523 protein-coding genes, 5 tRNA genes and 1 riboswitch (1 of these 529 cut by a window edge) are annotated in these 666,981 nt (G+C 45.9%); of the genes, 232 read left to right on the top strand and 296 right to left on the bottom strand.

Translation table 11 applies throughout. From position 1 onward, the window contains the following. Positions 1 to 651 precede the first annotated feature (651 nt). Together truA and JUB15_RS11425 are read right to left on the bottom strand one after the other, a co-directional pair. Positions 652 to 1,401, bottom strand: a complete 750-nt coding sequence (gene truA / locus JUB15_RS11430; RefSeq protein ID WP_207512592.1) for a tRNA pseudouridine(38-40) synthase TruA — start codon at positions 1,399 to 1,401, stop codon at positions 652 to 654. A gap of 78 nt (positions 1,402 to 1,479) precedes the next feature. Then, entirely contained in the window at positions 1,480 to 3,186 is a 1,707-nt protein-coding gene (locus JUB15_RS11425) for a DUF4476 domain-containing protein (protein WP_207512591.1), read from the bottom strand. 213 nt (positions 3,187 to 3,399) lie between these two features. Between JUB15_RS11425 and JUB15_RS11420 the strand changes: the two genes are divergently transcribed. Then, the gene (locus JUB15_RS11420) at positions 3,400 to 5,907 is read left to right on the top strand and encodes a M1 family metallopeptidase (protein ID WP_207512590.1); all 2,508 of its coding nucleotides are present in this window, start codon (positions 3,400 to 3,402) and stop codon (positions 5,905 to 5,907) included. Between the two features lie 107 nt (positions 5,908 to 6,014). Here JUB15_RS11420 and JUB15_RS11415 read toward each other — a convergent pair whose 3' ends face one another. From JUB15_RS11415 to gap, 7 genes are all read right to left on the bottom strand, one after another. Next, positions 6,015 to 6,821: a TPM domain-containing protein gene (locus tag JUB15_RS11415; RefSeq protein WP_207512589.1), complete on the bottom strand. Its 807-nt coding sequence runs from the start codon at positions 6,819 to 6,821 to the stop codon at positions 6,015 to 6,017. Between the two features lie 148 nt (positions 6,822 to 6,969). Continuing rightward, a complete protein-coding gene (locus tag JUB15_RS11410; protein WP_207512588.1) occupies positions 6,970 to 7,431 on the bottom strand; it encodes a TPM domain-containing protein in 462 nt (153 codons plus the stop codon). A 10-nt stretch (positions 7,432 to 7,441) separates the two neighbouring features. After that, positions 7,442 to 8,032 carry a LemA family protein gene (locus JUB15_RS11405; RefSeq protein ID WP_207512587.1) on the bottom strand — a complete coding sequence of 197 codons (591 nt, stop codon included), beginning with the start codon at positions 8,030 to 8,032 and terminating at the stop codon, positions 7,442 to 7,444. 431 nt (positions 8,033 to 8,463) lie between these two features. Beyond that, entirely contained in the window at positions 8,464 to 9,102 is a 639-nt protein-coding gene (locus JUB15_RS11400; protein WP_207512586.1) for a hypothetical protein, read from the bottom strand. 327 nt (positions 9,103 to 9,429) lie between these two features. Continuing rightward, positions 9,430 to 10,092, bottom strand: coding sequence for a hypothetical protein (locus JUB15_RS11395; protein ID WP_207512585.1), 663 nt, complete (start codon positions 10,090 to 10,092; stop codon positions 9,430 to 9,432). 118 nt (positions 10,093 to 10,210) lie between these two features. After that, a complete protein-coding gene (locus JUB15_RS11390; protein WP_207512584.1) occupies positions 10,211 to 11,407 on the bottom strand; it encodes a phosphoglycerate kinase in 1,197 nt (398 codons plus the stop codon). Between the two features lie 138 nt (positions 11,408 to 11,545). After that, positions 11,546 to 12,586: a type I glyceraldehyde-3-phosphate dehydrogenase gene (gene gap, locus JUB15_RS11385; protein ID WP_207512583.1), complete on the bottom strand. Its 1,041-nt coding sequence runs from the start codon at positions 12,584 to 12,586 to the stop codon at positions 11,546 to 11,548. Positions 12,587 to 12,879: 293 nt separating this feature from the next. On the opposite strand from gap, the gene JUB15_RS11380 reads away from it, so the two are divergent. The 4 genes from JUB15_RS11380 (at position 12,880) to JUB15_RS11365 (ending at position 15,599) form a co-directional block, all read left to right on the top strand. Next, positions 12,880 to 13,395 carry a hypothetical protein gene (locus tag JUB15_RS11380; RefSeq protein WP_207512582.1) on the top strand — a complete coding sequence of 172 codons (516 nt, stop codon included), beginning with the start codon at positions 12,880 to 12,882 and terminating at the stop codon, positions 13,393 to 13,395. 152 nt (positions 13,396 to 13,547) lie between these two features. After that, positions 13,548 to 13,619: transfer RNA gene (locus JUB15_RS11375), tRNA-Glu, on the top strand. A 140-nt stretch (positions 13,620 to 13,759) separates the two neighbouring features. Continuing rightward, positions 13,760 to 14,662, top strand: a complete 903-nt coding sequence (locus tag JUB15_RS11370; protein WP_207512581.1) for a helix-turn-helix transcriptional regulator — start codon at positions 13,760 to 13,762, stop codon at positions 14,660 to 14,662. Between the two features lie 181 nt (positions 14,663 to 14,843). Further along, the gene (locus tag JUB15_RS11365) at positions 14,844 to 15,599 is read left to right on the top strand and encodes an SDR family oxidoreductase (RefSeq protein WP_207512580.1); all 756 of its coding nucleotides are present in this window, start codon (positions 14,844 to 14,846) and stop codon (positions 15,597 to 15,599) included. Between the two features lie 216 nt (positions 15,600 to 15,815). Here JUB15_RS11365 and JUB15_RS11360 read toward each other — a convergent pair whose 3' ends face one another. Continuing rightward, the gene (locus JUB15_RS11360; protein WP_207512579.1) at positions 15,816 to 16,835 is read right to left on the bottom strand and encodes a hypothetical protein; all 1,020 of its coding nucleotides are present in this window, start codon (positions 16,833 to 16,835) and stop codon (positions 15,816 to 15,818) included. A gap of 313 nt (positions 16,836 to 17,148) precedes the next feature. On the opposite strand from JUB15_RS11360, the gene JUB15_RS11355 reads away from it, so the two are divergent. Together JUB15_RS11355 and JUB15_RS11350 are read left to right on the top strand one after the other, a co-directional pair. After that, the gene (locus JUB15_RS11355) at positions 17,149 to 18,039 is read left to right on the top strand and encodes an NmrA family NAD(P)-binding protein (protein WP_207512578.1); all 891 of its coding nucleotides are present in this window, start codon (positions 17,149 to 17,151) and stop codon (positions 18,037 to 18,039) included. Between the two features lie 49 nt (positions 18,040 to 18,088). Further along, entirely contained in the window at positions 18,089 to 18,940 is an 852-nt protein-coding gene (locus tag JUB15_RS11350; RefSeq protein WP_242696322.1) for an AraC family transcriptional regulator, read from the top strand. Between the two features lie 197 nt (positions 18,941 to 19,137). On the opposite strand, the gene JUB15_RS11340 is transcribed toward JUB15_RS11350, so the two are convergent. After that, complete coding sequence (locus JUB15_RS11340; protein WP_207512575.1) at positions 19,138 to 19,506, bottom strand: winged helix-turn-helix transcriptional regulator; 369 nt, start codon at positions 19,504 to 19,506, stop codon at positions 19,138 to 19,140. Between the two features lie 139 nt (positions 19,507 to 19,645). Between JUB15_RS11340 and JUB15_RS11335 the strand changes: the two genes are divergently transcribed. The 4 genes from JUB15_RS11335 to JUB15_RS11320 all read left to right on the top strand — a co-directional run bounded on the left by JUB15_RS11335 (position 19,646) and on the right by JUB15_RS11320 (position 23,326). Further along, positions 19,646 to 20,500, top strand: coding sequence for an NAD(P)-dependent oxidoreductase (locus JUB15_RS11335; RefSeq protein WP_207512574.1), 855 nt, complete (start codon positions 19,646 to 19,648; stop codon positions 20,498 to 20,500). A gap of 184 nt (positions 20,501 to 20,684) precedes the next feature. Beyond that, the gene (locus JUB15_RS11330) at positions 20,685 to 21,578 is read left to right on the top strand and encodes a lysophospholipid acyltransferase family protein (RefSeq protein WP_207512573.1); all 894 of its coding nucleotides are present in this window, start codon (positions 20,685 to 20,687) and stop codon (positions 21,576 to 21,578) included. A 23-nt stretch (positions 21,579 to 21,601) separates the two neighbouring features. Beyond that, positions 21,602 to 22,576 carry a fatty acid desaturase family protein gene (locus JUB15_RS11325; protein ID WP_207512572.1) on the top strand — a complete coding sequence of 325 codons (975 nt, stop codon included), beginning with the start codon at positions 21,602 to 21,604 and terminating at the stop codon, positions 22,574 to 22,576. Positions 22,577 to 22,822: 246 nt separating this feature from the next. Further along, the gene (locus JUB15_RS11320) at positions 22,823 to 23,326 is read left to right on the top strand and encodes a nuclear transport factor 2 family protein (RefSeq protein ID WP_242696307.1); all 504 of its coding nucleotides are present in this window, start codon (positions 22,823 to 22,825) and stop codon (positions 23,324 to 23,326) included. Between the two features lie 78 nt (positions 23,327 to 23,404). On the opposite strand, the gene JUB15_RS11315 is transcribed toward JUB15_RS11320, so the two are convergent. Continuing rightward, positions 23,405 to 27,640, bottom strand: a complete 4,236-nt coding sequence (locus JUB15_RS11315) for an FG-GAP-like repeat-containing protein (protein WP_207512571.1) — start codon at positions 27,638 to 27,640, stop codon at positions 23,405 to 23,407. A 239-nt stretch (positions 27,641 to 27,879) separates the two neighbouring features. On the opposite strand from JUB15_RS11315, the gene JUB15_RS11310 reads away from it, so the two are divergent. Together JUB15_RS11310 and JUB15_RS11305 are read left to right on the top strand one after the other, a co-directional pair. Next, the gene (locus tag JUB15_RS11310) at positions 27,880 to 28,197 is read left to right on the top strand and encodes a hypothetical protein (RefSeq protein ID WP_207512570.1); all 318 of its coding nucleotides are present in this window, start codon (positions 27,880 to 27,882) and stop codon (positions 28,195 to 28,197) included. Positions 28,198 to 28,211: 14 nt separating this feature from the next. Further along, positions 28,212 to 30,734, top strand: a complete 2,523-nt coding sequence (locus tag JUB15_RS11305) for an Hsp70 family protein (protein ID WP_207512569.1) — start codon at positions 28,212 to 28,214, stop codon at positions 30,732 to 30,734. A 55-nt stretch (positions 30,735 to 30,789) separates the two neighbouring features. Here JUB15_RS11305 and JUB15_RS11300 read toward each other — a convergent pair whose 3' ends face one another. After that, entirely contained in the window at positions 30,790 to 31,944 is a 1,155-nt protein-coding gene (locus tag JUB15_RS11300; protein ID WP_207512568.1) for a hypothetical protein, read from the bottom strand. Between the two features lie 58 nt (positions 31,945 to 32,002). On the opposite strand from JUB15_RS11300, the gene JUB15_RS11295 reads away from it, so the two are divergent. The 9 genes from JUB15_RS11295 (at position 32,003) to JUB15_RS11255 (ending at position 39,722) form a co-directional block, all read left to right on the top strand. Beyond that, positions 32,003 to 32,482, top strand: coding sequence for a nuclear transport factor 2 family protein (locus tag JUB15_RS11295; protein ID WP_207512567.1), 480 nt, complete (start codon positions 32,003 to 32,005; stop codon positions 32,480 to 32,482). A 137-nt stretch (positions 32,483 to 32,619) separates the two neighbouring features. Then, a complete protein-coding gene (locus JUB15_RS11290) occupies positions 32,620 to 33,261 on the top strand; it encodes a hypothetical protein (RefSeq protein ID WP_207512566.1) in 642 nt (213 codons plus the stop codon). After that, the gene (locus tag JUB15_RS11285; RefSeq protein WP_369411533.1) at positions 33,245 to 33,550 is read left to right on the top strand and encodes a winged helix-turn-helix domain-containing protein; all 306 of its coding nucleotides are present in this window, start codon (positions 33,245 to 33,247) and stop codon (positions 33,548 to 33,550) included. Before JUB15_RS11290 ends, JUB15_RS11285 begins: the two co-directional genes overlap by 17 nt. 134 nt (positions 33,551 to 33,684) lie before the next feature. Continuing rightward, positions 33,685 to 34,020, top strand: coding sequence for a hypothetical protein (locus JUB15_RS11280; protein ID WP_207512565.1), 336 nt, complete (start codon positions 33,685 to 33,687; stop codon positions 34,018 to 34,020). Positions 34,021 to 34,063: 43 nt separating this feature from the next. Further along, a complete protein-coding gene (locus JUB15_RS11275) occupies positions 34,064 to 35,308 on the top strand; it encodes a hypothetical protein (RefSeq protein WP_207512564.1) in 1,245 nt (414 codons plus the stop codon). A gap of 226 nt (positions 35,309 to 35,534) precedes the next feature. Further along, on the top strand, positions 35,535 to 35,885 hold the full coding sequence (locus JUB15_RS11270) for a hypothetical protein (RefSeq protein WP_207512563.1): 351 nt from the start codon (positions 35,535 to 35,537) through the stop codon (positions 35,883 to 35,885). A 7-nt stretch (positions 35,886 to 35,892) separates the two neighbouring features. Next, a complete protein-coding gene (locus JUB15_RS11265) occupies positions 35,893 to 37,203 on the top strand; it encodes a Kelch repeat-containing protein (RefSeq protein ID WP_207512562.1) in 1,311 nt (436 codons plus the stop codon). Between the two features lie 245 nt (positions 37,204 to 37,448). Next, a complete protein-coding gene (locus tag JUB15_RS11260) occupies positions 37,449 to 38,705 on the top strand; it encodes a hypothetical protein (protein WP_207512561.1) in 1,257 nt (418 codons plus the stop codon). Between the two features lie 123 nt (positions 38,706 to 38,828). Then, on the top strand, positions 38,829 to 39,722 hold the full coding sequence (locus JUB15_RS11255) for an SDR family oxidoreductase (protein WP_207512560.1): 894 nt from the start codon (positions 38,829 to 38,831) through the stop codon (positions 39,720 to 39,722). 81 nt (positions 39,723 to 39,803) lie between these two features. Here JUB15_RS11255 and JUB15_RS11250 read toward each other — a convergent pair whose 3' ends face one another. Then, positions 39,804 to 40,124 carry a hypothetical protein gene (locus JUB15_RS11250; protein ID WP_207512559.1) on the bottom strand — a complete coding sequence of 107 codons (321 nt, stop codon included), beginning with the start codon at positions 40,122 to 40,124 and terminating at the stop codon, positions 39,804 to 39,806. A 384-nt stretch (positions 40,125 to 40,508) separates the two neighbouring features. Here JUB15_RS11250 and JUB15_RS11245 point away from each other — a divergent pair, with 384 nt between their 5' ends. Next, positions 40,509 to 43,682 (top strand): TonB-dependent receptor, encoded by a 3,174-nt coding sequence (locus JUB15_RS11245; RefSeq protein ID WP_207512558.1) that lies wholly within the window; start codon positions 40,509 to 40,511, stop codon positions 43,680 to 43,682. A 102-nt stretch (positions 43,683 to 43,784) separates the two neighbouring features. Here the strand turns inward: JUB15_RS11245 and JUB15_RS11240 are convergent, their stop codons facing one another. After that, positions 43,785 to 44,348: a porin family protein gene (locus JUB15_RS11240; protein ID WP_207512557.1), complete on the bottom strand. Its 564-nt coding sequence runs from the start codon at positions 44,346 to 44,348 to the stop codon at positions 43,785 to 43,787. A gap of 169 nt (positions 44,349 to 44,517) precedes the next feature. On the opposite strand from JUB15_RS11240, the gene JUB15_RS11235 reads away from it, so the two are divergent. Further along, entirely contained in the window at positions 44,518 to 45,186 is a 669-nt protein-coding gene (locus JUB15_RS11235) for an FAD-binding oxidoreductase (protein ID WP_207512556.1), read from the top strand. Positions 45,187 to 45,256: 70 nt separating this feature from the next. Here the strand turns inward: JUB15_RS11235 and JUB15_RS11230 are convergent, their stop codons facing one another. The 4 genes from JUB15_RS11230 to JUB15_RS11215 form a co-directional block, all read right to left on the bottom strand. Then, positions 45,257 to 46,027 (bottom strand): rhomboid family intramembrane serine protease, encoded by a 771-nt coding sequence (locus JUB15_RS11230; protein WP_207512555.1) that lies wholly within the window; start codon positions 46,025 to 46,027, stop codon positions 45,257 to 45,259. A 137-nt stretch (positions 46,028 to 46,164) separates the two neighbouring features. Beyond that, positions 46,165 to 48,729, bottom strand: a complete 2,565-nt coding sequence (locus JUB15_RS11225; protein ID WP_207512554.1) for a TonB-dependent receptor — start codon at positions 48,727 to 48,729, stop codon at positions 46,165 to 46,167. A gap of 231 nt (positions 48,730 to 48,960) precedes the next feature. Further along, the gene (locus JUB15_RS11220) at positions 48,961 to 50,517 is read right to left on the bottom strand and encodes a RagB/SusD family nutrient uptake outer membrane protein (RefSeq protein ID WP_207512553.1); all 1,557 of its coding nucleotides are present in this window, start codon (positions 50,515 to 50,517) and stop codon (positions 48,961 to 48,963) included. Positions 50,518 to 50,611: 94 nt separating this feature from the next. Further along, a complete protein-coding gene (locus tag JUB15_RS11215; protein ID WP_207512552.1) occupies positions 50,612 to 53,743 on the bottom strand; it encodes a SusC/RagA family TonB-linked outer membrane protein in 3,132 nt (1,043 codons plus the stop codon). Positions 53,744 to 53,800: 57 nt separating this feature from the next. Here JUB15_RS11215 and JUB15_RS11210 point away from each other — a divergent pair, with 57 nt between their 5' ends. Continuing rightward, entirely contained in the window at positions 53,801 to 54,007 is a 207-nt protein-coding gene (locus JUB15_RS11210) for a hypothetical protein (protein WP_207512551.1), read from the top strand. Positions 54,008 to 54,081: 74 nt separating this feature from the next. Here JUB15_RS11210 and JUB15_RS11205 read toward each other — a convergent pair whose 3' ends face one another. The 14 genes from JUB15_RS11205 to JUB15_RS11140 all read right to left on the bottom strand — a co-directional run bounded on the left by JUB15_RS11205 (position 54,082) and on the right by JUB15_RS11140 (position 75,379). Next, positions 54,082 to 54,420, bottom strand: coding sequence for a cupin domain-containing protein (locus JUB15_RS11205; protein ID WP_207512550.1), 339 nt, complete (start codon positions 54,418 to 54,420; stop codon positions 54,082 to 54,084). 97 nt (positions 54,421 to 54,517) lie between these two features. Further along, on the bottom strand, positions 54,518 to 56,437 hold the full coding sequence (gene nagB / locus JUB15_RS11200; RefSeq protein WP_207512549.1) for a glucosamine-6-phosphate deaminase: 1,920 nt from the start codon (positions 56,435 to 56,437) through the stop codon (positions 54,518 to 54,520). Positions 56,438 to 56,619: 182 nt separating this feature from the next. Further along, entirely contained in the window at positions 56,620 to 57,555 is a 936-nt protein-coding gene (locus JUB15_RS11195; RefSeq protein ID WP_207512548.1) for a DUF4434 domain-containing protein, read from the bottom strand. A 9-nt stretch (positions 57,556 to 57,564) separates the two neighbouring features. Beyond that, positions 57,565 to 58,461, bottom strand: coding sequence for an alpha/beta hydrolase (locus JUB15_RS11190; protein WP_207512547.1), 897 nt, complete (start codon positions 58,459 to 58,461; stop codon positions 57,565 to 57,567). Positions 58,462 to 58,582: 121 nt separating this feature from the next. Next, complete coding sequence (locus JUB15_RS11185; protein WP_242696306.1) at positions 58,583 to 59,428, bottom strand: GDSL-type esterase/lipase family protein; 846 nt, start codon at positions 59,426 to 59,428, stop codon at positions 58,583 to 58,585. A gap of 14 nt (positions 59,429 to 59,442) precedes the next feature. Next, complete coding sequence (locus tag JUB15_RS11180; protein WP_207512546.1) at positions 59,443 to 60,123, bottom strand: GDSL-type esterase/lipase family protein; 681 nt, start codon at positions 60,121 to 60,123, stop codon at positions 59,443 to 59,445. Then, on the bottom strand, positions 60,120 to 61,982 hold the full coding sequence (locus tag JUB15_RS11175) for a sodium:solute symporter family protein (RefSeq protein ID WP_207512545.1): 1,863 nt from the start codon (positions 61,980 to 61,982) through the stop codon (positions 60,120 to 60,122). The genes JUB15_RS11180 and JUB15_RS11175 overlap by 4 nt, the downstream gene beginning before the upstream one ends. Before the next feature lie 83 nt (positions 61,983 to 62,065). Then, complete coding sequence (locus JUB15_RS11170; protein WP_207512544.1) at positions 62,066 to 63,463, bottom strand: DUF5009 domain-containing protein; 1,398 nt, start codon at positions 63,461 to 63,463, stop codon at positions 62,066 to 62,068. 214 nt (positions 63,464 to 63,677) lie between these two features. Continuing rightward, complete coding sequence (locus JUB15_RS11165) at positions 63,678 to 65,084, bottom strand: alpha amylase family protein (protein WP_207512543.1); 1,407 nt, start codon at positions 65,082 to 65,084, stop codon at positions 63,678 to 63,680. 132 nt (positions 65,085 to 65,216) lie between these two features. Beyond that, on the bottom strand, positions 65,217 to 66,908 hold the full coding sequence (locus tag JUB15_RS11160) for a DUF5018 domain-containing protein (protein ID WP_207512542.1): 1,692 nt from the start codon (positions 66,906 to 66,908) through the stop codon (positions 65,217 to 65,219). Between the two features lie 166 nt (positions 66,909 to 67,074). After that, complete coding sequence (locus JUB15_RS11155; RefSeq protein ID WP_207512541.1) at positions 67,075 to 68,769, bottom strand: RagB/SusD family nutrient uptake outer membrane protein; 1,695 nt, start codon at positions 68,767 to 68,769, stop codon at positions 67,075 to 67,077. A 19-nt stretch (positions 68,770 to 68,788) separates the two neighbouring features. Next, positions 68,789 to 71,884 carry a SusC/RagA family TonB-linked outer membrane protein gene (locus JUB15_RS11150; protein WP_207512540.1) on the bottom strand — a complete coding sequence of 1,032 codons (3,096 nt, stop codon included), beginning with the start codon at positions 71,882 to 71,884 and terminating at the stop codon, positions 68,789 to 68,791. Between the two features lie 148 nt (positions 71,885 to 72,032). Beyond that, on the bottom strand, positions 72,033 to 73,883 hold the full coding sequence (locus tag JUB15_RS11145) for an FAD-dependent oxidoreductase (RefSeq protein WP_207512539.1): 1,851 nt from the start codon (positions 73,881 to 73,883) through the stop codon (positions 72,033 to 72,035). A gap of 284 nt (positions 73,884 to 74,167) precedes the next feature. Continuing rightward, positions 74,168 to 75,379, bottom strand: a complete 1,212-nt coding sequence (locus tag JUB15_RS11140; RefSeq protein ID WP_207512538.1) for a n-acyl-d-glucosamine 2-epimerase — start codon at positions 75,377 to 75,379, stop codon at positions 74,168 to 74,170. Positions 75,380 to 75,556: 177 nt separating this feature from the next. On the opposite strand from JUB15_RS11140, the gene JUB15_RS11135 reads away from it, so the two are divergent. From JUB15_RS11135 to JUB15_RS11110, 6 genes are all read left to right on the top strand, one after another. Continuing rightward, a complete protein-coding gene (locus JUB15_RS11135; protein WP_207512537.1) occupies positions 75,557 to 76,792 on the top strand; it encodes an ROK family transcriptional regulator in 1,236 nt (411 codons plus the stop codon). A gap of 429 nt (positions 76,793 to 77,221) precedes the next feature. Further along, positions 77,222 to 78,427, top strand: a complete 1,206-nt coding sequence (locus JUB15_RS11130) for a copper amine oxidase (RefSeq protein WP_207512536.1) — start codon at positions 77,222 to 77,224, stop codon at positions 78,425 to 78,427. A 144-nt stretch (positions 78,428 to 78,571) separates the two neighbouring features. Then, the gene (locus JUB15_RS11125) at positions 78,572 to 79,045 is read left to right on the top strand and encodes a response regulator transcription factor (RefSeq protein ID WP_207512535.1); all 474 of its coding nucleotides are present in this window, start codon (positions 78,572 to 78,574) and stop codon (positions 79,043 to 79,045) included. Between the two features lie 144 nt (positions 79,046 to 79,189). Next, on the top strand, positions 79,190 to 79,741 hold the full coding sequence (locus JUB15_RS11120; protein ID WP_207512534.1) for a DUF4199 domain-containing protein: 552 nt from the start codon (positions 79,190 to 79,192) through the stop codon (positions 79,739 to 79,741). A 15-nt stretch (positions 79,742 to 79,756) separates the two neighbouring features. Then, on the top strand, positions 79,757 to 80,134 hold the full coding sequence (locus tag JUB15_RS11115) for a VOC family protein (protein ID WP_207512533.1): 378 nt from the start codon (positions 79,757 to 79,759) through the stop codon (positions 80,132 to 80,134). 145 nt (positions 80,135 to 80,279) lie between these two features. Then, positions 80,280 to 81,065: an RMD1 family protein gene (locus tag JUB15_RS11110; protein WP_207512532.1), complete on the top strand. Its 786-nt coding sequence runs from the start codon at positions 80,280 to 80,282 to the stop codon at positions 81,063 to 81,065. Between the two features lie 118 nt (positions 81,066 to 81,183). Here JUB15_RS11110 and JUB15_RS11105 read toward each other — a convergent pair whose 3' ends face one another. From JUB15_RS11105 to JUB15_RS11090, 4 genes are all read right to left on the bottom strand, one after another. Beyond that, positions 81,184 to 81,807 carry an SET domain-containing protein gene (locus JUB15_RS11105; RefSeq protein WP_207512531.1) on the bottom strand — a complete coding sequence of 208 codons (624 nt, stop codon included), beginning with the start codon at positions 81,805 to 81,807 and terminating at the stop codon, positions 81,184 to 81,186. Positions 81,808 to 82,484: 677 nt separating this feature from the next. Further along, entirely contained in the window at positions 82,485 to 84,845 is a 2,361-nt protein-coding gene (locus JUB15_RS11100) for a glycoside hydrolase family 127 protein (RefSeq protein ID WP_207512530.1), read from the bottom strand. Positions 84,846 to 85,135: 290 nt separating this feature from the next. Beyond that, the gene (locus tag JUB15_RS11095; RefSeq protein WP_207512529.1) at positions 85,136 to 86,848 is read right to left on the bottom strand and encodes a DUF885 family protein; all 1,713 of its coding nucleotides are present in this window, start codon (positions 86,846 to 86,848) and stop codon (positions 85,136 to 85,138) included. A 296-nt stretch (positions 86,849 to 87,144) separates the two neighbouring features. Further along, positions 87,145 to 88,056, bottom strand: a complete 912-nt coding sequence (locus JUB15_RS11090) for a dihydrodipicolinate synthase family protein (RefSeq protein WP_207512528.1) — start codon at positions 88,054 to 88,056, stop codon at positions 87,145 to 87,147. A gap of 353 nt (positions 88,057 to 88,409) precedes the next feature. Between JUB15_RS11090 and JUB15_RS11085 the strand changes: the two genes are divergently transcribed. Next, positions 88,410 to 89,288 (top strand): AraC family transcriptional regulator, encoded by an 879-nt coding sequence (locus JUB15_RS11085; RefSeq protein ID WP_207512527.1) that lies wholly within the window; start codon positions 88,410 to 88,412, stop codon positions 89,286 to 89,288. 606 nt (positions 89,289 to 89,894) lie between these two features. Next, positions 89,895 to 92,144, top strand: coding sequence for a DUF5723 family protein (locus JUB15_RS11080; RefSeq protein ID WP_207512526.1), 2,250 nt, complete (start codon positions 89,895 to 89,897; stop codon positions 92,142 to 92,144). Between the two features lie 70 nt (positions 92,145 to 92,214). On the opposite strand, the gene JUB15_RS11075 is transcribed toward JUB15_RS11080, so the two are convergent. Together JUB15_RS11075 and JUB15_RS11070 are read right to left on the bottom strand one after the other, a co-directional pair. Next, positions 92,215 to 92,796 (bottom strand): DUF4136 domain-containing protein, encoded by a 582-nt coding sequence (locus tag JUB15_RS11075; RefSeq protein ID WP_207512525.1) that lies wholly within the window; start codon positions 92,794 to 92,796, stop codon positions 92,215 to 92,217. Positions 92,797 to 93,650: 854 nt separating this feature from the next. Beyond that, on the bottom strand, positions 93,651 to 95,786 hold the full coding sequence (locus JUB15_RS11070; protein WP_207512524.1) for a hybrid sensor histidine kinase/response regulator: 2,136 nt from the start codon (positions 95,784 to 95,786) through the stop codon (positions 93,651 to 93,653). Between the two features lie 78 nt (positions 95,787 to 95,864). Here JUB15_RS11070 and JUB15_RS11065 point away from each other — a divergent pair, with 78 nt between their 5' ends. Continuing rightward, on the top strand, positions 95,865 to 96,269 hold the full coding sequence (locus JUB15_RS11065; protein ID WP_207512523.1) for an Hpt domain-containing protein: 405 nt from the start codon (positions 95,865 to 95,867) through the stop codon (positions 96,267 to 96,269). Beyond that, positions 96,266 to 96,958 carry a LytR/AlgR family response regulator transcription factor gene (locus JUB15_RS11060; RefSeq protein ID WP_207512522.1) on the top strand — a complete coding sequence of 231 codons (693 nt, stop codon included), beginning with the start codon at positions 96,266 to 96,268 and terminating at the stop codon, positions 96,956 to 96,958. The genes JUB15_RS11065 and JUB15_RS11060 overlap by 4 nt, the downstream gene beginning before the upstream one ends. Before the next feature lie 1,030 nt (positions 96,959 to 97,988). On the opposite strand, the gene JUB15_RS11055 is transcribed toward JUB15_RS11060, so the two are convergent. From JUB15_RS11055 to atpG, 5 genes are all read right to left on the bottom strand, one after another. Further along, a complete protein-coding gene (locus JUB15_RS11055; protein ID WP_207512521.1) occupies positions 97,989 to 99,392 on the bottom strand; it encodes an MBL fold metallo-hydrolase RNA specificity domain-containing protein in 1,404 nt (467 codons plus the stop codon). A gap of 188 nt (positions 99,393 to 99,580) precedes the next feature. Next, positions 99,581 to 100,063: a DUF4442 domain-containing protein gene (locus JUB15_RS11050; RefSeq protein WP_207512520.1), complete on the bottom strand. Its 483-nt coding sequence runs from the start codon at positions 100,061 to 100,063 to the stop codon at positions 99,581 to 99,583. A gap of 210 nt (positions 100,064 to 100,273) precedes the next feature. After that, a complete protein-coding gene (lysA, locus tag JUB15_RS11045; RefSeq protein ID WP_207512519.1) occupies positions 100,274 to 101,488 on the bottom strand; it encodes a diaminopimelate decarboxylase in 1,215 nt (404 codons plus the stop codon). Positions 101,489 to 101,657: 169 nt separating this feature from the next. After that, the gene (scpB, locus tag JUB15_RS11040) at positions 101,658 to 102,824 is read right to left on the bottom strand and encodes an SMC-Scp complex subunit ScpB (protein WP_207512518.1); all 1,167 of its coding nucleotides are present in this window, start codon (positions 102,822 to 102,824) and stop codon (positions 101,658 to 101,660) included. A gap of 71 nt (positions 102,825 to 102,895) precedes the next feature. Further along, positions 102,896 to 103,777 (bottom strand): ATP synthase F1 subunit gamma, encoded by an 882-nt coding sequence (gene atpG / locus JUB15_RS11035; RefSeq protein ID WP_207512517.1) that lies wholly within the window; start codon positions 103,775 to 103,777, stop codon positions 102,896 to 102,898. Between the two features lie 478 nt (positions 103,778 to 104,255). Between atpG and surE the strand changes: the two genes are divergently transcribed. From surE to lpxB, 3 genes are all read left to right on the top strand, one after another. Further along, positions 104,256 to 105,053 (top strand): 5'/3'-nucleotidase SurE, encoded by a 798-nt coding sequence (gene surE / locus JUB15_RS11030; protein ID WP_207512516.1) that lies wholly within the window; start codon positions 104,256 to 104,258, stop codon positions 105,051 to 105,053. Continuing rightward, positions 105,053 to 105,349, top strand: a complete 297-nt coding sequence (locus JUB15_RS11025; RefSeq protein ID WP_207512515.1) for a hypothetical protein — start codon at positions 105,053 to 105,055, stop codon at positions 105,347 to 105,349. The genes surE and JUB15_RS11025 overlap by 1 nt, the downstream gene beginning before the upstream one ends. 233 nt (positions 105,350 to 105,582) lie before the next feature. Then, the gene (gene lpxB / locus JUB15_RS11020) at positions 105,583 to 106,695 is read left to right on the top strand and encodes a lipid-A-disaccharide synthase (protein WP_207512514.1); all 1,113 of its coding nucleotides are present in this window, start codon (positions 105,583 to 105,585) and stop codon (positions 106,693 to 106,695) included. Between the two features lie 95 nt (positions 106,696 to 106,790). On the opposite strand, the gene JUB15_RS11015 is transcribed toward lpxB, so the two are convergent. Continuing rightward, a complete protein-coding gene (locus tag JUB15_RS11015) occupies positions 106,791 to 106,955 on the bottom strand; it encodes a DUF6728 family protein (protein WP_205509120.1) in 165 nt (54 codons plus the stop codon). Positions 106,956 to 107,214: 259 nt separating this feature from the next. On the opposite strand from JUB15_RS11015, the gene JUB15_RS11010 reads away from it, so the two are divergent. Further along, a complete protein-coding gene (locus JUB15_RS11010) occupies positions 107,215 to 109,797 on the top strand; it encodes a zinc-dependent metalloprotease (RefSeq protein WP_207512513.1) in 2,583 nt (860 codons plus the stop codon). A 110-nt stretch (positions 109,798 to 109,907) separates the two neighbouring features. On the opposite strand, the gene JUB15_RS11005 is transcribed toward JUB15_RS11010, so the two are convergent. Beyond that, positions 109,908 to 110,369, bottom strand: coding sequence for a hypothetical protein (locus tag JUB15_RS11005; RefSeq protein WP_207512512.1), 462 nt, complete (start codon positions 110,367 to 110,369; stop codon positions 109,908 to 109,910). Positions 110,370 to 111,511: 1,142 nt separating this feature from the next. Beyond that, complete coding sequence (locus JUB15_RS11000) at positions 111,512 to 111,907, bottom strand: group III truncated hemoglobin (RefSeq protein WP_207512511.1); 396 nt, start codon at positions 111,905 to 111,907, stop codon at positions 111,512 to 111,514. Positions 111,908 to 112,291: 384 nt separating this feature from the next. Between JUB15_RS11000 and JUB15_RS10995 the strand changes: the two genes are divergently transcribed. Further along, complete coding sequence (locus tag JUB15_RS10995) at positions 112,292 to 112,852, top strand: YciE/YciF ferroxidase family protein (RefSeq protein WP_207512510.1); 561 nt, start codon at positions 112,292 to 112,294, stop codon at positions 112,850 to 112,852. A 332-nt stretch (positions 112,853 to 113,184) separates the two neighbouring features. Continuing rightward, the gene (locus tag JUB15_RS10990) at positions 113,185 to 114,666 is read left to right on the top strand and encodes an MFS transporter (protein ID WP_207512509.1); all 1,482 of its coding nucleotides are present in this window, start codon (positions 113,185 to 113,187) and stop codon (positions 114,664 to 114,666) included. Positions 114,667 to 114,755: 89 nt separating this feature from the next. Here JUB15_RS10990 and JUB15_RS10985 read toward each other — a convergent pair whose 3' ends face one another. The 22 genes from JUB15_RS10985 to JUB15_RS10880 all read right to left on the bottom strand — a co-directional run bounded on the left by JUB15_RS10985 (position 114,756) and on the right by JUB15_RS10880 (position 149,001). Beyond that, positions 114,756 to 116,171 (bottom strand): chloride channel protein, encoded by a 1,416-nt coding sequence (locus JUB15_RS10985; protein WP_207512508.1) that lies wholly within the window; start codon positions 116,169 to 116,171, stop codon positions 114,756 to 114,758. Positions 116,172 to 116,369: 198 nt separating this feature from the next. Then, the gene (locus tag JUB15_RS10980; RefSeq protein WP_207512507.1) at positions 116,370 to 117,137 is read right to left on the bottom strand and encodes a hypothetical protein; all 768 of its coding nucleotides are present in this window, start codon (positions 117,135 to 117,137) and stop codon (positions 116,370 to 116,372) included. 271 nt (positions 117,138 to 117,408) lie between these two features. Continuing rightward, the gene (locus tag JUB15_RS10975; RefSeq protein WP_207512506.1) at positions 117,409 to 117,684 is read right to left on the bottom strand and encodes a zinc ribbon domain-containing protein; all 276 of its coding nucleotides are present in this window, start codon (positions 117,682 to 117,684) and stop codon (positions 117,409 to 117,411) included. A gap of 280 nt (positions 117,685 to 117,964) precedes the next feature. Further along, the gene (locus tag JUB15_RS10970; protein WP_207512505.1) at positions 117,965 to 119,260 is read right to left on the bottom strand and encodes an MFS transporter; all 1,296 of its coding nucleotides are present in this window, start codon (positions 119,258 to 119,260) and stop codon (positions 117,965 to 117,967) included. A gap of 64 nt (positions 119,261 to 119,324) precedes the next feature. Continuing rightward, positions 119,325 to 119,984: a bifunctional 4-hydroxy-2-oxoglutarate aldolase/2-dehydro-3-deoxy-phosphogluconate aldolase gene (locus JUB15_RS10965; RefSeq protein WP_207512504.1), complete on the bottom strand. Its 660-nt coding sequence runs from the start codon at positions 119,982 to 119,984 to the stop codon at positions 119,325 to 119,327. Beyond that, positions 119,984 to 120,991 (bottom strand): sugar kinase, encoded by a 1,008-nt coding sequence (locus JUB15_RS10960; protein ID WP_207512503.1) that lies wholly within the window; start codon positions 120,989 to 120,991, stop codon positions 119,984 to 119,986. Before JUB15_RS10960 ends, JUB15_RS10965 begins: the two co-directional genes overlap by 1 nt. After that, positions 120,991 to 122,391 carry a glucuronate isomerase gene (gene uxaC / locus JUB15_RS10955; protein ID WP_207512502.1) on the bottom strand — a complete coding sequence of 467 codons (1,401 nt, stop codon included), beginning with the start codon at positions 122,389 to 122,391 and terminating at the stop codon, positions 120,991 to 120,993. Before uxaC ends, JUB15_RS10960 begins: the two co-directional genes overlap by 1 nt. Positions 122,392 to 122,538: 147 nt before the next feature. Next, the gene (locus JUB15_RS10950; RefSeq protein ID WP_207512501.1) at positions 122,539 to 124,194 is read right to left on the bottom strand and encodes a UxaA family hydrolase; all 1,656 of its coding nucleotides are present in this window, start codon (positions 124,192 to 124,194) and stop codon (positions 122,539 to 122,541) included. Continuing rightward, positions 124,194 to 125,708, bottom strand: coding sequence for a tagaturonate reductase (locus JUB15_RS10945; protein WP_207512500.1), 1,515 nt, complete (start codon positions 125,706 to 125,708; stop codon positions 124,194 to 124,196). Before JUB15_RS10945 ends, JUB15_RS10950 begins: the two co-directional genes overlap by 1 nt. A 188-nt stretch (positions 125,709 to 125,896) precedes the next feature. Continuing rightward, positions 125,897 to 127,837, bottom strand: a complete 1,941-nt coding sequence (locus JUB15_RS10940) for a glycoside hydrolase family 88/105 protein (protein ID WP_207512499.1) — start codon at positions 127,835 to 127,837, stop codon at positions 125,897 to 125,899. Positions 127,838 to 127,964: 127 nt separating this feature from the next. Beyond that, positions 127,965 to 129,611 carry a glycoside hydrolase family 28 protein gene (locus JUB15_RS10935; RefSeq protein WP_207512498.1) on the bottom strand — a complete coding sequence of 549 codons (1,647 nt, stop codon included), beginning with the start codon at positions 129,609 to 129,611 and terminating at the stop codon, positions 127,965 to 127,967. 874 nt (positions 129,612 to 130,485) lie between these two features. Beyond that, positions 130,486 to 132,183: a RagB/SusD family nutrient uptake outer membrane protein gene (locus JUB15_RS10930; protein ID WP_242696304.1), complete on the bottom strand. Its 1,698-nt coding sequence runs from the start codon at positions 132,181 to 132,183 to the stop codon at positions 130,486 to 130,488. 108 nt (positions 132,184 to 132,291) lie between these two features. Next, complete coding sequence (locus JUB15_RS10925; protein WP_207512497.1) at positions 132,292 to 135,561, bottom strand: TonB-dependent receptor; 3,270 nt, start codon at positions 135,559 to 135,561, stop codon at positions 132,292 to 132,294. A gap of 149 nt (positions 135,562 to 135,710) precedes the next feature. Next, positions 135,711 to 136,802 carry a FecR family protein gene (locus JUB15_RS10920; RefSeq protein WP_207512496.1) on the bottom strand — a complete coding sequence of 364 codons (1,092 nt, stop codon included), beginning with the start codon at positions 136,800 to 136,802 and terminating at the stop codon, positions 135,711 to 135,713. 162 nt (positions 136,803 to 136,964) lie between these two features. After that, the gene (locus tag JUB15_RS10915; RefSeq protein WP_207512495.1) at positions 136,965 to 137,549 is read right to left on the bottom strand and encodes an RNA polymerase sigma-70 factor; all 585 of its coding nucleotides are present in this window, start codon (positions 137,547 to 137,549) and stop codon (positions 136,965 to 136,967) included. Positions 137,550 to 137,674: 125 nt separating this feature from the next. After that, the gene (locus JUB15_RS10910; protein WP_207512494.1) at positions 137,675 to 139,279 is read right to left on the bottom strand and encodes a glycoside hydrolase family 43 protein; all 1,605 of its coding nucleotides are present in this window, start codon (positions 139,277 to 139,279) and stop codon (positions 137,675 to 137,677) included. A gap of 82 nt (positions 139,280 to 139,361) precedes the next feature. After that, complete coding sequence (locus JUB15_RS10905) at positions 139,362 to 140,342, bottom strand: pectinesterase family protein (protein WP_207512493.1); 981 nt, start codon at positions 140,340 to 140,342, stop codon at positions 139,362 to 139,364. A gap of 89 nt (positions 140,343 to 140,431) precedes the next feature. Further along, on the bottom strand, positions 140,432 to 141,346 hold the full coding sequence (locus JUB15_RS10900) for an alpha/beta hydrolase (RefSeq protein WP_207512492.1): 915 nt from the start codon (positions 141,344 to 141,346) through the stop codon (positions 140,432 to 140,434). A 64-nt stretch (positions 141,347 to 141,410) separates the two neighbouring features. Further along, the gene (locus JUB15_RS10895) at positions 141,411 to 142,145 is read right to left on the bottom strand and encodes a rhamnogalacturonan acetylesterase (protein WP_207512491.1); all 735 of its coding nucleotides are present in this window, start codon (positions 142,143 to 142,145) and stop codon (positions 141,411 to 141,413) included. 44 nt (positions 142,146 to 142,189) lie between these two features. Further along, the gene (locus JUB15_RS10890) at positions 142,190 to 143,578 is read right to left on the bottom strand and encodes a pectate lyase family protein (protein WP_207512490.1); all 1,389 of its coding nucleotides are present in this window, start codon (positions 143,576 to 143,578) and stop codon (positions 142,190 to 142,192) included. Positions 143,579 to 143,959: 381 nt separating this feature from the next. Further along, positions 143,960 to 145,777, bottom strand: coding sequence for a RagB/SusD family nutrient uptake outer membrane protein (locus tag JUB15_RS10885; protein ID WP_207512489.1), 1,818 nt, complete (start codon positions 145,775 to 145,777; stop codon positions 143,960 to 143,962). 20 nt (positions 145,778 to 145,797) lie between these two features. Beyond that, the gene (locus tag JUB15_RS10880; protein WP_207512488.1) at positions 145,798 to 149,001 is read right to left on the bottom strand and encodes a SusC/RagA family TonB-linked outer membrane protein; all 3,204 of its coding nucleotides are present in this window, start codon (positions 148,999 to 149,001) and stop codon (positions 145,798 to 145,800) included. 650 nt (positions 149,002 to 149,651) lie between these two features. On the opposite strand from JUB15_RS10880, the gene JUB15_RS10875 reads away from it, so the two are divergent. The 3 genes from JUB15_RS10875 (at position 149,652) to JUB15_RS10865 (ending at position 153,260) form a co-directional block, all read left to right on the top strand. Further along, the gene (locus tag JUB15_RS10875; protein WP_207512487.1) at positions 149,652 to 150,692 is read left to right on the top strand and encodes a LacI family DNA-binding transcriptional regulator; all 1,041 of its coding nucleotides are present in this window, start codon (positions 149,652 to 149,654) and stop codon (positions 150,690 to 150,692) included. Between the two features lie 238 nt (positions 150,693 to 150,930). Next, entirely contained in the window at positions 150,931 to 151,614 is a 684-nt protein-coding gene (rpiA, locus tag JUB15_RS10870) for a ribose-5-phosphate isomerase RpiA (RefSeq protein WP_207512486.1), read from the top strand. A 206-nt stretch (positions 151,615 to 151,820) separates the two neighbouring features. Further along, positions 151,821 to 153,260 (top strand): aminotransferase-like domain-containing protein, encoded by a 1,440-nt coding sequence (locus tag JUB15_RS10865; protein WP_207512485.1) that lies wholly within the window; start codon positions 151,821 to 151,823, stop codon positions 153,258 to 153,260. A 169-nt stretch (positions 153,261 to 153,429) separates the two neighbouring features. Here the strand turns inward: JUB15_RS10865 and mobA are convergent, their stop codons facing one another. The 8 genes from mobA to nirB form a co-directional block, all read right to left on the bottom strand. Further along, positions 153,430 to 154,041, bottom strand: a complete 612-nt coding sequence (mobA, locus tag JUB15_RS10860; protein WP_207512484.1) for a molybdenum cofactor guanylyltransferase — start codon at positions 154,039 to 154,041, stop codon at positions 153,430 to 153,432. 32 nt (positions 154,042 to 154,073) lie between these two features. Continuing rightward, positions 154,074 to 154,361, bottom strand: a complete 288-nt coding sequence (locus tag JUB15_RS10855; RefSeq protein WP_207512483.1) for an Rdx family protein — start codon at positions 154,359 to 154,361, stop codon at positions 154,074 to 154,076. A gap of 111 nt (positions 154,362 to 154,472) precedes the next feature. Then, positions 154,473 to 155,960 carry a rubredoxin gene (locus tag JUB15_RS10850; RefSeq protein WP_207512482.1) on the bottom strand — a complete coding sequence of 496 codons (1,488 nt, stop codon included), beginning with the start codon at positions 155,958 to 155,960 and terminating at the stop codon, positions 154,473 to 154,475. Positions 155,961 to 156,110: 150 nt separating this feature from the next. Continuing rightward, positions 156,111 to 159,632: a nitrate reductase gene (locus JUB15_RS10845; protein ID WP_207512481.1), complete on the bottom strand. Its 3,522-nt coding sequence runs from the start codon at positions 159,630 to 159,632 to the stop codon at positions 156,111 to 156,113. Positions 159,633 to 159,745: 113 nt separating this feature from the next. After that, positions 159,746 to 161,053 carry a NarK family nitrate/nitrite MFS transporter gene (locus JUB15_RS10840; RefSeq protein WP_207512480.1) on the bottom strand — a complete coding sequence of 436 codons (1,308 nt, stop codon included), beginning with the start codon at positions 161,051 to 161,053 and terminating at the stop codon, positions 159,746 to 159,748. Between the two features lie 173 nt (positions 161,054 to 161,226). Then, positions 161,227 to 162,762 (bottom strand): alginate export family protein, encoded by a 1,536-nt coding sequence (locus JUB15_RS10835; protein WP_242696303.1) that lies wholly within the window; start codon positions 162,760 to 162,762, stop codon positions 161,227 to 161,229. 266 nt (positions 162,763 to 163,028) lie between these two features. Next, positions 163,029 to 163,391 (bottom strand): nitrite reductase small subunit NirD, encoded by a 363-nt coding sequence (nirD, locus tag JUB15_RS10830; RefSeq protein ID WP_242696302.1) that lies wholly within the window; start codon positions 163,389 to 163,391, stop codon positions 163,029 to 163,031. A gap of 470 nt (positions 163,392 to 163,861) precedes the next feature. Next, positions 163,862 to 166,363 carry a nitrite reductase large subunit NirB gene (gene nirB / locus JUB15_RS10825; RefSeq protein WP_207512478.1) on the bottom strand — a complete coding sequence of 834 codons (2,502 nt, stop codon included), beginning with the start codon at positions 166,361 to 166,363 and terminating at the stop codon, positions 163,862 to 163,864. Between the two features lie 330 nt (positions 166,364 to 166,693). Between nirB and JUB15_RS10820 the strand changes: the two genes are divergently transcribed. From JUB15_RS10820 to JUB15_RS10790, 7 genes are all read left to right on the top strand, one after another. Continuing rightward, complete coding sequence (locus JUB15_RS10820; protein WP_207512477.1) at positions 166,694 to 167,383, top strand: Crp/Fnr family transcriptional regulator; 690 nt, start codon at positions 166,694 to 166,696, stop codon at positions 167,381 to 167,383. An 87-nt stretch (positions 167,384 to 167,470) separates the two neighbouring features. After that, positions 167,471 to 168,211 carry a uroporphyrinogen-III C-methyltransferase gene (gene cobA / locus JUB15_RS10815; protein ID WP_369411530.1) on the top strand — a complete coding sequence of 247 codons (741 nt, stop codon included), beginning with the start codon at positions 167,471 to 167,473 and terminating at the stop codon, positions 168,209 to 168,211. A 341-nt stretch (positions 168,212 to 168,552) separates the two neighbouring features. Continuing rightward, positions 168,553 to 169,164 carry a GNAT family N-acetyltransferase gene (locus JUB15_RS10810; protein ID WP_207512476.1) on the top strand — a complete coding sequence of 204 codons (612 nt, stop codon included), beginning with the start codon at positions 168,553 to 168,555 and terminating at the stop codon, positions 169,162 to 169,164. A 720-nt stretch (positions 169,165 to 169,884) separates the two neighbouring features. Further along, positions 169,885 to 170,349 (top strand): hypothetical protein, encoded by a 465-nt coding sequence (locus tag JUB15_RS10805; protein WP_207512475.1) that lies wholly within the window; start codon positions 169,885 to 169,887, stop codon positions 170,347 to 170,349. Beyond that, positions 170,349 to 171,212, top strand: coding sequence for a glucose 1-dehydrogenase (locus tag JUB15_RS10800; RefSeq protein WP_207512474.1), 864 nt, complete (start codon positions 170,349 to 170,351; stop codon positions 171,210 to 171,212). Before JUB15_RS10805 ends, JUB15_RS10800 begins: the two co-directional genes overlap by 1 nt. An 11-nt stretch (positions 171,213 to 171,223) precedes the next feature. Continuing rightward, entirely contained in the window at positions 171,224 to 171,439 is a 216-nt protein-coding gene (locus tag JUB15_RS10795) for a hypothetical protein (RefSeq protein WP_207512473.1), read from the top strand. 138 nt (positions 171,440 to 171,577) lie between these two features. Beyond that, on the top strand, positions 171,578 to 171,790 hold the full coding sequence (locus JUB15_RS10790; protein ID WP_207512472.1) for a YtxH domain-containing protein: 213 nt from the start codon (positions 171,578 to 171,580) through the stop codon (positions 171,788 to 171,790). A 137-nt stretch (positions 171,791 to 171,927) separates the two neighbouring features. Here JUB15_RS10790 and JUB15_RS10785 read toward each other — a convergent pair whose 3' ends face one another. From JUB15_RS10785 to JUB15_RS10745, 9 genes are all read right to left on the bottom strand, one after another. Beyond that, positions 171,928 to 175,728: a PKD domain-containing protein gene (locus tag JUB15_RS10785; RefSeq protein WP_207512471.1), complete on the bottom strand. Its 3,801-nt coding sequence runs from the start codon at positions 175,726 to 175,728 to the stop codon at positions 171,928 to 171,930. A gap of 597 nt (positions 175,729 to 176,325) precedes the next feature. Continuing rightward, a complete protein-coding gene (locus JUB15_RS10780; RefSeq protein WP_207512470.1) occupies positions 176,326 to 177,150 on the bottom strand; it encodes a polysaccharide deacetylase family protein in 825 nt (274 codons plus the stop codon). Positions 177,151 to 177,166: 16 nt separating this feature from the next. Then, a complete protein-coding gene (locus JUB15_RS10775) occupies positions 177,167 to 178,012 on the bottom strand; it encodes a polysaccharide deacetylase family protein (protein WP_207512469.1) in 846 nt (281 codons plus the stop codon). Between the two features lie 198 nt (positions 178,013 to 178,210). Further along, entirely contained in the window at positions 178,211 to 180,199 is a 1,989-nt protein-coding gene (locus JUB15_RS10770; protein ID WP_207512468.1) for a polysaccharide biosynthesis protein, read from the bottom strand. A 428-nt stretch (positions 180,200 to 180,627) separates the two neighbouring features. Beyond that, positions 180,628 to 181,800: a DegT/DnrJ/EryC1/StrS family aminotransferase gene (locus JUB15_RS10765; RefSeq protein ID WP_207512467.1), complete on the bottom strand. Its 1,173-nt coding sequence runs from the start codon at positions 181,798 to 181,800 to the stop codon at positions 180,628 to 180,630. Positions 181,801 to 181,890: 90 nt separating this feature from the next. Then, positions 181,891 to 182,532: an acetyltransferase gene (locus tag JUB15_RS10760; RefSeq protein WP_207512466.1), complete on the bottom strand. Its 642-nt coding sequence runs from the start codon at positions 182,530 to 182,532 to the stop codon at positions 181,891 to 181,893. A 163-nt stretch (positions 182,533 to 182,695) separates the two neighbouring features. After that, the gene (locus JUB15_RS10755; protein WP_207512465.1) at positions 182,696 to 183,940 is read right to left on the bottom strand and encodes a DegT/DnrJ/EryC1/StrS family aminotransferase; all 1,245 of its coding nucleotides are present in this window, start codon (positions 183,938 to 183,940) and stop codon (positions 182,696 to 182,698) included. Positions 183,941 to 183,955: 15 nt separating this feature from the next. Then, positions 183,956 to 184,543: a sugar transferase gene (locus tag JUB15_RS10750; RefSeq protein WP_305068221.1), complete on the bottom strand. Its 588-nt coding sequence runs from the start codon at positions 184,541 to 184,543 to the stop codon at positions 183,956 to 183,958. 4 nt (positions 184,544 to 184,547) lie between these two features. Then, the gene (locus JUB15_RS10745) at positions 184,548 to 185,723 is read right to left on the bottom strand and encodes a glycosyltransferase family 4 protein (RefSeq protein WP_207512464.1); all 1,176 of its coding nucleotides are present in this window, start codon (positions 185,721 to 185,723) and stop codon (positions 184,548 to 184,550) included. 180 nt (positions 185,724 to 185,903) lie between these two features. Here JUB15_RS10745 and JUB15_RS10740 point away from each other — a divergent pair, with 180 nt between their 5' ends. After that, a complete protein-coding gene (locus tag JUB15_RS10740) occupies positions 185,904 to 186,905 on the top strand; it encodes a GNAT family N-acetyltransferase (RefSeq protein WP_207512463.1) in 1,002 nt (333 codons plus the stop codon). A 112-nt stretch (positions 186,906 to 187,017) separates the two neighbouring features. On the opposite strand, the gene JUB15_RS10735 is transcribed toward JUB15_RS10740, so the two are convergent. The 14 genes from JUB15_RS10735 to uxuA form a co-directional block, all read right to left on the bottom strand. Then, a complete protein-coding gene (locus JUB15_RS10735) occupies positions 187,018 to 188,043 on the bottom strand; it encodes a polysaccharide deacetylase family protein (protein ID WP_207512462.1) in 1,026 nt (341 codons plus the stop codon). A 59-nt stretch (positions 188,044 to 188,102) separates the two neighbouring features. Beyond that, entirely contained in the window at positions 188,103 to 189,329 is a 1,227-nt protein-coding gene (locus JUB15_RS10730; RefSeq protein WP_207512461.1) for a hypothetical protein, read from the bottom strand. Between the two features lie 12 nt (positions 189,330 to 189,341). After that, positions 189,342 to 190,505, bottom strand: coding sequence for a glycosyltransferase (locus JUB15_RS10725; RefSeq protein ID WP_207512460.1), 1,164 nt, complete (start codon positions 190,503 to 190,505; stop codon positions 189,342 to 189,344). A 38-nt stretch (positions 190,506 to 190,543) separates the two neighbouring features. After that, on the bottom strand, positions 190,544 to 191,584 hold the full coding sequence (locus JUB15_RS10720; protein WP_207512459.1) for a glycosyltransferase family 4 protein: 1,041 nt from the start codon (positions 191,582 to 191,584) through the stop codon (positions 190,544 to 190,546). 44 nt (positions 191,585 to 191,628) lie between these two features. Next, positions 191,629 to 192,861 carry a glycosyltransferase family 4 protein gene (locus tag JUB15_RS10715; RefSeq protein WP_242696301.1) on the bottom strand — a complete coding sequence of 411 codons (1,233 nt, stop codon included), beginning with the start codon at positions 192,859 to 192,861 and terminating at the stop codon, positions 191,629 to 191,631. After that, entirely contained in the window at positions 192,861 to 193,802 is a 942-nt protein-coding gene (locus tag JUB15_RS10710) for a glycosyltransferase (protein WP_207512458.1), read from the bottom strand. Before JUB15_RS10710 ends, JUB15_RS10715 begins: the two co-directional genes overlap by 1 nt. Before the next feature lie 53 nt (positions 193,803 to 193,855). Then, positions 193,856 to 194,746: a glycosyltransferase gene (locus JUB15_RS10705; protein WP_207512457.1), complete on the bottom strand. Its 891-nt coding sequence runs from the start codon at positions 194,744 to 194,746 to the stop codon at positions 193,856 to 193,858. A gap of 154 nt (positions 194,747 to 194,900) precedes the next feature. Next, positions 194,901 to 196,709 carry an ABC transporter ATP-binding protein gene (locus JUB15_RS10700; RefSeq protein ID WP_242696300.1) on the bottom strand — a complete coding sequence of 603 codons (1,809 nt, stop codon included), beginning with the start codon at positions 196,707 to 196,709 and terminating at the stop codon, positions 194,901 to 194,903. 280 nt (positions 196,710 to 196,989) lie between these two features. Next, entirely contained in the window at positions 196,990 to 199,353 is a 2,364-nt protein-coding gene (locus JUB15_RS10695) for a GumC family protein (protein WP_207512456.1), read from the bottom strand. An 11-nt stretch (positions 199,354 to 199,364) separates the two neighbouring features. Continuing rightward, entirely contained in the window at positions 199,365 to 200,216 is an 852-nt protein-coding gene (locus JUB15_RS10690; RefSeq protein ID WP_207512455.1) for a polysaccharide biosynthesis/export family protein, read from the bottom strand. 42 nt (positions 200,217 to 200,258) lie between these two features. Then, positions 200,259 to 201,260, bottom strand: a complete 1,002-nt coding sequence (locus tag JUB15_RS10685; protein ID WP_207512454.1) for an SDR family oxidoreductase — start codon at positions 201,258 to 201,260, stop codon at positions 200,259 to 200,261. 9 nt (positions 201,261 to 201,269) lie between these two features. Continuing rightward, the gene (locus JUB15_RS10680) at positions 201,270 to 202,568 is read right to left on the bottom strand and encodes a nucleotide sugar dehydrogenase (protein ID WP_207512453.1); all 1,299 of its coding nucleotides are present in this window, start codon (positions 202,566 to 202,568) and stop codon (positions 201,270 to 201,272) included. Between the two features lie 33 nt (positions 202,569 to 202,601). Further along, positions 202,602 to 203,099, bottom strand: coding sequence for a transcription termination/antitermination protein NusG (gene nusG / locus JUB15_RS10675; protein WP_207512452.1), 498 nt, complete (start codon positions 203,097 to 203,099; stop codon positions 202,602 to 202,604). 707 nt (positions 203,100 to 203,806) lie between these two features. After that, positions 203,807 to 204,973 (bottom strand): mannonate dehydratase, encoded by a 1,167-nt coding sequence (uxuA, locus tag JUB15_RS10670; protein ID WP_207512451.1) that lies wholly within the window; start codon positions 204,971 to 204,973, stop codon positions 203,807 to 203,809. Positions 204,974 to 205,122: 149 nt separating this feature from the next. Between uxuA and JUB15_RS10665 the strand changes: the two genes are divergently transcribed. From JUB15_RS10665 to JUB15_RS10645, 5 genes are all read left to right on the top strand, one after another. After that, positions 205,123 to 206,139, top strand: coding sequence for a LacI family DNA-binding transcriptional regulator (locus tag JUB15_RS10665; RefSeq protein WP_207512450.1), 1,017 nt, complete (start codon positions 205,123 to 205,125; stop codon positions 206,137 to 206,139). 102 nt (positions 206,140 to 206,241) lie between these two features. Continuing rightward, a complete protein-coding gene (locus tag JUB15_RS10660; RefSeq protein WP_242696299.1) occupies positions 206,242 to 207,048 on the top strand; it encodes a rhomboid family protein in 807 nt (268 codons plus the stop codon). Between the two features lie 34 nt (positions 207,049 to 207,082). After that, complete coding sequence (locus JUB15_RS10655) at positions 207,083 to 208,039, top strand: alpha/beta hydrolase (RefSeq protein ID WP_207512448.1); 957 nt, start codon at positions 207,083 to 207,085, stop codon at positions 208,037 to 208,039. Between the two features lie 337 nt (positions 208,040 to 208,376). Next, on the top strand, positions 208,377 to 209,249 hold the full coding sequence (locus JUB15_RS10650) for an AraC family transcriptional regulator (protein ID WP_207512447.1): 873 nt from the start codon (positions 208,377 to 208,379) through the stop codon (positions 209,247 to 209,249). 14 nt (positions 209,250 to 209,263) lie between these two features. Beyond that, positions 209,264 to 210,793, top strand: coding sequence for a hypothetical protein (locus JUB15_RS10645; RefSeq protein WP_207512446.1), 1,530 nt, complete (start codon positions 209,264 to 209,266; stop codon positions 210,791 to 210,793). A gap of 176 nt (positions 210,794 to 210,969) precedes the next feature. Here the strand turns inward: JUB15_RS10645 and JUB15_RS10640 are convergent, their stop codons facing one another. The 11 genes from JUB15_RS10640 to JUB15_RS10590 form a co-directional block, all read right to left on the bottom strand. Further along, the gene (locus JUB15_RS10640) at positions 210,970 to 211,581 is read right to left on the bottom strand and encodes a NanQ anomerase/TabA/YiaL family protein (protein WP_207512445.1); all 612 of its coding nucleotides are present in this window, start codon (positions 211,579 to 211,581) and stop codon (positions 210,970 to 210,972) included. A gap of 92 nt (positions 211,582 to 211,673) precedes the next feature. Then, positions 211,674 to 213,098 (bottom strand): alpha-L-fucosidase, encoded by a 1,425-nt coding sequence (locus JUB15_RS10635; RefSeq protein WP_207512444.1) that lies wholly within the window; start codon positions 213,096 to 213,098, stop codon positions 211,674 to 211,676. Positions 213,099 to 213,291: 193 nt separating this feature from the next. Next, a complete protein-coding gene (locus JUB15_RS10630) occupies positions 213,292 to 214,467 on the bottom strand; it encodes a glycoside hydrolase family 88 protein (RefSeq protein WP_207512443.1) in 1,176 nt (391 codons plus the stop codon). Between the two features lie 24 nt (positions 214,468 to 214,491). Then, entirely contained in the window at positions 214,492 to 216,357 is a 1,866-nt protein-coding gene (locus tag JUB15_RS10625; protein ID WP_207512442.1) for an alpha-L-fucosidase, read from the bottom strand. An 84-nt stretch (positions 216,358 to 216,441) separates the two neighbouring features. Continuing rightward, on the bottom strand, positions 216,442 to 217,638 hold the full coding sequence (locus JUB15_RS10620; protein ID WP_207512441.1) for an alginate lyase family protein: 1,197 nt from the start codon (positions 217,636 to 217,638) through the stop codon (positions 216,442 to 216,444). Between the two features lie 37 nt (positions 217,639 to 217,675). Next, positions 217,676 to 219,823, bottom strand: a complete 2,148-nt coding sequence (locus JUB15_RS10615; RefSeq protein ID WP_207512440.1) for a glycoside hydrolase family 31 protein — start codon at positions 219,821 to 219,823, stop codon at positions 217,676 to 217,678. Positions 219,824 to 219,874: 51 nt separating this feature from the next. After that, entirely contained in the window at positions 219,875 to 222,442 is a 2,568-nt protein-coding gene (locus JUB15_RS10610; RefSeq protein WP_207512439.1) for a glycoside hydrolase family 95 protein, read from the bottom strand. Positions 222,443 to 222,502: 60 nt separating this feature from the next. Beyond that, the gene (locus JUB15_RS10605) at positions 222,503 to 224,980 is read right to left on the bottom strand and encodes a glycoside hydrolase family 2 TIM barrel-domain containing protein (protein WP_207512438.1); all 2,478 of its coding nucleotides are present in this window, start codon (positions 224,978 to 224,980) and stop codon (positions 222,503 to 222,505) included. Between the two features lie 280 nt (positions 224,981 to 225,260). Beyond that, positions 225,261 to 225,938: a fasciclin domain-containing protein gene (locus JUB15_RS10600; RefSeq protein ID WP_207512437.1), complete on the bottom strand. Its 678-nt coding sequence runs from the start codon at positions 225,936 to 225,938 to the stop codon at positions 225,261 to 225,263. Between the two features lie 28 nt (positions 225,939 to 225,966). Next, positions 225,967 to 227,424: a RagB/SusD family nutrient uptake outer membrane protein gene (locus tag JUB15_RS10595; RefSeq protein WP_207512436.1), complete on the bottom strand. Its 1,458-nt coding sequence runs from the start codon at positions 227,422 to 227,424 to the stop codon at positions 225,967 to 225,969. 10 nt (positions 227,425 to 227,434) lie between these two features. Continuing rightward, positions 227,435 to 230,539, bottom strand: coding sequence for a SusC/RagA family TonB-linked outer membrane protein (locus JUB15_RS10590; RefSeq protein ID WP_207512435.1), 3,105 nt, complete (start codon positions 230,537 to 230,539; stop codon positions 227,435 to 227,437). Between the two features lie 306 nt (positions 230,540 to 230,845). Here JUB15_RS10590 and JUB15_RS10585 point away from each other — a divergent pair, with 306 nt between their 5' ends. Next, complete coding sequence (locus tag JUB15_RS10585; protein ID WP_207512434.1) at positions 230,846 to 231,469, top strand: hypothetical protein; 624 nt, start codon at positions 230,846 to 230,848, stop codon at positions 231,467 to 231,469. Between the two features lie 78 nt (positions 231,470 to 231,547). Here the strand turns inward: JUB15_RS10585 and JUB15_RS10580 are convergent, their stop codons facing one another. The 7 genes from JUB15_RS10580 to JUB15_RS10555 all read right to left on the bottom strand — a co-directional run bounded on the left by JUB15_RS10580 (position 231,548) and on the right by JUB15_RS10555 (position 238,507). Further along, positions 231,548 to 232,021: a CYTH domain-containing protein gene (locus tag JUB15_RS10580; RefSeq protein WP_207512433.1), complete on the bottom strand. Its 474-nt coding sequence runs from the start codon at positions 232,019 to 232,021 to the stop codon at positions 231,548 to 231,550. A gap of 76 nt (positions 232,022 to 232,097) precedes the next feature. Further along, positions 232,098 to 232,634 carry a DUF5063 domain-containing protein gene (locus tag JUB15_RS10575; protein WP_207512432.1) on the bottom strand — a complete coding sequence of 179 codons (537 nt, stop codon included), beginning with the start codon at positions 232,632 to 232,634 and terminating at the stop codon, positions 232,098 to 232,100. Positions 232,635 to 232,966: 332 nt separating this feature from the next. After that, positions 232,967 to 234,106, bottom strand: a complete 1,140-nt coding sequence (locus tag JUB15_RS10570; protein WP_207512431.1) for a glycoside hydrolase family 88/105 protein — start codon at positions 234,104 to 234,106, stop codon at positions 232,967 to 232,969. 35 nt (positions 234,107 to 234,141) lie between these two features. After that, positions 234,142 to 235,878, bottom strand: a complete 1,737-nt coding sequence (locus JUB15_RS10565) for a RagB/SusD family nutrient uptake outer membrane protein (RefSeq protein ID WP_207512430.1) — start codon at positions 235,876 to 235,878, stop codon at positions 234,142 to 234,144. A gap of 24 nt (positions 235,879 to 235,902) precedes the next feature. Further along, the gene (locus tag JUB15_RS28425) at positions 235,903 to 236,346 is read right to left on the bottom strand and encodes a hypothetical protein (protein ID WP_242696298.1); all 444 of its coding nucleotides are present in this window, start codon (positions 236,344 to 236,346) and stop codon (positions 235,903 to 235,905) included. Beyond that, positions 236,331 to 237,749, bottom strand: coding sequence for a SusC/RagA family TonB-linked outer membrane protein (locus JUB15_RS10560; protein WP_242696297.1), 1,419 nt, complete (start codon positions 237,747 to 237,749; stop codon positions 236,331 to 236,333). Before JUB15_RS10560 ends, JUB15_RS28425 begins: the two co-directional genes overlap by 16 nt. A 575-nt stretch (positions 237,750 to 238,324) precedes the next feature. After that, positions 238,325 to 238,507 carry a hypothetical protein gene (locus JUB15_RS10555; RefSeq protein WP_207512429.1) on the bottom strand — a complete coding sequence of 61 codons (183 nt, stop codon included), beginning with the start codon at positions 238,505 to 238,507 and terminating at the stop codon, positions 238,325 to 238,327. A 404-nt stretch (positions 238,508 to 238,911) separates the two neighbouring features. On the opposite strand from JUB15_RS10555, the gene JUB15_RS10550 reads away from it, so the two are divergent. The 11 genes from JUB15_RS10550 to JUB15_RS10500 all read left to right on the top strand — a co-directional run bounded on the left by JUB15_RS10550 (position 238,912) and on the right by JUB15_RS10500 (position 249,747). Next, positions 238,912 to 239,289 carry a LexA family protein gene (locus JUB15_RS10550; protein WP_207512428.1) on the top strand — a complete coding sequence of 126 codons (378 nt, stop codon included), beginning with the start codon at positions 238,912 to 238,914 and terminating at the stop codon, positions 239,287 to 239,289. Then, entirely contained in the window at positions 239,273 to 240,535 is a 1,263-nt protein-coding gene (locus tag JUB15_RS10545; protein WP_207512427.1) for a Y-family DNA polymerase, read from the top strand. Before JUB15_RS10550 ends, JUB15_RS10545 begins: the two co-directional genes overlap by 17 nt. A gap of 3 nt (positions 240,536 to 240,538) precedes the next feature. Then, positions 240,539 to 241,030 (top strand): hypothetical protein, encoded by a 492-nt coding sequence (locus JUB15_RS10540; protein WP_207512426.1) that lies wholly within the window; start codon positions 240,539 to 240,541, stop codon positions 241,028 to 241,030. Positions 241,031 to 241,033: 3 nt separating this feature from the next. After that, the gene (locus JUB15_RS10535; RefSeq protein ID WP_207512425.1) at positions 241,034 to 241,831 is read left to right on the top strand and encodes an SOS response-associated peptidase; all 798 of its coding nucleotides are present in this window, start codon (positions 241,034 to 241,036) and stop codon (positions 241,829 to 241,831) included. A gap of 411 nt (positions 241,832 to 242,242) precedes the next feature. After that, entirely contained in the window at positions 242,243 to 244,399 is a 2,157-nt protein-coding gene (locus JUB15_RS10530; RefSeq protein WP_207512424.1) for an NHL domain-containing protein, read from the top strand. Positions 244,400 to 244,893: 494 nt separating this feature from the next. Beyond that, positions 244,894 to 246,174, top strand: coding sequence for a T9SS type A sorting domain-containing protein (locus tag JUB15_RS10525; protein ID WP_207512423.1), 1,281 nt, complete (start codon positions 244,894 to 244,896; stop codon positions 246,172 to 246,174). Positions 246,175 to 246,274: 100 nt separating this feature from the next. Beyond that, positions 246,275 to 247,678: an aminopeptidase P family protein gene (locus JUB15_RS10520; RefSeq protein ID WP_207512422.1), complete on the top strand. Its 1,404-nt coding sequence runs from the start codon at positions 246,275 to 246,277 to the stop codon at positions 247,676 to 247,678. A gap of 129 nt (positions 247,679 to 247,807) precedes the next feature. Further along, positions 247,808 to 248,473 (top strand): alpha/beta hydrolase family protein, encoded by a 666-nt coding sequence (locus tag JUB15_RS10515; protein ID WP_207512421.1) that lies wholly within the window; start codon positions 247,808 to 247,810, stop codon positions 248,471 to 248,473. A gap of 63 nt (positions 248,474 to 248,536) precedes the next feature. Next, positions 248,537 to 248,610: transfer RNA gene (locus JUB15_RS10510), tRNA-Ala, on the top strand. Between the two features lie 157 nt (positions 248,611 to 248,767). Next, positions 248,768 to 248,844: transfer RNA gene (locus JUB15_RS10505), tRNA-Tyr, on the top strand. A 480-nt stretch (positions 248,845 to 249,324) separates the two neighbouring features. Continuing rightward, on the top strand, positions 249,325 to 249,747 hold the full coding sequence (locus JUB15_RS10500; protein ID WP_207512420.1) for an ester cyclase: 423 nt from the start codon (positions 249,325 to 249,327) through the stop codon (positions 249,745 to 249,747). Between the two features lie 105 nt (positions 249,748 to 249,852). Here the strand turns inward: JUB15_RS10500 and JUB15_RS10495 are convergent, their stop codons facing one another. From JUB15_RS10495 to JUB15_RS10475, 6 genes are all read right to left on the bottom strand, one after another. Next, positions 249,853 to 250,236, bottom strand: a complete 384-nt coding sequence (locus JUB15_RS10495) for a DUF7674 family protein (RefSeq protein ID WP_207512419.1) — start codon at positions 250,234 to 250,236, stop codon at positions 249,853 to 249,855. A 40-nt stretch (positions 250,237 to 250,276) separates the two neighbouring features. After that, positions 250,277 to 250,471 (bottom strand): putative quinol monooxygenase, encoded by a 195-nt coding sequence (locus JUB15_RS10490; protein WP_207512418.1) that lies wholly within the window; start codon positions 250,469 to 250,471, stop codon positions 250,277 to 250,279. Next, positions 250,455 to 250,580: a hypothetical protein gene (locus tag JUB15_RS28600; protein WP_255539621.1), complete on the bottom strand. Its 126-nt coding sequence runs from the start codon at positions 250,578 to 250,580 to the stop codon at positions 250,455 to 250,457. The genes JUB15_RS10490 and JUB15_RS28600 overlap by 17 nt, the downstream gene beginning before the upstream one ends. Positions 250,581 to 250,590: 10 nt before the next feature. Next, positions 250,591 to 251,016: a DUF6157 family protein gene (locus JUB15_RS10485; protein ID WP_207512417.1), complete on the bottom strand. Its 426-nt coding sequence runs from the start codon at positions 251,014 to 251,016 to the stop codon at positions 250,591 to 250,593. A 159-nt stretch (positions 251,017 to 251,175) separates the two neighbouring features. Continuing rightward, positions 251,176 to 251,610, bottom strand: a complete 435-nt coding sequence (locus tag JUB15_RS10480; protein ID WP_207512416.1) for an organic hydroperoxide resistance protein — start codon at positions 251,608 to 251,610, stop codon at positions 251,176 to 251,178. A 271-nt stretch (positions 251,611 to 251,881) separates the two neighbouring features. Beyond that, a complete protein-coding gene (locus tag JUB15_RS10475) occupies positions 251,882 to 252,649 on the bottom strand; it encodes a DUF1223 domain-containing protein (protein ID WP_207512415.1) in 768 nt (255 codons plus the stop codon). A 179-nt stretch (positions 252,650 to 252,828) separates the two neighbouring features. Here JUB15_RS10475 and JUB15_RS10470 point away from each other — a divergent pair, with 179 nt between their 5' ends. The 4 genes from JUB15_RS10470 (at position 252,829) to JUB15_RS10455 (ending at position 256,017) form a co-directional block, all read left to right on the top strand. Then, complete coding sequence (locus JUB15_RS10470) at positions 252,829 to 253,848, top strand: sensor histidine kinase (RefSeq protein ID WP_207512414.1); 1,020 nt, start codon at positions 252,829 to 252,831, stop codon at positions 253,846 to 253,848. After that, positions 253,829 to 254,590: a LytR/AlgR family response regulator transcription factor gene (locus JUB15_RS10465; RefSeq protein WP_207512413.1), complete on the top strand. Its 762-nt coding sequence runs from the start codon at positions 253,829 to 253,831 to the stop codon at positions 254,588 to 254,590. Before JUB15_RS10470 ends, JUB15_RS10465 begins: the two co-directional genes overlap by 20 nt. Before the next feature lie 188 nt (positions 254,591 to 254,778). Beyond that, positions 254,779 to 255,303, top strand: a complete 525-nt coding sequence (locus JUB15_RS10460) for a hypothetical protein (RefSeq protein WP_207512412.1) — start codon at positions 254,779 to 254,781, stop codon at positions 255,301 to 255,303. 33 nt (positions 255,304 to 255,336) lie between these two features. Then, positions 255,337 to 256,017, top strand: a complete 681-nt coding sequence (locus JUB15_RS10455; RefSeq protein ID WP_207512411.1) for a hypothetical protein — start codon at positions 255,337 to 255,339, stop codon at positions 256,015 to 256,017. A 264-nt stretch (positions 256,018 to 256,281) separates the two neighbouring features. On the opposite strand, the gene JUB15_RS10450 is transcribed toward JUB15_RS10455, so the two are convergent. After that, positions 256,282 to 257,607, bottom strand: coding sequence for a citrate (Si)-synthase, eukaryotic (locus JUB15_RS10450; RefSeq protein ID WP_207512410.1), 1,326 nt, complete (start codon positions 257,605 to 257,607; stop codon positions 256,282 to 256,284). Positions 257,608 to 257,764: 157 nt separating this feature from the next. Beyond that, positions 257,765 to 258,865, bottom strand: coding sequence for an LptF/LptG family permease (locus JUB15_RS10445; RefSeq protein WP_207512409.1), 1,101 nt, complete (start codon positions 258,863 to 258,865; stop codon positions 257,765 to 257,767). A 277-nt stretch (positions 258,866 to 259,142) separates the two neighbouring features. On the opposite strand from JUB15_RS10445, the gene JUB15_RS10440 reads away from it, so the two are divergent. Further along, complete coding sequence (locus tag JUB15_RS10440) at positions 259,143 to 259,928, top strand: carboxylesterase family protein (RefSeq protein WP_207512408.1); 786 nt, start codon at positions 259,143 to 259,145, stop codon at positions 259,926 to 259,928. A gap of 92 nt (positions 259,929 to 260,020) precedes the next feature. Here JUB15_RS10440 and tgt read toward each other — a convergent pair whose 3' ends face one another. Continuing rightward, positions 260,021 to 261,160 carry a tRNA guanosine(34) transglycosylase Tgt gene (gene tgt, locus JUB15_RS10435; RefSeq protein ID WP_207512407.1) on the bottom strand — a complete coding sequence of 380 codons (1,140 nt, stop codon included), beginning with the start codon at positions 261,158 to 261,160 and terminating at the stop codon, positions 260,021 to 260,023. Positions 261,161 to 261,536: 376 nt separating this feature from the next. Between tgt and JUB15_RS10430 the strand changes: the two genes are divergently transcribed. The 3 genes from JUB15_RS10430 (at position 261,537) to JUB15_RS10420 (ending at position 264,202) form a co-directional block, all read left to right on the top strand. Continuing rightward, complete coding sequence (locus JUB15_RS10430; protein WP_207512406.1) at positions 261,537 to 262,676, top strand: glycosyltransferase; 1,140 nt, start codon at positions 261,537 to 261,539, stop codon at positions 262,674 to 262,676. Next, positions 262,646 to 263,296, top strand: a complete 651-nt coding sequence (gene rsmG / locus JUB15_RS10425) for a 16S rRNA (guanine(527)-N(7))-methyltransferase RsmG (protein WP_207512405.1) — start codon at positions 262,646 to 262,648, stop codon at positions 263,294 to 263,296. The genes JUB15_RS10430 and rsmG overlap by 31 nt, the downstream gene beginning before the upstream one ends. Before the next feature lie 261 nt (positions 263,297 to 263,557). Beyond that, positions 263,558 to 264,202: a response regulator gene (locus JUB15_RS10420; protein ID WP_207512404.1), complete on the top strand. Its 645-nt coding sequence runs from the start codon at positions 263,558 to 263,560 to the stop codon at positions 264,200 to 264,202. Between the two features lie 334 nt (positions 264,203 to 264,536). Here the strand turns inward: JUB15_RS10420 and JUB15_RS10415 are convergent, their stop codons facing one another. From JUB15_RS10415 to JUB15_RS10385, 7 genes are all read right to left on the bottom strand, one after another. After that, the gene (locus tag JUB15_RS10415; protein WP_207512403.1) at positions 264,537 to 266,558 is read right to left on the bottom strand and encodes a M1 family metallopeptidase; all 2,022 of its coding nucleotides are present in this window, start codon (positions 266,556 to 266,558) and stop codon (positions 264,537 to 264,539) included. A gap of 185 nt (positions 266,559 to 266,743) precedes the next feature. Beyond that, complete coding sequence (locus JUB15_RS10410) at positions 266,744 to 267,199, bottom strand: PepSY-like domain-containing protein (RefSeq protein ID WP_207512402.1); 456 nt, start codon at positions 267,197 to 267,199, stop codon at positions 266,744 to 266,746. Positions 267,200 to 267,425: 226 nt separating this feature from the next. Next, positions 267,426 to 268,091 (bottom strand): 16S rRNA (cytidine(1402)-2'-O)-methyltransferase, encoded by a 666-nt coding sequence (gene rsmI, locus JUB15_RS10405; RefSeq protein ID WP_207512401.1) that lies wholly within the window; start codon positions 268,089 to 268,091, stop codon positions 267,426 to 267,428. Positions 268,092 to 268,140: 49 nt separating this feature from the next. After that, positions 268,141 to 268,512, bottom strand: coding sequence for a four helix bundle protein (locus JUB15_RS10400; RefSeq protein WP_207512400.1), 372 nt, complete (start codon positions 268,510 to 268,512; stop codon positions 268,141 to 268,143). 75 nt (positions 268,513 to 268,587) lie between these two features. Further along, positions 268,588 to 268,833 carry a phosphoribosylformylglycinamidine synthase subunit PurS gene (gene purS, locus JUB15_RS10395; RefSeq protein ID WP_207512399.1) on the bottom strand — a complete coding sequence of 82 codons (246 nt, stop codon included), beginning with the start codon at positions 268,831 to 268,833 and terminating at the stop codon, positions 268,588 to 268,590. Continuing rightward, a complete protein-coding gene (gene pssA, locus JUB15_RS10390) occupies positions 268,830 to 269,594 on the bottom strand; it encodes a CDP-diacylglycerol--serine O-phosphatidyltransferase (protein ID WP_207512398.1) in 765 nt (254 codons plus the stop codon). The genes purS and pssA overlap by 4 nt, the downstream gene beginning before the upstream one ends. Positions 269,595 to 269,649: 55 nt before the next feature. Further along, positions 269,650 to 270,939, bottom strand: a complete 1,290-nt coding sequence (locus tag JUB15_RS10385) for an aminopeptidase P N-terminal domain-containing protein (protein WP_207512397.1) — start codon at positions 270,937 to 270,939, stop codon at positions 269,650 to 269,652. A 484-nt stretch (positions 270,940 to 271,423) separates the two neighbouring features. Here JUB15_RS10385 and pckA point away from each other — a divergent pair, with 484 nt between their 5' ends. Both pckA and JUB15_RS10375 read left to right on the top strand, forming a co-directional pair. Continuing rightward, positions 271,424 to 273,028, top strand: a complete 1,605-nt coding sequence (gene pckA, locus JUB15_RS10380) for a phosphoenolpyruvate carboxykinase (ATP) (RefSeq protein ID WP_207512396.1) — start codon at positions 271,424 to 271,426, stop codon at positions 273,026 to 273,028. A 252-nt stretch (positions 273,029 to 273,280) separates the two neighbouring features. Further along, positions 273,281 to 273,817 carry a DUF922 domain-containing protein gene (locus tag JUB15_RS10375; RefSeq protein ID WP_207512395.1) on the top strand — a complete coding sequence of 179 codons (537 nt, stop codon included), beginning with the start codon at positions 273,281 to 273,283 and terminating at the stop codon, positions 273,815 to 273,817. Between the two features lie 20 nt (positions 273,818 to 273,837). Here JUB15_RS10375 and JUB15_RS10370 read toward each other — a convergent pair whose 3' ends face one another. Next, positions 273,838 to 274,473 carry a deoxynucleoside kinase gene (locus JUB15_RS10370; protein WP_207512394.1) on the bottom strand — a complete coding sequence of 212 codons (636 nt, stop codon included), beginning with the start codon at positions 274,471 to 274,473 and terminating at the stop codon, positions 273,838 to 273,840. 99 nt (positions 274,474 to 274,572) lie between these two features. After that, positions 274,573 to 275,601, bottom strand: coding sequence for a tryptophan--tRNA ligase (gene trpS / locus JUB15_RS10365; RefSeq protein WP_242696296.1), 1,029 nt, complete (start codon positions 275,599 to 275,601; stop codon positions 274,573 to 274,575). A gap of 254 nt (positions 275,602 to 275,855) precedes the next feature. Here trpS and gatC point away from each other — a divergent pair, with 254 nt between their 5' ends. The 3 genes from gatC (at position 275,856) to JUB15_RS10350 (ending at position 277,687) form a co-directional block, all read left to right on the top strand. After that, positions 275,856 to 276,152, top strand: a complete 297-nt coding sequence (gatC, locus tag JUB15_RS10360; RefSeq protein ID WP_205509247.1) for an Asp-tRNA(Asn)/Glu-tRNA(Gln) amidotransferase subunit GatC — start codon at positions 275,856 to 275,858, stop codon at positions 276,150 to 276,152. Between the two features lie 70 nt (positions 276,153 to 276,222). Beyond that, entirely contained in the window at positions 276,223 to 276,924 is a 702-nt protein-coding gene (locus tag JUB15_RS10355) for an ABC transporter ATP-binding protein (protein WP_242696295.1), read from the top strand. A gap of 202 nt (positions 276,925 to 277,126) precedes the next feature. After that, positions 277,127 to 277,687 (top strand): cob(I)yrinic acid a,c-diamide adenosyltransferase, encoded by a 561-nt coding sequence (locus JUB15_RS10350; protein WP_207512393.1) that lies wholly within the window; start codon positions 277,127 to 277,129, stop codon positions 277,685 to 277,687. Positions 277,688 to 277,879: 192 nt separating this feature from the next. Here JUB15_RS10350 and JUB15_RS10345 read toward each other — a convergent pair whose 3' ends face one another. Then, complete coding sequence (locus tag JUB15_RS10345) at positions 277,880 to 278,530, bottom strand: ABC transporter ATP-binding protein (protein WP_207512392.1); 651 nt, start codon at positions 278,528 to 278,530, stop codon at positions 277,880 to 277,882. 247 nt (positions 278,531 to 278,777) lie between these two features. On the opposite strand from JUB15_RS10345, the gene JUB15_RS10340 reads away from it, so the two are divergent. Beyond that, positions 278,778 to 278,999, top strand: a complete 222-nt coding sequence (locus tag JUB15_RS10340) for a DUF2795 domain-containing protein (protein WP_014221625.1) — start codon at positions 278,778 to 278,780, stop codon at positions 278,997 to 278,999. A gap of 282 nt (positions 279,000 to 279,281) precedes the next feature. On the opposite strand, the gene JUB15_RS10335 is transcribed toward JUB15_RS10340, so the two are convergent. From JUB15_RS10335 to JUB15_RS10310, 6 genes are all read right to left on the bottom strand, one after another. Beyond that, entirely contained in the window at positions 279,282 to 280,094 is an 813-nt protein-coding gene (locus tag JUB15_RS10335) for an enoyl-ACP reductase FabI (protein WP_207512391.1), read from the bottom strand. A gap of 37 nt (positions 280,095 to 280,131) precedes the next feature. Then, a complete protein-coding gene (locus tag JUB15_RS10330) occupies positions 280,132 to 280,806 on the bottom strand; it encodes a DUF2059 domain-containing protein (protein ID WP_207512390.1) in 675 nt (224 codons plus the stop codon). 108 nt (positions 280,807 to 280,914) lie between these two features. Beyond that, positions 280,915 to 282,573: a DNA repair protein RecN gene (gene recN / locus JUB15_RS10325; RefSeq protein WP_207512389.1), complete on the bottom strand. Its 1,659-nt coding sequence runs from the start codon at positions 282,571 to 282,573 to the stop codon at positions 280,915 to 280,917. Positions 282,574 to 282,661: 88 nt separating this feature from the next. Beyond that, positions 282,662 to 284,158 carry a tetratricopeptide repeat protein gene (locus tag JUB15_RS10320; RefSeq protein WP_207512388.1) on the bottom strand — a complete coding sequence of 499 codons (1,497 nt, stop codon included), beginning with the start codon at positions 284,156 to 284,158 and terminating at the stop codon, positions 282,662 to 282,664. A 130-nt stretch (positions 284,159 to 284,288) separates the two neighbouring features. Next, the gene (locus JUB15_RS10315; protein WP_207512387.1) at positions 284,289 to 285,044 is read right to left on the bottom strand and encodes a zinc ribbon domain-containing protein; all 756 of its coding nucleotides are present in this window, start codon (positions 285,042 to 285,044) and stop codon (positions 284,289 to 284,291) included. 143 nt (positions 285,045 to 285,187) lie between these two features. Further along, positions 285,188 to 286,288 (bottom strand): Nif3-like dinuclear metal center hexameric protein, encoded by a 1,101-nt coding sequence (locus JUB15_RS10310; RefSeq protein WP_207512386.1) that lies wholly within the window; start codon positions 286,286 to 286,288, stop codon positions 285,188 to 285,190. 164 nt (positions 286,289 to 286,452) lie between these two features. Here JUB15_RS10310 and JUB15_RS10305 point away from each other — a divergent pair, with 164 nt between their 5' ends. Beyond that, positions 286,453 to 287,028: a hypothetical protein gene (locus tag JUB15_RS10305; protein ID WP_207512385.1), complete on the top strand. Its 576-nt coding sequence runs from the start codon at positions 286,453 to 286,455 to the stop codon at positions 287,026 to 287,028. A 239-nt stretch (positions 287,029 to 287,267) separates the two neighbouring features. On the opposite strand, the gene JUB15_RS10300 is transcribed toward JUB15_RS10305, so the two are convergent. The 3 genes from JUB15_RS10300 to JUB15_RS10290 form a co-directional block, all read right to left on the bottom strand. Next, the gene (locus tag JUB15_RS10300) at positions 287,268 to 289,751 is read right to left on the bottom strand and encodes a hypothetical protein (protein ID WP_207512384.1); all 2,484 of its coding nucleotides are present in this window, start codon (positions 289,749 to 289,751) and stop codon (positions 287,268 to 287,270) included. A 188-nt stretch (positions 289,752 to 289,939) separates the two neighbouring features. Beyond that, positions 289,940 to 292,309 carry a ribonucleoside-diphosphate reductase subunit alpha gene (locus tag JUB15_RS10295; protein ID WP_207512383.1) on the bottom strand — a complete coding sequence of 790 codons (2,370 nt, stop codon included), beginning with the start codon at positions 292,307 to 292,309 and terminating at the stop codon, positions 289,940 to 289,942. Between the two features lie 102 nt (positions 292,310 to 292,411). Further along, positions 292,412 to 293,383, bottom strand: a complete 972-nt coding sequence (locus JUB15_RS10290) for a ribonucleoside-diphosphate reductase small subunit (protein ID WP_207512382.1) — start codon at positions 293,381 to 293,383, stop codon at positions 292,412 to 292,414. A gap of 138 nt (positions 293,384 to 293,521) precedes the next feature. Further along, a riboswitch (cobalamin riboswitch) is annotated at positions 293,522 to 293,782 on the bottom strand. Positions 293,783 to 294,045: 263 nt separating this feature from the next. On the opposite strand from JUB15_RS10290, the gene JUB15_RS10285 reads away from it, so the two are divergent. The 4 genes from JUB15_RS10285 (at position 294,046) to JUB15_RS10240 (ending at position 301,910) form a co-directional block, all read left to right on the top strand. Then, a complete protein-coding gene (locus JUB15_RS10285; RefSeq protein ID WP_207512381.1) occupies positions 294,046 to 295,554 on the top strand; it encodes a carboxypeptidase M32 in 1,509 nt (502 codons plus the stop codon). A 47-nt stretch (positions 295,555 to 295,601) separates the two neighbouring features. After that, complete coding sequence (locus JUB15_RS10280; RefSeq protein WP_207512380.1) at positions 295,602 to 296,000, top strand: hypothetical protein; 399 nt, start codon at positions 295,602 to 295,604, stop codon at positions 295,998 to 296,000. A gap of 486 nt (positions 296,001 to 296,486) precedes the next feature. Beyond that, positions 296,487 to 300,755 (top strand): PKD domain-containing protein, encoded by a 4,269-nt coding sequence (locus tag JUB15_RS28420; protein WP_305068219.1) that lies wholly within the window; start codon positions 296,487 to 296,489, stop codon positions 300,753 to 300,755. Positions 300,756 to 300,866: 111 nt separating this feature from the next. After that, on the top strand, positions 300,867 to 301,910 hold the full coding sequence (locus JUB15_RS10240) for a PorP/SprF family type IX secretion system membrane protein (protein WP_207512379.1): 1,044 nt from the start codon (positions 300,867 to 300,869) through the stop codon (positions 301,908 to 301,910). Positions 301,911 to 301,967: 57 nt separating this feature from the next. Here the strand turns inward: JUB15_RS10240 and JUB15_RS10235 are convergent, their stop codons facing one another. The 7 genes from JUB15_RS10235 to JUB15_RS10205 form a co-directional block, all read right to left on the bottom strand. Next, on the bottom strand, positions 301,968 to 303,203 hold the full coding sequence (locus JUB15_RS10235; protein WP_207512378.1) for a purple acid phosphatase family protein: 1,236 nt from the start codon (positions 303,201 to 303,203) through the stop codon (positions 301,968 to 301,970). 137 nt (positions 303,204 to 303,340) lie between these two features. Further along, positions 303,341 to 304,261 (bottom strand): BT_3987 domain-containing protein, encoded by a 921-nt coding sequence (locus JUB15_RS10230; protein WP_207512377.1) that lies wholly within the window; start codon positions 304,259 to 304,261, stop codon positions 303,341 to 303,343. Positions 304,262 to 304,383: 122 nt separating this feature from the next. Next, on the bottom strand, positions 304,384 to 306,033 hold the full coding sequence (locus JUB15_RS10225) for a RagB/SusD family nutrient uptake outer membrane protein (RefSeq protein ID WP_207512376.1): 1,650 nt from the start codon (positions 306,031 to 306,033) through the stop codon (positions 304,384 to 304,386). A gap of 39 nt (positions 306,034 to 306,072) precedes the next feature. After that, entirely contained in the window at positions 306,073 to 309,405 is a 3,333-nt protein-coding gene (locus tag JUB15_RS10220) for a TonB-dependent receptor (protein ID WP_207512375.1), read from the bottom strand. Between the two features lie 130 nt (positions 309,406 to 309,535). Continuing rightward, positions 309,536 to 310,516, bottom strand: coding sequence for a FecR family protein (locus JUB15_RS10215; RefSeq protein WP_207512374.1), 981 nt, complete (start codon positions 310,514 to 310,516; stop codon positions 309,536 to 309,538). A 222-nt stretch (positions 310,517 to 310,738) separates the two neighbouring features. Further along, positions 310,739 to 311,368: an RNA polymerase sigma-70 factor gene (locus JUB15_RS10210; RefSeq protein ID WP_207512373.1), complete on the bottom strand. Its 630-nt coding sequence runs from the start codon at positions 311,366 to 311,368 to the stop codon at positions 310,739 to 310,741. A 119-nt stretch (positions 311,369 to 311,487) separates the two neighbouring features. Beyond that, positions 311,488 to 312,717 carry a glycoside hydrolase family 27 protein gene (locus tag JUB15_RS10205; RefSeq protein WP_207512372.1) on the bottom strand — a complete coding sequence of 410 codons (1,230 nt, stop codon included), beginning with the start codon at positions 312,715 to 312,717 and terminating at the stop codon, positions 311,488 to 311,490. Positions 312,718 to 313,037: 320 nt separating this feature from the next. On the opposite strand from JUB15_RS10205, the gene JUB15_RS10200 reads away from it, so the two are divergent. The 3 genes from JUB15_RS10200 to JUB15_RS10190 all read left to right on the top strand — a co-directional run bounded on the left by JUB15_RS10200 (position 313,038) and on the right by JUB15_RS10190 (position 314,752). After that, positions 313,038 to 313,610: a hypothetical protein gene (locus JUB15_RS10200; RefSeq protein WP_207512371.1), complete on the top strand. Its 573-nt coding sequence runs from the start codon at positions 313,038 to 313,040 to the stop codon at positions 313,608 to 313,610. A gap of 202 nt (positions 313,611 to 313,812) precedes the next feature. Next, positions 313,813 to 314,268, top strand: coding sequence for a redoxin domain-containing protein (locus JUB15_RS10195; protein WP_207512370.1), 456 nt, complete (start codon positions 313,813 to 313,815; stop codon positions 314,266 to 314,268). A gap of 148 nt (positions 314,269 to 314,416) precedes the next feature. Beyond that, complete coding sequence (locus JUB15_RS10190) at positions 314,417 to 314,752, top strand: T9SS type A sorting domain-containing protein (protein ID WP_207512369.1); 336 nt, start codon at positions 314,417 to 314,419, stop codon at positions 314,750 to 314,752. A gap of 433 nt (positions 314,753 to 315,185) precedes the next feature. Here the strand turns inward: JUB15_RS10190 and JUB15_RS10185 are convergent, their stop codons facing one another. From JUB15_RS10185 to JUB15_RS10170, 4 genes are all read right to left on the bottom strand, one after another. Continuing rightward, complete coding sequence (locus JUB15_RS10185; protein ID WP_207512368.1) at positions 315,186 to 316,358, bottom strand: class I SAM-dependent rRNA methyltransferase; 1,173 nt, start codon at positions 316,356 to 316,358, stop codon at positions 315,186 to 315,188. A 117-nt stretch (positions 316,359 to 316,475) separates the two neighbouring features. After that, positions 316,476 to 318,314 carry a RagB/SusD family nutrient uptake outer membrane protein gene (locus JUB15_RS10180; RefSeq protein ID WP_207512367.1) on the bottom strand — a complete coding sequence of 613 codons (1,839 nt, stop codon included), beginning with the start codon at positions 318,312 to 318,314 and terminating at the stop codon, positions 316,476 to 316,478. Positions 318,315 to 318,332: 18 nt separating this feature from the next. Continuing rightward, on the bottom strand, positions 318,333 to 321,578 hold the full coding sequence (locus tag JUB15_RS10175; protein WP_207512366.1) for a SusC/RagA family TonB-linked outer membrane protein: 3,246 nt from the start codon (positions 321,576 to 321,578) through the stop codon (positions 318,333 to 318,335). Positions 321,579 to 321,930: 352 nt separating this feature from the next. After that, positions 321,931 to 322,092: a hypothetical protein gene (locus JUB15_RS10170; protein WP_207512365.1), complete on the bottom strand. Its 162-nt coding sequence runs from the start codon at positions 322,090 to 322,092 to the stop codon at positions 321,931 to 321,933. Positions 322,093 to 322,543: 451 nt separating this feature from the next. Between JUB15_RS10170 and JUB15_RS10165 the strand changes: the two genes are divergently transcribed. Both JUB15_RS10165 and dnaJ read left to right on the top strand, forming a co-directional pair. Then, the gene (locus JUB15_RS10165) at positions 322,544 to 323,110 is read left to right on the top strand and encodes a nucleotide exchange factor GrpE (protein ID WP_207512364.1); all 567 of its coding nucleotides are present in this window, start codon (positions 322,544 to 322,546) and stop codon (positions 323,108 to 323,110) included. Between the two features lie 186 nt (positions 323,111 to 323,296). Then, the gene (gene dnaJ / locus JUB15_RS10160; RefSeq protein ID WP_207512363.1) at positions 323,297 to 324,460 is read left to right on the top strand and encodes a molecular chaperone DnaJ; all 1,164 of its coding nucleotides are present in this window, start codon (positions 323,297 to 323,299) and stop codon (positions 324,458 to 324,460) included. A gap of 104 nt (positions 324,461 to 324,564) precedes the next feature. Here dnaJ and JUB15_RS10155 read toward each other — a convergent pair whose 3' ends face one another. The 5 genes from JUB15_RS10155 to JUB15_RS10135 form a co-directional block, all read right to left on the bottom strand. Further along, a complete protein-coding gene (locus JUB15_RS10155; RefSeq protein ID WP_207512362.1) occupies positions 324,565 to 326,322 on the bottom strand; it encodes a vWA domain-containing protein in 1,758 nt (585 codons plus the stop codon). Between the two features lie 87 nt (positions 326,323 to 326,409). Then, entirely contained in the window at positions 326,410 to 326,946 is a 537-nt protein-coding gene (hpt, locus tag JUB15_RS10150) for a hypoxanthine phosphoribosyltransferase (RefSeq protein ID WP_207512361.1), read from the bottom strand. A 3-nt stretch (positions 326,947 to 326,949) separates the two neighbouring features. Further along, positions 326,950 to 328,161: a glucosaminidase domain-containing protein gene (locus JUB15_RS10145; RefSeq protein WP_207512360.1), complete on the bottom strand. Its 1,212-nt coding sequence runs from the start codon at positions 328,159 to 328,161 to the stop codon at positions 326,950 to 326,952. Between the two features lie 12 nt (positions 328,162 to 328,173). Then, positions 328,174 to 328,812 carry an O-methyltransferase gene (locus JUB15_RS10140; protein ID WP_207512359.1) on the bottom strand — a complete coding sequence of 213 codons (639 nt, stop codon included), beginning with the start codon at positions 328,810 to 328,812 and terminating at the stop codon, positions 328,174 to 328,176. A gap of 569 nt (positions 328,813 to 329,381) precedes the next feature. Beyond that, positions 329,382 to 330,920, bottom strand: coding sequence for a sodium:solute symporter (locus tag JUB15_RS10135; protein WP_207512358.1), 1,539 nt, complete (start codon positions 330,918 to 330,920; stop codon positions 329,382 to 329,384). Positions 330,921 to 331,183: 263 nt separating this feature from the next. On the opposite strand from JUB15_RS10135, the gene JUB15_RS10130 reads away from it, so the two are divergent. Next, a complete protein-coding gene (locus JUB15_RS10130; protein WP_207512357.1) occupies positions 331,184 to 331,723 on the top strand; it encodes an LOG family protein in 540 nt (179 codons plus the stop codon). Positions 331,724 to 331,870: 147 nt separating this feature from the next. Here JUB15_RS10130 and JUB15_RS10125 read toward each other — a convergent pair whose 3' ends face one another. Continuing rightward, entirely contained in the window at positions 331,871 to 332,437 is a 567-nt protein-coding gene (locus tag JUB15_RS10125) for a hypothetical protein (RefSeq protein WP_207512356.1), read from the bottom strand. A 701-nt stretch (positions 332,438 to 333,138) separates the two neighbouring features. On the opposite strand from JUB15_RS10125, the gene JUB15_RS10120 reads away from it, so the two are divergent. Both JUB15_RS10120 and JUB15_RS10115 read left to right on the top strand, forming a co-directional pair. After that, positions 333,139 to 333,531 (top strand): response regulator, encoded by a 393-nt coding sequence (locus JUB15_RS10120; RefSeq protein WP_207512355.1) that lies wholly within the window; start codon positions 333,139 to 333,141, stop codon positions 333,529 to 333,531. 49 nt (positions 333,532 to 333,580) lie between these two features. Then, positions 333,581 to 334,663, top strand: coding sequence for a sugar transferase (locus tag JUB15_RS10115; protein WP_207512354.1), 1,083 nt, complete (start codon positions 333,581 to 333,583; stop codon positions 334,661 to 334,663). 344 nt (positions 334,664 to 335,007) lie between these two features. On the opposite strand, the gene atpC is transcribed toward JUB15_RS10115, so the two are convergent. The 3 genes from atpC to JUB15_RS10100 all read right to left on the bottom strand — a co-directional run bounded on the left by atpC (position 335,008) and on the right by JUB15_RS10100 (position 337,233). Continuing rightward, entirely contained in the window at positions 335,008 to 335,265 is a 258-nt protein-coding gene (gene atpC, locus JUB15_RS10110; RefSeq protein WP_207512353.1) for an ATP synthase F1 subunit epsilon, read from the bottom strand. A 115-nt stretch (positions 335,266 to 335,380) separates the two neighbouring features. Next, on the bottom strand, positions 335,381 to 336,880 hold the full coding sequence (atpD, locus tag JUB15_RS10105; RefSeq protein ID WP_207512352.1) for a F0F1 ATP synthase subunit beta: 1,500 nt from the start codon (positions 336,878 to 336,880) through the stop codon (positions 335,381 to 335,383). 80 nt (positions 336,881 to 336,960) lie between these two features. Further along, entirely contained in the window at positions 336,961 to 337,233 is a 273-nt protein-coding gene (locus JUB15_RS10100; protein ID WP_207512351.1) for a hypothetical protein, read from the bottom strand. Positions 337,234 to 337,295: 62 nt separating this feature from the next. On the opposite strand from JUB15_RS10100, the gene JUB15_RS10095 reads away from it, so the two are divergent. Continuing rightward, on the top strand, positions 337,296 to 338,459 hold the full coding sequence (locus tag JUB15_RS10095) for a hypothetical protein (RefSeq protein WP_207512350.1): 1,164 nt from the start codon (positions 337,296 to 337,298) through the stop codon (positions 338,457 to 338,459). 82 nt (positions 338,460 to 338,541) lie between these two features. Here the strand turns inward: JUB15_RS10095 and JUB15_RS10090 are convergent, their stop codons facing one another. Further along, positions 338,542 to 339,474, bottom strand: a complete 933-nt coding sequence (locus JUB15_RS10090; RefSeq protein ID WP_207512349.1) for an NAD-dependent epimerase/dehydratase family protein — start codon at positions 339,472 to 339,474, stop codon at positions 338,542 to 338,544. A gap of 213 nt (positions 339,475 to 339,687) precedes the next feature. Next, on the bottom strand, positions 339,688 to 342,726 hold the full coding sequence (locus JUB15_RS10085) for an efflux RND transporter permease subunit (protein WP_207512348.1): 3,039 nt from the start codon (positions 342,724 to 342,726) through the stop codon (positions 339,688 to 339,690). Between the two features lie 33 nt (positions 342,727 to 342,759). Between JUB15_RS10085 and JUB15_RS10080 the strand changes: the two genes are divergently transcribed. Continuing rightward, positions 342,760 to 342,909: a hypothetical protein gene (locus tag JUB15_RS10080; protein WP_207512347.1), complete on the top strand. Its 150-nt coding sequence runs from the start codon at positions 342,760 to 342,762 to the stop codon at positions 342,907 to 342,909. On the opposite strand, the gene JUB15_RS10075 is transcribed toward JUB15_RS10080, so the two are convergent. From JUB15_RS10075 to JUB15_RS10065, 3 genes are all read right to left on the bottom strand, one after another. Further along, on the bottom strand, positions 342,893 to 343,939 hold the full coding sequence (locus tag JUB15_RS10075) for an efflux RND transporter periplasmic adaptor subunit (protein ID WP_207512346.1): 1,047 nt from the start codon (positions 343,937 to 343,939) through the stop codon (positions 342,893 to 342,895). The two genes, JUB15_RS10080 and JUB15_RS10075, sit on opposite strands and share 17 nt — an antisense overlap. Positions 343,940 to 344,350: 411 nt before the next feature. Then, positions 344,351 to 345,709 (bottom strand): TolC family protein, encoded by a 1,359-nt coding sequence (locus JUB15_RS10070; protein ID WP_207512345.1) that lies wholly within the window; start codon positions 345,707 to 345,709, stop codon positions 344,351 to 344,353. 70 nt (positions 345,710 to 345,779) lie between these two features. Next, entirely contained in the window at positions 345,780 to 346,412 is a 633-nt protein-coding gene (locus tag JUB15_RS10065) for a TetR/AcrR family transcriptional regulator (protein WP_207512344.1), read from the bottom strand. A 275-nt stretch (positions 346,413 to 346,687) separates the two neighbouring features. Here JUB15_RS10065 and JUB15_RS10060 point away from each other — a divergent pair, with 275 nt between their 5' ends. The 3 genes from JUB15_RS10060 (at position 346,688) to JUB15_RS10050 (ending at position 351,594) form a co-directional block, all read left to right on the top strand. Continuing rightward, positions 346,688 to 348,601, top strand: coding sequence for a DNA polymerase III subunit gamma/tau (locus tag JUB15_RS10060; RefSeq protein WP_207512343.1), 1,914 nt, complete (start codon positions 346,688 to 346,690; stop codon positions 348,599 to 348,601). A gap of 291 nt (positions 348,602 to 348,892) precedes the next feature. Further along, a complete protein-coding gene (locus JUB15_RS10055) occupies positions 348,893 to 350,536 on the top strand; it encodes a pyruvate dehydrogenase complex dihydrolipoamide acetyltransferase (protein WP_207512342.1) in 1,644 nt (547 codons plus the stop codon). 200 nt (positions 350,537 to 350,736) lie between these two features. Continuing rightward, the gene (locus JUB15_RS10050; protein ID WP_207512341.1) at positions 350,737 to 351,594 is read left to right on the top strand and encodes a hypothetical protein; all 858 of its coding nucleotides are present in this window, start codon (positions 350,737 to 350,739) and stop codon (positions 351,592 to 351,594) included. Positions 351,595 to 351,597: 3 nt separating this feature from the next. Here the strand turns inward: JUB15_RS10050 and JUB15_RS10045 are convergent, their stop codons facing one another. Continuing rightward, complete coding sequence (locus JUB15_RS10045) at positions 351,598 to 353,436, bottom strand: outer membrane protein assembly factor BamB family protein (RefSeq protein ID WP_207512340.1); 1,839 nt, start codon at positions 353,434 to 353,436, stop codon at positions 351,598 to 351,600. Positions 353,437 to 353,903: 467 nt separating this feature from the next. Here JUB15_RS10045 and JUB15_RS10040 point away from each other — a divergent pair, with 467 nt between their 5' ends. The 13 genes from JUB15_RS10040 to JUB15_RS09980 all read left to right on the top strand — a co-directional run bounded on the left by JUB15_RS10040 (position 353,904) and on the right by JUB15_RS09980 (position 366,945). After that, complete coding sequence (locus JUB15_RS10040; RefSeq protein ID WP_207512339.1) at positions 353,904 to 354,503, top strand: hypothetical protein; 600 nt, start codon at positions 353,904 to 353,906, stop codon at positions 354,501 to 354,503. Between the two features lie 37 nt (positions 354,504 to 354,540). Then, positions 354,541 to 356,127, top strand: a complete 1,587-nt coding sequence (locus tag JUB15_RS10035) for a flotillin family protein (protein ID WP_207512338.1) — start codon at positions 354,541 to 354,543, stop codon at positions 356,125 to 356,127. Between the two features lie 70 nt (positions 356,128 to 356,197). Next, positions 356,198 to 357,061, top strand: a complete 864-nt coding sequence (locus JUB15_RS10030) for a UbiA family prenyltransferase (protein ID WP_207512337.1) — start codon at positions 356,198 to 356,200, stop codon at positions 357,059 to 357,061. Further along, positions 357,054 to 358,154 (top strand): type III polyketide synthase, encoded by a 1,101-nt coding sequence (locus JUB15_RS10025; RefSeq protein ID WP_207512336.1) that lies wholly within the window; start codon positions 357,054 to 357,056, stop codon positions 358,152 to 358,154. The genes JUB15_RS10030 and JUB15_RS10025 overlap by 8 nt, the downstream gene beginning before the upstream one ends. 84 nt (positions 358,155 to 358,238) lie before the next feature. Continuing rightward, positions 358,239 to 358,976 carry a methyltransferase domain-containing protein gene (locus tag JUB15_RS10020; protein WP_207512335.1) on the top strand — a complete coding sequence of 246 codons (738 nt, stop codon included), beginning with the start codon at positions 358,239 to 358,241 and terminating at the stop codon, positions 358,974 to 358,976. Positions 358,977 to 359,004: 28 nt separating this feature from the next. Further along, positions 359,005 to 360,144 (top strand): NAD(P)/FAD-dependent oxidoreductase, encoded by a 1,140-nt coding sequence (locus tag JUB15_RS10015; RefSeq protein WP_207512334.1) that lies wholly within the window; start codon positions 359,005 to 359,007, stop codon positions 360,142 to 360,144. After that, positions 360,128 to 361,639: a DUF5723 family protein gene (locus tag JUB15_RS10010; protein ID WP_207512333.1), complete on the top strand. Its 1,512-nt coding sequence runs from the start codon at positions 360,128 to 360,130 to the stop codon at positions 361,637 to 361,639. Before JUB15_RS10015 ends, JUB15_RS10010 begins: the two co-directional genes overlap by 17 nt. Before the next feature lie 65 nt (positions 361,640 to 361,704). Further along, on the top strand, positions 361,705 to 362,211 hold the full coding sequence (locus tag JUB15_RS10005) for a GbsR/MarR family transcriptional regulator (protein WP_207512332.1): 507 nt from the start codon (positions 361,705 to 361,707) through the stop codon (positions 362,209 to 362,211). Positions 362,212 to 362,503: 292 nt separating this feature from the next. Continuing rightward, entirely contained in the window at positions 362,504 to 363,628 is a 1,125-nt protein-coding gene (locus JUB15_RS10000; protein WP_207512331.1) for an epimerase, read from the top strand. 46 nt (positions 363,629 to 363,674) lie between these two features. Next, on the top strand, positions 363,675 to 364,085 hold the full coding sequence (locus JUB15_RS09995) for a CoA-binding protein (RefSeq protein ID WP_242696293.1): 411 nt from the start codon (positions 363,675 to 363,677) through the stop codon (positions 364,083 to 364,085). Between the two features lie 200 nt (positions 364,086 to 364,285). Next, positions 364,286 to 364,744 carry a hypothetical protein gene (locus tag JUB15_RS09990; protein WP_207512330.1) on the top strand — a complete coding sequence of 153 codons (459 nt, stop codon included), beginning with the start codon at positions 364,286 to 364,288 and terminating at the stop codon, positions 364,742 to 364,744. Positions 364,745 to 364,820: 76 nt separating this feature from the next. Then, positions 364,821 to 366,407, top strand: coding sequence for a T9SS type A sorting domain-containing protein (locus JUB15_RS09985; protein ID WP_207512329.1), 1,587 nt, complete (start codon positions 364,821 to 364,823; stop codon positions 366,405 to 366,407). 64 nt (positions 366,408 to 366,471) lie between these two features. After that, positions 366,472 to 366,945, top strand: a complete 474-nt coding sequence (locus JUB15_RS09980) for a ribonuclease H-like YkuK family protein (protein ID WP_207512604.1) — start codon at positions 366,472 to 366,474, stop codon at positions 366,943 to 366,945. Positions 366,946 to 367,055: 110 nt separating this feature from the next. Here the strand turns inward: JUB15_RS09980 and yihA are convergent, their stop codons facing one another. Beyond that, a complete protein-coding gene (gene yihA, locus JUB15_RS09975; RefSeq protein ID WP_207512328.1) occupies positions 367,056 to 367,712 on the bottom strand; it encodes a ribosome biogenesis GTP-binding protein YihA/YsxC in 657 nt (218 codons plus the stop codon). 207 nt (positions 367,713 to 367,919) lie between these two features. Here yihA and ubiE point away from each other — a divergent pair, with 207 nt between their 5' ends. Then, on the top strand, positions 367,920 to 368,687 hold the full coding sequence (ubiE, locus tag JUB15_RS09970; protein WP_242696292.1) for a bifunctional demethylmenaquinone methyltransferase/2-methoxy-6-polyprenyl-1,4-benzoquinol methylase UbiE: 768 nt from the start codon (positions 367,920 to 367,922) through the stop codon (positions 368,685 to 368,687). Next, positions 368,654 to 369,400, top strand: coding sequence for a type IX secretion/gliding motility protein PorT/SprT (porT, locus tag JUB15_RS09965; RefSeq protein ID WP_207512327.1), 747 nt, complete (start codon positions 368,654 to 368,656; stop codon positions 369,398 to 369,400). The genes ubiE and porT overlap by 34 nt, the downstream gene beginning before the upstream one ends. 29 nt (positions 369,401 to 369,429) lie before the next feature. Here the strand turns inward: porT and JUB15_RS09960 are convergent, their stop codons facing one another. After that, positions 369,430 to 372,534, bottom strand: a complete 3,105-nt coding sequence (locus JUB15_RS09960; RefSeq protein WP_207512326.1) for a T9SS type A sorting domain-containing protein — start codon at positions 372,532 to 372,534, stop codon at positions 369,430 to 369,432. A gap of 542 nt (positions 372,535 to 373,076) precedes the next feature. Further along, positions 373,077 to 374,777, bottom strand: coding sequence for a hypothetical protein (locus JUB15_RS09955; protein ID WP_207512325.1), 1,701 nt, complete (start codon positions 374,775 to 374,777; stop codon positions 373,077 to 373,079). A 33-nt stretch (positions 374,778 to 374,810) separates the two neighbouring features. Between JUB15_RS09955 and JUB15_RS09950 the strand changes: the two genes are divergently transcribed. From JUB15_RS09950 to JUB15_RS09935, 4 genes are all read left to right on the top strand, one after another. After that, positions 374,811 to 376,199, top strand: a complete 1,389-nt coding sequence (locus JUB15_RS09950; RefSeq protein ID WP_207512324.1) for a dihydroorotase — start codon at positions 374,811 to 374,813, stop codon at positions 376,197 to 376,199. Positions 376,200 to 376,226: 27 nt separating this feature from the next. Next, on the top strand, positions 376,227 to 377,540 hold the full coding sequence (locus tag JUB15_RS09945; RefSeq protein WP_207512323.1) for a MutS-related protein: 1,314 nt from the start codon (positions 376,227 to 376,229) through the stop codon (positions 377,538 to 377,540). Positions 377,541 to 377,548: 8 nt separating this feature from the next. Next, positions 377,549 to 379,129 carry a M1 family metallopeptidase gene (locus tag JUB15_RS09940; protein ID WP_207512322.1) on the top strand — a complete coding sequence of 527 codons (1,581 nt, stop codon included), beginning with the start codon at positions 377,549 to 377,551 and terminating at the stop codon, positions 379,127 to 379,129. Positions 379,130 to 379,249: 120 nt separating this feature from the next. Then, entirely contained in the window at positions 379,250 to 380,794 is a 1,545-nt protein-coding gene (locus tag JUB15_RS09935) for a YifB family Mg chelatase-like AAA ATPase (RefSeq protein ID WP_207512321.1), read from the top strand. A gap of 60 nt (positions 380,795 to 380,854) precedes the next feature. On the opposite strand, the gene JUB15_RS09930 is transcribed toward JUB15_RS09935, so the two are convergent. Continuing rightward, positions 380,855 to 381,637 carry a sugar transferase gene (locus JUB15_RS09930; protein WP_207512320.1) on the bottom strand — a complete coding sequence of 261 codons (783 nt, stop codon included), beginning with the start codon at positions 381,635 to 381,637 and terminating at the stop codon, positions 380,855 to 380,857. Between the two features lie 443 nt (positions 381,638 to 382,080). Here JUB15_RS09930 and JUB15_RS09925 point away from each other — a divergent pair, with 443 nt between their 5' ends. From JUB15_RS09925 to JUB15_RS09885, 9 genes are all read left to right on the top strand, one after another. Beyond that, the gene (locus JUB15_RS09925; protein ID WP_207512319.1) at positions 382,081 to 382,902 is read left to right on the top strand and encodes a glycosyltransferase; all 822 of its coding nucleotides are present in this window, start codon (positions 382,081 to 382,083) and stop codon (positions 382,900 to 382,902) included. A gap of 106 nt (positions 382,903 to 383,008) precedes the next feature. After that, positions 383,009 to 384,142, top strand: coding sequence for a glycosyltransferase (locus JUB15_RS09920; protein WP_207512318.1), 1,134 nt, complete (start codon positions 383,009 to 383,011; stop codon positions 384,140 to 384,142). 10 nt (positions 384,143 to 384,152) lie between these two features. Continuing rightward, positions 384,153 to 384,509 (top strand): hypothetical protein, encoded by a 357-nt coding sequence (locus tag JUB15_RS09915; RefSeq protein ID WP_207512317.1) that lies wholly within the window; start codon positions 384,153 to 384,155, stop codon positions 384,507 to 384,509. Between the two features lie 23 nt (positions 384,510 to 384,532). Next, positions 384,533 to 387,943 (top strand): glycosyltransferase family 2 protein, encoded by a 3,411-nt coding sequence (locus tag JUB15_RS09910; protein WP_207512316.1) that lies wholly within the window; start codon positions 384,533 to 384,535, stop codon positions 387,941 to 387,943. 38 nt (positions 387,944 to 387,981) lie between these two features. Further along, on the top strand, positions 387,982 to 388,713 hold the full coding sequence (locus JUB15_RS09905; RefSeq protein WP_207512315.1) for a rhamnan synthesis F family protein: 732 nt from the start codon (positions 387,982 to 387,984) through the stop codon (positions 388,711 to 388,713). Further along, positions 388,713 to 389,564, top strand: a complete 852-nt coding sequence (locus JUB15_RS09900; RefSeq protein ID WP_207512314.1) for a hypothetical protein — start codon at positions 388,713 to 388,715, stop codon at positions 389,562 to 389,564. The genes JUB15_RS09905 and JUB15_RS09900 overlap by 1 nt, the downstream gene beginning before the upstream one ends. 44 nt (positions 389,565 to 389,608) lie before the next feature. Then, entirely contained in the window at positions 389,609 to 391,585 is a 1,977-nt protein-coding gene (locus JUB15_RS09895) for a DUF7657 domain-containing protein (protein WP_207512313.1), read from the top strand. A gap of 246 nt (positions 391,586 to 391,831) precedes the next feature. Next, complete coding sequence (locus JUB15_RS09890; RefSeq protein ID WP_207512312.1) at positions 391,832 to 392,731, top strand: glycosyltransferase family 2 protein; 900 nt, start codon at positions 391,832 to 391,834, stop codon at positions 392,729 to 392,731. Positions 392,732 to 392,770: 39 nt separating this feature from the next. After that, positions 392,771 to 393,535, top strand: a complete 765-nt coding sequence (locus JUB15_RS09885) for a glycosyltransferase family 2 protein (protein ID WP_207512311.1) — start codon at positions 392,771 to 392,773, stop codon at positions 393,533 to 393,535. A gap of 24 nt (positions 393,536 to 393,559) precedes the next feature. On the opposite strand, the gene JUB15_RS09880 is transcribed toward JUB15_RS09885, so the two are convergent. Next, positions 393,560 to 394,621, bottom strand: a complete 1,062-nt coding sequence (locus JUB15_RS09880) for an oligosaccharide flippase family protein (RefSeq protein WP_207512310.1) — start codon at positions 394,619 to 394,621, stop codon at positions 393,560 to 393,562. A gap of 149 nt (positions 394,622 to 394,770) precedes the next feature. On the opposite strand from JUB15_RS09880, the gene JUB15_RS09875 reads away from it, so the two are divergent. From JUB15_RS09875 to JUB15_RS09865, 3 genes are all read left to right on the top strand, one after another. After that, entirely contained in the window at positions 394,771 to 396,930 is a 2,160-nt protein-coding gene (locus JUB15_RS09875; RefSeq protein WP_207512309.1) for a glycosyltransferase, read from the top strand. A 508-nt stretch (positions 396,931 to 397,438) separates the two neighbouring features. Beyond that, positions 397,439 to 398,236: an ABC transporter permease gene (locus tag JUB15_RS09870; RefSeq protein WP_207512308.1), complete on the top strand. Its 798-nt coding sequence runs from the start codon at positions 397,439 to 397,441 to the stop codon at positions 398,234 to 398,236. Between the two features lie 2 nt (positions 398,237 to 398,238). Continuing rightward, complete coding sequence (locus JUB15_RS09865) at positions 398,239 to 398,973, top strand: ABC transporter ATP-binding protein (RefSeq protein WP_207512307.1); 735 nt, start codon at positions 398,239 to 398,241, stop codon at positions 398,971 to 398,973. Here JUB15_RS09865 and JUB15_RS09860 read toward each other — a convergent pair. Next, positions 398,970 to 400,274, bottom strand: a complete 1,305-nt coding sequence (locus JUB15_RS09860) for an O-antigen ligase family protein (RefSeq protein WP_207512306.1) — start codon at positions 400,272 to 400,274, stop codon at positions 398,970 to 398,972. The genes JUB15_RS09865 and JUB15_RS09860 overlap by 4 nt on opposite strands. A 174-nt stretch (positions 400,275 to 400,448) precedes the next feature. Between JUB15_RS09860 and JUB15_RS09855 the strand changes: the two genes are divergently transcribed. Continuing rightward, complete coding sequence (locus tag JUB15_RS09855) at positions 400,449 to 401,528, top strand: glycosyltransferase family 4 protein (protein ID WP_207512305.1); 1,080 nt, start codon at positions 400,449 to 400,451, stop codon at positions 401,526 to 401,528. Then, a complete protein-coding gene (locus JUB15_RS09850) occupies positions 401,525 to 402,661 on the top strand; it encodes a DUF1972 domain-containing protein (RefSeq protein WP_207512304.1) in 1,137 nt (378 codons plus the stop codon). Before JUB15_RS09855 ends, JUB15_RS09850 begins: the two co-directional genes overlap by 4 nt. Before the next feature lie 3 nt (positions 402,662 to 402,664). On the opposite strand, the gene JUB15_RS09845 is transcribed toward JUB15_RS09850, so the two are convergent. Next, the gene (locus JUB15_RS09845) at positions 402,665 to 403,975 is read right to left on the bottom strand and encodes a hypothetical protein (RefSeq protein ID WP_207512303.1); all 1,311 of its coding nucleotides are present in this window, start codon (positions 403,973 to 403,975) and stop codon (positions 402,665 to 402,667) included. Between the two features lie 19 nt (positions 403,976 to 403,994). Beyond that, on the bottom strand, positions 403,995 to 405,263 hold the full coding sequence (locus JUB15_RS09840) for an oligosaccharide flippase family protein (RefSeq protein ID WP_207512302.1): 1,269 nt from the start codon (positions 405,261 to 405,263) through the stop codon (positions 403,995 to 403,997). Between the two features lie 83 nt (positions 405,264 to 405,346). Here JUB15_RS09840 and JUB15_RS09835 point away from each other — a divergent pair, with 83 nt between their 5' ends. The 5 genes from JUB15_RS09835 to JUB15_RS09815 all read left to right on the top strand — a co-directional run bounded on the left by JUB15_RS09835 (position 405,347) and on the right by JUB15_RS09815 (position 412,949). Continuing rightward, positions 405,347 to 406,192 (top strand): hypothetical protein, encoded by an 846-nt coding sequence (locus JUB15_RS09835; protein ID WP_207512301.1) that lies wholly within the window; start codon positions 405,347 to 405,349, stop codon positions 406,190 to 406,192. 107 nt (positions 406,193 to 406,299) lie between these two features. Then, on the top strand, positions 406,300 to 407,583 hold the full coding sequence (locus JUB15_RS09830) for an O-antigen ligase family protein (RefSeq protein WP_207512300.1): 1,284 nt from the start codon (positions 406,300 to 406,302) through the stop codon (positions 407,581 to 407,583). A 450-nt stretch (positions 407,584 to 408,033) separates the two neighbouring features. Then, entirely contained in the window at positions 408,034 to 409,824 is a 1,791-nt protein-coding gene (locus JUB15_RS09825) for an ABC transporter ATP-binding protein (RefSeq protein WP_207512299.1), read from the top strand. 181 nt (positions 409,825 to 410,005) lie between these two features. Then, entirely contained in the window at positions 410,006 to 410,467 is a 462-nt protein-coding gene (locus JUB15_RS09820) for a DUF983 domain-containing protein (RefSeq protein WP_207512298.1), read from the top strand. 199 nt (positions 410,468 to 410,666) lie between these two features. After that, positions 410,667 to 412,949, top strand: a complete 2,283-nt coding sequence (locus JUB15_RS09815; RefSeq protein WP_207512297.1) for a GH92 family glycosyl hydrolase — start codon at positions 410,667 to 410,669, stop codon at positions 412,947 to 412,949. Between the two features lie 189 nt (positions 412,950 to 413,138). On the opposite strand, the gene JUB15_RS09810 is transcribed toward JUB15_RS09815, so the two are convergent. From JUB15_RS09810 to JUB15_RS09790, 5 genes are all read right to left on the bottom strand, one after another. Next, complete coding sequence (locus JUB15_RS09810; protein WP_207512296.1) at positions 413,139 to 414,905, bottom strand: tetratricopeptide repeat-containing sensor histidine kinase; 1,767 nt, start codon at positions 414,903 to 414,905, stop codon at positions 413,139 to 413,141. A 193-nt stretch (positions 414,906 to 415,098) separates the two neighbouring features. Beyond that, positions 415,099 to 415,740, bottom strand: coding sequence for a response regulator (locus JUB15_RS09805; RefSeq protein ID WP_207512295.1), 642 nt, complete (start codon positions 415,738 to 415,740; stop codon positions 415,099 to 415,101). A 312-nt stretch (positions 415,741 to 416,052) separates the two neighbouring features. Next, positions 416,053 to 417,633, bottom strand: coding sequence for a DUF1501 domain-containing protein (locus tag JUB15_RS09800; RefSeq protein WP_207512294.1), 1,581 nt, complete (start codon positions 417,631 to 417,633; stop codon positions 416,053 to 416,055). A 17-nt stretch (positions 417,634 to 417,650) separates the two neighbouring features. Next, on the bottom strand, positions 417,651 to 419,342 hold the full coding sequence (locus tag JUB15_RS09795; RefSeq protein ID WP_207512293.1) for a DUF1800 domain-containing protein: 1,692 nt from the start codon (positions 419,340 to 419,342) through the stop codon (positions 417,651 to 417,653). Positions 419,343 to 419,550: 208 nt separating this feature from the next. Continuing rightward, positions 419,551 to 420,726, bottom strand: a complete 1,176-nt coding sequence (locus JUB15_RS09790) for an acetyl-CoA C-acyltransferase (protein WP_207512292.1) — start codon at positions 420,724 to 420,726, stop codon at positions 419,551 to 419,553. A gap of 351 nt (positions 420,727 to 421,077) precedes the next feature. Between JUB15_RS09790 and JUB15_RS09785 the strand changes: the two genes are divergently transcribed. Both JUB15_RS09785 and JUB15_RS09780 read left to right on the top strand, forming a co-directional pair. Beyond that, positions 421,078 to 422,229 (top strand): quinone-dependent dihydroorotate dehydrogenase, encoded by a 1,152-nt coding sequence (locus tag JUB15_RS09785; RefSeq protein WP_207512291.1) that lies wholly within the window; start codon positions 421,078 to 421,080, stop codon positions 422,227 to 422,229. Positions 422,230 to 422,492: 263 nt separating this feature from the next. Continuing rightward, positions 422,493 to 423,284: a TerC family protein gene (locus JUB15_RS09780; RefSeq protein WP_207512290.1), complete on the top strand. Its 792-nt coding sequence runs from the start codon at positions 422,493 to 422,495 to the stop codon at positions 423,282 to 423,284. Between the two features lie 122 nt (positions 423,285 to 423,406). On the opposite strand, the gene JUB15_RS09775 is transcribed toward JUB15_RS09780, so the two are convergent. Next, positions 423,407 to 424,135, bottom strand: a complete 729-nt coding sequence (locus JUB15_RS09775) for an RsmE family RNA methyltransferase (RefSeq protein ID WP_207512289.1) — start codon at positions 424,133 to 424,135, stop codon at positions 423,407 to 423,409. 234 nt (positions 424,136 to 424,369) lie between these two features. Next, positions 424,370 to 425,950, bottom strand: a complete 1,581-nt coding sequence (gene dnaB, locus JUB15_RS09770; protein ID WP_207512288.1) for a replicative DNA helicase — start codon at positions 425,948 to 425,950, stop codon at positions 424,370 to 424,372. A gap of 735 nt (positions 425,951 to 426,685) precedes the next feature. Between dnaB and JUB15_RS09765 the strand changes: the two genes are divergently transcribed. The 3 genes from JUB15_RS09765 to JUB15_RS09755 all read left to right on the top strand — a co-directional run bounded on the left by JUB15_RS09765 (position 426,686) and on the right by JUB15_RS09755 (position 429,928). Further along, positions 426,686 to 426,934, top strand: a complete 249-nt coding sequence (locus JUB15_RS09765) for a hypothetical protein (protein ID WP_207512287.1) — start codon at positions 426,686 to 426,688, stop codon at positions 426,932 to 426,934. 241 nt (positions 426,935 to 427,175) lie between these two features. Beyond that, positions 427,176 to 429,608, top strand: a complete 2,433-nt coding sequence (gene pheT, locus JUB15_RS09760; RefSeq protein ID WP_207512286.1) for a phenylalanine--tRNA ligase subunit beta — start codon at positions 427,176 to 427,178, stop codon at positions 429,606 to 429,608. A 32-nt stretch (positions 429,609 to 429,640) separates the two neighbouring features. Next, positions 429,641 to 429,928 (top strand): hypothetical protein, encoded by a 288-nt coding sequence (locus tag JUB15_RS09755; protein WP_207512285.1) that lies wholly within the window; start codon positions 429,641 to 429,643, stop codon positions 429,926 to 429,928. Between the two features lie 6 nt (positions 429,929 to 429,934). On the opposite strand, the gene JUB15_RS09750 is transcribed toward JUB15_RS09755, so the two are convergent. Beyond that, complete coding sequence (locus JUB15_RS09750; RefSeq protein ID WP_207512284.1) at positions 429,935 to 430,189, bottom strand: hypothetical protein; 255 nt, start codon at positions 430,187 to 430,189, stop codon at positions 429,935 to 429,937. A gap of 145 nt (positions 430,190 to 430,334) precedes the next feature. On the opposite strand from JUB15_RS09750, the gene JUB15_RS09745 reads away from it, so the two are divergent. From JUB15_RS09745 to JUB15_RS09720, 6 genes are all read left to right on the top strand, one after another. Beyond that, positions 430,335 to 430,625, top strand: coding sequence for a cell division protein ZapA (locus JUB15_RS09745; protein ID WP_207512283.1), 291 nt, complete (start codon positions 430,335 to 430,337; stop codon positions 430,623 to 430,625). A 304-nt stretch (positions 430,626 to 430,929) separates the two neighbouring features. Next, positions 430,930 to 432,483 carry a ribonuclease Y gene (gene rny, locus JUB15_RS09740; RefSeq protein ID WP_242696291.1) on the top strand — a complete coding sequence of 518 codons (1,554 nt, stop codon included), beginning with the start codon at positions 430,930 to 430,932 and terminating at the stop codon, positions 432,481 to 432,483. A 93-nt stretch (positions 432,484 to 432,576) separates the two neighbouring features. Continuing rightward, on the top strand, positions 432,577 to 432,954 hold the full coding sequence (gene rplS, locus JUB15_RS09735; RefSeq protein WP_207512281.1) for a 50S ribosomal protein L19: 378 nt from the start codon (positions 432,577 to 432,579) through the stop codon (positions 432,952 to 432,954). Positions 432,955 to 433,137: 183 nt separating this feature from the next. Next, positions 433,138 to 433,377: a Sec-independent protein translocase subunit TatA/TatB gene (locus JUB15_RS09730; RefSeq protein ID WP_242696290.1), complete on the top strand. Its 240-nt coding sequence runs from the start codon at positions 433,138 to 433,140 to the stop codon at positions 433,375 to 433,377. 66 nt (positions 433,378 to 433,443) lie between these two features. Beyond that, complete coding sequence (gene gatA, locus JUB15_RS09725; protein WP_207512280.1) at positions 433,444 to 434,889, top strand: Asp-tRNA(Asn)/Glu-tRNA(Gln) amidotransferase subunit GatA; 1,446 nt, start codon at positions 433,444 to 433,446, stop codon at positions 434,887 to 434,889. A 149-nt stretch (positions 434,890 to 435,038) separates the two neighbouring features. Beyond that, positions 435,039 to 436,130, top strand: a complete 1,092-nt coding sequence (locus JUB15_RS09720; protein ID WP_207512279.1) for a lytic transglycosylase domain-containing protein — start codon at positions 435,039 to 435,041, stop codon at positions 436,128 to 436,130. A 108-nt stretch (positions 436,131 to 436,238) separates the two neighbouring features. Here the strand turns inward: JUB15_RS09720 and JUB15_RS09715 are convergent, their stop codons facing one another. The 4 genes from JUB15_RS09715 to JUB15_RS09700 form a co-directional block, all read right to left on the bottom strand. Beyond that, positions 436,239 to 437,471, bottom strand: a complete 1,233-nt coding sequence (locus JUB15_RS09715; protein ID WP_242696289.1) for an anthranilate synthase component I family protein — start codon at positions 437,469 to 437,471, stop codon at positions 436,239 to 436,241. 92 nt (positions 437,472 to 437,563) lie between these two features. Continuing rightward, on the bottom strand, positions 437,564 to 438,025 hold the full coding sequence (locus JUB15_RS09710; RefSeq protein ID WP_207512277.1) for a hypothetical protein: 462 nt from the start codon (positions 438,023 to 438,025) through the stop codon (positions 437,564 to 437,566). Between the two features lie 94 nt (positions 438,026 to 438,119). Continuing rightward, positions 438,120 to 439,385: an adenylosuccinate synthase gene (locus tag JUB15_RS09705; RefSeq protein ID WP_207512276.1), complete on the bottom strand. Its 1,266-nt coding sequence runs from the start codon at positions 439,383 to 439,385 to the stop codon at positions 438,120 to 438,122. Between the two features lie 283 nt (positions 439,386 to 439,668). Continuing rightward, positions 439,669 to 441,897 (bottom strand): RelA/SpoT family protein, encoded by a 2,229-nt coding sequence (locus JUB15_RS09700; RefSeq protein WP_207512275.1) that lies wholly within the window; start codon positions 441,895 to 441,897, stop codon positions 439,669 to 439,671. 163 nt (positions 441,898 to 442,060) lie between these two features. Between JUB15_RS09700 and JUB15_RS09695 the strand changes: the two genes are divergently transcribed. The 3 genes from JUB15_RS09695 to tig all read left to right on the top strand — a co-directional run bounded on the left by JUB15_RS09695 (position 442,061) and on the right by tig (position 444,694). Further along, positions 442,061 to 442,142, top strand: a tRNA-Leu gene (locus JUB15_RS09695). Positions 442,143 to 442,414: 272 nt separating this feature from the next. After that, a complete protein-coding gene (locus JUB15_RS09690; RefSeq protein ID WP_207512274.1) occupies positions 442,415 to 443,236 on the top strand; it encodes a universal stress protein in 822 nt (273 codons plus the stop codon). Positions 443,237 to 443,314: 78 nt separating this feature from the next. After that, positions 443,315 to 444,694, top strand: a complete 1,380-nt coding sequence (gene tig / locus JUB15_RS09685) for a trigger factor (protein WP_207512273.1) — start codon at positions 443,315 to 443,317, stop codon at positions 444,692 to 444,694. 110 nt (positions 444,695 to 444,804) lie between these two features. Here tig and JUB15_RS09680 read toward each other — a convergent pair whose 3' ends face one another. After that, complete coding sequence (locus JUB15_RS09680; protein WP_207512272.1) at positions 444,805 to 445,110, bottom strand: ArsR/SmtB family transcription factor; 306 nt, start codon at positions 445,108 to 445,110, stop codon at positions 444,805 to 444,807. Between the two features lie 285 nt (positions 445,111 to 445,395). On the opposite strand from JUB15_RS09680, the gene JUB15_RS09675 reads away from it, so the two are divergent. The 4 genes from JUB15_RS09675 to JUB15_RS09660 all read left to right on the top strand — a co-directional run bounded on the left by JUB15_RS09675 (position 445,396) and on the right by JUB15_RS09660 (position 454,080). After that, positions 445,396 to 450,696: a S8 family serine peptidase gene (locus JUB15_RS09675; protein WP_207512271.1), complete on the top strand. Its 5,301-nt coding sequence runs from the start codon at positions 445,396 to 445,398 to the stop codon at positions 450,694 to 450,696. Positions 450,697 to 450,914: 218 nt separating this feature from the next. Then, the gene (locus tag JUB15_RS09670) at positions 450,915 to 451,823 is read left to right on the top strand and encodes a DMT family transporter (RefSeq protein WP_242696288.1); all 909 of its coding nucleotides are present in this window, start codon (positions 450,915 to 450,917) and stop codon (positions 451,821 to 451,823) included. Between the two features lie 469 nt (positions 451,824 to 452,292). Next, the gene (locus JUB15_RS09665) at positions 452,293 to 453,453 is read left to right on the top strand and encodes a PepSY-associated TM helix domain-containing protein (protein ID WP_242696287.1); all 1,161 of its coding nucleotides are present in this window, start codon (positions 452,293 to 452,295) and stop codon (positions 453,451 to 453,453) included. 111 nt (positions 453,454 to 453,564) lie between these two features. Next, positions 453,565 to 454,080 (top strand): hypothetical protein, encoded by a 516-nt coding sequence (locus tag JUB15_RS09660; protein WP_207512269.1) that lies wholly within the window; start codon positions 453,565 to 453,567, stop codon positions 454,078 to 454,080. A gap of 26 nt (positions 454,081 to 454,106) precedes the next feature. Here JUB15_RS09660 and JUB15_RS09655 read toward each other — a convergent pair whose 3' ends face one another. From JUB15_RS09655 to JUB15_RS09645, 3 genes are all read right to left on the bottom strand, one after another. Further along, entirely contained in the window at positions 454,107 to 455,189 is a 1,083-nt protein-coding gene (locus JUB15_RS09655; RefSeq protein ID WP_207512268.1) for a fatty acid desaturase family protein, read from the bottom strand. 155 nt (positions 455,190 to 455,344) lie between these two features. After that, a tRNA-Ser gene (locus JUB15_RS09650) sits at positions 455,345 to 455,431 on the bottom strand. Positions 455,432 to 455,467: 36 nt separating this feature from the next. Beyond that, on the bottom strand, positions 455,468 to 456,241 hold the full coding sequence (locus tag JUB15_RS09645; RefSeq protein ID WP_207512267.1) for a TatD family hydrolase: 774 nt from the start codon (positions 456,239 to 456,241) through the stop codon (positions 455,468 to 455,470). 106 nt (positions 456,242 to 456,347) lie between these two features. Between JUB15_RS09645 and JUB15_RS09640 the strand changes: the two genes are divergently transcribed. Beyond that, entirely contained in the window at positions 456,348 to 457,226 is an 879-nt protein-coding gene (locus tag JUB15_RS09640) for a hypothetical protein (RefSeq protein WP_207512266.1), read from the top strand. A 139-nt stretch (positions 457,227 to 457,365) separates the two neighbouring features. On the opposite strand, the gene JUB15_RS09635 is transcribed toward JUB15_RS09640, so the two are convergent. Further along, complete coding sequence (locus JUB15_RS09635) at positions 457,366 to 458,007, bottom strand: polysaccharide deacetylase family protein (protein WP_207512600.1); 642 nt, start codon at positions 458,005 to 458,007, stop codon at positions 457,366 to 457,368. Between the two features lie 33 nt (positions 458,008 to 458,040). Further along, a complete protein-coding gene (locus JUB15_RS09630; RefSeq protein WP_207512265.1) occupies positions 458,041 to 458,976 on the bottom strand; it encodes an ARPP-1 family domain-containing protein in 936 nt (311 codons plus the stop codon). Positions 458,977 to 459,185: 209 nt separating this feature from the next. On the opposite strand from JUB15_RS09630, the gene gltX reads away from it, so the two are divergent. Next, a complete protein-coding gene (gltX, locus tag JUB15_RS09625) occupies positions 459,186 to 460,721 on the top strand; it encodes a glutamate--tRNA ligase (protein WP_207512264.1) in 1,536 nt (511 codons plus the stop codon). Between the two features lie 82 nt (positions 460,722 to 460,803). Here gltX and JUB15_RS09620 read toward each other — a convergent pair whose 3' ends face one another. Continuing rightward, entirely contained in the window at positions 460,804 to 461,223 is a 420-nt protein-coding gene (locus JUB15_RS09620) for a cobalamin B12-binding domain-containing protein (RefSeq protein ID WP_207512263.1), read from the bottom strand. Between the two features lie 440 nt (positions 461,224 to 461,663). Here JUB15_RS09620 and JUB15_RS09615 point away from each other — a divergent pair, with 440 nt between their 5' ends. From JUB15_RS09615 to fumC, 3 genes are all read left to right on the top strand, one after another. Further along, entirely contained in the window at positions 461,664 to 462,440 is a 777-nt protein-coding gene (locus JUB15_RS09615; protein WP_207512262.1) for an enoyl-CoA hydratase/isomerase family protein, read from the top strand. A 193-nt stretch (positions 462,441 to 462,633) separates the two neighbouring features. Then, a complete protein-coding gene (locus JUB15_RS09610) occupies positions 462,634 to 463,647 on the top strand; it encodes a LacI family DNA-binding transcriptional regulator (RefSeq protein WP_207512261.1) in 1,014 nt (337 codons plus the stop codon). 251 nt (positions 463,648 to 463,898) lie between these two features. After that, positions 463,899 to 465,296: a class II fumarate hydratase gene (gene fumC / locus JUB15_RS09605; RefSeq protein ID WP_207512260.1), complete on the top strand. Its 1,398-nt coding sequence runs from the start codon at positions 463,899 to 463,901 to the stop codon at positions 465,294 to 465,296. A 221-nt stretch (positions 465,297 to 465,517) separates the two neighbouring features. Here the strand turns inward: fumC and JUB15_RS09600 are convergent, their stop codons facing one another. From JUB15_RS09600 to JUB15_RS09570, 7 genes are all read right to left on the bottom strand, one after another. Next, entirely contained in the window at positions 465,518 to 466,210 is a 693-nt protein-coding gene (locus JUB15_RS09600) for a lipoprotein signal peptidase (RefSeq protein WP_207512259.1), read from the bottom strand. 180 nt (positions 466,211 to 466,390) lie between these two features. Beyond that, positions 466,391 to 468,886: a bifunctional UDP-N-acetylmuramoyl-tripeptide:D-alanyl-D-alanine ligase/alanine racemase gene (locus tag JUB15_RS09595; RefSeq protein WP_369411521.1), complete on the bottom strand. Its 2,496-nt coding sequence runs from the start codon at positions 468,884 to 468,886 to the stop codon at positions 466,391 to 466,393. 13 nt (positions 468,887 to 468,899) lie between these two features. Next, positions 468,900 to 469,865, bottom strand: coding sequence for a TerC/Alx family metal homeostasis membrane protein (locus JUB15_RS09590; RefSeq protein WP_207512258.1), 966 nt, complete (start codon positions 469,863 to 469,865; stop codon positions 468,900 to 468,902). A 189-nt stretch (positions 469,866 to 470,054) separates the two neighbouring features. Next, positions 470,055 to 471,764 carry a gliding motility-associated ABC transporter substrate-binding protein GldG gene (gldG, locus tag JUB15_RS09585; RefSeq protein ID WP_207512257.1) on the bottom strand — a complete coding sequence of 570 codons (1,710 nt, stop codon included), beginning with the start codon at positions 471,762 to 471,764 and terminating at the stop codon, positions 470,055 to 470,057. Positions 471,765 to 471,778: 14 nt separating this feature from the next. Then, positions 471,779 to 472,504 carry a gliding motility-associated ABC transporter permease subunit GldF gene (gene gldF / locus JUB15_RS09580; RefSeq protein ID WP_207512256.1) on the bottom strand — a complete coding sequence of 242 codons (726 nt, stop codon included), beginning with the start codon at positions 472,502 to 472,504 and terminating at the stop codon, positions 471,779 to 471,781. Between the two features lie 570 nt (positions 472,505 to 473,074). Next, positions 473,075 to 473,407, bottom strand: a complete 333-nt coding sequence (locus JUB15_RS09575) for a HesB/IscA family protein (RefSeq protein ID WP_207512255.1) — start codon at positions 473,405 to 473,407, stop codon at positions 473,075 to 473,077. A 154-nt stretch (positions 473,408 to 473,561) separates the two neighbouring features. Next, the gene (locus tag JUB15_RS09570) at positions 473,562 to 474,725 is read right to left on the bottom strand and encodes an IscS subfamily cysteine desulfurase (protein ID WP_207512254.1); all 1,164 of its coding nucleotides are present in this window, start codon (positions 474,723 to 474,725) and stop codon (positions 473,562 to 473,564) included. A 234-nt stretch (positions 474,726 to 474,959) separates the two neighbouring features. Between JUB15_RS09570 and mce the strand changes: the two genes are divergently transcribed. Beyond that, a complete protein-coding gene (gene mce / locus JUB15_RS09565) occupies positions 474,960 to 475,364 on the top strand; it encodes a methylmalonyl-CoA epimerase (RefSeq protein ID WP_207512253.1) in 405 nt (134 codons plus the stop codon). 92 nt (positions 475,365 to 475,456) lie between these two features. Here mce and JUB15_RS09560 read toward each other — a convergent pair whose 3' ends face one another. The 5 genes from JUB15_RS09560 to JUB15_RS09540 form a co-directional block, all read right to left on the bottom strand. After that, positions 475,457 to 476,071: a MarR family winged helix-turn-helix transcriptional regulator gene (locus JUB15_RS09560; protein WP_207512252.1), complete on the bottom strand. Its 615-nt coding sequence runs from the start codon at positions 476,069 to 476,071 to the stop codon at positions 475,457 to 475,459. 210 nt (positions 476,072 to 476,281) lie between these two features. Continuing rightward, on the bottom strand, positions 476,282 to 477,241 hold the full coding sequence (locus JUB15_RS09555; RefSeq protein WP_207512251.1) for a T9SS type A sorting domain-containing protein: 960 nt from the start codon (positions 477,239 to 477,241) through the stop codon (positions 476,282 to 476,284). Between the two features lie 583 nt (positions 477,242 to 477,824). Continuing rightward, positions 477,825 to 478,559: a ribonuclease III family protein gene (locus JUB15_RS09550; protein WP_369411534.1), complete on the bottom strand. Its 735-nt coding sequence runs from the start codon at positions 478,557 to 478,559 to the stop codon at positions 477,825 to 477,827. 103 nt (positions 478,560 to 478,662) lie between these two features. Next, on the bottom strand, positions 478,663 to 479,916 hold the full coding sequence (fabF, locus tag JUB15_RS09545) for a beta-ketoacyl-ACP synthase II (RefSeq protein WP_207512249.1): 1,254 nt from the start codon (positions 479,914 to 479,916) through the stop codon (positions 478,663 to 478,665). 104 nt (positions 479,917 to 480,020) lie between these two features. Then, positions 480,021 to 480,257 (bottom strand): acyl carrier protein, encoded by a 237-nt coding sequence (locus JUB15_RS09540; protein WP_081146706.1) that lies wholly within the window; start codon positions 480,255 to 480,257, stop codon positions 480,021 to 480,023. Between the two features lie 263 nt (positions 480,258 to 480,520). Between JUB15_RS09540 and JUB15_RS09535 the strand changes: the two genes are divergently transcribed. Next, the gene (locus JUB15_RS09535; protein WP_207512248.1) at positions 480,521 to 480,949 is read left to right on the top strand and encodes a GNAT family N-acetyltransferase; all 429 of its coding nucleotides are present in this window, start codon (positions 480,521 to 480,523) and stop codon (positions 480,947 to 480,949) included. A gap of 68 nt (positions 480,950 to 481,017) precedes the next feature. Here the strand turns inward: JUB15_RS09535 and mfd are convergent, their stop codons facing one another. Then, positions 481,018 to 484,461 (bottom strand): transcription-repair coupling factor, encoded by a 3,444-nt coding sequence (gene mfd, locus JUB15_RS09530; RefSeq protein ID WP_207512247.1) that lies wholly within the window; start codon positions 484,459 to 484,461, stop codon positions 481,018 to 481,020. Between the two features lie 283 nt (positions 484,462 to 484,744). On the opposite strand from mfd, the gene JUB15_RS09525 reads away from it, so the two are divergent. Further along, positions 484,745 to 485,512: a ferredoxin--NADP reductase gene (locus tag JUB15_RS09525; RefSeq protein ID WP_207512246.1), complete on the top strand. Its 768-nt coding sequence runs from the start codon at positions 484,745 to 484,747 to the stop codon at positions 485,510 to 485,512. A 210-nt stretch (positions 485,513 to 485,722) separates the two neighbouring features. On the opposite strand, the gene JUB15_RS09520 is transcribed toward JUB15_RS09525, so the two are convergent. From JUB15_RS09520 to dtd, 4 genes are all read right to left on the bottom strand, one after another. Next, positions 485,723 to 486,016, bottom strand: coding sequence for a hypothetical protein (locus JUB15_RS09520; RefSeq protein ID WP_207512245.1), 294 nt, complete (start codon positions 486,014 to 486,016; stop codon positions 485,723 to 485,725). 123 nt (positions 486,017 to 486,139) lie between these two features. Continuing rightward, positions 486,140 to 487,579, bottom strand: coding sequence for a glycine--tRNA ligase (locus tag JUB15_RS09515; protein ID WP_207512244.1), 1,440 nt, complete (start codon positions 487,577 to 487,579; stop codon positions 486,140 to 486,142). Positions 487,580 to 487,718: 139 nt separating this feature from the next. Further along, complete coding sequence (locus tag JUB15_RS09510; protein WP_207512243.1) at positions 487,719 to 488,048, bottom strand: nucleotide pyrophosphohydrolase; 330 nt, start codon at positions 488,046 to 488,048, stop codon at positions 487,719 to 487,721. 127 nt (positions 488,049 to 488,175) lie between these two features. Then, entirely contained in the window at positions 488,176 to 488,628 is a 453-nt protein-coding gene (gene dtd, locus JUB15_RS09505) for a D-aminoacyl-tRNA deacylase (protein WP_207512242.1), read from the bottom strand. A gap of 32 nt (positions 488,629 to 488,660) precedes the next feature. Between dtd and arfB the strand changes: the two genes are divergently transcribed. Genes arfB through JUB15_RS09490 form a run of 3 tightly spaced genes read left to right on the top strand, consistent with a single transcriptional unit; the run spans position 488,661 to position 490,963 of the window. Continuing rightward, positions 488,661 to 489,068 carry an alternative ribosome rescue aminoacyl-tRNA hydrolase ArfB gene (gene arfB / locus JUB15_RS09500; protein ID WP_207512241.1) on the top strand — a complete coding sequence of 136 codons (408 nt, stop codon included), beginning with the start codon at positions 488,661 to 488,663 and terminating at the stop codon, positions 489,066 to 489,068. A 17-nt stretch (positions 489,069 to 489,085) separates the two neighbouring features. After that, positions 489,086 to 489,895 (top strand): MbnP family protein, encoded by an 810-nt coding sequence (locus JUB15_RS09495; protein ID WP_207512240.1) that lies wholly within the window; start codon positions 489,086 to 489,088, stop codon positions 489,893 to 489,895. A gap of 57 nt (positions 489,896 to 489,952) precedes the next feature. Continuing rightward, positions 489,953 to 490,963, top strand: a complete 1,011-nt coding sequence (locus JUB15_RS09490; protein ID WP_242696284.1) for a cytochrome-c peroxidase — start codon at positions 489,953 to 489,955, stop codon at positions 490,961 to 490,963. Between the two features lie 244 nt (positions 490,964 to 491,207). On the opposite strand, the gene JUB15_RS09485 is transcribed toward JUB15_RS09490, so the two are convergent. Next, positions 491,208 to 491,885 carry a hypothetical protein gene (locus JUB15_RS09485; protein ID WP_207512238.1) on the bottom strand — a complete coding sequence of 226 codons (678 nt, stop codon included), beginning with the start codon at positions 491,883 to 491,885 and terminating at the stop codon, positions 491,208 to 491,210. Positions 491,886 to 492,170: 285 nt separating this feature from the next. On the opposite strand from JUB15_RS09485, the gene JUB15_RS09480 reads away from it, so the two are divergent. After that, on the top strand, positions 492,171 to 493,682 hold the full coding sequence (locus tag JUB15_RS09480; RefSeq protein WP_207512237.1) for a lipopolysaccharide biosynthesis protein: 1,512 nt from the start codon (positions 492,171 to 492,173) through the stop codon (positions 493,680 to 493,682). Positions 493,683 to 493,923: 241 nt separating this feature from the next. Here JUB15_RS09480 and JUB15_RS09475 read toward each other — a convergent pair whose 3' ends face one another. Next, a complete protein-coding gene (locus tag JUB15_RS09475; RefSeq protein WP_207512236.1) occupies positions 493,924 to 494,565 on the bottom strand; it encodes an MBL fold metallo-hydrolase in 642 nt (213 codons plus the stop codon). Positions 494,566 to 494,638: 73 nt separating this feature from the next. On the opposite strand from JUB15_RS09475, the gene JUB15_RS09470 reads away from it, so the two are divergent. Further along, the gene (locus tag JUB15_RS09470; protein WP_207512235.1) at positions 494,639 to 498,151 is read left to right on the top strand and encodes a hypothetical protein; all 3,513 of its coding nucleotides are present in this window, start codon (positions 494,639 to 494,641) and stop codon (positions 498,149 to 498,151) included. Between the two features lie 226 nt (positions 498,152 to 498,377). On the opposite strand, the gene JUB15_RS09465 is transcribed toward JUB15_RS09470, so the two are convergent. From JUB15_RS09465 to JUB15_RS09435, 7 genes are all read right to left on the bottom strand, one after another. Continuing rightward, on the bottom strand, positions 498,378 to 499,088 hold the full coding sequence (locus tag JUB15_RS09465) for a DUF1361 domain-containing protein (protein WP_207512234.1): 711 nt from the start codon (positions 499,086 to 499,088) through the stop codon (positions 498,378 to 498,380). 2 nt (positions 499,089 to 499,090) lie between these two features. After that, on the bottom strand, positions 499,091 to 499,462 hold the full coding sequence (locus JUB15_RS09460) for a diacylglycerol kinase family protein (RefSeq protein ID WP_207512233.1): 372 nt from the start codon (positions 499,460 to 499,462) through the stop codon (positions 499,091 to 499,093). Between the two features lie 20 nt (positions 499,463 to 499,482). Next, positions 499,483 to 499,902: a hypothetical protein gene (locus tag JUB15_RS09455; RefSeq protein ID WP_207512232.1), complete on the bottom strand. Its 420-nt coding sequence runs from the start codon at positions 499,900 to 499,902 to the stop codon at positions 499,483 to 499,485. Positions 499,903 to 499,912: 10 nt separating this feature from the next. Next, the gene (locus tag JUB15_RS09450) at positions 499,913 to 501,493 is read right to left on the bottom strand and encodes a DUF4153 domain-containing protein (protein ID WP_207512231.1); all 1,581 of its coding nucleotides are present in this window, start codon (positions 501,491 to 501,493) and stop codon (positions 499,913 to 499,915) included. A gap of 12 nt (positions 501,494 to 501,505) precedes the next feature. Further along, positions 501,506 to 502,909, bottom strand: coding sequence for a B12-binding domain-containing radical SAM protein (locus JUB15_RS09445; protein ID WP_242696283.1), 1,404 nt, complete (start codon positions 502,907 to 502,909; stop codon positions 501,506 to 501,508). A gap of 94 nt (positions 502,910 to 503,003) precedes the next feature. Beyond that, a complete protein-coding gene (locus JUB15_RS09440; protein WP_205509414.1) occupies positions 503,004 to 503,303 on the bottom strand; it encodes a winged helix-turn-helix domain-containing protein in 300 nt (99 codons plus the stop codon). Positions 503,304 to 503,319: 16 nt separating this feature from the next. Further along, positions 503,320 to 503,973: a hypothetical protein gene (locus JUB15_RS09435; RefSeq protein ID WP_242696282.1), complete on the bottom strand. Its 654-nt coding sequence runs from the start codon at positions 503,971 to 503,973 to the stop codon at positions 503,320 to 503,322. A gap of 593 nt (positions 503,974 to 504,566) precedes the next feature. Between JUB15_RS09435 and JUB15_RS09430 the strand changes: the two genes are divergently transcribed. After that, entirely contained in the window at positions 504,567 to 507,074 is a 2,508-nt protein-coding gene (locus tag JUB15_RS09430; protein ID WP_207512230.1) for a DUF5686 family protein, read from the top strand. 621 nt (positions 507,075 to 507,695) lie between these two features. Here JUB15_RS09430 and JUB15_RS09425 read toward each other — a convergent pair. After that, positions 507,696 to 508,208, bottom strand: coding sequence for a DUF4399 domain-containing protein (locus tag JUB15_RS09425; protein ID WP_207512229.1), 513 nt, complete (start codon positions 508,206 to 508,208; stop codon positions 507,696 to 507,698). Positions 508,209 to 508,335: 127 nt separating this feature from the next. Here JUB15_RS09425 and JUB15_RS09420 point away from each other — a divergent pair, with 127 nt between their 5' ends. Next, entirely contained in the window at positions 508,336 to 508,509 is a 174-nt protein-coding gene (locus JUB15_RS09420; protein ID WP_207512228.1) for a hypothetical protein, read from the top strand. A 148-nt stretch (positions 508,510 to 508,657) separates the two neighbouring features. Here the strand turns inward: JUB15_RS09420 and JUB15_RS09415 are convergent, their stop codons facing one another. Beyond that, a complete protein-coding gene (locus JUB15_RS09415) occupies positions 508,658 to 509,863 on the bottom strand; it encodes an aspartate aminotransferase family protein (protein WP_207512227.1) in 1,206 nt (401 codons plus the stop codon). Positions 509,864 to 510,064: 201 nt separating this feature from the next. Between JUB15_RS09415 and JUB15_RS09410 the strand changes: the two genes are divergently transcribed. The 3 genes from JUB15_RS09410 (at position 510,065) to JUB15_RS09400 (ending at position 511,227) form a co-directional block, all read left to right on the top strand. Continuing rightward, positions 510,065 to 510,592 (top strand): gamma carbonic anhydrase family protein, encoded by a 528-nt coding sequence (locus JUB15_RS09410; RefSeq protein ID WP_207512226.1) that lies wholly within the window; start codon positions 510,065 to 510,067, stop codon positions 510,590 to 510,592. Positions 510,593 to 510,666: 74 nt separating this feature from the next. After that, a complete protein-coding gene (locus JUB15_RS09405; RefSeq protein WP_207512225.1) occupies positions 510,667 to 510,831 on the top strand; it encodes a hypothetical protein in 165 nt (54 codons plus the stop codon). Positions 510,832 to 510,891: 60 nt separating this feature from the next. Continuing rightward, positions 510,892 to 511,227 (top strand): DUF3630 family protein, encoded by a 336-nt coding sequence (locus JUB15_RS09400; protein ID WP_205509422.1) that lies wholly within the window; start codon positions 510,892 to 510,894, stop codon positions 511,225 to 511,227. 127 nt (positions 511,228 to 511,354) lie between these two features. On the opposite strand, the gene rsgA is transcribed toward JUB15_RS09400, so the two are convergent. The 5 genes from rsgA to JUB15_RS09375 all read right to left on the bottom strand — a co-directional run bounded on the left by rsgA (position 511,355) and on the right by JUB15_RS09375 (position 516,222). Continuing rightward, entirely contained in the window at positions 511,355 to 512,284 is a 930-nt protein-coding gene (rsgA, locus tag JUB15_RS09395; RefSeq protein WP_207512224.1) for a ribosome small subunit-dependent GTPase A, read from the bottom strand. Between the two features lie 92 nt (positions 512,285 to 512,376). Next, positions 512,377 to 513,384, bottom strand: coding sequence for a vWA domain-containing protein (locus tag JUB15_RS09390; RefSeq protein ID WP_207512223.1), 1,008 nt, complete (start codon positions 513,382 to 513,384; stop codon positions 512,377 to 512,379). A gap of 3 nt (positions 513,385 to 513,387) precedes the next feature. Beyond that, positions 513,388 to 514,284, bottom strand: a complete 897-nt coding sequence (locus JUB15_RS09385; RefSeq protein ID WP_207512222.1) for a BatD family protein — start codon at positions 514,282 to 514,284, stop codon at positions 513,388 to 513,390. Between the two features lie 2 nt (positions 514,285 to 514,286). Continuing rightward, a complete protein-coding gene (locus JUB15_RS09380) occupies positions 514,287 to 515,159 on the bottom strand; it encodes a DUF58 domain-containing protein (protein ID WP_207512221.1) in 873 nt (290 codons plus the stop codon). Positions 515,160 to 515,220: 61 nt separating this feature from the next. After that, positions 515,221 to 516,222, bottom strand: coding sequence for an AAA family ATPase (locus JUB15_RS09375; protein ID WP_242696281.1), 1,002 nt, complete (start codon positions 516,220 to 516,222; stop codon positions 515,221 to 515,223). A 282-nt stretch (positions 516,223 to 516,504) separates the two neighbouring features. On the opposite strand from JUB15_RS09375, the gene JUB15_RS09370 reads away from it, so the two are divergent. Further along, the gene (locus tag JUB15_RS09370; RefSeq protein WP_207512220.1) at positions 516,505 to 516,981 is read left to right on the top strand and encodes a lipocalin family protein; all 477 of its coding nucleotides are present in this window, start codon (positions 516,505 to 516,507) and stop codon (positions 516,979 to 516,981) included. Between the two features lie 181 nt (positions 516,982 to 517,162). Next, positions 517,163 to 517,606, top strand: a complete 444-nt coding sequence (locus JUB15_RS09365; protein WP_207512219.1) for a lipocalin family protein — start codon at positions 517,163 to 517,165, stop codon at positions 517,604 to 517,606. Positions 517,607 to 517,810: 204 nt separating this feature from the next. Here the strand turns inward: JUB15_RS09365 and JUB15_RS09360 are convergent, their stop codons facing one another. Then, positions 517,811 to 519,526 (bottom strand): NAD+ synthase, encoded by a 1,716-nt coding sequence (locus tag JUB15_RS09360; protein ID WP_207512218.1) that lies wholly within the window; start codon positions 519,524 to 519,526, stop codon positions 517,811 to 517,813. A gap of 116 nt (positions 519,527 to 519,642) precedes the next feature. Here JUB15_RS09360 and JUB15_RS28595 point away from each other — a divergent pair, with 116 nt between their 5' ends. Both JUB15_RS28595 and gldB read left to right on the top strand, forming a co-directional pair. Continuing rightward, positions 519,643 to 519,774 carry a hypothetical protein gene (locus tag JUB15_RS28595; protein ID WP_255539616.1) on the top strand — a complete coding sequence of 44 codons (132 nt, stop codon included), beginning with the start codon at positions 519,643 to 519,645 and terminating at the stop codon, positions 519,772 to 519,774. A gap of 256 nt (positions 519,775 to 520,030) precedes the next feature. Continuing rightward, positions 520,031 to 521,047 (top strand): gliding motility lipoprotein GldB, encoded by a 1,017-nt coding sequence (gldB, locus tag JUB15_RS09355; protein ID WP_207512217.1) that lies wholly within the window; start codon positions 520,031 to 520,033, stop codon positions 521,045 to 521,047. Positions 521,048 to 521,289: 242 nt separating this feature from the next. Here gldB and JUB15_RS09350 read toward each other — a convergent pair whose 3' ends face one another. Both JUB15_RS09350 and JUB15_RS09345 read right to left on the bottom strand, forming a co-directional pair. Continuing rightward, positions 521,290 to 521,769: a YcxB family protein gene (locus tag JUB15_RS09350; RefSeq protein ID WP_207512216.1), complete on the bottom strand. Its 480-nt coding sequence runs from the start codon at positions 521,767 to 521,769 to the stop codon at positions 521,290 to 521,292. Positions 521,770 to 521,992: 223 nt separating this feature from the next. Beyond that, entirely contained in the window at positions 521,993 to 522,208 is a 216-nt protein-coding gene (locus JUB15_RS09345) for a hypothetical protein (protein ID WP_207512215.1), read from the bottom strand. Positions 522,209 to 522,365: 157 nt separating this feature from the next. Between JUB15_RS09345 and JUB15_RS09340 the strand changes: the two genes are divergently transcribed. After that, positions 522,366 to 522,599 carry a hypothetical protein gene (locus tag JUB15_RS09340; protein WP_207512214.1) on the top strand — a complete coding sequence of 78 codons (234 nt, stop codon included), beginning with the start codon at positions 522,366 to 522,368 and terminating at the stop codon, positions 522,597 to 522,599. On the opposite strand, the gene JUB15_RS09335 is transcribed toward JUB15_RS09340, so the two are convergent. Continuing rightward, the gene (locus tag JUB15_RS09335; RefSeq protein WP_207512213.1) at positions 522,596 to 525,964 is read right to left on the bottom strand and encodes a vitamin B12-dependent ribonucleotide reductase; all 3,369 of its coding nucleotides are present in this window, start codon (positions 525,962 to 525,964) and stop codon (positions 522,596 to 522,598) included. The two genes, JUB15_RS09340 and JUB15_RS09335, sit on opposite strands and share 4 nt — an antisense overlap. A 413-nt stretch (positions 525,965 to 526,377) precedes the next feature. Between JUB15_RS09335 and JUB15_RS09330 the strand changes: the two genes are divergently transcribed. From JUB15_RS09330 to argH, 12 genes are all read left to right on the top strand, one after another. Next, the gene (locus tag JUB15_RS09330; RefSeq protein ID WP_207512212.1) at positions 526,378 to 527,112 is read left to right on the top strand and encodes a DUF2490 domain-containing protein; all 735 of its coding nucleotides are present in this window, start codon (positions 526,378 to 526,380) and stop codon (positions 527,110 to 527,112) included. Between the two features lie 91 nt (positions 527,113 to 527,203). Further along, positions 527,204 to 527,962: a phosphoglycerol geranylgeranyltransferase gene (locus JUB15_RS09325; protein ID WP_207512211.1), complete on the top strand. Its 759-nt coding sequence runs from the start codon at positions 527,204 to 527,206 to the stop codon at positions 527,960 to 527,962. Positions 527,963 to 528,464: 502 nt separating this feature from the next. Further along, positions 528,465 to 529,208: a GNAT family N-acetyltransferase gene (locus tag JUB15_RS09320; protein ID WP_207512210.1), complete on the top strand. Its 744-nt coding sequence runs from the start codon at positions 528,465 to 528,467 to the stop codon at positions 529,206 to 529,208. 65 nt (positions 529,209 to 529,273) lie between these two features. After that, positions 529,274 to 530,530 (top strand): argininosuccinate synthase, encoded by a 1,257-nt coding sequence (locus JUB15_RS09315; RefSeq protein WP_207512209.1) that lies wholly within the window; start codon positions 529,274 to 529,276, stop codon positions 530,528 to 530,530. A gap of 166 nt (positions 530,531 to 530,696) precedes the next feature. Beyond that, positions 530,697 to 531,752 (top strand): N-acetyl-gamma-glutamyl-phosphate reductase, encoded by a 1,056-nt coding sequence (argC, locus tag JUB15_RS09310; protein ID WP_242696280.1) that lies wholly within the window; start codon positions 530,697 to 530,699, stop codon positions 531,750 to 531,752. A gap of 77 nt (positions 531,753 to 531,829) precedes the next feature. Further along, positions 531,830 to 532,192, top strand: coding sequence for a four helix bundle protein (locus tag JUB15_RS09305; protein WP_207512208.1), 363 nt, complete (start codon positions 531,830 to 531,832; stop codon positions 532,190 to 532,192). Between the two features lie 28 nt (positions 532,193 to 532,220). Next, positions 532,221 to 533,381, top strand: a complete 1,161-nt coding sequence (locus JUB15_RS09300) for an aspartate aminotransferase family protein (RefSeq protein WP_207512207.1) — start codon at positions 532,221 to 532,223, stop codon at positions 533,379 to 533,381. A gap of 171 nt (positions 533,382 to 533,552) precedes the next feature. Next, entirely contained in the window at positions 533,553 to 534,521 is a 969-nt protein-coding gene (locus tag JUB15_RS09295; RefSeq protein WP_207512206.1) for a Rossmann-fold NAD(P)-binding domain-containing protein, read from the top strand. Positions 534,522 to 534,616: 95 nt separating this feature from the next. Beyond that, positions 534,617 to 535,462 (top strand): acetylglutamate kinase, encoded by an 846-nt coding sequence (gene argB, locus JUB15_RS09290; RefSeq protein WP_207512205.1) that lies wholly within the window; start codon positions 534,617 to 534,619, stop codon positions 535,460 to 535,462. Next, on the top strand, positions 535,455 to 536,528 hold the full coding sequence (locus tag JUB15_RS09285; RefSeq protein ID WP_207512204.1) for a M20 family metallo-hydrolase: 1,074 nt from the start codon (positions 535,455 to 535,457) through the stop codon (positions 536,526 to 536,528). Before argB ends, JUB15_RS09285 begins: the two co-directional genes overlap by 8 nt. A gap of 93 nt (positions 536,529 to 536,621) precedes the next feature. Beyond that, positions 536,622 to 536,999, top strand: a complete 378-nt coding sequence (locus JUB15_RS09280) for a four helix bundle protein (RefSeq protein ID WP_207512203.1) — start codon at positions 536,622 to 536,624, stop codon at positions 536,997 to 536,999. Between the two features lie 76 nt (positions 537,000 to 537,075). Further along, positions 537,076 to 538,374, top strand: coding sequence for an argininosuccinate lyase (gene argH / locus JUB15_RS09275; protein WP_207512202.1), 1,299 nt, complete (start codon positions 537,076 to 537,078; stop codon positions 538,372 to 538,374). Between the two features lie 122 nt (positions 538,375 to 538,496). Here argH and JUB15_RS09270 read toward each other — a convergent pair whose 3' ends face one another. From JUB15_RS09270 to JUB15_RS09260, 3 genes are all read right to left on the bottom strand, one after another. Further along, the gene (locus JUB15_RS09270; protein ID WP_207512201.1) at positions 538,497 to 539,786 is read right to left on the bottom strand and encodes a M20/M25/M40 family metallo-hydrolase; all 1,290 of its coding nucleotides are present in this window, start codon (positions 539,784 to 539,786) and stop codon (positions 538,497 to 538,499) included. Positions 539,787 to 539,939: 153 nt separating this feature from the next. Then, positions 539,940 to 540,674, bottom strand: coding sequence for a LytR/AlgR family response regulator transcription factor (locus JUB15_RS09265; RefSeq protein ID WP_205509444.1), 735 nt, complete (start codon positions 540,672 to 540,674; stop codon positions 539,940 to 539,942). Between the two features lie 8 nt (positions 540,675 to 540,682). Next, on the bottom strand, positions 540,683 to 541,738 hold the full coding sequence (locus JUB15_RS09260; RefSeq protein ID WP_242696279.1) for a sensor histidine kinase: 1,056 nt from the start codon (positions 541,736 to 541,738) through the stop codon (positions 540,683 to 540,685). A gap of 239 nt (positions 541,739 to 541,977) precedes the next feature. Between JUB15_RS09260 and dxs the strand changes: the two genes are divergently transcribed. Further along, positions 541,978 to 543,909, top strand: a complete 1,932-nt coding sequence (gene dxs / locus JUB15_RS09255; RefSeq protein WP_207512199.1) for a 1-deoxy-D-xylulose-5-phosphate synthase — start codon at positions 541,978 to 541,980, stop codon at positions 543,907 to 543,909. A gap of 165 nt (positions 543,910 to 544,074) precedes the next feature. On the opposite strand, the gene JUB15_RS09250 is transcribed toward dxs, so the two are convergent. From JUB15_RS09250 to JUB15_RS09235, 4 genes are all read right to left on the bottom strand, one after another. Continuing rightward, a complete protein-coding gene (locus tag JUB15_RS09250) occupies positions 544,075 to 544,899 on the bottom strand; it encodes a segregation and condensation protein A (protein ID WP_207512198.1) in 825 nt (274 codons plus the stop codon). A 223-nt stretch (positions 544,900 to 545,122) separates the two neighbouring features. Continuing rightward, on the bottom strand, positions 545,123 to 546,055 hold the full coding sequence (locus tag JUB15_RS09245; RefSeq protein WP_207512197.1) for a DUF3078 domain-containing protein: 933 nt from the start codon (positions 546,053 to 546,055) through the stop codon (positions 545,123 to 545,125). Positions 546,056 to 546,139: 84 nt separating this feature from the next. Then, positions 546,140 to 546,511, bottom strand: coding sequence for a large conductance mechanosensitive channel protein MscL (mscL, locus tag JUB15_RS09240; RefSeq protein WP_207512196.1), 372 nt, complete (start codon positions 546,509 to 546,511; stop codon positions 546,140 to 546,142). A gap of 105 nt (positions 546,512 to 546,616) precedes the next feature. Further along, positions 546,617 to 547,366, bottom strand: a complete 750-nt coding sequence (locus tag JUB15_RS09235; protein WP_207512195.1) for a PPK2 family polyphosphate kinase — start codon at positions 547,364 to 547,366, stop codon at positions 546,617 to 546,619. Between the two features lie 66 nt (positions 547,367 to 547,432). Here JUB15_RS09235 and JUB15_RS09230 point away from each other — a divergent pair, with 66 nt between their 5' ends. After that, complete coding sequence (locus JUB15_RS09230) at positions 547,433 to 548,317, top strand: DMT family transporter (protein ID WP_207512194.1); 885 nt, start codon at positions 547,433 to 547,435, stop codon at positions 548,315 to 548,317. A gap of 139 nt (positions 548,318 to 548,456) precedes the next feature. On the opposite strand, the gene frr is transcribed toward JUB15_RS09230, so the two are convergent. Both frr and JUB15_RS09220 read right to left on the bottom strand, forming a co-directional pair. Further along, a complete protein-coding gene (gene frr / locus JUB15_RS09225; protein WP_207512193.1) occupies positions 548,457 to 549,020 on the bottom strand; it encodes a ribosome recycling factor in 564 nt (187 codons plus the stop codon). A gap of 203 nt (positions 549,021 to 549,223) precedes the next feature. Continuing rightward, positions 549,224 to 550,357 (bottom strand): MraY family glycosyltransferase, encoded by a 1,134-nt coding sequence (locus JUB15_RS09220; protein WP_207512192.1) that lies wholly within the window; start codon positions 550,355 to 550,357, stop codon positions 549,224 to 549,226. 242 nt (positions 550,358 to 550,599) lie between these two features. Between JUB15_RS09220 and JUB15_RS09215 the strand changes: the two genes are divergently transcribed. Next, positions 550,600 to 551,436 carry a transketolase gene (locus tag JUB15_RS09215; RefSeq protein WP_207512191.1) on the top strand — a complete coding sequence of 279 codons (837 nt, stop codon included), beginning with the start codon at positions 550,600 to 550,602 and terminating at the stop codon, positions 551,434 to 551,436. Between the two features lie 107 nt (positions 551,437 to 551,543). Here JUB15_RS09215 and JUB15_RS09210 read toward each other — a convergent pair whose 3' ends face one another. Both JUB15_RS09210 and rbfA read right to left on the bottom strand, forming a co-directional pair. Then, positions 551,544 to 552,767, bottom strand: coding sequence for an FtsX-like permease family protein (locus JUB15_RS09210; RefSeq protein WP_207512190.1), 1,224 nt, complete (start codon positions 552,765 to 552,767; stop codon positions 551,544 to 551,546). A gap of 357 nt (positions 552,768 to 553,124) precedes the next feature. Beyond that, a complete protein-coding gene (gene rbfA, locus JUB15_RS09205) occupies positions 553,125 to 553,493 on the bottom strand; it encodes a 30S ribosome-binding factor RbfA (RefSeq protein ID WP_207512189.1) in 369 nt (122 codons plus the stop codon). A gap of 68 nt (positions 553,494 to 553,561) precedes the next feature. On the opposite strand from rbfA, the gene JUB15_RS09200 reads away from it, so the two are divergent. Beyond that, positions 553,562 to 555,379 carry an ABC transporter ATP-binding protein gene (locus tag JUB15_RS09200; RefSeq protein WP_207512188.1) on the top strand — a complete coding sequence of 606 codons (1,818 nt, stop codon included), beginning with the start codon at positions 553,562 to 553,564 and terminating at the stop codon, positions 555,377 to 555,379. A 260-nt stretch (positions 555,380 to 555,639) separates the two neighbouring features. After that, the gene (locus JUB15_RS09195) at positions 555,640 to 557,751 is read left to right on the top strand and encodes a S9 family peptidase (RefSeq protein WP_207512187.1); all 2,112 of its coding nucleotides are present in this window, start codon (positions 555,640 to 555,642) and stop codon (positions 557,749 to 557,751) included. Positions 557,752 to 557,929: 178 nt separating this feature from the next. On the opposite strand, the gene JUB15_RS09190 is transcribed toward JUB15_RS09195, so the two are convergent. The 4 genes from JUB15_RS09190 to hemH all read right to left on the bottom strand — a co-directional run bounded on the left by JUB15_RS09190 (position 557,930) and on the right by hemH (position 565,341). Beyond that, positions 557,930 to 558,817: a TraR/DksA family transcriptional regulator gene (locus JUB15_RS09190; protein WP_207512186.1), complete on the bottom strand. Its 888-nt coding sequence runs from the start codon at positions 558,815 to 558,817 to the stop codon at positions 557,930 to 557,932. A 4-nt stretch (positions 558,818 to 558,821) separates the two neighbouring features. Then, complete coding sequence (gene ileS, locus JUB15_RS09185) at positions 558,822 to 562,253, bottom strand: isoleucine--tRNA ligase (protein ID WP_207512185.1); 3,432 nt, start codon at positions 562,251 to 562,253, stop codon at positions 558,822 to 558,824. A 1,293-nt stretch (positions 562,254 to 563,546) separates the two neighbouring features. Next, on the bottom strand, positions 563,547 to 564,185 hold the full coding sequence (locus JUB15_RS09180) for a CopD family protein (protein WP_242696278.1): 639 nt from the start codon (positions 564,183 to 564,185) through the stop codon (positions 563,547 to 563,549). Positions 564,186 to 564,312: 127 nt separating this feature from the next. Further along, entirely contained in the window at positions 564,313 to 565,341 is a 1,029-nt protein-coding gene (gene hemH, locus JUB15_RS09175) for a ferrochelatase (RefSeq protein ID WP_207512184.1), read from the bottom strand. Between the two features lie 460 nt (positions 565,342 to 565,801). Here hemH and hemA point away from each other — a divergent pair, with 460 nt between their 5' ends. From hemA to JUB15_RS09130, 9 genes are all read left to right on the top strand, one after another. After that, positions 565,802 to 567,040, top strand: coding sequence for a glutamyl-tRNA reductase (gene hemA / locus JUB15_RS09170; protein WP_207512183.1), 1,239 nt, complete (start codon positions 565,802 to 565,804; stop codon positions 567,038 to 567,040). 151 nt (positions 567,041 to 567,191) lie between these two features. Continuing rightward, the gene (locus JUB15_RS09165; RefSeq protein WP_207512182.1) at positions 567,192 to 568,181 is read left to right on the top strand and encodes a hydroxymethylbilane synthase; all 990 of its coding nucleotides are present in this window, start codon (positions 567,192 to 567,194) and stop codon (positions 568,179 to 568,181) included. After that, positions 568,171 to 568,872 (top strand): uroporphyrinogen-III synthase, encoded by a 702-nt coding sequence (locus JUB15_RS09160; protein ID WP_207512181.1) that lies wholly within the window; start codon positions 568,171 to 568,173, stop codon positions 568,870 to 568,872. Before JUB15_RS09165 ends, JUB15_RS09160 begins: the two co-directional genes overlap by 11 nt. A gap of 14 nt (positions 568,873 to 568,886) precedes the next feature. After that, complete coding sequence (gene hemE, locus JUB15_RS09155; RefSeq protein WP_207512180.1) at positions 568,887 to 569,933, top strand: uroporphyrinogen decarboxylase; 1,047 nt, start codon at positions 568,887 to 568,889, stop codon at positions 569,931 to 569,933. A 141-nt stretch (positions 569,934 to 570,074) separates the two neighbouring features. Then, positions 570,075 to 570,986, top strand: coding sequence for an oxygen-dependent coproporphyrinogen oxidase (gene hemF, locus JUB15_RS09150; RefSeq protein WP_207512179.1), 912 nt, complete (start codon positions 570,075 to 570,077; stop codon positions 570,984 to 570,986). Between the two features lie 164 nt (positions 570,987 to 571,150). Next, entirely contained in the window at positions 571,151 to 571,558 is a 408-nt protein-coding gene (locus JUB15_RS09145) for a four helix bundle protein (protein WP_207512178.1), read from the top strand. 60 nt (positions 571,559 to 571,618) lie between these two features. Continuing rightward, positions 571,619 to 572,593 carry a porphobilinogen synthase gene (gene hemB, locus JUB15_RS09140; protein ID WP_207512177.1) on the top strand — a complete coding sequence of 325 codons (975 nt, stop codon included), beginning with the start codon at positions 571,619 to 571,621 and terminating at the stop codon, positions 572,591 to 572,593. A 45-nt stretch (positions 572,594 to 572,638) separates the two neighbouring features. Then, complete coding sequence (gene hemL, locus JUB15_RS09135; protein WP_207512176.1) at positions 572,639 to 573,925, top strand: glutamate-1-semialdehyde 2,1-aminomutase; 1,287 nt, start codon at positions 572,639 to 572,641, stop codon at positions 573,923 to 573,925. A gap of 368 nt (positions 573,926 to 574,293) precedes the next feature. Next, the gene (locus JUB15_RS09130) at positions 574,294 to 575,484 is read left to right on the top strand and encodes a DUF5009 domain-containing protein (protein ID WP_207512175.1); all 1,191 of its coding nucleotides are present in this window, start codon (positions 574,294 to 574,296) and stop codon (positions 575,482 to 575,484) included. A 114-nt stretch (positions 575,485 to 575,598) separates the two neighbouring features. Here the strand turns inward: JUB15_RS09130 and JUB15_RS09125 are convergent, their stop codons facing one another. From JUB15_RS09125 to JUB15_RS09115, 3 genes are all read right to left on the bottom strand, one after another. Continuing rightward, a complete protein-coding gene (locus tag JUB15_RS09125; RefSeq protein ID WP_207512174.1) occupies positions 575,599 to 576,735 on the bottom strand; it encodes a PepSY-associated TM helix domain-containing protein in 1,137 nt (378 codons plus the stop codon). Between the two features lie 209 nt (positions 576,736 to 576,944). Continuing rightward, entirely contained in the window at positions 576,945 to 577,886 is a 942-nt protein-coding gene (locus JUB15_RS09120; RefSeq protein ID WP_207512173.1) for a helix-turn-helix domain-containing protein, read from the bottom strand. 286 nt (positions 577,887 to 578,172) lie between these two features. Further along, the gene (locus JUB15_RS09115) at positions 578,173 to 579,144 is read right to left on the bottom strand and encodes a M23 family metallopeptidase (RefSeq protein ID WP_242696277.1); all 972 of its coding nucleotides are present in this window, start codon (positions 579,142 to 579,144) and stop codon (positions 578,173 to 578,175) included. A 137-nt stretch (positions 579,145 to 579,281) separates the two neighbouring features. Here JUB15_RS09115 and alaS point away from each other — a divergent pair, with 137 nt between their 5' ends. From alaS to JUB15_RS09090, 5 genes are all read left to right on the top strand, one after another. After that, on the top strand, positions 579,282 to 581,936 hold the full coding sequence (gene alaS / locus JUB15_RS09110) for an alanine--tRNA ligase (protein ID WP_207512171.1): 2,655 nt from the start codon (positions 579,282 to 579,284) through the stop codon (positions 581,934 to 581,936). Between the two features lie 8 nt (positions 581,937 to 581,944). Next, positions 581,945 to 582,940: a M20/M25/M40 family metallo-hydrolase gene (locus JUB15_RS09105; RefSeq protein ID WP_207512170.1), complete on the top strand. Its 996-nt coding sequence runs from the start codon at positions 581,945 to 581,947 to the stop codon at positions 582,938 to 582,940. Positions 582,941 to 583,296: 356 nt separating this feature from the next. Then, the gene (locus tag JUB15_RS09100; protein WP_207512169.1) at positions 583,297 to 584,283 is read left to right on the top strand and encodes a PDZ domain-containing protein; all 987 of its coding nucleotides are present in this window, start codon (positions 583,297 to 583,299) and stop codon (positions 584,281 to 584,283) included. A 220-nt stretch (positions 584,284 to 584,503) separates the two neighbouring features. Beyond that, positions 584,504 to 585,952, top strand: coding sequence for an Asp-tRNA(Asn)/Glu-tRNA(Gln) amidotransferase subunit GatB (gene gatB / locus JUB15_RS09095; RefSeq protein ID WP_207512168.1), 1,449 nt, complete (start codon positions 584,504 to 584,506; stop codon positions 585,950 to 585,952). A 22-nt stretch (positions 585,953 to 585,974) separates the two neighbouring features. Continuing rightward, positions 585,975 to 587,174: a TlpA family protein disulfide reductase gene (locus JUB15_RS09090; protein ID WP_207512167.1), complete on the top strand. Its 1,200-nt coding sequence runs from the start codon at positions 585,975 to 585,977 to the stop codon at positions 587,172 to 587,174. A gap of 76 nt (positions 587,175 to 587,250) precedes the next feature. Here JUB15_RS09090 and JUB15_RS09085 read toward each other — a convergent pair whose 3' ends face one another. From JUB15_RS09085 to JUB15_RS09055, 7 genes are all read right to left on the bottom strand, one after another. Next, positions 587,251 to 588,732, bottom strand: a complete 1,482-nt coding sequence (locus tag JUB15_RS09085; protein WP_207512166.1) for a RagB/SusD family nutrient uptake outer membrane protein — start codon at positions 588,730 to 588,732, stop codon at positions 587,251 to 587,253. Between the two features lie 33 nt (positions 588,733 to 588,765). Then, positions 588,766 to 591,864, bottom strand: coding sequence for a SusC/RagA family TonB-linked outer membrane protein (locus tag JUB15_RS09080; RefSeq protein WP_207512165.1), 3,099 nt, complete (start codon positions 591,862 to 591,864; stop codon positions 588,766 to 588,768). A gap of 606 nt (positions 591,865 to 592,470) precedes the next feature. Further along, positions 592,471 to 593,904, bottom strand: coding sequence for a RagB/SusD family nutrient uptake outer membrane protein (locus JUB15_RS09075; RefSeq protein WP_207512164.1), 1,434 nt, complete (start codon positions 593,902 to 593,904; stop codon positions 592,471 to 592,473). Positions 593,905 to 593,928: 24 nt separating this feature from the next. Next, positions 593,929 to 596,928 carry a SusC/RagA family TonB-linked outer membrane protein gene (locus tag JUB15_RS09070; RefSeq protein ID WP_207512163.1) on the bottom strand — a complete coding sequence of 1,000 codons (3,000 nt, stop codon included), beginning with the start codon at positions 596,926 to 596,928 and terminating at the stop codon, positions 593,929 to 593,931. 321 nt (positions 596,929 to 597,249) lie between these two features. After that, positions 597,250 to 598,746, bottom strand: coding sequence for a RagB/SusD family nutrient uptake outer membrane protein (locus JUB15_RS09065; protein WP_207512162.1), 1,497 nt, complete (start codon positions 598,744 to 598,746; stop codon positions 597,250 to 597,252). A gap of 36 nt (positions 598,747 to 598,782) precedes the next feature. Next, a complete protein-coding gene (locus JUB15_RS09060) occupies positions 598,783 to 601,914 on the bottom strand; it encodes a SusC/RagA family TonB-linked outer membrane protein (RefSeq protein WP_207512161.1) in 3,132 nt (1,043 codons plus the stop codon). Between the two features lie 112 nt (positions 601,915 to 602,026). After that, on the bottom strand, positions 602,027 to 604,378 hold the full coding sequence (locus JUB15_RS09055) for an efflux RND transporter permease subunit (RefSeq protein WP_207512160.1): 2,352 nt from the start codon (positions 604,376 to 604,378) through the stop codon (positions 602,027 to 602,029). Between the two features lie 314 nt (positions 604,379 to 604,692). On the opposite strand from JUB15_RS09055, the gene porZ reads away from it, so the two are divergent. Further along, entirely contained in the window at positions 604,693 to 606,993 is a 2,301-nt protein-coding gene (gene porZ, locus JUB15_RS09050) for a type IX secretion system anionic LPS delivery protein PorZ (protein WP_207512159.1), read from the top strand. Next, on the top strand, positions 606,990 to 607,730 hold the full coding sequence (gene recO / locus JUB15_RS09045) for a DNA repair protein RecO (RefSeq protein WP_207512158.1): 741 nt from the start codon (positions 606,990 to 606,992) through the stop codon (positions 607,728 to 607,730). Before porZ ends, recO begins: the two co-directional genes overlap by 4 nt. Before the next feature lie 122 nt (positions 607,731 to 607,852). Here recO and JUB15_RS09040 read toward each other — a convergent pair whose 3' ends face one another. Next, positions 607,853 to 609,049, bottom strand: coding sequence for an amidohydrolase family protein (locus tag JUB15_RS09040; RefSeq protein ID WP_207512157.1), 1,197 nt, complete (start codon positions 609,047 to 609,049; stop codon positions 607,853 to 607,855). A 167-nt stretch (positions 609,050 to 609,216) separates the two neighbouring features. Between JUB15_RS09040 and prfA the strand changes: the two genes are divergently transcribed. Then, complete coding sequence (prfA, locus tag JUB15_RS09035; protein WP_207512156.1) at positions 609,217 to 610,281, top strand: peptide chain release factor 1; 1,065 nt, start codon at positions 609,217 to 609,219, stop codon at positions 610,279 to 610,281. Between the two features lie 691 nt (positions 610,282 to 610,972). Here prfA and JUB15_RS09030 read toward each other — a convergent pair. From JUB15_RS09030 to JUB15_RS09005, 6 genes are all read right to left on the bottom strand, one after another. Further along, the gene (locus JUB15_RS09030; protein ID WP_207512155.1) at positions 610,973 to 611,362 is read right to left on the bottom strand and encodes a VanZ family protein; all 390 of its coding nucleotides are present in this window, start codon (positions 611,360 to 611,362) and stop codon (positions 610,973 to 610,975) included. Between the two features lie 90 nt (positions 611,363 to 611,452). Then, the gene (locus JUB15_RS09025) at positions 611,453 to 612,283 is read right to left on the bottom strand and encodes an anti-sigma factor (protein WP_207512154.1); all 831 of its coding nucleotides are present in this window, start codon (positions 612,281 to 612,283) and stop codon (positions 611,453 to 611,455) included. After that, positions 612,280 to 612,825 carry an RNA polymerase sigma factor gene (locus tag JUB15_RS09020; protein ID WP_207512153.1) on the bottom strand — a complete coding sequence of 182 codons (546 nt, stop codon included), beginning with the start codon at positions 612,823 to 612,825 and terminating at the stop codon, positions 612,280 to 612,282. Before JUB15_RS09020 ends, JUB15_RS09025 begins: the two co-directional genes overlap by 4 nt. 90 nt (positions 612,826 to 612,915) lie before the next feature. Beyond that, a complete protein-coding gene (gene gcvH, locus JUB15_RS09015) occupies positions 612,916 to 613,296 on the bottom strand; it encodes a glycine cleavage system protein GcvH (RefSeq protein ID WP_207512152.1) in 381 nt (126 codons plus the stop codon). A gap of 101 nt (positions 613,297 to 613,397) precedes the next feature. After that, the gene (locus JUB15_RS09010) at positions 613,398 to 614,078 is read right to left on the bottom strand and encodes a peptidylprolyl isomerase (protein WP_207512151.1); all 681 of its coding nucleotides are present in this window, start codon (positions 614,076 to 614,078) and stop codon (positions 613,398 to 613,400) included. A gap of 113 nt (positions 614,079 to 614,191) precedes the next feature. Next, the gene (locus JUB15_RS09005) at positions 614,192 to 614,536 is read right to left on the bottom strand and encodes a hypothetical protein (RefSeq protein ID WP_207512150.1); all 345 of its coding nucleotides are present in this window, start codon (positions 614,534 to 614,536) and stop codon (positions 614,192 to 614,194) included. A 200-nt stretch (positions 614,537 to 614,736) separates the two neighbouring features. On the opposite strand from JUB15_RS09005, the gene serS reads away from it, so the two are divergent. From serS to JUB15_RS08990, 3 genes are all read left to right on the top strand, one after another. Next, positions 614,737 to 616,008: a serine--tRNA ligase gene (serS, locus tag JUB15_RS09000; protein ID WP_207512149.1), complete on the top strand. Its 1,272-nt coding sequence runs from the start codon at positions 614,737 to 614,739 to the stop codon at positions 616,006 to 616,008. A 294-nt stretch (positions 616,009 to 616,302) separates the two neighbouring features. Then, on the top strand, positions 616,303 to 617,751 hold the full coding sequence (locus tag JUB15_RS08995; protein ID WP_207512148.1) for a DUF1800 domain-containing protein: 1,449 nt from the start codon (positions 616,303 to 616,305) through the stop codon (positions 617,749 to 617,751). Between the two features lie 112 nt (positions 617,752 to 617,863). Beyond that, positions 617,864 to 619,063: a DUF1501 domain-containing protein gene (locus JUB15_RS08990; protein WP_207512147.1), complete on the top strand. Its 1,200-nt coding sequence runs from the start codon at positions 617,864 to 617,866 to the stop codon at positions 619,061 to 619,063. Between the two features lie 87 nt (positions 619,064 to 619,150). Here the strand turns inward: JUB15_RS08990 and JUB15_RS08985 are convergent, their stop codons facing one another. Together JUB15_RS08985 and gyrB are read right to left on the bottom strand one after the other, a co-directional pair. Further along, the gene (locus JUB15_RS08985) at positions 619,151 to 619,357 is read right to left on the bottom strand and encodes a hypothetical protein (RefSeq protein ID WP_081145914.1); all 207 of its coding nucleotides are present in this window, start codon (positions 619,355 to 619,357) and stop codon (positions 619,151 to 619,153) included. Positions 619,358 to 619,652: 295 nt separating this feature from the next. Continuing rightward, a complete protein-coding gene (gene gyrB / locus JUB15_RS08980; RefSeq protein ID WP_207512146.1) occupies positions 619,653 to 621,632 on the bottom strand; it encodes a DNA topoisomerase (ATP-hydrolyzing) subunit B in 1,980 nt (659 codons plus the stop codon). Between the two features lie 278 nt (positions 621,633 to 621,910). Here gyrB and JUB15_RS08975 point away from each other — a divergent pair, with 278 nt between their 5' ends. Beyond that, a complete protein-coding gene (locus JUB15_RS08975; RefSeq protein ID WP_207512145.1) occupies positions 621,911 to 622,507 on the top strand; it encodes a MerR family transcriptional regulator in 597 nt (198 codons plus the stop codon). 98 nt (positions 622,508 to 622,605) lie between these two features. Continuing rightward, positions 622,606 to 623,133, top strand: a complete 528-nt coding sequence (locus JUB15_RS08970; RefSeq protein ID WP_207512144.1) for a hypothetical protein — start codon at positions 622,606 to 622,608, stop codon at positions 623,131 to 623,133. Between the two features lie 25 nt (positions 623,134 to 623,158). Here the strand turns inward: JUB15_RS08970 and JUB15_RS08965 are convergent, their stop codons facing one another. The 7 genes from JUB15_RS08965 to rsfS all read right to left on the bottom strand — a co-directional run bounded on the left by JUB15_RS08965 (position 623,159) and on the right by rsfS (position 629,867). Next, positions 623,159 to 624,256 carry a mechanosensitive ion channel family protein gene (locus JUB15_RS08965; RefSeq protein WP_207512143.1) on the bottom strand — a complete coding sequence of 366 codons (1,098 nt, stop codon included), beginning with the start codon at positions 624,254 to 624,256 and terminating at the stop codon, positions 623,159 to 623,161. 92 nt (positions 624,257 to 624,348) lie between these two features. Next, the gene (locus tag JUB15_RS08960) at positions 624,349 to 625,176 is read right to left on the bottom strand and encodes a hypothetical protein (protein ID WP_207512142.1); all 828 of its coding nucleotides are present in this window, start codon (positions 625,174 to 625,176) and stop codon (positions 624,349 to 624,351) included. Next, positions 625,176 to 625,955 (bottom strand): UDP-2,3-diacylglucosamine diphosphatase, encoded by a 780-nt coding sequence (locus JUB15_RS08955; protein ID WP_207512141.1) that lies wholly within the window; start codon positions 625,953 to 625,955, stop codon positions 625,176 to 625,178. The genes JUB15_RS08960 and JUB15_RS08955 overlap by 1 nt, the downstream gene beginning before the upstream one ends. Before the next feature lie 119 nt (positions 625,956 to 626,074). Then, positions 626,075 to 626,500 (bottom strand): gamma-glutamylcyclotransferase family protein, encoded by a 426-nt coding sequence (locus tag JUB15_RS08950; protein WP_207512140.1) that lies wholly within the window; start codon positions 626,498 to 626,500, stop codon positions 626,075 to 626,077. Positions 626,501 to 626,627: 127 nt separating this feature from the next. Next, positions 626,628 to 627,263 (bottom strand): LutC/YkgG family protein, encoded by a 636-nt coding sequence (locus JUB15_RS08945; protein WP_207512139.1) that lies wholly within the window; start codon positions 627,261 to 627,263, stop codon positions 626,628 to 626,630. A gap of 4 nt (positions 627,264 to 627,267) precedes the next feature. After that, complete coding sequence (ftsH, locus tag JUB15_RS08940; RefSeq protein ID WP_207512138.1) at positions 627,268 to 629,328, bottom strand: ATP-dependent zinc metalloprotease FtsH; 2,061 nt, start codon at positions 629,326 to 629,328, stop codon at positions 627,268 to 627,270. Between the two features lie 137 nt (positions 629,329 to 629,465). Then, on the bottom strand, positions 629,466 to 629,867 hold the full coding sequence (gene rsfS / locus JUB15_RS08935) for a ribosome silencing factor (RefSeq protein ID WP_207512137.1): 402 nt from the start codon (positions 629,865 to 629,867) through the stop codon (positions 629,466 to 629,468). Between the two features lie 196 nt (positions 629,868 to 630,063). Here rsfS and JUB15_RS08930 point away from each other — a divergent pair, with 196 nt between their 5' ends. Next, the gene (locus JUB15_RS08930; RefSeq protein WP_255539614.1) at positions 630,064 to 630,819 is read left to right on the top strand and encodes a biotin--[acetyl-CoA-carboxylase] ligase; all 756 of its coding nucleotides are present in this window, start codon (positions 630,064 to 630,066) and stop codon (positions 630,817 to 630,819) included. Positions 630,820 to 630,964: 145 nt separating this feature from the next. Here JUB15_RS08930 and JUB15_RS08925 read toward each other — a convergent pair whose 3' ends face one another. The 4 genes from JUB15_RS08925 to JUB15_RS08910 form a co-directional block, all read right to left on the bottom strand. Next, on the bottom strand, positions 630,965 to 631,855 hold the full coding sequence (locus JUB15_RS08925; protein ID WP_207512135.1) for a DUF5777 family beta-barrel protein: 891 nt from the start codon (positions 631,853 to 631,855) through the stop codon (positions 630,965 to 630,967). Positions 631,856 to 631,930: 75 nt separating this feature from the next. Then, positions 631,931 to 632,497, bottom strand: a complete 567-nt coding sequence (locus JUB15_RS08920) for a YceI family protein (RefSeq protein WP_207512134.1) — start codon at positions 632,495 to 632,497, stop codon at positions 631,931 to 631,933. Between the two features lie 28 nt (positions 632,498 to 632,525). Continuing rightward, positions 632,526 to 632,969 carry an OB-fold protein gene (locus tag JUB15_RS08915; RefSeq protein WP_207512133.1) on the bottom strand — a complete coding sequence of 148 codons (444 nt, stop codon included), beginning with the start codon at positions 632,967 to 632,969 and terminating at the stop codon, positions 632,526 to 632,528. Positions 632,970 to 632,983: 14 nt separating this feature from the next. Beyond that, the gene (locus JUB15_RS08910; RefSeq protein ID WP_207512132.1) at positions 632,984 to 633,328 is read right to left on the bottom strand and encodes a hypothetical protein; all 345 of its coding nucleotides are present in this window, start codon (positions 633,326 to 633,328) and stop codon (positions 632,984 to 632,986) included. Between the two features lie 621 nt (positions 633,329 to 633,949). Between JUB15_RS08910 and JUB15_RS08905 the strand changes: the two genes are divergently transcribed. Continuing rightward, positions 633,950 to 635,167 carry an ROK family transcriptional regulator gene (locus JUB15_RS08905; protein ID WP_207512131.1) on the top strand — a complete coding sequence of 406 codons (1,218 nt, stop codon included), beginning with the start codon at positions 633,950 to 633,952 and terminating at the stop codon, positions 635,165 to 635,167. Positions 635,168 to 635,271: 104 nt separating this feature from the next. Here JUB15_RS08905 and JUB15_RS08900 read toward each other — a convergent pair whose 3' ends face one another. The 3 genes from JUB15_RS08900 to JUB15_RS08890 all read right to left on the bottom strand — a co-directional run bounded on the left by JUB15_RS08900 (position 635,272) and on the right by JUB15_RS08890 (position 637,965). Continuing rightward, the gene (locus JUB15_RS08900) at positions 635,272 to 635,586 is read right to left on the bottom strand and encodes a hypothetical protein (RefSeq protein ID WP_207512130.1); all 315 of its coding nucleotides are present in this window, start codon (positions 635,584 to 635,586) and stop codon (positions 635,272 to 635,274) included. 75 nt (positions 635,587 to 635,661) lie between these two features. Further along, on the bottom strand, positions 635,662 to 636,123 hold the full coding sequence (gene bcp, locus JUB15_RS08895; RefSeq protein WP_207512129.1) for a thioredoxin-dependent thiol peroxidase: 462 nt from the start codon (positions 636,121 to 636,123) through the stop codon (positions 635,662 to 635,664). Between the two features lie 135 nt (positions 636,124 to 636,258). Beyond that, on the bottom strand, positions 636,259 to 637,965 hold the full coding sequence (locus JUB15_RS08890; RefSeq protein WP_207512128.1) for a M23 family metallopeptidase: 1,707 nt from the start codon (positions 637,963 to 637,965) through the stop codon (positions 636,259 to 636,261). A 371-nt stretch (positions 637,966 to 638,336) separates the two neighbouring features. Between JUB15_RS08890 and JUB15_RS08885 the strand changes: the two genes are divergently transcribed. Both JUB15_RS08885 and carB read left to right on the top strand, forming a co-directional pair. Continuing rightward, positions 638,337 to 638,552 carry a hypothetical protein gene (locus JUB15_RS08885; RefSeq protein WP_207512127.1) on the top strand — a complete coding sequence of 72 codons (216 nt, stop codon included), beginning with the start codon at positions 638,337 to 638,339 and terminating at the stop codon, positions 638,550 to 638,552. 464 nt (positions 638,553 to 639,016) lie between these two features. Beyond that, on the top strand, positions 639,017 to 641,839 hold the full coding sequence (carB, locus tag JUB15_RS08880) for a carbamoyl-phosphate synthase large subunit (RefSeq protein ID WP_207512126.1): 2,823 nt from the start codon (positions 639,017 to 639,019) through the stop codon (positions 641,837 to 641,839). Between the two features lie 138 nt (positions 641,840 to 641,977). On the opposite strand, the gene JUB15_RS08875 is transcribed toward carB, so the two are convergent. The 4 genes from JUB15_RS08875 to JUB15_RS08860 form a co-directional block, all read right to left on the bottom strand. Continuing rightward, positions 641,978 to 642,634 carry a response regulator transcription factor gene (locus tag JUB15_RS08875; protein WP_207512125.1) on the bottom strand — a complete coding sequence of 219 codons (657 nt, stop codon included), beginning with the start codon at positions 642,632 to 642,634 and terminating at the stop codon, positions 641,978 to 641,980. A 19-nt stretch (positions 642,635 to 642,653) separates the two neighbouring features. Then, positions 642,654 to 643,445, bottom strand: coding sequence for a sensor histidine kinase (locus JUB15_RS08870; protein ID WP_207512124.1), 792 nt, complete (start codon positions 643,443 to 643,445; stop codon positions 642,654 to 642,656). A 49-nt stretch (positions 643,446 to 643,494) separates the two neighbouring features. Further along, positions 643,495 to 644,088, bottom strand: coding sequence for a hypothetical protein (locus JUB15_RS08865; protein WP_207512123.1), 594 nt, complete (start codon positions 644,086 to 644,088; stop codon positions 643,495 to 643,497). 147 nt (positions 644,089 to 644,235) lie between these two features. After that, on the bottom strand, positions 644,236 to 644,709 hold the full coding sequence (locus tag JUB15_RS08860) for a hypothetical protein (protein ID WP_207512122.1): 474 nt from the start codon (positions 644,707 to 644,709) through the stop codon (positions 644,236 to 644,238). 590 nt (positions 644,710 to 645,299) lie between these two features. Here JUB15_RS08860 and JUB15_RS08855 point away from each other — a divergent pair. After that, complete coding sequence (locus JUB15_RS08855; RefSeq protein ID WP_207512121.1) at positions 645,300 to 647,396, top strand: ComEC/Rec2 family competence protein; 2,097 nt, start codon at positions 645,300 to 645,302, stop codon at positions 647,394 to 647,396. Between the two features lie 84 nt (positions 647,397 to 647,480). Beyond that, positions 647,481 to 649,004, top strand: a complete 1,524-nt coding sequence (gene purH / locus JUB15_RS08850) for a bifunctional phosphoribosylaminoimidazolecarboxamide formyltransferase/IMP cyclohydrolase (RefSeq protein ID WP_207512120.1) — start codon at positions 647,481 to 647,483, stop codon at positions 649,002 to 649,004. Positions 649,005 to 649,120: 116 nt separating this feature from the next. Here purH and JUB15_RS08845 read toward each other — a convergent pair whose 3' ends face one another. The 7 genes from JUB15_RS08845 to mutY all read right to left on the bottom strand — a co-directional run bounded on the left by JUB15_RS08845 (position 649,121) and on the right by mutY (position 656,814). Continuing rightward, complete coding sequence (locus tag JUB15_RS08845; RefSeq protein WP_207512119.1) at positions 649,121 to 650,449, bottom strand: DUF7033 domain-containing protein; 1,329 nt, start codon at positions 650,447 to 650,449, stop codon at positions 649,121 to 649,123. 64 nt (positions 650,450 to 650,513) lie between these two features. After that, on the bottom strand, positions 650,514 to 651,890 hold the full coding sequence (locus JUB15_RS08840; protein ID WP_207512118.1) for a LutB/LldF family L-lactate oxidation iron-sulfur protein: 1,377 nt from the start codon (positions 651,888 to 651,890) through the stop codon (positions 650,514 to 650,516). A 211-nt stretch (positions 651,891 to 652,101) separates the two neighbouring features. After that, positions 652,102 to 652,698 (bottom strand): DUF3109 family protein, encoded by a 597-nt coding sequence (locus JUB15_RS08835; protein ID WP_207512117.1) that lies wholly within the window; start codon positions 652,696 to 652,698, stop codon positions 652,102 to 652,104. Between the two features lie 94 nt (positions 652,699 to 652,792). Beyond that, complete coding sequence (gldD, locus tag JUB15_RS08830) at positions 652,793 to 653,377, bottom strand: gliding motility lipoprotein GldD (protein WP_207512116.1); 585 nt, start codon at positions 653,375 to 653,377, stop codon at positions 652,793 to 652,795. A 102-nt stretch (positions 653,378 to 653,479) separates the two neighbouring features. Then, positions 653,480 to 654,832, bottom strand: a complete 1,353-nt coding sequence (gene gldE, locus JUB15_RS08825) for a gliding motility-associated protein GldE (RefSeq protein ID WP_207512115.1) — start codon at positions 654,830 to 654,832, stop codon at positions 653,480 to 653,482. Positions 654,833 to 654,997: 165 nt separating this feature from the next. Continuing rightward, positions 654,998 to 655,447, bottom strand: coding sequence for a single-stranded DNA-binding protein (locus JUB15_RS08820; RefSeq protein ID WP_207512114.1), 450 nt, complete (start codon positions 655,445 to 655,447; stop codon positions 654,998 to 655,000). A gap of 290 nt (positions 655,448 to 655,737) precedes the next feature. Then, a complete protein-coding gene (mutY, locus tag JUB15_RS08815) occupies positions 655,738 to 656,814 on the bottom strand; it encodes an A/G-specific adenine glycosylase (RefSeq protein WP_207512113.1) in 1,077 nt (358 codons plus the stop codon). A 437-nt stretch (positions 656,815 to 657,251) separates the two neighbouring features. Here mutY and JUB15_RS08810 point away from each other — a divergent pair, with 437 nt between their 5' ends. The 3 genes from JUB15_RS08810 to JUB15_RS08800 all read left to right on the top strand — a co-directional run bounded on the left by JUB15_RS08810 (position 657,252) and on the right by JUB15_RS08800 (position 660,341). Then, on the top strand, positions 657,252 to 657,572 hold the full coding sequence (locus JUB15_RS08810; RefSeq protein ID WP_081145882.1) for an HU family DNA-binding protein: 321 nt from the start codon (positions 657,252 to 657,254) through the stop codon (positions 657,570 to 657,572). A gap of 25 nt (positions 657,573 to 657,597) precedes the next feature. Continuing rightward, the gene (locus tag JUB15_RS08805; protein ID WP_207512112.1) at positions 657,598 to 658,443 is read left to right on the top strand and encodes a tetratricopeptide repeat protein; all 846 of its coding nucleotides are present in this window, start codon (positions 657,598 to 657,600) and stop codon (positions 658,441 to 658,443) included. A gap of 344 nt (positions 658,444 to 658,787) precedes the next feature. After that, positions 658,788 to 660,341, top strand: coding sequence for an Rne/Rng family ribonuclease (locus JUB15_RS08800; RefSeq protein WP_207512111.1), 1,554 nt, complete (start codon positions 658,788 to 658,790; stop codon positions 660,339 to 660,341). 1,098 nt (positions 660,342 to 661,439) lie between these two features. On the opposite strand, the gene JUB15_RS08795 is transcribed toward JUB15_RS08800, so the two are convergent. Continuing rightward, positions 661,440 to 662,129 (bottom strand): zinc metallopeptidase, encoded by a 690-nt coding sequence (locus tag JUB15_RS08795; RefSeq protein ID WP_207512110.1) that lies wholly within the window; start codon positions 662,127 to 662,129, stop codon positions 661,440 to 661,442. 617 nt (positions 662,130 to 662,746) lie between these two features. Between JUB15_RS08795 and radA the strand changes: the two genes are divergently transcribed. From radA to JUB15_RS08775, 4 genes are all read left to right on the top strand, one after another. Then, positions 662,747 to 664,120: a DNA repair protein RadA gene (radA, locus tag JUB15_RS08790; protein ID WP_207512109.1), complete on the top strand. Its 1,374-nt coding sequence runs from the start codon at positions 662,747 to 662,749 to the stop codon at positions 664,118 to 664,120. 47 nt (positions 664,121 to 664,167) lie between these two features. Next, positions 664,168 to 664,863 carry a ComF family protein gene (locus JUB15_RS08785; RefSeq protein ID WP_207512108.1) on the top strand — a complete coding sequence of 232 codons (696 nt, stop codon included), beginning with the start codon at positions 664,168 to 664,170 and terminating at the stop codon, positions 664,861 to 664,863. 142 nt (positions 664,864 to 665,005) lie between these two features. After that, positions 665,006 to 666,403, top strand: coding sequence for a choice-of-anchor Q domain-containing protein (locus JUB15_RS08780; RefSeq protein WP_207512107.1), 1,398 nt, complete (start codon positions 665,006 to 665,008; stop codon positions 666,401 to 666,403). Positions 666,404 to 666,505: 102 nt separating this feature from the next. Continuing rightward, a protein-coding gene (locus tag JUB15_RS08775; protein WP_207512106.1) for a glutathione peroxidase crosses the window boundary here: on the top strand, positions 666,506 to 666,981 show its 5' portion. The gene runs 40 nt beyond the window's last position; the window shows 476 of its 516 coding nt (coding positions 1–476); the start codon lies at positions 666,506 to 666,508; its stop codon lies off the right edge, out of view.

Here is a 666,981-nt window from a genome sequence, read left to right as displayed (position 1 = left end):
CTTGAAAGTTATTCAAGTGCTGTTGCTTCCAAACTTTCAAAGATCTTTAATATCGTATGTTATCTTTCCTTTACCTCTCTGTCTCTCTCTCCTAACGTATTACCTAACTTGTTTTCTTTGTGCTCTCATCCCCTCTTTTCCCTCATCCGCTCTTTCTCTCTCCTCTTCTTCTTCGCTGCCCCGTTTTTGATTGGGGTTGCAAAGGTAAGAGCTTTTTGTTATTCCATCAAAATTTTTCTTCTATTTTTTTCACTTTATCTTCTCTCTTTTTTGATGCAATATGTGAAGAGCTTTTTCGTTTAAACCGGGCTGCAAAGATAAGCTCATTTCATTTTCTCTTCCAAACTTTTTTCATCTTTTTTTCTCTCTCTTTTCAGTGCTTATTTTGATCTGCAGCTGGTAAACTTTTTATGCAAAGAACTGTGTGAAGTGTGCTTTTTTGTAAAGCGGGCGGCAAAGATAGGCCGATTTAACTTCTTACCAAATATTTTTTGATCTTATTTTTTTCAATTTTGTTAAAACCAGGCCCAGCAAGCCTTCCAGCAAAAATTATTTTTTATCAGCCCTCAAGATTGAACAAAACCATTATAAAATTGTTTTGCGCAACAGTTCCGGTCAATATCACTATCACGAACAACCGATCGCGCAATTTCATGTGGTCAAAAAATAACCTTCCGGATACAACACCTGCTGCAAAAACAGTCCATGTGCAGGCACTGAAAAATCGGCCTTTGTACAGTCCCTGGCTTCTATGATCTGCCTGAACTGTTTCAGCGTTATTTTACCCGTTCCAACCTGCAGCATTGTACCCACCAGCCCGCGCACCATTCCCCTCAAAAAACGGTTGCCTCTTACCCTGAAAACAGTGACGCCCTGTTCTCTCCGCCACTCACTTAACTGGATAGTACAATTGAAGGTTTTAACCTGCGAATTGCGTTTTGAGAACGAAGTAAAGTCTACATACTCTTTGAGTACGGACGCGGCCTTTTCCAATTCAGGCAAATTGAGCGGATACGGATAATACCAGGCCCTGTCGGCTAGGAAGGGATCCTTAAATCCATAGATAAAGTATTCATATTCACGGGCTAGGGCATCAAAGCGGCAATGGGCGGCAGCAGGTACGGGCCAGAACGCCTGGATAACCACATCGGGCGGTAAAATGGCATTGAGGTTATATACCGACTTAGGGTTGACAGGCGCTGTTATATCGAAATGGTAAAAGTTCTGCCTTGCATGCACGCCGGCATCAGTTCGGGAAGAGCCGGTGAGGGTTAACGGCTGCCGGAAATAAATATTCAGGGCCTTTTCCAACTCCGCCTGCACAGTTACGGCATTTTGCTGAACCTGTGAGCCGGCATATCGTGCCCCATGGTAGGACACCTCCAAAAAATATCGATTCATCGGCTGCAAGTTACAATTTACCCACTAACGACTTCCAGAGCGAGTTAGATCTGACAGCGGATGCGGTTCTATAACGTTCTATTGCAGCCTGACCAGCTTTTTGAACTTTGTTACATACATCTCTTCCGTTAACAGTTCATGCAGGGTTTTAAAATTAGCCGTATCTGCAGCAAAAGGGTAGGCCATCTCGAGAAATTTATATTTGGCCTCATCTCCGGGGAACAATTCCGACAAAGCCTTTATCTGGTGCGCATATAAACACATGGTTTTGAAATACTTATTAGCTAAAGCCAGTCTTTTTTGCGAATCGCTTTCCCCCACCAGCTTCACGCGCATTTTATCGACATCATTTTCTGTTGCCAGCTTCACGCAATCTGAGTTGATCATTACCAGCTTACTGTCTGCCCCGGCTTTCTTTTCCGGTTCAACCCTGGCCTGCTGTTCCTCGGGCTCTTCCGTTCTTTTGGCGGTTACTTCGGTATTGGCTGTTTGTACCGGCTCACTCCCGGGCTTGTCGTTCGTAGCCGTTTTAGGCGTTTCATCTCCACCAGTGCCAACCGGTTTTGTGATCTCCCTGACGGCGGTATCGCGCGTGACCGGTTTAACGGGTTCTGCTTTCTGTTCGTCTTTAGGCCGGTACACCGCCTGCGTTTCACCGGCATTTTCGGCCTTCTTCATTTGCCGCGATTCCAGCACTACGGTAACCGTGTCAGCCGGATCTGCCTTTTTCTGGGGCACCGACCGCCAGGTTTCTTTTTTTATCTGTTCTGCAATTTCTTCTTTACTTAAGCTTGCCACCGGTTTTTCGGCAGTGGGCGGAACAGGTTCGTCTTTTTTCGGCTCAGGCGCCACGGTTGTTTTTGCAGTATCCTTTACCGGCTCCCGCTTTTCCGGGCTTTTCGTAATAACAGCCGCAGGCGTGTCACTGGCCGCTTTTTTATCTTCTGCTATATAAACAGTAACTATTTTGGCTGGCGTTTCACTGCTATCGACAAAGACCATTTTGGTTTCACCGTCTTTGGATTGCTGCTGTATTTTGGCCACTCCGGCCGCTACAGGACTTTGATTGAGACTTTTTTCCTGCGGATCGTATTTCGTCAGCGCCCCCTGGGCAGTTGTATCAGGTTTATCGGTCAAACTTTTTTCTTTCGGGTCATATTTTGTCACAGGAACATCGGTGACGTCTTTATTGATCTGGCTGGCAGTATCAGCTGGGATTGCATCTGTTTTAACAACACTGGCCGTATCTACCGCCGGTGGCGTTACCACTGTAATTACATCGGTTTTTTTCTCAGTGGCCGTGGTGTCAACCGGCTGAACCGGCTTTTTATCAGCATTTGCAACCGGCAGATCTGCTGCTGGTTTGGATCCGGTGCCGGCGATGGCAGGTGCGGTAGCGCTTTCTTTTTTGACGATCGAAGTATAAAGTACAGCAGAATCATTGACCACGGCCGCCATCAGATTGGCAAATGCATCGTCCTTTTTTCGCTCACCATACAAGAGGCTGCCGCTGCCCGCTTCTTTCAACGGCTTTATAAGCTCATCGGTTTGCCAGTCGTACAAAACCCAACCGCGGGAGCCGTTCTTTTGAAGCTGATAACCATGGTCTCTATTATGAAGGGGAATAGAAAATCGCTGTGGCCGGGTAGCCTGCTGGGGAAAACCGAGCTCGAAATCACAGGTTTTATCGGCCAGTCCGGAGATCACGAGGTGGCCAGCAGTAGAAGAACTATATACCTTATCCCCTATCTGCACATAGAAAGGCTGCAAATTTTCTGATTGCAAATAGACAAAAGTGGTTTGCTGTGCCAGTGCTGTTGTACATGAAACTATACAAAACCCTGTTACAAAAGCAAACCGTTTTATAACGCGGTAAGGATTGTTCATAAAAGCAAATCTACTTATTTGCCTTTTTACCACAGCCACTTATACTATTTTTTACATTTATTAAGCACACCCACGCCTATCTTTACACCTCTTAAATTCTAAATTCTCAATATGAAGAAGCTTTCGTCAGTAATATTAGCCCTGGGAATATTGCCTAGCTTATGGGCACAACAACATGAGGAGGCGCCCGTTGACACAACGTGGAAAAAGGTGTACCGCGAAACGCCACCACGCATTAACAACCTGGTTCACACCAAACTGGATGCAAAATTCGATTTCAGCAAATCATATTTGAACGGGAAGGCCTGGATCACCCTGGCGCCCCATTTTTATGCCACCGATTCCCTGACGCTCGATGCCAAAGGCATGGACATTCACAAGGTGGCCATTGTTAAAGGAGCTTCTTCTCAACCCCTTAAATACAAATACGATGGCTGGCAACTGAATATAGACCTCGACAGAAGTTATAAAGGCGGTGAGCAGTATACCGTGTACATTGAATACACTGCCAAACCCGATGAAGTGAAAGTTCAGGGCAGCGCAGCCATTACAGATGCCAAAGGCCTTTATTTTATCAATCCCAGAGGAGAAGAAAAGGATAAACCCACCCAGATATGGACACAGGGCGAAACTGAAGCCACCTCGGTATGGTGCCCTACCATTGATAAGCCCCACCAGAAAACCACCAACGAGATCCTGATGACGGTTCCGGCAAAATATGCCACACTTTCAAACGGTAAACTGGCGGCCCAAAAAACCAATGCCGACGGTACCCGTACCGACCACTGGAAAATGGAGCTGCCCCACGCCCCTTACCTGTTCTTTATGGGTGTTGGTGAATACAGCATTATAAAGGATACCTATAAGGGCAAGGAAGTAAATTATTATGTAGAAAAAGAATACGCGCCTGTAGCTAAAAAGATATTCGGCAATACGCCTGAAATGATGGCGTATTTCTCAAGGATCCTGGGCGTTGAATATCCCTGGGTTAAATATTCGCAGATCGTGGGCCGTGATTATGTGAGCGGTGCTATGGAAAATACTACAGCTACCCTGCACCAGGAAAGCGCACAGCAGGACGCCCGCGAACTCGTTGATGGCAACAGTTGGGAAAGCACCATTGCCCACGAGCTCTTCCACCAATGGTTTGGCGACCTGGTTACCTGCGAAAGCTGGAGCAACCTTACCCTGAATGAATCATTTGCGAACTACAGTGAAACGCTTTGGGATGAATATAAATATGGTAAAGACGCCGGCGATGCCCAGAACTACAATGACATGCAGGGTTATATTCAAAGCCAGAGCGAAAAAAAGGACCTGGTTCGCTTCTATTACAATGATAAAGAAGCGATGTTCGACGCCGTTAGCTACAACAAGGGAGGCCGCATATTACATATGCTGCGCAGCTATGTAGGCGACAGTGCTTTCTTCAAAGCATTGAACGTATACCTCACAGCCAATAAATTTAAATCGGCCGAAGCTCACCAGCTGCGCCTGGCCTTTGAAGAAGTAACGGGAAAAGACCTGAACTGGTTCTGGAACCAATGGTATTTTGGCGCAGGACATCCCAAATTAACGATCGATTATGCGTACGACGATAACGCCAAAAAAGTACAGGTGGTCGTTCAGCAAACACAGGCGGGTAACAAGGTATTTACTTTACCGGTAGCCATTGATATCTATAATGGTGCTGAAAAAGTTCGACATAACGTTTGGATCGATGACAAGGTTGACACCTTCACCTTCAGCTACAATACCCGACCCGACCTGGTAAATGTGGATGGCAGGAAAACCCTGCTGGCTGAGAAGAAAGACAACAAAACCCTGGAGAACTTTATCCATCAGTACAAATATGCAGGTCAGTACCTCGACCGCCGTGAAGCCGTAGACTATGCCAGCCGTAACCAGGATAATCCCAAGGCGTTGGAACTGATGTTACTGGCCCTGAAAGATAAATACCATGGATTGCGCTCTTTTGCGATCGGTAAGCTGGACCTGAAAAATGAAACCGTGAAGAAGCAGGCTGAACCCATTCTGGCTGAAATGGCTCAAAAAGATGCAAAAGCAACCGTGCGTGCTTCTGCCCTGGCGGCTTTGTCGCAATTCAACAACAACACCTACAAATCGCTTTTCACCAAATTCGTTAATGATTCATCCTACACTGTTGCGGGTAATTCACTGGATGCCCTGTTCAAATTAGACAGTGCAGCAGCTGTGGCCGAAGCGAAACGCCTGGCGAAATACCCGGCCAAAGGCAAACTGGTAGAGACCATGACCACCATCCTGGTTAAATCGGGTGATGAAAAGAGTTTTGATATTATTGCCAGATCATTTGGCGATATGCCCATTTCACAGGCGAAATTCAACCTGTTGCAACCATTCTGCGAATTCCTGGGTGTAGTGAAAGACACGAAGAAAGTAAAAGAAGGGGTTGATATGGTAATTGAATTCCGTGATGCCCTGGCTGCTTACGGGTTAACGCCGTATGTAAATAACCTGCTGAAAGGCGTGGTCATGAAAAAGAATGCGGCCAATGTATCTGCCACGGACAAAACCCCGATCAAAGAGCAGATCGATTACATCAATTCGAAGATAGAGGGAGATAAGAAAGGGTTCTAACCGGACTGAGATAATATTATAAAAAAAGGGCTGCCTGGTATCAGGGAGCCCTTTTTAGTTATTTAGTTATTGATTCAGCACATTATCAAATCAGCACATTGGTTTTGCTACCAGCTTCCACTGGCGCCGCCGCCACCGCTGCTGCCGCCACCGAAACCGCCAAAACCGCCGCCGCCCGACCAGCCTCCGCCACCGCCTGACCAGCCTCCGCCGCCCCAGCTGCTTCCACCGCTGCTTCGACCCATCATATTACCTAATATAAAAGGACCTAACCAGCCTGAACCCCGGCGACTCATAAATCCACCGCCACCACCGCGATTGCGTCCGCCAAAGAGCGCAATCATGATAATGACTAAAACAATAAAACCGATTATGCTGCCGCCGCCACTGCCTTTTTTCTTGCGGTAATTAGCCGGCGCCTTGTATTCACCAGCAGCTGCTTTGATAATGGAGTTAGCAGCTTTTGATAACCCTTCATAATAATCGTTCGATCTGAAATTCGGCGCTATGTCGCCCTGGATGATATGATTGGCTGTAATATCAGGAATCGCACCTTCAAGGCCATATCCTACTTCTATCCGGATCTTACGGTCCTGGATAGCGGCGATAATGAGCACACCATTATTGGTTTTCTGATTACCAATACCCCAGTCACGAAACAGCCTTAACGCATATTCTTCAATAGGGTAATCGTCGAGCGTATTCAGCAGTACGATGGCTACCTGGTTACTGGTGCTGTCATCATAAGCTACCAGTTGCCGTTCCAGCCGTTGTTCTTCATCAGGCGTTAACACACCGGCCAGGTCATTTACCAGCCTGGGAGGATTCGGTCGGGAAGGGATATTTTGTGCAGACGTCAAAAACGACGTAAACAAAAACACCGAAGCAATAAAGAATTTCAATCTTATTTTCATTTCGAGTTGTAATAATGCCAGTCTAAGCTATTTGACAGTTACAGGTTTTAAGTTACCGGTTCCAGGATCTCACCATCCGGTCTTTCTATTTGTTGCAACATGACCTAAGATTCCCTGCAACTTGCAACCTGAAACCTGTAACCCGTTTCTACTTTCCAAACACCATATCGTCGGGCAATTCATTTTTATCGGTTGACCGGTCATAAGGGAAATGGGTCTTCAATGCTTTCCCCACATCGGTTACCACAGCTTCAATGGCTTCGGCCGGATGAGCGCTGAGGAAATGCGATTTCATGATGGCTACTTCCTGCTCCCAGAACGCCTGTCCCACTTTTTCGTGGATACCCTGGTCGGCCAGGATGGCAAACTGGTGATCTTTCATGGCAACATATACCAATACCCCATTGCGGTCTTTGGTATGATCCATTTTCAGGCCCCAGAAAAGTTCGGCAGCCCTGTCGAGCGGATCAACAAACCGGCAGCGGCTTTCGGTATATACCCTGATCTCGCCACTGGTTTGCTGTTCGGCTTCCCGAATGGCGTTTACGATCCGATTCTGCTCGTCGGGTGAAAAGAAATCTTTTCTTTTGGAGAAAGGGAAAAATGCCATGGATATATTTTTAGAATTCTACTTTAGGAGCTTTTTCTGCGCCAGCTTCGGCTGTGAATCCCTGTTTCACTTTAAATCCGAACATACCTGCAAACAGGTTGTTAGGAAAACGGCGAACCACTGAGTTATATTCCTGTACAGAAGCATTAAAATCGTTCCGCGAAACCTTAATGCGGTTCTCTGTTCCTTCCAGCTGTGCCTGCAGGTCTTTGAAGTTTTGCGTAGCCTGCAATTGGGGATATTGTTCGGCAACCACGAGCAACCTGCTTAAGGCGCCACCCAGTTGGCTTTGCGCCTGCTGGAACTGTTGTATTTTTTCAGGCGAAAGATCATCGGCATTCACATTTACCGAAGTAGCTTTTGCCCTGGCTTCAATCACATTCGTCAACGTCGTCTGCTCAAAATTGGCGGCGCCTTTTACCGTACTTACCAGGTTCGGGATGAGGTCGGCACGACGCTGGTAATCGCTTTGTACGTTATTCCATTTAGTTTTTACATTCTCATCGAGGTTTACCATTTTATTATATCCACCACATCCACAACCACCTAATATTAAAATTCCGGCCAGCACAACAATGATAATCAGATTACGAGATTTCATATCAATTTAGAGTTTTGTGTCTTATAAATGTACAATTTTTTGCTACAACGTCTTACAATTCGTTTGATTCACAAACGGTTAAAGCATACTGACGTCAGTTTCCGCCTCATAACGTATAGTCATAACAGCGCATTGTCAATATGGCTAATTTTTAGTCGCGTCAGCAACCGTTTCGTTACATAAACGTTGAAAAAATCCTCAAATAACAAACATCATAACAGGGCACTATCCTTCGCGCGCCTGGCCATAGGCTGCCACAAAAAGAATGATAGTAATAATGATGCCACTGATGGTAAAGGTTCGGGCGAAGCCAGGGATGAAGCAGCTGTTAAAAAGCAGAAAGCCCCGACTGTGACGGGGCTGACTAAAAATATCAATAAATTTATTGCAGGTCTGGCTATAGCTGCATCAGATCCGCCTTCCTGCTTTCGCTACTGTTTTTCCAGAGTTATCACCGTAGTTGCGTTATCAATTCTCTTTTGCATAACACCCATGACAATTGCTGTTTTACTTTCACTATGATGTCCGGTCAACGTCATCCGGTTGCCAATAAAATTAAGTTTGTATCCTCCTGAACTGCCTTGTATAGTTCCTCCGCCGGGGGTGGTCAATCCGCCGGATTGAATGAAAATTGAATCTGAACCTATTTTTTTATACGTAGCATTTGAATTGGTAGGCGGTAACGTAAAAGTGAATGGCAGATCAACCGAATCTTCCAATGTTCCATTGAGATATAAATAGGTTGTAGACATTGCATCAACATCATAGGCCATGCCGGTATTCGTCATTGTAGAGCCGTCGAAAGTACAGGTTCCGGCATTGTTATCTGTAGTGTAGTCGCTAACCGTAATTGCGCGCTCGGCTTGTCCCATGCTGCTCATTTCGATGAGTACCATGGTTTTCACATTCATGTTGATAAATTTCCAGGTACCGATCTCACTACCGCCGGTATTTCCGCCACCAGGGATGCCTGGCGTATGGTTGAGCGTGTCGATGCTTTTTTCTTTCTGGCAGGAAACTATTGTCAGTAATATACAACCGAAGAGCAGGAAAGGGGTTAACTTCCTCATAGATCTACATTTGTTTTGGTTAGGGCAGAAAAAGACATTGCAAAACTACTATTTAGCCATGAGAGTTTTCCATCAAATATGCAATTTCTGCCAGCAGCTATGTAAAACGTGAATGGTGAATGCCCGCCCTACTGTACGTCGTTCGGGCGGGGTGAATGGTGAATGGTGAATGGTGAATGCCTCAACTCTGTACCTTACTACTATCTTTCAACCTAATACTTTATCGACTTTCCTTTATTAACTTTATCAACCTTATCAACTTTTATCAACCCTGTCAACCTAATCAACTAGTCAACTAATTAACTCGTCAACTAGTCAACTTCTAATCTATTGCTTCTTCAAGGTTGCCACCAGTACGGTATGTATGGTAAGTTTAGCCGGAATACCCTGGTAATCCTGGGTAGTGACCGTATCGAATACAATGGTCAATTTCATAATATCAGTGCCTTCAAAAGCCACTTTGCAGCCGGTTGGCGTATTTGGTAACAAGCCGCCGGTGAGCGCATCCAGGAAAGCGCCATCCTGAAAATGCAGGGAGTCGGCGCCTACTTTTTTATAAGAAGAAGTAGCACTCTGCGGTGGAACCGTTTGGCTGATGGGAGTCTGCACAGAATCGAACAGGACGCCATTCATATAAACGAGGGTTTTTGCGGTTGTATTTACACTTAAGGCGATGTTGGTGGCAGTCATTTTGAAGCTGTCAAATGTAATGGTTCCGCTATTGTTCCCCGAGGTAAAATCCGTTGAGGTAACGGCTTTCGCGGAAGCGCCGGACTGCGAGAAGGTTGCCGTTTGCGAACCCGTACCACGAACCGAAATAAATTTCCAGGTACCCACTTCTGAATTGTTGCCGGGAGCGTTGGGAATGGTATCGGCTGGCGCCGGCCCACTACCGGGATTGGTTATGTCGTTTTCGTTAACCTCTTTTTGGCAGGCTGCCATACCTATAACAACAGCAACAATAAGCAGTAACTGGTAACACTTTGTCATAATCTACGTTTTTAGAATAGTGATCGCTTTCTATATGTGGCGGGGGAACAATGCCATGCTAAAAAAAGAATGCCACGTACCTGCGGGCACGTGGCATTCACGATGTAATACTATGAAATTATTTCTTAATTGCAGCAATACCAGGCAGTTCTTTTCCTTCAAAAAACTCAAGCATGGCACCACCGCCGGTAGACACGTAGCTAACCTGGTCGGAATAACCAAACTGGTTAACAGCAGCTACAGAATCGCCGCCGCCCACGAGGGAAAAAGCGCCGTCCTGTGTAGCTTCTGCCACAGCCGTAGCGATGGTTTTTGTTCCGTGCTGAAACTTGTCCATTTCAAATACACCCATAGGCCCGTTCCATAAAATGGTCTTTGACCGTTTGATCACGTTGGCAAACTGGGCGCAGGCGTTTGGACCGATATCGAGGCCCATCCAGCCATCGGGAATATTATTGCTGGGTGCATTCGAAGTAAGTGCGTTGGCGTCGAATTTATCGGCAATCACTGAATCGGATGGAAAATGCAGGCAAACGCCTTTTGCTTCTGCTTTTTTCAACAGTTCACGGGCAATATCCAGGCGATCATCCTCACACAGTGAGTTGCCAATGGATCCACCCTGCGCTTTTTCAAATGTATACGCCATACCGCCACCGATGATGATATCGGTTGCTTTTTCGAGCAGGTTCTCGATGATAAGGATCTTGTCTGAAACCTTGGCGCCACCAATGATAGCGGTAAAAGGCTTCTCGGCATTGTGCATTACTTTTTCAGCACTGCTCACTTCGCTTTCCATGAGCAGACCGAACATTTTTTTATCGGCCGCGAAGAACTGCGCGATCACTGCTGTGGAAGCATGCGCCCGGTGAGCGGTACCAAAGGCATCGTTCACGTACACATCGCCCAGCTTGCTTAATTTTTCAGCAAAACCGGCATCGCCTTTTTCTTCCTCTTTATAAAAACGAAGGTTTTCCAGCAACAAAACTTCACCGGGTTTTAAAGCAGCGGCTTTATCAACCGCATCTTTCCCGATACAATCATCAGCAAACAGCACATCAACACCCACCAGTTTCGATATATGGTTCACCAGGTGTTTCAATGAAGATTTTTCTTCGGGCCCTTCTTTGGGACGGCCGAGGTGGCTCATAAGGATCACGCTGCCGCCATCGCCGAGGATCTTTTTAATGGTGGGAACAGCCGCTTTGATACGGGTATCGTCGGTGATCTCAAATGTTTTTTTGTCAAGCGGAACGTTAAAATCAACCCTGATCAGGGCTTTCTGGCCCTTGAAATTATACTGGCTGAATGTAGACATGAAGAGATAGTTTTAAAAAAATTAACCACAAAGCGTATTGACAGCTACGGTGAACCAAGAGTACTTCTTTGCGTTACCCGCTTTCAACATCTTTGTGGTTAACCAGGATATAGCTAAACTAATCCTGCAGTTTTATAATTAAGCTTTTACTTTTTCTTTTGCAGCGCCTTTATTGATCAGTTTTGCAAAATAGTTCACGGTGCGAACGAGCTGGCTTACATAGCTCATTTCATTATCGTACCAGCTAACCGTGCGAACCAGTTGGGTTTCGCCTACAGTTTGTACACGGGTTTGAGTAGCATCGTACAAAGAACCGTAAGTAATACCAATGATATCGCTGCTCACGATCTCATCTTCAGTATACCCAAAGCTTTCGTTGGAAGCAGCCTTCATGGCAGCGTTCACTTCTTCAACGGTTACTTTTTTGCTCAATACAGCGGTTACCTCAGTTAAAGAACCAGTGAGGGTAGGCACACGTTGAGCGGAACCATCTAATTTACCTTTCAGTTTAGGTAATACCAGGCCGATGGCTTTGGCAGCACCTGTACTGTTAGGAACAATATTTTGTGCAGCAGCACGGGCGCGACGCAGGTCACCTTTGGGATGCGGTGCATCCTGGGTGTTCTGGTCATTGGTATAAGCGTGGATGGTGGTCATGAGACCGTTAACGATACCAAATTTTTCATCGAGCACCTGAGCCATTGGGGCCAGGCAGTTGGTAGTACAGCTGGCGCAGCTGATCACTGTTTCAGTACCATCGAGAATATCGTGGTTAACGTTGAAAACAATTGTTTTCAGATCGCCGGTTGCAGGAGCAGAGATAACAACTCTTTTTGCGCCGGCAGTAAGGTGAGCTTCTGCTTTTGCTTTATCGGTGAAGAAACCGGTACATTCCAGTACTACATCAACATTGTGATCTCTCCAGGGAATTTCAGCAGGATTCTTTTGGGCGTAGATCTTTACTTCTTCACCGTTTACTATAATAGAGTTATCAGTGCTTTTTACTTCAGCATCAAAACGGCCCTGAGCGCTATCATATTTAAGGAGGTGGGCTAAAACTTTGGGGCTAGTGAGGTCATTGATAGCTACTACATCGATGCCATCCATTTTATAAATCTGGCGGTATACCAACCGGCCGATACGACCAAAACCGTTGATCGCCACTTTGACTGTGCTCATGATCTGGATTTTTGTGTTAGTTAAAAATTGCGGGGGCTAAGTTACAATTTTGGTTGTAAATGGGTTTATGAAATTTGTGTGGAAAATAAGCAGCAATCGGTTGCACTGAAAGTATGGTGCGACTATTTCAAACAAACCGGCTAAATAAATAGCGGACATTTACTTATACGAACGACTACCCTACTTCCCAAGGGGGTTTTTAAAGGAACATATTATAATTTGAAAGAAAACGGAGCGTAGCGAAAGAAAACGCAGTTTAACAAGAAAAAACGCTAACATTCGTTAATGGGTTTATGCGTACCATTTCTTTAATCCTACTCTTATTTTCTTCCACTGCTATCTTTGGGCAGAAAAGATCCTGCTCCTTCAGCTATAGGAAGATCAACACGCCGAACAGTAAATACACACAAAAGCTTGTTAGCACAATTGACACGCTGCACCTGAAAACCTGCCGTGGCGTAGAAGACATTCCTGATTTTATAATAAACACATTGGAATGTTGGGCGGGTTATGACTGGTCGATCGCCAATGCGGGCAGTCCGTACTATGAAACAGGCATTAAAGGGCCCGAGGCGATACCAGCGCGGCAATTAATGTATATGGGCTTGAACGATCATTATTTGTTGATGGCCTATAAACGGGGCGGATTGCCGCTTAACTGCCCAACGATCCTGTTTAAATTCGAAGATCAGAAGATCCTGGATGTTTGGTATTGGGGGGGAACGAATGAAGGAATACAATCAAAGGAAGACATATTACAATATTGCCGGGAGCATGCTGGTTCGGGTAAGCATAAACCTGTTTTGTAAGTTTCGTTGGGAGATGACAAATGAAAGCGGTTGCTTATCTTCGCCGGAGCGGTTTGAGGTGCAGGAAAGTTTTTTGAAAAATATTTTTAAAGAAAGTGAGATTTTTTTTGGTGAAATAGAAGTGCTCCCTATCTTTGCACTCCCAAAAACGAGCCGCGTTCGTCTAAGGGCTAGGACACCACCCTTTCACGGTGGTGATACGGGTTCGAATCCCGTACGCGGTACAAAGGTTTCAACCTTGGCAAAATTGAAAAAGGGCTGTTCGAAAGAACGGTCCTTTTTTGTTTTTGAGGGGTTCAAATAATCACTACATTATACTAAACTTTTAATAAATGCTGCATGTAATAGTAGTAAGTTTTATTATATGCCAGCAATTCAACAGTTCAGGGAAATTAAAGATTATACCAAAACAACCCGGTTGCCTGCAAGCAGGTTTCCTGATTTTATGATATCCAACTGGACCGAAGCGCTTTTCAATGGCTGTGCTCACGATTTGCCCTACCAGAATCATTATTTTGAAATTGTATTTGAATTAAATCCGACCTGCGAGATAACCATCGGCCAATATGTGTTTCCGGCCGCCATTAGCAGGCTTTTTTTTATAAGCCCCCATCGGTTACAGTCATGCCAAGGACAACCTTCCAATGAGCCTGGCAACGGATTTACCATCCTTTTCAAACCCGAGTTCATACATATGTCTTCTTCCCGCTCTGCATTTCCCCACGACTTCCCTTTCTTTAACCATCTCAACTCTCCTGGCATCGTTTTAAATAAACAGGATACAGACAGTATTGCCACCCTTTTTAGCCAAATACATTTGGAATACGACAATCACACCGTTTATACCAGGGAAATACTTAAAAATTATCTGAATATACTATTACTTAAAGGCAGAAATCTGTATCAACCACAGACAACAGCTGCAACTGGTTTTAACCGGGAACAAGAAATTTACAATGCTTTTATGCTATTGGTTCAAGAATATTTTATGAAGTCAGATGCCGTACAGCAATACGCAGACAAACTACATATAAACGCCAAATATCTTACGCAAATAGCTAAAAAGATAAGTGGCCAAACGGCGCTGCAGGTTATTCACCAGGCAAGGTTACATCATGCAAAGTCACTGCTACGGCAAACCAACCTTACCATTTCACAAATTGCAGATGAACTTCATTTCGATAATCAGGAATACTTTTCCGTTTTCTTTCGGCGACTTACCGGCAACAGCCCTTCGCAATTTCGAAATTTTCAAAGCATTTCCTGACATTTTCAAAGCCACTGGCATAAAGCCCTCTTTTATCTTTGATTGACAATAATGCAAGTTGCCAAACTATCGGTACTCTCCGGCATGCAGGAGATAAAGCTGGTATTTAGCAAGCAAACTCCCTGACTCAGGGATGGGCAGACATTGTATCAACATTTCATTAAACAAATCAATTGTAACAATGAATAGATTCAAAGGCAAAAAAGCAGTTGTAACAGGTGGTACTCACGGTATGGGTTTGGCTATCGTTAAAGCGTTGTTGATGGAAGGCGCGGAAGTCGTATCAACCGGCCGCAATGAGAAAAAAATTAATGAAGCGCGACAACAACTTTCAACCAATACAGCACATTTATTTCGTTCAGATGCCTCAAGTATAACCGACATAAAAGAACTACGCAAGGTTGTAGCAGAACGATTAGGGCGTATTGATTATTTGTTTGTAAACCATGGTATAGCCGAAATACAAGAACTACAACAGGTTACAGAAGAATCGTGGGACCGGCAGTTTAGTATCAATACAAAAGGCGCATTCTTTACAGTGCAGCAACTGGAGCCGCTTATCAATGATTACGGCGCTATCATATTTACTACTGTCGCCAATGACCGTATCTTTCCCGGCTTAAGCGCTTATTCAGGATCTAAAGAAGCAGTGAAAGCATTTGCAAAAGTAATTGCAGCTGAATTGTTGCCCCGAAAAATACGGGTGAATGCAGTAGCACCCGGTTTCATTCTAACACCTACAATGGGAGTGGCCGGTCTGACAGAAAAAGACCGCGAAGAATTTATCAAACAAGGCAATGAAGTTACGCCGCTAAAACGCCATGGCACAGCTGAGGAAGTGGCTGCAGCCGCACTGTATCTCGCAGCTGAAGCTACTTTCACAACGGCAGCAGAGCTACCGGTTGATGGCGGCTTTGCCCAGGGTATCAGCAACTGATGTATGCCATTCATTTTGCAGATTTTAATTAAAAGCGATCCGATTCCGTATACGGCGGCACATTAGAATAATACAGTGGAAGGGTACCTAACTCGATAATAGATAGGCACCCTTCTCTCTTTAGTAAGAAATTTGTACGCTCGCCAATATGGGGCTATGGAGCAGCCCTTTTTCCCTGATGTACTTGCAGTGGAGTTATAGCGCCGAATGAATAGGTCATGCCAGCGCTGACCGGGTAGTAACTACTTCGTCATCCTTTGAGTCGGTTCCTTTTTTTGCACCAAACCATGCTACACCCGCTCCCAGCAGCAGACTTACAAAAGCAAGTATGGCTGCCGTTGAAGCCGCATCTGCAGCATCGTCTGCTACCTGTCTCGCTTTGGCCTCTGCCTGCTGTTTCACTTCCTGCATTTTGGCAGAAGCCTGTTTTGAAGCAGCTACCCAATTGTCGGCGATCTGTTCCGCTTCTGCCCTGCTTTTACCGGTTCGCGCAACAATAACATTCACAACTGCATCTCTATCCACCTCTTGCGCAACATCTTTTCCTTCGGCAAAAAGCTGCCCCAGCAATCCGTCTACCTGCGCATCTGTATATTGTGGCGCTGCACCGATGTTGCCGGCTGTGCTTCCTGCTTTATCGACTGACTGTTTTGCCCTGTCCTCCAATGCAGCGGGTTGCAGTTCGGCTTTTCCGGTCTGGCGAAGTAATAGTGCTGCCTCACTCTTAAGCTTACCGAGGTCTACGTTTTGCAGCTGCTCCCTGATCTCAGGTGTTGCTGCCTCAACTCCTCTTTGGGCCACATTACCAACGGCACCCAATGTGTTTCCGACGAGCCTGCCTACTCCGCCCAGGATACTGCCTATCGCGGTTGTAACAAAATACAACGTAAGCAAAGACACGATACTCCAGGTTAAGAGGCCATGGATGCCGCCATCAAATCCCTGGTTGGTCCTTGACAGCCGGCCGGCCACCCAACCACCCGCAAACAGCGCTATCAGGCTCGACAACCCATACCAGATCGCAGTGCCAACGCCAAGGCCCTGCGCCGGGTTTTCTTCCGTTTTCGGATCAACAGTACTCAAACCAATACCTATACCTAGTAAGCCAAGGGTAATTTGTATCACGACCGCTATCAGCACACCAGCAAATACTGCGGCCCAAGAAATGCGCTTTACTGAAGCAAGTACTACCCCAGGATCACTCATCACGCTGGATTTTTCAAATCTCGCTTCCATAACATTTGTTTTATTCTAATACGGAAATTTTCGTGCTCACTTTATTCCAAAGGGTTTCCCGGAGCAGTGTTTAGAAAATTGCCCATTCTATCTAAATGGATACCCATCCGGGGAGCGCTCAAACCGGCTCCCGGTAAGGGCTGCAAAGGTTTCAACCTCGGCCAAAGTTAGAATGGGTATATTGAAAAGAACGCCCCTTTATTTCCAAGTTGTAGTATTGAACGCTTCGTTGCCACATCCGCCTCCCACAAAAAAGCAGGTTTTTACAACCCTCTTTCTCCCCGGCATAACACCTTTATAAAAATTGGTAGAAATGAATAAAATATTGGTTTTCGGTGCAACCGGAAAGATCGGCCGCCGCCTGGTTAACCTGCTGGCTGCGGCTCCAGGCGTTGAAGTCATTGCATCGGTAAGAACGGATGCTGATGCGGTGGAATTTTCTGCAAAAGGGATCAAAACAGTGACCATTGACCTGGATAGTTTTGAAAAAGACGGACTGGGCGCATTGATCGGGAAAATGAAGGGGATCCACTCGGTTTACCTGTTAACAGGCTATACCGTGAACATGCTGGCGCATAGCAAGGCGGTGGTGGATGCAGCTAAAGTGGTTGGTGTGCAACATATAGTTCACAGTGGGGCCTATGCGAGCCCTGACACTACAATTGTACACCTTGGCTGGCATCAGCTGGTTGAAGCCTACATTGAACGCTCTGGTATTTCCTATACGCATTTACATCCCAATTCCTATATGCAATTGCTATTGGGTTTGGGCCAGATCATCGATGGCAATGGCGTACTACAATGGTATAGTGGCAATGCCACTGTAAGCTGGGTAGACTGCGAAGACATTGCATTGGTGGCATCCAAAGTATTACTTGCCCCTGAGCGATACAGCGGTCAGTCAATTCCATTGGCCTATGACATTGCATCATTCCCTCAAATCGCAGCGCTGTTTTCCACCGTGCTTAACCAGCCTTTCACATATATCAACAATCCCCCATCTGTTTTTTATGAAAGGGTGGTTGCTGCAGGCTTCGATCCTACATACTCGCGTTGCCTGGTAAATGTCTTCAGCAGGCAGGCAGATGGAAGTTTAGTGGAGAAAGCAGATACGTTTGATAATTTTGAGCATATCACGGGAAGAAAACCAACCACTTTATTGCAATTCATTCAAAAGCACAAAAACAATCTTGTCAGAAAATAGCTGGAAATAATTACTCCTGACAATCAAAAAATGGCTTGTTTTGCGGTGCATGCAACGTGAGACCTATCAATATACTTCATGGAACGGCATTGTTATTGAAAAATTCACAGCACCTGCGAATCAGCCATTTTTCACTAAAGATGCGCGCTGCCACCGCATAGCTATCAATGTTGGTGACCCTGTGCTGCTTGAATGGAAAATGAGCAATGGGATCTGGAGAAAGATATATGACAAAGGCGATATGAGTATCATTCCGCCCGGCAGTTGCGTAGAAACCAGGTTCCGGCAATCATTGCATGGCTTTGCCATGTCGATCGATACGGCATGGATGGAAGAAACGATGCAAATGCCTCAGCCGGTCTGGGAAAAAAAGCGGGGCGTCAATGATCCATTTATTATGGGAATCGCCAGGGCATTCCATGAGGAGATCAAAAAAGATGGCTGGTCGGGTAAGTTATATGGCGATTCACTGGTCATTTCTTTAACGGCCTACATGGCAGAGCACTATGGCCGTACGACTGTTTACAAAGCAGCTAAAGGAAAACTTACCGCTTATCAGTTAAAAAAGGTTATCGATTACTGTCATGCGCATATTTTCGAAGATATCAGCGTGCAGGACCTTGCGGGCCAGGCACATCTAAGCGCTTTTTATTTTTCAAGGCTTTTTAAAAGATCAGTAGGCGTGTCGCCCTACCAGTTTGTGCTAAAGATGAAAATTGAAAATGCAAAAGCATTGCTGAAGCAGTCGGGATTATCACCGAAAGAAACGGCCAGCTACCTTGGTTTTACAGATGACGCCCATTTTAATCATGCATTTAAACGCATGATCGGTGCTACGCCTGTTCAATTTGCCACACGCGCCGACACCCTTTTGCCAGGTAACAATAATATCAAAGATTGAGCGGGCGATGCACAATCGGGGTTTCCTTATTTGCCCGGACGTGGCCGCGTGGTCATCAAAGACCTGGGTATTTTGGGTGGCGCTATCATTACTATGAGCGAAATCGCAAGGTTTTACCTGCAGCGTAAAGAACAAAGAAGATCCCGCACGGTTGAGGTTAACCATAGCTAAAGTTGTAAAATAAAAAAGGCTGGCCATTAAGCCTCTCCGGGTACCTGCTTCCTTAGCATCAATTGCTCAAATTGATGCTTGTAACCACCACCCCATGCATCCATTGCATTGATGACGGGCAACAATGACTCACCGAAATCGGTCAGGTAATATTCCACATGCGGCGGCAGTTCGGCATAGATCTTTTTACCAATGATGCCGTGAAATTCCAATTCCTTCAGTTGCAGATTCAGCACCCTGCGGGTGGCCGTGGGCACCTTGCGATGCAGGTCGCTGGGGCGGCGCACGCCATTACTAATCAGGAACAGCAAATACGGTTTCCATTTACCGCCGATGATCTCCATCAGCACAGTAAAGCCGCAGGAAAAATCCTTTGGAATCTTTTTCTCATACATATCGCCAGGCGTTTTACACGGGCAAAATTACACATGATCGGAATTTACAGGGATAAAATTATCCCTATCTGAACAAATTCACCCGTATTGCCCATCGTTCCCGAAATCCTTCACTTTGTGTAATAAAAATAAACACAAGATGAAAGAAAAAGTACTGATGATAGGACTGGGAGCCATGGGTTCGGTACTGGCCCGGTTATTAGTGGAAAAAGGCAAAAAGGTAACGGTATGGAACCGATCGGAAGAAAAGACCCTGCCACTCCGTGCCATCGGCGCAGCATATACGCCCGACATACAGGAGGCGGTAACAGCGAACGACATCATCCTTATATGTGTGCAGGACTATGCGATCACCGAAGAACTGCTGCAGGGCATTTCATTGAAAGGTAAAACGGTGGTGCAATTATCCACCGGAACGCCGCAGGACGCCCGGCTGATGGCAGCTTCCTTCAGCGCCCGCGGCGCCGGGTATCTGGATGGGGCCATCCTCGCCACTCCATCCCAAATGGGCACCGGGCACACCCCTATCTTCCTTTCCGGCAACAAAACGGCATGGGCTACTTCGGAAGATACGCTACGTATCCTCGGCGGTGGGCTCGTTTATCTCGGTGAAGCGCCCGGCGCCGCCTCTGCATGGGATATCGCCGCATTGTCGAGCATGTTCGGCATGATGATCGGCTTTCTCAATGGTGCCCGCCTGTTCGAGTCGGAAGGTTTGCAGGTGGCAGATCTTGGCAATATGATCCTCAATATTGCGCCCGTGCTCGGACAAATGATCAAAGACACTGCCGATGATATCCAGCAGGAGAAATATGACAGTCCCCAAAGCTCTCTCGACATCTGCGCAGGCACTTTTGACCTGATGGTGCGCCTTTCGGCAGAAAACAAACTCGACGCCGGTTTTGCCCGGTTCGCACAGCAACTGTTTCGTAAGGGACAGGAAGCAGGTTACGGGCAGCAAAGGATTTCCGCTTTGATGAAAACACTACGATAACAGAACGATTTTAAATAGCAATGCCGCCGCTGAGGCGGCTTTTTTATTGGGTGAAGAATATTCATGCGAACCGGCACCAGACAGCGAAAACTAAAGTCTTCCCTCAAAAAGCACCTATTTTACCTGAAAAGATCCCGGATTTATTTTGGATCCGGCCATTAAAAACTATCTTCACCACCATACTATGAAAGGCCTGATCTATTACATCCTGTTACCGTTCGTCTATTTACTTTCCCTCCTGCCCTTTCCACTCTTATACAGGGTGAGTGATAGTTTCTATTTTCTCCTTTACTACGTCTTTGGCTATCGCAGGAAAATAGCCCTGCAAAACCTTCGCAATTCTTTCCCTGAAAAAACAGAGACAGAAATAAAAAGAATGTGCAAGGATTATTATCACTACCTCTGTGATCTCTTCCTCGAGAGCTTCAAAACGCTTACGATTGCGCGTTCCTCTATGTTAAAACGTTGCACTTTAAGCCCGGCGGCAAAAGCTATTTTCGATCGTTATCACCAGGAAGGAAGAAGCATCATGCTCGTAATGGGGCATTACGGCAATTGGGAATGGGCAGGTAACACGTTCAGCCTCACCTGTAAACAAAAATTGTTTGTGGTTTATCACCCCTTCGGCAATAAGTATTTTAACGGATTGATGTATCGCATGCGTACGCGTTTTGGCACGGGGCTTATTGCCATGAAAGACACTTATAAAGACATGGTGAAGAACAAGTCAATGATCACCTCCACCGCATTTATTGCCGACCAAACACCACAACCGGATAACGCATTGTGGACCACCTTTCTACACCAGGATACGCCCGTTTTCAGAGGAACGGAAAAAATTGCCAAAAAAATGAATTATCCTATTGTATACATTACAATAAAGCGGCTGAAAAGAGGTTATTACAACATACTTGCGGAAATTTTAACGGAAGACGCTAAAAATACCGCAGAGGGGGAAATTTCTGAATTACACACCGCCAGACTGGAAAAAGACATACGGGAACAACCTGAAATATGGCTTTGGTCCCATAGAAGATGGAAGCATAAACGCCCGGCAGCAACCCAAATAATTGTATAAAAAAATTTTTTAGAATCGAACTCATGCAAAAAAATCCGGGCAGGGAACTGATCCTTGCAACAAAGCCTTTTGCCAAAGAAATTAAATGGAAAAGCTGGTTATATACGCTTTCGACGATAACGATCCTGATGGCCCTTTTTTCAGGCATTTATTTTTTGAATAATATATTTTTACGGAGCGCCTGCAGTGTTGCCGCCGGACTTACGATGGTCAGGATGTTCGTGATCTATCACGATCACCAGCATCACACCATTCTGCACCGGTCATTGCCGGCAGATATTCTTTTCAAATTGTATGGCATTTTCATACTCGCACCTACCAGCATCTGGAAGCGATCGCATGATTATCACCACAATCATAATTGCAAATTATTCAGCGCCAGCATCGGGTCATATCCGGTGATGACCAAACAAAAATTCCTGCAATCTTCCAAAACAGAGCAGCGTAGTTACCTGGCCATCCGTCATCCGCTGACCATTGTGTTTGGCTATATTACGATGTTCCTCTATGGCATGTGTGTGCGCTCATTCATCAGTGCTCCCAAACGCCATTGGGACTCACTCATAGCTGTTATCGTTCATATCAGCATCAGTGTATTGATCTTTGTTCACCTCGGCTGGCTCACCTGGCTGCTTGCTGCAATAGTGCCTTTCCTACTGGCCTTTATGATCGGCGCGTATCTATTTTATGCGCAGCATAATTTTCCGGGAGTAACCTTCCGCGAAAAAGATGACTGGTGCTATGAGGAAGCGGCGATGTCATCGAGCAGCTATATGGTCATGAATCCATTTTGGAAATGGGTGACTGCTAACATCGGCTATCATCATATCCATCATATCAATTCGCGCATTCCATTTTACCGCCTTCCCGAGGTAATGGCCAGCATTCCGCAATTACAGGAAGCAAAAAAGACCTCCCTGAATCCTGCAGATATCATCGCCTGCTTTCGACTGAAGGTCTGGGATCCAAATACCAATACCATGGTTGGTCTTAAGTAGCTGGATTTGCAGCGAAAGGTTCAACCTTATAAAATTGAAAAGGGCTTCCTGAGCTATCAGGAGGTCCTTTTTGTTTATAGAAGCATAAGCCTGACATTACTGAATGCAAGAATACCGATGCATTAACGCTGCCCTGCAGTATCTCACGCAATAAATGCAGCATGTCAGCCATTGCGTGTAACAAATCTTTTACATGCGGCGTCTGACATAAAACTAACCATATAACTCATTATTAAAATTTCGATTATGAAACCATTGCTGTTAACTGCTTTCGCCTCATTCTTCATGTTCATCAGCTATTCGCAAAAAGACACAGAAAAGAAAAAGAACAGCCAGCAGCCATGGCAACTTCAAATACCTTCCTATAAACCCCAATCACAAGAATTATACGATAACATTGTTCGTATGGACAGCCTCTGGGAGGATTCGTATAACAATTGTAAAATGGAAGCCCAGGAACAGCTGATATCAGATGATCTCGAATTCTATCACGACGGCGGTGGTCTGATGAAATCAAAGACTGATCTGATAGCCGCGTTAAAAAATAATATTTGCGGGAAAGTGACCCGTGAATTATTAGCCGGAAGTTTAGAGGTATATCCCATCAAAGGCTATGGCGCCGTAGAAATGGGCTATCACCGGTTCTATAATAAAATGGAAAATTCCAGGTCAAACTACGCCCGCTTTGTTCATATCTGGCGTCAGGAGAATGGAGCATGGAAGATCACGCGGGTGATCAGTTTGCATTGATACCGGAAAGGTCCCGGGTTTGCCGGGACCTGCTGATCCAATTACGTTTAGGAAGAGAAATCAATCGATTTACCTGTATTAATAAACTTTCAACATCTTCACCGTTCCTACCAGACCTCCATTAGCCCGGTACATTTTTATAAAGTAGGTGCCCGTTGGCAATGCAGCTACATTGATGGCTTCACCAGAGCTGATGTTACGTTTTATGAAGGCCGGTTTGCCATACATGTCTCTTATATCTATCGTCAGCGTTTGCGAATTGGGCACATTCCATTGAAGCACTATTTCAGAGCGTACCGGGTTGGGGCCCAATTTTACGGACTGGCTGTTTGCAACGTCTACAATGCCGGTCATGACGTGATTGTAAGCTTCCGAAAAAGCGCTCGCACAACCATTCACCGTTACCTTAACCGTATAACTTCCGGTTTCAGCAGGCGCATACGTTCCCGCCGTGGCATTGGGTATAAGTGTTCCGTTAAAATACCATTGGTTGCCGTTGGCAGCGCTGGATGTCAACACGCTGCCGGTTGAGGTAATTGTGGGTGTTGGCACCAGGATCACTTGTACATTAATACCGGTTGCCGACGAAGTGGTAATGCCATTGCTGGTAGTTCTAACTGTATAGTTACCGGTTGCTGCGGCCTGGTAAGTGACGCCGTTGGCTCCCATGATACTGCTTCCATCTTTATACCATTGGTTGTTGGCAGCAGCCGTTGATTTTAAAACCACAGTACTATTCTCGCAAATACGGGTAGAACCGCCTGCTATAACCTCGGGTATAAACATAAAACCTGACAGGCTTCCTGTTCCTGCCGGCGTTGTTACGGTGACCTTGCCGGATGCGCCGTCTTCAACAATTGCATCAATTTTCGTTGGCGAAACCACCGTAAACGATCTTGCGCTTATGCCTCCGAATTTCACTTCATTGGCGCCACTAAAATTGTTACCGGAAATTGAAACAACCTGGCCTTTACGTGCAGACACAACCGATAGCTGTGTAAGCACAGGCTGCCCTGCGTCGATGGGTTCATCAACCCTGTTCCGCAGGATCGTTACTGTATAAAGTGTTGTATTCACAGCAGCCACTTCCGGTTTACCATCGCCGTCCAGATCGCCGGTTGTCACAAACGTATCGAAATTACCGGTAGGGAAATCAACATTTGTACCCAGACTCAGATTTCCCGTAACAGCTGTCGTATTCTGATAAATAGAAATTATGCCGTTCTGTGTTCTGCCGGCGCACAGGTCAGGTTTACCATCACCATTCAAATCACCCATATTTACATTGGTAACCGGTAATGTAAACGCCTGCGCAGTTCCAAATGATATATATCCGAATGCACTGTAGTTCTTCAAATAAGAGAACTGACCGTTGTTCCTGACAATGAGATCGAGTTTGCCGTCCAGGTCGAGATCGCCAGCCGAGATGTCACTGGCATACGTACCAACCGGGTAATCCTGCCGGTTGGGCAGCATAAGGAACCCGTTTGTGCTGGCGTTTTTGTATACCGAAATGTTCCCGTTACTGAAATTGGAAGTAACAATATCTGTCCTGCCGTCCATATCAAAGTCGGCCAGCACCAATGCATCTGGATGCGTGAGCAGGGTAAAGTCCTGCTTGGGTGCAAATGAGATCGTTGTTCCAACCGTTGTGTTTAGTAAGATTGAAAACAAACCGGAGTTGCCGCTTGTAACCACTATATCAGGTTTACCGTCGCCATTGAGATCGGCAATGCCCAGGCCGAGTGAGCCATTACCGGTTGGGATGTCTGTTCTCAGTTCAAAGCCCAGGGATCCGCCTGTGCCTGCATTGCGGTAAATCGACAGGGTGCTTGCAGCGCCTGCATTGAAATTAATGATGGCAAGATCGGGTTTACCATCGCCGTCCAGGTCTCCAATGGCAATACGTTTAGGGTCCTTTCCAACAGGCAGATCGAGTTTGTTGTCAAATGACAGATCCCCAACGGTGCTTATGTTCTTCAATATGGAAATGCTATTACCGATGGAATTAGCGGTGATCAGTTCCGGTTTACCATCGTCATTCAGATCAGCAGTATATACAGCTACCGGGTAACTGCCCGTACCATAATTGCCTGCAACAGCAAATGACGTTGTTTTCAACTGCGGGTCACTGGCTGAAAAACTGGTACTGAAACGTTGCGATGACCAGGCAGTGAGTCGGTTGGTCGTAACAGTAACAGGGGCATAGCCTGCGCCTGCCGGAACAATAACATTTAATTGCGTTGCGGAGGAAGATGTAACCACGGCTTTTACGCCGCCAAAGAACACTGTATTCGCTGAAGCAGTCGGACTGAAATTAGTACCTGTAATTGTTACTGTGGCCCCTACCGGCGCAATCGCTGGCGTTATACCGGTAATAACCGGCACGCCAAAAGTAAATCCTGGCCGTGTAGCCGTGCCAAGGGAGCTTGTTACCGTAACATCGCCACTGCCGCCGTTGCCGACAACCGCAGTGATGTTTGTTGAAGAATTAACGGTGAACGAAGCTGCGGGAATGCCGCCAAAATTAACCGCGGTTACATTGGTAAAATTTGTTCCTGTAATAGTGACGGTTGTACCCGCATTGCCTGTGGCCGGCGTAAATGCATCTATGAGCGGACCAGTATATACAAATCCCGGCCGTGTTGCCGTGCCAAGGGGTGTTGTCACACTTACATCGCCGCTGGCGCCCTGCGCAACAACAGCTGTTATTATAGTATTTGAATGGATTGTGAACAGGGAGGCACTTGCACCACCAAATTTTACGGCCGTAGCGCCTTCGAAGTTTTCACCGGTGATGGTTACCGTTGTTCCGTTAACGCCTGAAGCAGGTGTAAAAGAAGTGATCGCTGGTGCTACATTTGCCCCTATAATGTTCCTTAAGATAGAAATAAATGTCTCCGAGGTATTGGCAGCTATGATATCTGAACGGCCGTCGCCATTGAGATCGCCGCAGGTAACGATGCTGGGATCAGCGCCTACGGCATAATCAACACGACTGGCAAATGAAATGCTGCTGGTAGTAGTGGTATTTTGTAGCACCGATACTGAGTTGCCCTGGTTATTGGAAGCAACCACATCCGGTTTGCCATCGCCATCAAAATCGGTTATTGCAACGCCCCACGGGTAACCGCCCGTTGAAAAATAATCCTGCTGGGCCGAGAAACTAAGCATGCCCGGTGTACTGGTGTTCCGCTTTACAATTATTGCAGTGGCCCCCGCAACGGCAGCCACTATATCGGGCTTGCTGTCGGCGTTCAAATCCCCCACTGCAACACTAAATGGAGCTGGTAAATTCGCCAGTTGAAGAGGCGTCTGAAATGAAATTGTTCCAACTACACTTGTGTTCTTTAAAACGCTGAGGTGCGAAGAGCTGGCGTACTGCCCAGTTACAATGATCTCCGGTTTTGCGTCGGCATCGAGATCCGCAATCTTAACACTGAAAGGTCCCACGCCGCCAGGCAGGTCAATTTTAGTATCGAAGGAAATGTTCCCGGGTGTACTGATATTCCTGTGAACCGAAACAACATTGGCGCCCGTACCACTATTCACTGTAACTATGTCTGGTTTACCGTCGCCGTCAACATCACCAATGGCAACGCCATAAGGAGAGTTCACCACGGGCAGGTCTATCTTTCCGGCAAAACTTATTACAGATCCGTTAGTGGTATTTCTGTACACTGAAACGGAATTCGGCCCATGAGGGTTCGTTAAAACAAAATCAAGTTTGCCATCCCCATCCAGATCGCCGGTGGCCACATCTTCATGTGCAGTGCCGGTAGCAGCCAGTTCTATACGTGGGGCAAATGACAGGGAGTTTGCAGACGATGTATTGGTTAGTACACTCACGGTTGCGGAACTGCCTTTTGATACTACAAGGTCAGGTTTACCGTCCAGATTAAAATCTCCCAGGGCAAGGCCATGGGGATAATAACTGGTTGTAATATCCTGCTTAGGCACAAACGAAGTTGAGCTGAATGGCACACCCACTTCACTGCTGGTTCCGGTAACAACAAAAGGAAGCGTGGAATATGCCGTCAGATTATTTGTTGAAACGGTGATCGGTTGATAGGTGGCGCCCGCTGGAACGGCGGCTGTAATGGTGGTTGCCGTACTGGCGGTAACGGTAGCTTTGGTTGCGCCAAAATAGACTGTGTTATTGGCTGGAGCCGTACTGAAACCTGTTCCGGTTATAGTAACAGCTGTATTTATGGGTCCTGACGCTGGATAAAACGACTGTATAGCTGGTTGTGCATAGTTACTTTCAAGGAAAGCAAAGATGCCTGCTATCAGTACAGCGACTTGTTTGGTCATAGAAAGGGGTGGTTTTAGGTATTCGGGAACGAATCAAAAATACTTGTTTCCCCCGACGATTGAAAGAGGGGTCAGGCTCGTGAAAGCAGGTTGCCGACCGCTTTAACACACTTATTGCCCAAAACGACACGGTTATTGCCAAAACTGCACGAATATTGCCCGGAATAAATTGTTCGATGGTGGAAAAGTTTTGATTTTTGGACCCCGCCTTCTATATTGTAATCAAATATTACCCCGTTATGCCCCAACACCTATGGATAAAAATGGCCAATCTTGTCTTCGAACTTGAAAAGAAATTATCCACGGGACAGCCATCTACAGGCATCATTCGAAATATTGACCGGATGAAATCCGTTCTGGAAGAAGCCGGTCTATTGCTGCTCAATCCTCTCGGTGAGCCTTATAATGAAGTGCGCACCGACCTTGAAGCCAGTATTACCGGTGAAGCTGCCGGTAACCTGTATGTGCTGGATGTGATCAAACCAATCGTTTATACGCAACAGGAAGGCAGCCGCTCTTTATTACAAAAAGGCGTGGTCATTGTCGGTAATAAATAAAATAATTAACATATATGTCGTCGACTATCAATTTCGCCATCGATCTGGGCACTACCAATTCCCTGATCGCGAAGGCGAATAATGGCAGTGTAGCTATTTTCAAAAACCCATCAGGCATGAAGGTAACCCTGCCGAGCGTGGTAGCATTCCGGAAAGACCGGATCCTCATCGGCGATAAGGCGCGGGAATATGTTGAAAAAGATCCGGCCAATGTATTCGCTTCTTTCAAGCGAAAAATGGGCACCGGCGAAAGTTATTTTATTCCTAACAATGGTTCTTTCAAGTCACCAATTGAACTAAGCACGATCATCCTGCAGGAGTTGAAAAACTTCATTTTTACCGGCGAGTCGCCTGCCAGCGTAGTGATAACGATCCCCGCCAGTTTTGATACCATACAAAGCAATGCCACCAAGGAAGCGGGTTATGCCGCAGGATTCCGTGAAGTGCTGTTGTTACAGGAACCTATCGCCGCCAGTCTGGCGTTCGCTAACAGGGAAGGGAAATCGGGCATGGAAGGACAATGGCTCGTGTATGACCTCGGCGGCGGTACTTTTGACGTAGCCCTGGTCGTTATTGAGGATGATGAGATGAAGGTCATTGACCATGAAGGTGATAATTTCTTTGGCGGCGTCGATTTCGACAATGCGATCCTGACGTCATTGTTCATCCCCTACCTCGAAAGCCGGTTCGGCATCACAGATCTTGCAACCAAAATGCTGAGCGCAAACGGAAAGTATAATAAGTTGTATTATCAACTGCTGTATAAGGCAGAAGAAGCGAAGATCGGCCTGAGCAGTCACAACCACGTTGAGATAGAATTTGATTTTACCGATGAGGCCGGCGAAGACCATGAAGTTTATTTTTCCATCAGCCGCGAACAGTTCGACGCCATCATCCGTGAGCGGATCATGGCATCCATTTCGTTCATCAGGAACTTGCTCACCAGAAACCACCTGCAGCCTTCGGATATAACGGAGGTCGTGTTGGTAGGCGGTAGTACCTATATTCCCCTGGTGCGGGGCCTTTTGGCGCAGGAGTTGGGCATCAAGGTAAACATCTCCATTGATCCTACGACGGCTGTAGTGGAAGGGGCAGCCTGGTATGCAGGAGGACGACCTGCCAAAGCGGAGCCTTTGCCTATAGAACAACAGCCCGCTATTGATGGTTCCCACAAGAAAAAAGATGAGAAAGCCGTCGCGATTGAAGTGAAGACCGCTTACCAGGCAAACAGCCGCGACACAGAAGAGTATTTAGCCGCCATCATAAAAAATGCACCAGCCGGAAGCAATTACCGCATTACCCGCGCCGATGGTGGTTTCGACAGCGGCCTTAAACCCGTAGCCGAAAAGATCAGCGAAATGTTATTGCTGCTGCCCAACAGCCTGAACATTTTCAATATGAAACTATTCGACGCGCAGGGCTTCGCCTTACAGGTATCCATTCCTGATATCATGATCGTTCAGGGAAAGTTCTCCATTTACGGCCAGCCCCTGCCGCACGATATCTGCCTGGAAGTAGATGACATAGAAAATAATATCACCCACCTGGAACTGATCTTTGAAAGGAATGCCATTCTTCCCATCAAAAAGTCAATTACCAAGATCCTCAGCAGGACCATCGCGAAAGGCAGTGATGATCAGCTGCTGATCAATGTACTGGAAGGCAGCCGCTATGCATCGCCCCAATCGAACCTTCCTATCGGCATCGTCAGTATCAGTGGTAAACAACTGCAGTCGGACCTCATCAAAGGCTGCGATGTAGATCTTACTTTCGAGATCAGTGAAAGCCGGGATATAACAGTTACGGCCTATATCAGCATGATCGATGCGGAGTTCAGGCAGGTGTTCAATCCTTCTGCCCGAACGGTCAATGTAACCCGGCTTCAGCAGGAGACCGATTATTTGTACCGGCTGGGCAAGCGCCAGCTGGAGAAGCTGCTGAAAAATGAGAAATATGAAGAAAGTGCAGCTTTACAACAAGCGATCAAAGAGCTGGAAGCTATCCAGGAAAAATTAAAAACCCTGTCAGAAGATGATGTAACAGATACTAAATATCAACTGGATGATCAAAAGCGGCGGCTGTCTCAGGTGATCGATGCGGCTGAGAAAGGTGACCGGATCGTGGACCTCAAAGAGGAATACTATAATAAAAAAGAAAATTACCGGCTCCTGTTGTTGCAAACCGGCAACACTGCACTGCTGCAACGGTTGGAGAGCATGAACACGGAAGAGAACAGCTGGATCAATAACTGCAGTACGCAATACCTGCGGTTAAAGATCAGTGAAATGGACCGGTTGACCTGGAATATCAGAAAGCAGGATATCTCTTATGTTACCAGTCTTTACATGTACTATTCCATGAAACCCGATGAAGCCTATAGCAATCTCAGTGAAATAAAGTTATTGAAGACCCGGGGCGACCAGGCGCTGGCGAGAAAAAACCCTGATGAGATCTTAAGCATCGTTTACCGGATGTACGAATTGCTCATTGACAAAGACCGGGAAGAATCGATCAAGGGTACTGGGCTGAAAGGCTGATAACAAAAATTACCGGCTGATATTAAACCGGCCGGTAAAAATTATACAATTTTATTTATGGGATGGAAACATCCGTCAAAGTATCAAGCCTCACTGAATCCATTTCCCGCTTGTTCTTTTCGATCGTTTTCCAATCCATATGCGGATACTTGCGCTCCAGCGAGTCAAGTATACGTTCCCGGGAAAACGGCGAAGTCTCCGGGAAAACCATTGGCGTGTTCTGATAATAGCTGGTGGAGGAATTGCTTTTACAGGTAGCCAGTCTGACCACGATTATCACAGCTATAATTATAACCTTCAGGGGTGAAAATTCACGCTTCTTTTCTTCGGCGGGAGGATGGATAGCTTCCAACTCCCGGATCTTTTCGTTAATGCCAGCTTTTATGGCCTCGGAAACGGCCAGCAACTCCGCATTTTCCAACCAGGTCCTCACCGTATCACGATGTTGGTTATCCCCGTTAAAAACGGCTATAGAAACTTTTAGCATGCAATGCGCGTAGTTATCCCTGATACTGGCAAACCTGTTCTGCGGAAGTAACTGGATGAGCCTGATATAACGGAACTCCATCAGGTATTCGATTGGCGAGAGCGCAGGTTCCCTTTTATTTTTCGCCTGTTCGTCGTATCGATCAAGCGTGGAAATATCTTCCATGAGAATGCGCACAACGGCATCCCAACCCTTTGCAGCGTCCTCAGCGGTCATGAAATGATTGTTGGCCAGTAAATAAAGCAATCCATCCTCATCCGGCTCCACGAGAAAACAGGTAGTCATAAATGCCAGGAACGAATGACAGAAATAAGGGCTTATCCAGTGAATGAACCGTTCCTCTTCATACAGGGGGTTGTCCTGGAACATTTCTTTCCGTTCGATGATCGCTTCTTCCAGGAAACGCAGCAATACCGGGTCTTCCGCTACTGCGCTATGATAATTGAGGGTATCCTCTTTCAGCAGATCATCGAAATATTGAATGATGTCGTTTTTGGTTAGCTGTTTACCGTGCAGTTCGATGGTACTGCCGCCGCCAAGCTCCAGTTCTGCAAACAGCTTTTTTCTTCCTAACTGAATGGCTTTTTTATCGAGAGGTGCAGATAAGGTAACTCCAAAGAATGTGGATGGTGACAGGTATTGCATCAGGCGCGATTGTGGGTTCAGGCGGCGAAAAATAAACAATATTCCCAACAGATGCAAATCGGGGTGACGACCTGGCATGGCATGTAATGTGCATGGGTAGGGTAAGAACAGGTAACGTATTGCTAAAACTATTGGTATGAAAAAAGTATACGCCGTTATTGTTTTATTGATCGTCCTTTCCTGCACAACCACCAAACACCCGTGGCAACTTCAGGTACCTACCTATAAGCCTGAGTCGCAGGCATTATATGACACCATTGTGCACATGGACAGCCTGTGGGAAGATGCTTATAACAATTGCCGGTTGGAAGTACAGGGATTGTTGATGTCTGACTCACTGGAATATTATCATGACCGCAACGGCGTATTAACATCCAAAGCCGAATTGATCACCGTGTTAAAAAACGAAATTTGCGGCAAAGTAACCCGCGAATTATTAGACGGTAGCATAGAAGTGTATCCCATTAAAGACTATGGCGCAGTACAAATGGGTTATCACCGCTTTCATAATAAAGTTGATACCACCATGTCGAACTATTCCCCTTTCGTACATATCTGGCGGAACGAAAAAGGCCAATGGAGAATTACCCGGGTAGTGAGTCTTCATTCAAGATAAAGTTCAATAGTTTCATTTGCAGGCACTGCGCAAGTTCTTCACCCTCAGGCTTCAAAGCATTAATGCAATCAGATCGCCAAAAAGCACTTGCAAATCTCATCTTCGTTTATTAACTTTGAAATACAAAGTACTTTCGTATGAAAGAAAGCCCGGATTATGCCCGTGATCTGATCGAGATCCGCTCTATGATGGAGCGCTCTACCAAATTCCTGTCACTCTCTGGTTTGGCAGGTGTTATGGCAGGCATTTATGCACTGTCAGGTGCCTGGATCTCGTACCAGGTACTTGATTTTAATCCAACCGGGTTAGCAGATAGCACTATTTCAGCTGAACCTTTATCGCCCACTTTACTAAGGGTAGTTCTTATAGCGATTGCGGTTTTAATACTGGCCCTGGGCACTGCTGTTTTTCTTTCCTGGAAAAAGGCCAGCAAAAGTGGTGAGAAGCTCTGGAATGCTACCACACGCCGGGTAATAAACGCTATGGCCATTCCGCTTGTAGCTGGGGGATTGCTGATCGTGGCCATGATCGCGAAAGGACTGACCGGCTTCATGGCTCCTTTCTCATTATTATTTTATGGCCTTGCCCTGTACAATGCCAGTAAGTTTACGTATGAAGAGGTGAAATATATGGGGCTTATTGAAATAGCGTTAGGTTTATTCAGTTCATATTATATTGAGTACGGTACATTATGCTGGGCTATAGGTTTTGGCGGGGTGCATATTATTTACGGCATTTATTTGCATTACAAGTACGAGAAAAGTGAAAATATCAATTAATGGTTTACATAAGGCATTTGAAAGCAGGACCAGGCTTGGCATTATGTCGGTGCTGGCAGTGAATGACAAGCTTGACTTTAACTCATTGAAAGATTATTTTAATATCACTGATGGCAAGCTGGCGAGCCAGTTGAAAGTACTGGAAAAAGAGGGCTTCATCGGCGTGAAAAAATCATTTATTGGCAGAAAGCCGAACACGAAGTACTTTATGACAAAGGCGGGCAAAAAGGCGTTTAATGATCATCTGAAAACATTGGAAAAATTAATCAAATCGCAGAAACAGACATGATGAGGACAATACAACAACAGCACGAACGAACTTCTATATCCGTTCAGGAAGGGAACAGCCTGTTATAAATTTTTTTCTCGTTACACTTTGTACTTCAAAGTTCTTTTATTTTAAAAACAATAAAACCAGTTCTAATGACACCGAAAAACGATTCAACTGCACAGCAAAACCAGGGCTCCTTAGTTAAACGAATGCTCGTAGGCGCAGTGATTGGTTTGCTGCTGATCTCGCTATTCCTGATCACCGCCGGAGAACCCAATCCTGAATGGCCAAAACTATGGCGGATAAAACCACTGATCATAGTTCCGCTGGCCGGCGCCATGGGCGGGTTATGTAATTACTTCCTTGTACAATTTAATAGCCAGCTGGGTTTACACAAAGCCGTTGCCGTTATTGTAAGCGTGATCATATTCATCATTGGCCTGTGGCTAGGTACCGTTTTGGGTCTGGATGGCACTTACTGGAATTAAACTACTGGCTCAACAATATCCTGCCATTTGTAAACATCAACTTATGAAAGAAGAAATACGGGCCCACCTGAACGAGCCCCGGCAGCTCGAGCGCATGTACCGGGCGAACAAATCCCTCTTTAAGCGCAGCTTCAGTTCGTTATATCCGGAACTCAGTGGCAATCCGCTTGCGGATTTCTGGAACGAAAGACTGAATTATGAAGGCGATGACATTAACCGGGCCACCAGGAAAGAATTATTATTTGTGCTTTTTGCCGTCCTCTTTGCAGGGACGATCGCGAAACTGCCGGCGCTGTTACCCATAGACGAGGAATTCTTTTATTCCAGGAATGCCGGCTTTATCATCTTCCCCATACTCTCGGCCTATTTTGGGTGGAAGAATAAATTATCAATCCCTAAAATTGTCTTCATTGTTGGGATCAGCCTGGCCAGTCTCGTGTTTATCAACTTCCTTCCTGACAATAAAAACAGCGACACATTAATACTATCCTGTATTCACTTACTGCTGGTGTTGTGGTCAGTGACAGGTTTTGCTTTTGTTGGCGAACGGGAAAACGATGTAGAGAAACGGCTGAACTTTTTAAGTTATAACGGCGACCTGGTAGTCATGACAACACTTATCGTGTTAGCCGGTGGCATCCTGAGTGGTATAACTATTGGGTTATTCTCCCTGATCGGCCTGCATATTGAAAAGTGGTACATGCAAAATGTGGTTATTTTTGGTTTACCGGCTGCACCAGTTTTAGGCACCTTTCTTACCCAGACCAATCCGCAGCTCGTTGGCAAAGTGTCGCCGGTAATTGCCAGGATCTTCAGTCCGCTCGTCTTGGTAATGCTGGTCATTTACCTCGTGGCCATCATTTACTCGGGTAAAGACCCTTATAATGACCGGGAGTTTTTACTGGTGTTTAATGCGCTGCTGATCGGCGTTATGGCCATCATCTTCTTTTCTGTTGCAGAAACCACGAAAGCCACTAAAAGCCAGGCAGAAACATGGGTGCTTACTTTACTATCTGTTGTAACGCTCATCGTTAACGGCATTGCGTTGTCTGCGATCCTTTTCCGTATCTCTGCCTGGGGTATTACGCCCAACAGGGCGGCCGTGCTGGGGGGGAATGTGCTGATCCTGATAAACCTGTTGCTGGTGACCTGGCAGTTGATCAGGGTACTGGCTAAAAAGACGGAGCTCAGCGGCGTTGGAAAAGTTATTTCGTTCTATCTTCCCGTTTATTGCATCTGGGCAGGCTTCGTGACATTTCTATTTCCATTCCTGTTCGCACACCAATAAAGTAATTTAGCCAACCGATAATGCTAAATCCATACCTTACTTTAATGCCTGCCATCTTATCAAAAATTACAACTTATTCCCTACCTATGTTTCCAACCTTGGATGGCGGCTTCTTTGTTGCATCGGCTATCGGCCTTCACTTACCGCTGTCAGCCCACTTGCGCTTTTCAAAAAGAAGACAGATATTGCGCCATATTTCAGATAACCCTGTTCCCTAATTTTTTCTATGAACCGAATTTTTCTTACTGTTATTCTGCTATTAACGATGACTGGCTTTTCGGGCTGCACCAAGACTTCGGAAAACGGTGGGATGCATTTTACCCTTACAACTTCAAAACCGTATGATGAGCTTTACTTATCAGCAGTGGTAAGCAAGGATGTTAATACAGCTCCTTTTGTCAATAAAGCCACAGACCAGGTTGAAAAAGGAATAAAGATCACTTCACTGAAACCTGGCAGCTATTATTATAGCTGTCACGTTTCTTTCAGGTCATCGCAGCTTTCCGGCGGCTATACTTTTTATGGAAACGTGCTTGTTGAAAAAGGAAAATTAATGCGTATCACGCTGGAACTCTAATGTATTTATGAAAAATATTGTACTGATAGCTGCAGTATTATCACTACTGTCGGCTTGTAAAAAAGATCTGGAAACCGTAAACATTACAGATAGTGACTTTGTTAAAACCGGTGAGCTGCAGGTGGTAAACGATGATGAACTGATCCTGAATGGCGAAATAATATCCGGCCATGCCTCGGAGTACGGATTCGTTTACAACAAGAATGGGACGGGCCCTTTTGTGAACTTAGACCAGAAGATCAGGGTTATTACACCCGGCGGCGCTAAAACGTATACCAGCAGACTGGATGCTACTTATCCTGGTGTTACCTATGCTATACGGGCATATGGCAAGATTGATGGCCAGGTATATTATGGCAAAACGGTAAGATATACCACCCTTCCCCGCGGTTCATGGAAAAGAATGAAGAATTTTCCGGGGCCCCAGCGAAAATTCCCTGTATCATTTGCAGTAAACGGGAAGGGATATGTTTGTTGCGGGCGTGGCACTAACGGCAACCTGAATGACGTATGGGAATTTGATCCTGCGACAGATACCTGGACACAAATCGGCGACTATCCGGGTTCACCTATGAATTCAGGATTTAGTTTTGTTATTGGCAATAAAGCCTATGTAGGCGGCGGTTCTTATGATACACCTCCTTATAGTAATTACGGCGGCTATCGCAGTTTTTATGAATTTGATCCGGCCACTAAAAGCTGGACCAAACTGAGCGATCTACCACTTGGAGATAATGCTTATGCGCTTTACGGCGCCGTTGGTTTTTCCATTGATGGAGCTGGCTATGTGGCCGGTGGCGCTACCGGCGGCAGCGCAAAATTTATTGGTATATTAAAGTTTGATGCTGCTGCCAAAACCTGGGAGCATGTTGCTATTCTTCCAACGAATTACAGAAACGAGGTTTACTATTGTTACTACGGATCGGCTTTTGTACTGGGCGACCTGGTATATTTAGACTTAGGCTTTACAGAATGGAACTTTTCAACGCAACCTAATTTGTGTTATACCTGGAATTACAAAACGAAGGTGTGGCAACCAATTAATGATGTACCCGGCCCACAAACAGCGTGTCGCGTAGCAACCACCAACAGCGGTGCAGGTTATATGGGCATGGGTTTGAGATCAGGTGAACTGTACCAATTTAAACCGTCAGCAACAACAACGGGCTGGAAAGAGGTTACCTACAATCCTAACTATTATAGCAACCAGGGAAGTGTTTGCTTTACTATAGGAAATAAAACGTATTTCGGTTTAGGAGAACCGGTTAGTTCAAACCGCGAGAGCAACCATTTATATGAGTTTACACATACGCGGTAAAAATGATTCACCAGGATTACTACACAACAACACGTAGCATTTCAGATTAAAAGCAACCAGTCATAACGCACCCATTCTGCTGCACACTTATTGGTCAAAACAACACGCTTATTGACCAAAATAACACACTTATTAATTAGCTATAAACGAAAATAAAATCTGTTTTAGTTTTATGGCTTCACCACTGTATATCCATCCTGTGGGAAATAGATTCAAAATGTGCGAAATAAAAAAGGAAGGGCTGCATGAACCTGGCAGATAAGATCACATTACTGCAAACAACGTGGAATAAGGAAGGAAGTTCGTATGCTAAAGAAATAAATGCAATGATAGCCTTTATTGAAGAACACGGCTATGAGAACTGGAAAGGCATTGAACCTGCTGACAATAGAAATGAACTGGCCCCCGAGGTTCTTTCCCTGTTAAAAAAAGCGAATAAAGAAGACAACACTTCCGCCTTCAGAGCAATGTTCCCACCTGCTTATGCACCGTTCGTCAATATCATTCATGAACAGGGCCAATGTATAGAGAACCTGTGCTATATCAGCAACAATAAGATAGCATTCGTTATTGGCAGTGTTTATGAAAAAAGAAAAGCCTACACGTTAACCAACAGAACCATCCAACAACTGCCTGATACAATCCAATCAATCGGCAGATCGCACCGGAATGATATTTTTGCCATTGCAGCGGCAAATACAATAACTACCTACAAAGGCTGGCAAGGCAGCCCCATTGCTGCATTCAATATTCCCCTGGCAAATAACCAGGCAGTATCGCAGGTAATTCCTTTCAATGATGGATTATCGGTTTTGTTGATCTCTCCTGAAGGCATTTACCTGCTTACCGCTAATGGACATTCGCTGATCCACCCGGTACCTGACCCTGAAGATAAAGAATGGGCATCCTATATTGACATGGAACACGCCGCCTTATCTCATGACGATTCATTTATAGTCGTAGGCGATCAAAATTCCTATCACAGGATCCTGAACCGCGATGGTCATGAGATCCATGCCATTCGTCCGCAATCATCTTATCCGCATTATGCATTATTCGCTAAAGACGGTCAACAGCTTGTTTTGAACTCCTGTCATTTTTATAGTGGCATTACCATAAGTGTTCCGGCCACTAATCTGCAGGATCTAAAAAGAGAAGATAACACCAAAGAAGACAGGTACTCTTTCATTGATAAGAACAGCCGGATCTATGCAGCCGTACCGACTTCTGCCGGTTATATATTTGGCGACGCCACTGGCAATATCAAAGCGTTTGACAAGCAAGGAAAGAACAGCTGGCGGCATTTCCTGGGTTCCACCATTTCAAGTATGGTCATTTCCGATGACGAACAAACATTATGGGTGGCTTCCTGTTCGGGTATGATCCACAAACTCAGGCTGAATGCCGGGCAACGGGATGATCATACCATTGGCAATGGCAACCATTATGAGGAATTCAGAGTCATTTTCTGGAAAAATGAGCCGGCGCCGCTGGTGTGGTAAATCTGGGTAAAATCCTACCCTGCATTCAGGTAACTGTAAAAAAATTTCCTGCATCCGCCTCTCCGCGCCCGGAGTGCCAGATGGCATAATAATAGGTGCTTTGCTTAAACAAAAATTTATGTCATGAGTACAACAGTAAAAGCACCTAAACAAAACCCGGTGGATAAATATCCGCAACCACCTTATCCTGCACAGGAGCAGGAAATGCCGGGTTCGGAACAAAAGATGGATCCCAAACCAGATCACGGTGAAACAACCTATAAAGGCAGCGGCAAATTAACCGGCCGCAAGGCGTTGATCACCGGTGGTGATTCCGGTATTGGTAAAGCGGTAGCCATTGCTTTTGCCCGCGAAGGCGCGGATGTATTGATATCCTATTTGAATGAAGAGGAGGATGCAAAAGAAACTGCCAAATATGTGGAGGAAGCAGGCCGGAAAGCCATACTGATGCCAGGCGACATCAGCAATGAAAAACAGTGTATACAACTGGTAGAAAGAGCGATCCAGGAATTTGGCCAGTTGGATATAATCGTGAACAATGCGGCTTACCAGATGGAACATTCATCGTTACAGGAAATTACAACAGAAGAATGGGAATATACTTTCCGCACTAACCTAACGGCCTTATTCCATATCTGCAAAGCGGCAGAGCCGCATTTGAAACCAGGCAGCTCGGTCATCAATACGTCTTCAGTAAATGCTTATACGCCGAATAAAGCCCTGATGCCATATGCCGTAACAAAAGGCGCTATACAGAACTTTACCGCAACACTGGCGCAAATGTGGGGAGAAAAAGGAATCCGCGTAAACTGTGTTGCTCCCGGCCCTATATGGACACCACTGATACCCGGTAGTTTTTCCGCTGAGAAGGTAAAAGAATTCGGCAGTAAAACACCCTTGAAGCGCGCCGGCCAGCCAGCTGAACTGGCGCCTGTATTCGTATTGCTGGCTTCAGAAGAAGCAAGTTATATGTCTGGCGCCACTGTTCAGGTAACCGGTGGTATGCCTACTATCTAACACTTATAAAAACAAAACAGGCAGCCGATGCAATACATCACCTGCCTGTTTTGTTTGTTAACCAATTAGACAAGGTTCTCTTTAAGGCTTTAATGGCTTACCCTGCTCTTGCGAGGGATCAGCATCTACCTGTTTTCCCTTCAAATTATTATTGGTGACCTTATCTCCTTTCCCCTGCTCTTCTCCGGGTGCTTTATCTATACCCTGCCTGTGCTGATTCTCTTCATTTTCATTATCCCAGTCAAGGTCATCGTCTGTCATATCGTTTTCTTTCACATCTTCTTCATCAAGCCTTTGTGATGCATCAACAAATAGTTCATTTCCCTCCTGCCGCTCATCCTGGTTACGGCCTGCTTTATTTTCGGCTCCCGCCTTGCCCGGTTTATTTTTTTGATGTTGCATAACAAATAGTTTTGCTGACACCAATAAAGCAGCAAAAGCCAGACCACCGGGAAGCCGGTTCCATTGGTTTATAATGGGTATTTGGTTCTACACGCATCTGACTGTTGCCATTTTATTCATTAGCAGGCCACCGGCTTGCTGTTCCCTACCTGCGTTAATTTAAGATGAAATAAATGTTATCAAATGAATCGCCGTATACAATCGTACAGGCGCACCCTATTTTCGCACGGCAAAAAACTAACTGTTCATGGGAATTCTAATCCTTCAAACTGTAGTACCAACTGATTGCTTTATACGTCTATGGTTTTGAGCGACCAATGTATAGCCTGGCAAAACCCCGCAGAAGCTAAATTTTTCTTATATATATTAAAGTAACCCATCAAAATGAAGAGACCATTCTTTGCAATGCTGTTATGCCTGCTATTGGCAGGCCTGACAGGCAACAAACTAGCTGCACAAACCACGCAGGCTTCCATTATTGGTGTAATTACCGATGAGAACCGTAAACCGGTTCATGGAGCCAGTATTCAGCTGACCAACGAATCAACCGGATTTACAACTGCAACACTCACCAATGCAAAAGGTGAGTACATTTTTAAAGAACTGCCCCTGGGCGGTCCCTACACCATTAAAGCGACGTTTGTTGGCTATGGTGAACAGAAGCGTACCGACTATTCGCTGAACCAGGGTGATCTCTTGCGTGTTAACATTACCATGCAGGTTTCTGCTGCCAGCATGAATGAAGTTACTGTAACCGCTACGGGCCAGCGGAAAAAAACCGAAAACTTTGGCGCCGCAACGTCTGTAACAGCACGCGATATTTCGAGGCTGCCGGTGAATGGCCGTAACTTCACCTCACTGATCGACCTGTCGCCATTAAGCAGTGGCAACAACCTGAGTGGCATGTTGGGTTCTTCAACCAATATAACCATCGATGGCACATCGGCCAAGAACCCCACCAGCAGCAGTGGTACCAATACCCGTATCGGCGGCCCATACGCCATGTCGATGGAAGCCATCCGGGAATTCAAAGTAGTTACCAACCAGTACGATGTTACCTTTGGCCGCAGCGGCGGCGGCACCATCAGCACCGTTACCAAATCGGGCACCAATACATTATCGGGCAGCGCCTTCATGTATTCTCGGGCCGACTGGTTATCGAGCAAGTATGACATGCGTGGCAACCGCCGTTTCAACGACTTCTCTACCAATCAGTATGGTTTTTCAATAGGCGGCCCCATCATCAAGAACAAAGTGCACTTCTTTATTGCCTGGGACCGGCAGGACGATGCCCGGCCTTTACTGATAGCAGATACTCAAACAATTGCTGATCAAAGGCGGTTAGGCATTTCCGGAACTACGCTCAACCGCTTTCTGCAAATTGCCAGAACCAAATATGGCGTGTCTGAGGAAAAGCAGACCGGTTCTTTTGATAAGAAAAGACATACTGATGCCGCCTTCCTGCGGGTAGACTGGCAGTTGAATCAAAAGAACCTGCTAACCCTTCGGAATAACTATGTGAACGACCGCGCACCGCTGGGCCGGGATGACAATACTGCCATCAACCTGTATGAAGTATATGCCGATGCGCACGCCTGGAACAACAGCTTCCTCGCTACCTTGCGTACGGTGGTGAATTCAAAGGTGACCAATGAATTAAAATTACAGCACCTCTATACTTTCGAAGAAAGCACCCCGGGCAGCCAGCTGCCCAAACAAAATATTCCGCGGGCAATTGTAGAACGCATTGAAAGCACCGTGGAAGGGTCTACATTGCGAACCAATATTCAGCTTGGCGGGCAACGGTATTCACCGGAACATTTTTACAACAACGTGTTTCAACTGGTGAATAACCTATACTACAATACAAACAAGTTCAATTATACGTTTGGTACCGACATCCAGTATACGCATATGAACTCTTTGTATGGCAGTGAAATGAACGGCCGCTTTTACTTTGTCGGACTCAATAAATTTGACAGTCTTATCCCCTACCGCTATGCACGGGAAGTGGCATTGGCAGATGACCCCAGCGTAAAACAGAACGTTTTGAACGCGGCATTATACGCCCAGATGAAAACGCAATTAATGCCTGGTCTTGAAATGACAGCCGGTTTACGGGCCGATTACACCAACTACTTCAACAAACCTAACTTTAACCAGCTGGTGTTCGATGAACTGGGACTGGTTACCAACCGCTCACTGGGAACTTTCCAGCTACAACCGCGCATCCAGTTCAATTGGGATATCAATGAAAAACACCGCGATTACGTGCGTTTAGGCGCCGGTGTATTTGGCTCTGATATTAATAACTACGCCATGATCAATAACATGGTGTTCGATGGAACCAAGGTATTGTCGGTAGATATTCAGTCAGGCATTCCAACACCCAATTTCCCCGGCTACCGTAACGACCCGTCTACAGCGCCTGGTAAGGAATTGTTCGATGCAGGCGTTCCCCGTTTGGCCACTATTAATATGAATGGTAAGGACGCACGCATCCCTGTGGTGTATAAAGCCAACCTGTCGTACAGCCGCTTTATCACCAATAACCTGAAAATGGGGGTAACGGTGTATGCAACGCTTGCACGCAACAACTATATGTATGTTGACAAGAACATGGTGGATGCGCCCTACTTTACCTTATCGAATGAAGGCAACCGCGGTGTATACGTGCCTGCAAACACCATCAATCCCACCAACGGCGTAGCTGACTGGATGAAAGGCCGTAAAAGCACTAACGTAGGCCGTGTACTGGAACTGAACAGCGAAGGCAAAATAAACCAGTTTGCTTTTGTAGTAGATGGAACCTGGCGTTATTTCAGAGATGGAGAAATTTCCTGGAGCTATACCTGGAACGATTCCAAAGACAATACCTCTTATAACGGCGACGTAGCCAATACCGCTACATTATCGCTGATGGTGAATGATGATCCCCGCAACCTGAGCAGGATGTCTTACTCCGACGGACAGTTCAGACATAAAGTGGTATTCTATGGTACATTGCCAACTTTCTATGGCATTAGTGTAGGTGTACGTTATTCAGGCATTGGCGGCACCCGCTATTCCTTAGCCGTAGACGGAAATGTGAATGGCGATTTCGTAGCTTCCAATGACCTCGCTTACATCTTCGATGTCAACGATGTCAAGGTAGCAGAGAAATACCGCACCGGTATAAACAGCATTCTGAATAATCCCAATGCCAGCAAGAGCCTGAAGACCTATCTGCGAAAAAGCATGGGCGGCATTGCTGAACGAAATGGTGGCATCAACCGTTTTAATGGCGTATGGGATGTTCGGGTAGCTAAAAAATTCAACGTATGGAAAAAGCAATACATTGAATTATCCGGCGACATTTTCAACCTGGAAAACCTGCTTAACAAAAGCTGGGGCGCCAGTAAAAACCTGGGCAAACAGAACATCTATTCCCTTGACCCCGCGAGCGGATTTGATGTAGCCACCCAAAATTACAATTACAGGGTAAACGCCAACTCAGGTGTTATTACACCAGGCGGTAATCCCTGGCAGATACAGGTAGGTATCCGCTATGGTTTTTAATAAGTAACACACTACATAAAGCAGCGGCGCAGCCGGCAGAAATTATTCTGCAAAGCTGCGCCGCTTTCATTTAAAGTTTAGCTTTTTGAAATTAAAAAAACACTAGTGATGTTTGAACTGATAAAAAAGCCCGAACTGCCAAACGCGGTTCTGCCAATCGGTAGTATTACTTTTAGTTACATCGGTAAGCCCCAGATTGTAACGCGCATCCACACCTAAACCGTTGCGGCCGACAAAGCCCGCGCCAAAGCTCCAGGAAAAATCGGCATTGCTCAGGTTGTCAACATCCGTTTCTACGTCTCCTCTTTCCCACTCAGAAGTAGTTAATATACCCAACTGCGGACCGGTTTGTATTCTAAAACCATTGCCAAACATGTACTGTGCCAATACAGGTACATTAACATAATTCAATTTCAGTTTGTCGTTCCCGAATTTAGCACCTTGCGTGCTGTACATGATCTCGGGTTGAATGGCAAATACGCGGGTTACATGAATATGGGCCAAAGCGCCAACATGAAATCCGGTTTTGGCATCAACATCATTATCAGCGGCGTCATTATTCAGGTTTGCAAAATTTACACCGCCTTTAATACCATACTCAACATGCTGCGCAATGGCAGCGTTGATCAGCAGTAACAACACTGCTGAAAAAATGATCCTCTTCATAAAGCTGGTTTAATTTAACAATACACCTTACTTATTGCAAACCCGGTACCAGCATTGTTTTGCAAACATACCATGCTTGTAAATTATTGAATAATAGATTCTTCGCACTGTGGAAATAATTGGGGCTGAATGATTTTAATTGGTAGATTGCTGCTTAAACAACTGTTTCATGGAATCGCATATTGTTAAAATTATTGCCATTCAACAGGTAACACACGATGTTAAAAGCTTTCGCGTTGAAAAACCAACCGGTTATAACTTTGTTCCGGGACAGGCGACAGAAATAGCCATCAACCAACCGGGCTGGCAGGAAGAAAGGCGGCCTTTTACTTTTACATCATTAGCCCATGAGCCTACACTTGAACTTACGATAAAGCAATATGCCGATCACAAAGGTGTTACTCAGAAGCTTCATCAACTGGTGGCAGGCGATGAGATCATCCTGCATGATGTGTGGGGCGCCATTGAATACAAAGGCCCCGGTTATTTTATTGCCGGTGGCGCCGGCATCACGCCGTTTATTGCGATCCTCCGGCAATTGCATCGCGACAACCAGCTCGCTGGCAACACGCTGTTCTTTTCGAACAAAACAGCCGCTGATGTTATTTATGAAGACGAATTGACAGGCATGATGGGCAGCAACGCACAATACATTTTAAGCCGCGAGCGTAAAACGGGTTATGAGTTTGGCATCATCAATATCGAGTTCCTGCGTTCACACGTAACCGATTTCAACAAACATTTTTATGTGTGCGGTCCTGACAAAATGATCACAGATATTAATGCTATTCTGGAAAAACTGGGTGCACAGCCGGATCTGGTGGTATTTGAAAAGTAAATCGCAAATTTTGATTTTTGGATTTGAGATTTCATAAATCCGAATATCTCGAAATCGAGAAATCTGGAAATCAGATCCAGCCCCTCCTGGAAGCCGCTCTTCGCCGGGCCAGAAAATCTTTGGCAAATGTGCCTATCAGTAGCAATCCGGCTATAAACCCGCCAATGTGAGCCGCATAGGCTACACCACCTGCTTCTTCGCCGCCCAATGCACCTAAACCATTCATAACCTGGAAAGCGAACCAGATACCCACCGCAATAAATGCCGGCACCGTAAGAATGATAAAGAAGATCCAGAGGTGGATGCCTTTGCCGGGAAACAATCGCAGGTAAGCGCCTAACATGCCCGATATGGCGCCCGAAGCGCCCAGGCTGGGTATCAACAGATTTTGTCCGAAGATCGCGGTGCTGAACACATGGCTTAAACCCGCGAGCACACCGCACAATAAATAAAATAAAAGATATTTCAGATGGCCTAATGCGTCTTCAATATTATCACCGAAGATCCACAGGTAAAGCATGTTACCAGCCAGGTGGGCAAGGCCGCCATGCATGAACATGGAAGTGATCAATGTAAAGAAAACCGGAATATTGGTTACCTCCAATCCCGGTATCTTGTACCGTTCCCCATCATACGGGTTCACCGCAATCTTAGAATCGGTTACAATATCATGACCGGTTAATATTTCGGCTGGCACTGTGGAATAGGCAAAGGTAACCTGGTCGTTCAGGCCCAGCCCCTGCCAGTACACATATGCAAAAATATTCAACGCTATAAGGAGGTAATTGACGACAGGTATACTTTTCCTGTCCCGGTTGTCATCTCCAATGGGAAAGACCATATTTTTTAATCAAAAATAGGCAAAAGATATACCCGTTTGCCAGTTACCGGATACCGGTTTCCGGACCTTGAACCTTAAAACTGCAGGCAACTGGTAACCTGTCATTTGCTACTCATTCCCAGCACAACATTCAACATTTAAAAAGAATAAGAAAGTGTGGTATAATAAAAACCGCCGATTTGCGGGCCGCCCAAGATGGAATAATAATAATGGTTCAGCACATTGGTTGCGCCCAGCTTCACCTGCAGCTGCGGATTGATAAAAGAACATTGCACCATAACATCGGCATTGAAAATAGCCGGCACATTTCCATTGATCAGAAACGATTGCCAGTAAAAAGCTGGCTGGTACCTGGCGGTCAGGTTACATCCAAGCGACTTATATACGTTCTTTGCCCTGATGCCGGCATTCACCATCCATTTGGGCGTATTAAAACCATCTTCCAGTCCGTCGCTGGTATTTGTTTTTTTCAGGGTTTGATAACTGGCATTGCCCCATACAACATATTGTTTATTGATCATGTACAACAGCTCGATGGCGGCGCCATAATTATGTACGATGGTCTTTGAATTGGTCCACAGGCGGTAGCGGGCCTGTTTATTCCTGTCATACAAATACGCAGGCATCCGGGCGCTGTCAGTAGTATTGGGAACACTGACTTCTATCTGGGCGATGAAATTAGAATACAAATTGTAGTACAGGTCGGCATCAACCGACAGCCGGTTATTCATCAGCAAGGACCTGTACCCCGCTTCAAACGAATGCATTTGTTCAGGCTCCAAATATGAATATGTATTACGTTGCAATAGTCCTTTGTTGTTTTCAATGGCAGCTGCCTGACTTACACCCTGGTTATTTACATCCTTATTTACTGCGGCGGTAAAAGCATCGATAGAACTCTTTAACCAGGAATTCTCAAAAATGCCATCGGACATCACTTTCAATCCGCCTACCCGTTTTACCCCACCACTGTTTATATTGGAAAATCCTTCAAAAATGCTGGGAAAGCGATAACCATTCTGATAAGAAAAGCGAATAGCGTTATTGCGGGCCACCTCATATACAGCCGTCAGGCGCGGATTCCATTTAAGATCAAAATATTCGTAACCGGTGCCACGCAATACCACACTGAGCTGTAATCGCTCGTGTAGCAATTTTTTAGCAGCCTGCACATAGAAGCCATAGCTGGTATAATTTAAATCAGCAGCTGAATCAGTTGGATTGATAAAATAATTTCCATCCGGCACAATGATATAATCCCTGAAATCGGCGCCTATTTTCAGGTCATAATTTGTGTGCAATAATTTCCCCAGGTCAAGGGCCGCTTCTGTATGCACCAGGTGCGCCTTTACTTTTAAAGCGGCACCAATATCCCAATTGTTAATTTCCTGTAATGCTTTCAGCTTATCTTTAAAAGCACCGCTACCAGGCTGCCAACGCCCTTCATCTGCCGCCGCTCTTGCCTGTTGGTGGGCATCTGCTACGTTGGCATTGGCAGTTATAGCATTGTTATAGGCATTTGTATGATCCAGAAACCAGTTGTTATTGTCCTTAAAATTCACATCCATATTTTCGGCTATAGAACGCAGGTTATAGGAATGACCTGTATTCTCTGAATTTATGTAAGCCCGTGCCTGTACAAGCTCATTCTTGAATTGAACGATATGCTGCTGCAACCAGTAATCCTGCAAACGAAAACGGTTCGACCGTTGATAGATGTTATTTAAAAAAGCGGTGCGATAGGTATATGAGAGGGTCGTTCCTGCTGATGGACGGAAATATAGTGAAACATCTCCTTTGACATTCCGGAGCCGGTAATCCGCTACCTCGCGTTCGTTATACCCAGTGCGCGCCACTACATAGTTCTTTCCACCCAATGAAAGTGTTCGGCGGTTGCTGCTTTCATTGCCATACCCGTTCACTGCATCGTAAGCCGGATTATCAGTACCCACTAAACCGGTGGTTTCATTTGCCATTGGATTCAGGTCGCCGCGGTTATCGGCGATCCAGTCATAACCACGGTTATAACCGGCATTAATTTTAATGGCCCATTGCTTACCAACTACTTTCGCCCAGCGAATGCTGGTCTCATTATACAGTTGGGCAGCCACCTCATTGGGATCGTTCACATGATTAATGGCTACCTGCTGTTGTATACTGAATCCCTGCGTGGTAAACGGATCTTTAGTAGTAAAGTTGGCCAGTCCATTCGTAGCGTTCATGCCATATAAAGCAGAAGCCACGCCCTGAATGACTTCAACATGATCGATATCCAGATCGCCGGGTGACAAAGCATTGGCAATGGGTGCGCCAATATGTGGGCTTTGGTTATCGATATTGTCGATCATTTGCACAAACCGCACATTCGTTGTATTGGAAAATCCACGGGTGTTAATGATCCTGAAGCCCATGCCGGGTACGATCATGTGAACGCCTTTCATGCTGGCTATGGCATCAAAGAATCCGGGTGCAGCAGTTTGTTGTATTTGAGATGAACTTAGTTTTGAAATGCTCACAGGGGCCGTCAACTGCTTTTCCTGTAGGCGGGAAGCCGAGATCACGATCTCCTGCAATAGCTGCACTTTATGAGCCGTATCTGTTGGCGGCTGGCTTTCCTGGGCAACACCGGCAATGGGAAAGTACAGGCATAACACGCCATATAATATTTTTCCAACAGATGAGGCCCGCTGATCGAAAAGCATACCTGTAAGCAGTTGAATCGTTATTTCTTTGAATATACAACGCTACAAATATAGGGGATTCCTGCCTGTTTGTTGGTACACTTTTTTTCCCTGTATAAAAGGAAAAATCCACAGTTTACAGATATAAGAAGTAAGAGGTAAGAAGCAGGATGTATGAACAATCCTAAACTTCTTACCTCTTTATTCTTTTACTTCCGACTTCTGTCACTCCGACTTCCGACTTCGTTCTTCTTACTGCGGATATCCGGTATTTTGCGTAAGATCAATATTCAATTCTCTTTCCGATTGCGGAATGGGATAAAGCAACCGGTTCTGATCTACCTGGTAGGAAGACGCCGGTAAGTAAGTGTACAATTGCTTCAGTTGGGCACCATGCGCATTCATCACTTCTACCGCCTTGCCGGTACGTACCAGGTCGTGCCAGCGGTGATTTTCAAATGCCAGCTCTATCCTTCTTTCATGTGCAATGATGTCGGTCAATGCGGTTTGATCGGTCGTTGTTATATTATGGGTAGCATTGCCGAAGCCCCGGGCGCGCACTTTATTCAGCGGCGCCAGTGCTTCAGCGGGTTTTCCCTGCAAATTTCTTGCTTCGGCCAGCAACAACAGGGCATCGGCATAGCGGTATACCGGCCAGTTATCATTGGTATTGTTAGGATTCGTATGCAGGTTCAGGTACTTCTTAATGTATGGTACGCCTACCCTGCCGGCTGCCGGTTTATAATTCAGGATGCTTTTGTTAGCAGTAAATGTGAACAGGTTACTTGCATTATAAGTTCCCTCTGCCATTGCTATGGAAGCATCTTTGCGAAGGGTATCACCAGGTTCATAGGCGTCGATGAGATCTTTGGTAGGCGTATTCCAGCCACCGATACCACTGTTATCGGTCTTAACGCCGGTTATTAAAGTAGTATTCTGCGAGCGGGGCAGGAACAGGTAAATGAAATTACTTTGCTGTCCACCCTGCAAACCTTCCAGGTATTGTATCTCAAAGATGGATTCCCTGCTGTTCTTATTGTTCGTTGAAAATACATCGGCGTATTTGGGCAGCAGATCGTAGCCCATTCCGGCCAGGGAATTAAGCAAGGTTTCCGCTTCCGCATAATGCTGCTGCGTCATATACACTTCCGCCAGCAACATAGTGGCCGCCCCTTTGGTAGCCTGGCCTGATTGTTTACCGGATACAAAAACCGGATTGCTCAGTCGGGCAATAGCGTCTTTTGCGTCATCGATGATCTGCGCATATACTTCTGCTGCAGAAGAACGCGGCAGGAAAGACTGTTCCGCTTCTGTAACCTCATGTATAAACAGGGGCACGCCGCCGAAGTATCGTACCAGTTTAAAGAAGTTGAAGGCCCGCAGGAATTTTGCCTGGCCTACAATGTCATTTTTTGCTGCATCACTGAGTGTGCCGCCATCAATGCGGTCCAGAATGATATTTGCCCGGGAAATGCCTTTGAAGCAATGAAAATACACGGCATTGCTATAGCTGTTGGAAGGGTCGTCGGTGAAATCAGCAATATTCTCGCGCATGGTATAGGCGGTACCCCGGTTGATCTGGTAATACTCATAATGCGTATTATCTGATCTCATTTCATTAGTATAGAAATCATTTTCAAAAAGGTCGCGCAGGGGCGTATAAGCGGCCGTCAGCGCCATCCTGAATTGCGCTTCCGTTTTATAGAAATTAGGCTCGCCGATCTGATCTTCGGGCGCCAGCTCGATAAAATCTTTTTTACAGGATATAACGGTCAGGGCCAGTACCGCTATCATAAATATCTTGTTCATAATTCTGTTTTATAGTGACCAGGATGAATTATTCAGAGATCAAGGTGTGCCACACTTCCCCGGTGTATTGAAAAAGCGGGGCACACTTTCTAGATTATTTAAAGCTTGTTGATAAACCGATCGCAAAGACTCTCGGAACCGGATAGGCATTCTCATCGATACCTATACCGTAGCCATTCAATCCGTTGAGACTGATCTCCGGATTGATACCAGAGTATTTTGTCAGGATCAAAGCGTTTTGGATGGAACCAAATACGCGAAGGCTTTTGAATGCCGTATTTCCCTTCAGCGGTATGGAATAGCCGAGCGCAATATTCTTTACCGCTAAATACGAACCGTCTTCAACCCACTGGCTGTTCACCGAACGGCCTATAGCTGTTGTACCGGTCTTTGTCCTGGGATATACGCCTGACCCGGGATTCTCGGGTGACCGCCAGCGATCCTTTACGGCAGCCAACAAACCACGGGCGCCATCGAGGTTCGTGAGATAAGCCCATTTGGAAGGATTCAGGATCTTACCGCCATAGGAGCCTGCTACTGTTATCGACAGATCAAAATTCTTATAGCTTAACTGATGACTGGTACCAAAAAGAAAATCGGGATTGGGGTTGCCGATAAAAGTACGGTCGCTTTCATTGATCACTTTATCGGGCGTTACGTCTTTCATTTTGATGGTACCTACGTCGGAGGCAGAACCGTATTTAGGTGAATTGGCCAGGTCCTCTGCATCTTTATACAAGCCATCAAAAACAAATCCGTAAAATTCACCCAGCGCATGTCCCTCCTGGTTCCTGTAGTAATCGGAAGTAATGGTATTGTTCCGGCGGATGAAACCGGGGGCCAACAGTTTTTTTATCTTGTTGCGGTCGAACGTCATATTAACAGAAGCGTTCCAGGTCACCTTACCGGTAAGGATCGCGCCACTCAGCGTGAACTCGTGCCCCCAGAATTCCAGGATGCCCACATTGGAAGAAACACTGGTATAACCAGATGCGCGGGGAATGGGCCTGTCCTGGATCAGCCCATCGGATAATTTGTGATAATAGTCGTAGGTGAACGAAAGGCGGTTATTGAAAAGAGTAAGATCAACACCTATGTCGAATTGTTTGTTACGCTCCCATTGAAGGCCGGGGTTTTGCAGGGTAGCAATGGTGGCTCCTGATACCAGGGCGCCATTAAATACATAATTACTATAGGCTACCTGAGGAATACTGGTATAATTACCGATATTATTGTTTCCGGTGATACCGTAGCTGGCGCGCAATTTTAGAAAGCTGAAGGTACGGAACCTTTCCATGAAGTTCTCATTGCTGATAACCCAGCCGGCCGAGATGGAAGGAAAATTACCGTATTTAGTATTAACACCAAAGCGCGAAGAACCATCGCGACGTATAGCTCCTGACAGCAGGTATTTACCCCTAAAATTATAATTCAACCTTCCGATTGTAGAAACGAGTGAATAAGCCGTAGCGTTACTGGCGCCGGAGGTGATGGAAGTGGCTGCACTCAGGAACTGCACATCATCACTGGGAAAATTGGTACCGTTTATTGCATTGCTCTCCTGTTCAAACTGCTGCGCTGAATAACCGGCCAGCAACTCGATATGATGATCGTTAAATAATGTTTTTGAATAGTTGAGGGTGGCCTCGGTGGTCCAGGAATAATTGTCAACGGAACTGCTGGTACCGGTGGCAATATTCGTTGTGGAAATGCTGGCAGGCGAATAACGGCTGCGGGTTTCTGCGCCTTTGTCCACTGCCAGGTAACCCTTTATGCTCAGGCCCTTCAATAACTCATAATTCACATACGCATTTCCCAGGATCCTGGTCGTTTTGTAATCATCCTTTATTTGCGTGAATTGCGCATAGGGGTTTACATTCGCGACCATCCCGGGTGAATGTACATAAAGCGGCATATTGCCGTTACTGTCTACGGGAGCTATTAACGGACTGGCCTCTACGATCTTTTCAATCAGGTTGTTAACACCTTCTGTTCCCAGGCGGTTATTGTGATCTAAACGATAGCTGGGCGCTATGCCAAATCCAATTTTCAATTTATTATTCACCAGGGTAAAGTCCTGGTTATAGCGCAAGGAGAATAATTTGGTACCTGTGTTCAGGATCACGCCCTGCTGGTCCTGGTAACCGGCCATCACTGTAGAAGAAGATCTGCCGGTAGCGGAAGAAACAGTGAGATCATAGTTTTGAATTGGCGCATTACGCGTTAATACATCAAACCAGTTGGTACCATCGCCATACCGCTCGGGGTTCTGGTATACAGGATTCAACGTACCGGTAAATCCTTCATATTTTACCCGGTCTTCATAATATTCATTCTGAAACTCGGCAAATTCGCGGGCGGTCATCATATCGGGCCTCCCTTTTTTAGGGATCACCTGGCTGCCGTAAAATGTGTTGAACTCCACTTTGGCATCACCGGCTTTAGCATGTTTGGTAGTGATCAGCACTACGCCATTGGCTGCCCTGGAACCATATAAGGAGCTGGCAGCAGCGTCTTTCAGGATGGTAAAGCTCTCTATTTCCGAGGGATTGATATTATTGATACTACCGGTGATGGGAATTCCATCCACTACAAATAATGGTTGGTTATCTGAAGCAAAAGAAGCAGCGCCGCGAATGCGGAATTCCATACCACGGCCGGGTGTTCCACTGTTCTGGCCCACCTGTACGCCTGCTACTTTTCCCTGCAGTTGTTGGGCAAACTGTCCTACCGGCATATCCTGCAATTCAGCCGCATTCTGTTGTACGATAGAACCAGTCACTTCCTGCTTACGTTGTTTACCATAGCTCACCACGACCACTTCAAGATCCGCAGCATTTGCTTTCAACACAATGGAGATCGTTTCTTCTTTTTGCGGATCAAAATTTTCTTTGCGCACCACCTGCGTTACATACCCGATATGCGAAATGGTAAAAATATAAGTGCCTTTAACGCCGGGATTATCGAATGTAAATGCCCCTTTTTTTGTAGTTACGGCGGAGCGCTTGAGATCGCCTGCCTCATTCTTCATGTCGATGGTCACTCCTTCAAGGGGTTCGCCCTTTTCATTCTCTACCACCCCTTTGATCGCCGGGTTCGCGTTCTGCGCGAGTACGGGCAAAACCAGCAAGACATGTAAAAGCACCGGCAATAACCAGCTTACTATCAACCGGCCTTTTGTAAAGGGCATGGCACACCCTTTCACTACGTTGTAGCGTTGTGTCATTTTACTTAATATTTAATGAATGAGATTTCCGAATAAAACCCGTAACCAGTTTCTTTGATGTTCGATCGTATAATACGGATACACGTTATCCTGTTCCTTACAACCAGGAACTATGCGTTCATTGCAGTGCCTGTTACCCGTTTAAAGGCAAGGCCATTCTATAATACGGGTGTTCGGGTAATTACCACCAGTGCCGCCAACGTTAATTTTTATATTACTGATGGCAGGGGCATACCTGTAAAAATATCTGTAAGAAAAAAATAGCAGTGTTATCTTATGATGAAGATATTGTAAGCTTGTAAAATACAGCAGGAGCTGCGGCAAACAGCCGGCTATTACTATTTCAGAAAGTCTTCCCGGTGCGGGGAAAACACATCCACGAGCATACCTGCTTCGAGGCACACACAGCCATGAATGATATTTGGCGGTACGTAATAACCATCGCCCTTGCGAATGATCTTTTTCTCATTACCAATGGTCATTTCAAATACACCGCTTTCTACATAGGTTGCCTGTGAATGCGGGTGCTGATGCAGCGCTCCGATACCGCCCTTCTCAAATTTGGCCTTCACCAGCATTACGCGGTCATCATAACCATAGATCTGCCGTTGAATGCCACCACCTACATCTTCCCAGGGGATATCCTGCTCAAACTGGAACTCGCTGCTTTGGATCATAGTCATCTTTTTTATGCAGCTAAAATAAGGATATCCTTTACAATAAAAAAGGTGAGCGCCCTTTACAAGAGCACCCACCCGTTGCATTTATAGAACACTAATATTCCCAGCGTACAAATGCTTCCATAGCCGCATACTCTGCCAACCCTAACTGATTATACAAGCCAGCAGTGGCCTTATTACGTTCCTCGGCGCGCTGCCAGAATTCCCGGCTGTCGCTGCCCTGGAACACCACCCCATCTTTTTGCGACTGGTGTTTAAATATACCGCCCCGCTTTTTCAATACCTGGTCTGGGCTCAGAGGCACGGCCATTTCAATCTGGTGAATATCCCATTCAGCCCAGGCGCCTTTGTACAACCACAGCCAGCAATCTTTCATATAAGATTTATGCTTTAACCGTTTCATGGCTTCCAGTATGGCATCGAGGCAAACCTTGTGCGTACCATGCGGATCGGCCAGGTCACCGGCAGCATATACCTGGTGCGGCTGCACTCTTTCTATCAGTTCCATTATTATAACGTAATCTTCCTCACTCAACGGTTTCTTTTCTACCAGTCCGGTTTCATAAAAGGGCATATTCAGAAAATGTACCTGATCATCGGGCACACCGGTATAACGGCACGTATTCAGCGCTTCGCCCCGGCGAATGAGTCCTTTTACGTAACGCAGCTCATCAATATCCTTCTCGCCTTTTGCTTTTGATCTCAGAAAACGGGCTGCTTTTTCATACAACGCCACGCTTTCTTTATTGGCAACGCCGAATTGCTGGTTGAAATCGGTCACAAACTGCATAAAGCGAAAGGCCTCATCATCGGCCACCGCAATGTTTCCGGATGTTTGGTAAGCTACATGCACTTCATGTCCCTGATCGACCAGGCGCTGAAAAGTTCCGCCCATGGAAATAATATCATCATCGGGGTGCGGACTGAATAACAATATTCGCTTTTTATGTGGTAGAGCGCGCTCAGGACGATTCGTATCATCGGCATTGGGTTTACCACCCGGCCAGCCGGTAATGGTATGCTGCAGCCAGTTGAAGACATCTATATTGATATCGTATGCCTGTCCGTATAAAGCCAGCAGTTCGCTCAATCCATTTTCGTTATAGTCGTTATTCGTGAGTTTCAGGATCGGTTTGTTCACTGTGAGCGCCAGGTGGGTCACTGCTTTTTTGATCATGCCCCGGTCCCACACCACATTATCAGTTAACCAAGGCGCTTTGTTGCGGGTCAACTCCAGGGCGCAGGCATCGTCTAATACGAATTTCACGTTGGGATGTGCCTGCAGATAGGACGCCGGCACCAGCTCGGTGACGGGACCTTCAACCGACTGTTGTATGATACCGGCTTTCGTTTCACCCCAGGCCAGCAAAACGATCCTGCGGGCTTTCAGGATGGTGCTGACGCCCATGGTAATGGCTTTTTTAGGCACATTGATAGTGCCGCCAAATTCTGGTGCTGCATCGAGCCGGGTACTGATATCAAGGGTTATCAGCCGGGTAACAGAACTGTTGTGCGAACCGGGTTCATTGAAACCGATATGCCCGTTACGGCCAATGCCCAGCAACTGAAAATCGATACCACCGGCTTCCTCTATCCTTCTTTCATATTGTTCACAATAAGCTTTTACCAGTTCCTGCGGCAGGCTGCCATCAGGAATATGGCAATCCTGCTGATCGATGTCTATATGATCGAATAAATTTTCTTTCATGAACCGCTTATAGCTTTGCCAGGCGGTTGGCTGCATGGGATAATACTCATCGAGGTTAAAGGCAATGACGTTGTGAAAACTCAAACCTTCCTCGCGGTGTAAACGGATCAGTTCTTTATATACTTTTTTTGGGGTAGAACCGGTTGCCAATCCCAATACGGCACGCTGACCTTTGGCCTGTTTCTCCCTGATGAGCGCCGCTATTTCCTGCGCTACCTGTACAGATGCTTCCGCTGCGGTTGCATATTGTTCTACCTGGATCTTTTCAAAACTTACTGTTCGTTTTTTTAATGCTGTGGTTATCATAGAACGTTATTGTTAAAAGGATTGGCCTGATTACTTTTGAAAGCGATACCGGTTACCAGTCACCGGTTGCCGGTCACCGGTTACCAGTTACCGGTTGCCAGTTACCGGTTTATCCGCTCCCGTTTTTGGATATCAGCTGTTTCAACCTTATCAACCAGTTAACCAGTTAACGGGTCAACTGGTCAACCAGTCACCGAGATATACTCCCGATATCGATTGTACAAATGTCCCGCCTGCAGATACGCGGACTGCGGACTCATAAAATGAGAAAACTCAAATGTAATGGCCTTATCATAACCGGCCCGCTTTGCTGCTTCCAGCTTCAGGCGCAGCTTTTCGAATTTAATGGGCAGAAATTTTATCGGCATGTCACGGTCGAAAGATTCGGCATTCGTCCAGCATTGGAGCCCGAAACGGTCGGCCATTTTCTTGTTGATGGCGAAGAAATCATCCAGCTCATGGTAATCGATGTGGCCATCCTGGAAGGCGACTGCATCCACGGCGCCCTGTACACCCGCAAAGATCTCGCTCCACTCCTGCTCATGTTCTTTTAGAGAGACGGCTTCTTCTTTGGTCAGTGAAGCAGACGCGGCCATGACCGCTTTCTTCCCATCTATCCAGGGCGAAATAAGTGTGGGCAATCCATTACTTGCCTGTTTGCATTGCAACCCCAACGTTTTAAAAGCTTCGGTAGCCCCTTTTGTTTTACGGCTGATCTCCATACTCAGGTACCAGCCTTTAAAACTTTTATACTGTCCGTATTTTTTCCATACTTCATCAATCACAAAACGGTTGCTGTCAATTTCATGCTGCATATTACCGGTGTCCCAGTACTTACCGCTGTCGTATAAACCAAAGTAGAAGTTCATACCCAGTTCGTCAGACAATTGCAGGAACAGCTCCACCAGGTCAACCGGCGGCTGGTAGCAACCGTATTCTTTTATCAAATAAGCCGAAGGATAGGTAATGAACCGGCGGTAACCACTGCGGATCAAAATGACGGTATCGATACCAATGGCTTTCATGTATTCAAAATCACGACGCCATTCTGCGGCGCCCCAGTTCTGATGAGGGATGTCGTGACTGATCTCATCAATAAAAGTTCCCGTTATCTTCATAATACCTGCTTATTTTTTTGGTTGGTCGTTTCTTTTAACCACCAGATGTGCTGCTTTTACTTTTTGTTTAACGGCCTGTTGCATAAAGCTGTCCATCTCGGTAAACTTGCGGAACATATAACTACTCACTTCATGTCCACTTCCTTCATAGGAGTACAATACCACCGGCCATTTTCTTTTATACATTTCCTCGTACAGGGTCCGGGCGCCAAACATGATCATCCACCCGGGATCAACTGCTTTACAAAAGCGATGGGCCGCTGTTGCATAGGGCACCAGCTGGTCGTTGGTTCCATGCATCATAAACACAGGTACGGGTGCATGTGCATACACGGTATTGATGTCGAGCACGGCGCCGGCAAATGACAGCACTCCGGCATAGCGGAATGTCCTGTACAGGTTGTAGGCAGTATCATTCTTGCGGGTAAATGGATTAAATACCAGGTTCAACACGGCTTCTGCACCGGCACTGCTGCCTGCAAGAAACAGTTTTGAGGTATCTACCTGCAGCTCGCCGGCATGGTTTATTAAATAAGCCGTTGCATCGCGTCCATCTTCCACGCCTTGCCGGATGGCTTTTAATTTTTCGGGCAATACCATATCGCACCCAAAACTTTTCCCTTTCAGGTACAAGCGGTATTTGATCACAAATACATTGTAGCCTAATTTGTTCAATCCTTCGGCCATGGGACGCTGGTTCTCCGGATCACCACCGGTAAAGGCGCCGCCATGAATGAACAATACCGACATGCCATTGGCTTTTGCCGTTGGCTTGTACCAGTCGAACCATAAGGTGCTGGTATCTTTTACTGCATACGTTATACGTACTGGTTTTTGCGCCTGCCCTGCCACCTGCAGGCTTCCGAGTAAGAATAACAGGATCGAATATAGCTTTACTTTGAACATATACTGATTTTATAACTTCTTGCCTCAGACATCCGACTTCTCACTTACTACCAACTTCTGATTTCCGGCTTCCGACTTCTATCTGCTACCGTGTCACCGTTTGGATCCGTGCCAGGGCAACTTATAAATAGTTCTTCTTCTTAAGAAAATCCACCCACAACACATAAGCCGCAGGTCTAAGATGAATGCCATCCATGGTAAGCTCTTTCTTCAGATCACCATTGGCATCGGCAAAGATATCATGCAGGTTGATATACGGTAAATGATATTGTTCCGCCACCTGTTTTATACCTCTATTCAATTGCAGGATGCTGTCTTTCTTATTTTTCAGGTAGGCCGGAGTTGTCATTGGCTCATTCAGGGGCAATACACTCTGGAGATATATTTTTGTTTTCGGCGTAAAAGCGGTAAGATACCTGATGATGCGATGATAGTTATTAATGATCACTTCTTTTGGCAATCCGCGGCTGAGGTCATTAATGCCGATCAACAGAAAGATCTTCTTTGGTTTTGCTTTTACCACTCCTTCCAGTCTGGCCAGTACGCCGAACGTATTATCGCCACCAATGCCCCGGTTCATAACGGGTTGCCCCGGCAGTAACTCGCTCCAGGCGCCCCGTTCGCTAATACTGTTCCCTAAAAATACAATGGCATTTTTCGGCGGGGTCAATGTATTGAACAATTCCATGCGACCCTGGTAGTAGGCATTGTTGTAGTTGCTGTCGATCTTTTTTGAGCCTTCCTGTGCAAAAGATGCCAACGTACTTAAAACGAGTACCGTTGATCGGCAAACGGCAAAGGTGAAACGTGAAACGGCTGCCGACAATCTACAATTCCGGTTCGGCCGGGTCATCAGGGCAGGGACAATTGCCAATCGCGAAATGCCCCTGAGCACAGTTATCCGTGACACGGTTTTAGTTGACCGGCAACCGGTAACCGGTACCCGGCACGTGAAACTTCTTACCATAAATAAACTATGTTTTATAAGTATCCTTTTTTCTTTAAGTATGCAGCCCAGGCCAGGTATCCCGCCGGTTTGCAATGCAATCCATCCGTTGTATACGCTGTGCGCATTTGTCCTTTTTCATCGATAAATACTTCATGGTACAGGTCAATGAACGGACAATTATATTTCTGCGCTACCTGTTTCAATCCTTCGTTCAGTTGTTGGATCTTTTCATTGCTGATCTTTGCATAGATATTCGCCAGCATGGGCTCCGCCACCGGTAATACGCTTTGCAGGTACAGGGTTGTTTTTGGCAATGTCTTTTTTAGGGTAGCGGTAATGCGATCATAGTTACGGATAATATATTCAACGGGTACGCCGCGTTTAAGATCGTTTACGCCAATCAGTAAAAAGATCTTTGCCGGTTTCAACTGGCCGACCTGGTGAAGGCGGGCAAGTACGCCCCAGGAATTATCACCACTGATGCCGCGGTTGACTACATTAATGCCGGGCAACACTTCGCTCCAGGGCCCTGCTTCTGTGATACTGTTTCCAAGAAATACGACCGGCTTTGGAGCAGGATGTAACTGCTCGAAGAATTTCATCCGTTCTACATAGTAATTGTTGGCGTAACTGCTGTCAACCGGTTCGGTTTGTGCCGATGCTGTAGCCAATGCAGCCACCATCGATAGTAAAAGAATCATCCCTTTTTTCATGCAGCTGTAATTTTAAGTCTGTCGTACCAGGTAAATTTTAAAATGATCATACAGGTCAGCCATATACCCATAGCCATAAAGCCATAATTGAAATAGCCGAACACAAAGAATACAGGCATGATGACCATGCTCATCTGCCAGCAAATACCCACCAGCACATTCAGCATATCCCATTTAAACTGGCGATTGGGTTCAAATGCAGGTTCCACCTTTTTTACCCATTGTAAGACGGGGTTCCAAAAGCCCCAGGGTTTTGTATTGGTATAGAACTTTTGCAGTACCTGTTTATCTGGCATGGGTGTTAACAAACAACCAATGATACTGGCCGCCATCGAAAGCACCAGGATGATGAAGAAAGAGATCAGTGTACCGATACCGCTGCCAAACAACTCTTGATAATTGGTAAAATACGCAGAGCTTAACCAGGCCATCAGTTTCGGTACAAAGGTGGCCGATAATAATCCGGCCAGCATACCGGCGAAATAACCATAACCATTAAAGCGCCACCAGATCCATTTCAATACGTTGGCGGCTGCATAACCTCCATACAGGGCCGATGATATCCATAACGTGAGGGAGCTGAGGGAGTCGGCGAACAACCCGAAAAAACATCCGATGGCAATGATTGTTACCGATGTTAAATAACTGCACTTCACATAATGGCGGGGCGGTTCGTTTGGTCGGAAATATTTTTTATAGAAGTCATTTACCAGGTAAGCAGGCGCTGCATTTACAAAGGCTGAGAAGGTGCTCATAAAAGATGCCAGCAAACCGGCGAGCACAATACCACGAATACCTGCGGGCAGATAATTACTAACCACCTGGCTGAGGATCACTTCAAAATCGGGTCTTGTTTGTCCCTGCAATACGGGCATGAAGGAATTGAATGCGATCAGGGTCAGTGCGCTCACCATCATAAACAGCGGAATATACAATACGAGGTTGGTGAAGCCACTCAGCTTGGCTGCTTCCCACGGCTTTTTGGCGCTGAGGATGCGTTGCATATCGAAGCCGGGCACAGGCCCTGCCAGACTTGCGAATATTCCCTTGCCGATCATCATGAGCACCAGGGCGCCAAACCAGGTGAAGCCATCTTCTGCTATTTTATCATTGGCTTGCGGAAATGTATTACCCCAGCTTACATCCAGCTTCCATTGCGGCCAGAACGAAGCCCAGCCATCAGGCAACTGTTGGTGCAGCTGATCGTAATTAATTCCTTTTACTGCAAAAATCACGACGAGTATGCAACTAACCACCAGAATGCCATATTGCAACACCTCGGTAGCTACCACACTGTACATCCCTCCTTTTACGGTATATAATGTAGTTAAGGTAACAATGATGAAGGCATAGGTTTGTTCATTGGTGAATACAGAATTGGTAAGGTCCCAGGGCAGAATGCCCGCGGCAAATTTGCCGATACCTACAAAGACATACCCTATAAAACCGATCACACTGACGATAGCAAAGATCACCACGATCATGTGCGCCAGGCGGCCGCTGCTGTCGTCACCAAAACGTTTGATGATCCAGTCGGCGCCGGTGAGGGCATTACTTCGCCGGATCCATACGGCCAGGAATACCATTACGAAGATCTGGTTCCAGATGGGCCATAACCAGGGCAGCCAGGCGGCTTTAAATCCATAAATAAAGAGTAACGCTACATAAAACGCCGTACCGCTTACATCGAACATGCCACTGCTGTTACTGAATCCCAGCCAATACCATTTGATATTGTTATCGCCGAGGAAGTACGACTGCATGTTCTTCGAGGCTTTCTTCGAGATCCAGAATCCGAGGCCAATGATCACCACCAGGTACAGAATAATGATCACTACGTCAATAGTCGATAGATTCATTTGAAAATAATATTTGTTGTTTGGCCAGATGCCCGCCGGATGACCGGCCGGACGGGCTGCGGTCTACTACGATCGATTGCTTTTTACGTTTTCCAAAACCATCCCTTTTTTGTGAATGCCACCGTTACCAGGGATACGATACCGGTGAACAGAAAGCCACTCAACACACCACCGGGTACATTCTTTTGCATATTTACATACAACGAATATCCGCCACTCAGGTGCAGGAGCGGCAACAATAACAAATTACCGGTTACATACGCTACCATGGGGTTTTTGCCATTGTGGCTGAAATATTCAACCAGTGGCGCACCCATCTTTGTTAATTGTAACCCGTGAAAAGCCATTAACATAAAAAAGGCAAGTCCCGCAGTAACAAAATAATAGCTGAATGTAGAAGGGTCTTTTTTGATGCCGCCTTCCCAGGCTTCAAAAAAAAGTCCCAGCAATAACAAATAAGTACCAGCTTTAAAGAACCTGTGTATCAGGGAAGTGTGTTCCTGTTGTATTTTCTGTAGGATAAAATAACCGGCGCCGCAACAGCCAATTGTAAGGAGAACATTTATTGTTGTATGGCGGTCAAACAGCAATATAACATTCGCTGCTATAATAATGAACGATATGGCGGCAATAATTTTCAGGTTTGCCGGCGGCAAGCCCTGCCCTGCTTTCTTTGTACCGGCATCTGCCGCCAACCAGTCGCCAGCCAGGGTGCCGGGGATGATAATGAACAAATACTTCAGATGATAGAACTTGTATATCCAGGGCGCCGGCGACCATTGAAACACGCGTTCGTTCCACGTACCGGGAAATTGGGCGCCCAGGAAGATCGCCAAAACAAAGGGCAGTAAACCGATCCGCAGCCATGGCCGGCTGCGGGTGAACCACCAGATGACCGTACCGAACAAGGCCATATTCGCCAGCACAATAATGATGATATCGCTGCGGTACAAAGAAAATCCTTTACCGTCTTTGAAAGGCAACAGCAATAACAGCAAACCGGCGCCCGCAAAAGCAGCTACTTTAATTACCAGCCACTTTGTTTTTTGTGCTGTTCCGGCCGGACTATACCACTGAAAGAACAACAATACAAAAGCGGCGACCGATAATCCATGATGCCAGGCGGCGGGCTCGCCACTCATTACTGCACTGCGCGCATGCACCGTGAACAGCGCAAAGAACACCAACGCCATAAACCGGCGTGCCGCAGTGTACAGCACGGCGGCTGCGCTTTTTCCTTCCTTTACTTTTTTATGTAAAGCCAGTGGAATAGCTGCTCCCATGCTGAACAGGAAAAAAGGAAATACGAGGTCTACCCAGGTGATGCCAGGCAACCCGGGATTGAACGCATGCGAAGGCGGCGGGGTTTGCGCATGGTACATCCAGCCAGGCAAAACGCCAAAGGCAATGCTGCTTGACAATACCATTGCGAGTATTGCAGCCCCTCGTAACGCATCAAGACTTTTGTTTCTTTCGTTCATAGCTCGTGAATGGGCAGAAGGCAGAAAACAGTTTAAAGTTCACGGTTTAAAGTTCACAGTTCATTAGTTATTGAGTTTGTAAGTTATTCAGTTCGTAAATTCATGAGTTGAAAACCAGTAACGAGTTTAACTGAAAAACTCAAGAACTGATTAACTTAATAACTTACAAACTCGTTGACTTTATCAACTTTATCACCTCTATCAACTCATCAACTTACTTTTTAATACCCTCAGCAATGGCATCCCACAGCGGCTGTTTCAACATATTGGTTTCGGGTGCATAGGCATGTACCACATCAAACAACATGATGCCGCCAGATGTATTGTTAAGAATATATTTGATGGCCCGGGTAATTTCTGATTTAGAGGACCACGACAGGTTACCCATATCGATACTGCCATATAATGGCACTTTATTTTTGGTAACGTATTTGATGCCGTTCAAAGATCCTTCTATGCTCCACCAATGGTATTTGAGGTTGGCGGTAGCCGAATTCTCCGATAGCATGATCTGGGTGAAGTAGTTGCCGGTCATCAGGATATCCAGCTGCTCGGCATAACCGGTCTCATTATATTTTGGATAAGCCCAGTCAAAGCGGATGGCCTGATCGCTGAAAGGATCATACTCCTGGCTCGCCCAGTTCACGCCCACCTGGTAATAGCTACCATACCAGGCGCCCACATACACACCAAAACTGATGTTGGGCTTAATGGCTTTTACCGCAGCACGCGCCCGTTTGAAGAAATCATAGATGACCGATGACCGGTACAACAGCCATTTCTGGTAATACTTACCGGTGGTATTGGGCAGCACTACCCCGCTGCTCGTTTTCCAGGAAGCCACAATATCACCGGGGAATTTCATAGTAGCGGCGCCGGCATCGTTGAACCTTTCTTTGAGGAACTCGATAAACTTCGCTTTGCTGAAGTCGGAGAAATCGGCATAGATATCTGCATAACGGGCATAGTCGAGTATGATGCCGTCTACATTGTATTTGGTGGCTATCTCTTTTACAATATTCAACGCCCGCTCCTGTACTGCTGGTTGCGCCGGATTCACAAAGCCATTGCGGCCCGTACTGGTGATAGGCACCCGGTTGCCGTTCACATCACAAACGATGGATTCATAATCAGACCTGAAAGCTGCATCGTCATACAGGGTACCCATACCGCGGCTGGCATCGCCTTCTACAAAAGTTACGGTTGAGGCATAGATCTTGAAATTCCGCTTATGCGCTTCCCTGATCATGAACTCCACGTAATCTACATTCGGCGTAAAGCTGATGCCGCCAATGGAGGTATACTGTTTGGCATAAGCGCTCGGATACATGGTGTACCCGGCACTTCCTTTTACATCCAGCACCAGTCCGGTAACCCCTACGTTCTGCATCGTATCCATCACCAGCTTGATCTTGTTGGTATCATTGAAGCGGCCGCTGTTGCTGTACACGTTCGCCCGGCAATCGATCCATACCAGCACATTCCGGTGCCGCGCGGTATCAAGTTTGGTTGAATCGCTTCCACCGGTACCACCCCCACCGGGTGAACTGCTCTTTTTACAGGACAAGGTCAATGACAGCACCAACGCTGCCAATACAATTACAGGCACGTGTAGTTTCATCTGATAGTAATTAGTTGATTATAGGATCCGTTTTCATAGCAGAGTAGATCTATTTCTGATTTCGAGATTTTGAGATTTTGAGATTTTGAGATTTTGAGATTTAAATCCCGAAATCAGAAATCTCAAAATCTCCTAAGGGGCATATTTGGTGAACTCGTATGCCATTATACCGCCATTGGTCAGCAACATATACACACATACCCTTTCCCGGTCTTCTGAATACACCGAGCAAATATCACCGGCTCCATTGCCATTGGCGCTGGCCGTAAGGTCATTGGCATCGGGTGAGGCAAATACTCTGAATTCGTTAAACCCAGCCGCCGTTGAGGTAAGACCAATATTGGATGTTTTAGTAACATCGAACAGGCTCATGCCGGCTTTGCTGCTGGTACCGTTGGTAAACCGCACGATCGCCAGGTAATTGGCATTATTGAAATGGAAATACTCCATAGGCATATGGTTCATTCCAATCACTGACGATTCGGATGTGAAGGCCACGGCACGGCTGTTGCCTGAACCATTTACCAGGGCTATTTCAGCCGCATAGTTTATGAAGTAGTTGCCATTCGCGGCTGTGGATACCGGTTGGGCTTCTGCATAAAATGACCAGGTAGTACCACCAGTTACCGATTGGTAGGCCAGCGGCACAGGCGTATTGCTTACCAGCACGCCATTTTCAATCCGCCAGTTGTACACAATATTCGATACCCCTGCGGTAGCCGCCAGTACGGCATTCTTGTTTACATCGCCATAAACATTTATCCTTCTGCCCACACCGCCGTCACCGGTTATGCCGGTGGGGTTGTTATTGGTCCATTGGATCAATTTCACCGGACTGGCATCAAACGGATCATTGTATTTATATACATAGAAAGTTGCATTCTTCGGCGCCCAGGAGGTAACGAGGATATGACCAGCCGAATCATTGGCAATGGCAAAACTCCGCAGTGGACCGGGCGGCGCTACCATATCCTGCACATAGGCGCCGGTTCTTCGATCGTATATTTTATAAGTAGAATTGGGTGTTGTGCTTAATGACAATACCAGGTAATTGCCACTGATGGCCATCGAGCGGTTATTATCATTAGTGGTAAAGCCGGTTATTTCAGAGGCGCCTTTTTTCCATAACAGGCGGCTGATGCCCACACCATAGTCGAGCTTTACCGGCTCTACCGACCTGAGTGTATAATTCTTTTTAGTACCGTCATTGCCGGTTACAGTAAAAGGTACATCCTGTGTGAGGTTAATAACAGTGCCATTGGCAATGGAGGGTGCTGCATGCGGACTCATAGTCGTTGTCAATGCTGCCTGCGATACATCGAGACCGGGCACTACATAAAATTTCACTTCGCCGGTGGTATTATCAACTACCCCTTCCAGTGATTGCTGGGCGCCATTGTCATTAAATGTAATGACCGCCGTACGCAATAACACATCGGCCACATTTTTAACCACCAGCACATAATTACTGGTTTCACCTGTACCGGCTGTAACTGTTAATTGTACAGGCTCGCGTACGTCCATCAGGTTGCCCAGCTGCGGCGACATGGTGGCATCCTGCGGAATGGTGGACCTGAAAATTATTTTCGACAGATCGGTTGGGTTATCAGAGTCGGCCGGATAGAAATATGGGACCTCAAAGTAAATGGTATCGTTGCTATACCGTGGCTCAAATAACCTGATGCCGCCATTGCCTTCAACAGTGGCATAGATATCACTGAGCAGTTTTCCGCTTTGCCGGGGAACGGCATCTACTTTACGGCAGGAGGAAACCAAAGAACCAGCCAAAGTGAATACTATTATATTAGAGATTATATTCTTCATTTGTCATTATTTATGCTTTGTGGAAATCGCAATTGGCAATTAGCAATTGGCAATGCTTATTTGTGTGCGTCCCTGCTATTTCATCCTGCTTATTATTTAGTCCCTTGTCCTTTGTCTATTGTCTACTGCCCATTGTCTATTGCCTGTTGTCATTTGCCTATTGATCCTACCATCCTTTAATTTGGGTTAACGCCAGGTTGTTCTGCAGTTCAACCGCAGGAATGGGTATGTAATACAGCGCCGGGGTAAACTGCCGGTTAACATTATCGGCAGGCACCACTTCGTAAGTAGAACCGGTAATGCGGTGACCGGTAAATTTGACGCCGTTCAATACAATATGCGCTTTGCGCCATCTTCTCAGATCCCAATAGCGATGTCCTTCGAAGGCCAGCTCCACCTTACGCTCATGTTCTATGGCCTCCATCATTTGCGCGACGGTACTGGCCGTGGTATTGGGTAAGCCGGCACGGGTACGCACCTTGTTCAGCGATTGCTGGGCGCCATTGATATCATTCAATTTTGTTTTCGCCTCTGCATGAATCAGCAATACTTCGGCATAGCGCATCTCTATCCAGTGCTGGGTGCTGCCATTTTGCACGAACGTGGTATTTGTAGAATCAAGCATTTTCTTGATGTAATAGCCGGTAACCGTTTTACGCGGTTCGGTAGTAGATGCGTATTCTGCAAATCCTTCTATTGCATCGGAAGGTGTGGTATTGATGGTTCGGTTTTTCCATTTTGAACCATTGTAGAGGATAGTGGCATAAAAGCGGGGATCGCGGTTTTCATAAGGATTGGCGGCATGCACCGGATTACTCCACAGGAACCTGGTGCCATCGATCCTTTCAAATTCGTTCACCAGTTCTGCGGTAGGCACGCCATATACGAGGCTTTGACCAGGCGCATCACGCGGCGGCGTATTGCCGAGGTCGAAACCATGGGTAAGCTGGGGCGATACATAATCCAGTTTAAACAGTGCTTCTTTCGTGTTCTTATTGTAGAAAACACTGGTAAAGCTGCTTTCCAGTGCATGATAACCCTCGTCGGCCAGGTCCATCACCGCTTCAGCAGCTGTGGCCGCATTTTGATAATACGTTTGCGCATTCGCGGTCGTTACGCCGGTAAGCTCATCCTGGTTAAACTGTTTTTTGTCATACTCAGCAATGGAAGCAGCATACAACCAGGTGCGCGCCAGCATACCATAAGCGGCGCCTTTGGTAGCCCGGCCGGTTTTGGCAGTACCCCATTGCTTGGGCAGGTTCTCAGCAGCAAACTGAAAATCGGCTGCGATGAATTTGTAGCAATCTTCCTCAGAAGAACGCTGGTGTTCCTTTGTAGTGTACTGGTCAAGGTTATCCAACAACACCACACTGCCATGCAGCTTCACCAGCCAGAAATAACAATAACCCCTGATGAAGCGCGCCTCTGCTTCATATTGCTTTTTCGTATCCTCATCTACTTTCGCATATTTGTTAAGGCCTTGCAGGAATTCATTGATCCGGCGAATACGGGTGTAACCGTCTGTCCAGTAATTCAATTGCGGACCTGCCGCATTCACCCGCGAAGCATCCGTTGCCAGAATGTTCACCGTGCCATTGCCTGCTACCGATGAGGTGTATTTCATAATATCGGTGAGCGCATCAGTGGCATTATTGTAGCCGATGGGGAACTGGCCAAACTGAAATTTCTGAAACTCGGCATACATGCCGGCAATATAGAGTTCCATATTGGCGGCATTGTTATATATTGATTCTTCCGTATAGCGGTCGGTGGGAAACACATCTACCTTACACCCGGGCGTCATTGCCAGGATCCCTGCTGCCAGCACCGCACATTTTATAGTTGATTGTAATTTGCTCATAGCTTCCATGGTTTTTGAATTAGAAAGTAATGTTTACGCCGCCCGACATCATTCTTTGTTGCGGATAAAATCCATTGTTCACGTTTGGCATTTCAGGATCGAGGTATTTCAACTTATCCCAGGTGAACAGGTTGAACCCTGATACATACACCCGGATCGTATTGATCTTTGCGGTGTTAAGCCATTTTTTAGGCAGTGTATAACCTAATTGGGCCGATTTCAATCTCAGGTATGATCCATCCCGGATCCAGCCGGAGTTGGCATGGGCGTTATGAGCCGATAATGTCGCCTGATAAGAACTGAGGCGCGGGAATGCTGCATTCGGATTGTCAGGCGTCCAGGCATTTTCTACCAGGAAATACGGTGAGTTACCAAAATTGTAGAATGGTTTTGTGAATGGCGTGTTGTCATCTATTCCCTCCACGCCACTGGCGCCTTCATAGGTTCCGGCCAGGCTCACATTCACAAGCGCAGCGCCCTGAAACAAAGCAGAGAAATCGAATCCTTTGTAACGCAGGTCGATATTCAGACCATACATTAGCTCGGGAATATTGCTGCGGCCAATAAAAGTGAAATCATCTGTACGGGTAAGGCGGCCATCACCATTCAGGTCTTTATATTTAAAGAAACCTGGTGCAATGGTTCCACCACTGGGGGAAATACCATTGGAAGCTTCTTCCCAGTTCTGGTACATGCCATCCACTACAAATCCAACCTTCTCGCCTACACTTCTGCCAACGGTGCGCATCCAGGCAGGCAAACCGGCGCTTTCATTACGACGGATGATCTTGTTCTTTGCCCAGTTCAGGTTACCGGTAACACTATACTGAAACTCACCAATATGATGATTATGCCTGATCTGCAGATCGAATCCTTTGTTATCCACCTTCCCATAGTTCACGCTGGCCGGATAATATCCGCCTATTGTCTGCGGGTACAGCCCGCCTACACCACTGATAATATCATTGGTTGTTTTATAGAACACTTCAAAATCAACACCCAGTAATCCATTCCAGAAAACCGCTTCAAAACCACCGTTCGTTAACACGGCCGTTTCCCAGTGAATATCAACGTTCGGCGGCGCACTGGTATAAATGGCAGATACGGGGGCTCCACCAAACACCACCACCGGTTTGTCGGTAAGCGCATAGGTTTGCAGGTAACCAAAGGAAGTGGTGCTTTGCTCATAGCCCAAACGACCAATGGACCCTTTCAATTTCAACGAAGTAACGGTCGTGGTCAACGGTTCAAAAAAGTTCTCTTTGCTGATGACCCAGCCTAAACCAACGGCAGGGAACATATCCCAACGGTTGTGCGGCGCAAATTTGGTAGAAGCATCCCAGCGGTTGGCCAGCTCCAGCAGGTATTTCTGCTTAAAGCTGTAGTTCAAACGGCCAACCACACCGGCGCGTCTTTCTATAGTGCTGGAGCCTGTTGGTGCAATAAAGTCGGCAGTAGCCGTGCTGCCAAAATCAATTTCCTGAATGTCGGTGATGGGGAAATTGCTGGCGCCGGTTGAAAACACATTGGTCCGGTATTGCGACCACTCATACAAAGCCAGCACTGAAATATTATGATCACCGAAGTGATTATTATAAGTTATACTGGGCTGGAACGTCTGCCGGTTATTCTGTGCATAAGACTGCCGCAGTGAATTCTTGGCAATACCGGGCGGGTTGGCCACTGTAACATAGTCGCCGGCCACCACGTCGCGCGGACGGCCCATCAGTTGATAAGGCGTTAACCAGCCTTTTGTTTCTGTAGCTGTTTTATCATACGCCACCAGCAATTTACCTTCCAGGCCTTTTACCCAGGGCACTTTTACGGTAGCGGTCATGTTCCCGAGGAATACATTTCGTTCCGTACGCTGATAACCCGACTTCTCAACGGATGCAATGGGGTTCACCCAGCCGGCGCCGGCCTGGTGCGCCACCGGTAAACCATTGGGGGCATACATAGGCAAATTCGGCAGCATTCGTACGGCCTGGTAAAACGGGTTCATGTATGAAGTGTTATCAGGCGTAATACCAGGCGTATTGCCCATCTCACGGCGAACACCAAGGTCCAGGGCTACCGACAACACTTCATTCATTTGCGCATCTATGTTAGTACGAACATTATATCTTTTGAAATCGGTATTCTTCACAACCCCTTCCTGGTCTAAATAAGCCAGGTTGGAAAAATATTTTATTTTATCAGTACCGCCGCGCACGCTTATACTGTGCTGCTGGCTGGTAGCCCGGTTGTCGACCAACATACCCACCCAGTCGGTATTACCCAGCAGGGGGTTGGTATTGGTGCCATTGCGCACAGATTCTATCTGCTCTTTTGAATACACCGGGGCTTTCAGGCTTGCACCTACATGATCGTTGTAATCGTTATCTACTTCAATGCCCTTGTTATACCATTCCATATAATCGGGCCCGTTCAAAAATTTGGGAAAGCGGGTATTCGAGTTGGCAGTGGCGGCGCCATCATAGCTGATCACCGGTTTGCCGCTTTTACCTCTTTTGGTGGTGATGAGGATAATACCATTGGCAGCCTGCAAACCATACACGGCTGTTGATACCGCATCTTTTAAGAATGTGATGCTTTCAATTTCGTTGGGGTCCAGGTTACTAAAGGAAGCGCGTTGCACGTTGTCGATGATCACCAGCGGCCCTGCATTTACGTAACTGCTTACGCCCCTGATGCGCAAGGTGGCATCATCATTACCGGGACGGCCCGATTGCTGCACCGCCATCAGACCAGGTACACGGCCTGCCAGCATATTGGTAACGTTCATGGAAGGCGCTTTTTTGAGTTCAGTGCCACTGATCTGAGTAACCGAACCCACTACCGTTCCTTTCTTCTGTTTACCATAAGCTACTACCATTACTTCCTCCATGTTGTCGGCCCCGGGGTTCATCGTAATGGTAAGTGGTTCGCCTGCTTTTGCGCTGACCGACTGGGCCGCATAGCCGGCCATGGAGATATCGAGCACGGCTTTGTCGCCAGGGATGTTCAGCGTGAATTTACCCGACGCATCGGTAACCGTTCCCTGCTTGCTTCCTTTTACCTGTACAGATGCTCTTTCAAGGGGGAGGCCTTCAACAGTGGTTACAGTACCAGTCACTGTTCTTGTTTGGCCATAGCTAAGATAGTGGCAGAGAAGTAAGATGGCGCAAACACTCATTGCGCGTACTGCCAACATTAAATGCCGCAAATGTCTCATACAGTTACATTGGTTAAAAAGTGGAGGTTGCTGGTTTTTATTCCGGTCATTATTTCAAATCGCCTGAAATTTTTACCGGCTTTTCGAAAGGATGAAGGTATTTGTCAAGCAGTACGGCAATAGCCCGCCTGCTCAGGTGATCTGAAAGGCCGGCGGGTTGTATACCGGCGCTTTTCAGATCGTTAACAGCCTGTTGCTCTGATATAACCATACCGGCCTGCTTTATGATCTTTACGAACTCCGGCACCGTGCACAAGGCGCCGGAAGCAGACCAGTAATTTTTCAATGATGGATAGTACAACCGTAGCGCCTGCACCAGCTCGTAGGCCGGTATGGGTTGTTCGGGATAAAACCAGGTTTGGTTGGCCCACATATACGGCACACCTGTTCCTTTCAACAAACCGGCAGCACCTATTTTCTGAATGATGCTGAAATGCGGATCAGTGGCCGGTACGTCTATGAAAGGCATGATGTACCCTTTTGCTTTTAGTAACGCTGTTTGCACGTCACGTACTTTCAACTGCGCGGGTTGCACCTGTTGCTGCACACACAGGGCTGCCATAACCCCTGCCGCCTGGCCCAGCTGCATTACAACGGGCTGCAACCGCGTAGCGCCATTGACGATATTGCTAACACTGATGCTTTTTTCTGCAACGATCAATCCATCAACACCCTGGGGAATCAAGCTGCCCATGGGTACATTATACGATGGCACTTTGATCTTCACAAAGTCAATGGCTGGCGCTGAAGGATTCTTCAGGTGATGATGATCTATTGTATAATCGCCTACGGCTATACCGGTACGGTATAAGGGCATGGGCGTTTCATAAGGTGTGGCTACATGTGGCAGGGTGAAAGTTACCAGCCCTTTTACCCGGCGCGACTCCCGGTGATACGGGATCATCGGCAGCTTATCGGCGGTGGCAAACTCATCATCGGCCAGTCCGAGGTGTTTATAGCCTAATGCGGTTTGCAGGTAATACACAAAACGCAGCGTATGCAATTTGGCTTCTTTTAACGCCTGCTCCCTTTCTGCCGGGCTTTTCTCTATAAGGTTTACGTAATAGTCGTTGCCGCACTTAGGCCAGTTGATCATGTATTTATTGCGGGGCAACCGGCCATATTGCATCATGCGGAAACAGTTGTTCTGCGGACTATCGAACGATGCAGGGTCACTTACGTCGCAGGAGCAACCGAATACACTCGCGTCATAACCTGCTGGTTTGGGGATCGTCTTATCGGCTTTGGCGCCATAATCTTTTAATACGGCCACATAGGTGAGGTCCTGGATAATATCATTGGCTTTTTCCGGCGCCTGTTCTTCCCTGGTATCAAAGCGGCTATCCATTCCGATGCGGTAACCGGCGCCGGCTGCGGCCAGCACATCGCCCAGTTCGGTAGCATCGATCAATATCCTGGCTGAAATAATACGTTGTTTCTTTCCCTGTGTTACGGTTACGGTCCATTGTTGTTGTTCGCGCTTTACCGATAACCATTGGGTGTTGAACCATACCTGCAGCGCTTTTTCTGCGGCGGCCATTTTTTGAAGGAGCTGATTGCCTACATGCGGTTCAAACAGGGTGTTGCTTACCCAACCGGTCTCTACAGAATCGGGACCGCCATAATGATCATATAAGTGCTGCCTGAATTCGCCCCATAAGCCGGAGGGCATGCGATGGTTGCCATCGATGGCCGATACACCTGCTGCTGTTAACATGCCGCCTAACCAGTTGGTGGCTTCCACGATGACCGTGTTGACGCCCAAACGGGCCGATTGTATGCCCGCCATTGTTCCGCTGGCTCCGCCACCAATGATCAGCACATCTGTTTTGTAAACAGGTTGTGCCCGGAGCAGCAGACTGTTAAGCAGTACCAGCAGTAGTATCAGTTTATATTTCATTGCAGCGATTATTTTTTGTGAATCCTTTACTGAAAGGTTTCGGCGTACAAATGGTCAATGGTAATAGCTGCAAGGCAGCAATCGTTATCGAAAGGCAAAAGGCTAAAGGCAAAAAGCAGAAGGCTAAAAGAAAACGCTCGAATTTTGTACATCTTTATTGTCTGCCTGCCTCCTATTTTTTACCTCATACTTCAAAATTCTTAGTTTACCTTCCTTTATCAACTTATTAACTTTGTCTCCGTATCAACTTGTCAACCTTATCAACTGGTCAACTGGTTAACTATTTAACCCAACGTCTTCCACACCTGATAGAGCGCCCTGGGAACATGAAAACATCCCTTCCATTTACCGCCCTTCTGGTTCAGCAATACATCGCCCTGGCGGTTGAGGTAGCCGAACCATTCGCCATATTGTTCATCGCGGAAGTGTTTCCAGGTATAGTCGTGTACTTTCTTAAACCATTTCCAGCAACGTTCGTCGCCGGTAAGCGTAAAGCCCTTGGCAAGCGCTACAAGTGCTTCCGCATGCACCCACCACAATTTCTGATCCCACTCCAATTGCTGCGGCGGATGGCCCAACACATCCATGAAATAGAGGATGCCGCCAAATTCTTTATCCCAGCCATATTCCAGCGTGTGCAGCATAATGTCAACAGCTTTTTTGATCAATTGCTGATCATTGAAGCGTTTGGCCAGGTCCATAATGAACCACATGGCCTCGATGGTATGACCCGGATTGATCAGCCGGCCCTCAAAGCTGTTGCAGAACTGGCCATTCGCGTGAACGTTCTCCAGGATCAAGCCGTATTCCTGTTTATAGAAGATGTCCATCACTTCATGGATCACTGCCGGTGCGAGTTCATTTACCCGGGTGGTACCTATAATGTGCTCCAACTCCAATGAAAGGTTGCACAGGATCATGGGCAGACTGAAACTCTTCAAAGCGCGGGTGCCCGGATAGGCTTTATTATATACGCCTTTCCAGTTGTGCTGGCGGCGGATAATATTTTCGAATGTGGTAACTGCTATTTCTTTATACCGGTCGGCAGGCAATGCTTTATCGAGGGAGGCAAAGGCCATGGCGGCAAAGCAATCGCTGAAAATGTTGTAAGGCTGCACCAGGGGTTTGCCATCGGCGGTAAGGGAGAAGTACCAGTTGCCTTCCGCATCGCGGCCATGTTTTTCCATAAAGGCGGCGCCATGCAGGGCCATGTTCAGCCAACTATCGTTTTTCGCTACATTATTATACATATAGCTGAAGCACCATACTTCGCGACCCTGCAACCACATGAACTTATCGGTGTCGTATACTTTTCCTTCCCGGTCGAGACAGGTAAAATAACCGCCATGCTGTTCATCTTTACTGTACTTCATCCAGAAGGGCAGCACACTTTCCAGCAGTTCCTGGCGGTAAAGGGCTGCATATTCAACCCCTTCCTGGTTGTTTTTGGTCTTTTTCTCCGCTACAAGGCCTACATTCCGTTCATCAGCAGTCATAGTTCGGTGTTATTTTAATTTATTTTATCTTTGCTGAGTAAATTTATAAATAAATTTATTATCAAGTAATCATTACTAAAATATTTTATTTACAAAAAGGCGGTAACCAGGGTTTCTACTTAAGAATCATCCTTTTACCTTAGATAATTAAAAAATTATTAAAAACTTTCATCCTCCATGACCGGCCAGCAAAGCATATTTGAACTGTTTTCAGATGAGACCACGTCGGGCGTGGCTTTTAAGAACAAGGCCCTGAAGCGCACGATCATCAATCATCTCGATGCGAATGGCAATACGACCATCACCGACCTGGCCCAGGCATTGAACATCAGCGTTCCGAAGATCACCAGCCTCATCAATGATTTGATTACAGACGGACTGGTAAAGGATTACGGGAAGGTGGATTCAAAAGGAGGAAGAAGGGCCAGCATGTACGGACTGGTAGCGGAGTCGGGCTTTTTTATCGGGGTAGATGTGAAGCATTATTATGTGAACCTGGGCCTGTTGGATTTCAAAAAGAACCTGGTGACGGCTGAAATGCATGTACCGTATGTGCTTGCCAATACGCAGGAATCGTTCGACCAACTGCTTAAGATCATCCAGCATTTTATCGGCACCCTGCCGGTGCAAAGCCGCAATATCCTGGCGATGTGTGTAAACCTGTCGGGCCGCATTAACAGCGAAAGTGGCTATAGCTACAGTTTTTTCCATTTTCATGAGGAGCCGCTGAGCGCCACGCTGGAGAAGGCCATCGGCATCCGGACGTTCATCGAGAACGACTCCAGGGCGATGGCCTATGGAGAATTCCATAACGGGATCGTGCGCGACGAAAAGAATGTGCTGTTCGTTAACCTCGATTACGGCATCGGTTTGGGCATCATGATCGACGGCAAGATCTATCGTGGCAAATCGGGTTTTGGGGGCGAATTCGGGCATATACCGCTGTTCTCGAACGAAATTATCTGCCATTGCGGCAAAAAAGGCTGCCTCGAAACCGAGGCCAGCGGCCAGGCATTGATCCGGTTGTTCAAAGAAAAGATAGAACAGGGGTCTTCTTCTTCCCTGCTCACGAACCATAAACTGCCCGATGATCTGCGCCTGGCAGATATCATTCAGGCAACGAAAAACGAGGACGTACTGAGCATAGAACTGATTGCCGGCATTGGTGAAAAGATCGGCCGCGGTATTTCGGTGATCATCAATATTTTCAACCCCGAGCTGGTGATCCTGGGCGGAACCCTGGCCGAAACCGGTGATTACATCCGGCTGCCGATCCGCAGTGCATTGAACAAATACTCCCTCAGCCTGGTGAATAACGATACACAACTGCACATGTCGAAACTCCATGAACAGGCCGGCGTTATCGGCGGCTGTTTGATCGCCAGGGATAAGTTGCTGGCTATCAACTCTTAACTATTAGTTTAAAGTTCACAGTTGTAAGTTCACAGTTCAAGGTTCAAAGTGTATGGTTCGAAATTCAGAGTCTCGTTGTCATTGTAAAAGTCGGTGGCAGCGTATCGGATAGCCTGACAGTCTCCGCTTCTGCCCGGCTTCTTCGGCATCAGACAGGATAAAAAGCGGTAAATTTCTTCGCAACTTCTCTTAGACTTCTCTTAGATCTCTCTTAGGCTTCTTCGCAAATTTGCGAAGAACTTGCGAAGGATTTGCGAAGAAGGGTAAGCTGTGTCTTTGCTCAGTCCCGAAAAAGGTTAACAGCTATTACGCCCCTAGATCTCCCAAATTTTAATGCCGCTTACAGCCGATATTTATAAATATTATAATTAAGTTTGCTTTAATTAATAATATTTTTTATTTACTTCAATCATTTTCATCCCTATTATTATGAAACTGCTGCCAAAGAAAAGCCTTTCAAGATACATGCTGGCGTTGGGCATTTCACTGCTCGTTCAAACCCTTGCCCATGCGCAATCGACGATCGATGCGGAATTAAATAAGAAACTGGTGAACGCTCCCCAGGGCACTGTAGTGGAACTGCCGGGCATATTAACAGAAAAACTGCCGCAGAACCCTTACCAGAAGATCGTGCTGCCGGGCCCCCAGTACCTGATCTCCGATGATCCGGAGTATATCCGGGTACCGGAAGCCATCGCATTCCGAGAAGCGGTTGAACCCGGCACGGTCAGGTTGTATGTTTATAATGTAAACGGGGTTAAAGAGCCGGCAAAGATCACCACCCGGATCGTAGCGGTAATAAAAAATACCGGGAAAGCACCTATGCGGCTTCGCATGCTGAAATACTCTTCGCAAAAACCAACTACCAGTTATTTTCATGCGGGCAAGCAGGGGTTGGCCGATTTCTTTGCTTCTACCCCGCAAAGCAGTTTCCGCACCATTCAACCAGGCAGTGTTATGGCCATAGATCCGGCGCAGGAAAAGTTTACGGTGAAATACGATGAACTGGTGCATGGTTTTTATGAATTTGTGATCGATCAGCCCGGTGAAGTAAGCGTGTTACAAACCAATACTACTTCTTCTACGGCTGCTGCCTATGCGCGCATCAAAAATATACTGCCGTCAAAAAGCCAGAGCGGCGCAGGCCGTGGCATTTTTGGCGTAAGTAATTACCGGCTGCTCACTCAAAATACCATCGATACCAAAGATGGAATTTCACAGATCATTGTAGCCGATGGCAAACAGGATGGCTGGGTGTTGGGTAAAGAAAGCAACAGTGGCCGCATTGCCACCCTGGCCGGCAACTACGGTGTATTGTATAATATGGAGATCAAATGGAAGAGCACCGATGGGCGCGGACTGGCCCTTGTTACCTGGAACGCCCGCAGCGATAACGGACAATGGTGTGGGGCTATGGCTAACACCATGGTAGTAAGTAAAGGAAAGTTCAAAGAAGGCATTATACAATTACCAGCCGATAAACTGGTAACCAAAAAGGCGCCTGAAGCCGTGCTGATACAGGTATTTCCGCCTGCGGCCAACGGCGAGGAGCAAACGATCAAATTAACCTATTCTCCGCCCGGCGCTTCGTGTTTACCTACACCATTGGTATTTATACCGGTGACTATGGAATAATACGCAGAACGCTGAACGCTGAACGCTTAACGCAGAACGAAGAACGCTGAACGCTGAACGCAGAACCCGCCTGCCCCCAGGCAGGTTCTGCGTTTTCCTTTAAATACTGTATTTTTATAATACCGATCCGTTAATAATTACAAGATGGCTTTCAGGCAACTGGCAAAATATAAACACCCGATCCTGTATGGCGTTTCAATGGCCGTATTACTTTTTATTTTGAAGTGGCTCGAATTGCGTTTTCTCATAATGGATCATGCGCTCGAAATCTATATCGGCGCCATTGCCCTTATTTTTACCGCCCTGGGTATTTGGCTGGCGTTGAAACTGGCCAGGCCAAAAGTGCAGACCGTGATCGTCGAAAAGGAAGTGTATAAAATGCCGTCGCCCGATTTCACTACCAATGAAGCTGAACTGGAAAAACTGGGATTGAGCAAAAGGGAACTGGAAGTACTGCAATTAATTGCGGAGGGTTTGAGCAACCAGGAGATCGCCGCCCGACTATTTGTATCACTGAACACCATAAAGACCCATTCTTCCCGCATCTTTGAAAAACTCGATGTAAAACGCCGGACACAGGCTATTGAAAAAGCTAAGAGATTGAACCTCATTCCTTAAAGCATTCACCCGGAAGTATAAATATGGAGGGTGACACCAAAATCACCCGAAAGTATGAACGGAATTTCCGTTTCGCACTTCACATTTGTAGCGTAACCCGCCCCGGTACCAGGCTGGTGATCTTAATCATTTAAAGAAAAACAAATGAAAAAAAATGCTTTAGTATTTGGTCTGCTTTCCGGTTTGATCATTACTGCTTTTATGGTGTATTCCACCCTTAACTGTTACTTCAACGCCGATTTTAAAGCCAATGAAATAGTGGGGTATGCCGGTATGCTGGTAGCCTTCGCATTCATTTTTGTTGGCATTAAAAATTACCGTGACAAGTATAACGGCGGTGTTATCAGTTTTGGCAGGGCTTTCAAGACCGGATTATTCATCACCCTCATCGCTTCTACTTTGTACGTGCTGGTATGGGTGATAGAATATTATTTGTTCGTTCCCGACTGGATGGATAAATACTGCACCCATATGATCACCGAAGCAAAAGCAAGCGGCGCCAGCCAACTGGAGTTGAATAAAACAAATCAACAAATGAATTGGTACAGGGAAATGTACAAAAATCCGCTCTTCGTGGTATTGCTGACCTATGTGGAAGTACTGCCAATAGGTGTGGTCGTTTCCCTGATCAGCGCGCTGCTCCTGAAACGAAAAAGACCAAAACAGGGAGGCCTGGCTGCTGCCATCGCTTCCTGATTAAAACAGGAAAGTATGAAAATCAGACTCACAAGTATTTATGTACACGATCCATTAAGGGCATACACCTTTTATACAGAAGTACTGGGATTTGTTCAAAGGTATTATTTACCAGAAGGCTACCTGGCCATTGTTGCTTCACCTGAAGAACCCAATGGTACAGGGCTGCTGCTGGAACCCAACAGCAATCCCATTGCCTCTACCTATCAGAAAGCCCTGTTCGATGCCAACATCCCGGTGATCATTTTCAGCGTGGATAACCTCGAAGAGGAATACGAACGCCTCAAAAACAAAGGGGTGATATTTACTAAAGCGCCTACACAAACCGACTGGGGAACGGAAGCGGTGTTCGACGATACCTGCGGAAACCTGGTACAATTACATCAGTTATAACCAGGGTATGCTTATGGCCAGGTGTGCCATCCGCCACCGATAATACCGAATGGCGGAGGACACACCTGCCCTGTTTTAAATGAAACTTAATACGATTTACATCAGCCGTTTAGGGCAAGCGTTTGGCATTTCGTAACTTTAAGGTATGCTTAAAGTAATGTCATTACAGATCGCCGACAGCATTGATATTAAGCAATTTAAAACTGTATTCAAGGCTGAATTGTTACATGGCGATTCTGACGAGCTGTTTTACCGGGTGAAAACGCAGGAAAAAAAATTTGCCTATATATTCAAATACGGCATTGTTAGTTTTCTCGGTTACAATGAGGTGGAGATCATGGGCTTCATTCAGGCCATAACCCCTTATTGCAAGAACCCGTTCGACCAGCATATCAGTGATGAATTCGACATTGAGGTAAATGCCGGCCGCAATAAATTCGGGTTCAATAAACTTGAAATTGAAAAAGCCTCTACCGACAGCCTCCGGCTGATCATGCTCAACGTTTCCCAATCTGTAGCCCTTGATCATTTTAGTCACCAAACCAACCTGCTGCTGGAAGAAACCACCTTTCATACCCAGCAACTGGAACGAAAGGGCCGGCTGGACCTGTCGGGCGCCAATCTTAAAAAATACATTGGCCGCACATTGAATCTGAAGAACCGTATCGAGGTTAACCTGTATATTTTTGATTCGCCGGAAGAAACGTGGGAAGACGAGGACCTCAACCGGTTAGACATTGGCCTTAAAAGGACCTTCGATCTGCAGGCGCGGTTCAAAACCATCCGCGAGGGGCTGGATATAGTAAAAGAGAACCTCGACCTGTTCAAAGACCTGCTTCAATACCGCAAGAGCATGGCGCTGGAATGGATCATTATCATTCTCATCCTCGTTGAAGTGATCAACCTGTTTATAGAGAAATTGATGGGCTAAGGGCAGGTACCCGTCACCAGTTATATGGTTACCGGCTGAAAACAACAATGCCACGGTTTAGGTTAAATACCGTGGCAATGCATTTCTCTTGTATTCAATAGCTGAACTCGTCAGCACATTACTTTACTAATTTCTTTCCCTTCACCTTTACACCGGCAACTCCATTAGCCTTCGCTGCTTTTCCATTTACTTTTACCGACTTACCGTTCACTTTTTTACCGTTTACCCTGGTAGCATGGCCATTCTTTCCATTCACCTTTTTACCATTCACTTTTGACGCCTTGCCATTTACCTTGGTTCCATTGGACAGCAATTTCTTTTTCTCTTTTTCATCGATCCGCATATTATGGCGGATCACCTGCCAGTATTCCGGGCCATAACTTACAAAGATCTCACCGCCGGCGGGAATATCTTTGGTCGCTTCAATAAACACCCGGGTACCATCTTCTACATACTCAGCGTTATTATTAATGTTCTTAACCCGTTCCAATCCCCGCGCGTCGTTGGCATACCGGGCCATGGCTTTCTTATCATTCAAAGCATCGATGACAAAGTTGCGTGTTACGTAATAGATATAAGGACTCTCCTGATCATCGGCCTGCACTTCTTTCCAGGTTCTTGTGCGGCCTTTGTATTCTACAATACGGGTTCCTTTAGGAATAAATTTTTTGGTAAATAATCCTTTTCCAGCGTTGGGTAAGGTCGATTTTTTAACGTACAACTGTTTCTCCAGGAATGCCATTCAATAAAAAAATAAGTAGTTTAAAAAGATGCTTTTACTATATATCAAAACCAACAGGCCATTAACCGTACTATATATTAGTTTATTGTGTGAAGTACGATAATAATATTCCGTTTGCCATTAACCGAAATCTATTGTTTAAACAGGCGTCGAAGATAAGAACTAAAGTGATATTTTTTACATGCAGGGACATTGAACACGTATATTATCAAATCCCTTGCTGCAACAACCCGTCTCTGGCTGCATTTGTTTCATATCAACTGTAGCACCCTGCCATTTTTTGCCGGCAACGTTGCCGGAGGTATTTGTGTTATCCCATCAACCTGCTAAAGATATTATCACCTATTTTGCAATGATGGTCTTAAACGATCAAAAGTTGGTTTTTATCCCATGAACGCCTTACTAATTTACACTTACCGTTGTTTTCACACTTCACTTATTGACCTGCTTTGCGCATTTAGTTGGAAGAAATAAAATCCCATGCCCGGATAGTAATCTGTGGCAAGGCTCGCTAAAATCTTAATTGTAAGACGTTTATATTTTTGCCCTAACATGGTTAATAGTTAAGCCGTGCAAAAAAACCACAAAATGCTCCGCAGCTGGTCTTCATTAACATAACAAAAAAGCTCTACTGCACAGTAGAGCCTTGGTGATCGCTTGTTATTTAATATCCAGATCTATTCTCTCCTCATCATTCTCACTTCGCCATAAACCGGTCCAACCATATTATCGGGCGCCGGTTTAAAGCTTACCATCACTTTGTCTTTTCCTCTCGTAAGATCAACGGGAATGGGATATACAATCTCATAGAATTTACTGGCCTTGTATTTATTCAGATCTTCTGTAGCAACCTTTACACCATTCACTAAAATGTCAAACTTTCTGCCCCGGTTATCCATACCCCAATAGGTACACAGCAGGCTGTTGGCAGCCGACGGATCAACTTTCAATTGAAAAGAGAAATGGCCACCGGGATAAGCCACCCGGTACTTTTTGGTATGATCTTCTCCTGTATTCACTTTCTCACCGGCAAATTCATGGTCGCGCTCAGGCTGCATTTCACCCAGCCGCAGCAGGTCAACGGTTTTGGCTTCCACTTCATGTCGCTTTTTTCGTTCCTCTTCATATACTTTCTGCTGTTGGGCCCAGGCCTGTGGCGTGAACAGGTCCCAGTACACACTATAGAATTCTTTCTGCACCTGGTTAAAAGGCATCAGCGTAACCTCCTGCGGCTGCCCGGTATTCACAGAATGAAAAACCAGGGGCCGATCATCATCCTGTTTGAACCATTTGGCCGGATCGGTTTCTTTTGAAACCAGCACGGGAATACCAGTAACCGGATCAGGTTCCTTATTGCCAAATACACCGGCCAGCACCAGCGGCCCATATAACACGGCTATACGGTTGGGATTGTCGGGCATTGACTGGGTGTACAAGCTCAGTTCCGGCCTGAATTCAACAACATCACCCGTTTTCCAGGTGCGGGTAAGCGTGAAATAACCACTGGTATCAGGCGCTGCGGTCTCTGACTGCACCTTTCCATTAACAGCCACCACTACCCGCTGTTTCGACCAGTAGGGATTTCGAATGCGCAAGGGAAATGAAACCGGCTTTGTGGCATTGATTGTAAACTGCACGCGGTTATCCACAGGCAACCGGGTCTGCTGCTCGATAACAACACCTTTGTCTTTCCAGTTCAGGCGGGAGGCAATAAAGAGGTTTACGTACAGGCTGCCATCTTCACCCTGGAAATAAATACTTTCACCATACTTCACATGGTTTTCCATGCCCGAGCCCACACAACAGGTAAATGTATTGAATGAATCGCTGAATTCTTTTTGGGTGCCCATGCGCAGCGGTACAAAATAGCACATCATGCCATTGCTTGGGTTTTGCGAAGAAAGGATGTGATTGCACAGAGCGCGCTCATAATAATCCATCAGGCTGGCCGAAGGCTGCAAGGTGAATAAATGGCGTGTCAGCTTCAGCATATTGTATGTATTGCAGGTTTCCATGGTATTGTCGGTAAGCGTTTCACTGAGCTTGCCGGGCTGTCCCAAATATTCATAGTTGCTGTTGCCTCCCGGGGCATAGGTATGGTAGTTCACCACCGTTTGCCAGAAGAAATCAGCAATGGTTTTGTCTTTGGCATTTGCCGTTAACTGGTACCGGCGGATGCAGCCTATCACTTTTGGGATCTGCGTATTGGAGTGTTTTCCGGGAAGAATATCCAGCTGCATAGCCAGTGAATCGAGGATCCGTTTGTCATGGAATTTATACGACAGGTCGAGGTATTGTTTTTCGCCAGTAAGCGCATATGTATTCACCAGCACATCGTTCATACCTCCGTACTCACAAAACAGCATCCGTTGCAGTGAGCTGTCGGGCAGGTCCTTCAGCAGGTTGGCCGTCCATTTGGCGATGCCGGTCTCTACAATCAAAGCTTTTTTATTGTCGCAATACAGATAAGCATCCAGCAAGCCCGCCATGATCTTGTGTACGGTGTACCAGGGCGACCAGGCGCCGTTGAGGTCGAACCCCCGCGAGCGGATATTCCCTTTTTTCACTTCTGCCCACACACTGTCTTCTTTGGGAATGGCGCCCACATAACCATCACGTTTGGGCTGGCATTCGGCCAGTTCATCTACTATATAATTTACTTTGTCGAGAAAGCGTTTATCTTTTGTAACCGCATAATGCATGGCACAGGCCGACAAATAATGGCCAAGGGTATGTCCTGCCAGTCCGGAGCTTTCCCATCCCCCATAACGGGCGCCTTTTGCTTTTAACCCGGCATGTTCACGAAAATCGGCCAGCAGCCGGTCGGGTTCTATCAGCGACAGGTAACGTACATCTGCTTCCATTGCCGTTTTAAACGGACCATCCAGTAATGTTACATCCTGCAGGTGAAAGCTATATGCCTTCACGGGAACAACCGGCTTAACGATCATTTTCGGCTGCCGCCTTTCCGGTACATAACTTTGCGCATACGCGCAGAAACTTACCAGCAGCACTAAGGGAAGGATGATCTTTTTCATTTGCGGTTCAATAGTTTAAAGTTCATAGTTTAAAGTTCAAAGTTTATAGTTACCGGTTACCAGTTACCGGTTACCGGGAATACAAGTTACCGGTTACCAGTTACCGGTTACCAGTTACCGGTTACCGGTTGCCGGTTGCCGGTTGCCGGTTGCCGGTTGCCGGTTGCCGGGAATACAGGTTGCAGGGCTATCAGCCGGCACGACACTCCGCTTTCAGCCTTCAGCCTTCAGCCTTCTGCCTTCAGCCTTCAGCCTTCAGCCTTCAGCTTTCAGCCTTCAGCCTTGAGCCTTTATTTATAAAATTTCCATTCCGCGGAATAATCTACGGGCAGCGGCTGATCCGTAACTATAGCCCTTACCATTGACACCGGCATGGCATTTTCATGCATCACCGCATCGTGGTATTGTTTAAGTGTCATTTTACCGCTATCGACCAGGTCTTTTTTCAATGCATAAAATTGCAGGCCACCGATCATATAGGCCAGCTGGTACAAGGGACTGTAGGAGCCAACAAAAGAGCGGCGCACTTCGCCTTCGGCATTAGCCCGTTCATGACCTACACGGTCAACCAGGAAGTCGATACATTGCTGGGGCGTCCATTTTCCCAAATGATAGTTCAGGGAGAAAATGATGCGGGCACAGCGGTGCATCCGCCAGAACAACATGCCTATACGATCTTCGGGTGATTGAGGAAAATGCTGGTCCCACAGGATCATTTCCCAATACAGGGCCCAGCCTTCGATCCAGAATGGTGTATTGAAATTGCGGTATGCTTTATACCGGTTGTTCATAAAACCCTGCAGGTGATGGCCGGCAATCAGTTCATGATGCACAGTGGCCCGGGAGAAATGCGGATTGTTGCCGCGCATACTCATCATTTTATCATCATCTTCCATCGTATTGGTGGGATAGGAAATACTCAACACTTCACCACCCGTAAAAAAGGGATTTACCAGTTGCCGCTCGGGCGTCATCATGATCATACGCCAGGTTTCTTCCGCCACCGGCGGAATGGTAATGAGGTCATGCTTTTTCAGAATAGCAACCGATTCATTGTACAGTTTCATAATCGTTTCGGGTTGTTTACCTGGCGGCACATACGTATTCTTTACTTTTTCAAGCGCTTTTTTCCAGTCTTTGCCAAACCCCATCTCCTGCGATGCTTTCAACATTTCCGCATCGCACCAGGCAAATTCCTTGTTGGCAATGCCGATCAGTTCTTCCGGGGTGTAGGGTATAAATTCCAACTGTAATTGACGGATGAGCTCTTCTTTTCCAATAGGATAACCGATGATACCGCTGCCATCGTCTTTACCACCGGGGGCTGCTTTTCCTTTTTGTTGCCAAAGCTGTGCATAAGCGGCCAGGGCTGTGTCGAGCTGTTTGAAAGGTTCAGGCAGCCACCAGGTATAAGCAGGATCGTATCCTGCATAAAACTCGTTCACCGATTTCAGCGCAGCCCGCAGTCCGCGAACCGTTCCCTGGGCACGGCGGATGAGGTTAATAGTTATGGTGGTGTCTTTCGCCAGGGAATTTGACAGGCTGTTGATATTGGCAGTGATGGTTCGCATGCTGGTGGCCCATAATCGGGCATCGGGCTGAGCGCCGCGACGGCGGATCTTTTCTATTTCATAAATACCGGCGGCAAACGGAAACCAGCTGGTCAGCCGGGCATTCTCTTTTTTCTCCACGTCGAGCAGTCGCAGCTGTTCATCGAGGTTCCTTTTAAACAGGATATAATCTACCCTGCTGCCGGTGGGCAGTTTGTCATAATTCAATTGCTGTAGCTGCTTCAAATAATGGGTCACCACGGTAACCATTCGCTCGCGGCGTTCGGGCGCATTTTCTACAAAATAAAAACGGTTCAGGCTGCCGCGATCGGCATCGTACTGAACCATCAGGTTGTTAACTTCACTGGTTTGCTGGTAAAGCGGTTGCTGCGACAGGCATGCGATGGTGGTAAACAGGCAGGCAACAAGGTTTAATATATGTTTCTTTCTCATAAGCGTGGTTGGTCAATGGGCTAATTTGCTGATGTGCTGATTAGCTGATGTGCTAATTAGCTGATGTGCTGATTAGCTGATGTGCTGATTAGCTGATGTGCTGATTAGCTAATGAAATGCAGCGGCAAGACTATCGGCAATCGGCAATCCGACTACGCCAAGGCTCCGGCGGACAAGTCGGCGATCGTTAAACGGCCAACGGCAGAAGTGAAACGGCAAAAACGCAACTTCTGGCCTCACTACTGTCTTCGCGCCAAATAGGTATTCATTCAATAACTCATCAATCAGATACATTTTCAAATGAATACATTGGCTTTTAATTCGGGCCGGGTAGCAATGCCTTGCCGGATGATCTCTAAAATACGTTCCCTTTCTTCGCCAACGAGGGTCAAACGGGGCGCTCTGACGTATTCAGATCCTAAGCCCACCTGTGCTTCGGCCAGTTTGATGTACTGCACCAGCTTGGGATGAATGTCCAGCTCCAGCAGCGGTAAGAACCAGCGATAAATAGCACGGGCTTCTTCCAGCATGCCGGCCTTTATCAATCTGTACACAGCCACGGTTTCTCGCGGGAAAGCCGTTACCAGTCCACCTACCCAGCCATCGGCGCCCATCACCAATTCTTCCATAGCCAGCGTATCTACCCCACATAAGATCTTATAGCGATCGCCAAAACGGCTGATCATCCGAGTTACATTCGACACATCTCGGGTAGATTCTTTCACCGCCTGGATATTATCACATTCCATCAGCTGTTCAAAAATATCAAGTGTTACTTCGGTTTTATAATCAACGGGATTGTTATAGATCATGATCGGCAGATCGGTTGATCCTGCTACCGTTTTGAAAAATGTATACGTTTCGCGGGCATCGGTCTTATAACGCATCGGCGGCAATAACATCAATCCCTGAACGCCCCAGCTTTTACCCAAAGCCGCCTGCCTGATGGCTTCTTTGGTAGCGCCTTCTGCAATGTTCAATACCACGGGTACCGGACCAGCAATTTCAATGGCCAGCTTTACCAGTGTTTCTTTTTCTTCGGTTGTAAGGGTACTGGCTTCTCCCAGGCTGCCGCCCAGCACAATACCATCAACACCGGCATCCAGTTGCGACTGCAATCCTTTTTCAAACAGCGGCAGATCGAGCGTATCGTTCGCTGTAAACTTGGTTGTGAATGCAGGAAATATTCCTTTCCATGATATACTCATTCGTATTAATTTTTAATAAAGGTATTATGAAGCAGTTAGTATAGGATAGCTTGTTTTAATCAGTTTGTTACCAAAATTAACATGGTGAATGGTGAATGGTGAATGGTGAATGGTGAATGGTGAATAGCTTACGAAATCTGACCTGATAACTGTTTTTTGCCACCTGATCTTTATTGCTCATTTCCCCTTTTGCCTTTATGCCTTTTTACCTGTTGTGTTTTGTCTATTGGTCTATTGCCTATTGCCACTGATGTGTTTTCTACAATTAATCACTTCTTAACCGATATTAACCTCCTGCATCACTCTTTGAGAAAAAATTGGTAATATTGGTTAAACAGATCAAAACCCTGCTCATGAAAGTCGTTCAGTTCACCATACCGGTTTCACAGGAACATTCTATTATGGTACAGGAAGATAAGTTACCACATTTTTACAATCACCTGCACCGCCATAATGAAACCCAGCTTACCTGGATCATAAAAGGAGAAGGCACGCTCATCGCCGGCACTGGTATGCAGCGTTTTCAGTCGGGCGACATCTATATCCTTGGCGCCAATCAACCCCACCTCTTCAAAAGTGATCCTGATTATTTTGAAAAGAACAGCCAGAAAGATATTCATGCCCTTACCCTGTTTGTAGACCTGCGCGGTCCCTTTGGCAGGATCATGGACTTACCTGAAATGAATAACGTGAAGAAGTTTATGGAAGCTACCCGCAAAGGGTTACAGGTGCCGGCATCACAGCAGCAAAGTATTGCGAAGAAAATGCTGTTGGTAAAAGAAGCCAGGAACGGCATCAGACTCGCTTTCTTCATTCAACTGTTACAAACTCTCTGCCGCATCAAACAATACAGATGTCTTTCCGATACTCATACCGAAAGTTCTATCACTGAATCGGAAGGATTGCGCATGAACGATATCTATCAATACACGATGGCGCATTATACCGAGAACATTACGCTTAAACAAATTGCCGATGTGGCCCACCTCACGCCGCAGGCTTTCTGCCGGTATTTTAAAAAACATACATTGAAAACCTATGTAGCATTCCTGAATGAAGTGCGCATTAATGAAGCCTGTAAGAAAATTGTAGGGGAGAATTTCGACAGCCTGGCTGCTGTTGCCTATCAAAGCGGCTTTAACAATGCCGTTACCTTCAACCGGGTATTTAAAAAAATAACCGGCCAACCGCCGAAGAAGTTTTTAACGGAATATATGCAGAAGGTGAATTAGAAGGCGCAAGGCTGAAGGCGCAAGGCTCAATGAACGGGCATTTGCACATTTGATTCGCACATTTGCACATTTGCTAATCTGCTAATTTGATTTGCACATTTGCTAATTGAGTCTCACTTCGCTGTAGCCGCCGATACAATACAGAGCAGCCATAATGTGCAGATAATGATCTTGACTAACAGCTTCAGATAACTCCGGGAGGAGCCATTTGTAAAGGTTTTCATACGGATTTGTTTTTTAAAAGGGTTATTTACCGGCAGCCGCCCGGCTGACACGGTTGCGTTACTTCAGCGGTTAGATTAATGGATGGAAACTTAAAGGTACATTTTTTTTTGCTTTCGCATACCCATTCCCTGTACACTGCACCTTCCCCTGCCACACAATTGCAGGGCCTTTTCCGCGTTAGTTAACGGCTTCACGCCACCTCTGTTCGATTGCCGCCAGGTAATATGTACATAATTCCTTATCTGACAGACCATAAGTGAATTTATATCATGTATAAATCATTACATTTCATAATACATACAATTTAATTTACCTTGCGGCGCTTTGAATTGTAGCAATAACATTATAATTTAACCACTTAACTCCAACAAACCCCAAGTCATGAAAAAAAGCCTAGCGCTAGGCCTTATAAGTTGCGTACCCTTGTTTGGCTTATCTCAACAATTTACAGGTTATACCTACGACAATTATTCCGGTGTTCACGGCATGTTGCAGAACCCGGCTTCTGTTGCCGCCAGCAGATACAAAGTGAACATCAATTTCTTCAGCCTAAGCGCCCTTGCGGGAAACAACGCTTACGAGCTTAAGAATGACAAATTCAAAAAATTCGATTTTTCTGATCTGACAGAGGACAAGGATTACTTTAAATCGGCTAATACCGACAAAAAGAACCTTTGGCTGAATACCGATATCATGGGCCCCTCGTTCATGTTCACATCAGGCAAAAAAAGCGGTATGGGTCTGTACACCCGTATGCGCTCGGTGGTAAATACTTTCAACCTCAGCGATAACACATTCCGCTTTTTCGGAAGCGATTCAGCTTTGTATAATACCCCCATCCAGGAAGAAAAGCTGCAGGTAAAAGCCCATGCTTTTGCCGAAGCCGGTTTAACCTATGGCCGGGTTATCTACAGCACGCCCGAACACCTGCTGAAAATGGGTATCACCGGTAAATATGTAGTGGGCATAGCCGCCGCTTCTGTATACTCCAACAGATTAAATGTGAACATCGACAAGAACGATTTCATTAACCAGCTGCAGGGTGATCTTAATGCCCGTTACTCATCGAACCTCGATAACGTGGACGATGATTTCGGCGATGTGATGGACAACCTGGACAATAATTATGGCTGGGGGCTCGACCTCGGATTTTCATATGAATGGAGACCAGAAAAAAACAACTGGTTACTGAACGATCCGCTTCCTTATAAACTGCGGTTAAACGCCTCGGTAAATGATATAGGCTCGGTAAAATATAAGAATTCAGAACATGGTGACAGCTATCGCCTGGATGCTTCTGGCCGTACTACCGATGACCTGGACAAACAGGAAGGTGAAACGATCGAAGAATATTTCACCAGGTTGGAAAATATGGGCATCATTACTCCCACTGCCCATGAGTCGACCATGAAGGTAAAACTGCCCACAACCCTGCGGATCGATGCGGATTACCACATTTGGAAAAGACTGTTCATTAATGCCGGCGCCATCGTTAACCTCGTTAACCGGGATAAGAACCAGACCACAGCCCAATACGCAACTTCATTCACCGTTACACCGCGTTTAGAGAAGAAATGGTTCAGCCTGTATGCCCCCTTCTATTATAACACGCTGAATAAGAAAATGGCGGTAGGAGCCGGTTTACGCGCAGGTATGTTCTTCGTTGGTTCAGGCTCTATCCTGTCGAACATGTTCTCGAATAAGAATGTAACCTCTGCCGATGTTCACCTCGGTGTTACCATGTCGATTTACCAGCGCGTTAAAACTAAACGGTATAAGACCAAACCGGCACCTGTAAGAGAGGAACCCAAAGAAGTTATCAAAGAGGTTACTGTTGTTGAAACTAAAGTTGAGACAAAAGTTGAAACGAAAGTGGATACCGTTGAAAAGAAAGTGGAAATAATCAAAGAAGTTCAGATCACCCACGATAAAGACAACGACGGTATTGTTGATGAAAAAGATGAGTGCCCTGAAATTGCCGGTGAAGTTACCCTTGCTGGCTGCCCTGATAAAGACAAAGATGGTATCGCCGACAAAAACGACAGTTGCGTTGATGTGGCCGGTATCGCTAAATATAAAGGTTGCCCCATTCCAGATACCGATAACGATGGCCTGAACGATGAAGACGATAAATGTGCTACCGTGGCAGGTATTGCCAAGTACAATGGTTGCCCGGTACCCGATACCGACAACGATGGTGTGAACGACGAAGACGACAAATGCCCCCACACACCAGGCAAACCGGAGAATAACGGTTGCCCGGTGATCAAACAGGAAGTGGCCAAAAAAGTGGCCATCGCAGCGAAAAGCATTTATTACATGTCTGGCAAGGATATCATTCAAAAGGTTTCTTATCCCAAACTCGACATCGTTGTTAAAGTGCTGAAAAGCGATCCTTCCCTGGTCATCAGCATTGAAGGACATACGGATAATGTAGGTAATGCCGCCAATAATTTAAAGCTTTCTGCAAAACGCGCCCAGGCTGTCAAGAATTACCTGATCAAAAAGGGAATAACCGACAGCCGCATCAGTGTACAGGGCTTTGGTGATTCACAACCAATTGCACCCAACACTACTCCTGCCGGCCGCGCCAAGAACAGAAGGGTTGAACTGCATTTGAACTACAATTAAAAGAACTGTTCCCATACAGAAAAGCCCTGACGGTGATCGTCGGGGCTTTTTCATTTTAACCAGTTCTGTTTTATTTCTTAACCACATCAAACTTGCGGAAGATAGAGTTTACACTGCTTTGAATTTCCTTCCTGGTTACATTGCGGCTGTTCACATCGTCGGTTGTCCACCCCTGCCAGATGGTCTTATCGGTTTTTGCATCAACCATCGTGATCGTCAATGTACCTTCCTGTACAGTGGCTGTATTGTAATCATATCCCATAAACCTCGAGGGATAGTAAATAGTACCGAACCGGCGATAGAATGGATTATAGTAAACACGCCGGAAAGGCATCGAGTAAACAGGATTGGATAATTCACGGGTCGATTTTTCTACCAGCATATCATAGCTGATCAAAACATCCGGTCTGTTTTTGACTTCCCTCCAGCCCTGCTTCTGCAATTTTGCATTCACGGCTTCCTGCACATTCTTTTTCATCAGGTCGGCATGTCTGTTCTTCTTATCCTCATTTTTATCGCTATCTATCCAGGCATAAGTTTGATAGCGGCTGAAATCGGCCGTCTCGTCTTTTTCAACGTAGGCGGTTGTAGCACAGCCTATGGCGAGCAAAACAGGCAGCAAAAGAACTGGTATTGCTTTTAACACTCTCATTTTGATTCCTCCTTTTTGGGTTTATATGACCTGTTATAATGTACGATGAAAAACATGTGCACTTTTCTAAGGCTTTGTGAAAGTGTATTTAAGGAATTGTTAAACGCAGAACGCTGAACGCAGAACGCTGAACGCTGAACGCAAAAGGCGGAAAGGCAAAATACAGAAGGCAAAAAGTCCGCTTTTGGGGGGAAGTTTCAACACGGACCTGCGCAAGGCGTCGGGGGTGTGAACCGCCTGCGCTAAAGCTTCGACGGTCGAGGTAAAAAAAGGCAGCCCTGAGGAATCAGGGCTGCGAGTCACATGAGAAAATTATGCAGCAACCGTGGTAATTCCCGGGTAGATTGCTGCGGCTATGTTTTACCCGGAAACGATGTATGATAATTGAATTATCGTCGGTAAAAGCTTAAGGATAGGTTTGGTACTGCTGTTCAGCGCTGGCCGAAAGCTTCATCTCCCGCCGTATATAATTATCCGGCGAAGTAATTGGAAATGAATGTAATAAAGCAAATTGGATAAATCAGCACCCAGCTTGCGCAACATTGAAATGAGATCAGTTGGCTGGTTAATGGCGCTGCCTGGCGGGGCGGCAAGTTTAAATCAATTGAAGAAACATTCAATGGAATCTTTCTCATGGCTTTGTTTTTTCGGCTAATACTGAACTATGCTATACAATTGAACAGGCATGCAAGATACAAAGGTTGGCGAATATTATGCTTTCTTTTTTGTCCTTTCCCTTCTTTTTAGTCTCAGGTTACCCAGATTCAGAAGTCGGAAGTCTGAAGCCGGAAACAGACTCCTCTAACTTCTGACTTCGGGCTTCTGACCCCGGCCTCTTAATAAACGAATACATTCTAGGCACGTAATGCGGATACTAAATAAGAGATCTTCGAATGCAATTCTTCGGGCCGGAAAGGTTTATGTATAAAATCCGTAAATCCTTTCTGTAACAGATCGGCTTGCATATTATCGTATACCGCTGCCGTAAAAGCTACAGCTGGTATTGAATTATTGATCTTGCGAATTTCCTTCAAAGCAGTGGCGCCATCCATTTCCGGCATCTCCAGGTCAATCAGCAGCAGGTCGAACTGTCCTTTCCTGAACTGGGCCAGCGCTTCACGGCCGTTGGTTGCCTCACTCACCTGTATGCCCCACTTGGTTAAAAATCTTTTTGCAATGGAAAGGTTAACCGGGTTGTCTTCTGCAATGAGCAACCTGATGCCTTCCAGTTTATCAAGGTGTTTGATGTTCTCTTCTTCAATATAGCGCTTTCTGTTCTCACAGATCTTCAACTCAACTGTAAAGTGAAAAGCACTGCCTTTATTCTCTTCGCTTTCCAGTAAGAGGTCGCTGTTAAACATATTGACAATGCGTTTGGTGATGGCCAGTCCAAGGCCGGTTCCACCATATTTGCGCGTTGTATTTACATCTGCCTGGGTAAAGCTGTCGAAGATCTCTTTATGCTTGTTCTTCGGAATACCAATGCCGGTGTCCATCACGATGAACTGCAGCGTTGATTTAGCGCTTGAGGAGAACAATTTACGAACCGCCATGGTGATAGTGCCCTGGTGCGTAAACTTCAGGGCATTGGCCAGCAGGTTGCTCAGCACCTGGTTCAATCGTGTTTCATCGGTATAAAATTCCAGGTCGAGCCGGTCATCAATATCCACTTTAAATTCCAGTCCCTTTGCTTTTATCTGGGGCGAGAACTGGGAAGCCAGCTTCTGCATGAATTCCTTAATATTTACAGGCACATCCGCCAGCTCCACTTTCCCGGCTTCCATTTTGTTGTAGTCGAGAATATCATTGATGAGCATCATCATATGTTCTGATGAGAACTTCAGAATATCGAGGTGCTGTACCTGTGATGGCAGGTGCTCTTCCTGCAGCAAGAGGTTCGAGGCGCCAATGATCCCATTCAGCGGCGTACGCAGCTCATGGCTCATATTACTGAGGAAACGCGATTTGGTTCTGGCCGCCGATTCTGCTTTTTCCTTGGCTTTCATCAGTTCAAACTCGGCCATCTTCACATTCGATACATCCAGGATACTGATCTTGGTGTAGCCGGTATCTTTATACGTAAAAGGCACCACACTCACGAAGCCATAAAAAGTGCGGCCAGTTTTGGCCGTAAGGGTAAGCTCACCCTGCCAGGGCCGCGATTCGCCCGACAGGCTTTCTTTTATTGAGTTGAACTGTTTAATGTGATGCTCTTCGAACCATACTTCTATATTGGTGCCTTCTATCTCGCGTTTCTCACTCACTTCAAACAGTTCCAACGCCCGTTTATTACAACTGGCAATAATATTCGACTGGCTGAAAATAATAAATACCCCGTCGAGCGAGGTGTTGAAGATGGTATCCCCAAAGGTTTTTTCCTGCAGAATAGCCACCTCATTGTCTTTATTCACCTGTAAAATGGAATAAGAGAAAATGATGGTCATGGCCAGCGAAATAACCAGGTTGCCGCTGTACAACTGGGTATACAGGGCTTCGTTGATGTTCTGGATATTATTTACGTACGGACAAATCTTCACACAACACAACGACGCTATGACCGTGATGGAATATACCGATAACAGTTCTTTAAAATTGCGGCGGATACTAACCACAAACGTCAGCACCACGAAGTAGGGAAAATACAGCAGGTACTCCCCTGCCCGCAACCCTTCAATATAACATATTACGATCAGGTATAGGTTTATATTGATCACTGCAATGATGCGGCCGGTCTCGAGCTTTCGTTTGGAACCGAAATAAAATGCCAGCAGAAAAAAATAAGCAGCCGTTATATTTACTAACGCACTTATATATAGCTTGTGATAGAAATAGGAAAAAACGGAGAAAAAGTTCAACAGCAGAGCAAGCAGTATGAACTGGTTGAAGCGGATGATCCTTTTACGTAAGTCTTTGGAAACACCCTCATGCAGGCCAGTGTGCACTATATCCCTGTAAATAGACCAGACAAGATATAATATTTTCTCCTTCATAGAGTTATTGGATTAGAACGAAAGGTGTTCTGTCTACGGACAACTAATTTAACGAAAAAATGGATAAACTATTTTCCAATGAGTGGATCAAATTTCTCTAAAAAATTCATTTTCAACGAAAAAATTGATAGTGATTATCTTTATAGCCTGTATGAAGATGATTACCAGTACATAGAAGAGATCTTCAGCACCACCCTCACGCATTTTGATAATGATCTTTATGCCATTCAACAGGCTTTTACCGCCGGTAATTTATCTGACCTTAGAAAGGCAATACATAAAATGAAACCGACGTTTGGTTTTGTTGGATTGCCAACGGTGCAGCAATCGTGCAAGGAATTTGAAGATTTTTGTCAAAAAGCAACTACTTCGAATGAATTGACGTCAGAATATCAGCAAATTGTGGTTACATTAGCAGCCAGCAAGGAACTGATCGCATCGGAGTATAATAAGTTGAAAGAATTCAATTCCAATTTACTATGAAATGGACCTGTGTCATTGTTGAAGACCTGCAAGTAGCTGCCGATTATTTGGTTAAATGCTGTGAGAAGAGTGGATTGCTGCAAGTGAAAGGACATTTCACCAATGTAGAACAGGCGCTGGAGTACCTCAACAAAAATTCCGTTGACATATTGTTCCTGGATGTTGAAATGCCCGGTGCTACCGGCTTTGACCTGCTCGATCAACTGGCTTATTATCCCAAAGTAATACTTACCACGTCCAAATCTGAATACGCCTATAACGCATTTGAATACAATGTCACAGATTTTTTGAAAAAGCCGTTTACGTATCAGCGTTTCCAGGAAGCGTTGAACAAACTCACAACAGCTGCGGGAGAAAATAATATCAGCAGTACGGCAACCGATCATATTTTTATTAAATGCGACGGCAAGCTCGTTCGGCTGAACAATGATGATATATTATTTATTGAAAGCATGGGCGATTATGTAAAGTTTGTGACCCCCGACAAAAAGTACATTACCCATAACACGATCAAGAACCTGGAAGAGAAAGTGAACCGCCAGTGCTTTATCAAGGTTCACCGTTCTTACATCATAAATATCAATAAGATAGACGATATCCGCGAGAACGATCTGTTTATCAAGGGGAACGAGATCCCTGTTAGTAAGGCGCACAAAGCCGACGTTTTAAAGCGTTTAAACATCATCTGATTTTCATCGAAGTTTTCGAGTTATTTACCGGCATTATGACCCCAAAGAGCTAATATTTTTCTCTTTGCCGGTGTTCCTGACCATCTTTGTTCAGGCGACAGCCCCTAATCACCGAACCCTGAATATCTCTATAAAGTATTAATTGTGACGGTTATCAATTATAAACCCTATCCCTGAAACGGAAGAAAAGTGGAATCCATACGCTATGAAAACTAGTGTGAACTAAATCTCCAGCCTGCTCATGAAACGGATTTCATTAAAGGTACCGATCTGCCAAAAGTGGATCGGTTTCTTTTTTTACGCGGAACGCTCAACGCAAAACGCAAAACGCTGAACGCTCAACGCTCAACGCTGAACGCCGAACGCTTAACGCTTAACGCAAAACCTGCCTACCGGCAGGCAGGCGCTCAACGCAAAACCTGCCTACCGGCAGGCAGGCGCTCAACCAGCAAGGCCAAAGGTTCAGCAGTCGCAAATACGGAAGCAGCATTAAACCTTTAGCTGAAGCTTTAGGCGTTTTACGCCTAAATATCGAAGGTTTCCACTTATTAGTCGAATAAAATTGAACGAAGGGTAAAGATTGATCACCTTTGTAGAAGATCGAAATTCCTGTGAAAACCAAAATCCTAAAAGGGAAATCCAAAGGGAGGCGTCACGGAGCCTTCAGATCCCGAAAGACCTAGTACCCGTTTTGTCCAACAATCCATGAAAACCAACAAAAAAATCTCCTCGAGAAAAAACCCTAAACAATCTGATCCGATGAAAAATCCAACCGTTTAAGATCCAACAATCCGAAAGAAACCAACCCAAGAAAATCTGGACCTATAGATGAATTGAAATTTACTCAGAGACTACCCAAAGATCATAGAATTTAAGAGCCGCCCCGTGAGGCGGCTTTTTGTATGTGCTGAGGAGCCAATGTGCTAATGGAATACAAAGTCCAATAAGGCTTGCAATTGAGCTTCGCTTTTAAAACACTCACATGCTTAAGACATAGCACGTCAACAAATTATCAAACTAGCCAATTGTATTACGTCAATCCTATCTCATAATGCACCTCCGGTATCTCAACATCAGTGAACCCTTTTTTAAGTAAGCGCTGTCTGAACTGCTGCTGTACGTTGTATTCGCCATGCACCAGGAATAAACGCTTCACCTGACGCGGATCCTGGCAGGCCAGGAACTGGCTCAGGTCTTCATAATCGCCATGGGCGCTCATACTATGAATGGCCGATACTTCGGCATGCACTTCGTGTTCTACCCCGAAAATGTGCACTTCCTTACGACCCGATAACAATCGGCCACCCAATGATTCGGGCTCGCAATAGCCCGTCATAAGAATGGTGTTGCGGCTGTTCTCGATATTATTACTGATATGGTGTTTTACCCGTCCGGCTTCGGCCATACCGCTGGCGGAAATAATCACGCAGGGCTCATTGCGGAAGTTCAGCAGTTTCGACTCCTGTACCGTTTTTACAAATCTCAATCCCTTAAAAGCAAACGGATCAGCATCAGCCTCCAGCACCTTTTGAATGTTCTTATTAAAATATGCCGGGTAACGTTTAACCAGTTCCGTGGTCTTTACGCTTAACGGACTGTCAACAAAATAATCCAGATCGGGCAGGCGGCGTTCCAGCTCCAGCTGGTTCAAATGATACAACAATTCCTGTGTGCGGCCCACACTGAAGGCGGGAATGATCAGTTTCCCCCTTTTTTGCAGGCAGGTCCTTTCAATCCACTGCAGCAGTTGATCGGGTGTGGTTACATTCAGTTCATGCAGGCTGTTGCCATAGGTGCTTTCCAGGATGATATAATCGGCCTGCGGAAATACAGCCGGTGAACGCAGGATCACATCACGATAACGGCCTACATCGCCACTGAACGTAAGGTGCGTTACCTTACCATTTTCCTTAATGCGCAGGTTGATCGCGGCACTGCCAATGATATGACCGGCATCGGTATACATCAGCTCAACAAAGTCATCGATCGCATGCCACTGGCCATAATCAACTGCTTTCAGGAACTGGAATGCATTTTCCGCGTCTTCAACCGTATACAGTGGTTGCAGGTAGGGCTGGCGTTCTGCGGCTCTTTTCTTATTTACATACTTGATATCGTCTTCCTGAATTTCGGCCGAATCTACCAACAGGATCTCGGTAAGTTCCCTGGTTGCCGGCGTACAATAAATATTCCCGGTGAACCCGTCTTTGGTAAGTTTGGGGATCAATCCGCTGTGATCGATATGCGCATGCGACAAGATCAGGTGATGTATTTCTGACGGATTAAAGCCCCAGTGACGATTCAACCCGCTCGTGGCCTGGCCCAATCCCTGGAACATACCACAATCGAGTAAATATTTGCGGCCATTGCTCAATGTAAGCAGGTGCTTCGATCCCGTAACCGTGCGGGCGGCGCCATGAAATGCGATCTTCATTTACAGTAATTTCTTGTTTAGCGTTTTTAGTTTGCAAAGCTTTGCCTGGTTGCCTTCGTTTTTTCTAAACGGTTTCCAGATAACGGGTACCAGTTACCGGGAAAAATTAAAGCAATCCGAGTATTGGCAGGCGTCCTGCTTTAAGGCTCTGGAAACCGGGCACCGGTAACCAACCCATTTACTATTCATCATTCACGAACCCTCGTTTTGAACGACCAGGTTATCAAACATTCTGCTACTTTATCACCTTGTTTGTTTATGCCGGTCGACGTTGTGGTGCAAACCTGCGGCTCCCCGGTGGCAATGGCCTGCTCGATGGCACCTGATAACAATTTTCCATCCCGGCACTCGAAGCGGGTGCGCCCGGTGGCTTTTTTAAAATAACTGGCCTCAAACTTCACTACCAGCATAGAGACGGCCGGCTTGCGGCCATATACATGCGCCATTGCCAGCGACCCCGAACTCATTTCCGCCGCCATCGCCAGGCACGCAAAATAAGTTGAGCGGAAAGGATTTTGCGAGAACCATTTATACGGAACCGTCACTATACAATGCTGTTCATCGATCTCCCTGACGCGCACACCCGAAAAAAAAGCGGCAGGCAGCTTCCAGAAAAGGTATAACCTGAATAATACCGGATTGCTGAGTTGTTGTATGAATTTGTTTGGCATTGAATAGTTATTCAGTTGTTCAGTTATTCAGTTGTTCAGTTATTCAGTTGTTCAGTTATTCAGTTGTTCAGTTATTCAGTCTCGCGATTAATTGCAAACTCATGAACTTAATAACTTATGAACTGAATAACTTAAAACTTAGAACTTAATACTTAAAACTTAGAATAAGTGAATATAAAATAAAATCCCGACGGTATCGTCGGGATTATTCTATAAAACTTCAATCTGATTTTTTAACAGGTCTTCAAACTCGTCGCGTTTGCGTATGAGGTGCGGTTTGCCGTCTTTCACCAGTACTTCGGCCGGTTTCAGGCGGCTATTGAAGTTGGATGACATTTCAAATCCATAGGCACCTGCATTGTAGAACACCAGGTAATCGCCTTCGCGCACTTCATGCAGTTTACGGTCCCAGGCAAAAGTATCGGTCTCACAAATATTACCTACAACCGTATAGATCCTTTCAGGGCCGTTGGGGTTGGAAATATTTTCGATATGATGATAGGCGTCATAGAACATCGGCCGGATAAGATGGTTGAAACCGCTGTTCACGCCTGCAAAAACGGTAGCCGGAGTTTGTTTTACCACGTTGGTCTTAACCACGAAGTAACCGCACTGGCTTACCAGGTATTTACCCGGTTCGAACCATACCTGCAGTTTTCTACCGCTTTCTTTCTCAAAATTCTTAAAGGCCACCGCCATTTTCTGGCCCAGCGTATTTACATCTGTTTCCGGATCATCGGGCTGGTAAGGTACTTTAAAGCCGCTGCCCAGGTCAATGAACTCCAGGTCAGGGAAATGGCTGGTTATTTCAAACATCACTTCCAGTCCTTCCATGAATACACCAATATCTTTGATCTCGCTACCGGTATGCATATGTACGCCGGTTACTTTCAATTTCGCACTTTTTATAATGCGCTCGATATGCCTGATCTGGTGAATGGAGATCCCGAATTTGCTATCTACGTGCCCGGTAGAGATCTTGAAATTACCACCGGCCATAATGTGCGGGTTGAGGCGGATGCAAATAGGATAACTTCCCCCAAACTTGTTACCGAACTGCTCCAGGATGGAGATATTATCAATATTGATATTAACACCCAGTTCCTTGGCGGCCACAATTTCCTGGAAGTCGACACAGTTGGGTGTATAAAGAATGTTTTTAGGATCGAAACCTGCTTTCAGGGCCAGCTTTACTTCATAAATGCTCACACAATCTACCCCGGCGCCGAGGCTGTTTACATACTTTAAAACATTAATATTGGTAAGCGCCTTACAGGCATAATAAAAACGGGCATTGATCTTTGAAAAAGCGGTTTGCAGCTTTTCATATTGCTCTTTGATCTTTTCGGCATGGTAAACATACACAGGGGTACCGAATTCATTAGCTACCTGCGTTAAAAACTCTCTTGATAATTGCTGTGCCATAAGTATGCGAATATAAGAACAAAAGCGAAAACGCTGAATGCCCAAGGCCTAAGGCTGAACGCAAAAACCCGAAATTCGATGGCGGCGGGCATCACGGGCCTTAAGCATCGGGCATAAAAAAACGCATCGGCCGGTTGGCCGATGCGCTCGTTTGTATAAATTGTTCTTTTTACTTTTTATCCCCGTCCTTTTCTTCAGTTCCGTCATCCTCCCCTTCCTCATCCTCGTCGTCATCATCCGCCTCTTCTTCAGCCTCTTTATCGTCTTCTGCCTCATCGTCCTCATCCTCGTCTTCTTCCTCTTCCTCCGCATCTTCCGATGCTGCAGGTTCTTCTATGAGCTCGCCATTGTCGTCTACTTTAAAGGAGGTAGAATCATCACCGGCATATTCCTCGTCCTCCGCTTCCGGCGTAATGTATGGTTCTTCTTCTTCAAAGCCTTCGGAGCTTTCTTCTTCATCCTCTTCATAGCCTTCCTCTGCGATCTGATCCAGCACTTCATCTGCTTCTTCATCCAGTGCTTCGGCCTCTTCGGCTATGGCCTCTTCATCGGTATCCTGTTCGTAGGTATCTTCGGCCATCTCGCTTTCATCTACAATATCCGATGCCTCCTGGCCTTCGGCCGGTGTAGCGCCTTCGTCTTCCGTCTCTTCTTCTGTAAAGGTTATTTCAGTACCATTCAGGTAGGCGCCGTTCTCAGAAGGCAGGATGCCTTCCGCCTCAGCCTCGCTGCTTTCGGCGGGTGCAGCCGGGTTGGCGCCTTCAACAGGTGTAGGTACTACAATACTATCGTCGAATACTTCTTTCAGTTTGGGCAGGTCCTCGGGCGAGTTGAGGCCGAAATAGTCCATAAAGTTCTTGGAGGTACCATACACCAGCGGATGGCCGGGCAGGTTTTCATTACGGCCTGTTATAACAATGAGGTCCTTTTCAAGTAATTTTTGAATTGCGTAATCACTGCTCACCCCGCGGATGGCCTCTATTTCAGACTTGGTGACCGGTTGTTTGTAAGCAATGATACTTAAGGTTTCCAGTGCAGCTGTAGACAGGCGCTTCAGGAATTTATCACCGTTTAACTGGGCAACGGTCTTATGGAAATCTCTTTTGGTAAGGAACTGCCAACCACCCCCGCTTTCGCGTACTTCAAAGGGATAGAATTCTGCTTTATACTTTTCGAGTATCCCTTCAATGGCCGATTCAATCTGATCGAGCGTGATCTTATCCTCCATAAAGCCAAAGGCATTATTGATGAGGTCAGTGATCTCCAAAGTTGTGAGTGGCTTTTCACTGGCAAAGATTAACGCCTCTATATGGGGTATCAGGTTGGAAATTTCCATTATTGAAGTTTATTATTTGCGGTTTATAGCTGTTGTTAGCAGGTAACAACAACTATAAACTATAAACTGTCTTAACCTTGTAATGCCGCTGCACCACTCACGATCTCTGTCAACTCGGTCGTGATGGCTGCCTGACGAGCCCGGTTGTAAGATATTTTATAGTGCTTTAATAATTCATTGGCGTTTTCGCTGGCTTTATCCATAGCAGTCATCCGTGCGCCATGTTCAGAAGCATTGGCATCGAGTACTGCTTTGTACAATTGTGTATTCAGGATCTTGGGCATCAGCTCAGCGATCAGCTGGTCTTTGGCAGGTTCGAAAATGAAGTCGCTCTTTTTAGCGCCTTCTTTCTTTTCAACTTTAGGAATAGGCAGGAAACGCTCTACTGCGAAACGTTGCACGGCTGCATTACGGAACTCGCTGTAGATCAGCTCAATTACATCGTACTCTTTTGCCTCGAATGCTTTTACAGCAGCCTGGGCAACAGCCTGTACGTTCTCGAACTTCAGGTTCAGGAACAGGTCTTTGTGCGCATCGCTGACCTTGTATTTATTTTTCTGGAAGAATTCAGTTCCTTTTTTACCAATGCCCCAGATATGCAGGTTGCCTTTGGCCTGCTGGGCTGCATATTTTTCCTGGATGGTGGTACGGGCCAGTTTAATTACATTGGCATTATAAGCTCCGCACAATCCGCGGTCGCTGGTAATAACGATCAGTAACACTTTTTCTACCGGACGTTCTACGGCCAGTGACATGCCTGCATCACTTTCTGCACTGCTGACGATATTGCTCAGCACCTCCTGCAATTTGCGGGCATAAGGACGCATCTGAACGATAGCATCCTGGGCTTTTCTCAATTTGGCAGCGCTTACCATTTTCATTGCTTTGGTAATCTGCTGCATATTCTGGGTTGCCTTGATCTTATTACGAACTTCTTTTAACTGACCTGCCATGTTGCAAAGTTGATTAGTTGATCACTGCCAGGTAAATTCTTCTGTAACATTTTAAAAATCAATGAAATACAATCAATAAACCTACCTGTAGTTTTAATCGGCTGCAAAGGTAGCGGAAAGCTGCCAAAATTCCACGAAATTTTACCCCCGTAAACCACTTCACAGTGGTGAGCTTACAGTTCCCGGTTCAAAGTTCAAGGTGTGTGGTCGCCGCTTTTTACCGGCCGGAAACCGGGGTTCTTTCCCCAACGCCGGTCACGGATCGGTACCTCGCGGTGCATGGCGACAGGCATTGCCATCCTGCCGTTTGACGATTGCCGATAAAATAGTATGCAGATTTATAATGTTCGTGGAATAATATCGTTTTAATCAGGAGGTAAGGATATCCAAACCATAATTCACGGGATCGATCTGCCTTGCACTTATTTCGTGTATTTAACGTAATTGATGGAAATTTTCAGCATTTTTGTTATAAGATATGGCAAAAAAGAAGAAAGCAGCAAATGCAGCGAAACCCGTTATTCTGGTAACTAATGACGATGGTATAACAGCACCGGGTATACACAATCTGGTAGAAGCAGTTAAAGATCTCGGAAAGATAATTGTTGTTGCCCCCGATAAACCACAATCAGGCATGGGTCATGCCATTACCATTGGTCAGCCCCTGCGGCTGAGCCCGGTGAGCACGTTCTTTGATGGGGTTGAAGCCTACCAGTGCTCCGGCACGCCGGTTGATTGCGTTAAGCTGGCCGTTGACAAGATCCTGCGCCGTAAACCCGATCTGTGTTTGAGCGGCATCAATCACGGGGCCAATCACTCGATCAACGTTATTTACTCAGGCACCATGTCGGCCGCCGTGGAAGCTGCCATTGAAAGCATTCCTTCGGTAGGTTTTTCGCTGCTGGATTACAGTATTGAAGCCGATTTTAGCGCTGCCCGCCAATATGCCCGGATCATTGTTGAGCAGATGCTGCAAAGCACGCCGGAGAAACATACGGTATTGAATGTAAACTTCCCACCTGTTGCCCCCGACCTGATCAAAGGTATCCGTATCTGCCGCCAGGCCTATGCGAAATATGAAGAGGATTTTATCGAACGCAACGACCCCAATGGCCGTAAATATTACTGGCTCACCGGTGAGTTTGTAAATTTCGACAAAGGGAAAGATACTGATGTGTGGGCCCTTGCCAATAATTATGTGAGCGTTGTACCGGTGCAATTTGACCTGACCAACTATCAACTGAAAGATAAGCTCGAAAAAACCTGGAAACTGTAATGTTCAAAAAAGACAACCTCCGCTTTGGCATGTTGCTGGGCTTTATAGCCCCCCTTTTAAGCCTTGTAGCCTATTATTTTATTAAATTCTATCCCACGTTCTCCGTGAAGGATTGTTTAATTTTTATAGCCGACAACAAAAATCAGATCACTGCCATTTCTGTTCCCTGCCTGGTGTTGAATATCGCCCTGTTCACTTTTTACATCAATACCCGCCGCGACAAAACCGCCAAAGGCATTTTTGCCATTACGCTTATTTATGCAATTGGCGCGTTGTTACTTAAATTCATTCTGTAGAAGCGTGTAGTAAATGCTGGAAACTAATTGAATGTAGTAAGGCGTTACAGGTTACAAGATACAGGGTACAGGGCTCTATTGTAAGCTCAAAAATGCTTACTGCCCGCTGCCCCTGCAACCTGGAACTTGTAACCTGCAACCTATCAACCTGTCAACTGATCAACTGGTTAACCTGTCAACTCGTTAACCCGTCAACTGGTTAACTTGTCAACTAGTTAACCTATCTTTACCCCATGCGTTATTACATTATAGCAGGTGAAGCGTCAGGAGATTTGCATGGCAGTAATTTAATCAAAGAGATCAGGAAATCAGATACCGCAGCTTCCATCCGCTGCTGGGGCGGCGACCGCATGCAGCAAGCCGGCGGTGAACTGGTAAAACATTACCGCAACCTGGCTTTTATGGGTTTCTGGGAAGTGGCCAAGAACCTGGGCACCATTCTGAAAAACCTGCAGTTCTGCAAAGACGATATCAGCAAATACAAGCCCGATGCGCTTGTGTTGATCGACTATCCGGGTTTTAATTTACGCATAGCCGAATGGGCCAAACAACAGGGCTACAAAGTCATCTACTATATTTCACCACAGGTATGGGCGTGGAAAGAGAACCGTGTTCATAAAATGAAGCAATGCATTGATAAAATGCTGGTGATCCTTCCTTTCGAAAAAGAATATTACAGGAACAAATGGAACTGGGAAGTGGAATATGTGGGACATCCGCTGATCGAGGTGGTGGAAGAAGCCCAGCTTACACCAGACGGTAAGCCTTTAAGCAACAAACCCATCATTGCATTATTACCCGGCAGCCGTAAACAGGAAATCCTGAAAAAGCTGCCGATCATGCTGGAGGTAAGCCGGATGTTCCCTGCCTGCCAGTTCATTGTTGCCAAAGCGCCTGGACAGGAAGACAGCTTTTATGAATCCATCCTGGCTATGTACCCCAATGTTTCTTCAGTGCGCGATGCTACCTATAACCTGCTTTTACAATCGAGGGCAGCCCTGGTAACTTCCGGCACCGCCACACTGGAAACCGCCCTGTTCGGCGTACCCGAGGTGGTGTGCTACAAGGGCAGCAATATTTCGTACCAGATCGCCAAACGTCTTATAAAAGTAAAATACATTTCGCTGGTTAACCTCATCATGGATAAACCGGTGGTGAAAGAGCTCATTCAAAACGAACTAACGCCGGCCAACCTGCGTAAAGAACTGGATGCCCTGCTCACCAATGAAACAACGCAGCGCCAGTTGAAGGAAGATTATGCCGATCTGCGGCAATTGCTTGGCCAGGGTGGTCATGCGTCTGCAAGAGCAGCCGCCAGTATCGTTGCCTTCCTGCAAAGCAAGTAACGTTCCCCTTACAATTCAAAGTTTACAGTTCGGAAGCATACAGTTTAAAGCCGATGGCGCGAGGTTTGGAATCAAGGTTCAAACCTCAAAGTCTGTTAAGAACGGAGCAGTTTGATAATGATCACAATGATCGCTATCAGGAACATGAACAGCGATATCCTGTTTATTCCATGCATATAGCGCATCCAGGGCGTGTGCGGCGCATTGGGATCCCGTTTCTTCAAATAGAAATATTCCTGCAATTGTCTCCATACTCCCATAGCCCAAAATTAATGTGATAATGTGATAATTCGATAATTTGATAATGAAAAACCAATTACCAGGTAATGGTTACCAGTTGCCGGAAATACCTCTTGCTTACGGTCCGCTGCCTTTAGTATACACCAGCTGTATTCATTATCACATTATCAAATTTGCTAATTATCAAATTAGCGTCTATCCTTAAATTTCCGGCGTCCATCCCAAAAATTTCAACCAAGCAGAAAGCATCTGTATATTGAAATACCTAAAAACACATGTATGAAAAATTTCCTGATGGTCCTGATTTTGTCGCCGGGTTTGCTGGTTCTTGCTGCTCGTGCCCAGGATAAGAAAAAAGGAGCCGCTCCTATGCCTCCGCCACTGACCGACACTACTGCCAAACAGAAAAAACCTGCCGGCATTTCCGACAAAGTGAAAACCAGCCGCAAATTCGATGGCCTTTTTACCCTGTACCAGGATACTGCAACCGGTACTGTTCAACTATATGTGAAAAAAGATCAACTTGGAAAAGAATATATTTACCAGAGCTTTTCTATCAATGGTCCAAACCAGCTGTACCTGAACCAGAGCATGCACCGCGCTACCCTGGTTTTCAAGATCCAGAAAGCATTCGATAAACTGGAATTCTCCCGGGTGAATACGCGGTTCTGGTACGATCCCAACAACCCGGTGAGCAAAACGGCGCTGGTAGACAAACCCGAAGCGGTATTCCTGGTAGAAAAGACGGTTGCTGAAGATGCAGACGGTTATCTTATCAGTGCCGACGGCCTGTTCATCAGCGAAAAACTCGATCCTGTAAAACCGCTTATGCCTATTGGCATTCCGCCTACAGCTATCTTTAACCTGGGTAATTTAAACCCGGCCAAATCGCGCTATACCACGCTTCGCTCCTTCCCCAGCAACAGCGACATTGTTGTAGACCTGGCTTATGACAATCCCAGCCCCTACAATTCAGGCAGCACAGACATTACTGATGCCCGTTATGTACGCGTTCGCATGCAGCACAGCCTGATAGAAATGCCGAAAAATGATTTCCGTCCGCGCCGCGACGATCCGCGGATAGGTTATTTCTCGCAATTAGTGAACGACCAAACCAGCATCAGCCCGGTACCTTACAAAGACCATATACACCGCTGGTTCCTGAAGAAAAAAGATCCCGCCGCCGAACTGAGCGAACCGGTTGAACCGATCGTATACTGGATAGAAAATACTACCCCGCATGAATACCGCCAAACGATCATCGACGCCGGGTTAAAATGGAATGAAGCATTTGAAAAAGCCGGCTTCAAGAACGCCGTTCAAATGAAGATCATGCCAGATGATGCCGACTGGGATCCTGCCGACATCCGCTATAATGTTATTCGCTGGGTGTCTTCAGCGCAGCCTACGTATGGCGCTATCGGTCCCAGCTTTGTAAATCCGAAGACCGGACAGATCATTGGCGCCGATATCACCATTGAGTGGTTCTCCGGAAGCGCCACGCCGGTGCTCGATGAACTGTTCAAAACCACGGCCGCTGCGGGCGATCTGCAATTCCCGGGTATGGATCCGAACCATGCCGCCCATTGCACCCTGGCCGGCGAACTGAAAAGCCAATTGCTTACGGGTATGACCGTGCTCGATGCCAGCGGCGCTTCAGCCAGTGAAGTAAAAGAAATGCACAAGCAGTTCCTTACTTACCTCATCCTGCATGAAATGGGACACACGCTGGGCCTGAACCACAATATGAAAGCAAGCCAGATGCTGTCTCCTGCCGAGGTCAACAACACCGAGATCACCCATAAACTGGGATTGATCGGTTCTGTAATGGATTATCCTGCCATCAATATTGCATTGGACAGAAGCAAACAGGGTGATTATTATACAACCAAGGCGGGTCCTTACGATATTTGGGCTATTCAATACGGTTATACGGAGTTCAATGAAGGTGAGGAAGCCGCGGGTTTGAAAAAGATCACCGCACGCAGCACCGAACCACAATTAATGTTTGGCAATGATGGCGATGATATGCGTGCACCTGGTAAAGCCATGGATCCCCGGGTAAATATCAATGAGCTTACCAGCGACGCCATCGGTTATGCGGAAGACCGCTTTAAAATAGTGAACCAGACGATGAGCAAGCTGGTAGCAAAATATTCTAAAGAGGGACAATCTTATGCTGAACTGCGCACACGTTACGGAACATTGCTCAGCCAGCGTTATGCCATGGCATCTGCTTTAAGCCGGTATATCGGTGGAATTTATATCGACAGAAGTTACCCAGAGCAGAAACCAGGCGTGAAACCGTATACACCGGTGCCGCTGGCCACGCAAAAAAGGGCTATGGACATGCTGAACAAATATGTGTTTGCACCCAATGCATTTGATGCCGATGATGCGGTATTTGCTTACCTGCAACCGCAACGCCGGGCCTTTACCCAAAACAGCACCGGAGATGATTTTCGCATTACCGAAAATCTGATGACCATACAAACCACTGGTGCACTCACGCACCTGTTGCATGGCGCCACTTTGCAGCGAATCACCAATACCCGTTTATATGGCAACCAGTACAGTGTTGCCAGCATGATGAGCGATCTGCAAAAAGGTATCTTTAGTGCGGATATTGCAACCAATGTGAACATTTACCGCCAGTGCCTGCAAACCTATTTTGTACGGCAACTGGTTGCCATGGTGGATCCCAAGAGCCAGCAGTTCGATGATGTATCGAAGGCAGCAGCGCTGTATACATTGAAGAAGATCAAAACACAATTGGGCACTGCGGTTTCTGTAAATGAAGAAACGAAGGCGCACCGCACCAACCTGGTGTTCCTGATCAACACTGCGCTTGATAACAAATAAAAAATAAGGTGTGCCATCCTTGAAAAGGTGGCACACCTGTTCATAACAAAGCCCTCCGATGCGTAAGGAGGGCTTTTTTATTGAAAACATTAAACAACACAAGCCCGGTGTTACCTGAAGAACCTCGTCAGGGGCAGCAGCTTTTTATTCCGGCTCATCACCCCTTTCAAACCTTTTTCAATAATGTTCACCTTATCGGTGGGATCTTCTTCATGCAGGGCGATCGAGAGATCGCAATAGCCGCTTTCGACGTTGAAAGTCATTATAAGTACGATCACCTTTTGTCCCCAGAAATTAAATGCATTATTATGCACCAGTTCAACCGACACTTCCTCTACATTCTCATCAAATAGTTCATACCCGTATTCATCGATAGAGCGTAATACTTCTTTACCCTGTTGCTTCTGAATGGTAATGGTGATGAATGGGCTCAGGGGGTTGTCTTTACCTTTTTCGAGATTCAGTAACAGAATGCGTGGAATGTTCCGGTTAATATATCCTTCAACCCGTTGTATCAATGCCTTGTCGATCGTGTAAGGCCCGAGGTGTTTTTGCAGACTGTGGCGTGGCATAGCTCGTTAGTTTTATAGTAGTAATAAAATGCTATGCTACAATCAGAGCTTGGTTTGCAGTTTAAATGTAAACAAGATTTGTGGATTGTCAAAAATTAAAAACCCTTAGAACGCGGAACCTGCCTGCCGGCAGGCAGGCGCCTAACGCCAAACGCTTAACGCTGCACGCGGAACGCTGAACGCAAAAGGCAAAAAGCCAGCGCGGACTAATAGTACACCCAAAAGAGATCACTGGTTGACTGTTACCAGTAAAGGAGCTGCACGTAGAACATTGATCGCAAAACGTTGAACGCCGCACGGGCCAGCATTGCCGGTTGCCGATTGACGAGTTTTGAGTTATTGAATTAACGCTTATTAGTGAGAGACGATACGGAGCCCTGTAAGCTGCGTTTTTTCCGTTTCTCGTTTGCCGTTTCACGTTTGCCGATTGCCTTTTTGCCTTTTGTCCATTGTCTATTGCCTATTGTATTTGACTGTTCCTTTTTGCCTCGTTGCCTTTTTGCCCTTTTGTCTATTGTCTATTGCCAACTGCCTATTGTCCATTATTCATTGGCTACTAACGCTACATACTACCCTGTAGCACCGTTTAAACAATACGGATATTCTACACAAACAGGTTAACCGAAATTTGCAAACCGCCTGTTCCAGGTTGTACTTTTACATCAGCAAGCAAACAAATAGCGCTAACCTCTGAAACCCCTAAACCTTAACTGAAATAACGAAGATCGTATCCTTTGAAATCAATCCATAGTACGCAAACGCCAAACGCTGAAAACCCGGATCTCAGCCAAAGCAGTGAGCATACATGGTATCCTTTGAAAACTAAAGATCGCCTAAAGCAGAACGCTGAACGCTAAACCTTAAAGCAAAACCTGTCCGCGAACTGCGCCATCGCCTGGCTTCTGTGAAGCAAGCCTGGCAGCAACGAAAATCAAGCGTTGAGTAATAAGCGGTAAGCTTTAAGCGTAATACGTACCCTTGCAGTTCCCAACCCGAGCCCGTTTTATTCCGACACCCTATGACCTTATTGAGACGTACCCTGATCCAATTCCAATGAAATCCGTAAAACCCGTCTTTTGGAACCCGCCAAAAGTATTGTCCTTCCGCCAGCTGGCGGGAGGACTTTTTTTATTATACGCAGCTTACAAAACAGATCTGGGATCGTTGGAGGGCGTTACCTTGATCAGCATCATGGTGGCAATGGAGCGGGCGCGCTGTTTGATAATTTCTGCCTTTTCACCATCGAATAATTCGTCAACCGTTGCCATGAACAGCTGCTGCCACCGGTCGAAATGTGCTTTGTTCAACGGTGATTTCTGGTGCAGTTGGGTGTGAACCACCATGGGATTGCCTTTAAAGCTGCCGGTTTGAAAAAGGATGTTCTCCCAGAAATCATACATGCGGGGTAAATGATGCTCCCAGTTCACCCGGGCTACATCATTGAACAGGTACCCGATCGTTTCATCGGCCCGAACCTTGTTGTAAAAGGAATCTACCAGTAACTGAATGTCGGCCCTGTTTGTAATGTCTTTTTTCATTTGTTCCTGATCTTTTTTTGGCCAGTTGGCTCATTTATGTGATCTCTCAGTGCATATCCTCCACTATCTCATTGATTACCAAATGGCCATTGAGGCATTCCACAGTCCATCTACAGGATATAAACACCTGAATACCGTCTTTGGTTTTCAAGATAATACCAGGTGAACTACATTATCAATACTGCTCAAAATAAATGCAAACCTATCACTTCTCACATGATCTTCCTCATACCATGGTTCATCGATCGCTTCTGCTTCAGCAACATCGATCCCCATTTAATAACGTACGATCGGGGGTATAATAATTGCAACCTACACCTTCGCAAGCACTGTTAAAAGAAATTAAACCCTGCCCCTTTTTTATAATTCTATTAAACACTTTGTATGGCTATTCAAACTAATGCAGGTTCCCAATCAACAGCCCGCGCTTCGGTTATGCCCGATTCAAAATTGCATCAATTCTTTTTACAACAATTGCAGGATGTGTACTGGGCAGAAAAGAAATTGGTAAAAACATTACCCAAACTATCAGATGCAGCTACATCACCCCGCTTAAAGCAAGCATTTAATGACCACCTGGAGCAAACCATAAATCATGTGACCCGCCTCGAAAATATATTCCGCTTGTTGGGCGAAGAGCCGCGTGCACTCAAATGCCCTGCCATGTCGGGTATTATCGAAGAAGGGTCAGATATCATTGATGAAACTGATGATGGAAGTGCACAACGCGATGTGGGTTTGATTTTTGCAGCACAAAAAGCAGAGCACTATGAAATTGCCACCTACGGTGGTTTGGTAACGTTAGCCCGTACCATGGGGCATGATGATGTGGCTGAGCTGTTGGACCAAACCCTGGCAGAAGAAAAAATGACGGACAACCTGCTGACCAAAATCGCAGAAGAAGATGCGAATGTTAAAGCAAGCACTGAAAAATATGACAACTGATCATGATCTGATGATCAACCCAACCAATTAGTAGTCGGCGATAAAACATAAAGGCTGTTTAAGGACCGTCTTTATTTTATGGAGCCATTTGCCGCAGGCAGATGGCTTCTTTTATGCTGAATGCTGAACGCAGAACGCTTAACGCGAAACGCAAAATGCCCTGTTTGCCGGCCGGCTTTCTGTGCCTGAGCTATATGAAAACAACAGACGACCGCCGTTAAGCATTAAGCGTTAAGCCCGATAAGCGGGAATATTTAAAAGCATGTTATAATATCCACATTTAAAATTCGTTCCTAATATGAGCGTTAATTTTGTGTATCCATTAAGATGCTGTGAAAAAACTTCAACCATCTGATCAATTAACCAACGCCCAGGTAAAGACCGGGCTGCATTTAATTTTAAAGGATGGCCTGGCAACAGAGACCATGAGTACCCTTACAGCAGGCACTTTCCTCGTAGCCATTGCATTATACATGGGCGCTTCCAATGTTCAGATAGGTATACTGGCAGCCCTTCCCACTTTCACCAATATATTTCAACTGGTATCTGTGTGGCTGGTTCAGCGTTTCAATAACCGGCGTGCTATTACCGTAATCGGCGCATTATGCGCCCGTATTCCTTTGCTGGTAATAGGAACACTGCCTTTGTTATTCTCCGCCAGCGCCAGCGTTTCTGCCCTGATCTGTATTTTAACGTTTCAGTGCCTGTTCGCCTCCATTGCCGGCGGCAGCTGGAACTCGTGGATGCGCGATCTGATTCCGCAACAAATACTGGGCAGTTATTTTTCACATCGCAGCCGCCTCATGCAGATCCTGAACGTTACGCTCAGCCTGTTGATCGCCATGACCATTGATTATATCAAGGAACACTATCCTGCGCATGAGATCACGGCTTATTGCTGCATGTTCATCATCAGCGGCGCTACCGGCCTGTGGGGAGTATATGCCCTCGCCCGTACGCCTGAACCAAAATCGAAACCCATTCATGACAACATTATAAAGCTGTTCAGCAAACCGCTTACAGTACCTAATTTCCGGAAGCTGCTGGTCTTTAATTCCTGCTGGATCTTTGCCTTCAACCTGGTAACCCCCTTCTTTTCTGTGTACATGATGAAGACGCTGGGCCTGCCCCTCGTATATGTCATCAGCCTGAACATTGTCAGCCAGTTGAGCAGCATCACGTCAATAAAATTGTGGGGCCGGTGTTCAGACCGGTTCAGCAACAAGACCATTATACGTATTTGTGCTCCTGTGTACATTGGTTGCGTCATGGCCTGGTCGGTAATAGGCATCATGAGCACAGCAGTATTATTTCCGCTGCTGGTGATCATGCATATACTGATGGGCGCCTCCAATGCCGGCATTACACTTGCCTTGCAAAATATCGGCTTGAAGCTGGCGCCTGCCGAAGAAGGCATTGTGTACCTGGTCTCGAAAAATATCGTTACCGCTGTTTTCTCTGCTACTGCTCCGCTGGCGGGTGGTTTACTGGCCGACTTCTTTACAAGTCATTTTGTAATTGATCTTTTCGGCCGCGGGCAGTGGAACCTGCTGTTTATGACCGGCGCTGCTGTAGGCGTGTTATCACTGAAACTCCTGAGGACTGTTCAGGAAAATGGCGAACGCGACAAAAAACTGCTGGTTGCTGAATTACAACATACATTCAAAAAGAAAGTACGCAACAGGCATCACCTGCCATTGCTGCGCCGCTGGCTTAACCTGCGAACAGCCATTGTATTTAAAAAAGGTTTCTCGCTCGATTTTGATAACCTGATCCAGTTCAAAGGATGGGACTCGGATAAGTTGAAAAGTTGATGACTAATTTGTTGACGAGTTTTAATTTAATAAACAACCCGTGCAACGCCTGAGCGCAGCACGGGTTTGCTATAAGTTACATAAGGCTCTTAATTAATCTCTTCTTTATCAGTTTCCAAATCCTTCCGGGGACCTGAGGTATTTTCTTCAAGGGTAAGATCTTCGTGATGCAGATCGTGGATAAAAAGCATTTTCAAATGATCGTAGAATGAATGCCGGTCGATCAGGTAAGCCGCCATGCTGGCGATCATACCGGCCAGCAACAGGTGAAAGATAACATTGTGCCGGTCGGTCATTTCAAGCACCAGTATAGCAGACGTAAATGGCGTACGGGTTACGCCTGTGAGAAAACCCACCATACCTGCCAGGATCAACAGGTTCACATTGGTACCTGTTACGTGGAACCATTCGCCCATCACGGCGCCTATGCTGGCGCCGGCCGTTAATGCAGGCGCAAACACGCCGCCGGCAGCCCCGGTAGTGAATGATAATATGGGGCCAACGATCCGGATCAATGGCATATACCAGGGCAGGTGTTTATCATTGGTAAACAAAGCATGGGTCATGATCTCCTTGCCTGATCCCAAGGCATGGGAACCTACAAACCAGGCCAGGGTGGCGATGGCCAGGGCACACCCAATGATGTACAGGACCCTTTTAGGCACAGATACGAGTGATCTTGTCCATTTCATGATACTTAAGATCACGCGGGCCATGGTACTCCCCAATAAACCGGTAACAATGCCCACTGCAATGACCCCAAAGAAAATATAACCTGATAAATTGCTTACATCGGGATAACCCAGGTATAAGTATGGGCCGAGTAATGCCTGTGCCGTTAAACCGGCAATGATCACGGCGGTGAACAAAGCCGTTTTAAAATAACTTATATGCGTGCGGGTCACTTCCTCCATGGCAAACACCACACCCCCCAGCGGTGTATTAAAAGCGGCTGCCAGTCCGGCCGCAGCGCCGGCCTTGATCATATTCCGTTTCGAGATCTTGGGCCACCACGATGGCAACAGCTGGTTGATGGTCCTGAATACAGAGCCGGCGATCTGGATGGTAGGACCTTCGCGCCCCACTACCCCACCGCCAAATACCATGATGATGCTCGATACTATTTTTACAATGACGATCCGCACGCTCAACAGCTTTTTCACTTTATGGATCTCCCTGGGCGTAGCCAGCTCTACCGCAGCGATCACCTGGGGAATACCGCTTCCACGCGCATTCGGGGCAAATTTATACACGAGCCACCAGGCGATAACAAAACAAAAGGGCATTACAATAAACAGCCAGCGCACATCATGATGCAGCACCCACTCTGTACCCATTTCAGCCCAGGAAAATAATTTGGCGTAAAAAACCGCAATAAGCCCTGTGATAACAGAAGCGATCCAAAAGGGTATGGCCTGTAAAAGATTGTTTTTGAACTTTTCATTTTGCAACCGGTCATAGATACGTTTGAGGCGGCTGCGCAGCACATTGATAAATTGCTTCATATTTTATTAACAGCCTGGCATTATGACAATACCCAATGGTGGTCGAATTCCATTTTGAGGGTTGTACCGGTATTGTATGACAAGTAGAAAGATATGGGCAAAAGGTCCCAGGCTTGTGTGGCCGCAAAGATACATTCACTAAATAAACACCGGATTAGAATGAGATTAGTAAGTTGGCGGATTAATGCAAAGTCATTCCTAAAAAGCAAACCCTACGCCCGCCATGATATTCACTTCCGCCAGCCTGTATTTTACTTTTTCTGTTCTGGCAGGAACCGGATTGGGCGAGAATGGGAAGGTAAATGTATATTCTTTGGAAGTTGTTGCATTGAAGGAATTAACATCAAACAGCACATGCAGTCTTTTATTCAACCGGTATTTCAGTCCCAGGCTTACCTGGTAACAAAAGGCCCAGTTCAGTGAGGTTTCATCTGTTCTGCCGGCATATGAGCTTCCGGCCTGATCACTATAGGCATTGAAATTAAACGCCGGAACAGCTGTTTTACAGGCGCCGGCCGTTATTTTCGTTTGCAATACCAGGTCTTCCTCCATTGTCAGCGGAGTTACCAGAAAACCACCTGCCATTAGTTTCAGAAGCTTCCAACGCTCAGCATCCACCTCCACACGAGATGCAGGTGGTGCGCCCATTCCACCGGTATTTTGTTTCAGGTACTCTTCATAACCGGATCCATCCTGCGCATGAATGCTGTAGCCCGGCGATAACAACACACCGAAATTTTCAGCAATATAATATCCTATTGCGGCCTGAAGTTGCAGACCCGGTTTGGCCAAACCCGCAGGTTCATCATCTTCCAATGGACTCCTGAATGACCTTTCACCAAATTTCCCTATGGGAAAAGAGGAGCCGGCAGCCAGCTCAACAAAATATTTCGATTCACCTTCCTGGGCATGCAATACAAGGGTCAATAACAGGAAGCCGGTTAACAGGACTGGTATTTTTTTCATTGCAGTAATTAAGGATGGCTGGTTGGTCGCAGTGGCCACAGCAATATCCTGGTCTTCTATATTACCACAATTTAAAAAATAATCCAGCAACCCGATAACAAACTGCCTCGCGACCCTCGTGGACCAGGAGCAACAGTCAGCCGGCAATACCTTTTTACGATACTGCAAAAACAAGTCATTTGCCATCCGGCCTACGGACAGCACCTTAAAATTTTCGGGTGGAGAATTGCAATAGATCTGTGTTCATAATAACGCCCTGCTGAAGGTATATTTATTCTACAGCAAGGGGATGTGATTTCCAGCGCTCCAGTTTGTGTATGTTACGGGTGTAAAAGCCGGTCAGGAAACCAGGAAAGCCAACCTCTTTTAATTTTCCTTTTACCCGTTCCTTCATATCATCAACTGTAATGTTACGCACTGTAAATTTCCCATCCTGAAAACAGTGACTGCAATACATCGTGCTTCTGGTGCCATCCGCATGAGTGCCACCAGCATCCCGTTTCATAGGCATACCGCAGGATTGACAGCATTTGTAGGCTCTTTCCATAACAGTCGATTTAGATTATTTCTAATTTACAAAATTCTTCTATACGACGATCAATAAACGCCATTAGATTCCAAAATTTTCGAATTATTCGAATCCCTGGGGCGCAATTTGCCCTTAATGTGACTTTTTTACGCATTTTTTATGCTTGCACAATAAAAATGATTCTTACGCTTTTAATGCGTTTTGGCAGCATGGCACCAGGCTAAATGGATTTAAAATAAAACGGGGAAGGAACCGTTTTACCGGCTACTTCCCCGTTCAATATTCTATATAAGTTCTTTTATACTTCTACTCTTTTTTCCCGTGGCACCAGGAAGTGCATGATCAACCAGGCCAGCAGGTAAGCGCCACCACATACTGCAAACATGATGTAATAGGCAATTTCAATTTTACCGATACTGCGGTAATGCACAAACAGGTTCTTCTGTACTGCGGCCGATAACAGGATGCCGCCTACAGCACCGAACATTCCGCCGATACCGGTTACTGAACCGGTTGTTCTTTTGGGGAACATATCACTTACAGTAGTGAAGATGTTAGCGCTCCACGCCTGGTGGGCAGAAGCTGCAATACCAATGATAATTACTGCCAGCCACATATTTAAATTACCAGCCAACTGTGCAAAAATTATAGGAATAACGAAGAACGCATAAATAAGCATGGATGTTTTCCGGGCTCTGTAGGTAGACATTCCATTACTGATAAATTTCATGGGCAACCAGCCACCGAATATACTTCCTACCGTAGACATGGTATACACCAGGGCCACCGGCAGGGCCATATCAGTGCCCTGAACGCCGTATTCGCTCGTCAGAAAATCGGGTAACCAGAAGAGATAGAACCACCAGATGGGATCTGTAAGCAATTTACCGATGGCAAAAGCCCAGGTTTGGCGAAAACCGAGCAATTTGAACCATGACACGCCTGGTTTAACCTGCTCAAGAACCGGTGTTTCGTCTTTGTCGCTGTGAATGTATTCGTATTCAGCCTGTGATAATTTCTTTTGTCTTTTGGGTACTTCATAATACATGAACCACAGGACCAGCCATACAAAACCCAATGCACCGGTAATGATAAATGCCCATTGCCAGCCCATTTTTTCTGCTATGAAGGGTACTGTTAACGGCGCCAGAATAGCACCTACATTCGCGCCGGAATTGAATATACCGGTAGCCAATGCTCTTTCTTTTTTCGGGAACCATTCTGCCACTGTTTTAATAGCTGCAGGAAAGTTACCGGCTTCACTCACGCCCAATGCCGCTCTTGCTACACCAAAGCCAAGAACACTGGTGGCAAATGCATGCGCAACGGCAGAAAGGCTCCATAAAGCGGTTGCCAGTGCATACCCGATCTTGGTGCCCAGTTTATCAACAACCCGTCCTGCGAGCAATAAGCCGATGGCATAGGCCACCTTAAAAGCAATTTCCACATTGGCATAATCGGCATCATCCCAATGCATTTCTGTGGTTAGGGTGCCTTTCAGTAAGCTGATCACCGCCCGGTCGAGGTAATTCACAGTGGTGGCAAAGAAGACAAGTCCGCAAATGGTCCACCTGTATTTTCCTATAGCTTGCATATCAGTCCTTTTTTAAGGGGAAAAGACGTGCACCATCAACTGAACGTGGCACGTCTTTTCAATTTTATTGAATGTTAATTAGTATTTCCTGTACTACTTTCGTAAGTGTGGTCAGTTCATCATATTGCTTTTCCTGCAGGATCTTTTTAGTGATCAGCTTACTACCCATTCCAACGGCTACCACGCCCGCATCGAACCACTCTTTAATGTTCTCTGCAGTGGTATCAACACCACCCGTGGGCATGAACAATAAACCAGGGAACAATTCTTTGATTGCGGAAATATAAGAAGGACCTACAACGCTGCCCGGAAAGATCTTCACCAATTTAGCGCCATTCATCTCAGCCGTAAATATCTCAGTAGGCGTTAAACAACCAGGGATCCATAACAGTCCGGCATCCTGCACCACTTTGGCAACCGGCGGATATACTACCGGACTGATGATAAAATCGGCACCGGCTTTAATGAACTGTTCGGCATCTTCCACTGTTTTTACCGTGCCAATGCCTAACAGCATGCCCGGCATGCTTTCGTTCACCAGTTTACGCATGGCCTTGAAATTAGCTACGGCTTCTGCGCCCCGGTTGGTATACTCTACAGACCTGATACCGGCTTCGTATAATGCTTTTAGTACATTAATGCTTACTTCTACATCCTTATGAAAGTACAGGGGCAGCATTTTCTGCTGCCTGATCTGTGCTATGATATCCTGTTGATTCTTCATTATTTCTTTATAGATGCTTTTATTTCTTCAACCGTTTTGTTGGTGGCGTCGCCTTTGATGAACAGTTTCTGAAAAGCTGCTGCCGTGGCAAACTCAAGGATCTCCTGGGGCGCCTGCTTATTGTAGAAACCATAGATCAACCCTGCCATATAACAATCGCCACTGCCTACCTTATCTATTACGGTCTCGGTTGTATATACCTGGGAAACATGCAGCTGCTCATTGGTATATAAAGTGGTATAATATAAAATTCCTTTATGGTCGAAGCGGAAGGTATTTGCTACTGCTTTACAACGCGGGTATTGCTTGATGATCGCTTTAGAGGTTACCAGCGCCTGCTCCAGGTACATTTCTTTGGTATCGGTGGTAACCAGATCAGGATGCACGGGTATCTGTAACATTTTTTCTGCTGCCCATACATTCCCCATGATCACATCACAGTAAGGCGCCAGCCGCATCATTACTTGATGCACCGGTACACCGTACTGCCATAATTTGGCGCGGTAGTTCAGGTCAATGGAAACGGTAATGCCTTTTTTGTTGCATACCTGCATCACTTCGGCACATACATCGGCTGCATCGGCATTCAGGGCCGGACAAATGGCACTTAAATGGAACCAGCTGACGCCTTCCAGTAAAGCATCCCAGTTGATCGTGCCTTTTTGCAGGCGGGCAAATGATGAATCAGCCCGGTCGTAAATAACTCCGGCGTTCTTTACATCAAGGCCCTGCGGCAGGTAATAGATGCCAATACGGTGACCACCGTATTGGATGGCCGACGTATCGATCTTCCATTCCTGCAGCTGTTTAACCAGTTGTTGCGATAAATAATTATCAGGTAAACCTGTGCAGTACTTCACCGGTATGTTCCACAGGGCCAGCGCCCGGGCTACATTCAGTTCGGCGCCGCCTACGTGCACGGGCAACGATGCATTTGCCAACCACTGCCCTTCTGTATCGGGTGATAAACGGAGCAAGAGCTCTCCAAAGCTTAGAACGTTGCCCATTACCAGTTGAAGTAGTTTTTAGCGTTGTTAAAACAAATGTCCTGGATCACTTTTCCTACCCAGTCGATATCAGCCGGCAATTCGCCATTTTCGATATCGTCACCAAACATGTTACACAGCAGGCGCCGGAAATATTCGTGACGGGGGTACGACAGGAAACTTCTTGAGTCTGTCAGCATTCCTACAAACCTGCTCAGCAATCCCATGTTCGACAGGGCATTGATCTGTTTGGTCATACCGTCTTTCTGATCGAGGAACCACCAGCCCGAACCGAACTGGATCTTTCCTGCTACGCTGCCGTCGTTAAAGTTACCGATCATGGTAGCCATCAGCTCATTATCGGCTGGGTTCAGGTTGTAAAGAATGGTTTTTGCCAGTTGATTCTCTGTATCGAGTTTGTTGAGGAACTTAGCGAGTTGGCGCCCCTGTGAGAAATCACCGATTGAATCCCAACCGGTATCGGGACCGAGCCGTTTCAGCATGCGGCTGTTGTTGTTGCGCAGCGCGCCCAGGTGATATTGTTGTACCCAGCCCTTTTCCCAATCCCATTTGGCAAATTCCACCAGCATGGCTGATTTGAATTTCAGGTTCTCTTCGAGCGACAGTTCTTTGCCGCTTCTGATCTTGGCGAAGGCATTTTTGATCTCGGTCTCGGTATAGTCTTCTGCATAGATCTGCTCGAGGCCATGGTCACTAACCGAACAACTCATGGTGGCAAAGAAATCGTGCCGCTTTTTTAACGCAGCCAGAAAATCGCTATAGCTGCCTATTGACGTATTGGCTGCTGCTTCCACTTTTGCCACATAGGCATTGAAGGCAGCGGCATCGTCTACATTCATCGCCTTATCGGGGCGGAATGCAGGCAATATTTTTATTTCGAAGCCGTCTTCTTTGATCTTCTTATGATACTCGAGGTTATCGATGGGATCGTCGGTGGTGCACACCACTTTTACATTCATCTTGCGCAGCAGGCCACGAACCGAGTATTCTTTTGTTTGCAGCTTGGCAGTAGCTTCTTCGTACACTTTTTTGGCTGTTCTGCCGTCCAGTATATCAGTTATTCCAAAATAACGCTGCAGTTCAAGGTGCGTCCAGTGATATAAGGGATTGCGTAAAGTGTATGGAACGGTTTCCGCCCATTTTTCAAACTTCTCGTAATCGCTTTTATTACCGGTGATATACTCTTCATTCACCCCGTTGGTACGCATAGCGCGCCATTTGTAATGGTCGCCATACAACCAGATCTGGGTCAGATTTTCAAATTGGGTATCATTGGCAATCTGATCGGGCGGTAAATGACAATGATAATCTATAATGGGCATTTGTTTGGCAAACTCATGGTACAGCTTCTGTGCAGTGGGTGTTTGCAGTAAAAAATGCTCGTCAACAAATTTTTTCATTGTGAATGGTCAATGGTGAATGGTCAATGGTGAATGGTCAATGGTGAAATCGGCTCACTATATTCTCCACTCTCCTATTAGTTATTAAAGATTATTATTTCAAACTCAAAGTGGCCGCACCTCGAGGTGTGGCACACTTGTTAGAATTTATAACGATACCCCGCGTTTCCAGGGAATGAAATCATCCTGGCCATGCCGAACGGCACTGACCTCCAGTTCACCGCTGGCTACTTTGATCACATAGTCCAGTATGCGCTCACCAGCCTGCTCGATGGTCTCTTCCCCTTCGATGATGGTGCCGGTGTTGATATCGATGATATCGCGCATTTTATTATATAAAGCGGTGTTGCTCGACAATTTAATAACCGGTGCAATAGGATTACCGGTTGGTGTACCCAGGCCTGTGGTGAACAGCACCACGTTGGCACCACTGGCTACTTCGGCGGTAGTTGATTCTACATCATTACCAGGTGTGCACAGCAGGTTCAAACCGGGTTTGGTTACCTTTTCAGGATAATCCAGTACATCAGTTACCGGTGAGGTACCACCTTTTTTAGCAGCACCGGCCGATTTAATGGCATCGGTAATGAGACCGTCCTTGATATTACCCGGAGATGGGTTCATATCAAAACCACTGCCTACAGCAACGGCTGCGGCATTATAGGTTTTCATCAGGTGCGAGAACCGTTTTGCAACGTCAACCTGAACGCAACGGTCGCTCAGTTCCTGCTCTACGCCGCACAGTTCAGGGAATTCGGAAAGAATAACCGAACCGCCCAAACCTACCAGCAAATCGGATGTGTAACCGATGGCGGGGTTGGCAGAAATACCGGAGAAGCCATCACTGCCGCCGCACTCCAACCCGATGCACAGCCTGCTCAGCGGCGCCGGTTCGCGTTTGGTTTGGTTGGCAATGATCAAGCCGGCGAAAGTATGTTTAATAGCAGCCGCCAGCAGATCAGATTCCAGTCCGATCTTCTGTTGCTCCAGGATGTATAAAGGCTTGCTGAATTTAGCATCGCGCTTTTTGATCTCTTCTTCCAGAATAGATACCTGTGCATTCTGGCAGCCCAGGCTCAGTACGGTAGCGCCGGCACAGTTGGGGTGCGTAATGTACCCGGCGAGCAGACCGCATAATGCCTGTGCATCCTGGCGGGTTCCGCCGCAACCGCCTTCGTGGTTCAGGAACTTGATTCCGTCAACGTTGGGGAACAACCGCTGAGCGTTCTCTTCGCTGGCGGTAGCACGGAGATCAGCGTTCAGAATGTCTTCAACGCTTTTACCCGTCTTATATAACTCTATGAGCTGTTGTGCCTGGTATTTGTATTTTTTATTACGGCCATAACCCAGATCGCGCACCAGCGATTCCTGTAACACATCGAGGTTACGGTTTTCGCAGAACACCATTGGAATAACGAGCCAGTAGTTTGCAGTACCTACCTCACCGTTGGGGCGATGATAGCCCATAAACGTGCGGCCGACGAACTTCGAAACATCGGGCTTCTTCCATTGAATATTACGTTGTGGGCTGATCTCGAAATCGTTGGCTGCGTGTTTAACGTTGGCGGTAGAAATAAGACCGCCTTTCCTGATGGGTGACTGGGCTTTTCCAACCAATACTCCATACATGATGATGGAGTCGCCTGCATTGAGATCAGTTGCTACAAATTTGTGTTTTGCAGTTATATCTTCCTGCAGGGTATATTCCTGGCCATTCAGGGATACTGTTTCACCTTTTGATAAGTTGGTGAGTGCTACCACCACATTATCATCTTCATGAACTTTTAAGACCTTTTTCTTCATTACGCCAATACTTTTTTGGTCTGATGTGTTTGAATTGTTTTAGCAACGCCAGCTTCCAGCAATGAAGCCATATTATCTTTTACTGCCTGGGCAAAGCCAGGTATGGCGCTCAGGTCGGCTCCCCACAGGGAAGTATCGGCCAATACTTCATCGGCCAGTTGGGCCGGTTTCAGCTTGCTCCATTTTTCAAAGAAATAAGCGGCAAAGTCGTCCTGGATCAGGTACTCTTTTCCCTGCCATTCGCCGTAATATTTATCCTGTTTTTTATTTACGGGCTTCAAAAATAACAGATAAGCAGCAAATCCCAGAGCAATATTCTCGGGTACTGTCTTTATCCGTTCTGCATACGTCAGGATCACGGGCACATTACGCATTTTCATTTTTGACGTGTATTGCATGGTAATGTTGATCCAGTGGTGCTCGATATTCGGATTGGCGAAGCGGTCCAGTACTTTATTGCCAAACGTTTGAGAAACGCCAGGTTCTACATTGTAAGGAATGCCGGTTGCTATTTCATTTAACATCAGTTGAGAGATAAATGTTTGCATGCCTGCATCATCCATCGCCTGCTTTACGGTGCCAAAGCCACCCAGGTACGCCAGTCCGCACGATAAAGTATGCGTACCATTCAGCATACGTAATTTCAGTTCTCTGAAGAGGTTGATGTCAGGTGCTATTACCACGCCTTCGTCAACCGAGGCGAAAGTAAGCACTGATCTTATGTGTTCGCCGCCCTCAATAGCCCAAAGGCGGTATACTTCTGACATAGTCAGCAGCTCGTCTTTGTAACCGAACTGTTTTTCGAGCTGTTCGCGGGTGGCTGCATCAGGTTTACCGGGAACAATACGGTCGACCAGGGAACTGCAGAAATAATTGCAGTTCTCGAGCCATTGAATGAAATTATCGTCGAGGCCGTTCAAATGGGCCAGTTCCAATACGATCGATTCCAGTTTTTTACCATTGTCGGGGATCAGCTCGGTAGGTACGATGACCATACCGCTCTGGCGGCTGCCGTCGAATGCTTTATACCGCTCTAACAGGAAAGCCAGCAGTTTGCCGGGGAAAGAAACCGGCGGCATGCGGTTGATATCGTCCTGTACCAGCTGAATACCTACTTCTGTCGTATTGGAAATGATGATCTGCATATTGGGATTATGAGCACATTGCAGAATTTCGCTCCATTCGTCCTTTGCGCTCAATACGCGGCTGATAGAGGAGTTAACGATGTTCTCTTCTACTTTTTTACCGCCTTCCAGACCGCGAACGCATAAAGTATATAATCCATCCTGTTTATCGAATGCGGAAGAATCGCTGTCGGTTGATTTAACCACAACCACCCGGCCATTAAATACGCCCTGGCGATTGGCTTTGTCGATAAAATAATCGGGTAAACCACGCAACAGTACGCCTGTACCAAATTGCAACACTTTTTCAGGAAGATCAAAAACAGATTCTGCAGGCGTTTCTATATCCTGCGCACTGATATTTTTCAGGTTATACCTCGAAAGGATCATACACTACGCGTTTAATTTTTATAAATCTTTATTTAGGTAATCAATTTTTGCTATACGTCAAAAAATCGCCGGTCAACTGCCGGATGCAGCCACAAGATGCGTATTAATTTCAGGTGTGCTGTCCTGCACTTACCTTGAACCCGCTGTTTGGTACTTATTCAGTATGTTGACAACCAGCGGGTAAAATATTACTTCTTCGGTACCTGTAAAAGCAGCCATTTGGCTAATTCATAAGCTGCTTTGGCATTTTGGTACTCCGCGGGTATTTTACGGCCGTCGGTGTACTCGTTATATAACCAGGGATCGCCTACAGCGAATACGGTTCCTTTGCCATATTTGGCCACTGCCATCACCACATCGTTTTCGGCTTTCACTACAGGGCGGGCTGGCGCCTTGGTTTCAATGATGCTGATCTCCTTCAGGTAGGTCTTTTTGGTTTGTTTGAAAATCTCGTTACCGGGTGCTATGGGTACAGCGCCGGTCTCATATTGATCGCCTTTTACAAAGTTGCGGCCGCGGTTACTGAAGTTAATACCAAAGGTATTGGCCAGCTTATTAAAATGAGCCAGGTCGCAGTTCACACTATCGTTCGCCATCAATACCAGTACGCCGCCTTTTTTCACCCAGTCGCTGATGGTCTTGACGTGCGCGTCTTCTACATAGTTGGGGTTCTTGTTATCTTTCAGTCCATCCGGGTCAACAATGATATATACATCAGACTTGGCGAGGTTGGCTGCTGTTGGCGCTGCTTCCAGGGTATTGAGTTTGGCGCCGTAGCTGCTGAAAACATCTCCCAGGTAGCTGAACCCGTTATAGCTCATTTCATTCCAGGTATAATGGGTTGGATACTGAAAACCATGCAGGTTCTTTTTATCCTCGTGATTGAAGTAGTAATCGAGCGTTACCGTTTTGCCTTTACCGGGCATATCGGCAGGCAGGTTCTCCATTTCGGCGCCGGCCAGCAGGTAAGCACCTATACCTTTCCAGTCGTTCACGATCACCGGCTCACGCATATAGTATTCAAAGCTGCCATCGCGATAAGGGTTACCACCCAGGCCGGAAACTTTTACCGTTCCTTTCAACTGCACCTGCCCTTCTGCATTCCTGTCAACAAATGTTTTCAGAATGCCGGCGTAGCCTTTTTGGGCATTGGCCCAGTAGCTGGCAGGCAGGTAACCTTTGCGAACACCTTTGGCCATGGTATATACCAGCATGGCAGAAGCCGATGCTTCCAGGTAGTTCTTAGGCCGGGTTGGCAGGTCAACTATATCGTACCATAAACCGGTTTTAGCGTCCTGTACTTTGGTAACGGCTTTGGTGAACCGGTTCAAAATACCGATGATGGTATCGCGGCCGGGGTGATTGGCGGGGAAATAATCCAGCACATCCACCATAGCCATTCCGTACCAGCCTAAAGCGCGGCCCCAGAAATGCGGTGATGTTCCGGTTTGTTTATTGGCCCATTGCTGTTCTTTTGATTCGTCCCAGCCATGGTACAGCAAGCCGGTTTTCGGGTCGCGGGTATTGCGCTCGATGTTGGCAAACTGGCGGGTGATATCATTGAAGACGGTATCTTCTCCAAACAGCATAGCGTATTCGGCATAAAAGGGCTGCCCCATATACAGCCCATCGAGCCATACCTGCCAGGGATATATTTTCTTGTGCCAGAAACCGCCCTGTTTGGTGCGGGGATGCGTTTGCAATTGGGCGCGTAAATGTTCGGCCGCTTTTTTATACTTGGGTTTTTCGGTTACCCGGTATAACAGCAATAACAGTTTACCATTATTTACGTGGTCGATATTGTATTCATCGGCTTCATAATTGCGGATGTTGCCTTCTTCATCTACCCAGGCGTCCATGCTTTTCTGGATGTATTTGAAGTAGGAGGCATCGCCGGTAGCTTTCCATAAAGCTTCCATGCCTTTTAATACTACGCCCATATCATAGCTCCATCTGCCGGGCTTTTGGGCTTCAGCATCGTTCCACCAGCTCATTACGGAGGCCGCCATTCCCTGCGACCAGTTCATTTTATCTGACGTGGCCACGCCCGACACGGCAGTTCCCTGCTGGGCGTGCGTAGTTATTGTAAATACAGTGCTTATGGCAATCAAAGCGCGTGTAAACTTCATGAGTTGTTTTTTTAGATAAAGGTTACAAGTTACAGGTTCCAGGTTTCAGGGGGTTGCAGGTTCTAAGGGCCCTCTACCCTGGAACTTGTAACCTGCAACAGCCAATTTATTTATTAAAGTTCCTTACTTACTTAATTGTTACATTTTGTTCAGATGCTCCAAACTCATACTGGATCTTTTCTTTGGCCTTTGATGCATCCGTATTCAGGATGTTGATCTTTTTGGTTCTGTCGCCAGCCACCCTGAACAATAATTCAGCATCTTTATTATAAGTGAGCTTATCAAAGGTGAGGTTATCGCTGTTGATGATGTCTACAACGGGTTTGGTATCGGCGCTCAGAATTTTAATGTTCTTCAAGGTAATGCCTGAGGCTTCCTGGATATCGATGCCTTTTGCAGCATCCAGTACCATGTTCTCGAGGTGCACATTTTTTACATGCATTTCGGGTACGCCGCGAATGAAGATGCCTTTGGCAGCTCCGTTACAAACCACATTCTTGATCACGAAATTCTGGAACTGGGGGGTGGCTTCGGTCACCGGCAGGGTTTCTACTTTAGGCAGTTCGCGTTTTTCGCCAGCCAGCGCAACGGGATCAACCGACATATAATACATATCGAACAGAATGGCCTCGCCGGGGATATTGATCATTTGAATATCGCTGATGTAAATATTCTCTACAACTCCGCCACGGCCACGGGTAGTTTTGAAGCGAAGGCCGATATCGGTTCCAATGAATGTACAATTGCTGATCCACATATTGCGGGCGCCGCCACTCATTTCACTGCCGATCACAAATCCGCCATGGGCGTGGTATACTTTACAATCGCGGATAATTACATTTTCAGTTGGCATGCCTCTTTCTCTTCCCCAATGATCGCGGCCGCTTTTCATACACAGACCATCGTCCCCTACATCAAATACCGAGTTTTCAATCAGAACATTCTTGCAGCTCTCTACATCGATGCCATCTCCGTTCTGCGCAAACCAGGGATTCAATACGGTTACGTTGCGTACGGTCAGATCCTCGCTCATGAGCGGATGTAAACACCAGGCTGCTGAGTTCTGGAAGGTTACGCCTTCGAGCAGGATCTTTTTACATTTGGTAATAACCACGAGGTTGGGACGCAGAAAATCTTTAATACTTTTATAGAATTCCGGCGTTTTATCTTTTGTGATCTCACCGGGGTTCTTCATTTTAGTTGGCTTCAACCATTGCTCGGAGGGATACCATGATCTGCCATCATCGCTTACTACGCCGCCCTGCGCTATCCATTTTTTCCACTGGCTCTCGGTGAGCTTTTCTTTTCGCACCTGGCGCCAGGCTTCGCCACCGCCGTCGATGACGCCATGGCCGGTAATGCCGATATTGGTTGCATTGGTAGCCGAAATGGGCGACTGGTTACGCATTTGTGGTAACCCTTCCCAGTTGCCTTCTACCAGCGGGTATTGGTCTTTATCCTTGGTGAATTGTAACAGGGCGCCTTTTTTCAGGTGCAGGTTCACATTACTTTTTAATACTACCGGACCTGTAAGCCATAATCCGGCGGGAATAACTACTACGCCACCGCCTTTTTTGTTACAGGCGTCAATAGCGTCGTTAATGGCCTTTGTATTCAGGGTTTGGCCATCGGCTACTGCTCCGAATTTGGTAATGTACGTTGAATCCTTTTTGAAACTTGTCTGTTGAATAACCGGCAATTTGCCCTGAGCAAATACACCCGAAGAACAGGTCATTAATCCAATTACTGCTGCTGCTTTAAACCAATTGTTCATTACAAATTGTTTACTTCAATAAATTAATATGCTTAGGTATTGCCCCGCAGAACCAATAGGATGATTTAACGTTTTTTGCGTGTACCTGCAGTAGTTTTGGAAAAGGTAAAATCATGTTATCAGCGCGTTGCAAGGCAATCGTCCCAAAGATGTAAGTTACAGGCTACAAGTTGCAGGCTGTCCCCTCATTCAACGGGACAGGCGCTGAAACATGCAACCTGTAACGTTAATACCTGTTTTTCAAGGGCAAGTGTACACAGATATTTAAACCCGCAGAAACGAATAAGGAATTTTATTTACGCAAACGTTACCGGCAACGATAACATACCTGGTTGGAAATAAAATGCTGGCAATCAACGTAAATTACCCAGAACCATACCCCTTTACGCGACTGCCAGCAAGAAGATACCCCCTAACCCCCTAAAGGGGGAATTGTACCCCCGAGCCCCCTAAAGGGGAATCATACTCCCTAACCCCCTAAAGGGGGAATAATTAATACTAAGGGTAGGGATTATAGATTTATTTTAGTGTGTTTTTAACATTTAATCGCTGTTAAGCAGTTAACCTGTTCACCAGTTAACCAGTTAACCTGTTAACCTGTTTACCAGTTAACTAGTAACCTTATCAACTTGTCAACTTTATCAACCTGTCAACTTTATCAACCTGTCAACTCTGTCAACGTGTCAACTCTATCAGCATTGCCAACTTTTCAACTTTGTCAACTATAAAAGGCGGCCGGGGTAAAAATGGGTGGGCAGAAACTCCTAAAACTGCCCACCCTGAAAACCCACTGCATTGCTATGAACACATCAGAGCGAAAAATCGGTTGGCCCCTTAACTCGTTAACTAGTCAACTTATCAACTAGTCAACTACCTACTGATACCCCTCATTCTGCATAAACTCACCTTTATTCGTAACCGCATCCAACTGCGATTGCGGAATAGGCCGTACGGTGTGAAATGATTTTATATACTGCGCCGCATCGGGATTCAGCCTCGTAACCCGGTCGATCAGTTTATTGGTGCGTTTCAGATCGAACCAGCGCAATTGCTCTCCGGCCAGTTCCCGCGCCCGCTCATCGAGTATAAAGTCCAGGCTCACGTCGGCAGCAGTGATCTCCATAGCATTTTCACGACCGGGCATAGCAGCACGCCGGCGGATCGTGTTCAGGTAATTGGCGGCAAGATCCGGTTTATTCAACTTGAACTGTGCTTCTGCTGCGATCAGGTGCATTTCGGCCAGCCTGATCACAAATACATCGCGCACACTCTGCGCTTCATTGAACCCGGCGCGCGTTGAATCTTTAAACTTCTTCAACGATACATAAAACCTCCGCTGACTGGGAATACCGGTAGTAGCGTTATATACGCGCGACATGTCATACGTGGTGTACCGCTTTGCATTCATTGAAGCTGCGGTCAGCGTATTCTTTGATGTAAAACATACCGTATCGCCCACCTTGAAATCATTGGTATCTTTCGAATTGAACGTATTACCGGCAGCCCGTGCTGCCTTATTGCAATACCAAACGGTTTGAAAAGAAGCCTCGTAACGGCTATCGTCGTTCTCGTTAAACAGGTTCAACAATGTCCGCGTTGGCATATACCGGTTAAACGGACGGCCATTGGGTATATCACGTTGAAGGATAGCTGAGTTCACCTGGTCATAAACCTGCAGGAATAACATGTGACCGCTGTTGCTGCCCCGGCTATGACCGGTAGGAAAAGCTGAGGTGGCAAGGTCATTATTTGAAAGATTGGTAGAATAATCAACTGCCCAGATCACTTCCTTATTTTTCAGGTTGCCCATATTCCACAAGTCGGCATACCTGGGCACCAGCTGATAGCCGTAATTATTTATCACATCATTGGCCATGGCAAGGGCCTGTTCGTTCATACCGCGGGTTAAGTACATACGTGCCAGGAAAGCTTTGGCCACCGGAATGGTAGCCCGGCCATAATCGCCCGACGTTTTTGGTAAATTCTTTACAGCAAAATCCAGATCGGCAAAAATTTGGGTATAAAACTGATCAACGGGGGTTTTGTTGGCGGTTGATTCGATCACCCCTGCCGGCGTTGCCACCGTGGTAAAATGTACGCCGCCCCAGGTTTCAACGATATGCCAGTAATAAAAGGCCCGCAAAAAACGAAGCTCTGCTTCACGGGTTGTTTTCTGAGCAGCAGTGTAATCGGTGACATCACCCACTTTGGCAATGCCGTCGTTACATAAATAAATGGCTGCATAAAAATTATCCCATTCCAGGTTGAGCGCAGAGGTGTTGCTGCCCTGCAGGTTATCGTAGCGCGATAATTGCGGGAACACATCACCGGTGCCGTTCGTCCAGATATCGGTACCCATTTCTGACAAGCTATAGCCTTCTTCTTTTCCGTACCAAAAGCGGGTATAGGTATAGGCTGCATTCACCAGCGCATCAAAACCCTTTGCACTGGTATAGGTAGCTTCAGGCGTTAGCCCGCTGGGGTTGTACTCGGTCAGTTTTTTATCGCATGATGTAAATACCACAGCACCGGCCAGCACTAAAAGCAATACTGTATTTATGTTACGTTTCATATGTTCATTTTTATTGTCCTTTGGCCATATGGAATTCGCCATAAAGTTTTCATCACTGATGAAATCGGCTCTTTTCATATTCCAGGAAGATTTCAATATGAATAAGATTTAGAACTCAAGATTTATTCCGGTGACGATCAGTTTGGTGAGCGGGCGGTCAAAAGACCCCTCGCCTTCCGGATCATAATCTTTCTCCTTTGCAAAGGTGAAATAGTTCTTGGCGCTTACATACCAGCGCAGGCTGTTCACATGAAACCTTTGCGTAAGAGTTTTTGGAAGTGTATAACCGAGGGTGATGTTCCTGATCTTCACGAATGAACCATCTTTATAACCAAGCGTGGTTGCAAATGGCATCGAAGCTCTTGAGATATTGATATTCGGCCGGGGATAATCATTGGTAGGGTTTTCCGGTGTCCAGTAATCAACATTGGCGCCGTTCTCAATGGCGTTGGGCTCAAATTTGTTTGCATAGTCAGATACAAAGGTTTGTCCAACCCGGGCAAATACATAAATATTCAAATCAAAATTTTTGTAGCTGATGTCATTGCTGAAACCAAGGGTATAATCAGGAACCGCTGACCCTACCACTGTTCTGTCGTAAGTAGCATCCAGCTTGCCATCGGGCTGCCCTTTATCGCCACTCAGGTCGGCTACGCGAATGTCGCCGGCCTTATAGCCAAAACTTCTCGCCAAAGCGGTATCTGCCGTTTGCCAAATGCCTTCTTTTTTGAAATCATAGAACGATCTCACCGGATGACCGATGAACAATCCACTGGCAATATCATTCTTCCCGTTTGCGAGTTCGGTAATGCGTTCCTTATTGCGCGTGTACGTGATGGCGCTTGTCCAGCTGAATTGCTGGTTTTGCACGTTCACTGTACGTAACTGGATCTCTATCCCATTGTTCCGTGTTTTACCTACATTTTCCACCACTTTGGTATGGCCTGATGAACCTGGTAATGGACGCAGCAACAACAGGTCGCGGGTCCTTGAATCATAATAATCCACACTGGCGCTTAAGCGGTTCTTGAATAAACCGAAGTCTAGCCCGATATTCTGCGTACCGGTAAGCTCCCAGTTCAGGCTGCGGTTACCGTTCTGGGGATCATAACCATAGGCGATCATACTTACATCGTTCCACGAAAAAGGAATGAGTATCAATCCGCTGTTCGTTGAATACGGTTTAACGGCCGCGTTACCGGCAACACCATAGCTGGCGCGGAGTTTCAGGTCGCTGAAGAGGTTCTGGCCAGCCATAAAATTTTCATCAATTATTCGCCAGGCTACTGCTGCAGACGGGAAGAACGACCAGCGGTTCTCTTTTAACAGTACAGAAGAACCATCGGCGCGACCCGTCAGCGTCAACAGGTATTTTCCTTTGTAATTATAGTTTAACCGCAGCGCACCCGATAACAGGTTGCTGCCTATATAATTACTCCAGATACTGATGTTGCTGGGGTTGCTCAGCAGCGCATGCCACGATTGGCCGGGAATGATCTGCCCTGTACCTTGCGAGTAGGCGCTATCGGTCTTATTGGAAAGATAGCTGGTTACGGCAGTCACATCCAGACTATGCTCACCGAACTTTTTATTCCAGGTAATGATATTTTCCCAGATAAGATCGGCCTGGGTAGCGTTGGTAACTTTTGCCAGTGAACCGGTTGACGTAAAACGGGTAATGGTATTTTCTCCCAGGAACAGGCCATTTCGACTGCTGCTGTTGGTAATACCCAGGTTTGACCGGAGCGTAAGGTTAGGGAAAGGTTTCCATTCTGCATAGGCAGAAGATAAAATGCGGGTGGTATTTGTCTCATTGATATAAGCCCCCGGCAATTCTTCCAACAAGGGGTTAACCTGGTTGGCATTGCCGGGAATTCTTATAATTGAACCGTCCGGATTATAAGGTGTAAAATAAGGTATCACTTTATTGGCTACATTCAGGATATTGTCGGTACGCCTGTTCTCATCATAATACGTTAACTGGCTTTGCAATCCAACCTTAAAGGTGCCTATAATGGTTTGATCGATGTTCAGGCGTAACGTGTACCGACCGGAAAAATCATTATTGAGAATACCTTTTTCCTTGAAATAATCGAAAGAGAAGAACACTTTTGTTTTTTCACTGCCTGCGGCCACATTAACGCCATAGTCCTGCTGTGAGCCATCCTGTAACAGAAGGCCAGGCCAATAAGTAGACTGGCCACTTGTTGCAGCAGCAAGATCGGCCTTGAACACATTGGCGTCATCTGCCGGCGAGTTCCAGGCACCGGCGGTGCGGCTCGCCTGCCGTTTTAATTCTGCATATTGTGGGCCGTTCATCGGCTCGGGATAGCCGGCCACTTCACTCACTCCATAATAGGCATTAGCCCCTACCCGTACTTTTCCGGAAGCGCCTCTTTTCGTGGTTATGATAACAACGCCATTTGCGCCGCGTGAACCATAGATAGCTGTAGAAGAAGCATCTTTCAATACTTCCATCGACTGGATATCGTTCGGGTTAATATCCTGAAAGTTCGCATACTGTATGCCATCAACGATGAATAATGGTGTGTTCTGCGCCAATACCGACCTGTTGCCTCTAACGGTAATATTCACGTTAGAACCGGCACCACCGCTGGTGCGGGTAATGTCAACCCCGGCCACTTTTCCCTGTACGCTTTCCATTACGTTACCGGCCGGCACTTTCTTCACTTCATCACCCTTGAGCGATACAACAGCACCGGTAAGATCTCTTTTCTTTACAGTACCATAACCGATCACTACAATATTCTCGAGGCTCGAAGCGGCAGAAATCAATGACAGATTGATATTCGTTTTGTCGCCCACTTTTATCTCCTGTGATTCGTATCCCACGTAGGAAAATACAAGCACATCATTGTCATCGGCCGATATGGTAAACACCCCCTGCTCATTGGTGGTAGTGGCTCTTGTTGTGCCTTTTATGGTTACTGTTACGCCGGAGAGCGGAGCTCCGTTTGGGTCAGTGATCTTACCCGTGACCTTTTTTTCGTCAGGGCGGTTGTTGCCTTCATTGATCACAATGAGGCCATTGGCCATGAAGCGGTAAGTAAGTATGGTTTGGGAGAACAAATTGTCGAGCGCCTGTTTAATATCAACATTTTCGAGGTTGATGGTCACCTTTTGCCGGATGGCCGGTAACTGGTTATTATACAGGAAACGGTAGTGTGTCTGCTTTTCTATATTGATCAAAATACCCGCGATCTCGGCATTTTTATACCTGAGGTTCAGCTTATCCTGGCCGAAACCTCTTGCCGACACCTGCAGCACACCAACAAGCAGAAAAAAAGTAGTTATTTTCATAACAAGCAGCGCATTGGAAAGCAACGGGTTTTTTCCGCCCGTTCTAAAACTTTTCATACATTAGTATTATTATGGGTTAAGAAATCACTTCCCCTTCCCGCCTGCCAGCGGGATTGCGGAGAATACAACACCGAAAATTTAACCTGTAATGCGCGGAGAATGCTGCCAACATTCTCCGTTTTCTTTGGTTACGTAGGATGCATATTTTATTTTATCGATTTTATAAAAACCTCATTATTATTAATTGATACGTTGAACGGCACAGCTGCTTTCAGGGCCATGAAAGCCTGTTCAACTGTTTCGTTTTGCAACGAACCATTAAATACCAGCTGCCTGGCTGCATCATCCTCGAAGTAGACCCTGATATTATACCATCTTTCCAGCTTCAGCGCCAGCTGTTCAAAATTGTCGCCCCGGAACTCGAGCCGGTTATAAACCCAGGCTGTTTCCATGTGCTCATGCTCGGCAGCAGTGCTGTCTATGCGAATGATCTGCTGTTCTGCAGGCGGTGTAATGGTGTTGGCGGGCGCCTTGGCTTCTGCCAGAAAGCTGTTGGCTGGCAACACAATTTTTTCATTCGGATGCAGGTAAACAGGTTTGCTTTTGGTATCGCCTTTCCGGGTGATCTGCACCAGCCCGCGAATGAGGGTTGTTTCTATTGTTTTTTCTTCGGGATACGACTTCACATTAAAGGCTGTACCCAGCACTTTAATATCGATATTACCGGCATGCACGATGAAGGGCTTTTTTTGATGGGTTGATGAAGAAGTAACCTTTACCACGTCAAAATAAGCTTCGCCTTCAAGGGTTATTTCACGCACGGGGCCACTGAAATTAGCATATATTATCCGCGAGCCTGCATTCAGCCAAACCGTTGACCCATCCGGTAGAATGGTGCGGGTTTTACTGCCTTTGGGCGCTATCACTTCGTTAGCGGCAAGGGCATGCTGTTTCCTGTTCCAGGTTGTAAATAGCCAGGCACCTACCGATAGTGCAGTAACTATGGCGGCGGCCCAGTAAAGTTTATATCTTCTTTTGATACGTACGGCAGGAGCGTCCCGTTGTGACAGATCCGTTTCTGCTGCCGATAATTGCAGGATGCGGTTGATCTTATCTCCATCTCCCGGCTCTTCCGGGGCAGCCATATTCACTGACCATAACTGGTGCAACATTTCATATTGCTGCATCAGTTCGGGATGTTCTTGTAATAAGCTATTCAGTTCGTCCTTATCCTGATCAGTTATATCTCCGCTCAAACTGCGAGACAGCAAAAACCATATTCTTTCGGGTGTTTCCATTTTCGCCAGATGCGTTTATGCATATATGGACAGGCATTTTTAAAAACACCATTAAGGCTTTTGAAAAATATTTTTCAACCCTGAAAGTGAAATGGATAAAGCAATTAGCTAATTTGATAATGTGATAATTGATAATAAAATGCCCGAAACTGCCGCGGTTCTTTAAAACTCTTTCTTCGATATTCCAAAACCTTTTGCAACGCGGTTTACCTGGAGCTCGGCACAGATCTTTTTAATGGCGATGGCCATTTGCACATCGACGGTATTGTGGGAAATATTGAGGATCTCGGCTACTTCGCGGTGTTTAAGACCATCTTCCCGCACCAGCTTGAAGATCATTTTACAACGGGGCGGTAAATTGTCTACCGCCTGCTGCATCCGTTTCATCATTTCGGCAGTGACCAGTAGATTATAGGGATCGGAAACAACTTGCGCGGCTTCTATGTCAAGATCATCGAAAGGCGCCCTGATGAGCTCAGTAGCTTTCTGCGAGATGGCATTCAGGGATCTGTTCTTGACCGCTACATATAAATAAACGGTGAGATTTTCAACTTCGTTTATGCGATGGCGGTTGCTCCACAATTTCACGAACACATCTTCTACTATTTCTTCAGCTATTTCCGGCGAGCGGGTGATAACGCGGGCAAAATGATGCAGGCGTTTACTGAATAACCGGTATAGCTCCGCCAGACATTGTTCATTTCCGGCATATATACCTTGCTGAATATGTGGCAGGCTAATGGTCATAATTTTCAATAAGCAATCAATCGGTGATAAATGTAGTCATTTTTTAGATAAAATGAAAGCGCCATGCGGCTACCGCCAAAAACGACAGCACAGCATGGCACTATATCTTATAATTACGGTCAGTTCTATTCAACCCTGAACCAATCTATATCGGCAAAGCCTGCATCATTAGTAACTGCAGTGCGGGTACAGAACAATCCGATTTTTGCGCCGATCCATCTGCCGGGCACTGCCGTAAAGGTATCACCAGCAGAAGTGAATTTTTTTCCATCTTCGCTGTACATGAAATTACATTTGGCTCCTTTACCAACCTGTACGCGCAGGTAGGTAGTTCCCCCGCTTATTTTACCAATTAGTTTTTCCTGCTCTGGCTTGCCGCCTTCCGCTTTATCGCAAACCACATAAGATAGATAAATACCGTCTTCTTTTTTAGTAAGACCCACGTATGCATAGTCGGAGCCCATTATGATCAACCCGGTTCTCTCGCCTGCCAGCCGGGGTTTAAAATCCAGCTTTACAGTAGTCGTAAATTCTTCTGCCGGAAATTTCTGCATTAACACGTTGGGCACAAACCACAGGTTCTTTGCGGTATCAGCTACCATACCGCTGAACAACCGCAGATATCCATTACCGGGAAAAGCCCAATATGGTTTTGGATTGGCCTGCCATTGCCATTGTAATGCCAGGGTGCGGCCGTTGAACTCATCCGATTCCTGCGGCGTTTGTAGTGGATAGCTCTTACCAACATTCGGCTTTTTATATTCAATCACCGGCTCCCCTTTACCATCTCCATCTTTATCAATGCCGATCACCGGCCAGTTATTCACCCACTTCATCGGTTGCAGGTGAACGATACGGCCATAAGCGCCTACATCCTGGAAATGCAGGAACCAGTGTTCACCGGTCTTTGTATCGACCCATGCGCCCTGGTGTGGACCGTTGATCTTTGTGCTGCCCTGGTCCATCACCACTTTTCTTTCGTAAGGACCATAAATATTTTTTGAGCGCAACACCAGTTGCCAGCCGGTAGCTACGCCGCCAGCCGGTGCAAAAATGTAATAAAACCCATTGCGTTTATAGAATTTTGGACCTTCCAGTGTAGGATCCTGATCGTGCCCATCAAATACCAGTACGCCACCATCGGTCACTCTGGTGCCTGTGGCATCGAGTGTTTTTACTACAATTATACTTTTTATACCGGCTCTGCTGCCTGCATAGGCATGCACGAGATATACTTTACCATCATCGTCCCACAACGGACAGGGATCGATCAATCCTTTTCCGCCTTCGACTAAAATGGGGTCAGACCAGGGGCCGTTGATGTTTTTTGCTTTTACAACATAAATGCCGAAATCAGGATCGGGATAATAAATGTAGAACTCGTTATTATGATAGCGGATGGAAGGCGCCCACACGCCACCACCATGACGGGGTTGTGAAAAATGATCGTAGGGAGGCTGGCGTTTCAACGCATGGCCGATGAGCGTCCAGTTTACGAGGTCTTTAGAATGCAGAATGGGCAGTCCCGGAATGGCATCGAAGCTGGAGGCTATCATATAATAATCGTCGCCCACGCGACAGGCATCGGGGTCGGAATAATCAGCATAAATAACCGGATTCTTAAACGTTCCATTTTTGTTATCTGACACCCACACTTTGGAAATATATGGCTGTTGTGCGGTGGCATATAAACTAAAGAGTGTGAAACTTAGTGCAAACAGTTTTTTCATTATAGTCGGTTTCTTGTAGTCAATGGTGAATGGTCAATGGTGAGTTGGTTGCAACTGGCAACTTTATCAACTTACTAACTCGTCACAAAGGCTGCCAGTCACCAAAAATATTCTTCAGGGTATATTCTTTTGCCTGTTTTTTGGTGAGCTGATGCGACCAGGCGGCGCGGCCTTTTGGATTGGCGCCGGGTCCCCTGCTGTTGAACTCGGCATAGTAAGCCGTTTTTTCATTTTCGGGATTCCGCCAGTTATCCCAACCGGTGGCAGTTATATGTTCACCCATTTCTGTATTGATAAATACCGTTCTTGCATGTGGCCGCCAGGGGCGTCCCAGCAAGACCTTTTTTGCACCGGTATCAGCCACCAATTTACAGTTGAAGAATACCAATCCGTATGATTGCCTTGGCGTAGTTGACGCTGCTGTTATATAAGAATTTGACAGGCTTTTGATCGTGCAATTCTGGAAAACGACGGTAGCCGGACCAAAAATAAAATCGGTAGTGCCTTCTATATAGCAATCTTTATAATACTGGCGACTGCTATCGATACCAACATACAGGGTATCCTGGTTACCGAGCAAGCGGCAATTCAGGATCACACAGCGATCGCTTTCTGCATGCAGGGCAACGGCCTGCCCAACGCGACCCGCCGCGTTTTGGATGGTAAGATTTTCTGCCCGGAAATCGTTTCCTTTTACCAGTACGGTATAACTATTAAAGGTGCTGAACTTGTCGCGCCCTCTTTCATCTTTTCTTCCATCGGCATAGGGCTTGCCGCTATAATCTGAATTAGTGATAATGGTGCTGTCGCGGCTTTCACCTACCAGCGAAATATTGGTCTTCCAGCTTGGAATGACCAGCTTTTCGTGATACACACCTTTCTTAATAAAAATGGTCACCCGCTCCTGCGAAAAATCGCGCATGGCATTCACTGCTTCCTGAATGGTCTTGTAGTTGCCGCTGCCATCCTGCGCTACTGTCAGGTAGCTGGGATAGGTTTGTTGCTGGCTAACAGCGTGCACAAGGGGGAAAAATAACAACAATAAAAAAGAAGCTTTTTTCATCTTATTCTGGTTCTCGTTTTAGTTCGTCAGTTATTGAGTTATTAAGCCCCTCAATAGCCCAATAACCCAATAACCCAATAACTCAATAACTATTTCAAAAATCCCATTTCAATAAGCCACTGTTCGCATAATGTTGTCCACAATGCAGTAGAGCCGGGATTGTTACGCAGCGCTATGTTATGTGCTCCCTGGGGAAAAACATGAATGCTTGCTGCAATGTTTTTATCCAACAATGCCTGATAGAAATAAACACTGTTGCGGGGATCAACCGCTTTGTCATTGTTTGCATGTGCCAGGAAACAGGGGGGTGTGGTTGGCTTTACCTGTAATTCCATGGAATATTTTTCCAATTGCTCTTTAGAAACATTATTGCCCAGCAAATTATCGCGGCTGCCTTTATGCGCATATTGCTCCAAAGTGATAACCGGTGAAACCAGAATGGTAAAATCGGGCCGGTAGGTTATTGCATTCATGGTATCGCCAATGGCAGCTACATCTTCGCTGCTGTTGCCCACCCAGGCAGCGAGGTGTCCGCCGGCAGAAACCCCCATGATGCCGATCCTGTTCTGTTGAAGATTCCATTTGCCGGCATTGGCCCGTATTACCCGCATGGCGCGTTGTGCATCCTGCAAGGGTCCTTTTTCACGTTGTATGAGATCGGGCGAAACGGGCAGGCGGTAGTTCAAGACAAAAGCACTAATGCCCATTGTGTTAAACCATTTGGCCAGCTGAAAACCGCTGACCTGGTATGACAGATGATGGTAGCCGCCACCCGGACAAATAAGCACTGCACAATGTTTATTCTCCTGCACAGAGGGAAAGAATGCATAAACACCCGGCGTTCCCACCTGGTACACCCGTTCGTTGTAAATACTATCTTTTAATCGCATGCCTTTCGTATTAGGCATTTTACCGGCGGGCCACAAGGGAATGAATTCCTGCGCCTGTATAACCAATCGTCCTGAAAAAATTACAAGCAATAAACAAGCGATCTTTCGATACATGTAAAATATTTAATACTGATGTTGGGTGTTCATTATCACATTAGCTAATTATCACATCAGCTAATCATTTCCTCACTCTTTCCGCCAGTTCCAGCCCCAGGCTTTTTATTCCTTTCAGCACGAGCTGTGCTATCATGCGGGCGCCAAGTTCATTGAAGTGGGTGTTATCTTCTTTTCCTTTCGGATAATTGGGGTGCTCATCGGGCGCCAGGTGATTGAACAACAATTTTGATTTGTCAACACCCCATTGCTGCATCAATGCCTGGCCTTGTTTATCGAGGTCGATCAATGGCACCTTATTCTCTTTGGCCACGTCACGCACAATTTGTGCATACAGGTCGTGCGTGCCTACGATGTGACCGGTTGAGTCGAAATTGCGGCGCGCTACCGGTGTCAATAAGACCGGTGTAGCCTTTTTGCTCCTCGTATCAGTAATGTATTTCACCAGGTTGGCTTTGAATTGCGCTTCTGGCGTATAACTTCTCTTAGTTTTTACCTCGTCATTATGTCCGAACTGAACAAACACATAATCGCCTTCCTGCATAGCCGCTACTACGGGCGCCCATCGGTTCTCCTCCATAAAGGTTCTGGTACTGCGGCCGTTTTGTGCGCGGTTATCAACCGTCACCGTTGAATCGAAAAAGTAAACAAAGGGCATTCCCCACCCGTGCTCAGGGTATGCTTTCACGTCTTTAACCGACATGGTCGAATCCCCGATCAGCCATACCGTGATCTTTTTTTTAGGTGGCATGACAAACGCCATCAACATAAATAGTGCAATAACTACCAACTTGTTCATTGCTGTTCATTTATAACCTTATCAACTTTTTAACTTTATCAACATTACTTCACTAGTCCATTAACATACACCTCAATATTTGTGTATTGTTTATCGAGTTTGTAACCCGCTGCATCACTGGCATCAGCCGGATCCAGTTTTTGTTTCTTTTCCCAGGCATCGGGCATGCCATCCCGGTCTTTATCGGGAGCAGCTGGTGTTGTACTCAAAGCCGGCCATGCTTTCACGGTAGCTTCATAGGCAGTTCCATGCGGATAGCCGCCCTGCACATCAATGAAACGGCCGGTGCGGTGTTTTACATCGTTGATGATACGTGCATCCAGCGTATCCCTGTTGGGCAAACTGCAACCAACCTGCTTCAGCACCAGTTCATAGGCATCTTTAGCCTGCTGCGTAGTTACCGGTACAATGGCAAACGGAGCATTTGCTTTCGCCAGTGCCGGATCGTCGCCCCGCTTATTATCGCCCATACGCACACCGAGCCAGTTGTTGCTGGTTACTTCATTTGATCCATCTACATAATTTCCATCCACAAAATATTTACCGTACGCTATATTCGGTGGTTTACTCCAGGGATTCACAACCTGGTACTTTACATTCTTATTGGTATTGGGACCGTACTTGTAGTAATTGTTTACAATATTGTAATTACCCCCTTCACCGGCATATACATTGTTGCCGCCCCAGTTGTAGATCACATTATTGCGGTAATCCACATTTTCATCGGGCATGTTGCGAATGCCATTGAAACGGGGATTGCGGCTATTGCAATGCGCGAAGAGATTATGATGTGCTGACAAATGTTTCCCGCCCCAGATACCGCCATAGCCATGGCGTTCATAATCTTTATCGCCTTTTTCGAAATGATAACTGTAGTTCAACGGCTCTGCAATGAGGTTCCATTGCAGCGTGGTGCTGTCGCCATTATATACTGAAAACACTTCGTCGGTGCTCCAGCTCATGGAACAATGATCGATGACAATATTCTTTTTGCGGGTTCCGCCAAAAGCGTCATCACTTCCGCTGCCGTCGACCATGCCGCCGCGCTGGTTCTTATCGCCCATGCGAAAGCGCAGATAACGCACAATAATATTATCACCGGCCAAACCAACGGGGTGATCGGCCAGACAAATGCCATCACCGGGCGCTGTTTGCCCGGCAATGGTAACGTTTCCTTTTATCTCAAGCTTTGATTGCAGGTGAATGGTGCCCGAAACAGCAAATACAATGATGCGCGGTTCGCCGGACTGCACTGCTTTTCTAAAGCTGCCGGGTCCATCATCATCGAGGGTAGTTACCACGAACACTTTACCGCCGCGGCCGCCGGTAGTGTACTGGCCAAACCCTTCCGCACCAGGGAAGGCAATGGGTTGCGCTGTAAGGTCAGCATAAAAAATAAAATGAATAATTGCCAGAATGATCTTCATTTTCATACGGCGATCTACCCTGGGTTGCTTACAGATTAACAATCGTTTTATCATACATCTGATGTCAATTCTAGTGAGATATTTTGTTAAATGGCTGATTCAGCGTTCCTTTTTCTATGCAAACGTTCCCGGAATCGGAGTTCACAGTTTACAGTTCACAGTTCTCAGTTAATAGTTCAAAGTCTTCAAGATGCAGGTTTCAGGTGAGCGGTTGCAAAGCTGCGTATAATGCCAAACGCTGCTTAGCGGTTAAGCAGCGTTTCGGCTTTTCGGCCACCGGCAATCGAGCGGTCAACGTTCATCCGGTCAGCCCCAATCGTTCAAGCTCTGGATGCTGCGGAATATTTTCCGTTTCTTAACATTGAGCATTGCCGTTAATCATCTGCATTATTGATAACCCGGGTTCTGTGATAACCTTCCCTGGTAGGCAGCCAGTGTTGCCTGATCGAAGGGAAACAACTCACTTTTTCCGGATACAAAAAAGCTGGCCATCCCTGCAGCCAACGGTTTACCATCTATAACATTTATTCCAAGGGAAGTTCGCCATGCCAAAGCATTCCAGGATCCCGCTGTGGGCTTTTGTTTTGGCTGCCAGAAAGGTTGCGCTGTTGGTGCCGTATTGGCACCTGCATAAAATTGTATCTCCTCCCCTGCATTGCGCCAGTAAACAGTGTCTGGTACATTCGCATATCTTCCCGAGGCCGTTCTTATTTGTTCAATTTTTGTTTTTGCTTCACTGAGTTTATTAGCCAGCTGTCCCCAACGTAACAGATCATATTTGCGAATGCCTTCATGCCCGAACTCAAGGAACCGTTCGTTGTCCAATGCAGCAAAAAAACCTGCTTTATCAGTTGGGGTGGCGCCGATGAGATTTGTATTGCCGCGATAGGCTCTTTTTCTAACTTCTTCAAAAGCTGCAATGGCCGCGGCGGTTGGCCCGTTATTAAGTTCGTTCACGGCTTCGGCGTACATCAGCAGCACATCAGAAAAACGGATCATCACCCAGTTATATCCTACATTCAATACGGTACCGGGCAACAGCGGCACCCGCCAGTCACGCCGGTATTTACCGGTATTCAATTCAGTGAGGCGGCGCATCGATTTTACATTACTGGCCGACGTAACCTGGTACCAGGTTACGGTAACATCACGCCGGGTATCTACCGAATCAAAGGCATAAAAATAATTGGGCAGCATAATGATGCCACCGCCGCCGGCGCCATAGCGCGAAGCATTGTTAAGATTAGGGCCATCGTAATTACCCATGCGGCTGTCGCTATTGCCGTTACCTCCACCGGCGCCCACTTCAAACAAGATCTCGGCTTGCGGATCGTAAGTAAATGAGGTTACGTTGCGCCAGATATTTTCAAAGTTCGGATTCAAAGTATGCTGATCACGCCGGGCCATCAGATCTTCACATTCCTTTTTGGCCATCTCGTAATATTTCAGATAATCGCTGCGGCGCTCGATGCGGGCATTGTTGCGCAAGGCATAACCACCCCTGAACAAAGCTATTCTTGCCCGCAATGCCTTAGCCGCGCCTTTCGTGATGCGTTCATTGCGCGCCACTTCAGTTCGCCAGGGCAACAGGTCAATGGCAGTAGCCAGGTCGGTCAAGATAATATCATAGGTTGAATCGCGATCGGTGCGGGGCAGGAATAGATCAGATTGTCGATAAGAAGGAACCATGGGCGCCGGCACATCGCCCCAGTTACGGATGAGCTCAAAATAGAATTGCGCCCGTAACGTAAGCGCTTCACCGAGTAAACGCCTTAATTCTTTTTTCTCTGTATCCGTTCCTTCTTCATACAACCGCATCTGCGGTATCTGTTCAATACACAAATTGGCTTTTTCAACACCACGATATAACTGGCGGAAAGGATTTGCTATCTCTGTATTGGTCAGCAACAGCTGATAACGGCCAATTCCCCGGCGGCCATTGTCGATATTACCACTCACAATTCCTTCATCGGAATCGTATGGGTAATACATACTGATGCGAATGCCATAACCTGCATCTCCCTGCAATTCATCATAGGCCCCTATAACAGCCATGGTGGCATTGGGCACATCACTGAACACCTCCGGAATGGTATACGCCGAATCAGGTTCTACTTCCGTATATTTTTTACAACCCGTTATATTGACAATTAAGATCCAAAGAACGGCTGTGGCAATTATTTGATATGATCGAAAACGCTTCATAGATCAATCGTTTTTTGTTTTTAAAATGTAACATTTACGCCAAAGACCCAGGTACGTGAGCGCGGATACGCGGCAAAGTCAACCCCGGGTGTTAACGGATCGTTTCTGCGGGCCGTAACATCGGGGTCGTATCCCGAATAACTGGTCAACGTGGCCAGGTTGTTCACAGTTGCATACACGCGGAAGGTAGACAGCTTGATCTTATTGATCACCGTTTTTGGTAATGAATAGCCCACTGTGAGGTTATTGATCCGCAGGTACGAACCATCTTCCACAGCCCAGGAGTGTAACCACCAGCGTTGTACCCGCACCGGTGTCCAGATCTTGGCGTTCTCATTCAACGCCGCCAGCTCCTTGGGATCGGTTACCCGTTGTCCCGCGTCATTGATGTACGTAAAGCGGTCTTTCATAATGTTCAGCATATTCAGGTTAGGAAAAGCGCCATCGGTCCATTCTATTTTATTGGCATTATAAATGTCATTGCCATAAACAAAGTTGACGAAAACACTTAGATCAAATCCTTTATAAGCAAGCTGGTTGTTCCAGCCGCCGGTGAATGTGGGGTTGGCGTCGCCTACCACCACGCGGTCATAATCAGCGGTTATTATGCCGTCAGGCACCCCATCGGGACCGCTGATGTCACGCCATTTTAGCATACCCGGTTGTGCAACACCGTATACGCCATTATTGGCAATATCTGGTTTCAGGGTGTAGGTTTGATTGGCGGGGTTGTAATTGAAATCATCCACACTGAACATACCTTCGGTCACAAAGCCATACATCAAACCGGCAGGCTCGCCTACTTTTACGATGTAATCATCAACGCCATCGCTGCCCTGCCAGCCGGAAGTACGGGTAATTTCATCTACGCCCCCCAGGTTTTCGACCCGGTTCTTATTGAAAGAAATATTGAAGTTGGTGTTCCAGCTAAAATCTTTTTTGGAAACCGGAATGGCATTGATCTGGAATTCAATACCGCGGTTAGAGGTGGCACCCAGGTTCTGCAACTGCGACGTATAACCGGTGGTAGGTGGAATGTTCACGGCGAGCAGCAGGTCTTTGGCGGAATTCTTATATACATCCACCGTAAACTGCAGGCGGTTATTGAACAGCGACCAATCCATTCCCAGGTTCATGTTGGTATTCCGTTCCCATCGCAGATCAGGGTTACGCAGGTAAACTGGCGCTACCCCGGGTTGAATGATATGATTAAATGCATACTGACCCGTTACCCCGTATAATTGCAGATATAGCAGGTTGTCGATGCGGTTGTTTCCCACCGATCCGTAACCGAAACGTAGTTTGGCATCGTTCACCCACGAGAGATCTTGCATAAAATCTTCCTGGCTGAAACGCCACGACACCGATCCTGACGGGAAAACGAGTGTTCCATTTTCAGATGCAAATTTGGAAGAGCGGTCGGCCCGCAGGTTAAAGGTAGCGGCGTACTTATCGTCAAACTCATAACTTGCCCGGCCAAACCAGGAGAAAATGCGGCTGGGTGGTTGCGTAAAGGTCGTGGGCAATGGTTGCGATGAGCCTGGAGGCGCCGAGCCGGCACCCATGTTCTCCAACGCTTTTTCGGCCGAAATATCTGAAGGAAAATAGCGGGTCTCAAAAGCGCTTGTGCGCACTCGTTGGTCGATCACCTCCTGCCCTATCAGTACGTTGATATCGTGTTTACCTTTATAGTTCGCCAGGTTGTACTGCAATACGTTTGAGTTGGTGAGGGTATTGTTGTATTGCTCGCCTATAGATGCCACCGGCAGGGAGGCGAAATTGCGCGCTGTTGGAGTGATCTTACTAAAGAAGAGGTCTGTTTCAACCACCGCATTGTCATAGCCAAACGTAGAGCGTAAACTCAGGTTCTTTACAATGGTGTAATTGAAGAAACCACTCAGGTAAGTGGCTTTTGTATATTGACGCCGGTATTCGGCCCTGGTTAATAATACGGGATTGATAGCGCCGCTGGATGCGAGAAAATACGCTTCATCAAAATCATCGATGCCGCCGGCTGGGGTCGGCAGTTCAAATGGCCGGTAGTTTATGGTATGGCGGAGGCGGTTGGTAGCGCGCGTGCCGCTGTTGGTAGTACCGGCGCCGCGAATGGTTTGATCGAGATAACGGGCATTAAACCCTATTCTCAATTTATCCGATGCCCTGTGTTCCAGTTTAAAGTTCACCAGTTTGCGATCGAAACCCGATTCTATCAAGATCCCATCTTCCCTGTTGCTGGTAAGGCTTAAATTGAAGGTAGTGTTCTCACCGCCGCCATTCAGCGCCAGGTTCTGGTTATTGAACTTTGCCTTTTGGCCAAACACTTCACTTTGCCAGTTGATGGCCGGCAGGTCTTTATAAACGTTAAGCGTATCCCACGTGCTGCCATAGGTGCGAACAAAGCTGATGCTGTCTTCGCGGTTGCCGCGGCTTCTTTCGTATTGCCAGCGCACGAAATCATAGGGGCTCATTACTTCCATGGTCTCGGGCAGCTCCCGCCAGCCAAAAGCGCCATTGTAGGTGATCTGCGTTTTGCCAGGCCGGCCTCCTTTGGTGGTAATGATCACTACTCCGTTGGCAGCACGCGCGCCATAGATAGCAGTGGTGGAAGCATCTTTCAAAACGTCGATGGAAGCGATATCCTGCGGTGAGATCACACTCAGGGCGTTTTCGACCACCACCCCATCAACAATGTACAGGGGCGAATTATCCTGGGTTATGGAGCCGCCGCCACGTACCCGTACAACGACCTCAGAACCGGGCGCGCCTTCTGTGGCGGTTACCTGAACACCGGCCAGCCGGCCCTGCAGGGCTTCGGCTGCTGAGGCCAACGGTACGTCTTTTATTTGTTTCGCAGCAATGGATGACACCGAACCACTGACTTTACTTCGGGGAACGGTTTGATAACCGATCACCACTTCCTGCAGGGTAGCAGCATCACGCTCCAGCTGAACGCGCACATCCCGGGTACCATCTGCGGTTATGGTTACCGGTTTGAAGCCCACACTGGACAATGTAAGACTTATATTGCCTGTGCCGGTGGCAGGAACGGTAAACTGGCCTTTAGCATCCGTTTGCACAGCCCGCCCGCCCTTAACCTGTACAGTAACGTTGGCAGCCGGCGCTCCTCTGTCATCAGTGACCGTTCCCGTTATTTGCCGGGTTTGTGCTTGCAGAAAAAATGGAATGAATAACAGCAGTGCTGGTAATTGTTTTAATTTACTCATATGGCGACTCTTTTAAGTTAGGAACAACAAGTCATTTTTATTTCGTATAGCAATCGTTGTTGGTATTCTGGCTTTCAGTTACCGGTTACCAGGTGCCGGGAGCCGGTTACAGGTTGCAGGTTACATTGTCGTAACCGCATCATGGTTATTTCGGCTCACGTTGAGACTATAGCGCTATTTTGCATGCGCATGCGCAAACGCTATTGCTATGCACTTTCCGCTTTTGACAGGATCTTGCGTTAAACATTGAGCATGCAGCGTTCCGCGCCTGAATGCTGCGCCTTTGGCGAAGCAAAGCCGGCAGGCAGGTTAAGCATACTGCGTTAAGCCTTATTTGGGGTACTGAAACAGGTTTATGACTACGTCCCAGGCACCATCTGCTAATCAGAAGGATTCGGTAGGTGATTGCTGATAGTTACGCCCGGCCCGGTGCGGCAACAGGAGCACTTATCAATTCCAGCGAACAATTTGTAGCAATAAATACAGGAGTTTTCAAAAATTCTAATTCAATTCTAATGAGATATTTTTAAATAACACAATTTCCGCTTCCCTTTTTCTGTGCAATCGTTCCCGAGATCGATTTCATAAAAGAGGATTCCGCTGGCTTTTAAAAAAAAGACTATTTTTAACGGCACTTTGCTGCCACCACTGTGAAATTTGAGACTGTAACCATAAAGGATATTGCCAGGGCGCTGGGACTTTCTACTTCTACGGTATCGCGTGCGTTACGTGGTAGCTATGAGATCAGTCCCGAAACAAAAAAACTGGTACTGGAGTACGCCGAGAAGATCAATTACCGGCCGAACCCGATCGCTTTGAGCCTGAAAGAACGCAAAAGCAGGTCGATCGGCGTGGTCGTTAGCGAGATAGCTAATACGTTTTTCTCGCAGGCGATCAATGGCATTGAATCCATTGCGTACAATCGCGGGTACCATGTAATTATTTCCCAAAGCCATGAATCATACGAGCGCGAAAAAGTGACCATTCAACACCTGGCCTCCCGGTCGGTAGACGGGTTGCTGGTTTCCCTGTCGAACGAGACCATTGATCTTTCGCACCTGAAGCAACTGCACGATAAAGGCTTACCGATCGTTTTCTTTGACCGCATCACCGATGAAATAAACACCCATAAGGTTACCGCCAATAATGTAAAAGGTGCTTTTGACGCCACCCAGCACCTGATCAATAAAGGTTTTACCCGCATTGCGCACGTGACCAATTCGCCCAACCTGTCTATTACCAGGGAAAGACTGCAGGGCTACCAGGAGGCGCTGAAAAAGAACAACCTGCCCTTCGATGAAAAGCTGGTGTTCTATACCCTGCATGGTGGAATGATCTATGATGAGATCGAGGGCGAGATCCAGAAAATGTTCAGCGCCCGTCAAAAGCCTGATGCTATTTTGACGGCCAGCGACCGTATTACCACCTCCTGCCTAACGGCCCTGAAAGCCGCCGGCAAAAAGATCCCTGATGATATTTCAGTGATCGGTTTTACCAATACCAATATTGCCGACCTGTTTAATCCGCCTTTATCTGCGGTGCGCCAGCCGGCATTCGATATGGGGCAAACTGCCACCGAACTGCTTATTCAGATCATAGAAAGCAAACGGCCGGTTACGGAATTTGAAACGCGGATCCTGGATACAGAGTTGTTTACAAGGGAATCTACGGAACACCCGCCAGCGTCTTAGAGCCGGAGCAGTTACCAGTTGCCGATCACTCGGCGGTTACCTGTTATCAATTGCCAGTTGCGAGTCACCATCAGTTACCGGTTACCAGTTACCAGCCGCCCGAGGCCGGATGCGAGAGCATTTTTGAACCTACCACCTCGCCTTTGCAGTTAAATACATTATATTAACTGGCAATACAGGTTAAGAGAATGTTTTTGCCCACTGTTCAATTCACAATATTTCAAATTACCTTCACTGTATGCTTACGCAGGATGAGATCAAACAATTAGTTGCTAAACAGGCGGCTGAATTGGTGCAAAACAATATGACCGTTGGTATTGGTTCCGGCACTACGATATATTACCTGATCCGGGAGCTGGGCAAACGGGTAAAGAAAGGTCTTTTCTTCAGGGCCATTCCTACCTCCAAAAAAACGGCCGCCCTGGCGGCCGCAGAAAATATACCGCTGGCCGAATTGAACGCCGTTGATTCAATAGATCTTACGATCGATGGCGCCGATGAAATTGACGGCAGCCTGCAACTGATCAAAGGCGGCGGCGGCGCCCTGCTGCAGGAAAAAATGGTGGCAGCGGCCTCCCGCGAATTGCTCATCCTCGCCGATTACAGCAAACTGGTTCAACACCTGGGCAAATTTCCCCTGCCGTTAGAAGTGATTCCTTTCGGTTGGAAACAGGTGCAAAAGAACCTGCGCGAAACTTACCAGATAGAAGCCGCTTTGCGTTTGCAGGACGATCAGCCTTTTATCAGCGATCATGGCCATTATATTCTCGACTGCCCTTTTGACCGGATCGACAACCCCGATATCTTATCTTATGACCTGAACGCCATCCCCGGCGTGGTAGACAATGGTCTGTTCATTAACATGGCCGACATGGCGCTTATCGGGTATCCTGATGGGAAAACGGAAACCATGAATAAATGAGGTCCGTTGGGAATTTTGCGTTTATAGCGTGGCAAGCGGGACGTATGACGCAGGATGTATGAAGACCCTGATTTCCCAAGCTAACTCCAAGCACTAACAACCGGTTAACCCTATCTTACTTCTTGTTTCCTATTTCTTATCTCATTGTTCCAGCCTGTATCAGATTATTTTTTCGTAACTTCAACTGCATCAGATCGCAACCAAAGATGCACAAGAACAAACTGAACGGCCCGGATCACCTGTATCTTCAGATCGCGGGAAGCCTGGAGCAGATGATTTATAACGAGATCTTGAAGATCGGCGACAAGCTGCCTTCCGTACGCATGCTGAGCGAGGAATACGGCATCAGCATGGGTACCGCCTTCCAGGCATATTATTACCTCGAAGGCAAGGGTCTCATTGAATCGCGCCCCAAATCGGGCTACTACGTTCGCTTTAATCAAAAACGTTTTCCGGCCCTGCCTGCTGCACCCCATCCCGAAACGCTGGCCGGTACAGTAAGCGTTGATGAAATGGTAGCTGCCGTTTTTAAAAAACTGAGCGCTACCGACATCACCAATCTGGCTGTTGCAGCACCAGCTACGGAGTTATTGCCTGCGGCCAAACTGAATAAATCTTTAGTGCATGCCTTTCGCCAATCGCCCACCAGTTGTATTCAATACGAAGATGTGCAGGGCAACCTGGAACTGCGTAACCAGGTAGCGAGGATGGCTTTTAACTGGGGCGGAAAAATTACTGCCAATGATGTGGTGATCACCGCCGGTTGTATGGAGGCATTGTCACTGTCGCTGCAAGCCGTTACGCGGCCGGGTGATACGGTAGCTATTGAAACGCCTACTTTCTTTGGCATCTTCCAGGTAATGGAGACATTGGGCTTACATGTTATTGAAATACCCACCGATGCAGTAACCGGTATTGACCTCAATTATTTTGAGCAGGCCATTAAAAAATCAAACATCAAAGCCTGTGTGTTCGTGCCCAGTTTTAACAACCCGCTGGGCTGTTGCATGCCTGATGAAAATAAAAAGGCACTGGTGGAACTGATCACCAAACACCGCATTCCGCTGATCGAAGATGATATTTATGGGGAACTGTATTTCGGTCATCATCGCCCGCGCTGCTGCAAGACCTACGACACCGAAGGCTGGGTGTTGTACTGCGCTTCTATCAGCAAATCACTGGCGCCGGGTTATCGTATCGGCTGGACGATCCCCGGCCGCTTTAAAGAGCAATTCATAAGGTTGAAAATGCGGCACACGATATCGAGTGTTACCATTACGCAGCAGGCCATGGCTAATTTCCTGGCCATGGGCCGCTTCGATTATCACCTGAAAAAATTACGCACGGCATTACACACCCAGCAACTGCGCTATGTGCAGGGCATTCTCGATCATTTTCCGCCAGGCATTAAAGTATCAAGGCCACAGGGTGGTTTTGTGCTGTGGCTGGAGCTGAGTAAAAAAGTAAATACATTCCAATTGTACCAGGAGGCGATGAAGTACCAGGTATCGCTGGCGCCGGGCAGGATCTTCTCTATGCCCGATCGTTACAGCAACTATATGCGCATAGGCTATGGAAAACCGTGGAATGATGAAGTAGAGCGGGGCCTTCATATATTAGGGAACATCACGAAAAAAATGATGTGAGGTGAAACGGTCAGGCAATGTGCTAATTTGCTAATGTGCTAATATGATAATGTGATGATGTGATAATGAAATACACATGCTGCCAGTTATTGCCGATTGCCAACTGCAAACTGCCCGTTACACCCGCGTCGGGTGTATTCATTTACACATTTGCTAATTATTCTATTGCTTAATGCGCCGGTGGCAAGACCGGATGTTCAAAATACGCCTCAATATCCTCATTGGAATTGTAGTTGCGGAAAAAATGGGGTGAGCGTATGGGTAACCGTAGGGTGCACCCTTCATCGAAGATGGCCTGTAAGCTATAATTTTTTAGCCGGCCGATCATAATACGTCCGGCCACTTTTTCAAGGCCGGTGCGGGTATAAATGCCGCAAAAAGGTTGTGCAAAATCTGTATCCTGGTAAACATAAAAATCGAACTGGTTATCGCGCATGTATTCCTGTAACAGATGATTGATGGAACCGGCATCCAGATCGAGCATATCGCAGGCCAATAATAGCAGATCTTTATCGGGAAACTGGGTGTGAACACTCAGCAATCCTTTGAGCGGACCTTCCACTTCTGCATTATCAACCACCAGCAGTTCGGGCGAAATTTCTTCAGCATAGGTAAGTACCTGTTGCGGGTTAACCGAATACACGACCGGCAGATGGAACATGGCCAGCTTTTCGTGCATATGCTTTGCCCAAATGGTATTACGAATGGGTAACAGTCCCTTATCGGAACCCATGCGTTTGCTTTCGCCGCCACATAAAATAACACCTAACAAGTTTTCCATAATGTAAATACTGGAAGGTGAGGAATAAAGGATCAGTCATGTACCTTGCGATCGGCATGGCCCAGGCTTTTACCAGGCGCCACCACGTCGCGCACTAATTGCTTCACTTCTTTAATTTCAAGGAAACCACCAGCCTCTTTGCGATCAAAAACCTTCTGTTCTCCGATGCAAATTGTGTACCGCCCACTCACTTCACTGGGCTTCAGCAAAACGCCCTGCAGCTCATCAGTAAACGTGGTTAACAACTCCTGTGCCATATACGCAGCCCGCAGCAGCCAATTGCATTTTGGACAATATTCAATGGTGACGGTTGGTTTCATGTAACAAAGATAAGGGTTCAAAACCCATGGGCAAGTGCCCCAAGACCAATCGCCAACCAATTTTTGGAGAAAACAGAATGTTAAATATGATCAAAAAATGGCATCCCGGTCCTATGCCTTAACACCTTCCGGCTGCAGGCCCCGGAAATCTGATTTCGGCGATTCACATACCGGACAATGATACGTATCGGGCAGCTGGCCAAATGGTGTTCCCGGCGTTATGTTGTTTATTTCATCGCCGTACTGTTCGTCATACACGGTAAAGCAATACTTACACTGATAAATAACCGGCACGTTCGCTGCCGCTTTCAGCGCAGGTTCATGTACCAGTTCCTGGCGGTACACACTGTGCAATATTTTATCCGCTTCGGTAGTGAGATCATAAAAATATTTGATGAGCGAAATAAGGTAGGCGCCCAGCTCTTCTTTTTGCACCCCTTTCCTGAACAGGATATACTCCCGTGAGTTGGGGTTGAAATCTTTGGTGTACAAAATGTCGTACCGGTTCATGGCCGCACTTTTATTACGGCTGGTATTGTTCTGTTTGGCTATTACCACGGCGCCAAACAATCCAAACAAACCCGATTTGCTTTTGGTCTTAACCGCAAAACTGAGGCCGTGGGTACGAACATCATCTTTATCAAACTGCCGAATGATGTATCTTTTCAAATTCAAGCCTTCCTCGCTCAGGTCCTCAATCTGCCAGTTCAGTTCATTGGCAGCGTGGTGCACATTGATGCGATGGCTGTTCAAAACATATTCCCATGCTATGCGATCGCTTTGTGCAATACCTTTTATAATAAGCGATTTCCAGGGGGTCACGTATAACTGTCCCACCTTCGTCTTTAAACACAGGGAAGCAATATCTTTTAAAAATGAAACCGGGAAGCATTCATCTCGGCGGTAGATACCGAGCCAGGTCTTTTCGCCGTAGCGGTTAAAACCTTCATAATATGGCAATGCAAATTGTGGGATACTTAACTCTGCCGTAACCGGCTGCGTAATGAACTGCTCCTTAGCGTGCACCATCTCGTACAAGGCATCGCCATCAGCCAGTGTCTTGTTGGCAATTATGGCTTCCTCAACCAGCCGCGTCATCCTGGGAATATCATCTGAATAGATCAATCCCTTCCAGCAATAAATAACCGTACTCTTGGGAAAGCGCACATACAAATACCAGTAATTATTTACCGGCGATGAAATGAAATTGATATTACCTGTGAAAAAGGGAATAAAACTCTGGTTGGCATCCACCAGGTTCAGCTTCAACTGCGGACGGTAATCGAACAAACCCAGAATATCTTTATAAACACCTTCACTTAACCAGTTGGCGTTTTGAAATACATCTTCCGATACATAGGAAGTGAGTATGTTGGCATAATCGTCATGGTTCGCTTCATAAAACACCCCCAGTTGATCCAGTTCATTGCGAAACTCTTTTTCATTAGAGCTATCGGCCACACAATACAATTGCTGGCGGTTGCCAAATTGAACCTGGCTCACGCCACATCTTTCTGCAGCTTCCATCCAGGCAAACAGGTCTCCGGCAGCCATGATGCCGCCTGGAAGGTTTATCTTTATATGATGATATTTACGCATTGTAAAGTTCTTAGTTCCTAATTTCAGGTTCTTGTTACCAGTATCCAGTTGCCGGGCCTTAAATGCCGATCACTCTACCTTCGGTCAGAGGCTCCGCATTTCTTGTCCGATTACCGGCAACCGGCACCTGATAAATTCACGATTAACATTCTACTTAACGAGCACACTACCGGTAGCATTTAGCAAAGTTTCTTCTAATATTCGTTGCACTTCAGGCCGGCAGGAACCACAACCGGTTCCGGCTCCTGTCAGGGCGCATAACTGCTTGAAGTCGGTGCAACCTTCATTGATCTTGTTCTTCAGGTTATCGCTGCCCACATTGTTACAGCTACATACGAGCTTACCCAATACGGGCTCGGCTTTTTTACCGCTGCGCAATAACTGCAGGCGTTTTTCATTCAGTTCGATCTTGTTGGCAATAAGCTCCCTGAACTCCTGGAATTCGCTTTTGTCGCCAATCAGAATGGCGCCTACCAGGCGGTCCTGGTGTATAATACATTTTTTATAATACCGTTTTGCTTTGTCCAGGAAGATGATCTCCTCATACTCCTGCTCATTCGGGCATTCCGGTATACCTATACTGCAAAGGTCAAATCCATGGATCTTGATGATGTTCATGAACAGGCTGCCGCCATAATAGCTGGCAATATCGCCCTGTAAATAGCGGGCTACCACATGCGCCTGTTGTTCCGCTGCTGCAGTAATGCCATACAACATGCCTTCGAACTCGGCAATCTCGCCAATGGCAAAAACGTTCGGATCGCTGGTTTGCAGGCGTTCATTCACGATTACCCCACGCTGACAATGCAGTCCGGTCTCTTTTGCCAGTTCAATATTGGGAATGGTTCCAATCGCAAATACCAGCGCATTACAATCGATCACCTTGCCGCTTTTTAACCGGATGCCGGTCAGCTCACTGCGGCCATAGAACAACTGCACTTCATCATCATAGTAAATATCGCAATGATGATCGGTCATTTCCTCATGCAGCAACTGGCTGCCCAGCGGATCGAGCTGGCGGTCGAGGAAGCGCGATATACGTTGTACAATGGTCACTTTGATATTTACCTCGCGTAATGAAGCGGCCAGTTCGAGCCCCAGCAAGCCCCCGCCCACAATAACCACATGGCCATCGGCCGGCACGTGGTTCTTGAACTCATCGGCATCAGTACGGCTGCGCATGGTGAAAATCCCTTTCAGGGAAGGCACATTGCGCGGCACCGCTGCCCGGCTACCAGTTGCCATGATCAAAATGTCATAATACGTAGTGCGACCGGTAGAATCAATCACACATTTATTCGTGCGGTCGACTTTTTCGATGCTTACACCTTTATATAATTTGATATTGTAACCGGGTTCCTCCGATTCCTTCATCTTGATCAGCTGGTCCCAGCTCTGGCTACCGCTGATATAATCGGGCAGCATTACCCGGTTATAAAAAGGGAAATTTTCTTTGCTGAAGATCACGATCTCATCTTCACGGTTCATTTCGCGGTACGATTTCACGAAGCCGAATGCACCGGCGCCGGCGCCAATGATCACAATGCGCTGCCGTGGCTTTTTATAAGGTGCTACCTGTACGGCGCAAAATTTAAAATCGGGCTCTTTTGAAATGGGATCTATCAGCGGACTGGTCACATTATTAGCCCGGTTCAGGTCGTTGTTCAGGATCTTACCCCAATGCATTGGGATAAAGACAACGCCTTTTTTTATCGTAGGTGAAACAGTGGCTTTAACCCGTATTTCGCCGCGGCGGGAACTAACCACCGCTATATCGCCGTCTTTCAAATGCAGGCGGCGCGCATCTTCGGGATGGATTTCCAGGAACGACTGCTGAATATGCTGTTTCAGCTTGTTCACCTTACCGGTCTTGGTCATCGTATGCCATTGATCACGTATGCGGCCCGTCGTTAGTATAAATGGAAAATCATTATCCGGTTTTTCGCTGGTGATATCATCGGGCACCGGGTGAAGGATGGCTTTGGCAGAAGATGTATAAAAAGTTTTGTCGGCAAACAAGCGTACAGTGCCCTGGCCTGTTTCCCCTTTGGGATAGGGCCATTGCACTGACCTCCTGTTTTTCAGAACACTATAGTTTAGTCCGCTTATATCGATATTTGTACCTGCAGTTAACTGCGCATGCTCGTCATAAATGGCAGAAGCATCGGCGTAATCAAAACCATGATAGCCCATCTTTTGCGCGAAGCGACAGATAATTTCTGCATCGGGTAAGGCTTCACCAGGCGCATCCACAATTTTATTGAGATAAGTAATACGTCGTTCAGAGTTGGTCATGGTGCCTTCTTTCTCCGTCCAGGTGGCAGCGGGCAGAATAACGTCGGCATATTTCAGGGTTTCGGGCCGGTTGCTCATCTCCTGCACGACAACAAACTTCGCCTTCTTCAAGCCCTCTTCTGCAACTCTTACATTCGGTAAACTGATCAGCGGGTTGGTGCAAATGATCCAGATGGCTTTTAACCGGCCATCATTCAGAGCATCGAACATTTCAGTGGCGGTAAGACCAGCCTTTTCAGAAATATGGGTTCCGCCCCAGAATTTTTGTACTTCTTCGCGGTGTTTCGGATTCGCCAAGTTGCGATGAGCCGGCAGGAGGTTCGCCAGGCCACCTACTTCGCGGCCGCCCATGGCATTGGGTTGCCCTGTCAATGAAAAAGGACCAGACCCCGGTTTACCAATATGACCGGTGATCAGGTTCAGGTTGATCAGACTGAGATTTTTGTTTACGCCCACAGCACTTTGGTTTAGTCCCATCGTCCACAGGCTCATAAACCCTTTGGCATTGCCAATATGTTGTGCAGCCAGTTTAATAGACACTTCATCGATGCCGCATATTTCGGCGGCTTCGGCCAGCGTTCGCTGAAAAACGATCTTTTTATATTGTTCAAATCCTTCGGTATGGTTCTTTACAAAATCAAGATCAACATCCCCATTCTCGATCAACAGCCTGCCGATAGCGTGGTTCAGCGTGATGTCTGTGCCGGGATTCAGCTGCAAATGCACATCGGCCAGGGAGCAGGTATCGGTTTTACGCGGATCGGCCACAATGATCTTTACATGCGGATTAGCCGCTTTATGCGCTTCTATCCTGCGCCATAAAATGGGATGACACCAGGCCGGATTGGCGCCGGTTATATAAAAACAATCAGCCAGCTCAATATCATCATAACAACCAGGCACACTATCTTCGCCCAACGCCATTTTATAACCGACTACCGCACTGCTCATACATAACCTGCTATTGGTGTCGATGTTATTACTGCCAATAAATCCTTTTATCAGCTTATTGATGACGTAATACTCTTCGGTAAGACATTGTCCCGATACATAGAAAGCAACAGAATCAGGTCCATACTTATCAATAAAGGTTTTGAAAACAGCGGCTGTACGCTCCAGTGCTTCGTCCCAAGACACCCGTTGCAGGGGCATGTTCTTGTTGTAGCGCATCTGGGGGTACAACAATCGATCGCTTTTATCATTGATAGTATAATGCAGATTCATGCCCTTGCTGCACAACATACCTTTATTAACCGGATGTTGTTTGTCGCCCTCAACCGTAATATTCCCTTTTTTATCCTTGTTAACTACCACACCACATCCCACTCCGCAGTAGCAGCAGGTGGTGGTCACTGAATCGGGATGCTGATTATTCATGATTTTGCTTTTGGTATATCTCTATCTACTCTCTAATGATCTTAACTATCTGTTATGCATTCGGCGGTAAGCCCGTTTGAACGGATTCATCGGGGCGGGCGTCCGGATTCATTTTATGCCCTCGCGAGTGCGGCCTCATCTTTCATGGCAGTAGCACCTTCTGTTTTTGACGAAGTGCGCAAATGCGTTAATAAAACCAGCAAGCCGGTTACGGCTACGCCAATACCTATATAGAAAAATGCCTGTGAATACGTAATGTTCTTTGATTTGAACAGGAAGCCTACCAGCATGGCCCCAATATTACCTCCGGCGCCAACGATGCCCGCCACGCTACCGATCGCATCTTTATTTATAAACGGCACTATCGAATACGTTCCGCCATTGGCCATTTTCAGGAAGAGCGCAAAGATCAACATAGAAATGATGGCCAGGGTTAACGTGCCTGCATTGGCAAAACAGATGATGCCAATGCCTTCAAAGACCAGGAAGCCGGCCAGTAACAATCCCTTACCACGCAGTCCATATTTTTTACCTACTTTATCGCTGATGATACCACCCAGGGCGCGGGCAAACAGGTTCATGAGCCCAAAGATGCTGGCCAGGGCGCCGGCCATAATCAGACTTGCTTTAAAATTATCTACGAAGTAGGTAGCTGCTACGTTATCAACCGTGATCTCGATCCCAAAACACGCTGCATAAGCAATGGCCAGTATCCAGGTGCGGTAATCTTTCAACGCTACCATAAAAGTGCCTTTCTTCTTTTCTTTCGCCTGGCGTTTGATCTCATTATAGTTACCATTCGGGGTGTCTTTGGTAAAGCGGTAGTATACAAGCGCCATAATGAGTAAAATAGCACCTGGTATGATCATGGCTACGCGCCACGAGTTGGCACTGTCTATATAACCGGCGCCTACCAGTGCAGCAGCGATCAGGGGCATTACCAGGTTGGTAACGCCACCACCCAGGTTCCCCCAACCACCGGCAACGGCATTGGCAGTTCCTACTACATTGGGCGCAAACATCACTGAAGTATGGAACTGGGTAATAACAAAGGAAGCGCCGATGATCCCGATGATCAGGCGGAACAGCAGGAAGGATTCGTAGCTGTTCGCAAACCCAATACACATTACCGGTATAGCACCTATAACCAACAATATAGTGTAGGATAACCGGGGGCCCAATGTATCGCACAAGCGTCCAATGATCAACCGTGCAATAATGGTGGCAGATACCGATGCAATAGTAATATTACCTACCTGTTCTTTGGTAAGATGCAATTGCTCGCGTACCATTGGCATCAACGGCGCAATGCCAAACCAGCCAAAAAAGCAAAAGAAAAAGGTGAGCCACGTGATGTGGAATGTGCGCATTTGTATGCCTTTTCCCGAAAAAATGTTCAGCTTTCCAAGCGGTTGATTCATATTTTATAGATTAATGCGTTTTAAAATTTGTGTCGTTTTTCTTCAGTTGGCGGTTGCCGGTTTCAGGGCCGGTTACCAGTTACCGGGAAAGCAGGCCGCCAGATTTTTTTTTGAGCTCCGATTTTCAGCCCCGGAAACCGGTAACGAACTAATTGGTCATTCACCATTACCGTTTACTTGCCGGCAGATTTTCCAAAGAAAAAATCCGGGCGAATGTTGATCATCAGGTATGCCCAGTTCGCGTTGTGCCGGGCCTCATTCATAGTTCCTCTTTTAACGTACTCGGTACTGTTGTTTGCCTTCATAAAAGAGTAACCGAGCTCAAGTGCCGTGAATCTGTTTAGTGAATAACTGGCGATAAGATCGAACTCATAACCCAAGTTCTTATCGATATTTATTTTATCAGGATCGGCTGCATTGGTTACATTTTCAGCCAGCCTGAAATTGTGTGCATCGAGGCTAATGAAAAACAGGCTGGCCTGGTACTTTACTTTAAAATAAGCATCCTGCAATCCACCTACGGGAGAGCCGGTGCCTACGTAGTAATAGTCCATATAACCCCAGTGTTTATGCGGCGTTCCATATAAGGGATCAAAACGGCGTGATTCAGTGGCAGGAGTGTTGGCATCATTACCTGACAAGTAATCATAACCGGGACCAAAACTGAATCTGCCTTTTTGAAAGGTGAGCGATGCGGTATAATGTGAAGCGTTGAGGTCTTTTCCATCGCGGTCTTTACCACTTTGAAAATAAGCACCTAACTGCCAGGCATTTTTCAAACCGGATGATTTGCCTATGGAACCGTTGATCATTAACCCATAAGTAAGCCGGCTGTTTACGCCTTTTACATCATATCTTCTACCATATACATAACCACCTGAAGCGCTGCCTGACGAGTCGAGGCGGTATTTTGAGAAATCATCCTTAAAGAACAATCCTGCAAATTTCGTTTGGCCCAATTTGCGGCTCACGTACAGCATTTGCATGGATTTATATTGCTGGTTCATACCATTGGTGCTAACTGCATTGGCAAGCACCGGCATTCCTGCTTTGTTGCTGGCAGCGCTCACCGAGCCGTTGGGCGCTAACGGCATTAAGCCGGCAGGGGTGCCCACCAAAACGCCACTTGAATTCGTAACATAGGCTGGTACGTTACCAGCGGTATAACTTGTTCCCGTATAGCCGAAAGCATCGGTATTTTGATTAAAGCCGGCACCGAGGTCGATCTGCCACCCATGGTGTACTGCTTTTACCAATACAGCATCGTGGCGGCGGCCCTGTTGCAACCAATCAAGGTCACCCAGTAAGCGCACATCATCATATATCAAAGCCTGGCGGCCTATTTTTAAAGAAAGATTGTCGATACCTTTTGTTTTAATGGTGGTATCAGCCACGTTCATGAGGGTAAGTTCTGCCCAGGCCTCATGAACCATCAGTTTGTTGCCATCAGCGTTATTTATGGTAGAAGCGTCCTGGCCCCATACGCGAATGTCCTGAACAGAAACGTTGAAGTTCAAGCGGTCCCATTTGTAGCCGAATGTTAATCGGGTCCGTTGTGAGGTGAAAAAAGCAGGGTCAGTTCCTTTGGCATTGAGGGTACCGAGTCCATCACGTACCTCGGTACGCGTTCTCAGTTGTCCAGCCAATGAAAATTGAGCGGTACTGCTGATCGGATCGCCCAAAAAACACACAATTCCGGTTACTGCCATGAAAATTAATTTTTTCCTCATAATTTTGTTTTGGTTGTTTAAGACGATGATTCATTTGTCGTGATTTGCTTCCCCCCGGTCAGACTGCCATCTGCCGGGGTTTTTATTCGGTTTTGGCGTTTTTTGTTCTTACCATGCAGTGAATTTTAATAAGCAATTGGGTTTTGAAATATGGCAGACAATCGTTCAAACGCATAAGCAGGCAACCGATAGAATCATCTCTTACAACCAGCCCCATCCGTTTGGCAGGGCATTATTGCACATTACTACTCATTATCTTCTACACCTATATATACAAGGTCATTTTCAATTTTTACGGGATATGTTTTTATATCACCGCAATCATCGCCACTCAAACATTTTCCTGAAGCCAGTGAAAATGTTTTCTTGTGGAATGGACAAGCCACTTTGGGCTCATCATTTTGTGTTCCGATCATCCCGCGGCTAAGGGCCATCTGCATGCGGTGCGGACAAAGATTCTGCGTAGCGTACCACTCACCCCGGCGGCTGAAATTGAACAACGCAATTTGTTCGTCCTGGTATTTTACACATACGCCTCCGTTTTGGGGCACGTCTGTTGTACGGCAGGCTAAAAACCAGGTAATTACTTTTTCTTGTATCATAAACATATCATTGTGTTTACAAAAAAATTCCGGCTCAGCTATCACTGATCATTTTTCTTATGGCATCGAATGGGGGAAAAATCAATTGACAATTGGCAATGCGCAATTGGCTAATCCGGCAATTTCAAACTCGTCTATTGAGTTCTATTGTCCGAACTGTTAGCTATAACCTATTGGCATTCGCCTAACGTCAGTTATGCAGGCAAACAATCGTTAGAATACGCAGCCAGGACCAGCCAACAGGCGGTCGGCCACATAGCAAATGTGTGTGAGTGTTTTAGTATATCAGAAAGTTATCAGAAGAAATTGGCAATGATCTTTTGATCTGTTGCACGTTGCCAATTGAATGTGTTGCTTATTATCTGCTGCCTGGTCAATGGCCTTTAATTGCCGGGCCTCATTCCGCCGTTATGCGGATACCATTACCCTGTATTTCCATTATCACATCATCACATTATCAAATTATCACATTGAGCTTATTTCCATTCCTTCGCTTTTTTCTGCTCGCGCATGGGTTCAAACTGAATGGAAGGGTCTTTTGCTTCCGGTGCATTTACGAAATGGGTGAAGCGTTTGCGGATCTCGGGATTCTCTACCGCTTCTTTCCATTCGCATTTATAATTATCTACCAGCGTCTGCATTTCTGCTTCCAGCTGTTCACCAATGCCCAAACTGTCGTTTACCACCACGTTGCGCAGGTAATCGATACCACCTTCCATTTTATTCAGCCAGGTGGCGGTACGGGTTAACGGATCGGCTGTTTTAATATAGAACATCAAAAAGCGATCGATATATTTGATACAGGTTTCTGAATCAAGATCAGTAGCCAGCAACAAAGCATGTTGAGGTTTTGAACCGCCGTTGCCGCATACATACAGGTTCCATCCTTTTTCTGTAGCTATAATACCGAAGTCCTTGCTTTGCGCTTCAGCACATTCGCGAATGCAACCTGACACTGCTGATTTCAGTTTATGCGGCGCGCGCAATCCGCGGTATCTTTCTTCAATGCGGATGGCGAAGCTAACGCTGTCGTGCAGGCCAAAGCGGCACCAGGTGCTGCCCACGCAGCTTTTTACGGTACGCAGGGCTTTTCCATAAGCATGACCGCTTTCAAAACCAGCGGCGATCAGCTCAGACCATATGGCAGGCAGATCGTTCACATGAGCGCCGAACAGATCAATACGCTGACCGCCGGTGATCTTTGTATAAAGATTGTATTTCTTCGCTACCTCGCCGATCACGATCAGTTTTTCGGGAGTGATCTCTCCACCGGGAATACGGGGCACCACTGAGTAAGTGCCACCTTTCTGGATGTTGGCCAAAAAGCGGTCGTTGCTATCCTGGGCGGTATCATTACCTTTGGCCAGGATCATTTCATTCCATAAGCTGGCCAGGATCGATGCTACGGGCGGTTTGCACAGTTCGCAGCCATCGCCGGTGCCCAGTTTATCCAACACTTCATCAAAGGTCATCAGTTTATGCACCTTAACCAGGTCGTACAATTCCTGACGGCTGTAGTTAAAGTGTTCGCAGATAACATTACGTACATATTTTCCCTGAGATTTCAGGGTATGCGTGATCAGGTCTTTTACCATGGGAACGCAACCACCGCAACCAGTACCTGCCTTTGTGCATTTTTTAATAGCGTCCATGGTTTCGTTACCATCGCATACGGCGCCGCAAATGTCGCCTTTGGAAACGCTTTCGCAGCTGCAGATCAATGCATCATCGGGCAGACTTAGCACACCGGCGCCACCTTCATTACCCGATCCGCCACGCGCGCCCAGGATCACATCTTCCGGATTGGGCGGCAGCACCACTTTGTTCTTGGTTGTTTGCAGCAGCATATTGTATGCTTCTGCATCGCCTATCAGAATACCGCCTAACAAATACTTTCCGTCGGGTGAAACGTTAATGCGTTTGTATATTCCCTTCATGGAATCTTCCAACACAATGGTCTTTCCTTCCGAAGCAGCCACAAACGGATCGCCAAAGCTGGCCACATCAACACCTATCAGCTTCAGCTTTGTGCTCATGTCAAAGCCGGTAAAGGATTTATCACCGCCCATTAAGTTGGTAGCCACCACTTCGGCCATTTCATAACCGGGTGCCACCAATCCATAGATCATTCCATTATGTAAGGCACATTCGCCAATAGCGAAAATGAAAGGATCGGCTGTTCCTAATTTATCATTCACAACAATACCACCGCGGTGACCTGTTTCCAGTCCGGCCAGTTTTGCCAACTCATCGCGGGGTTTAATGCCGGCAGAGATCACCAGCATATCTACATCGAGTTTGGTATCGTCGGTGAACTGCATGCCGGTAATGAACTGATCACCGAGTATTTCCGAAGTATTCTTGCTCGTATGAATGGAAAGTCCTAACGATTCGAGCTTTGTCTTTAATATATTGGAGCCGGCCTCATCGATCTGGCGGGGCATGAGGCGGGGCGCAAATTCAATTACATGGGTGTTGGTAACACCCAGATCGATCATTGCCTTGGCTGCTTCCAAACCCAACAGACCGCCGCCGATGACGGCACCTACTTTTGCTTTTTTAGCATAAGCGGTCATCAATTCCAGGTCTTCAATGGTTCGGTAAATAAATACACCTTCTTTTTCAACGCCGGGAATGGGCGGTACAAAGGCGGCAGAGCCTGTAGCCAGGATCAGATAGTCGTATGATTCATTTATGCCGTGGTGAGAACGAACGGTTTTATTGTCGCGGTCAATATAAGAGATGGGATCTCCCAGGTAGAGCCTGATATTCTTTTCAGCATACCAGTCGAGGCCGGCCATAGTAAGATCGTCGGCCGTTTTTCCGGCAAAATATTCGCTCAAATGCACGCGATCATAAGCCGGGCGGGTTTCTTCCCCAAAAACAACGATTTCAAATTGCCCGGGTTGGGCTTTGGCTGTTAGTTTTTCACAAAACTTGTAACCAACCATTCCATTGCCAATAACTACTATTTTCATAATCTGCGTATTTAAGGTCATTTAATTTTCCGCAGCAATCGTTAAACATTAAATAAAATCACATGTAATACTAAAATGGCAATTCGCTAAAAAATTTACCGTCGTTTTGTGATCTGTGTAATAAAAATAAGGCCTTTTTGTTATTATTTTTACTCAGGATTCGAGTTTGATTAATATATTTATTTCATCAATATATAATTTACTGAATTTTTATCGCCATTTTGTGACTTGAAACGAAGGCTCAGTTTTATAATGCCAGCTAATGCGGTTTTGCAGGATAAACCGGGTTGAACAAATAATATTAGATTATTTTACATATAACTTTTATCTGTGAAAAAGAATAAACATGGTTGTGATCTTAGGAGCTGCTTTCTTTGCCGCCTGTGCTCGAAGGACTGGCTTCCGGCCATTGATGCGCATCGCCAAAGTTTTCATGTGAACAAAGGCGAACTGCTGTTCACGGAAGGCAGCGAGGTTACCGGGATCTATTTTATATATAAAGGAACCTTCAAGGTGCATAAAAAATGGACCGATGACAAGGAGATGATCGTACGGCTGGCCAAGAGCGGGGCTATTCTCGGCCATCGCGGCCTGGGTAATGATACTTTATACCCGGTATCAGCCACGGCCCTGGAGCCTTCAGAAGTTTGTTTCATTGACCTCGGCTTTTTCCAATCGACCCTTAAGGTGAATTACCAGTTCCTGTACGAGTTGATGATGTTCTTTGCCGGGGAACTGAAGGAATCAGAGAAAAAGATGCGCAACCTGGCCCATATGCCTGTTAAAGGAAGAATAGCCCAGGCCCTGCTGTCGATGCAGGCCAAATTTGGAACAACACCGGATGGATTTATTGATATTACCATTAGCCGGCAGGACCTGGCATCTTATACAGGTACTACTTATGAAACAGTATTCAGGATAATGACTGAATTGGTAATGGAAGGCAGCATTGCTTTGTCTGGTAAAAATATTTGCATTATGAATGCCGGTAAACTGCAGGAATATGCCGGCTCAGCATAAAATGTATTCGTTCTATACCAGCAACTGTTCAAAGTAAATACGATATCTGCCAATACGAACAAGATTTAATTAAAACAATTACTCATAGTGGCTTCTTCATTTCAACCCGAACTGATCGTAGCAGGCGCCGGCGCCGGTGATCCTGAACTGATAACTTTAAAAGCATATCGCCTTTTACAGGAAGTGCCTGTAGTACTATATGATAACCTCGTAAATAAATCATTGCTCGATTATACAAAACCAGATTGTGAAAATATCTATGTGGGAAAACTCCCCTACGGTGAGTATACACCACAGGAACAGATCAATGAGCTGATAAAAGAAAAAGCTTTTTCAAAAGGAAGGGTCTTGCGCCTTAAAGGCGGCGATCCTTTTATTTTTGGTAGAGGATTTGAAGAGATCTTGTTTGCGCGTCAACATGGTATATCAACAAGCTACATTCCCGGCATCACCAGTATGCAGGCCAGTGGATTGTATGATATTCCCTTAACCTTCCGCAATATCAGTGAAAGTATTTGGGTAGTTACCGGCACTAAAAAAGACGGCTCTTTATCTGCCGATCTGCAGCTGGCCATTCAAAGCAAAGCAACGGTGGTGATCTATATGGGTATGAAAAAGCTTCCTGAAATAGCTGCCACTTACATCAATAAAGGTTATGGCCACATGCCGGCTGCTATCATTCATTATGCCTCCATGCCATATCACAAACTGGCCAGGGGAAAGATCAAAGATCTGCCGCAACTGGCAGCAGCACAGCATATAACGCATCCTGCTTTGATCATCATTGGCCCTGTTACCGATACCGCTTTACTTTCAGGCAATGAATGACCAGCAAAAATCTGTTAATATATACTTACGAAAATCATATAACGTTATACATTACAATAAAAACCTGCCCGCCGTCATAGTTTATTATAGGATTCCTATCGACCATGGTTGCACTAAGTGCATCTATGTAGCGCTGCGTACAGATTGCGTAGTATAAAGACAACTTTCACATTTTTCTTATTGTCATCAAACACCGTTATGGTGTTTATATCGAAGTGTTGCTGTAATAAGCAGCAGTAAAGAGTTTAACGATTACTGCGCCTCAACTTTTTGATGTTACTAAGGCTCTGGTTAGGCACTAAGAGCTCCCGGTAAAAAAACCGGGAGCTTAAATTTTCTTTATGGAAATAGCTTGCACTACACCAGGAATTACAGGAAGGAAGAATGGGTTGATCGCTTCTACCGGCCTGACCATTAATAAGGAAGTAGTTTACGAAAAACGCTTTCAACAATCACCTTTTGCCCTGTCGCTACGCACGTTTAATATCCCCTACGACATGCCTGCTATTTGCAGCTGGGCATGGCAACTAAGCCGGGCTGCTGATACCGTAGCAACGAGCTACGAGTATGCTTACAGCTCTGATTTTGCCCGTTCTTTTATGGTTTTATATAATAACCGGCTGGCTGTTTGCCAGGTAGATATCTGCGAGGCAGATAAAGACGAGCTCTTTGAAGCTTACCCGGCTACAGCCGGCAATTACATCATCAGGGTATTGATGAACACGCGAAAGAAAACGGTGCGCCCGCTTCAGCTCAAAGCCCTTCAAACCTGCATGGAATATTTCTTTTTATTCCCTGAGATCACACAGGTTATTGCAGTACCTGAGGCCGACAATAAACTGTATAATGAAATACTGTTAAAAGCCGGATTTCAGTTCGAAGAACAGGTTCGCCATCAGTATACACTATGCAACCTGTTTGTTTGTACACGGCAAAGCTTTATTCCGGCATAAAGCCGGGAACCGGTTAAATAAAAGTTGAGAGAGCTACCACATCTCTCTTCTAACTTTTTCTCACTTGTTTCCGGCGTTAACCATTGACCTTGTCCTCAAAGCTAAGTGCACATGAACCAAAAGGCGAAGTACTTTGAGTTACTCCCAACCCATTGCGTTAAGATGTTCTTAGCCGTTACTATTAACCTTGTCCTAAGCCAGGAGTTAAAAAGCGAGTAAAGGAGTGGAGCGCTTTCCATAAATCTCATTTCACTCTTTTACTCCTTCTCTCTTGTCCATTGCCTGTTCCCTTTGCCGCCTTGTCCTACAACACACCTTGTCCTTATCGCTGAACTCGCTGCGTGTAAATTTGACGTACATCCATGGCAATGTCCGTTACTGTTATGTTGCAGCTGCGCTTCGGCACTTTGCAACCCGTCACTAAGAGCCAACCTTATCCGTTATACCTTGTCCGCCCATGTAAAAGCCATGGGTTATGAAGCAGATCTCATATGAATTGTTAAACCCGTTAAGGAGGGAATCGGCCATAAGATTTCCTCCTTTTTTCTTCTGCAAAGAACCGCCAGTTGCGGTCACCCTAACAACTATTGATAACCTGACTTTACCCGGCAGCACGTGGAGCCTGCTTCGTTTTTGGTGCATATCCTGCCCTGTAGATTAATCTCCCCACCCCCTGCTTACATCTAGGCATGAATTTTTTGCGCATACCAAAAAAAGTATATGACATTGAAAGCTTTTTACTGGAAGTATTCCCTATGGGCAGCCATTGTGAATACAGTGAGCATTATTGCTTTTTTGCTGGTGCGCGAATATGAAAATGTATGGATACTGTATATTGGTAATATGCTGTTTGCTGCCGTGGTATTGCTCGGCGTGTTCCGGGGTTATCACCGGGTACATGATAGCGCCAGTTTACGATCATCATCTATGATGGGCATTAAGATCACCATCTATGGTGTATTGCTTGCAACTGTTCTTTGCGGCCTGGTTCTGTTAATTAATTCAATGTTTGCAGGTTTAAGTGACAGCAGCAATCCTCCGCAAAGCGGCCAGGGCGATATGCTGTTTCATATTATTTCCAGCACCATTGGCGGTAATGCGATCCTTGGTGCGCTGGCTTCAGTACTTGGAGCAACTGTAGTTAAGAAGAACCAAAAGACCGAACACGGCAAAACACTGTATTAATGCAACACGGACAGAAGAAAAGAAAGGTACGCCCGGCTCAGACAGTGAAAACGAAGCAGGGGAAAGAGAAACAGATGCGCCCCCAGCCAGTGTATGAAAAGGAAAGAGATGTTTTGCGGCTACGAAATAAAACTGCCATTATCACCGGTGGTGATAGTGGCATTGGTAAAGCAGTGGCTATTGCCTTCGCCAAAGAAGGTGCTGATGTGGTAATAGCTTATCATGAAGACAATGAGGATGCCCGGTCAACCGCGGCACGCATTGAATCGATCGGACAAAAATGCCTGTTGATAGCAGGTGATATCAGTAAACCAGCCCATTGTAAAAAGATCGTACAACAAACCATAAACCGGTTTGGCCGGCTGGATATCCTGGTAAACAATGCGGGCATTCAGTTCCCCCAGGATGAACTATCGGCCATTACCCCCGACCAGCTTAAAAGAACTTTTGAAACAAATATTTTCGCCATGTTCTACCTGGTGCAGGCAGCTGAACCCTATTTACAGGAAGGCGCCTCCATTATAAATACGACTTCCGTTACGGCCTATCGCGGCAGTTCGCATTTGCTGGATTATTCCGCTACCAAAGGAGCCATTGTAAGCTTTACCAGGTCACTCTCCGCCTATTTTGCCAGGCATAAAATAAGGGTGAATGGCGTAGCGCCTGGTCCCGTATGGACGCCCCTGATCCCGGCTACTTTTCCGCCCGGCCATGTTGCCGAGTTCGGGTCCGACACACCGTTAGGCCGCGCAGGGGAACCGGTAGAAGCAGCCGGCAGTTATGTTTTTCTTGCTTCCGACGAAGCCTCCTATATAACGGGACAGGTACTGCATCCGAACGGTGGTGAAATTGTAAACACTTAAATCAACACAAAATGAAAGTATTAGGAATCATACTTATCGTTCTTGGCATTGCCATGATCATCATAAGACAGGTAAACGTCACTACGGAAAAAGAAGTGGCCGACCTGGGGCCTATAGAATTGAATAAGAAAGAAAAGAAACAGGTAGCATGGCCAACCTATGCCGGCATTGGTGTAGCCGCCATCGGGGCGGTCGTGCTGATGGCCGCTTCGCGCAAAAACACTTAAATGGGCTTTTCCCTCAATGGGGATTTTTATGCACAATAGCCCGGCGGCTACTTATCTATCTGTCAAGTTATTAAAGCAGGAATAGGATTTGAAGCAATTACAGAACAACATCTATTACTTATTTAAAAATTTATAATCATGACTACAACAACTAAAGTTATTCTGGGCCTGGTAGGCGCCGCTGCTGTAGGCGCTGCTGTGGGAATGTTATTAGCACCGGAAAAAGGAAGTGATCTTAGAAGAAACATTAAAGATCAGGCTGGTAAATGGGGCGATCAATTGACCGACATGTGGAAAAACGGTAAAAGAACTGCTGAAAAAGCATCTTCCCGGATTCAAACTGAAATGTAAGACATTTCCGGTTTTCATACCGAAACCATATCCAAGCAGGCTTTCCGCCTGCTTTTTTTATTACATAAAGAGCTTGCAGTAAAAAAGCCCCGACGTTACCGCCAGGGCTCTATATGGCTTATAATACATGATCAGGATCATTGTTTCAGCAGCTTGGTCATTACGGTCTTATTGCCCTGCCAGGTTATTACAGTGTATATGCCCGGCCGCCAGTGCGCACCTACCGTAACCGTTGCATTATTGCTGATATTATACAACGAGGTTACGCGCTTTCCTGTTGAATCATAAATATGAAGGAAGATCGTATCGGTATTATTGCTGGTGATCTTTAACTGGAACGTGGTTTTTGACGGATTTGGATATGGCACTACCGTTAGTACACCCAGGTCAGGCTGCTTCATATCCAGCACCGTTACAGTTACGGTTTCGGTATCTGTTGCCCCTTTATCGTCGGTAACCGCCAATCTGAATACGTAAGTACCAGCCACCACATTGCGTAATTCGGTCGTTGCGGCATTTGGCGTTACCAAAGTAAAGGTTGCAGGACCACTTACTTTCGTCCATTTATACGAAATGATCTTACCATCAGGATCATAAGAGGCTGAACCATTTAATGAAATACTGGCTATTGGTAACTGAGCGCTGATATCGTTCCCCGGAATGGCTACCGGTGGCTGGTTACCGGGTGAGGCCGCTTCGTTCACTACCACAGTAACGTCATCGTTAGCAGTAGCGCCCTTATTATCAGTTACTGTCAATCTGAACACATAAGTGCCGGCAACCAGCCTGCTGATCACCGTGATAGCAGCGCCCGGACTACCGATCAGGAAAGAAGAAGGACCGCTGATCTTTGACCAGGCATATTTTGTAACAGAGCCGTCGGGGTCTTTTGAAGCAGACCCATTTAGGGTAACGCTGCTGGTTGGTAATGTAATAGCTACATCATTTCCGGCACTGGCTACTGGCGGTTTATTGGCCACTGTAGTGCTGTTATTCACTATCACATTCACTGTATCTTCTGCAGTAACGCCTTTGTTATCGGTAACTGTAAGTTTAAACACATAGGTACCGGCCACCAGGTTGGTGAGTGCGGTAGTTGCAGCGCCCGCATCGGCAATAGTGAATTGCGAAGGACCGCTTACCTTAGACCATGCATATTTTGTAATGGTACCGTCAGGATCTTTAGATGCACCGCCATTCAGCGTGGTGTTGTTCAATGGCAGGGTAATATTGATGTCGGCCCCTGCATTGGCAACAGGTCCCAGGTTGGCTGCATTTACCGTTACGGTAACATCATCAGTTGCTGTGCCGCCCTTGTCGTCGGTTACCTGTAACCTGAAAACATATACCCCGGCTGCCAGACCAGTGATGGTTGGTCTGTTCGATGCTCCGTTCCCTATGATAAATTGGGAGGGACCAGCCAGTTTCGTCCAGGCATACGTAACTATACTGCCATCGGTGTCCCTTGAAGCAGCACCGTCCAGCGTAACATAGTTTTGAGGAAGAGTAATGGTCATATCCGGACCTGCATTGGCGATGGGCGGCACGTTACCGGGGTTAGGTTGTGAACCAACGGGATCAGAGAAGAGTTGTCCCATAGGAACATACTCGAGCGGCAGGCTGGGGCTTTGCCACTTCAAGCCAATATTTGAACGATTATCTGTGTTAAAGTATTCCAGCTTGATATCATACTTCTGTCCAGCCAGTAAATTAATGGGCGGAGAGGTAAATACGCCGGGATATGGTTCGGTCCATCTGTCGATCACCAATTTGCCGTCAATATACAGCCTGATGCCTCCTCCTGCTTCTACGTGAAAAGTAAGCGGCTCTGAATAATGCGGCATCACTTTGCCCGTCCAGCGAATGGAGTAGCTGTTACTGGTGATCTTATAATGAACTCCTAATTTGTTCCAGTGGAAGAAATATATTGAAACATCTGTTCTGGTAAATGCCGGCTTCGATAAATTGGCATCATTAAAATATTCAGCTTTTAATCCGTTGCCATTTCCCCAAATGGTGGGTGCAAAGGGAGCAATATTGGTTTTACCGGTTTTGGTAAGTAAAAATGACTGGCCACTTACCGGCTGTACGCGCATGGTTTCGTTAGAACCTGCCAGGGGGCTGAGTAAGTAATCCACTGCACCGGTGAGAAAAGAAAGGGCGCCGCCGACAATCCCTTCTGTAACACATTGTATGATATCTACTTTCTTTACAGCTTGTGGCGACTGATTAATAATACCTGCCTTTCTATGCCCTCTGATAGTGCAATTCCTGATGAATATAGGCCATGATCCATCCAGCGGGCCTTCTTCCATGCGGATAGCATAGTCGAGCCCGGCAGCATCGATGATCAGGTTCTCGAACCGGATGCGATTACTGTTGGCTGAAGCTGCCTTGATCTGAATTTCGCTATTGTACACATGGCCGCCCCGATAAAAATAACAGTTTGAATAGGCGCCATGATAAATGCCCATTTGATTATTATAAAGTATAAAATCTTCAATAACGTGTACTTTTTCATTATTCTGCCAGGTTACCAATCCGCCGCAGCAATTGTGCGCCATGTTCCCTTTGAATTCCCAGGCGCTTTCAATCGTTCCTTCCTGCCAGAAATAACCGCCACCACTGCGGAAGTCACCGGTCATTCCTACAGCTACGTTATTATTACAAACATTGTCATCGCCTACGCCTAAGATGAAAGCCGTAACGGTGAATGTGGGTGCATCGTTGTTATCGATATCAGCTGCGTCGTGCAGGAATGATCCTCTTGCAACTATATTGTTGTTCCAGGTTATACCATGCGTTAGATCCATGACATCCCACCAGAAGGCGGTCTCCATGAAATTGTAAGCGACGTTGCCTTTCATGGTAATGCCATTCGATGAGTGAGGCACATAGCTATGGCTGCCTGTATCGCGGATCACACAGCCTTCTATCATCGATCCCACGCTGCCGTTACCACAGTGGTGAAAGTGAAGGCCGTACCTGCCTAATACAAACTCGGGCGTTGAATCACCTGTACGGTTCTTACGCGGTCCGATGTATCTTATTTGTATATTCTTAATGGTCTGTGGTACTGATGTACGAATGAAAATATGCGTTCTGCCTGTGGCAGTGCCTTCAATGCGCACATTCCTGGTTAGATTGATCACCTCGGCAGCCCACATATTATTCACTTGTGGGTGCGCCCGCAGTGTTCCTGCATTTAATGTAATGGATGAACCGGAAATGCTTCTGATGGTGCGATCTTCAAAGCCATTGGTATATGCGTTGCCAACAGCTGGCGACTCGGTGGGTGCAATGCTTATTTCATCACCAACCTGCCAGCCCGCAGGTGAACTGTTCAATGAAATGGAGCTAGCGCCTGCACTTATATGGCCGGCAGCACGTACGAATGCAGTTTTTGCAGCACCAACCAGGTCTAACAGACCTGAGCCCATAGCCCATAAACCAACATCGGTACCAACGACATCCATACCACCGCCAACAAACCTGCTTTCATCGATATTGATAAAACGCAACGTTTGTATAACACTGGCAGAAGAAGGACGCATGGTTAGCTTGCCTTCTACTACAACGTTACCTGAAGATTGAAGTGTTGTGCTCTTGCTGCTATCGAACTGTAATGTAGCGCCGCTGCTTATACTTACACCGGCATAGCTGGCTGTAGTTAGATCGAACGTAACTGTATGCCCTGATGAAATGAGAGGAGTGTCTGAAGTTCCGGGTAATTTGCCACCCCAGGTTGCTGGATCAGACCAATTGCCCGATTGCACAGTTGAGATTGTGCCAAAGAGCGCGAATGTTTGTCGCGGCGCACACTCAATCACATCGGCACGGATCTCTTTTTTCTTGGCACCTAGCTGCGAGGTTAAACAGACTCCGGTTGCAGTCATAGTCGCATCCCGGAGGAATTTCCTTCGAGTAGTGTTGATCATAGGGATATTTTTACGTTTTTCTTAAAGAGTAGTTTCACGATTAAACTAACAATTATGATGCCTGAAACAGGGTTGATTTAAAGAATCATAAAAAAATAGACTAAAGTCAAACACATCTTTTCTATTGAAATATGAAGTCAACTTTTAATCAATTCAATCTCTTCAAACCCTCTTCCATGTTAGTTTATACTATAAAACAACAGCCCCTTAAAAAAAGTGTGCGCTAAGAAAATAGAATTAAAAAAGCAGCAGTATTTCGTATATCTACGGGTGATTTATACTATTCATCTTATGAATATCACCCTATGAAAGGCTAGGTACTTATGCTTATAAAAATGTGGAAAACAGCTGGCTAACAGAAAATTACAGCGTTTCATCAATTGGCCGGGAACAGCAAAAATACGACGCAGGGAGTAATACAATGATGCAGAACGAGCAGCAGAAAAAGAAAAAGGCCGACGCTGCCAGATCATTCCTGACAGCGTCGGCCTTGCAATTAATTATATTGTAAGGAGAATAGCTGACGACGGTCACTAAAATTATTAATTGTAGCTTTTACAATTTAGTGTGACCCTTGTGTACGACGTGCAGCGTTGGCTATTTCATTATTTTTTCCAGGCGGTTAAAGATCTTGATGTAACCCCACACACAAATTTTGAACTTCCAGAAAGGGAACAGTCCGCTCACGTGAATGCGGCTAACAAAGAATTTATTTCGCACAGGCATTTTATCTACCCAGTTACTCACCCGGAAACCGAGCCGGATGCCCTGCTGCCTCAGCAATTCAAACATAGCCAGGCGCTTATCATCATTTTGCTGATTGTAAGCACCGAAAGTATAGGCATGGCATGGCTGCACCGGAATACCCAATTCCGCCAGGCGGTCCTTTGTTCTTTTGAGATCGGCTTCAATTTCCGGCAAACTCAATCTTGAATAACTATCATGGGCATAGGTATGTAATCCGAACTGAACCTGGTCCCTGCTCATTTCAATGGCTTCTTCAGCCAGCATGAATTCGCCCATGGGATTGGGCATTACCTGTTTATCATCCGGTGCTTGAATAAAACCGGCCACCAGGAAAATGTTTGCCTTAATATTATATTCTTTTAAAAGTGGGTACAGGTTATTATAGTTATCTCTGTACCCATCGTCGAGCGTGATCATTACCGGCCGGGCAGGCAATGGCTTTTTCTGTTCAATATGCGCCAGCAGATCGCTGATGAAAATGGTTGTGTAGCCCTTTTTATTCAGGTAGTCGAAATGTTCTCGCAGCTGGCCCGTGGTAACGGTCAAAAAATCGGGCTTGCCGGTACCAATTTTATGGTAGTTCAATACCGGTAAGCCGCCAAAAGCCGATCCCATTTTAAAAAGTAAAAAGGCAATTATAACCACTGCCAGTAAACCTGCAATTAAATACACCATTATATATATATGTATGTCAATTAGCCGGATGCCCTTTCATGATCCGTTCAAAACGTTGAACGATCCTGATGAAACCCAGCAGCGTCATTTTAAATTTAAATAAAGAATAAGTGCCGCTTATTGTGGACCGGTTGAGCAGCAGCCGGTTGATGTTCCTCATGGGCATTTTGTTCAGCCTGTCACCCGTTTTAAATGCATATCGCACCCCATGCTTTTTTAGAATGCCAAACATGGCTTTTTGCTTCACCGGGTCATTTTTCAAATAAACGGCAAAGGAATACGCAAAACATGGCTGATAAGGAATTCCCAGGTCGTCGAGCCGTTTTTTCGAAACGCGCATGTCTTCATCGATCTCCTCCAGCGTCATTCTATCGTATCGCCGGTGATACATGGTATGTAAACCAAATTGAATATGATCCTTGCAAACGGTTTTGGCCTCTTCCAGCGTCATAAACTCTCCTTCGGCCCTTGGGCCCAGGTTATCGGGTGTTTGCACAAAACCCGCAACGATAAAAATGTTGGCTTTGCAATTATACTCCTTCAATAAGGGATACAGATCGCTATAATTATCCCGGAAGCCGTCATCGAAGGTGATCATCAGCGGTTTTGGCGGTAATGGCGTTCCCTTCTCAATATAATCGATCATATCGCTGATGAAGATGGTGTTGTATCCCTTCCGGTTAATATATGCAAGCTGCTCGCGCATATTCTTATTGGAAACCGTTAAAAAATCCGGCGTCTTCGTACTGCTGACCTTATGATAAACCAGCACAGGCATTCCTTTGAAAAAGGGACCTGCATACAGGTACATAAGCATGAAGATAATGACCAGGAATATTACTGGTATTATTATATATACCATAACTGCTATTTATTAAATGATAAATATATGTAATGCGAAAGCGGGAAACTGGAACCGGCTGTTGTAAGGGATACTGTGGAAGTGAATAAGTGACAGGTGCGTAGCAGGCTGCCGGAAAAACAGGCAACAACCATGATAATACATTGCTCAGCGGGTTCTCTTCGATATATTATGATTGCTGCCTGCGTGGTTGGTGTTTCAATCGGCGGCCGTTGCTGTGAAGGCCTTATTAAGTTGTAAATCGAGTTTTTCGTACTGTGAGTTCTTGCTTTTGAATTCCGGGACCAACTCCTTCATCTTCTTAACGATGCCGTAATTATCCTCGAGCCGGCCCATGCTGATCAGATCTTCTATATCTCTTACTACTTTATGCGAACAGGGAATGATCTTAGCTATCTTGATCTTCTCGTGGTGGGTAGGCAGGGTTTTCTCCTCTGCATTCAGCAGCTCTTCATACAACTTCTCGCCAGGACGCAAGCCGGAATAAACGATCTTGATATCTTCATCGGGTGTTAAACCGGCCAGGCGTATCATCTTCAACGCCAGGTCTACGATCTTGACCGGTTTTCCCATATCGAAAACAAATATCTCTGCGCCTTTACCCATGATCGCTGCTTCCATTACCAGCTGTACCGCTTCGGGTATCGTCATAAAATAGCGGGTGATCTCAGGATGGGTAACAGTAACCGGACCGCCATTCTGGATCTGTTGCCGGAAGCGGGGGATCACAGAACCATTTGACCCCAGCACGTTTCCAAAACGGGTGGTGATGAACTTGGTCCTGGTATTTCCGTTCGCACCATTTTTATTATCGCTGTTGATCAGTCCCATAATGGTTTGATCGACCAGGTTGTCGGCTACACTGCTTAACGATTGAACATACATCTCTGCAATCCGTTTGGAAGTACCCATTACATTCGTTGGGTTCACCGCCTTATCGGTTGAGATCATCACAAACTTGTGCACGTTGTATAGTACAGAGAGATCGGCAATGATCTTTGTTCCCATTACGTTTGTAAGGATAGCTTCTGACGGGTGTTTTTCCATCATGGGCACATGCTTGTAAGCTGCAGCATGGAAAACGAAATGCGGACGGAACTCGCGGAATGGTATCTGCATCCGGTTGCGGTCGCGAATGTTGCCGATGAATATTTTGATATCAGCTTTAGGGAACTTCTCTTCTACTTCCAGTTGAATCTCATGCAGCGGCGACTCGGCCTGGTCGCACATGATGACCATTTCGGGGTTGAACGATAATACCTGGCGAACGATCTCTGATCCAATGGATCCGGCAGCGCCGGTGATGAGGATCCTTTTGCCGGTAAGTTCGCTTGAGATCTTTTCGTTATTTATAATAATTGGCTCGCGTTGCAACAGATCTTCGATGCGCAACTCCTGAATTTGCTTCAGGCTCAGTTTACCATAGATCCATTGATCGGAAGGAGGAACAGTAAGTACTTTAATACCGAATTGTAAACATCTGTCAATAACTACTTTTTTATCATTGTTATCAAGCTGCTCGTTCATCAGGATCAACTTGTCGATCTTCTTTTTTGCCTTCAGCAGGGACAGCTCCCTGAGATGGTATACTCTTTTTTGCTGAATGGTTACATTGGCCCTGTTCACATCGGTTTCCAGGAAACCGGCAATTACAAACTTATTGGTGATGCTCGATTCAATAGCCTGTTTTACCAGCATGGCGTCGGTATTGCTGCCATAGATCAATACATTCTCTTTTAAAACGATGGCGTTCTGTTTTACAAGATAATAGAACCCACGCACCATAGAGCGCAACATCATGTGCAGGGTGCAGCTGATAAAAAAGTTTATCAGCAATACGCCTGAAATGTTCAGGCTATTGATATGGTATTCGCGGTTCACTATAAATATTACCGCAAGCGGGTATAAAACGCCGGTGATCAATACTGCCAGGGATATCCGCATTACGTCATAGACATTTGAAAAGCGGAGCATGCCGGTGTGTATGCGCATAAAATAAAATACCGGTAGGGAGATGGCGCAGTACAGCAGAGTGTATACAAAAAAGTGACCGCGCATTATCTCGGAAAACTCAAATTGCTTTACGACGAAATAGGATAACGTAAAGGAGAAACCGGTGATCAGCAGATCGATTACTAATATAACCCATCTGGGTACTGGCCGGGCGAAAGAAAGAAACTGCTTCATGCTATTGACCAATATTTTTACAATGTGATTGTTCCGAACGTGGATTTTTCCAGGAATAAAATGGAATAACCATGAGCAAAAAGCAAAGGATGGTCACGGCGGAATGGATATTACGCAGGAAATATGGATCGGGGGTTACCTAATACACAGACAATGGATAATAAATAGCAGGAAGTTCAAAGGATTAACACTGAACCAACAACATATAAAGGGATTTACACAAGGATATTGATCGATCGAAGATTAAGCTAACATGTGGAAATGATGGATTTGAAAAGGAAGACATTTCAAAGGATAGATCGGATGCATAAGGACGTTAGAATCCTTGTTTTGCAGATATTTATTGGAAATTATCGGAAAGACTCACTTCAAGTTCAGATATGCAGGATATTCACAGGAACCAAAGACTGACTTAAATCAGGCGAAAGTTACAATGAAATTGGATCACCAGCAATATTTTTGATTGTTTTTTTCAGATTCACCACTTCCCTTATACGCAGAACCACCCTGTCCAATTCAACTTCTGTTAAATTGGAGCCGGAAGGCAAACACAATCCTTTATCGAACAAACGTTCACTTACACCATTACCATAATATAATGCATGGTGGAATACCGGCTGCAGATGCATCGGCTTCCACAACGGCCTGCATTCGATATTTTCATCGTGAAGAGCGTTCTGAATATCGGTTCTGGAAAACGCCGCACTGTTAACCAATATGGTCGTTAACCAGTGGTTCGAATAAAATTCTTTCCCCGGGTCGGCAATAAACTCAATGCCATGTATATCACCCAGGGCCTTTTTATAGTAATCGAAATTATACCGGCGTTGTGCGATCCGCTGGGGCAACACTTCCATTTGACCGCGGCCAATACCCGCGCTCACATTGCTCATACGGTAATTATAACCAATATGTGAATGCTGGTAATGCGGCGCATGATCGCGGGCCTGGGTTGCCAGAAAACGGGCCTGCTTCACATAATCAACGTTAGCAGATATAAGCGCACCACCACCTGAAGTCGTTATGATCTTGTTACCATTAAATGAAAGGATGCTGATATCACCGAAAGTACCTGCGGCCCGGCCTTTATAGGTGGAACCAAGGGCTTCAGCCGCATCTTCAATTACAGGGATCTCATACCGGCGTGCAATGGACATGATCTCATCCATCTTTGCCGGCATTCCATATAAATGCACTACAATGATCGCTTTCGGTTTTTTGCCATGTTTAATGCGATCCTGTATGGCCAGTTCAAGAAATTCGGGCGACATATTCCAGGTAGTTTCTTCACTGTCGACAAAAACAGGTGAAGCACCCTGGTATACGATGGGATTAGCTGAAGCAGAAAAGGTCATCGACTGGCAGATCACTTCATCACCGGCCTTAATGCCCAGGATCACCAATGCCAGATGTATTGCTGCAGTACCGGAGCTCAAAGCTGCCACATGTACATTATTTCCTAAAAATACTTCCAGGTCATGTTCCAGTCCGTTTACATTGGGTCCGAGGGGCGCTATCCAGTTTGTAGCAAAGGCTTCCTGAACATACCCCATCTCCTTTTCTCCCATATGGGGCGAGGACAACCAAATTTTCTCTTTCATTGAATGCGACTTATTTGAGCAAATTATAATGCTTTTGCAGACAATCCAAGTTCCTGAACAGAATAATGGATTATTAACCGCAACATAATGTTAAACCAGTTTTTGGGGTTCGTTCAGTTTTATTACTTTCCCCGGATTACCTACCACCACTGCATGATCAGGTATGTCACGAATGACCACCGTTCCGGCACCTATTGTTACCCACTTACCTATGCGAATATTCGGAATAACCGCGGCGCCTGCACCAATATGCGTTCCTTCCCCCACCCTTACGTTGCCTGCCAGCGCAGCGTTGGGCGAAATATGTACAAGATCTTCAATTGTGCAATCGTGATCGATGCAACAGTTTGTATTCAGTATGACATGCCTACCAATAGTGGCATTCGTATTCACCGTTACATTCGCCATCACTACGGTGCCTTCTCCTATGGTAGAACGCGGTGACATTACCGCGGCAGGATGAATGGCAGTAGTAAATGGCATGCCATGCAATTTTGTAGCAGCAATTGTTTTTCGGATCCCGTTATTGCCAATGGAAATGATAAATTGATCAGCGGCTGTACCTGCAGCCTGCTGCAACGTATTGAATACGGGATATTCCAGTAACGAGGTTACAAGCGGATTATCATCAATAAATCCAAAGGGGATCCGGCCCTGGGCTTCCAGTATTTCGCAGATCACTTTTCCGTGTCCGCTGGCGCCAAATAAAATAATTCGATCGGTGTGCGACATATATTTCTGGGCTCGAAGGAAGCAGGTCATGAACCTTCGTCAATACAGGGTTTAGGTATATAACGAAGGCACCAAACAGTCATGTTAAATACACACTTAATTTGGTGCCGCAAGATAGTAAATATGCAACTAATACCCGCTTTGTATTTATATTAATTATACATCACAATACAGCAGTGGCTGTGGTTCGGGCAATAGCTGAATTCAGCTCCTGCACAGCTTCAATAACAGCGTCGGTTACTGTTTTACAGTCCTCATTCGTCAACTGCGGATAAATGGGGAGAGAGATTTCGTTGCTGTATAGTTCATATGCCGCCGGATAATCTTTTATCTGATATCCCGCCTCCCTGAAAACGGTAAGCATAGGCAATGGGGTAAAATGCACGTTCACGGCAACAGACCGGCCGGCAATACCTTCAATGATCCGGTTCCGTTCTAACTCATTAATATACTTAATGCGCAACGGGTACAAATGGTACGAAGAAATGCAGCCTGCCTCGTGGTACGGCGGACAAACAGCCCAGTCGTATTGCGACAACACCTTCGTATAATGATCGAACACTCTTTTTCTTTCGATCAGCAACTGGTTCTCATATTTTCTTAACTGCGCCAGCGCAATGGCTGCCAGCACATCGGGCATGTTCATTTTAAAGCCGGGATAAATAACATCATATTGCCAGGCGCCGGCTTTGGTTTTTGTAAAGGCATCTTTTGTTTGGCCGTTCAGGCTCCACAGCCGAAGCGTGGCATACACTTCCCCATTATCGAAAGGAGCAGGCAGGTTGAGGGCTATAATGCCGCCTTCCGCTGATGTAATATTCTTAACCGCATGTAATGAAAAAACGGTTACATCGGCACATGAACCTATCGGCCTGTTCTTATAGGTGGCGCCCAGGGCATGAGCAGCATCGTCCATGATCATAATCCTTCCCAGCTGGCGCTGTGCAGCAGACGAAGGCCGAAACTTCTTTTTAACTTTTTCGTCTTTCACAATGCTGTATATGCCATCAAAATCGCAAGGCCAGCCCGCAAAATCAACGGCAATAATGGCTTTTGTTCTTTCCGTAATTGCTTCTTTTATTTTCTGGCAGTCAATATTAAAATCCCTGCCCACATCTACCATTACCGGTTTGGCGCCTACATGCATTACAGCCAGCGCAGTAGCACAATATGTATAGGCCGGAACGATCACTTCATCACCTTCGGTAACACCATACCAATGCAGCATAAGTATCATACCTGATGTTGCTGAATTTACCGCAAGTGCATGCTCAACATGGCAAAACAAAGCCGTTTCCTTTTCAAGCTGTCTGGTTGCAGGACCAGTAGTAAGCCATCCGCTTTGTAAAATGCCAGTAACTTCTTTAATGATATCCTCATCAATATAAGGTGGTGAAAAACGAATCATAATAGATCAAAAATTTTAATTTCCTTCAAATTTTGCAATGGTAACGTGCCCTTGCTGACTAATTCCTTCACGTTTAACTACCTTCATGATCGTAAAAAATATTATTTTACAATCCAGCATAAGGCCCACGTTATCGACATACCATACATCAAAATCAAACTTTTGTTTCCAGCTAATTGCATTACGGCCATTTACCTGCGCCCAGCCGGTGATACCGGGCCGCATTTCATGTCGTCTTTTTTGTATGTCATTATATAAAGGTAAATACTCAACCAATAACGGACGTGGGCCAATGAGGCTCATCTCGCCTTTAATGACGTTGATCAATTGCGGAATTTCATCAAGTGATGTTCTTCTGATGAAGCCGCCAACAGCGGTTAACCGTTCGGCATCTGGCAACAAATTTCCGGCTGCATCTTTTTTATCGTTCATGGTCTTGAACTTCACCAGTTTGAATATGCGCCCGTTTTTGCCGGGCCGCGGCTGAACGAAAAAGGGCTTGCCCTCATTTGCAAAAAACAATAATATGGTAACCACTAAAATTAAAGGTAACAGTAAACAAAAAGCAGCCAGGCCTACAATAAGGTCAATAAACCGTTTCAAAAAATTACGATACAATTGCATGAGCTTTTAACTGGTCGTGATATTCTTTTAATAACAATTCCCAAAGATATTTTTGTTCGTAGCGGTCAACGATCATCTTTCTCGCGTTCTTCTGCAAAGTTAAATACAAAGCCGTATTGGTCAACAACCGCTCCATGGCCTTTTGCAGTTCAGCTGCATTCTTTGCGGGAATGATCAAACCGTTCTTCCCATCCTCAATGATCTCATTACAACCATTGATATCCGTTACGATCGAGGGCAAATTAAAACAGCCGGCCTGCATGGGCACATTGGGAAACCCTTCCCGGTACGAAGGGAAAGCCAATGCCTGGCTGATCATTAAAAAAGGCCTGATATCCTGTTGAAATCCGGCATGTATAATGGACTGATCTGTTTCGATGATCTTGTTGGTAGCCGGCGTTAGCGGATCGAGCTCAGGTTCATACGGACCCACCAGTAATAATTTAATATCCGGATGTTTTTGTTTCAGGGCACTGAACGCTTCTACGAGCTCTTCAATACCTTTGTCTTTCACCAGCCTGCCCACAAATACAAACACAAAGTTTTTATCTGTGAACCCGTATTTCTTTTTCAGGTCCGCCGCTGCTTTTTGCAATTCTTCGCCCGGCTGAAAGAACCGGGTGTTGATCCCGTTGCTGCTGCCATTTCCAAGCACTTTCATCTTTTTTTCCTTGCAGAACCTGTTCTGCAAAATAAAACCGGCCAGGTGTTTCGAATTCGGATAAACATTTGTTGCACAGCTATAGGTAAGCCGTTCTACAAAATTGAGCACTTTTCTTTTCACGCCTGTGTTTTCCATCAATGGTAACCCGGCAACGGTATGCATGCGAACAGGTACGCCTGCCATACGCCCGGCTATCATACCCAGTAATCCGGCTTTGGGTGTGTGGGTATGCACAATAGCCGGTTTTTCTTTTTTCAGCAACCGGTATAATTTCCATAGTGCTTTTACATCCTGCACCGGAGTAATGGCCCGCGTCATGGTAACCGGCGCTGTTCTTACGCCTTCGCGAACACCCACCTGCTCCAGTATTTTGTCAGGTGATGAAACCGCGAGTACTTCAAAATGGTCAGACATATACCGCAACTGATCTTTCAGCAGCACACTTAACGATACAGGCACGGTAGTAATGCGGATAAGCTTATGTGATGATTTCATATTGTACATTTTGTGCAGCTCAGGCACGCTATTGAGAATGTGGATCTTACTACAACAGTAAATTCTTAATAAAGAAAAAATATTGCATTTTATTTTACAATGTGCGGCCAATTGTTTTTATTGGCACCGCAAACAATTACATGCACTCACATAGTTTCAATTATTTATAATTTACCAACCATGCAAATACGACCTGCTACACCCCAGGACAAACCCGCGATGATAGCTTTATTGAAAAAATCCCTGGGCGAAGGACTTATCCCTAAATCAGAAGCCTTGTGGACCTGGAAACATGAGCAGAATCCCTTTGGCGCTTCGTTTGTGCTGCTGGCCGAAGAGAACAATACGATCATCGGTTTGCGGGCATTTATGCAATGGCAATGGAAATGGAAAGGCAATTTGTACAAAGCCATTCGCGCTGTTGACACGGCCACCCACCCCGACCACCAGGGAAAAGGCATTTTCAAAAAACTGACGCTTCAACAATTGGAACTATGTAAACAACAGGGCATTCACTTCGTATTCAATACCCCTAATGATCAAAGCCGTCCCGGCTACTTAAAAATGGGCTGGGTTCAGCAGGGCAGAATGCCCTTAAAATTCAAAGTAACCAACCCCATAGCCCTGGCCTGGGCCGTTGCATTCAAAAAAGGCAAAGCGGGTTCAACTGCAGAAGATCCTACGCCTGTTCAACAGTGGGATCCGGCGGTATTTAAACTGATGGACCGCTACACGAACACCGATAACGATCAATTACAAACCGTGCTTTCTACTGAGTACATCCGCTGGCGTTATGCCGACAACCCGCTGTTCAGGTATAATTATTTTACCGACTTTGAAAACTTCCTCCTCATTGGCCGCATCAAATCGCATTCATTTACCAGAGAGCTGCGGCTGGTAGACTGCATGTTATTCAACAACGCGTCATCCGACAGGCATATCAACTCCCGGATAAGCAGGACCATACTACCGTACTGCAAAAAGAATAAAATTCAGGTCATTTCATTTTCAGGACAGCAGTACCAATTAAACAGATCTGCTCTTAGCTGGATGGGTATCATCCCTGTTCAAAACCGGGGCCCCATTGTAACGGTAAGAGATCTCAATATGAGTGAGCAATTCTCTTCCTTATTAAACATTAACAACTGGGGCTATTCACTGGGCGACATGGAACTCTTCTAAGGTAGCTTGCCCACTTACCTGTCAGGTTCGCAAAAACCAGCTGTTTTACAACCGCGATGGCGAACCTTACAGGTCATCCCTTCATTTATAATAAGACAGGATCATTGCAAGATCATTGCAAGATCATTGCAGGTTGCTTTACAGCTTTGTCTTCTTTTTTTCCACACAAATAGGTATCGTACTCACCCATATTCCAGCTCGTCATACCATATTTCTCTTTACACCGCTTATATTCCTTCAACAGCACTTCAAGGCTCTTTAAGTTCTGTTCGGGATAATCGCCGAAGTTCTCGGGATGCCACCATAAATGATATACTTCTTTACGCTGTGCAGCAATGCGGATCTCCTGGCAGGACCTGCGCAATCTCATTTTATTGGCCAGCTCCGACTTTGGGGTCCATGGCCGCAAGAACCGGCTGGCAGGTAACTGCAGCGGCTCACCAGGTATCACTTTGATATCATTTAAGGGATAGGAAGTTCTTACCCCACCTACCTGGATATATGCATCTGCGGTACGGAATGCCCTGCGCAATAAACCGGCGCCTCCATCGGTAACCGGCGACCAAAACCATCCTGACGGATTTGACCGAACGGTCTTGATACCATTGTCATAACAAACCTTCAGGTAATCGGGATTGAACTGATTGCGCGGAAACACCAATGAACGCATAGACGAATTAAACTTCTTCGCTGCTTTAACCACCGCTTTCAGATCGGCATCAAAAGCCATTTTTTCGCGTTGCTGTTCCAGGCAATAATAGTGGCTGAAGGTATGCGTAGCCAGCTCCTGCCCAGGATACTCCAGGATCATGGCCACTTCTTCCGGCGCAAAATGCGCCCAACGGTACTGCGCTGGCATGCCATGCTGCCGCACCCATTTATAGGCTGAATAATGTTCCTGTTCAAAGTCGGGCTCAATGGAAGGCGCAAATGTTTCCCACTCCTGCTGGTTGCCGGCAAACAGGCTTCCTACCGTGGCCCAGGTTACGTGCACATCATATTTAGCAAATAGTTCCAGCATCTGCGGAACGATGCGTAATGTATTTTTATAACAGGCCTCCCGTGCCTGCCTATCTCTTTTATCAAATACACCCCAGTGTAATTCAAAATCAAGCGATATAGTGAAAATACCTTGCATAAAAAATGAAAATTAGGTCTCTGTTATTTGGGTTTAATTTTTCCGGTCTGTTAAATGATTCAGGGTTTGGCAATAGCCAGTCTCACTTCCTTAGCTGGTACAGGTTTCGTTTCATTGTTTTGTTTTGGACGCCGGCGCTTCATGTACTTTAATTCCTTTTTGTAATCAAGGAACATGACGATCACGAATAGAAGAAAATACATGATCATACTTTTTTGCCGGATGATAATGCCCATGTTCGACATCGTATTCGACAGGGCAAAGGAGGTTGCAAGGAAGGTTACAGCACTTGTTTTCAATAATGCCGAGCCTTTTCGCAAAAATTTTATAAAACCTTTCTGAAATAGTTTTGCCGTTAAGGCGAGATAGATCAAATTTTCAAAAGAAACCACCAGTCCCATGGCGCCCGGTGAGTCTACGAACAGCGGCCGGAACCAGAAAGTGAACAATTTCAGCGGCAATGGGTAATTTGATATATCTATGCCCGATCCTGCTTTTGATAGTTCGTATGCCCGCACCGAAGAGAACTGGTTAAAGCTCTGCATCACATTATCACCATCAATTTGTGCGAAGGCCATGATCTTATCGTACAACAACACCAACGCACCAATACTGGCGCCAAACACCAGCAGCTTTTGGTATAATGGTACTTTTTGCCGGCCGGTGAACAAACCGGCTACAATGCCTACGGCCATGAACAAAAACACGTGCGGACGAACATGGTAGATGATCAGCAATCCCATGAACAAATGCAGCTTGCGCGTCTTTAACTGGCTTAGTCCGTACATCACCATGCCCAGGCCAAAGAAGATGATCGATCCTTTACCAAGCGATACCGTCCAGAAGTGCATATTGGGCAGAAAGATCAGTAAACTGATCAGATCAAGGCCCATGAACTTATGCTTGAACTTTGTATTCTCTTTTATGTACACATAAAAGTAAACGAAGCCCCAGTAACCCATCCAGGCAAATATGGCATACATCATCTCGAAGCTAAAACCCAGGTAGTTCACAAAAGGGTATGCTACGAAATCAATGAAAGGGGTTCCGGTGCCATAAGCACTGAACCAGCTGTAATACTGGGTTTGCGTGCGATGGAAATACTCCTGCGAGTCGGATGCGGAGAACAATTGAAATACATAATAAACGATCGTGAACAACGTATGGAACCAGTAAAGGTTCTTCATCAACCCAACCTGGAACCAGGGATAACGCTGTTTCATTTTTTGCAGCATCGGGATAGATGCTACAAAGAACAGGATCACCAAAAGTATTCCGCCTATCACAGTCCTGATTTTTTATTTTTTGATCAAATCGTTGTATATAGTTTCCAGTTCAGCTACCATCTTTTTCATGCTGAAGGAATTGATAACCGTTTCGCGGGCGGCCTGCTTCATTTGGGCCAGCTGATTCGGCTGTTGCAGTAACCGGGATAACCGTTCCACGAGTTGCATAGGTTCGTTAACCGGCACCAACAGACCATTTACACCATCTTCAATTACTTCAGGTATACCGCCGGCAGCTGTACAGGCGGGTACACAATTCATACTCATGGCTTCGAGCAGGGCAATGGGCAATCCTTCAAATTCAGAACTCATCATGAACAGATCCATTGCCGTAAAGTATGGCCGGGTTTCGGCTTGCAGTCCCGCAAAAAATACAAATTGGTCAGTTGCCAGGGTCTTTGCTTTGGCATGGATCTCGTCGCGCAAAGGTCCGTCGCCTACAATAATAAAATAAGTATCGGGATGTTTCGTATGCAGTGCCCGGGCAATTTCAAGCCAGGTGGTTAAGCGCTTTTGCGCCCTGAAAACACAGGTAATACCTATTACCGTAGCCTTTTCAGGTATGTTCAGCTCTTTACGAATATCCCTGTCAACAGTTTGTGTGCGCGCATACTTGGCCGTATCAGCCCCATTGGCAACTACCTGCACAGGTGGCTTTGCCTTGCGATAATTTGTTTTAATGGAATTGGCTACTTCTTCCGAAACGGCTATTACTTTCTGCTGGCTCGAAAAACTCAGCTTGTTCATGTAATAGGTAAGCTTATGATAACGCTCCCATTTATTATGTTCAGTATAAACAACCGGTACGCCGGTAAGCCGGCCTGCCAACCGGCCCGCCATGCCTGCCCAGGGCAAATGGCAATGGATCAGTTGAATATTATGCGTACGTACATAGGCAGCAATTTTTCGCACTGCCAGTAAGATGGACGCATTGTTCTTAGCCGAAATGCAGGTTACCATGCCTCCTTCCCTTTCTATTGCCGGTACCATCTGGTTCTTCCAGGGAAGAAAGTAGATATAATGAAATTTGAATTGTTGTTTATCATGCTGCCGCAATGTTTCGGGTAATAACATTTCGGCGCCCCCACGGCCCAGGGATTTAATAATGTGTAATACCGGAATGGGTTCTTTTTCCTGGTATAACTGACGGATATAAGTCTTATTCAAGGTGTCCATGTATTAAGTTGTTCAGGGTTAGGTATGCAGTGCTGCGCTTACTGCTTTATTGAATTGTATACTTCCAGGAACTTTGTGGCAATGCGGGTATTCAGGTAATCGTTCATAACCAGCGCCCAGGCATTTTGAACAAGCTGCTGATTGGCCGCAGTATCCTGCAGGGCAGCGAGTACATTTTTCACAAACAGTTCTTCATTGCCCTTCGGCACCAGGTAACCGGTCTTGTTATTGATGACCACTTCGCCAATACCACCTACATAGTAAGCAACCACCGGCGTTTTGCAGTAGAATGCTTCCAGTATCACCCCCGGCAGGCCTTCAATAATGCTCGGCAGCAGCAGCACATCGGCATTTTTTATGAATTGCATCGCATCGTTCCTGAAACCGTAAAAATGCACTTTTGGCGCAAGGCCTTTTTGTTTTACCAGCTCTTCTATCTGGCCCTGAAGCGGTCCGCTGCCTACAAAATGTAAACTGGCATTGGGCTGCTGCTTCAGTATCCTATCAAAGATCTCTATCAACCGAACGTGATTTTTTTCATACGTAAAACCACCCACATGCACGAGTACCGGTCTTGAAGCGCGCTGCAGCGGATGCTCTTCTCCGGTCCTGAACTCAGTTTCCTCTATTCCTATGGGTACTGTTACAATCCGTTCTTTATACTGCGGAAACAATTGGGCAAAATCAGTAGCGGATGTTTTGCTTACCGAGACCACCCTGCTGGCATATCGGAAGAAGAAGCCATTCAGCATTTTGGCCGAAGCCGTTTTTATATACAGGCTGATGGTGCTGGCATTACGAAATACAATGGGCTGCTTCCATTTGAAGAATAATTTTGATAATACGGCATATTTCAACGTATCGCCTGCATTGGCCTGAATAATATCAGGCTTTTCTTCTTTGATGATCTGTGCCAGGTTACGCCAGGCTTTAAGATCCCAGAAACGCTTGTTCGGCGATCCGTTCAGGTGTTTTGTGACGCCGGTAAATGGCAAAGGCGCCTTCCCCGGAAAAACAAAAACGATAATTGCTTTATGCCCCTTTGCGTTGATGTGGGTAGCCAGTTGTGAAGCAAACATTTCAGCCCCGCGTAGTTGCGGTTTCTGAACCAGATGAAGTATTGTCAATTTTTTGTAATGATCATGTTAAGTAAATAATCTTCCATTTTCCCGGCAATGGCAGACAACTCAAAATGTTCGCGGGCATGTTTATTTGCTTTTACTGCCATGGCGTTGGCAACTCCCACATTATTGTAGTACCACGATAACGCCTGCGCTATACTTTGCGCAGATCCGGTCTCAAAAAAGTATCCTGTTTCCAGGTGGGTGACCAATTCTTTATGCACCGGGATATCACTGATCAGTACCGGCAGTCCGGCAAACATCGCTTCCAGTATAGCGCCGCCGAACCCTTCACTATGCGAAGCGAAAACAAAACAATCATATTCATTTATAAGCTGGGGCACATCGCTTCTGTTACCCAATAGAACCACATTGTTCTGTAACCCGAGCTCGGTGATGAGCGCCGCTAATGTTTTTCTTGCAGGACCGTCACCGGCTATATGAAGAACAGCCTGTGGACATGACGGTAAAAATTCACTAAAGGCCAGAATGAGGTCGCGCTGCCCTTTTACGGGCACCAGCCTGCCCACGCTTAAAAAGCGGGGCGCTTTTCCCGGAGTTATTTGCGGAACCCGGAACCGGTAGATCTTACTATCGCGGCCCCGGCCTATGACTATAACTTTATTGACATTTATGCCTAAGGCCTTTGCATTCGATTCCTTTACCACTTCCGTGATGGCCATAAACCCTTTACACATCCGCGCTGTTGATCGATTCGCCCATTTAAAGAACGACACTACCATTTTTGCCTTCCATGAAAGCGCTGAGTTGTACGCTTCGGAATACAGGTCGCTTACGAAATTGCCGATCACCGGAATATGGTTGAAGCGGCCTGCAAACCGGGCAACCAGCTCTGACCGGGTTAGATAAGCTACGATGATATCCGGTTGTTCCTTTTGAACGATCGCGTTCAATTGTTTATAGGCTTGAAAGAACCCGTATTTCTTTTTTAAACCTGCCGAATAAACAGTGATGCCATGATCGAGGAACCGTTGCTTCAGGTGTTCACCGGCATATAAGTGACAAACTACCGGTTGCAGGTTCTTAAAACGGATCGCGTTCGCAAAAAGGCTTTGCTCGGCGCCGCCGGTTTCCAACGTATCAATAACAAATAATACTTTATGCTTGCGATGGTTATTGCCCTTGTCTGTTGCCAGGATCACGCTATCTATTGTTGTATCGGTAATAAGTTCACTTTGCATACTTACAATTCCTGGTTTGATATAGGTTGACATTATTTGATTATCGCTGTTTTGCCTGTATTGATATAGCCGGGCTGGGGGGTCAATGTCTGCGGGGTGGCATTTTTTTCCGTAATGAATTCCAGTGTTTCTGGGTCCAGGGTTCTTCCGCCCATGCCCTTGATCCCATGCCATATACCCAGCAACCTGAATTTAACCCGTCTTACCCGGTCCGGCGCCAGGATGGCCGTCATAACCAGCAGTTTCAGCTGGTGATAGACGTAAGCAATAAACTCAGGTACCGAGAAATGCATTTTAATGATGAACGTATGATTACGGGCTGAATAATATCCGCGCCATAATGTGGCGTTGGAAAATTGTCCGCTGCCCCCTAATAACTGGCGATCATCTGCTCCGTTCTGTAACACGCCCAGTCTGAATCCATTTTTTCTGATCCTTAATGAATATTCATGATCATCGCACATCATAAAAAATGCTTCGCACACCGGACCGATCCTGCGAACCACATCTGTTTTAATAATAGCGCCGTCGATCATTGCATATTCCGCCTCCTGCAATTTAATGGCTGGTTTAACCCTCACTTTTTTGCCCATTCTGAAGTTAGCGCCATGCAAACCCAACATCACAAAAGGTGTTTCCTCGATATTCTCAATGAGATCTTTCAGTGCGTTGGCGGCATAAAAAGTATCATCGTCTATTATCCAGAAATAATCAAATGCATTTTTAGCCAGTCCATACATCATTCCTTTTGAAATGGCGCCGGCAGAGCCGGTATTAGTTTCCATAAAAATGCAATGAATGCTATGTTGTCCTTGCAGCGATCGCAGGTATTCCCGCGTACCGTCTGTGCTGTTGTTATCAACTATAACAATCTCTGCTGGTCTTACCGTTTGTTCTAAAACGTGTGCTATAGCTGTTTTTAATGTTTCAAGGCGGTTAAAGGTCACCACAATGGCGCAAACACGTGTATTCATAACATTAATGATTGGATTAATTACTTGGCTTCTGCTGATCCACGCAGAACGGACTATCTTTTATACCATCTTCCCAGACCGTAGTCGCGAACTGCCTTGCATGTATTTTTAGTTACCAGCGTTCCGTAGCGGAAACCATATTTATAGCTTACCAGGCTTCTGGCCACCGATAAAAAAAGAATGGAAAAGAATGCCAGGTAATACTTGTTTTTTGACATTACGAACAGTCCGTTGCGAAGGCTGTAATAGTCACGCCACAACACACTTTCATCTTTCTTTCTTACGGTTCTCGATCTTTTGTAATTCACCCGGTTAAATTTCTTACGCACATGTTTGAAAAGTCCTGTATGTACCAGGATCTTGTAACCGGCTCTTTTTTGCGACAGGTCATGATCGAGATCTTCAAAGCCGAAAAACAATTTGGCTTCGGGTACAATTCCTTTCAATACGCTTTCTCCCCTGATGATCTTCATTTGCCCGCCACCGATGGTATCTACTTCCAGGGCTTCCGAACTTTCCAATTCCTCATTGGTGGTTCTTACAACGAGGCCGGTGCGCCTGTTTATTTTGTGGCCAACCACGCCAACCTGTCCGCACTCACTACCCGATCTTTCTGCCAGTTGCAAGAGCTTTTCAAGCGTATCTTCCGTCTCCGGAGGATCATTATCATCAGCCCACAGGATCCATTCATATCCTTCTTTGGCGAGCACCTGCAATCCTCTGCTGCCACCACCTGCAAATCCTGAATTATAGTCCATTTTTAAATGCACTACCTCGGGATACAGTTGCGCCAGCCGGTTTTTGGTTTCGTCATTATCATTGTTATCAACTACCATTAACTTCTCCGGAGGCCTTGTTTGATTGAGTATCTTTTGAATGGTATCCATTAAAATGTCAGGCCGTTGATAAGTAACAATAAATGCGGCAAACTTTTTATTACTCATGGTGCGATACATTTAAGGCACCGCAGGGTGCCAGTTCCAAGGGATTATTTGTATAAGTTTAGTGTGATTTTCAGTTAGGGTCATAGCAAGGCCGGGACATGGCATTCGCACAGGGAATCCCGTCCCGATTGTTTTCAGTCAATAATGTAAATCATTAAATTCCCTGCAATGAAACCATCTTTTTGAAGCGGGTAGATTTATGTACCATTTCTTCGAATGAACCGGATGCAGTGACCTTTCCTTTTTCGAGCAGGTAAATGGTATCTGCGCCTTTGATGGTCGATAAACGGTGGGCTATCAGGATAACCGTGTAATTACCGTGTAACTGTTCTATATTTTGCTGAATGATCTTTTCTGTTTCTGAGTCAAGCGCCGAAGTAGCTTCATCAAAGATCAGCACTTCGGTGTCCTTATATAACTCGCGGGCAATGGAGATCCGCTGGCGTTGTCCACCGGAGATCAGCGTACCGTGATCACCCAGGCGGGTGAGTTCCTTTTCAGGTAAGGATTCAACGAAGTTGTGCAGGGAAGCCATCCGCAACACGTCGTTAAACCTCTTTATATTCTCAGGTGTGCGCTCGGCCCAGAAAGTGATATTATTGAAAATGGTATCGTTGAACACTACCGGCTCCTGTGAAATATAACCTACCATGTTGCGATAGGTGTTGAGATTATACTGGTGGCTGGGTATACCATCGATGTACATCTCACCGGTATCGGGTCTTATAAGACCGGCGATCATATTGGCGAGGGTTGTTTTCCCGGCGCCGCTTTCCCCTACCAGGGCAATGGTTGATTTTTTCGCCAGTTGCATATTAATGCCATCGAGCACCTTCAAACTGTCGAAGGAAAGCGAAACATTTTTGAGCTCTATCTTATCCTGGAGCGTTTTAAAGGCCACCGGACCATGCACTTCCTGCAACGCTGCCATTTCTTTCGTGAGGGAATTTACTGCATTGATACCGCCGCTGTTCTCAATAAAGTTCTGCCAGTAATTCTGCGTCATCACCAGAAAACTAAGCGCGCGGTAAAACAGCAACAAGCTCAGAATGATACTTCCCAAATGGGCGCCCAGCCAGTTCAACTGTACAAATATTACTATGGTAACTATTATTACAATGATGGGCTCCTTGATGCTTGTAGCAATGGCGGTCATGTGGCCGATCTTGCGGTTTAACCCCTCGGCCTGGTTAATTACATTCTTCAGTTTCCCGGAATACCGGTTAAAAGTATTGGTTGACTTGAGGTATTTGAAGTAATGGGTCGTCTGGATCAGGAAGCTATTGAAATCACTGCCTTTTTTCGACAACTCATTTGAAGCCCGCTTGGTGGTTTTATAAATGTTATTATAAATGAGGTTCGACAATACCGCCCCGAAACACACCAGCACGGCAAACTGATAGTTGGCCAGAAATGCCAGGAACATGTAGGTCAACAGCATCACTGCTGCCTGCGCTGCCGTAAAATAAAAACTGAACGATAGGAACAACCTTTGAACTTCAGTAGTGAGCGTATTCTGAATTTTACCCGAATCAATTTTCAAAAAAGCGCTATAGGATAATCCTTCCAGGTTATTTACCAGGCGGTAACGTACTTTTTTAGTGAACAATTCGCGCAAACCGGCATAGAACTTCATCTGGATATACTTCATGATGCCTTTGAACACGAACATGGTAACGAGGCACATCAGCACGGTGGTGACTGTGAGCTCAAATCCCATTTTTTTGATAAGTCCGATAACATGCTGCAATTGTCCCAGCGACTCCTGGGTATCGGCTGCAGCCTGCGCTGTCTGGCCGTCACCTACCGCCTTTAATAAAGGGATGAACATGGCAAGCCCCATACCATCCAAAAAGCTGATGAGTATGCTGAGGCCCAGGAATAAGAACAGCTTGCTGCCTATAATGCTGTAATAGTATTTAAAATGCGTCAGGAAATTGATCTTCAAAGAAAATTTCATCATTCTTGTATTTTACCCGCCAGGTATCGCGTCCCTTCAGGATTAGGTGGTATTGATTCTTGATTTACGCCTAACGGCAAGCGCTTAATGCTTAACGCTGCATCCTTATCATTGAACTTCGTCATTGTTCCCTGCCTGCGAAAGTTCGCCCCGGCTGGGAGCCTGCCTGCCGGCAGGCAGGTTTTGCACGTGTCGCCCCGCGTTTTGCGTTTTGCGTTCAGCGTTTTGCGTTCAGCGTTCAGCGTTTTGCGTTTTGCGTTCAGCGTTTAGCGTTTTGCGTTCGTTATGCTATTTTCAGTTTGCTATCGGCATTGTTCTTTTTTTTCTTTTTCCCTTTCCCCGTCTGGCTATATTCGTAACCGTAACCATATACATGCTGGAATCCATAACCGGGTCTAATACCGTTTATGATCAGCGAAATGTGCGGCAGCTTCTGATCTTCATGTAACTGATTGATAAGTTTAAGCGATGGTCGCAGGGTAAACTTATGTCGCAAAATAAAGAAGGAAAGATCTGCATGTTTGCCCAAAGATAATGCGTCTGACACTGCTTCTACCGGAGGCGTATCTAAAATAATATAATCATAATGAGCCTTCAGGTAATCGAACAGCGATTTCATGCGCGGATGCAGAATAATTTCACCAGGGTTCAGCGGTAATGGCGTACCGGCGCTCACAAAAGTAAGGTTCTCTATTTCAGGAACGGCTTTCAATACATCATCTACCTGCACTTCCCCACGCAGATAGTTGGCGATACCAGTGAACTTTTTAAATCCCAGGCGTTCGGACAGCCCCGGATTCCGCAGGTCGAACTCCAGCAATACCACTTTCTTGCTGCTAATAGCCAGCGAACTCGCCAGGTTCAAACTCACAAAGCTCTTTCCTTCACCACTTTTGCAGGAAGTTACCATCAGCACCTTCTGATCGGGGTTGTAACCCATGTAAGAAATGTTCGTGCGCAATGTCCTGAACTGCTCGGCAATCGGCGATACCGTCTCTTCAGCAATTACCAGGTCGGCATTGCTGTTATCGAGAATGATCTCACCGGCAATAGGCAGGGATGTTATACCCTGCACATCTTCGCGGGTCTCAATTTTTTTGTTCAGCATGAACTGGATCACCACCACCATCACAGGCACCATAATACCCAGCAAAAATGCGATGGCATATATTACGTACGGCTTCGGGTTTACGCTCTTGCTGATGTTCCAGTCTATAATGCGGGTGCCGGCAATACCTGCAGAAGCATACTCCATTTTCTTATCCTCGATCTTCTGCTGCAGGAAGGTATACAGGGCATCTTTCACGCCCAACACCCGGTTGGTCTGGTTAAGGTCTTTTTCTTTTTCAGCCATGCCCTGGAAGCGGCCGGTCTGGTTTTGCTCCTGGGAAGCAATAAAGGCATTGCTTGTTTTTAACTGCTGGCGAAGACTATTGATGCTTTGATAAATGCTGTTCTTCAAATTATTCAGCCCTGCATTGATCTCGGGTAAACGAATATCCTGGGGTGTACCGCGGTCGAGGATCTCCTTTCTTCTTAAGACCAGTTTATTGTATGTGTCAACAAACTGGCTCAGGCCCGGATCCATCAAAGCTGTAACGTTTGGAATGATCTGCTCCTGCCCGCTTTGTTCGCGAATATTCGCTTCCACCTGGTTCAACAGATTTTCTTTTAACAGGTTTTCGCTTTTACGGGTATCCAGCGTTACCAGGTTACCAAGGATCTGGTTAGCCGAAGTAGGCACATCATTTACCTTATTGGTAGATTTAAAGTCCTTTACCTTATTGGCCTGTTGCGACAGTTCTGATGAAACTGTGGCCAACCGGTTCTCGAGGAACTCGATTTCGGTACGCAGGGCTTTGCTCTTGAACTCGAAATTCGCCTGATCATAATTGTGGAGAAGTACTTCAACTATTTGTTTGGCCCTTTCGGGTATTTCGTCACGAACAGATAATTGCAACATGGCCATGCCGCCTTTTGGAAGAGCGCTGGCCTTTATCCTGGATGCATATTTTGACACGGATCCTGCCATCCCCGGGAAACGGAGCAGGTACTTACCTGCCGGAATGGTGGTAAGCGGCCTGGGTTCTATGGTAATGGTATCCCGCTTAAACACCAGTGGCTTGAAATAGGCGCCTTTTACCTGTTGTTGTTCGTACTGCAATGTATAACCTGCTTCGCTCACCTGTAATTCATAAACAGGTGTTTTTTCATCGGCATCCCAACGGTTCACCTTGATCGTAAACGGTAATGAATCAAGGTGCAGCTGCTTATCGAGCACGCGGCCCCTGGTCATTACTTCTATGTTCAGGTGTAATGAATCAACGATCTTCTCGATCAGTGCAGCCGATTCCAGCTTGAATATTTCGCTGTTGAGATCAGGTTGCGCCTGCGCAGCGGCGGTGGGCCCCTGGCTAAAGGCAGACCCGCCGAGGATGTTGGTGGTTACCTCGCTGGGCGATTGCACCTGAATATAGGTTGACGCCTGGTAAAGCGGTGTTGTATACCGGATATAAAGAAAAGCAACGGCTAAACAAACAACGGCAGATAAAATAAGCCAGTAGTAGTTTTTGGCGAGTTTTGAAAAAAGTCGTTTTGCATCAAAACCCTTGCTTTCTTCGGGCTCATCATAATACTTCTGCTCCATGGAGGTAAGTTTTAGTTGTTATTATTGCGAATAGTAACCAGTGTAAGGGCAGAAAGCACGATTGTTACTATAGAGGCAAATACGGTGAAATCTTCTTTGAAGATAGAATTAGAACGGGCCTGTACGTAGATCACATCATTCGGCCGCATTTGAAAAATGTTCGGATCCTCCAATACACTGGCTTTTCGAAGATCGAATTTTCTGACTGTTCTTTTGCCATTGTAGTCGCGGAACAAACGTATATCGTACCGCTTGGCTGTGTGGGGCAGATCGCCGGCCGCAGCCAGAGCCTGGAACAGCGTTGCATGTTGCGCCGAAAGTATGAAGGTACCGGGCAGCCTCACCTCACCTAGTACGGTTACCTTAAAGGTCGTAAAACTTACTTCCACCAATGGATCTTTCAGGAACGGGCTAACCAGCTCTACCAACTTTTGTTTTGCCTGCAGCGTGGTTAACCCCGCGAGCTTAACCTTACCCACAACCGGCATTTCTATTTCGCCCTGAGCATCCACTTCATAGGCCGGGCTCGTAGCAGCGGTTCCACCACCCATGCCCATGCCTCCCCTCGCGCTGGTACCAAGGCCTGCGCCAGCGCCCATGGCTGCCGAAGCAGCCGGGGCCATGCCGTTCTTGTTAAAGAAGGCTGCGCTTTCCTGGTCCTTCACAATAAAGGAAATGTCTAACCGGTCACCGCGTTCAATAACACGCTCCAGTATGGGCATTTTCTTTAATTCATACGCTTCTGCATCGGGCAGATCATTGAAATAATTCAATTTTTTGCTGGTACTGCAAGAAGTGGTGAACATCAGAACAAACGCTACAAAACAGAGAATAAGGGTGGCCGGATGTATGTATCTATTCATTGTGGGTTAATTTATTAAACGCCGGTTACTGGTATTTAACTTTTATGAGGTTACTTTTAAATAGGACGACTGCTTATACCACTCTACGGTTGTATGTAATCCTTTTTGAATTGTTACTGCAGGCTGATAACCGATCAGCTGCTGCGCCTTGCCAACATTGGCCAGGCTATGGCGCACATCCCCTTTGCGTTCTTCGCGGTAAAGTGGCTGCAGCTCGATGCCTGTAATGTCGCAGATGTTCTTCCACAACTCGTTCAGGGTGGTTGCCTCACCTACTGCAATATTCACCACTTCATGATTTTTGAGATCAGCAGCAAAGCAGGCTTTGATGTTTGCCTGTACAGCATTTTCTACATACGTGAAATCGCGGCTGGTTGCACCATCGCCGTTGATGTAAGGCGCTTCCTGTTTCAACGCACTTTGAATAAACAGGGGAATTACAGCGGCGTAAGGACCACGCGGATTTTGGCGGGGGCCAAATACATTGAAGTAGCGTAAGCCAATGGTATGGAAATCGTACACCCGGCTGAACACCTGAGCATACAGCTCGTTTACATATTTTGTAACGGCATACGGTGAAAGCGGATTGCCGATCTTGTCTTCTACTTTAGGCAATCCCGGATGATCGCCGTAGGTGCTGGAGCTGGCTGCATACACCATTCTTTTGACCCCTGCGTCACGGGCGGCTACCAGCATATTCAGGAAGCCGCTTACATTCACTTCGTTGCTGGTAATGGGATCGTTGATGGAGCGCGGCACAGAGCCCAGAGCTGCCTGGTGCAATACATAATCAACTCCTTCCAGCGCGCGGCGGCAGGTATCCAGGTCGCGTATATCGCCTTCGATCAAGCTAAAGGCAGGATGAGCATGCCAATGTTCAATATTTTCCATGGAGCCTGTGCTGAAATTATCCAGCACACGCACCTTACCTGCGCCATGGGTCATTAAATACTCAACAATATTCGATCCGATAAAACCGGCGCCTCCTGTAACCAGAAAGCAGGCCTGGCTAATATCTTCCGTATGGTATTTTTGATTGTACATAATTAATAATTATAAACGTGCATCAACTAATTCTTTATCCAGGTGCGCTTTCACATCGAACAGTACGCAATGATCGCTACATAATTTTTTGATAGTTTCATAACTGAACTCTTTATGCGATACGGCCAGCACTACTGCATTGTATTGTGATTGGCAATCAGGTAATTGCTGAATAGTTTTTACGCCATACTCATGCATTACTTCTTCGGGGTTGGCCCAGGGATCATAAATATCAACCTGCACATGGTAGCTTTGCAAGTGACGGATAATGTCAATCACTTTAGTGTTGCGAACGTCGGGGCAGTTCTCTTTGAAAGTAATACCCAATACCAGCGCTTTGCTGCCCGACACCGGAATGCTTTTTTTCACCATCAATTTTATAACCTCACCGGCTACATAAGCGCCCATGCCGTCGTTCAACCGGCGTCCGGCGAGAATGATCTCGGGATGATACCCTACTTCCATAGCTTTTTGCGCCAGGTAATAAGGGTCAACGCCGATACAGTGACCGCCCACCAGACCCGGACGGAATGGTAAAAAATTCCATTTGGTTGAAGCAGCTGCCAGTACTTCCTGGGTATCGATATTCAGCAGGTTGAAGATCTTGGCCAGCTCATTGATGAAGGCAATGTTGATATCCCGTTGTGCATTCTCAATTACCTTAGCGGCCTCAGCAACTTTTATCGAAGGCGCCAGATGCGTACCTGCTACAATGATGCTACGGTAAATTTCATTTACTATTTCTCCTACCTCGGGGGTAGAACCTGAGGTTACTTTTTTAATTTTTGTAACGGTGTGCTCTTTATCACCTGGGTTGATACGCTCGGGCGAATAGCCGGCAAAAAAGTCAACATTGAATTTCAACCCTGATACTTTTTCCAGAATGGGTACGCACTCTTCTTCGGTAACACCTGGATATACGGTAGATTCATACACTACGATATCGCCTTTTTTCAAAACTTTACCTACTGTTTCACTGGCTTTCACAAGGGGAGTGAGATCGGGCCGGTTGTATTTATCAACAGGGGTTGGCACCGTAACAATATATACATTGCTGGTCTTAATGTCTTCCAGCTGATCGCTTACCCATAAGCCCATAAGGCTATCCGCTTTCTTTTTTAACACGGAGGTCAGCTGTTCGCTGCTGATCTCCAGCGTATGATCATTCCCCGACCTCAATTCGGCAATCCGGTCTTTATTGATATCGAAGCCTACCACCGGATACTTTTTAGCAAATTCTACTGCTAAGGGTAATCCTACATAACCTAACCCGATTACCGTCAAATGATACTTCTTAGTCGCTTCCATTCTGAATTCAGTTTGTTGTTATAAGTATTATTGTTACGATCCCTTTGCCAGGTTGTTTTTATCAATAGCCACCAGGGCAAAACCTAACGAAGGCAACATCACCTTCACCAATCTGTTCTTCACTTCCATTACCTGGCCCTTTTGTTGCATCAAAGGGCCATTGATTATCGTCACTTCGTCATTTATATTAACATCGATCCTTTCTACCTGCACATTGTCATAATCTTTCAGAAACTGCTTTACAGCGGCTATTTCCTCATCCCTTATCACGGCTGGTTTACCCTGAAAAGTAACAAATCCCAGCACGCCGTCGGTTTGTAAAACCGGAATATGCGCTTTAGGCGCCAATCTTACCATCACATAGGATTTGAACAGGGGTTCCAGAATGATCTTTTTCCGGTCGCTCCAGTTCCGCTCGCTCTTCTGCACGGGACAATAGTTCTCAATTTGTTTTATCTCCAGCAACTCTGCTACTTTTTTTTCCCAGCGGGGCCGGGTATATAAGGCGTACCAACGTAAATCTGTATTCATTTCCTAGCTACTATTTTATCACACATCCCAGCACAAAGCTCCCGCTTCCCTCAGTCACACATTTGCTGAGAATCAAATTTTTATAAACTACAAATCAGTTAAATTCAATACCTAAAGCACTATCTCTTCTGCGTTCATCACGAGAATATCAGATCGAGTCAGGTTATTGAGGTCCAATAAAGCAAAAACGGTACACAAGTAAATAGTAAACCAGAGGCTATTCGAAAGGATTGGTTCAGAGGCTTTCGAAGGAAATCGGGGCCAATGGGGTGATTCGAAAGGAAAATCGGGTAACGATCGGTAATGTCAGAGGATGTTGGATGATCAGGTGTTAATGAAGTCGCCCAAAAGTAGGTAGTTTTTTGGTATTATGCAATATCGGTCGTTGATTTTTATATACCATAATGTGGTAATAACCAAAATACCCAAACCTCTTAAAGCTCCTTTAATCCCCTGGTAAACAGCTCGTATAATCAACATAGTAGTTCTATGCAAACATATATCACCATGTTATACACAGTCATTTTACATATCACTTTATACTAATACTAAATGAAACAACCTCTTCCAAAGCCGCCTACTTTGAGAGAGGTTGTTGTGGTGAATGGTCAGTGGGCAATGGTCAATGGGCCTTCAGACTTCGGACTCCGACTTCAGACTTCCGCGGTGAGGTGTATCCATTATCACATTATCATATTATCACATTATCACATTGATCTGTTAATGCCCATCTCCAGCCCGCGCAATTCAGCCAGCCCACGCAAACGCCCGATCGCTGAGTAACCCGGATTGGTCTTTTTATTCAGGTCATCCAGCATCTGGTGTCCATGGTCGGGGCGCATGGCCAAATTCACTTTTCTTTGTTGCATTACGGTTACCAGATTTTTCACCACGCTGTACATATCTACATCGCCTTCGAGGTGATTCGCTTCATAAAAATTACCTTCAGCATCGCGCTGGGTGCTGCGGAGGTGTATGAAGTTGATGCGGTTGCCAAACTGCAGCACCATGGCTGGCAGGTCGTTATCGGCCCGTACGCCAAAAGAGCCGGTGCAAAAGCAAAGGCCGTTGCTGGCGTTGGGCACTGCATCGAACAATTCTTGTACCTGCCGGGCAGTACTTACTACCCGGGGCAACCCGAAAATGGCATATGGGGGATCATCGGGGTGAACCACCAGCTTCACGCCTGCTTCATCGGCCACCGGCGCCACGGCCTGCAGGAATTCAATGAGGTGTAGTTGCAATTTTTTCGCATCAATACCGGCATAAGTATCCAGGGCAGCCTGAAACTGTTGCAGGGTAAAGCTCTCTTCACTGCCCGGCAGCCCGGCAATAATATTTCGCTGCAATAACTTTTTCTCCTCTTCTGTCATGCCCGCCAGGCGCTCCTGCGCTTTGGCCAGCTCGGCCGGCGAATAGTCTTTTTCCGCGCCGGGTCTTTTTAGCATATATACATCAAATGCCACCATCGCTGCTTTTTCAAACCGCAGCGCTTTACTGCCGTCTTCAACCGTGTACGCCAGGTCGGTACGCGTCCAGTCAAGCACAGGCATAAAATTATAGGTCACCACATAAATGCCACAGGCCGCCAGGTTCCGGATGCTTTCACAGTAATTGGCAATATATTGTTTATATGACCCTTTTTGTGTTTTGATATCTTCATGCACCGGAACGCTTTCCACCACCGACCAGGTTAAACCTGCTTCTTCAATAATTTGTTTGCGTTTCAGAATTTCTTCTTTCGTCCAGATGGTTCCATTGGGCACATGGTGTAGCGCAGACACAACACCTGTACAACCCGCCTGCCTGATATCGGCCAGACTTACCGGGTCGGAAGGGCCGAACCAGCGCATTGTTTGTTCAAAATGATACATAAAGTAATTGTTTATAACTCTTTTTTAGCAAGGATACAATTTGTATGAATAGGATACACAATTTAGTGTTTCAAATTCTTTGCAAACGATTTCGAAAAATGTTGCAAAAATAGCCCGTAATTCTTAATCTTTGCGGGGGACGCTCCTTTATGGATCAAGTGAATTTAAAGAAACTGGCGAAAGAATTGAATCTGGCCGTATCAACGGTTAGCCGCGCTTTGCGGGACAGTCATGAGATCAGTCCGCAAACGAAAGAAAGAGTGCGCGAGTTGGCCCTGAAGCTGGGATTTCAACCCAATCCGCATGCCAGTAGCCTACGTCAGAATAAAAGCAAGACCATCGCTGTTATCATTCCTGAAATTGAGAACAATTTTTTCTCCCAGGTCATAAATGGGATTGAATCAGTAACCCCCAGCAAAGGTTACCACGTTCTTATTTATCTCACCCATGAAGATTACAACAAGGAGCGTGATATTCTGCAACTGCTGCGCAATGGCCGGGTGGACGGTATTATGATCTCAGTTTCCAATACCACTACCAACACCGATCATATCGATGCATGGCGACAGTCGGGGATGCCGCTGGTGCTGTTCGATCGTACCTGCGAAGAGCTCGATGTGCCCAATATTATGACCAATGATGCGGAAATGGCGTTCAAAGCAACGGAGCATTTGTTGAAAAGAGGCTGCAGGCAGATCGCTTTTCTTGGAATGGCGGGAAATTTGTCTATTTCCAATCGCCGCAAGGCCGGTTATCTTTCTGCGCTGGAAAAATATAAAGTGGCGGCGCCGCCACAGATCATTGAATTGACCACTAAGGACTACATTAACCGTGATCTGCTGCACGAGGTATTCCGACGTGAGTCGCGGCCCGACGGTGTATTTGCCGCTATTGAAAAATTTGCCGTTAACACCTACGAGGTATGTAAAGAATTGAAATTACCTATTCCGCGCGAGGTAAAAGTGGTGAGTTTTTCGAACCTGCAGGCAGCCGCCCTGTTCGACCCGGCGCTTTCAACGATCATTCAACCGGCTTATGACATCGGGCGCGAAGCAGCCAACATCTTATTCAAGATCATAGAGAAAAAAATGTTGATGCCTTATGAGAAAAAAATGATCCTGCCCTCGCAATTGATCGAGCGGGCTTCAACGGCGATCAACAGTTAACCGGTTGAGGCCATTTGTACAGTGAACAGTGCGTATTTAACAAATATTTGCCACTTTCTATTATCGTTAGTATGTTTATTATAAGGAACTTATTCAATGTCAATGCTTACAATCATACTCATATTAATAACAGGTTTCGTTTCCTATAAGGGATTCAAAGATCATTTCTTCTTTGAGAGATATGAATTTGGGGTTGACAAGGTTCGTCTTTACAAAGACTACAAACGGCTGGTCACATCGGGCTTTTTGCATGTGGGCTGGATGCACCTTATTTTCAACATGCTGGGCCTTTACTTTTTTGCAGGGTCATTGATCTTATTGCTTCAGCCCTGGGGATTTTTACTGATCTATTTTGCCAGCCTCATAGGCGGTAATCTGCTTTCAATGCTCGTGTACAAGAACCAGGGCGATTATACTTCTGTAGGTGCATCCGGCGCAGTGAACGGTGCCATCTTCGCCACCATCGCACTTGAACCCAATATCAGTATCATGTTCTTGCCGGGTTGGTTATTTGGCCTCCTGTACATTGGCCTTACTATCTGGGGCGTTCGTTCAAAAAGAGATAACATCGGGCACGAAGCGCACCTGGGCGGCGCCATCATCGGTATGCTGGTAGCTATTGCCCTCCGGCCGCAGGCCCTCGTTAATAACTGGCCTACTATTTTAATTATTGCCGTGCCTACCCTGGTGTTCATTTATCTTATTATTACCAGGCCTCACCTGCTGCTGATCGATAATTTATTTTACAAAACCCACACAGATCACTATTCCATCGATCACAAATACAATGAGACCAAAACCTCACAGCAGCAGGAAATTGACAAAATTCTTGACAAAATAAGCAAGCGGGGAATAAATAGCCTGAGCCAGAAAGAAAAGCAAATGCTGAAGGACTTCAGTAAGAAATAACCGATCTTTACGGTACACCGCTACAATTTCGATTATGATGAAAGTCTGGCTTTCGGCAAGCGTTTTCCTGCTATTGAATTTCTCTTTAATGGCAGCGAATCCTGATACCACTTATACAGAAACAACTGTAGTACTGCATACGGCCAATGGAGATATTAATGGTACACTGACCATTCCCGGCGAAAAAACAACAGGCATGCCTGTGGCATTGATCATTGCAGGCTCTGGTCCCACTGACCGCAATGGCGATAATCCCATGATGAAGAATGAAAGCCTGCAAAAGCTGGCCCATGGGCTGGCGGTGGTTGGCATTGCCTCTTTACGATTCGATAAAAGAGGCATTGGCGAAAGCAAAAGCGCAGCTAAAAGCGAAGCAGACCTCCGGTTCGAGGATTATATCAATGATGCCCGTGGCTGGATAAACCTGTTAAAAAAAGATAAACGCTTCACCAAAGTATTTGTGGCAGGCCACAGCGAAGGATCGCTGATAGGCATGATCGCAGCGCTGAACACGGCAGATGGTTTTATTTCTATTGCAGGCGCCGGCAGATCAGCCGATAAAATACTGAAAGAACAATTAGCCAAACAGCCGCCCGCAGTCAAAGATCCATCATTCCCGATCATCGACAGTCTGGCAAACGGAAAAACGGTTGACAGTGTGCCCAAAATTCTTTTTGCTTTATTCAGACCCAGTGTACAACCTTATATGATCTCCTGGTTTCATTACGACCCGCAAACCGAGATCAAAAAACTCACTGTACCGGTGCTCATTCTGCAAGGCACCAACGATCTGCAGGTGACGATTGAAGACGCCAACCTGTTAGCAAGATCAAATACCAAAGCGCAGCTGGCGCTGATCAAGAACATGAATCACATCTTCAGGATCGTGGAGGGCGACAGAAGGGAAAACCTCGCCACCTATATAACACCAACGCTCCCCATCAGCGATGAGCTGGTAACTACCATTGCTACATTCGTGAATAAACATTGATTTTAACGGCAAACCTACAACGGCAGACGGCAAAGTTGAACGTGAACGGCAGACGTGAAACGGCAGACGTGAAACGGCAGACGTGAAACGGCAGACGTGAAACGGCAGACGTGAAACGGCAGACGTGAAACGGCAAACCGCGCCCTAAACGGCAGACGGCAGCGAGAACTGCCAACTGTTAACTGCAAATTGCCAACTGTAACTGTGAACTGTAAACTGTGAACTGTAACTGGTTTACGGAAACGTTAGCGTAATTTTTTTACGGCAGCGCTAAAAGTTAAGCTAAATTACCACTGATTGCAACTAATTGCCATTTGAAGTTAAAGTAGCTTAATCCATGAGGCCGCAGCTTTTAAAAGTATCAAAAGAGATCCGCCATTCCTTCAGCGTTCGGCAGGACCAGGTTCCCTACATCAATAACCGCTGGCACTATCACCAGGAGGTTGAGTTGATCCATTTCAAAAAAGGAGAAGGAACCCAGTTTGTGGGAGACAGTATCAGGCATTTCAAACACGGAGATGTGGTGCTGGTAGGCTCAGGCCTCCCCCACTACTGGCGTTTTCACGATGCATTTTTCGATGAAAATGAAGCGTCGACCGTAGACATACGGGTATGTCACTTCAATGAGAATTTCTGGGGAGAACAATTCCTGCAGCTCCCCGAGAACATTAAAATAAAAAATATACTCGAAAAAGCGAAGCGTGGGTTACAAATAACGGGTAAAACCCGCCATGTGGTAGCAGAATTCCTCGATGTACTGTTACATACCGAAGGACCTCACCGCATTTTGTTGCTCACCCAGGCATTGACCGCCATTGCAGAATGCGACGAATTGCAGCCGTTATCATCCATAGGTTTCAAACATGAGCTGCCAGAGAATGAAAATGACCGCATTAACGCTATTTACGACTTTTCATTAAAGAATTTCAAACGCCCGATCCAGCTGGATGAGATCGCATCGGTTGCTAATATCAGTCCAAACTCGTTTTGCCGGTATTTCAAATCAAAAACAAGTAAGACGTTCTCACAATTCCTCATAGAAGTAAGGGTAGGCTATGCCTGTAAACTACTGATAGAAAATAAAATGAGCATCAAACAGCTCTGTTTTGAAAGCGGATTCAACAATTTCACCAGTTTTCATAAGTACTTCAAACTAATTACTGGCAAAAGTCCGTTAAACTATCAGAAAGAATTTATTCAAAAACAGTAGTACCCTTGATTCCTATGACCAAACCTATACGCCAGTATGTGCTTGCGGGATCCCTTATTGCATTGACTGTAGGATTTCAACCACCTACCACAACGTGGAAATCGAAATTTCTTACCGTAAATCCACAGGGAACAATACTATACCATCCTGATGAAAAAGGGAATACCATTCCCGATTTCAGCCGGGTAGGTTATTACCAGGGGGACAAACCGATTCCCCATGTGCCGGTTGTAAAGACCGTTTTTCCTGCTGATACCAATAGCCAGGCCGCTATTCAAAAAGCCATTGATGAAGTGGCGAAAATGACACCTGATAAAAATGGTTTCCGGGGCGCCATCCTGTTAAAGAAAGGAACTTACAAAATACCAGGCACCATATATATTACCACCAGCGGTATTGTATTGCGCGGTGAAGGCGACGGCGAACAGGGCACCCGCCTGATCGCTACCGGAAACACGCAACGTTCCTTAATTGAAGTTATGGGCGATGGCTGGTTAGAAGAAATTCCGGGAACACGGGCTATTATCACCAATGAGTATGTGCCCACGGGTGCCACATCTTTCGACGTTGAATCAGCCGCCAAATTCAAACCAGGCGATAAGATAGTGCTCTTGCGTCCCGGTACCGATGCCTGGATCAAAGACCTGAAAATGGATGTCATTACCGTGCGGAAAGGCACTAAACAATGGCAGCCGGGTGAATATGAATTGTATTATGAACGCGTGATCACTAAAATAAAAGGCAATACCATTTTTATCGAAAACCCGGTAATGATGGCGCTGGAGAAAAAGTACGGCGGCGGCTCCATATTCAAATACGATTTTGAATGGCGGATCTCGAACGTTGGTGTAGAACACATACGCTGCGAATCGAGCTTCGCCAGTGATACTGCAGAAGATCATGGCTGGACAGCCATTCGAATCAACAAAATTGAAAATGGCTGGGTGCGCAACGTAACCTCCCGCTACTTTGGTTATGCCTGCGTACACCTGGAAGCACTGGCCAAAAATATTACTGTTATCAACAGCCGTTGCCTCGATGCCAAATCAAAGATCACGGGTGGCCGGCGCTACTCATTCAATAACGACGGTCAGCAGAACCTGATCATGAATTGTTACAGCACCGAAGGCCGCCATGATTATGTCACCGGAGCGCGCGTGTGCGGTCCGAACGTCTTTTACAATTGCACGGCTAAAAATACCCATGCCGATATTGGCCCGCATCATCGCTGGGCTTCAGGCACTTTGTATGATAATATTGTTACCGATGGCGAGATCAATGTGCAGGACCGTGGTAACTGGGGCAGTGGCCATGGCTGGGCCGGCGTTACGCAAGTAATTTGGAACTGTACAGCCAAACGGGCGGCGGTTCAAAGTCCGTGGGTCAATGGAAAAAATTATTGCATCGGATTGAAAGGCGGAAAACATGCCGGCCGCTTACAAGGCAGACCCGACGGTGAGTGGGAAGGTCAGAACAAACCGGGTTTACATCCGGGATCGCTCTTTCTGGCGCAGTTGAAAGCGAGAAAAGCCAAAAAACAATAGGCTATAAACAAACGCAATAGACAATAAACAATCGACAATCGTAAATCGATAATCGTCAATCATAAGCCGACAATCGTGAATCGTCAATCGTAAATCGATCATAAGCGCCAAGGCAAAATAGAAAAGGGTGAGTCATTCTGGGAGTGGCTCGCCCTTTTTAGTTATTAAGTTCTTTCTTAGCTGGCCGCCTTCACCTTGATAACTATCTTCTTTACCACTTTGTTACCTCCCGGTGAAATGTTTGGCCTATGCGCTTCACCCGGGAAAAAGATGATAAAAGTGCCGGCGGGTAACGTATAAAACTTTCCCGGTGCTGTATAATTGGCTACATCCTTCTTATCATCATATGGCCTGGTGATAGCCGTCACTTCGGCTACCGGCCACTTGCCCATTCTTTCTTCACCAACAATAATACATTGCACATCGATATATTTCTGGTGCGATTCCCAGCCCGTTTTATCCAGATCCTTACTGGGATCTTCCGTCACCGACGCAAATACATTCTCGCCATCGATCGGGTATTTCCCTTTCGCTATTGTTTGCAGGTTCTGTTCTTTCAAAAAGGCAAAGGCTTTATCCCAGTACGTTTTGTTGATGCGGTACTGCCGGGCAAATTCTTCTTTATCTATCGATTTATGCGGCGTGAGCGGCACACCACTCAACCATTCTTTCTTTTTGAACCATTTGGCCGCTTTTGATCTGCTGATCACGGTGTCTGTTGACTGAGCATCAACGGAGATCACAGCAATTAAGGTCAAAAATACAACCGAAACCAGGGCTTTTTTCATACGCAAGATTAATAGGCGTAAATATAAGCAAATGTGCCATCCGCCTGTTGACGGATGGCACATTTAACCAAATACATGTAACCGGTAAATCATTAAAGCCCGCTGGTGCCGGCACCGGTAAACCGCTTATCGGTTATTTTTCCCTTTACCTGTAATTTTATTACAGAAGCCATTTTATCGGGCGCCTGCTCGGGCAATGTTATTGTAAGGCCATTTTTTGAAGAGGCTGTTGCCAGCTTCTTGCCATTGGCCAATAAAGTAGCTGAAGTAACAGGTTGTGTTACACCGGGCACCACCAGTTTTTTATCTGCCGGCCAGTTAAACACACTCAGATATAAGATGGTATTGCCATTTTGTTCTTTTTTAGTGCAACGTCCCCACGACAAAGGCGCCAACGGACTGGCTTTGGTACCGTAGATGGATTCACCATTTACTTTCATCCAGGCGCCTACCTGTTGCAGCCGGGCTATACTTTCATCAGGAATGGTGCCATCTGCTTTGGGACCAACATTCAACAGATAATTACCACCTTTGGAAGCAATATCTATCAGATTCCTGATCATGACCTCGGCACTCTTCCATTCATGATCGTCTTTTTTGAAACCCCAGGTATTGTTCATGGTCATGCAGGTTTCCCAATCCCTGCCATCGAGGTCGGTTTCTTTCGGAATTCTTTGCTCGGGCGTTTTATAATCACCGGGGAAATTAGGCCGCTTCAGGCGGTCGTTGGTAATAATATTAGGTTGTAAGGCCAGTAACGCATTCAACTTCTCTGCAAATTCATCAGTCATGTTGGTTGGTGTATCCCACCATAATATAGCCACATCGCCGTAATTGGTGAGTAATTCCTTTACCTGCGGTACAGCTACTTCATCAATATACTGCGCCATGGTTTTGGTCGTTTGTGCGGGATCCCAGTGACCACTATTGGCAGCAGTGTACGCATCGATGGCAGCAGAATCGGGATTGGCCCAGCCTTCACTGGCTACTTTTCTCGCTGCAGCGCCACCAGGGTTTGTCCAGTCCTGCGCGTGTGAGTAATAAAAGCCCAGCTTCATACCATATTTGCGGCAGGCCTCGGCCAATGGCTTCAGCAGGTCTTTAACATAGGGCGTAGCATCTACCATATTCCACTTGCTGGCTTCCGATTTAAACAAGGCAAATCCATCATGGTGTTTGGCCGTGATCACGATATATTTCATCCCTGCCTCTTTGGCCATTTTCACCCAGGCATCCGGGTCATATTTAACGGGGTTGAACTGGGCGGCAAACGCCTTGTACTCTTCTACAGGAATTTTTCCCCGGTTCATGATCCATTCCCCAATACGTTTAATGGACTGCCCATTATAATATCCGGCAGGCACTGAATATACGCCCCAGTGAATGAACATCCCAAAACGGGCTTCGCGCCACCATTCCATCCGCTTATCGCGGCTTACATCGCGGGCGGAAGTTTGTGCGGCAACGGCCTGCCACAAACCACAAAACAGCACAATGGCAGAAACTAGTTTTTTCATATCTACGTTCTTTGATTGTTACTTTATCGGTGCAACTAACTGAATTATACAGTTGGTGCTTTTATAGTAAACCGCAATTTATTCACTTATTTTAGCATTAAACAGCTCCTGAAGCTTCGTACTTCTACTTCCAATTTCTTACTTCGCCGTCCTTATCTATAATGCACTTCCAATTTTGTCAACTGTTAACCTTCTACTTCTTCTTCCATCGCAACAAAGCCTCCAGGTAATAATAATCGGCATAATTCAGTGGCACATCCACTTCGCTGTTATGCGGTTTGGAACCGGTGCTGTGTAACAGCAGGAAACCTTTATTCTCTCCTATAGGCGAACGGTAACTTTTAGTAAGGTTCTGCAGGATGGTGTTGGCTACCGACAGGTATTCCTTTTTATGCTTGCTGTACTTTGAAAGCTCTAACAGGCCCGATGCCAGCACCGCTGCCGCCGATGCATCACGTGGTTCATTCGGAATGCCGGGTGCATTGAAATCGTAATAGGGAATTTTGTCGGCGGGTAAATTAGGATGGTGCAGCATGAATGCTGCAATGTTTTCCGCCTGCTTCAGATAGGCCGGATCCTTTGTTTCCCGATAGCACATCGTATAACCATAGAGGCCCCACGATTGTCCACGCGCCCAGGCTGATTCATGCGCATATCCCTGGTGGGTGTTCTTCTTCACCACTTTTCCGGTTGCTGTATCATAATCTACCACGTGATACGAGCTATGGTCGGGCCTGAAATGATTATTCATGGTCGTATTCGCGTGACTAACCGCTATTTTGTAGAAAGCAGAATCACCTGTCAACCGGGTAGCAGCAAACAATAACTCCAAATTCATCATATTATCGATGATCACGGGAAAACCCCATTGCTCTTTGTGATGATCCCAGGATCGAATACAACCTACTACCGGGTTAAACCGGGTAGATAATGTTTTGGCCGATTGAATGATCACATCCTTATACGCCGCATCTTTGGTAAGCTGGTAACCGGTGCCATAACTGCAGTAGATCTTAAATCCCATATCGTGGGTGCCGCCGTTGAATTTTTCTTTTTCTATCAGCGCCGTAAATTCTTCTGCCTTTGTTTTCCATTCTGGTTTTTTGGTAAATGCATATAACATCCATAATTCACCGGCGAAAAAGCCGCTGGTCCAGTCCCGTGAGGCCACCAGTTTCAGATGTCCATTCTCCAGCGTACGGGGGGCCACAAGTTCGGTCTTATTTGCTCTTGCATCGGCAACGTTTGTCAGCATGACCCGGGTTTGTCTTTCTGCATCGGCAAACACCTGCTTACTATTAATAGCCTGCGCCTGCACCATTGTGCCTGCAATAAGGAAAGCGAATGTTCCGGAAAGTTTTTTAAGCATCCTTTTGTATTTATATTTTCCAAATTATTTAGTCTGCAACTGCAATTCAAGCAGCTTCATGAGCTCCCCTTTATCGATCAGCACCGGTTTGATCTGCAGCTCATGCATACCAGCAGGTAAGCTAATGGTGTCAATGTGCTGCTGCAGCACATTTGCGGCTGATCCACTACCGGTGATCCTTATTTGTTTTGAATAATTCCCGGTTTGTAAGAGAAAGCTGCCGCCGTTCCCTTCGCCGGTAAGATATTTCATATTTACAACAAAGCTACCGGCCTGTGTAGTACGGAATGTCCAGCCGAGCCACTGGTCATTCGATTTCCAGTTCTGCACATAATACTTACCCGCTTTGCCATCGCCATAACTGAAACCGCCACCATGTAACTGCGCATCGAATGCCAGTAAACGATGCTCCGCCATATTGGCCGCCAATACCCGCACGGAATCTGATTGCAAAGGCCCTTTTATGGTAAGCGCGATCACCGTGGTCAGCGTATCGGGCATTTTCGCCGGCAGATCGATCACCACGTCATTGTCATTTACCCGGGTGCACATTAAAGGCTTTTTTCCATCCAATAAGTATACTTTGGCAACATTACTCTTCAATCCTCCCACATATAATTTATTATCCGCAGGCCAGTTAAATACATGCAGATACATCGTATTGCCTTTCACTGTAGACACGCCCCAGTCCTGTAAAGGGAGCGGACTGGCTGCTGCTTCATAAATGCTTTCGCCATTCTTTTTAATCCAGGCGCCAATGCCTTTTAAGATCAACTGGTCTTTGCTATCGAATGTTCCATCGCCTTTCGGACCAATATTCATCAGTAGATTTCCACCACGTGAAGCTGCTTTTGCCAGTAAATGCACAAAGGCGCTCACCGGTTTATGACTGTTATCGTATTGATGATAACCATACGATTCATTGGTGGTAGGAATAGCTTCCCAGTTGCCTGTAACGGGGTAAAATTCCAATGGACGATCGGCGGTATTTTTATAATCTCCGAAACTGATATCAGCCGTCCTGGCCAGGCGTCCGTTCACAACTACTTTTTGATCTATTTCCCGGATCGCTTTCAGGATGCGGATATTTTCAGACAATGGTAATTTGGATGGCGTATCGAACCACAAAATATCGGGATGGTATTTCGTCAACAACTCCTGTATCTGTGGGATCGCTTTTTCATTTACATACTTTTGCGCTTTGAACAGCAACTCCGGATGAATATTGAACCAGTTCACACCACCGTGTAACTGCTTATCGCCGCCCGGATTATTATACTCCCAATCATTGCCCGGTGCATCGGGATGTTCCCAGTCAAACGCATGCGAATAATAAAAGCCGAACTTAATGCCATATTTATGACAGGCGGCAGCTAAAGCCGACATGGGATCACGTTTATAGGGCGTTTGCTGCACTATATTAAAATCGGAGACCTTTGAATCATACATGGCAAATCCATCATGGTGTTTGGCTGTAATGATCATATACCGCATACCTGCTTCTTTGGCCTGTTTTGCCCAGGCATCGGCATCAAACAATACGGGGTTGAACCGGTTTGCCAGCGCGAGGTAATCGGCCCGCGTGATCTTTTCCTTCCGCATCAGGTGCTCTGCATAGCCATCCACCCTTTTTCCTTTCCACTCGCCGCCGGGTAATGAATAAATGCCCCAGTGGATGAACATCCCGAAACGGGCCTGCTGCCACCATTGGATCCGTTCATCATGGTTTTTCATAGAGGCCGTCCACCAGCCGTTCACCGCTTCATCGATGGCCTGCTTATCACGCTCCCTGCCACGGCTGAACATCTCTTTATCTTCATCCCCGGTCATCTGGGGGAAGGTTCGCAATGCCAATAATATACAGGCAAGTGTAGTTAGTATATGATTCATTATTTATTCCTCAGTTATTTAGTTATTCAGTTTAATTCCCACGCCCTGAGCGCTCTCCAATAAACTTGTTAACTTATGAACCTGCTAGAGCCATATCAGCGGATGTCTCACAGGCAAATTCCTGATTACTTCTTCCACTTTGGGTTGATGATCTAATTTTTTCCAGGTAGTGAACCATTCTTTATTGCCGTATTGACTGGCGCCAAAGACCAGGAAGGGCTGCGCCACCGGCCAGTTGTCCCAATACATCACATCCGGTGGTTTTGGCCACTTACTTTTATCGGCAATAAAGGGATAGAGATACTCGATGCCTTTGCGGATATTCCGTCCATCGGATGTGGTATAGGCATACAAATCATCTTCCGTTGTAGAAAGGATCTGGCAGATGGTCGTCATGGCATCGAGGTTAAAGATCGAATAGCCATAGGGTTTTGTACGGCGCAGTTCCTGTGGAAAACTGCCATCAGCCGCCATCTGGTTAGGCAGTAAAACATTCTTGTACCGCTCGCGACAAAAGCGCATCAACTCTTTATTACCGGTAAACCGCGCAAAAGCCGCTGTTTGCATCACCCAGCAGGTACCATGATTATTGGCAGCGTTCATTTCATCTTTGCCATATTTATGCGTGGTGAGCCATTGCAGGTATTGCTCGAACCAGTTGCGGATCGCTTGGAGTACCTGGTGGTCCATACTTTTGGCATTTTCCATCACCAGCAGCCCCTGCACTACTTCCATGAGTTGAATGGTATCAATGATGCCGATCCCCCGGCCGGTGAACCTGCCTTTAATGGCCTGTGCATACTGCAGGTTAGGCTTCATCATGGTGGCCGTATCTACAAACCAGGCCTTACAATGCTGCAAAGCCTGTTTTACATACTTTTCATCGCCGGTGATCTCGTATGCCGAAGCCAGGGCGCCAACGATCTGGCTTAACCGGATCATAACCTGGCGGTGAGCTACGAAATTGTCGGGATTGGTCATGCCGTCCCGTTGGATGTACGGACTGTCGGGCTGTTGTGGGTTGGGCCACCAGTAATCACCTTCAGAAAAGAAATCGTGTTTACCACCGGCACTGCGTGGCGACGATTGGGCCGTAACCGTAACCGGCTGTTGCTGCAAAGCCCAGGCTGCTTCCTGCAGGATCTGCCTGCGCAGCGTTTTTATGATTGCTGCTTTGTAATCAGCACGGGCATCTTCCTTATTAATTACAACAAATGATTGTAATCCGTTTGCCGTAACAGCTAACAGGCATAAGCAGATCAATATCTTTTTTAGTTTCATAATCTTTTTTTGAACGTTGTAAGAACTGTCAGGTGCTTTATTTCGTCATAAACTCAAATGTCACCTTTCCCACCGTATTAGGTTTTCCTTTCACAGGTGACGAAATAGTTCCTTTCCATTTGCCCCTCTTATCCTTCTCTACTTTTATTTCCCGCCAGCTAAAGGCGCCTTTTTCATAATCGAACGTTTCGCCGTCATCATCGTACAGCAGATAGCTCGAGGGCTTTTCGCCATAATGACGAACAGTAAGATCAACCTTTTCACCGGCTGCCGGTGCATGTAACACTGGTTGCATCATGGGAATAATGCCCCCGTCTTTTACATAAACAGGTATTTTATCAAGTCCTGGCGTAACGGTTATTACTTCGCCATCACCAGCGAATGCGCCGGTATAGAAATCATACCAGCGGCCTTTAGGAAATACCACCTTGCGGGATTTTTGGCCGGCAAACAGCGGCGCCACCAACAGATGATCGCCGGCCATGTACTGGTCTTTTATCTCCTTCGACACGGCTTCGGCATATGGATTTTCTTCCAGGTTGGTGCTACCGATTTCGTTTTTTGATTCCGGTGCAAATCCTTCTTCGAGGTTCATTGCCCTGAAGGGTGGAATACCCTGAAAGTGATAGCGGGCAAAAGCAGTGTACCAGTACGGCATCATTTGCATCCGCAATAACGCCAGTTGCTTTACCGGTTCTGCCACTTCTTCATACGACCAGGGTTTGGTACCGCTGGCCCACGCATTGATCATGGCCATGGGCGAAAACACCACCGTTTGAAACCGGCGCAACCATTCTTCCGCAGATTTGGATGCCCTTGCTTCCGGGGTCCATAAAACACCTGCAAAACCGCTGTTGATCAGGGCTGTTATAAAATCTTTGTGATTATAATAATCGTTGTAAATGACATAGGGAAAAGAAGTACCACCGGCATTGGAGGCCCGCACAAGGCCAAAGGTTCTTTTATTCTGCTGACGAAACAGATCGGCGCTGTACCGCTGAACCAGCAGGCCATATGTCTGGCGCATTTGCTCGGCCGTTATACCAGATGGAAAAGTAGCTACATCGGGCCACAGGTAATGATCATATCCATCTACTTCATCGATCTTATATCCGCTTACACCGATAGCCACCTGGTTCTTTTGTAACTGATCAAAAAACAGGTTGCGGGCCTGCGGCAGGGTGAGATCGGGTACCACACCATTCCAAACAGTATGCGAACCTGTATAAGGAAGGATTGCTTTGTAGTTGGGCGCATCCGGCGACACATACGGATTGGTCCATAGATTAACGCGGATCTTATCTTTTAACAACTCCTGCACAAAACCAGCCGGATCGGGGAAGCGGATACTATCCCACGAGAAAGTGCATGGATAACTTTTGCTTTGCCAGCCAGGTTCCAGTCCGATAAAGTCGAGCGGATATCCTTTTTCCCGAAACGCCGCTATTTCCTTCTTTACATCTGCAGCCGTATACAAGGTCTTTACCCGCTGCGTGAAGCCCAATCCCCACCGTGGCGGCAAATAACCACCGCCATTAAAAAGATTGAAACGGCGAACAGCATCCAACGGGGTGGGGCCGCCAAATACATACACTTCTACCCCACCTGCAGGCACCAGGATCTCAACGGCATCGGAATACGGCCGCGCATTCCAGCTTTTATCGGTATTGCGGTCTTTGGCCACGGGTGCATTTTTACTGTCTTTTCGTACGGCCGTACCTGCATACACATTTATATATCGGGCTGTATTGATGAATATGCCATATCCTTTTGAAGAAACATAAAAAGGCGTAGGCGCATGGGTTCTACCATTGTCTTTTCCGCCATAATGATCTACATGCAGCTGCAAGATCTTCCCGCGCTGGTGAACGGTCTGAAAATTCAGTCCAAACCCATATACCTGTTCTTCTTTTTGCAAAGGGAATCGCAGGTATGTTTTGCCATCCACCACTTCAAACGTGATATCGCTTTGCGACAATGGAAATGTAGCTGGTGCAATGGCGGCAATCGCTTCCCTGGCCGGTAACGCCCCGGATGCTTTTAGCAGGTCATAGCTTTCAGGCACACCTGCCGTTGCTTTCCATATACCCGGTGCGGTTTCTATCCATTGCGTCTCCTGTGTAAATGCGATGGAAATCTTTATTGATAATACTATGACCAGCAAATATCGTCGTGGATTATGCATATGTACTTTGTTCTTCGTGACTGTGAACTTTAAACTGTGAACTCTTGTAAACTACTCAACCGGCACAATGGTATAAACTTTGCCCTTTTCCGTAGCGAAGTCAATGACATATCGCTTCGGGATCGAAAGTTCAGCCAATGCAGCGCCTGATTTATTTTCATAGGGTGGTTTTCCATAGGATGTATTGAGGTGATTGGCATTGCTGCCGCTTGCTTTTTTGAATGCTGCTTCTATTACTTTAACCGGATGCAGGGCACTGATGCGGCAGGGGCCGCCCACATGGGAAACGATCGTGGCTTTCGATAGTCTGCCTTCTTTCCATTCGATGTTAACGGTAAAATTACCACGGGCTTTAATGCCGCTGATGGAACCATTTCTCCAGACATCGGGCAATGCCGGCAACAACGCCAGATAGCCATTATGGCTTTGCAACAGGAGCTCCGTCATACCCGCTGTAGCGCCAAAGTTTCCATCGATCTGAAAGGGCGGATGCGCATCGAACAAATTGGGATAGGTTCCGCCACCACTCATGGCATCCCTGGTTACCAACGGATCTATATAAGTGAATGCATCGCTCAATATTTTATAAGCATGATTGCCGTCCTGCAAACGGGCCCACCAGTTTATCTTCCAGGCCATCGACCAACCTGTACTCACATCGCCACGATGTATGAGGGATTGTTTGGCCGCTGCCGCCAGCTCAGGCGTAGTAGCCGGGTTGATCTGGCTACCGGGGTACAATCCAAATAAATGCGATAAATGGCGATGTTTATCGTTCGGATCGTCCCAGTCCTTAAACCATTCCTGCAACTGGCCGTACCGCCCGATATGATAGGGATATAATTTTTCTTTTGCCTGTATCAACTGCCTGCGGAAGGCTTTATCGGTTTGTAAAAAGCTGCTTGTTTTAATGGCCGCCGTGAACAGTTCGCGAATGATGCTCATGTCCATAGTAGTTGCCATGCCAACCTGGTATTCCTTTCCATTTATCTTCATGGTATTTTCCGGCGAAGTAGATGGATTGGTGATCAGCCAGGTATTGGAACTATCGGCCAACAACCAGCGCAACATGAACTGCGCCGCCCCTTTCATCAACGGCCAGTTATTCCTCAAAAAGGTCTTATCGCCGGTGAACAAATAATGTTCCCACAAATGGGTACAGAACCAGGCGCCCGCCATTGGCCAGCAGCTCCAGCGCGGCATACCGCGCGGATCCCATTCATACCCGCCGGGCGGCGATGTTTTCGCCCACAGGTCTGAATTATGATGCACTACCCAGCCTTCGTTTATATTGTAATTCACTTTGGCCGTTTGCGCACCATTAACAGCCAGCTCCTTCATAAAATTGAATAATGGCTGATGACATTCAGACAAATTCGTATTTTCTGCCAGCCAGTAATTCATTTCTGTATTGATATTCGTAGTATAGTTACTGCCCCATGGTGGCTTTACATGATCGTTCCAGATGCCCTGTAAGTTCGCCGGACGGGAACCAGGCCGCGAACTGGCGATCAGGAGGTAGCGGCCAAACTGATAGTATAAAACCTGTAACTGCTGGTCTGTAGGTTTTGATGCATATTGCTTCAACCGCACATCAACCGGCAACTTAACCACATCTGGATCTGTAGCCAGTTTTAGTTCAACCCGTTTAAAAAGCGATTGGTAATCGCTGATATGCATTGCCTTTAACCGGGCGTACGACAATCCTCCTGCTTTATGCATATTTGTTTTCGCTTCAATGGAAGGATCTTTTCCTGCGAGTCCAGGTGACTTATCAAAACCATTAAAGCTGGTGGCTCCCGACAAATAAATGATCACTTCGTCAGCATTGCTTACCTGCAGCCTATCGCTTTGTTGCTGCACCCTGCCGCCTGTTGTAATGACCTTTACATGTACCTGGAAGTTCATACCTTCGCCTTTTTCTCCTGCAGAATCATACACCACCTGCTGCGGTTCATAATCCCTGTTGGCCACAAACTTCGGCGCTTTGCCTTGCAGCACCAGGTAATTGGCGGCCGTGGCATTTACTTTATATTTTAATTTACTGGTCAATCCCAGGCTGCCGTTGATGGCGCCGGGTTTGTCGGCAGTGATCCGCATCACCAGCACGTCAGCCGGATTACTGATAAAGGTCTCGCGTTGGTAGGTTACATTCCCTAACTTATAACGAACAGTAGCTACCGCGTTGTTCATATCCAGGTCGCGGTAATACATGGCCGGTACCGAATCTTCCACCTGCAAGCGCCACCACAGATCTGCCATCGGTAAATATCTTGCAGAATACGGCCCCTGCATCTTCTTCCATAATGCCGCAGCTTTTTCGTAATCGCCTGCAAACACGGCCTGCCGCACCTGTGGCAACACCGTTGGTCCATTGGGGTTATTACCCGGTTCCGGGTAGCCCGACCACAATGTGTTATCATTTAACTGCAGGCGTTCGGTAACTACTCCGCCGAAAACCATAGCACCTGTTTTTCCATTACCAAGGGGCAAGGCTTCTTCCCAGGCTACTGCTGGTTTATTGTACCATAACTTCAGATCAGGGTCATTTGCCTGCTGCGCAGGTAATGCACCAGTCACCAGCTGAAGAAAACAAAATATCGTTAGATTAAATTTCATTGTTGGTTATTTCTCGATCACGTGTGGCACACTTTGAAAGTGTGCCACACCAAAAGCACCTTACAGTTCCCTGAAAACAGTTTTCAAACCTTCGCTCTTTACACCTACCACCGATCTGCCGCCGTTGGTTTTCACCCTGATGATGGCCCGGCCATTGTATGCCTGTACATAATTCGAGCCGGAGGATGTTCCCTGGTTATCGATCAGCTTGCCATCTCCGGCTATGCTGAACCGGATCCAGTTGGAAGCATCGAGACATAATACCCCTTCATTGTCGAGTAGTTTTACCTGCATGGTAGCAATGCCGTTTTCGTCGCTTATTTTCTCCAACAACAAGCCTGCAGGTTTGCCCCATTTCGCAGTTTGATAATTGAAACTCATCGAATCGGTCACAATTACTTTTCCATTACGGGCAACCACTTTAACCTGGTAGGCGCCTTTATGCAACGGTATGCCCCAACGCAATCCTGCCGCCGGAAAATCCTGGCTGTTGCGCTTTTTAACACCGTAGCTTTTCCCATTCACAAACAATTCTGCTTCGGCACAATTGGAATACACTTTTATCATTTTCTCTTCGCCATCATTACCCCATCGTACCGGCCAGGAATGTCCGTAAATGTGCACCATGGGTTGAGTGGTCCAGTATGACTGAAAAATATAAAATGCTTCTTTTTTGGTAAGGTCCCTTTCAACCACGCCTTTCTGATTCATGTAGGGAATGGGGTTATCGGGCCGTACCGGCGTGGAGAAATCCTTGAAGGGCCATTGGGCGGTTCCGGTTAACCAGGGCATGGTTTCCTGTTCTTTCAAATGCCAGTCGACCAGGTTGCAGATATAGGATTCGCTCCAGTCGCCGTCTTTTGAAACGCGGGCAGCGCCGCCATACAGGCTGGCATCTCCTGCCCTTTCATCGGCGCCATTGCCTGTTTTTACTACTTGCAGCGCTTTATCCGGATTCTCGGAATGCCGGCCGGCGTGACTGTCACCACCCCACTCCACATGCAGAAAATGGTTTACCTTTTTAAATTCATCTTCCGATACCTGTTTATATTCTGTATATACCCCACGGTACCAGCCGGCCCAGATGGATGGGGAGTATACATCTACAATATCTTTACAAAAATCACAGCGGCGGATAGCCGTTTTGCGCGAAGGGTCTAATGTATGCGACAGATCATTGAGCTCTTTCATGAAGGTGCGGATCTTCTGCTTGTCAAATTCAGGGAAATCGCCAGGCCAGTCATTTTCATTGCCCAGGCCCCAAATGATCACGGAAGGATGGTTGTAGTGCTGCTCTATCATATTGGTGAGCATGCGGCGAGCCTGTTCCTGGTACACCGGGCCGCCCAAACCGCCGCGGCACCAGGGAATCTCTTCCCAAACCAGGATGCCTAAGCTATCGCATAGGTTCAGGATGATGCGCGACTGCTGGTAATGGCCCAGCCTGATGAAGTTAACGCCCATCTCTTTCATCATGATCATTTCCCGCCGCATCATATCTTCCGTCATGGCAGCGGCAACGCCCGCATGATCTTCGTGACGGTGCGTTCCCCGCAATAACAGTCGCTGGCCGTTCAGCAGGAATGGTCCATGATCCACAAATTCAAAATGCCGGAAACCGATCTTTTCTGTTTGAACATATTTGCTGTCGCCTGCTGTAACCGTTGCTTCTATCGTATATAAAACAGGTTTTTGAGGCGACCATACCTGAGGCGCCTTTACCGAAAGATCGGCCAGGTTCACTTCACCTGATAAACTGCCCGGTGAAACCTCTTTCTGTTGCACCAGTTTGCCAGCGGGATCGATGAGTTTTATTGAAACAGAGGCGGGCCCTTCAGCCCCGCTCCCAGCCCCCGCCCATTGGGGGGAGATAAAGAAACGCGCTGACAGATGTACATTACCGGTTTTACCAGCTTTATCAGTTTCCGCTTTCGCAAACAATTTGTCAATCGCCACGGCAGGGGTATATACCAAATTCAGGTAACGATAGATACCGCCATATACGTTAAAATCCGACAGGTTCGACGGGATCATTTCCAGGTCCCTGGTATTGTCAGTTCTTATGGCAATAGGTATTTTACCCCTGAACTGATCTTGAAATACGGAAGTTTTACGGAATGCGGCAACGGCTTCCGTTATATCTACTGTAAATTCATCATACCCGCCAATATGCGTTGCCACTTTTGTGCCGTACACATACACATCTGTTTTCTGACCTGCGCCTTCAAAAAAAAGCAGGGTACGGCCATTGCTGTATGGATTATCTATAACAAGCTGTGTTCTATACCAGGCAGGGCCCTGGTAATAATTCACATCCGGATCAACGGCGTCTTCAGCGTTTACACAATGCGGTAATTGCACCGGCTGCCACAAGGGTACGCTTTCCGGATTGCCTTTTCCTACCGGCCGCACAATTTCCCATATGCCCCCGGCATCCTGTTTTAAAAACTCCCAGTTGTCTGTTAAGCGGATCGATTGCTGGCCACGTGCTGATATGTTTACGATCAGCAATAAAAACAACCATTTTAATTTTTGCATTATATACTACAGTTTAAAACACTTACTAACCTCTCCCGCCCAATCCGGCCTTCCATTTGGGAAAGGAAAAGGGCATCTGGCAGAGAAGAAAACTCCGGGAAAGATAAGTAAGAACATCGCACCTGTTTTCAGATTGTACGGAATCGTTTCCGGGTTGCATTCGTTTCGTTAATCTTAAAAATTTGGCCCGGAACTATTAGGTAGTCCTGGGCCAAGCCAACTCCCAGCCTGCTCCATCAGTGGGCGGAGAGGAGAAAGTCAATCAATTTATTGTTTGTATTTATGGCTTCACACCGTACTCCACTACCCTGTCCACTACATGAATGGGGCCGTTGTCGCTTAAAATACCGGACGTGCGGCCAACGGTGACCCGAACGCTGTTGATAAAATCATTCACGCGCACTCTTGAATCGCGGTCGTTCGACAACTTCAGATACATTACACTTCTCGGATTGGCAGCATCAGCGCCTTCGGGCAGGAGCGTCTTCAACTCCACATTTTCCGAACCCAGGTTATCATAACTGTATTCATCCTGAACGATCAAATACAATAACCAGTTCTTCACCTGCTGCGGTGTGTACTGCGTCCAGCTTTTAGCTACTGCATTGTTCACTTTGTAACGTCCCCAATAGGTGTCCGTTGCCGTGGCCTGCGCAGCCCTGAAAACAGCATCGTTATGCAGAAAAATAAATGTTCTGCCGGCTTTCGTATATTCAGCTGTATCAATGCCTGAATAAATAATGGCATCGTACATGCGCTTGAAAACCGTATCGGGTTGTTTCAATACGCTTCGTTCCTTTAAGAATTGCCAGGCCGTTTTATGGATATGCGGATCGAGCGTACTCGTCTCATGATCGGTATCCGTTTGCAGACCAAGGCCTGCGATCTTGCGGCAGCTGGTCATGCAAACGACCAGCAAAGCAAAGAACAGGGCGCTATATATGATTTGTTGCTTCATTGTTGTCAGCTTTAGTATTACAAATTGGTTATTCAGAATAGGGATCGTTTTGCCGGATCAATGTATTCCTTGTCAAAGCCTGCCGCGAAATAGGCCACAGTATTTTTCGCGGATCATCGAAGCCGGTCTCACTGATATTAAGTAATCGCTGGCGATAACGTACCAGTGGGTCCATTACTTCTATTACGCGGCCTGTTCTTACCAGGTCGAACCAGCGTTTGCCTTCCCCGAAAAGCTCTAACTGGCGTTCATTGAGGATGGCCGTTTCAACATCACGCTCTGTCGGATAATCGGCGGCTGCCAATGGGGTTAATCCTCTCAGCGTACGAATGCGGTTAACGATGGTGAAAACAGGTGCTTTATTCGCGCTTGTTTTATTCAATGCTTCCGCACGCAATAACAGCACATCGGCCGTGCGGTACAAAGTCAATTTTGCTTCATTCTGCGCATTGGCCGGATATACAAATTTGTTGGAACTGTTCAGCGGATAGAATTTACCGATCTGGATAAGCCTGGTACCGGCAGTCACCATTGCGGTGTCGTAGGTAGCTGCGCGGCGGATATCGTTCTTTTCCATTTCATAACGCAGGAACACCGTACTGTCGATATAGTATTGCGACGTGTTACCCCCCGATCCTATTTTTGAGATACCATTGCCACCATCGCGGGTATAATCCCAGTGCATGCTCCAGATGGCTTCTTTTGTACTGGCCGGATCGAGAAAGATCTTTTTCCAGTCAGTAGAGTTGCTGGCAGAAACGTCGTATCTATAAGACAGGCTGATGAAATTCTGCGAGGATTCCAGCGCTTTGGTGTAATCCTTCTTCCACATATACACGTCCGTAAGCAGGGCCAGGATAGCGCCGGCGTTCATTTCCCAAATATTGGTGCTGGTCTTATCAACCAGGCTGTAAGCTTTTGTAAGATCAGGTATTATAACATTGTTGAGCACCTCATCAGCGGGTGTTCTTGGCGCCAAAGGTTCTTCGTTCAGGTCTTCATAAGGTTCCAGGCTAACCGGTACACCACCCCACAGCCTGATGGCAAAAAAATACATATAGGCCCGGATGGCATATGCCTGCGCCAGGTAATTATTCCGCTGCAGCTCGGTGAAGTTGCCGCTCAAAGCAATATCCGGAAGGTATTTAATGGCCAGGTTGGCACGGCCGATCGTCAAATATAAATTGTTCCAGTTGGCCGCTCCGGTCAGTGAATTCAATCCATTCAGGGTCACATTGATCTGGTTCTCACCCGTACCACCATACGTAAAGTTGTCTGACCGGGCATCGCCCCAATCGGTATAATTGCCGTTCAGTGTTCTTTGGATCCCATCGTATATCGCTGCCACCCCGGTTCGGGCATCATCGGGTGATTTCCAGAAACTTTCGGGCGACAGATCGGAAATGGGTTCCTGATCCAGGAATTTTTTACAGCCTGTACTTGCAAGCACGCCCGGGATCAGTATATAATAAAGGATTTTTTTCATCTGATTTTTTTTAAAAGTTCAGGTTAATACCAGCGCCAAATTCTCTTTTTCGCGGATAGCGGCCATTGTCCTGACCCATTTGCAACGCATTGTTAAAAGCGATCTCAGGATCATACCAGAAGTAATTCGTCCAGGTAAGCAAATTATTGCCGTACACATACACGCTGGCGCCTTTCATCTTTATTTTGGAAGTGACGTTTTTCGGCAGTCCATACGTCAAACGCACATTACGTAAGCGAATGAACGAAGCATCTTCCAGGTACAGGCTGCTTAATTCACGCGCATTACCCATACCATTATTTTTTGCCACCGGCCATTTGGTAATATCGCCGGGATTCCACCATGAACCGCGAATGTATTCCGGATCGGGCGTTACGTTCGTGGTGGCATTCGTATTCAACTGCTGGCGGCCGCGGTTGTACAATAACCCGCCCCAGCTCACATACACGTTGAAGGAAAGACTGACATTTTTATAGCTAAACTGGTTGGCGAGGCCTGCTACCCATTTGGGCTGCGCATTACCCAATGGAATACGGTCTGAGTCGTCTATCACACTGTCGCGGTTGTTATTCTCCCAGATCATGTCGCCGCCTTTCAAGATATTACCCTGTGTCTTCATTCTGTTCACCGGACCATTGTAGGCTTTGCCATCGAGCGTATAACCATTGAATACACCGCTTATAAATACAGGGGTCAATTGTTCCCACTCATCCGTATATGCGTTGGATTCGTCATACTGGTAAACGCCAAGGGCCTTCCAGCCATAGAAATCGCCTAAACGCTGTCCTTCCTGGGTGATCCAGTTGCCGGATGCAATGGGAATACCTCCATACAGGCTTTTAATGGTAGCGTTGTTGAACGACATATTATAGATTAGGTTCCAGGAGAAAGTATTATTACGTACCGGATAACTGTTGATCACAAACTCAAAACCTTTGTTTTGAATAGAACCGATATTTACATTCACTTCATTGAAACCTGTTTCATAGGGTAAAGGCGCCTGGTACAGGAGTTTATCTGTTATCTTATTATAATAATCAGCGGTGATCGTAAGGCGGCCGCGCAAAAACGACAGGTCAAGGCCCACGTTGAATTGTTTTGTTTCTTCCCAGCTTAGAGCAGGATTACCAAAGGTTCCTGAGGGGGCAACGCCTGAAACGCCATTGTACCAGTTACCATTCTCGTTATCTTCACTTTCACCAAATGTATAGGTCCTGATGGCATCATATTCTCCTATGCGGTCATTACCGGTAACGCCATAACTCGCGCGGATCTTACCATCGTCCAGGTATTTGTAAGCCCATTGCATAAATGATTCTTCGCTGAAGCGCCATCCTGCCGATACAGAGGGAAAATAACCCCAGCGGTTCTGTTTACCGAACTTAGAAGAAGCATCTGCCCTGAAATTACTGTTAATGAGATATTTTCCTTTGTAGCTATAACCGAGGCGGCCAAAAGCCGAAGTAGAAGTGTATCTTCTTTCCCTGGTATTGGGAATATTGTATACCTGCGGTGAATTCAGTGTGGTGACCTCTTCCGTTACAAAATTGGTTCCTGATATCTCTGAACCCCGGAAGAAATTTCGGTCGGCACTTACGCCTAACACGCCTGTTAAGGTATGATCGCCCAGAGTTTTATTGTAGTTCAAATAAGCCTGCAGCATCCAGTAAGTGGTGAGGTCCTGTTCATCGCTGCCATCATTGTCGTTGCCTGTATTGCTTAGTAATTTTGGCGCAAACTGCTCGTGATGTGTGTAATTGGACTTTACGTTGGCATCCACCGTCATTTTCAGGGAGGGCAGGAATTGATAACTGATATAATTATAGAAGTTACCGTCCATGATCTGGTATTCATTCTTCCTCAGCAAGGCTTCCGCCACGGGATTTCTACGGCCGCCGATCTGGCCTGCCAGGGTTCCATTGGGAAAATATACCCGAAAATGCGGTGGGCGCTGAATGGCCTGGTTCAGGGTATTGCCTTCATTGATGCGGTTTTCGGTTTGATAGGAGAACTGGATGCGGTTACCGTAGGTAAGCTTGTCCGTTGCTCTGTAATCTATATTGAATCGCCCGCGCATGATCTTGGCCCAGCTGTTGAGTATGATACCCTCATCCTGCAGGTAACCAAGGCTTCCGTAATAATTCAAATTGTGCGAAGCGCCGCCCAGGCTTACATCTACCTGCTGCCGCGTAGCCGTTCGGGTAAGCATGTCCTGGTAATCGTTATCGGCATTGAAGGAGGGATTCAGCGAATCAGGGCTTAAACCGCCTGAGCCATTTCGCTTCAACTCGAGCAGCCGGCGTTCGGCTGCATTGGCCTGTGGTATCTTGTGCGCCAGCTGGCTCATACTGGTCAGATAACGCACATCGAGCGTAGGTTTTCCTTCCCTGCCCTTTTTGGTAGTGATGATCACCACCCCGTTGGCCGAACGTGATCCATAGATGGCTGCTGAAGCCGCATCTTTTAATATTTCAATTGATTCAATGTCGTTGGGATTGATGCCGTCGATATTCACGCCTTGCGCACCGTCTACAATGTACAGCGGATCGGCGCCGCCCTGAAAGGTTCCAATACCACGGATGCGCACCGAGTTACCTGCCCCCGGACGGCCCGATTCCTGGGCGATCTGCAGACCAGGCGCCTGCCCCTGCATGGCATCCAGCACATCTATCGCCTGCCGCTCCTGGATCTGTTTGGATGTAACAGAAGAAATGGCGCCGGTAACATCTTTCTTACGCTGCGTGCCGTAACCTACCACAACCACTTCATCCATTGAAAGGTTAGCGGGGGATAATACAACGGTGATCTCCGATTGCGCACCTACCGGTACTTCCTTTGTGGTAAATCCAACCGAAGAAAAAACAAGAACAGCATTGGCGCCAGGCACCATCAGGGAAAATTTACCCTGGTTGTTCGTACTGGTACCTGTGTTGCTCCCTTTTAAGCTGACAGTAACCGCGCCCAATCCTTTTCCATTGGCATCATTTACCGTTCCGTGGATTGTAGTGTTTTGGCCTACCACCGTGTGTAAACAACCAGTAAGAAGAAGGAGGAGAACAAGTACCTGTCGTAGTGGGGCAAATAAATGCCGTGAAGAATTTGAATTCTTTTCCATACAGCAGTCAGTTTTTTACGGGTCATACAGCCAGCAGGCCGATGACAGATCGCTAGAGTTTAACAATATAGTTTTCGCAGTAATACGCTTGCAAGTACGCTACTATTTGGCATAATCAATTTTGCTAAATTGACATAGTGGTAAGCTATATTAGCATTAAGACAAGGCCTTCGATGCTCATTTTTTTATTAGGTGTAACACTGTCATGTTCACTTGCATACAAAGCCTTAATCAATGTTTTTCTGACAGTTATGCGGAAAGCAGCAAGGCATAGTTTTTTCAGGCATGTTGTTAAAAAAATGTGTTATGCCACGAACAAAAAATGATAAAACCAAACGCTCGGATCAAGAGCTTAACGATACCAATGAATTCAATAATGAGCTGAATCAGGAACAGGCCAGTGCGAAGGACTCAACAGCCAGTAAAAGAAAAAAAGCACAGCTGGGGCAGGACGGGTCATATATAGAAATTCCTGATGTATCGGATATTCCGGGCCAGGAACATATTACAAATGCAGGTGTTCCGGCCGCCATGGGCGATACCACAGCCGCATCAGACGATGAGGAAGGTATTCGCGATGGTAAGGATATTTTTGAGGAGGGGGACGACGAGGTTGAGATCGTTATGGGAACCGATGCCGATGTAACACCTGAGGACCTGGCCATGCTGGGTGAAAAAGACCAGGATATGGATATGAATGAAGATGAATTGTTCAGGAAGGAAGGACTCGACGATACAGACCTCGATGGTGATCCATTAAATGAAGCAGCCGTTTCTGAAGACAGCACCGGCGAGGACCTCGACATGCCTGATGAGAATGATCAGGACCTGAAAAAGCCGATTGACGATGAAGAAAATGATTATTACAGTTTCGGCAGTGGTGACAATGATGCCCTGAACGAAGGCAGAAGAGACGACGACGAGAAATAACCAGGTATCAACATCAAAATAAAAAACGGTAAATCAAACGCGCCTGCGGATGGTTTACCGTTTTGTTTGTACTGTTTGTTATGAACGCCAGTTCTTATACGGGTTTACTGACAGGTTCGAATTGGAATACTTTTTTTCGTGGGTCACTTCCCTGTCGATCCAATCGGGAAGAGAAAAAGTTTCGCGCTCATCATCCAGTTCTATTTCAGCAACAATAAGCCCCTCATTCTCGCCCAGGAACTCATCAACTTCCCACAGCTTGCCGTCATGGGTAATGAAGTTCCTTATTTTGCTGATCTCCGAGCTGCAAAACATGTCAAGCAACTGTTCTGCATCTTCCCGCGGAATCGCGTATTCGTATTCCGGTTTTGAAGCGCCCACCGTTCGTCCTTTTATGGTTAAGTAACCGGCCGCATCAGTAAGGCGCACACGGATCGTCTTCTCTGGATCTGAAACCATATAACCCTGCCTGAAAAGCGATCTTTGCGCTTTTACCACCTGGTTCCATTTTTCTTTATTCACCAGGAATTTTCTTTCTATTTCTATACCCATAATGACAAAGCTAGTTCTTTAATGCCTTTGCAGCTCCAGTTATGGCAGCAACCTGTTTGGCAGCCAGGTTTGTACGTTATCTACCTTTTTGAAGAAAATAATGCATGGCGCAAATGGCGTTGGCGCAGTGGCCGCTCCAATGTGTATCGAAGTTCCACTTAAAATCCCAAACGGCATTCTGTTTCGCGTCTGAAGATTTCAGCGCATACAAGAGCAGGGATTGCTTCAGGTATTTATAAATGGCACCCAGGTCTTCGTACAGGTCGCCATAAACAATACCTGTATCTTTTTTCTTTGTCGTGGGATCAAACACATACCAGTAATAGCGATAATCCCATAACCGGTCGGCTATAAAATGGAGTGTCTTTTGAAATTCAAGTTCGTCCAGCTTCACCTCGAATTTTTGATCGCTTTTCTCTTCCATCAACATCATGCAATTACCCAGGTTATACAGGCTGAGCAAATGGTTTTGGGAAAGCAGGACAAACTGCCGGGGCGTTTCCGCCTCATGCGATTCAATGAAGGAACAATATTTTTTTGCGGCATCAATAAAGTTCGTGAACTCGTTTGTCGCAATAATCTTTGATACTAGTATCTTGTCAGAGAGTGGCAAAGTATTCTCAATAGCTGTTATTGAATAATGGTTGCCATTGAGTAGTCCAAAAATGATGCCCGTTTATTGTATACATAACAATAGAAAACTGGCCTCTATTGTCTTTCAGCGTGCTAATTATATTGCCAAATGTAAATTCGTATATTTCGGTTTGAATATTCCGTTATTATACTCTGCAAAATAGTGAAATTACTGTGCCGCTTATAACCGGATCAACTGTGTAGCGCCTTCTTTAACTACCCAATTTTTTTGCTTTTTCCCAGCTTTGATCGCCATTCGCGGTTTACCGTTCCCCAACCTGTTCACGACCAACTTACAGGTCAAAGTACATATTAGCGCAACCACGCCGTAGCGCACCATAACACCGGGGCCTGGCCATGCAGGTCGCCGATATTGCGTTTACGATCGAGGTAGTATTGCCGGTCATTCTTTTTATTTGTGCCTTCGCATACTTCCCGCATATCGGCATTTTCATCGATATACGATACCAATGCGAGCCAGCCTTTGCGGGCAGCCGGGCCATAAGTAGCCGCATCGAGCCATCCATTTTTTACACCTGTGATCATGGCAAAGGTGAACATGCCGGTGCAGGATGTTTCCGGCCATGCCTCAGGATCATCGATCAGCTGCCGCCACATACCGGTCTCTGCCTGGTATTTCAGCAAAGAAGCCATCATGGTCTTGTACCCCCGCATAATACGTTCGCGGTTCGGATTGTCTTCCGGCAATGAGCGTAGCAGTTCCGCCATACCAACTGCCATCCAGCCATCGCCCCTGCCCCAGAAGAAAGGCACATCAGGCGCGTGATAGAACAGTCCATTCGGCTTTTGCAGCGAGTCGAGATACACCACCATTTCCCTGGCAGCCCTTTCAATATATTTTTTATCGCCGGTAGCCCGGTAGGCCTGTGCCTGTACGGCGGTGATCATGAACATATCGTCGATCCACATCCGCGTTTGCCAGGTTAGTCCCTGGTTGTAAAACAGTTGCGACTCCGGTTTAACGCGTGGTCCTTCGGGCGGGCCCCATTGTTTGTCGGCAAAACGTTGCCCCAGTTCCAGGTATCGTTTATCTTTTGTTTGCATGTACAGCTCGAGCGGTACTGCGCCAAACACGGTATAATCAACATGGTCTGGTTTGGGGATCAGCGTATCCCGTGCGCCGAACAAAGGCTCAAAACGTTCAGCCAGCTTTTTCATCAATGCTGCATCATTGGTTTGTTTGGCAAAAGTGAGCGCCCCATACCAGGTACAGGTTTCGGGGTAAGTGATCACCTTGGGTGGCGTTGGACGATTGAAATTGGTATGCGGCGTTTGCACAAAATGCGCTGCCACCCGCTTACCCACTTCCTGTGGCGATGTTCCTGCCGGCCATTTTTCGGTTATTGTTTTTTTTGATTGCGCCTCACAGGTATCGGGTTGCATTTGCAAAACCACCGCCACGAATAACAGGCATCGAATCGTTTTTTTCATGTTCTCTTTGTTGTTATTATTTATTGACTCAGTTTCTAATTCCATAATGGAAAATACAAACTATTGTTATACGGTTCGCCGGTGGTGGTAGCATCGATCTGCGCCTGCGGTATGGGCCGCAATACATGCTTGTTTTCAATGTTGGCAGCGGCTTCCCTGTTGTGCATTTTTACCCGTGGCAATAATTTGCCGGTACGCACCAGGTCCCACCACCGCATATTCTCACCGCACAGTTCGCGGGTACGTTCGTCAAGTATGAAGTCCTGCGAAAGATCGGCAGCAGTTATGTCCATAGCCGTTGCATTACCGGTTGGGTAAGCAGCTCTTTGGCGAACGGTATTGATATATTTTACGGCATCAGGTATATTGCCCATCATAAAAGCCGCTTCTGCCGCTATGAGATAAGTTTCCGCCAGGCGGTATACGATCACCGGTCTTATGGAAGGTGAATTCAGGTCGGCACGTTTAGAATCGAAAAACTTGATCATGGTGGCCGACAGGGTGTTGTCGTATTTCCGGGGCGGCACCAGCAGGTAAGGACTCGCAGCTATTTGTGAAGCGCTTGCATCCACGCCCGGCATATAGATGGCCGTATCCCCTAACCTGAATTTCGGTTGTCCGGCAACGGCGCCGGCAGGCGCACCCGCAGGCAGTGGATCGGGCCAAACCGGGTATCCCTTCGGATCTGGATTATTCGCATACCAAACAGTTTGGAATGTTTTGCTGTAGCGCGTGTCGTTCACTCTTTCTTTAAAAGCGGTATCAGTTAACCACCGGGTAGGAATACAACGAATATATGGGCGGCCATAAGCTGTGCTACGGATCATACCCGGTCTTTTTTCATATTGCCCCACCCACATATGATTCAATACATTGTCGGCACTATAAGTGCTAACGCCACCACTGGAGCTGATGCCGCTGTTGTTCGGACCGTTGTACGCCAGATTAGCTGTATGTTGCACAGTCCAGAGCACTTCTTCATTTTCCTCATTGCCTTCTGCGAAGATCTTTCCAAAATCAGGTAACAGGTTCAAACCCAACGAGGCTCTTGTGTTGATAATATCAACTGCTGTATTGTAAGCGTCCTGGTAATCGGTGGCCTTTTTTGCAGTGGAGCCGGCGCGGGTGAGGTATACCTTAGCCAGCACATGTTTGGCTGCAACAGCAGTTGCTTTCCCCGGCAATACCCCATTGCTTTTGGGACCCGCCGGCAACACAGCGATCGCATCTTTCAGGTCATGGATGATGAAATCATATACATCTGCCATGGGATCGCGTTTAGCGGATGTAGTGGATCCTGATTGAAAGTTTTTACTCAGGGCAACATCGCCCCAGAACTGCACCAGGATAAAATAGTAATTGGCCCGCAGGAATTTTGCCTGCGCCACGAGACTGTTCTTCGTTGCAGCCGGCAGCTCCACCTCCTCAGCATTGTCGATAATGCCATTACAGGTATTGATGAAAAGATAAGCCGCCCGCCAAAGCGTGAGCACCGTGCCATGGGTAGACGTATAACTGTACAGGTTGATATCGCTGTTTCCATCTACACCCCGCATAAATTCATCTGTTCCTATTACAGTGGCAGTAAACAATTCCTGCGCGCCCCAGAAATTACGCGTACCCGCATAAGCTGCATCCAGCCCGGCCTGCAGGCCCTGACTGGTCTTAAAAAATGCTGGTACCAATATAGAGTTTGGTTCTTCTTTCAGTTTCTTGTTACAGCCGGTTAAAGCGATCAGCAACCCGCTGCAGAATAGTAAGATCTTTTTCATAAATCACTTTTTGGGTTGTAAAAATTAAAACGACAGGTTAAGACCAAAGATCAATGACCACGTAGGCGGTGTATCGGCGCCTACTGCGCCCGTACCTTCGGGATCAATACCTCCTGCCCGCCTGAAAGGCGAAAACAGGATGAACGGATCTGCAGCAGTGGCATATACGCGGCAATTCCTGGGGCCCATGCGTTTTACCTGCGAAACATCGAGGTTATAGCCAAGGCTGATGCTTCTGATCTTAACGAACGATCCGTCGAAGTAACTCATCACGGAACGGTTTAGTGGATTGGTAGCAGCGGAATTCGCCTTGGGATTCCATTGCTCGCGATTTTCGGGTGTCCAGTAATTTGTTTTCAGATTATTGTAAGTGCCCTGATAGGTATTCACAAAGCCGCCGCCATGCAGGCTGCTGTTCATGGTAGCGCCCCATCTGGCAAATGCAACCACCGTTAGATCGAAGCCCATAAAACCATCTCTGCGCCTGCATTCAACCGGTATTTCAATCCTTTGAACAGATTTGCTTCCAGGTACAAAGTGGTAAACGTGCCCAGCCGCTTCCTGTTTTCTACTGCAGCGCCGGGAATAAGATCGGCCAGCGGATTCCATACCTGGTTGGCGCTTCCCGGAACATAGGCGTTCAGGATATTACCGGCACTATCGTATGGTGACGCCAGCGGACTGGCACGCAGTGCCTGCCCCATCGGGTTGGCGCTCTCGCCTTTCCGCAGCGTATACGTATTCAATGAATTCAACCCCACTTTGAACATCCTGCCCAATTGCTGATCCAAACTTAACTTAACGGTGTATCGCTCAAAGCTCTGCCCCTGATAAATTCCTGTTTGAGTAAAGTAACCACCGGAAATGGCATATTGTGTTTGATCAGTTCCGCCGGTTACCCCTAACTGGTGATCGGTAATAATACCGGTTTTAAACATCAGCTCCTGCCAGTCGGTATTACGGCCGGTCTTTATACCTTCTACTTCTGCAGGATCAAATACGCCATTGGTTAAGAACTGCTGGTCATCGAGACCGGTATATTTTCCCGGGTTGGCAATAATGTTAGCCCATTTTTTCAGGTTGGTAAATTCCTCGGCATTCATCACCGGAAATTTCCTGGTTACCCGGCTGGAGCCTACATAACCGCTGTAAGTAAATATTGGTTTCGAAGTTTTGCCGCGTTTTGTCGTGATCAGGATGACGCCGTTAGCCCCTCTTGAACCATAGATAGCCGTAGACGAACCGTCCTTTAAAATTTCTACAGAAGCTACATCGTCCTGGTTAAGGTCGTTAATACTGCCGTTGAACGGAATACCATCTACAACGATCAGCGGGTCATTGCTGGCGCCTAGCGATCTTGAGCCCCTGATGAGAATATTGGGCGTAGCGCCTGGTTTACTGTTGGCGCCGCTTCGCTGAATATCGATACCAGCGCCCTGGCCCTGAATGGCCGCTGCCAGGTTGCTGGAAGGAATGTCTTTGATGGATTGTTCGCTGATGGACACAATGGAACCGGTTACATCTGACTTACGGCGGGTACCATATCCAACCACGATCACCTTATCCATTTCCAGCTTATCTGAATTCAGTGAAATGGCAAGGTGCAGCTGATCGCTCCTGCCAACTTTTATTTCTTTGTTTACAAAACCCACCATGGAAATGGACAGTGTACTGTTTTCGGGGACGCTGAGGTGAAAAGCGCCATCTTCTCTGGTAGTTGTTCCATTGGAAGTTCCTTTAACAACTACGGAAACGCCGGATAGTGGTTCACCGGCCTCCGTTCTTATGGTTCCTTTTATAGTAACGTTCCTGCCGGCGGGTTCCTGGGCGTGTAGAAGAGCAGGCAGTAAGGAATATAATAGTATACACAAGAATGGCAATGCATGGTTTAAAAATGCATGCCCATACCTTCTCCTTTGTAGCAGTGTTGAAGTTGTTAACATACAGCAAGTTTTACAATTGGTTAAATGAGGCAATCGTCTACGTTAACGGTCGGCATAAACGAAAACATGGCTGGACTTCATAATGCAAGCAAAGAATTATTACGACAGCCTTTCTATAATCAAATCGCTATTTATTCAGCTATTTTGGCATTGCGTTTTAGAAGCGGAGGCGACACAAAGATCACCTCCTTTATAAACTAACTGTATAGGAAAAACATTTTGCCCCGGTCGAAATTACCGTGACAGGTGAGCCACACATCGCTGAAGCAGCATGGAAAGAGTGGTACACTTTCATAAAAAAAGAGTTGAACACATTTACTATAAATATGAAGGGCCATCTTGCGATGGCCCCTGATACCCCTCCGGGCTACTAATCATTTATGGACATGGGGAGGAGTTTTGCGCTTTACCTGCTTACGATGCCAGGTGGCAGATTCGACGGGTAAAGTAGGATAAGGGTAGAAGAAACAGGATTACCGGTTACCTATTACATTAAGTGCCGGTTAAGGTTTTTTTTTACCTCTTTTGTCGTTACCGAAATGCTGCGTGTGCGCCAATGAAAAGATCGTCTTATAATCTACATCCAACAGATCACTGATCTTGTATAATTCAGCTAACGTAAACTGTTCAACGTTTGAGATCAAACGCGTCATTCGGTTATTGTTGGTACCCAGGTCATGAGCCATAATAGTTTTAGGAACATGGGTAAAGATTTCCTTGAATTCGGATATATGTTTCCCCTCAATCAAAATTTTTACAGCTTTATATCGTGGATCTTTTTCCATGTATCAAAGAAAAAAACAAATTCGAATTCAAATTGCATAAAGGATGCTTTGTACTTTTTTTGTTATAAGCTGAACTTTTTTCTGCTGCGTTTATAACTAATTTCGTTACGATCGATACAGTGGCCATCCGGATGATCTTTGTTACCAAACCCGCTCAGCATCTGTATTTTAGGCGCATCATCCCCATGTATGCGTTTCCGGAGAACGAAAGCGGAAAACGAAAATCATAAAGTTTTCCACTAAATTCATTAGTACAAATTTACTAATAATCTTAGTATTTTTGTACTGCAACCAAACAAATATTTATGGGCTTTCCGTCTCCGGCAAAAGATTACCAGGAGGATGTTATTGACTTGTCGAAATACCTGGTGCAGCACCCTACCGCAACCTTCTATTTCCGGGTGTCGGGCGATAGTATGATCAATGCCTGTATGCCACACGGCTCGCTGTTGGTGGTTGACCGCTCCATAAAACCCGCCAGTGGCATGATCGTGCTGGCCGTGGTAAGCGGCGAATTTACCGTTCGGCGCCTGGTGCAAACCCGCCGGTCGCTGGTGCTCCATGCCGAAAACCCTCTTTACAAACCATTGGTAGTCACAGAAGAAATGAATATGCAGGTGTGGGGCGTTGTAACCGCAGTGGTGGTGAAGTATAAATATGATACAAATGATTGCGCTGGTTGACTGTAATAATTTTTATGCATCGTGCGAACGGCTATTTCAGCCCCGGCTGCAACAAAAGCCCATCGTGGTTTTAAGCAACAACGATGGTTGTGTAATTGCCCGGTCCGACGAGGCCAAGGAGCTGGGGATCGAAATGGGCGCCCCCTCCTTTCTCATCGAGCAGGTGCTGCAACAACACAACGTATCTGTTTTTTCTTCCAACTATACCTTGTACGGCGATCTGAGCGACCGGGTCATGACAACCTTATCACAGTTCTGCGACCAGGTGGAAGTGTATTCCATCGATGAAGCCTTCCTCGATCTAACCGCCTTCAGGCATTATAATTTAACAGAATATGCTCATACCATCCGCAACACGGTGATGCAGCATACAGGCATCCCGGTATCCATTGGCATTGCGCCCTCTAAAACACTGGCGAAAATAGCCAACCGGCTCGTGAAAAAAAGGAACAAACAACTTGGTGTATATGCCATCGATACAATGGAAAAAATTCAATTTGCCTTGCAGAATACGCAGGTAAAAGACATCTGGGGTATCGGCCCGCAATACACGAAATTGCTCAATAAGAATGGATTTATCACTGCCTGGGATGTATCCCGGGCGCCGGAGGAATGGATCCGCAAGAACCTTTCGGTAGTGGGTCAACGAATGTATAATGAACTTAAAGGCATTTCCTGCATAACCTTTGAAGACATGCCCCCCAAAAAGAAAATGATCTGCGTGGCGCGCGGATTCGGCAAGGTATTAAGTGAAAAGCACGAAGTAATGGAAGCGCTGGCAAATTTCACGGCTATGGTTGCGGCTAAGCTGCGCAGTGAGAACCTGGTCACCAGTACCATTCAGATCTTTGTGCAAACCAACGCTCATCGCAGCCAGGAACCACAGTATTTCCGCTCACTCACCATTCGCCTGCCTGTGCCTACCAACAGCACCAACGAGCTGATAAGCCATGCGCGGCAGGGGTTGGAAACCATTTACCGGCCGGGTTACAATTACAATAAAACCGGCTGCACAGCCATGGAACTGAGCCCGGCCACTGAAGTCCAAAGCAATGCATTCGACGAGGAGAACAGGGCACGGAATTCGCAGCTGATGCAGGTGTTGGATATGGTGAACAGAACGTTTGGAAAAAATGCCGTACGGTTTGCCTTGCAGGGATTTGGTACGCGGTGGAAATTGCGGCAGTTGAAATTATCGCCCTGTTATACCACCCGCATCGATGAAGTATTGACAATAAAGATCTGAGCCATGCACAATCCGTTTGTTTTACTCACCACCCGGTTGCTGGAATCGCTCATCCAGGCGGGCAATACTTTTTTTATACGTCAAACTTATATGCGCGGCAAAAATCAGCTCGACCCGCTCAACAAAGCTGCTTTCTTATTCACCCATTATACTGATTACAGCCGGGCAAAGACCCACTACGATACGCTTGATAACGACCCCAACCGTTTTTTATATAATTTGAATGAAGCAGAACACTATGAAAAATTGTTCATTGCAGCCAGTCAGCCGGAAGGATTTCATATCTACAGTCCGATAATACAACAGCCCTGGAAACCCACGCCGGTGATCGCCGCCAGGATACGCACATATATTAATGAAAAATTAAACTGGGCGCTACGCCGGAACGACAATGTAAAGGCTGATCTTTTTGTTCAGTTTGGCGAACTTTTCATTACCTTAAAGTGCGGGATCCATGAGGTGAAATTACCGCTTGCTGACATTGAAAATTTTTGATGCATGTGTTACGATATATCTTTTACATCGAATATTGAATTAATTACAGATTACCTGCCCGATCTGGTGATCGATCCACAGTTGTCGATCGATTTCGACCTTACCATTCACGTGCAGGCACAGGCTTACAGAAAATACCCCGTCATTATTTTTGAAGATGCCCGATACAAATTAAAACCCTTTGAATGGGGCGTCATTGCCGATTACATGAATACGCCGGAAAAAGTAAAACAAAGCCGGCAGTACATGTGCAATGCGCAGAGTGAAAAGATCATCAACGACAAAAAATCATTCTGGCGCAGGATCCGTTCAAAAAGATGCCTCATTCCGGTGAACGGCATTTATGAGCACCGCGAAATAAAAGGCTGGAAGAACAAAGTACCGTATTATGTGCATTTGAAGGACAGACCTTTATTCTGTATTCCCGGTTTATATCATTACTCCCCCATTCCGGATGTGGAAACCGGCGAAATAAACGGCACCTTCACACTTATCACCCGCGCCGCCAATTCCGTCATGCGGCAAATTCACAATGGCGGACCGAATGTGTTTCGCATGCCGTTGTTCCTGCCGAAGGAACTTGAAACTAAATGGTTACTGCCCGATCTCACCGATGAAGAGATCCAGCAGATCCTTGACTTTGAAATGCCTTCTGAGGAATTGGATTACTGGCCCGTCTTTACCATCCGTTCTACTAAACCACGGCCCGACAATAACGTAAAAACCGCCCCCTATGCCTGGCCAAACCTGCCACCACTGGGCGTTGATGAAAGTACGGAGCAAAAAAACCTGTTTTCATAGTAAAACTACTGGAACCCCTTATTGGAACAATAATATAAATATTTACCCGTTCTTTAGTTCTCACTACCGGGGATTGAAGCAAGCGCACTGTGAACAAGCCAGAAACCGAAAATTGAGTACCAGATCATAATATATTCAAGTTGCACCGGGCCTTTCAGGTGATCAGCGAGAAACACATCGGCTTACGAGAAAAGTACAATTCGATTGCACACGCCGTATTTTCCGCTCCCATCTTAAGGCTTCCTATAACAGTTATTCGTGGTGAAATACGCATAGAAAAACTACGAATCAAAACAGAAAAATTTTTCACTGTTGATATCAATTTGAGACCGGTATTTGCTGATTAAGAAAGTTTTTATATTTTTTCATAGTATATAACTTAACTGTTATTAAACTAATCCTGTTAATCCCATGAAACTCAACCAGATCGTATTTAGCAGCCTGCTAATGATCGTAGGCAGTTCTGTAGCGTACTCACAAACAATTACAACTGTAGCCGGTGTTATCGGTTCTCCCGGATATGCGGGAGACGGAGGCCCGGCCAACAATGCCCGCTTTAACCAACCCCGGGCGGTTGCCACCGACGCTGAAGGAAATCTGTACATTGCGGATATGCGTAATCGCGTTATCCGTAAAGTGAATAACAACGGTATCGTTAACACGGTTGCCGGAAATGGTACAGCAGGTAATGCCGGTGCCGGAGGGCCTGCCACCGCAGCCCAGTTAGCCCAGCCAACTGGTATGACCATCGACAATGAAGGCAACGTTTACATTGCTGACTACAATAGCTCGGTAATTAAAAAAGTTACTACCTCGGGCATCATGACCATCTTCGCCGGTACCGGTACAGAAGGCTTCAGCGGTGACGGCGGTCCTGCCTCACAAGCCAAGCTGTATCGCCCCACTGCCGTAGCGGTAGACAAAGACGGTAACGTGTTCATCTCCGACGCTTCTAACAAAGTGATCAGAAAAGTTAGCAAATCAGGTGTCATTACGACCGTTGCCGGCGTACCCGGAAGAGCAGGTTATGCAGGCGATGGCGGCCCGGCCACCAAAGCCCTGCTCACCCAACCTGCAGGCATAGCTGTAGATAACTCAGGTAATATTTATATAGCCGATCCATCGAACTCGGTGATCCGCAAGGTAAACCCTGCCGGTATCATCAGCACCTTCGCCGGAAACGGAACGGCCGGTTACAGCGGCGATAACGGCCCTGCAACCAAAGCCCAGTTCCAGATCGGTTCTCCGCAAGGCTTGGCGGTTGACCCTGCTGGTAACGTGTATGCCTCTGACTATCAGAACCACGCCATCAGAAAGATCAACACCAAAGGTATCATCACTACCATCGCCGGTACAGGTGCTCCTGATTACGCTGGTGACGGCGGTCCCGCCATCCTGGCAAAGATCTGGTACCCCATCGGTATCGCTACCGACATAGCCGGTAACGTATTCATCACCGACAGCTATAACAATACCATCCGTGAAATAGTTTCCAGCTGTAACGCACCCATGCCTTCTTTTGAACTGCAACCTGCGAACAAAAGCGTTTGTAAAGGCGGTAACGTCGTTTTCAGCGTAAATGCCACTCATGCCGAAGCCTATCAATGGCAGGTGTATTCCAATGGAGAATGGAGCGATGTAACCGACGGAGCCAACTACTCGGGCGCCACTACCACTACGCTTACGGTGATCAACGTTGGCGACAAGATGAATAACTACCAGTATCGTTGCGTGGCCAATAATGCCTGCCGCACCCTGTTCTCGAACAAAGCATCATTGAATGTTACCGGTGGAGCAAGCCCTACCCTTACTATTGCACCTGCTCCGAATGGTATGTGTGCCGGTTCTCCTGCTACCTTCACTGTTAAAGTAGCTAATGGCGGTACCGCACCCACCTTCAAATGGCTGGTGAACGGTAACGATGCAGGTGTAACCACGCCTACCTACAGCAATCCTTCTTTAGGTAATGGAGATAAAGTAAGCGCCGTACTGACAAGCTCTGCTGGTTGTACCGGCGGCCAGATCTCTTCAAACGTTATTGAAGTGAACATGGGATCTGCCCCTGAGATCAGAACAAATTCAGAAATCAAGATCTTCGAAGGCTACAGCGCCAAATTATCGGCTATCAGCGAAAGCCAGATCAGCAGCTATTCCTGGACGCCTACCGTTGGTGTAACAGCAGCCAATACAGCCAGCCCGATCGTTAAACCAACCAAGACCACCACCTATAAAGTAACGGCAAGAAATGCCAGTGGTTGCGCAGGTACAGCCGAGGTTACTGTAACCGTTGTGAACAGAATTGTAATGCCAAGAACGTTCACCCCCAATGGTGATGGCAAAGCGGATGTCTTCCAGATCCCTCCTACCGATTCAGAATTCAGCCTGGCTTCTTTCAAGGTAATGGACGCCACCGGCAAAGTTGTTTTCTCAACAACCGATATCAACAAAGGATGGGATGGAACGATCAGTGGCGCCAAAGCAAAGCCCGGTATGTATACTTATGCAATCACCGGTCAGCTCAGATTGGCTAAGATCAATTCAAAAGGAAGCGTATACTTAGTTCGATAATATTCTGGGATTCATAGTATAAAAAAAGGTGGACCGGTTGATCCACCTTTTTCTTATTTTATATACTATCTTATTGAACGCCAGGTGTCTTTGGCTAAGCGTTTGCATTCTGCGGTCAGCGCCTCCCTGCTGTGCCATTGCGAACTAAGGCCGGCTGGAGGTGCGTTCAGCGTTTTGCGTTCTGCGTTTTGCGTTCCGCGTTTTGCGTTTTGCGTTTAGCATATTCTTATCCAGGATCAATATTCCCTGAAAATATAACTGCAGGCTTGCATATGTAAAAAATCGTCTTAATATTTGTATTAAGAAAATAAATCAACTAACCGTACCCAATCTCCTACTGACAGGCCGACCAGCCGCATAACACATTCCGCCAGGTAAATTTTACGTAATCCATTTTACGGCCTGATTCTTCCTATACCAACTCCAATCTCCCCCTGAGAAGTCAATTTACTTCCAATACCTGTGGTCATTGAATCACCCTTACAACCACAAGTATGAAACATTTGTACCCTGAATTGGTATCCGGCATTGGATCCCCTGTAATTAAAAGATTGACATTAATTATTGTCGTTATTATTTATAATGCTGTTGCGGAAGCACAAAGCCTGAATTTCAATGCACCGGTCCTTGAGTCAGGAACAGCGAACCAGCCAGGATGTGTATACCGGTTTAAAGCGGTAACAGGTGGTGGATTGATAGACGCCCTGGTTAAAGTGGATAGTTTGATAGGCGTTACGTTGTATGACATTGACGCTACACCCTCGGGCGCTTCTACTACAGCTCTTCAGCCGCAATTGCAGTCTTTGGGCGGCGAAGGTTGGCATTATGCGGTGTTAACGATCACCTTTGTAAACGTTGCCTCAACCGTGCCTTCGCCCGTGTATAATTTCAGCAGCGTGTTCATGGGGCTCGACGGCAGCAACCAAATGACGGAGTTTAACGCCATTACCGTTGATAACCCTGTATGGGAATACTGCAGCAGCACCCCTAAAGTGTCCGTTACCAGGGAAGGCGATATGATATGGGGCAATGCCACCAGTAACACCCCCACCGGTGGAGCGGGCATCGATGAAACCGATTCTACGCAAATGTTCAGGGTTAGTTCTCCAGCACCTGCATCCGTTATCATGCGCGTGGGTTATTATCAAAACCAGCCCGGTTGGAGAGGTAACGACCTGTTCAGCCTGAATATGAGAGGCGCTGAGTTGGAGCCGATAATCCTACCCGTACAACTGCTCAGCTTTACGGCGCAGCTGGCCAATGAAAAAGTATGGCTGGCCTGGAGCACCAGCAAGGAAGCGAATCTGAGCCACTATACCATTGAAAGAAGTTACGATAACAAGCAATTTGACCAGGTGGCCCTGATGTTCTCAGCAGAAAATCCTGCGGCAATCAATAACTATTCATATAAAGATCCCATTAAGAATGCAGCAGCGGCAGTGATCTACTACCGCCTGAAGATGGTAGATAAAGATGGGAAGTTTACCTACTCTGAAGTAAGGAGCGTTCGGTTGGGAAACGGAAACGAAACAGCAAAGATCGCAGCCTATCCCAACCCTGTACTAAACGAGCTACGTATATCAATTCCGCAGAACTGGCAAAACGAAACTGTTACCGGCCAGTTATTGAATACAGTTGGCAGCGTTATCAAGAGATTCAATATAACTACAGGTGCTGTGATCTCCATGAGGGACGTACCCCCGGGCACTTATTATATCAAAGTAGTTAAGGGCAGGGAGATCAGCACACATACCATAGTAAAATCAAGACATTAAAGATAGTTTTTAAGGGTACGATCAATAACGCCGTCCTGTTTCTACAGGATGGCTTTTTTATTTTTGAAGTGGCATCTTCGTAAATTCGGCCCAAAACTACATGCATCAACCTCTTTTCGAACGCCAGGTGTACGTACAACGCCGCCGGCAGTTACAATCAAAACTTACCAATGGCATCGTGTTGTTGCTGGGCAATGAAGACAGCAGCATGAATTATAAAGACAACTGTTACCCGTTCAGGCAGGACAGCACCTTTTTATACTATGTCGGTATTGACCAGCCCGGCCTGGCCGTCATCTTCGACCTGGATGAAAACAGGGAAATTCTGTTTGGCGAGAATGCCAGTATCGATGACATCATCTGGACGGGTCCCCAACCGCTGGTTCAGGAACTGGCCGAATCGGTAGGTATAACTGCCAGTGATAACCTGGCCAAACTGGCCAGCCTCCTGGCAGCTGCCCGCGAGGCCAAACGCCCCATCCATATTCTTCCGCCCTACCGGCCGGAAAACAAAATAAAACTGGCCAGCTGGCTGAACACGTCCATTCCGCAATTGCAGACCTTTGTTTCAGAAACCCTTATCCGTTCGGTTATAGCGCAACGTGAAATCAAAGAAGAGCGGGAAATAGCCGAAATGGACAGAGCAGTATCCATCAGCGCCGACATGCACCTGGCGGCCATTCAACAGGCCAGGCCCGGCATGAAAGAATATGAACTGGCAGCCACGGTAGAAGCCATAGCCCTGGCCAATTACGGACGGCTTTCCTACCCGGTTATTCTCACCATAAACGGACAAACCCTGCACAATCATTACCATGGTAACACCATGCAGGAAGGAGATATGGTACTGGTTGATGCCGGCGCAGAAACCACCATGCATTATGCCGGCGACCTTACCCGCACCTTCCCCGTTGGTAAACAATTCACCAGCCGCCAGCGGGATCTATACAACATAGTGCTGCATGCCCTTGACCATGCCGTAAGCCTGCTTCGCCCCGGTATTCAATATAAGGAAGTGCATACCCAGGCCTGTATTAAACTGGCGGAAGGACTGACAGCCGTTGGACTGATGAAAGGCAATGCGGCCGAAGCAGTAGAAGCGGGTGCCCATACCATGTTCTTTCAATGCGGCCTGGGCCATATGATCGGTCTCGATGTGCATGATATGGAAGACCTGGGAGAACCCCTCGTAGGTTATGACGACCAGTTGAAAAAAAGCACCGAATTTGGCTGGAAGTCGCTGCGCCTGGGCAAGACGTTAAAGGCGGGATTTACGCTTACCGTTGAGCCCGGCATTTATATTATTCCCGAACTCATTGACCGGTGGAAGGCAGAGCAGAAGCACAGCGCTTTTATCAATTATGGGCTGCTGAACAGCTACCGCGATTTCGGCGGTATACGCATAGAAGACAATTATGTTATTACTGATACCGGAAGCAAAAAGTTAGGGAAATCACTGCCAAAGTCCCTGAACGAAATAGAAGCCCTGCGCAATGGCATTTAGCTAAAAGCGTGAAACATTTCATGATGCAGAACGCCGGCCATTGATAAGGAACTTAACCGGCCGGCGCTCTTCATCCCTGAATACACCAGTGCCATTTATAAATTACCTTAGCATCTTCAATCAGCCATTATGAGCAGTAAACGCATCAGCATACCGGTGTCATCTACTATAGGTAAAGTATCAGCGGAATACAATCTGCCAACCAATGCAACCTGCCTGTTTACCCTGGCACACGGAGCCGGTGCAGGTATGGACCATTCCTTTATGGTGAACCTGTCAGCTTCTCTGGCAGCGATCGGTATCGGCACGCTGCGATTCAATTTCCCTTTTGCAGAAAACAAAAAAGGGAGGCCCGATACGCCTGCCGTGGCTCATCAAACTATTGAAGCAGCTATTAAGAAAGCGCAGGAACTGCAACCGGAACTTCCTTTATTTGCCAGCGGTAAATCATTTGGCGGCCGCATGAGCTCGCAGTATTTGAGCGACCACCCGGAAGCACCGGTTAACGGCATTGTTTTTTATGGTTTTCCCTTACATGCAGCCGGCAAACCATCCATAGAGCGGGCCGAACATCTAAAGGCAGTGAAAGTACCGATGCTTTTTTTACAGGGCACGAAGGACACGCTGGCACAATGGGACCTGATTGAAGAAGTGTGTGGGGGACTGAAAAAGGCCAAACTGGTAAAACTGGAAGGCGCCGATCACAGTTTTAAGGCCGGCAAACAGGATACCATGAGTTTACTGGTAAAGGCCACGGGAGAATGGGTGGAGAAAATAAATAAGAAGGCAAAGTAGGAAATTGGGTTTTATTTGGTGAAAATGCCAGATAGCTCTATATTTGCAAACTCAAAAATAAATGGGGAATTAGCTCAGTTGGCTAGAGCGCTTGCATGGCATGCAAGAGGTCGTCGGTTCGACTCCGATATTCTCCACATTCGACCGCCAAAGATTTTGCAAAGGCGGTACTTTCAACAACAAAAGATACTTTCAAAGGTCTGCAGCAATGCGGGCCTTTTTTGTTGGGGTTAGCGCAGTTGGCGGCGAGCGTCCCGACATGTAATGTCGGGAAGGTCGTCGGTTCGACTCGTTGGAGTTAGCGCAGTTGGCGGCGAGCGTCCCGACATGTAATGTCGGGAAGGTCGTCGGTTCGACTCCGATATTCTCCACATTCGACCGCCAAAGCTTTTGCAAAGGCGGTACTTTCAACAACAAAAGATACTTTCAAAGGTCTGCAGCAATGCGGGCCTTTTTTGTTGGGGTTAGCGCAGTTGGCGGCGAGCGTCCTTTCAGTACGAGACTTGAGACAAGACGTACAGGAATTGTAGGGAATGCATTACCTTACCATTATCCTACCACTATCCTATCATCTTCCTGCCATAGTCAACCAATCGGTAAGCACTTTAATGGAGTTGTATCCTACGCTACTTTACTTAAGGACATACATAATTACCACCGCTGGAAATACTGTTTACAGCTTGCTTGTTGCCATAATACTTATATATCGAAAATACGTGAAAAACACCCTGTTTCATTTCTCAAAATCTACGTAATATTCAAGACTGAATTTTAACCTTTATTCTGCTTCGTGCTCTCCGCCATCCCGCTGCCCAAACAACCATAATTTCTACAATCATAAATCTACAGCTATGCGTGATGTAACAAGATCAGTCTGCTTCCGCTGGTTCCAGGAAGTATGGAATCAAAATCAGGAAGAAACAATTGACGAATTGCTTGACCCTGACTGTTATGCTCATGGAATAAATTCAGAAGATGGCCCGAAAGGAATTGAAGGATTCAAAGTTTTTTACCACAACTTCAAAGGGCAGTTTCAGGAAATTAAAATCGACGTGCTGGATGTGATCTCGCAGGACGATATGGAATGCGCTCATGTTGAAGTTTCAGCAATACATGCTGAAACCGGCAGGCGCGTAAACTTTTCCGGGCTTGCCCTGGTGAGGATAGAAAACGGAAAAATTGCAGAAGCCTGGAACCATTTTGATTTCCTGAACATGTACCAGCAACTGGGACAAGTGCTTACCAGCCCTGAGAAAGAAGAGGCCGCCGGTTGAGAACAGCATAAAATAAAGATAAAACTGCACTGATAAACTGTGGGGAAGCACCTGCCATGGTAGCGATCTCTTTGTCATTTGTTGCTGCGCCATTCGCTTCATTTTTCATTTTCCCGCTTTAAACCCATAGTATTCATCAAGCCGTTTTATTTGTTCATCATCTGCTCGCTGATACAGCAGTTCCCTGACCTCTACATATATTTCTTTGGTAACCCAATTTGTCAATTGTTGAAATGTTTCCTCCGTATCAACCAAATGCTCATAAAAACCAACGCCAGCAGCATTCCACAGTTCTTTGTCTTTCTGTTTAAGACACCATGCTGCAAACGAATAAATTCTCTCCAGCCTTTCGCTGTCGTTGTCTATATGAGCCTGCCTGGCAACAGGCAGAAGTTCCATAAAAACAGTATATGGCGTCAGGTTGGCCGCTTGAAATGCCGTTCTTAATTCCGGCGCACACTCAATAGCTTTTTTTCTCCAGGTACTCATCTTGAAAATATTAGTAACATCCTAATAGGGTCCCGGCCTGCTATACGCCTGCACCGCCCAGTATCTCAAGCTCCTGTCCTTTTTGCGGCGGACCATCTATGATGGGCATGGCTTTCATGATCAGCGCTCTTACTGCTTCGAGTTTTAGTGAATTATCATGATCTTCCTTACTGTCCCAAATCTCTGTTACATATACAGCGTTGCCATCTTTTGGATCTTTACCAATTGCATACACTTTGCACCCCTTTTACCGTTGCAACAAGGGCCGACGCTTCCAGTAAGATGTTCGCCAGTTCGTCTGCGTGCCCTGCTTTCGCTGTCAATTTTCCGTGAAGTAAATACATATCCGCTGGTTTATTTTTTTGATGTTCGCATTGCTTTTACTTTCTTGATCGTACGATCTGACAGAAAATGCTGATATCTGTCCGTCTCAACTCCATACAACGCCACTTTACCATTGCTGTCGCAATGCACACCAAAACCATAGGTTTTGGTCAATGGTGATGCTCTTAAACATGGTTGCCCTTTTGAGAAAAACTCCTCCCTTGCTTTCTTTTGCTCTTCTTTTGTCAGCTCATTCCGGTGCGCATATACCTGGAATAATACGTCGTCGGAAGTGAACCGGTATGGATTTTTTGCGATCAATTCATACTGCATTTCAGCAACGGTCTTTTTGTCGCCTTTTGAAGGCGGTATCGTGCCTCTATTCGCTTTTGTGTCTTCTGCAACTTCAATGAATGTGTCGAAGTAATTGGTTGTATGTATTTTTTTATCTGCCATGTTCTCAATCTTAAAACAATCCACAAGTAACGAACTATAGCGCAAATGTACAACAGGCAGATGCTGTGACGCCCTGCCTGTCATTATCTTTATGCTCAACAACAGGAAAGCCCATAAGACAAGTCTTATGAGCCCTTATGATCCCTGCTTCCGGTTCGCCTATACTAAATTGATCTGCACATTGATGTTACCGCGCGTAGCTTTTGAATACGGACAGGTTTGATGCGCTTCTTCCACCAGTTCTTTTGCGGTTTCAGTATCCAATCCCGGCAAACTTACATTCAACCTTGCCTGTAAAAAGTAGCCGCCACCCGTTGTGCCCAGATCTACTTCTGCATCGATCGCCGTATCGGGCGACAATTTGATTCTCTTTTTGGCGGCGGCAATGCCCAGGGCGCCAAGGAAACAGGCCGACCAGCCGGCTGCAAACAATTGTTCTGGATTTGTTCCGGTGCCTAAACCGGGTGTCGACAGCCTCACCTGTAAATTGCCATCAGCACTTTGTGAAGCGCCATCACGGCCGCCTGTGGTATATGTTTTACCGGTATATAATACTTTGTCGACCTTGTTGCCTGTAAATGCTAAAGTGTTCATTGGTGTTTACTTTTACGTTATGTAATTTTTTTTTATTTATTGCCCGGCCGCGGCTTCGATGATCACGTCAGCCACCGCATTCGCTTTCGATAGGAATAAACAGGACTGTCTTTTATTTCGGGCACCTTTGCACCGGCGCGTTCATATATATTGCGTTCAATAGCCAGGATAGAGGGCTTTATCTTCTGTTGCTACAATGCCATAGCTTGGTTTGGTCTTCCACGCTGCATTGGTCACAGGTGCGCCGAAACACTTTCCGTGTACATAACTGTTAGTTAGCCCGTGCAGCAGCAGTGATTCGTCCATTACCTTTATGCTGTACAAAGCCGATCAGTTCCCAACCTTCCTTATTATAATCAGCAGGCAGGCTGATAATGGTTTGGCCAACTGCTTTTAATTCTACCGCGATCAATTGCCGTACGATCTGCACATGCGTTAAGGCACGACCTTCATTTTCGCCAGCCATTACCTGGGAATTTGCCTTCTTTTGTACCAAAGCCAGGAATAACGTTTTATTTCCTGTTTGACCGGTCAGTTCGTAATTCACTTTTAGCTGGTTATCGTTCAGCTGGCTGATCAGTGAGAGTCTATTATCTGTCCCCTTGCTTACCGCTGCAGTCACGGCTTTTACAATCCTTCGTTCGTCTGAACCAACATATTCACTCGTTCCGTTCACTACTACCTGCGGCGTATAAATTGATTGCACGCGCAGCCAATCGGCATACCGGCGCTGACGATCGGTATAACTGCGGTTACTGAACCTGTCCTTCCAGCCCTGGTGATCCCAATAGTCAACATGAAAAGCGATCACATATACCGGTTGGCCGGCATTTTCCTGCTGTAACTTTTCGAGCAGTTTGTCTGCTGGCGGACAACTGGAACAACCTTCCGACGTAAAAAGCTCTACCAGCGCAAAGCCTGTGCTATCGCCTGGCGCCTCTTTCATATATTCCCCTGAAGCCTGATTACAACTGCTTATTAAAACAAGCCCCATAAAAGCGGACAGGATACCTGCTTTTGTTTTTTTGTATGTTACCATCGTATTATCGATTTTATTTTTTATTGAGATCAATTGCTGATGCGTAATTGATGATGCAAATTGAAAGCAAACCATTCACATGAAAAGGGGGAAAGCCGTATAGTAGGCAAATTGGCACCTGAAATGGGCAATTGAGCGGTTCAATAATCAACCATTTAATTCTACTTTTGACCCATCGAATGAAGAACGAAAACTTCACTATATCCGGTAAGATAATCTGGCTGAGCTCACTGGCGCTCGGCCTGCTGATGGCTGTTCCCAAATTTGCAGAGCGGCATTTTAACCTGTATGAAACACTGGTTAATTCGGGCGTTACGGCTGCGTTTGCCCTGTTTGTATGGTATTTTAACATTCTTACCCTGCCGAAATACAGCTACCGCGATATTGCCAAAGGCTTTTCAGTTAAACGGCTGCTCATTAGCCTGTTGATGGGGATTGGCGTAATGTTCTTACTGGCCTTGTTGCAGCAGTTACTGATCTCAACGATCGATTTCGGCCCTGCCATGTTAATGTTTGAGATCCGCGGGGTGCTCGTGAATGTAATGTTTTACATGTTCATTCACTTTCTGTACCAGAATTACCTGCATCAAAAAGTAAGCATTGAACTGGAGCGCACCCGGATGGATAACCTGGCGGCTCAATATGAATTGTTAAAGCAACAGGTAAACCCGCATTTCCTGTTCAATAGTTTGAATTCGCTGAAATATATGGTGGAGAATAAGGACGAACATTCGGTTGATTTTATTCTGAAGCTGTCTGACTTTTACCGCTTTACCCTGGAAAGCCGCAAGCTGGACCTGATCCCGGTTTCAGAAGAACTGAATATCCTGGATGCTTACATTTTCCTGTTAAAAGCGCGGTTTGAAGATGGGCTTAATATTTCGATCGATATCGGCAAGGCGCACCATTCTTCTTATATGCCACCTTTCACCCTGCAGCTGCTGATCGAAAATTGCATCAAGCATAATATCGTATCGCTCGACAAACCGCTGCACATCAGGTTGTATTCGCAAGGCGAGTTTATCATTGTTGAAAATCAGATCCAGCTGAAAAGAACAAAGGAATCCTCCATAGGCGTGGGACTCGAAAATATTCACCAGCGGTACTTGCACCTGTTAGACAAAAAGGTCATAGTTGAACCTGCTCCATCTACCTTTACTATAAAATTACCTGTTGCATATGAGAATCGTCATCGTTGAAGATGAAATAAAAGCGGCCAAATCGCTCGGCAATATGATCGCAGCAGTACGACCCGAGGCAAAGGTGCTGGCCAGCTTACAAAGTATTGAAAGCGCGGTAAATTATTTTACAGCCAATGAACACCCCGACCTGGTGTTTATGGACATTCAACTGTCGGATGGATTGTGCTTTGAAATATTCGCTTCCGTCAAACTCAACTGTCCCGTGGTATTTTGCACCGCATTTGGCGAATACGCCATGGATGCCATCAAGGCTAACGGTATAGATTATATCCTGAAACCATTCTCGAAAGAGGAGGTAGAAAAAGCTCTTGATAAAGTAGACAATTTTAAAAACTTTTTCCAGCAAAACAGCTTGCCTGATCTCAACAGCTTATTTGAAAAGGCAGGCCCGCCAAAATGGAAAACCAGTTTCCTGGTCTTTAAAGAAAATAAATACCTTACCGTACAAACCGAGCACATCGCGTTTATTTATATCAGGTATGAAACCACTACCATTATGACTTTTCAGGGACAGTCCTACCCGCTCACCCAGTCAATGGAACAGGTGCAGGAGCAGCTCCCGCCCCGCCAGTTTTACCGGTTGAACCGGCAGTACCTGGTGAACTTCAGTGCTATCAAGGAAGTAGAGCATTATTCTGCCCGTAAATTATTTGTAAAGCTGGTGCTGCCCACGCCGGATGAATTGTTGATCGGAAAAGAAAAGACCTCCGCGTTTTTACAATGGCTGGGCGACCGGTAGAAACCTTTTTTGCCCCCTTTTTAGACATCATAACCACACCCTTTCAAGGCTTTTCGAATCTAATATAACTCTAATGACAAAGTTCGGCGGTACATTATGGATTTCATCGGGCAATTACTATCTTACAGGCGATTTCGAACATCGGTTTCAGTCAATAAAATTACGGTATCCTAACCCCGAATATGATAATGAAAAGATTTGTTGTGGTGCTACTGGTATTACCCTTTTTGATAAATTGTACGCCTGACGAAAAGGAAAAAGCTAAAGAAACCAAACAAAAGACCAGTACAACAAAAACCAAAACGGCTAATAAAGACAAAGCCAAAACGACTACAGCCGCCAAGGCTGCTCCCAAGTCGAAACTGGATTTCATTCAATCCATTCCCGGCTCTATTGATGGCTGTGGTGAATTCTTTACCTACGACACCGTTAAACTTTCCGACGAAAAATATATCTTCCTATCCGATATGGGCGAAATGGCCATCATTCGCATCAAAGGAAAAGATGTACAACTTAAAAAAAGCCTCCGCGAATCAAAGCAAATAAATGCCACCAATTCTGTTGAAGTGTATTATGCCGTAGGCTATAAAGTGGTGCTGCGCAAAAAAGAGGTAAAAATGGTTGACCAGCTCTATGAATACTCAGGCATCTTACAGATAACCGGCAAGAAACTAAAAGTTACCTATAAAGTGCGCGGCGAAGGTGGCTGTTAGGCTTTGCTACAAACAATTAACCCCGAACTCCCAATGAAAAAGCTATTTTACCTGGTCTGCCTCGCCGGCCTGACCAGCTGCGAGCAACCCAAGCCTGTTAAATCAGGAGTAAAACGGCAGCAGCCCCTCAATAGCAAATACAACAGCCTTTTTGAATTGTATCCAAATATCGCCATTGACACTTTATGGGTCTATTCGCCCGATAGCGCAAACGATGTGTATCAGGGCCGGGCAATTGATAGTGTAAACGCTTTGTTCTTTCCGCAGGAAATGGCAAAACAACATTTCAACGAACCAGGTTTTTTTGCCATTTATAAATTCGCCATAGATCAAAACCGGCTGGCACTGCTCACCAGAACCCCTTCAGAGTATGAGCCTTCTTCGATCAAATTATTCATTTACGACAGACGGAACGACAGCCTTGGTTCCTATATTGAACTGGGTGAAAAATGGGGCGATGCCGGCGACTGGATGATCAGGAACAGCTGGCTCTTCCGCGATACCAGTAACCGGTTACAGGCATTCATCGATGTTACCCGGGGACACGACAATAGCGTTGATGACGCCAACGACACGACAACTGTTGAGAAAGATTATTTTACCCTGCTCGATCTGTCGAAAGACAAGATAGATACCATCTTTGCTGATAAAGAAGAACTGCCCGAAAAATACATTCACCTGGCCAGGCTTACGAGCAAAAAAGTAAAGCTGTAAGTAAACGCTGAACGCTGAACGCAAAACGCAACGCAGAACACTCAACTGGTGAATGGGTCAATGGCTCGCGACATTTGAGTCTTATCACCAATCCTTTGCGCCGCCTCAACTTCACAATTTTCCGCATACTGCATTTCGCGCTGCTGTGTATTTCATCACATCATCACATCATCACATCATCAAATCATCACATTATCACATTAAAAAAACCCTTCCACCAATTGGCAGAAGGGCCTGTTATATAAAAAGATCTGTAAAAAGATCCTACTCGCCCCAGATCTCGTCTTTTCCCTGCAGCCAGCTTTTTACCAGTTCGGTTGTTACCGACTTCGGACGCTCGATGGCAAAACCCAATGCCCTGTCCCAAATAAGGCTGGCCAGTACACCCAGCGCGCGGCTTACCCCAAACAGCACGGTGTAGAACTCATACTCAACCATTCCGTAATGAACCAGCAGTGCACCGCTGTGCGCATCTACGTTAGGCCAGGGGTTCTTAACCTTGCCCAGTGATTCCAGGATCGGTGGAACTACATCATACACGTTCCATACAATTTGCACCAGCGGATCCTCAGGAAAATGACGTTTTGCAAAATCCATCTGCGCAGTGAAGCGGGGGTCGGTTTTACGCAGTACGGCGTGTCCGTAACCAGGCACTACCTTTCCTTCGCTCAATGTTTTGCGAACGTAGGTCTCAATTTGTTTTTTGGTAGGAACTTCCGTTTTCAACTCTTTTTGCATTTCCATGATCCATTTCACCACTTCCTGGTTTGCCAGGCCGTGTAAAGGACCAGCCAGTCCGTTCATACCTGCAGCCAGGCTCAGGTAAGGATCGCTCAGGGCTGAACCTACCAGGTGCGTCGTATGGGCCGACACGTTACCGCCTTCATGGTCGGCGTGAATGGTCATGTATAAACGCATCAGTTCTTTGAAGCTTTCATCTTCATAACCGAGCATGTGCGCCAGGTTACCAGCCCAGTCGAGCAGGCCATTAGGCTGAATATGTTGATTGTTGCGATATTTACGGCGATAGATATAAGCAGCTACACGGGGCAGGCGGGCCAGCAGGTCCATTGAATCGTCAAATACAGCCTCCCAGTAATCTTTCTTATTCATTCCCTCGGCATAGCGGCGGGCAAAATTGCTTTCGGTTTGCAGGGCCATGATCCCTGTCACGAACATGGTCATGGGGTGAGCGGTAACCGGCAATGCGTCAATGGCGGCAAATACGTGATTGGGAACATGAGAACGGCGCTGCCAGCTTGAAGTGATATAGGCCACCGCTTCATCATCGGGCAGCTCGCCAATTAACATCAGGTAGAAAAGTCCTTCAGGTAAAGGTTCGGTACCACCAGGGATCTTTGGCAGTTTTTCCTGCAGTTCGGGGATTGAATACCCGCGAAAACGAATACCTTCTTTTGCATCGAGTAATGAAGTTTCCGAAACCAGGCCGGTTATTCCGCGCATGCCCTGGTAGATCTGAGACAGCTGAACCTCGCCGATCTTTTTATTACCATGTTGCTTTAACAGATCTTTTAACTCGGCTGAAGAGGCCTCTGCCTTTACCTTAAACCTATCCTTTAGAATTCCCATGATGCTGTATAATTATTTGTAAATATGTAATAATGAGGGAAAAAGTTTGCTAAAGTTATAACAAACCCACCCAAAACAGTAAAATTAATTCAGCAATGACTTATATAGAAATAAACAACAATCGTTAGCCTATATTAATATTTTCCTTATGCGTGCTTTATTTTGGTGCAATACGATACAACCAGATAGCAACAATAGAAAAAATAATATTCGGTGTCCAGGCAGCCAGCAGCGGCGGAAAATTCCCTTTTGTTGAAAAGGTAAGGGAGAACTTGTCCATCACTACAAAGAAAGCTGCTGTAATAATTCCAACTGCCAGGTGAAGGCCACTGCCGCCACGGGTCTTGCGCGAGGCTACTACAGCTCCGATCATGGTGAGAATGAAAACTGATGTAGGTGTAGCGTCTCTCCGGTATCTTTCTACTTTATAATCGTTCAAACCTTCTGCACCCCGTGCCTCCTCCCCCTTGATATAGCGGTTCAACTCCGGGGTAGTCATTTTATCTTTCAGGTATTTGTCAAACTTGATCTCATTCGGCTTCAGGTTAAGGTTCAAACTCATTTCCGGGATCACTTTCGAAACTTCCTTCACCCCCAGGATCCTGCGTTCCGTTGCATTCTGCAATTTCCAGGTCTTTTTAGCAGTATCCCAGCGCAGGTAATCGGCCCGCAGGTTATAGGTTAATTTGGTTCCGTTCAGCCGGTTCATATAAAAATCGTTGGCCGACTTTGTAGTTGTATCGTAATTCCGCATGCCGGCAAACGTATTGGCATCTATGCGAAAATAGTAATTACGGGTACGTTTGGCCATTTCGCCCTGTTCATATGAGCTTTTGCTGTCGATATACGTTGCCTGGAAGTTACCACGCAGCAACTGGGCTTTGGGAATAAAATACTGGGTAGCTATCCAGAAAATGCCGCCCAGCAATAGTGCGCCTAAAAAATATGGGCGCAGCATGCGGTTGAACCGAACCCCACCGGCCAGAATGGCCACCAGCTCACTTTTACCTGCCATTTTCGAGGTGAAGAAAATGACCGCGATGAAAACCATCAGCGGAAAGATCATGGAGATGATGAACGGAACAAAGCCGAAATAATATTTGGTAATGATCTGGGATGTTGACAAGCCTGATTTTACGAAATCGTCGGCCTTTTCACTGGTATCGATCGCCACGGCAATTACCGAAAAGATCAATACCATGAACACAGTAGTAGAAATGAACTTTTTTAATATGTACCAGTCGATTTTTTTTATCATTCGGTAAAAACGCACTGTACGGCGGGGCAAATGTAGCAGAAAATTCGGGCAGTTGGGTGAGATTAACGAGTTCTAATACAACTTTAAGAAAAAGTAATGGCTGCCGGTTACCGGTTACCAGGCACTGGTTGCAGGCTAATATGCGCTGGCAGCCGTAAACCTGTTCGGCTTTCAAAGCAAAAGCCCCGGAAACCGGAAACTGGTAACTATTCCGCGAAACCTGTAACTTGTACCCTGAATCGCTCCATTGAAACGATTCTGTAAACTAAGTACTAATATGCATAAATACCTGGCTACCTTATTCTGGCTTATTGCCATGCAAAACCTATCGGCACAGTTGAATGACGCGTATGAAAAAAAAGAGTTTATCAGTGGTAACGATACGTTGCGGTATCGTGTATTGTACCCTATCGATTACAAAGCCAGTAAAAAATACCCGCTGATCGTATTCCTCCATGGCTCCGGCGAACGGGGCAGCAATAACGAAGCGCAATTAAAACATGGCGGCAGCCTGTTTGCCGACTCCGCCAATCGCCAAAAATTCCCTGCCATTGTCATCTTTCCCCAATGCCCTCAGAACGATTTCTGGTCGCGCATTAGAAGAGAGCCCGATAAAAAAGATTCACTCGGCGCTTTTACCTTTCCTTCCGACCAGCCCATTGGCAAAAGCCTTGACCTGGTAAGCCGCCTGCTCGATTCACTGGTGGCCAGCAGACTGGTAAAAACGAAAAAGATCTACCTGGCCGGATTGTCCATGGGCGGCATGGGCACGTTTGAGCTTTTATGGCGGAAGCCGGGATTCTTTGCGGCGGCCATCCCCATCTGCGGCGGCGGCGATCCACAGAAGGTGACGGTATATGCAAAGAAGTTTCCGATCTGGCTATTTCATGGCGATAACGACCAGGCAGTACCCGTGGGTAATTCTCGGCTTATGTACAATTCGCTGAAAGCGGCAGGCGCCAAAGCAAAATATACTGAATACCCCGGCGTAGGTCATGATAGCTGGAACAATGCGTTCCGGGAACCAGAACTTTTACCCTGGCTGTTTAAGCAAAAAAGATAATAACAAGTTTGTTGTTTGTTGTTTGTGGTTTGTTGATCTACGGAAAGTGACGCTGCAGAATTAAAGAACCACAAACCATAAACCATAAACCCTTACAGACGTGTTTGTAGCCTCGTTACCATTTCATTCTTCCAGGAAAGAAAATCGCCCTGTAAGATCCGTCGCCGGGCTTCGCGCACGAGCCACAGATAAAAAGCGAGGTTATGCACACTGGCAATCGTAAGTCCCAGTATTTCCTTAGATTTCACCAGATGCCGCAGATAGGCTTTGTTATAGTGATTGCTGATGTGGCAGTCGATCCCATCATCGATGGGTGAAAAATCGTGCTCCCATTTCTTATTATCGATATTTATAACCCCTTGCGAAGTGAACAGCATGGCATTACGGCCATTGCGGGTAGGCATCACGCAGTCGAACATATCTACACCAAGCGCAATACATTCCAGGATGTTCCAGGGCGTACCCACGCCCATCAGGTAGCGCGGCTTATGCACTGGCAGGTTGTCGCAGCATAAACCACAAAGCTCGTACAACATGTTATCGGGTTCCCCTACACTTAAGCCGCCAATAGCGTTACCGGTAGCATCTTTGGAAGCTATGTATTCGCAGGAGGCCTTACGCAGATCTGTATAAGTACTGCCCTGTACAATGGGAAACAGGTTTTGGGTATAGCCGTATTTGTCGGGCGTCTCGTTGAAGCGTTTGAAACAACGGTCGAGCCACCGATGGGTCAGGTGCATCGACTTCTCGGCATATTTATAATCGCTGGGATAGGGTGGACATTCGTCAAATGCCATGATGATATCGGCCCCAATGCTCCGTTGAATATCCATGACCGACTCAGGCGTAAACAAATGGCGTGAACCGTCAATATGTGATTGAAATAATACGCCATCGTCTGTGATCTTGCGGGTGCCGGCCAGGGAGAACACCTGGTAACCACCGCTATCGGTGAGAATGGGCCGGTCCCACCCTTTGAAGCGGTGCAAACCACCCGCTTTTTGCAGCACATCGGTACCGGGCCGCAGGTACAGATGGTAGGTATTGCCCAGGATGATCTGCGCATTGATCTCTTCTTTCAGCTGCTGCTGAGAAACCGCCTTTACACTGCCAACCGTTCCTACAGGCATAAAGATTGGCGTGGGTATTTCACCATGATCGGTGACAATATGTCCTGCCCGGGCTTTTGACTGGTCATCGGTATGTTGTAAAGTGAATTGTAAAGCGGCCATGTTTGTTGAAATTGGGCGCAAAGATAGTTCTAAGTTACCTGTTCTTAATTGCCAGCTTCAAGTTATTAAGCATGAAGTTGCAGGTTACAAGGTTCAGGTTACAGGTTGCTTCAAATTAGTTTGCGGCTTGCGAAGTAAAAGCCGGGCAACCGGTACCGGCAACTGCTTGCTTTCGAGTTTTGAATTCTTCCCCTGCAACCTGTATCATGAAACCTGTAACAGCTCAATATTTTCAACAATCAACACACGGTGTACGCAACATTGATTATTCAACATTCTACGCTCTCAAACCTGAACAACTTGGGATTAAAAACTCATTAGTTTATCCTATTTTCGTGCAAAACCTTCACGGACCGTGCCTAAATTAATTTCTCTTATGGGCGAGATATCAACGTTTTTCATTACTTGGTGGCCTTGGATCCTGTTTTCATTATTTTGCCTGGTAACGCTTATCCAGTTAATTTACTACATTGTTTTTTTCCGGCGCGTGGCTTTCTTCAAACCCGCCGCTAAAGCCAAATCGCAAACACATCCCGTGAGTATCATTGTTTGCGCCCGGGATGAAGCCAATAATCTCACCAGATATTTACCCGGCGTGTTGGTTCAAACCTATCCTACCACCCATGAATTGATCGTGGTAAACCACAACAGCCAGGATGAAACACGGTACCTGCTCGATGAGTTTAAAAAGACCTTTAAGAACCTGCAGGCCATCAACCTGGAGCAGGAAGCATTGGGTATTCCGGGAAAGAAATACCCGCTCTCCATTGGCATTAAAGAAGCAAAACACGAAATATTATTACTCACCGATGCAGACTGTGTTCCTGCATCGGAGTTCTGGCTACAAAAAATGCAGGATGGCTATGACGATGGCGTGGAGATCGTGCTGGGATACGGCGCTTACAATAAAAAGCCCGGCATCCTGAACAAACTCATCCGCTTCGAGACTTTTCATTCAGCCCTGCAATACATGTCCTTTGCGTTGGCCGGACTACCGTATATGGGTGTGGGAAGAAATCTCTCCTACAAACGGGAACTCTTCTTCCGTACCAAAGGTTTTTCTTCGCTGAACCACGTGGCCAGCGGTGATGATGATCTGTTCATTAACCAGGTAGCCAACAAACACAATGTAAATGTGGTGCTCGATCCTGATGCGTTCACCTTATCGGAACCCAAACGCCGGTTCAGCGACTGGATCCGCCAGAAGAACCGCCATTACAGCACCGGCAAATTCTATAAACCCGTTCATAAGTTCCTGTTAGGATTATATTCCACTTCCCACTTTTTGCTGTATCCCCTTTTTGTGTTGTGCCTGTTCTTTTTCGACTGGCGGTTGACACTGGGCGTATTCGGCCTCCGATTCATCTGGCAGGCAGTGGTATATTACAATGCCATGAAAAAGATGAATGAAAAAGATCTTTTTTACTGGTGGTGGATTTTAGATATCTGGATGTTCATACATTATTTCATCTTTGCTCCTTCAATATGGAGAAAGCCCAACAAAAACTGGAACTGATCACCAAGTATTTCAGTGATTTCAGCCCTGTTCAGCTACAACAGTTCAGTGCCCTTGACGAGCTGTATAACGACTGGAACAGCAAGATCAACGTTATTTCCCGTAAAGACATGGAAAGTCTTTACGAAAAGCATGTCCTGCATTCCTTGGCCATTGCCGCTGCATTTGAGTTTGCAGCCGGTTCAACCATTGTTGACCTGGGTACCGGTGGCGGTTTCCCCGGCATACCATTGGCCATTTTTTACCCCAACGTTAAATTCCACCTGGTCGACAGCATCGGCAAAAAGATCAAAGTGGTGAACGCCGTAGCCGAAGCACTGGAGCTGAAAAACGTAACCACTGCCCATAGCCGCATAGAAGACGTTAAAGACAAAAAGTTCGACTTTGTTGTATCAAGAGCGGTAGCTCCCCTGAAAGATCTCTGGAAATGGTCGAAGCCATTGTTAAAGAAACCGGATGCCAACAGCACCAATCAAAAACCAGGGCTCATTTGCCTCAAAGGCGGCGACCTGAACACCGAGATCGCCGAAAGCGGTTGCAGGCCGAGGGTTATGGAGGTGTTTGAGATCTTTGGCGAAGAGTACTTTAAAGAAAAGTATTTGTTATACATTTCTTCCTGATACGTGAAACTTGTAAACTAATTAACCGTTGCAGGTTGCAAGTTACAGGTTGCAGGTTACCAGTTACCAGGTTGCCGACTTTCATTTAAAGCTGCCTGCAAGCAGGCATGAGCTTGATATTGAATCCCTGTAACCTGAAACTTGTACCCTGTAACTGCCACTTGATAAGCACCCGGTAACCGGAAACCGGCAACCGGAGACATATTCAAAACTACCTATTAGTGGTATTTTACGTTTCAGCAAAAAAAGGAACTTTGTACCATGATGGATATTACTGTATGTATCGTAGATGATACGAAAGATATTCGGTCTGCCCTGGAACAGATCGTGACTATGTCGGAAGGATACCGGTTGTTGGGAAGTTGTGCCACGGCAGAAGAAGCGCTGGTGAAGATCCCTGAGCTGAAGCCGAATATTGTGCTGATGGACATTAACCTCGGCGAAGGCGAAAGCGGGATAGACGTGGTGCGGCAGCTGAAAGCAGAATATGCCGATATCCTTTTTATGATGTGTACCGTATACGAAGATGATGAAAAGATCTTTGAAGCCCTGAGCGCCGGCGCCAGTGGATACATTCTTAAGAAAACAGCCCCCCATAAATTACTCGAAGCGATCAGGGAATTACAGGAAGGCGGTGCGCCTATGAGCAGCCAGATCGCCCGTAAGGTAGTTGCCGCTTTTCAAACCAAAGCAGCAGGCGCCGAAGCCGCTGAAAACTCACTCAGCGTTCTGTCGAACCGTGAAAAAGAGATCCTGGAATTACTGGCTAAAGGCATGTTATATAAAGAAATAGCAGCCAGTTTGTTTATCAGCCAGGAAACCGTTCGCAAACACGTATATCACATATACGAAAAACTGCATGTCAATAACCGGGTTGAGGCTATTAACAAATTCTTCGGACGGTAATAGAGCAACTGTGTGCAGCAAAATTACCCAGTTTGTAGTATTGTTTTAATTATAATGCGATCCTAGCTTTGCACCTGGTTGTCACATCAAATACTTACATGCCATTTTACCTTCCCTGTGCTCTGTTATCGATAACCTTATTAGTAAGGGAAAGCCATTCATTAATTTGAATGGCTTTTTTTGTTAGATTGGTTATACCTAAAATGCAATGTGATAATTAGCAAATGTGATAATGTGATAATGAAATACCTTTTGATGCTATAACTGGAATGTTTCCATTATCACATTATCGAATTATCACATTATTGAATTATCACATTATCACATTGTTCTCCTACCAGGGTATATCAAGTTTGTTATTCTTTCTGTCTATATCTGCGAGTCGCATGGAAGGATCGATCTCTATTATTTTCAGGTCGATCAGCCTGCGGTCGATCTCAAACGTATACTGCGGATGCGTCCATTTCCAGGGCTCATAAACATTGCGTGGGATGGCAGCATCTTCAACCGGCTTTTCTCCAAACATCAAATACATGGGCACATAAGCCATCAGCTTGCTGCCGTCCTTAAAGGTGATCAATACATCCATGGGCATGGGCATATTACCCAGTCGCCTTAGCCTGATCTTTGTTTTACCAGCTTCTTCCCACAAACTATCAATACCGTAATCGATGGTCTTGGTGGTATTCACGAAATATTCGCGGTACCAGTCGAGCTTGATATCGCTGGTCTTTTCAGCAACACGGATGAAATCATTTACATTGGGATGTTTATACCGCCATTGATTGTAATAATTAAGCAGGATCTTATCCCGTACCGGCGCGCCTACAATATACCCCAGCTGCTCCATGAACACTTCTCCTTTCGAGTACGATGCAATACTGTAGGCCAGGTTGGTCTCAAAATGATCGGCATGTGTGGTCAACGGTTCTTCCAGCCGGCTGGCTACCAGTCCAAAATAACTATCATAAGCATCTTCATGCGGGTTAGCAGCCCCCACGTAAGACCTGCTGGTGGCCAGCGAATCGACCAGCACTTTTTTGCGCGGACCAGTGCCTACGGCACTCTGTTCCGCTATAGTGCCTGAAACGGTTTGGTAATAGTTGGTCACAAGCGTTGATGCATAGCTCGTAAAACCTTCATCCATCCACGCATATTGCGATTCATTGGTGCCCAGCATCATCTGGTACCAGCTGTGCATCCATTCGTGAATGGCAGTGCTCACACTGGGTCCTACCAGCAGGGTGCTCATTGGATATTCCATACCCCCATCGCCGCCATGAATAAACGTATATTGCTTGTAGGGATAAGCACCGAATTTCTTTTCAATGTATGGCAATACGATCACCGCCATATCGGCCACGCGTTTCCATTGCTCCTGAAAATCTTTAATATAGTTCTCGGCCGTACCATATTTCTTTTTGTTGTCATCAGTCATGGCAGCGAACACCCTGCGCAAATGCTCGGCATCATTGTTATAAATAACATGCACTACCGGCCCGCCGGCAATGGTACGCGTCAAATGCGCATAATCCGGATCGGCTGCCCACATAAAATCATGCACATTGGGAGCTACAAACCGCCAGGTAAGTGTTGCTCCGGCGGGTTTGGCTACTTTTACCCCGGGAGCTTCGTAACCGAAACCTACCTGGTTGGCATTTTGCAAATAACCGGTGCCCCCGATCATATAGTTCCTGTCGATGGTAATGTTCACTTCATAATCGCCCCAAACGCCATAGAACTCACGGGCTACGTAGGGCGTAGGATGCCAGCCTTCATAATCGTATTCGCACATTTTGGGATACCACTGGCTCATGGAATAACGTACGCCGGTTTGCGGATTATCCCGGCCACTGCGGCGGATCTGCAAGGGCACCTGCGCTTCGAAATCCATGTCAAACACCACTTTTGCTTTGGGCAGAATCGGTTGGCTAAGCGGCACTTCAAGGATCGTTTCCTGCATCTTGAATTTCTGCGCCACCCCGTTCATTTTCAACGAAAGGATCTTTTGATAACCGATCTCATCCTCTTTCAGATGCAAAATGCGATCGCGCACCCGGCCATCCCAGTCGGGCCTGTTATTGATCTTTTTCTGCCCCAGCGCCCTGCTCCGGTTATCCATCATGCTGTTTGGCTGAAAAGCGTTCCAGTACAAATGATAGAATACTTTCTTGAGGGTATCGGGTGAGTTATTGGTGTACTCCAAACGCTGTTTACCGGTAAACCGGTTGGTGGTCACGTTCATGGCAATATCCATTGTGTATTTCACCCGCTGTTGCCACCTGTCGGGCTGACCCCATGCCGCCACGGCCAAAAGGGTACAGGTGCAAAGAGTATAAAACCTTTTTCGCATCATTCCTGAAGTTTTATATTAAAATAATTTTCTGGTGCGGAAGGTAGGCAAATCTTATAAGTTCAAAGTTTAAAGTTCAAAGTTTTAAGTTGTAAGTTCTAAGTGCCGTAAAAGAAAGATCCCTCCGGTTAAGCCGAAGGGATCATGATATATGGTGGAGTTATTGATTATGCCGTCAATGGCCCTGGCTATAATTTTATATTGTCTCTTAAAAGGCGGCCGGTGCTGTCGAAATACAGATGCTTTTTCTGAATATCATTCTTCTGGATTTCGAGGCGATATTGCGTCCTGGCTTCGCGTAATGCTATCTTGTAGGCTTCTTTAATGGTCCACTCTTCGGCATATTTACTTTTCTGAAAACCGTCTTTAATGGCAGGGCTCAGTTCACTTTCCGGGATCTTGTTCTCGGTATTCTGCCAATCGCCTTTATTGGTAAACTTTGCTTCGTAATGTACATTATCCAGGTCGAAAGAAGCGGTAAAGCCGCTTAAGCGGTCACGCCATTCGAGGTTAGTGGCCATGGGGTATTTACGTCTGAAAGCTTCGGTTACTTCCGCCGGAACCTTACGCACCTGTGCATCAACGGTACTGTATAAGGTGAGCGCAAAAAAAAGCATCAGACAGTAATACATAGTTTTTTTCATACTAATAGTATTTATTGATTAATACCTTGCAAATTTCAAACCGTGACGTGAAAAGAAAAACATAAAATTGGTAATTGGCTAATGTGGTAATATGTTAATAAAGGCGGGAATCGTGAAAAAGTTACCGGTTACAGGATACCGGTTTCGGGGTTTTGCTTCGGAAAACCGAAACAATTTTAAAGTACCTGTTAATTTGCATCTGGCGCCTGGTAACGGCAACCGGTAATTATTCTTTACCAGCAAGCACAATAACAATCTCCCCTTTCACTTCTTTCATTTGAAAATGTTCTACTAACTGCTGCAAGGTGCCGTGGGCATTTTCTTCAAACATTTTAGTGAGCTCGCGGCTGACACTGCAGAGGCGGTCGGCCCCGAAGTATTGCACAAACTCCTGCAGGGTTTTAACCAGCCGGTGCGGCGATTCATAAATGATCATGGTACGATCTTCTTCAGCCAGTTTTTTCAACATGGTCTGCCGGCCTTTTTTGGTGGGAAGAAAACCTTCAAATACAAAGCGGTTCATGGGTAATCCGCTGTTCACCAGGGCGGGCACAAAGGCGGTGGCGCCGGGCAGACATTCCACTTTTATTCCCTGTTTAATACATTCGCGCACCAACAGGAAAGCTGCGTCGGAAATACCCGGCGTACCGGCATCCGATACCATGGCCATGGTCTTTCCTTCCTGCAACTGGTTGATGAGGTGTTGCAATACCTGGTGCTCATTATGTTGATGATAGGCTGTAATCGGGCGCGAGATCTGATAGTGATTTAATAATTTGGCCGACGTGCGTGTATCTTCAGCCAGGATCAGATCCACCTGCTTCAACACCTCCAGGGCCCTGAGCGTGATATCCTGCAAATTGCCGATAGGAGTGGGAACCAAATACAACATAATGTGATAATGTGATGATTCGATAATGTGATAATGGAATACAAGTTGGCTACTGTGCGATACGGTTATTCTTTTTTGAAGTTGACAATATCTTGGCCAAAACCCGCTGGATCTGCTCTAATTTTAAAACAAGCGCCTTACACTCCGGAAAGTTCTGTGAATATTCGCACAACATAAGCCAGTATTGGGTTTCTTCAGCCTCTTTAGCTGCTAACTTCATCTTGTGAATGAAGTCAGCTTTGCTTTCGGCGTTTTGAGCTTCAACAGTATTTGCACCTATAGATGTTCCCGACCTGAGTAATTGTTTGGAAATTACGAATTTTCTAAGGGCATCCAATTCTTCACAATAAGCTATCAACATCAAAGAAAAATCCAAAGACAGCTTCAAAATGACATTTTGATCCAGCAACTCTTTTTTCATATAATTATATTAATAAAGGTTGCTACTACCAGAGGGTGCCCAATTATCAAATTATCACATTATCAAATTATCAAATCAGCTAATTGAAAGTTCAAAGTATTCCATCACTGGATTTGCGAGTAACTTTTTGGAAGCTTCTTCGGCAATGGCTTTTGCCTGGTCAGGGGTGTTGGCTTCTACCTGCAGGGTGATATTTTTACCTACCCGAACATCCTGAATATTTCCTAATCCCAGGTTTTGTAATCCACCCATTACGGCTTTTCCCTGCGGATCGAGCAATTCTTTTAACGGCATTACCTTCACCTGAACTGTATAGGTCATGTGGTTTTATTTTTGAACGCCAAAGATAAGATGATGTAAAGAATAAATACAACCGGTACAGCCAGCCATTTTAATAATATGGCTGCAATTATGGCTGATATCAGCAAAATAAGCTTGGGTAAATTGCTTTTTACCGAAAAGTTTTTAAATTTCAGCGCCATCAGGGGCAGATTGCTCACCATTAAATAGCTTACCGTAACGATAATGGCATACCACAACCATTTATTCTGCATGAGACTTACCGCTTCCGCACTTTGCGAATACCAGTAAATAAGCGGAAAAGAGGCTATCAATAAACCTGCAGCCGGCGTGGGAACGCCTTTGAATCCATATTGCTGTGAATCGTCGATATTGAACTTGGCCAGCCGGTAAGCAGCCGCACAGGGTATCAGCAGCGCCGGCATTAACCAAATGGCCGCCACTTCAATGCCATTGGGTTGTGAAGCATAACTTAAACGCAGGAACTGATAAACGATCAAACCCGGCGCCACGCCAAAGCTCACCACATCGGCCAGTGAATCGAGTTGTTTGCCCAAAGCAGAGGTTGCGTTGAACAAGCGGGCAACAAATCCATCCAGGAAATCAACAACAGCAGCCAGGCCTATAAACAATGAGGCCATCCATAGTTTCTCGGGTATCTCGATCAATTGGGTACCCTGTTCATCACTAACAATTATAATTCCGTTTTGCAGTATGTAAATGATCGCAATACAGCCAAAGAACAAATTGATCAGTGTAAACAGATTTGGTATATGTTTCATTAATGTGAAAATTAGTAAATGTGCAAATGTGCAATGAAATACAATTTAAAAGTGATTATTTCCTCATTATCGATTCAATATCCTCAGTGGTAATCGGGATTTTCGCCATCAGGTCTTTGTTGCCGGTACGGGTGATCCACACATTATTTTCAATGCGGATGCCCATTTGCTCTTCCTCTATATAAATACCCGGCTCAATAGTGAATACCATACCTGGTTTTATTGGTTCCGTACGTGTGCCCAGGTCATGCACATCAATACCCAGGTGATGCGAAATGCCATGGTATAAATATTTCCGGTAAGCCCGGTTTTCCTTGTCTTCATTCCTGATATCACTGGGCGATAACAAACCCAGCTTTACAAACACTTTAGTGGCTTCCACCCCTACTTTATCAGTATAATCCATAATACTGATGCCGGGTTTCAGAATACTTTTCGCATATTCATGCAGGCGTAAGCAACCGGTATACACTTCCCGCTGCCGTTTGCTGAACTTTCCATTTACCGGTACTGTACGCGTAAGGTCGGCACAATAACCACCATATTCAGCGCCAAAATCCATCAGCACAAGCTCACCGTCTTTACATTCCTGGTTGTTGGAAACATAATGCAGGATGCGCGCCCGGTCGCCACTGGCAATGATGCTGCTGTATGCCGGCCCTGTGGCCCGCTGCGACAGGAACGAATGCCAGATCTCCGCCTCGATCTCATACTCCATAACACCCGGCCTGATGAATTTCAGCAGTCGTTCAAACGTCTTATGCGTAATATCTATTGCGCGTTGCATAACAGCAACTTCCTGGGGCGATTTGATCGCCCGCAGCTCTTTCATAATACGGGCACTGCGCCTGTACTGATGCAAAGGATAGCGCTTGCGCATGGCTTCCGCATACCGGTAATCGCGTACCGGCACAACACTGGCCTTGCGGTCATTTTCATTTGTATTCAGGTAAATCGTATCGGCCATATGGATCCAGCCCTGTAAAACAGCGTCAAGGCTATCGAGCCAGATCACCGTTTGCATACCCGAGATCTTTCTGGCTTCCTCCGCACGCAATCTCTTCCCATCCCATTTTTCTTTTAATTCATTGGGTCGAACCAATACCAGCACTTCCCGATACTTCGGATCGGGATTACCGGGGAACAGAATGACCATGGTATCTTCCTGATCAATGCCACACAGCCAGTACAGGTCGCTGTTCTGCTTGAAGCGGTGCAGGGCATCGCCATTGGTAGGCAGTTCATCGTTGCTGTTGAAGATGGCAATGGAATTCTTTTCCATCCGGGCCACAAAATTCTTGCGGTTCTGGACAAAGATGGCAGGATCGAGCGGCAGGTATTTCATGTAGTAATAGTTTCATTGAATGAACCGTAAAAATAGAGTAAAAGGGGCAAGCGGCAAGCAAGGCAAAACGCCGAACGCTAAACGCATAATGCAGAAAATCAGTCTGATCAACATGGTCGTACAGAAATAAAGCAGTCACCGCCCGCCGGTGGCAACCGGCATTAGAGCCCTTTTACGCAATGGAGCTTAAACCGGCACTTTAACGATTAGGCCGTTGTACCTGGCTGGCGGCGCCCTTCGGGGCACTTCTTTACCCGCAAAAAAGCACTAAACATCGATCAATATTTCAATAAAAACAGGTTTCGCACCCATTCACCAAAACCCCGGGACCGATCAATGCAATTTTACACTAACACATGTTAGCTAAATAATTTACAACAAATTATCTATCGCATTAGATTATATTCAAAAATGCGCGAAATGCCGCCATTGGAATGGATAAATTTTAATTATACCTTTGAATCCTCAACAAACGAACGCTTGTATGTCATTATCTACTATTGCCATCCCAACGAGAGGATTAGAGGAGCTGGGGCTTCACTCAACCAACACATTGCATTATCAGCTAAGTGCAGATGAGTTAGTACAGGACACATTACGGTTAAACCAGGGTGAACTGAACAACACCGGCGCCCTTGTCGTAAAAACAGGTGAATTTACCGGCCGTAGTCCCAAAGACAAGTTCATTGTAAAAGACGAGATCACTGAAAACTCCGTACACTGGAATGAATTTAACATTCCGCTGGAAGAAAAATATTTTCATAGCATTCGCAAAAAGATCATCGATCACCTGAACGCTCAACCTGAACTATGGGTGCGCGACGGCTATGCCTGTGCGGAACCCAGGTACCGCCTGAACATTCGCGTCATTAACGACAATCCCTGGAGCAACCTTTTTGCTTATAATATGTTCCTTCGCCCCGAAGAAGAGGAACTGGACCATTTCACCCCCGAATGGCATATCCTGGCAGCGCCCGGCTTAAAGCTGGATGCAAAAGAAAACGGCGTACGCCAGCATAATGCATCGGTGATCAGTTTTAAACATCGCACTATTCTTATTGCCGGCAGCGGTTATACCGGCGAGATCAAAAAAGGTATTTTTTCTATCCTTAATTACATTTTACCCCACGATAAAGGTGTATTAAGCATGCACTGCTCAGCCAATATGGGCAGCGATGGCGATACAGCGCTTTTCTTTGGTTTAAGTGGAACCGGCAAAACCACCCTGAGCGCCGACCCCAACCGTAAACTTATTGGAGATGATGAACATGGCTGGAACGATCACGGCGTGTTCAACTTTGAAGGTGGTTGTTATGCCAAATGTATTGACCTGAGCCAGGAAAAAGAACCGGCCATCTTTGCGGCCATCCGCGGCGGCGCGCTGGTAGAGAACACCACTTTTTACAATGGCACCAACGAAATTGATTTCACCAATAAAAGCATTACCGAGAATACCCGCGTTTCGTACCCGTTGCATTATATCTGCAATGCGGTAGAACCAGCCACTGGCGGTATTCCTGAAAATATTTTCTTTTTAACCTGCGATGCCTATGGCGTGCTGCCCCCGGTATCAAGACTAACACCGGCCCAGGCCATGTACCAGTTCATATCGGGTTATACCGCCAAGGTAGCAGGAACCGAAGCCGGCGTTACAGAGCCGAAATCTACTTTCAGCGCCTGCTTTGGTGCTCCCTTTTTACCCCTTCACCCCGGCTTTTATGCAAGTATGCTGGGCGAGAAACTGAAAAAGCACAACGCCAAAGTATGGTTGATCAATACCGGTTGGACGGGCGGTTCATACGGTACCGGCAGCCGGATGAAATTACCGTACACCCGCGCCATGATCAGCGCCGCGCTGGAAGGCGCCCTTGACCAGGTTCAATATGAAACCCATCCTGTATTTGGTATGGAGGTCCCTACCAGTTGTCCCGGCGTACCTTCGGCTATACTTAACCCGCGTGATACCTGGGCCGACAAAGCCGCTTACGATAAAGCAGCCGAAAACCTGGCTAAACAGTTCATTACCAACTTTGAGAAATATGCGTCGGGCGTTACGCCGGAAGTGCTGGCAGCAGCGCCAAAAATATAGTCAGCCTGTTTTGATCTAATTTCAATTTTTTTAATGAAATTAGAACGCTTTTTAACTAAAGCATTTCGGTCTCAACGATTACTTTGCCATAGAAAGGGTTGTCTCATAAAATGGGACAACCCTTTACATTTACCATTCGGCTATTTTCATCAATTTTAGGGAATTGTTTCCGCGGATTTGATTTAAGTTGCCATTGTATTTACAGGTCTTTTCCCATTCCTTCAGCCACATAAACCAGGCGGGAAACCAATTATGAGCAAAGCTGTAATTTCATTATTACTTTTGTGGGTTACCGTTATACAACAACCGAATAACCTGATTCCCTGGAGCGCTTCCAGAAAGCTTACCTGGAGCGATTTTAAAGGTGAACCCGATCCGCATTCCTCCAACGCTGCGCTTACCAGCAGTAATATCAATATTGAATTTGGCTATGACGAAAAAGGCTTTACCTATTCCATCAAATGCAGTTTTGATAAGAACCGGTCATGGGTGCGCATAAAGAACAATGACGTACTTGTTCATGAACAGGGCCATTTTGATATTGCAGAAATCTATGCGCGCAAGCTGAATAAACTCATGAGATCTTACCGCTTCAATATAAAAACGGCCAGCCAGGACATTAACCAGCTGTATGAAAATGCCATGAAGCAGCACCGGCAAACCCAGTTGTTATACGACCAGGAAACCGACTACTCGCGGAATAAACCAAAGCAGGAGGAATGGCTGAAAAAGATCACCAGTGATCTTACAATCCTGGAGCCATTTGCCAACTACCAGCAGGCACAATAAAATTGAACAGGCAGCAAATGCTAGAACAGACCGTATAACTGGGAATCAATCTTGCGGATGATCTCACCGAGGTGTTCGTCGTTTTCGGGGAACTTGTTCTTGTCTATATCCACCACCAACAGGGGACCTTCTTTGTATCCGTCGATCCATTTATTGTAGAAGTCGTTGAGGCGTTTCAGGTAATCGAGCCGGATATTCTCTTCGTATTCGCGGCCGCGTTTTTGAATTTGTGCAACCAGCGTAGGCACCGATGCTTTCAGGTATATAAGCAGATCGGGTGGTTGCACCATTGTTTTTAAGGTTTCGAAGAACATGAAATAGTTATCGAAATCACGTTTGCTCATCAGCCCCATTTCATGCAGGTTGGGAGCGAAGATATAAGCATCTTCATAAATGGTTCTGTCCTGCACCACTGTTTCGGTACCACGAAAAATATCATTGAGCTGCCGAAGCCGGCTGTTCAGGAAGTAGATCTGCAGGTTAAAACTCCACCTGGGCATATCCTCATAAAAATCGAATAAATAGGGGTTGTGGTCTACATCTTCGAACTGGGGTATCCAGCGATAATGTTTGCTGAGCAGTTCAGTGAGCGTAGTTTTGCCCGCGCCGATATTACCCGCTACAGCAATATGCTTCGGTTTCTTAGTTTTTGCCATTATTTAGAGTTCTATCCCGTTTTATTCCGGCCATGCCGGGGCTATCAAAAATTTAAGATATTAATTCTTTCCGGTTTTAAACTGCCTGAACGCTGTTTTTTAATAATAATTCAACCCTATGGCCTCACGCACCACTTTCAGGGTAGCCTGAGCGCTGATCCGTGCCTTTTCGGCACCCTGGATCATTACTTTCTTCAGGTATTCGGTGTCCTGTTGAATGGCGGCCGCCTTTTCGCGGATGGGCGCTATAAACTGTACCATGTCTTCGGCCAGTTGTTTTTTCATATCACCATACCTGATGGTACATGCGTTGTAATCTTCTTCAAACTTCTGCAGCACATCCGGCGCGCTTACCAGCTTCATCAGTAAAAACAGGTTCTCAATGTAATCGGGCTTGGGTGAGTTGGGCTCTTTGGGACCACTATCGGTAGTGGCTTTCATTACTTTTTTGCGTATGAGGTCGTCGGGATCGCTGAGGTATAAAGTAGCATACTGGTTTTCGCTTTTGCTCATTTTACCGCTGCCGTCGAGGCTGGGCACTTTTACCAGTTCACTGCCATAATTAAAGGCCACCGGTTGGGGGAACACTTCACCATAACGATGGTGAAAGCGATCTACAATATTCCGGGCCATTTCCAGGTGCTGCTCCTGGTCCTTCCCAACAGGTACCAGCCTGGCCCGGTGTAAAAGAATGTCCGCAGCCTGTAAGACGGGGTAGGTCAACAAGCCGGCATTAACGTTCTGCGGGTGCTGGCGAACCTTGTCTTTAAAGGTGGGCGTTTTTTCCAGCTCCCCTACCATTGACAACATGGTCAGGTACAGGTACAGCTCGGAGGTTTCATAAACATGGCTCTGGCAGTACAGGGCGCATTTATCAGGGTTTAAACCACTGGCGAGGTGTTCGGCCAATACCCGGTGAATATTATTTTTTAACTCTTTTGTATCGGGGTGGGTAGTAAGTGAATGCAGGTCGGCCAGCATAAAAAAGCAGGGATACTCATCCTGCATCCGCACAAAATTGCGCAAAGCGCCAAAATAGTTGCCGAGGTGCAAAAACCCGGTGGGGCGTATACCGCCCATGACGACCTGCCTGTCTGCAGGCAGGGTATCTTTCTTAACACTCTCCATAAGGAGCGCGAAGATAAGAAATACCCCGTTGCCAGTTACCAGTTTGCAGCTGGCAGTTTTGGTTGAAAGTTTATAGTTAATAATTTACAGATGCAAGGTCAATGGTGAGCGGTGAGGCCTGCTGCCTTTCCTTTCGCCTTTCACCTTCCGCCTTAAGCCTTTAGCTTTTAGCCTTTAGCCCCACTCACCGGTCACAACTCACCACTCACACCTTGCAGGCCCTCTATTGCAAATAATCAGTTATTTTTGTTTGTATGGAAGTAAATGACGCATTGGTTCAGAACCTGGCCAACCTGGCCCGCCTGCAGTTCAACGATCAGGAAAAAGAAATAATCAAGAATGACCTGCAACGAATGATTCAATTTGTCGACAAACTGAATGAATTGAATACCGAGGGAGTAGAACCGCTGTTACATATGACAGACGCTATCAATGTGTTGCGTGAAGATGAAGTAAAAGGCTCCATTTCCCGGGAAGAAGCGCTTAAGAATGCACCCGATTCAGACGGTACATTTTTCAAAGTGCCCAAGGTTATCAAAAAACAGGACTAGATAACGGTACCGACCCGGACAATAATCTGTTCCGGCGGCCACCCCGTATCGACCGGCTTAAACTTTTTCTATGAATTCAATCATTCATCTCGAGGGTATTCGCAAGAGCTACCACATGGGTAAACAGGAATTGCAGGTACTCAAAGGCATCGACCTGGATATCTATAAGAACGAATATGTAGCGCTCATGGGGCCTTCCGGTTCCGGCAAAAGTACCCTGATGAATATACTGGGCTGCCTTGATTCCCCTTCTGCCGGCAAGTATATCTTGAACGGGCAGGACGTAAGCAAAATGCCTGATGACAACCTGGCCGACGTACGTAACAAAGAAATTGGTTTTGTATTCCAGCAATTCAACCTGCTGCCCCGCCTCACTGCGCTGGAGAATGTAGCGTTGCCGCTGGTATACGCCGGTATTTCGCGCAAGATGCGTAACGAGATGGCGATGGAAGTGATCAAAAAAGTAGGGTTGGAAGAAAGAAGCCACCATAAACCCAATGAGCTGTCGGGCGGTCAATGTCAACGGGTGGCCATTGCAAGAGCCCTGGTGAATAATCCATCCATCATTCTGGCCGATGAGCCCACCGGTAACCTGGATACAAAAACTTCCAAAGAGATCATGGAGATCTTCAGTCAGATCCAGGCAGCCGGCAATACGGTGGTGCTGGTAACCCATGAAGAAGATATAGCGCATTATGCCAAACGGATCGTGCGGTTGCGCGACGGCCTCATCGAAAGCGACAAATTAAGAGAAGAGCTGGTCATTGCCTAAAAGTTTACAGTTCATAGTTTATAGTTCACAGTTCACAGTTTATAGTTCAGCCTGCCAAGCAACGGTTTCAGATTCTAAGGTTCCAGGGCACTAAATGCAGGATTCAAAGCATACGGCGTTTTGGAATTAATTTTGAAGCTTTGAAGTTGAGCAACCCATTCACCATTCACCATTGACCATTCACCATTGACCATTCACCATCATGGCACAAAAGATATACACCAAAACCGGAGATAAAGGTTCTACCTCATTGATCGGCGGAACAAAAGTTCCCAAATCGCATTTGCGCATAGAAGCGTATGGAACCGTTGATGAATTAAGCTCCTGGGTAGGCCTGTGCCGCGACCTGCTCACCGATGAAGCCGGCAGGTCTATTTTACAGGAAGTACAGGACCGTTTGTTTACCATGAACGCATCGCTTGCCTGCGACCCGGTGAAAGAACCTAAAATGCGCATACCCGACCTGCGTGATGAAGATATTACCCTGCTGGAAAAGGAAATGGACCGTATGAATGAGGTCATTCCGCCCATGAAAAGTTTTATTTTACCCGGTGGTCATCCGGTGCTTTCCCAATTACACATAGCCCGCTGCGTTTGCCGCCGTGCCGAACGCTGCTGCGTTCGCCTCGACCAGGAAAGCCTGGAAGTGGATGGCGTTATCCTCAAATACCTCAACCGACTGAGCGATTATTTGTTTGTGCTGGCCCGTTATACCGGTCATCAATTGAATGTAGAAGAAATTCCGTGGAAAGCGAGGATCTAATGTGATGATTAGATAATGTGATAATGTGATAATGGATACCTCAACCTTGCGGGCGGCCTATTGAACACCAACCTAAAGACCTTCAACACCAATACTTTCCTAACTCACGGCATGCATTAGACTTGATCTTGATCAGTTGGTTGAAAAACGGGTGGATTCATTATCACATCATCGAATTATCACATTATCACATTAAACGATCTTCCCGTCTTTCATATGCAGTATCCGGTCGCTCATTTGGGCCAGTTCTTCATTATGCGTGACTATTAAAAAGGTTTGGTTGAATTGCTGCCGCAGGGTAAAGAACAGCTGGTGCAGTTCCCGGGCATTGGCCGAATCGAGATTGCCTGTTGGTTCATCGGCAAAAATAATGGCCGGCTTATTGATCAGGGCGCGGGCTACGGCTACCCGTTGCTGCTCGCCACCCGATAATGCATTTGGTTTATTATCGATACGATCTCCCAGGCCCAACATTTGTAACAGCGATAACGCATTTTCCTCTACTTCCTTCTTGCGGCGACCCGCCATCCATCCTGGAATACACACATTTTCCAGCGCAGTGAATTCGGGCAACAGGTGATGGAATTGAAATACAAATCCCACACGCTGGTTACGAAAAGCGGCCATTTGCTTCTCGTTCAGGAAATCGATGCGTTGGGTTCCTACCCGTACCTCTCCTTTATCAGGCTTATCGAGTGTGCCAAGGATGTGCAACAACGTACTTTTTCCAGAACCTGATGGGCCTACAATAGAGGCAATTTCACCCTGCTTTATTTCCAGGTCAACCCCTTTCAAAACCCATAACTGACCATAATATTTTTGAATATTTGTCGCTGTTAACATGTGTGGTGAATTACTAATATAGCCGTCAAGATACTACAAACCATTGGCTTCCCGTTCATAGTACCCGTTTGGGGAAACTTTTTAAGAAAACCTTCCATTATCTTTCAAAGATAGATTTGGTTTTTTCGTTAGGAAGGTTACTTTTGCGAAAAATTGAGGGGTAAATGGGGACAGGAACTACCGTAATTTCTCCGACCCTGAATTCAGTAACTGTTCGTGGATTTAAAACTTTAAACAGGCTAATCACATGTTTTGGACATTAGAACTTGCATCCTATCTCGAAGATGCACCGTGGCCTGCCACCAAAGATGAGCTTATTGACTACGCCATCCGTAGCGGTGCACCCATTGAAGTGGTAGAAAATCTTCAGGAACTGGAAGATGAAGGAGAGATTTATGAAGGTATAGAAGATATCTGGCCGGATTACCCAAGCCAGGATGATTTCTTCTTTAATGAAGATGAGTATTAAGCCCATGGCTAAAAAATAGTGCAAACCGGCCGCAGTTAAAGCGGGCGGTTTTTTTATCTGAGACCGGAAACCAAAGGCCTAAGGCGGCGGTGTGAGCTGGCCTGAATATCTGAGACCGGATACAAGAAAATAACAAAGGGTGAACAGCTTGTTCAGCTATTCACCCTTCCAGTTTCTATCGAGTAAAATTATTTCACTGTATTGTCTGATTTCCGACCTCCGATTTCTGACCTCAGACTTCTGATTTCCGAATTCGGACTTTCGACTACAGACCTCCGACCACTACTTCTCCATCTGCTCAATGACCGCCTGCGTTACCCCGGTAAAGGAGAAACCACCATCATGGAACAGGTTCTGCATGGTAACCATCCTGGTAAGGTCACTGAATAAGGTAACGCAATAATCAGCGCACTGATCGGCTGTGGCATTGCCCAGCGGACTCATTTTTTCAGCATAGGAAATAAAGCCATCGAAACCTTTTACCCCGCTACCTGCAGTGGTTTTGGTAGGTGACTGCGATACGGTATTTATGCGCACTTTCTTTTTAACACCGTAGTGATAACCAAAATTACGCGATACACCTTCCAGCAACGCTTTCGCATCTGCCATTTCGTTATAATCGGGGAATACGCGCTGTGCAGCAATATAGGTTAGGGCAACTACACTGCCCCAATCGTTGATAGCATCCAGATCCCATGCGGTACGCAGCACACGGTGCAGCGACATAGCCGATATATCAAGGGTCTTTTGATTAAATCCATAATCGATCTCGGTATAATGCTTGTTCTTGCGCACATTAAGGCTCATCCCAATAGAATGCAGAATGAAATCTATCTTGCCGCCAAAATGTTTTATGGCGCCGTCGAATAAATTCTTAAGATCATCCATGTTGGTAACATCGGCGCCAATTACCGGAGCCTTTACCGCTTCCGCCAGTTTATTGATCTCGCCCATCCGCAAAGCCACCGGCGCATTGGTCAAGACCAGCTGCGCGCCTTCTTCATGGCAACGCAATGCGGTTCTCCAGGCTATTGATTTTTCGTCCAAAGCGCCAAATATGATCCCTTTCTTTCCTTTAAGCAGGTTATATGCCATAGAATTTTGTTTTTTAATTAGAAACGGCAAAATAACATCATTTCCATTTCCCTTCCTTCATCATGTCCTCAATTATCTTTATTGCCAGGTACCGGCCAAATTTTTCACCTTCCGTACCCGCCTTCGTCATGATGGGCCCTAATTCAACCGCGATCTTTTTACCAAGGGGTGTTTCATAGAATTTAAGCGCCTCGCGAATTTCTTCCAGTGTAAACTTCTGACGGTATAATTTGATGATCACATTCTCGGTAAAACCACTAACTGTTCCGTTATCGAACTTCTGCAATATCCGCTCAAAGAACTCATCGGGCAGACCGGAATTACTTTTTCGTTGCGTTTCAATAAAATTTCTGCCCACCATATTAGCATTACCTAAAGCGTTTGATACCAACAGCAGTTTCTTGATCTCTTTCGTAAGATCATCATTGGGTGCAGCTACCGTATCAATATCAGGCAACGGAGGAAGCGCAGGGCTGGGCGCTGAACCGGTCCTGGTTTCTTCCAACTTTTCTATTTCCGGTGGTTTCTCGTCTTCATTGGGATTTGCGCCTATCTTAATTACTTCATCCTCTTCTTTTGCAACGGGCTTAGCCGGTCTTTTTGCACCGGCAGCCGGTTTGGTCCTGGGCGTGGGTTTGCTTTGGGCAATACTGCTCACTGTGACCGTAAGCAGGAACATCATACAAATAAGGCGGGCAAGGGATTTTTTCATATAAATGGATTTATTTTAGAAGGCTCAAGGCAGAAGGCTCAGGGCACTGATTTCCATTATCAAATTATCAAATTATTACAACTTGTCCCGCTTTGCGGGATTATCACATCAATTCATCACCATCTCCCGCGCATTCTCCAGTGCAGCAGCCGTGGGCTTTTCGCCGCTGAGCATTTTGGCGATGGCCGTAATCCGTTCGTCCTGCGACAATAACCTGATATTTGTTTTAATAGCACTGCCTTTGCTTTCTTTATGAACGTAATAATGAGCATCGGCCTTGCCGGCGATCTGCGGTTGATGGGTTATGCTGAACACCTGCCGTTTGCGGGCCAGGTCTTTCATGATCACACCCACCTGCCGGGCCGCCTCACCCGAAATACCGGTATCAATTTCATCAAAGATCAGCGTGGGCAGGTCGAGCGACTGGGCCACCAGCGATTTAATACATAACATCAACCGGCTTAGCTCACCCCCGGAAGCCACTTTGCGAATGGGTTCGAAGCGATTGCTTTTATTGGCATCAAATAAGAATTCAATATCGTCGGCACCCGTTGCTTGTAGGTTAGCCAATTGTTTAACATCTACCTGCAAACGGGCATTGGGCATACCCACCTGCGCCAGCAGCTTGTTCACTTTATCCTGCAATGGCTTTACCTGTTTAACCCGGTTAGCCGTTAGTTTGGCGGCCAGTTCGGTTGCCTTCTGCAATAACTGCTGCACGGCTGTTTCACGCGCCTGGATAGCTTCATCTATATTCAGCACTGCCTGTAATTTTTGCTCCAGGTTATCTTTTATAGCCAGCAGCTCCTGTGTGGTATGAACACCATGTTTCTTCAGCAGTTTATACCCGGTAGAAATGCGGTCGTTCAATTGTTCTATTTTTTGAGGATCGTACTGCACCTGGTCGTTTATGCGCTCTACTTCATCGGCAATATCCTGCAGCTCTATCTGCGCCGATAATAACCGTTGCAATAATGCCGGCAGTGCAGTATGGTGATCGGTAAAAGCGCTCAATTGATTACATAAGGATTTCAACTGTTGCACCATGGGCGACTCGCCTTCGCCCAATTCATAGGCCACTTTACTCAATGCCGTTTTAATGCCTTCTGTATTGCTGAGCAGCCGCAGACTGGCATCTGCTTCTTCCAGCTCATTTTCTTTGAGCGCCGCCTCATGCAGTTCATCAAATAAAAATTTATTGTAATCGTATTCCTTCGTGAACTGATCTTTTTGTTGCTGTAAAGCGGCCAGCTCGTGTTGCGCCTGTTGCCACTGGTTATACGCCCCCTGGTATTGCTGTAATACATCGGCATGACCGGCCAGGGCATCGAGCACCTGCCGCTGGAAATCGCTTTCACCGAGCTCCAGCGTATCGAACTGGCGATGCAGATCAACCAGCATGGAACTTAACTGACGCAATTGTTCCAGATTCACCGGCGTATCGTTTACAAATGCCCGGGATTTACCATTGCTGCCAATTTCCCGGCGAATGACCAGTTCCTCTTCTACATCGAGGTCCTGTTCGCGTAAAAACACCTTCACCGCTTTCTTTTCCCCAATTTCAAAAACGCCTTCTACATAACATTTCTTATCGCGGCTTTGCAATACCGAGGTATCTACCCGGTCGCCCAGGATCAATGACAAAGCGCCCATTAGGATCGATTTACCGGCGCCGGTTTCTCCCGTAATGATATTCAGTTTTTGCGAGAATTCGATCTCTATCTCGTCAATAATAGCGTAGTTCTGTATGAAAAGTTTTCTAAGCACGTTTCAATTTTGAGCGTAACAAATATAATTGCCCCCGGCCATTAATTATAATGCGATTTTCCCCACATGCCACTCCCCGTCCCTATTTTCACTCATTTTTACACCTTGCAACGCCAGCCTTCGCCCTTTGATCGAGGCTGTTCTTGAAGTCATGGTCTTTCATGCTCATGCACCGCTCGAACCAGCTGATGGCGTTTTGCTTTTCGCCCCGCTTTTCATAAATAAAACCGATCTGCAAGGCAGCCCGGGCCGCAAAATGCTCTTTACGTTGTTCACCAAGCGTGATGGCCTGTTTATAAAAACTAATGGCCAAACTGTCATTCGCCACATCATCGTACAGCCGCCCGGCCCGGTATGCGAACTCCAGTTTGTCTTCGGGCAATGAAAAACTGCCGGTATTTTTTCCGTGTAACAAGGCTAGCGCCTGGCGGTAATAACCACCATCGTTCAATAAACGCGCCTGCAATAATAATTTGTTTGGCCAATGGTTGGATCCTGCTTCTTTTTGCGCCTGCTTATCCGCCTCCGTATCGGTACTTCCGCTGGTAAGGATCTTTTGCCGGTACGCTTTGGCTTTGGCATAGTCACCCTGCAAATAATAAAACCAGCTTAATTTCTGTAATACATCTTTTACATAGAACCGGCCTTTAAAAGTGGCTATAAACCGTTCGAGGTATAAAGCAGCGGCAGGATCCAGGTGCTGCACTTTGGCATAACCCATTTCCATATCCCAGACCGTTGACACCATGTATTCCGGACTGTTATTCCTGTTTAATAGGACCTTTTCCGCAAAGGCAGATTGCTGGCTATTGCGGCCCAGGTTAGCACCCAGATAGGCAAACAGGTGATTGTTCACCATATCGAGCTGTTTCTTTTCAATAAGATCAAAAACGCCCTCTTTATCATTCATAATATAAAACCGCAGGTAACAATAATAGAACAGCGCTTCATCCTGAAAAAGCGCCATCCATTCATCCCCGCTCTTCAGAAAACTATGCATGCGATCCATTCCTTTTTTTATACTGCCATTAATGCCCAGCAGATTGCTGAGCCATTTATAACCTTCGGGAATGGTGCCTGCAGCTACCTGCATGGCGCCCGCATATAATAAGTTCGGGGTAAATTCTGGAAACGCAGCCAGGTTCTTTTTTATTTGCAGGTACGAGCGGCGGAACTCCCAGCCGGCATCCCAGTTATTGCCGAATTTTATCCTCACAGCTGCCCATTGAAAGTGAATGACCGACCGGGTGAATAACAGGAAGGGAGAACTTTCGGGCCCCTCACCTAACAGCTCGAGCCGGGCCTCACGATTGGGCAACCGCTTTTTATACTCCTGCGGGTCTTCATTGAAGAAGAGGGTAAAGAAATCAATATAGTTTTCGAGAAAATAAGGAATGAGGTTATTGGGATGTTGTGCTTTTTCGGCATTCAGCAATTGCTGGCCATTACTCAATTTCAACTGGATAATTTCATGATAGGCCTGGCGGCACCGGTCGTTAAAATCAAATACTTTTTGCGCCCTGGCAGGCACAGACAGCAAAGCCAATAAAAAAACTGCCAACCAGGTTGGCCTCATCCGGTTCATGGATGCAATATAAGGCACAAGGTTCAAGGCGCAAGGCGCAAGGCTAAGGGCGGAAGGCAATGACGGGGTAGTTAAAACAAACAGCCTCCCGGGTTGAACCTGGGAGGCTGCTCAGTATGTTGATGATAGCTTATTTCACATCTACGCTGTCGAACAGATCGCGGTCAACCAGAATACGGCCGCAGTTTTCGCAAACGATGATCTTTTTACGTTGGCGGATCTCACTTTGACGTTGCGGAGGAATAGCGTTAAAGCAACCACCGCAGGCATCGCGCTCAACCGGTACAACACCCAGGCCATTCCGGTAGTTCTTACGGATGCGATCGTATGACAACAACAGGCGCTCTTCTACTTTCTCGCGGGCTTCAGAAGCCTGTTTATTGAAGTGTTTTTCTTCTTTTTCGGTAGTAGCGATGATCTTTTCCAGCTCTCCTTTTTTGGTGTTCAATACACCTTCCTTGGTAGCGATGTTCTTTTTGGCTTTATCCAGCACCACCACTTTCTCGGCTATTTCTTCATTGGCATCGCGAATGTGTTTTTCGGCCAGCTTTATCTCCAGCTGCTGCATTTCAATTTCTTTATTGATGGCCTCAAACTCGCGGCTGTTCTTTACATTCTCGCTTTGCTTTTCATATTTTTTGATCAGGGCTTCGGCTTCCTTGATCGCATTCTTCTTCTGATTTATAAACTCCTGTATGCCGTTGATCTCTTCTTCGATCCGAACCTGGCGGGCATGTAAACCCTGAATTTCGTCTTCCAGGTCGCTCACTTCCATCGGCAACTCCCCTTTCAGGATCTGTATCTCGTCGATCTTCGATTCAACCTTCTGCAATGCAACGAGTGAGCTTAATTTTTCTTCTACAGAGTAATCTTTAACGTTAGCCATAAAGAAATTTATAGTTTGTTGTTTTAACCCGCCCCTCGGTCCCTTGTGACGGGGTGAAGTTAGTCCCCGGCTTCATTTCCTATACCGTGCATCTTTTTTGCGTGTCGCCTTTGGCACATCGCACTCGTTCAGCGCCTTGTACTCTAATCAACAAAATAATGCACAGGATTGGTTTTTAAAGCCGTTTTAAGGACGGCAAAGGTAGGAAATTTTTCGTGCAAAATCCCAGCCAGTAAATCTATGGTAAATTGCTCACTTTCGAAATGGCCTATATCTGCAATTACCAGGCGGCCATTGGCATCGAAAAACTCGTGGTATTTCATATCGCCGGTGATATAGACATCAGCCCCTGCAGCTAAGGCTTTGGAAACCAGAAAACTACCCGCTCCGCCGCATAATGCTACTTTTTTCACCGGCCGGCCGCGCAGGGCGGTATGCCTGATGAGCGGCAGCCCGAAAGCCTGTTTCAACTGCTTCAAAAAAGCGGTTTCCGGCAGGGCATCCGGCAATTCGCCTATCAGCCCCGATCCTATGCCGGGATGCGTATTGGCCAGACTCACAATATCATAGGCCACCTCTTCATAGGGGTGGGCCGTCCGCAGTGCCCTTACCACGGCCGTTTGCAGGTATGAGGGGAAAATAACCTCGATCTTTTCTTCCTGTTCATAATGCCGTTCGCCCGGCTGGCCAACAAATGGATTGGTGCCTTCGCCGCCTTTAAATGTTCCGGTGCCTGAAACCCCAAAGCTGCATTCATTATAATTTCCAATATGTCCCGCCCCGGCTTCAAACAGGGCCGAACGTACCTGTTCCAACTGGGCAACCGGTACAAATGTGTACAGTTTCTTGAGGGTAGCTTCTTTAGGCGCCAGGATCTTGCGATAGACCAAACCCAGTTTATCGGCCATCATACCGTTCACTCCGGCAATTACGTTGTCGAGATTGGTATGAATAGCATAAATCGCTATATCATTTTTTATAGCTGTTATTATCGTCTTTTCTACATAGTTCCTGCCCGTTATCTTTTTCAAGCCGCCAAAAATGATGGGGTGATGCGCCACCACCAGGTTACAGCCGCGTTGAACCGCTTCAAAGATCACTTCTTCTGTTGCATCCAGCGTGCACAGGGCGCCGGTGCACGACCAGCCGGCATCCCCGGTGAGCAAGCCGGCATTATCATAACTTTCCTGTAAGGAAGGCGGCGCTATGGATTCGAGCAGGGCAATGATATCAGCAATTTTCATTTCAAAATGATTGTAGCCAAAGATACTTGATAGCAATGTCAATTAAGTTCCCGAAGCCGGGTAACCCATTGTTAATAAAACATTTTCCTGACAGCAAGGCATGTTAATTGCAAGGTATTTGTTACTTTAAATGAATTATTGACACCAAACTGTAACCTAACTATATGCGGGGAACATGGATAATTTTATTGATCATGGTCGTTGCCGGTGTCGGCATGTATTTTTGGTTCAATCGTAAACCCAAAGCGGCCAATCACGATACCATCGTCTTCAAGAACACCCCCGACTCCATTATTAAAAAACTGAAAGTGTATGTGGCCGACGATCCAAAAGAAGTAATGTATCTGGATAGTATATGGATGCAAGCTGATTCAACACCCCTGCGACAGGTGCTTAACGGCGTTGAGCAGGATACCATGAGCAAGCAATATTCAAATATTACCTTGTTCATTACATATGGCCAGCATTCGTTTTATGACCTGGAGCTGAAAAAGCCCGATCCCAAAATGGCGTACACGCTCAATTTCGAGATTGAACCCATGAGCGACAGCGATACGCTTATTATAGACGGACTCATTACGCCGCAGCAAGGCGACGCCATCCATTTTGCAAGTCCGATGATGGAATTGTACTCGAAGTTTGTAGTTACTTACAATCACAAATTACCGCAACCACCGCCCGATTCCACTGCTATCAGAGGGCATGATCCTAATAAGACGATTACCATCTTGAAGAACTGATACCTCACCCCAGGCCCATAAAGGGGGAGCAGGGCCGGTAACCGGTTGCCGGTTACTGGGCTATGGGCCCATCGCCTATTCACCATTGCCCATTTTCGCCATTGCCCATTGACCATTGACCATTGCCCATTCACCTTTCTGCGTTTCGCGTTTTGCGTTCAGCGTTCAACGTTTGGCGTTTAGCATAAAAAAGCCCCCGTTAAAAACGAGGGCTATAATTAGGTAGCTCAGCATTCCTGTTACTCAATGATCTTCTCCACCCTCGTCAGCTGACCATCTTCGTTCATCCCTTCCAGAATGATGCGCAAACGTTTCGACACATCATTGTTATAAAAGTTCAGGGTTATCTTATGATTATTCTTGTCCGTAAGAATGTAAGGGGCCCAGTATAAGGTAGTTCTGATATCGGGCAGATCGGCATTGGTGACTTCCTTACTGTAATCGGGTGAATAAAATTCTTTGGGCGTGGCATAACCCGTCAGGCGCGTTTTATCCAGTCCGGCCACAGTTGAATTGGAAGCGCTAACATCGCCTCCTTTCTTCGTGTAAATGGCAATGGCGCCACCGGCACCGCCGCCTACTGCACCAAAGAATGGCGGACGGAATGCTTTTACATAAGCGATATCTGCCACGGGAATGTTTTCTATGGCAGTTACATCCACCGGCATTTCATTCAGGAACAGGGAGGGCGTTGCTCCCCGCCATTGCAACCTCGAGCCGCCGGCGCCGGTAGTGATCTGTAAGCCGGCCACCCGGCCCTGCAGATAAGTAAATATGTTCATAGCGCCCATGGCCGACATATCCTCGGTAAGGTCAAAGGTGGTGGCATCACCGCCAGAGAACAATCCACTGGTATAGCGCTCATCCATTTGCTGCTGTTTGGTCTTTGTTTTTGCTTTTACCGTTACGGCTTCCAACACCTTCACTTTCTTCTCCAGTTCCGGCTTTAACCGCTCGGCTTCCGAAGCAAAGAATTTACCTCTGTTCAGCAGGCTTGTATCCAGCGGCATGGGAACACGCCAGGCCGTATCGGGTTTGATTGCCGACGGACTTTTCAGGGTTCCGTTATTGAAATTGACGATGGCCTTACTGGCAAGGTGTTTACTGTTGTTAAACGAGTAAAACACACTTACCGTATCAAAGAATACGAGTCCGTCCTGCTTGAACTTACCGCTTGAGTCCATCGACAAAAAGAACAACTGGCGGGAAGAATCCTTTGCCTGCAGGAACACGTTGATCTGGGTGTTTTTAGGCACCTGGCTTGGCAGTACGCCGGTTAAGGTAGCATTGAGTGATAAATAATTTTCACGGGGAAACCTGATCGTTGGCAATTTGCCTGCCGCCAGCTCATCCCATTTAAAACGGCGCCAGCCATTGGTAAGCATTACCAGGTCGAGGTGCGACCGCACCGTATCATCGTTGCCGGTAAAATAATAATAGGGATTATGAATATAACCGCGCAGGTCACCGCTCAATAACAAATGGGATACAATGTTATCGGCATCGGGATCGGCCTTGCTTAAAGCTGCATCGGTGATGGAAATGCTCAGGTTCGATTTTAAGGTATCAGGTACATCTATTACCAACGTATTCTTGCCGCGCTTTTCCGTGTTTTTGGCTACAGGCACTATCCGGGTGGTAAAGAAATAATCTTCCTTATTTACAAATGCGATGCGTTCGGCCATTGGTTTCCAGTTGGCATCGAACAAGGTCAATTGCAGCATCCCGGTGGGAATGCCATCGAGCGGAATGGAACCACTCACCATGAAATTCTGCTGCAAATTCAGTCTTGCCTTATATACAACCTGCGAGTTGAAATAACCCAGCAGGTACAGGGTCTTTAAATTATCGGGCGCATCCTGCGACCGTTTGATAATAAACGCCTCGCGGCTACCCGTAGGGGCACATTGCAGTACCACGCCCATGGGTTTTGCTTCAGGTAACGGTGTTTTATGGCTTTGCTTTTTTTCATCTACCCACTCCGCATAATAGGTTTTACCGGCCTGCGGTTCAATGGTAAAACGGCCCATGCCGTCGTGCACTGTTCCAAAGCTGGCTACGGCAGTTCCCGAAGCATCTTTTATAGTACCCTGTGCCGATACCGGCAATCCGTATGCATCAGTAATTTTTACGGCCACTACCGATTCAATGCCCGTTACCAGATCGCCACCTTCAGGAAAGAAACGCAAGTTAACAGCAGCCGGAACGCTGCCGGCGGCACTGGCTGATTGTTTGGAGGCAGTCTGCTTCACCGCGGCAGTACCGGTTGATCCGCCCTGCGCAGTTGCAGCCGATTTATTTAATATGCGTATTGTCTTGGTGAACAAAAAGCTGGTATCGAAATTCAGCATCCAGGTAGTATAAGCCCGGAAAACGATCGTAGGCGGTAAATTGGCCGGCAGATCAAAATGGCCCGCCGAAGTTCCTTCATAAATGGGCAATACCTTTTGCTGTAACACTTTGCCCGACTGATCGACAAGCTCTGCATAAAAATTCCTGCTCACCGGTGATGGCATTATACCGGCAAATAAATAGGATTTGAACCAAAGCGTTTCGCCGGTATTGTAAGCGGGTTTATCGAAGTGAACATATATTTTTTCCTGCGGATATCTTTCTCCATACAGGTTCACCATGGAATCGATCTGTTGTGCATAGCCGGCCCCTGCACCGGTTATAAGTAAAACCAAAGTAATCAGGGAACTATAAATTCGGTTGCAATTCATGGGGCAATTTAACTTTTAACAAATTAATGGCTTTCATAGCTTAAAATTGATAAAAAAATGTCTATGAATTGTTAAAGAAAACCAGATATTAACCTTTTTTAATTTGCCCGCGGATCACAGAGTAAAAAGAGAGGGTCTTCGCTGCAGCGAAGACCCTCTCTCAGATATATAGTAGGTTAGCGTGAAGACTATGAGCTACAGGTAACGCAGCCTTCTTCCATGGTGCATACCTGGCCGGTTATTATTTCGTCATTGCTCTCACCCGATTTAGGCACAACCGGTTCCATTTGACGGCTGCCCTGTTTTTCAACAGTGAACTGTACCGCCTGCGCTGCAGCCTGTGTGCGTAAATAATACATGCCTGTTTTTAAACCCACTTTCCAGGCGTAAAAATGCATGGAGGTAAGTTTGGCCACGGTTGGATTATCAACAAACAGGTTGAGCGATTGTGACTGGCAGATGAAGGCGCCGCGATCAGCCGCCATATCGATCAAATGACGTTGTTTGATTTCCCATACGGTTTTATACAGCGCTTTGATGTCGGCCGGGATCTCGTTGATATGCTGAATGGAACCATTCGCTGCAATGATCTTGTTCTTCATGGTATCATTCCACAGGCCCAGTTGTACCAGGTCTTTCAGCAGGTGTTTGTTTACAATGATAAACTCACCGCTCAATACCCGGCGTACATAGATGTTCGAAGTATATGGTTCAAAACATTCATTGTTACCCAGGATCTGCGAAGTGGAAGCAGTTGGCATGGGCGCCACCAGCAGTGAGTTGCGAACGCCATGTTTCATTACTTCAGCACGCAGGGAATTCCAGTCATGCCGGTTGGAAGGTTGTACATTCCAAAGATCGAACTGGAACTGTCCTTTCGATAAAGGCGAGCCGGCGAAGGTCTCATAAGGCCCCTGCTCTATCGCCATATCTTTACTGGCCGTCATGGCAGCAAAATAGATGGTCTCAAAAATGTTCTTGTTCAACACTTTTGCCAGTTCGCTTTCGAAAGGCAAACGCAGCAGGATGAATACATCGGCCAATCCCTGCACGCCTAAACCGATCGGGCGGTGACGCAGGTTACTGCGTTTGGCTTCGGGAACCGGATAGTAGTTATTATCGATAATGCGATTGAGGTTGCGCGTTACCTGGTAGGTTACTTCGTATAACTTATCGAAATCGAATTTACCTTCATTTACAAAGCGGGGCAATGCCAGTGAGGCCAGGTTACAAACAGCTACTTCATCGGCGCTGGTGTATTCCAGGATCTCCGTGCACAGGTTGCTGCTCTTGATGGTTCCCAGGTTCTGCTGATTGCTCTTGCGGTTGGCCGCATCTTTATACAGCATGTACGGCGTACCGGTCTCGATCTGTGCTTCCAGGATGGCAAACCACAGGTCCTGCGCTTTGATCACTTTCCGGGCGCGGCCTTCCTGCTCATAGCGTTGGTACAAAGCTTCAAACTCATCGCCAAACGTATCACCTAATCCCGGTGCTTCGTTGGGGCAGAACAGGCTCCAGTCGCCATTCTGCTCAACGCGTTTCATGAACAGGTCAGAGATCCATAAGGCATAGAACAGGTCACGGGCACGCAGTTCTTCCTTACCATGGTTCTTACGCAGGTCGAGGAAACCTTCAATATCAGCATGCCAGGGTTCCAGATAAACAGCAAATGCGCCTTTGCGTTTGCCACCGCCCTGGTCAACATACCGGGCTGTATCATTGAACACCCGCAGCATGGGAATGATGCCATTGCTGGTACCGTTCGTTCCACCGATATAACTACCGGTTGCGCGTACATTGTGAATTGACAATCCAATGCCACCGGCACTTTGCGAGATCTTGGCGGTTTGCTTCAATGTATCGTAAATGCCATCGATGCTGTCGTCTTTCATGGTGAGCAAAAAGCAGGACGACATTTGCGGCTTGGGCGTACCGGCATTGAACAGGGTTGGTGTAGCATGGGTGAACCAACGCTCACTCATTAAATTATAGGTCCTGATGGCGCTCTCAATATCTTCTTTATGAATGCCTATTGATACGCGCATGTACATGTGCTGCGGACGCTCAACTATCACACCATCCACACGCAGCAGGTATGATTTCTCCAGTGTTTTAAAGCCGAAGTAATCGAAGCCAAAATCGCGGTCGTAAATGATAGAGCTGTCCAGCAACTCTGCATTGGCTTCAATGATCTCCATTATATCATCGGCCAGCAAAGGCATTTTACGGCCTGTAGCTGAATCGGTATACTGATGCAGTTTGCGCATGGTGGCAGAGAAAGATTTCTCTGTGTTCTTATGCAGGTTACTTACCGCAATACGTGATGCCAGCAGGGCATAGTCAGGATGTTTGGTAGTTAATGAAGCGGCTGTTTCTGCAGCCAGGTTGTCCAGCTCGGTGGTGGTAACCCCATCATAAATACCCTCAATTACTTTTTTCGTTACTTCAATCACATCAACCAGCGGGCTCAGTCCATACGACAGCTTCTGGATGCGTGCGGTGATCTTATCGAACTTGACCGTTTCTTTTTTCCCGTTCCTTTTAATTACGTTCATGCTAATGGAGTTTATAGTACTATCTAATCGAATTCTGATTTCTGATTTCCTGATTTTAAGATTTAAAATCTCAAAATCTCGCAATCTGGAAACCAGCAATTTTTAAAAGTCTTCGTCCAATGAAAACTGTTGCGAATCTTTGCTGGCCATTACGCCGGCTTTACGGTAATCTCCCACCCGCTTTTCGAAGAAATTGGTCTTTCCCTGCAGCGAGATCATTTCCATAAAGTCGAACGGATTGGTAGCATTGAACATTTTGGGATAACCCAGTTCGCTCAGCCACCTGTCGGCCACAAATTCAATATACTGTTGCATTAACCGGGCGTTCATCCCAATAAGGTCAACCGGTAATGCTTCGGTGATAAACTCTTTTTCAATGCGTACTGCATCGCCAATGATATTATACACCTGTTCCTGCGACAATTTACCATTGAGCATGCTGTATAACAGGCAGGCGAACTCGCAATGCAGGCCTTCATCGCGGCTGATCAGTTCATTACTGAAGGTGAGCCCCGGCATCAATCCTCTTTTCTTTAACCAGAAGATGGAGCAGAAGCTGCCGCTGAAGAAAATGCCTTCTACCGCTGCAAAAGCTACTAAACGCTCGGCGAAGTTCCCTTGTTCGATCCAGCGCAATGCCCACTCGGCTTTTTTCTTTACCGCCGGCACTGTATCTATCGCGTGGAACAACCTGTCCTTTTCACCGGGATCCTTTACATATGTATCTATCAGCAATGCATACGTTTCGGAGTGAATATTTTCCATCATGATCTGAAAACCATAAAAGCAACGTGCTTCCGGCAGCTGCACTTCACTCATAAAGTTCACGGCCAGGTTCTCGTTCACGATACCATCACTGGCAGCGAAGAATGCGAGTACGTGTGAAATAAAATGACGCTCACCATCATTGAGGGCAGCCCAGTCTTTCAGATCACCACTGAGATCGATCTCTTCTGCAGTCCAGAAACTGGCCTCATGCTTTTTATACATTTCCCATATTGCAGGATATTTGATTGGAAGAATAACAAACCGGTCCTTGTTTTCCTGTAACAACACTTCATTTTCGTACTGCATGATAAATAGTTAGTAAGTTTAAAAATGCGGCACGACAGCAGATAGCGACCCCAGCGGGTCCTGACGGATCGTCGGGACTCCATTAACTTAGCGTGTAGCTGAAGCTTCAATCATTTGCCGGTACCTTATCGGGAAAGTTCCAAACATATTTGTACGGCAGGTCTCCTGGCTTGTTGATTTGCTGAGTACCTTCCCGCCAATGCGGCTTTCACCTTTCATTGGCAGTGGTTATTGTAGGATCAGCTGGTGACTGGATCGTTAGCGAAGAATGTGTACTTATATTTCCATTCACCCAACTTACAGTTGCCCGTCAGCCCGTGATTTTCACACGGTTCCCTTTTAAGCTGACTGATCTTGTATGATGTCATTCAGTCAGCACCGTTACAAATTATTAATAAGAACCTGTACGAAAGTAATATGCAGGCGATAGAATCAATAAAACAGTTTTTCACAGGTGTTAATAGATTTATGTTCAATGTTAAATGTATTTGAAAATCAATATACAATAGGCAATAAGCAATAGACAAAAGTTCGCGAATTATAGGAAAGCCCGAAAATTGGCAATCTTTGCCCATTGCCAATACATATTGTCAATTGTTTATTGTCTATTGCAATTGTTTTACCGATTTTCGCAACCTGAACCACTATTAAACTATCCGGGTATGACAAATACTGCTACCAGATCTTTATATGAAGAATATATAAAAGGAATGCAAACAATTGCCGACCTGCGGTATGCAGCAGCGGTATTGCAATGGGACCAGGAAACCTATCTTCCACCCAAAGGCGCCCCGATGCGCGGTCAGCAAATTGCCACCCTTTCAGAAATTGCCCATAAATATTTTACCGATGAAAAGCTCGGTGCACAGCTGCAGGAATTGCTGGCGGGCGACAATCTGACTGCAGAGCAAAGAAGAAATGTGGAACTTACCTGGCAGGATTATTCCAAACAAAAAAAATTCCCTTCGTCTTTTGTGCGCACAATGGCCGAAGCGGTAAATAAAAGTTTCCACAGCTGGATGGAAGCGCGCAAAGCAAATGATTTTTCTCTTTTTGCCAACGACCTCGGCCGGCTGGTTGAACTAAAGAAACAGGAAGCCGATATGCTGGGTTATGAACAGCACCCTTACAACGCATTACTCGATGATCACGATAAAGGCGCTACTGTTCAATTACTTGACGGTGTTTTTGCTTCCATTCAGCAACCGCTGAAAAACCTGCTGCAGAAAATTACTGCACAGCCGCCCGTTGATGACAGTTTCCTGCGTCAGCATTTCGACAAAGACAAACAGTGGCAGTTCGGCTTGCAGGTGGTAAGGGAATTGGGGTACGATATGGAAGCGGGACGGCAGGATCTTTCTGAACATCCTTTTACTACCAATTTCAACAGCCAGGATGTTCGCATTACGACGCGCATTGATGAAAATGACCTGAGCAATATGGTATGGAGCTGCATTCATGAGGCGGGTCATGCGCTGTACGAACAGGGTTTACCATTAGATGCATACGGTTTACCGCTGGGTGAACCTGCTTCTTATACCATACACGAATCGCAAAGCCGTTTGTGGGAAAATCACGTGGGCCGCAGCCGCCCTTTCTGTGAACGCTGGCTACCGGTTTTACAGGAATATTTTCCCCAACAGTTGGGTAAGATTTCTGTGGAACAATTCTACAAAGGCATTAATAAGGTACAACCTTCGCTGATCCGTACGGAAGCCGATGAGCTTACCTACCACTTTCACATTATGATCAGGTATGAGCTGGAAAAACTGCTCATCGAAGGGTCTATGAGCGTAAAAGAGATCCCGGGCTACTGGAACGACCAGTACCGGCAATGGATGGCAGTTGAGGTGCCCGGCGACAAAATGGGCTGCCTGCAGGATGTGCACTGGAGCCACGGAAGTTTTGGCTATTTCCCCACTTACAGTCTCGGCAGCTTTTACGCCGCTCAGTTCTACGCTTGTGCTAATCAGTCGATTACAGACCTGAATGAAAAAATTAAACAGGGCAATACAGCCCCCTTGCTGCAATGGTTACGTGATGCGGTTCATAAAAAAGGACGGCGCCTTACCAGCGAAGAATTGTGCAAAGATATATGCGGAGAAACCCTGAATATTGAATATTTTACAGCGTATTTACTTGACAAATACAAAGATATTTACAAATTTTAGATCCGTAACCTGACCTCCTCGGTATGAATCAACTAAAACCTCTGATATTGACAGGGTGCTTATTTGCCCTGTTTTTTTCCGTGTCGTGCAAAAAGCTCCTGGAGAAAAAAGCACAGAACATGGTGGTGGATGCCATGACCAGCGGAGAATGGATCGTTGAGCAGTACATGGAGGGCAGCAACAATATATCGAACCAGTTCCTGAACTATTCTTTTAAATTTTATGAAAATGGTACCGTAACAGGGACCATAAACAGTACTACAACTGATGGTACCTGGGAAGGAAATGTTACTGACTATACCATTACCTCGGAATTTCCATCGGCTACCGATCCGCTGAAAAAATTAAATGGTGTCTGGAAACTGAAGGACACTGACTGGGATTATGTAAAAGCAGAAAAGACAACAGCCGACGGACTAAACGTACTTACATTGCGCAAAAAATAAAACCGGAATACCTTATCCCCCAACGACGCTTATAATTTTTTCGTATCATAAGTTAACCTGGTTAATAAATACTAGCCTCACTCCTTTTAACCGACAACTTATCAACGGATAAGCTTCACCCAGAATATCCTATTTAATACTTCAGACGACAATCCGATTACCCCAGATCAACCTATTGCCCACAGCTGGTTAAGAACCTGATCTATCGTGGCTATGCAAAGCCATGCTGGTAATTTATATCCTGTTTACAGCGGTATAAAATTACCGGGAACAAGGTTTGCATAAATCGTTATTCTACGCTTGTGGGTAAGGCAGCCTATAAACCATAAAATAGTTTTGCACTTGAGTAAATTTGACCTTGCACCTTGTGATAACCGGATGCACTTGCCGGCTTGGCTCCATGCTGTAAATCTGCATAAGTTTTACAGAACGTGGTTTAGCTTACTATTTAGCCTGCTTTTTTCTTTTTACGGGTATGCACAGCCCATGGTGCCCGAATTTACCGCCGATGTAAGATCGGGGTGTGGTCCGTTGACCGTGCATTTCAGGGACTTAACCAGTGGTAATCCCAGGTTCTGGAACTGGGATTTTGGTAACGGCAGTTTATCTACCGCTCAGCACCCGGCGGTAGCCTATCATGCGCCGGGAACGTATACCGTTAAACTGGTTGTTCGCAATGCCGACGGAACCACGGGTATTACCAAAACCGATTACATTACGGTACATCCATCGCCGCAGGCATCTTTTACAACCAATTACACCACAGGTTGTGTGCCGGTAACGATAAAGTTCACTGATCTTAGTACTACACCCGTTGGCAATATTGTATCCTGGCAATGGGATTTTGGGGATGGAACCACCAGCACCGAACAAAGTCCTTCACACACCTATAATGCTTTAGGCTTTTATAATGTTTCGCTGACTGTTACCAGCAGCACCGGTTGTAAATCCACTTATACCGCAGGCAGATTAATACGCATTGTTGCAGGCGTTAAAGCTGAGTTCGAAAACAGCAAAGCATTGTCCTGCCAGGCTCCTTATAAAGATATTACGTTTAAAAATCTATCCAGTGGTCCGGGTAATATGACCTATCAGTGGGACCTCGGCAACGGCAGCAGCTCAACCGCTGCAAACCCAACCACCACTTATGCGAATGCAGGCACCTATAACGTAACCCTGACCGCTACCAGTGAATTCGGCTGTACCGGCACCATCACCAAACCGGTTACTTTTGGCGGGCCAACCACTGTCATCAAAGCGCCCGACACCATTTGCCGTAATGTAACCGCTGTTTTCATCAATGACGGCTCCGTTGCACCACAAAAAACGGTATGGGATTTTGGCAACGGCGTGCAAAAGTCAGGTATTAACGACAGCACCAGGTACACGGCGCCGGGTGATTATGTGGTAAAAGTGACCAATACTTATCCCGGTTGTATTGACTCAGCGAAAAAAAATATCCATGTACGCATTGGTTCCACCGCCGATTTTAAGGTGTCGAATGGCGAGGCCTGTAAACCACCCCTCAATGTAACTTTCGAAGACGCATCACCGACGCCGATTGCAAACTGGACATGGGATTTTGGCGACGGCAGCAGCGGTACCGGATCACCGGCAAACCATATGTATAATTCGGCCGACAGCTTTAACGTTACGGGTACATTTACCGACAGTTATGGCTGCCAGGGAACCGTTACCAAACCGGCTGTCGTTAAAATAAAGCCGCCCACCGTAAAGATCACCAATGTTCCGGCAGGAGGTTGCGTTCCTTTTACTTATACACCGATTGCTGATGTTACCTCTATCGACGGTATTGCCACTTATTCATGGGATTTTGGCGATGGCACTGTTATTACAGGAACCACCCCCAGCCCACCGCATACGTATAATACTACGGGTGCTTTTAATATCAAGCTCACTATTACGACTAACGGCGGTTGCAGCGTAACCGCTACCGAACAGGACGGGGTAAAAGTAGGTACACCGCCTGCCACCAACTTCAGTATGTCAGCCACAGATGTTTGTGCTTCTCAACAGGTGTCGTTTACCGATCTCACCCCCATGCCCGTAGATGAATGGTTGTGGGAATTTGGCGATGGCACAACTTCCAAAGCGCAAAATCCAACACATTTATTTACCGACTCCGGCACATTTGTAGTTAAACTCACTGCATTTAACAACCGCTGCGGTTTTCCAAGCACCGGGCAGAAGATCCATATTAAACCACCGATAGCCCTGTTTTCATCGCGTCCCAACTGCAGCAACCTGACTGTTAACTTTATTAACCTCTCAAGGACCGATCCTTCGTATGGCCCCATTAGCTACTCGTGGAATTTTGGGGATGGAAACACTTCTACAGACCCAAACCCGACCCATACTTATGCGGCGTACGGAATATACCCGGTTACGCTTACGGTAACCAACGGTGCCTGTACGCATTCCTTCGTGGAAACGCTCAGACTCGTAAAAGAAAGGGCTGGATTTACGGTTCCGTCGCCCGTTTGTAAAAACGCGAACTTCAACATTACCTCAACCAATACATCTCCATATATTGCAAAATATGAATGGTCAATCGACGGCGGTCCTTATGTAGCCGGTCCTGCTACGTATACTGCCAATATTGCCACTGTTGGGCAGCACAGCATTGGTCTGGTAATTACCGACGTCAATGGTTGTACCGATACCCTGGTGCAGAATAACATTGTGACCGTAACCGGACCAGTGGCGAATTTTACGCCAGCTGCTACTGGCGGCTGCAAGGATGCAACGATCGCCTTTACGGATAATTCCACCTCACCCTCAAGCACATTGGTAAAATGGACCTTCGATTTCGGCGATGGCAAAACAACGGATTTCACGAAAGCTCCATTTACACATCAGTATTCCGATACAGGAGCGTTTGTACCAACGTTAACGGTACAGGACGCCATGGGCTGCGTAGATACCTACAAGCTGCCTGACTCTGTTTTCATCTCAACGCTGGTTACCGATTTCACGTCGGATTACGACACCATTTGTCCCGCATCCAGCGTGCAGTTTACCGATGTCTCCGTTGGTGAAGGCCTGACCCATTTCTGGGATTTTGGCAATGGAAGCACGTCCACAGAGCAGCACCCCTCATTCAGCTATGGCGGCAACAACGCTACGTATACGGTTAAACTGGTCGTTACCGACCGCGGTGGTTGTAAAGACTCACTAATCCGTACCAATTATATCACCACTTTAAAGCCGGTACCTGCATTTAACATCCAGGATACGCTTACTATCTGCCCGCCGCTTGAAACCAAATTCTTCTTTAAAGGCGAGCATTACGAATCCTTTGAATGGAGCTTCGGGGATGGGTCTACCTCTACATTAAAAGATCCTACCCATTTTTACAATGCCTACGGAGATTTTACACCCTGGCTGGTCCTGACCGGCTATGGCGGCTGTAAAGATTCAGTCAGCGCCGGGGTGCACGTTGTAAATCCTGGTAATGTAACCACCTTTAACTACAGTCCGCTGGATGCATGTAATGAACTACTGGTCGACTTTACGCTGAAGCCCATTGCCGATATGAAATTTACGGTTCATTTTGGCGACGGCGCCCAGGATACTTCCATGGCCACCACCTATCAGCATTTTTATAAATCACCGGCATTTTATCACCCTTCTGTTCAATATACAGACAAACAGGGTTGTATTGCCGGCGTAAGCGGTCCGCCTATCAGGGTCATCGGCGCGGAACCATTCTTTGGGGTTGACAGGAAAAAATTCTGTGATTCCGGAATGGTTTTATTTACAGACTATACCATCGGTAATGACCCGGTAGTAACCCGTACCTGGAATTTCGGGGATGGTTCTCCCACCACTTCTGAGCAACATCCTGCTCACCTGTACCAGCGACCGGGCACATTCACCGTTTCACAAACGGTAACTACCCAGCAGGGTTGCAGCAAGACCATTAAAGACACCATCCGGGTTTATCGCACGCCCGATCCATATATCGTGGGTGACAGCATCGCCTGTATTAATGAAACGCTGAACCTGCAGGGCATGCTGCGCGTACCCGACACAGCCATTACCTGGAAGTGGAGCCTCAGCAACAATAACAACCTCACTACAAAGGACATTGCACTCAATTTCGAGAACAGCGGCAACTATACTGCCTACCTGCAGGCCACCAACTCGTTCGGTTGCACAGACAGCACCAGGAAAGAACTTTACGTACCCCCTATACCGTCTGTTACTATTAACGATGACCCGGTAATACCGGTAACTACCGGCGTGATATTACCTGTAACCTATGGGCATGAAGTGGAAAATTTCACCTGGTCACCAGCCAAAAATCTAAGCTGCACCGAATGTCCCACACCTTATGCGAATCCCAAATTCACCACTACCTACAAGGTGAGGGTAGAAGATCAATACGGCTGTACCAACAGTGCCGACGTTACTGTAACGGTTGTATGTAACGGAATGAACTATTTTGTACCCAATACCTTTTCGCCCAACGGCGATGGCGTGAACGATATTTTCGCACCGCGTGGCATAGGCCTTACCCGCGTGAACAGCATGCGCATCTTCAACCGCTGGGGAGAAATGGTGTATGAAAGAATGAATTTCATGGCTAACGATCGTACCCCCACCGGTGGCTGGGATGGCACCTATAAAGGCAAACCAGCCAGCGCAGATGTATATGTATATATCATTGAGCTTGTATGTGAAAATGCCGCTATCGTTCCTGTTAAAGGCAATGTAGCGTTGGTACGGTAGATAAGAAGAAGTAGTAGGATGCAAGAGAAGACTGACGATTGACGACTGACGACTGACGATTGACGATCAGCAACTGAGCATTAAATAAAAATAAAAAAACTTAAACATACCATGAGCACCGGCCGTAACTACAAACGATTCTTTGCCGGCATTATATTGTCACTATCACTGTTGCCTGCAACAGCACAGGACATCCATTTTTCGCAGTTCTTTGAAGCGCCCTTATTGCGCAACCCTTCTCTGGCCGGCATTTATACCGGTGATTACCGCATACAGGGTGTATACCGCGATCAATGGAACAGCATTACCAATGCATACAGAACAGGCTCGTTGAATGCTGAATATAAAATGCCAGTAGGTGTAGGTAACGATTTTATCACAACCGGCATCCAGGCTGTATTCGACAAAGCGGGTACAGTGGGTTTAACTACCACGCATATCCTGCCTGCACTTAATTATCATAAATCGCTGAGCGATGAAAAGACCATGTATTTGTCGCTGGGGTTTATGGGCGGACTGATCCGCAAAAGTATTGACGTAACCAAGATGACTACCGATAACCAGTACTTCGGAGGAGCTTATGACGGCAGTTTACCCACTGGCGAAAACTTCCTGACGCCGAACTATTCTACCTGGGACGCCAGCGTGGGGATGAGCTTTAATACCACCTTCGGGGAAGAACAGGCAAACAGTATGTTCGTTGGTTTTGCCTATCACCATTTAAACCGGCCGAAGAATTCTTTCTATCGCAACCGCAGTATTGAGCTAAGCCCGAAATATGTAGGCTCCGTTGGGGTAAAGTGGCGGTTAGACGATCTTTCAGCTGTTACGCTGCAGGCCGATCATTCTGTACAGGGCAGTTATGCTGAAACCATTGGTGGCGCTTTGTATTCCTACAACCTGGGCAGTGACCTGGATGGCAACCCGATGTACGTCTTAAGCGGCGGTTTGTTCCTGCGCTGGAAAGATGCACTGGTGCCCGTAGTAAAAGTAGAATGGGGTCATTTATCTACTGCTTTAAGTTATGATGTAAACGTATCGCCGCTCAAAACAGTCAGTATGGGCCGGGGCGGGTTTGAAATATCACTTAGCTACATCGGATTTTTACAACGCGATAACAGCAGTGAGTATAAAATGTTATGTCCTAAGTTCTGATAAAACAATTCTAAAAAGGAGAACTGGCATCCACCGGCTGGCGGATGCCAGTTCTTTTTATTTCGATACGGTGTAATTGCCTACTTCCTTACCATTATCATCGAGCATGGTCAGCCGTAAATTGCGGGCATCGGCCTGCAGCCTGATCAGCGTTCGCTGCCCTTCCTTCGGACCACCGCCAATAATGATCGGATACTGGTGCTGCTCTTTTACCGGAGGATGAACCCCATGTTTATGGGTATGTCCGCTAATGCACATATCAATACGGTACTTGTTAAAAAGCGGATTGAACAACTCCCGGCAATGCATGGTGCCATGCCAGTCGCCCGAATAAAAAGGTGGAATATGCATCAGCACGACGTTGAAGGCGGCTTTTTTAAAGGCCCGGCTCTGCATTACTTCTTGCAGCCACTGTTGTTGCTCCCGGCGATAGGCATCAAAATCAACAATACCGGCATAAACAGGCGTATCATCAGTTTTGTCCTCGCCGGTATCCAACACGGTAAAATGTACCGGCCCCCAGGTGAATGTATAATACTGGTTGCCCTGCGGGTTGCAGAAATAGTGGTGCAGGTCGCGGCTGTATTTTCCCCTCGTTTCGTGATTGCCCCTCACATACATAAAGGGTTTGGTACTGGCAAAACTGCTGATGCAGGGTTGCAGCATATGATCAACGATCTGCTGCTCATTGGTTTGATAATCGAATATATCACCGTTAAAAAATACAAAGTCATAGGGCTCGGCGCCATTCATTTGCACCAGGTGCGGAATGGAGTGCGGCCTGTCGTGAATGTCGTTCAGGATCAAACAACGCATGGTGTTCCCGCGTTCAGCCGGTGTGGTAAACGAATGTAGCTCGCTTTCCAGCGTATTGCCATAAGTAAGCTTGTACGGTTCAAAACCGGTAATTTCCTTTGAAACCACCCGGTAATAATACGTAGTTCCCGGCTTCAGGTTGTTCAATTTTATGCGGTTCACGCGGTTGTACGCATCTACCAGGCCGTTGGTAACGCTGTGCGCCTTTTGTCCCAGCGAACTGGTTTCACCGTATTCAACCCAGCTATAGGAAAGCAGGTTGGTTATGAACATTACCACCATCGAATCAGGAGCAGCGTACTGAAGGTATGGTGCAGCGGTAAAAATATGTCCGGCTGCCGGATCAGCAGGTGTCATGATGGGTGATGCGGCATGTAATGAGGAAGGCAGTAAACTGCCGGCCAGTGTGGCGCCGCCTAACCCGGTAATCGATTGTAAGAAATGGCGGCGGCTGTTGGTAAGGTTGTTTGTACTCATGTTATTGTAATTGCATATAGGACGTGGTAGCTGAAATATTGTTACAGGACGGAAGTCAGTCGTTAGAAGTTGCAGGTTGCAAGGAAATCGAAACATCTTTTTCTGCCCTGTAGCCTGAAACTCGCAACCGAAACCATTTAAAAGGCGCCTACTTCGAGCAAATGCGTAAAATGCGTATTGGCAAAACTGGAATCAACTACAAACCTGAAATATTTTGCCTGAACCGGCGTATGTAAATAGAAGGTTTGTTTACTATAAACATTCGGGAAGGTAAAGGTTCCGGTGTTTGTCCAGCTGTTGCCATCCAAACTCAGTTCAGCATGCACTTTTTGCGGGTTACCGGTAGCCAGGTTATTGCTGGGCACAAAGTAAAAGCCATGTACATTGAACGTGCCGTTCATATCTACTTTAAGGTAATGCGGATGCGCCGGTTTCGCCGATTTCCATTGGGTATGCCAGGTAGTAGACAGGTTATTGTCAAAGGCATTGGCAGCAATATTGGGCGCTTCCATAGAGGATGCTTCCAGCAAAATCCAGGTACTGCGGTTATACTCCTGGAATTCGCCCCTGATCTGAAAATAAGCGGTCCGCAAACCCTCATTCACCGGAATGCCGGCATCCGTTTGCTGAATGCTGATGGGTAATAGGTAATCCTTTGATGGTTCCAGTCCACCCACAGTTTTCACAGCCAGCCGTAATGGCGTGCTGCTAACCTTACCCGAAGGGATCTCCGTTTGCAGTGTTTCCAACTGGTAGCTGCCGTCAGGCAGTGGCGCAAAGCTGGTTCCATTTTTACGGTTAAAACTATCTACTAGATCGGGGTTCACGGCAAACTGCACATTGATCAATGCCGATTGATCGGCTACCCCGCCATACGCAGCGCCGAATATAATGTACTGCGTAGTATCGGCCATTATTAAGGAGCGTACGGCCGGATAATCGATGGCTTGCGGCATGTATATTTTGGAATATTGCGAGGGATTGTCGATCCCCTTTTTTTTGCAGGCCCCGAAACATACAACCAATAGTATGGCCGGTATATAATGAGTAAGTTTCATGAATGGTTATTTTTAATTTAAGATCATCTTGATTTCGTCGTCAATCGTCAGTCGGCAATCGTGAATCGTCAGTCAATCGTGAATCGACAAGCGAGAATCGTCAGTCGTCAATCGCCGATTCCTCAATAGCCTGCGTTCTGTGTTAATGCCTGATTTTTTTCCCGTTCGTTTTGCGGAATGGGGAACAGGTCAAACGCCGGACGATACACCCGGTTCTCCAACAGGAATTTTTCATAATTAAACAGATTTCCGCTTTTGGTTATGCGCATGCCATAGGCAGCGGTTCCCTCCTGTGCGCCTATGCGCCAGCGGCGCAGGTCCCAGAAGCGATGGGTCTCAAACGCCAGTTCTACCCGGCGTTCATGCCGGATGCGTTGCCGCATTTCTTCTTTAGATAAGCCTGCAGGTATTGGTGGCATCTTTACATTCTTACGGCCGCGGATCTGGTTCACAGCATCATATACACTTTGATCGGGAGCGCCCAGTGCCTCATTCTGCGCTTCCGCATAATTCAACAGCGCCTCGGCATAACGCATGAAGATCCAGTAGTGACTGCCTGGCCGGTACGAAGTGATCAGCGTCGAATTCTCATCCAGCAACTTGGCAACATAATAACCGGTTTTCGTAGCAGCAGCGTTGTAATTCAATCCATCCACACCACTGCCTACATACGTATTTATAGTGGCGCCCGCCCATTTGCAACCATTGTAAATGATCGACTGATAAAAACGGGGGTCACGGCCCACGTATGGATTGGCAGCATCGTATCCTGAGGTTGGGTCGGTGATATACTTACCATTGCTCATTTCATATTCATCAACCATGTTCTGCAAGGGCTGCAGGTTACCCCATCCCCCGCCCTGGCTGGGCGGCTGGGTATGGCGCACCCAGTCGTCGCTTACCACCCGCCAGACCTGGTTAACGGTGCTTTGAAAGATCACTTCCGGCGAAGTACGGGTATGAAAAAGCGTTTTATAATTATCATCCAGCCGGTATACATTCATATCTATCACCGCTTTGGCAGCATCGGCGGCGCGTTGCCATTTCCCGATCGTGTTATCGGGGTTATGCAACAGGCTGGCGGCATATAATAATATGCGCGACTTTAACAGTAAGGCAGCTCCTTTGGTGGCCCTTCCCAGGTTTTCGGTACTATGTACGGCCGGTAATAAAGCAGCTGCACTGTCACAATTGCTTACGATAAACTCAACCACTTCATCTTCGCTATTACGGGGTATTTGCAGGTCATCATCTATATCGAGTGGTTTTTCAATCAGCGGTACGGCGCCATAACGTTTGTATAATTCCGCATAAAAGAAAGCCCGTAAAAACAAGGCTTCGCCTTTCATCCGGTATTTGCCCGCTTCCTGTTTTGCATCATTGACCGGTAATGCATCAATATGTTGCAGAAAAATATTCGCCTTCCTGATATTCTGGTACGATCTGGCCCATGTATCAATGGGGTTATTGGTGGGTGAAATCAATCCGCTGGTGAAATTAATGGTGCCATAATTGAAGGTATAAGGACATTTGGCTTCATCACAGGCAGCGGCATACGTAAAGGAATATACCGGCATCCAGTCGCCGGCCCCTACTCCAGTGGCATAGATATTGGCCAGAAAAGCATCTGTTTGTACATAATCATTGAATAACTCTTTATCAGTTATACCTCCTGATTCCGCTTTATCGAGGTAGGAATTTACTTTTTTACAGGCCGCCATTCCTGTAAGTATGAGGCAGCCAAGCATCCATATATATATTCTATATCGCATTGTTGTAGGTTTGTTCGTTGAGTATTGCTGTACTGGCTTTTAAAAATCTGCAGACACGCCAAAATTCACTACCCGCAGTTGTGGATAAAAGAACCCTTTGCCGCTGGGCGCTTCGGGATCAAAACTGCCATTGCCCATTCTATCCCAGGTGTACAGGTTCATACCGTTGGCATATAACCGTACCGATGATATGCCGGTATTTTTTCCTATCCGTAGTTTTTTGAAAGTATAGCCTATTTCAACATTCTTCAACCGGAGGTAGGTCGCATCCTTTAAAAAGAAAGAAGAGTTCTCCTGGTGATTATTGGTGTTCTGCCCATAGTGCAGGGCCGGATAAGTAGCTGTTGCAGCAGTTTCGGGGGTCCACCGGCCCAGGTGCTGCTCCATTACTTTAGCGCCATTATAAAACTCCCAGGCGCCTTCATGGCTAAAGCGCACGGTGTAATTGCCTGCACCCTGGAACAATACACTTACATCAAAATTCTTCCAGCTTACACTGCCCGAAAGACCGTACAAAAATTCGGGCACTGAACTTTTTCCGATCGGTCCTTTATCATTGTTATCGATGACACCGTCTGCATTCAGGTCTTTGTATTTTATATCGCCTGGGATCAGGTTCCCAAACTGGCGGGCGCTGTTCAGGATCTCCTCTTTACTGTTAAAAAAGCCGATGGCGGTAAATCCAAATTCCTGGCCGATCTGGTGGCCGGTTGCCCGCAGGTAATCATACGGATAACTGATCTCATCTTTGAAAAGCACTTTGTTCCTTGCGAAAGAACCGTTTGCCCGCACCGAATACATAACATTTCCAACGCGGTTGTTATGGGTCAACTCAACTTCAACGCCCCGGTTAACCACCACGCCCATATTGGCCGGCGTAAGATTGCCCGGGCTAACGCCCAATATATCAGGAATGATGCCGCGGGTGATCAGGATATCGTTTCGCTTTTCACGGAATACATCTACCGTAACGTTCAACAGGTTGCGCCATAACCTGGCTTCCATTCCAACATTCAGCTTACGCGCTTTTTCCCAGGTAACATCGGGGTTCGACATGGCGCCTTCCTGCCGGCCGGGGATATAGGTCAGTTGATCGGTACCAAAACTGTAACCGCCGCCACTTATATATTCTGAAATGAACAGCCAGCGCCGGTTACCCAGTCTATGATTACCCGTTAACCCATAAGAGCCCCTTAATTTTAGAAAGTCGATCACCGAACTGTTTTGCAGGAACGCTTCCTGCGAGATCACCCAACCGGCAGAAACAGCCGGGAAAAATCCATAGCGTTTGTCCTTTGCAAAGTTGTCGGTGCCATTATACCCCGCATTGAATTCAGCAAAATATTTACTACGTAAATTCCAGGTTATTCTCGCTACCAATCCCTGTGTTACATAAGGTATAGTTCCACCTATTACCTGCTGCTGGCGGTTGGCCAGTAATAAGGCCGTAATATTATGCGCACCAAAACTGCGGTCATAATTGATGGAGAAGTCCAGCCAGGTACTGCGGTTCTGCGTAAAGCTGCTATCGGGCGCTTTCAATGGCGCATCAGCTCCGGAGAATGAATAACTCGAGGTATCATAGTAATCGCCACTGCCTTTGTACAGGGCGGTTCTCACTTCCCTGCTGCGGATGAAGCCCGACCGGGAATACCCGTCGAAAGAGAAATTTCCTTTTACAAACAAACCACGGGTTATGAAATCCAGCTTCCTGGTAGCGGTGAACATACCCGATAAAGAAGAATTGAAATACTGCCTGTACCCGGTTGTATTCACCAGGGCAAAGGGATTGCCGCGGGTGGTTCCACCATAAAAACCATTCGGGTATTGTATGGGGTAAGCATTGGGGGGTGTTTTGCCTAGGTAATTAAAAATATCATTTGTATTTACATTCGGCGTGTTCTGGTCTTCGATAGCGCCAAACAAACTCAGCCCTACTGAAAAATCCTTGTCAAAATCTATATCGATATTCGAACGGAAATTGTACCGGCGATATTTCAGGTTGGCATCGTATTGATCATTCTTCGCTGCTTTATACAACCCGTCCTGCTGGGTGTAACCGGCATTCACAAAATATTTTACCAGGGGCGAACCACCGCTGATATTGAAATTGGCCCTGGTCATTTTTGCCGGCTTCAACATTTCATGCATCCAGTCCACATTCGGATATTTATAGGGGTCAGCACCGGATTCATAGGCTTTCAGGGCTTCCTCCGAATAAGGCATCAGCGTACCATTGGGATTATCGTTCTTATACGCTTCATTAGCCAGTAATGCAAAATGATAAGCGTCCAGGTATTTTGGAATGCGGGTTGCCGACTGAACAGAACGTTGCACACTGGTAGTGATTTTGGGTTTACCTTCGGTGCCCCGCCGCGTTTTAACGATTATTACGCCATTGGCGCCTTTTACCCCATACAGCGCCGTTGCCGATGCATCTTTCAGAATGGTTATACTTTCTACTTCATTCGGGTCAAGGACCGACAGATCAACCAGGTTGGGATCTTTTTCAACGCCATCGATGGTCAATAATGGCGCCGTGCTGTTGAGCGTGGCTCTTCCCCTGATATATAGTTCCGGGTTATCAGCACCCGGCTCACCCGAACGTTGAACGGATATTAAACCGGGCAGGCGCCCCGTCAATGCATTGGCGATATTCGCGGCCGGACTTTGCTTGATCTCTTTGGTAGTAAGGGATGCAACAGCGCCTGTTTGCGCGATCTTTTTTTGGGTTTGACCAAAACCCAATACCACCACTTCGCCCATAGCCCCGGTACGCTTCATGGCAATGGAAAAATCAGTATTGATACCTACCGGCTCCCGAACCGATTCATAGCCTGTATACGTAAAAAGGAGGTGATCGCCGGGCTGCGCTTCAATGGTAAAGGAGCCATCCTCTTTGCTCATAACGCCCTTCCTGGTACGCTGCACCTGGACGCTCACGCCCGGCAAGCCTTCTTTTGTTTCGGCGTCGGTAATAACGCCCGACACCCACACACCCGTTTGTTTTTTTTCGGCAGGCGCCACCGGTGCAGACCGGGTTATTACAATGTAGCCGCTGAATTCTTTAAATGCAAGCGGTGTGTTCTTAAACAGTTGTCTGCATACATTTTCCAAAGCTTCATTCGTGAAGGATAACTTTGATACGTTGAACGACCGAACATCATCCTGCGTATAAGCGAAACTGATACCCGTTTCTTTCTGTAACTGTTGCAATGCTTTGTCGAGCGGCTGCTCGCTGAATGAGATGGTTACTCTTGTTTGCAATACGGTTTGCGCCTGACCGGCTACACCAAATACCATAAAAAATACCAACGTAAGCAGCCAGTGATGGTAACCTAAACAGGGCTGTTCAGGAATCTTTTTTTTCATAATTTCGAAACTTGTTTTTAAGTAGTAAATAGTTGCTACCAATGCAGGATACAGGGGCCTAATCCTGTGTCCTGTTTGCTTTTACGGCCTCGCCTGATATTGAGGCAGCGGTAGCCAAATGACCTGCGATCTAGTATAATAACCAGGTGACGGAATCCATTTTTTTATATTGATGATGGTTTAATAATGCCAGTACCTGTATCACTTTCTGTACAGGTGTATTTCTATTCAACTTGATGTTGTAATGCTGCGCTGCTACTGCCGCACTATTCGTTTGCAGGCGGATGCCGTACAGGTGCTCCATGGCCAGTTGCAGTTCGGTAAAAGGCGCATTGTTCAATTGCAGCTGGGTCTCTTTCCATGCGGCAGCCAGCCATACGGGCACAGTGTTCCTGGTAAATTCCCCTGTCTTTGCTTTTACGCTGATCTGTTTACCCGGCAGTAATATATCGAGTTGCTTGTCCTGGTGGCTCACAGCCACTTTACCGGTAGCAACGGTTACCTGTACTGTTCCTCCGGCCAGACCGGCTTGTACACTGAAAGAGGTTCCCAGCACTTTGGTTTGCACCGGTCCGTTCTTTACAACAAAAGGATGTTCAGCATCTTTTTGCACTTCAAAAAATGCTTCGCCTGAAACAAGTTCAACGGTGCGCGTAGGGTGATTGTATTGTTGGGTATCTACCACCAGGCGGGTGTTGGCTTTCAGCCATACTACGCTTTGATCGGGCAACACATAACGCGTTGTTTCGCCGGCAGGAACTGAAATGATCATCTGTTGCGCCAATTGTTTATGCGCTGCTGGCGCCGGCGACAATAACCACCAACCGGCGATACCTATTACAACAGCTGCAGCGGCCGCCCAATATAACCAGCGATAGGTAACTGATCGTTTATAGGGGGCTGGTTCCTGGTAGCCAGACCAGCTGGCCGCTTCCTGCAACAAGGCTTGCTCCATAGCCGAAGGCATGGGCTCCGTAACCGGTTCTGCCCATACGCCTTGCAGGTATTCATCAAAAGCTTCCGGGTTTTGATCGATCCATTCCTGCACCCGGGCAGCTTCTTCGGCCGGGCATTCACCTTTTAAAAATTTTTCCAGTGATTGTTTATCCATTGCAAATAGCTGTAAAGCGGTATTTGCATACTATCACGAACGAGCGAAGGAGAACCGGTAAGCGAAACGAAAGTTTTTTTCATCAGTCATTAAGTTATTAAGTTATTAAGTTCATAAGTTTATAAGTCAAATAACTGAATAACTGAATAACTGAATAACTGAATAACTGAATAACTGAATAACTGAATAACTGAATAACTGAATAACTGAATAACTGAATAACTAATTAATATTCATTTCCTTTCGTAAAAACTTCAACGACAGCCCAACCTGCTTTTCAACCGTGGCCGGTGAAATACCCAATTGGTCGGCTACTATTTTGTGCGAGAGCCCTTCCTGTTTAACCAGGGTGAAGATCTCCTTTCTTTTAGCGGGTAACTGATCGATGGTTGATTGCAATTGCTGCAACCGTTCTTTATAATGTATAAGCTGTTCAGGTGGTGATATCGCATCCGGCGGCGTGGTATCCTGTTGTTGCAGTTGGGTGATCAGCTGCCGCTGCCTTGTTTTTTTCCGCAGGTGATCGATCACTGCATTGCGGGCATAAGTGAACAGCAGCGGCAGCACATCGCTGGAATCATCTACGGCAGTTATTTTTTGCCAGAGGCTGGCGTAACAGTTCTGGATAATGTCTTTGGCATCTGTTTCATGCTGCGTAAGCTTCCGTACAAAATGATACAGGCGGTCCTTCGTTTCAAAAAAGATGCGGTTGAATTTTGCGGACAGGTCCACACGAGCATCAACTGTTTGGGTAGCAGGTAAGCCGCCCTCCATGTCTCCCGCCAATGACGAGGGGAGGTTAGGTGGGGGGCCATGTTTCCATAACGCTGTATCGTTCAGTGGGAGTTCCATGTTTTACATCTCGACACAAAGAAAACCAACCAATGTTATACAATTATTAAGTGTCTCATATACAGTACAAAACGAATAATGTTTTCATCAGGCAAGTTGCACAGCGTCACTAACTTAGTCTATTTCTTCAATTTCTTCACCTGGCTCAGCACAAAGATCGCGCAATCGTGTGCATTCAGTTCTCCCGTCAGTGCTTTTACAGCATGCAGTTGCCGGTTACCGAAAATTTCGCGGGCATTCCACTGGCCATGTATTTTTAATGAATCATTTAAATCGAAAGAAAAGGAGGCGGTACTGCTTTGCTTGTTAAGGATGCAAAGCGCATAGCGGTCGCCTGACAATTCTTTTTTATAGACCTGCCAGCCGTTTTCATCAGCAATTACCGCTGCCTGGTTGCCTGCAGCATCCTGGTCAATGGCAATCAATTCTTTATTTAATAAGATAGCCGCTACTTCCTTATCCATGTTGCGTACGTCGAGGTTAACCATCAATGGCGCTGCGAGCATACACCAGATGGCAAACTGGCTGCGGTATTCCGTAAGGGAACAGCCGGTGAAGCGGCCATTCAATGAAGAGGATTTGCCTTTACCAAACAAGCCGGTTACCAACAGGTCGGGATCATTCCAGCCACCGGGACCAGCAAATTTTTCCAGCCCCTTTTGCTTTTCAATCGTATTCATGATACCATTGTGACCGTTATCGTATTTGTCGCTCAGCCAGGTATCACGCATATCCCATGTGGTGCGCCATAAATGACCACCGGCGGCCCTTGCCCATAACCAGGGTTTACGCTGCCCCCATTCACAAATGCTGTAAACAATTGGCCGGTTGGTGTTGCGTAATGCATCACCCATTTTTTTGTAGCGGGTAAAAGCGGTTACCATATCGTCGGGCGCATTACAATAATCGTACTTGAGGTAATCGATTCCCCAATTCGCAAATGTTGTGGCATCGCGTTCCTCAAAATTATAACTGCCCGTTACGCCTCCGCAGGTGAGTGAAGCGGCATCGGAATAAATGCCAAGCTTCAGTCCTTTACTATGAACATAATCGGCCAGTGATTTTATCCCATTCGGAAAACGTACCGGATCAGGAAACAATTCATTATTCGCATTGCGGCCACCAACCCAAAAATCATCGAGCACTATATATTGATAACCAGCCTGGGCCATTCCTGAAGCCACCAGGGCATCGGCGATTTCCCTGATCAGCTTATCAGATACTTCTTCTTCAAATAAATTCCAGCTGTTCCATCCCATTGGCGGTGTTAAGGCAACGGTTGGTTGTGCTTTTACGAATAGCGTAAAGAGGGAAATGCAGGTAGTTGTTACAAGCTTTTTTAGGATCATACAATGAGCTTTCCGGGTGATGCGGATCAAACAGCAATGATTTAGAAGGCTTTCAACCAAATATAATTAACTGCGGCACAAAACAAACACGCAAACGTTTGTCGAAATTTTAAAATATCTGTGCTATAAACAGTACAAACTGAATTACCGGGTACACTTATTGTAATACAGATATTGGCTAGATCTCCTCCTGCGAACCCTTTTCCTTTTTTTGAGCAACCAATTATATTCTCCAATATCTGCCTGCCCGGAAAACTAATCCCATACATTTTTCAGAGTCGGTATTATTATTCGCTGATAAAATCTTAAATTTAATAAACATGAGAATCCCGGCAGCGATACAGACATCCCGTCGTCCGCACCAACCAAACGGACTATCGTTAACAATGATTATGGCCATTGTTGCCCTCAGTTTTTCTTCTCCTGCGTTTACCCAAAGCAGATATGACTGGCGAACGAATATTGATCAGGTGATCCATGAAACAGACAGTATTTCCCTAAAAACGCAACGTACTTTTTACCTGAATAAAATATTGCGGAAAGACGAACCGCTGAAAGAGACCTGGTATTATACCAGGCACAACAATAACATCATTGTTTTTGAAGTCCGGTACCGGATTGATTCTCTGGAATATACCGAAACATATTATTTGAACAGGGGGCGGCTGATCTGTATGGAGCTGTATGAGACCGATTTCCTGTCGTATTATGAAGATGAAATAAAACATGGCGAAGTGTTCTTTTTCGACCACGACATGCTGATTCAATATGTTACCGTTGGTAATGGACTAACGGATCTGTCGTTCCGTGATCCGCAGTACGAACCATTACGCCGGTTCTATAAACGGTACATTGAACTTCAAAAGAACATACTTTCGTTGGCAACGAACTGAGAACGTAATGTGATAATGTGATAATTAGCTAATGTGATAATGCATTCTATGCATTATTCCTCAGTTTTTCGAAGCTCAAACGAGAACAAGCGGTAATTCATAATTCCATAATGTGATTATTGACTAATTTGCGAAGCGATAAAATTGCGGAAGGCCTGCGGTTTTCCATTATCAAATTATCACATTATCAAATTATCACATTATGTATTCCGCTCCTGACTTTACCTTATTCGATTCCGCAAAAAATCCCGTAAGTCTGCATGACTTTAAAGGCAAAAAAGTAGTGTTGTTATTCTTTCCCCTGGCCTTTAGCAGCGTTTGCACGAAAGAGCTTTGTTATGTACGCGATAACATGAGCTTGTTTAACAATGTTGACGCCCAGGTCCTGGGCATCAGTGTAGACTCATTATACACGCTGGCAAAGTTCAGGGAAGAGCAGGGTCTTGGTTTTCCGCTGTTAAGCGATTTTAATAAAGAGGTATCTAAATTGTATAACGCCTTATATGACGAATTTAGCTATAACATGAAAGGGGTATCCAAAAGAGCCTCGTTTGTGATTGACCGGCAGGGAATGATCCGTTATGAACAAGTGCTGGAAAAGGCTGGAGAGCTGCCAGACTTTGAAGCCATCCAGAAAACTTTGGCTTCAATTGATTGATTACGATCAATTAAAATAATATTAAAAACTTGTTTGTGAACAAAAATGTAAGCGGAATCCCCTATTGCAAGCAGGTTTATTGCTAAAGGAGTTGTAAATTTGGGTAAAAGGGAATATCTTGAGCGATAACTGTAAAATATCATCGTGCATGAAGATTTTTTACGCATTGTCCATAATCCTTTTATTGGCTTTACAAGTGAAAAGCCAGGATCGAAATCCCGGAGGAGATCCTGCGCCCACGATTGTAAAGTTTTACCCTAACCCTGCTACTTCATTTATTACATTCGACTTTCAACGCGGATACGATAAATCACTCAACCTGCAAATCTTTAATTTCATCGGCAAAAAAGTTCAGGAGATCACCAACGTTTCACCCAAAACCACGGTTAACCTCAACGACTTTTACCGCGGTATTTATATTTTCCAGTTAAAAGACAAGAACGGGAAAGTGGTCGATTCCGGAAAATTCCAGGTTTCCAAGTAAGAACGAACTGCAACTTAATTATCATATAAAGGGCCGACGATACCGTCGGCCCTTATTTTTTAATAAGTTAATAGTTTTAAATGGTACGTTTAAAACTATTACTGACCCATTTATAGCTACTAACAGGCCGCCAAAAACGTTTGAAGGCCTGTTTGTAGCTATAAACCATACGCCAAAAACTTCTGGAGGGCCGTTTGTAGCTACAAACCATGCGCTAAAAACTATTAACGGCCCATTTCAAACTATTAACGGCCCATTTCAAACTATTAACGACCCATTTCAAACTATTAACGACCCCATTTTAAACTATTAATCATACACCACAAACTCCCGGAGACCTGTTTCCGGTTCTAAACCATACGCCACAAACTTTTCCGGTATTGTTTCCAGCTATAAATCATACACTACAACTTCCCTGTTTTGAAGCATCCTTTTAAAGCACCTGCACGATCAAAAACTTTAAATAATGGGTATTCTCCCATTCCCATACGATCGGGTGGTCGGCCGACTGGGTTTGAAAACTTACCTGCCGGATCTTTCTTCGGGCGTCCTTCGCAGCCAACTGAATGATCTCCAGGAACAGATCGGGCTGCACCAGGTTGGTACAACTGGAAGTGACCAGGAAGCCGCCGGGTTTTACCAGCTTCATGCCCCGCAGATTTATTTCTTTATAGCCGGTTATCGCTTTCTGAATATTATCCCTTGTTTTCGTAAAGGAAGGCGGGTCGAGCATGACCACATCATACTGCTTTCCTTCGCGCGCCCAGGCTTTCAACACATCAAACGCATTCATACATTCGAAGCGGCAGATCTTATCTACCCCGTTCAGGGCTGCATTGCGGTTCGCCTGATCTACGGCGTTTTGAGAAATATCCAGCCCCAGCACCGATCTGGCGCCATAATGGGCTGCATGGATCTCAAACGTACCCGTATATGTAAAGGCGCCCAAAACATCGGCGCCCTTCACGATATGTTGAATAGCACGGCGGTTATCCTGCTGATCGAGGAAGTAACCGGTCTTTTGACCGTTCTCGATATCAACATGGAACTTCAATCCGTTCTCCTGGATGAGGATCTTTGTATCAAACGGGGCCGATAAAAACCCTTTCTGCTGGGGCAAACCTTCCAGTTCACGCACCGGCACATCGTTCCGTTCATAGATGCCTTTGGGTTTAAATATTTTTTCCAGCGCTGCTACTATGGCTGGTTTCCAAACGTCAATGCCCAGCGCAAGGGTTTGAATGACGAAATGATCGTTGAACTTATCGATGATCAACTGCGGCAGCGAATCTGCTTCGCCGAAAATAAGGCGGCAATTCTCTACATACCCCAGCTGCTGCCGGTATTGCCAGGCTTCCAGCAGGCGGTTATAGAAGAACTCCTCATTTACCACCTCCTCTTTTTTACGGGTAAGCAGGCGCACCAGGATCTGGGAACGAGGGTTGATATAGCCTTTCCCGATAAACTTTTTATCGTGGGTATACACTTCTACGGTATCGCCGGGATTCACGCCCTCCGGGGCCTCATGCACTTCGTTGGCAAAGATCCAGGGATGCCCATTGGCCACCCGCTGACTGATCTTCTTTTTTAATACTACCTGATTCATTCGCGCAAAAGTAATACTTTTTGGCCCGGCCGGAAACGAACAAGCCGCCCCATCCTTCGATTGCGCTCAGGAGGGAACGGCTTGTCAAAAACAAATTATCGCTTGGTTTTAGACGGATCAATACCCCACATTCTGCTTCAGATTGATCTTTCCGGTTGCATTCTCAATATCTATCTGCTGTTGTGGTATCGGATAATACTCGTTCTTTTTGGGCGTGAACGTAGCCTGCTGGTTGATCGCGAAAATGGTAGGCCGTTGTTTCTCCGCCGCGGCAAAGGCATTCAGCTCTGGCGCCATGACCGTTCCCGTACCATTATCCCAACGGGCCAGGTCGAAGAAGCGCTGCCCTTCCATGGCCAGCTCCAGCTTTCTTTCGAACCGGATGGCTTTTAATGCATACGCCTTGTTACCAAAGGCGCCGGCCGGATATGGCTTTATATTGTAATTATCGGCCGGGGTCGTTCTGGTAATATACCTCCCACTGCCGGCATCATAATCGCTGTTCTTATATACCCAGCCGTTGGCATCGGCGGCACGGGCCCGCACATGATTCACGTAGGCAAGCGCTTTGTCGGCGCTACCCACTTCTATTTCACACTCAGCAGCCCACAATAACACATCGGCAAAACGGATGATGTTTACATTGTTGGCCGTGATCTGCGTGGGCCCCCAGAAACTGGTTTCGGTTGATGATAACAGGTTCTGCTGTGCTTTGGCATAGGCATTTTTCTTGGGACTGAAATAGCCATTCGTTGCCTGGTCGCGGATCCAGGTGTTCTGGGGTGTTGGGCCCCAGTCGAGATAAGGAATACCCGGGCGGCCCATTGTCCAGTCGATACGCGGATCGAGGGTACCTGCATAAGGCGCGGTTGGGTCGCTTACATTGGGCGAATTGTTATAGGTATCGAAGAGCGGCAAGCCATCGGCGTCCGTCTTGTACGAATTAGCCAGTGACACTGTGGGGTTGTTGAACCCACAACAGCCACCGGGACCTGCACTATTCGGAAAATTCAATGCATCGCCATGGTTACCGTTGGTGCCGGAACCATCGTTTACAGAAGCCTGGTAAGCAAAAATAGATTCGGCACTGTTATCGGTAGCCGCATTGAAATTGTCTTCAAAATTCACCAGTCTGTAGGGTTTGCCGTTGGTTGTTTGTCCGTTACCTGAACCTCCATATGCAGCGGGAATGATCTTATCGAACTGCGCTTTTGCCTGCGCAAATTTGTGTTGATACAGATATATTTTTCCGAGATACGCTATAGCGGCCGATTTGTTAACCCTTCCTGCCTGGGCCTGGGTTTCCGGCAGGTTATCTACAGCAAACTGAAGATCGGCTTCTATCTTTGGCCAGATATCTATAAAGTTTCCTGCCTCATCAATATTCGGCACATTCGTGTTCCTTGCAGCAGTAGTGATGGTCTCATCAACATACGGCACATTCTTCCACATTTTCTTTACCTCAAAATGAAAATGGCCGCGCAGGAAACGGGCTTCACCTGCCATCACGTTTTTCTCAACATCCGTCATATCTGTAACCTTGGGCAAGGTGCGCAATACCTCGTTGGCACGCTGTGCGCCATCATACATGGCCTGCCATTTCTGATTAAAATAGGGATTGTTGGTATTGTAAGCCCAGGTCTCTATTTGTACGATATCGCCCTGGTCGCTTGGGGTAGAACCTTTATAGGAATCGCCACCGGCCACACTGCCGAATACCCAGTTGGAAGGACCGGAAGCCCAGTTGTTACCAGCAGCGCCACCCATACCGCCTATCATATGGTAAGCACCAATGAGCAAACCGTTTGCACCCGCCTTGTTTGTTAACTGGTCGGGGTTGAAAGCGCCCAAAGGATCTTTGTCGAGGAAGTTCTTACTGCAGGAAGTTATGATCAGCAACAGCGACAGTAACGAAATCGCCGCTGTATAGCTGTATGGAAAAGGATTACGTTTCATTTTGCTTTGATTTCAGTTTTAAAAAGATACGTTTACACCCACGTTGTAGTTCTTCTGGTTGGAAGGATAGTTACCGAAGTCGATACCGAAGTTGGTATTATCCCGCAGGTTCGAGGTGGTCAATTCCGGATCGAGCCCTGTATATTTTGTTATGGTGAACAGGTTGGCAGCCTGCACATACACCCTCAAACGTTCAATGCCCAGCTTTTTGATTTTCGCTGTTGGAATATTGTACCCTAATACCATCGATTTGCAACGGAGGAAAGAACCATCTTCGAGGTAATAGGAACTGAACTGGGTGGTAGTACTGAAGTTGGCGCCACGTTCGAGGCGGGGCACTTTGGCATTCAGGTTGGTGGGTGTCCATGAATTGTATACGGCATCTTTACTAATAGCGCCATCGAACACCTGTGGGAAATCGGTCCAGTAACGAACGTAGTTGATCACATCATTACCTACAGATGCATAAAAGAAAGCCGAGAAATCAAAACCTTTATAAGAAGCGTCTATGTTCAGGCCGGCTGTGAATTTGGGATTGGGGTTACCAAAGAACACGCGGTCATTGGCATCTATTTTACCATCACCGTTGGCGTCCTGGAATTTCAGGCGGCCGGGCGCTGCGGCTTCCTGTGTAGGCGACTTGCTTACATCATCGGCGCTTTGGAACAGCCCCAATACCTTGTATCCAAAGAATGCACCCAAGGCCTGGCCCGGCTGCAGACGCGAGAAAGCACCAAAGCGATTGGAACCGGTACTTACCTGGTCATAATATTTGATACCTTCCGGCAAACTTTTCACTTCGTTCTTGTAGGAAGTGAATGTACCGGTAATATCAAAGCCGAATTCATCTATGTTACCATGATAGGTAGCCGAGATATCGATACCGGTATTTTGGATATTACCTGCGTTCACAAAGGCGGCTGTAGCGCCACCTCCGGTGGCCGGCGCCAGCGGACGGAACAACAATCCACTGATCGCCTTCTTATACCATTCAAATGAAAAAGACAATTTATTATCCAGCGCCACGGCATCAAAACCTATGTTGGTAATAATATCTTCTTCCCAGGTAGTGGCGCGGTTACCGTTCTGACTGGCATAAATACCCAATGCAGAGGTGTTATTGGCGCCGGTTATATCATAATAAGAATTGGCTGCGATCTGGGTATAGAGGTCAAATGCGTTGGTTGGGTTGATATTACTGATGGAACCCAGTTTACCCCAGCCGCCGCGCAATTTTAATTCATTTAACCAGCCTATGGTTCCAAAGAATGATTCGCGGGAGATCCGCCAGCCGGCTGTAACGCTAGGGAACACACCCCATCGCTGGCTTTCGTCAAATACCGACGAGCCATCACGGCGTAGCGTACCACTCAACAGGTATTTATCATCATAGTTATAATCAACCCGCCCAAACTGTGAGTACAAAGCAGTTTGGACCGGTGTGGCCGGATTATTTCCATCGATGCCGATACCGTTGTTAATGCTCAGGTTCCCTGTTACCTGCCCGCTGGGCGGACCAAACAACAACGTCCACAAGGCTGGGTTAACGGTAAGGTTACCGGCATTGGTCAACGGGTAATTGGTGCGCTGCCCAAAGAAACCGCGCTGATAATTCTCAATGGCCTCCGTTCCCACCAGCACTTTCAGGTTGTGGTTACCGAATTGATTGTTGTAAGTTAATGTGTTGGTCCACGTCCAGCTGCTGTTATACATCGAGAACTCTGTGAAGCTGTTGGGGTTCTTATTGTTCTCGGCATTTTCATAAGAAGTATACGCGAACGTATGCCAGTAGCGATTATCGAAGAAACCGCCAAAGCTGGTGCGTGCAGTAAAATGTTTTAACAGATCCACCTCTGCAAACACATTACCCTGCACCTGCCAGTCATTGTCCTTGTTATTGGCAGTGCGTTTCAGGTTGGCCACCGGATTCTGCGCATTTCCCAGCCCCTGGGAACCGGTGCCGGCAAAATTACCCATGATATCATACACCGGTATCAGCGGGCTTTCGCGGTAACTGTGTGAAATAGGATTGCCTTCGTTCTGGTTGCCGTTCGTTAATCCCGGGTTCTGGCGATAGAACACATAGGCGTTCTCCCCAATGCGGATCTTGTTATTCAGGTTAAAGGTAGTGTTGATGCGGGCCGAATACCTTTTCAGATAGGTTTCTATCAGGGTGCCCTGCTGATCGAAATAACCTACCGACAAAAAGAAAGTAGACCTGTCGTTGCCCGATGACACTGCCAGGTTGTGACTGGTGATAGGCGCCGGCTTAAAGATCTCATGGAACCAGTCGGTGCCTTGTTTGTTGGTCCTGGTGATCTGGTTTTCGTACAGCTTGTACGTAGATGGGTCGGTGTTAGGATCGCCTTCCATCGCAGCGGTAGGTGTAATGTAATCGGGAATGACCGGTGTTTGTCCGGTACCCAATTGTTTGTGCCCGGGCGTTAGTCCGCTGTTGATATAACCCTGTTGAATGGCATTGGCGGTTTCCTGGGTGTTGGCAATATTAAACCCGTCTTTCAATGGCCGCTGTGTGCCATAATAGGCATCGTAGTTCACGCGTACTTTGCCCGACCTGCCGCGCTTGGTGGTAATGACAATTACGCCATTTGAACCACGCACACCGTAAATGGCGGCAGCACCGGCGTCTTTCAACACCTGAATAGACTCAATATCATTCACGTTCAGGTCGTGCATGGTGCCTTGTGTACCGTCGATGATCACCAGTGGATCGGTAGATCCTACGGATGTGATCCCGCGCACCCTGATATTACTGTTACTGCCGGGCAAACCAGAAGTAACAACGGTTACCCCGGCTGCCTGTCCCTGTAACGCTTTTTCAGGCGTGCCGGTCGGGATCTGACGCATGTTATCTACTTCTACGACCGCCACAGAACCGGTTATGTCTTTTTTCCGCTGTGCGGTATAACCGGTAATCACCACTTCATTGAGATTGGAAGTAGTTGTTTTCAGTGACACGGTCAGGGTGAGATTATTGCCAACCGGCAATTCGCTTGGCTCGTAGCCAACAGAAGAAATGACAAGGACGGCAGAAGTGTTTGGAACGCTGATGGAAAATGAACCTTCTGCATTGGTTTGCGTAGCAACGTTTGAGCCTTTCACCGTTACTGTAGCGCCTGTAATAGGCTGATTGTTGGAGTCAGTTACTTTGCCCGTTATCGTTTTTAATTGGGCAAGAATTGTTGTGGCGGGTAATAGCAATACAATGGCTAGCCACAACCTAACAGTTAGCTTTGAGGGCATAATGATGATTTTTGTGTAATGTTTGGTTGTGAAAATCTTATGAACTAATATACCTATTAATCGAATTCCGGGAAATAAAAATCACGCATTTGATATACCGTTAGGATTACAGAAGAAGGCCTTATTTTTAATATGTTTTACGTGTTGAGAATTAACATAATCCATTAATTGTATAACGTAACGTATATCAGTAAGCTGTTTTATTTCAGAGAATCCGGACTAAAAATATTTTATTTAGAGAAAGATGTGATCGTAAATGCTGCAACCGGTGAAAAAAAGGTTATTATATGTTAAAGATGTATTGTGCTATAAAATGTTTTGCTGGTCAATGTGAATGGTCAATGGTCAATGGTCAATGGTCAATGGTGAATGGTGAGTAGCTCGCGAATTTCCACGGTAACAACAGACTTTGGGCTACCGGGATCTTTGGCCGCAGGCACTGCCCGTTTATTTGCCAGTGCCCTGACGAGGCGAACTGGTAACCGCCAGTTGCCTCGTTGCCTTGTTGCCTCATTGCCATTTTGCCTTTTGTCAATTGCCTCATTGCCTTTTGCCAATTGTCATTTGCAAATTGCCTCGTTGCCTCATTGCCATTTGTCTTTTGTCAATTGCCTCATTGCCTTTTGCCAATTGTCATTTGCCAATTGCCTTTGCGGGCCTTCACCCGCCATCACCTATCTTTGCACCCCCTAATGGAAGCAGCGGTTTCCGGACCGGCAAAAGCCGTCAGAAGCAGTGTCTTTTTCTCACTTATTTCGCTGTAAATAAGACAATTTGGCTTGCCGGGGGGCCTGGCAAAATAATTGACAGATAGTGTTTGCCAGTGAAAAATGGTATTTTTAGCGCTGATGTACTGGCAGCGCCCGGTTTGACGCAAAAAAGCCAGTTCCAACACGCGTTGGAAAGGCCATTTTTGACCGTCAATATTTCAGTTTTAAAACGCGAAAAACTCGTAAGCGATAGTTATGGCAGAAAATGAAAAAAACACCGTGAACCGTGAAAACGGTACAAATTCAGAGATGGACGTTAATACCGATGAAAGCATCAGTGGGTCTTCGCAGCCTAACGAACCGGTTGCCAGCGAGGAAGCCGTGGAAAAGCTGAAAGCAGAGATCACTGAGCTGAAAGATAAGTACTTGCGTCAGGTTGCCGAATTTGAGAATTTTAAAAGGCGCACGGCGAAGGAGCGGATTGAAATGATCCAGACGGCCGGTAAAGAGGTGGTTACCTCCCTGCTGGAAGTGCTGGATGACTGCGACCGTGCCGAAAAGCAGTTACAAGCCAGTGACAATCAACCCCTGAAAGAGGGAATTCAGCTGGTATTTAATAAGTTAAGAACTACGCTGCAAAGCAAGGGCGTAAAACCCATGTTGACCATCGGAACTGATTTCAATCCCGATCAGCACGAAGCGATCACTGAAATACCAGCCCCTTCAGAAGAACTGAAAGGCAAGGTGGTTGATGAAGTGCAGAAGGGTTATTATATGAATGAAAAAATTATAAGATTTGCGAAAGTGGTAGTAGGTAAATAATTTGATAATTAGCTAATGTGATAATTTGATAATGCGTTTATGCGATTCTCGCGAAACGCCTGGCGGAAAGCCTGAACTAAATTCAGCAGTTACACAGAAACCCATTATCAAATTATCGAAATTATCATATTATCACATTATCGATTATCACATTATCGAATTATCACATTATCACATTAGATTTATATGTCTACTAAAAGAGATTATTACGAAATACTGGGGGTTGCGAAAGGCGCTTCGGCGGATGAGATCAAAAAAGCATACCGCAAGGTAGCCATGCAATATCACCCCGACCGTAACCCTGGCGATAAAGCAGCCGAAGAAAAATTCAAGGAAGCTGCCGAAGCCTATGAAGTATTGAGCGACGCCGACAAGCGGGCGCAATACGATCGTTTTGGCCATGCCGGCGTACAGGGCAATGGTCGTGGTTTTGGTGGCGGTGCTTCCAATATGGAAGATATCTTCAGCCAGTTCGGCGATATTTTCGGCGATGATATCTTCGGTAGCTTTTTTGGCGGCGGCGGCGGCGGCAGAAGGGGCGGACAAAGAATGCGTGGCGTACGCGGCAGCAACCTGCGCATAAAGATCAAACTGACCTACGAAGAAATAGCCAAAGGCGTTACCAAACAGGTTAAAGTAAAAAAACATGTGCCCTGTAATACCTGCCACGGCAGCGGTGCAAAAGATAAAGGCAGCGTTCAAACCTGCGGCACCTGCGGTGGCAGTGGACAGGTTCGCCGTGTTTCCAATACTTTCCTGGGGCAAATGCAAACAGTTACTACCTGCCCTACCTGTAACGGGGAAGGTACTACCATAACCGCCAAATGCGGCAACTGTAAAGGCGAAGGAAGAGTATATGGCGAAGAAACCGTTACCCTCGATATTCCGGCCGGTGTACAGGAAGGCATGCAGCTGAGCCTCGGCGGCAGAGGTAATGCCGGCGAACGCGGCGGCCCTCCCGGTGACCTCATCGTTTTAATTGAAGAAGAACAACATAAGGAATTACATCGCGATGGATTGAATGTAGCGTATGAGTTGCATATTTCTTTCCCTGATGCCTGCTTCGGTACTTCGGTTGAAGTGCCTACCATCGATGGCAAGGCCCGCATCAAAATACCTGCGGGCACCCAAAGCGGAAAGATCTTCCGGCTTAAAGGCAAAGGCTTCCCCGGTGTAAATTCTTACGAAAAAGGTGATCAGCTGATCTATGTGAATGTATGGACACCGCAGAATATCTCTGCAGATGAAAAAGCCATGCTGGAGAAGATGAACAACTCACCAAATTTCAAACCGCAACCCGAAAAGTCGGATAAAAGCTTTTTTGATAAAGTGAGAGAAATGTTTAGCTAATTAGCTAATGTGATAATTCGATAATGTGATAATGGCTTGCCCCACAAAAGCCATTATCACATTTTTTATGTATATAATTATCACATCATCTAATTATCAAATTATCACATCGATTTCTTCCTCTTCCTCTCCTTCCCATAGATCTTCTTCGCCTTCTCAATGATCGAAATGAACTCCTGCTGAACTGCGTCTTGCGGTTCTGCCGATTCCTCCGCCAGTTTTATCACTTCGGCCCAACTGTAAGTGCGGGCATATTTCGACTCTTTCAGCAAAGCGGCAAACATGGCCACCGATGCGGCAAAACGATAAGTGGCCGGCAAACTGCTGAACGGCGTAACGGTATAAGGACAACGATAGCTGGTAAATCGATGTAAAGTATCGTTCGGCAATTCATACCGCACGTTTATAAACGCCAGGTCGCCCCGCGCAGTTACCGGCGTTGCTGTAGGAAAAACCGGATCTATTTCAAATAAAGCCACCACAGCGTGCCCTGAGCCCACTTCTCCCCCATCGAGCTCACTCACCGAATCAACCAATGCCTTCCACTTGTTATCAAAACCAATTAACCGGTAATTTTTAACCAGGCCGGGATTGAATGCAATATTCAGAAAAGCGTTATCGGCCACGCTGTACAGGGTTTGCGTCAACTCTTTTACCAGCACTTTTTCCGCTTCGCGTTCATTGTCCAGGTAGGCAAAATTGCCATTCCCTTTTTTCGCCAGTACTTCCAGTTTCGAGTCTTTATAATTGCCCATGCCCACGCCCAAACAGGTTAAGTAAATACCCGATTGCTGGTGCAGGGTGATCAGTTTCTCCAATTCATCATCGCTGGTTTGGCCTACATTGAAATCGCCGTCGGTAGCCAGGATCACGCGGTTATTGCCGCCCTTTATGAACTGGTTTTTGGCCAGGTTATAAGCGGTTCTGATACCCGACTCGCCGGGGGTTGATCCGCCCGGATACAACTCTTCGATCGATTTGCGGATCTTTTCCTTTTCCTTTCCCGAAGTAGGTTGCAACCAAACGCCGATGGTGCTGCCGTACACTACGATTGAAATGGTGTCCTTATCGCGCAGGTTATTTACCAGCAGTGTGAAGGCCGACTTCAGCAGCGGCAACCGGTTAGGCATATCCATGGAGCCTGACACATCTATCAGGAATACCAGGTTGCTCGGCGGTATTTTATCGGGATCGAGCTTTCGTGCTGATACATGGAGTGCCAGCAACTGATTCGCCTTGTTCCATGGGCATTCTGAAATATAGGAATGAAAACCAAAAACACTGTCGGCTGGCGGTGGCTGGTATTTGAAGTTGAAATAGTTCAGCAGCTCTTCGGTGCGTACGGCATCGGGCGGCACGGTTGTATTCATATTCAGGAAACGGCGCACATTGCTGTACGACGCCTTGTCGGTGTTGATAGCAAATCCCGTTTCGGGATATTTGTCGGCCTGTACAAAATCATTTTCCAGTAATGAGTTATAGGTTTCGCCGCCGATGGTCCGGTTACGGCGGTCGCCGGGTTTTAAATTACGGGTAAATGAAAGCAGGCGGTTCTTTTGCAGGTTGGCCGATGTAAATAATGTTTTTAATACAAGGGAGTGGTATTTGGCGGTTTCCAGTTTTACCGACAGGGCCTGGTAGCCGTCGAGCGAAATGGTAATGGAGTCGATCCGTTTGCTGGTCATGATGCCGAATGAGCCGCTGCTGCCGGAAGAGTACACATAACCGGTTGAATGAAGCAAAATGCGTGCATTCGACAAAAGATTATTCTTTTCGTCTCTGATCTCCCCGCGTAGATAATATTGCGCATGCGCGGCAATTACACACAGGAAAGAGGTTAATATGGCGATAGCAGCTTTCAATATGTTGATAAAAGTTAACCAGTTAACGGGTTAACAGGTTAACTAGTTAACTGGTCAACTAGTCAACTTCATTGTAACATATCAACTCTACTCAATCAACTTGAAGATTTCAGGAATGTTTCTACCTAATCCGTCATAATCCAGGCCGTACCCAACTACAAATTTGTTGGGAATAGAAAATCCAAGGTAATCGATGGTAATGGGGAATACCGTTGCTTCAGGTTTGTGCAGCAGCGCTACAATTTTCAACGAGGCAGGTTGCTGGTGCTGTAACTGGGGCAGAAATTCGCTGAGCGTTTTACCGGTGTCCACTATATCTTCAACAATAACCACATCCCGGCCAAACAGATCCATATCAAGGCCAATAGCGGTGATCACATGCCCGGTTGATTTTGTTCCCTTATAAGAAGCCAGCTTTATAAAACAGATCTCGGCATCGATGGCAAGCTCCTTAAACAGGTCGGCCGCAAACATAAATGAGCCATTCAAAATTGCAATGAACAATGGCTTTTTACCGGCGAAGTCTTTATTCAGTTTTCCGGCTATCTCTTTTATCCGGTCAGCAATCTTTTCAGCACTAATGTATGGTTCAAATTGTTTGTCGTGTACGCGCATCTCACCCATAAGTCAGTTTTTGTAAATAACCAGTTCCTGTCCGGTTTTCAGGTCATTACCAGTCAGTTTATTCCATTCTTTGAGTTGTTCTACTGTAATACTATACTTTTTCGCGATACTATACAAAGTTTCTTTTTCCCTTACGATATGCAGGCTTGCCGTTACAGCCGATGAATTGGCGGGGGTGATCTGGTCAGGCGTTATAACGGGGGGCTGGGGGCCCGATGCTATCACCTCGGTCGACAGCCTTGGCCTTTCCGGGGCTTTTGACTGTAAATACAGCTTTTCGCCTACTGCCGGTTCCGGCTGGTCTTGTAAATGATTGTAATTAATAAGGTTATCGAGCCTGATGCCTTCTGCCTGGCTGATGCTGTACAGGGTTTCGCCGGGCTTTACTTCATGAAACTCTACTTCGCCCGATCTGCGTTTGCGCTGCAGGAATATGAGCTGGTCTTCGGCCAGTACGTCATCGTCGTCTTCCGACAACTCATTGAAATCGAGCAGGTGCTTTAACGAAACATCATATTGTTTGGCAATTCCCAATAAAGAAGTGCCTGCTTTTGCAAAGATCACTTTGGCGCGGTTGATCTTGAATTCGCCAATGGGATAGTCAACCGCAGGTTTGCCTGCGGGTATGTCCCGGATGGCCACGCCATTGCTGATGCTCACCGGCTTGCCGCCGCCTGCCAGCACTTCATCTTTGGGGGATAATTTGCCCATGGCGATCAGCGTGTACTGCTGCAGGTTGTAGTCTTCAATAGTTTTAATGAGGATCTGCGCATATTTGGGATTGGTGGCATAACCGGCTTTTTTTAACCCATGCGCCCATTTGTTATAGTCGGTAGGATCGTATTCGAACAGGAAGGCATACCGGGCGCCATTACGCAGAAAATCGGAATGATCTATATACGACTCGTCAGCCTTTGCATATTTTCTGAAACATTCACCACGGGCATCGTCATCGTGGTACACTTTCTCCCCCTTCCACTCGGTGCGGCATTTGATGCCGAAATGGTTATTCGATCTTTGCACCAGGTCGCTTTTACCGGCCATGCTTTCATGAATACCCTGTGCCAGGGTGATGGACGCCGGCACGCCACTGCGTTGCATTTCGCGGATGGCTATTTCCTTATACGTATTTATGTAATCGATGACGTCGTTGTTGCGCTGCGCCTTAAGGCCCTGCACGGCGAAAATTGTTATTACAACCAGTAATCGTTTCAACGGTTTTCTGTTTTATTTTTTTCTAATCATTAGTAACCCATCCCGGATAGTTAGCAACACCTTGTCGACCCGAACATCCTGCTGCACATATTCATTAAACGCCTGGATAGCCTTCGCGTTCTTGCCGGTTACCGGTTGCTGAAGCACCTGACCGTGAAAAAGTACATTGTCCGCTAAAATCAAGCCGCCTGGCCGTACCAACGGCAATACCAACTGGTAATATTGGGTATAACTTACCTTATCTGCGTCAATAAATACCAGATCCCAGGTCTCATTCAACCCGGGGATAATGCTTAACGCGTTACCCACATGCAAAATTATCTTACCCGCGTCAATTGACCTATTGAAATTTGCCTGCGCTACAGATGCGTCCTCTTCCCGGAGCTCAATTGTATGTATTTTTCCATCTTTTAACAACCCCTTAGCAAGGCAAAGGGCGCTATAACCGGTAAAAGTGCCTATTTCAAGGATGCGCCGGGGCTGTAACAGGCAACTGATCATTTCCAGGAACTTCCCCTGTACATGGCCGCTTAACATATGGGCATGGGCGTGCGATGCCTGGGTAGTAGCCGATATCTCCTGTAAAAGCGCATCTTCCGGCGATGTGTACCGACCGGCATAGGCCTCAGCTTTTGGATCAATGATCTCCAATGTTGATGTTTTACCCGCAAAGATAGTAAGTGTTGGGGGTTGCAGGGTACAAGTTACAGGTTACAGGTTACAGGTTGCAGGGAATACTGGGGGCAGGGGGATACAGGTTACAGGTTACAAGTTACAGGTTGCAGGGAATACAGGTTGCAGGGCGGAGATGCAGGATGGAGTATAAAGCTGTATTTCATTATCACATTATCAAATTATCACATTATCACATTGTTTTGGTTAGTCATCAGTCGGGAGAAATATCCATTCACCTTCAAAAAATGGCCTCCCGACCTTTGACTAAACACTCCAGCTATCGTAAATATTATTGGGCAGATCTTATTCCTTCAAGGATGGTAAATTGCATTGTACACTGAACACTTCCTTCGTTTACGGTACAACGATAATTGCATTGGTAGCTATTAAACGGAGGAAAATAACTTTTAGTTTACAAGCCATTCATTTTTTTAAAGCCATTAACCTAATGATGCAACTGAAAATTTTTTATAGAACCAATACAATAACACGAGTGGCGTTCCCCTATGAGAACGCCACTCGCATTTAAAAAACATTTTTACTTTTTATTGTGCTGCTACCGCTTTTTTTGAAATACTCAACAAGCCCAGGTACGTGAGCAATCCATTTATAATAAGCAGCTCAATACCTACCTGGTATCCATTGAACAATATCGCAGAATACTGGCTGATCAGATAACTTGCTACCGGCGCGGCCAGACAAATAACAGTGATCAAACTTGTTTGGGGCAAAGCCCTTTTACTAAGGATCCCGAATGCAAAAAGCCCTAACAACGGACCGTAAGTATACCCTGCCAGTGTGAGTATTTTATCAATAATACTACGATTGCCAATCCAGTAGAATATCATAATACAGATAAGGAATACAACTGTAAATGTAAGGTGCACGGTTAGCCTGATCTTCTTCTGTTGCTTCTCCGTAAGATCATCGCGGCGTTTTAACCCAAGTATATCAATACAGAAAGAAGAGGTCAATGCCGTTAACGCACCATCGGCACTCGGGAACAGGGCACTGATCAATGCAATGATAAATATGATAGCTATTGCCTGCGGCATCATTTGTAATGCCACTGTGGGAAAAAGCGTATCACCTATTATATTCTGATTATCGGCGGTGATCAATTGCCATTGGGTACTTCCATTGGTAGTTACCTGGGTATATTCAGCGCCATGGTTCAGGGCATACAGGTATAACAATCCGCCCAGCAACAGGAATAAAAAATTCACGCCGGCACTTACCAGATTAAAGGTGATCATGTTCTTCTGCGAATCTTTCAGGGTTTTTACACTGATGTTCTTTTGCATCATTTCCTGGTCGAGCCCAAACATGGAGATGGTTATAAAAGCGCCGCCGATGATCTGCTTGAGGAAAAAGCCGCCGCTTTTGGGATCCGTATTGAAAATAGTGGCATAGCCTTTATCGGTGAGCGTTCGCATGGCATCGCCTACTGATAAATTCATGCTGTTTAAAATATACACAACAGTCACTACCAGTCCGGCCAGCATGAGCGTAGTTTGCAAAGTATCGGTATATACAATGGTTTTCACGCCGCCTTCGAAGGTATACAGCAGGATCATCAATAAAATGATAAGTGCTGTAACGATGAAGGGAATGCCAAAGTTCTTCAGAATAAATTCCTGCAATACAAATATCACCAGGTATAACCGGGCTGTTGCGCCGACGGTGCGCGAGATGATAAAGAACAGAGCGCCCGTTTTATACGCAATGGTGCCGAACCGCTTCTGCAGATAATTGTAAATGGAGGTGAGATTCATGCGGTAATACAATGGCAGGAGCACAAAAGCCACTACCAGGTAGCCGATTATATAGCCTATCACTACCTGGAAATACGCAAACCCCTTATGCGCATTCCCTGTAAAATCACCTACTGTTCCGGGTACCGATACAAAGGTGACACCACTCAGCGAAGTGCCCACCATACCAAAGGCCACGAGCATCCAGTTGGAGCTGCGGTTACCAATGAAGAAAGAATCGTTGTTTGAATTACGTGAAGTAAGCCATGCAACAACCAGCAACAAAACGAAATAACCAATAACAAAAGAGAACAACAGCGATGCAGACATAAAATAAACGATAATTAAACGGTTCTTTAAAGTCGGATAGGTCAATGGTATAAATGCTTGAAAGCAGACAGTTTACAGCGTTTTTAACAGGCTGCAGCAGACTTCCTTTGGCAGGCAAACGGCGCTGCATGGCAACGATCTTTCTTTCAGACTTAAGGTCTGAAGATAACAAAATTGTGTTTTACTATTGCTGATAATCCATTTATCTTAGCCGCTGGCAGGCATATTTTTAACAATATCTGCCCGTACTAAAAACAGCGAGCATGAAGATTGAATCGGTAGTAGTTTTTTGCGGATCAAGGACCGGACAAAACCCTTTATTTATGAAACATGCAGCAGAACTCGGCAAGCTCATCGCCCTGCTGAATCTGCGGCTGGTATATGGTGGCGGTAAATCCGGCTTAATGGGCGCCATTGCCGATTCTGTATTGTCCCATGGCGGCAAGGTGATGGGCGTGATACCTAAAATACTTACTGAATGGGAACATCAGCACGAGGGCCTCACCGAGCTGTTTGTTGTGCCTGATATGCATACGCGAAAAAAGATGATGTATGAAATGTGCGATGCGGCCATTGTACTGCCCGGTGGCTTTGGCACACTCGATGAACTGTTTGAAATGCTCACCTGGAACCAGCTTAGGATCCACGACAAAAAAATCTACGTGTTGAATACCGAAGGCTTTTACAATCACCTCAAATTGCATTTACAGCATTTGAAGAAAGAAGACTTCCTGTACGAGCTGCCCGAAGAACGGATCATCTTTTGCGATACGCCTGTAGAAATCTTTAATAAGATTGGATGACCTTGATCCCTAGCGGTGTTTTTGCCAGAAGTAATGGCCGATACTTATCAATAAAGCAATGTGATAATTAGCTAATGTGATAATTTGATAATGAATTGAAAACCGCCCAAAAGCATTATCACATTATCGAATTATCACATTATCAAATTAGAGACCGATGTTGTATCCAAAATTAAAGAAGGCGCGATTGCCGTAGGGACTGCGGTCATTTTGCAACAGATCGTACTGAGCCATCACGATGAATGCACCCCGGCCTGCCGGTATAGCTGCACCTATACCTCCCAGTAAAGACGGTACGATCTTATCGTCCAGTTTAAAATCAGGTCTGCCATCATCAAATTTATATTTCACCCAGGTGAAATTTGCTTCCGGCTGCACCTGTAAAAAAACATAATCTATGGGATATACCCGGCCGAAGATATTTAAACCCGCTACACCGAATTGTTCTTTATAACCTTCCCACTGATATTTGTAGCTGGAATAAATAAAGTTTACCCCCGCACCGGCAGCCAGATAGCGGTTAAACCGGTAACCAATTTGGGGAGATACATTTATTAACGTTGACACACTTCCGAAACCCAGCCCGAAATTGCCACCGAAGAACAGCTTACTCTTATCGAAACCTCTTTTTACCGGCTCCGCTTCTTCGTCCTGGGCCACAGCCACTACACTAAAAAGTACTAACAGACTGGCTGTAAATAAAAATTTCTTCATAGTGATTCATTTAATATGAAAAGCAATATGCAAATTAGCAAATCTGAAAATTAGCTAATGAAATTCAGGTTCAGCATTGCTTTGTTTTTTGGTAGCGCTGCAATTCCCGGAGCAAAGCCGTGGCCCTCATTTGCACAACTTGTCCTGACCTTGTGTGGACCTTTCAAATTTTCAAATTGGCCTTCAAGTTGCACATTTTCCCATTTACTTCATGTTAAAATGTTGATAATAGAAGAAAATACTATATGATAATTAATTAGTTATGCGCTTTTAGCGGCGAAACATCAGTATATGTGGATAAATAGTTATCCAAATCGATCCCAGCTATAACCGGCACTTATAGAACACCTTATAACTGATCGGCATTAAATATGCATAACGTACGTACTGGTGGGTATTTGATTTATTGGCTTTTGTTATTACTTTTATTGTGCCTATCCATTGAAAGCCGTAAGGATTAAAAAATTTGTAGCTTATCCATACCACAAATCCTTAGAAATTCCCCTCAAACTGGTTAACACTAATAAGAAAGTAGAAGTTAATCTAACAATCCTGTAAAGCCGTTTTTCACCAATTATGTAGTTTGATTCCTGGCATTCAGATATGTCCTGGAAGTATTCCCCAATTCCTGTGCGGACCGAATGCATCTGTATGTCTTATAGAAACCGGGCAATTCGTTTTTCAGCATTTAACGTACAAGAATGAGAAGAAGTATACTGGCTATTGACGATAGCAAAGCGATCAGGTTTTTATTGCATACAGTTTTGGGAAAGGATTACCAGGTTGTTACTGCCCCTGATGCCTGTTCGGCCATGTTTTGGCTGGCAAAGAAAAATTTACCCGATCTGATCATCGTAGATCCACAGTTGTCAGATGTTCAGGATTGGGAATTGATCGCCGAATTTACATCCAGCGCTATTTACCGGGATATTCCCCTTATCGTATTATCATCGCTCGACAAAGAAGTAATTGCTGCCAAATGCCTGCAATATGGTATTGGAGATTATTATACGAAGCCTTTTAATCCGCTTGAGTTAAACGAAACAGTTCAAAAAGTTATGAGCAGGGTGGCACCAGTTTCGCATGTGAATTAAAGTGAAAGCCGGTTCAGGGAACCGGGATTGATCAATTAAAATGTCTTCTATGGATCTATCAATTCTACCCACGAAAAAAATAGTTAATACATACAAACGTTACAGTTTACCTGTAGCCGAACCCGAACCAACTGACATTACCCGGTTGCAGTTCTTTTATATCGGTACGCAACCCCGTTATACCGAAAAACTGAAAGAATATTTTGAATTCGGTTATTCCGCTGTATCGGCCGACAGCGCCATTTTCACATTAAAAAGATTATTAAACAAACAGGATGCTGTTACCATCCCCGGCATGATCATCGCCGATGGTACCATGGGCATTAACCAGTTGGTAACATTGCATCAGTTCGTTAACAGCCATAAAATACTGGCCGGCGTTCCTTTTATCGTTGAGGGATCTGGCTTGTCAAAAGAAGCCATAACACAGTTCAAAAAACACGCATTCATCGATGAGCTGCTGTTCCTGCATGAATTCACTGCCCCTGCGCTGGAGCGTAAGCTGAACTTTCTGCGGAAAATGAAAGAAAAGCGCGTGATGCAACCCGAAAGCTGCCAGGTAGAAACTTCTTTCCCCAGGTATGCAAGTGCCCGTGCCTTGCTGAAAAGAGGGCTCGATCTGGCGATCTCTTCCGTGATCCTGGCCATTATGGCGCCGCTTATGCTAATGATAGCGCTTACGGTTAAGCTTGATACCGGAGGTCCTGTTTTATACTCGACCATTCGCACAGGCCGCGGTTACCGCCTCTTCCATTTGTATAAGTTCAATACGGTTATCCAGGATATTGATAAAATGAAGAACGGCGTTTCCATCAGCAAAATTGGTTTGTTCTTACGCAAGACCGGTCTGGATGAACTGCCCCAGTTATTGAACGTTTGGCTGGGCGATATGTCACTGGTAGGTTACCGTGCGCTGCCCTTGTATGAAGCCGAGCAGCTGACAACCAATTCAGCCGCCGATCATTTCCTGGCCCCGGCTGGTATTACCGGCTGGCAGGCCGAGAAAGAGAACAAGCTGGCCATGCCGAAAGATATACAGCTGGCGACGGATGCCGATAAATCTGATCTGTTATACGATATCTGGCTCATGGCCAAGAAACCTTCAGCCGTTATTCAGAAGACGAATGTTTAAGTCACCGACCTTCTCCGCCGGTTGGCGGAGAGAGGCGCATTACACATAGTGTTTAGCTATCAACAGTAGAATCTCCTGCCTTCTGGCGGGAGTTTTTTTTTGCCCGCCATATTACAGGGTCTGTGGAACGTTCCCTGTCCTGCCTGCCCCACCCATACAGTTGTGGGCAACTAATTTCTCATCTGGCATTGCGTTAAACGCCTGCCTGCTGCGCCGCCTTTGAGAAGCCTGGACGAAACAAGGCCGGCAGACAGCTTCATCCCGGATGGCGGCGTAAAAAAAATCCCCCCGGTTGAACCGGAGGGAAATATAGTTGGATCTGGCTGAGAGATGGTCAATATCGGCTATTCTGCAGAAGTAGCGCCTTCTACCAGAACGGTGGTCTTATTGTTCAGCACTTCTACAAAACCACTTTGGATATCGTAATAAGCCAGGTGATTGCTTTTATCTTTTAACACTTTTACCCGGCCAGACTTCAGTGCGCTTACCAGCGGAGCATGTTTGTCAAGCACTTCAAACAAGCCGGTTATACCAGGCAGTTGAACGCCGTACACCTCGCCACTGAACAGCTTTTTCTCCGGAGTTAATATCTCTAAATTCATAATGTGCTAATTTGCTAATGTGATAATATGCTAATTATCTCTATGCAACAGACTAATAGTAAATTGAAGGCCGCGTTTAAGCATTAGCTAATTAGCAAATTAGCTAATCAGCTAATTAACCTTGCGCTTGCGCCAACAGCTTCTTACCTTTTTCGATAGCATCATCGATAGTACCTACCAGGTTGAAAGCTGCTTCAGGATAGTCATCTACTTCACCATCCATGATCATGTTAAAGCCGCGGATCGTTTCTTCAATGGGAACCAGTACTCCTTTCAGACCGGTGAACTGCTCAGCCACATGGAAAGGTTGTGACAGGAAGCGTTGTACTTTACGGGCGCGGAATACGGTTTGTTTATCTTCTTCACTCAACTCATCCATACCGAGGATGGCGATGATGTCCTGTAATTCTTTATAACGTTGCAGGATCAGTTTTACACGGTTAGCGCAGTTATAGTGAGCGTCACCCACGATCTGCGGCGTAAGGATCCGGCTGGTAGAATCCAGCGGGTCAACCGCAGGATAGATACCTAAGTCGGCGATCTTACGGCTTAATACGGTAGTAGCATCCAGGTGGGCGAAGGTGGTAGCCGGAGCGGGGTCAGTCAGGTCATCCGCAGGTACGTAAACCGCCTGTACGGAAGTGATTGAACCATTTTTGGTAGAAGTGATACGCTCCTGCATCAGACCCATTTCTGTAGCCAGGGTAGGTTGGTAACCCACCGCAGAAGGCATACGTCCCAACAACGCTGATACTTCAGAACCAGCCTGGGTGAAACGGAAGATGTTATCTACGAAGAACAGGATGTCGCGGCCTTTGCCTTGTCCGTCACCATCACGATAGTACTCGGCGATGGTCAAACCACTCAGGGCCACACGGGCGCGGGCGCCCGGGGGCTCGTTCATTTGTCCGAAGACGAAAGTAGCTTTTGAATCAGACAGTTCTTTCATATTCACTTTGCTGAGGTCCCAGCCACCGTGTTCCATGCTGTGTTTGAAATCGTCGCCGTATTTCATAATGCCGGCTTCGATCATTTCACGCATCAGGTCGTTTCCTTCGCGGGTTCTTTCACCCACACCGGCAAACACTGATAAACCGGAATATGCTTTGGCGATATTGTTGATAAGCTCCTGGATCAATACCGTTTTACCCACACCGGCACCACCGAATAAACCGATCTTACCACCTTTTGCGTAAGGCTCGATGAGGTCGATTACTTTGATACCAGTGAACAACACTTCCTGAGAGGTGCTCAGGTTTTCAAATGCCGGGGGTTTGCTGTGAATAGGACGGCCGCCTACTTTAGGAACAGCGGGTAATCCATCGATAGGATCGCCGGTTACATTGAACAAACGACCTTTGATAGCTTCACCGGTTGGCATGGCAATCGCAGCACCGGTATCTGCTACTTCCATTCCCCGCACCAGGCCTTCGGTACCGTCCATAGCGATACAACGAACGCTGTCCTCACCCAGGTGTTGCTGTGCTTCCAGCACGAGTACTTCACCATTTGGGCGCTTTAATTCCAGCGCATTATAAATTTCAGGGAGTTTTCCTTCAAACTGCACGTCTACTACAGCACCGATGATCTGCTTGATCTTACCAACATTTGGCATATAATAGTTTGATTTTGCGTGAGCGTTTTAATTAACTACTTTGATTTTCAACGCTTTATTTACAATTCAAAGCAGCCTTTTTAATTTCGGCTGCAAAGGTAAGTGATGGAGGGATAATTTGGCAATTTAAAGCCGTAGATTTTTCTCGGGATGGCGGTTTGGGGAGAATTCCGGTTGCCGGAGGCCGGTTGCCGGTTACCGGGTGTCAGTTGCCGGTTACCGGTTGCCGGGCGCCAGTTACAGGTTGCCGGTTGCGGGGTGCCACTTTGCCTGCATTTACGCCTTGTTGCCTCGTTGCCTTTGTGCCTTTTTGCCTTTGTACCTTGTTGCCTCGCTGCCTTTTTGCCTTTCATTAGCGCTTTTTCGTTTTATTTGTACTTTCAAAACGGACACTGCGATATCCTTATATCCGAACATGCAATTAATTGAAGTAAGCACATCAGGTACAGCCAGAGATTTCATTAGGGTAAATGTTGAACTAAATAAGTCCAACCCCAATTACATCCGCCCCCTCGATAAGGATGTGGAAGAAGTGTTCAATCCAGAAAAAAACAAAAGTTTCCGGCACGGCGAATGTATCCGGTGGGTATTATATAATGCTGATAACAAATGCATCGGCCGCATTGCCGCTTTTATAAACAGGAAATATAAGAACAAGGGCGATGAATTTCCGGTGGGCGGCATTGGCTTTTTCGATTGTATCAATGACCAGGCAGCCGCTGATATGCTGTTCGATGTTGCCAAACACTGGCTCATGCAACGCGGCGTGGAAGCTATGGACGGCCCCATTAATTTTGGGGAACGCGACCGCTGGTGGGGACTGGTAACTGAAGGCTTTCAGGAACCGCTCTATTGCATGAACTATAACCCGCCCTACTATCGCGAGTTATTCGAAACCTATGGGTTCCGGCCCTTCTTCAACCAGATCTGTTTTGGGTTAGACCCCAAGAAAAAGCTGAGCGACAAACTGCATGAACGGCATGCCCATTATGCCACCCCCGATTACCGGTGTATTCCCATCAATAAAAAAGAGCTCGGAAAATTCGCGAACGACTTTGCTTATATATATAACAAAGCCTGGGCCGGTCACGGCGGGTTAAAAGAATTAAAGAAAGACCAGGTGCTGCTGATGTTCAAAAAAATGAAGCCGGTGATGGACGAGCGCATCATCTGGTTTACTTATCATAAGGAGCAGCCGATCGCCATGTTCATCAACCTGCCCGACCTTAACCAATGGTTCAAATACCTGGATGGCCAGTTCAGCTGGTACCATAAATTGAAATTTCTCTGGATCAAAAAGACCAAGCCCTGCAAAAAATGCACGGGCCTGGTATTTGGAATTGTGCCTGAGTTCCAGGGCAAGGGGATCGATGCCTATATGATCGTTGAATCGGGCAAGGTGATCCAATGGCAAACGCCTTACACCGAGTATGAAATGCAATGGATCGGCGACTTCAACCCCAAGATGTTGAACGTAGCCGCCGGCCTCGGTGATACTTTCCGCAGCCGGGTGTTAACCACGTACCGGTACCAGTTCGATCGAACACGGCCGTTCAAGCCGCATCCCATGGTGAGTTAGCCCCAGCCCCCTAAAGGGAGCGCCTTGAGCCTTCAGCCCTGAGCCTTCAGCCTTGTGCCGCCTTTTCACATTTGCACATTTGCTAATTAACCAACGCCCATTGCACAGTTTCTTTAATCCCCTCAGCATAGGAAGTTGGCGTGAACCCAAATGCTTTATTGAATTTATCAGAACTGAAAAGGTAGGGATGTTCATTCTGGTAATTCATTTCGACTAACTCCTTCATGGTACGGTTAAACAATCCCGCCAACCCGAGCATCCAGTTTGGAATTACTGACACCCCATCCGGCTTTTGCATCAACGCAGCAGCCTGTTGCACAAATTGCCGGCCGGTGATAAGCTCACTGGCTGTTGGCAAATGCCAGGTTTGATTGAACGCATCGGGCCGGTTGGCCAGCAGGTACAACGCTTTGGCGGCATCCGGTACATACGTAATAGAATGTGGTTGATCGGCGTCACCAAGCCATTGCGCTTTCTTTCCTTTCAACAGGTTCTGGATCACCAGCAGGTTCGGCACACTGGTCTTGAACCCGATTGGACCATAAAAATCTGCGCTCCGGGCAATCATTGCCTGCAGGTTGCCTGCCCTGGTTTCCTGCAGCAGTTGATTGGCAATGGCGGCCCTTATTTCACCTTTTTTACTGCAGGGGTTGAAAGGCGTTGCTTCCGTCATCCAGCCGTTCACTTTCCCGTACATGTACACGTTATCGAAGAAAATAAGCCTGGCCCCGGTTTCCTTGCAGGCATTGATGACATTGGTCATGATCACCGGCCATTGTGCCGCCCAGATGCGGCTATCGTAGGGCAGCCCTATCAACAGGTACACGATGGATGAACCTTTTATAGCATTCAGCGTCTGCTGGTAGTTGGTAGCATCTGCTGCAACGGTTGCAACACCAGGGATCGCTTTCGCAGTCCTTGATACCAATCGCACGCTTTCTTTATTACTTAATAATATAGGAACTAACTGATCGGCCACAGCGCCGCCGGCGCCAAAGATGGTATGGATGTTCATAAATAAAATGGTTCTATAAATAAATGTTGTTCTGGATTAAGTGGATCTCGTTTATTATTAAATGATTTGAATCGTCAATCGACAATCGTCAATCGTGAATAGCTCGCCAAAACTAAATCTAATTACCTTCCTTGCGCCTCCTTCCGACCTCTGACCTCCGACTTCCGACCTCCGACCTCTGACTTCCGACCTCCGACTTCAAATTTCCGACAATTACTCACTTATCTTCGGGGCCAGTAATTTATAGAGCACCGGCGTAACGATCCTGGTCAGTAAAGTAGAACTGATCAGGCCGCCGATGATCACCAAAGCAAGTGGAGAATACAACGGATTGTTTTCAAGCACCAGCGGCAGCAATCCACCGATAGCTGTCAATGTGGTTAAAATGATGGGCACAAATCGCGTTTCACCCGCCTCCTGGATGGCTTTGTCGAGACTCATTCCCTGTTTGCGAAGCTGATCGGTATAATCAACCAGTAAAATTGAGTTTTTTACTTCAATTCCGATCAAAGCTATTAACCCAATGACAGCAACAAAAGAGAAGGTATTGCCGGTAGCCAGCAACATGAGCACGGCGCCGATAATGCCCAGCGGAATTACTGAAAGCACAATGAGTGTTCCACGAAAAGTTTTGAACTCCAGGATTAGCGTACCCAAAATACCGAAGATGGTAATAAGTACGATAGTGCCCAGTCCGCCAAAACTTTCCTGACTGGCCTCTACTTCACCGGCTGCCACATAATGCGAATTGGGTGGAAAATGCATAGTATCCAGTTGCTTCAATATGCCCTCGGTCAATTTACCGGTATTAAAGCCGCTTTGCACAAAAGCGGTGGTCACTGTATACCGGTCTTTATTGTAATGTTTAATAGTAACCGGCGATGTTTCAAAACGGATATCGGCCAGTTGGTTCAGGGGAATAGAAGCGCCCGTAACACTGTTCACGTACACCTTGCTGAACGCGTCAAAAGTAGGCCGCTCTTTACGCGGCAGGGTAACCGTAATATTGTATTCGTCGCCATTTTCTTTTCTGAATGTGCCAATGTTCAGTCCGGCAACCGCCATACGAATAGTCCGGTCGATCTCATTCACCGGCACGCCCAGCAGGCCGGCCTTTTCTTTATTTACCTTAACGCGCAGATCGGTCTTCAGTGTGGTGAGCTCATTGTTCACATAAATTGTACCAGGTGTTTTCTTCAACAGTGCTTCTACTTTAAAGGCCAGGCTGCGTAAGGTATCCAGGTCTTCACTAAACAGCCGGATGGCAATGGGCGCTTCTACCGGTGGTCCCTGTTCAAAGTCCTTAACTTCTATTTTTGCATTGGGATAATTTTTAAATCTAACCCGCAACTCATCTATCAGTTTCCTTTTTTCTGCCGGTGGCGTTTCTTTCAACTGTACAAATAACTGGGCATAGTTACTTACTTCATTTTGCGGTACCACATTGTAATATATGCGTGGATTGCCCCGGCCCACATTGGTAGCATAGTTCTTCAGATCGGGAATATTGCTGATCTCTTTTTCTACATAACGCGCTACCTGGTTGGTGGCCTGCAAACTGGTTCCTAAAGGCGTTTCAATATTGATCAGGAACATGGGTTTTTCAGATGGCGGGAAAACACTGAAGCCAACCACCGGTACCAATGCCAGCGATCCTACGAATATGGCCAGTGCTACCAACAGTGTGGTTACCGGACGGTTAATGGCGCTGTTCAATAAACGGCGATAGGAACCGCCAATGAATTTTTTTAATCCGCGCAGGAAAATATTACCATCCGGATTTTCATGATTGCTTAATATGCGGCTCGAAAGGAACGGCACGATCGTAAGCGAAACAAACAAGGATGCCAGTACAGTAGTAACGACCGCCGCCGGTAAACTGCGAATGAAATCGCCGGCGCCTTCAGGCAGGAACATCAGCGGCAAAAAGGCGAATATGAGGGTAATCGTACATCCGATCACAGCCAGCCCGATCTGTTTGGTGGCCAACATGGCCGCATCCCGCCGGCTATAGCCCATGCGCAAATAGCGTTCTATATTTTCCACCACCACAATACTATCATCTACCAGCAAACCCAAAGCTACTACCATACCTACAATGCTCAACTGGTTAATGGTGATACCAAACATATCGAGCAGGAAAAGTCCGATAGCCAGCGACAGCGGTATAGAGATCATTACTACGATCGATGCCCGCAGGCCCAATGGCAACAAGGTGAGCAACACGAGGAAAATGGCAATGGCAAAATCCCGGGTAAAGCCGCCCAGCCGCGTACGAACGCTTTCTGCATTATCGAAACTTTGTTCGTAGGTAATGTTTTTCGGAAGCTCTTTCCGGAACTGTTCCAGGATGGGCTTTATTTCTTTTTCAACAGCAAAGATGTTGGTGCCCATTTTACGGCTCGCCGTTACAAACACACCACGTTTGCCATTTAACCGGGCGATATACGTTTGCTCTTCATAATTAAAATCTACCTGCGCAATATCTTTCACATACACCAGCTTTCCATTCACATTGCTTACGATGGTGTTCCTGATCTCTTCAATACTTTTATAATCCCCACTGGTTTTAATGTTGAATTTCTTCTCCCCCATTTCAATACTGCCGCCGGGGATATTCACATTTTCGCTCTGAATAGCACCCAATACTTTATTCAGCGGAACATTATACTGCGCGAGCTTTTCCAACTGCAGTGATACCCGTACCTGTTGCTGAGGGTAGGCCCAGTTATCGACGTTCTTTAATGTTTTAATTTTCTCGAGCCGCTCCTTCAATTTCCTGCTCCATTCTTCCAGGTCTTTATAGGGCGCGGTTTCACTGAGCAGTGCTATTTGTAAAATGTTTACGTCGGAGGGATTGAATTTTAAGATATCAATGTCCAGGATATCCTTTGGCAATTCATTACGAAGAGCATCCATTTCACGAACCACATCCTGGTATTTTTTATCAGGATCCATTTCGTATTTGAACTCCACCTGGATCACTGCCAGTCCATCGTCTATACGACTGATGACACGTTTGATATCATCCAGCTCATTCATTCTTTTTTCTACCGGATCAACGACCAGCTCTTCCATATCTTTCGGACTGGTACCGGGATAAACCACCACTACGCTGAACTGTGGCGCTGCAAAATCGGGATCTTCGCCCCGCGGCATGTTGAGCAACGAATTAATGCCTATAGCGATCAGCATCACAAACACGATGAGTGTGAACTGATAATTTTTTACGGAGAAATCAGTTATTTTCATAACAGCCTGATTTGAATTTTTGAAAACCGCTTAATGAACGTTGAACGCGGAACGCTTAACCTGCCTGCCGGCAGGCAGGCGCTGAACTCGGAACCTGAACGCAAACGTCCTTATTATGAGCATTCCGGTAACCGGCAACTGGTACCCGGTAACCGGCAGCCTTTTTTCAGGGCCGGGATATGACTTTAACCAATGACTTATCGGTAAGATATCCTACTCCCTCCGTGATCACTTCCTTTGCACTGTCGAGCCCGCTTACGATCGCCGCTTTATTGTTTTCAAGGAATGCAATGGTCACCAGGTTTTTGGTGACGGACTTACCATCCGCATTTACCGTATATACATACCCTGTTTTGTTATTGGCCTCAGCAATGGCTTCTACCGGCACCAGGGTTACCGTTTGTTCAGCGGCAGGCTGCAGGCGCACGGTTGCAAATAAACCGGCGGCAAAGCGGGCCCCGCCCGGCAATACTTTCACTTCAATTTCATAAGTACCGCTGGCGATGTCGGCGCCCTGGGCTATTTCGGTGACAATACCGGTAAAAGTTCTGTTGGGATAAGCGTCTATTTCTACAGAAGCTTTATCACCTTTTTTCAATACCGCCCAATCTTTATCAGAAACGCCAAAACGGATCACCCAGTCATTACCGGCTGTGCCATTGAACTCGAACACCGGTGATCCGGGATTGGCCAGTTCTCCTTCATTCATCATTTTTTTGAGAATAATGCCGCTTTCGGTAGCGCGTATCTGCGCATATTGTTGATTGAAGCGGGCAATGCGCAAATTTTCTTCTGCTACCTGTAACTGCGTGTTGGCATTCTGCAGCTGCTCCAGCGTGGCTACCGTATCGCTGTACAGGTTCTTTACGCGGTTCACATCGCGTTGTACTTTTTCAACGCCCTGCGCAGCCTGTTGCACCTGGGCATTGATCTCTGTAAGATCGAGTGTTGCCAGCAGCTGTCCTTTTACTACATGATCGCCCTCCTTTACATATATTTTTGAAATAATGCCGCCTATCTTGAACGATAACCTGGCCTCCGCAGTAGAGGCCATAGCGCCTGAATATTTCAATACCGGCGCATAACGGGTTGTAGTAACCGGCTGTAGCTTTACGGCAATGGCTTCATCGGTGATGCTGGCTGCCTCTGAACCGCCATTGCAGGCTGATAAGACAATCGCTGCTATGGGGATCAATAGAAATATGCGTTTCATCTTGGAAGATTTTATTGATGTCAAAAGGATTTCTGATTTCGGGATTTCGGGATTTCGGGATTTCGAGATTTTGAGATTTCGAGATTTCTTTGGATTTAACCCTCGCGATCATTTGCGTGATTCCTCAATCTCAAAACCTTCTGCCGTTCAAACACTGGGGTGACATTTCTGATTTCTGATTTCTGATTTCGGGATTTCGGGATTTCGAGATTTCGAGATTTTGAGATTTTGAGATTTTGAGATTTCTTTGGATTTAACCCTCGCGATCATTTGCGTGATTCCTCAATCTCAAAACCTTCTGCCGTTCAAACACTGGGGTGACATTTCTGATCTCCGATTTCGGGATTTTGAGATTCTTCTTATTCGAAACGTGCGGTAAATCTCGAAATCGTAAATCCCAAAATCAGAAATCTAAAACTTGTAGGCGGCGGTAGCTCTTTCCAATTCCGCCGACCGCGTTAATACAGCGAGTTGCGCCAATGAATAATTCAGCTGGGCATTCGTTAGCTGCGTGCGTGCGTCGATCAGCTCCAATTGAAGCGCCTGCCCCTCCCGGAACCGCCTTTCGGCAAAGCGATAGGTTTCCGTAGCGCTTTGCACTTCATCGGTACGTGCTGCCAGCATTTGTATGGCCGAGCGATAGTTGTTCAGGGAAGTGCGCACCTGCAGGCTGAGTTGCTGCTCTACCTCTTTGTATTGCGTATTAAGCTGCTCCAGGTCAAGCTCCGACTGACGGATCCTGTATTTATTATCATTTGCTTTGAACAGGTCCCATTTGAACTGCAAACCGCCTAACTGGTAGAACTGATCGCTATTAAGGTGAAAGCCAAATCCCTGGAACCCGATATTATAAAAAGCGCTGAGCTTGGGCACCAGATAATGGCGGTTCATTTTAAGGCTGGTACCCACTACCCGCCGGGCGCTTTGCAATTTGGTGAGCTCTTCACGCTGCACAGGATTGTCCACCGATGCATTCGCGGTCGTATTCACGCGGTTGAACAGCGTTGTATCAGCAATCACAGGTGCGTCCAATGATTCATTCAGTAGACAGTTGAAATATGCAGCAGCATTTAATTGCTGGTTGGTAGCGGCTATCAGCGATGCTTTTACCTGGCTCACCTGCGCTCTTGCCCTCAACACCGATTCTTTGGTGGCCATGGCATTCTGCATCAGCTTCTCGCTTACGCGCAGGTTCTCACTGGCTAGCGCCAGCGCATTAGTGTAAATGTCAACCGCCTTGCCGGCCTGCAGGTATTGATAGTACGCTTCCTTGATATTTTTCACCAGCTCCCGCTTATAGATATCAATATCAGCCTGCTGATTCCGGATCATTTCCTGTTTAATGGCCCTGTTATAATAGATATCAGTATTTACGATCGGCATAACCACCTCTAGCCGGGTGTCGTGAAAGTCGTTTGGCAGAAAAGCGATGGACTGGTTGTCAACCTGCGGGAATTTATTCTGCCCCGTAAGCTGATTAAGGGTAGAATAAACATTATTCAGGAGATCGCCGATGGGAATATCCTGCGTACGGCCACCGGTGGCCAGGGTATATTGTGAATTCAGACTGGCTTGTGGATAGAACAACGCTTTTGCACGCTTCAGATCAAGCTCCGCCCTTTGCCGGTCAAACGTTTTCTGATGCAGGGCCACGTTCCCTTCCAACCCTTTTTTAATGTATTCGTCAAGTACAGTTTGCGCAGCGGCGGAAGGGGCAAAAAGACTCCCTGCAACCCCGATAACAATCGGGACCGATAGACTTCTTTTCATAAGTCATCTGTTTTATATTATGATGTAAATATTATTAACAGTGTTAAGTATGGCGGCAAAAAAAAACCGCTCAGGTTTTATTGCCAGATGCATCAAGCACATTTAATAACCAGGTCAGTCCTTTGTTCATCATAGGCACCATTTGTTCACGTTGTACCAGTTTATCGAACCGGTTGCGAATCGCCAATGACACCATACCGTGTACCATACCCCAGATAGCCATGGCAATGGCACCCACGTCGCCCTTCTCTACCAGGTTTTTATCCATGCACTCCTGGATGGTTTCCTTCAGTTTGCCCAACGCCTGGTCCCCGCTTTTCCATTCACAGTTATCGAATGTTTGCAAGGCTTCCATAGGGGCCTGTAAAATGAACATCAGGTCGTAGAACTCCGGATTCTCCAGGCCGAACTTCAAATAGTATTCGCCCATCTTGTGCAGACGAACGAGCGGATTTTTTATTGTAAATACGTCGGCTGTATATTCAGCCATTTTCTGAAAACCTATCTCATGCAGGTTGAAAAGGATCTCATTCTTGTCTTTAAAATACAGGTAAACCGTAGTGGGACTGTATTCTATCAGATCAGCGATCTTGCGGATGGAAACATTCTCATAGCCCTGTTCAACGAACAGCTTCATAGAAGCATCAAGTATAGCCTTTCTGAGGTCCTGCTTTTGTTTTTCTTTTCTTTCCGCAATGCCCATAATCGTTAATTAACGACACAAATATACTTAACACTGTTAAGTTGTCAAATTTTCCAAGGCATTTTTTTCCAAAATTTCCCTGATCAGCAGTAAGTCGGTGTGAATGGCAATAAAGCAATTGTCAAAAAAGACCATTTCCAGCCACATTCCAGACGCTGTTCTTGACAGACAAATAATATATAATCAATCTATTATCACATTCTCCAATTTGCCTGTTTGCATTACTTGTCCCTACATTGCCGGGATTGTCATATTCCTTACTTTTGCGACATACCATGGATAAATTCATTGTTTCAGCCCGGAAATATCGTCCGCAAACCTTTGATACGGTTGTAGGACAAGCTCATATTACCACCACCCTGCAGAATGCCATAAAAAACCGCCAGTTGGCGCATGCCTTCCTGTTTTGCGGTCCACGCGGTGTGGGTAAAACGACCTGTGCCCGTATTCTGGCTAAAACCATCAATTGCGAAAAGCCTACACCGGAAGGTGAGGCCTGTAATGAATGTTCATCATGTGTGGCTTTTAATGAAGGCACTTCGCTAAACATACATGAGCTGGATGCTGCGAGTAACAACTCCGTAGATGATATCCGCTCCCTGGTTGAGCAGGTGCGCTTTGCTCCCCAGGCTGGAAAATATAAAGTATATATCATAGACGAGGTGCACATGCTCAGTTCCTCAGCTTTCAATGCTTTTTTGAAAACACTGGAAGAGCCGCCTTCCTATGCCATCTTTATTCTGGCTACTACCGAAAAGCATAAGATCCTACCAACCATCCTCAGTCGATGCCAGATCTTCGATTTCAAGCGCATCACCAGCAATGATACGGTAGAACACCTGCAGCACATTTGTTCAAAAGAAGAGATCAATGCCGAGAAACCGGCGTTGCAGGTAATTGCCCGCAAGAGTGAGGGCTGTATGCGCGATGCGCTCAGTATTCTCGATAAAATAGTAAGCTTTACCAGCGGCACCGTTACCTACCAGAACACCCTGGAACATTTGAACATCCTGGATGCAGACTACTATTTTAAAATGATAGACTGCATGCAGCAGCAGGACCTGGCCGGAGCGATGTTATTATATGATGACATCGACCGCAAAGGTTTTGAAGGCGACCTGGTGTTAAACGGATTTTCAGAATTCATCCGGAACCTGCTGGTATGTAAAGATGAAAAAGCAGCCGGATTACTGGAAGTGGTAGAAAGTTTCAGGGATAAATACATTGCTACAGCGCAAAAAACGCCGGTAGCGTATCTTATCAGCGCCCTGAATATTTTGAACGAGGCGGAGATCAATTTCAAAGGCGCCCGCAACAAAAGACTGCATACCGAACTGGCCATTATAAAATTAACCTACCTGCAGCAGGCCCTTGAGCTGGCTGCTACCAGCGATGGCATTGGTAAAAAAAAAGTAGTTGAGAATGCCCAATCGCTGGCTTTCCGCAAGCTGGGCATGGTAGAGGACAGAAGCCGGAAGCCGGAAGCCGGAGGTCAGAAGCCGGAAGCCGCTACCTCCTCAAACGTGGCGCAGGCGCAGCAGAAAACAACAACGCCGGCTTATCGCCAGCCCTCAGACGAAGCAAGACTGATCATAGAAGAACCTTCGGTTGATTATATCAGTCCGGATGAGGAGGAAATGAACTACATGCAAAGCATGCAGCCGGCTCAACCACAAAACACCTCCTCTACAGGCACTCAGCCACGAAATACCCGGTCAACGGGGACAGCACAGGGGGCGGCAGCCAAACTAGGCACCTTGGAATCCATCAGGCAGAAGTTTGCCAATAAACAGGCCGGCAGCGCGAACCCGGTCATTCCCCTCAGCTATGATAAACTGCGGGAACACTGGGCCAATTTCTCGCAGAAATTAAAAGACAACAAGAACCCGGCTGCGCAGTCGTTCGACCTGGCGCAGTTGATTATAGTGAACGAAAACGCTTTTGAGATCGTTACGAACAACAACCTGGAGCAAAAATTCATTGAGGGCGAACGGCGCGAACTGTCGGAGTACATGCAACAGCAGTTCAATAACCGCACGTTGTTATTCAGCATTGTTGTTACCGACAACCCGGTAATACAGGAGCCTACAGAACGCCCGCTGTCGGCAAAAGAGCAATACCAGAAGCTGGTGGAGCAATATCCGCTGGTAAATGAACTGAGAAGTAAATTGAAACTCGGATTTGATTAACAGTTGTCAGGGACCGGTTTCAAAACTATCAGTTACAGGATACATGTTACAAATCGCATGGTATCAATACCGGAATGCTGCAATTTATGTCGGGATCCCATCATTCAAAGCCCTGTAACCTGCAGCCTGGAACGCGACCGGAATAATAACCTTAAACTTAAGATCTACTCTGACAGCACGTTTCTGGTGACAGGTGACCGGTAACTGGCAACCGGTTTTTCCAATTGCTCATTTTGCTGTAATTTCGACCACTCAAATAGAAAAATCAGAAATATCAAATAAGAAATATTTATGGCTGAAGTGATCTTAATGCCCCGCCTGAGCGATACCATGACAGAAGGCGTGATAGCGGCCTGGCATAAAAAGGTAGGCGACAAAGTAAAGAAAGGCGACTTACTGGCTGAGGTGGAAACCGATAAGGCCACCATGGAACTGGAAAGTTATAAAGATGGCACCCTGCTTCATATTGGTACTGAAAAAGGGGGAAAACTACAGGTAAATGATCTGCTGGCCATTATTGGTAACGCCGGCGAAGATATCAGCTCGCTGCTCGGTGGTGGTGGTCAGAAAGCCGCTGCTTCAGCCGCTCCCGCAAAATCGGAAGAACCTGCCCAACCAGCCGCCAAAGCCGAAGCCAAACCTGCCGGTGAATCACTCGATCTGGCCAACATGCAGGAAGTGATCCTGATGCCCCGCCTGAGCGATACCATGACAGAAGGCGTAATTGCCGCCTGGCATAAAAAAGTTGGCGACAACGTGAAAAAAGGTGATCTGCTGGCCGACGTGGAAACCGATAAGGCGACCATGGAGCTGGAAAGCTATAAAGAAGGAAAATTATTATATATCGGTGCACAAAAAGGCGACAAGGTTCCTGTAAACGCCCTGCTGTGCATCATTGGCGATGAGAAGAAAGTAGATGTTGAAAAGATCGTAGCTGCCGCGAAAGGGGGCGTAACGAGCGGAGGCGCTGCCAAAAGTCAACCTGAAGCTGCTCCTCAGGCTACACAAACTGCCAGCGCATCTACGCAAACAGCTGCTCCCGCCGCTACTTCAGAAAATGGCCGCGTAATTGCTTCTCCCCTGGCCAAAAAACTGGCTTCTGAAAAAGGTATTGATATTTCCAAAGTAGCCGGTTCAGGCGACGGTGGCCGTATCATTAAAAGAGATATTGACAATTACGTTCCTGCTGCAGGCGGACAGGCAGCTACTACAGCTGCTCCCCAACCGGGCAAGGCTCCCGCTATTGCCGGTCAGGAAAGTTTTGAAGAGATCCCTGTGTCGCAAATGCGTAAGGTAATTGCCAAACGTTTGTCTGAAAGCAAATTCACTGCTCCTGAATTCTACCTCACCATGGAGATCAACATGGATAAGGCAGTAGAAAGCAGGGCAAAACTGAACGATATTTCTCCGGTTAAGATCTCTTTCAATGACATGGTGTTAAAAGCCTGCGCCATTGCCCTTAAACAACACCCATGGGTAAATAGCAGCTGGAGAGGTGATCATATCCGCATGAACCATCATGTGAATATCGGTGTGGCTGTAGCTGTTCCTGAAGGCTTACTGGTTCCTGTGGTACGTTTTGCCGATCAGAAATCATTATCACAGATCGCTACCGAGGTAAAAGATTACGCGAAAAAAGCGAAAGATAAAAAACTGCAACCCGCTGATTGGGAAGGCAGCACTTTCACTATCAGTAATCTGGGTATGTTTGGCATTGAAGAATTCACAGCCATCATTAACCAACCAGATTCCTGTATCCTGGCCGTAGGCGCCATTAACCAGGTTCCCATCGTAAAAGATGGTCAGATTAAAGTGGGTAACATCATGAAAGTTACCTTAACCTGCGACCACCGCGTAGTAGACGGCGCTACGGGTGCAGCCTTCCTGCAAACGCTGCAAGGTTTACTCGAAGAGCCCTTGCGCATGCTGGTGTAATTGCATTGTAACATCCAGATATAAAAAAGGTCTCACATGTTTGTGGGGCCTTTTTGTTTGGCGGTCGGCAAACGGCAGACGGCAGATGGTCCCATTGGCACAACCTGTCCCGCTTTGCGGGATTAGCAAATCAGCACATTAGCACTTCGGTTTTACTGCATTTTAGCTATTTTTATCGCCACTCAACACCCAACAACCCGATGAAACCTGTATTTCTCTTCCTGTTTGCCGTAATCCTTCTCTCTGCCTGTAATGGAGATAATGCCGAAACCGGACTGCCTTTCACTAAAGATTCCCTCATAGGTAACTGGATGATGATAAGGGTTATTCAAAACGCAAAGATCCTGTCAGGGAACAGCGATGCATTCCATGATTATAAAGATTCAGTAATGGCCCCTTTATATGATAACCTGGAAATGGCGGCCTTTCGCTTTCAGCCCAGCGGCGTGGTAACCATTGATGAGGGGAAAGTGGAAAAAATAACCGGCAACTGGCAGTTTAACGATAAAAGCGAACTGCTCATGCAGTATAAATACCTTATACAAAAGAACAAATCGCTGTTCGCTGTAAAACGTTACTGGCACGACAGCCTGGAGTTGGAAAATGTGATCGATATAAAAGAAGACACCATGTATGTTGATTACTACCTGGTAAAGCTACGGGTGAATGATACCATTCCCGACCTGTTCGACCCCGCCCTGAATAAATGGCGTGAAAGACCTCAACAATCCGAAAGCGATGAGGCCATCAAATTACGGTTGAAACAGGTCCTTTACTACTACTCCGCGTATTTCGCCAACATTTCCGGCAACGAAGTACCATACTTCAATATAACCAAGATCCTGGCTCCTATCAAGTTCTATAGCGGCGGTATTGGCGTTAAACGGTATAAAGAAGACGATGACTGGACAAAAGTTTTTTACGACAACCAGGACGCCAAAAAAGCACATGTCATGCTGAACCAGGCCTTCGACAATATAAAAGGCTATCCTGATCAGGGGCGCGACTACGTAAAGGAATATATCGTTGCGCTGAAGCTGGTTGCTGATGCTTTATAATGGTCAATGGGCAATCAACACAACCTTTCCATCCATCGTAGAAGCGATCAATTGCTTCTTATTCAGCACCCGCACGGTGTTCACCATGGAGTTATCGATCTTATAAGCCCAGTTCGTTTTTTGCGTGGCAGGATCAATCGCATACACCACTCCATTGCGCGTACCAAAAAATACCTGTCCGTCTTTTTCAATCAGCATCGATGGTACGTGCTCATAACCAAATCCTGCATTCATCACCCAGGCAGGCCGCTGCGCTGTACGGCTCGTAGCATATGCCACTATGGTATCCTGCATGGTTTTTCCATATACGTATTTTCCGTCTGCCGAGATCCCGATCGACTCGCGCACGCGCGTCTCACTATTCTTCCACAAGGTATTTCCTGTTACCGCATCAATGGCATATATGGTTCGGTTCGGACAAACCACATACACCACACTGTCATGCGCCACCGGAATACAGGCAGCGGGTGAGAAATTGATCACTGAAAAACCAGGGTTCCATTGCCAGGACAGTTGTCCGTTCGTTCTATTCACTGCATATAAATGTTTATCCCAGGCGCCAAAGATCACTGAATTGCCATAAAGCAATGGCGTGCTTACAACAGGTCCCTGCAAGCCGTTGAACGTCCAGAAAGCAGTGCCGTTCTTCAGATTTAATGCCCTGAAACTATGATCGCTGCCACCAATAAAAACAGTATCTCCCGCGATCACGGGCGAACCGAGCACAGAAGCATCCGTCTTCACCTTCCAGATCAATTTTCCCGACGCCAGGTTCAAACAGTACACATGCCCATCACCTGAGCCCAGCACTACCTTCCCGGCCTTAACAGCAGGCGATGAAAAAATAGCACCGTTCGTATTATAACTCCATTTCTTTTTTCCGTCTTTCAGCGACAACGCCCTTACCAAGCCATTCTGATTGCCGAAAACAACAAGCTTGTTGGCGACAGCCGGGGTTGAGATCACGTTAGCATCGTCGGCAAATGTCCATTTCGGTTTTACCTGAGGGTATTGTGCATTGATGGCATAGGAAGGCCGCTCAAAATGTTGTGAAGTATCCATTTTTTTGAAGCTGACCTTTGTCCAGGAAGGCAGGGTTTCCACACCCGGCGTGCGTTCGGTATAAACTACGGAATCATTATACACATCAACAAAATTATAACCGCCAACCGGCGCTTTGGCGCGCAGGTTTGAACGACCCATTACTCCGGGAATACCTTCAAAATTCAGCGCATGGTTATTATGACCATGACCGCAAATAATAAGTTTTGTATTGTAGTGTTTCAGGCGGTCGGTGATCTCGTACCAGTTGTCGAGACCATTATCGATGGGATAATGATTACAGAAAATGATAGGCTGGTCCCTCGGTGTTTTAGCCAGCAGGCTATCCAGCCACACAATCGCGCTGCGGGGAATATGTCCATCGCTCATTCTTACATAGGGACCTGAAGCGCATCCGATAAAGCGAATACCATTATGATCAAATTGGAATTTATCGTAACCAAAGGTGCTGGTATAATGGTCGCCTCCGCTTTCGCTCCACCCCGTATCGTGATTACCCGGGATGATATAATATTTCACTTTTAAACTGTCCAGGATCTGTTTGGCCACCATCAGCTGCGCATCGGTACCCAGTTCGGTAATATCGCCGGTGATGATCACGAACGCCACATCCGGCTGCTCATTAATATCGCGCACCGTACGGCGCAGGTCTTCCTCAGCCGAGCCATTGGGCGAACCGATATGCGTATCACTGATATGAATAAAACGGAAGGATCTTATTTGTGCGGGAACGGCAAAATATCCCAGCAATAATATTGAAATGATAAACAACCTTTTCATGGCCACCAAATTAGGATATAAATGAGCAGTAACTACCAGCATAAAACAGCAAGCACATTAAATTACGATTTGGGGATTTCGGGATTTACCGCAACGCTGACATTAAAATAAATTTCAAAACCTGCCTGGTGCGCCTTCGCGAAGCCTAGGCGAAGTAAGGCCGGCAGCCTGGTGCCGCAATCTCTAAATCACAAATATTAAGGGTGCGCCTGTAATGTTTGAATCATTTGCGCTACCAATATAAAAAATGCTTAACGCCGAATGCCTAACGCCGGTATCTGCATCAGCGAACCGTCGCCCGCAGTCAGCAGGTTCAAATTTCGGACTATAGCGTTCAGCGTTCCGCGTTCCGCGTTCAGCGTTCCGCGTTCAGCGTTTGGCGTTCAGCGTTTCGCGTTCAGCGTTTGGCGTTCAGCGTTCAGCGTTCAGCGTTCCGCGTTCAGCGTATTATAAAACCCTAAATCACTATGTTACTAAGTATAACTGACTGGTGGCAGCACCTCGAGAACTTTGAAAAGATCCTTTGGGGCATTGCCATTGTGTTTTCTTCGCTCTACCTGCTGCAAAGCGTATTGTCGCTTTCCGGCGGCGACGCCGGCCATACGGGCGGCGATGCAGACACAGCCATTGACCACGATGATGGTATCGACTACCAGTTCTTTACCGTCAAGAATATGATCGCCTTTTTCACGATGTTCGGCTGGGTGGGTATTGCCACTCATTACAGCGGCATGAGCAAGCTGGCAACGATCCTGTTGGGCCTGGCTGCGGGCACCATCATAGTAGTAATGATGATGCTCATCTTAAAGAACATGAGCCGGCTCCGTCACAATGGGGCCATGCAAATTCAGCATGCGATCAACAAAACCGGAACGACCTACCTGTTTATTCCGGCCAAACGCGGCGGTACCGGCAAAGTACATATTAAAGTACAGGGAACCCTGCATGAATTACCCGCCATGACTGATGATGAAATAGAAATTGCCACCGGCAAACTCATCAGGGTAAAAAATATAATCAACGACCGCATCTTACTGGTAACTATTGCAGACAATAGTCTTTTTTAGAATAAACCAACATATCAACCCCTTAATTTTTTAACGCATGGATTACATCCTCATTGCGGTGGCAGGAAGTGTATTGTTCCTGTTCATCCTTATCATTTCTATGTTCAGACGATACAAACGATGCCCCAGCGACCGGGTGCTCGTTGTATATGGTAAAGTAGGCCGGTCAAAAGATGGTTCAGAAGGCAACCTGAGCGCCAAATGTATTCACGGTGGCGCCGCGTTCATCTGGCCCATCATCCAGGACTACTCATTCCTTGACCTTACGCCTATTTCTATCGAAGTAAACCTCACCAATGCGTTGAGCAAGCAAAACATCCGCGTTGATGTACCTTCCCGGTTCACCGTTGGTATTTCAACCGAACAGGGTGTTATGCAAAACGCCGCTGAACGCCTGCTGGGTTTGCAGCAGGGTCAAATACATGACCTGGCGAAAGATATCATCCTGGGCCAGATGCGGCTGGTAGTAGCCATGATGGATATTGAAGAGATCAACAGCAACCGCGATAAATTCCTTGCCAACATTGCTTCTAACGAGGAGGCTGAGCTGAACAAGATCGGTTTGAAAATGATCAACGTGAACGTAACCGACATCAAAGATGAAAGCGGTTACATTGAAGCGCTGGGCAAGGAAGCTTCTGCGAAAGCGATCAACGAAGCAAAGAAAAGCGTGGCAGAACAGGATAAAGTGGGTGAAATTGGTAAAGCCATTGCAGAAAGAGAGCGCGATATCAGCCTGAAGCAAACCCAGAAAGAGCGCGACGTACAGATTGCCGAAACGCAGCGTGACCGCGACTCAAAGATCGCCGTTGCTGAAAAAGACAAAGAGATATTGATCGCAGCAGCCAAAAGAGATGAACAGATCGGTAAAGTAGAAGCGGAAAGGGATACCCGTATTAAATCGGCAGAAGCAAACTCTATTGCGGTACAGGGAGAAAACCTTGCCAGGATCCAGATCGCCGATTCAGAAGCTTCCCGCCGCGAACGTGAAGCGGAAGCCCTGAAACGCGCTATTGCCGCCGAAAAGGTACAGGCCGCTAAAGCGTTGGAAGAAGCTTACCTCGCAGAACAAAAAGCCGAGGATGCGCGCGCCGAAAAAGAACGTGCTTCGCAAAACGCCAACATTGTGGTAACGGCAGAAATACAAAAACAAAAAGCGATCATAGAAGCGCAGGCCGAAGCCGAAAAGATCAGGGAGAAAGCAAAGGGTGAAGCCGATGCTATTTATGCCAAACTGGAAGCGGAAGCCCGCGGTATGTATGAGATCCTGACCAAACAAGCCGAGGGTCTTGATAGAATAGTGAAGGCCGCCGGTAACAATCCGAAAGATGCGGTTCTGTTGCTCATCTCTGATAAACTGCCCGAACTGGTGCGGATGCAAACCGATGCTATCAAAAATATCAAGATCGATAAAGTTACGGTGTGGGAAAACGGCCAGAACGGTTCAGACAAAAACTCCACCGCTAACTTTATATCGGGCATGTACAAAGCCGTGCCCCCGTTAAAAGACATATTTAACATGGCTGGTATGGATCTGCCTTCTTACCTGGGACATTCAAAAAAAGAGGAGCACAACCACAAGGAAATAGCCGATACCGCAACACAGGTTATCGTGAAAGAGTAACGGCCAGCTGGTTTATGTAACCATCTTATTCATATCTTTAAACAGTCCTGGCTGTAGCCGGGACTGTTTTATGCTTGCACCATCTACCATACAACTGCTCCGGTTTCACTTTTCCTTCTTTCTGTTACCTGTATACTTATTCGCTGTAAGTCAGGTACCCGTTATTCATCCAGGCCATGCCCTGCTGATCTTTTTCATCCTCCATTTGCTGGTGTATCCTTCCAGCAACGGGTATAATTCCTATATGGATCGCGATGAAACCAGCATTGGCGGCATCAGATCTCCGCTGCCGCCTACCCGGCAGTTATTCTATATAAGTGTTATAATGGATCTGGTGGCCATCGGCCTCAGCCTGTTCATCAGCTACTGGTTTACAATTTGCATAGCAGCTTATATAGCCGCATCAAGAGCATACAGCTACCGGGGCATCCGGTTGAAAAAATATCCGGTTGCCGGCTATCTGACCGTCATCATATTTCAGGGCGCCGTAACATTTTTTATGGTATATCATGGAAGCAGTAATGATAAAACGCTGACTGTGCCAGCAGCCGGCATGGCAGCAGCCAGTTTACTCATCGGCGGATTTTATCCGCTCACGCAGATCTACCAGCACGAGGCCGACAGAAAAGACGGCGTTATTACGATCAGCGCATTACTGGGTTACCGTGGTACTTTCGTTTTCACCGCATTGATCTATACAATAGCCATGAGCATACTGGCCTGGTGGTTCATTAGCCATGACCAACAGAAAAAGTTCCTGGCATTAGCAACTATGATGTTGCCCATACTCGTATATTTTTTCAGTTGGGCCGGTTTGGTTTGGAAAGATGAAAAAAGGGCCGATTTTTCCAATACCATGCGCATGAATATACTGGCGTCTATCTGCACCAATCTTGCTTTCCTTACCTTATTAATCTGGAGGGGATTTGAGTAAAATTATTGCCATCGGAACTGCTGTGCCATCTTTCCGGCACAATCAACAGGATATTCTGCAATTCATGCAGCTGATCTACTCTTTTACGGAAGCCGACAGGCGCCGCCTGCGCTTTTTATATCACCAAAGCCATATTGATACCCGTTATTCCGTCATTCCCGATTACAGCCGCCCCGTTCCTGAATGGAAGTTCTATCCGCATACGGAAAACCTGGAGCCTTTTCCTTCCCTGGAACAACGGATGATCTGGTATCACAAATACGCCCCTCAGCTGTCTGTGAATGCCATTCGTGATTGTCTCGACGGTAAATTGGCCGAAGCAGATATTACCCACCTGATCACTGTCAGTTGTACCGGCATGAGCGCACCGGGCCTCGACCTGCATGTAATGGAACTGCTCGACCTGCCCCGGCACACCGTGCGTTCCTCCATCAATTTTATGGGCTGTTATGCAGGCATACATGCATTGAAAACGGCCGACGCCATTTGCAGGGCCGATCAACAGGCAAAAGTATTGATCGTATGCACGGAATTGTGCACATTACACTTTCAACGTGAGCCAACGATCGACAATATTGCATCGAGCCTTTTATTTGCCGATGGCAGCGCTGCAGCAGTTGTTACGGCTGACAGCCATCCGGCCAAAGGTATCCGGCTCGATGGGTTCTATTCGGAAGTTATTCCGAAAGGCAAAAAAGACATGGCCTGGGAAATCTCTTCCAGCGGTTTTCTAATGACCCTGAGCAGTTATATTCCCGATCTGCTGGAAGAAGATTTCAACCATTTCACAACCAGGGCACTTGCCCGCACCGGCTTAACCCAACAGGACATTACGCACTGGTGTATACATCCCGGCGGTAGAAAAATTCTTGAAGCCGTTCACAAAACGCTGTCGTTTCAATCCCATGAACTGCAGGCTTCGTACGACATACTACAGCATTACGGCAACATGTCGTCTCCTACTATACTTTTCGTGCTGAAAAAAATGGCACCTGCCCTCTTACAAAACCATAACAGGAAGGAACATATTTTCGGAGCAGCCTTCGGCCCGGGCCTCACCATGGAAACCTTTGTGGCATCAACAAATTCATAATATTTTGTTATTAGCCGGTATGCTGCGTCCTTATAGACGTTGTACCTGTTTCGCGGGTCGATCAGAAAATCATAAATTACAATCGTGAATTTTCGCCACCGATCATACCAGCCCGAATTGCTCGACCGTCCGGATATTCCATTTGAAGAGATCCAACGGAATATGCATGAGCTCAATTTTATCAATACCTGGCTGGGCGGTCATACCATCACACTCAGCGGTGTGCAGGCCCTGATGGATGCTCAGGACCCGGCTACACGCGCCAACGCTTTTGCGAAGGGGACCACGATCTGTGAAATAGGCTGTGGCGGCGGCGACAACCTGGCGGCTATTCAAAAATGGTGTAACAAAAAGAATATTCCGGCAGCCTTTATTGGCATCGACATTAACCCGCATTGCATCGATGTTGCCGCCAAACGATCGCTCGATAACACCCGATTGATCAATGCCGATTATAAGACCGTTCAACTGGAATCGCAGCCGGATATTATTTTCTCTTCCCTGTTCTGCCATCACTTCTCTGACCGCGAAATGGTAAAGCAGTTACAATGGATGAAAGCCAATGCCCGGCTTGGCTTTTTTATAAATGATCTTCACCGGCACAAGCTGGCTTATTATTCCATCAAAGCGCTCACTGCATTGTTTTCGAACAGTTACCTGGTCAAACATGATGCTCCGTTATCTGTAGCCCGTGGATTCACCAAAGACGAATGGTTGCAATTTTTTAATATCGCCGGTATCAGCGACTTCTCCATTGAATGGAAATGGGCCTTTCGCTGGCTGATCGTATGCAGGAATACAGGACCAGAAAATAACGCTTAGGGAAAAAGCGAATAAAGAATTTACAATATTGATCCTTCAACCCAAATATGATATTGCCATTGTAGGTGGAGGACTGGCCGGACTTGCGCTGGCCATTCAAAGCGCGCGTGCAGGTTATAAGACCGTATTGCTGGAAAGAGAAAAATATCCCTTCCATAAAGTATGCGGTGAATATATAAGCCTCGAAAGCTGGAACTTTCTGCAGGACCTTGGCCTGCCGCTCAGCGATATGCAATTGCCCATTATTAACCGCCTGCTCATTACCACACCCGATGGCAATTACATTGAGACTACCCTGCCGCTGGGTGGCTTTGGTATCAGTCGCTATACTATTGACAGCCTGCTGGCCAATATTGCCCGGCAGGAAGGAGTTACCGTAATGGAAGAAACCAAAGTGATGAATGTGGTATACCGGAACAATGCCTTCCTGGTATTTACCAACAAAGGCGATACAGAAGCCATGGTAGTCGCCGGCGCTTATGGCAAAAGAGGCAACCTGGATGTTAAATGGAAAAGGCAGTTCACGAAAGTAAAGCCCAACAAACTCAACCATTACATAGCCGTAAAATACCACATCCGCATTCATCATCCCGCCGATCTGATCGCCCTCCACAATTTTGAAAATGGCTATTGTGGAATTTCCCAAATTGAGGAAAACAAATATTGCCTCTGCTACTTAACAACGGCCGCTAACCTGCGCAAATGCAGGAATGATATTAGCAGTATGGAAAGAGATATTCTTATGAAAAATCCTTTCCTGGAAAAGATATTTTCCAATGCTGAAATGCTCTATGAAGAGCCATTGACCATTTCCCGGATCTCTTTCAACAAAAAAACACAGATTGAAAACCACGTCCTGATGATCGGCGATACGGCCGGCCTTATTGCGCCTTTATGTGGCAATGGGATGAGCATGGCCCTGCATAGCAGCAAACTCGCCTTTGAAGAGATCGATTCGTTCCTGCAGGGAAGAATTAATCGCTATGAAATGGAAATTCAGTATACCCAGCAATGGGAAAAACAATTTGGCCGTCGCCTGCAGGTCGGACGGTTATTGCAAACGTTTTTCGGGAGCTCCATTTTATCCAACGTACTCATAAAACTGGTAAAGCCCTTTCCAAAGTTTGTAGCGTTCCTAATACAGCAAACACATGGAAAACCCTTTTAAATGGTGCACGCGTCTATTGCCTGTAACAGTACTGCTCCTGGTTTACACGTATGGTCATTCGCAGAATTATTATGCCATCCTGGGTAGCAACTATGCAGGTAGTCTGGGTATTGGTAATAACCCGGCCTCCATTGTAAATACACCTTACAAGTGGGATATCGATATATTTTCCATACAGGAAAAAAATGCCACCAACAGTGTTATTATCCGCAATTATTCCTACCTCAGCAATCCCCGCAATTCTGAATATAGCATCGAGGAGGGTGATTTCAGGCGGTATGCCTATACTGATTTTAATGTAAACCTGTTGAATGCCCGCATAGCCCTGAACCGAAAGCAGGCGATTGGCTTTGGCGTTAACCTGCGCGGTTATGCCCACGCAAGTACGGGTCGGGTAAATTATATTGATACATTGGGTTCTACCCGCGACTTTTTCGATCTGGGCAATTATGCACGCACCCTGTATGGCGATATGGTTCACAGCAGCTGGGCTGAGTTCTTTGTTACCTGGGCACAAACGATCTGGGACCGTTCAGACGCCCGCCTGAATGCCGGCATTACCGCTAAAGTCAGCCGCGGTATCTCCGCCGCCTACGTTAACGTATTGAACGGAAAAGCCGCGCAAACCATCCACGGTAATTCGTTTGCGTATACCCTCGAAGATGCATTTGTTGAATACGCCTACTCCAATAATTATGATACCTGGCAGGATGAAAAAAATACCAGGCAGAACCTGAAGGATTTTTTAAGAAATACCAGGGCAGGCGTTTCATTTGACCTGGGCGCTGAATACATCATCAAACCCGGGCAGGTATCAGCTGTTTTTGACGAAGACACTTATTACGATTATGACTGGAAGATCGGCCTGTCAATACTGGACATCGGATTCAATCAGTTCCGGTATGGCCGCAACAGCCGTATTCTCAGCGGCTTCCAGGATAATATCACAGATACAGTGATCGATGTACGATTCGCCGACGTTAGCAGTTTCGATGAGTTCAATGAGCGTGTGCAGGGTGTTGCGGGCACGGTACAGCAACCAGGCGGTAAATTCCATGTAGTGAATCCGACCCGGCTCGTATTGAATGTTGATCATTTTATTACCGGCGCCTGGTATATAAATGGGAATGCCTCGTTGAACCTTTCCTCTTTAAGCGGCAGCCAGCATCGTCTTACCGAATTGAACCTGTTAACCGTTACACCCCGCTGGGAAACCAGGCGGCTGGGCTTTTATATGCCGGTACATTTCAATACCAAAGAAAAATTGTGGATCGGCGGAGCGGTTAAACTGGGACCATTGTTACTGGGTGTTCATAACTGGGCCACGGTGTTCTCAAAAAACAAAACCCAAAACGGCGGTGCTTACCTGGCCCTTGTTATAAGGCCCGGAAACAGTGCCGATGAGCGTACCGATAAAAGATACAGGTGTCCGAAAGTGGGCAGCAAGCATAAGAAGAACCGGTTGGGCCAGCGATTAAATTGTCCGCCCCGCTAAAAATTAATTTCATTAATTTTTGAAACTTCAGAAATAGGGCTTAATTTTGGGAAGAAGGGTAAAATATGAAACTGGAAGAAGCGCAACACCAATTCATAGCCTCCTGGGGGGCATTTGGATCCCATTGGGGCATTAACCGCACCATGGCGCAAATTCATGCCTTGCTGATGATCAGTCCCGATCCATTAAGCCAGGATGATATCATGGAACAGCTGAACATAAGCCGTGGCAATGTAAATATGAATATCCGTGACCTGGTCGATTGGGGATTGGTATTCCGCATTTTGATCCCCGGAGAACGCAAAGAGTTCTTTTCTGCCGAAAAAGATATCTGGAAGGTAGCCACGCAAATCGTGAAAGAGCGCAAGAAAAGAGAGCTGGATCCTATGTTACGCCTGCTCGACCAGTTGGAAGATGTAGAGGGCGATAAAAAAGACAAACACATTAAACAGTTCACCGAAACCGTTAGCAGCATCCGGCGTTTTGGCTTACAGGCCGATAAAATGCTCGATGGACTGGTCAAAGCTGATGAGAACTGGTTCCTGGGCAACCTGATGAAGATCTTCCGGTAACGCTGTAAACATCAAATATGCAGTTTAGTTAAGAACTGTGAGAAACCTGGGCCCTACACTTCGAACCTGAAAGTGTTAACTGAGAACTATGAACTTTGAACTATAAACTTAATAACGCCGGTTCGCCGGCTTTTATTATACATTTACATTTCATTTATTTCTGAAAATATGAAAACTATGAACACGCCGTTAGGATGGCCGGATCGTTAACCGGACAGATGTGATCTGTTTATTTACCCGCCTGTTTCTACCCTTTCCTAATCGATGTGCTTTCCACCTTAATTCCCCTGTTATGAAACACAAAAAAATTGTCATTGCCGGTGGAACCGGTTTTATTGGCCAGGCAATGGCCCGGTATTTCGGAAATGACAACCATGTAATAATACTGAGCCGTCAGGCGGTCAGCAGTCAAAATAACAATTATAAACATCCCCTGGTGAAAGCAGCCGATGGATACAACATCACGTATTGGCGATGGGATGGAGAGCATGTTGAGAAGCACTGGTTGCAGGATATCGACGGTGCAGACATTGTGATCAACCTGGCCGGCAAATCGGTGAATTGCCGTTATACCGAAAGAAATAAACAGCAGATCATCAACAGCCGCACTTTGTCGACCAGGGCGCTTGGAGAAGCGATACGTCAATGTACCGTTCCGCCCCGGCTTTGGATCAATTCCTCTTCAGCCACTATTTACCGCCATACGACCGACAAACCCAATGATGAATTCACAGGTGTTATCAGCGACGCCAAAGCCGACAATATGCCTTATTCCTTTTTCGACCGGCTACGCTATCAATACAAAAAAATCAAAACACGGTTTCGGGAAGGCCGGCATAGCAGTCGCTATAAAGAACTGGACACGGATTTTTCAGTTCAGGTGTGCAAACACTGGGAACAGGCCTTCTTTGAACAACGCACGCCTTTCACCCGGAAAATAGCGCTCCGCACCGCCATCACTCTCGGACAGGGCGGGGTAATGATACCTTATTGCAACCTGTTAAAAGCCCGGCTGGGTGGCTACCAGGGCGATGGCACGCAAATGTATAGCTGGATACACATAGAAGACCTGTGCAGGATGGTTGAATGGTGTTATGAACACAATGATATGGAGGGTATATACATCGCCGGTTCGCCGAATGCAGTGACCAATGCCCACTTTATGAAAACGCTGCGTCGCATAACAGGTCATACCATCGGTTTACCAGCCTTTGCCTGGATGCTGGAAGCGGGCGCCGCCCTCATTGGTACAGAAACCGAACTGATCTTAAAGAGCAGATGGGTATATCCGGCCAGAATGCTGCGATCAGGCTTTACGTTCAAATATAACGCCCTGGAGCACGCGCTAAATGATATCATTCATACATTACCCCGGAGTAAGTATCATGTGTTTGGAAGTAATAGAGTGTCGTGTTAACACTTTACCAGCCGTTTTGTTTACCCGATAAATATTATAGATTTGAATGACAACCATTCCAGTAAACAGATTGTTTTATAGCATTATGGAAAAAGGCAATAAAAAAACGCTGGTACTAGGCGCTTCGGAAAATCCGAACCGGTATAGTTTTCTGGCTATTAATAGTTTACGCAGGCATCAGCATCCGGTAGCCGCCATTGGCCGCAAGCAGGGGCGGGTGCTGGATGTGGATATAACCACCGAGAAAAAGCCCCTTGAAACGGTTGATACAGTTACCCTGTACCTCAACCCCCTTCATCAGAAAGAATACTACGATTATATACTATCCCTTCAGCCAAAACGTATTATATTTAATCCAGGGGCAGAAAACGCTGAACTGTATGATCTTGCAAAAAACAACGGCATTCAGCCATTGGAAGCCTGCACTTTAGTGTTGTTAAGCACGGGTCAGTACTAAATAGCGATAGTAAATACCCCTAGTAGGATCAATATTTAACACTCATAACTTTGATTCTTACCCTCCTGTAAAATAACCGAATATCATTTGCGTTCTACATTTGTATCAGATCGAAAGGCACGTAGAAAGGCACGTAGATTTAATACACCCTAAGACCCATACCAACGTAATCCAGATCCGTACATTTAAAACCCGTACAAATGAAAAACCTACATGCTGTGGGGCTCTTAGTGGCATGCATATTCGCATACCAGACAATTTCGGCCCAACAACAACCCATCACCCAAAAGCCTGTTTTAAACAAGGCTACATCGCTAACGCAGCTCCCGCTGAAACTGGAATGTAATCTTCCGGCATTAAAAAAACTTACTTCTTCCCGCGTTTCTGAAAGAGTAAACCTGGCGCTCGGCAATTTTGAATTTGACGGAGAGCTGGTTGAAAGAGTGCGATCGGCAGCAGGCGTCGAAAGCATGAATATTCGTTCTATCACGATGCCCGGCGCTTTTTGCACGGTATCAGTTATCACCGAGGCCGACAATACGCAAAAACTGGTAGGCCGCATTATTAACCCGAAGTCAGATGAAGTACTGGTCCTAACAGAAGAAAACAACCGGTATTACTGGATAAAGAAGCCCAAAGCCCATTTTATGGTTGAATAACCATTGTTGATCGCATATAACCTACAGAAACCTTTCAGCACTATTTAGTTTAACCTCCAAATCCGCATCTGATCCAATGAAAACCATTTTTACCGTACTGTTTGGACTAGCAGTTGCGTCCAGCTTGCAAGCACAGGTTCCAATCCTGAACAGTTATCCATCGGCCAGGGCCACTATTTACCTGGACTTTGACGGACAATACGTAACCGGCACCTCCTGGAACTGGGGCGGTCCTATCAACGCCCAACCTTCGGGCTTTACTACAACCAGCATGACCGAGATCTTTAACCGGGTTGCTGAAGATTACCGCATTTTTAATGTTAACATTACCACCGACTCAACCGTGTATGCTGCTGCCCCTTTAAAGCAACGCATGCGTGTGATCATTACACCTACCTACCAATGGTATGGCAGCGCAGGCGGTGTAGCTATGGTGGGCTCCTTTACCTGGGGCGACAATACGCCTTGTTTTGTATTCAGCAGTTTACTGGGAAACAATACCAAAAATGTAGCAGAAGCTGCTTCACATGAAGCCGGCCATACCCTTGGCCTGCAACACCAGAGCGCCTACACAACCGCGTGTCAGAAAACCGAATACAATCCCGGCACCGGCAGTGGAGAGACCAGCTGGGCGCCTATCATGGGTGTAGGCTATTACAGGAACATTACTACCTGGCACTATGGCACCAATACATACGGTTGTAATTACTACCAGGATGATATGGCCATCATTTCAGGCCCCGTGAACAATTTTGGTTACCGTACCGATGATATTGGCAACAACCATATGACAGCAACCTCAGTAGGATTTACCAATACCGGTTTTACCACTACCGGCTTGATAAACTCGGGAACTGATAAAGATGTTTTCAAATTCACGATCTCCAACCCAACTTATGTACACCTGAGTGCAGTGCCCCAGAACGTAGGTTCGAACAACTCGGGCGCCAACCTCGATATCAAGGTCAGTCTGCTGAATGATAAAGCCGATACCATTGGCCAGTACAACCCGGCCGCTTTGGTAAATGCCAGCCTCGACAGTAACCTTAACAGTGGCACTTATTACCTGGTGGTGGAAGGCACAGCCAATGCACACCTGGTAAAAAATGAAAGCCTCGGTTATTATTCCATCAGCGCCTCGCCCATCAGTGTATTACCCATTCACCGGTTGGCATTGTCGGGCAAAACGAGTGCAGGAACGCATAACCTCAGCTGGACGTATGAAGCCGATGAAGCCGTTAAACATATTGAAATTCAGAACTCAAAAGATGGAGTGCGTTATGAAGCCCTTGCCCAGCTGAGCGCCGGCACAAAGACCTTCTCGTGGAAGCCATTAACGGATAATGCGCCCTTTTATCGTATACGGGTTATCACTGCTGCGGATGAAAGATCATACTATTCGAACGTAATTACGCTGCGCGACAAAAACGACGACAAGGCCATTGCCAGGATCATGAATACCATGGTTACTAATGCAATAGTTGTTAATTCCAATAATGAAAGCAACTACCAGGTTCTTGATGGAACGGGCCGCCTGTTACAACGTGGCAAACTCTTTTCCGGAACAAATAACATTGATATAACAAACGCACAAAAAGGCATGGTTCTGCTTAGAATTCAAGGCGAAGCAGAGACTGCTACCTGGAAATTAATAAAACAATAATAATCATATGATTTGGTGAAAAACGGGTTTTTCGGTAAATTCGAAAAACCCGTTTTTCATTATGATGTTATGGAGAAAATTTAATGGCGACCCGATAGACCTGCCCATTGTCGATGCCGTTGAACTTGCTATCAAACGCGAAACAGAAAAAGGGTATCACCTTAAAGTTTGTATCGGTACCGATTCACAGGTAAAGGGCGCAGAAACCGAATTTGCCACGGTTATTGTCTTTCTACGTGAAGGACATGGAGGATTTATGTTCATTCACAATGAAAAAACCAGGAAACAATACAGCATCAAAGAAAGGATGCTGGTAGAGGTGGCCAAGAGCATTGAAATAGCTTATGACCTTTGTCACCTGTTCAACCTGTACAATGTAGACATGGAAGTTCATGCGGACATTAACACCAATCCGCACTTCAAAAGCAACGATGCCCTGAAGGAAGCCATGGGTTACATATTGGGAATGGGCTTTGCCTTTAAAGCCAAACCTGAAGCCTTCGCCAGCAGCAGCTGTGCCAATAAAGTAGTAAACTAGAAACCCTCACGCTGCAAACGGAGGGTTTTTTAATGTTCAGTTGTGCACCGGCCACAACTCGAGGGTTTGTCGCTTCTATTTTTACTACATCAGCGCCGCTTGCACAACGCTTAACTATCTTCCCCATTGTTCACTTCCTGGTTGCAGGCATCAATGAACTGCAGTAATTTATCCCTTCCCATTTTTTTTTCGGCGCTGGTCACAAAATGCTGAGGTAAGAATTGCCATGTTTTGCGCATGGCGTCGAGGAACGCTTTTACATTCTTGCTCACTTCTTTCTGGGTCTCTTTATCGGCTTTGGTAAACACGAGGTTAAACGGTACCTGCCATTCACCCAGTTGGTTTATAAACTCAAGATCGAGCTTTTGCGGACTATGCCGGCTATCGATCAGCACGAACACATTCACCAGGTTCTCGCGGTTGCGCAAATAGTTCTCGATCATTTTCTCCCACTGTTTACGCTGGGTTTGCGAAACTTTCGCAAATCCATAACCCGGCAGATCCACCAGATACCACGCGGTAGTTTCTCCCCGCCGTGCCGGGCTGCTTTCTCCCGAAATACTTTTTATATCAAAATGATTGATCAGTTGTGTTTTACCGGGCGAAGCAGACGTTTTTGCCAGTTTATGGTTATCACAGATCATATTGATCAATGACGATTTGCCCACATTGCTTCGGCCAATAAAAGCATATTCGGGCCGGTCGGCCTTTGGGCATTTCGTATAATCCGGGCTGCTGATGAGATAGGTGGCTGACTGAATGATCATGCTGCAAGATAGAATTAGTTTATGGTTTGTAGTTTGTGGTTTATAGTTTGTGGTTGTGATTCTTCACCGGTAACCTCATGACTAATTTCACCTACCTGCATTTTTTAAAAGCCGATCAGCGGAGCAGCCGCTGAAGTGTGCGACGCAACGGAAGCTGACAGGAATTATCAGCCGGGACAATAAACTACAAACCTTGAACTATAAACTATGCTATCTTTGCCCACCATGTCGAAATATTCACACGATAATATAGTGCCGTTCAACGACTCGCAGCAGACCAAAAAGGAGCAGGTAGCGGCCATGTTCGATCAGATCGCCTTCAGATACGACTTCCTGAACCGCTTTTTATCGGGAGGCATCGATGTTTCCTGGCGCAAACGCGCCATCGGCGAACTGAAAGAGATCCAACCGCGTCTGGTGCTGGATGTGGCAACCGGCACAGCCGATGTGGCCATTATGACGTGGAAGTACCTGCGCCCCGAAAAAATTGTTGGCATAGATATTTCGGAAGGAATGCTGAACCTGGGGCGGCAGAAGATCGATAAATTATTGCTTAGTAAGCAAATAGAATTGTTAAAGGGCGATAGTGAGGCAATAAATTTTCCCGACCGCACGTTTGATGCTATTACGGTGGCCTTTGGTGTGCGGAACTTCGAAAACCTTGAAAAAGGGCTGGCTGAAATGTTCCGTGTACTAAAGCCTGGTGGTAAAGTAGTTATACTTGAATTCTCGAAACCCCGTAAAACGGGCTTCAAAAGTTTATATAACCTTTACATGAACATCGTTGCGCCGCGTGCGGGGCAATGGCTGTCGAAAAATAAGGACGCGTATCAATATTTGAATCAATCAGTAAAAGCATTTCCCGAAGGCGAAACATTTCTACATATTTTACAACAAGTTGGGTTTACGAATACTACACTAAAACGGCTGAGTTTAGGAATATGTACTATTTATTGCGGCAGAAAAGCCAGTTAAAAAGATGGGCAGCAGGGCTAATGCTTTTGATCACCTCTCAACAGGTAAATGCTCAATTAAGGGATGAATTAAACCTTCCAGATCACGATAGTAAAAAATATTATCTGGGTATCGGGCTTATTTACAATAATTCCCGCTTCCAGGTAAGCCAGCACCCCTCATTTCTGAATGAAGACAGCGTGATGGTGTCAGAGCCGCAAAACGTGGGCGGATTTGGTCTGGCGGGTATGCACACCCTGCGTTTATCGAACCGTTTTGAGCTGCGGGCCATTTTCCCGCAGTTATTATTCGCCTATAAAAATCTCACCTATCACATAAAGCACCCGGATGTAAGCAAGAATGAACAACCCATCATGACAAAACGGGTAGAAAGTATCTTGCTGGGCCTGCCCGTGCACCTGAAGTTCCGTAGCGACCGCATCGGCAATTTCAGGGTGTATATGTTCGGTGGCGCCAAGTTCGAGTATGACCTGGCCTCCAATTCCACGGCCCGTAAAGCCGAGGACCTGGTAAAACTCAAAAAATATGATTTTGGGGTAGAGGCCGGCATCGGGTTCAACTTTTATTTCCCGGTCTTCATCCTTTCTCCGGAGATCAAGGTGAGTAACGGATTGTCGAATATTCACTCGCGCGATGTGAACCTCAAATATTCGCGTTCCATCGATCAGCTGAATTCCCGCATGATCGTGTTCTCGCTTATCTTTGAAGGTTAAGAGCAAGGCGGTTGTTTTTTACATATTCACTATTTTGTCTTCTGCATCATTTGTTGCCAGATCACTTCATGACCAGCTACCAGTTGCAACACATACACACCTTTTGCCAGCGGAGCAGGGTGTAATATAATGGTATTATTTCCCGCAGCAAGCATATTATTGCGCTTGTACATTTCGCGGCCGGCGACATCCACGATGCGAATGGCGGCCGGTAATACCTTACTGGAATATACCTGAACCCGCACTGTACTTTCAAACGGATTTGGTGTAACGGATAATACGCTGATATCGCGGGTTTCACTGGCAATTCGGATCACATTACTGTAACGCGATTTACCATCTATATCCACGCTTCGTAACCGATACCAGGCGTTATTGATCACCGGTTTGTTGTCGGTATAGGCATACTTAATGGCCGTATTGCTATTGCCGGCTGCTTTAACTGTTCCAATCTGCGTGTACTGGCGCCCGTCATCGCTGCGTTCAATAGCAAAATGATCAACCTGCTCTTCCATGACCGTTTCCCAGCTAAGCAGCGATCGCCCATTCACATACCGGCCGGTGAACCAGGCAAGGGTAACCGGCAATGCGGAACTTACGGTAATGGTAGCGGCTGCGCTCGATACACAACCCGGTCCTGATAAAGAAACCGCTTTTACCAGCACATTAAAGGTTCCAACGGAATTAAATATATTGGTAGGCAAGGTAATTCCGCCACCAGTTCCCCATTTTGAAACCGCATAGTTGGTAGTGGCCGTAGTGGCATCGGTTACCGAGTAAATAATACCCGACTGGGTAGTGGTTACATTATAAGTAACGGTTTGTCCCGTTTCAATGGATGAAGATGTAGGCGAAATCACCGGCGTTGCGGGCAAAGCGCAACTTACTGTAACGCTGCCACTGCAATTGGTTCTTTCAGCCGCGCCGGTGGCCTGTGTAGTGGCTGTTAACACACCACCCGCATATAACGTATTGATGTAGCTGGTATTCAAGCCGGAGACTGTCCATGATGTTGCACTGCTCACACTGGTTGATCCAATGCTGGTACCATCCAGGTATAATCGTACAGTTCCCGTAAAAGCACTGGGCAAAGTACCGGATACAGAAGTAGCATTGGCCGTGTAGGTTCCTGTAATGGTGGCGCAAACAGTGGTGGCAGCCAATGCAGTTGCAGCAGTAGAGGCTACGCTGGCCGCACAGCTTCCGTTTTGCTGGGTGGCCGTATAACTCCTGGTAGCCACCGGTGTAAAGGTAAGGCTCCATGTTCCATCTGCCTGCACATTGGTGGTGCCTATACTTACACCGTTTTCATAAACAGTAACTACAGTACCTGCGGGTTCCCCCGACCTCCCTGTAATGGCTGTTGATCCGGCGGACAGGTTGCCGTTGTTATCAGTTATTATTACAGGCGGTGTAGTGAAACAGGTAACTGTACGGGTTGCTGCAGCGCTTACGCACCCACCGCTTACCTGGGCTACAACATTTACCACATCACCCTGGGATAATACCAGGTTATTGAAGCTATAGTTACCGCCCGTTGCCGTAGCGGAGGTTTGCAATTTACCATTAACATATAAGCGAACGGTAGCGCCGCTGACGGCAGTACCCGATACAACCGTTGAACTGCTGTATAAATTGGTTTGCGTGATAACGGGTGTGCTGGCGGCTGTCAACTGAATACACCCGAATACCGGACCTGACTCACATTTACCGGCCTCTTGTGCCGTTATTGCATAACTGCCCGCATCAACATCATTACTAGCACTGGTACAGGGATCAGTGCCACCGCCGCTGGGCCCGTCGTACCACCAGGTGGTAGCTGTGGGATACGTTATTCTATTAGTGGTGGTGTTGTCATCAGCAAGTAAAGTAAGGCCAGTGGTAGTAACTGTATACAATCTTATGGCCGCATTTGCCGGCCGGTTCCCTTTCATCCCTTTACGTTCGGCACAGGTAAAATCCAGGCCGGTTGTGGTAGTGGTGTTCGCGGGTGAACAGCTTACCACCTGCACACTGTTCGATTGTAAACACATGGATTCACCGGTGGCCTGTGCTTTGGCATATAACACGTCACCATTCGCTACAGTAACACCGCTTATGCTCCAGCTATTACCAGAAGTAACCGAAGTGGTGCCGGCAGCAATGCCATTTTTATACAGGGTGATGGTAGCCGTTAAAGGTTTTGAACCATCGAGCGCAGCCCAGCTGCCGGTAACAGCAATGCCGGTCCCCGCCTGGATGGGGCCGGTAACCGTTGGCGCTGCTGTACAAACTGCGCCGGCGCCACTGCCGCCACTGGTAAGATTAGTTAAAGTAACAGGAGGCGTGTTATTGATAACGGCTTCCCAGCTTTTCATGGGGTCTTTATAAGAACCGTCATTTACGCCGAATATATCTGACTTGGGTCCGCCAATAGCAGCAGCAGGCGCCATAACCGTAGTGGCTACCATACGCAACGGCGTACTGGCAGTAATACCCAATACGCTGTTGGGCACATAAAAATCATAAAAATAATCCGGCGTGGCAGACACGGTCGATAAGGCTACCGATACCTGCGAATTGGTATTGATGCCATAACTGTTGATCAACGCCGGTGTGCTGGTGCCATCAACATTGTATACAGCCACCCGGAAATTGGTTTCCAGCACTACTTCCAGTTCAAATCCCGGGTTACCATTGACGCCTGTGGTAGCAGCCTGGTAATTGGGATCTGCATTAGCACCGGTATTTCCCATTTTTCCGTCGGTGTCTATCAATACGCTATACCCTTTGGAGCCACTTACAATACTGCCTATCCGCAAGCGGAAGAGCAGGTTGGTTCCATCGTTAAATACGTAAAAGCCGCTGCCATCTACCTGGCGAACCAGGTCGCTGTACAGATCGGCGGGGCCGCGTAGCAGATCGGCGGTAGGCTCCAGAAAAACGGGAGGAATAACTTTGTATGCAATCTCACTTTCTGTAATATCGCTGCTTACAAAACCGCTGGTAGTTGCGGAAGAAAAACCATCACCATTCGGGTTAAGCGGAGTGACACCGCTTCCTGCTGCCGGCCTCACAATAATGCCGGGCGATTGTGCTAGCGAGGTTCCAATAAAAAACAAAAGGGAAAACGAAAAGAGTAAAGCTGGCTTCATTGTACAGATGCTAGATTTTAACAATGTAATTAAGACAATTAGCAACTACAAATAAGCCTTGAATACAATTTACATAATAATAATCAAATATAATTATTGTATTTAATTTAATGAAAGCGCTGGTCTTACCTGTTAGGAAATATTTGCAAACAGCTGCTCCCGCTTCGCCCCTGCCACGGGTACATTCACATACAAAATCAGGTCATTTACATACATACGGCCCCACCCTGCCTGTTTGAATGGTAGTTTAGCACCGGCATTGAAATAAAGCCATTTAAACAGTCAAAGGAAAAAGCAACATAAACGGCACACAAGCCCAACCAGGGGTTCTGATTTGTAACAGGTTCTTAGAGGTGGTTCACGGGTGATACCCTATAGACCCGGTCGGTGTATCACCGATGAAAAAAAAGCAGGTGGCATTATTGCCGCCTGCATTTTCATTGTAACAACGATCTTACTATAAAATTGCGCGTTTGGCTTTTGGCGTTTTGCGTTCCGCGTTCAGCGTTTGGCGTTTTGCGTTTAGTGTTTAGCGTTCAGCATTAATAATCATATTCCCGCCTGAACATATTCATGCGGATGCCTGCAGTGATCACAGAAGAATTGCGGTCGGCAAGGCTGCCAACTCCTGATTTATAATTCCTGAGCAGGGCCGAAGCTTCGAGGAACAGATTCTCCTTCACTTCATACGACACCAGCAACTGTGCATTTACACCGGTGGCGCGGGGACCATTGGGCAATTTATAACCGTAATCACCAGCCGGACGGTTCCGGTTGGGTATAAAAATATTGGAGCCAAAATTACTATCGGCTGTGTCTGTACCCTGCTTCCATACGATCAATCGGGCCGATGTTGTCCATTTGGGATGCGGCTGGTATCGAACAATACCAATGGCTTCCACAAAATTGGCGCCCAAAGGATGGGCCATGGGTTGGTTATAATGCGTGTAATTGGCCACACTGTCGAAATGCGAATAGGTGAATGGGCGTACCAGGTTGATCTCACCCTGCAGGTCAAGGTTTTTCACACTGAAGGCATTGATGTATTTACCTCCCATTTGTATGGCGAACTTATTGGCCCACCAGCCGTTGCCATCCTTTAATTCTTTCACCACTAATTCGTCGAGTAACATTTGACCATAGAACTGTAACCGCTTTGCTACATTGGCTTTCAGATCGATGCCCACAAAGGCATTATCTGCACTTCCGTTTTGCTGTTCAGCCAGGCGCAGGAAGATCACGGGGTTCAGGTAAGAGAACTCAAAATGATTTTCGCGGCCAAATACCACGGCTTCAAATATACCAACGTTCAACCATTTGGTAACGTCCATACTCAGGTGATGCATGGCTGCATATTTCTTATCGAGTAATTTATTACCGGTGCTGATGTTGATGGTTTGGGGCACCAGCTCGGTGAAAATGTTCGTGTAATTGAACTTCCAGATACGGGTGTTGATCTTTAAGAAGAGATAACTGTTGCTGAAGTCGCTCAGGAAGAAGCTCCGGTAACCATTGCCGATGAAATGTTTGTCGTACCCGAATTGAAAATCGAGGTATTTGGCAGCTGTAAAATTTATAGAGCCCCTGGCATCCAGGTAATCAGTAGCCGTTGTTTTAAAATCTTTATAAAAGCCGTAACCAGGTACTGCATCGTCGCGGATGATCCTTTCCTGAACAAACTGCGGTCCCCTTTCCTGATTATCGGTCATATAAGCAGAAAACCCGATCTTTTTGGCGATCATACCGCGCACGGTGATCCCTCTGGTATTTAAAAAGAGCCGGTCACCTGAGTAATCGCTTTCAGCAGAAAGGCCTGCCTGTAATACAGGATTAACCGTGAAGAAAAAATCTTTGGTATTTACCTCCAGCAAATTGGCCTTGGTTTTATAAAAAGTGTTCCAGATACTCCTCTTACTATAAAAGTCGCTGGTATCAGCTACGGTTACCCATTCAGAGTTATTCATGAGCAGGCTGCGCAGGTTGTATTCATCTACTTTCGATAACAGGTTACCCGAGGCTTTATGCACCGAATCAGCGTACTCTGCCGCACGAACGGCAAATCTGCGGCTTAAGGGCTTTACAGTTGAAAGGTTTAGATCATCATTACTTTGCAGCAATATTTCGAGCCGGTTTAAAAAAGGTTGGTGTTTATTTCCCTGCGGTAAATACGTTGACTGTGCTAACAACCCGAATGGAATTAATAAAAACAATAAGGGGACAATGGTTTTTATAATATATTGCATGGCCAGTTTTTAAAAATATTATTTTTTCAAGATATGCAAAATTACCTGATAAAAAATATAATGGTCGTGAATGAAGGCGTTTCAGCCGTACGGGATGTACTGATTAAAAACGGCCACATTGAGCGGATAGATCGTAACATTCAACCAGCTATATTAGTTACTGAAATAAATGGCGAAGGACTGCATTTGTTGCCCGGCGCCATTGACGACCAGGTTCATTTTCGCGAACCCGGCCTCACGCACAAAGCTACTATTTATACCGAATCGAAAGCAGCCGTAGCCGGTGGTGTTACTTCCTTTATGGAAATGCCCAATACCATGCCACCTGTATTTACCCACGAGCTGCTGGAAGAAAAATACGCCATTGCTGCCAATAGCGCATTGGCTAACTATTCATTCTATATGGGAACATCCAACGAAAACGCGGGTGAAGCCCTGAAAACAAATAGCCGGAAAAAAGATATTTGCGGCATTAAGATCTTTATGGGTTCTTCTACCGGTGGGTTGCTCGTTGATAACTATCTCACCCTCGATAAGGTTTTCCAGGAAAGTGAAGTACTTATTGCCACCCACTGCGAAGATGAAAAGATCATAAAGTCGAATTTCGAAAGATTAAAAAAAGAAAAGGGTGTGTTGGAGCCAGCAGATCATCCGTTGATCCGCGATGAGAACGGTTGTTTTGAAAGCTCCCTGGCAGCCATTCAGTTTGCCCAGAAATACAATACCCGCCTGCATATCCTGCATATCAGCACCGAGAAAGAACTGGCATTGTTCTCCAATATGAAGCCTTTGGCGCAAAAGAATATCACGGCAGAAGTGTGTGTGCATCACCTGCATTTTACCAGCAACGATTACAGCCGCCTTGGCAATTTGATAAAATGTAATCCGGCCATTAAAGCGCCCAACAACCGCGAGGCCCTTTGGCAGGCGCTGCTCGATGACCGTCTGGATGTAATTGCTACCGACCATGCTCCTCACACCATGGAAGAAAAACACGTTACCCGGAATGCCGGGGGGTTACTGACCCTGCCACCAAACGAGCCAGGTATGTATGAAAGATCACATGCCGGTTTGCCACTGGTACAGCACAGCCTGTTGCTGATGTTACATTATGTAAAAGAAGGCCGCATTACCCTGGAAAAGGTGGTGGAAAAAATGAGCCATGCAGTGGCGACCTGCTACCAGATCGCCGACCGCGGTTATATCAGGGAAGGCTATAAGGCTGATCTGGTGATAGTTAATATGAACGCAACAACCACGGCGGCAAAAGAGAATATACTGTATAAATGCGGCTGGAGCCCCCTGGAGCAATTTACGTTCCCGGCAGCAATTACGCATACTTTTGTAAATGGCAACCTTGTTTATGGAAACGGACAGTGGAATGAATCTAATAAAGGAGAGCGATTGTTATTTAATCGGTAACTTACGAAAACAACAGCAACCCTATTCATGGAACTGGACAATACCACCTATAATGACCTGTCGGTTTTTCAGCATGAGGAAGAATTTTCAATTTTCCACCGCCTTTGTTTTACCCTTACTTCCCAGGGCCGCGACTGGTTGTTGAAATACTTCAGCAACCCGTTCAGTGACCTGCGCCCGATATTGGATACACAGCAGATCCTGCGGTCGATCATTGACCAGTTAGGCCAATGGCCTGCTGAAATTACCAATGGCACGCTGATGGTCATTGAAAAGTTCTATGACAGCAATGTTGATTCCATTCCCAACGCCAATCCGTTCAACGCTTTTACCTATAAAGTTTTCAATGTAGCCGATTTTTCGCTGGTGCGGTATTCCATTTCGCATTTTTCAGATTTTCTGAAAGGTATGCACCAGCTGGTGCAGCTGCTCGATAAAGACGATGCACCGTTAATGTTACGCACTTATTTACGGCGCGCTGCCGACCTCATGAATAAACCGGTCCTGGTCGAATTGAGAGAACGGCAACGCGGCAAGGAATTCAGCTGGACGGAAACCCTGCATTTTGGCCGTTTCATCAGGGATGAATTCAGGCACGCCTCTTTTGAGCTCATAGGCATTTACGGCCGTATCGACGCGTGGTATTCCATGGCGGTAGCCGTAAAAAAGCTGGGGCTTTGCTTTCCTGAGTTCATCGACCAGCAACAACCTGCCATAGAGGCCCGCAACCTGTATCATATCCTGCTACACACACCAACGCCATACGACGTACAGTTAGATCGCGATAATAATTTCCTGTTCCTGACCGGCGCCAATATGGCCGGCAAAAGCACTTTCATTAAGGCAGTAGGAAGCACCGTATTCCTCGCCCATCTGGGCATGGGCGTACCGGCCCGGTCTATGCGCTTAACGCTCTTCGATGGGTTGTTAAGCAATATCAATGTAGTTGATAATATCGTCAAGGGCGAAAGTTATTTCTTCAATGAAGTGCAGCGCATAAAAAACACGATTACTAAAATAAACGATGGCCGTAAATGGCTGGTGTTGATTGACGAGTTGTTCAAAGGCACCAATGTGCAGGATGCCATGAAATGTTCATCTGTGGTCATAAAAGGACTGATCAAAATAAAAAGCTCCCTGTTCATTCTTTCCACCCATTTGTACGAGATCGGCGAAGAGTTGAAACAGTATCCCAATATCAGCTTCCGCTTCTTCGAAACTTCCGTCAGGGAAGACCAGCTGGAATTCAGTTATCAGTTACGCGAAGGTATCAGCAACGACCGCCTCGGTTACCTTATCCTCAAAAGGGAAAAGGTGGTCGATTTGCTCGAAAAGTTGTAAACTGCTGCATGAAAAAGACATGGCTGCTTTTTGCTATATTATCAGTTACATTCAGCACGGTAGCGCAAAGACCCGGTTCGGTCATTGATGTACAGCACTATGAATTCTCTGTTGCGCTTAGCGACACAAGCGACCTCATAAAGGGCAGCGCAGCCATAGACATCCTGATCAGTGAAGATACCAAAACCATCACCCTCGATCTTATTTCAAAGGACAACAAGAAGGGCATGACGGTATTGCAGGTTACAGAGAACGGCAAGCCGCTTGGTTTCTCGCACATCAATGACCTCATCAGCATTCAGTTTGACACCACCGTTAAAAAAGGAGCACGCAAAAATATTGCGGTTACTTATGAAGGCATTCCTGCTGATGGACTCATCATCACCAAAAACAAGTACGGTCACCGCGTGTTCTTTGCCGATAACTGGCCTAACCGTGCCCGTCACTGGTTACCCTGTGTTGACCACCCTTCCGATAAAGCAGCACTTGACTTTGTGGTAACGGCGCCCGCTCATTACCAGGTAATTTCAAACGGTATAAAAATAGCAGATACTACGCTGAATGGTCAGCAAAGGCGCACCCATTATACAGAAAGCACACCCCTTTCTACCAAAATAATGGTGATCGGCGTTGCCCGGTTTGCGATCGAGCAGTCGGGCATGGTACAGGATATTCCGGTATCAAGCTGGGTGTATCCCGAAGAAAAGGAAAAAGGGTTTTACGATTATGCCCTGGCCGTAGACATTCTGCCCTATTTTATAAAAAATGTAGGTCCGTACGCTTTTAAAAAACTGGCCAATGTTGAATCGACCACCATCTTTGGCGGAATGGAAAATGCCAGCGCCATATTCTATTCAGATGAAACTTCTATCACCGGTACCCGCAAAAGCGAAGCATTGCTGGCGCATGAGATCGCCCATCAGTGGTTTGGTAATATGGCTACGGAAGCCGATTGGAGCCATCTGTGGTTAAGCGAAGGTTTCGCCACTTATATGACCATTTTATACTTTGAACAGAAATACGGGATCGACACCGCACAAAAAATGCTTGTGAAGAACCGTCAGCAGGTCATTGATTTTGCCCGCAAAAAGGTACGCCCCGTGGTAGATTCATCGATTACCAATTATATGGAATTGCTGAACGCCAACTCATATCAAAAAGGCGGCTGGGTATTACATATGTTGCGCCGAGAGCTGGGCGATTCGCTTTTCTGGAAAGGAGTCAGAACCTATTACAGCCGTTATGCCGGTAAAAATGCCGTGACCGGCGACCTTTGCAGGATCATGGAAGAAGTATCAGGCAAAGCGCTGAAAGGATTTTTCGATCAATGGTTGTTCAGGGCCGGCCATCCTAAGCTGGAGGTAACATGGACCTATCATGCAAAAAATAAAACGGTGAACATAACGGTTGTTCAAAAACAAAATGAGTTGTACCGGTTTCCGCTCGAATTGCAGATCGGTACCGATACAATAAAAGTTTTGGTTAAAGACCGTGAAACCCGCCTCAGCTTTCCGGTGCTCAAACAGCCTTCGTTCGTTAAAGCCGATCCACAGGTAAACCTGTTATTCGAAGATTTATCTAAGAAGTAAAACAACATACTTCTTGCAGGTCAAATCTGAACAATATGTCACTCCCGGCTTTCCTGCAATTGCCATAACGAATAAAGATTATTCATTATCTTTCCATACGTTTAACCATAAACTTTATTCATGCTTGTCAAAACGTATGGAAGCGCCGTATATGGGGTGGAAGCCATTACCATTACGGTGGAGGTAAATGTAATGCCCGGCAACATACACTATTACATTGTAGGGCTGCCGGATAATGCCGTTAAGGAAAGCCTGCAGCGGGTAGAAAGCGCCATAAAGACCATCGGGTACCAGATGCCGCGTACCAAACTCGTCATAAATCTGGCGCCAGCCGATATCAAGAAAACCGGCTCTGCCTTTGATCTCGCCATTGCCATCGGCATCATTGCCGCCAACAAACAATTGAACGATCCTGATAAATTAAGAGATTATGTTATCATGGGCGAACTCAATCTTGATGGAACGGTTCAGCCCATCAGGGGCGCATTACCAATTGCTATTACTGCACGCAAAGAAGGCTTTAAGGGATTGATCGTTCCCAAACAAAACTGCCGCGAAGCAGGCATGGTGAATTCGCTGCCGGTGTATGGGATAGGGCATCTTACCGAACTGATCAACCTTATGAATGACCCGGCCAGTATTGAACCGGTGGCCGTCAATACCCGTGAAGAATTCTTTCAGGCGCAGGATGAATTTGAGTTTGATTTCAGTGAAGTAAAAGGACAGGAAAATATAAAGCGGGCGCTTGAGATTGCAGCTGCAGGTAGTCATAACGCCATTTTGGTTGGCCCGCCCGGCGCCGGTAAAACGATGCTGGCTAAGCGCCTGCCAAGTATTCTGCCGCCCCTGTCGTTGCGCGAAGCGCTGGAGACCACGAAGATCCATTCCGTAGCCGGTAAGTTGCCGGCCCATGCCACGCTGATCGCCAAAAGGCCATTCCGTTCACCGCACCATACCATCAGCGATGTAGCGCTGGTAGGTGGAGGTGGTATTCCCCAGCCCGGTGAAATTTCTTTGGCACATAATGGCGTGCTGTTTCTCGATGAGCTGCCTGAGTTCAAACGAAGTGTGCTGGAGGTAATGCGGCAGCCGATGGAAGAACGGCGGGTAACCATCAGCCGGGCAAAAGTAGCAATTGACTTTCCCGCCAGTTTTATGCTGATATCGTCTATGAACCCCTGCCCCTGCGGCTTCTATAACCATCCCGAAAAAGAATGCACCTGCGCCCCGGGCGCTGTTCATAAATACCTCAATAGAATATCGGGTCCCCTCCTCGATCGTATAGACCTGCATGTGGAAGTAACGCCCGTTGCCTTTAATGATCTTAGTGCGCATAAGAATGGCGAATCATCTGAAGTTATTCGAACAAGAGTGATCGATGCCCGCAGTATTCAAACCGAGCGTTATAAAAACAAAGCAGGCGTTTATTGCAACGCGCAGATCAACAGTAAACAATTGAAAGAAGTATGTGTGCTGGATACAACGGGGCAAAACCTGTTAAAGGCGGCCATGACCAAACTGAATTTATCGGCGCGGGCCTATGATCGCATCCTGAAAGTAAGTAGAACGATTGCCGATCTGGCGGCCAGTGAATCCATTTTACCGGAGCACATAGCGGAAGCTATTACGTACAGGAATCTCGACAGAGATGGTTGGGGAGGATGATGGATAAGGTGAGCAGTGAATTATAATCGAAGAAAGATACGGCAAGCAATGAACTGTCAACTAGTTCTGGATCGTTTTCAGTGAAGAGGTGTTCCACTCTTCAGCAGGCATGTTCTTCCGGTTTTTTGTTTTGAACACGGTGGCAAATATTTCACCAATGATCTGAGCTATCGTTTTACGTACGATGCGGGCATCTAACCAGAAATTAGCATTACGAACATAAAAAGCATCGAACTGGTAACGGTGAAAAATGCTTTCAAAATCTTTGGTAGGACCACGATAGCCTTTGATCTGGGCTAAACCGGTGATACCAGGTTTTGCCAGGTTTCTGAATTTATAGCCGTTGATGGCATTGGCAAATTTGTTACAGTCGGCGTGCATGTGCGGGCGGGGCCCAACAATACTCATTTGTCCCAGCAGCACATTGAAAAATTGAGGGAATTCATCCAAACCGGTAACCCGTAAGAAACTACCGACCCTGGTGATGCGCGGATCATTTTCACTGGCCTGACGTACATCCGCATCCTTATTGATGTACATAGTACGCAACTTGTAGCACCAGAATACGCGGCCCAGAAAACCTACGCGTTTTTGCTTAAAGAAGACCGGGCCCCTTGAATCGAGTTTTATCAATACCATCAGGATAGGCAGTAACCATGATAGTAAGAGAACGATAACCATCAGGGATGCCATAATATCGAAACACCGCTTGGCAACGAAATAGCCATGCTTTTGTTCCAGATAAAGTCTAAGGGAGGTGGGGTGCTCGGTAAAAAACTTTATTCTTTTATATACTAAATTTTCAGGTCGCTCGATCATAGCATAGGTATTATGGTTCTCCAAGGATTTTGTTTAACGAAATTAGTGCCGTATTAGTGCTTTGATGCTGCCTTTAACTTCACTTTTAACATCTATAACAACAAAATCACCTAAATCCCTAATAATTAAATGTTAAAACCACTTTTTGATCTTATAAATCACACCATTGACAATGCAAACTTAAGAAAGGTTGCACCAAAAAAGGTTTAAAAAATATTTCACGTTTTTATTTGATTTATCCACCGTTCACGAATATTGCCGAAAATCGCACGAATATCTGCTAAAACAACGCAGTTATTGCTTAAAAAGCACACCTTAACAGGATTTAAACCGTTACCCAAGCAACGTTTTAAGGCATTTTTGCAGTCCATTAATTCACAAATGTTTAAAAATGCTTTTACATTTGCGTTATTAATAAAAAAATCACAGTGACCTGAGGTTAGATTTCGGATAACCGTTATAAAAAGATGGAATCTTATCCCCATAAAATTGATTTTTACCTGTTAATACCCTTCTACAATAACCTGCCGGGACTGCTTCATTCGCTGCAAAGCGTACAATATGATGCAGATAAGTATAAAGTGGTGATTGTTGATGATGGTAGCGATCAACCTATTACCCTTGACGAACTATACAAACATATTCCCCATCATATTTCCGTTGAAATAATACAATTACCTTGTAATAAAGGCATTACAACGGCTTTGAACACCGGGTTACAATGGATCCTGAAACAGGATAACGCCCGTTATATTGCCCGGCTCGATTGTGGGGACAGCTGTACGCCCGAACGGTTCTATCGCCAGGTTGCGTTTTTACAACAAAACCCCCAGGTTAACCTGGTTGGCAGCTGGTGCATTTTTAAAGACTATACTACCAATGTAGCATTTCGATATATAACCCCAACCCGGCATAAAAAGATAAAAAGAGGTATGCATTTTCGGAATATTTTCATCCATCCTACAGTTATGTGGCGATGTGATGCCATAAAAGACAACGAACTGTATCCCTATACTTTTCCTGACGCAGAGGACTATGGTTTTTTTTATCAATTGATGCAGAAGGGAGAATCGGCCATTATTCCGGAATACCTGGTGACCTGCGAAATTAACCACAAAGGGATTTCGCTGAGTTCCAGGAAAAAGCAGCTAAAAAGCCGGATTAAAGTGGTGAAGGAATACGGAAGAAATAGGGTTTTACGTTATTTGGGAGTTTTTAAATTAAGGTTATTACTTATTATCCCATATAACCTTGTTTTCGCCGTAAAGAGAACCTTGTATGGGGTATAATGAACGCACACTAACAAATGCCATATGAAGAAGAACAAGGGAGCTTATTTAGTTTAAGTTCCTGATAGACAAACGTGTTTGCAGATTACCATTAAATCCATTTATTATGAAAATAGTACATGTGGCGGAGGCTTTTGCTGGGGGGATCGTAGTCTTTGTTAAATCCTTGGTTGAGAATATGCCTGATGACGAGCATATTATTGTACATGGCGAAAGGGCCCATGTTACAAGATTTACTGATATTAGAAAACAATTTGCCCGAACCAATGCCCGGTTTGTCCGCTGGCATTCAGCACAACGGAGCATCAAGATATCTAAAGATTTTGCCGCATTTCTTGAATTATACCGCATTTTAAAACGCCTCAAAAAGCAACACCAGATAGATGCGGTTCACCTGCACTCATCCAAAAGTGGTTTTATCGGCAGAGCCGTATGTAAATTGCTGGGGATCAATAATGTAATTTACACACCTAATGGAGCGCCGTTCCTGGTAGGAACCAGTAAAATATCCAACTACATTTACCGGGTGCTTGAACGCCTGGGAAGTGGTTTTGGCGGCCAGGTGGTATGCTGTTCTCCTTCAGAACAGGCTGAGTATGAAAAGGTTGGCATCTCAGCGATAACTATCAATAATGGAATTACTTTCGATCACCGCAGCACTGGTTATGAGTTTAATCCTTCCGGCAACAAATTCCGCATTGTAACGAGCGGCCGCATTATTAATCAAAAGAATCCTGCCCTTTTTAATAACATAGCCCGGTATTTTGAAGAGTTTCAACAATTTGAATTTATATGGATTGGAGACGGCCCTGAAAGGGAACTTTTAACAGCCTCTAATATTACCATTACCGGCTGGATGCCGGGCGAAGAAGTAGCCCGGATCATTACCGCTGCCAATGTATATCTTTCAACCGCCAATTTTGAAGGCCTTCCCTATGCAGTGCTCGAAGCCCTCGCGTTGAAAAAACCGGTTCTGCTTACAGACAGTGTTGGCAATCGCGACCTGGTAAAAGCATGTTTGAACGGCGATCTGTTTAAACATCACTCCGAAGCAATAGTCAAACTATTGCAATATTTTAACAATACCAGTATGCTCAGTGTGATGGGAGAATATTCTGCCATGCATGGAAAAGAATCGTTTAATGTAAATCATACCTTTACCCGGTACAGGCATCTATATGCTGGCAATCATATTGCAGATGATAAATATTTAAAGCCGGCCCTGGTAAACGCCAATTAAACAGTCAACCATGGAGAAACAATTAAACGGGGTCATGAGCCACGACATGATCAGGCAGAACCTTGATCATATCAGGAGCTTCATTGAAATTGAGCTGGCCGAAAAAAAAGAAACCATTAAAGAGCAGGCGGCGGAAATTGAAGAACTGAAAAAGCTTATCCAGCAAAAAGACATTGCCATTAGTAACTATGAAGCCAATACCCGGGAATTTCAATCAACGGCAGAGGGTAACAGGCAACTGATCAATAAATTATTGGGCGATATAAGCCGTTTGCAGAATGATGTGGATTGGTATAAACGGACATACGAAAAGAGGAGTTTACTCGGCCTTTTAAAAGACAGATTCAAATATTTCTTTAATAAGTAATTCGCACTGTTTGCCAACCTTATATGATTGATTTTGAAAAAACCCTTATTGACCGGCCATCTTATTTCTGGACTCCGGATTATGTCGACGTTTCCGCATGGATTGAACACATTCCCTTTGCTTTCTGGATCATTGACGTACTAAAACCCAAAATGGTTGTAGAACTGGGTGTGCATACCGGCACATCTTACTTTGCTTTTTGTCAGGCCATAAAAAGATTGAACATCAATAGCACCTGCTATGGTGTGGATATGTGGACAGGAGATGAACATGCTGGTTTTTATTCAGATGAAGTTTATAATAAAGTTGCTGCCTACAACAACACAAAATATTCCAGATTTTCAACACTTATTAGATCAACGTTCGATGGAGCAAAAGATTATTTCATAGATGGCTCCATCGACCTGCTGCACATTGATGGTTTCCATACTTATGAAGCCGTAAAACGTGACTTTGAAACCTGGTTGCCTAAACTGTCTGAAAATGCCATCGTATTGTTCCACGATATCAATGTAAGGGAAAGGGGTTTTGGCGTTTTCAGGTTTTGGGACGAGTTGAAACTGCGGTATCCTCATTTTCAATTTGACTTTGGCTATGGACTGGGTATTATCTGTATAGGAAAACCTCAAGCCCGAGAACTATCTATATTGTTCGATCATAACACGAGCGACGCCCATTATCTTTTCCTTAGAAATTTTTTTTTCGATCGCGGAACCTTTATCAAAAATGAATTTTATACTTCGTTAACATTAAAAAAGGAAAGAGAACAACACGCGACTTTGCAAAAGAATTTTAGTTCGCTGGAAACTGAATATAATGCCTTAAAAGAAAGCCATGCGAATTTAGAAGAAAATTTCAAACACATACAGGTTGATTTTAATAATATAGATGAAAAATACAGAAAGGAGCTTGTTGAGCTTTCTGAAAAGTTAAATGCAGCCGATAATTCATGCAGCAGCTATACTGTAGAATTGTCGGTCATAAAGAACAAGATCGAAGAACTAAACAACCAGATCCAACACCAGCAGCAGATCATTGCCTGGTACAAAAGAACTTATGAAGACAGAAGCATTTTGGGTGTTCTGAAAGAAAAGTTGAAGCAAAAAAAAAATTTTTTAAGTGATGCAATGCCTGCGACAACTTATATTGATCCTTTCGGTACCCCACTTGCCAAACACAGCTATTTCCTGCAACATGTTAATGGCTTAACTTACGACGCTTTAAGAAAACAGTATACATGCGAAGGCGCTGATCCATACTTTATCATAGATCTCAAAGACCGGAAACTTAACAGGGGTTGGTATTGGTTATCAGCAAACATTCATGAGATCAAAGGACAACTTTTCGGGTCTAAATTATACTTCGATAGAGGCCGGGGCTTTAATGAGTCTGATATTTGGAACCTGCCTGTCATTTCCAATGGGAAAATTGAAAGCCTTGTATACCTGCCCGGTAAAATATATAGTCTGCGATTTGATCCTTCAATAACAGAATGCACTTTTCAAATAGACCGGTTCACCCTACAGCCGGTAAATAAACTTAACGCATTTTTTATCGCCATTGAAGCTTACAGAAAAAAGTACTACCCTGATGAAAAGCTTATCTCATTTTGGATGAGATCCATAAGCGCATTCCTAAAAACAGGGAAATTTACGCTAAAACAAAACGTCAGCGATTTTATATATAATAAAGGCACAACCAGTGAAAAAACGTCATATAAAAAATGGTACGAGTTATACGATACAATAACAGAACGTGACCTTGAGATTATTCGCTCACTTTCACAAAAGCTTACCTACCAACCGCTTTTCTCAGTTATAATGCCAGTTTATAATGCACCTGTAAAATACCTGAAAAAGGCTATTGAATCTGTTAGAAGCCAGGCTTACAAAAACTGGGAATTATGTATCGCCGATGATAGATCAACCAATAAGGCGGTAATAAATATATTAAAGGAATATCAAAAACTGGACAGCCGCATTAAGGTTGTTTTCAGGGAAACAAACGGACATATTAGCCTGGCATCCAATAGCGCCCTGGAACTGGCTTCTGGTGATTATATAGCGCTGCTTGACCAGGATGACGAATTACGGCCCCACAGTTTATACATGGTAGCCAAAGCCATTAATGAAAACCCAGACGCACAACTGTTTTACAGCGATGAGGATAAGATAGCCGAAGACGAGGTCAGATTCGACCCCTATTTCAAGACCGACTGGAATGCAGATTTATTTTATGGGCAGAACATGATCAACCACCTTGGCGTTTATAAACATTCGCTGGTGAAAAAGGTGGGCGGTTTCAGACAGGGATATGAAGGTAGTCAGGATCATGATTTGGCACTGCGCTGTATAGAACAAATAAAACCCGGTCAGATTCATCATATACCGTATATTCTTTATCACTGGAGAGCGATAAAAGGTTCCACATCGCATTCCATGTCTAGCAAAAACTACGCAATTGATGCGGGAATAAAGGCACTCAGGGATCACTTTAAAAGAACCAATCAACAGGTGACGGTAGAACAAAATGTTCACAATTCGTACAGGGTAAAATGGCCGGTGCCTGATCCCCACCCTTTGGTTTCTATTGTCATTCCCACAAAAGATAAGATCGAAGTTTTATCCACCTGTGTTGAAAGCGTTCTCCACAAAACGAATTATGATAATTATGAAATTTTGATTGTTGACAATAACAGTGTAAACGCCGAAACGTTTGCTTATTATCAATCCATTCAATCAAAATTTAAGCAGGTAAAGATCCTTTCATATCAATCAGAGTTCAACTTTTCAGCTATTGTTAATTACGGAGTAGATCAATCGCAGGGTGAAATAATAGTATTACTAAACAATGATACAGAAGTGATCAATCAGGACTGGTTATATGAGATGGTCAGCCACTGTTTGCGTAAGGGAATTGGTGCTGTAGGCGCCAAACTGTACTATCCAAACGGATTGATTCAACATGCCGGCGTTTTTCTGTATGAAGGGCACCCGGGTAACCATATTTATTTAAAACGTGAAAAAAATGACCCCGGCTATTTCAATAAACTAAACCTCGTTCAGAATTATAGTGCTGTTACAGGTGCCTGCCTTGCCGTAAGAAAACAGATATATTTACAAGCAGGCGGATTTGACGAAAAGAATTTAAAAGTAGCATACAATGATGTTGATTTTTGTTTAAAGGTGCGTGATCTCGGATATACCAATCTTTGGACTCCCTTTGCACAATTATATCATTATGAATCCCTGTCTCGTGGTAATGACCTGAACGAAAAAAACATTGCGCGTTTTAAGAAAGAACACAGCTTTATGTTAACCAAATGGAAACACGCAATGAATGATCCTTTCTTTAACCATAATTTGGCCATTGAAACTCATGTAACGCAACTTGCCAGTCCTCCGAGGATCAGATATGAATGGCAGAACATATAAAGTAGTTCCCTTTAAAAGTCCATTACTTTAGAAATAGAATGACCAAAAAGATAGCAGTCTTATATCACATTTTTTATGAAGATTCAATCAACCATATTGAACATGAGTTGAAAGGATTACATCGCTTTGATACTAACTACTTTTTTAATCTAAGCGCTGAAATGCCTAATCAACTTGAAACCAAAGATGCGTTATTGAGTCTTTTTCCGAATGCCATTGTTACTATCAGCAGTAATAAAGGGAAAGACATAGGTGGTAAATTATTGTTGCTGGGCGCATGCATGCAAGCCGGAGTTGAGCCCGACTGGATCGTTTTCTTACATGACAAAAAGAGTCTGCAGGCTTTAAATGCAAAAACCTGGAAAAATGATCTGTTCAAGATTGTAGACAATGAGCAGCTTACCAATATTGAAGCTATCATTTCGAAAAACAACACCGGGTATGGCATAATTGCTATGAAAAACTATGTTCGAAAAGAGTTAAGACAGGAAGGCATGTTTACGGCCAATAATGGTCAAATACTATCTCAATTAATTAAAGATTACAATATTAACTGTACAGATTATGAGTATGTGGCTGGCACTATGTTCTGGGCAAAAGCATCTGCTTTAATGGCTTTTTTCAGGAAATTTGACCCATTGAAAATCCGGCAGACCCTGGAAGGGGGGAACGTAATAGATAATTTTAGTGGCACCTACACACACTCCTGGGAAAGAATGCTAAGCTGGATCGTGACAAGCCAGGGATTAAAAATTAAAACACTGGAATAATGAACGAACCTGTAACATATATCCTGGTTCCATATTCCGTGATAATAAAGGAAACCGGGATCCAAACAGAAAAAGAAACAGGAATTAATATTCTGTTAGACGCTATTGAGATTGATATGCCCGCTATTCTCAATTGTATCAGGCAATTCAATTATAATTATATATATAGTTTATCGGGTGAGATACTTAATAACAGCGATATTAATATATTGCTTGCCCGGTTATATACCTTGTTTACGCTATCGGCCTGCTTTCGCCGGGGAAACAACAAAATTCCGGTATTTTCATATACGCCCGGTGAACACATATTAAACTTGCATATAATAAAAGATTATTTTATACTTCAGGGTGAACAGGATATTGACTTTACGGTGTTTGAACCTGATAAAACGCAGGTAAAAAATGATACCCTTTTTTTAGACATCGGGCAATTATCAACATTCGACGCCTATAAACTGGCTCAATTTCGTGTTCAAGAGATCGGTCAGGTTATATTAGCAGTAAACAACTCAGCTCCGCTAACAGGCACAATAGCTTCAGTAAAAGCGCTGTCAAACGAGAATCAATATATTAAGACCTTGTTCCAAACGGCTGCGGTAAAGAATAATGAGCATTGGCTTTTGCATCAGACCAAATTATGGCAAAAGAGAGCCAGCTTGTATCTGTCATTTATAGCTTTGGGTAAGGAGGTTGGAGAAAAAGAATATTACGAAATAAGACAATGGTATCACCAGGAATATGAAATACTTCCTCTTTGGTTCAAGCGGTTAGGACATATTGTAAAAGTGTTAACAGGAAAAAGGACTTTCAAATCGCTGTTTAGTGACAATGTAAAAAGAAACAAGGAGTAGGTAGATTTTTATCCCTCTATTTATAATAAGACTTAAATATAACAATGAACAAAATTTCGTTGGATACCAGTTATCAACTTGAATTAATACGGTTTGACAGGAAAGTAAAAACATACCTGGGCATTTGTTCATTTCTTTTCATACTGTTCGTTGCCTTTAAATTGCATAACTCCTCTGTTCCTTTATGGAATGGAAACATGAATGACGGGGCCGACGAAAGAAGAGGAGTAGTAGCAGGGGACCCTTTACCAATCAGATCCGATGAATGGCTGGTTAACTCTCCTTTCATTGTATCGCAGGAAAAAAATGATCTTCCCGTTACAAACGAAGCTCTTGGCTTTGGAAAAATTTCATTGATAATGGGATTACCTGCAAATCATCTTCTAAGCATAATTAAACCTAACTTATGGGGATATTACTTTCTTGATATAGAAAGGGGGTTTTCCTGGCACTGGAATTTCAAAATCTTCCCTTTTTTGATTTCATCTTTTTTATTCCTGTTGCTTTTTACAAATAATAACTTTCTTGTCAGTTTGTTTGGAAGCATTTGGCTCTTTTTATCTTCCGCCATCCAATGGTGGTCTATTAATACCGAAATATTTACATGGGGGCTTGTTAGCATTATTTCATTAATATATATATTATACTCAGGTAAAACATGGGTAATTATATTAAATGGTTTGCTATTTTTGCTGGCGTCCTATTCTTATGTAATGGTCCTGTACCCTGCTTACCAGGTACCCCTCTCCTATTTTTTATTGGCATTACTGGCGGGATATGTAATAAGCAAAAAAGAGTTTAGGGTACTGTTGAATAATAAATGGGTTAAATTTTCGGTATTAGCTGTAAGTATAGTTTTTTTACTATCCCTGCTTCTTTTTTGGTATAACGAATGTAAAGAAACCATTCAGGTAGTTGCAGATACAGTTTATCCTGGTAAAAGAGATGAAAGCGGGGGTAATTTTTTCTTTCCGGCAATGTTTAGAGATAATTTTTCCTGGTTTTTAAATCAAAATACTTTTCCTCCACAATGGCTAAACATTTGTGAGCTTTCTTCTTTCCTTATGCTGTCTCCGATTGCCACTATTCTTATTATCTATTCGTATTTTAAAACCAAAAAGATTAACCTTCTTTTTATACCGCTGTTAATTTTCCAGGCAATTATTTATATCTGGCTTTTACACGGTTTTCCTCCATTTTTATCCCGGCTTACGATGTTTAGTACCAGCCCGGTAGTGAGAACTCTCTTTGTATTCGGGTTTGCAAATATTGTTTTTACCCTTTTATATTTAAGCCAGTTCCGCAAAACATCAGAGGCAACGCATTTTAGGCCCGGTATGGTTGTTAGTTTTTCAATTATTTTAGCAATTGTATTCCTGATAAATTATTTAATAAACAAGCAGGCCGATCACTTTTTTACCAGAACCCAGGTTATTAATGCTTCTATCCTGTTTGCCGCGCTGAATTGGTTAATAGTATATTTTGGCGAAAGCAAATCATTTCAATACTTATTTTATGTCAGCTGCTTCTTTTTTGTTGCATCGAATTTATTTATTAATCCTTTAAGCAAAGGCCTGTCGCCCTTTTTTGAAAATCCATTATATAAAAAATTAACGGCAATAGAAGAAAAAGACCCCGAAGCTGGCTGGATTGCATTTGAACATATGACTGCCCCGGATTTTTTAAAAGCTGCCGGAATAAATTGTTTTAATGGCGTTAACTTCGCGCCGCCACTTAAAAAACTGCGCATACTAGACCCCTCGGGCAAGAACCAGGACGTTTATAACCGATATGCGCATGTTGTGGTTTCCCCATATGTTAATGCTAAAGACTCGATTGAATTTAATCTTAAGCAGGCAGATCTTTACACGATCAGGATAGACCCCTGTTCTCCACGATTACTACAAATGGGAATAAAATATCTACTATTCAGCTATCAGCCACCTGAAGATCAAACCAGGTGCCTGGAAAAGGTAGATGAATCCAATGGCTTCTACATTTTTAAACGTAAAGGCTTATAATCCCTGAGTGGTATAAAAGAGAATAATGTATCCAAACCAGGATGACATATTGAAATTGGAAAAGCGGTAACGAAAAGATACCGGTGCTCTCTACAGGGATCAGCCTGAGATTGAATTGATCCGATTCGATAAGGAGGTAAAAAATTTTATATAGCTTTTTGCTTTGTTTGTTGCTTTTGGTGCGGGAAATATGAGCTATGAAGGGAAATAAGGGTATTATTAATATTAAAAATTAGAAAACATAACATGGAACCAGGTAATTCTTTATTAACACTTGTAATACCAGCTTATAATGAGGAGGAATCTTTACCAAATTTTATAGGTGGCCTGATTGCTTATTGCGAAGAGAAAAATTGGAAGATCATTATTGTAAATGATGGCTCGAAAGATAATACAAAGAATATTTTGAATAAATATTCAGAAAATAAGGTATTAAAAGTTGTACACCACAAACTAAACAGAGGTTATGGAGGCGCATTAAAAACGGGCATCAGAAATGTTACGACAAAGTATTGCGTTACGATAGATGCAGACGGTCAGCATGACTTGCGCGACGTGGATTTAATGTTTCAGAAAATGATCGAAACAAATGCAGACATGATTGTAGGCAGCAGGAAAGGAAACGCAAATCTTAAGAAGTATAGGGAATTTGGCAAGTCGATCATTCGTAGTGTAGCAAAAATGCTGATGCCTTTAACTGTGTATGATATCAATTCGGGAATGAAAATGTATGACGCAGAATTCGCTAAAAGATATATAACAATTTGTCCGGACGGTATGGCCTTTAGCGACACTATAACCCTCACATTTATTTATCAGCGGAACCTTGTTCTGGAAATGCCAATTAACATTAAACAAAGAATTGGAGGGGAAAGTACCATCGGAATGAAAACAGCTTTTGAAACGGTCATGGAGATCGTTAATATTGTTACCCTGTTCAATCCGTTGCGAATTTTCTTACCTCTCTCCATATTCTTTATTCTTATTTCATTAGCCTGGGAAGTGTGGATCTTTATTTCAAAAGGTTATGTAGTAAGTACAGGCGCCTTGCTGGGGTTCATTACAGGATTGATCTTTTTCTTATTAGGATTAATTGCAGAACAGTTAGGTAACTTAAGGAGATCGCAAATACAGCAAGACAGTTAAAAATATGCTCCGAAATAAACTCAGTTTAAAAACAAAAAAATGGATTTGAAATTTTCAATAATCGTTCCTTCGTATAACCAGGGTAGCTTTATTGCCGAAACTATAGATAGTATCTTAAACCAGTCTTATAAAAATGTGGAAGTTCTGGTCATAGATGGAGGATCAACCGATTCAACAATCGAGGTTTTAAAAACATACGGAGATAAAATTTTCTGGTTATCCGAAAAAGACAGAGGACAAACGCATGCCATTAATAAAGGACTTGCCCTGGCTAAAGGAGATATTATCACTTTCTTAAATTCAGACGATTATTACCTGGAGGGAACGTTGAAAACAGTTGCGGCTCAATTTCAAGCGAAAAAAGAAAAAATCTGGCTCACCGGTGACTACATAATCGTTAATGAGCAAGGCAAAAGAATTCAATCCCTCGTAATAAAATATAAATCATTTTACAGAAAGTTTCTTTCATTTAATCTGCTTACCGTCTTAAACCCAATTAATCAGCCGAGCACCTTTTTTAGAAGGCAATTAATAGAGCAGCTTCAAAATTTCAAGGAAGATTTACATTACACAATGGATTATGAATTTTGGTTGAGAGCCATTAAAATTCAAAAACCAATCATTGTAACCGATAAATTGTCTGCTTTCAGAATTCATAAGAATTCAAAGGGAGGAAGTCGATATAAAGAACAGTTCAGAGAAGAAATTGCGGTAGCGAAGCAATATCAGAAAAATCAATTTCTGATTTTCCTTCATTCCCTGCACAATAAGGTAATTAATTTGAGTTATTCCATATTAAAATGAGCCAATCCGGCGCTTTCACAAAAATCATTTTAAACCAGCTAAAAAATAATCCATTCTAAGTTGCAGCAATCCAAAAAATATCATGGCAAAACCCATGAACTTAAGGATGGAAGCTGCTCCCAAAAATGAGTTACCATAAAGTCCCCCGATCAGGAATTGAGGGATAAAGAAAAACACCATTGCCATAAGCGAAGTAACAATCAATACCAAAATAGTGGATTTGTAAAAAATTTTCTTTTTGACAGCCACATCCTTTTCTTTTGAAATTTCAGGGAACATCACAAGGGAAATAGCAGTTACAAGAAATAAGGATAGTCTTGCTAAATTAAGGGCAGCTATCCAGTTTCCTGTTAATTCGCTGGAGTAGAAATGCTTTATTAATAACGAGGGGATATTAAGTATAGATTGTAATATCGTATTTACTGTCAAAACCTGGAAAATAAACCTGTAAATTGGCTTGATGTCAATTTTCTTTGTTACAGCTATTGTTTCCTTAGTCTCTTTGATATATGGAAAGATCCACAGGAAGGCAATCAAATAAGCAAAGCCGTACGCCAAAATGGCTCCATTAACACCATACCCTAAAAATAACAATGAGACTAAAAGAACTAGCCTGGCAAATGCTTCAATAATTGTATTCATGCTATAATGAAAAAATTTCTGCATGCCTTGCAGAATTCCCCGGTTAACCGGTAAAAGCAAAGAAAAGGCCAGCGTAACGCCTATTATAATAACAGGAATAACAGAAGATATTTTAAGAAAGTTGGCAATAAATTTTGCAAACACTAAGATAAATAGCAGCGTAATACCGGAAAAGACGAGAATGTCATTCTGAATTTTCTTTCTCAGTACACCTATCATTCCAAGCTCTTTCTCATAATTAAACCTGGCAGTGTATTTAGTAATGGCAAAGCTTAAGGCTCCGGCAGGTAATGCTACCAGTAGAAATAATGACATTAATGCACCGAAAACGCCGTAATCCTGCGGTCCCAGCATTCTTCCGGCAACAAAATGAAACGCATAAGCCAGCATATTGGAAACGATAACCCCGGCAATTACAAGGGTGGAGTTCTTTAATATACTCATTCTGATTGTTTGTTACCCCAACACTTGTTGTATCAGGATCCTCTTCTTTCTTTTATTTTCCGAAAATAAAAATAAACGTAACCCGGCATCCGAAATCGGGTGAAAATTAAATAATTTAGCCCGCAAATACAATGTAAAAAGCATACGAGTTGAACTACTGGCTTCTCACTACAGAATATCCTCCTTTTCACGGAGGCGGCATTAGTACATATTGTAAGATTACTGCTGATGCAATGGCCCAAAAAGGGATCAGGGTAACAGTTTTTGTACCAGATACCGCCGTTCGCTCCTACGCCATACAAGTTGAAAATAACAATCTGACTATTGTAAATTTTAATCCGGATTATTGCAAACATAGCCAGATACTGGGTTATACGGCCAATTTGAGCTATTCGTTTGCAGCAATTGCAAAACGATTTATTGCTGACAACGGAGTCCCTGATTTTATTGAAGCCCAGGACTATTTAGGCATCGCCTACTACCTGCAACAGTTCAAACTTACCGGTTTGCTACCACTAACCGACACGCCACTTATTGTTACGCTTCATTCGCCTGCTTTTGTTTATCTTGAATACAACCGGGTACCAACCTATCGCTTTCCCGAATTCTGGACCTGTGAAATGGAAAAAGCGTCTATTATTGCCGCTGACATTCTGATTTCACCCACACATTTTTTAATTGAAGAAATACAAAGGTACCTTGACATTTCCACTAAAAAAGTCTATGTTATTCCTAATCCTTTTGTGCCCGATCCTATAGACGGCCCCCCGGCCTTTCAAAAAAACAAAATTGTTTTTTACGGAAAACTATCGGCGCAAAAAGGAAGCTTTAAATTACTTGAGTACTTTGATAAACTTTGGACTGATGGATTCAGCCATCCTCTCCATATTATAGGTGGAACCGATATTGTATACCATCCGGAATACAAGACGATGCAACGAATTGTGGAAGAACGTTATCAACGGTATATCAAAAAAGGACTTTTGAAGATCGAAGGTAAAATCAGCCCCGATAAGATCACTGACGCCATACGGGATGCGCATGTAATAGTGGTACCCAGCATAGTAGACAACCTTCCCTATGTTGTACTGGAATCAATGGCCAGAATGAAACCTGTTTTAACTTCCGTACAGGGAGGTCAGCGCGAAATCATTGCTGATAATGAAACGGGCTTTTTATTTGATCATGAACAGGAAAACAGTTTCTCTCAAAAACTGCTTGACATATTATCAAAACCGGATGATCAGTTACAGCAGGTTTCGCGTAAAGGATATGAATCACTGAACCGCTATCATCCGGATGTGGTGCTTGCTGAAAAACTTCAGCTACTTGAACATCTAAAGACGCAGGCGGCCGCTAAAGAACGGTATTACCCATTTGTATACCAGGAAAAGTTCGAGAAAAAGAGCCCACCGGCCGGCAAACTGCTATCTGTTGTTATCCCTTATTTTAATATGGGACAATACATTGATGACTGCATAAAATCGGTGATGGCATCAGATTATCCGCATCTGGAAGTAATAATAGTGAATGATGGCAGTACAGATGCCACAAGCATCAAAAAGCTGCAGGATTTAAGTAACAAAAAAGGCATACAGGTCATTCATCAGCCTAACAAAGGGCTGGCAGATACCAGGAATATTGGCGCAAGGGCGGCATCAGGCAGGTTCCTGGCTTTTCTGGATGCCGACGATATGGTTTCTGCCTCGTACTATTCCAAAGCCATTCAGCTACTGGAAATCTATGACAACGTTTTTTTCGTTGGCTGCTGGACACAGTACTTCGAAAACAGCTCAGTAAAATGGCCCACGTTTACACCTCAACCGCCTTACCTGCTGGTGCACAATCCTGTTAACAGCAGCGCCCTGGTGTACGAGCGTTCGGCTTTTTTAAAAAGCGGGTTGAATGATAAAACCGTTGATTATGGGCTGGAGGATTACGAAAGTGTAGTAAACATGGTAAAGGGAGGCTATAACGGTATCATTATTCCGGAAGTGCATTTTTATTATCGGGTACGAACGAATTCAATGATCCGGGCTATTCGTAAAGAAAAGTGGTTGTATTCGTATAAGTATATTGCTTCGAAGCATGCAGATTATTATGCTAAATTTGCAGCCCCAGTCTCGCATTTACTCAATGCCAACGGTCCTGGTTATACCTACGATAATCCAACCATTGAACAGGTTAGCTTTACCAAATCAAAACACTTAAGATTTCTATATCGCCATGCAAAACGCCTGGCGGCAAAATATCCTTTTATAAAAAAAGCATTACTGGCCATTGTGTATTTGAAACCTCGAAAAAATTAAAAGCACGATAGCTACCTTATTGCTTGCAATTATTGTAAAAGACCAGGATGAATACACAGTTGGGAGTTGATCATTTTTGTTTTATGATAATGGCAGCACCTTTTTGGAATGAACTTGTAGATACATGCCTGGTAGATAAGCGCCTGCACGACCTCAAAATGGCATTAAGTTCAGCCGGTCAGGAACCTGTCGCCCGGGGCTGAAACCACCCTATTGCAAAAGTTTATCAATTTAATAAAATTTAAAAACAATTGAAAGTCAATACGGTATATTTTATAAATTAATTATAAACCAGGAAAATATAATGACCTGCGCAAACGTTTAAAGGATTCAAAAATTCTAAAAACTCATAAATTTATTTTGATGTACCCGGCATGCAGATTCCATGATCTATGCATACATGGCTGAAAAACATAGCTCTGATTATATTACCTTTGCCCCCACAAATTAAGCTATTGAACGCCAGGGTTAAAACAACCGGCATTAAGCATTAAAAAAACAAAAATTAATGATCATAGGAATATTAACGGATTGGTTCAGGCGATCGAACAAGTCTGAGCGATTGTGGTTGCTGGCGAAAATTGAATTCAAGTTAAGATACTATGAAAATAAACTCGGATTATTTTGGGCTCTGATAAAGCCTATAATGGACATTGCTATTTATTATGTAGTATTTCAAACCATCATGAAGCAAAACGTTCCTGCTTTTGCTTCTTATCTATTTATCGGGTTGATCCTATGGAACTTTTTTGTTGAATCAACTACGGGAACTGTACAAATCCTCAATACAAAAAAATATTTATACGAATACAGTAACATGAACAAGCTGGAAATTTATGTTTCCACGCTGCTAAGCAATACCATCGGTTTCTTTTTCAACTTCATAATGTTTCTCCTGTTTTATAATTTGCTCGAGAAGGATACTACATACAGTACCATTCATACGTTATGGATCCTTCCGCTTTTTATAAATCTTTATATTTTATCACTTGCGACTTCGCTCATATTATCAAATATATACGTGATCGCAAAAGATATCACACAGATCTGGACGGTATTTACATCATTCTTGTTTTTCCTATCTCCAATATTTTATAAACTTGACACTTTTAAAGCAGCTTTACCATCATTTGATTACATTAACCCGTTAGCGGGTATCATTATCAATGCCCGGAAAGCAACCATGGAAGGAACTTATCCCGATTTCAAATTGTTTGTATTTGATTTCGCGTATGCCATTGCATTATTGATGTTTGGTACTTTCCTGCTAAATAAACTTGGTTCTAAAGCTGCCGAAAAATTATAAACATGACAAAGGCTCTGGCAATACAGGCAAAAGGGATCAGCAAAACGTTTCATATATCAGAAGACAGCCATAATACCGTTAAACACCGGTTATTCAACCTGTTTAATCCGCCCCGCGCAAAAAAGGTGCAGGCCATAAAAACTATGGACTTTGACGTGTACAAAGGCGAATGCATCGGGCTGCTGGGAAGGAACGGCTGTGGCAAATCCACACTGATAAGATTATTGGCAGGCGTTTACCCAACAGACACCGGTACCATTAATATTTATGGAAATACGTTATTAATGAACCTGGGTGTAGGCATGAGTCATCAGCTTACAGCGCGCGAAAATATTTACGTATCTGCATCTGTATTGGGATTGAAAATAAAAGAGATAGACAAGATCTTTGATCAAATAGTAGACTTTGCTGAAATCCGGGAATTTGTTGATACCAAGATCAAATATTTTTCTTCCGGCATGGTAGCCAGGCTTGGCTTTTCCATAGCCGTTAATGGAGGTGCTGATATTATGTTCCTCGATGAGATCTTTGCCGTGGGCGATATGAAATTTCAGGAAAAAGCCATTAAAGTATTTGAATCAAGCTGGATAGAAGGTAAAACAGTTATCCTGGTTAGCCATGGCATGGATGTTATAAAAAAGTACTGCAACCGTAGCGCATTTATGAAAAACGGCAGCCTGGTTTACTTCGGCGATACCGATAAGGCTATTCAAATGTATATTGAGGACAATCATTAATTTTTTTTAGCTACCGGCTCCCGGTAGCTCACAATAAATGCAATAAAAAAGGCAAACATCATATTGCCCATACTGCGATCGAAATAATTCTCGGGAATAAACGACAGCATAAAAGCAGCAATGACCAGTATGCCGAAAAAGTCTTTGGTACGAATGCTCTGGCGCAAAGGCTCAAATAAAAATCCCCAGAAGAACAGAAGGAAACCGGTTATTCCAAAAGTCACCAGTATATCCAGGTAATTATTGTGCATGTTACGGCGGCTGTCGTAAGCAAAATCAAATTGTTTGGCCGCATATACATCTACCAGCCGGTGTAACTTGTCACCCAGCTGTACACCCAGCCAGGGATGCTGTTTTACCAGTTCCCATCCGCAGCTCCATACCGCCAGCCTGATGTTGGCGCCATTCCACTGGTCAGCAGTAATAACCATATCGAAATGACTTTCCACGCCCTTATGGGTATACTCATAATCGGTATACTTCAGTTCGCGAAAACGGTTCAGCGTTTTCGGGAATAAACTAACCAGTATCACCGCAGTTGCCACCATACCTGCCACAACAAGGCCCAGCAGCCTGAACTTCTTTCTCTGAATAGCATACCATACCGCCGCACAAAGGATACTGCCGTATAAGGTAATAATAGCGATCCGGCTGGCGAGTAAAAAATTAGCTACCAGTAAAATAAAGAGACTCCCATATACCAGCCACTTATTCGATATCACCCTCGATCTGATAGCCAGCAGGTACCCTAAGCCAAATACAGCCAGATTGACCAGCAGCGCTATATATATTGATTGTTTGTCAGTAAGTATCGTAAGATTATCATTATACAATAGCGTTACGTCCTGTTTGGCAATGGTGTGGTAAACCGACCAGATCGTGCAGATCAGCAGCGTAAGCGTAGTAATGATCGAAAACACCCAGATGATCCTTTCTTTCAGTGCCTGCTTAATATATATCAGGCCCAGGGAAACCGGGAACACGAATAAAGGCATACGCACCACCACCCAGGAAAATCCTTCCTTTTGGTCTTTTGAGAAATATGCGCTCACAATGTGCAGCAAATAAAAAAGGGCCATGGCCACCACTTCCTTGCGCTTGCGCAATAAATAAAATTTTTCGCGGAAGGAACTATAGAAAAAAAAGCAGTATATAGAAAAGAGCGCCAGCGCAATATTGTTTACGGCCGGTATATGGCCCGGATAAAATGTAAGAAGGAATATGACCAGCAGAATATATAATATTTTATCCTTTATAGTCAGTAAACCAGCCTCATCATCCATCAAAAACAGGGATCGCATATAGGGTATCTCCTTTACGGGCAAAAATACATTTACCCGGTTACTTACAGGAATAATATAATTCCATTTAACGAATTCATGAGGCCTATGTTGCCGGCTGCAGCCAAAATAAAAACTATGCCAGGCAACTGTAGCGCATTTTACTACGAATAAATATTAGTAAGAAAGGTTATCATGAAAATCGCGTTCATTACCAGGTCAACTTTATATACGGTTAAGGGCGGAGATACCTTTCAGCTCATCAATACCGCAAAGCAATTAAAACTGCTGGGCATCGAGGTCGATATTAAATTAACCAATCAACCCGTAAATTATCAGCAATACGACCTGCTGCACTTTTTCAATCTCGTACGGCCGGCCGATATTATCTGCCATATCACCAAATCGAAAAAACCGTTCGTGGTTTCGCCCAACCTGGTGGATTATTATGAATATGATCAACTGTACCGCAAAGGCGTAGCGGGCAGCGTTTTCCGCTGTCTGTCAAAAAACAACATAGAATATATTAAAACGGTCGCCCGTTGGCTGCAGCGGAACGATGTATTAATGACCCCCTCCTACTTATGGAAAGGTCATAAAAAAAGTATAAGGACCATTCTACAGCAGGCAGCGCTTATTCTGCCCAACTCGAACCTGGAATATGCACAGCTGTCAGCATTTGGCACTTCCCTGCCCGGTTACAGGCTGATACCGAATGGTATTGATCCCAGGCTGTTCAATTGGAACAGCAGCCAACCCAAAGAAGCCAACCTGGTACTCTGTGTAGCCAGGATCGAAGGCCTCAAGAACCAGCTAAACCTCATAAAAGCGCTGAACAATACCAGATACCGGCTGGTAGTGATCGGCAACCCGGCCCCCAACCAATTATCCTATTATCATGAATGCCGTAAACAGGCAGCCGCCAATATTTCCTTCATACAACAACTACCACAGGAAGCACTGGCCAGCTGGTATCAGAAAGCCAACATCCACATACTTCCCAGCTGGTTTGAAACCTGTGGCCTTTCTACGTTGGAAGCAGCGGCCATGGGTTGCCGCGTAGTGATCACTGACAAGGGGTACACCCGGGAATATTTTGAAGACGAAGCGGCTTATTGCGACCCTGCTTCGCCCCCAAGCATATTGAAGGCAGTGGAAACCGCGGCAGCCAGACCCCGCACGGATACACTCCGGAAAAAAATATTAGATCAATACACCTGGCAACAGGCAGCCTGGAAAACTGCTGCTGCATATAAACAAGTATTACAACAATGACTTTACGGATAGGCATATTAGGTACCAGGGGCATTCCCAATCATTACGGTGGCTTTGAACAGTTTGCCGAATACCTGTCAACCGGACTGGCAGCTAAAGGCCATGAGGTGTTTGTTTACAACTCACACAATCACCCTTACCATAGCAACACCTGGAAAAATGTGCAGCTTATTCATTGTTTCGATCCCGAATACCACCTGGGCAGCTTTGGGCAATTCATATACGATCTCAATTGCATCCTCGATGCCCGGCGCCGGAACTTCGATGTCATTCTGATGCTGGGCTTTACGAGCAGTTCGGCCTGGGGTTGGTTCTACCCCCATCAAAGCACCCTGATTTTTAATATGGACGGCCTTGAATGGAAGCGCACGAAATATTCAAAACCCGTTCAAAAATTCTTAAAGCTGGCCGAGCGGCTCGCTGTGCGGTTCAGCCATTATCATATTGCCGACTCGGTTGTCATTCAATCATACCTCCAGCGCAAATACGCCATTGCCAGCGAACATATCCCGTATGGAGCGGAAATACATTACAACGAAGATGAAAGCCTCTTACAGGAATACGGCATAAAAAAGAATGAGTACTTTATTTTAATGGCACGTATGGCAGCCGAGAACAATATCGAAATGATCCTCGACGGCTTTCATGCCAGTAACAGCAACAAAAAATTCCTGGTAGTAGGTGCGGTTGACAATAAACCCGGACGGCAACTGGTACATAAATTCAGGAACGATGAACGGATCATGTTCACCGGTGGCATTTACAACCATCCCAAAAAGATCCACTCGCTGAAGGTATATTCAACCCTGTATTTTCACGGACATAGCGTGGGCGGCACCAACCCTTCCCTGCTGGAGGCCATGGCCAGCCGCGCATTGATAGCGGCCCATGATAATCCGTTTAACCGGTCGGTATTACAGCAGGATGCATTTTATTTTTCTTCCTGTAATGAAGTGCGCGAGATCATCGAAAACACTCACCGCAACGGCCTCGAAATGGTTATGGTGAATAATAACCTCAACAAGATCAGGGAGCAGTTCAGCTGGGATAATGTCATTAAAAAATATGAAGACTTTCTTCAACGCTGCGTTTTGGAAAAAGTGAGCAGGTCATTACAAAGTTCAAAGTTTTAAGTTCTAAGTTTTAAGTCCGGTCATTACCCTCTTTAACCTGCCTGCCCGCAGGCGGTTTTGCCTGCCCCCACCCGCTTGCCGCGATTTTACATTTACCAGTTTGCCGTCATCTGCCGGAATATTCCGTTTCGCAATATCGTATTCTTTAAAAACGGGTGTAAAAGCCATTATCCAGATAACGTATTCCGCCACGTTGGTGATGAAGCTGCCGGTAAACTGGTAAATGAATATGAAACTGAACAACAGTAGCCGGTAGTAATTATGCCATACTTTGGTATAAACGAAAAGAAAACAGGCAGCCGCTATCCTCAGTACAAAACCTGCCCAGCCAAAAATCGCGAGGGTTTCAGCAGCGGCATTGGGTATAGCCACGCGGGTGGTTTCCGCTCCATAACCATAATAATTACGAATCAACTCAAAGCCGAGTATTTTGATCTGCCCCGGACCAATGCCCCACCAATAACTCTTTTGCTGCAGCAACTGCTCCGCCAGCCAGAAAGCTTCAAAAGTTCTGCCCTTGCCTGAAGGATCTTTACCGGAAATAACATTTACAACCCGTACGAAGAGAATGTTGTCCGGGAAAAAAACTATGCCTACCAGCAGCGCCATCACTCCTGCAATGGCGCCAAGTGCCAGCAGATTCATCGCCCGCCGGTTGCGGGTAAATGTTTTGAAATGAACGAAAAACGTTATGGCAACCGCCAGTAATATCGTACTGATAACGCCCAGCGAAAAAGACAGGACGAGGGGCAACAACAGCATCGCCAGCATTAACCAGCTGTTGATGGTATTGCGCGCAAAGATCAACTGCAGGCCAAAATAGAAGAACAGGGGCGTGAACAACAATGCATAATACGATGGCTCATAACTAAGCAGGGTTAATCTTTTAAAATTATACACACCCGTTGTCAGGAACTGTTTTGCCCAAACCCATATATTGTACGGCGTGAAGAATAAGGCAATAGCGAGCAGGCAACATATAAAATTGATGACGAGCAATTGCTGGAAGATCTTTGCGGGCCGGTCGCATTGCAACAGGAAGGTGTACATCGTTTGGCAAAAAATATACACCAGCGTCATGTTCAGCAGCGAAACAAAATAACTTTTTGTATCTACTCCCAGGCAAAAATGTATAACCACAAACGGGGTTAAAAACAGAAAAAACGGCCACAATACTTCCTGCCTGCGGGTGGCCAACACCCAAATATAAAAAAGCGGACTTAACAGGGCAGTATAGGTTAACCCGTACGGCAACGCAAAAGAGTTGATAAAAAAGTAAATGAATGCAAAAGGAAAATATTTACTGATTCGCATGCCTGTCTGTTGTAAAAATTTAGCGTATGCTGGCGCCCAGGTAACCTGCCAGTTTATTTCTATATAGTGCCCGGTTAAAGCCCACCGTTATAAACAATTCAGTGAGTAAAACACTCAGGGCTGTACCTGTTGCCCCCCATACAGGCACCAGTGCCAGGTTACAAAGCCCGTTTATGAGAGCGCCCCGGGTCAATACGTACAGGTAACTTTTCTTTTGGTCGGCTGCCATTAACAGCTGACTGGCCGGTATATGCAAACAAACAATTACCGGTCCCAGGCAGAACAACCGCAACAGCAATACCGCCTGACCACTGTGCTGCCCTAAAAAAAACGAAATGATATAATCAGAAAAGCCGAACAACAATACACAAGCCCCTGACACGAGCATAAGAAAAGGCAGGTACACGGTTCTGAAGAACGACCGCGTTGCCGATTCTCCCTTTTGCAGCAATTGACAGAGCGGTGGATATATTACCTGCGAGAACATCACTGCTATTTGCCGGGTGGCCAGGAATATCTTTTCAGCAACACTGTAAGAACCGGCAACCAGGTCATTCGTAAACAGCCGTAAAATGAACACATTGATGCTTAAAAAAGTGTTTATTGAAATATTGGAAACCATTACCGGCCAGCCGTGTTTCAACTCCTGTAGAATATCGCGCCAGTTTGGGCGAAACACCGGCAGGCGGAAAAGCCGCATGGCCTGTAAGATGCTCAGCATGCCGGCTATCAGGCTGCCAATGCCCATAAATAAAATAAAGAACCTGTTATCAGCCTTCTCCCTGATACATGCAAATACCAGCATAACAAAAAGCAGCCGCGCCAGAAGGGTATAAATGGTGATGTATTTCATTTTTTCCATCCCCTGAAAGAACCAGCTTACCAGCAGCGACTGCCCCACTACCCAGGTAAATGCGAACAGGTATAATTGAGCATGAGGCCTGAAAAAGGGAACCAGCGTTATAAGCACCACCAGTACCCCTAACAGCAAAAGACAGATAAACATCTTGGCGGCCAGCACGGTAAAAAAAAGCCGGGCATTTTTTACAACATCTTCCCGGTGTAAGGCAAGGGCGCGTGTAGCCGTTAAATTGAAACCATAATCAGTGATGGTACAAAAGATAAGCATTACTACCTGGGCCACCGCCACTACCCCGTATCCATCGAGCCCTATTTTTTCAATCGCGAAAGGCATTACCAGTAAGGGCAGCAATAAATTGGTTCCCTGTAAAATGCCCAATGCCAAAAAATTCGAAAAAAGCTGGCTGCGCCTGCTGCTGCCTTCCATAATGGATCTATTCAGAAAATGGTTAATATCAAATTATAACAATAAACGCAACCTTTAAATTTAAATTTCCGTAATGCCTGTAGATGAAACAGGTTAAACGGGTACAAATCCCTACAGAGGATTTTGATATGGTGGAACTTTTCCAAAATGCCTTCTCATTTTTCAGGCATTACGGAAAACTATTACTTACAGTTGCTTTGGTGGGCATGTTGGCCGGATTATTCCGGTTCTGGGGAACCCCTGACCTGTATTCTTCCTCGCTGTTATTGCAACCCACGTTACTAAGCGCCCCTGAGCAAATCGCATTGATCAATAACTGGTCGGCCCTCCTGAAGAAAAAAGAATGGCCGGCGCTGGCCCGGCTGTTCCGGCTGGATGTGAGCACCCTGAAAAAACTGAAGTCGATCAAGACGGAAGAATTGCAAAAATCTTACGACCCGAAAAATTACGGCGCCTACACCCTTACGGTTCTGGTAACTGACACTGCCATCTTACAGCCGCTGCAGCGAAGCATTAAATATGCGCTTGACAACAGTGAGCATATTAAAGACAAACTGGTTTTTAAGAGGAATAATCTGCAATCGATGATCGAGTCCATACAACAGGAAATTACCCGCCTGAGCACCCTGCAGGCAGCCGTGGAAAGCAGCTTACAGCAGCATAGCAATACGGGCGGACAGCTTCTGCTGAATGTGTCGGATATCAGCGGCCAGATAGCCGGCCTCAAGGAAAAGCAACTGAATTTTAAAGAAGCGCTCAGTTTCACCTCGGCCGTATATGTGTTGCAGAATTTTTATAATCCGTCGAAACCAACCTACCCCCAGTTAATTAAACAATTGCTCATGGGTTTGGCGGGCGGACTGTTGCTGGGCAGCGTCATTGCATTTTACCTGCATATTCAACGAAAAACCAATGTCAATAGGCAATAAGCAAAAAACAAGCTGTGCCACATTTTGGGTCAACGCTAAAAGCACATGTGGCACACCTTTTTGAGGTCGGCTAATCAAGCCGAAAAACGTAAACCTGTGTCGTTCGAATGACTGACAAAAATCACCTTTCCAACAGTCTCTTGCTCCTTCTTTACGGGTGTTTTCTCGCAAGTGTGGTTTGTGGTTTCAGGGCCGTCAGCAGTATGGCGATCGGGTCAATATTGATTACCGCCGTTTTCAAGAACAGGATGGCTACCGGCGCGTGGTTGCACCGCGATGTAAAGAATAGATATGTTTTGGCCTGCAGCCTGTTCTTTTTACTGCAACTGATCCCGCTTGCTTACAGCGACCATTTTATCGAAGCCTGGAAACATGTTCAGGTCAAAAGCGCCCTGCTGTTCCTTCCCCTATGCTATTATAGTTACCCGTTCATTAATAAAACCCGGTTCCAGCTATTGATGAAGGTAACTGTTTTCACACTTGCGCTGTTGCTTACCTGGTGCCTTGTACTCAGTTGCTTTAAATACTCTAATCAGGCTGGCATAAACGTATTTTTCTACCACCAGTTAGTCGCTGACCTGGGGCATCATGCTGTACAATTCGCTATTCTAGTTTATGCAGCACTGATCTACCTGTTACAAACCGGTTACGAAGGCAGGTATGTGGTGAACAGAAATATACACCTGTTGCTGATGGGTTATTTTATAGCAGGCATTCTTTTACTCTCGTCGAAGCTGGTGATCCTTTTCATGGTAGGCAGCCTTTTCTATTATCTTTTTATTACGCTTAAAAAGAGTGTTGATACCTGGCAGGTGGTTTCTATCATTGCGGTTGCCGGTTTATTTATCAGCAGTATTATTCTGTTTACCCGGAACCCCATCAGCCGCCGGTTTAATGACATTATGCAGGGAAACATAACCCTGGTGCAACAATCGTCCTTTGATCCCGGCGATTATTTCAACGGCGTACAGTTCCGGTTGCTGCAATGGCGTTTTGTGAAAGAAATATTGCAGGAAAACAAAGCCTGGATCGCTGGTGTTTCTCCTGCAAAGGCGCAGTCGTTATTAGATCAGAAATATGCAGCCACGCACATGTACACCGGTGTAGCAGGCACAAATGATCGTGGATTTTTAGGCTACAACACGCATAACCAGTTCCTGGAATCCTTGCTGCAGTCGGGGTTCATAGGTTTGGTTTGTTTTTCATTCATCTGTTTTGAAATGGTGCGGCTGGCCGTCGGGAAAAACCGCAGCATGCTCCATTCGCTGGTATTATTGCTGCTGGCATACTCCTTTACTGAATCGGTGCTTGAAACACAATACGGACTGATCATCTTTATATTTTTGCCATTGCTATTCAGCTTCCCAGAGCCAATTGACACAGTTTATTGAATAACCCGCCGCTAGCTGGCAGCATCCCATTTTCAGCCGTAAACCGTATTGTAAAAATTTTTAAGGCCTAATTTATAGTTTTAAATGGTACGCTAAAAACTATTAACGACCCGTTTCCAGCTATAAACCATACGCTAAAAACTTTTGGGGTACCATTTGTAGCTATAAACCATACCCTAAAAACTATTAGGGTACCGTTTGTAGCTATAAACCATACGCTAAAAACTATTAACGACCCATTTCCAGCTATAAAATAGCGCCAAAAACTCTTTATGCCTCATTTCCAGCGATAAAACATATTGCACCCGCTCTCCTCCCGATTGTACTTTTCGCGGATTTCCCTGCACTCTTTTCAGGCGGGAAGGCGAATTTGGTAGATTTCTATAAATTGTACTCCGATTCCATTTCCGCTAGATAAACATTCGGGTTAGTAAACTGTTAAATGCAATTATGAAGATCCTATTAACGTATCTGAAACCATACAAATGGCTGGTGGTATTGACGCTTGTGCTGGCAGCCATAAATACCGGATTCTCTTTATTTGATCCCATCATTTTTGGCCATCTCATCAACTTGGCCAATAACTATTTAGATGACCCCGCCCGTTTTCCCGGCAGGTCATTCTTTACCGCCACAACGCCTTACTATGGAGTTATCTGGCTTTTATTAGCATCGATCGGGGTGGCCATGGTAAGCCGTATTGCGAAGAACTTCCAGGACTATTGCTTAAATGTGATCGTACAGAAGTTTGGCGCAAGGGTGTTTACCGACGGATTGAAACATGCAATGCGTTTACCTTACCAGGAGTTCGAAGACCAGCGCAGTGGCGAAACCCTCAGCGTGCTCACCAAAGTGAGGACCGACACGGAAAAATTCATGAATTATTTTATCAACATATTATTTGGCGTACTTGTAGGGGTAACATTTGTAATGATATATGCTTCGCTGTGGATAAGCTGGTATATTACTATCGCTTATGTTATCGGCATTTTCCTCCTTACCTGGATCACTAACCTGCTGAGCAAAAAAATAAAATCCATTCAGAAGAATATTGTATCACAGACGACCGCACTGGCCGGAGCTACCACTGAATCCTTACGCAATATAGAACTGGTGAAAAGTCTGGGTCTTACCAACCAGGAAGTAACCCGCCTGAACAAGAACACCTATAAGATCCTTGGACTTGAGCTCACCAAGGTAAAGCGGGTACGCAGCATCAGTTTCGTTCAGGGAACTTTTGTGAACACCCTTCGGCAGGTAATTCTTTTCATCTTGATGTATTTGATCTTCCATGAGGAAATGAACGCAGGTCAGATGGTGACCATGCAGTTCTTCTCCTTTTTTATTTTTAGTCCCCTGCAGGAGATCAGCAACATCATCATCGCCTACCGCGAGGCAGAAGCATCATTGAACAATTTCCATAACCTGATGCAGAAAAAGCCCGAACGTCAACCGGAACATCCCAAACACCTCGGCAATATTCAAACCCTCGACTTTCAGGCGGTAAGTTTTAAACACCAGACAGCCCAACAAAAAGCAATTGACGATATCAGCTTTTCCGCTAAGACAGGGGAAACCATCGCCTTCGTTGGTCCTTCAGGTTCCGGAAAATCAACTCTGATGAAATTGCTGGTAGGTTTGTATCGCCCCCAGGAAGGAAAGATCCTGTACAACGGCATCGATGAAACCGACATCAACTTTGAAGACCTGCGCAACCAGATCGGTTTCGTGACCCAGGACACCCAGTTATTCTCTGGTACGATCAGGGAGAACCTGATGTTCGTAAATACAACGGCATCGGAGGAAGAACTGATGGATGCGCTGAAAAAAGCCTCCTGCACCAATTTGCTGGCCCGTGCAGAAAAGGGATTGGACACCATGATCGGGGAAGGCGGTCTTAAGTTATCCGGCGGTGAAAAACAACGCCTGTCCATTGCCCGGGCACTGTTACGCAAACCGCGCTTACTGATCTTTGATGAAGCCACTTCTTCGCTGGATTCACTGACTGAAGAAGAGATCACCAATACCATAAAAGAAATTTCATCACAACGCAATCAGATCACGATCCTGATCGCGCACCGCTTATCGACCATCATGCATGCAGATCGCATATATGTGCTTGAAAAGGGCGATGTAGTAGAAACCGGCAGTCACGAGAGCCTGCTCGAAGAAAAAGGGCTGTATTATGCCATGTGGCGCCAGCAGATCGGCGAACGTAAAAAGACATTGGCAACTGCCTAGCCCTCGCTTAAAGCGGGATACATAAGTCTTTTACTTTTTAGTTCCTGAGTTATTTGGTCGCTGTTTCAGCCTGAATTAACTCAGGAACTTTAATTTTTGCCTGTTCCTGTTGTGCCTTGAGCCTTTATCTTGACCTCCCGGCTTATTTTTATACTTTTGCGTTTCAACAACCTTGTGCATCATGCCCGCATCAAAACCCAATTTCCTCTGGAGCATCTTAACCATGAAATGTCCCCGCTGCCGACGCGGACCAATGTTCAGGAACAACAATCCCTGGAACCTTAAAAAAGTATTCGACATGCCCGTACATTGTGAAGAGTGCGGTCAAAAATTTGAAATGGAAGTAGGTTTTTGGTATGGTACCGGGTACGTTAGCTATGCTTTATCTGTAGCGCTGTCTGTTGCCACTTTTGTTGCCTGGTATGTGCTCATAGGCATGAGCACCCAGGATAACCGGTTCTTCTGGTGGTTAGGCATCAATATCTTTTTATTGATCGTTTTACAACCCTGGCTCATGCGTATAAGCCGGGTCATCTATCTGTACTTCTTTGTACGCTATGACCCTAACTATAGATCCACCCAGGCCAAAAAATTCGATTATGAAACAGATTCCTATTACGAAGGTCAGGAAAATCAGCCATAATTAGCAGTCTACTCATAACTTCAAAAAATCGCCATAAACAGTGTTTATGGCGATTTTTTTTGCTTCAGCCGTTTACAGATCGCTCCGGACGGTTGCTAGATGATATTAGCACTAGTTTTGTGAACGCCCACCTGATCCATTATAAAAAGACATATATAAATGAAACTGCCGTGCTGGCAAAAAAACCAAATACTATCAGATGAATAAATGGTCACTATTGTTATGGGTGTCGCCCTTATCCGCATTTGCACAAGAAAAAAATGTAGTCAACTATGTAAATCCTTTGATCGGTACCCAACGCATGGGCCATACCTATCCGGGCGCTACAGTTCCCTTTGGTATGGTACAGCTCAGTCCGGATACAGATACGATTCCCTATGAAATGAATGGAAAATATAATCCGGATGTATATAAGTACTGCGCCGGTTACCAGTACGATGATAAGACCATTGTCGGGTTCAGTCACACCCATTTCAGCGGCACAGGCCATAGCGATCTGGGCGATTTCCTCATCATGCCTACAACGGGCAACCTGCAGTTGAATCCGGGCATTGCTTCAGACACAAAGACCGGCTTTCGTTCCGCCTATTCGCATGCCAACGAAAAGGCCGAAGCGGGTTATTACAAAGTACAGCTCGATGATGACAACATCACCGCAGAATTAACCGCCACTACAAGAACCGGATTTCACCAATACACTTTCCCTGAAACGAACGATGCGCATATCATCTTCGATCTGATGCATGGCATTTACAATTACGATGACAAAAATGTGTGGACATTCGTTCGTGTTGAGAACGATACCCTGGTTACCGGCTACCGGCAAACCAATGGCTGGGCACGCACCCGCACCGTGTATTTTGCCATGACCTTTTCAAAACCTTTCAAGGAATACGGCTGTAAAGACTTCAGCAAAAAGCAGGTGTACCGCGGCTTCTGGCGCAAATTCGATCAGTCGAAGAATTTCCCCGACCTGGCCGGCAGGCAATTGCGTATGTTCTTCAACTTTAATACTGATGAAGGCGAAAAGATAAAGATCAAACTGGCACTATCGTCTGTAAGCACGGAAGGCGCTCTGTTAAACCTGAGAACGGAAATACCTCACTGGGACTTTGTTAAAACAAAGGCTGCAGCACAGGATGCCTGGAACAGGGAGCTGTCAAAGATCTCTGTTGAAGCGCCCGAAACTGAAAAGCAGAACTTTTATACCGCTTTATACCATGCCTTCCTGGGACCCACGGTTTATATGGACGTTGACCGCAAATACAGGGGGCTCGATCAGAATATTCATACTGCCAGAAACTTCACTAACTATACTACCTTTTCCTTGTGGGATACGTACCGGGCACTGCATCCTTTCTTTAACCTTGTACAACCTGCGCGTAATGGCGATATGATCAACAGTATGCTGGCGCATTACGATCAGAGTGTATTAAAGATGCTGCCTATCTGGAGCCATTACAATAACGACAACTGGTGTATGAGCGGTTATCACAGCGTATCGGTAATTGCCGATGCCCTGGTAAAAGGAAATAAGTCATTTGATGCCGCTCATGCGCTGGAAGCCTGTGTTGCAACAGCTACCCGTAAGAACTATGAAGGGCTCGATCACTATATAAACAAAGGCTACATTCCTGATGAAAAGCTGGGCACCTCCGCTTCTACTACATTGGAATATGCGTATGATGACTGGTGTATAGCCCAGATCGCCCGGTTACAGGGCCGCGCCGATATCAGTTCCACCTTCTTAAAACGGTCGGCCGCTTTTAATAACCTGTATGACGCCACCACCGGCTTTATGCGCTCCCGTAAGGAAGATGGCAGCTTTAAGCAGGAATTTGATCCGTTAAGCACACACGGACAGGGTTTCATTGAAGGCAATTCCTGGAACTACAGCTTTTTTGTGCCGCATGACCCCATTGCACTTATCAACTTAATGGGCGGCAAAAAGAAGTTCAGCGCCCGTCTGGATTCCTTATTCACCATGTACCTGCCCGATAAATATTTTGCCGAAACAGAAGATATTACCCGCGACGGTATCATTGGCAATTATGTTCATGGCAACGAACCTGCACACCATGTAGCGTATTTGTACAATTTCGCCGGTCAGCCGTGGAAAACGCAGCAGCGCGTTAGAATGATCCTTAAAAATCAATACAAACCGGCGCCTGATGGCCTGGGTGGTAATGATGATTGTGGCCAGATGAGTGCCTGGTATCTTTTCTCAACACTGGGCTTTTATCCGGTTGCCCCCGGTGCTGCTGAATACCAGCTGGGCAGCCCGGCAATCAATAAGGCCAGTATACAACTGGAGAATGGGAACAGATTCACGGTAGAGGCTATTAACCAAAGCGATAAAAATGTGTATGTACAGAAAGTATTGCTCAATGGCAAACAACTTACGCAACCGGTTATTAGCCATGAGGACATTTTGAAAGGTGGTACGCTTGTGTTCTATATGTCGGCCAAACCCGGCAAATAAAAAAACAGCCCTGACGGTTCCGTCAGGGCTTATAAACATATATGATCAAGGGTTAGTAAGTAAAGGTATAACGTTAAGATACAAAAATTATTTTATCTACGCAAACTCCTTAATGCAGTACAGTTAATATAAAAGCTGATGCAGGAAGCCCGCCTTAGGCACTTTAACCTTGTGTCTCCTGCGTTTGCTTTATTTTCTGAGTGTAACTGTGAATACAGACCCTTTCCCTGGTTCACTCTCACAACTGATGCGGCCATTGATCTCTTCCACGATCCTTTTTACGATAGAAAGACCCAGTCCGTTGGAAGTTTCGCCGTCTGTAGGCCGGGAAGAGATCTTACTGTATTTAGAGAAGAGAAAAGGCAATTCTTCTTTTTCAATCCCAACGCCTTCATCCCGAACTTTTATAACAACGGTATCCTGCTCATCATGAATGCTCATCCATACCTGCCGGCCATGCGGTGTATATTTGATAGCATTCGACAACAGGTTCTCACAAATGCGGCTAACCAGGTAGCGGTCGCTTAAGATAAACAGCTTCTTGCCGGTAACCTCGGCATGCAGTTGAATATTCTTTCTGTTGGCCATGGGTTTGAAGTTGTCGATCATTTCTTCTGCAAAAGCTCTCAGATCAAATTTTTCCAGCTGCATTTTATGGTTACCGATATCTGCCCGTTCAACATCGAGGATCTGCCTGATCAATCGCTCACCGTATTCACCGGCCTGCAATATGCGTTTCAGGGCTTTTTGCTGTTCCGGCGTTAACCGGTCGGCTTCATTTTCAAATACCTGTCCCCAGATCTGTATCGTGGCAAATGGGGTGTTCAGATCATGCGACACTATACTGATAAGCGAATTCTTTTCATAGTTCAGCTCGGAAAGTTTTTCATTCTGCTGAATGATCAGGTCATTGGTTGCCTGCAATCTCCGGTTCGCATTCCGTTTTATTACAAAGCCAATGGCAACCAGTATCCCAATAATACCCAGGGCGGCCGCCACCAGCGTTAGCTCCCGGGTACGGATGGTTTCCTTTTCTATCCTTTCCTGTAACAGTTTGTTCTCCGCTTCCCGCTCACTCGCATGAAAACGTTCCTGCAGCGCTGCAATGGTCTTATAGGTATCACTATGCAGAATAGCCGTATCGAGCGAATACCATTTTTTTATGTACTGATAGGCTTCCTTGTAATTACCGCGGTACTCGGCCAGCTTGGCAAAAATGGAATAAGTATCAGCTTCCTTGCTTTTCGACTCCAGGCGCTGCGCCAGTTCCATGGCGCTTGCGGCATATTTGCCTGCTGAATCAAACAACCGTTTTTCAATATACAGGTCAGCCAGGTTCAGCCTCGCTACCCATAATCCGTTCAGATCGCTGTCCCTCGTATGTTTAATAAGATTCTGCCTGAAATACGGCAGTGCTTCATCATACTTTTTTTCCTTGAAATATAAATTGCCCAGGTTATTATAAGTACTTGATAAACTGATAAGCCCCCGGCGCTCCAGGGGTTTACCCAATTGCACCGCTTTTTGTAACAGTAGATGCGAACTGTCGTATTGCTTCAGCTGGGTATAAATAACCGCCAGGTTGTTATACATATTGATGAGAGACGGTATTTTGCCATCGGCCTCCGACAGGCGGGCGCATTGTAAGTAGAATTCTTTTGCCTTCTCCGGTTCCCTGATGGCGAAATATGCAATGGCCAGATCACTTAATGCCGCCAGTTCATATTCCGGCGCATGTATTAACCGGGCCGCCTGTAACGATTGCAGATAATATTCAATGGCCTTTTCATAATTATTGCTCAGGTCTTCGGATATGCCTTTCAACCGCAGCGAGAGCACATTGCCCTTATTGAATTTAAGCCGTTCAGCTTCTTTTGAAATGTAATCAGCGTAGTAACGAATGGAATCTATCTTCTCTTCGGAGAAATCGAGGCAACGGTCGTACAGGTTTTTCAACCGTGTTGTATCGACCTGTGCAAAGGAACATACGCAAGAAATCAAAGCCCCTATAAGCAGATAGTATTTCACCGGAATGCCGAATTATACTACCAAATTAAGGGTTTTTACTTATTAAGTAAAGTAATTGCTGTAATTAAGTAGAGATGTGCTAATGGGCCCTGATTATTAAATGTTTAAAAGACAGGAAGCATTATTCAATCAGCTTGTTCTTTAAAGCGAACTTTACAAGCCCTACGGTATTGTTTACACCCAGTTTGGCGATCAGGTTCTTACGATGGGTCTCTACCGTGCTTACGCTTAAGAACAGTTTTTTGGCAATTTCTGAATTGCTGTATTCTTTACAGATAAGAGTGAGTACTTCTATTTCTCTTTTTGATAATATTTCGTCTACCTTTTTGTCTTCAATGGTAACCGTATTGCGGAAATCCTGGTTAGTGTCCAGGATGTTGATCTCTTTACTGAAGTATTTATTGCCGCCCGCTACTGCTTCCAGCGCTTTGGTAAGTTCGCCAATATTGGTATTTTTCAAAAGATAACCCTGAATATCGTATTTCAACAGCTTGTGAATATAGCGGGTGCCGCGCATGATCGTGAGATATAGGATCTTCAATCCCGGTTGGATCTCCCGGATCTTCAACAACAGTTCTTCTTCGCCAATATCAGGTAAATGAACGTCCAGCAGCAGAATGTCTATTTCGTTGTTCGGTAACTGGTTCAACAGGCTTTCACCGGTAAATGCAGAACCGATCACTTCAATGCCCGGTTGCCTGTTCAGCAATAAAACCAGGCCCTCAAGGTATAATTCATGGTCATCTGTAATAAAAACCTTCATAGCTAATGTGGAGACCGGTCAGTTTTCAGGTATAATGGTTATTTACCGATCCTAAGCAAATTAAAACTATTTACTGTAGGATAACAAAAACGGAGTGATCCCATTTTTAAATTCCTTTTTGCTAATGGGATGGCGCCTTTTCGCTGATGATGGCCGCATTCATTACTGCTGTTTCCTTCTTTTGCTCCGCTTTTTAGCACTTTTAGCAAAGGAAACTCCCGGCCGGCCGGTAACCAGCTTATTCTATAAAATATAAAAAAGCCTCCCGGCAGACGCCGGGAAGCTTTCCATATACGGACTAAATTTTCTACGTCATCGCGTTTTCAGCATGGGCCTTACCTGCTGGGTGGCGCCGTTTTGGAAACGGGCATAATAAACACCCAATGGAAGCCCATACCCGTCGAAGGTTACAGTATAGGTACCGGATGTATATATTCTGTCTGTAAGTACTCTTATAACCCTGCCCATTGTATCCAGCACCTGTACCATGGTATGTCCGCCTTTGGTATTAAAGGTGATGGTAGTTCTTTCAACAAATGGGTTCGGATAGTTGATGATCAACTGCTCCCCATCGTTTCTCACATCATCGATGCCGGTGGCGCCACAGGCTGCGTTGATACATAATGGAATGTTCGGGAAATCCTTCAGCATAACAGTTTTCAGATCGGTATCGCTTACGCAGAACCATTGCCTCAGGAGAGAAGCATAAATACTTCGGAAATCGTATTGATAAGGAACGTTGTCGTTCAACCGTGCATTGGATGAAATGGTTGGATTGGTACCAATGATACCACCCCGTACATGTTTGCCAAATACAATTACCGGTGCGGCAGCGCCATGGTCGGTACCAAAACTTCCGTTCGATTTAATACGGCGGCCAAACTCCGAGAAGGTCATACCGATCACCCGGTCATCAACACCAAGACCTTTCAGATCGTCCATAAAACATTTGATAGCGTCCGACACGCGGGCCATCAGTTTGGCATGTGTACCAATTGTTGTATCGGCAGTATCTACCTGGCTGGAATGCGTATCGAACCCACCGGTACTTACCATATACACCCTGGTCTTTAAACCGCCTTTCACCAGCCGCGCCACAATACGCAGCTGTTGGGCCAGGTCATTGTTACTGGGATAAGACCCCTGCGAAGTAACCCTGGCGGCAGCGGCCCTGATAACATTGCCGTATGCTTCCGTTTGCCCCATGATCATCCTGATATATTCCAGCTCTTTACCCCAGGGCGTGGACGGCACGGGGTCGCCAACGTTATTGAAATCATAAATGCTGGTAGGGTCGCTGATAGTCATAGCCATCGGAAAGGAACCCTGTGATGCCAGCGATGCCACTGAACCAATCTGAATGGCCAGCGGATCGGGCATTTGCGCTGTTGGATAACCGTGCGGGAAGTTCGGGAATTCAAGGTTCAGATAACGGCCCACCCATCCGGTGTAAAGCACCTGCTCTGAGTCTGATGCCGACATCCAGATATCCGTAGCCCGGAAGTGGGAAAAGTTAGGTTTATCATAACCAACAGCCTGTACAATGGCTACTTTATTTTCATTAAACAAGGTTTGAACACCCGTCATGCTGGGGTGTAACCCGGTCTTTGAAGTACCATTCAGGGGCAGGATCTTGTTCTGTGGGATCGCAATATTTGAACGGGCATTATAATAATCTCTATAAATGTCAATGGGAATAACCATGTTCAATCCATCGTTACCTCCATTCAGTTGTATCAGCACTAATACCTTATCGGTGTCGGTAGCGGTACCCATGAGGGCCTGTACCAGGGGAGAGGCGCCTGTAAAGGCCTTTACTGAAAAACCGTTCAGTAATGCAGGCAGGGTTACAGATGCAGGCAATGTTTGTTTAAAAAAGTCTCTGCGCTTCATAAGATCGGTTTTTAATGTTAAGCTAATTGGTACTCGGCCAGGTTCATTAGATATTTGTACAGATCCCGCAGGCGGGTATACACCGTATTATAGGTGACGGCATCACCCGGAACATCGTAAAGCCGGTCCCATTCATCGGTCCAATAATAATCCTGCACCTGCCCGCTCAGCAATATTTGCGTTTTGATCCTGGCTTTGGAAGCGTCAGAAATCGGCACCCGGTACAGTACTTCAACTATCGCATTTATCAAAAGATTTGGGTCACGCGCAAGTGCGCGCGGAAAACTGTTCTTTGTAAAGGTTACCGGATCGATGATCAGCTTAACATTATCGCGCATATACCCTGTCGTGATCAATTGATCAATAAAGCGTTCACGCTTGGGCATGGTATCGTGGTTGATCCACATTTCATAGAACTGAGGAAGCTGGTAGTAAGCAGGCCAGCCCGAAACACCGGGTGGGTCGCCAATATTCTGCTGCATCAATACCGACTGGTTGTGCAGGAACTCCAGCATATTATAGTAGTTGACATAATCAGAAGACGGCGGCATCGCCACATCAAACTCGCGTATCAATCCCACGATCATATCCAGCGGACTCTTGATCAAACAGCCCTGGCTGTTCGCATCGAAGAAATGCTCGCTTTTTAACAAGGTGGCCAGCACCGGCTTTATTTCCCAGCCACTATCGCGGAATTGCTGGGCCAGCGGTTTTATGACATTGGTGATCGTATCGGGCCCAATAGTGTAATAAACAAACCATGTGTACAGTTTTTTTACAATGAACTCGGAAACCTCTACTGATTTCGCAAAGATCATATTGATCAGGTCATCCAGCTCGGCTTCACCGCCGGTGGCATCGCTGCGGCCGGCAATTACGGTTCCATTATAGAATGAAGAGAATGTTTTGCTGTTTTTATCGTGGTCCTGCGGCTTGAAGTACACCGATTCGTCTTCGGGTTTTATCCGCCAGCCGGTCAGCACACGGGCAGCCGTCATTACATCATCTTCCGTGTAATTAGGATTGTTCTCTTTACCAAGGGTGAACAGCTCCTGTAGCTCCCGGGCATAGTTCTCATCGGGGGCGGTATAGGTGTTCAAATAGCCGTTGAGGTAACGCAGCATGGCAACGTTCAACGTCATATCTTTTACCAGCTTCTTGAAATTGCCAAGGGCGCTTTCGCACAGGAGCGAATGATAACGATAGCCGTAAGTCCCTATCTCATCATACATGAGCGATTCGGTTGTCCAGTGATTGTGCCAGAACAGGATCATTTTCTCACGTATGCTTCTGTCCTGATTGATCATGTTGCCGATCCACCACGCTTTTAATGAATTCATCCGCCTGCTGTTGGCTGTGAAATCCTTCGAAATGGTGTTCACCCAGGTAGTGCCGGGTGCTACCGTGAGATCGGCATCCGCAGCATCAATGTCGGAATTGTCGTAATTTTTTACTGGAGGAGCAGGCAGCGAAGTGGGTACATTCAACAACTCATCAACCGCCTGGGAAAGAGACATATTCTTAAAATGTTCAATGTCTGCTCTTTTGGCCCCGAACATCGTACGTTTCAATAAGTGTATGACTTCTTTTTCTGTCCAGGCGCCAGCGTAAGGTGCTAATCCGGAGTAAATTTGTCGCAAGCCTGCATAGGGCTTGGGAGAAGTAGCTTTGGCTCTTCTTTTAAGCGTGAAGAATTCTCTTCTGTCCATAAGGTTGATTTTGGGAGATTGCATTCATATAGTCGGCCTTTTGACTGCATGATGTCAATCCTATAATGAACGGTGATTGAACAAAAATGTTGCCACTTGGTCATTTGGGGATAACTGACGTACATTTTCATATGCTGCTCGTACTCTTACGAGCATAAAAAAAGCCGCCTCTAATGAGAGGCAGCTTTGTACATAACAACTATTTTTACTAATTAATATTTTCTATAATTCCTGCTATACCCTGACCCCCACCAACACATGCAGTAACAATACCATATTTCTTATTCAAACGTTTCATATCATGTGTGATCTGTATGGTTAGTTTACATCCGGTACAGCCTAATGGATGTCCCAATGCAATAGCGCCACCGTTTATATTCACGATATCAGGGTTCAACTCCAACTTACGGATAACAGCCAGCGCTTGCGAGGCAAACGCTTCGTTCAATTCAACCAGATCGATCTGGCCCAGATTCATAGAAGCCTGCTTTAATACTTTGGGCACTGCTTCTACCGGACCAATTCCCATAATACGTGGATGCACACCCGCTGAAGCGCACGCAACCAACCGGGCTATGGGTTTTAGCCCCAGCTCATTCACCATTCTTTCACTCATTACAATTACGAACGCAGCACCATCACTGGTTTGTGATGAGTTGCCCGCCGTTACTGTTCCGCTCGCTGCAAACACTGGTTTCAGCTTATTCAATACTTCAATGCTGGTATCTTTCCGCGGACCTTCATCGGTATCTACCACGTAACTCCTCGTTTTCTTTTTGTTCTTTTCATCGAGGTATACTTCTTCTACAGTTATGGGTAAGATGCCATTTTTAAAGTAGCCATTTGAAATAGCATTGATGGCCTTCATGTGTGATTGATAAGAGAACTGGTCCTGGTCCTCGCGGCTTACATTATATTCTTTGGCTACCGCCTCTGCCGTTAAGCCCATGCTCAGGTAATAATCCGGTTCATCTTTAGCAATGGAATAGGCAGGAACGGTCTTCCAGCCAGCCGTTGGCACCAGGCTCATACTTTCAGTACCTCCGGCAATGATGCACTCGGCCAGGCCGGTGCGGATCTTAGCCGTAGCAATGGCAATCGTTTCCAATCCGGAAGCGCAGTACCGGTTCACCGTCATGCCGGGCGTATCAAAACCCAGTGCACGCGCAGCAATGATCCTTCCCACCTGTAATCCCTGTTCCGCTTCGGGTACAGCGTTGCCTACGATCACATCATCTACCCGCTTTGCATCCAGTTGCGGCACAGAAGCCATCAATCCTTTGATCACATCAACGGCCAGATCATCGGGCCGGTAAAACCGGAAACCACCTTTTTTGGCTTTTCCTACCGCAGTGCGGTAACCAGCTACTATATATGCTTCCATATTATAAAGTTTAGCCCCCAGCCCCCTAAAAGGGGGAGAAAGAAGCAGGTTAAAATTATTTTACAGACATCCAACAGATAAATATTGCAATTTAAATTTTACGCTTTCCAATGGTCTTTTCAAACCAGATCACTACGCTTATCGTCGTTCAGTTTGCGAACACCTAAACTTCATCCCGGACCACGCCACTAGTTGTTTATGCAACTTTCTGTACCAAAGTTAAGAATTGGCTGGTGGAATACAAAATTCGCTCAGGCAACCGTAACCGGCCCGGGAAACCTAAAAATTGTAATCCGGAAATTGCTGCCCGTTTAGGGGGCTGGGGGGTATTTATTATCTTCGCACCGAATTATGTACAACTTACTTCGCCGCCTGTTGTTTTGCTTTCCTACTGAGACGGTCCATCATTTTTCCATGAATATGATGAAACTGGGCTGTTCCGTAGGCGCTATCCGCAAGTCCATTTCCGCGCAGTGTGCTCCTTCTAATGGTTCATTAGCCAAAGAATTGTTCGGCCTCCGGTTTAAAAATCCGGTTGGACTCGCTGCCGGCTTCGATAAGAACGCGCTGTACCTTACCGAGCTGGAAGCGCTGGGTTTTGGCTTTGTTGAAATTGGTACGGTAACGCCCAAACCCCAGGCCGGTAATGATAAACCGCGCTTATTCCGCCTGCCGAAAGATAAAGCGCTCATCAACCGCATGGGCTTTAATAACGACGGCGTACAGGTAGTGGCGCAAAGGCTTAAAGACTGGCGGGAGAAGCAAAGGGCAACAAACAACAGGCTATGGGCAACGGGCAAACTGCAAACCGCCGAAAGCAGCAGTCTTCCTTTAAATGAGGGTTCCCATTCACCATTGACCATTCACGATTCACCGCTTATCATCGGCGGTAACATTGGTAAAAACAAGGTCACGCCCAACGAGGATGCCTGGAAAGATTATGAGATCTGTTTTCGCGCCCTGTTCGATTGTGTAGATTATTTTGTGGTGAACGTAAGCTCGCCCAATACCCCGGGATTACGGGAATTACAGGAAAAAGATTCGCTCCGTAAAATATTATCGCACCTGCAAACCATCAACCAGCAGGAAAGCGGTCAGGAAACAGACCGCAAGCCCAAACCCATATTATTAAAGATAGCACCCGATCTTACGCCGCAACAGATCGATGATGTGATTGACCTGGCCATGGAAATTAAACTGGATGGACTGGTTGCCACCAACACCACCATCAGCCGCGAGCAGTTGCATACCAGTGGCCAGCAGCTGGAATCCATTGGCGCCGGCGGCTTGAGTGGTGCGCCCGTTCGCAAACGGTCTACCGAGATCGTTCAATACATTCATCAAAAGACCAAAGGCCAGCTGCCCGTCATTGCCTCGGGTGGTATTTTTACCGCAGCAGATGCCTGCGAAAAACTGGCGGCCGGGGCTTCCCTGGTGCAGGTATGGACCGGCTTTATTTATGAAGGTCCCACCATTGTAAAGAATATCTGTAACGGACTTTGATCAATTGGCAATTGACGATTGGCAAGAGGGCAATTGACAACAGCCAGGGGTGTACGATTTTAGTGCAAGCAGCCATTAATGCCTGGCAACCGGTAACTGGTAACCGGTAATTCTTTTTTACACTACCTGAAACATTCATGCATCTTTTGATACTAATAAGGCACTAAAGCAAAAACAGGCCTTAACCATTGCTTATTGTGTATTGCATATTGGCTATTGGTTTCGCCGCCTTATTTTTGCCCTTCATTTTATTACTGACCACCATGCAAGAACTATTAACTGTAGACGGATTAATCAGCTTACTCACCCTGTCGCTGCTGGAAATTGTATTAGGTATCGATAACGTGATCTTCGTGTCCATTTTAATGGGCCGGCTCGATAAGAAGCAACAATTGAAAGCCCGCCGCATCTGGATGATCGCGGGTATTTCTGTGCGTGTTTGTCTATTGATGGGTATTGGATGGTTAGTGAAAAATGGCAATTCCCGCCTGTTCGGATTTGACTTCAGGGGGCATGCCGCTGATTTTACGCTGCGTAACCTTATCATGCTTGCCGGGGGCCTGTTCCTGTTATATAAAACAGTTAAGGAGATCCATCATAAGCTGGAAGGCGATGAGGAAATGTATGAAGGCAACCCGCGTAAGGCATCCTTCGGCTCTGTGATATTCCAGATCATCCTTATTGATATGGTATTCTCTTTCGACAGTATCATTACCGCAGTGGGACTTGCACAGCATGTACCTGTAATGATAACTGCAGTGATCATTGCCATGATCGTCATGTTCTTCTTTTCTGACAAGATTGCCAATTTCATCCATAAACATCCTACCCTCAAAATGCTGGCGCTGGCGTTCCTGTTAATGGTAGGCTTCAGCCTGTTCTTTGAAGGCCTTGAACCCATACACGAAAGCCATATTCAAAAGGGATATATCTACTTCGCCATGGCCTTCTCGTTTGGCGTTGAAATGCTGAATATGTGGATGCGTAAAAAGTCGAAACCGGTTGAGCTGCACGAACCCATCGTTAAAAAAGAAGAGCAAAAATTAAATAATTAATAAGAGTTAAAAACGGTAACAGGCCATAAGCAAATGAAGGTCGCTTATGGCCTGTTTTATTTCCAGCTTCTTTTGCTTTTGCTATTTGCTTTTTGCCTATTGTCTATTGCTTTTCTCCCCCTTTAAGAGGCAGGGGGGTATGTCTTCAACAATACGGCCGCTACCATGCCGGCCGTTTCACTGCGCAGACGTGTTTCACCCAGGGTTACCGGAATGAAAAAGTGTTCCGTAGCAAAAGCTACTTCTTCGGGTGTAAAATCACCTTCCGGCCCAATCAGAATGATCTGGGAAGGAAGAGAGGCATTCACCAGTTGCGCCAGGCTTTGTTTTGAACCGGGCATGCAGTGGGCTATGAATTTTTGGGTGGTGGCAATAATATCTTCCTGTTTTAATAATTGTCCAAACCCAACCGGCTGATGCAGAACGGGCAGCCATACCTGTTGTGATTGCAACATGGCGCTCACCAGGATCTGCTGCATCCGGTCGAACCGGAAATGTTCTTTTTCGGTTCTGTCACATAACATCGGTATGATCTCGGAAATTCCGATCTCGGCGGCTTTTTCCAGGAACCATTCGAACCGGCTGCTGTTTTTGATCAGGGAAATGGCGATACTGGTTTTACGGCTGGCGGGCGATATAAACTGTTCGTTCAAAACAGTTACGCGGCATCGCTTTTTATGATCGTCTATAATGGAGGTAAGTAATAAAAAGCCTTTCCCATTGGTCAAATGCAGCTGTTCGCCTTTCTTCATGCGTAATACATTCACTACGTGTTTCGACGTGTCTTCGTCCAGTTCAATCTCCGGCTGTCCGGCAGCTACATCCGAAATATAAAAAAGCGGCAGGTTCATGAGCGGTTCTTTGCTGCAAAGTAATGCATATTATGTACCATACCGTAAAACAAAAGGCCCTGTTTGCCAGTTGGCAAACAGGGCCTGGTAAATAACATCAAATATTGAATCACCAGTTTCCGTTGAAGATTCAAGACGAATTACGTCACTTCAATTTTACAACTCAATATTCGATATCAATATTGGATCCCGGCGAAGCTTTGCTTGTCGGGATGCCGACTGCAAACGTCGGCATTAAAACGGGGCCTCGTCATCGTCACCGTACGGCATATCGTTCATTTTGCTGCCGGCTTGTATGTACAACCGGGCGCCATCATCGCCACCGGCTCCGGCGCCGCCATCGGGCACCGGTTTCCAACTGCCACCGCCCGGCATACCCAAACCACTGAAATCATCCCCTTCAAACTCAACAAACTTTTGAATATGCAGCTGGGCTTTCAGCCTGATGGTTTCCAGCGAACCGTTACGGTGTTTCGCTATACGTACATGGGTTTCTCCTTTATTGCTTTCTCCCATTTCATTGGAAGTAATATCGTAATACTCGGGACGGTAAATGAACATTACCATGTCGGCATCCTGCTCAATGGCACCCGATTCACGAAGGTCACTCAACTGCGGCATCTTGTTGCCATCTTTACGTGTTTCCACGGCACGGCTTAACTGCGACAGGGCGATAATGGGCGTCATCAACTCCTTAGCCAGCATTTTCAGGTTACGCGAAATGGTACTGATCTCCTGCTCACGGTTGGTGTTCTTACCGTTACCGGCGCCACTCATCAGCTGTAAATAGTCGATGATAATAAGGCCGATGTTGTGTTTGGTCTTCAACCGGCGGCATTTGGCACGCAGCTCAAATACGTTCAGGGCGGCGGTGTCGTCGATAAAGATCGGCGCCTGCGCGAGTTTTTGAATACCCTTGGCATACAACTGCTTCATTTCATAGTCTTCCATCTTGCCGCGCGAGATCTTTTCGAGCCACACCTCACTTTCGGCGCTGAGGATACGTGTTACCAGCTGCGCCGAGCTCATCTCAAGGCTGAAGAATACGATCGGCGTGGGACGAACAGTATTCAATGCGGCATTACGCGCCAGGTTAAGGGCGAAGGCCGTTTTACCCACGGCAGGACGGGCAGCGAGGATGATCAGATCGGAGTTCTGCCAGCCATAGGTCACTTTATCGAGTGAAGGAAAACCACTGGGCACCCCGGTAATATCTTCCGTACGGTGACGCATATCTTCTATACGCTGTACCGTTTGTACGAGCACAGTATCGATACTGTCATAGTTCTTCTTCATGTGGTTATTCGTGATCTCGAACAGCTTTGCCTCCGCTTCATCGAGCAGGTCGAACACGTCGGCGCTGTCTTCATAGGCATCACTGATAATTTCACCACTGATACGGATCAGTTCGCGTTGAATGAATTTTTGCAGAATGATCTTTGCGTGTGCTTCAATATTGGCTGAAGAAACAACTGAATTCGTTAAACGGGTTACGTAATAGGGACCTCCCACCATTTCCAGTTCTTCTTTGCTCCTCAGCTCCTCCACCACTGTCAAAATATCAATAGGCTGGCTTTTTTGCTGAAGGCTTAACATGGCACGGTAAATACGCTGATGAGCGTCTACATAAAAGCACTCCGCTTTCAAAATTTCCACGGCTACGTCAAAGGCAGTCTTTTCGAGCATAATGGCGCCCAGTACGGCTTCCTCCAGGTCTTTTGCCTGTGGCGGTACTTTCCCGTACACCATAGTGCTCAGGTCAATTGAACTACGTCGGCGTTGTTTTCGGTCTTTGTTCAGATTTGTTAAATCCATCGTTAACTGGTCTACAAAAATTTAACCATTGGTTTGAAAAATAGTACAAACAGGATCTCTCAAGGCGCTGAAGTGTTTCTGATGTGCGGTGCCACTTCTGAAATACTGCCAACCAATGACACTCAGGGTTATTTTAAGGCTAAGGTTTGTTACGAGAATATTATTGCACTGTTACGGCAATGTTACCCCATTAGGTCAGGACGGCGAATATATACTCCTCTCAATTCCGGAAAAAAGAATTGCTGTTCTATAATTAATAACAACAATCCACACATGAATCCACGAAATTAGGGTACTTATCCCCAAGTTCCCACCTATATATACACAATTTACAAAAGTTTGCCACCCTTGTTCAAACGAAATTCACACATCATGTGTGTAAGAATTATGCCGTGAATATTTGGAGATAATGGCCGCAAAATAAGATGCAGGCAGGATGGGAATTTCCGAAATCCGGCTAGTGAAAACGCTTATCACTACAGCATTTTCCAGTTATGGGATAATTGAAACCGTGGCTGATCCGTTCTTTCAGCCGCCCTTCAACCCCGAAGTTGGCCACCCGCGTACTTTTCAGCCCTGTTTTTTCAACCAATGGCACAAAATTGGCGTATATTAAAAATGAAGGACCCGGTATAAATGAACGTCAAAAAGACAACCTCAAATAAAAAGATGTTGTTCTGACCTTAAATTTAACCGGAGTACCGTAAATTAGATTCTTTAATATTAATTGAGACCATGCGTGTATACCAGTTGCGGCATTATGAGGTAATGATGCCTGAAGAAAATAGCAAAGAAGCGCAGCACCTGCTGTACTACGAACGGCTTTGCTATGACCTGCTCACCGCCCATGCCATCAGCTTCTCGCACGCCGTTGAAGTAATGAAACTGCAAAATGGCCGTATAGAGCGACGCCCCGGCCGCATTCACCGCATTTTAAGCGCTGCCGAGATCCCCGCATTCTGTTTTATTGTTTGTAAGAACTAAAATCAGTCCCCGGTTACCAGTCTCCAGTTTTCGGGGCATACTTTCATTTACACACCTCTCCCAGTATTTTACTTTCTGAAACCTGCAACCGGTAACGGATTTTCTGATAACCGGAAACCAGCAGCGGGTAAACCGGCAACTGAAAATACCTTCAGAGCCCTGTAACTTGCAACTTGTAACCTGCAACCGGTAACCTATCTTTGCTGCCATCGTTGAACTATTTAAAATCATAGACTGTTTCATGACTATTTCCTATAACTGGTTGCACGATTATTTACCCGTAACAATTGATCCTGAACGTCTTAGTAAGTTATTGACCTCAGTGGGCCTGGAAGTCGAAAGCCTCGAGCGGTACGAAAGCCTGAAAGGCGGGTTGCAGGGACTGGTGATCGGAGAGGTGCTGGCGGCCGAAAAACACCCCAATGCTGATAAATTAACGGTTACCAAAGTAAATATCGGATCGGGCGATCCCCTGCAAATTGTTTGCGGCGCCCCCAATGTTGCAGCTGGTCAAAAAGTGGTAGTAGCCACCGTAGGCACCACCATTTATCCCAAAAATGGCGATCCGCTCACGATGAAAATTGCCAAAATACGCGGAGTGGAAAGTTATGGCATGATCTGCGCCGAAGACGAGATCGGCCTGAGCGACGACCATGCCGGTATCCTGGTGTTACCGGCCGACGTAAAAGTTGGTTTACCCGCCGCCGACTATTTCAAACCATATACCGACTGGATCTACGAGATCGGTTTAACGCCGAACCGCATGGATGCCATGAGTCACCGCGGAGTGGCCCGCGACGTATGCGCATACTTATCATACCATGATAATAAAGAGCTAAGGGTAAAAGCCCTGCCTGTTGGTGATTTTAAGGTTGAGAACACTTCCCTTCCCATTGAAGTGACCATCGAAAATACCAACGCCTGCCAGCGCTACAGCGGCGTAAGCATTTCGAATGTTACTGTAAAGGAAAGCCCCCAATGGCTGCAGGACAAGTTGCGCGCCATTGGAGCAAGATCAATTAATAATATAGTAGACATTACCAATTATATCCTGCACGAAACAGGGCAACCTCTGCACGCTTTCGATGCCGACGCTATCAAAGGCCGCAAGGTGCTGGTGAAGAACCTGGCTGAAGGAACACCTTTTACTACGCTCGATGAAAAGGAAAGAAAACTCAGCGCTGAAGACCTGATGATTTGCAACGGCAACAGCGAAGGCATGTGTATTGCCGGCGTTTTTGGCGGTGTGCACAGCGGTGTAACCAATGCTACTAAAAATATATTCCTCGAAAGCGCCTGGTTTAACCCGGTGGATATTCGTAAAACCTCTTTCCGCCACGGTTTGCGTACCGATGCAGCTACCCGTTTCGAAAAGAATGTAGACATCAGCAATACCGTAAACGTGTTGAAGCGGGCAGCCCTGCTTATAAAAGAGCTGGGTGGTGGCGAAATCGCTTCAGATATAATTGATATCTACCCCAACCCCGTACCGCAGCCGCAGGTGCAATTGAAATATTCTTTCCTGCGTAAACTGAGCGGTAAAAATTATCCGGCCGATGCCGTGAAAAAGATCCTGGTGAGCCTGGGTTTTGAAATAGTGAAAGAAAGTGCCGACGACGTGGTGGCAACAGCTCCCTACAGTAAACCCGATATTCACCTGCCGGCAGATATTGTGGAAGAGATCATGCGTATAGATGGCCTCGACAATGTGGAGATACCCAAAGGCATTACCATTTCTCCTTCCGTTGAAAGCAACCGCAGTAAATTCGTGTATCGCGAAAAAACAGCTGATTACCTGGTTGGTCTGGGTTTTAATGAGATCTTCACCAATTCCATTACCAATGCGGCTTATTTCAGTGAAGAAGAGCTGAGCACAACGGTTAAACTGCTGAATAACCTCAGCGCTGATCATAATATCATGCGCCCTTCCATGCTGCAAACGGGGCTCGAAGCGGTAGCGCATAACCTTAACCGCAAAAACAACGACCTGCGCTTCTTTGAATTTGGCAAAACCTACAGCACATCAGGCCCCGGAAAATACAGCGAGCATGAACATGTATGCCTGTACATAACCGGCCAGGTGCAGGAAGACGCCTGGAAAGGCAAAGGCGCCGCGGCAGATATCTTTTACCTGAAAGGCATAGTGGCAAGGATATTGCAACTGACAGGCATCTCTAAAGCTGCCTTTGCGCCGCTGACAGCCGGCGGCAACCTGGTGAACGCCTTGCAGGTCACCATTAATAAAGATGTTATAGCCCGGCTCGGCCAGGTGAAGCCACAGGAAGGAAAACGTTTCGATATCAGGCAACCGGTTTTTTATGCCGATCTCGACTTCGAACTAATGCTGAAATACATTTCCGCCAACTCTATAAAAGCAAAAGAATTACCGCGCCAGCTGCCCGTTCGCCGCGACCTGGCCATGGTAGTACCTAAATCCCTGCCCTTTGCTGACGTTGAAAGCACAGTGAAAAAGGTGAAACTCGACAAGTTACAGTCAATACAGCTGTTCGATATTTTTGAAAGTGAAAAGCTGGGGGCCGACAAAAAGTCCCTCGCCGTAAGTTTTACTTTCCTCGACGAGGAAAAAACACCCACTGATAAAGACATCGACAGTATGATGAATAAAATTATGAATGCCCTGGAAACAACATTGCAGGCAGAGATCAGGAAATGATGCCGCTCAATGGCCAGGCTAAAATTTATTCAATGGAGGGATTACAGGAACAACTAACACGGATCACAGAAAAATTGCAGCAAGTGGCACATCGCTATCAGGTGCTGCAAAAAGAGCACGAGCAATTGAGCAGGGAAGTGACGGCGTTGCGTGAGAAGGAAAAAGCCAGGTTGATACGTATTGACGAGCTGGAAATGAAAATGACGGCACTGCAAACCGTAACCGGCCAGTTGAATGAACCGGAAAAGAAAGAAGTGGAAAAAAGGATCAACCGTTACATCCGGGAAATTGACCGGTGCATCGCTTTATTAAGTGAATAAGACCGTTTAAACCCGCTTAACAAGACGCATTTTCATTTCATCGTTACCCTGGGACAGTTCAAGCGTATAAACCCCGTAAGGCAGGTCATTCAGGCCTTTCCAGGTAACTGATTTGTCGCCTTGTGGAATGTTGGTTTCAAACCGGCTGCATTCGTAGCCCCGCTCATCGCGTAGAATGGCTTTCAGGCTCGACTGGATGGGCTGGATTATATCCAGTGTAAGCGCGTCGATAAAGACGTTCGACCTAAGTTTAGCGAACATGGTAATCGTTTGGTTTTGGTGAGTAATCATAGCATGCGATAATTTGCATTTTACCATCCAAAACGATCCTTTGAGGCCTGGGAAGTATTCCTGTGTGTAGTGTGTGTGGATAAAAATAGAACAAGCTTTTCAAAATTGCAAGCCCATGGAAGAATTAATTCCCATAAATGTTTTAATAGGCGACAGAACCTACCGCATTCGTATAGCCCCAACCGATGAAGAGGTGGTACGAAAGACATTAAAGCTCATCAACGACAAGATCCTCGAGTTCAAAACCACTTTTGCCGGCAAGGATATGCAGGACTATGTGGCCATGGTGGTGCTCTGGTACGCCACCCAGCAAAAAGCAGGCGACAGTCAGCCGCTCATTGATAACCAGACCGGCGAACAATTGGGAGCTATCGAAAAATTATTAGATAGGATATTGCATGAGTGAGTTGCAGGTGCCAGGTTCCAGGTTACATGGCTTTTACTCGAAATTGCCAACCGATACGAGCCATTTTGACCCTGCAACTTGTAACCTGTACCCTGAAACCCTATCCCAGAACCCGTAATCCGGACACAACCCATATCACCAAATTCCCCATTTACAAACAACTGACTTCAAAATGCTTGCAGCGCCGCTGCCTCTTTTTTTGTATTTTCGCACATTCACATCTCACTATGGTAAACCCGAGACACATAGAGAGGGAGAGATAATGTAGAATTCTTTAAACATGTAAAACACAATGGATCAGAGTATGTTAACCGCTATAATAGGATTAGTGGCGCTACTGGCAGGTATAGTAGCGGGCAAATTCATTTTTGCCAAAAACACTAAGCAAAAAATTGAAGAGGCCGAAAATCAGGCCCGCAAGATCGTCGCTGACGCCCAAACGAATGCCGAAACCATTAAACAACAAAAACAGCTCGAAGCAAAAGAAAAGTTCCTGGCCCTGAAAGCCGAACATGACAAAGAGGTAATGGAGCGCAACCGCAAACTCAGTGAAGTGGAGAACCGCGCCCGTCAGAAAGAGCAATCCATCAATCAGAAAGAGAGCCAGCTGGATAAGCAGATCAAGGAGAACGAAGCGATAAAAGATAACCTGAACCGGCAGATAGAAGTAGTGAACCTGAAGCGCACCGAGCTCGAAAAACACCAGGAAGAACATATCCGCCGCCTCGAAAAGATCGCTGGATTAACCGCAGATGAAGCTAAGAAACAATTAGTTGAAAGTTTAAAACAGGAAGCGCACACCCAGGCCCTGGCTCTGCAGCAGGAAATAGTAGATGACGCCCGCCAGAAAGCCAATAAAGAAGCCCGCAAGATCATCATTCAAACCATTCAGCGTACCGCCGCTGAGCAGGCTATCGAAAACTCCATCACCGTATTCAACCTCGAAAGCGATGAAATAAAAGGCCAGATCATCGGTCGCGAAGGCCGTAACATCCGCGCCATTGAAGCCGCTACCGGTGTCGACCTCATCGTTGACGATACCCCGGAAGCCATCATCCTTTCTTCATTCGATCCCCTGCGCCGCGAAATTGCCCGTTTAAGCTTGCAGCGACTGGTTGCCGATGGCCGTATTCACCCGGCCCGTATCGAAGAAGTGGTAGAAAAGACCCGCCGCCAGATCGAAGAACAGGTGGTTGAAATTGGCGAACGTACTGTCATTGAATTAGGCATCCACGGTTTACATAAAGAGCTGGTGCGCATTGTTGGTAAAATGCGTTTCCGTTCTTCTTACGGCCAAAACCTGCTCATGCACAGCCGTGAAGTGGCCAACCTGTGCGGTATCATGGCAGCCGAACTCGGCCTGAACCCTAAACTGGCCAAACGCGCCGGCTTATTACACGATATAGGTAAAGTGCCCGATGAGGAATCTGAACTGAGCCACGCCCTGTTGGGAGCCAAACTGGCTGAAAAATATGGTGAGAACCCGGCCGTTGTGAATGCGATCGGCGCCCACCACGATGAAATGGAAATGCAGTATGTGATCTCTCCCATTGTACAGGCCTGCGACGCCATCAGCGGCGCCCGCCCCGGTGCCCGCAGGGAGATCATGCAGCAATACTTACAACGTATCAAGGAGCTGGAAAACCTGGCCCTGAGCTACCAGGGGGTTGAAAAAGCCTACGCCATTCAGGCCGGCCGCGAACTCCGGGTAATTGTAGAAGCAGAAAAAGTGACCGATAACGATTCAGATAAGCTTTCTTTTGATATTGCCCAGAAAATTCAGACCGAAATGACCTATCCCGGGCAGATCAAAGTGACCGTTATCAGGGAGAAAAGAGCCGTAAATGTGGCCAAATAGGAAAAAAATCTAGGAAAACCGGGCGGTTTGGGAAATTAATAGTTAATAATTCGAAATATTAATTACCTTTGCCTCCCCCAAAATTTGAATGTCATGAATGCAGCAGTTCAATTTGTACATGAGCAGTTGACAGGAAAAAAAGAGTTCCCGAAGTTTAAAGCGGGTGACAATATAACTGTGAACTATAAGATCATCGAAGGCGGTAAAGAGCGTATCCAGAGCTTTCGTGGCGATGTAATTAAACGCCAGGGCCAGGGCCATACAGCCACCTTTACAGTTCGTAAGATCTCCGATGGTGTAGGTGTTGAAAGAACATTTCCTATTTATTCGCCCAATATCGAGTCTATTGAGCTGAATAAAACAGGTCTCGTTCGTCGTGCTAAACTTTACTTCCTCCGCGAACGGAGCGGTAAAAGCGCCAGAATTAAAGAAAAACGCGTTAACACAGCAGCTACTGCAGTGGCTCAGTAACCACCTGTACATAAAACTATTTAAAGCGGGGTCAGTAGATTCCGCTTTTTTATTAACTGGTTTGTTAAGCATCGGCAAAAAGGCCCATTTTACCGTTAGGTTCATGTAATTTGCGCTGTATATTCGCGTTTTACGTTGCAAAAGAGCGTAATTTTGTATTCCTAACTATTTAAAAAGTTTATCATGTTAAGTATTGTAAACCTGTTGTTCATCTCAATGCCTGGTGGTAGTGAGTGGTTGCTGATCGTGCTGGCCGTATTGGTTTTGTTCGGTGGACGTAAAATACCTGAGTTCATGCGCGGTATCGGCCGTGGTATCAGGGAATTTAACGATGCCAAGAACAACGTGAAGAAAGAGATCGAAGACGGCATTAACGAAAAGGACAGCAAACAAACACAGGCTTCCTCTTCTACTGCCCGCTAATTCCCAGACCTTACATATCTTTTTCCTATAACCGATTTGTATCTCAAAGCCGGTAACAACCAACTCTTGTTTAAGTATCATTCAATAGCGCAATATCACCAGGACCTGCTTACCGGCACTACATCATGTGTTGAAGCGGTACAACACTACCTGCAACAGATCGATGCCCGCAGGCACCTGAATGCGTATGTAAATACGTATGGCGGAGAAGCGCTGAAACGGGCCGCGGAACTCGATGCCAGCCGAAAAGCCGGAAAACCAACCGGCAAACTGCATGGTGTAGTGATAGCATTGAAAGATGTAATTGCCTACAAAGACCATCCGCTTACTGCCGCCTCGAAGATACTTGAAGGATTCAATCCTGTTTTTAATGCAACGGCCGTTGACAGATTACTGGCCGAAGAAGCTATTATAATAGGTCACACCAACTGCGATGAGTTTGCCATGGGTTCAACCAATGAAAACTCATCGTATGGTAAGGTGTTGAATGCCCTGGACGAAACCAGGGTGCCCGGCGGCTCTTCCGGCGGTTCGGCCGTAGCCGTTCAGGCCGGCCTGTGTATGGTCAGCCTTGGTAGCGATACAGGCGGCTCTGTTCGCCAACCGGCCGATTTCTGCGGCGTTGTGGGCCTTAAACCCACTTACGGACGCATTTCCCGGCACGGACTCATCGCCTATGCCTCTTCCTTCGATCAGATAGGCATCTTTGCCGCCAATGTACCCGATGTGGCCCTGGTATTGGAAGTGATTGCAGGCCCCGATGATTTCGACAGCACGGGCGCTTTGCAACCGGTAGATGCATACAGCAACCTTACCCCGCTGCCCGCCAAACCACTCAGGATCGCTTATTTTAAAGAAGCCCTGGAAAGCCCGGCGCTCGATAATGAGATCCGGCAATCCATCCTGGAATTCGCCGCCAAACTGCAGGCCGACGGCCATACCGTAGCGCCTGTTGAGTTTGAATACCTCGATTTTATCGTTCCTGCCTACTATATTTTGACCACAGCGGAAGCCTCTTCCAACCTTTCCAGGTATGATGGGGTGAAATATGGACACCGTAACCTGGCTAAAAACAATTCTTTAACAGATTTTTATTGTGCCACCCGGTCAGAAGGATTCGGCTGGGAAGTGAAAAGACGCATTATGCTGGGAACCTTTGTATTAAGCGCTGGTTACTACGATGCCTATTTCACTAAAGCACAGCAGGTACGTAAACTCCTTGTCGATAAGATCAACCTGATCTTCAGCCAGTTCGACACGATTCTATTACCCACGGCTCCGTCTACGGCGTTCAGGATCGGCGAAAAGACGGAAGACCCCATTTCCATGTATTTAGCTGACATTTTTACAGTATTTTCCAACCTCACCGGTATTCCCACCATATCAATCCCGCTTTTTTGGCACAGTAATGGTATGCCTTATGGCGTGCAGATTATGACGAACCAGTTTTCCGAATTATATTTGCTCCAGCTATCCCAGTTGTGGATGCAACAGTTCAGACATGCCGGCTAATGAAAAGCCCAAACCCCTTCGACCCCCGGCTTATATGCTGCTCTGTTACTCCAACAGATCCTAAGAAAACTTCATCCGATTCCATCCTGTGTTAACTTAAGTACAATCCATACCCCCGGGTCGATCATTATTAGTTTTAACTAACGAAAATGAAACGAAAACTTTTTATTTCGGGTATTTTAGGCCTGGGATGGTTATGCATGGCATATAGCACTGACCACGGAATAGCTAAGAATCCTGTTAAGAGTGAAAAAAAGCTGAACCGTTTTGTTCTTTCGCAACAATTCGAATTCCCTGGAAAAGTAAATAATGACTCCGCAGACCCCCAGGAAGAAGACATAACCCACGCATTTGAGCTGGGTTACAACGAATCAAATGGCATTCGATTGAACCCCCGCGCTATTCAATTTGTGCAGGATTACATGGAAAGAAATGGCGAAGACCTTCGTAAAATGAAGAGCTGGGCTACACCGTATTTCAAAACGATAGACAATATATTACTGAAATACGGACTTCCTTCAGAATTGAAATACCTCGCAGTTATTGAATCGGAATTGAAATCTACCGCCACCTCCTGGGCAGGCGCTGTAGGTCCCTGGCAACTCATGCCCCAAACCGCACGAGACCTGGGCCTGAAAGTGAACCGCGCTGTGGATGAACGGAAGAGCTATACAAAAAGCACCCATGCTGCCGCCAAGTACCTGCGGGATCTGTACAGGGAGTTTGGCGACTGGCTGCTGGTGATCGCCGCCTACAATGGCGGGCCGGTGAATGTTTATAATGCCATTAAAAGAAGCCAGGGCAGCCGGAACTTCTGGAAGATCCAGAACTTTTTACCGGCCGAAACCCGCATGCACGTAAAGAAATTCATTGGCACGCATTATATTTTTGAAGGCCAGGGCAGTGTAACCACCCTTACCAAAGCAGAAGTTACCGAACAACTGGGGGTTACCGCCACGCACCTCATCAATCGCCGGTTAACTACCGCCGAGCAGGCCAATGCCAAAAGCATGGAGGTATCTGGTAAATATTATTCTGCCGCTATTGTCAAGAACATTATGATGGACCTGGCAGAGTTTAACCGGTACAATCCCGACTTTGACGCCATTATGGCCAGTAATGATAATGCCTATGAGCTGAAACTGCCGGCTGATAAAATGGACTTGTTTATAGCTAATAAATACATTATCCTGAACGAATCTGTTCAGATGTTATTAAGCGGCGCTACAGTAATAAAGTAATCAATTGGCAGTTGCCAATTGGGAGTTATCTCGCCATTTCAGGCGGCCCGATTAATGTGGGGCCGCCTGAGTTTTTTTAGCCGCTAACCGCCAACTGCCCACATAAAGCTAACTTCCTAATACCTTCTTTATCGCAGCGGCTTTTAAAAGGCATTCTTCATATTCTTTCTCGGGATCGCTGTAAAACGTAATGGCCGAACCGGCCTGAAAGGAGAGATACCGGCTCGCAGCATTGTACATAATGCTCCGGATCACCACATTAAAATCGAAATCGCCTTCCGGGGTAAGATACCCAACGGCGCCGGAGAAAATGCCGCGCCTGGTTTGTTCATACTGTTCAATCAGTTCCATCACCCTTCGCTTCGGGGCGCCGGTCATGGAACCCATGGGGAATGTAGCTTTAATGGCCTCTATAAAATGAATATCGCTGCGCAGCTGGCCACTAACAGTGGAGATCATCTGATGAACCTGCGGAAAGCTGTAAATACCAAACAATTCATCTACCTGTACCGATGCTTCCTCACAGATCTTCGACAGATCGTTGCGCACAAGATCAACGATCATTACATTTTCCGAACGATCCTTGGCACTGTTATACAAATGTTCTTTATGTTTCACATCTTCCCCTGCATCGTTCAGGTTACGCTGGGAAGTTCCTTTGATGGGTTGTGAATATATGCGGCTCCCCTCCTTCTTAAGATAGCGCTCGGGGCTCGCACAGAGCAAATATTGCTGTCCTGTTTTATAATACGCTGAAAAGGGATTGGGCGATGTGTTGCTCAGCGAACAATATACCTGCAAAGGATCTATCGCTACCTGCTCGGCAAAGAACTCCTGGCAGAAATTGATCTCATAACAATCACCGCGCAAAATATGCTGCTGCAGCTGCTGAATGATGTGAATGTAATCGGCTTTGCTGATGCGGTTATGGATGGGGGTTGCCAGGTGCTGCCCCGCTTCATTCACCGGTTTAGTACTACGGATCTCGTGAAAAACGGTTTCATGGCGGCCATCGAATGTGCCGATCACCAGCTCATGTTCGCTTAACTGCAGTAAAACGTCAGGAATAAAAAAACAAAGGTCGGGGAAACCAATGCGGTCGGTATTATGACTGGCCAGGTCTTCCGTTTCATTCTTGAGATCATAACTTAAATGCCCGAATAGCCAGTCATGGTGCTGTTCATACAATTGCTGCAACTGGTGAAATGCAGTGCCAGCCGCAGTTGCAAGGGTTTGCACAGCCCCTGCCGCAGCCATACATTCAAAACTATGATGTGGTAAATTATAATGCTGGTTGTCGAGAAAACAACAAATGTTGAACTGGTTGGCCCAGTTCAACATTTGTGACTTGGTTCGCTGAAAATCAGCGATGGGAAATGATATGTATTGTCTGCGCACTGTGGAAACAGGGTGAGCAGTAATAGAAGTAACCACTAAAAGTCCTCCTCGTCGTCGTCGAAGCCGCGGTCGTTGAAGAGGTCAAGGTCCTTGAATTCATCATCGAGGCCAAGATCGTCGTCATCTTCGCCGCCTTTGCCTTTTTTACCACTTCCGGTGCCTCCACCACTAACTTTCTTTCCTTTTGATTTTGGTAAATCAAATTCTTCGAAGTCAGGGTCCCAGTCTTCTTCTTCTTCCGGTTTATCCCAATCATCTACCTCATCATCCAGATCTTCATCGTCATCATCATCTTCGTCTTCATCGGATTTCTTAGAAGAAGCTTTGCCTGCTTTTTTTGCGTTCTTCGGCGTTTCTAACTCATCATCTTCCATGTCTTCATCATCCTCATCTTCTTCTTTCTTAGGTTTTGATGAGGCTTTTTTCGGAGTTTCCTTAGAAGACTTTGGTGCAGAGTTTCCGCCGGTCTTTTTTTCCTTGTCAGATTTTGCTGCCATTGTCTGGTAAGATTGTGTTTGTAAAATTTCAGCGAAGTTTTTAATCCGCCAAATTTTTTAAAATAATTTTTCAATCAAAAATCCGAAGTGAAAACTACTGAATTTCTATCAATTGTTCACGTCCGGGACCATTTGAAATATAATTTATATTCACACCTAAATATGAATTAATAAACGATACATATTCCGTCATGGCAGCTGGCAGCTGGCTGGCCGACCTGAAGGTATCGATGCCTGTTTTCCAGCCCTTAAAGCTTTTCAGTTCAGGGGTTATTTCCAACCTCGTCATCTGGAACGGAATAGCATCTGTCTTTTTATCTCCAACCATGTAAGACGTACATACTTTTAGCTCTTCAAAAGCGTCCAGTACGTCGGCTTTGGTCATAACCAGTTTAGTTACACCATTCACCATGCAGGCAAAACGCAATGCTACCAGGTCAATCCAGCCACAACGTCTGGGACGGCCTGTAGTAGCTCCAAATTCATTACCAATGCGACGCAGCTCTTCACCGGTCTCATCATGCAACTCAGTTGGGAACGGTCCACTACCTACGCGGGTGCAATAGGCTTTTGTAACACCAATCACTTCCCTGATCTTTTGCGGTGCTACACCCAAACCGGTACACACGCCCGCAGAGATCGTATTTGATGAAGTTACAAATGGGAATGTTCCGAAATCAACATCGAGCATACTTCCCTGAGCACCTTCGGCCAAAACCTTTTTGCCCTGGCTTATCTTTTCATTGATAAAATATTCGCCGCTTACGATCTTGAATTCTTTCATGAATTCGAGCGCTTCAAAGAACTCTTCTTCCCATGCAGAAATATCTTCATGGAAATTAAGGCTGTCGAGCAGTTTCTGGTGCTTCAACCGCAGTCGGATGTATTGCGTTGTAAAGCTTTTATCTAACAGATCACCAACACGCAAACCATTACGGCCTGTTTTATCCATATAAGCCGGTCCAATACCTTTTAACGTAGAACCGATCTTATCGTTTCCTTTTGATAATTCAGAAGCTTTATCCAATGCACGGTGCGTTGGCAATATCAGGTGTGTTCTTTCTGATATAAACAAGTTCTTCCGGTAGTCGATGCCAAACGCTTTAACCGTTTCGCATTCTCTTTTCAAGGTTACCGGATCAAGCACTACACCATTACCAATAAGGTTCACTGTATTCTCGTGAAAAATACCGGAAGGAATTTGATGCAGCACAACCTTTTTATCGTTTACATATAACGTATGGCCTGCATTGGGACCGCCCTGAAAGCGGGCAATGACATCATAACCGGGAGCAAAGTAATCAACGATCTTTCCTTTGCCTTCATCGCCCCATTGAAGACCTAATAAAACATCAACCATTATTAAATTTTTGAATAATTTGTAGGAAACGGGGGCAAAAATAGGTTAAAATCACAAAGAGATTTTGAGATTTTGGGATTTTGAAATTTTGAGATTTCCAGATCTTAATTTTTCACAGCATCAGGATCAAACCTTGCGCCCGCATTTAAGATTTTTAGATTTTATGAGCCCCCGTTTCGAGCAAATTCAAAACCGGACCAATAAAGTCATAGAATTTAAGATTTTTCTAAAAATCTCAAATTCTTGAAATCTCGAAATCCCAAAATCAAGCAATCAGAAATAATTACTGTTGTTCCGTATCGTAGCGGTCAACCGTTTCAATGCCAGGCAGCTTTTTAAGCCGGTTCACCAGTTCATCCAACTCTTCCTTGTCATGCACATACACCCTGATATTTCCATGAAATAATCCTTCCCGCGCTTCAATGGTCATGGCGTTGATGTTGATCTTCATTTCACCGGAGATCAGGTTGGTGATCTTGTGAATGACGCCCACATCATCGAGGCCAACGATCTTTAAACCGGTAAGGAAGGAAATTTCTTTATTTTTTGCCCACTTTGTTTTTACTACCCGGTGCCCATAGTTGGCCAGCAAACGGGCGGCATTCGGACAATTGGTGCGGTGAATGGTAAGGCCCTTTCCGGTGCTCACAAAACCGAATACATCATCGCCCGGAATGGGTTTACAACAATTGGCCAGGTTGTAAACGATCTTGTCGCTGCTTTCGCCAAAAATGATCAGCTCCGCATCCTTTTTAGGCAATGCATGCACCGGATCATGTTTTATTTCCGGACGAATGGGTTTGGGCGGCTCCAGTTTATCGCCCAATACGTGAAACTCGCTCAGCTCTTTCAGGTCAAGTGCCTTTATAGAGATCTGGTAATACAGGTCGAGCGGTGACGATAATTTATAAAAAGAAGCGAGAATATCTACGTTATGCTGGTTAAATGCGGCACCCATGTGCTCCAGCTTGCGCTGCAACACATATTTACCTTCATCGGCCACTTTTCTTTTTTCTTCTTTCAGCGCATCCTTGATCTTGCTCTTTGCTTTCGCAGTTACTACAATATTCAACCAGTCTTCATTCGGCTTTTGCTTGGCCGATGTAATGATCTCCACCTGGTCGCCGCTGCGCAGTTTATGGCTGATGGGCACCAGCTTGTGGTTTATTTTGGCGCCAATACATTGTGAGCCCACCGCACTGTGAATGGCAAAGGCAAAATCGAGCGCCGTGCTGTCAACGGGCAGCATTTTTACATCGCCTTTGGGTGTATACACATATATTTCTTCAGCCAGAAAACTGGTCTTGAAGTCGTGTAAGAAGTCGATGGAATCGCTGTCCTGATTATTGAGTACTTCCCTGATCTGCTGGAACCATTTATCGAAGCGGCTTTCATCGGCCGTCCCTTCTTTATATTTCCAGTGAGCGGCAAGTCCTTTCTCAGCTATTTCATTCATGCGGCGGGTACGCACCTGCACCTCCACCCATTTTCCCTGAGGTCCCATCACCGTGGTATGCAGGGCTTCGTAGCCGTTCGATTTTGGATTGCTCAACCAGTCGCGCAAACGTTCAGGCGAGGGCGTATATTCATCGGTGATCACCGAATACACTTTCCAGCAACCCTCTTTTTCCTGTTCCAGGGGAATGTTCAAAATAACCCGGATAGCAAACAGGTCATATACTTCCTCAAAAGCCACTCCTTTCTTTTTCATTTTGTTCCAGATGGAGTGAATGCTTTTGGGCCGGCCGTAGATCTCAAATTCGTAGCCGGTTTTATCGAGCTTTTCTTTTATCGGCTTGATGAACTCATTAATATACCTCGACCGCTCGCGTTTTGTTTCCGCCAGTTTCCGGGCAATCTCTTTATAGGCTTCCGGCTCCAGGTATTTCATCGCCAGGTCTTCCAGCTCGGTCTTTATGGTATACAAACCCATGCGGTGCGAGAGAGGCGCATATACATACACCGTTTCAGAAGAGATCTTGAGCTGCTTTTCCCGCTTCATACTATCGAGGGTACGCATGTTATGCAACCGGTCGGCCAGTTTAATCAGGATCACCCGCGGGTCATCGGTGAGGGTAAGCAGTATTTTTTTAAAATTCTCTGCCTGCGCCGATGCATTGACGTCAATGATATTAGCAATTTTCGTTAATCCATCAACAATGCGCGCTATTTCGCTGCCAAATGCCCTTTCAATATCTTCCAGGGTTACATCGGTATCTTCAACAGTATCGTGCAAAAGTGAGCAAATCGTGGAACGTACACCCAGGCCGATCTCCTCAACGCCTATGCGGGCTACGGCCAGAGGGTGCAGAATATAAGGTTCTCCGCTTTTCCGGCGCATGGTCTTATGCGCTTCGGCAGCTATTTCAAAGGCACGGCGGAGCAATTCCTTATCACCCGGTTTCAATTTGGGTTTCAAAACGCGTAACAGGGCCCGGTATTCACGGAGGATCAGCTTTTTTTCCTGCTCTTCATTCAAATTATATTTCGGTATCGCGGCAACAGAATCCATAGTTAACGAATTTACGTAAAAATGCCCTATGTTTGCAACCCCAAATCAGCCGGGTAGGTTCGCTGTTCAAAGTTCTTAGTTTAAAGTTTCAGGATATCTGAAACTCCAGGTACCGAAACTGTAAATTCTAAACTTTGAACTGAAAACTATGAACTAATCAAAAGCGCATGTGGTGAAATTGGTAGACACGTCAGACTTAGGATCTGATGCCGCGAGGTGTGGGGGTTCGAGTCCCTCCATGCGCACCGAAGAAGGGCAAAAGGTGGATCATCTTAGACGATAGGATGATTCACCTTTTTCTTTTATGGCAACTGGCGAAATCGGTAAATTCGTTCTCCGGCTATCCCCAGCCTAAAACACCAAACATGGCTTCAGGAAATTAAGGCACAGACAGTTTTTACTTATAAAACCTGTATTTGTAAACTTTATTCCATGAAAAAGCTATTAACCATCATTATTCTTTCCTTCGTAACATACCCAAACTTGCTAACTTTATATAGCCTTAACTTTTAAATGTATGAATACCATTCTTGTGCCGGTGGATTTTTCGCCAGCATCCCGCAATGCGGCGGCTTTTGCAGCAGAACTGGCTAAAGCACTTCAAACCAGGCTGCTCCTCTTCCACGCATACATGCTGCCCACCCCCATCAGCGAGGTGCCTTACGCCATGGTTACCGTAGATAACCTGCAGAAAGAGAACGAGGAACAGATTAAAAAAGAGGCTGACTGGCTGCACAACGAGTACGGGCTGGAGGTAGAAAAGCTGGTTCGCATCGGTATTGCATCTGACGAAATAAAAACCCTGACCAAAGAGCGGCCCATAGACCTCATCGTAATGGGCATGAAGGGCGCCGGCGGCCTCGATAAGATCATCGGCAGCACCACTACCAATGTGGCCCGTAAGGTAAAGACACCGGTACTGGTAGTTCCCCACAACACCACCTACACCCCTATTAAACACATTACCTACGCCAGCGATTTTTCATACAGGACCAGCCCCGAGCTGTTCAAACCCCTTCTGCAGCTGGCCCGCACCTTTAATGCCAGGACCCATATTCTGTTCATCAGGCAAAGCCATGGCGGCAATTCAGAACTCGAACTGACGGGTAAAAGAAGCAACGAGATCATTTTCCAGGGGCTCGATCACGAATACGTAATAATTGAGGAACCATCTGTAAATCATGGCATTAGCAAGTATTTGAAACAACAGTCGAGCGAACTGCTGGTAATGGTGGCGCATAAACATACTTTTCTTGAAAGGGTTTTTTCGAAGAACCACACCACCCACATGGCCTACGAAACCCATGTTCCTTTGTTAATTTTACAGGATAAAGATTAACGGAATATACTCTGTTACTGGTTTTGACCGATTTGACTGTTTGCCTTACCTTTGCAACCCAATTTAAAAAAAAGCGCTATGGCAACAGTAACCAGAGAGAATATCGGACTGCTGAATGATAAGATTACCATAAAAGTAGCCGGAGCAGATTATCTGCCTTCTTTTGAAAAAGCACTCAAGAACTACAGCAAACAAGCCAATATACCTGGTTTCCGTAAAGGCATGGTACCTACCGGCATGATCAAAAAAATGCACGGTCAGTCAGTTTTTGCCGATGAGGTCATCAGAACCGTGGAGAAAGAACTGAGCAACTACATGAACAATGAGAACCTGCAGATCTTTGCCCAGCCTTTGCCGCTTGCTCAAAATGAAGGCCCCAAATTAGATATGAATAACCCAACTGAGTATGTGTTCGATTTTGAAGTAGGGTTAAAACCTTCATTTGAAGTAGCCGACCTTTCGAAACAAACAATGACCCGCTATAAGGTTACGGTGACCGAAGAAATGATCACTGAAGAAATGAACCGCTTACAGCTGCGTCATGGAAAACTTTCTGATCGCGATGCAGTAACTGAAGATGAGAACGTACTGAACGTAACCTTCACTGAAACTGATGCCAGCGGTAATGTAATAGAAGGCGGTATTAAAAAAGACAATTCTTTCCTGGTAAAATATTTTGCTGAAGCCTACCGCCCTAACCTTACCGGCAAGAAAAAAGACGACGTACTGAACATCCAGTTAAATAAAGCTTTCGACGAAAAAGAAAGAGAGTGGATCCTGGGCGACCTCGGTTTAGACAAACACGATGAAGCTGCAGCCGCTAAATTCTTCAACATGACCATCACCAAAGTTGGCCTGGTAGAGAAAGCTGAATTGAACGAAGAATTTTTCAAAGCCGTATATCCCAAAAAAGAGATCAAGACCGAAGCCGATTTCCGCAATGAAATAAAAGAAGAGATCCAGGGCTACTGGGATAAACAAACGAAAAATCATTTACAGCACGAAATTTATCACGTACTGGTAGATCATACAAAGATCGAATTTCCTGAGTCATTCCTGAAACGCTGGATGCAAACCGGCGGCGAGCAACCGAAAACCCAGGAAGAAGTAGAACACGAGTTCCCCACTTTTGCCAATCAGCTTAAATGGACTTTGATCGTTGAGAAACTGGTGCAGGAAAACAATATCGAAGTAAAGAATGAAGACATTGAAGCCTTCGCCAAACAACAGTTATTCGGTTATATGGGTATGAGCATGCAGGAAGATGAGCAACCCTGGATTGCTGAATACATCACCCGCATGATGAAAGACCGTAAGTTTGTTGAAGATGCCTTCCATCGCATTCAAACCGAGAAAGTGTTTGACCTGGCAGAATCTAAAGTGAACGCTGTTGAAAAGCCGGTCACTGTAGAAGAATTCACGAAAGAAGCCGAAAAACACCAGCACCACCATCATTAATAGATAATAGTTAGTACTAATAAAAAGCGAGACCCGGACAATGATCATTGATCCGGGTCTCGCTTATGTAATTTGTTGTTGTCTTTGAGTGTTAGCCCCTGTCGTTTTTGTTATTTGCTCTCTAAAAAATTGCCCAAAGCATCCAGCTTCCGGTTCCAGAAACCATCATACTGCGTTATCCAGTCAGATACTTCCTTTAGTTTATTAAAGTCTACATTACAATACCTTTCCCGCCCCTGCTGTTTGATCACAACCAGTCCGCACTGCGTCAGGATCTTGATATGTTTTGAAATAGCAGGCCGGCTTACCGCAAAATTTTCTGCCACGCCATTCAGGGTGAGGCTCTTTTTTGCCAGTAAGCCAATGATCTCCCGCCGGGTAGGGTCGGCAATTGCCTGAAATACGTCACGACGCATACAACTTGTTTATGTAACTGTTCGGTTGCAAAATTATGCGTAACTCTCCGGTTATCAAAACCGGAATGATCCGTTCTCAGCATGAGCCTTTCTACATGAAATCACATAGGGTGAAAAACGGGAACCCATTAGTTTCCAAACCAAATGTAACAAACTGATTAAAAGCGATTTACACAAGATCCTTCGCAATAATAAACACCTGTTATTTCCGTTTATATAGCTGTTCCTTTCGACCCGATGATTCAATAATCGCTGAGAACCACTATCCTACTAAAAAATCCGTAGATGAAATACCCTTTATTCGCAGCCTTTTCACTTTTTGTGGCCATTAAAAGTTCTGCCCAGGAGATCATTCGCCCCATCCAGTTGAAAAGCGGCACGCTTACGAGGTTTAAAAACCTGCGTAATGAATCCCATCTTACCGATTCATTACTCAAATACCGTTTCAGGAGCAAATGCTACGCGATGCTTCAGTTCACCCAATTACCTGATGCTGCGGAGCGCCAGGCGCTGGCACGGGAAGGCATTTTACTGTATGATTATATTCCCGATAATACCTTCCTGGCGGAAATAACCGATAAGGTCAGCCCGGCTTTGCTTAAAAAGAATTCGATCGGCGGCGTATATACATTGAATGCAAAGAATAAGATCTCATCGACGCTCAAAAAGGAATTAAGTGCATCCCTGCCCGACCCTGATAAGCTGATAGCGGTAAGTTTTTATGGGCATCTCGATAAAGCCACGGCAATCGCTGAACTGAAACAGGCCGGGGCGCAGATCGCTGAAACCAAAATACAGCCTGCACACGTGGTTTTTGTAAAAGCCTCAGCCACTGTAGTAGAAAAAATAGCAGCCCTGCCATTTGTAGCTTATGTAAGCAGTCAGCATATTAAACCGGTACCCCTGAATTTTAATAACCGCGCAGCACATAGCATTAATATCCTAAGCGCTGCATCGGGCCGTAACCTGCATGGCAGCGGCGTCGTGTTAGGCATTGGTGATGATGGCGATGCCAGCGCCCACATTGATTTCGCAGGACGGGTGATCAACAGGAACCCTATTGCAAATGGTGGACATGCAACGCTTACCATGGGCTGTATGGGCGGTGCGGGTATTTTAAATCCGAGGTATAAAGGCATGGCGCCAAAAGCCACCATGATCGGTCAGTATTTCAGCGACATTATTGTAAACACACCCTTTTATGTAGCCGATTTTGGCATGGTGGTTACGAATAATTCCTACGCTTCTGCCGCCAACGGCTGCGCGGGCCAGGGCGATTATGACGTGCTGAGCCGGTATGTAGACGATCTGGCCAGTGCCTATCCTTCCTTATTGCAAGTGTTTGCAGCAGGAAACGATGGCGGGTACACCTGTTCCCCCTTTCCACAGGCGTATGGAAATATCAAATCAGGTTTCCAAACCGGTAAGAACGTCCTTACGGTAGGTGGGATCAGCACTTCAAATTTCAGTAATATCTTTAGCCGCGGTCCGGTTGATGATGGCCGTTTAAAACCTGAAATTGTTGCCGGCGGAGATGCCATTGGAACCACTGCCATTAATAACAGCTATACGACTCAATGGGGAACCAGCCTGGCATCGCCAGCCGTTGCCGGTTCCGTGGCGCTTTTATATGAACGCTATCGCCAGTTGCATGGCGGCGCCAACCCAACAGCTGCATTGATAAAAGCGGTGACTTGTAATGGTGCCGATGACCTCGGTAACCCCGGACCGGATTTTACCTACGGTTTCGGTAGCCTGAATACCCTCAACGCTGTTGAAGCACTCGAGAACCATACCTACTTCAATGCTACTGCCAACCAGGGCAGTTCCCAAACCTTTACCATTACAGGCGTACCTGCCGGAACTGCGCAGGTGAAGATCCTGTTATACTGGAACGACCCCTCCGGAACACCTTATGCGGCATCTGCCCTTGTAAATAACCTCGATCTGGCTGTTACTGCCCCCGATGCAACCATTCACCGCTCCTTAATACTCAATCCGGCGGCAACCAATGTAACCGATGTAGCCGTTGAAGGCCTTGACAGCCGCAACAATATTGAACAGGTGGTTATCAATAACCCGCCGGCCGGTGATTTTACCGTTCGGGTAAACGGCACCAATGTACCCCAGGGCCCGCAGGATTATGTGGTAGCGTACCAGGTAATTGCCCCCACGATAACAGTAACCTACCCATCAGGGGAAGAAACGCTGGTGACCGGCGAGAACGAATTCATCAGGTGGAGCGCTTTTGACGGCAGCGCCAACACGTTTACCATTGAATATTCTACCGATAATGGCGGCAACTGGACTACCATCGACAACAGTGTACCGGGCAGCAGCCGTGTATATTATTGGTCGGTGCCTGCCACTGCCACCAATGCAGCGCTGATCCGTGTTACGCGTAATGGTACAGGAACCAGCGACGTAAGCGATCATAGTTTTGCTGTTATGGGCCAGCCAACAGTACAAGTGGACGATACCTGCGTAGGTTATGCCTACATGAGCTGGACCGCCGTACCATCAGCAACAAGTTATGATGTCATGATGTTGAAAGGAAGTGAAATGAGCGTTGTGGCCAATACTACCGGCACCGGTTATATGCTGGAAGGACTGAATAAAGACAGCACCTACTGGCTAACAGTCCGGCCCTTAATAGGCGCCATTCCCGGCCGCCGCGCCATTGCCAAAAGCATTATCCCTTCCGGCGGCCCCTGTCCATCACCCGACTTTGATAACGACATTGCAGCCGATCTGCTCGTAGCACCGGTCACCGGCCGGCAACATACTTTGTCGCAACTGGGCACGGCTGCGCCGCAGTTTCGAATCAGGAACATTGGCACAATCACCGCTACCGGCACATTTAACATTACGTACCAGGTAAATGGTGGTACACCGGTAACAGAAGTCATTGCACAATCCATAACCGCCAACAGTACCTATACACACACGTTCGCATCAACATACGATTTCTCTGCAACCGGCACCTATACCGTAAAAGCCTGGGTTGATTTTGGCAGTGATACCAAAAAGTTGAACGATACCCTGGTAACCATTGTAAAGCATTTGCAAAACGATCCCATTACATTAAGCCCTTCTTTCACGGAAGGCTTCGAAAGCGCCGTCGTGCAAAGCTATGCTACGGGCACCCGCGGCTTTAATGGGCTCGACCGCTGCGATTTCTTCGCCGGCAGCAGTAATGGCCGCGCCCGTACATTCGTAAACTCAGGTATAGCGCGAACCGGTAACCGGGCGATAACACTGGATCAAAAAGCAAATCTCGGCATCCTGCAGGCCGACAGTCTTATCACTACCTTTAACCTGGCTAATTATAATGCTTCACACCAGTTATGGCTGTCATTCTATTACCAGAACCAGGGAATTGATTTCACGGCCGCCAATAACCGTGTTTGGATCAGGGGAAGTGAGAATGATGCCTGGGTCCAGGTATTTACACTGCCTACCAACGCTGCAGAGTTTGGTGTATACCGCGCTGTTCCCCCTGTTAACATCACCGAAACACTGGCGAACGCGGTGCCTGCGCAAACGGTTAGCAGCAGCTTTCAGATAAAGTTCGGCGAGCATGGTTACCGCTCTACCAACTCGGTTATTGTAAATGGTAATCTTGATGATGGTTATACATTTGATGATATCACCATTACCCTTACAAACGACGATCTGACCCTGGTTCAGCTGCAGGCGCCGGCAACCAATAATGTTTGTGCTTTAAGTGGTACCGAACCAGTAACCATCCAGGTAAAGAACTATAGCGCCAATACGCTCACCAATGTACCGGTTTCGTACCAGGTTGATAATGGACCGGTAGTTACAGAATCTATTCCGTCCATCGCTGGCGGCCAGACCATAAACTATACGTTTACCCAAACGGCCAACCTATCAGCTTTTAAACAATACACCCTGACCACCTATGTTCACCTGGCTACGGATAACTACCGGGTGAATGATACCATCACCACCAGCTTCCGCACGAAACCGCTTATCACCAGTTTTCCTTACCACGAAGGTTTTGAAAATAACGAGGGCGACTGGTATACCGGTGGCATTAACAGCAGCTGGGAATGGGGTGCACCGGCCGGTACCATCATCAACAAAGCGGCCAACGGAACAAATGCCTGGGTCACTAATTTAAATGGCAACCACAACAACAATGAACAATCGTACCTGTATTCACCCTGTTTTGATCTGACCGGTTTAACACAGCCCGTGTTATCGTTCAGCCACATCTACAGAACAGAAGACAATTGTACCTGTGACCTGCATTGGGTAGAATACAGCACCGACGGCGTAAGCTGGACCAAGCTGGGCAGCACCAGCGGCGGCACCAACTGGTATGACAATGTTCCGTTCCAGGTTTGGCGATTCTCCAACACCCGCTGGCATGTGACCAGCCATAATATTCCAACATCTCTGACCGGCCCGGTGCGGTTCAGGATCGTCTTTTTCAGTGATCCGGGCGTAACCTATGAAGGCGTGGGCATCGATGATATCCATATCTTCGATAGAGCAGCGATTTACAGTGGATCGAATGTTACGAGCGGGCTCACCCAGCCGGTTAGCGGCAATAACTGGATACATTTCACTTCGGGCGGCAATCGCATCGCTTCTATAAATCCGCATGGCCAGGACCTGGGCAATACAGAGGTAAAAGTATACATCAATGGAGGCACAATTCGCAACGACGGATCGCAATATTATCTCGACAGAAATATTGTTATTCAACCGGCCAATGCCCCTGCCAGTCCCGTAAGCGTTCGCTTTTATTTCTTAAATACGGAAGCCAACAAACTGATCACTGCCACGGGCTGCGGAACCTGCACCACCATCAGCGACGCTTTTGCTGCCGGAATTACGCAATACAGCGGTTTACCGGCCGAAGAGAACGGAAGCCTGGCTGATAATGCAAGCGGCGTCCCCAGCTTTATAACGCCTTCAAATGTGCAGGTTATTCCATACGACAATGGTTATTATGCCGAATACCAGGTAAACAGCTTCTCTGAATTCTGGATCAATGGGGGCGGACCATCACATACCCAACCGCTGCCCATCGTATTAGGACAGTTCACGGTTACAAAAAATAACAAGGCCGCTTTATTACAATGGACCACTTTGCAGGAAACCAATACCAGCAGGTTCATCATTGAAAAAAGCATCGATGGCAGTAGCTATACAGCGATTGGAACAGTAGCCGCTGCGGGCAATTCGGGTTCGGTTAAGAAATACCAGTTCACCGATGCCGAAATGGCCAATGGTATCAATTACTATCGCATTAAAACAATAGATAAAGATGCAAAGTCCTCCTTGTCGCCGGTACGTTCGCTTAATAATGCAGACAATGATCTTACCATTACACTGCAGCCCAACCCGGCAACAAAAGGCGTGGTCACTATAAATAGTTCGGTAAACAGTAACCGTATAGAGCTACGGGATGCTGTAGGCCGGCTGATCAAAACGATGTCAGTTACAGGCATGCAGCATACCCTGCCTGTTGACCAGCTTAACAAAGGCCTGTACTTTGTAACCGTAATTACCGACAGCGGTTCAAAAATTGAAAAACTGTTTGTAGAATAGAACGAAATAAAAAGTAGGAAAACAGGAAGTACGGATTTGAAACCCGTACTTCCTGTTTTTTTTCCTTATACTGCCGATTGACGATTCACGATTAACGCCTGACGATTGTCGATTCACGATTGTCGATTTGTTGATCGCGCACTGAAATTTCACATTTGTCATTCATGATTGCTGTTTCAAGAGTTAGGGGTAATTTTGCCCTTCAAAAAATCCAATCATTGAAGCAGCAAGAGGACTCCGGAATCAAGAAAAGATCTACAGGCTGGTTATGGTTTTTAACAGGAACAGGCTTTGCAATACTCTGGCCTTCAGCTGCAGTAGCGACCAAGTTTGGTTTACAGCATGCACAGCCTTTCGTGATCTGTATCCTTCGTTTTTTTATTGCCGGTTTATTAATGTTATTACTTGCGCATGGCGTTTTGCGCAAGCGGCTTCCGCAAAAGAACGAATGGAAACAACTCGCTATATATGGCCTTCTCAATATTTCGCTGTACCTGGGCCTGTATGTACTGGCAATGAGAAATGTGTCAGCCGGTCTGGGCTCTCTGGCCATCGCTACCAATCCGGTGCTCATCAATCTAATGGCTTCGCTCATCTTTGGCCACCGGTTACGCATCATTACCATTATAAGTTTGGTGTTGTGCATGACCGGTGTATTACTGGCCGCCTGGCCCCTGTTCACGCATAGTTATGCGACTCCCGGCGGCATCAGCCTGTTAATGCTGTGTATGGTCATTTATTCGGCCGGTGTCATTTATTTTTCAAGACAGAACTGGGGCGATCTGCATATACTCACTATCAATGGCTGGCAAACGCTGCTGGGCGGTGTATTCCTGGTACCGGCAGTGATAGCTACCTACAACCCCGCAAAAAATAACTGGGGCTTCAATATGCTGGCGCCCATCTTGTGGCTCGCCATTCCTGTATCCATCTTAGGCGTTCAGCTTTGGCTTTACCTGTTAAAAGACAATGCTGTAAAAGCCTCTTTCTGGTTATTCCTTTGTCCGGTATTCGGATTTGTAATTGCCGGAATAATGATGAACGAACCCATCAGTTTTTTTACCATTACCGGCATGTTATTGACTTTATCCGGCTTGTACCTGGTTCAAAAATATAAATCGGAATAAAACTACCAACCGTTCGCTAAACGCATTTGCAACTGAGACTCACCTCTTTGCTTTCCAGGCCCCCAGGCGGGTACGCCTGAGGACTTTTACTTTTCCCGATCGCGTAAACGCTGTTTCCGATTCCGTAAACCAGAATGGCTGTTTTCGGAGAACTTTGCGCAAAACCTTTGCGCAAAAAAGTTAAAACGACCCTGAAAAGACCTTTCACGGCGACAACCTTTACGCAAAAACGCGACCAGTTCTTTACATGAGTGTACACAGTTAGACGGGTATAAGGGTTTTATTTATACCGAGTAAACCATCCGCTTATTATTTTGCAGTTTACCGGTTTTGATGGAACTTATATTGTCGTTAAATAGCCTATACCCGGTTGTATATACTGGTAAGTAATACAACCAGGTGTTAAGGCGCTGATTAGTTGAAGTCCCGCCAGTGGCGGGACTATTTTTATTTATTACAATAGGGAGCAATGACGTTGAAACAGATTTTTGGCAAACTGCATTTATGGTTGGGACTGGCATCAGGGCTGGTGGTGTTGATCGTTGCCGGCACCGGCATTCTGCTGGTGTTTGAAGATGAGTTGGATGAATGGGCCAATCATGATTTCTACTTTGTGTCAGTGCCGCAAAATGCACAACGTCTGCCGGTAGACAGCCTGTACCATACAGCAGTCGCATATAATCCGGAGATCAAAGTAACCCGCATTTACATAGAGACCCAGGCGCCCGGGCGCTCGGTGATCTTCATGGCGAAAAAGAACAAGAAGTACACCTGGCACCTTGCGGTGAATCCATATACCGGTCAGTTGATAGAAGCACGGGAGTTTAACAAACGCTTTTTTGGTGTTGTGCTGAACCTGCACCGTCACCTGTGTATGAACGAAGTGGGATTAGCCATTACCGGGGCCTCCTGTCTCATTTTTGTAATAATGATCATTACCGGAATTGTGCTATGGTGGCCCAAACGCTGGCACTTACTTAAACAACGAACCCGCATTGCATGGAGCTCCAGATGGAAACGGTTGAACTGGGACCTTCACGCTGTAGGTGGTTTTTATGTACACCTCGTACTGCTGGCTATTTCCTTAACAGGGCTTACCTGGGCGTATGACTGGTTCAATAATGCCATTTATCTGATAGCCGATGGCAAACCCATGCAAAAGATCGAAGCGCCAGCCAACGTTGTTAAGCAACCCATTCAGGCAGGATTTTACGAATCGTTATACCAGCAAACGAATAACAGGCTTCCCTATAAAGGCCGCATTGCCATGTTACTGCCCACTAATGACAGCCTCGCGGTAACTGTAAATAAAATGAACCATGAAGTGGCCGAGAACAACGTGACGGATGTCCTGTATTTTGAAAAAGGCACTGGCCGTCTCCTGAAAGAAAAATTGTTTAAAAACTCTTCTGCCGGAAATAAGATCCGCCGGATGGTTTATCCCATTCATACCGGAAAATTATACGGACTGCCAACGCAGATAATCGCATTGATCGCCGCCATGGTAGCCTTCAGCTTACCCATAACCGGTTTTGTCATTTACCTGGTGGGTAGAAAAAAACGAAAAGCAAAAGCGGCTAAAAAGCCTCTACGGGTGATAGCAAGACAGGAAGCAGGCGTAGAAGTATAACTGAAAAAATTCACAGCAGCCCGTCCGACGTTTCTGAGGCCAAATATTATAACAGGCGGGAAATATAAATAATCGTACATTCACCATTTACGACTTTCAACTCCCTTATTAATGAAGGATATTGATGCTGACGAAATGGTTCTGCTTCAAAAATGTATTGGATTTCTGAATAACATTGGTATTGAGACCACATTCAGAAAAATTGGCAATAAAAGCTTTCTGCCTGGTCTTTTGATCAATAAAGGAATGATCATAATAGATAAAGATGCTTTGGAACATCCCGGTGATATTTTGCACGAAGCCGGCCATATAGCAGTAGTCCCGGCTATTGACCGGCATGGTTTATCTGAAAGGAATATCATCAACAGAAAAGACCGGGAATCAGAAGAGATCATGGCCATTGCATGGTCTTATGCAGCCTGCATTCATTTATTCATTGACCCGTTTTTTGTTTTTCACGAACAGGGATACCGTGGCGGCCGGGAATATATAACCGGCAGCTGCCGCGAAAAAAATTATATAGGGCTTTCCATGCTGGAAAAGATCGGAATGACAGCTAATGAAAAGCATGCCCGCCGCCTCAACATTCCTTCATATCCGCATATGATTAAATGGTTACGGGCATAACCTTGTATGTATGATCGTTTTTTTTGTTAATAGTCAGCCGGTCTTTTGCCTAACGCTTTTATAAACCGGAAATGGGATCTAACCGCCTGATTAAAAGAAGGAATGCTGTTATAAGGAACATTGAACTCTTCGCATTTCAATTTTACAATACTGCTTAATGCCGGATAATGGATATGACTAATGCGAGGGAAAAGATGATGTTCTACCTGGTAATTCAACCCACCGGCAAACCAGCAGATCAACTTATTATGCGGTGAAAAATTGGAGGTGGTCTTTAACTGGTGGATCGCCCACTCATTCTCGATGACGGTTGTTTCCTGTAAAGGCGCAAATACAAATTCAGTTTCTTCTACTACATGGGCCAGTTGAAATACTATTGCCAGGGTAAAACCTAAACCAACGTGCAGGCTTACAAAAAATACCAGCCACTGTTGCCAGCCGGTAAGCCATATAGGCAGTATGATATAAAATAATATGTACAACAATTTGCTGACCCAGAAAACAACATGATCTTTTACTTTCATTTTCTGCAGCTCAGTATTGTGCACTTTCCTTTTGAAGTATTTTTCGAAATCCTGGAACAATATCCAGATCATTGAGCTGATCGCATACAAAAAAGGTGTATACAAATGCTGAAGCCTGTGCATGGGAACCCAATGTTGAGAACTGCACATTCTTATAAATGGCGTTTTGGCAATATCATCATCTATTCCATCGACATTTGTATACGTGTGGTGGATTATATTGTGTTTATGCCGCCAGATAAAGCTGTTACCGCCCAGCGCATTTATGGTTAAACCGAGGGTATTGTTCACCCATTTTCTGGAAGAATAGCTGCCGTGATTGGCATCGTGCATTACATTAAAACCTATGCATGCCGATAAGAATCCTAAAAGAACACCTGTTATTACAGTAATAGATACCGGGAGTGAAAAACTAATTGCAAGGACATATAAAGCACTTACTGCAACGATCAATACGATGGTCTTATAATACAGCCTCCAGGAACCTGTTGTTTTTAAGTTATTCTCTTTAAAATATTTGTCTATCGCCATTTTCAAAGAAGGAAAGAAGACGGCATTTTTGTTATTGAAGACGGCTTTCGACATTATAATTTTTAGGTTAAACGGTTAAAGGTATCTTTTATTTCTAAAGAACCTTCCCTATAAATAGTTAAAGCAGTCTGTAATACCTGAAGGCAGATACCGGCCCCACCGAAATAAAAAATCCCCCGATGCATCGGGGGAGCGCTGTTTTCTGTTTGCGGAGACTGAGGGATTCGAACCCTCGATACGGTTTCCCGTATACACACTTTCCAGGCGTGCTCCTTCAACCACTCGGACAAGTCTCCGTTTCAAAAGGGCAGCAAATTTACATTTTCAAATCGTTAGTCCCCGAAAATTTTTTTTGCATTGGCTGTAGTGATCGCAGCCGCTTCTTCTACCCCTATTTCTTTTACCTCCGCCACCTTTTCCACAATATATTTTAAATAGCTGCTCTCATTCCTTTTTCCCCTGAAAGGTACCGGTGTAAGGTAGGGCGCATCGGTTTCAAGCACAATTTTGTCCATGGAAACCGCTTTTAGCACTTCGCGTAAATGGGTATTTTTATAAGTTATCACGCCCCCGATGCCGAGGTAAAAACCGAGGTCAATGATCTGTTGAGCCTCGGCCAGTGTGCCGGTAAAGCAATGGAAAATGCCCCGCAACTGTCCTTTTTGGTGTTCCTGAACGATGCGAATGCTGTCGGCCATGGAATCCCGCGAATGGATCACGATCGGCAACCCGTAGTGCAACGCCCATTCTATCTGTTTGTGAAAAGCTTTATGCTGGGCATCTATAAATGTTTTATCCCAGTAATAATCCAGTCCGATCTCACCTACCGCTTTGAACGGCCGTTTGGCCAGCCATTCGCCTACTACGGCCAGCTCTTGTTCATAATCTTCTTTTACCGAACAGGGATGCAGCCCCATCATTGCGAAACATTTGCCCGGGAAATCCTGCTCCAGTTGCAGCATGGCGTCTATCACTTCGCTGTCAATGGCGGGCAGGTAAAACCGCTGAACCCCTTCATTTTCAGCGCGTCCGATGACAGCCTGAATATCTGTGGAAAAATCCTTACCGTATAAATGGCAGTGAGTATCAATTAATTGTAGATTCATATCGGCCGCAAAATTCCCAAAAAATTATGAATCTGTTAAACTATTTAAACACGGCGTCGTCATAACCCCGGATCGTGGTTCATCATAATTAGCGTTAATTTGTTTTATGAAAACTATTTCCCCACTTACCGCAGTTTTACAAACAATTATAGTTACTGCGCTGGCTTTTTCCGCCTGTAAAAAACAGGACGACGCATCTTCAGGACCTGCAGGCCGCGAAGAATTTGCTGCCATCGCCTCCGTAGCTGATGCCCGGGCGGAAGTGGTTTTCGATGATGTCTTCAACAATGTTATGGGTGTAAGTACGGAAGTTGGAATAGGCGGCACGGGTATCTTCGGACGAATCGAAGGAACTGATACGACTACCTGCTATACAGTGATTACCAAACAGTTGAACAATAACACCCGCTTCCCTTTAAATATTACTATAGATTTTGGTTCCGGCTGTGTTGGCCGCGATGGAAGGGTTCGCAAAGGCAGGATCAATATCGTATATACCGGTCATCTCTTTATATCAGGCAACTCGGCAACTACTGTCTTCGAAGGATATTACCTGGATGATCTCAAAGTTGAAGGCACTTATACGCTTACCAATGCAGGTACACCCGATAAGAAAAGCTACACATCGCGGGTTTCCAACGCCCGGCTAAGCACCTCCAATGGCAATTATATTCAATGGAATAGCGAAAAAACAGTAACACAAACCGAAGGCGGAGCAACGCTCCTGCTGGGCCTCGACGATGTTTATACGCTAACCGGCCTGGCAAACGGAGCGGCTCAGATAAATAACAAGTATTTTCAATGGTCAACCGCTGTTAACACCCCACTCATTAAAAGATTTAATTGCCGGTGGATCTCCCGGGGCACCCTGGCCCTGAAGAAAGGAAATGACGCAGTGGCAGTGCTCGACTACGGGTCGGGGACCTGCGAAAACAAAGCAAGTTTTTCAGTAAATGGCCAGGTTAAGGAAATTACTTTGCATTAATCAAAAAAGTTTATACCTTTAATTCAGTTTTCATAGGGTACGGATTAAAAACGGGCCAGGGTGTCTACCCAGGCCCAACTTTTTTTAAGGACATACTGTCGCAAATGCAGGGTATTTTCACCCTCATTTATTCCTTTTTTTACAGATTTATCGCTTCGAAACGGTACCCCTTTTCACTCAAATATTGCAGCGTTTTTGGCAGTGCTTCCTTTAACCGGGGGAAAGCTTTCTCACTGTCATGAAAGACGATCACTGAACCCGGTTGTGCATTCCTGATGACATTCAATGTACAGGCTTCACCTGATAGTGCAACATCAAAATCACCACTTAGCACATCCCACATTATTATACTGAAGTTATTGTTCACCGGTGAATTTCGGATACCCGTTAGCAATTTCACCTGAAAGCGGGTGATCCTTCCGTATGGTGGGCGAAACAGATTGGAGTCGATATGTTTTCCGGCAGCCAGGATATTTCGCATATACAGCTCATCGGTCACCTTCCAGCCATTTAAATGATTGAATGTATGATTGCCGGCGCGATGCCCTTCTTCCAACATCCTGCGATATACCTCAGGATGTGCGGCAACGTTTTTACCAATGCAGAAAAAAGTGGCCTTTGCATTATAGTGCTGTAACTGATCCAACACAAATGGAGTAACTACCGGGTGTGGACCATCGTCAAATGTGAGATACAAAATTTTTTCTTTGACCGGAATGTCCCAAACACAACGCGGATATAGCCTTTTAAGCCACCAGGGAGTTTTTACAAAATACAGCATGCTATCTATCCTCTGCAACAAAAATAACTGAAATTACTGTGCGTAGCCGGTAATGTGCACTACTTTCTGTTTGTACTTATACACCTTACCGTTTTTTTTAAGATAAGCTTCCTGCGATGCTTCATCGGCAAGTATAGGATCGAGATACGCTTTCACCTTGTCATCCGCAATAACAGGCGTGCTGCCAAAACTGATCGCTTCTTCTATATATCCGTGCAACAATGGCTGCCATTCACCATAAAATAAATTGTTGCCGGCGTATATATCACAGCCTATCACTTTGTCACCGCTCATACAAACAAACCCAGTGATGGAACTGTCGCTGCTCTTGAGTTTATCGCTGAAGTAACGCAAATAAGCATCCTGTTCCGGCGTATACTTTTTGTCGTTGCGGCGTGCCAGATAGGCCAGCGTAGAAGATTTGGTGCTGCTTTTTTCTAACTGTGTAAAGATCTCTTTCCATACCAGCACCTGGTTCTTCGACTGATCAAGCACTTTACGTAAAGAGGGATCAGCATAATTGTTATACTGGAATTTCTTTACTTTTTCACTCCATCGCCCTTCCTCTACACACATTACCGGTATGTACTGATCTTTTTGGGAAGGCGGTAGTATCGTATCTTTTGAAACCATGCGGTCCTGACGGCCGCCGAGAATAATTTCTCCTGAACCTATATAAACCGGTTGCTGTCCATTATTGTTTATCCGCAGCCAATGCACGTTTTCCGTAGCAGCGGTACCGCGTTCGCTAACCACTATGCTTCCATTGGCCAATCCCTGGCTTAACGAAATTATTCCCGGTAATGCCTGGGCCTGCCCGCCCATACCTTTGGGCCTGATGGGAATTATTTTCAAATTTTTGTACGTCCATGCACTATCATAATCCACATACAGGGTCTGGTACGTTAACTGGGCCGGAACCAATTTATATATAAATAAAAGACACAGGAAAACCAGTTTCTTTGGCATGCAATAAAGATACGAAGCAGAATGAGCTAATGTGAAAATGTGCAAATTTGCTAATACTGGCGAAGCTTTTCACTATTAATTGCAGTGAACCTGTTAACTTGCCCATCTGCCTGCCGGGCAGGCTTCCATAAGCACATTATCACAACTGCCCCGACTTTAGTCGCGGGCTGGCATTTTGCACATTGGCCATTATCTTATCTTTGCGCACTATGGCAGAAAAAGTACGGGTACGATTCGCGCCCAGTCCAACCGGCGGTCTCCATTTAGGAGGAGTAAGAACTGTTCTATACAATTATTTGTTTGCCCGCCAGCAGGGCGGTGACTTTGTGTTGCGTATTGAAGATACCGACCAAAGCCGCTACGTTCCGGGCGCCGAAGAATATATTTATGAATGCTTACAATGGTGCGGACTTCAACCGGACGAGAGCCCTCAGGCCGGTGGCCCCTACGCGCCTTACCGCCAAAGCGAACGTAAAGAGCTGTACAGGCAGTATGCTGAATTTTTAGTGCAGGAAGGAAAAGCTTATTATGCTTTCGACCGGCCCGAAGAACTGGAGTCGATGCGTGAACGGTTTAAAACAGCCGAAAATCCTTCTCCCCAATACGATCACAAAGTGCGGCAGCAGATGCGCAACTCATGCGCCCTCACATTTGAAGAAACAGAGCGGTTGCTGGCCGATGGTGTTCCGCATGTTATTCGCATCAGAATGCCGGAAAATGAAACGGTGACCTTCACCGATATGATCCGGGGTGAAGTCAGTTTCAATACCGGCCTGGTCGATGATAAAGTATTATTGAAGGCTGATGGTATGCCCACCTATCACCTGGCAGTGGTAGTAGACGATTACCTTATGAAGATAACCCATGCCTTCAGAGGCGAGGAATGGCTGCCCAGTTCACCGGTTCATATTTTGCTGTGGAAATATTTAGGCTGGTCGGCACAAATGCCGCAATGGGCGCACCTGCCATTGATATTAAAACCCGATGGCAATGGTAAACTAAGTAAACGCGATGGAGATCGCTTAGGCTTCCCGGTCTTTGCCATGAACTGGACCACCAGGAAGGAAGACGGCAGTACCGAGTTAACCAAGGGCTTCCGGGAAATGGGCTTTTTGCCTGAAGCATTTATAAATATGCTGGCCATGCTGGGCTGGAATGACGGTACCGACCAGGAACTGTTCACGCTGGATGAACTGATCGAAAAATTCTCTATTGACCGTGTGCACAAAGGCGGCGCCAAATTCGATTTCGAAAAAGCCAAATGGTTCAACCATGAATGGATAAAGAGGTCTGAAGCCGGAAGCCTGAAGTCTGAGGTCAGAAAAGCCATGGAGCTCCAGGGCATTTCAATAACTGATGAAACAAAACTTGAAACAGTGATTGCGCTCGTTAAAGAGCGCTGTACCTTGATCCCTGATTTTGTAGATCAGGCACGTTTCTTTTTCGAAACACCGGAACAGTGGGATCTCGCAGCCATCAAACCAAAATGGAATGAAGCGAAGCAGGCATTTTTTACCGACGTGATCAATTACCTGCAACAACAAACCAGCTGGGTGCCAACGGAGCTTGAGCAGGGTTTCAAAGAGCTGGCTGCTGCCAAACAAATAAAACCCGGTGATGTATTGTTGCCGCTGCGTATAATGCTGGTAGGTGGTAAGTTTGGTCCGGGCGTTTTTGAGATAGCCGGCATTATTGGCAAAGACGAAACGGTTAACAGAATAAAAAGAGTATTGGAGCAATTGTAGAGAAATAATAAATACAAACAGGTCTACCAAAATAAAAATGAGGGTCAGCTGTAACAGGTGACCCTCTTTTTCTTTATTATGGTTAGAAGCTTCTATGTGTAACGACCCAGTTGGCAATATAATCTGCGATCTCGGTAGTAGGTGTTCCGGGCGCAAATAATTTTCCAACCCCCAGCGCATTTAATTGCTGCATGTCTTCTTCCGGAATAATGCCGCCGCCGGTTAATAATACATCGTCCATCCCTTTTTCCTTCATCAGGGCTACCACCTTGGGGAAAACGGTCATATGAGCCCCGGAGAGAATACTGATTCCAATGGCGTCCACATCTTCCTGCAAGGCCGCATTGACCACCATTTCAGGGGTTTGCCGAAGTCCGGTATAAATAACTTCCATGCCGGCATCGCGCAAGGCAGTAGCAATTACCTTGGCGCCCCGGTCGTGCCCATCCAGTCCAACCTTAGCTACCAGCACCCGTAACGGGCGATTTACTTTCTGAGTCATGCAAGCAACTTTTAGCTTCAAAAATACGGTTCTTTGCCATACATTGACGGTCACCGCCGAAACGCTTCATTATTGGATAATTACATTTCAGCACCCCTTTTACACATTACAACCAGAGACGCTTTTGTCGGGCCGGTTTTATTTGCATTTTTGACGGGTCAAATAAACAAAAACGATATCCACCCCCACCATACCAGAGATATCTTAACATATTAACAGGACAGGTTCTCTTATCAGAATAGGCAGCCTTTTTCCAAAGGCTGCATTTTTTTTACGCGCTGCGCCTTCCCGAAGCTTCGGCGAAGCAAGGCCGAAGCTTTAGCGCAGGCGGGCCAAATTCACCTATTTACTTTAGATTTACAATACCATCAAACCTGGTGCAGGTGTGCCACCATGATAGGTAAATAAAATAATTCGAAAATTGAATTAAAACCTGTAACATGTATTCTGCCATAACTACATCTTTAGAAAATGCTATTCTGCTCATTACGATCAACCGGCCCGACAAAATGAATGCATTGAACAAAACCGTACTCGATGAATTAAACAGCGCCATCGATGAAGTGTATAACAATAATGCGATCCGATCGGCGATCATCACAGGTGCGGGCGCCAAAGCATTTGTAGCAGGCGCCGATATCAGCGAATTCCAGGGATTGAAACACAATGAAGGCATGGACCTGGCGCATAAAGGCCAGTACATTTTCAAAAAAATTGAAGACGCCCCCAAACCCATTATAGCCGCAGTAAACGGATTTGCATTGGGCGGCGGTTGTGAACTCGCTATGGCCTGTCATTTCAGACTGGCTTCAGACAACGCCCGTTTTGGCCAGCCGGAAGTAAACCTGGGCCTGATCCCCGGTTATGGCGGCACCCAGCGACTCACGCAACTGATCGGCAAAGGCAGGGCCATTGAACTGCTCATTACCGGCAATATGCTCGACGCCGCTGCTGCGCTTCAGTACGGACTTGTAAACTATGTAGTGCCACAAGATGAGTTACTGAATAAAGCCAGATCTATATTGGAACTGGTAAATACCAGGGCGCCACTGGCCGTTGGCCGTTGTATCAAAGCCGCCAATGCCGTGTTCGATCATTCCAAAGATGGCTTTACAGAAGAAGTGAACCTGTTCGGCGAATGTTTTTCTACCCAGGATATGATTGAAGGCACCAATGCCTTCCTTGAAAAAAGAAAACCAAATTTTGCAGGTAAGTAATTTCGGAGCATGCCACGGCTTCAAACCATGGAAATGTTACCAGTCACCGGTTACCGGGTCCTTAATTTCGAGAACCAAAACTGTTTGCAACAACCTGTAACTGGCGACTGGTAACTGGTAACCCGGCCTGTTTTCCGCAAACGTTTGCTTACACTTTGTTACGGTACAATGATTAACTTCGGTTCAATACATTATGGAAAAGAAACTCCCCACCATAAAGGAAATAGCCCGCCGCCTGAATATCTCAGCCTCTACCGTATCACGTGCCCTACACGATCATCCGAGTATTGGCCTGCGCACCAAAATGGCGGTGAAAAAACTGGCTGCCGAACTTAATTATGAACCCAACCAGACAGCCATCTTCTTCAAGCAGCGCAAAACCTTTACCATCGGACTGGTATTACCTAACCTGCGCGAGGAATTCTTTTCAGCCGCCATCAACGGCATTGAAGATGTAGCAATGGATCATAATTACATTGTACTGATCGGCCAGAGCCACGATGACCTGGCCCGCGAGCAAAAGCTCGTGGAAAGCATGAAGAACCACCGGGTTGATGGCATCATTGCCTCTATCAGCAGCAGCACTACCCACATCGAGCACTTTGAACAAATGAAGAATTACGATATTCCCGTGGTGTTCTTCGACCGGGTGCCCGATGCCAGGGACATTCATTCCGTAAGCTGCAATTTGTACGACAGCTCGGTAGAAGCGGTGGAGTGGCTGATAAAAAAAGGACATAAACGCATTGGCTATTTGCAGGGACCGCCTACGCTGAACATGAAGAACGAACGGCTCGACGGTTATATCGAAGCTCATAAAAAACATAAACTTCCCGTTGATGAATCGCTGATCGTAAGTACCGATCTGTCGGTCGAAGGCACTAAAAAGGCATTTGATGCTTTGATGCAGCTCAAGAAACGGCCTACCGCTATTCTTTCTTTTAACGACTATGTTACCCTCGACGCTATCCATTACGCCCGGCAAAAGAAACTGACCATCAATAAAGACGTGTGTTTTGTAAGTTATGCCAACGTGCCGGTGACTCAGTATGTCGAATATCCCCCGCTGGCCTCTGTAGAACAGTTTCCCTACGACCAGGGCGTGAGCGCCACCGAGTTGCTGTTCCGCCTGATCGACAAAAAAACCGCCCGCCAGGAAGCGCCTTACGAAAATATTGTTTTAAAAAGTGAGCTCATTATTCGTTAGGTAAAACGCTACCAGTTAAGAGGTGCTATTTCTTTTAATGAGTTACAGGTTACAAGTCGCAGGGTTCAGGGCTTTTACCTGCAGCGGGTTGAATGTTGACGAGGTGCCAAATATTTGTGGCCGTGTAACCTCCAACCTGAAACTTGCAACAGCTGATCTCCACCGATAACTTCACGCATTTATGGGCATTGAAACCCGGGACCGGGCATCCGGTAACCCGAAACCATGTATTTTTGCGCAAATTTTACAATATGGAATTCCGGATAGAAAAAGATACCATGGGAGAAGTACAGGTGCCTGCCGATGCCCTGTATGGCGCACAAACTCAGCGCAGTATTGATAATTTCAGGATTGCACAGGATATCAATAAAATGCCGAAAGAGATCATCCGGGCATTTGCTTACCTGAAAAAAGCAGCCGCCATTACCAATTTTGAGGCCGGTGTTCTGCCCAAAGAAAAAAGCGATGTAATTGGCCAGGTATGTGACGAGATCCTGGAAGGCAAATTAGACGCCTATTTTCCCCTGGTAGTTTGGCAAACCGGTTCCGGTACCCAAAGCAACATGAACGTAAATGAAGTAGTTGCTTACCGCGGACACTTGATCAAAGGTGGTAAACTGACCGATAAAGAAAAGTTCCTCCATCCGAATGACGATGTAAATAAGTCGCAGTCTTCGAACGACACCTTCCCTACCGCCATGCACATTGCGGCATATAAAATACTGGTTGAAGTTACCATTCCGGGTATTGAAAAATTACGCAACACCCTGGCTGAAAAAAGCAAAAAATATATGAATGTGGTAAAGATCGGCCGTACGCATTTTATGGATGCTACACCGCTTACCGTTGGCCAGGAGTTCAGTGGCTATGTTTCACAGCTCGATCATGGTTTACGCGCTATCAAAAATACGTTGGCGCACCTGAGCGAACTGGCATTGGGTGGTACTGCCGTAGGAACCGGCATCAACACGCCGCCTAACTATGCTGAGAACGTTGCCAAACATATTGCAGCCCTCACCGGTTTGCCTTTTGTTACGGCTGAAAATAAATTCGAGGCCCTGGCTGCGCACGATGCTATCGTGGAAGCCCATGGTGCTTTGAAGACAGTTGCGGTAAGCCTCATGAAGATCGCCAACGACATCCGCATGTTGTCTTCCGGCCCCCGCAGCGGTATTGGTGAATTGTTCATCCCCGATAACGAACCCGGTTCATCTATCATGCCTGGTAAAGTGAACCCCACCCAGTGTGAGGCATTGACCATGATCGCTGCACAGGTAATGGGTAATGATGTTGCCATCAATATCGGCGGCGCCACCGGTCATTTTGAACTGAACGTGTTCAAGCCCGTAATGATCTATAACTTTCTGCACAGCGCCCGCCTGATCGGCGATGGTTGTGTAAGCTTCAATGACAAATGTGCTGTAGGTATTGAACCTATTGAAGCAAATATCAAAAAGCACGTTGATAATTCACTCATGCTGGTGACCTCGCTCAATACCAGGATCGGTTATTACAAGGCTGCCGAGATCGCGCAGAAAGCACATAAAGAAGGCACTACCCTCAAAGAAATGGCCGTGAAACTCGGCTATGTTACCCCCGAGCAATTCGACGAGTGGGTGGTTCCTAAAGACATGGTGGGAAAGATATAACGAGGTCTATCTTGTAAAGTGTGTCCCCGGAAATAGGTATGTGAAGTAAGAAGTAGGATGTAGGACGTAAGATAATCCTGTATTTCGTACCTCTTACTTCTTTCTTTAACCTCAGTCTTCGTACTTCGTACAATTGACGACTTCCACTGCTGGCTTATAAAACAAAAATGTCGAGGTAATTTCACCCCGACATTTTTTTATTGATAGTTCTTTATTTATTCTTACTGATCACTATAAACCTTCACGGGATCTTTCAAGGGATCATCTTTCTTAATGTTCACCGGAGCTTCCGATCCTTCCATTATTTCTTTCCTGAAAAATCTTTTCTGGAACACCAGGATAGCAATAACACCTACTGAAATAGAAGCATCGGCTATATTAAAGATGGGTGAAAAGAAAGTGAACCGCTCACCGCCCCAAAAAGGTATCCATGCAGGTAAGACCTTATTCTCAATGATGGGAGCATAGATCATGTCCACTACTTTGCCATGCAGAAAACCGGCATAACCGCCACCGGCTGGGAACATTTGCGCCAGTGGTAATCCATCATCACTGCGGGAGAAGATCATGCCGTAGAACATACTATCGATCAGGTTGCCGAGTGCGCCGGCAAAGATCATCGATACGCAGATAATAAAACCCGGGTGATATCTCTTTTGTATAATACTGCGGATATAATAAACGCCAAAGATCACGGCGATCAATCGAAAGATGGTCAACGCCAGTTTACCCCATTCGCCACCGAACTTCCAGCCCCAGGCCATTCCTTCGTTCTCTATAAAATACAGCCGTAACGACCTGCCAAGCAAAAAGATCTGCTCGCCGTAATTCATGCTGGTTTTCACCCATATTTTTAAAGCCTGGTCGGCGATAATGATTGCCAGTATTAAAAGGACTACAGTTCTGATCTTCACTATGCTAAAATTTAGTTTCCAAAGATAAGGTTTTTAAAGAGGTATGCCACACTTTCGCTAGCGCCGCCAGGCAAGTGTGGCATACCTTTTTGATGAGCGGCTGTTACGGTGAACCGACCTGCCTGGTGCAGCGGACTTTTCTAACTCAATAAAACCCCGGGATGGACCTTACAGGTTGCACTACTCTTCAAAATAGATTCGTTTTACCCGGTGCGAGATGCCGGCAAGCAGTTCATACGGAATGGTTTGCGCCCAATGGGCTACCTGTTTCACCGGTAATGCGCCGCCAAAAATGATCACTTCATCGCCTTCATGAACATGTGAAATATTAGTAATATCAATCATCGTCATATCCATACACACAGATCCTATAACAGGTGCCAGGTGCCCATTCACCAGCATTTTTCCGGCGCCATTACCCAACAGCCGCGGATAACCATCGGCATAACCAATGCGCACAGTTGCAATCCGCGCATCACTGGTTACCACGCCTCTCCGGCCATAGCTCACCGTTTCCCCTTCTTTCAGCTCTTTTATCTGCGCAATGGTCGATTTAAGGGTAGAAACCTCGCGCAGGTCCAAACCGCCTTCTCCGCTGCTGTCGCCGCCGTACAGGCCAATACCCAGGCGCACCATATCCAGGTGCCATTGGGGATGACGGATGATACCGGCCGTATTCACTATATGCCTGATGAACGGATAGTTAAGAACGGACTGCAGCTGCTCAACCATTTGCATATATAAAGCACCTTGCTGATCCGTGTAAGCATCGTGTTGCGGGTCTTCGCTCGATGCCAGATGCGTAAACACAGTTTGCACTTTAAACAATGGCGTGCGCAATGATTGTATTACGGCAGGCAATTCAGCCAGGGAAAATCCCAGGCGGTTCATGCCCGTTTCCAGTTCAATATGGACAGGGAACTGCTGAATGCCCTGCTTTTTAACAAAATCTTCAAACAATGCCAGGATGCCGGGCGAATACAGGTCGGGCTCCAGGTTGTATTGTACCAGCACATCGAACGTTGATTCCTCGGGGTTCATTACCATGATGGGCAGATTAATACCTGCCTTTCGCAATTCAACGCCTTCATCGGCATAGGCCACCGCCAGGTAATCGACCCGGTGGAACTGCAGCGCATTGGCGATCTCATAACTACCGCTGCCATACGAAAACGCTTTCACCATGGCCATGATGCGGGTAGCCGGTTGCAGCAGCTGCTGATACTGCTTCAGGTTATGAGCTACGGCCGTAAGGTCTATTTCAAGTACCGTCTGATGTACTTTCTGCTGTAACAGCCGGTCGATCTGTTCCAATTCAAAAATGCGGGCGCCTTTTAACAGAATGGTCTCGTCCTTAAAGGGAATATGATTCTTGAGCTCTTTTATGAATGCGTCTACCGACGAATAAAACGCCATTTCGGGAATACCAGCCGCCTGGAAAACCGCCGGGTGATGTGAGATGCGTTCGCCAATGCCTATCAACCTGTTCACCTGGCGTTGCTGCAATAGCCGCGCAACTTCGGCATACAGGTCTTTTTCCGATCTTCCGCTTTGTAAGATATCGGAGAGAATGACCGTTTTGCGGCCATGCTGTTCCTGCTGGCTTAAAAAATCCAAAGCGATGGTAAATGAACTCAGGTCGGCGCTGTAACTGTCGTTGATGATGGAACAATTGTTAATGCCTTTTTTCAGTTCCAGCCGCATGGCCACCGGTCCCAGCAGTTCCATTTCCTGTTTGATCATTTCCTGCGGAACCTGCAGATGCAGCAGCACGCACCAGCAATGAATGGCATTCTCGAGGGAAGCGTTATCGGTGAAGGGAATTACAATACTGATCTCTTCTTGCTGGTAAATGGCGGTAATGGTGGTCTTTCCATTTTCTTTTACCACCTGCCTGATCTGCAGGGTGGCTTCCGTCACCATACTCCAGCTGAAGATCTCAAAACGTTTATTGTTGGGCAGCTGTTGCCATAAGGCAGCCACCCCGCTGTTAATGTCGTGATCATCCTGGCAATACACCAGTGTTTGCACATGCCTGAAGAGTTGCAGCTTCTCATTCACTTTTTGCCGCAGGTTCACAAAGCCTTCGCTGTGCGCTTCGCCAATATTGGTAAAAATGCCAATGGTGGGCTGAATGATCTTCTGCAGCTGTTCCATTTCACCGGGCTGCGAAATACCGGCTTCAAAGATGGCCAGTTCGTGCTGTTCATTGAGCGGCCAAACACTCAGCGGTACGCCAATTTGCGAATTATAGCTTTTGGGGCTCCTGATGATAGTGTACCGTTTATCCAGCAACTGGTTCAGCCATTCTTTTACAATGGTCTTTCCATTGCTACCTGTAATGCCTATCACCGGCAAATTGAATTGTTTGCGGTGCCAGGCCACCAGGGTTTGCAATGCCTGCAATGGATCGGTGACCTGTATAATATTGGCTTCGGATAACTGCGTAATATCCACCGCTTCGCTCACCACAAAATTGCGAACGCCTTTTTTATAGAGTTGCGTAATAAAGGAATGGCCATCGCGGCGCGGCCCTTTCAGGGCAAAGAACAAGGAAGTGTGCGGAAAGATCAGCTTGCGGCTGTCGATCAGCAATTGTTCTATTAAGGAATTGTCGTGCTGAGCCAGCCACTGCCCCTTGATAATGGAAGCAATATTGTCAATAAAGTATTTCACCCGGTTAATTTGATCAGTGAATTTCCCGGTCTATGCCTGCATCTGTTGGTTTGGTTTCAAGGGCGCGGTTACTTACGTTGATAGAATAAATTATAGAAGCAACAATGCAGGTTACGATCACCAGCAGGGAAATATAAACCGGGATTTCAACATGAAAATATTCAACCAGCATTTTTAGACCGATAAAGATCAAAACGATGGCAATACCCTGTTGTAGATGGGCAAATTTATTGGCAGCGCCTTTCAGCAAAAAGAACAGGGAGCGCAAACCCAGTACGGCAAAGATGTTGGAAGTATACACCACCAGCGGTTCCGGCGAAATAGCAAATACCGCCGGAATGGAATCCAGGGCAAAAACAATATCGGTGGTGGCCAGCATCACTACTACCACGAACAGACTGGTGTAAAATTTTTTGCCATTGATCCGCGTGGTCCATTTTCCACCGCCGTCATCCGTGGTGAGGGGCAGCACGCGTTTCAGCAACCGGTACACCCGGTTATTTTCGAGGTCGGCCTCTTCATCGTGTTTCGCCCGGAACATGGAGATCCCGGTGTACACCAAAACGGCTCCGAAGATGTATAAGATCCAGTGGAATTGCTTTACAAGACCGATACCTATGGAAATAAATATAATTCTGAAGAAAATGGCCATCAGGATGCCGATCAGGAGCACGCGCCCGTAAAATTTCTCCTTGACCTTGAAAAAACCGAAGATCAGGATGAATACGAAGATATTATCAATGCTTAGCGACCACTCCATCAGGTAAGCGCTCACATAACTAATGGCAATTTCATGGCCGTTCTCGATCCATAAGAAACCAAAGAAAAGCAGGGCCAGTGTCACCCAGAAGGCTGTCTGCCATATAGCTTTTTTTATGGTTATGTGGGAACCTTTTTTACTCAGTAATCCCAGGTCAAAAGCCAATGCCAAGATTAATAAACATCCAAAAGTCAAAAACGTGATCTGCTCAGCTGTCATGTCAATATTAAATGGTGGGCAAAGATACACGTTTACAGGTTGTGACGGCGTACAGGGCCCAGGTTACAGGTTACAAGTTTCCAGTTTAATCTGTAGTGCAGCTTACCAGTTACCGGGCACCTATTGCGGGATGCATGAAAAATAGGTAACAGTTAAAAAATTCAAGGCCTGGCAACCGGCAACCGGCAACTATTTCTTCCCCTGGTACTTCCTCTTCCTTACTGCCTGATATACAACTCCAAACAACAACACCAGCACCACCGGCAACCCGATATTCATCAGCTGCCATTGCACCCGGTCTTCTTCCGTTCTTTTCGTATCCAGCAGGCGCAGGGCGAAATCTTTGCCGCGCGTTTCAAGAATTCCCGATGAATCGGTAAGGTATTGAATGCAATTGAGGAAGAAATCCTTGTTAGCGTACTGGTTATTGGTGAACTGGTTATACCCCATGAAAAGAGGCCCTTCATTCGCCGTGACCACATTGGCTACCAGGTCGGCATCAGACACCACGATCATTTTGCTTTCCTGTTGGGTAGCCGCCCGGAACGGTTGTTTATAGATCCCCGCCAGGGTATCGAGCGTACCGGTCGACAGGCGGTTCGTGTACAATGAAGAAAATCTTCCTTCCAAAAGCACCGCCACGGGAATGAAAGCCTGGTTGAATGTCTTGAGGTCCTCTTCGGTTTTAACACTGTTCAATGATACAATGGCCGGCGTACTAATGACGCGGGAACTTTCTGAGGTTGACAGCAGGATCGTTTTCCTGATATTATTTTTTACCGTATCGATTGAATTGGGGAAGATGGATAATACATTGTCGAGGTTCTTGGCAATCGGGTGGCCCGAATAAGACGATAATGTCGGGAAATAAGGCCAGGGTATCAGCTGCATCTGCGGTTGGTTGCCATAATTGCCTACCACCAGGGGAATTTTATCGCATTGCAGGTCCTGCACCAGGTTGCCGTTGATGCGCACGCCGTATTTGAACAACAGATCATCGAGGTTCAGGTTGCGGTCATACGCTACAAAATCACTGCGCGAACGCATGAGGCTGTCCATTTCGGCATACAGTTTATCAATAAGCCAGAAGACCTTACCGCCGTTCATAATATACTGATCGATCTTCAGCTTTTGCTGATCACTGAAGGGTTCAGTAGGTTTAACGATCACCAGGGCATCAAACACCGGCGGAATTACCGGCACACTGTCAATAGGTACAAATCCAAAGCGGTATTCCTGGCGAAGCGTGCGATCAATAAGGTCGTACACGTTGTAGGTAAGCGGTTGTCCATTGCCCACCAGGTAACCGATCGCCGGAACGGTATCGGCCGTGATCTTTTGAATGGAGCGGGCCATTTTATATTCCAGTAAGGCTTCGGCATTATTCAGCGATTGCACGCCACCAGTCATATCCTGGCCCTGTAGCAGGTCAACGGCAACTTCGCGATCCCTGTATGTGATCAGTGCCCCCGGATATACCAGCCGTTCTTCCTGGGCTTCACCGGCCTTTGCTTTTACTTTAATGTTGGTTGGTTTCAGGCCGAGGCTGTCTAAATGCAATTGCATTTTCGCTCTGGCCGAATCGTCCAGACCTTCTCCGGCTTTTTCGAATTTAAACTGAAGATTGCTGCCGGCGAGTTCTTTGAATTCCTGCAACATCTCCTGGGTGCTGTTGGATAGTTTTTTGAAACCGGCCGGCATATCGCCCGTGAGCAATACCGTGACGGAAACTTTATCGTGTAAGCCTCTTAATAATTTTTTGGTAGCAGGCGATAAGGTATATCTTTTTTCCTGGGTAAGATCAACGCGGGTATGCACTACTGATGCCAGGTAATTGATACCTACCAGTACGATCAGCAAAAACAACCACCATAGTTTCGAGGACAATAATTTGTTCATGGTGTATTTCCGGATTATCGTTTCAACAAATTGCGATTGGTAACAATGAGGAAGAACAGAATAACGCTGAGAAAATAAATAATATCGCGGCTATCCACCACTCCCCTGCTTACGCTGCGGTAGTGGAAGTCGATGCCAAGCATTTCAATATAATAATCGGCGCCTGCCTGCAGGGCCGGTATGCGGCTAACGGCGTTAAAGCCGCTGTACAATACAAAGCAAAGGAAAGCGCCGGTTATGAAGGCCACCACCGCATTATTGGTTAAACTGCTGCAGGCTATGCCAATGGCCACAAAAACGCCGGCCAGGAAAATAAGGCCGATGTAAGAACCGATGGTTCCACCCAGATCGATACCACCGCCGGTGGCGGCCAGCTGCTGCACGCTGATGGGATATATGATAGTGGGGATGAGGGCAATAAGCACTACGCCCAGCGACCCGAAGTATTTTCCGGAAACGAGTTGCCATCGGCTAAGCGGCTTGGTTTGTAAGATCTCGAAGGTGCCGCCTTTGAATTCGTCGGCAAAACTGCGCATAGTAATGGCAGGTATCAGCAATAACAAGATCCAGGGGGCCAGCTCGAAGAATTTGTCAAGGGTGGCAAAGCCATAGTCCAGGATATTGGTATCAGGGAATACGAACAGGAACAATCCATTTAACAGTAGGAATACGATGATGGCAATATAGCCGGTCAGGCTGCTGAAAAATTGCCGGAATTCCTTTTTACAAACAGACCACATGAGAGCGAAAATAAGTGATTATAAGTATATGTTAATAAAAGATGCGGCTCTATGACGCACGTTTCAGCAATTTTATTATATTGCGTGTACACTTTTAACTATCCATGAAAAATTGATCTATCCGGTTACCGTCTATTTTCTCTAGTTCAATTATAAATAGCCGAAACCTACTGCATAAAAAGTCCCCCCGTAATAACGGGGGATTTTTATTTTACCCCCCAGCCCCCTAAAGGGGAAGCAGTTAATCCCACTTCTGACTGCCGACTTCTAACTTCTAACCTCCGACTTCGGATTTCCGACCTCCGCCACTACCTGTTGTGATCAAGCCCGGGACCGGGTTTGTATCTGGTCAGCTTCGCCCATGTTTCGTACATATTCCGTGGATGTCTCGTATATGTCTCGTTTATATCCCGTTCCTTTAAAGAGACGAGACATGTACGGAACACCTACGTAAAACAGATGTGTCACCATCGACACATACCAAACGCTAACCCGAATCTGGTACGAACCAGATACGACAAAGCCCCACTCCCGGTTGAGAGTGGGGCCTTCCCTATATAAAAATGTTGATTACACCGAGAAACTTTCACCGCAGGCGCAGGTACGGCTGGCATTGGGATTGTTGAAATAAAACCCTTTCCCATTAAGCCCTTCTGAAAACTCCAGGGTGGTATTCACCAGGTATAAAAAGCTTTTGAGGTCAGTGACCACTTTTATGCCATTGTCTTCAAAAACCTGGTCCCCGGGTTTTGACTGGTTATCAAAATCCATTTTATAGCTGAGGCCGGAACAGCCGCCGCCCACTACAGATACCCGCAGAAAATAGCCGGCATCGGTGGAATAGTTGCTCTCCTCCATCAGTTTATGTACTTTCTCTTTTGCTTTATCGCTAACGTAAATCATATAATCAATGTGATAATGTGATAATTTGATAAACTCAAAAACTCTACGATATAACGCCTTTCGGGCTCATTTGTTTAAAATTAGCCAATTTATGCGTATTCATTCAATATAACTTCCTGTATTTCAATTATCACATTATCGAATTATCTAATTTTCAAATTGTTTTCATTGCTCTCAGTTCATTCACTGTATTGGTAACTTTTTCTATAACAAAATCAATTTCCTCAGAAGTTGTGTACCGCCCAATGGAAAACCGCAAGGAGCTGTGGGCCAGGTCGTCTTCCACACCCAGCGCTTTCAACACATAACTCGGTTCCATGGAAGCGCTGGTACAGGCGGCGCCAGAGGACAGGGCCACTTCTTTATTCAATCCCATCATTAATCCGTCGCCATTTACAAAGTTAAACGAGATATTGGCAACGTGGGGTAAGCGGCTGGTTCGGCTGCCATTGACAAAGGTGGCATCCAGTTGCAACAGGGCATTTTCAAGTTTGTCGCGCAACCGGCTCATCCGTTCCGTATCTGCCTGCAGATCCTGGCGGCAAATGTCGGCGGCTTTGCCAAAACCGGCAATGCCTGGCACGTTCAGGGTGCCGCTGCGCATGCCTCGTTCATGGCCGCCCCCATCCAGCTGGGCGGTTAGCCGCACCCGCGGATTCTTTCTTCGTACATACAGGGCGCCCACCCCTTTGGGTCCATACATCTTATGGGCGCTGCAGGTAAGCAGATCAATATCATCTTTTATAACATCTACCGGTATTTTGCCAACGGCCTGCGTGGCATCCGTAAAAAACAATACGTTGTGCTTTTTGGCCAATGCCCCGATCGCTTTCACCGGTTGAATAGTGCCTGTTTCGTTATTGGCATACATGATGGCTATCAGGATGGTGCGCGGCGTGATCGCGGCTTCAAGCTGCTGCACGTCTATCAGTCCTTCTTTATTGACCGGCAGATAGGTTACTTCCCCACCCAATTTCTCAATATGTTTACAGGTGTCCAGCACGGCCTTGTGTTCTGTAACACAGGTAATGATGTGATTGCCCTTGCCTGCATACATTTCAAACACGCCTTTTATGGCCAGGTTATCGCCTTCGGTGGCGCCGGAGGTGAAAATGATCTCTTTAGGTTCTGCCCCTATAAGCCTGGCTACCTGTTCGCGGGCATAATCTACGGCTTCTTCGGCCTGCCAGCCAAATGAGTGGCTGCGACTGGCGGCATTACCAAACTGTTCGGTAAAAAAAGGCAACATCACTTCCATTACCCGCGGGTCGCAGGGCGTGGTAGCATTATGATCGAGATAGATTGGCAGTTTCAGCATGATATGTGAACACAAAATTAATCATAATGGTTCTCTTTGGTTGCCGGTTAATAAAAACAGTGGTTACAGGTTCCGTGTTTCAGGTTACAGGGCCTCAGCGCCGGAAGGCTGTATAGCAGACAGGGTTCACAAATTTAAAAGCCTTGAAACCTGTTACTTGTAACCTGTAACAATTTGCAAACTGCCAACTTGAGATTACTTATTAACTTTCCAACCTATCAACTTATCAATTAAATGAAAATTGAACACATAGGCATTGCCGTTCGCGAGTTATCGCAATCGATACCCCTGTTTGAAAAACTGCTGAATACGCCTTGTTACAAAACGGAACAGGTGGAAAGTGAACAGGTAACTACTGCTTTTTTTAAAACCGGTGATTCAAAAATTGAACTGCTCGAAAGCAGCAGTGCCGAAGGGGTGATTGCCCGGTATATTGATAAAAAGGGCGAAGGGATCCATCACATTGCTTTTGAGGTGGCCGATATTGAAGCAGAAATGAAGCGGCTGGTGGATGCGGGTTTTGTGCTGCTCAATGATAAACCCAAACGCGGTGCCGACAACAAACTGGTTTGTTTTTTACATCCAAAAGGAACAAATGGCGTGTTGATTGAACTCTGTATGGAAATGAAGGATCAATAGGCAATTGACAATTGGCAATTGACAAAGCACCCTATCTGCAATCAGCTTGTTAGCAATCAAACACCCCGCCATACGAGCGCATTGCCTTTTGTCTATTGTCTATTGCTTGTTGTCTTATGCTCGGGGCATTCAATGCGCAATTCATCAATGACCAGCGCCTTTTGCATCAGGTTGCAATAGTGCACCTGTTGGCGGTCGCCATTATAATAGAAACAATTATAACACATGCGCTGGGTAGAAATGATGCCATTCTGATTGAGGCGGTAGATAAGTTCAAGTATCGCCATCAGAAACTGCTCTTTTTGCAGCGGCGATAAGGTAGCGATGGCGCCATCGAGGGGCAAGGTGAAATTCTCTATCATGCCGGTGAGCTTCATACCCTGCTCAGTAAGCGAAAAATTAAAACTGCGGGAATCCAGCACATCGTCTGACCGTTTTATCAATCCTTTTAGTTCCAGCACTTTAATGGAGTCACTGATAGTGGCTTTGGTAAGATTGAACTCCCGCGCCATGGAAGCGATGCGGCGCTGTTTATCGGAGTTATGGTATTTGATAAAGATCAACAGCTGCATCTGTATCGGACTCAGCTTATGTTCCTTGGCTTCTGTCCATAACAAAACCCTGAATACTTCAGAAATTTTTTCCAAAGCGGCTACAATCTTGTAGTCTACATTGGTAATATGACGTTCCGGGTCAAATGCGGACATGACAAAGCAATTCCCTTTAAAGATAGTGACTTAACGCGGTGAATATAATACATGTATAGGTAATAATCCATACCCTGGGCAGATAATAGACCAAATCAGCTGTAACTGTGCTGGTTACGTTAGAAAAATATACGCAATAGATACAAAAAAAGTTCCGCTGTAGACACAGCGGAACCATTACTGTTTACCTAATATGAGGACCATTTAAACCTACAATGCTATTTTCTTAACCTCGCTCCAGCCCTTGTTATCACTAACCCGTACAACGTACACACCGGAGCCGGCACTCATCGCGTTTACGACAAGCCGGTAAGAAGCCTGGTGAAATTCCTTACGCACGATCACCTGCCCGCTCATGTTTATCAACTGTATGGAAACGTTATCTTTTATATCGCTGTTAAAGTCGATGGTAACTGTTTTGTTGGATGAAGCATAGATGTCAGCTACCTGGCTGGTTCCGCTATTACGCAGGGAGCGGATGGCAGAATAAAAGACAGCACCGCTTATGTCTACCTGGCGAATGCGGTAATATACCACTGCATCAGTAATATTTTTATCGGTGTAACCGTATTTGTTCACCAGGTTTGATGTACCTGCACCGGCCACTACAGCAACCTGTTTCCAGCTGCGCGCATCGGCGCTTTTTTCCACTGCATAATACTGGTTGTTCAGTTCTTCACTTGTGCTCCAGCTAAGCTGGATAGTTGATCCCTGGCGGGTAACATAAAAAGATTGAAAGATAACGGGCAGCACCGCTGCAGATAAAAAGCCATCGCCTGTTGACTGATCAGCGTAGCTATAGCCTGTTTGAACGAGCTGTGAACCTCTGAACTTAAATTCATCACCAATTTTTACCTGATCGTTATTGTTGATACCGGTTATTTTTCCGCCGGTATAAATGATGATGCGGCTCGGCAGGTCAAATCTCAGTTTGCCGTTTTCCAGTTGCAATACGCCTTTGATGATCAGTACTACGTTTTCCAGATCGGCATTGCCGTCGAGGATTACCGTTTTATTTTCCGGGATTATAATGCTGTCGCCATTGGCTGGGATACGGCCCTGGTTCCAGGACGTTGGCTTATCCCAATCGCCTGTTTTGGCGGTGATCGATTCAGCCATCAGGCTGGTTGTCATCAGAAAGGATACTAGGATCGTGTAAATTGATTTCATCGGGTGAACAGTTACGACAGTATATTTTCAATACACGTACCTGATTTACCTGGTATGGTAAAAACGAAGGGTATCGTTAACTGTTTTGATGACGTTTTTTCCTGTACAAACAAGTGAACTTCAGCCTTATATGCAAGTTTCATAAATTCTCAAAAAAACATTATTTCCTGCGCAGGAACCAATCACCAACTGCCGGAAATCTTCCCATATATGGAAATATTTTACAATAAGGGGAACTCTTTAAGGGTCGCTGCATTGAGGGGCTTACCGGCTGGCCTGGTTGACCGGTAGATCCTGTTAATAAAGGACAGTGAATGGAGGGACAGTGAGAGTAATATAAGTTGGCCAGTATAAGTTGACTAAGTTGCCGCGTAACCAGTGACCGTGAAAATTGAGGTATAGAAGTTAACGGTAAGTTCAATAGCAGATAGTGAAATAGTTTCTTTCGACTGAAATTTATAATCGACCTTGCGCCGCCAAGATCTTCAGCCTTCAGCCTTCAGCCTTCAGCCTTCAGCCTTCAGCCTTCAGCCTTCAGCCTTCAGCCTTCAGCCTTTTGCCTTCAGCCTTTTGCCTTTTGCCTCTATTCCTCCTCCGCTGCTTCGGTTTTATTCAAACCGAGTTTATCTATAGCGATGGCGGCGGCTATCTGGCTGGCGTCTTTCTTATTATAGGCTTTGCCTTCGGCCAGTAATTCGCCATCGACAACGGCGCCGATGGTAAAGAGGCGGCGGCCACCTTCAATGCGTTCATCGAGGGTTTCAAATTCGAGGTTCTTGCCGTTCTTATTGGCCCAGCCGTATAATTTATTTTTGTGGTTGATCTCGAGGTTCTCCAGGTCTTCCATATACAAATGGGGAATGATGATGCATTCAAACACCCATTGTTTGGTCTTTGTAAAGCCCCGGTCGAGGTAAATGGCGCCAACCACAGCTTCCAGGGTATTGCCAAAGATCTGGCTCATCTTTAGCGAATTGTCGAACTTATTGTAGAAAGTGATCTTTTTTAAGCCCATTTTGATGGCGATCTCGTTGAGCTTGTTACGATTCACCATTTTGGAGCGCATTTCGGTGAGGAAGCCTTCTTCTTTGTAGGGGTATTTCTTAAAAAGAAAATCGGCTACGATCCCACTGAGTATTGCATCTCCGAGGTACTCGAGCCGTTCATTATTTTCGTCGGCATTATCCCTTACCGACCTATGTGTAAGGGCAGCCTTATATAATGCGAGCTTGCCTGGGGTAAAACCCAGTACATTGCGCAGATTCTTTTTAAAAGAAAGATTCTCTTCTTTGCCTAAAAAGCGGTCCAGGATTCCCACAATTGTCAATCTACAAATTTTTCATTAAGCCAAAAAATCATAAATAGGGCCAGGAGTCCGCAGCCGTCAGATTCAATAGTTCATCAACTCACAGCGTATAAAGTTACGCTTTATATTTTTTCACGATCACACAGGCGTTATGCCCTCCAAACCCGAATGTATTACTTAATGCAGCACGTACCGGGCGCTGCTGGGCTTTGTCAAAGGTGAAATTTAACCGCGGATCGAGGTCAGGGTCGTCGGTAAAATGATTGATAGTAGGCGGAACAATATCATGTACCACGCTCATGATACAGGCTATGGCTTCAACTACTCCGGCAGCACCTAAACAGTGACCCGTCATAGACTTGGTTGAACTGATGTTAACATTATAGGCATGTTCGCCAAAAACATCGGTTATTGCTTTTACTTCGGCAATATCACCTAACGGTGTAGAGGTTCCGTGGGTATTAATATAATCAATATCCTCGGGTTTCATGCCGGCGTCTTCAAAAGCGGCCAACATAACGTTCTTCGCGCCCAATCCTTCGGGATGCGGGGCTGTGATATGGTGCGCATCGGCTGTAGCTCCACAACCGGCGATCTCGCAATAGATCTTGGCGCCACGTTTTAACGCGTGTTCCAGTTCTTCTACTACCAGTACACCGGAGCCTTCACCCATAACAAACCCATCGCGCTCTTTATCATAGGGACGGCTTGCTGTTTTAGGATCATCGTTGCGTTCGCTCAGGGCTTTCATGGCATTGAAGCCACCCACACCTGCTTCGCTGATAACACTTTCAGCACCGCCGGTAAGAATGATATCGGCTTTGCCAAGCCTGATGAGGTTAAACGCATCCATGATGGCATTGGTAGAAGAGGCGCAGGCACTTACCACGGCAAAATTGGGGCCGCGAAAACCATGCCGCATAGAAATGTGACCAGCTGCAATATCCAGGATCATTTTAGGAATGAAGAAAGGATTGTAGCGGGGGGTTCCATCGCCTTTGGCGAAGTTCACCACTTCTTCCTGGAAGGTAATTAAACCGCCGATACCGCTGGCGAATACAACGCCAACCCGGTCAACGTTTACATTATCTTTATTAATGCCGGCATCGATGACTGCCTGATCGCTGGAGATAATGGCCGTTTGGGTAAAACGGTCAATTTTGCGGGCTTCCTTACGATCGAGGAAATTCAACGGGTCGAAATTCTTTAACTCGCAGGCAAAGCGCGTTTTGAATTTGGAGGCATCAAAGTGGGTAATAAAATCGGCACCGGATACTCCGTTGATGAGTCCGTTCCAATATTCCTGTAAACTATTACCGATAGGTGTAAGGGCACCGATACCGGTTACAACAACTCTTTTCAATTGCATAGCTCTTGCCAGAGGGAGTTTTAAGTAAGAAATCCGCCTTCGCAGCATGCGCCCAGCTACCGAAAGCGGATTTAATTTATTGCACCTGATCTACAGTAATCAATTTACTTAGCATGCTCTTCTAAGTAAGCAACAGCCTGGCCAACAGTAGTGATAGTTTCGGCCTGTTCATCAGGGATGGAAATATTGAACTCCTTTTCAAATTCCATAATTAATTCCACGGTGTCGAGCGAATCGGCACCCAAATCATTGGTGAAAGAAGCCTCATTGGTAACCTCTGCTTCTTCTACACCAAGCTTATCAACAATGATCTTTTTAACTCTTGTTGCGATGTCTGACATTTTTGTAAAGTTTAGTTACGGCTGCAAAAATATAGATTTTGGAATAATGACAATAAAAGGCTGGTTTTTAATTAATCTTCTTTATATTTTGTGATTTACCAGTTTTGTAGTACTATCCCAGCCATCCCCGATAGCCATCGGGACCCCTTAAACGGTGGGAGACCAAGTTTTATGCTTTGAAAGCCCGTTTATTTTTCAATGGCCTGATGGGGACAAATAAATGGTAAATCCTTATATTGCAGCGCACTACCCAATTAGTCGGCATGGCTTTAAAAATAATAGATCATGGTTCCCGGGAGTACCAGCAAATGGTTCAGCTGCGTAATGACATTTTACGCAGGCCACTTGGCTTGAAGTTCACTCCCGAAGAGCTGGAAAAGGAAAAAGAGGAGATCTTAATCGGCGCTTTTGAAGAAGAAAAGATGCTGGGCTGCTGTATGCTCATTAAGCAGGACCCCGTATCAGTTCGTTTGCGCCAGATGGCGGTATTGAATAACCTGCAGGGTAAGGGTATAGGCCGGGCCCTGATGCAGTTTGCCGAGAACATTGCCCGCGACCGCGGCTTTCAAAAGATAACCATGCATGCCCGTAAAACAGCCGTTGGTTTTTATGAAAAACTCGGTTACCGGGTCTGCGGACAGGAATTTGAAGAGGTTACCATCCCCCACTATGTAATGGAGAAGCAGCTCTAGGTTTTAATGGAAGTCTAATGCGGTTTTAATGTAGCGGGCGGAAAACAGGGTTTTCCCGCCTGTTACTCCTAAGTCGTAGCCTCCTGTTTAGATACAAAATTCTTCATCTGCCCGAGGAACTTAACCATCTTTTGCATACTGGTCATATCTTCTATTACCAGCATAAACAATTTGCCGTTCTGCTTCAAGCGGGCTTTATTGGTTTGCGTTTGAATAAAGGTGAGAATGTTATGGAATATGGGCGATTCAAAATAGGGCGAGTCGGCCTTATTGATAAAGTAACATTTCAGCGTTTCATCTTTCAGCAGCATTTTTTCAAAACCCAGCTCCACGGCCAGCCGGCGGCAACGCACCGTATCGAACAGGTCTTCTACCTGTTGCGGAATGGGTCCAAAGCGGTCCTGCAGCTCCAAAGCAAAGGCCTGCAACTCTTCTTCATTATCACAGTTATCTAAGCGGGTATATAACGTTAACCGTTCGGTGATACTTTCAACATAGCTGTCGGGGATCAAGATCTCCAGGTCGGTATCGATGGTACAATCCTGTACATAATCCTCCTGCTTCGAGATCTCTTCTTTGAACAGGTTGCGGAACTGGGTCCGTTTTAATTCCTTGATGGCCTCTTCCAGTACTTTTTGATACATCTCGAAACCGATCTCCGCCATAAACCCACTTTGCTCTCCGCCCAGCAGGTTACCGGCGCCCCTGATATCGAGGTCGCGCATGGCGATCTGGAAGCCACTGCCCAGTTCACTATGCTGCTCCAGCGTTTGTAACCGCTTTCTTGAATCAGGTGGCAGGGTGCTCATTGGTGGCGCCAGCAGGTAACAGAATGCTTTCTTATTGCTGCGTCCTACCCTGCCCCGTAACTGATGCAGATCGCTTAGACCAAAATGATGCGCATTGTTGATGATGATGGTATTTACGTTGGGAATATCCACCCCGCTTTCAACAATGTTCGTACAAATAAGTACGTCGTATTTTTTATCAATAAAGTCCAGGATACGTTCTTCCAGAATATGTCCTTCCAGCTGACCATGGGCAAATCCAATGCTCAGGTCGGGACATAAGCCCTGGATCAGAGCAGCCATTTCAGCCAGGCCCTGTATACGGTTATGAATGAAGAATACCTGTCCGCCACGTTCGGTCTCATAGTAAATGGCATCCCTGATGAAGTCCTGGTTAAATACCTGCACTTCGGTTTGAATGGGCTGGCGGTTAGGCGGCGGCGTATTGATAATACTCAGGTCACGGGCGCCCATCAGGCTGAACTGCAGGGTACGGGGTATAGGCGTTGCCGTTAAGGTTAAACAATCAACATTGGTACGCAGGGTCTTGATCTTTTCCTTATGCGCCACACCGAATTTCTGCTCTTCGTCAATGATCAGTATGCCCAGGTCTTTATATTTAACTTCCTTGCCTAACAGGGCATGGGTACCAATGATGATATCGATCTTGCCTTCTTCCAGCTTCTTTAAGGTCTCCTTTTTTTCTTTGGAAGATTTAAAACGGTTTATATAATCTACTGTAACCGGGAAATCCTTCAGGCGCTCGCTGAAAGTTTTATAATGCTGAAAGGCCAGGATGGTGGTTGGCACCAGCACGGCTGCCTGTTTGCCATCACAACAGCTTTTGAATGCTGCGCGTATGGCGATCTCGGTTTTTCCAAAACCTACATCACCGCAAACCAGGCGGTCCATAGGCGACGGGGATTCCATATCTTTCTTAACATCGCTGGTTGCCTTGCTTTGGTCGGGTGTATCCTCGTAAATAAAGGATGCCTCCAGCTCCGTTTGCATGTAGTTATCCGGCGCATGCTGAAAACCTTGCTGGGCCTTGCGCTGCGCATACAGGGTAATGAGGTCAAAAGCAATTTCCTTAACCTTTGTTTTGGTCTTTTCCTTCAGCTTGTTCCAGGCATCGCTGCCCAGTTTATTCACTTTGGGGATGCTTCCTTCCTTACCGGTGTACTTGGATATTTTATGCAGCGAGTTGATGTTAACGTACAGAATGTCGCTGTCTTTGTAAATGATGCGCACTGCCTCCTGCAGCTTCCCGTTCGATTCCAGCTTTTGCAAGCCGCTGTATACACCCACTCCATGGTCGATGTGGGTAACATAATCGCCGGGCTGTAATTCGCGGAGGGTACGCAGGGTGATGGCCTTGTTCTTGTTATAGGCCTGTTTCACCTTGTATTTATGATAACGCTGGAAGATCTGGTGATCGGTATAACAGATCACTTTCAGGTCTTCATCAATAAATCCTTCGTGTATGGATGTGGGTACCGGCGTAAACTGTATGCCTGCCTTCAGGTCTTCAAAAATACTGTTCAACCGTTCGAGCTGACGAGGGTTCTCGGCAAACAGGTAAAGGCTGAATTTTTTGGCTTCCCACGACTTCAGGTCCCTGATCAGCAGATCGAACTGACGATTGAAAGCAGGCTGATCTTTGGTGTTATGATCAATAGTGAATGGAGTATGGTTGGTTGGCTCACCATCCGCCATGAACCCTGCCGAATGGCCGAATTCTATTACATGCCGGCCGGCCAACTGCTTTTTCAGTATACTACCGCTGATGAACTCATCAGCCTTTATGGTCGTTTTGATCGTTTTATCATCTTCTTCTGCAGCCTCTTTGGGCACCACATTGTTAACCTGCATGTCAAGGAACAGGTGCAGGTCTTCTTCCTGGGTCAACAGCTTTTCCTTCGTAAGCGCCCAGTCCTGGAACCAGTAAACGGTATTCTCAGGCAGGAATTCGAAAAGAGAGATCTTTTCATCCTCATCGAACTGTGTTTCTACATTGGGAATAATGCTGACCTGTAACAATTTCCGTTCGCTCAACTGGGTTTCGGGATCAAAAATGCGGATGGAATCTACATCATTGCCAAACAGTTCAACCCGATAAGGTTTTTCGTTGCCAAATGAGTAAATGTCAAGGATCCCGCCGCGTAAGGCAAACTGTCCGGGTTCGTAAACAAAATCGGTTGAAGAGAACCCATAATCCACCAGTTGCCGCAACAGGGCTTCCACATCGATAGCGTCGCCCGACTTTAAATAAATGATATTTCCGGCCAGTGTTTTGGGCAGCACCACTTTTTCAAATAGCGCCTCGGGATAAGTGACCAGGGCACCCACGCGGTTGCTATTGGCCATGGGAGAAGAGAACCGGGTAAGCGCTTCCGTACGCAACATTACGTGCGAAGAATTGAGCAACCGGAAATTCTTCCTGTTCTTGAACGAGGAGGGAAAGAAAAAGAAGTTCAGGGCATTGGTAAGGTTTTCCAGCGAATTGTGCATGTAAGCCGCCGATTCCGAATCTTCACATACGATAACATGATTTAGCTGGCTGCAGGCGTCGTGCTGGAAAATGGTGCTGATGACAAAGGCCGGGGAACTGCCATGCAGGTTCTTACAGAAAACTTGTTGCGGTTGGGCAAAAGTCAGCCTGTCCGCCAGTTGAAAAAGGCGGGGGGTATTTTTATAAGCTTCGAGCAACACCTGCAAATTCATATCAGCGGCCGCAAAGATAAGTAAAAGTTGACGAGTTAACCAGTTGACAGGCTAACGAGTTAATCTGCATCTGCTAATTACTGATTTTCAGCGAGCCGGTTGCCGGGTACCGGTTATGGTTGCCAGAATCCCGGGCTTCAATCTTTTAGGTGTGGCTGTACGCATTTTAAAGCTTGTATTTTGCAGCCCGCACTACCTGCTGCCTAACTTGTTAACTCGTCAACCAGTCAACTTTTCAACTAAATCCTGTAACTTAAGCAGGTATCTAAAAATTGCATGCTATATGTCTCTTATCTGGCAAACCGGCAAAGTGATCCGCATTATTAATGAAACCAGTAATACCAGGCGGTATTGGATTGAAGTACCCGATGTAACCACATTTGATTTTGAGCCGGGCCAGTTTGTAACGCTTGATCTGCCTATTCATGAAAAGCCTAATAAGCGCTGGCGCAGCTATTCCATCGCATCGTGGCCCGATGGCTCCAATGTATTTGAACTGGTGATCGTTTTGCTGGAGGGCGGGGCCGGCACCACCTGGCTTTTCAATGAAGTAAAAGAAGGAGACACGCTTACTTTTCGCGGACCGCAGGGCAAATTCACCCTGCCCGAAACTATCGATCGCGACCTGTTCTTTATTTGCACCGGCACCGGCATTGCGCCCTTCAGGTCTATGGCCCACCATATTTTAAACCATAATATCAGTCACCAGAACATCTACCTGATCTTTGGCTGCAGAAAACTGGCAGACAGCTTATATGCTAAAGAAATGCAGGAACTCTCCGAAAAAGTGACCAGTTTTCAATACATCCCTACTTTTTCGCGGGAGGTTGCCGAAAACCATAACCATTTGATCCGCACCGGCTATGTACATGCTATTTATGAAGAAATATGCCGGAATAACTGCGGCCAGGCCGCAGGTTCGGAACCGGCAACTGTAAAACCCGCCTATTTTTATTTATGTGGCTGGAAGAATATGATCGATGAGGCGAAACAGCGCATACAGGCACTGGGTTATGACCGTAAAGCCATACACCTGGAATTATACGGATAAAGGGCAACACGCGGGCTGGCGCCGAGGAAAAAAAATGCCTCAGAACGATTTTTTGACGAAGATCAAGCAAATAAAGGCCTTCCAACGGGTATAACCGCTGGTCCTGGTTGATAATTTAATACAGATCTACTAAGGGAATACTCGTAAAAATAGTGCAGGACAAAGGAGATAATAGGGGCTTACGATCAGGAATGAAATGGAAAGAACAACTTACTTTTTTCCGGCTGATTTATCCTGCAGCTTGTCTGATTTCTTTTCCTCTTTAGTGCTGATAGGAATTACGGGAATCTTAGATGAGCCTTTCAGTTTTTCTTCCAACTCCAATCTTTCTTTCTGTAAATCAAGAATTTCGGCATGGCTCGACATCATTTCCTTCTCCAGCTCGAGCACTTTTTTCTTTTGCTTTTTCAGCTGTGTGCTGCGGAGCAGGAAACCTGATGCAAATGCAATCAGGATAATGCCGGCCAGGATGGGAACATCAATTAAGAGTTTAATTAATAGCATAGGCTAGCCTCCATTTTATTCACATGGTTATATTAAGGTTGCAACAAATATACATGGTTAGACATAAATTAAAAGAGTAGATTTCCCATGAAATATATCTTTTAATTAAATATCTATGCCGCACTAAATTAAGTATTTTGCTACCAGCTCGCGCACCTGGCTGGCAGGAATACGATCCTGTTGCATAGAATCGCGGTGCCGGATGGTTACAGTTCCATCTTCTTTGGTTTGATGATCGATAGTTACACAGAAGGGCGTTCCAATTGCGTCCATACGACGATAGCGTCTTCCGATGGCATCCTTCTCCTCGTAAAAACAACGGAAATGCGACTTACAGTTATTCATGATCTCCCGGGCGATTTCGGGTAAGCCGTCTTTTTTCAATAAAGGCAAAACAGCCAGCTTTATAGGAGCCAGTTTTGGTTGCAGCTTTAATACCACACGGCTATCCTGTTTGTCGGCAGTGCTCAGGTCTTCTTCTGTATACGCTTCGCTTATAACCATCATAAACGTCCTATCCAGACCAACAGAGGTTTCCAGCACATACGGAATATAGTTTTGATTAATCTCCGGATCGAAGTACTGCATCTTCTTTTTGCTATAAAGCTGATGGTTTTTGAGATCGAAGTCTGTCCGTGAATGGATACCTTCCAGTTCCTTAAAACCTATGGGAAATTCATATTCAATATCGCAGGCGGCATCAGCATAATGGGCCAGCTTTACGTGGTCGTGAAAACGGAACTTTTCCTTAGGAATTCCCAGGCTCAGGTGCCATTTCATGCGTTCCTCCTTCCAGTACTCATACCATTCTTTCTGGGAGCCGGGACGAATAAAGAATTGCATTTCCATCTGCTCAAATTCTCGCATCCGGAAGATGAACTGCCGGGCAACGATCTCGTTGCGGAAAGCCTTTCCGGTTTGGGCAATCCCAAATGGGATCTTCATACGACCGGTCTTTTGTACGTTCAGGAAGTTCACAAAAATACCCTGGGCTGTTTCGGGCCGCAGGTAAATTTCACTGGCTTCTTCCGATACACTTCCCAACTGGGTGCTGAACATCAGGTTGAACTGACGTACTTCTGTCCAGTTTTTCGTTCCACTGATAGCACATTTTATATTAGCGTCTTCAATAAGCTTTTTCAAGCCATCATAATCGTTGGCAGCCAACAACTTATCCATTTCAGCCAACAGGGCGTCGGCTTCGGCTTTCTTGCCTTCTTTTTCCAGCTCATCGGCTTTTGCTTCGAGCAGGTGATCGACGCGGTAACGTTTCTTACTGTCTTTATTGTCGATCATGGGGTCGCTGAAATTATCCACGTGACCGCTGGCCTTCCAGGTGGTAGGATGCATAAATATAGCAGCATCGATACCCACAATGTTCTCATGCATCTGGGTCATGCTCTTCCACCAGTAATCGCGTATGTTCTTTTTGAGCTCACTACCCCACTGGCCGTAGTCGTACACCGCGCTGAGCCCGTCATAGATCTCACTGGACTGAAAAATAAAACCGTATTCTTTGCAATGCGAAATAATTGCCTGGAACCTATTGTTATCTGTTGCCATAAGGATGCAAATATAATAGTTGATAAGTTAATAGAGTTAACAAGTTGACAAGGACTTTTTACTCCAGCATTTTCTTACATGCAGGAAAAAACCCGCACGGGTGTCAACTTCTTTTAGCCCATCAACTCTGTCAACTTTATCAACTTTTCAACTTGGGATTATCTTTATGCCTATCGGCATCGCGAATGTTCTTCTTTTCAAAATTCTTCCGCAGCGCTTCGGTGAGGTCAACGCCGGTTTGGTTGGCCAGGCAGATAAGTACCCATAAAACATCGGCCATTTCATCGGCCAGGTCTTTTTGTTTATCACTCTCCTTGAACGACTGGTCGCCATACTTGCGGGCCATGATACGCGCCAGCTCCCCCACCTCCTCGGTAAGTATAGCCATATTGGTTAGTTCGCTGAAATAACGAACGCCTACGGTCTTTATCCAGTGATCAACCTGTTGTTGTGCTTCTTTAATTTCCATATTGTGAATGGTGAATGGTCAATGGTGAATGGTCAATGGTCAATGGTCAATGGATCCTCAATTTCTACTCGCAATGGATTTTTCATTAGCAAATTAGCACATTGGCTCATTATCACATTAGCATTTTTTATTCTTTATTTTTTGTATCGATGACTATCGTTACTGGTCCATCATTTAACAGCGAAACCTTCATATCGGCTCCGAACTCACCGGTGAATACGGGCTTGCCCAGATCGGCCTGCAGCTGCTGAACAAACTGTTCATACAAGGGAATGGCAATAGGTGGTTTTGATGCCCTGATGTAGGATGGCCGGTTCCCTTTTTTCGTAGATGCATGCAGCGTAAACTGGCTTACTACCAGGATATCGCCTCCCTGTTCTTTTACCGATTCATTCATAACACCCGTTGCATCGTTGAAGATGCGCAGGTTTACGATCTTGCCGCTCAGCCATTGGATGTCTTCAGAATTATCACTGTCTTCAATTCCTACCAAAACAAGTAAACCCTTTGAAATAGCAGAACGTATCTTGTCATTGATCACAACATTCGCCTGCGTTACCCGTTGTATAACCGCTCGCATAGTTCCTTTAAATTAGTTTTTACCTTTATAAAATGAAGATAGATGTTTCAAAAGAAATTCAATTTAAAACTGCCCGCAGCGGTGGTAAAGGGGGGCAAAACGTAAATAAGGTAGAGACCATGGTGGAAGGATATTTTCATATATCTAATTCACTGATTTTAAATGCTGAGCAAAAAGCAACTGTTCAAAAGAAATTGGCAGCAAAAGTGAATTCGGAAGGGTTTTTGCAAGTAAGAAGCCAGATTCACCGCAGCCAGTTGCAGAACAAGGAAGAAGTGGTAAAAAAAATAAATACGTTAATAGAGCAAGCTTTAAAAAAAGAAAAGAAACGCATCGCCACCAAACCTTCGAAAGCAGCTAAGGAAAAGCGGCTTGAAACAAAACAGAAACAATCACAACACAAAGAAAACCGCCGAAAGATCCGACCCGGCGATTTGTAAGCGTAACACCGAATGCTATGAAACTGACTCAACAACTGCACCGTGTTAATTTTTGCAAATTATGTATTGCCTTGCTGTTAGTGACAGCAGTGATATCCTGCCAAAAGGAATTACACTTCGACGCAGAACCGCAAAAGGAACACAACCTTATTCTGAAATTTAAACCCGTGGTCCTTTATGATTCAGTTCCACTGGTACTGGGTCAAACATATACCAACAACTTTAAAGAGCCATTCACGCCTACCGCTTTCAAATTTTACATTCACAATTTCCAAATGATCAATACCGACTCAGGTAAGACCTTTGAACTGGCAAATGACAAGTATTACCTGGTTGATTTTTCAGATTCAGCTTCTACAGAAATCAAAATAGCTATTCAGCCCTATGTATACAACCGCATTAAATTTACCATAGGTGTAGATAGCGCCGATAATGTAAATGCCGGCGCACAGATCGACGCCCTGGATCCCGCCAGGGGCATGTTCTGGAACACGACCACCGGATATATTATGGCGAAACTGGAAGGAACTTCGCCAAGATCGCCGCAAGGTGGTAAATTTGAGTATCATATCGGCGGTTTCACTGCAGCGGAAAGTGTCATTCGGGAGATCCCATTATTATTTCCCTATGGTCAAAACCTCGATCTGAAACCTGGTGGAGAAAGCCAGATGTTCATTACCTGTGATGCCAACGACTGGTTTTACAACCCGTGGGATATAAAAATTTCCCAGACACCGGTAGTTAATGGGCCCGGCGAACTGGCCAGGCAGGTGGCTGAAAATTATTCAAAAATGTTTACCGTGGATTCTGTTTATAATGGACAGTAATCGATCTTTAATGAAGAATGAACCGTGGCTGTTAGATGGACAATAAGAATTTGTTTATTGCTTTTATCGGGATGCCTGCTGGTAAATGCCTGTAAAAAATCAGGTGATGGTAACAGTGGTCCACACCCGCTATCCCTGGAAATACCAGCAGGATTCCCGGCCCCGCAATACTCCTTTACCGGCAATCCCCTGACGCAGGAAGGGTTTCAACTGGGCAGGAAACTATTTTATGATGGCCGCCTGTCAAAAGACGGGAACTTTCCCTGCGCCTCCTGCCATCAGCAATTCGCCGCTTTCGCCACCTTCGATCATCCGTTGAGCCATGGCTTCAATAACCAGTTTACCAAGCGCAATGCTCCGGGTTTATTCAACATGGCCTGGCTGAAAGATATGCATTGGGATGGCGGCATTTCCAATATCGAGGTGCAGCCGCTGGCGCCCATCACTGCTCCCAATGAAATGGCTGAGGAAATCGAGAATGTCATTAAAAAATTGCAGCAGGACGATCATTATCCCCGGTTATTCGCTGCTGCTTTTGGCGATGCTACTATCAACAGCCAGCGGATGCTGTTTGCGATTACGCAGTTTGTAGGCTCCATGGTATCGGCCAGTTCAAAATATGATAAAGTAAAACAGGGATCGGCTAATTTCTCACTCACAGAGCAAACCGGTTATACGCTTTTTCAATCGAAATGTGCAAGCTGCCATCCTGAACCTTTATTTACCGACAATAGTTTTCGCAACGTCGGGCTGCCGGTTGACCCCTTCCTCAATGATTATGGCCGGATGCTTATTACCAACAACCCGGCCGATTCGCTGAAGTTCAAAGTACCCAGCCTGCGCAATGTGGCGCTTACTTTTCCCTATGAGCATGATGGCCGCTTCGCTTCTATCACCAGCGTGCTCGACCATTACAGCAGCGGCATCCAGAACAGTCCAACGCTCGATCCGCTGTTAAGGAACAGGATCCCGCTCACCAATGCAGAAAAATTTTACCTGCTCGAATTCCTTAAAACACTTTCCGATTCGACGTTCATCAACGATAAAAGGTTTTCGCAACCGCATTAAATGCGGAACGCTGAACGCCAAACGCAGAACGCTAATACAGTGCAAGGTGTGGCACACTTTGGAAGTGTGCCACACCTACAAAAAAACGCGTCCCGTTCCCGGCTAAGCCGGAACGGGACGCGCTAAAACTATTAAACAGATTTACAATTACATTTTCTGAAGCCTGTTGGCTTTCCAGGCGTTCCGCGCGTGTACGCCTTTGGCGGATTAAGCGTTAAGCGTTTTGTGTTAAACGTTCAGCGTTTTATTGCTTGCTCAATTTTGCACCCTGGCTAACTTCCTTCTTGTTCAGGATAACATTCAGGGCTTCTTTCTGGCGGTTCAGGTCTTCGGTTTGCAATAACTGGTCATTCTTGTTCTGGGCAATTTTCTCCTGCAGGTTCTTTAACCGCTTTTCAAGATCGTACTGATCGTCTTTGAGGTTCAGTAATTTTTTTTCTGATTTCTTCACCACATCTTCCTGGTGTTTTATTTGCACATCCAGGTTATAAGCGTCGATATAAGGAGCCATCCTGTTCAACAGTTCCTTTGAATCGCTCACCTTAAAGCGGTCGTCGGAAGTACGGGCGCCTACATTTTCGCCGGGACGGCCGATGAGCAGGTACACCACACTGGTTTCGCGCTCTTTGAAGATCTTGCGGTCTACTTTAAAATATACATCCACGATCTCGGGATCGGTATCGTCGAGGCGGGCGTTACGATAAACGTCAAAGCTTTTGGCCCGGTCGCTTTTACCGCCCTTTTTTCCCATATATTCTTTGATAGCGTCTTCTACCACTTCAGAAGAATAAGGGAATTCGATGGTGGCTGCTATTTTATCGCTTTTCTGATATTCAATTTTGGTTTCGCCGGATTGCGAAAAAACAGGAGAATTCAAGGAGATAACGGTCACAAGGACCATTAAGGGTAATGACACTTTCATAGTGATCGGATTTTGAAGCTTAAATATACAATGCGGTGGCAAAGATAGCAAGAGTAGCCATATAAAATCGTTATACACATTCAGTTACCCCTGCAGTGGCGGGGTTTTAATGAGGTTCTAATCCCGCGGTTTGGATGACTGATAATCAACAATCCTACATATTACCGAATTCAGCCAGGGATTCCTTTTGTTATTTCTGTCCTATATCAGGCATAAACAGCCTGCCGCTGTAAGGATATTATGACTGAACCCTTAATTTTGACCATTAATTTTAAATAATCATCATTGAGTGGTATAAAAAAATTAGCCGGGCAAACATTGTGGTATGGGGTCAGTAGTATTTTTGCCCGCTTTCTGAATTACCTGCTTACTCCGTACCTGACTTATAAACTCACTGGCTCCGGCTATGGAGAAATGAGCCTGGTATACGCGTCGATCCCCTTTTTAAATACTATTTTCCTGTTCGGGCTCGATACTGCCTATTTCAGGTATGTACAGAAAGAAGAGTACGCGAAAAACATTTACAATACACTCTCTATTTCCATCTTTAGCAGTACGCTTTTCCTATCGGTCGTTCTTATCCTGTTCAATGATTCTTTTGCCCACCTGGTGTCTATAGCCGACCACCCCGAATACATTACTTTAAGCATACTGATCATAGCCTTTGATGCGTTATCAGCCCTGCCCTTTGCCAAACTCAGGCAGGAAAACCGGCCCGTAAAATTCGCCATGGTGCGGGTAACGGGTATCCTGATCAATATCGCCATCATCTATTTCTTTTTATCGCTATGCCCGCGCCTGCTGGAACAAAATGCCAATAGCCCCCTGTTACTGATATACAATAAGGATTTCGGAGTAGGATATGTTTTACTGGCCAATGTCATACAATCATTTTACCAGCTGATCATATTAAGAAAAGAATTATTTGCCTTCGACCTGAAGTTTGACTTTCCCGTATGGAAGGAGGTAATGTTATACGCGATGCCATTAGCCATTGCCAATTTCGCGGGCATGATCAACGAAACCTTCGACCGTATCATGCTGGGCTGGTGGGCGCCGGTGCAAACCCAGGAGGCCGCCCGTTTTGAAGTGGGTACCTACAGCGCCTGTTACAAATTAGCCATCCTCATCTCTTTATTCATCCAGGCTTTTCGCATGGGCGCTGAACCTTTTTTCTTTAAACAGGCCACCCAGGACGATGCTCCCAGGACCTATGCGCGGGTAATGAAATTCTTTGTGATCACCGTTACACTTATGTTCCTCGTGGTGGCGCTTTACCTGGATGTATGGAAACACTTTATCCAAAATGAAGCAATGTGGGAGGGCCTTACCGTAGTGCCCATCCTGCTGTTTGCAAATATTTTCCTAGGCATTTACTACAACCTGAGCATCTGGTACAAGTTGTCGCAAAAAACATCTGCCGGCGCCTGGATCACACTCGTTGGCGCCCTGATCACCCTGGGTATTAACGCAGCCTTCATTCCCCGGTATAGCTATATAGCCTGCGCCTGGGCTACGTTCTTTTGTTACGGCTGTATGATGGCGATCTCCTATCTCTGGGGACAAAAAAAGTATCCCATTCCTTATGCTACCAAAAAGCTATGCGCCTACATGGTCATAGTTGCCATTTTATATTTTGTTCATCATGCCATTACCGGCTGGTGGCCTGCTTCCTGGTTGAATTTTACCCTGGCTACCCTGTTCACCCTCGGCTATCTCGTGTTCATCCTGCGGGTAGAACGAAAGGAGTTCAGCCGGCTGCCGTATGTAGGAAAAATGATCTACAAAATCATATAACGATTTCGAGATTTCGAGATTTCTGATTTAGGGATTTATTAAATCCTGAAATCTCAAAATCAGAAATCAGAATTCAGAAATCGGAAATCAGAAATTAGTGATCAGCAATAATTTTAGATTTCGGGATTTCTGATTTCTGGATATATAAAATCCTGAAATCTCAAAATCAGAAATCAGAAATCAGGATTCGGGATTGATTAAATGTCGAAATCGCGAAATCTCAAAATCAGAAATCGTTTTTTTAGTTTTTGAGGAAGGGATTATGTTTTTTTTCATAGCCGATCGTTGTTTGCGGGCCATGGCCGGGGTAAACTACAGTATCGTCGGGTAAAACAAATAACTGGTTGCGGATGCTGGCAATGAGGGTTTCAAAATCTCCGCCCGGCAGGTCGGTACGGCCGATGCTTTGATGGAACAAAACATCGCCTCCAAGCACAAACTGCTGCGCCTTACAATAAAATGCAATATGTCCGGGCGAATGACCGGGTGTAAATAATACCTGTAATGCATCAGTACCCAACGCTACGGTGTCACCTTCCCGTAAAAAGATTAGGTCACCTTTGTAATTATCGAAGGGCAGCCCCCACGATACAGCAAACGTTGGCGCATATTCCAGCAGCGGCTTTTCTTTTTCATGCAGGTGAAGGGTTAGCCCCCAGGTTTCGTGGATGAATTTGTTTCCGAATACGTGGTCTAAATGACAGTGGGTATTTAACAAATATTTAGGCGTAAGGCCGGAAGTTTGTATAAATTCTTTTAATTCATTGCGTTCATTGCCGAAATAGCACCCCGGGTCGATAATGCAGCATTCCCCGGTTTCGTTATACACCACATACGTATTCTCCTGAACCGGACTAAATGTAAAAGATGTCACTGTAAGCATACTCGTACCTTATTATAATTGATTTTCGCGGTATTATGGATTGTTTTAACTTTAAAACATTTAAAGACAGGCTATGCAATTTCATCAGATTCAGCCAAAGACAAAAGTATTTTATTCGTTTCCCTTATTACTTGCCTTGTTGCTGCCATCCGTACTATTCGCCCAGGTGAATACTGTGGAGTTTGGAAAAAACCGGGTTCAGTACCGTAATTTCAAATGGCAATACTACCAAACTACCAATTTCAATACATATTTCTACGAAAATGGTCAAACCATTGCCAACTATGTAGCACAGGTTGCTGAAAGCGAACTGCCCGGCCTTGAACAGTTTGTGGAATATGGCCTGCAGCGCCGCGCCAATATTGTTATTTACAATCATTTTGACGAATTACGGCAATCCAATATCGGGCTGAACCTCGACTGGCAAACAACCGGCGGCACTACCAAGCTGGTAAATAACAAAATGGTGATCTACTTCGATGGTGACCATTCCAAATTACGCAAACAAATACGCCAGGGCATCGCCCGCATCCTGGTTGATAATATCCTCTTTGGCGACGACCTGGGAGAGTTTGCCACCAACCAGGCTTTGCTCGACCTTCCCAAATGGCTGGTTGACGGGTATGTAGATTACGTTTCAGAAGAATGGAGCCCCGAGTATGACAACGAACTGAAGCTGGCCCTGCTATCTGGCGAATACCGGAACTTCTACCAGCTGGCCTATGAAAAGCCGCTGCTGGCCGGTCACGCCTTCTGGCATTACCTGGCTGAAAAATATAAAAAAGAGAACGTCACCTACTTTCTATACCTGTCGCGCGTGTACCGCAATCTCAACAGCGCTTCGCAACGCATCTGCAAAAAGAAGTTTAAGGAAGTGCTGAAGGATTTTATGATGGAAAGATCGGAAATGTATGAAAAGGACCTCCGTGGCAGGCGCGATATTCCCAAAGGAACGGTTTCGATTGTAGAAGAAGTGACCAACAATAAAGACTTCCTTCATTTTACCCCAAACCCGGCGCCGCGCAGTCAAACCTATGCAGTTGTTGAATTCATTAAAGGCCAGTACCGCGTAGTTCTGTGGGATAATATGACCGTTAGAAAAGTGCTGTTAAAGACCGGTGTGCGGGCCAATGAGAACGAGATCAACCCCAATTATCCTTTGTTAGCCTGGGACGGCAAAGGCACCCGCCTGGCCTGTATTTACTGGTCGGAAGGAAAAGTGAATCTGTTCGTTTATGACATGGTGGCCCGGTTCAAACGAATAAAACAGGTAATACCCCATTTTGAACAGATCCAGGACATGCAGTTTATGCTGAACTCCAATACCCTGCTGTTAAGTGCGGTTCGCAATGGCCAGTCAGATATTTACATTTATAATATAGAAAAAGACACCTACGAGCAGGTTACCAATGACGCCTATGCCGACCTGGATGCGAGCTTTGTAGCCTTCCCCAACAAAACGGGTATTCTTTTCTCAAGTAACCGGCCCGATGCTACCACTAAAGGCGGCGACACGGCTGTGGCTTCCCAACGCTTTAATATCTTTCTCACCGACGTTTATAATAAAAGTGAATTCAGACAGATCTCCCAGCTAACAAGAATGAAGTATGGTAATGCGCGCTATCCCATGCAGTATAATACCTACCACTTCACGTTTGTAAGTGATGAAACCGGGATCTCCAACCGCTTTGCCGGCTTTTTCAATACGGTGCGTGCAGGCGTAGATACCGTGATACTGGTAGGTGACCAGGTCTTGCGCAACCCCGATCCCATGGAGATCGATTCTACGCTGAAAGCATGGGGTAAAACCGAACCGGATTCTGTATTCACGTTTTCGGTAACCAACGATTCGGCCTATGTATTCCCGATCACCAATTACCAAAGCGCCCTGCTGGAAACCAAAATTGCGGGTTACCAGGGCCAGGTAAGTGAAGTTCGGCAACAGGGAAATCTGAAATTCTTGTACCGCTTAAAAGTCGATGACGCTACCCTGCGCAAACGTAATCTCAATCCCCGGCCTACCGAATACCGGCGAAAGACGATCATAGCTGAACAGGCGGCCAGCGGAGCAGCGATACAATTCAACAAACCGAACGCTCAACCCGATAACCAGAAGATCAGCGATATTTTTGAAACAGGTTTTGAAAAAGAGAAAAAAGACACTGCGCAGCAGGCGCAGCCACAACAACCCGGTAACGTGCCTGTAGTACCTACTGTTCCCGAAACAAAAGAAGAAGAAAATGAATCGATCCTGAAAAAAGCCAAACGGTTCGATTACAAACTGAAGTTCTCAGTAGACAATTTCACCGGCGGCTTTAACAATGATGTGCTCATCAGCCGCTATCAGCCCTACACCGGTGGTTTACCGATCGTGTTGCAAAGTGGCGGTGCTTTCAACGGCATGCTCAAAGCCTCCATATTCGATCTGTTTGAAGACATTCGCTTTACCGGCGCCATGCGCCTGCCGCTGATCGGTGGCATTGGAACCGGCGCCTCCATCGGTGGCGGAGGTTCGGGAACCAACATTTTTGTACCGGTGAACCAGTCATTGTTCGATGGCGGCGGAGAATGGTATGGCCGCGTTGATTACCTCAAAAAGAGACTGGATTATTCATTGATCTACTATCGCCGTACCGACCTGGGTAATGTAACAGGTCTTAACGGAACTGTAGAACCATACGAAGGAAAGTCATATACCAACCTGTACCAGGCGGTGGTGAAATATCCGTTCGACAGGGTGCGCAGCATCCGGTTATCTGCCGGTATCCGTACCGACAAAGTGGTGGTGCGCGGTACCCAATTCGATACGGTTACATTAAAAACGCAGGAACTCAACAAACAGACCTTTGCAGTTACCCGCCTCGAATACGTTCATGACGACGCCATTCAAAAAGCCACCAATATCTGGAATGGTTTGCGGTACAAGATCTATATGGACCTCAATGGACAGATCAGCAAACCTTCTGAGGGCAATCTTAAACCCGGACGGTTCACTTATAATTTCGGTTTTGATGGCCGTTATTACTACCCCATTTACCGCAACTTCATTTGGGCCGGCCGCGTAGCAGGTGACTTCTCGTGGGGCAGCCAGAAGATCGTGTATTACCTGGGTGGTGTAGATGGCTGGATGTTCCCCAAATACAGCGAAAACCCCAGACCAACGGATCCCACTTATGCCTTCCAGTCACTGGCAGTTAACATGCGTGGTTTCCCCCAAAACGTAGCCAATGGCAACAATGCAGTGATCATAAACAGTGAATTCCGGTTACCGGTGTTCTCTACCCTGTTCAATAAACCGATCAATAATGCCTTCCTCCGCAACTTCCAGCTCATTCAGTTCATTGACCTCGGCAGCGCCTGGAATGGCACTTATGATAAACTGGCAAGACCACAGGTGGTGTATGGCAATCCGCCCGCCCAGGTGTTGATCAAAGCCGGTGGTATAGGACCTTTTGTTGGCGGTTATGGATTTGGTGCCCGCAGCACCCTGCTGGGCTATTTCCTTCGCCTGGATGCCGGTTGGGAAATGAACGTTTTCTTCAAAGGAAAACCCTATTTGCATTTTGCCATGGGCGTAGATTTTTAACATCAGCCCCTAAAAAGGGTGAGCACATACAAAATACTTAAGCCTCGCGATTACGATCGCGAGGCTTTTTAATTTGTTGCAGAGGAACTATAAACATGCGGGAAGGTTAACAATTCATGATCTTCTTACCTCCTGCCTCTTACTTCTTTAAATAAAGGCGCTATGAGAACAAAGCGCCTTTTTGTGGATAAACCAACCGCTATAATGGAAGGGTATAGCGCCTGGATCAATGAATAGCTTTATGTAATTTTTTTAAGGTCAGGTACACAAGTGTCATGAATACCGAAAAACACGCCACCATGCCCCACGCATACACATGCTGCACCGGATGTAAGAACATCTTTCCTAAATAGGCCACTACGCCTAAGGGGTTGGTGATAATATTCCAGCTGTTGAACCGGGGATAACGGCCCATATAAACACCCAATGCATTCAGGAACATAATGGGATAAATGAATAATAATTCATGTCTGCCGGGTAAATAAGGCTGGATCATTTTTTCCATTTGCCGCACCGATAAGATGCCCAGCAACAACCCATTCCAGGCGAATGAAATGATCATTGCCAGATCGAACCAATTGGGCACATTTTTATGTTTACCCAGGTGAAACAGGTCGGTAAGTATGTAAAACGAATTGGGAATGAACAAAAGCCATACAAATGAAATAGTGGCAAACTTTACCGGCCTGGCCTGCAATTGCGGCCGCTTCTGCAACCACGACGAGATCATATAGGGCAGCCATGCCAGGAAAAGATTCCAGTTCATGAAAATGAATGTCAATCGGTCGGTGTACAGGATGCGGGCTGTCACGAGTGCAATGCTGAAGGCCATTGACAGTACCAGCATACGGTCTATCTCGCTACCCGTTGACCTGAACCATAACCAGGGATTCCAATTAACCGTTTTATCGATCAATTTCGTTGGCGCTACTTTCATTGTTAAAATAATTTAGGAATGAATACAACAATGCCTACTATGAATGCAGTAATGGCAGCTATTAACACAGCACCGGCAGCCAGGTCTTTGATAAATTTTATTTCGGGATGACGCTGATCTGACACAAAATCCATTACCCGCTCTATACAGGTATTGAAGATCTCGGCCACCCAAACAAAGCCGATGGCAAATACCAGGGCCAGCAATTCATTTTTAGTGACCCCTGCCAGGGCTGCGAGGGTAAATACCACGATGGTAGCCATAAAATGGATCCAGGCATTATGCTCTTTGAGTAAAAAAGCACCCAGCCCCTCGAATGCAAAGCGGAAGCTCCTGATTCTTGACCGGATTGAAAAGTCCTCCTGTGAATTCATAAACTTTATTTTATAAATAGTTAAGATGGTAATGTTTCTGAATAAAGTTTTTTGAGGGATTTACGGGTAGTTATCACTGCAAACAGCAAGCCTGCCAGGGTAGCTGCAAGGATCAGGTTCAGAAGTGAATCTTCCTCAAACGCCGCTCCATGCAATAGCATTGAGATCCATACATATAACAGCAAGATCAGTAATGCCAGCCAAAAAGTGAGCCAGGCGATTTTAGCCGGCACCTCATAAGGTAACCAGACAGATGCTTTGACCAGCGGCGTGATCAACATCAGTAATGGCAGCGTTACAATAAACCCACCGATCAAAACAATCATACAAATAAATACTGCAAAGAATTCTTCGGCAAACGTGAATCCAATACTCAATAGAGTTGCACTCATCATCAGTGTTTTTGCCCAGATCTTTACCGCTATAGACACTGAGGTCATACCTATTCCTTTATTTAGTTACAGCAACCAATTTCTTCCGTTGAAAATATTTTTTTGTATACGCATCGGCGTAGTTCCAAGACAACCACGAGTACTGCTCCTGTTTTATCACGAATTGCTTTTCCCGTTGTTTCAACTGCTCAATAAAACAAGTATCGCAGGCAGGCATTTCAGCATCCGATGCCGGCTTCAGTTGGCGTTCGCGCTGTTGCAGGGCTGTTATATTTGTATCCAGCAGGGGTAAGGCCTTATCTGATAAGGATAACAAAAATTCGACATCCAGCTCAACCGTATTTTGTCTTTTCAGGTTATAACCGGCGATGAACTCGTCCCAGTGAATGGTAGTAGCCAGCACCAGCACCACTATTCCCGCCCATGCATTCACCCTGAACAGAAAGTAATTGGTTTTCCTGTTCCATATTTTCACGAATACGGTAAACAGCCCTACCAGCACCATTAATAAAAAGAATAATACGCCTATTCGCTTATACGCCAGCCCATGCTTGAGAATATAATAATAGTCTCGCAGGAATACAGAGCTCACCAACATAGCGTTCTGAATGATCCAGGCGTAAGCGCCAACCTTCAACCATTTATTCCGTTTGTAAAAGTTCAGATTGCCTTTGAAGAAGAATAACAAAATAGCCATTGCCAGCACAATTGATACGATGAGCAGTTCCGTTCCTTCATGCACCATTTTGTATACCGGCTGCCCAATCTTATACGAGAAATGCAGCCATAAAAAATTCAGGTCAATGGCATTAACAACCAACAGCAACACATTCAACAGGATCAGACTGATGATACCGGTGGTATTTTCATTCTTCAATGCCATCATACCGCTGGCCATTTTTCCCATGATCAATTCAACGAACTGGAAAAAAGCGTTGCTTCTTTTCTGGGTTAGTGTTTTGCGTGACCGTTGCAACCGATCATTTAACCGCGCTTCGCGTACACTGAAATAATCCAGTTTACTTTTGAGTAAGATGGAACCCGAGAACAGCAGCCCCAATAAAAGGAACAGTAATCGCTGCCAGGAGAAGAAATCGAAAAAATACCTGAAGAACAGCTCCAATTGAACGCCGATCTGGCCTGCTATTGCTGAAAAAACACTGTTGGCCACGCGGTAGATACAAAAAAATACTACCAGCAAAATAAGCGGGAACACAGCAAAACGGATCATGCGGCTGATCCCTTTGCCTTTAACGGCCGGCCTTTTGCTGAAGCGGATCGGCTCTGCAAAAGAGGCCGCCACCATCACAATGTTCATCAATACAGAACCACCGGCAAACCATACCGAACGATGGGCATATTCAGCAAAACCTGCTACCAGCAACAGGGTAATAAAAAAAGCAATTTTACTCAGGTCGGTATTGTGCACAACTACCATGGCCAAACAAACCAGGTGGCCCAGCAATAACCAGTTTACAGAAGCATGTTGCCGGGCGTTGGGGTACAGGTAAAACAATGCCGACAATAAAAAGGCATCGAACAAAACAGTATTAATAGCCAGTTTCTCCTTCCAGAAAACCAGGTTGAACAAAACAGCACCGGTTGTTACCAGTATGATCTTTACAAGGTCTTTATTCATAGTGTCGTTATTTTATGCAATAGCCGGAAACGGGCTTACAGATGTGTTGATTTTATTGTTCTTTACTTTTGATAAAATAGCTTCCAGTAATGGCAGCATGTTATTGAGCCCTTTTGTTTTTATAATAAAATTCCATAGGGGTTCAAACTTCTTCCAGCCACCGGCGTAGGCAAAATGTTTCAGTTGGTGCTTCAGCGTATCGTGCTGCAGACTGGCCCGGCAAATGTTCTTCCAGGAATAGAATGATCTATACGCGTGGTCGTAACCAGCTTTAAGTTCTTCTGCATTCAGGCCTACTGTTTTATACACCACCTGGCGGGTATCGTACAGGTCCCAGTTACGATGTAATAAGCGACCCTGCTGCTCCATTGATTGATACAAGCGGGTGCCGGGATAAGGAGTGAGTATATGAAAAGTGCAGGTGGTCAATGCACTTTTTACTGCCCATTCTACCGTTCTGTCAAATACAGCTTTGTCATCATCATCCAAACCAAATACAAAACTGCCGTTGATCATAATGCCCAGTGAATGGCAGCGATTGATAGCTTCGCGATAATCTTTTCCGAGGTTCTGTTTTTTATTGCTTTGAGCAAGATTTGCATTGCTGAGGGTTTCAAAACCTATGAATACACTTCGCAAACCGGCTTCTGCTGCTTGTTCAATGAGGTTGCCCCTTAAAATGGCATCGATCGTAGATGCTCCCTGGAACACCCTGTTCATCCCTTTCATACCTTCAAACAAGGCGCTTGAAAATTTTTGATTGCCTAATAAATGATCATCTAAAAAATAAAGATGCCTGCCGGGCAAACGGTCAATTTCAGCCAGGGCTGCATCAACCCGTTGGGTATAGAACGATTTGCCACCTTCGAAAAAAGCATCTTTATAACAGAAATCACAATGGTGCGGACAACCTCTCGATACTACGATGGAGTTGGGCACCAGGTACTGATCGCGTTTGATGAGGTCGCGGCGGATGGGTGGAATTGTTGTGATATTGCGTTTGCTGTTTACATATACTTTACGGGGTGTTTTATTGCTGAAGTCTTTCAGGAACTCTGGAAATGTATCCTCACCCGGACCAATAAAAATACTGTCGGCATGCTGTTTAGCTTCTTCAGGAAGTGATGAAACATGCAAACCACCCAGGCACACATACACCCCGCGCTGGCGGTAATGGTCGGCCAGCCTGTAAGCCCGGAATGCATTGGTGATATACACCTGTATGATTACCAGATCGGGTGTATCATTTATTTGCAACTCTTCTACATGCTCGTCCTGCAGGTCGATATCATCATCAGGTGAACAATAGGCCGCCAATGTAGCCAGCCCGAGCGGCGGGAACAATGAGTATTTGATGGGGCGCCAGTAAGGGCTTTTCGCCTCGGTAAGCGCCGGTAAGATCATTTTTATTTTCATGGCTATACTTTAAATGTTATTCATGGCTATACCAGAGATCAACTATTAGTTATAAAAAGCGCTTTGTATTTCAAAGTGCAAGGGCAAAAAAAATTTACTTCATGCCTTTGATCATATTTTCCAATGCTTCAATATGGTCTTTGAATGCTTTTTCACCAGCCCTGGTAATAGAATAGGTTGTATTTGTTTTCCGGCCAATAAAACCTTTGTGAACTTTAATGTATCCGTTCTCTTCCAGGTTCACCATATGGGATGCCAGGTTGCCATCGGTTACATCGAGCATTTTCTTCAGGTCATTAAAACTCACCTCCTCATTCACGATGAGAATGCTCATGACTCCCATTCGAATGCGGCTATCAAAAATTTTATTAAGATTTTCAATCGGGTTCTTCATGCAAATAAATTATTGTCTAACGCTGCCGTTCATACTTCCACCACATAATGGCGCCATACAGAATATGCAATATGCCAAAACCGGCGGCCCAAAAATACAATCCGTTAACACCACTCCATAAATTTATAATCCCCAGTATAAGTTGTCCATAGCCCAGGTAACGGATCTCGCCCAGGGTGTACTTCGATGCATTCACCAGCGCAAGACCGTAAAAGATCAAACAACCAGGCGCCACCAGTTCAAAATAATGCAGTTCTATGGCGCGAAGAATGACAAGTCCACCAATGACCATAGGCAATATTGTATTCCAGGCGAGGCGCTGCACGGTGCGGTCCCACATAGGTGTGCCATTGCGCCGGCTGCGTAGCCAGGTAAATACGAATGCCGAAATAAAGGCTGTAATGAATGTAATGCCGGCAATTATGATCAGGTCGCTGTATAGCGTTGCCGCGCTTTCGCTTACGTAATCGTTTTCGCCGTGGTAAGTCCTGCCATTACGTCTTACCTGCAGATAAGCGCTGATACGCTGCTGTGCGGCCCATGCACCCAAGAGCGCGCAGATGCCGGCACAGATCCCGCTCCACCCGCTCAGGGATATAAAGCGTGAAGACCTTTCCATCATTCTTTTAATGTCCTGCAGGGTTTCCAGCGGGGGATGTTGGCTATCCATATAAAGCACTTTGTAAAACAAAGTAAGTAGCAATTTTTGAGATTTGCAAACTTTTTCCTGCCAAAATATAAATTGACTGCAACCGGGAACTGGCGGGACTGGCAAAAATGAATATCATTTTTAGGTATGTGTAAGCAGGGGTCTGCATTGTACGCTTCCTATGTTCGGCACTTAGCGTAATAAAAAAAATTTGCTGGCCGTACTATATAACCCCAAACTAACAGTTGGTCGCGTTAGCACAAAAAGGTTTTCTGCAAACATACCATTGATCAATGATGGCAGCTACAATGATCTGTTGAACAGGATTCACGGGCTATATAGCGGCAACGCTGGCACCGCTTAATTATTGAATAACACAACGACTAATTTCAGAAATACCCGAATACCATAAAAGACATTGGTTGAAACCGCTGCCAAACGCTGCTACAACATTATAATTGCGGATTTTCACGCCAATTACGCCATCACGAAAAGTATGTTCGGCGGATTTACTGCGGTTTTACCGGGAAATGGTACCGTTTTATCGGTTTTAACAAAATGCTTTTCTTTCTGTTATTGTATTTTTGGGCCGGAAACAAACCGACCTTATAAGAATGCCTATTAGACCACTTAAACTCCTGCTGTTGATATTGTTGACCCAAAACGCAATAGCTCAAACCAGGATACTGAAAGGAACTGTCAAAGATGCCCATAGCGACGAACGTATCCCTTTCGCCTCTATGCAATTTAAATCTCAAAAAACCGGCAAACTCAGCGACTCAGCAGGATCATTTATCTTTCGTTTTAACGAATGGCCTACAGACACCCTGATCATCTCTTACGTAGGTTATCGGGATTTTAAATTGCCATTCGACAGCTTTCTGCTGCAACGTGCCAAAGACAATGTTTTAGACATCAGTATATTGATGGAACGCGGCAAGTTTGACGCCGTGGTAGTTAAGAAAAAGATCGACCGCGGCCTGCTGATGTGGAAACGCATTGTAAAGCACAAAGCCAAGAATGACCGCTACCGCTTCCGTAATTTCTCCTACGAGTTGTACAATAAACTGGAAGTAGATATCAAGAACATCAAAAAAGAAAAATGGGAGAACCTGCCCTTCATCAAGAAGTTCAATTTTGTGCTGAACAATATTGACACCACCGAAGAGGGTGTGCCCTATTTACCGGTTTATATTACAGAGGCCATTTCAAACTATTACTATCAGAAATCGCCGCTTCGGCGCCGGGAAGTATTTAAAGGCACCAAAAGCCTCGGGGTGAACAATGAAAGCGTGTCGAAACTCCTGGGCGGTATCGATCAGAACGTAAACTTCTACGCCAACTTCATCCCCGTATTCGATAAACAGTTTGTTAGTCCCATCAGCGATAACGGCGACGCCTTCTACAATTACAAAGTGCTGGATACGCAAATGGTGAACGGCCGCCGGCTCATTCACTTCTTCTTTATACCGAAACATAAAGGACAAAACACTTTTGAAGGCGATTGCTGGGTGCATGACACCACTTTTGCCATTCAGAAAATGAACCTTCGCCTGGGCAAAGAAGCCAATGTGAACTATGTGAACAAGCTGAGCCTGATCCAGGAATTCAGTCTGCTGAACGATACCACCTGGTTCCTTACCAGAGATAAATTTGTGGTAGACCTTTCCCTTTTATCGGGCGAAAAAATGCTGGCGGCTATTGGCAGAAAGACCACTACCTACAAAGACGTTGTGGTAAATGATACGTCGGTAACCAATGAACTGGCGAAGAACAAACTGATCGAAGAAACGATATTTCCGCCTCAGGCGAATAATGCGCCCGATTCATTCTGGGCTCAAAATCGCCATGAAGAATTGACCGTAACGGAAAAGAAACTGTACCAAACCATCGATACCCTCTTAAAATTACCCGCTTTTCAACGTGCAGTGAAAACGGTCAATTTCCTGGCAACAGGTTACCTCGATGTGGGCAATTTCGAGATCGGTCCCTGGTACAACTGGGTATTCTCGAACGTGCTGGAAGGATGGCGTTTTCGCTGGGACCTGGGCACCAACAAGTACTTCAGTAAAAAGCTGCGGTTACATGGTTATCTGGCATATGGCACCAAAGACCAGCAATTCAAATATGAAGCGGACGCCATGTGGCTGTTCAATAAAAATCCACGCGCCTATATTTTTGCGAAGTATTCAAAAGACATTGACTACGGCCAGAACTATTTAGATGAGGTTAGCCAGGATAACATTTTTGCGCTGGCGGTCAGAAAGAACGGTGTGCCCATTAAATTCCTGAAAACAGAATTAATGCAGCTGGATCTGTTCAAAGAATGGCATTCCGGTTTCTCCGTTACACTGAGTGGCGTTCGGAAGTTGTACAACCCATTATTGAACCTGCCCGAAAAAGAGATCTTCCTGGATGGCAATGGCGGTACAAAACCATTAAATACGTTTGAAGCTTCGGTACAACTCCGTTTTGCTTATCTGGAAAAATTCCTGGAAGGTACCTTTTACCGGTATAGCATGGGGAGCCCCTATCCTATCACTACCATCAAATACACAAGAGGTATGAAGGGTGTGTTTGACAGCCATTATGAATACAGCAAATTAAGCGGCAGTATTTCCGACTACTTAAAAATATCACCGTACGGAACGGTTTATTATAACGTATTTGGCGGTAAGACCTTCGGCACCTTACCTTTTATGATGTTGGATGTAGCGCCCGGTAATGAGATCTATTATTATAACAAGTATGCATATAGCTTAATGAACCGCTGGCAATACCTGCACGACCAGTATGCCGGTTTCAATTTCGAACATAATATCGGAGCGGGTATTTTCCGTTTCACCCCGCTTACGCGCAGGTTAAAGTTCCGCCAGTTCTATACGGTTAAAGGATTGTGGGGCAGCCTGAGTGAAGAGAACAAGGGGTTGAATATGCCTGCCGGTTCGACTTACATTTTTGAATCACTGGATGGTAAAACATACCTGGAGCTTGGCACCGGTGTTGACAATATCTTCAAGGTATTGCGGTTTGATTTTGTTTGGCGGGTATTACCCCAACCGTTGCCCGAAGCAGCTTCTCAACGCTGGGGCGTATTTGGTAGCTTTAGATTACAATTCTAATGGTGAGTGGTGAATAGTGAGCGGTGAGTGGTGAAAAATAAAAAAACAGGAACCAGAGAACTGGCTCCTGGTAAAGTGTAATTTGCGATACTTCACAAAGAAAAAGAACTACAATAATCTGCTACTGAAACCGAAAATGAAATTCAGGGGGGACTTCATTTTTTACCGGAACAATAACCGACTACCACTAATTAAAACAACCCAACAAGGCCGAAGTACCAAACAACTTGAAAATAATTTACCATATTTGATTTTGGTCAATGAAAGACTAGGTTTACTTGATTTATATAAATAAAAAGGGGCGACTAGAAAATCGCCCCGCAGGTCATGCCCTCAAAGCTATTGCATAGACCTTGTTTAACTTCTTCAAAAATATTATACAGAACTATAAATAAATAATTTTTTAGACGAGCTGCAGTATTTTAACAAATAAGTCATCTAAAATGACGACATATAACATCAAGTATTTGTGTAAAATAGACACTTTAATAATTTTCTAATCTGACTCAATCGATTGCGCTAAATAATTCCACAACTGACCTGCACTATCCTGTTACTACAAATAAAAAGGGCAGAACCTTTTTATCGGAATCTGCCCCGGTTCATTTATTGCTAAAGCAATTATTTCTGCACATTCACGGTTACTGTAGCAGCCAGTTTACTGCCATAAGAACGATGGATACCATCGGCATACTGTAAGGTAAGTTTGTGCTCACCCGGCGTAAGGTTCAGTTCTGCTGTTTTTTGTGCATTGCCAAAATGCAGGTGGGTAGAATCTTTCGGCACTACGGTACCAATAGCCAGTGAGTCGCCGGCATCGATCAAAATATGATGGTGGCCAGATGCTGGTTTCAATACACCCGCCGTATCCAGGGCAATACCAGATACACCCATTTCAACCTTGAAAGGCGATTTGATTTTCTGACCATTTTTCAGGTTCACAAAGAACACTTTAGCGCCTTGCGGAATATCGGGCACAGGAGCAATTGCACCGGAAGTATCAGCATGAGGATGCATAGAATCTACCGTAGCGGTTGCCGCAGTAGTGTCGGTATTAACTTCTTCTTTGGCGCCGCCATCGTTACAAGCTACTAAACCAACGAGCAAAAAGGGAATAAGATCAATTTTACGCATAGCCTATTTTTGAGGTGATTAATAAAGGTGAACCTGTCGCACAACATCAAAAGATGGCGCAAATTTAATGGTATCTCATCGATATCCCCTCTATTGCCAACTCATTAACAATCAAAAAACCAGTGGATTGCAGCTAGATGCCGGTTGCCTGCGAAGCAAAAGCCCTGGAAACCAGTATCCGGTAAACCGGCAATTGTTCAGGGCTGCGAAGCAAAAGCCCCGGAAACCGGTATCCGGTAAACCGGCAATTGTTCAGGGCTGCGAAGCAAAAGCCCGGAAACCGGTTACCGGTAACCGGTAACCGGTAACCGGTAACTGTTCAGGCCTGCGAAGCAACAGCCCCGGAAACCAGTATCCGGTAAACCGGCAATTGTTCAGGGCTGTGAAGCAAAAGCCCTGGAAACCGGTATCCGGTAACCGGTAACTGTCTGGACATTATCATTACCGATTCATGGATTGCCGGTGGCCGCCACCTGTATGCCATCCAGCACCTGCAAAATGGTTTTAATAGCCTTCTTTATTTCTTTAGTTGAAATAGTCAATGGCGGGGCTATACGCATGCATTCCGGTGCAAAAAGGAACCAGTCGGTAAGAATGCCCTTTTGCAAACAGCCATCGATCACCTGTTTATTGATATCAAAATGTTCAAATTCAACAGCGATCAGTAACCCGTTCACCCGCACCGCCCTGATAAGCGGGTGTTGCAGCATTTCCCTGAACAGCGCTGCTTTATCGCCAACCTGTTCTATGATCCCTTCTTTCAGCAATACTTTAAACGCGGCCAGTCCGGCGGCACAACAAACAGGATGGCCGCCAAAAGTGGTAATATGCCCCAGTACCGGGTTTTCAGTAAATACCTGCATGATATTCTTGTCGGCCACAAAAGCGCCCAGCGGCATGCCGCCGCCCAGGGCTTTACCCAGCAAAACTATATCCGGCACCACATTGAACTGTTCGAACCCCCAAATAGTGCCCGTACGGCCAAAGCCAGCCTGAATTTCGTCGAGGATCAGCAGGGCGCCGGTCTCTGTACATTTTTGCCGAAGCGCAGCCATCCATTGGGCAGAAGGGGTAAACACCCCTCTTTCGGCCTGAACGGTTTCGGCTATTACGCAGGCTGTTTGGGTGGTAATTTCGTGCAGTGAAGCAGGATCGTCATATTCAAGGTGCAGTACATCGGGCAGCAGCGGACGGAAAGCGTTCCGCCAATGTTCATCACCCATGATACTGAGGGCGCCCTGCGTGGAGCCATGGTAGCTTTTATTGAAAGCAATGATCTGTGTCCGGTTCGTATAGCGTTTGGCCAGTTTCATAGCGCCCTCGGTGGCCTCGGCCCCCGAGTTGGTAAAATACACCGAGTTCAGCGAGGCAGGCAAATGATCGGTGAGCCATTTGGCGTATTGCACCTGGGGCGTTTCTATCATTTCGCCATACACCAGCAGGTGCATATAGTCGTTCAGCTGCTTTTTGATGGCCTTTACCACTTTCGGGTGGCGATGCCCTACATTGCATACGCTGATGCCCGCTATCAGATCCAGGAATTTTTTACCGGACGCGTCGCGGAGGGTGCTGCCGGCTGCTTTTACGATCTCGAGACCCAGCGGCGCCGGTGAAGTTTGCGCCACATGCTGCAGGAATAATTCGCGTTTGTTCATAATCAGGGCAAAGATAGCCGGTTACCAGGTACCAGTTGCCGGGTACCAGTTGTCAACGCCTGGGTATGCCGGATATTAATGCGAGTTTACAAATTTCAAGGCCCGGTAACAGGAAACCGGAAACCGGAAACTGATTCACCAGATTTATTAGGATATTTGTCCCGTACACGCCTCGCAAACTATAACCATAAACTATACACCATGCCAGTGATCTTACATGTTGAAGGAAAATATCCTCAATTCGGAGCTAATTGTTTTATTGCCCCTAATGCTACCATCGTCGGAGATGTGGTGATGGGCGATGATTGCAGCATCTGGTTCAGTGCGGTAGTGCGGGGCGATGTGAACAGCATTCGCATGGGAAATAAAGTGAATATCCAGGACGGCGCCGTTATTCACTGCACGTATAAACGCACCGAGACCATCGTTGGCAACAATGTTTCCATTGGCCATAACGCCATTGTGCATGGCTGTACGATCGAAGACAATGTACTGGTAGGCATGGGCGCCATTATCATGGACAGGGCCCACATTGGTACCAATTCCATCATCGCGGCAGGCGCCGTGGTACTCGAAGGAACAGTTGTGCCACCCGGGACCATTTTTGCCGGCGTACCCGCTAAAAAGGTGAAAGACATTGTTGTATCGCAAATTCATACCGAAATCGACCGCATCGCCAACAATTACATCAAATATGCCGACTGGTTCCGGGATCAGGTAACCGAATAATTGCTTCTACCTATTGCATTTATGGCATAATATTTCTAGATTTAAGCGGTGTTTTACCCGTGAAAAAAAGGACTATGAAATCTATTAGAATTTTACTGTTTTTTGCCGTTGTGTTGTTTATTTTAGGTGGTGTTGCATGCAGTCCGAAATACGGCTGCCCCAGTAACGGCAAAAATGTGGGTGCCGAAAAGATCCTCAGTGGGGAAAAAGTTCCCAAAGCTAAAAAGTTCAGATCCTAGGTTTTGCTAAACCGGTTGAACGCGGTTCAACTGTATTTATATCACCCAAACCGTACTTTTATGAGCCTGACCCTACGCACCGATTTCGGCTGCACCGAGGCCATCATTGATGATGACTGTGGGCTGAAACGCTTTTATGAGGTAGCTAACATTCTCCTGGACGATCTGAAGATCCGGTTCACCAACAAGCAGGATGATTTTGATACCCTCACGTGGAACTTCACGTATAAAGGACATTTGCTCACGTTGTATTACAACATTTACACAGGTATTTCAATTTATCCTTACAAATTCAAGGAAGCTCCCCGCAAAGACAATGATGCGGTAATTGAAGTAGCCAAATTTCTGGAGACCAAATTGCTTGTGAACAAAGCCAAGCGTTTCATTGCGCAATAGTTCAATAGCGTTCGAAGATTGAACGATCGATTCCCACCAATATCCTCCCTTCTTTAAATTTCCAGTATCCGGTGTTTACCTTTTCAATGATGAAGTGAATATGACATTGCTTCCCTGTTGAACCTGTTTAATAGTTTTTATCATCAATAGATTCAAGGATGTTGACGTAGCTCACGTAGCGGTCTTCGTTGATGGTTCCGTTGATCACGGCTTCTTTAACGGCACAGCCAGGTTCATTTATGTGGAAGCAATTGTTGAACTGGCAGTTGGTGATGAGGCGCGCCATTTCAGGATAATAATGCGAGAGCTCCTGCCTGGTAATATCTACCAGCCCGAATTCGCGCATACCCGGCGTATCTATCACCCTGCCACCCGTGCCGGGCAGATCAAACATTTCAGCAAAAGTGGTCGTGTGCAAACCCTTGCCGCTCCAGCCGCTTACGTCCTGCGTTTTTAATTCCAGCTCGGGAAATATGGAATTAATGAAAGAGGATTTTCCTACACCGGAGTGCCCGCTCAACAGGGTGATCTTATTGGCCAGTGCATCCCGTACTTCCTCCACTCCTTCATTCGTTTTTACCGACATCAGCACTGTACGGTAGCCGATAGCCGCATACATCTCCTTCAATGCGGAATATTTTTCCAGCTCTTTATTCTTATACAGATCCGCTTTATTGAACACCACAATGGCCGGTACATGGTATGCTTCGCAGGTTACCAGGAAACGATCGATAAAGCCCTGCGAGGTCTTTGGTTCCCTGAGCGTAGCAAACAACAGCGACTGATCGATGTTAGCGGCCACAATATGATGCTGCTTCTTATGCGAAGGCGATTGCCGGTTGATATAATTGCGGCGGGGAAGGATTTCTGTAATGATGGCAGTATTGGCCGATTCACTTTCAATGTCAATCATCACTTCATCACCCACAGCAATGGGGTTGGTAGAAGTTATATCATCAATTTTGAATACGCCTTTTATCCGGGCACTCATCGCCCTGCCCGTTTCCGTCTTTATGTTGTACCAACTGCCGGTTGACCTGTAAACGATTGCTTTCATTGAGGTATAAAAGTACGCTAATCTATGATAGGTGTGGCATACTTTGAAAGTATGCCACACCTATCATTCCTGTGCCAGGATTTGGAACCGCGTTACGGGAACTTCTTAAAGAGTGTATAGCGCAAAAATATCTCCAGCAATAACAGGGCGGCGGCGGCAAACGCAAAAGGAAAGAACCGCTCGGTATATCGCTTAAGGGAAGTAACTTCTATGCGTGATTTTTCCAGTTTGTCGATCTCGGCATATATCCGTTTCAGACTCTCATTGTCACGGGCCCTGAAATACAAACCTCCGGTTTCTGTGGCGATCATCCGCAGCAGCTTTTCATCAATATTCACTTTCTGCTGCCGCGTGGTGGTGCCGCCGCTGCCGTCGGGAATTGGTACGGGCGCATATCCCTCGGATCCCACGCCGATGGTGTACACGCGCACGCCATAGGCTTTTGCCAGTTCTTTACCGGCCAGTGGGTCTATGCGGCCGCCCTGGTCTTCACCATCGGTCAACAGGATGATCACTTTCGACTTTGTTTTCACATTCTTTAGCCGGTCAACAGCCACGCCCAGGCCATCGCCAATGGCAGTGCCATCTTCGAGCAACCCGCGCTGAATGTTAGCGATCTGGGTCTTCAATACTGCCTTATCGGTTGTCAGGGGCACAAGGGTAAAACTTTCTCCGGAGAAGATAACCACGCCAATGCGGTCGGTGGGGCGCATATCTACAAAGGAGGCAGCCATTTGTTTCGAAGCTTCCATGCGGTCGGGCAGAAAATCCTGTGCGAGCATACTACCGCTCACGTCCATACAAAGCACGATATCGATGCCTTGTCCGGCCTTCAGTTCTTCATCATTACGTGTTTGCGGCCGGGCCATAGCCATTATAACGCAGCTCAGGGCCAACAGCCGGAGCACAAAAGGTGCATGCCGGAATGTAGTTTTCCAGGAACTGCTTTTGCGATACACTGCCAGTGAAGACACTTTTACTGAACCCTGCTGCCGGTTGTACTTGTTAAGGTACCAGTACAGCATAACGGGGATCAGCACAAACAATCCGAATACTTCAGGATAGGCAAATGTTATATTTTCAAACCAATTGTACAGCAAGGGTCAGGAAATATTGTTTAGTGTTTTGATAGCCGATTGTATTACGGCAAAATTCTTTTCATTATCGCTTGCATCTGGCTGGTAGCGGGCGAATTTTACAAAATCTGCGATCTGTAAAGCCTTTACCAGCTGATTGAAAGTTTCTTTGTCCATGGGCATCTGGCGCAGTTGCGCAATCAGTTCTTCATTTGTTTTCTCCAGCGTAGCCACTTTCATTTTACGGAACAGGAACACGCGGAGGATATCGTTCAGGCGACTATAATAGGTTTTTACTTCGCCATTCTGCAGTCCCTGCTTACGCAATTCTTCCAGTGCCTGTAATGCTTCTTCATATGCGCTTAACCTGGGTGCCGGCGATGGGGGCGGCGGCGCCTGCTTTGGTTTTTTAAGCAAATAAACAATAACACCTGCGGCTATCACGGTAACAACGCCAATGATCCAGGGTATCCAGGCCATCCAGGCCGGTTTCGGCACTTCCACAATGTCCTTGATATCACGGTAGTCTTTCGACAGGTCGTCTTTGGTGTAGGCTACTTCAATGGGGATGGAATCGGTAGCATAGGATTTTCCTTCTACCTTAAGCACCAGCGGTGGAATTACCATAGTGCCAGAATCAAAACTGGTGATGGTAAGTTCCTGGTGATATTGTTTGCCATCGATATTATCGTTGGTATCGAGCTTCCCGGCTTCAATGATCTCGAAATGGGGAATGGTATCGAGGTTGAACCAGGTAAGGGATTGTCCCATAGGTATCCGCACTTCAAAGGTTAACGTAATGGGCTCGCCAATGAGTATCTGATCGCGGTTAACCGATGCACGGGCCATCACCTGGCCAAACATGTATAGGGGGCTGGTGAGTAAACTACCAATGAGGGTTATATAAAGAATAGGGTTTTTCATAATTACCGGTTACGCCCGATAAAGAACTTCTGCAGCACTTTTACATAATCTTCGCCGGTGCGTATATGCAGCAGGTCGCAGCCTGCCCGCGTAAAAATATTTTTACAATAGTTTGTATGATTAAAAAAAGCAGCTTCGTGTTGTTGGCGTACGAGGTAATCGCTTGTGTCAATCCAGGTGCGTGCGCCCGTTTCGGCATCTTCCACTTCCATTAAACCGGCATCGGGTAACTGCATATCCATTTTATCATATACTTTTATACCGATCACATCATGCTTTTTACCAGCTACTTTCAATCCGTCTTCGAAATCATTATCAAGGAAATCACTCAACACGAAAACGATGCTGGTTTGCCGCACTGTATTATTGAGCCGCTGCAAAGCAGCGCCTAATCGCGTTCCTTTACTTTTGGGTTCGGCCGTTAACAGTTCCCGCACAATATAGAGCCCATGATCCCTTCCTTTTTTGGGCGGAATGAACTTCTCTATCACATCACTGAAGAACAGCACGCCTATTTTGTCGTTATTACTGATGGCGGAAAATGCCAGTACCGCCGCCACTTCAGTGATCAGGTCTTTTTTCCGGGCCTGCGAAGTACCAAACAAAGAACTGGCGCTTACATCTACCAGCAGCATTACCGACAGCTCGCGTTCTTCTTCAAATACCTTGCTGAAGGGGTGATTGAACCGGGCAGATACGTTCCAGTCGATAAACCGGATATCATCGCCGGCCTGGTATTCCCGCACCTCTTTAAAGAGCATACCGCGGCCTTTGAAAGCGCTGTGGTACTCCCCGGTAAACAGGTGGCGGGTGATCTTTTTACTCTTGATCTCCAGCTCGCGTACTTTTTTTATTATTTCAGCTGTAGTAAGCATAATCAATATGCAATTGGCAATTAGCATATGGTCAATTGCCGGTTGTTAATTGCCTGTTGGTTTAAGGTACCTGTATTACACGTAAAACGTCGTCGATAATATTCTCAACGTTCACATTCTCTGCTTCTGCTTCGTAGGTCAATCCGATGCGATGGCGTAATACGTCTTTCGAGATGCTTCGAACATCTTCCGGAATAACAAAACCCCGCTTGTTCAGGAATGCATGTGCTTTGGCGGCCAGGGCCAGGTTAATGCTGGCGCGGGGCGAACCGCCATAAGCGATCAGCGGCTTTAATTTTTCCAGTTTGTATTTCTCGGGGAAACGGGTGGCAAAAACAATATCCAGAATATAATTCTCCACTTTCTCATCCATATAGATCTGCCGCGTGAGGTCCTTTGCCTGGGTAATTTCCTGCATCGACACAACCTGGCTTACTTCAGGCGATTTTTGTCCCTGTACGTTCTGGCGAATGATGATCTGCTCTTCCTGTTTGGTAGGATAGTCTACAATCACTTTCATAATAAACCGGTCCTGCTGTGCTTCCGGCAATGGATAGGTTCCTTCCTGTTCCAGCGGGTTCTGTGTTGCCAGTACAAGAAAAGGTTCATCCAGTTTATGCGTGGTATCGCCAATGGTAACCTGCCGTTCCTGCATCGCTTCCAGCAGGGCGCTTTGCACTTTTGCCGGAGCGCGGTTGATCTCATCGGCCAGTATGAAATTGGCAAATATGGGTCCGCGGCGTACTATAAATTCATTTTTCTGCTGATTATAGATCATGGTACCAATTACATCGGCTGGTAACAGGTCGGGCGTAAACTGTATTCGGCTGAACCTGGCGTGAACCGCCTGGGCCAGCGATTTAATAGTGAGGGTTTTAGCTAAACCAGGCACCCCTTCCAGCAAAACGTGCCCATTGCTTAACAGGCCAATGAGCAGCCTGTCTAACATATGATGCTGTCCAATAATAACCCTGGCTGTTTCGTCGCGAAGCCGGTCGATAAATGCGCTCTGATACTGGATCCTGTCATTGAGCTGCCGGATATCATCTGCTGTTAATAGCATATACGGGGTTTAGTATGAATGATTGATAATCAGTTATAAAAAATACGCCATCACCTTTGCAAGATGCTTGCCAACTTGCAAAAACGGCCCTAAAATCAATAAAAATAAACATGTTTCCACATACACAATAAGCAGGCAATATAGCAGTTATGGTAATATTACGATTTCCCTAACGAGAAAGCAACGGAAAGGGAATAAATTTTGCTCATAATAGTGTGCTATTTTACAGCCTGGTTGGCGAACATTGTTATTCAGGCCTTTTAAAAATAAAAAACTGTTAAGATGAAAAATTATGTTTTAGCACTGCTTTCACTGGCATTTGTGATCTGGGGTTGCGATAAGGACGACGATGATGACAAGAATGACGTACAGGCAAAGGTTCAGTTAATGATCGCTGCACCCTGGAAATTTGATACTGCAGCCATAGATGCTGACAAGAACGGCACACCCGACCAGGCATTTCCTCCGGGCTTCGACATTCAATCATGCATAAAGGATAATATTATCACCTTTAAGAGCGATAGTACCGGAAACCTCGATGAAGGCGCTGAAAAATGTGAGTCAACCGATCCGCAAAACACAGCCTTTAACTGGTGGTTCAAAGACAATGGTGCTATATTGCACAGCCCCGATCCTATCTTCGGTGGCTTCAGTGGCGATGCCAAAGTAATTGAACTTACAGGAACCAAACTACGGGTAACAAAAGAATTGTCCTTTGGCTTTGGCACTTACAATGTAGTGCTCGACCTGAAGCATTAATCGAACCTTCTGCATATATTGAAAAGCCCCGACGATACCGTCGGGGTTCTTTTTGCGTGTCAATTTATCCGGTAGTGGTTTTAACCGAAAAAGCGGGATAAAAAACATGTTGTATGCACAATAATGTAATATTACTGCTGTTATAACCGGCACGTAGATCCGTTTACCCAAAATCTTAAATATGAAAAGAACCTTTACAAGATCCTTTGCCCTGTTATTACTTTTCGCTGCTGTTCTTACCGGCTGTAGTAAATCTCCCATGCAAACAAAAACAGAAATATTAACCAGGGGAACCTGGACGATGGTGTATTATGGATATGATGATGACTTCAACTGGATCATCGACAATTATGAAAATCTGATGTACAGTTGCGAGCAGGATGATATCTGGTCTTTCAACCCCAATAATGAACTTACAGAAGATGAAGGCCCGGTGAGATGCGGCGCCGCCACAGGCTTTAGTTTTAACTGGCAATTATCAAGTCAGGATAATAACCAGATCATGATCGACGATCGAACCTATATCATCAAAACGCTCGATAATTATACACTCGAAGTATATATTGAATACCGCTCTGCCAATGGCCCTGAACGATATATTAAAAAATGGGTTAGAAACGCCTAACGCAAAACGCTTAACGCGAAACGCTTAACGCGGAACGCGAAATGGCGAAACGTGCCTGCCGGCCTTGCTTCGCCGTAGCTTAGCGAAGACGCAGCAGGCAGGCGCAGAACGCAGCTTCCGCCGAAAGCGACAGTATCAAAAAAAGAGCCGGTCCTGAAAAACCGGCTTTTTTTTATGCAACAATTCAATTATAGTTTCGCCACCTTATGACAGATACTTGCCTACAATAGGCACCCGCCGGCCAACGCCGAACGCTTTACAGCTCACCCGGATGATAGGACAGAACTGATTGCGTTTGTATTCATTGCTGTTCACCAGCTTCAATACCCGCCGCACCAGGGCTTCCTCCATTCCCATGGCAATTAGTTCCTTAGGGCCTTTTCTTCTTTCGATGTATTGGTATAACACTTTATCAAGCACCGCATAGTCGGGCAGGCTGTCGCTGTCTTTCTGGTCAGGACGCAATTCAGCCGATGGCGGTTTTGTAATGATATTCTCAGGAATGATCTCGCCATTGCGGTTGAGGTAATTGGCCAAAGCATATACCTGCATTTTGTAAACGTCGCCGAGGACGCTTAAGCCACCCGCCATATCGCCGTAGAGCGTGCCATAGCCGGTGCTCAGCTCACTTTTGTTAGAAGTATTCAGCAATATGTAACCGAACTTGTTCGAGATGCTCATTAATAGATTACCCCGGGTGCGGCTTTGCAGGTTTTCTTCTGCCAACCCAAACGGCATATCGCCGAATACAGGCTGCAGGGTTTGCAGGAAGCTATCGTAGATATTCTTTATCGGAACAATGTCGTAAGGGTTGCCCAGGTTTTTGCTCAACTGTTCGGCATCTTCTACCGAATGAGAAGTAGAGAAATGAGATGGCATCAGAACGGCCCTTACATTTTCGCGGCCCAATGCACGGGTAGCCAGCGCCTGCGTAACAGCACTGTCGATACCGCCCGAACTTCCCAGAATGGCCTTCGTGAAGCCCATTTTCCTGAAATAGTCCCTGATGCCAAGGATCAGGGCTTCTTTTATCTGGCCGATATTTTCATCAGACGTAAGGTATTCAATGACCTTTTCAGGGTCCTGCACTTTTCCTACCCGCATTTCCTTATCAAATTCCGGAACTGCCTTCAGTGGTTTTGGCTTTGCCTTCTGCACTTCAATATCATCGAGGTTCACAATGGCAAAATCCTCTTCAAAGTATTTCATCTCCTTTATGACATGCCCGTGTGCATCCATTACGAGGCTGCCGCCATCGAATACGATCTCCGTTTGTGAGCCAATGGCATTGCAATAGAACATGGGCAAGCCGTATTTCAAAACGTTTGCCCGAACGATCTCTTCGCGGTCTTTATCATGATCGTAGTCGAAAGGTGAAGCAGAGATGTTGATCATGAGATCGGGTTGCTGGGTAATGAGCTTATCCATGGGGCATAGCCGGTACAATGGATTATCACCCAGGTTCCAGATATCTTCACAAACCGTTAACGCTATTTTCTTGCCTTTAAACTCGAGTACATTCCACTCATAACCCGGTTCAAAGTACCGGTATTCATCAAACACATCATAATTCGGCAACAGCGTTTTATGCGCCACCCCTACTATCTTTTTATCGTACAGCAGCCAGGCGGCATTGAACAGGTCTTTTCCTTCTTTCCCGGGATTGCGTTGCGGACTGCCTATGATCACCCCTATAGTATCGGCCTGTTCTTTAATGATATCGATCGCTTTATAACATTCATTGATAAAGTCATCAAACTCGAGGAAATCGCGGGGTGGATAACCACAAATGCTCAGTTCGGAAAAGATAACGAGGTCGGCTTTCCGGCTCTTGGCATATTGTATCGCCCCCATTATTTTGCGGGTATTATCTTCAAAATTCCCTATATGATAATTTTGCTGCGCAATCGCAATTTTCATTTCAGTTTTTTAGGTTTAATAAAACGGCGGCCGTTTTTGCTGTAGCGCAAATTTACACGAAAAAGGCTTAACGCTTACGCCCGTGAAAACAGCACCCTGCCCATGCAAATATGCAAATGTGCAGCGGAAACGGATACAACACCAACGCCTTGCTTCGTGCGCAATCGGTAGACAACCCGGCTGCAGATATGCCGCCGGACGGAGCTATGGCGCAAGCGACTGAAGCTTCGCAAAAGAGCGCCAAATAAAGAATACTGTTCCTGCATTTCAACCTTACCTTCGCCGAAACTTCGCCGGCACCATAGCGCTGTATCGTGGCGGTATAAAGCACCCGGCAGAAACACGGAGTGCAAAATACTAGAGCATACAGCCAGGGCGTTAAGCCCCTGGTTTTCGCGGCCGTCGTTACGCTGCCCGTTACGCTTTCGCGACGTTTCGTCGAAGCAAGGCAGGCAGGTTCGGCGTTAGGCGTTAAACGTTAAGCATTAAATGAAATATTTTCAGATGAAAAGAACAGCCATGGCATTTTTGCTCGTTGCCGGATTATTTTCCTGTAAAGACAAAAACGTACCGGATGTATCCAGGATCAAGGTAGAGCTTTCTGTACTGCGGTTTGAACAGGATTTCTTTGCCATCGATACTAACCAGGTGATGGGATCGCTTAACCAGCTTGGGGAAAAGTATCCACTTTTTTTGGGCGATTACCTCTTTAATATCATGGAGCTGCCCGGGATCAGCGATACCAGCACGCAGGAGCTGAACCTGCTGAAAAAATTTATCAACGATTACCGGCCGGTTAAAGATTCTGCCGACAAGGTCTTCCGCAATTTCCGCGCTATCGAAAAAGATGTAAAGAAAGGATTGCAGTTTGTAAAATATTATTTCCCGGCTTATAAAACACCGCCGCAGCTGATCACTTATATCGGGCCTATGGAAGGATACAGCGATGTTATTACCCGCGATGCGCTGGCCGTTGGGTTGCAGTTGCATATGGGCAGTAATTACTCGTTGTACCGCAGCAGCCTTGGCCAGTCGGTATTTCCTGATTATATCTCACGCCGGTTTACACCCGATTACATTGTGGTGAACTGTATGAAGAATATCATCAATGATATTGCTCCTGAAAAAGGTGGCAGCAAGCCCCTGGTAGAGCTGATGGTAGAAAGTGGAAAGCGCTTATATGTGCTGGATAAAATACTGCCTTTTGTGGAAGATACACTTAAAACTGGGTATACTGCTGCACAGCTGAAAGGTTGTTATGAAAATGAAGGCATGATCTGGAATTTCTTTCTTACCAATAACCTGTTGTATAATATTGAGCCGGTTAATATAAAATCGTATATGGAAGAAGCGCCCAATACACCTGAACTGGGCGACCGTTCACCGGGGGCCATCGGCATATTTGTAGGCTGGCAGATCGTGAAGAAGTATATGTCGAAGCATGCGGAACTTTCTCTGAACGAACTGCTGAATACCGATGCGAAGAAGATCTTTGAGGAAAGTAAATACAGACCTGGGTAATCTTAAATTGATAGTTGTAGCCCTATAGGAGAGCGTTGCAAGTTGCAGGTTACAGGGTTACCAGGTTCCGGTTACCAGTTACCAGGGGCCTATTTCAGGAATCTCAATTGATTATTAGTAGCTAAAACTTTACTGCTCGGCTTCTGGGAACAAGTAACCATTGCATTTCCCTGAAACCTGGAACTTGGAACTAGTAACTGATTGTTTTGCACCTCCCCTCCCCTTTAGGGGGTTGGGGGGTACTATTTCTTTCCAATCTTCTTTCTAAGGAGTTCCCTCGCCAACTGCAGGTCAGTGATAGATTTAAAAGAATCTTTCGGCACCAGGAAAAAAGAACGGGCGTCGAAGTATAAGTGAAAAAAGTAAGGGCTTTCCACAAAATGGCTGAATTGCTTCCACGGCCAGCCTTTAGCGCCTTTGGCCGTTTCAAGCACCACATTTTCATCATCGAAATGCATGATGAATTCGTCCTGGAACGTGTGCGACCGCCGGTAAATGCTGCTGGGCAGAATGCGCCAGATCACCAGCATCAGCAGGAACCACAGAAATGAAAATATTAAAAAAGAGATAGCCTGGATCTTCTTCAAGGCAAACAATACGGCGGAGGTAATGGCAAATACGTTGATCAGCACCAATAGGACCTTGATTTCAGGGCGCATTAAAAAGTGATAGCGTAAAGCCTGGATTACCTGCTTTTTATCATAACCAAATTGAACAGTCATTCAGTTTTCCCCCATTAAGGCCGTAAAAGTAAGGATTCCGGGTTAAGAGCATGATAAAAAAAACAGGGTTCAAATTAATGAACCCTGTCCAGCAGTGCACATGAAACAATCCCGTACTATGGGAAAGTTGTTAAGGGCAAAATTGTTCTTAATAGCTATACTTGAGGTTTAGTAATTCAATCTGAAATATCTTTTGGGCAGGCAATCTTTTATTTGTGCAAACCTACTTAGTTACAGGCCCTGTAACAATACCACTTTGTGGTGCTATTGAAAGGAGCAACTTTTTATCAATAAACTGTAAGCCAACCACTTGCCATAAAAAAGGATTTTTTTGCGCTCCCTGAAGTTTTGGGGTGACGGGGCAGGAAGATGTATGTGCAGTTGCTTTAACGAACCATTTTGCCGCATTTATACCGGGTTTTGCCATGGGCGGCTTCATAAGGGGTAATATACCGGTTACAGGAGGCCAGAAAGGCGATGCAGATCATCACAAGTAAGAGCGTTCTTAATTTCATTTGTCAGTGTAGGTTTCTACCAGAATAAACGAACCGGCCGATCGTATTGATATTTCTAAATATACAAAGAAATGTCAAAATATGGATTGCCGGTTAACGAGGATCAGCCTTTTCAATCGATGGAAAGTATTCAGGCTTCCCGCGCTTACAAGCCTTATTGAAAAGAAAAATCCGCCCATAAACATGAGCGGATTGAAGTTTTATAAAAATAACCGTCCAAAATTCACTTTCATTTGCCTGGCATTCGGCTGTAGAATAGCCTATAGTTTGCCGGCAAGGATATTGGAACGGGTACCTACTATCGGGATCTCTTAGCTGCAACCCATGCTATTACCGCAATTGAGGCATTTATAACAGGTTCCGCTACGGATGGTAATATGTCCGCAGGTATTACAGGCCGGCGCATCGCTTTGCATGCTTTTAGCGGCTGCATTGATGGCGTCGATGCCTGCTTCTGCTTTTTTAACAGTGGCTTTCACAGGTTTTATAGGTTCTGGATCTGGTGTTTTAACCGGTTTACCAGGCACGATGCGTACATCACTTAGTGGTGGTGTTTTTTTTTCGTACTCCAGTGATGTCGGAATTTCATCCCAGTCATCGTTGCCTGTATTCATTACTTCAGGTCGATCAAGTACATGTACCAGGTCGGTTCTACCCAGGTATTCGTACGCCAGGGCACGGAAAATAAAGTCAACGATCGAGGTGGTGCTCTTGATGTTCGGGTGATCAACCATTCCGGCAGGATCAAAACGCGTGAACACAAATTTTTCTACAAACTCTTCGAGTGGCACCCCATACTGCAAGCCAATGGAAATGGCTATGGCAAAGCAGTTAAGCATACTGCGCATGGTGGCGCCTTCCTTGGCCATATCGATGAATATTTCGCCTACAGTACCATCGCCGTATTCACCGGTACGCAGGAAAATGGCCTGTCCGTTGATCTTGGCTTTTTGTGTAAAGCCACGGCGTTTTGCCGGCAGGGTCCTGCGCTCTACGATCCGCGCCAGCTCCCGTTTAAGTCTGGTATCGGGAGATGCCTGTACGCGTTTTTGCACTTCGCCCAGCAGCTCGGTAATGGTCAATTTACCAAGGTCCACAATATTCGATTCCTGTGGCTCAGCGGAGGCAGTTGTTTCACTTGTTTCGTCTTCGGCTTTTTTCTTCTTATCGCTTTTATTGCTGAGCGGCTGGCTGAGCTTTGAACCATCCCGGTACAACGCGCAGGCCTTTAAGCCCAGTTTCCAGCTCATCATGTAAGCATCGGCAATTTCTTCTACTGTTGCTTCATTAGGCAGGTTAATGGTTTTTGATATAGCACCACTCAGGAACGGTTGTGCGGCAGCCATCATACGAATATGGCCATGGGCATGAATGTAACGTTGTCCCTTTTTACCGCATTTGTTGGCACAGTCAAAAACGGGCAAGTGTTCGGCCTTCAAGAAAGGAGCTCCTTCAATGGTCATGGTACCGCAGATATAATCATTGGCGGCTTCTACCTGCTCTTCTGTAAAGCCTAAAGCTTCCAGCAGGCTCCATTCAAAATTGAAGTATTGCTCGGGTTTGAATCCCAGTCGTTGCAGGCATTCTTCTCCAAGCGTGTAAACATTGAATACGAATCCGATCTCAAACGCGGAAGCTACGGCTGCATCTAATTTCCTGATCTCTTCGGCAATAAATCCTTTCTCGCTTAAGGTCTGGTGATTGATATGCGGTGCACCTACAAAAGTGCCGGCGCCTACTGCATATTTCACGATCGACTCAATTTCACGGGGCTGGTATCCTAAATTCTTTAAAGCTGTGGGTACAGACTGGTTAATGATCTTGAAATAACCGCCGCCGCTCAGCTTTTTGAATTTTACCAGGGCGAAATCGGGTTCCACTCCAGTTGTATCGCAATCCATTACCAGCCCGATCGTACCGGTGGGGGCAATTACTGTAACCTGGGCATTGCGATAGCCATATTTCTCTCCTAACTGAACGGCTTCATCCCATGCTTTGGTAGCCGCTTTCAGCAGGTTTTCGGGGCAATATCTTGCTTTAATACCCTGGGGCTTGATGTGCAGTTGCTCATACTCATCTGCATCATAGGCAGCCAGGCGGTGGTTACGCATTACGCGCAACATGTCTTCCCGGTTTTCTTCAAAACGGCGGAAAGGTCCTAAAATAGACGCCATTTCGGCTGACGTTTTATACGCAATACCGGTCATGATAGCGGTAATGGCGCCGGCAATGCCACGGGCTTCTTCACTGTCGTAGGGAATGCCCATTACCATGAGCATAGAACCCAGGTTAGCATAGCCTAAACCGAGCGTACGGTAATCATAGCTCAGCTGGGCTACTTCTTTCGACGGGAACTGCGCCATGAGCACAGATATTTCCAGCACCACCGTCCACAGGCGGCATACATATTCAAAACCTTCTACATCGAATGAGTTGGTAACCTCGTTGTAAAAACGGCGCAGGTTGGCAGAAGCCAGGTTACAGGCCGTATTGTCGAGGAACATATACTCACTGCATGGGTTGGAAGCGTTGATGCGGCCTCCTTTTGGACTGGTATGCCATTCATTGATGGTAGTATCGTATTGCGTTCCGGGGTCAGCACAACGCCAGGCGGCATAGGCAACCTGGTTCCATACTTCCCTGGCCGGAATACGCTTCATCACCTTGCCATCAGTCCTGGCTTTTAATTCCCAATCTTCATCATTTTCAAGCCTGCTGAAAAATTCATTGGGTATACGGATCGAGTTGTTGGAATTTTGTCCGCTTACGGTTCTGTAAGCCTCTCCCTCATAATCACTGGGATACCCTGCAGCGATCAATGCCGCTACTTTCTTTTCTTCTTCTACTTTCCAGTTGATGAACTCCATGATCTCGGGGTGGTCAAGATCGAGGCAAACCATCTTGGCAGCCCGGCGGGTAGTTCCACCGCTTTTGATAGCGCCTGCCGCGCGGTCGCCGATCTTTAAAAAGCTCATTAAACCACTCGAAGTGCCGCCACCGCTTAATTTCTCGCCTTCACCCCGGATGGTTGAAAAATTAGTACCTACACCGCTGCCGTATTTGAAGATGCGGGCTTCGCGCATCCACAGGTCCATAATGCCGCCATCATTCACCAGATCGTCTTCAACGCTTAAGATAAAACAGGCGTGCGGCTGCGGACGCTCATATGCCGAAGTTGATTTTTTCAGTTCGCCGTCAACAGGGTCAACGTAATAGTGCCCCTGTGGTTTTCCTTTAATACCATAGCTTTCAAATAAGCCGGTATTGAACCATTGTGGGCTATTTGGTGTGCATGACTGGTTCAGGATACAATGCACCAGCTCTTCGTAAAAAATGGTGGCATCCTGTTCAGAAGCAAAGTAGCCATATTTTTCACCCCATACCCGCCAGCAATTAGCCAGGCGATGGGCAACCTGTTTTACCGATGTTTCACGACCCAGTGACCCATCCTGCTGTGGAACGCCTGCCTTACGGAAATACTTTTGAGCCAGAATATCTGTAGCAATCTGACTCCAGTGCTTTGGTACCTCTACATTGTTCATTTCAAACACCACTTCACCACTGGGATTGCGGATCACCGAAGTTCGATAGTCATATTCGAACTGATCATACACAGACACACCTTCTCGGGTGAAACGGCGATTGAACTGTAAGCCTTTCGATTGCTTTTTACTGGGCATAGGTTACTAAGTTTTTAACATGATTAAATCAGGGTTAGGGTGGACAGGGTGAAGAACGAAAATATCTTCTCATGCCCATATTTCCGATCCTTAAATATGCACACCTGTGGAAAAAGGATGTTGAAAATACTATACCTCAAGCTGGGTGTGACTTACTTGATTTTTGCACAGAATACGGTCAAATGTTAATTACTTTTTCAGGGTTGGTATTGAAAAAAGTGTTATCTATAACAGGTGTCGCCAGTTACCGGTTCCCGGGTGCCGGGCCCTGAATTTCGCAATGACTGAATACATGCAGGCACTCCATAACTGATGCCTTGTAACTGGTAACCGGCACCTGGTAACTGTTCTTACAAACGATCATTAGGCAATTGTTCATTTTCTTTGCCTGAATGTCCTTTTATAAACAATTGATGTTGGTGATAGTTGGAATGGTTGCCGGCTATTATGCGCATTCACAGGCAGCACTCTCAGGCTGGGCCACCACCAACAACCAGATAGCGATTTCCAAACGGGTTATTTATCAGTTGGAGGCCAGTGTAAGAAGCGACCCCAAAAGGCAGCACCTGCAAACCTTTTTATTGCGAACCGGCGCCTTTGTTCAATTAAATAACCAATGGAGCGTAGGGGCGGGCTATTGCCTTACGGAGGCGCGGCGAACCATCAATGGAACCACTGGCTTTGCAGCTGAGCACCAGGCCCTTGAGCAGGTTTGGTTTTCACATGCTGTAAACCTGGGTTCAGGCACCCGTAAGCATACTACCATCATGCGGCACCGGCTGCGGCTCGAAAACCGGTTCCTGCCAAAGCTGGTACAGGAGAATAATTCAATACAGAGGACCGGTACCGTCTTCGCTAACCGCTTACGGTATCAGATCAGGCAGCAGATCCCGTTGGTGCGGGTAACAACCAGTTTTGAAAGAGGGATGTACCTGATCCTGCAAAATGAGCTCTTCTTCAATGTAAGCGGTCAACAATACCTGAATGGGCAGGTATTTGATCAAAATCGCAGTTATGTGGCGACCGGTTACCGGTTTAACCGGAAAATTGACCTGGAATTATCGTATATGTTACGCGCTGTGAAAGAGCCAGCCAGGCGGTGGTCGAAGGAAAGTATTCTACAGGTAACTGCTTTTAGTAGAATATAATGCCCTGAAAAACAATAAATGGTAAAAGTTTTGGCACCTTATAGCCCCTTTCGAAAACTTTTTGCATTTTTGTAGTCACCAATAGCCCAGCATGACGAATCGCATATATCAATCACTACTGCAACATAAGGAGAAAGGACAAAAATCATTTGCAGTACTGATTGACCCAGACAAGGTTACGGTAGAATCGATCGATGAATTAACTGCATTGGCCACCAAAGCGCGGGTTGATTACCTGTTTGTGGGCGGAAGTTTGGTTGTTACCAACAGGCTGGATGAAGTGGTACAGCAAATAAAGAAGAATTGCAATATCCCGGTGATCCTCTTTCCGGGAAGTCCTTCCCAGATCACGTCTTATGCCGATGCATTGCTTTATCTCTCTCTTATTTCAGGCCGCAATGCAGAACTGCTCATCGGCCAGCATGTTATTTCAGCGCCATTTGTAAAACAAAGCCGGCTCGAGATCATTTCTACGGGTTATATGGTCATCGATGGCGGCGCTCCTACTACTGTATCGTACATCAGCAATGCAGCGCCCATTCCGGCCGATAAAAATGAAATTGCGATGTGCACCGCTATGGCAGGTGAAATGCTGGGCATGAAACTCATTTACATGGATGCCGGCAGCGGCGCCAAACGCCCCATTAGCGAGAGCATGATCGAGCGGGTGGCGCAAACCATAGAAGTGCCGCTGGTCATTGGCGGCGGCATCACTGACCCTGAGAAAGCCTACCGCAACTGCAAGGCCGGCGCCGACGTGATCGTCATTGGCAATGCCATCGAGAAAGATGCTTCACTGATAGCAGAGATGAGTGCCGCTATCCATTCAGTGCCTACCCGCATTGTTTAATAATGAACTATTTGAAGGTTACATTGTTTGTTTGATAGCTGATAGCCGAAGGCTGTGGTTGCAAACAAATTTAGCTTACGCATTCGGCTGCCAGCATGGAATGATGGCACCGGTTGACCAATGAGGATTTAAGGTATTTATGGATTTAGGCAAAATTTTACACCCAAAATCCACATTGAATTAAAAAAGTTGTTTTTCTTTGCGGTGACAAAATCTATTGATTTAAAAGCATACCCGATAAAAATGCAAAAAAATCTCACCATAATACTCGCTGATGTGATCGCGCAAACCGCGATTACTATAGTGCGTGGGGTTTTTCCTGTACGCCTCTGTACAGTTTTTTACTTCCAACCTACTCCCGTCAGGGTGCGACGTTGATACTTACTGTACCATACAGCATTCTATTTGGTGACCGGAATGGCTTTTCTGTAAGAGAGCCATTATCATCCCCGGCACAATGTTTTAAGCCGTTGCATTTTTCACATTTAGCCTTGTTACAAAAATGGATACCCAACAACAATTTCAGGTACTTGTAGCCAACGAATCACACCTCAGCTTTGCTCAGATCATATGCGATGAAATGGCATCCAGCGCCAAAGCGCGTGGAACTGGTATAGCCAAACGTTCGCCCGAATATATACAACAGAAAATGAGGGAAGGGAAAGCGGTGATCGCTTTTAACCAGGATGGCATTTGGGCCGGCTTTTGTTATATCGAAACCTGGAGCCATGGCGAATACGTTGCCAACTCAGGATTGATCGTATCGCCTGCGTTTCGTAAGGGCGGACTGGCAAAAGCCATTAAGAAAAAAATATTCGAACTGAGCCGGCAAACATATCCCGAAGCGAAGATCTTCGGACTTACTACCGGTCTGGCCGTAATGAAGATCAATAGCGACCTCGGTTATGAGCCCGTTACCTATTCTGAGCTTACGCAGGATGAAGCCTTCTGGGCTGGCTGCAAAAGCTGCGTGAACTATGATATCCTCATGAGCAAGGAACGGAAGAACTGTTTGTGCACTGCCATGCTGTATGACCCCAAAGATCATTATGAGCCGGAAGAGACCAAAGAGTTTTTTGAAGAGAAGAAGAGTGTGTTCGAACGCATGTTACGCATAAAACAATGGAAATTGCTGAAACCTTTCTTCAAAGAGGATAATAAAGACTCCCAGGGCGGAGCCAAGTACTCACAAAGCGGAGGAGCCGGCAAGATCAAATCTTTTTTTCACTACTTTTTTAATCTCTAACCCCAACCCCCTAAAAGCGGGAAAGGGAATCAGAAATAATTGTATAACCAGTAATTTTTATAATAATGAATTCAGGCTCTTCAAAATTTCAGTACGCTCCCTCCCCTTCCGGAACGGGGGGTGTAAAGAAAGTTGTTCTCGGTTTTAGCGGTGGATTAGACACTTCATTCTGTGTAAAATACCTGGGCGAAGACCAGGGCTACGAAGTGCACAGCATTATTGTAAATACCGGTGGTTTTAGCGATGAAGAACTGAAGCAGATCGAACAGCACGCTTACAAACTGGGTGTAAAAACACATACAACAGTCAATGCCATTCAAGGATACTACGATCGCATCATAAAATACCTCATTTACGGAAATGTGTTGAAGAATAATACATATCCGTTAAGTGTGAGCGCCGAACGGTTGAGCCAGGCCCTGCACATTGCAGAGCACGTAAAAAAATTAAACGCCGATGCCGTAGCGCATGGCAGTACCGGCGCCGGTAACGACCAGGTTCGTTTCGACATGGTCTTCCATATTCTGATCCCCGGTGTTGAGATCATTACGCCCATCCGCGACCTTAAATTGAGCCGCGAAGCAGAAATTGACTACCTGAAAGGCAAGGGCGTTAACATGAACTTTGCCAAAGCCGTGTACTCTATCAATAAGGGATTGTGGGGCACCAGCGTTGGTGGTAAAGAAACACTGTCGTCAAAAGGCATGCTGCCCGAAGAAGCTTGGCCAACACAGGTTACCAAAACAGGCAGTGAAGAAGTGAAGCTGCGGTTTGAAAAAGGCGAACTGAAAGCCATCAACGATAAATCATTTGCTCACCCCAGCGAAGCCATTCAATACCTGCAAACCATTGCAGGACCGTATGGCGTTGGCCGTGATATTCACGTAGGCGATACGATCATTGGTATCAAAGGCCGCGTTGGTTTTGAAGCAGCTGCCCCCATGGTGATCCTGAAAGCACACCATGCCCTGGAAAAGCACGTGCTTACCAAATGGCAATTGAACTGGAAAGATCAACTGGCCCAGTTCTATGGCAACTGGTTACATGAAGGCCAGATCATGGACCCCGTTATGCGCGATATTGAAGCTTACCTCGAAAGCTCCCAGCAGCATGTTACCGGCGATGTGTTTGTGCACCTGCAACCCTATCGCTTCCAGATCATCGGTATTGAATCGGGCTATGACCTTATGAGCAGCAAGTTTGGCAAATACGGTGAAATGAATACCGGTTGGAGCGGCGAGGACGTACGCGGGTTCAGCAAGATATTTGGCAACCAGACCTCGATCTGGAACTCTGTTAAGGAGGAAAATGAGGGAAAGTAGTTAACGGGTTAACAGGTAGGTTGAAAAGTTGATACACTTGACAGAGTTGATATAGCCCGGAAATATCAGGAAATGAGGATCGAAGAACTTAGTTAGGGGTTTGGAAGTTAGGCGTTATTCACCATTGACCATTGACCATTGACCGTTGACCGTTTAAATGAAAGTTATGAGTATGAAGATAAAAGCAGGCATAATAGGCGGCGCCGGTTATACCGGCGGCGAATTGCTCAGGTTACTGATCAATCACCCGCAGGTAGAGATCACTTTTGTGAACAGTAAAAGCAATGCAGGCAATCCTGTTCACCAGGTGCATGCCGATCTGATTGGCGAAACCAACCTGCAATTCTCCGAAGACCTTTCACCTTTACAGGACGGAAGCATCGATGTTTTGTTCCTGTGCGTAGGTCATGGCGATGCGCGCAAGTTCCTGACGGAGTACTCCGTCAATGATAAAATAAAGATCATCGATCTGTCGCAAGACTTCAGACTGAGCGCTAAATCATCCATCGGCAATCGCCAGTTTGTATATGGCCTGCCTGAGTTGAATAAAGAAAAGATCAAAGCAGCCCACAACATTGCCAACCCCGGCTGTTTTGCCACCGGCATTCAGCTGGGCCTGCTGCCACTGGCCAGGGCCGGACTGCTGGAATCTGTATATACTACCGGCATCACCGGATCAACCGGCGCCGGCCAGGGATTATCGGCCACTTCCCATTTTTCATGGCGGGCCAATAACATCCAGGCATATAAAACTTTAACGCACCAGCATTTAAAAGAGATCACCGAATCCATACAGCAATTGCAGCCGACATTTAATTCTTCTTCAGCCGAAGCAGGTCAGGATGGTTCCTCCCCCTCCACCGAAGGAGGCCTGGGGGAGGCCCTGAGCTTTATTCCATGGCGGGGCGATTTTACCAGGGGCATTTTTATCAGCTCACTGGTTGATTGCGACTGGAAGATCGAGCAGCTGCGGGAATTGTATGCCGACTTTTACCAGGATCAGCCTTTCACTGTAATGAGCCAGGGCGAGATCTTTTTGAAGCAGGTAGTGAATACGAACAAATGTATCATTCAACTGGAAAAAGTAGGCAGTAAGCTGGTCGTGCACAGTGCCATTGACAACCTTACCAAAGGCGCCTCCGGCCAGGCAGTTCAGAATATGAATTTGATCTTTGGAATTGATGAATGCACCGGGTTGAGATTGAAGGCGAATTACTTTTAAGCAAGTTTTAAGTTATAAGTATTAAGTTGTAAGTTAAAAAGCATTCAACTTAATGCTTACACAAAAAAGCTTGTGGTATGCAAAATTATAAATCTCTGAAAGTGTGGGAAAAAGCGCACGACTATACATTAAAAGTGTATACAATATCAAAAGCGTTCCCCAAAGAAGAAATTTATGGTCTTACAAGCCAATTGAGGCGGGCATCGATGTCGATAGCGGCCAATATTGCAGAAGGGAGTGGGAAAAATAAGAATTCAGAATTTGCGCACTTTTTAAATATTGCTTTAGGATCAGCAAACGAGTCAGAATACTTGTTATTGTTGGCTAAAGATCTGGGATATGTGCTTGAGGTTGCTTACCAGGAATTGTATTTAAAAGTAAATGAGATTAAGGCTATGCTTATTGCATTGATACAAAAAGTGAGGCAGCCCGCAACTTAGAACTTATTACTTATAACTTATTACTAAAATGAAGCTATTTGATGTTTATCCTATTAATGACATTGCCATCGAAAAAGCCAAAGGCTCTTACGTATGGGATGATAAGGGGGAACAATACCTTGACCTGTATGGCGGTCATGCGGTGATCTCTATTGGCCATACCCATCCGCATTATGTTGAACGACTTACCAACCAGTTAAATAAAGTAGGCTTCTATTCCAACTCCGTTAAAATGCCCCTGCAGGAAGAACTGGCGGAAAAGCTTGGTAAATTATCCGGCAAACCCGATTACCAGTTATTCCTGATCAGTTCTGGCGCTGAAGCCAATGAAAATGCATTAAAGCTGGCCTCGTTCCACAATGGCCGCAAAAAAATAGTTGCCTTTAAAAAAGCTTTCCACGGACGCACCTCGCTGGCTGTTGCTGCCACCGACAACCCAGGCATCGTTGCCCCGGTGAACCAAACGCCGAATATTATATTTCTTCCCTTCAATGATGTAGCAGCGCTCGAAGCCTGCTTCGCAGAACGGGGATCAGAAATTTCATCGGTGATCATCGAAGGCATACAGGGCGTGGGCGGCATCAATGTAGCCAGTGAATTGTTTTTACAAACCATCCGGCGGTTATGTACCGAACATGGCGCGGTGTTCATTGCCGATAGTGTTCAGTGTGGTTATGGCAGAAGCGGCAAATTCTTTTCGCAGGATTATGCCGGTGTAGATGCCGACATTTATACCATGGCCAAAGGCATGGGCAATGGTTTCCCGGTTGCCGGTATCATCATTGCCCCGCATCTGCAAGCGAAACATGGTTTGCTGGGCACTACGTTTGGCGGCAATCACCTCGCCTGCGCAGCTGCACTGGCCGTACTGGAAGTAATAGAAAAAGAGAATTTGATCCAGAATGCCGCTACCATCGGGCAATACCTGATGGATGAACTGAAGAAAATAAAGCAATTGCAAAACGTACGGGGCCGCGGACTGATGATCGGCTTTGATGTGCCCGAAGCATTCAAGGACCTGCGTAAGAACCTGCTGTGGAAACACAAGATCTTTACCGGCGAAGCCAAACCAAATGTGATCAGGTTATTACCTTCACTGGCTTTACGCAAACAGGATGCTGACCAGTTACTGGAAGCTATCAAAGCAGAAATTCAGCTAGGAGCGGAAACGCTGAACGCTAAACGCTAAACGCAAAACGCTGAACGCAAAACGCTAAACGCAAAACGCTGAACGCTGAACGCTAAATGTAAAACGCTGAAGGCTGAAGATTGAGAAGGTTGAAAACTGACCGAATGTCGTGAGCCAGCCTTAAGCTTACTTTAACATATTTCATAATTAAAATTCCTTCCTGCTACAGGCATGAAAAATTTTACAAGTGTGCACGATGTGCCGCAAATAGATGCACTGGTAAAAAAAGCGCTCGCATACAAAGCCGCTCCCTTTAAAGATAAAAATCTGGGAGCCGGTAAACGCATTGGGTTGCTATTCTTAAACCCCAGTATGCGAACCCGCCTGAGCACCCAGATCGCAGCACAAAACCTGGGCATGGAACCCATCGTCTTCAACGTTGGACAGGAAGGCTGGGCCCTGGAATTTGAAGATGAGGCCATCATGAGCGGCAGCACTGTCGAACACGTAAAAGACGCTGCGCCCATCATGGGTAACTATTTTGATATCCTCGCCATCCGTACGTTCCCTTCCTTAAAGAACCGGGACGACGACTACAGTGAGCTGTATATAAAACAATTCATTAAATACGCCGGCATTCCGGTAGTAAGCCTCGAAAGCGCCACCCTGCATCCTTTGCAGAGCCTGACAGATATCATTACTATCAATGAATGCCTGAAAGCTTCGCCCCTGCCGGCGGGTAAAAAACCTAAGATCGTATTGACCTGGGCGCCGCATGTGAAACCATTACCACAATGTGTGGCCAATAGTTTTTCGCAATGGGTGAATGCCTGGGGACAGGCCGATTTCGTGATCACGCATCCTGAAGATTATGAGCTGGATGAACAATTCACCAAAGGAGCTACCATTACCCACGATCAGAATGCAGCATTGAAAGATGCCGATTTTGTATATGTAAAGAACTGGAGCACCTTCAGGGATTACGGAAAGATCTATACCAACGATCCCGAATGGATGCTCACCAACGAAAAGCTGGCCGTTACCAACAACGCCAAAGTGATGCATTGTTTGCCGGTAAGGCGCAATGTGGAGCTGAGCGATGAAATTCTCGACGGCCCCAACAGCATTGTTATTCAGGAAGCAAGTAACCGTGTGTGGGCAGCTCAGGCCGTACTCAGTGAAATCCTGGCAAGCCTTTAACCCATACCCCTCACTCCTTTAAAGGGGGAACGAGCATCCGGAGGGACAGAAACCGGTGATTTCATTTACAACTCACACAATCGTTATTAAGCACCATGAGCGGAAAAAAACAATTATATGTTATTAAAATTGGAGGGAATATTATTGACGATGAGAAGAAGTTATCCAATTTTCTTGAACAATTTGCAAGGCTAGACTCCCCCCTTCAGGAACCGGGGGCGTCGGGGGTGCATAAGATCCTCATCCATGGCGGTGGCAAACTGGCTACCAAACTGGCTGAACAAATGAACATTCCGCAACAGATGATCGATGGCCGCCGCATTACAGATGCAGAAACCCTGAAGATCGTGACGATGGTGTATGCCGGCTATATAAATAAAAATATTGTAGCTCAGCTTCAGGCAAATAATTGTAATGCCATAGGGCTCTGTGGTGCTGATGGCAATATAATTCTGGCGCATAAGCGCAAGGTTGTCAGCTCCGCTTCAGGGGCCGGGGGTATCGACTATGGTTTTGCCGGCGATGTAGATGCCATCAACACCAGCCTGCTGAAAAACATTATCGATCAGCAGATCGCCGTAGTAATGGCGCCTATTACCCACGACCAGAAAGGACAACTGCTGAACACCAATGCCGACACCATTGCCCAGGAAGTAGCCAATGCATTGAGCGCCCTCTATGATGTGCAACTGATCTATTCATTTGAAAAAAGCGGTGTTCTGCTCGATGCAAATGACGACAGCACCGTAATATCATCTATAAACCCGGCCTATTACCAGCAATTAAAAGCAGAACAAAAAATATTCGCCGGTATGATCCCCAAACTGGATAACGCTTTTGCCGCATTGAACCGGGGGGTAAAGAAAGTGATCATAGGCAAAGCCGAACAGTTAACCGATCTCATCACCGGCAAGGCCGGAACAAGCATTGTACATGAATAATCTTACATTACATACCCTTCAGCAAAGCGCCATTGAATTACTGAAGCAGTTGATCAGCACCCCTTCTTTCAGTAAAGAAGAAGACAAAACAGCTGATATTCTCAAAAGATTCCTCGAGAAACACGGCGTGTCTGTAAAGAGTGTTAAGCACAACATATATGCCCGCAATGCATTTTTTGACGACAGCAAGCCCACCATTTTACTGAACTCCCACCACGATACCGTAAAACCAAATAAGAACTATACCCTCGATCCGTTCACACCGGTTGAAAAAGATGGCAAATTATTCGGTCTGGGCAGCAATGATGCCGGCGGTCCGCTGGTTGCACTGATTGCCACCTTCCTGTATTTTAATCAGCAGCCAGCTCTTAAATACAACGTGGTATTAGCTGCCTCCGCAGAAGAAGAGATCAGCGGCAGGGATGGAATAGAACTGGTATTACCCCACCTTGGCAAAATTGACTGCGCTATCGTTGGCGAACCAACCCAAATGCAAATGGCCGTTGCCGAAAGAGGACTGATGGTGCTCGACTGTGTGGCACACGGCAAAGCCGGCCATGCCGCCCGCAATGAAGGCGAGAACAGCATTTATAAAGCAATAAAAGATATATCCTGGTTTCAATCGTACGAATTTCCTAAAGTATCTGACTTGCTGGGACCCGTAAAAATGAGTGTAACTGTCATTGAAACCGACAACAAAGCGCACAATGTGGTACCGGCGCAAACAAAGTTTGTGGTAGACACGCGGGTAAATGAGTTGTATACCTTTGAAGAGATCCTGGAAACCATTCACCAGCATGTGCAGTGTGAAGTAGTGCCCCGCAGTACGCGTTTACGTTCCACTTCTATTGCACTCGATCATCCGTTGATCCAATCGGGCCTTGCACTAGGCAGGACCTATTATGGTTCCCCTACTACATCCGATAAAGCCCTGATGCCCTTCCAGGCATTGAAAATGGGCCCCGGCGACTCCGCCCGCAGTCATACGGCGGATGAATACATCGTTATAAATGAAGTTCTTGAAGGGATAGAGTTGTACGTTAAGTTGTTAGAGAAGATACTGTAGTCACGGTTACCAGTTACCGGTTACCAGTTACCGGGAATACAATCACAGGTTAAAGTTCTTGATTAGAGTGTTTATCATATAAACCACTCTACTATGTCAAGTTACAGGGATTTAGAAATTTATGTTGAATCAAAACGCCTTGCTATTGAGATTCATAAAATGACGATGACCTTACCCAGACACGAGTTATTTGAAGAAGGAAGTCAAATTAGACGTTCATCAAAATCAATTGCATCGATGATCGTGGAAGGATATGGCAGAAGAAGATATAAAGCCGACTTTATTAAATATTTAATATTTTCTCAGTCTGAATGTGACGAAACAATAGTACATCTGGATTTTCTTTTTGAAACCAATTCTCTCAGGAACGCCGAGTTATATAAAAAATTGAGAAGCGATTACGACTTGTTAAGTAAAAGAATTAATAAGTATATTCAGTGGGTAGAATCAAATCTCAATGAATTCATTTAATAAAACAAATTAACAGGTACTGTTTTCTGGTAGCCGGCCTGGCAACTGGAAACCGGTAACCGGAAACCGATTAACCATGAAATTGTGGAGCAAAGAATCAACCAGCACGTCACAACTAGTAGAGCAATTCACCGTTGGCCGCGATAAGGAATTTGATATTCTTCTGGCAAAATACGATGTACAGGGTTCCATAGCGCATGTACGCATGCTGGGTGAAGTAGGTTTGATGTCGAAAGAAGAAGCCGAAACCGCTGTAAAAGGACTGGAAGCCATTGCTGCAGATATCGAGCAGGGCCGCTTCAGCATTGAAGAAGGCATTGAAGATGTACACTCGCAGGTTGAATTCATGCTCACCCAACGTATAGGCGAAGCCGGCAAGAAAATACATAGTGGCCGTAGCCGCAACGACCAGGTGGCAGTTGATATAAAATTGTACCTGCGTGCCGAAGTGCTGGCTGTAAAAGAAAAAGTAAAAGAAACCTTTGACCTGCTGATCGCCCAAAGCGAAAAATTCAAAGACCATTTATTACCCGGTTATACGCACCTGCAAATAGCCATGCCCTCCTCGGTTGGTTTATGGCTGGGCGCTTATGCAGAAAGCCTTACCGATGATATGGAAGGCCTTGCAGCCGCTTACCAGGTAGCCAACAAAAATCCATTAGGCAGTGGCGCCGGATATGGCTCCTCCTTTCCATTGAACAGAAAACGAACGACCGAATTATTAGGCTTTAAAACACTGAACTGGAATTCGGTTTACGCCCAGATGAGCCGCGGTAAAACAGAAAAAGTAATTGCTACTGCCCTGTCAGGTATTGCTGGCACAATCGGCCGCCTGGCCATGGACTGTTGCTTGTATATCAACCAGAATTTTGGCTTTATCTCCTTCCCCGCTGAGTTAACTACCGGCAGCAGTATCATGCCGCACAAGAAAAACCCGGATGTATTTGAACTGATCAGGGCCAAATGCAACCGCATAGTGGCAGTGCCTAATGAACTGTCGTTATTGCTGGCGAACCTGCCATCGGGTTATCACCGCGACCTGCAGCTGACGAAGGAAATATTGTTCCCGGCTATCGAAGAATTAAAAGCCTGTTTGCAAATGACCCGCTTAATGCTGCAGAACCTGTCAGTAAAAAGCAATATCCTCGATGACGAGAAATACAAATACCTCTTTAGTGTTGAAGCGGTAAATGAACTGGTGAACAAAGGCATTCCTTTCCGCGAGGCTTATAAACAGGTAGGTAATCAGATCGAAAAAGGCGAGTTCTCCTTCGACTATAAAAAACAATTGCATCATGTACACGAAGGCAGCATTGGTAATTTGTGCAATGAGGAAATTGTGGAGGTGATGGAGGGTGTATTGAAGAAGTTTTAATAGTATGAATTAGTTACCGGTTACCAGTTACCGGGCCTTGAAATTTTAGCCTGATAACTATTTATCAGCAGCCCTGCAATTGTTACCTGGTAACCGGTAACCGGCACCTCTTCCTTATTACACTAACGCTTCAAACTTTCACGGGCCACCCTGGTAGGCGTATCCTTCCCCGCAACAATAGACGTTGAACTAATCGCAATGGCTTTGATGATAGCCGCCATATTCTTCATATCGAGCGTTTCTATTTCATCTTCCTGCGTATGATAATATTTTTCGCTATCCATTTTTGAGGTAGAAATGGTATGCGCCGGTACACCAAGCCTGGCCAGGGTAGCATTATCGCTTCTGTAAAACAATTGCTGCGAAGGATAGGGATCAGGATAGAAGGTAAACCCAGTTCCTTTCAGGTTCTTCTCGAGGATCTTGCCCATATCCGTTTTCTCATACCCGGTTATAAATGCCGAGTTGGTGCCCCACTTGCTTTCGGTACCGATCATTTCAATATTGAACATGGCCATCACCTGGTCGGGATTGAACTGTTGTGAGAAATAAGTTGATCCAAATCCACCGCTTTCTTCTGCCGTAAAGGCGGCAAAGATGAGGGTGCGTTCGTTATTCTTTTGTTTGGCAAAATAGTTGGCCAGCATGATCACAGCGGTAATGCCGGCAGCGTCGTCATTGGCGCCATTATAAATGCTATCACCGGCTGCATTGGCCTGGCCCACACCGAGATGATCGTAGTGTCCGGAGAAGATCACATATTCTTCTTTCTTTGATCTCCCCGGTAAAATGCCTACCACATTTTTAAGCGGCATGACAGCTACCGTTTGCTTATACTGTATGGCATACTCACCGGCTTCTTCATTCGTCAGCACCAATACAATATTTCCTTTGGGCGAAAATTGTGAGCGGCCGCCTCTTCTTATTCTTTCAAATAATTGGCGGTGGGCTGTGTCAACTACTAACAGGTAGTTGCCATCTGTGTGCTGTAATCGGCCCAGCATAACAGGAAAAGTATCCCTGGCATGTATCACAACCTGCTTATAACCCGAAGCCTGGTTAACCGATAATTCTTCTTTGGCGGAAATGACAGCTATGTCTTTTTCAGCAAGTGTTTTGCCATTTAATTTACCACTGGCCGACACCGGCGTAGTGCGCACCATGGCAAATTCCTGTAAGTAAGAATTTTCCTTTACAGGTTGTATGCCGGCCTTTTTAAATTCGGCGGCAATAAATGCTGCAGCGCGGTCAATATCGGGAGTAAAGATCTTGCGGCCACGCATGTCATCGGAAGACAATGTTCTTTCAATTCGTTCAACTTCCTGGGCATTAATGATCTTGTCTATAGACTGGCAAAATGCGGCCTGTTTAGCCAATAGCACTAGGATAAAGTAGGAAAATCGTTTGATCATGGAGTATTTTTATATATTGTAAAAGCTGAACGCGCAACGCTTAACGCTGGTTTCCGCATTTTGCGCCTGCTGCCCATTTGCGAAGCTTCGGCGGATTCACAGCCGGTCAGAAATTCGGAGATTGGCGTTAAGCCGCGTTTAGCGTTTGGCGTATTATAAGCTCATCATTTCCTTGAACTTCACTGTTTGGCGGCGGCTCACTTCTATTTTTTCGCCTCCCTTTAGTTCCAGCAACAGACCGCCATTGAAATACGGCTCAATTTTATCTATCAGCCGCAGGTTCACAATATGTTTACGGTTCGCCCGGAAGAACGTCTTTTCATCAAGTCTTTCTTCCAGCGCATTCAACGATTTTAAAATAAGTGGCTTATTCGGCCCGAAGTATACTTTGGCATAATTACCAACGCTTTCAAATAAGCGGATGTCCGATAGCTTTACAAACCAGCAACGTTCGCCGTCCTTCACAAACACCTGGTCATTCTCACTTAATATACTGCGATTGAAATTCACCGGCACCATGGGTCCCTGTTCGCGTTCTTCCTGCAGGTGCAGTTTCTGAATGGCATCCGCCAGCCGCTTAGGCTCCACCGGTTTCAACAGGTAATCGAGCGCATTTACTTCAAAGGCTTTCAGCGCGAACTCATCGTAAGCCGTAGTAAAGATAACGTGCGGCGCTTTATCCAGTTCCGACAACATATCGAAACCGGTTTTACCAGGCATACTTATATCAAGAAAGATCAGATCGGGATTGATATTCTCTATTTTTTCTACCCCTTCACCGGCATTGCTTGCCTCAGCCACTACTTCAATCTCAGGAAAGTCCATCAGCAGTTTACGCAGCTCAGTTCTGGCCAGCCGTTCGTCGTCGATAATTATGGCTTTAATCATAACTGGTATTATTTAATTTCAACCGGGATCAATATGCGTGCCTCCACCAGGTCAGATCCCACTTGCTTTATTTCAAAATTAGCTTTTTCACCAAATAACAATTGCAGCCGGTTCCTGGTACTGAACAGGCCAAAACCATCGCCTTCCTGGATATGTCCGTTCAGGTAACCCGTATTCAATACCACCAACTCATGGAAATTCTCCTTAAAGTCAGAGATCACTTTTACCAGCCCGCCACCGATCTGTTTACCTATGCCATGTTTGATCGCATTTTCTACCAGCGTTTGTAACATCATAGGCGGTACCGGTTGGTCGAGGGTATCTTCATCGATCTGGTATTCGATCTTCAGCCGGTCTTCAAAGCGAATGTATTCGAGCGCCAGGTAATCTTTTACAATGTCAAGCTCTTTTTCAAAAGGAACTGTTTCTAATTTTTCCGCCTGCATGCTGCTGCGCAGAATATTGCTCAGCTCGGTAATCGCATTGCGGGCGCGGTTGGGATTCTCATCGATCAAAGCCCGGATACTGTTAAGCGCATTAAAAATAAAATGCGGATTGATATGCGCTTTGATGGTCTTCAACTCCAGTTCCTTCACCAGCGACTCAAGACGTATCTTATCCAACTGTGCCTGCCGCGTCTTCAAAATATAGTGGTAGGCAAAGTAGATGAGGTTCCAGATCAAAATGAACGTAAAGCAACCCATCGATGCGCGCATGATCTTATTGAACAACGTAAGCGATTTCTGCCGCTCGGCTTCAATGTTCAGGACCTGCTCCATCGTAGCGCCGATAGTTGCATAGATCAGGGAAAACAGGATAGAAATAAAGAATATATAAAACACCTGTTCATTAACCGGTTTATCAACGAACTTATACCGCTGTATAAAAAACCGCATCACATGCGTAACCAGAAAACCAATAACCGCTTCGGCTACCAGCACATGGTAGAACCAGGGCGTTTCCCGGGTACGCAGGGTCAGATAGAAAAAAATATACACCAGTATAAAGGCGCTCCAGCCTACAAACTGGCAAAGCCAGTAATATGGAATTCTCTGCTTTATCATACTCGTTGGAACTGTAACAAATCTAGGCAATTAGCCCGCTCTGGTTTTGTAAATTGGATATGTGGCCGAATAAATAGGTTACCGGCACTACAAAGTAGTAAAATTGTCAGGATTTTGGTGGTATTTTACCCGCAAAGACACATTGTTCAGTCAGGCATGCTTTTTATTCTGTTAAAATGTTCCCTTTGTTAGGGTCCATGATTTAAAGCTGTATTTTTGTCGATAAATTTCAAACCAAAATGGACATCAAGCCCGGCCCATTGTTGACTACCATCAATTCCCCAGCCGATCTTAAACAATTGAGCAGAGAGCAGTTACATCAACTGTGCGATGAATTGCGGCAATATATCATCGATGTGGTAAGTGTGCATGGAGGTCATTTCGCCGCCAGTCTGGGTGTGGTAGAACTTACGGTAGCATTACACTATAGCTACAATACACCATACGATCAACTCGTGTGGGACGTAGGTCACCAGGCGTATGGCCATAAGATCCTCACCGGCCGTCGCGATACCTTTCATACCAACCGCAAATACGGCGGCATCAGCGGCTTTCCCAAACGCAGCGAAAGCGAATACGATACATTTGGCGTAGGACATTCGTCCACGTCCATTTCTGCCGCGCTCGGCATGGCTATGGCTGCCAAATACAAGGGCGAAAACCGCAAAGCGGTTGCTGTCATCGGCGATGGCGCTTTAACGGCCGGACTGGCTTTTGAAGGAATGAACCATGCGGGTGTAGCCGATTCAGACATCCTGATCATCCTGAACGATAACTGTATGAGCATCGACCCCAATGTGGGCGCGTTGAAAGAATATCTTACCGATATCACTACTTCTCATACATACAACCGCCTTAAAGACGATATCTGGAAAGCATTGGGCAAATTACCCGTTGGGAAAAACTTTACCCGGGAAATGGCCAGCAAGCTTGAACATAGCATCAAAGGTTTTATCAACAAAAGCAGCAACCTGTTCGAAGCATTAAAGCTCCGTTACTTTGGACCGATCGACGGAAACAATATCACCAAACTGGTTGATACCTTACAGGACCTGCAAAAAATTCCCGGTCCCAAATTACTGCACGTACTTACGGTGAAAGGAAAGGGTTATGCCCTGGCCGAAAAAGAACAAACCCTGTGGCATGCACCCGGTTTGTTCGACAAGATCACCGGTGAGATCTATAAAAAGAAATACGATACCCCGCAGCCGCCCAAATACCAGGATGTATTTGGTCACACCATCATTGAGCTGGCCGAAAACAACGACAAGATCTTTGGCGTAACGCCTGCGATGCCTTCGGGTTCTTCACTCAAGTTCATGATGGATAAAATGCCCGACCGCGCTTTTGATGTAGGCATCTGCGAACAACATGCGGTTACCCTCAGCGCCGGTATGGCCACCCAGGGCATGCGGGTGTTCTGTAATATCTACTCATCTTTTATGCAACGCGCCTACGACCAGGTAGTGCATGATGTAGCCATTCAAAAACTGCCGGTAGTGCTGGTGCTCGACCGGGCCGGCCTTGTTGGTGAAGATGGGCCTACCCACCACGGCGCCTATGACATCGCCTACATGCGTTGCATTCCCAATTTAATTATCAGTGCTCCCATGAATGAAAGCGAGCTGCGCAACCTCATGTACACCGCCCAGCTCGATACCATGGAGTATCCTTTCGTGATCCGCTATCCGCGCGGACAGGGTGTGCTTCCTGAATGGAGAACACCATTTGAAGAAATTCCCATTGGCAAGGGCAGAAAGATCAAAGACGGCCAGGATATTGCCATTCTTACCATTGGCCACCCCGGTAATTTTGCCACTACTGCCATCCGCGAACTGAAAATGGATGGCCTGAACCCGGCGCATTACGATATGCGCTTTGTTAAACCACTCGATGAAACTTTATTGCACGAAGTATTCAGCAAGTACAAAAAAGTGGTTACCGTGGAAGACGGAACGGTTACCGGCGGATTTGGCAGCGCAGTGCTCGAATTCATGGCGCAACATAACTACAAAGCCGAAGTAAAGATCTTAGGCATTCCCGATGCTATCGTAGAGCATGGAACACCAAAGGAATTGTACCACGAATGCGGTTACGATGCCCAGGCCATCGCCTCCACCGTACGCGAAATGATGAAGGGAATTGTTACGGTAAATCAGTTGTTGGGATAGACTGGTCACCGGTTACCAGTTACCGGTCGCCGGGGTCCTTATTTCTAATTAATACAATTGTTTTACATTTCCTGATAACCGGGAAACCGGAAACCGGTAACGCGTCAAAGATTCCCTTTAACAATTATAGGAACGGGTGCATTATGAATTACAGTTAATCCAACGTTATAATACTGATTCCGGTTGTCTGTCGGGATCATCGCCGGGATTGATCGGCGGTTGATTGGGATCTACATCCTGTTCCCAGTTCTCGTTCCATTCGACAAGGAAATTATTGCGGCCTTCGCCTACCATAATGGTCATATATTTCATCTGGATCAGCTCCAGTACAGAAAGAAATATAAAGATGGCATGAATGCGGTCCTGGCAAATGTCGAACACCTTTTCGAACGACATCACTTTTTCCTTTTTCACCGTTTCCAGGGCATACTGGCGGCTTTCTTCCATCGTATAGTTGTACTTCACAACCGTATGCACCGGCTTCACGTTCCGCTGTTCAACCTTCTTCATTACCCTTTCAAATGTTTTCATCAATTTGAAAAGCGTAATGGTTTGTATTTCAGTCCCCTCCCCGCTTTCTTCACCGATCTGCGAAATTTCTTTCGCCAGGTTGCCGCGGCGCACCATCAGCATACGGATCGCCTCCATTTCAGCCATTTTAGCCGACGCTTCTTTAAAGCGCTTGTATTCCAGGATCTTGTCAACCAGTTCCTGGCGCGGATCGATCTCATTGCCCTGCGCATCCAGTTCCTTACGGGGAAGCAACATCCTGGCCTTGATACGCATCAGGGTGGAAACAAACAGAATGAACTCGCTCGAGAGCTCGATATTCAACTGCTCCTGCTGATGGATGTAATCAAGAAAATCCTTAATGATATTGCTGATCGGAATATTATAAATATCCAGTTCGTCCCGCTCAATAAAGAACAGTAACAGGTCGAACGGACCTTCAAACTGCGGCAACTTGATCTGATACGACGGTTGATTCACGTGCTTCTTTTTTATCAAACTCCCACTCAGTGAGAGCCAACAAACGTACGCCAAAAAAACAATTGCAGAAAATTACAGGCAGCCATTGGCTGATATTGTACATAAGTTGTGAAAAAGCGCCCGGTAACTGGCAACCGGCAACCGGTAACTGTTTTGTTATCAGGTAAGTAACAACTGTTATCAGCCTTATTTAAGCACCCTGTTAAGCATTACATTACTGAGCCTAGAACTTTCGCTGGTATCCGATGCCAATGAACTGCCTTACCTGCAGCCTGGGTGAATTTTTGTCTTTCCCAAAGGTTTTCACATCGTCGTCGTAAATGAGATCGGCGCCAATGTTAAAGGAGAACCCTTTGTACACATTCATGCTTAACAGATTGGTCATGAACAGATCGATATTCTGCGGGTTGTGTTTATAATTGGAGAACAGGTCGAGCTTGGCTTTATAGGTCAGGTTTTTGATTATTTCCCGGTTAACAGTAGCGGTTAAATAAGCACCGATCTCATTGCGCGAAGTTCGTCCGGTGTCTACCCCATAAGCGCCTTTGGCAGATAAGGTATCGTCTTTTACAATGACCCAACGGCTGGTAATAGGCGAAAGAAATAAAGAGAAAGTAGGGCTCGGCTTCCAGTCCATACCCAGCGCCACGATCACATAAGCGGGAGCCATAAATGTCGACTGCTTTATCCTGGTGGTATCATTGGGATACGTAAAACCGTCGGTAAACTGTGAACGAAAGTTGAATAGTCCGGTCAGGTACATATGATCAAACAACTGGCAGCCATATTTCGAGATAATATCAAGCCGGTCGTTTGTTTTGCGGGTGCCCAGTGAAGTGGAATTGATATACCCCAATTCCATGTCAATGCTGTTATCCCATGAATGAATCCCTTTTTTATAAAATGCGTAAAGACTTAATAATCCGTTTGCATTGAAGGAGAATTGATCACCACCCGCTGCCCAGTTCGAAAGCGAGGTTTGGCCCACGGTACCATTGAACATACCACCTGTTTTCCAGGTGTTGGCGGTTGTGTCTTTATCGTCCTTTGCTATTGATTTTACGGATTCTTTTCTTAACTCCTGTACGGTCTTGTCCTGCGCTACGCTGATAATTGTAAGAAATACAAAAGTCACGGCCAAAGCCACTTGCTTCATACGATAACATTATAGATTAAAAAAGGCATTTTGAACGAATCAAAATGCCTGCAAATATAAAACGACAGGAGTTATTTTTATACCCTATTTCTTTAATGCATCGCGGATCTCGCGTAACAGAATTATTTCTTCCGGTGTGACGGGAGCGGCTGCTTCTTCTTTCCGCTTGAAGCGGTTTATGCCTTTTATCAGCAGGAATAAAATGAAGGCTACGATCAGGAAGTTAAGTACTGCCGAAAGGAAAACGCCGACCTTTACGGTGCCGAATATTACCAGTTTATCGAGATCCTGCAGGTTGGCAGCCTCCAGTGCCGGTTTTAATAACAGTGGCGTAATAACATCATCAACAAGTGAACTGATAATTTTGCTGAATGCAGCGCCAATGATAACAGCAATGGCCAGTTCAACCATATTGCCCTTTATGGCAAACTCTTTGAATTCTTTCATCATTCCCATAAAAAATAGTTTTAGTTGTTAATGACACTTACGACGCGTTCGGCGTTTAATGAACTAATATATTAATTTTTTAAATCAATGGCCGCAAACATAATACATTCCCTGTTATTCTTTCTTTAATCCCGGGTATTGCATATCCAGCTTTTCCAATGCTTTTTTCAGTGTATCTGCAATTACATATTCTTTATACCAGTTCTGATCGGCGGGCACTACCGTCCAGGGCACATCGTTACAATGCGCAAAACAATCTTCATAGGCGTCCATGTAACGATCCCACAATCTGGCCTCCTCAAAATCCTTCTCGTTATATTTCCATTGTTTCGATGGATTGTGAATGCGTTCCTGCAGGCGCTCCTGCTGTTCTTCGGGCGATACATGCAGGTAAAATTTTAAAATAGTGGTGCTATTATGTTCCTGTAGCAGTTGTTCAAATTCGTTAATCGCCTTCATGCGCCTTTTGACGGTTTTTTCGTCTATCCATCTATGTACGCGGGTAACGAGTACGTCTTCATAATGAGACCGGTTGAATATTTGAATTACACCTTTCGGTGGCGCGGCAGCATGAATGCGCCATAGAAAATCGTGACTTAACTCCAGTTCTGTGGGCACTTTGAACGACTGTACGCGTACGCCCTGGGGATTAAGGGTACCAAATACCTTTCTGATGGCGCTGTCTTTACCACTGGCATCCATACCCTGTAATACTACCAGTACAGCGTGCTTCGATTCGGCAAACAATAAATTCTGCAACTCATCCAGTTCCTGCAGTATAGCTATTGTTTTTATTTTTGTTTCTTCCTTGTTCCAGTCTTTAGGCGCCCGGGTACTGATATCTTTCAATTTTATCGTTGCCATGAGAATATGTTTCTTTTAAATTATTACATTTTAAAGTTATTACCTGATTTTTGAACAAATTTTTACATGTCAGATCGCAGGGGGACATTTATAAACGGGATCCTTTTTGTTGGGCTTTGTATTATCTGGGGAAGTTCTTTTATTCTTATAAAGGAAGGAATAGCGCATCTCAGTGCATACCAGGTGGCCACAATTCGCATATTGAGTGCCGGGCTGGTGTTATTACCGGTAGCTATACGTCAATGGAAAAATATACCCGCCAACAAGCTGGGCTATGTTTTTCTATCAGGGCTGTTGGGCAGCTTCTTTCCGGCCTATTTGTTCTGCCTGGCCGAAACAAAGATCGACAGTTCGCTGGCCGGCTTTCTGAACTCGCTTACCCCCATCTTTACGATATTTATTGGCCTGCTGTTCTTTGGCCAGGTATTTCAAATGCATAAGCTGATGGGAGTATTGATCGCTTTATGCGGCATGCTGGTATTACTGTTTGCAAAAGGTAATGTAAGTATGCAGTTCTTTTCCTATGCCTCCTTTGCATTAATTGCTACCATACTGTATGGACTGAACATTAACCTTGTAGGCCGGCATCTGCATGAAACGCCTTCGCTGGCTGTAGTGGCAGTAAGCTTTGCGTTGCTGCTGCTTCCGTGCTTTATCATTCTATGGGCTACCGGCTATTTTTCATTACCGCTCGCCAACAGGCAGGTGCTTTTTTCGAGCGGCGCTTCTGCCTTATTGGGTATTATGGGAACGGCCGTTGCCACGATCCTTTTTTATGTGCTCATAAAACGATCCGGCGGCTTGTTTGCCTCCATGGTAACTTATGGCATACCGTTCATTGCTTTGACGTGGGGATTACTGGATGGGGAAACCATCAATAGCTGGCAGATAGCCGGGCTGGTGATCATTCTTCTTGGAGTGTATGTTACAACCCGGAAGAAGGCTAAGTAGATTGCTGATTGCTGATTTCGAGATCTCGAGATTTAGAGATTTAGAGATTTAGAGATTTAGAGATTTTGTGATCTGCTCAGGTTTGATACTCCCGGTAAATCTCAAAATCTCTATATCCCGATTTTTCATACAAAGTATGTTACACGGTCATGATCTCTTTCTCTTTCGCCACCAGGTGTTTATCAACCAGTGAAATATAACGGTCGGTCATTTCCTGGATCCTGGTCTCCGCATCTTTGCAGATATCTTCACTTAAGCCGTTTTTCTGCAGTTTTTTCACCTGTTCCATCGCATCGCGGCGGATATTACGAATGGCCACTTTTGAATGCTCGCCTTCACTGTGTGATCTTTTCACCAGTTCTTTACGCCTTTCTTCGGTCAATGGCGGCATAAATAACCGGATCATATTTCCATCATTCTGTGGGTTGATGCCGATATTGGCAGCAATAATGGCCCTTTCAATGGGCTGCAGCATATTTTTTTCCCAGGGCTGAATAGTCAGGGTACGCGCATCGGCTACCGAAATATTTCCCACCTGGTTAATAGGAGTAGGAGTTCCGTAATAATCAACTACGATGCCATCTACCAGATTGGGGTTGGCTTTTCCGGCACGTACTTTCACTAATTCTGTTTCCAGGTGGCTGATCGCCTTATCCATATTCTCCTGGGCTGATTCCCTGATTTTATTTAATTCATCTGACATAGGAAGAAATATTAAATGCCTGCAAACCTACTTAAATTTTTCGGATGCTGGAGGCTTCAATAGACAAAGCGCAATTGGCAATAGATAAAGTCGCCGGTTACCAGTTGCCGGTTTCCGGGGCCATTTTGCAGATTAATGATTAATATCCAATACTCCTGTAGATCGGGCGGTTTTCCCGGTGACTGGTATCCGGTAACCGGTAACTAGTTCTTATGTTCCAGAATCGTATCAGTAGTAAGGGGAACGATCTTGGACGTTTTCAGCTCCCCATCAGGCGTATCTATGGTCTTGGCAACAAAAAGCCGCGCACGCGGACGGGTATAGTACAGCGCTGCTATACCTGAGAAGAAAACGATCAATATGGCCAGGATGATCCAGGTGCACCCGAGGTTACGGCCTGCATAGGCGGCCAGAATGAACAATACATTGATCGAAACCAGCAGTAACGCTATATGCCGGTGCGAAAAGCCTCTGTCGAGTAACAGGTGGTGAATATGGTTTCTGTCGGGGCTGAAGGGTGAACGACGGTGGAATGTACGTATGGCAAACACCCTTAACGTATCCATTAAAGGTATAACCAAAACGGCTACGCCAATGGCAGGTGACGCCAGAATCGGATACGGGATGTCTGCCTGATTGGCGACGCCGATAAATTTCACCACCAGTATCGAGTTCACCAGGCCAATGAGCAGCGAACCCGTATCACCCATAAATATTTTTGCCGGCTGAAAATTGAATATCAGAAACGCTACCAGGCTTCCTGCCAGTGAAAAGGCCAGGATCGCATAAGGCAACATGTTAACCTGTAAAAAATAAAAACCGAATACCGAAGAAGCCACCAGTCCCAATGAACCGGCTAAACCGTCAATTCCGTCGATCAGGTTAAAAGAGTTGATGATCACGATGATGGTCAGGTAGGTTAACAGCAGGCTGAACATTTCGGGTAATTCGTGGATGCCCATAAAGCCATACATGCTTTTGATCTGGATGTTTCCTTTATAGATAATGAGGAAAGCGGCCAATACCTGGCCAATGAATTTTTTTATGGGAGAAATAACTAAGATATCATCTTTTAAACCCAGGAAGAAGATCACAAAGGCAGCAGCAAAGTAATATTGAAAATCGGTAGCAGCCTGATAAGGAATGGCTATAAGACATGCTAACATAAAGCCGGCAAAGATGCCAAGGCCTCCCAAAGAAGGAATAGGACTTTGGTGCACTTTTCTTTCGTCAGGAATGTCAAATAATTTTTTCTGTTCGGCTACGGTTATAATTACCGGAATAGCTAAAAAGGTAATTGCAAATGAAATAGCTATAGAAAATAATACATCAAACATCAGCCTGATTTTGTGAGTCTTGGAATATGATACGTGCTACCAATCAAGCCGGTTGGGCTCTTAACCACAAAGCCTTCGCAAATTACAGCGTATTTTCGGATTTCCAACTATTAATAACACTTACTTTCATCATAATAAACCGTTATTCAACGCGCTTGGATAATAAAATATTGGGAAAGTTTAATTTGATTTATTGATACAAAACAATTCCTTTAGTTTTGCAACCAAATTTAAATCGTGCTATGCCAGCTTTAAAGGACATTGCTACACAAATTCGCAGGGATATAGTTCGTATGGTTCATGGTTGCGCCAGTGGTCACCCCGGGGGCTCACTGGGCTGTACTGAGTATTTTACCGCATTATATTTTAAGATAATGCAGCACAATCCGCAGTTTTCCATGGAAGCCCGCAATGAAGATGTGTTCATATTATCAAATGGCCATATTTCCCCTGTGTTCTATTCAACCTTAGCCCGCTCGGGTTATTTCGACGTAAAAGAACTGGCCACTTTTCGTAAGATCGATTCCCGTTTACAGGGACACCCCGCCACCCATGAGCACCTGCCTGGTATTCGCATTGCCAGTGGTTCGTTAGGACAGGGCATGAGCGTAGCACTCGGTGTTGCATTATCGAAAAAACTCAACGGTGAAAACAATATAGTGTATTCATTACATGGAGATGGTGAGCTGGATGAGGGTCAGAACTGGGAAGCCATCATGTTTGCCGCCCACCACAAAGTAGATAATCTGATCGCTACTGTGGACTGGAATGGCCAGCAGATCGATGGTCCAACAGACAAAGTAATGGCATTGGGCGACCTGGGCGCTAAATTTGCTGCTTTCGGCTGGGATGTAATGCACCTTGAGAAAGGCAACGATATCGATGCTGTAGTAGCCGGTCTCGAAGCAGCAAAAGCACGTACCGGCAAAGGCAAACCAGTGGTTATCTTAATGAAAACAGTGATGGGCGCTGGTGTTGATTTTATGGAAGGCCATCACGAATGGCATGGTATTGCACCTAATGATGAACAATTAGCTAAAGCATTAGCCCAATTACCGGAAACGATCGGCGATTATTAATTAAGTCTCTGTAACAATAAAAAAAGACAGGTCCTGATACATATCGGGACCTGTCTTTTTTGTAATATATAAGATGCAGTAATGCAGATCAGGGAATAAGTATGCCATTAACTTCTTAGCTCGATCGGTTGCAGGGCTGCGCGCCGTGAAGGGAACCAGGAAGCAAGAAAAGCAACCAGGGATACCGTTATCAATACCAGCAGAAAATCGGTAGCTACCAGTTCTACCGGATAATAATCGATCAGGAATGTGCCGCCCTGAATAGCAATGAGCTTGAAATTAACCTGTGCCCAGCAAAAGATAATAGCTAACACCACCCCTGCTGCCGAGCCGATACCCGCCAGCAACATGCCTTCACTTAAAAATATTTTTTGTATCAGGCTGTTGTTAGCGCCCATGGATTTCAACACCTGTATATCTTTCTGCTTTTCCAACACCAGCATGGTCAAACTGCCGATCATGGTAAAAGCCGCTACCACAAGCATTAAAGTAAGTATCCCGTAGATGACCCATTTCTCCAGGTTCATAACGCTATACAAACTTTGGTTCTGCTCATATTTTGTTTCCACCTTGTAGTTGAGCCCCAATCTTTGCTGAATTTCCTTTTGTACATCTGCAGCGGTTATCCCTGACTGCAAACTCAGCTCAAGGGCGCTGTATTCATTTGGACCCAATCCCATCATCAGCTTCATGAAGTCGAGATTGGTGATAGCATATTTGTTATCGATATCCTGTTGTATCAAAAATGTACCGGAAGTCGTGATGCTGGCAGCCGCCAGGGCTTGTGAAGGATCAGCCACATTATAGTTCATACCCCGTTTGAAAGCATACACCGTCAGCGGGTATAAAAATTTATCGCTTTCAACACCCAACGCATTCTCAACACCGTTACCCAATACCAGTGATGGTTCATCGATATTACCGGTCTGAAAATTACCGCGGATCAGTTTATCGGCTACATCGGTTACTGATTCATAAGACGTATCAACACCTTTAAGATTTACAGGCACCTGCACATCACCATTGATCAGTAATGTCTTTTCTTCGGCCACCAGCGTATAGGCGCGAATGCCTTTTATAGCGGCCAGTTGTTGCAATTGCTGTTCAGTAAGTACAATGGTCTTACCCGATCTGGCAGAGATCTTCATATCGGGATAGAAAGAAGAATACAAAGATTTTACCAATCCCTCGAAGCCATTGAACACACTCAGCACCACAATAAAAGCAAACGTAATACCCATAATAGCAATAATGCTCACCCATGCTATTATGTTAATGGCGTTGGTACTTTTTTTTGCTTTAAAATATCGCCAGGCGAAGAGGAAGTTCAATACTATATGGTTTGTGGTTTGTATGTTTTGTCCCGGTCTACTAAAAGTTACAAGTTCCAGGTTTCAGGTTACAGGGCTTTCATTGCTGGCAGAACTACTACCCCATGCAACCTGTTATTGTTACAAGTTCCAGGTTTCACGTTACAGGGCTTCTATTGCTGGCAGTACTACTACCCCATGCAACCTGTTATTGTTACAAGTTCCAGGTTTCACGTTACAGGGCTTCTATTGCTGGCAGTACTACTATCCCATGCAACCTGTTATTGTTACAAGTTCCAGGTTTCACGTTACAGGGCTTTCATCGCCAGCAGTACTATTAGCCCCATGGAACCTGCAACCTGTAACATGGAACCTGCGTTACTGCTTATCCTTATCTTCTTTATTGATCTTCTTAAACAATTCTTCCATCTTAAACACATGATCCAGCGTATCGTCGAGAAAGAATTTCAGTTCAGGCATGCGCCGTAATTGTTTGGCCACCCGGCTCGCCAGTTCCCGCTTTATTTCCCAACCTCTTTCTTCTATCTTCTTCATAGCCTCCTGCGCATCCTTGACCTGAAAAAAGCTCAGGTAGATGCGGGCCTCCAGCAGATCAGGCGTGAGCTTCACAGAAGATATGGACACCATGCCCCCATCCACCATATTCAGCCCCAAACGTTGAAAAATTAAATTTAATTCTTCGTTCAATAAACTTCCCACCTGTTTTTGACGTTTCCCTTCTTGCATTTCCTTAACGGTTTAATAGCCGTAAAATTAGTTACTTTGCACCGTTTACTCATTATTTTAACTGATTCATGAAGCGATTTTCAAGGATTTTCTTTTACCTCCGCAATCAGAAGGGAAAAATTCTATTATACGTAGTTTTCAATCTGTTATCTGTTCTTTTCTCCCTGGTTTCGCTGGCGATGCTGGCCCCTTTTCTAAAACTCCTGTTTTCCAAGGAAGCCCCTGTTACCGAAAGACCTGTCTGGGTATTCAACTCTGATGGGGTTATGGCCCAGTTGAAATACGGACTTTCCTACCTGATCATTAACTATGGGTATGCCCAGGCCCTGGCTGCCGTGTGCCTGGTTATCATATTTTCCATATTATTCAAAAACCTGTTCCTGTACCTGAGCTATCGTACGCTTATTCCCATGCGTAACCGGGTAATGACGAACTTCAGGGAAGACCTGTACGATAAGATCCTCATCCTGCCGGTAAGTTATTTTACCGACCAGCGCAAGGGCGATATGATGTCGCGCATGAGTAACGACATGAACGAAATTGAATGGTGTGTTATAGGTACCCTTGAAGGATTGATAAAGGACCCATTGAATATCTTAATAGTTCTGTGTGCGCTTATATTTCTGAGCCCCATGCTGTCACTTGTAATGCTCGTACTGCTGCCCATTGCCGGGTTCATCCTGGGCCGGGTAAGCCGCTCGCTGAAAAGACAATCGGGCGAAGCACAGGAACAGCAGGGTTTGTTATTAAGTACGCTCGATGAAACCCTCGGCGGCCTGCGCGTTGTAAAAGCTTTTAATGCCGAGAAATTGATGCGTAACCGCTTTGTAAGCACCAATAACCTGTTGAACAAATTGCGGATCCAGATGGCTTTTAAACGCGACCTGGCCTCGCCCATGTCGGAGTTTCTGGGGGTAATGATATTCTGCTCCATTCTCCTCATCGGCGGTCAGTTCGTTTTTGTTGGAAAATTATTACAGCCTGAAGCTTTCATCACCTACCTTACTTTATTTTACCAGATCATTCAGCCGTCCAAATCACTTTCCCAGGCTTTCTATAACATGCGCCGCGGCGCTGCGGCCATCGAGCGCATAGAAAGTGTACTGGGAGCGCCCCTGGCTGTTAAAGAAGCCGATACGCCCCGCCACCTGCACGCATTTGAAAAGGCCATCGAGTTCAGGAACGTTACCTTCAAATACGACGATGTAACCATTCTGGATAACATCAATCTTACCATAGAAAAAGGCAAAACGGTTGCCCTGGTAGGCTCTTCCGGCGCCGGCAAAAGCACCCTGGCCGACCTCATCCCCCGCTTTCACGACGCCACCACCGGCGAACTGCTGATCGATGGCATCAACATAAAAGAGTATTCTTTATTATCACTGCGCGATCAAATGGGCATTGTTACCCAGGAGCCTATCCTGTTCAATGATACTATTGCCGCCAATATTGCCCTCGGTAATCCTGTAGCCAATATTGCTGAGATTGAACAGGCCGCCCGCGTTGCCAATGCGCACGATTTCATCATGCAGAAAGAAGAGAATTATCAAACCAATATAGGCGACCGCGGCAGCAAGCTGAGCGGTGGTGAGCGTCAGCGCGTTACCATTGCCCGGGCTGTTTTAAAGAACCCGCCCATTCTCATTCTCGATGAAGCCACTTCTTCGCTGGATACCGAAAGCGAACGCCTGGTTCAGGACGCCATTAACAAAATGATGGCCAACCGCACCAGTATCGTGATTGCGCACCGGCTAAGCACCATCCGACATGCCGATGAGATCATCGTATTACAAAAGGGAAAGATCGTTGAACGCGGTACGCACGATGCGTTGATCAACCAGAACGGCTTTTATAAGAAGTTGGTGGATATGCAGGAGGTGAAGTAGTTTGGGGTTACCGGGTACCAGTTACCAGGTACCAGTTCCCGGGTGCCGGTTACCGGAAACCGGTAGCCAGGCAACAATTGCAGGGTCCTGATTATTAGTCAACAGTTTAAAATTTCAGGGCCCGGGAACCGGCAACCACCAGCAACCGGCAACGCTGCCTTTCCATTTGCCAATCGTCAATTGCTTCAACCATTCACCCTTCAAACCCTGTCCAAGTTATCTAATTGGCTAATTTTCGATTTAAATATTAAACACACTACATGAAAAGGGCTGCTGCAAAAGGTATGTTATTGCCATGCCTGCTATTGATTGCAATTACTTCTCACGCACAAAAGAACTTCACCTTTGACCAGATCTTTCGCAATGGTGAAACGAATGTTGTAAAACCACTGCCTGTTGTGAAAGGCTGGGCCGACGATACGCATTATTTACTGTCGCAAAAAGACGCTGACGGCAAGCTGACCACCTACATGGTGGATGTAAAAACCGGCCAGTCAGTTCCCTATCCTAATGTCGACATCAGCCAGTTAAACCCTTCGGTGAAGATCCCCGACGGTATTAATATCACTTTTTCACCCAACAAGAAATGGGCCGCTTACACCAAAAAAGATAATAACCTGTACGTGCTGAATGTGGCCAGCGGCCAGGAAACGGCGCTCACGACCGACGGCTCATCCACCATCCTCAACGGTTATGCCTCCTGGGTTTATTATGAAGAGATCCTGGGCCGCGCAACCCGTTATAAAGCATTCTGGTGGAGCGAAGACAGCAAACGCATCTGCTTTATGCGCTTCGATGATTCACAGGTGCCGGTGTACCCCATTTATGTGGCTGACGGTCAGCATGGCTACCTCGAAAACACCCGCTATCCGAAAGCCGGCGATAAAAATCCCGAGGTTAAGATCGGCATTGTAACGGTTAATCCCGGCGAAACGGTCTGGGCCGATTTCAATGCAAAAGATGATCAGTACTTCGGTACGCCGGTGTGGTCGCCCGATGGACAATTATGGGTTCAATGGATGAACCGGAAGCAGAATAACCTGAAAGTATATAACATCGACCTTACCAATGGCAGCAAAAAAGAAGTGTATAATGAGCAACAGGAAACCTGGATCGATCTCGATGAATATGAGCGCATTACCTTCTTATCTGCCGGCAAGGGCCATATCATTAAAAGCGACCGCGATGGCTGGGATAACCTTTATTACTACGATAACACCAGCCAGTTAAAGAACGCTATTACCAGCGGCAATTTCTGGGGAACCAGCATTATTAAGGTTGATGAAAAAGCAGGTGTCGTCTATTTCAGGTCACGTAAGGAAAACTCGGCCCGCTTCGACCTGTATAAAGTGGGTTTAAATGGAAAGGGACTTACCCGCCTTAGTTTTGGTGAGTTCAGCCATGACCTGGTAAGCGTTTCGCCAAAAGGAAATTATTTTATAAGCACCTATTCAAACCTGAATACCCCGCCGGTCACCTCCCTGTTCAATGCCAAAGGAAAGATCATCCGGGAGATAGCCAACAGCAGGGGAAGCGATTTCGGCGCTTATAACCTGCCCAAAAGCGAACTGAAGTATGTTACTTCTACCGACGGCCAGTTCGAATTGCCGGTATTGATCACCTACCCTGTCAATTTTGATCCTGCTAAAAAATACCCGGTGCTTATCAGTATTTATGGCGGACCAAACGCCGGCACAGTATACGACCGCTGGCGGCCAACGGGTACCCCCGCACAATGGTGGGCACAGGAAGGATTGATCCAGGTAGCTTTCGACAACCGCAGCAGCGGTCATTTTGGAAAGAAAGGCCTGAACTACATCTTCCGCCAGCTGGGTAAATATGAGATTGAAGATTATATGGCCTGCGGCCGCTGGTTGAAAAAACAGCCCTGGGTAGATAGCAATAAGCTGTGCATTACCGGTGGCAGTTTTGGCGGGTACATGACCTGTATGGCCCTTACTTATGGAGCGGACGTGTTCCCTTATGGCATCGCCAACTCCTCGGTTACCGACTGGCAGTTTTATGATACCCACTATACCGAGCGATTCATGAACACACCGCAGGACAATCCCGAAGGGTATAAAACGACTTCGGTTTTATCGTATGCCAACAAATACAAAGGGCTGTTGCGTATTGTACATGGCACTTCTGACGATAATGTGCACATGCAAAACAGCATCGTGCTGATGAATAAACTGCAGGACCTGAAAAAGCATTTTGAGTGTATGATATACCCTGGTGAGCGGCACAGCATTATGGGTTTGAAGGGTGTTCATAACCGCTATGAAGCCTACAAATTTTATTACCAGTATTTGCTGGAAAAGCCAATGCCGGCCATTTTCTGGGCACCGGAAAGCCAAAAAGGATTTTAAGTAACGGTGCCACGGTTATCCTTAGGTGTGCGCCACCTTGAAGGTGTGGCACACCTAACTATAAACAGCAAGCCCTGACGCTATGGTCAGGGCTTAATTATTTATGATAGATTACCGGCATAACGTACCAATTCCACTTTTAGTAGAATGGTTACCAACCGATTATACAGCACAAAGCTTACTTGTTCATCATTTGCTTGGCTTCGATACTCAGGGTAGCGTGCGGTACTGCCCGTAACCTGGCTTTATCGATCAGCTTACCTGTAACCCGGCAAATGCCATAAGTCTTGTTCTCGATGCGCATGAGAGCTTTCTCCAGGTGATCAATATAGTTGATCTGACGGCTGGCCATTTGGGCCAACTGCTCCCTTTCCATACTCATACTGCCATCTTCCATGGTCATGTAGCGATTTTCGGTTTCATCGCCACCCATTTCATCTTTGCGGGTAATTAACCCCTGTAAATAAGCCAGTTCTTTTTTTGCCTGCTCTAATTTTTTTAAAATCAGATCTTTGAACTCGCTCAATTCGGCATCACTATATCTCATGGTTGGTCCTGTTTGAATGTTTTCTGGTTGATCTAATACTGATTTTGTGAATTCCGGTTCGTATTTGCGTGCTGTTTTCGTTTTTATCTCCGGGATTACCACTTTTACCGGTTTGGCCGGGGGTTCCGGCTTTTTCGGTGGTGGCGGCGGTGGAATCACTGGTTCTGTTTTCCTGACTTCCACCTTTACTTCCGGCTTTTCGACTTTAACAGGAGCTTCAACTGCTTTTTTAACTTCCTTGGTTTCTTTTATTTCAATGTGTTTGGCAACTGGCTTGGCTGTAGGGGCCGGGGAAGGCTTGGCATGTGCTTTGGCGGTTACCTGGTGATGAGCTGGCTGGGGCTTGGCCGGAACCTTCTTTTCAACAGGCTTAACTGTCTTTTTTGCAGCAGGCTTAACGTCCTTCTTAGCAACTACTTTTTTAGCAGCAGGTTTGGCTGCCCCACCTGCCGCTCGGGCTGGTTTTTTGGGGGCAATCGTTTTTTTTGCTGGCTTGGCCGCCTTTTTCTTGGTTGCCATACTTTTACGCTTTTTTTGTAACGAACACTTTTAATGGAATATCGTTCACTTCAATTTCGGTGCCATCAGGTAATTCAGGTACTAGTTCAAGTTTATCTGCCAAAATTTCTGAGCAAATATAATTATTAAATTGGGCGATCGATTGGTTCAACTCCTGGTGTTCGGTTACCTTAACCAGTATTCGATCAGTGAGTTCGTAACCACTGTCTTTTCGGATTTTCTGGATACGATTTACCAATTCGCGGGCATTTCCTTCGCTAACCAGTTCTGGGGTAACGGTTACATCCAAAGCCACGGTGAGAGCATCTTTATTGGCCACCATCCACCCGGGGATATCTTCACTGGTGATCTCTACTTCATTAGTTTGTAATATTAAGGGTTCGTTGCCAATTTGCAATGAAATACTGCCATCTTTTTCCAATTTAGCTATGTCATCCTGGCTAAATTCGGCCAAAACTGCCGCAACCGGCTTCATCTTAGCCCCCAATTTCTTACCCAGCACCGTATAATTGGGCTTTATCTTCTTTTTGATAAACCCGTTATCTTCGGTTAAATAAGTTATTTCCTTTACGTTCACCTCGCTCTTGATCAGGTCTTCTACCAGCCCGATCTGGTCTTTCATGTGTTTATTCAACACAGGGATCAGCACTTTTTGCAAGGGTTGGCGCACTTTTATCTTGGCTGTTTTCCGCAATGATAATACCAGGGAAGAAATATCCTGGGCCAGCTGCATGCGCTCTTCCAGGGCGGTGTCAATGGCGTTAGCGTTACTAACGGGGTAGCTGGCATGGTGCACTGATTCTGCAGTATGCCTGCCAGTTACCGCGTTCAGGTTCTGGAACAAGGCATCGCTGAAGAATGGGGAAATAGGCGCCATGAGCTTTAACACGGTTTCCAGGCACTCGTACAGGGTCTGGTAAGCGCATACCTTATCATGTTCATACTCCCCTTTCCAGAACCGGCGGCGGCACAACCGTACATACCAGTTACTAAGGTGTTCATCCATAAACTCTTCTATGGCGCGGCCGGCCTGGGTAGGCTCGTAATCGTCCATATATTCCGTTACTTTTTTGACCAGGGAGTTCAGGGATGAAAGGATCCAGCGGTCGATCTCGGGCCGTTGTTCCAGCGGTATATAAGCTTCTTTAAAGGCAAACCCGTCTACATTGGCATACAGCGCAAAGAACTGATAGGTATTATATAGGGTGCCAAAGAATTTTCGTTGCACTTCCTTGATGCCTTCCAGGTCGAACTTCATATTCTCCCAGGGCGAGGCATTGGTAATGAGGTACCAGCGGGTGGCATCGGCGCCATACTGTTCTATGGTTTTGAACGGATCAACCACATTCCCCAGCCGTTTACTCATTTTGTTGCCATTTTTGTCCAGTACCAGGCCGTTCGACACACAGGTTTTATATGCCACAGAATCAAACAGTAAGCCTGCAATGGCATGCAGGGTATAGAACCAGCCGCGGGTTTGGTCAACCCCTTCGGCGATGAAGTCGGCCGGGTAGTTCTTATTAAATGGTTGTTTGAACGGATAGGGATCGCCGGCTTTCAGCTTCTCATGATCGAGGCCCCATTGCGCATAAGGCATGGCGCCGCTATCGAACCAAACGTCTATAAGGTCGGGAACGCGTTTCATGGGTTTGCCCGAATCACTTACCAGCACTATATCGTCAACATAAGGCTTATGCAGATCGAGATCGCTCATGATCTTTGCATTATTGGTGCCCAGCGCTTTATCGGCCTTTGCGGCTTCTTCTTTTAATTGAGGTACTGAACCAATGCATTTTTCTTCGCTGCCGTCTTCGGTTTTCCAGATAGGTAAGGCCGTGCCCCAGAAGCGGCTGCGGCTCAGGTTCCAGTCAACCATATTTTCGAGCCAGTTACCGAATCGGCCTTCGCCGGTTGATTTGGGCTTCCAGTTGATGGTTTTGTTCAACGCTACCAGCCTGTCTTTCAAAGCGGTCGTTTTAATGAACCAGGCATCTAACGGGTAATATAATACGGGTTTATCGGTACGCCAGCAATGAGGATAATTGTGTTCGTATTTTTCTATTTTGAAGGCGCGGTTCTCTTTTTTCAACTTTACGCAGATGTCTACGTTCACATCTACATATTCTTTCTCGTCTTTATAGTTCTTTACGTACCGGTTGCTGAATTCACCGAGCCCATCTACAAATTTACCCTGGCGGTCGACCATGGTAAGTATGCCGATACCGTATTTTTTACCTACTTTATAGTCATCTGCACCAAAGGCCGGTGCAGTGTGTACGATACCGGTACCATCTTCGGTGGTAACGAAATCGCCTAACAGCACGCGGAAGGGATCGCCGCCGCTCTTCCCGGGACTATTAGCTTCAAATGGCAATAACTGTTCGTAACGGCAACCTTCAATCTGTGCGCCTTTGAACTCGGTGAGTATGCGCCAGGGCAGCACTTTGTCGCCTTCTTTATATTCCTCGAAACCGGTGTTTTCAGCTTCGGGTTTAAAGTATTTACCAAGCAGGTCTTTGGCAAGAACCACGTTTATGGGCAAGTGCGTATATGGGTTAAAGGTTTGCACCAGCACGTAGGTGATGCGCTCGCCTACCGTTAAGCCGAGGTTCGATGGCAGGGTCCAGGGTGTGGTGGTCCAGGCCAGGAAAAACGGGGAATTGTCAATGGTCAATGGTGAATGGGTTTCCGACTGTTCTGCCTGCTGCTTTGGGCGTTCTGCGTTCTGCGTTTGGCGTTGAGCGGTTTCTGCGGCCTCGAACAGAAACGCAGATTTTTCGTCCTTCACCGCTTTGAACATAACCACGGCACTGGTGTCCTTTACCATTTTATAAGTACCGGGCTGGTTCAGCTCATGGGAGCTTAAGCCTGTTCCGGCAGCCGGTGAATAGGGCTGAATGCTCACACTTTCGTACAGCAAACCCTTTTCATACAATTGGCTCAACAGGTACCACAGTGTTTCTATATAATTGTTATCGAAGGTGATATAAGGATCGTTCAGGTCAACCCAATAGCCCATTTTCCGGGTGAGGTCGTCCCATTTATCTTTATAGCGCATTACCGCTTCCCGGCATTTGCGGTTATATTCTTCAACAGAGATCTTTTTACCGATATCTTCCTTGGTGATACCCAATTCTTTTTCAACTCCCAGTTCAATGGGCAGGCCATGGGTATCCCAGCCCGCTTTGCGGTTCACCTGAAAGCCGCTCATGGTCTTGTAGCGGCAAACCAGGTCTTTTAAGGTGCGGCTGATAACATGGTGAATACCCGGCATACCGTTAGCGCTTGGCGGACCTTCGTAGAATACGAAGGAAGGGGCATCGTTCCGCAGCGACACGCTTTTTTCAAATGCCTGGTTTTCACTCCATTTGGCTAACATTTCCTGTTCTATAACAGGTAAATTCAATTTCTGGAACTCTCTGTAGTTAACTGCCATATAATTCCCGGTAAAACTGTTTATTTCAAATATTTCGGTGTATTCACAAAAAAACCTGCAGAACAAGAATTCTGCAGCCTGAAAAGTGTGCAAAGGTACTGAAAAGTTAGCGGTTGCACCGCTTCCCGGTTACCGGTCGCCAGTTGCCCATAGCCAGTTACCCGGATCACTGTTTAAAGGTTTAAAGTTTAAAGTTCACAGTTATCCGTTACCACTCAGCAGTACGGTTTCCAGTCACCGGTTACCGTTCCCGGTCGCCCAAAACCGGTTACTTTGCCAATATCATCAGAAAAAGGTGCAGATCTTCCATAAAGTATTGATTATCATTAAAACAAGCTATTGAAATGCGTTGTTTGCGTGTTGTATGGCATTGATTATGAAAACGTTGCCGGCAGTTCTTCGCAACTTCTCTTAGACTTCTCTTAGATTTCCCTTAGGCTTCTTCGCAAATTTGCGAAGAACTTGCGAAGGATTTGCGAAGAAGGGTAAAAGCTGTCTTTGCTCAGTCCCGAAGAAGGGGCGCAGAAAAGCAGGCCTTCTTGTCACAAAAAAAGCTGTACACGTAAAGCCCAAATGATGAAGTAACTATACAATAGCAGTTGTAGTAATGAAGATGTTAAACATGGGTCTGTGATGACTGTGCAGCCACTGTTAATCCAAAGACAAATTGCTCACAATTCTTAAGGTTATAGTCAGTTTTACAGTTATAGTGATAGCGGTGCCAGCCTTTGGAACTTATTTGAGTAATGAAGAAGTTATTTGAAGATTTTTTAACGAAAGGGTCAAATTTCAGTCAGGTTTATCCACATTTGCCGCGTTTGGCATAATTTATGGAACTATTTCTGTGCTCTTTGCAATAGCGAAATGTTGAAAATTAATAAGGGAAATTTACGTGTGACGGAGTGATTTTTGGTACGATATTTTCTAAGTATTAGTCCCGTCACCTACCAGGAGGTTTTACCTCGGGGACGATTTCTTGAAAACGACATTTGTATTACCTCATTATATGAAAAACCTTTTCTACGGTTTAGGGTTTAGGGGTTAAAAAGGGGAGTAGTCCTGCTCCCCTTTCCTTTAAAATTCTAAAACAAAGGAAAGGTTTTTCTTTTTTACACCTTTTTTGTAATCCGCTACCTTCCCGTTTTTAATCTCTGGTTATGCCTGTGGAAAACCAATCAGGCTACTGTGCATGCCCACGAACAACCCCCGTTTTCGGGAAGCTGAAAAGACATTGGTGCCCCGTATTGTAAACCTCCGCCTCCAGGGAGGTTTTTTTGTTGGGTCTACCCTTCACTATTTCTTCGTCCTGATATTCTTATAGATCCTGATCGCACTCATCAACACGATCACAAAGCCGATCAGTCCGGCCAAACCCCATACCACGCTCATATTTTGCTTAACCACCGCCAGCATAACGATGGCAACCAGGAAAATGGTGGCTACTTCATTCCAGATGCGTAATTGTTGTGAACTGTATTTGAAAATACCTTTCATCTGCTGCCTGTAAATGGCATGCAGGGTGAAATGATAGGCATACAAACCTGCTACAAAGAAAAGTTTGACAAATAACCAGTCGGGCAAAACACCCAGCTGGATCCACATCCACGGACCGAAAATAAGGGTAGCAACAGCAGATGGCCAGGTAATGCCAAACCAAAGCCGTTTGATCATTACAGTGAAATGTTTCCGTAGAATAGACTTTTCGAGGTCCTGTTTTTCACCGGCTTCGGTATTGTATACAAACAGGCGGACGATGTAGAACATTCCGCTGAACCAGGTAACTATAAAAATAATGTGAAGCGCCTTAATATAATTGTACATATCGTGAATGGTCAATGGTGAATGGTCAATGGTGAATGGTGAATGGTCAATGGTGAATGGTGAATGATCAATGAGAAAAAAAACAATCGTCAAATGAGCACTTCGACTCATAAGCTGTATTCCATTATCACATCAGCACATCAGCACATCAGCACATCAGCACATCAGCACATCAGCACATCAGCACATTAGCTAATTATAATTATCACAACTTGTCCCGCTCTGCGGGATTATCACATTAGCTAATTGGCTCCGCCACCCAACTGGCAATCGCCTTCACCCACATGGGATGCACATTCAAACAGGGGATCATCGTAAACGACTCCCCACCTGCTTGCATAAACGTATCTTTTCCTTCCACAGCTATTTCTTCCAGGGTTTCCAAACAATCACTTATAAAAGCGGGGCAGGCAACCAGCAGGTTCTTTACCCCTTCTGCCGGAAGATCGGCTAAACGTTGGGCGGTGTAAGGCTTTAACCATTCATCACGGCCAAGACGCGATTGAAAGGAGAAACTGTATTTATTTTCCGGGATGTGCAGCATGGCAGCCACTTTTTTGGTGGTTACCAAACACTGGTGCCGGTAACAATATTTATGCGCTTCGCTATTCACCTCGCAGCAGTTGGCTACTTTCAGACAGTGATTGCCGGTAACATCTCCTTTATAAATATGGCGTTCAGGCACCCCATGGTAACTGAACAAAAAATGATCGTATGGTTGCTGCAAGTAAGGCTTCATACTGTCGGCCAGCGCCTCGAGGTACAGGGCATTGTCGTAATAGGGAGGAATGATGGTAAGCCTGAATGAATATTTCCCTTTGGCGTGGGCAGCTTTGGCGTATTCAACGGCCGTTTCATAGCTGCTCATGGCATAATGGGGGTACATAGGCACCAGCACCACTTCTTCAAGGCCCGGCACTTTTTCGAGTAATTCGTCGTAGGCGGTCCAGGGCGCGGGCGAGCCGTAGCGCATGGCCAGCGCCACCGGTTCGGGCACCTGTTGTTGCAGAGCTTGCTGCAATTGTTTACTCAATACGATCAGGGGCGAACCTTCCGGGGTCCAGATGGAAGCATAGGCATGAGCCGACTTTGGCGCGCGGAATGGAACGATAATTCCCTTCACCAGTAATAAACGGCCCAGGTAAGACATATCGATGACCCGCTCATCCATTAGAAATTCATTCAGATAGCGACGAACATCTTTCACCTGCGTTGAGTCGGGCGACCCCAGGTTCATTAAAACGATCCCTCTTTTTGTTGCTGCCATAAGAGTGCAAAAGTAACTCGGTTACCAACTTAAAAATCAAAATTTATTGCTGAGCCGGGACTACTGAGCGCGAAAGGCAGTTTTTACCGCAGGATGACATGGGAATTACCCTCCTGCGACTTTTGTAAACTGCTTTAAGGACCAATTTTACACATTATTTACTTTGGAAATAAAGAATTCAGGCGCGAATTGATACTGGTTTGGCCTCAGTGGAACATGATTGTACTGCGACGCCATCTCTTTGCGTTCTCCCTGCTTACAGGAGGCCGGGAACAGGTTCTTCAGGCAAACAAACGTTCGCAAAAGCTGTGCGGTGATCCCCGCAAAGCATACATGATTTTACTCATACGCCCGGTTGATGATAATCAGACAGTAAAATGACAGAGTAATGACAGACATATTAGGACAATGACGAGTCCGAAAGTATTTTTGCAGTGTCAATTTTTTGAATTCGATATTCATGCACGGAAACAGTACTAAGGATATAACAAAGTTTTTTATAGCCGGGATCAATTACAAAAAATCCGATGCTGCGATAAGAGGCCAGTTTGCAGTGAGTAATGATCAATACGCTACCCTACTTAACCAAGCCCCTGAATTTGGTTTGCATGAGTTATTTGTGTTAAGCACCTGCAACCGTACCGAAATTTACGGCTTTGCCGAAAGTGCCGATCAACTGATCAACCTCCTATGCACCCAGACCGAAGGAAACGCTTCCACTTTTACCAAATTAGCTTACATCAAGAACGGCATGGCTGCCATCGAGCATCTTTTCTCAGTAGCCGCCGGTCTAGATTCACAGATCTTAGGTGATTACGAAATCGTAGGGCAGATTAAACAGGCAGTGAAATTCAGCAAAGAACATGGCTTTACCGACACCTTTATGGAACGCCTGGTAAACTGTGTACTGCAATCTTCCAAAGCCATAAAGAATCAAACCAGCCTGAGCGGCGGAACCGTTTCGGTATCCTTTGCAGCCGTTCAGTATATCAGAGAAAAAGTAGCTGATATTCCAGCCAAAAAGATATTACTGCTGGGTGTAGGCAAAATTGGCCGCAACACCTGCAAAAACCTGGTCGACTACCTCGATGCCGACCATATCACGCTCATTAACCGCACGCACGATAAAGCGGCGCAACTGGCAGAGGAATTAAACCTGCATCACGCGCCTTTATCGGATCTTTCCGACAAGATAGCCGAATCTGACATCATCCTGGTAGCTACCAATTCAGTAGAGCCCACTATCAAAAGATCGCACCTCGAAGGCAAAGGTGAAAAACTGATCATCGACCTGTCGGTTCCTTTCAATGTAGAAGAAAGCGCCCAGGAACTGCCCAATGTGCATCTGGTGAATGTAGATGAACTGTCGAAACTGAAAGATGAGACCCTGCAAATGCGGGAAGCCGAAGTGCCCAAAGCCTGGGTCATCATTCGCGAACATATCGACGAGTTCATCGAGTGGTTCGAAATGCGCAAGCATGTACCGGTATTCAAAGCGGTAAAGATCAAATTAAAAGAGATCCAGACCTTTCCATCATATATTCAGCTTTCACCCGAAATAGCTGCATGCCAGACTATCAACGCCGACGAGAAAATACAACGGGTAATCAATGGCATGGCTTCTAAAATGCGTCAGCGTAACCAACGCGGCTGTTATTATATAGAAGCTATCAATGAGTTCATTGCGCCCTCGAATTAATTGGGGTGAATGGTCAATGGTGAATGGTGAATAGAGCCCGACTCGCGAGATTAACAACTAATGCGAGAGTCGGAAATTTTATGAGCTCATTCCCCATTGACCATTCACCATTCACGAAAGCGTTAGCTTTGCAAAAATTGAACAAGCACTGATGAATAAAGTGATCCGTATTGGAACCAGGGAAAGCCAACTCGCGGTTTGGCAGGCTACCCAGGTAAAGAACCTGTTGTCGCAGTTTGGCTTTACCGCAGAACTGGTATATATAAAAAGTGAGGGGGATATTGATCTCAAAACACCGTTGTATGAAATGGGCGTACAGGGCATCTTTACCCGCAGCCTGGATATTGCCCTGCTGAATAACCGCATCGATCTTGCTGTACATTCCCTCAAGGATGTACCCACACAATTGCCTAAAGGAATTGTAACCGCTGCGATATTAAAGAGAGCTTCCCATAAAGATCTATTAGTTTTCAAGGGCGAGCTGCCTGCCGCTATTACCGAAAGCGGAAATGGCGCGAGCTATTCACCATTGACCATTGACCCTGCCCGAGCGACCGCTCAGTCGGGCGGGCATTCACCCATCACTATAGCCACAAGCAGCATCCGCCGCAAAGCCCAATGGCTCAATCGCTATCCAAACCATACCATCGAGAACCTGCGGGGTAATGTAAACACCCGTTTACAAAAACTGGCCGACAGCCACTGGAACGGCGCTATTTTCGCTGCCGCCGGACTGGAAAGAATTGGCTTGCGCCCGGCCCAGTCTATCGAACTCGACTGGATGTTGCCTGCACCTGCACAGGGCGCCATTGTAGTTGCCTGCCGCAACGAAGACCAATATGCAATTGAAGCGTGCCAGTTATTCAATGATGACCATACGGCTTTGTGCACTGCCATTGAGCGCGATTTCCTAAGAGCTTTGCTGGGCGGCTGTTCTACCCCGATCAGTGCCCTGGCGAGCATCGTGAACGACGAGGTTCATTTTGAAGGGAACATATTGTCGCTGGATGGAAAAGAGAAAGCAAGCATTGAAAAAACAGTGGCCATCAACAATAGTAATGACCTGGGCGTTATTGCCGCCAAAGAAATGTTAGAGAATGGCGGACAGGTTATCGCTGACAAGATCCGAAATGCCAAATAAGATCTCCATATTGAGCACCCGGCCGTTGGAAACGGCTTTGATCGAAGCTGCCAAGGCTAAGGATATCCATATCGATATCGTATCCTTTATCGACACATCACCTGTAGCTACCACCAACATGAAGGAGGAGATCGCCAAAGTAATAAAACAACCAGCGGCTGTTGTGTTTACCAGCATGAATGCGGTGACCACGGTAGCTGCATATATAAACGGGCATCCTCCCGACTGGAGTATTTACTGCATCGGGCATACCACCCGCCAGCTGGTTGCCAGGCATTTTGGCGAGCAGTCGATACATACGGTGGGCAACAATGCATCGGATCTCGCCGATAAAATGATCGGCAACAAGCAGGTGAAACAGGTAGTTTTTTTCTGTGGCGATCAGCGGCGCGAAGAACTACCCGGCAAACTGCGGCAGAACGGAATAATGGTGCAGGAAGTGATCGTTTATCATACCATCAGCACGCCACACAAAATTGATAAAGCGTATGATGGTATTTTGTTTTTTAGTCCGAGCGCGGTGCAGAGTTTCTTTTATGCCAATGCCGTATTGCCATCAACCATCTTATTCGCCATAGGCCAAACAACGGCCGATGCTATAAAATCATTTTCCGACAACACAGTGATTGAATCGGACAGACCAGGCAAAGAGGAGCTGGTAAAAAAAATGTTTCAATTTTTTAAAAAGTAACATACCTACATATTATGCTGCAAAACGACCTGTTATTAAGAACCCTTAAAGGAGAACAAGTAGAACGCCCCCCTGTATGGATGATGCGCCAGGCCGGCCGGTATTTACCAGAATATATGGCCTTACGTGAAAAATATGGCTTCTTCGAACGGTGTCAGACACCCGAACTCGCCTGCGAAATAACCATTCAGCCGGTTGACATCGTTGGCGTTGACGCGGCTATCCTCTTTTCCGATATATTGGTTGTGCCCCAGGCCATGGGACTGGAAGTACAATTGATAGAAAGCAAAGGCCCGTTGTTGCCAGATCCCATTAAAAACATCAATGACCTCAATCGTATTCGGGTGCCCGATGTAAACGAAACCCTGCACTATGTTTTTGATGCAGTAAAACTGATCAAAAAAGAACTGAATGATCGCGTACCATTGATTGGCTTTGCCGGCGCTCCCTGGACCCTGCTGTGTTATATGGTGCAGGGCAAAGGTTCCAAAACATTTGATGAAGCCAAGATCTTCTGCTACACCCAACCCGAAACGGCCCACCGCCTGTTACAAATGATCACCGACACGACCATCGCTTACCTGAAAGGACAGGTGAAAGCGGGCGTAGATGTGATACAGATCTTCGACAGCTGGGGCGGCTTGCTGGGTCCCGATGACTTTGAAAATTTCTCATTAAGATATATACGCCAGATCGTGGCTGCCCTGAAAGAAGAAGTAGCTACCATCATTTTCGCCAAAGGCGCCTGGCACTCGCTGCAAAGTATGGCCGCTACCGGCGCTCATGGTCTGGGTATCGACTGGTGCATTACACCCGCTATGGCCCGGCAGTTGGCAGGACCTGATGTAACGCTGCAAGGTAATTTTGATCCGGCCAAATTGTTATCACCTATACCGGTGATCAGGAAAGAAGTAAAGAAAATGCTGAACGATTTTGGCGGACATCGCCATATCGCCAACCTGGGACATGGGATCTTACCCAATGTGCCTGTTGATCATGCCAGAGCGTTCGTTGATACGGTGAAAGAGGCAGAACGCTCAACGCAAAACGCTGAACGCTGAACGCAAAACGCAAAACGCAAAACGCTCAACGCTAAATGCGGAACGCTGAATTGCATTGCCGATTTGGGATTCACGACTAACGATTGACCATTCACCATTCACCATTGACCATTGACCATTGACCATTCACCATTGACAACAATGAACATAAAAGAGAACTGGATCAATTATATCCACAACCTGCAGGACCGCATCTGCGCTGCCCTGGAAGCAGAAGACGGCAAAGCCACTTTCCGGGAAGACCTTTGGCAGCGTGCTGAGGGCGGCGGTGGCAAAACGCGTGTGATCGCCAATGGAAATGTATTTGAGAAAGGGGGCGTAAACACCTCGGTAGTATTTGGTGACGTGACGGACCCCATGCGCCATCAGTTAAAGATAAATGGTAAAAGCTGGTTTGCCTGCGGCCTGTCGCTCGTGTTGCATCCTGTTAATCCATTCGTACCTACGGTACATTGTAACTACCGGATGTTTGAAGTGTATGATGAAAGCGGAGCCCTGGCAGACAGGTGGTTTGGCGGCGGTACTGACCTCACACCGTATTACCTGTTTAAAGAAGATGCAAAACATTTTCATCAAACGTATAAGGATGCGTGTGATGCATTCGATCCTGGTTTTTATGCCGGCTTCAAAAAGGAGTGTGATAATTATTTTGTGAACTGGCACCGCAGCCAGGAACGCAGAGGCATTGGCGGTATTTTTTACGATCACCAGCGTCCGTCGGCAGAAAAGGATGTGCAGTTCTGGTTCAATTTTGGCAAAACCTGCGGCGATGCTTTTTTAACAGCTTACCTGCCCATTGTGCAGCAGCGAAAACAACTACCCTATACAGCTGCACATAAACACTGGCAGGAGATCCGTCGCGGGCGGTATGTTGAATTCAACCTGGTACATGACCGCGGCACTTTGTTCGGACTGAAAACAAATGGCAGGATAGAAAGCATCTTAATGAGCCTGCCGCCTACGGTGCGTTTTGAATACAACTACCAGCCGCAACCGGGCAGTGATGAGGATCAACTACTGCAAGCCTGTTTGCATCCTGTGGACTGGGTGTAAAATGATTTCTGATTTCGAGATTTCGAGATTTCGAGATTTTGAGATTTCGAGATTTCGAGATTTAGGGATTTCTGATTTTGGGATTTATACCAAGTCTCGAAATCAATAAATCAGAAATTTCATTGGGGGTTCTGCGATTGATTACCTAAACAAATTCAATCGACATGAACAAATTTGATCTTCAAAAACGCACCATGCAGTTTCACGTAGATGTTATAAAGCTATGTGGGCGTTTTCCCAAAAATGCCGCTGGCTTTGAAACAGCAAAACAATTAATAAGATCAGCGGGATCCGTTGGAGCCAATTATAGAGCAGCATGTCGGGCAAAATCAAAGGCCGACTGGATATTTAAAATTGAAATAGTTTTAGAAGAAGCCGATGAATCGTTATACTGGATGCAGGCATCGAAAGCAGCCAATTTGGTAGAAGGTGAAGATCTTGAAGCTTTAATAAAAGAATCGAATGAGTTAGTAAGCATTTTTACGAAAACCGATATAACTTCAAAAAGGAACCGCGATGCTGCTTATACGAAAAACAGGCCGCAAAATCATAATAGTAAAAAATTAGATTAATAAAAGAATAGGGATTCAGGGCAAATCTCGAAATCCCGAAATCAGAAATCAGAAATTACTATGTATTTACAAAGGAGAAATCGTATACTACGCCAATCGCCGGCAATCAGAAGCCTGGTGGCAGAAACTATTTTAACCCCCAATGATTTCATTGTGCCGTTGTTCATCAGCGAAGGTGAAAATGTGAAGGATGAAATTGCATCAATGCCCGGCTACTATCGCATGAGCCTCGACAACACCGTTAAAGAAGTAAAAGAACTGTGGAGCATGGGGCTGAAAAGCGTATTGCTTTTTATTAAATGTAAAGACGAACTGAAAGACAATAAAGGAACCGAAGCATTAAACCCGAAAGGACTGATGCAAAGAAGCATCCGGGCCGTTAAAGAGGCTTGTCCGGATATGCTGGTGATGACCGATGTGGCCCTTGATCCTTTCTCATCTTATGGACACGATGGCATCGTTGAGGGTTCCGAGATCGTGAATGATGCCACCGTTGAAGTACTGGCGCAAATGAGCGTGAGCCATGCCCAGGCAGGCGCCGATTTCGTTGCCCCCAGCGACATGATGGATGGCCGTATTGCCGCCATTCGCGAGGCGCTGGAAGAAAACGACCTCCACAAGACCGGCATTATGAGCTATAGCGCCAAGTATGCCTCCAGCTTTTATGGTCCTTTCCGCGATGCGCTGGACAGCGCCCCGGGTTTTGGCGATAAAAAAACTTACCAGATGGATTACAGCAACCGCATTGAAGCGGTGAAAGAGACCCTGATGGATGTGGAAGAAGGCGCTGATATCGTAATGGTGAAGCCCGCCCTGGCCTACCTCGATATCATTCGCGAAGTAAAGAATGCGGTGTCTGTTCCCGTTAGTGCGTATAATATCAGTGGCGAATATGCCATGATCAAGGCTGCCGCCAAAATGGGCTGGATAGATGAGAACAAGGCCATCCTCGAAACGCTGACGGCCATTAAAAGAGCCGGCGCCGATCTGATAGCTACTTACTTTGCAAAGGATGCAGTTAAACTAATTAGCTAATTTACTGATGTGCTAATGTGCTAATTGAAAACGAACGCAAAAACTATGATTGATAAAAGTATTGCTTTATTTTCCCGGGCGCAGCAAAGCATTCCCGGAGGTGTCAATTCTCCCGTACGGGCCTTCAAAAGCGTGGGCGGAACGCCGGTATTCATGAAGTCGGCCAAGGGCGCTTATATGTTCGATGCCGATGGCAACCGCTACATCGATTACATCAATTCCTGGGGACCAATGATCCTGGGTCATGCTTATGAACCCGTGGTGAAAGCCATACAGGAATATGCTCAATATTCTACTTCGTTTGGCGCTCCTACCGAACTGGAAATTGAAATGGCCGAGCTCATCATCAGCATGGCGCCAAACGTTGACCTCATTCGTATGGTAAGCAGTGGTACCGAAGCCTGTATGAGCGCCATCAGGCTGGCAAGAGGTTATACCGGCCGCAACAAGGTCATCAAATTTGAAGGCTGTTATCACGGTCATGCAGATTCGTTCCTGGTAAAAGCAGGCAGCGGTGTGGCTACATTCAATATTCAAACCGTTCCGGGTGTAACAGCCGGTGTAGCCAATGACACCCTTACCTGTGCGTATAACGATCTGGCCGCTGTTCAACAACTGGTAACAGAACACCAGGGTGAAATTGCAGCCATCATTATAGAACCGGTTGCCGGTAATATGGGTTGTATTCTGCCCCAACCCGGCTTCCTGGAAGGATTGCGGTCGATCTGCGACAAAAACGGCATAGTCTTCATCATGGATGAAGTAATGACCGGTTTCCGGCTCGCACCCGGCGGTGCACAGGAACGGTTAAACGTAGATGCCGACCTGGTTACCTATGGTAAAGTGATCGGCGGTGGTATGCCTGTAGGCGCTTTTGGTGGTAAAAAAGAGATCATGCAACACATCTCACCACTGGGCAATGTGTACCAGGCAGGCACCCTGAGCGGCAACCCGCTGGCCATGATCGCCGGTTTCGTCATGTTAAAAACGCTGAAAGAAAATCCGGCTATTTATAAACAGTTGGATGAATCTACCAGCTATCTGCGCAACGGGCTCAATGATGTGTTGAAAGCAAGCGGTACGTCCTATGTGATCAACCAGCTGGGCTCTATGATCAGCGTACATTTCAGTGAGCATCCGGTGATCAATTTTTCATCAGCAGCCGCTGCCAATAATGAGCTGTTCAAAAAATTCTTCCATGCCATGCTGAAACGCGGAGTGTATTTACCGCCCTCCGCTTATGAGACCTGGTTCCTCAGTAGTGCGCTTACGAAAGAAGACCTGGATATTACCATTCAGGCAGCAAAAGACAGCTTACAGGAGATATTATAAAATATGTCGTACTGTTTGTAAGTCATTTGAGCTGTTTAGTAAGCCGATTATTCAGGTGCTAGCTGTTTACGAACAAATACTTTATATTAAGCCGTTGAAGGATTAAATCCCGATGCGGCTTTTTTCATTGATATAAGAGTGGATAGCCGGCGGGATAAAAGCTTTTTACACGAAAACGATATGCGTTCATTGAAATACGTAGCTTTTTTCACGAAATTTTTTCATGAAAAACGACATCGTTTTCACGAAAAAGGTGTGAAATTTCATGCAAAAGGGGTCCGTTTGCATGAAAACAGTGTAGAAATTCATGAAAAACCTGACACAGTTTATTGCATAGACCCAACGCTTTTGTAACCGAACTGAACAGTATGCCCTCATTCAAACAGCGACTTGCATCTATCGATGTATTCAGAGCATTGACCATGTTCCTGATGATCTTTGTAAATGATCTATGGACCCTGTCAGCTATTCCACAATGGCTTGAACATACGGAGGCCGCTGAAGATGGAATGGGTTTGGCTGACACGGTATTCCCCGCCTTTCTGTTTATCGTTGGCCTTTCCATTCCTTTTGCCATTGGCAACCGCTGGGCGAAGGGCGCTTCGCAAACCAACATCCTTGGTCACATCCTGGTGCGAACGATTGCGCTGCTGGTTATGGGTTTCTTTCACGTAAACCTCGAAAGCTATAATAACGAAGCGGCGTTGCTGCCGAAAGCCATCTGGGAAATATTACTCACCATCAGTTATTTCCTGATCTGGCTGGATTATACACCCTCTTTGAGTAGACAAAAAAAGATCTTGCTGCAAAGCGCGGGCATTGTGCTGCTGGCATTCCTGGCTATCATGTACAAGGGCAGTGAAAACGGAGAAAGGGTTTGGTTGAAGCCGCATTGGTGGGGTATCCTGGGACTTATCGGTTGGTCATACCTGCTGTCGGCCCTCATTTTCCTATATGCAAAAGGAAAACTGCCGGTATTGATTGGCGCCCTCCTTTTCTTCACCTTATTCAATATTGCTGCAAAGGCAGGATGGCTGCAGGTGCTTGAACCTGTGAAGCCCTACGTCTGGATCACCGGCGACGGCTCCTCGCCTTCCCTCACCATGGCCGGCATCATTACCGCTGTGTTGTATGCCGGACTGGCTGACAAAGGCAAATACACTCATTGCCTGATGCTGCTCCTGCTGCTGGGCGTAATTATGTTGGCCGGTGGATTTGCGATCAGACCACTGGCAGGTATTTCAAAGATCCGCGCAACACCTTCCTGGGTGATGATCTGCACCGGCATCAGCATATTGGTCTTTGCTGCATTGGTCTGGCTGGTTGACCGAAAAAACAAACAAGCAGCGTTCGCCATGCTGAAACCAGCAGGCACCAGTACGCTGACGGCTTATTTGCTGCCGTATATCTTTTACCCGTTGTTTCCATTGATTGGTGTGAGCCTGCCTGCCCTGCTGTTAACCGGGAGCATCGGTATTGTGAAATCTTTGATCTTTGCCCTGCTGATCATTTTGTTGACCGGCCTGCTGGAGAAATGGCGCATCCGGCTGAAGATCTGACAAATTGATTTCTGTTAACAAGTTCTAAAATGAAAACACAAAGATACATATCAATGATTTTATATGTATCTTTGTGTTTTCATAGGATAAGGTTTAATGGTTAATGGTATTTGATTAGTACAGCCTTCTCGATTTTCGGGAGGGCTTTTTCTTTCTCCTGCCCCACCAGATCATAAAACCTGTAACGGGCAGACTGGCCGCAATAAGCGATCCGCAAAAAGCCAGGATCTTTCCCGGCAGGCCCCAAATAGCACCCACATGGATATCATAATTCATTCTTAATAACTTATCAGCCGCTTTCGCATCTTTGAAGCGGCCATAAATATGATTCACCGGTAATTCTTTCATGGTGTACTGGTCAAAGAACCGGTAGTCAGTTTTCCAGTAGGTATCCGCATCGGTATTCACGGCCACCTCAATGGAGGAAGAATCTGTTGACGGAAAATGCATATCGATGGTTTCGGCATCGCGGTGCTCCTGCTGCACCTGCAACCATAACTTATCAACCGGCATGGAAACGGCCTGCGCTATTTTGGTTGTATCCGACAAGGGCTCCGCATAGGTCAGTGACTTCTTACCACCTGCTGTTTTATAAATGGCATTTGCCAGCAGTTGCCATCCAAACACCAGTCCGGTGATGGCAATGAAAATAACCACCCAGGTCATATAAAAGCCAAGCACATTATGCAGATCGTAATTCTTCCGGCGCCAGGCGGCACTCCATTTAATGGAGAAGCGTTGCCTGGCTGCGGCTTTGCTCCTGGGCCACCATAAGATGAGACCGGTGATCATCATCACCACAAAAATGATGGTAGAATAAATGGCTATGCGCTGGCCCACTTCATGCGGCAGCCACAGGTAATAATGGCCCATCAGGATGATGCGAAAGAAATCGCGGTCCATATTCTTCACCTTCAGTACTTCGCCGGAATAGGGATTCACATAGATGGCATAATAATAGTCAGGATCAAGACCGTAAAAAGTTACTACCACCGCCTTGTCCCTGGCGCCATACTGCACACTGTGCAGATGTTTTCCAGGCAGCTTCGCTTCGGCGATCTGCTTTATTTGTGTAGGCAACAGGTACGGTGCATTTTGCGGAACCACCTGCTGGTAGCTTTTTCCGCTCATCGCACTTATTTCAGCCTGAAAAGCATATAAACAGCCGGTAACGGCGATTACGAAAACAATGATCCCTGAAGTAAACCCCAGCCACAAATGAATTTTTCCGATTATCTTTTTAACAGTCATATTATAAAATTGCGCCAACCATGGACGATCAGCAACAAAAATGCTACTACAAGTTTAAATTCCCGTTATAGAATCGGTAAAATGGTTTACGCAATAAGAAAAAACTGAAAAAATGCTGAAGGCTGAAAGCCAAAGGCTTAATGCTGGCTCAAACTGATTCAGCTTTCCGTTCTGCAAGGTATCAGGGCCTTATGCGGGAAAGTTATGCATTAGTGCAATAACAATTCACAAGGCTTGAGGCCGGTTTGTTTTTTAAATGCAGTGGAAAAATGTGAGATGGAAGAATAGCCCAGCATCATAGATACTTCGGTTACGGTTAATCCTTTTTCATATAATAAATACCGTGCATGCTCCATGCGCTGGCTTTGGTAGAAGTCGAAGATGGTGGTACCGTACAGTTCTTTAAAACCTTTCTTCAGATAGCATTCATTGATGGCCACTTTTCGGCTGAGTTCCTTAATGGTAATAGGCTCACCAATATGTTGCAGTAATATTTCCCGGGCCTTAACGATCTTTTCGCGATCGGCTTCATTTGCCAGGAATTTGCACTGGAATGATTCAATCTCTTTGTCATCGCCCAGCATACATTCGAGGCTGTACAACAACAGCATCTGGCTTTGGCCGTTGATAAAGATATTCTCCAGGCTATCAGTATACGTATGACTTAGTAATGCCTCCAGCACCTGGCGGGTGCGGCCGCATAAAGGAAGGATCTTGGAAAAAGAAGAAGGATGAACAAATTGCAGCACCTCATCGGTAATGGTCTTCAGCTTACCGGGCTTTACAAATTGTGATAAATGCACGGCGGAGAAACGGAAGCTCATGACATCGATGCTCTCGACTCTTTCGGCACAGGCTTTCGACGTGTTGAGTTTACAGTTATCACACTCAACTTCTTTCTGATTACAATACATATTACCCGCAATACAAAAACGCAGCTCCACATAGTTCTCCTGGGGTGCAGCTTTTTTGTAATGATATACCAACACGCCGGTATCCTCGATATTCCATTGCGCATGTTTCCGGTATCTTTTAATGGCATATTGAACCGAGCCAGGCATCTGCTGCTCTTTTTCCTGCAACAGTTGTAACTGATCGTGCATGATCGGTTGCTTGTAAGCCAGTGAAAGTATATCAGGCGGATTGTACATAATCGGGTGCAAATTTAAAGGGCGAACGTTACATTTCCCAATGCTTTATTAGGTTTAGCAGTCATATAAATGTCAGAATCGGTCAATGGTGAATGGTCAATGGCGAATGAAATACAAGCCATCAACTGCTGAAAGCCAGTGGCTTATTCAGACAACAGACATACCAGCCTCCAATAACAACGGCTATATTAAAATTGTTTGATGAACACTTAAAGCTGCGTATACGCAGGGGATTCCGGTGACGCAAAAAGATCATTATGTTTAAGAAAGATTGACCATTCACCTACTAATCAAAGCTTTGGTTGCTTGAAGATGACATCTTCAGCAAGCGGTCGAACTGTTCGGGTGAAAGGTCGTTGTAGAAGAAGTAAACCGGATCGAGGTGACGTCCATTCTTATGTACTTCATAATGGCAGTGCGGACCAGTTGATTTTCCGGTACTGCCCACCCATCCAATGATCTCACCGCGTTTGATGCGTTCGCCGGGTTTAACTTTAATGCGGTACATGTGGCCATACAGTGTTTCGTAACCATAACCATGGTTCAGGATCACGTGATTGCCATAACCATTACCGAGGTTGCCGGCGATCTTAACGGTGCCATTGGCGGTGGCATAGATCGGTGTTCCCTGGGGAGCCGCAAAATCGAGGCCGCCATGGAACTTCACGGTTTTATAAACCGGGTCGATGCGGTAACCGAAACCGGAGGCTACCCGTTTCAGGTCGCTGTTGCTCACCGGCTGTATGGCCGGCGTACAGGCTAACAGTTGTTCCTTATTCTTGATGAACCCGGTTATTTCAACATAAGATTTCTCCTGGGCCGCCATGCGGTTCTCCAGGTTGCGAAGCGAGTGTACGATGGAGTTTTCGAGCTCGTAATTGGTCATGCTGGCCACCATTTCCATTTCCTTTTGCTGGGCAAGGTCTTTTGCCCGCATACTGTCGGGAATGGGATTGGCCTCGAAAATGGTGCGGTAAATATCATTGTCGCGTTCCTCCAATTGGGTCATGCGCTGCTGCATTTTGGCAACCTGCTCATCGAGCACCCAATAGCGCTCCTGCAGCTGTTCATTATACTGCATCAATGCTTTTTCCTTGGTGGAAGGGAAATACCGGTAAGCGATGGAAACAATTATAATAGAAGTGACTATGGCGGCCGATATAAAACCGAGCACCCGCAGCAACTTTACATGCAGCGGAGTCTCCAGCTTTTCATATCGGAGAGTATTGGTATTGTAGTAGTACTTGATTTTCTTCATGGATACAAGCCGATTACCAAGGTTGCTTTTCAGCAAAACAGCCCGAATTAAGTTACCTTTGCAGCCGTTGCCCAAATTGGTAACTTTTACAAATATAAAGGCTTAAGAGCCAATTTTATCAAAGATCGTTCCGTTTTATGATGACCAGCGCAGAAATACGACAGCTTTTCATGGAATTTTTCCGCAAGAAAGGACACGAAATTGTACCATCGGCTCCTATTGTGGTAAAAAATGACCCTACCCTGCTTTTTACCAATGCGGGGATGAACCAGTTCAAAGACTATTTCCTGGGTAATAAAAAAGCGCCGTTCCCGAGAGTGGCCGATACGCAGAAATGCCTCAGGGTAAGCGGAAAACACAACGACCTGGAAGAAGTGGGCGTTGATACCTACCATCATACCATGTTTGAAATGCTGGGCAACTGGAGCTTCGGCGACTATTTTAAAAAAGAAGCCATAGCCTGGAGCTGGGAACTGCTTACCGAGGTATATAAAATACCCAAGGACCGGTTATATGTAACTTATTTTGAAGGCGATGCCACGGAAAAGCTGCCCAAAGATGAGGAAGCCTATGCGGAATGGGCTAAACTGATAGCTGATGATCGTATTCTGGCTGGTAACAAAAAAGATAATTTCTGGGAAATGGGCGATACCGGCCCCTGTGGTCCCTGCTCCGAGATCCATGTTGACTGCCGGTCTGACGAAGAAAGAAAATTGAAGAACGGCGCCGAACTGGTAAATAATGACCACCCGCAGGTGATCGAGATCTGGAACAACGTGTTCATGCAATTTAACCGTAAAAAAGACGGCAGCCTGGAGTCGCTCCCCGCCAAACACGTTGACACCGGGATGGGTTTTGAACGATTGGTACGGGTGCTGCAGGGCAAACAATCCAACTACGATTCTGATGTTTTCACCGGCACCCTTGCTGCCATTGAGAAGATCACGAACAAGAAATACGATCCGAAGGCCTCGCCCCCGCCCGGGGGAGGCCGGGAGGGCGCTGAGTGGCACCAGGCAGTAGCATTCCGCGTGCTGGCCGATCACATTCGCGCCATCAGCTTTACCATTGCCGACGGACAGCTGCCCTCTAATACAGGAGCCGGCTATGTGATCCGCCGTATCCTGCGCCGCGCCGTTCGTTATTATTATAGTTATCTCGACTATAAACAACCGCTGTTACACCAGTTGGTGCCGGTGCTGGCCGAACAGTTCAAAACCGTGTTTCCCGAGCTGCAACAGCAAAAGGATTTTGTTGCCAAAGTGGTAAAGGAAGAAGAAGAAGCCTTCCTGCGTACGCTGGAAAAAGGCCTGAAGAAGATCGACGAGATCATCGCTTCTGCGAAGAACAAAACCATCAACGGTTCAGCCGCTTTTGAACTGTACGATACTTATGGGTTCCCGGTAGATCTGACCAGACTGATTGCCCGGGAAAACAACCTCGAGGTTGATGAAGAAGGCTTTAAAGCCGAAATGCAGCAACAAAAAGACCGCAGCCGCGCCGCTACCGCATTGAATGCGGAAGACTGGATGGTATTGAGCGAAGACGGCAGCACCAGTTTTGTGGGTTATGACAATTCCCAGGCCGAAGCCAAAGTATTGAAATACCGCAAGGTGACCGCCAAAGGAAAAACCTCGTTCCAACTGGTGCTTACCAAAACGCCCTTTTATGCAGAAAGCGGCGGACAGGTTGGCGATACCGGCACATTATATTTTGAAGGTGAGGAAGTAGCAGTAGTAGATACCAAAAAAGAAAATGACCTCATCATTCATTTTGTTGAAAAACTGCCGATCAATATTACCGGCATTGTAGACGCCCGCATTAACACCGAACGCCGCGCCAGAACAGCCGTTCACCACTCTGCCACACACCTGCTGCATGCCGCCCTGCGCAAAGTACTGGGCACGCACGTAGCGCAAAAAGGGTCGCTGGTGAATGATGAATACCTGCGTTTCGACTTTTCGCATTTCGCTAAAATGACCGGCGATGAAATAGCCAAAGTAGAGGCCATTGTAAATGAAAAGATCCGTGAGAACATACCCGTCGTTATCAAGGAACTGCCCAAGGAAGAAGCCCTGAAACTGGGCGCCATGGCGCTTTTTGGCGAAAAATACGGCGATGTTGTTCGCGTGGTGATCATAGACCCTGCTTATTCCGTAGAGTTGTGCGGTGGTACCCACGTGGGCGCTACCGGCGAACTGGGCCTCTTTAAATTAAAACATGAATCAGCCGTAGCTGCAGGTGTACGCCGAATTGAAGCTGTTTGCGGACTGGCAGCCGAACAATACATCAACGATCAGTTAATTCAGTTGCAACAGGTAAAAGAAGAGTTGAAAAACCCGGCCGACCTGTTGAAAGCCGTTCAGAACATCGCTGCAGAGAACAGCGAGCTGAAGAAGAAACTCGAGCACCTGGAAAACCGCATGCTGGTCGGCATCCGCAATGAGCTGCTGCATAAAGATGAGATCATCAACGGCGTTACGTTTGTTGGCGATATTGTTGAAGTAGGCAATGCCGATGCATTAAAAAAACTGTGCTTTGATCTGAAAAATAACCTGAATGATCATCTGGTAGTGCTGTGCGCCAACATCGGCGGTAAACCTTTTGTTGCTGTAGGCATTGCCGACACCGTGGCGGCCGCCCGCCAGCTGGATGCCGGTAAGATCATTAAGGAACATGTTGCCCCGCTCATTAAAGGGGGCGGCGGCGGACAAAAAACCCTTGCCACAGCCGGTGGACAGGATGCCGCTAACCTGCAACAAGTGATCGCCAAAGTGAAAAGCTTGTTGTAATTTAGGACATGCTGTACTGTTATGCAAGGCTGTCTCTCATCATTACCTTATCCTGGACTATTACCATAGTATGTTCGGCCCAGTCAATACATGTTGACTCTATCATAACGCTTTCGTCCCTGAAAGAAATGGTTCAAACCCTGTCGGCAGACAGCTTTCAGGGACGGCTTACAGGCACCGTTCACGCTTCCCGCGCCGCATTATATATCAGTTCAGCCTTTGAGAAGGCAGGTGCCATGCCCATAGCCGGTAATGACGGTTATATTATGCCGTTTACCATGGGTAATAAAGTCACAGCGTTCAACGTAGTAGCCGCTTTGCCCGGACGATCCAGAGCCGGGGAACTTATTATTTTCAGCGCGCACTATGACCATATAGGAACTAAGAACCACACCGTTCCCTATTATGTGCCTGAACGCGGCAAACCCGAAAAAAAAGACAAGATCTATAACGGCGCCAATGATAATGCCTCCGGTATCAGCGGGCTCATTCATCTGGCACGGTATTTTGCCCGATATCCGCAACGGGAACGCACGATCATCTTCATTGCTTTTTCCGGTGAAGAAGAAGGATTACTTGGCTCGAAACACCTGGCAGAGGCCTTCGACCCTAAAGCCGTAACTGCCATGGTGAATATGGATATGATCGGACGACCTGTATCGGAGAACAACAAAAATCCTTACATTACCGGCGAAGAGCATTCGAACCTGCAAGAACTGCTTAATAAAAGATTGTTTCACCTGGCGCCGCAATATGGAGAAAAATACTTCCGGCCCGACCGGTTCACGCACGAGAATTTATATGCCCGGTCAGATAATTTTCCCTTCGCCAAACGAGGCGTAATCGCTCATACAATTATTACCAGTTCACCGGTTGACATATATTACCACAGCCTGAACGACGAATGGGAAACACTTGATTACCCTTTCATGACAGAGGTAGTAAAAGCCATTGCCCTGGCTACCACGGGGCTTGCGGATGGGTCAGACACGCCGAAGAAGTAGTAGATCAGTTGACCTGTTAACCAGTTGACGGGTTGAAAAGGCTGGAAAGTCGGGGTATGAGGATGCTGAATCAGATAGAGGTTTACATACAGTAATGAAGTTTTCAGTTTTTTAACGTTCAATCGGGCAACCGTTCCCCCACCCTGCGCCGTCTACCCACTGAAACGCAGGCAGCGCCGGACCTTTGAAGACAAATCATCACACCCGTCCTTCGCCGCTATTACAAGCTTGCAGCAACCCCGAAAGCCAACATAGCTTTAACAATTCCGAAAATTTTCGTATTTCCATTATTTTCCTATATTTGAAGTACGAAAGTTGACGTAGTTAAATATTCTAATATTAAAAACCTACATACCATGAGACGATTTCTGATCTCCGGCACCGCTATGGCAGTATTTACCTTGATGCTGTGCCAGCCCCTGGCCGCCCAGGAAAAAGAAAAAGATAAAGACAAGTCAACCAAAATAAGTGATAATGAAGAGATCATTATCAAAAGAAAAGGCGACAAAGACGCCAAGGTAACCATTGAGATCAAAGGCGATGACGTTACTGTGAACGGTAAACCCCTGGATGAATTCGACGATGATGATATTGTAATAAAAAAAGGCAGATCAAGGGTTTATGGGTTGGCAGCCCCCCACTCGCCTTTCCGTGGCCAGGGCGGCACTTTTAGCTTTGGCGACGATATGATCGTGCGCGACGGCGCCATGCTGGGTGTTTTTACAGAGAAAGACAAAGATGTGAAAGGCGCCATTATTCAAAAGGTAACTGAAGGCAGTGCAGCCGACAAGGCGGGATTAAAAGAAAATGATGTGATCAAAAAAGTGAATGATGAGGTTATCGACAGCCCGGAAGACCTTTCGAAAGTGATCGGTAAACATAAACCCGAAGACAAGGTGACCATCACTTATGAAAGAAGCGGCAAAAGCGCTAAAACGGAAGCTACGCTGGGCAAAAGAAAAGGCAATGTGATCATGGGAGGCCCGCACGAGTTTCAGATGCCGAACTTTAATTTTGACTGGAAAGACGGTGATTTCGGTCCCCGGGCCTTCTCTTATGGCGGCCGCCCCCGCCTTGGCATAAAAGCCCAGGATACCGAAGAAGGTAAAGGAGCCAAAGTATTAAGTGTTGATGATGAATCACCTGCTGAAAAAGCGGGCATTCAGGAAGATGATGTGATCACCGAATTTGATGGTAAAAAGGTGAACTCTGCGGAGGAATTGGCCAGTGCTGCCCGGGAATCAAAAGACAAAGCGGCTGTTAAAATAACCTTCAACCGTAACGGAAAATCGCAAACCGTTGAAGTTAAAACGCCTAAAAAATTAAAAACAGCCACCTTATAAGCGTTTTTCAAACATCAGCCCTGTATCAGCTGCCGAAGTTTTAGCGTAGGCAGCTAAAGCCGCCGAAGCTTTAACGCAGGCTGAAGAGCCGGTGAAGCTTTTAAAGCAAAGGCGGTGAGGCCGTTCCGATTTATACCGGAGCGGCTTTTTTGTCAAAATACCATTGGCGGAAATGAGGTATTTTTGTCTGATTTTTCACCATTAGGCAATCAGAATAATTATGTCGATAAATTACGATGAATATGAGATAGTTGTTGGTCTGGAAGTGCATGCCCAGTTACTCACAAACAGCAAGCTGTTTTGTGGCGACAGTGCTGCGTTTGGCGGTGATCCCAACACACATATCAGTCCAATTACCCTGGCACACCCCGGCACCCTGCCCAAATTGAATAAAAAGGCCATTACCTATGCCGTTAAAATAGGGCTGGCCTGTAATTGCAGCATCACCCGGCATAACTATTTTGCCCGCAAGAATTATTTTTATCCCGACCTGCCAAAAGGATACCAGTTATCACAACATACGACCCCGGTTTGCCAGGGCGGTTTTGTAACCATCCGTACGCAGGAAGGAACCCGCGATATCAGGCTCAACCGCATTCACATGGAAGAGGATGCCGGGAAAAGCCTGCATGATGTTGATCCCAACAATACGTGTGTAGATTATAACCGCGCCGGCGTACCGCTGGTAGAAATCGTTACCGAACCCGATATTCACAGTGGCGACGAAGCCTATGCTTATCTTACTGAGCTGAGAAAGCTGCTGCGCTATCTCGAGATCTGCGACGGCAATATGGAAGAAGGCAGCATGCGTTGCGACGCCAATATTTCAGTTCGTAAAAAAGGCGACACCAAACTGGGCACTAAAGTAGAAGTAAAGAACCTGAACTCGATCAGGAACGTAAAACGCGCCATTGAATTTGAGTCCAAACGGTTGATAGACATTCTGGAATCAGGCGAAAAGGTGATCCAACAAACCCGCAGCTTTGATGCCGGCAATGGTACCACGTTCGCGCTGCGCACCAAGGAAGACGCCAACGATTACCGCTACTTTGCCGATCCTGATCTTACGCCGTTTGTTGTAACGGACGAGCTTTTACACGAAGTACGCGCTTCTATTCCGGCCCTGCCCGAAGAACGCGTTGTGCGGTACACGCAAGAATTGCAGCTACCCGATTACGATGCACGCGTGATAACCGACGAAAAAGAACTGGCTGTATATTTTGAACAGATCATTGAACACACGAAAAATTATAAAGCAGCCGCCAACTGGATGCTGGGCCCTGTTAAGTCATGGCTCAATGAAACCGGTGGATCCATAACTGCATTCCCGGTGCCCCCGGCTACGATTGCAGCACTTATCGCGCTTATCGACAGCAACCAGGTAAACTTCTCGGTGGCTTCGACCAAACTATTTGCTGCGCTTTTAAAGGAGCCGGGCAAGCAGCCATTACAATTGGCCAAAGAACTGAACCTGTTACAGGATTCTGACGAAGGGAATGTAGCTGCCTGGATCGAAGAAGTATTAAACAAGATGCCCGATAAGGTGGCAGAATATAAAAAAGGAAAAAAAGGACTGATCGGCTTGTTTGTGGGCGAGGTAAAAAAAGTATCGAAAGGCAAGGCTGATCCTAAACTTACCAACGACATCCTTTTGAAAAAACTGCAATAACTATTAAACTAAAACCATATTAATGAAACGCATTTCGCATTGGTTATTGATGATACTGGTGATCACCTTCAGCGCCTGTTCGCAAAAAGACAAAGGCACTCTGGAGGTAACCGGTAATGTAGCCAACCTCGATAAAGTAGCGGCGCTGTACCCGAATGCTATTAAAAAAGGGATGGTAACGCTGATGTTGTATGAAGTTCCGTTTGGCGGCGACATTCCGCCTGTTCAACTGGATTCGGTAACCGTTTCGGCAGATAAAAGATCATATACGTTAAAAGGACCCGCCAAGAATATTGGCATGTACAATATTGTGGTGCTCGATGGTCCCATGATCCCGGTAGTGAACGATGTTCCGAATATCACCGTTGATATTGATATGGCGAATGAAAGATTTTATACGGTTGCCGGTTCGGTTGCCAGCCGTGAACTGCAGGACTTCATTTTTACCTATGACGTTAAAAGCACAAGCGCCGAGCAAACCATGAACCAGCTCGACAGCCTGAAACGCATAGGCGCACCTGACAGCACACTGATCAACCTTACCAATCGTAAAAATGCCGCCATTAAAGAGTTGAACGAGTATATGAAGCGGATGATGACCGATGCAAGTCAACCGGTAGTGGCTGCATTTGTGCTGGGCCGGTCGGCCAAGACCCTGCCGCAGCCGGAATTTGAAACGGCGCTGAACAGTCTTACGCAGAAATACGTAGGCGATTCGAACCTGGCAGAAATGAAGAAAAGGTACAATGCCTATAAAGAACAGATCGAAAAAATAAGAGCAGAGCAGGAACAGCAAAATGCCTGGGTAGGTAAAAAGGCGCCTGAGTTAGTTCTGCCCGATGTAAATGGTAAAAAAGTTTCTATCTCTTCTTTCAAAGGCAAATATGTACTGGTTGATTTTTGGGCAAGCTGGTGTCAGCCCTGCCGGGCAGAAAACCCGAACGTGGTAGCAGCCTTTAACAAATACAAGAGCAAGAATTTCACGATCCTGGGCGTATCACTCGATAAAAAGAAAGAGAACTGGTTAGAGGCTATCAAAGAAGATCAGTTGAAATGGACGCATGTAAGCGATCTCGCTTTCTGGGACAGCAAAGCGGTAACCACTTTCGGTTTCACCGGTATTCCGTATAATGTTTTGATAGATCCGGAAGGCAATGTGGTAGGTGAAGGCTTACGCGGCGAAGCACTGGACAGCAAACTGCACGAGATCTTCCTGCAATAATAATAGCGCGTTAAGTATAAAAGGAAAGGCCTCCCATCAATTGATGAGAGGCCTTTCCTTTTATACTCATTAAACTTTATTCATATCCCGGATTCTGCACTAATACTTTTTTACTTTTATCAACTTCCAATTGAGGGATTGGGAAAATGTTCTTTTGTGCCCCAAATGGTTGGTCAGGCAACAGATTAACACCATCACCATCATATTTATTGGTAACATTTGCTTTAATACGCATCAGGTCCCAGAACCGATGGCCTTCAAAAGCCAGCTCGATACGGCGCTCGCCTAAAATAGCGGCGATCAGTTCATCTTTACTAATAAAATTGCCCGGCATATAGGAGGGCGTTGTAAATGCTTTGGCCCTGTCTCTAACTACATTCAATTTGTCAATCGCATCGGCATCAATGCCGGTAGCTGTACGGGCTTGCGCTTCTGCATAAGTGAGCAACACCTCCGCATAACGAATGACTGGCGCCCAGTCGCCCCGGCTTGCCACATCAGGATATTTGTTAGTGAATTTAAGTCCACTGAGGGCGCCAGGCCCGGAAATGATCATACTTCTTCGTTTATCATCAGCCAAAAAGAACTTGTTGGAAGCTGTGTTCAGAAAGGCAGGCGAAATCATCAGATCGGCTTTACCTGTTGGATAATAATGCTGCGGCAGTGCATTATTGGTATTTGGATTATCGTCAATATTGTTAGGAATTGACCATATAGTCTCATCGGTTTTATAATTACCGGGACCAAAAGCGCCATTAACGGCGGTATTCAGGGCAAAACTGCCATAGGCGCCATTGATCACATCCAGCGCATATTTCCTGGCATTGGCGTAATCTCCTTTGTATAAAAAAATCCTGGATAAAAATGAAGAAGCTGCCGCTTTGGTGCCGCGCGTTTTATTATGGTAAGCATTATCATTATAACCGGTATACGACAATGGCAGATCAGCCAACGCTTCGGTCATATCGGTAATGATAGCCGTATATACTTCACTAACACTTGATCTTGGTTTGTTTGCGGCAGGATCGTTAAACGTGTAGCTGTCTGTTATTAACGGTATACCAATGTGAGAGGCATCAGCAGTAAAACTATATGGTTGCGCAAAAAAATTCACAAGGTAAAAATTGGCCACTGCGCGCACAAATTTACATTCAGCAATAAGCGCCCCGGCTTTATCTGTTGTGAGCTTGCTGCTATTGGCTGTAATGCCAGCCAAAGCCCTGTTAGCCCTCACTATGGCATCGTATCCTGCCGTCCAAACACCTGCAGCAATGCCACTATTCGCCAAAAGATTGTAACGGGGGAGTTCGACAAAAAAACCATTTCTGTCGCAAATATCCTCGCCCAGCAGGTCTACATATATCAATGCGCGCCCTGATAAAAAATTGGCACTTTGTAACCCTTCATAAGTGGCAAGGGTAGCGGCTTCAATTTTTTCGGGAGTGGAAAATGCCAGGTCGCTCGATAATAGATCCTGCGGTTCTATATCAAGAACCTTTTTCTGACACGAACTATTAGCTATAGCCATTAATAATAATCCAAAAAATATAGATCGCATGACTTAATTTTTTTGTTGTGTACACAATTGCAATTATAAGCCGAGGTTAATACCCATGGTATACGTACGGGCTAAATAGGGTCGCATTTTATCGATCCCCAAACCGATATTCGTATTACCAACACTGTTCGATTCCGGATCGATGCCCGAGTAACCGGTGAACGTATACAGGTTATTAGCCTGCACATAAAACCGGATTCTGCTTACCTTGATCCTGTTAGTGATAGTTTTTGGCATCGTATAACCAATTTGCACATTCCGTATCCTAACAAAATCACCCTTTTCGAGCCATCGGGTTGAAGGCTGTGAAGCAAAAAAATTATCGCCCCAATACAGGCGGGGCACATCAGTAACATCACCTGCTTTTGTCCATGCGTTCAAAATATCTTCTGACTTATTCCTGACATTGGAATAATTCAACAGGAACGACTTGGTTTGGTTATAAACATAAAACCCAAACGCATATTGCAGGTCAACGCTGGCATCAAAACTGAGGTAATGGACCGTTTGCGTGAAACCACCATAAAACTTAGGATACGGTGTTTTACCTTTCAGCACCACGCGATCAGTAGCACCAACCGCGCTGGTGCCTGTACCATCTTTAACAGATGTCCACACATTGGTATTGGAAACCCTTTCATACTGTTTTTGATTTCCGTTTATATCTAAATAGGTAGGCAACCCATTGATCGGATTCACACCGGCCCAACGCATAAGATAAAAAACACCTAATTGTTCTCCCGGCCGGGCGATAGAGAAGGTTGCCAGTGGATCGTTATTATCATACAGATCATCTCCCACTAAGTTGGTGGAGATCACTTTGGTTTGGTTCCACGCAATGTTGAAATTAGCATCCCACTGAAAATCTTTTCTATGCAGCACAGGGCTGGCCACGGTTAACTCAATCCCACGGCTTCGCAGTTCACCCACATTTTCCGTTATGGTATTATCTGGAAAACCAAGTGTGGCCAGTACAGGATTGTCCAAAATAAGGTCAATCGTTTTCCTGTTATAATACTCCAGGGTCAAGCTGGTATTTTTCAGTAAGACCGCATCAATACCTACATCAAATTGTTTATGTCGCTCCCAACGCAGGGCCGAGTTACCCGGATTAGCTAAGGTAAGCATCGATAAATCGGCATAGGTTCCAGGTTCAAAAGTGCTGATGGCCGGAAAATAACCAATTTCCGAATTGCCGGTAACTCCATAGCTTGTCCTTAACTTCAGATCTTTTACAAAAGCATAGGAGCGCATAAAATCTTCTTCTGTCACCCGCCAGGCAATGGAGCCCGAGGGAAAGTATCCCCAGCGCTTATCTTTTCCAAAACGGCTGTCAGCATCGGTCCTGATATTGAATGTAGCCAGGTATTTTTTTCTGAATCCATAATTGATCGAACCAAAATAGGAAGCCAGCCCATCATCTATATCCCCCACACCGTTTCCAGTACCTGTTTCAGTATAGTTGGCCGGACTTATGATTAAAAAGTCAGGATCTTTGATACCCCGGCCATAATTGTAAAAATAGGAGCTGGTACGGCGGGTATACTCCGCGCCGGCGAGTACATTTAGTTCGTGATGAATTCCTATTTGCCGGAAATAATTTAATGTATTAAACCAGCTCCATGTCTTTGCTTCAGAATATATCGTTTGCCGTAATCCCGACCCCAGGCCATCGCCGATTTCCTTATTCCAGTAAGCATCGGTTACTGCATTGGCATGATCGATATTCACCTGGCTTTTAAGCTTAAGCCCTTTTAAAAATTGTATTTCCCCAAAAGCACTGCCAATAAAGCGGCGGGCGTCGCGATCTTCATAATTCCAATGTGTAACGGCTTCGGGGTTGGGCACACTATAACTTAAATTGGGATTGTTGCCACCCACTCCTGCATAATATTTTCCATCTGTTCCATTAACCGGAATATTCGGCATGGCCGTTAACGGACCGTAAGGTATCCCCGCAAAAAAGTTACCTGTTCCGGAACCCAGGTTATTTGTTTTCGTTTGTGAATACTGAGTATTCACACCTACCTGTAACCAGTCTGTAATTTTAGATGACAGATTCAGGCGGGCTGCGGCTCTTTTCTGGCCGGTGGCCTCTATATAACTTTGAATGTCATTATAGTTCAGGGAAGCATAATAGGTAGTTTTTTGTGTACCGCCACTAACAGCCAGGTTATGGTTTTGTACCAGCCCTTTGCGAAAAAGCTCATTCTGCCAGTCTGTACTTACGGTATCGGGTTTGCCATCGTTATTTATATCGCCATAAGCCGCTGCGGCTGTAAGACCGGCGTTGCTTCTTAATTTATTGATGGTGGTAATATAATCGGCCCCATTCAACACTTTCATTTTACGGGCTGGTTCATTGAACCCTACATAGTTATCATAGGAAAGATTATTTTGCCCTGCTTTTCCCTTTCTTGTAGTAATAAGCAGCACCCCTGCCGAACCGCGCGAACCGTAAATGGCCGCTGCAGAAGCATCCTTCAGCACCTCAATATTTTCAATATCATTCGGGTTTAGTTCAGCCAGTGCATTGGCTGGATTATAATTTGATCCTATATCGCCCTGTGTTACAGGAATACCATCAATAACGATCAAAGGGTTGCTTCCACTGGATACAGAGGCTCCGCCCCTGATGCGAATGATCACATGATCGCCTATAAGACCCGATGAGGTATTCACCTGCACGCCGGCCGCTTTACCGGTAAGCGCCTGGTCGAAGCTGGTTACGGGTTTATTGGCCACTTCATCTCCTTTAACCCGGCTTACGGAGCCGGTCAGCGACCGTTTGGCAATGGTATTATAACCTACCACCACCACTTCATCCATGGAGCTTTCCTGGGCCTTTAAGATCACATTGTACTCACTAGTAGCTCCGATGCCAACTTCCTGTGGTTGCAGGTTGATTGACGAAACGACAAGGGTTTTGGCGCCCATTGGTACGTTCAATGAATACATACCATCGGTATGCGTAACGGTACCTACCCTGGTGCCTTTAACAATGACTGAAGCGTTCGAAACCGGATTACCATTGGAATCGGTGACCTTTCCGGTAAGCGTGCGGGTCTGGGCAAGCAGCTCTCCCGATAGTAGCAACAGGATGCACCAAAGGGATATTAGCATTTTTCTCATCGGAGTTAGTATTTACAAGGTTATTAACAGTGGATAAAAAAATTTTATAATGGATATATTAAAGTAGGACAACTAAACCATAGCAGCGCTGCATAACAAACTGCTGCTCTTATCACAACATGGTTAACATGGTTAAGACCATTAAACCATAAAAACTTCAATAACATGATTTAGTAACGGTCTGCCGGGACATTCCCGGTATTGCCTGAATGCTCTTTTGATCAAAATATTGATCAAAAACAATTATGCATGAATCTGCATCGCACATCCTGCAAGGTTATCGGTAGGGAGTCCAAAGATAAGGACTTACAGAATAAAATATATTTAGATAATGTATTCTCAACCCAAAACAGAGAGTAAAAAACAATCATGGGTTAAAAATACAACAGGCCTCCCACCATTTGGCGGCAGCAGGATGCAGACTTGCATTTCTACATAATTCTACTTATTGCAGAACAAGGATAGGAACCGGCATGGTCAACAGCTTTACCTCACCAGCTGGGGTTATCAGAAAATAAAACGCAGCTGCCGGGTTGGCCGTTGACAGTAAAAAATAAAGGGCTGCCCGGTTGGACAGCCCCTTTAAAGGTATGGATAAACTACAGGCTATTTATAGCCTTCATTTTGTTGTGACCTGATATTAGGATTGGCATCCATTTCAGCCTGTGGTATAGGCAATATCCTTCTGAAATTGGTAAAGGCAATGGTTCTGGCAGCACTTGGATAATTCGTACTCCGTACCACATCGCGTTTCAGGCGTTGCAGATCGAGGTAGCGGTCACCCTCAAAAGCCAGTTCTTTTCTGCGCTCTGTAATGATGTCTTCGTACAGCGCAGCGCCGGTGGAGGCAATAGGAGCAGCGCCTCTGCGGCTGGTGATCTCATTCACATATTTAATGGCGTCTGCTTCGTTCGTACCAACTGATGCTTCTGCTGCGATGAGATACATTTCACTCAGGCGCAATATTTTGGTATCACTGCGATCGCCAGCCAGGCCGGTATATTTGTTAATGAACACAACGGGCGTGTTTTTAGGGCGTTCACCGGTTGGATACAAAGTCCTTCTAACATCACCTGCACTGAACAGACTGTAGAGGTCACTGGCAACCAGGAAGTCGCCATAGTTACCAGCCTGGCTGTACAGGTAAGAAAGCGCGTCAAAGGCAAGATTGCTAACCGCATCCGAAGAAACTTCAAACACGGTTTCCAATTTGTCTTCCCGGATCGCATTGTTAGCCCAGTAAGCAACATAATCAGCTGCACCTACTAATTTAAACGGACCATTGTTAATTACATCCAGCGCGGCAGTTCTTGCATTCGCCATATCACCCATGGTTAAATACACCTTAGCCTGTAATGCTTTGGCAGCATATTTACTGAACTGCGAAGAATTGGTGAATAGCGTCATTAAGGTGTAAGCCTGGTTAAGATCACTGTTGATCAAAGCATACACATCAGCAATCTTGCTGCGCTCAGGTTTAAAATCAGGATCATAGGTTGTAATGATGGGTAATCCTGGTTTATTAGGATCTTCAGTATAAGGCCGGGCATAATATCTTACCAGGGTAAAATAGCAAAGGGCACGGACCGCATACGCCTCACCTTTGTACTGGTTTACGTTGGCATTGGCGTCTACCGGCGCATTGATGATGTTATTGGCTCTCAGGATCACCGCGTACAAAGAGGCCCACATGCCTAACGCATTGCCGTCTGTAACAGGAAATGTATAGTTATTATACAGGGTATACCGGTTGGTATTTACCGAAGACTGATAGGCATTATCGGCCATTACATCTCCTAACACCGGAATGGTTCTGCCGAAAGCATCGGGTGCGTAACTTGTAGTTCCAATGGTTACCCCCGTGCGTAATCCGGCATACATACCTTTTGTGGCAACCAGCAGATCGGCTTCTGTGCTTAATGCAGTTTCAGGCGATACAGATGTAGGCGGCGTTAATTCAAGAAAACTCTTGCTACACGAAGCAAAGGCGGCAACGATAACAGCCAGCCCTACCAATTTATATTTAGAAAACAGATTCATAATTGTAATAATTAGATTTTAATGTTAGAAACCAAGGCTCAATCCGATCGTAATGGTTTTAGGTATGAATACATTCAGGTTCGCCTGGCTGTTGGTGCCCTGCTCAGGATCGAACGGTAAGTTATCATCCTTCACCCAGGTGAACAGGTTGGTGCCACGCACATATACAAAGGCATTCGACAGTTTCGCTTTGGAAGCAATAGATGCCGGAACCGTATATCCTAACTGGATATTACGCAAACGAATAAAATCACCTTTATTCAAATAAAATGTAGAAGAGCTGTTGAAGTTCTTATTACCACCATAAACGTATTTGGGTACATCAGTAACATCGCCGGGCTTCGTCCAGCGATCGAAGATGCGGGCTGCTTTATTATAAGTAGCACCAAAGCCGGCGCCCATATAATAGCCACCCCACTGATCCTGGATCATGTTGCCAAAATTATAATACAGTTGTGCATCCAGGGTAAAACCTTTATACCTGAATGTATTGGTCAGTGAGCCAAAAGATTTGGGTAATGCAGAACCAACAATAGCGCGGGCGGCCGAAGAATAGCTATTGGTGGTAGTCTGGTGGGTCCCATCCACATACCAAAGCGGATCGCCATTGGCAGGATCTACACCTGCATACTCTCTCAGGTAAAAAGACTGTATGCTGCTTCCTTCGCGCAGAACATAAAAGGTGTTCATGACAATCTCATTACCGCCGGGCAGGCTGGTGATCCTGTTCTTGTTGGTAGCAAAATTAAAATCGACAGCCCACTCAAAATCCTTTGATTTAACAGGCACCGCATGCAGCGCAATCTCAAGCCCTTTGTTTTCCATAGAGCCCACGTTGCGGGTAACCTTTGAGAACCCGGAGGTCAGCGATAATGGTACATCCAGCAACAGGTCTTCAGATTTTCTTACATAATAATCAACGCTTAACTGGATGCGGTTCTGCAACACGCCCACATCAATACCTACGTTAAAGGGTTTATTCAGTTCCCAGGTAAGACTGCTGTCGCCTACATTGCTGGGAGCGCTGCCTGGTGTTTGGTTATAGTTGAAACCATAGCCATATAACTTATACCAGTCGTAGTTGCCAATACCGGCATTACCATTCACACCATAAGAGGCACGCAATTTCAACTGGCTTATCGCGGAGATATTCTCAATGAAGGCTTCCTTATCTACATTCCATGAGGCGCCTACTGACCAGAAATTACCATACTTGTTATTGGCGCCAAAACGGGAAGAACCATCCCGGCGGAAACTTCCCGACAGAATGTATTTGTCTTCCAAATTAATATTGGCCGAAGAAAATTGCGACAGGAATGAATAATCACTCAGGGTGGCAGTTGCTGTAACCGGTGTAGCACCTACCGCCGGCAGGTTCATACTCAGGTTCGAAGGGAACAGCTGCGATTGAACAGAGTTCTGATAACCGCTGGATTTCTGGGCTTCGTAACCTACCTGTAAGTTCAACTGCAGGTCATAATCTTTTGACAGTTTCTGGCTCCAATCGAGCGTGGTTGTGCTCAACCTGTTGAAGTAACGGGTATAATAAGAGAAAGCCCTGCCCACAGAAGGCGCACCATCACCGTGCAGCGGGTTATTGTACTGATCTTCCTCCAGCGTATTATAGTCGCCGCTTACACTGGTTCTGAATTTCAGGTTCTCGAGTATATTGTATTCCACAAAAGCGTTACTGCGTAAACCCACGTCTTTCTGTGTGCGTTTGTCTATTTCAGTAAGCGCAATTACGTTATGCAGGTTGCCGAGCCTGGAAGCGGTGAGGTTGTAAGTTCCATCGTCGTTATAAGCAGGGCGGGAAGGCAGCATAAAATAACCTGCCAGCACCGGGTTACCAAAGTTGCCACTGGCCAATGGGCCACGGGTATTAACATATCCGCCGTTGATGGTAATCCCCAAGGTCAACTTATCTGTTGCTTTGTGGGTGAAACGGGCGCTTGCACTTGTCCTGTCGAGTTTGGAATTGATAGTAGTACCTTCCTGTACAAAATAACCACCGGATAAATAAAAAGTGGTTTTATCGTTACCGCCTTCAGCGCTTATGTTATATTGTTGCTGCTTACCGGTTCTTGCCACCGCATCGTACCAGTTAAAGTCAACCCCGTTATTGTAGCCGAGTCCTGTCAGCGTATTGTTCATGTCGGCAGGTTGTGTTCCTGCATTCACAAGGCCTTCACGGGTGATCTCAAAATACTTCTCCGCGTTTAAGGGCTCGTATTTATCATTTACATAGGCTATATCATTTTGCCCCAGTTCTGTATCGAAGCGGAAGCGGGTTTTGCCTGCTCTACCTCTTTTGGTAGTCACAATGATAACACCGTTGGCTGCACGGCTGCCATACAAAGAACCGGCCGCAGCATCTTTCAATACAGATACACTTTCAATATCGTTGGGGTTGAGGGTACTCAACAGGTTGGAGTTATTTCCCAGGCGGTGCGCTTCCCCTGAATTTACAATTATACCATCAATTACCCACAAAGGAGCGTTGCTGGCGGTGATAGAGCTCATACCGCGGATAATGATCGACTGGTTGGCGCCGGGCTGACCACTACCAGCCACTGATTGCAAACCGGCCACCTGGCCCTGCAATATTTTATCTACCGAGGTAAAAGGCCTGTTCTCAATATCTGGCGCTTTTACCGTAGCTACAACGCCGGTTAGGTCTTTCTTTTTCTGCGTGCCATAAGCGACAATTACGACTTCACTCAAACTGCCGGTTTGAGACTTCAGTACGGCGTTTACAGTTGAAGAAGAACCCAACGCAAATTCCTGCGCGGCCATTCCCACAGAACTGATCACTATTGTTGTGGCATTATCGGGAACTGTAAGTGAATAAGTACCATCGGGTTTGCTGGTAGTACCCAATGAAGTACCTTTTAAAGTAATGGAGGCATTGGGGACGGGGTTACCGCTCTCATCAGTGATCTTTCCGGAAATGGTTCGGGATTGGGCCTGTAACTGGCTGGAAAAGAATAATAGCCCACATAGGAGCCATAGAAATTTTCTCATAGAAGCGTTATTTTATATATTATATAACTGTAATGCCTGGTGACTACAAGGCATTTGTAAAAGAGACATAATTTAGTGCATTGTGCTGCATTGTTTAAAACAATTCAATTATATCTTATCTAGAAAAAGCCACTTTCTTTACAGATATAATTTTTAGTTTATGTAATTATTGTGAAGATGACGATTTTACATTCATATTTAAATAAAACTAAATTCGATGCCTATTCGCATATGCAAAGAAAATAAAAAAAGGCTGTCCTTTTATCGGACAGCCCCAGATTACTATCAAGACCCGTTTCAAGTTCAGGTCATCACTTAGCTTTATTCGTTGTCTTTACATAATTTATTCAAGTCGAGCTCGGTGGAAGAGATCGGCCATACATATTGCCTGTTGGTGGGTGCAATAGTTGGCACAGACGAGGAGGTACTGCTTTTGGCAGGTATGGGAAGACCCAGCCGCAGCAGGTCGGGACTGCGAAGCCCTTCGCCTACGAATTCAATTCGCCGTTGAATCAACAATGCATTGATAAGGTCGGCAGCGGAAGCAAAATCGCCAACGGTAAATGTTTTGCTGGCGTCGGACCGGTTCCTTACCGCATTCAATAAGGCAACCGCCTGTGCATCTACGGTGTTGGTAGACCGCACGCGCGCTTCAGCGAGGTTCAGCAGGACTTCTGCATACCTGATCACCGGAACGTAGTCAGTATATGGCGAAGGCGCCGCATACTTCGCTACCCAATATTTTTTGGTGGTGGTACCGGTTACTTTCACCAGGTCGCGCCGCTTATCGGTAGCCGGCCACGCGGTTGTATTTCCCACAATTCCAGCCGGGTTCAGGCAATATTCTCCATTCCCTACGCCACCCAGCGAAGAAGCGGGTGAATAGTAATAGGCCAGTTGGTTCTGCAAACCGGGATTATCACCAGTTGTGGAAGTCATTGGCAATGAAAAGATGGACTCGGTGGTATTGTAGGTAGTATATATCTTGGTTACATCGGGTTGCAACGCATTGGCCACGCCGGTTGTTGCCGTAAAGGGTGCAGTTGCAGTAACGATCTTGTTGGCTTCGGTGATCACATCGGCGTACTTCTGCATACTCATGTACACTCTTGTTTTTAAGGCAATAGCCGTATTGCGGTGCACCCTCGTGGTATTTAATTCTGCAGTACTGTAGTTACGGGGCAGATTGGCTTCCGCAAAGCTGAGATCACTTAAGATCTGAGTATAAATATCGGCTACAGAACTGCGTTCCAGCTGGTACTCGGCCCGCAGCTTGTTTCCTGTTAATCGTAAAGGTAACCCCGGTTTACTGCCATTGCCATCCCAATACGGGCGGGCATATAGTTGCAGCAGGCAATAGTAAGCATACCCACGGATCAACCTGGCTTCACCGAGATAATTTTTAGATAATGAATCGCCCACGACTGCTGATCCTTTTTCTGCCATGCCGTCCAAAAAAACGTTACAGTTATTGATGGCCAGGTAACCCTGCGCCCACAAGCCATTCACTTCAGCCACGGTATTGGTGAGGGTATGATTCCAGGTTTGCAGGCCGGTAACGCCATTGGTCTTTTCATTCAAAAATTCTTCTGAGCGGATATCATTATAGATAAGATACCGGCCGCCGTGGAACTGACCATTTTTAAAGCTGCTATATAATGATCTTACCTGGTTCAATACCTGTTCTTTGGAAGAATAAACACTCAGATCGGGAATATCTGAGGTAGGTACGGTTTCCATAAGACCATCGCGTTTGCAGGCTGTAACCACGAGCGATACAGCGCAAACAAAAACTATATTATTGATTAGTTGTTTCATTTTACCTGTGTTTTGCAATTAATAGATCAGAAGAGTTTAGAGACCGAGCTTTAAGCCAAGGGTTACCGTTCTGCCATTGGCCACCTGGTTTCTGTCGATACCCTGGTTGGCCGGGTTATTACCATTAGTAGAAGTTTCCGGATCGGGACCCGGGTATTTGGTCCAGATGTACAGGTTTTGTCCGCTTACATAGAACCGGGCACTGCTGATCTTTATCTTTTCGATAATTGATTTCGGTAAGTTATAGCCGAGGGTAACATTGCGCAGTTTCAGGAAATCGCCTTTGTGCATGTGCACATCCAGCGGAACGGCAGAACCATTGGAATAGTTATCACCAAACACATTTCTGGGCATGTCGGTGATGTCGCCCGGTTTGGTCCAGGCATTCAATACGGCCCGCTCATTATTCCAGAAACGATAATCTCTCAGGCCTGCTTCTGTTCCGTAGTATACATAGAATCCTAATTGATAGGTCAACAGCACATTTAATTCAAAATTCCTGTAGGTGAATGTATTTTCAAAACCACCGATCTGTTTAGGAACTGTATTCTGCTGTAATCTTCTGTCGGTAGTAGAAATGGCAGGCGCTGCCGTGCCATCGGCATATTGCCATGAGCCGGGATGCGCATAATATACTTCTTTATCAGCTGCATTCACAAAGATCCTTCTACCGGTAGCAGGATCAACACCACGGGTAGGGATCAGGTACAAGGTACCAATGCTGTAACCGGGCTGCGTTATACTTACCGCTTCATTGGTTGATGCGCCGGCCGGTGATGTTACAATGATGAAAGGCAGGCCGGGCGCCAAAGCGGTCACTTCATTTTTATTAATGCTCAGGTTAAAATAGGTGTTCCAGGTGAAGTCTTTACCCTGAAGAATGTTGGCATTGATCCCTACTTCAAACCCTTTATTATACATACTGCCCACGTTGGTCCTGATGGCGTTGGGAATACCTGCCGACGGAACCTGGGTTACATCCAGGATGAGTCCATCGATATTGTTCTTGTAATAAGAGAATTCAGCCGTGATCCTGTCCTGTAAAATACCCAGGTTAAATCCTACGTCTGTCTTTTTACTGGTTTCCCAGGTAAGATCCGGATTGCCTGACCGGTTATAGCCGATGGTTGGCAGGCCGCCATATAAACCGGGCGCATAGGTGCTATAAGATTCATAATTACCGATGCCATTGATATTACCCACTTTACCATAACTCCCGCGGAGTTTGAAGCTGCTGAAGATATTGTCGAGACCGGCTGCTTCCCAGAAATTTTCTTTGGCAATTTCCCAGCCTGCAGATACGCCCCAGAACAGTCCTTTGCGCTTGTTAAAGCCGAGGCCGGAATATTCATCCTGGCGAAGGTTACCGCTCAGGTAATATTTTTTGGCAAAATTGTAATTGAACCGGCCGAATTGTGAATACAGGTAATTATTCCCAATGGATAATGATACCGGATTATTCACCGTAAAGCCGCCCTGGATATTTGAGAAATAGGGATCAGAAATGGACTGACGCGAAAGCCCATATCCTTCACTGTTAGTACGCTGATCCTCGATACCGGCCAGCAGGCCAATTGAATGATCGTCGCCAAATACGTAATCGATCGAAAGGGTGTTGGTCCAAACGCTGCGTTTGTTCTTACCAAGCACACTTTGGGCAAAACCTATCGTGGCATAGCCTTCACCGCTGGTGGGATCCTGGTAGATCTGGTTATCAGCATACAGGTAGTCGATGCCATACAGTGATCGAAATGTTAACCAGCTTAACGGTTTAACCTGGATATAACCGTTTGCCTGGATATGGTTCATTTCTGTGTTGCTGCGGTTCCTGTCTAAAGTAATTACAGGATTATAAAAACCCATTTGTGATTGCTTGTTATTCATAACACCAATAAGGCCGGCGGTGGTATTATAAGTGCCATCATTGTTATAAGGTGAAATACTCGGTGCGGTAATAAGGGCAATTCGGCCGAAACCGCCGGTGTTGAATGCTTCGCCCGGCAGCGATCCTGAGCTGGCTGCGGCCAGGTTATCTTCATTGCTGTATGATATTTTAGCGCCGGTTGAAATGACCTTGTTCACCTTATGATCGATATTAAAGAGAACCGATTTACGTTTGAAATCATTTCTTTTAACTATACCCTGTTGATTGGTATAACCGAGTGAAAAATAGTAATTGGTATTTTCGGTAGCGCCTGATACGCTTATTGAATGGTTATGCGATACGCCTGTGCGATACAGGTAATCGTACCAACGGGTATCGATGGGCTGGCCATCCGGGCCCTCCGTTAAAGCAAAGTAATTGGTGCTGGCATTATAGGTATTGGCATTCTTCAGGCCCTGGTTTTTAAAGTCGGTATATTCCTGGGCATTCAGGAGCTCGGGCAAGCGTTGCACTTTCGTCCAGCCCACCCAGCCATCATAGGATACGCGGGCACGGCCAAGTTTGCCTTTTTTGGTAGTGATGAACACTACGCCATTGGCAGCACGGCTACCATAAATGGCTGAAGCAGCTGCGTCCTTGGCAATGTCGATGCTTTCAATATCACTTGGATTGATGCTGGCCAGGGCATTACCGCCGGCGCTGGTTCCGCTGAAATCGCCGGTAAAGGTGGGCACGCCGTCAATAACGACCAGCGGGTATGAACTTAAGGAAATAGAGTTGGTACCGCGTATGCGGAAAACCGGCGGGTTGTTCACGATACCATTCGGTACGGTTATTTGAACGCCCGGGGCGCGGCCGCCCAATGCGGCTTCAAAACTTTGAATGGGTTTATCGGCAACAGCAACCCCTTTCACGGTTGAAAGATTGCCCGTTGCTTCTCTTCTTTTTTGTGTTCCATAACCAACCACCACCACTTCGGCCAGGTTCTTGTCGGCTGATTCCAACTGTGCATTAATGACGCCTTTGTCGCCAATGCTGATCTCTAACTCACTCATGCCAACTGCTGTAAATTTCAGTATCCTGGAACCGGCTGGTACGCTCATTGTGTAGTTGCCATCGAAATCGGTAGTGGTTCCGTAAGCTGTTCCTTTGATGATGATCGAAACGTTGGGGATTGGACTTCCATCGGAGCTTGTGACCTTTCCCTTAATGGTGCGGGTTTGGGCTTGCAATAGGCACGTGCTTACGCCTACTGCAAATAGCAGTAATAGTAATTTTCTCATGTGTGAATTTTTAGTTAGTTAGTTCAACTTGTCAGGCTGGGCGGCCAACTTGTCAAGTAATCAAATATAACTAAAAGCACACACGATAACTTGATTTTTTTACCGTACGCTGCTATTTTTTTATCATCGTGAGCAACAATGCCGGTAAAAAGATGAGGTTCGTTAACGTTGCCAGCACGAGGGTAAGCGAAGTAAGCCAACCTAACGCCTGTGTACCGCCGAAGCCGCTAAAGCAGAATATTACAAAACCCGCAATGAGGGTCAATGAGGTATAAATGATACTAATACCTGTTTTATGAATGGTATCGATTACCAGTTCATGTGAGGTCTTTTTACTATTTAAGGAAAGTTCCTGTTTATAATTTACGAGGAACCTGATGGTTATATCTATTGCGATGCCTAAAGCCACTGAAAACACGAGTACGGTTGATGGTTTTATGGGTACACCCGTCCAGCCCATAACACCAGCCGTGATAATAAGCGGAATAATATTCGGTATGAGCGAACATATCAGGATCTTAAATGACCTGAACAGGTATAACATACAAAGGGCGATCAGCAGGAAGGCCCACATAATACTTTCCTTCAGTCCGTTTATAATGAATGCACTGCCTTCAAGGAAGGTAACGCTGGTGCCGGTGAATTCAACATGGTATCTGGAAGTATCGAACAACTGGCGGCTGCGGTCTTCAATAGTGCTGATAAGTTCGGGCAGGCGTTTGCTGCCTACATCGGCCATATTAACACTGATACGCGCCAGCCGGCGGTTGCTATCCATAAAAGAGCTTACAATGCGTGTAAAGTTGTTTTGTTTACCATTGCTGTCTGTTGATGCTTTTGCGCTGAGGTATTGCGACAAAAAGAGAAGATCGCCTTCATTGGGCACCTGGTAATTGCTGCTATCGCCGTTGTAATAAGCCTGGCGGGCGAATTTCAACCCCTCTACGATCGAGAGCGGCCGGGCCATTTCAGGTTGTGCGGCAATAAACTGCGACAGGGAATCGATGCGGGCAAAGGTTTGCACCGGATTACGGCGTAGTCCCTGCTTTTGTTTGGTATCCACCACTATTTCCAGTGGCATTACACCGCGGAAATTCGCTTCGAAATATTTCAGGTCTTTATAGATCTTATCCGTCTTTGGCAGATCATCTACAATAAAACCAACTGATTTCAATTTGAACATGCCGGCCACCGATGCTACCAGTATCACGGCTGTTATTCCGTAAATCAGCTTTTGATGATGCAACGACCAGCGTTCGAGGTTATCCAAAATAGCGAGCAGCCATTTATTTTCCAGGTAACGGGTATGTCTTTTCTTGGGATCAGGTAAAAAGCTCAACACGGCCGGAATGAACATGATCGAGATAAAGAACAGGGCCATGATGTTGATACCTGCTACTATCCCGAATTCTTTCAGCACTTCACTTTTGGTAAGGCCAAACACTGCAAAACCGATGGCCGCCGCAATATTACAGAAGAGTGTTACTACACCCATGCGGCTGATCATAGCGGTTAATGCAATCCGCTTTCTGCTGGTACCGGCAAACACCTGCCCATTGACATCGTTATAAGCTGTGTGATATTTGTTGAGGAAGTAAATACAGTTGGGAATTCCGATCACAACGATCAGCGGAGGAATTACACCCGTAAGCAGGGTAATTTTGTAGCCCATCCATTCAATGGTACCCATACACCAGATCACGCCGATAATTACAACGGCCAGCGAAATGGCAGTAGCGCTGAAGCTGCGGAAGAAGGCCAGTAAGATAATGGCCGACAAAATAATTGAGCCTAACAGGAACCATTGCATCTCGGCAGCTACCTTGGTAGCCAGGTTGGTGCGTATCAGGGGCAGTCCGCTGTAATGCATTTCGATATTGTGCTTACGCCCGAAAGCATCGGCTGTTTCCACAATTTTCGCCACTACATCATTTCTGCGTTTCGAATTCAATACTTCTTTATTGATGCGGATACCCATCATGTAGGTATTGGTAGCCGGATTATATAACAAGCCTTTGTAAAAAGGCAGACTGAAGAAAACAGCAGTCATGCTATCCAGCTCCGGTTGAGTGAGGGGCCGGCTGGCAAAGACCGGCACTGCATTCAGCTTTTCATTGGCGAAATCTTTCACGAGGTTGGTAGCGGCAGGTACGCTCAATACATCTTCTACTGCTGTGACTCCTCTTATCTGTTTGGCCAGGGCGGCATAATCATTAAATACTTCAGCCTTGAACAGATCGGGTGTCGTAACGCCTATGGCCATCAGATTACCATCTTCACCGAACTGGCTGCGGAATGCCTGATAGGCCTGATATTTGGGATTATCGGTTGGAATAGCTCTTGCAAATTCATAGCTCATCTGTACTTTCGATGCGTGATAGCCCATTACACCGGTAAGGGCCAGTAAGATGATCAACAGTGTCCAGCGAGACCGTAAAATGAACCGGGCGATTTTTTCCCACATAAGATATATCGAATATTAAATCTCAAATAACAAATACCAAATCACTATAAAAGCTCCAAAGCCCAATGCTCTGGCGCATCTACCTTGATTCCTGGCCGCAAAGAAACTCAATTTAGCAGGATTAAGGAAGTTTATTTGCCGCTATAGAAAGCGTCTAACAAAGTTTTAATGCCAATGAATTAGGAAATTATATTTTCGTAATATTATTTCTCTTTTTCAGCTCTCTAGTACGTTTTTTACTTATGGTTTAGTATCAGGTGCAACATATTTTTAATAAGCGGCAGGTCAACCACATATAATTACCTTTGATAACTATGCTACAGCGTATCCTGGCCTTTTATTGCGTGGCGCTCACCGTTCCATTCGCTTCAACCGCTCAATTGCAGCCAATTGGCCAATGGCGGGATCATTTACCTTATCAGCAGGTAACCGGTGTTACCTGTACCAACGGCAGCATATGGGCTGTTACCCCTTATAGTTTATTCTCGGTTGATCCTGCTGATAACAGTATTGAACGCTGGAGCAGGACCAATGGACTTTCTGAAACGGGCATCAGCGCTGTTGCCGCTGAACCAAACGGGCAACGGATAATTATCGGCTATAACAACAGCAATATTGATGTGTTGGTTGATAACAAAGTAATTAATATCGATGCGCTGAAGAATGCCGGCCTGTCGGGCGATAAAACTATTCGGGCTGTATACATCCATCAGTCACTGGCCTATCTGGCTACGGGTATGGGCATTGTGGTGATCAATCTCGATAAATACGAAATAAAAGAGACTTACATTATAGGCCTTAATGGAGCGAAGGTAAAAGTGAACGCCATTACAGGTGACGGCAGTTATTTGTATGCTGCTACCGAAGAGGGCTTAAAGAAAGCGCCTGTTAACGGCGCTAACCTGGCCGACTTCCGCAACTGGCAACTGGTATCGGGCGCCAACGGGTTACCTGCCGGCCGCGTACGTTCGCTGGCATCTGTGCAAAACAATGTAATAGCTCTAAAAAATGATTCTCTCTGGTTACAAACTGGCAATAACTGGAGCTTGTTTTATCGCGATGGATGGACGATCAATAACTGCACTGTATCCAATAACAGGATCCTGTTGAGCGAAAGCAATAACAATACGGGCCGGGTGGTTGTACTCGCGGCAACAGGCGCATTTGAGCAATCGATCCAGAATGCACAATTGATAAGATCACCGCGGCAGGCGATCTATTTTCAGAACGAATACTGGATCGCTGATACCATTGCAGGGCTCTCAAATTTTAACGGTTCCGGCTTCAACCGGTTATTACCCGATGCACCTTACTCCATTGCTACCGGGAAAATGCAGGCAGCCAACAGTACGCTTTGGGTAGCAGCGGGAAATGTTACCTCCACCTGGGAACCGGGCAATAATAAAAATGGCTTGTATGCTTTAAGTGATAATAGCTGGAGCTATTTTAACGGTGCGCGTTTTTCTATACTGGATACGCTCCCCGACCTGGTTACCGTGGCTGTTGATCCCGCTACTGAAAGTGTATGGGCCGGCTCTTTTGGTGGTGGATTGGTGAACATTAAAAAAGACAATACCATTTCCATCTTCAAACAGAACTCGGTTATTCAACCTGCGTATTTCAATGCAGCAAGCTATCGGGTAAGCGGCCTTGCCATGGATGCTGATCATAACTTATGGATTGCCAACTACGGCAGCCTCAACCCGGTACATGTTAAAAAACCGGATGGTTCCTGGCGGTCTTTTATTATTCCTTTTGCACTGCCAGAACAGGCCGTTTCACAGATCGTAATTGATGATAACAACCAGAAATGGATGATCCTGCCCAGGAACAATGGATTGGTTTGTTTTAATCATGGCCAATCGATCGATAACCCCGGCGATGATCAATGGAAATTATACCGCAGTGGAAAAGGCAATGGCAACCTGCCCGATAACGATGTACGGTGTATTGCCAAAGACAAAAACAACTTTATCTGGGTTGGTACCAGGAAAGGTATTGGCATTATACAATGCACACAACAGGTATTCACCAACCACGGATGTGAGGCCGTACTTCCCATTGTACAGAAGGATAATTTTGCCGGATATTTATTCAGTGATGAACAGGTGCAGACCATTGCAGTAGATGGCGCCGATCGCAAATGGGTGGGCACTCAGAACGGTGTTTGGCTCATCAGTGCCGATGGTGAAAAGATACTGTACCGTTTTACGGAAAGCAACAGTCCGCTCCTAAGCAATGATGTAAGAGAAATGGCCATTGATGGCAAAACCGGTGAAATATTCTTCGCCACCGCCAAAGGCATTTGTTCGTTTCGCAGCACGGCTACCGAACCAACGGAAACCCATGCTGACGTATTGGTTTTTCCCAACCCCGTTCCGCCCGGCTACAGTGGTACTATTGCCATCAGGGGCGTGGCGAATAATGCGATCGTAAAGATCACTGAAATGGATGGGCGCCTGGTGTATCAAACCAGGGCATTGGGCAGTCAGGCCATATGGAATGGAAAAGATTATAAAGGCCGCAGCATTTCAACCGGTATTTACCTGGTGTTGGTCAGCGATGAAGATCACCAACAAAAACTGGTTACCAAAATTGTATTTGTACAAAAATGACGCTCCATTTAACAAAAGGCATTGTATTACGAACAGTGAAATATGGCGAAACCAGCGTGATCGTCAGCATTTTCACAGAGCTGTTTGGCATACAGTCGTACATAGTGAACGGCGTTAGAACTTCTTCAAAAAAAGGAAGCGGTAAAGCCAACCTGTTTCAGCCAGGCGCCATCCTGGAGCTGGTAGCTTATCATAATGACCTGCACCACCTGCAACGCCTGCGCGAGTTCAAATGGAGCTATTTATACCAGCATATCTTTTTCGATGTGGTTAAGAATTCGGTAGCGTTGTTCATGGTTGAGCTGTTGTCAAAAACATTGAAACAACCCGAATCCAATCCGGAGCTTTTTTATTTCGCAGAAGATGCGTTTATGCATCTCGATAAAGCGGATGAACAGGTGGTGGGCAATTTCCCCTTGTACTTCGCCCTGCACCTGGCTTCGTTCTATGGTTTCCGCTTTACCGACCGGTACACGGAAGAAACACCTTTCTTCGATCTGCAGGAAGGTGAATTCGTACATGAGCACCCGGTTCATCCCCATTTCTTATCCTATCCTTACAGCTATATCACTTCCCAATTACTGAAAGTGATGCAGCCGGACGAGCTGACGCAGATAAAATTAAACCAGGAAACCCGCCGCACACTTCTACATGCCTACCAAATGTATTATGCCCTGCACATCCAGGACTTTGGGTTGATGAAAACGTTGCCGGTTCTGCAGGAGGTGCTGGGTTAATGTGATAATTTGACAATGTGATAATGTGATAATGAAATACACGCTTTTGAGAAAAAATTGACCATTCACCATTGACCATTCATCATTGACCATTCACCATTGACCATTCACCACTCACCATTTCATATCAATCTTTCAACAGTAGACAGCTCCTCACTTACAACAAGCACCCCCGGTTTTTTTCCCTGCTCAAAACTTCCCACAACATCATCCAGCTGCAGGGCGCGGGCGCCATTCAGTGTAGCCCATTGCAACAGTTCGCTGATGGCAATATGCGGAAAATGCCGGTTAATGGTTTGCAGTTCAGCCAGCACACTTAACTGGTGATTCGATGCCAGGCTATCAGTTCCAATTACAAGAGCCGCTTTGTATTGCCGTAACAGGTCAATATCCGGTAAAGGATTGCCGATATATGCATTCGCATTGGGACAGAGACAGAAGAACAAACTGGCAAAGTGCAATGCCTTCCCGAACGACCCCGCCGGCGCAGGGCTTTGGGCGATATATTTGAGGTCGCTTTCATTGGTGTTTGTATTGTGCACCAGGATCAGCGATTGATTGGGCAAAAAATGCGAAAGATAAGCTCCCAGGCTGCCTGTGGAACCTGGCTTATAAAAGGAGATGTCTATATTCAGCGCCTTGTATAACCGGTGAAGATCGCCGGTGCCTTTTTCGATAAACTCTCTTTCAGCAACGCTTTCCTGGTTGTGAATGGTTAGCAGGTTGTTGCCCGGAAAGCGCGTGATCAGCTGAAATAATGCTGCTGAAACGGAATAAGGGGCGTGTGGCACGATGGAATTGGAAGCTGCCGGTGTTCTGTAGAGGCGGGCAAACTGGTCGTAAATAGCCCTGGAGGCTTCGAACCGCTGCATTGCCGTGCTTTCAATAAAACCCATGGTCTCAATGAAATTATGATACAACAGGCGGCCTCTTTTTTTCTGGTCAATTGTATAAGCTGTATTGCATATATCCCCTACCGCCACTATGCCGTTCTGCAGCATGCTGTCCTCCCCCTGGGCAATAGCCTCTTTAATGATGGATTCGTCAAATCCGCGTTGCTGAATAACCCGCACCAAAAAATCAACCATGCCGGTGTTCTCAGGAATAACGCCTTTCAGGTGGCTCAGTTCCAGGTGGCAGTGGCAGTTTATGAAACCCGGACTTAGGATGCCGCTAAAGCGGGCAATGCCCTCCCCTGCATCGGCGGCAGGCACTATGTCGATTATTTTCCCATCGGCACCGGTAATCAAAACCGAATCGTTTGATAACCATTCAAAACCAGTAAATAAATGATCGGCCTGGAACTTTCTGTAATTCATGTAAGCGCTGAAACAATTAACTTTGCAGGTTTTAATGACATCCGGAAAAAGGAAGCCACGGATGAAATCGCCAGAACGTCAGGGTGTGCTGCGGTACCCCTGGCAAACGGACGAACCGGGGGCATATCTCTTTCCGGTTTTGGACCGTTCAAAATTAAGTCAAATCTATGTTAGACAAGCTGGAAGCCATAAAAGCAAAGTTTGAGGACCTGGGGGTAGCATTGACCAACCCTGAAATTGTGGGCAACAACAGGAAATTCAGTGCTATGAGCAAAGAGTACCGTAGCCTGGAAAAGATCGTAAAGGCCTATGAGGAATATAAAAAGGTGTTGGGCGACCTGGAAGTGTATAAGGAAGCCCTGAACGGGGAAGATGCTGAATTACGGGAACTGGCCAAGGAAGAACTGCCCACCCTGGAAGAGAACAAGGAGAAGCTGGAGGCCAGCATTCGCCAGTTGCTGATTCCCAAGGATCCGCAGGATGAGAAAAACGCCATCCTGGAAATCCGGGCCGGAACCGGTGGCGATGAAGCCAGCCTGTTTGCCGGTGATCTGCTGCGCATGTACCTGCGTTTCTGTGAAAAGAAAGGCTGGAAAACAGCTATATTGAGTGAATCGGAAGGAACGGTAGGTGGCTATAAGGAAGTTCAGCTCGAAATAATTGGCGAAGACGTATATGGCACCATGAAGTTTGAAAGTGGGGTACACCGCGTACAGCGGGTCCCCGATACTGAAACATCGGGCCGGGTACATACCTCAGCCGCTACTGTGGCAGTAATGCCCGAAGCCGAGGAAGTGGATGTGGAAGTGAAAGAAAGTGACGTGAAAATGGAAACGGCCCGAAGCGGTGGCGCCGGTGGTCAGAACGTAAACAAGGTGGAAACCAAAGTTATTTTAACGCACCTTCCAACCGGTACGGTGGTTATGTGTCAAACCGAGCGTACCCAGTTAGGCAACCGGGAAAAAGCCATGCAAATGTTGCGTACAAAACTGTATGAAGAACAGGTACGCAAACAGGAAGAAGAAATATCAAGGCACCGAAAAAGCCTGGTAAGTACCGGTGACCGCAGCGCAAAGATCAGAACCTACAACTACCCACAAGGACGCATTACCGATCATCGTATTGGCCTTACCGTTTATAATTTAGATGAGGTAATGAATGGCAATGTGCAGGAGTTCATCGATGCATTACAATTTGCTGAAAATGCTGAAAAGTTAGCTAAACAGAATTAATCATACCTGGTACATATTATTAAAAACGCTCCGCACAACGGGGCGTTTTTTTGTTGCCCCGATACAGTGCCCGATATTAAAAAAATGTCACTTCATAATGTATGGAAGATTGACACGTGGTTTATGGTAAATACGGAACGCAGGACAGCACAGCGTTTCACATGATTCCACATGGTTCCACAGCAACCGCTAAACCCACGGATGCAATTAACCTTAAGAAGGTTGCATTAATTTTCAATTAATTCATTAGTATATCAATCGCCGTTATAACGGTGTCTGTTACCGAAGTTGAACTGAAAGAGTTATACATGTGTGCAATTAACGTTCGTTCGGTTTTACAATAGGAGATTTACGTGTTATGCATGCATTTCACAATACCCAAAAACACGCGAATGTTAACGTTTTACAAAAAGTCACAGCAGGTTGATGAAATTCAATAAATACGTAGTTCCTTTGCATTAGAAATTTCAACGCTTAGTTCTTTGCCAGATTAGCCCGGGTGTTTTAATTCTACTTTAACGGGCTTCTCTATACTAATGGCACTGGATTTGCGTTATATAATAAAGTTCTTTTTTAACGACTCACACAAAGCAGTCAATTTTCTCATAAGCAGTTAGTTTTGGTTACGGCCCCTGTTTCTACAGGGGCTATTTTTTTGCCTATAACTAACTGACTTACAAGCCTCCAATTCTTACTTTACCCGAATAAATAAATGATATACAGCCGCTATCACAGCACCTGCTGAATCAGCAATGATATCTATACCGTCGAAGCTACGGTTAGGAATATAGTCCCTTTGTAGAAATTCTAACCCAATCCCCAATCCTACACTAAAAAGTGTCAGCAACACAATAATCTGCTGCCATTTTGATTTTTGATCGCGACGAAAATACAGGTTGAATGCCCATAGCAATACAATACCACCGAATAAAATGGCATGCACAACTTTATCAATACCTTCTGTTGAGAGAACACCGGCACTGGGAATGGCAGAGCCCGGCAGGCACAGTAAAAAAATTGTTAAGGCGGTCCAGGCAAAAGGAACGAGCTTCCAGGTACAAAGCTTTTTAACAAGACGCATCATATATGGCGGGAAGATAAGGCAAAAAAATTTACATGCTGCAGGTTACAGGTTACAAGGTTGAAGGGTTTAAGTTTAGAAAGCGCACCGCTACACTTTACCCATTACATACATAGGCCCTTTAGGCGTGGGGCTTCCCCCCTCCTGCTCCAGAGTAATGGCAAACAGCTGGGCCCGGGGAATGTTTTTCATTTTCACCATCATGCGGCCTTTGTCCATTTCAAGCATGCCGGCATCAACAGGCTGATTGTCGACAATTGCCCACAACTGGTATTGTTTTCCGGCTTCAGGCTCCGGCAGGTTATTTACCATCAGGTACACATCTTTCGTGCGGGTATCCCATAAAACGGTGGCCTGGCTGCCCGGCGCCGGACTGCCGGCAGGTACCGCGCTGGCATCCATATAGATCTTGGCCATATTGGGATTGGTTAAACCCGCAATGGTGCGTTCATAGCCGCCCATGCGCGTTTGCATGGCTTTGTTGTTCAGCGCCAGCTCGGCCTGCTGGGCCACCAGCTGGTCATAGCGCCGGCTATATTCCCGGTATTTGTTGAAGTAATAGATATTCAGAATAGCACTGCCTGCCAGTAATATGATGGCTGCTGCCGCCACATACCGCATGGCCATGGAAGCGGTTGACCGTCTGATGGGACGCAGTTGAACAACAGGTGCACCTGGATTGATACTCACAGCCGGTTCTGTGGTAAATTGCTGCAGAATGGTCTCACGCAGCTGCGTGGGCGGTGCTACAGCTGCTGCCATTGCATGCTGTTCGAGGGAAAGCTCGAATGCATCCCGGGCCGCACGTATTTCGGCATAACGGGTGCACATTTGCTCAAACTCAACCCGTTCTGCTTCATCAGCGAGCCCCAGCACATAGCTTTCCACTATGCCACTCGATATGTATTCCTGTATATTCACCTTAATAATGCACGTAATTGGATCAAAGCATTCCGGATACGCGTCTTCACCGTCCCCAGCGGGATCTTTTCCAGCTCCGCGATCTCCTCGTGCGTATAACCTTTAAAATAAGCCAGTTCTATCAATGTACGTTGTTCATCCCTTAGTCTTTCCAGCACCTTGCGCAACCCGATGCTGTCAACACCAGGTTGTAATACATCTGTGGCCGCTAACGTATCTACGTTTTCCTGTATCGATTGGTTTTTACGGCTGTTCTGATAGCTGCGCGACCGCAGGGTATCGATGGAGGCGTTCCGGGCGATATTCATCATCCAGGTGAACAACCGTCCCTTTCCCGTATCATATTGTTCTATCCGGCGCCAGATATTTACAAACACGTCCTGTAGTACATCGTTGGCCAGCTCAGCATCATTTACAATCTGCAGAATAATACTGTATAAAGCCGATGCATAATTATCGTATAAATAGGCAAAGGCCTTATTATCCCTGTTACGCAACAGGGACACCAACTCCTGTTCGGTATATGTCAGTGTTATTCCCAATGTGTTTGCCCGGAACGTGGTGTTACAAAAAAAGTGGTCTTAAACCACTTTCAATTTACGCAATAACATTAGCACCGGATTTTTTTATTTTTAGGCACCCACCAGGTTTGTGTAAGCTGCGGCATCCATCAATGCCTTTACTTCGTCCGGGTTATTTACAGTCATTTTAACCATCCAGCCTTCGCCATATGGATCGGTATTAACCACCTCGGGTGAATCAGCCAGGGCAGGGTTAACTTCATTAATGGTGCCGGCAACAGGCAGATACAGGTCAGAAACTGTTTTAACAGCTTCTACCGTACCAAATACAGCTTCCGCCATCAGGGTTTTGCCAACTGTTTCAATTTCTACATACACAATATCACCCAGTTCACGCTGGGCAAAATCAGTAATACCAATGGTAGCGATATTGCCTTCCAGTTTTATCCATTCATGATCCTTGGTGTAGCGAAGATTATCCGGAAAATTCATGTTTTGAAATTTAGAGCTGCAAGATTAAGAAATTTAAGTTTAATAAGTTAACCAGTTATCAAGTTAACTGATCAACTTGTCAACTTACCGTATTTCCAACATTATTGCCTTTTAATAAGGGTGGCCTTAATGATGCGTACATCCTCTACCGGGCGGTTACGTTCGCCGGTAGGCACGGCAGCGATACTGTCTATAACGGATACGCCTTTTATAACTTCCCCGAAAACCGTATATTTTGTATCGAGGGAGGGGGTGCCGCCAACGCTTTTGTATACTTCTCTGTGCGCTGCCGGGATCTTGTAACCATTGAGCCTGGCTTCTACCTGGTTCAGGTCCTCCTCGGTGTACACACGGCCGTGCACCAGGTAAAACTGGCTGCCATTACTTTCCCTTGCCGGATTGATCTCGTCGCCTGTGCGGGCCGCTGCCAATGCGCCTTTTTTATGGAATAACAGGTCGGGCCTGATCTCTGCAGGAACATTATAGCCGGGGTTGCCGCCGCCTAACGCTTCCCCAGGTTTGGCTGTTTTACTTTTGGGATCACCGGCCTGTACCATAAACTCGTTCATGACGCGATGAAATAAAAGACCGTCGTAGAAATGTTGATTAACGAGTTTTATGAAATTGTCGCGATGCCTGGGGGTAGAATCTGATAAGCGAATGACCATGGTGCCTTTTGAGGTCACTAACTCAACATCTTTGTTGAGGTCGCTTTTTTTGAGCTGCGAAAAAGAAGCGGATACAATAAGTACGGCGATAACCAGTAAGAACAGCTTATTCATAGTTATAAGATAATATCAGACAAATGTGATGATGTGATAATTTGATAATGAACCACAGAATAGCCGCGATGAGGTATATCAAATTATCATATTTTCAAATTATCAAATTGGTTTTAGAATTCCTGCTGATCAAAATACAAAAGAATATGGTCTTTTAAAAAATTCTCCTGTTCGGGAAGCGACATTACGGGCAAAGCTTTCAACTGCCTGAAATGAGGCCAGCCTTCTTCATCTACCCGTTCCATTTCATAGTAGCCGCTTTGCGCCAGTAAACTACAGGTAGCCACATGCATCAGGTCCTGCTTCTGTTCTTTGGTAAACCTGGCCTTGATGTCGCCAAATTCCTGTATGCCTATTAAAAACAAAATGGTTTCCATGTCTGGTTTTTTGCCAAACCGCTCCATCAGTTTTTCCTCCAGTTTCCACCACCGGGTTTGTAAATCGTCATTTGCCTGCATAGACCAAAGTTAATGTGATAATTTGATAATTTGATGATGTGATAATGCTTCCGTCCAGGAAGCGCTGTTATTGGTATGATCTGTAAACAGTAAGCCAGGGAACGGTCAGCCTTCACGTCGTGAGCCGTATTCCCTTATCGAATTATCAAATTATCACATTATCGAATTAGCCTTACCTTTGCCGCAAACCTGATTTTTACATGTTACAGATCGCATTTATTAGACAAAACACGGCGCTGGTAAAGGAAAGACTGGCTATAAAGAATTTCGGGGATCTTGCTTTGGTAGATGAGATCATTTCCCTGGATGATAACCGGAAAAAGTTGCAGCTTGAATTTGATACAACCCAGTCGAAAATAAATGCCGCATCCAAAGAAATCGGGCAATTGATGGCCAAAGGACAAAAAGAAGCTGCTGAAACGCAAAAACAGCAGGTGGCCACTTTAAAAACAACTTTGCAGCCGATCGCCGATCAGCTGGCAGAAACCGAGAAAAAGCTGCAGGAACAGATCGTAAAACTGCCCAACCTGCCATCTGATAAAGTACCGGCCGGTAAAACCCCGGAAGACAATATTACCATCCGCGAGGGGGGCAAAATACCTACCCTGCATGCCGGTGCAGTTCCACATTGGGACCTGACAAAAAAATACAACCTGATCGATTTTGAGCTGGGCAATAAAATTACCGGCAGCGGTTTCCCCGTATATATCGGCAAAGGCGCCAAACTGCAACGGGCATTGATCCAGTATTTTTTAGATTATAATACCAATGCCGGCTACACTGAATTTATGCCGCCCCATATGGTAAATGAAGCGTCTGCTTTTGGTACTGGTCAGCTGCCCGATAAAGAAGGTCAAATGTATTTTGTTACCGAAGACAACTTTTACCTGATACCTACTGCCGAAGTACCGGTAACCAATATCTATCGCGATGAATTATTGAAAGAAAGCGACCTGCCGGTTAAGATGACGGCTTATACGCCCTGTTTTCGCCGGGAAGCGGGCAGCTATGGGAAAGACGTTCGCGGGCTGAACCGCCTGCACCAGTTCGACAAGGTAGAGATCGTACAAATTGTACATCCCGATAAAAGCTACGAAGTGCTGGAAGAAATGGTGAACCATGTTGAGACCCTGCTTAACACCCTTAACCTCCCTTACCGCATTTTGAAATTGTGCGGTGGCGATATGGGCTTCGCATCTGCCCTTACTTACGATTTTGAAGTGTACAGCGCAGCACAACAAAAATGGCTGGAAGTAAGCTCTGTATCGAACTTTGAGGCCTACCAAACCAACCGGATGAAAATACGGTTCAAAGATGCCAGTGGGAAAAACCAGTTGGTGCACTCGCTGAATGGCAGCTCACTGGCCTTACCAAGAATAGTCGCCTGTTTGCTGGAGAACCATCAAACCGAAGCCGGCATTCAACTACCGGCTGTGCTTCATAGTTATTTTGGTGCAGGTACGATCAACTAATATCATTAGATTGGTTACACCTTTAATTATACATAACATAAATCTTTGCTAAAGGAAGTGTACAGAACTGTGCACTTCCTTTTAGGATCTCGAGAGCTACATATTAACTAAAACATTATGCGATCAAACCCGCATCTCCCCCGCATGCAAAAACCCGCAAAGATTTTGTTCTGCAGATTAAGCCTCATCGCTGAAAAGCACCTTGTATAAATTTTCTCATCAGGACTACATTAATTTAAAACAGATCGTTAAACTTTTAGCCACAGGGGCAGTCACAGGGCAAAACGCCCCATAATGATTGTCACACCCCAGTTAAAAAATCAACACCTGCTATGGCGTGCCGGCTTTGGGCCAATGGCCTCTGCATTTCACGAGCTGGCAACCACCTCACAGAAATCCTACATTAACGCACTGTTCAAGGCATCAGCTAAAAGTCCGGCCATGATCGATGTGGCCGACAATGCTATTAAAGGACTGGTTATGGGCATTCAGGAAGCGGGCAGAGCCAACCGAAATCCTGATGAGAACCAACGCAGAAAGCTGCGCCAGCAATCCCGGGAGGACCTGAAAAGCCTGAATATCACCTGGCTGAACCTGATGGTGAACAGCGAACAACAACTACGCGAGAAGATGGCCCTGTTCTGGCATGGCCATTTTGCCAGCCGCAATATCAATATCCTGTATCAACAACAGTTACTCGACATCATCCGCCAAAATGCATTGGGAAATTTTGGCGATCTGCTGCGTGAAGTGAGCAAAAGCGCTGCCATGCTCAACTTTCTCAACAATAATCAAAACAGGAAAGGGCACCCGAATGAAAACTTTGCCCGCGAGGTGATGGAGTTATTTACGATGGGGCGGGGTAATTATACGGAAAACGATGTAAAAGAAGCCGCCCGGGCGTTTACCGGCTGGAGCGCCAACCTGAGCGGGGAATTTATTTTTAGAAAAAACCAGCACGATGATGGACACAAAACGGTGCTGGGAAGATCTGGGAACTTAAATGGTGACGATGTATTGAATATTTTACTCGAACAGAAACAAACAGCTAACTATATTGCCCGTAAAATATACCGTTTCTATGTAAACGATATACCCGATGAAGCACATATAACCTGGCTTGCCGGTCGCTTTTATCAAAGCGGCTATGATATCAAGGCATTAATGAAAGATATTTTTACCAGCGACTGGTTCTATGATGCCAAAAATATCGGTTGCCGCATCAAATCGCCTGTAGAACTGCTCGTCGGCATCCGCCGCGCCCTGCCAATGCAGCTTGAAAATGAACAGGTGCAACTGTTAATACAGCGCTTGCTCGGCCAGGTGCTGTTTTATCCACCCAACGTAGCAGGCTGGCCGGGTGGCAAAAACTGGATCGACAGTTCTTCGCTTATGTTCCGCCTGCGCATTCCGCAACTGATCGTCGATAACGATGAGGTTGCGCTCACCCCGAAAGATGACGACGACCAGATGATGGGCATGAAAGACATGGGCAAAATGAAAATAGGCAGAAAAGGCGGACAGTTTATTTCGGCTGCGGTTGACTGGGAAACCTACCTGAAAAAATTTGAGAAAGTACCCCGTGAAAAATTGCTGGCGGCTATCACTGGTTTTTTGATCCAGGGCGGAACAGCGGTCGATGAAAAAATACTGAACAAATATATCGATGCATCGAGCCGTGAAAACTATATTAAGACCGCTACCATTCAATTGATGAGCTCACCGGAATATCAATTATGCTAAATGTGGAACGCTTAACGCAAATGCATTTGCATTTTGCTCGTCTGTGGAAAGCTTTAGTAAAGTTAAGCGTTCAGCCACTAAAAAATCTCCATCTCACGCAAGAAATTAATGTATGCTACTAAAAAGAAAAGACTTTTTACAAATAGGTTCGCTGGCAACAGCATCTATGATGCTGCCTAAATTCTTAAAAGCATTTGAAAAACCAGCTTTTGTACCACCTGGCAACAAAGTGCTGGTGGTATTACAATTAAGCGGTGGTAATGACGGATTGAATACCGTGATACCGGTGCGCAACGATATATACTATAAATCGCGCCCGCGGTTGGGCATCCCAAAAGATCAGGCATTGTTATTAACGGATGAAGTAGGGTTACACCCCGCATTAACCGGCCTGAAAGACCTGTATAACGACGGTAGCCTGGGCATAATGAACAGTGTGGGGTATCCGAATCCGGACAGATCACATTTCAGAAGTATGGATATCTGGCACAGCGCCAGCAAAAGCAATGAGTATATTTATACCGGCTGGGTAGGCCGCTATCTCGATGCCCAATGTGCAGGCTGTGATAAACCGACCCAGGCATTGGAAATAGATGATGTGTTAAGCCTGGCCATGAAAGGAGAACACGTAAAAGGCCTTGCCATGAAAGACCCGAAGCGGTTGTTCAATTCATCGAACGAAAAATATTTCAAGGAAGTAGCTGCCAGCCATGGTTCACATGGAGAAGAAAAACCGGTTGATTATCTATATAAAACAATGGCCGAAACCGTAAGCAGTGCGGATTATATTTTTAAACAAAGCCGTATTCACCCAAGCAATACAGAATATCCTAAAACAGAGATCGGAAACAGTCTGAAAACGATTGCCAGCCTCATCTTTTCAGATATCAACACCAAAGTATATTATTTATCGTTGGGTAGTTTTGATACGCATGTGGCGCAGGAAGGACAACAAAAAAGATTGTTCACCGAAATGAATGCCGCCATTACCGCCTTTGTAAAAGACCTCAAGAGTAATAACCGCTTCCAGGATGTGTTGCTGATGAGCTTTTCTGAATTCGGCCGCCGCGTATCGCAAAATGCCAGCGGAGGCACTGATCATGGTACGGCAAACAATATGTTCTTAATAAGTGGTGGCTTACAGCAAAAAGGTGTGTTGAATGCAATGCCCGACCTGGCAGACCTGCAGGAAGGTGATCTGAAATATAAAGTAGATTTTAAGAATGTATATGCAACGATCCTGAATAAATGGCTGCAGGCAGATGACAAACAAATATTAGGCAGCCAGTATGAGCACCTGAGCTTTATATAGGAAAAAGTAAGTAGCCTATAAGATCGAAAGTCAGTAAACAGTTCTAATAGTTAAAGCTGTTTACTGACTTTCTTCTTTATAAATAAATTATTCCCAACCTTGTTTGGCTACACCTGCTTTAATAGCAGCCAGGGCTTTTTCTTCGCCCAGTAAAGTAGTTAATTTATTTCCTTTCCCATCATGACCCTGTGCCATATAAGCTCCTTTAGCAGTTTTCGTAATTACCGCATCCTGAATAGGCACATTCTTCTCCTTTGTTTTTACGTTGTATGCAGTGAGTGTAATTTCAGACATAATTAGTTCATTTATGTGGTTAGTAGAATTAAAAGTTGCAACTTCTCTTACAAAATCTTAGCCAGAACATTGAAATAGCGTTTAAATATACGAAAATCCAATTTGCCAATGTGATAATGTGCTAAGATGCGAATTGAAATGTGATAATTCCGATCAACATCGAGGTAAGTTCGGATAATTACATAGTAGTTACAATCGCCTGAATAGTGAATGCCCATTAAATGGAATGTGCTAATAAAAATCAATTATGATTTCCATTAGCACATTATCGAATTAGCTAATTATACCATTCGTATTATACGTCGAGTCGTGCATATTTCGCATGACTTTCTATGAATTCACGACGAGGAGCTACTTCATCACCCATCAGCATGCTGAAGATGCGATCGGCTTCTGCTGCGCTTTCAATAGTTACTTTTTTCAATGTGCGGCTTTGAGGATTCATGGTCGTTTCCCACAATTGCTCTGCGTTCATTTCACCCAAACCTTTGTATCGTTGTACGGTAACGCTTTCATCTTTCCCACCGCCAATTCTTTCTACCAACGCTTTGCGTTGTTCTTCGTTCCAAGCATATGCCTGTTCCTTGCCTTTTTTAACCAGGTACAGGGGTGGTTGTGCAATGTATACATATCCCTGCTCAACCATTTCTTTCATGTAACGATAAATGAAAGTAAGGATCAGCGTGGCAATGTGGCTACCGTCCACGTCGGCATCGGTCATAATGATGAGCTTGTGATAACGAAGCTTCGTCAGGTTCAATGCTTTTGGATCTTCAGGCGTACCAACGGTTACCCCCAACGCAGTGTACATATTCCTGATCTCCTCATTCTCGTAGATCTTATGTTCCATGGCTTTCTCTACGTTCAGGATCTTACCCCGAAGTGGCAGAATAGCCTGAAAGCTGCGCTCACGGCCTTGTTTGGCAGTACCACCAGCCGAGTCACCCTCAACCAGGAACAGCTCGCAACGTTCAGGATCGCGGTCGCTACAGTCGGCCAGTTTACCTGGCAAACCACCGCCGGTCAACACCGATTTACGTTGCACCAGCTCACGGGCTTTACGGGCAGCAGCCCTGGCCTGTGCAGCCAGAATAACTTTAGAGATGATATTTTTAGCTTCCTTGGGATTTTCTTCCAGGAATGCTTCAAGTACTTTAGACACTGTTGAATCAACTACCCCACTTACCTCGCTGTTACCGAGCTTTGTTTTAGTTTGTCCTTCAAACTGCGGCTCGGGCACTTTCACCGACACGATTGCGCTTAGCCCTTCCCGAAAATCGTCCCCTTCAATTTCGACTTTCGCTTTTTCAAAAAGGTTCTGCCGATCGCCATATCCTTTGAATACGCGGGTTAGTGCCCTGCGGAAACCGGCTACGTGTGTACCACCTTCGATAGTGTTAATATTATTTACATACGAATAGATATGTTCATTATAACTATCATTGTAGGTGAGTGCAACTTCAACCGCAACATTGGTAACCTCATCTCTTCCCTCCACATAAATTATGTTGGGAATTAAAGCGGTGCGGCCGGCATTCTTATCGAGCATTTCTACAAACTCGGTAATACCGCCTTCACTGTAAAATGTTTTGCTATAAGTTGTGTCGTCTTCCCCTTTTTCGCGCAGATCGTTCAGGGTAATGCGGATACCACGGTTCAGGTATGCGAGTTCGCGCAAACGGCCTTCCAGAATGTCTGTTTTATAAACCGATGCCGTAAAAATGGTCGTATCGGGCCAGAAATGGGTGAGTGTACCGGTTGTGGAACTGGCGCCAATTTCACGAACAGGGTATTGTGGTACACCAATATGATATTCCTGTTCGAAGATCTTTCCTTCACGCTGTACAGTAACATGCAGTTTTGTACTTAATGCGTTTACGCAACTCACACCTACCCCGTGCAAACCGCCGGAAACCTTGTAGGTATTTTTGTCGAATTTACCACCGGCGTGCAGTACGGTCATTACCACTTCCAAAGCACTTTTTTTCTCCTTAGGGTGAATACCGGTAGGAATACCGCGTCCATCATCCTGAACAGAAATAGAGTTGTCTTCATGGATGGTAACCACAATGTTTTTACAGTAACCTGCCAGGGCTTCGTCAATAGAGTTATCTACAACCTCATATACCAGGTGATGCAGACCTTTCTCTCCAATGTCGCCAATATACATCGCAGGACGCTTGCGTACTGCTTCCAACCCTTCTAAAACCTGAATGCTATCTGCTCCGTAGCCGTTACTGGCAGTAATAGGGATTTCCGTAGTTTCTGTAGCCATAGATTCGTGTGGAATGCTCTTGCAGTTTATAAAAAATTAATCTGGCAAATTTACTAAAAATTAAAGGGTTTGCCGTCATTTAAGGCCCCTTTTTATGAACTTTTTTCCAGGGCTGAAAAGCCCCAACAGCCTGGCTTTTAAGCGATAAAGAACCAGGTTTTCCACATTATTCGGCATACCGTTGATAAGTTCTCAAAACAGCCCTTTTAACGCCTTTGTATCTTTACTGCACGATATTTGATAGCTTAAAGAATTTTCACCAGGTTATCAATTGAATTATGGACAACCGCAATTACTCCCAGATCACTTTTGAGTTCAATGATACGCCTTCCTCACCCGAAAATGAGGCAGCTGTTGGTATTCGTATAAAATCGATCAAATCAGAAGCTGAACAGGTAAAGAATGACACGCCGGGAACGGCTGAGGTAGTAGAACCATTGACGGAAAAAGCCATCACGGAAACAGTAACTGCGCCCACCAAAAAATCGACCCGGGGCCGGAAATCATTAAAAGCCCTGGATGCTGAGGCCGACCTGGTCAACATCCCCGACGATGAAACATTGTTTCAACGCCAGTACTACTCAATTGGCGAAGTGGCCGATATGTTCGGCGTAAACCAGTCGCTGCTGCGGTTTTGGGAGAATGAATTCGATATCATTCAGCCCCGGAAGAACCGCAAAGGCGACCGTCATTTCAGGCCGGTAGATATCAAAAACCTGGAACTGATCTACGACCTGCTGCGTCGCCGGAAGCTCACCATCGAAGGCGCCAAAGATTTCCTGAAAAAGAACTCCAAAGCAGCAGCGCATTTTGAAATGATCCAGTCCCTGCAATCACTGAAAGGATTTTTACTGGAAATAAAAGCCGCATTGTAGTGCAAAAAATCATCATGTAACCAGTACCCATTTGGCGCGGAACTTTTATTTCACGTTGCAAAAAAAGTCTGTAAATTCCATGTAACAATTGTACTCCTATGTGGAAATATATGTCCATAGCTCTTTTCCTGGCTTGTCAGTATAACGCCCACGCACAAGCTGTAACCGAAAACACTTTACCCGGCAACTGGTATGTCGTTCGCTGGGAAACTACAGATCGCCTGCTCGACTTTCAGGATACGCTCGCCAGCCTGAAATACATGGTAGAAAATTTTAAACAGAAGAACAAACTGCAGGCCGTATTAAGAGAGGACAGTTTACGTATACGCCAGGAACTTAGAAAAGTAATGTCTGCAGCGGGCGCCATCCGTTTTAAATTACTATTGAACAAAGACAAATCCTTCGTCTGGAGCGGCGATGGCGACAACAGTGCCCAATTCAAAGGCACCTATTCCCTGGGCGCCAGCAATCAAACACTGGTATTAACTTCTTTCGATGGCCTTACCAAAGCCTATCGCACAATGGTGTTGAAAGTGCACGCTTTACAGCCAACTTCAATGACAATAGAAATCCCATCTGAAGAACCTGGTTTTAAACAAAGCAGGTTTACGCTTAAGAAAATATAAACGGTGCCGGTTAGGAGATGATCCTTTACACTACCTGTTTTGTTTCCTTAGAGCTGTCTTCCTTAGTGGCCAGCCTGATATTCATGTCTTCCATAAGGTTGATCAGCGATAGATTTACCTGCTGACGCAACTCATTAAAATCAGCTACGGGAATTGGTGCGGTAAAAAACTCAACATGAATGATAAACGCATTCTTGAGAATATCGGAGAGGAACACGGTATGACTTTCTACCTGGTCTTTTCTTTGGCCTAACTGGTTTTTAACCCGTTGCACAAACTGGTTCACCAGGTCGTGCGGCGTTTCTGCATGCAGTTCCAGCTGAACCAACGCCCGCCGCTGTGTACGCAGCGACAAATTATCCAGGATGCTGTCTACCATTTGCTTATTCGGCACCGTAACATAGGTCTTCTGATCGGTGCGGATCCGTGTGCTGCGCAAACCTATGCGTTCTACAGTACCTGTAATCTCCTGCACTTTAACATGGTCGCCCATTGTAAACGGCCGGTCGAAAAAGATTATGAAAGAAGCGATCAAATTCTCCAGGCTTTCGCGGGTGGCCAGCGCAATGGCTGCCGTAGCGATACTTAAACCGGTAAGTAAGTTGCTGATGTTATAATGAAAGGCAAACTTCAAAATAAGCAGGATGCCGAAGATCACCAGCACCACTTTAAAGAAGTCTTTGAAGAATACCACCAGCTGGTTATCTGCCGGGTCTGCCGTTTGATCGGCACGGTGATGCAGGATCATAGCAATAAAATCCATGATACGAAGCAACAGCCATATGAATACAATGATTAATATAATAACCGAAATAGCATCAACGAACTCACGCACATTCGCTTTATAAATAACCACATTCAGTATACGCGGAAAGGTGAGCTTATCCAATGCAATGATACTGGTGAGAACAAGAAGGAATACTTCCAGCGGAGAAACGACCAGTTTAATGAACGATTTTTTATCAACGCCGCGTACTACGCGCGTTATGATGGCAAACAGTAAACCGGCCACATAACGCGATAATAAACGCTTCAGTAAAAAGATCAGTAATAAAGTTCCAGCTACGATGAGATAGCTTCTGATTGTATTGTCAAGAAAAATCTTATCTAAAAAGGATCCCATTCTTAAAGATTCAGTGGCTTTAAAACTTTTCAAAGTTAAAAACTTTAAAAAGCTACAGGTCTATAAAAAAGTTTAAAACTATGGCATGGCAATCATCGATAGGAGAACACCTCTAACCGGTTATTGCGCAACACGTACAGATTACCGGGTGTGATCTTTATCTTTTGTGCATCCTGCATGGCAACCGGGATCGGAAAGTTCTGCAGATTCAGTGTACCGGATTCATAACGATACAACATATTAGCATCTCTTCCATACATGGCATTTCCTATAACGGTAAAATCGGTCCACCCTTTCAGTTGAATGCGGTTCTTGAACGCTCCGTAATAATCGAACAGGTAAACGCCTTTCAATGAATCGTATATATATACCAACCGGTTCTGGTCAACAATGAACTGCGGGGAAGGAACTGAATCTACGATCAGCCTGAAATCGGTCGATTGGTCGATCACGCGGCCGTCTTCCCCCACCCGTTTCAATTTGCTTTCCAGTTCGTCATATACCCAGATATTGTTATCGTATGCCTGACCAATGGCATTCACCTGGAATAGCTGTTGTTTGCGAAGATCTATGGTTGCCCGGGTGTTCAAAAACCGGTCCAAAACAACGATGGTCCCAAAGTCGCGGTAGTATAACAGAACCCTTAGGGGATTCGTAACGTCCATTAAATACAGCTTTCCATATTGCCGCACGTTATTGAATACGGCAATAGAATCACCGGCGGGCCCCATTTTCTTTATTTGCCCGGTATTGTTCAAAACATACAGGTTACCGAGGTTATCAACGGTAAAATCGGTCACCTGCTCACCCGCCAGTTTACTGAACACGAAAAATGTGTCTGAGGCCGGCGTTACGGTTTGTGCGCTGGTAATTTTACTGCAAAAAATAAAAACGATCAGTATAATGCCTGTTCGATACACTATTGGCGAATGATTTTGTTTTCCAGTTCAGGATAACGGGTACAGAGGGATAAATGTTGTCCATCAAAAACAGCATACGTATAATACCTGATCCAGTCTCCCAGGTTAATATACCGGCTGCCGCCTTTTAAATTGAAATCGATGGGCAGGTGCCGGTGGCCGAACACCAGGTAATCATAATGCTCTTCCTTCAGTATGTCCTTGCAATAGGTGATCAGCCACTCTCCTTCTTCTCCATAAAATGCAGCATCGGCCGATCCGGTTACCGTACGGCTTCTGCGGCTGAGATAGTTGGCCAATCCCATGCCGATATACGGCGGTAAAATGCCAAATAGCCACTGGCAAACAGGGCTCCTGAAGATCTTCTTCATGAATTTATACCCATGATCACCGGGCCCTAATCCATCACCATGACCTATCCAGAATTTTTTATGGTTAAATTCAAATGCGCGGGGTTCAAAATAAACGGGAATATTCAGTTCCTGCTGAAAGTAATTCTTCATCCACATGTCATGGTTGCCTACGAAAAAATGAATGGGAATACCTGAATCGGTGATTTCGGCTAGTTTTCCGAGTAAGCGTACATAGCCACGGGGTACAACGGTACGGTATTCATACCAGAAATCGAACATATCGCCCACGATAAATATGACGGCTGCATCTTTCCTGATCTCTTCCAGGAATTCGACAATGCGCTTTTCGCGCACCAGGCTCGATGCATGATCAGGAACACCTAAGTGAAAGTCGGAGAGGAAGTATATCTTTTTACCAGGATTCAATTTCTTAAGTTCTTCGTTTTCGGTTCTTTTGGGTACGTTACCGGCCTCAGGTTACATGGTTTAAAACCTGCTTTCCGAGTGCTGTTTGTGTTTCATTGGCAAATTAGCACATCAGCACATTATTTCCCTATTCCCATCTTATAAGCTACGAAATCGCCCGATTCAATACGGGGCCGGTTGGTGATCGGTCGGTTATACCAATACATCCAAGCAACAACAGTGCTGTTCTTGAATAATACATGAACCGGTTCCCTCCTGAATAAAGGCACTTCGCCTGGTTCAACGATCAGGCCTTCATAATCATCGATCACTTCCATTGCCTGGTCAAACTCTTCGATGTTTGCAATATGGTATACTTCGCCGATGATCAAATGGTCTTCTGTACAGGGAACCGCGCCCGGATACTGGCCCATATCGTACAGGTTGCCTTGAATGGCGCCCATTCCATCAAGCACAAAATACCGGGTTATATGAGATAAAATGGGGTTCAGCAGCCCACTTCTGAGCGAGCCATAAACAAATAGCCGGTAAATGTTAGGTTGCATGAGATAAGTTTCGTGAATCGTGAATCGTCAACCAGCCTGCCGACTGGCAGGTCGTGAATAGCTTCCGACGTTCGAAATAAATGGCTGATCCTGCGCCCCAAAATTCTTGTCGATTGCCGATTGCCGATTATTGATCAACCAGAAATACGTATACTTCTTTAGGACCATGCACTCCCACGACCAGCATTTTTTCAATATCGGCGGTGCGGCTCGGACCCGTTGCAAATGTGATCAACGAAGGAAGATTACCAGCGTATTTTTCCCTGGCACTTGCTAATGCATCCTTTACATCGTACACCAGCTGACTGGTATGGGCAATGCATATGTGCACAGGTGCATATACACTTACTGTACGGCCGCTTTCCTGGGCAGCCGACATAACAATACTACCAGTGCGGGCTACCAGCCATTCGCAGCTGGTGATAGCGGTATCACAGGTTGACAGGTCGTTGTAGGAGTAATTGTTGAATTGATTTTCTGCCAGGGTTTTGCGCAGGCCTTCTTCTTTGCAGTAAACCTTGTCCCACTTGTTGGCTGCAACAACCTTGTTCAGCTGGCTTGCCAGCTCTTTGTAGTTCTCGCAAAAAACAAATTTGCCCTGAAGATTGGTAAAGCGCTGGGCAAATTCAAGGCCCAGATCCTGGGTTGAAGGCTGATATACAGAATCGCTGCCTTCGCTTTGTGGAAAAGGGAGAGGCGTTGGGTTACCCAACGCCTTTCTTATTTTTTTAAAAATATTTTCTTTAGCCGGAGAAACATTCATGATATTATGTAGCTGGATGATTGGTTACATTACTGTCATAAGGAGGTACTCCTTCGCTGATGGCGCCTTCGGCATGGCCCTCGCCATCAACATCAAGTGTTTTTTTATCGGTGAAGGGTCTTTTACCGATCAACGCTTCTACATCACTCTGGAACAATACTTCTTTTTCGAGTAAGGCTTCGGCCAGCTTTTCCACCTGAACCTTTTTCTCGGTAAGTAATTTTTTTGTTTTCTCGTACGCCTCATCGATCAGCTTACGCACCTCTTCATCTATAAGTTTGGAAGTTTCCTCGGAGTATGGCTTGGTAAATGAATTCTCCTGGGCAGGATCGTAAAAACTTACATTGCCCACTTTATCATTCATACCGTATATAGTAACCATCGAATAAGCTATCCGGGTAATCTGCTGCAGGTCGTTCTGGGCGCCGGTAGATATTTTATGGAAGAAAATATCTTCACTGGCCCTTCCGCCCAGGGTCATACAGATCTGGTCCATTAACTGATCGGTATTGTACAGGTACTGCTCTTTCGGCGTGTACTGTGCGTACCCCAGGGCGGCAACACCTCTTGGTACGATCGTCACTTTCAGTAATGGATACGCATGCTCGAGGAACCAGCCGCAAATAGCGTGTCCGGCTTCGTGGTAAGCAATGATGCGTTTTTCGTCGGGAGAAATGATCTTGTTCTTCTTTTCCAAACCACCGATCACGCGGTCAACAGCGTCCTGGAAGTCGTCCATTTCCACAGACTGCTTGCCTTTTCGGGCAGCAATCAGGGCGGCCTCATTACATACGTTGGCGATGTCGGCGCCGGCAAAACCTGGTGTTTGTTCTGCCAGTTTATGTATATCTACTTTTTCAGAGATCTTGATCGGTTTCAGGTGCACTTTAAAGATGTGCTCACGGCCTTTCAGATCGGGTTTGTCGATAGAGATCTGACGGTCGAAACGGCCCGGGCGTAACAGCGCGCTGTCCAGTACATCGGGGCGGTTGGTAGCAGCCAGTACGATGATGCCGCTTTCGCCGCTAAAACCATCCATTTCAACCAGTAACTGGTTCAGGGTGCTTTCCCTTTCGTCGTTGCTCATGATCGCATTTTTACCGCGAGCACGGCCTATAGCATCAATTTCATCAATGAAAATGATACAGGGCGATTTTTCGCGTGCCTGCTTGAACAGGTCGCGAACACGGCTGGCGCCCACCCCAACAAACAGTTCCACAAAGTCACTACCGCTCATGCTGAAGAAAGGAACCTGCGCTTCACCGGCCATGGCTTTTGCCAGCAGGGTCTTACCGGTTCCGGGAGGACCTACCAGCAATGCTCCTTTGGGTATTTTACCACCGAGTGAAGTATATTTTTTAGGATTCTTTAAAAAATCAACGATCTCCATTACCTCTACCTTGGCTTCATCGAGGCCGGCTACATCGGCAAAGGTGATGTTCACTTTAGTGCCTTTATCGAACAGGGTAGCTCTTGATTTTCCGATGTTGAAGATCCCACCGGGGCCACTGCCGCCGGAAGCACCGCCACCCATCTTTCGCATTAACATTACCCATATAAGCACTATAACTACAAGGGGTAATAAGAATTGAATGATTGAACCGAACCATTCCCCTTCCTGGATGGGAATATTGGGAACCCGGTTCAGTTCGGGATGTTTATCGAAATAAGCGTTCAGCTCTTTATTGAAGTCGTCGGCTTTTATGACCTTGAATTCAAAATGCGGGCCTTTATCACCAACACTGGTCCAGTTATTCTTCGAAAGCTGGTCTTTGTATTTCTCTAACCGGTCTTTCTTTATAAAAACCCGAACTGTATTTTTATTGGTAACTGTATTGAGCTTCTCTACATCCCCATTATCCAACATCTTGTAAAATTCCAGGTCGGTAATGGTTTTAGCATCCGGAGCAAAGGAACCAAATAATTGAAAGCCTACTAAAACAGCGAAAATAATAGCCCAAACCCAGTAAATATTGAATTTAGGACCTTTTCGCTGGCCACCGTCGTCGCGGGGACGTAAGCGGGGGAAATTGCGGTCGTTCTGTCTTGACTCGTCCTGTGACATATATTGTTGCTTGTCCTTGGTTTTTCTATTTAATATAATTAATGATCGATGGCCTCCAATTGTTCGCCTAAAAAGCTGTTAGTTAATGATTATTTCGCACAAAGCCGCATTTTAACATTAATTTTTGCAGAGGAGCTTTAATATTCTTCACCTTCGGCGTCATTCCACATCTCTTCCAGCTTATAGAACTTGCGGGTTTCAGGCTGCATTACGTGTACTACGACGTTTACATAATCGATTAGTACCCAGTGAGCTGCCTGATGTCCTTCACTATGATAGGGGGTTTCCTGGACTGTTTTTTTAACATGTTCTTCCACAAAGTCAGCGATGGCTTTTACCTGGGTAGTACTGCTGGCTTCGCAAATAATAAAAAAGTCGGCAACAGCTTCGGGAATTTTTCGCAGATCCAACGAAACGATATTGTCTCCCTTTTTTTCTTTTATGGCGTGAATGATAGCTTTAAAAATCTTTGAATTTTTTGTTAACCTGGCTACACTTTTTCGCTTACGACGGGTAGCTAAGAATGAAACTTGTTCCAATAATCCTGTGTTTTAATGATCAATTGTGTTTATTCATTCGGTAGTGAGGAGGCTGTTTTCAGACTCGATCCTTCCCTGACCCGGGGAACTGACTACAGGTATTTAAAATACGAATAAATCCGCTTATAACAACATTTCTCTGCCTAAACCCTCAACGGTAATTCCTAAATTCGCGCATCCCAAAAATAATAATCTTTTGGCACATCCTGGTCACAGAAGCCCCATTGGTCATTCATATATAATATTACCAACAATAGACAGCACCAACAACTATGCCATGCGGCAAATACAAGCCGGATTGGCAACCCATGGCACAGTCTGGTTCGCGCTGGAACAAACTGCCGGCAAAGGACAGCGTGGAAAAAGCTGGTTAACAACCGCTAATCAGAATATCATGCTCAGCGTGGCTATTACCCCGGACTTATTACCCACCCGCCAGTTCTGGCTGTCTGCAACAGTTGCCCTCGCCTGCTATGATTTTTATAAAAAATATGCCGGGGATGAAACCCGTATAAAATGGCCCAATGATGTTTATTGGCGTGACAGAAAGGCAGGAGGCATCCTGATAGAAAATGTATTCCGGGGGTCAGATTGGCTATATGCCGTGGTAGGCATAGGCATTAACATTAACCAGGTTCTTTTCGACACGGCGCTGCCGAATCCTGTATCCCTGAAACAGATCACAGGGAAGGATTTTGACCCAACTGAAATGGGCAGGGAACTGTGCCAGGCCCTTGAAAACCGTTACCAGGTTCTGCGGGCCGGCAACACAGTCATCATGCAGGAATATCAACAGGCGCTGTACAAATTGCATCAACCGGTTACTTTGAAAAAAGGCACTGCTTCGTTTGAAACTACCATTACGGGCGTTTCTGACAGCGGACAGCTATTAACGAAGGACGTCACTGACCGGGCGTTTGACTTTGGCGAAGTGGAATTCGTAATTCGATAATTTGAAAATGTGATAACTCGATAACAGAAACAATGGCACTGAAAAATCGGAACTGATAATGAATAAAAAAGGCCTTTCTATGAAAGACCTTTTTTATCACATTAGCTAATTATCACAACTTGTCCCGCGCTGCGGGGTTATCATATCAGTGTTTCTTCGCTACCTGAAATACCCGCGACAGATTGAACCCAAAGCGGATATCCCCTTTCCAGAAATCATCGTAAGTTCCGGTAATGAACGCTTTTTCATTCATACCGGTGCTGTTGCTAAAGTGTAACTGAAATACGTGGCCGCCGGTTTCAATGTCAAAACCAACTGATAAAGGATCTTTTGTCCCGGGTTCACGGCCAGCCAGGATCGGGTGATAATCTACGACAAAAGCTGTGCGTTTGGATAGTTTAAGCCGGCCGCCTATGCCCAAAGCCCAGGTATTATTTTCATCATCGGCATTGGCCACCAGGTTGCGATGCACGAAAATAGGGCTCACCTGCAGGCTGAAGGCATTGCTGAACTTGCGGCCTATGATCACTTCATGATAATAACCAACACGGGATGAAAATTTGTTCTTGCGGGTGGTATCTGCCCAGGGCATGGTATGAACGGTAACGCCCGATACCCAAATTACAGATACCGGGGAACCGCCATTAACGCTTTGACGTATGGGCCGCCATTTTATAAAGCCATCCAGTTCTTTATTAAGCGTGCTTCTGCCGGCACCTACCATTAAATTACTCGTGATGCCATAATCGAGACCTATACGCATACTGGCCTGATCCAAACCAAACAGTTCCCTGGCCCCGTCGTTCAACAGACCAAAGCGGTGCAGGATACGCACATCCAGCACGCCTTTGCCTAACAGCTCCATTGACTGGCCGTTAATTACACGGGTTGATTTAAAAGCGGCAGCCGCCCATTCTGTTTTAATATCTCGCGATGAATCTACCAGTTTCAGCAGGTCCTGGTCCTGGGCTTTTATAGCGTTGCCTGTTAAAAAAATAACACAGGCAAAAAACAGTATCCGGGTTATTTTAGTCATATCGTGCTTGGTTTATTTTAGTTAGCAGTAATCAGTGTGAAATCAGCTAGTGGCTGGTAGTAACGTGACTTGCCACTAGCTCTTCAATGGGTCCAGTGTACAGTTTACGGTAATGGTCACTGTATTCGACATATTCTCTTTTACAAGATTAGGAATGCTGATATTGTAATCAGACATCAGGATGGTAAATACAGCATTGGTCAGCAGTTTGCCATTCTTCACGTTGATCTTTCCGTCAGTTTCCACATCTCTGGTTTGCCCATGCATGGTAAGTTTGCCTTTTACATGCGCTTTGTATTCGCCGTCTTTGGCATAAGCTATGTCATTATTGTTTACGATCTGCCCCCGGAATTCTGCTTTGGGATATTTATCGCTCTCCACATAATTTTCATTGAAGTGTTCCTGCATCAATGCTTTTTTAAATTCAAAACCTTTCATCAGCACGGCAAATTGCACGGCGCCGGTTTTGGAATCGAGCACGCAGGTAACACTGCGGTGGCTGGCCTGGATAGTTTCAATATTGCCTTTTGATACAAAACTTATCGATCCGCTTTTGGTAAAGTATTTCTCCTGCGCTGACAGTGAGGCGGTAATTAAAAAGAAGCTTAAAGAAATGATGCCTTTCCTTATCCGGTGGTTCATTGTAAGAATATTTGGTTTTATGAATGGCTTAATCGGTGATAACGCAACGGTTCAGTTGTACATCTGACCCCAGCAGCCCGGTCTCATCTTTTGAAAATCCGGTAATGGCGCCTTTTACGGTTATCAGCGCCCCCCGTTGCAATGAAGCGGTCTTTGCATGAGCGCTGCTGTCTAATACACAGCGCACGCCCGACATATTGGTAGTGTCACCCAAAACGATGGTACCGGCCCCTTCGCCTGATTCAATATCTTTTACCATTCCTTTTACGGCGACTATCCTGTTCAGGTACTTTTTATTGGCCGAATCTTCGTTACTAACGAATTCATTGATCAAAGCAGTGGCATTTACTGAATAATCGGCACGAACATCTTGAAGCCCCTGAACTGTCCTGTTATATTGATACCATGCATAAGCAGCAACGGCCAGTATAACAACTACTATACCACCAATGATCATTCTTTTTATACTCATGAAAAAAGTGCTGTTTAGTTATCGGGAGCGCCTGCATCTACCCAGCAGCGTATGGTCTTTATCTCGCTGGCCGAAAGCGTTCCATCTTTTGGCATAGAACGTGAAACAACCGCCAACTTGATATCTCCGGCAACATTTTTAATTTGTGTATATGAGGTCAGGGCACCGGGACCATGGGTGCTTCCTGCTGCATGACAATCGGGAATTGCGCAACTGGTTTGGATAATTGGAATTACATCTGCCGAAAACGAGGGCGCAGGCCCATTACAGCTATTGCCATATAAGATCTCTTCCTTGTCATTAACACAACCTAAAAACAAAAAGATACCGGTTAAAAGAACCGACAGTTTCTTTATCATAATACAACAATTAAGTTAACGCTGCACCACCACAGTACTGCATAGAATTGTCAAATACACACTGTATTGCAATGGCGGGTGTATACATACAAATGCTATGGAGTTGTACGATTAACCGTAAGTTTTGGTTGCCTGCAGACGTTTTCATAATTGTTGTTATAGGTTACATCATGCCCTGATACATGAAAAACCCTGTCCTTAAAAGGACAGGGTAACCAAACCCTAAAACTAAAAAATAACCCATATAGAAGCACACCGTTCACACGGTGTACTTACTTAGTTTGTAGCCAGGCATCCTGGCCACCATTCACGGGTTCTTTTATTATGTGCTGGTGTAGGAGCAGCCGGCATCTGTAACCCCGGCAACAGGTACTAAGCCTTTCCTGAGGTTATAAGATGCAATACGACAACACAGGAAACATAGTTGCCCCGGCTTCTATAATTGGCGCTTCGGCTTTTATGCGTATAGAAAACCGGTTAGCGGCAACCCGGGTTACAACAATGCGGAAATTGGGGGCAGGTTAAAATAAGGCTGTAATGGTAATTACCAGGTCCCTTCTGAAATTGCTTTAAAGTTCAGGTACTTAACAGTAAATTTGGTGAAAGATTTACTAACTGTACATGACGGAAAAGAATCAATTGTATAGAAAAAAGATCATCAAGCATCTTTATTTTTCTAATATGCTTTCCTGTGCTGACCTCAGCGAGAAGATCAATAAAAGTTTACCCGTTACAACCAAAATGCTGGGAAAGCTTATTGAGGAAGGCTGGGTGGTGGAAACCGGATATGCCGCCTCAACCGGCGGCAGACGCGCCGTTATGTATTCACTTAAACCGGATGTCCTGTATATCGTATCGGTGGCAATGGATCAGCTCATCACCCGGATTGCCATCTTGAATATGCAGAACACCCAGGTAATTACTACTGAAGTCTTTGAACTGCCCTTACCCAGAAATCCCGGGGCGTTGGCAACGCTTACCGAAAAGATCGACGAAGTAATAAACCGGTCAGGGATTGCCCGAAACAATATAGCCGGCGTAGGTATTGGTATGCCTGGTTTTGTTGATGCCAATAAAGGGCAGAACTATACATTTCTTGAGCCGGAACAAGGTACGGTTACCCAATACATTGCTGCAAGGATCAAATTGCCGGTATTTATCGACAACGACTCAAGGCTGATCGCTTTGGCCGAGCTTATGTTTGGCGCTGCGCGGGGTAAAAAAAATGCCATGGTCATAAACGTAGGTTGGGGAGTAGGGTTAGGGATGATCCTGAATGGCGAGCTGTTCAGAGGACATAATGGATTTGCCGGCGAATTCAGCCATATTCCGCTTTTTTTGAACAATAAACTATGCAGCTGCGGCAAGAGCGGCTGTCTTGAAACCGAAACCTCCCTGCTGGTAGTTATTGAAAAAGCCAACAAAGGGTTGAAGGAAGGAAAGATCTCACTGTTACATGAGTTGTCGGTAGAACATGCAGAGCAGGCTTTTCAGGAAATCATCAAAGCGGCCGGTAAGGGCGATAAATTCGCCGTTGAAATATTGTCGGGATCGGGTTATAATATCGGTAGAGGCGTAGCCATTTTAATTCATTTGCTCAATCCTGAACTGGTGATCCTGAGCGGACGCGGTTCTTCGGCGGGTAAAATATGGCAGGCGCCTATTCAACAGGCATTGAATGAACATTGTATTCCCCGCCTGGCTTCCAATACCGAGATCGTAATTTCTTCCCTGGGATACCAGGCTGAAATAACGGGTGCTGCGGCACTCGTTATGGAGAATTTCGAAAGAAGTGATCTTAAGAAGGAGCTGATTCAGTCAGGAGTGATAGCGAAGTAATCGACTTTAAACAAGAGGTATAACAGGGGCGATCACATGCTGCTATTTAAGGCCATCTCGTCTGCTGATAGGTGCTAAACTGCGCAATTAAATAAGCGTAGACGTTATTTATTAATGAAGAGCAATATGAAACCAAACGTGGTTATTACCTGACCAATCCAAAAAAGAAACATCCATTTAATTAATTCAGCTTTTGTAGTTTCGATTTTTGCATTTGTAATTCCGATCTCCCGGGTCAGGTCTGCTTTTGTGCATCCGATTTCCCGCGCCAGATCTTCCTTCGTAGCAAGTATTGAAGTTTTTGTGTCCACCTCGCAGCTAATTTTTTCTTCTATAAAGGTAGTCAAATTCTCGGCGGTTTCACGCCCCGGTTTAATGGACACCAGTTCATAAAGTTTGGTAATGGTAATTGCAGGCATAAAGTATTAATGGATCATAAATTTAGCCATTAATACTAATATAATTAGTTTTTAGAGTTATTGATATCAATCAAGTTATTTGACCGCCTCAACAATTTCCTCCGCATGCTGTTTGTTCTTGGGACGCAGAAAAATCTTACTTATAATGCCTTTTTCATTGATCACAAAAGTAGTGCGGTGAACGCCCATATATTTATTACCGAACATTTGCTTTTCGCCCCAAACCCCGTACTTATTTATAACCGTATGGCTCGGGTCGGCTAGTAAAGTGAAGGGCAGATTGAACTTCGTCTCAAACTTTTTGTGGCTTTTTTCATCATTCGGACTGACCCCAATCACTTCAAATCCATTCTTCTTTAATAAAGCATAATTATCGCGCAGATTGCAGGCCTGTACTGTACAGGTGGGCGTATCGTCTTCGGGATAAAAGTACAGTACCAGTTTTTTCCCTTTGAATTCGCTGAGCGATACTTTTTTACCGTTCTGGTCTTTTCCGCTAAATGCCGGCGCTTTATCCCCTTCTTTTAAGGTAATCATAGTATGCAAATTAGCTAATTTGCTAAAATGCCAATGCGACGATCGCGACACATAAAACAAGACCGGGTCTTTCTGCGGAAACCCCGGTTCTGACAACAAAGCGCATAACTTATTCCGACCGGTCCGGTCAGGGCATTACCGAATTACCGTAAACGTTCTTTCGGTTACATTGCCCGCTTCGTCTTCTGCATGGATCATAAGCTCATGCCGGCCCGACATAAACTTTTCATCAAAAAAATACAGGAAGGTTTTTCCTTTGTCGTTCGTAAACCGCAGCCATTGTCCATCCAGTTCGGCCCGAACGTTTTTATATTTCTCCAAATTATCATTTACGGTAAATGCAATACGGGTAGCTTTGGCCAGGTTCGATCCGTCTGTAAAGCCAATCGGAACGATCACCGGCGGTTGGGTATCCAGTACCAGTTGGTAATTGCCGAAATCCCTGAACCGGGCAGATGCCCAGTTGCCCTGCCATTGCACTTTCTGCACATCTTCTTTGGTACCGGTAAACCACTGCATCACTGTGCGTGACCGTTCAGCATCGGTCAATGTGCGGTTGGGCTGTATCCGTACAAGCAATGAATCGCGTAACGGAATATAAGGCGCCCCGATCGTATGGATCGACGATACTACCTGACTATTGGTGTTTGCCGACTTATTGTATCGAATGTGCACCGAATCGTATAAACAGCGCTCGCCTATGTAAAACTCACATTCGGGGCTTTCAAAACCATCCATCATCAATGGATAGAACTTCTTAGCTGATGGCTCCGGCGCTTCCGCATCAGCCCCATTATATTGAATTTTATAGTTTAGTGTGCTGGTATTGCCGCTGGCATCTTTTACTTTGATAGAAACCGCATGCACAGCGCCGTCACTTAGATCAATAGCGCCCGTATTGCGGTTATGCCTGTAAACACTATTCGTATAGCCGGGCAATTGGGCCAAATGCTGCAGGTAAGGGCCACCCTGGTATTTGGTTTTATAATCTATATGAGCATTCAGGTCGCGGGTATCGTTGTAACTGATATTATCCATTCTGAAACCGATCACCGGTTCTTCATCGATCAGCAGCGTTGATTCATAAATGCCATTCAGATTCGACGATCCGGTTTGGGTATCGTATGCGCCAATGGCAAAACTTACCAGTGGCGAGGAAACCGTAATTACCGCAGGCGTGGGCATATAGGTAGAAGCCGAAATGGCCCTTACGGGAAATATTCTCGGAGATTGTTCATAAACGCTCCGGGTTCTGTCATACACCGCCAAGCGCAGCAGTTTGGGTGGAACATTATCCGCTACCGGAAAACCAAACAGGAAAGGGTTCACATTCACGTCGCCGTCTGTACGCCTGATCTCAAAATGCAGGTGCGGTGCTTGCGAACCACCGGTATTGCCACTATAGGCCAGGAAATCTCCTTTTTTAACCGGAAAAAGATCGGCAGGCAATTCGAGCAAAACCTTCCACGATTGCTTTTCATATTGCTGGTCTTTTACCCATTTTTCAAGCGTAGGATTGAATGTATTCAAATGCGCATATAACGTCGTAAAGCCATTGGGATGGTTGATGTATATCGCCCGGCCAAAACCATAGGGTTCTATTTTAATGCGACTGATGTATCCGTCGGCTGCCGCATATACCGGCAGGTTTTCCCGCGCGTTTGTTTTTACATCAAATCCCATATGGTAGTGGTTGGGCCGCAATTCACCAAAGTTGCCGGCTAAACGCATCGGTATCGCCAGCGGATTACGGAAATATCCCTGCGGATAGCTGGCAGGGGGAAACAACTGGGCAACCAGCGTGGAGCTTTTCAACAACAGGAGCAATGTTATAATTCTCATAGGTTCTTTTGACTTGAATGATCACAAACTGTTTACAGCGCTGGCCCCGACTGCATCGGGGCGTTGATAAGGTTGCAAAACTAAGTGGTTGGCGATAACCGGTAAAATGTTATAAAAAATTAACGTCATAAAAGCCGGCACCTTAACATGTGAATACGTGCAGAAAATGCAATATTAAAAAAATATTAAGACGGGTTACCTGCATAGATAAACCAGAATAAAAAGAAATGAACCACCAGGTATTTTAAGGTGTTAATATTTAAAAAATACCCACATAGTGGTACGATTTTTATAAACATTGGAACAGCATTTGGCGTATATATGTTGTCTTAAAAGGAATAGTATTCGATAATTTCTACAAACTCGGTAGTATGAAAACGCTTAGGAATAAGATGATACTGGTATTGGCTCTGTCGATCGGCACGATAGTAGGCATCTTTCGTGGAAATGAAGCTAAACAAAAATGGGTTTTCCGTATCAAAAGTCGTTTTGATGAAAAACGGCTGATGGCCGAACAAAAAAAACTGGTACGGGGCGGTGGCGTTGCACTTGATGACATTGAGTTAGCCGCTTTTCACAACAACTGATTTAATATAAATTTCAGCCAGCAATTCAAAGCCTTTGCCGGATGGCAGAGGCTTTTTTATTACTGAATTCTGAATTCTGAAATCTGAAGTATGAAGTCTGAGGTCTGAAAAGTCAATTTTTAAAATTAGCTTCTGACTTCTGGCCTCCGCACTTCGGACCTCCGACCTCCACCTTCTGACCACAAAAAACGTACTAACGACAATTCCTTTCTGGCTCATTCTGACTCATTTGTCCGTCCAGCGGCATCTCAACTACAAGATCCAATCTGCAGGATTCCGGCCTCCGGCTTCTGACTGCCCAGTTCCGGCTTTCGGCTTCTTCTAAAAATAATCCGTAAAATTCCCTTCGCTGCCTTACTTTTGCGCAATTTATCCCGCCGATATCACCTCAGCATTGAGGCAAAACGGCTCAGGGGGAAGGTTTAACAAGGTTGTTAATTAAAAAAAATCGCTCTTTACTCAAAATGCCAAAAGACACTTCTATCAAGTCAGTACTAATTATCGGTTCAGGTCCCATTATTATCGGCCAGGCGTGTGAATTTGACTATTCCGGTTCACAGGCGGCCCGTAGTATCCGGGAAGAAGGAATTAAAGTAATTCTCATCAACAGTAATCCTGCTACCATCATGACCGACCCTATGATGGCCGACAAGGTTTACCTGTTGCCACTGACGGTAGAGAGCATTGAGCAAATACTGGAAGAAAACCAGATTGATGCGGTGCTACCGACCATGGGGGGACAAACAGCCTTAAACCTGGCGAAAGAAGCAGCGGAACTGGGTGTGTGGGAAAAATACAACGTTCGATTGATCGGGGTTGATATTGCCGCCATCGATACCGCTGAAGACCGGGAAAAATTCCGGCAGCTGATGTTCAAAGTAGGCGTACCGGTTGCTCCTTCAAGAGTGGCCAACTCCCTGCTCGAAGGAAAGGAATTTGCCCAGGAGATCGGTTTTCCGCTCGTAATTCGCCCTTCATTCACCCTTGGCGGAACCGGCGGCGGATTCGTTCACGACAAATCTGAACTGGAAGCTGCCCTCGACAGAGGTTTGAAAGCTTCTCCCATACATGAGGTGCTGGTGGAAAAAGCTGTATTGGGCTGGAAAGAATATGAACTGGAGCTTTTGCGCGACAAAAATGATAACGTAGCTATCATTTGTACGGTTGAGAATCTTGACCCGATGGGTGTACATACCGGCGACTCCATCACTGTTGCACCGGCCATGACATTAAGCGATACCGCCTTCCAGGATATGCGTAACAAAGCCATTCTAATGATGCGCAGCCTGGGAAATTTTGCCGGCGGTTGTAACGTACAGTTCGCTTTGAATCCCGAAACAGAAGAATTGATCTCTGTTGAGATCAATCCCCGCGTGAGCCGGTCATCGGCGCTGGCATCCAAAGCCACCGGTTACCCGATCGCTAAAATAGCAGCCAAACTCGCCATCGGCTATACGCTCGATGAACTGAAGAACCAGATCACCAAAACCACTTCAGCTTATTTTGAGCCGGCGCTGGACTACGTGATCGTTAAAATGCCCCGCTGGAATTTCGATAAGTTCAAAGGCGCCAACGATACGCTCGGCTTACAAATGAAAAGTGTGGGCGAGGTAATGGCCATCGGCAGAAGTTTTGGTGAGGCCATTCAGAAAGCCTGCCAAAGCCTCGAGAACAATGCCGTTGGTTTGGGCTACTATGGAAAAAGCCAGATGCACGCGGAAGAGCTGATCGAATATATCAAGACCCCGAAATGGGACCGCATCTTCCGTATAAAAGATGCCCTCATGGGCGGTGTTTCTGTTGGAACCATTGCCAAAGCCACCGGCATCGACCGCTGGTTCATCAACGAGGTTAAAAAGATCGTGGACCTCGAAAAAGAGATCGCCAAATACAAAACAGCTACCCTGCCCATCGAATTACTTAAAGAAGCCAAATTCCAGGGCTTCAGCGATGAGCAGATCTGCCGCATCATGCAGGACGGTAGCGATGAAGAAATATACGCAAAACGTAAAGCAGCAGGCATCACCCGCGTATATAAAATGGTAGATACCTGCAGTGCCGAGTTTGAAGCCAAAACGCCTTACTTCTACTCTACTTTCGAATCGGGCAATTATAATGAAAGCAAGCCCAGCAATCGCCGGAAGGTGATCGTGCTCGGCTCAGGGCCCAACCGTATTGGACAGGGTATTGAGTTCGATTATTGCTGTGTGCACGGCCTGCTGGCGCTCAAAGAATGTGGTTACGAAGCCATCATGGTGAACTGTAACCCTGAAACCGTGTCTACCGATTTCGACATGGCCGATAAACTCTATTTTGAACCCGTATTCTGGGAGCACCTGTGGGAACTGATCGAACATGAAAAACCGGAAGGTGTGATCGTTCAGTTAGGCGGACAAACAGCCCTGAAGCTGGCAGAAAGATTAACCAAGAAGGGCGTTAAGATCATAGGCACTTCTTTCGACAGTATGGATATTGCAGAAGACCGCGGCCGTTTCAGCGACATGCTGAAAGAACTGGGCATTCCGTATCCTAACTACGGCACTGCTTATACGGTTGACGAAGCAGTTGAAGTTGCGAAAAAAGTGGGCTACCCGGTGCTGGTTCGCCCCAGTTATGTATTGGGTGGTCAGCGGATGCGCATCGTGATCAATGATGATGAACTGGAAAAAGCAGTAGTAAGTCTGCTGAAACATATCCCCGGCAACAAGATCCTGATCGATCACTTCCTCGATCGCTGCCAGGAGGCCGAAATTGACGCCATTTGCGACGGCGAGGAATTTCATGTGATGGGTGTAATGGAACATATTGAACCGGCCGGTATTCATAGCGGTGATAGCAATGCCGTGTTACCGCAGTTCAACCTGAGCCCCCTGATCGTTGAGACCATGGAAGAATACGCCCGCAAAATTGCTTTCAAATTAAATATCAAGGGTCTCATTAACATTCAGTTCGCTATCAAAGACGGCAAAGTGTATGTAATTGAAGCCAACCCGCGGGCATCACGTACGACACCCTTTATTGCCAAAGCCTACCAGATCCCCTATCTGAACGTGGCTACCAAGGTTATGCTCGGCGCCAATAAACTGCGTGACTTCAAATTCGTAAAACGCCTGAAGGGCTATGCGATCAAAGAGCCGGTGTTCAGCTTCGAAAAATTCCCTGGTGTTAATAAAGAGCTGGGGCCCGAAATGAAAAGTACCGGTGAGGCCATTCGCTTTATAAAAGACCTCCGCGATCCGTACTTCCGTCAGCTGTACAAAGACAGAAGTATGTATCTGAGTAAATAGTTGACGAGTTAACCAGTTGAACAGTTAACGAGTAAAAGGGAGATACGGTAATAAACCTTATCTCCCTTTTTATTTTTGAATGCTGTGGTAAATGGTTGACGAGTTAACGAGTTGAACAGTTAACTTGTTGAACACCCCCTATATTTCAACCATGCTGTGTTTGATCGCGTATATTACCAGTCCAACCCGCGTTTTCACGCCCAGCTTTTCAAACAGGGAGTTGCGGTAATCATCTACAGTACGGGGGCTTACAAACATTTTGGCAGCGATATCCTTATAAGTTAATTCCGTACAAACCCATTTCAGGAATTCTTTCTCCTTTTCGGTAAGGTGAACAGGTTCGTTCGGTTTATCCATGTCTTTATGCAGGCCGCTGATGATCTTGCCGGATATTAATTCAGAAAGATAGAAGTCCTTGTGCAATACGGAATCCAGCGCCATTTTCAACTCTTCGGGCTCGGCGTTTTTCATTATATATCCTTTGGCGCCCAGGCGCAGCATGCGAATAATGATATTCTCGTCGCTGAACATGGAAAGGGCCAGTATCTTTACCTGCGGAAAGGTCTTGTAGATCCATTTGGCTGTTTCATAACCGTCGATATCGGGCATATTTACATCCAGCAGAATAATATCGGGTATTACATGCTTGTTGAGCTTTTCCTTAACTTCCTGCCCGTTACTGGCTTCAAACAACACTTTATATCCTTCAAACGAGTTGATCAAACGCGCCAGCGCGTTTCGAAGTAAAGTATGATCATCAGCAACTGCTACCTGTATGTTTTTATTAACCGTCATTTATCGCGCATTCACTTATTTAATGGGGTAAAGGCAACTGGATGGTAACTATAGTCCCCTGCCCTGGTTCACTTTGCATATCAATATCTGCACCAATTAATTTTGCCCGGTTGAAAATACTCTTTAATCCAACACCAGCCGCAGACGACGTGGAATTTTTCTTTTCCGTTACGTTGAAACCAATTCCATCGTCGGTTATTTTCATGATGAACTTTTCATCAAGATAGGTAAGATTTACCAGTATCTTTTTGGCTTTGGAGTGCTTTAAGATATTGTTCAGGTTTTCCTGGAAGATCCTGAATAGTACGATCGATTTTTGATCGTCGAGGCTTGCTTCAATGCCTGAGATAGAGAACTCGATATCCAGTAAACCGGTTTTATTGATATTCTCCAGTTCAAAATGAATGGATTCAGCCAAACCGATCTGGGTTATGCGATCCGTATGCAGGCTCTTGGTGAGGTTGGCGAGGTCAACCATGGCTTTATTCAACACCTGTCGGGCGCCCTGCACAGGTTCCCAGGCTTCATGTTTATCATTTATGGGCAATACGGCTAAAGACAGCTTTACTACCGACAGCATTTGGCCGATGTTATCATGCAGCTCCTGGCCGATATTCTTAAAGGTTTCTTCCTGGATCTCCAGTTGCGATTTCAGTGCTTCCCGTTCATACTCCTCCTTCATGCGGTTGATCTCCAGCTCCTGCCGGTGCTGTCTGCGCTGGTACAGGAACAGAATGGTAACAATAAAGCCTACCAGCATCACCGCCAGAATTGCACCAATTATTATTACAATGTATATCTCCGATTTCATATTAGGATGCTTGGTGGAAGCAATTTAGCATAAAGTTTAACGCTGTACATTATTGTAACGATTTACGGAAAGGGAACCTGCATAAGAATGCGATGGAAAACAGAGAATACAGCAAAATATTCAACACCTGCATAATAGCGTTCAGGTTGGTCAATATGATATCTGACAGCCCGCTTAAATGATTCCATAACCCTATCAGGGGAAAAGTACAACAATAAAAGAATAACAGTCCTGAGCATATCCAAAAGGGCGGCTCTTTTACCAGGTTTACCGATCGGGTAGATTGAAATATTTCAAAAAAATAATAAATGCAGGCAGCCACGATGAGTAAACAACCTAGCGAATAAGTGATCGTATGAAACCCATTCGGTTGAATAAAGAACACATTGATGATCACCAACAGGGGATAAACGGCCAGCACCCATGCTATGATCTTTTTAGCTTTTTTGCGATATAAACTAAAACTGATGATAAATAGATAATACTCAAACTCGAAGGCGGTGAAAAAACAGTATAAGAGATTTACGTTTATTCTATTTTTAAACAGCAGCCAGGCTGTTATTTCAACGATCAGGGTTACAAATATGAAGAGCGGGAACGTTTTTAGATATTGGGCTATGGATGCCTGAAAAAACAGGGTCAACGATGCCAACAAGCAAATTATCTGAATAAAAAGCGACGGAAAGTTCATCTCAGCCGCTAAAGTAAATATATTAAACATTAAAAAAAATCCGTCCCGGGTAAACCGCGACGGATTTTTTAATAATATTATCTGCTTCAGCTACCTGCTTTATACGATCACCATGCCTTCTGCGCCCTTGTCAACAATGGTGATACCAAAGCCATCATCACCATTACCAACACCGCTTCCGGGAGGCCATTGACCCATATTGTAAGCCAGCAGTTGTTTGCCTTTACTGGTTTCGTGGTAAACGCTTTTATGCATAACACCGGCTTCAGTTTCCTGGCGGTCAGTAGCTACAAACACGGTAGTCTGCCGGCCGGCATATTCAGGCCTTTCGTTAAAATGCTCAGGGTACACGCCAAAATGTATGCTAACAGTATTCGCTCCGGCCTCTTTTGACCTTTTCAAAAATTCTTCCAGTTCCTCGATGGTATAGTAAAGACTTAATGAATCTTCCTGCCCCAAACGCTCAGAGTTCTGTTTCCACCGTTCCTGTTTATAGGTACGGATAAGTGTATCAACATGGTTAGTATCCACGTATTTACCTACCCTTACGGATTTTTTTTCAATTGTAGTCATAGCTTGTGAGTTTTGATATGAGTGATTGTGTTGTCGATGTAAAAGTAGCCGCGGGAGGGCAGACAACTTCGGTTAGAACTAGGTGTTAGTCAACCAATTACAAATTACTATTATTCATAAACTGAAGAAGTTCAATTAGTCACGTGAAAAAGACGGTGCAAATACCGTTAAAAGAGGAAGATTTTACCGTTAAATCATCAAGCTTTACCCCCGTCTTTTTACGGGGGTAATCTGACCGTTAATTGCCCGTACAAAAAACCGTAGTTAATAAATCGCGCTTTTCTGGCATGTATCCGGTTTTTGTCAGAAATTAGACATGGAGAGTTGCTATCATCCCGTTTTAGAAATCCAATGGTCCTGTGAAAACCCGCCGACAGATTTCCTCAAGGCTTTTGTTATCCTACAAATCCTCTTGAGGAAATTTTATTCTGATAACAGAATTTTTCCTTTTTCAAACTACCTGCTTTATCTTTTTACCATTAGCCTTGTCCTTTTTTGATAAAGTAGGTAGTTTGTTTTTTTAGCCCCGCTCATCATTCTCACAGATTCCCTTCTGCTGCCAATTCTATTGTTGTAATTGCCTTGTTGGAATGTTACACCTGCCTGCCTGGCCCATTTGGAAAGAATCACCTTTCATCCGACTTGTTATTCCGCTTATTGCCGGTATTACGTGTCAGTGGTATCTGCCTTTTTCCGTGCTATTGTTATGGCTGCTCCTTGCTTTCAGCGCTGCTGCTCTCTGGCTGTTTGCTTTTTTACCACTATTACGCCAATTCCGTGCCCAATGGTTTAATGGCGCGTGGTTAAACGCGCTACTATTCGCCACAGGAGGTTTACTTTTATATTACAACGACATACGGCTTCAGGAAATGAGTATCAGCAGAAAGTACTCAGCAGGAAAGGCTGTTTTAGTAACTATTGAAGAACCACTGTCTGAAAAAAAACAATCCTATAAATCCATTGCATCCGTTCAGGCAGTTCTGTTTGACCATTCTATTAGCAAAGCCAGTGGAAAGATCCTTCTGTATTTTCAGAAAGACAGTGCTGTTCAACATCTTCAATATGGCAATCAATTGTTACTTTTCAAGGCATTGCAACCGGTAAAAAATACAGGCAATCCCGGCTGCTTTGATTATCAGCAGTATTGCACTTTTCAGGGCATTTCATACCAGGTATACCTTAAGAAAGGTGAGTTCGTTGCGCTCAAAATAGAAAATGAAAATCTGTTTCGGAAATATCTTTTATCCACAAGAGCCAAAATCGTAGCCCTGCTTCAAAAATACATCCCCGGCCCAAAGGAAAGCGGCCTGGCCGAAGCGATGCTTATCGGCTATAAAGAAGATCTTGACAAAAGCCTGGTTCAATCCTATTCCAATACCGGCGTGGTGCATATTATTGCTATTTCCGGTTTACACCTCGGCCTGATCTACTGGTTATTAATGCTGCTATGCAAGCCGCTGGCAAAACAGGCTACATTGCGGCTTTTGCAACCCATTCTTATTATTGCCGGCCTTTGGTCATTCAGTTGTATTGCCGGCGGCTCCCCCTCTGTGTTGCGCTCTGCGGTGATGTTCACCTGCCTGGTCATTGGTGAACACATGAACCGGAAAACAGCTGTTTATAACAGCCTGGCAGCAGCTGCGTTTTTACTTTTATGCTATAATCCTTTCTGGTTGTGGGATGCAGGCTTTCAGCTCTCATACGCTGCCGTGCTTAGCTTGGCCATTTTCTATAAGCCGGTCTACCATCTACTATTTATCCGCAATAAACTAACAGACTTCGTATGGAAATCTACCTGCGTTACCATTGCCGCACAGATCCTGACAGTACCCATTTCGGTATTTCACTTCCATCAATTTCCCAACTTGTTTCTGATCGCCAATCTGCTGGCAGTTCCTTTATCGGGCATTATCATCATTGGTGAAATAGTATTATGCGTTGTAAGCGTCATTCCACTGCTGGCAACATCCATCGGGTATTTCCTGCATTACATCATTTATGCACTGAACACATTTATAGAAGCAGTAAGCGGCCTGCCTTTTGCCACCCTGAACAACCTGCTGCTAAGCTGGCCGCAGCTCGTTTGCCTCTATCTGTTCATCAGCGCTATAGCATGGTGGTTATTTCATTACAGCAGAAAAGGTTTTATAATATCATTACTGGCCTTACTGTTGTTCATGATCTTCGAGGCCATTGACGAACGGAAGGCCATGCAGCAAAGAAAACTGATCGTATATAATATACCCAGGCATAGCGCCATTGACGTTATAGTGGGGAAACAGTGCTTCTTTACCGCCGACAGCGCATTACTGAAAAATGATCTGTTGTTTGCATTTCACCTGCAACCGGCTCGGTTAGTCCACCGCGTAATCACCCCATTTAACACCGGAAAATTACTGGGTGAAAAAAATTTTTTCCGGTGCGGCAACACCTCCTTTTTGATCATCGACCAACCTCTAACCCTATCCCAGAAAACGTTAAAAACGCCGGTTGATATTATTATTATTTTGAATAACCCAACGCTCCATTTGGCGCAGCTAACCAGTGTTTTTACCTGCCGCCGGTTCGTTTTTGACGCATCCAACGCACCGGGGAAAATAGCCAGGTGGCTGCAGGAATGCGATCAACTTGGGATTCCGGGCTTTTCGGTGGCCGACCAGGGCGCCTTTGTTTTCAACCTGTATTAACCTACCTTTGCGCCCTTAAATCAATGCCAAATGGGCAATGGGCAATTTATTACTGCCACACTCGACCTTCGATAAAATACGCATATGACCAAAAAGATACAGTCTGCATTAATTTCCGTTTTTTATAAAGATGGCCTTGAACCCCTGGTAAAGGTGCTGCACCAACAGGGCATAACCATTTACTCTACGGGTGGTACTCAATCATTTATAGAAAAACTGGGCATTCCGGTGGTGCCGGTTGAGCAATTGACCACCTACCCTTCCATCCTGGGTGGCCGGGTAAAGACCCTGCACCCTTCCGTTTTTGGTGGTATCCTCGGCCGCCGGGAGCTGGAATCTGATGTGCAGGAAATGAAACAATATAATATTCCTGAAATTGACCTGGTTATTGTAGACCTGTATCCCTTTGAAGAAACTGTAGCCAGCACATCGGAAGAAAAACTGATCATTGAAAAGATCGATATCGGCGGTCCATCCATGATCCGCGGTGCTGCCAAGAATTTCAGCAATGTAGTGGTGCTGGCCGCAAAATCTGATTACCAGATACTCGCCGATATGCTTTCTGCCCAAAATGGCACTACCACCCTGGAGCAACGCCGTGCATTTGCTTCCAAAGCATTTCAAATTGTAGCCCATTACGATGTGGCTATTGCAAAATATTTCAATCCGGACGGCGATCTGTATTTCCTGGAATCAGTTCCCAGCCCAAAAACCATGCGTTATGGCGAGAACCCTCACCAAACGGGCGTGTTTTACGGCGATCTGAACCAATTGTTCAACCAGCTGAACGGGAAAGAACTTTCTTATAATAACCTGGTAGACGTAGATGCAGCTGTTCAACTGATCACCGATTTTGCCGGAAATGAAACCGGAGCCGTATTCGGCATTATCAAACACACAAATGTTTGCGGTATCGCTAGCAGAAATACGGTTAAAGAAGCCTGGGATGCCGCCCTTGCCGGCGATCCTGAAAGCGCTTTTGGCGGAGTGCTGGTTTGCAACGCAACCATCGACAAGGCTACTGCTGATGCTATCAATGAAATATTTTTCGAAGTGCTTATCGCGCCGGCTTTCAACGAGGATGCCCTGGCAGTATTGAAGTCGAAAAAGAACCGCATTCTGTTACAACAAAAATCTACTGCTACCCGCACCAATCAATACAAATCGGTATTGAACGGCGTGTTGGCGCAGGGTGAAGATAAAGGCAATTACCTGGAATGGAAAGAAGTAGGTGGCCGTGAAAGCAATGCCGCTGAGAAAAGCGACCTGGTATTCGCCAATGTTGTTTGCAAACACCTGAAGTCAAATGCCATTGCACTGGTTAAGAATAAACAATTGATCGGTAAAGGCTGTGGACAAACCAGCCGGGTAGATGCCTTGCGTCATGCATTGGAGAAAGCCCGCCAGTTTGAATTCGATCTGAATGGCGCGGTATTGGCCAGTGATGCCTTCTTCCCGTTCAATGATTGTGTGCAGCTCGGTCATGCCGCCGGAATTACCGCTTTCATTCAACCGGGCGGTTCTGTACGCGACAAAGATTCTATCGATTACTGCCAACAGCACCAGCTGGCTATGGTAATGACCGGGATGCGTCACTTTAAGCACTAGTTTATGTTGCAGGTTACAGGTTGCAGGTTACAGGGTACTAGCCCGGTAACCTGTTACCGGTTACAGATATCCAGTTACCGGTTCAGTGTTTTGTATTCAGCGTTCTGCGTTTAGCGTTATGCCTCATCATTATACGCATCCCAGTATACGGTCTCTTTCATAAACAATTCAAACATTTTCCGCCACCCTTCGTATGCCGGATCGGTGCCCAGGATGAAATTGTGCCAGATAGGTATAAATACGCCTTTACAGCCTTTTACGCGTTCATAGTACTGGATCAATTCGTTGTAGGTCTGTTGCGGGCTTTGTTTTTGCTCAAACAGGGAATTGGCATCCATAAAACAGAATGGATAGATCATCAATGAAGTGGCTTCTTCCTTCTTCAGATCGTACCAGTAAAACGGAGTGCATACCGAAGCCCTGAAACCGTTTATACTGCCATAACCCATGGAAAAATCTTTTTCTATACCGGCTGCTATTAACCGGCGATAGGTAACAGGCATGGAAAAGCGTATATAATGTTGGCGGCTAAAGACGATCTTTCTTTCACCCACTACCTCCAGCCACTCCAGCTCTTCCTGCAACAGTGCGGGGTCATCGCCGCTTTGCCACGATGGGTGCGCCCCCAAATGATAGGTATTGGCATAATAGGTGATCAGGTCGCGGAATGGCTTCTTTTCGCAGGAATTGTTCTTATCGTACCGCGAAGTTCTTTTGGCGGCCAGAAAAAAGAAATACGGTTTCAGCCGGCAGTACAAATGCCAGGCATCCAGCCATTCAAAACAATCAAAGGGATCTTTTCTTTTGCCGCGTAATACCAGCCACCTGTCTTTAACCTTTGCCCACTCGCCTCTTCGTATGGAATTATAAAAACCACCCAGGGTTCGAAGCCAGCCTTTGTGCAGGTACGACCAGGCCATATCAATATCATACGTTAACAAACACCTGAACTGGCTTTGCCTGAAAACAAGTTCAGGAAATTTGAATTGTAAGGCCTTTTTGAAAGACTGCAGCCAGTAATTGATCAGGGGCTGCTGTAGAAAATGTTCCCGGTATGCCAGCGAATTGATATGCGCATAACGGCCATACTCATCTATTGAATGCGGCAGGTATTCTTCGTACCTGCTTAACAGGTAAAATGAAGCAGCGAAAACATCGAATGGAAAATCGCCGGCTGTTTCAAAAAAAGCCTTGTGAAAATTCACCTCAAAACATTCAACAGACTGTGGGTGAATGCCGGTTTCAAATAACAACGTGGCAGAGCGGATGAAAAATTCGCTATCAGAAAACGCACGGGCGGAATAGTTTAAGCGTGGCCGTTCTGATGCTTTGAAATAAACCTCATCGTTTGTGATGGTTATCGCCTCATCAAATAATTCTTTACCAATAAAATCAACAATGTATTGCAGTCGTGGTGTAGTGGTATGGGTATAAAGAAGTAGCATCAGTACCTGCAAAATAAAAAAGTCAACTGTAAAAGTTGACTTTTTTACACTATCTTTTAAGTAACTACTTCCCTTTCTTTTCCCGCCACATTTGGTTAAATGTTTTTCCGGCGAAATTCAGATCGGCCCGATTGGTGGTCCAGCCTTTAAATACTTTATTCACCATCCAGTTCTTCAATTTCTGATTTCCCATATTATACATGCTGCGGTGCAAGGTTGCCTGCTTCCATACTTTCCAGGCCACTTTTTCAGCCCAGCCAAAATCACCCTTTTCTACTGCATTATGCCTGTTTTCGAGCAATATTTCATGCAGGTTGATCTTCACAGCGCATACTTCTGTACAGTTGCCGCATAAAGACGAGGCATAGCTTAAGTGCTTCCATTCGCCCATCTCTTTCAACTGTGGGGTAATTACGGCGCCTATGGGTCCGCTATAAGTCGTTTCGTACGCATGACCGCCAATGTTCTTATAAACGGGGCACGCATTGAGGCAGGCGCCACAGCGAATGCAATAAAGGCTTTCGCGCGTTCTTTCGTTGGCCAGAATGTTCGTACGTCCGTTATCGAGCAGTATTACATACATTTCATCGGGACCATCAGGCTCACCGGCCTGTCTGGGGCCGGAAATGATCGTATTGTATGAAGTGATCTGCTGACCGGTACCATAAGTTGCCAGTAATGGCCAGAACAGGGCCAGGTCATTCATAGAAGGAATAACCTTTTCAAGCCCGGTAATAACAATATGTGTTTTGGGGAATGCATTGCTTAAACGGGCATTGCCTTCGTTCTCGCTTACGGCTACACCGCCAATATCGGCCAGTATAAAGTTAGCGCCCGTGATACCGATCTCCGCCTGCACATATTTTTCCCGCAGCTTGTCCCGGGCTACCAGGGTCAACTGCTCGGCTGACAAGTTAGGCGCTACATGTAATTTTTCGGTGAACAGTTTGGCAATATCTTCCCGGCTTTTGTGCATCGCGGGGGTTACAATATGATACGGAGGCTCACCATCGAGCTGTTGAATGTATTCGCCGAGGTCGGTTTCCACGCTTTCAATGCCATGTTCTTCCAAATGGTTATTCAGGTGAATTTCCTCTGTCACCATGCTCTTGCTCTTCACGATCGTTTTGCAATTCTTTGCTTTGCAAATCTTAAGCACTTCTTCAACCGCCTGTTTTCCATCTTCTGCCCAGATTACCTTACCGCCACGTTTCGTAAGGTTCGCTTCAAACTGTTCCAACAATTTATCGAGCTGCTCGATGGCCCGCCATTTGATATTTTTCGCTCTTTCCCGCGCCAGGTGAACATCGGTAAACTGCTGCTTTCCCAGGGGTACTGCCGCATTATATTTTCCTATGTTGAAATTCACTTTACGCCGGTGCTCCAGATCTGCAGCCTTAATGGTGCTTTTCGCCATAAAGGAGGAAGAGTGCTCACTCATTCTTAATGCTTGATTTTAAGTTCTTATTAGTCGGCTCTTACCGGTTTGTTCCTGGTACAGGTTACCGGTTGGCGCGTCTTTTATTTCCTGCCAATTGTCTCTTGCCAATTGGCGTTTCAGCCATCTAAGTTCTTTGTATCTGCTTATCTCACAATCCTGAGCTATCCCGCTGGCAGTCAGCGCCATGGGTTCTGCGGATTTTTCAATACCCTTACTTGACCCTTGCTGAAATATATTCTGTGGCCACTTTTTCCAGGGCATTGTAAAAGTCTTCGCCGTATTTACGAACGATGGGTTCCTTCAAAAATTGGTATACCGGCACCTTTAATTTTTTGCCCAGTGAGCAGGCCGGACTACACAAAGTAGGGCGGGGCTCATAGTTCATGCGATCGTAATCGCCTTTTTTGCCGTTCTTTTGAATAATGGGAAAGAAGTGACAGCTTATTGGTTTTTTCCAGCCGATAACGCCGTCGTTATAAGCCTGTTCAAAAGCGCATTTAATAATGCCTTTCTCATCGCGGGACCCATACACACAGATCTCGTTATCACCACCCAGCGTGGGAGTTACCCAGCCAAATTCCCGGTGATAAACATATTTACCTTTACGCTCAATTTCTGCCAAAGCAGCGGGGGTGAGATAGGGCTTAACCTTTTCAAATACGTCGATCATAATGTCAAGCTCGGCATCTTCGAGCGGAGCGCCGGCATCTCCTTCTTCACAGCAGCCGCCCTTGCATTTGTTGAGGTCGCACACAAATTGTGCTTCGGCTATTTCATCACTGATCAACACATTGTCTACTACTATCACGTAAAAATGTTTTAAAGCGCAAAATTAATCATAAAGAACCAAGTAAGGGCTGGCAAAATCCTATGGGAAATTGGCAAATACGCCTTTACACTTACTACCTCCACCTGAACGTGTTGATCAGGTGTTTCATATCGTCCTCCAGGAAGTTGTTTACCACGTTGAGTGAATCTTCGTTCGGACTGGCGTCGAAATATAGGGCGCCCCGCAAAAAATGCTTTGTTGAATCGGTCACGAAGAATTGTTTATTGGTAGCCGCATTACCGCCTACTGTAAAAAACACCCCGCTTACGCCGGTGGCCGTGCGCATGGCTGAATCAACAATCTCAGTGGCCCGGGTGGAATGTTTGTAGGTCATATTGTAGGCGTCATTCACCAGTTTATTGAGGTCATTCTTACCGATCTCCTTATAACTGATATAGATCTTTCCGTTGAACCGCGGAAAGTCGATATTGATCCAGTACGGGTTTTCGGGTTTATCTTCAAAGAAGGTACTATCCTTTATGATGTTTGCGTACACCGGGTATTCAAATGTGTAAGGGTATCCGGGCTGATCAAACACTCTGTATTCATGTTTGGGAAAATCAATCTTGAAATATCCTTTCCGCTTGGGAGTGTATGTACTGTTACAGGCAGTTACTAAAGCAATAAGGCCAAAGTACAGTATGAAAGAAATTTTCATTTAATTATGCTATCGATTTTATTAGGCTTCCAGGTTGCAGTTCCAGGTGACCGGGACATTCGAACCCCTGTAACCTGTGACCTGTAACTTGTAACTCCTTCGTTAACTCACTTGCTTGTCCTGTCTTATATTGATGGTCACTTTTATTTTCCTGATTCGGTTACGGTCTACCTCAAGGGCTTCAAAATCAAAATCACCTATGCTGGCAGTGTCGTTTACCTTCGGTATCTCTCCTACCAGTTCGAGCATTAATCCGGCCATGGAATCGCTGTCACCTTTTACCTGGTCGAACGTATCTTCCTGCAGGTTCATGATCTTGCAGGCATCGTGGATCATGGTGCGGCCTTCAAAAATGTAAGTATTCTCGTCTATCTTCTTGCTGCCGCTCTCTTCGTCGTCGAATTCATCCCTGATATCGCCAATGATCTCTTCGAGGATATCTTCCAGTGTAACAATTCCGCTGGTGCCGCCAAATTCGTCAACCACTACGGCAAAGTGTATATGCCTAGTTTGAAATTCCTTCAGCAGGTCTTCAATATGTTTTTGTTCATGTACAAAGAACGGCGGCCGAACAACCAGATGCCAGTCGAAATCATCGGGCTCATTCAGGTATAACAGCAGGTCTTTTGTATGCACTATCCCAACAATATCGTCGAGGCTTTTACGGTATACCGGCAGGCGTGAATAGTGCAACTCTTCTACCTTTCTTTTCAGGGTTTGAAAATTGGCCTCGTACTCAATACCGTTCACATCGAGGCGGGTACGCATGATCTGTTTTACGGTAATGTTGGGGAATTTGTAAATGCCGGCCAGGATGCGCTGTTCCTCTTCTTCGTGTATGGTGCTTTTGATGGCCTGTTCCAGTTGCTGGTGCGTGTAAGCCCTGGAGGCTTTGCCGCCGAGTAAGGATTCAACTCCATCGGAAACCTTAAGCAACCAAACAGAGATCCGTTTGAACATGTAAAAGATCACTTCAACCAGGAAGGATGCTTCGTAGGCGGAGCGAAGGTTGTTCTGAGAGGCCCGTACTTTGGGTAATATTTCGCCAAATAAGATGATCAGTGAGGAAATGATGAGTAGTTTGATGAGATACACCACCCACATTTGAAAATTGCCGGGTTTTATGATCAATATCTGGTCAATAAAGAAATTGGTGAGTATGATCACGGCAATGTTTACCAGGGTATTGGCGATCATCAAAGATGCCTGTAAAGCCCTGGGTTCTTCAAGCAGGGTGGCGATCCGCTTCCAGCCAGTGTCCTGCTTGGTCTTGAGCATGTTAATATCCCGGTAAGTGAGCGAGAAAAAGGCCATTTCGGCTCCGGAGATAAAAAAGGAAAGCAATAACAAAACCAGCACTGCAGCACCCACCAGGGTGGCACCCTGATAGTTGGTCACCATCAACAGCAGCCTGAATACATACTCAGATCCAAAAATCAACAAAGGCTTATCCAAAGCATGTGGTTTTCATGAATAAAATTGATCATCGATTCGAATTATACCCTGTCATTAAGTCTTTAATCAGCAAAGTTAATCAGAAAGGGGCCGGTTAAAAGCAATTCATAAACCTTTTAATCGGCCCCTGCTGAATTTATTTGAATGCAAAAATAGTAGGTTGGGCTAGAATGGCAAATCCTGGGATGGGGAATCACTTATGGGCGGGATATCGGCACTATTAAAACCTTCTATATTTTCACTATGGGGAGTTGTAGTGCCATGGGAGCCATGGGTTGCATCGGCCCTTTTATCCAACATGATCAGGTTATCGCCAACTACTTCCGTGGCAAATTTCTTGTTGCCTTCCTTATCTTCCCAGCTGCGTGTACGAAGCCTGCCTTCAATATACACGAGGCTGCCTTTGTGTAGGTACTTCTGCGCCAGCTCTGCCAATCCTCTCCAGAGTACCACGGTATGCCATTCTGTTTGAGAAATCAGCTTGCCCGATCTGTCTTTAAATGTTTCGGTGGTTGCCAAAGGAAATTTTGCTACGGCAATATGTCCCTCAAGGTGCTGTGTATCCGGGTCCTTTCCTAAATTACCAATTAGCATTACCCTGTTTACTCCTCTCATAGATGGTAAATTTGATGTTAATAATCGTCTGCGCCTTTTTATTCCTTTTTAAAGTTAAATTTTTTAATAGAAAAAAATAGAAATTTTTAGGCTGATTATGACACAAATACCCATCCGACAGAAGTCAGCACCCGGAAATGAGAAGTCAGATGGAACGCGGCTTTTAGCCCTCGCGTACCCGTACGCCTTACCATATATGTTCTATTTCCATTATCCGACTTCCGATTTCGGACCTCCGGCGTCAGACTCCCGATTTCGGACTTCCGACTTCAGACTTCAGACTTCAGATTTCAGACTTCAGACTCCGACTTCAAACTCACAGGTTCGCCCAAAAAGGTTGTTATGAACCGGGGGAAGGCATATTTTGATAATTGCTTTTTATCTATCAGTAAGAAATCACTTAATGTGGGTAATGTTTCCCCGACCTGTATCTTAACAAACCGGCCATGGATCGTTTGGTGGGTAAGCTGTTGCCGGTAGGGGCGGCTGATGCTTTCCAGCTGGCAGGGCCGCCCATTGACAAGTTTTTTCAGAAAGGGTAATTTCAACGATATGTTGTCCATGGCGGCGGGCGATTCATATAAAACGAACTCAAACAAATTTTCCCAGATATCCTTAGCCGTTCTTTGCTTTATATACCATTTGCCTTTGTATTCTATGATAAAGTAATAGAACCAACGCTCTTTACGGATGATAGCCTTTTGTTTTATGGGCAGCTGTGTAACTATGTTCTGCCTGAACCCTTCACATTCTTTTTGTTGAACGCAGTCCTGGCATAAAGGATTCTGCGGCTTGCAAATGACGGCGCCAAAATCCATAATGGCCTGGTTATAGATCCCCGGCTCATCACGATGCAACAATGATTGGGCAAGGTTTTGATACAATTTCTTTCCCTCAGTAGTATCAACAGGTGTTGTAATGCCAAAGTAACGGGCAATGATGCGTTGCACATTACCATCCAATACAGCATGTGGTGCATTGAACGCAAAGGACGATATCGCTGAGGCTGTATATGGGCCGATACCAGGCAATGCTATTATCTCATCGTAGGTATCAGGAAATTTTCCTTTGTAGTCGCTGGCAATTTTACGCGCAGTAGCAATGAGGTTTTTACAACGGCTATAGTAACCGAGCCCCTCCCACATCTTAAAAACCTTTTCTTCGCTGGCTTTGGCCAAATGCATTATGGTTGGAAAAGCCGCAATGAATTTTTCATAATAGCTCCAGCCCTGTTCAACTCTGGTTTGTTGTAGTATGATCTCGCTCAACCAGATTTTATACGGATCCTTCTCGCCTTTCCATGGCATGGCTCTGTTGTTACTGCTTTTGTTCCATTGTAATAACCTACGCGTAAAATCAGGTTTCATCTGCAATTGTTAAATTTTTTAATGGCCGGCGAATATTTATCACTGCAAATTTTCGTCGTGATGAGTAAGGTAAATGATGTTTTGCAATGAACGTTTTGTTCCGAAACTGGTCGTTTTTCCTGTTTTCGTTCGACCAAAAGGCCATTTTTAGTGACCTGAGGGGCCAAAAAGGACCGGTTTTATTAAAACTGAAAAAAATTGATAATACTTGTTGTGGGGTCATTTAGTGATGCAACTAAATGGGAATGAGCTACTTGATTGGGAATTCAGGCATGAAAATTGTTTAAAATTCATTTTCAATTGTTTATACTTTTCTTGCAAATGTGAAAATTTACCGTTAATTTCATTAAAGAATTGATTTAGTGTAGATTGCCTTTGACATTCCTATGAAAATTGTTTAAAATAAAAATTTGTAAACCCGTAAAAATTCATGCGACATGAGAAAGGCAGACCTCGTTAACCAAATATCGGAAAAAACAGGAATACCGAAGGTTGATGTGCTGGTTACGCTGGAGACCATGTTCAAGGAAGTGAAAGACACCTTGTCCCAGGGCGAGAACATCTACATTCGTGGATTCGGCAGCTTCATTACGAAGAAGAGAGCTGCTAAAATTGGCCGTAATATCAAGAAGAATATTGCGGTGCATATTCCTGAGCACTTCATTCCTGCATTCAAACCAGCTAAAGAATTTGTTGCAGAAGTTAAAAAACTGCAATCTGTGAAAGAAGATCAGCCAAACCCGGATGATGAGATGTAAATTTGCTGCTTAAATGATTTGATTCTTGAAAAAGCAACAATTGATCCTGGTAGGCAGTGGAGTTGCACTGCTGTGTTTGATTTATTTTTTTGGCAGAACCATTCCCCCTAAAAAGAACCCTGGTGCCGTTGCAGCAGCAGCCGGTACTACAGAAATAACTTTTAAAACCATTCTGGAAGCCTCCAAGCAGCAACTGAGTCCTGCCCTGCAGGCCCATGTTGCCCAGTTGGAAACGGCTGTTGTACGGGGTGATGTGAAGGAACAGCAGATAAAGGTGTACAAACAGCTGGCCGACTTCTGGAAAGATTCGGCGCATTTACTGCTCCCCTACGGTTATTATTCTGCTCAGGCTGCTAAATTGGAAAATTCTCAAAAAAGTCTCACCTTTGCTGCCCAATTCTTTTTAGAGGGCATACGTCGCCAGGAAAACCCTGAACTTCAGCGGTGGATGGCAACTGAAGCTAAAGAATTATTTGAGAAGGCTTTACAAATTGCGCCGAACAATGATTCGCTGAAGATTGGACTTGGAAGTTGCTATTTGCTTGGGAACATCAGTGACAACCCCATGCAGGGTATCATGATGATCAGGGAAGTGGCAGAAAGAGATCCGGAAAATATGTATGCGCAGTTTCAGCTTGGCCTGGGCAGTTTGATCTCGGGACAGCTGGATAAAGCAATAGACCGCATGTTGAAAGTAGTGCAGCACCAGCCGGCTAATATTGAAGCAATATTAATTCTGGCAGAAGCCTACGAACGGCATAACGACAAGGCAAATGCAGTGAAGTGGTACAATGAGAGCAAGAAGCACATTCACAATGCCGATGTGGTTAAGGAAATAGACGAACGTATCAAATTACTTGGTAATAAATAATTAAACCTTTCCGGTAAAAGACATTTAAACATTATTATTTAATCTTAAACTCATTGGTGTTATATGCCTTGTGGTAGAAAAAGAAAGCGTCATAAAATTGCCACGCACAAGCGTAAAAAAAGACTTAGAAAAAACCGGCATAAGAAGAAGAACCGCTAGTTTTATCTTCTTGAAAAGGTCGCGCCTTACCGGCGAGACCTTTTCCTTCTTTCGCTGAATCTAGTTATGTTGTCATTTATTACAGGTTACTTACAATGCTGATACTGATACCTGACAACTAATTCCTCTTCAGCACCTTTCCTTGTAGTGATGAGATGGCTTAGACGGTATAAAGACAGTTACGCTTGAATAAGGAACTAATTATAAATGCAGCACCCCAGGGGGTTGAAATTGCCCTATTGGAGGATAAAAAGCTCGTGGAATTGCATCATGAAAAAGCAGATGCAAGTTTCGCGGTGGGAGACCTATATCTTGGAAAAGTTAAAAAACTCATCCCCGGCCTCAATGCTGCCTTTGTTGATGTAGGTTTTGAGAAAGATGCCTTCCTCCATTACACTGACCTCAGTCCATACGCCCGCTCTTTGTTGAAATTCACCCAACAGGCTATTAGCGATAACAGCCAGCAGGGTTTCAACTTCGCCACCTTCCAGGTTGAACCGGAAATTATAAAAACCGGAAAGATCAATGAAGTACTGAGCGGCAAACCGAATATTCTGGTTCAGATCCTGAAAGAACCCATCGCCGCCAAAGGCCCACGCCTTAGCTGCGAGATCTCGTTGCCCGGCCGTTTTGTTGTTATCACTCCATTTAATGATATAGTGGCCGTTTCCCGGAAGATCCATTCTGCTGAAGAAAGAAAAAGGTTACAGAAAATAGTGGAAGCCATTAAACCAAAGAACTTTGGGGTAATAGTTCGTACCGCTGCTGAAGGAAAGAATACCGCCGAATTGCACGAAGACCTGGCTGCCCTGGTTGAAACCTGGGAAACCATCCAGGGAAATCTCAAAGGTGCGGTAGCCCCCGCCAAGATATTGAGTGAGCAAACAAAGACCACCAGTATCTTACGCGATCTGCTGAATGAAGATTTTAACCGCGTTGTTGTAAACGACCGCAATATTTATAACGACACCCGCAATTATATTCAGCGCATTGCGCCTGAAAAAGCCGACATCGTTTCCTATTATCATAATGGATTGCCCATCTTCGATCAGTACGGTATCACCAAGCAGGTAAAAGCTGCTTTTGGCAAAACCGTTAACCTGCCCAGTGGCGCCTATCTTATTATCGAGCACACCGAAGCTTTACACGTAATTGATGTGAACAGCGGTTACAAAAGCGTTGGTAATAACCAGGAACAAAATGCCCTGGAAACCAACCTGGAAGCAGCCGCCGAGATCTCTCGCCAGCTACGGTTACGCGATCTGGGTGGTATTATCGTGGTTGACTTTATCGATATGAAGCTTCCTGATAATAAGCGCAAGCTGCTGGAGGCGATGGAAGAATGTATGCGTCCCGACCGCGCTAAACATGCGGTGCTGCCCATCTCCAAGTTCGGATTGATGCAAATAACCCGGCAACGGATGAAGCCTGAGGTAAATATCAATACCCAGGAGGTTTGTCCAAGCTGCGCCGGAACCGGCAAAATATCTTCGACCCTGCTGCTGGAAGATGAAATTGAAAAGAACCTCAGCTACCTCATTACCCACCAGCACAAAGACCTTACCCTGGTTGTACATCCCATTATGCATGCCTACCTTACCAAAGGTTCCTGGCTTAAATCGAAGCAATGGAAATGGCGCTGGAAGTATGGCCAGAAGGTTAAGATCAGGGAGAATACCAATTATCATCTTACTGAATTCCATTTCTTCGACAAACACGACGACGAGATCAAGCTTTGATGGTGAATGGTGAATGGTCAATGGTGAATCGGCTCGCGCTGGTTAGGCCACCAAATATTCATTTAACAGTCAATGGCCAATGGTGAGTTGGCTCGGGCTGGTTCGCTCGTATTTCAATGGCCAATGGTGAGTTGGCTCGGGCTGGTTCGCTCGTCTTTCAATGGCCAATGGCCAATGGTGTGTTGGCCCGCGCTTAATTATCCCTCCGATTATTTTCCCTCAGTACCTATAATAGGCGCTCATTAGCTATTCTCATTAAACTCGTGCTATGAATCAGTATCAGCTAACAATTACTGTTAAGCTGAAGCCTCCTGGGTCTCAGTATACAGGATATACAGTTAATTACCAACCACCTAAGCTGGCGTTCCCGTTTTATGCACTTGTTGATTGCTGATTTTCAAGACATTACATCCGACTTGTTCGGGATTTCTTCGGGTCTTCCTTGGGGAAACGCCGGCATTTCTTCGGGAAATCCCGAACAAATCCCGAAGCAGGCCTGGAGCAGGTTGGGCACAGATCCGAAGAAATGTACCTTTCAGAACGTACATTCTGTTCGGACGCGTTACTCATACTGCTGTATAAATTGCAAAATTCTAGATTGGGTAAATAGCGACTGTAGACTAAAGGATAAAAAGGATCGGGCAAGAAATTGCCCGATCGTAATATAAAACCAGAAAGGCGTAGGGAAAAAAGTGAATCAGACGAGTCAAAATTATTTTTAAAACACATACGGCAAAGTAAAAATTGGTAAGTGCGCAGTTTTGCCAATAACCGTGTAGTTATTGCCAATAAGTGTGCAGCCAAAAACCCCAAATTACCTTGAGCGCCACTCATTCTGCCCTGTTTTAACGCCTTACTTTTTTCCATAACCACTTAATGTTCTTACAGTAAAGTGCCAACAGCAATAAAAAAACCCCGTCTGCCAGCCGGCGAACGGGGTACCCCCTATCCCTAAAGGAAATGGGCAACTTAAAAACCTGGTCTGGTTTAGTATCGAATGTTTTTAATTTTCAACCTTGTCTTTGTTATCACTTTAAATGCCTGGCATTAAGTACCTTGCGCCGCTCGAATTCAGCCTTCAGCCTTCAGCGTTGCGCCTTACTCCCTGTTCCTTCCACCCAGGAATATAAATATATATTGTACCAAAGTGGCGATAGAAGCCAGGGCAGCTACTACATACGTTAAAGCAGCCCATTTAAGCGCGTCTTTTGCCTGCGGGTATTCCCTGCTATTGGTAATATTCGTGCGATTTAACCAGGCTAATGCCCTTCTGCTGGCATCCAGCTCAACCGGCAGCGTAATTACTGAAAATAAGGTAGTTAGACCAAAAAGAACGATACCTATCAACAGTAATGCCGGGAAGGCGTTCACCATAATTACCCCGAACAGCAGGATCCACTGCACAATGCCAGAGCTGAACATAACTACCGGCACCAGCTTGCTGCGCAGGGTTAACCATTGATAAGCAGTGGCGTGTTGCACGGCGTGACCGCATTCATGGGCCGCCACGGCCGCAGAAGCCACTGATATACCATTATATACGTCCTCACTTAAATTAACCGTTCTGGAAACCGGGTCATAGTGGTCGCTCAGGAAGCCATTGGTTGATACAACCTTAACGTCATATATACCATTCTCCTGTAACATCTTCATGGCTACTTCTCTACCTGTTAAACCGGCTGACAAGGGCACCCGGCTGTACTTTGCAAATTTGCCTTTAAGCACACCGGACACCAGCAAACTGATCACTAAAAACAGGATCGAAATAATTAAAATAGATGGTGTCATTTTTCGTACTCTTTTTTTATTAATAACAATAATCTATCAAATCAGTTACCAAATAATTTGAGTAGTTTTTACGCCATTTTTCGGCAGAAATCAGGGGCCGTTTTGTCACCCAAATTACGTTTAATCGCAGTGGGCTGACATTTTATCACAGAGACTTTCTCAATTCTCTTAAAATTATATTAAAATTTGATTATCAAGGCATTATAACGTTAAATAGCTAAACCCGCTAATCCCTTAATACGGGTTGAAATTTATTCACAACCCCAAAAAATAATTTTGTTATGTGGCGCTTATTTGTAATTTAGTGCAAGAATTTAATGGGTTAGTAAGTAAAGGGTCAACAGCAATGTTGGCCTTTTTACTTTTATAAAAAAGTACCTGGTTCGAACCGCTTTTCTACCACTTTTTCCGCAAATTTTAACAACTTAAATAGCAGAGGTTCACTTAACCGGTCATCAACTATCAGTCACTGTAAGCGCAGTTTTTAAAAGCCCTTCTTTTCACCATCATCAATAAAAGCTCAAAAAACGTGATCATCCCAACTACTCCATTATTAACAACAACTGTTTTGAGTGCACTGTTTTAATAACCGCTGCACTTTTTATTAACTTTATCGCATGGCTAAAGTTAAAACAGCATTCTTTTGTTCGAATTGTGGATATGAAAGCGCGAAATGGCTTGGAAAATGTCCTTCATGTAATACCTGGAATACATTTGTTGAAGAAGTAATTTCAAAACCTTCCCTGAAGAAAGAAAATGGCTGGGATGATTATCACGAAGAATCAAAATCTATCCGCACCATTGCATTACATACCATCACCAGCAGCGAGCAGGTACGTATCACTACATCAGACGCAGAACTGAACAGAGTATTGGGCGGCGGTATTGTGCCTGGCAGCATTGTATTGATCGCAGGTGAGCCTGGCATTGGCAAATCGACCCTGTTTTTACAAAACGGATTACAACTACAGGATAAAACTGTATTATATATCAGCGGAGAAGAAAGCGAACAGCAGATAAAGATGCGCGCCGATCGCCTGAACATCCGCAATGATAATTTTTACCTTCTTACAGAAACGTTAACGCAGACTATTTTCCAGGAGATCAAAAAATTAAAACCACACCTCGTCATAGTGGACTCTATTCAGACCATTCAATCACCCTACATCGATTCGTCACCGGGAAGCATATCCCAGATCAGGGAATCAGCAGCAGAGTTCCAGCGCTTTGCAAAAGAAACGAATACACCCGTGTTCCTGATAGGTCATATTACAAAGGACGGCAGCATTGCCGGTCCCAAGATACTGGAGCATATGGTCGATACTGTGTTACAGTTCGAGGGTGACCGCCATTATGCCTATCGCATACTGCGAACCATCAAGAACCGGTTCGGCAGCACTTCGGAACTGGGCATTTATGAAATGACAGGAGCCGGCATGCGCGGCGTTAATAACCCCAGCGAAATCCTGATGACGCAAAAAGAAGACCGCTTAAGCGGCATAGCCATTGCCGCCACTATCGAAGGTATGCGTCCGTTGCTCATTGAAGTGCAGGCGCTGGTCACGCAATCAGTCTATGGCACCCCGCAACGAACCGTTTCAGGCTTTGATCTGCGGCGTTTACAGTTACTATTGGCCGTACTGGAAAAGAAAGGAGGCTTTCATTTCGGCGTAAAAGATGTTTTTTTGAACATTGCGGGCGGACTGAAGGTAGAAGACCCTTCGATCGATCTGGCCGTTTTATGCGCTCTCCTGAGCTCCTATGAAGATGTTCCCCTGCCACCTCATGTTTGTTTTGCCGGCGAAGTAGGGTTAAGCGGCGAAGTAAGGGCCGTTCACCGGGTTGAACAACGGATAGCAGAAGCCGAAAAGCTGGGCTTTGAAAAGATCATTGTTTCCCGGTATGGACAAAGATCAATTAGCAAATCAGCAGCCAATATTGAAGTGGTACCGATGGGCCGGGTAGAAGAAGTTTATCAGTATCTTTTTTAAATTGAATGTCTTAAGCGCTCTGGGCAGTAGCAGTTAAAACAACTGCTATGCTTAAAAATGCATTACATCCATTACTACATCTTTTCTTACCACATCATTGCGTAGGTTGCGGCAGTGATATCATGAGCCGGCAACAGGTCTTATGCATGCATTGCATCAACCGGTTGCCGGTAACTGGTTTCCACATGCATGCGAACAACCCCGTCGAAAAGATCTTCTGGGGCCGCATGGCGGTCACCGCCGCCGCCAGTTACCTTTATTTTTCGAAAGATTCTTTATTGCAACACATCGTACATGCGTTGAAATATAAGGGTAATAAAGAACTGGGACTTTTCATTGGCCGCAAAATGGGCGAGCTGTTATTACATACGCATCGGTTTAGCGATGTTGAAGTCCTGGTGCCATTGCCCTTGTTTGCAGCCAGGGAACGCAAACGGGGCTACAACCAGGCAACCGTTTTATGCGAGGGTATGGCCGAAGTACTTACACTTCCCATTTTTAAACAGGTAATACAACGCCAGACTTCCAGTGCAACACAAACCAACAAGAACCGCATCGACCGATGGCTGAACATGCAGGGAAAATTCGAGCTCAAGCAACCGGATCTTATAACCGGTAAACATATTCTATTGGTTGATGATGTAATAACCACTGGCGCCACCCTGGAAGCCTGCGGACAGGAACTGTTAACAGCACCTGGTACACGCATCAGCATCATGACCATGGCGTATACGGTAAAGTAAACACAGTGGTGAATGGTGAGTGGTGAATGGCTCGCGACATTCGGGATTAATCTCCGAACTTGCGCCGCCCGAAATTCATCGCCTTCAGCCTTTCGCCTTCCGCCTTTTGTGTATATCCGAAAACGTGTATTTTTACAGGAACATGAAATATTTATTTGCTGCCCTCCTGCTAACCGGTATGTTGATCTCCTGTAAAAAGGAATCATTCATAACCAGCGGCACGGCATCACTCGCCACCAGCACCGACAGCCTGCATTTTGATACGGTGTTCACCACAACAGGTTCTGTCACCAAATTTTTCCGCATCTATAACGACAATAACCAAAAGCTGCGGCTGAACAGAGTAGCCCTGCAGGGTGGCAATGCATCGTTCTTCAATATCAATGTAGATGGAACGCAGGGGCCTGAAGTAACCAATATTGAAATGGATGCCAACGACAGCATTTATGTTTTTGTCACGGTAAAAGTTGACCCAACTACGGCAGAACTCCCATTTGTGATACAGGACAGCATTCTGATAGAATATAACGGCAATGAACGGTGGGTGCAGCTGGATGCCTGGGGACAGAACGCCAATTTCATGCGCTCACGCGTCATAACCGGCAATGTTACCTGGACGAACATCATTCCCTACGTTATCACCGGTGATTATTTGTATATTGACAGGAATGCCACCCTTACCATTGAAAAAGGATGCCGTATTTACCTGCATGCCAATACGCCGATCATAGTAGAAGGCACGTTGAAGGTGAACGGCGAACAGTACGACAGCACGCGGGTTATATTCAAAGGTGACCGGCTCGATGATCCATACCGCGATTTCCCTGGCGGCTGGCCCGGCATCTATTTCGGCAAAAACAGTAAAGACAATGTGTTGCAATACGCCAGCATTCTAAATGCCTATCAGGGTATAGTAGCCGACAGCCTTTCTGTGAACAGTAATCCGAAAGTATTGCTCAACGAATGTATTGTTGATAATTGCTATGATGCCGGCATCCTTGGTTTACGATCAGCCATCAAAGCCCAAAATTGTTTAATCAGTAATTGCGGCAAGAATATATTGATCGGTTATGGCGGCACTTACGATTTCTCACATTGCACCGCTGTTTCTTACTCCAACTCCTACCTGTTGCATAAAGACCCTGTGTTGATAGTAACCAATTACTTGAAGGAGGGGAATAATATATTTACGTGGAATTTAAATGCCAGTTTCACGAACTGCATATTCTGGGGAGAAAACGGAACTACGGAAGACGAAGTAATGACCGATAAACAAGGGAACACACCCTTCAATGTTAATTTCCAAAACTGTTTATGGAAAGTGAAGAACACCCCGGGGTTTGTGAACGCGAGCAATATTATTAACAATCAGCCGCCGCTGTTCGATAGCGTCAACACCCAATCAAAATTTTATAATTTCCGGTTGCTCGATGGGTCTCCGGCCATTAACAGCGGAACCAATACAGGCGTTAACATCGACCTCGATGGAAGGTCGAGGCCCGTAGGTTTGCCTGACCTAGGTTGTTACGAAAAACAATAACCCGCCCGGACCGTTAACCATTATTTTGCATCAAAGCAACCAATTTAGTATCATCTTTGTATAGTACAATTAGCGGTGAACACTACTTAAAATTAATTCAATATGATACGCCTATTGCTCGCTTCGCTGTTATTCATTGCAGCGCCTTCCATCTATGACTTCAAGGTTCCTGCACTCGATGGCGCCGGCACAATCGACTTCAAGAAATTCAAAGGAAAAAAGATCATGATCGTTAACACAGCCTCCAAATGCGGCAATACTCCTCAGTATGCCGACCTGGAACAGCTGTACAAGCAGTATAAAGACAAACTGGTGATCGTGGGTTTCCCGGCCAATAATTTTGGCGGACAGGAACCCGGCTCGCGTGAAGAGATCCAGGAGTTCTGTAAAAAGAATTATGGTGTAACCTTCCCAATGGCTGAAAAGGTCTCTGTTAAAGGCGATGATATTCACCCGCTGTTCAAATACCTCGTGGCCCAGGCCGACAAGAAAGGCATCAAGGATCCCATTAAATGGAATTTCACGAAGTTCCTGTTAGATGAAAAGGGCAACCTGATCACGGTGATCCATAACAAAAC

The sequence above is a fragment of the Longitalea luteola genome (assembly GCF_017356035.1).
GTDB lineage: Bacteria > Bacteroidota > Bacteroidia > Chitinophagales > Chitinophagaceae > Niastella > Niastella luteola.
The sequence above is the reverse complement of the archived record's forward strand: the minus strand, read 5'-3'. Positions and strand labels throughout refer to the sequence as shown.

What these genes read in the sequence shown, in the direction of transcription:
- truA (WP_207512592.1), bottom strand. Translation starts at nt 1,401, where the DNA reads ATGAATCGATATTTTTTGGAGGTGTCCTACCATGGGGCACGATATGCC.
- JUB15_RS11420 (WP_207512590.1), top strand. Translation starts at nt 3,400, where the DNA reads ATGAAGAAGCTTTCGTCAGTAATATTAGCCCTGGGAATATTGCCTAGC.
- JUB15_RS11415 (WP_207512589.1), bottom strand. Translation starts at nt 6,821, where the DNA reads ATGAAAATAAGATTGAAATTCTTTATTGCTTCGGTGTTTTTGTTTACG.
- JUB15_RS11410 (WP_207512588.1), bottom strand. Translation starts at nt 7,431, where the DNA reads ATGGCATTTTTCCCTTTCTCCAAAAGAAAAGATTTCTTTTCACCCGAC.
- JUB15_RS11405 (WP_207512587.1), bottom strand. Translation starts at nt 8,032, where the DNA reads ATGAAATCTCGTAATCTGATTATCATTGTTGTGCTGGCCGGAATTTTA.
- JUB15_RS11400 (WP_207512586.1), bottom strand. Translation starts at nt 9,102, where the DNA reads ATGAGGAAGTTAACCCCTTTCCTGCTCTTCGGTTGTATATTACTGACA.
- JUB15_RS11395 (WP_207512585.1), bottom strand. Translation starts at nt 10,092, where the DNA reads ATGACAAAGTGTTACCAGTTACTGCTTATTGTTGCTGTTGTTATAGGT.
- JUB15_RS11390 (WP_207512584.1), bottom strand. Translation starts at nt 11,407, where the DNA reads ATGTCTACATTCAGCCAGTATAATTTCAAGGGCCAGAAAGCCCTGATC.
- gap (WP_207512583.1), bottom strand. Translation starts at nt 12,586, where the DNA reads ATGAGCACAGTCAAAGTGGCGATCAACGGTTTTGGTCGTATCGGCCGG.
- JUB15_RS11380 (WP_207512582.1), top strand. Translation starts at nt 12,880, where the DNA reads ATGCGTACCATTTCTTTAATCCTACTCTTATTTTCTTCCACTGCTATC.
- JUB15_RS11370 (WP_207512581.1), top strand. Translation starts at nt 13,760, where the DNA reads ATGCCAGCAATTCAACAGTTCAGGGAAATTAAAGATTATACCAAAACA.
- JUB15_RS11365 (WP_207512580.1), top strand. Translation starts at nt 14,844, where the DNA reads ATGAATAGATTCAAAGGCAAAAAAGCAGTTGTAACAGGTGGTACTCAC.
- JUB15_RS11360 (WP_207512579.1), bottom strand. Translation starts at nt 16,835, where the DNA reads ATGGAAGCGAGATTTGAAAAATCCAGCGTGATGAGTGATCCTGGGGTA.
- JUB15_RS11355 (WP_207512578.1), top strand. Translation starts at nt 17,149, where the DNA reads ATGAATAAAATATTGGTTTTCGGTGCAACCGGAAAGATCGGCCGCCGC.
- JUB15_RS11350 (WP_242696322.1), top strand. Translation starts at nt 18,089, where the DNA reads ATGCAACGTGAGACCTATCAATATACTTCATGGAACGGCATTGTTATT.
- JUB15_RS11340 (WP_207512575.1), bottom strand. Translation starts at nt 19,506, where the DNA reads ATGTATGAGAAAAAGATTCCAAAGGATTTTTCCTGCGGCTTTACTGTG.
- JUB15_RS11335 (WP_207512574.1), top strand. Translation starts at nt 19,646, where the DNA reads ATGAAAGAAAAAGTACTGATGATAGGACTGGGAGCCATGGGTTCGGTA.
- JUB15_RS11330 (WP_207512573.1), top strand. Translation starts at nt 20,685, where the DNA reads ATGAAAGGCCTGATCTATTACATCCTGTTACCGTTCGTCTATTTACTT.
- JUB15_RS11325 (WP_207512572.1), top strand. Translation starts at nt 21,602, where the DNA reads ATGCAAAAAAATCCGGGCAGGGAACTGATCCTTGCAACAAAGCCTTTT.
- JUB15_RS11320 (WP_242696307.1), top strand. Translation starts at nt 22,823, where the DNA reads ATGAAACCATTGCTGTTAACTGCTTTCGCCTCATTCTTCATGTTCATC.
- JUB15_RS11315 (WP_207512571.1), bottom strand. Translation starts at nt 27,640, where the DNA reads ATGACCAAACAAGTCGCTGTACTGATAGCAGGCATCTTTGCTTTCCTT.
- JUB15_RS11310 (WP_207512570.1), top strand. Translation starts at nt 27,880, where the DNA reads ATGCCCCAACACCTATGGATAAAAATGGCCAATCTTGTCTTCGAACTT.
- JUB15_RS11305 (WP_207512569.1), top strand. Translation starts at nt 28,212, where the DNA reads ATGTCGTCGACTATCAATTTCGCCATCGATCTGGGCACTACCAATTCC.
- JUB15_RS11300 (WP_207512568.1), bottom strand. Translation starts at nt 31,944, where the DNA reads ATGCCAGGTCGTCACCCCGATTTGCATCTGTTGGGAATATTGTTTATT.
- JUB15_RS11295 (WP_207512567.1), top strand. Translation starts at nt 32,003, where the DNA reads ATGAAAAAAGTATACGCCGTTATTGTTTTATTGATCGTCCTTTCCTGC.
- JUB15_RS11290 (WP_207512566.1), top strand. Translation starts at nt 32,620, where the DNA reads ATGAAAGAAAGCCCGGATTATGCCCGTGATCTGATCGAGATCCGCTCT.
- JUB15_RS11280 (WP_207512565.1), top strand. Translation starts at nt 33,685, where the DNA reads ATGACACCGAAAAACGATTCAACTGCACAGCAAAACCAGGGCTCCTTA.
- JUB15_RS11275 (WP_207512564.1), top strand. Translation starts at nt 34,064, where the DNA reads ATGAAAGAAGAAATACGGGCCCACCTGAACGAGCCCCGGCAGCTCGAG.
- JUB15_RS11270 (WP_207512563.1), top strand. Translation starts at nt 35,535, where the DNA reads ATGAACCGAATTTTTCTTACTGTTATTCTGCTATTAACGATGACTGGC.
- JUB15_RS11265 (WP_207512562.1), top strand. Translation starts at nt 35,893, where the DNA reads ATGAAAAATATTGTACTGATAGCTGCAGTATTATCACTACTGTCGGCT.
- JUB15_RS11260 (WP_207512561.1), top strand. Translation starts at nt 37,449, where the DNA reads ATGAACCTGGCAGATAAGATCACATTACTGCAAACAACGTGGAATAAG.
- JUB15_RS11255 (WP_207512560.1), top strand. Translation starts at nt 38,829, where the DNA reads ATGAGTACAACAGTAAAAGCACCTAAACAAAACCCGGTGGATAAATAT.
- JUB15_RS11250 (WP_207512559.1), bottom strand. Translation starts at nt 40,124, where the DNA reads ATGCAACATCAAAAAAATAAACCGGGCAAGGCGGGAGCCGAAAATAAA.
- JUB15_RS11245 (WP_207512558.1), top strand. Translation starts at nt 40,509, where the DNA reads ATGAAGAGACCATTCTTTGCAATGCTGTTATGCCTGCTATTGGCAGGC.
- JUB15_RS11240 (WP_207512557.1), bottom strand. Translation starts at nt 44,348, where the DNA reads ATGAAGAGGATCATTTTTTCAGCAGTGTTGTTACTGCTGATCAACGCT.
- JUB15_RS11235 (WP_207512556.1), top strand. Translation starts at nt 44,518, where the DNA reads ATGGAATCGCATATTGTTAAAATTATTGCCATTCAACAGGTAACACAC.
- JUB15_RS11230 (WP_207512555.1), bottom strand. Translation starts at nt 46,027, where the DNA reads ATGGTCTTTCCCATTGGAGATGACAACCGGGACAGGAAAAGTATACCT.
- JUB15_RS11225 (WP_207512554.1), bottom strand. Translation starts at nt 48,729, where the DNA reads ATGCTTTTCGATCAGCGGGCCTCATCTGTTGGAAAAATATTATATGGC.
- JUB15_RS11220 (WP_207512553.1), bottom strand. Translation starts at nt 50,517, where the DNA reads ATGAACAAGATATTTATGATAGCGGTACTGGCCCTGACCGTTATATCC.
- JUB15_RS11215 (WP_207512552.1), bottom strand. Translation starts at nt 53,743, where the DNA reads ATGACACAACGCTACAACGTAGTGAAAGGGTGTGCCATGCCCTTTACA.
- JUB15_RS11210 (WP_207512551.1), top strand. Translation starts at nt 53,801, where the DNA reads ATGTTCGATCGTATAATACGGATACACGTTATCCTGTTCCTTACAACC.
- JUB15_RS11205 (WP_207512550.1), bottom strand. Translation starts at nt 54,420, where the DNA reads ATGATCCAAAGCAGCGAGTTCCAGTTTGAGCAGGATATCCCCTGGGAA.
- nagB (WP_207512549.1), bottom strand. Translation starts at nt 56,437, where the DNA reads ATGATAACCACAGCATTAAAAAAACGAACAGTAAGTTTTGAAAAGATC.
- JUB15_RS11195 (WP_207512548.1), bottom strand. Translation starts at nt 57,555, where the DNA reads ATGAAGATAACGGGAACTTTTATTGATGAGATCAGTCACGACATCCCT.
- JUB15_RS11190 (WP_207512547.1), bottom strand. Translation starts at nt 58,461, where the DNA reads ATGTTCAAAGTAAAGCTATATTCGATCCTGTTATTCTTACTCGGAAGC.
- JUB15_RS11185 (WP_242696306.1), bottom strand. Translation starts at nt 59,428, where the DNA reads ATGGTAAGAAGTTTCACGTGCCGGGTACCGGTTACCGGTTGCCGGTCA.
- JUB15_RS11180 (WP_207512546.1), bottom strand. Translation starts at nt 60,123, where the DNA reads ATGAAAAAAGGGATGATTCTTTTACTATCGATGGTGGCTGCATTGGCT.
- JUB15_RS11175 (WP_207512545.1), bottom strand. Translation starts at nt 61,982, where the DNA reads ATGAATCTATCGACTATTGACGTAGTGATCATTATTCTGTACCTGGTG.
- JUB15_RS11170 (WP_207512544.1), bottom strand. Translation starts at nt 63,463, where the DNA reads ATGAACGAAAGAAACAAAAGTCTTGATGCGTTACGAGGGGCTGCAATA.
- JUB15_RS11165 (WP_207512543.1), bottom strand. Translation starts at nt 65,084, where the DNA reads ATGAAACTACACGTGCCTGTAATTGTATTGGCAGCGTTGGTGCTGTCA.
- JUB15_RS11160 (WP_207512542.1), bottom strand. Translation starts at nt 66,908, where the DNA reads ATGAAGAATATAATCTCTAATATAATAGTATTCACTTTGGCTGGTTCT.
- JUB15_RS11155 (WP_207512541.1), bottom strand. Translation starts at nt 68,769, where the DNA reads ATGAGCAAATTACAATCAACTATAAAATGTGCGGTGCTGGCAGCAGGG.
- JUB15_RS11145 (WP_207512539.1), bottom strand. Translation starts at nt 73,883, where the DNA reads ATGAAATATAAACTGATACTACTGCTGGTACTGCTTAACAGTCTGCTG.
- JUB15_RS11140 (WP_207512538.1), bottom strand. Translation starts at nt 75,379, where the DNA reads ATGACTGCTGATGAACGGAATGTAGGCCTTGTAGCGGAGAAAAAGACC.
- JUB15_RS11135 (WP_207512537.1), top strand. Translation starts at nt 75,557, where the DNA reads ATGACCGGCCAGCAAAGCATATTTGAACTGTTTTCAGATGAGACCACG.
- JUB15_RS11130 (WP_207512536.1), top strand. Translation starts at nt 77,222, where the DNA reads ATGAAACTGCTGCCAAAGAAAAGCCTTTCAAGATACATGCTGGCGTTG.
- JUB15_RS11125 (WP_207512535.1), top strand. Translation starts at nt 78,572, where the DNA reads ATGGCTTTCAGGCAACTGGCAAAATATAAACACCCGATCCTGTATGGC.
- JUB15_RS11120 (WP_207512534.1), top strand. Translation starts at nt 79,190, where the DNA reads ATGAAAAAAAATGCTTTAGTATTTGGTCTGCTTTCCGGTTTGATCATT.
- JUB15_RS11115 (WP_207512533.1), top strand. Translation starts at nt 79,757, where the DNA reads ATGAAAATCAGACTCACAAGTATTTATGTACACGATCCATTAAGGGCA.
- JUB15_RS11110 (WP_207512532.1), top strand. Translation starts at nt 80,280, where the DNA reads ATGCTTAAAGTAATGTCATTACAGATCGCCGACAGCATTGATATTAAG.
- JUB15_RS11105 (WP_207512531.1), bottom strand. Translation starts at nt 81,807, where the DNA reads ATGGCATTCCTGGAGAAACAGTTGTACGTTAAAAAATCGACCTTACCC.
- JUB15_RS11100 (WP_207512530.1), bottom strand. Translation starts at nt 84,845, where the DNA reads ATGAAAAAGATCATCCTTCCCTTAGTGCTGCTGGTAAGTTTCTGCGCG.
- JUB15_RS11095 (WP_207512529.1), bottom strand. Translation starts at nt 86,848, where the DNA reads ATGAGAAAGAAACATATATTAAACCTTGTTGCCTGCCTGTTTACCACC.
- JUB15_RS11090 (WP_207512528.1), bottom strand. Translation starts at nt 88,056, where the DNA reads ATGAGTATATCATGGAAAGGAATATTTCCTGCATTCACAACCAAGTTT.
- JUB15_RS11085 (WP_207512527.1), top strand. Translation starts at nt 88,410, where the DNA reads ATGAAAGTCGTTCAGTTCACCATACCGGTTTCACAGGAACATTCTATT.
- JUB15_RS11080 (WP_207512526.1), top strand. Translation starts at nt 89,895, where the DNA reads ATGAAAAAAAGCCTAGCGCTAGGCCTTATAAGTTGCGTACCCTTGTTT.
- JUB15_RS11075 (WP_207512525.1), bottom strand. Translation starts at nt 92,796, where the DNA reads ATGAGAGTGTTAAAAGCAATACCAGTTCTTTTGCTGCCTGTTTTGCTC.
- JUB15_RS11070 (WP_207512524.1), bottom strand. Translation starts at nt 95,786, where the DNA reads ATGAAGGAGAAAATATTATATCTTGTCTGGTCTATTTACAGGGATATA.
- JUB15_RS11065 (WP_207512523.1), top strand. Translation starts at nt 95,865, where the DNA reads ATGAGTGGATCAAATTTCTCTAAAAAATTCATTTTCAACGAAAAAATT.
- JUB15_RS11060 (WP_207512522.1), top strand. Translation starts at nt 96,266, where the DNA reads ATGAAATGGACCTGTGTCATTGTTGAAGACCTGCAAGTAGCTGCCGAT.
- JUB15_RS11055 (WP_207512521.1), bottom strand. Translation starts at nt 99,392, where the DNA reads ATGAAGATCGCATTTCATGGCGCCGCCCGCACGGTTACGGGATCGAAG.
- JUB15_RS11050 (WP_207512520.1), bottom strand. Translation starts at nt 100,063, where the DNA reads ATGCCAAACAAATTCATACAACAACTCAGCAATCCGGTATTATTCAGG.
- lysA (WP_207512519.1), bottom strand. Translation starts at nt 101,488, where the DNA reads ATGGCACAGCAATTATCAAGAGAGTTTTTAACGCAGGTAGCTAATGAA.
- scpB (WP_207512518.1), bottom strand. Translation starts at nt 102,824, where the DNA reads ATGGAAATTTCCAACCTGATACCCCATATAGAGGCGTTAATCTTTGCC.
- atpG (WP_207512517.1), bottom strand. Translation starts at nt 103,777, where the DNA reads ATGGCAGGTCAGTTAAAAGAAGTTCGTAATAAGATCAAGGCAACCCAG.
- surE (WP_207512516.1), top strand. Translation starts at nt 104,256, where the DNA reads ATGGCAAAAAAGAAGAAAGCAGCAAATGCAGCGAAACCCGTTATTCTG.
- JUB15_RS11025 (WP_207512515.1), top strand. Translation starts at nt 105,053, where the DNA reads ATGTTCAAAAAAGACAACCTCCGCTTTGGCATGTTGCTGGGCTTTATA.
- lpxB (WP_207512514.1), top strand. Translation starts at nt 105,583, where the DNA reads ATGCGTTATTACATTATAGCAGGTGAAGCGTCAGGAGATTTGCATGGC.
- JUB15_RS11015 (WP_205509120.1), bottom strand. Translation starts at nt 106,955, where the DNA reads ATGGGAGTATGGAGACAATTGCAGGAATATTTCTATTTGAAGAAACGG.
- JUB15_RS11010 (WP_207512513.1), top strand. Translation starts at nt 107,215, where the DNA reads ATGAAAAATTTCCTGATGGTCCTGATTTTGTCGCCGGGTTTGCTGGTT.
- JUB15_RS11005 (WP_207512512.1), bottom strand. Translation starts at nt 110,369, where the DNA reads ATGCCACGCCACAGTCTGCAAAAACACCTCGGGCCTTACACGATCGAC.
- JUB15_RS11000 (WP_207512511.1), bottom strand. Translation starts at nt 111,907, where the DNA reads ATGAAAAAAGACATTACAAACAGGGCCGACATTCAGTTACTGGTAGAT.
- JUB15_RS10995 (WP_207512510.1), top strand. Translation starts at nt 112,292, where the DNA reads ATGGCTATTCAAACTAATGCAGGTTCCCAATCAACAGCCCGCGCTTCG.
- JUB15_RS10985 (WP_207512508.1), bottom strand. Translation starts at nt 116,171, where the DNA reads ATGAAGCAATTTATCAATGTGCTGCGCAGCCGCCTCAAACGTATCTAT.
- JUB15_RS10980 (WP_207512507.1), bottom strand. Translation starts at nt 117,137, where the DNA reads ATGAAAAAAATACCAGTCCTGTTAACCGGCTTCCTGTTATTGACCCTT.
- JUB15_RS10975 (WP_207512506.1), bottom strand. Translation starts at nt 117,684, where the DNA reads ATGGAAAGAGCCTACAAATGCTGTCAATCCTGCGGTATGCCTATGAAA.
- JUB15_RS10970 (WP_207512505.1), bottom strand. Translation starts at nt 119,260, where the DNA reads ATGCAAGCTATAGGAAAATACAGGTGGACCATTTGCGGACTTGTCTTC.
- JUB15_RS10965 (WP_207512504.1), bottom strand. Translation starts at nt 119,984, where the DNA reads ATGAAGAATCAACAGGATATCATAGCACAGATCAGGCAGCAGAAAATG.
- JUB15_RS10960 (WP_207512503.1), bottom strand. Translation starts at nt 120,991, where the DNA reads ATGGGCAACGTTCTAAGCTTTGGAGAGCTCTTGCTCCGTTTATCACCC.
- uxaC (WP_207512502.1), bottom strand. Translation starts at nt 122,391, where the DNA reads ATGAAAAAATTTGTTGACGAGCATTTTTTACTGCAAACACCCACTGCA.
- JUB15_RS10950 (WP_207512501.1), bottom strand. Translation starts at nt 124,194, where the DNA reads ATGAAGAAAAAGGTCTTAAAAGTTCATGAAGATGATAATGTGGTGGTA.
- JUB15_RS10945 (WP_207512500.1), bottom strand. Translation starts at nt 125,708, where the DNA reads ATGATCCTTTCGAGGTATAACCTGAAAAATATCAGTGCGCAGGATATA.
- JUB15_RS10940 (WP_207512499.1), bottom strand. Translation starts at nt 127,837, where the DNA reads ATGAAGTTTACACGCGCTTTGATTGCCATAAGCACTGTATTTACAATA.
- JUB15_RS10935 (WP_207512498.1), bottom strand. Translation starts at nt 129,611, where the DNA reads ATGAACAATTGGTTTAAAGCAGCAGCAGTAATTGGATTAATGACCTGT.
- JUB15_RS10930 (WP_242696304.1), bottom strand. Translation starts at nt 132,183, where the DNA reads ATGAAACGTAACATAAATACAGTATTGCTTTTAGTGCTGGCCGGTGCT.
- JUB15_RS10925 (WP_207512497.1), bottom strand. Translation starts at nt 135,561, where the DNA reads ATGAAAAGTTTTAGAACGGGCGGAAAAAACCCGTTGCTTTCCAATGCG.
- JUB15_RS10920 (WP_207512496.1), bottom strand. Translation starts at nt 136,802, where the DNA reads ATGGAAACACCCGAAAGAATATGGTTTTTGCTGTCTCGCAGTTTGAGC.
- JUB15_RS10915 (WP_207512495.1), bottom strand. Translation starts at nt 137,549, where the DNA reads ATGACCATTAGCCTGCCACATATTCAGCAAGGTATATATGCCGGAAAT.
- JUB15_RS10910 (WP_207512494.1), bottom strand. Translation starts at nt 139,279, where the DNA reads ATGAAAAAACTGTTTGCACTAAGTTTCACACTCTTTAGTTTATATGCC.
- JUB15_RS10905 (WP_207512493.1), bottom strand. Translation starts at nt 140,342, where the DNA reads ATGAAAAAAGCTTCTTTTTTATTGTTGTTATTTTTCCCCCTTGTGCAC.
- JUB15_RS10900 (WP_207512492.1), bottom strand. Translation starts at nt 141,346, where the DNA reads ATGTATCGAAAGATCGCTTGTTTATTGCTTGTAATTTTTTCAGGACGA.
- JUB15_RS10895 (WP_207512491.1), bottom strand. Translation starts at nt 142,145, where the DNA reads ATGAACAAGTTGGTAGTTATTGCACTATTTATGTTGATGGCGTTTGTC.
- JUB15_RS10890 (WP_207512490.1), bottom strand. Translation starts at nt 143,578, where the DNA reads ATGAAAATGAAGATCATTCTGGCAATTATTCATTTTATTTTTTATGCT.
- JUB15_RS10885 (WP_207512489.1), bottom strand. Translation starts at nt 145,777, where the DNA reads ATGAAGCGTTTTCGATCATATCAAATAATTGCCACAGCCGTTCTTTGG.
- JUB15_RS10880 (WP_207512488.1), bottom strand. Translation starts at nt 149,001, where the DNA reads ATGAGTAAATTAAAACAATTACCAGCACTGCTGTTATTCATTCCATTT.
- rpiA (WP_207512486.1), top strand. Translation starts at nt 150,931, where the DNA reads ATGCTTACGCAGGATGAGATCAAACAATTAGTTGCTAAACAGGCGGCT.
- JUB15_RS10865 (WP_207512485.1), top strand. Translation starts at nt 151,821, where the DNA reads ATGCACAAGAACAAACTGAACGGCCCGGATCACCTGTATCTTCAGATC.
- mobA (WP_207512484.1), bottom strand. Translation starts at nt 154,041, where the DNA reads ATGGAAAACTTGTTAGGTGTTATTTTATGTGGCGGCGAAAGCAAACGC.
- JUB15_RS10855 (WP_207512483.1), bottom strand. Translation starts at nt 154,361, where the DNA reads ATGAAACCAACCGTCACCATTGAATATTGTCCAAAATGCAATTGGCTG.
- JUB15_RS10850 (WP_207512482.1), bottom strand. Translation starts at nt 155,960, where the DNA reads ATGCGTAAATATCATCATATAAAGATAAACCTTCCAGGCGGCATCATG.
- JUB15_RS10845 (WP_207512481.1), bottom strand. Translation starts at nt 159,632, where the DNA reads ATGAATAATCAGCATCCCGATTCAGTGACCACCACCTGCTGCTACTGC.
- JUB15_RS10840 (WP_207512480.1), bottom strand. Translation starts at nt 161,053, where the DNA reads ATGAATCAACCGCTTGGAAAGCTGAACATTTTTTCGGGAAAAGGCATA.
- JUB15_RS10835 (WP_242696303.1), bottom strand. Translation starts at nt 162,762, where the DNA reads ATGGCAGTAACCGGAATTGTGTGTTTTTTGGGCGATCCGATCAGCAGT.
- nirD (WP_242696302.1), bottom strand. Translation starts at nt 163,391, where the DNA reads ATGTTTATGATACAAGAAAAAGTAATTACCTGGTTTTTAGCCTGCCGT.
- nirB (WP_207512478.1), bottom strand. Translation starts at nt 166,363, where the DNA reads ATGAAAATAGTAGTTATTGGCAATGGAATGGTTGGTTACAAGTTTTGT.
- JUB15_RS10810 (WP_207512476.1), top strand. Translation starts at nt 168,553, where the DNA reads ATGGAAATAGCTTGCACTACACCAGGAATTACAGGAAGGAAGAATGGG.
- JUB15_RS10805 (WP_207512475.1), top strand. Translation starts at nt 169,885, where the DNA reads ATGACATTGAAAGCTTTTTACTGGAAGTATTCCCTATGGGCAGCCATT.
- JUB15_RS10800 (WP_207512474.1), top strand. Translation starts at nt 170,349, where the DNA reads ATGCAACACGGACAGAAGAAAAGAAAGGTACGCCCGGCTCAGACAGTG.
- JUB15_RS10795 (WP_207512473.1), top strand. Translation starts at nt 171,224, where the DNA reads ATGAAAGTATTAGGAATCATACTTATCGTTCTTGGCATTGCCATGATC.
- JUB15_RS10790 (WP_207512472.1), top strand. Translation starts at nt 171,578, where the DNA reads ATGACTACAACAACTAAAGTTATTCTGGGCCTGGTAGGCGCCGCTGCT.
- JUB15_RS10785 (WP_207512471.1), bottom strand. Translation starts at nt 175,728, where the DNA reads ATGATCAACACTACTCGAAGGAAATTCCTCCGGGATGCGACTATGACT.
- JUB15_RS10780 (WP_207512470.1), bottom strand. Translation starts at nt 177,150, where the DNA reads ATGGTGTATTTAATTGCAGGTTTACTGGCAGTGGTTATAATTGCCTTT.
- JUB15_RS10775 (WP_207512469.1), bottom strand. Translation starts at nt 178,012, where the DNA reads ATGGTATATATAATAATACCAGTAATATTCCTGGTCATTATCTTCATG.
- JUB15_RS10770 (WP_207512468.1), bottom strand. Translation starts at nt 180,199, where the DNA reads ATGAAGCAGTTTCTTTCTTTCGCCCGGCCAGTACCCAGATGGGTTATA.
- JUB15_RS10765 (WP_207512467.1), bottom strand. Translation starts at nt 181,800, where the DNA reads ATGAAAGAGAAAATTTGGTTGTCCTCGCCCCATATGGGAGAAAAGGAG.
- JUB15_RS10760 (WP_207512466.1), bottom strand. Translation starts at nt 182,532, where the DNA reads ATGTCGCACACCGATCGAATTATTTTATTTGGCGCCAGCGGACACGGA.
- JUB15_RS10755 (WP_207512465.1), bottom strand. Translation starts at nt 183,940, where the DNA reads ATGATTCGTTTTTCACCACCTTATATTGATGAGGATATCATTAAAGAA.
- JUB15_RS10745 (WP_207512464.1), bottom strand. Translation starts at nt 185,723, where the DNA reads ATGAAATCATCACATAAGCTTATCCGCATTACTACCGTGCCTGTATCG.
- JUB15_RS10740 (WP_207512463.1), top strand. Translation starts at nt 185,904, where the DNA reads ATGCAAATACGACCTGCTACACCCCAGGACAAACCCGCGATGATAGCT.
- JUB15_RS10735 (WP_207512462.1), bottom strand. Translation starts at nt 188,043, where the DNA reads ATGCAAGGTATTTTCACTATATCGCTTGATTTTGAATTACACTGGGGT.
- JUB15_RS10725 (WP_207512460.1), bottom strand. Translation starts at nt 190,505, where the DNA reads ATGGACACCTTGAATAAGACTTATATCCGTCAGTTATACCAGGAAAAA.
- JUB15_RS10720 (WP_207512459.1), bottom strand. Translation starts at nt 191,584, where the DNA reads ATGTTTGCTTCACAACTGGCTACCCACATCAACGCAAAGGGGCATAAA.
- JUB15_RS10715 (WP_242696301.1), bottom strand. Translation starts at nt 192,861, where the DNA reads ATGTCAACCTATATCAAACCAGGAATTGTAAGTATGCAAAGTGAACTT.
- JUB15_RS10710 (WP_207512458.1), bottom strand. Translation starts at nt 193,802, where the DNA reads ATGAATACACGTGTTTGCGCCATTGTGGTGACCTTTAACCGCCTTGAA.
- JUB15_RS10705 (WP_207512457.1), bottom strand. Translation starts at nt 194,746, where the DNA reads ATGAGTAATAAAAAGTTTGCCGCATTTATTGTTACTTATCAACGGCCT.
- JUB15_RS10700 (WP_242696300.1), bottom strand. Translation starts at nt 196,709, where the DNA reads ATGATGAAATTTTCTTTGAAGATCAATTTCCTGACGCATTTTAAATAC.
- JUB15_RS10695 (WP_207512456.1), bottom strand. Translation starts at nt 199,353, where the DNA reads ATGGAGCAGAAGTATTATGATGAGCCCGAAGAAAGCAAGGGTTTTGAT.
- JUB15_RS10690 (WP_207512455.1), bottom strand. Translation starts at nt 200,216, where the DNA reads ATGAATAGATACATACATCCGGCCACCCTTATTCTCTGTTTTGTAGCG.
- JUB15_RS10685 (WP_207512454.1), bottom strand. Translation starts at nt 201,260, where the DNA reads ATGTACAATCAAAAATACCATACGGAAGATATTAGCCAGGCCTGCTTT.
- JUB15_RS10680 (WP_207512453.1), bottom strand. Translation starts at nt 202,568, where the DNA reads ATGGAAGCGACTAAGAAGTATCATTTGACGGTAATCGGGTTAGGTTAT.
- nusG (WP_207512452.1), bottom strand. Translation starts at nt 203,099, where the DNA reads ATGAATACAGATTTACGTTGGTACGCCTTATATACCCGGCCCCGCTGG.
- uxuA (WP_207512451.1), bottom strand. Translation starts at nt 204,973, where the DNA reads ATGTATCATTTTGAACAAACAATGCGCTGGTTCGGCCCTTCCGACCCG.
- JUB15_RS10665 (WP_207512450.1), top strand. Translation starts at nt 205,123, where the DNA reads ATGGATCAAGTGAATTTAAAGAAACTGGCGAAAGAATTGAATCTGGCC.
- JUB15_RS10660 (WP_242696299.1), top strand. Translation starts at nt 206,242, where the DNA reads ATGCTTACAATCATACTCATATTAATAACAGGTTTCGTTTCCTATAAG.
- JUB15_RS10655 (WP_207512448.1), top strand. Translation starts at nt 207,083, where the DNA reads ATGATGAAAGTCTGGCTTTCGGCAAGCGTTTTCCTGCTATTGAATTTC.
- JUB15_RS10650 (WP_207512447.1), top strand. Translation starts at nt 208,377, where the DNA reads ATGAGGCCGCAGCTTTTAAAAGTATCAAAAGAGATCCGCCATTCCTTC.
- JUB15_RS10645 (WP_207512446.1), top strand. Translation starts at nt 209,264, where the DNA reads ATGACCAAACCTATACGCCAGTATGTGCTTGCGGGATCCCTTATTGCA.
- JUB15_RS10640 (WP_207512445.1), bottom strand. Translation starts at nt 211,581, where the DNA reads ATGAAAAAAGCCCTGGTTTCGGTTGTATTTTTGACCTTAATTGCTGTG.
- JUB15_RS10635 (WP_207512444.1), bottom strand. Translation starts at nt 213,098, where the DNA reads ATGAAAAAACTAGTTTCTGCCATTGTGCTGTTTTGTGGTTTGTGGCAG.
- JUB15_RS10630 (WP_207512443.1), bottom strand. Translation starts at nt 214,467, where the DNA reads ATGCTTAAAAAACTTTCCGGAACATTCGCTTTCCTTATTGCAGGCACA.
- JUB15_RS10625 (WP_207512442.1), bottom strand. Translation starts at nt 216,357, where the DNA reads ATGAATCATATACTAACTACACTTGCCTGTATATTATTGGCATTGCGA.
- JUB15_RS10620 (WP_207512441.1), bottom strand. Translation starts at nt 217,638, where the DNA reads ATGAAACTAAAAAAGATATTGATCTGCTTATGCCTGTTAGCTGTTACG.
- JUB15_RS10615 (WP_207512440.1), bottom strand. Translation starts at nt 219,823, where the DNA reads ATGCATAATCCACGACGATATTTGCTGGTCATAGTATTATCAATAAAG.
- JUB15_RS10610 (WP_207512439.1), bottom strand. Translation starts at nt 222,442, where the DNA reads ATGAAATTTAATCTAACGATATTTTGTTTTCTTCAGCTGGTGACTGGT.
- JUB15_RS10605 (WP_207512438.1), bottom strand. Translation starts at nt 224,980, where the DNA reads ATGCAAAAATTAAAATGGTTGTTTTTATTGCTGATCGTAAACATATCA.
- JUB15_RS10600 (WP_207512437.1), bottom strand. Translation starts at nt 225,938, where the DNA reads ATGAAGCAACAAATCATATATAGCGCCCTGTTCTTTGCTTTGCTGGTC.
- JUB15_RS10595 (WP_207512436.1), bottom strand. Translation starts at nt 227,424, where the DNA reads ATGAAAAAAATCCTTTATTATATACTGATCCCGGGCGTGCTTGCAAGT.
- JUB15_RS10590 (WP_207512435.1), bottom strand. Translation starts at nt 230,539, where the DNA reads ATGGAAAAGAATTCAAATTCTTCACGGCATTTATTTGCCCCACTACGA.
- JUB15_RS10585 (WP_207512434.1), top strand. Translation starts at nt 230,846, where the DNA reads ATGCCACGAACAAAAAATGATAAAACCAAACGCTCGGATCAAGAGCTT.
- JUB15_RS10580 (WP_207512433.1), bottom strand. Translation starts at nt 232,021, where the DNA reads ATGGGTATAGAAATAGAAAGAAAATTCCTGGTGAATAAAGAAAAATGG.
- JUB15_RS10570 (WP_207512431.1), bottom strand. Translation starts at nt 234,106, where the DNA reads ATGAAAAAAACGATTCGATGCCTGTTATTCGTGGCGGTGGTTTTGCAA.
- JUB15_RS10565 (WP_207512430.1), bottom strand. Translation starts at nt 235,878, where the DNA reads ATGAAAAAGATCTTACTATTCTGCAGCGGGTTGCTGATCGCTTTAACC.
- JUB15_RS28425 (WP_242696298.1), bottom strand. Translation starts at nt 236,346, where the DNA reads ATGGGCTTCGATCTAACGGTGGTTGCATTTGCCAGATGGGGCGCTACC.
- JUB15_RS10555 (WP_207512429.1), bottom strand. Translation starts at nt 238,507, where the DNA reads ATGGCTCATGACCTGGGTACCAACAATAACCGAATGACGCGTTTGATC.
- JUB15_RS10550 (WP_207512428.1), top strand. Translation starts at nt 238,912, where the DNA reads ATGGGCTTTCCGTCTCCGGCAAAAGATTACCAGGAGGATGTTATTGAC.
- JUB15_RS10545 (WP_207512427.1), top strand. Translation starts at nt 239,273, where the DNA reads ATGATTGCGCTGGTTGACTGTAATAATTTTTATGCATCGTGCGAACGG.
- JUB15_RS10540 (WP_207512426.1), top strand. Translation starts at nt 240,539, where the DNA reads ATGCACAATCCGTTTGTTTTACTCACCACCCGGTTGCTGGAATCGCTC.
- JUB15_RS10535 (WP_207512425.1), top strand. Translation starts at nt 241,034, where the DNA reads ATGTGTTACGATATATCTTTTACATCGAATATTGAATTAATTACAGAT.
- JUB15_RS10530 (WP_207512424.1), top strand. Translation starts at nt 242,243, where the DNA reads ATGAAACTCAACCAGATCGTATTTAGCAGCCTGCTAATGATCGTAGGC.
- JUB15_RS10525 (WP_207512423.1), top strand. Translation starts at nt 244,894, where the DNA reads ATGAAACATTTGTACCCTGAATTGGTATCCGGCATTGGATCCCCTGTA.
- JUB15_RS10520 (WP_207512422.1), top strand. Translation starts at nt 246,275, where the DNA reads ATGCATCAACCTCTTTTCGAACGCCAGGTGTACGTACAACGCCGCCGG.
- JUB15_RS10515 (WP_207512421.1), top strand. Translation starts at nt 247,808, where the DNA reads ATGAGCAGTAAACGCATCAGCATACCGGTGTCATCTACTATAGGTAAA.
- JUB15_RS10500 (WP_207512420.1), top strand. Translation starts at nt 249,325, where the DNA reads ATGCGTGATGTAACAAGATCAGTCTGCTTCCGCTGGTTCCAGGAAGTA.
- JUB15_RS10495 (WP_207512419.1), bottom strand. Translation starts at nt 250,236, where the DNA reads ATGAGTACCTGGAGAAAAAAAGCTATTGAGTGTGCGCCGGAATTAAGA.
- JUB15_RS28600 (WP_255539621.1), bottom strand. Translation starts at nt 250,580, where the DNA reads ATGTATTTACTTCACGGAAAATTGACAGCGAAAGCAGGGCACGCAGAC.
- JUB15_RS10485 (WP_207512417.1), bottom strand. Translation starts at nt 251,016, where the DNA reads ATGGCAGATAAAAAAATACATACAACCAATTACTTCGACACATTCATT.
- JUB15_RS10480 (WP_207512416.1), bottom strand. Translation starts at nt 251,610, where the DNA reads ATGAACACTTTAGCATTTACAGGCAACAAGGTCGACAAAGTATTATAT.
- JUB15_RS10475 (WP_207512415.1), bottom strand. Translation starts at nt 252,649, where the DNA reads ATGGTAACATACAAAAAAACAAAAGCAGGTATCCTGTCCGCTTTTATG.
- JUB15_RS10470 (WP_207512414.1), top strand. Translation starts at nt 252,829, where the DNA reads ATGAAGAACGAAAACTTCACTATATCCGGTAAGATAATCTGGCTGAGC.
- JUB15_RS10465 (WP_207512413.1), top strand. Translation starts at nt 253,829, where the DNA reads ATGAGAATCGTCATCGTTGAAGATGAAATAAAAGCGGCCAAATCGCTC.
- JUB15_RS10460 (WP_207512412.1), top strand. Translation starts at nt 254,779, where the DNA reads ATGAAAAGATTTGTTGTGGTGCTACTGGTATTACCCTTTTTGATAAAT.
- JUB15_RS10455 (WP_207512411.1), top strand. Translation starts at nt 255,337, where the DNA reads ATGAAAAAGCTATTTTACCTGGTCTGCCTCGCCGGCCTGACCAGCTGC.
- JUB15_RS10450 (WP_207512410.1), bottom strand. Translation starts at nt 257,607, where the DNA reads ATGGGAATTCTAAAGGATAGGTTTAAGGTAAAGGCAGAGGCCTCTTCA.
- JUB15_RS10445 (WP_207512409.1), bottom strand. Translation starts at nt 258,865, where the DNA reads ATGATAAAAAAAATCGACTGGTACATATTAAAAAAGTTCATTTCTACT.
- JUB15_RS10440 (WP_207512408.1), top strand. Translation starts at nt 259,143, where the DNA reads ATGCATAAATACCTGGCTACCTTATTCTGGCTTATTGCCATGCAAAAC.
- tgt (WP_207512407.1), bottom strand. Translation starts at nt 261,160, where the DNA reads ATGGCCGCTTTACAATTCACTTTACAACATACCGATGACCAGTCAAAA.
- JUB15_RS10430 (WP_207512406.1), top strand. Translation starts at nt 261,537, where the DNA reads ATGGGCGAGATATCAACGTTTTTCATTACTTGGTGGCCTTGGATCCTG.
- rsmG (WP_207512405.1), top strand. Translation starts at nt 262,646, where the DNA reads ATGGAGAAAGCCCAACAAAAACTGGAACTGATCACCAAGTATTTCAGT.
- JUB15_RS10420 (WP_207512404.1), top strand. Translation starts at nt 263,558, where the DNA reads ATGATGGATATTACTGTATGTATCGTAGATGATACGAAAGATATTCGG.
- JUB15_RS10415 (WP_207512403.1), bottom strand. Translation starts at nt 266,558, where the DNA reads ATGATGCGAAAAAGGTTTTATACTCTTTGCACCTGTACCCTTTTGGCC.
- JUB15_RS10410 (WP_207512402.1), bottom strand. Translation starts at nt 267,199, where the DNA reads ATGAAAAAAACTATGTATTACTGTCTGATGCTTTTTTTTGCGCTCACC.
- rsmI (WP_207512401.1), bottom strand. Translation starts at nt 268,091, where the DNA reads ATGTTGTATTTGGTTCCCACTCCTATCGGCAATTTGCAGGATATCACG.
- JUB15_RS10400 (WP_207512400.1), bottom strand. Translation starts at nt 268,512, where the DNA reads ATGAAAAAAGAGTTGCTGGATCAAAATGTCATTTTGAAGCTGTCTTTG.
- purS (WP_207512399.1), bottom strand. Translation starts at nt 268,833, where the DNA reads ATGACCTATACAGTTCAGGTGAAGGTAATGCCGTTAAAAGAATTGCTC.
- pssA (WP_207512398.1), bottom strand. Translation starts at nt 269,594, where the DNA reads ATGAAACATATACCAAATCTGTTTACACTGATCAATTTGTTCTTTGGC.
- JUB15_RS10385 (WP_207512397.1), bottom strand. Translation starts at nt 270,939, where the DNA reads ATGAAATACCTGCCGCTCGATCCTGCCATCTTTGTCCAGAACCGCAAG.
- pckA (WP_207512396.1), top strand. Translation starts at nt 271,424, where the DNA reads ATGTCATTATCTACTATTGCCATCCCAACGAGAGGATTAGAGGAGCTG.
- JUB15_RS10375 (WP_207512395.1), top strand. Translation starts at nt 273,281, where the DNA reads ATGAGCAAAGCTGTAATTTCATTATTACTTTTGTGGGTTACCGTTATA.
- JUB15_RS10370 (WP_207512394.1), bottom strand. Translation starts at nt 274,473, where the DNA reads ATGGCAAAAACTAAGAAACCGAAGCATATTGCTGTAGCGGGTAATATC.
- trpS (WP_242696296.1), bottom strand. Translation starts at nt 275,601, where the DNA reads ATGGAGAGTGTTAAGAAAGATACCCTGCCTGCAGACAGGCAGGTCGTC.
- gatC (WP_205509247.1), top strand. Translation starts at nt 275,856, where the DNA reads ATGGAAGTAAATGACGCATTGGTTCAGAACCTGGCCAACCTGGCCCGC.
- JUB15_RS10355 (WP_242696295.1), top strand. Translation starts at nt 276,223, where the DNA reads ATGAATTCAATCATTCATCTCGAGGGTATTCGCAAGAGCTACCACATG.
- JUB15_RS10350 (WP_207512393.1), top strand. Translation starts at nt 277,127, where the DNA reads ATGGCACAAAAGATATACACCAAAACCGGAGATAAAGGTTCTACCTCA.
- JUB15_RS10345 (WP_207512392.1), bottom strand. Translation starts at nt 278,530, where the DNA reads ATGTTAACAGCGACAAATATTCAAAAATATTATGGTCAGTTATGGGTT.
- JUB15_RS10340 (WP_014221625.1), top strand. Translation starts at nt 278,778, where the DNA reads ATGTTTTGGACATTAGAACTTGCATCCTATCTCGAAGATGCACCGTGG.
- JUB15_RS10335 (WP_207512391.1), bottom strand. Translation starts at nt 280,094, where the DNA reads ATGGCATATAACCTGCTTAAAGGAAAGAAAGGGATCATATTTGGCGCT.
- JUB15_RS10330 (WP_207512390.1), bottom strand. Translation starts at nt 280,806, where the DNA reads ATGAAAAAATCCCTTGCCCGCCTTATTTGTATGATGTTCCTGCTTACG.
- JUB15_RS10320 (WP_207512388.1), bottom strand. Translation starts at nt 284,158, where the DNA reads ATGAACCGGATGAGGCCAACCTGGTTGGCAGTTTTTTTATTGGCTTTG.
- JUB15_RS10315 (WP_207512387.1), bottom strand. Translation starts at nt 285,044, where the DNA reads ATGGCTAACGTTAAAGATTACTCTGTAGAAGAAAAATTAAGCTCACTC.
- JUB15_RS10310 (WP_207512386.1), bottom strand. Translation starts at nt 286,288, where the DNA reads ATGAAAATTGCTGATATCATTGCCCTGCTCGAATCCATAGCGCCGCCT.
- JUB15_RS10305 (WP_207512385.1), top strand. Translation starts at nt 286,453, where the DNA reads ATGCGGGGAACATGGATAATTTTATTGATCATGGTCGTTGCCGGTGTC.
- JUB15_RS10300 (WP_207512384.1), bottom strand. Translation starts at nt 289,751, where the DNA reads ATGAATTGCAACCGAATTTATAGTTCCCTGATTACTTTGGTTTTACTT.
- JUB15_RS10295 (WP_207512383.1), bottom strand. Translation starts at nt 292,309, where the DNA reads ATGAACGTAATTAAAAGGAACGGGAAAAAAGAAACGGTCAAGTTCGAT.
- JUB15_RS10290 (WP_207512382.1), bottom strand. Translation starts at nt 293,383, where the DNA reads ATGCAGTACGAAAATGAAGTGTTGTTACAGGAAAACAAGGACCGGTTT.
- JUB15_RS10285 (WP_207512381.1), top strand. Translation starts at nt 294,046, where the DNA reads ATGACAAATACTGCTACCAGATCTTTATATGAAGAATATATAAAAGGA.
- JUB15_RS28420 (WP_305068219.1), top strand. Translation starts at nt 296,487, where the DNA reads ATGGTGCCCGAATTTACCGCCGATGTAAGATCGGGGTGTGGTCCGTTG.
- JUB15_RS10240 (WP_207512379.1), top strand. Translation starts at nt 300,867, where the DNA reads ATGAGCACCGGCCGTAACTACAAACGATTCTTTGCCGGCATTATATTG.
- JUB15_RS10235 (WP_207512378.1), bottom strand. Translation starts at nt 303,203, where the DNA reads ATGAGTACAAACAACCTTACCAACAGCCGCCGCCATTTCTTACAATCG.
- JUB15_RS10230 (WP_207512377.1), bottom strand. Translation starts at nt 304,261, where the DNA reads ATGAAACTTACTCATTATATACCGGCCATACTATTGGTTGTATGTTTC.
- JUB15_RS10225 (WP_207512376.1), bottom strand. Translation starts at nt 306,033, where the DNA reads ATGCGATATAGAATATATATATGGATGCTTGGCTGCCTCATACTTACA.
- JUB15_RS10220 (WP_207512375.1), bottom strand. Translation starts at nt 309,405, where the DNA reads ATGAAAAAAAAGATTCCTGAACAGCCCTGTTTAGGTTACCATCACTGG.
- JUB15_RS10215 (WP_207512374.1), bottom strand. Translation starts at nt 310,516, where the DNA reads ATGGATAAACAATCACTGGAAAAATTTTTAAAAGGTGAATGCCCGGCC.
- JUB15_RS10210 (WP_207512373.1), bottom strand. Translation starts at nt 311,368, where the DNA reads ATGGAACTCCCACTGAACGATACAGCGTTATGGAAACATGGCCCCCCA.
- JUB15_RS10205 (WP_207512372.1), bottom strand. Translation starts at nt 312,717, where the DNA reads ATGATCCTAAAAAAGCTTGTAACAACTACCTGCATTTCCCTCTTTACG.
- JUB15_RS10200 (WP_207512371.1), top strand. Translation starts at nt 313,038, where the DNA reads ATGAGAATCCCGGCAGCGATACAGACATCCCGTCGTCCGCACCAACCA.
- JUB15_RS10195 (WP_207512370.1), top strand. Translation starts at nt 313,813, where the DNA reads ATGTATTCCGCTCCTGACTTTACCTTATTCGATTCCGCAAAAAATCCC.
- JUB15_RS10190 (WP_207512369.1), top strand. Translation starts at nt 314,417, where the DNA reads ATGAAGATTTTTTACGCATTGTCCATAATCCTTTTATTGGCTTTACAA.
- JUB15_RS10185 (WP_207512368.1), bottom strand. Translation starts at nt 316,358, where the DNA reads ATGAATCAGGTAGTATTAAAAAAGAAGATCAGTCAGCGGGTGGCCAAT.
- JUB15_RS10180 (WP_207512367.1), bottom strand. Translation starts at nt 318,314, where the DNA reads ATGAAACGTAATCCTTTTCCATACAGCTATACAGCGGCGATTTCGTTA.
- JUB15_RS10175 (WP_207512366.1), bottom strand. Translation starts at nt 321,578, where the DNA reads ATGCCCTCAAAGCTAACTGTTAGGTTGTGGCTAGCCATTGTATTGCTA.
- JUB15_RS10170 (WP_207512365.1), bottom strand. Translation starts at nt 322,092, where the DNA reads ATGAGGCAACAAGGCAACGAGGCAACTGGCGGTTACCAGTTCGCCTCG.
- JUB15_RS10165 (WP_207512364.1), top strand. Translation starts at nt 322,544, where the DNA reads ATGGCAGAAAATGAAAAAAACACCGTGAACCGTGAAAACGGTACAAAT.
- dnaJ (WP_207512363.1), top strand. Translation starts at nt 323,297, where the DNA reads ATGTCTACTAAAAGAGATTATTACGAAATACTGGGGGTTGCGAAAGGC.
- hpt (WP_207512361.1), bottom strand. Translation starts at nt 326,946, where the DNA reads ATGGGTGAGATGCGCGTACACGACAAACAATTTGAACCATACATTAGT.
- JUB15_RS10135 (WP_207512358.1), bottom strand. Translation starts at nt 330,920, where the DNA reads ATGTCTGCATCGCTGTTGTTCTCTTTTGTTATTGGTTATTTCGTTTTG.
- JUB15_RS10130 (WP_207512357.1), top strand. Translation starts at nt 331,184, where the DNA reads ATGAAGATTGAATCGGTAGTAGTTTTTTGCGGATCAAGGACCGGACAA.
- JUB15_RS10125 (WP_207512356.1), bottom strand. Translation starts at nt 332,437, where the DNA reads ATGAAGAAATTTTTATTTACAGCCAGTCTGTTAGTACTTTTTAGTGTA.
- JUB15_RS10120 (WP_207512355.1), top strand. Translation starts at nt 333,139, where the DNA reads ATGAGAAGAAGTATACTGGCTATTGACGATAGCAAAGCGATCAGGTTT.
- JUB15_RS10115 (WP_207512354.1), top strand. Translation starts at nt 333,581, where the DNA reads ATGGATCTATCAATTCTACCCACGAAAAAAATAGTTAATACATACAAA.
- atpC (WP_207512353.1), bottom strand. Translation starts at nt 335,265, where the DNA reads ATGAATTTAGAGATATTAACTCCGGAGAAAAAGCTGTTCAGTGGCGAG.
- atpD (WP_207512352.1), bottom strand. Translation starts at nt 336,880, where the DNA reads ATGCCAAATGTTGGTAAGATCAAGCAGATCATCGGTGCTGTAGTAGAC.
- JUB15_RS10100 (WP_207512351.1), bottom strand. Translation starts at nt 337,233, where the DNA reads ATGAAAGGCAAAAAGGCAGCGAGGCAACAAGGTACAAAGGCAAAAAGG.
- JUB15_RS10095 (WP_207512350.1), top strand. Translation starts at nt 337,296, where the DNA reads ATGCAATTAATTGAAGTAAGCACATCAGGTACAGCCAGAGATTTCATT.
- JUB15_RS10090 (WP_207512349.1), bottom strand. Translation starts at nt 339,474, where the DNA reads ATGAACATCCATACCATCTTTGGCGCCGGCGGCGCTGTGGCCGATCAG.
- JUB15_RS10085 (WP_207512348.1), bottom strand. Translation starts at nt 342,726, where the DNA reads ATGAAAATAACTGATTTCTCCGTAAAAAATTATCAGTTCACACTCATC.
- JUB15_RS10080 (WP_207512347.1), top strand. Translation starts at nt 342,760, where the DNA reads ATGAACGTTGAACGCGGAACGCTTAACCTGCCTGCCGGCAGGCAGGCG.
- JUB15_RS10075 (WP_207512346.1), bottom strand. Translation starts at nt 343,939, where the DNA reads ATGAAACGCATATTTCTATTGATCCCCATAGCAGCGATTGTCTTATCA.
- JUB15_RS10070 (WP_207512345.1), bottom strand. Translation starts at nt 345,709, where the DNA reads ATGAAAAGAAGTCTATCGGTCCCGATTGTTATCGGGGTTGCAGGGAGT.
- JUB15_RS10065 (WP_207512344.1), bottom strand. Translation starts at nt 346,412, where the DNA reads ATGGGCATTGCGGAAAGAAAAGAAAAACAAAAGCAGGACCTCAGAAAG.
- JUB15_RS10060 (WP_207512343.1), top strand. Translation starts at nt 346,688, where the DNA reads ATGGATAAATTCATTGTTTCAGCCCGGAAATATCGTCCGCAAACCTTT.
- JUB15_RS10055 (WP_207512342.1), top strand. Translation starts at nt 348,893, where the DNA reads ATGGCTGAAGTGATCTTAATGCCCCGCCTGAGCGATACCATGACAGAA.
- JUB15_RS10050 (WP_207512341.1), top strand. Translation starts at nt 350,737, where the DNA reads ATGAAACCTGTATTTCTCTTCCTGTTTGCCGTAATCCTTCTCTCTGCC.
- JUB15_RS10045 (WP_207512340.1), bottom strand. Translation starts at nt 353,436, where the DNA reads ATGAAAAGGTTGTTTATCATTTCAATATTATTGCTGGGATATTTTGCC.
- JUB15_RS10040 (WP_207512339.1), top strand. Translation starts at nt 353,904, where the DNA reads ATGTTACTAAGTATAACTGACTGGTGGCAGCACCTCGAGAACTTTGAA.
- JUB15_RS10035 (WP_207512338.1), top strand. Translation starts at nt 354,541, where the DNA reads ATGGATTACATCCTCATTGCGGTGGCAGGAAGTGTATTGTTCCTGTTC.
- JUB15_RS10030 (WP_207512337.1), top strand. Translation starts at nt 356,198, where the DNA reads ATGCTTGCACCATCTACCATACAACTGCTCCGGTTTCACTTTTCCTTC.
- JUB15_RS10010 (WP_207512333.1), top strand. Translation starts at nt 360,128, where the DNA reads ATGGAAAACCCTTTTAAATGGTGCACGCGTCTATTGCCTGTAACAGTA.
- JUB15_RS10005 (WP_207512332.1), top strand. Translation starts at nt 361,705, where the DNA reads ATGAAACTGGAAGAAGCGCAACACCAATTCATAGCCTCCTGGGGGGCA.
- JUB15_RS10000 (WP_207512331.1), top strand. Translation starts at nt 362,504, where the DNA reads ATGAAACACAAAAAAATTGTCATTGCCGGTGGAACCGGTTTTATTGGC.
- JUB15_RS09995 (WP_242696293.1), top strand. Translation starts at nt 363,675, where the DNA reads ATGACAACCATTCCAGTAAACAGATTGTTTTATAGCATTATGGAAAAA.
- JUB15_RS09990 (WP_207512330.1), top strand. Translation starts at nt 364,286, where the DNA reads ATGAAAAACCTACATGCTGTGGGGCTCTTAGTGGCATGCATATTCGCA.
- JUB15_RS09985 (WP_207512329.1), top strand. Translation starts at nt 364,821, where the DNA reads ATGAAAACCATTTTTACCGTACTGTTTGGACTAGCAGTTGCGTCCAGC.
- JUB15_RS09980 (WP_207512604.1), top strand. Translation starts at nt 366,472, where the DNA reads ATGTTATGGAGAAAATTTAATGGCGACCCGATAGACCTGCCCATTGTC.
- yihA (WP_207512328.1), bottom strand. Translation starts at nt 367,712, where the DNA reads ATGATCATTCAGTCAGCCACCTATCTCATCAGCAGCCCGGATTATACG.
- ubiE (WP_242696292.1), top strand. Translation starts at nt 367,920, where the DNA reads ATGCTATCTTTGCCCACCATGTCGAAATATTCACACGATAATATAGTG.
- porT (WP_207512327.1), top strand. Translation starts at nt 368,654, where the DNA reads ATGTACTATTTATTGCGGCAGAAAAGCCAGTTAAAAAGATGGGCAGCA.
- JUB15_RS09960 (WP_207512326.1), bottom strand. Translation starts at nt 372,534, where the DNA reads ATGAAGCCAGCTTTACTCTTTTCGTTTTCCCTTTTGTTTTTTATTGGA.
- JUB15_RS09955 (WP_207512325.1), bottom strand. Translation starts at nt 374,777, where the DNA reads ATGCAATATATTATAAAAACCATTGTCCCCTTATTGTTTTTATTAATT.
- JUB15_RS09950 (WP_207512324.1), top strand. Translation starts at nt 374,811, where the DNA reads ATGCAAAATTACCTGATAAAAAATATAATGGTCGTGAATGAAGGCGTT.
- JUB15_RS09945 (WP_207512323.1), top strand. Translation starts at nt 376,227, where the DNA reads ATGGAACTGGACAATACCACCTATAATGACCTGTCGGTTTTTCAGCAT.
- JUB15_RS09940 (WP_207512322.1), top strand. Translation starts at nt 377,549, where the DNA reads ATGAAAAAGACATGGCTGCTTTTTGCTATATTATCAGTTACATTCAGC.
- JUB15_RS09935 (WP_207512321.1), top strand. Translation starts at nt 379,250, where the DNA reads ATGCTTGTCAAAACGTATGGAAGCGCCGTATATGGGGTGGAAGCCATT.
- JUB15_RS09925 (WP_207512319.1), top strand. Translation starts at nt 382,081, where the DNA reads ATGGAATCTTATCCCCATAAAATTGATTTTTACCTGTTAATACCCTTC.
- JUB15_RS09920 (WP_207512318.1), top strand. Translation starts at nt 383,009, where the DNA reads ATGAAAATAGTACATGTGGCGGAGGCTTTTGCTGGGGGGATCGTAGTC.
- JUB15_RS09915 (WP_207512317.1), top strand. Translation starts at nt 384,153, where the DNA reads ATGGAGAAACAATTAAACGGGGTCATGAGCCACGACATGATCAGGCAG.
- JUB15_RS09910 (WP_207512316.1), top strand. Translation starts at nt 384,533, where the DNA reads ATGATTGATTTTGAAAAAACCCTTATTGACCGGCCATCTTATTTCTGG.
- JUB15_RS09905 (WP_207512315.1), top strand. Translation starts at nt 387,982, where the DNA reads ATGACCAAAAAGATAGCAGTCTTATATCACATTTTTTATGAAGATTCA.
- JUB15_RS09900 (WP_207512314.1), top strand. Translation starts at nt 388,713, where the DNA reads ATGAACGAACCTGTAACATATATCCTGGTTCCATATTCCGTGATAATA.
- JUB15_RS09895 (WP_207512313.1), top strand. Translation starts at nt 389,609, where the DNA reads ATGAACAAAATTTCGTTGGATACCAGTTATCAACTTGAATTAATACGG.
- JUB15_RS09890 (WP_207512312.1), top strand. Translation starts at nt 391,832, where the DNA reads ATGGAACCAGGTAATTCTTTATTAACACTTGTAATACCAGCTTATAAT.
- JUB15_RS09885 (WP_207512311.1), top strand. Translation starts at nt 392,771, where the DNA reads ATGGATTTGAAATTTTCAATAATCGTTCCTTCGTATAACCAGGGTAGC.
- JUB15_RS09880 (WP_207512310.1), bottom strand. Translation starts at nt 394,621, where the DNA reads ATGAGTATATTAAAGAACTCCACCCTTGTAATTGCCGGGGTTATCGTT.
- JUB15_RS09870 (WP_207512308.1), top strand. Translation starts at nt 397,439, where the DNA reads ATGATCATAGGAATATTAACGGATTGGTTCAGGCGATCGAACAAGTCT.
- JUB15_RS09865 (WP_207512307.1), top strand. Translation starts at nt 398,239, where the DNA reads ATGACAAAGGCTCTGGCAATACAGGCAAAAGGGATCAGCAAAACGTTT.
- JUB15_RS09860 (WP_207512306.1), bottom strand. Translation starts at nt 400,274, where the DNA reads ATGCGATCCCTGTTTTTGATGGATGATGAGGCTGGTTTACTGACTATA.
- JUB15_RS09855 (WP_207512305.1), top strand. Translation starts at nt 400,449, where the DNA reads ATGAAAATCGCGTTCATTACCAGGTCAACTTTATATACGGTTAAGGGC.
- JUB15_RS09850 (WP_207512304.1), top strand. Translation starts at nt 401,525, where the DNA reads ATGACTTTACGGATAGGCATATTAGGTACCAGGGGCATTCCCAATCAT.
- JUB15_RS09845 (WP_207512303.1), bottom strand. Translation starts at nt 403,975, where the DNA reads ATGCGAATCAGTAAATATTTTCCTTTTGCATTCATTTACTTTTTTATC.
- JUB15_RS09840 (WP_207512302.1), bottom strand. Translation starts at nt 405,263, where the DNA reads ATGGAAGGCAGCAGCAGGCGCAGCCAGCTTTTTTCGAATTTTTTGGCA.
- JUB15_RS09835 (WP_207512301.1), top strand. Translation starts at nt 405,347, where the DNA reads ATGAAACAGGTTAAACGGGTACAAATCCCTACAGAGGATTTTGATATG.
- JUB15_RS09830 (WP_207512300.1), top strand. Translation starts at nt 406,300, where the DNA reads ATGACTGACAAAAATCACCTTTCCAACAGTCTCTTGCTCCTTCTTTAC.
- JUB15_RS09825 (WP_207512299.1), top strand. Translation starts at nt 408,034, where the DNA reads ATGAAGATCCTATTAACGTATCTGAAACCATACAAATGGCTGGTGGTA.
- JUB15_RS09820 (WP_207512298.1), top strand. Translation starts at nt 410,006, where the DNA reads ATGCCCGCATCAAAACCCAATTTCCTCTGGAGCATCTTAACCATGAAA.
- JUB15_RS09815 (WP_207512297.1), top strand. Translation starts at nt 410,667, where the DNA reads ATGAATAAATGGTCACTATTGTTATGGGTGTCGCCCTTATCCGCATTT.
- JUB15_RS09805 (WP_207512295.1), bottom strand. Translation starts at nt 415,740, where the DNA reads ATGAAGGTTTTTATTACAGATGACCATGAATTATACCTTGAGGGCCTG.
- JUB15_RS09800 (WP_207512294.1), bottom strand. Translation starts at nt 417,633, where the DNA reads ATGAAGCGCAGAGACTTTTTTAAACAAACATTGCCTGCATCTGTAACC.
- JUB15_RS09795 (WP_207512293.1), bottom strand. Translation starts at nt 419,342, where the DNA reads ATGGACAGAAGAGAATTCTTCACGCTTAAAAGAAGAGCCAAAGCTACT.
- JUB15_RS09790 (WP_207512292.1), bottom strand. Translation starts at nt 420,726, where the DNA reads ATGGAAGCATATATAGTAGCTGGTTACCGCACTGCGGTAGGAAAAGCC.
- JUB15_RS09785 (WP_207512291.1), top strand. Translation starts at nt 421,078, where the DNA reads ATGTACAACTTACTTCGCCGCCTGTTGTTTTGCTTTCCTACTGAGACG.
- JUB15_RS09780 (WP_207512290.1), top strand. Translation starts at nt 422,493, where the DNA reads ATGCAAGAACTATTAACTGTAGACGGATTAATCAGCTTACTCACCCTG.
- JUB15_RS09775 (WP_207512289.1), bottom strand. Translation starts at nt 424,135, where the DNA reads ATGAACCTGCCGCTTTTTTATATTTCGGATGTAGCTGCCGGACAGCCG.
- dnaB (WP_207512288.1), bottom strand. Translation starts at nt 425,950, where the DNA reads ATGGATTTAACAAATCTGAACAAAGACCGAAAACAACGCCGACGTAGT.
- JUB15_RS09765 (WP_207512287.1), top strand. Translation starts at nt 426,686, where the DNA reads ATGCGTGTATACCAGTTGCGGCATTATGAGGTAATGATGCCTGAAGAA.
- pheT (WP_207512286.1), top strand. Translation starts at nt 427,176, where the DNA reads ATGACTATTTCCTATAACTGGTTGCACGATTATTTACCCGTAACAATT.
- JUB15_RS09755 (WP_207512285.1), top strand. Translation starts at nt 429,641, where the DNA reads ATGGAGGGATTACAGGAACAACTAACACGGATCACAGAAAAATTGCAG.
- JUB15_RS09750 (WP_207512284.1), bottom strand. Translation starts at nt 430,189, where the DNA reads ATGTTCGCTAAACTTAGGTCGAACGTCTTTATCGACGCGCTTACACTG.
- JUB15_RS09745 (WP_207512283.1), top strand. Translation starts at nt 430,335, where the DNA reads ATGGAAGAATTAATTCCCATAAATGTTTTAATAGGCGACAGAACCTAC.
- rny (WP_242696291.1), top strand. Translation starts at nt 430,930, where the DNA reads ATGTTAACCGCTATAATAGGATTAGTGGCGCTACTGGCAGGTATAGTA.
- rplS (WP_207512281.1), top strand. Translation starts at nt 432,577, where the DNA reads ATGAATGCAGCAGTTCAATTTGTACATGAGCAGTTGACAGGAAAAAAA.
- JUB15_RS09730 (WP_242696290.1), top strand. Translation starts at nt 433,138, where the DNA reads ATGTTAAGTATTGTAAACCTGTTGTTCATCTCAATGCCTGGTGGTAGT.
- JUB15_RS09720 (WP_207512279.1), top strand. Translation starts at nt 435,039, where the DNA reads ATGAAACGAAAACTTTTTATTTCGGGTATTTTAGGCCTGGGATGGTTA.
- JUB15_RS09715 (WP_242696289.1), bottom strand. Translation starts at nt 437,471, where the DNA reads ATGTTGAACTGGGCCAACCAGTTCAACATTTGTTGTTTTCTCGACAAC.
- JUB15_RS09710 (WP_207512277.1), bottom strand. Translation starts at nt 438,025, where the DNA reads ATGGCAGCAAAATCTGACAAGGAAAAAAAGACCGGCGGAAACTCTGCA.
- JUB15_RS09705 (WP_207512276.1), bottom strand. Translation starts at nt 439,385, where the DNA reads ATGGTTGATGTTTTATTAGGTCTTCAATGGGGCGATGAAGGCAAAGGA.
- JUB15_RS09700 (WP_207512275.1), bottom strand. Translation starts at nt 441,897, where the DNA reads ATGGATTCTGTTGCCGCGATACCGAAATATAATTTGAATGAAGAGCAG.
- JUB15_RS09690 (WP_207512274.1), top strand. Translation starts at nt 442,415, where the DNA reads ATGAATACCATTCTTGTGCCGGTGGATTTTTCGCCAGCATCCCGCAAT.
- tig (WP_207512273.1), top strand. Translation starts at nt 443,315, where the DNA reads ATGGCAACAGTAACCAGAGAGAATATCGGACTGCTGAATGATAAGATT.
- JUB15_RS09680 (WP_207512272.1), bottom strand. Translation starts at nt 445,110, where the DNA reads ATGCGTCGTGACGTATTTCAGGCAATTGCCGACCCTACCCGGCGGGAG.
- JUB15_RS09675 (WP_207512271.1), top strand. Translation starts at nt 445,396, where the DNA reads ATGAAATACCCTTTATTCGCAGCCTTTTCACTTTTTGTGGCCATTAAA.
- JUB15_RS09665 (WP_242696287.1), top strand. Translation starts at nt 452,293, where the DNA reads ATGACGTTGAAACAGATTTTTGGCAAACTGCATTTATGGTTGGGACTG.
- JUB15_RS09660 (WP_207512269.1), top strand. Translation starts at nt 453,565, where the DNA reads ATGAAGGATATTGATGCTGACGAAATGGTTCTGCTTCAAAAATGTATT.
- JUB15_RS09655 (WP_207512268.1), bottom strand. Translation starts at nt 455,189, where the DNA reads ATGTCGAAAGCCGTCTTCAATAACAAAAATGCCGTCTTCTTTCCTTCT.
- JUB15_RS09645 (WP_207512267.1), bottom strand. Translation starts at nt 456,241, where the DNA reads ATGAATCTACAATTAATTGATACTCACTGCCATTTATACGGTAAGGAT.
- JUB15_RS09640 (WP_207512266.1), top strand. Translation starts at nt 456,348, where the DNA reads ATGAAAACTATTTCCCCACTTACCGCAGTTTTACAAACAATTATAGTT.
- JUB15_RS09635 (WP_207512600.1), bottom strand. Translation starts at nt 458,007, where the DNA reads ATGCTGTATTTTGTAAAAACTCCCTGGTGGCTTAAAAGGCTATATCCG.
- JUB15_RS09630 (WP_207512265.1), bottom strand. Translation starts at nt 458,976, where the DNA reads ATGCCAAAGAAACTGGTTTTCCTGTGTCTTTTATTTATATATAAATTG.
- gltX (WP_207512264.1), top strand. Translation starts at nt 459,186, where the DNA reads ATGGCAGAAAAAGTACGGGTACGATTCGCGCCCAGTCCAACCGGCGGT.
- JUB15_RS09620 (WP_207512263.1), bottom strand. Translation starts at nt 461,223, where the DNA reads ATGACTCAGAAAGTAAATCGCCCGTTACGGGTGCTGGTAGCTAAGGTT.
- JUB15_RS09615 (WP_207512262.1), top strand. Translation starts at nt 461,664, where the DNA reads ATGTATTCTGCCATAACTACATCTTTAGAAAATGCTATTCTGCTCATT.
- JUB15_RS09610 (WP_207512261.1), top strand. Translation starts at nt 462,634, where the DNA reads ATGGAAAAGAAACTCCCCACCATAAAGGAAATAGCCCGCCGCCTGAAT.
- fumC (WP_207512260.1), top strand. Translation starts at nt 463,899, where the DNA reads ATGGAATTCCGGATAGAAAAAGATACCATGGGAGAAGTACAGGTGCCT.
- JUB15_RS09590 (WP_207512258.1), bottom strand. Translation starts at nt 469,865, where the DNA reads ATGACAGCTGAGCAGATCACGTTTTTGACTTTTGGATGTTTATTAATC.
- gldG (WP_207512257.1), bottom strand. Translation starts at nt 471,764, where the DNA reads ATGAACAAATTATTGTCCTCGAAACTATGGTGGTTGTTTTTGCTGATC.
- gldF (WP_207512256.1), bottom strand. Translation starts at nt 472,504, where the DNA reads ATGTGGTCTGTTTGTAAAAAGGAATTCCGGCAATTTTTCAGCAGCCTG.
- JUB15_RS09575 (WP_207512255.1), bottom strand. Translation starts at nt 473,407, where the DNA reads ATGATTTACGTTAGCGATAAAGCAAAAGAGAAAGTACATAAACTGATG.
- JUB15_RS09570 (WP_207512254.1), bottom strand. Translation starts at nt 474,725, where the DNA reads ATGCTGAAACTGCCAATCTATCTCGATCATAATGCTACCACGCCCTGC.
- mce (WP_207512253.1), top strand. Translation starts at nt 474,960, where the DNA reads ATGAAAATTGAACACATAGGCATTGCCGTTCGCGAGTTATCGCAATCG.
- JUB15_RS09560 (WP_207512252.1), bottom strand. Translation starts at nt 476,071, where the DNA reads ATGTCCGCATTTGACCCGGAACGTCATATTACCAATGTAGACTACAAG.
- JUB15_RS09555 (WP_207512251.1), bottom strand. Translation starts at nt 477,241, where the DNA reads ATGAAATCAATTTACACGATCCTAGTATCCTTTCTGATGACAACCAGC.
- fabF (WP_207512249.1), bottom strand. Translation starts at nt 479,916, where the DNA reads ATGCAATTGAAAAGAGTTGTTGTAACCGGTATCGGTGCCCTTACACCT.
- JUB15_RS09540 (WP_081146706.1), bottom strand. Translation starts at nt 480,257, where the DNA reads ATGTCAGACATCGCAACAAGAGTTAAAAAGATCATTGTTGATAAGCTT.
- JUB15_RS09535 (WP_207512248.1), top strand. Translation starts at nt 480,521, where the DNA reads ATGGCTTTAAAAATAATAGATCATGGTTCCCGGGAGTACCAGCAAATG.
- mfd (WP_207512247.1), bottom strand. Translation starts at nt 484,461, where the DNA reads ATGAATTTGCAGGTGTTGCTCGAAGCTTATAAAAATACCCCCCGCCTT.
- JUB15_RS09525 (WP_207512246.1), top strand. Translation starts at nt 484,745, where the DNA reads ATGTCTCTTATCTGGCAAACCGGCAAAGTGATCCGCATTATTAATGAA.
- JUB15_RS09520 (WP_207512245.1), bottom strand. Translation starts at nt 486,016, where the DNA reads ATGCTATTAATTAAACTCTTAATTGATGTTCCCATCCTGGCCGGCATT.
- JUB15_RS09515 (WP_207512244.1), bottom strand. Translation starts at nt 487,579, where the DNA reads ATGGCAACAGATAACAATAGGTTCCAGGCAATTATTTCGCATTGCAAA.
- JUB15_RS09510 (WP_207512243.1), bottom strand. Translation starts at nt 488,048, where the DNA reads ATGGAAATTAAAGAAGCACAACAACAGGTTGATCACTGGATAAAGACC.
- dtd (WP_207512242.1), bottom strand. Translation starts at nt 488,628, where the DNA reads ATGCGAGCGGTTATACAACGGGTAACGCAGGCGAATGTTGTGATCAAT.
- arfB (WP_207512241.1), top strand. Translation starts at nt 488,661, where the DNA reads ATGAAGATAGATGTTTCAAAAGAAATTCAATTTAAAACTGCCCGCAGC.
- JUB15_RS09495 (WP_207512240.1), top strand. Translation starts at nt 489,086, where the DNA reads ATGAAACTGACTCAACAACTGCACCGTGTTAATTTTTGCAAATTATGT.
- JUB15_RS09485 (WP_207512238.1), bottom strand. Translation starts at nt 491,885, where the DNA reads ATGAAAGTGTCATTACCCTTAATGGTCCTTGTGACCGTTATCTCCTTG.
- JUB15_RS09475 (WP_207512236.1), bottom strand. Translation starts at nt 494,565, where the DNA reads ATGCTTACAGTGACATCTTTTACATTTAGTCCGGTTCAGGAGAATACG.
- JUB15_RS09470 (WP_207512235.1), top strand. Translation starts at nt 494,639, where the DNA reads ATGCAATTTCATCAGATTCAGCCAAAGACAAAAGTATTTTATTCGTTT.
- JUB15_RS09465 (WP_207512234.1), bottom strand. Translation starts at nt 499,088, where the DNA reads ATGAAAGTAGCGCCAACGAAATTGATCGATAAAACGGTTAATTGGAAT.
- JUB15_RS09460 (WP_207512233.1), bottom strand. Translation starts at nt 499,462, where the DNA reads ATGAATTCACAGGAGGACTTTTCAATCCGGTCAAGAATCAGGAGCTTC.
- JUB15_RS09455 (WP_207512232.1), bottom strand. Translation starts at nt 499,902, where the DNA reads ATGACCTCAGTGTCTATAGCGGTAAAGATCTGGGCAAAAACACTGATG.
- JUB15_RS09450 (WP_207512231.1), bottom strand. Translation starts at nt 501,493, where the DNA reads ATGAATAAAGACCTTGTAAAGATCATACTGGTAACAACCGGTGCTGTT.
- JUB15_RS09445 (WP_242696283.1), bottom strand. Translation starts at nt 502,909, where the DNA reads ATGAAAATAAAAATGATCTTACCGGCGCTTACCGAGGCGAAAAGCCCT.
- JUB15_RS09440 (WP_205509414.1), bottom strand. Translation starts at nt 503,303, where the DNA reads ATGAAGAACCCGATTGAAAATCTTAATAAAATTTTTGATAGCCGCATT.
- JUB15_RS09435 (WP_242696282.1), bottom strand. Translation starts at nt 503,973, where the DNA reads ATGGATAGCCAACATCCCCCGCTGGAAACCCTGCAGGACATTAAAAGA.
- JUB15_RS09430 (WP_207512230.1), top strand. Translation starts at nt 504,567, where the DNA reads ATGCCTATTAGACCACTTAAACTCCTGCTGTTGATATTGTTGACCCAA.
- JUB15_RS09425 (WP_207512229.1), bottom strand. Translation starts at nt 508,208, where the DNA reads ATGCGTAAAATTGATCTTATTCCCTTTTTGCTCGTTGGTTTAGTAGCT.
- JUB15_RS09415 (WP_207512227.1), bottom strand. Translation starts at nt 509,863, where the DNA reads ATGAACAAACGCGAATTATTCCTGCAGCATGTGGCGCAAACTTCACCG.
- JUB15_RS09410 (WP_207512226.1), top strand. Translation starts at nt 510,065, where the DNA reads ATGCCAGTGATCTTACATGTTGAAGGAAAATATCCTCAATTCGGAGCT.
- JUB15_RS09405 (WP_207512225.1), top strand. Translation starts at nt 510,667, where the DNA reads ATGAAATCTATTAGAATTTTACTGTTTTTTGCCGTTGTGTTGTTTATT.
- JUB15_RS09400 (WP_205509422.1), top strand. Translation starts at nt 510,892, where the DNA reads ATGAGCCTGACCCTACGCACCGATTTCGGCTGCACCGAGGCCATCATT.
- rsgA (WP_207512224.1), bottom strand. Translation starts at nt 512,284, where the DNA reads ATGAAAGCAATCGTTTACAGGTCAACCGGCAGTTGGTACAACATAAAG.
- JUB15_RS09385 (WP_207512222.1), bottom strand. Translation starts at nt 514,284, where the DNA reads ATGAAAAACCCTATTCTTTATATAACCCTCATTGGTAGTTTACTCACC.
- JUB15_RS09380 (WP_207512221.1), bottom strand. Translation starts at nt 515,159, where the DNA reads ATGCTTACTACAGCTGAAATAATAAAAAAAGTACGCGAGCTGGAGATC.
- JUB15_RS09375 (WP_242696281.1), bottom strand. Translation starts at nt 516,222, where the DNA reads ATGCTATTAACAGCAGATGATATCCGGCAGCTCAATGACAGGATCCAG.
- JUB15_RS09370 (WP_207512220.1), top strand. Translation starts at nt 516,505, where the DNA reads ATGAAAAATTATGTTTTAGCACTGCTTTCACTGGCATTTGTGATCTGG.
- JUB15_RS09365 (WP_207512219.1), top strand. Translation starts at nt 517,163, where the DNA reads ATGAAAAGAACCTTTACAAGATCCTTTGCCCTGTTATTACTTTTCGCT.
- JUB15_RS09360 (WP_207512218.1), bottom strand. Translation starts at nt 519,526, where the DNA reads ATGAAAATTGCGATTGCGCAGCAAAATTATCATATAGGGAATTTTGAA.
- JUB15_RS28595 (WP_255539616.1), top strand. Translation starts at nt 519,643, where the DNA reads ATGTGCAGCGGAAACGGATACAACACCAACGCCTTGCTTCGTGCGCAA.
- gldB (WP_207512217.1), top strand. Translation starts at nt 520,031, where the DNA reads ATGAAAAGAACAGCCATGGCATTTTTGCTCGTTGCCGGATTATTTTCC.
- JUB15_RS09350 (WP_207512216.1), bottom strand. Translation starts at nt 521,769, where the DNA reads ATGACTGTTCAATTTGGTTATGATAAAAAGCAGGTAATCCAGGCTTTA.
- JUB15_RS09345 (WP_207512215.1), bottom strand. Translation starts at nt 522,208, where the DNA reads ATGAAGCCGCCCATGGCAAAACCCGGTATAAATGCGGCAAAATGGTTC.
- JUB15_RS09340 (WP_207512214.1), top strand. Translation starts at nt 522,366, where the DNA reads ATGGATTGCCGGTTAACGAGGATCAGCCTTTTCAATCGATGGAAAGTA.
- JUB15_RS09335 (WP_207512213.1), bottom strand. Translation starts at nt 525,964, where the DNA reads ATGCCCAGTAAAAAGCAATCGAAAGGCTTACAGTTCAATCGCCGTTTC.
- JUB15_RS09330 (WP_207512212.1), top strand. Translation starts at nt 526,378, where the DNA reads ATGTTGGTGATAGTTGGAATGGTTGCCGGCTATTATGCGCATTCACAG.
- JUB15_RS09325 (WP_207512211.1), top strand. Translation starts at nt 527,204, where the DNA reads ATGACGAATCGCATATATCAATCACTACTGCAACATAAGGAGAAAGGA.
- JUB15_RS09320 (WP_207512210.1), top strand. Translation starts at nt 528,465, where the DNA reads ATGGATACCCAACAACAATTTCAGGTACTTGTAGCCAACGAATCACAC.
- JUB15_RS09315 (WP_207512209.1), top strand. Translation starts at nt 529,274, where the DNA reads ATGAATTCAGGCTCTTCAAAATTTCAGTACGCTCCCTCCCCTTCCGGA.
- argC (WP_242696280.1), top strand. Translation starts at nt 530,697, where the DNA reads ATGAGTATGAAGATAAAAGCAGGCATAATAGGCGGCGCCGGTTATACC.
- JUB15_RS09305 (WP_207512208.1), top strand. Translation starts at nt 531,830, where the DNA reads ATGCAAAATTATAAATCTCTGAAAGTGTGGGAAAAAGCGCACGACTAT.
- JUB15_RS09300 (WP_207512207.1), top strand. Translation starts at nt 532,221, where the DNA reads ATGAAGCTATTTGATGTTTATCCTATTAATGACATTGCCATCGAAAAA.
- JUB15_RS09295 (WP_207512206.1), top strand. Translation starts at nt 533,553, where the DNA reads ATGAAAAATTTTACAAGTGTGCACGATGTGCCGCAAATAGATGCACTG.
- argB (WP_207512205.1), top strand. Translation starts at nt 534,617, where the DNA reads ATGAGCGGAAAAAAACAATTATATGTTATTAAAATTGGAGGGAATATT.
- JUB15_RS09285 (WP_207512204.1), top strand. Translation starts at nt 535,455, where the DNA reads ATGAATAATCTTACATTACATACCCTTCAGCAAAGCGCCATTGAATTA.
- JUB15_RS09280 (WP_207512203.1), top strand. Translation starts at nt 536,622, where the DNA reads ATGTCAAGTTACAGGGATTTAGAAATTTATGTTGAATCAAAACGCCTT.
- argH (WP_207512202.1), top strand. Translation starts at nt 537,076, where the DNA reads ATGAAATTGTGGAGCAAAGAATCAACCAGCACGTCACAACTAGTAGAG.
- JUB15_RS09270 (WP_207512201.1), bottom strand. Translation starts at nt 539,786, where the DNA reads ATGATCAAACGATTTTCCTACTTTATCCTAGTGCTATTGGCTAAACAG.
- JUB15_RS09265 (WP_205509444.1), bottom strand. Translation starts at nt 540,674, where the DNA reads ATGATTAAAGCCATAATTATCGACGACGAACGGCTGGCCAGAACTGAG.
- JUB15_RS09260 (WP_242696279.1), bottom strand. Translation starts at nt 541,738, where the DNA reads ATGATAAAGCAGAGAATTCCATATTACTGGCTTTGCCAGTTTGTAGGC.
- dxs (WP_207512199.1), top strand. Translation starts at nt 541,978, where the DNA reads ATGGACATCAAGCCCGGCCCATTGTTGACTACCATCAATTCCCCAGCC.
- JUB15_RS09245 (WP_207512197.1), bottom strand. Translation starts at nt 546,055, where the DNA reads ATGAAGCAAGTGGCTTTGGCCGTGACTTTTGTATTTCTTACAATTATC.
- mscL (WP_207512196.1), bottom strand. Translation starts at nt 546,511, where the DNA reads ATGGGAATGATGAAAGAATTCAAAGAGTTTGCCATAAAGGGCAATATG.
- JUB15_RS09235 (WP_207512195.1), bottom strand. Translation starts at nt 547,366, where the DNA reads ATGGCAACGATAAAATTGAAAGATATCAGTACCCGGGCGCCTAAAGAC.
- JUB15_RS09230 (WP_207512194.1), top strand. Translation starts at nt 547,433, where the DNA reads ATGTCAGATCGCAGGGGGACATTTATAAACGGGATCCTTTTTGTTGGG.
- frr (WP_207512193.1), bottom strand. Translation starts at nt 549,020, where the DNA reads ATGTCAGATGAATTAAATAAAATCAGGGAATCAGCCCAGGAGAATATG.
- JUB15_RS09220 (WP_207512192.1), bottom strand. Translation starts at nt 550,357, where the DNA reads ATGTTTGATGTATTATTTTCTATAGCTATTTCATTTGCAATTACCTTT.
- JUB15_RS09215 (WP_207512191.1), top strand. Translation starts at nt 550,600, where the DNA reads ATGCCAGCTTTAAAGGACATTGCTACACAAATTCGCAGGGATATAGTT.
- rbfA (WP_207512189.1), bottom strand. Translation starts at nt 553,493, where the DNA reads ATGCAAGAAGGGAAACGTCAAAAACAGGTGGGAAGTTTATTGAACGAA.
- JUB15_RS09200 (WP_207512188.1), top strand. Translation starts at nt 553,562, where the DNA reads ATGAAGCGATTTTCAAGGATTTTCTTTTACCTCCGCAATCAGAAGGGA.
- JUB15_RS09195 (WP_207512187.1), top strand. Translation starts at nt 555,640, where the DNA reads ATGAAAAGGGCTGCTGCAAAAGGTATGTTATTGCCATGCCTGCTATTG.
- JUB15_RS09190 (WP_207512186.1), bottom strand. Translation starts at nt 558,817, where the DNA reads ATGGCAACCAAGAAAAAGGCGGCCAAGCCAGCAAAAAAAACGATTGCC.
- ileS (WP_207512185.1), bottom strand. Translation starts at nt 562,253, where the DNA reads ATGGCAGTTAACTACAGAGAGTTCCAGAAATTGAATTTACCTGTTATA.
- JUB15_RS09180 (WP_242696278.1), bottom strand. Translation starts at nt 564,185, where the DNA reads ATGAGTCGAAGTGCTCATTTGACGATTGTTTTTTTTCTCATTGATCAT.
- hemH (WP_207512184.1), bottom strand. Translation starts at nt 565,341, where the DNA reads ATGGCAGCAACAAAAAGAGGGATCGTTTTAATGAACCTGGGGTCGCCC.
- hemA (WP_207512183.1), top strand. Translation starts at nt 565,802, where the DNA reads ATGCACGGAAACAGTACTAAGGATATAACAAAGTTTTTTATAGCCGGG.
- JUB15_RS09165 (WP_207512182.1), top strand. Translation starts at nt 567,192, where the DNA reads ATGAATAAAGTGATCCGTATTGGAACCAGGGAAAGCCAACTCGCGGTT.
- JUB15_RS09160 (WP_207512181.1), top strand. Translation starts at nt 568,171, where the DNA reads ATGCCAAATAAGATCTCCATATTGAGCACCCGGCCGTTGGAAACGGCT.
- hemE (WP_207512180.1), top strand. Translation starts at nt 568,887, where the DNA reads ATGCTGCAAAACGACCTGTTATTAAGAACCCTTAAAGGAGAACAAGTA.
- hemF (WP_207512179.1), top strand. Translation starts at nt 570,075, where the DNA reads ATGAACATAAAAGAGAACTGGATCAATTATATCCACAACCTGCAGGAC.
- JUB15_RS09145 (WP_207512178.1), top strand. Translation starts at nt 571,151, where the DNA reads ATGAACAAATTTGATCTTCAAAAACGCACCATGCAGTTTCACGTAGAT.
- hemB (WP_207512177.1), top strand. Translation starts at nt 571,619, where the DNA reads ATGTATTTACAAAGGAGAAATCGTATACTACGCCAATCGCCGGCAATC.
- hemL (WP_207512176.1), top strand. Translation starts at nt 572,639, where the DNA reads ATGATTGATAAAAGTATTGCTTTATTTTCCCGGGCGCAGCAAAGCATT.
- JUB15_RS09130 (WP_207512175.1), top strand. Translation starts at nt 574,294, where the DNA reads ATGCCCTCATTCAAACAGCGACTTGCATCTATCGATGTATTCAGAGCA.
- JUB15_RS09125 (WP_207512174.1), bottom strand. Translation starts at nt 576,735, where the DNA reads ATGACTGTTAAAAAGATAATCGGAAAAATTCATTTGTGGCTGGGGTTT.
- JUB15_RS09120 (WP_207512173.1), bottom strand. Translation starts at nt 577,886, where the DNA reads ATGTACAATCCGCCTGATATACTTTCACTGGCTTACAAGCAACCGATC.
- JUB15_RS09115 (WP_242696277.1), bottom strand. Translation starts at nt 579,144, where the DNA reads ATGAAGAAAATCAAGTACTACTACAATACCAATACTCTCCGATATGAA.
- alaS (WP_207512171.1), top strand. Translation starts at nt 579,282, where the DNA reads ATGATGACCAGCGCAGAAATACGACAGCTTTTCATGGAATTTTTCCGC.
- JUB15_RS09105 (WP_207512170.1), top strand. Translation starts at nt 581,945, where the DNA reads ATGCTGTACTGTTATGCAAGGCTGTCTCTCATCATTACCTTATCCTGG.
- JUB15_RS09100 (WP_207512169.1), top strand. Translation starts at nt 583,297, where the DNA reads ATGAGACGATTTCTGATCTCCGGCACCGCTATGGCAGTATTTACCTTG.
- gatB (WP_207512168.1), top strand. Translation starts at nt 584,504, where the DNA reads ATGTCGATAAATTACGATGAATATGAGATAGTTGTTGGTCTGGAAGTG.
- JUB15_RS09090 (WP_207512167.1), top strand. Translation starts at nt 585,975, where the DNA reads ATGAAACGCATTTCGCATTGGTTATTGATGATACTGGTGATCACCTTC.
- JUB15_RS09085 (WP_207512166.1), bottom strand. Translation starts at nt 588,732, where the DNA reads ATGCGATCTATATTTTTTGGATTATTATTAATGGCTATAGCTAATAGT.
- JUB15_RS09080 (WP_207512165.1), bottom strand. Translation starts at nt 591,864, where the DNA reads ATGAGAAAAATGCTAATATCCCTTTGGTGCATCCTGTTGCTACTATCG.
- JUB15_RS09075 (WP_207512164.1), bottom strand. Translation starts at nt 593,904, where the DNA reads ATGAATCTGTTTTCTAAATATAAATTGGTAGGGCTGGCTGTTATCGTT.
- JUB15_RS09070 (WP_207512163.1), bottom strand. Translation starts at nt 596,928, where the DNA reads ATGAGAAAATTTCTATGGCTCCTATGTGGGCTATTATTCTTTTCCAGC.
- JUB15_RS09065 (WP_207512162.1), bottom strand. Translation starts at nt 598,746, where the DNA reads ATGAAACAACTAATCAATAATATAGTTTTTGTTTGCGCTGTATCGCTC.
- JUB15_RS09060 (WP_207512161.1), bottom strand. Translation starts at nt 601,914, where the DNA reads ATGAGAAAATTACTATTACTGCTATTTGCAGTAGGCGTAAGCACGTGC.
- JUB15_RS09055 (WP_207512160.1), bottom strand. Translation starts at nt 604,378, where the DNA reads ATGTGGGAAAAAATCGCCCGGTTCATTTTACGGTCTCGCTGGACACTG.
- porZ (WP_207512159.1), top strand. Translation starts at nt 604,693, where the DNA reads ATGCTACAGCGTATCCTGGCCTTTTATTGCGTGGCGCTCACCGTTCCA.
- recO (WP_207512158.1), top strand. Translation starts at nt 606,990, where the DNA reads ATGACGCTCCATTTAACAAAAGGCATTGTATTACGAACAGTGAAATAT.
- JUB15_RS09040 (WP_207512157.1), bottom strand. Translation starts at nt 609,049, where the DNA reads ATGAATTACAGAAAGTTCCAGGCCGATCATTTATTTACTGGTTTTGAA.
- prfA (WP_207512156.1), top strand. Translation starts at nt 609,217, where the DNA reads ATGTTAGACAAGCTGGAAGCCATAAAAGCAAAGTTTGAGGACCTGGGG.
- JUB15_RS09030 (WP_207512155.1), bottom strand. Translation starts at nt 611,362, where the DNA reads ATGCGTCTTGTTAAAAAGCTTTGTACCTGGAAGCTCGTTCCTTTTGCC.
- gcvH (WP_207512152.1), bottom strand. Translation starts at nt 613,296, where the DNA reads ATGAATTTTCCGGATAATCTTCGCTACACCAAGGATCATGAATGGATA.
- JUB15_RS09010 (WP_207512151.1), bottom strand. Translation starts at nt 614,078, where the DNA reads ATGAATAAGCTGTTCTTACTGGTTATCGCCGTACTTATTGTATCCGCT.
- JUB15_RS09005 (WP_207512150.1), bottom strand. Translation starts at nt 614,536, where the DNA reads ATGCAGGCAAATGACGATTTACAAACCCGGTGGTGGAAACTGGAGGAA.
- serS (WP_207512149.1), top strand. Translation starts at nt 614,737, where the DNA reads ATGTTACAGATCGCATTTATTAGACAAAACACGGCGCTGGTAAAGGAA.
- JUB15_RS08995 (WP_207512148.1), top strand. Translation starts at nt 616,303, where the DNA reads ATGATTGTCACACCCCAGTTAAAAAATCAACACCTGCTATGGCGTGCC.
- JUB15_RS08990 (WP_207512147.1), top strand. Translation starts at nt 617,864, where the DNA reads ATGCTACTAAAAAGAAAAGACTTTTTACAAATAGGTTCGCTGGCAACA.
- JUB15_RS08985 (WP_081145914.1), bottom strand. Translation starts at nt 619,357, where the DNA reads ATGTCTGAAATTACACTCACTGCATACAACGTAAAAACAAAGGAGAAG.
- gyrB (WP_207512146.1), bottom strand. Translation starts at nt 621,632, where the DNA reads ATGGCTACAGAAACTACGGAAATCCCTATTACTGCCAGTAACGGCTAC.
- JUB15_RS08975 (WP_207512145.1), top strand. Translation starts at nt 621,911, where the DNA reads ATGGACAACCGCAATTACTCCCAGATCACTTTTGAGTTCAATGATACG.
- JUB15_RS08970 (WP_207512144.1), top strand. Translation starts at nt 622,606, where the DNA reads ATGTGGAAATATATGTCCATAGCTCTTTTCCTGGCTTGTCAGTATAAC.
- JUB15_RS08965 (WP_207512143.1), bottom strand. Translation starts at nt 624,256, where the DNA reads ATGGGATCCTTTTTAGATAAGATTTTTCTTGACAATACAATCAGAAGC.
- JUB15_RS08950 (WP_207512140.1), bottom strand. Translation starts at nt 626,500, where the DNA reads ATGCAACCTAACATTTACCGGCTATTTGTTTATGGCTCGCTCAGAAGT.
- JUB15_RS08945 (WP_207512139.1), bottom strand. Translation starts at nt 627,263, where the DNA reads ATGAATGTTTCTCCGGCTAAAGAAAATATTTTTAAAAAAATAAGAAAG.
- ftsH (WP_207512138.1), bottom strand. Translation starts at nt 629,328, where the DNA reads ATGTCACAGGACGAGTCAAGACAGAACGACCGCAATTTCCCCCGCTTA.
- JUB15_RS08925 (WP_207512135.1), bottom strand. Translation starts at nt 631,855, where the DNA reads ATGACTAAAATAACCCGGATACTGTTTTTTGCCTGTGTTATTTTTTTA.
- JUB15_RS08920 (WP_207512134.1), bottom strand. Translation starts at nt 632,497, where the DNA reads ATGAACCACCGGATAAGGAAAGGCATCATTTCTTTAAGCTTCTTTTTA.
- JUB15_RS08915 (WP_207512133.1), bottom strand. Translation starts at nt 632,969, where the DNA reads ATGAGTATAAAAAGAATGATCATTGGTGGTATAGTAGTTGTTATACTG.
- JUB15_RS08910 (WP_207512132.1), bottom strand. Translation starts at nt 633,328, where the DNA reads ATGATAAAGAAACTGTCGGTTCTTTTAACCGGTATCTTTTTGTTTTTA.
- JUB15_RS08905 (WP_207512131.1), top strand. Translation starts at nt 633,950, where the DNA reads ATGACGGAAAAGAATCAATTGTATAGAAAAAAGATCATCAAGCATCTT.
- JUB15_RS08900 (WP_207512130.1), bottom strand. Translation starts at nt 635,586, where the DNA reads ATGCCTGCAATTACCATTACCAAACTTTATGAACTGGTGTCCATTAAA.
- bcp (WP_207512129.1), bottom strand. Translation starts at nt 636,123, where the DNA reads ATGATTACCTTAAAAGAAGGGGATAAAGCGCCGGCATTTAGCGGAAAA.
- JUB15_RS08890 (WP_207512128.1), bottom strand. Translation starts at nt 637,965, where the DNA reads ATGAGAATTATAACATTGCTCCTGTTGTTGAAAAGCTCCACGCTGGTT.
- JUB15_RS08885 (WP_207512127.1), top strand. Translation starts at nt 638,337, where the DNA reads ATGAAAACGCTTAGGAATAAGATGATACTGGTATTGGCTCTGTCGATC.
- carB (WP_207512126.1), top strand. Translation starts at nt 639,017, where the DNA reads ATGCCAAAAGACACTTCTATCAAGTCAGTACTAATTATCGGTTCAGGT.
- JUB15_RS08875 (WP_207512125.1), bottom strand. Translation starts at nt 642,634, where the DNA reads ATGACGGTTAATAAAAACATACAGGTAGCAGTTGCTGATGATCATACT.
- JUB15_RS08870 (WP_207512124.1), bottom strand. Translation starts at nt 643,445, where the DNA reads ATGAAATCGGAGATATACATTGTAATAATAATTGGTGCAATTCTGGCG.
- JUB15_RS08860 (WP_207512122.1), bottom strand. Translation starts at nt 644,709, where the DNA reads ATGACTACAATTGAAAAAAAATCCGTAAGGGTAGGTAAATACGTGGAT.
- JUB15_RS08855 (WP_207512121.1), top strand. Translation starts at nt 645,300, where the DNA reads ATGTTACACCTGCCTGCCTGGCCCATTTGGAAAGAATCACCTTTCATC.
- purH (WP_207512120.1), top strand. Translation starts at nt 647,481, where the DNA reads ATGACCAAAAAGATACAGTCTGCATTAATTTCCGTTTTTTATAAAGAT.
- JUB15_RS08845 (WP_207512119.1), bottom strand. Translation starts at nt 650,449, where the DNA reads ATGCTACTTCTTTATACCCATACCACTACACCACGACTGCAATACATT.
- JUB15_RS08840 (WP_207512118.1), bottom strand. Translation starts at nt 651,890, where the DNA reads ATGAGTGAGCACTCTTCCTCCTTTATGGCGAAAAGCACCATTAAGGCT.
- gldD (WP_207512116.1), bottom strand. Translation starts at nt 653,377, where the DNA reads ATGAAAATTTCTTTCATACTGTACTTTGGCCTTATTGCTTTAGTAACT.
- JUB15_RS08820 (WP_207512114.1), bottom strand. Translation starts at nt 655,447, where the DNA reads ATGAGAGGAGTAAACAGGGTAATGCTAATTGGTAATTTAGGAAAGGAC.
- mutY (WP_207512113.1), bottom strand. Translation starts at nt 656,814, where the DNA reads ATGAAACCTGATTTTACGCGTAGGTTATTACAATGGAACAAAAGCAGT.
- JUB15_RS08810 (WP_081145882.1), top strand. Translation starts at nt 657,252, where the DNA reads ATGAGAAAGGCAGACCTCGTTAACCAAATATCGGAAAAAACAGGAATA.
- JUB15_RS08795 (WP_207512110.1), bottom strand. Translation starts at nt 662,129, where the DNA reads ATGACACCATCTATTTTAATTATTTCGATCCTGTTTTTAGTGATCAGT.
- radA (WP_207512109.1), top strand. Translation starts at nt 662,747, where the DNA reads ATGGCTAAAGTTAAAACAGCATTCTTTTGTTCGAATTGTGGATATGAA.
- JUB15_RS08785 (WP_207512108.1), top strand. Translation starts at nt 664,168, where the DNA reads ATGCTTAAAAATGCATTACATCCATTACTACATCTTTTCTTACCACAT.
- JUB15_RS08780 (WP_207512107.1), top strand. Translation starts at nt 665,006, where the DNA reads ATGAAATATTTATTTGCTGCCCTCCTGCTAACCGGTATGTTGATCTCC.